The following is a 912,347-nucleotide window of genomic DNA, read 5'->3' as shown; positions in this document are numbered from 1 at the left end:
TGAACGCCCGCCCCAACTCCAGGAGAAAAACCTACTAATCCTGCACCCCAGTCCTCTCTTTGCCCAAGGAATTTCCCATTTATTGACGGTAACTGGGGCAGTAGTCTCCCATACCACCATGGCCGCCACTGCTTTGGATATCTTGAATCAACGTCCCATTGATCTTTTGATGATGGAGATGGAAACGGATCTTGTTTCCGCAGATTTTTTCCGGCAAGTTAAACAATCGAGTCAAAATCCTGACCTGGCGCTTGTGGCGATCGCCCCTCCCCTCAATACTTCCGGATCGACTAATTATCCAGCCATCTCCCAGCAGTTACAATTACATCAGCCCATCAAGCAAGAAGCCCTCTACCATTGCTTGTCTTTGGCCCTTGCCGAAGCCCAACCCACTACGGCCATGGAGCTTTCCTCTCCCTTTGATGAAACCTTGGGGCAAGCCTACCCCCTCAAAATTTTGTTGGCAGAAGATAATCTTGTGAACCAAAAAGTTGCTCTCAATGTTTTGGCTCGCCTCGGCTATGGTGTAGAGGTGGCGACCAATGGCCTCGAAGTCCTGAGCCGTTTACAAAGCGATAATTATGATGTCATTTTGATGGATGTGCAAATGCCTTCTATGGATGGCCTCGAAGCGACCAGACAGATCCGCCAGCGTTATGCCCGGTCGCCGCAGTCCCAGGGGAAGCCTCCCTGGATTATTGCCATGACTGCTAATGCGATGCAAGGCGATCGCCAACTCTGTCTAGAGGCGGGGATGGATGATTACCTGAGTAAACCGATTCAGGTGAAAAAGCTTCTCCAGGCCCTGAAGGTTGCCTACCATTACCGTCAATCTCTCCCCACTACCCAGTCTTCTTCCGAGTAAAGTCTATGGCTCCCTCCTCTGCTGCCGACGAAGTCAATTTAGAAAACTTAGCTAGGATGGTCAGCTATGACTTCGTCATCTTGCAAGACCTCGTTGAAACCTTTCTAGGAAACACTCCTCTGCTGATTACGGCGATGCAGACGGGTTACGAACAACACAATCAGGCGGAGCTTGTACGCAATGCCCATACTCTCAAGTCCACCAGTCGTCTATTTCAAATGGAACAATTTGCCCACCAATGCCAAGCCCTAGAAGAGGCTGCCCATGCCCAAGATTGGGCCCTTGTGGCGACTTTATTACAGCAGCTAGAGCAAGATTATCAGGCGATCGCCGCTGCCCTAGCCCTTAAATTGGCCCAGTTAATGACTTAAGTAGAGTCCTGACATTGATTCGGAAAAGATTCCAGGCCGTCCGCTAGTAACTGATTCAACCCAGCCCCGCAAGATAAGTCAGCAGAATCGCTACAATTTCTGTTAGATCATCATTTTGTGCAATGGAGAACTATGGCTTTTATTCTGACATTCCTTGGTAAAGGTGGGGTCGGTCGTTCCACGGTGGCGATCGCCGCCGCGAAAAAATTTGCCCAAGCGGGTAAGCGCGTTTTACTCATCGGCCAGGATCCAAGTCCCGCCTGGGGGATTGCCCTGGGGATGTCACCGAGCTTTAGTCCCGTTAACCTCGAAAATAACCTCGATGCCGTGCAGATCATGGCCACCGCTGCCCTCGAATCCGGTTGGGAACAGGTGAAAGAATTAGAAGCAAAATATTTGCGATCGCCAACCCTGAAAAACGTCTATGGTCAGGAATTAGGGATTTTGCCGGGGATGGATAGCGCCGTGATCCTCAAGGAAATTTGGGATTACGACAAAAGTGGCCAGTACGACGTAATTATTTTTGATGGCGATGGCGACCTCAACACCCTACGGTTGCTTGGCACCCCCGAAATTTTAAGCTGGTACATCCGCCGCTTCCGGGAAGTGTTCCAAGCCTCTGACCTGGGCCGTGCCATTTCCCCTTTCATTCAGCCCGTAACCAGCGCCATTTTAAATGTGTCCTGGACATTTGATAACTTCGCCGCTGAACCCACCCAAGAAGCAAACCAAGTCCTCGATGAGGGGAAAAAAGCGATGGCTGATCCCAACCGTTTCGCCGCATATCTCGTCACCGATGCCAGTGCTGGGGCGATCGCCAAAGCTAAATATCTCTGGGGCAGTGCCCAACAGGTGAATGTGACCGTTGGTGGCGTCATCGTCAATCGTAGTGATGCGGACATTGGCCCTGAATTTGAACCCTTGACCAAAGCCATGTTACCCACAGTAGAACCTGATCATTGGGAAGGTCTCGTGCCCCATCTACCAGACTTTAGCCAAGCAGCCCAAGCACCCCGCCCTCTAATCATCGATACCGCTGCTCGCCAGGTGAAAGTCTTCCTCCCCACCTTTGACAAAAAACAAGTTAAGCTCACTCAATATGGCCCCGAAATCACCATCGAAGCAGGCGATCAACGGCGTAATATTCTGCTGCCGCCGCCCCTCAAAGGTGCGCCTGTAAAAGGGGCAAAATTCCAAAATCAATATCTGGTTATTTCCCTGTAATTTGATGTTATGGCGCAGCACTATGGCCGACTTCTTCGAAACACTTCCCATTAAGCTAAATCGCCAGAATTTAGACCAAACATGTCGTAAATACAATGTTCGCAAAATGGCTTTATTTGGCTCTGTACTTCGTGAAGACTTTTCCCAAGAAAGTGATGTGGATGTTCTTGTCGAATTTCAAGCAGGAAAAACTCCTGGTTGGGAAATTGTCACCATGGCCGATGAACTTAGTGCTATTTTTTGCCGAACCGTCGATTTGCGTACTCTTGGGGACTTGAGTCGTTACTTCCGCGATGAAGTTGTTCAAGAGGCTGTTACGCTCTATGAGCAAGATTGATGATTTTACCCGCCTAAAGCACATTCAGGATTCAGCCCGCCTTGTGCTGCAATTTACAGCAGGTCGTACCCGTGATGACTTGGCGTCTGATGAAATGCTTTCCCTCGCCCTCGTTCGCCTTGTGGAAATTATCGGTGAGGCAGCCAACCATATCTCCCTTGATGTACGGGACTCTCATCCGGAAGTGCCTTGGCGACAGATGATTGGTATGAGAAATCGCTTAATCCATGGGTATTTTGATGTTGACCTAGATATTCTTTGGGTAGTTGTCTCTCACGATATCGCTGATCTTTTGATCAACATCAATAAAATCGTGACTGAACTCGAAGATTCATAAGGCGATCGCCTAATCTCATTCTAAAGGTCTATTTAGAAAGCACAAAATGACGGAATCCAAGATAAGTCAGGCAAAAAACTTAAGAAAAAGTAAAAAATGTCTAAAATAGGGGACTTTTTCGGGAAAGCAGGGCCAAATCAAGCCCGGAACCTATGAAGTTAGTCTGCGTTTCGTTACCATACATAAAATAAGCTTGAGGTCTTGATTGTAAAATTCTGGAGTGGTAGCCCGCTACAGCCGAATGGTCACTGGGAAGACATCATTGCTGGCCTGAGTGACTGCACCATCGACTGATTGCACATCTTTGTTTTTCGTTGTCCATCGTCCTAGAGGGATCTGAATTGTGGGAAAAACGCTTTGGCGCGATCGCCTAGAGCCGGATCAAAGTCACGGTTCGGCATTGGGGGAGGGAATGGGAACTTCCTGCCAACGGCGTCAACTGTCCCCATCGACCTGGCAAAAATGGTTAACCCAAAGAACGCCCGCACCATCTGGGGAAATTTTCAGCGAAATCACTCAAATTCCGGCGGTGGATAGTCTGGTGGTGCTCCGGGCCATTGAAAAAATTCTGCCCAGTTCCCTCAATCACTTCTATTGGGAAAATCGTCAACAGCAACGGTCAATCCTCAACTTTGGCACCCTAAGCGAATTAGTCCCCCAGGGAGAAGAGCGCTTTCACCAAGCCCAGCAATTTATTACCCATTGGCAACAGAGAATTCAGCGTAATCTCAACATCCCAATTCCCTACTTTTCCTGTGGGTTTACATTTTTCAGTACCCAAACCCCTGAAGCGCCTTTTCCGGCTGGCTTGGTCACCATTCCCCGTCTGCAACTGGTGCAACACCAACAGGCTTGTTTTTTAGTGCTCAATGGCGATCGCCACCAGCGTGCTCTGTTACGTCAACTAGCCCAACAATTTCGACAGTTTCTCGCGACTCTGCCCCAGGAACTCGTCCCCTCCATCGGAATTCGGGGCACTGTCTATACCGCCTCAACCGGATTTACCCAGGCTGTCCGGCGGGCACTCCGACTCATTGACCAAGGCAAACTCAGTAAGATTGTTCTAGCCCACGCCCTTGATGTCACGGCCAATCAAGCCTTTGATGTGGTGCATGCCCTGGATAATCTACGCGATCGCCACCCGGACTGTTGCGTATTTTCGCTGCGAAATCAGCGGGGTGACACATTTATTGGGGCGAGTCCAGAACGCTTACTGGCAGTGCAACAGGGACAACTAGTAACCGATGCCCTCGCCGGTTCAGCACCCCGGGGGGAATCTTTGCTTACAGACCAGCGCCTCGCCAAAAGCCTACTCCACAGTGAAAAGGAACAACGAGAACATCAGGCCGTGGCAGATTTTCTGTTGGGACAACTCCAGAGCCTCGGCCTCGATCCCCAGGCGGCCCCCCGTAAACTCCTTAAACTTTCTAATATTCAGCACCTCTGGACACCGATTCATGCCACTCTACCGCCGCAAATTCATCCCCTAGAGGTGGTTGCTCACTTACACCCAACACCAGCGGTGGCCGGCGTCCCCAGGGCGATCGCCTGTGCCGAGATTCGTCAGGCAGAAACCTTCGACCGCACCCTCTATGCTGCTCCCATCGGTTGGCTCGACAATCAGGGTAATAGTGAATTTATCGTGGCGATTCGGTCAGCTTTAATTCGAGGAAACCATGCCAGACTCTACGGTGGGGCCGGGATTGTCGCGGGTTCCCAGCCCGAACGGGAATATGCTGAAGTCCAGTTAAAATTGACCTCCCTATTGGAAGCGTTGACTTAATATTTCCCCTTAGAAAAAGTTGCTAAGATCGCGGTGTAACAGAAGGTAAAGGCCGCTCCCATGAAGCGCATTGTGATCATCACCGGGTTTGAAGCGTTTAATGCCAGCTTGTATCGGGATGCTGCCCAAAAGGCGATCGCCCGTTGTTCGGAGCTGGAGGTGTTGACCTTTAATGATCGGGATTTGGTTAGCCAACCGGAGGCCGTGGCCCAAGCCTTAGAAGAGGCGGATGTTTTCTTTGCCAGCTTAATTTTTGACTATGACCAGGTGATCTGGCTGCGGGAGCGGGTGGAAAATATTCCGGTGCGCCTTGTGTTTGAGTCAGCCTTAGAACTCATGGCCTTGACGCGGTTGGGTAAGTTCGTCATCGGTGAACAACCCAAGGGAATGCCGAAGCCGATTAAATTTATCCTGAGCAAATTTACCAACAGCAAAGAGGAAGACAAACTTGCGGGCTACCTGAGTTTCCTCAAGACCGGGCCGAAGTTACTGAAATATATCCCTGCGAAAAAAGTGCAGGATCTGCGCAATTGGCTGATTATCTATGGCTATTGGAACGCCGGCGGGACGGACAATGTAGCGGCCATGTGCTGGGCGATCGCCGAAAATTATTTGGGTTTAGAAATTGGAGAATTGCCCGCTGTGGTGGAAACACCAAATTTGGGCTTGCTCCATCCCGACTATAATGGCTATTTCCTCAGTCCCCAGGCTTATCTCGATTGGCATCGCCACACTTTTCCGGAGCACAAATTAAACCCCGTCGTTGCCGTCCTCCTCTACCGCAAGCATGTTGTCACAAAGCAACCCTACATTCCCCAACTGATCCGCAAATTTGAAGCCGATGGGTTGGTGCCCCTGCCGATTTTTATCAACGGTGTCGAGGCCCATGTGATCGTCCGGGATTGGCTGACGACGGACTACGAACAGCACCAAAGGCTCCATGGTCAGGTGGCAACTAAATCCCTTAAAGCCGATGCGGTGAAGGTTGAGGGTATCGTCTCGACGATCGGTTTTCCCCTGGTGGGTGGCCCGGCCGGTTCCATGAAAGCGGGGCGGCAGGTGGAGGTGGCGAAAAGTATCCTCACAGCGAAAAATATTCCCTACCTCGTCGCAGCTCCCTTGTTAATCCAAGACCTCCACTCCTGGACCAGGCAAGGAATCGGCGGTCTGCAAAGTGTGGTGCTCTATGCCCTGCCGGAACTGGATGGGGCGATTGATACGATTCCCCTGGGTGGTCTCGTCGGTGAAGACATTTACTTGATCCCCGAACGGGTGAAACGACTCACGGGACGGTTAAAAAATTGGATTCGTCTTAAAAATACTGCCCCAGGCGATCGCCAATTGGCTATTTTGCTTTATGGGTTTCCGCCGGGCTATGGGGCAACGGGCACAGCGGCCTTGTTAAATGTGCCGAAAAGTTTAGTGAATCTCCTGAAATCACTCCAGGCGGCGGGTTATGACGTGGGGGATTTTCCGGACGATGGCGAGGAAATTATTCGCTTGGTGAAAGCCGCTGACGAAGCCTACCGTTTGGATCCCACTTTAGCGCCCCGGCAGACCCTGGAAAATATCGATCTCAAAACCATGGATCGCTGGCTGGGCTATCTCCTGACGCAGAAAATTGAAAAACAATGGCAAAGTTTAACGAATACGGGCCTGAAAACCTTTGGGGGCAAATGTCAGGTGGGGGGTGTCCAGTTCGGGAAGGTGTGGATCGGCGTGCAACCGCCCCTGGGCATTTCTGGCGACCCGATGCGGTTAATGTTTGAAAGAGACCTCACGCCCCATCCCCAATATGCCGCCTTTTATAAATGGCTCCAAAATGAGTTTCGCGCCGATGCCCTGATTCATTTCGGAATGCATGGCACGGTGGAATGGTTGCCTGGTTCGCCCCTGGGGAATACTAGTTATTCTTGGTCGGATATTTTGTTGGGAAATCTGCCAAATTTGTACATTTACGCGGCCAATAACCCTTCGGAGTCGATTTTGGCGAAGCGGCGCGGCTATGGCACCCTGATTTCCCATAATGTGCCCCCCTATGGTCGGGCGGGTTTGTACAAGGAATTGCTAGTGCTGCGGGATTTGATCGGGGAATATCGCGAGGATCCAGAAAGAAATGATGCTCTCCGCCCCGACATTATCCAGAAAATTGTTGATCTGGGTCTGCCGGAAGATTGTCCGTTTACGGTGGGGCAAGAACAGGGGATCGCGTTTACGGTCGACAATGCTTCCTTATTCAGTAAAACCGCCCTGCAAAATTATTTCGTCCAAATTTATGAATACCTGCAAACCCTAGAGCAACGGCTCTTTTCCTCTGGCCTCCATGTCCTCGGAGAAAAACCAAGCCCGGAAATTATCTTCAGTTATCTCGCGGCCTATTTTGGCGATCGCCTTTCGGAAAATGTCCTCACCAAGGTGGCCCAGGGAGAGCAGGAAATTATTTGCGATCAACCGGAACTCTTAGAAGAAGCGCGGGAAATTGGCGATCGCCTGTTGCAAACGGACGAAGAAATGAGCAACTTGCTCAAGGGTTTGAACGGCGAATATATCCCCCCTGCCCCTGGAGGCGATTTGCTGCGGGATGGCCTGGGGGTTTTACCCACCGGACGGAATATCCATGCCCTCGATCCCTACCGGATGCCTTCCCCGGCGGCCTATGCTCGAGGTCGAGAAATTGGCAAAAAAATCATCCAGCAACACCTTGAAGAAACGGGCAATTATCCAGAGACGGTGGCGGTGATGCTCTGGGGTTTAGATGCGATTAAAACAAAGGGGGAATCTTTAGGCATTCTGCTGGAATTGGTGGGCGCAGAACCGATTAAGGAGGGCACGGGGCGCATTGTCCGCTATGGGTTGTTGCCCCTGGAGGTCGTCGGCCACCCCCGCATCGATATTTTGGCGAACCTGTCGGGGATTTTCCGGGATAGCTTTGTCAACATTATTGAATTGCTCGATGATCTGTTCCAACGGGCCGCCACAGCAGATGAAGATCCCGCCCAAAATTTCATCCGCAAGCACAGTCTCGAACTCCAGGCCGAGGGGGTCGAAAATACTACTGCTCGCTTGTTTTCCAATCCCGCCGGGGATTTTGGCTCCCTAGTTAATGATCAAGTCGTCGAAGGCAATTGGGACAGCAGTGACGAACTGGCGAAAACCTGGGAAGGCCGCAATCAATACAGCTATGGCCGCAACGATAAGGGTCAGGCTCGCCCAGAGGTTCTGAAAAAATTACTCCAAACAGGCGATCGCCTTGTGCAAGAAATTGACTCCGTGGAATATGGCCTAACAGATATCCAGGAATACTATGCCAATACCGGGGGTCTGAAAAAAGCAGCGGAAAACGCCAGCGGCAAAACGGTTACGGCCAGCTTTGTGGAAAGTTTCTCAAGAGATACAACGCCTCGCAAATTAGAATCAGTCCTGCGCATGGAATATCGCTCTAAGCTGCTCAACCCCAAATGGGCCGAGGCGATGGCGGATCAAGGTTCCGGGGGAGCCTACGAAATTTCCCAGCGGATGACAGCTTTAATCGGTTGGGGAGGTACAGTCGATTTCCAGGATGAATGGGTCTATGACCAAGCCGCAGAGACCTATGCCCTCGATGCAGCGATGGCGCAGAAGTTGCGAGAGGCCAACCCCGAAGCTTTTCGCAACATTGTTGGGCGAATGTTGGAGGCCCATGGGCGTGGTTTCTGGGAAGCTGACAATGAAAAACTACAAAAACTGAGTGATCTCTACGACCTTACGGACGATGTTTTGGAAGGAATTTAAACTCAATTAAGGCATGATTTCAAAAATTGAGATACTACTTAATCCCTTAAACTTTAAGGTGTTGATTATGTGCACGAAAATTAGTACGCATCTTTTATGAATTACTCAGCATCCCCAGTCCCTACTTTTGATGCCATGCTTATTCCTACCGTTAAAGCACTGCAAACATTAGGCGGTTCTGGCACCATTGAAGAAATCTATGAACAAGTCATTCAGCTCCTAAATTTATCCGACCAAATCCTTGAAATCATGCATGGAAATACGTCTCAGAGTGAAGTCGAATACAGACTAGCTTGGAGTCGGACTTATCTAAAAAAATACGGACTTTTAGAGAATTCAGCACGGGGAGTTTGGTCTCTAACATCTACGACAATTAATGCTGAAGAACTTGATGCTAAGGAAATTGTCAAATTTGTTCGAGAGGTAGACAAGAAGAATAAAGCTTCGATAGATTTACCGAACCAATCAACTGAAACTACGGAAAATGTAGATGAAGGAACTTGGCATCAACAGCTTCACGAAATTCTTTTGTCACTGGATCCATCCGCCTTCGAGCGATTAACTCAACGTTTGCTCCGTGAGTCTGGTTTTATTCAAGTACAAGTTACGGGTAAATCTGGAGACGGCGGCATTGATGGAGTTGGCATTGCAAGAATTAATGGCTTTCTGAGTTTTCACGTTCTCTTTCAGTGCAAGCGCTATCAAGGTGCAGTAACGGCAAGTCAAATTCGAGATTTCCGAGGCGCAATGCAAGGGAGAACGGATAAAGGGTTGATGATCACAACCGGAACTTTTACAAGAGACGCAATCAAAGAAGCAACTCGTGACGGTGCACCACCCATTGATTTAATAGATGGTGAGCAGTTAATTCAACGACTAAAGGAACTTGGTTTAGGGGTCAAAATAAATTTGATTGAGTCAGTTGATGTTGATGCCGAATGGTTTGCAAAAATTTGATTAGTTTGATGTATGAATTCTGGATTTCTTAAGAATATTTTTGAAGGGCGATCGCCCCATTTTGCCCACCGAACCCAAAGCTAAAACAGAGAGTATTTCGGAGGGAATAATCCTGGGCTTTCGTGACAAAATTCAAGGCAAATTCTGGCTGTTCTAGGCCGACGCAGGGAAAAAGCCGTTGCTCCCGCAGCATTAATACGGAGAAGGCAACTCCCAAAGCCCCCGACGCACCGAGGATGTGCCCCGTTGCCCCTTTGCTGCCACTGACACAAGGACGGTGCGGAAATAGTGTTTCGATAATCGTTGCTTCGGCCTGGTCATTTAAACGGGTGCTGGTGCCGTGGGGATGGATATGATCAATATCTTCCGGTTTTAAGCCAGAACGATCTAAACATTGGGCGATCGCCTTGATCGCAGCCTGATGATTCCCCTGGGGCGCGTTCATGTGGTGGGCATCACAGGTAAAACTCCAACCGAGGATTTCCCCGTAGATTTTGGCGTTCCGTTGCTGGGCCGATTCTAGGGTTTCGAGCAGAAAGATCGCCCCCCCTTCCCCTAAAACCAAGCCTTCCCGCCGTTGGTCAAAGGGAAAACAGCCCGTCGTCGCCAAAGCCCCCATTTTCTGGAACCCCGTAATACTCAAGGGCGTCACGGGAGATTCCACCGCCCCCACCAATACTTGATCACAGTCGCCCCGTTGCAGCAGTTCAAAGCCCTGGGCGATCGCCCATAATCCGGTGGTGCAGGCCCCCATCGGTGCTAAAACTGGCCCTTGGGAGCCAACTTGCTGGGCCGAGGCGATCGCCAATTGGTTGGGTAAATACGCTAACCAATTGCCCAAATCTTTTTGATCTCCCCGTTGATAGCCATAGCGGAGCCTTTCCCACTGCCCCTGAAAGCCCCGACTGGAACCGACCACAATCCCGCAATTTTTTAAAGGGGGCTCTAGGCCAGCATCTGTTAGGGTCGCCTCAACGAGCGATCGCCGCAGTGCTTCTAAATCTACTGGCTCTTTCCCCAACATCGCCACCGGAATGATGGGTAAATCCCCAAACGGTTGCCGCAATTGGATCGCACTTTCCCCTTGTTGTAGTTTTTGCCAAGCCTGGAGGCGATCGCCCAGGGCACAGCGTAAACCCAGGCCCGTTATCACTACCCGCACCATATCGATATCCCATCACTCAGCATCAAAAATTTTGTGTAATCCTGTCGATTTCTGTCAATCGCCGTTACCTTAAGATGTTGCAACCGATTATTCTCGCCAAGGAAACTCACCACCGTGCCCAATCCTCCCCTGATCATTGTGCGCCACATCTTCCTGTTCGGACAAGCGGTTTCTTTGCCGGCCAATGCCTTTACCGGCTTAGTGAATACTCTGATTTTGTTGCTATTGGTAGCGACAGTCGTGGCGTTGGTGACCCGCTGGCTGAGAATTCCCTATGTGATTGGTCTGGTGCTGGCAGGGTTGTTGATTCCCAAACAAATTCTCTCCGATGCCATTGGTCTGAATCCCGAAGTCATTCTCAATTTATTTTTGCCGATTTTGATCTTTGAGGCAGCGATCAATACCGATATTAGTCGTTTGCGCAGCACCATTAAACCGATCGCCCTTTTAGCCGGTCCTGGGGTGCTCTTGGCGGCGACCATCACTGCGTTTTTCCTGAAAGTCAGCTTAGATTTAGCTTGGCTAACGGCCTGTGCGGTGGGCGTGATCCTCACAATTACGGATACGGTGTCAGTCATTGCGGCGTTTCGGACGGTGCCGGTACCGGGGCGACTGGCGACCATTGTGGAAGGGGAAAGTCTATTTAACGATGGGATTGCCCTTGTCCTGCTGAATATCGTGACGACCATCCATCTACAAGGCTCGTTTAGCGTCGGAGAAGGGGTTGAGCAGGTACTCATTGCCTTTGTGGGAGGTGGCCTACTGGGTTTAGGACTGGGTTATTTGTGCATTGGCTTATTCCGGCAATTGGATGATCCCCTTAGTAATATTTTGTTGACGGTGGCGGTTTCTCTGGGGACGTTTCAAATTGGTCAAGCTCTAGGGGTTTCTAGTGCGATCGCCGTGTTGATTGCGGGACTGCTGATCGGCAATGTGGCCCTGCGGGAATGCTCTGGTTCCGTGACGATTACGTTGCTAAATTTCTGGGAATATGCGGGTTTTGGGGTGAATACGTTTATTTTTCTGTTTGTGGGCATTGAAGTAGCCCCTTTATCACTTTTACAGACAATTCCAGCGGCTCTTCTGGCAGTATTGGCATACCAAATTGGGCGGATCTGCTCGATTTATCCTCTCCTATCGGTGTTGAAATTTTTTGACCGTCCCCTGCCCCTCCGCTGGCAACATGTCTTGATTTTTGGCAATGTGAAGGGATCTTTGTCCATGGCCCTCGCCCTCGGTTTACCCCTAACCCTCCAAGGGCGATCGCAGGTGATTACCCTCGTGTTTAGTACCGTCCTGGTTTCCCTCATTGGCCAAGGATTAAGTTTGCCCTGGTTCGTAAAAAAGCTGCAACTTGCCAAGCCTTCCCCGGTCCGCCAACACCTCGAAAATCTTCAGTTGAACTTAATTGCTGCCAAATCTGCCCAGGAAGAACTCAAAGAACTGTTGCAGAGTGGCAGTTTGCCGAAATTTCTCTACGAAGAACTCTTTGCCAGTTACCAAGCCCGCATTGCCAACGCCGAGGAAGAGTTACGGGGACTTTATAATCAACGCCTCACCCAAAAGTTAAGCCAGTTTGAGAACCAAGCTTATTTAGAAGGCTTGCGCCATCGCCTCTTTCTCGCCGAAAAAAGTGCCATTAACGAGGCAATTCTCAAGGGCTTAATTAGTGATGAGACGGCCCGGCCCTACTTACAGGAGTTGAACCAAAAAATTCTCGCCTTGCGGGATCCCTAAACAACACATAACCCCATAAAGTCCACCAATTGGTGGACCAGTTCTGGTTTGGTGACAGCCAGGATCGTCGAACCGCTTTCTAGGAGTGTACTGCCGTTGGGGATTTGTAGTTCTTCGTGGGGGTGGGCTTGGTAGCCGATCACTAATGTTCCAGCAGGAAAGCGATGATCCTGGGCCAGTTCTGCCACACTCCGGCCAACAATGGCGCAATTTTCGGGAATTGAGAGCTTTAAAACTTCGATTTGACCCTGTTCAAAGTGCATCATCGCATCTACTTCGGGATATTCGATGGCATTGATCACGCGATTGAGGGCCAGCTCTGTGGTGCTGATAATGTGGGTTGCCCCAGCGAGTTTGTAGGGTTCAATAAAGTCGCGATCGCGCATCCGGACAATGATTTGCGGGACACCATAGTGTTTGCAGAGGGTAACCAAGGCCAGATTAAGGGCATCGTCCCGGAGCGTGGCAATGACAGCATTGGCTTTGCGGATACCAGCTTCGATGAGGACGGTGGTTTTGACGGCACTCCCCTCAAAGGCCATGACACCAATTTTTTCGCGGGCATCCTGACAGGCGGTGGGATCGGTGTCAATGATCGCCACGGTATGGTTCATCCGTTGGAGGGTTTTTGCGAGATCTCGCCCCATCATCCCGGCACCACCAATTAAAACGTACATTGGGTTTCTCCCTGGTAACTGAAAAAAAGGCGATCGCCTTCCCAATTGATCATGAAGAGTTCTGACAGCGATCGCAATGGCCACAGCGGAAGTCTTGGGCCTGGTCATGGAAGCCAAAACTGTCGATTAAAAATTGCCAACGGCAGTTTTTTTGTCGCCAAAAGGTTTGTAGCTGTCGCACAGCGTGGATTTGTTGCTGCTGTAAAAGACTAAAGGCGGTAGGGTCTAAGGTTGGCTGACGTTCGTAGGTAAACGGATCCCGCCAGCGGAGTTGCCCAGTGCTGTGTAAAATTCCTAGGCTTAATTCTGCCTGGTGATCCAGCTCTAAAATGCTGCCCTGGAGAGGAAGGGTCTGGGCCAATTTTGCGGCGTCGCGGATCTGTTTTTGGAGATTTTGTTGAAAAAAGCGAGCGCGATTTTTATCCTCTGGGTTTAAAAAGCCCGTGGGTTCGCTAATCAAACTCAGGGCTGTGCTTTTTTTGCCATCACGACCGGCGCGACCAATTTCCTGGAGATACTCAGCCAGAAGACTGGGGGGATGGTAGTGAAGAATCCAGCGCACATCGGCCTTATCAATGCCCATCCCAAACGCATTGGTACAAACGACAAATTGTAAGCGCCCCGTTTGCCAGTCTTTTTCCTGTTGGCGGCGATCGCCTGGACTAAGGCCCGCATGGTAGGCCGCCGTTTGATAATTTTGTTGCCCCAGAGTCATGGCTAGAGTTTCCGCCTCCCGCCGCGACCGGACGTAAATCAATCCCGAGGCCTTGGCATTCGTTTGGATAAATCGGTGCAATTGGTCTCGTTTGCCCTTGGGACTCCAAACGGTGCGGCTCACTAACTGTAAATTGGGGCGATAGGGACTCTGAACGAATTTTTTGGGACTCTTGAGCTGCAGAGTTTGGCTGATACTCTTCTGGGCCTGGGGATCAGCGGTGGCCGTAAAGGCGGCGATCGCCATTTTGCTGCCCTTGGGTTTGTGGCGCAGTAAGGCGGGACGCACGGCCCCCAAGCGTCGATAGGCCGGACGAAAGGTATCTCCCCACTGCACCAAACAATGGGCTTCATCGAGGATTAGACCATTCACCTTTAACTGGGGTTGAATCAAAATTTCCCAGACTGGGGGACTTAAAAGGGTTTCTGGCGATAGATACAGCAAGCGCAACTGATTTTTCGCCACCGCTTGCAGGGTGTGCCGCCGCTCCAATTTTGATAACTGACTGTGGAGGAGTCGGGCCGGTAGACGTTTTTCCTGGAGAGTTTGCACCTGATTTTCCATGAGGGCCACCAGGGGAGAAACCACCAGGGTCAGGCCCGTTTGTAGAATTGCTGGCAGTTGAAAACAAATGGATTTGCCGCCACCGGTGGGCATGATAATGAGAGCATCCTGTCCGGCGAGTAAACTGCGGATAATCTGATCCTGGGGTGGCCGAAAGTCGTCATAGCCCCAAATTTGTTGGAAGGTGTACTGTACCTGTGCCCAAGTCTGTGTCATTTTTCCGTGAGATTCTCGCTACACCGTTTATTTTCAGGGCGAAACCCTTACAATAGTGGAGTTTTGCGAACCTTTAAGAATCTACAAAAGCAATGCCCACTGCTACTCTGCTAGTTTCCTGTCCGGATCAACAAGGTCTGGTTGCGAAAATTGCCAACTTTATTTACGCCAACGGCGGCAATATTATCCATGCAGATCAACATACGGATCTCAGCGTTGGTTTGTTTCTAACGCGCATCGAGTGGGAGCTAGACGGATTCAACCTGCCACGGGAGGTGATTGAACCCGCCTTTGGAGCGATCGCCAAACCTTTGGGGGCAACCTACAGCCTACATTTTTCTGACCAAGTCCCCCGGCTGGCCATTTGGGTGACCAAACAGGATCACTGTTTGCTGGATCTCCTCTGGCGACAACAGGCAAAAGAACTCAAGGCAGAGATCCCCCTGATTATCAGCAATCACCAGGAACTAGAGGCGATCGCCCAACAATTTAAGATTGATTTTCACCATATCCCGATCACCAAGGCCACCAAAGCGGAGCAAGAAGCGAAACAACTGGCCCTGTTGCAGGAATACAACATCGATCTAGTGATCCTCGCCAAATATATGCAGGTGCTCAGTCCTGATTTTCTGGGCAAGTTTAACCAGGTGATCAATATCCACCATTCTTTTTTACCGGCCTTTGCGGGGGCGAAACCGTACCACCGCGCCTACGACCGGGGCGTAAAAATTATTGGTGCCACGGCTCACTATGTCACCCAGGATCTCGACGAAGGGCCGATTATCGAGCAGGATGTGGTGCGGGTCAGCCACCGGGATGACGTAAAAGATCTAATCCGTAAAGGCAAAGATTTAGAACGCATTGTTTTATCCCGCGCCGTCCGTCTCCATCTGCAAAATCGCGTTTTGGTCTACGGTAACCGCACCGCCGTCTTCGCCTAACAATCCTCCCTAGAGGGAGGTGCCGAAGGCGGAGGGTGTTCTTCCTTGGGGTGTCAAGGAGTGGATAACCCTCCCCTAGCCCCTCCCGAGGAGGGAGATAAGAAGAGTTAGCTGTATAGAGTTTGCACTTGGGTAATCGGTAAACGGGAGGCCACAGGTAAATCTAACGGAGAGCGATCGCTCCTTTGGAAATGTTCCGCCGCCGCACAGGCGATCATTGCTGCATTATCCGTACAGAACTTGAGGGGCGGGAAATAAACCCGAATTCCGGCTTCCGCCGCTGCTGCCGTCAAAATCTGCCGTAAACCGCTGTTTGCTGCCACGCCACCGCCGACCACAATCGTTTGTAATTGGCGATCGCCTGCACAGCGCACCGCTCGTTTCGTTAAAGCCTGGGCAACAGTGTACTGAAAGCTGGCCGCAATATCTTCTACCGGAACATCTTTTCCCTCCGTTTCAAACTGCTGCACTAAGCGCAAAACTGCCGTTTTTAGACCACTAAAACTACAGTCATAGGGATGATAGCCGCCGCCTGGCAAAGAAATTCTCCCCTCTGGCAACTTAAAAGCTTGGGGATCACCTTCCTTGGCCAGGCGATCGATCACCGGGCCGCCTGGATAACCCACTTTCAACAGCCGCGCCACCTTATCAAAGGCTTCTCCGGCCGCATCATCGCGGGTTTCCCCCAGCAGTTCATACTCCCCGCAACCGCGCACTTCAATAAAACTTGTGTGGCCCCCAGAAACTAAGAGGCAGAGAAAGGGCGGTTCTAGCTCCGGTTGGCTGAGATAGCTGGCGTAAATGTGCCCCTCTAGGTGATGTACGCCGATAAAAGGCTTTTGGTGCACCATGGCCAGGGTTTTTCCGGCGGCGGCCCCCACCAACAAAGCCCCCACCAATCCCGGTGCACAGGTGGTGGCGATCGCCTCAATTTCAGACCAGTCCAACCCCGACTGCTCAAAGGCCGTGTCAATACAAGCATTGATACTTTCTAAATGGTGCCGTGATGCCACCTCCGGCACAACGCCGCCAAATTCCCGATGAATATCGATTTGCGAAGCAACCACATTGCCAAGAACTTTACGATTATTAACAATTGCAACGGCAGTTTCATCACAACTTGTTTCGATTGCTAAAACAATGCTCATATATCGGTATAACTTAGATTTAAGTTAACAACTTTAACCTTTTTTGCCTTTACTCGATACGCTGGTCACAGTAATATTGCTTCCAAAGTACAAATGGATTGGCGTATCTTTTGTACAAAAAACTTAATTATTTTGTAACAAAAGGAAACAAACTTATGCAACGTTTCGTAGCTGTTGTTTGCGCCTTTGCTCTCTCTTTAACTTTGTGGCTGGGTTTTGCTTCCCCCGTGAAAGCAGATTCTTTGTCTCACTTAACCCCCTGTAGTGAGTCCGCCGCTTATAAACAAAGAGCAAAGAACTTCCGCAACACCACCGCAGACCCGAATTCCGGTCAAAACCGTGCCGCGGCTTACTCTGAAGCCCTCTGTGGCCCCGAAGGTTTGCCCCACCTCATCGTGGATGGCCGTCTTGATCATGCCGGTGAATTTTTAATTCCAAGTATTCTCTTTCTCTACATTGCTGGTTGGATCGGCTGGGCTGGTCGCTCTTATCTGATCGCAGTCCGTGATGAAAAGGATGCGGCAATGCAAGAAATCATCATCAATGTCCCCCGGGCGTTTAGTTTGATGTTGGCTGGTTTTGCTTGGCCTTTGGCTGCTCTGAAAGAATTTACTTCCGGTGAGCTAGTCGTGAAGGATGCGGATGTCCCCATCTCTCCTCGCTAGGGTTTCATTTTTAAGTATTTATCATTCTTTTTGGAGTAAATAAATGGATAAGTTCTTATCTTCAGCGCCGGTGCTGTTGACCGCAATGATGGTTTTTACGGCTGGACTATTAATTGAGTTCAACCGTTTCTTCCCTGATCTTTTATTCCACCCGTAGGTCTAAAATATCACTGGGATTTTGGTTTTAATAATCTAATAAAACAACGGCACTGGGACGATTCCCAGTGCTTTTTTAATTTATTTAACCTTAGGCTTTTTAATTTTGTAGTGAGAGAAGTTAGTTAAAAATTGTTCCTGATTGGCCTAAGGACAAGCCATTGTTTTGGCTCTTTTTTAGAAATATGATGCCCGTAAATAAAGACTTAAAAGACTGGGAAATCATCAAGAGTTTTAGCTGTGAAATGAAGAGTTTCCAAGTAAATTAGGCCGGATAAGTTCATCCAAAAGTACAGAAAATCTTCTCCCTATTTTTAAGGAAAAACTTTATCTGTTGAGCGCTAATTTTAAGGTTTAGTTTGTCGCCTTAGCCCCAAGTTTAGGTTCGGTGCCAGCAATGATTCTTTGGATATTGGTGCGGTGGCGGGCAATCACATAAATGCCAGCGATCGCCCCGAAAAGGATGTAGGGGAGGGGCTGTTGTAAAACAATCATCAAAAGCATCACGGCGATCGCCCCACTAATCGAACTCAGGGAAACAATTTGGGTTAAAGTAATTGCCGCCGCAAAGGTGACGATGGTGCCCAGGGCAACCCAAGGGGCCATGATCAAAAGAACACCGATACTGGTGGCGACAGATTTTCCGCCGTTAAAGCCAATGAAAATAGATTTGCTGTGGCCCAAGACAGCGGCGATCGCCACGGCCATGGTGAGCCAATATTGATCATAGTTGGCAGGGAAGGCTATCCATTCGGGGTGGGTATAAAGCAGCTTGAAAAATAAAATCGCCGTAACCCCCTTGAGCGCATCAAAGAGTAACACCGTGATCCCAGCTTTTTTACCGAGGGTTCTGAGGACGTTGGTGGCCCCTGTGGAGCGGGAACCATAATCGCGGATATCAATCCCCTTGAGCCACTTGCCAGCTAGGTAGCCTGTGGGAATAGCCCCCAATAAATAGGCCACTCCGATGCAAAAGGGGGCGATCGCCAACGAAAGATTCATAACCCATTACTCCGATGCAGGAAACACGTGCGAAAACTTAGAAAAAGTAAGAAGAATCGGACTGGGGTTCCGGCGCAAATGCAAGCCACAACGGGTATTGCAGCAACGACAGATTAATATTGTCCTCAGCTTCATCAATAATGATTAGCGGTAGTCTATCATCTTCTACGAGTCGATCCGCCTTTTGGACGAGGGCATCGGGACTTTCAAATAAAATGACCCCAGAATTTGGCCCAAAGTCACTGCGGGAGATGCCTAAACAGTCCTGGAGTCCCCGCCGCCATTCCCCGAGCCGTTCTGGGGTATTGGCTAAAATCAAGGCCCGGAGGCGATCGCCATAGAGACTGTAGAGCACCGACAAACTGGCCGAAGCCACCAAAATATTTTGCAGACGGCTGCCCATGCTCCGGATTGCGCCTCGTCCGCCTTGGTCAAAGAACCATTTCTTTACCCGTTCACTATGGATCGGCTCGAAGGTACGGCGCAGTTGCCAGGGGGGGCCATAGTAGTCTGGCGACATCCGGTATTGATCCAGCATTTCTTGAATTCGGCGCGCCTTGGCCGCAAAACTTTGTTCTGAAAACTGGGGTGGGATTAACTTCTGGGGGGGAGGCTCTGGAGGCGGCACCTGGGAGGGCGCCGCAGACCAATCTTGATCAAAGCTAGGTAAATCTAACTGTTCGGCGGCGATCGCCAAATCCTGTAAGCTCCCGATGAGATAATCCTTAAACCCTTGTACCCGCACCGCAATTTCCTGGGAAGTGCCCGCAAAGGTGGTACGCATTTCCTCACGGATTTTGTCCCGGCGTCGCTCCAACTGGGCAATGGACTTTTGCAGGCTTGCCTGCCTGTCTTCGAGGGTTTGGAGTCCTGTGGCCATCAACCGTTCTAGTTGAGCTTGGAGATCCCCTGTTTCTGCCTGTAAGAGGGTCTCTTTTTCTGCCTTAAGTTCGGCAATTTCTGCCAAAAGAGTCTCTTTTTCTGCCCATAATTTTTCCAATTCAGTGCCGTCTACCGTAGCCTCTGGGATCTGGTCAGGCGCGGGAGTTGAAGCACTGGCATCAGTCTCAGTACCACTCGTTTCAGAGGGCAAATTTAATGGTTCTTTTGGGGTAGGTTGCAGGTCTAATTTGGGTCGGTCTTGTTGGGGGTCTGAACTCATAAAAGTTTGTCCTTAGGGGCAACAGGTGGCAAAGCAGGAAAAAAACGATATTTAGTGAAGGGTGTTAATCTTGGCGAGGGCAGCGCGCTTCAAGCATCTGCTGGAGGGTGCGGGGGTCAAAAATAATCGGTAAAAAATGAATGCTATTGATTTCTTTAAAGTAGAACAGGATAGGAACCCTTGTCCAAAAGATGCGCCAATTTTGCCACTCGCGATAGGGAAAACGCCGAATGCGATCGCCACTGCGATACACATCTAAATCCGTTGCGGTGAATTCTAGCCGTAGGGTCACCGCTTGAAACAGTAAAAATAGGCCAAACAATGAGGCGATCGCCCCCACCCAAATTTGCCAGAGCGCCAGGGGAATCCCGGCAATGATCAGCACCAGGGGAATGTTGTAACTAGGCCGTAATTCCACCGTTGGCGGCAGTTGATCGCTTAACTGAGGTGACGGAGAAGCAGAAGTCATTACTGTGGGGGGACGAAGGTGAACAAGGGTGAATTCCAATTTTAACGTCAAGCCTTGCCCCATTAAAGCTTTTCTGATTCGGGACGCAAAAACAAAGAATTTGACGCAGGATCCAGAAAGTTGCCTGTCTTTCTAGGAAAAAACTCTTACGATAGGGAGATGCTTTCCTCAGATTCTCTTCATGTTTTCTAAGCTCTTTATTAAGAAGCCCATCTTTGCCCTGGTTTGTGGGGTCATTATTTTACTGGTCGGTCTGATTACGATTCCCAGCCTCCCGGTCGCCCAGTTTCCCCAAATTAGTCCCACCCAAATCAGCATCACGGCCAGCTACACCGGGGCTAGTGCTGAAGTAGTCGAACAAACCGTTACCAATATCCTCGAAGCAGAACTCAACGGTATTGAAGGTCTCAGATATCTTTCCTCCACCAGCAGTAACGACGGCCTCAGTACCATTGTGGCCACCTTTGATGCCAGTCGTAATGAAGATCTCGCCGCCGTTGATATCCAAAACCGACTCGCCGCTGTCACCTCACAACTGCCAGCAGAAGTCCAGCGGAACGGGGTTAGGGTCGCAAAAAGCAGCAATAACATTGTCCTTGGGGTCGGTTTGTACTCCGAGGCGGGCGAATATGATGATGTTTTTCTGAGTAATTATGCCGATAATTACCTGCTCGATGCTCTCCGCAAACTAGAGGGGGTCGGTAATGTCCAGATTTTTGGGGAACGTCGCTATGCGATGCGGGTCTGGCTCGATCCCAATCGTCTGGCGGCCCGCCGTCTCATTCCCCAGGACGTGGTTGCAGCGATCCAAGAACAAAATCGCCTGGTGGGAGCTGGACAGTTGGGCCAATCCCCCTCTCCAGCGGGACAACAGTATCAGTTTGACCTAGAAATTCAAGGGGGACGCCTGGGGACAGTGCCAGAGTTTGAAGAGCTGGTACTCAAGGTTGATGATCAGGGTCAGATTATTAAACTGCGGGATGTGGGCCGCGTTGAACTAGGGGCAGAGAACTACAACACCACCGTTCGTTACCGGGGAAACCAGGCGGTTGGGATTGGGATCTTCCAGCGGCCAGGCAGTAATGCCCTGGATGTGGCGAATCGCGTCATTGAAGAAATGAAAGTTCTCTCGGAGCAGTTTCCGCCTGGGTTGGACTATCGCATTGCGTTTAATACGACCGATTATGTGGCGGCATCGATGCGAGAAGTGGTGATCACTTTATTGACGGCGATCGCCTTAGTGATTTTTGTGATTTTCCTTTTTCTCCAAGATTGGCGCACCACCCTTGTACCGACCTTAACGATCCCCATCGCCCTGATTGGGACGTTCATTTTCATCAAGCTTTTCAATTTTTCGATTAACAGTCTGACCCTTTTTGGTCTCACCCTCGCAACGGGTTTAGTAGTGGATGATGCGATTGTGGTCGTCGAAGACATTGCCCGACTGATCCACGAGAAAGGCATGGCCCCGAAACAGGCGGCGATCGCCGCGATGCAAGAGTTGACCGGAGCCGTGATTGCCACCTCCCTAGTCCTGATGGCTGTGTTTATTCCGGTGGCTTTTTTCCCAGGGACGACAGGGGCTTTGTATCAGCAATTTGCCCTTACTATTGCGTTTTCTATTGCGATTTCAACCTTTATCGCCCTCAGCCTAACCCCTTCCCTCGCTGGGGTTTTGTTGCGCGATCGCCCCGAACCCACCAGCGCCTTGGGAAAAGTCTTTAACCAATTCAATCGGTTTCAAACCTGGCTCCGTCGCCGCTACCAGAAGCTATTAATCCAGTTGACGCGGATGAAATATGTGGTCGTGGGTCTTTTCGTTGCCCTGCTTGCCATTACTGTCTGGCTTTATCAAATTGTCCCCGGTGCCTTTGTGCCCGAAGAGGACCAAGGCTACATCATCACCATTGTCCAAGCGCCCCAAGGGGTTTCAATGCAGTTCACCGATGCTGTGATGGCGCAGGTGGAAGCAGAACTCCTCAAGATCCCCGAAATTGACGGCACCTTTGCCATCAGCGGCTTTAGTTTTGGCGGTGGGAGTCAGGCCAATTCGGGCGTCATTTTTTGTCCCCTAAAGCCCTGGTCAGAGCGGACTCGACCTGAACAAACAGCCCAAGGAATCATTGGTCGCCTATTTCCAACTTTTGCCCAAATTACTGAAGCCCGCGTCTTTCCGGTGAACCCACCACCGATCCAAGGTCTCAGTAACTTTGGTGGTTTCCAGTTCCAACTCCAAGACCGCAGTGGACGCGCTGCCATCCAGGATTTGGTGGGGGTCATGGGGCAACTGCTAGGCGCGGCAAACCAAGACCCAGCCCTCCAAGGGGTATTTAGTACCTACGCCGCCAATAATCCGAAATATGACCTTGAACTTAAACGGGATTTTGCGAAGGCGAAAAATATTAACATTGCCCAGGTCTATGGCACATTACAAACGGCCTTCGGGTCTACCTATGTCAATGACTTTGATTTGGGTCAGGACAATTACCGGGTTTATGTCCAGATGGATGGTCTATTTCGAGATAATCCAGCGGATATTGGTCAGGTTTATACCCGCTCCGACACCGGTGAAATGATTTCTCTCGGACAGTTATTCACCCTCACGCCGGGATCTGGTGCCCAAACAATTAACCACTACAATCTGTTGCGTTCCATTGAAATTAATGGTTCTGCGGCCCCGGGGGTCAGTTCTGGTGAAGCACTACAAACCATGGAGCGCATCGCCCAGCAAACGTTACCCCGCAGTTTTGGTTATGAGTGGGCGGGCACAGCCTTAGAGGAAATTGAGTCAGGGGGGCAAGCACCGATTATTTTTGGTTTGGGGTTGGTCTTCGTCTTCTTGGTTTTGGCTGCGCAATACGAAAATTTCTTGGATCCGGCAATTATTCTGCTCTCGGTACCCTTGGCTATTTGTGGCGCTCTGACGGCATTGGTACTTAGGGGTTTCCCTAACGATGTGTACTGCCAGGTGGGTCTGGTGATGTTGATTGGTTTGGCCAGTAAAAATGCCATCTTAATTGTGGAATTTGCGAACCATTTGCGCGGCGAAGGACTATCGATTACCAAGGCGGCCATTGAGGCAGCCCGGGAACGACTCCGACCAATTTTAATGACCGCAATTTCGACTTTATCGGGGATCTTTCCCTTAACATTGGCAACGGGGGCCGGGGCCGCCAGTCGTCAGTCTTTGGGGACGACGGTCTTTGGGGGGATGCTGGTGGCGACTTTATTGAGTTTGTTTGTGGTGCCGATTTTGTATATTTTGGTGACTTACTTGAGTGAATCTTTATTGGGTCACCGACTGTCAAAGGATGAGGTATAGGATTTTGCTCTGTAAGTTTGCAATGGTAAAACAAATGATCTGGACACGACGCGTTTGGCAAGGGTTGGGTACAGTGGCATTGGCGATCGCCTTCACGACCGCTTGTACCGAAATGCCCAATGGCAACAATCCCCCCCCAGTGGTGAATGAACAGCCCCCAGTGGATAACAATAATCCGCCTCCAGATGGTGAAGACCCCACTGACAATAATCCAGATTCAAATCCTGGGGAAACGACGCCTCAACCGACGGTTTACTGGCTCAAAGACGAAGGCGATCGCCTAGCCTTAGCCCCCGTGGAAGTGACCCCCACCGCAGAAACGCCCACAGGCCAACTGGAAAGCCTCTTTACCCAATTGCTCACAGAAACCCCAGGGGATAGCCTCAGTAGCACGATTCCCCCCGGTACAGAACTGTTGAGTCTGATCATCCAGGGGGATGGCATTGTGGTGAATTTATCCGAAGAGTTTCAGTTTGGCGGCGGCAGTGCCTCGATGATTGGTCGCGTTGCCCAGGTGCTCTATACGGCCACCAGCCTTGATCCCACCGCCGCAGTATGGTTCCAGATCGAAGGGGAACCCCTGGAAGTGCTAGGGGGTGAGGGGCTAGAGATTGCCCAGCCCATGACCCGCGACATTTTCACAACGGACTTTGATCTTTAGTTAGCCCAGTTAGCCCATTTCAAAGATGAGACTGACCTTTTCGCCCCGACCAAAATCGAGGCGATCGCCGTTTTGCAGCAGATGTTTTTCCTTGGGTTCCAACAAAACGCCATTGAGGTAAGTGCCGTTGGAACTCCCAACATCCAGGATGTAATATTCAAAACCATTATCACTCCACAAATTCGCGTGGAGCCGGGAAACAACATCACTATTGGGCAACGGCGATAAATCGACTTCCGGCGGATATTGGGGATTCGGCTTCCCGATGTGAACAATGGAAACTTTGGGGATCGCCAGCACCATATCCGTCTGCACATGGCGAAATTGCGGTTGGGGTAACTGTAGAGTCGTCGCCCCGGCATCGGCGGGCGCTGGTTCTGGGGCGGCTGTCCCAGGGAGTAACCCCATCTCTGTTTGTACGTCCTGATAGGCCCGTTTAATCAGGTGGGTCGCCACCGTTTGAATGCCCGTATGGGTAAAGTAATTGGTGGTTTGGTCTAAGAAGGCCGCCACTAGGTCGAGATTATCGTCGGCAAATTCAATAAATCGTCCCAACTGACTAAATACAGCGCCACGGGACACACCAGTTTTCGCAATCCAGCTTTGCATCCAGCCCCGCACGGCCTCGAAATTTTCGCTTAAGAAACCCAGCTTAGAGGCGGTATCTTCCCCTGGTAAACTCGAGCCGAGGACAGTATAGCCAGTATTGCTTTGGACTTCAGTTTGATCCACCTGGCCAATGATGTTGTGGACTTTTTCGAGGAAATCTGGCCCCAGGGGTAACAGGCCATCAACGCAAACGAGGGTTCCCATACGCACTAGGGCGGCACCTCGATAGTTTTCTTGGAGGGCTTGGGCGAGAACTTGGGGATTTGCCTGGGGCAGGCCATTTAGTTTGCAGTAGGCGATCGCCTCAACGGAAATTTTCAGCACGAGATCGATGGTTTGGCTGGTGTCGGCCTTGGGGGTCAATTTACTGAGAAAGCCCAAAAGACCGATTTTTTCACCAATTTTGTCAGCAAGGGCGGCGGTACCGAGGGCAGCATCGGCTCGATCAACGGTTTGGTACAGAAAAACTGCACTTTGGTAACCATTTTTTGGGTCATCGTAGAGGGCGATCGCCTTGTCCCGAATTTGTTGCAATACCTCTGGATTGGTCTCTTGGGTAATTTGACGGATCGCGTCGTCAAATCCCTGAAAATTTATCCATTCCCCTGGAAATAGGGTATCGAGAGCCGTCAAAACTTTTGTGGTGATGTTGTTTTCCGGCAGATTATCAACAAGGGTGACAATGGATTTGGCCATGACGCTCAGCTTCTCCAGGATGGCAGAGGGTTTTGTTGCCCATCGTAGCACCCTATTTGGCGACGGTTTACAGTCGTGAATAAAAGATTATTAAGGTGATCGCCCATCTCTTATTCCAGTAATAATTTTTCGGCGATTTATTTTTTATGCATTGGCTAAATCCGATGAAATTTCATCTTCTGTCAAGTCGATCATCGGTACATTATATTCTTGTAATCGCGTCAAAAACGTGACTCGATCTACACTAATCAGAATTGCCGCCATCTGAAGAAATTCGCTTCTGTTCAAATAGTTTAACTGCCATTGTCTATTTTGCTTCTTCCTCAAATTCACGTTGAGTTTTGCCAACAGCATCAGGGAAATGTTCTGGATAGTGAACGTTAGAGCTAAAGACATAAGAATTAAATTTGGTGATTGACTTTTGATGAAGAAATTTCAATGTCATTCAAGCCACTTTAAAACATCATTGAATTTTGGAGGAATATCAATAACTTTTGATTGTATAGGCTCAATTTTTGTACCAGTCATTTCTTCTAATTCACGAATTTTTCTATCTAAAATTTTTATCAGGCTTCCCGGCTTATCTAATTGAAGAATGTCCTCTTTATCTAAGACAATAATAGGTATTTTAGTTTTACAATAAAAAATGATTTGTTTAAGATATCCATCGCTTGCTTTTCTCAGACGTTGTTCTCTTTCTTCTGGCAATCCAGAAAGTGAATTAATACTAAAAAAAATACCCAGACCTACGGATTTTGAAAAATTATGATCGATTAAACTACATAATCGGGAAAATTGTGAATCATTTATTTTGCCATTAGTTGCTTTTGCCTCTAAAAGTATTCCCTTTGGCAGATCATCTATTCTCAAAATAGAAAAAAGACTTTCCCATTCTGGAGAATTCCCCGAAATCAATAGATCATATTGAGCACTCATTGATTGGTATGCTTTCAGGTTATTGTATCCCTTTAAGCTTCCAAAACTTAAAATGGCGATTTTCTCTAAAAGATATCCTGCATTTTGTTTTTCCTCTGGAGAAGAATACTGACTTTCGAGAAAATTTTTAAATTCTAATAATAGTTCTGTAAGAATTTCATGGGGTTCATAGAAATGCCTATCAAATACTTCTAGTCGGTCTATGCCTTGCTCACTACAAGCTTTTAAGCTTTGATCTAATAATTGATAAGCATCTATTGCATTCTGTATTAGTTGCTGAGAATTTAAATGAATATTCATCTAATTTTTTCTCAATTCTTCAATCAAGCTCTGTTTAAATTTAAACTGTGCAATTACGTCAAACGAGAGCTCGGAGATATCTTCGATTTCTTCATCACAGTTTTCACATACAAAAGGCAATTTAGGTATTCCTAAATGAAATGGAATTGCTTTTATATATTTATCTGGTTCACATAAATGATAAACAAGTAGATATACTTTTGCAAAGTTATATAGCTCACAAGCTAGCAAAAAGGCTAAAGCTTTTTCATAGGTTATAGACAGCTTATTGGTGATTTCATGGGGCATTAAACTATCACGAGATAGAATCATCTTTTCTAGCTCATTTCTTTCATACATGGATAGGAAGTTTAGAGCTTTAACTAATGCTCTGGATTTTTCCATTATTATCCCTTAATTCATTTAGTATAAATTCGAGTACTTTTCTTGCCCCTCCCCACTCTGCATAACATTTAATATGTTGTAGACTATCTTGTCCTTGAGTTGTATTGCCATTCCCAAAGTAAAAATGTGCTCTGATTAATTTTTGATTTTTGTCCAATGATTGAGAATTTGCCATTACTTTTTCTAGAGAAAATTCATAAGATCTTGTTCCCCATTCACGCATTAAAGTTTTTGTAATAGCATCTTCGATTTTAGGTTGAAGTAATAAATCAAGTTGAGGATTTTGAGCTAACAAACAGGATTCCGCTAGTGCTTTGGATAGAGCCGTTAATCCTTTACCTTCTATATCCAGTGCTTTTCCTGTTCGTGCATTTAAAGTTACACCTGAAGATGTTGCTCTTACACCTTCATGAAACCATTTATATTTAGAATCATTTGGCTGATTATATTTTGACCATAAATTTTTTAACACAAAATTATAGAGGTTGATATCTTGCCAATTTCCCATGAATTTTTTTTGTAAAAACTCATAAATATCAGGAATATAATCCCAAAACTCAAACTGGTATCCTCTTTGTTTTTGATCGGCAAGACCTTGAACCGTAAAGCCTCTCCACATTAAAGCAACATAATCAGGAGCAATTTCACATATCACACTCCAACGATAGTTTACATTTTCTGTAGCACTAATTCGATAAGTTCTTAATAGATATTTTTTATCGTCTTTTATTATTGGACCGTACCATCCATCCTGTCCAAATTCATAAAGTAAAATCTTTGGATCTTGTAAGTTTATATCTAATTTTTGACAACTTCCAATCTTAAAACTTATCCAATTACAATCTCTCGTAATATACTCTTTCCAAACCTCGTTTTCACTTATTTCACCTGACTTAATTTTTCTATGAACTAAATTGACCAATTCTTCTTTGCAGGGTAAACGCATCTAAATTCTCAAACCTTTACCAGATAAAGGTTTGAGAATTTAGTGAAAATTACGATCATCTCTGAAAAGCTTGTATAGCCTGCTTTTCGCAAATTAGATGCGTAGCCCCTGTTCTTCTTTGGTCGGAGCTTTAGCTTTGGCAATTTTCGACAAGCTATGACTTGTAAATTCTTGTTTGATAAATTGACGAGTAAATTCTTCACCCTGATAACCATGATCAACAAATGTAAACGACTTACTCATATTTTTTATTTTCCTTAAAATTTCATAGTAGGGTCTAAAGCTTTAGTTTACTAAACATATCCTCGGCATCTTCACAAACAACTAAATCTTCACCCCGATCTGTTGCCGCAAAAGTCGCTAGCGTCTCCTCACTATAATCATCAATCTGGAACGGCAAACCATGATGCTTGGCAATCTGCTCATAAAACAAGGCGATCGCCTCTTCTGGCATCCGCAGTGTAATCGTTGTCATCGGACGATCTTTGTCAAGCCGTTTTTTCAGATCTTCAAACTTCATTTTGATAGGTTACTTCTCAGTAAAGGGGATTTGTACTTTTATTAAATTCGATTACCACAATATTCGTACAGAGTATTGAATAAACTGAAAATCTTGGGTAATAATTGCTATATCTTCAACTAAACTTTGGGCAATAATTAATCTGTCAAAAGGATCTTTATGATAAAAAGACAGTTGACTAAGTTTCTCTAAATGATGTGGATTAATTTGAAAAACTTCCATATCATTACCTTTTACTTCTCGCTCCACCAAATCGATTAAGCTCATGCCTAATTTTAGTTTATTGATACTGACCTTAATCGACAATTCCCAAAGGCTAGCAATACTCAGATAACGTTGATTATTTGGATCCTCAATTAGCTCTCTCGCTGTTGGGCTAAGGCGATCGCTACCATTGATAAACCAGAGGAAAGCATGGGTATCTAAAATCAACTTCACGGTTCATAATCCTCAAAACCTTCAATCGGATCATCAAAATCATCCGACATCCAGATTAAACCCTTTGCGCTGCCGAATTTTGGCTGTGGCTTCTTGAGATTCGTCGGCATTAACTCGAAAGAAGAGCCATCATCACAAAGAATAACGACCTCTTCACCCTGAATAACCTTTTCAATCAATTGCGCAAGGCGATCATTTTTCTCATTTAGTTGAACCGTATACATAGGCTCCTGTTGGATTATTACTTCCTAAACTCGATTATAAGCCAATAAAAAAGGTGGGACGAACCCACCCTCTCTTGATTAAATTTTGGCTGATATCTTAACCGTCAATACCTTCAATACGATCTTCAACTTCTTGATACAACTGTTGTAAACGCTCAAGGTTTTCATCACTGGTTTCCCAATAACCACGACCATTCACTTCGAGTAACGTGCTCACCATCCGACGGAAAGAATTGGGATTCAAATCCATCAGACGCTTACACATTTCCTCATCCTTGATGAAGGTTTCGTTGGTATCTTCGTAAACCCAGTTGTCTACCGCGTCAGCCGTTGCAGACCAGCCCATGGTATTCACCAGACGCTTGGACAGTTCGCGCACACCCTCATAACCGTGGGAGAGCATGCCCTCGTACCACTTGGGATTGAGCAGTTTTGTCCGCGCATCGAGACGTACAGTTTCAGAAAGGGTACGCACCTGAGCGTTGGCGGTAGTGGTATCAGCAATGTAGGCAGCGGGTTTTTTCCCGTCGTCACGGAGGGAGGCGATTACCTTAGTGGGGTCAGAGTCGAAGTAGTGGGATACATCCGTTAAGCTGATTTCCGAGGAATCAAGGTTCTGGAAGGACACATCAGCTTTCTTAAGGGAAGATTCAAACACCTTGCGGTTTTCGTCCATCACGCCGGGGTTATCGGAGTTGAAGGCAAAGGATTTGCGGTTCAGGTACATGTCCTGGAGTTCTTTTTCTTCTTCCCAAGAACTATTTTCCACTGCCAAGTTGACGTTGGAGGAGTAGGAACCGGACGCATTGGAGAAAATGCGAGTCGCGGCTTGACGGATATTGATGCCCATTTCCTCGGCTTGTTCTAGGGCGTGTTTGCGCACATAGTTCATTTCGAGGGGTTCATCGGCTTCGGCGGCCATTTTGACGGCTTGATCCAAAAGGTTCATTTGGTTGATGAACAGATCGCGGAAGACACCGGAACAGTTGACTACGACGTCAATGCGGGGGCGACCGAGTTCTTCGAGGGGAATCAGTTCGAGTTTGTTAACGCGACCGAGGGCATCGGGAACGGGTCTTGCACCGACCATCCACATGATTTGGGCGAGGGATTCGCCGTAGGTCTTAATGTTGTCGGTTCCCCAGAGGACACAGGCGATGGTTTCGGGGTAGTTGCCGCCGTTGTCGAGTTTTTGGCGTTCAATCAGGCGATCGACGACAATTTTTGCGGATTGGACTGCGGCAAGGGTCGGGATTGATTGGGGATCGAGGGCATGGATATTTTTGCCGGTGGGCAATACGTTGGGGTTACGGATGGGATCCCCACCGGGGCCAGGGAGAACGTATTCCCCTTCGAGGGCCTTCAGTAAACCACCGAGTTCTTTGTCGGCACAAACCTGTTCGAGGCAAAATTCTAAATAGTCGAAGAGGGGTTTGAGCAGATCTTGATCGACGTTGGCATAACCTGCCTCGTGCAATGCTTCGACCCATGGGGCTTTTTTGCCCATGTTAAAGAAGTTCAGCTTGGAGACAAGGGATACGCGACCTTCGGCGTTGACCTGTTCCATCACAAGGGCGCGAACGGCGGCACGGCAGGCTTCGGTGATTGCTTGCAGGAGTTCAACATCTTCGAGGATGCCTTTGTCACTGTTGCGATAAACATCCTCCATGTTGCGCCCAATGCTCTTGGCGATGATTGTCGGCAAGCTCCAAATGCCTTCTTCTTCGCGGTCGAGGCTAGCAATATTCACCAAGGTGGCGATCGCCTCTTCAGCGGTGGGGGGTTTACCGATGACATGGAGACCACAGGGCAACAGACGGGATTCAATCTCCATCAACTTGCGGTAGACAATGCCCACCATGTTATCCCGTTCCTCTTGGGACATTTGAGCCGCATCTTTTTCAGGAATCTCAATATCCTTATCGAGGTTGCAGATGCGGGACTGATCCATGATCGTATTCACAATCTGCACACCCCGCGCCCCATCCTTGAGGGTTTGGTAGGAGCCGATCAATTCGCTGAGTTCTTTTAAACCCTTGTACAGACCTGCATTCTCTGCCGGGGGAGTCAGATAGGAAATGGTATTGGCATAACTCCGCCGTTTGGCGATCGTGGCTTCCGAGGGGTTATTGGCGGCGTAGTAATAGATGTTGGGAATATTGCCGATCAGATTATCGGGGTAACAGTCGCCAGACATCCCCATTTGCTTACCAGGCATAAATTCCAGGGAGCCATGGGTACCGAAGTGCAGCACCGCATCTGCGCCCCAAACCCGCTCAAGGTAAGTGTAGTAGGCAGCAAAGCCATGGTGAGGACTAGCGGAACGGGAGAACAACAGGCGCATCGGGTCGCCTTCGTAGCCAAAGGTGGGCTGTACGCCGATGAATAAATTACCAAAATGTTTCCCGTAGATCAGCAGGTTCTGACCGTCACTGTTCAGTTCACCAGGAGGAGTACCCCAATTTTCTTCAAGGCGTTTTGAATAGGGGGTCAGTTCTTCATACTCCGGTACACCCATGCGGTAGGCAATATTCAGCTCAGGGGAAGCGTATTGTGCCTGAGCATCATGGATGATCAGCTCTAACAGCTCTTTGGGGGTTTCGGGAATATCTTGAACGTCGTAGCCGTTGTCCCGTAGACCTTTCATCACCTCATGGATCGAGCCAAAGACATCGAGGTAAGCAGCCGTGCCGATGTTGCCCTTATCGGGGGGGAAACTAAAGATTGTAATGGCAAGCTTTTTCTCTAACTTGGGCTTTTTGCGGAGGTTCGTCCATTTCAACGCACGGGTGGCGATCGCCTCGACGCGATCTTGAAGAGTAATGGCTCGACCCGTTGCCCCGTCACGACCAGACAGAATAATCGGCTCAATCGCCCCATCCAGTTCCGGAATCGCAATTTGGAGCGCCACCTGAATTGGGTGCAGACCGAGATCACTCTCTTCCCACTCTTCTGTGGTTTGGAAGACCAATGGTAGCGCCACCATGTAGGGACGGTTCAACCGCTTCAGGGAATCAATTGCTTTGGGGTGATCCTGCCGCGCCGGGCCACCGACAAGGGCAAAACCAGTTAAGGAAACCACCGTATCTACCAAAGGTAGTTTTTCGACCCCAGCGACCGTGTTATCCCAGAAAAACTCATCCACCGGCTTCGAGAAATCGAGACCCCCAGCGAAAATGGGAATCACCTTCGCGCCGCGATATTCCAACTCCTGGAGCATGGCGACATAGTGGGCATCATCCCCCGTCACAAGGTGCGTCCGCTGCAGCACGAGACCAATACAGGGAGCGAGAGGATCTTTCAGTTCGTCACTAATATCATCGCGGCTGTTGTACCACTGGAGATATTCCTTGGTATCTTCGAACATTTTTGGGGCCAGGGGATGCCAAATGCCCATGTCCGGATAGACCACTGGTTCCGCATAATCGGCCTTATCGAGCTTTTCGCTGCCTTTGAGAATGTACTTGTCTGTCATCATCAACAGGAAGTTTTCCAAGTTATCGGGGGAGCCACCCAGCCAATACTGGAAAGACAGCATGAAGTTGCGGGCATCCTGGGCTTTTTCGACGGGCAGATATTTTAAAACCTTCGGCAAGGTGCGGAGTAGCTTGAGCATGGCATCTTGGAAGGAAGCGCCGGATTTTTCCTTCCGTTTTTTCATAAATTCGCCAATGGCACTCTTGGATTGTCCCAACTGGGCCATGGAGAAGCTACCCATTTTATTGAGGCGCATCACTTCTGGCATGGAGGGGAAAACAATTGCCGCATCTAGGTTATCCCGGTGGGGCGTCACGGCTTCGACGACCTTTTGGGCCAGGTCTTCAATGAAGATCAAAGAGGCAATGAATAAGTTGGCTTGGGCGACTTCCCGCTTGAATTCTTCGTAGTTATCGGGGTCACGCAGCTCTTCAATCAGATAACCACTAATTTCAACCGCAATCTTGGGGTGGTTCGCGTTAATCGCTTTTACCGCAGCAGAGAGGGCACTCTGGTACTGGGACTCCAACACGACATAGACCACCTTCACTAACGTGCGATTATTGATGTCATCTGGTTTGATGTGGCGAATGGCGGACTTGACGTTAGTGAACATAAATGGTGAGTCTCCTTTACTTGGACAAGTAGATGGATATTAAAAATTTATAACTATTCTTCTGCTCATCATCACATTATATGGAGCAGACGCTGCTGTCTGATAGCGAGCTAGCTGAAGGCACTTAAAGAGTTTTAGCAAAAAATACTGGTTGGCCTAGGAAAGGTTGGCTATTCTGACACAATTTGATAAACCAAACTTAATTTTTTGTTATATTCCTTGACATTTGTGATGCCTGTTGGAGAAAAGCCAATTGGTTATATAGTTAATTCGAATAAGTTCTAGAGGATTAAGGGTCATCGCAATAATCTCTAATAAGCTGGTCAAGACTGGTTCCCTCCGGCAAATATTCCCTTCTCTTCTTGAGAGCAGCAAAATCATGTTCTATTTTGTTGAAATCTGGGGAGTACTTTGGCAGAAACTTGACGATGTGACCCTTCTGGTCGGCGAGTTCCCTTATCCTGCTTTTGCGGTGAATTGGAGCATTATCCATGACTAATATTGAGTTCTCCTTCAGCTGCGGCATCAACCAATGGGATAACCATGTCTCAAAACAGATGGCATTCACGCTTCCTGTGACCAACATCGGGGCAATCATCTTGCCCTCTTGTCGAGCGGCCAACAGATTCTCTCGCTTTTCGCGTTTTCCTGTCCTCTCTCCAAATAATTTCTGACCTCTGGGTGCCCATCCATGTCTTCGATGCACGCGGTTATCGAAACCTGATTCATCGATAAAGGCTAATTTCTCTGCTCCTACCCTTTGGAGTAACTCTCGTAGTTCTCTGAGATATTGTTGCCGTTCTCGATGGTTACGCTCTCGATATTTTTGCTGTTTTTTTTCTCGTTATCTTCATCTGTTTGAGGGCATAATGCATTGAACTTGTGGTCACCCCAAAGTGCTTGGCTCTATCGAGCAGTCTTGCTTCTGGATACTGCCTGACATGCTCGGCGACTGCTTGCCAGTCGAGCTTACGACGACGACGATTCACTACTGTTGGTTTCAGGTCGGGACGCTTGAGCCAACTATAGACTGTCGCTTCTGAAACTTCATAGCGTCTTGCAGCCTCTGCTTTGCTGCCGCCAGAGCGGACAAAGTTCACCACTCTTGTTCTGAGGTCTAAGCTATACATCTTTTTCCTCCATTCTTTATTCGAATTTACTATACTTCTGGTGCCTAGGGCCACTTTACTTTCAGGGGTCACCATGGGATATTCAGGGCATTGTGCTGTTGTTCGTTCAAGTTTTTTTGGGGCGGCGGAAAAATGTTGTTTGAGCCTTATTTTTGGTTACATGTTGCGGGCTTGGCCTTACTGCCTCTGATTTGGTCTTTGTTGGCGATCGCCTTGGCGATTGGCATCCCATTTCCCGTGGCCAATGTTGAATTGGGCTTAATTGTGCTCCTGGGCGGAGTGCCGGTGTGGCTGCTGCAAATCCTCCGGCCCTGGCAACCCTTTAGCCTCTTTGTGTTTCAAATTCCGCCAGAACGCCTCGATGAACGGCAACGGCAAATTTTACGACTAGTGCAGGGAACCCGGCAGCCGATTTTAAATGTCCTGGGGGCGATCGCCATGGTGATTTTGTTGTGGCAAGTAGCCCATTATGCGCCCCTCGCGGTGGGACTGACAGCAGGACTCCCCCAGTGGCATATTTTGGGCTTATTCGCCGCGATCCTGCTGTTCTTCTTCGGCAATATTTTGCTACAAATTCCCCTGACCCTCTTGCCAGCACTCTTAATTTCTGAAACAACTGCCCAGGCTATTGATCCCCACCCAACTGTCAGTATCCGGCGAGATTTTGCCTGTTGGGGCCTACCTTTGGGGCAACTGTTCCCCCCAAGACGTTCCTAGGGCGATCGCTCCATTATTTTGAGTTTAATTTTGAGAATCTTTAACGATCCTCTGGGGCAAGGGTTCTCACGGTAATCACCTGGGGAGGTGTTGCATCGGGGGGATAGAAAAAGTCAATTTCTGCGGTACGACTTGCGCCGGGGGGAATTTCCAGGGTGGCAAGGGGTTCTGAGCGTTGGCCTCGATGTTGCACTAGGTGGATGTAGCGGGTGATCTGCCGCCGGTATTCGTTGGGATAGTTGATACGGACGGTGCCTCGATAAAAAACACGGTTGGGGGGCGATGCAAAAAAGGAGAGGCGATCGCTATGGAGATCATCTTTGATGGGCGTTTGAAACGTTAGCGATGTCCATTGATATTCATCGCTCGTATTTTCGAGGGGAAAAGTCAGTTTGTAATGGACTAAATAATTACCATGGCCCTGGAGTGCGGTATCGGGATAACGGGTGAGCATGGGGGCGCTTTGCACTTGGTTAGTGCCAAAAGTGCCGGTGCTGGTGGTGCTAATGGGGAAAGAAATCGCTTCGCCGGCAGCGGGGATTGCTAAACTCTCTGCCCCTGGATCGGTGACGGTTGCCTCCCACTGGCTACCCACAGAAATGCCTGCAACCCGTCCATAAATAATGCGGCCCGGATCTTTACTGGGCACCGGGGGGAGATCCCGGGGTTCGACGAGTTGGCCTTGGGTGAGGAGCGATCGCCATTCATCGAGGCTGGGGGGACGGGAGCGAAAGGCTTTACCCTCAACGATACTGCCATTATTGTCAATGCGGCTGGTGGCTATTTCTTCGCGGACTTCATATTTCGCTAAATTGGCCAAATAAACGCTGCCATCCGTTTCCACTTGTAAATAGGTAGAGCGGGCACCGCTGACCGGAATGGGGAGATTCGCCAAAATCACGGTGCTATAGGGGGGAATACGGACAATCTCTGGAAATTGCGCTTGGCTTTTGCCCCGGAGGGTATCGCTCACGAGTCGGGATCCGGGGCCGGAATAGACAAAACCTTGGGGATCTTCAACAAAGGGTAATAACTCGCGGAAGGGGGCATCTTCACTATTGAGGTAACTAATGCCTTGGAGAATTTTGAGGGTGCGGGGGCTGCCAGTGGGGTTATTCACCAACAGGCCTTGGTATAGGGTGCGTTGCTCCGTGGCGGGACGGGAAATGTGGTGGGTAAAAATATCAAAGCGTCCTTCGAGGGGGGTTTCGAGGTGGGCGATCGCCTGGGTTTTTCCCGCCTTCGGGAAAGTGGATAATAAAATGCCTTCCTGGGCAATGACCTCAGGGCTGTTGCTGTTAAAGACCGGAATTTCATTCAAGCTCCCCGGCAAAGGACGCACCTCTTGGGGTTCCGTGACGATGGCCGCTGGCGATCGCCCCACAGAAGACCCTTGCTCTTCCCCTGGTGTGGGCGCTTGGTGCGGGAGCAACTCTTCCTTCGACCTGTTCTCTTGGGCCACCAATAAAGGGGCAGATTCCTGGGCAATGAGCAAAGAAGCAAACAGGTCAAACATGGACTCTATCAAAAAAAGTAAATTTAGAATAAACCAAAGTGCAATGGCACTGAATCATTATCGGGGCCCGAAGTTCCCGACGCGCAGCGATAAATCAGCGGCAAAGGGGCGCAAGTTCAGCCAAAACCGCAACTTGTTTGGCATGATGGGCTAGGGATTTTAATTGCTAAATCGTTGCTAAAATTTGCTGCTCCAATCAGACTAGACCACAATGTTGAGAATTTTAAGGGTATTTTCACTATTAGATCGCTACATTATGGCGCAACTTGTGGGGCCTTTCCTGTTTGGGTTAGGAATTTTCACGAGTTTGGGCCTCACCATCGGTGTTCTCTTCGAGGTAATGCGCAATGTGGTCGCCAATGAAATCACCTGGGCGATCGCCTTCCAAATCCTCGCCCTCCGTCTCCCAGAATTTCTCGTCCTCGGTCTTCCCATGGCCACTCTGTTAGGAACCCTCACCGCCTACAGTAGTTTGTCTTCTTTTAGTGAAATTATCGCCTTACGCAGCGTCGGTTTGCCCCCCTTGCGGTTAATGATCCCCGGTCTTCTCCTGGGGTTACTCATTACGGGTATCACCTTTGGCTTCAACGACTGGATTGTCCCCCAGACCACCAAACAGGCCAGTACCATTGCCAACATTGCCAAGGGAGAAGAAACCATTGACTACCAAGAAAAAAATATTATCTACCCCGAATATCAACGGGTGCAAACGGCCACTGGTAACCGCGAAATCCTCAAAACCCTCTTTTATGCCGAGACCTTCGATGGCACCCAAATGAACAATCTCACCATCCTCGATCGCGCCGCCGTCGATACCCAAAGAATTATCACCGCCGCCGCCGCCCAGTGGAACGCTAATGAACAGGGTTGGCTGGTGCGGGATGGCAGCATTTATCAAATTGGGGCTAATGGTTCCTTTAGTGATATTGAGCAGTTTGAAAGCAGTTTTTTGAGCCTATCTGATGCTCCTTTGATCCTCGCGACCCGCTGTCAACGCCCCAATGAAATGACCCTCCAAGTGATTGATGTTTGTTTAGAAAGTCTCAAGTTAAGTCGCAACGAAAGGCGGATCCGGACGCTCCAGGTGAGAAAGCAAGAAAAATTTTCTGTCCCCTTCGTTTGCATTGTCTTTGCAATGGTCGGATCGGCCATCGGCCTGCGCCCGCAAAATTCCAGCCGAGCCACCAGTGTAGGCCTATCAGTAGCCATTGTCTTTGCTTACTATCTGATTTCTGTGATTTCCAGTTCCATGGGAGTCTGGGGAACCATTACACCGTTTATGGGGACTTGGTTTCCTAATCTCTTGGGGTTAGTGGCCGCAGGGACGATCCTTTGGCGGACAGGCTAGTTCTCTCAGACCATGCTTATTTCGCGTCAATATTGTCACAAAAAAAGAGGCAGGGAATAAAAACCTACCTCCAAAGCGTTTTACTGAAAATGGTCAGTCTATGACCGGACTAAAGGTTTTAACCCAGTACTGTCTCGGCTGTTTTTACAACGTTATCAACGGTAAAACCAAATTTCTCCATGACGACACCACCAGGGGCGGAAGCACCATAGGTATCAATGCCGATCACAGCGCCTTCGAAACCAACGTACTTGTACCAGCTCATGGTGGCACCAGCCTCTACAGCAACCCGTTTGGTCACAGCTTTCGGCAGCACGGACTCTTGGTAGGCGGCATCTTGCTCTTCGAAGCGTTCCACACAGGGCATGGAAACAACACGGACATTCTTACCGCTGGCTCGGAGTGCTTTCGCTGCTTCGACACAGAGGTGAACTTCACTACCTGTACCAATCAAAATCAGATCAGGGGTGCCTTCGCTATCGGAGAGGACATAGCCACCTTTTGCGGCATTTTCAATGGAGCTGCCTTCGAGGTTAGGTAAACCTTGGCGAGTGAGGGCCAATAGGGTCGGCGTTGTTGCACTTTCAACGGCCACTTTATAGGCACCGGAGGTTTCGTTGGTATCTGCCGGACGGTAAACATAGAGGTTCGGCATCGCCCGCAGAGAAGCAACGTGCTCGATGGGTTGGTGGGTGGGGCCATCTTCACCGAGAGCAATGGAATCGTGGGTCATCACCCAAATTACCCGTGCTTCGGACAGGGCAGATAAACGGATCGAGTTCCGCATGTAGTCGGAGAACACAAGGAAAGTCGCGCCATAGGGCAGTAAGCCAGTGCCGTGGAGGGCAATGCCGTTACAGATTGCGCCCATGGCATGTTCCCGAACGCCGAAGTGGACGTTACGGTTTTCGTAGGCGCCTTTCTGGAAATCGCCGGAAACGTGGATTTCTGTCAAGTTAGAGTGGGTCAAGTCCGCAGAACCCCCAATCAATTCGGGCAATCCTGGGGCGATCGCATTGAGGGTGATTTCGGAGTGCTTACGGGTCGCAAGGCCTTTATCAGCAGGTGTGGCGGTAGGTAGAGCATCAGCCCAGTTTGCGGGGGGCTTACCAGAAAGAATCCGCTCTAATTCTGCGGCTTCTTCAGCATATTTAGTTTTGTAGGTGGCCCACACTTGGTTCCACTCTGCTTCGGCGCTGGCACCCCGTTCAACGGCTTTACGGAAATGGTTGAGGGCATCTTCGGGAACCTCGAAGGGGGCGTAGGGCCAATCAAGGGCTTTGCGGGTTAGTTCAATTTCATCGCCACCTAATGCGGCACCATGTACACCAGCGGTATCGGCTTTGTTGGGGGAACCGTAACCAATCGTCGTTGTAATTTTAATCAGAGAGGGCTTGTCGGTTACTGCCTTGGCCGCTTCAATGGCTTTGGCGATCGCCTCAATATCATTGTTGCCATCCTCTACATGGAGAACATGCCAACCATAGGACTCATAACGCTTACAGACATCTTCGGTGAAGGCAATGTCCGTGGAGCCGTCGATGGAAATGTGGTTGTCGTCATAGAGGGCGATTAATTTGCCGAGACCCCAGTGACCCGCGATGGAAGCCGCTTCCCCAGAGATCCCTTCCATGTTGCAACCATCACCCATGATCACATAGGTATAGTGGTCGAAGAGAGTAGCATCAGATTTGTTAAAGCGAGCAGCTAGGTGTGCTTCCGCCAGGGCGAGGCCGACAGCATTAGCGATCCCTTGGCCGAGGGGGCCAGTAGTGACTTCTACACCAGGGGTCTCGAAGTTCTCAGGGTGACCGGGAGTCTTCGATTTCCACTGACGAAATTGCTTAATGTCTTCGAGGGAAACACTGTCATAGCCCGCTAAGTACATCAAGGCATACTGCAGCATTGAACCGTGACCTGCCGACAGGACAAAGCGATCGCGGTTGACCCATTTCGGATTTTTGGGGTTGAACCGCATGAATTTGTCCCAGAGGGTGTAGGCCATGGGAGCAGCGCCCATCGGTAAACCGGGGTGACCAGATTTTGCCTTCTCGACGCCATCAATTGCCAAAAAGCGAATTGCATTAATACAAAGCTGATCTATGGATTGGGTTGCAACGGTCATAGTGAAAATTTCTGACAGTAAACGACAAATAAAGAAAAACTATAGGGAGTTATTAGACCATCGAGAAGCGCAAATTGCCCTCCTCAAAATCCCCCCCATCATCCCACTGTTAGGATCACTGGGCAAGAATGATTCTGTCAAATCGCTAACATTTACGCCAACTAATTTATTCCGGGCGATACTTTTTAAACGCGAGGGTGACGTTGTGGCCGCCAAAGCCGAAGGAGTTAGAAAGGGCTACTTCAACTGGGTGTTCGCGGCTTTCATTGGGAACGTAATCTAAATCGCAGCCTTCTTGGGGATTTTCGAGGTTGATCGTTGGGGGGACGCGATCATTGGCGATCGCCATCACTGTGGCCACCGCCTCAATCCCCCCAGAACCACCCAAGAGGTGACCGGTCATGGATTTAGTCGAACTTACTAAAATTTTATAAGCCTGGTCGCCGAGGGCTTTTTTAATCGCTTTCGTTTCTGTGATGTCATTGGCGGGGGTACTCGTCCCATGGGCATTCACGTAGTTCACTTGGTTCGGAGCCAAGTCGCCATCCTTGAGCGCTAATTCAATGGCCCGGGTTGCCCCAGCTCCATCGGGAGTCGGTGCCGTCATGTGGTAAGCATCACAGGTCATGCCGTAACCAACGATTTCCCCGTAGATTTTTGCCCCCCGGGCCAAGGCATGCTCTAGCTCTTCGAGGATTAAAATGCCCGCACCTTCGCCCATTACAAAGCCATCACGATCTTGATCAAAAGGACGACAAGCATGCTTGGGATCATCATTGCGGGTCGATAAAGCCCGGGCCGAGGCAAATCCGGCAACACTTAAAGGGGTGATTGCGGCTTCGGTGCCTCCAGAAATCATCGCTTTAGCGTAGCCTTGCTGCACCAAACGGAATGCCTCACCCACTGCGTTAGAGCCAGCCGCGCAAGCAGTCACCGTACAACTATTGGGCCCTTGGGCACCGGTATGAATTGCCGTTAACCCTGCCGCCATATTGGCAATCATCATTGGGATCATGAAGGGGCTACAGCGGCTGGGGCCTTTCTCTAGGTAAATTTCCTGCTGGTCTTCCATCACCTTGATGCCACCGACCCCGGTGCCGATCATCACACCGATATCGGGAGCATTGTCAGCATTGATCTCTAGACCCGCATCGGCAAGGGCTTGCTTACTGGCAGCCACGGCGAATTGGGAAAATCGATCCATGCGCTTCGCTTCTTTTTTAGGGATGAATGCGAGGGGATCAAAGCCTTTTACTTCACCTGCAATGCGACAGGCATGTTGGGAAGCATCAAATGCGGTCACGAGGTCAATGCCATTGCGACCGGTCATGAGTCCTTCCCAATACTCCTCTAGGGTATTACCAATCGGGGTGATCGCACCTAAACCGGTGATTACAACGCGATACGGAGATGAGTGTGCCATGGCTGATTTGAGTGTTTTTGCAGTGGGAAAAAAGGCTTGTGCATCCGAAGGAAGCGACAATCAATCATAAAAACTAGCGAGAAAGCCGCGATAACTTTGGGAAGTTCGCAGCTCTGGAAGTTGGGGTTAAACTGACTGGACTAAATGGTTTAGTTGGCGCCAGTTTTTTCAGCGATGATGTTAACTGCTTCTCCCACCGTAGTGATTTTTTCAGCGACATCATCGGGAATATCGATATCAAATTCTTCTTCAAAGGCCATGACCAGCTCGACTGTGTCGAGGGAGTCTGCATCAAGGTCACTGATGAAGTTTGATTCGGGGCTTACGGAGTCAGCATCGACATCCAGCTGATCAACGATAATATTTTTAATTTTGTCAAAAATTTCCTGGTTCATTGATGATTCCTAAAAATCTACCTGAGCGGTTCTCATACTTTGTTAAAGAATATGAGCGCTCATAAATTTAGCATTTTGTTGTGCTGACTAAAAATAGACTTATCAAATTAACATAAGCTGGAGTTTATTGTATCGGATGCTGGTTCCCTTCCGGGGCGATCGCCGCAAAAATAATTTTTAGAGATGATTGTCAGGGAGGAAGGCAAGTGGATAAACTGATTGGGGTATTTCAGAGAATAGATAAAGCATGTCAGCCATCCGCACGCTACACCAACAACTCATTTCAAAGGAACGTTCTGCTGTCGAAATTTTGACGGAAACGTTTGCCCATATCGAAGCGGTGGAACCTAAGGTTAAAGCGTTTTTAACCCTGACTAAGGAACAGGCCTTGGCCCAGGCGGCGCAAGTGGATGCAAAAATTGCCGCGGGGGAAACCATTGGCCTCCTAGAAGGCATCCCCATTGCAATTAAGGATAATCTCTGTACGAAAGGCATTCAGACCACCTGTGCTTCGCGCATCCTGGAAGGCTTTGTGCCGACCTACGAATCGACAGTCACCCAGAAGTTACGGGAAGCTGGGGCGATTATGGTAGGCAAAACAAACCTTGATGAGTTTGCCATGGGTAGTTCGACGGAAAATTCTGGCTATCAAGTAACGGGCAATCCCTGGGATGTCACACGGGTTCCGGGTGGGTCTTCTGGGGGGTCAGCGGCGGCAGTGGCAGCAGGGGAAGCGCCGATCGCCCTGGGTTCAGATACTGGCGGCTCGATTCGCCAACCGGCTTCCCTCTGTGGTGTGGTGGGCCTTAAACCGACCTATGGCCTGGTGTCTCGTTTTGGCTTGGTGGCCTATGCGTCTTCTCTGGATCAAATTGGCCCCTTTGCCCGGACAGTAGAAGATACGGCAATTCTGTTAGAGGCGATCGCCGGCCATGATCCCAAGGATTCCACCAGTTTAGATGTGGATATTCCCCAATATAGCCAGTTGCTCCAGGCGGCACTCCCCAAAGATAAGCCCCTCAAAATTGGCATCATCCAGGAGACTTTTGGGGAAGGACTGGATCCAGAGGTTGCTGAAGCGGTTCAAAAGGCGATCGCCCAACTCCAGGAACTTGGTGCTGAGGTTGAAACTATCTCCTGTCCTCGCTTCCGTTATGGCTTACCTGCCTACTACATCATTGCCCCGTCCGAAGCCTCAGCAAATTTGGCCCGTTACGATGCCGTCAAATATGGCACACGCAATGCTGCGGCCGATAACCTGGTTGATATGTACACCCAAACCCGTGCCGCTGGTTTTGGCCCTGAGGTAAAGCGCCGGATTATGTTAGGAACTTACACCTTGTCGGCTGGCTATTATGATGCCTATTACCTCAAAGCCCAGAAGGTCAGAACTTTAATTAAAGAAGACTTTGATCAAGCCTTTGCCAAGGTGGACCTACTCATTTGTCCCACTTCCCCCAGTACCGCTTTCAAAGCTGGCGAAAAAACCGATGATCCCCTCAGTATGTATCTCTCTGACTTGATGACCATTCCCGTCAATTTAGCGGGACTACCGGCCCTGAGTCTGCCCTGTGGTTTTGATGCCCAAGGACTCCCCATCGGGATGCAACTCATCGGTAATGTTCTTCGAGAGGATCTCTTACTTCAGGTGGCCCATGTCTATGAACAGGCAACGGCTTGGCACCAGAAAGAACCCCAACTCTAAAAAGCCTTTACACAAAACAAATTTAACAAATTCAACTTATCAGTCCCCCTCAATCACTGCAGGGGGATTTTTTCATGCCATAAATGCCCTAGCAGAGCTTTAATCATCAAGATCTCAAGATCAAAAAAAAGCGAACAGATAACCTGTCCGCTCATCACCTAAATATCAATTGAAGCTATACCTACTTATCAATAGGTAAGTTGATATAAATTACTTGACGCTTGCTTTTGCACCAGCATCTTCAAGCTGCTTCTTGATGGCTTCAGCATCTTCCTTGCCAGTGCCTTCTTTGATGGGCTTAGGCGCAGATTCAACCATTTCTTTGGCTTCCTTAAGACCGAGGCCAGTGATGCCACGAACAACCTTAAGAACGGCGATTTTCTTGTCAGCAGGAACTTCATCGAGAATAACGTCAAATTCGGTCTTCTCTTCAACTTCCTCAGCAGCAGCAGCACCGGGGGCAGCCATTACCATGCCACCAACGGGAGCAGCAGCGCTAACGCCAAAGGTTTCTTCGATTTGCTTAACTAATTCAGCTGCTTCAAGCAGAGTTAGAGATTGCAACTTCTCCAAAATTTCATCGGTAGTAGCAGACATTTAATCTATCTCCTTAGTGAATAAAAATTACGTTTAGAACAACGAGAAAGTTAGGCCGCAACGAAATAAATCAAGCGGCATTGAAAGTTAGGCTGCTTCTTTCTCGGAAACAGCTTTGATGGCTCTGGCCAAAGAACCCGGTACTTCGTTGATGCCGATGGCAATTTTTGCAGTAACTGCATTGATCGCACCTGCAATCTGACCGTAGAGTTGTTCTTTGGTGGGCAGATCACCGAGGGCTTCGATTTGGTCGCTGGTTAAAGCTTGACCTTCCATAACGCCGCCACGAAGTTCGGTTTTCTTCGTTGCTTTGCGGAATTCTTTGTAAGCTTTAACGGCGGAAGCAACATCTTCTCCGGCAATTAAAAATGCGGAGGAATCTTTCAAGAGAGATTGCACGGGTTGCCACGTTTCATCACCATCAACGGCAATATGCATCAGCGTGTTTTTCGCAATTTTGCAATATGCCCCGGCAGGACGAAGACGATTACGTAAATCAGTGATTTCCGCAACGGTTAAACCCTTGTAATCAATCACAAAAGTAAGTTGTGCATCCTTGAGCAAATCTTTGATCTCAGCAACCAATTCTTGCTTATCTGCTAGCGATTTTCCCATTCTGTTCTCACCTCCTTTTTGGGGAAAGGTTATTAAAGTAGGGACAAAAAAAATAGACCCTAACAACAATGCCAGGGTCACGCTCTTCTTCCAAGCAAACTTGGAAAAAACTTGTCTAGTCTTGTAGCGTTTTACCTCGGCAGGATATTAAGCGATCGCCCCTGCTGTCTCTGGCATGAATACAAATCTATTTAATTGTTTTACCTAAGAAGGCCTAGGCTTTTTCTTCAATGGAAAGATCCCGGAGGGCGTTGATATCCACCTGGATCGAAGGCCCCATGGAAGCAGACACATAAATGCTCCGCCAGTAGCGACCTTTGGCCCCAGAGGGACGGTTCCGGTCGATGGTTTCCTGAAGAGCTTTTAAGTTTACCAGAAGATCTTCCGCAGCGAAAGAGGATTTACCAAAAAGGACGTGGACAATCCCTGCCCGGTCAGCCCGGAACTCTTGTTTACCGGCCTTGAAGGCGGCGATCGCCGTGGCGACATCCGTCGTCACAGTGCCACCTTTCGGTGAAGGCATCAAACCACGGGGGCCAAGCTGACGACCCAAACGAGCCACCTTCGGCATCATATCCGGCGTTGCAATCAAGACTTCAAAGTCCATCATGCCCTTTTGAATATCTTCAATGAGCTCTTCGGAACCAACAAGATCCGCTCCAGACTCTTCAGCAACTTTTACCTGTTCACCGCTGGTGATAACAGCAACCCGTACAGACTGCCCCGTGCCTTTCGGGAACGCAACAGTCGTTCTCAACTGCTGATCCGTGTATTTCGGATCAATCCCTAGGCGAATGTGAGCCTCAGCCGTTTCATCAAACTTAGCCGTAGCAGTTTCTTTCAAAAGTGTCAAAGCTTCTAGAGGCTCATAAGCTCTATCTTCAACCTTCTCAAGCGCCTCACGAAGCCGACGAGATAATTTTTTTGCCATACTTACTCCTTGGGTACATAACGAGACACACGCCTCTCCCCAAACATAAAGATTAAAAACTTAACTGTTGTATCCAGTTTCCAGGCAGTTACTAATCCGTAACTGTAATACCCATATTTCGCGCTGTACCAGCAACAATATTCATTGCCGCTTCGATATCATTCGCATTCAAATCAGGCATTTTAGTTTGGGCGATTTCCTGCAATTGCGCCCGAGAGATAGAACCTGCTTTTTGCTTGTTAGGCTGGGCAGAACCCTTCTCGACCCCGGCTGCTTTACGGATTAAGACAGAAGCAGGGGGTGTTTTCAGGATAAAGGTGAAACTCCGGTCTTCATATACCGAAATTTCTACAGGGATAATCATGCCTGCCTGGTCAGAAGTCTTTGCGTTGTACTCCTTACAGAAAGCCATGATGTTCACCCCGTGCTGACCCAGGGCTGGCCCAACAGGAGGTGCAGGGTTGGCCTTACCCGCAGGTAAAGCTAATTTGATTACCGTAACAACTTTTTTTGCCATCGCTAGCTCTGTTTTTCCACTTGAGTAAATTCAAGTTCTACTGGCGTATCTCGACCAAAGATCGACAATAGAGCTTTCAGTTTGCTGCGCTCAGGGCTGACTTCAATGATCTCGCCTTCAAAATCCTTAAAAGGACCAGAAAGTACGAGGATTTTGTCGCCAATGGCCATATCGACCTTAACAGTCGGTTCAACAACCTGAGCTTGTTTAAAGATGCGCTCTACTTCAGACTTACTGAGAGGCACGGGTTTAACATGGCCCCGTCCCCGACCGTAGCTACGCTTCTGTTCAGCCCCAACAAAATTAATCACATGGGGCGTATTTTTGATGACCTGCCAAGCTTCATCATCTAGGGTCATCTGAATCAAGACATAACCAGGAAAAACCTTTTCTTCTCCATGCTGCCGACTGCCGTCCTTACGGATTTTGACAGTTGGGGTTTGGGGAATCTGAACTTGAAAGATCCGATCCGCCACATCGAGAGTATGAATGCGTTGTTCAAGGTTTGCTTTGACTCTTTGTTCGCACCCAGATGCAACTTGGACGGCATACCAACGCGGTTTGGGTCCAGCTTGCGTTCCTGTGTATTCTTCTGAATGTTCCATAGAAAGTTAAAGAGTCTTTTAAAATACAGCACCTGAAACAAAAATGAAGAGATTGTCTACGACGTAGATAACAGTCGCAACAAGGATCACCATCAAAATAACAGCGGCAGACTCACTAATGAGCTGTTGGCGAGAGGGCCAAACAACCTTAGCGAGCTCTTCTTTTGTTTCGTTGGCGTATTTTGTAACGTCGAAACCTTCGGGCTTGTTGGCTTCAGTCTCGACGGTCTTCTTTGTTTTGGCCACAATCAGAAACTCCTCCCAGAGCCACTGCAATACTTCAACTAAAGTTTAATGTAAATTGAAACGCGCCCTGGAGGACTCGAACCCCCGACATCAGGTTTTGGAGACCTGCGTTCTACCAACTGAACTAAGGACGCTTGTACACTTGCTCTTAACAAGCCTTAGCAATCTTAGCACAGGTGGCAGGCTTTGTGCAAAACATTTTGAGCGAATCAAAGGGATTACAAAAGCCTAGATCGGGCGATCAAAACGTTGCTTGATCCGAGTTGCTTTACCAACGCGATCGCGCAAGTAATACAGTTTAGCCCGGCGGACTTTACCACGACGGATAACTTTGATGTTATCGACGAGGGGAGAGTGCAGCAGGAAGACCCGCTCAACACCAATCCCTTGGAAAATTTTACGCACAGTGATGGTTTCGTTAATCCCACCATTGCGCATGGCAATAACGGTACCTTCGTAGGGCTGAACCCGTTCTTTGGTACCTTCTTTGATTTTGACTCCGACTCGAACGGTGTCGCCCACGTGGATGGTCGGAAGATCATCCTTGAGCTGTTCCGCTTCGATGGAGCGAATGATTGCTTCAGCGTTCATGGTTTTTCAAAAAACTCACAATTTATCAGTATATGTACAATACAACTTAAAGTCAAAATAAAACCTGATTTCTAAAACTTGATAGCTTCAAAGAAAAAAGTGAGCCAAAATTGACTCACTTCCAGGACTAATTTTTTTGCTTTTAGAAGCAACATGTGTGAGGAATTAGACTTGGTTCTCCTTTGCCTTAGAAGCTGAAGGTGGTGCGTACAGAACCCACAACAACGGTGTCGTTATCGTCATTTTGGTTGGGGTTGAAAATCACATAAGCACCGGGAGTGATGGTGATGTTCTTGTTGAGCTTGTAACGGTACTGAAGCTCTGCAAGGTAAGTTGTCTCACCCTCATCATCGAAGCTGGATCCCTGGCCACCACCAAAGTCGATGTCAGCATTAGTTAGCTTAGGAGGTTGACCGAAAATCAAACCCAGAACATTACCTTCGCCACCAACATCAAGTAGTGCTGCATTAACTGCCCAATTCCAGACCTCAGCATTACCAGTCACAGTTGGATCCTCAATGTCAGCATTAGTATAGCCAACCCAGCCGCCGAGGTTGAATTTTTCGCCAATCAGCCAACTAGCTTGTAAGCCAAAGTTATCCGAAGATGCAGCATATTCGCCAAACCCGCCATCATCCCACGGGTCTTTAGCAACATCACTGCCTGTGCTACCGGTTAAGTTGACATCTCCGGATTTTTGGTATCGGCGAGCGTAGACTGCGGATAACATAATGTTGTCGGAAGGTTCGAAGTCAAGCTGGGCTGCTGCGGTGTAATTGCCGTTAAAAAGACCATTCTTTTCTTCAGGATTATTCACATCACCGTCATCGGCCAAGTAAGCCGCGGTGAAAGTGAACTTTTCGCCTAGGCCTAGGTTGAAACCAGCACCAGCACCGTCAGGGCCACGGTAGATGGGATTAAAGCGACCAAAGCGGGAGAGGGCACCGGAGCCACTGCTCTCAAAATAGGGACTGGTAGAGTCTGCAATATCATCGAGGCCCATGCCAACAGCACCGACATAGGCACGAATATTGTCACTGAGGGGGAAACGGTAGTATAACTTACCAATCTCAACATCGTTGTCATTGTCGGTGTCAAAGCCGAGGCGAGCAGTGTCTACACCTGTTGCATCATCAAAAGCAGTGATGTTACCGGCTTCAAGGCGAGTACGAAGACGGTCTTTGCCAGTAAAGCTAGTGTCAAGATTCAGACGAACGCGATCGCTGAAAGTAACTTGATCGTCAATATTGTCTTCACCAAAAGCAGCGCCAAGATTGAAGATAACTTCCCCACCGAGCTTAGTAGTGGTAGAAAACTGATGGTCTTCGAGGAATTCAACGCGACCTTCGAGGTCATCAACGCGAGCACCGAGGGTGGCGAGTTCTGCTTCGAATTCGTTCACGAGACGGCGAAGAGCTGCTAGATCTTCGGGGGTTACTTCAGAGCCACCGCTTTGGATCATGCGCTCAATTTGCTGTAAACAAGCGTTCAGACCAGCGGCAAATTCATAACGGCTGAGGGGACGGCTGCCACGGAAAGTGCCATCGGGATAACCAACAATACAGTTGTAGTTTTCGACTAGGTTACGAAGCGCGTCAAAGGCCCAGTCAGAAGGGGAAACATCACTGAGTTGAAAAACGCTATTAACCTGAGCGATATCGTCTTGGCTATAGCTATTGATTTGATCGAGGAGTTCAGTGTTTGCTTGGGCAGTGCCAGAAAAAGCAACAGTTGCGCCTAAGGCAAAGGAAGCACCACTGAGAAAAGTTCTCACTGTTTTAGACATATTCGGTTGAACCTCACACCTGAGATATTTTTTGACTTTGAGCTTGGGCATTTATGTTGTTGATAAGCATATTTTATTACTGCAAATCATTTTCAAAACGCCGCTTAGCAGTATAGCACCAGAAATTCACAACTTTCAACATCTGTAAAGTTGGATACGGGCTAGTTTATGGTTTGATGCACTTCTAGTGAACCAAAGGAGGATTAATATCGCTTTGATGTTGGATTAATGACAGGTTAAAGATTTAAAGAGAGCCAATGGTGACGTTTCAAAAACACGACAAAAAAGTTGACATAAGTCTAAAAGCGGTTAAGAAAATGCGTAAAGAGGCTTTCTAGGGGAATTCTCTCGCTACAGTGAAATTATCGGCAGAGGCGACATGCGATCGCCTTAAGCCATGTAGTTTTAGACGATGGAAAATTCAACTATGCAAGGACTTAACGACTGTCTCCGCCATAAAGTCGCGTATGTGGCGATCGGTGAATTTAAGCCTGGACGATTTGCCCAGGCCCAAGCCCTCTACGAAAAAATTGTGTCTAGCTATTCGGAAGGGTTTCAAGGAGCTTTTTTGTTACAAAAAATGGGGCCGAATAGTGATCAAGGCATCGCGATGATCCTTTGGGACAATATCGAGGATATGGATAAAAATCAGACGGAACTCAGCCAAAAAATCATGGCGGAAATGAATCCTCTCTTCGCGGAACCGCCAGAGACAGATTTTTATCAGGTTTGCAGTGAAGTTCAACCTTAGAAAAGAACTTCTTTCGCCCCATGGCCACCTTCCCCAGGAAAGAACCCCTTCCGGCCTGCGGCCACCTTCCCCAGGGAAGGATTTATTAGCCTTCGGCGGCGAGCTGTTCGAGTTGAGCCTGTTGATCCTGGGAGATACAAGCCTGGAGCATATCCTCAATATCTCCTTCTAAGGCCGGGGCCAAGGAAAAGTTTTGTCCTAGGCGGTGATCCGTAACGCGATTATCTTTGTAATTGTAGGTGCGAATTTTTTCAGAACGAGCGCCTGTACCCACCTGGGATTTGCGCATGGAACTGACTTCTTCTTGTTGCCTCTGGAGTTCCATTTCGTAGAGCTTTGCCCGGAGAATTTGCATGGCCCGCTCTCGGTTCTGTAACTGCGATCGCTCTTCTGTACAAAAGACGCGAATGCCCGTCGGTTTGTGGAATAGGTCAACCGCTGTTTCTACTTTGTTGACGTTCTGGCCCCCCGCGCCACCGGAACGGGCGGTGGTCATTTCAATATCTTTGGGATCAATTTCGACTTCGACATCATCAACTTCTGGCATCACGGCAATGGTCGCTGTAGAGGTGTGAACCCGTCCCCCAGCTTCGGTGACAGGCACCCGCTGAACTCGGTGTACACCAGCTTCATACTTCAATTTGCTGTAAACCTGTTCCCCTTGAATTTCTAGGATGACCGCCTTAAAGCCTCCCATGTCGGCTGCCGATTCGCTTAGGAGTTTTACCCGCCAGTTTTGGCCTTCGGCGTAACGAGAATACATCCGGAGCAGATCGCCGGCCCAAATGCTTGCTTCATCTCCCCCGGTGCCGGCGCGAATTTCTAACATGATGTTCTTTTCGTCGTTGGGATCCTTAGGCAACAGCAGAATCTTCAGACGATTTTCGAGGGTGTCAATGGTATTTTCGAGTTCTTCGACTTCTAAGGCCGCCATTTCCTTCATTTCGGGATCTCCGGCGGATTCTTTGAGGATTTCCTTTGCTCCCCGGAGTTCTTCTTGTGCTTCTTTCCACTGATTGAAGGTATTTACTGTTTCTTCGAGGGAGGAACGAATTTTTGCCACCCGTTGTAGCTCATCGGGGTTCGTCGCGATGTCGGGATCGGCCAGGCGTCGGGTCATTTCCTGGAAGGTTTGTTCGACGGACTTTAGTTTATCGAGTAAGTATGCTTCAGCCATAATGCACAGAACGTTTTTACGTTAGGGGAAGAAAATCCCTAAAAAACAAAGGAACCCAGCAGGGGGCTGCCGGGTTGGGAAAACTCAAGGGAATACCTATTTCTGGTCGTCGGAATTGTTGCTGAGCATACCGTACTTCCGGAGGAAACGGTCTACACGACCTTCGGTATCGATAATCTTTTGAGTTCCGGTGTAGAAGGGGTGGTTACCAGACCAAATTTCAACGTTGATTTCAGGTTGGGTAGAACCAATCGTCATCACAACTTCACCGTTACAGATGACTTTGGCGTCTGGGTACCATTCGGGATGAATATCAGCTTTGGGCATGGGAATTATTCTCTAATTAATTTAGTTTAATAGAATGCATAAAGGCGATCGCCACAGTAGCCATAACGAACGCCATACCAAATAATTAACGCTTGGAGAACTGAGGCGCTTTGCGGGCCTTGTGTAAACCGTACTTTTTCCGTTCCTTACAACGGGGGTCACGGGTTAAATAGCCTTCAATTTTTAAGGGCTGGCGGTTGTCCGGATCCAATTCACAGAGAGCACGAGCCACACCAAGCTTGACGGCATCTGCTTGACCAGTCAAGCCACCACCATGGGCATTCACAAGAATGTCATACTCACTTTCTAAACCCAGGGTTTCCAGGGGAGACTTGAGCACCGCAAGGTAACCAGGAATCCGGTTGAAATAATCTTCCCCAGAGCGGTTGTTGACAACAACCTTGCCAGAACCAGGCACAAGGCGTACACGGGCAATAGATGACTTACGACGACCTGTTCCCCAGTAAATCGGGCGATCTTGAGTAGCGGTTGCGTTCATTATTTATCTCCTCCGGGAATAGTATTGATGGTCAGAACTTCGGGTTGCTGTGCGGCATGGGGATGCTCATTACCAGCATAGACCTTTAGCTTGGTGAACAAGCGACGACCCAAGGCATTTTTCGGCAACATTCCTTTAACTGCTTTTTCGATAATGCGCTCAGGAATCCGGTCTTGCAGCTGATTGAAGGTTTCAACTTTCATTCCACCAGGACGACCAGAGTGGCGACGGTAAAGTTTTTGCTCAGGCTTGCGACCCGTCACAACTACTTTTTCAGCGTTCACGACAATCACAAAATCCCCAGTATCCATGTGGGGGGTATATTCTGCTTTATTTTTGCCCCGGAGTACTTTGGCAACTTCGGTCGCTAAACGACCCAAGCGTTGGTCAGAAGCATCGACCACATACCATTTCTGGTCAAGGGTTTCTTGTTTCGGTAAAGGTGTCTTAATCATAAAATTTTTGCGCTAGATGACGCATAAGGAATTCAACTAATGAGTTAGTAGAAAAGTTGGCTGGGTATCAAACCAAATATGGGGTGGAAACAAAGGCTCAGGATAACCAACCCTAAGTAAACATAAGCCTTTTGCTGGGGCTGAATATTTTACAAGGTGTCGCTTCTCATTTTTCCAAATATCTTGGAATTGCGCTAAAGAAAGTTTACCTTGTCCAATGTCCACTAGCATCCCGACCAGTAGGCGAACCATCCCATACAAAAACCCATTGGCTTGAATTTCTATATGAATAAAGGAGCCTCGACGGGAACATTCTGCTGCCTGCACATTGACCCATGCATGGGATCGCTTGGAACCAGTCCGTTGAAAAGCAGCGAGGTGATGTTCACCCAATAGGGGCGTCAGGGCTGCTTGGATGAGGGTTTCATCGAGGGGGGCCTGGTAATAATGCCAAGCATAGGGCTGAAGGAACAGATTTGGGGTTGGGTGGGTATAGATGGTATACCGATACCGTCGCCATTGGGCAGAAAACTGGGCATGCCAATCCTGGGGAACTTCGCAAGCACCACGGATATTGATATCGGGTGGTAGGCGATCGTTAAGGATTTTGGCCCATTTATAACCAGGGATTAAACTTTCACATTCAAAGTGGGCGAATTGTCCGGCGGCATGGACACCGCTATCGGTACGCCCGGCACCGTGAATTGTGATTTTTTGGCCGACAACCGAGGAGATAGTCTCTTCAATGACGGCTTGCACGGTTCGTTCTGCTGTTTGCCGTTGCCAACCACAAAAGTGAGTGCCGATATATTGGATGACCAATGCAATGCGTTTTCTTGGGTTGGCTTGGGACATGGGCTTAGACAGGTGGCAGATTAGTCTGGGTTAGACTAATTCGATAATTGCCATTTCTGCGTTATCGCCGCGACGACGAACGGTACGGACAACGCGACTATAACCCCCTTGGCGATCGCCATAGCGATCTTTTGCTTGGGCAAATAGGGCATGGACAAGATCTTTGTCATACATATAGCCCAAAGCCCGACGACGGGCAGCTAAAGAACCATCTTTTGCCAAGGTGATCATGCGATCCACTTCAGAACGAACCGCTTTGGCCCGCGCTTTAGTGGTTTTAACTTGGCCATGGCGAATCAGTTGAGTGGTGAGGGCACGTAAGAGGGCCTTCCGTTGATCCGCCGGTCTCCCCAATTCGGGAACACGACAACCGTGACGCATTTTTTCTTCCTCCCTAGGATGTAAACAGTACAGTCAGTGAAAAATCAAATAAATCTAAAGTTACTTCGCCGTTTTTTCTTCCGGTAAAGTAATGCCTAAACGGGTTTTTAGGGCATCGATCACTTCTTCGGCTGATTTTTGGCCAAAGTTTTTGATTTCTAGCAAATCTTCTTGGCTATAGTCTAAAAGATCAGCGACAGAGTTGATTTGTGCCCGCTTGAGACAGTTGTAAGCCCGTACCGATAGCTGTAATTCTTCGATGGGAATTTGGCTGGTGGGGTCTTCGTCCTCTTGGAACTCGTCTTGAATGGCTTCGAGGGTGAGATCCTTGAGGGGATTAAACAGTTCAACGGCGATCGCCGCTGCTTGGGATAATGCTTCCTCTGGCTTAATACTGCCATTTGTCCAGATCTCAAGGGTTAGGCGATCGCGAACCGCATCTCCTTCACTATGGATACTATCGACGCTATAGTTCACCTTAGTGACTGGCATGAACACCGCATCAATCTGTAGAAAATCTAAAGCAGTGGCCTCGTCCCGATTCCGTTGAACGGCGCGATAGCTTTTCCCTTTCTCGATCCGAAACTCCATTTCCAGCTTCGCACCATCAGCGAGGGTTGCAATATACTGGCTTGGATCGACCACTTCCACCTCAGAAGGCAGATCAAACTGAGCCGCCGTCACTTGGCCAGGGCCAGTGGCTGTTAAGCGACCAATCTGAGGCTGATGGGTGTAGCTCTTGAGAACGATTTCCTTCATATTCAGAATAATCTCAAGGGCATCTTCCCGCACACCGGGGATCGTCGCAAACTCATGGTTCACGCCACCAATCCGCAGCGCTGTCACGGCGGTTCCTTCTAAGTTAGACAGTAAAATCCGTCTGAGGGAATTGCCGAGGGTTGTTCCTTGACCCCGTTCTAGGGGTTCAAAGACAAACTTGCTATATTGACTTTGATTTTTGTGTGTTTTGCTTTCTACACACTCGATTTGAAACTGTGTCACGCTTTTTCTGATCTCCCGTTTTTCGCGATCTGAGCCAGGCACCAAGCCTTCAGACAAGATGGATATTGACTTGAACTAATTCTCTTGTTGTCAAGGATTCAGTCAAAGAGGATTTATACCCGTCTACGCTTGGGCGGACGACAACCATTGTGGGGAATGGGGGTGACATCGCGAATTAACGTAATCTCCAAACCAGCGGCTTGCAGAGCACGAATTGCTGTTTCACGACCCGCACCAGGGCCACTCACCATCACTTCGATTTGGCGCATGCCTTGTTCCATTGCGCGGCGGGCTGCATTGTCAGCGGCGGTTTGGGCAGCAAAGGGAGTCCCTTTTTTGGCCCCTTTAAAACCACTTGCCCCGGCAGAAGACCAGGAAACCGCATCGCCTTTGGTATCGGAGATGGTGACGATTGTGTTGTTAAAGGTGGATTGAATGTGAGCAACACCGTTGGGGATATTCTTTTTAACCTTCTTAGGGCTGCCTTTTTTTTGTCGTGCCATAATTTTAATCTGTAGAAGATAGGATAAATGCGTAGCTTTGTGAGGTAAAACTCAAGGGATTAACGCGGTGCTTTCTTCTTACCGGCAACAGTGACGCGACGACCACGGCGGGTGCGGGCATTGGTCCGGGTTCTTTGACCACGTACGGGCAAACCTTGGCGATGACGACGGCCACGGTAGGTGCCGATGTCTACCAGACGTTTGATATTCATGGACTCTAAACGTCTGAGATCCCCTTCAACTTGGTAGTTGTCGGTAACGTAAGACCGGAGCTTGAGGGCATCTTCATCAGATAGATCCCTTACTCTGGTGTCGGGGTTTACCCCGGTGTTTGCGATGATCTCCTGGGCTCTTGATAAACCAATGCCATACACATAGGTCAGGGCAATTTCAATGCGTTTATCACGGGGAAGATCAACACCTGCAATTCGTGCCACGATTTTTTCTCCCTAAATGAACAATTTCAATAATTTATAAGTTACGGAATAAATGTCTCAGCGACTTCTACGATTTATCCTTGACGTTGCTTGTGCTTGGGATTAGCGCAGATCACCATGACACGACCGCGACGGCGTATCACGCGACATTTATCACACATTTTTTTGACGGATGCTCGAACTTTCATAGGTTTTCAGGTTAGATTTAGCAATTTTCTATATATTGATTCTGCTATGAACCGATTGGCGATTAGCACAAAACTCCGCAAGCTTATCATCATAGCAAGTTTTTTTGCTATTGAATATAAGAAACGGATGGGATAGGCTTATTTTTTCCGGAGTCGGTAGGTGATCCGCCCTTTGCTTAAGTCATAGGGGGTCAATTCTACTTTGACGCGATCGCCCGGTAAAATTTTGATGTAATTCCGGCGAATTTTGCCAGAGATGTGGGCCAGAACATTAAAGCCATTGTCCAAGTCAACCCGGAACATAGCATTGGGAAGGGACTCGGTGACGGTACCTTCCATTTCGATTAGATCTTGTTTAGACAAAACAAATAGATCTCCTAATAAATTTCATCAATCGGCATAGAGTTCCAACCAGGAGTTATGAAGCGATCGCCTGCTCTAGGGCGGCGGTAACTTCTTCAAGGGAGCGATCGCCATCAACGGATTTCAAAGAACCCTGTTTTTGGTAAAAGTCGATCACTGGGGCTGTTTGCTCCCGATAAACTTCTAAACGACGCCGAATAGTCTCCTGGTTGTCATCCTTTCTGCCACGACTTAGTAAGCGTTCTACCAATGTGGCGTCGGGGACTTCCAAGTTAAGGGCAACGTCACATTGTTGCTTCAGCTCGCTGAGTAAGGTGTTAAGGAACTCGGCTTGGCTCACATTGCGGGGGAAACCATCCAAAATCCAACCCTGCTGGGCATCTTGCTCCTGAAGTCTTTCACGAATTAAATTCAAAATCAGACTATCGGGAACCAATTCACCACGATCCACAAACCCCTGGGCCTGTTGGCCGAGTTCTGTTTGATTGGCGATCGCCGCCCGGAGAATTTCTCCAGTAGAAATGTGGGGGATTCCACAAGATTCTGCCAAAACCTGAGCCTGAGTGCCCTTTCCGGCCCCTGGGGGACCCAAAAAAATCAACCTTACTCCTTGAGCCATAACGCCTCTATTACCATCCAAATTGCTTACTAAATCAACAAAAAGTTTAGATATTCCAGCTAATACCTAAACCCTGATAAAAACACTATTGTTTAACCATGCCTTCATAGCGCTGGGAAATAACATAGGTTTGGATTTGCTTGGCTGTATCAATCGCAACCCCCACCAGAATGAGTAGGGATGTAGCCCCAAAACCCCGTAGAGTTGTGACGCCCGTTGCCCCTTCCACAAAAGTAGGCACTGTTGCTACTAAACCAAGGAAAATTGCCCCTAGCAAGGTCAAACGATTGATCACTTTTTCTAGATATTCACTTGTGGCCCGACCGGGACGAATACCAGGAATACTAGACCCCATCTTTTTCAAGTTTTGGGCCATATCCACCGGATTCACGATCAAAGACGCATAGAAATAGCTGAAAAAGAGAATCAAAACGAGATAGACCAAGACATAGGGAATTCTTCCCGGTTGTAATAGCGTCGAAATTGTGGCGATCGCTTGACCAAAGAACCCTTCCCCTGAGCCAGCCAAGCCCGCCAAAGAAGAAGGCAGCACCAGAACCGCAGAGGCGAAAATAATCGGCATCACCCCACCCTGATTAAGTCGTAGCGGCAGGTAGCTTGTGCGTTCCCGATAAAGCTTACGGCCCACTTGACGACGGGCAGAAACAATCGGGATCCGGCGTGTTCCTTCCTGCACAAACACAATACCGACAATCATGATCAGAAAAACAACCAGCAGTAAAATGACTTTAGCAATCACTGCTCGGCCACCCGTCTGGGCAAATTCGATGGTATTCCCCAAGGTTCTCGGTAACACAGCCACAATGTTGACAAAAATCAACAAAGAGGCTCCGTTTCCTAAACCTTTTTCGGTAATCAGCTCAGAAATCCACATTACAAAGACAGAACCTGCTGTCAGTGCTAATGTAGTTTCCAAAACAAAAGTAAAACCAGGATCCAAAGCATAGGGGCGCAGAATTTGCAGCGTAATCCCAAAACTTTGTAACGCCGCCCAGCCTACCGTCACATAACGAATGATCTGGGAAATTTTACGGCGCCCTGCCTCGCCATCATTTTTTTGCATGTCCTCAAGGGCAGGAATGGCTGCCGTCATGAGCTGCATGATGATTGAAGCATTGATGTAAGGGAGAATCCCTAGGGCAAAAATGCCGACGGCGGAAAGACCACCACCGGCAAATACATCTAAAAAGCCTAAGAGAGGAGAGTTTTGAATCCCCTCGCTCAGGGCAACCCGGTCAATGCCGGGAATTGGAATAAAAACGCCAAACCGAACCAGAACCAAAAGACCGAGGGTGACAAGCAATCGACCCCGAAGGCCAGCGGCTTGTGCCATCTGCATAAAGGTTTCCTGGGCGGTTGGTGTTTTTTCGCGACTGACAACCATAGTGATGTTCTCTTCGGGAGTTTACGTAATGAACAGTTCTAAGAAGTATTAAGCAACCTTGATAAATTCTAACTTAGTGCTTTGTTCCCGAATTTTTCTAGGCGTCACAACTGCCGCCAGCCGCCTCGATTTTTGCTTTGGCCCCGGTAGAAAATGCCGCTGCGGTCACTTTAAGGGCCACGGACAATTCACCATCGCCAAGAACCTTGAGTGGGCCATCGTTGGTGGTGACAATGCCTGCTGCCATTAAGCTTTCAAGGGTAACTTCTGTGTTGGCTGGCAAGTCAGCTAATTGGCCAACATTCACAATGGTGAAATTTTTAGGATTCACAATGGTGAAGTGCTTTAGCTTCGGTACACGACGGTAAAGGGGCATTTGTCCCCCTTCAAACCCAGCTTTTGTACCGGTACCAGAACGGGATTTTTGACCCCGCATGCCGAAGCCACAGCTTGCGCCTTGGCCAGCAGCAATGCCACGGCCAACACGACGACGGCGCTTCTTTGATCCCGCTTTAGGGGATAGATTGGATAACTTCATGGTTTTTTTGAGTAAACGTTTTACTAATGTCCTCAGCCCGCCAAATTAGGGTTAGGCATAGATCCGTTCGATAGAAACGCCACGCTCTTGGGCAACGGAGGAGAAACTCCGGAGGTTACCCAATGCATCAACGGTCGCCCGAGCATTGTTCAGAGGGCTACTGGAACCCAGCTGTTTGGCAAGAATATTTTTCACACCAGCAAGTTCGAGTACCGTCCGCACGGCACCACCAGCAATTACACCGGTACCGGGGGCAGCGGGACGCATCATTACTTTTGCGCCACCCGCAACGCCATTGATCCGGTGGGTGATGGTGTTTGTTTTTGTCAAAGGAACATCGACAACGTGTTTTTTCGCATCGGAGACACCTTTACGGACGGCACCGATGACATCTCCTGCTTTACCGACGCCAACGCCGACCTTTCCGGTCTCATTGCCAATGACAACAATGGCGCGAAAACTGAGTTTCTTACCACCCTTGACAACTTTGCTGACGCGACGGATTTGAATCACACGCTCTTGCCAGTTTGTTTCTTTTTCTTTGTTCTTTGATGATTTACGACGCTTTGCCATAATTATTTTCCTAATGATTTCATCAACAGCTTAAAAGTCCAGACCGGCTTCTCTGGCAGCATCTGCTAAGGCTTTGACACGACCATGATAAAGGTTACCACCGCGATCAAAGACGACTTTGGTAATGCCTTTTTCGAGGGCGCGCTTGGCAATGAGATTACCGACTGCAGTGGAAGCTGAGATGTTACCACCGGATGCGAGTTCCCCCTTGAGATCTTTGTCGAGGGTAGAAGCCGCTACCAAGGTATGTTGCTTCTCATCGTCAATCACCTGGGCATAAATATGCTTGTGGGAGCGGAATACTGCTAAACGGGGGCGATCGCCAGTCCCTTCGACACGACGGCGAATACGGAAATGACGACGCTGCGTGAGTTGTTTGCGAGTTGCTTTCATCTCTACTTCTTACCTGCCTTACCAGCTTTACGTCTGATGTATTCACCTTGGTAACGGATCCCTTTACCTTTGTAGGGCTCAGGAGGTCTGACAGCACGAACCTTAGCAGCCGTGTTACCCACAACCTCTTTATCAATACCAGAGATGATCACTTGAGTATTTTTTTCACCCATAGCCGCAGTCACGCCTTCAGGCATTTGCATTTCTACGGGCTTACTGTAGCCCACATTAAGGGTGAGCTTATTTCCCTGCACCTGGGCCCGATAACCAACACCGATAATCTCGAGTTGTTTAGAGTAACCCTGGGAAACGCCCTCGATCATGTTGGCCACGAGGGTGCGGCACAAGCCATGACGTTCGCGGGCCGTCCGAGAGTTATCAACGGGGGAGACAACAACGGTGTTGTCTTCTTGGGTGACAGTTACTTTCTCGGGTAATGTCCGCTCAAGGGAACCTTTCGGGCCCTTAACAGCAACATTGGCACCATTGAGGGTAACGGTCACTTTGTCGGGGATGGGAATTGGTTTTTTACCAATACGAGACATTCGTTTTTCTCCTGATATCAACTTCAGCCACGATTACCAGACGTAGCAAAGAATTTCACCACCAATACCTTCTTTACGGGCTTGGCGATCTGTCATCACGCCTTTGGAAGTTGAAATAATCGCAATTCCAATCCCACCGAGCACGCGAGGCAAGTCTTTGTGGTTACTGTATACGCGAAGCCCCGGTTTACTTACCCGTTGAAGTTTTTGGATAATCGGTTGACGATTACGACCTTTGTATTTCAGGGAAATAACAAGGTGTTTTTCAATCCCTTCACCTGCTTCGGTGTAGTTTTCAATGAAACCTTCGTCCTTCAGCACCTCGGCAATGTTACGGGTCATGCGAGTCATCGGGACTTTTGTGTTGTCATGCTGCACCATGCACGCATTACGGATGCGGGTGAGCATATCGGAAATGGTATCGTTAGCCGCCATTATTACCTTTAATCTCTCCTAAGATTTAGCTTTCACGGAAGGGCATACCCATTTCTCTCAGCAGCGCACGACCTTCTTCATCGGTTCTCGCGGTGGTGATGATGGAAATGTCCATTCCTCGGATTTGATCAATGGAATCGTAGTCAATTTCAGGGAAAATCAGTTGCTCACGAATCCCTAAGCTGTAGTTGCCACGTCCATCGAAACTTTTTGGGCTGATGCCACGGAAGTCACGAATGCGGGGCAGGGCTAAGCTGATGAGACGATCCAAAAAGGAATACATTTTTTCGGAGCGTAGAGTCACCATCACACCGACGGGCATCCCTTCGCGAATTTTGAAGCCGGCGATCGCCTTTTTTGCCCGGGTGATGACGGGGCGCTGACCAGTAATGGTTGACAATTCTTTAATGGAAGACTCCATCGCCTTCGCATTAGAAGAAGCTTCCCCGAGACCCCGGTTCACTGAAATTTTGACAAGCTTGGGTACTTCATGGACGTTGCTGTACCCAAACTGCTCCGTTAATTTAGGAACAATATTGTCTTGATAAAGGGTTTTGAGTCTTTGAGACATAGATTTTACGTTTAACCTCCCTGGGCTTGGTCAGGGAAAAACTAAATGTAGATAAAAATTTCTAGAAAGGCCGATTAGTCGATAACTTCACCGGTTTTCTTTAATACACGCACCTTACGGCCATCTTCAGTCAGCTGATAGCCAATGCGACTAGCAACTTTTTCCTTTTCGGAATAGTGCATCACATTGGAGCTATGGATCGGCGCTTCAAAGGTTTGAATCTGACCCGACTCGCCTTCCTGTTGAGGCTTGACATGCTTGGTGCGGATATTGACATCCTTGACCACGACCTTGCTGGATTTGGGCAGAGTTTTGATAACTTCGCCTACTTTGCCTTTGTCGCGACCAGAAATGACTTGAACCGTATCACCCGTTTTCACATGCATTTTGTGACGTGTGGGGGTAGAACTTTTGCGTCCTGCCATGGTTAGATGACCTCCGGTGCAAGGGAAACAATTTTGGTGAAGTTTTTATCCCGTAACTCACGGGCAACGGGACCAAAAACACGGGTGCCTTTCGGATTGCCTTCTGCATTAATAATGACAGCGGCATTGTCATCGAAACGAATACTCATGCCGCTAGCACGGCGGAGTGGTTGACGCGTCCGCACGATAACGGCCCGAACGACATCAGATTTTTTGACACCCATGTTGGGAATTGCTTCTTTAACAACAGCGATAATTTGATCGCCGATGCCACCATAACGACAATTCCCTGTACTCAGAACCCGTAAGCACATCAGTTTACGAGCACCGCTATTATCGGCAACATTAAGATAGGTTTGTTGTTGAATCACGGCTTTACGGTAAGGGTAAAGAAAATAGATTAGGGTCAACAGTTAATAAAAACTATTGGTTGAGGATTTCGGCAATGGTCCAGCGTTTGGTCTTGCTGGTAGGAGGGGTCTCGCGAATACGAACGCGATCGCCAACTTTGCACTTATTTTCCTCGTCGTGGGCTTTAAAACGCTTGGTTTTAACCACGATTTTTTTGTATTTCGGGTGGGGAGAGCGGTTTTCTACAGCTACAATCACGGTTTTATCCATTTTGTCGCTGACGACCATTCCCACTCTTTCTTTCGTAGCCATACGAGATTCTGTCTCCTACTTTTACTGAGCTTGGAGTTGTCTTTGGCGCTCGACCGTCATCAACTGGGCGAGACGGTGGCGAGCATGCTTGATCTCATGGGTTTTCTCCAGGCGACCGGTACCTTGTTGGAGACGGAGGTCAAACAATTGTTTCTTGACGGCAACGATTTCGTCAGCAAGCTCTTGGTCATTGAGTTTGCGAGCATCTTCAATCTTGGGTAAAGGCATGATTTAGATATACTCCTCGTTGCGGGTGATGAACTTGGTTTTAATCGGCAGCTTTTGGGCCGCAAGGCGCATGGCTTCACGGGCGATCGGCTCAGCGACACCATTCATCTCAAACATGATCCGGCCAGGCTTAACCACAGCAACCCAGAATTCAGGGTTACCTTTACCAGAACCCATACGGGTTTCCGCCGGACGCATGGTGATGGGTTTATCGGGGAAAATTCGGATCCAAATCTTACCACCCCGCTTGATATAACGGGTCATCGCACGACGGGCGGCTTCAATTTGACGGGCGGTAATCCAACTGGGTTCAACGGCTTGGAGCGCGTAGTCACCAAATTGAATATTATTGCCGCGATACGCCATTCCCCGCATGCGACCGCGATGCTGCTTCCGGAATTTTGTACGTTTTGGACTTAGCATTGTTTCCTAAAGGGTAAACAGTGAGGGTAGAAAATTAAATTGCCAGTAGTGGAGCAATTTATTGTTCGCTACGGTCTTCAAACTGCTGACGTCGAGATTTGCGACGGGGCAGAGGGGCAGCATTAGCGGCAGAAGTTTCTTCTTGACCCGGAATAATTTCGCCTTTGAAGATCCAAACTTTAATCCCAAGAATTCCGTAAATGGTTTGGGCAGTTTTGTAGGAGTAGTCGATGTCAGCGCGGAGCGTGTGTAGGGGAACGCGTCCTTCACGTACCCACTCTGTCCGGGCAATTTCTGCACCGTTTAAGCGACCACTCACCTGGATTTTGATCCCTTGAACTTCTGCTCTTTGGGCCCGTTGAACGGCTTGGCGGACAACTCGACGGAAAGATACCCGTCGCTCAAGTTGCTGAACAATATATTCAGCGATGAGGGCAGCATCAGCGTCAACGCGGTTGACTTCGACGACGTTAATGCGGATTTGACGCTGATCGCCAAGGACGTCTTGGAGACCAGTTCTGAGGGCTTCGATGCCAGAACCACCACGACCGACGACGACACCGGGACGGGCAGTGTGAATCTCTAGATCAACTTGATCGGCTTTACGCTCGATCAAAACTTTAGAGATACCAGCGTTATTGAGGTTTGCATCAATGTGCTTGCGGATTTTGTAGTCTTCCTGCACGAGGGCAGGGTATTGTTTGGGGTCGGCGTACCAACGGGAGAGGTGCTCTTTTGTAATCCCCAAACGGAAACCAACTGGATGAATTTTCTGTCCCACGGTTTGTTCCTTTTGATGTTTACGATCTACGACAGGTTAGGAGTACTATTCGGCAGCACCAGGCGCCACACCAACGGTGATGTGACAAGTGGGCTTACGAATTTGATAGGCACGTCCTTGAGCCCGGGGGCGGAACCGCTTTAACACAGGGCCAGCATCAGCAAAGGCTGCACTGACAACGAGATCAGCGGGATCTAACCCTTCGTTATGTTCGGCATTGGCAACGGCAGACCGTAAAACCTTCAGTACAGGTTCACAAGCGCGATAGGGCATAAATTCGAGAATGATCAAGGCTTCGCGGTAGCTACGGCCACGGATCTGATCGAGGACCCGTCTGACTTTGATCGGAGACATCCGAATATAGCGGGCGATCGCCTTGACTTCAGTTTGAGTATCGATAGTCATTGTCTTCTTTAACCCTTATCGACGTGCTTTCTTATCACTCTTGGCATGGCCCTTGAAGGTCCGTGTGGGTGCAAATTCACCCAATTTGTGACCTACCATTTGCTCAGACACAAAAACAGGCACATGTTGACGACCGTTGTGAACGGCGATCGTGTGACCCACCATCTGAGGCAAAATTGTCGATGCCCGTGACCAAGTTTTAATCACTTGCTTATCACCGGAAGCATTGAGCTTCTCGATTTTTTTTAGGAGGCTGTCCGCGATAAACGGACCCTTTTTCAGTGAACGACCCATAGTTTCTTATAGAGTGTGATGAACAAAAATAGATAATTAACGGCGGCGGCGCACAATCAAAGAGCTACTTTGCTTCTTCTTCTTGCGAGTCTTCTTCCCGAGGGCAGGTTTACCCCAAGGCGTCACAGGGCCACTGCGACCGATGGGTGCTCTGCCCTCACCACCACCATGGGGGTGATCTACCGGGTTCATAACACTACCGCGGACTTGGGGCCGACGTCCCAGGTGACGGGTTCTCCCCGCTTTCCCGAGCTTCAGGTTCCGGGCTTCTGCATTGCCTACTTTGCCGATGGTGGCATAGCACTCTTTGCGAACCATCCGGACTTCTTTAGAAGGCAGCTTGATGGTGACATAGTCACCTTCTTTCGCAACCAACTGAGCAAAAGCGCCCGCAGAACGGACCATCTGGCCACCACGACCGGCATAAAGCTCGATGTTGTGGATTTCAGTACCGAGGGGGATTTTGTAGAGCGGTAAGGCATTGCCGATTTCGTAGGGCGCTTCTTCCCCAGCGATAATCGTGTCACCGACGCCAAGGCCTGCTGGCTGAAGAATGTAGCGTTTTTCGCCATCTTCATACTGCACCAGGGCAATGCGAGCATTCCGGTTTGGATCGTACTCAATCGCAATCACCTGGGCGGCCATATCCCGCTTATCACGGCGAAAATCGATCAGACGATAAAGACGCTTGTGGCCACCACCCCGGTGACGACAAGTGATCACTCCACGGTTGTTACGGCCTTTTTTGCGGTGTTTGTATTTTGTAAGAGATTTTTCCGGTTTGGATTTGGTAATCTCCGAAAAGTCAGAGACCGTAGCCTGACGAGTTCCCGGAGTATATGGTCTAAATGAACGAATACCCATGATTTATTCAAGTGAATGACGACTATACTTCTGGGAACAATGTGATTGTATCCCCTTCTGCCAAGGTGACGACAGCCCGCTTGTATTGGGGCTTGAAGCCCAAGAAACGACCCACACGTTTTTTCTTACGGGGGGGACGGCTGGTGTTGACCTTAACGACTTTGACTTCAAAAAGGCTCTCGATCGCCGCTCTGATGTCTGTTTTGGTTGCTTTTAGGGCAACATCAAACACATATTTGTTGTCTTCAAGCAGAATTGTCGCCTTTTCACTAACAATGGGCTTGAGAATCAAATCAGCGAGATCGCGGGTCGGAACCCGGCTCGCAGTTGGCATTCTACTAGTCATTGTAAACCTCCTGGATTTTAGCCAGAGCTTCGGCGGTGACGACGATCTTGCCAGCGTTGAGAATATCAAAAATATTCAAACCGTCAGCAGGAACCGTTTTCACAGAAGCAATGTTGCGTGCAGAGAGATATACATTGTCTGTCATCTCAGCAAGGACAAGGAGTACCTTTTCACCAGATGCCACACCCCAGCGGGACATGGCACTTACCAATTCCTTGGTTTTGGGCGCGGCAAATTGTTCAGCAAAGTTTTCAACGACGATGAGATCTTCGTTGCGGCTGTGGAAAGCGGTACGAAGCGCTAAACGACGCTCTTTGCGGTTCATTTTGAGGTTGTATTCCTTGGGTTTGGGGCCAAAGATGACACCACCGCCCTTCCATAATGGGGAACGGATTGAACCAGCTCTTGCCCGGCCAGTTCCTTTTTGACGCCAAGGTTTGCGGCCACCGCCACGGACTTCTGCACGAGTTTTCGTGGAAGAAGTTCCCTGACGCGCGTTATTTAGCTGACGTACAAGGGCGCGGTGGACAATATGTGCGGCATTTTCTTCTTTGGCAACTTTGAAGTCGAGGTTGGCTTGGCCAACTTCTTCTCCTTGCCAATTTTTTACTGCGCAGTTAACCATAGTGATGAAGTATCGGATTATCGGTTATCAGCTAATGAAATAAATAAAGTTGTGGTTTTCTATAAAAAGATTGCAGGTGGCGATCGCCACGCAAGACTCATTATTTTTGGCCCACAATATTGCTCGGAGCAATACTTAATAAATTGCCGGCTTTGCCAGGAATTGCACCTTTGATCAGCAATAAATTCTTTTCTTCGTCAACGCGAACGACTTCGAGTTTACGGACGGTGATCTTAGTTCCACCATAACGACCTGCCATGCGCTTACCGGGATAAACGCGACCGGGAGTCGTCCCTGCACCGGTAGAACCGGGGAGACGGTGGTTTTTAGAACCGTGGGTCATGTTGCCTCGCTTAAAGTTATGGCGTTTTTGATAGCCAGCGAAACCACGACCAATGGTATTTCCAGAAACATCGACAACTTGGCCAGCCTCAAAAATATTCGCAGTGATCGCTTGGCCAAGTTCATAGCCAGAAACGTCATCGAGGCGATATTCCTTGAGGTGGCGGAGGGGGGCAGCATCCGCTTTTTTGAGATGCCCCAGTTGAGGCTTCGTTAAGTTTTTTTCCTTAACGTCTCCGTAGCCGATTTGCACGGAGGTGTAGCCATCTGTTTCGGAGGTTTTGATTTGGGTGACGGTACAGGGCCCTGCTTGGACAACGGTAACGGGAATCGCAGTTCCAGTTTCGTTATCAAAGATTTGGGTCATACCGAGTTTAGTACCGAGGATACCGAGTGACACGGAACAGAGACCTCTATCTACTAATAGACAACATTAAAAGGTGAGTAGAAATAATATGAACCGCTCCCGAAAGAGTTGTGGTTCTTGTCTTCTACTCTTGGATATTCAGAGTGTTTTATGGCTCTGAAAGGTTTTTGCCTACAGGTAGGGGTGCTACGTTTTACCCAAGACTTAAAGCGCTTGCTTCAGTATCTTGCTGTAACTGCAGGATGGGGGCTGCCGCTTGGGGCGATCGCCCAAAAGATGTGACCGAAGAATGCAGCCTCAGAGAAGCCTGTTTCTGTGTTGAACCGATGCGACGAACAAGGGGGCAGGGGTTCTATGCTTCGCCAGGAAACTTCGTATAACTGGTTACATTTAGCCACAAGCGAGCATTATAAGCGGAGAAAGTGAGCCTTGGCAAGGGGCATATCAGAAAAACATGACAGTTCTTAATTCTTAGGACGGGGCTTGGTGGTTTAGGGGTGATCGTTTAGGGGCAAAAAGACCAAAGGCGATCGCCAACGTTGTCTAAGGTCGGAGCCAGCATAAAGTGTTACGATTGCCACAGAACGAAGAAAAGTGATTATACACAAAAGGACAACACGCAATAATGCAAGAACATATTCAGTCGATTTCTTTCGATGGACGAGAAATCCGACTAAAAACAGGTTTGTTTGCGCCTCAGGCCGGCGGGTCAGTTTTAATTGAATCAGGAGATACAGCGGTTTTAGTTAGTGCAACGACAGCTCCTGGCAGACAAGGGATTGACTTTCTACCTTTACTGGTAGATTACGAAGAACGATTATACGCAGCAGGACGGATTCCTGGTGGTTATTTAAGAAGAGAAGGTAGACCTCCAGAACGGGCAACGCTCATTTCGCGCCTCATTGACCGACCGATGCGTCCGCTATTTCCCCAGTGGTTGCGAGACGATATTCAAATCGTTGCCACAACCCTCTCCCTCGATGAAGAAGTACCGCCGGATGTCCTCGCTGTGACAGGGGCTTCCGTGGCCACATTGCTCGCAGGTTTACCTTTCTATGGGCCGATGGCTGCTGTCCGGGTTGGTTTAGTGGGGGATGATTTCATCCTGAATCCTACTTACCGGGAAATGATGAATGGGGATTTAGACCTTGTGGTTGCTGGAACTCCCGACGGTGTGATCATGGTTGAAGCCGGGGCCAATCAGTTGCCAGAAGCAGACATGATCGAGGCGATTGATTTTGCCTACGAAGCGATCCAAGAGTTGATCGAGGCCCAGCGTTCGCTGATGAAGGAACTCGGCCTTGAAATGGTCAGTGCTGAACCGCCCGCTAAGGATGAGGAGCTAGAAAAATTCATTGGCGATCGCGCCACTGACAAGATCAAAAAAGTCCTGAGTCAATTTGACCTAGACAAAAACGGTCGCGATGCCGACCTCGATGAAATCAAAGCAACAGAAATTATTGAGGCCATCGAAGCCCTGCCAGAGGATGCGCCACTGCGGGTGAAGACCACAGAAGAACCCAAGCTCATTGACAACACCTTCAAAGCGCTGACGAAAAAGCTGATGCGGAGCCAAATCGTCGAAGATGGAGTCCGGGTTGATGGTCGTAAACTAGACCAAGTGCGCCCCATTTCTTGCCGCACGGCTGTGTTACCGAGAGCTGTCCATGGTAGTGGTCTATTTAATCGCGGCTTGACCCAGGTTTTATCCATTGCCACCCTTGGGACGCCCGGTGATGCCCAGGAAATGGATGATTTGCATCCCTCCGACGAAAAACGCTACCTGCACCATTACAATTTCCCCCCCTACTCCGTGGGTGAAACTCGCCCAATGCGATCGCCTGGCCGCCGGGAGATTGGCCACGGTGCCTTGGCCGAACGCGCCCTTTTACCCGTATTGCCGCCGAAGGATGAATTTCCCTACGTCATTCGGGTCGTCTCTGAAGTCTTATCTTCCAACGGATCCACCTCCATGGGTTCCGTTTGTGGCTCTACCCTGGCCCTAATGGATGCCGGGGTACCCATTGCCAAGCCCGTGAGTGGTGCCGCGATGGGGCTGATCAAAGAAGGAAAAGAAGTTCGCATCCTCACCGATATCCAGGGGATTGAAGACTTCCTCGGCGACATGGACTTTAAGGTTGCCGGGACAGCTGACGGAATTACCGCCCTCCAGATGGATATGAAGATCACTGGCCTGGCCGTTGAAGTGGTGGCAGAAGCCATTAAGCAAGCCTTACCGGCCCGTCTCCATATCCTCGAAAAGATGACCGATGTCATTGCTGAGCCGAAGGAATTGTCCCCAGCCGCTCCCCGTCTGCTCACCATCAAGATTGATCCCGATTTAATTGGGATGGTCATTGGCCCTGGTGGTAAAACCATTAAAGGGATTACTGAGCAAACCCGTGCCAAGGTGGATATTGCCGATGACGGTACCGTAACGATCGCCTCCTCTGAATCGGAAAATGCCGAAAAAGCCAAACGGCTGATCGTAAACATGACCCGTAAGCTCAATGAAGGGGATGTATATTTCGGTAAAGTCACCCGTATTATCCAGATCGGTGCCTTCGTGGAAATTATGCCGGGTAAAGAAGGGATGATTCACATTTCGCAACTGGCAGAAGGCCGCGTGGGCAAAGTCGAAGATGAAGTTGCCGTTGGTGATGAAGTAGTGGTTAAAGTGCGCGAAATTGACAACAAAGGACGCATTAACCTCACACGCCTTGGAATTCACCCAGATGAAGCTGCCGCGGCCCGAGTTGCTGCTCAATAGAGCCATAAAACATCGCTGTTTTTCAGTGTTTTCATTTAACTCAATTTCCCTCAAGTAACTTGGGGGATTTTTTTGTTTAATGCCATTATTTAGCCTTGTAAAAAAGCGATGAATTATGGCAACAACGGCCAGAAGAATGAACAAACAGACTAAACTTTTCTCTGGCGAATAATCCTCGGCACAAGGATAGGCTTAAACCCCAGGAAAGTTGGATTGTCAGGGAAGCTAAATTAGATACAAGCTGGGCGGCTAGAAACTGTCATATTCTAGGGTGACCATCGGGAGCACTTTAAGTTACTCAGGGTATGGATCGTCCCCACGCTGCACCTCAATTTTCCCAAACCCCTTTTCAGCGGGTGGCAACTGGGTCGATCTTTTTTTTATCACCATTGTGATTGCGATTTGCGGCTATATGCTTTTTGGCTGGACTGCCCTGGAATCCTTTTATATGGTGGTGATCACGGTGTTTGGGGTGGGATATGGGGAAGAAACCCCCCTAAAGGAAACACCAGAGAAGCTCTTTACAATTTTTGTCATCTTAGCGGAAACATCGGCAACCATCATTGACTTAAAAAAAAGATCTAGATATGATTTAAGGCATTATTTTTATGTAAATTAATCAATTAGCTACTGCCATGAATATAAAAAAATTGAGCTTATACCTTTTCTTGATCAATGTGATGACTAATTTTTTTGCCGTGGCTGTAGCAGATGAAGTCAACGAAGCTTCGATGTTTAGAGGCTCTACAAATACTGATATTTTCGATTTAGAAAATAGTGCTGAGATTCTAATTTCAGATATTGTTGAACAAGAAAAATTTGATCGTCAAGAAGAAGTTGTAGTAGAAAATCAAGTCATTGAATATTCAACTAGTACTTTCGAATTCAATTTTTTAGAACCAATGACGATCGAGTCGGCCAATATGCTGCCACAAGGAACCGTAAAAACTGGTTTGGGAGCTACGATATTTCGTCCTAATTCTCAAGGAAATGGTTTGGGATTAGAAGTTTATAATGCCTCTGTTCAATATGGCATAGCTGAAAATTTACAGTTTAATCTTGATCTATCTTTTTTAGATGACATTGATAATGTTACAAATCCCAATGCAGATATAAAGTTTGGTGTTTTCTCTTTAGCACCTAGTCTAAAGTATAGATTCATTGACGAGCCTTCTTACAATATTGCCATAGTTAGTTCCCTAGAGTGGATAAAGGTTAAATCTCAAAATAATACAACCGAAAATACATTAGCGGGTACTGTTCAAATACCTATGACTTACAATTTGACTGACAATAGTCAATGGCATTTAGCAGCTGGATTTACAGTTTTCCCTGATACTGTCAATGATGACGATTTTTACGGCACCTTCTTCAACATTGGTACAGGATTTAATCTCAAAATAGGGGAAAAATTTGGTCTTTTAGCTGATGTCAATTATCCGATAGAAGTTTCTGGCGGCAATAGCGTTTCCAATACAGAAAAGATTAAGGAAAATCTAGTTTGGAACGCTGGTTTTAGTTATTTACATAGCCCTAATGTTAGTTTGGATATGTATGTGACAAATCGTTTAGGTAATACTCCCGCTACTAAATTATTAACCTTTCCATCTGATGGTGATAGCGTCGGTGTAGGAGCAAATCTTAAATATACTCTTGGTTCTAATAATAACTATCGTAGCAGTTTTTCTGAGCGCTTTCTCCCTTCTATGAACGATCGGGAAAAGCAGTTAGTGTTTGATGGTATACTCCTCAGCAGCCCTAATACCTTAAGAAAAGAAATGTTTCTATTTGATGGAGCAATTGGTAGTGGTGGTAATATTCAAATCGGTTATGGTCTAAGTGATAATGCACAAATAGAGCTCACTGCTCAACAATTAGCGGACAATAATCAGCCCATTGGTAATTCAATGAAACTAGGAGCAGCCACTAAGTTTAATTTTTTAAATCAAGCTATAGGTGATCCTTTTTCATTGGCTATTCGAGGTGCATTTCAGGATGCCAGCAACTCTGATGATGATGGTATAGGTTTATTTTTGGCTGAAACAATTTTTTCTTATTCAGCTAACGATGCAATTACTTTTATGTTTAATCCTAAGGCGGGATTTTTTGGGGATGAAACTCTTATTGGTACAGGTTTAGGTGTTAATCTACAATTATCTCCAGGACTACAGTTGATTGGCGAAGTGACTCCTATGGTAAGTAATGATCCCATTGTTTGGGCGGCTGGTGCACGTTATCTATTTCCTAAGTCCAATTTTGGTTTAGGGGTTTATGGTACGAATGCCGCAGGAAAAGGAAATATTGGTAGTTTGATTCATCAATCTGACGATGATGTGAGCGTTGGTTTTAATTTAACGTGGTTATTAGGTGGTGGTAGAAGCTATTAACTAAGTCTTACAAACTCATTTTTATATCCTTAAAAAAATAACTAATGTCATTGCTGAACTACAGAAATTTTCTCCGGTGACTCTCACTTGTCTACCATCAAAATTAATCCTAATCTCCTACATTCCATCCTCTGATCTTCTTTGCGGCATGTAGGATAAGATATCACTACTTCTAGGTGGATTGATTGCGTTCCATTTCTCTCAGGTATGGGATTTTTTTGTTTAACGCTATTATTTAGCCTCGTAAAAAAACTATAAATTATGACGAAAATGACCACAAGAATGGGCATATAGATCGAATTTTTCTAGGGGAAAAAATTTCCAGTAAAAGGTTAGGCTTAGACTCCAGAAAACTGTAATTTTCAGGGAAGCTAAATTAGATACAAGCTTGATTGAGAGAAACTGCCATACTCTAGGGTGATCATCAGAAGCGCTTTAAGTTACTCAGGGTATGGATCGTCCCCACGCGGCACCTCAATTTTCCCAAACCCCTTTTCAGCGGGTGGCAACTGGGTCGATCTTTTTTTTTATCACCATTGTGATTGCGATTTGCGGCTATATGCTTTTTGGCTGGACTGCCCTGGAATCCTTTTATATGGTGGTGATCACAGTGTTTGGGGTAGGATACGGGGAAGTAAAACCCCTCGAGACAACACCAGAGAAGCTCTTTACAATTTTTGTCATCTTAGCGGGGACATCGGCAGCAATCTACGGGGTGGGAGGATTTGTGCAAATGGTGACAGAAGGGGAGATTAATCGGGCGTTTGAGGCAGAAAGACAACGTAAAAGTATTTCTAATTTAGAAAGTCACATTATTATTTGTGGCTTTGGTTATATTGGCCAGATTCTCGCTCAAAAACTTGAGGATTCGGGACAAGGCTTTGTGGTGCTCAGTATTGATCCAGAACAATTGGCGATCGCCGAACAGCGGGGTTATTTGACGAAAGAAGGAGACCCAGCAGACGAACTGATTTTGCAGGGATTAGGCATTCGGCGGGCCAAGGCCCTAGCGACGGTGCTCGATAGCGATGCCAGCAATGTGTTTATTACCTTGACCGCCCGGGAACTGAACCCAGACTTAATGATTTTGGCGCGAGGGGAAGTACCCAGTACCGAAAAAAAGCTCCGGTTAGCGGGGGCAAACCACGTCATTTTGCCCGCCAGTGTCAGTGGGGCGCGCATGGCTAATTTGATTACGACACCGCCCGCGACGGATTTTTTTAGTCAGTCTTCCCAACAGGAGCAACTGAATGATCTCTTGCAACAAATTAATGTGCAGATGATCGAGTTGGCGATCGCCCCCCAATCATCCCTCGTGGGAAAAACAGTCCGGGAGCTAGAAATTCGTGGCAAAGGGGCCTTTATTGTGGTGGCTTTACGACGGTTTCAAGGGGAATTTATTGCCCACCCTAGTCCAACATTAATGTTGACATCTGGGGATATTTTAGTGGTTTTGGGTCACGAAGAAGACATTCCCAAATTTGCCCGATTTTATCAATTGTTTCAACCCAAATAAACTGTTTTTTTCTTAGCAAAATCAATTTAATCCCCATGAATTATCCGCCCCTAAGGAAACCCATTATTTTATGATTGATCAACTGTGGTTGCTGATTTGTGCTGGTTTGGTGCTGTTAATGCAAGCCGGTTTTATGTGCCTCGAATCTGGCCTGACCCGCACAAAAAATAACATTAATGTGGCCGTTAAAAACCTCTCCGATTTTGGTCTGTCGGTGATGTTATTTTGGGGCATTGGCTATGGTCTGATGTTTGGGTTATCCCAGTGGGGAGGCATCGGTGGGAGTAATTTCTTTTTGGGAACGACTGGCAACCCAGAAGAGGCCGCTTTTTTCCTGTTCCAAGCGATGTTTTGCGGTACGGCCACAACGATTATTTCGGGGGCGATCGCCGAACGGTTAAAGTTTGAAGCCTACATCATCATTGTGATCCTGGTGTCGGGGTTTATTTATCCGATTTTTGGGCATTGGGCCTGGAACGAAGCGGGGTGGCTGCGGCAACTGGGGTTCTTGGATTTTGCGGGTAGTACGGTGGTTCACAGCATGGGGGCTTGGGTGAGCCTGGGCACCTTGCTTTTGGTCGGGGCCAGGGAAGGGCGCTTTACCACCACGGGGGCACAGAAAATCCAGGGATCAAACCTGCCCTTTGCGGTTTTGGGGACATTGTTGTTGTGGGTGGGTTGGCTGGGATTCAATGGCGGGAGTACTTTTGCGTTTAATGACCAAGTCCCCCAGATCATTACCAATACAGTGCTGGCGGGAACTGCGGGGATGGTCACAGCGATGCTCCTCAGCCAATGGTATCTCAAGCGCTCAGAGGTCGAGGAAATTATCAATGGTTCCCTGGCGGGGCTGGTGGCGATTACGGCCTGCTGTGATCTAGTATCGAGTCCCTTGGCGGTGGTGGTGGGCATTACGGCGGCCGGGGTGGCTCGGTGGGTATCTAGTCTCTTAAAACGCTACAAAATTGATGATGCAGTGGATGCGATCGCCGTCCATGGGGGTGCGGGCCTGTGGGGAACCCTCTGTGTTGGTTTATTTGGCAATGTCGAAGCCCGCCATAGTCAACTGTTGGTGCAACTCTTGGGGGTGGCGATCGCCCTTGCCTGGGGGACAGGGCTGACTTGGCTCATTTTAAAACTATTGCAGCGATGGTACCCTTTGCGGGTTTCCCCGGAGGCCGAAGCCCTGGGCTTGAATATCTCCGAACATGGTGCCAAAACCGATGCCTATGAACTATTCCAGGTGATGGATCACCAGGCCGCGACCCAAGATTTGACCCTGCGGGTGCCCGTGGAACCCTTTACGGAGATTGGCCACATTGCCACCCGTTACAACCAGGTCATCGACGCCCTGGAACAAAACCACCGGGAAAATGCCGAATCCCTAGAGGAACTCTACACGATCACTGCGATGGCTGTGGCTGCCATTGAACATCAAAATTTTGACCCAGATTTGTTTGCCAGTTTTGGCGATCGCCCCGATGAATTGGGCATTTTAGGCCGCTCCCTGCAACAGTTGCTCCAGACCATTAACCAACAAACAGCGGCCCTCGAACAATTACAGCAGCAACAGCAAACGACCCTGAAGGCAGTGCTCGGAGAAATTTTCCAGCAGCGGTTTGGGGAGCCTAGTCTCACTTATCAAGGGCAGTTACCCGACTTACCTCCGACCCTGACCATGGCTGAGATTACCCAAATGGCGATCGCCACCACCAGTTTTGGGGAATTTTTAGAGCAAATACAGGCTCCCAACGCTCCTTCCGATGAAAATCAGCCAGTTTCCGCAGATTGGAGCGACTGAAAATATAAATTCACCAAGTCCTGAAACACTGACAAAGCCTCTACCTCTGGGCCTGCCTTTTTCCGGGAAAATTAAACCATAGGTCTTTTCGGAGAATTTTCAGCTGTGGTCATCGATGCTCAGGATCGTTACGAAGCGCGTACCCAACAAATTGCCAGGGAGTTAATCGCCGCTACCCGGGAAAAACGGTCATTTTTCTCGAAACTCCAAGACCAGATGCGCCTGGACGATAAATTGCTGGGCTGGGCCATGGAAAATCCCCATCTACGGGTGCAACTGTTTCGCTTTATCGATGTGTTGCCAGCCCTAAAAGATAACGGGGCGATCGCCCAGCATCTCCAACAATACCTAGGGGACGAGTCGGTGGAGTTGCCTGGGGCCTTAAAAAAAATTCTGAACTTTACCGAACCCCAATCCCCTCCAGCTCAGTTAGCCGCTGCCACCATTAGTAAATCGGTGGAAACCCTCGCCTTTAAATATATTTCGGGGGAAAACGTCAAACAGGTCTTGAAAACCGTTGAACGTCTGCGCCGGGACAAAATGGCCTTCACCATTGATCTGTTGGGGGAGGCGGTGATCACCGAAGCAGAAGCACAAAAATATCAGCAAACTTACCTCGATTTAATGGCAGACCTCACGGCGGCAGCAAAACATTGGTCGAAGGTCAATCAAATCGATGAGGCGGACGGTGAGGATCTTGCAAAGGTGCAAGTATCCGTAAAATTAACGGCGTTTTATTCGCAGTTTGACCCCCTCGATCCGGCAGGCAGCAAAGAAAATGTCGCGGAACGGGTGCGCCTACTGTTGCGCCATGCCCAGGAATTGGGAGTTGCGGTGCACTTTGATATGGAGCATTACGAATATAAAACCCTCACCCTCCAGATTTTGAAAGACGTGTTGCTGGAAGAGGAGTTTCGGCACCGTAGTGATATTGGCGTGACTTTACAGGGCTACTTGCGGGATTCTTACGCAGACTTAGAAAGTTTAGTTGCCTGGGCCAAGGAACGGGGCACCCCTGTCACCGTCCGTCTTGTGAAAGGCGCTTACTGGGATCAAGAAACGATCACGGCGCTGCAAAACCATTGGGAACAGCCTGTTTTTAACGAAAAGGGCGCAACGGATATTAATTACGAGCGCATGACTCGTCTGCTGCTGGAAAACCATCAGTATCTCTACGGGGCGATCGCCAGCCATAATGTGCGCTCCCAGGCGGTGGCCTGTGCGATCGCCAAGGAACTCAAGATTCCCCGCCGTAACTTTGAATGTCAGGTGCTGTACGGCATGGGCGACCAAATTGCGAAGGCGTTGGTGAAGGAGGGTTATCGGGTGCGGGTGTACTGTCCCTATGGCAAGATTTTGCCGGGCATGGCCTACCTAATCCGGCGTTTACTAGAAAATACCGCCAATAGTTCTTTCCTGCGCCAGAACCTAGAGGAGCGTCCGGTGGAGGAATTGATCGCGCCGCCGACAGGGGATCTCAACGCAACCATTCATGATCTCGACAGTAGCCATCTGCAATTTGCGGGGGCTGCCAATACCGACTATGCAGAACCAGATCTCCGGGATAAATCCCAGTTTGCGATCGCCGAGGTGAAAAAGCAGCTTGGCAAACGTTATCTGCCTTACATCAACGGCGAATATGTACAAACCGAAAATTTGGTGGACTCGGTCAATCCCTCCCGTTCCACAGAACTCATTGGTAAAGTTGGTCAAATTTCCCTAGAGCAAGCAACGGAGGCGATCGCCGCCGCCAAAGCCGCTTTTCCCGCCTGGAAGAAAACCCCCGTCTCGGAACGGGCCAACATTCTCCGGAAGGCAGCGGAGATTATGGAAGCCCGTCGCCACGAGTTGAATGCGTGGATTTGTTTAGAAACGGGCAAAATCCTCAAGGAAGCGGATCCGGAAGTCTCCGAAGCCATTGATTTCTGTCGCTACTACGCCGATGAAATAGAGCGTTTGCACTATGGCTACCAGGTCAAACCCGATGATCTCTCCCAAGTGCAGGGCTTCAAAAAGTACGATGTTTGTGGTGAAACCAACCGCTACCATTACCAACCGCGGGGCATTGCTGTTGTTATTTCCCCTTGGAATTTCCCCTTTGCGATCGCCACGGGGATGACCGTTGCGGCCTTGGTGACGGGCAACTGTACCCTACTAAAACCCGCTGAAACTTCTAGCGTGATCGGCGCAAAAATTGCCGAAATCCTCATTGAAGCGGGGATCCCCAAGGGAGTATTTCAGTTTGTGCCGGGACGCGGTTCCACGGTGGGAGCGGCGATGGTGACCCATCCCGATGTACATCTCATTGCCTTTACGGGTTCCCGGGAAGTGGGTTGTAATATCTATGCCAATGCGGCGATCGTACAACCGGGTCAGAAGCATTTGAAACGGGTCATTGCCGAAATGGGCGGAAAAAACGCCATTATCGTTGATGACAGTGCCGATCTCGACCAAGCGGTGGCGGGAGTGCTCCATTCGGCCTTTGGTTATAGCGGTCAAAAATGTTCGGCTTGTTCCCGGGCCATTGTGCTGGAATCAATCCACGATACTTTTGTGGAACGTTTAGTCGAGGCGGTGAAATCGATTCAGGTCGGCGAAACCGATAATCCCAGTGTCAAGATGGGGCCGGTTATTGACGGGGCGGCCCAAGCGAAAATTAAGGACTACATCCTGAAGGGCAAGGAACAATCTGCCGTCGCCTTTGAAACAGCAGTTCCCGATAATGGTTTCTATGTGTCCCCGACTATTTTCATTGATGTGCAAGCGGATCATGCGATCGCCCAGGAGGAGATTTTTGGGCCGGTATTAGCGGTGATTAAAGTGAGTTCTTTTGATGAAGCCTTAATAGTTGCCAATAGCACAGACTACGCATTAACCGGGGGGCTTTATTCCCGGACACCGCAGCACATTGAGCGGGCAACGGAGGAATTTGAAGTGGGTAATCTCTATATCAACCGGGGCATTACCGGGGCGATTGTGGCGCGTCAACCCTTTGGCGGCTTCAAGATGTCCGGTGTGGGTTCTAAGGCGGGAGGGCCTGATTATCTACTGCAATTCCTAGAGCCACGCCATGTGACGGAAAATGTGCAACGGCAAGGGTTTGCCCCCATCGAAGGGGGTGATTAATTCATAAAAGTCATATCGTCCTTTTACTAATAAGTGGGAGGGCGATCAGCTAGATAGATGCAACAGAGGACTAATATCAAATAAAATATAGAAAGCAAAAGCCCTAAAACTCTAAAATTCATATGAGTCATGCACTCCACTCTCAAGTACAAGATGCAATATCAAGATGGTTATCTTCTGGGAACAAATGTGGTTTAACCACCGTTGACCGAGGTCATGTTGTTCTCGGAAGTGTTTTAGGAAATCGACAGGAGAATCAAGACAGAACTCTTTTTTTCCAAGTTCGATTTGAAGATAATCGGAAACCTCCAATGTTTGCCCTCGTACTTTGTGACGGAATGGGTGGGATGCAGGAAGGGGGAGATTGTGCCAACTTAGCTATAAGTAGTTTTACTGCAACCCTGATTCATAGTAACGAAAAGTCTTTAAGTCAAAAACTAAGTGCCGCAGTAGATATCGCAAATAAAACTGTATATAAACATTTTCAGGGAAAAGGAGGTTCGACATTATCAAGTATTGCTTGTCAGAATCATGAATGGGCAATCGTTAATGTAGGAGATAGCAGAATATACGCTGTTTATGATGAAAAACCGATTGAACAATTAACCACAGATGATACTCTCGAAGAGCAGTTAGCTGAATTAAGATTAAAAGCTCCCCCTCCTGAGTTTAGACAACTGTTGCAATTTGTCGGCATGGGAGACGGAATAGAGCCTACAACAAGTATTGTTCGGACGGAAAATCTTAAGTTCATTCTTTTAACATCAGATGGAGCACATAGTATTCCTCAGAAGGTATTTCAAGAGATTATTCAAAATGCTAAAAGTATCACTGAAATTGTTGACAGATTAACACGTATTTCTGTTTGGCTTGGTGGGAAAGATAATGCGACAATTTCTGCAATATCTATTAATTCACTTTCAAATCAGCTAAATTCAAAAAAGGAAGATAGTCGCCTTGAGGTGTGGAGCCTTCCCGGGAAAACCGATTTTTTTACTATTAAAGTTTCAGACTCTCTTCCTTCTCATCAAAATGAGGTTCAAAGTACAGATATAAATAAAGAAAAAAATACAAGAAAGCCAAACAAGCAAAGAAAACAAAAATCATCTTTGGAAAACCAGAAGAAACAAGACAAGCCACAGTTAAAAATTGAATTTACAGAGGAGGTAGCAATAAATGACTAATTCTCTTCCCTGTCGTTATAGACAGCTAGATCAAGTTTTAAAAGGTGGAATGGGTGAAGTTATTGTCTGTCAAGATCTTAATCTTGATCGGAAAGTCGCTATTAAGTTTATTCAAGATGATAATGATACATCTAGGCTCACAGACGAAATCCAAGCCATGTGTAAACTCCATCAGGATATACGATCTAAACACATAGTCCAAATTTTTGATGTTATCTTAGACGAAGAAAATAGACGACCCGGAATAGTACAAGAATATATAGAGGGTGAGGATTTAGTATCAAGAGTTTTGACGCAAGAGCTATCAAAAAATGAATACATAAAAATCTTATATCAAATTATATCGGGCATATCTGATATACATGAGAAAGACTTAATTCACAGGGATATTAAGCCTAACAATATCAAGTTTGATGCAGCCAATTTAATTAAGATATTTGATTTCGGACTCACCAGAACTGAGAACCAAAACAACTCAACTATGGGATTTAAGGGGACAACCTTATTTGCTGCACCTGAACTATATTCCTCTGGCTTCGTTCACTTCACCAAAGCGATAGATATTTATGCCTTTGGGGTAACTGCGAGGTATATTGCAGGATTAGAACTTGATGAATCATTTTCAAAAATTCCGCCTAGTACTTCTCCCAAGCCTAGTTTCAAAGAAGTGACCTTCGAGTTATCGAATGACATTACTAATATACTTGACCAAACATTAGCATTTAATCCACAAGATAGACCCTCTGCTCAAACGATAAAAGATGTTCTTAAAAAGCATTTATTATTTGGGAAACATCGTGCTCTTCTCACCTCAAATGGTCGTACCGAAGTTATTTCAAAAGACAAATCTTCTGTGAATCTCAATATTGACAATGTAGGGTCTCTAACTATTCAGTATAATGGTTTGGATTTTGTTGTCGCTCATTATGCTGGGAATATTACTGTAAATCGTAACAGTATTAGGGTGAATCAATTGCTACCTAATAATTGTGTTATTACCTTTGAAGGTGATCATAGTAGAACTTTTATAACCTTTGATATTTCAAATCCTGAGGTGGTCTTATGACATCAGATAATCTACATCAAAAAGGTGACTTCATAGCTAATAGATATGAAATAGTAAGCTATGTAGACCAAGGTGGTATGCAAGAAGTGTATCTTGCTTTTGATCGAGTAATAAAACGTGAAGTTGCACTAAAAGTTCCTTTTAACTCATCTGCGACGAAAAGATTTGCGAGAAGTGCAAGAATGAGTGCAAAGGTTAATCATCCAAATGTAGCTAAAACATTGGATTATTTTGAAACTGACAAGCATCAATACTTAATTGAAGAATTTATTCAAGGAAAGAATTTGAAAGATGGTTTATTACAAAGGACTAATTTTGTTGATCCTTATTTAACAGCCAAGATTTTACACTATTTAGCAAAGGGCATTGCTGTTGCACATGAAGCTGGCGTAGTCCACAGGGACTTAAAGCCAAGTAATGTGATGTCGACCGATGATTTTAACTTGACAGAAATTAAGATTACTGATTTTGGTATTGCAAAAATGGCTGAGGAAGAAATGGCTGAAGCCACAGCAGAAGGAGAAAGTTCACTAAGCACCTCTAAAACAGCTATTGGTGCGCTCCCATATATGTCTCCGGAAATGATTGAAGATTCTCATGCTGCAGGTAAAGAATCTGACATTTGGTCTCTTGGAGCAATGGTTTATGAAATAGTCAGCGGAGAAAAACCGTTCGGTTTCGGCTTAAAGGCAGTAAAAAAGATCTTAGATGCTGAACTTCCAAGCAAGCCTACTTATCTCGAAAATAAAATTCAGTTTAAATTTTTAGGGGATGAGTTATTCAATGTAATTCTTTCTTGTTTACAGAAAAATCCAAAAGATAGACCAACAGCTAATGAATTAGTGAAAGTATGCGAAACTTTTTGTTATCCTGTCATTTCTCGAAAAATTGGTGAATTTATTGAACATCCTAAGCCTACTTATGGATTTATTCGAGATGACAATGGTCAAAAAACTTTTTTTCATTTTGATAGTGTTTATGGGAGGTCTCCTCAATTGGGGGATAAGGTCTCTTTTTCCGCTTTTCCAGGAAGCCCCTACCCCAGAGCACATCCTGTAATTGTCATTAATAAGTAATTTCAATTATTCTTAATATCGTTCATGTTCAAGGCGATCGCCGTTCAATTATGTGGAGAGATAAGGAGGGTGATCGCTTCAAAAATCAACTTGCTAATTGAAAATCAGCAGTAATGAGCAATTTCCAAAAATTCATAGCCATCTTGATTTTTATGAACTAAATCAGGAGCGGCGATCGCCTTTTTTTTAAGATCAAATTGATTCGGGTTTTATTGAATATTTTCAAGTAACGAATACATTATATCCGTAGACCCTTAGGGGGGATTGTGGCCAAAACTTAAGAAAAATAAATCTTACTTTAAAAAAAGCAACCTTCCTGAAACCTTGCCCAGTCTAGCCTATAGTTTTGATAAAGTTAATTCTTTTTATATTCTAAAGTCAATACTTACTATAAAAAAATGACTATACCTTTATTGACCTACGAACCAAGCTCTCAGAATCAACGGGTACAAGATTTTTTTATCGGCAGTGAAGAAAGTCCCAAGCAATTTAGCGTGGCATCGGCTTTTGCAAAAACAGATTTTGATACCTTAATTCAAGCGGCCTATCGTCAAATTTTCAATGAGCAGCAGATGCTTGAACAAAATCGCCTGAAAGTTCAAGAATCTAAGCTGAAATCCGGCTTTATCACCGTTCAGGACTTTATCCGGGCGTTGTTATTGTCCGAGTCTTTCCGGCAACGGAACTATGACGTGAACAATAATTATCGCTTTGTGCAGATGTGTGTTCAGCGGGTACTCGGTCGCGATATTTATGGTCAAAAAGAAGTTCTCTCTTGGTCTATTTTGTTGGCGACCCAAGGTTTAAATGGCTTTGTGGATGCCCTCTTAAACTCTGAGGAATATCTCGACAATTTTGGCTTAGATACCGTGCCTTACCAACGGCGCCGCATCTTACCCCAACGTACAGAAGGGAATTTGCCCTTTGCCCGGATGCCCCGCTATGGTGCTGATTATCGTCAACAGTTAGAAGATTTGGGTTATTTCCAAGAACAAGATGAAACGCCGTGGGTGGCTCCTGCTTGGGTTAGTGTGATTGGGAGAACTGTCACCATTGCTGGGGCTGGGACATTGATTTTAGGGGCGATCGCCGTTGCTTTGGCCGCCTTTGAAATCATCAAGCTGTAGGCTAATTACTCGATTGAGCGAGAGATTTCAATCCCTTGGGGATATCTCCCAAGCAATGCACAAATTTTCACCCCAGGATCTCGCGCGAGTGGGTCTTGGGGTTTAGTTATTCTGCTTCGACCAAATCCGGTTGAACACCGCGATCAATCACCTCAATATCCCATTGCCCAGTGCGATCGCCTTCAAAGGCTATCCAACGGCCATCGCCGCTGACGGTCGGATTACGCACTTGACCAATATAGGTGCGGGTCAGATTTTGGCTCTGGAACGTTTGGCGGTCGTAGAGATAAATATTCGTTTTGCCTTCCTGCTCTGAAGTGTAGACAATGAAGCGGCCATTGCGGCTAATATCTGGCTGGTCATAGAACACATTGGGCTGATTTAAACCGGGCAGGGGCAAGAGTTTGCGTTGGGCGAGATCATACAAAAAAATACGCCGTTGCTGGCGGCGATCGCTACTAAAGACCAGGTAACGGCCTTCATCAGAAAGGCGGGGATTTTTTTCGCTATGGAGACTATTGAGATTATTGCCGAGGGGGTCGGCTGGGGGCGTCACAAAACTGGTACTCTGGCAGCCGATACATGAGATCCCTAACAAGGCGATCGCCCAAGCACGCTTCATGAATCCGAGGACGCAGACTGATTCGGTAGAGCACAACAGTTCACATTATCAAGACACACTTTCCCCCACTGTAACGCCCAGCGCACCAGGGAAACGCGGTTATCCGTCGCCGTTTTTGTCAGAATATTACTGATGTGGTTGTCTACAGTGCGCTTGCTAATGTCGAGGCGCGCCGCAATCTCATGGTTCGTCAGACCCGCTGCCACCAAATCGACAATTTCGATCTCCCGTTCCGATAAAGCCGCTTCACTTGCCGTCTTTTCCGTAGCCATAGACCCTTCTTTTGTCTGTGTATTGTTATTTTCCTATTGTAGGGGAGGTTTTCACGTTGGCTAGATTGTACATAATTCCCTCTCCCAGACAACTACAGATTTAGTCCCGGAAAATCGGCGATCGCCATCGTCGAACGCACAAGTTGCATCCCCGCTGCGGCAAATCGAGCAAAGGCTTGATCCGCCTGGGCCGTAAAGTCGACCACCCCAGGGATAACCACCGGGGAAGTACAGTCCTCTAAAAGATAAACTTTCTTTGCCAAGGCTGGGTCGTGACGCAAAATTTCCGAGAGTAAATCGTCCACCGTCCAGGCGAGACAGTGGCTTTTGGCTTGCCCCGCAATGATCAGCGCATCAAAGGCCAATAATTTTTGCAGGAAACGGGTATTTTCCTGGGCAATGGGTTGTCCCTGGGCATCTTCTAATACTTCTGGCCGCAATGCAGAATAATTTTCCGTGAGGGGATTGTCCCCTTTGATCTCAAAATGGGTTTGGCTATGGCGCACTAAATTATGGAAAAAGATAGCTTCTTCTATCGCTGGCACAAGGGCGTGGCCAATCCCCCCCAACATGGCGTGGTAGGGCCAAATCGTCAGGGGATATTTCCCCGCTTGGCTGAGTTGGGCAGTGTAGTGGCGGGCATATTGTTGTAACTCTTCGTAGTCCCGTTTGGCACTAAAGGCGATCGCCGGATTCACGCGCCAAAGACCCTGGTCAACTTCCGCAAAGCTAATTTGACTCGCGGGTTGGGGATGTTCACCTGCGGCATTGACCCAAAAGACCGGGTGAAAAATTTGCACGGCCCTGTGGGTATCCATGGTGGGGGTGATGGCGGTGATTGTCCCAATATTTCGGTAGATAAATTCACACAGACGTCGGTTATCTTCCACGGCCCCCAGCCCCGATTGGCCGCCGACAAACAACTCGAACTCCGGGATACAAAAGGTATTCTGCACATCGACCACCAGGAGGCACACGCGGCAACAGTCAGTGGTGGCCGGCTTAATCCCATGTTCTGTGGCCCAGGTTTCGGCAGCGGCGGCTCGGTCTAGGTAGGGGACACGCCAGATCTGACCAACGGTCTGGGGATCAAAAAAAGCAGGAATGGGTAATTGGTTCGCCATAATCGATACCTCACGGGCAACAGATATTTTCGCCATACCCCTATTGTGGTGTTTGAAAAACACATTGTCAAATCGAGGTCAGCAAGGAGGAAGGCGATCACTGAAGTTAGGCTGCATTGACCGAAACGATAATTTGCATGATGTATTTTTTGAATTGACTTGATGTACTTTTAGCGCGAAGCGTTGATTTTTGTCACAGTTTCCCAGGTTCAACATACAATTGTTGCCATTTAAAAGCGTATCTTTGATTACATTGCGTTGATTTTTTAACCCGTTTAATAGCAAGCAATCACTCCACCAAAAGTTTTTTTGCTAATACCTACTGGGATGTTTTTCATACAAAAACGATTTCAGTAAATCAAGGTTGAAGTCAATCTTTTTTTGATGTGGTATGGACAAATTTGCCCTGATTAATGGCTCAAATTGTCCACAAATTCTGTGCAGTTGAATTTATTTGATAACGGAGAAAAATTTCTATGGCGATCGCCGTAATTACCGAAAAATTACTTGCTGCCAAAAAAACAACAGGTCTTAGTTTTACTACCCTCGGCGAAAAAGTCGGCCGTGATGAAACTTGGGTGGCGGCTGTGTTTTACCGTCAAGCCAGTGCCGATGAGACGGAAGCAAAAAGCCTCGTCACCGCCGTGGGTTTACCGGAAGATTTCGCCGCAGAACTCACGGAGCCTCCCCTCAAAGGTTCCCTAGAACCCGTCATTCCCACCGATCCGTTGATCTATCGCTTCTACGAAATTATGCAAGTGTATGGGATGCCCATCAAAGCAGTCGTCCACGAAAAATTTGGCGATGGGATCATGAGTGCGATTGATTTTTCCATTGAAGTGGATAAGGTTGAAGACCCTAAAGGTGATCGCGTGAAGGTCACCATGTGCGGTAAATTTTTACCCTACAAAAAATGGTAAGCGATTTAAAAATCACTGGGTTTTTCTTTTTTGAATTTCAAGTTTGATGTACATGACAAAGTCCCTAGATCTTTTTTAGAGGATCCAGGGACTTTTACTAATGACAATTCACAAAATCGAAGGATAATTTTAAGGATTGGACGTCGCCACTTGGCTCTGGGCTTCCCGGAGTTTTTCTTGATCCTTACGGCGTTTTTTCGCATAGAGTTGGATCGCAGCAGCCATAAAGACAATCAGGGCTAGAATTAAACCCCCTGTCCAATTGAGGGGCAAACTATTTTTAAATACTGCCAACATCACGATAGTCACTAACAGGAGGGTCGGCGCTTCGTTGAGGGCGCGGAACTGCTGGCCTGTCCAAGTACAGGTGCCTTCTGCCAGCTTGCGCATGATCCGCCCGCAGAAAAAGTGATAGACCAGCAACAGAACAACCAAGGCCAATTTGGCATGGAGCCACCAGGCTTTTAAGACCCCTGGTTCGGTACTAATCACGGCGATCGCCATGGCCACGGTCACAAACATTCCCGGTTGGGTAATGATGTTGTAGAGGCGCTTTTCCATCAACTCATATTGTTTTTTGAGGATACTCCGGGCGGGTTCGGGTTCCTTTTCGGCTTCAGCATGGTAAACAAAAAGGCGCACGAGGTAAAACAACCCCGCAAACCAGACCACCACACCGATAATATGGAACGCCTTGAACCAAAAATAGGCCTGGGGAGCAATCTCTGACCAAAACTGTGTCATAGGAAGTTTCGATAAAAATCTTTATATCGTTTTTAGTCAGTGTAAAAGGGGCTGGGGGCGATCGCCGCAGTTTTCTTCGAAGTTGACATTAAATGTTAAATTCTCCGTCACAGCCAAACCAAGCAGGGGAAAGGAGATCACCATAGACCACCCCGTGATTTTCTGTGGCAAGGTTTGTATCACCATTGGAACTCACCCGCCAAATGGGCCAGGATTCCTCCCCCATGACCCCAGTTTGGAACAGGACATCCTCGGCATATTGTTCGCTCCAGCCCAACAAAATGGCATGGCTATATTCGGTTTCGATATTGGGTTGGAGGGTAATACTCCGTTGGGTTTTTGCATCCCAGACCACCGCAAAATCCGACATCATACCACTGTTAAAAAAGCCTTCAAACTGCCGTGCCAGGAGCTTTTGACCATTGGCAGACCAAGACACGGGAATTAATAACGAAATTAAACCTGCTGCATCGTTTCCTTCAGCTTCCTGGAGTGGCTGGGGAGCTAAAGGCGATCGCGCCATCACCGTATTTAAAATGCCTGTTTGCAAATTTTCTACAAATAAAACACTGGTGACCTGACTTTCCTGGAGTTGCGGGCGCAGTGCTAACTGAATCCGACTGTAGGCGGCATACTGATGGCGACCGTTTTTCAACGAAGGACTGCGATAGACATCGGCACTCCTCTGGTCTCCGGCGGCCACCGTTGCTTGGGTCTCTAAAATCCACTGCCAAGGGATGGGAAAGGGACTGTGGAGCGGATCCGTAATGAGCTGGGGGTCGGCGGTGGAGATAGACATGATCTCAGGGGGGAAGGAGCGGTAAAAAAAGGATAAAACGGCCAGGCGATGGTTTAAACAAACCTGAGCGGCGGGGTCTCTAGGGCATTAGAATAGCGATAAATTATTGTGCCGATGGCGACGACTACTGTGAGTTCATCTTCACCCCACCCCCCAATACCGTCAACGAAATCCCGCTTTTCTGTAACAAAATGGATCATCGCAACCCTGGGCCGCACTGCACTTTTGCTGGGTTCTGGTCTCGGGGCGATCGCCTTGGGGATCTTGGTGGGTCATTTTATGCCACGGGCCGCGCCAAAACCGCCATTATTTTTACGGTTATGGGCGACAAATTCTGCTGGAATGACCCAACCGACTCTCAACGAAACCATTGCTGATTTATCGGCCGCAGACCGGGCCGCCATTGAACAGGAAATTGCTGGCATTCAAGCCCAACTGGATGTCCTCGAAGCGCGCACCCAACAACTAGAGGCAGAACTCGATCTGGGTCAACAACAGGCAGATTTAGGCGATCGCCTCAATAATTTGACTGAACTCCTCACCGCTGACCCCAGCACCTTTGACCCCCAGGCTGCCCCCGCAATGACTTCGCAAAATCCGGAACCGTTAAAAATCACCCTGCCCAGCAATGCTCTATTTAGCGCCGATGGACAACTTGTCGCCGAGGCTGCGGAAATTCTGGGGGCGATCGCCATCGATCTCCAGCAGCAGGAGCGCCAAACGATCACCATTAGCAGTTATCAAGTTGGGGCCGATGCCACCAAGGCCACAAGCCTCGCCCAACAGCAGGCCCAGGCCGTCCAAACTTACCTTGCTGAGGCTCTCCCCGGTGATTATCGCTGGCTCGTGGTCGGCTATGGCGAACAAGCTGCCGCTGACCCCACAGAAGACGCAATAGAAACCACCAGCCAAGCCCGCCTCGAAATTCGTACCCAATAGTCACAGGTTTTGCCGATGGATCTCCTCGATATCTTGCGCCAGGATTACCAAAACTTTCCCCAGGATCAAACCTTTGCCATTTACAGCGACGATGTTTTTTTCCAAGACCCCCTCAATCGGTTCCGGGGGCGCGAACGCTATCAAAAAATGATCGGTTTTTTAGGACGCTGGTTTCGGGATATTCACTTGGAACTCCACGACCTCCAGCAAACTCAACAAACCATCCGCAGCGATTGGACGCTATCCATGACTTGCCCTCTGCCCTGGCAACCCCGTTTACGCATTTCTGGCCATAGTCTTTTGGAAATCAACGCCGATAACTTAATCATTTCCCACATTGATTACTGGCAAAAACCACCCCTCAAGATATTAATGCAAGTTTTTCGGCCGCCCACTTCTCCCTAGGTCGTTCCCAGAGGTTTACGCTCAGGCAGATTTTGTTGGCCATTGCTGTAAAACTTTAATGAGAAATTCCGCCAAAGTGACCCCATCGACCCCGGCAACGGTTTTGGCCTGGGCTGCAAGAATTCCGGCTTGGGCGTGCCACCAAGCGGCGATCGCCGCAATTTCTAAAGGGGCCTCTGGATGTTGGGCCAAAAGGCCACCGATTAAACCCAGGAGAACATCACCACTGCCGCCCCGGGCTAGGGCTGGGGTACTTTCTGTAACGCAATGGGTCACACCATCGGGCCGGGCAATCACAGTTTTTGCCCCCTTCAAAAGGGCGATCGCCCCGGTCAGTTGAGCTGCCATTTGGGTCATCTGAAATCGGTCGGCGGTGATGGGAATTTGATCCGCAAACAGACGTTTAAATTCACCGAGATGGGGGGTCAAAATCGTTGGGAAATGACGGTTTTGGAGTACTTCTAGATCTTCTTCGGCCAGCCAATTAAGGGCATCGGCATCCAGCACTAAAGGCACTTCCCGCGGCATGAGGTCGGGCATTAAATTGGTCGCCCCCGCCAGGGTCAAACCGCAACCACAGGCCACCGCTTGATACCGGGAAAAATCGAGGCTCGGCAGTTGGGCGATCGCCCCCGTTTCATCCTCTGGGCAACCAAGGACCAAAGCCTCCGGCAGTTGGGCCACCACTAACAATTTCAAGGATTCTGGCACCGCAATGGTGAGCATGCCAATACCCGTTGCCCGCGCTCCTAAAGCCGCCAGCAGCACACTCCCCAGGTACGTTTGGGAGCCACCGATCAGCAATAAATGGCCTTGTTTGTATTTGTGGGTCAAAGGCGATCGCCCCAAGGGTAATAGACGTTGCAATAGACCCTGGGGAATGCCTTGAATCGTATTTTTAGCCGATAAGGCTTCTGCAATTACATGGGAAGGAATCCCAAAATCAAGACGGTTAACTTTGCCCAAAAAAGGTGTGGCAGCATCCTGCCCGTAGGCTCGCTTCCAAAGACCTAAACAGAGACTTTCTGTCGCTTGAATCGCCGTACCAAGCACTTCTCCAGTATCGGTATGGAGTCCCGCAGGCAAATCAATGCTGACAATGGGGCGGCCCGATTCATTCAGTTCATCAATTAATAATCCTAAATTCCTCGTGATCGGTCGCGTTAGACCAAAACCAAACAAACCATCAATAATTAAATGACTTTCTAAAAATAAATCAAGATCTTTTGTGTGGGAAATTCCTAAAAATTGTGCATAATCCCAATGGCTTTGGGTCAAGGATTTCAGTTTTTCTAAAGGGCGAAATAAGCATAGTTCATAACCAGCAAAATATAATTCCCGGGCAACAACCAGAGCATCACCACCATTGTGACCAGGCCCTACTAAAATGCTGATTTTTCGATAATCTTTTAGAGGATAATGATTTTGAATATATTGGGCAATTAGGCCCGCTGCCTTTTCCATGAGGGCTGGCACTGGCATTCCCTGGTTGAAAATTTCTGTTTCGAGGTGCTGCATTTGGGCGGCAGTGACAAAAATCTGGTCAAGCTCAAGCATCGTTTTTGGGGTAAAGGTAAAGAGTCAATCAACTTTTAAAATACTCATTTTTCGGTAATGCCGTGGCTTTTGCCCAAAACCCAATGGCGTCGGAAAAACCGATATAGAGAAGTTTCTTCTAGGGCGAGGTAAATGGGGCGTCCGTGGGGACAGGTGCTTGGGTTTTGACACCGTTGCCAGCGATCAATGATTGTTTGCATGGCTAAAAAATCTAGCGGTGTGCCATTACGGACAGCCGTTCGGCAGGCGATCGCCACTTGGGCAGCCTCCAGATCTCCCCCTAGGCTGAGTTCTAGTAAAGCCGCTTCTAAGTCAGTATTATCTTGCAAAGCTCTCGGAATGGTATTCACCCGCCAAATATTTTCCCCAAAAGCTTCTAGCTCAAGGCTAATATTCTCTGTCAATTGCTCAATTTGTTTAGGAGATAAATCATTTAAAAGTATCGGTTGGGGCAGAGAAATCAATTGCCAATTTTTGTGTAAATCTTCATAGATGGCGCGCTCATCGGCAATGTGCTGTTCTACGAGCCAAATTCCCTCGGGATGCTCCACTAAAATATAGGTATTCCGCGCTTGACCAATGACTGTTAAGGATTTTTGAAGCGGATTTTTGGGGACGATATCGGCTTGATTTTCTGATGATTTGAGTGAATAATTTTCCGATTTCTCTGCTGCTTGAATGAGATTTAAAACCCGCTGATTTTCGACACGTGGCAAACTCGCCTCACTAAAACTTAAACTTTTGGCGATCGCCTGGGGAATAATCTCTTGCCAGAGGGCTTGACTTTGCAGATAAATTTCACTTTTAGCAGGATGACGATTCCAGTCGATCTGTTCCGGTGGCACGTGGAGATGAACAAAACAAACGGGATGGCGATCGCGGGGCAAGGTGCGAACAAAGGCTTTTGTAATCGCCTGTTCTAAAGCGGGAAATCTGACGATTCGTCCGTTGATACCGAGCTTTAACCAGTCAGCTTGGTGGCGGTGGCAACGGTCTGGTAAACCGAGCACTAATTCCAAACGACTCTGGGAAAAACTAGGCTGATATTCTTCTAAGAATTTTGAGGCTTGATAGTACTGATAAATTAAGTCTTGAATGTTAATCGATTTGAGCAGTTGCGGCAGAATATCCTGGGCATTTTTACCCGCACCAATGGCAAACCAAGGTTGATTATTTTGGGTTACTTGCCAGGTAATTTGCGGGTGACATAGGGCTAAATGGTAAATAATTTGCTGGGCGGTCTTTAATTGCTGGGCGATCGCCGGTAGCGCATGACGCCGCACCGGAAAATTCTGAAAAATATCTGTCACCGTCACCATCGTTCCCACAGCCATGGGCTGAAGCACCGGATCGGAAACGGTATCTTGGTGGGCCGCGAGTTGATAACCGTGTTGATTTGGCTGACAACTGGCGATAGTAAGCTTCGCCACCTGGGCAATACTATGGAGTGCTTCCCCCCGAAATCCAAGACTTTTGATGTGGGCTAAATCTTGGCGATCGCCAATTTTGCTCGTCCGGTGGGGCAGGGCACATTGCTGTAAATCTTCCAGATCCATTCCTTGCCCGTTATCTACTACCCGAATTTGCCAACGTTGGGGCTGAATATCGATGTTAATGCGTGTCGCTCCCGCATCAATGGCATTTTCTGCCAACTCTCGCACCACCGCCGCTAGGGAATCAATCACTTCACCGGCCGCGATGAGTTGAATCACATCATTGGGAAGTGGTTTGATGCTGGCCATATAATAAAATTATTTTTCCTAAATTTACCCGGTCTTTTTGGCTAAAAAATTAATGGCTTTAGCTTTGCTTGAACTTCTTCAACAATATTTTGGGGAGCTGTTTCCACAAACCGGACTTGCCGGACTTGCCAATCTAAACATTTGATTTGATCAACTAAAATCACACCTTGGATTTGTAAATTGGGCGACAGTGGCACTTCAAAAGGATAGCCTTTCCGCTGTTTTGTGATCGGGATCAGCAATGCCAGCGAAGTTTTGGCGTTATAGGTTTGGGGCGAGATGACGAAAGCAGGTCGGTGGCCACTTTGCTCATGGCCTTTAGTCGGGTTGAAATCTAGAAAAATAAGATCTCCGCGACGGGGAATATAAACTTGATGATGTTTCACCACACTTCATTTCCTGTGGCGAGGCCGCTGTCAATTTCTCCGTGGAGATTGTCCGGTGTAATCGCTTCTAGAAGTTCCTCTAGGGAATAGCTGGGAGCGGTTTGTGGCGTGATCACAATTTTTCCTTCAATCACCCTTAAATCGACAGTTGATTTTTCAGTGAGAGCAAGCTCCTCGGCTAAATTTTTAGGAATCCGGATGGCAAGGCTATTGCCCCACTTTGCGGTTGTTGTGATCATAGCAAAGCCTGTCGAAATACGTATATACAATGTTTCTACATTGTATATACGTATTTGAATATTGGTTATGTGGCCAGTCGTCAAATAGCACTCTAAAAAACCAGTTACAAAAAAGGCACGCCACCGCTTGATGACGCGCCCCACCATAAATCGAAAATCAATGACTTTAGAACAGATCGATATCGGTTACTGCACCTTTACTGCTGGTGGAAACAATCTTGGCATACTTCCCAAGGACACCACGCTTATAACGGGGTTCACGAGGTTTCCAAGCGGCGCGACGTTTCGCCAGTTCCTCATCAGGAACATTGATTTGCAGTAGTTTTTCGTGGGCATCGATGGTGATGCTGTCCCCTTCTTCCACGAGGGCAATATTGCCACCCACGAATGCTTCCGGGGCAACGTGACCAACCACAAGGCCATAGGTGCCACCAGAGAAACGCCCATCGGTGATCAGACCGACAGAATCGCCCAGACCAGCACCAATAATCGCGGAGGTGGGCGCTAACATTTCCCGCATTCCGGGGCCACCCTTCGGCCCTTCATAACGGACGATCACCACATCACCAGCGACAATCTTGCCAGCGAGGATCGCATCGAGACATTCTTCTTCAGACTCAAAAACGCGGGCGGGGCCAGTGATTCGGGGATTTTTTACGCCACTGATTTTCGCCACAGAACCTTCTTCGGCCAGGTTGCCTTTGAGGATCGCCAGGTGTCCCTTTTCGTACATTGGCTTATCCCAGGGACGAATTACATCCTGATCGGGAGAGGGTTCGCTCGGAATGTCGGCGAGGGTTTCAGCGATGGTTTTGCCGGTAACTGTTAAACAGTCGCCGTGGAGAAGGCCGTGATCCAAGAGCATTTTCATCACCTGGGGAATACCGCCCGCCTTGTGGAGATCGGTGGCAACGTAGCGGCCAGAGGGCTTGAGGTCACAGATGACGGGGACGCGCTGGCGGATGGTTTCAAAATCATCGATGGTCAAATCTACGCCGATGGTATTGGCGATCGCCAACAAATGTAAAACTGAATTCGTGGAACCGCCCACGGCCATAATCACGGAAATCGCGTTTTCAAACGCCTTGCGGGTGAGGATATCCTTCGGCAAAATCTGCTGCTTGATCGCATTGACCAGAACACGGGCTGACTCTTCCGCACTGACTGCCTTTTCTTCATCTTCGGCGGCCATGGTGGAGGAGTAGGGCAAACTAATCCCCATCGCCTCAAAGGCCGAGGACATCGTATTAGCGGTGTACATCCCGCCGCAGGAACCAGCCCCTGGACAAGCGTTTTTCTCAACAGCCAACAATCTTTCTTCGTCGATCTTTCCGGCGCTAAATTCACCGACGGCCTCGAAGGCACTGACTACCGTGAGGTCTTCGCCGTCTAGATGGCCGGGTTTAATCGTGCCACCATAGACAAAGATTGCAGGGATATTCATCCGGGCGATCGCCAATACCGCCCCCGGCATATTTTTATCACAACCACCAATCGCCAGCACCGCATCCATGCTTTGACCATTACAAGCCGTTTCAATGGAGTCAGCGATCACATCCCGCGAAACAAGGGAATACTTCATCCCTTCAGTACCCATGGAGATCCCATCACTAATGGTGATCGTCCCAAACATCTGCGGCATGGCCCCCGCCTCCCGGATCGCCTTATCCGCCCGTTGGGCTAGGTCATTGATTCCCATATTGCATGGCGTAATCGTACTGTACCCATTCGCCAAGCCTACAATTGGTTTACTAAAATCATCATCCCCAAAGCCCACAGCCCGGAGCATGGCACGGTTCGGGCTCCGCTGATGACCTTCGGTGACTACCCGGCTACGTCGATTGTCGCTCATAACAAATAGAAATCAAGATTTACATCAAAATAACCTTTCTATTGTCCTTTTTTTTCGAGCTTTTGGATAGGGATTCTCTAAAGTTAACCACTACTACCCAGGGACTGTAGGGCAATACTGAGGAGCCGTCAGCACCAACGCCAAAATAACCTGAACCGTCTCAAAAAAGCCCATGAGCCACTGGCACTCTTCCTTGGGTTGGTCTTGGTATTGCCCCAGCAAAAGATTGAGGGCTTGTACCAGTTCACCATAGGTTTCGGGCGCAACCAGCACCAATTTCAATAACAAAATACTGAGGGTTAAATATTCCCGCTGAATCATCAAGACAGGTAAAGGATGGGATAAATCTTGCAAATGTTCAGGATCGAGCAGGTAATGGATTAAATTGCGGCAAACATCATTAATCAGTGCTTGGTTGAGGGTGATGCTGTCCCCTTCGGGATAACATTGCCTGAGATGTTGCAAAACCTTATCGGGCAGCCACTTCAAACGACGCGGCGAAGTCATGGCACAGAACAAATAATCAACAAAATAGGGCTGCCAAGTGGCAAAGGTATGATCGTCTGTCTGGGCTAAAAATTGAGTGGCAATATCAGGATAACTGGGCTTCTTTTTAACCACTAAACGATGGATCAGGTTCAACGCAACATCTTCAATGAGGGTGGGATTTTTAATGGACTCTCCCGTCGCGGTCATTTTTCCCTTTGTCGACAGGTACATCACTAATCGGTAGCGATAACGGTTATTAAATAATTGGTAAAGCAGCTTGGAGGCCCGTTGTTGTTCTGGGGAAGATTGTGGATTCGTCACTTGGGCAAACAACATAAAGCCCACATAGCGATCGCCCCAAGTGCGTTGATTTGTCTCACTAGGAGGCGCCAAGACCCGAAAGACCCGACATTCCTCAGTTTGCACAAATCCCCGTAGCCAATCCTGAAATCGTTCTGTGGTCAACGACCCATCACCCGTCTGAGATGTTGACGTCAGCAGCAAATGGGCAAGTTTGGCAATGTGCTGGATACTTTCTTGATTGAGACAAGTCTCGATAAACAGATAACAACACCGTTTGAGAACCGCAATAAATCCCGTGCGCCGATTGGCAATGATCAGCTGATAACTTGCTTGCTGCAGGGATTCTGGACATTGAGATGCATCATAACCAACGAAAAATGCCTGAAATAATCCCAAGCAATCATCAAGGGGAGCTGTTTGGAGGGTTTGGACAAAGCAATCAAAAACAACCTGTTCAGGAGAGATTTCCGGCTTCGGCAACAATGATTCTACAGGAGCTAAGGGGTGTTCGAAATCACGGCCTGAAGTCATGTCCGGAAGCATGCCTGTTGATTGCAGCACTGTCTCTTCCAATGATACATTGGCTCGTCCTGATGGGTCGGTCTTTGCGCTGCGGCGGGCCGATTTCGACGTGATCGGCGGTAGTTGGTTCAGTGGCAACAGTTGTTCCATGACGTTTCGCCCCCCGGCAATCGCCAGTTTTCTTGACTACCTTTATGATAAAGTTCCAGGCTTGTCGAGCATTACTTCCGTGGACAATTCAAAGAAAAGCTTTATACTTCATTGCTTCTTTAGATATATGGCCAAACTTTATCCTAGGTTCACATTGGCGAGGCCCCTCGCAGTTGGTCGAAAATAATGGCCTTCCTAAATTTTCAGGGAGGCCAAAACGATCTTTAAAGATCTTTATGGATTAATGGTGTCCTGCAGAACGACCACTGGGGAGTTATTCGGTTGGTTCTTCAAGAACTTTTTGAGCTTCGGGGCTTTTACCCAGTTGTAGTTTGACAACTTTTTTCGCTACGGGAACAACTTTGGGCATCTTCAAGGTCAGAACGCCATCTTTAAATTCTGCTGTGGCATTTTCGTGGTCAATGGCGACCGGAAGCGCGATGGTGCGATCAAATTTTCCATAGCGGAATTCAGAATGGTAGCAGCCTTCATCTTCTTGCTCTGCTTCGTATTTATATTCGCCGGAGATGCGGACTGATTCACGGGTCAACTGAATGTCGATATCGTCAGCAGCAATGCCAGGAAGTGCAGCTTTCAAGGTTAATTCTGCGTCTCCGTTGAGTAGCTCGACAGAGGGACGCCAGGGAGAGCCACCTTCTCCTTGCCAGCCGACAAGTTCATCGAAAATGCGATTCATTTGGGTCTGAACTGTTTCTAGTTCAGAAAATGGCGAGAAGTGCACTAAAGACATATATGACCTCCTAAGAGAATCGACTTTTTGCTACACCTTCATTATCGATATTCTTCAGGAATTTATGGATGGCAAAAACCGTATCTTTTTGGTGAAATTGCCGCAGAATTGCCGACTTTTCTTCGGGTTACAACCTTCATTTTTTTAGTGAAAATTTAAGGTTTTTCTCATACTGATTAGTACGGTTTGATGATTATTCCCAAAAAGGGCGATCGCCACCGGACAGAGCCTGCCTCCATATAGGGTTTCTCCGTCCGATCCCAGACCCCCGAAAGCATCGGCTTCGATCCCACCAGATTGATGGCGCAAGAAAGGCTCAGGAATGATACGATGTCACTTGCTGCGATAGGTTTTAGAACGATTTCATATGGCGGAAACTTTACTTTTTAATGCGCTGCGTCAAGCTATCGATGAAGAGATGGCGCGTGACGAGACAGTCTTCGTTATGGGCGAAGATGTGGGTCATTACGGCGGTTCCTACAAGGTAACGAAGGATCTTGCGAAAAAATATGGTGACCTGCGCGTTCTGGATACACCCATCGCAGAGAACAGCTTCACCGGGATGGCTGTTGGGGCTGCCATGACTGGGCTGCGGCCGATCATCGAAGGGATGAACATGGGCTTTTTGCTGTTGGCCTTTAACCAAATTTCTAACAACGCTGGGATGTTGCGCTACACTTCCGGCGGTAATTTCACAATTCCCATGGTGATCCGTGGTCCTGGGGGCGTCGGTCGTCAGTTGGGGGCAGAGCACTCCCAACGCCTAGAGGCCTATTTCCAAGCGGTACCGGGCTTGAAGATTGTGGCCTGTTCTACCCCCTACAATGCCAAGGGTTTATTAAAGGCGGCGATCCGTGATGAAAACCCCGTGCTTTTCTTTGAGCACGTGCTGCTCTACAACCTAAAAGAGAATTTGCCCGATGGGGAATATATCGTGCCCCTCGACAAGGCGGAGCTAGTACGGGAAGGGAAAGATGTAACCATCCTGACCTATTCGCGGATGCGCCATCATTGCACCCAGGCGATCAAAACCCTCGAAAAACAAGGTATTGATCCGGAATTAATTGATCTAATCTCCTTGAAGCCCATCGATATGGAGACGATCGCCAAATCCGTGAAGAAAACCCACCGGGTGATCATCGTCGAAGAATGTATGAAAACGGCGGGGATTGCGGCGGAAGTGATGTCTCTGATCAACGAGCAACTGTTCGATGAATTGGATGCGCCGGTGATGCGTCTCTCCTCCCAGGATATTCCCACCCCCTACAACGGCACCCTGGAGCGGCTTACCATCGTCCAACCCGACAACATCGTCGAAGCAGTGCAAAATATGTTGGCTCTGAAGGTCTAAACACCAGCGACCAACTGCGGTTCATCCTCCTAGATCCATTATGCAAAAACAACGCTTAATCATAGTTGCAGTTCTTTTTTTGGTGGCGATCGCCATCACGATTTTGACAACCTTACCCCTCCAACTTGGTCTAGATCTCAAAGGTGGCGCCCAATTGACGATCCAGGTACAACCCAATGCCGAAGGAGTTGTCGTCGAAGCCAGTGATACGGCTGCCGTGAAGCGAGTTATCGAAAATCGCATCAATGGTCTAGGAGTTGCCGAACCCATTACCCAACTCGTGGGAAATGACCGCATCCTTGTGCAATTGCCTGGGGTGACTGACCCTGAACAGGCAGAGCGAGTCCTCGGTGGCACGGCCCAGCTAGAGTTTCGGCCCCAAAACCCTGATACCGAAGCCGAATTCCAAGAAACCTACGCCCTCCGTCGCCAACTCGACGCTCAGTTAAATAGCCTCCGCGCTAGTGAAAACCCTGCCACTAGCGATGCCGAGATTGAAGAATTAGAAACGACCATTGACAGTCTCGATCAAGAAATTCTTGCCCTATTTGAGCCCGTTGGTTTAGTCGGTGAATATGTCACCAATGCCCAACCCGCTCCCACCCAGGCTGGTAACAGTTGGCAAGTCTTTCTTAATTTCAATGCTGAGGGGGCCGAACTCTTCGCCGAAATTACGAAAGGTTTAGCTGGGACAGGTCGGAGCGTGGGCATTTTCTTAGATGATGCACTCCTCAGCGCCCCCACCGTTGGCCCAGAATATGCCGCCCAAGGGATCGCCGGAGGCAATGTGACCATTACCGGCAACTTTGACATTGATACTGCCAGCGATCTTGCGATTCAGATTCGGGGTGGGTCGTTACCCTTCCCGGTGGCCGTAGTTGAGAACCGTACCGTGGGGGCAACCCTTGGCCAAGATTCCATTCGCCAAAGTATCTATGCAGGGATTGCGGGCTTAATTCTGGTATTGGTCTTTGTGGCGGTTTATTACCGTTTGCCGGGGCTGATCGCAGATGTGGCTTTGGTGGTTTATACCCTGCTGACTTTGGCCTGTTACTCCCTGGTGGGGGTCACGCTGACGTTACCGGGGATTGCTGGATTTATCCTGAGCATCGGCATGGCTGTAGATGCAAACGTGCTGATCTTTGAGCGCACCCGGGAGGAGATTTACAAGGGCAATACCCTGTACCGGGCTGTGGAATCGGGATTTTTTAACGCTTTCTCCAGTATTCTCGATAGTAATGTCACCACTTTGATCGCCTGTGCAGCCCTCTTTTTCTTGGGTTCGGGTTTGGTCAAAGGTTTTGCGTTGACCTTGGCGATTGGGGTCGGGGTGAGTATGTTTACTGCGGTGACCTGCAGCCGGACTTTACTACTGTTGACGGTGTTGGGTTTGCCGGCGGTGCGTCAAAATCCCAAGTTGTTTGCCCCCAAAGTCCCCAACTAATTTCCTTTGCCCTCTAGTCTGTTCTTAACCCGATGACTTTTAAATTTAGCGTCATTAAACAGCGTCTCCTTTGGTGGTCTGTTTCAGCGATCGCCATCCTTGCGAGTTTGTTGTTTATGGGCATTTCCTTCAACCAACTTCAAGCGCCTCTCCGACCCAGTTTAGATTTTGTTGGGGGCACAAAAATCCAAGTGGCCCTCGATTGTACGGTGGCCGATAACTGTACTGACCCTTTAGAAACGGCGACGATCCAAACCGTTGTGAATGACCAGGGGGTCGGCAGCAGTACGGTACAAATCTTGGGCCAAGAGCGAACCACTTTTTCAGTGCGCACGCCCCAGCTTGATGTGGATCAACGGAGCCGCTTACTTGACGCCCTAGAATCTGAGGTGGGCGCCCTAGACCCTGGCACGATCCAAATTGACTCGGTGGGGCCAACCATTGGTCGGGAGCTATTCATCCAAGGAATGCTCGCTCTCCTGGTTTCTTTTTTTGGGATTATTGTTTATCTGAGTATCCGCTTTCAGTTTGACTATGCACTGTTTGCGATCGCCGCATTGTTACATGATGTGTTGATCACGGCTGGGGTCTTTGCGCTGCTCGGTCTGGTGTTAGGGGTTGAAGTGGATAGTCTTTTTCTCGTGGCCCTACTGACGATTATTGGTTTTTCTGTGAATGATACGGTGGTCATTTACGATCGCATTCGCGAAAACCTTAATGCTGACGAGGGGGATAGTATCGATCAAATCGTCGATCACTCCGTCCAGCAAACCCTGGGCCGTTCCATCAACACCACCCTCACTACCCTATTGCCGCTTTTGGCCATCTTTTTGTTTGGTGGTTCGACCCTCAAGTTTTTTGCCCTCGCCTTGATTATTGGCTTTCTATGCGGCTCTTACTCTAGTATTTTTGTCGCCAGTACCCTCCTGGCTTGGTGGCGCAATCGTAACGGTGCGCCCCCCACAGTCACCAAAGAGGCGGTGAATGTCACAGAATTTTCCTAGCCATTGCAGGATAATTTTCCGGTAGCAAAGACAATCCCAGGATTTGGCCTGACCCATCTGGTAAATATGTTTAGGGTGAATGAATATGGGCGATCGCCAACTTCAGGAAGCACCAACAGAGCATCATTTCAATCCCTTGGCCCGCAAGCTAGTGCGGTTTACTTTCCTCTGGCGTTGGCTACTGGTCGCTTTGCTATGGCTGATCTTGGGGAGTTACGGCGTTTGGGCATTACGGGAAGAATTTTCCCTCTGGCGAGACCATTTGACCTGGGCAGTGGTGCGCTTAAGCCTCGGTTATCATTACTGGGCCAGCATTGCCTTGACAATCTGTGTCGCCTATACCTGTGCCGTTTTAGTTTGGCATAGCCAGAAATTAACCCAAGGTTGGTCTCAACGGGAGCGGTATCGTTTCAATCAGTGGGCACAGAAACTGACCCATAACCAACGTCACTGGCTTTGGAAGATTTTGAAGCGACTATAGACATTCGGCATTTCATGAAACTAGGCGCGACCTACCGTTGGAAATTGTTATTGAGTGGTATCCTGTTTGGGCTGACGGGCTGTGGTCGAGCACTTTTTTATCAACCCCAAATTGCCACGGGGGGAATCAACAGTAATTTTGCCGAAGAATTTCCCAGCTACAGCGGCGATGGGCGCTATCTTGCCTTTGCCTCAGAACGGGACGGCCGCCGCAATATTTTTCTCTACGACCTCCAAACCAATCAATTAGTCAACCTACCCAACCTCAACCGCCGCGACTCCAGCCAAGACCAACCGGATCTCAGCGAAGATGGACGCTTTATCGCCTATGTTTCTACGGAACGAGGTCGGCAGGATGTGTTTGTCTATGATCGCAACCAGGGGCGATCGCAGTTGTTAACGGTGAATCTACGGGGTTCGGTGCAAAATCCCACCATTAGCGGTGATGGACGCCGCGTGGCCTTCCAGAGTAATGAGCGGGGGCAATGGAATTTGATGCTGGTGGACGTGGCTCCCTAGTGGCAACCTAACTGCGGTATGGCCTATAGGTCAGAATGGTGTTGGCGCGACCGGAGACGTTTATGGATCGCAGACAGTTGCTCACGGGCGTAGTGGGGGCAATGGGGCACTGGAATATTTACATTCGGCCAATCTGTGAGATCTGCACAGGGGCAGCCATTTTTCAGGCCCACAATATCGAAGGGCATGGGCATCGTACAACGGGGACAATTAGCAATATCCCAGCGCTCTGAGAGCAGATCCGCGATGGTTTGGGTTGTACCCTGGAGATAACAGTCACGGTTTGCGTTGAGATCTTGCCAGCAGGCCTCAAAGTCTGGGGAATATTGATTTCCTTCGAGCACTGTCGTCGGTAAGATTTGGCGATCGCCCTTGGGACAGATCACCGGTTTACCCACCTGAAACCAGTAGGCTAAATATTGCTTAACTTGATTTACAGTCGCCATATATCTATCTTCTTCTTGCTTCATATAACCCCTAAAAGTACGTTGCCCCCATCGTCCCTATCCTATCGAGAAAACAGAAGACCCGTGGCGATCGCCTCCGTCTGAGCCTCGAAAAGCAATTTTTTTTAAGATCGTTTTTAGATTTCAGCCCATAACCGCCTTTTTGTATGAATTTTTGTGAACCGCCCCACAGTGGCTACCATTGGGATTACCATACCCCCCGTTTCTTTGAAGGTTGGTATTTTCGCGTCACCTTACCGGAGTTGGGTGATAATTTTGCCTTTATGTATTCCATCGAAGATCCCCTTGGCGATCGCCCCCATAGTGGCGGTGCCGTACAAATCTTGGGTCTTCAAGATGAGTATCTCTGGCGTACTTTACCGAACGTGAAAAATTTTTGGGCCGATCATCAACGCCTCGCCCTGGGCCATTGGCGACATCGTCCCTCAAATTTAAAGCCCCAACTCCTTGCCCCCAGGGTTTTCCAGGACAAAATTCAGGAAGGCTACCAAGCAACGGCGACCCTCAATCAAGGCCGGATTGTCGATCCGGGCACCGGAGAAGTTTGCCAATGGCACTACGAAACAAAGCCGATCTACGGTTGGGGAACGTCCGGTAAACCCACCGCCAATTGGTATTCTTTCTTGCCCATTTACGATCCCGGTTGGCAGGTATTGCTGGCCCACGGGTTAAGTACGGGTTGGATCGAATGGCGAGGCAAACGCTATGAATTTAGAAATGCCCCGGCCTATAGCGAAAAAAATTGGGGCAAATCCTTTCCGGAGGCTTGGTTTTGGCTCAACTGCAACGCTTTTAGAGAAGAAAAAGACCTCGCCCTCACCGCCGCTGGAGGTATCCGGCAAATTTTAGTGAGCGAAGAGGAAGTGGGCTTAATTGGCATTCACCACCGTGGAAAATTCTACGAGTTTGCCCCCTGGAACAGTACCGTTACCTGGAATATTTCTCCTTGGGGCTACTGGGAAATGACCGCCGGCGATCGCCAAGGGTTTACGGTTTATCTTAGTGGGAAAACCGACCTACCGGGACAACCTTTGCGGGCACCGACCCACACCGGGCTCCAGTTTTGCTGTCAGGATACCCTACGGGGCCAAATTTCTCTCAAACTTTTCGCCCCAGACAAAACGCCCCTCATCCAAGCAACGAGCGATCTGGGGGGGTTAGAAGTGGGGGGACAGTGGTAGCAGCCCGCTGCTGGCTAATTTTTGCGGCCAGTTTAATCGCTTCTTTCATGCTGGTGGGATTGGCGATGCCTTGGCCCGCAATGTCAAAAGCAGTGCCGTGGTCAGGGGAAGTCCGGATAAAAGGTAAACCGATGGTGGTATTGATCGCGTAGTCAAAGGCCATCAGTTTCACCGGGATTAACCCTTGGTCGTGGTAAAGGGCCAGATAAGCATCGGCGGCGGGTTTAAATTCTGGTTTGCCATACCAAGCTTTGCCTGCATTGACCCACATCGTATCGGGAGGATACAGCCCTAACAAATTTGCGTTGGGATATTGTTGTCGCGCTCTCTGGAGCCAAGCGTTTAACCAGTCCATTTCCTCGGTTCCCAATTGGCCATTTTCGCCACTGTGGGGATTTAAGCCGGCGATCGCCACCTGGGGATTTGCTAACCCAAAATCTTGCTGGAGCGATTCTAAAAGGAGACTAAGTTTCAAATCTATCAGCCCTGGATTTAAGGTTTCTGGCACCGCTTTTAGGGGAATATGGGTCGTCGCTAACAGCGTCCGCAATGTCCAGCCGGTGTAGGGAGATTTTCCGATAAAGGCCATGCCATAGCGAGTGGTTTCGCTTTTTTGAGCGAGGACTTCCGTTTGGCCGGGGTAATTATGGCCCGCTGCTTGCCAGAGGGATTTGGCAATGGGGGCGGTGACGATGCCCGAAAATTCTCCTTCTAGAGTTTTTGTAATGGCCGTATCAAGGCATTGGAAGGCGCGATCGCCCGTAGTTGCTGAACCTTCTCCCCAGGTGAAATCTTGCAGAGATTCATTGCCGTTTGGTTCGAGAATGTCTAACTCACTAGGAGCAATCAAAGGTGATTCCGTCCGGTTTTTGAGGTGCTGATAGGTTTTTTCGAGCGAGAGGCGATCGCCAATGACCGTCATCGGACAAAGCGCTCTAATTTCTGGATCCGCCAGGGCTTTTAAAAGTACCTCTGGGCCAATACCAGCCGGATCACCAATAGTCAAAGCGAGGCGAGTTTTCATAGGAGAGGAGAGTCAGCGAATAAAAAAATCCTCCTTAGAGGGAGGTGCCGAAGGCGGAGGGTGTCTCTCCCCTATAAGGGGAGCTAGAGGGGTGTGGGTGTTCTCAGTAAGTTAGTGGCCGACACTCCCCTAACCCCTCTCAAGAGGGGAACAGTTGGCGGGTGTGCTGGAGAGTCCCAAAATTTTCCCTAGAGGGAGGTGCCGCCGGAGGTCTTATCCCTTGGAGGGGAGTTAGAAGGGTGTTACTCGGTTTTCGGTTCGAACTTCAGGGCCACGGAATTGATGCAATAGCGTAAGCCTGTGGGGGGCGGCCCATCGTTAAATACGTGACCCAGATGGGCATCGCATTTTGCACAAAGCACTTCCGTGCGCTTCATGAAGAAACTAAAGTCATTTTTTTCGGCGATCGCCTTGTCGTCCACCGGTTGCCAATAGCTCGGCCAGCCAGTACCCGAATTAAACTTCGTATCCGACGTGAACAGGGGCGCACCACAGCAAACACAATTGTAGGTGCCTTCCCCCTTGAAATCGTGGTATTCGCCGGTAAAGGCCCGCTCGGTGCCATGTTTGCGGGTAACTTTGTAGGCTTCTGGGGAAAGTTGCGCTTGCCATTCGGCGTCGGTTTTGACAACTTTATCGGTCATGGTGGTGTTTTGTCTCCAAAAGTGGGGTTGCACTGCTTTGTATCGTAACAAGATCGACTGGGAGGAAGACAGGGGAGAAATCCCCCAATGGATGTTGTGGGGTCGGGGCTTTCGGCTATACTCAACAAGGTTTTTTTATTCCATTTCAAGGAGAGCGCCAAAAGATGCGATGTGCCATTATTAGTCGTGCCGGTCAAACTCTGGCGCGAGGTAAGTTAGTCCTAACCCCGATCGACAATGATCAACAACGGCTCGATCTCGTCACTGACGGGGGTCGCTACCTAGAGGGAGGGCTGGTTGCCCCCGATGGCGATATGACCGAAGCCAGCTTAGAGCTATCACGGAAATTTTTTGCGATGTGGGGGATGAGTAATCTCCAGCTACAGATCATCCTCCGCTAGATCAAATACTTGAGTTAGACAATGCCGAGAAGACTGGCTATTAGTGCTTTTTGGGCGTGCATCCGGTTTTCGGCTTGATCCCAAATCTTGGATTGGGGGCCTTCCATCACGTCGGCGGTAATTTCTTCACCCCGGTGGGCCGGTAAACAGTGGAGGGCGATCGCCTCTTTATCGGCGAGGGCCATCAGTTCGGCGTTGACTTGGTAGGGCTGGAAAATGGGTACGCGACTATTAGCGAGGTCTTCTTGGCCCATACTGGCCCACACATCGGTATAAATGGCGTGGCACCCTTCGGCGGCTTCCTTGGGATCGTGGGTGATCAAAATCTGACTGCGATCGCCGGCGATATTCTTCGCTTGGGCGACAATCTCCGGACTGGGTTCGTAATCTTTGGGGGTGGCGATGTGAATATTCATACCCACCAATGCCCCACCCAGGAGGATGGAATGGGCAACGTTATTGCCATCGCCCACGTAGGTCATGGTCAGGCCTTCTAATTTGCCAAAGGTTTCCTGCATCGTTTGCAGATCCGCCAACATCTGACAGGGGTGCTCTAGGTCGGTGAGGGCGTTGATAATCGGCATTTCACAGTAGTCGGCGAAGGTTTCGAGATCCTGTTGGTCAAAGGTGCGAATCGCCAGAATATCGAGGTAGCGGTCTAAAACCCGCGCAGTATCTTCGATGGGCTCACCCCGGCCCACTTGGGTACGGTTCGGGTTTAGGTCAATGACATTGCCACCCAGTTGGTACATGGCCACGCTAAAGGAGACCCGGGTGCGGGTAGAGGCTTTGTAAAACAACAGGCCGAGGGTTTTTGGGCAGGTGGGGGCGATGTTCCCCTGTTTGAGATCCGCCGCCAGGTTTAGCAGGGTAATAATTTCAGTGCTGCTGAGATCTGCAATGCTCAGAAGATCCCGACCCTTGAGTGCATTCATCCTGTTTCCGGCTCCTTACCGTGGCAAAAAAATCATTATAAGCTCCCCTCCAGATTCCACAAAAGTTTGCCAGGGCGATCGCCCTGGGTCTTCGTCAGGAAATGTTGATGGCGATCCCCAGGGTGTGACACCTGAAAAACTGTCTACTTTTGGGGAGATGGGTGAAATCTAGTTTTAAAGTAGGATTGTAGCCATGATTTTGGCTTGTTTTTTGCGCTTTTGAATGGAATTGCCATGAGCACTGCTGCCTCCTACGACCAGATCCAATCTTTATCAGAAATTTGGGCGATCGCCGCCGAGCGTTATGCCGACATTGTTGCCCTCTATGATCCCCACCAAAAACCAGAATTTAAACTGACCTATCATCAGCTCTGGCAGAGGATTCAGCAGTTTGGGGCTGGCCTCCAGGCGCTTGGTCTGCAACCCCAGGAAAAAGTCGCCCTGATTGCAGACAATAGTCCCCGTTGGTTCATTGCCGATCAAGGCAGTATTGCAGCAGGGGCGGTGAATGCGGTGCGCTCATCCCAAGCAGAAAAGCAGGAGTTGCTATACATCTACGGCGACAGTGAAAGTCAGTTTCTCATTGTTGAAGATTTAAAGACCTTTGAGCGGCTCAACCCAGAAATTACAGACTTACAGCCCCGGGCCGTTATTTTCCTCACCGATGAAGAAGTGCCGGAAACCGATCTCGCCATTTTTAATTTTTCCCAACTGATGACCCTCGGCAACCAGGAACCCCTCGAAATGCCGAGGCGATCGCCCCAGGATCTAATGACCTTAATTTATACTTCTGGCACGACGGGCAAACCCAAAGGGGTCATGCTTTCCCATGGCAATGTCCTCTACCAAGTGCTTAATCTTGACCAAGTGATCCAACCCAACCCCGGCGATGTCACCCTGAGTATTTTGCCCACCTGGCATTCCTACGAACGGGCCGCCGAATATTTCCTCCTATCCCAGGGCTGCACCCAGATTTATACGAATATTCGCAATATTAAAAAAGATCTGCAAACCTACAAGCCCGGCTATATGGTCGCTGTGCCGCGCATTTGGGAATCGATCTATGAAGGAGTGCAGAAAAATCTCCGGGAACAGCCCGCCAAAAAACAAAAGCTGGTGAACTTTTTCCTCACCTGTTCCCAAAATTATGTCCTGGCCCAACGCATTGCCAATAATCTCAGCCTGGAGCATTTCCATGTTTCTCCCCTGACACGATTAATGGCTAAATCAAAGGCGATCGCCCTTTATCCCTTTCACCTCCTCGGCAACAAGCTCGTTTACGAAAAAATCCGTGGGGCCACCGGCGGCAAAATTCGTTATGTGATCAGCGGCGGCGGCTCCCTGGCCCAACACATCGACACCTTCTTTGAAATCGTCGGGATCAATATTCTTGTGGGTTATGGCCTCACCGAAACCTCTCCTGTCACCAATGCCCGCCGCCCGGAACGCAATGTGCGTGGCTCCGCTGGCCCAGCCCTCAAAGGCACCGAAATCCGCATTGCCGACCCTGAAACCAGGCAAACTCTATCCCAGGGCCAAAAGGGACTGGTTTTAATCCGTGGCCCCCAGGTGATGCAGGGCTACTACCGCAAACCCGAAGCCACCGCCAAGGCCATTGATCCCGAAGGCTGGTTTGACAGCGGCGATCTCGGCTGGCTCACACCCCAGGGCGATCTGGTTTTAACCGGGCGGGCAAAAGATACCATCGTTCTCACCAACGGCGAAAACATCGAACCACAACCCATTGAAGACGCCTGTGCTCGCAGCCCTTACATCGATCAAATTATGCTGGTGGGCCAAGATCAAAAATCCCTCGGTGCGTTGATCGTGCCGAACCTCGAAGCCCTCGGTCAGTGGGTGTCCCAGGGTGGCCTCGGCTTACAATTGCCAGACCCTCGCACCCCCTCAGAACAACTGCCCCAAACGGATCTGTACAGTAAGCCCGTCTTGAATTTATTTAAACAAGAACTAAATCGGGAAATTAAAAATCGGCCTGGCTATCGGGTAGATGACCGCATTAGTGATTTTGCGTTAATTCTGGAGCCTTTTTCCATGGAGAATGGCCTGATGACCCAGACCCTCAAAATTAAGCGGCCTGTGGTAGCAGAAAAATATGCGGCCTTAATTGCTTCCCTTTACGACAAAGATTGAGCGACTCGGATGGCGGAATCTTGGGGTATTGATGCTACCCTGAGAATATTTTGCAGATAGGGCGATTTTGGCCCGCTGATTTAACAAAATTTAGTTATATTTCTCTAGGAAAACATTCACATGGACGGAAACCAAGTGCCTACCGTTACCCTCAAACGCCCGATTAATCTTAAAGTCATCGTGACGCCCCGCTGGAAAGAGGAAGTACAGCAGCAACTCCAGGGGCAAATAGCGACTTTTGATGGTCAATTACAACAACTGGATGTCCAGGGAAATCGCACTATCAGTGAACTCCAACAACAGGGCAATACCCCCCAGGTCGCCCAACAAATGGAAAATATCCAACTCCAGGTTAACCAAAAAAAGCGGGAACTCCTTGAGAAGAAAAACCAAGTGCTCCAGCAGCTCCAACAGGTACAGAATTTAGAATTAGATCAAGAGTTTCTCCAGGGTCAAATGGAGAGTTTCTTTGATGTAAAAGTGGGTGACAATCTGGTGCGCAAGCTCAATGTTGAACTTGTAGTTCGGGATGGTGTCATCGAGGAAATTCGCGGCGACCTCTAATTTTTTTGTGATTGCTGTCGTGTGACAGTGTGCGGCTCCCCCGGTAACACTTGCGGTGCGGGGGATTTTTAATGGGGAAAAAATTCATGAAAATTGGCATTGTGGGACTGGGTTTGATTGGTGGATCCTTGGCGATCGCCTTCCGGGAAAATGATTTAGAAGTGTTGGGGGTTTCCCGCCAAAGTGCAACCTGTGAAACTGCCTTGACCAAGGGGATTGTCACCGAAGCCAGCACAGATATGAGCCTACTCCGGGATGCGGATGTGGTCTTTCTCTGTACGCCGATCAAAGCAATTTTACCCACGGCCCAAGCCATTATTTCCCACCTCAAACCCACGGCAATTTTGACGGATGTGGCCTCGGTGAAGGGGGAAATCGTCCAGGCGATCGCCCCTCTGTGGCCTAACTTTATTGGCGGACATCCCATGGCGGGCACCGCTGAACAGGGCATTGACGCCGCGCTTCCCGGATTGTTTATCAATGCGCCCTACGTTTTAACGCCGACCCCTGAAACTTCCCCTGATGCGGTAAAAATCCTCAAGGACTTAATCACGCTGCTCCAGAGCCGTTTCTACTGCTGCGCCCCAGAGATTCACGATCAAGCGGTGGCCTGGATTTCCCATCTGCCCGTTTATGTCAGTGCGAGTCTGATCGCGGCCTGTGGGTCAGAAATCAATTCAGAGGTTTTACAAATGGCGAAAGCCCTGGCAAGTTCTGGCTTTCGGGATACCAGTCGTGTTGGCGGCGGCAATCCAGAATTGGGTTTAATGATGGCCCAGGGAAATCGACAGGCATTGTTAAAATCCCTCACTGATTATCGACAGCAGTTAGATCAAGCCATTGAATTCATCGAAACAGAAAACTGGGAGGCGATCGCCCAATTCCTCGCAGCAACCCAACAACAACGACCAGACTTCCTCTAGCTTCCAGCGGTACAATAGAGGTAGGAGGAAGTCGAAGGATTCAACTGCATTGATCCTCGCCAGCGACCATGGATCTTCCACCCACCAATGATTTCTGTGCCGATCCCACCGTTGCGTTATGTCAGCGGATGGTCAGGCAGCAAATTATCGCCAGGGGCATTGACGATCCTGCCGTCCTAGCCGCGCTCCAGAAAGTACCCCGGCATCGCTTTGTGCCTGCTTCCCTCCAGAATCTTGCCTACGCCGATCAACCCCTCACCATCGGCTATGGCCAAACCATTTCCCAACCCTACATCGTCGCCTACATGACTGAGGCGGCTCACCTCACCCCTAGGAGTAAAGTCCTCGAAATTGGCACGGGGTGCGGCTACCAGGCGGCGATCCTCGCAGAAATTGCCCAGGAAGTTTTTACCGTTGAAATTGTGCCCGAATTAGCCCAGCAAGCCCGCGATCGCCTTGAAGCATTGGGCTATCAAAATATTCACTACAAAATTGGCGACGGTTACAAGGGTTGGCCAGAATTTGCCCCCTACGACGCGATCCTTGTCACGGCGGCCCCAGACCATCGTCCCCAACCGCTACTGCAACAATTGGCGGTGGGTGGCCACCTCGTGATTCCTGTGGGCACCATCGGCCAACGTCTCGAAGTCCTCCATAAAACTAGCACTGACCTGGAAATGGAAAAGGCGATCGCCGTGCGCTTTGTGCCACTCCAGGGTCATAGCTACGGCTTTTAAAACGGCTTTTAAAACCCCCCTTATACGCAACAAAAAAAGGGCGAGGTTGCCCCCACCCTGAAAATTTCTGTTTTGATATCTGATAAAAATTTCCTACTCGCCCATGATCTGGAAGATGGACGTATTGCCACTTACTTCGTTTGTCACCACCAAGAGGTTTTCGCCATTGGGGCTATCGGCGGCGGGAACAAAGAGTAATCCTTCCGGGCCAAGATCCCCAGCGGTGCCAGCTTCGGCATCTCCCTCGAAATCACGACCATTGGTATAGGTCACAAAAAACGGTGCCATCGGATCCGTAACGTCATAGACTATGATGCCGCCCACCCGCTCTAAACCGATAAATCCATAGTGGCGATCGCCAATCTGACCAATGGTAACGCCTTCCGGTTCGGGGCCTTTGTCATCACTGCGGTCATCGAAGGAGCCATTTTCATCGTTGGTGCTATTGAAGTTTTCGGGGGCAACGGCGGCGGTAATTGCCTCAAGCTGGCTGCCACTATCGAAGACCAATTCTCCGGCGCTATTCCAGATCGAAAAAGATCGTGCCCCGAAGGCATAAAGTTCTTCGTACTGACCATCGCCATCAATATCACCCATGTTGTTAATCACCTTCAGGCGACCGAGGACAGCATCATCTTGGAGAGCCGCCGCATTAGGGAAAGCCACCGGATCGAGGTCTAGATCGGCGATCCGACTTTCTTCGTTGAAAATATCTCCTTCCTCTGCACCAGGAATTTCATCATCTCCCGTGGGACGAATCCGGGAATCCCCTTCATTGGCGGTAATTAAAAAGGTTTCGCCATTCACTTCATAGGCGGCGATCGCATCGGGTTGATAAACCCCATACAAATTCGGATAGGTCGCCAGGTTAATTGCCCCATCTCTGTTGCTTGCATCCAGGGCATTAACCGCAAGACTGTGATCCTTAAAGCCTAAACCAACAATATCGACCACTCTGGCCGCATTGAGATCCACCACGGCGAGGGCGTTATTTTCCTGGAGGGTGACCCAAGCGGTTTGGGAATCTGGGGCAACGGCCACATATTCCGGTTCTAAATCCTGGGCAACGGTGGCATTCAAACCAAAAACCCGCACACTAGGGTCTAATTCGGCATTATTAAAAGCGCGAAAATCAGCGGTTTTCACTGTGGCATTGGCAACGCCTCTGGAGAGATCAATGATGCTCACGGAACCTTCGGGATCGTTGCTGTAATCTTCGTTGGGTTCCCCTTCATTGGCCACAACAATTTTTTGACCATCGGGGGTAAAGGTGAGCATATCCGGCAAAGCGCCCACAGTAACAGCCTTGAGTTGTCTGCCCATTGCATCAAAGAAAACCACTTGACCGGGCATTTGGGGTGTATCGCCTTCCACGGCAACCGCTAAAACACCATCATGGAACGTAACGCTATTGGCTCCGTTGGCGAGTTCAATACTGGTAATGAGAGTCGGCTGGGTCGGATTACTTAAGTCAAGAATATCGATGGTTTTCGCTTCGGCATTGGTAACAAATAAGCGCTTTGTCAGGGGATCATAAGCAGCAATTTCCGCAGCACTCCCGTCAAAAATGCCGGTTTCATAACGACCAATGGGATTTAGGGTAATTTGCGCTTGGACCGCTTGGCCCCCGGCCCAGAGGGTTGAGGCGAGGCAAAGGGCGGTTAGGGATTTGAATTTCATAGGGCGTCTGAACGTTAACAATCGTCGTGTAATCCCTATGGAACCTAGCGCGGCAAGATTAAGGGTAGATTTTTGTTTGCTAATCAAATCCTAATCAATTGATTTTGGTCTAATTTTGCGGGGGCGATCGCCTAAAATTGAACTTGGGCGCGGCAGTCCCTATCCCTCTTTAGGGTAGGGAAGGATAGCGCAGCTACTGAAGAGAAACGGAAGTAGCCAAATCAATCAGGCTTAGGCAATCGCCTTATGTACTCTCTGATAATTTGAGCCATGCTGACATCCTTGTTGGACGCGAACGCCTTGAGTCTTGCCAGATCCTCTGATGTTAGCCTTATTTTTAGTACTTCTGACTTGTTCATTGTGGGTACAATAGACTACAATAAGAGTATGGTAACACGCCGAATCACTTACAGGCTCTATCCAAGTCGCCAACAGCAAAAAAAGCTGCACTATTGGCGGCGTTTACATTGCAGTTTGTACAACGCAGCAATCGCTAACCGTAAAACCCAGTACCAAAAGTTCAACCATGCAGTCGATTACTTTGAGCAGCAAAATAGTCTGCCAGGGTTCAAGCAAGTATGGCCAGAATTTAAAGAACTGGGTTCCCATGCCCTACAGGCAACGTTAAAGCGAGTGGACTTTGCCTTCAACCGATTTTTTAAGGGATTGGGGGGATATCCAAAGTTCAAGGCATCTCGGAAGTATTCGGGGTGGACATATCCTTGTGGTGCAGGCTGGAAGGTAGAAACAGGAGGTCACCATGGCTTTCTCAAGTTGAGCAATGTGGGAAGGTTGCAGATGAGGGGCAAGGCCCGTACCTGGGGAAAGCCAACAACCTGCACGATATTCTTCCGCCAGGGTAAGTGGTACGCCTCAATCACCGTCAAATGTGAACCCAAGCGGGAAACCGAGGGTGGGTCTGTGGGGATTGATTTAGGTTGCAAGGAAGCAATTGCCCTTTCGACAGGGGAGCAAATCAGCAAGCCAGATTTTATTAAGGAGGGAGAACAACAGGTTAAGCAAGCATCCAAGCAACTCAGACGAAAGCGTGCACCAAACCGAAATAAGCGAGTTAAAGCATCGCGGCGGTGGCAAAAAGCGAGACGGCAGGTATCAATGCGGCAACGCAAAATTACCCGTCAGCGCGAAGATTGGCTGCATCAAATCACAAGCGACATAGTCAGCGGTAATAGCCTGGTTGCAGGTGAGCAGTTAAACGTCAAAAACATGACCCGCAAAGCCAAAAAAGGCAGCAAACGGAAAGCTCAAAAAACAGGGCTTAACCGCTCCATTCTCTCGGTTGGCTTCGGCATGATTGGTTCAATGCTGGAATACAAGCTGGCAGAGGCAGGAGGATTTTATGTGGAGTCCCCGACAAGGACGCTTAAGCCCTCTCAGCGTTGCGCTAAATGTTGGGAGCTAACGCCAAAGACATTGGCAGACAGGGTACATATTTGCTCAAACCCAAACTGTGGCCACAGGGAGGATAGAGATATCAATGCAGCTCAGGTTAATTTAGCCTGGGCAAGGGGTCAGGAACTGGCCTCTTCAGTCGCGGAGCCGCCAAGCTCTACCGATTGCGGAAGCATGAGGCAACTTGGGGTGATGAAACGACGGAAACTCCATGCCTCTTAGGCTGGAGTAGTTCATCTAGTTTTCTTTGCACCTTTTTCCGCTTTGATCGTGACTTTGCCTCCCCTGACAACGGACACAATTCAGCAAATTATTGACGATAGCCTCGATGATGAGACCCTGCACCAATTGGTCTGGCATTATCTCGGCTACCGTTACGATGAAACTCAGAACCATTGGAATCTGGATCAAGTCGATCCAACCTGGGCCGAAAAATATCCTGAACCGCCTAAGTTCATTGAGGAACGTCCCCCCACGGTGCAATTGACCCGCTCAATCCCCAAGCCCTACAAAGCTCTGCTCAAGGAAAAAATGGGTTTTAAGGGCTACACGGTGGATCAACTGATTCCACGACTCACGCGCCGGGCGACCATGGCCAGTTGGCTCCTCAGCTACATGGCCCAACATAATTTGTTAGAGGTCTAGCGGGTGGCACGGGTTGCGGCTCTATGGATTTATCCGGTGAAGTCCTGCGGCGGGATTTCTTCGGAGACGGTGGATGTTTTGACCCAGGGCTTTAAAGGCGATCGCCAATGGATGATTGTTGATCCCGACGGGAAATTTTTAAGTCAACGACAATATCCCCAATTGGCCAGGGTTAAGCCCCACATTGCAGAAGATAATCTCACCTTAACTTTTGATAATTTCTCGCCCCTCAAACTCCCCTGGGAAACGACAGGCTCCCTAAAACCTGTGACGATTTGGCGGAACCAGACCCAAGCCCTCGATCAAGGCCCAGAAGCCGCCGCTTGGTTTTCGGCGGTGCTACAAACTTCCTGCCGTCTCGTGCGCCAATCCCCCGACCATCCCCGTCCCCTCAACCCGAAATATGCCCTCTGGCAAGATCAAACGGTCAGTTTTGCCGATGGTTATCCGGTGCTCCTCACCAATACCGCTTCCTTGAAGCTGCTGGGGGAAAAGTTAGGGGCGACCGTGCCGATGAATCAGTTTCGTCCTAATCTGGTGGTCGAGACGGAACTCCCCTTCGCCGAAGACCATTGGCGGACCCTCAAAATTAGCGATATTACCTTTGTGACTGCTAAACCCTGCGAGCGTTGCGTTGTGATTACGACAAATCAAGCCACAGGCGATCGCCACCCAACCCAAGAACCCCTCCGCACCCTCGGTACCTTTCGCCGCACTGCCAAGGGGATTCTTTTTGGCATTAACCTCATGCCCACAAGCTCCGGCAAGATTTCAGTGGGGGATGCTGTGATCCTGAATCCAACGATTTCTTAAAGAAAGCTCCCTGTCCTCAGCAGTTATTAAACCTTGAGACAGCGAATCGCTTCTAACATGCCCCGCGCCTTATCGAGGGTTTCTTGGTATTCCCGTTCTGGTTCCGAATCTGCGACAATACCCGCGCCCGCCTGGACAAAGACGTGGTGCTGATTCCCCTGCGATCGCACGATCATGCTGCGGATGGTGATCGCCGTATTCAGTTGTCCTTCAAAGTCGTAGTAACCGTAGACGCCAGAGTAGGGGCCACGCCGTTCTGGTTCCAGTTCGTTGATGATTTCTAAAGCCCGAATTTTCGGGGCACCGCTGACGGTTCCGGCAGGAAAACAAGCCTGTAGTAGATTCCAAGCCGATTGGTCAGGGGCTAAATCGCCCATCACATTACTAACGATGTGCATCACGTGGGAATAGCGTTCGATAATCATCAAATCCCCGACTGTCACCGTGCCTTTTTCGCAGACACGACCGAGGTCATTGCGGCCCAAATCGACAAGCATCACGTGTTCAGCGATTTCCTTGGGATCGGCCAAGAGGTCTTTTTCTAACGCCAAATCTTCCGCCTGAGTTTTCCCTCGACGTCGGGTACCCGCAATCGGTCGGAGCATCGCCTGGAGTTTTCCGTCTGGGGTTTGCTCAGCTTTGACCATAATCTCTGGGCTAGAACCGATTAACTGCCAGTCCCCAAAATTGTAGAAAGACATATAAGGGGAAGGATTAATCAGACGCAGGGAACGGTAGAGATCAAAGGGATGACCTTCGTAGGTTGTCTGGAGCCGCTGGGAAAGCACCACCTGAAAAATATCCCCGGCTTTGATGTATTCTTTCGCCTTGGCAACGTTCTGGCAAAACTTTGCTTGGGAAGTGTTGCTTTCGTACTTGAGGGCTTCCCCGTCTGGGTTGGCGAGCCATTCTAAGGGTTTGGCCGCGACGGGCAAGGGCAACTTGAGCTTAAGGACTAATTTTGTAACGCGATCGCAGGCATTTTGGTAGGCTTCCTCTAGGGACACCGCCGGATCTCGCAGGTCGGCATAGGTGATCACCCAAATCTTGCGTTTAACTTGGTCAAAAATAATCAAGCTATCAATTTGCATCCAGAGGCCATCGGGCAGATCCTCTTCCTGGCGCTCGTACACTGGTACCCGTGGCTCAATCCAACGCATCAATTCGTAGCCCCACATCCCAAACAGGCCCCCAATGCCCGGTGGTAGTTCCGGCAGTTGGATGGGTTTAATACTGGCTAAACAGTCAGCCAACACATCGAAGGGATTCCCTGTGAATTCTTTGGTGTCACCGTTCCGAAATTTCTGCGTGGTGCGATCGCCTTTATTTTCTAAGATCCAAACCGGATCGCAACCGAGGAAACTATAACGACCAATATTTTCACCCCCTTCAACGGACTCCAGCAGAAAATTGTAGGGTTGATCTGCACAAACCTTATACCAAGCCGACACTGGCGTTTCGAGATCCGCCACCCACTCCTGATAGACCGGAATAAAATTACCCTGTTGACTGAGATGCCGAAACTGCTCGAAATCAGGAAAAATCATAGGAAATGCGTCGGTCGCCTGGGGCACATGGAGGGCCGCTGGGACAGTGAATAAAAAGTAAAAATAGAGCTAGACACAAAGAAGCGGAAGCCTTTTGTTCAGCTTTTCATCATAACAGACTTTCTCCATCGGTCTGGGCCAACTGCCGCCACCAAGAAAGCCTTCATAACTCAAACTAAAACTGTCAACTTCCGCCCGAACTGTTGTGGTAAAAATCTAGGCTTCGTAGGGGGCCACACCAGAAAACTTCAGGGTTGCCGGCTCGGGGTTGCTCCCGATATTGCGGTCAACTTTCCCTTGGTATTCGCGACCTTCGTTTACCTTCTCAGAAGGTACACCATCCAGAGGATAGAGGAACTGAGTTTCGCCGGAGGGGAAGACACGGTAAATTTTATAGTCGGTAATCTTGGGCTTAAATTTTGTTTTCAGCTGAGTCCCGAGGGCAAGGCACTGTTCCTTGCGGGCAAAGTACATGAGGTTATCGCCTTCGTTCATGACCGCTGCACCACCGGTGGGCAGTTCAAAAACCTGCTCTTTTGCGCTAGACCAGGTGATGGCGTATTTTTCCTCCCGTTCAGCAGCGGCGAGTAGACCACCCGTGCTGCCACCGAATTTCGGTGTTTTTCCAGTAAGCTCGTTAGACATGCTCAAAAATCTTTATTAAATAAAGGGTGTTTCGCAAATGCTATCACCAGACCCCTACGCCATAGATCAAGTGTCAAGAACTGTAACAGTTATTTTCTGTTTGTAAGGGAAGCAGACAGGTAAATTTAGCGTTCTTTAGGGACTGTTTTGGTTGGGAATAGCCCTAGGGGGAAAAGTTTCTGGCAAAAGCCACAAGAATGCCCAAAAATCCCCTTTTTTCCGCCTCAAAATCTAGGCTTAGTACAGGGTGAGCATCAGTTGTTTTTGGAATTTTTGGGTTAGGGGATGGGTTGAACCGAGCAGGTTAAAGATCGTCACCATCGCTTTGCGGGCGCCGTCGTCTTGGTAGCGGCGATCGCCAGCGACAATTTCGAGAAAAATTAAGAGGGCTTCTTCGTAGTTTTCGGCGAGGGCCAACTGGGCAGCCCGGATATATTTTTGGTCGAGCTCGCTAGCAGGTTCGGTTTGACTGATGTCCTGGAGAAAAATTCGACCCCGCAACTGAGCAGCGATCGCCCCATAGTCTGGATCGTCTGGGGGAATAGTATTGAGCAGACGGGTCGCTTCTGTGGGTTTCTGGCAGTGAAGCAAAAATTCGGCAGCGGCGATCGCCACCTTGGGATGCTTGGGATAGTCGTTAAACAATTGATCAAGGCATTGTTTCGCTTGGGCCAAGTCGCCAGCGTTTTGGTATTGCTGTAACTGGGTGATCGCCTCATCTAGACTAGATTTGACGTCGAGGTTATCGAGGATTTCACGAATCTGGGCTTCGGTGACGACCCCCACAAACCCCGGAATCACTTTCCCCTGGGTGACAACGCGCACATCGGGCACCCCTTCGACGCCGTACTCATTGGCGAGGTCTGGGTTTTGGTCAATATCTACCAGGGCGAGGGTGAAATCATACTCCTGGAGGAGCTTTTGGAGAATTGGTTTGAGGATTTGACAGGGGCCGCACCAGGTGGCGAAAAAATCCACTAAGACGGGTTTCTCTTGGGAAGCCGCAAGCACCACCGTAGCAAAATTTTCTCGATTGACAACCACACTTTCAGCCATTGATCTCATCCTTACTGGAACACTGGGGATTTCTTCATCTTAGGGGATGGAGCCAGAAAATTTATGCCTTGTTGCATTGCGTTAAGGCTGGGGAAAAATTAGCGTCCAATGGCGTTCTGAGGATTGGTAAATTTGGGCGTTGGTTAAACCAGCTTCGGTGGCGATCGCCTCAATTTCGGGCACTGTAAATGCCGCATGGAGCGAATCCCAAAATAATTGCCGTTGGTGATCGTCAAAACCCGGCCCCTCGGCGGCAGCAACAATCCGGTCAATGTCTGCGGTGCTGTCAGGGCGAAACAAATCCCGCACAATGATTTTTCCCTGGGGTTTGAGGAGGCGGCCCATTTCCTTAAAACAGGGCAAGGGGTCAGGTAAATGGTGAATCAGGCTATTGGAGATGATCACATCAAAGCTTTGGTCAGGCCAGGGCAAATTCTTCGCATCGGCATAAACCAACTCGATTTGTTCACTTAAACCCGCTGCCACCACATTTTTTTGTCCCAGGGCCAACATTGATCGGGCTAAATCGGTACCTTTAATGTGCCATTGGGGTTGCTGTTGCCCTAATAAGATCGGAATTTGCGCTGTCCCTGTGCCTAAATCCAAAACCAAAGCGGTTGCTTGGGGGTAAGTCGCGACGACGAGATCCACAAAATCTTGGTTTACCGCCCGAAAGTCCATTGCATCGTAGGCGATCGCCTCGGTGGGATCATCCATCACTTCCGGTTCTAAAATCCGGGTTAATGCCATTGCGTTTCTGCCTCAAAGCCTCAAAAAATGTTTCTAAGATAACGGAATGAGTACCCTAATTTCACGAAAAATTCGCTACACTGCCGATGTTGAATTTCCGTCCGTAATGCCCTTGACCCCGTCTGCTCGTCTGTTTTTGCTTATTAGTTGCACCGGTCTTTGTGGCCTCAGCGCTTGCCAAAGGGTTGACCCAGCCCTCTACGATTGCCAAAAACTGCTCGACCAAATTCAACTTACTGTAACTGAAGCTCAAACCTTGGTTCAAGATGAGCCATCAACAGACATGCCCCAAACCTTTAACTTTGAGCGTTGGCTCCAGGCAGCCGATGCCCTAAAAATAGGTGCCGAGGCGATCGCCCAATTGCGTCTCCGGGATAGCCAGGTTAAAACCTACCAAACGCAAATTAGCGACATTTACCAACGCCAGGCCGAGGCTACTTACGCCATGGTGAAAGCGCGCCAGGACAAAGACTTAGAAGCTGCCAAAACTGCCCAATCCCTGAGCCAAACCGCAGGCACCAAAGAGCAAACGATTGGCCAAGCTTTGGATGATTATTGCCAAGCCAAGTATCAAGACTTCATCGCCACAGAAGACCCATAGGCCAAGCAAAATTTTAAATAGTTAAGGTTTCCGGGAAGGTTTAGGTTTGCGGGCGATCGCCTGACCTGCCCCATCCTGAGGAAAACCCAAAGGCCGAATTACTTGGTCTTTTCTGGCTGCTTCTTTTTCCTTGAGTTCCGTGTAATCTAGCCAATGGATGCAATCTACCGGACAGGTATCAATCGCCTCCTGGACAACCGTTTCGGGGTCACCATCCTGGCGATAAGCCCGGGCGCGGCCATGTTCTTCTTCGATATAAAACGTATTTGGCGCTGTGTGGGCGCAATGTTTACAGCCGATGCAAGTGGTCTCATCCACATACACCCCTTTTTGGCGCAGCAGGCCGCCCAGTTCCGGTTCAAACCCAGACCGTTCCGTGTCGTTTCTTAAAAAGCCCCCCAACTCCGGCTCAAAACCAGACCGCTGGGGGGAATTTTCAAAGGTCATACCTTAGCTCCAGCGTTGGACGACGAGGCGAATTGAGCCATCTTCGTTTTTCTGCTGTTCACTGACTTGAAAGCCTTGTTTGTTGGTTTCGTTGAGGATGGTGTGGTAGGCATAGCCCTGGGTGAGGCGCTGGAGGAACCCATCAACAGTTAGGGGCTGCTGCCAATATTGCAGGTCAGCGACGAGTTCGTATTCATGGCCGTTCCAGCTAAAGCCGATGTCGTAGTCATTGTTCTGTTGAATGACAACTTCGGCGGTGCGGCGATCGCCTTTATAACCCCGCACAGCACTGGGGCCTTCTTTCCATTCAATGTCCATATCCTTAAGGGCAGACTTGAGGGAAGTCAAGTTACGGATTTTGGTTTTGATATTGCTGAAATGAGACATAGGATTTAACGGGGCAGTTTATAGAGGTTTTCAAAAAAAATCACCAATTGCTTTGGACGGAGTTCGTCGTCGTTGCAGTTTGGCTTACCGGTTGGGCAAAATATTCTGAGGTTTGTTCCTGGGAGAGAACAATACCCAGTTGCTTTTCGATCGCAGCGGTCACTTCTTGGCATGAAGACCCGACAATGCCTGTGACCTTTTCTTGGACACGGCCATCAGGATAAATGATGAATTCTAATGTCTCCATGTTCATGGGTGCGCTTCCTCATTGGCATGGTGGGAAAGTTTCCCAATTTGGTGGTGGGGCAATATACGGAATTTTGCCCTTAACTTTCCAGCACATTTGTGTTTACAGCAGTTTAACAAATCTCGACAATGGGGGGGTAGCTTGCCGCCGCAAATCGTAAGATTCCTTTCATTTTTGGGGGACTAAATAGATAATTCCCAATGGTGCTCTGGCGATCGCCCCAATGGATATTTCAGCTTACTTCAGGGGCCACCAAGAAACCTTATCCCGGGTCGCACTGTAAACTTCCTTGAGACCCTCTGGATTCAACACTTGGATCAGATCCCCCTGACCTTCGGCGGATTTTCCGGTGGTAATGAGCTTGACTTTTGTCATCCCCTTGAGAACCTGTTCAACAGTGCGGTGGTTGAGTTGGCAGGCGTGGGCAATGATATCGACGGGTAAATCAAAGCTAAAAATGCCATCACGCTGGGGTTGATTGGTCAGCGATCGCTCTTGATAAATTAAAGCCCGTAACAGAGAAGCGACGGCCTGGGGCGGGTAGGTACTACAGTTCAGCAGATGGTATTGAAATTTTTCCCGTAATTCGAAACTCAGGTTATAGCGATCGCGAAACTCGGGACTATTGTCATAAAGCTGTTGCACCGCTGCCACCGGAATCTTTAGGACATCGGTGGTTTTGTAGGCTTCTACCAAACTGGGAAAACTGCGACTCACCTGCCCAAAGCCAATGGGAAGATTTCGCATGCCAAAACAACTGCCCATATAGGTGATCGCCAAAATGCGGTCGAGGGGCGTACTCCGCACAATCACTGGCCCCCCCGCAAGCAACACGTAGAGAAATTCCAAATTGTGGTTCGGGCGAAAAGCCGTATAGATCGGCCGACTGGAATAGAGTTTTTCGGTGATTAATGCCGCTGGATCAAGCCAATTTTGCAATTCATCTGGATCCATTCCCCGAAAGAAAAAATTGTTTTCGGTCAACTCAGTGATGATTTTTGGCACTTTGGGAGCTTGGACAGATTTTGCCATGGAAATTACAAACGTATTAGATTCAGAAGCTACAGGCGTTTCTTTCTGATTCTAGTCGAAAAGCTCGATGTAACCGAGTCATCAATTGCCCATGGGTGGGGTTTTGCCATGGCCCAAGTTTCCTCAAACCGGGACATTAAGATTGCCTCGGCACGGGTTGGGACTCCGCATTGACCGCAAAGACCTTTGCCTGTTTCGGCCTGAGATAAACGGTTTGGCCAACTTCAATATGTAACTGGGCAAGTTTTTCTCGACTAAGGTGGGCCATGATAATTTCTTGATCTGCCGTCAGTACCTCCACTTGGACATCGGAGCCTCGATAAATGATTCGCTTGACCATGCCGGGCAAAGCAGTCGGGTCACCATCGATTTGTAAATCTAAATCATGGGGACGAACAAATACAGCATGGGTCGCGTGATGGGGGGCTGTATCCGGGTGATTGCGGATCAAGGAGTGACGACTGGGTAAAACGTTCACTTCCCCAATGAAGTTCATCACAAAGGGGGTAGCAGGGTGGTCATAAATTTCCGCAGGGCTTCCGACCTGTTCAATGCGTCCGTGGTTCATCACAACGATTTCGTCGGCAACTTCCATGGCTTCTTCTTGATCATGGGTGACAAAAATACTGGTGACATGAACTTCTTCATGAAGACGACGCAACCAAGCCCGGAGTTCTTTTCTGACTTTTGCATCTAGGGCACCGAAGGGTTCATCAAGCAACAAAACTTGGGGCTGCACTGCCAAAGCACGGGCTAAGGCGACCCGTTGGCGTTGACCGCCGGATAACTGGGAAGGGTAGCGATCGCCTAAACCCTGTAGTTGAACCAGCTCTAATAGCTCTTCGACCCGCTGGCGAATGAGGTGCTTCGGTTTTTTGCGGATCTCAAGCCCAAAGGCAACATTTTGGCGAATGGTTAGGTGTTTAAACAGGGCATAGTGCTGGAATACAAAGCCAATATTCCGCCGCCGAATATCTACATGGGTCGCATCTTGACCGTTGATAATCACTTGTCCATGAGCAGGGGTTTCTAGTCCGGCGATCGCCCGGAGGAGGGTTGATTTTCCAGAACCAGATGGCCCTAATAAGGCAACCAATGTCCCTTCTTTGACTTCTAAATTGATATTTTCTAAAGCCTGAAACGTACCAAAATTTTTATAAACCGAATTCACAAAGATACTCATTTTTTTCTGCGGTAATAAGGGAAATTTTTATCAAATTAAGCGAAATAAATCATGGCTTAAATTGCCATTAAGCGGAGTGGGTATTCCGTTCTAGGATCTCTTTCAGCACCAGCGTCACACAGGCAAGTAAAGCTAAAATAACCGCCGCCGCAAAAGCTGATTCAGTTGCATAATTCATATGTTCTTGCTCTACAAAAATCGGTAGTGTTGCTGTTTTGCCGAGGATGCTCCCAGAAACCACTGAAACAGCCCCAAATTCTCCCATTGCCCGGGCATTTGTCAGCAAAACTCCATAGAGCAATCCCCAACGAATATTGGGTAATGTCACCCGCCAAAAAATTTGCCAATCACTCGCACCAAGCGTTCGGGCGGATTCTTCTTGATCTGATCCCATTTCTTCTAAAACAGGAATAACTTCTCTGGCGACAAATGGCAACGTTACAAAAAGTGTGGCAATCACCATGCCCGGCAAAGCAAAAAGAATCTTGATATTTGCCTGTTCAAAAAGAGCACCTAGCCAACCATTTTGCCCATAAAGTAAAACAATCATCAAGCCAGCAACGACGGGGGAAATTGAAAAAGGAAGATCGATCACACTGAGACATAAAGTTCGCCCCCAAAATTGTTTTCTTGCCAATACCCAAGCGGCACAAAGACCAAATATTGTATTCAATGGCACGCTAATTAAAGCAATGATCACCGTTAATTTAACTGCTTGAATAAAAGCGCGGGCTTGGATTGATTCAAAGAAAACGGAAACTCCTTGGTGAAAGGCTTCATAAAAAATGGCAAGAATGGGAATTAAAAGAATTAAAGCGAGATAAGTAAGCGTAATCCCAATTAGCCATTGGGGAGAAAGCTTAAATTCAAAGGATTTAATTTTAGTTTGCATAGCGCCTTCCCCATTGCTGTAGAAAATTGATAATAAATAGAAGCAGCAAAGAAACAATTAAAAGCACTGAACCAATCACCGTCGCCCCTTCGTAATCAAACGCTTCTAGGCGTTGGAAAATTAGTACTGGGGCAATTAAGTCTTTGAAAGGAATCCCCGATGAAACAAGCACAACGGAGCCATATTCACCGACAGCCCGTGAAAATCCGAGGGCCACTCCCGTTAAGATTGGTGGGATTAGGGGTGGAAAAATAACACGCCAGAAGGTTTGACTTTCAGTAGCTCCCAGAGACCAAGCAGCGTGCTCTGTTTCTTCTTCGAGTTCGCGTAATACTGGCTGGAGAGTGCGCACCACAAAGGGGAGAGAGATAAATAACATCGCGATAAAAACGCCGATTCGAGTGTAAGCAATCTTGATCCCTAAAGGGGCAAAAAGTTGTCCAATCCAACCTTGATCGTTGTAGAGCGTCGCTAAAACAAGGCCGGCAACGGCTGTCGGTACAGCGAAGGGAATATCAATGGCTGCATCAACAATTCGTTTGAGGGGGAATTCATAGCGTACTAAGACCCAAGCGATGATCGTGCCTAATATGCCATTAATTGCCCCAGCGGCGATCGCCGTAATAAAAGTCACACCATAGGCAGACAAAGCTACCGGAGATAAAGCAATTTCTAGGTATTCTGAGATGCTTAAACTCAGGGATTTTTGGATTAAAGCGAAGGTAGGCAAAATCAGAATCAACGCTAGGTAAGTAATGGTTACTGACCAAGGGATCGTGTTTTTTGGAAATTGGATTGACCTTATCGAAAATAATTTACGCGGCAGTGCTAAAGATAAAATTTTCATAGTTTACATGACAGAAATGACTGGTAGATTGTTGAAAAATCAAAGACATTTATTTCACCACCCGTCAGTTTCCGGAGATTCTTTATGGTAAACACCAACGTTATGATCTTCTAGGTAGAGGAGTGCGTCTTTTACTGCTTGATTGGGGCCAGAAATTTGTAGATCAAACCAACCACTAACAGTCGTATCTGTGCCAAGAGTTGCTGCTAAAATATTAACTTGAACATTATGTTTAACAGCTAACTGGGTGATGATTGGATCCTGTTGATACTGCTTCGGAACTTGCACTAAAACGTTTACTTGGGTGTGGCGATCGCCTATATTTTTTTCTGCTGATTCATGGGACATAATTTCTATACCTCTCCTATTCAAGAATTCAGCTTGATTTTCAATTAATTACTGTTGAAAAATTTGATCAAAGATGCCGCCATCACCAAAGAATTTTGGTTGTGCTTCGCGCCAGCCACCAAAGTCTTCAATGGTTGCTAGGTTTTCAATCTCTGGGTATTGATCCGCAACTTGAGCGGCAACTCCGGGATCTGTCGGTCGAAACCCAACTTCTGCGAAAATGGCTTGGGCTTCAGGCGTAAAGAGAAATTCCACAAAAGCCTCTGACACTTCCCGCGTATTGCGTTCATCAACGGTTTTATCCACAACAGCAACGGGATTATCAATGGCAATATTGAAATCTGTCAGGACAGTATAGGGCTGGTTTTCTCCTTGTAAGTTGGCGAGATAAACTTCATTTTCATAGTTCAAAAGAATATCTCCTTGCCCCTGCTGATAGAAAACATCGGTGGATTCCCGTGCATTTTTTGGCAGGATCGGCGCATTTTTATAGATTGTGCTCACAAATTCTCGCGCTTCGGCTTCGGTTCCACCGGTTTGGGTGATTGCGCCCCAAAGACCAAGGAAATTCCAGCGGGCACCACCTGACGTTTTGGGGTTGGCCGTAATAATTTCTAAGTTGTTTTCAGCAAGATCAGTCCACTCCGTGATTTGCAAATTGGGGTCACGGGGCACGATCGCAATCACAGACGAGGTCACCACACTATCACGGGGAGATTCTGTTTCCCAACCAGGATCAATCAGACCCGACTCTTCAATGGCGTTGATATCAGATCCAAGGGCAAGGGCGACAATATCTGCTTCCAAGCCATCAATAACAGCACGGGTTTGGGAACCAGATCCCCCATAGCTTTGCTCGATGGTTACGGTTTGTCCGGTTTCTGCTTTCCACTGCTCAACGAAGAGCGGAATGATTTTTTCGTAGGCGCTGCGGGTGACGGCATAGGTGACAAGGGTGATGGTAACTGGCTCTTGGGATTGAGTCTGGGCCGCTGTAGTTTCAGGCTGGGAGGTGGTGCTTTGGTTTGGGCTACCGCAAGCAGCGATGGTGCTGCCTAAGACGGCGGCGATCGCCAAAGTTTTTAGGGACAAATTAGGCTTTTTCATTTTCGATTCAATTTCTTTTGAATTAATAGCTAATCATAATTCAGTCTTGTTTGAATTGCAATTCATTTCAAATTCAATCTTGAATTATTCTCTGCTGTGTCATGATGAGAGTTGAAAAAAATTGACCCTGCAAAGGGTGAGTGGCAATCCGTTCTAAGCTGTCAACCCTTCTCTATGCCTTTGTTTCAGATTTCTAAATCTTTTTTTCAGTCCTGGCGATCGCCCCGCACTTGGAACGCGATTCTGCCCTTTAATGTCATAAAAACGACTAAATTCTTTTCAACGGCACCCATGCTAGGTGTCCTATGTGCTGGAGGATTTTCGATGGCAATGTTTGCGCAGTTGTCTTCTTTGGGGGAGGTGGCTTTCTTCGGTTTGGGTTGGCAAGGTTGGTTGACCCTCGGTTTGACCCTGGTGGCATTTCTCCTGAATGCCCTGACGCCTCTCCCGGCTGAGGTGATTTTCCTTGGTGCTTTGGGGGCCTTGCTCCTGACAGGGGTGCTGGATACAGGGACGACCCTCGCCGGGTTTAGTAACGAAGGCTTGGCGACCATTGCCGTGCTTTATCTTGTGGTGACTGGCCTGCAACAAACCGGCTCCCTGAGTTGGATTTCCCAGCGGGTTTTAGGGTTGCCAAAAGGAGAATCTGCGGCCCTGATGAGGTTGATGGTGCCGGTGATGGGTCTGAGTGCCTTTTTAAATAACACCCCCGTGGTGGCGATGTTTATCCCTGTGGTTAACGAGTGGTGCCGCAAGCTGCGCATTAGCCCCTCAAAATTGATGTTGCCCCTGAGCTATGCGGCGTCCTTTGGGGGGTGTTGCACCCTCATTGGCACCAGTACAAACTTGGTCGTCAATGGCCTCTTAATTGCTGAGACAGACCACGCGGGCCTTGGTCTCTTTGATATTGCTTGGGTGGGATTTCCCTGTGCGATCGCCGGCGTAACCTTTTTGATGCTGAGTCACCGTTGGCTTTTGCCAGAACGCAAGCCTGCCATTAGTGACCAAGACGATTTGCGGCAATACACCGTAGAAATGGTTGTCCACGAAAACAGTCCCCTCATTGGTAAAAGTATTGAAGATGCCGGGTTACGGAATTTGCCAAACTTGTACCTGATTGAGGTAGTGCGGGATGCTTTGGTGTTGCCAGCGGTCAGCCCTCGCGAAGTTTTGCGGGAAAAAGATCAATTAGTTTTCGTCGGGGCAGTAGATTCGATTCTCGACCTCAACCGGCTCCGGGGGTTACAACCGGCCACGGATCAAGTTTTTAAATTGGATACCCCCCGTTCTGAGCGTTGCTTAATTGAGGCAGTTGTTTCCAATACCTGTCCACTGATCCGCCAAACGATCCGGGAAGGGAAATTCCGCAGCCGTTATAATGCCGTCGTTTTAGCCGTGGCCCGCAACGGGGAGCGCCTCAAGGGAAAAATCGGCGAAATGCGTCTTTTAGCTGGGGATACTTTACTACTGGAAACCCATCCCACCTTTTTGGAACAGCAACGGGGTTCCCGGGATTTTTATTTAGTCAGTGAAATTCCGGATTCCGAGCCGATGCGCCATGACCGTGCTCCCCTTGCCCTGGGCATTCTGCTGGTGATGGTGGTTTGTGTGGTGTTGGGTTGGCTCTCCATGTTAAAGGCGGCCACCCTAGCGGCGATCGCCATGATTGTGATGGGCTGCTGCTCACCGAGCCGTTCTCTTAAAAGTATTGAATGGCCTGTCTTGCTCGTCATTGGGGCGGCCTTTGGTCTGGGGAAAGCTTTAGAAATCACCGGGGCCGCCGGGGCGATCGCCACGAGCTTAATCCAACTGGCGGGAGATCGTCCCTGGCCAACTTTAATTGTGATCTACGGCATCACCGGCCTACTGACAGAACTGATCACCAACAATGCTGCCGCTGCCCTGATGTTTCCCATTGCCCTTTCCCTCGCCGATACCCTGGGGGTGGATCTGATGCCCTTTGCGATCGCCGTGATGTTGGCGGCCTCAGCGAGTTTTTCGACCCCCATCGGTTACCAAACCAATCTGATGGTCTACGGGCCAGGCGGCTACAAATTCACCGATTATTTTCGGGTTGGGATTCCGTTGAATCTCCTTTTTTGGGCCGTGTCCTCCGTCCTGATTCCCCTCGCCTTTCCCTTTTACCCCTAAAAGAATCTTGACTTATTCCTAAATAAGAATTATTCTGGGTTGTTAAGAAAGGTTTCGACCTTTCCCTATCTTTTCTGTTATCACACTATCCAAGAGGTCCACATGGCTAGAGTACCTGACGTTGTCTTCAAAACCCGCGTCCGCGATGAATCCGTAGAAGGCCCCAACCCCTACCGTTGGGAAGACAAAACCACCGCTGATATTTTCGGTGGTAAAAAAGTTGTTCTTTTCTCCCTGCCTGGTGCTTTCACGCCCACCTGTTCCTCCAATCACTTACCCCGTTACGAAGAGCTCTACAGCGAATTCCAAGCCCAGGGTGTAGATGAAATCATCTGTATTTCCGTAAACGATGCCTTCGTAATGTTCAAATGGGGCAAGGAAATCGGTGCTGATAAAGTATTCCTTCTTCCCGATGGTAACGGTGAATTCACCCGCAAAATGGGGATGCTCGTTGAGAAGTCTAACCTCGGTTTTGGGATGCGTTCTTGGCGCTACTCCATGCTTGTAGAAGATGGCGAAATCAAGAAGATGTTTGTGGAGCCTGACTTCTCTGACAATTGCCCCACTGATCCTTTTGAAGTCTCTGATGCAGACACGATGCTGGCTTATATCAAGGGTGAATCTGCTCCTGGTGTTTCTGAACCCCGCAAAGAATTTGTTGGTTAAGTTCTTGTACTGACGCTCACCAAATAATTTTTTAGACTAAGGCAAGGGGGGTGGCGATCGCCTTCTTTGCTTTTTTATTTCTCGTACCACCGCCAAACCATTGGGGGACCCTGCCATGAAGCTTTCTAGTAAAAACCTCGAAACCCGTTTAGATACCGTCTATGATGCCATTATTGTCGGGGGCGGGATGGGAGGATTATCCGCTGCAATCTACCTCGCCCGCTATGGCCTCAAGTGTCTCATCATTGAAAAGGGCAGGGGCCGCTCCTTCTGGATGCAAGACTTACGCAACTATGTGGGTTTAGATCCCGAAACCCCCGGCCGAGACATTATCCTCCAGAGCACTAAGCAGGCCATTGATTGGGGAGCTGATCTCCTGCGGGGTTATGTAGAAACGGTGATCGATCAAGGAGACACCTTTGCCGTTAAGGTCAAAGTCGGCAAAAAAGATAGTACCTACCCTGTGTTTCATAGTAAATATCTCATTGCGGCCTCCGGAATTATTGACAATCTGCCGCAAACCGATGATATGCAAAATGTCTATGATTATGCAGGCTACACCCTCCATGTGTGCATGATCTGCGACGGCTTCGATATGTGGGATCAAAAAGCTGTCTTAATCGCTGGCACCGAAGGACAGATCAATGCCGCTTTTGTTTTAAATTGGTTCACCCCCTACATCTCCGTGCTGACCCATGGCCTAGTGCAGGTGAGTGATGAAATGAAAGAAAAGCTCGCTGAACATGGCTACCCCCTCTATGAACAAAAAATTGTGAAGTTCCACGGCGAAAACCACAAAATGAGTGGCGTTGAATTAGAGGATGGCACCATCGTTGAAGCCACCACCGGCTTGATCAATATGGGATCTATCTACCATAACCACTACCTCAAAGGCATTGACGGTTTGGAATGGGATGGTGAAAATTTGGTGACTAACGAAATGTGTCGAACCAGTCATGATCGGATCTTTGCCCTTGGGGATCTCAAAAAAGGCCTCAACCAAGTTTCCATTGCCGTCGCCGATGGGACCCTAGCGGCAACCCAAATTTGGCGAAACACCCGCCGCGCTGCTCCACCCCGCAAATGGCTTGAAAAAGTCAGCGAACCCCATCCTTTCTTAAATGTCTAATTTTGGCTAGCGCCCTTGTATTCTTGCTCGGCCAGGTAAATTGGCTATTTTATTCCTCAACTTTTGGGGAATTTTTTTGTGCCAAGATCTAGCCATCCAGGCGATCGCCTAGGCACTTTTTCGATTTGATGGAAGGAGACCCTCTAGGTGTGAATTCCCCCATGTTTTCTTTTCATATTCAGCCAGATAGTGAAATCCCTGCGTCCCAACAGCTCCTGGATCAGTTGCAATTTGCGATCGCCTCCCATCAGTTCGCTGGCGATCAACGGCTGCCGAGCCTGCGGCAATTGGAGATGATTACTGGGCTCCACCGCAATACCGTCAGTAAGATTTACCGAGAACTCGAAGCCCTTGGTCTCGTGAAGTTAGTCCCCGGCTCAGGGGTTTATGTCCAGGATCAGCACCAGTCGCCAGCGACGCTACCCCAGGCTACTAAGGAGCCTTCCGCACAACCTCAAGCTATTTTTGATGACGCGATTCACCAACTGCTAGAGGCGGGATATAGTTTGCCCCAAATTCGACAACTGTTTGCGAAGGCGATTGATTGGCGTCTCGCCTGTGCTGCCCAAGTAATTATCACTGTCCCCCAGCGGGAATTGGGGGCGGGTCAATGGATTTTGCAAGAAATGAGTCAGGCGATCGCCATCCCGATCCAACTGGTTCCCCTAGAAGCATTGGCCGAACGTTTAGAACAGATCACAGCGGCAACCTTGATCACCACCCCCTATTTTGTCCAGGCCGTGGCGGCGATCGCCCCTCCAAATGTCCAAATTATCCCTGTTACGCTCCATGACTATGGCCCTGAACTCGCCCAAATCAAAGCGCTGCCCCCGAACCATCATCTTGGTTTGGTGAGTCTTAGCCCTGGGATACTTCATGCCGCCTGCACCATTATCCATAGCCTCCGGGGCACTGAGCTGACTTTAATTACTAGTAGCCCGACGGATCTCCCCCGTCTTCAGGCCTTAATCCGACGTAGTCAAATGATTTTATGCGATCGCCCCAGCCTTGAAACCGTACAAAAACAAATTAGCCAACTCCAACCCAGCCTTAGTCACCGACCCAAAGTATTGCCTTGTAACAATTACATCAGTGAAACATCATTACAGTCACTGCGCCAGACCTTGCAAAAATTATAAAATCCTAGATTTTTTTGGTTTTAATCCAATAAAGCAGTTTATAAATATTGCTGGTATTTTTCATAAATATCTACCGCCGGGATTGGCTCCTTAAATTCCTTAGGCAAACTATAATCTTGAGCCGAATACTCTTTTCGTAAATCAACAATATTTAGATAGAGAAGTTGCCAATCCCGTAACCGTTGCAATAACTCTTGAAATTCGATGTCATTTTTTTGGTAACGGTATTTAAACGCAATAAATTGCAGCATCCTTGCATAGGAACGGGGATTATCATGCTCTGCTGGAATTTGAAGGATTTTGGTCAGATTATTGAAAACCTCTTGATTATCACGAATGTGTAAGCTGATCTGTGTCACATCATAAGTATCGGATTTCGTCAGGGTTTTCGAGAGGCTAGAAATAGCCCGCAGCACCGTATAACTGTAGGTCGCCTGCTTAAAAAGTCTCAGCAATTCTAGTCCATCTGGATATTGGGCAACATTATCAATTGCTTTTAGATATTCCTGGAGTACAACCCGACCTTTATCTGTTTTAATGCGATCTAGCAGAGGCCACACTTTTTTATGAATGATGGCAATCACGGTCTGGTGATCCTGGGTTGTAAGTACCTGGGAAATAAATTTGTAAATACTCTTTTGAAGTGGACTACGAAACTGTAATTCCGTTTCAGAAATCAGTAAATAACTTTCTGCCGCTGTTAAAGCCAATTCTAAAAACTGAATAATTCGCTTTAGACCTTTAAATACCCCAAGTTCCTTCTCAATCAATACCCGCATTTGAGCATAGGTCAAAAAGTCCTCATTATCGAATTTGTTAAGTTCGATCCGCTGTACATGCCAAGCCTTCGCTCTAATTTCACGATTATATTTTCGGTGCGCTAAAATAACTTTTTCTGGTATTGTTTTTTTGTGAATTAACTTTACAATTTTCTCTGAAAAACTGGTCTCACCAATTAAAGGCTTATTCCACCATTGTGTTTCATCCATGGTCATCTAGAGCAAGTAATGGAGTTTGGTTTTGGCGAATAGGATAGTGTTTTTCGTTCCCTGAAATATTTCTTAACTTCCTGACAGAGAACAACGGATTTTCTTTTTTACTACATCATCGCATATTATACGTCTGGGCTGGGGAACTTAATTATTACATCAGTCCTCTTCAAGTTATTGCTTAGAGTGAGCAATAAAGGAATTTCAATGACCCTGACGACAGCTCGACTTTATCCATTGGAATTATTGAGGAAACGGTAGCCAAATGATTGAAGGCTAATCGGAGAAATCAACGGTTTGGTGGAGATGTTGTTTTGCTTGTTGCCACAGGGTTTCTAATTCTGCGAGGGAGTAATCTGTCAGGGACTTATCTGCAAACTTTTCCATCAGAGAAATGCGCTGTACCATGCGGTCGTTAGTGCCATGGAGCGCCGCATTGGGATCGAGGTCATACCACCGGGCTAAATTGACAATGGTGAAGAGTAGATCTCCGAGTTCGGCCTGTTGATGGACTTTGTCTTCGGTTTGGAGTGCTTCGTGAAATTCCTGGAGTTCCTCCTCAAATTTTGCCCAAACTTCTTCGATGTTTTCCCATTCAAAGCCGGCGGCGGCGGCTTTTTCTGACATTTTTAGGCTCGCCAGTAATGGAGGGAGGGTGCTGTTATAGCGGTCTAATTTCCGACTGAGCTGGGGCAAGTTCTGCGGAGATTCACCTTTTTCTTTGGCCTTAATGGTCTCCCAATTTTGACGAACTTCAGCGACGGTGCTGGCATTGGTTTCACCAAACACATGGGGATGACGCCGAATCAATTTTTCACTAATGCCCTCGGCGACTTCCTGGAGGCTGAAGTGGCCGTATTCCTGGGCAATTTGGGCTTGCAGTACTACCTGGAGCAGTAAGTCCCCTAATTCTTCGGCGATCGCCTGTTGGTCATCCTGGCGGAGGGCATGGACAACTTCATAGGCTTCTTCGATCACGTAGGGAATCAAGGTTTGGGGGGTCTGTTCTAGATCCCAGGGACAACCGCCATCGGGCGATCGCAACTGGGCGACAACCTCGATCAAATGCTGTAGGGCCGTTAAGATTGCGTCGGTAGTTTTTTCCGGTGCCATAGCTGTTTAAGGGAATGTTGGGTCAGAGTGAGGGCGCAATAAAGCCCCAAAAGAAAAAAGCAGTGTTGCCACTGCCTTAGGTTAACTGTAATTGCGTCTTAACTACTGGCGGAAGAGCGGCGACGGCGACGGCGACGATCATTGCTCTTTTCTTCAGCCGTTTGTTCTGCGGCTTCCGCTTCTGTCTGGGGCGAAACTTTTGTTTCTGTTTCTACGGCTTGAGCGGTTGGGGGCGCTGTGTCCGATTCTGGAGCGGCTTCAGAGGTCTCAAGCTTGAGCTGTTGCGGCTCTGGATTTTGGTCTGGCGCGGCCTTTTCCGGGGTTGCATCGGTTTCTTTGACGGTTCCCGGTCGCACAATTTCGATAATCGTTGAGCGGGGATCTTTTTTCCCGGCAGCGTCTAAACGCACCAGGGGCGATACCCCAATCAGGGCATAGACATTTTTTTCCTGCTCCGTCATTTCTACCTGAACTGTTTCTTTTGGCTCATCACGACGGTAGCGACTCCGTTCGCGGCGGTCATAGCGGGAAGACGTATTTTTGTTGTCTGGGGACGATGCCGCAGTTTTTGTTTCTTTTTTCTCTTTTGTTGGGGTCTCAGGAGAAGGGCGATCGCCACCAGTATCTTGGGTCTCTTTTTCGTCCCGGAGCACCGGCTTACTCGAAACCTCCGGTGTCCGTCGTCGCCGACGACGATTATTATTGTTATTATTTCCACCTTGTTCCTGATAATCAGGATGATGCACCAGATTTAAGGGTTCTGCCGCAGGTGTATTCCCCGCATTGATCAACTTACTCCGCGCAACCCGCGAGGTGATCCGTCGTCCGTGGCTGGTGGTGCCGCGCTGTCCTCCAGAAAGCACAGGCCGACTTTCCCCAGGTGTCCGTGACCCGCCCTGGAGAGAAAGAGAAGACATAATACTTAACTGAAGAGGCACCGCTTCTTCTTCACCGGGTAAATGCACCAAGTGACCGATGCCATTACAGTGGGCACAGGGCTGACCGAACAATTCATAGATATTTTGGCCTTGTCGTTTACGGGTCAGTTCCACCAAACCGAGTTCAGACAATTGGGCGATCTGGGGCCGGGCCTTGTCCGCCCTGAGAATACTTGTAAAATGCTCCAACAACTTCAACTGATCATGACGGGAATCCATGTCGATGAAGTCCACCACGATCACCCCACCAATATTGCGTAACCGCAGTTGCCGCGCAATTTCGGTGGCCGCCTCATAGTTCGTCCAGAGCACCGTTTCCCGTGCGGTGGCGGATTTGGTAAAGGAACCAGAGTTCACATCAATGACCGTCAAGGCTTCGGTGGGTTCAATGATGATGTAGCCCCCAGACGGTAATTCAACCCTGGGCTTGAGGGCTTCGCGAATGGCCGCATTCACCCGGAAATAGTCCAGAATAGATTGCTTTTCGCGGTGATGATCAATTAATAAACCGTCGGGCGCTTTCCCCCCTTGCCAGTTCATCAGTTGGCTTTTCACCCGTTTCATGCCGCTGGCAGAATCCACCACAATGCGGTTGACTTCATCGCTGTACATATCCCGCAGCACCCGCTGGATAAAGTCGTCATCGCGGTTAATCAGGGTCGGAGGGCGGCCGTAGTTTGCCTGCTGCTGGATCGCTTCCCACTGTTTTTGAAGGAGTTCTAGATCTTCAATGATTGCTTCTTCGTCGGTGCCTTCGGCTTCAGTGCGCACCAAAAGTCCCATGCCGGGAGGTTTCATCAGCACGGCGAGGGCTCGCAGACGGTTACGTTCACTATCGCTACTAATACGGCGGGAAAGGTTGACCCCTTTGCTGTAGGGCATAAGGACAACGTAACGACCGGGGAGAGTAATGTTGCCCGTGAGCCGTGGCCCTTTGTTCCCCGTGGGTTCTTTCATTACCTGAACCAGGGCTTTTTGTTGGGGTTCGAGGAGTTCGGTGATTGAGCTGGAATTTTTTCTGAGTCGAATGGGGCCGAGGTCGCTGACGTGGATGAAACCGTTTTTTTCGGTGTCACCAATGTTGACAAAGGCCGCGTCAATGCCGGGAATGACGTTTTCGACGATACCGAGATAGATGTCACCGACCTGCTGGGCACCGGTGGATACGACAATTTCTTGGATTTGGTCTTCCCAAAAAACGGCAGCAATCTGATGCTGCTCCGCAATAATAATTTGCTTAGGCATTCAAATTCCTCGATTTTTTTCGCTTAATGCTGAAAAAACTGTTCTATGCAAGTTCTGTTGTCTGGATAAATGCTTTGAAACTAGGCTGGATATTTCTTGTTTCGTGCAGACTTCACCGCAGACATGAGTCTATGTATGGCTGGGTGAGATGAAATGGTAGGCGATCGCCGGATCTTGTGTCGTCGAGGAAAAGGTTAGGATTACCGCAACAACAAGCAAAGACCGGAGCAAATTCTTTCTTCACACGCTGTGTAAAGGGAGAAGACGGTTACGGCTAAATAAAGGAAGGTTTAGCGGCATATTTGCAATCGCCTCAGATTCTATTCTAAAGCCAAGTGTTCACTTTGGATCACTTTCATGGGGTCTTGGTGGGCATTTTTCGGAGGCTATGGAGGGTTTGTTGTAGGGTTTGGGCGACGTGATCGATGTCAGTGGTGGTAGTAAAGCGGCCTAAACCAAAGCGGAGGGAGGCACGACAAAGGGCTGGGGAACGACCCAAGGCGGTGAGGACATGGGAGGGTTTGCCGGAACTACAGGCGGAACCAGTGGAGAGGGCCACGGTATTGCGCAGTGCCAAAAGGAGGGCGGTGCCATCGACGTTTTCGATGCTGATGTTGAGGTTGTGGGGGAGCCGCTGATCAAGGTCGCCGTTGAGATAAATGCCTTCTAGGGGTTGTAGCTGCTGCCAAAGGCGATCGCGTAATTGTTGAATCCTGGCATTTTCTTCGTCCATCTGGGCCAAACCGATTTCGACGGCTTTACCAAAGCCAACAATCTGCGGCGTGTAGAGGGTGCCTGATCGCCGACCTCGTTCTTGGCCGCCGCCGTGGAGTTGAGGCGCAAGGTTGACCCGGGGATTTTTTCGGCGCACGTACAATGCACCAATGCCCTTGGGCCCATAGACTTTATGGGCGGTCAGGGACATTAGATCGATATTCTGGGTTTGGACATTGAGGGGAATTTTGGCGATCGCCTGGGCTGCATCACAGTGGAAAAACACCTCATAACGCCGGCACAATGCCCCAATTTCGGCGATCGGTTGCAAGACCCCAATTTCGTTATTTGCCGCCATCACCGAGACGAGGAGTGTATCATCCCGAATTGCCTGTTCCAACAGCGTTAAATCCAATAAACCATTTTTCTGAACTGGCAGATAAGTGACCTCAAACCCCAGGGTTTCTAAATAGGCGCAGGGATCTAAAACAGCCCGATGTTCCGTTTGGACAGTAATCAAGTGACGACAATCAGAAAAATAAGCCTCTGCTAGTCCCTTAATCGCCAGATTGTTGGCTTCCGTCGCCCCACTGGTAAAAACAATTTCCTCTGGTTCTGCCCCGATACTTGCGGCAATGATCTCCCGCGATCGCTCTACCGCCGCCGCCGCTTCCCAACCATAGACATGACCAGCACTCGCAGGATTGCCAAACTGCTCCGTAAAATAGGGCAACATTGTTTCTAACACCTGCGGATCAACGGGAGTTGTCGCATGGTTATCAAGATAAATGGGGCGTTTCATCGCAAAAGACAGCCTAATTTTTTAACCAGGCAAAAATTTTATCCCCGCTTAAGGTCAATGATTGCGCAAAAGCAGGCGTTGGTAGATTTTGGGCTTGTTGATCAAAAACTTGTACAGATTTATCGGCCTGATAAACGAAAATACAGGCTTCTTGGGGGTCAATCAGCCAACTCATTTCTGCACCATAGTCTAAACAATGCAGGATGTTACGAATAACGCGGGTATGGCTTTGATTGGGAGACAAAATTTCAATTGACCAATCCGGATCAAGCTTAAAAACATTGGCAATTTCACCGTTGTCATCCCGGGGGATACGTTCTGTTTTAAACACTGCAATATCCGCCACAATGGAGCATGCCCCAAAAGTACAACGTAGTTCCGGAAAAACCTGGGCTGCTTTATCTGCACGGAAAGCCATGGTGAGAGCAAAGGTTAATTCCCGTTGTAGGAGGCTATGTTTGCCTTGGGGCATTGGCTTTTGACGAATTATCCCATCGATATATTCGTTGGCCGGTTTTGTCTCTGGTCGCGCCAGAAATTCTTCTAGGGTTATTGAGCGGCTCAGTGCTTGTACCATGGGACGTGCCATAGATAGGAAACTATTTTTATTTTAGTGAATGTAACTGACTGAGTTCTGGCTTAGATCGCGGGTGGGTTTTCATTAAGCGCCGCACCTGTTCTGCATGGTAAGAACTGCGGGTCAGCGGGCTAGAAACGACTTGCAAAAAGCCGAGGGATTCGCCATATTCCCGCCAGGCATCGAATTGTTCTGGGGTAATAAAGTCTTGAACCCCTAGATGTTTTTGGGTGGGCTGGAGGTATTGGCCAATGGTGAGAATGTCACAATCTACGGCCCGCAGATCCCGCATCACTTCACGTACTTCGGCATCGGTTTCCCCCAGGCCGACCATAATCCCCGATTTGGTGTAAACCCAGGGGGTTAGCTCGCGGGTGCGCCGGAGTAACTCAAGGGAACGTTGGTAATCCCCTTGGGGACGTGTTTTTTTGTAGAGACGGAGAACCGTTTCTGTGTTGTGGTTCAACACTTCGGGGGCAGCATCAAGGATAGTTTTGAGGGCCTCCCAATTACCGCAGAGGTCAGGAATCAGGACTTCAATGGTCGTTTTGGGGGACAGTTCGCGGGTGCGTTCGATACATTTCACGAATTGGCTCGCACCACCATCGGGGAGATCGTCACGGTTGACGGAGGTGATCACGACATGATTTAGATTTAAACGACGTACGGCTTCGGCGAGGTTGTCGGGTTCTGTGGGATCTAAACCCCGGGGCACTTTGTCAAAGTCAATGTCGCAGTAGGGGCAGGCGCGGGTGCAGGCTGGCCCCATGATCAAAAACGTAGCAGTACCCGCATTGAAACATTCGCCGATGTTGGGACAGGAAGCTTCTTCGCAGACGGTGTTGAGGCTGAGGTCCCGTAAAATTTCTTTGACGCTGCCGACCCGTTGCCATTGGGGGGCCTTTACTCTGAGCCAATCTGGTTTTACCGCCACGGCGATCGCTCCTTATCTTTTGAGAATTTTGGACTTAACGGATAAGTTTTTATCGTAGCAAGGTTTACCTGTGTTAGTATAGGTTCTGTTTTTCGGGATGTAGCGCAGCTTGGTAGCGCACCTCGTTCGGGACGAGGGGGTCGTAGGTTCAAATCCTATCATCCCGATTTTTTAGAAATCGCGAAATAGAGATCTCCTTGGTTGTCTTCCAATTTTAAGGAAGATCAATCTTTGCAATTAAGACTGTAGCGGGTGTCAGTACCGGTAATGGTATTGGTGCCGCTGGCTCGTTTGCAGAGTTCAGACAGTTGGTAGCGGTCGAGGAGCGCGCCGGAAAAATCAGCCCCGTCGATAATCGCTTCGGCAAAATTGGTGCCCGGCGCAACGGCATCAACAAAGAGGGCGTTGGTAAGATTCGCGCCTTCCATATTGACTTGATCCATAAAGGCTTCGGAAAGGTTGGCTTCGGTGAGATTGGCCTCCATAAATTTGCCTTCGGTGAGGATGGCGCGGCTGAGGTCACTGCCGGTAAAGTCACTCCCGCGCACATCGGCCCTGGCAAAACTGGCAGCCTGGAGATTTTGGTGGGAAAAGTCGTGGTTTGGCAGTTCGGAATAGGTGTAGTTCAGCTTACTGGCGGCGATCGCCTCTGGGGTTATAAAAATCATCACGGCGATCGCCAACAAAAAAATCGTTACTGTACGTCGGATAAATTGCGCGGCCACAAAAACCATAATTTCACTAACCTCAAAAAATATTTTTCTTTTTCTAGGATACAAGCCTTCCCCAAGGGGGTTGCATCCAGAACTTCCATGTAGTAATTGCTAGATTTGCATCATTGCCACAATTTCGTAAGAAACACTACAAAATCTTCACCATAAATCATGGCAAAACTAAGCCATTCATTTTTTAACCCCGACTTTAACTTGGATTAACATTGCCAAAATCAAAGCTTCGGGTGTGAGGACAAACACCAAACTATGACTTCTTTGAAAACGGTATCCTTAGCTGCAACAGCTTTTATGACGATGGCCAGCCAGGCGATCGCCGCCGATAACCAAGCATTGCTCGAGCAAATCAATCAATACAGCATGAGCAGCTCTACCGCTCAGGTAAATAGCATTTTCCAGCTCAGTGATGTTGCCCCATCTGACTGGGCTTTTGATGCACTGCGCAATCTAGTTGAAAACTACAACTGTATCGTTGGTTATCCCGATGGTACCTATCGCGGCAACCGTCCCCTCAGTCGTTACGAATTCGCGGCTGGTTTAAACGCTTGCTTACAGCAAATCGAGCGGCTGATCCAAAGCGGTACTTCTGAAGTCACTGCTGAAGATCTCGCCGCGCTCCGTCGCCTCGTCAATGAATTTGAAGCAGAACTAGCGACTCTCGGCGCCCGCGTCGATGACCTCGAAGGCCGTGTTGAATTCCTCGAAGATCATCAGTTCTCAACAACGACCAAGCTAGTGGGGGAAGTCTCTTTTAATATTTCTGATGCTTTTGGCGATGGCGTCGATAATGCCCAAACTGTTTTTCAAGATAAAGTTCGCCTAATGCTGGTCACCAGCTTTACCGGAAAAGATAGACTCTACACCCGTTTAAGTGCGGGGAATTCAGGCCCCTCATTTACAGGACAATACGATACTCTAGGGTCTCCTTCTACTCCCAGAACCCAAGAAGGACGTTTTTCCTATGATGGAGAGCGTGACAACGATGTCACGATTGATCGGCTTCACTATGCCTTTCCAGTTGGAGATAGTACGACTGTCACAGCGATGGCGATTCTCGGTGCTCACCACTTCTATGCAGATACCTTTAACACAGGTCTAGAAGCTGGTGGCGGTTCAAATGGTGCCCTCTCTCGTTTTGGTGAGCGCAACCCAATTTATCGTCTTGGCATTGGTACTTCCAGCACGGGGATTGGGATTAAACATGACTTTAATGACGTCTTCCAACTTTCAGCAGGATATCTTTCAACAAATGGCAGTGATCCGAGCGAAGGAGAAGGGCTGTTTAACGGCACCTACTCAGCAATGGCTCAATTGGCAATTAAGCCCAGCGACAAGTTTAAATTTGGGGTGAACTATGTCCGCGGCTATGCCACTGATAGTAGTGATTTTGCCTATGGTGGTACGGGAACTGGCTGGGCCAATAATCTTAATAACTCCGGCATGGGCATGGCTGTAAATAATGTTGAAACAAATTCATTTGGTGGCCAGGTTCAATGGGATGTAACCGATAAAATCAGTCTCCGGGGCTGGGTCGGTTATACCGATGCTGAGTTCGATGAAGGCAAAGCAGATATCTGGACTTGGGCCGGTATTTTGGCATTACCTGACCTTGGCAAGCCTGGGAACATGGGCGCAATTATTGTTGGTTCTGAGCCCTATGTAACTAATCTAGAGGTTAATAGTGGCACACCTCAAGGCTTTACTGACGATATGCCTTTGCACATTGAAGGGCTCTATAAATACCAACTGAGCAAGAATATCTCGATTACCCCTGGTGTGATTTGGCTGATTAACCCGAACCAAAACGAAGATAACGAAGATATCATCATCGGTACGATTCGCACGACCTTCTCTTTCTAAGTAAAAGCTTGGCCGTCAAAACTTTCTTGCTGAAAACTTTGAAAAATAATGATCTAACCTCGGAAGAAATTCTGGGGTTTTTTCTTATGAATCACCAGGGGAAGTAGTTTGCTTGCCGCTCAAGAGAGATTGCACTCCCAGAATAAATAAACCCACTGCAATCAGCCCAAAGACTCCCGTTGCCATGGTAAACAGCCCCATAATGAGTGTACGCACGGTGATTCCAATTTGGATGGCAAGACCATTCCCTGTAGGCGGTTTACTGGCAAAGCCTGCAATGACTTTATTGGTTAAGAGGTAAGCCGCAAAGGACATGGAACCAGCAACGGCAGTGCCATACCAACACCGCAAAGGGCTGGGCAAGGTCTCGTCTGGTTTAAGGTCGGGGGTTTCTTCACTCATCGTCTTAGTTCTTTAAAATTACAAAGTACAGGCTGGGGCATGGTTGGTATTTTACGCTCTTGGGGTTTGGACAAGAAAATTTTCCGGAAATGCCACGATCAAGATTTAAGCCAATATTGGGTGCTGATGCCACTGAGCCAGATGTTGCCATAGTATAAAAATTACAGGAAATATTTCCGTGGCAGTTTCACGAGGGAGGGTAGATCCATGAAAGTGAAGTTTATGAGTGCGGGCAATTCGGTGAAGTTGATTATTTTTCTGCTGCTGGCATTTGTGGCGGTGGGAGATGTTTTTTTACCGGAACCTCTCAAGGGGGCAAGCAAGGAAATCAAGGCAACTGTAAACAGTATTGTCTTGAGTATTTTGCCAGGGGAGGGATTTAAAGACCCCCATGAGCGGACAGAAAAGGCTGTAGAAGAAATGGAACGGGAAGCGGGGAGTCAACCCTAGGGATTGGGTTTAGTCTTATTGCTCTGGTGCAAAATTAAGCGGTTTTTGGCGGGATCGTAGGCATAACATTCGCGCCCATGGGAGGCTGTACTGATTTCCCCATTCATCGTTCCCCCCAAGGCTCGTACAGTGGCGATCGCCTGTGCGAGATCATCAACTTCTAGGCAAAAACTCAGAGCGCCTGCATTTCCTACAAATTCTGCTTGGTGTTGGGGGCTGGGTTTAAAAATGCCCAATTTCAGACCCTTGATCTGAAACTCCGCATAGCGATTTTGGCTGTAGCTTAAGGGTTCGTCATCTAAGAGTCCACGGTAAAAGTCAACCACCTCTTGCCAAGGGTCAGCGGCGATCGCCACAAAGAGTTCTGAAAAATTTGCCATCACTTACTGCACAGGAACAATTTGCACCGCCAAACCCGTTTCACGCAACCGCATTTGCAGATCTTGGGCTTCAAATTCTGCAGCGAAGGCTCCAGCTTGCATCATCCGGCGATCGCCCACCCAAGTATGAAACGCATCCGGGATAACGGCCTTTAACTGTTCTTTTTGTTCTGGGGTTTGGGCATCAACCACGACACGGTAACGCAAGCCAAAACTCTGAGCTAGGGAAGCACTATTGGGCGGAGGTGGCGGTTGTTGGCCGGGTTCTTCGAGGCGAATTATTCCAGTATTACTGGAGCTATAGGTGGGAATCGAGCGTTGGGGCACCGGGAGAACATTAGGATTGCTCGGTAGGCTTACGATGGGTTCCGGAGCCGCAGGGACGGTAATTGCCGCCACGAGGGTTTCGCTCGGAAGTCTGGTGGTTTCTTGGTAGGGGGGAACGAAAATTTGAATTGTTTCGCTGCCAGAGACAGATTTTTCGGTAATCTTGCTACTGGTGTAGGTGGTGGCACTTGAGACCCATTCCTGTCGGGGGGCCGTAGCAACCAATTGGTCGAGGGGCCTTTCATTGGCTAGGTAAATGTGGCCGAGGGTTTTGCCTTCGTAAGTGCGTTTCGCCATGCGCCAACCCGGATTAAGGTTGATCTTCAGCATTCCTTGGGCTAGGCCGCCGGTATGTCCTATTTCGATGGGCGATCGCCAAGAATTTTCCACATCAAAGGCTTTGAGGACAACCGTGCCCCTTTCTTGAACCAACTGGAGGCGATAGCGCCAAGCCATATCTTCTTCCCCTAGGCGGAGGGAATAGCCGTTGGAGTCGGTGCTACGGCCACAAATCCCCGTAAAGTCAAATTGCAACAATAGCGGATCAATGACCGTGGGGGAGCCTCCCTGTTCCCGCCAGCAGGCCCGGTTTTGGTCAAGTTGTTCCAGGATCACAAGGTTATAGGCTTCACCCCCAGCAAGGGGCACGGCGATCGCCACCACATCTCCAGGAGTCAGATCCTGGGTGCCAAATAAAGTGCTATTGGCTTGAGCCATGGGTGTAAAACTAACTGGCCCTAGGGTAGCCATGGTCACCCCCAACGCCGTGAGACCTGCGCGAATATTCATCTGATCCTCATCACCAAAACGAACAATGGGCCTGGGTTTCCCGTAGGGGAAAGCTCAGAATTGACAGCATTTTAGCACCGGACTTTTGTCTCTCTCATCCCCTCCCCAGCCGTCACTCAACAAAAATTTATAGTTCAGTTTGCCGACAAAAAAGTTTAAAAGGGAGAAATCGTTTGCAGTAATTTTCGCAACCGGAGCAGAAAAATAGTTTGCTGGATGTCCGCATTGACGGTGGGAGGAAGATTTCGTTCCGCCTGTTCCTGTTGAATTTCAGCATATTCTTGGGCGGTGACGGGTTCGCCATCAATGGGCGATCGCCCTTCGGTAATAATTTCCGGGCGCAGGACTTCTTCGGGTAAATCTTCCGGGGGAGGTAAGGCGATCGCTAGGGGGGCCGTCAGGAACAGAACAACGGCGGTGAGAGGAAAAGTAGGTCTTAGCATGGTTACATTTGGGCGATAGTTCGGGGGACTCAATGGCGTTTCTTTTCAATGTAGCGAATCCAAAAACCCGTACCCATGAAAAAGTGGGGTTGTCCTAGGACAGATCCCCACCATTTTTGATGCTGTAAATCAAGTTTGCGGCGATAAACAGCCCAAAATACTTTATTCGAAATCTTTTCTACCGGGGTTCCGGGTTGGGTCGCTAGATAGAAAACCGAAGATAAACAGAGATACAAAGAAAATGACTGTGATGTAAACAGCAATCTTAAGGGTAAGCATATTTATAGGTCTCCTGTGAACACAAAACCAACGGGTGCAATTGGTTTTATGAGGATATTTTAATTAACGTAACATATCATACGTTGATATCCTCTCTTCCGTAAACGAAAGGAATCCTTAAACCATATTCACTAGGATAAAAGCTTGTCATTCTCTGCCATGGAACGCCCCTTTTCTTTCCTTAAAAATCCCCGACGGTTGCGGCTGTTGGTTGGGTTCAGTTTGGGTCTCTGGATTTGGGGGGCCGGAACACTGGGGGCGATCGCCGTAGATTCTGCCATAGACTTTAAAGGCAGTATCGATTTCCATGTCCATTCCGCTCCGGATGTCACCGCCAGGTTATACGATGACTTAGAACTGGTTGAAAAAGCGGCCCAGGCAGGGATGCAAGCCCTCGTACTCAAAAACCACGTCACCCCAACGGCGGATCGGGCAGTGCTGGCCCATAAAGTTGTGCCGGACATCGAAGTGTATGGGGGCGTTGTGCTCAATGAGACGATCGGGGGCTTGAATCTCAGGGCCGTGGAAACGATGGATCGCCTGGGAGAAGGGCGAGGGAAAGTCGTTTGGCTTCCTACCATTGATGCGGCCCACCATCGTCAAACCCTGAACCACCACTTTGGGGGATTGCGGGTTGCCCGCTATGGTCATCTGGTGCCAGAAATGCCGGAAATTTTGCAGTACATTGCCGCCCATGATCTGGTTTTAGGCACAGGGCACATTTCCCCGGCAGAAATTCTCACCGTTGTACCTGCGGCAAAACAATTGGGCGTCGAAAAAATCCTCGTAACCCATGCGATGGCCACCGTACCAGGGTTAAACCTCGCACAAATGCAGGCGATCGCCGACCAAGGGGCATTCTTAGAATTAACCTATGTGAATACGTTGATGGGAGAAAATGCCACCGAAGCCGACCACCAAGTCTGGGAGAATGTGAGCATTGAAGCAATGGCGGCGGCGATCCAAAGCATCGGGGCAAGCCACTTTGTCCTCAGCACCGATCTCGGACGGGCCCTCGATCCATCTCCCATAGACGGCTACCAGCAATTTTTAGAACAGTTGGCAGCGGCGGGTATTTCTGAGGCTGACCTGTACTTGATGAGCCACACCAACCCCGAAAAACTCCTACAATAGGAGCCACTTTTAGTAAGCGATAAACGGGCAAATAATGATTTGGCAAGAGTCTGGTGGCAGTTGGATTTTAATCCCAGTACAACCGGTGGGGGTGATTCATTTTTTGGGGGGCGCTTTTGTGGGCACTGCGCCGCAACTCACCTATAAATGGCTCCTAGAACAGCTTGCCGCCGAAGGGTATGCGATTATCACTACCCCTTTTGTGAATGGGTTTGATCATTTGGCGATCACCCGGCAGGTGCTCAACCGCTTTGAAAATATCCTCGAACGACTGCAAAACTCAAATCAACTGGGCTACCGTTACCTCCCCATCTATGGTGTGGGTCACAGCATGGGCTGCAAAATTCACCTGTTGATTGGCAGCTTATTTAATGTGCAACGGGCGGGCAATGTTTTGATGTCCTACAATAATTTCCCCGTCAAAAAATCTATTCCTTTCTTCGAGCAGTTTGACCCAGATAACACGATTAATTTTGAATTTACCCCTTCTCCTCTTGAGACCAACGAAATTATCCAAAGCAGCTACCAGATCCGGCGCAATCTCCTGATTCAGTTTAATAACGACACCATTGACCAAACCCCGGATCTGACCCCCATTCTCATCGAACGTTTCCCCAATATGGTAGCCACCCTCAACCTGACGGGAAATCACCTCACCCCTTTGGGCCAGGATCTAGACTGGCAATTTACCGAAGGCTTTTCTCCCCTCGATACCTTTGGTCAGTGGTTAAAGCAAGGACTGTCCAAGGATTTAAAGGGATTAAAAACAGAGATCTGTCGTTGGCTAAATCCCGCTGATTTCGCGGTCTCTAGGGCGTAGAGAAAGGAGGCGATCGCCACAAAAAATCCCACACCCTAGGCCGAACTTCCTAAAAAATAAGTGCGTGTCCCCTTCGCATCTAGGGCCTCGCCGAGGCGCATCAAGGCCTGGACATAGGCAGCGGTACGCATCGAAATCTGTCGCGTCTGGGCAATGTGCCATACCTGGTTTGTGGCCGTGACCATGCGTGTCTTTAGCCGCTCCCGAACGTCCGTCGCCGACCAGTAAAAGCCACTGCGATTTTGTACCCACTCAAAATAACTCACGGTGACACCCCCAGCATTTGTGAGGATATCCGGCACCACCATGATCCCTTTCGCCTCTAGGATGACGTCGGCGGCAGAGGTGATGGGGCCATTGGCCACTTCAAAAATTAATTTGGCCTTTACTTGGTGGGCATTGTCCGCTGTAATTTGATTTTCAAGGGCCGCCGGAATCAAAATGTCCACATCCAAGGTCAAGAGTTGTTCATTGGTAATGATTTGATGTTCAACAATATTGCAAACGGATTTTTCACAATAAACAGCAGCCATATTCCGACTTTCTGACTTGTAATGGCGAATACTCGGAATATCTAAGCCTTGTTCTGCATAAATTCCCCCGCGAGAATCACTAACAGCGACAACACGATAACCAGCACAGGCCAGTTGTTGGGCCAGTTCCGCCCCGGCATTGCCAAACCCTTGCACCGCAACGGTGGTTTTTTCGGGGACATAGTCTAGTTTTTTGCAGATAGTTTTGATCACATCAAAGGCACCACTGGCCGTCGCAGTATTACGTCCTTGGCTCCCTCCCATGCCCAAGGGTTTGCCCGTTACGACCCCCGGTAAAATTTTCCGTTGAATGATGCTGTAATGATCCATCATCCAGCCCATTACCATGGCATTGGTATAGGCATCTGGCGCTAGGATGTCTGTGTCCGGGCCAATGGCATCGGCGATCGCCTCGATGTAACCCCGACTCAAACGTTCTAGTTCTGCTTTAGAAAGACTTTTGGCATCAACGGTAATGCCCCCCTTGGCTCCCCCAAAGGGCAGATCTAGCAAGGCACATTTGAAGGTCATCCAAAAGGCTAAGGATTGTACTTCATCCAGAGAAACGTTGGGGTGATACCGCACGCCCCCTTTGCCCGGCCCCCTGGTGTCGTCGTACCGCACCCGATACCCCCGAAAAATCCTTAAAGAACCATCATCGAGGCGCACGGGAATGGAAACGCTCAGGCTCATTTTGGGATACTTTAAGCGTTCGCTGGCATCTTCAGAGATGTTAACGTGGTGGAGCGCTTTTTCGAGGCGGAGGCTGGCATCGCTCAGGAGAGAATTTACCGTCATGGTTTATGGTTTAAGCCGAATAGAGGTATTAAATCACGGTGACTTTGGCTTGTGAGACTGGGAGCAGAGATCGCGGGAAAATCGTTACATCTGCTGGTACGAAATAATGCAAGATTTAAGAAAGCAGTCATCCCTAAAAATGGAACGATACACTGAAGAGTAAGCTCTTCTGTCCACGGGGTTGTGGCACAGAATTTTTTATGTGGACATGATCATCGGATTTTTGGCGGTATTGTCAGCGGCGGCGGCGGCGGGAATGCGCATCGGTTTACCGTTGTTGATTATTTTGCTGCTCCACAGTGATGAATTAGTGGCAAATTTACCTGGAATCGGTTGGTTGCCCCCCCGGGTTTTGATCGCCATTTTCACGATGTGGGCCGTGTTTGAACTATTCGGCTCGAAGCAACTCCTGGGTCAACGCATTCTCCAGGCGATCGCCTTATTTTTTAGCCCGATTGTGGGGGCCATTTTAAGCCTGACTGTGGCCCAGGTAATCCGGTTAGAATTTGAACCCCTCTGGCTCGTGGGAGTAATGGGGGGACTGGTGGCTTTTGTCCTGAAGCTGACTTTGACGGGGTGGTTTTTTCGGTTGCGGGGCCTGCCCCTGTGGTGGTCTTTTACGGAAGATTTTTTATGTGTGGTGCTGGTCTTGTTTGCGTTTCAATCACCGGAACAGGGCGGCATTATTGCGATGATTTTGCTGTGGTTAGCGGTGCGCAGTTCGACGGAATGGAAACGGTACTACCAGGAAAATCGCCAACCCCAAGGTGACGCATCAGGGCCGGACTAACTTTTTTGGCAAACTGACTTACTATGTTTGGGTGTCAAAACGTGTGACGAAGTATGATTTCCGTTGATCAAGCCCAAGCGCTAATCCTCCAGGCGATCGCCCCCCTGGGAGAAACTGAAGCCAGCACCTTAGAAACAGCCCTGGGGCGGATTTTAGCAACGACGGCGACTGGAAAATTGGACATTCCCCACTGGGATAATTCCGCCATGGATGGTTATGCAATCCGGTTTGCAGATCTGACAGAGGAGCCCGTTGAACTGGAAGTTGTTGAAACGATTCCGGCGGGTCAAGCGCCCCAAAAATCCTTAGCATCTGGCCAAGCCGCGCGCATTTTTACCGGGGCAATGTTGCCAATTGGAGCAGATACGGTGGTGATGCAAGAGCACACAGAACAACGGGGTGATCGGGTCAAAATTTTGCAAAATCCCCAATTACGGCAATTTGTGCGCCAGCGGGGTGATTATTACCGAGCCGGGGAACCCCTCCTACAACCAGGGCAACGTTTGGGGGCGGCAGATTTAGCTGTGCTTGCGGCCTGTCAATGTGTCAAATTTCCGGTCTATCGGCAACCACGGGTCGCGATTTTTTCTACAGGGGATGAACTGCGATCGCCCCAGGAAAAGTTAGAAATCGGCCAGATTGTTGATTCGAATCGCTATGGTTTGACGGCCTTTGTCCAGGGGCAAGGGGCGCTTCCGAAAAATTTTGGCATTGTCCCCGATGATCCGGCTCAACTGAAAGCAACCATGCAAAAGGCGATCGCCGCCGGGGATCTGATCCTCTCGACGGGGGGCGTTTCCGTGGGGGAATTTGACTATGTCGAAAAGCTCCTCGAAGAACTGGGAGGCGAAATTTTCATCCGTAGTGTGGCGATCCGTCCTGGTAAACCCCTAACGGTGGCGAAATTTCCTGGGAATAAACTCTATTTTGGTCTGCCTGGCAATCCGGTGTCGGCCTTGGTGGGGTGTTGGCGTTTCGTGCAGCCTGCATTAAAGAAGTTGTCGGGCGAGGTCGGGCCTTGGGAACCGGAATTTGTCTGGGCTACCTGTGATCAGCCCCTCAAGGGCGCCGGAAAACGGGATGCCTATCTGTGGGGAACCTTGGCAACCACGGCAACGGGTTATCTCTTTCGTTTAGCTGGGGGCGGTCACAGTTCTGCTAATTTAGTGAATCTTGCCCAAACCAACGCCCTCGCCATTGTCCCCCAGGGCACTGGTGAAATCCCAGCCGGCGATCGCCTCCGGGTGATGCGTCTCCAAACCTAGGAGAATTTTTGTTGAAAAGGGAAATCCCAGGCTTACTATAGGAAGATAATTCCGCAACTCAATCGGCCATCGTTGCGTCTTTAGGGTAAATAGCCGCACCCAGCGCGCATAGTATTTTTAGCAGGTACAACAATCATGACGGTCAAGGGCTTTGGTAATCGAATGATGTATGGATTTGGGGGTCTCTCCTTGGCGATCGCCGCTACAATCAGTCAGCTTCCCCCCCAGCAGGCCGCCCAAGCCCAGAATGCGAATGCCCTCACAGTGCGCTCTGATATCCAAGAAGCCAATACCGAAACGGGGATTATCACAGCCCGGGGCAATGTGCGGATCAACTATCCCGCCCGCAATCTCCAGGCCACCGCAGCCCAGGCCCAATATTTTTCAGAAGAACGTACACTAGTGCTCAGCGGCAACGTCTATGTCCTCCAGGATGGCAATAGTCTCCGGGCGGAACAAATGACCTATTCCATTGACGAAGGACGTTTTGTCGCCACCCCAGGCCGCAGCGAACAAGTAGAAGCTAGCTATCTCATTCCCGAACAGGCCCCAAACCGGGCGATCGCCCCCGCTCCCATTACCCTCCCCGAAGACGAATAAACCGTGACCATCGTTCTCGAAAATATCCGCAAAACCTATGGCAAGCGCGTCATTGTTAACCGTGTCAACCTGAAAGTGAATCAAGGGGAAATTGTTGGTCTCTTGGGGCCGAATGGTGCCGGGAAAACCACAACTTTTTACATTACGACGGGCCTGATTAAACCCAATGAAGGGCGCGTCTGGCTCCAGCGGCAGAACATCACACCCCTGAGTCTGGATGAACGAGCAAAATTGGGCATTGGTTATCTCACCCAACAACCCAGCATTTTTCGGAATTTAACGGTCAAGGAAAATATTCAACTAGTCCTGGAACAATCTCCCTTGTCTCACCGGCAACAGCAACACCGTCTCAAGGAATTGGTGAGTGAATTTCGGCTGAACCGCATTGTGAATACCCGCGGTCGTCTGGTATCAGGGGGAGAACGACGACGTACCGAATTGGCACGTGCTTTGGCCGTTGGCGGTCAAGGGCCGAAATTTCTCCTGCTTGATGAGCCCTTTGCGGGGGTTGATCCCATTGCCGTTGCTGAAATTCAACAAATTGTGGCCCAACTGCGGGAACGGGACATGGGCATTTTGATCACTGATCACAACGTTCGCGAAACCCTCGCCATTACTGACCGGGCCTACATCATGCGAGACGGAGAAATCCTCGCAGCGGGAACCACAGAAGAGCTTTATAGCAATCCCCTGGTGCGGCAGTATTACCTTGGGGAAAATTTTGAGCGCAATGTGAAATATTTCTAGTGCCAGGGTTGCGGGGCGATCGCCAATGGGCCAGGTTTTTACGGGCTGAGACTTCATAAAACGTTAGGTAAAAGTTCCTAAGAATTCGTTAGGCTCAGAGCAATAACACCCTCTTTTTTTACAAGCCTTTGAATATTGCCGTGTCCGAATTGAGTAGCGTTTTTGAGCAGTTGTGTGAATTTTCCCGGTGCCATTGCATTGCCATCTGTGGTGGCTTGGTTCCCTTTAACCTGATTTTGAGTTTTTTGACCTTAGTTTATGTGGTGCGTCAGGCCTCTCCGAGTTTGATCCAAAGAAATGCGATCGCCGTTTATGGGGGCGTGACCCTGATGGTACTCCATGTCAGCACTTGGTTCTTGGTGGGGGTTGTGATGGTGCCCACTTTCATCTTGCCTGTTTTTGGGGCGGTTTGTGTCGCGATTAATCTCTGGGGAACCCAAGCACCCGAGTCCCTGCGTCGTTTCCTGTTTTGGCTGTGGGAAACTGTACTGAAACGAAGCGAACGTGCCACAATATAGAGCCGTCGTATCAAATTTCACGGAGACCCATGGGCGATCAGGGCGAACACCTCAGCACGAACCAACAAACGAAACCATGGGCCGCCCTCTGGGAAAATATCCGCATCCTAGTCATTGCCTTGGCGATCGCCTTGGTGGTGCGCTGGGTAATCGCTGAACCCCGGTATATTCCCTCTGGTTCGATGCTGCCGACCCTCGATTTAGGCGATCGCATTGTTGTCGAGAAACTCTCCTATCGAGTCCAGCCCGTTCATCGGGGTGATGTGGTGGTTTTCCGGACGCCCCCCCAATTAGAACTCCTCGGTTACGATCCCCAACAAGCTTTTATTAAACGAGTTATTGCCACCCCTGGCGAAACTGTATCCGTTCATGATGGCCTGGTTTATGTCGATCAAGTAGCCTTAACAGAACCTTTTATTGCTGCGCCGCCAGACTATGAATTACCCACTTTAACGGTGCCACCCCACAGCTTTTTCGTCCTCGGTGATAATCGCAATAACAGCAATGATTCTCACATTTGGGGCTTTGTCCCTGCCGATAACATTATTGGCCATGCGATTTTGAAATTTTGGCCCCTGAATCACCTCGGTAAAATTATTTAAAACAATTCTCCCAACCCGCCCCCTACCTCCGATGATTACCTATTCCATTATCATCCCGGTGTATAACGAAGAAGCGAATCTTCCCGAAATGTATCGGCGCGTTGTCCAGGTCATTGAAGGGTTAGATGGCCCTGCAGAATTAGTTTTAATTGACGATGGCAGCCAGGATCGTTCCCTAGCCATTCTGGATGAATTGCACCAAAGGGATCCTCGGGTTCACTACTTGAGCTTGGCGAGAAATTTTGGGCATCAAATCGCGGTCACTGCAGGTTTGCAATATGCCCAAGGAGAAGCTGTGGTTATTATGGATGCCGATCTCCAGGATCCGCCTGAGCTGCTTCCCCAATTGATTGAAAAATGGCGGGCTGGTTATCATGTGGTTTACGCTCAGCGGGTGAGTCGGGCCAAAGAAAGCTGGTTTAAGAAGCTAATGGCCTATGGCTTTTACCGGATTTTAAATCGATTCACCGATGTCACCATTCCCACGGATACGGGGGATTTTTGTTTGATGTCCCGTCAGGTAGTGGATATTCTCAACAGCATGCCCGAAAAACATCGTTATATTCGGGGTCTCCGGGCCTGGGTAGGGTTTCCGCAAACAGCAGTGCAGTTCAAACGGGATCCGCGTTTTGCTGGCGATGTCAAATACACTTTTCGAAAGTCCCTTAACCTTGCTATTGACGGGATTATTTCTCTGTCCCGTAAACCCTTAAAAATTGCGACCTATTTAGGTTTGATTACAGCCCTAGTGGCGATCGCCATGATCATTCTGGTGCTGTTTTGGCGGATCTACAATGCTCCGGCCCAATTAATTGGCTATACCCTGATCACCATTGCCATTTTCTTTTTGGGAGCCGTGCAACTCATTTGTCTTGGCATCCTCGGTGAATACATTGGCCGCATTTACGACGAGGTGAAACAACGCCCTCTCTACACCATTAAAAAAGCGGCGGGCTTTGACGAGATATCCCAATCCTAAGGCAGATGTTTTTAGAGTTTGCAGGCGAGGGTCAGACCATCGGCCACGGGCAATACCGTTAAACAAATACGTGGGTCGTTATACAAAGCTTCATTAAAGGCGCGAATTTTTTCTGTACGTTTGTCTTGATCCGCTGGATCGGCCACCCGCCCCGACCACAACACATTATCCACTGCAATGACGCCACCGACCCGTAATAGTTTGAGAGACCGCTCAAAATAATTCAGGTAGTTCCCTTTATCCGCGTCAATAAAGGCAAAATCAAAGGTACCCGCTTGGTCATCTGCCAGCAGAGAATCTAGGGTTTCGAGGGCCGGGGCAAGGCGGAGTTCAATTTTTTCGGCGACCCCTGCTTTTTCCCAATAGGTTTGGGCGATCGCCGTGGGTCTTGGATCGCGATCGCAAGCAATTACTTTCCCGTCTTCCGGCAGCGCTAGGGCAACAACTAGGGCACTATAGCCTGTGAAAACGCCGATATCTAAAGTCTTTTTTGCCCCCATCAGTTGCACGAGCCAGGCCATCAACTGACCTTGTTCCGGGGCGATCTGCATCCGGGCCGCTGGGTGTTGGGCGGTGATTTCCCGCAATTCTTGGAGAACGGGATGCTCTTTGAGGGAAATGCGGAGGAGATAATCGTATAGAGGGGCGTCGAGGGACAGGCTACTACGGGTCATGGCAAAGGAGTGAACCAAAAAAGTTTACAATTTGTTATAGACTGATGCTGATCCAAACTAGGAGTTTTTCCCGATGTTAAGACTTGAGCACATCCGCAAAATTTATCCCACTGGCGAAGTTCTCAAGGACATTAACTGGGAAGTTAAGACGGGTGAACGGGTTGGCCTTGTGGGGGTCAATGGTGCGGGAAAATCTACCCAGATGAAGATCATTATGGGGGAAGTGGAGCCAACGGATGGTGAAATTATTCGTCCGGCAGATCTCCGCATCGCCCATTTAACCCAAGAATTTGATGTGGTACCGACGCGCACTGTCCGGGAAGAACTATGGACGGTTTTTACAGAAGCCAACGCTGTGCAGGATGAAATTCACCGCATTCAGCATGAGATGGCAGAACCTAATGCAGATTTAGATGATCTGATTCACCAGCTTGACCGAGCCCAACGGAAATTTGAAGCCCTCGATGGTTATCGTTTAGAGTCTCAAATTGAAAAAATCCTCCCGGAAGTGGGCTTTGAGATCGAAGACGGCGATCGCCTGGTGAGTTCCTTTAGTGGTGGCTGGCAGATGCGCATCAGTTTAGGCAAAATCCTCCTCCAGGAACCCGATATTCTCCTCCTAGACGAGCCAACAAACCATTTAGATCTAGAAACCATTGAATGGCTAGAAAATTATCTCCGGGGTTTGAAAACGCCGATGGTAATTATTTCCCATGACCGAGAATTTTTAGATCGCCTTTGTACAAAAATTGTCGAAACAGAGCGGGGGATTTCTACCACTTACCTTGGTAACTATTCCCAGTATTTACAACAAAAAGCAGAAAATAAAGACGCCCAACAATCTGCCTTCGAGCGCCAACAAAAAGACCTAGCTAAACAACAAGAATTTATCGAAAAATTCCGGGCAAGTGCCACCCGCAGTACCCAAGCCAAGAGCCGCGAAAAACTGTTGGACAAAGTAGAACGCATCGAAGCGCCCATTAGTGATGTACGTACCCTCAAGTTTCAATTTCCCCCAGCGCCTCGGGGCGGCCAAGAGGTAGTCACCATCCAAGATCTGACCCACACCTACGACGATAAAATTCTGTTTCTCGGCGCGAATCTGACCATCGAGCGCGGCGATCGCATTGCTTTTTTAGGGCCGAATGGCTGTGGTAAATCCACGACCCTGCGCATGATCATGGGCATGGAAAGCTACGATGAAGGCAATGTTAAAATCGGCACTCACAACATCATCCCTGGGTACTTCGAGCAGAACCAAGCCGAAGCCCTCGACCTCGAAAAAACCGTCATGGATACCATCCACGATGAGGTGCCCGACTGGAAAAACGGTGAAGTCCGGACGCTCCTAGGTCAATTCCTCTTTAGCGGCGACACCGTTTTCAAGAAAGTAGGGGCCCTGAGTGGGGGCGAAAAAGCCCGTTTAGCCCTAGCAAAAATGCTACTGCGGCCAGCGAATTTTTTGATCCTCGATGAGCCGACTAATCACCTTGATATTCCAGCGAAGGAAATGCTAGAAAACGCCCTCAAGGAATATGATGGCACCGTAGCGATTGTTTCCCATGACCGTTTCTTTATTTCCCAAGTCGCCAATAAAATCGTCGAAATTCGCGATGGAGAATTTATTGTTTACAACGGCGATTACCATTACTATCTTGAGAAAATTGAACAAGAAAAAGAAGCAGCGCGGCGACGTCTAAAAGCAGAACAAGAAGCAGCGAAAAAAGCAGCCAAAAAGGCCAAACAACTGGCAAAGAAAGGGACAAAAAAATAATCACAAAATTGAATTTTATGTTTTATCAACCGCCCCTCTGGTTACGGTCTGGCATTGCTATGACTATCTATGCCGCTTTTGGTGCTGCGAAACAATGGCACAATCAACCGAAAATCTCTCCTTTAGAATATCGGGAAGTGATCCTGACAGGGGCGAACCAAACCCCTATTTTTTGCCAATACGCGCAACCCAGTCAGTCGAAAGGGACAATTGTGGCCACCTACGGCATTACCGGCAGTTTGACAGACCAATGGTTTTTAGAAATCCTCGCCCATAAAGCGTTCCAGGCTGGTTATGGAGTTTTGTTGTTCGATTGGCGTGCCCATGGCAAAACAGCAGCCCTTTCTCCGGATTTGACCAGTGATGGGCTACTAGAAGGGGAAGATTTTGTGCGTCTGGCGGCCCAGGGTAAACAGCAATTGGGGTTAAAAGCTCCTTTTCTGTTTACTGGTTATTCCCTAGGGGGACAATTGGCTTTATGGGGCTTGAAAAAAGCCCAGGAATTAGATTTAAAGACTTTAGGGTTACAGGCAGCGGATATTCTCGCGGGCGCTGTCATTTGTCCCAGTTTAGAATCCCACCGTTCCCTCAGCTACCTCGAAAAACATCCGTTTAAATGCTATTTTGAGCAGGCGATCGCCAAAAATTTACAGAAATTGGCTTGGCAGTTACAAAGCTATCATCCCCACGCTTTCCAGACCGAAACCATTGAAAAGGCGATGACAATTCGGGAATTTGATCAGTATCTCGTGATTCCCAAACTGGGTTTCACAACGACCCAAGCCTATTACGAGGCCAGTAGTCCCCTTTATTTTCTCCAGGATTTACACAGGCCGACTTTTATTCTATATGCAGCGGATGATCCCCTCTTTGCGCCAGATCTCGTCGAGGATCTCCACTATGTTGATCAGCGGAACATTTACCTAAATACCCAAATCACGCAGTTTGGGGGCCATGTGGGTTACATTAGCGATCGCCAATGCCAAAACCATTGGGGCGATAGTGATCCTTGGTGGGCCTGGCAAAGAATTCTTCCATGGTTTGACCAACAACTCAGTCAGAACTACCAAACTTCTCCCGTCACTACAGCGCAACAATAATTGAGACGGGCAAACGAAAATGTCGGCAGTTTAAAGCTTGGAAGAACGGGCCTTGAGACGTTCGATGATAATCGGCATTGCAATAACAAGTACCTTAATGACCCAGGGCGCATAACATAAGGCGAGAAACCCGGCGAGAATGGCAACACATCCCGTCGCGACTTTCACAATTTCTTCTTTTGTGGTGACACTCAAGCAGGTTGCACAGGCAGCAACCCCGAGGCTCAAAATCGATGGGTTAATCATATTCAATACGAATTCTGCTTCAAAAGGCGATCGCCCGAATGGCGTTGGTGCGGATTCTCACTTCCCTAGCTGTCATGGTGAGGCGGTTAGGGAGCGCACAGTCGCTAAAGGTTAAGATATATGACATGATACTCCGATCTCCTCATCTGTCAAGGTGAAAAAAGGCGTCTTTTTTTCATATTGTTAACAATTGCCCACAGCAATAACGCTCTCTATTACTGCTTCAAATAAGGCTAATTTTTCTGCGTCTGCAGCTTTAACCCGACGGATTCACAATCACTTCCTGGGGCAAATCAAATTCAATATTCGGGCCACGGTCTAACACTTCGATATCCCACTGACCCCGCCGGGCTGATTCAAACACCACATAGCGGCCATCGGGACTGATTTGGGGATTGCGCACCCAATGACGATAGCCCTGGGTCAAAATATCAGACTGCTTGGTCGCTCGGTCATAGAGAATAATGTCTGGCTTCCCCAGGGGACTCGAAAGATAAACGAGGTAGCGCCCAGTACGGCTCAGGCTTGGGCTTTCATAGATCGCATTTTTTTGATTGAGATTAGGCAACTCCACAAACTGCTTCTGGTTTAAATCATAAAAAAGCAGTTCACTGGTGCCATGGCGATTAGAAATTAGGGCCAACCAGCGGCCATCCCCACTCAATGCAGGCTGTTCATCATGGAAGCGGCTATTGAGGGAAACGGGGGTTAAGGGGGTGTTACCAAAGGAGCAGCCTCCTAGTCCCACCAGTATCGTCAACAACCAGAGAAAGCGAGGGGTTTGCCTAAGCACGTTCGTTAATGGGCAGAAAATTCGGGCAATTAGTAATCGAAATTGACGGGGTTATTGGGGCGATCGCCTTCTGGCATTTCTGGATTGTCGGGGGCCGGATCATCCCAATCTTGATCCTCACCAAAGGAAGCCCCATCAATGGGTTGATAGTCAACAGTGGCCACTTCTTCGTCGGGGGCACCATAGTTGTCGGGGCGAGGCCGACGGGGACGACGGGGGGCTGGAGGCTCATCATCGGGTCGGGGGCGGCGGGGCCGACGGGGCGTTTCATCGACGGGGCGATCGCCTTGATCCCAGGCATCTTCGGACCAGACATCGGTGACATTGCCGCTGGGGCCATAGGCATCATAGCCACCATTGTCATAGCGATCCGGACGGGGACGTCGATTGGGAGGTGTAGGACGACTGGGACGACGACTAGTTGGGCGGCCACTGGAGCGATCGCCATAATCCGTGGGGGGACGATTGGTCGGACGGCTACTGGGGCGGGTACTCGTTCCCCGGGGGGCTTCATCTTCATAGCCCCGGCTTCGATTCGAGCGGGGTTCAGGGTAGCCCCGGAGCCGACGTTCATAGCGCTCTTCCCCTTGGTAAGGCTCAATTTGATCCAATTCCGCCCGATAAACCCGACTGACGGGCCGTTCATCGTCCACAATGGGCGTATTGCGGCGGGCCTGCTCTGTGGCCAAACCCCGGAGACGAATCGATTCAATGGCGAAAAATACCGCCGAGCCAGACAGGAGAAATTGGCCAAATTGCAAAATCGGGTCTAAACGCCAACCTTGAAACAGGAGGATAAAGCCACACAATAATCCAACCGCCGCAAAGAAAATATCGTGGTCGCGGGAAAGTTCTGGGCGTACCGACCGTAAGAAATAGAGGGATGCACCCGCTGCGGCCAACGCAATCCCCAAAATACTGGCGGAATTTAGCCCAAAATTAACCATTGTTGATCTCCCTTGACTCTATCTTCTATACTAGCGGCTTCCGTTTCCAGACTATAAGATATCTCAGATGAAAACAGAGGTGGACAATGTTACAGAATGCCCACCTCGCAATTTCGTGTTTTGGAAGGGAATATCTAGCGCTTAATTTTGTCCTGCTGACTGATGAAAATCAAAAATGCGGTGGCAGGAATGACCACAACTAAGGTGCCAGCCAAGAGGCTATAGAAAAAGTTTGCCAAAGAGGGAGTCATAATGAGGGTTTCCTTAATGTGTTTAATAATTATTTGTTGATAATTTTGCCATACTCTCCGCCGAATCTTGCCATTGATGTTTAGAATCTCCCTGCCGCTGCCTCGAAATGTTCAGCCCAAGGCTTGGGGGTTTAGTCTGTTTGGCCTGGTGATCGCCCTCAGTTTGATCGACGTCACCGTTCGGGGTGGAGCCTTATTTAACGGCCAGGGTTTGGGCACCCTTGGGCGATTTGTGAGGGCCGCTTTCCAGCCAAATCTAACGGCGGATTTTCTCTTGTTGACCAGCCAGGCGACACTGACCACCTTTGCCTATGCGATCTGCGGCACATTTTTGAGTTTGGTGCTGGGCACAGTGGGCGGACTGCTCAGTGCCAAGTTGCTCTGGGAGACGATGTTTCCCCAGGGAAAAAGGCTAGGAAGCAGCATTCGCTTGCTTTTGGCTGTACCCCGTTCGATCCATGAGGTGGTGTGGGGTCTGATTTTGATTAATATTTGGGGTCTAGATCCGGTGGTGGCCTTGGGGGCGATCGCCATTCCCTTTGGGGCCATTGTGGCGAAAATCTTTGCCGAAATTATTGATGAAACCCCCCGTGCCGCTTTTGCAGCCTTGATTTATAGCGGTGTTCCCACGGCCCAGGCCTTTCTCTATGGGATTTTGCCCCAGGCTTTGTTTAATTTGTTGTCCTATAGTTTTTATCGCTTTGAATGTTCCCTGCGTTCGGCGGCTGTATTGGGCATTATTGGCGCTGGGGGCCTGGGCTACGAGATTTATTTAAGTCTGCAATCCCTCCGCTATGAACAGCTTTGGACGTTGTTTTATGCTCTGATTGCGTTAAATGGTGTGGTGGATTGGGGGAGCCATTTTTTGCGGCAACGGCTGGATTGCACTAGTCGGTTTGACCTCAACAGTCACCGTTATAAATTGGGGGGACAGCGACGGGATTGGTTATTGGGAACGATGGTCTTCGGTAGTGGCCTAGTCGCTTGGGGATTTTGGTACATTCAGCCCGATTGGTCGCGCCTCTGGTCTGACCGGGGCCAAAACTTTTTGGCAGAAGTCATGGCCCAACTTCAAACCGTCAGTTTTGGTTTTGCCCAGGGAAAACAATTAGCGATCTTGAGTTTACAGACTTTAGAAATGTCTATTTTGGCGATCGCCTTAGCTGGGGTGGGCGGCTTTCTGCTGGCCTTTTTGACAGCGAAAAATCAGCGGCCCATTTTCTGGGGACAACGGCTCCTGAGTCATCTAGTGCTTTTGGTTTGTCGGAGTATCCCAGCTCCCATCTGGGCGTTGGTAGTGGTTTTTGTGATGTTTCCGGGGATTTTGCCGGGGGCGATTGCCCTAGGGATCCATAACCTGGGAATTTTAGGCAGATTAATGGGCGAAGTGATTGAGAATGTTCCCCCTGCCCCCCTCAATGCTCTCCGAAATTTAGGCAGTAGCGAAGCCAATGTTTGGCTCTATGGCACGGTTCCTTTGACCTTACCTAATTTTATTGCCTACAGTTTTTATCGCTGGGAAGTCTGTCTGCGAGAAACGGTCATTGTCGGCCTCGTGGGGGCGGGCGGCCTCGGACGGCTTTTGATGGAACAATTGAGCAGTTTTAATTATGGCGGCGTTAGTCTTACCTTGATTTGTTTCCTTTTACTCACCTGGGGGGTCGATAGTTTTAGTGGCTTTTTGCGACAACAGCCCCGTTAAATAAACTGGCTTTGGCGATCGCCAGGGTCTTTTGACAAGACTATTTTTTTGAGCTTTACTTACAATGACATTTCAAGTCCATAGGCTGTTCTTGCGGTTATGTCCGATGTTGCCCCGTTAAATCTCCAGGATCTGCAAGCGGATCTCCAAACTCAACTTGAAGCAGAATATTTCCCGACAGATCCGGTTCAGGTGCGTTGTCTCTTTAAGGAAGGCCTGTTGCTCGTCCTGGTGCAACATCAAACTCCGGCCCCAGCAGAACTCCCGCCTATTTTTCGGCTGATCCGCGATCGCCTCCAGGGTGATCCCCGCGCCCAAGGTCATCAAACTCTCATTTATCTACGGATCACCGGGGCCAATGAACCCTATGCCTTCCACGCCCTTACCCAGTCTGAAGTTGAGCCGGTTTCCGATGGGCAGCCCCCAGAAAGTGATACAGATTCCCTTGAACAAGCTGAATTCCCAGAAGATATTGACCTCGAAGCCACGGATGATCCCTTTCCACCTGTGGGCAATGAGTTAGAAGAAGACTCGTTTGATAACGTCGCCCCAGAAGAAGAATTTACAGGCCCTACCGGAGATTTTGAAGGGTTTACCACTGCCGATGGCGGTCTGGAAGAATTTACTGAAGCCTCCCCCCGGAAAGGCGATCGCCCCGGCAAAAAAGGCCCCCTAATCCTCGGTGCGGGTTTGTTGTTCGTCCTTCTGGGGGCCGCAGGCTATGCCTTGAGTCGTCCCTGTGTAGTGGGTTCCTGTGCGCCCCTAGCGAACGCCACGCAACTGGCTGATCCGGCCCGATCACTGTTTGGCGCTGGCGAAAATCCCTCTGGTCAAGCGATTCTCCAGGCCCAGGCCAATTTACAAGAGGCGATCGCCGCCTTAGAAACCGTGCCCCGTTGGTCGCCCCGGTATGGGGAAGTGCAGGCTCAACTCGCCGATTACCAATCCCTCAATGGCAGTCTCGGTAACCTAATCGCAGGCTTATCCCAGGGGGCAACAGCCGCCCAGATGGCTGAAACTCCCCCTGCTTCTGTGGCCCAATGGCAGGAAATTATCGAGCAATGGCAAACGGCGATCGCCACCCTAGAAGCAATTCCACCAGAGGATTTTTACTACGATTTTGCCCAAACGAAACGGGCCAGTTACCAACAAAATTTAGCGGCTGTGGAACGACGGGTGCAACAACTCCAGACCCAGGAAGACCCAACCCCGGATGCTGCTGGCAATTAGCGGTGTTTTCCTAAAAATCCAGGGGGGCGAGGGTATCAATGAGAGGAGCAGCCTTGAGGGTTTTGCCAATTTGATGTTCAAGGTACTGCCGCAATAAATGTTCGACCCGGAGCCAGGCTGTTTCTAGGGAAAATACTGTTTCCTGGGCTTGGGGCCACCGTTGTAACTCCGGCAGGGTGCGGTTGGGAAGCATTTGTAAAATATCTAGTTCCAAAGCCGTTAGCCGTTGATCGGGGCGGATAGTTCCCTGGCCCAGCACCATAATCCCCCCCAGATCGTGACTAAAACCAACGCGCCAACGGGGATCAGCAAAGTTGGGAGCAACAAGAGTTTGGCTACCCTGACAATGTTGGACTTGGGGGGCGAAACCGGCGATCGCCAACAAATGAAATAAAGCCTGGGTCAGATGGGCAATAATCTGAGTCACCCTGGTGCTGGGTTGAAATTCTACGGCTTCGATGCGGCGTAGATGTTCCCGGAGTAGCTCATATAATTCCGGCTGGGGGGTTTGGCTCACTGCGAGGTAATGGGTCACTTCCGCCAGGTATTGGCCTACGGCTAATTTAGCAAAGTCATACCTGAGACCTGGGTGAGAGGTGAGAATATCTGCCTGCTGAATCCGATCCAGCGATCGCCCCCGGGTCAAGACAAACTCATTGACTACCAGTAATTCGGTGCGCCCCCGTAGGGCAGAGCGGTGCTGACGAGCTCCAGGGGCCACGGCCTTTACCAATCCCTGTTCCGGCGACAGGATCGTCACCAGTCGATCCGCTTCGCCCAGGGGACTGCCTTTGAGGATGATACCTGTGACTTTAAAGGACATGCCGTGTTTACCAAGTTGGGTTATCGCTCACTTGTTCCCTTTCCTGCATAATCTTGATACTCCGGGACGTGCCAAGGCGGGTTGCCCCAGCCTGAATTAAGGCGATCGCCTGGTCAACAGTTTTGATCCCTCCCGCTGCTTTGATGCCAATGCGGCCTTTGGTGATCCCATGGAGCAATTTCACATCGGCCACCGTTGCACCGCCAAACCAGCCCGTCGAGGTTTTGAGATAGCTCACCCCTGCATCGAGGCAAATCTCTGCGGCGAGTCGTTTTTCGGTGTCTGTTAAAAGGGCCGTTTCTAAAATGCCTTTGATGGGAACTTTCGTCAGCTCGACGATTTGCGCCACTTCCTGATAGAGCTTCTCCGATTCCCCCATTTTCACAAAGGCTAAGTTCAGCATGACGTCTAATTCTGTTGCCCCATTTTCTACGGCTTCTTGGGCTTCGTAGAGTTTGGTTGCAGTCGTATGGGCCCCGGCGGGAAAACCCACCACAGAACAAATTTGAATGGGCCGCTGGTGCAAGAAATTCCGGGCTGTTTTCATCGCCGTTGGGTAGAGACAGACCGCCGGAAAATCAAATTGGACTGCCGCCTCACAGCATTCTTTGACCTGGGCTTCGGTGGCCGCTGGGTGCAACAGGGAATGTTCGAGATACCGGGCTAAATCAATTTCGTTTGCGGGAATCGCCATGGTTTTTGGGAAGTGTACTTCCTTTGATTGTGGCAGAAATTGTTCGTCTTCTGGTGTTTCCTTCAGAAATTGTCTGGGCACAAAAGCCACAAAAAAATCCCCTGATATAACAGGAGATTAATCAAGCAAGATATTTCGGGAAAGGCTCTAGGGCCGAGCCAGTTCGTTTTAGGGTTACTTGCCCCGTTTGTCTCGGTCTTGACGACGGCGATCGCGCCATTCTACAAAGGTGAGATAGGAGATCCCGCCGCTGACCAGTAGCAGCAAAGCAAGGGCTCCCAAAAAAAGAGAATTTAAAAAAATTGTTTCCACGATCCTAGAAACCGTTACGTGCCCAAACAACCATGGCAATCGACCAAGTGAACAGGGCCAATAGCGCGCCCCAACCTAAAGAAAGAACATCCATTTTTAATAACGCCTTGAAATTACTAAAGAGTGATCATCCCATATCTTATCTTGTCTTGAAACCGACCGAAACGTAACCTCCTGAATCCCTAGGGCGAAATGGAAGTCTCCATGGGCGATCGCCAAAAAAATCCCCCCAGTTGTCCAGGGGGTTTTTGATTAAAAGAATTGTCGCAAGTTACCTTTAACTGGTGCGGCCTGCCAAGGTACGGCGTTTGAAGACCATTTCGTAGGCTTCGATAATGTCCCCTTCTTTCCAGGTGCTAAATTTATCGACGCCAATCCCGCATTCATAGCCAGAATTGACTTCCCGGACATCCTCGCGGACACGCTTGAGGGAATCGAGGGAACCGTCGTAGACGATGACATCACCCCGACGCACGCGGATCATGCGGTTACGGACGACTTTGCCCGACTGGACATAACAGCCCGCAACGGAGCCACGGCCCACGGGGAAGACGGCCCGCACTTCGGCTCGACCCAAGGGTTCTTCGACTTCCTCCGGATCCAGCAAACCTTCCATCGCCCCTTGGATTTCTTCAAGGAAACGGTAGATCACGTTGTATTCGCGGATATCAACCCCTTCCCGTTCGGCAGCCTGTCGCGCACCGGGGGCCAAGGTGGTGTTAAAGCCGATAATGACCGCGCCACTAGCGGCGGCAAGATCAACATCTGTTTCGCTGATTTCACCGGGGGCAGACAACAGGACACGAATTTGTACTTCGTCCTGGGGCAGTTGTTGGAGGGAGCCGAGAATCGCTTCGACGGAACCCTGGACATCGGCCTTAAGCACCAAGTTGAGTTCTTTGAGTTCCCCTTCTTGGGCTTGGGCAGAGAGACTGCTGAGGCTGACCCGTCGGGAAGACATGGCCTGTTGGAGGCGGGATTGACGTTTCCCTTCGGCCCGCTCATCGGCGATCGCCCGGGCTTCTTTTTCACTGGAATAGACTTCAAATTCATCTCCAGCCGCCGGTACTTCACTTAAACCGAGAATTTCCACCGCAAAGGAGGGTGTTGCGTCTGTAACCTTTTCGCCGCGATCGCTGATCATCGCCCGGATCTTACCCATCACAGATCCCGCCACAATAATGTCGCCGACCCGCAAGGTGCCATTTTGTACCAAAAGCGTTGCCACAGGGCCACGGGCTCGATCTAAGTGGGCTTCAATGATCGTTCCTCTCGCCAAACGATCCGGGTTTGCTGAGAGTTCTTCAATCTCAGACACGAGCAAGATCATTTCCAGGAGGGTATCTAGGTTTTCTCCCTTCAGGGCACTAACAGGCACCATAATGGTTTCGCCACCCCACTCCTCTGGCACTAAGCCCTGTTCTGAGAGTTCCTGCTTGACGCGATCGGGTTCTGCGCCGAGTTTATCCATTTTGTTGATCGCCACCACAATGGGCACTTTGGCCGCTTGGGCGTGGCGGATCGCTTCTAGGGTCTGGGGACGGACACCGTCATCGGCGGCCACAACGAGAATCGCAATGTCTGTCACCTTTGCCCCCCGGGCCCGCATCGCCGTAAAGGCTTCGTGGCCAGGCGTATCGAGGAAAACAATTTGACCGGGTTTCCCGTTATGTTCGATGTCCACATGGTAGGCACCGATGTGCTGGGTGATCCCCCCGGCTTCTCCTTGGGCAACCTTGGTCTCACGAATAGAGTCCAGGAGAGTGGTTTTACCGTGGTCTACGTGACCCATGATTGTGACGACCGGAGGACGATGTTGGAGGTGTTCGAGGTCAGCTACATCCAGCATTTCGGTGGATTTTTCAGCCGCCGATTTCACCTCTGGGGCAATGACTTTGACGTCAAATTCCTCGGCGACCATCTGGGCGGTGTCATAGTCTAGGGTCTGGGTAATGTTGATGGCGATCCCCTTGCTGAAGAGACGACGGATGATGTCTGTTTCTGCGATGCAAAGGATATCTGCCATTTCCCGGAGGGTCATGGTTTCTGTGAGGGTGATCTCCGCTGGCGGTGCTTTAACGTCAGGGCGATCGCGCCGTTGTTCCCTCTGGGATTGACCACTCCCGCTACCGGGTTTTTTCGCTGCTGGTTTCTTCGGCCGCGAAGGTGATGGCTTGCTCGGCGAAGGGGAGGAGGAGGCACTCTTCGGTTTGGGGGGACGGGCAATGGACAAGCTGACAGAAGGCACTTCTGCATTGTTGTTTGTGGTGGTGCCAAAGTCATCATCATCGTCATCAATGACAACGGGACGACGCTTTAATTTGCTGGTTTTTGTCTTCTTAGTTTCAGATTCGTCCTCTTCTTCATCTTCCCAAACTTTACGCTTGCTGGGTTTCGGACCAATGGCTTTTTTGGGTTTTGCGGTGGGGCGTTTGGGGGGAGCGAGCAGGACTTCTGGGGTCGCATCGTCATCCCCTTCGACATTGTTGGTGTCCGGTTCTTCATCAAGCTCGGGCTCAATTGCTTGAACGGGAGCGGGCTTTTTGCTGACGGTGCCAACGATTTGGGGTTTGGGCCGCAATTTTGGTGCTTTTGCTGGAGCTTCGGCGGTATTTTTCGAGAGGGATTTGGCCCTCACATCGGCTTGGGTTGCCCCACTGCTTGTTTCTGCCGTTGCGGTGCTGGTGTCTGGGGTCTTGGGGGCCGATGATTTGGGGGTTGGCCGCGGGGGAGGCCCCATGAGTTTGGGTTTGGGCGCAACGGGGGCTGCTGGTTCTGCTTTGGGGGGAGTTGTCTGTGCCACTGGTTCAGCCTTGGCCCCATTGTTGGCCGGAGACTCTTCTGTTTGCGCCGGCGTCTCTGTGCCCCGACTCGGAGGAGACTGTAGTTTAGGACGTTCGAGTTTTTTTGATGTTGAGGTTTGCTGATTGGCGTCAGCGGATTCTGACTTACTAGCCTGGGATTTTGTACCCTGGGGCTGGTGCTGGACGGCGAGAATTTCTTGTTTTTTCTTTCTCTGGGGCCGCTGGGCCTTGGGGGCTTGGGGGCGCTTTTGTGTGGCGATCGCCCGGATTTTATCAGCTTCTTCTGTCGTAATGGTGCTACTGTGGCTCTTCACATCAATGGAGAGCTGGCCACAGAATTCTAAAATGTCTTTGTTTTCGAGATCTAGTTCCTTTGAAAGTTCGTAAATTCTAACTTTTTCGTTATTCATCCAATAATGTCCTTAACTACTAGTCGTACAAATTTAGGGTTGGTTGGGGATAGGTGGGTTTGGCGTGGATTGTGGGATCTAAATCCAACGGGGATTAGCGGCAATGATGAATGGAAAGGCCTCCGGGCTTGCTAGAGTTCAACAATAAAAAGAAGGTTTAATCTGAGTAATTTCAGGAATGATTTTAAATAGCATCGCGCGTCCGTAATGGCTTGTGGAGTGGCGATTGTAAATGGCCCTCAAAGGAGCCTTAGTCTAGAGAATTTAAGCGTTCTTTTAGGGTTTGATAAATATCGGGGGAGACGTTCTTTCTGAGCGATCGCCCAAGCCGATCTTTGCGCTGGGCCATTTCTAGACAATGATGACATTGACAGAGATAGGCGGAACGCCCCATGCCCCGATCTAATTGTACCTGCTGGGATGGATAGACTCGAACCACCCGCCAAAGAGATTGTTTTGGGGCAAGTTTGCGACAGGCAACACAGCGGCGTAGATTTGGCTCCATGGCAATGGTTGAAAAGGCGATCGCCTTTTTACAACAAAATTCTCCCCAGCTTCTAAGCGTCCGTTGGCATGACCTCTTCTTCTAGGGGTTCCGTTTGCTCCGGCATCAAAGGCGTTTCCGAGTCCATTTCACTGGGGGGGGCTGTCTGTTCTTCGGCAAGGGCGGCCTGCTCTGCCTCGTACTTAGCACTATCTTTAATATCAATTTTCCAGCCCGTCAAGCGTGCGGCCAAACGCACATTTTGTCCTTCTTTACCAATGGCAAGGCTTAGTTGATTTTCGGGGACTAATACCGTGGCCTGTCGCTCCTCAGCATCAACCAAGATTACCCCATCGACCCGTGCTGGGCTCAGGGCATTGGCAATGTAGGTCGCCGGATCTGGCGACCAACGGATCACATCAATTTTTTCGCCCCGCAGTTCATTAACAACGGCTTGGATGCGCGATCCCCGTGCCCCGATACAAGCACCTACAGGGTCAACGTCCCGCTCTAGGGTATCCACGGCAATTTTTGTACGGGGGCCAACGTAACGGCTGGGGGGATTCGCCTCCCGGGCCACGGCCACAATCCGCACGATTTCTTCTTCAATTTCTGGGACTTCGTTGGCGAACAAATAAACCACTAAATCTGCGGCGGCGCGGGAAACGACCAACTGGGGGCCTCGGTGGGAGCCTTCTTTGACGTGCTTTAAATAGACTTTATAAGTGGTATTGGCCCGATAGTTGTCGTTGGGAAGCTGCTCCCGTCTGGGTAACTCGGCTTCGGTTTCCGGCTGACCAAAGGCGCTGGTGACGGCCATCACGACAAAGTTCCGTTCAAAACGGAGGACACGGGCTTGGAGGACTTCTCCTTCTAGTTCTTGGAACTCTTCTTGGACGAGCTTCCGCTGCTGATCCCGTAATTTTTGGAGCAGCACTTGTTTGGTTTGGATCGCGGCCATCCGCCCAAAATCATTTTGTTCGGGCGTGACGTCGAGAATCACAGAATCGCCGAGTTGGGCTTCGTTGGCGACTTCTTGGACTTCCTGTAGGGCAATTTGATGGTCGGTATTTTCGACGTCTTCAACAATTACCTTTGTGGCCAATACCCGAAAGCCTTCGTCTTCGAGGTCTAGTTCTACTTCGAAGTTATCAAAGTAATCTTCGGCAAAGGGGGTGGCTTGGTTGAGCGTTAGGGAACGGCGATAGCGCTCATAACCCTTCAGCAGGGCTTCCCGGAGGGCTTCATGGACGGCACTTTGGGGTAAATTGTGGCGATCGCTGATTTCTTCAACGAGGGCGCTTAAACCAGTGAGACTAACAAGGGACATAGAGATTTACGAATAGAAAGAGTCGATAAATGAACAAAGCTAATGAAAAATTGGGGCAACTAGGGTTGGTCATCTAGTTGTACTTTGGCGACCAGTTCCCGGGGAATGGCGATCGCCTTACCTTTGAGATTGAGGTGAATGGCGGTTTCATCCCGTTCTTTGAGGGTGCCAGACCATTCTTTTTGATCCTTGTAGGGAGCATAGGTTTTCACCCGAACAGGAAAGCCCCGGAAGGCAATAAATTCCCGATCCGTGGTGAGGTTACGGTCGGTGCCAGGGCTAGAAACTTCCAACACGTAGGCCCCGGGGATAATATTTTGGGCTTCCAGTTGGGGGTCGAGCAGGCGACTGAAGCGCTCACAATCTTCCAGGCCAGTGTCTTGGGAGAGATTCCGCACATCAATTCTGAGGACTGGTGGTTTTTTATTCGTCTGGAACACCACATCCACCACTTCTAAACCCAACTCTGCAGCAATGGGTTCGGCACAGGTTACGATTCGGGGTACGAGGGGATGAGCCATGGGGAAATCTAGACAACAAAAAAAGCGGGTCAGGCCCACTTCAGGATTTCTTGATCGGGGTGGTATAGATAAAAAAATTTTTATCTATCTTCAAACAGTCTAACATTCGCCCGTCACAATGACATAGCTTGCGGCGATCGCCCCGGATAAACAGCGTTTATTTCTCTGGATTTATTGACTCAATTCAGGAGGAGATTTTCTAGGGGGCATCCAAATCTCCCGCTTCAATGTAAAATAATAGACTGTAAATTTTTGAAACCACTTGTGTAAATTTGGGTTTGGAGGCTTCTTTGGTAGAAAGATTTCTTTTAAAGGTACTTTGGTTAGATAAAGACGTGGCGATCGCCGTGGATCAAGTTGTTGGTAAAGGCACCAGTCCTTTGACCGCCTATTTCTTTTGGCCCCGTAACGACGCTTGGCAACAACTCAAAGATGAGATGGAAGCAAAGCATTGGATTTCTGAGGCAGAGCGCATCGAAGTGCTTAACCAAGCCACAGAAGTTATTAACTACTGGCAAGAACATGGCAAAAAGACCAGCATGGCTGAAGCCCAGGCAAAATTCCCTGAAGTGGCCTTTAGCGGCAGTAACTAAAGTTAATTGCCCATGTGCTTGTCTTAAATGTAATCACTATCTAAGTTTTTACGATTGTTATTTTGTAATTAATTTCTATAAAAAAATGGGCAGCTCTAAGGCTGCCTTTTTATTGCAAAATTTCTGTTTTGGCCCTAGGGCGAGACATCGGTCTAGGCCATACCACCAGCCGCCATGTACCGGGCCCGGGTCCGCTTAAGTTCTTTGCGGGCATCGAGGATTGCTTTGCGATCAGCCGCATTGACTTGATCCAGTTGTGCCTTCGCACTTTCAAAAGCTTTGCGAGCTTCTTCGAGATCGATGTCTTGACCCTTTGCGGCAGTGTTAACCAGCACCTTAACTTCATTGGCTTCTACTTCAGCAAAGCCATCGGTAATTGCGATATTCTCCCAGCCATTAGTCCGGACGCGGATAACGCCGGATTCAAGGGCCGTGAGGAGGGGCGCGTGGCCCGATAAAATACCGATTTGACCAGAGCTACTGGGAAGGATGACTTCTTCGACATTGTCATCCAGCACCGTCCGGTCTGGGGTGATCACTCGTACTTTTAAAGCCATTTGCTTAAATCTAATTCAAAAAATAAAGAAAATTCTGACGCTCAAGGTCAGTACCCCGTTTAACGGCAGCACTGACCTGATGTCTTAGGTGAGGTCGGGTTTAGCCTTGCTCTTTGAGTTTCTTGCCTTTGGCGATCGCCTCTTCGATGTTGCCAACCAGGTAGAACGCCTGTTCAGGCAAATCATCTAATTCACCAGAGAGAATGCGCTTGAAGCCTTCAATAGTCTCTTCGAGGGTCACATACTTACCAGGAGAACCCGTAAAGACTTCTGCTACGAAGAAAGGCTGAGACAAGAAACGCTCAATCTTCCGGGCCCGGTCTACGGTCAGACGATCTTCCTCAGACAATTCATCAAGACCGAGGATCGCGATGATGTCCTGGAGCTCTTTGTAGCGTTGGAGAGTAGACTGTACCGCCCGCGCCGTGTTGTAGTGGTCTTCACCCACGATGCTGGGTTGGAGCATGGTGCTGGTGGAATCGAGGGGATCCACAGCAGGGTAAATACCCTTAGAAGCCAAAGCACGGGAAAGTACCGTGGTACCGTCGAGGTGAGCGAAGGTAGTTGCCGGAGCAGGGTCAGTCAAGTCATCCGCAGGGACGTAAACTGCCTGGATAGAAGTAATAGAACCTTCTTTAGTGGAGGTAATGCGCTCCTGGAGATCACCGACGTCAGTACCGAGGGTGGGCTGATAACCTACCGCAGAGGGCATCCGACCGAGCAGTGCAGATACTTCAGAACCGGCTTGGACAAAGCGGAAGATGTTGTCAACGAAGAGCAAAACGTCCTGCTTGTTTACATCACGGAAGTATTCCGCCATGGTCAAACCAGACAGACCAACCCGCATCCGGGCTCCGGGGGGCTCGTTCATCTGACCGTACACGAGGGCGATCTTCGAATCGTTGAGGTTATCGGGGTTGATTACGCCAGATTCGATCATTTCGTTGTAGAGGTCATTCCCTTCACGGGTCCGTTCCCCTACACCAGCGAATACAGATACACCACCGTGGTTGGTAGCAATATTGTTGATCAGCTCCATCATGATGACGGTTTTACCAACACCGGCACCGCCAAAGAGACCGATTTTCCCACCACGACGGTAGGGGGTGAGGAGGTCAACAACCTTAATACCTGTTTCGAACACAGAAGGAGCCGTGTCGAGTTCGGTCAGTTTGGGGGCGGGACGGTGGATCGGAGAAGTTTCCTCTGCGCCGACTTCGCCTTTTTCGTCTACGGGTTCACCGAGAACGTTGAAAATCCGACCGAGGGTTTTCTTACCCACGGGGACGCTGATGGCAGCACCAGTGTCGAGGATATCCATACCACGCACGAGACCGTCGGTGGAGCTCATGGCAACGGCCCGGACTTGGTTGTCGCCGAGCAACTGTTGAACTTCACAGGTGAGGTTAATTTCTTGACCGTAGGGGTTTGTTCCTTGGATTTTTAAAGCGTTATAAATCCGAGGCATCTTGCCGCTGGGAAACTCGGCATCAATGACAGGGCCAATGATCTGAGTGATTTTACCTAAAGTTTTTTCTTGTGTAGCTACCATGCTTCTCTATTATCGATTGGTTTCGCTCTAGGCCAAATGCTGGCTTTGTTCCTAAAGTTTTAACCAAATGTAAAAATTTGCCATACTCAGGGTACCATCTCTTGGGATCAAGTAAACAAGATTCGGCATGGGGCTAGGGAGCTTGATGTGTAAGGCTTAAACCGGAGCGAGGGGGGATTGTTTCGGCAGGCCGATCGTCCTGGGGAATTGGTCTGGGGTTGGGGCGCTTTTTTCGATGTAGAGACAGGTGCGCTGGCCCTGGGTAATGGGGGTTGTAAATTGCTGTACGGCGAGGAGTTGGCCGCCACATTGGGTGATCGCCTTTTGCAGTTGTTCTGTTTCCGTTTCAGACCATTGACCCCGATAGAGAATTGCGAGGCCACCAATTTTCAAGAGGGGTAAAAGATATTCCACACAAAGGGAAGCTTTGCCCACGGCGCGGATCGTCGCAATGTCGTAGCGTTCACGGTGATTCGGGTCTTGACCTAGAGTTTCAGCTCGGTCAGCGATGCCAAGGGTATTCAGTTGGAGGGTTTGGCTCAGTTCAACGAGAAAATTAATTTTTTTGCGGGTGGAATCGAGCAAGGTAATTTGCCACTGAGGAAAGGCGATCGCCAGGGGAATCCCAGGGAAACCGCCCCCGGTGCCCACATCAATCACGTTTTGGGGTTGGGTTAAACGTTCCCCCAGTAGATCCAGTTTCAAAGCGGCGTAGGAATCCCACAAGTGCTTTTCCCAAAAGTCTTCTGGAGACGTGATCCGAGTGAGGTTTAGTCGTTGGTTGCCGTCACAAATGCCGTGGTAAAGGGCGGCAAGGGCTGGGAAGTAGGAGGGAGTGGGCTGCCAGAGGTGAGGATCGGCATAGCGCTGGAATAGGTTACGAAATTGGGCTTCGATGTCGTTCATGGTTTCAGGAAAAATAGAGCCTGGATTGTGATCAACTGGGAATTTGGAGGCGTTGGTAAGCGGTGACGAGACTGTGGCGATCGCCTACATTGCCAGGAAACAGTACCACGGGTAACTGGGGAAATTGCGGGTGCTCATGCTCCGTTTGCACGAGGCAACAACCAGGAATGATTTGGCCGAGCAATTGGATCACGGGAACCCGTAACCCTTTTTGGAGCAAGGCGTTGGTAGTGTTGCCCCCTTTGCTGATCATAAAGCCGAGATCCGCGGGCAACTGGGCAAGAAGTTCAAGGAATAGAGTCGTGATATTTTGACCAAATTCGAGGTTGTACTGAGCTTGGTCGCTGGCGATCGCCTGACGACTGGTAAAAAGCACTGGGGTTTGTCCGGCTTGGCGAATTTTGGGGATCTGCTCCAGAATCACCGCTTCTAGCTGATCACGGCCCTGGGATGTTTGGCACAGTTCTACGTCAATTTCAATGCCGACAATGCTTTTCAATTGCAGTAATTCTGCGAGTTGGACGGTTGTTTTTTGGGTATGGGAGCCGACAATAATTAGGCCTGGTTTTGGCGATCGCCGCACGGTAAAACTTTCTTCCGGCGGAATCGGTTGGGGGCCAAGATCGGCGAGGGAAGTGAGCAAACTGGCGGCACTGCGAAAGAGAAACTTTTTGCCCTGGTGAATCGCTTGGAATAGCGCCGGAACTAGACGATCAAAATCAGCCTGTTGTTCGCCGTCGAGGACAACGTATTTGCCATCCCGCAGACGACAAAAATAATCTTGGAGATTGTCGTCGGGTAAATTCCCTGGACTGAGGCAATCCACTTGGGCCGCTGTCACTGCGTCCTGGGTTTTCGTCGCAATAAAATCAGGCAAAAAACTGTCCTGAAAACCAAAGAGGCGATCGCCTGCAAATTCTGTCTCAGCCACGGGGATCAAGCGTTCATTTTCCCGGACGTAGTGAATGCCGTTGCGAGTAATGCGCCCCCCCTCAAAAAATGCTGGGGCAAAAAAACAGGCATCAAATGGCCCCAACACTTTGGCGATCGCCTCGGTTTCGGCGGGGAAATGGCCCCTCAAGGTGGAGTCTGAACGGCTGACGATGAGATATTCCTGAATATTTTCCTGCTCAAGGGCGATTTTGAGATTCTGACAAACTTCTGTGGTGGTGGCGATCGCCTCCGGTTCCGTCAACGCACGGGTATTCGCCAAGATGAACAGAATGGGTGCAGCATCTCGCAAACCAAGCCGCAGTGTCTTCACATCCCAACGTAGTAGCAAGGGACAACTATGTACCGTTTGGGAGCCTGTCGGGTCATCATCAATCACAATAATTTTTGGCTTCACTATTGGCATTTTTCCTAAATCATGGCGATCGCATTTGTCTGGGGCACTAGGGCCAAGGCCTGCTCAATGATTTCCCGGCCCACCGTTGTTCCCCGGCCTTCCTCGGTGATAAACCGCTTCCATGCTTTGGTGCCGGGTTGTCCTAAAAATAGCGACAACATATGACGGCTAATGCTGTGGAGTTTTACCCCAGCTTTTGTGGAACGTTCAATATAGGGCAACATGCTCTCAACAATTTCATGGCGGCTCTTAGGCTGAACCGCTTCCCCGTAGATATCGCGATCCACCGTCGCAAACAGATAGGGATTGTCATAGGCCGCCCGCCCCACCATGACTGCGTCCACTTGGGTGAGATGTGCTTTGATTTGCGCTAACTCTGTAATACCGCCATTAATTTCAATCCAGAGGTGAGGGAAATCCTGTTTGAGGCGATAAACATCTTCGTACCGGAGGGGAGGGACCGTGCGATTTTCCTTGGGGCTTAAACCCTGTAACCAAGCTTTGCGGGCATGGACAGAGAAGCGATCACACCCAGTTTGGGAGACAATCTCGATAAAACGGCAGAGGTCTGCGTAACTATCTTGGTCATCGACGCCGATGCGATGTTTGACCGTAACGGGAATGCTGACCGCAGCCTGCATCGCCGCCACACAATCGGCCACCAATTCCGGCTGGGTCATTAAACAAGCACCAAAATTGCCCTGTTGCACTCGGGGACTGGGACAGCCTACATTGAGGTTGATTTCGTCGTAACCCCAGTCTTCGCCCACCTTGGCGCATTCGGCCAATTCCTTCGGGTTATCGCCTCCCAACTGGAGGGAAATGGGATGCTCTGCGGCATCGAAATCTAAAAGTTTGGGGCGATCGCCATGGATAATCGCCTGGGTGGTAATCATCTCCGTGTAGAGCAATGTCCGTCGGCTGATTTGGCGCATTAGATAGCGGAAATGACGGTCGGTGCGATCCATCATCGGGGCTACACTTAACAAATGGGGACAAACCACGGTATTGATCCTCTTCGACATAAACCAAAAGCAAAACAGATGAAGAAATATTCGACGGAAATTTCAGCCAACCCTAGAACAAAATAGAAACCAGCCAACAGGCTACAATGCGATGTATTCTCAACGCTAACTGATTTTTCTAGAGCAATGCCCCATGGCCGTTTTTGACGATATCCAAGCTGCAGGAAAGGGAGAAGTGATGGTTTATGCTCCCTATTACCCAAAAAATAAACAAAAAACACTGCCAAAAGCCCTCGGACTATACCAGATCGGCGCCGTTGAGGGAAAACGTGTGATCGAAAAGGGAGAAAATATCCCCTTTGTGGCCAGTTGGTATGTCTCTAAATTACCGTCTGAAATGACCAGTTGTCGCCTGCAATTTGCGGCCCAGGCGGAGCTCAGTTACAGCGTGACATTACCGAACCACCAGTTTGTGGACTACCTCATTGATCTTTTAATTGGCTTCAGCCGTGACGGGGCCATTGACTTTCCTAAGGATTTTTATCGGGAGCTCCTGGGCCTGAAAAAAGAATAGCGTCATGGTTTGCTCAGTCGCGAAATTCCGTTATTGTGGAGGCTAAAGAATGTGAGCTTCTAAAGGAGTAGTGGGTGTGACCAATTCAACCCAACATATCGTCGTTGCTTCTACCGAACCCTACAGTGGGAAATCCGCTGTGCTACTTGGGTTGGTACAGAGCCTCAAGCAAAAAGGCATTTCTGTGGCCTACAGTAAACCCATCGGTACGGTCTGGCATGACGAGCAGAATGGGCGGTTCACCCGCATCGAAGATGATCTCCGGTTCCTCGGAGAAGCCTTTGGTCTCAAGGAAACGGAAGTGCGATCGCCGGTACTTTTTCTGGATGAAGCAACGGTGGCCCAGCGACTCACGGGTCAAGATCAAACCGATTATCCCCAAAAACTCAAGGATGATCTAGGGGCGATCGCCAGTGACATCACCTTTATCGAAGCCCCCAAAAGTCTCTGGGAGGGTAGCCTATTCAACCTCTCCGCTGGGGAGATTGCCACGACCCTAGGGGCAAAAATTCTGTTAGTAATTCCCTACCATCACAAACTTTTAGTTGATAGTTTGTTGACAATTTATCGTTTCCTGGGCGATCGCCTTATGGGAGTGGTGATTAACAAAATTCCCCCCGAAGCCCTCGAAACCGCCGAAACCCAAATTAAGCCCTTCTTATCCCAGCGTGGGATCGATGTCTATGGGCTTGTCCCCGCTGACCGTATCCTCCGTAGTGTGACGGTTCGGGAATTGGTCAAGCGTCTCAATGCTGAAGTACTCTGTCGGGCCAATCGTCTAGATCTGATGGTCGAGAGTCTCACCATTGGTGCGATGAACGTCAATTCTGCCTTGAAATATTTCCGGCAACGGCAAAATATGGCGGTGGTCACTGGGGGCGATCGCACGGATCTTCAACTGGCTGCCCTAGAAACCTCAACCCAATGTCTGATCCTGACAGGCCATGTGGCTCCCCAAGAAATTATTCTCAACCGCGCTGAAGATCTAGAAATTCCCATTCTATCGGTGGACTATGACACCCTGACCACTGTTGAAATCATCGACCAAGCCTTTAACCATGTGCGCCTCCAGGAGCCGATTAAGGTAGAAGTGGCCCAGACCCTATTCCAAAAGCATTTTGACTTCGAGCGTTTCTTGGCCCAGATGCCCTTTCCCGTTGCCTAGGACCTTTGCCAACGCTTATGCTTAGATCCTACCAGCGACTTTTTGTAATTTCTTATCCTCAAGTCCCATGCAAGCTTTAGAGCGTCCCGTGCCAACGACCGATTCCCTTGTGGATACTACTATCCATCGCCGGAAAACCAGAGCTGTCAAGGTGGGTAATGTCACCATCGGCAGTGATTATCCTGTGGTTGTCCAGTCGATGATCAACGAAGATACCCTTGACGTGGAGGGCTCTGTCGCGGCAATCCGCCGACTCCATGAAATTGGCTGCGAAATTGTCCGGGTCACTGTTCCGAGTATGGCCCACGCCCGCTCCCTGGCTCAAATCAAAGCCAAGCTCGCTGAAACCTACCAGGCAGTGCCAATTGTGGCGGATGTCCACCATAACGGCATGAAAATTGCTCTGGAAGTCGCCAAACATGTTGACAAAGTCCGTATCAACCCTGGTCTTTATGTTTTTGAACAGGCCAGTGGCGATCGCACCGGTTATACCGAAGCAGAATTTGCGGCCATTGGCGAGAAAATTCGCGAAACCCTCGAACCCCTGGTGGTTTCCCTGCGGGATCAAGGGAAAGCAATGCGCATTGGCGTGAACCATGGCTCCCTCGCGGAACGGATGCTTTTCACCTATGGGGATACCCCCGAAGGCATGGTGGAATCAGCCTTAGAATTTATTCGAATTTGTCAGTCCCTCGATTTCCATAACTTGATCATTTCCATGAAGGCGTCCCGTGTCCCGGTGATGTTGGCCGCCTATCGCCTCATGGCGAAACGGATGGATGAACTGGGCATGGACTATCCCCTCCACCTGGGCGTAACCGAAGCCGGAGATGGGGAATATGGTCGGATCAAATCCACCGCTGGCATTGGCACACTCCTGGCTGAAGGCATTGGGGACACCATCCGCGTTTCCCTGACGGAAGCTCCTGAAAAAGAAATTCCCGTCTGTTATAGCATCCTCCAAGCCCTGGGACTGCGTAAAACCATGGTGGAATACGTCGCCTGTCCCTCCTGTGGCCGGACGCTTTTTAACCTCGAAGAAGTACTCCATAAGGTGCGCGAAGCAACAAATCACCTTACGGGCTTAGATATTGCCGTGATGGGTTGTATCGTCAATGGCCCCGGTGAAATGGCTGACGCAGATTATGGCTATGTGGGGAAAACGCCCGGTGTTATTTCCCTATACCGTGGCCGCGAAGAAATTCGTAAAGTCCCGGAAGCCCAGGGGGTTGAAGAACTGATTAACCTCATTAAAGCTGACGGTCGCTGGGTTGATCCCCCCCAATAGTTTTTGACAGAAATTTTTTCTCAATCATTGAGTTACCCAGGCGATATAACTTCATCCCCTGGGTTTTTTGTCGTATCTGATCAATGAACCAATTAATGCAGCAGTGAAACCCTGAATATTCAAACTGTTAATGGCAGGGATTTTCTATGGCGATCGCCGACTAATCTTCAGCGTCCTCAGGGTAACGGGCGTCGTAGGCAGGGCGTTCTGCTTCACTGACGAGGTGTTTTAGGGCATCCAGACGGGAATTAAGCAGGAGTTGGGCAACGGTGGCTGCATCCCCTTCTTTGATTTGCATGGTAGCGAGGGAATCAAAGAGTTTTTGGTAACACTGGTTGAGTTCGTGGTGGAGCTGAAACCGAATTTCGGAAGTATCACGCATGGGCCAAGGATTTATCGAATCTAAAAGGGCACATACTTTTTCATAGCATGCTCCCTTCTCGGAGTTAAAGCACGGCAATATATGTTGATTTTCTCAGAAAAATTTTCGGGACTTCAATCGAGTCGTTCGAGCATAGAACTGGGGCACCAATCGGTAAAGCCATCAACGGTAAACACCACATAATCGACTCCGTAGGCGTCCCAGTAGTCCACTACTTTGCCCTGTTTTTGCTCTGGATCTGCCCGGCGTTGTACGAGGCAACCGAGGGGAAATTCTTGGGCGATCGCCTTATCTTTTAAATCCCTGAGCTTGAGAATGCGGCCTTGCTGATCTGCCGATAATTGTTTCCAGGCGATCGCCTTAAACTCGGGGTAGGCTTGGGTGAGCATTTCAATTTCCGCCCAAGTCTGGGCTTGGGTGAGACATTCCGCCAATTGTTCGGGGGATTCAAGCACAGGGACAGAATGAGGAACGGTAGTCATGACAAGCTTCAAAATTTAACGGGATTGGAACGGATTTTGCACCATGGTTTTTGTGACTTGGGCTGCCGCTTGATCGAGAGCTTCTACTTCAGCGGCGCTTAGGTGCCACCCTAATGCCCCAGCATTTTCCTGGGCTTGGGTCAGATTTTTTGCCCCCGGAATCGGCATTGTCCCTTTACAAATACACCAGTTTAAAGCGACCTGGGCCATGGTTTTTTGGTGCAGCGCCATCAGTTCCTGTAAACAACTCTGTAATGGAGCCATATTTGGCAGGACTTGCCTGAAAACGCGTCGTCGTAGACCTTTGGGCAGCGGTTTATCTAAGCTGTATTTTCCGGTCAACAGACCAAGGGCCAGGGGACTGTAGGCGATTAGCTGAATCCCCAATTCGTCGCAGACTGCTTTGACATCGTATTTCAGCACCGGATCCGTTGAAAGCAGAGAATACTGCACCTGTAATGTCCGAATGGGTACGCCCCAATCCTGAAACCAACGGTGCACCTCCCTTAGTCGCTGACCACCATAATTGGATAATCCGACGCCTTTTACCTGGCCCGCTTCGTAAAGTTCTGCCAAACCGCGCAATAATCGTTTTTCTTGCCAAGGGGCATAATTTGCCGTTGACCAATGCATTTGCACTAAATCAATTGGCCGCTGTAAACGTTTCGCGGAGGCAGCTCCAGCCCGTTTCATCGAGCCAGCGGTGAGCCGCCAAGGGTAGGGAGCCAGTTTAGTCGCTAGAACGATTTCCTGTTGGTGACGACCAGCGTAGGCTTGGGAAAATTGCCCCAGCAGGCTTTCGCTACGACCGCTTAAACGCCCGGTACCATAGGAATCCCCCGTATCAAAAAGGGTAATGCCGCTAGTCACACAGAAATTAAACACCTGTTGTAATTCTTGATCCATGCTGGGTTGGTAGCCCCACAGGAGGCGATTGCCCCAGGCCCAAGTGCCACAGCCCATGGTGGGGAGAATGAGTTGCTCTCGCATAACATCGGTTTGAATGGAGTGAAATGTGGATAAAAGTCAGGAAAAGCTGATTAGCGCCGACTGAAAATTTGCCAACAGACCAGTAGGGTGACGCCAAAATAGCCGGCGATCGCCACCCAATCTAACACCGCAGTATCCATCACCATAATCTTCCTGGGACGATTGATCCTCTCACCAAAGCAGGTTTGCGCCCTATAAAAATACCTTGAATCTCCCCAGGCGCAACCGACAGTTCTCCCATCTTGAGACCTTTTACGGCCCTTGCCCTGGGTCGTGAGGAACTTTTTAAGGATTGTGACAATGGCGTGATATGATTGCACGTGGTTTGTACTGTTTCCCTTGTACAAAGCAATATAGACAGTCAAATAAATCTGATCAAAACCCTTGATCTTCTAAACCTGCTGAGCGTGAATTCATCTGAGTCTCAAAGCCAATCAGACATTCCCAACTCTTCTAACTCAACCTTAGAAAATAATGGGGATTCGGCAAGTAACACCCCAATGGACGAGTACTATCAGCTCAAACAGTCCATTTTTTTTGTGACTCTTGCCATCAGTGGGGCGATCGCCCTATTGGTCTGGTACTTTTATTCTGCCCAAGCAGCGGTGAGTTATCTCATTGGTGCTGGCGTTGGAATAATTTATTTGAGACAGTTGGCAAAAAGCGTAGAAAAAATCAGTAGCAACAATCCCAGAACAGGTTCCGGTCGCTTAGCCCTCTTTATTGGCTTGATCGTCATCGCAACCCAACTGGAGCAACTGGAAATCCTACCCGCTTTTTTAGGGTTCATTACCTATAAACTTGCCATCATTGTTTATGTCCTGCCGAATAGTTTACTTGCCGCAGACAAAACAAATTAGATTCCGCCCTAGCCCTTGATTGTCGAGAGAAAGAACCGGGGAAAGATCATCAAATGGAAATGCTTAATAGTTTAACTACATTTAGTTTATTTCCCCTTGCTGAACTCGAAGTCGGCAAACATTTTTATTGGGAACTCGGTGGCTTAAAAGTTCACGGACAGGTATTAATGACCTCTTGGTTCGTTATTGCTGTGCTCGTGCTTGCTTCGATCCTAGCAACCCGCAATGTTCAGCGTGTCCCTGGTGGTTTCCAAAACTTCATGGAATACGCCCTCGAATTTATTCGGGATCTGGCTAAAAACCAGCTAGGCGAAAAAGAATATCGTCCTTGGGTGCCTTTCATTGGAACATTGTTCCTCTTCATCTTCATTGCCAACTGGTCCGGTGCCCTTGTGCCTTGGAAAATCATTGGTTTACCCGAAGGTGAATTGGCGGCTCCCACCAACGACATTAATACCACCGTAGCCCTAGCTCTGTTGACTTCCTTGGCATATTTTTATGCTGGGTTCAAAAAGCGTGGAATTGGTTACCTGAAAAAATATTTGGAACCGACCCCTATCCTGCTTCCAATTAACATTCTGGAAGATTTCACCAAGCCCCTCTCCCTGAGCTTCCGTCTTTTCGGAAACATCCTCGCGGATGAACTGGTGGTTGGTGTACTGGTTTTTTTGGTTCCCCTGATTATTCCTTTACCCTTGATGGCACTCGGTTTATTCGCCAGTGCGATCCAAGCGTTGATTTTTGCCACCCTCGCAGCAGCCTATATTGCTGAGGCGATGGAAGGCCATCACTAAGGGAAGGTTTTACTTCAGGATTATTGATAAAAGCCCGAAGGCTAGCTAGAAATTTCAAGTCTATTTGTGTTTCTGGTCACTTTTTCTGTTAATTTTTTTGACGGGGATCTGTTTTAGAGACCTGTTTATACCCACTTCAATAACATCGAAAGGAAAAAATTATGGATTCTTTAACTGCTGCTGCTTCTGTTATTGCTGCTGCTCTTGCTGTAGGTCTTGCGGCGATCGGCCCTGGTATTGGTCAAGGTAATGCTGCGGGTAGTGCAGCCGAAGGGATTGCCCGTCAACCCGAAGCGGAAGGCAAAATCCGCGGTACTCTCCTCCTCAGCTTGGCTTTTATGGAAGCTTTAACCATCTACGGTCTTGTTGTTGCCCTCGTTCTTTTGTTTGCAAACCCCTTTGCATAAAAAGAAACCGAACTGGGTTTAGGTCATTCGATGCTGATTTAAAGGCAGCGTCCTGGATGACCTAGGCCCCGTTTTTCCCTGGGACAATGGGGTAACCCCCTAGATGTATAAACTCTATAAGACCCAAACACGGTGGGGTCAATTGATAAATGACACACTGGACAATTGTTTTAGCAACTGAAGCAGTCGAGAAAACCGCTGAGGGTGGTCTTTTTGATTTTGACGCAACGCTCCCCGTGATGGCCATTCAGTTTTTGGTCTTAGCGGCGTTGTTAAATAAGCTTTTTTATAAGCCTATTGGTCAAGCGATTGACGACCGTTCCGATTATATTCGCACCAACTTAGTAGACGCGAAAGAACGTCAGCAAAAGGCGGAGGACTTAGCCGTTCAATATGAGCAAGAACTCCGTGATGTGCGTCGTGAAGCCCAGGATGTGATTGCAAAAGCTCAGGCTGAAGCTCAAAAGGTTGTGGCGGCTGAAGTGAAGTCTGCCCAGGCTGAGGCTTTGGCGGAGCGGGAAAAAGCAGCCCTGGAAATCGAGGCACAACGGGAATCTGCGTTCAAATCCCTTGAACAGCAAGTTGATTCTCTGAGCCAGGCGATCGCCTCTAAATTAGTTGGGGCAAAGCTTTAGGGTAGTGCGGTTTTCGCTGCCTAGATGGGAACTCTTGAAGATTTCAAGCTTTTATATCTTTAAGAAAAAGAGTTATCCATTTTTAGATGTATACACCATAAGCAAATAGCGCTGGGGTAGATCGATATCATGGGAATTATTTCCTACCTTGCCACCGCATCGGAGGGTGGTTTTCATTTAAACTTCGACATTTTAGAAACAAACATTATCAACCTTGCGATCATCATTGGGGTTCTGTACGTCTATGGGAGCAAGTTTATTGGCAACATTTTAGAGACGCGCAAAAGCAAAATTGTTGCGGATCTAGAAGATGCTGAAAACCGCGCGAAAAAAGCCCAAGAAGCGCTGACAAAAGCCCAAAAAGATCTCGAACAGGCCCAGGCCCAGGCCGCCAAGATTCGTGAAGACGCCAAGGTTGCCGCAGAAAAAACCAAGCAAGATATTTTGGCTAAAGGTCGCGATGAAGTTGAAAAACTCAAGGCTTCTGCGGTGAAAGAATTAAGTACAGAACAAGCAAAAGTAATCACCGAGCTGAAGCGACGGGTTGCAGAACTTGCTCTGGCAAAAGTGGAAGCTCAATTGCGGTCTGATTTGGATGAGTCTGCTCAAGCCAAGTTAGTAGATCGCAGCATTGCACAACTGGGAGGTGGCGCATGAAAGGCAACACAATGATTGCTCAAGTCGTTGAGCCCTATGCTGGTGCCCTGATGAACCTTGCGCAGGAGACCAATAAAGTCGAGGCATTTGCAGAAAATTGCCGGGCCTTACTGTCGCTCCTCCAAGAGTCTGCAGAGTTCCGGTCTTTTGTGATGAATCCTTTGGTCAAAGCAGAGGATAAAAAAGGTGTCCTACAAGGGGTTTGTGGCCAGGATGTAGATACCTACTTCCTCAACTTCTTGTTTCTGCTCGTGGATCGTCGGCGCATTGTTTTCCTCGAAGGCATTTGTCAGGAATTCGTTGCTCTCCAGCGGAAATTGAACAATATTGTTCTCGCTGATGTCACGAGTGCGCAGCCATTGACCACTGATCAAGAAGCGGCGATCGCCGATCAAGTTAAACAAATGACTGGGGCCAATGCCGTTGAACTGAACATTGCCACCGATGCCGATTTGATTGGTGGTGTCGTGATCAAGGTCGGTTCCAAAGTCTTCGACGCTAGCTTGCGGGGCCAACTCCGTCGGATCAGCATGGATCTATTAGGCTCAAACTAAGCTGGTGCCAATTTTTTGGACCTGTTTTAACACCGGCCACTTAACTTTAAAAGTGTCTCAATAGACTGTCCCTAGAATTAACCTTATTTAACAGTACAGACATGATTAGTATCAGACCCGACGAAATTAGTAGCATTATTCGTCAACAAATTGAGTCCTACGACCAAAAAGTTCAAGTCGATAACGTCGGCACCGTGCTTCAAGTCGGTGATGGGATTGCTCGGATCTATGGTCTTGAGCAGGCCATGGCCGGTGAATTACTTGAGTTTGAAGATGGCACCGTAGGGATCGCCCTCAACCTTGAAGAAGATAACGTCGGTGCCGTATTGATGGGCGACGGTCGTGACATTCAAGAAGGGAGTAGCGTTAAATCCACTGGCCGGATCGCAGAAATTCCCGTTGGTGAAGCCATCGTTGGCCGTGTCGTTGACGCCCTCGCCCGCCCCCTTGATGGGAAAGGTGATATTGCCTCTACCGATACCCGCCTCATCGAATTCATGGCCCCTGGGATTATTGCCCGTCGTTCTGTCCATGAACCGATGCAGACTGGGATTACGGCAATTGACGCGATGATTCCTGTCGGCCGGGGCCAGCGGGAATTAATTATTGGTGACCGTCAAACTGGGAAAACGGCCGTGGCGGTTGACACCATCATTAACCAGAAAGGTGAAGATGTAATCTGTGTGTACGTGGCGGTCGGTCAAAAGGCTTCCACCGTTGCCCAGGTTGTCTCTACCCTCGAATCCAAAGGGGCAATGGACTACACCGTCGTTGTGGCAGCAAATGCCAACGACCCGGCAACTCTGCAATACCTTGCTCCCTACACTGGTGCAGCGATCGCCGAGCACTTCATGTACCAAGGTAAGGCGACCCTCGTTGTGTACGATGACCTTACCAAGCAAGCCCAAGCCTATCGCCAAATGTCCTTGCTGCTCCGTCGTCCCCCCGGACGTGAAGCCTATCCCGGTGACGTTTTCTACTTGCACTCTCGTTTGTTAGAACGGGCGGCAAAACTCAGCGATGAACTCGGTGGCGGTAGCATGACAGCCCTGCCAATCATTGAAACTCAAGCCGGTGACGTTTCCGCTTACATTCCCACCAACGTTATTTCGATTACCGACGGTCAGATCTTCTTGTCCTCTGACCTATTCAATGCGGGCTTCCGTCCGGCAATTAACGCGGGTATTTCTGTATCCCGGGTTGGTTCTGCGGCGCAAACCAAAGCGATGAAGAAAGTTGCTGGTAAACTCAAGCTGGAATTGGCCCAGTTCGCTGAACTCGAAGCCTTTGCTCAGTTTGCTTCTGACCTGGATGCAGCAACTCAAAACCAGTTAGCCCGGGGTCAGCGTCTCCGTCAGATCCTCAAGCAAGCCCAAAATTCGCCTCTTTCTGTCGCTGAACAGGTGGCGATTGTATATGCTGGCTTGAATGGCTACCTTGATGAAATCCCTGTCGATCGCGTGGTTGAGTTCACCACTGGCCTGCGTCAGTACCTTGCCACCAGCAAAGCCCGGTACGGTGAAATCATTGCCAACGACAAAGCGTTGACCGATGAGGCAGAAACCCTCCTGAAAGAGGCGATCGCCGAGCACAAGCAAAGTTTCGCCGCTGCGGCCTAAGCAGATGATCATGTCGCCTGTAGCCCATGGCCAGCATCACCAGCGGTTGCAGGCGACCCAGAATCGAACTAAGGGATATTACTCATGCCAAACCTAAAGGGGATTCGCGACCGGATTCAATCCGTCAAAAATACCAAGAAAATTACCGAAGCGATGCGTCTGGTGGCCGCGGCAAAAGTACGTCGCGCCCAAGAACAGGTGACTTCCACCCGTCCCTTTGCTAACACGCTCTTACAGGTGCTCTATAGCCTCAAGAGTCGTCTCCGCCTTGAAGAAGCAGATTTGCCCCTCCTCAAGCAACGGGAAGTAAAGTGCGTCGGTCTGTTAGTCATCACTGGCGATCGCGGCCTTTGCGGTGGCTACAACGCCAACATCATCCGTAAAGCCGAACAAAGAGCAAAAGAATTAGCAGCAGCCGGCATCAACTACAAGTTTGTGCTGGTGGGCCGTAAAGCGGTGCAATATTTCCAGAATCGCCAAGCCCCCGTTGCTAAAACCTATGCCGGTTTAGAACAAATTCCTTCGGCAGCAGAAGCGTCGGACATTGCCGATGAACTGCTCTCTTTGTTCCTCTCAGAAGAAGTGGACAAAATTGAACTGATTTACACACGTTTTGTGTCTTTGATCAGTTCTCAACCTGTCGTTCAAACTCTATTGCCTTTGGTGCCTGAAGCACTAACCAACCCTGACGACGAAACTTTCAACCTGATTACCCGGGGTGGTAAGTTCCAAGTTGAACGGGAAAAGGTAGCGACAGAAGTTAAGGAACTGCCCGCAGATATGATCTTCGAGCAGGATCCGAAGGACATTCTTAATGCGTTGTTACCGCTATATCTCAGTAACCAACTACTACGGGCGCTCCAGGAAGGGGCAGCCAGTGAGTTGGCAGCCCGGATGACAGCGATGAACAATGCCAGTGACAACGCTTCTGATCTGATGAAAACCCTGACGTTGTCCTATAACAAGGCCCGTCAGGCTGCCATTACCCAGGAGCTGTCAGAGGTAGTAGCCGGTGCAAATGCACTCTAAAAGACGAACAAGTCATTTCTATTATCGTCACTAACTCCAACAGTTACTTGAAGGCAGTTCTAATAATATAGAAAGGGTGGCATAACCATGTCACTCTTTTTTTGTCGTGGTTTGGGGAAGCGATCGCCAAAGAGTTTCAATGGATTTTTAGAGGGGATCAATTTACTGACCAAGGGAGATTTTTTTTGTGAATTTCAATTGAAATATCTCGCATTAGATAATCCGTCCCAGACCCATTACCTTGGCAAACGCCTCTGGAAACGTCAAAATAGAATATTGAAATGTCAATTGTGGGTTCCATTTGTGAGTCAAGTTCGCACCGTTTCCGATACGAAGCGTGATTTTTATACACACCATACCCGGCCAATTAATTCGATTTTTCGGCGCGTCGTCGAAGAACTTTTGGTCGAAATGCATTTACTGTCGGTGAATGCCGATTTTCGCTACGATCCTTTCTATGCATTGGGTGTTGTCACGTCCTTTGAGCGCTTCATGCAAGGCTATCGCCCAGAGGCAGATAAAGTTTCTATTTTCCAAAGCATGTGCCAAGCAATTGGGGGCGATGCCAACCGTTATAAAGAAGATGCAATGGCCCTGGTTGAACTAGCAAAACGCTGTTCTGGCACACAACTCATTGAGTGTTTCCGGCAAGATGTGCCCCCCGAAGGTGCCCAAGAATTGTGGGAAAAAATTGAGGCGATCGCCAGAAATGATCACTTCAAATATAGTCGTTTATTTGCCATTGGTATTTATACTTTTCTCGGTGAATCGGAGCCGCAACTCCTAGAAGACACCGAGAAGCGCGACGAAATGCTGACCACGGTCACCGCAGGTCTGAATCTCCCTGAGGAGAAAATGAAAAAAGACTTGGATCTGTATCGCAGCAACCTCGAAAAAATGAACCAAGTCCTAGAGGTTTTAGAAGATGCCCTCGCCGTAGAACGGCAACGTCGGGAAAAGGCAGAAGCAGAGGCCAAGGCCAAAGCAGCAGAAGCTACGGCGACGACTGAAACCAGCGACGAACCAAAAGAAACCAGCGAATCCGGCTCCGATGCTTAGGATTGCCCGTGCGAAACCTTGATTCTTAAATGTTATTGATTAACACCTTGATCCTCAGGATTTTTGATGACCCTTGTGGGGCAAAAACTGCAGATCGAGGTGTTCTTTAATGGGCAATTGTGGCGGTGAAATCGTCCCTTCTTCTACGGTGTCGATAATCGCCTGTTCTTGGATAAAAAATTCTCCGAAATCTTGCTGCTGGAGTTGCAACTCGTGGAATTGTAGTTGTCCGGCGATCGCCAATTCTGCCCCAGGCTCTGGCAGCGGAGTTTCCGTAATCACCCAAATGCGCCCGGTGCTGTCCTGCAATTCGTAAGCGCCCTGGTTGAGGAGAGGCACCCGCTGGGTGACAGTGCCTTGGACATACACCTCAACCCCCGGTGACACAGCCCCAAGACTGACAATGGGCTGCCTGGTCGTGCCGAGGTTTTCCTGTTGAGATAAAACTGTCCAGGGAGTACAGCCGATTAAATTTACAGCGATGAAGCCGCTAAGACACCACCGACTAACTTTGAAGGCGATCGCCATAGACAACACAAGCTTATAAACGCATCATTAAGATCAAAAAAGTATTTCCAGTGTACTCGATTCCCTGGAAGCTGCAAAAAGTCCTGGAGCTAGCAGTGATTTTCTCAGAAAAAATTTCTAGATCATCTTGTGATGCACTGCCCCTGAAATATCAACAAGATTGTCTAAGTTTGTGGAATCGTATCGAGGCCCGTCTTGCCCAGAAACTCCCTTGCTAGGATCAAAGGCAGCATTTCTAGCCGACGGTTCCCCTATGGTTTCTCCCCAAAACCCAGTTCAGATCTATGACACCACCCTCCGCGATGGTTGTCAGCGAGAAGGCCTTGCCCTCTCCCTCGAAGATAAAGTCCGCATCGCCCAGCACCTCGACCGCCTCGGCATTCCTTTTATTGAAGGGGGCTGGCCAGGGGCGAATCCAAAGGATGAACAATTTTTTCTACATCTCCGGGAATACCCACTCCAGCAAGCTAAAATTGTCGCCTTTTGTTCAACACGACGTCCCCATTCTGCCGTCGAAACCGATCCTTTACTCCAAGCGTCCCTCCTAGCCCAAACTCACTGGATTACCTTATTTGGCAAATCTTGGGATCTCCATGTCACCCTCGGTTTAGGTACCACCTTGGCGGAAAATTGCGCGATGATTCGGGAGAGTATCGCCTATCTAAAATCTCAAAATCGGCGGGTAATTTATGATGCGGAACATTGGTTTGATGGCTATCAACAAAACCCCGAATATGCCCTCAAAACCCTTGAAGCAGCGATCCAAGGAGGAGCCGAATATTTAGTTTTGTGTGACACTAACGGCGGCACATTGCCCCAAGGGATTACGACTAGTTTCCAGGATATTCAACAAGCATTTCCGGATCTCCAGATTCCCCTCGGCATCCACACCCACAATGATTCGGGGATGGCTGTGGCTAATGCAGTGATGGCAGTACAGGCCGGGGCCACCATGGTACAGGGCACTGTCAATGGCTACGGAGAACGCTGTGGCAATGCCAATTTATGTACGTTGATTCCCACCTTGCAACTGAAGTTAAATCAGCCTTGTTTAGCTCCGGAAAAACTACAACAACTCACCGGTACGAGCCGCTTAATCAGTGAAATTGTTAATTTGGCCCCCGATGACCATGCGCCCTATGTGGGTCGTTCGGCCTTTGCCCATAAGGGAGGAATTCATGTGTCGGCGGTACAAAAAAATGCCCTCACCTATGAACATATTGACCCGCAAACGGTGGGTAATGAGCGGCGGATTGTGGTGTCGGAACAGGCGGGCTTAAGCAATATTTTGGCCAAGGCGAAAAGCTTCGGGATTGCGTTGGAGAAAACGGATCTGGCCAGTCGAACGATCTTGCAAAAATTAAAGGATTTGGAGCATGAGGGATATCAATTTGAAGCGGCGGAGGCGAGCTTTCAGTTGTTAATCCGCTCGGCATTGGGGCATCGGCAGGAATTTTTTAAACTGCGGGGGTTCCATGTGAATTGTGATGTGGGAGAAACCCAAAGTACGGCGATCGCCACGATCAAGTTAGAGGTGAACGGGAAAAATTTGCTTGAAGCAGCGGAGGGCAATGGCCCCGTTTCGGCGTTGGATCAGGCCCTGCGGAAGGTATTGACGAAATTTTACCCAGAGATTGCCGAGTTTCAGCTAACGGATTACAAGGTACGGATTTTGGATGGGGCAGCAGGCACCGGCGCGAAAACGAGGGTTTTGGTGGAATCGAGCGATGGCTTAGAACGGTGGACAACGGTAGGCGTCTCAGCCAATATCCTTGAGGCCTCCTATCGCGCCGTGGTCGAGGGCATTGAGTATGGTTTGTTGCGGCGATCGCCTTATCCGTCTGTACCTTTACCTGTGGTCACCCTATAACCATCAGCCTAGGGAAATAGGGTAGATTTTTGGCTAATCCTTTGATGCGGGAGATTTGACATTTGCGGGCGATCGCCACCCCGCCTTTTTTGATCTGAGCTAGTATGGTTTGCAAGTCAAAATACCTAGAAAATTTTGGGTATCAGTGTTCTTCATTGCCGTCTCTTGTTCTAGTTGCCGGGCTAACTCAACTCAGATTTTTAGTCTATTTTCTGGTTCTGGGGTTTATCTACTATGACCCACAATCAAGAGGCTCCCTCTTGAGACAATTAGTGACTTAAAAGTTCCTAAAGATTCAGTATTTTTGGGGATTGGGTCGTATCCTCTCCACTCAATTTTCATGTTTGATAATCTTCTTCCCCCCCTCAACGAGCATAATCTCCCCTATCCCGATACGATTCACCCGATTGTGGTGCATTTCGTGATTGCGATGGTGTTGTTTGCGTTTTTCTGCGATGTAGTGGGCTATTTCACGCGCAATAGCAAGCTCTATGAAGTGAGCTGGTGGAATATGTTCGTCGCCACGGTCTCGATCTTTATCGCCATTATCTTCGGGCAAATAGAGGCGGGTTTGGCGATCGCCTACGATGCCGTCGAACCTGTGCTCAATCTCCACACGATCATCGGTTGGTCTTTATCGGGTATTGTTGCCGCCTTGACCGGATGGCGCTACGTGATCCGCTCCAAAGATCCCGAAGTGCTGCCGATGTCCTATCTGGGGATGGGGGTAATTTTGACGGGGATCGTTTTTTTCCAGGTGTATCTCGGGGATAAATTGGTCTGGGTTTACGGACTCCACACCACAGAGATTGTCCAAGCAGCAAAGGAAGGGCTTCTGTAATCCATGTATTCTGATCTGATTAATCAACTCAATCTGGGCGCTAATGGTTTGCCCTACAGCATTCCCATCCACCCGAATCTGGTGCATTTGACCCTGGGGCTATTTATCATTGGCATTGCCTTCGATATTGTCGGGGTGTTTTTTACCTTCGAGCGTCCCATTTTTAAGTATTTGGCGATCCCTGCCACCCGCTCTAATTTTTTTGATGTGGGCTGGTACAACATGGTGGCGGCATCGGTGATCACCTTCTTTACGGTGGCGGCGGGCTTCTACGAAATTTTGTTGATGGATGCGCCCACTGATGTGAAAAGTGCCTGGAATTTTAATGCCATCGACACGATGATCTGGCATGGGGTGGGCGGTGTTCTACTCCTGGCGTTAATCGTGGGGATGACGGTTTGGCGAGGGTTTCAGCGCTATGTGTGGCGCAGCGATCGCAGTCGTCAGGTGCAGTGGTGGTATTTGTTGGCGGGGCTGGTGATTATGTTTGTGATGTATATCCACGGAACCCTGGGCGCTCAGTTGGCGGCGGAGTTTGGGGCGCACAATACGGCGGGTCATCTGCTCCGTCTCGGTGAAGATCCCAATGTGTTGTTGCGGTAAGGGGGAAAAAATTAGGCTATGAAATTAAAAACGGTTCTCTCACTTTCGGCGATCGCCCTGCTCCTGGGGGTATTTAGTTACGTGGTCGGGCAATGGTCTTACAGTTGGTTGCCGCCCCAGGCTTCCATGGAATCCCAACTGGTGGATCAGCTCTTTAGCACCATGGTGGCGATCGGCACCTTTATCCTGTTTGGCGTTACCGGAACCATGACCTACTCGATCCTGTTCCACCGGGCAGGACGGTACGACACCAGTGATGGTCCCCCCATCGAAGGCAACATCAAACTCGAAATTATCTGGACAACGATTCCTTTTCTGATCGTGATTTATCTGGCGTATTTCAGTTACCAGACCTACCGCGAGATGAATATCCAAGCCCCCGGTCACGTCCACCAGGCAGCCCCCACGAAAAATGTTGCCAGCGGGATGCCCCCTATGGAGATGCCCATCACCAATGTGGAAGTCCTCGCCAAGCAATGGGCATGGGTTTTTCACTACCCCGAAAAAAATGTCACCAGCACCGAACTCCATCTCCCGGTGAACCAACGCGCCCACTTTATCCTGCGATCGCCCGACGTGATCCACGGCTTTTTTATCCCCGCCTTCCGGGTCAAACAGGACGTGATCCCCTTTGAAGATACCGACTTTGAATTTACCCCCATCAAGGAAGGTAAATATCGGATTCGCGATTCCCAATTTAGCGGAACCTATTTTGCCGCCATGGAAGCTGATGTGGTGGTGGAATCCCAGGAAGACTACCAAGCCTGGCTAAACCACGCCGCCCGCCAAACCCCGACCCCCGCCCCCAACCAAGCCGCCAGTGAATACGCCCGCCGTCAACAGAAAGAAGACCGCGCCGCCTGGAAGACTGTCCCCCCCGCCCCACCGCCCATGGTGAATTACCATCCCTAAATTTTTGTGATTCCGCCCCTAAATTTTTTCGTAATCTTTCCTCTGCAACCATGACCCAAGCTCCCCCAGAAGCCCTAACCAACGAGGGACAATCCCTCACCCATCTGCCCAATTGGCGCACCTTCTTTTCCTTCAGCACCGACCACAAAGTGATCGGGCTGCAATACATCGTCACGTCTTTTTTCTTTTTCCTCGTCGCCGGAATTTTCGCGATGATCATGCGGGGGGAATTGATTACCCCAGAGCCGGATCTCGTAGATCGCACCGTTTACAATGCCCTCTTCACCATGCACGGCAGCATCATGCTGTTTGGCTGGACGTTTCCGGTGTTGGCGGGCTTCGCGAATTATCTCGTTCCCCTGATGATCGGGGCGCGGGATACGGCATTCCCCCGCATCAATGCGATCGCCTTTTGGATGGTTCCGGTGTTTGGGTCGCTGTTAATCCTGAGCTTCCTGGCTCCGGGGGGACCTGCCCAATCGGGGTGGTGGTCTTATCCCCCGGTGAGTATCCAGAATCCGGCGGGAGTGTTGCTCAATGGCGAATTTCTCTGGTTGGTTGCTGTTGCCCTCTCTGGCATTTCCTCGATCCTGGGGGCGGTGAATATTGTCACTACCATTGTGCGGATGCGTTGTCCGGGAATGGGCTGGTTTAAGACCCCGGCATTTGTTTGGACGGTGCTGGCTGCCCAGATTATTCAGCTTTTTGGGTTACCCGCTTTAACGGCGGGGGCTGTGATGTTACTCTTCGATCTCACCGTGGGCACAACCTTTTTCGATGCATCCCAGGGGGGCAGTCCGGTACTGTACCAGCATTTTTTCTGGTTCTATTCCCACCCGGCGGTGTATGTGATGATTTTGCCCGTGTTTGGCTTTTTCTCGGAACTGTTCCCGGTCTATGCCCGCAAACCGTTGTTTGGTTACAAAGTTGTCGTTGTTTCTTCAATGATCATCGTGGCGCTCAGTGGGGTGGTCTGGGTGCACCATATGTTCGCGAGTGGTACGCCCCCCTGGATGCGGATGTTGTTTATGTTCTCGACGATGCTGATCTCTGTGCCGACGGGGATTAAGGTGTTTGCGTGGGTGGCGACCCTCTGGGGGGGTAAGTTGCGCCTGGATACGCCGATGCTCTTCGCGATGGGGGGTTTAATTAACTTCGTTTTTGCGGGGATCACAGGGATTATGTTGGCATCGGTTCCGGTGGATATCCATGTGAACAATACCTATTTTGTGGTGGGGCATTTTCACTATGTGATCTACGGGGCGATCGTCTTTGGGATCTATGGGGCGGTGTACCACTGGTTCCCGAAAATGACGGGCAAGATGTATTACGAGGGGTTAGGGAAGCTCCACTTTTGGTTGACGATGATCGGCACGACGTTAAATTTTCTGCCGATGCACCCGGTGGGGTTGATGGGGATGCCGCGTCGGGTGGCTTCCTATGATCCGGAGTTTGCCTTTTGGAATGTGATCGCGAGTATTGGTGGTTTTATCCTCGGGATGTCCACGATTCCGTTTCTCCTGAATATGATCGCCTCCTGGATCAACGGCGATCGCGCTCCGAGTAATCCTTGGCGGGCGATTGGGTTGGAATGGCTTGTACCTTCTCCCCCGGAACATGAGAATTTCGAGGAGTTGCCCATCGTTATCGCGGAACCCTATGGCTATGGGAAATCGGAACCACTCACGGAAAACCTAGGGGGTTAATGGGCTGTTACGAAAGTCCCCCAAACTCAGGGGATTAGGGTATTTAAAAACTCTCAAATTATCGTTATATCAATTGAGTCTGAGAGTTTGGATCCCCCTAAATCCCCCTTAATAAGGGGGACTTGATCTTCTCAATCGTTTCATCACTACTTGAAATGACGATAAATTGAAATCACCATCACTTTTTTAGACTGCAATTTACTGCCAATTATTGTTATGACTGCTATTAATGAAACCCCAGTATCGGCACCGAGTCACGGACAAGAGGAAGAGGATCATCGTCTGTTCGGCTTTGTTGTCTTTTTGTTCTCGGAAAGTGTGATTTTTATCAGCTTTTTTGTGGGCTATATCGTCTATAAACTCTCGGCAACGAATTGGTTACCCCCTGGGGTAGAGGGTTTAGAGATTCATGATCCGGCGATGAATACGGTGGTGCTGGTTTCTAGTAGCGGGGTGATTTATTTGGCAGAACGTTTTTTGCACAAAGAAAATCTCTGGGGGTTCCGTTTTTTCTGGCTGCTCACGATGGCAATGGGGAGCTATTTTCTCTATGGTCAGGCGGTGGAATGGCAGAGTCTCGAATTTGGGTTTACGTCGGGGGTCTATGGGGGGATTTTCTATCTTCTGACCGGGTTTCACGGACTGCATGTATTCACGGGAGTTTTGCTACAAGGGGTAATGTTGGGGCGCTCTTTTCTGCCGAATAATTATGCGGGCGGACAGTATGGTGTGGAGGCAACGTCCTGGTTTTGGCACTTTGTGGATGTGATTTGGATTGTTTTGTTTGGACTGATTTATCTCTGGCAGTAGTTGATGTAAATAATTCGGAAAATTATGGGGGCGATCGCCGATTTTTCTTTTAATCTTCTCTCCCGACAAAAATTTATAGACAGAGTGGTGTGTAAGTAATGATTATTGATGACCAAATTTATGACGTAATCGTGGTTGGGACGGGGGCTGGCGGTGGCACAATCGCCCGGAAGCTGGCGGATGCAGGCAAAAAAGTCTTGGTGCTAGAACAGGGAGATTTTGCGGAGAAGGAAAGCTCTGAATTGACGGAAGTAGAGGTTTTCAAAAAAGAGCAATACCACGCCCCGGAACAGTGGTACGACCAGCATGGTGAGCCGTTCCATCCCCAAACCAGCTATTGCGTTGGGGGCAACACAAAAATCTATAGCGGGGCGTTGATGCGGCTCCGGGAAAAGGATTTTGAGGCGGTCGAACATAAGGACGGCATTTCTCCGGAGTGGGGGCTAAAGTACGACGATTTTGAACCCTATTACACCGAAGCAGAAAAACTCTACCAGGTGCATGGGCAGGTCGGTGATGATGCGACAGAACCCCGCCGGAGTGGGGATTATGATTTTCCTCCTGTCGAACGCTTGCCCCAACTGGAGGCGATTCACGGGCGGTTTCAGGGCTATGGGTTGCACCCGAATTATCTCCCCATCGGCATTGGTCAGGAGGGACGCACGGACTCGGAAGATACGGGGGTTAGTCCTGCGATCCGGGCGGGCGATCGCCTCACGCTGAAAACGGGGGCGCGGGTCACCTCCATCCACACCGATCCCTCCGGCAAACTCGTGAAGGGGGTACAGGCAGTAATCCAAAATCAGGCATTTTTATTTGGGGCGGATATTGTGGTGCTCGCCTGTGGGGCGGTGAATTCAGCGGTCTTACTCCTCAAATCCGCCAACGCCAAACACGAAAACGGTCTGGGGAACAGTTCCGGGCTGGTCGGTCGCAATCTCATGAAGCAACTGATGACCGTCATTGTCGAGCAGGAACCCACCCTCAACGATGGTCTTTTTCAGCGATCGCTCTATGTGAATGATTTCTATTGGGGGGACAAGGATTTTCCCTATCCCATGGGTCATGTGCAGGATTCCGGCGGCATTTTGCAGGACGTAATTTTCTCGGAATCGCCGCCATTGCTGTCCGTTGCGGCGAAATTTTTACCGAAATTTGGGCTAAAACAATTGGCGACCCGCTCCCTCGGTTGGTGGTTGCAAACGGAGGATTTACCGAATCCGGAAAATCGGGTGTGGCTCAAAAATAATAAAGTTCACCTCAGCTACACCGAGAATAACCTCGAAGCCCACGATCGCCTGCTATACCGTTGGCAACAGGTGCTCAAGGCGGTGGATCAAGAATTTAAAGGAACCCATCCCTACGCCCGGATGCCCATCTCTGTGGTTGCCCACCAGTGCGGAACCTGTCGCTTTGGCACGGATCCCACGGCATCGGTTCTCAACCTCGATTGTCGGCTCCATGACCTCGAAAATCTCTATGTGGTGGACAGTAGTTTTTTCCCCTCCAGTAGCGCCACTAGCCCGATGTTGACCGTTATTGCCAATGCCCTCCGGGTCGGCGATCGCCTGTTAGAAATCCTTAAATAATTAGTCCCATCGATGTTGCCGCGCCTCTTCGACGATCCCCTGGGCTTCTTCGAGGGAAATATCATAGCGATCGCTCAATAATCGAGGCAGGCGACGACAGTCACGGTTGGGGTTCATCTTTGGTTGCTGAGCATAGGTGGGTAGAGCAACATTGCAGAGAAACGGCGAAGGGTCTGTTTCGAGTTGAATCGGTTCAAGGTTGAGCACTTCCCGTGAATTGACAAAAAAGAGTAGAGCCCCGCTGAGGATGGCTTCGCTGAGGTTCGCATCACTCAGGAGGGTACAGTTAAGGTCGGCATCACTGAGATTGGCATATCTGAGGTCAGCGCCGCTGAGGTTGGCATATCTCAGATTCACGCCGCTGAGGTTGGCATACTGGAGCGCCGCCCCGCTGAGGTTGGCTCCGTTGAGATTGGCGCTGCTGAGGTTCGCCCCGTTAAAATTTGCCCCGCTGAGATTGGCACCACTAAAGTTGGCATTGATCAAGCTCGCTCCGGAAAAATCTTTGCCATTGAGGTCAGCACCAGAGAAATTAGCGTCATTCAGATCGGTACCGCAGAAGTCAGTTGTCTCTGTCTTTTTTGTAGCTCGGCGGACGCTGAATAATAGGAGAGCACCACCAATAATTGCGGCGATCGCCCTCAGGTCGCTAACTAAAATTTCGCGATGGGGATCAACTAGAGTGACACTTTCGTTCTGGGATGGGCGAGGATAATCTGCCTGCTGTCTTTGACTAGGGAGCAACCATAACCAGCACATCATCCAGAGCACAACTGGTGTGGCGATCGCCCCAACTGCCCATCCTTTCTTGATTTGTTTTTTTGGCTGCCATAGCTTGAATCGCTTGCGCATTCTTGAGACTCCCTTAATACTGATCCCATTATTGCGTCCTCGATTTGGCAACACTCTAATCTTTATGCAGGCTTCAGGATCCCAGGGAAGACAATCAGTTAATTGACGCCATAATTCCCACAGCCCCCAGGAATTGGGTGTTGCGAATATAATGCACTGCTCAAAATCAGCCTTGTCGTTTTTGGAAACTCGAATTTTTGTAAACGATCAGAGTTTTACCAATGGTCCGACATGGGGTGACCGCAGCGGGCGCAATTAAATCCTCCGGGCGGATCAACAAACGAAGGACAACTACAGCCACTATGGGTGCATTTTCCTTTGCCGCTGACGGGGTGACTTGGGGAAATATCTTTCCGAGGAACCAGCCCCCATGAAAGTCTTACATTTTTTGTCGGTTGAGCGACTGGTGTAAGTGTCTTAGTATTCATCGGTTTGATTGGGTTTACGACTAGACACTTCCAGGCTAGCTTCCCTGGTCGGCGATCGCTAAAAACCGCCAAAAATCTCAAAGTTTTTGTAATTAATCGTTAAGAGGCTACTTATAAAGTAAATGAATCTCTTAAGTTGTTCCCTAAATCTCCTCATCAAAGCTCCAGCAAAATGGGGGATTTTATCCTATTCATTCCCAAAAAATCTCCCCCAGAGTGAGGGTAAGGAAGCTTTATAAATAAGCTCGAAGGCCCATTCTCTATAAATACTTTTTTGTGCATTAACTATAGATGATACGAATACTTTTCTCACAATATTCTCCCTGTTATTTTCCTGTAAAATGTTTTTTGCTTAAACATTATTCCTGTGGCACAAAGTCGAGTTATAGAGTGGTCTAGGCTAAACTAATGTTCATTCCTTTAGGATTGCCGGTTTTCTTTCACTTTCATATCGCTAGAGCCGATGACTAACGCTGACTTGATCCTGACTCAAAAATACCAACCCCAGGCACCGATCCAAGTAGATCTAGAACTATTTCTCACTGCTGCCGAACGTCAAAAGAGCCGCCAACGCTTGGAGTTAGACAATGGCCAAGCGATTCACTTCAACTTGCCCCGGGGCAGCCATATCCATCCCGACGACTACTTCCAAACCGCCACTGGCTCTACCCTCGTGCAGGTTAAGGCAAAACCTGAACCTGTGGTCACCGTAACGGCCTCGACTCCCTTTGAACTGCTCAGGGCCGCTTACCATCTTGGCAACCGCCATGTGCCCTTAGAAGTTCATCCCCAATATCTTCGCCTGTCCCCAGACCATGTACTCGAAGATATGCTCACTGGGCTGGGGTTACAACTTAAACAAGAAATGATGCCTTTTTTCCCGGAAGATGGGGCCTATGGCCATCACCACTAACTTCGTTACTAGGCACACAATCCGGGTAAATCCTGGGCGGTAACTCCCCAACATAAGGCGATCGCAGGATTTATACTTAAAAGTGATTTCTTTATCAACTTTTTGGTTGCCGAGCACGCATGTCAACGGAAACGGATCTACCGACCCTCTCCCCCAAAGATACTCCCCCAACCGAGATGGGTACGGCCCCGTCCGAAAGCGTAGATGGTTTTGGGCCTGTATTGCGCAACCCCAAATTTCTCGTCCTTTGGCTTGGCCAAATCTTTTCACAGCTAGCCGATAAGATTTATCTCGTGCTGATGATTGCTTTGATTGCCAGTCACTTTAAAACGGCGGATCAGAGCATTAGTGCTTGGGTCTCGGCGATCATGATTGCTTTTACGGTGCCTGCTATTTTGTTTGGTTCCGTTGCAGGGGTCTATGTGGATCGCTGGTCTAAAAAAGGAACTCTAATTATTTCGAATTTGTTGCGGGGCATCTTTGTCTTTTGTATCCCGCTCCTACTCTGGCTAGTGCGGGATCAGCCCAATTGGTGGGAGCTTCCCCCTGGATTTGTCTTTTTGTTGGGGATCACCTTTGCTGTTTCTACCTTGACACAATTTTTTGCGCCAGCGGAACAGGCGACTTTACCGCTCATTGTGAAGAACAAACATCTATTGGCGGCCAATTCTCTCTACACCACCACGATGATGGCTTTGTTAATTGTGGGGTTTGCGGTGGGAGAACCGTTATTGGGCCTAGCGGATCAACTGGTTGAGTCCTTCGGCATTACGGGCGCTTGGGGCAAAGAATTCGTGGTTGGGGGAGGTTATGCGATCGCCGGTCTGATCTTGTTGGCCCTGAAGACCAATGAAACGGAAACGGATCGCCAACGAGAACAGCCCCACGTCTGGGAGGATATCAAAGACGGATTGCGCTATCTAAATGAAAACCACCGGGTTCGTAATGCTCTCATTCAATTGGTGATTTTATTTTCTGTGTTTGCAGCCCTGGCGGTGTTGGCGGTGAGTCTGGCAGCCCAAATCCCTGGGTTAAAGGCGGAGCAGTTTGGCTTTTTGTTGGCAGCGGGGGGCGTTGGTTTAGGGATCGGTGCTTTCTTTTTGGGTCACTGGGGTAATCAGTTGCCCTACCGTACCCTCAGCCTTTGGGGTTCCATTGGGACGGCGATCGCCTTAATTGCTCTCTCTTTTTCGATCCACAATTTGGTTTTTGCCCTTGCGAGTACCACCTGTCTGGGCTTTTTTGCGGCCCTAGTAGGAGTGCCGATGCAGACAACGATCCAGCGCGAAACCCCGGCGATCCTCCGGGGGAAGGTTTTCGGTTTACAGAATAATGCTGTTAATATTGCTCTATCTTTACCTCTAGCCCTGGCTGGGGTGGCAGAAACCTTTTTTGGCCTGCAACCGGTACTTCTGGGCCTTTCGGGATTGGCGATCGCCGGTGGGGTATTGAACTGGTATATTTCAATCAAATCCTAACGCACACCACAGGATCCCCCTCAATGCATGTTGCTTGGCTCGGTAAAAAATCTCCTTTTTGTGGCAATGTCACCTATGGCCGTGAAGTGACCAATCACCTCCTTGATCGGGGCTATCAAGTAAGCTTTCTCCACTTTGCCCAGCAAGAAGAATGTGATCAAAAATGGCGGGACTGCCCAGAGGTTTTTTTACCGTTCCTCTACAAGTCGCAAATTTATACGATCCCCAGTCCCAAATCGAGTCATGTGCTGATGCGATCGCTCCAGCAATTCCAGCCAGACCTCGTCCATGCCTCCCTGACCCTCTCGCCCCTAGATTTTCGCCTGCCCGACATTTGCCGCGAATTAGATTTGCCCCTAGTGGCCACCTTTCACCCTCCCTTTGACAGCAAGCTACGGAACCTCAAATCCAGTACCCAATACCTCACCTACCAGCTCTATGCCCCTTGCCTAGCCAACTACGACCGGGTAATTGTCTTTTCAGAAATTCAAAAAGAAATGCTCGTCAAACTGGGGGTGCCACGGGATACGGTGCGCATTATTCCCAATGGCGTCGATGAACAAAAATATGCCCCGGCCCTCAGTGCCTACCGCCATACCTTCAAAGCGAAACGGGTGTTTATTTACCAGGGCCGCATTGCCCCCGAAAAAAATGTAGAAGCTCTCCTCAAAGCCTGGCGACTGGCCAATATGGGGGAAGATTGCGTGCTGTTAATGGTCGGTGATGGCCCCCTCAAGGCTTCCTTAGAGTTGCTCTATACCGAGGATCAAGGGGTGCGGTGGCTTGGATTCATCGGGGATGAAGTGCAGCGGATCGATCTCCTCCGGGCGGCGGATGTATTTGTGTTGCCGTCCTTGGTGGAAGGATTATCTTTATCATTGCTTGAAGCGATGGCCTGCGGTTTAGCCTGCATTGCCACGGATGCCGGCGCCGATGGGGAAGTGCTCAATCAGGGAGCCGGAGTCGTCCTCGATACCCAGGGAGTCACCGGACAACTGAAAACCCTTTTACCCTTGTTCCGTGAGCAGCCAGAATTAGTCACAATCCTGGGTCACAAGGCGAGGCAGCGCGTGTTAGAACGTTACACTTTGCAGAACAATATTAGTCAGCTCGAACAAACGTACCAAGAGCTCTGTCCCACGGCGGCATCTGCCCACCATCCGACGCCAGTACAAAGTTTTCCCTAAAAGGCTTACTTTTGGCCAGGGTTTATCATGGGGAGACCAGTCTATTTTTTGGCGATCGCCTTGATATTTTTTCTATGGATTTAGACCAACAACTGCAAATCCTCATTGACCAAGCCCCCCAGGATGGCACCATGCCCCAGGTGATGGCCCAGGCGATCGCCCCAGTGCTCAAAGCTTTCGCCCAAAAATTACAATCCCTTGAATACTATGTCTGCCAATCCTTAGGGGGAGACTGGCTGATCACGACCCTTGCCCACCAGAGCGATCCCCAGCGGACCAAAACCGTGATTTATGGCTTCTCCACCCTCGCCCTCGCCCAGCAGCATCAGGGTAGCAGCAATGCGGATCCGTCCCTAATTGCTGTGCCACTGCCCGTCACCCACCTGTTATTTCAACTGTTTTCGATGGCCGCCGTCGATAGTTTGATTATCACCGAGGCCCAGGGTAGCGTTGAAATTCGCCGCCAGGATCTACAACAGGCCGTTCAACAACAATTATTAGGCGATCGCCCCCGTCAAACCCCAGGCAGTCAATGGGCTTGAAGCAAGACACCAAAGACAAACCCAGTTGCGCTCTAACTAGATGGGGTATCAGCCTTTGTTTCCTGATCAGAGGTTTCCGGTTTAGCTTCTGAAGCCTCGACTTTTTCGCCGTTCCCTTCCTCTAGGCGGGCCTGCATCGAAACGGTTTTTTCAATTTTTTCAGCTTCTTTCTTGAATTCCTCCTGGAATTCGCTGGAGGCATCCTGGAAACTGCGGATCGTTTTCCCTAGGCTCCGACCAATCTCCGGCAACTTTTTTGGGCCAAAAATTAATAGAGCAATAATAAAAATAAGGGCCATTTCTGGCAGGCCAATCCCGAAAATATTCATAGATTCTTTGGGGTTAAGGGTGGGTTTTTGCTGTTTTATTTTACCGTTGCCGGGGCCGATCGTCGGAGGTTTGACCGCAGTTGACCGCAGGCCGCGTCTGCTTCCAAGCCCTTAGAATAACGCACACTCACCGCAATCTTGTGATCCTGGAGTATTTGCTTAAAGACATTAATTCGTTTTTTCCCTGGTCGCTGGAAAGGAACCTCGGTAATGGGATTGTAGGGAATCAAATTTACATGGCTTTGGAACCCCTTCAGTTTTTTGGCTAATTCGGCGGCATGGTCGGGCAAATCATTCACCCCCGCCAACAAAATGTATTCAAAACTGAGACGGCGACGGGTAATGGCGACATACTCGCGGCATTCGTCTAACAGATCCTCAATGGGATAATGGACAGCGGTGGGGATAATGGATTCTCGGAGAGCTTGGTTTGGGGCGTGGAGGCTTACCGCTAGGGTGATTTGTAAATTCTGCTGGGCCAGGGCGCGGATCTGATCGGGTACCCCCACGGTAGAAACTGTCAGCGATCGCTGGCCAATGCCGATGTCTTGGTTCAGGCTCTGGACCGATTTCAGCACTTGTTCGAGGTTGGCGAGGGGTTCTCCCATGCCCATAAACACCACATGGCTGACCCGTTGCTGGAAGTCTGCTTGGACAGTGAGCACTTGATCAATAATTTCGTGGGCCTGGAGGTGCCGGGTAAAGCCACTTTTGCCGGTGGCACAAAAATCACAGGCCATGGCACAGCCCACCTGAGAAGAAACACAGACAGTGAGGCGTTTTTCGGTGGGGATACCAACGGTCTCAATAATTAAGCCGTCGTGGAGTTGGAGGAGATATTTGCGGGTACCATCGGGGGCGGTGCGTTGGTGGTGGATCTGCGATCGCCCCACGGGATAAGTCCCCATTTGTTCGCGCCAAGCCTTCGGAAAGACAGTGATCTCATCCAGGTCGTGGATTCCTTTTTGGTAGAGCCAATTGTAAAGTTGCTTGCCACGGTAGGCGGGTTGGCCGGTGGTTTCGATCCAGTGGGTCAGTTCCGGGAGACTTTTGCCGAGGAGTACGTCTTGGGGCATGGGTTGCAAGGGAAAGGGGCGATCGCCTGTGATTGGGTTAAGGGATTAAGTAAAAAAAATTCCTCTTCCATTGTGGCATAGGGGCTACTGCTTCCTGGTGGGGTGTCCGGACAATCAAAAAACTGTCCTGAAATTCTTGGCTCCCCCAGGGAATCTGCCTATGATTTAGAGGTGGTGTATGGCAAGGAAAATCATGTTGGGCTGGTTATTGATTGGACTGGTGTTGCTCTATCTGGGGGGCTGTGGTTATCTTTTTTTTGGGCAGCGGCGGATTATTTTTGAACCCCAAGCCCAACCACCGCATCCTGTGCCGCCGGATTTTGCTTTGCCTTACGAAACGGTCACCATCCCCGTCGCCCCAGCGCAACAATTGACGGGTTGGTGGCTGCCCCAGGGCAATGGCGATAAAACGTTACTGTTTCTCCATGGGAATGGTGGGTTAACGGCCTACAATTTCCAGGCGATCGCCCTGTGGTATCAAGCGGGCTATTCGGTTTTGGCCTTTAACTATCGGGGTTTCGGCCATAGCAGTCCCGGCTTCCCCCAAGAATCCCAGGTGTACGCAGATGCGGCAGCAGCCTATACATTTCTCACCCAAACGAAGAAAATTCCAGCCCAGCAGTTGATGATCCACGGCCATTCCCTCGGTGGGGCGATCGCCATTGAATTGGCCCAGCAGTACCCGGTCGGCGGCTTATTTTTAGAAGGCACCTTTACCTCAATGTTGGCAATGTCCACCACCAAACCCCTCTATCGGATTTTTCCTGTTTCGTTTCTCCTGCACCAACGATTTGACTCGGCGGCCAAAATCACCCAACTCCAGCTACCGATTTTCTTTTGCCACGGGGAACTGGATGAAACAGTCCCCTATACGATGGGGGGGCAACTATGGGCGATCGCCAACGAACCCAAGCAATTCCAAGCGGTGCCTGGGGCCGACCACCATAATCTAGCCGCCGTGAGCCCAGCCACCATCCAGCAAGGGATTACCTGGCTCGCAGCTCACCGTTCCCTCTGCCACGGGTGATTAAAACAGATGACAGAACCAATTTTTGTGGGGCGATCGCTCTCGTGTCATTTCCGGGGCGTTGCTGCCCTGACGGAACTCAATTTTGAAATTTATCCCGGCGAAAAGGTGGGGCTAATTGGGGCCAGTGGCGCAGGCAAAAGCACCCTCCTCAGTCTCCTCAATGGGCAACGGCAGCCTACCCAGGGGGAATTGCTCATCTGGGGGGAAGCGATCGCAACCCTCTCCCCAAGGCGACGGCGGCGCATCCAACGGCAGCTCGGCACCATTTATCAACAACTCCACTTAGTCGAAAGTCTAGCCGTCATTCACAATGTCAATGCGGGTCATCTGGGACGTTGGTCGTTTCTAAAAGCGCTGTTTTCCCTGGTCTTTCCCCGTGAGCGTCCCCTAGCCGAAACCGTCTTAAAACAGGTGGGCATCCCCGAAAAACTTTTTGCTAGAACCAGCGACCTATCGGGGGGACAAAAACAACGGGTCGCCTTGGCGCGGGTCTTGGTGCAAAATCCGGCGGTGATCCTCGCAGACGAACCCATTGCCAGCCTTGATCCCCAACTGAGTCGGGAAATGATGGATTTACTGGTGCAGCTTTGTGAAACCCAGGGAAAAACCCTCGTTGTTAGCCTCCACTCCTTGGAGTTTGCCCGGAGCCATTGCGATCGCCTAATTGGTCTCAAAGCCGGCCAAATTCTGTTCGATCAGCCCACCACAACGGTCAGTGACGCCCAAATCGCCCACCTCTACGGTGATCAATCGATATACTAGATGTCTGCATTTCTTGAAAAATCTCCATGGCGATCGCATCCTCTTCTGCTCCGAAAAATGATTGGCAACTGGCCGGGAAGCTCCTTCCCTATGCCAAGAAAAATCTAATTACCCTCGCTGTGTCGATTATTTTGCTGATCCCCTTGGCGATCGCCGGTGCTGTGCAACCCCTCGTTGTCGGTCAGGCCGTTTCCCTGTTGCGGGGCGAAACAGTGTGGGGCATCCTCGCTGATCTCAGCATTTCAGAAGGGATTAACCGTTTAATCTGGATTCTCTTAGCTACCATTGTGATTCGCCTGGCCTTTACCTCGATCCAAGGCTACCTTGTCCAAAAAGTGGGCCAAGAAATTACCGCAGGAGTACGCCAGGATTTATTTGATCACGTCACGTCCCTTTCTTCGCGCTTCTTTGACCGGATGCCCGTCGGCAAGCTCGTCACCCGTTTAACCAATGACGTGGAAGCCCTGGGCGATGTTTTTGCCAGTGGGGCGATCGGCATTGTGAATGATGTCATTTCCCTGGCCGTGATTATTGTGTCGATTTTCCTGTTGCAATGGCAGCTAGCGACGCTCCTCATGTTGATGTTGTTGCCTGTCACCTTTTTGATCGTGTATTTCCAGGGACAATACCGCAAAGCCAACTACCAAGCCCGGGAAGAACTCTCCCAACTGAACGCGATGCTCCAGGAAAATGTCGCGGGGATTAATATCGTGCAATTATTCCGTCGGGAAGCGCTAAATGCAGAGTTATTCCGCACCGTTAATGATCGCTATCGTTTGGCCGTTAATAAAACCATCTTCCATGACTCAGCGGTTTCTGCCACCCTGGAGTGGATTTCCCTGGTGGCGATCGCCGGAGTGCTTTGGTTGGGAGGCTGGCTGATTTTCCAGGATGCCCTGAGCTTTGGGGTGCTGTCCGCCTTTATCCTCTACTCCCAGCGGTTATTTAATCCCCTGCGTCAATTTGCCGACAAGTTCACCATGTTCCAGTCGGGGTTGACGGCCATCGAACGGGTGACAGAGTTAATGTCGGAGCCCATCGAAATCCAAGATAAACAACAACATTTAACGACTTCTTTAAATCTCTCGGATTCTGCCTCCGGTGAAATTATTTTTGATAACGTTTCCTTTGGCTATAAACCTGGGGAATATGTCCTAAAAAACCTAAATTTCAAGATTAAACCCGGTGAAAAAATCGCCCTTGTGGGGCCAACGGGTGCCGGCAAAAGTTCAATCATCCGGTTACTCTGTCGCCTGTACGACCCTAGTGAAGGACGCATTCTCGTCGATGGCATTGATATTCGTGACCTCCCCCAAGAAGATCTGCGGCGGCACATTGGCGTGATCCTCCAAGAAAGTTTTCTTTTTGCTGGGGATGTCCAACGCAATATTACCCTGGGAGAAGAGTATCCCTTTGAGGCGGTAAAGCAAGCCGCAGTGCTAACCAACGTCGATCAACTCATCGAAGAACTGCCCCAAGGGTATCGCACAGCCCTCCGGGAACGGGGGACAAATCTTTCTGGGGGCCAAAAACAACTACTGGCCTTTGCCCGGGTGGCCATCCGCGATCCGAAAATTCTGGTACTTGATGAAGCGACGGCAAGTCTGGATGTGGGCACAGAGGCTTTAATCCAGTCAGCCCTAGAACAACTCCTCGAAGACCGCACAGCGATTATTATTGCCCACCGTCTCTCGACCATCCGGGATGTGGATAAGATCATTGTCCTGAAGCAAGGGGAAATTCTTGAAACGGGGAACCACGATCAACTGCTCGCCCAAAATGGGCTATACGCCAGCCTCTATCGTCTGCATATGTTGGGAGACTAGACGGGGCGTTTCCTTTGCTTGGTATGATAATGAACACAGAATTTTCACTAAGGAACGGGCCGATGACAACCCACTTCATTACCGCAGAAATTGATCTCCAGGAAAATCCGGCAGATTTGCCCAAGGAAATTGAAGCAGAACTCGAAAAGCGGGGTGATGTGCTCCGGTGGGCGATTACTGAAGTTGAAGAAAATACGGCAAAAGTTGAGGCGATCGCCTTAACCCCAGAAGAATAAAATCATGGCTTTGGTGGTTGACCCCGATACCCAAAATATCGATCTAAAAGCGTGGCAATATTGTCACCCCCATTGGCATCGGCAGATGGAAAAGATCAGCCGTCAAAGCCCAGAAGCCCTGCTCGTGCCCCACTCCCACGCTGCCCTCGCGGAAATCTTTCGCACTGCCCACCGGGAACAAATCACGATTATCCCCTGCGGTAATGGCACTAAGCTAACTTGGGGCGGACTCACGCCGAAAGTAGACTGGTTGGTGAGCACCCGACAGTTAAACCGCATCGTGGATCATGCCGTTAATGATCTGACCATTACGGTGGAAGCGGGCATCACCTTTGCCGATCTGCAAAACCATCTCAGGCCCCATAAACAGTATCTCCCCCTCGATCCCAGCTTTCCTGACCAAGCGACCCTAGGGGGAATTGTGGCCACAGCGGATACCGGCAGTTTGCGCCAACGTTACGGTGGTGTACGGGATCTGCTCCTGGGAATCACCATGCTCCGGGCCGATGGCACCTTGGCAAAAGCCGGAGGAAAAGTGGTCAAAAATGTGGCAGGCTATGATTTGATGAAGCTCCTCACAGGTTCCCATGGCAGCTTGGCGACGATTACCGAATTAACGTTTCGCCTGTATCCGATCCAAGAGCAGTCCCAGACGATATTAATGCTTGGGTCGCCCGCACAGATACGCCAAGCCCAGGGCCAAATTTTAAATTCTGTACTCACGCCAGCGGCAGCAGATCTCCTCTCGCCCCGACTATTGCAACGGTTACAAAGGGGAACTGGAGAAGACTGGGGCTTGTTGCTGCGTTTTGAGGCGATCCGCGAGAGCATTACGGCTCAACTACAGGAATTAGACGCTATCGGGCAACGTTTGGGTTTAGTCAGCCGGCCGGAGAACTTTAATCTCTGGGAACAGCTACGGGAAGCTTTATCTGGGGAAATGGTCAGCACCAAAGTTGGCATTTTGTCCGATCAAAGTATGGCTCTGTTGCAACACATTGAGACCCTAACCAATGGCCAGGCGATCGCCCGGGTTCATTGCAAGAGTGGTCTGGGTTTTGTTGCGTTTCCCCATGACCAATTTCTCCGACAATTCCGCAGCATCCGGGAATTTTGTCAGGTTCATCACGGTTTTTTCACGATTTTAGATGCTCCCTATCGCCTCAAACAGCAATTTGAACCCTGGGGCTATCCAGGCGACGCCCTACCGTTGATGCGCCGTATTAAACAGCAATTCGATCCCCAAAATATCTTGAGTCCCCAGCGTTTTGTGGGCGGCATCTAACGGCCGAGAATCGCGGTGACAAACTGCTCCGGCTTTTCTGGGGTGACGACAATGGTCTGGTCAGCCCATTTCAAAACGACCGCTAACCGAACCGCCGTGGCATAGGCATCGTAACGCCCCAACTTTTTATTCCAAAATTTGCCGGTAAAAGCAAATAGACCGCCATTACCAAACAGTCGTAATGAACCATCCATAGCAGTCGAATCGTAGGTGGCACTTTCTAAATTGTCTAAAGCGATTTCTGTTTGCCAGCCGAGGCGCTCAATATAAAGGCGATCGCCGTCCAGATGATAGCCCCGCACCATAAATAATGCCGTGATGCCTAAAATGCTAATGGGCAAAATGATCCACAGCCAAAAATAAGACTCCTGTTGCTGGAACCCCACAATCAAGAACAGCAGCACCATGCCAAACAGCACTAGACAAACAATCGCGGTAATCGTGATCAGGGTCTGACTCCAGGGGGCTCTAAAAAAAGACTATGTTCCATAACCGTTGCGAGAAGCTGATTTCACGGTAGCAAAGTTCTCCAAAAACCACGGCAACGGTAAAGTTTTATCTCTACCAGCCAGTATTATCTGTCGCCCTTCAACGTTTCCGTATATTTATCTGGTAAATCTTGGCCGTGACGGTGCTACCCTGGATTTCTCGCCTGCCCAGTAGTCGAAACTTCATAACTTAAATATTAAGAAAGATGATAATTAGGCTACAATTGGGCAGAAATTGTCAAAAAAATTTACAGGTCTTAGGAACCATCCGTAAAATTTATGTCTCTTCCCATTCGTAACGTCGCGATTATTGCCCACGTTGACCACGGTAAAACAACCCTTGTTGATGCTCTCTTACATCAATCTGGCATTTTCCGAGAAGGCGAAGACATCCCCGATTGCGTGATGGACTCCAACGACCTGGAACGGGAACGGGGTATTACGATTCTTTCCAAGAACACCGCCGTCCGTTATAACGACATTCTCATTAATATTGTTGACACCCCTGGCCACGCCGATTTCGGTGGTGAGGTAGAGCGCGTCCTCGGCATGGTAGACGGTTGTATCTTGATCGTCGATGCCAACGAAGGCCCGATGCCCCAGACCCGTTTTGTTCTGAAAAAGGCCCTCGAAAAAGGTCTACGCCCAATTGTTGTCGTCAATAAAATCGACCGCCCCAACGTTAATCCTGAAACCGCTGTTGATAAGGTTTTTGATCTTTTCGTTGAACTGGGTGCTGATGACGACCAATGTGACTTCACCACCCTCTATGCTTCTGGTTTAGCTGGCTTCGCCCGGGAATCCCTCGACGATACCAATGAGGACATGGAACCTCTCTTCCAAGCGATTCTGCAGCATGTTCCCCCGCCAGCCGGAGATATCAATAAGCCTCTCCAGTTACAGGTTACAACTCTCGATTACTCCGATTACCTTGGGCGGATCGTCATTGGTCGTCTCCACAACGGCACGATTAAAGCGGGACAACAGGCGGCTCTCATTAAAGAAGATGGCTCCATTACCAAGGCAAAAGTAGCGAAGTTAATGGGCTTTGAAGGGTTGAATCGCGTTGAACTCGAAGAAGCAACTGCCGGGATGATCGTGGCCGTCGCTGGGTTTGCCGATGCCAATATCGGGGAAACGGTGACGTCCCCTGAAGACCCCCAAGCTTTGCCGCTGATTAAGGTCGATGAACCCACATTACAGATGACCTTCTCTGTAAATAATTCTCCCTTTGCGGGCCAGGAAGGTACGTTTGTCACTTCTCGCCAAATCCGCGATCGCCTCGAAAGAGAACTCGAAACCAACGTCGCCCTACGGGTAGAAGATGGTGAGTCCGCCGATAGCTTTGCCGTGTCCGGTCGAGGCGAACTGCACTTGGGTATTTTAATCGAAACCATGCGCCGCGAAGGCTACGAATTCCAAGTTGCCCAGCCCAAGGTGATTTACCGCGAAGTCAACGGTAAACCCTGTGAACCTTTTGAATACCTTGTGCTTGATGTCCCGGAAGAAGCAGTGGGTAGCTGTATCGAACGGCTCGGTCAGCGCAAAGGAGAAATGCAGGATATGCAGGCTGGCGCAGGCGGCCGTACCCAACTCGAATTTGTTGTGCCCGCCCGTGGTTTGATTGGTTTCCGGGGTGAATTTATTCGGATCACCCGTGGTGCTGGCATCATGAACCACAGTTTCTTGGAATATCGGCCCCTCTGTGGTGACTTTGATACCCGCTATAACGGCGTCATCACTGCCTTTGAAGAAGGAACAGCAACTTTCTATGCCCTCAAGAACGCTGAGGATCGCGGCCAATTTTTCATCACCCCAGGCACTAAAGTTTACAAGGGCATGATTGTTGGGGAGCACAACCGTCCCCAAGATCTAGAGCTAAATGTTTGTAAGGCGAAACAGCTCACGAACCATCGGGCTGCCAGCGGTGATGAACTGGTTCAGTTGCAAGCACCCATGGAAATGAACCTCGAACGTGCCCTCGAATACATTGGCCCCGGAGAACTCGTAGAAGTCACGCCTGAATCCATCCGTCTTCGCAAAGTGGAAACGAAGAAAATGGCCAAGCGCTAATGTTCTGGCATGACCCAACACCTAACCCAACACCTAAAGGGTGAATGTTAGTGATTTAAGAAAGGCTGATCCTGCCATGATGTGGGATCAGCTTTTTTTATTTCTAGTTATTGTTGTTGCATTTCTCGCCACGATTGCGACAAAACTTTACTGGCTGATTTGGCAAAGACAAAGGTCAGGAGAAAACCCACCAGCAAATCTGGCAGCTTGGAATTCGTGAGAAAGACCAATCCGGCAGCAATTAACACGGATGTATTGGCAATGATGTCATTGCGGGAACACAACCAAACAGAAGACATATTGAGATTATCGTTGCGATGACGCGTCAAAAGCAGTAGGCAGAGTAAATTCGCAAATAACGCGACAATACCAATCGTCCCCATAATGGAAGCTTCCGGGCTAACGCCTGCGAACAATTGGTAGCTTGCCCTTGCAAACACTGCAACCGCAAACAAAAACATAATGACTCCCTTAAGGAACGCGGCTCCAGCCTGGGCCTGCACACTCTTGTTAATGACATACAAGCTGCTGGCATAGACCAAGGCATCTCCCAACATATCCAAAGAATCTCCAGTTAAAGAGAGAGAACCCGCTCGAATCCCAGCACCAAATTCGACCAGAAACATTACTGCGTTGATAAACAACACGGCCCAAAGTACTTTTGCTTGTTGTTGCTTTAGTTTCGACAACGCACAAGCTTTTGCTTGACAGCAATTATCGCCCATGACTTAGTTTTACATTTCGATATTCAAATTAATATTAGAATGTTTTTTGTCGATAAGCGCAGATCAAGTTGAAGTTGATTTGTTTTATTGTGCAAGTTTGTTAAGGGTGTGGCTCAGGATTTCAGCAACCCGTTGATCTCTGAGAGAGTAATAGGCTAGTTTCCCCTCATTCCGATATTTCAGGATTTTGAGATCGCGTAATTTTCGTAAGTGGTGGGAAGTCGTGGCAATTTTGATGTTGAGTAAAGCCGCAATGTCACACACGCAGAGTTCTTCACTTGTACTGAGAGCGGCCAGGATCTTGAGACGGGATTTGTCGGCTAAAGCGTTAAAGAGAATCTGAGCTTCTTCGAGTAAATCACCCTCTGGTAATTGTTCACTGGCTTGGGCCACCAAATCCGTATTAACACAGCGGACTTGGCAGATATCCTGTGATTTTGGCTTGATCACAACTTTTAAGGGCGCAAATTCTACAATTTAATTGTACTCATTGGGTCATCGATCCCAGAAGGTGAAGCATAAATGATCTGCTTTGTCAGATGACGCTTGGGCCTTGAGAGTAAGCTAAGAACAATGCCGCAAATTTTGCGCCCAGTAAAGGGGCGATCGCCTTTATTTCGTGATTTATCTTGCAATATTTTGTAACAATGTGTATCAACTATTCACAAAAAAGGGTTTAAACCCTGGTGTAGAGCTTGTTAGACTGTAACCTAACCAAAACCCCAAGTCTCACGCGGTTATATTTGGCAAAAAAGAGACTGATCCCCATAAAAAACGGAAGCAATAAACATTACAGATATGGTAAGCACTGTTAACAAATCTGCTGGCGTAGAGGAATTGCGCCCCGGCGTGAAGGTTCCGGCGAAGGAAACAATCCTGACTCCCCGCTTTTACACCACCGACTTCGATGAAATGGCGAAGATGGATCTTTCCGTCAACGAAGAAGAGATGGAAGCGATCATCGAAGAATTCCGCGTGGACTACAACCGTCACCATTTTGTCCGGGATGAGTCTTTTGATATCTCCTTCGACCATATCCAAGGAGAAACCCGGCAACTATTCATCGAGTTCCTGGAGCGTTCTTGTACCGCTGAATTTTCCGGCTTCTTGCTCTACAAAGAATTGGGCCGTCGCCTCAAGGACAAAAATCCCCTGTTGGCTGAAGGGTTTAACCTGATGTCTCGGGATGAAGCGCGCCACGCTGGTTTCCTCAACAAGGCGATGACAGACTTTAATCTGTCTCTGGATCTTGGGTTCCTCACCAAGAGCCGCAGCTATACTTTCTTTAAGCCGAAGTTTATTTTCTACGCCACTTACCTTTCCGAAAAAATTGGTTACTGGCGTTATATCAAGATTTATCGCCACCTCGAAAAAAATCCCGAAGATCGCATCTACCCAATTTTTAAATTCTTTGAGAATTGGTGCCAAGACGAAAACCGCCACGGGGATTTCTTCGATGCGCTGATGAAAACCCAGCCCAACATCCTCAACGATTGGAAAGCGCGGTTGTGGTGCCGTTTCTTCCTGCTGTCCGTTTTTGCAACGATGTATCTCAATGATACCCAGCGCCATGGTTTCTACGAATCCATCGGTTTGAATGCGCGGGAATTTGACAAGGAAGTCATTTGGGAAACCAACAACACTGCTGGCCGGGTCTTCCCGATTATCCTCGATGTTGAAAAGCCTGAGTTTTACGAACGTCTCGAAACCTGTGTAAAGAACAGCGAAAAGTTGCGGGAAATCGATGCTAGCGAAGCGCCTGCGCCTGTGAAGTTGTTGAAGAAGCTGCCGGCTTATCTTTCTAATGCAACTCAATTCATCAGCCTCTATTTGATGAAGCCGATCCGCGTTGATCAACTGGCTGGCACAGTCCGCTAACACCTTCTCGCCCCCCCCCAAGGGAAACACCCTCCGCCTTCGGCACCTCCCTCAAGGAGAGGATGATTTGCCTCCTTCTTTTTTAGAGGGAGGATTTTTTTGTGTAGAGATAGCGAGATTGAAGGGTTTTGGGCTATGGTTGTTTAGCCAGAGGAGGTATTGATTGACTCAGTGGCGATCGCCTTTTTTGGACTGGGATAACGTTTCTGGATCTAGCGCACCGATGGTTGATGCATTATTTTGGACGGATATTTTGACCTTTGCGGCGGACACAAGCCACCGGATTGGCGCAGAATTAACGGAAAAATTCGGGAAGCTCACGGCGGTACGCAAGGCCGATGGTAGCCTCGTGACAGAAGCAGATCAGTGGTCTGATCGAGAAATTTGTCAGGCGATCGCCAAAGCCTTTCCTGACCACGGCATTCTCAGCGAAGAAAAAACCCATGTTTTACCTGGGAATGATTGGTGTTGGGTGATTGATCCCATTGACGGCACAACAAACTTTACCCGGGGCATTCCGATCTGGGGCATTTCCCTGGGCCTGCTCTACAAAGGCACTCCTGTATTTGGCTATGTGCATTTTCCTTGGTTGCGCCAATCGTTCCATGGCTACTGGTATGGGGACTCCGGTTTAACGGGGCCGACGGGGGCCTTTTGTAATGGCGAACCGCTCCAGACCAGCGACGATGAACCAAGCTTAAACCATATTTTTAACCTCTGCGCCCGCAGTACAGCGGTGGCCGCCCAACCGAATTTCCCCTGTAAGATCCGCTTAATGGGGGTCGCCAGTTATAACGTGCTGATTGTGGCAGCAGGGGCCGCCCTGGGCGGGGTAGAAGCTACCTCAAAAATTTGGGATATTGCGGCGGTGTGGGCGATTATCCAGGCGGCTGGGGGAGCTATTGAATCCCTCGAACCCAATCCGATGTTTCCGCTCAAAATTGGTCAAGATTATGGCGATCGCCCGTTTCCTTGTTTAACGGCGAGTCGGGCCGAACTGATTCCCGTTTTTAAACCCTGGGTGCAATTTATCGGTGATCAAGTCTGCGAAAAATACGGATTGTAAAGAACTTCGATACAATACACAACTGAGTATTTTGACAAACCATTGCGAGGACTCCCCCGACCATGACTGTTGCGGTTGCCATTGACCACCTCCAGAAAAGCTACGGCACCACCCAAGCGTTAAAGGATGTCTCCTTCACGGTGGAACAGGGAAAAATATTTGGGCTATTAGGGCCGAACGGGGCGGGTAAAACCACGACGATTCGCTGTCTTTGTACCCTCGCCCAACCGGACGGGGGCCAGATCGAAGTCTGCGGCATTTCTGCTTTGACCCAACCGAAAGCAGTGCGGCAACGGCTCGGCTATGTGGCCCAGGAAGTGGCGATCGACAAAATTCTCACCGGGCGAGAACTGCTGAATTTACAAGCAGCCCTCTATCATCTCCCGAAAAGCTTTATTCCCCAGCGGGTTGAACAACTCCTCAATGCTCTGGGTTTAATGGACTATGCCGACCAAAAAACGGGCACCTATTCCGGTGGTCTGCGGAAACGCTTAGATTTGGCCGCAGGTCTCCTCCATCAACCGGATGTACTGGTCTTGGATGAACCGACGGTGGGCTTAGATATTGAAAGTCGCGTTGCAGTTTGGGATTTTCTGCGGCAACTGCGGGAAGCCGGGACGACAGTGATTATCACCAGCCATTACCTCGAAGAAATTGATGCCCTCGCCGATGGAGTCGCCATTATTGATCAAGGCAAGGTCATCGCCAACGGTACCCCCAATGAACTCAAGGATAAAGTGGGAGGCGATCGCATTACGTTACGTATCGAAGAATTTGCCACGGCTCAGGCTGCAGCAAAAGCCCAACAGGTCGTTTCAGCCTTAGATTTTGTCGAGAGCGTGATTATCAATGGCTCCCAAGGAAATTCTTTAAATCTGGTGGTGAGTCGCCAGGGCAATCACCTGAGCACCATTGAGCAAAGCATTCAGGCTGCTGGACTACCTATTTTTAGCTTGAGTCAGTCCCGCCCGAGTTTAGATGACGTTTATCTCGCGGCCACGGGTAAAACCCTGATGGATGCGGAGATTGAAGCGGCCAGTAAACGGGATCTCAAAAAAGAGAAAAAGCAACAGATGAAAGGTTAAATAAGCGAATCGTTTCTGAAGAATTTTTCCGTTAAACAGTTTATTTATTAAAATCCTCGCTGAAGATCATCAAAAAATATTTATGGGATGTGTTGTTCGGAATGGACGCCTACGTTTAAATCAAGGTCAGATTTTTTGGCGAGAAACAGGAGAAGGAAAGGCGATCGCCTTTATTCACCGGGAATATAGCGACAGCAGCCAGTGGTTAGAATTTTTTGAAAATCTAGGGCACGATTACCATTGCTTTGCACCAGATTTGCTGGGGTTTGGGGATTCTGATCCGGTAGTTTTGTCTCAATCAATTCAATGGCAGAGTGAAATCTTAGCGGAGTTTTTTAGTCAGTTAAATCTTAAGAAAATTTATTTCGTGGGAGATTCCCTTGGGGCTTGGGTAGCTGCCCGCTACGCTCTGAATAATCCCGAACAAATTCAAGGTTTAGTTTTGCTTTCCCCCATCGGTTTTGAAGCGCCAAATAATGCTGGTTATTTCCTTGAAAAATGCTTGCTATTACCCATCCCTATTTTGCCTTGGGGTTTAAAACTACTCTATCCCCTAGGTAAACTAATCGGCCTCGGTCAAAAGATTCAAAAACTGCTCAACTATCGACAACAATTACTCCAATCTCAGGCCAGTCAGCGACTCCTATTTCAGCGGCATCCTAGCGAAATCCAAGCAGAATATCTAAATCCCGAACTATCTCAGTTAAGCGCACCTACATTAATTATTTCACCGGATCAAGGTTCCCACCAAGCGCTATTATTTGCCCAGAAAATTTCCCAATCACAAATGGTTAAAGTTCAAGACAAAATAGAGACGATCGCCTTAATTCAGGACTGGCTGAAACAACAATAACTTTAAACCCAATGGGCGATGGGAAAGAGGAGATATTCTAGGAAAAAGAGCTTCCAGATAAACTGGTAAAAGCTGGCAATGGATTTTTTCGACTCAAGATCAATCTGACGACTACGCCACCATAGAAGACTGCCTAAAATAATGTGACACCCAATAAATAGCAGTTGATTCAAACTGGTAGTCATCGTTATTTCACCGAAAATCATACCAGCGTAACAGGCAAAAATAATCCCCGATGAAAGCTGAAAAATTCGTTTTTTGCCCAACAGAATTGTAAACGTTGTGATTTGATATTGGCGATCGCCCTCTAGATCCGGCACATCCTTGAAAATGGCGATCGCCACCGTAAACACAATAATAAAACCCGTCAACAGCCACACCGTCGGCGTAATCACCACTGGGTTCTGTAACATCGCCTGGAAATGGGCAAAGAGGCCGAGGTTAACCACCACACCCCGCACCGTAAAAATACACATCGCCGCGAGTAGGGGAAATCGCTTGAGGCGCACCGGCGGCAGAGAATACATCGTCCCAATCGCCAAGCTTCCCCACACCGTCACCCCAAGCCACAGGCCACTGAAAGCACTCACAATCAGCGCCAAAGCACCACAAAACCAGACAATGCACCAACCCATTTTCCGGGAAAAATGTCCCGCCGCCACCGGTAAATGGGGTTTATTGATTTTGTCGATGTCAATGTCCGTCAGTTGGTTGAGGCCGACAATAAAAACATTGCCTGCCAGACAAGCGAGCCAAGCCCCAAGCACAGACTGACCATAGACCCAGGAAACTGTTTCAGGGGTCACTGCCAACAGCGCCAAGGCCCAAACACTCAGACTCGTACCGATAATCGTATGGGGTCGAGAGAATTGCCACAGAGAGGCAAGAAATGACGGTCGCGGAACAGTGGGAGAAATAGAAGACTTCACAGATAAAAGGTTGCACCTCAAAAAGGCGGCAGCATACACTAATCGCACATCATTTTAACGGACTTGTCCATGGCTTCTCCCCTTTTGGCGATTCTCCAGGAAAAACTCCAAGCTACTCCTCACCAGCGACTCACTTTTGCTGAGTTTATGGAATTGGTGCTTTATCACCCCACGGCAGGTTACTACAGTAGCGGGAAGGTGGCGATCGGTGCCCAGGGGGATTTCTTTACCGCCACATCCCTCGGCCCAGACTTTGGAGAATTATTGGCAGAACAGTTACTCCAAATGAAGCAGATTTTGGGGCGATCGCCGTTTCAGATCGTTGAAATGGGAGCGGGTAATGGGGATTTAGTGCGGGATATTTTGACCTACCTCGAAAAAAATCATCCAGACGAACTTGAAGAGATTGAGTATTACATCATCGAAAAATCCCCGGCCCTCCGCCAGCAACAACAGGAAAAATTAACAGTCTTTTCCTCTGTAAAAATTCAATGGTGTGATTGGTCAGACTTTCCAGAAAATAGTATTCAAGGCTGTTTTATTTCTAATGAATTGCTTGATGCTTTTCCGGTGCATTTAGTCACAGTTCAAGCCGGCGAACTCAAGGAGATTTATATTCAATATGATCCTGCCAAGGATGCATTTCAAGAAGTAACTGATGTCTTATCCACGCCGCAAATTCAAGCTTATTTTGAGCGACTCGATCTTGACTGGTCTAGTTACCCAGAAGGGTATCGCACAGAAGTTAATCTGAGGATGTTGGGTTGGTTAGAGCAGCTACAGACCAAGCTAAAAACCGGCTATATTCTGACCATTGACTATGGTTATCCGGCGGCAAAATATTATCATCCCCAACGGTCTCAGGGCACTTTGCAATGCTATTTTCAGCACCGTCGCCATGATAATCCCTATGCCAATTTAGGCGAGCAGGATCTGACGGCCCATGTGGATTTTACAAGTCTGCAAAATCATGGGGAATCCCTGGGATTGAAAACCTTAGGTTTAACGCAACAGGGACTCTTTTTGATGGCCTTGGGGTTAGGCGATCGCCTCAATGCTTTATCCCAAAATCCCACCGATGTAATGACTCTCTTTCGTCGCCGGGATGCCCTGCATCAGTTGATCGATCCCATGGGTTTGGGGGGCTTTTATGTCTTGGTTCAGGGGAAAAATCTCACGGCTGATCAGCTTCAGATCCCCCTCAAGGGTTTAATCCAACCTCCCATGGTCTAAATTAATTGCAACGATTGCGGAAAGTTCTATGCGTCCTGTTTTGTATTTGGCGATAACAAGTCATGGGTTTGGCCATGTGGTGCGGGTGGCTTCAGTGGCGGCCCAAGTGCAGCAATTGTTGCCCGATGTCCTCTTGATTTTTGTGACGACGGCGCCCCACTGGCTAATTAAAAGTTATGTGAAAGGGGATTTTATTCAACGGCCGAAACGCTTGGATGTGGGAGTGATTCAGGCGGACAGTTTCTCCATGGACTACGGCGCAACCCTAGAGAAATTACGGGAAATCCGCAGGCGATCGCCCCGGATCATTGCGGGAGAAGTGGATTTTTTACGGTTAAATCGCGCCCAATTGGTCTTAGCTGATTTACCCCCCCTGGCGATCTCCATTGCCCATGGTGCCGACATTCCCTGTTGGTGTATGGGGAATTTTGGCTGGGACTTTATCTACCGGAGTTGGGGAGGAGAATTTCTGCCAGAAGCGGACTGGATCACAGCGCTTTATCGCCAAGGCGATCGCCTGTTTCGTTTACCCCTGCACGAACCCATGGGGAATTTTGCAAACGTTACCGATGTGGGACTGACGGGGGGTGATCCGCAATATGATCTAGCAGCCCTGCGACAAAAATTCCAGCTCCTTCATCCCAAGGAAAAAACTATTCTTCTCAGTTTTGGTGGTCTCGGTTTTGCCGGCATGCCCTATGAAGCGCTGGCGCAATTTCCTGATTATCAATTCATTAGCTTTGACCGTAACGCCCCCAATTTAGAAAATCTCCGCAAAATTACAGAGACCCAATACCGCCCCGTTGATTTTATGCCTTTGTGTGATCGGGTCATCTCAAAACCGGGCTTTAGCACCTATGCCGAAGCCCTGCGCCTTGATCTTCCCGTTGTGACGCTGCCCAGGGACGATTTTGCTGAAGGGCCAATTTTAATTAAAAATCTCCAACAATACGGCCACCACCAAATTTTAGATCCGGTGCAATTTGCCCAAGGCCAGTGGGATTTTCTCCGGGAAACGTCCCAACCACCCCAAGGAAATCAACCCGTCGATAAAACGGGCACAAAGGCGATCGCCCAAGCCATTGCTGAATTTCTTAGCCGTTAATTTCCGGTGACGAAAACCTCAGGGACAGACTCCGGTTCAGGCAGCGGTGATTCCTGGAGAACAAAGGGTAAGTGTGCCCCCGTGAGTCCTTTAATAATGTAGTCAGGTGTCGTCGGAAACACCACAAACAGAGGATGAATCTGGGCCGGAAGATTACTGACCATGTGGGCCTCCGACTCTGGCATTAACCACTCGTATTCTTGATCGAGGGAAACCTGGGTATGACGCCAGCGCAACAGTAGCTCCGAAAAGGTTTCCCCAGGCCGATGGATAAACACCATAATTTCCGCATCGAGCTTAATTTGCCACTCCGGATCACAGGTTAAAATCGCCAGATCACAGGGCAAAATAAAGGTTTTTGGGGTGGACTGCTGTTCAGTTTTACTGAGGAGGCGCATCACTGGCAGCGGAATCACAATTAAACTCCCCTCAGGACGCCGGACACTAGGCACGAGGGAAAGGTAAGGGCGATGTTGCTTTAGTAAGGCGATCGCCGTCCGTCGATCACTGTAGGTCGCTAAAAGCATTTCATACTGACTTTGCTGTCCGGTCATTGTTTGTCCTAACCCAAATCTTCAAATACCTTAAACATTGGTAGATACATCGATAGCAAAATCACGCCAACCATTGTTGCAATAATGACCATCATCGCAGGTTCCAAAATACTGGTTAACGCCTTCACGGTCTGCTCTACTTCATCCTCATAGAAATCTGCCACCTTCATCATCATGCTATCTAATTCCCCTGTTTCCTCACCAATGGTCATCATCTGAATCGCCAGAATCGGAAAAACTCGGTCACGATCGAGGGCCACACTTAACATCCCTCCTTCTTGAATTTCAGACTTGGCATCATTAATTGCCTTGGCAATGACCACATTTCCCGCCGTGGCACCGACGATGTCAAAGGAATTTAGAATCGGCACCCCAGACCGGGTTAGCGTCCCAAAAATCCGACAAAAACGGGCCACCGCATTTTTCCGGAGCAAGTCCCCAAATAAAGGCAACTTGAGTAACAGAGAGTCAATTTGCCACCGCCCCATTTCGGTGTTGTAGTAACGGCGGATCGCAAAAAAGAGAATATTGGCACCAATGATCATCAGGAGCACATTCCCAAAAGGCATCGGTAATAACCCTTCGTTAGTCCGCAGAAAGTTACTGATCCCCATCATGATGATCGTTAAAGCCGGAAGTTCCGTGCCAATACTTTCAAAAATATCGGCAAAAACTGGAATCAAAAAGACAGTCATCCCAAAGAATACTGCCACCGCCAAAAACGCCACCGCCATCGGGTAAGTCATGGCCGATTTGATTTGGTTTTCCAGTTTGGCCATGTCTTCGAGCACCTTCGCCAAACGGTTCAGGACTTCATCGAGTACCCCACCAATTTCCCCGGCTTCTACCATGCTGACATATAGGGTATCGAAGCATTCTTCGTGGGGCCGCATCGCATCGGAAAGGTTAACCCCCTGCTGCACCTCGGTTTTGATGGCGGTGAGGGCTTTACGCATCTTGATATTGGAGTGGTTTTCTCCCAAGATGCTCAAACAGCGAACGATCGCCACCCCAGCATTAATCATCACCGCAAATTGTCGCGAAAATACGGCTTTATCTTTAATGGAAACCTTAGCGAGGGCTTCTTCCAAAAACGAGAGATCAATTTCCCCCGGCTTCATGATTTTGCCCACTTCTGGGTAGCGTGTCGCTAGCATGGTGCGGGCTTGTTCGGGTGAATTGGCTTCGATTTTTTCTTTTAGTTTTTGACCGTTGCGATCAACGACTTGTGCGACATACTGTGCCATGGCTTTCGTTCACTGGGAAAAATGGGATAAAAGGTGTCTTTTGCCAGCTTAACCGACAATATTTGTTTAGCGACGTTTTGCGGTTGGACTGCCCCCCAATGCCCCCCCCACGAGTCGTTGGAGTTCATCGGGTTTACCGCTCTTCGACAAGGCTTCTTCGAAGGTAACACTTCCTGTGGCCACTAAACCCGCCAGGGCTTGCTCCATGGTTTGCATGCCGAGTTTCATCCCCGTTTGGATCGCTGAGTAAACTTGGGCGCTTTTTCCTTCACGGATGAGGTTGGCGATCGCCGGGGTGACGACCATAATTTCTTGAGCCATGGCCCGACCAAATTCACCAGGCTTCGGATTTGCTTTTTTCACGAGACATTGACTAAAAACAGCGAGGAGGGAGTTGGAGAGCATCGCCCGAATTTGGGGTTGCTGGATCGGCGGGAATACGTCTAACATCCGGTCGATGGTGCTGGCGGCGGAGTTGGTGTGCAAAGTACCGAAGACAAGGTGGCCGGTTTCCGCGGCGGAGATGGCCAAGGAGATGGTTTCGAGGTCTCGCATTTCCCCCACAAGGATAATGTCTGGATCTTCCCGGAGAGCGGCCCGGAGAGCATTGGCAAAACTTTTGGTATCTTCTCCTTTTTGCCGTTGGTGAAAGAGGCTTTTGTGATTCGGAAAAACGTATTCGATGGGGTCTTCGACGGTGAGGATATGTTCGGCCCGGGTGCGGTTAATCAAGTCCAGCATCGCCGCCATGGTGGTGGTTTTTCCCGAACCCGTTTGACCCGTCACCAGTACCAAGCCCCGGGGACGTTCGGCCATTTCCCGCACAATATCGGGTAAACCCAACTGATCAAAGTTGGGAATTTTAGAGGATAAAGCTCGCAGGCAGGCGGCATAACAGCCCCGTTCCTTGTAGACATTGACCCGGAAGCGGGCGAGTCCTTTGACGCCATAGGAGCAGTCTAATTCCCAGTTTTGCTCAAGATCCTTGCGTTGGGTGTTGTTGAGCATACTGAAAATGAGCTTCTGGGCCTCTTGGGCAGAAAGGGGCTCTTCGTTAATGGGGCCAAGTTTCCCACTGACTCGGAAATAAACGGGGGCACCGGCCTGGATGTGCATATCGGAGCCGCCCATTTCTACGAGTTGCTCCATGAGGTCTTCGATCATGTAATCCATTGGCTTGTTACTCCTTGGGCGATCGCCTGAGATAGGAAAAGAAAAAAGGTGGAGTGAAAGATTGTCGTTGCCATTATTTTGCCCAAAAGGCGATCGCCCGGGAACAAAGATTGATGAGTCTTAATTAAAGGCGGGGCGTCATACAGTAGGGGCAATCTAGCCAATCCGGCTGCAATTCAGCATTACAAGTGGTACAAACAAGGCCCGTTTTTCGTTTCGCTTTGAGTTCTGCCTCAAGACCAGAATCAGTAAAGGTGACGCGATCTACCTCTTCAAAAGTAGTATGGCCTTCTTTGACCAATTCCAAACTGTAGGCCAAGATACTCAACATGCCCTCTTGCACCGCCACTTCTTTAATCATGTCTGTGGTCGCGCCGCTGTTGATCAGTCGTTCAATTTCCTCGCTATTTTGCATGAACTCATAGACCCCGACCCGGCCTTTATAGCCGCCGCCACCACATTTGGGACAGAGACTGCCTGCTTCTTTGGCTACTTGAATCTGATCTGGTGTCAAGGTATTGGCCCGGTACACCGTTAAAGGACGGCGATCATTACTGGAAATGCCGTAGCGTGCCAACTCTTCCACTGTGGGCTGATAGGGGATACGGCATTCGCTACAAACCCGTCGCATTAACCGCTGGGCTAGGATCCCCAACAGTGACCCGGAAATCATAAAGGGTTCAACTCCCATCTCATCTAGGCGGGCGATCGCCCCTGGTGCATCGTTAGTGTGGAGAGTGGTTAAAACCAAGTGCCCCGTTAAAGCCGCTTCAATGGCTGTTTTTGCCGTTTCCTTATCCCGGGTTTCCCCCACAAGAATGACATCCGGATCCTGCCGCAAAAATGCCCGCAAAATTGACGCAAAATCCATCCCCTTTTCCCGGATGACCTGCACCTGCGTAATACCCGGCAACGTATATTCAATGGGGTCTTCTGCCGTACTGATGTTGATGCCCGGCTCATTGCGTTCCGCCAGGATCGAATACAACGTCGTTGATTTTCCTGACCCCGTGGGCCCCGTCACCAAAATCAGACCAAACGGCCGCTGGGCCATTTCCCGTACCTGCCCAAGGATGTCCTGGTTGGTGATCAACAAATCTAGACCTAACTGAGTTGAAGAATTGTCGAGAATCCGTAAAACAATTTTTTCACCATAGCGACTGGGTAAACTATTGACCCGAAAGTCCACCTTACGCCCCTTAAACATCCGCCGAATCCGACCATCCTGAGGTACACGACGTTCTGCAATGTCTAGATCGGCCATAATTTTGAACCGGGCGGTCACCGCGGGGACGATACGTTTTGGCAGCGGATCAAATGCATATTGCAACACCCCATCTTTGCGGAAGCGAATTCGTAAATCATTTTCCTGGGGTTCGATGTGAATATCCGATGCCCCTTCCTGGAGGGCTTTAAGGAGAACTTTATTGACGAGTTTGATGACCGGAGCAGAGCTGGCCTGATTTTCATTCATCAGGTCGGCACTTTCATCCTCCTGCTCATCTAATTCCCCAGTCACCCCCAGGTCGAGATCTTCAATATCAACTGCTTTTTTAAGTTCTGCTGCTTCGGCCGCCTTAGTTGCCTGTTCCTGCTGTTGAATTTGAATCTGGACTTGTTGCTCTAAATAGCCATCTAGAACCTGGCGATAATCGTCTTCTGTGATCACAATGCGTCGTAGCGTCAGATTTTGCAGACGAAAGAGGCGATTTAAATCATCTTGGGCGGCTAGGTTGTCGGGTTCTACCATCGCCACAATGACTTCATCTTGAATCTGACGAATCGGTAGGAGACGATGGCGGCGGCATAATTCTACCGGCACTAGGGAGTTGATCAATTCTCCCATCTGATCGATGTCAATCTTTTGAACTTCTGGATCAATGGAATTGAGACCATAGAGAATCTTCAGTTCAAAAAGATGATGCTTTTTGTATTGTCGAACTAGCTCAGGGGATAGGGCTTTCCCGGTTAATTCTTCGACAATGGCTGTGAGGGGGCGTCCACTACGCCGGGTTTCAACGAGGGCTTTTTCCATCTGTTGATGGTCTACAACTCCCTGTTGAATGAGCTTGTTGCCGAAAGGAGAGAAATCATTGCGGAGGGCAAGGGCTCTTGTCCGTTTTGGAAGGGAAGATTGGGTCATAGGAAAAACCAGACAGCATTGGCAAATGACGGCAGACTAGGCAAAAAAGAAAAGCGGGATAGTGGTTGAAAATGTGATTATTCGTATGTTCAATGCTGAATGTAGCAGAAAGAATCTGCTTTTTGGGATCAAGAGGACTAGAGCAGAGTAATGGCGACTGTTTGTGTAGGTTACGGTACCAATACTATTTCTTTCCAATATAGCGGTTGCTTGAAGTTTTGTTCTTTTTACCGGGGAAAGATGGGAACCATGGGGGACAATGTTACATTTGGTAATGTTAAAAGACCTATATTTGATGTTTTTACTCTAGGTTAGGCGATCGCCCACCAACACTACTAGGATAGAAACGACTAAAAACATCGATATAAACCCATAGCCAATCCTAAAAATAACTAGTTCAAGCAACCATGGTAGAAGACGCGAAAAATCTTGATAGCCCAATTGATCCAGGAAGCACGCCCGAGTCTGTTTCCGACGAGGCCCCCGAGACAACCATCGAGTCTAACCTTGGGGAGGATGCCGCGACGATCGAAGCTCAAGTCGAAACAAACACCGATACAGCAGACCAAGCCCCTGACCAGGAGGCCGATGACACGCCCCTCGATGGTGCCGAACTAGAAGCTGTCATTGCCGCCCTCCAGCAGGAGGTCAGTACCCTGCGTCAACAGCTCAGTACCCAAAGTCAACAAACCGAAAATTTCAAAAGCCAATATATGCGGATCGCCGCCGACTTTGAAAATTTTCGCAAACGCACCAGTAAAGAAAAAGAAGAAATGGAATTGCGCATCAAGTGCAATACCGTCAATGAAATCCTGGGGGCCGTTGACAACTTTGAGCGGGCTAGACTGCAGATCAAGCCTTCCACCGATGGTGAAATGACAATTCACAAAAGCTATCAAGGAGTTTACAAACAACTTGTCGATGGCCTGAAAAAAATTGGCGTCTCTGCGATGCGTCCCGAGGGCGAAGAATTTGATCCCAATTTCCACGAGGCGATCTTCCAAGAACCCACCAGTGAGCACCCAGAAGGCACTGTGATTGAACAGGTCGTGCGTGGCTATCTTTTAGGAGATATGGTGCTACGCCATGCCATGGTTAAGGTTGCCGCTGCTCCTGAAGAAACGCCTAACGACGAAACCAGCACCAGTGAAAGTTAAGGGTTAAACCCACATTTTTGCGATGGGGCCTATAAGCATAAACTGTTGCAGTTCCTGGCCCCAGACAAAATCTTCAGTAGTATTGAAAAAATCCTTATCGTCTTCCGGCTGCGAACCATGGGCAAAGTAATTGGCATCGATCTTGGCACTACCAATAGCTGTGTTTCTGTCCTTGAGGGCGGTAATCCCATTGTGATCACCAATGCAGAAGGGGCACGCACCACGCCAAGCATTGTCGGTTTTGGTAAAAGTGAGATTCGCCTCGTGGGTCAATTGGCAAAACGCCAAAGCGTAACCAATGCCGAGAACACAGTCTATAGTATCAAGCGGTTCATTGGCCGTCGCTGGGATGACACAGAACAAGAGCGGCGTCGGGTTCCTTACAAATGCGTTAAGGGAAAGGACGATACCGTTGATGTGGCGGTGCGGAAACAGGTTTTTACGCCCCAGGAAATTTCAGCAATGGTTCTCCAAAAGCTCAAGGCCGATGCAGAGGCATTTTTAGGCGAGGAGGTTTTTCAAGCGGTCATCACTGTGCCAGCCTACTTTACTGATGCCCAACGGCAAGCCACTAAAGATGCTGGGACGATCGCCGGTCTTGAGGTACTCCGAATCATTAATGAGCCTACGGCGGCAGCCCTTGCCTATGGTTTAGACAAACAGGATCAAGAACAGTTCATCCTGGTATTTGACCTTGGAGGTGGAACCTTCGATGTCTCAATCTTGCAATTGGGGGATGGGGTGTTTGAGGTCAAGGCCACGTCTGGGAACAATCAACTCGGTGGCGATGATTTCGACAATGCCATTGTGGAATGGATGGTCGAAAAGTTTCAGCAACTCGAAGGCATTGATCTAAGCAGCGATAAGATGGCCCTCCAACGGCTCCGGGAAGCGGCAGAAAAAGCCAAGATCGAATTGTCTAGCACCATTACAACGTCAATTAATTTGCCGTTTATTACCGCCGATGACACTGGCCCCAAGCATTTTGAAATTGATTTGAGTCGCTCGAAGTTTGAGGAGCTGGTCAAAGATTATATTGAGGCGACCCTCCACCCTGTAGACCAAGCTCTCAAAGATGCGGAATTAACGGTTGATAATATTGATCGAATTATTTTGGTGGGCGGCTCTACGCGCATTCCCGCAGTCCAGCAGGCTATTCAAGGTTTTTTCCATGGCAAACAAATTGACCGCTCAGTGAATCCTGACGAGGCGATCGCCATTGGTGCGGCGATCCAAGCCGGTGTCCTGAATGGCGAAGTAAAAGATGTGCTTCTCCTTGATGTCACCCCCATTTCCCTCGGCATCGAAACCCTCGGCGAAGTCTTTACCAAAATCATCGACCGTAACACCACCCTTCCCACCAACAACTCCCAAGTTTTTTCCACCGCCACCGATGGCCAAACTTCCGTAGAAATTCATGTCTTACAAGGTGAGCGGGCCCTTGCGAAAGACAATAAAAGTCTAGGGAAGTTTTTGCTTACAGGGATTCCCCCTGCTCCCCGGGGCTTACCCCAAATTGAAGTAAGCTTCGAAATTGACGTCAACGGTATTTTGCAAGTGTCCGCCCAGGATCGCGGCACCGGCAAAGAACAGGGCATTAAAATCACCAATACCGGTGGCCTTGACCCCGCTGAAATTGAAGCCATGCGCGCCGAAGCCGCAAAATACGCAGAACAAGACCGCCAGCGTCTCCAGGTAGTTGACCTTCAAAACCAAGCCGATAGCCTCTTCTATAGCCTAGATGCCACCCTGCGGGAAAATAGTGAATTGCTCACCGAAGAAGTAAAAACCCAACTCATTCAAAAACGTGCTGTTTTAGAACAATCCTTTACCGACCGTTCCTTCTCCAGTGCCGAAATTCGCCGCCTACTCGAAGACTTTAAGACGGCACTCCTGGCCATTGGCTCAAAACTCTATGACCGTGAGGGCGATACACCGACTTATCAGCCCATCTCAGTGGTTTCCATGCCAGATACTGCTGGCAATGATTTGATCGAATTTCCCACCGAGGCCGGCGTGGTCGTCGAAAATGGCGAAGGAAATATCACTGGGGATTACGAAGCAATTGACTGATTGGGTTGTGGCTAAACCTTGACCCAGACAAAACAACTATTCCCCACAACACTTTTCAGGTTTTCCCAGTTCAAGTTAAGATTGGTAAAGGCTAGATTGTGCTCGTTATTAGAAAAGGTTTATGGCAGGCGACTTTTACGAAATTCTCGGTGTCTCCCGTGATTGTGGGAAAGATGAACTCAAGCGGGCTTATCGTCGTCTAGCGCGTCAATATCACCCAGATGTGAATAAAGACCCTGGGGCCGAAGAAAAATTTAAAGAAATTAACCGTGCCTACGAGGTTCTCTCGGAACCGGAAACCCGAGCCCGTTATGATCGCTTTGGTGAAGCTGGGGTCTCTGGGGCCGGGGCTGCTGGCGCTGATTACGGCGACATGGGCGGCTTTGCTGATATTTTTGAGACAATTTTCAGCGGTTTTGGCGGTATGGGGACTGGTGCCACCGGGGGCGGTCGCCGACGCAGTGGGCCAATGCGGGGTGATGACCTCCGCCTAGACCTAAAGCTCGACTTTAAAGAAGCAATTTTTGGGGGAGAAAAGGAAATCCGTATTCCCCACCTAGAGACCTGTAAAATCTGTAGTGGCTCCGGGGCAAAGGCTGGCACTTCGGCAAACACCTGCGGCACCTGTAACGGTACCGGTCAAGTCCGACGGGCGACCCGCACCCCCTTTGGTAGTTTTGCCCAGGTTTCTGTTTGTCCAACCTGTAACGGAGAAGGGCAAGTAATCGCCGACAAATGTGAATCCTGCGGTGGTGCTGGCCGCAAGCAAGAGACGAAAAAGCTCAAAATCACGATTCCAGCTGGGGTTGATAGTGGCACTCGGTTGCGGGTATCGCGGGAAGGTGATGCTGGTGTAAAAGGTGGCCCGCCTGGGGATCTCTACGTTTATTTAGCTGTCAATGCTGATAAAGAGTTCCGCCGCGACGGCACGAATATCCTCTCGGAAATTGAAATTAGTTATCTCCAGGCAATCCTGGGGGACACCGTGAAGGTGAAAACTGTTGACGGCACAGAAGATTTAACTATTCCAGCAGGTTTACAGCCCAACAAAGTCCTCACCTTGGAAGGAAAAGGGGTGCCTAAACTGGGTAATCCAGTGAGCCGTGGCGATCATTTGATTACGGTCAAAGTCGTGATTCCGACAAAGGTAAGTCGGGAAGAAAAAGAACTACTGCACCAACTGGCGAAATTAAAGGGCACTGAACATAGCAAAGGTGGCTTTGAAGGGTTATTGGGGAACCTATTCCATAACAAATGAGCAATCCGCAACCATTAGAGGCAGACGCACGGTTAGATTTGCGGGGGACACCCTGCCCGATTAATTTTGTGCGTACGAAATTACAACTGAAGAAAATGGCCCCCAATGCCCTGCTAGAAGTGTGGCTTGATGCGGGGGAACCCATGGAGCAGGTGCCGGATAGTTTGACGATGGAAGGGTATTTGGTAGAAAAGGCGATCGCCCAACCGGAGGGCCATTACGCATTATGGGTCCGTTGTCCGGCGACATGAGTGGCGGAGCAACTCCAGGGAACCTCCAGGGAACCGTAACGGCGGTTCAGGCAAACTTCTACCATGTGCAACTCCAAGCCGGGGCAGGGCATTTGCTCTGTACACGACGGGCTCGCTTAAAAAAAATTGGTCAACGGGTCATGGTGGGAGACCAGGTCATCGTTGAGGAAGCAGATTTTCAAGACAGACGGGGGGCGATCGCGCAGGTTTTATCCCGCCGCACCGTTTTAGATCGGCCCCCTGTGGCCAATGCTGACCAACTGTTACTGGTGTTTGCCCTGGCGGAGCCATCTCTTGATCCCTGGCAACTGAGTCGCTTCTTGATCAAAGCAGAGTCAACGGGATTGCCATTATTACTCGGTCTTAATAAACAGGATTTGCTCTCGACAACAGAACAGCAGAGCTGGGCCGAACGCTTACAACAATGGGGTTATCGAGCTGTCTTTTTTAGTGTGATCCAGGATGCTGGCATGGCCGACCTAGAAGCAAGACTCAAGGATAAAATCACCGTAGTGGCTGGGCCTTCGGGGGTGGGTAAATCAAGTCTCATCAATCGTTTAATCCCTCAGGTGGCGCTACGGGTAGGCGAAGTCTCGGGCAAATTGCAACGGGGACGACACACCACCCGCCATGTGGAATTATTTTCGCTGCCCCAGGGGGGTCTCTTGGCCGATAGCCCTGGGTTTAATCAGCCGGATTGGTCGGTACTCCCCCAGGATTTGGGGGGCTATTTTCCAGAGATTCGTGCCCAACTCAAGGAAGAAAACTGCCAGTTCAAGGATTGTCTCCACCTGCAGGAACCCAACTGCGCGGTGGGACGGGATTGGGAACGCTATGAAATCTATGAGAAATTTCTTGAAGAGGCGATCGCCTACCGTGAAGCCCAGCAACAGCAACGGGATGAAGAAGACAATCTTAAAGTAAAAATTACAGCTGCAGGGAAACAAATCCAGGAACCGAAATTGGCGACCAAAAAATATCGGCGTACTTCCCGGCGGGAGCGGCACCAGAATTTAAAAGATTTATACGAGAAGCAGTCCCTCGATGAGTTGTATGGTGATGACGACGGCTAAATCTCCCCTACAATGAACAGTTACACAATACTGAGGTTGATGGTTCATGGCGGCAGTGTGGCAGCAAATTCTCTTTTTGCGCTTTCCCTTTGAGCCTTGGTTACGGGCCAGTGTAAGTTATCGGGTGTTCGGACTTTTACAGGCTTGGCGGGGCGGTAGTTGGTTATTGCAATGGGCAGAGCCCCTAGGGGCAATGGTTCTCTGCGTGTTACTGGTGGCAGCGCCCTTTGTTTCGACAACCTTAATCGGGTTTTTGCTGTTGGCCTGTGCGGGCTATTGGGTTTTACTGAGCCTGTCGGATCTCCCCCTAGGACAAGTGACAGGGATTCATCTTTTGGTGGCTCTGTATGGGGGCATTGCGGCGATCGCCACGGTCTTGTCACCGGTTAAGGGAGCGGCCTTATCGGGATTGGTGCAACTGTTGCTATATCTAATTTTCTTTGCATTTTGTGCGCGGATATTGCGATCGCCCAAAATTCTCGCAGGGGTCATTTGGGTGTATTTAATGGTGTCCCTGGTGGTGAGTGGCTATGGGATTCGCCAGGAATTTTTTGGGGTAGAACAGTTGGCCACCTGGAATGACCCCTTGTCGGAATTTGCCAATGACACTAGGGTCTACAGCTATCTGGGGAATCCAAATCTCCTGGCCGGTTATCTGCTGGGGGCGATCGCCTTTAGTGGGGTAGCGATGCTAATTTGGCGCACCAAGATCCAGAAAACCCTAGCAGGGGCCATGTTTGCGACCAATGCAGCCTGCCTATTTTTTACCGATAGTCGGGGTGGTTGGTTAGCCATGGTGGGGGCCGCCGTTGTGGGAGGGTTATTGCTCTACAGTTGGTATGGCGATCGCCTCAGTCCTTTTTGGCGCAAATGGTTGCTGCCCCTGTGTTTTGGTTTTGGGGCGGGGCTAATCCTGATTGCGGTATTGGGTGTTGATGCCATTCGTCTGCGGTTGTTGAGTATTTTTTCCTGGCGGGGCGATAGTAGTAATAATTTTCGGATTAATGTGTGGTGGGCGGTACTGCGGATGATTGGCGATCGCCCCCTGTTGGGGATTGGGCCAGGCCATGACGCCTTTAATGCGGTGTATCCCCAGTATATGGAAAGTCGTTTTTCTGCCCTGAGTGCCTATTCTATTTTTTTGGAAACTGCTGTGGAAACAGGCTTACTAGGTTTGACCACGTTTGTGTGGTTGCTGATTAATATCTTTAGCCAAGCTTTACAAAGCCTTAAAGACTTTCAGTCCCGGCATAAAATAGAAGGACTCTGGTTAGTTGGGGCGATCGCCGCTATGACTGGGCTATTGATCCAAGGTCTATTTGATACCGTTTGGTATCGCCCCCAGGTCAATACCCTCTGGTGGTTGATGGTGGGCATTATTGCCGCCCAAATCCCCCCGTCCCAACCCACCGGAAGAGACAACCCCAGCTCTTAATCTAGATTTTTTCTGCCTGGGCAACCGGGGGACGTTTTGTTCACTGGTGCCAGTGTATGGCCCAAAAGATTGATCGATATCTGCTCTTTGGAGAAGCGCAGTCTGATTTTTTAGTCCAATTATCTCCTGCCCTGAGGTTGGCGATTTTGTCATGATTCTAGTTGGTGAACACCAAGCCCATTTCCTTGAATTTTTCCTGGAGACCCTCCGGGAGATTGCCGCAGTTCAGGTTGCCCCCAGCGCTGCCCATCTGTCGGCATTGGCGATCGCCAACCATCCAGAACTAATCATTGTGAACCTCGATTTTGTGTCCCGTCCGGAGCGTAAACTATTTGCCCAGCTCAAAAGTGATCTGCGGAGCTGTGATATCCCCCTGATTATTGCCACCACTGATATCCACGCCCAAACCCGCGCCGAAGCCTTCTCCTTTGGGGCCGATGATGTGTTGCTTTTGCCCTGTACCAACACCGAATTACAAAAACGGGTTCAACAGCAACTTAACCACAAACACCTCCAAGCCCTGTGGTTAAACCAGACCGAGCAACTGCAACGGACGATTAACCGCCAAAGGATTCTCAGCGTTATCATCAATCGAATTCGCCGGACCCTCAACCTCAACGAAATTTTTCAGAGCACCACCCAAGAAATTCACGATGCCCTGAACTGTGACCGGGTGGTGATCTATCGGTTTAACCCCGACTGGAGTGGTCGCTTTGTGGCTGAGGCGATGTCTCCCCAATGGCGATCGCTGATGAATGATGCCAGTACACAGCAGCGTGAACTGCTGAAATATTCCGCCGTGCGTGATGATCGCTGTATCGTTAAAGTTTTTGAGAGTGATCTACCAGGCTGGGTAGAAGATACCTATCTCCAGGAAACCCAGGGGGGGATTTATCGCCAAGGCAAAACCTATCGGGCAGTTCATGATATTTACAAAGCCGGATTTCCCCCCTGTTACATCGAGCTCCTCGAAAATTTCCAAGCCAAAGCCTATGTCACCCTCCCGATTTTTTTAGGCGATCGCCTCTGGGGGCTCCTCGGCATTTACCAAAACAACGCCCCCCGCACTTGGCTCACTGAAGAGATCGAAATGCTGCGGCAGATCGCCACCCAACTGGGCATTGCCCTCCAACAGGCCCAACTCCTCGAAACTTTACAGGTGGCCAAAGAAGAGGCAGAAACGGCGAACCAAACAAAAAGCCAATTTTTGGCCAATATGAGCCATGAACTCCGCACGCCCCTCAGTGCCATTTTGGGGTTTACGGAGCTCCTCACGGGGGATACCAACCTTACTTGTGATCAGCTCGAATCCCTCGATATCATCACCCAGAGCGCCCAGCACCTGCTGAACCTCATCAACGATATTCTCTCCCTCTCAAAAATGGAAGCCGGGGAAACCAGCGTCGTTCGAGAAGCCTTTAATCTCGTTGAAGCCCTCAATTTTATCTACGATCTTGTTGTCCTGGCAGCGAAACAAGAACAATTAGAGTTGATCTTTGAGTGCGATGCCAATGTACCAGAGGTGATTTATCTCGATGAGAAAAAGCTCAAACAAGTCTTAATTAATCTCCTGAGCAATGCGATTAAATTTACTGAGGTGGGTCGCGTGACCCTCAAAATTACCCATGATGCGAACCAACAGAGTCTACGCTTTGCGGTGATTGATACGGGGCCTGGCATCCCAGAACATGAGCAGGACAAATTATTTCAAGTGTTCCAGCAAACCAACACAGGCATACGTTCGCGCCAAGGTACGGGCCTGGGCCTCGCCATTAGTCAGCAGTTAGTCCAGCTCATGGGGGGCGAGATCCAGGTTACAACAGCAGAAAACCAGGGCAGTTGCTTTTGGTTTGATCTGCCCCTCGCCTCGCCAGCAAAAGATCAAGCGGCGATTTCAATTCAGTCTTTCGTGGAGCACACGGGACGACCCCCGAAAATTTTGCTCCTTAAAGATCAAGTTGAGCAGCGGGAGTTACTCTGTCAGCGACTCGCCAGGGCCGGCATCGCAACCCAGGCGATCGCCATGGACGCAATCTCAAATCACCAATGGCAACAATGGACACCAGACCTAATTTTGGTTGACCTGAAATTGGCCTCCATCGATGGTGCTGAGATCTTGAGCGATATCCAACGACACCTCCAAACAGTCCCTCTCAGCAAAGACCCGAAACTCATTGTGATTACCGCCGATATCTTTCAAAATCAACAAAATGAACATTCGCGGTTAGCTTGTGATGACATTATTTACCACCCAGTCTCTTTGGAGGAACTTCTGGGTAAACTTGCCTATCATTTAGAGCAATATAGAGAAATCTTGCATCCCGTTGACGCCCACCCAAAATCACCAACTCCCCCATCCTAAATTTGGTTCGCTATGCTGAAGTTATCAACGATTAACGTGTTCCCATCCCCTTGGCCTAAGAGCTGATTTAGAAAGCTCCCCGGCCCCCAGCCTGGGGGGATTTTTCGGTCAATCAATGGGATCAAAGTCCCCCATTTCAGGAGATTTAGGGGGCAAATCAAGAAATTCATTTACTTTATACATGGCCTCTAGAGGCTACTAATTTTTAAATTTTTTTCCCGCCGATGGCTTCTACTTCTCCGAAAAACCAACCGCCTCGCCTGATCACCTTTAAACAGCTCATTAAAACCCACCATGGCAGAGCTTATTTTTTGGGTGGTAGTTGCTTGGCGATGTTAACCCTCAGTACTGTGGGCCTCGCGACCCTGGTTAATCCGCGGGTACCGATTCCGGTGGTAGATGGTCTCTTGGGGCAATTGCCAGCCCAGACAGCCGCACGGGTTTTGCAGGAGACTGAATCCTCGGCATCCCAAACGGTGAGTGGTGCGGGCGCCCCCTCGGCAACAACAACGCCACCCCCTGCCGAGACTAATACTAATGCCCAGACGAATGCCCCTAGGGGAGAACCATCCACGTTACCCCTCTGGATTTATGGTGTGATTGTGCTTGGTTCTCTGGTGGGGCCTTCCTTGTTCACCTATGGCCTCTATCGGCTTTATCAACAGTCCCGGCGACGGCCTCAGATACCCCGCCAACCAGCCCAGGAAGTTGGGCGATCGCCGCTGCCGATGTCCCCACCCCAAGACAGTTAAAGGCGAATTTTTCGGGGGACGGCGGCCCCCTCCCCTATAATGTGGAGGGTTGAAAACTTTTAGTGTAGTTCCACAAACATATGGCTCTGTTGGATTCGAAAGGGCGACTCTTTGGCAAAGTAAGCATTCTTGATCTGGGGGCGCTCCTGATTATTCTTGGTTTGATTTTTGGGATCTTTTTCCTCCCCGGAAAATCAGGTTCAGTGGCCCAGATTGGCACCGCCACCGAAAAAGTCGAAGTGGAGCTCCTGGTACGGGGTCTGAGTGTGAAGTCTCCAGAGGCCTTTGTGACAGAATTTCAAGCTTCTGAAACCACATCTATTGTTATCCGCAATCAGCCCTTTGCGAATGTCGGGATCAAGTCCATTGAGCTTTTGCCCCGGACAACCCCTGTGCCCCAGCCGGACGGCTCCGTGTTGCCTTTAAATGATCCCCGCCCTGAGGTGCAGAATATTGGGGATTTTCGGGTTGTGTTAACGAGTGACGCCCAGAAAACAGATAATGGCTATGTTTTTGGCAATAATAAGGTCAAAATCGGCCATACCCTACGCCTTGAGGGGTTTAATTACGATTTCAATGGCAGCGTAATTGATATCCGGGCAGTGGAAAAATAGGCTCGACTTCATGGGCAAGTATTGGCGCATTTTAGGGCTGTTTTGGAGTACGGCGATCGCCGCTGAATTGGAGTACCGTTTAAATTTTTTAATTGCGGCCCTCAGTAGTGTGGGCAATTTGGCGGGCAGTCTGTTTAGCCTCTTTTTGTTTTACCGAACGGGGTATCAATTTTCCGGTTGGACTTGGCAGGAAGCAATGTTGGTGGTAGGTATGTTTACTCTCCTACAGGGAGTGGCTAATACTTTTTTTTCGCCGAATCTCAACCGGATCGTCCAACAGGTACAGGAAGGCACCCTCGATTTTGTGCTGCTCAAGCCCATCAGTAGTCAATTTTGGCTTTCGGCGCGGATGATTTCCCCCTGGGGCTTGCCCGACTTGGTTTTAGGACTCGGAATCTTGATCTACATCGGGCTGCGGTTGGGTTTGTCGCCGCTGAATTATCTGTTGAGCCTGGTGCCCATTGGGTTTGGGATGTTGATCCTTTATAGCCTCTGGTTTATGTTGGGGGCAACGAGCATCTGGTTTGTGAAAATTTATAATGTCACCGAGGTGCTCAGGGGCTTTCTTGAGGCGGGGCGTTACCCGATTGTGGCCTATCCGGGGGTCTTTCGTTTTTTCTTCACCTTCATTGTCCCCATTGTTTTTTTAACGACAATTCCTGCCGAAACCATGTTGGGGCGATCGCCTTTGGGCTGGATTGCCGGTGCCGGTGGTTTAGGTCTGCTGCTGCTGTTATTGTCTAATGTGGTGTGGCGATTTGCTCTACGGTTTTATACCAGTGCTTCCAGCTAAAGCCTTAGCAAGAATTTAAACTTTGTGTCCTAAACTGCCGTTGTATGAAAAAAAAACCCATCCTATCTACCATTGGTTGGCGAGAATGCGTGGCGTTACCAGATTTTGACATCCCTGTGATCCGCGCCAAAATTGATACCGGTGCTGGCTCCTCCTCGATCCATGCCACCCGCATTCACTATTTTCACCAAGGCGATCGCGAGATGGTTCGTTTCCAAATCCACCCCCACCAGCACAATATCCATGACACTGTCACCATAGAAGCCCCATTGGTCGAACACCGCAGCATCAAAAGCTCCAATGGCCAAAAGCAACTGCGGCCTGTTATCGAAACCCATGTTCAACTAGGCGAACACCGTTGGCTCATTGAACTCAACCTCACCAATCGCTCCTTGATGGGTTATCGGATGCTCCTCGGGCGCCAGGCCCTGCGCAAACGATTCCTCGTTGATGTGAGCAAATCTTTTCTCCAAAGCCAACCGGATCATCCCCACTAACCATGAAAATTGCCATTCTCTCCCAAGATCCCAAACTCTATTCCACCCGTCGTCTCCGGGAAGCCGCCGAAAATCGCCACCACGATGTCCAGGTGATTAATTTCATGCGCTGTTACATGAATATCACCTCCCATAAACCCTTTGTTATTTACCAGGGGCAGCGGTTAGAAAATTTTGATGCCATTATTCCCCGCATTGGGGCCTCGGCCACCTTTTACGGTACGGCGGTGGTGCGCCAGTTTGAGGTGATGGGCGGGTTTAGTGCCAATACATCCCAGGCGATTTCGCGGTCCCGCGATAAACTGCGATCGCTGCAAATTTTAGCCCGCAAAGGCATTGGTCTACCAGTCACAGGCTTTGCCCATGCGACCCAGGACATCGATGGACTGATCGAAACCGTAGGCGGTGCCCCTGTGGTGATTAAGCTCCTAGAAGGCACCCAGGGTATCGGTGTGGTGCTCGCGGAAACCCATCAAGCTGCAAAATCTGTGATTGAAGCCTTTCGGGGTTTAGACGCGAATATTTTGGTGCAAGAATACATCGCCGAAGCCAAGGGCACAGATATCCGCTGTTTTGTGGTGGGCGAGAAAGTCGTGGCGGCGATCAAACGGCAAGGAGCTGAAGGGGAATTTCGGTCTAATTTGCACCGGGGTGGGAAAGCGGACAAAGTACGACTGACCCCCGAAGAACGCAGTACCGCTGTCCGGGCCGCGAAAGCCATGGGATTGCGGGTCGCCGGGGTGGATTTGTTGCGTTCAAACCATGGGCCTCTGGTGATGGAAATTAATTCTTCGCCTGGATTAGAGGGCATCGAAAAAACCACCGGGGTCGATGTGGCCGGAAAAATTATTGAATATCTCGAAAAGAATGCTGCTCCTGGGAAAACGACGGATCGCATTCAGTATTAGAGATCAGGTTATGGCCCACAAGTCTAGAAAAAAAGCTGCAAAATTGTCTCCAGGCGATCGCCCCAAGAGAGTTCATCGTGGCGGCCAAGGGGATCTTCAAGGGTAAAAAGATTGACATTTTCTTGGTACTGGAACGCTCTGATTAAAAGTTCTCGCATTTCCTGCCCCCGTAGTCTCGCCCGCACCTCCCTGTGGTTGGCATCGGCCATCAAGCCCCAGTCTAGGTAAATTTTGGGGCGCAGTTCGGGGTTACTCAACGCCGCAGTTGCGGCAAAAACCAGCGCTGAATTTTCGAGGGATAGTTTAAAGGCCCCCTCTAAACCATTGGTTAATATTGGGTTTGCCTCCAGCCCCAGCCAAAAAGAGGGAGACAGGGCGGCCACCTGGGGAAATTGACAGGGATGTTGGGTCGCAGTATAAAAAGCCGCTAAGCCACCGTGGCCAGCACCGACAATGAGGGTTTGATCAGCTTGGGTGCGGTACTGCGCATCGATAAAGGGTTTCAGTCCTTTGGCAAGGTAACGGCTGTAATCCCCTAGGCCACCCCCTTGATCCGGGACATGGGAATATTCATAGTGGCGATCGCCAGGGCAAACGGCCACGACAATCAGCTTTTGCAATTGTTCCCGTAGATACATGCGACTCAAGCGTTCTGCCACCTGCCAACATTGACCCAAATCACCATCGGCAAAAAAGATCTTATCGCCATCGTTGCAGTACACCACGGGCAGGCGATAGCCTGTTACTTCGTAATCTCGTGGTAAAAAGACATGGATTTTGCGGGGTTGATCAAAATACGCCCCAAAACCCTTGAGGTGCAACTGATCGTAGGTATGGAAAAAACCGCCCCAATGGCCCTGGTCATGGAACCAAGCCCGTTGTCCGCCTTTGTAAAATTCTTCTGCCATAGGTATTTTGTTTAACGTCACACATCGGGGCGATCGCCTTTTGCTTCTGAAGATATCCTATTTGCATTGTTGCCAAGTTGTCATTGGAAGTTATTTTTGTGCGTATTCGAGAGAGAAACTGTGACCATTGCCAAGCTATTGCGGCGGTTCGTTACCGGATTCGATATGATGCGAGTGAACAGTGGAGATTAGTTTGTCCGGATTGTCGACGCAAGTTAGCAGAGAATAATCCTTACTATTGCTACGGTGGCACTTGGAAAGCGAAAAAACGGAAATAGACCTTTTCGCGGTCGGGAATTTTCGATCCTCCCAGCACAATGGGATAATGAATGCCGTGCGTTTCTAGGCAGCCCATGAAATCTCGTTCCTTTTTTGTGTATCTCGGTCTTCTGGTGGTGCTCCTGCTCTCGGTGGGGCTAGGCAGTTGGTTCGCTATTTTTAAACAAAGCCCCTTGCCTTGGTTACAGGGTGGCGTGGCGCGGAATCCGGCAGCGGCGTTATTCGTCCCCCGGCAAGCGCCATTGATGCTCTCCCTGGTGGTGAATCCTGAGAAATTAGCGGCCCTAGGTCTGGTGCAAACCCCTTGGGGTAAACGGCGGGCAACACTCACGGAATTGCAACAGGTGAAAACAAGTTTGCTCAGTGCGACAGGACTAGATTACGGTAAGCAGATTGAACCGTGGCTGGGGGACGAGCTGAGTTTGGCGGTGACTACCTTGGATGTAGATCGTGATCCGAGTAATGGGGTGCAGCCGGGCTATTTATTGGTCGTAGAAGCACGGGATGAGGCTTTGGCGAAGGAATTTTTACAGCTTTCCTACACGGATCAGGCGATCGCCCCGGAAGCGGGTTTAACGTTTGATCAATACAAAGGGGTAAATCTAGTCATTCCCCAGGCGGGTAGTCACCGATTTGCCAGTGCGATTGTCGGTAATTATGTGCTGTTTGCCAACGAGGCGAAGGTGTTGCGCAGTGCGATTAATACGGTGCAAGTGCCGGATTTGAATTTGAGCCACGACCCCCAATATACAGCAGCCCTAGAAACCATTGACCGGAAACATATTGGCGTGATGGTGGCGAATTTACCGGCTCTCAGTGCTTGGATTGCCAATGATCCGACCCCAGAAGAACCGACCCTCGAACAACGCTTGGCGATCGCCGTCGGTTTACATCCAGAGGGATTGGTGGCAGAAACGGCTTTGATTGGAGACACGGAACCGACCCTCATGCCAGGGGCCACCACGGCACCGACCCATGTCCTCAACTACATTCCCCAGGAGGCGATGTTTGCCGTCGCCGGACGGGATTTAAACGCTCTCTGGGGGGAAGCGACTACAGGGTTAAATCCGAAAAGCCCCTTGTCCCAGATTTTGCAGCAGGCAGTAGCCGCGATCCAAGATCCCCTCGGCATTGACCTCCCTGAAGATATTTTTGCGTGGATTTCTGGGGAATATGCCCTGGCCCTCGTCCCCGATGCCGAACGCAATGATGTGGAATGGCTCTTTGTGGCGGAGCGAAAACCGGAGGTTAACCTTGATCCCGTCATTGAACATTTTGATAGTTTGGCCCAGGAAAAAGGCTTAAGCGTCGGGCGTTTACCCTTAGGCGATCGCCATGTTACTGCCTGGACAGCCATTGATACCCAAGACCAAGATGAACTGGTACAACTTAATGCCGATGTCCGGGGAGCGCACCTCAGCGTTGAAGATTACGAACTTTTTGCCACTTCCGTAAAAACCCTCAGCCGGGCGATCCAAGCCAATACCGGGCGATCGCTCCTAAAAAACAAAGATTTCCAGACCAGCATTGCCCAACTGCCCCCCGAAAACAGCGGCTATCTGTTTGCCGATTGGCGTCAGGGTTCCCAACTGTTCAAAACCCAAGTACCGATCCTGCGGGTGGTCGATTATGTGGCCAAACCCTTCTTTAACCATCTCCGCGCCTTTACCCTCACCAGTGCCGGCAGTACCCAGGATATTCGGCGATCGACCCTATTCTTTAACCTCTCCCCCAATCGTTTACAAAATTGAGACGGCCCCCGATTTGTGGAAGTCCCGACTACCATGGAACAAGGTGATCTTTTTGAAAATTTTGGCCCCTGCTAACCATTGCCCCTGCGATTTTAATCTGTTGCTTTTATTTCCCCGCTGCCGATGACTGCTTCCCTATTGGCCCCCGGACAAACCCTGCGCGGACGTTATCATATTCTTCGGTCTCTGGCCCAGGGGGGATTCGGGGCGACTTTTTTGGCAGAAGACCATGACCGCCCGAAACGACCCATCTGTGTGGTGAAGCTCCTCAAGCCCCAAACCGCTGACCCAGAAACCTTAGCAACGGCCCGGCGTTTATTTGAGACCGAAGCAAAAATCCTCGATGAATTGGGTCAACACCCGCAAATCCCCCAGCTATTGGCTTATTTTGAGGAAGGCCAAGAGTTTTATCTGGTTGAAGAATATATCGAAGGGCAAAGTCTCTGGGAAGAATTACAGCAGCTTTCTCCCTGTCCCCCAGAAGCGGCGATCGCCCTTGTGCAAGAAATCCTGGAATTGTTGGTTTTTGTCCACGGCCACCAGGTAATTCACCGGGATCTCAACCCCAGTAATCTGATTCGCCGCCAATCGGATCAAAAACTTTGCCTCATTGATTTTGGTGCGGTTAAACAGGTCACCCACCAATTTGCCAGTACCTCCGGTCGGCCCACCATTGCCATCGGCACCCAAGGCTATATGCCCCTGGAGCAAATTCAGGGCTATCCCCGTTACAGTAGCGACCTCTACGCGGTGGGGATGATTGCGATTACGGCCCTGACTGGCACCACCCCCGACAAAATTCCCCTCGATGCCCAAACCGGGGAAGTGCAGTGGCAGGATCAAGTAGAAATCCCAGAAGCAGTTAGGCACTTTCTCGCCAAGATGGTGCACCATAATTGGCGCGATCGCTTTGGGACGGCCACAGAAGCCCAACAGGCCTTAAACCCATTGGCAGCACAGGAAAAACAGCAACCGAAAACGAGTACCCGTGTTTTGCCAGTAGCAAGCAGTATTCAGCAGATCAAACAAACGGCGATCGCCCCCCTCAACTACCTCTCAACGGTCGTTTCCCAGCAATACCAGCGTTTGAGCGTCAATCACCAGGCGATCAAGGCCGCCCTTCTGGGCGTGGGACTCGCGGCCTTGGTGGGGACGGGCCTCGGCGTTCACGCGGGGTGGCGGTGGTGGTCAGAGCGCCAAGCCCTGATGGCCCAATATGAACAGGCCCAACTGGCCCAATCCCAAAATCAACTGGAGCAGGCCCTCGCCCAATACCAAGAAATTTTACAGATCGTCCCAGACCATGAAGGGGCACTCTTGGGAAAGGCCCAAGTCCTCCAAGCCCTTGAACAATTTGATGGGGCTGTAGAAACCTATGATCAGCTACTGGAGGTTAACCCCCAACGTTGGGAAGCCTGGTGGGGCAAAGGCAAAATCGCCAGCGATCGCCAACAGGATGACCAAGCCCTAACCTTTCTCGACCGCGCCATCCAGGAAGATTCCCGGCAAGCGGTGGTTTGGGAGACAAAGGCCCGAATTCATCTCCGTCGCGAAGAAACCGACGCCGCCCTCAATAGTCTTGATGCGTTTCTCAGATTGGATTCCCAGCAGGTTTGGGCCTGGTTTGAGAAGGGCTGGATTCACCACAATCGCGCCGAATATAACGAGGCGATCGCCGCCTACCAACAGGCCCTCAAGCTTGACGACCAGAACGCCGATATTTGGTACCAACAGGGCAACAGCTATAGCAAACTGCAACGGTACCGGGAGGCGAAAAATGCCTATGTCCGGGTGGTAGAACTAGAGCCAGACCGCGCCCCCGCCTGGTATAGCCTTGGCATGGCCCAGGAAAATCTCCGCAATTACCTCGAAGCCCAGGATGCCTTTGCCAACGTCACTCGCTTCGAACCAAACAATGACCGTGCCTGGTACCACCTCGCCTGGAACGCAGAACAAAATGGCGATCGCCCCACCGCCATCGACGCCTACCAACGCACCGTTGCCCTAAACAGCGATGACCGTCCCAGTTGGCGCAGTCTAGGAAATTTACTCTACGATTCTGAAAATTATGATGAGGCGATCGCCGCCTACGAAAATACCCTCCGCCTAGACGATGCCGATGGAGATATTTGGGCACGTTTGGGGAATGCCTACAAAGCCACAGGCCAATACCAAGCTGCCATTAACGCCTATGACGAAGCACTCCAGTATAAACCCAATGACCCAGATATTTTAGGCGATCGCCAAGATGCCCAAGAGCGTCTCCAGTGGGAACAGGCCCAGGACAATGTCAAAGAAAGGGCCGATAGCCTGACAGAATTCCTCCGGGATACCCTGCGGGAAATTGTGCCCTGGTTGTAATTGCTACCCACAAAAAATCCGGGTAGACCCGGACTTAAGCAGAAAAATGGCTTCAGAAATAATGATTGGCAAATCCTTAGAAACCAAGGGCAGTCCAATCCACTTCAAAACCTTCGAGAATCAGAGAAGAGTTGTAAATCTGGAGAATAATAAGCAGGAATACTAAAAACAACGCCATGAAGACGCCCATGAGCGGTGTGGTGCCCCAACCGGGAGCGACTTTACCGTATTCAGAATTCAAAGGCTTGAGAATATCTCCCAACCGAGTACGCTGTGCCATAGGATTCGTGTATCGTAAAGGATTTTTGTAATGTTCCGTAATATTATAGAGGAAGAGTCATCATAAACTGAGATACACCTATGGATTCTGCAACAGTTCTTAGCATCGGCATTGCGGTGGTTGTGATCGCCGTAACAGGGTTTTCGATTTACACAGCCTTTGGGCCTCCTTCGGTAGAACTTGAGGATCCCTTTGAAGATCATGAAGATTAAACCTGGGGCCATTTTTTAATGTCTAGCTCCATGGCTCCTATTTCTGGGTTGTTTGTTTCCCCAGTTTCGATGTCATCATAAAATCCTTTTGAGATGTCTTTTTAGTACAGTCACAACTCAACGGACTGCAATTATCTTTCTTAAAATTACTGAATCAAGCAGCCTCCGGGCTGTTTTTTTTGGGGGATTGCTTAAAAATCTTGAGTTTAAAGAGCGTCAAAATAGTTGCAATAAGACTTCCGGTAATAGCTCTTGTATCCCTGGGAGCACAATATTGGCCCCGACATCCTGCAGGTTAGAGGCGTACATATACTCCTTATCGTCACCAGTTTGGGCATGGGGCGGGATTACCCCAATGGCGCGCCATTGTCGTTGGGGCTGCTGGCTGATGGCATTGGTGATGGTGCGCATATCGGCAGCAGTGTCTCCCACATAGGCGACGGGGGTATGGGCAGATGTTGCTTCGAGTTGGGCGATCGCCGCAAGTAAACCCTTGGGATCTGGTTTTTCAGGGGCATCTTCCATGGCAATAAGAACAGGATTTTCTAAGCCCAAACGCCCTTTGAGCACGTGTTCAGCAGAACCCCGCATTGCGCCACTAAAAAAGCCCCAGGCAATATCAGCGGCAGTGAGGGCCTCAAAATAGGCTTTGGTGACGAGCAGCGGTTCATCGTTGATATAGCCATCAAAATTACGACCCCGGTATTTGCGCTGAAAAAAAGCCACTAACTCTTTAAAATCAACGGGGATTGTCTCATCCCAACGGCGAACCAGTTCCTGGGAGGCTTTCCAATCGTTATTCCAAATGGCTTCGGCCTTGAGGCTATCGATTTCACCATTGGTGGGGCGATATTCCCCCTGGGTGTAATGTTCGACGGTATCGGCGATCGCCCGCCGATAGGACTGACTCACATCCCGAATCACCCCGTCAATATCAAAAATCGCAATCCCCTTCACCATGGTCACCACCTCTGTTTCAGAACCTATCACCATACTTCTCTTGTTTGCTATTTTCCCAAGTCTTGGGCCGAAAACACAGCCAGATGTTTTCCTAACCCCATAACAAAATTACCGTCCCTTAATATCAATCCAAACAACATGAAATTGCTCAAACTAAGATTTAAAGACGGTAATTCAATTTTTTAGAACAAAACAATAACACCCCATGGGGTGCTAAAAGCTGTCCGTCTTAGTTACGGTAAGGCACTGCGGCAAGGCTGATGTCTGCGGTAGAAACCCGAACGTTGACCTTGGGAATTTGGGCAGAACGTGCCATGTTGAGGAAGAGGGCCGGATCGCCAGCTTGGGGCACCCGATCGGGAGTCCGGAAACGGCGCACAGCATTTTGCCAAACCACTTGGGGGAAACCGATTTGGGAGCGGTAGTAAGCATCGTAACGGGGAGACTTGATGTTAAAGGGAGTCTCACCTTGCTCACGGCTAGCGAGGCTACGACGGCGCTGGTAGGGCACCGTGTCATAGCCGAAGTTTTCCATATACTCATCAGTGTTGAGGAGTTGGTCAACAAAGGCCGCTAGACCCTTGGTACAAATCACGATTGACCAGGCAATTTTTTCCTGTTCGCTGAAGGGATCGCGACCGAGTACCCGCTGGATACACTGCTCAACAAAGCGATAATTACTGTTTTTGTTATAGAAGCTATCGATAAAGGTCTCAGATAGCAACAGACCCCGAATGAAGTCACGGACAGTAATTTGACCGTTGCGCAACTGGGATTCGAGTAGCTGCTGGCGATCGCACTTAAAAGCGTGGAAGAAAATTTGACGATAAGCAGCGTTGATGAGAACGTCAAAGTCAGAATCGCTAATGACGTTATCGGTTGTAAAAACAAAAGGCTGCTCGTCGCCACCGACGGTATACCCTTCTACCCGAGTGTTTTGGCTCGAGGGGGCGTATTGTAATAAAGGAATTGTCAAATCAGACCTCCGTTATATCAGAAGACTTTAAAAAATAAAATTTCTTACTGATTAGCATAAGGGAGTCAGGGGCTATCCCTCGGAAAGATTAAAAAATATTACAGAAGTTAACGTTTGTTTCTCTCGCCCTAGGGCCGCAGTAGCTTGCTTTTTCGCCAAAGCTTGGTGAGGTAAGGATCGATTCTGGGGCGATCGCCAGGGCGATTTCCTTAAGATAAACGGCAAAAAGATCCGGCCCCAAAAGGTCCATTTAGAACAATTGACGGCGGCCGAAAAAAATGCAGTATTTTAGAGAAAGTTTAGTCTCCCAACCCCTTAGTTTGACGGTGGGGTGACTGTAGAAGCGATCGCCTTTCCCCGTCCCATTGATTGTTCTCCGTTTAGAGTGCAGGAGTTTTCGGATGAATCAAGCCCCCCCTAACGCTACAAATGCTAGCTTTCAGGCTGCTTTAGATAACTTAGATTTGGATCTAGATCGAGAACTGCAACGTTACCGACAACAACGGCCACCGTCCGAGCGATTCACACCGCCCCCGAGTCCAGAACCGCCCCTCGATGGGGGCTCTGCGGCGCTTGACCAGGGTGAAGAAGGATTAGTGTCTCAACAACACATCCAGGCTTCTGAAACAGACACCACCGAGACCATCACCTCTGTTTCTGGCCCCCTTTCCCCCTGGGAACAACCCACGCCCCCCCCGGAAGATTACCTGCAATCCTCAGAGGAGTTGCTCAAAAGTTTAGATTTAGATGCCAACTCTCAACCTGTTCCCCCACCTACCCCACGTTGGAAACTGGGTCTGGCATTTTTGGGAGCGGCAATTTTAGGGGGAGGACTGGTGGCCTTGGCGATCGCCGTCCCCGATTTATTTGCCCCAGCTCCGGAAACAGCCGCAGAATCTCCCGCTCCCCAAACCACGGCGACAAATCCAGAGACCACTGCACCGGCGACCTCAAGCACCGTTAATCTAGCTTCCCAAGAATTTATTGAATTACGCCTAGACAATCTCAGTATCATTGATCCCAGCGTGCCCACGGACCCAGAAACTACCGACGCGGATGCCACGGCTTCTACCAGTGCCACAACGCCTCCCCCAACTCCAGATCAAGCGACAGCAACCCCCCTGATGCCGGTGCCAGGTTTTCCGGGGACTCCCTTGGCAACCCCCGACGGCTTGAAGTTGGGGTACTACTATGTGATTTTCCGAAATACGAGTCCCACCGCCCTTGAGCGTGCTAAAGCAGTGGTTGATGGTGCTTTTGTGCGGCAGTTCCCTGTGGGTCAAGCCATTCAGATGGCAGAAGTCGATTCGGAAGCCAAGGCTAATGATCTGATGCGTCAGTTTAAGGCCCAGAAAATTGCGGCGGAGGTTTATTACCATCAACTGTCACCGGCCTCCTAGGCTAGCCTGGGTTAGATTAAAGGTTAGAACGCGATAATAAGCGGGACACTGGGCACGATGAATTTTTTCCGGCGCACCTTGGATGGAATTCGACAATGGTGGCAACCCGCCGCCGATCCAGAGCAGATCCTGGAGCAGACCCTCTGGGACATGGAAAAAAAGATGATTCAAATGCGGCGGGCCGTAGCCCAGGCGGTGGCGAGCAGCAAACGGGGAGAACGGCACCGAAAAACCATGGCTGAAACAGCACAGCGATGGCAGCAATGGACGCGCTTGGCCCTAGACTGTGGCGATGAAACCTTAGCAAAAGCGGCGATCGCCCGGCGACAAACCTATGGGGCAATGCTGGCTAAATTAGATGCCCAACGGGAAGAACAACAAGCATTTATTTTGGGGGTGCGCCACGATCTTGAAGCCCTAGAAGACAAAATCAACCACATTAAACTGCAAAAAGATTGGTATGTGACGCGGTTACGGACGGCGATCGCCCAGCAACAGCTACAAACCCTCCAGCAAGAATTAATGGGGGGAAGCTTGGATGCGGCGATCGCCGATTTAGAATTGTCCCTGTGGCAAGTGGAAGCAGAAACCGATCTCCTCGATCCCCTCGAAGCGCAATTCCGTCAGTTAGAAAAAAGTCAGCGGCGTAACCCAAATAATTCTTAGAAAAATAAAGGCGATCGCCCCCCTGATTTTAGGCGTAACGAAGGGTAAAACTTATGTTACGCTGGCCTGTGGTTTTGTATATGTCCAAAGGAGAATTCTGTGGAACGCACATTTGTAATGGTTAAACCGGACGGTGTTCAGCGCGGTTTGGTCGGCGATGTTATCCGTCGTTTTGAAGCAAAAGGCTTTAAGCTTGTCGGTCTAAAATTGGTTTCTGTTTCCCGCGAATTAGCAGAGCAGCACTACGGCGTTCACAGAGAAAGACCGTTCTTCGGTAGCCTCGTGGAATTCATTATTTCTGCCCCCGTCGTTGCCATGGTTTGGGAAGGGAAAGGGGCGATCGCCGCTGCCCGGAAAATCATTGGTGCCACCAACCCCCTCGAAGCAGAACCCGGCACGATCCGGGGTGATTTTGGTGTAGACATTGGCCGTAACTTGATCCACGGTTCCGATGGCTCCGACACCGCTGCCAGTGAAATTGCCCTCTGGTTCTCCGAATCTGAATTGGCTAACTGGGAACCCGCTACCAAAGCTTGGCTCTACGAATAAGCCCAGTCTGTTTAGTTCTCAGTAAATTTTAAAAACCTAATTTCTCCAAAACCTCGTTAAACCTTAACGGGGTTTTTTGTGGTTATTCCTCCTCGTCCCAGAGCCGTTCTAATTGGTGCTGCCAAGCTAATAAAGCCCGTTGTTGTTCCCTGGGTTCTTGGTCAAGGCCACCCATAATCCCTTCTTGGTAAAACCGGGTAATCGTCTGCATCGTCTTCTCGATACTTTGCCCTTGGGACTTGGCGGCGCGGATAATTTCTCGCACTTTATCTTCGGCCAGTTGATTAAAAAAGGGACTGAGATTTTGTTGATGCAAAGTCACCATTTCCGTTAATACCTGCTGAAAAATGGTAGTGTCAAGTTGTTCTAGGGGATATTTAAATACGCCCCAGAGTAAACCCTGGTTGAGAGCATAGCGGACAAGTTTATTTTCATTAAAGTTACTTTCGAGCAACTGGCCATAATAGGGTTCTGCGTCGTCCTGGGAAGCGACAGGCACAAAGATCCGCAGCATTTGACCATCACTAGACAGGCTCACCAGCAGATGAAACCGGGCTTGGGATTTGTGTACTTTCCAAGTTTTGTTGTCCGTGTGATCAATTTTGGCGTCGGGAAAAAATTCGGTGAGGGTAGCGGAGATGGCATCTGGGGTCATTGTTGCAACTTGAATCGGAAAAATTGAATATTTGTTTTGTACTCGATCGGCATCGAAAATTATGGCTGGGCCGTGGAACAGGAGTGCCAATCATGGACGGCGACAACGACATCATCAATGGCTTGACGGGTAATTCGGGCCGATTGGCCGGTTTGGTTCGCCAAAATACTGACCAATAAGGTGCTGTCATCGGGCAAATCGAGGTAGCCAGAGAGGGCAGAAACGTGGGTCATGGTGCCTGTTTTCCCGAAGAATTGGTTTTCCACAGGGGTATCTTGAAAACGGTTTCTCAGGGTGCCTGTGCGGCCGGCGATCGCCAAGGATTCTCGATAGATTTCGCTCTGGGGATGGGTCAACATACCGTCCAAGGTTTGAATCAAGGCCATGGGGGTAACGAGGTTATGGCGAGAAAGACCAGAGCCATCCCGCAATCGGTAGGTTGCCGGGTCTACGCCGATGGATGCCAGGATTGTTTCCGGGTCTTGGTCAGCGGCAGTGAGGGTTTTTAGGAGACTTTCGGCAAAGAGATTATTACTGTCTTGGTTGGTGGTTTTGATGATCTCGGCCAGGGGGTCAGAGGCGATCGCCGTGAGTGGCTCAATTTTGTAGAGGAGGCTTTCTTTGTTGAGGGGATCCGGGAGTAGAGACTGGATGTCGGTGTCGATAACCCGGCCTCCTTTGAAAGTAATGTTTTGACTGCGGAGGATGGTTTGTACCGTTTCGAGGGCATAGCGACCAGGATTTGGAATGGACAAAAACCATTGCCTTGGTGGTGCATCGGGAGCCAATTCTCCCCTAATGGTTAGGATATTCGTCCCGTAGGTTTGGCGAGGTTCTGGGGGAATAGTTGCGCCTTCTGGGGCTGTGAAAAGTTGGTGATCCAGTTGCCATTGGCGGGCGGCGATCGCATTAGACCAAGTGACACGGGCACGACTGCCTACGGCTCCGGGCGTCACAGTGGCAGTAACCACATTTTCGTTGAGAATGAGACGATTCACAGCCGTTGCGTAATACCAAGGCAAATCAGACCATTCCCAGGTGGGATGGGGCGTTTGGGATGGCGGACTATCAATAATCACGACTTCTCCCACATCCGTAATCCCTTGTTTTTTGAGCGCTTCTAGGGCCGTGCGGAGCTTTGCGGTGGTTAGGGTCGGATCGCCTTGGCCTTCAATGACTAGGTAACGAACTTCTCCGTGGATATGCCTGACGAGAGAAATGGGGGTCTGAAATTGATAGTCCGCGCCAAAGTTGGCTAGGGCAGCGGCAGTGGTCAGCAGTTTCAAAGAAGAAGCTGGAACGAAAAATTGCTTGCTGTTGTGTTCGTAAATCGTTTGGTCAGTATTGGGGTCTTGGACTGCGATTCCCCATTGGGCAGCTTGTTGTTCTGGTTGGCTCAGGATATTGGCGATCGCCCCGGATAGATTACAGGTATTTTGGGCAAAGGCTGGGGGCACTATTGTTACCGCCAACAAACTACTGAAGGTCAGGATTCGACTGATCCGTTGAGTGTGCTGTTTCCCCATTTTTCTCCTTGTCCACAGTCAGGGCGCATTTGTCCTACTATACTGCCGTTTTTGGTGGGCTTCGGTACACTGCGAAAAGGATCTCTGTGGTTTTCTTGGGTTAAATCTCCATGAGCGAACAATTTTTTCAACGGAAGCAGACATTTTTCGACCGCTGGGCAAGGAATTACGACATTTTATTGACAACGCCCTTTTATCAGGCTGTCCATAAGCAGCTTCTGACCTATGCGGATTTTCTTGAGGATGGCCATGTGCTCGACCTGGGTTGTGGGACGGGCAAATTATTTAAACGGCTCGGCAAGCTGTATCCAGAATTAACGGGGGTGGGGTTGGATCTCTCTCCAGAAATGTTAGCCCAGGCCCAACGGAAGAATATCCATGGCGATCGCCTTTCTTTTGTCCAGGGGAATGCTGAGGCGCAACCTTTTCCGGAAAATACTTTTGATGCGGCGTTTAATACGATTAGTTTTTTGCATTATCTCCACCCCGAAACGGTTTTAGGGGAAGTGCAACGGGTACTCAAGCCGGGCGGTAAATTTTATCTGGCAGATTACGGCAAGGGAGAATTGTGCCAAGGGGATGGTTTTCCCTTTTCGCCGGGGGGGCTGCGATTTTATTCCCGAGCTGAACGCACAGCGATGGGGGAGCGGGTCGGCCTCGAAACTGTCGCCCACCACTATTTGATGTTCGGCATTTTGTTGACGATTTTCCAAAAAAGCTAGGCAATCCCAAAGGCGATCGCCTATTTTGCGCCCCAGACAACGCCCCGATTATGAGATGATTGTCTGCAACAAACGGGTTCACGCAAACAAGTATCATGACCAACGCTAAAGCCATCTCTATCCTTGGTTCCACCGGATCAATTGGGACGCAAACCCTCGACATTGTGCGATCGCACCCCGATAAATTCCGCGTTGTGGGGATGGCTGCTGGGCGCAACATTCAACTATTGGCCGAACAGGTGCGGGAGTTCCACCCAGAAATTGTCGCCACCAGTAAAGAAAGCCTTTTACCCGAATTAAAATCCCTTCTCAAAGATTTAAATCACCAACCCCAAATCATTGCTGGCAAAGAGGCGATCGCCGAGGTGGCCCGTTACGGTGATGCCGAAAGTGTCGTCACAGGAATTGTGGGTTGTGCCGGACTGTTACCGACCATTGCGGCGATCGAAGCCGGAAAAGATATTGCCCTGGCGAATAAAGAAACCCTGATTGCCGGGGGGCCAGTGGTTCTACCCTTGATCGAAAAATATGGTGTGAAACTGCTGCCCGCTGACTCCGAACATTCTGCAATTTTTCAATGTCTCCAGGGTGTGCCTGAAGGAGGGTTAAAGCGAATTATTCTCACAGCCTCCGGGGGCGCTTTCCGGGATCTGCCCGTGGAAAAATTAGCCACCGTTACCGTTAAAGATGCCTTGAAACATCCCAACTGGTCCATGGGGCAAAAAATTACCATCGATTCTGCCACCCTGATGAATAAGGGTCTAGAAGTGATCGAAGCCCATTATCTCTTTGGTCAAGATTACGACGATATCGACATTGTGGTACATCCCCAGAGCATCATCCACTCCCTAATTGAGCTGCAAGATACGTCTGTTTTGGCTCAATTGGGTTGGCCTGATATGCGCTTGCCCCTGCTCTATGCCCTCTCCTACCCCGAACGCATCTACACCGATTGGGAGCAATTTGATCTTGTGAAGGCAGGCGATCTCACCTTCCGGGAGCCGGATCACCATAAATATCCCTGCATGAATTTGGCCTATGCAGCGGGCCGGGCCGGGGGATCCATGCCAGCGGTTTTGAATGCAGCTAATGAGCAAGCTGTGGCCCTGTTCCTAGAAGAAAAAATTGAATTCCTCGACATTCCTCGTTTGATCGAAAAGGTTTGCGATCGCCACCAAAACGACAACAATACAAGCCCGACCCTAGACGATATTTTGCAGGCGGATCAATGGGCCAGACAAGAAGTCTTAAATCTACAACCTCAATTAGCTTAGGGCCAAATAAAACGCCTTAGTTAACAGTTTGGAGAAAGTCTTGGACAGCGAGAATGGCAGTGTCTCGAAAAGGATGGAGAGCGAGTAAATCTTGATCGCCTGTGATGAGAAAATCGGCCTTACCATTGACAATGAGTTCAAGAAATTTGTCATCTTTGGGATCACGGCAGACTGAAACTTTTTCAATGATCGGAACAATTTCAGCTTCCAAAATAAAGCTAGTCAAAAAATCGTCTCTGATTTCTCGGGTCAGATAACGGTCGAATTTTTTCCGATTAAGGACATTGCTTAATTCCGATAAAACATCTAGAGAGGTCAGGATAAGACCCTGCTGTTGAGTAACAGTTACGACCTCCATACAGTTGGAACTCGAAAATACCAAGGCACTAATAAGCACATTTGTGTCAATAGCAACGCGGTATTTATTCATCTGCTAGAATCGCCTCTAGAATTTCTGGAGTCATGCCTTGGGATATGGCTTGTTGACTAGCGGTTTTCATCACGTCTAGCAGCGGTTTGGGAGCAATAGCTTTGGCCAAAACAATATTAAGTAATGCTTGGATCTGTTGTTGCCGTTGCGGTTCAATTTGTTGGTAGGCCTGGGCAAGGCTTGATTCGACTTGGATTGTGATTGTTTCCATTGCATTTAACCTGAAGAAATGACAGTCAAAAAACAGGATGACTATAGGGTCTCGGATGCGGTCAGTTTTGAGCCGGTTTGGACTTGCCAGAGGCTGTAGTATAAACCCTGCTGATCGAGGAGTTGCTCATGGGTTCCCTGTTCAACAATTTTGCCTTGATCCATCACATAAATGCAGTCGGAGTGGCGGATCGTGGAGAGGCGATGGGCGATCGCAATGGTGGTGCGGTGCTGGGTGATTTTTTCGAGGGATTTGGCGATCGCCGCTTCGGTTTCGTTATCGACAGCAGAGGTGGCCTCATCCAAAATCAAAATGGGCGGATCTTTTAAAATGGCGCGGGCGATCGCCAACCGTTGCCGTTGACCACCGGAGAGTTTTTGCCCCCGTTCCCCGACAATGGTGTCGTACTGTTGGGGCAAAGTTTCGATGAAATCATGGGCTTCCGCAAGTTTTGCCGCCTGGATAATTTCCAGGAGAGTTGCATCGGGGTTCCCGTAGGCAATATTTTCCGCCACGGTGCCATGGAAGAGGAACACATCCTGACTCACGAGGCCAATGGCTCGCCGCAGATCCTTGAGGTAAATGTCGCGGATATCGAGGCCGTCGACGGTAATTTGGCCCTGGTTAATTTCATAGAAGCGCAGCAGCAGCTTAACGATGGTACTTTTCCCGGAACCTGTCGCCCCTACAATGGCAATGGTTTGACCCGCAGGAATGTGGAGCGAAAAATCCTGCAAAACTGGCGCCCGCTCAAAGTAGGCAAAGGAAATATTGTCGAGTTTGATCTCCCCTTTGACCGTGTGGGTGGGCAGAGCCACATCCCCCGAACGAATTTGCACTTCTGTATCGAGGAGATTAAAGACCCGGTTGCTCGAAGCCATCGCCCGTTGATAGAGATCCATTGTTTGGCCCAGGCGGGTCAGGGGCCACAACAACCGCTGGGTCATAAATACCAAAACACTGTAGGTGCCCACCGCTAAAGCGCCCTGTTCGACCTGCAACCCACCAAAAAAGAGAATCGCCGTAAACCCAGCCAGAATCGCGATCCGAATCAGAGGAATAAAGGCTGCACTCAGGGCGATCGCCCGTTCATTACTATTGAGATAAGCCTGGCTATCGAACCGGAGTCGTTCGAGTTCGTACTGCTCCGTCGTGAAACTTTTAATGGTCGTGATGCCGCTTAAATTATTAGACAGTCGTGCCCCTAGCATTCCCACCTTTTCCCGAACATCCGCATAGCGAGGTGCGAGTTTCTTCTGGAAACTGATAGAACCCCAAACGATAATTGGAATCGGGGCCATCGCCATCCAGGCCACCGAGGGCGTAGAGTAAAAAAATAGTCCCCCAATTAAAATCACCGTGGTGATCACCTGGAGAATTTCATTGGCCCCCACATCCAGGAAGCGTTCTAATTGGTTTACATCATCGTTGAGCAGAGCTAAGAGATCCCCTGTACTGCGTTCTTCAAAGTAACCCAACTCCAGTTCTTGTAGATGGCCATAGCCATCGAGGCGGAGATTGTGTTGCATCTTCTGGGCGAGGTTCCGCCAGAGTCGCTCATAGAGGTACTGAAAAATCGATTCAGCACTCCAGATCACAAAAGAGAGCAGCGCAATCACCACCAACTGACCCACAATGCTGGTGACACCAAAGCGGGCGACAAAGGAATTATCCCGCTGAACCACTGTATCCACTGCGATCCCAATTAAGACCGGTGGGGCGAGGTCAAAAAGTTTATTGATAATCGAACAGGCGATCGCCAAATTGATCTGTTTGCGGTAGCGACTACCATAGCGGAATAAACGGGTTAGGGGGTGGGACATATTCAAAGAAAATCAAGCCAATACCCAACAGATCATAACCTGTCCTGCTTAATCTTCACCGGGCTCTAGCACTTGCACATCCACCGTTTTGGCGTCGGTGTTATCCGTTCCTTGGGACCCGTCCACTTCTACGGCGGCCACCTCCACCGTGCCCTCCGGGGTCTGGCGCTGGAATTTCTTCTCTGTAATTTGCACCACTTCACCGCAACTAGGGCAGCGGGCCATGGAATTGTTTAAACCTGTAAATTCATAGCCACAGACCGGACAATCTGCCTCTACCAAATTGCGCTTGAGCCACCACTGGAAGCCCACCACCCCCAAGGCGATCGCCACCGGGATCAAGAGAATGAGAATAATAAACTCATTGACAACCCAGCCGAGGCCCACTGAAGTCAGCAACGCCGCGATCAGAATGAAGGTCAAAAAACAACCTAAGCCCGAAGAAGAGAATTGAATATTACGAGAGAAAGGATCGTTCACAATATTTCTTAATAATTGTTAACTGCTTACGATAGTGCCTCAAGTTTATTTCACAAACCGAGATGATAAGCTTACAAATGCACAAAAATTATTTTAATAAATCATGTCGGAAAGCAATAATACACCTCTTTTATTGAGGGCTGCACGGGGGGAGAAAGTTGAGCGGACACCGGTTTGGATGATGCGTCAAGCCGGACGTTACATGAAAATTTATCGCGACCTGCGGGAGAAGTACCCGAGCTTCCGGGAACGTTCTGAAAACCCCGATCTCGCCATCGAAATTTCGCTCCAACCTTGGCATGCATTCCAGCCTGACGGTGTAATTATGTTTTCGGATATTCTCACTCCCTTACCGGGGATGGGCATTCCCTTCGACATCATCGAAAGCAAAGGGCCGATCATCGAAAATCCGATCCGCACCCAGGCCCAGGTCGATGCCATGACCCCCTTTGATCCGGCAGAATCCTTGCCCTTTATCAAAACAATCCTCGCCACCCTCCGCCAAGAAGTGGGCAATGCTTCGACGGTACTAGGTTTTGTTGGTGCTCCCTGGACTTTGGCTGCCTATGCCATCGAGGGTAAAAGCTCGAAGAACTACGCGATCATCAAAAATATGGCCTTCTCTGAGCCGGCTGTGTTGCACAGTTTCCTTGGGAAAATTGCCGATGCGATCGCCGATTACGTTTGCTACCAGATCGAATGTGGTGCCCAGGTGATCCAGATGTTCGACTCTTGGGCGGGTCAACTCAGTCCCCAAGATTACGATATGTTTGCCCTGCCCTACCAAAAGCGGGTGGTGGATAAAGTCAAAGCCAAATACCCAGACTTCCCCCTGATTCTCTACATCAGTGGCAGTGCCGGTGTCCTGGAGCGCATGGGTAAATCCGGTGTAGATATCGTCAGCGTCGATTGGACGGTGGATATGGCCGATGCCCGCCAGCGCCTTGGTAAAGACATGAAGGTCCAAGGCAATATTGATCCTGGCGTGCTGTTTGGTTCCCAGGATTTCATCAAAGCCCGAATCATTGACACCGTGCGTAAAGCCGGCAATTGGGGACATATTCTTAACCTCGGCCATGGTGTGCTCGTTGGCACCCCTGAAGATAATGTCCGCTTCTTCTTTGAAACCTGTAAGAACGTCCAGAGTTTCCTCTAGGTTTTAGAGCCATTACTTCATTCAGAAAAAGCGTTTTAGGAGAGTCAAATCCTAGGGCGCTTTTTTTGGGGAATTGGGGTGATACCGTAGGCAGGGCCGACATTTCTCGATAGAATTTCCTAGCGTTTGCTTTTAGTTAAAAATTTTGGGGAAACAAGAGGGATGACAGTGCAACCAAAACTCATTATTCACGGTGGAGCCGGCAGTTCCCTCAAGGGCAAAGGGGGCTTAATCGCCGTACGGGAGTCGCTCCATCGGATTGTGCGAGAGGTTTATGACTTTCTAAAGCAGGGCGGTAGTGCGGTAGATGCGGTCATCCTGGGGGCAAAACTCTTGGAAGATGAACCACGGTTTAATGCGGGTACGGGGTCGGTGCTTCAGTCCGATGGCCAAATTCGCATGAGTGCTTCCCTCATGGACGGTACAGCTCAACGGTTTAGCGGCGTGATCAATGTGGGCCGCATTAAAAATCCCATCGAAGTAGCCCAGGCGTTGCAAACGGAAGATGACCGGGTGCTGTCCGATGTCGGTGCGGCGGAGATGGTAAGAGTATTGCAGTTACCGATCCATGACCCCCTCACCGATTTACGCCTCGAAGAATGGCTCGAAGAACGTAAGGGCAATTTCCGTAGCAGTATGGCTGGGGTGGTCGCGGAGGATGAGATGGCGCGGCGCGGCACCATTGGTGTGGTGGCCCTGGATCAAAATGGTCAGGTTGCAGCGGCTACATCTACGGGAGGAAAAGGTTTAGAACGCATTGGTCGGGTGAGTGATTCGGCGATGCCTGCGGGCAATTATGCGACCCAGGTGGCTGGGGTCAGTTGCACTGGCATTGGGGAAGACATTATTGATGAATGCCTCGCTGCAAAGGTGGTCATTCGGGTTACGGACGGTTTGAGTTTGTCGGCTGCCATGGAAAAATCGATCCAGGAAGCAACGCTAAATAAACGAGATCTAGGGGCGATCGCCTTGGATGCTGAGGGCAATATTGTCTGGGGAAAAACCAGCGAAGTGCTCTTGGCGGCCTACCATGACGGTACTGCTGTGGCAGATACCCTGGAATGGCAACTAGAACCAGGGGTCGGTTGTCTCTAGGGAAGGGGAGCCGTTGATGGTGATGCGTGCTCTTTTTAAACGCTTGGCGATCGCCCTGGGGACATTGCTCGCCATTAGTTTTGTGATCTTCACAATTTTGTCCCTAGCACCGGGGGACCCCCTCAGTGAGTTTGCCAATAACCCAGCAATCACCGCTGAGGTGCGGGAAAACATCCGGCGATCGCTCGGTTTGGATCAGCCCTTTTATATTCGTTATGTCAAATGGCTCTGGGCGTTGTGCCAGGGCAATTTGGGCTATTCTTTCACGAGTAAAAGTCCTGTGCTGGGTCTGATTTGGCAACGACTGCCGACAACCCTCTGGGTGGTGGGTCTTGCCTATGGTTTGAGTGTGGCGATCGCCTTACCCCTGGGGATTATCTCGGCCCTGCGCCGCAACTCCCTCTTGGATCAACTGGCCACCACCTTCGCTTTTTTGGGTTACTCTCTGCCCACTTTTTTCACCGGATTGCTGGCGATTATTGTCTTTAGCGTGAAATTGCAGTGGCTCCCCTCCCTGTACAACAGCACCCTTGTGGTGAATGATTTCCAGAGCTTTTGGCAGCAGATCCAGCAATCGATCCTGCCGATCACCGTCCTCGCGTTGTACCAAACGGCAATTTTGACCCGGTTTGTGCGCAATGCAATCCTCGAAGAATTGCCCCAGGATTATGTGCGGACGGCCTATGCCAAGGGCTTGGGGGAATTTGCCGTGCTCCGTAAACATATTTTGCGCAATGCCTTGATTCCCGTTGTGACTCTGATTGCCATTGATGTGCCGAGTATTGTGACGGGGGCCTTGGTGACGGAGCAAATTTTTCGGGTGCCGGGGATTGGTGCGCTGCTCATTGAATCCATTAACCGCAACGATACCCCCGTGATCATGGGCATCACGATTGTCTATGCAGCTTTGGTGGTGATCTTTAATGCGATCGCCGATCTGAGTTACCGTCTCCTCGATCCCCGCATTAAGTAACAAAAAAATCCTCCCTTGAGGGAGGTGGCTGAAAGCCGGAGGGTGTTATCCCTTGAGGGAGGTGGCTGAAAGCCGGAGGGTGTTATCCCTTGAGTTAACGCTCGCTCCCCTGACCCCTCTCAAGAGGGGAATAGTTGGCCGGTGTGTTGGCGAGCCCCACAAAATTCTCCCCTCTAGGGGAGCTAGAGAGGTATTACTAAAGGGGGGTTTATTCTTCTTCAGCCGTCATGTCCGTAGCTTCTAAACTCTCTCCTTCTGCTGGGGGCGGCACTAGGGCGACTGCCACAATTGCATCATCCCCATCGAGGCGTTGTACCCTGACTCCGGTGGCACTACGGGACTGGAGCGAAATGGATTCCACTGCCTGGCGGATCATAATGCCGCGTCCTGTGACGAGCATCAGTTCATCTTCGGGATTGACAATTCTCAGGGAAGCCAAACGATCGGCCTTGGACTTAAATTTAATCGCCCGGAGGCCGACCCCAGCGCGATTTTGCAGGCGGAAACGTCCCACGGGCACCCGCTTGCCGAAGCCTTTTGTGGTTACGGCAATGACCCAAGGCCCCTGGTCAACATTTTCGGTGACTTCTTCGTTATCGTCTTCGTCTTCTGCTGTATCCGCAGCGGCGATCGCCGCCGTAATTTGAGACGACACAATGTCCATGCTCACCAATTTGTCATCGTCAGATTTGAGCTTCATCGCCCGTACCCCCCGGGTAGAACGGCCCAAGGGACGCAACTGATTATGGTCGGCCTGAAAGTGGATCGCCATCCCTTCGCTACTGGCCACAATAATGCTGTCCTCCTGCCGCGCAAGGCGTACCCAACGCAACTCGTCTCCGTCTTCGAGGGAAATGGCAATTAAACCATTCGAGCGAATCTTCGCAAAGGCGGACAGGGCGGTTTTTTTGATGTAGCCGTTTTGGGTGAGCATAACGAGGTATTCATCTTCCGTGAACTCACTCACTGCCAGCATCGCCGTAATTTTTTCGTCCTTCGGGATCGGGAGTAGTTGAATCGCCGGTAACCCCCTAGCGGTGCGGGAACTTTGGGGAATTTGGTAAGCATTGAGGGAATAGACGACGCCACGCTCCGTAAAGAACAGCACATAGTCGTGGTCGCAGCAGGTGAGGAAGTGATCGACGCCATCGTCTTCCTTCATTTTGGTGGCAGCTTTGCCGCGAGTGGCACGGTTTTGGGCGTCAAAGGTGGCCACGGGCATCCGTTTGATATAGCCTTGTTCGGTGAGCAAAATAGCGGCCTGCTCGTTGGCAATCAGGTCAATATCCTGGAGATCGCCATCATCCAGCACCAGTTCTGTACGGCGATCGCTCTGGTGGATGGTCTTAATTTCGCTGAGTTCTGCTTCGATAATCGCGTAGACCCGTTCCCGACGCGCCAGGATATCTTCAAGATCAGTGATTTTGAGTAATAAATCCTGGTGTTCTGCTTCGATTTTGTCCGCTTCGAGGGCCGTGAGACGACGCAATTGCATTTGTAAAATGGCATCGGCTTGGGCTTGGCTGAGGTTGTAGCCGTCCATTAACCCCTGACGGGCGATCGCCGTATCCGCCGCCTGGCGAATCAAGTGGATCACCGCATCAAGATTATCGAGGGCAATCAGTAACCCTTGGAGAATGTGATCCCGTTCCTGGGCCTTGCGTAGTTCGTAGCGGGTGCGCCGGGTAATCACTTCCACCCGGAAATCTAGGAATACCTGGAGGAATTGCTTCAGGTTGAGCAACTGGGGTTCGCCGTTTACCAGGGCCAGCATATTCGCGCCAAAATTGGCCTGGAGGGGCGTGTGTTTATACAGATTATTTAAAACAACACGGGGATAAGCATCGCGCTTGAGTTCGATGACGATCCGCATCCCTTGGCGATCGCTTTCATCGCGGATATCAGAAATGCCATCAATTTTCTTGTCGTTGACCATATCGGCAATGCGTTCAATCAGCGCCGCCTTATTGGTCTGGTAGGGTAGTTGAGTAACGATAATCGCTTCTTTTTCCCGGCCATTTTGGCGGAGCGTTTCAATTTCGGCGACCCCCCGCATGGTGATCGAGCCCCGTCCTGTCATGTAGGCATCTTTAATGCCCGAACGACCGAGAATTTGTGCCCCCGTTGGAAAGTCAGGGGCCGGAATAAATTGCATCAATTCTTTGATGGTGATCTCAGGATTATGAATCAGCGCTGTCACCCCATCAATAATTTCCCCAAGGTTGTGGGGCGGAATATTGGTTGCCATCCCCACCGCAATCCCCGAGGAACCATTCACTAAAAGTTGGGGAATCCGTGACGGCAGAACCACCGGTTCCTGTTGGGAGCCATCGAAGTTATCAGCGAAGTCAACGGTTTCTGATTCGATATCCCGCAGCAGGGCATTGGTCGCCAGGGACTGGAGGCGACATTCGGTGTAACGCATCGCCGCCGCCGGGTCGTTATCAATGGAGCCAAAATTACCATGACCATTGATCAGTGGGTCCCGCATGGAGAAATCCTGGGCCATGCGCACCAGGGCATCATAAACCGCCGTATCACCGTGGGGGTGATATTTACCGAGGACTTCCCCCACGACCCGGGCACATTTCCGGAAAGGGCGATCTGGGGTCAAACCCAATTCATACATCGCATATAAAATACGGCGGTGTACGGGTTTTAAGCCATCCCGTGCATCGGGTAACGCCCGCCCCACAATCACACTCATGGCGTACTCTAGGTACGAGCGTGACATTTCATTGCTTAAATCGGTGGGAATAATGCGCTCCTGGGGGGAGGTCATAGGATTTCGGCTCCGCTAGGTCAAAAAAGGTTAAAAACCAGAGAAAAAGACGTTAAGGAAGATTATTTTGCGTTTTTTAACTGGATTTTTTTGGTCAAATAGACTCCTATTTTACCACAGTCTTCGGGGCATAAACTGGCTCAGGAAAAGGCTTTGGGCCTAGGGGAGATTGGGGGCAAGGCTGCTTAGACCCTGGCGGGGTGTCCATTGAATGGTGCCGTCGGTTTCGCTCCAGTAAACGATGCGGTTGGGGGCTAAAAAATGGCCCTGGGGAGAACCAATGGCGATCGCCTGTTGGGGTTTGAGGGTCTGCCAGATTTTGAAATCTAAATCAGCGGCCTTGGCGATGAGGATGGCTGGATTCCACCGGGTGATAAAGTCGGCGTCAGCGGTTTGTTTACTGAGCAAATAAAAGGCTTGGCCCTGGAGACGAATTTCTAGGATATGCACATCTTCCTGGAGGAGTTGTAGGGTAATTGGGCCGATACGCTTAGGCTCAAGGGGATGTAGCGAAATCACGTCTGTGAGTTGGGATTCGGCCAGACCAAAACGTTGTTTAACGGGTAGTGCACCAGAAAAATCAGTAGCTGTGACTTTAGGATCTGGAGGATCTGGGGGCGTCAGGGAAAGCAAGCCATCAATTTGATTGAGGCCGCTGCGACGCAGGAAGGGTTCGAGGGTATATTCCCAAAATCCAGGAGAACCGACATTAATTACCAGGGTTTTACCACCGGCCTGGGCAACGATCACAGGGGTTTGGCGATCGCCAAAAATCGTCACCTGGGTGGTATTGAAATGGTGGTAAACCAACACCACAATAAAAAAGATCAACAAACCACTAATTAAAGGCTTGGCCTGTTTTTGTGCCCAGGGAGAACGCCAAATCAGCAACATTACCCCATAGAAAACAAGCAGGTGCGCCAAAGGTAACGCGGCCACACTCGCCTGACTCCCAGGTAATGCCACGACCTGTTCCACGAGCCAAATCATTCCTTGCAGGGGAAAACCCACCCCATAGGCGATCGCCCCACCTAATGTTGGACTGAGTAACCCCATTGCACCGCTAACCATCCCGCCCAAACTGACCAAGCCAATGACAGGCGATAGCACGATGCTGGTGGGAATGGAGTAGGTGGCAATCACATTAAATTTGTAGGCCAGCAGAGGTAATGTCCAAATACTTGCCGCAATAGGAATGGCGATCGCCGTTGTCACCGTTGGGGGGAGAAAATCCAGCTTGTTTTGGATCGGTTCTAGGGTCGTAAACAAACCAAAAGTTGCCAGAAAACTGAGCTGAAAGCCCAAATCCCACAGCCATAGTGGTTTAATAAGGAGCAACACCGTTGCGGTTACTAACAAAAGACCAATGGGTTTGACCTTGCGATCAAGCACCAAGGCCACCAAGCCACCGATACCCATCAAGGCCGCCCGGAGAACCGAAGCCTGGAAACCCGTCAGCAGCACGTAACCGAGTAAAATTCCCGCCGCGCCATAGAATTGTCTTTTCTCTTCTTGATTTCGTAGAAGCCGCAATACAACCCCCAGCAACAGCGACACATGGAACCCGGACGCGGCGACGGTGTAGGCCAAGCCTGCTCTGACCCACAGATCATAAATTTCGGGGTCTAAATTGGTGGCCTGACGCCCCAGCACCATGGAACTGAGTAAGCTGGCTGATTGCTCTGGTAAAAATTCTCGATGGCTCCGTTGAATCCGTTGGCGCAGTTGTTCGGTGAGGGGCTGCTCTCGATTTGTTAATGTCGCTTCCCAAGCACTAAAACCCAGGAAAGTATTGTTTTGGCGTAGGTAATCCGGAAAACTAAAAGCAAAGTTATTTTGGGGTGGCTGGGGTTTGTATAAACGTCCTGTCAACTGGAGGCGATCGCCAAGCTTAAACTGAGAAAAATCTCCGCTTAACGTGACATATAAATTTTCTTTTTTAGGAATAATATTTTGCCCTAGTTTTACATTTTGCACCCGAAACCAAAACCGCTGTTTGTCTGGTTCTTTTGTGGTGATGGGGCGATAAATTTGCCCTTGGATTTCTACGGGACTTTGCAATAAACTGGGCTGGTTTTGACTGAGATCATAAAGGCCAGCGGCAGCCGGACGGGGTAAACGTACTTGACCATAGACGGCGGCCAGTAGCATCACTAATCCTAGGATGGGCCAAAAGCGTCGTGGTACTTGCCAGAGATGACGGGGGAGAAAAATTGTGGCGAAAATTGTCCCTAAGGCGATCGCCCCAACCAATAACCCCCACTGCACAAAAGAGGGTTGCGGGTTCAGTGGCCCCCAAAATCCAGTCAAACCCAGGCCAATGAGATATCCAAGACAGAGGGCGACACCACGCGGAAAAGTCATAGGCAAAGAAAATCAATCTGTAAGCAAAGGTACAAAAACTTGCCCACAAGCTTAGGCTAAAATAGCAAAACTGCTTAGAATTGTGGGAAAAATCACGTTAATGATGGGATTTGTTTACGATTTCAGTCAACTGCCAAACTACCTTGAAATTCTTCGGAAAAAGTTAAGAATTGCGGTAATTCATGGGGGTGACAAAGCAGTGCCGGGGGCCGTTATCTACCAAACCCACAATCCCCGCTCCACTAAAACCTACGAAGTGGTGGCCCGTGATATTGCCGCGGCCCTCGAAGATTTAGGTTTTCAGCATGTGTTTGTGTTGCCCGATGATGCCACCTTAGGCGATCGCCTCCGGGAACATCAAATTCATCTCGCTTGGCTCAACACCGGTGGGGTTCAGGGTTACAATCCCGTCTGCCACACTCCCGCAATCCTAGAAATGTTAGGGGTGCCCTATATCGGCCATAACCCTCTAAATAGCTCGATTCTGGACAATAAACATAGTTTTAAACGGGAATTGCAGGGCCTTGGCTTTCCCACTGCACCGTTTATGATTTGGCATCCGGCCCAGGGGAAATTCACCGCCAAAAATAACACCCGTTTTCAACAAACCTTTGGTGATTACCAGGGGGCTTTTCTCGTTAAACCCGTTTCTGGCCGCGCCTCTTTGAACATTCATTTTGTGGATCAGCCCCAGGATCTCGATGGGGCGATCGCCGCCGTGCATCGGCAAACCCACAACACTGCATTAATTGAACCTTTCCTCACTGGGCGGGAGTTTTGTGTTTCCGTGTGTGGCTATGTGCGCCATCGTCAAGGACAGTTTGAAAAGTTAGATTCTCCCTTTACCTTTTCGATTTTAGAACGCCTTTTAGAAGCTGATGAAAAGATTTTTACCTCGATGGATAAAAAAGCAATTACAGGCCAAAGAATTCGTTTTTTAGATGATTGTGATCCGGCCAAAGAAAAGCTCGCAAAACTCGCCCAACAAGTTTACTGGGAATTTAGTTTAAATGCTTTGATTCGTATCGATGCCCGGATGGATGCGACAGGAAATATCCAGATTTTAGAGGCCAATCCCAAGCCCGATCTGAAGCGACCTGCCACCAATGTCACCAGCCTCGTTGCCCAGGGACTATCAGAACAGGGGATGACCTACGAGGACTTAATTTTGTCCCTGATTAGCGATCGCCTCGATTATTTATTCACGAACCACGCCCAGATTATTCCCCACATTACAGCCCTGCTTGCTGCCTAAACGTAGCTCTCTCCCCAGACTAGGGACTTCACAAATCTATTTACATGGGGGGCGATCGCCTGCTATATAATGAAGTTCTGTTCGGTTTTATCGGGGATCAGCCGATAAAAGCAATGGGGAAAGAACGGTGCAAATCCGTCGCTGTCCCGCAGCTGTAAGGAAATTTTCAGCAATTTCTAAGTCAGAATGCCCGCCGAGCCAAGCGTAAACGTTTTAGTAATTTCCCATCTGCGAGGTACGGATGATGTTTTCTTTTAGCACCCAGCCTTTTTCTGCTGCCCATAATTTTTATCTTTTGAGACTGCAATATCGCCGCAATCAGCAAGCCCAGTCTCGTTAGAGAATTTGTTTTGAATATTGCTCTAACCCATTATTTCAGCAGCATTGGCCTCATTCGAGGATATTGAGGAATGCATTAATTTAGGCGAATCAGTAAAAAATTATCGGTATTTTTGTTCGCTCGATCTCCTTGCTTTTCTCAAAGTTATCAGCCAAGACTTTTGATTTGTAAAAGTCTTCTCATTGCTGCATTTTTTTTCTGCACCACATCAAAAATTAGCCAAACATATTCTTAGATGACGTCATTTTTTACCCAAAAAACAATTTGCTTGACGATTGCTTATTGTCTCTGCGGTAGCACCGCTATTTTCGCCCAAGAAGACAACAACCTAGAGGATGAGCAAGAGACCGTTGATTTTGAACTAACGGTGATTGATGAGCTATTAAATCAACCCGTTTATGGCCCTTCTCGCCAAGAAGAAACGGTTCAAGATGCGACCCGTGCGGCCTATGTGATTAACCGGGAGCAAATTGAGGCCCAAGGTTATCGCACAGTGAATGAAGCGTTGAAATATTTTCCTGGGATTTTTATTGATAGCACTGCCGGATCTCGCCTCGGTGCCCAAAGTTCGCAAATTTTTCGGGGGGCTAATAGTTCTTCCCAAACGCTGATCTTGCTCGATGGCAGACCGCTTAATCGTTTCGATTCAGGGAACTTTGATCTGTCTAATTTGACCACTGATAATGTTGAACGCATTGAATTAATCCCTGGGGGCAGTTCGGTGCTGTTTGGTTCCAATGCCATCGGTGGTGTGATTAATATCGTGACGCGCCAGCCTGGCTTTAACCAACCGGTTGCGGTAGAAACTGGGGTCGATCTGGGGAGCTTTGGCTATAATCGCCAAAATGTTGGGGTGAGTTTCGGCTCTGAAACCCAAGCCGTACGCCTAGCCTATGACCGCACTGCTGCAGAAAATGATTTTGACTACGACATTGCGGCACGGGGTTTGTCGGGTATCCGGGATAATGCGGCGACCAATATCCAAAATGTAAATCTCCAAGTAGTAAATCAGTTGGGCGATCGCCATCGGTTACGCTTTAACGGAATTTACGGCAGCAAGGATCTTGAAATTCCGGGTGGTGTTTCTTCCCCAAGTCCAAATGCGACCCAATACGACAATAATTGGTTGTTGTCCCTGGATTTAGAGTCTCGCCTGGGGAATAGCGATGATTCTCTGCTGACAACAAAATTATTTGCAGATTTAAATGATTTTCGCTTCTTTGATGAGAATCAATTTGGGACGACCGATGCCCGTTATGAAAATAATTCCTTTGGTGCGCAAATCCAGCACAATTGGCAACTAAATGAAACCCAAAATCTCACCTATGGTTTTGATTACCGCTATTTGACTGCAAAAGCAGAAGATCCTGGTGTATTTGGCTTTAGTTACGACGAAAATCTCAGTCAAGGGGCAATTTTTGCTCGCTATGGCCTGGATATCACCCCGGAACTGGCTTTAAATCTGGGCGTGCGCCAGGACTTTAATAGTTTGGCTGATGGTTCGGTGACATCGCCTAGTGCGGGGTTCGCTTGGCAAATGGGAGACGCGACGCGAATTCGGGGGAACTATGCCCGTAACTTCCGTGTGCCGACGGCAGTGGATCTTTATTTTCCTGGGTTTAGCAATCCTGATTTAGTGCCGGAGATTGGGAATAGCTTTGATCTTGGCATTGATCATCGTTTTTCAGACCGTGCTTTGGTGCGCCTGACTTACTTTAATAACACCCTTGATGATGCCATCGTTTTTGATCTAGAGACATTCACGCCACAAAATGTCCGGAAAGCGCGCAATCAAGGTTTAGAAGCAGAGTTAACGGTTCAATTGGCACCTTCTCTGTCTGCCTTTGCTAACTACACCTGGAACAACTCTAAAATTCTTGCCGATGCTGATCCGGCGGTGGTTGGTAACGAGGTCGCCTTTGCCGGGACGGATTCCTTTAATGTTGGCCTCGCCTATGAAAATCCCCAGGGAATTTATGCCGGAATTTTCTTGAAACGGGTCGGCGATCGCCTCACAAATAATGCCAATACTGCATCCCTCGAAGGCTACACCAACCTTGATTTGCGGGCGCGTTATCCCATTAGTGATACCGTGAATTTAACGGCGAGTGTCGAAAATTTGTTTGATGCAGATTTTGAAACGTTCCCAGCGTTTCCGGGCGTTGGGCGTCGGCTTCAGATTGGTGTCAATGCCCAATTCCGTTAAATTGCTCCGTTTCATCCCCTATTGCTCCCACGATTTCCCATGGTTCTCATTGCCCAGATTACTGATACCCACCTCCTCGACCATCCCGATGCCGAAATGCGGGGCGTGAAAACGGATGCGTCTTTTCAGGCGGTATTGGCGGCGGCGCAACAGTTTAAACCAGATCGCGTGATTCTAACGGGGGATTTGGCCCACCACGGTGAGGCGATCGCCTATAAACGGTTACGGGATTTAGTCGAAGCGACCCAGATTCCCAGCTATTGGCTGCCGGGGAATCATGATGATCCGAAAGTTATGGCAGAGATTTTACAGGGAGATTACCTTTCGCCCGAAAAGAGCGTTTCCCTGGGGCCATGGCAACTGCTGCTGTTGGATTCGTTTCTTAAAAATCCAGAATATGGCGAGGGGTTTTTAGATGCGAATCAATTGGCTTGGCTCGCGGAAAACCTGGAACAATATCAAAATTCTCCAGTGGCGATCGCCATCCATCACCATGTGGTGCCAGCGGGGGTTGATTGGCTTGATCAAATTGATGTGACCAACCGCGCTGAGTTTTGGGAAATTATCCAAAACCATCCCCAGGTGAAAACGGTTTTCTTTGGCCATGTGCATCTGGAATACAGCGTCACCCAAGGGGAAATTCCCTGCTTTGGTACACCATCAACTTGCACCCAAGTGACGCCGCCGGATCAGGAACCCATCGCAGGCGATCGCCAACTGTGGGAACAACCGGGTTTCCGTCTGTTTGAACTCCAGGACGATGGTCACTTTGCAACAACGGTACAACGCATTCCGTGGTTTACATAGGAGCAAAAAAGATGCGTTTTCCCCTATTGCCACACCGTTCGCTTCCTCTGCTGGGCCTGGGTTTATCCCTCTGGCTAGGGGGTTGTGGCCCCACCCAACCGCTCACGGAGACCCCAGCACCGACGACAGCTTGTGTCGAAAATTATGATCCGGCGGTGGATTATTTTCCCAATAAGGTAACGCCAGAATTTGCCAGTGGCTTCCAGGTGACATACCACGACCATTACAAAGTGGTGACGGTGCGGCAGCCCTGGGAAACAGCCCAGCAAGATTTAACTTATGTTTTTGTGCAGTGTGGTACGCCCATTCCGGAGGATTATCCAGAGGCGACCATCGTTGAAGTGCCCGTCAACCGGGTGATTGCCCTTTCGACAACCTATTTACCCCACTTAGACGTTTTAGGTCATTTAGAAAATTTAATTGGGGTCGGCGATCGCCAACTGATCTATAGTCCTGAAATTCGGGCGGCCATTGAAGCGGGCGATATCCAAGAAGTCGGCAATCTCCAGCTAGACCGGGAAGCGATCCTCAGTCTCCAGCCCGATGTGATTTTGAACTATCGCCTCGATGCCAGTGAGGGGAACAATACCAGCGCCCTAGATTCCTTGGGGTTAACGGTGGTGTTAGACGCAGCGCACCTGGAACCCACTCCCCTGGGCCGGGCGGAATGGCTCAAGTTTACGGCTCTCCTCTTTAACAAAGAAGCTGAAGCCAATGAGATTTTTGGGGCGATCGCCGACCGTTACCAAGCCCTCGTGAACCAAGTCAAAGATTTAGAAACAACGCCAACGGTACTCAGTGGGTCGCCCTACCAAGGGGTCTGGTATGTGCCAGGAGGAAAAAGCTATGTGGCCCAACTGCTGCGGGATGCCAACGTGAATTATCCCTGGGATGCTACAGCGGCTCGCTTGAGTTTACCCCTTGATTTTGAGGCTGTTTTAGGTCGGGCAAAGACAGCGGATCTTTGGCTAAATGTGAATCCCGCTTGGCAAACCACCGCCGATATTTTCCAGGAAGACCAACGCTATGAACTGTTTGAAGCAGTGCAAAACCAGCAAGTCTATGCCGCCAACAACCGGGTAGCGCCAGGGGGAGGCAATGATTTTTGGGAAGGGGGCATTCTCAATCCCGATGTGATCCTCGCCGATGTGATTAAAATTGCCCACCCTGATCAATTACCTGACCACGAGCTTTATTATTACCGCCACCTGCAAAATTCCCCGTGAAAATTCCCTACACCACGACCCCTTTAACTTGTTTGTCTCTACCGGAACTACGGTGGCGATCGCCTTCGTTATTTATTCTGCTGGGGGGCCTGTGGGGGGTCTTATTTTTCCTTAGCTTGAGTCTTGGCTCGACGACCATTCCCTGGGATCAACTCTTGGCGATCGCCTTAGGCCAACCCATTGACAATCCGGTGTGGGCAGAAATCGTTTGGCAACTGCGCTTTCCACGGGCGATCGCTGCCACCTTTGCCGGGGCTGCCCTCGGCATTAGCGGCCTCCAGATGCAAACCCTGTTTAACAATCCCCTCGCTGGCCCTTTTGTGCTGGGCATCAATTCTGGCGCAAGTTTGGGGGTCGCCCTGGTGCTGTTGGGAACGGGTTTTATGGGCGGTCTGTTCGGAAATTTGAGTGTGGCGATGGCGGCGAGTTTGGGGGCGGTGGTGGTGTTGCTGCTCGTCTTGGCGATCGCCCGTCGGATTCCCCACAATGGCACCCTACTAATTTTGGGGTTGATGCTCGGCTACGTCAGTAATTCTTTGGTGACATTGCTGTTGCACTTTAGCCCCACAGAGGCGCTGCGCCTGTATCTAAGTTGGACATTTGGCAGTTTCGCCGAAATCCAGCAGGAGCAGTTGCCCATTTTTATGGTGTTAATTTTTGCGGGGGGGCTGCTGGCTTTTTTCCAGGCAAAACCCTTGAACGCGCTCCTTCTCGGCAAACAATACGCCCAAAGCGTCGGCCTCAACCTAAAAGCAACCCGTCGTCACATCATTGTCAGTACTGCTCTTTTGGCGGGATCAGTAACGGCATTTTGTGGCCCGATTTCTTTTCTGGGGATTGCGGTGCCGCACCTCTGTCGGGGCTTACTGAAAACCGTCGATCATCGGCTTTTGGTTCCAGCGGTGACTTTATTGGGATCTAGTCTGGCGTTGCTCGCGGATATTATTGTGCAATTGCCAGGGAGTGAATTAACGTTACCCTTGAATACGGTTACGGCAATGTTCGGCGCACCGATTATTGTCATTTTAATTTTGCGTCGCCATCGTTGACAAAGCTTATAGATGGGGATTTGCTTCTCTTGACTATTGTGATAGCGTAAATAAACATCAAAGAATTTATGCCAAAATATTTCATACAAAAGTAACAGAAGCAACTTTATATGAAAGGCATTCGTACAATACATAGTTATGTGATTAGTTCCCACAAGCTATGCAGCTAGATAGTTACCTCCAGTCTCTACCAACGAAAAGAAAGCTTAGTGACGTCAAATCGAAAATATTAACTCGTTTATGGGGTGATACATCTGATGCTTTCCCAAAACCATGGGTATCATCGGATGAACTGTTGGAACTCACTGGCCAAAAATACTTCGATAGACGAACAAGAGAGTTAAGAGATGAGCTTGGTTGTGACATAGAAAGTTCGTATATCGAGCAATTCAATGGCCACGGTTGGAGACTTAAATCTAGCAGCCTATCCCCACCACAAGATAGAGGTTATTTAACACAAAGACAAAAAAACAAACTATTTGAGGATCATAATTACACTTGTGTAACTTGTGGAATACAAATATCTGCTGGTATAAAGGGTTTACAAGCAGATCACAAAGTACCGCTATCTAGAGGCGGTTCAAACGAGCTTACAAATTGGCAACCTATGTGCAATAACTGTAATGTGGGAAAAAGGCGTGCCTGCGAGGGTTGCGAATTAGAATGCGAAACCTGTTCCTGGGCATATCCTGAAAAATTCGGCGTTATAACCGTGGTGTCAATAAGTGAGAAAACTCTTCGCCGAATAGACGAGTATTCAATCAGAAATAAAACTACTCGCGATAAAGTTATGGAAGATGCATCAAATTATTATCTTGACGACAAAAACAAAGACTAGGCGACATTTTTTTTCTATCAATAGCTTTAAGTGCTTTAAATATTTCTTTCCCAACTGCCTCCGCAACAGGAGGAGGAAAAGCATTTCCAACCTGTCGATATGCGGGAGTTTTTTTACCATAAAATTCCCACCAGTCTGGAAAACCTTGAATCCTTGCGGCCATCTTTACTGTTAGTAATGGCATATTTCTATATTCTTCTTTGTTTTTATATCCTCTATAGTTTTGTTCCGGTGCATCATTGCCAACAATATTTCCATTAACGTGAAGCTCTTGCCAAGCACGTCTAGCCCTCGAAGGGCCTAGATCAGGCCCACCATGTTTCTTAGAGCCACCGACTAACGTTGGTGCTATCTTGTTGGCTTTCTTCTTCCATTCATCTACTTGATCCCAGCCGTTCGCAGCCATTAAATCATATAATGCTTCTCCTACTGTTGGAGGTTCAATCGTATAGTCTGGCCATGAAAAATACTGCGCATACTTTCCTCTCAATGCAACCAGTACAACTCTCGGTCTTAACTGGGGAACTCCAAAATCGGAAGCATTCAGTAGTTTCCAAAATGTCTTATAACCCAAGGTATTAAGTGAAAAATCAATTTCTTCTCTATATGAATCAAATTTTGAGTCTAGTAAGCCTGAAACGTTTTCTAGCATTACAGCTTTAGGTAAAACCTTGGCTACGATTTTAATTGCTGCAGGAAAAAGGTCTCTTTCGTCATCTTTTCCTAGCTGCTTACCTGCCTTTGAAAAAGGTGGGCATGGTACACCACCGGCAACAAGATCTACCCCTTTGTAATTGTGCGCTTCATTTTTAGCAAAATGCTCCACACATCCTTCAATTATTTCTCCCCATCCAAGTGAGTGAACATTGTTGTTATGTGTGAGTGTTTTGCAAGCAGATTTTTCTATTTCAATTAAAACTTTATGCTTGAACCCAGCCAAATGAAGCCCAAGGGCCTGTCCACCCGCACCAGCACATAGTTCGATAGAGGAATAGTGTTGAGCCATAGAAGTAATCTCTTGTTATATTCAGTTTAAAGCTTTATGGTAAATGAAACATCTGCCATTGTAAATGATTTATTTACTTTTGTCATGGACGTACTATCACCTAAAGAAATAATAGAGCAAGTGAAGATTTTGACAGGAGACAGATTTGATAGCGATCTTGCAAAGAGGCTAGATATAGATAAGCAATCATTTCCTCAGTATAAAAACAAGACAACAGTCGATCTCCAGCAAAAAATTATTTCTCTGTTACTCACCAAAATTAATGCCACGGATAAATCCATCACGTAAATATGGCGCTTGTTCGGATGCAAGCCATGTTTTGCGATGCATAGGTGACATGGTTTAGGCGTTGAGAAGTTATTAGAGAAGATGATCACCTTGCTTTGAGCATTAAAAAACCTTGAGGATTTTAGTCGTTTCTAAGGAGTCAAGTACACTGGAAGTGCTTTTTAAATATCGTTCTAAATTCGGGGCTTCTCATGGCTTCTATTACCATTAATCTCTCAAATGAACAGTTGAGCCGATTGCAAGAGTTGGCTCGGAGTAACCAAGTTTCTCCTGAAGAGTTTCTGGGCGTTAGCATAGAAGACTTGTTGACTAGCCCTAAAAAAGATTTTCCCCAAGCATCAAGCTATGTACTGAAGAAAAATGTTGAACTTTATCGCCGTCTAGCATGACACGCTATCTAACATTAATTATTAGTGGAAGTACGGTATTTTCTAGCTTATGAGAAAAGATGATTAATAAATACCTTATAAAAATTATTTTGCCATGAAGCGTTGGCTTGGCATTGATCCTGGTTTAGCGATTATTGGCTGGGCTGTCCTCGAAGAACAAGGGCAAACGCTGCCGCACATTCTTGATTACGGCATTATCGAAACGGCCAAAGATTTATCGACGCCCCAACGACTGCTGGAGATTGAACAAGATTACACAGAAATTTTGGGGGAATTTCACCCAGAGGCGATCGCCATCGAAATGCCTTTTTTTAGTCGTCAGATCAAAGCTGCAGGAGGCGTATTGCAGGGCCTAGGCATTTTAAATCTCGTCAGCCTGCGAGAATTAAACATCGAACCCATTTATCTGCACCAATCCAGTTGGAAATGCCACATCGGTAACGCGAAGGCCGATAAGCGGGAAGTGGCAACTCTAGTACAGTCGATTTTTGGGATGGAGGCGATGCCTATCGATGACAGCGTCGATGCCATTGCGATCGCCTATGCCGCCGCCTGTGGCTTACGCAACGATATCCGGTAAATGAAAATTCCCCAGTCCAGCAGGGACAACGGATAACATAGAATGGCGACCTGCTAAACTTTTTGGAGCAATTTTAAGGAGCATATTTCAACCATGGATCAGGTGAATGGTGAACAACTCGAACCGATGAAACTTCCCAAAACCAGTGAATCAGACACCCTCAAGCGGATTCGTCACACCACCTCCCACGTCATGGCGATGGCAGTGCAAAAGCTATTTCCCGACGCCCAGGTCACTATTGGTCCTTGGACAGAGAATGGGTTTTACTACGATTTCGACAAGCCAGAACCCTTCACCGAAGCGGATCTCAAGGCGATCAAAAAAGAGATGGTGAAAATCGTCAAGAAAAAATTACCCATCATCCGCGAAGAAATTTCCCGCGCCGAAGCCGAAAAACGGATTAAAGAAATCAACGAACCCTACAAACTCGAAATCCTCGAAGGGATTCACGACCCGATCACCCTCTACTACCTCGGCGATCAGTGGTGGGATCTGTGCGCTGGCCCCCACGTCGAAAATACCGGTGACATCAACCCCAAGGCGATCGCCCTCGAATCCGTTGCCGGAGCCTACTGGCGCGGCGATGAAACCAAACAACAGCTCCAACGCATTTATGGCACCGCTTGGGAAACCCCCGAACAACTCAAAGAATACCAACGCCGCAAAGAAGAAGCCCTCAAACGCGACCACCGCAAACTCGGTAAAGAACTGGGCTTGTTTCTGTTTTCCGATCAAGTCGGGCCTGGCTTACCCCTCTGGACTCCCAAAGGTACATTAATCCGTTCCACCCTCGAAAATTTCCTCAAGGCAGAACAAACCAAACGCGGTTACCAAGGTGTCGTGACTCCTCACATTGCCCGTGTGGATTTATTTAAAGTATCCGGTCACTGGCAAAACTACCGCGAGGATATGTTCCCGATGATGGCGGATGGCGACGCAGAACGGGCAGCAGAACAGGGTTTTGTGATGAAGCCGATGAACTGCCCCTTCCACATTCAGATTTATAAAGATCAACTGCGTTCCTATCGAGAATTGCCGATCCGTTTGGCAGAATTTGGCACGGTTTACCGTTATGAGCAATCCGGTGAATTGGGCGGATTAACGCGGGTGCGGGGCTTTACCGTGGACGATTCTCACCTGTTTGTCACCCCCGACCAACTCGAAGAAGAATTCTTTAACGTGGTGGATTTGATCCTGACCGTGTTCAAGAGTTTGCAACTGAAGAATTTCAAAGCCCGCCTCAGTTTCCGTGACCCCAACTCCGATAAATATATTGGTTCCGATGAGGTCTGGGAAAAGGCGCAAAACGCAATCCGTAAAGCCGTCACCAAGCTCGACATGGACTACTTTGAAGCGGAAGGGGAAGCGGCGTTCTACGGGCCGAAACTGGACTTTATTTTCCAAGATGTCCTCGAACGGGAATGGCAACTGGGCACGGTGCAGGTGGACTACAATCTCCCCGAACGGTTTGAACTGGAATATGTCGCTGAGGATGGTTCCCGCCAACGGCCGATCATGATCCACCGCGCGCCCTTCGGTTCCTTGGAGCGATTGATCGGCATTCTGATCGAAGAATATGCGGGTGATTTCCCCCTCTGGCTCGCTCCTGAACAGGTGCGTATTCTCCCCGTCAGTGATGAGTTTTACGACTACGCCAAAGCCCAAGCCGACAAACTACAAGCTGTGGGAATTCGGGCCGTGGCTGATGCCTCTGGGGAACGTCTCGGTAAATTAATCCGCAACGCCGAAAAACAAAAAATCCCCGTGATGGCGATCGCCGGCGCGAAGGAAGTGGAAGCCAACAGCTTGAGCATCCGTACCCGTGCTTCTGGGGAACTGGGGGCAATTTCGATGGATGAAGTGATTTCCCGTCTCGTCGAAGCCAACACCAACCACACCAATTTTTAAATAGAATCTGTAGGGGTTTACTGTGGTAAGCCCCTTTTAACACCATTACGAGGGCGAGATTATGACCCATGCAAAATCAAAAACCCTCTATGATCAAGACTTTTATCAATGGATTGAACAAACCATCTCTGATTTAAAATTAGGCAACCTACAAGCCCTTGATCGAGAGAATTTAATTGAGGAGATAGAGGCTTTGGGGAAGCGAGAAAAACGCGAGATAGAAAGCCGTTTAACCACTTTATTTGAACATGCCCTCAAACGAAAATATGTCCCTTTAGAAGAATGCTATCGAGGTTGGGAAGTCACCATTCGACGTACCCAAAAAGAAATCCTGAAAATCCTCCGAGATTCCCCTAGTTTAAAAAATCACCTCCAAAATATTTTTCTTAACTGCTATCAGGAAGCCCTTGAAAATATGCAGTTTGAGTATGACGCAAGCTTTCCATCTCAGTATCCTTTTCCAATGGAATTCGAGAAGCTTCTCACGGACTCATTAGCTCAGAATAATTAAATCTTTAAATAATCACTACACTTTTTATGAGTATTATCACCCTGCAATCCATCAAGAAAGATTTTGGCATTAAGGAAATCCTGCGGGACGCCAGTTTTAGTATTGATGATGGGAAAAAGGTTGGTTTAATTGGGGTCAATGGGGGTGGCAAATCAACCCTTTTAAAAATGATTGCAGGGATTGAACCCATTGATGGCGGGCAACGGTTGGTTCGTTCTGGGGCAAGAATTATCTATCTACCGCAACAACCAGAAATCGATCCAGGAAATACTGTTTTAGATCAAATCTTTGCCAATTGTAGCGAACAGATGAAATGGGTTAAAGCCTACGAAGATTTATCCCATAAAATGGCAAAGGCTTCTGGTGATGAATTGACTAGCCTCATGGGCAAATTATCCAGTATTACCGAGAAAATGGATGCCCTCAATGCTTGGGAAGTGGAAACCAATGCCAAGATTATTTTAAGTAAATTAGGCATTGATGATTTTGAAACAAAAGTCGGTGATTTATCCGGTGGCTACCGCAAACGCATTGCCCTTGCTTCTGCCCTTCTCTCGGAACCCGATCTACTTTTAATGGATGAGCCGACGAACCATTTAGATGCCGATTCAGTGGAATGGTTGGAGGGCTATTTAACTCAATTTTCGGGGGCATTACTGTTAATTACCCACGATCGTTATTTCCTCGATAAAGTCACCAACCGAATTATTGAAATTGATCGGGGTGATCTGTATACCTATGCCGGAAATTATTCCTATTACCTAGAGAAAAAAGCACTGGCAGAAGAGGCAGCAGCTAGCAGCCAACAAAAACATAAAGGGGTTTTGCGGCGGGAATTAGAATGGCTCAAGCGGGGGCCAAAGGCGAGAAGTACTAAACAAAAAGCGCGCATTGATCGGATCGCCGATATGCAAAATACAACCTTCAAAGAAGCCCAAGATAAAGTTGAAATTGATACACCGGGGCGGCGCATTGGCAAAAAAGTTGTTGTCGTCGAAAATCTCTGTAAAAGCTTTGGCGATCGCCTAATTATTAAAGACTTTAGTTATGAATTTAATCCTGGCGATCGCCTGGGGATTATCGGTGGCAATGGGGCGGGTAAAACGACCTTTTTAAACCTGATTACTCAACAGTTAGAACCTGATCACGGCACCGTCGAAATTGGCAGCACGATCCACATTGGCTACTTTGATCAACATTCCGATGATCTATTGGGTGAAGACAAACAAAATCAACGGGTTATTGATTACATAAAAGATGTGGCGACCTACGTGCAAACCGCCGACGGCACCCAGATTACTGCTTCCCAAATGCTGGAGCGATTTTTGTTTCCTCCAGACCAACAATATGCCCCGATCCACAAACTTTCAGGGGGCGAAAAACGGCGTTTATTTTTACTAAAAGTGTTGATGGGGGCACCAAATTTGCTCATCCTTGATGAACCAACAAATGATTTAGATGTGCAAACCCTTTCTATCTTGGAAGATTATCTCGAAGATTTTAATGGTTGCGTGATTATTGTTGCCCACGACCGTTATTTCCTCGACCGCACCGTGAATATGATTTTCGCCCTCGAAGGCAATGGACTCCTGAAACAATACCCCGGTAATTATTCCCTTTATTTAGACTACAAACAGGCCGAAGCCGCCCAAAATCCACCAGAGACTCCTCCCCAAAAGGAGGCGATCGCCAAACCACAAACCCCTAGCAAACCTAAAGCTGCCCCATCCCGTCGCCTGTCAAACTACCAACGGCGGGAACTAGAACGCCTCGAAAATGAAATCATTCCTGAGCTAGAAATTCAGCGGGAAACATTGCAAACGGAACTCAGTAACCAAGTCGATTACGAACAATTACAAGCCCTTTCTTTAAAATTAGAAGCCCTCAACCAAGACATCGAAGCGAAAACAGAACGGTGGTTAGAACTGGCAGAAATGGAACACTAACTATTGCCTTCAAAGCCACAAAAAAGCCCTAGACAATACATCTAAGGCTTTCAAAAATAGATTCTAAATTAGTAGAACGGAGAGAGAGGGATTCGAACCCTCGTTAGAGTTACCCCTAAACAGCATTTCCAGTGCTGCGCCTTCAACCGCTCGGCCATCTCTCCAGATGGGGCACGGTTAATGATTATACAATAACTAAAGGAAAAGGCAAATTTTTATTTTTTCTGCTGTAACCATGGCTAAAACTCACAAAATCACGATTAATTACCGTCAAATTAACGAAACCCAGACTTTTACCGTCCCTGAGGACGAATTTATTTTGCGGAGCATCGAAAAACAAGGGTTCCAGATTCCCTTCTCCTGCCGCAATGGCGCCTGCACCACCTGTGCTGTGCGGGTCTTGTCGGGAGATCTCGAACAAAAATATGCCATGGGGCTTTCACCGGATCTGCAACGCCAGGGTTACGCGCTCATGTGTGTGAGTCATGCCAAAAGTGATTTGGTGGTAGAAACCCAGGATGAGGACGAGGTTTATGAACTCCAGTTTGGGCGCAACTTCGGTAAAGGTAAGATTCGTTTTGGTCTGCCCCTCGATGAAGACTAACGGCATTTAGCTCCCCACTACCAATTCTGATCCTGGGGCGATCGCCGCTTTTTTTGTTCAACTCTGTTCATCTCTTTTCTTTAAATATCTCTATGGCTCTTCCCTCCCTATCTGAACGCCAAACCTACCTCGACATTGCCACAGAGGCCGCCCTCACTGCCGGCGCAATCCTCAGGAAATACTACGGCAATCTCCAACAGATTCGGGAAAAAGCAACCCCTGGCGATCTGATCACAGAAGCAGATACCACCTCCGAAGCGGCCATCATCGCACTGCTCCAAAGACACCTACCGGATTTTCCCATCCACGCCGAAGAAACTGGCCAGTTAGCCACAAATCAACCTAGCCCTTATCTCTGGATGATTGATCCCCTCGATGGCACGGTGAACTATGCCCATGGCTATCCGATGTTTTCGGTCTCCATTGCCCTGCTATATGCCGGCGAGCCTTTAGTGGGTGTCGTCTACAATCCCTATCGCGATGAACTCTTTCGCGCCGCCCAAGGATTAGGGGCCACCTTAAATCGCCAACCAATCCAAGTTTCAAAAACAGATCAGCTGCAAAACAGTCTCCTGACCACTGGTTTTGCCTACGATCGCCGCCAAACCAAAGACAATAATTATCGTGAATTTTGTTACCTCACCCACCAAACCCAGGGGGTCAGACGGGGTGGATCGGCGGCCCTTGATCTCGCCGATGTGGCCTGTGGTCGTTTAGATGGTTACTGGGAGCGGGGAATTCAACCCTGGGACATGGCGGCGGGAATCTGTATCTTGCGGGAAGCAGGCGGCATCGTCACCAGCTACGATCAAACCCCCCTCGACATGGGCAGTGGCCGACTCTTGGCGACGAATGGAAAAATTCACACCCCATTAAGTGCCGCGCTCCAGGAGGCCCAAGGATGGTTTCAGAGCTATTACGCTGCGGATTCATATAAACCATAATTAAACGGTTGTACCTTTTGTAGAATTAGTCATAATTAGGTCAATGGGACCCCCACAAACATATGTCGCTTGCCATTAACCAAGGATTATTTGCTCGGAAAATTGTCGATCATTTTGCGGTACTCGGCTTGCCCATTGATGCGAACCCAAAAGTCGTGCGCAAAGCCTATTTACAAATTGCCCAACGGCTTCATCCAGATACCTGCCCCCTAGCCCAGGCCATGGATAAACGCTTGGCCAGTGAATTTTTATCAAAGCTCGTCAATCCGGCCTACGAGAAATTGTCTAAACCAGCTTCCTGGTCGGAATACCAAGTGATCCTTGTGCAGTTGAGCCAACAACTGAGTAATGAAACAGATAATCTGGCTCTCACCACAGCCGAAGCCCAGGAACTCCTCAATACCCCCGGTAATATTGCGGCGCTCTATCGTGAGAAGGTGGCTGCTTTAGCCCAGGGAAATTACCAATCGATGACCGCAGTTCCCCAGGCGATCGCCACCTTAAGTGAACTGAACCTCGTCTATCTCCAATACCTCGGCAAGGTTAAAAAAGTCGAGACCAAAGAGACCATGCCCCAATATCCAGGGGAAACCATGGCCACCCCAGGTGCTACCGCCAGTCCGCCGCCGCCGAAAAATACCAGTACATCTTCCCTAGACGCAGCCCTCTGGCGGGGTGAAGAACACCTAAAAAAGAAAAATTACGCCAAGGCCGTGTTGGAATTTCGGGACGCCCTCCAACTCGATCCCAACTGCATCAAGGCTCACGCCCTCATGGGACTGTCCTATCTCAGCCAAAACCAACTGGCAATGGCCAAGGTTCATATCAAAAAAGCCTATCTCTCAAAACCAACCGATCCCCTGGTGCGCCAAGCCAAGCAAGCCCTAGAAAAAGTAATGGGCAGTGCTCTAGAGACCCAACCAGGGGCCAAGAAAAGGAGCTCCGATAAGCAAGGGGGTTTATTTGGCGGTTTGTTTGGCGGGAAAAAGAAGTAGAATAGGCGACGGCAAAGCTCAACAACGGATTTCATGATTCATCAACCCCCCGCAGGTGCCAGGGATTTATTACCCCTCGAAGTTGCTCAAAAGGCTTGGATTAATGACAATCTCCAACGGGTTTTTCAACAGTGGGGCTATCAGCGAATCGTCACCTCTACTTTGGAATGGTTGGAGACGCTCACGGCTGGCGGGGCGGTGGATCGCACAAAGGTCATTCAACTACAAACGGCAGAAAGTCAAGCTTTGGGTTTGCGCCCAGAGTTAACGGCCTCGATCGCCAGGGCGGCTGTCACCAGAATGGCCGAAAATACTTTTCCCCAACGGCTTTGTTATCGGGCCAATGTGTTTCGCCATCCCCCCCGGGGCAGCCACGGTAAACAAATGGAGTTTTACCAAGCGGGAGTAGAGTTACTCTTTGCGGCGGGGATCGTCGCCGATGCAGAAATTTTATTGCTCCTGGCGGATTCCCTAGATGCTCTGGGCCTAGAAGATTGGCAGTTAATTTTAGGGGAGGCGGCCCTGGGGCGATCGCTTTTAGAGCCGTTCCCAGAGACTGTACGGGAAACAGTCCGTCATTGTGTGGCCAATTTAGACCGGGTGGGTTTACAAACGCTGCCCCTGGACGCGGAACTGAAGGCCTATGCCCTGGATATTTTTGATCTGCGGGGCGAGCCAGAAACCGTATTGGCGCGGGTGAGTCAGTTTGACCTAGGGCCAGAGGCGCAGGAAATCGTTGCTAATCTTAAGGCCCTCTTTGCGTTATTAACTGGGAGTACCCGCAGACAATTGCCAATAATCTTGGATTTGACCTTAATTCAGACCTTTGATTACTACACAGGCATTGTGTTTGAAGTGGTTAATTTTGCCAATCATCAGTCTTATATCTTGGGTCAAGGTGGCCGCTATGATCAGCTGCTGGGTCTGTACCATCCCCAACGGGAAAATCATCCAGGCATTGGCTTTTGCTTAAATATTGAAGAATTACACACCTGCCTGTTGGCGAGCCCCCAATTGCCAAAACAACTCGCTGGCAGTGCCTGGCTAGTGATTGCGACGGAACCCAAGGCCCAACAACAGGTATTTCACTATGCCCAAACCCTGCGCCAAGGGGATGAAATGGTGCGCGTCGAGGTAGAACTGGGAGGGCGATCGCCGGCCGAAATTTATGCCTATGCCCGCAGTAGCCACATCACCCACCTCGCCTGGATTGACCCCAGTGGCGAACCCAAACTCGAAACCCTCTAAATCCCATTTCTTAAAAGATTTTTGAACCACTGCTAACGAAAAAATGCTTACCATTGCCATTCCCAAAGGTGGACTCCTCCCAGAGGCGATCGCCCTCCTCCAACAAATCGGGTTAGACTTTAGCGCCTTCCTCGATAAAAAAAATCGCCAACTGCAAATTACCGATCCCAGTGGCACCGCCCGGGCCATGCTGGTGCGCACCCACGATGTTCCCGTCTATGTCGAATATGGCCAGGCCCAACTGGGCTTTGCGGGTTACGATGTCCTCCGGGAGAAAAAACCTGATGTCGCAAATCTGTTAGACTTAGGATTCGGTGGTTGTCGCCTATCCGTTGCCGTCCCCAAGGCCAGCCCCTACAAAAATCCCCGGCAACTTCCCCCCAACTGCCGTGTGGCCTCTAAATTTGTCAACTGCGCCAAAGACTATTTCCGCGATCTCGATCTCCCCATCGAAGTCATCCCCCTCCATGGCTCCGTCGAACTTGGCCCGATCACTGGAATGTCCGAGGCGATCGTTGACCTCGTCTCCACCGGGAATACCCTCAGGGAAAATAACCTCGAAGAAGTTGAAGTCCTCTTCCATAGCACCGTCCGACTCATTGCCCACCCCACCAGCTACCGTGCCAATCGTCACAACATGCTCGATTGGGTACAAAAACTGGAGCAACTCCTCTAAATTTTTGGGCAAATGGTAACAACGTTTGCTGACAAATCCCCAAAAAATATTTCAGCATCGCGACAAGATCCGTTAAAATGCATTAAGAAATCGTTCCTAGATCTTGACCTGAACTCCGTTCTTTACTAGAAACTGCATGACCACAAAACCGACAATCGCCATTTCCCATCTTGGTTGCGAAAAAAACCGCATCGATTCCGAACATATGATTGGGCTATTGGTAAATGCTGGTTATGAAGTCGATGCAAACGAGGAACTGGCCGATTACGTCATCGTCAACACCTGTAGCTTTATCGAGGATGCCCGTGCCGAATCTGTGCGCACCCTAGTCGAACTCGCTGAAGCTAATAAAAAAATTGTCATTTCCGGTTGTATGGCGCAGCACTTCCAGGAGCAACTCTTAGAAGAACTCCCTGAAGCCGTCGCCCTTGTAGGCACTGGAGATTACCACAAGATTGTTGACGTGATCCAACGCACTGAGCAGGGCGAGATCGTCAAAGAAGTTTCCCAAGAAATCACTTACATCGCCGACGAAACTGTGCCCCGGTACCGCACCACCAACGAAGCGGTCGCTTATCTCCGGGTGGCTGAAGGTTGTGATTACCGCTGTGCCTTTTGCATCATCCCCCACCTTAGAGGGGATCAGCGATCGCGCCCCATTGAATCCATCGTTGCTGAAGCTAAACAACTGGCAGAACAGGGTGTCCAGGAAATTATTCTAATTTCTCAGATCACCACCAACTACGGCAAAGATATCTACGGCAAACCCAAACTGGCTGAACTTCTCAGAGCCTTGGGGGACGTCGATGTACCTTGGATCCGTATCCATTACGCTTATCCGACGGGGTTAACCCCTGAGGTAATCGCGGCGATGCGTGATACCCCCAACGTTATTCCCTATCTGGATCTCCCGCTACAACATTCTCATCCAGATATTCTTCGGGCGATGAATCGTCCTTGGCAAGGTCGCGTCAATGATCGCATCATTGAAGACCTGAAAGAGGCGTTACCCGATGCAATTTTGCGCACCACCTTTATCGTGGGTTTCCCCGGCGAGACGGAAGAACACTTCCAGCACCTCGTGGATTTTGTGAAACGTCACGAGTTTGATCATGTGGGTGTGTTTACTTTCTCCGCTGAGGAAGGAACCCCTGCCATTGATTTACCGAACCAACTACCGCAATCTGTCAAAGATAGCCGTCGGGATGCTCTGATGGAAATTCAACAGCCGATTGCTGCCCGCCGCAATGAACTTTGTGTCGGACAAACGGTGGATGTGCTGATCGAACAGGAAAACCCAGCGACTGGTGAATTAATCGGGCGATCGCCCCGGTTTGCCCCAGACGTTGACGGACTCGTATATGTCACCGGAGAAGCCTCCCTCGGCAGTATTGTCCCTGTTCAAATTACCGCTGCGGATATTTATGACCTCTACGGCACTATCGTGGAAGCATAACTAGACCGTTCAGCCACACCCCCGGCATTGTCCAGACTGCTAAGAAGCATCCAATCGGTTTTATTCCAAAGAACCCAGTTTGGGAAAAGGGTTGGGGGAGGGATTGTACTCAAAAAAAGTCATTCCCAATTTTTGTCAAACCTTAGCAAAAACCCATCCATAAACCTTACAACTTTTTTATGACCACTTCTTTTCAAACCATCGGCTTATCCGACGCTCGCGTTGACCTGTTAGAAAATATCGGCTTCGAAAAGCCCACCGAGATTCAAAGTAAAGCGATCCCCGCAATCCTTGAAGGACGGGACGTAGTCGGGCTTTCCCAAACAGGTACGGGTAAAACCGCCGCCTACTCTCTGCCTTTCCTCGAAAAAATCGACCTAGAACAAAAGACTGTCCAGGGCTTGATCCTCACGCCCACCCGTGAACTGGCAGTGCAGGTGACCCAGTCCCTCAAGGAATTCGCCGTAGACCGTCGTCTCTGGGTGCTCACCGTCTGTGGTGGCCAATCCATGGAACGGCAAATTCGCAGCTTGCAAAGAGGCGTCCACATTGTTGTGGGGACTCCGGGCCGAGTGATCGATCTCCTCGAACGGGGTAAGTTGTCCTTTGAGGAACTCCGTTGGGCAGTGCTCGACGAAGCCGATGAAATGCTCAGCATGGGTTTCATTGATGATGTGAAAAAGATTTTGCGTCAGTCCCCGAAAACTCGCCAAACGGTTTGTTTCTCGGCGACCATGCCCCCCGCAATCCGGGATCTCGTGGAAAATTTCCTCAATGATCCGATCAACATCACGATCAAACAGCCCCAGGTAACCCCCGACCGCATTGCCCAAGAGGTCTATATGATTCCGCGTGGTTGGTCAAAAACCAAGGCGCTACTGCCAATCTTGGAAATGGCAGACCCGGAATCGGCGATCATCTTTGTGCGCACCAAACGCACGGCTTCGGAGTTGACCAACGAGTTGGTTGAAGCAGGCCAAAGTGCCGATGAATACCACGGTGACCTCAACCAAAACCAACGGGAAAAACTGGTACGTCGCTTTAAGGAAGGCAAGATCAAGATGATTGTCGCCACGGATATTGCGGCCCGGGGTCTTGACGTGGAAAACCTCAGCCACGTCATCAACTTTGATTTGCCGGATAATACGGAAAGTTACATCCACCGGATCGGTCGGACAGGCCGGGCTGGGAAAACGGGTACCGCGATCGCCCTTGTTGAACCCAGCGATCGCCGTCTGTTGCGTCAAATTGAACGGCGCGTCAAACAGTCCCTCAAGGTTTCAACGATTCCCAGTCGGACTGAAGTGGAAGCCCAACGGGTAACCCGCCTGGAAACCCAGGTACGGGAAGCTTTAGCTGGCGAACGCATGGCTTCTTTCTTACCGATTGTGAAGCGTTTGGGTGATGAGTATGATCCCCAGGCGATCGCCGCGGCGGTACTGCAGATGATGTACGACACCAATTCCCCTGAATGGCTCAATGAAGATTGGGAAGTGCCAGAAGTCAGCACGACGACTGGTTTACCCAAGCCCACGAAAAAAGGTGGCCGCAGCAGCGGACGTCGCTCTTCTAACTACAAAGGGGGTGGCGGTGGCTACAAAGGCGATCGCTCCCGGGGACGCCGTTCCTACAGTTCCAACCGCTCCTAGAAATCCCAACACCTAGGGCTAGATAACAAACTAAACCTAGGAGAATGTGACAAGTATAAAAATAAAAAAGAGCCTCCATTTCCGATGAGAAGTGGAGGTTTTTCTTTGGGTAGGACTTGATCAAGAATGCAGCTTTAGTTGTGTGTTTAAAGCACGGCAATACATTCAATCTCGACAAGGACATCCTTCGGCAGACGGGCCACTTCGACACAGGCGCGGGCAGGGGCTGTAGCTTCATCAAAATAGGTGGCATACACAGCATTAACCGCTGCAAAATCATTCATATCCTTTAGGAAAACGCCCGTTTTAACCACATTTTCCCAAGTGGCACCAGCTTCTTTTAACACCGCCGCTAAATTTGCCATGACCTGTTTGGTTTGGGCTTGCACATCCCCATCAATAATTTGGCCCGTGGCGGGATCAAGCGCAATTTGGCCAGAACAAAATAACATCTTTCCGGAAGCGGCGATCGCCTGGTTATAGGGGCCAACGGGGGCGGGGGCATTATTAGTTTGAATAACTTTTTTTTCCATCACTAAACTCTCAAAACCGTTTAAAAATTGCAGATCACATTAAGCACCCAAACGGGGACGCATCCCGTGGTGGCGGTAAGACCAATAATCCTGCAAAATGCGCCCATGATCAAAACATAAATTTTGCGGGACGTCCCACGGCTGAAAAATGCCGACTGTTTTGGCATCATCTGCCGCTTTGGGGTCTCCCGTTGCCGTGGCGATAAAGACCACACTAATGGTGTGTTGGCGCGGATCACGGGCGGGATCAGAGTACACACAAAATTGCTCAACCAATTGCACCTCCAGGGAAATTTCCTCTAGGGCTTCCCGTTTTGCGGCCCCCTCCACCGTTTCACCATAATCCACAAAACCCCCTGGAATCGCCCAGCCAAAGGGTTCATATTTGCGTTCAACTAAAATAATTGGCCGATGGGGACGATCGCAGAGTTCAACAATGATATCGACGGTGGGAGCAGGATTACGGTAAGCCATGGCAGAGAAAGGCAATTGCAACCAGGATCATAGCAGTTTCTCTGAAGCTAATTAGCAGACTTATTGTCTTCTTAGGAATTTTTCCGGGCCATGTTTGCTAGCTCAATTTGGCGCGCCCGGAGATGTTGCCAACTGCTGCCAGCTCCTTCGACGATGCCCCTAGCGATTAACCCAAGGGCTCGGCCAATCACATTGGTTAGCACGTAAACTAAAATTTCACCGAGCCAGGCTACGAGGGCACGAATTCGAGGGGCAAGGGCATCCCTCAATTCCAGGAGAATTGTCACCAGCCAGGGAATTCCCTCAAGGTTTGCGAGTTCTGCGGAGCGGGGCTGGTAAACGGCGGTTTGGACAATGCCGCTTGGACTAACGCTCAAAAATTGATGTTGACTTTCAAAAATGGCCTTCGGTTCTAACCAATATTTGCGCAGGCGGTAGGCCCACGATAGATCATTGCGAAAACGAGCAATGTTGCGGGAAGAACGTAGCTTTGGTTGGTAAATTTCTGCTTTGAGTAACTCCGGCTCTGGCAAGGTATTTAAAATAAATTGTAGAATATCGTTACCAATAGCAATCAACAAATTTTCTAAAATGAGTTGGCTGCGCAGTAGGGTTTCCCTGGCCTCAAGGCGATAGGTGACATTATCGATGGTGAGGGGTTGGTCTTGCAGTAAATAGGCAAATAAGTCGTCGCTTTGGGGTAGTCTCTGGTTTAAGTCTGGGGCATTGGCGATCGCCACCCGATTGAGCAACTCTAAAAAGCCTTCAGCCTGATTGTCAGCGGTGAGATGGTAACGGCCAATAAATTCCTGGGCGCTAAATTTCCAGAGGTTGCGAATGCTGCGTTGATGTTGGGCCTGGAAAGCTTCGGGGTCTAAAGTTTTCCACTGGGGATCATTAAAAATAAAATTGAGTTGTTGCAGAATGATGTAGAGCAGTTCCCGCCGTTTTTCTGGGGTAACAATCTCTAGTTCTAAACTACCGCCAGTGGCATTTTTCAGGGAGCCATTGAGCTTCCCAAAGGTCTTTTCGAGGAGGGTTTGCCAGCGGGTATTGGTCGTCGTAATGTCTACGGGCGGAGCGATGGTAAGGGCACCAGCAGGAGAGGTCTGGGGCTGGGCAGGAGGAATTGTATTCAGGAAAATAGCACTTTGGGGCAGGCAATGGCGCAGGAGCCAGGCGACTGTTTTGAGTTCTCGTTGTTGTCCCGCGAAAACCGCGCGGTATATGGGCGAGAGGTTCTCTTGGGCGAGGTAAGTTTCGACGCGATCTAGGGCCGTGTAAATCTGGTCAAGACCCCGGCGACGCATCCCAGCGAACAGATTTTGGTTAATACCCTGGGGACGTTGAGACCAAACTTTACCGCCAGCGGCGATGGTACTCAGCTCTGGGACGAGATCGGTAATCGCCAATCCTTTGGGAAAATAACCCGCCAGTCCATCCCGTTTCGCCTGTAAAATCCGTTCTGGATCCAGTTGTGCCGTGCAGAGAGCTAGGGGCGTTGTCGGATAAAGAAGTTGCAGTTCGCGATATCGACGCCAATAACGATCCCCCTGCCAGGCTGGATCACAGAGAATTAGATCCAAATCCTTGCGGGGGGATGCTGCCAAAATGGTGCTGAAATTTTCTGCGGCGATCGCCCAATCCGTTTCCTGGGCCAAAGCGGTACAAAAGCCTAGACGAAAAATGGGGTCATCATCTACCAACAGCAGTTTCATGGGAAGCTTACGAATGTCTTACACTGAGTTGCCAACGATCCCAGTGTACTGGTTGACGCCTGTAATACATCGCTCCCCACAAACTTCTTGCGGATTTTCTGGTTAAAGGTCGCTCGTTAACCCCTTAGGAACGGCAAACCTAACCAAGAATATGGTTTGAACTATTCGCCAATAATTTCAGGCTGGGTCAGTTCATCGGACATCTCGATAATGGCGCGGATCGGCGGCTTCATTAACGGATCTTCAACGGCATCAAATTCTTCATAACGGCGGCGCTTAGCCCGCTGAGCCACCTGCACGGTAATGCGGTAACGATTGGATGCGGCCTGCATTAGATCTTCAGCCCGGTGCATAATTTCTGCAGAATCGAAGGAGCTACGTTTTTGCATACGAGGTGGTAGTAAATTTGTGGGTTGGGTGTTCAGGCTTTCCATTATAACGGTGCGGGGGGATTCCCCTGGTTATTCCTCCATGAGGCGATCGCGCTCTAGGAGCAGTAAATCTCGCAGTTGATTTGTATCTAGTTCCGTCAGCCAATTTTCACCGGTATCGACAGTTTGTTCCGCCAGTTCTTTTTTGCTGGCGATCATCGCGCTAATTTTTTCTTCGAGGGTGCCGGTGCTAACGAATTTATGCACCTGGACATTTTGCTTCTGGCCGATGCGGAAGGCGCGGTCGGTGGCCTGGTCTTCTACGGCCGGATTCCACCAGCGATCGACGTGGAACACATGGTTAGCGCGGGTTAAATTCAACCCGGTGCCCCCTGCTTTGAGGGACAGAATGAAAATGGGCGGGCCATTGGGATCGTTTTGGAAGCGATCGCACATTTGTTGGCGGGCTTCCCGTCGGGTTGCGCCATAGAGAAAGAGGACATCCCGGCCGAGGCGTTCCTGGAGGTAGGGTTGGAGCAGCTTGCCCCATTCAGAAAATTGGGTGAAGATCAAGGCGCGATCGCCTTCGGAGATCAATTCTTCGAGCATTTCTTCGAGGCGGAGCAGTTTGCCGGAACGGGGGGCAAAGTTTTTGCCAAGTTTGGGCTTGCTCTGGAGCAGTACAGGGTGATTACAAAGCTGTTTGAGCCGTAGCAGCAGGGTAAGGATTAGGCCGCGCCGTTTAATGCCGTCGGTGTTTTCGATTTCCGCGAGGGATTCATCCACCAGTTTTTGATAAAGATTGGCTTGGTCTTTCGAGAGACTGCAAAAGACTTCCATTTCTTGTTTTTCGGGCAGGTCTTGGATAATCGTCTTGTCGGTCTTGAGGCGGCGCAGGATAAAGGGTTGGGTGAGCTTACGGAGACTCTGGAGGGTTTGGCGATCGCCATATTTTTCGATGGGAATCGCAAAGCGCCGTTGGAAAAATTGTTGGGTGCCGAGGAAATTGGGGTTGAGAAAATCAAGGATTGACCAGAGTTCCCTGAGGCGATTTTCCACGGGGGTTCCCGTGAGGGCAATGCGAAAGCCACTATCGAGGGCGCGCACCGCTTGGGCCTGTTTCGCCTGGGGATTCTTGATATTTTGAGCTTCATCAAGGATCATGCCCTGCCAAGATACTGTGGCCAAGTCTTTTTGGTCCCGGAAAACCAAGGAATAGCTGGTGAGAATCACATCATATTGCTGGGCTGTACTGGCAAAGGTTTTTCCTTTGGCGCGGCGATCGCCATGGTGAATCAACGTTTTTAAGCTGGGGGCAAATTTGCTAATTTCGCGTTCCCAATTACTCACCACGGAGGTCGGACAAACCAACAGCACCGGCTGGGTCAGTTTTTTGTTTTCCTGGAGGGTCAATAAAAAGGCGATCGCCTGGATTGTTTTCCCCAGACCCATATCATCGGCGAGGCAAGCCCCTAAGCCCCATTTTTGTAAAAAGCTCAGCCAACTCATCCCCTTGTGCTGGTAGGGCCGGAGCGTCCCCTGGAGCGAGTCCGGTGGCTCAATTAGCTTGAGGGATTCATTATTCGTCAGATGATCGAGGAGTTCCCGCAAGGCTCCGGAAGCCTCAAAGCCAACCACGGGCAACTTCGCAAACACCTGGCCCGGTTCTGCCCCCAAGCGCAGGGCATCTTCGACCCGCAGGGGCTGTTCAGCCATTTTTGTTTGGTAAATTTCCTGGGCGGCGCGCACATCGGTGGGTTGGAGAGCTAGCCATTGCCCCTTCACTTCTACCAGAGGCGATCGCCGTGCCAGCAGATCCTGAAATTCCCGTTCTGTGAGAGTCGTTTCGCCAACGGCCACCTCCAGTTTGTACTGCAACAGACTCTGGAGATTTAAACGACTTTCATCTTTCACCCGGGCAGAAATTTTAATGCCAAGGCGCACCTCATTGCTCCCGGCTTCCAAACCCTCCGGCAGGATTACCCCTAGGCCTTTATCTCGCAATTGCCAGGCCACCGAACGGATAAACTCATAGGCTTGGATCGCATCCAGAGGACAACCACAGGGCTGCGGCCCCCCTAAACTTTCGCCAATGGGGCCGTATAAACGCGAAGCAAGGCCCAGACCCTTTAATAAAATTTCCTGGGGTTGACTGGGATCTTGCCAAACCTGATCCGCCGTGACAATACTTTCCGCATTTCCCAAGGCCTGCAAACCATATTGCAATTGCCAACGGTCTTGGTCTGCGGTGGGGGGCAACAGTTGAAAACAGGCGCGAAATAGGGGCTGATTTAGGGCAAAATCCGGCGGTTCCACCAGATATTCCCGCACGGGAAAGGTCCAATTTTCATAGGCATGGCCCAGTTGGCGGGGCAAATCCTCAAAGGTCGCTTTGGCTTTGGAGAGGCGATCGCACCAGGGGAACACAACGGAGGTTTTCGGAAAATTTTGCAGGGGCTTCCCATGGGGGCGTACCTGGGCATCGACCATCGCCGTGAGAAAACTCAGTAACACTTGGGCGGGTGTTTGGCCGACCGTACAAATCCCTGGCATTTGTTGCAAAAACTGAGCAAACCGCTGCTGTTCTGTGACGCTATCCAATAGGGGCACCCAAGTCGCCAGGGCCTCTCCCGTCGGGAGGGGGGTGACATGGGGGAGAAATTTGCGCCGCACGACTAGATCAAGGCTCCAGCGGCACACCTGCCACCAAAACCGGAGATCCCCCGCAAGGGCATCATCGGTGAGGGGCAAGGACTGAATAATATTCGCTGCCTGGCGGGGGTTTAGGGCGAGGCCCCAAATTTGCCAGTCGGCCCAATCCAGTTGATCCGGAATCTGGGTTTGATTGGAAAGGAGCGGGATCGAGGGTTTTGTCTTGGTGCCTTTGGTGCTGGGCAGAAAAAACGTTGTTTCTAGCCACTGGGCGTTTTCGGGCATCGTCACCCCATAGTCCTGGAGTTGGGTTTCGAGGCTTTGGCGATCGCCCCCAAAGGGATAATCTGGCGGGGTTACTCCGGACTCACTGCGCCAGGCCTCACTCCACAGAAAAAAGTAGGATTGCTGTGCCTGAAAAATCCAAGTGCCGTGTACCAGTGCCATAGACGATATGTATTTGTCGAGAAAAACGGACGCAGCAGGATTCGAACCTGCGACCGACCGCTTAGAAGGCGGTTGCTCTATCCACTGAGCTATGCGTCCAAGGGTTTTGGGCTAATAAAGTATAGCAGATTGAAGTTTGGCTGTAGACCCCGATCCATCCCTGTAATTAGGGGCAAAATTCTACTCGCTGCGGAGGGCAACAATTGGGTCTAAACGGGCCGCCTGTCGTGCCGGAAACACCCCAAAAAATAAGCCAATTCCCCCAGAAACACCTACCGCCATCACAATCGCTGTCACAGAAACCGGGGCCGCCAGGGGAGTCAAGACATTGGCGAGAAATATACCTCCTAGGCCTAGGCTCGTACCAAAGATCCCACCGATTCCCGCCAGGATCACCGATTCAATTAGGAATTGATATAAAACGTCGTTTTCTGTGGCACCAAGGGCTTTACGGAGACCAATTTCTTTCGTGCGCTCGGTGACAGACACCAACATAATATTCATGATGCCGATGCCCCCCACCAGAAGAGAAATACCGGCGATCGCCGCCAACATTGTGGTTAAAGCCCCGGTAATTGTATTCGCCACATCCAATAGATCCTGTTGACTTTGGACACTAAAATCATCCTCATCGACGATCTTGTGGCGCAGCCGCAGCAGGTTTTTGATCTGAAAGGTCATCGCCCTGACCCGGTCTTCGCTTTCACTGGAAACGGAAATAAAGGTTAATTCGGTGCCATAGGGAGACGTACGGCCCACCACCTGGTTGGACATCGTGGTTAGGGGCATATAAACGGCGTTGTCCTGGTTGGTACCAAAGGAAGCTCCTTTTTCTTCTAAAACGCCAATCACATCAAAGGTGAGATTTTTAACCCGGAGTTTTTGACCCACCGGCTCGATGTTCGGGAAAAGCTCCGTGGCAATCTCAGACCCAATCACAGCAACGCGCTTATTGCGCTCCACATCACTATCGGTCACAAACCGGCCTTGGGCCAGGGTAAATTCGCGCACCTCAATGAATTCGGGGGTAATCCCCAAGAGCAAGGAATCTTTATTAATCCCGCGAAATGTGACTAAACCGCGACTATTAATCTGGGGAGCCACCGCCGCTACGTTTGGCACCTGTTCGGCGATCGCCTTGGCATCTTCCCAAACCAACGTCTTCGGTAAATCGATGGTGGTGCGCTGGGCGGCCCGCGATCCGGGAATGATAAACAAAACATTGGAACCCAGGGATTCAAACTGTTCTGTGGCAAGTTTTTGGGCACCTTGACCTAAACCGACCATGGCAATCACGGACGCATTACCGATGATGATGCCGAGCATCGTTAACCCACTGCGCATTTTGTTGGTGCGGAGGGTGGCGATCGCCATTTGTAAATGCTCAAACAGATGTAATCCCATGGGGTCGTCGTCGGTGAAGGTTTTTCTCTTCTACTGTACGCAAAAGACCCAAGCACTGGCAGCATTTTGTCTGGAAAAAGCTCAATGGCTCACGAGGCAATCATATTGATTCTGGTCAATGCGGCCCGCCTGAAAAAGGGTTTCTGTGATTTCAGAAATGGTTAAAATGGCGTGAGCTTGGTACCCCTGGGCCTGGAGCCGGTCCTTAACGCCTGCTTCGTGGTCAATGAGGACAACCATATCTTTAACTGCTAGTCCCGCTGACTCCAGTTTTTTGGCCCCCTCAACGATACTTTTGCCCGTAATCAGCACATCATCGACGACCAGAATCGTTTCCCCTGGCTCGAAATGGCCTTCGATCACCCGCCGGGTGCCATGGGCCTTGACTTCCTTACGGGGAAAAATCATCGGGTAGTTTAATTTCAGAGCCAGCCCCGTTGCCGTGGGGAGTGAACCGTAGGGAATCCCAGCGATGCGGTCAAATTTTAGGGTTTTGGCGATCGCCCCATAGGCATTGAGCACCTGGTTAAAGACCTGGGGGTTAGAAATAATTTTGCGTAGATCGATGTAATAGGAAAACGTCGCCCCGGAGGCCTGAACATATTCCCCAAAGAGCAAACAGCCCAGGTCAAACAACTGCACAATCAACTCCGCCTGGGGGTGGGCTGTGGGGAAATTCGTCGGCGTTTGGAGCAAATCACAACGGGCATTGCTGGGGGTATAACGCCGGCGGATGTCTTCAATTTTTTGCCGTAGCTGGGCGACGGGTTGCCGACAATCTGTTTGACTGAGGTCATCGTTAGGAATGGGAATTAAGAGGCCAGACCCATTGGAATTTAAACCCTGGTGAATGATTTCTTCGAGGTTTTCGCTCCGTTGCCAGATACTACGGGCGAGGATCCAGCGTTCTGGGGCAATGGCACGCACTTGGCGAAAAACCTCCGGGCGATCGCCTCCAATTTCTAAGAAAAGTTGTTCGGGGGTGCCCCACTGTTTGATTTCTTGGATCAGGTGCAGATAAAAAGGCCGTTCCAGATCGGGGTAATTTTGGAGGGGAAAGGCACCGGGGTTAGAGGTGCGACATTGCAAGAAAACACCTTTGTCGGGATATAGCAGAAAGGGCGCAACATGGTCTTGGCCGGGGTAGGCGCTGAGGGTGACTGCATCCACTTGCCACGTCTCAAATATGGCCTGGGCGAAAATGCTGCTGGTGTTGAGATCCGCGTGTTTCGCATCGAGAATTACGGCAATGTGGGAGGGGATATGTTCCAATACCGTTTCTAGGAGTTGCAACCCCGGCACCCCCAAGGCTTGATAAAAACCGAGGGTCGGCTTGTAGGCACAGACGAGATCCTGGGTCTGGTCAATGATCCCCAGGAGCCACGTTTTGAGGTTTTGAATTAAATCGCCGGTGCGTAAAGAATCCGGCAGCATTTCCGGGTTTGGATCGAGACCGGCCACGAGGAGGGTCTTTTGGGCGGCGATCGCCCCGGTGAGTTTTTCGGTGAAGGTTGCGGGTGTTAACTCCAATCCTGTTGCTCCTCGCCATGGCGTAGATGTTTATAGGCTCGCCCAGCCGCATGGATTTCCCTGGTTTTAGCGAATAAAACGTCCTCCGTCAGGCCCCACTGTTGAAACAGCAATTTCAAATCCTGCTGAATTTCCCTCGCCCCCGGAAAGCCCTCATAGCGCAGATGGAGCCGTGCCAATTCCACCAGGGCCTGTTCTGTGGGTTCTCCTTTGAGGAGGCTATCCACAATCAGGCGATCGCGGTTGGCTTGGGGATGGACTTGATCTTGTTGGGGCATCGTCGCTTGTTGGACTAAAACTACAAAAAAAGGGCTAAATCATGGCGTAAGACTGAGGGATTACCTACCCTCGTTAACTATTGCGTTAAACCATGCTTGAGGGCGTAGCGTACCAATTCTGTCCGACTATTGGTTCCCGTTTTGCTAAATAGGCGACTAACGTACTTTTCGACGTTGCGGACGCTGGTTTCGAGCTCCTTGGCAATTTCTTTATTCATTAGTCCCTGGGCTACGAGGTCGAGAACGCTTTGTTCCCTGGGGGTCAGGTCAATTTTCAAGGGCGGTGGGGTAGTGACCAGTTGATTTTGCTGGCCCAGAAATTGTTTAATCTCCCGGAGATCCTGGGCAATGCCTTCGAGGTTACTGCCGCCGCCTTCTTGCTGTTCGGCGATCGCCGCTTCCCGGGTCAGAAGATTTTTCACAATCGCTTCGAGTTCTTCGGGTTCAAAGGGTTTTGGTAAATAGGCATCACAGCCTGCTTGGTAGCCTTGAATGCGATCGCCAGTCATGCCACGGGCCGTCAGGAAAATCACCGGGAGAGTTTTAAAGCGAGGATCGTCGCGCAGTTGGCCCAAAAACTGATAACCATCCACCTGGGGCATCATAATGTCAGAAATCACCAAGTCCGGTGTAAACGTTTGCAGAACGTCCCAGGCTTTGGTGGCATTCTCGGCGGTGGTGACGGTGAGGGCTTCATCATCTTCTAAATAGGCCTGGACAGCCTCCCGGACACCCGGTTCATCATCGACGAGCAAAATATTGTAGCGTTTAGCCATTGCCCATTTTCCCCTTACGAAAGCACATGATTTTGCCCCTGATTATAGCTTTTCACGGTTTCACCCCCTGTTGTTCTTGGTCGGAAATCTCCCCATGCTAAAGGTTTTTGTCTATGGCACTCTTCAGCCGGGAGAAGTTAATTTTCCCCGTTACTGTGCCCCCCATCATCCCCATATTGAAAAAGCCTTAATCCCAGGGAAGCTTTACCAGTTGCCTGTGGGTTATCCGGCCCTCACCCCAGAGCCAGGCTGGGTAGAAGGTTACTTGCTACGGTTCACGGATCCCGGTGTGTTAGTGAACCTAGATGTCCTCGAAGATTATCAACCGGAGCGATCGCCTTCCCTCAATGAATATCAGCGACTCCAAGCTCCTGTTTACACAGAGACAAAAACGATTCTAACGGAGGCTTGGGTGTATGTGATGACCCCAGAAAAGGTTACTCAGCTGGGAGGGACGCCTTTTTCTGGCTCCCACTGGACCGGTCGCCAGCGCTAACCAAAAGTTTTAGGTGGGGCTAGCATTGCCATACCAAATGGTTTCAATTTGCTTGGCGATCGCCATCAGGGTTTCTCGGTCATTGGTTTCACTTAAAACCGTGACATGACCTAGTTTTCGTCCCGGACTGGCACTTGTTTTGTTATACCAATGGATATGACTCTGGGGAAATTGGGTCAACATCTGCCGTTTGTGGGCATAATCCCCCGTGCTGTGCTCAAACCCCAGTAAATTTACCATCACCGCCCCAGCACTAAGCATCTTCGGATTCCCCAGGGGCAAATCGGCGATCGCCTGGAGTTGCATCGCAAACTGCGACGTCTGACAAGCATCCAAACTAAAATGCCCCGAATTATGGGTGCGGGGGGCAATCTCATTCACTAATACTTGTCCCTCGGGGGTAAGAAACAACTCAATCCCCATGATGCCCACCAGATTTAACCCCTCAGCTAAGGTGTGGGCAATCTTTTCAACTTGATCCACCACCGCCTGAGGAACTGCCGCAGGGGCAAGAACCCAACGACACACTTGATCAATTTGCTGGGTTTCCACCGTCGGAAAGGTGCGAATTTCTCCTCGACGGTTGCGGGTCACCATCACCGCCAATTCCTGCTCAAAGGGCACAAACGCTTCTAAAAGTAGAGGCGTATCGGCTAAATCCGTTGGTAAAGCCTGTAAAGCAGCCGCATCTTTAACGATAAATGTACCTTTACCGTCATAACCATGACGACGGGCCTTCACGACCAACGGAAATTCCCAACCAGGGGGCAGCGGTTCACCCAGTTGCCAAGGGACGAAGGTCGGCACCGGAATATCAAACCGTTGACAGCAGCGCCGTTGATCATATTTGTCCAGGAGGGCGGCGAGAAAGGGCAGAGAAGGGAAAAATTTTGCTCCTCGTTTAACGAGGGTATCGAGGGCTTCGAGATCAACAAATTCATTTTCGAAGGTGACCACATGGCAGTTTTCCACCAGCTTGGCCGTAGATGCTAGATCGTCGATCGCCCCGATGATCACTTGATCGGCATTGGAAACCGCTGGATCGCTGGCGTTGGGTGTTTGTACCCACAGTTCCATGCCAAGGCTCCGGGCTTCTGCCCCCATCATCCAGGCGAGTTGTCCGCCGCCAATGACGCCCACTTTGTGTTTCATGCTTTTGTTTTGCCGTTTTTATATGGATTGCCCGTGCCCCATTAAACCCTAGGGATGCCGCCAGATGTCAATTGTCTAGACCTGGAAATCCTAAGCCTGTGCTTTGGTTGCTTCGGCGGCAGGATGGACTTCAAGGGAAGCGTTTTCTCTGGTCGCTTCTGTGGAAACCATCGCCGCCATTAACTGGTCTGGGCTAACAGTGAAGGGCAAACGGTGGATGTCTGACTGGGGCTGACAGGTAATCTCTGCCACCTGGCGTAATTCGGCCAAGGTCATCGTATTCAGACCGAGATCAGCGAGGCTCTTCGGTAAGCCAATGTCTCGGTAAAACTGTAGGAGCTGTTGGCGGGCTGTTTCAGCCAACTGACTTTTTTGGCAAATTTCTTCGAGACGGAGCTGCACCAAAATTCCGTAGGCAACTTTCTCACCGTGCAAGATGCCATGGGCGGCAGGCAGATGGGTTAACCCGTTGTGAACTGCATGGGCAGCCACGGTACGACAATTGGCTCCCCCTAAGCCACCGATCACGCCGGCGAGAAGAACCGTCGCATCAACCACTTCTTGCCAGGCGGAACTGTGGACATCGGCGATCGCCTGGGGGGATTTTTGGAAGAGGAGGTCCCGGAGAATGCGTGCTTCTTGGACAGCGGCAATGGTAAGGGTCTGGGGGGAATGACCGCTGCTGACGGAAGCTTCGTACCATTTGGCGATCGCATCCCCAATCCCCGCAATCAGAGTTCGTTGCGGCGCAGTACGTACCAAGTCATAGTCCAGAATCAAAAGATTCGGGCATTGATCCAAGCCCACATCATATTGAAAGGCCCCCTGGTTAGAATAAATATTCGACAAAGCCGTCCAAGCAGCACAGGTAGCCGCCGAAGTGGGCACAGTCACAATGGGGCAACGTTGCTGATGGGCGAGCAGTTTGGCCGTATCTAGGGCCTTGCCGCCGCCGATGCCGATGACAAAATCCGCCTTGTGGGCTTTGAACTTTTTATTGAGTTCTTTGAGGGACGCTTCGGAACAGTCGGGGCTATAACTACCGGTCGCGAGATCGAGTTTTTCTTGTTCGGCTAGGGTCTGGAGCGGGATTGCCAGTTTTTCGAGGCTCTGCTGCCCCCCCACCACAAAGGGACGTTTCCCCCAACGGGCGATCGCCGCGCCAGCTTGGGCCAGGGCATTATTTCCCTTGAGCACTTGGGCCGGCGCAATCAACACTTGCATTGGAACAGTTTGGGTTTGGGGAGCAGCAGTAGGCTTTTTCATGGGTATTGGGTATCGAAAAAATGGCGACGAAACAGATGCAGTAAACTTCCCTAGATCCTAACTAATCGCCTTGGATTGGGGCAGCTTTTTGAGATTTTCTGGGTAGAGCTGGATGTCCAGGGCACCATTTTCGCGGTCGGCAATGGCGCGTTGGACTTGACCCAAATAGAGGGGCTCGGAAACGCCGGGTTCGGGGTGGCTCATCACCCGGAGACGCACGGTAAATTTATTATCCCCATTGCCAATGCGCCCGTAGGAAAAGAGGTCATTGGAAGCTTGGCGGAGGGTCGCATTCACCGCTTCGGTGGTCACTTCAGGCTTCACGGAGACGACGGCTAAGTTTGCACCATTGTCGTAAACCAGGGCATAGCGCACGGCTCCCGGCACCACACTCCGGCTAAAGAGTCCTAGGCTGAGGCCAAACAAACCAATGGTGAGCACAATCATAAAGCCGGTGGTGCCGACCAAGCGGAAACGGATGCCCCACTTAAAAAGAAACGCGGCGATCGCCAAGACCGCAAAAAACAAGGTGGCATAGGCAGACCACTGGGTATAAAGGGCAAAATCTAAATTTTCCATGGGTCAGTTCGGTAAAAACGTTTTGGCACAAGGCCAGTGCAGTTAATTAAGGGATCATTAAAAGTTGTGGCTTCCATTATCCCAGCAAGGGCCCCAAGAAAAAACCAGCGAGGCGATCGCTGGCATGACTCAAGCTTGTTGTTGTTTTTGCATCGAAAAAATATCAAGATTTCAAACTACGCGTTCCCAGCACGAAGCCCGAAATATTTCTTTACACAACGGTAAGTGTAGCAGAACATACCATTTTTGATCAGGGAATTTTTCAACTTTTCGCGACATTCTTCCCTAGGCCGGGCCACAGGGCACGGATCTATCACTGGAGACAATCCCTTTAGAATAATTGCCAATCCCGTGAAGATAAGGCCTTGAGCCGTTCTAGGCGCTGGGTGAGGTAGTGACGATCCAGTTGGCTATTGTTAAAAATTTGAATGCTGATGAGACTGATGCGCCACGACCAAATATAGGCGAGCTGGGTGAGGGCTTGGAGTGCAGCTTGTTCCTGGGTAACAAAGGTGGTTTGGGACTCATAGCCCGCGATAAACGCTTCCCGTACCCGTCGCTGGAGACCTGTGGTGAGGGCCCCCTGGAAAAATTTACCAATTTCAAAGGCGCGCCACCCATAGCCGCATTGGTCAAAATCAAAGAGGGTGAGCTGGTGATCTTCGGTGAAGTGGACATTGCCGCAGTGGGCATCACCCCAACAGACAGACCAGAGGGGCTTTTCTTTAGGCAGTTGGGCCAGGGTCTCGCGGATTTTGTGGGCGGTATCCTGCATAAATCCCCAGTCCCGGGGGCGATCGCCAAAAAAGGGCAAAATCACGCCCAAGGATTCATCCAACAAATAATCTAGGTCTAGGGGTTTGCGCGGATGGTCGCAGATAAAGTCTTGGCTGACCTGATGGATCTGAGCCACCACTGCTCCCAGGTGACGACTTTGGGTTTCGTTCCACCCTCCTAGGGCAATTTCCCCTGGGGCAAAGGGAAACAGGGTGGCATAGCGATCGCCTTCTGGAGCTTGAATTTTCACTGCCCATTCACCGGTTTCCGTCGGTAGAGGAGCCGCCACTGGTAAACCCTGATTCTTGAGGAAATTCAGAAAATCTAGCTCGAAAAAAATTTCTGTGGGCGATCGCCAATGGTGATGGGAAACCCGCAACACAAACACATCCTGCGCTGCCTGAACAAAGTAAATATCACTCAAGCCCCGATTCCATAACTCGCATTGGCTGACGGTCTTGAGGCCATATTGGGGTAGCACACGCTCCCGGAGGGCGATCGCCGATAGTGTGGAATAAATGACGGGGAAATCCGAGCAGACCATAGACCGCAGCCTCTCAGGTGCAGGACATATCAAATATCAACCTAAAAAGATATGGGCCAAAAATCTGTAGCCCATGGCACCATCTCCCAGAACATCGAGAAAAAGTTTGCAATTTTCTCTAAAACAAAGTAGGTGCTTACGTCAATAGCTTTTGTCAACCTCGAAAAATAAAATGTTGCAAATTGTTACAAAAGTTGTTAATCTTGGATCAAGATAAAAAGCAACCTAATTTACCCCAGATAACAAGATGGCTAGAAAATACCAAGGCAACATCGTCGACGACCAAGGCAAGCTGAACACCTTTGCCGTAGAGCCCACCGTTTACGTCCAAGAAAATCCCCGCGTCGGCTTCACCGAATATGCAGAGAAATTCAATGGTCGGGCCGCGATGATCGGCTTTGCTTCTCTACTTCTCCTCGAAATTTTCACCGGCCACGGCGTCATTGGTATTTTTCAGTAAGACCAACAGCTTTTAACTTTTTCAAACAACACCTCAACAGCATAAGTTTGCACCTGGCGGCCCTTGGTCGTCTTTTTTTTCGGCAAATTTCCTTAAAATGGAAGTCGCTGCCCTGCGATTCTGGTTAACTTTTTTAATTTTTTGTTCAGATTTTGATGCCTATGCCCGTCCTCGTCGTCGCCACCGGAAACCCCGGTAAATTACAAGAAATGCAAGCCTATCTCCAGGATTTGCCCTGGGAATTGCGCCTCAAGCCCCCGGAACTCGATATTGAAGAAACAGGGACAACGTTCCTTGAAAATGCGGCTCTCAAGGCATCCCAGGTAGCCAAAGCCCTCAACCAATGGGCGATCGCCGATGATTCTGGTTTAGCCGTTGAAGCCCTCAATGGTGCCCCTGGCCTATATTCGGCGCGCTACGGCACCACCGACCAAGAACGCATTGAACGTCTGTTAACGGAACTGGGAAATAATTCCAATCGACGCGCGAAGTTTATCTGCGCTGTGGCGATCGCCAAACCAGACGGCACCATTGCCGCCCAGGTACAAGGAGACTGTCCTGGAGAAATCCTCACGGAACTGCGGGGAGACGGGGGCTTTGGCTATGACCCCATTTTTTATGTGCCAGAATATCAACAGACCTTTGCGGAAATGTCAGCGGCGCTCAAACATGACGTGAGTCATCGGGGCCAAGCCTTTGCACTGCTTTTGCCGCGTCTTGCCAATCTCCTCGATTAACTATGCCTGCTCCCCCAGCCCCAGAAGATCGCAATCCTGAAGCTTCCCTGCGGGAACTCCTCACCCTTGGGGGGATGTTTGTCTGTGCGATCGCCCTCTTGATTTGGCTATTAAACTTCAGCGTCAACTGGCTCATTGTCCAGATGCCCGTGAGTTGGGAGCAACGGTTGGGGCAAGCCCTGGTTAAAATTTACGAACCCCAAGCCCAACCCTCGCCCGCCCAAGATGAATTGAATGCCTTGCTTGATCGCCTAGAGGCAGAAATTCCTGAAGGCGCTAAAGAAAAACGTGACTACCAGCTCCTCTACATCCCCCAGGATGTGGTTAACGCCGCTGCTCTGCCGGGGGATACGGTACTGGTCTATCAAGGCTTGTTAGATCAAATGGACTCAGAAAATGCCCTCATGATGGTATTGGGCCATGAAATCGGTCACTTTGCCCACCGGGATCACCTGCGTAATATTGGTCGGGCCCTCGTGATCCGTACAGTGATCTCCTCTATTTTTGGCGATGTCAGTTGGCTGGGAGATGCCGCACAAATTGTCAGCAGCTCACGCTTTTCCCAAGCCCAAGAAAAACAAGCCGATGAATATGGTTTAGATTTGCTCTACGCCACCTATGGTCAGGTCGCTGGCGCCACAGATTTCTTTGAAGCAATGAGCCAACAACAAGGAGCCAATTGGGATTTCCTGGCGACCCACCCGGCCCCGGCAAAACGAGTACAACATCTCAAAACCTTGATTCAGCAAAGGGGCTACCCCATCGGTGAATATACCCCTCTGCCAGAGGTATTAACCCAAGATTAATCTACCGCTGTTTGGGGTGATTTTCCCCTAGACAAGGCGAAAGCCTACTCAGGGGAGCAGGCTTTCAATCCAAATTTAACTAACAAAAAGATTTACCAAACAACAAAACGAGGTTAACAACGAACCCAACAAGCGCCTCTCGAAAAACAGTGCCTAACAGGCGGTGATTATAGCCCGACTACCCGATTCCGTTAGGGGGAATAATCGAGTCTATCTTCAACTTGAAGTGTTGAGAAGGACTTCTGGGCGAGACCGAACAAAGGAGGTACAACCGCTCAATCTCTTCGTCCGAATAAAAGCTTTTTCAGAACTTTTATCTTGTACCTTGTCTATAAGTTATCAGGAAATATAGGCTTAGGTGATAGGTGCTTCATATCTCTTAATGTTTGCTTATTGATTTCTCCCCATTGACTGCACCGAGGCCACTAGGGAGACTGATGGCAGTTACATCCGGTCGAGGACTTCGATGCCGAGGAGAGATAAACCCAACTTGAGGGTGCGGGCTGTGGTGTCGGCGAGGATTAACCGGGAAATGCGGCGATCGCCTTCGGCTTTGAGGATCGGGCAAGCCTCATAAAATTGGTTGAATTTGCGGCTGAGGTCATAGAGATATTCACAGAGGCGATTGGGCATCAGATCTTGCTCAACGCTCACGAGGACTTCACTTAGTTGTAATAAGTGTTTGGCTAGGGTTAGTTCGGCCGCTTCTTCGAGGATGATGGGGGTATCGGTGGGTAGGGTACTGAGGTCAATGCCGCCTTGACGGCTGACTCCCTGGACACGCACATAGGCATAGAGCATATAGGGAGCGGTATTACCCTGGAGCGCCAACATTTTATCGAAGCTAAAGATGTAATTACTGGTTCGATTTTGACTGAGATCGGCGTATTTTACGGCTCCAATGCCCACTACCTGAGAAACTTTTTCGATGAATTCTGGTGTTTCCTGGCGCTCATCTTCGGCAAGACGTTTTTCCAAATCGGCACGGGAGCGGTTAACAGCTTCATCGAGGAGATCCTTGAGCTTAATTGTATCGCCGGCGCGGGTTTTGAGCTTCTTGCCATCTTCCCCCTGCACTAAACCGAAGGGCACATGGACGACTTCCACATCATCGGGGAAAAATCCGGCGCGCTCGGCCACTTGAAATACTTGGGCGAAATGTCCGGCTTGACCAGAATCTGTCACGTAAATGATTCGTTTGGCTTGATCTTCTTTGATGCGATAACGAATTGCCGCTAAATCGGTGGTGGCATAGTTAAACCCACCGTCGGATTTTTGGACGATCAATGGCAGGCGATCGCCATCTTTATTTTTAAAGCCTTCGAGGAAAACACATTGCGCCCCGGCATCTTCTTCGAGCAAGCCCACTTCATCCAATGCCGTTAGGACATCCGCCAGGTAGGGATTGTAAAAAGATTCGCCCCGTTCCGTTAATTTGATATCTAGAATGTCGTAAATTTTTTGGAATTCTCGGCGGGATTGATCACACAATAGTTGCCAAGCTTGCTGACTTTCAGGGTCGCCCGATTGCAATTTTACAACTTGATTGCGAGAAGCTTCTTTAAAGGCTTCATCTTCATCAAAACGCACCTTTGCTTTTTTATAGAACGCCACCAAATCACCAATGTCGAGGGCATCTGCTTTCGTTAAAGCATCGGGATAGGCTTCCTTTAAATAGGTAATTAACATCCCGAATTGGGTACCCCAATCCCCTACATGGTTTAGGCGCAGAACATCCTGGCCCCGAAACTCTAAAATCCGTGCAATCGAATCGCCAATAATCGTTGAGCGGAGGTGGCCCACGTGCATTTCCTTGGCAATATTCGGACTAGAAAAATCAACAATGACTTTCTGGGGATTGTCTGCTGGGTCAATGGCAAGGCGATCGCTTTGTTGGACTTCCTTTAAAAGCGTGGCTAAATAGCTCGGTTTGAGGCTGAAGTTCACAAAACCAGGCCCGGCAATAGTCGGCGGTTCGCAAATATCAGCAACGTCTAAAGCTTCGATAATACTTTGGGCAATTTCCCTAGGATTTTTCTTAAGGGTTTTCGTTAGCGATAGGGCGACATTAGACTGATAATCACCAAATTTCGGATTGCTGGCAGGGACAACAAGGGGATCAGTATCCTTTAGATCTTCGCCAAATGCCTTGATTAGAGCTTTGGAAACAGCCGCTTTTAACTGAAATAGAATAGATTTCATAATAAATAATTAATCGTTAAATTTTTTAGATATAATAAAGAATGTTTATATTTTGTTTGTTGCAAGAAATAGACAGGTTAGTTTACTGAAAGATTATTCTATTTTTAGATCACATTAATAAAAGACTTATTCTGGATATATTTCAATTGAATTAATCTTGAATATATTCTGTGCCAGAGAGAAGGGCGATTTCTGCTTTCATAAATTCCCGTCCGAGATATAGGGCATGATCTAGCTTGGAAATGGGACAGGGATCGGCTTTTTCGGTGATTTCAATGCCTAATTCTTTTGCAGTACGGCCTGTATAAACGGTGGTATGAGTCCGTTCTAAACTACCTTTGCAGGCAAGGACTTCGCCGGTTTCTGGGTCTGTGGCTAAACCTTTATCGTTAATCGTATTGGTGTAATGTTTCGCGCAAATTAAACCCTGTTCACGGTCTAGATAGATAATAAAATAACCGTCGGGATCGAGGTCAATAAACCGATTAGACAATTCGTTGTCGAGTTTAGTCCGTTCTTCGGCGTTAACAGTCATGGTAAAGGCAGTAATCTTGGATGGCGTTTGGCACAGCTTTTTAGTATAGCCTACGGGGTTTAGCCACCAAAAATTCTTTAACTAAAAGGCGATCGCCTGACCACTACCAAATTTTCGCCAGGGATAACGTAAACCCTGACAGTTCAGGATCAGCACTGACTGTTTCCGGATTTTCGAGGATTTGGGGCGATTGTTGGGGTCGATAAATGTGGACAGTGCGATTTTGGCGATCAATTAGCCAAGCCAAAGACACACCATTTTCCAGATATTCCACCATTTTTGCTTGTAGCGTTTTGAGGGCATCACTTTTGGAGCGCAACTCAATCACAAAATCAGGACAAGTCGGCGCAAAGGATTTTTTTTCCTCATCGCTTAGGCTGTCCCACTTTTCCTGACGCATCCAAGACGCATCGGGGGAACGGATCGCGCCATTAGGCAACGTAAAACCTGCACTCGAATCAAAGCCTAATCCTGTACCATCCTGTTCGCTCCATAACCAAAGATAAGCAGCGAGATTAAAATTTCGATTGCCAGTATCCGAGGCGGCAGGGGACATAATGATGACTTCTCCTGTGGCAGTTTGTTCGATGCGTAGTTCCGGGTTAGCGCGGCAAAAGGCAAAAAATTCGTCTTTTCCCATTTTGGCGATCGCCGGAAAGGAGACCTCAAGAGGAGTCAAATCACTTTGAATCAGAAAAGTGGTTGCCATGGTACGTTTTCCCGTGAGCCAGATGGTTTTATTTTAGCCTTGCTCCCAGAGGGAAAAATAAAGGCGATCGCCCTTACAGACAATCGCCCATGAAACTTTTACGGATTCAAAATCGCCTAAATTTCGGCCATTGCACCCTTTGCCATGGCGGCGATCGCCTGATCCGTAGCCTTCGGTAATCGGTAATACTTGCCGCCCGCTTTAGCCGCCAGCTCTTTACCAAAGCCAGAGGAAATAAATTTCTTCTCTGTGTCAATAATCAGCAGCTTCATCCCAGAAGCACGAATTTTACCGGCAATATTTAGAAGCTCCTCTTTGATATCAGGTTTTTCTTCGCCTTCCTCTGGTTTTTCGCCGAGGGAACGCGAGAGGGGAATATTGCCTCGACCATCAGTAATCGCGACGATCACCACTTCCCCCACATCACCGGACATTTGGGCATTTACACCAATATGCACAGCCTGGGTTAACCCATGGGACAACGGCGAACCACCACCACAGGGCAACGTTTCCAGTCTATTTCGCGCCAAAGTAATCGAACGGGTAGGGGGTAACAGCACCTCTGCCATTTCGCCCCGGAACGGAATCAACGCAATTTGGTCGCGGTTTTCATAGGCTTCTGTCAACAAACGCATCACCGCCCCCTTGGCCGCCTGCATCCGATTCAGGGCCATAGAACCAGAGGCATCAACGAGGAAAATCATCAAAGCCCCCGCTTTACGAGCCATCCGTTTAGAGCGCAGGTCACTTTGCTCGACGATCACTTTCCGGTCAGGGTGTCGCAGTCGTCGCGCCTTTTGGTAGGGAGCCGCCGCCCGCAGGGTCGCATCCACCGCAATACGCCGTACTTTCCCCCGGGGTAACATCGGCTTAATGTAACGGCCACGGTCATCGGAGAAAATTAAGCCCCGTTTCCCAGAGTTGCCTTTGTTCTGCATCATTTGGGCAAAGGCGAGAATCCCTGGGTCAAGTACAACTCCCTCTGGGTCAAACACAAATTCTTCGGGAATCGTCGGCTCCTGTTCCGGCTGTTCCTCTTGGTCTTCGTTTTGATCGTCGTCGTCTTGATCCTCTTGATCTTCATCTTGGGATTGATCTTCTTCGTCCTGTTGATCATCCTGGGATTGAGGCGGTGGCGGTGGTGGGGGAGGCTGCATATCCTCATCTTCTGGGGTGGGGATCGTCGTAGCACGGGGTAAAATCACCAGCTCGACCGCTGTCCGGAGATCATCGGCAATCACCACATTACGGCCATCAAGGGCAGCGGCAGCCATGGCAACACGCACAGCAAAAAGTTCGGCTCGGTGACCTTCGACGCTGCCACGCACAGCTTCGCTCACGAGGTAGGCCACTTGGTCTTTGCTAATTTTGACTTCTTTGAGCCATTCCCGCGCCAGGATAATTTGGGTGCGGAGGGCATCGAGATCTTCGTCGTACCGCTGCAAAAACTCTTTGGGGGCGGTGGCATATTGCACCACTTGATCCACCGCTGCCACCCGTTCTTCGAGGCTGAGGGGGCGATCGGCAGACAGGGTAATGGCAATGCGATCGCGGAGGTGTTCTCGGAGATTGCCTTCCTCAGGGTTATAGGTGGCAATCAGCAGGGGCCGACAAGGGTGCGAAAAACTAATGCCTTCCCGTTCGATTTGGTTGCGGCCTTCTGTTAAGACTGTTAGGAGTTGGTTGGCAATTTGGTCATCGAGGAGGTTGATTTCATCGATGTACAGCACACCCCGGTGGGCTTGGGCTAATAGACCCGGTTGGAAGACGGGTTCCCCCTGACGCACAGAGGCTTCGACATCCACAGAACCCAAAAGGCGATCTTCGGTAACGCCCAAGGGAATTTGTACAAAAGGCGCGGCAATTACTTCCGTGGAAATGTTTTCGCTGGCCGTCTCGCCATAGGCCACTTCGGTGAGATCATCCCAGTCACTGCGGTTATGGACATCACAGTTAAAGGGATTATCTTTAATGACTTCGATGGGGGGCAAAAGGGAATGAATTCCCCGGGCCATCACGGATTTTGCGGTGCCCCGTTTCCCGGCGATCGCCACCCCACCCAGGGCAGGATCAACGGCCCCCAGCAGGAGAGCGGTTTTAATTACATCTTGACCAACCACCGCTGTGAGGGGAAAGGTCGTGCGCGATGTCGTGAGAGTAGGCATTTATCTAAAAAGTTGCGCTAAAAAAATGTCGGGTTAAAAGTAAAAGGGAAAAGAAATTTAAAAAAATTTTGTAAAAACGAGGAGAAATATCCCGCAGTCGAGAGCTTTCTCCTCAAGTAAAGTGCGTATTTTTCACGGAGCCTAGGATATTGAGAACGAAATACCTAAGCATCGTTACATATAATTTACCAAGCGGGCAAAACTCTCTGCCTCTAGGCTTGCTCCACCCACCAAGGCCCCATCAATTTCGGGCTGGGCCATAATCTCATCAACGTTATTTGGCTTGACGGAACCACCATATTGAATAGTGGCATTTTTGTTGGTGAGTTTTTCGCGAATTAGACCAATCACCCGGTTTGCTTCGGTGGCATCACAGGTATCACCCGTACCAATCGCCCAGATGGGTTCGTAGGCAACGACCAAGTTATTTTGATCAATATCGACTAAATCTTTTTCGAGCTGGGCAAAAATTACTGCTTCTGTTTCACCAGCGTCCCGTTGAGCTTTGCTTTCACCAACACAAAGAATCGGCGTTAAACCATGGCGTTGGGCCGCTTTGAGGCGCTGATTCACAGTTTCATCGGTTTCGCCAAAATATTGCCGTCTTTCGCTGTGGCCCACAATGACGTAACGGACGCCCATTTCGGTCAGCATTGACCCAGAAATCTCGCCGGTAAAGGCACCTTCGTCAGCCCAGTGGATATTCTGTGCCCCCAGGCGTACCCGCGTCCCGTGGAGACTCTTGGACATTAAGCCTAAATCGGTAAAGGGCGTACAGAGCACCACTTCTCGTTCTTCATGGTCATCGGCGATTTTGGGCAGTAATGCTTTGAGAAAGTCTAAAGACTCGGCTTGAGTCTTATACATTTTCCAATTACCCGCAATAATGATCTTTCGCACGGCTTTCCTACTAATGCTTTCCTTACAATGCACAGGGATCCAGTTTACCCCATTGCCGAAGCGGTGCTAATGGGGGGCAGCTTCTCCGGGAAAGAGAGTAAACCGCGATCGCCATCTAAAATCACCGGAACCCCCACGGGTAAGGCAGCATTCACACCATCATGGCCAAAGGGCAGCTCGGCAACAATGGGAATGTTTAAATCCCGCAGGCGATCGCCTAGCACTTCTAGCACCCTAAAACTATCGGCTGAACCCAACTCGTCACATTGACTGAAACGACCGAGGGCAATGCCTTTGATTTTTTCAAAAGCCCCCAGCAGTCGCCATTGAGTTAACAGGCGATCAATCCGGTAGGGCGCTTCCGTCACATCTTCGAGGGCCAAAATTACGTTATCAAAATCTGGCTGCAATGGTGTTTTCAGAATGTGAGTCGCCACTGTCAAATTTCCAGGTAATAGCACCCCTGCAACTTGGCCATTACCCCAGCCCCTACCCTGAAGCGGCTCGAGGGGTTTTCCCACCAAGAAATCAAATAATCTTTGCTTTGACCAATTGGGTTCTGCCGCAAAAGTCGTTAAAACGGGGCCGTGGATGCTGGCAATGCCTACGGTGCTTAAGCTCCAGAGCAAGCTGGTGATGTCCGAAAAACCAATGAGCCATTTGGGAGTCACTTGGTCAATTTTCCAGTCCCAAGCTTCTAAAAGGCGCATCCCCCCATAGCCGCCCCGCGCACACAAAATCCCTTTGCAGTCCGGATCAAACCATGCTTCGGCCAAGGCTTGCCGTCGTCCCTGATCAGTGCCGGCCAAATAACCCCAGCGCGTATCCCAACCTGTCGTCAGTTCTACCCGATACCCCTGCGATCGCCAAATATCTACCCCAGCCCAAAAGGCGTCCTGTTCTAACAAACGACCACTAGGGGCAATCACTTTCAATAAATCCCCTGGTTGTAACCAAGGGGGCAGCATTAATTTATCCATCTACAATCAACGGGTCAAGTGGCGAGATCAAGCCTATTTTTTCTCTTGACTGGCGAGTTTATTTTTGTTCTCCCAGCGCCAGAGAAAAATCATTAAGCCCACAACCCCAGCCTGCACCGCAAGATTCGGAATCGCCTGTTCTAAATCCCGACCAGCGGCAATTTGCAACAAAAAAATCATTCCTCCAACGCCCCCAGATAACCCAAAGCATAGGTAAATAAATTGGCGGAGCGAACGGTAGGGATTTTTGGCTTCCGCCCGCAGACGCGCCATTTTTTCGGGGGTGAACTTTTGACTCATGGTTTTATCAATTGTGAGGGGTTAATCATGATCAACCCCGACTGAACAAACAAATTAACGAATTAAATTCTGGAAAAAAGCCAGATTCACAGTGTCGCGCACAATGAGGAAGACCCCAAGACCAAGCAACAGGACTAAGCCCGTTTGCATAATGTTTTCCTGGAGGCGCATCGGCAGAGGTTTACCACGAATTCCTTCTACTAGGAGAAAGGCCAGTTGGCCGCCGTCTAAAGCGGGTAAGGGCAAAATATTAATAATCGCCAGGTTAATGCTAATGAGTGAACCGAATTGGAACAAATTGCTCAAATCATCTTTCGCTAAATCTGCTCCCACCGCCACGATCGCCACGGGACCAGCTACCTGTTGGGCTGTTTCTTGGAAATTGAAAATCAGTTGACCAAATCCTTGCACCGTAAGACTTGCAAGCCGTTGAAATTCCCGAGAGCCCGCCTGGAGAGCGGCAATGGGATTACCGGCGCGGTTGCGCACAATTTCACCATTGGGAGCTAACATCACACCAATTTTTCCTTGGCCATCACTACCCGCATCGGGGGTTACATCTAGGGTGAGCGTTTCTTCGCCCCGTTGGAGTTGCAAATTGAGGGTTTCGTTGGGGGCTTCTTGAATCAGCACCCGCAATTCCTCAAGGGCGGCTTGGCCACTGGGGAGGGTTTTGCCATTAACGGCCAGGACAACATCTTCGTTTTGGATGCCTGCTGCTGCTGCCGGGGAAGCGACTTCCGTTAATACTTGGGGGATGCGTACACCTGGTTGATAGTTAATGTCTTGGAAGCCCACGGTGCCTGCCTGTACGACGAGGAGGAAGTAGGCAAAAATTAAATTGGCAATGACCCCGGCACTGATCACAATGGCCCGGTCAAAGACGGGACGGTTACGCAAGAGATTCGGGTCTTCTGGGGGAATATCACTGTCTGGGTCGTCATCGGGAAAGCCCACGTAGCCACCGAGGGGGAAGGCTCGCACCGCATACTCGGTTTCTTTGCCTTGGTATTTGAGTAGGGTCGGCCCAAAGCCAATGGAAAAGCGGTTGACATGGATATTTTGAAGTCGGGCTGCTGAGAAGTGACCCAACTCATGGATCACGATGAGGAGTGCCAAAACTGCGATCGCCGCCAGTACGGACATAACGTTCTCTTGATGTTGTAGTGATTTTTTACGTTTTAGCTATTGTAGGCGATCGCCATCGGAGTTATGGGAGAAAGGCCAGGGTTAGCGGCAGTCTCAAAGTTGAGATGTTAGAATCAGCGGCGACAAAACCTTTAAGAAACATTAAGTTTTTCCAGCTTCTTCTTTCATCATTTTCACTTTTAAATCTTCGTGGTGCTCTCCCATGGTTCAGCAACTCAAAGCCCCCATCGGTCTCTGTCTTTTCCTTTCGTTGGCGTTTCTCTCGACGGGGTGTGCCCTCGAACAAAATAGTAATGCCCAGCCGGCGGGCCGCCCAGAACAGGCAGAACAACCCCCCTTAGTCGAGGTGGCGATCGCCACTGGCACAGAAACCGCGCCCACTGCCAGCTACACCGGCACCACCATGGCCCTAAAAAAAGTAGTAGTCCGCTCCCGGGTCGAAGGGCAATTACTCACCCTCAATGCAGAAGTGGGTGATTTTATTCGCCAAGGTCAACTGCTCGCCGCCGTAGAACAGGATCTCCCCCGTACCGATGTTAGTGAAGCCCAAGCTGAACTGGCCGCCCGACAATTTGAAGTTAAAGAAGCAGAATCAGTTCTCGCCGAAGCCAAAGCCCAGGTAGAACGGAACCGGGCCGAACTCAAACAAGCTGAAGCCGATGCTCGTCGCCTCCAACAGTTAGCCGAAGCGGGAGCGATCACTGCCCAACAAGCCGAGGTTGCCCAAACCCAACAGGCCACCGCCGCCCAGGTGTTAAAAGCCAGCCAAGAGCAAGTCATTACCCGCCAACAGGCGATCGCCGCCACCAAAAAACGCGTCACCGCCCAACAAGCCATCCTCGCCCAGGCCCAGGAACGCCTCACCTATACCCAAATTACAGCGCCCCAAAGTGGCATTGTCCTTAGTCAGCAGGCCGAAGCTGGCGACACGATTCAAGGGGGACAAACCCTCGTCGAAATCGGTGATCTCAGCGCCATTAAAGTTGAAGTCCAGATTTCTGACCGGGATCTGAGCCAATTTGCCCAAGGCCAACTGGTTAATGTGGCCCTCGATGCCTTCCCTGGAGAAACCTTTCCCGGCGAAGTCACCCGCATTTCTCCCGTGGCTGATGCCGCCGCCCGTTTAATTCCCATTGAAATTACCATCCCCAATCCCGAAGGAAAAATTGCCACCGGGTTATTGGCGCGGGTCAGCCTCACAAATCCCAACCTCACAACCGCTGTCATGATTCCGGTGTCCGCCCTCAACACGGGCAGTAATGCCAACCAGACGACGGTATTTGTGCCCGTTACCCAAGGAGAAACAACGACTGTGCAAGCGCGTCCGGTGCAAGTTGGCCCGGAAGATAATGGCATGGTTGCTATCCTGAGTGGCCTTAGTGCTGGGGAACGGTATGTTGTCCAAGGCGATCGCCCCCTGGAAACTGGCCAAACAGTCCGCTTAAGTCTGCTGTCCGAATAACTACCAAATATCAATTATTTTTGATTCAATGCCCCTCACCCAAGACCTAACCCTAATTTTGCAGGGCTTCAAAGCCCTAGGAGATCCCATTCGTCTGGAGATCCTAGAACGGCTACGGGTCCAAGAATTGTGTGTTTGTGAGTTGTGTGATGTCTTGGATTTAAAGCAGTCCAAACTTTCTTTCCACCTAAAAATCCTCAAAGAGAGTGAGTTGGTACTGACCCGCCAAGAAGGGCGCTGGATTTACTATCGGTTGAATTTGGCCCAATTTATCGCCCTAGAAGCCTATTTGGCAGAATATCGCCGCTTTGGAGAAATCTTACCCGCTCGCCCCTGTGCAGACTAAAACTTCAATCTAAAATATAAATCAATTTTTTTTGATATATTGAATCCTGTAAACTTCGGCAGGATCCTTTTAGACATGGTCAAAACCAAGGCGGTGCAGGCAGGGGGGCAGCTCAATATTTTTGAGAAATACCTGACCCTCTGGGTTGCTCTCTGTATTGTGGTGGGAATTTCGCTCGGTCGTCTTTTTCCGGCGATCGCTCAAAGCCTCGATGCCCTCAGTATCTACAATGTGTCGTTGCCGATTGCGGTGTGTCTGTTTTTTATGATGTACCCGATTATGGTGAAAATTGATTTTTCCCAAGCGGTTAAAGCGGCCCAAACGCCAAAACCGGTGACCCTCACGTTGGTGATTAATTGGCTAATTAAACCTTTTACGATGGTATTTTTCGCTCAGTTTTTTCTGGGGTATTTATTTCGGCCTTTGCTCAGCGCCACGGAAATCATCCGGGGGACGGAAATTGCCCTGGCGGATTCGTATATTGCAGGCTGCATTTTGTTGGGGATTGCTCCCTGTACGGCGATGGTGCTGATGTGGGGCTATCTGTCCTACAGCAACCAGGGTCACACCTTGGTGATGGTGGCAGTGAATTCTTTGATGATGCTCTTTGTCTATGCGCCCTTGGGGAAATGGCTCCTGGCGACGAATAATTTAACGGTGCCCTGGCAGACCATTGTGTACTCGGTTTTGATTTATGTGGGTTTCCCTTTAGCGGCGGGCATCTTGAGTCGGCAATGGCTCCTCCGTCGTTATGGTCGCGCTTGGTTTGAAACCCAGTTTTTGCAGTTTCTCACCCCGGTGGCGGTGCTGGCATTACTGACAACTTTGGTGCTGCTCTTTGCCCTCAAGGGAGAATTGATCATTAATCAACCTCTACATATTCTGCTGATCGCCATCCCGCTCCTGATCCAAACCAATGTCATTTTTGCGATCGCCTATGTTGCGGCCCAAAAGTTGGGATTTACCTATGAAGATGCGGCCCCGGCGGCCTTGATTGGGGCGAGTAATCATTTTGAGGTGGCGATCGCCACGGCAGTAGTGCTGTTTGGTTTAAACTCCGGGGCGGCCCTGGCAACGGTGGTGGGCGTTTTGATCGAAGTACCGGTGATGTTGATGTTGGTGAAGGTGTGTCAAAAAACGGCTTTTTGGTTTCCCCGGGAGCCGGAAAAGGCGACCTTACCCGATCCCCGTTGTCTTAATTCCGGCAATTTTTAGGGGAGCAAAACCTGCCATGAAAAAAATTATGTTCGTCTGTCGGCGCAATTCCTGTCGCTCCCAAATGGCGGAGGGTTGGGCAAAACATCTTGGATCAGGAGATGTAATTGTCCATAGTTCTGGTCTCGAAGCTTCGCGGGTACATCCAGGGGCGATCGCCACCATGGTCGAAGTGGGCATTGATTTAACCTCACAAACCTCTAACGCTTTGGCCGAATTTAACCCAGAAGATTACGATGCGGTGATTTCCCTCTGTGGTTGCGGGGTCAATTTACCCACCGCCTGGGTGACACGGCCCATTTTTGAAGATTGGCACATTCAAGATCCCGATGGGCAGCCCCCCGAAATTTTCCGGAATGTCAGAGATGAAGTACAAGGACAAGTCAACCGGTTGCTAAAAAAGTTAACATCTTAGGGTGAATTGCAAAGGGTTAGCGGTTTTTTGGCTAAATTGACAAATTTTGAACCAAAGATTGCCCCCTGATGCCTAAAAAGTAGCTTTTTTTTGTTCAATCCCACGGTGCATCTGCCATGAGCGCAAAATCGAATCTGAGCTTAACGACCCTCGCCATCCGGCGTCATATCGGCACTCTGATGTTGGCGATCGCCGTCGTGGTGATGGGATTTTATGCCATCTTCAGGATGCCCGTGGATTTACTCCCTTCCATTACCTATCCGCGCATTGGCGTAAGAGCTGATGCCCCCGGGGTTGTCCCCGCAGTGGCTGTCAATGAAATTACCAGACCCCTCGAAGAAGCCCTTGCCGCCACGGAAGGGGTCACTCAAATTTTTTCCCAGACGCGGGAGGGCCGGATTAGTATCGATCTTTTTTTCCAGCCCGGGGCTGATGTGGATCAAGCCCTCAACGACACCACAGCAACCCTCAACCGAGCCCGCAATTCTCTCCCCGACAACATCAGTCAGCCCAGGGTATTTAAGTTTGATCCGTCCCAACTGCCCGTCTACGAGATGGCTTTAACTTCCAGCACCCTAGCGCCAGTGGATCTCCGAATTTTTGCCGATAATGATCTGGCGCGAGAATTAATTCGGGTGCCGGGGGTCGCCAATGTGGATATTTCCGGTGGGGTCGAAGAAGAAATCCAAGTCAACCTCGATCTAGAACGACTCCAAGCCCTCGGTTTAGATGTCCCCACGGTACTCAACGCCCTGGGAGAACGGAACCAAGATGCTTCTGGTGGTTTGCTGCGCGGTGGTGATCAAGAATCCCTCACCCGACTGCTAGGGCAATTTAACGACGTAACGGAAATTCGCAACCTCCCGATTCGCCTGGGCACCCCAGAAAATCCCCAGATAATCACCCTCCAGGATGTGGCCGAGATTACCGATGGCACGGTGGAGGAGCGGTTAATCGTGACCCTCAATGGCCAACCGGCGGTGAAGGTGAGCGTCCAGAAACAACCCGATGCCAATACGGTGCAAGTAGTCGATGGGGTAAAAGCGAAGTTAGCAGAACTACAACAATCTGGCCTCATCCCTGCGGATATGGACAGAACGGCAACCTTAGACGAGTCGGTGTTTATTCGCAGTTCGATTCAAAATGTGGCGGTATCGGGTTTAACAGGGGCAACCCTCGCGGCGATCGCCGTTTTATTATTTCTAGGGTCAGTGCGCCAAACCCTCATTATTGTCTTGTCCATTCCCCTGGCGACGTTGACAGCGCTGATCTTGATGTTTACCTTCAATCTTTCCCTCAACGTTTTTAGTTTAGGGGGCTTGGCCCTGGGGGTCGGGGTGGTGGTGGATAACGCCATTGTGATGCTCGAAAATATCACTGCCGGCGCTGAAAAAGTTAAATCTGAGCATGGATCACGGCGGAAACTACAACGCACCGTCGAAGCCAGTAGTCAGGAGTTGGAATCGGCTCTATTTGCCTCGACGACCACCAACCTTGTTTCTGTGTTGCCCTTTCTCTTGGTGGGGGGATTTTTAGCGCTGATTTTTAGTGAACTAATTTTGACCATTAGTTTCTCGGTGGCTGCTTCTTTGGTCATTGCTCTGACGGTGGTCCCCGCCCTTTCGTCACGACTACTCGCAGTGCGTTGGTCAAGCAATCTCCAGCGGGCCTTGCCAATTCAGTGGTTTGGCGCTTTTATCAGCCGTTTAACGACCCTCTATAGTCGCGTTCTGGGGCTGATTCTGCGGCGGAAATTGTTGGTCATTGCCGGGGCGATCGCCATTTTTGGGGGCAGTAGTTTGTGGATGGTGGGCCAACTACCCCAGGAAATTTTGCCCCGGATCAATACAGGCCAAGCGGAATTACGGGCCACTTTCCCCCCAGGGACAACAGTCGAAGAAAACCGCCGAGTGATGCAAGCCGTGGAAGATTTGCTGCTCGCGCAACCGGAAACGGAATATGTCTTTACCACCTCCGGCGGTGCTTTGTTTGGGAGTTCCACCGTAAGTAATGCCCTCCGGGGTTCCAGTAGCATCACCCTCAAGCCCGGCAGTAATGTCCAAGCCTATGCCGACCGGGTGAATCGTTTGATTGCCCAGGAAATCCAAGTGATTGGCACCTCGATTCGGATGCGACCGGGCAGTGTGCGGGGCCTTATCTTAAGCAATTCTCCGTCCCGGGCTGACGTGGATGTGATGCTCCAAGGCGCAAATACGGACATCCTCGAACAAGCAGGAGCCCAGGTTTTAGCGGCCCTTGAGTCCCAGGCAACCCTCGCTAGCTATGAACCCGATGCAGCGCCCCCCCAACCGGAAGTGCAGATTCGCCCCGATTGGCAACGGGCTGCTGCCCTAGGACTGTCTGCCGAGGCCATTGGCAACACCATTCAAACGGCCCTCGATGGCTCTGTACCTACCCAACTGCAACGGGGCGATCGCCTAGTTGATATCCGCGTCCAACTCGAACCCCAGACCATCCAACGGGCGGCCCAATTACGGAGTATTCCGCTATTTACGAGCACCCGACAACCAGTGCAACTGGGGGATCTTGCCACCATTACTTCCGGGGACGCCCCAGGGGAAATCCAGCGCATTAACCAACGGCAGGTGTTGATCCTTGAAGGGAACCTGGTGGAAGGAGCCAGCCTGAGTGAAGCCCTCACCGAAGTGAATCAAATCATCGCCGGTCTTGAGTTGCCCGCAGGGGTGAGCCTCTTGCCCAGTTCGGCGGCGGAAACCAACCGTCAAATTCAACTGGCTCTCCAACTTCTGGGGGGGATGGCCGCTTTCTTGGTGTTTGTGGTGATGGCGGTGCAATACAACTCCCTCATTGATCCGTTGGTGATCATGCTCACGGTGCCCTTGGCTTTGGCAGGTGGAATTTTAGGTTTATTCATCACCCAGACAGCGATTGGGGCAACGGTGATTGTTGGGGCGGTGCTCTTGGTAGGGATTGTCGTCAACAACGCGATCATCATGGTGGAACTGGCGAACCAAATTCGAGAACGCGATCGCCTCAGTTACCGGGCGGCGATTTTAGAGGCTGCTCCCCAGCGTCTCCGGCCGATCCTGATGACAACGATTACGACGGTCTTGGGCTTATTTCCCCTGGCCCTGGGTATTGGCGAAGGCTCAGAATTTCTTCAGCCCTTGGGAATTGTGGTCTTCTCCGGCCTTTCTTTGGCAACGGTACTGACTCTTTTTATCATTCCCTGTTTTTATACCCTGCTCCATGAACTGGGTACGCCCCGCACCAAGCGCCCCCGCCCGGTGATTTTGGATGAAGAACTCCCAAGCAAAATCTTACGTTAGCGCTAAAAAATTGCTGAGAAAAATCCCTCTACAATGGGGAAATGATCTTCGTTATGAGAAAAAATTGCCATGGGCGATCGCCTCCTGTTTCACCTTGCAATTCCGATTACTGACCCAGTTGTCGCCAAAAAATTCTATGCCGATGCCCTCGGTTGTACGGTGGGCCGAGAAAATAGCGGGGCGGTGATTTTCAACTTCTTTGGCCATCAACTGGTGGGCCATGTCACCCAGGAACCCCTCAGCCCCCAAAAGGGGGTTTATCCGCGCCATTTTGGTCTAAATTTTCTCGCTGAACAGGATTGGCAACAGGTCTTAGATCGGGCAGAACAATCTCAACTTCCCTTCCGCGATCGTCCCCGCCTGCGGTTCCCTGGAAAATTAACGGAACATCGTACTTTTTTTCTCGAAGATCCGTTTTTTAATCTATTGGAATTTAAATGGTATCGCCATCCAGAGGCAATTTTCGGCGGGCGAGAAATCACCGAAATTGGCGATCGCCCTGAAACTCACTAGGTTTTGCGTTGAGATTGTGCAGCTTCAGTAAGTTGCATTACTGTCATTGATGCTGCTGGTCGTCAAAAAAATAAAGGGGTAAAAATCGCCCAATTATTAAGTGCTTTATCTAGATGACGGCACGGGATCTTGCAGAGTTACGCAGATAATGGCGAACCATGGCCAATGACATTCAATGACAGAGAAATTGCAGGCATTCCGGTGATCTACCCAGTTCTTTTGGTGAGATCAATCGGTTTTTGCCGCAGGATTTAATGGCCAGTAGTAGTTTAAAGTTTTTTGACTTAAACTAAGTCATTAGCTCCTAAGCCGCGCAATTTTTCCCGTTGCCAAGCTCGCTAGTGGGCAATTTTAAAACTATTTTCAGCTGGACCCTTAGAAGCTAATGTTCGCTTTTCGAGATTTTCTGACTTTCAGTACTAGTGGCCTTGTGGTTCTCTCTGGTGGTGGGGTGGCGATCGCCCAAACAACCCCGCCGCAAATCGCTACGCCAGAACCTTTCGTCGGCCAGACCCCCCAGGAGCCATTGCCACCATTGGCCGCTCCTAGCGTTGAATCCCTCGATACAGCAGCCTTTTTACCCAGTCTCGGGGGTCTCAGCCAACCCACAACCCTGGCTGCTTTACCTCTACCTTCCCCAGATCTCAATTTATCCCCGACTGCCCACCTCGGCACAATTCAAGCTCCCTCGCCGCTCCTTGCCCAGGTAGACACAACGGCAACCCCCTCGACAACGGGAGTCGATGTAACACTGCCCACCCCAGAGGCAGATCGCACCATTCCCCTCGTACAACCCTTACCCCCAGATCAGGTCATTAATGGGGATTTAAATCAGCTCCTAGAACCCATCGATAACCCAGCGGTAACGGTTCCCCGGGATGCGACGGCAGTAACGACTGACAATGTGGTGGATCTCACCCTCGAAGAAACGATTCGTCTGGCCTTAGAGCGCAATGAAACCCTCCAGGAAGCCCGTCTGAACTATGACCGATCAGAGGAACTGGTGCGAGAGGCGATCGCCGCCGAATCCCCAAACCTCAGCAACCAGGTCGATATTACCCGCACCGACAGCGCCAATGGGGAACTCCAGGCCCGGAGACTAGGGGGAGACAACGACGCCACCACGGCGATCAATGGTCGCCTGGAAGTGAGCTATGACATCTATACCGGCGGGCGTCGCTCGGCCCAAATTGAAGCCGCCCAGACCCAACTCAAGATTGCTGAACTAGACATTGAGCGCTTAACCGAAGAAACCCGCTTGGCCGCCGCAGTAAACTATTACAACCTCCAAAGTGCCGATGCCCAGGTGGTGATTGAGCAAAGTTCGGTTTTTGATGCCACCCAGAGCTTACGGGATGCCACTTTGTTAGAGCAGGCAGGCCTGGGGACAAAATTTGACGTTTTGCGGGCCGAGGTCGAACGTGCCAGTGCCCAACAGCGTCTTACTAGGGCTGAAGCCACCCAAAGAACCGCCCGGCGTCAACTGGCTCAACTCCTAAGTCTGGAACCGACCATTGATCCTCGTACTGCCGATGAGATTAACCTCGCCGGCAAATGGGAAATCTCTTTGGAAGACACCATTGTTCTGGCACTGCAAAACCGCCAAGAATTACGCCAACAGCTCCTCCAACGGGAAATAGATGGCTACCAAGAACGGATTGCCCTCGCTGCTGTCCGACCGTTAGTCAGTGTTTTTGCGAACTATGATGTCTTGGAAGTTTTTGATGACAGCCTTGGCCCTGCTGACGGGTTAACAGTTGGTGCTCGGATGCGTTGGAATTTCTTTGATGGGGGCGCAGCGGCTGCCCGGGCAAATCAAGAAAAAGTTGACCAGGCGATCGCCGAAAATCGTTTTGCCAGCCAGAGAAACCAAATTCGCCTTGCGGTGGAAACGGCCTACTATAACTTTGAAGCCAGCGAACAAAACATCACGACGGCGGCAGCGGCAGTCACCTTAGCAGAAGAAAGTTTACGCCTCGCTCGTCTGCGTTTCAATGCGGGGGTCGGCACCCAAACCGATGTTATTTCTGCCCAAACGGGTCTGAATACCGCCCGGGGGAACTATCTCCAAGCAGTCACCGATTACAATCGCGCCTTCGCCCAACTGAAGCGGGAGGTGGGTTTAGGGGATGCGGTCATCGCACCGGAGACGCCCTAGGGATTACTGGGGAGTGATTTCTGTCTTGGTTTGCAGCCAGTTTGCAATTCCATTGGCGATCGCCACGGCGAGTGCTTCCTGGGCCTGGGGATTAGTAATCCATTCAAACTCCGTGGGATTAATCATAAAGCCCAACTCCATTAAGACTGCTGGGGCTTCCTGGGGCCGGGTCAAGGCCAGATTATTCCAAAAGACACCGTAACTGGGGCGGCCTAACTGCATCGTTAAGTCATCGTGGAGAAACTGCGCCAAGTCATGGGCCTGGGGATGGTACCAAAACATCCCGATTCCCGCCGTATTTTCCGCGTCCCCCGCATCGGGCAGGGCATTGTAATGGACAGACAGAGCCAAAGTGGGCTTGAGGTCACGGATCGCGGCCTGGCGATCGCCCAAGGATAGATCTTGATCCGTGGTGCGACTGAGGATCACTTCAGCCCCCTTAGCTTCCAGTTGCTTTTGGATTTTTTGAGAAATTAGCAAATTGATCGCCTTTTCGGGGTAACCTGTCGGCCCTAGAGCCCCGGATTCAGACCCCCCATGGCCAGGATCGAGCCAAATGGTGGCTCCCCGGAGCGAATTTCTCTGGAGTTGTGGCGGGTGGCGGAGGGACAGAATTAAATTGCTGCCTTCATAGCGGAGCGAATGACCCCACTGTTGGTCTGTTTTGAGGCGAAAATCATAGCGGATTGTCTCTGGATCAATCTGCGCCCAGTCGAGGCGGCGGATAATTGGACTTTCGTCTAGGTAAATGGTGTCGGTTTGGGCGATCGCCTGGTGGAGGGTCAGGCTAAAGGTGTCGTCATTTTGACTAACGGTGACTGGCACAGGTCTTTGGAGCGGAAAAATGACGTTTGTTTCCGTGGCTGTGGTTTGCGATCGCAGGCTGCGAATTAACGTTGTTGGCGGCACTGAACCTTGGAGTGGTGTAGTCTCCGAAGCGCGAATCCAAGCGCCATAATCTAAACGCAACCAATCTCCTTCCTTACCGGTGACCAGGGCCTGGGTTCCCTGGGGCAAGGGCGTGAGGCGCGAAAAACTGGTGCTGGGGCCTGTGCGGGCTACTCCTGCGAGACTGGTGACGGCGATCGCCTCGGTTTTTTGGGGATCTAAAATTTCTACACGGCCTGGGCTGGTGACGGTGCTGGTTCGCCCCTGGGCATTCATCTGGTAACGGGCCTGACCGAGGTTACCAACTTGGGTGAAGCGATGGCAGCCCCCGTAGGTTCCCGTAAAGACTTCGGTGGGGGCTTCATTTTCGAGGGTTAGGACAGCGGCATTGCTGGGGAGCGTCACCGTGGTCTGGGGTTGTAGGGAAAAAGATTCACCACCCAGGGCGACACTCACTTGAGCTTGGGCTGGCCCCTGGACTTGGAAGCAAATTGTCTCGTTGGCTTGCCGGGCAATATCCACCGCCGGTAAAGGGGCTTCGAGTTGGTTGGGCGGTATCGTGTTGCTAGCCAAACGTTCAACGGTGAAGGTTTTCGTTTCCGTCTGTCCCGAAGGTTGGCGATAGGTCAGGGTGATTGTGTTTTGACCCACCGCCAAGGGTAAACTGGGGGCAAAGTGGCCCAAGTCGCTCCGGGTAATGGGTTGACCATTGATCGTCACGGTGCCGGTTGCGGGTGCCGAACCAATCAAGAAAATTTGGGCGGCGCTGGTCTGGTGATTGTTTGGCGGGTAGACCAGTTGGAGGCGATCGCTTTGGCGGGGAAATTGGGCCATTACCGGAAAAGCCAGGGCCACGGCAACACCAGAACTGAGGGCGATCGCTTTAAACATAAATTTTGTCCTTGTTTTTGAACTAACAAAGGCCATCTCCAGTGAGACAGCTTTCTTTGAGGGGTGAAACCCTAGAGGGTACTATCCCCCTGAACCACCTGTTTAATGGTCGTAAAACTTTCGAGGCCAATTAAACCCCGGCGATTTCCTTTCTGGTTCGAGACCCCCAGAAATACCGAATCGCTCCCCTGGGGATGACGCGCAAAACAAGGGGAAGCATTGATGTAGATCAAAGCACTATCGAGTCCTGTGGAAAATTGCCGACTTTCTTGGTAGGACTCCGTCACAATACAATCGGCGTGGCCACCGGAGTTGCAATTAATCTCAGTGATGGCCGCCGCCAGATCCGGCACCCGTTTAAACGCCACAATTTTTTCTAAATAAGCCTGTTGCCATTCTTCTTCGGTGCCGATGGGGGTGAGGTGTTCTGGAAATTCTTCAACGAGGGACGCATCCCCCCGCAGCTCAAAGTCTTGTTCTTGGAGGGATTTAAACAGACTAATTAAATGGGAAGTTTTTTGCTCAGGGCTAACTAGGACTTTTTCAATGGCGTTGACAGCATCGGGTTCGTAGTTATGGCTGTCTCGGATTACCCAACTGGCTAATTCTAGATCACCGCTGGGGGCGAGGTAGAGGTAACAATTGCCCACGGTGGTTCTCAGGACGGGGGTGGTGGCATGTTGCACCACCTGTTGAATCATGTTGGGACGGCCATAGGGAATGATCAGGTTTAAGTAACGATCCTGGGCAACCAGTTGTTGTACGGTACAACCTTCCTCGGAAGACAGGGATTCTAAACAGCCTTCGGGCAAGCCTTGGTCAATAAGGGCTGTTTGCATAATCTCGGCGATTAGATGATTGGTATGGCTGGCCTCACCACAGCCCCGAACCACGAGGCTATTCGCCGTTTTTAAACACAGTCCTGCGGCGATCGCCCCCAATTCGGGTAAAGCTTCATGGATCAGGCAGATTACCCCCAGGGGCATCCGCTGGGAATAGGTCTGGTAACCACTAATTTGATAGGTGGCATTTTTGACCCGTTGCAGGGGATCGGGCAGTTTCGGTAGTTGGCGCAGCAGGCGCACTGTTTTTTGGAGCCGTTCTGGGGTTAATTTCAACCAATCCAGAATCAGCTTCGGCACAGCCATTTCGCGGCTGGCCTCTAAATCTTTTGTATTGGCTTCGAGGATGACGGAAATATTGGCCTCTAGGGCGGTGGCGATCGCCTCAATGCCCAGATGACGTTCACTACCTTTTAATAACTCTAATTCGAGGGAAGCCTGATGGGCCCGCTGCAAGGCAGTCGTAATCGGATCACTGCTCTCTAACGGGGGAGTAGAAGCCATTTGATTACCCATGAAGTCCCAATGTACTCGCGAAAGTTTGCGTAAAGCCTCACCAGATCATACTGATTGCCCTAGGGGATCGCAAGAACCTCTCCGCTCACCGGGCTGCTCTTCTCCAACTTTTAAAAAAAAAGACCAGTCATCTGTATTAAAATATGTTTTTCTGTATCAAATTTTACAGAAAATAAAATATAATGGGGTAAGCAGCAAGAGATAAAACGTAAATCCCCCGTGTTTCGCGGTCGGTCAGGAGCAAAGCCATGAAAACTCAGCAACAAGCCCGTGCATTAATGATGCGCCATCACCACGCCATTAAAAATCGCCAGATGTCCCTCCTGAACCGTTCTGCCGCGGAAATTGGCATGGCACCAGAAGGGGACTACCAAGGCACGATCCAGGGTAAACTTCCCCGTCAAGTGCGTGCGGACTGCGGCCCCAGTCATGCCACCATGAGCTAACAAGATTGTCTTGGGAAAATTTCGTTTTCTCGTAAATTACCGATGGTCACCACTGTTTCAAGCGGGTGACTTTTTTGTGGGAAGTATTACAGGCGTTGACTCCATTGGTCTTGGGACAAAAAGGGGCGATCGCCACTAATGGTCGCCACGGGTTCGGTGAGAGTAAAATCTCCCGCTTCAATCCACTGCTTGAGGGTTGCTGCCACTTGATCCGCGAGATATAGACTTGTGACCGGAGCGACCTTCACAGTTTTTCCCTCAATGGTTAATTTCCCAGTTTTAAGCTGGCCATAGCTCACCAACCCAAAGGTGGGCCGCACCCGGCGCGGAATTGAAAAATCCATCACAGGGGCAACAATTTCTTTATCTTGGACGGCACAGTGGGCGATGACTTCCTCATGGAGAACGGGCAACGGTACCCCCACGCCCAACATCAAAGAAGGGCCGTACTTGGTGAAATAACAACCCCGTACCCACTTGGGATCCATTTGTTTCGCGTCGCCGATCAAAGCCAAAGTGGAGGCTGGCCCCAGGGGGGTGCGATTGGCCAGGCGTTTTTGGAGGGGAAAATGTTGGGTGCCTTCCCAGGCCACGTAACCGATACCGCCCCCCAAGAAAATTTTGCTACCGACTCCAATTAACTCCAGATCGGGATCATTTAACAGGGGAGAAATCGCCCCAGCACAGGCATAGACAGCGTTTCCTAGATGGGGTTGCAGGGGGCCGAGGTAAGTATAGAGGGGGCGATCGCCACCGTTAACGCCCACAATAAAATTTTGGTAAAGATTGCGGGGATTAAACAGATAAAACTGATTAATTTGATCTTTGGTGAGGGTATTGTCCCAGGTGGCGCGCGGATAACAATCTGTCACGTGGCCCAGGGCATGGAGATGGACGGTTTTACCCGCGATCAGATCTTCAATCACATGGCCACCGCCTTTTTGGGAGAGGGGGCGATCGCCGATTTCAGCGGTTTCATTTTCCAGGGGATCTTCCATCATGGTTGCCCCTAGGTAGATATCCACCGCTCCCAGGCCAGGATAAGCGGGCACCCCATTAAGCCAACACTTGCGAATTTTAATGGGGGGATCCGTGTGGCCGAGGTTGAGTATTGCCCCCGAAGATTCCATCGGCTCAAAGGTACCTGTCGTCACCACATCGACAGTTTCGGCAATTTTTTTGATGCCCCATTCCGCTACCCGTGCTTTCACTTCAGACACCGTCCAAACGACGGCCTGGTGGGTGAGGATCTTTTCGTTAATGCTGGCGATCGTTCTCATGGTTGAACAGAGGGGAAGCGTACCCTTTCATCAGAAAAATGGGTTTGAAACCCCGTCCTTCAGGACGGCTTTATAAGTTTACAAGGTAGAATGAAGGTGGTCACTGACCCACCCGAGACGATGGATTCAGACAGCCTAACGAGCGAAGTCCAGGGAAACTGGCGGCGCAGACAAATCGGTAGACCGGGAAAAGAGGATCGGGCAATGGACAGTCCACCCCTTGAATCAACCAACAGTAGTCTTTCTGTTGAAAATCGATACTTAAGAACCGCAGGGCTTGCGGGGATAGTCTGTGGAGCGAACGTAAGGCCATAAAACTCCTAGTGGGTGGAGGCAGTTGCGATGAAGCAGAAACCTAAATCGTGAGGTTTAGGAATCCCTTTCGTTTACGTAAGGGAGGATGTCAACCTAGGAGAAAATTACCCCTGGTTACGCCGCCGCCGGCACCGCTCCGAACAATATTTCACGTCATCCCAGCATTTTTCCCATTTTTTGCGCCAGGTAAACGGGAGTCCGCAAACGGTGCAAATTTTTGTGGGGAGATCGGCTTTTTTACGCTGTCGTGCCATGGTTAATCATCGCCACTGGAGGTCGCATTTTTTCAAACTGCTTTTTTGCTTGAGCTTGCGGCCTAGTACATCCGGCCCAGGACATAGTCAACCAGATCCGTGAGGGCATCCTTAGAGGGAGAGGGATCTAGGCACTCTAAACTTTGGCGAGCCAATTGACCATGGTGAGCAGCGAGTTCCTTGGCGCGGCTGATTCCATTGCTGTTGCGGACAATTTCGAGGGCTTTTTCAGGGTCGCCATTTTCGGCAAATTCCCGCTCAATCAATTGAGTCAAATTGGGATGCTCTTCCATGGCAAACAGGGCGGGGGCCGTGATATGGCCACCGATTAAATCGGATCCGGCGGGTTTTCCCAGAACATCGGTGGAGCCAGTGAAATCGAGGATGTCATCGACAATCTGAAAGGCTAAACCTAAGTTGCGGCCATAGTCGTAGAGGCGATCGCCAATTTCTGAGTCAACCTCACTGAGAACAGCCGCCGCTTTTGCACTGTTCCCAATCAACGAAGCTGTTTTGTAATAGGATTTTTCGATATAAATTTCGAGATTCATCCCGGTGTCAAAGCGATTCAGTCCCTGTTGAATTTCCCCTTCGGCGAAGTCTTTGATTACCTCAGATAGCAATTTCACCACGGTGAGATTATCTAAATTGGCGAGGTACCAAGAGGATTGAGCAAAGAGAAAATCCCCGGCCAGAACAGCGATGCGATTATCAAAGAGACTGTTAACGGTGGGTACACTGCGGCGGAGGGCAGCTTCATCGACTACATCATCGTGGACAAGGCTTGCCGTGTGAATCATTTCAGTAATTTCTGCCAGGCGACGGTGCCGCTGGGTTAAGGGGCGATCGCCCAGGGTCGCCCGGGAGGCCAAAAGAACAATGGCGGGTCGAACTCGTTTCCCCCCCGCAGAAAACAGATGCTCTGCCGCGGCCCCCAAAATCGGATGTCGGGCGCTAATTAGCCGCGTCAGATTTTCACTGAGCTCCTTAAGGTCGGCTTCGACGGGAGAAAAAAGGGTAGTCGCTGAAATCATTATTAAGCCGAGGGAAACGAAATTTACGAAAATTTACATATCTTATATTGTATGGCAATGGATTCGTTTCAGCAGAAAACGGCTCTTTTTTGCGGGTCTACCCTGGGCTGATCGGCTGTGGTGATCCCTGTTTCAGGCAGGCGATCGCCCTTTAGCCATTGGTGATCGAAAGGGGCGATGAATTCACCGTTAAGGTTTTCAAATCCACTTGTTCCACTAGGGGCTGATACCCAAGCCAGCCCTTCGCAGATTGGGCAAACTGATCTGGGCAGCCGCTCACTGCAAAGCGGGTCGGGAGAGGTGGTTGGGGATTTTTCCAACCCATTAACTCCAATTCCTGTTCCGTGGCATTAACCACATATTCCGCCGGGTCAACACAAGTAACATGGCTTGGCAAAATTGATTGAATCACCCCGGACAAGTGGCGATAGTGGGTACAGCCATAAACCAGGGTATCAATGCCCTGTTCTAGGAGCGGTTGCAGACGTTTTTGGACAATGCGTTTCGTGTGGGGATCATTAATTCGATTGGCCTCAATGAGAGGGACAAATTCTGGGCAGGGCATTTGCCACACTGCCGCCTCTGGGCTCGCCTCAAGGATTGCATTTTGGTAAGCGCCGCTGTTCACCGTAGCTTGGGTTGCAATGACCCCGATCCGCTTCCCCTGACTGACCGCGCCCCTCGCTCCAGGGAGAATCAGCCCTAAAACGGGGGTTTTGAATTCTGAGCGGATCACATCCAAGGCGATCGCCGAACTGGTATTACAGGCCATCACCACCATCTTCACCCCTTGGGCTTCCATCCAAGTCAAAATCTCGCGCACATATTGGATTAACTCTTCGGGCGAACGATCACCATAAGGTAAACGGGCCGTATCTGCGAAATAGATAATTGACTCTTGGGGGAGTTGTCGGTAAAGGGCTCGAAGGACGGTAATGCCCCCTAAGCCACTGTCAAAAATGCCAATGGGGTGTTGCTGTTGGTTGCCCATAGATTCTCGTTCACACCAAATAAATTAAACAAAGATTAGCGCAGTTTTAAGGTATTTGCGCCTATTTCTATGGCGAATTACTGATTTTTCGGCAACCCCCTAGGCTAGCGTACGTTGTTTTGGATATATTCCAGGATGCCAGCGGCGATCGCCTGGGCCATTTGACTCCGAAAAGCAGGGTCATTCAAGCGGGGTGCATCTTCTCGGCCTGTGACAAATCCCGTTTCGACAAGCGCTGAAGGCATTGACGTATTCCGTAATACATAAAAACGCGCCGTTCTCACCCCCCGGTCTCGCATCTGAAGCCGTCCCATTACATTCCGGTGGATACTTTCCGCTAAGGCTCGACCGCTTTGGTGATAGTACACTTCAAAACCGTTCACATCGGGGCGACTCATGCTGATGGCATTGGCATGGATACTTACGAATAAATCAGCATTGGCATTATTCGCCAGTTGGGTACGTCCTTCTAGGCTGACAAAATAGTCCGTATCCCGGGTCATTCGGGCGGTAATGCCACTTTGCTGTAAAATTCGGGCCACTTCCTGGGAGATGGGGAGAATCACATTTTTTTCCTGTAAACCGCCAATCCCCACAGCACCCGGATCGCGACCGCCATGGCCGGGGTCAATCATGACCATAATATTGCTCCGAGGCGGACGAAAATTCGGCAACACGGCTTGGGTTTGGGGGGGAGGGGCTGCCGGTGCTTGTGGCACAAACAGGGGACTCGCCGTCTGGGGGCGATTGAGGTCTAGGGCAAGAAACTGGGCGCTGGGTTGACTGAGGCTGCCAATTTGTACCCCCTCGGCGGGTTCAATCTGGACGAGCACGGTATTGGCCGTTTCCTGGCGGATAGCAATGCGGGAGATGGGGCTATCCCCCCCCCACTGGGGGCCGCGAACAGGTTGGGCGAGTTGGGCGTTGTTGATTCGGATTTGGTAGAGGCCTTCGTTCCGATTCCAGCCGCCATTGGCCTGGAGGCGATCGCTCCCACGAATCACTAACTGGGTACTATTGCGGGCGAGTTCTAGGGCTTCAACGATGGTTTGTTGGGGTTGGGCTGTGGCGACTGACTGTTGAGTGGGTACGGCGATCGCCCCAGTTTCTCGTCCCCCTAAGCCACTGGTGCCTCCGTCCGGAAGCAGCACCAAACCACCATCGCCGTAGGTGGTATACAATGCGCGCCACCGGGGGCTACCGGGTTCTAAATTTAAGGTAATACGTGCCTCGGTACGGCTGGGCTGCTCAAATTTGATTTGGCGGACTTTGTAGCGATTAATATCTAAAGTCTGATTTTCTAGGCTCCGGGGCAATTGCAGATCCCGCAGGGTAAAAACGAGGCGATCGCCATCTTGGTCGGTGGTAATACGACTACCGGGTCGGGGATCCAAGTCAACGAGGAATCCCTGTTGGGTCACCCGCACCAAGTTATTAAAAAAGGCTTCTTCTGGGGCCGGATTACTAGAACTCCTAGGCGTAGCGGAATTGTTGAAAATTTCTGGGGTGCTCGGGGCCACTGGGGCCACGGGAATGAGTTCGGGTTCGGGTAAATTCACAACCCAATCCGTCGGCGATCGCCCCTCAAAACGAATTGCCTCAGGATCTAAGGTATAACCAGGGGCGAGCTCCACTACTAACCGTGTGACATCCGGCGCAAACTGACCCAACCGCACACTCGTAATCTTGCCACCATAGCTGCGATTGACCGTAGAGCTTCCCAGGACAGTACCTGGTAAATCAATCACCAGACGGCTCGGATCTGGGATGAGTTGAGCTTCAGGTTGCACCCGTTCATTGGTGCGAAATTGCAGTTGACGTCGTTGGGTATTAAATTCCCAAAAAACCAATTGACCCGCCCAAGCCGGCAGTTGCCAAGTGGATAGCGCCAGTAGCGTCAGAAAAAACCAGAAAAATCTCACAGTTAAAAATCCTCGACTCACAAGGGAAAATGCCACGCCCTCAAGGTATAGAACAACTCCGGTGGAGAGAAAAACGTCTTCCTACCATTCTCCCAAGGGACGTGGGTCGCTTAGGATATGTTTCAATTTGTTGCCCAAGGCTGAATTATTGTAGCTTCTCCGGCGTCTCTCCAGTGGCGATCGCCGCCTGGGGTTCTTTAAAGACCAGACGCAGAAATGGCGGCGCAATAAACGTCGTCAAGATGACCATCATAATGATTGCCGCTTCCGTCGATTCTGAGAGGGCACCACTGGCCGAACCGACCCCCGCAAACACAAGGCCCACTTCGCCCCGGGGAATCATGCCTACCCCAATTGCCAACTTATTTAACTGATCTTGGCCAAAGACTGTAAAGCCCGTAATAACTTTCCCGATAATTGCCACCACGATCAAAAAGGCCGCAATAATTAATCCTTCACGGTTGGCCGGAACCGCCGGGTTGAGGACACTGAGGTCTGTTTTTGCCCCGACGCACACAAAAAAGATCGGCACAAACAAATCCGCCACCGGCAGTACCTGTTCTTCTAGTTCGCCCCGTTTATCCGTTTCCGCCAAGATCAGTCCAGCCGCAAAGGCCCCAAGAATCGCCTCCAGTTGGATCACCGTCGCAATGTAGGACAGCACAAAGGCAAAAACGACGGATACGGTTAACAATTGGCCTCTGGTTTTCATGCCATCCACCAAACTGACAAACAAAGGACTCAGGAGGCGACCGACAATAATCGCACCAATGAGAAACGCCCCAGCGCTAACAATGAGCCAGATAGTACTAACAACCTGAACTTCCCCGGTTTTTGCCAAACTTGCAACCACAGCGAGGACAATAATGCCGAGGACATCATCGAGCACAGCCGCCCCAATAATAATTTGTCCTTCCTTGGTGGTCAGTTGTCCCAATTCAGCCAGTACCTTAGCGGTAATCCCGATGCTGGTTGCCGTGAGGGCTGCCCCCGCAAAAATCGCCGGCACCGTACTTAGGTGAAATAAAAAGACTAAACCCGCTGTTCCGGCAGCAAAAGGTGCCACTACCCCCACCACGGCGACGATGGCCGCTTGGGGGCCAACTTTAATCAGTTCTTGCAGATCCGATTCGAGACCAATTTCAAACAGCAGAATAATGACCCCTAGTTCCGCTAGAACAGAAATTACTTCGCTTTGACTAGCAAACACCGCCGGAGCCGCCTCTGGACTTAAACCAGCTGTATTTTGGAGAAATTGCATCAGTAGCGATTGGGATGCTTCGATGCCCCCTTCCGGAAAGACCAGTAGGCTCAGGGCAGATACGCCCACCAATACTCCACCGACTAATTCGCCCAGCACCGGGGGGAGATTGATGCGGGAACAAAGCTCTCCGCCCACCTTACTCGCAAAATAAATGACCACAAGGCTCAGTAGTACCGCAGCCAGAATCATAGATGGTTCCGCTGCTTCACTGGCGGGGGGCGCATTGAGAAGGAACGATTGAAAATACGGCATGAATTTTTGATGACAAGGTAACGACAAGCGTAGGGACCAAAGTTATCCGGGGAGGTTTGGCTTCGGTCAAAAAAACGAAGCAGGATAGCCAGAGGCTTCCCAGTCGCGTTTTACCAGATTAATGTAACAAACCCCTGGGTCATTAAAGGGTTTATTCTTGACGGATTTATCGGCAACCTTTCGTTTTGGGACAATAATAGGAGGTGTTTGCCCTGGAAATTGCCATGTCAGAACCGTTATTTTTAGTTGCAAATTTATTATGTCGGACACCGACTGCGATTAATTCGATCGCGGCGATCGCCCCCCAAACTTGTGTCCAAAGGGCAAGCAATCCAACGGGCACCAACCTTTGGGCAACGGCAACACCGCAATATTTATCTAGCCCCCGCTTTCGTTCTGGGGCGCAACTCTACACTTTTCGCATTAATGCTTTATTACGGGGACAAATCCAAACCGCCCTCAAGGAAGGAGCAAGTACCCGGCTATGGACGAACGGCGCCCTTCAACCCACCTATCAGCAATGGCAACAACTCTTAAGCCAAGAAGTAAACTTAGCGGCGAAATATCAAGGGCGACAGTCTCTCAGCGTTTTGTTAGGAGATTCCCTGAGCCTCTGGTTTCCCAATGACCTCTTACCCGCCTCTAAAATTTGGCTGAACCAAGGGATTTCGGGGGAAAATACGAGTCAAATTCTGGCGCGTCTCGGCACGCTTAATGGTCTTCAACCAGACACAATTTATCTAATGGCCGGGGTCAATGACCTCAAGCAGGGGGTTTCTGAAATGACATTACTGAATAATCTGCGGGCAATCATTCATCAATTACGCTGCCAGCATCCTGAAACGGTGATCATCGTGCAGTCTCTTTTACCGACCAATCACCACTATTTGCGTAAAGACCGAGCTATCCGCATTAATCAACAGCTTCAGGCGATCGCCACCCAAGAAGGTGTCAATTATCTCAATCTTTATCCTTTATTTACCGATGCTAACGGCGGCCTCCGGTTAGAGTTAACCACCGATGGCCTTCACTTGAGCGATGCTGGCTATGTCCAATGGCAGGGAGCCTTACAGCGCCTAGAAGATTGTCTAACCCAATGATCGGAATAGGCTAAACCCCGTGGGATTTTCCTTGGCAAGAAGTATTATTTTTTAATCTCTTAGGCAAGCTGGCGGGAAGCCAATTTTTCCAGATGGAGTTGGGATTCATGGAGCAACTGATGCCGACCATCTTGGGGTTGCTCTAAGGAGGGCACGAGATTCTTGGCTTGGAGTGCCATATGGAGCTGCAGTTGGGCCACGTATTCACCCATATCTTCTGCCCAGGGATTGACTTGATTCTTTGTAGAGTAAATAGCAGTCATTGCTTTCACAGTTGTTCGAAAACATTTCAAGTTCGCTGGCTATGAGGTTACCATGCCCTGGAAAAACAACGGGCTCCCCCCGGAGAACTGCAATATTTCTCAATGGGGAACCCGCAAAGTCTGTTATAAATCTTGATGATTCGACTACTTTTCACCCTAGGAGGCCGCCGCAATCTCCGTTTCGAGCAGTTCCCGGAAGCGAATTTCATCTTTGTGGGGATCGGCCTGGCTTACTTTTACTTCCAGGCGATCGCCTAGGGCAACGGCCCGTTCAAAGCGATGGGGAAGCTCTAGGCCCAGCTCTTCCAGGAGAATAATGCCTAACTTTTCATCTTCCCGGAGCCAGCGCAGAACTAAACCCTGCCACACTTGATCCGCATTACGACGTAAATATTCGAGGCTCCAATAGCGGTTGGTTTGGCGCTCCACATGGACAGCTTCCTGACTAGAAGTGACAACGCTGTAGAGAATTTCCTTGAGTTCATCTACTGAGAAAGGCAGTTCATCCCCCCGCAGATGGGCCTTAATTTGGAAATGGGCTAATAGATCCGTATAACGACGAATGGGCGATGTGACTTGGATATAGGAATCTAATCCCAAACTGGCATGGCGCACAGGATTTGTCCCCATTTCACTGCGGGGCATACAACGCCGTACGGCACAGGCGCGCACAGGCCCGGCGGGTAATAACAAAAGTTCTTCTTGGGGGGGGAGTTCCGGCTGGGGTTGTCCCCGGAAAGGCAAAGGTAAACAATGGGTGCGGCCATAATGACCTGCCACTTCGCCGGCAAGGATCATCATTTCCGCAACCAGTTCCCGGGACATCGAGGCATGGAGGACTTCGATGAAAACGTTTTCATCCTGCACCTTAATGGAGGCTTCGGGCATCTTGATGCTAATGGAGCCTTGGGCATCCCGCCACTTTCGGCGTTTGTGGGCAAAATCCGCGAGGAGGGCAATTTCTGATTCGGCCTGGATCCGCAGATGGAGCATTTCGTCCACGTCGTCATAGGTCAGGCGGTAGGTGGGCTTCACCCAACTGGGGGTAATTTCATAATCGGCGATCGCCCCATTATCTGTGAGCAAAACCCCAAAACTGAGAGCAGCACAGACCTGTCCTTGGCGCAAGCTCATGGGCCCCGTCGCCAACTCTTCCGGGAACATGGAGATCATCCCCGTGGGTAAATAGAGGCTGGTACTGCGACGGCGGGCTTCTAGATCAAGTTCATCCCCAGGGCTTAGTAAGCGTGTGGGATCAGCGATGTGGATCCAAACTTTATGCAGGCCATTTTCTAAAGTTTCAATACTGAGGCCATCGTCAATTTCCGAGGTGCTCTCATCGTCAATGGTGTAGGTTTTGAGATGGGTTAAATCGATACGGTTCCCCTCATCGGTATCACCGGGTGAGGCTGACAGGCGGACATGGGACACATCGAGTACCTTCTGAGAAAATTTTCTGGGGTAACCGCTCCGGAGGAGAGCAAGATTTTCGTGGGAACTCCACCACCCAAGGGAAACTAAGAGGCGGAATGCCTGTTCGGTTGTGGGCGATCGCCCCAGCATCTCGAGGAGGTCGTGGGCGGCTTTGGCCGATTGTTCTGGGTAGAGGACAAATCTTTCTAGGCTTTCGAAACGTTGCCGATCGCTGTCTTCCCAGGTTACTGTTTCCCCGGCGATCGCCTGGTTAACCCGCTGTAAAAATTCTGTTTTTTCGCGCTCTTTTTGGGCTTCAACTTCTAGCTGATGTTGAATCTCTCGAACTTGCGCCTCTGAACGGGGCTCGTAGTAGTCCCCTTTGCGTTTAAAGAAAATCTTGTCTTCCGCCAGCATTAGGTGACAGGCATAACATTGCTGGGGCGTTTTCGTCGAAAACAAAAGTTGCGCGAGGGATTCTGGGGTTGCCTGTTCCGAGGCTTCGACGAGAAATTCCCAGGCGACGGCGAGGTTATCGGGATCAACTAATGCCTGACTTTCTGTGGAAAAGCTGGGGATCTCGGTTGGATCGTAGGGGGAACCCGCCACGGTATATTCAACCCTTTGGGGACGCAGCTTATGGGATTGCCCCCGTCCATCGATTACGATCCAATCTTTTTTTCCTTCAGGACGCTCAGCGACAGCAAGTACTCGTTCTCCCTGTAGCCGAAACTCGATCAGTTGTCCTTTTTCCACCAGCTTTGTTGCCTAACGCGACTATACAAGAGCAATCCTAAACTGAACACCTAGAATTGCTTGGCATCACTTTAGCCTTCTTTGTTGATGAAGGGCAACAGGGCCAGCATCCGTGCCCGCTTAATGGCGGTATTGACATCCCGTTGTTGACGAGCCGTTAAGCCGGTGATCCGACGGGGTAAGATTTTGCCGCGTTCGGTGACAAACTTACGGAGCAGTTCGACATCTTTGTAATCGATCGGCTGGCTAGGAGGAATCGGAGAAAGACGTTTACGGTAGTAGGCCATGGTTAATAAATAGCGTTAAAAAATAAAAAATTTGTCGATAAAATTTCAGCGGTAAAGGACTTACCTACTTAATTTCTTTGTGGACAGTATGCGCGTTGCAGTGGGGGCAGAACTTCTTGATTTCGAGCCGCCCGGTGGTGTTCCGACGGTTTTTGCTAGTGGTATAACGGGACACGCCGTTAGAACGCTTGTTGGTATTGGTGCGACATTCGGTGCATTCCACGGTGATGGTAATGCGGACGCCTTTTTTGCTTGCCATAATTTTTTACTAGGTTAGCGGTTGTGGATCGCTAAGGTTTATACACAAATTTCTATTTTTGCATATTTTGTCTTAGCTCGGCAAGGATCTGTTTTAGGCGCAAATCGAGGGAAAAACCGCGCTGGGTTTGGATCATATAGGTTTCGGCGATGCGATCGTGGAAGGCTTGGTTGAATTCTTCGTCGGCGATCGCCACGCCACAGGTGGTAAGGAGGGGCGACACCAACAGGATGAGAGAGATCCCATTGCCCATCAAGAAAAAACTCTGGATGCCGTACATGGCGAGCATGGCAGCAAAGCCTAAAATGCCTTCTCGTTTACTGAGGTTGATAATTTCCGGCACCCGGTAACGGATATCGATAACTTTGATATCAAAGGCCCAACTGCCCAGGCTTTGACCTTGGTTACGGCTAACGAGAAAGACCCGCAGGCCAAACCAAACGACAAGAAAGACTAACCACTGCAGGGTGAATCCTCCTAAGCCACTAATAATCCAAGCCACGATGAAATCCACAAAAAAAGCCCAAAAGCGTCTGTCTAGGGGAACTTTTGGGAAGCGGCGGACAGGACGGTAATCTTCTTCGTCATACATAGGCGGGGACATCGGGCAAAGGCGGATTGCTTTTATTGTAGAGGGTCAGGGAAACGAAGATGGGGCTTATCAAGGGAGTTGTTGCGATCGCCAACCCTGGGGATTTTTTTCGAGCGATCGCCAAGTTTTTCCTTCCGGTTGCCGCTGGAGATAAACCTCAAAGGGATTGCGGCGACGGTTTTCTGTGCGCTGGGAGGGAAAATTCAACACCACATCATAGGTGCCCTGGAGATGGTAAACCGGGAGGGCTTGGAGAAAAAAAGAATCGAGCTTTTTCACCTGGATATTTTTTAGTTCCAAGTTGGGCGGTGGTGCGTTAATAGTCTGGCTCAGTTGCTGGTAATGGCTTTGGAGTTTGGTGGCGATCGCCCGTTGGATCACTTCACCATCCGGGGCAAATTCCCGGGGAGCCTTCGCCACAGTACAACCCCAGAGATTGAGCAGTATCACACTAAAAATAACGAGCTGCCCCAGACTTTTCCGCCGGATCCTTACTTTGTGAAATATCGAGAACAATGGTGCATTATCTGGCACCGCACCAAGAAAAACTTTCTCTGTACACTGGGGAAATGTCACAATAGTAATTGTTGCAGAATAATTCTCATTTTATCTGTTAAGTCCTATGCTGCTTAAATCCACGACCCGTCACGTACGCATCTACACAGCCGAAATTCAGAAAAATGAATTAATCCCCAGTGAAACCGTACTTACCTTGGATGTCGATCCAGACAATGAATTCGTTTGGCCCGAAGAAAGTCTCCAGAAAGTCTATCGCCAGTTCGATGCCCTCGTGGAAAGTAACAGCGGCGAAGATTTAACGGAATATAATCTTCGACGGATCGGCTCCGATCTAGAAGTCTTTATTCGTGACTTACTCCAAAAAGGCGAACTCCGCTATAACCTCGACTCCCGGGTCATGAACTTCAGTATGGGCTTACCCCAAATGGATCACCCCGATAGCCAGGGCGCTTATCTCCAGTAAATTAATCACCACAGGAAGGCTTACGGCTTCCCCAATTGCCTCAATTTAGGCCGGGGAAGCCTTCGTTATATTTCGTTAGCCAAAAGTAGAGCCATTCCAGCCCCACATACTCCCCTTGGCATCGGCAAACTCAATGTAAATGCGATTTTTGGCAACACCGAGATTTTGGTGAATTTCATTGCAGAAGTCTTCACTCATGGTGCGGGTGCGATCGCCCATGGTGCCCACACTTTTGATCTCCACATAACAAGCCGGATCAATCGATCCGCCAAAAGTCATGGGGATACCGGCTTCAAAAGCAGTCATCACATAGGATTCTGGCTTACCAAGGTGCGCCGCGAGCTTGCGGGATAAATTGAGCAAAAGGGCTTCTACATCCCCTTGGGAAGAAGGCGGTAAAGAGGTTTGAACTTTAATCAAAGGCATCGTTTTAAATCAGGAAAATTTTGTTAAAAGGTATCGGTCGGTTTGCGACAAAATGGAGCTTGTTTTAGCCGCCGTAACTCCAGCCTGTGCTGGCTAGGTCGAGGATTTTGCCTTCCCGGTGTACCCCAGCGCCGATCACTTCGCCCACAAAGACGGTGTGATCGCCCTGTTCAACGGCCCCCACCACTTTGCATTCCACATAGCCAAGGGAATCCTTGATCACTGGACAGCCAGTTTCGGCCCCTTCGTAAAATTCCACATCTTCAAACTTGTTACCGACTCGGCGTTTGGGTTTGAAGAAATTAGCGGCCATATCCTTCTGGGAGTCGTCGAGGAAACTCAGGGAAAAGACGCCGGTTTTTTTGAGCATGGCGTGGGAACCGGAATCGGAGCGGACACAGTTGACCACGAGGGGGGGCTTAAAGGAACCTTGCATCACCCAACTGGCGGTAAAGCCATTCATCTCGTCCCCATCCCGCACACCGCAGATATATAATGCGTGGGGAATGTGGAGGAGCATTGTTTTTTTGGCCTGTTCGTCTAGCATTTTTTTACTTCTCCTGTAAGGGTTTGTTGTCACCACCATTGTTAATCATCTTTGCTGATCATGCTGCAACCTCATCCTGATTCTGCTGCGCGTGTTGTCCGTTGTGGGGTGATCACTGTCAGTGATACGCGATCGCCAGAAACGGACAAAAGTGGCCAGTTAATTCAAGCACTGCTCACAGCGGCAGGCCATGAAATCGGGGATTATGAGGTGATTAAAGATGATCCAGAGGCGATCGCCCATCGTTTAGAGCACCTCGCCCATACAAATTTAGAGGCCTTAATTTTCAATGGCGGCACGGGCATCGCCCACCGGGATAACACCTACGATATGCTAGCCAAACATTTAGAAAAAACCTTGCCGGGGTTCGGGGAAATTTTCCGGGCCTTGAGTTATGAGGAAATTGGCTCTAGGGCGATCGCCTCCCGGGCGGTGGCAGGCACCTATCGGGGGATGATTTTATTTTCCCTACCCGGATCGACGGGGGCGGTGCGGTTAGCCATGGAAAAACTCATTTTGCCGGAACTGCGCCATTTAGTCAGCCAACTGCAACCCGCCACCCCACAGGTTTAACTAACACAAGCGGGAATTCCACTTCCTCGCACGCAGGCTACTTCGACAGGCTCAGTAACAGAAAGCGAGTCTGACTTCTGCTACGATATGAAAATCTTGACCACGTTTCCCTAAGCGAAAACCAAGCTAAACGGGCAGTGTTGCAAGAAAAGCTTTTCGGCCTTCGGAACGAGGGTTTTCCGCCTATCGCCAGAATGTAAGACTCGTTATCCTTCGGGATAGAAAGCAGTTCTTTGGGTAGGAAGCTTCTTCCTCGCTTTAGCAGGGAGGAGTAGCTCACGATGTAGACAATTTATTGCTTGGGATTTTTTAGACGCGCTATGGTACGCCGACGTTCTCAACCCTGGATCCATCAGTGGTCCCGTCCCATCATCGGGGCGATCGCCATCATTGGCTTTTTGCTCACCAGCTACCTCACGATCTCGAAACTTTTCGGGGCAGAGGTGGCCTGTGGTACAGAAGCAGCAGCGAGCTGTAGTGATGTACTTTCTAGTCCCTATGCCTTTGTTTTTGGTTTGCCCTTGTCGCTGTTTGGGGCGATCGCCTATCTCGCCATGGCTGGTTTTTCCCTAGCGCCCCTGGCGATTAATCCCGAAGACAACAAAAAACTGCGGAACAAATACGAAGATTGGACATGGCTCTTTCTGCTCATTGGTGCCACCGCCATGAGCCTGTTTAGTGCCTACCTGATGTATATTCTCTTTGCGAAAATTGGTGGCGTTTGTCTCTATTGCATCACCTCAGCCACCTTTGCCGCGAGTTTTTTACTCTTAACCCTCTTTGGTCGCTTTTGGGACGATTGGGGCGAAGTGTTCCTCACCATTTTTGTGGTGGCGATCATTACCGCCCTCGGTACCCTTGGTTTATACAACAGCATCGAACGCAACATCCAAGGCAGCGCCCCTGTGCTCAATGACCAGGGCCAAGAAATTATTACCCAAGTCCCCAACCGTGCCCCCGAACCGCCGACCGGTTGGGAAATTACCACCACCTCCGGCCCCGCAGAAATGGCATTGGCCGAACACCTCACAGAAATTGGGGCAAAAGAATATGGTGCTTACTGGTGTCCCCACTGCTACGAACAAAAACAGTTATTTGGGAAGGAAGCCTTTGCCAAAGTGCCCTATATCGAATGTGCCCCCGAAGGCAAAAATGGCCAACCTGATGTTTGTGCTGCCGCTGGCCTAGAAGGATTCCCCACCTGGGAGATCAATGGGGAACGTTATGCCGGCACCCAAGCGCTACAACGATTGGCTGAACTCTCTAATTACGAGGGTTCCACTGATTTTAAATATGCCTTGCCCCGTTAAAAACTGGGCGCATTGCTAATTAGCTTTTACATCACTGAAATGCATCACCTGATCTGCCAAGGTCAGGGTTTTTTTTGCCGATGATTTGGGCTGAAATTTGTCAAAAATTTTCCTGAAAGGCCCATGGTAAAGATCGTGCTAATCTGCTAAAGGAAAGCTGAAACTAGCGTTTCTGAATCTTTTGAAGCATCTTACGGGCGATCGCCATGGCTTCTGTGCGAAATTGGTGGATTTTTCGAGCCTTAGGCCAGCACAGCTTAAACAATAACTATTTATTAATCGAAGCCTGTCTCATTGGCGTCATCTCCGGCTTGGCGGCCCTTTTCCTCAAACAAGGTATTGGTTTTGTGGGGGGATATCGGGTCATCCTAAGTCGTCAATACGGCGCCTGGTTCATCCTGCCTCTATTTGGGGTGGTTTGCGGCTGGTTGGCGGGCTATCTCCTAGAAACCTTTGCCCCAGAAGCCAAGGGGGGCGGCGTCCCCCAGGTCAAGGTTGTCCTGGCCCAATTTCCCTTGCCACTGAACTGGAAGGTGGCTTTGGCTAAATCCATTGGCACGATCTTGGTTCTGGGTGGCGGCCTGACCCTCGGACGGCGCGGCCCCAGTGTGCATATTGGTGCAGCCCTCGCGGCCCAACTCAGTCAATGGCTGCCGACAACCCCAAACCACCGACGCCAAATGATTGCGGCAGGGGCAGCGGCGGGTTTAGCGGCGGGATTTAATACCCCCATTGCCGGGGTGCTGTTCGTGGTCGAAGAACTGATGCGGGATATGTCAGGGTTGACTCTAGAAACGGCGATCGTTGCTTCTTTTACCGGATCGGTGGTCTCTCGCTGGTTTGGTACCTCGGATCTGAATCTGCCCGCAGAACTGCTCAATGCGGCGAATCAAAGTAATTTTTATCTGGCAGAAATTCCCTGGTATTTGCTGTTGGGGGGCTTGGCCGGGGTTTTAGGGGCTTTATTTAATCGCGGGATCTTAACGGTTTTGGGGTTTAATCGTCGTCTCCGCTTGAGCTTGGGGGTACGGATGGCGATCGCCGGGGCGATTTCTGGGACTGTGGTCGCGTTTTTGCCACCTTTTTTCCGGGACAATGCCGGGCTACGGGATTTTTTGCTCACGGGGGATGCGGGCTGGCAGATAATTGCGATCGCCTTTGTCGCCCATTTTTTCCTAAGTTTGATTGCCTATGGCTCCGGAGCACCGGGGGGGCTGTTTGCGCCGACCCTCGTTTTAGGCACGGCCCTCGGTTATCTGGTGGGCACCTGTGCCGAGATCTTTGTGCCAGAGGCAACCCAATATACCTATGCTTTAGCCGGGATGGGGGCCTTCTTTACAGGGGTAGCGCGGGTGCCGGTAACCGCGATTGTGATTGTCTTTGAGCTGACCACGGATTTTAATTTAGTCCTCCCCTTGATGCTGGCTTCGGTGACGGCGCTTATCGTAGCTGAAAGTATTTTTAAAGGTTCAATCTATGAATATCTCCTGGAAGCCAGTGGCATTCACCTAGAGGAGGAAAAAAATCCCCAGGTGTTAACGGATCTCACCGCCGCCCAGGTGATGCAACCGGAGGTGGAAACCCTCGAAAGCCACCTCAACTTAAAAGATTTAGTCCCCATCCTGTCCGAATCACCGCACCGGGGTTTTCCAGTTTTAAAGCAGGGTAAACTCGTTGGCATTGTCACCCAGGGGGATCTGGCCCAAATGGCAGCCCAGGGAAAGAATTTAACGGTGGCCCAGGTGATGCAACGTAAGGTGATTACGGTATCCCCCCAGGCCTCCCTCAGTGATGTGTTGTACCTGCTCAATCGCTACCAAATTTCCCGCCTGCCCGTGGTCGATAACGATCAGCTCCAGGGCATTATTACCCGTTCGGATATTATTCGGGCCGAGGCCCAGGAGCTCCTTGGGAAAAGTCACCACGCCGTACAGCGTACGCCTTCCTATTGTGTTTATCAAACCCACACCAGCGACAATTACAAGCGCAAACTCTGGGTGGCGATCGCCAACCCTAATACTGCCGAGGCCCTCATCACCTTCGCGGCGGCCATTGCCAAGGAAAAAAATGCCATGGTTTATTGCCTCAATGTGGTGCAGGTGGCGACAACCTATCCCCTCACCGATGCCCACATGAACACCTATCCAGAACGGCATTTGATGGAAAAACTGGAGCGCCTCGGGGAAACATTGGGAATTTCGATCCACACCCAAGTAATCCTCGCCTACGATGTGGCCGGGGCAATCCTCCAGGAAATTTCGAGCAAAGATCAGGGATTAATCCTGGGTTGGCAAGGCGATCGCCACCCAGGGGGGCAACTGTTCGGTAGTGTGATGGAATATCTCGTGAAAAAAGTGCCCTGCGATGTGATTCTGGTGAAAACGAGCCATGCCCATCCCCTCCAGTTTAGGCCCCAACCAGGAAAAATTCGTGCCCTAGTGCCCATTGCCGGCGGCCCCAACGCAGAGCGCGCCCAGGAATTTATCCCAGCACTCTTACACCTATCCCCAGAGGTGGTGCGCTATGCTCTGCCGTCCCAAATTTGCCTCTGTCAGGTCTATCAACCCCAACAACGCCCCCAACATTTTCCGCTGCTCATCAAAGCCAAGCGAGCCTTAAATCCCCTGGTAGAAATTCCCATTATTCCTCTACCCATTCGCTCGTCCCACATTGCTGACAGTTTGATTCGCTTGATCAAAGAAGAAACCTATGACCTGGTGATTCTGGGCGCAAGCCGAGAAAGTTTGTTCCAAAAGGCACTCCATGGGAATATTCCTGAGGCGATCGCCAAGGGGACAAACCGCACAGTCGTCATCATTCGGGGAGCCTTAGACGTCACTGACCCCCAATGACCTAATTTTCCTAATCTACCAATCGTTAGGCGATCGCCTCCTTGAGGGACTCACAAAATTCTTTTACTGCCGCTAAACCTTCGGCGGGAGTTCCCGTTGCAAGGCGTTTTACCACCGCACTACCGACGATCACTCCATCCGCGCCCCAGTCCTTTAGCTGTTTCGCCTGGGCCGGATCCGAAACCCCAAAACCAACCCCAATGGGCTTGTCTGTCACTTGCCGTAACTTAGGCAACAATTCCCCCACACGGCTGGCCACAGAAGTTCTCGCCCCCGTCACCCCCGTCACACTCACGAGGTAAATGAAACCCTGGGACGCTTTGGCGATCGCCTCGATTCGTTCCGTTGGACTGGTCGGCGCTACCAATAAAATCAAATCAAGACCATGGTTCGTTGCGGCATCCAGCACCATCTGGGATTCTTCTAGGGGGAGATCCGGGATCACCAATCCCTTGACCCCTGCCGCCGCCACCTGGGCCATAAAAGCATCAATACCCCGATAAAAAATCGGATTGTAGTAAGTAAATAAAATAATCGGCGCCGTTAACTGCCCATGGACTCGTTCCACGATCGCTAAAACTTGCTCAAGGGTGACGCCCCGACTCAAGGCTCTGGTTGCTGCCGCTTGAATGGTCGGCCCATCGGCGAGGGGATCAGAATAGGGGACGCCGAGTTCAATAAAATCGGCCCCAGCTGCATCTAAAACTCTGAGGGCCTGTTCCGTCGTTTCCAAATCTGGGTCGCCTGCTGTAATGAAGGGGATCAGCGCACATTGGCCCGCCTGTTTGAGGGATCGGAAACGTTCAGCAACAGAGGTCATGATTTTGTTCGATAAAAACACACAAGGGGTTATTGTACGTCCCCAACTCCCCCTTCGGTAAAGATTGCCGTTACTTTTTTGGTGAAGTTTGATCCTCCGTGGCCTCAAGTTCTGCCTGGAGTTGGGCTAATTCTTCTGGGCTCATCTCATCTAAACGCCGTTGTAGGGCTGCTTCTTCATAATCCCGCCGCTGTTGATGAAAGGTCATATTGCGAGTCCCTACCCGAAACAGATAGGTTCCCACCCAGACAAACACCACAATCACCAGCAACGCTTGAGACCAGATCCCCGCATCTAAACTTTCGAGGCCTGCAACTTTGAGGCCGCCATAGAGCAGTCCACCCACGATGAAAATACCGAAACTGATGGCCAGGATATCAATGCGTCGCATGGTTTTAGGGGGAGAAGTTGGCAAGGATGGGAAAATTCACTCAGCAAAGCCTTAGACTTCGCGACGGCGGGGGCGGAAATTGAGGAAAGGGCTTAGGAGTAGCATCCCAGGGAACAGGAAGAAAACGAAGAAATACATGACGAGTCGCTCGATGGAACTAGCGACATACCAACGGTTATTGAGGTAAAAGTAAAGGCCAGCGGGTAAAACGAGCAGGTAGGTTACGCTGAGGCTGAGATAGAGGGTGGCAATAAGGAGAGTTTCGAAGGGGATATCAAAGGGCATGGGTTTGTTGTGGTGATGATTTGCTTGGGGATTATTTTATCGTAGTGCCCCAATGGTCAAGCAAGGTATGGTGATTTGAGAAATTATTTTTGTCTATGGCAAGGATAAAGAGAAGCTTTACCTTGAGAGATTTTTTCCGATACATTGCAGCTAGGGGAAATCCATCAGGAGAATTTCAACATTGCAGGATCAGGTCGCAAAATCACCCAGAGCGCCTTGGAAGACTGGGTTAGTTTTATTGGGGTTGTGGTTGGGGATTAACCTCGGCGATCGCCTGTGGTTGAATCTGGATCATACGGTGCCGGCCTGGGATCAATCGAATCACCTCACAGGCAGTTTGAATTTTGTCGAAAATATCCGTCACTTTCCCGGTTGGCAAGAGTTTTGGCAAGTCTCAACAAAATATCCACCGTTACCCTATATCCTTGCGGCCCCTTTTCAAATGCTTTTTGGCCAGGGTAATGATCAGGCTTTGTTAATGAATCTCTTGTTAACTGGGGTGCTGATTTGGGCCGTTTTTAGCCTTGGGAAACGCTTGTTTAACCCAACTGTGGGCTGTTATGCCGCTGCAATCACCCTGCTGATGCCCCGGATTTTTCTGTTCCGGCTCCATTACATTACCGATTACACCTTAGTTGTGACGACGGTGGCGAGTTTTACTTGTCTAACCCATTGGTATTTTGCTGAAAAAAGAAGTGTTCAATGGGGTTGGGCGATCGCCTTTGGTTTTTGCTTGGGGTTGGCCATGCTGACCAAACAGAGTTGCCTATTTTTTCTTTTTATTCCCCTCTGTTGGGCGATCGCCAGCAACTTCAGAAGAAAAAAGTGGGAAGACTTGCTGCAACTTGTGGTTAGCGGCATAACTTCTTTACCCATTTGGCTGGGTTGGTATAGCACAAACTTTATCTATATTTTTAGCCTCTTTGAAGTTGTTAACGACATTGCCCCAGCCGCTGAAGGCGATCCCAAATTAAATACCCTTGCAGCCTGGATCTATTACTGGAAAGATCTTCCCAGTGCGGTCTCTTGGATGCTTCTTTTGCCACCCATTGTGGGATTGATTTTACATCTAGCTAAAAAACTTCCCTCCCGCAAGACCGTTTATGGTTTACCGGAAAAGGAAAGTTTGATGTGGCTCGGCATTTATTTTGGGGCCTCCTATCTCATTTTTTCTGGCTTCTATAACAAAGACACTCGCTATATCATGCCCTATCTGCCAATTGTGGCGGTTTTCTTGGGGTACGGTCTCACCCAATGGCGTGGTAAGTGGCAACCGGTGCGTTGGGGGACGATCAGTTTAGCTACAATTTTTTGGCTAATGCAATTATTTCCTGTTCCGGTGATTGCAGGACTGGTGCCCAACCCTAATTATCCTGACCGGCAGACCTATCCCCACCCAGAAATCATCCAGGAAATTATTCAGGAAACTCCAAATTTAAGAAGCAACTTGGGTGTCATCCCTGGGGTGGCGATCGCCAATAATCACACGCTGAATTACTATGGCGCCCTGCGAGATTTTCAGGTCTACGGCAGAAATTTGGGCAATACCCCAGAACAGTTGGCCCAAGATAAAGAATCCTTTGACTGGTTTTTAATAAAAACTGGGGAAGATCCCCACCGTAACGCGGATCAGTTGGCCCTTGCTGCGAGTTTAGGTAATGATCCCGATTTTCTGCTCCAGGGGAGTTGGCCACTGCCGGATCAAGACCAACTCAAGCTTTATCATCGTCGCCAACCCCTGGTTTCGGTCAACACAACCCAGGGGATAGGCCCAATAACATTACAAAAAATAGAGATGGCCTCGGAGGCGATCGCCGGCCAACCTCTCCCCATCACCTACACTTGGTCGGGGAATCGTGAGGATTTCGCCCAGGGAATCGCCTTACTGACTTGGTCAAATGGAGAACGGTTTTGGATTCAGGATCATCGCTTCGCCTTCGGGATGCTGCGGAAAGATTCGGCCAATAAAGGCGATCGCTTAGAAATTATTGAACGCACCGCCACCTTACCCCCAGCGGATTTACCACCGGGCCGTTACACCTTAGAAGCCCAGTATCTCGATCCGGCCACCGGGGACACTCGCCCCTTAAAGCAACCGACGGTCACTGTAGAAATTTCGCCGGCCACTGGTGAAGCCTTAACGCCAACGCAATTGGTGGCCTTAGATTGGCTGACCCAACTGCGGGAAATTGCCCCCCAACTTGGTGAAGGCATTGCGGGGTTAGAGCCATTATTTGCCCACGTGGAGCGATTAAATCAATATGATCCAGTCCAGGATTATTTACAGCAAGTGGAAGATAGTCTCGCCTATCGCCTCACCCAAACGCCTGCCAATGCGACTAATTTGCCCCAACTGCGGGATTGGTATTGGGCGAAAACCCTAGCCCATGCCCTCCAGGAGGAATCCCAGGCCACCATCGAGACCCTGACTCAACTGCAACAACTGACCCCGGACGATCCCTGGGTGAATGCTTACATTGCCTTCGTGCATCTTTACCGTTGGGAACCCAGACAGGCGGAATTGGCCATTACACCGGTTTTAGATGAATTAGGAGATATTCCGGAAATTCAGGCGATCGCCGGCGTCTCAGCACTCCTCCAGGGGAAACTCCCAAAAGCCTGGTCTGTGGTGCAAACCCTCAAGGCCCAGGGCGTTTTGTGACTCAGTTTTGTTTGTCCCAGAGGCGTAAAGCGGTGTGATACCTTGGGGAAAGATTCTGCATTGGAACACGACAACCATGGCCGCACAAGTGGGACAATTGGCACCGGACTTTACCGCCACCGCCGTCATTGACCAAGAGTTCAAAACCATTAAGCTGTCCGACTATCAGGGGCAATATGTGGTGCTGTTTTTCTATCCCCTCGATTTCACCTTTGTTTGTCCGACGGAGGTGGGGGCCTTTAGCGATCGCCACGGGGAATTTCAAAAACTTAATACGGAAGTATTGGGTGTTTCCGTAGATAGTGAATTTGCACATTTAGCCTGGATCCAAACAGACCGCAAACTGGGCGGGGTGGGAGATTTGACCTTTCCCCTAGTTTCTGATTTAAACAAAACCATTAGTACGGCCTACGGTGTCCTGGAACCGGAAGCGGGGATCGCCCTGCGGGGACTTTTTATCATTGATCCAGAAGGGATGATTCAACACATCACCGTGAATAATTTTTCCTTTGGTCGCAGCATTGACGAAACCCTCCGGGTGCTCCAAGCGATTCAGCACGTCCAAACCAATCACAATGAAGTTTGTCCCGTTGATTGGCAAGTGGGCGATCGCACCATGGTCCCAAATCCAAGCGAAGCCCAGGCTTATTTCTCGACCCTCTAGGGAAAAACTGCATGATCGACCGCAAGAAAGGCTAAAGTGTGAAGGCACTTTGAACGCGAATTTATCACCATGCACCAAGGCGATCTCATTGAACTCTCCATCCATGACCTTAATAGCCAGGGGGCTGGGGTCGGTCGCCACGGGGAGCAAGTCGTGTTTGTGCCGGATACAGTGCCAGGCGATCGCCTCCAGGTGCGGATCGTGCGTCTCAAGCGCCAATACGCCATCGGTCAATTGCAAAAAGTTTTAGAACCAGCCCCAGAACGGCGGCGTCCCCCCTGTATCGTTGCCGACAAATGCGGTGGCTGTCAGTGGCTTCAGGTCGAAGATTCGCTACAGCAACAGGTCAAAACCAACGAAATTCAACAGGCCCTCCAGCGTATCGGTGGTTTTCAGGATCTCGACATTCAACCGATCCTGAGCGGTGATGGGCCATTGGGTTATCGCAATAAGGCCACCTATCCCCTTGGTCGTTCCAGCAGCATGGGCAATGTGCAAGCCGGTTATTACCGCAAAGGCAGCCACCAACTGATTAACCTCAACCAGTGCCCGGTACAGGATTCGCGCCTGAATCCCCTCCTGGGTAACATCAAAATTGATATCCAAAACCAAGGCTGGTCGATCTACAACGAAGCCAAACACCAGGGCAAATTACGCCACCTCGCCCTCCGCATCGGCCAGCGCACTGGGGAAATGCTGCTCACTTTAATCTCAACCAGTGCTGATTTGGTAAACCTAGAAACCCAAGCTGAAGCCTGGCTCGAAGAATATCCCGGTCTCGTGGGGGTCTGCCTTAACGAAAACCCGAAAAAAGGCAACCTCATCTGGGGCGACACCACAAAGGCGATCGCCGGTCGTCCCTACCTCGAAGAAATTTTTGCGGGGCTAACCCTCAAGCTGCGGCCCGAAACCTTTTTTCAAGTCAATACCAGTGCCGCCGAAGTCCTCCTAGAGGCAATCACCCAACAACTCACCTTCACCGGTGAAGAAATCCTGATCGATACCTACTGTGGTGTGGGAACTTTTACCTTGCCCCTGGCACAGAAAGTCAAACAGGCGATCGGCATTGAAGTTCAAGGGAGTTCTATCCAGCAGGCCTGGGAAAATGCCCACCACAACGATATCCATAATGCAGAATTCCATGCTGGCACCGTGGAATCAGTTCTGCCCGATCTGGATGTTAATGCCGATATCGTGCTCCTTGATCCCCCGCGTAAAGGATGCGATCGCCAAGTGCTCGACACCCTCCTCCACAGCAAACCCAAGCAAATTATTTATATCAGTTGCAACCCTGCGACCCTCGCCCGCGACCTCAAACACCTTTGTGCCAGCCAACAGTACCAAATCCAGTGGGTACAGCCCGCCGACTTCTTTCCCCAAACCCCCCATGTCGAATGCGCCGTTCTCTTGAATTTCGTGGAAACCTAAAATTTTTTGTATAATACAAGGCAGAAACCACGACAAGATCGTTCGGGATTTCCTACAGGCAAACAAACTATGTTGTGACCGCTACTTTTTGGGTTGATGCCATAAACCAACCCGCTGAGCCCAGTTTTCCCCGTTCATCCCTGCGCACATCCCCAAAGGAGCATTAACTGTGATCGCGATTTCATTGCCGCCGCTAAAATCCCATTGGACGACCCTCAGTTTTGCCTCTACCCTCTACCTAGTCCCGATTCTCGATCTTCTCCTAGACCGTATTCCCAGTGACTGGCGTTATGAAGTCCAGCTCGGCCTTCAGGAAGCGCTAATTAATGCGGCCAAACATGGTAATCGACTAGATCCCAGCAAAAAAGTCATTGTTCATTTCTACATGGGGGCAGAACAATGCTCTTGGATCATCACCGACGAGGGCAAGGGATTTGACCGCCAGGCTCAATGTTGTCAATTAGATGAGGATCTCCTTCCCCCCGAAGAAGATGAATGCGGCCGCGGTCTCTGTTTGCTCTATCAGATTTTCGATCAAGTCCATTGGAACGCCACCGGTAATCAATTGCGCTTAAGTAAACGCTTCAGTAGCGCCCCTGTGATCTCCCTAGATTCTGTACCGTCATTCTATTAAGTCTCCCCAGAAGCCCCTAGAATTTTTTCTTTTACTGACTAAATAAAAGCCTACAACCACGATGACCCCTATTTTGTGGGGCGATTTAGCAAAAGGCTCTTATTATCTTTGCCTAGGTTACCTGGGCCACCGTCTTTGTAATTAATCCAAGTAATTCCCTAGCTTGCCGTTGCCGGATTCGTAGAAGAAGATGTGCGACGGCTTGAGAAAGTTTTAGAAGATTCAGCTTCGCCCATGGGCACGAATTCGATGTGATTGAGCAACGTTGTCACAAAGGCAAACAGGAGAAAGGGTAAAGATAAGACAACGACAAGGGCGACGGTGGCCAGGGCATAAACTTGTCGGGTTGCACTCCAGAGAGCGAGGGTCGTTGCAAGGCTAAGGAAAATGACAATTAGCCAAACAATAATTTGCCCGTAAATATCGCCAAAGGTCAGAGTGCAAACCATCCGGTATTTTTTAATTTCGTTATCCATCATTAATCGTTTTTTTATCTTTATTTTTGTTTTTAGCTAAACGATGACTGATTGTAGTCAGCATCATGTTCTGGTTTTAAACGATTTATGAGAATGAATGGTTAAAATTGCAACATCAATTAACAAAGAAAGCAACTAAAAATTGAGTAAAAACACTTATCTGCAATGGTATTTTGGCCAGAAAGTTCCAATGGAAAAGATAAAGTCCCAGCTGTAGCCAGAAATGTTTCGATAACCATGACATCAATCAGTAAAATATTAAGATTTGCTTTTAATTTTTTCGCTTTACTTGTGCCCAAATGTCTTTAGATAATCAGACCCAAAAAGAAAGGCTATGTGCTGTGGTGCGGCAACTCCATCACCAGGGAAAATCCCCGGCCACTTCAACGAATTATTCGTTTTTAGGCGAAGATCAAGTGATTTTTGTCTCCCGCAGTGGCATTGATAAATCTCAATTTCAACCGGAAGATTTTATGGCGGTAGATTCAGCGGGTCTGCCTCTGCCCCCCTACGAAGGGATTAAGCCTTCGGCGGAAACGTTAATTCACTGCTTTATTTACCAAAATTTTCCGGGGATCACCTCTGTGTTACATACTCATTCAGTGGCGGCAACCCTCTTGTCCGGGATGTTTGCCTCGAAACAGGCTGTGACCTTTAGGGGCTATGAGGTGATTAAAGGAATTGCGGGTCAGACAACCCACGAAACGGCGATCGCCTTACCAATTTTTGCCAATGACCAGAACATGGAAGCCTTCTGTCAACAACTCGCCCAACGACAAGAAGAGTTAAGCAATTATGGCTTTTTGATTGCGAAACATGGCCTCTATGCCTGGGGGGAAACAATGGCGATCGCCAAACGTCATCTGGAGGTTTGGGAGTTCATGTTAGAATGCGAGCTTGAGCAATTGAAAATCACGCCCCCCTTGGCTGCCCGATGACGACGTTATATCAGACCGAATCGAAACAAACATTGACCGATACCGCTACGATCAAAGACTTTTTAAAGGGCCATGGTATTTGGTTTGACCAATGGGAAACGCCAGCACAACTCGCCCAAGATGCCTCCCAAGAAGAAATTCTCGCTGCCTATGCCGAAGTGCTTGATCCTTTTATGGTGGCTAATGGTTACCAAAGCGCCGATGTGGTGAATATTCATAGTGGCATTGAAAATTACCCGGCGATCCGCGAAAAATTTCTCGCAGAACATACCCACTCGGAAGATGAAGTGCGTTTTTTTGTCGCTGGTCAGGGTCTGTTTTGGTTTAATCTCGATGGTACAGCCGTATTTAATGTTTGTTGCGAGGCTGGTGATTTAATCTCTGTCCCCCAGGGCACCAAGCACTGGTTTGATGCGGGGCCAGTGCCCAATGTCAAAGCAATTCGTATTTTCTCGGACACCGCCGGTTGGACGCCCCACTACACTGGCTCCCAAGTTGAACAGCAATATCGTGACATCACCCTATGATTCAGTTTGTCTTGATGGACATTGAGGGCACAACGACTTCTGTGAGTTTTGTCTTTGATGTGTTGTTTCCTTACTTCCGGGACAATATCCAAAGCATCGTCAGCCGTGCTGAGGAACCAGAAATTGCCGCAATCCTCAAGCAGGTGCAAGATTTAGCCTTCGCGGAAACCGGAGAATCCCTGGATCAAGCCGGGGCGATCGCCGCCTTACATCAATGGTCAATGGCAGACCGTAAAGTCGCGCCCCTCAAAGCAATGCAGGGTTTTTTGTGGGAAGAGGGCTACAAGAAAGGGGATTTTCGGGGTCATGTTTACCCAGATGTATTGCCCAAACTAAAAGAGTGGCAAAAAGAGGGCATCCAGTTGGGCATTTATTCTTCTGGTTCGGTTAAGGCCCAAAAACTGCTGTTCGGTTACTCTGACTATGGCGATCTCACAGGCTACTTCAATTACTTCTTTGATCTCAAGGTCGGCCAAAAACGAGATGTGCAATCCTACCAGGCGATCGCCCAGGCCGTGCAACTTCCCCCTGAGACAATCCTATTTCTATCGGATGTCCCTGCTGAACTAGATGCGGCAGCCCAAGCCGGATGCCAAACTCGACAACTCGTCCGCCCCGGCACAACCGCTTCCCCGACCCACCAACAAGTTGCCGACTTTAATGCAATTACGTGCCTCCGTTAAAAAGGAGCAAATGCTCTGGATTTTTTGAAAAAGAAAGATTTAAAAACCTTTTGTGCGAGAACGAGTCAATAAAACGCAATTATTAACAAAAAAGAAACAATTTTAGGCTCATTTTAACCAGACTTTATTTGTTGTGAAATGTCCAAAAACTATTGTTACTGAGCCCGTTTTTTCGGGAGAAATTCGCTAGGCTAAAGCAAGGGGAATCCCAAAACCCCACCTGTGACGGAGAAGGCCCATGGTAGATCTTTCAGAAATTTCCTTAGTCGAAAATCGCGACTACACCCTCATCATCGATAAAAGCGGCAGTATGTACACTTGCGATCTGCCCACCTCTGACAAAACCCGTTGGGATGCAGCCCAAGACTCTACCCTCGCCCTTGCCCAGACCTGCGAAAAAATTGACCCCGATGGCATTACGGTTTACCTATTTTCGGGACGGTTCCGGCGTTATGACAATGTCACTGCCGAGAAGGTGACCCAAGTTTACGCTGAAAATGAGCCCATGGGACGGACGGACTTGGCAGCCGTTTTACAAGATGCCCTCGATAACTACTTCCAACGGAAAGAACGAGGAGAAGCCAAACCCAACGGCGAAACATTTTTAGTGATTACCGATGGGGAACCGGACGATAGTAAAGCCGTGATGCGGGTGATTATCGATGCCGCCAATAAAATTGAACGGGATGAAGAAATTGGCATCTCCCTCATTCAAGTGGGTCAAGACCGCAAGGCCAAAGCCTATCTCAAAGCCCTCGATGATCAATTGGGTCAGGCCGGGGCAAAGTTTGATATTGTCGATACCATCACCATTGATGAAATGACGACCATGTCACTCCCAGAAGTGCTATTAAAGGCCTTAATTGATTAAGTTGCTTTAAATTGATTTCTGTAGAGGCGATCGCCGAGGGCCACTTTGATATGATGGCGATCGCAGTACCCACAATGCGAGCAATTCAAACAGTTAGGACAAGAAGACAATGGGAGAAGCAAAGCGCCGCAAGAAATCCATGGGGGAAAACTATGGTAAAGAACAGCGCATTTACCCCTGGTTACCCCTCACCAAAACCCAAGCAGAACAAGCTTACAATCTGACCACAAAAGGTGCCTGGATTGGCATTGGGCTCATGGTCGTACTGTGGGTCACCGTTCGGATCATTGGCCCTGGCTTCGGTTGGTGGGCCGTTGATTAAAAGCTAAGAACGTTTTACGACATCCGTTCCCCAGAACATTTCGACATCTTTCGCTAAAGAAATTTATAAGTCCTGATAATGTCATGTTCTATTAACGATTCTTTTGCATGATTATAAGGACAGACTGCAAAATAGCAGTACAACGGTGGGCCGTAGCAGTACAGAAATTTTCACCATTGACTATTCACTAAAATCATTGACTGAATCATGCGCGTTGTCAGACTACGGGAGCGTCCCTACCACTGCAATGCTACAAACCCGCGACCCTCGTTTATTTTGTTAGGAGTGATAACTTACTGTGCAAACACAACCTTCTACCTCGGCGACTAATTCCCATGGTCTCTCTTCCCTTGGGGGGAGTGGCGATCGCACTGGGATGGACAAAGCAAGTCTCCGCCGTGCTTTTTTCGATCATCTTTTCTATTCCGCCGGCAGCGATAAAGATGCCGCCCAACAACGTGATTACTATGTTGCCCTCGCCAATGTTGTCCGCGATCGCCTGTTAGAACGATGGAAACAAACCGAGCAAACCTACATCGATACCGGTGCCAAAACCGTTTGCTACCTTTCCGCAGAATTTTTGATGGGACGGTACCTGGGTAACAATCTCATTAGCCTCGGAATCTACGAAACCGTCGCCGAAATGCTCGCCGAAAGCAACATCAAACTTGAAGACATTCTCGAAGAAGAAGTAGATCCTGGCTTAGGCAATGGCGGCCTCGGTCGTCTTGCTGCTTGCTTTTTAGATTCCCTTGCCTGCCTCGAAATTCCAGCCATTGGCTACGGGATTCGCTACGAATTTGGTATTTTCCACCAATACATCCGCAACGGTTGGCAAGTGGAAGTGCCCGATAAATGGCTCCGAAACGGCAACCCCTGGGAAATTTGCCGTCAAGCTGAAGCCCTAGAAATTCCCTTTGGGGGCCACACCGAAATTTATCATTGTGATAAAGGCTATCCTTGTGCGGTCTGGGTGCCGGCCCGTCGGGTCAAAGCAGTACCCTACGATACCCCAGTACCAGGCTATAGCAACAATACCGTCAATGTGCTCCGCCTCTGGAGTGCCATGGCAGCAGAAGATGAAGGATTCAACTTCGAAGCCTTTAATGCCGGGGATTATGACGGAGCAGTCGCCAACCAGATTTCCTCAGAAAATATTTCTAAGGTGCTCTATCCCAATGACAACACCCCCCAGGGACGTCAACTGCGCCTAGAACAGCAATTTTTCTTTGTGTCCGCTTCTTTGCAAGACATGATCCGGGCGCACCTGAAGAAGCAGCCCAATCTGGATAATTTCTTTGATTTCTACACCGTTCAACTCAACGATACCCACCCGGCGATCGCCGTTGCTGAGTTGATGCGTCTCTTTATCGATGAACATAGTCTCCCCTGGGATCGCGCTTGGTATATCACCCAAAAAACCCTCGCCTATACCAACCACACCCTGATGCCCGAAGCCCTCGAACGTTGGCCCGTGGAGATGTTCGAGCAGCTCCTGCCCCGCCACCTAGAGATCATTTACGAAATTAATTTCCGCTTCATCGAAAATCTTAAAACCTGGTACGCCGATCACGATGATCTTGATAATCTCATTCAAGAGCTGTCAATCATCGAAGAATATCCCCAAAAATCGATCCGGATGGCGAACTTGGCCTGTGTTGGTAGTCATGCGATCAATGGGGTTGCTGCTCTCCATACAGAGCTACTGAAATCCGACACCCTCAAGGGATTTGCCCGCATTTGGCCAGAGAAATTCTACAACAAAACTAATGGGGTCACGCCCCGCCGTTGGATCCGCCAGTGCAATCCCAAACTCGCGAATCTAATTTCTAGCAAGATCGGCACCGGTTGGATCAAAAACCTAGAACAGGTACAACGCATCGAAGAATTTGTGGATGATCCAGAGTTCCGTCGTCAGTGGCGCGAAATCAAGCATCAAAATAAAGTTAAGCTGGCCAGTTACATTGAGCACCACAACGGTATTGAGATCAATCCTGACTCAATTTTCGATATCCAAGTGAAGCGCATCCACGAATATAAGCGTCAACTGCTGGATGTACTATTCATCATCACCCTCTACAACCGCATCAAGCACAATCCGGCGATCAATATGGTGCCCCGGACGATGATCTTCGGTGGTAAGGCCGCACCGGGCTATTTCATGGCGAAATTGATCATTAAATTGGTCAATGCCGTGGCAGAGGTGGTCAACAATGACCCCGATACCCACAATCGCCTCAAGGTGGTCTTTATGGAAAACTTTAATGTTTCCCTTGGCCAGAAGATCTATCCGGCCGCAGACCTCTCGGAACAGATTTCCACCGCCGGGAAAGAAGCCTCTGGGACGGGCAACATGAAGTTTGCGATGAACGGTGCTCTAACCATTGGCACGCTGGATGGAGCCAATATCGAAATCCGGGAGGAAGTGGGGGCTGATAATTTCTTCCTCTTTGGCCTCACGGCGGAGGAAGTCTCTCATCTCAAGGCCAGTGGCTATGACCCGATGCATTATTACAACAACAATGCGGAACTCAAAGGTGTCATTGACCGGATTGCCCGGGGTGATTTCTCCCATGGGGACACGGAAATGTTTAAACCGATCGTGGATTCTCTACTGTACAACGATCAATATGTGTTGTTGGCGGATTATGAATCCTACGTCGAACGTCAACAAGACGTGGCGAATGCCTACACGGAGACGGAACGGTGGACGCGGATGTCGATCCTGAATGCAGCTCGGGTGGGCAAATTTTCGTCTGACCGCACCATTGATGAGTATGTGAAGGAAATCTGGTGTGCTAAACCTGTCTCGGTCAAGCTATAGATCTTGAGCGGCGATCGCCTGTTGGATGGCAGCAACTGAAATAGTTTAGTAAGAAGTGGGTCACGCTAGCGGCCCACTTTTTTTAGGGATCAAGTAAGGCAGAGTGTCGTTAACTTTGGGCAATACCTAAATCCTGAAGGGCAAGGCGAATTTGTTCAAGGCGACGACGGTTAACACCGAGATCAGATTCCCCAAGGCGAGATGCTGAACGCATTTGGATGACGGGTTCTGTTTCTGGAAAGTAGAATTCCACATCATCCACAAAGCCAAATAAACGACTGCTGGATTCGGCCCGGAGATAGTTTTCGGTTTGGGTGATGATTTCTGTGCGGGGGACAACTCCTAAAACCTGAACAACAGCTTGGTAGGCTTGTTGGCGATCGCCTGCGTAGATAATCGGTGCAATTTGATGCTCCCCATCACCGCTCTGGCTCACCACACAATTGGGGGTACTGGGACAAGGCGCGAGATGTCCGGCTTCGACCCCTAAATTCGTTGGTCGTTGGCCCGCAAAAGGGGAAGCAGCAAAACTCGGTAGTGGCGATATGGCCCAGAGACAAAGAGCAAAGCAAAGGATCAAAAAACGACTCAGCATATTCGAAAAATCTTGGAGACAACATCCCCTATGCTAGACAAAATCCGTTCATGCCGTTTGGTTCATGGCCATTAACTTTCAAAGGGTTGTAGTTGTTGGGCGATTTCCACTAAAGGAAAACCACTGGGATAGACCCGCTCACTGCGAATTCGTTGGAGTTCCTGGGCGGGCAGGTTAATGTTGTATTCCTTGGCGATCGCCTGGACGATTTGCGCGCGGTCGATGATCCCCGCCACAGCCCCCGCCGGAGAAAGCACAGTGATAAAGGGTTCTTCCAGGGTTTCGAGGGCACAGATAACCGTGGCGAGGTTGTCCTGTTCCGTCACCGAGGGAATTTTGTCTAGGGGCACGGCGATCGCCATTAGTTCTAGCTGATCCCATTGGCTACGCTCAAGGCGATGGAGACTCTTGGGTTGGATCAAGCCCCGGTAGCGGCCTTCGGAACTGGCATAGGTGGGGCAAGTGGGATGGGGTGATAAAACAAGGTACTGTTCAGCAAACTCCCGTAGAGACAAATGGGCATTAACCACCCGAAATTCTCGGCTCATGGCGGTCCCGGCGGTCAAGGTCAAAAGGAGATTTTGAAGATCGCTCAAGCGTTCGTAAGCATCGGCGTTGCGCAACACAAACCAGCCAATGAGCGCCAACCATAACCCTCCTAATTCACCGACCAACAACACCGCCAATAATCCAAAGGCGATCGCCACCGTCCCTAATAACTTTCCACTGGCAGCGGCATAGCGAATTCCTTTGAGGCGATCGCCCGTCCATTTCCAGACGATTGCCTTGAACATTTGCCCCCCATCCAGGGGCAGCCCCGGAATTAAGTTAAACAGCGCCAAGACCAAATTTAACCGAGCTAGATCCCGCACCAAAAAAGTACCTGCACCGCCGAGGGGAGCATATTGCCACAGCACCCAAAACAAACCAAATAACGTAACACTCACCAATGGCCCGGCGATCGCCACTGCAAAAGCTGCTAAAGGAGTTTGGGACTCACGGTCGATGGAGGCTACTCCGCCAAAAAGAAAGAGGGTGATCGATTTGACGCTAATCCCCTGGGACTTGGCCACGAGGCTATGGCCCAATTCGTGGAGTAAGACGGAGCCAAACAACAGTAACGCCATGGCAAAACCCAGACCAACGGCCATGAGGGGGGATTGCACCAATCCTTGCCCGAGGACATCATTGGCATCCACCGCCGTAATGAGAACTAAAATTACAAACCAAGAGCGATCTAGATATAACGGAATCCCAAACAGTGATCCCACTTGCCAGTTTTTTTGCATAGCACGCACAAGACCAGTCGGCGATGATGGTGAGGGTCACTGTGATCATAGCAACTTTAGGCGATCGCCTTTTTTTCAAAAAAGCCCTTGCCATTTCCTAAAACGCCCTCTATAATGTAACACTGTTGACAAAACGGGGCGTAGCGCAGCTTGGTAGCGCACCACTTTGGGGTAGTGGGGGTCGTGGGTTCAAATCCCGCCGCTCCGATACCAAAAAAATTTCATCATCACCCCCGAAAAACTTCTGGATAACCCGGAAGTTTTTTTGTTTCTAGGGGAAGAAATCACGGGCGATCGCCTAACGACCGATTAAGACCACTCGCCCCGCCAAGACTCGTTCACTCGGATTATCTTTACTAGGGCGAAACTCCCCCACACCGAGACAGTTATGGCCCTGATCATAAATCGCCAACGGTTCCCCTAGGGGATCGGCCAACGCCACTTCCCAACTAATTTTTTGTCCATAGCTCCACTGGGTTACCTGGACTTCGTTTAAAATGACGGCTGGTAAATGGGCCAACGCCTGATCTGGGTCGAGACAAGCAAACGTTCCCGCTTCCCGCTGGGCAGCAACCTCTTCTAAACTTAAACTATCCTCTAGGTCAAACCCTCCACTGCGAGTCCGCGTTAAACCCGCTAAGGTGGCCCCGACGCCTAACCGTTCACCGAGATCCCTGGCGATCGCCCGGATGTAAGTCCCTTCTCCACAGCAAATTTCTAGGGTCAGTTCTGGAAAATCCCCCGGCTGCCACGCCTTAATTTGCAAGTCATAAATTTCTACCTGGCGACTAGGCACATCTACAGCTATCCCCTGGCGAGCCAACTCGTACAACCGTTTCCCATCCCGCTGGATCGCACTGAAAGCTGGGGGGATTTGGGTAATCATGCCGAGAAAGTCTGGTAAAACCCGCTGAATTTCCGCCAAAGTTAAAGCTCCACAGGCTTCCTGGCTGATTACTTCCCCTTCTAAGTCATCTGTAGTTGTCTTGACCCCAAAACGGACAACCCCTTGATACATTTTTTGTTTCGGCAAATATTGCAAAAGACGCGTTGCCTTCCCCACCGCAACGGGCAAAACCCCCGTGGCCATTGGATCGAGGGTACCGCCATGACCGATCTTTCTCAGACCCAGGAGTCGCCGCAGTTTCCCGACACAATCATGGGAAGTCCAGCCAGGCGGTTTTTGCAAATTAATAAAGCCCCACCCGCTAAATGCTGATCCTGTCCGTTGTTGATTCAAATGGCCCCCTTTTTTTCGTCACCAATGGCAATGAGCCTTTGTATTTTGCCCTATCTTGGCTTGGCACGACAAAAAGGATCTTGCTATACTTCTTGTAACGAAATGTAAAGAATCATTTCTAAGAAATCCCACCGTTGCAACAAGGAGTCCCGTCCATCGTGGTAGACAACAAGGCAACCATCCTCGTAGTCGATGACGAAATCGCCGTACGTCGTATCTTACAAACTCGTTTATCCATGATTGGCTACGACATTATCACTGCTGCCGATGGTGATGAAGCCCTCGATATTTTCTGGCGTGAAGATCCCGATTTAGTCATCCTGGATGTGATGATGCCCAAGCGCGATGGGTATTATGTCTGCCAAGAAATTCGCCGCGAGTCCAGCACACCGATCATTATGCTGACGGCCCTTGGGGATGTGGCCGATCGGATCACAGGGTTGCGCTTTGGGGCAGATGATTATTTGATCAAACCATTTTCACCCAAGGAATTGGAGGTGCGCATCCAGTGCATTCTGCGACGCACCCAAAAAACGCTGCCCCCAACGGAGGAAGCAGGCATTTTACGGACGGCCAATTTGGTGATTGATACGAATCGCCGCAAGGTCACCCAAAATAATAAGCCCCTGCGGTTAACCCACATTGAGTTTAATTTGCTGGAATTGCTCGTTAACCAAGCAGGGCAACCCCTAAGTCGCACAGATATTTTGACAGCGATCTGGGGCTATGTGCCGCGTCGCCACAGTGATTTGCGGGTGGTGGATGTCCATGTATCACGTCTACGCTCCAAGATTGAGCAGGATCCACGCCAACCAGAATTTATCATCACGGAACGGGGTACAGGCTATCTATTTCGAAAACTGCCAGTGGCGATCGCCTCGAATGTGTCTTCTTCTGTAGCGGCGTCGTAATTTATTAGTTGATTTTAAAAAAAGTCCAGGAGAGTTAGACATAAGCCGGGTTCTGTTCTCTTGCAGCGCAAAAGGGCAGTTATCTATCTAGGATGACTGTTACCAGTCACCTCCAGCGGCACTCCAAATTATGGGATCGGAAAAAGACCAACCATCATCCCACCGTCCTTGCTCCCAACCGGGGTTTACCGAGCCAGCACCTCACGATACTGCTGGTGCGCTCTTACCGCACCTTTGCACCCTTACCAGATAGATTAGGCGAACCTAATGCTAATCTTCGGCGGTATGTTTCTGTGGCACTATCCTCACGCTCACGCGCACTGGGCGTTACCCAGCAAGTCTGGTCTTTGGGGAGCCCGGACTTTCCTCAGAGCTGAACTCAAGGTCAACCCTGCAACTGCCGCGCTAACTCTCCTACTGGTTAGTGTAGCGGTATTTTATTTCCGGCGTCTATCTTGGAGCTTTTTATAGACGTCTCGCAGTTCTACGCCATGGTAGGCGATCGCCACGAGGGAGTGATAAAACAGATCGGCCACTTCCCCGGCGATGTCGTCTTTGTCATCGTCTTTACAGGCCATCACCACTTCGGCAGCTTCTTCACCAATTTTTTTGAGGATTTTATTATCCCCTGCTTCAAAGAGGCTGTTGGTATAGGAACCGAGTTGGGGATTGTCCCGGCGATCGCGAATCACATTAAACACTTCTGAGAGGGTGTCAGCAGAGGGCGCGGACTTCGTGCTGTCTACCTGGTGGAAACAGCTCCGTTCCCCTGTGTGGCAGGCAATATCACCAATCTGCTCAATGGACATCAAGATCGCATCACTGTCACAGTCATAGCGGAGGGATTGCACCTTTTGAATGTGTCCAGAGGTGGCCCCTTTGTGCCAAAGTTCTTGGCGGGAACGACTCCAATACCAAGCCTCTCCCGTTTCCATGGTTTTTGTGAGGGATTCTTGGTTCATCCAGGCCAACATGAGCACAGTGCCATCAAGATAATCCTGGGCGATCGCCGGCACCAATCCCTGCTCATTAAAACGCACCTGATCCAGTGGGATAGCACCACGTAAACTCATTTTGACGATCTCCAATCTCTAAAAATAAATAACTTGTTTGGGCAGAACGATGCCAATAAAAAAGAAAGCCCAGATTTTGAGCTTTCCTAGTATAAACTGTGGGGTTTTGTTCCCCAATTCTTCAGAAACGTTTGCTAAAAAACTTAAGCAGAAGCATCTGCGGGGTAAACACTGACCTTACGGCGGCCACGCTTGTAGTGTTCGAACTTGACGATGCCATCAACAAGGGCAAACAGGGTATCATCGCTACCACGACCAACATTGTTGCCGGGGTGGACTTTGGTGCCCCGTTGGCGAATGAGGATGCTGCCAGAGGTTACGGTTTCACCACCATAGCGTTTTACGCCGAGTCTTTGGGCGCGAGAGTCGCGGCCGTTTCTCGTACTACCAGTACCTTTCTTATGTGCCATGGGAATTCTCCAGTTGCTAGAAATCTAGGGATTTATTGTAACAGTGAACTATTGCCGACTGTTGAGGGAATTAGGCGTCTGCTTTAGCCGCAACAACGGTGCCACCAACTTTGATGCTATCGATCATGAAGCGGGTGAAGTATTGACGGTGACCCCGCTTTTTACGGGTTTTCTTCTTGGGCAGCATTTTGTAAACCAGCACTTTCTTGGCCCGGCGCTGATCCACAACCGTCCCTTCAACGGTTGCACCGTCGATGTAGGGTTGACCGACAGTGACGCCATTGTCATCGCTGATCAATAGCACTTTATCAATGGTGTGGTTGCCATCGACTTCGATATCCAGTCTTTCGATATCGTAGAAACGACCGGGCTCGACACGCACCTGCTTGCCGCCGGTTTCAATAATTGCGTAGCTCATAAAAAATAATATTTTTCTATAGGGTTGCCGTACAGGTAGCAATCGCATTTAAGTCTGTCTTTTCACAAAGTCAAGGCTGGCGATCGCATTTTTACTGTGTCACCTGATCCGAGCAGGATATAAAGACACAATCATCTAATATAGATTTAACTTGTGGGTTTCGTCAAATCCTAGCACCGGACAAAATCATTGCCCGAAAAAAACAAAATTACGTGTGGTGCTGAAATTAGGGATTAGGATAGATTTTGTGTCATTTCCTTTGCGGGTGAGTACTGTTATGTCTGCGATCGCCGTCCTTTGTACATTGAATTGTGCTGTGATGCCTGTGGTGGCAGAGCCGTTGATGCAGACGGGCCAAGGCTCACCAATGGCGCAATTACCAGGGGGCGTAGCGGCCCAGGAAATTGTGCTGGAAGGGGAAATGAACTATGGCGAAATTCAAATTCAAGACCGTACCGGCCAGCAGCAACAATTTTCCTTAGAAGCGGCTCCGACCGAGGGGGCTACGGATGTCGAGGCAGTCCCTACTCCCCCAGCGGTGCTCGAAGTGATCAGCGATCGCCAAGAATATAATGAGCAAACCCAAGTGGTGACAGCCATGGGGAATGTGATTGTCCGGTTCCAGGAAGCCGTTCTCAGTGCCGACCAACTCCAGATTAATCTCAATAGCAAATTGGCGATCGCCAAAGGAGATGTCGCCCTACGTCGCGGGCAACAGATTTTACGGGGCGAACAATTTACCTATTTCTTTGTGCAAAATCGTGGCCAAATCCAACAGGCAGAAGGGGAAATTTCCCAAACGACCTTAAATCAAGATTTAGGCGTGCGGCCGACGCGCTTTGGCGTCAGTAGCAATCCGGCGGTGCTTTTAAATGAACGGCTGTTACTCAATCAACCGGCAACGGGGGTCATGGGTGAAGATGGGATTAGCTTTGTCCTGGGGAGTGGGCGAGACATTGGCACCCGTAACATTGATACCCAAAACAATACGATTAATCGGGTGCGCTTTCAGGCCGAGTCGGTGGAATTTGTGGGCGATCGCTGGGAAGCAAAAAATATCAGCATCACCAATGATCCCTTTTCACCACCGGAACTACAGCTAGTAGCAGACACGGCAACCTATCAGAAAGTAGACGAATTTAACGACGAGCTCGTCACCACCAAAACCCGCCTCGTCATTGATAACAATGTTTCTTTGCCCGTCTTTCCGCGCACCTTCCGCTTTGGCGAATCCGAAGGGATCTTTAGCCAGGTTTCCTTTGGCTACGACGATGAAGAACGGGGGGGCTTATTTCTCCAGCGACGTTTTTCCCTCTATCGCAGCGCCCAGGGCCGCTGGACGGTAACGCCTCAATATCTCCTCCAGAAGGCTTGGTTCCCGGATACGATCCTCGCAGAAACAGAAGATGATGATGCCGGGGAAATTTTGGCTCCTGGGCTATTTGCAGTCAGCAGTAAGTTTGACTATCGGTTTAATCCACGGGTGTCATTTGCGGCCCGGGGCTCCTTAGAAAATCTCAAGCTGGATAATTTCAAAGATAAACTTGAGTTAAATTTTCGCCTCGAACAGCAGCTCGGCAATTTAGATAATCCCTTTCGCCTTAGTCAGGAATTCAACTACCGCGATCGCCTTTTTAATGGTTCCCTTGGCTTTCAGCGGGTACAACGCAGCCTAGGGATTGTCCTGCGATCGCCCCGCTATATCCTTGGAGATTCTGGCTTTGCAGTAGATTTTCAAACCAGTGTGCAAAATATCGAAGCCGATACCGACCGCCCAGAATTATTAGAACCTGGCGTGGGACAAGATCAAGTTAACCTGACTCGTTACCAAGGCTCCTTTAACCTCGACCATCGTTTCCCCCTCTGGAACGGTGAACCACTGCCGCCGACTCGCTTTGAAGGGTTACGCTACAGTCCGAGGCCCATTGTTCCCTACGTTTCTCTGGTGACGGGGTTACAGGGGGTAGCTGGGGTTTATAGCAATGGCGATCGCCAAAATTCTCTCCGGGGGAAAATCGGCATCGAAGGCCAATTTGGTCGCTTTGCCGGGAACAGTTTTGACTACACAGGCTTTAACCTCAGCTACACCAATAGCGTCCTCAGTGATGAATTGTCTCCATTTCTTTTTGACCGGGCCGTTGACCAGCGCACCCTCGAATTTGGCCTGACCCAACAACTCTATGGCCCCTTCCGGGTGGGTTTCCAGACGGCGATCAACCTTGATCGTGAAGAAGCCATTAGTACCGATTATTTCCTTGAATATAGCCGTCGCACCCACGGCGTACTCTTACGCTACAATCCCGTCCTGGAAATTGGTTCAGTGAATATCACGATCAATAGCTTCAATTGGAACGGCTCCACAGATCCCTTTACCAACGAGGAAATTCGGCCTGTCAACGATGGGGTAACGCCGTGACAAATTCATAGAGCTTTTTAGTAAAAGAGCCTAAATTTGCCAATCTTCCTGGGCAAGGGTTTGAATGCGGTGGAGATCATTCATGATGTACTGCAAAGGCGTGATGGTAATGTAGCCAGCGGCGATCGCCTGGACATCCGTCGGAAAATCCAAGGGAATATTCGGCTCATCCGGTTGGGGTAATTCTTCGATCACTTCCCCAGACAGCCAATAGTAGGTTTTGCCGCGCGGATCTTGACGTTTCTGGAATTGCTCAATGTAACGGCGCAACCCCTGGCGCGTAATTTTCACCCCAGCAATCTCTTCCTTCGTCAGGTTGGGCACATTGATATTCAACAAAACTGGCGCATCCTGGTTGGCATTGGCCCAGTGGGGACGTTTTTCCATCAGTTGACAGAGGAGCTTTACTGCGAAATCAGCGGCAGGTTGAAAATTATGGCTGGTGTAATCGGCGAGACTAAAGGCGATGCTGTGGATACCTTCTAATAATCCTTCCATCGCCGCCGAAACCGTCCCGGAATACAGGACATCAGTCCCCAGATTAGAGCCGTGGTTAATGCCAGAAAGGACAAAATCAGGGCGCTCCTTGAGGACAGCACTGAGGGCAAATTTGACACAATCTGATGGCGTGCCAGAACAACTCCAAGCGGTGACACGGGGATCAAAAATTCCTTCGACAATTTCCGTGCGGATCGGGCGGTGGAGCGTTAAACCATGCCCTGTGGCAGACCGTTCCCGGTCAGGGCAAACAACGGTGACTTGGTGACCTGCTTCGGCAAGGGTATTGGCAAGGGTGCGGATCCCCAGGGCGGAGATGCCATCATCGTTACTGATTAATAAATTCAGCGGCGTAGCAGGTGTCATGGGTTTGTGGTGGGAAATTAACGTTTTTTTATTATCAAGGACGGTTTACACTGTTAGGGTCTTCACCATCGAAACAAGTTTAGTCGCACTCTTTTTGGCATGACCACTTCTACTTTGACCCAAATCGAATCTGATTTGCAAACGTTACAACGGGAGGCGATTCAGGCGATCGCCACGGCGACAGATCTCGACGCCCTCGAAAAATTGCGGGTCAACTACCTCGGCAAGAAGGGTCAACTGTCCCAAATCCTCCGGGGCATGGGGAAACTCTCCGCTGAAGAACGGCCAAAAATCGGGGCGATCGCAAACCAAGTCAAAGAAGCCCTCCAGGGGGATCTCGATGCTAAGCTTGATGCTCTTCAAAAAGCAAAAATCGAAGCCCAACTCAAGGCCGAAACCCTCGATGTGACCATGCCCGGTGTTGGTCGTCCCCTGGGAAAAATGCACCCGCTCCAGAGCACCATTGACCGGGTCTTAGATATTTTTGTCGGTATGGGCTATACCGTCGCCGAAGGCCCCCAAATCGAGACAGACTATTACAACTTCGAAGCGTTAAATACTCCCGCTGATCACCCCGCCCGGGACATGCAGGATACCTTTTATCTGCCTGGCGATCGCCTGTTACGCACCCACACTTCCTCGGTGCAGATCCGCCACATGGAACAAAACGAACCCCCTTTAAGGATCGTTGCCCCTGGGCGCGTTTACCGTCGCGATACCGTCGATGCCACCCACTCCGCCGTGTTCCACCAGATTGAACTCCTGGCGATTGATAAGAATCTGAAATTCACGGATCTCAAGGGCACCCTCAAGGAATTCTTGCGGCAAATGTTTGGCGAAGATCTAGAGGTGACTTTCCGGGCCAGCTACTTCCCCTTCACTGAACCCTCCGCCGAAGTGGATGTGAAATGGCAGGGTAAATGGCTGGAGGTGATGGGTTGCGGCATGGTTGATCCCAATGTTCTCAAGGCCGTCGGTTATGACCCGGAAGTTTATACCGGTTTTGCGGCCGGGCTAGGGGTAGAGCGCTTTGCTATGGTCTTGCATAAGCTTGATGATATTCGCCGTTTATATAACAGTGATCTACGCTTTTTGCGTCAGTTCTAGGCCGTTTTAGGCTGGGGTTTCTACAATAGGGGGAAAGGCGATCGTCTGGTTGATTGCCAATGTCCGCTTAGTATGACCAAGAACCCTGCATGAGACAGAAAAGTACAGCCGCAGTGTTAGCCTTTTTTCTTGGAGGGGTAGGAGGCCACAAGTTCTACCTAGGAGAAACTGGTTGGGGCATTGTCTATGCTATTTCTGGGCTTTCTTTTGGGATTGTGATTACCACTATTGTCAGCTTCATCGAAGCCATTGGTCTCTTGAAAATGTCCCAGGATGACTTTGACAAAAAGTACAATAGCAAAACCTTAATGGGTCATGAATCACGGCAACTCACCAACCACGCGACTCCACCCCAGGTGATTGTGAATATCGGGGATCAGGCGATCGCCGCCAATCAACAGAATGTGACCTCCAGTTTGTCCCCAGAGGCTGCTCGCGATCAGAACATTGCCAAAGAAGCCCTTGATCGCCGCATTCTTAAATTTTGCCAAACCAAAGGTGAAGTTACCCTCCTAGACTGCTTCCTTGAAATCGAAGAAGTCCCAAGAAACATCCTCGAATCTCACCTAGAAAACTTGGTGCGGGCAGAATTTTTACAAATGACGAATCGTGCTACCGATGGCAAAATTGTTTATCGTTTAGACAACTGATGGATGTCTTTCAGCTTTCAAAGCGTAACATTCATAACAACGATTTAACCTTCATTTAAAAAACACGACTTTATTAAATCCAGGAGGATTCAGGTTATGACTTTTGATCCCGATAAAAGAAAACTGCTTTCGAGTCTCTGCCACGGAGCCATTTTTATTAACTATACATTTGTCTCCATTGGGATTCCGGTTGCTTTGTTACTTGTGAGTGAAGATCCCGTTGTTAAGGCCAATGCAAAAGAATCCCTCAATCTCCACCTCAACCTCTGGGTTGGTTGGGCGATCGCCGGTTTTTGCGCGGCTACCGTAATCCTGATTCCCATTGCAATCATCCTGGCCATTCCCCTACTACTCCTGAGCTTTGTGATGCCAATTTTGGCGATTTTAAAAATTCTCGGCAACCCAGCCGCAGAATATCGCTATCCTTTCATCATCCATATTCTGTAACTAAAATGACGACGTTTGACTTCGTTCTTTCGCCTTTTTTTATCAAGTTAAGCTTAAATAATCATTAAGATACATGATCCATTTAGGTGAATTTTTAAGATTGTGATTTGCGACAATTGATCGAGTCCAAAGAAACAGTTAAGACGTAACCACGGTTACAATTTGTTGACATTAACTTTGTTAACGTAGGAGCAACAATCGCAAGGAAGTCAAACCATCGTGACTTTAATCTCTGTTGCCATCATCGAAGGAAATCCCCATTTGAGGTCACTGCTTGGGTGGCATCTTCAACAAGCCAACTATGCCATTTACCAAGCAGCAAATCTCAATCAGTCGCGGCGCGTCTTTGAACAGCACATGCCTGCCTTGGTTCTCCTAGACTCGGAATTGCCGGACGGGGATGGCCTCGAACTCTGCCGTTGGTTACGCCAAAATACCCAGGCAATTGTGCTTATTTTGTCGGCGAAAAACACAGAAAAAGATGTCGTCGCAGGGTTAAAGGCCGGGGCCGATGACTATTTAACCAAGCCCTTTGGGATGCAAGAACTTTTAGCACGGGTAGAAGCCTTGACGCGGCGGATTCGGGCCGTGAGTGCGCCCCTCCAACTCGATTATGGTGAGTTGCGCATTGATCTTGTGCAGCGACGGGTACAATTCCGAGGTCTGTTCATTGATTTAACGCCCCAAGAATTTAGTTTGTTGTATGTGCTCGCCCAGGCTAATGGGGAACCCCTCAGCCGCTCGGAATTGCTGCGGCGGGCTTGGCCGGATGCCATTGATAATCCCCGCACCATCGACACCCATGTGTTGTCCCTGCGGAAAAAAATTGAACAGGATCCGCGTCAGCCCAATTTGATTCAAACGGTGCGCAATGTGGGTTATCGTTTCAACTTGGACGGAATTGGGTCTAATCTCGGCAATGGCAATGCAACTTTAGAACCTGCCGCAACGCCAACTCGCTCAAGCCACCCAAAAATTAAAACCCGGACACCCATTCGTGAACTCGTGAACCAGGGGTGAACTACCCCGCCGCAAGCGGACGGAGCTTCCTGTTTCAATGGGATGCGCTTTTTACCCCTAAAGATAGCAAGTCTTATCATCCCTCACCAGGCAGGAGTCCTAGTTCCTAAGACCCATACTTTTTCTTGCAACACGTCCCTTTAGCTTGGTTTTCACTTTGGGAGTTGGTGGTCAAGATGATTCTATTGTACGCCGTAAGCGGCGGGGAATTTACCCTGAGAGATTAAAGGGTCGTCACCAAGCTTCGGTATTAGAGGATTGACGACTTTGGAGGCTTTGCTGGATTACTGACCAAGGAATTGGGGGATTATCACTGTGGTGCTTGATTTGGCCTTGGTCGAGATAAAGCAATTTTGTTGCGAGTTGTTGGGCAAAGTTTAGGTTGTGGGTAGAAATGACTAAGGGAGTATTGTGCTGGGCTTGATACTTTAACAACAGAGCAATCAGGGTTTGGATACGACCTAAATCTAGGGCGGCGGTGGGTTCGTCTAGGAGGAGAATTTGGGGTTCACAGAGGAGTGCCCTGGCGATCGCCACCCATTGTTTTTGGCCGCCGGATAGGAGTGCTTCGTGGCGGTCTAACCATTCTGGGGGAATATCCAGTTGATCTTGCCACTGTTGCCAATGTTTACGAATGGTTGGGGCCGATTGTTTCCGCAACTGGAGTGGATACCATAGGGCGTCCTTGACGGTCATGCCGAGAAGGCGCGACTCCTGGGGCACGAGGGCAATGTGTTGCCGCAGGACAACGGGATTGTAGGCACTGTATGGTCGGCCTTGGAAAGTGAGGCGGCCTGTGGTGGGACTCTGGAGTTGGTTGAGGCAGTGGAGGAGAGTGGTTTTACCGGAACCCGATGGCCCCACCAGCACCAGGCGATCGCCTGGCTCTAGGGCAAAGGAAATGTCCCGGAGAATATCCCGAGGCCCAAGGGTCAGGGTAAGTTGCTCAACCGTTAAAATCGCCATGGATGGTGCCAGAGTACAGGATGTTGCTGTTATTATTTCACGCGGTAATGGAGAAATAATTCCGAGGCGATCGCCTCATATTCCAGAAGTTCGAGGCCCAAACCCGCCGTTTGTAAAAAACCATTCCCTTCCATGGGCGTAGGGGCTGATGTTCCGCCGAGTAAAACGGGACAGACCGTTAGCCACAGTTCATCTAAATAGCTCTGTTCGGCGAAGCTCGCGATCAGACTTCCTCCGCCCAAAAGACCTAATTTTTTGATGCCTTGTTGTCTAAATTCAGTGAGGGTTGGTTGCCAAGTTCCGACTGGATCTAAAGCAAGCACTTGCTCAAAGCCCGGAAATTTGGCCCACCGGGGGAGCTGTTCTGGAGTAGTCAAAAGCCCCCGGCGGAGGGGCTGCCGAAAAAAAGGTAAATCCTGGGGGAGATTCCCGGAACCAGAACAAACAAAGTGAATTGGTTGGGGCGGTTGGTGACGTTCTTGGCGTTGTTGCAATAGCTGGCGATCGCCAATCGGCAGGCTTGTGCCATAGGCACGGAGGGTATTGGCCCCAAACATGACCGCGTCCATCTGGGCGATTAACCGCTCCAAGTGGTCTTTATCCTGGGCCGAAGGAAACCGCGCTGGGGCACCACTATAGTCCGCAATTTTACCGTCGGCACTCATGGCGGCGATCGCTATCACTTGGGGCCGCTGCCTATGCATACCAACTGTCGGCTTCATCCCGTTCGATGGGCCAATCTTCGTTTTCACCCCCCACCACAATCCGGCGCAGATCCACAAAATCTTTGCTTAATTGCTTCAGGGCATTGACCAAGACATCTAAGGAGATGAGATCACTCGTCCCCAAATCAAACCAACAGCGTCCCCAAATGCCTTCGTATTCAAAGTCCCCTTTATTGTGCATTGGGGCCATTAGCGCATTATCTGCCTGGTCTTCGTCGTAGGTGAGATAGCTGATATCTACCCCAGTTTCTTGGATCTGGAGATTCTCTGCATTAAATCCCCCCAGTTTCCCGATATAAAACCAAGAGTCAAATAGCTCTTCGACATATTGTTTTTCTGTTTCCGAAGGCACATGGTCAAACTCCAACCAAATCCAGAGGTCGAAGGGGGAAAATTCGCGAAATTGGACTTCCATATTGTTTGTGGATAATAGGGCTTGAGAAGTGTCAGTATAAACGTTTTGCCAAAACCCAGAAACATCCTCCCTTGAGGGAGGTGCCCAAAGGGCGGAGGGTGAATTCCCTTGAGGGAGGTGCCCAAAGGGCGGAGGGTGAATTCCCTTGAGGGAGGTGCCCAAAGGGCGGAGGGTGTACTTTGGGGGAGAAGGAGTCAGGGAGGGTTAAAGGGCATTCCAGGCCGCCGCCGCATCAGCCACCGCCTGGGGCACTGTTTTTTGGCCGAGCATCGCTGCTTGAAGATTTTCGTAGATCAGCTTTTGTAGTTCTGTGAGATTTTCCTGGGCCGGGATCAAAATTTCGGCATCGGCCAGTTGTTCCGCACTAATTTTTCGGGCCAAGCTGAGGCTATCGGTAGCGGCGCTGGTGGCAAGTTTCTCAATGTATTGTTCCACCGCTGCCTGGGTAGAAGGTAAAACATTGGCAGCTTCGGCAAAGGCGAGCTGATTTTCGGTATTGGTGACAAATAGGGCGAAATCAAGGGCGGCTTCTGGATCGTCGCTATCCTTGGGGATCACAAGGTTCATCACGGCGACATTTTTCTTGCCGGTTTCCCCGGTGATTTGGGGCGCGGGGACGGATACCTGGGCAATTTGGGGAGCGTTTTGTTGGATGGTGTTGATAAATTCGGGGGAGGTGTTGGCGATCGCCGTTTCCCCGGCTTGGTAAAGTTCAATGCCGTGGCTATGGCCCTGGGTGAGCACTTCCGGGGGCAATAATTCCGCCTGGTAAAGATCAACCCAGTATTGGAAAGCGGCAATGCCTTCGGGGGTATTAAAGCCCGCAGAGCCATCGGCATTGACCAGGGTGACCCCCATCTGCACCAAGGACTCTAGGACTTCGTTGGAGTCCCCGGGAACGAAGGTGACGAAAAAGGCATATTTCCCAGTTTGTTCCTTCATGGTTTGGGCGGCGATCGCCAACTCGGTGTAGGTACTGGGAGGGGAGTCGATGCCCGCCTCGGCAAAGAGATCTTCGTTATAGAAGCTGATGCGGGTCGTGAGATACCAGGGAATGCCGAAGGTTTGGCCGTTGATTTGGTTGGCCTGCCAAATTTTCGGTAAATAGCGATCGCGCAATTCAGGCGTCAGGCGATCATCTAAGACTAACCAAGCATCACGACTGGCCAACTGGGAGGCAAAATTAGGATTGAGATTCACCACATCGGGGGCAGTGCGGGCCGATACCGCCGTCAGGATTTTACTTTCCATCGCTGACCAAGGGACATCCACCCAGCGCACTGTCTCTTCTGCATTTTCGGTTTCAAAGGCCGTAATTAATTCATTGAAATAGTCTGTAAACTTTGGTTGCAATTGCATTGTCCAAAATTCGACTGTTTCTGTGGTGTTGTTATTTCCCCCAGGTACCTGCTGGCAAGCGGCGATCGCCACCAAACTCACCCCCACAAACAGCCCACGCCGTAGCCCTTTGAGACCATTAAACATAAAAACTTTTCTCCCAATTTCAGCCGCAGTGATCACTCACATTGAATTGACCTTCAGATCATGCCATCATCCAGACAGCTTCTGGGGCAAAACTGCTCCCTTTTTTGCGATTGTTATTTACTTTCGGCAAACTGAGCTAAATTTAATAGCAACCGGGGTATGGGTGGTTAGCACCGATGGCTCCATAGGTCATCCTTTCGGAACATTTTCCTATGCTAGATTTTTTCAAAAATATCATGAACTACTCCAGCCTAAGAGGCATGGAGTTTCCGTCGTTTCATCACCCCAAGTTGCCTCATGCTTCCGCAATCGGTAGAGCTTGGCGGCTCCGCGACTGAAGAGGCCAGTTCCTGACCCCTTGCCCAGGCTAAATTAACCTGAGCTGCATTGATATCTCTATCCTCCCTGTGGCCACAGTTTGGGTTTGAGCAAATATGTACCCTGTCTGCCAATGTCTTTGGCGTTAGCTCCCAACATTTAGCGCAACGCTGAGAGGGCTTAAGCGTCCTTGTCGGGGACTCCACATAAAATCCTCCTGCCTCTGCCAGCTTGTATTCCAGCATTGAACCAATCATGCCGAAGCCAACCGAGAGAATGGAGCGGTTAAGCCCTGTTTTTTGAGCTTTCCGTTTGCTGCCTTTTTTGGCTTTGCGGGTCATGTTTTTGACGTTTAACTGCTCACCTGCAACCAGGCTATTACCGCTGACTATGTCGCTTGTGATTTGATGCAGCCAATCTTCGCGCTGACGGGTAATTTTGCGTTGCCGCATTGATACCTGCCGTCTCGCTTTTTGCCACCGCCGCGATGCTTTAACTCGCTTATTTCGGTTTGGTGCACGCTTTCGTCTGAGTTGCTTGGATGCTTGCTTTACGGCAACTTCACCGACTTTGATAAAGCTAGGCTTTGATAGTTGCTCCCCTGTAGAAAGGGTAATCGCTTCCTTGCAACCTAAATCAATCCCCACAGATCCCCCGTCAGCTTCCCGCTGCGGCTTACATTTGACGGTGATTGAGGCATACCACTTGCCCTGGCGGAAGAAAATTGTGCAAGTTGTTGGTTTTCCCCAGGGTGCGAGCTTTCCCTCTCATTTGCATTCTGCCTAAGTGGCTCAACTTGAGAAAGCCATGCTGACCATCTGTTTCTACCTGCCAACCTGCCCCGCAGGGATATGTCCACCCCGAATATCTCCGAGATGCCTTGAACTTTGGATATCCCCCCAATCCCTTAAAAAATCGGTTGAAGGCAAAGTCCACTCGCTTTAACGTTGCCTGTAGGGCATGGGAACCCAGTTCTTTAAATTCTGGCCATACTTGCTTGAACTCCGGCAAACTATTTTGCTGCTCAAAGTAATCAACGGAATGATTGAACTTTTGGTACTGGGTTTTGCGATTAGCTATTGCCGCGTTATACAAACTGCAATGTAAGCGCCGCCAATAGTGCAGCTTTTTTTGCTGTTGGCGACTTGGATAGAGCCTGTAAGTGATTCGGCGTGTTACCATGCTCCTATTGTAGTCTATTGTGCCCACAATGAACAAGTCAGAAGTACTAAAAATAAGGCTAACATCAGAGGATCTGGCAAGACTCAAGGCGTTCGCGTCCAACAAGGATGTCAGCATGGCTCAAATTATCAGAGAGTACATAAGGCGATTGCCTAAGCCTGATTGATTTGGCTACTTCCGTTTCTCTTCAGTAGCCGCGCTATCCTTCCCTACCCTAAAGAGGGATAGGGACTGCCGCGCCCAAGTTCAAACCAAAGCCTAAAGGGATTGGCATCGAAATCTCAACGGAACGCTTAAACATTGTCCAACTCAAAAAACAGGGGCAGGTCTATAAGCTGGCGACCTATATCACCGAACCCGTGCCCGAAGGCATTTTTGAAGAAGGGAAAATTGTCGATGTTCCGGCCCTTGCCGAGCTCATCCAAACGACCCTCAGCGCCAACAACATCAGCGCCAAACAGGTCACCGCCGCCGTGCCCATGCGGGAAGCGATTATTCGCTTGATCCCGATCCCCGCCGAGCTCGATGATGCCGAACTGCGGGATATGGTGCTCAACCACGAAGCGAGCCTCTACCTGCCCTACCCCCGCGAAGAAGTAGATCTTGACTACCAAAAACTTGGATTTTTCCAAGATGAAGATGGCATTGATAAGGTGCAAGTCCTCTTGGTGGCCACCCGGCGGGAAGTGACCGACGCCTATGTAGAAACCATCGTGCAGGCGGGACTAGAGATCAATATCCTCGAAATTAATAGTTTTGCCCTCCTCCGGACGATTCGTGAGCAACTGCGGCAGTTTAGCTCCCAGGAAGCGGTGGTCTTGGTCGATATTGAATTTGACTGTACAGAAATTGCCATTGTGGTCGATGGGGTGCCGCAATTTTCCCGGACAGTGCCCATTGGCGCTTCGCAACTGCAAAATGCCCTATCCCGCGCCATGAATTTACCGGCTCCCCGTGACATCGAACTCCTCCAGGGGATGACCATTCCCAACACACCCATGGAAGGAGCCCGCACTGGCGCAACGGGTATTAATCCTGGGATGGCGGCCCTCCTACGCGTTTTAGGGGAACTGACGGACGAATTGCGTCGTTCCATTGATTTTTATCTCAACCAAAGCGGTGAATTGGAGGTGGCCCAATTGATGTTGGCTGGCCCCGGCGGTGGGATTAGTCAACTGGATGAATTTTTTACGCAGCGTCTCAGCATTCCGGCGATTCAAATTGATCCGTTTGAGGCGCTATCCATTGATATTGATGAAGAGATTTCCAAGGTGCAACGACCGTCCTTGGGTACGGTACTGGGTTTAGGACTACGGGAGGTATAGGATCATGTACGGTTTGGATATTAATTTCCTCAAAGACCGCAGTTTAACGAAGGATTCTTCGATGGCGATCGCCGATCGTCTGGCAAGCAAACCGGGGGTTATTCCGGGCCAAGAACCAAAGCCACTGATTATCGGTGGTGCGGTCACGGCGGCGGCGTTGGCGGTTGTGGGTCTGTTGTGGTTCCAGGGCAATAGCGCCAAGGGTAACGTCCAAGAAGAGATCGCCGTTGTCGATCAACAGCTCCAGGGGGCCAATGCCCAACAGGCGAGGTTACAGCAAATTCAACAAGAAATTGACACCTACAGATCCCAAAGCCAAGCCTTTGTTGATGTGTTGCAAACAAGGATCAAACCCTGGTCGGCGATTTTGCGGGAAGTGGGCGATTTAACGCCGCCAGGGCTAAGGATCACCTCCTTCGAGCAGTCGGACAACCAAGTCTTAGTACGGGGCAATGCGCGCACCTTTAATGAAGTGAATGATTTTGTCCTGAACCTGCCGGAATCGCCTCTCCTGCAAGGAGAAGAAATCTATATCGTCAGCGCGAACCTCGTCGATAACCCGATTACCACTGCCCAGGTAGACTTCCCCCGGCCTGTTGCTTCTTTTAGCATGCCCCAGGTGGTGGACTATACGGTGTCGATCTCCCTCAATGACCTCACCGATGCAGAGGTTATTCAGACCCTAGACGGCCAGGGGGCGCGGGGGATGGCCGAACGCTTACGGAGTAGCTTCTAGAATTTCACCCATTTCGATATTCATCAACAACTGTGAGGAGGAGTAACAACCGATGACATACGCAGAAGAGTTCCGGCAAACGATGACGGAAATGACCATGGTTGGTCAGGAACAGGGCTTTTTTGAGGCCTTTGGGATTCAGTTCACTTCAAAAATCCTCGGCACAATGTTGGCGATCGCCGGTATTGGTGCCAGTGCCGGACTTTGGTGGTTTCTCGTTCGGCCCATCCAAGGCGAAATCAGCACCCTCGAACAGGAGCTCCAGACAAAACAGGCAGAATTACAGGACAAAGGCGCCGGGAATATCCAAGAGCAAATTGCCCAGCAAGAAGCGGAATTAGCCAATGAGCAGCGGATCGCCACAGAAATTCTCAATGCTTACGGTCAGGACAAGCAAATGCAGACTTTTCTGTTGGATTTCAACCGGATCCTGACGGCGAGCAATGTGCAACTGACGAGCTACGAGCCGACACCACCTAAACCCGAATTTATTACCGATGCTGCCACCTACGGTGAAGCTGCCCAAAATAAGCTGAAGTACCAAACCTTCAATGTCAGCTTCGACAATATGACCTACACAGAAGCGGAGTCCATGCTCACGAGCATCGATGTGTTACAGCCGTTGTTGGTATTGCGTAATTTTTCGACGACGGTGGCAGAACCAGCAACCTTCCGCTACGAAAATGGCCGTTTGGTAACACAAACCCAAGCTCAGTTGGGGGTTTCTTTTGTGGTGGATGCCCTCATTGCACCGACCCCGGAGGAGCTGGCCGCCCGACAAGCAGAACTGGCCGCTGAAGCCGCCCCAGCCGAAGGAGAAGAGGGTCAACCGGCAGAGAATGGTGGCTAGGTTTTGAGGTCAAAACAATTTTCTGAGGAGATAGGGAGGTAAACTAGCGGCATAGGAACGATTAATTTTGTTGGTGTCAAAACAAATTTTTCAAATACATCATTAGCAAAACTTATTTAAGATTGCTAATTATTTTAGATTTTTAGGGTTGTTTTTAAAAATTATTGTTAATTTCGAGCGGGATTCATTTCGGTTTTTCGATTACATTTAATTAGTGTGTGTGGAGATTTTCTGTCGTGAATATCAAGTCTTATTCCGGAGTCGTCGCTGGTGTCGTTGCTTCTACAACGGTTTTAGTTGCCCCAGCCCAAGCAGCAAGTGTGCAAGTACGGGAACTGGAGGTGCGTCCAGGTGATGGCAAGTTAGAACTCGCCTTAAGTCTTGCCCCAGAGAGTGCCAATCTGTCTGGTGAGAAGCCCCAGGTTTCGACGACCCAAAAAGACCGGGTGCTGATCGCCGAAATTGCGAACGCGCGGTTAGATCTCGGTAATGGACAGGACATTTTCACCCAGGATAATCCTTTACCGGGTATTGAACGCATTGAGGTGATGGAGTCGGCTCCGGGCAATGTGAAAATTGTCGCCCTGGGGGAAGTAACGGCACCGGAAGGGGAAATCCTCAGCCAGGATAACAACAGCATTTTGCTCAATGTGACCTCTGCAGCACCGACAGAAGTAGCCCAGGCAACACCAGGAGCAGAGACAGTATTCACGCCGCCGATGTTGGCCCAGAGTGCACCCAGCAATAACAATCAAAATAATTTTCTCCAACCCACAGCTCCAATTCCACCGTTTTTACCGAGGGCCAGTGCGCCACCAGTGGGCGATATTTCTGTTTCGACCACTGACACCTCTCTTCCCAGATATGTCAATTTGCAAACCAATGCGATTGTTCCTCGTCTTGTGCTGAAGCAAGCACCTGCCGAAGATGTAATGGCCTTACTAGCGCGGACAGCAGGGATCAATTTAGTTGTTTCTGGTGATATTAGTGATCGGTCTGTTTCTTTGGATATTGAAAATGAACCGGTTCAAAAGGTTTTTGATTATGTCTTAATGCTGTCTGACCTTAAAGCTGTCATGAAGGATCGGACTGTTTTTATTGGCAAAGATTTACCTAGCGCAGTTATTCCAAGAATCACTCGAACACTGCGTCTTAATCAAGCCAATGTTTTCCAAGCTCAATGTTATCTTGAAACGGGTAGCGATTCAGTTGAGGAAGAAGGAGATGGCTTATTTACATGTGCTAACGAAATTGAAGAAGAAACTGAAGCTACAGATACAACAAACATTGGTTTTCGGCGACTACGAGACTTATTCGTTAATGAATTAGAAACGACACTCGATACCCGATTGAATGCGATTACATTAACCGGTGAACCAAAGGTTGTTGAAATGGCAACTAACCTCTTAACTCAACTTGATGCCCGGAAACGGCAAGTTGCTGTTAATGTCAAGATTTTAGATGTTACTTTAAGCGGAAATCGTTCTATCTCGTCTGATATTAAGCTCTTGTTAGAAGATCGAGTCGGAATTAGCGCTGGTGACGGAATTATCCTTTCTCCTAATGATCTATCAAGAGCTAGTGATATTTTTTCCGAGTTTAATCCCAATGGGATCGTCATTGAACAGGGAAATCAACAAGTTTCATTTGGAGAAGAGTTCGAAGTATTTGATAGTCTAGATCCTGCCAACACAGTATTTGTTGGTTCAATTACTGAAGCTTATCAAATTGCTTTCCCTGGTTCTCCCCTCCCGGCAGGACTAAACGAAGACCAAGTGGCAGCAGTTATCCGAACTCTAGATGACGCAGGAAATGTCACGCTTTCTATTCAAGGTCTAGGAGCAAATGTTAGTGATAGAGCAGTTGGGAGGGGCACTAATTTTATTGGTAGTCTTGTTGCCGGTTTGTTACGGAATACAACCTCTAAAATCATCGCTGATCCGACTTTAATTGTCCAAGAAAACCAAATTGCTAATATTGATTTGACAGAAGATATTGTAGTTGGAACTGTTGAGCGCAGACAACAAAATGATCAAGGCAATATTACAGATCGAATTGTTGAACCTGTAATTGATCAAGTTGGCCTTAAAGTTGCGGTAGGAATAGAAAGAATTGACGATAATGGCTTCATCACTCTGAATGTTCAACCAGAGGTCTCTTCTGTCGCTGGTCAGGAGATCGTCAATGATGAGCCTGTCACATTAAAACGACAAACGCTTCTTCAGTCAGGTTCTGTTCGCTTGAGAGATGATCAAACTTTACTGCTTGCAGGTGTGATTGATGAACGAGATCTGGTCACTACAGCAAAAGTCCCTATCTTAGGTGATATTCCCCTCATTGGTTCCCTATTTAGAAGCACATCTAGAGATAATAGTCGCCGTGAACTGCTTTTCATTATCACTCCTCAGATTATTGATGATTCTCAAAATGCAATGTGGGGCTATGGCTATCAACCTAGCGAGACCGCCCGTGAAATGCTAGACAATACCCGTTTCCCCACCCGTTAACCATCCGTAGGGGCTTGGTTTCCATGCCCTATGATTTTGGATGTGGAGACCAAATCCCTACGTTGTTATGGCAAATCAATACAATCCGCACATTCATCGTCGGCGTTCCATTCGTTTGAAATCCTATGATTACAATCGGGCGGGCACCTATTTTGTAACAATTTGCGTGCAGGGTCGTGAATGTTTATTGGGAACGAGCACAAATCAAATATTGCAGTTAAACGAGTACGGGAAAATCGTTGAACAAGTTTGGCGTTATTTGCCTAGACATTTTGAAAATTTAGAAATTGATGCTGCCGTGGTTATGCCAAATCATTTCCATGGCATTTTAGTTTGCATAGAACCCGAAACACCGCATTTCCCTGTTCCACCCCCGAAAGATGCATTTAACACAACCCAGAACAAAGGCGATCGCCCTTTTTACGAACAAAAAACGAAGCTCGGCAAAATCATCGCCTATTTCAAATATCAAACAACGAAAAAAATCAACCAAAAACGCGGTCTGATTGGCACAAAAATCTGGCAAAAAAACTATTACGAGCACATTATTCGCAATGAAAAATCTCTCAATATCCTGAGGGAATACATAGAAAATAACCCATACCATTGGCACAGCGACCAATTACACCCCAACGTCCCATCAAAATGGTAGGGATTTGGTAACCAGGGGATTTTGTAATAATGGGATTTGGTCTCCAAATCCCTACGGGAAAAACGGGACTGGCCGGATTCGAACCGGCGACCTAGCGCTTCAGATTGGTGTGGGTTTCCCCGACTCTCTGGACTATCTCTTCACCCTAGAAATAGGATTTGATAACCAAATCAATTTCCGTAGGTGGTGGCCGTTATGCTGGGTTGGCGATGACCTTTCGCTACAAACGTTAGCATTCAAGATCCTCAAAAAAGCTTGCCCCAAAACCAACCCGCTAGTCTCTGCACCTTCCTCCGGCGAGGCACCGAAAGGCTTGGCTCAGGGTTACCCTATGACAAAAAAATTCTTCTGATTTTCCCATCACTTAGGCTTCCTTGAATTTGACCACATTCAGCCATGGCGTTTCCGACCCATGCTGCCCGAACAATTCAGGAGGCGCTTGCTCTATCCTGCTGAGCCACAGCCCCAATAAAGCGCCAAAATTATAACATAGCTTTTTTCCGATGCTAACCAGCGACCTGCTCCCGGATCAGTTGCACCGCTTCCCATAAATTTTCCACAATGAAATCTGGTTTGTGGGCGGCCAACAATTGGCGATCGCGAATCCCCGAAAGCACCGCAATCACAGGAATATTATGACTCTGGGCGGAGCGAATATCGGCTTCTGTATCACCGACCATCCAAGTGGTTGCTTTGGGGCGCAGTCGGGCGAGGCTTTCTCCCATGAGTAACGGCTTTTGATAAAAATCTTGGTTGCGATCCGTTGTATCGGGTAAACAAAAACGGCGATCGCCCGGAAAAATATCCTGTAAAACCGGATGAAGTTGCAAAATTTTGTCTAATTCACTGTAGCGGCGCATAGTAACGGTCATCACTTCCCAGCCCAAGCTTTGGGCCGTCGTCAATGCTTCTAATGAACCCTCAATCAGGCGATCGTGCACCATATTTTCCAGTCGATGCACATGGTCATCCCGGAGCTGCTTAAATTCCGGTAACTGATCTTCCCGGAGACCCGACCGCAAACCAATATCGGTCTGGGAAGTCTTCTGTCGCTTCAAAGCCCAAAATTCTTCCTTTGTTAGGGGGGATAATGCTTGCTCCGGTTCTGCGACTTGGGTTAACCGCCAGCGATAAACGCGATAGTAACGTTCCGACAGATCGACGACCACCCCATCAAAATCTGAAATCAACCTAACCATTGCACCACTGTCGATAAAATTTATGGCGACTAGCATAGGTCAGCAATGGGGGATAATCAACCTACTACGTTTTTATCGGATTTAATGTCTTCAGCCCGCCAACTCGCCTTCCTCGCCCTCCGGCAAATCATGTACCACAACGCCTATACCGATGTGGCCCTTGATCGAGTCCTCCACAAAAGTAACCTCACGGGGAGCGATCGCGCTTTGGTGGCCGAATTGGTCTATGGTACTGTCCGTCGCCAAAAAACCCTCGATGCGATCATTGATCAACTAGGGAAAAAACCCATCGACCAACAACCCCCTGATCTACGGGTACTGCTCCAATTGGGTTTGTACCAACTGCGTTACTTGGATCAAATTCCCCCCTCGGCGGCGGTCAATACCAGCGTTGAAATTGCGAAAACCAACAAGCTGGGCCAATTGGCGGGGGTGGTGAATGGTTGTCTGCGGGGTTATCTGCGACAACGGGACAAAGGCCATGATCCGCTCCAGTTACCAGAGACAGCGGCAGAACGGCTAGCTTTGCAATACAGTTTTCCGGAATGGCTGATTGAGCAGTGGTTAGGGCAATTTGGGGCCGAGGAAACAGAACAGCTTTGTCAATGGTTTAACCGACCGGCCCAACTGGATCTGCGGGTGAATCCCCTCCGGGCCAACGTCACGGCTGTCCAGGATAAACTCACCCAGGTAGGGGTCAAAGCCGAGGTGATCGCCAACTTGCCCCATGCCCTGCGCTTGGTGGAAAAACGGGGTTTAATTCAGGATTTACCAGGCTACAAAGAAGGCTGGTGGACGATCCAGGATGCCAGCGCCCAATTGGTGACCCATCTGCTCGATCCCCAACCGGGGGAAGTAATTATTGATGCCTGTGCAGCCCCCGGCGGTAAAACCACCCACATCGCCGAAAAAATGCAGGATCGCGGCACCATCTGGGCCAGCGATAAATACCAAGCCCGCATTAATAAAATTGAGCAAAATGCCCGCCGCCTCAAGCTTTCAATGATCCGCACCCTCATCGGTGACAGTCGTACCTATTCGCAGTTTCGGAATATGGCCGACCGGGTGCTGCTGGATGTGCCCTGTTCGGGATTGGGGACGCTCCACAAACGCCCGGATATCCGCTGGCAACAGAACCCCCAGAAAATCGCGCAACTGACTCAACTCCAAGGAGAACTCCTCACCACGGGGGCGACTTGGGTTAAACCGGGAGGCTATTTAGTCTATGCCACCTGCACCCTCAATCCAGCAGAAAATGAGGCGATCGCCACCCAATTTCTCGCGGAACATCCAGACTGGCAAATTGTGCCCCCTAGCCCCGATTCACCCGCTTTCCCCTACGCCCAGGCACAGGGTTGGATTCAAGTGCTCCCCCAGCGCCATGACATGGATGGTTTCTTTATGGTGAAGTTGCAGCGGCCCGCCTAAAGGGATTTGGCGATCGCCTCGGTGAGGGTTTGCAGGGATGCAGAAATGTTGACGGGATAAACTTCGGGCTGGGTCAAGCGTTTCACCCCGTCGGGAAGTTGGCGCACATTATGCGTTGTCCGTTGGCGAATAGTTGCCAAATCCTCTGGGAGCGTAAGGCGTTTCCCCTGGGCCATCACCTTTTCGAGCAAGGCCATTTCCCCTGATTGCGCGGCTTCAGTGGCGAGACCAAGGCGATCCCGGCCTGCTTTTAAGTTGCGGAAAATCTGTTTACAACCCGGATAGGTGGCTTTTCCAGTGGACTTTTTCATGGTGGGGCGATCGCCAATTTTCACCAGTTTGTAAACCCCATTGACCGGGTCGCCTGTCACCAATTTCGTTCCTAAACCGTAGCCATCGATAGTTGCCCCAGCGGCCTGGAGTCGTGCCATTTCCCCTTCATCGAGATCACCACTGGCAAAGATTTTCACTGTCGTTGGTAACAGTTGCCGCACCTGTTGGGAGAGGGTCAATAAATCCCCCGAATCGAGGCGCACGCCGGCCAGATGGGTTTTGCCAGTTTGGATCGCTTGAGCTAAACGTTCCGCCGCCGCCACAGTGTCATAGGTATCGATTAACAACGGTGCCGCCGGAAAATAGCGGTGAAACGCTCGAAACGCATCATCCTCGGAGCCTTCAAGAGTCCCCACTGCCATCACCAACGCATGGGCCATGGTGCCCACGGGCTTAACTCCCAACTGTTGCGCCGCTAAAATATTGGACGTGGCATCTAACCCACCAGCCAAAGCCGCCCGCGCGGCCCAGGTCGCCCCTTGAGGACTAAAAGCCCTTCTAGTTCCGAATTCTAATAATTGGCGATCGCCAGCAATGTCGCGCATCCGCGCCGCCCGGGTGGCAATCAGGGTTTGGTAATTAATGGTATTGAGCACAAACGTTTCAATAATCTGGGCTTGCCACAGGGGCGCTTCTATCCGCAAAAAAGGCTCCTGGGGAAAAATAACAGTTCCCTCCGGCACGGCCCACAGATCCCCTGTAAAACTCCCTGTGGCGAGTAAGTCCCAAAAGGCGGCTGGGGCCTGCTCAAAAATCCCGGTGCTGCGGAGATAGTCAATTTGCATCTCCGTAAACTGCAGACCTTCTAAGTAACTCAAGACCTGCTCTAGGCCCATCGCCACCAAGTAGCCAAATTCATCGGGCAAGCGACGGGTAAACAGCTCAAAACAGGCAGGGGTCTCTGCCAATCCTTCCCCCACATAACAGGCTGCCATGGTGAGCTGGTAAAGATCCGTTAATAGAGCGTAGTCCTGGGCGGTGATGTCTAAATTTTTCCCAGCCATGGTGCGTCTTTCGCCTCCAACGAATTAATTTAGTGTTTATACTACAATAAAAAATCTAGATCGGCTGCTTTTGAGAGCGAATGTTAAGATCCCCTCAGAAAGTTCAGGGGAAAAAGATCCATGGCTACCCAACACCAGCGGCGATCGCAAAACGTGCCCGGTGACTTTTATGTGGACAGTAGTTGCATCGACTGTGATACTTGCCGTTGGCTTAGTCCAGGGATTTTTAACCGCCAGGATGGGCAATCTGCCGTCTATCACCAACCCCAAACCCCTGACCAAAGACGAGCTGCCTTGCAAGCTTTATTAGCCTGTCCAACTGCTTCGATCGCCACCGAAACCGCTCCCAAAGATCTCCCAGCAATCCAAGCAGAATTCCCCTTGCCCATCGTTGAAAATATCTATTACTGCGGTTATCATTCGCGCAAATCCTTTGGGGCCGCCAGTTACTTCATCCAGCATCCAGAAGGGAATATTCTCGTGGATTCCCCTCGATTCCAACCCTCCCTAGTGAAGCAATTAGAAGCCCTCGGCGGCGTGAAATATTTGTTCTTGACCCACCGAGATGACGTGGCCGATCACCAAAAATTCCATGATCATTTCGGTTGCGATCGCCTCTTGCACCGGGCTGATCTGCGGGAGGGAACAAAAGCTGTAGAGACGGTTCTAGAAGGCACTGAACCGATCTCTTTTCTCAAGGATTGCCTGATTATTCCGGTGCCAGGCCACACCGAGGGCCATGCGGTCTTGCTCTACCGCGATCAATATCTCTTTACCGGGGATCACCTGGCCTTTTCCGCGCGACTAGGTCATTTGACGGGCTTTCGGAATCACTGCTGGTATTCCTGGACGGAACAAATTGAATCGATGAAAAAACTTTTGCCCTACCCAATCACCTGGATTTTGCCGGGCCATGGCCGACGCTACCAAGCCGACGCCGCAACCCTACACCAAGATTTAAAAGCTTGTATTCAGTGGATGGAGTCCGTGGCATGAGTGTGACGTTTTTCTGGCTGGTGGCGATCGCCAGTAATCTTTGCCTGATTGGGGTGAATTATATTCTCTGGCGCAAAATCCGCCGTTGGCACCAGGATCTGCGCCTCAGTCGTCACCGCTTCGCCCTAAACGAACGCAAAATCAAAATTGTCGTGGAAGATTTAATTCAACAAGCGGACGTGATCCCCGCCACCACCCAACAGATCCAGATAAAAAAACAGCAAGGGCAGCAAGTCATCGCCCAGATTAAGCTGCTCCAACAACTCCTCCGGGCGTTAATCTTTGTGCGACGTCGCCTGTGAACTGCCCCGCCGCAAGCAGCGGAGCTTCCTACCCAAAGAACAGCTTTCTATTCCGAGGAATAGCGAGTCTTAATATTCTGGCGATAGGCTGACTCCCCAGTTCCTGAGGGCAAAACTCATGGTCACAAAAAATACTTTGTATGTGTCTAGCTTGGTTTTCGCTATCTGTTGCCATGTCAACACCACGATTATAGAGGATTACGCCCCAAGGGGCGGGGATTTCAACCCATTGCCGTTAAAAAATTACCTGTTTACAAAGTTTGGAGATAATCCGTTAACCGCGTTAAAGTGCGCTGATTTTCGGCGGGTGTCCCCACACTGATCCGCAGGCCGCCGCCCGTATGCCGAATTAACGTCCCCTGGTTTTTCAGGCTTTCGACGAGGGTTGCCAGGGCTTGCTCTTGGGGTTCTAGGGCTGACTGAAGACGACCATAGAGAAAGTTGGCATCGCTGGGCCATACCCGGAAATTTGGGAATTTATCTAGGGCTTTGTACAGTTTTTGCCGCTCCTGTTGGGCTTCGGGAATCGTCTCCAAAAGGCGATCGCCATGGTCGAGGGCTAGTCGGGCCGCTGCCTGGGAAAAACTAGGCAAATTGTAGGGAAGACGTACTTTTTCAAGGGCCTGGATAATCTCGAAACTGCCCACAGCATAGCCCACCCGCAGGGCTGCTAACCGGAATGCCTTTGAGAAGGTGCGCAGGATCACCCAGTTGGGCCGCTGCAAAACTTCCGCCACCAAGGTTTTTTGACTAAATTCAAAATAGGCTTCGTCCACCACCACGAGGATATCTGGCGGCAAAGACTGGAGCCAGGCAATTTCTGCTGCCGTGAGACATTGGCCCGTTGGGGAATTGGGATGCACCATAAACACTACCCGTACCGGTGCGCCTTGGGGCTGATCGATGGCGTTTTGGGCGGCAGCAAGATCCAAGCTAAAATCTTCCGGTTGCCGGGCGATCGCCACTGTGGAAATCCCCAAGGTTTGCGCCAAAATCCGGTACATCGAGAAGGTGGGTTCTGCGACAAGGATCGACCCTTCCCCACCCAGGCAAGTGGCAATTAACAACGAGCGAATCAACTCATCGGAGCCATTCCCCACGGAGATGTGGGCCGCTTGAATGTCTCCACTCAACTTTCCAGAACGATTTACATAATCGGCAATGCGTTCCTTGAGTGCCCCATGGCCCCCGTCGGGATAGCGGTTGGTGGCAATTTGAGTTTGATAATGGTCGGCCAGAGTTTGTTTGAGATCCGCCGGGAGATCATAGGGGCTTTCATTGGTGTCGAGGATATCTACCGGCGTATTTACCGGGCCACTGGGGTGGGACACATAGGCTTTGAGTTGGGCCAAGTCAGAACGCAAAAAGGACATAGGTGCTGTGCAAAAAAGAAAATGAAAATCAATTCCCCAAGGGCATTGAAACGGACGCAACTGAAATGTAATCAATCTGTGAAATCGATCATAAGTTTAAGGTTGCGTTATGTAAAAATAACGTTGGTGCGGTGGGGAGTCGCCTTAGCCTAAAAATTGGGAATTTTCCTGCACCGTTATTTCACGTTTTCCACTTCCTATCTAAACGCAAATCACCATGAAATTGGCAGCCAGAGTCGGTCAAATCAAGCCTTCGATTACCCTCACAATCTCCGCAAAAGCAAAGGCCATGAAGGCGGATGGGATTGACGTTTGCAGCTTTAGTGCGGGAGAACCGGATTTCGACACCCCCGATCATATTAAAACCGCCGTCAAAGCTGCCCTCGATGCAGGGAAAACCAAATATGGCCCTGCCCCTGGAGAACCAGCCCTCCGCCAGGCGATCGCCAAAAAATTACAAACAGAAAATAATCTCCCTTACAACCCCGAAAACGTGATCGTCACCAATGGCGGCAAGCACGCCCTCTATGGTTTGATGATGGCCCTCATTGAACCGGGGGATGAGGTGATTATCCCGACTCCTTACTGGTTGAGCTACCCAGAAATGGTGATTTTAGCGGGCGGCACCCCGATTTTTGTGGAAACCACAGCAGCAACGGGCTACAAGATCACCCCGGATCAACTGCGCGACGCGATCACCGACAAAACGAAATTATTTGTTTTCAATTCCCCTTCTAATCCCACTGGGGCCGTCTACAGTCCGGCAGAGGTGGCGGCGATCGCCCAGGTTTTAGTCGAAAAACAAGTGTTGGTGGTAGCTGACGAAATTTACGAAAAAATCCTCTATGGCAACGCTGTCCACCGCAGTATCGGTTCCGTGAGTGACGAAATTTTTCCCCTGACGATCACCTGTAACGGCTTCGCTAAAGCGTTTTCGATGACGGGTTGGCGCTTGGGCTACATTGCCGCGCCGGTGGAACTAATCAAGGGCATGACCACGATCCAGAGTCACAGCACCTCCAACGTTTGTACCTTTGCCCAGTACGGGGCGATCGCCGCCCTAGAGGGGGGGCTGGGTTGTGTCCAGGAAATGTTAACTGCCTTTAGTAAGCGCCGAGAAGTAATGCTGGGAGCAATTCAAGAGCTGCCGGGTTTGAGTTGTCCATCCCCCGACGGCGCCTTTTATCTCTTTGTGGATATCAGCGCCTACGGTCTCGACTCCCTTAGCTTTTGTAAACAACTCCTCGCCGAGCAGCAAGTGGCAGCGATCCCTGGAGTAGCCTTTGGCAATGACCGCTGCATTCGTCTGTCCTACGCCACGGATCTCAGCACCATTGAAAAAGGAATGTTCCGTCTCGGTAAATTTCTCCAGTCCCTCTCCAAATAAGCGGAATTTTGCCGAAGCTCAGTCCTGACTGTTATAAATCAGGGGTAAATTTCTAAGGGACTTTATGGCCGAGCTTGACGATCACACCCTCCCCAATCCTGACCCAGCATCGACGGAGGCTCCTTCTGCTGCCGTTGCAAGCACGACCGAGGAGATTGTTACGGCACCTGATGATCTCAACCCAAAAGAGTCAGAAGCGATGGCCGCAGCCCCGGAGTTACAATTTGGCCTCGAAGCTGATCACCTCACCCTGGTCTTACCCACTACTCAGACCCATGAAATTGAGGCTTGGGAGGTAATTTGGGCCAAGTTTCAGGAGCAGTTGAAAGCCGCCTCTAATTTTCCGGTCGCCCACGTTCACTTAATCGCGCAAAATCAACTGGTGGGAGGCCGTCAACTCCAGGAACTAGCTGACCTCCTCAAACCCCACGACCTGAAGCTCAAACGCATTTATACCAATCGACGCCAAACGGCGATCGCCGCCGCCACAGCAGGCTATAGCGTCGATCAAGATCCTCCGAATCAACTGTTGGCGGATGTGCCCCTCAAGTTAAAGCCCCTCCTGGCTCCCGACAAGGAACCAGATGTGTTGTACATCGACCAAACCATCCGCTCTGGGGTCGAAATCGTCCATCCTGGCTCGGTGATTGTCACAGGGGATGTCAATCCCGGCGGGAGTATCGTCGCCGATAAAGACATTGTGGTGTGGGGCTGTCTTCGGGGGGTGGCCCATGCTGGCGCGAAAGGCGATCGCACGGGTCGGATTATGGCGCTCCAAATGGATCCCACTCAACTCCGCATTGCCGATGTGGTGGCCCGTGCTGCCCCCCAGGCCATTGAGCAACGGAAGCCAGAGGTAGCCTATCTGACCCAAGCAGGAATTCGTCTGGCCCCGGCCCTAAAATTTTCTAAAAACTACCAGTACCAAGCCGATCAACAACATTGGCAGGAAACATCCGATCCCCTCTTACCTGTAATATCGTAGCTAAGCCGCCGCAACCAGTGGCTATGTCGTAAGCTTATTGAATTATTTACCCACCCAGAAGTCTATGAGTCGCGTTATCGTTGTGACCTCCGGAAAAGGAGGCGTCGGCAAAAGTACCTGTACCGCCAACCTCGGTTCGGCCTTGGTCAAGCTCGGCAAAAAAGTGGCCCTGGTCGATGCGGACTTTGGTCTGCGAAACCTGGATTTACTTTTGGGTTTAGAAAATCGCGTTGTCTATACGGCCATTGAGGCGATCGCCGGGGAATGTCGCCTCGAACAAGCCCTGGTGAAAGACAAACGGCAAAATGGCCTTGTCCTCCTGCCAGCAGCTCAAAACCGGAACAAAGAATCTGTCACCCCCACCCAGATGAAACAGCTCATTATGCGGCTGAACAAGGCTTTTGATTATATTCTGGTGGACAGTCCAGCGGGCATTGAGATGGGTTTCCGTAATGCGATCGCCGCCGCGAGGGAAGCCTTGATCGTCACAACCCCCGAAGTGGCTGCGGTGCGTGATGCAGACCGGGTTGTGGGTCTTTTAGAAGCCTATGGTATTAAACGGACGCGCCTCATTGTGAATCGTCTCAAACCAGAAATGGTCAAACAAAATGAAATGATGAGCGTCGAGGATGTCCTCGAAATTCTCGCGATTCCACTCCTGGGGATTATTCCCGACGATAAACAAGTGATTGTTTCTAGTAATCGGGGCGAACCTTTGGTGCTAGGAGACAAACAAAACGATCTCCCTGCCACCGCGTTTATGAACATTGCCCGCCGCCTGGAAGGGGAAAAAGTACCCCTGTTAAACCTAATGGCCCACCAAGAGGGATTTCTCGCCAGAATTCGTCGGATCTTTGCCAGTTAACTGCTGTCTCTGATGCGGAATATCGCCCTCATTCCCCTCTATGCTGAAATTTATTGATGTTTCCCTTTGTAATGAGTCATGATCCAGGAATTACTTGAAAAGCTGCTCCATTGGCAGTCCCCCAAGAGCGGTGACGAAGCAAAACGACGCCTCAAGCTGGTCATTGCCCACGACCGGGTAGGCCTCAGCCCGGAAAAAGTCGAGGAAATGCGCCAGGAAATTTTGGCCGTCGTGGCGAAATACGTCGAGGTGGATCCAGAGGAAATGGAATTCGACCTTTCGAGTAGTGAACGGATGACGGCTTTGGTGGCGAATCTACCCATTCGTCGGGTGCGGGATATTCGTTCCCTAGAATAGTTTTTTACGCGAAGATCCGATGATTCTGGCACAATAGGGCAAGCAGTTAGCATCAGTAGGAGTTGTTGGTCATGTTGGCACAAATTTTGGCGATCGCCGTTGCCCTGGGGAGCGGGTTGCTATTTCTGACTGCCTTTATTTTCCCGAAACTCCACCGCCAAGATGACTTTTTTTGGAGCACTGTTGGTCTTTTCTATGCCCTCGTCCTTTGGGTTTGTGCCGGACAAATGGCCGGAGCTATCCTATTGGGTCAATTGGCCAGTGTAATTCTCCTCAGTTGGTTTGCCTGGGAAACCCTCCGACTACGCCAGGCGATCGCCGATCCCAGCAAAATCCCCAACCTCGACAAAGTTTCTCTGGTCGGCTACGTCAAAGACCGTTTTAAAAAGCCTAAAGCTGCATCTGTTCCCGCCACTAAAAAGACCCAAAAAGCTTCTCCTGATTCCTCTAAAACCACTGCCCCTGAAACGGAAACTCCAGAAACTCCTGTCCCTTCTGAGTCTACCGAAACAGCCCCAGTTGCATCTCCAGCAGCCGAAGAGCCCACCCCAGAACCAACAACGCCCTCTGCACCAAAAGATTCAGACGAAACTGACTCTACAGATCCAGTTCCCGCGCCAAAAACTACCGAGGTTCCTGCCGAGACATCTGTAGAAGCATCGGCTACTGCAGCCACAGAAACAGCAAGCGACGCCATCACCGCCCCACCAATCACGGCACAACCCTCTAAAAAAGGATTTTCCTTTGGTCGGCTATTTGGGCGGAAACCTGCAGCCACCCCAGCCCCAAGGGGATCGACCACGCCAGAAGGGGACGCAGATATTGAGCAAATCTTTGCCGAAGCAGACGCACCAACGGCGGATACTGCTCCCCCAGAGGAGCCCCAAGCGGAATCAACTGAAGCGGCAACCCAGGCGGAAACAGAAGTTTCTCCTGAGTTAGAGGAAACGTCCAAAACCGAAGAGACTCCTAAAGATTAGGGATCGCCCCAAGAATTCGCTATGATCTTTGACTGAAGCGTATCAGTTGATCTCCCGTGCCCTATGGATACCAAAGCCTTTAAACGTTCCCTAAATCACTCTGAAAATTACTATCGCCAAGGATTTGGCCATAAAGATGAAGTGGCTGGCATGATGACCAGCGAATATCAAAGTAGCCTGATCCAAGAGATCCGTGACAACAACTATGAGTTAACCCGTGGTGATGTCACCATTTACCTGGCGGAGGCGTTTGGCTTTTGTTGGGGGGTAGAACGGGCCGTGGCCATGGCCTACGAAACCCGGAAACATTTCCCCACGGAAAAAATCTGGGTGACGAACGAAATTATCCACAACCCCTCGGTGAATAATCGTCTCAAGGAAATGAATGTCCATTTTATTGAGGTAGTTGATGGCGCTAAGGACTTTAGTGGTGTGGCGAACGGCGATGTGGTGATCCTGCCGGCCTTTGGGGCGACGGTGCAAGAAATGCAACTGCTCAATGATCGCGGTTGTACGATTGTGGACACTACCTGCCCTTGGGTTTCTAAGGTGTGGAATTCCGTTGAGAAGCACAAAAAGAAAAATTACACCTCAATTATTCACGGTAAGTATAAACACGAAGAAACGGTGGCCACCAGTTCTTTTGCGGGGACTTATTTAATTCTCTTGAACTTAGAAGAAGCGGAATATGTGCGAAATTACATTCTCCATGGGGGCGATCGCCAAGCATTCCTCGACAAATTTAAAAATGCCTATTCTGAAGGGTTCGACCCCGACAAAGACCTAGACCGCGTCGGTGTAGCCAATCAAACGACCATGCTCAAGAGCGAAACGGAACAGATGGGCAAACTGTTTGAACAAACGATGCTCGAAAAGTTTGGCCCGACAGAAATTAATGATCACTTCATGAGCTTCAATACCATCTGTGATGCCACCCAGGAGCGCCAAGATGCGATGTTTGACCTCGTGGAAAAAGATTTGGATCTGATGGTTGTCATTGGTGGCTTTAACTCTTCCAACACCACCCACCTTCAGGAAATCGCCGTCGAGCGCAATATCCCTTCCTACCACATCGACAGCGGCGATCGCCTATTGGGGAATAACACCATTGCCCACAAACCCCTCGATGGTGAAATCACGACCCAAACCCATTGGCTCCCGGCTGGAAAACTCAAAATTGGTGTCACCTCCGGTGCCTCTACCCCCGATAAGGTGGTTGAAGAGGTGATTGCCAAAATCTTTGCCGAAAAAGCCCAACCGGCGGCCTTAGTTTAATTTTTTTAAGCACCGCTAAACATCAACCAAAATAAGAAACATTAACCCCGTCTTGATGGTGGCGATCGCCTGGGGATGGGGCATTTTTTATTGGGGAAATTCTTGGCTCGGTTGCCCTAGATATTTGCGCAAATAGGGCGAAAATACCTCATAAATTAAGGTTAAGGGTTTGCCATCGTGCCAAAACAGGTAATGTCGGCCCCAGAAAGGCCCTTTTTCCTGAAATGCCGCCTCTAAGATTGGCGATCGCCCCAGATAAATCCCTTGAATATCTCGGTAGAGTTCCGTGTGGAGCCGCGACAAACTCTCCCAAATGGGCAAACTGCGATTTTGCAAATAGTCATCCACATGGTTCGCATCCCACCAGGAAGTTGCATAGGCCAAACGTTGTCCTCCAGCCGTTCGCAACCACACCTGGCGGCGTAAATGGGGCGTGGGGATCGCAGAAATCAAACTCGGTGCCCCATCATTATCCGTACCAATGGGGGACATATCGATCACATCGACCTCAATTTTCTCCCGTGTCAGTAGACCCAGGTGGCGCGTCGGTGAACCATCCCCCAGGAGCAAAATTTGCCAGGGGGGGGCAAGTTGGTTATGGGGTAGTCCCCTTTGTACCTCGGCTATCCCCCCTTGCCAGATGGGTTCCAAACAGTTCCACTGACGCTCTTTAGACGTTGCCAAAAACGGAGAATTGAGTGCTAGAGTCAAGATTCTTCACAAAACTTCAACTAAACTGATCATAAACAATTCTTGCCAACCCTGCTGCTGGACTGCTAGACGTCGCCAGGGGAAATTGACATCCTTTAGTGCTTATGTTTTGATTGTATATTGGCTCTGTTATAGTTATTTCTATAGAAATTTTTCACAGTTAAAACAAATGGTAAAGCTCCGTCTAAAGCGTTTTGGTAAAAAAAGAGAAGTTAGCTATCGTCTTGTGGCTGCCCAAAGCACCAGCCGCCGTGATGGTCGTCCCCTAGAAGAACTCGGATTTTATAATCCCCGCACTGATGAAACTCGCCTGAATGTGCCGGCGATCGTCAAGCGTCTCAAAGAAGGTGCTCAACCGACCGGAACAGTGCGTGACCTCCTCGAAAAAGCTAAAGTATTCGACCAAGTTTAATGTCTAATTTAGACGATCTGTCTAGTGCATCCAATTCGGCAACGGCAAACTACGAAAAATTAACCAAATTTCTCCTAGAGCCATTGCTTGATGATCCCCAATCCTTGGCGATGGATTGCGAACAGCTATCTGGTAGCAACCGGGTTTTAATTCGTGTTGCTTTTGAGCAAGAGGATAAGGGAAAGGTTTTTGGCCGTGGCGGGCGAAATCTACGGGCCATTGCAACCGTACTTAATGGGTCTGCCGCCGATCCTCAGCGGAAAGTTTCTTTGGATGTGTACGGTAGCCATGATGGCGACAGCAGCCAGAGGGAGCGTTCCTCTGGTGCTTCCCGGGGGAGAAGGGGTGACAGTCGGCGTGGTCGCACGTCATCTGGACGGCCTCGCACGCCAAAACCTAGCCCCCAGTTGCGTAACTCTGATGAGGGTTAGGCTACGTCTGCGCAGCGATAAAATTGAAATTGCGTCCCTAGTGGATGCCCCCTGAGACTCCAGTCACCTTTTGGTTTGGAGTCTTTGTTATTGATGGCGTTCTTCCCAAGGTGCAGACTTAGTTGTCTTCGAGGCGATACCCAAGTTCGGCGAGGCGGGTGCGGGATTGGCGCCATTTGGGCTGAACTTTAACGAAAAGTTCCAGATAGACTTTCCCAGCAATAAGTTTTTGGATCTGTTGGCGGGCAGCAGTACCAATGGTTTTGAGCATGGCCCCTTTTTTGCCGATAATGATTCCTTTTTGGGAATTGCGTTCAACGTTGATAGCGGCCCGCACTTCGGTCAAGGCTTCGGTTTCATTGACCTGTTCGATGGCGATCGCCACGGAATGAGGTATTTCTTGGCGGGTGTGGAGCAGAATTTGTTCGCGGATTAGTTCTGCCATGATGAAGCGTTCGGGCTGGTCGGTGACGAGGTCGGGAGGATAGTAGTAAGGGCCGGGATCAAGGGTATTAATGAGTTTGTCTTGGAGTTCGGGGAGGCGATCGCCAGCGAGGGCCGAAAATTCTTGGAGTTGCCAATGGTTTTGGGTGGCGAGGGCTTGGTAGGAGGCGAGAATCTCCGGGCGGTTGTCTGGACGTTGGTCGATTTTGTTGACCCCAAGGATTACTTTGGCTTCGGTCTTCACCAAAAAATCCGCGATAAATTGATCGCCTTTACCCAGGGGGACGGCACCATCAACGATAAACACCACTAAATCCACAGCGCCGACGGTACTGCGGGCGTTTTTGACCAAAATTTTTCCTAGCTCATGGTGGGGTTTGTGGATCCCAGGGGTATCAACAAAAATAATCTGCGCTTGGTCGGTAGAAAGGATGCCCCGGAGGCGATTGCGGGTGGTTTGGGCCACGGGGGAAGTGATCGCCACTTTTTGACCGATCAGTTGATTCATTAGGGTGGATTTGCCCACATTGGGGCGACCGATCAGGGCGACAAAACCAGAACGAAAATTAGCGGGGGCGACGGGAATAGTCGGGTTGAGATCAAAGTCTTGAGTCATGAATTTGTGCGATGTGGCGTGCTTTTATCTTACTGGGTGGAGGCGTTGCCAGAGACGGGGGATACCTTCTGTAACGATGAGGGCGATCGCCAAATATCGACCATAATTAACCAGGCCACTTGGGGGCAGCCGCAGGCTTGCCCCTTTTAGCAGTAGGTAACTGAGGATTAGGATCACCAATCCGCCAAATCCGAGCATAAATTTTTCGCGGTAGCCCTGGGGAGGTGTAAAGGTGATGCTGGGGAGCACAAAAAAGCCGCAGAAAATCCCCAGCAAATCCGCCAAGCCCGGTAAGGCGATCGCCACCAATCCCCCTAGACCCCAAAAGCCAATTTTTTGCCACCAATGGTAATCCGGTAAGGTAATCATCCCATTGAGCCACAGGCCAATGCTGATCCAAAAAATTCCCAAAAGCATCCCAGCAGCCACATCTACCGGGAAATGCACCCCTAAATACAGCCGCGAGAGACAAACCAAAACAATGATCCCAATCGCCACACCCCATAGCCAGACTTTTTGATGCAGCCAGGCGATCGCCCCCCAAAATGTTGTAATTCCTTGGGCATGGCCGCTGGGAAAACTAAAACTACCCTCCGTATGAAACGCCTCTGGGGTGATCACCGCCGGATTCACCACATAGGGGCGGGGCAAAGCAAAAGCATTTTTCAGAACAATATTGCTGATCACACTCAGGGTCAAAATGAGGGTTAGTAGCCGACCCCGACGGGGATCCAAGAGCCAGTAATACAAACTCAACAACAGAATGTAAATTGCCTCTCCTCCCAGATGCGTTACCACCAGAAAAAAGCCTAAAAACCTGTCCCCAAAAACCTTCTGTAAAAACTCGATGAACAACATTGCGTTAAAGTAAAAACACGGAAAAACTTTGAATTGCCAACGCTTCGCCCCATGACCTCCATCCTAGTGCCCAGCCCACGCCTCAACCAACCAACGATTAAGACCCTTGCCAATGGGTTGACAATCATTGCCGAGCAGGTGCCGGTTGACGCCGTGAGTCTTAATGTGTGGCTCAATGTGGGGTCTGCCGTGGAAGCCAACAGTATTAATGGCATGGCCCATTTCCTGGAGCACATGGTCTTTAAGGGGACTCCCCAAATTGGGAATGGCGAATTTGAACAGCGCATCGAAGCCAAGGGAGCCGTCACCAACGCCGCCACGAGCCAAGAATATACTCACTATTACATTACCTGTGCCCCCCAGGATTTTGCGGAACTTGCGCCCCTCCAACTAGATGTGGTGCTAAATCCCAGCATTCCCGATGCCGCTTTTGAACGGGAACGCCATGTGGTGCTCGAAGAAATTCGTCGTTCTGAAGATAATCCCCGGCGCCGCACCTATTTTCGCGCCATTGAAACGGGATTTGAACGATTGCCCTACCGTCGTCCAGTCCTCGGCCCTAGTGAGGTAATCGAAAATCTCCAAGCTCAACAAATGCGAGATTTTCACGGGTTTTGGTACCAGCCCCAGCGCATGACTGCCGCTGTTGCCGGGAATTTAGAGGGCGATCGCCTCATTGATCTCGTTGCCGAAGCCTTTGATCGACTCCACCAACCGCAAACAACCCCGTCGGTGCCGATTTTTGATAACCATGCCCCTGAAGCGCCCTTTGAGACAATTGTGCGTCGCCACTACGAAGATGATGGCCTCCAGCAGGCGCGCTTGGTGATGATGTGGCGTGTGCCGGGCTTAACCGATCTAGAGGAAACCTATGCCCTCGACATTTTGGCGACGGTGTTAGGACAAGGCAAAGTTTCGCGCCTCGTACAGGATCTCCGGGAACAAAGAGGTCTTGTTACCCAAATTAGTGTTAGCAATTTCACCCAAAAACAACAGGGGATTTTTTACATTTCCGCCCAATTGCCAGCGGAAAATATTCCTGCCGTAGAAGCAGCGATTATCGAGCAAATCCAAACCATTCGGGACGCATCAATTTTGCCCAACGAATTAGAGCGGGTTAAAACCCAAGTGGCCAATCGCTTTATTTTTGGCAATGAACGTCCTAGCGATCGCACAAATTTATATGGTTACTATTATTCCCTTTTACGGGATCTGGAACCCGCTTTAACGTATCCTGAACTGCTGCAAAATATTACCTTGGAAACCATTCAAAAATCTGTCCAAAACTATCTCAATCCAGAAGCTTATGGCATTGTTACTCTGACTCCGGCAACATCGGATTGATTTAGGATCTTCTTGGTTTAAAAGGATTACGAGCAAACCGATCAACGGCGATCGCCTAGTTGGATGTAGCAGTAGGCACAAAACAGGGCATGGATGATGAGCGATCTCAACTGTTTCGGATATAGCGACTGGTTTAAGAGTCGAGTAGATGAGGTGATGATTGCCGCACACGATATTGCTCGGGTCGTTGCTGTGCACAAAGATAGCTACACCATAACCAAGGGAGGAGCAGAAATATTCGCCGAATTGTCAGGAAATCTGCTGTATCGTGTCGAATCATCTCAGGATCTACCCACTACGGGCGACTGGGTATATGCTGATTTTTTTGATAATGATACCCATGCCATCATCTATGGTATTTTCCCCAGAAAAACGCTGCTACAAAGAAAAACAGCGGGAAAAACGGTTGATTTTCAATTAATTGCTGCCAATATTGATGTTGCCTTCATTATTCAATCTTTGAATGAAAATTTTAATCTGCGCAGGCTAGAACGCTATCTCGTAATGATTAATGAAAGCGGCATTGAACCAATTATTCTCCTGAGTAAATGTGACCTTATCCCCAAGGATAAAATATTAGAAATTAAGCAAAAAGTTCTGGCGATCGCCCCCCATAATCTAGTCCTAGAGTTTAGCAACTTAAACCAAGAAAATATTGACCAAGTAATCAGTTTACTCAAGAGTGAATGGTCTTACTGTCTACTCGGTTCTTCTGGTGTTGGTAAAACAACTTTATTAAACCGCATCATCGGTTCTGAAAAATATGAAACGCAATCCGTCAGTAAAATCCAGAGTAAAGGTCGTCACACAACCACCAGTCGTCAACTCGTTCGCCTCAAAAATGGGGCAATGATCATAGACACTCCGGGTATGAGAGAGCTTGGGAGTATATCTATAGATGAAGGATTAGATGAAACCTTTTCGGAAATTATAGAACTTTCAAAAAACTGTAAATTTTCCAATTGTTCCCATACAAATGAAAAAGGTTGTGCCGTTCTCGCTGCCATAGAAGTTGATGATCTCTCCGAAAAACGTTATCAAAATTATCTGAAAATGAAAAAGGAATCGACATTTAATGAAATGTCCTACCTTGAAAAAAGAAAAAAAGATAGGCAGTTTGGAAAGATGGTTAAGTCGATCATGAAAAACAAACAAAGATAAGTTCATTTTAATGTGATTCAAAAAATAATATTTTGAACTGTGGAAGATGGCAGATAATGGCGATCGCCTGAGGTGAGTATTGACCTCTAGTTCATCTGGGTTATAGTGAAGAAAGATAGGTATTTATCAGGATGAATCAGTGGACGATTATCAACTATTAATAGACCTCCATAAAAATGCTGAACGTCAAGGGCCTGGAGGAGAGCTAGAAACTCAACTGGCTCTTAATCTGTCGAGGATAGACAAAACTGCCCCCTTAAAAATTGCTGACATTGGTTGTGGAACAGGGGCTTCGACGTTGGTACTTGCAGAACAATTAAACGCGCAGATTACCGCAGTCGATTTCCTCCAAGATTTTCTGGATGTTCTGGCAGATCGAGCCAAAAAACAGGGACTAGCAGAAAATATTTCTCCTCTGTGTTGTTCCATGGAGAATTTACCTTTTAACGATGCGGAATTTGACATCATTTGGTCTGAAGGGGCGATCTATAATATTGGCTTTGAAAAAGGGATCAAAGACTGGTACCGTTACCTAAAACCAGGTGGACTATTAGTCGTTTCAGAAATCACTTGGTTAACCAATTCTCGTCCGGCAGAAATCCAAGAACATTGGGAAGTTGAATATCCGGAAATTGACGTGGCCTCTGCGAAAATTGCCCTACTCGAACAGAACGGCTATTCCCCCATTGGTTATTTTATTTTGCCAGAACATTGTTGGTTGGAAAATTATTATCAACCGATGCAAGCTCGTTTTCAAGACTTTTTAAACCGAAATAATAATTGTGAGGAAGCCCAAGGTATCGTCGAGATGGAAACGCATGAAATTAGACTATATGAGCAATACAAAGCCAATTACAGTTATGGAGTATATATTGCAAAAAAGTTGAATTCATAAATAGCGAAGCCATCTTTTACTTCAAGCGAATGAGCGATGATTGTTAGAGCTTTTCTGGTTGGAATTCTAATTGCCTTCGGAGAAATCATGAATGGCAATTTACGTGTGAGATATCTCCAGAAAAAATTTGGTCGCCGCAAAGGGAAAAATATTAGCCTCGGCTCAGGAATTATTCTTTTTACTTTAATTGCCTGGTTTTGCTTGCCTTGGATAAAGCCTCAAAATCTGCTTGAATGTGCCGGGATTGGCTTGATTTGGGTCATGGTGATGCTGTCTTTAGATTTGTATTTTGGCAGGTATATATTTCGCTTACCATGGCAGAAAATTATGGATGATTTCAATCCACTCAAAGGTAATTTTTTAGGCATTGGTATGCTTGTTTTATTTTTTTGCCCCAGCGTAATATTTTTACTCACGTAATTTTCTTCAGAGGGCGATCGCCTTTTAGTGAGGGAGACCCCATTTAAAAATAGCCGATCCCCAAGATAAACCAGCACCAAACCCAGAAGTGGCGACCGTTTGACCCGGTTTGATTTTGCCAGTCCGCACCGCTTCATCGAGGGCAATGGGAATCGAAGCAGCGGAGGTGTTTCCATATTCCTGGAGATTGGCAATTACCTTTTCTGAGGGCAGCTTTAACCGTTTTGCCACGGCATCGATGATCCGTTGATTTGCCTGATGAAGAATGAGCCAATCAATGTCGTCTGTGGTCAGATCTGCCCGGAATAAGGTTTTTTCGATCACTTCCGGCACCTTTGCCACCGCAAAGCGATAAACTTCACGCCCATTCATGGTGATTGCTTGATAACCACCCTTTTGAATCGACACATCATGGATTAAATACTTCGGATGACCTTCGTAGGCAAGATTCAGACATTCATTTTGGCTACCATCGCTGTACATCTCAAAGCCGAGCAACTGATCTTGGGGACTGCTTTGACAGACTACGGCCCCTGCACCATCGCCAAACAACACGCAGGTAGTGCGATCGCCCCAGTCCACCCACCGGGACAACACATCTGCACCAATCACAACAACCTTTTGAAATGTGCCCGTCCGAATATACTGTGCGGCCGTCACTAAACCGAACACAAACCCAGAACAGGCAGCCGTTAGATCAAAGGCGGTGGAATTCTTCGCGCCGATCAACTGCTGTACTTTCCCGGCACTACCAAACAAATCATCCGGTGTGGAGGTCGCCAAGATAATCAAATCAATTTCTTCTGGATGCAAATGGGCAGCGGCGATCGCCTTTTTTGCTGCTGCTGCCGCCAGTTCACTCAAACTACTATCTTCCGGGAGTAAATGACGATTTGCGATGCCCGTTCTCGTGCGAATCCATTCATCGGAAGTCTCTACTAACTGGCTGAGATCCTCGTTATGGATAACCGCTTTTGGTGTGGCAGAGCCACTTCCTGTAATGGCAATGCCTGCCCCATCAAATTTCAATGCTCGACTCCCTTTCTTCCTCGGAGATGATTCATCTGATAGTAATTCATTCACTCACTTTTTTCTATCATGGCACTAGACGCCACTTCAGAGAGCGGCGTGGCTGTGGAGTTTGTTTGCTCAAGCAAGGCTTGATGTTCCTCCGTATAATTTTGAATCCGTTGGATTACCTGATTGTCAATTGCCTCTTTTGCCAAACGAATCGCATTAAAAATAGAAGGAGCCTTTGAACTACCGTGACTAATGATACACACCCCAGCCACCCCAAATAGCAGCGCCCCACCATGTTCTGCATGATCGATGCGTTGCTTAATCCGTTTGAGGTTTGGGGTTAATACCGCTGCCCCAAGCTTGCCCCGCAGACCACGGGGTAACTCTTCTTTTAGGATTTGTAGGAGTACCGAGCCGACTGATTCCGCAAATTTTAAGAGGATATTCCCCGTAAAACCATCACAGACCACCACATCAAATTCACCGGAGAGCACATCTCGTCCTTCGGCGTTCCCTTTGAAAGGAATTGCGGGGTTACCACTCAATAATTCGTGGGTTTTGAGGGCCAGTTCATTGCCCTTGGACGCCTCTTCGCCAATATTCAATAAACCAACCTGTGGCTCTTTATTCCCCAATACATATTTGCTGTAAATGGTGCCCATCAGGGCAAACTGCTCCAGATATTTTGGGCGACTATCAACGTTTGCCCCCACGTCTAGCACAATCACCGACCGTTCGGGATCAAGGGTCGGAAATACGGCGCCAATTGCAGGCCGATCAATGCCTTTAATGCGACCTAGTTTCAAGAGAGCAGCCGCCATTGCCGCCCCAGAATGCCCCGCTGAAACGACGGCATCGGCTTGCTTTTTGCGGACAAGCTGCATCGATACATTGATTGAGGCTTTGGGCTTGCGTCGAATGGCCACGAGGGGTTCTTCGCACATTTCCACTACCCCTTCGGCCTCTACCACATGGAGAAACTGGGTGGCTGGGGACGAATGTTCGTCCAAATATTTTTGAATGCGGACAGGGTCACCGACTAGAAAAACTTCTACGTTGAGTTCTTCTACGGCTCGGATCGCCCCAGCAACGATTTCGTCTGGAGCATAATCTCCCCCCATAGCGTCTACGGCTATTTTTGCGCGTGTCGATGACATTTTTATCAGGAATAGAAGCCTTCAACATATTACCAGAAGCCTGTTGGGTCACTGAAGTCACGGCTGAGAAGATTTTGATGTTGATATCATTGACCCAAATTTTGATTGTGATTTTGCATTGACTGGGATCAATGGGGGTTTACGGTATGTTGAATGGGTTAACTTTGGGAGTTTTAGGTTTTTTGAGCTTCTTTCAGCAAGGGGAAGGAACAGATTTGGCGATCGCCCCCTACTCAAACTTGCAATGGCAAGAAGCGGGCCTCTTTGAGATTCGCTACCAACGGGATACCAATACCCAAACCATCCTGGATCGATACTTAGCTCAATTAGAGTCTGGGGGCAAAGATCCGGCGTTACAGGGCATTTGGCTAGAATCAGCTTGGTCAACCCTGGGGAGTCACCAGGGAAATCAACCGTTGTCGGCGGCCTCGCTAACGAAAATTGCGACGACCCTAGCGGCCTTGGAGCAGTGGCCGTTAACCCATCGCTTTACCACTCATGTCTATACAACAGGGACGGTGGTCGATGGTCTAGTCCAGGGAGATTTGGTTATTGAGGCGGGTGGCGATCCTTTATTTGTTTGGGAAGAGGCGATCGCCCTGGGAAATGCCCTAAATCAAGCTGGGATTCGTCAAATTGAGGGGGATTTAATCGTTGTCGGTGATTTTATGATGAACTATCTTGCCGATCCTGAAGTTTCAGGAGACAGTTTACGCCTCGCCCTCGATCAACGTGCCTGGAACGACACCATTGAAACCCAATATCAACAAATATCGGAGCGTCCGTCTCGTCCCCAGGTGGCGATCGCCGGGAAAATCCTTACTCGCCAAGCCTTACCCGATGGTGCAACCCTCGTCCTCAGCCATCAATCCTTGACCCTGGCCGACATCCTCAAACAAATGAACCTCTACAGCAACAATGCCGTAGCCGAGGCGATCGCCCAGAACCTTAATGGTGGCCCAGCCATGGGAACAGACATTGCCCAAAGCCTGAATATTCCCAGCTCAGAAATCCAGCTCATTAACGGGTCTGGCCTCGGTGTCGAAAATAAAATCTCCCCCCGCGCTGCCGTAGCAATGCTCCAAGCCATCGATAGCAAACTCCAAGGACAACCCTTCACCATATTCGATCTCCTACCCATTGCAGGCCAAGATCGCGGCGGCACCGTCAATAACCGCACCATTCCCCCAGGCATCGCCTTTAAAACGGGCACCCTCAATCAAGTCAGTGCCCTCGCTGGCGTGATGCCAACCCAAACCCAAGGAAATATCTGGTTTGCCATTATCAATAACGGTACCTGGGACGTTAGCGGCTATCGACAACAGCAGGATCAACTCCTACAAACCCTAAGTGAGCAGTGGCCAGTGATTCCCCCCGTTGACTCAACTCAAAAATCTTCCCCAGACTATTTCGGCAATCCCGAACGCATTCAAGCGAAGTGACATCTTCCCTACCGCAAGCGGACGGGGCATCCCAACCTCACGATTGAGTATTCCTACCCCACGCCACTTATCTAGGTTGTCGACCCCCGACAGACCGACGCTCGACTCGAATGATGCCGAACCAAGTTCGGCATCCGCTCGCTCGACTTGATAGGCTGTTTCCCTTCCCCAGAGTCCCTGAGTACAGATTGAGCAAAACAGAACTTCTGTACAATCTCCAGACTTTGGAGGCCCCGGCAATGCCTGACTTTCACTCTCAACTGGTGGGTTGCGAATCAGGTTCATTATTATCACGCCCCAGGGGGCGAAGAACTAACCCTTAGAGCTTGAAATCCCCACAAAACCCCAATATTCTAAGCCAAACAATTCCAGGCTGTGGTAAAAACCCTTTTAACGGCAAAGGGTTGAAATCCCCGCCCCTTGGGGCGTAATGCTCTATAATCATATCGTTGACACGGCAACGGATAGCGAAAACCAAGCTAGACACATACAAAGTATTTTTGGTGACCGTGATTTTTGTCCTCGGGAACCGGGGAGTCCGCCTATCGCCAGAATATAAGACTCGCTATTCCTCGGAATAGAAAGCTGTTCTTTGGGTAGGAAGCCCCGCTGCTTGCGGCGGGGTAGTTCACAATAAGGCCAAAACATTGGCCTCCCAAGTTATTTGGGAGGTTTGCGATAGAACAAATGTCAAGTTAATTTTTCCCGAAGAACTATCCTAGGGGCTTTTCGGGTATGTCAGAATTGTGGAGAACTACCTACACCTACAGATCCCAGCAACGCCTAGGCAGCACAAAATATGATGGAATGGCATCTGACCGACGCCCAAAGTTTAGCCCTCATTGATCGCGAAATTGGCAAACACTCCTTTTCCCCTGCTGAATATGAAATTGTGCGTCAAGTCATTTATCGTACTGCTGACTTTGACTATGCCCAGCTGATTCACTTTTCAGAACATGCTCTCCAGGCTGGTGCGGCGGCCCTGGCAGCTCGCGGTACAATCATCGTCGATGAGCCAATGGTGCGCGTGGGCATTACAGAATATCTTCAAAACTCCTTTGCGAATCCCGTTTACTGTAGCGCCGATACCCTCACCCGACCTCAACGGGAAAAGACCAAAACAGCTTGGGGCATGGAAACTCTGGCGCGTCGTTATCCAGAGGCGACTTTTGTCATTGGCCAATCCCAAACTGCTTTATCCAGTTTGGTCACTTTAGTCAAAAAAGGTATTATTCGCCCGGCGCTTGTCATTTTTACGCCCGCTAACTTTCTGACGGGCACAGCGCCCCAAAAATATTTAGAAGAAGCGACAATTCCGCATATTTGTATTCAAAGCCGCAAAGGTGGAGCCACTGTTGCCGTGGCGATTCTCAATGGCTTGATTAGTTTGTCATGGAAAGCCTACGGACAGGATATAGGCGAAAGCCCTTGAGAGACAGGGGGTCTAGTCCCATTTGTTTTTTAACTCTTTACCAACTCTCTACGAAATTCTCCTTCAGGCAAGTAACAAAACGTTGCAAGATGTTTGTACTTTTGTTAAATTAGGTATCAACTGGTTGACTAGAAAACAACTATATACGTCAAGATTCTTCTGAGGAAACAAATTATGGAAAATCAAGAAAGCAAATTTGGTTTTAGCGCCTTCGCTGAAAACTGGAACGGCCGCCTAGCAATGCTCGGTTTCGTGATTGGTCTTTTGACTGAGCTCCTAACCGGAAAAGGTATTCTGGCACAACTCGGCCTAATGTAATTCTGAGAACTGACGACATTTCAGGATCAGTTATCGCCAATTGATTGTTTAAAAAAGCAATTAGGAGTTTGAGAGAGGATTAAGTGCCTCTCTTTTTTTTGATTATCCACCATGGTTGTTGTCTGCGATTAATAAAAAAAGCCCCCATCTAATTGGTATCAGGAGGCTTGCTGAACAATTTTTCAGTAAAACTTTGTGTTATGCGATCGCAGGGGTTTTCCCACGTGTTTCTTCGACTGTGCAGAGGATTGCTGCTGCTGCTTGGCGACCGGAAATTGTTGCGCCTTCCATGCTGTCGATGTAGTCTTGCTGGGTATAGCTTCCAGCTAAGAATAAGTTGTTAATGGGAGTCGCTTGGGCTGGTCGATAAACATCCATACCTGGGGCTTCCCGGTAGAGAGATTGGGCGAGCTTGACAACATTCGACCAAGTCATATTCAGCTCTCGAGAAGAGGGGAATAGTTTATGAACCTGGGCCAAAACGTGCTGGGCAATTTCTTCATTACTCTTTTTGATAAACGGATCACCTGGCGTTAAAACCAGTTGCATTAGGGAACCTTCGCCTTCTTTGTAGTAGTCGGCGGGACTGGCGAGGGCTAAATCGGCAAAACAGGAGAAATCGGCTTGGTGGGTGTAGAGCAGGTTATCAATGCCGACTGCTTTTTGGAGTTGCTTACGTTTTTCGGGGTCGTTGAGCTCTGTGACCCATCCGTCAAAGCGCAATTGTACGGTGGCAACGGGCACAGCATCGAGCTTGTAAATGTTGTCAAATTCCGACCATTGACGCCAAGCTTCAGGAATAATGCGCTGGATACCAGGGATATCAAGGGCAAAAACGTAGGTATCGGCGGTGATGGTTTCGGTAGTTTCACCGTTGTTGATGACGATGCCATCAATTTTAGGTTGTCCTTCTAGGGTGTAGTGGATATCGGTGAGCCGGTGACGGGTATGAATTTTGGTGCTCCGGGCTTCGAGGTAGTTGACGATCGGTTTGTGGAGATATTCGTGGGGAGAGCCTTCGAGCATCCGCAGCACTGAGGCTTCGGTTTTCGCAGCAAAGAACATGAAAATGGTCAACATGCAGCGGGCAGAAATATTTTCGGTGTCGATAAACCCTAGGGCATAGGCGATCGGATTCCACATTTTCTTGAGACTGCCGTCATTACCGCCATGGCTCCGGAACCAATCGGCAAAGCTGATTTTGTCGAGGTCACGGATCGTTTTCATCGCCCCGTCAAAATCAACAAGGCCCCGCACAATGGGACTTGTACCTAGGGCCAGGGAATTGGCAGCTTTGTCGATCGCCGAAAGTTGAGAAGAGGTAAAAAAGGCTTTGAGACCATGGAAAGGAGCACCGAAGGGAAAACGGAAGTCGAGTTCGCCAATTTTGCCCCCTTCGTTAATAAATTGGTGGGTGTGTGCCTTGAGGCGGAGGTTATCACCGGCACCGACTTTTTCCATCAGGGCAAACAAATTGTAATAGCAACCGAAGAAGACATGGAGGCCCATTTCGATGTGATTGCCATCTTTGTCAACCCAACTGCCGACTTTTCCACCGACAAAGGGGCGAGCTTCAAAGATTTCGACTTCATGGCCTGCATCGACCAGTTCAATGGCGGTGCTGAGTCCGGCGAGGCCTGCTCCAACGATTGCTACACGCATTACTTTTGTCCTACGGTTTGATTCTCAAAAAAGTATTAATTATTGTAAACGATTGGTGGGGGTCTCTTCGGGGCGATCGCCTTTCTCTCTGGTTGAAGCGGTGCTGATTCAGGAAAAACTGGCGCAAGAATGTTTAAGATATTCAACAGAAAATTCGGGGTAACAAGGCAGGGAGTTTAGGGTAGAGACAATCAGGAAGGTTTTGGCCCATTACTTTCCCAATTGATTCGGGAGGCTCCCCATGCAGACGGCAGATAAAAACAAGCAACTTTTTAAAATTCTTTTTAGTGCCGCTTGGATCGACGGTGAAATCCAGGTAGAAGAACGTCAATATCTCCACCAAATTGCTGAGCAAAAAAAACTCTCCCAAGACCCGGATATTCGGGCTTTATTGTGTGAGGCGGTCCCCATCAAACCAGAGGATTGTTACCGTCTTGTTGAAGAGTATATTAATGACCATACCAACGAGGCGGAATACCAAGAACTGCTAGATGCGGTGAGCCACATGGTCTATAGCGACAGTCAAATTGAAACGGAAGAAGCAAAATTGCTCAATCGCTTGCAATCTCTGGCGCCGGAGTCCCAGCACGCGAACTCTCCTTTTCAGCGGGTGATCAAGTCTATTCAAAAACTCTACAAAGGGGCGATCGCCGAGATAAACTAACCGAACCCTGCCACACCGGGGAGTATGTCAAAATAAGGTCTCTCCCTGTGCTGTGAACCTTATCGTCCATGTCTGATTTGTTAGCCCAACTTAACCCCTCCCAACGTCGCGCTGTTGAACATTTTTGTGGGCCACTCTTGGTGGTGGCCGGGGCTGGTTCAGGCAAAACCAGGGCCTTGACCTTCCGCATTGCCCATCTGATCCGCAACCACCGCGTTGACCCAGAAAATATTCTGGCCGTCACCTTCACGAACAAGGCCGCCCGGGAAATGAAAGAACGGGTGGAACTGCTTTATGCCCAACAGTTAGCAGAACTGCAACATGGTAAACCCTTGGGAGGGCTGCCGGAATTTGAGCAAAAAAAATTGCGATCGCAGGTCTACAAACAAGTTACAAAACCCCTCTGGATTGGCACGTTCCATAGCCTTTGTGCACGGATTCTCCGGTACGACATCAATAAATACCAAGACGAACGGGGCCGCACCTGGCAGCGCAATTTCACGATCATGGACGATAGCGACGTTCAAACGTTGATCAAACGCATTGTCACCCAGCAGCTGAACCTCGACGACAAAAAATTCAATCCCCGCACCATCCGCTATCAGATTAGTAATGCCAAAAACCTCGGCCTTACCCCCAATGACTATGCCCGGCAGCAGGGGGGTTACAAAGGCAAGGTAGTGGCAGAGGTTTATGAAGCCTATCAAACGGCCTTAGCCGCCAATAATTCCCTTGATTTTGATGATTTAATCCTGATTCCGGTGCGGTTGTTCCAGCAAAATGAATCGATCCTCGGCTATTGGCACAGTCAATTTCACCATATCCTGGTGGATGAGTATCAGGATACAAACCGGATTCAGTATGAGTTGATTCGGCTACTCAGTACCAACGGTGAAACAAACCAGGCTGCTTTGGGCTGGAATAATCGCTCTTTGTTTGTTGTTGGCGATGCGGATCAGTCCATTTATTCATTTCGGATGGCGGATTTTACGATTCTGCTGGAATTCCAAGAAAATTTTGGCGATCGCCTCCCCGATGACGAGACCCAAACCATGGTCAAACTGGAGGAGAATTACCGTTCCCGGGAAAATATCCTCAAAGCCGCCAATGCCTTGATCGAGCAAAATAGCCAGCGCATCGATAAAGTGCTCAAGGCCACCAGGGGCGCCGGAGAAGAAATTTATTGCCACAAGGCGGACAACGAAAACGAAGAAGCGCGGTTTGTTTTAAATCAGATCCTCGGTCTGCGGCGCAAAAACCCGGAACTCGATTGGGGCGACTTTGCAATTCTCTACCGCACCAATGCCCAATCCCGTCCCTTTGAGGATTTGCTGATTCGCAACAATATTCCCTATCAGGTTGTGGGCGGCTTTAAGTTCTACGACCGCAAAGAAATTAAAGATGCCCTCGCTTACCTCAAGGCGATCGCCAATCCCGCAGATACCATTAGCCTAATGCGGGTGATCAATACGCCCAAACGGGGCATCGGCAAAACCACCGTCGATAAACTTAACCATGCCGCCCAGGAATTAGGCTGTCCCCTCTGGGAAATCCTCAGCGATGAAACCTCTGTGGCCACGATCGCCGGACGGGCCGCTCGGAAAATTAACGAGTTTACGGGGCTGATCCAGGAAATGCAGGGCAAAATGGCGACCATGCGCGGTGCCGATATTCTTGATTATGTGATGGAAAATTCCGGCTACATTGATGACCTCAAAAGCCAAGGCACCGAGGAAGCCGACAGCCGCGTCGAAAATATTTCCGAACTGTACAATGCGATGCTGCAATTCCAAGACGAAAACGAAGACAGCAGCTTAAATGGCTTTTTGGAAAATGCATCCCTCGCTTCGGATCTCGATAACCTTGATGATGAGTCCCAGCAGGTTTCTTTGATGACCCTCCATTCGGCCAAGGGCTTGGAATTTCCGGTGGTCTTTTTGGTGGGGCTAGAGCAAGGGCTATTTCCCCATACCCGCTCCTTAAATGATCCCGTTGCTTTAGAAGAAGAACGACGCTTATGTTATGTGGGCCTGACCCGCGCCCAGGAGCAACTATTCCTCAGCTATACCCGGGAGCGATATATGTGGGGTTACCGTGAGCCTGCTGTCGCCTCACAATTTCTCGCAGAACTGCCGGAAGAATTGGTAACTTCTAATGGGCGATCGCCAGCCCCAAGGCCCCCGAAACAGGAGCCCAAAATGATGTCCATTAGCCAGAAGCAACGCTCCCAGAAAAGACGGGAACGGCAGGCGGCCCGTACCGAAGTGGCCCAACAAAAATGGGACATTGGCGATCGCGTCCATCACAATGTTTTTGGGGAAGGGGAAGTGATCAAAATCTTTGGGGATGACAAAAAGACCAACCTAGCGATCCAGTTTCCGAATCTCGGCAAAAAAATCATTGATCCCCGGGTGGCTCCCATGAAAAAGCTCTAGGTAAACCCTCAGCGCAGCAGATTATGATTGCTCTCAGTGACCATACACACTTAACCCCAGAGGAATATCTCGCCTTTGAAGTCACCAGTGATATCCGCCATGAATATTTCGATGGTGAGCTTTACGCCATGGCTGGTACGAGTAAAAACCATAACCTTGTCAGCGGAAATCTTTACCTGCTCTTACGTCGCTATCTGCAAAACTCTGGCTGTACGACTTTCATGGCTGATATTAAAGTCAAATTACAGACAGGTCGGCGGTTTTTCTATCCTGATCTCGTCGTGACTTGCGATCCAGAAGATAATACGAGTGAGCTATTTGTGGAAAAGCCTAAGCTTATTATTGAAGTGCTTTCTCCCTCGACGAAAAATTTTGATCAAACTGCTAAATTTCTGTACTACCGCACCATTCCGAGCCTAGAAGAATATTTACTCGTTGGCACAGAAAGCCCATTTATTCAATGTTTTCGGCGACAGACCCAGGATATTTGGACGCTACAAATCTACGAAGGTCTCGAGGCGATCGCCCATTTAGACTCCTTTGATCTCGATGCTCCCCTCACGGACATTTACGAAGGAGTAACCTTCACTGCGCCAACCTCATAGCGATGGTTGTACAGTCCCTTGAGCAGCGTTCCCCAAGGGGACAAGCCTATCGATTATCATGAATGTCGAGCGGCAAACGCAATTATCCCCTGCCCCCGAACAGCACTTTTTGGAAGAGGAGAATCTCCGCATGGCAAATCAACCCTGGCAAACCGATGAAAATCACGATCCCCTTGGGGCTTTTTTAGATGAACTGACTGATCCAGAGGTGGCCGAAGCGGAATTTCGGAGTGATTTTTTCCAGGGATTAGGGGGACGTCGCAAAAAATCAGCCTTTATGCTCAGTTTTATCTGGGCGATCGCCTTTGTTCTCCACAGTATAAGTTGGGGTTCAACGGCGGTTTTGGGGGCCACAGGTCTGCTGCTGATTCAGGCCATCCGTTTGGTCAGCGCCCAGCCCGATCCCCAACCTCAACCCCTAACCGACACAGATTTGGCCACGGCTCCCATCGTTTCCCTCATCGTCTCGGCAAAGAACGAAGAGGCAGTCATTGGGCGTTTGGTAAAAAATCTCTGCCAACTGGATTATCCGACAGATAAATGCGAGGTCTGGTTAATTGATGATGCCAGCACCGACAGAACGCCTCAAATCCTTGATCAATTGGCCCTGGAATATCCCCAGTTGCAGGTGGTACATCGCCCTCCCAATGCGGGTGGCGGAAAATCAGGAGCGCTAAACCAGGTGCTCTCCCAAACCCAAGGAGAAATTATTGCGGTGTTTGATGCCGATGCTACGGTGCCGCCGGAATTTTTGCGTCATGTGGTGCCCCTCTTTGCCGATGAAAATGTGGGGGCGATCCAAGTCCGGAAGGCGATTGCCAACGAACCGCTAAATTTCTGGACGAAGGGCCAAGCCACAGAAATGATCCTCGATAGCTATTTCCAGCAACAACGGATTGCCCTGGGGGGGATCGGTGAACTGCGGGGTAATGGTCAGTTTGTGCGTCGTTCCGCCTTAGATCAATGTGGTGGTTGGAACGAAGAAACGATCACCGATGATCTAGATCTAACGATCCGTCTCCATTTGGACAACTGGCAAATTGGCTTTTTACTCAATCCCGCCGTCAACGAAGAAGGGGTCACCAAGGCGATCGCCCTCTGGCACCAGCGCAGCCGTTGGGCCGAAGGGGGTTACCAGCGCTACCTCGACTATTGGCGGTATTTCTCGAATAAGCGCCTCGGCTTTGGCAAAAAAGTCGATCTTTTTTCCTTCATTTTGATGCAGTATTTGCTCCCCACTGCGGCTATCCCTGACTTTATTTTTGCGGTGCTCAAGGGCCATTTACCTGTCCTGATGCCGATGACGACCCTCGCCCTAGGTCTTTCTCTCTGGGCAATGGTGCAGGGAAATCTGCGGGTCTATCGAGATCTGCCTTGGACTTGGGCAAAGGTCACAAAAATTTTTACGGCCTGCGGTCTGACCATGGTTTATATGCTCCATTGGATGGTGGTGATGCCTTTAACTACAGCCCGGATGTCGGTGCGCCCCAAACGGCTCAAGTGGGTCAAAACCACCCACCAGGGAGAAGAAGAAAACTTTGTTTCCCAAACCTAATATCTCTAGGGTCAAGCGGAATATAGTCATTTCGATTAAGTTCGAGAGATTCGATCCCCCTGAATCCCCCTTTGAAAGGGGGACTTGAGATTTTTGACTGTCTCATTACGATTTGGAATGACTATATTTGATTGATTAACGGAGTTAACCCTCCGTTTTTTTGTGGGTGATGAGGGTTTCGAGGTAGCGCAAGGTTAACAGACAGGGCACAATACTCACGGCTCCCGCCAGCCAAAACCCATGGGCGATCGCCGGCACCTGATCCAAGGCCCAACCACCAATCGGTGGCCCAATTAAATAACCAATCGCCCAACATTGGGAATTGAGCGCCAAGTAAACACCCCGTTGGGAGGCTGGGGCCAAATCAACCACCAAAGCAGAAGCGGCTGGGGTATAGGCATCGGTGGCCAGGGCTAAAATCCCCAGACTGGCGATCGCCCCCACCAATGCCGGAATTGCACCAATACCCGCTCCCCACATCACCGTAAAGCCCATGCCCCACAACAGGAGGGAAACCATCAGGGCATGGGGTCGGCTTAAGCTATTTAAACGGCGGGCGATGGGCAACTGACAGAGGGAGGCAAACACAATATGCCACGCAAACAAGCCACTAATCACCTGGGGAGAAAATTCAATAAAGTTCGTGAGGTATAAAGGCGCGGTGCTTTGGATCTGGGCGATGTAGAGCGTAAACATCACATTGACTGCCATGTAAATCACCAGCCGTCGATCCTGGAGGGCCGTCAACCAGCTATTACCATCGGCTTGGACATCTTCGTGGTTTTGATAGGTTTCGGCGATCGCCACCCAGATTACCCCAAAAAACACCACAAAACTGATGCCATCAAGCACAAAAAGCAAGCGATAATTTTGAATTGTCGCAATGATTAACCCCCCCAGCATTACCCCTGTACCAAGACCAATGTTGTCCGCCAGGCGTACCAGAGCAAAGGCTTCATTGCGCTGACTACCGCTGGTTAGATCTGCCACCACTGTTTCCGTAGCAGGCCAATACAGACCGATCCCTAGCCCCATTAACAAATTCCCCAACACCAAGAGCCAAAAAGTATCTGCCGTTGCCAAGGCCACATCGGCGATCGCCGAAACCCCAGCAGCCGCCAGAAGCGTTTTTTTACGACCCCAGGCCGGATTATCAGCCCCTGTCCCTCCGAGAAAACGACCCAATACCCCAGAAACTGAAGCACTCCCTAGGGCAAGGCCCACCTGGGTTGCCGACAGGCCCACCTGATTCACAAAAAAGATCGGCGCATAGAAGGCAGTGAACCCGGTGCCAATCTGGGAAAGGAGTCGTCCTGCGGCGAGGATCCAGATCTGGCGATCAAGACCCAGCAGCCAAGTTTTTGATGCATTACCCATGAAGTTTGTAAATTGCGCTCTTAAGTGTTGACCGTGAAATTTGTGAAATTTATTGCCCGCTGAGTTGGAAACCGTTTTCAGTGGGGTGAGGGAGTCCCAACGCCTCGGTACGAACATCATTAATCAGCTGATCTAAAACAGGAAACGTGCGGGGATAACCACTTCCCAGTCCCAACAGTGACAGGAGGCGAAACGTCTGGAGATCGTCGGGACGCAACACCGTATCCACCGCTTCAAAATCTTCACTACGGTAAAGCAGTCGGGAGGCTAGGCGCTCACTACCGACAGGTTTAGCAAGTTCGGCAATCTGCTTCAACCACTCCTGGAGCGTCACCCCTTCCGCACGACGGGAGGTCAGGAGATAGGTTTGGGCCTCTTCACTATTGGCTTGTTTGAGGTTCAAATTCAGATTAAAGTCCGGCTGGAACCAAGCCTTGAGAATGAGCCAACGGGTATTATTGTCTGGGTTTTGGGCAATTTGTTGGTCAATGATTTCCAGGGCTTGTTCGGGTTGGCGATCGCCTAAAATCAACGCTTGCACCATCGGTGAAAATTGGCTGAGATGATCCCGGTGGGGAATCGGCAGACCATGCCACCAGGCGAGCCAAGCCATTCGCTCCTGGAGGGTGATGACGTAGGGATCCTGGGGATCAAGGCGTTCAATCAGATCTTGGTACAAAGCGAGGGACGCTTCGACGGCCTCCATCCGCACCGCCGTAAAGGGTTCTTGCTCCCATTGGCCAAGGGTCATGATATGGGGATCGACTAAGCCCTGGAGGGCAAAGGCGGCGATCGCCTTTTCCCGTTGATCAGTCTGGAGGTAGGTTTGACCGAGGAGAAAATAGGTGGGTTCTGCTTCCCTTGAGAGCAACTGGATTGCCCGTTCAAAGTAAGGTTGCGCCAAGCTTGGGTCTAATTCCCGCAGCACGACCCCTGTATTAACGTTGGCGTAGTAGTCATTGGGGATCAGGGATTGGGCATCGAGGAAATATTCCGCCGCCAGTTCTATGGTTTGTTGGTTGCTTTCTGGGTTATCCGTTGCCTGGCGCGTGCCCCACAGCCATAGTCCCAACCGGAGGGGATAGTTCACATTCCAGCCATTGAGGGCATAGGCTCGGTTCACTGCGGTAAAGGCTGCTTCCGGTTGTCCGTTGCTCCAGAGGGTCTGTCCCCGCGAAAAAAGATACATCCCAGCACTGTAAGGTACAGCGACTAGCAAAGCCCCCAGAAAACCGGCAAGGCTTCCTAAGCTCCACAAACGACGCTGGGGAATGGGTAAGGGTTGGGGACTGACGTCGTTTAAAACCTGATCCGCAACGCTTAGGAGCAGAACAACGGTCAAAGTCAGGGTAAGGCTGATGGGGATATTTTCTAGTTGATAATCAGTGAGGGTCGCCATGGCGTAGGCAAACCAACCGCCCCCCAAGCCGTAGAGTAAGCGTTTAATTTGTGGGTTATCCGTATTTTTATGAATACGACGACCGAGCCGAACCAGTTGCACCAAGAAAAAGGCGATCGCCGCGCCACCAATTAAACCTAATTCCCCCAGAAGTTGCATCGGGTTGCTATGGAGTTGTTGGATGTGGGCGGCCCCGGAGCCGACATTGATCGGGCGGTAGAGGTTATATTCCCGGGACATATTTCCAGGGCCGACCCCCGTTAAAGGGCGATCTTGCAAAATATTTAAGCCTGCCTGCCACATAAACAAGCGGTCTTCTGTTTCCCCATCCACCTGGAACTGCACCGTTGGTAGGCCATTGTTGAAATTGACTTGAATTAGCCGCTGTACCCGGGGGTGTTGCAACCCGGCTGTCACCATAATTCCTAATAGAAATAAGGCAATGGTGCCGGAAATCAAGCGTTTTTTCCCCTTTGTGCGGCCAATAATGAAAGCAATGGTGGCGATCGCCCACAAAAATAACCCCACAAAGCCACCCCGGGAAGAGCAAGTGTAGAGGAGATAAAGAATGGGGGTACTCAGCACCAAGAGTAAACCCCGCATTTTTCCTCGTTGGGCGAGGGCAAAGCTCAAAATAATTGGCAAGATAAGGCAGAAATAGGCCGCCATAAAGTTGTGATGACCAAGGGGAATGGAATTGCGTTCTAGCTCGCCATTGGTCATTAACCAACCAATGAGACTCACAAAACTGATCCCAAAGCCTAGACCCACGAGGCTCCGCCATTGATTTTGCCAAGTCCAAACACCCAGGCCGCTAAAGTTTCGGAGACCATAAAGGACAACGCCATATCCTGAGACAGTGACAAGATTAAATAAGGCGACCCCTTTAAACGGCGCGAATATGGTGGATAATCCACAGGCGATCGCCACCGCGAGAATGCCCCAATCCAAACCATAGCCTAGGGGACGAAAAGGCAGGTCGAATTTTCGGAGCATCACCAACAGCGCAATCCCCAAAAGCAGAAAACCTCCCTGCCAGAGTAAGATCCAAGGGAAGGCGGCCATCAGGTAATAATTCGGCGGCAAAAACATAAAAACAATCAAGAGCACCAAACCCCCGCAGGCGAGCCAGCGTCCTGTTGTCATCTCAGCAAAAGTCTTCATCTATCCCCGTTGATTCGTCGATATTACGCAAAATATTCGTTCAAACTGATTGTGTTTTCCTTGGTACAACCCCCATCGCATTTTCTCATTGGTGCCCCTGGTTCTGGCAAATCCACCTTTGCCCGGTGGCTACTCCAAACTATTCCCCAGGCTTGCTTAATTTCTACCGATGGGATTCGGGCGCAATTGTACGGTGATCCAGGGATTCAGGGGGATTGGCCCACCATTGAGGCGATTGTTTTACAACGCTTGCACCAGGCAATCGCCCAGGGAAAACCTGTCATTTATGATGCCACCAACTGCCATCAACCCTGGCGATTAGATTTTTTAAAAAAATGTCCACCGATGGATTGGTTGGCTTGGTATTTGGTTTGTTCTCTAGAGATTTGCTTGGCTCGCAACCAAAGGCGATCGCGTCAAGTGCCGCCAGAAGTTATCCAAAAAATGCTCCGTGACCTTGAAGTAGATCCCCCCCAGGCGCAGGAAGGCTTTCTAGAAGTGATTACCCTTCCGGATTTGCAACCAAAAACCCTTAGGGGCCTGAAAAAACGGCAGCTTCAATATCTCGACGGCTGAGGGAATATTTAAACGAACGCTCGATGTCAGAGCCATCGGCCCCAGCTTTGAGGTAGGACACCGCAAGCTCTTCGATTTCGAGGCGGATTTCTGCTTGCCAACCAGGACGGCCGACTGTCCAGCAGTGGAGATTTTGGGGATCTTGCTCACAGCCCATCTCCCGGAGCCACTGTTCAATTTTGGGGAGGGGATGGTTATAGAGGGGGCTATCAAGGGAAGGCATCGTGGACATGGTTTTTGGGGAAGGTGATTGGCTCGGCCCAGAGGGCCACCGTTCAGTCTACCAATTTCTTTTGGCTGGCAACGTCAGAATAAGCCTTCTAAGTTCAGGTTTTGGCGGCTAACTCCCAGGGCGATCGCCAACAAGACACAACCGACAAAAGTTAAGCCCATAATGAAAAGCGCGAAAATTTCTCCCGCCGAGAGGGGCCGATCCGTCGGGTCTAGATAAGCAGAATTCGAATAACCGCGTTCTCCCTGTTCATTTTGTGAAGGTTGGATCACACTGTAACGAGAAAAGCCAATCTGCAAATCGTAAAGCGATCGCCGCTCCGGACTACTTAAAATGCCATAGGCTTCATTGAGACGTTGAAATTTTGCGGTGGCTTCCGCTTCCGGTAACACCGTTGTATCGGGGTGAAACTGCTTGCTGAGTTCCCGGTAACGTTGGCGGATTTCTAATGGTGATGCCGTCGGTGATAAACCCAACAGGCCATAATGACTCTGGGCAATGCGCGTTTTGACATCAAGGACTTTTTCGGTGGTGCGAGACTGTTGGGAAGAACGAGCCATCGTGAACAGACCCTAAAGACTTGCCCCATATTTTATCGTTCTCTCTCCCCAGAGGTAATGTGGTAGTCACAGACAAAAGGCGATCGCCCTTTAGCTATTTTTCCTGACCCTGTATTCTCCGACGACCCATGGGATTCCAATCCATTGATCACCTCCTCAATCATCTCCTCGACCAACCCGCCTGGGCGCACCAAAAACGTTTCACCGCCGTTAATGAGCGTTGGCAAAAGATCCTGCCGAAAAAAAGTTTGGCGAACAGTCATCCCATTCGAATCATCGATGACGTTTTGTGGGTCGCAACGCCTAATCACACCTGGTCACAGCACCTCAATCTCCAGCGCCGCCGCCTGCTGGCTCAACTTAATGCCCAACTGAACCCTCCCCTGAAGGATCTGCGGTTTTCGACTGTCCATTGGCACCGTCGCCCCGCCTATTCGCCCCTGGCCGCCGACCCGAACCTCCCCCATCCGAGCCAGCTTCCCCTCCCTAATCGCCAAGATCCTCCCCAACGCACTGATGCCCATCAAACCACTTCAGATCCCGTCGAAGCCGTGCGCCACTGGGCCGAAACCCAACAACAACTCTTCGCCGGGTTACCTGCCTGTCCCCGTTGTCAAAGGGCAACCCCCCCTGGAGAACTGCAGCGGTGGCAGGTGTGCAGCTTTTGTATTGTGCAAATTTGGCAGGAACAACAACCTTTGGGTCTGGGAGTGCCCCCCGAACCGCCAACCCCAGAAACCCCCCTTGATCGAGACGATGATCCCGAATAAATGCCAAACCTCCTGATCCGCTGGCTTCCAATGGACAAACGACGACGCAAAATTTTCAGGGCGTTTTGGTTCGGTTCTAGATACTTCATTACACGATTCAGTAGAAATACGGTCAAAACTAAAGGTTTTTGGCCCATTACGCTTCGTTCATTTATTTTTTTGGGGGCATACAGAGAAAAAATATTTTGGTTGTTAAATGATCCCCATGGCTAATACGTCACTTTTTAGCCATTTCTTAAGGGTTTACAAGCACATATACTTATTTGAAATTACTGTTAAGAAGTTGAAACATCAAATATAAAAAAAAACAAACTTTAATTGTGCCTTGATCTAGGTTGATCGAGGACAGGGATTAAGCTTCAGGGGATCTGGTGATTTGGGCAATAGTCACATAATGAAAACATAAATAAAATTTTTATGACATGGGGCCCCTCGGGGAGCATTTATGAAACCGCAAAGTTGCTCAGTCTCCACTTGTAAGCATTGTCGTTGTTTTCAGGCTGAAGGGCGTCGTGGCGGCATCTGTAAGCGCTTCGAAACATTTGCCGCAGGGGACTGGACGAGCTGCCCCCTCGCACTCCCCATTTTTGACGAGAATTGGGAACCTGCAACGGATTTGGTATTGCTTGAAAAGTCTTTTTCGTTGGAGTGTGTGGCGAAAAAAGTACCAACGGCGATCGCCTCCCAGTCAACGACCTATTCTGAGATTCACCCCCAATAGTCGGGATCAACCCTCTGGCCGACAAAGAAATAGGTTTAAAAACAAAAAATTGATGGCAAAAAACTTAGCATGGGCAACCATGCTTTTTTATTGGTGTTGTTCGGTAAAAAAATAATGGCGATCGCCTTTGAGGATAAAAGTTAATTTTGGGAAATATTTTTATTTTTTTATTGGCAAAACTTAATATTATTTTAAGAAAAATTATCGGCAATTAGGGTATTTTGAGGGAGCTTTCTTTGTGGCGCAAAAGCCAGTGATCTCCTTTAAAAAGGAAAAAAATCAGCGTCAATTCACAAAAATCGCTAAAATAGGGCCAAGAGGAACAGGTGTCAGGTGGCACGATAACCGTTTTCCTTTAATACCCAGACTCATCTACTGTTTTTTAAAACCTTCCGTGACTATGCTCCAAGACAGTCTTACCATCCGCTACTATCAACGCTTAACGGACGCCATGGTAGAACTGTGGCGCAGAGGCAACCGTTATGAAGATATCCGTCAATACATGGACGGTTACATTGCCTGTCTTCACCACACGGGAGCCCTTGAAGTGTATAAGATTCACCGCTTAGAAGAAGAAGTTTTTCGCTTCTTGCGGGATCCGTCCAATTTTGAAATAGCCTATCCCCAAACCCAGACCCAAACAGAAACGGATTTCTACTACTAGGTGCTGGAGTTAAAGCTGTATCTAGAATTTTGAAGGAAGACACTTGCTTTTCCAGAACTGGACAAGCGACAACTGTTATTTAAGAAACCTCGATTAATTGCTTTTTTGGATACTTCCAAGGGCTGAAACAGCGAGGATAAGTTAGCAAAACAAGGAAAATTCGTATTTTTCGAGGTGCCCTTTAGAGAATGTCTTTAATAGGGAGCATCAACAATGGAAGCTAATTTTAGGGTTACAGTTTGGCCAGCTAGGCGTGTGATTGTTTCTTCAAGCTTATTCTCACCAACCACTTCAGTTTGATAATCTCGAAGATTCTCTAAGCAAGGATACTCATCGAGGAATTCCTCCCGTAGTTCGTAGCAACTGACCCGGAAACGCCAAGGCATCGCATCAAAATTGGGATCACGGGAAGGAATACTTTTGACGCCAAGAACAATAATGAATCGACAATGGCCGACCCGCAGCGAGGGAAGCTTTGCGGCAAGCTTATGTCCCTGTCGCAGAAGATTGTAAAGTTCGGGGCTAATCACCACTAATCACACCTGCTGCAAATTGAAAAAATTGAGAACAGCATAGTTCAGATTGAACCAGAGGCTGTATCCTTCATACTTTATTTATAGGGTGTTGAGATCTTAAACGGTCATCCTGGAGAGATGTATCCCTTCCAAATGAAAGTAGGAGTTTACCATAGTAAACCCCTACTTAGATTGGTCTCGTTTTGATTGAGAATAACTATATTTTTAGGAAGCCAAGGCCACCTCAAGCATTTCGTGGAGTTCCTTCGAGTTGTAAAGCTCGATCATAATGTCGGAACCACCTACAAATTCCCCATTTACATAGACCTGGGGAATCGTCGGCCAGTTGGAATATTCCTTAATGCCTTGGCGCACATCGTAGTCTTCTAGGACATCAAAGGTCTGGTACTCAACGCCGAGGCTGTTAAAAATTTGCACAACGTTGTTGGAAAAGCCACATTGGGGCATTAGCTTACTGCCCTTCATGAACACAAAAATTTTACTGCTGTTGACCAATTGGTCGATTTTTTCGCGGGTTTCAGGGGTTAAAGACATCTATTTTTCCTCATAGTATGGGTTAACAAGGGTTCAGGAAAACGTCGTTTCCGAGACCGTTTAAGTGGGTTGACCCACTTCTGCCCATTTCTCCGGGGTGAAAGTCCGCAGGGCTAAAGCATGGATCGCTTCTGAGGCTAAATCCTCTTTGAGGGCAGCATAGACCATTTGGTGTTGGCGTACCCGGGATTGACCTGCAAAGTCGGGGGAAACGACGATGGCCTCTAGGTGATCGCCGCCACCGGTGAGATCCTTCACGAACACTTGGGCTCCGGAAAGATGGGTTTCAATGGAGCTTTTGACTGCCGATAAGCTAACCATAGGTAATTAGTGTGAAATAAATCCTAAATGTAAGCAGGAATACTTAAGCCATTGTATCTTTAGTCTTCCGTCTCTGGATTTGCTGGGTCAGATTTACTGGTGTGAACGTTTTAGGCGATCGCCAACTCTGCTTGAATTTTTTGCCAAGCTCCCTGGGGACTTTCTGCCTGGGTGATCGGTCGGCCAATGACGAGGTGGTTCGCCCCCTGTTGGATTGCCGCCTGGGGAGTCATCACCCGCTGTTGATCTCCTGATTGAGCCCAGGTGGGACGCACCCCCGGACAAACTAACGTGAAATCTTGACCACAGCATTGCCGCAGCATTGCCACCTCTTGGGGAGAACACACAGCCCCATCTAACCCAGCGCCTTGGGCCAGGTTTGCCATGTGTTGAGCAAAGGCATCAAGGGGCAGATCCACTTTCAACTCGTCCCGTAATTGGTCTGGACTGATGCTGGTGAGGATGGTAATTGCAATCAGTTTTGTGGGGGAATCTCCGAGGGCTTCTTTGGCAGCCGTTAGGGCGATCGCCCCGGCAGCACCGTGGATGGTCAACAGATCTACCCCATAGGCCTGCGCCGAACGGCAAGCACCAGCAACGGTATTGGGAATGTCGTGTAATTTGAGATCAAGAAAAATGCGTTTGCCCTGGTCTTTGAGATAGCGCAACATATCTGGCCCGGTGGCGACAAATAATTCTAGGCCCACTTTCCAAAAGGTGACCTCCGGTAAGCTCTCGACTAAGGCGATCGCCGCCGGGAGATCCGGCACATCCAGGGGCACAATCACAGTATCTTGCATCAGTTATTGCTTGCTTAAATTTCGCGAGAAAAGATCATGTTCAGCATAGCGGTGTTTTGGACTTTTTGAAGAAAGGCTGACCCATTGGCAAAATCCCACTAGAAGACTAGGTTAAAATAAACCCCTTGCGGCGTAATATGCCCAATGACGAGTGGTTTTTCCGTTACGCTTTTTTTCTGTAAAAAATATTCCAATCCAGACGCCATGACAGAAACGCCTAATCCAGATACGACACCAGCCACGGCCCCAGAAGAACAGGGTTCTAAAGCCCGCCAACTCCTCGGCATGAAAGGAGCCGCTGAGGGAGAAACATCCATCTGGAAAATTCGCCTGCAATTGATGAAGCCCATCACCTGGATTCCGCTGATCTGGGGCGTTGTGTGTGGGGCAGCATCCTCCGGTGGCTATGTGTGGGGAGTCGAAGATTTCCTGAAGGCCATGGCCTGTATGTTGTTGTCGGGGCCTTTACTCACGGGCTATACCCAAACCCTCAATGATTTTTACGACCGGGAAATTGATGCGATCAATGAACCCTACCGCCCCATTCCTTCGGGGGCCATTTCCGTACCCCAGGTGGTGACACAAATTCTTGTGCTTTTGGGCTCTGGCGTTGGCTTGAGCTATCTCCTCGACCGTTGGGCGGGCCATGATTTCCCTGTGATGCTGGTCTTAACGGTGGTGGGCTGCTTCATTGCTTACATTTATTCTGCGCCGCCACTGAAGCTGAAACAAAATGGTTGGCTTGGGAACTATGCCTTGGGGGCGAGTTATATTGCGCTGCCTTGGTGGGCTGGCCATGCGTTGTTTGGGACGCTGACGCCGACGGTGATGGTGGTGACCTTGATCTATAGTTTTGCGGGTCTGGGAATTGCTGTTGTGAATGATTTCAAAAGTGTCGAAGGCGATCGCCAACTGGGTTTGAAATCTCTCCCTGTAATGTTTGGGGTCGGAACCGCCGCTTGGATTTGTGTGCTGATGATTGATATTTTTCAGGTGGGCATTGCCGGTTATCTGGTCAGTATCCATGAACAGTTATATGCGACGATTCTGTTGCTGCTCGTGATTCCTCAAATTACGTTTCAGGATATGTATTTCCTGCGGGATCCCCTGAAAAATGATGTGAAATACCAGGCCAGTGCCCAGCCTTTTTTGGTGTTGGGAATGTTGGTCGCAGGCCTTGCCATGGGCCACGCAGGAATTTCCTAAGATATTAACCTGACTATTTTTTGCTTAAATTTTTTGGCAATGCTGATCCGGTTCTTGCTCTCCGTGTCCCCTACGACCCGGAGAGATTTTTTTATGGTGCTGCCCAAGGGCAAAAATCTTTGCTATCTTGTTTGTAACAATTTGCAATATCTAATCTTTTTTTCAGGTTTTCTTTACCCTTTTATTACCATTCCGCTCGCCCTTTAAATTTGCGATCGCCAAAGATCGCCTTCGCCATGACTTCTACTTTGTCTGTTCCAAGTGCGGCTCAAGATTTGCAAGCGCTCGAAAAGGCTTGGCGCAGTCTAACGGCAACCAGTTGCCCCAATCAGTACAACTTCCACATGCATTCGGTCTGCTCTGATGGTCAACTCACCCCAACAGAAATTGTTGACCAGGCGATCGCCATTGGCCTAAAAGGCTTCGCGATCACTGATCACCATACTATCCACGGCTATCAACAGGCCCAAAGCTACCTCAGTCAACAGCAAAACGACAGGATGCGATCCTTGCCCCACCTCTGGACGGGCATCGAAATTAACGCCATTCTCCTTGACACCACAGTACATATCCTCGCCTATGGGTTTGACCCTGATCACGGTGCCATTGCCCCTTACTTTAACCGGGAAATTCCGGAAGGCGATCGCGCCGCCACAACGGTGATTATTGACGCCATCCATGCCGCTGGAGGACTAGCTGTGTTGGCCCATCCCGCCCGTTATCGCCGTCCGGCCGCAGAATTAATCCCAGCAGCAGCATCCCTTAACATTGATGGTGTAGAAGCCTATTACGCCTACGACAACCCCAAACCCTGGGTACCGAGCCAAAAACACACCCCAGCAGTGGCAGCCCTTGGGCAGCAGCACAATCTATGGCTCACCTGCGGCACAGATACCCATGGTCGCAGCCTCCAGCAACGACTTTAGGGGCAGCGGCCAAACTTTGATCCCCGCATAGCAAAATTCTGACCTAAAATAAACTTACCCAAGGAATATTTTCATCCTTTGACCCCATTAACCATGCCGCGACCCTTAAAACTAGATTAAGTGGGGTTAAAGCCTTGATAGATTTTGTCCATCAAGGCATTCATTGACGTGGTATTGTAGCCATCGTAACCGCTGAATTTCCTTCTCTTTTTCACCCAATAACTAGGAGTGCAACCTGTAGGATGACTGTCCCTCAAACTGTCTATGCCAACGATCTCCCCGACAAACCCAAGGAATACTGTGGTGTTTTCGGCATCTATGCCCCAACGGAAGAAGTGGCAAAACTGGCATATTTTGGACTTTTTGCGCTCCAACATCGGGGGCAAGAATCCGCAGGGATCGCGACCTTTGATGGCACGCAAATGCATGTACACAAAGGTATGGGCCTCGTTTCCCAGGTATTTAGCGAAGAAAAACTCCAGGAATTACCTGGGGTTTGGGCCGTGGGCCACAATCGCTACTCCACAACTGGCTCTAGCCATAAGTGCAATGCCCAACCAGCCCTCGAAGAAACTCGCCTGGGGACTTTGGCCCTGGCCCACAATGGCAACTTGGTGAACACCATCGAACTTAAGGACAAGTTGTTGTCCCTTGCTACGGGTCTCGATTTTCAAACCACCACCGACTCGGAAATGATCGCCAAGGCGATCGCCATTTATGTCGATCAGGGGAAAGATTGGACCGAAGCGGCGATCGCTGCCTTTAATCTCTGTTCCGGCGCCTATAGCCTTGTTATCGGCACCCCGGACGGCATTATTGGCGCACGGGATCCCCAGGGAGTCCGTCCCCTTGTTATTGGGACTCTCACCGAGGAAGACGGCAGCACCCGCTATGTCCTGGCTTCTGAAACCTGTGCCCTCGATATCATTGGTGCAGACTATCTGCGAGATGTAGAACCAGGCGAAATGGTCTGGATCACAGAATCTGGCTTAACTGCTCAACAATGGTCTGAAAAGCCAGACCGGAAACTCTGCGTCTTCGAGATGATTTACTTTGCCCGTCCCGATAGCGTTGTCCACGACGAAACCCTCTTTAGTTATCGTCTCCGCTTAGGAGCGCAACTGGCCAAAGAATCCAACATCGAAGCCGACCTCGTTATGGGGGTTCCCGACTCTGGGATTCCCGCCGCCATTGGCTTTTCCCGAGCCTCCGGGATCCCCTTTGGGGAAGGACTAATTAAAAATCGCTATGTCGGCCGCACCTTTATTCAACCGACCCAGCACATGCGGGAAGTGGGGATCCGCATGAAACTCAATCCCCTTAAAGATGTTCTCCAAGGGAAACGGATCATCATTGTGGATGATTCCATTGTGCGGGGCACAACCAGCCGTAAAATTGTCCGGGCGCTCCGACAAGCTGGGGCCGCAGAAGTACACATGTGTATTTCCTCACCCCCTGTAACCCATCCCTGTTTCTATGGCATCGACACCGATAGCCAAGATCAGCTGATTGCCGCGACAAAATCCCTGGGCGAAATCGAAAAACAAATTGAAGTCGATTCTCTGACTTACCTCAGCAAAGAGGGCATGCTGGATGTCACCAATGAGCGGACTTCTAGTTTCTGTACCGCCTGTTTTGATGGGAACTATCCCATTGAAATTCCGGACGCGATCAAATCATCTAAGCTAATGTTAGAAAAAGCCACTGTCTAGCAAAGCCGTTCCCATGGATTGAGAGCGGTAAAGGAAGAATTAATGCCGACCTATCCCGGAATTTCTAGCGAAGCCTTTCGTCACCCCCTCGATCGCCAAGCAGAAGAAGCCCTCCGTAATCTGCCTGGTTTTAAGCTGTTGGCCAGTCGTTTTGTGGAATATATCTACGAACGACCCCAGCAGGTTTTTCTAATGGGCAACAATATTAAAGCAGGCCCCCGTCAGTATTCGACCCTGTACGGCATTTTTCGGGAATGTGTCCATGATTTGGATATTTCCCCAGAGCCGACGCTTTATGTCAACCAAAATCCAATGGTCAATAGTTACGCCCTCGGCCATGATCACCCGTACATTGTGGTGAATACGGGGCTGCTGGATTTACTTGATGAAACGGAGCTACGGACGGTGATGGCCCATGAGTTGGGTCACATCAAATGCGACCACACGATCTTGATCCAGATGGCGATGTGGGCCATGGGAGCAGCCTCTTTCCTTGGGGAAATTACCCTTGGCCTCGGTAATGTCATTACCACGGGGCTACTTTATGCTTTTTATGAATGGCGGCGGAAGGCTGAACTTTCAGCGGATCGAGCAGCACTTTTGGTGATGGATGATCTCAATCCAATTTTGCACACCATGATGAAGCTCGCGGGCGGCAGTGCGAAATATGGCCACGAAATGAGTTTGACCGAGTTTACCCAGCAGTCCCAGGATTATGACGCCCTTGATCAAGATCAACTCAATCAGATTTATAAGTTTTTGATTTATAACGGCGGTAATGGGACATTTTTGAGTCATCCTTTCCCGGTAGAGCGGTTGAGCTTTATCAAAACCTGGGAAGCCTCTGAGGAATATCAACGGATTAAACAGGGTCATTATGCCCAAGCTGGCACTGGTTCAGTAGACGTAAATGCTGAAGATGAAAGTGATCTAGAGAGTTTGCGGCGTCAAATTGAGGAACTCAAAGCAGAAATTAAAAAGGCAAAAGGGGCCGAATAAATCCCATAAGGGATAAAGGATCGAAGGGCTATGGCCAAGGCTGAGTTTAGAATTGCGATGTTGATCGATGCTGACAATGCACCCGCCGCAAAAATTGACGTGATCTTGGCAGAAATTGCCAAATACGGTGTCGCCAATATTCGCCGGGCCTATGGCAACTGGAAAAACCCCGCCCTCCAGTCCTGGGAAAATTGTTTGCATGAATACGCGATCCAGCCGATTCAGCAGTTTGACTATACAAAGGGCAAAAATGCAACGGATGCGGCGTTAATTATTGATGCGATGGATTTACTCTATACCCAAAGTCTAGATGCGTTTGCGATTGTGTCGAGTGATTGTGATTTTACGCCCTTGGTGATGCGCCTGCTGACAAACGGGTTGAAAGTATATGGGTTTGGAGAGAAAAAAACGCCATCACCTTTCGTTTCAGCCTGTTCGACGTTTTTGTACCTGGAAAATTTAACGCCACCCACCGAAGACCAAAATGATGTACAAACCAAGCCCAAGTCTGGCCAGCAACTGAAGCAGGATACGAAATTGATGAACCTGTTGCGGGGGGCGATCGCCAATACCCAGGATGAAGATGGTTGGTCAAAATTGGGACTAATTGGCGGCCACATCAAGAACCAGGCGTCCTTCGACTCACGCAATTATGGCTATAAGAAATTAAGCAGTTTGTTTGAGGCGATTGATCTGTTTGAACTGCGCAAGGAGCAAAATGTAATCTCGGTGCGGGAACGAAAAAAGAAATAGTTGCCAAGACTTACGGTGCGCTTAACTGGGTGGCGATCGCCTTGATTTTGGCCATCGGCGCATCGGTTTTAATCGCTTGAGGGTTAATGTGGGTACGACTGGCTTGGAAACCTTGCGCCTGAAGGCTGTTCAGCAGCAAATCTAATTTCGGTAGGTCGATTTTGGCCCGGGCACCAATCTCCTTTAACGGGAAAAAATAGGGGGGTAAATCATTTTCTAGACTCATCATTTCTAAAATCTTAACCACATCCTGCCAATTCCACCGTTGGGCGATCGCCGACATTTGCTGTAAATACTCCGGGTGATGTAACTTGCCCAGCCACATCGGGCCACTGAGGGTCAAAGGCAAATCGTCATGGGCACAGGTCGCCTGGGACAGTTTGCGCCAAGTGGGTAAACCATAGGTGCCGCAATGGTGACAATAGCCGAGAAAGCCGTAATTTAGTTCTGTCAGGGTGGGTTTACGGGTTAAACGGGCCATAATCCGGCAAGTATCCCCCCAAAAAAACGAGAAAATTGGTTCAATGCCAAAATTTCGCTGGGCCGCCTGTTGCGCGAGATTCCCCAACAAGAGCCGTAGACCCTGTTCCTGGACAGAGGGGTGCGATCGCCCATAGGCTCCATATTGTCGCAAGGCCCGCTGGGGTTCTCTGCCGCTGTAGGTTCTCCCGTCGGTGCTGGTCAGATACATCAATCCCCCCAGGGCCGTCACGGTGAGGGCATCCTGGACAAAGGCTGACCCAGAGCCAAAGGCATCAAAATCAACAAGATCATAGCGATCGCCCATTAAAGACCGTTCCAAACAAAGTTGGCGCAGGGAAAGCACACTAATGCACCGTTGGGCCGCTGGAATCCGTCGCAAATTCGTGGTTAAAGTCTCCAGGAGGTCTGGGTTGCCCTCATTGGCCCAGACCCAATCTGCTTGGGCTTCCTGGTAGTACCGGAGCGATCGCACTCCTGTCGCCGATAGGCCATCCAGAACCCGCAATTGTCCTTGGTTTTGCCGGTAGACTGCCGCCGCCAAGACCCCCAAATCCCGCACAATACGGCTTTTGGCACGGTAGAAGCCCCCATCTAGCTGAAATTGTACCGACCGCTCTTCAACCACCTGCACCACAATGCCACCTACTCTGGGATCGTAATATCGACGGGCTTGACCTCCGTAAACAAACTCGTCAGCGACGGATCCATGGCCGCCGCATTCCCCACCACCAGCACTGTTAATTGATCCGGCTTAAGGTAGGTTTGGGCCACCCGCTGCACGTCTTCAATGGTCGTTGCTTCCACTTCCCGTTGGTACTGGAAAATAAAATCTTCCGGGTAGCCATAATATTCATAGCGCATGAGGCGGGATAGGGTTTGACCGGGATCTTCAAAATTAAAGACAAAGGAATTCAGAATCGAATCCTTGGCATAGGCGAGTTCTGCGGGGGTGATCAGTTCCGTTTGCAGTCGCTTAATTTCCCCTTTCATGGCCGTGATAAAAGGTATCGTCGCCTCGGAGCGGGTCGAGCCTCCGGCGATAAACTTGCCATCGTAGTCGTAGCGGGGACTCCACACGCCATATACAGAATAGGCGAGACCCTGGCGAGAGCGAATTTCGTTAAAGAGTCGGCCCCCAAAACCGTTAATCACACCGTTCATTACCGAGAGTTCTGCATAGTCGGGATTGTCGAGTCGTCCCCCCTGGTGACCGATCAGGATGCTGCTCTGGGTCAGTTGACTCTGGTCAACGAGGAAAGCACCGCTCTGGGCGGGTTGGTTGACGGCGGGCGGCGCCAGGTCAGGGCGGGGACTGGGATTACGCCAAGGGCCAAATTTAGCAGCAATTTTTGCTTTGGTGGCTTCTACGTCGATATCGCCGACAATGCCGAGGATCATTTGGTCAGGGCGGATATAACTGCGGTAGAAGTTGAATAAATCGACCCGGTCAATGTTGTCGAGGGTGGCATATTCTACGGTGCGGGCATAGGGACTATCAGCGCCATAGATCAGTTTGTCAAATTCCCGGGAGGCGATCGCATCGGGTTCATCGTTGCGGCGGGCAATGCCCCCGGCGGTTTGTCGTTTAGCTAAATCCAGTTTGTCCTGGGGAAAAGCCGGTTGCTGGAGGACTTCGGCGAACAGATCAAACACAAGTGCAAAATCTTCCTTGAGGGCACTAAAAGAAGCACTGCCAGATGCTTCCCCAATGCTGGTTTCGATGCTGGCGGCCCGCTGTTCAAGGATATTGTTTAAGGTGTCAGCGGGATGCTTGAGGGTGCCCCCACTGCGCATCACGGTGCCCGTAATACTGCCTAGGCCCACTTTATCGGCGGGTTCCAGGCGGGAGCCAGTGCGAATCACCATGGAGCCTCCCACCAAGGGCAGGGTGTGATCTTCCATGAGATAGACTACTATCCCGTTTTCGAGTTCGTAGCGTTCGTAATCGGGGAGGGTGATTTCTGGGAGGGGAGGAAATTCTAACTCACTGTAATCTTTGGGGGTGAGGGCGATCGCCGGACTCGGCAGGAGTTGCACCGTCACTAAACCGACAAAAAACAAAGTCCAACCGCGTCGGTATAATTTCGAGACCAGGAGACGCATCTTTTTGAGTTGGGGATTTTTCATCGATTTTGTGAGATTGAAGGGCTTCTATGGATTTTAGCAGGGCTGTCCTGGGGATGGGCAGCTAACTCAGCTCAGCAACTTTTTGATTTTCTAGGAGGGTGACATTGCGCAGTAGATCCTCGACGGTGACCCGCAAGGTGCGATCGCCATCGACCAAGAATTGCAACTTGATACGGTCGGTGCCGGGATAGCCCACGGGGTCGAGTTTGGCAATGGTGCGGGCTCCCTCTCGGTCGTTGAGGGGTTTAACGTTGGTTTGGTTGGCTCCTAGTTGTTGGGTCACCAGGCGATCGCCATCGAAATAAACCTCCGTGCCGCTGCTTTGCTCGCCGAGTTCGCCAATGATCAGTTCGATACTGGGCTGTTGATCCATCGACGCTCCCAGGGTAATTTCCAAGGGTTCTGTCATCGGGTAGGGCTGCCCTTGGTTGATAATCGGTTGCCAATCGTGGCGGTTCTGGCGGCGGTTCCAATAGCGAATCCCGTAGCTGTGATAGAGAAAATCTTTGAGTTCAAACCCCTGGGCTAACTGCAACGCCCCACAGGCGATCGCCCCAAAAGGATTATCCCGTTTAATTTTTTCCGTGGGGAAATAACCCTCTAGCCAGCTCTGCACTAGGGGAATTTGGCTCGTGCCTCCCACCAACAGTACCGCTTCAATGTCCTCTTTGCTGACGCCGTTACGGCGGGCCTGTTGCAAGACTTGGGCCAGCAAATCATCGAGTTGAGCAATGAATCCTTGAGTTTCTAAAATCTCCTCAAAGGCCGACCGACTGAGGCTTAACTCGTAGCTTTCAAAGGTTTGATCGTTGTAATAAATCTCCGTTGCCTTAGTTTTTTGGGAGAGGGCAATTTTCAACCGTTCAACTAGCCGCAAACTCAGGGCATCCTGGGGGAGGTTTTGTTGGGTCTGGAAATATTCAAAGAGCCAATTATCTAAGTCCGAACCACCGAGATTTTTACCTGCTTTTGCCAGCACTTTTGCGGTTTTGACCTTTTGGGTTTTACTGTCGGCAAAGGATTTGCGGCCCCATTTCAAAATAAAGCCCGTCGGTTTGCTTTGGCCCTGGGCGAGGTTCAGATCCACGAGGGAAAAGTCCACGGTGCCCCCACCAAAATCCACCACGAGAATTCGTTTTAAATCTTCAGCCAAGGCCCCATAGCCCAAGGCAGCGGCGGTGGGTTCATCTAAAAGCTGAATTTTCTCGAGTTCTGGCAACTGTTCGCAAAGCCGACTCAGCCAGCTCCGATAGGCTTCAAAGCTATCGACGGGAACGGTCAAAACCAAGCTATCGAGGGATTCTCCCTGGGCTTTGAGTTGGGTAAAGATGCCGTTGAGGAAATATTCTCCCATTTTCTCGAAGGTGATCTTTTCACCATCTAGTTCCGGTAAAAAGCCTTGGATTGCGGTGCCAATGCCCCGTTTAAAGTTACAAAAATAGCGGGGATCGGGGCCGCGATCTAAACCGCGATCGCCAATGGCCTGACCGATAACGACTTTTTGGTCAGCGGCATTTTCGATATACAAAAGGCTAGGGATCAGCGGTGGATTCGGCGCAATTCGTTGGGAAAGACCCTGGAGCGGGAGAATTTCTGGGGCTCCTTTGGCGGCATTCCACCGGGTCACTAGGGTATTGCTCGTCCCAAAATCCACTGCGATCGCCATAATTATTTCGTGATTTTCTTGAAAGCTAAACTGGACAATTTTTGTATTGTATCGAGTTCGACGCTTTCCCGTAGCCATGGCATTCCCGAAAGCACCGGCGACCCAGTAGACTAAAACAGCAACGGTGGCATTGGGGAACAAGCACTTTGGCCAAACAGCGATTAGACCTCCTGCTGGTGGAGCGTCAACTATGTGAATCTCGACAACAGGCCCAGCGGGTGATCCGGGCCGGAGAAGTGAAGGTAAAACAGCAGATTGTGGATAAACCAGGCACCTTGGTTCCTGCCGACGTGGATATTGAAGTGCAAGCGAAACCCCCCTTTGTTTCCCGGGGGGGCGAAAAACTCGCGAAGGCGATCGCCCACTTTCAAATCGCCGTCCAAGATCGCATTTGTTTGGATGGGGGCATTTCCACCGGTGGCTTTACCGACTGTCTCTTGCAAGCTGGTGCCCAACAGGTCTATGGCATTGATGTCGGTTATGGCCAAGTCGCCTGGAAGATCCGCCAAGATCCACGGCTCATCCTCCGGGAGCGCACCAATTTTCGCCATCTGACCTCGGCTGATCTCTACCCAGAAGACACAAAAAGGCCAACCCTGGGGGTAATGGACTTATCTTTTATTTCCCTAACGAAGGTTTTGCCCACCCTCTGGAGTCTCCTCGACGGCCCGAAGGAAGTGATCCTGTTGGTTAAACCTCAGTTTGAAGTGGGGCGCACCCAGGTGGGAAAAAATGGCGTTGTCCGCGATCCCCAGGCCCAGGCCCAAGCGATCTTTTCGGTATTAGAAGCCGCTCAACAACTCGGTTGGCATCCCCAAGGGCTGACCTATTCGCCGATTACTGGCCCCGCAGGGAACGTGGAATATCTGCTGTGGTTAAGTATAGATGTCCCTCAAGTTAGCTTCGATTTAGATGCTCTAAAACAATTTACGAAAACGGCGATCGCCACCCTCAGTAAACCAGCCAATCCAGACGATCAGACAACTGAAAATACTAAAGAATAAACTTCAAATCACGCGTTAAAATTGCGCGAAAGTTTCCCGGGACGGATCTGGGTTAGACGATTTTCTCAAGCGTTGCTCCTTGCTTTCTGCCTCCCCTTCACTAAGTTGCTTTCCTTGGATGCGCACCAGAATTTTTGGCCCAGAGGTTGCCAAGCGGAATACAAGACCATCCTTAGCCACACATTGTTCAACCCGTTGATCCTCGATGTAGGTGCCGTTGGTGCCGAGATTAACAATGGACCATTCTTCTCCCTCTAGTCGCAGTTCAACATGGTGGCGAGAAACCACTGCACTATAGAGAACCACGTCATTATCCGTAGAACGGCCAATACTGATCGTAGTTTCGGTCTCAAAAGACCAATTTTGCATCGGAGTTGCTTGGATGGGATGAAGTAGGGTCAGAATAATCACGGATTAACAAGGGTTCGCGGATGGGGCACGGCACTAGAACAAACAGAAATTTGAGAGATACGGCTCGTGAAATAAAGACTTTTGACCCTATTTTACCCTTAAGAGTAGTCGAACTTACCGATTAGATTATCTTTCCTCGCCCAAGATGATCTCAGAAAATTTGATGTCCTTAACAGTGATGAGATCAAAGAAATCAGGGAAGAGATACCATCTTGATCTTTGATATTAAAAAACCCTCTACAACTGTGGGGAGCACTGCTGCGATCCGTCACTGTAGAGGGGCTGACTTTGGTGGTGATGTTTGATCAGGGAGCGATTAGCTGTGACTGAGGGTGTTTTCTGCGATATTCAGCACTCAATATTCAGCACTTGGGAATTTAACCTAAAATTTGTGTGCGTACAGTACTTCCGCATCACAGATGTAAGTAATACCCGAATAGTCATCAAAAAATTGCGCGGCAACCTCATCCGAAATCTTGATAGCGATCTCTCGGCTAGCGGTCAGTACCTCGATTTTTACATTTGAGGAAGTATCAGAGACACTGGGTTGTCCCGATGAGCGCACGTTGCGGCTCCCTTTACCGCCGGCAGGCACCACCGTATAACCGGTTGCTCCAGCACCGTCGATAATCTTAGCGATCTTTTTTAGTAATAATTTTTCCGTAACGATGACGAGCTTAATGGCTTGCTGAGTCATAGTGAGTTCCTCTTGACGCGTGATGTATGGCGAGTTGAAAAAATGTCGCTGTTCAATATTCTAAAAATATTGGTTGCGACGATCAAAGGCAAGACTCTATGGTTTCACCTTAAACCATGCCCTTAAGTCTATGGCAAAGGCCACCCCTATTGGAAAGGATTGATTCAGATTAATCGAAGCATTTTATAAAAAACGCTTATCCTTTTAGCGCGGCGATCGCCTTTTAATCTCTGGTTTTACCGCTGTTTGCAATAGGAGCTAGTCAAGTATTAATTCATCGTCTAACCAAGGGCTCACCCTTAAAACTCACCCTGATCACAACAGATATTTTTGTGACTGGTGTTGGCGTCGTAATTTGAGCAAATTCATCAAGACAGATCCTAGGAAAGTTAGGCATGACATGGCCAACTAGATGCAATCTATAAGTTTAGATTATTAAATCATTCAGTAAGTTTAAGGCGATTTTTGACAAAAAAGGCAAATTGTTGACTCGGCATTGTATAGACTAAAAAACATGGCATTTACTCAATTCATAGGCTTATTTCTATGAATTGAGCTTATTCAGCTATTCAAAAATACAACTTGAAGTCGCCATGGATACTGCATCGGTGGTTTTTGAGCGACGTTATCTGTTTTAAACAGATCTGTGATTGTTCGGGAATGCAGACAAACAGCATGGAGTAAAAAGGAATGAAAAAATTTGATGCAAGACCGTCACGACCCCAATTAGATGCGGATGAGGGGTGGGTGGTGCAGGTGTATGGCAGTAATCGCCGCTTGCTTTGGGTTTTGGAACCCTCCCACGGTTGGATGTTTTTAATCGGTTGCGGCGTTGGTTTACTGCTTTCGATTATTTGGGTAAATGTTGCTCACTATAGTCCTCCCTTGGAGTCAGCTCCGTCTGGAGAGTCCACTGCCCCTGCATTGCAAGTGGATTGATAAACTCATCCCGTGGGCGCATTATGGCTTTCCATATCAGAAGCCACCCTAGTCGATAGACGCTTTTTGAATATACAAACGGAGAGTTATCGTCATAGAAAAGAAAAACTTATGAATAGAATTTGACATTATTTACCGCAGCCACATTGGAAATTTGGACTTTTCAAGATAGACTTAAGCACATAGAAATTCGGACATCAATAGAACAAAGTCTATGAAGTTCCGATAACAGATTTTTGCATCATATCTGTGCTGTAGGTGTGAAGCCCTTCAGCCTTAATGTTCAAAGCTCACAATAACCGCTCTTCATGGGAGGAAGCGGAAGGAGGTATTAGTGGATTTTTTGTCCGATTTTTTGACGAAATTTGGGTCGCAGTTGCAGTCCCCGACGCTCGGCTTTTTAATTGGCGGTATCGTCATTGCTGCTTTCGGTAGCCGACTGACAATTCCCGATGCGGTATATAAGTTCATCGTCTTCATGCTGCTGATCAAAGTTGGTTTGAGTGGCGGTATTGCAATTCGTAATGCCAACATCACGGAGATGCTCTTGCCCGCATTATTCGCCGTGCTCACGGGAATCCTGATTGTTTTCATTGGGCGTTTTACCTTAGCGAAGCTACCGGGCATTAGAACTGTAGATGCGGTGGCGACGGCCGGCTTGTTTGGGGCGGTAAGTGGTTCAACCCTTGCGGCTGGGATCACAGTTATGGAAGGGCAAGGTGTTTTCTACGAACCTTGGGCAGCGGCACTTTATCCTTTTATGGATATTCCCGCCCTGGTGACAGCGATTGTTGTGGCCAGTCTTTACAAGAGCAAGCAGCGCGAGGTTGAAGCGGCTGATTTAAGCAAACAACCTGTTGCCGCTGGTGAATATGCTGGTGAGTCCGTTTATCCCACCACGAGGCAGGAATATCTGGGGCAAAAGCGTGGTAAGGCCACGAATCGGGTTGAAATTTGGCCCATTGTTCAAGAAAGTCTCCAGGGTTCTGCTCTATCCGCATTGTTGCTCGGTCTTGCGCTCGGTTTATTAACTCGGCCGGAGAGTGTGTTTGAAAGCTTCTATGAGCCTCTCTTCCGTGGTTTCCTTTCGATTTTGATGTTGGTGATGGGGATGGAAGCTTGGTCTAGGCTTGGGGAGCTCCGCAAAGTTGCTCAATGGTACGCTGTCTATGCGTTTTTTGCGCCGCTACTGCATGGGTTTATTGCCTTCGGTCTCGGCATGATCGCCCACTATGCTACTGGATTCAGTCCTGGTGGTGTTGCCCTTTTAGCAATTATTGCGGCTTCTAGTTCCGACATCTCTGGGCCGCCGACTCTACGCGCGGGGATTCCGTCTGCGAATCCTTCTGCTTATATCGGTTCGTCTACGGCCATCGGTACCCCTGTGGCGATCGCCATCGGCATACCACTTTTTATCGGCCTTGCCCAAGCAACCATGGGTGGCTGATCGAAAATCGGTCGTAGTCAAACAACCCAGAATCTCAATCAAGGTCTGCGTTGTCTCTGGTCAATCGTCGGGCGATCGCAAAAAATAAACACTAGAAAGTCGAGGTTTGGCCTCGGCTTTTTTTGGTTTGAGGGGTCAAATTTTTGGCTCCGGAGCAGACCCCATGGGATTTTGAGGTAGCGAAAATAGTGTCTTTGGGGAAGCTTGATTTTTGTGAAGTCTTTGGTAGCTGTATGACTTGTTACAGCTTCGGTCGCTCAATGCTTGATACATCTAGCTAGCTGGGACGATTTAGGCACAGAAGGCAGTGGTCTGTTCGGCGATCGCCTTTTCTGTGGCTTGATCTTTGGCCCAACTTCACAGCAGGTTCGAGTGTAATGGCATGGTAAATAGTCTAGAAGGTTACAACCCCGGAGATTTTTTTGATGAGCTTTTTGCGGAGCAGGGGATACCACGACCAGCCGCAGCGGCATTGATTCAGCATATTGGCAAGTTTCCGCTCAGTACCCTGGAGCAACAACAGAAATCGGCGCAAAATATGCTGTTTAAGTTGGGTGTGACCTTTAATGTTTACAGCGATAACCAGGGGACAGAGCGGATTTTTCCGTTTGATGTGATTCCCCGCATCATTTCGCAAACGGAGTGGGATTGGCTCGAAAAAGGCTTACAACAGCGCATTGAAGCCTTAAATCATTTCCTAGATGATATTTACAATGAGCAGCGCATTATCAAGGATCAAGTCATTCCGCGCCATGTGGTGGAATCGGCGTCGGGCTTCTTAAAACCCTGCATGGGACTGAAGCCACCCAAGGGAAAATGGTGTCACATTACAGGCACTGATTTGGTGCGCGATCGCCAAGGGCAATGGTACGTCCTCGAAGATAATCTCCGTTGTCCGTCGGGGGTCTCCTACGTTCTTGAAAATCGTCGGGTGATGAAAAGTCTTTTTCCGAGCTTTTTTAATACCCTGAAAATCCAACCCGTCGATGACTATCCGGGGCAGTTGCTAAATCTGTTGATGAATTTGGCCCCTGATCACATTGCCGATCCCTGCGTCGTGGTGCTGACACCGGGCATTTACAACTCTGCCTATTTTGAACATTCTTACCTCGCCCAGCAAATGGGGTGTGAGTTGGTCGAAGGGCGAGATTTGGTCGTGGTGGATGGATATTTACAAATGCGTACCACCAAGGGCTTACAACGGATTGATGTGATTTATCGACGCATTGACGATGACTTTTTAGATCCGTTTGTTTTCCGGTCAGATTCGGTGCTTGGGGTGCCGGGTCTGATGGACGTCTACCGCCAAGGACGGGTGGCGATCGCCAACGCGCCAGGGACAGGGATCGCCGACGACAAAATGGTTTACGGCTATGTCCCCCAGATGATCCGCTACTACCTCGGTGAAGACCAAATTTTGCCTAATGTCGAAACCTACTTTTGTGAAGATTCCCAGCAACAATCCCATGTGTTGAACCATTTAGACGAGCTTGTTGTGAAGGCCACAGACGCCTCCGGGGGCTATGGAATGTTGGTTGGCCCCCACGCCAGCCCCAGCGAACGGGAGCAATTTAAAGCCTATATCCAAGCCAACCCCAGAAAATATATCGCCCAACCCACATTATGTTTATCGCGGGTACCGACCCTGATCGATGGTGACTTCGTCGGCTGCCATGTGGATCTGCGGCCTTTCATCCTCAACGGTGGCGATCGCACCTATGTTAATCCCGGTGGCCTGACCCGTGTCGCCCTCAAAAAAGGTTCTCTCGTCGTTAACTCATCCCAAGGGGGCGGCAGCAAAGATACCTGGGTAATTAATACCAAAGCCACCTAAGCAGACTGCGAAAAAGAAGCCCCCTTGCTAAAACCACTTTTGAAACAAATTTGAGGAGCAAAGATCCACCATGTTGAGTCGTGTTGCTGATTCTATTTATTGGCTCAATCGCTACGTTGAACGGGCCGAAAATGTCGCCCGCTTTGTGGAGGTCAATTTAACCCTCCTGCTGGATACGACAACTACCACCAACTATTGGCAAGCCCTGATCACCACCACCGGCGATTCTGCGTTATTCCGTGAATCCTACGGTGAAGCTACTAGCGAAAATGTCCTGCAATTTTTAACCTTCGATCAAAACTACCCCAGTTCAATTGTATCTTGCCTCAAACGGGCCCGGGAAAATGCCCATGCCGTCCGGGCCAATATTTCTTCTGAGATGTGGGAACAGCTCAACGAGCTTTATCACACGGTACAACAGGCAGCAAGTCGGCCCATGACCTTGGAGGAACGTTATCAATTTTATCCGGCCATTCGCATGGGGAGTCATCTGTTCGCAGGCATTATGGAAGCGACGATGTCCCACAACGAGGGTTGGCACTTTGGTCAGTTGGGACGTCTCCTGGAGCGGGCAGATAAAACAGCGCGGATTCTTGATGTGAAGTACTTTATCCTTTTGCCTTCTTTACAAGATGTGGGGAGTCCTTTGGATAATTTGCAGTGGATTGCTCTACTCAAATCAGCCAGTGCCTACGAAATGTACCGCAAACGCCAACATCGAATTACCCCAGAGAATGTGGCTGCCTTTTTGATCTTGGACGCGCAGTTTCCCCGGTCTATTTGTTTTTCGTTGCTCGAAGCCCAAAAATCTCTCCACTGCATTTCTGGGACTCCCATTGGCAGCTGGAGTTGCCCCAGTGAGCGTTCCCTTGGTCGCCTTTGTTCTGCGTTGGACTACATTACGATGGATGAAATTTTTGACCAGGGCCTCCATGAATTTCTCGACGATCTCCAAAGTAAGTTGAATCGCGTTGGTCAAGATATTTATGAGGATTTCATCGCCGTGCCCCTAGCGGTTTAGTTTGAATGAGTTTTGAATTATTTGAATTAACTGTTTACTTTTTTAGGCCTGTGTTGTGCGCTATCAGATTACCCATTCGACCCTTTACACCTATAGTCATCCCGTAGAACTGGGCAGTCATTGCGTCAAATTGTGTCCACGCACCGATGGTTACCAACGGCTCCGGCAGTTTCACATCGACGTTGACCCTTTGCCTCGGCAGCATACCCGCCTTCTTGACCCAGACGGCAATGTGGCTGATCGCTTTTGGTTTGACCCCAAACCTGTGCAGTCCCTAAAGTTGGTCACAACGGCAGAGGTGGAAGTCGTCTGTCAGAATCCTTTTGATTATCTGATGGCTCCCTGGGCGATCGCCTGTCCCTGGGACTACCCCAGTTCCCTCGCCCTCAGACTTTACCCCTACCGACAGCTCACAACCCCCCATCCCCGTGTTGTGGAATTGGCCCAGGATCTCTTGCACCAAGTAGAAGGAAATGCCGGCCTCTTTGTCAGCCAACTGACCCAGCGTATCTATGAAGATTGTCGCTATATCCATCGCCTTGAGGGAGCGCCTCAACTTCCTGGGATCACCCTTAGCCAGCGGACAGGGACTTGTCGCGACTTTGCCTTACTGTGGGTTGAGGCCTGTCGAGTCGTCGGCCTAGCGGCGCGGTTTGTGAGTGGTTACCAACGGGGCGATAAAACCACAACCCAACACGAACTCCATGCCTGGGGAGAAGTGTATATGCCGGGAGGTGGTTGGCGTGGTTTTGATCCAACTCTCGGTTTGGCGGTTACAGATGGTCACATCGTCGTCGCAGCAACGGGAGATCCTCCCTGGGCGGCTCCGGTTTCGGGGGATATTCAAAGTTCTTTGGGGAGACCCCAGACGCGCTTAGTCTGTGATATTCGTCTGGTTTATGATGAGCTTTCTTCTCAAACACAATCTCAATCTCAATCGCAATAATTCCCTGGGGCCTGTCATCAATCAAGCCAGAGGATGGAGTTAGCTAATGATTTCCGGATGGCAAACCCCGTTAACTTGATAGTTTTACAGCAAATTTTCACCATAAAAGCAGTTCAGTTAACTTGAGTAGAATATCTTTTATTGCCTCTGATTACCGATGACATTGCTGCCAATTTCAAAATTCTTATTCCATCATTCTTCTGGCTATGCTGATTTTATGCCGAACTAAAGCTTCGCATTTTATAAATCTAATTATAGAAGCATTTATTAATAGCCTAAAAGATATTTTAAGCATTAGTATTCAACATATTACTGATTTATTGACTGGAATTATCACTCTATTTTTGACGAAATATTTTTTGGGAATTTTCTAGAAGACAACAAAAGAAATAACGAATAAAACGATCAGAAATCATTCACTATAAATTTTGGCTAAAAAAGGCGTTTATGTGGGGACAGGGGTTTTAGGTATTCTATTTGCCTGCGTAATCGCTTTTCCTGGTTTGAGTTTAGGAGGTATTGTGGCAACCTTAGGGGAGGTTGAATTGCAATTGGCTTTGCACTTCAGGATATCGTCAATTTTTTTCGATATCATCCTACTGATTGGAGAGCCTTTTTGCATCGGTGCTGAAATTGCAGTCAGTGATCAGCAAGGTATCATTAAAGATGTCAGCATCTGGATTACGGGCATTAGTATCTCCATGATAAATACAATAATTATTTATCCAATCAGTTGCCTGCAGGAGATGATGCCTAGAAAATTCATTTAAAAATTCAACTCAACGTTTAATGGGTTGACTTACACAAAAAACTGCTTTAGATACCTATGATTACCTATGACAAACTTGATAAACCCAATTGGCTGAATACTATTTTTCAGGTGAGGGGGGCTGTTTTGCCTATGATTTTGCCGCGCATCCTTTTTTTCTGTATTTTGACTGCGGCATTGACGTTTATTTACGTCCAGGGCTTTCCTATCTATCTTGAGAAACTAGGAGACTTGACCACAAATGTTATTTACAATCTGATTCTGGGTTTGCTCATTGTCTTTCGCACGAATACATCCTACGAACGTTTTTGGGAAGGGCGAAAAGCTTGGGGGGGGATTGTTGTGAATATCCGTAATCTTGCCCAGGAAATTTTGATTGGGATCACAACCCAAACCGAGCAAGAAACCCAGGAAAAAAAACAGGCCTTAAATCTACTGCTTGCCTTTGCGATCGCCACTAAGTTACATCTACGAGGAGATCAAGTAAACGATAGACTAGAAGCATTGGTTGAGCCTGAGCAGGTCACAGAACTAAAAGACTCGAAAAATCGTCCCCTTGATATTCAATTTTGGTTGCGCACCTATCTACATCAACAACTCAAGCTAAAAAATTTTGGGGACGCACAGCTGAATATGACCAGCGGCATACTGAATAGTTTGATGGAGAGTGTGAGTGGTTGCGAGAGAATTTTAACCACACCAATTCCGATCACCTATCGCGTGTATTTGAAACGTTTGATTTTAATTTATTGTTTTGGCTTACCGTTCCGCCTGGTGCCTGAGATTACCTGGTGGGCGATTCCGATTGTGGCAGTGGTCAGCTTCCTCCTATTGGGCGTTGAAGAAGTTGCCCGGGAGCTAGAAAATCCCTTTGGCTTTGATGTTAATGATCTGCCCCTAGACGATCTTTGTGACGTGATCGAGGGCAATATTAACCGTGTCTCTCGTTTGCATACCCAGGCGAAAGAATTAACTTCTGTCTCGTGATTGGGCATGACAAACAATACTAAGACTAGAGAAAATCTGTGCCGTTGCCTTCAGGTTCTTGCCCATTCTGATTTAAGTCCCGGTTCCATTCCACCGCTGGCATTGCTTCAGAAGCCTGCTTGAGGGCACTTTCCCAATAGCGACGAATTTTGAGTAAGTAGGGATCACGGGCTTCTAACCGCAGACGGTGCTGAATTTTGAGGCTATTGACCGTATAGGAAATCATGTCGATGGGCGGGCCCACGGAAAGGTTAGATCGCATAGTGGAGTCGATGGAGAGGAGGGCTGATTTGGCGATCGCATCTAAAGAAGACTCATAGGAGAGGGTGCGATCCAAGATCGGTTTGCCATACTTCGTTTCGCCAATCTGTAGATAAGGCGTCTCTGGGGTTGCTCGGATGCAATTGCCTTGGCTGTAGATAAGAAAAAGCTCCGGCGGTGCCCCGGCAATTTGTCCGGCGAGGAGAAAATTACACTGAAAATCAATGCCATCTTTTTCCAACCAAGGTCGATCTTCCTGTTGGAGTTGGCGAGTCTTTTTACCAATGTAGCGGGCAGCATCATAAAGACTAGGGATCGTATGGAGATTGTGGGGCGTACCACTGCGAATCTCCTGTTCTAGTTGATAGGTGATGGCCTGGGTAATCGATAAATTTCCCGAAGTGCAGAGAATGAGTACCCGTTCCCCTGGGCAGGAAAAATCAAATAACTTTTGATAGGATGAGACGTAATCAACCCCCGCATTGGTGCGTGAATCGGCGGCAAGAATAAAACCCTGGCGAACTAAGATTCCTAAACAATACGTCAATTTTGATGACCTCGTTTGATCTGATGGGATTCACAGAAAAAATTTTGGGTTAGCCTATCCTAAGCTGTCAGGACATAGACAGTAAGAGCCAGCTGCTGTCAGGTTAATCATCGCATATCTGCCAAGCTGCGCGAGCATTATTTTTGCAAATTATTGTTGGAGTTTCCCCATGAATTACGTTTGTTATCTCGGTTCTGGGCAACGGCTTGATTTGGCGAACCAAGGTTCCTATACGGTCATTACCCTCAGCCAAACTAGCCCCGGACAACAGCAACAAAGCACCAACCGTTACCTAACGGGGACCTGGGCGGCGCAGCCCACGGTGATGCAAGCTGGCGGGATCACGATTATCACAGTCTTTACTGCCACGAAAACAACGCAAATTAGGGTACAAGGCCAAATGGCCACCCTCTGTGAACAACCCCTAAATTTGCAGGGTGCCCAAGCGCTGCCTTTAGAGCAAACGGCGGCAAAATCTCCAGAACCAATGCCACCTTTAGAACCTCTGCCACCACTTAAAATGGGCAACATGGAAATGAAGATGAATCCGATGGAAATGCGCCTGGGCAATATGGAAATGCGGATTAATGATTTGTCTCAATCTCCCCAGCCGCAACCGACGCCGACAGCGAATCATCAGCCAAAACGGTTTTGCGCCCAATGTGGTCAAGCAATCACGGCAGGCGATCGCTTTTGTACCCAGTGCGGTCAGCCTTTGTCGTCTTAGAAAACATGACTTAATCCAAGGGTTCCATCGTTGGAATTACTGAAAACCTTTTTTCCGGGACTTGGCTTGGGGCACTTGCTCCAACCAAAGCTCAATTTGCGCTGGATCTAGTTGCAGTTGTTGCAAAAGTGCTTGGACGTTGGCGCGGGTGAATTTTTCTGGGGGGTCTGGGGCGATCGCCTCTCCCTGAGACGCTAGTTGCAAAACAGCGGTAAATAAAGAGGCGGCCCGAAGAATGGGTGTTGTCTCTAGCCAAACGGGAAGAATCCGCACTTCAATCGTGTTTTTGTGGGGCAGGGCGTTGATGCAGTTCACCAAATTAAAATCACAATATTTTGTCAGCTTGAGGCGATGGAGTTGCTGCTGCACAGCGGGCCAGGGGAGTTGCCGAAATTCGGGCTGGTTTACCGTGGTGAGGAGAGTTTCGGGCCAGGGGCCGAGGCGACGGCAGTGGGGGTTGGTGCCCATGAGTGTTTTGAGAATGGCCCCATAACGCCATAACAGATTCACTAAATTGGCGATCGCCGGCGCTGACTGGAGGGGTTTCGCCTCAAAATGGAGGTGGGTCGCGCCTTCAACGGGGGCCGTAAAGTTCTGGTGCCGCGCCAAGGACAATAAAGCGTCTAGTTGGGCATGATGGTCTGCTTCTAGGGGGGCGGTAATCAGTTCACAGGGGCGCTCTCGCTCTCCGGGGAGTGGGGCGGCGATCGCCACCGATGCACCACTTTGATCATTCACGCGCCGCATCCCTCCCGGCCCCGGTTCTGGAACCGTACCAAACAAATCGCCGATGGGATCCATCACTGTCTCTAAAGGGGTTTTGGCATTGGTTTGACGGGCAATCAAACGCAGCAGACGTTCATCATCACTGACAATACGATACCAACCCGCTTGGGGTTTTGCCTGGCGCTTCAGGTCTTTTTGTAACGTTAGATCATCGACACATTGGGCGATCATCCGTTGCTGGGGATCAAGAATCTCAAAGCCGAGGGTTAAATTGTGAAAGACTGGTTTACCCGGTACTTTGCTGGGTTCCGATTGGGGGTGAAAAAAGCGATGGACTTGGCCTCCCTGGGCGGCGGCGATCGCCGCTGCGAGATCCTGACGACTGCTCCCTACTGGTGCCAATAACTCAATTTCGAACCCAATTTTCCAATCTAAAGTGATCACGATTTTTGCTCCCTGGCCCTCGTATGTTGGCGTCAGTAATTGATCTAAATTGATCTAAAAAAATATGGGAGATGATGGCTCACCTCCCAAGACGATTGTTGATTAGAAACCCATGGCGTAGAGGGGCTTGGGCGCACCTTGATCAGAAGAATAGCGGTATTGAATTTGATTGAAATGATAGTCCAAATGAATTTCCATATTGCGTGAGGCGTCGAATAGAGTCACCACCAACGGATCCCGCTCAATTTCATTGAAGTAAAAAATCTCTTCCCCGGCAGCGGTGAGTTCTACCCACAGACCATCGGCCCGTTGGACAAAATAGCCCAAAGTGTGGCCATCACGATTCAAATTCTCAAAGGCAATGGTTTCAACAATCGCCGCCGGATCATAGTGGGATTGCTCGGTGTAGGCCATCTCAACGATATCGTGGGCAACACCTGGTAGGCCCCATTCCAATTTATTGGCGATCGCTGTTTTTGCTTCAGTGACAGAGATATCCCAATACTCGGCGACGACCACCATATCGTCATAGCTAAAGCCTTCGTCGGTAAAGTTGCAAAGACCTTGACCACCGTAATAGTCCCGGGCCGCCGTTAACTTAGTTTCAACGGTTTGATAGTCACCGTCTTGGAGGAGTTTGCCAGCACTGACCTTGGCATTACCGGGGCCTTCTCCCCAAAATTCCCCCAGCATTTTTGCATCGCACCAGGTGTAGTCTGCAAAGAATAAATCAGTCGCATCCTGGGCGGGACTGACGGTCAAGGGGGAAGCAGTAGAAGGAAGGGCATTGGCGGAGAATCCGGACACAAATACTGCACCAGTGGCAATCATTTGTAAGAGAGTTCGGGGGGCGGTAAAAAGTGCGGTTGTCATGGCTATTGCTCTTAAATATTGTGGGGGTTTTTGTGTGTTGCCCAGTCTTAGTTGTGCCGCCTGTTTACTGATGCACTTTTTGAGGCGATCGCCACTGCAACTAGGCTTGATCGACGCGCCGTTCAGCAAGTTTGAGACGAATTTCTTCGTGGTATTGCTGGGTGATGGGATAAAAGTAAGCGAGTCCTAAGCCAATGATAAGCGCGATGGTCGGTAGGGGGGCGATCGCCAAGCGGATCGCCAAGAGAGCCGAATCAGGTTGCACCGGGGGCGCTTGACCCGGGACAGATTCAACAAAACCAGCCCAGGCCAGGGCTTGACCCACCAGAAATAAACTAACGGCTAGGCCAATTTTCTGGAGGAGCACCATAAACCCATAAAAGACGCCCTCCCGTCGTTGCCCAGTGGTGAGTTCATCCAGTTCAATCACATCAGGCACCATCGACCAGGGGATCAGATAGCTCACCGAAACCCCACACCCGGCCAGGATTGCACAGGCAAACATTAAACCAATCTGTCCCGGTTGCAGGAAAAACAACCCCACTTGGGCAATAATCCAGAGGAAAACGCCCCCGAAATACACCGTTTTTTTCCCCAAGCGTTGACTAAGGGCACTGGCCACAAACAGGAGCACCAGAGCCGTCCCCTGTACCGCCAGGGCCACATTGGGAAACATTGCATCCGGCAAGCCCATCCAGTTAATGACGAAATAGGGCAAGATCGAAGCCGTTAATTGAATCGCCAGCCAAGAGGCGAGATAAATCCCAATTACAAATAAAAAGGGTTTGTTACTAAAGGCAATCTTGAGTTGCTCTCGAAAGGGAATCGAAGCCGTCAGATCCGTTTGCTCAGCCAAAGGCACCACCAAATGGGATTCCGGCACAGAGTTCACAAATGTCCAGCCCGCTACCACCAGCAATAACCCCGCAGAAATGAACAGAAATGGCCATAAAATTGGCCCCTGGAGCAACCCCAACCCAGCCAGGCCACTCACCCCAGCCATTCCCCATAACCCTTGACCCAATCGTCGTCGTTGCTGGGGGGTTAAAATTGGCGATCGCCCCTTTTCTTGGAGTCGCAACGTACACCACAACAGTGCCAAGCCCGCAAACACCGAACATACCAAACCCAGGAGACTGTACTGCTTTAGGGGATCATCTGGATAAGCCTGGAAAATCAATCGCGCCACAATCAGCGAAAAAATACTAGAGCCAATGGAGAAACTAAACCGAAAACTATTGAGACTGGTGCGTTCGTGGTAGTCCTGGGTCAACTCTGGGGTGAGGGCCGCGTAGGGCAAATTAACCGCTGTGTAGGCCAGGTTAAATAAAATGCCCATCACGATGTAGTACCCAAACAAAAACCAATCATTCACTTGATCAATTTCGCTCAATTGGGGAACCAACCACTGCCCAAAAAAGACAAAGACAAAGGGAATAATTCCCCCCAGCATCCAGGGCAATCGTCGGCCCCAAGGATGACGGGTGCGATCGCTCCATACCCCCACAATGGGATCATTGATGGCATCGGAAATTTTGCCGATCATCAAAATGCTCCCCGCCAAGCCCGGTGGTAAACCCGCCACCTGGGTAAAAAAGTACAACAGAAAAAAAACCAAGACATTTGCGGTGAGGGCCGGGCCAATATCGCCAGCCCCAAAGGCAATTTTTGTCGAGAGGTTGAGTTTTTCTGGTGGGGGATGGATCGGCTGGGTCATGGCAAGGACGCCCGCTTGGGGGCGCAAAGAAACTGCTTGCAATTGTAGTGGCTGCTACGGTAATCGGCGATCGCCAACTCAGAAACGGGGAATGTAAAATAAAATTCACGCCTTTTCGCAACCAAATCCCTATGCAATCTTCCTTGATCAATGGCCGTTACCAAATCGTGAAGACCCTCGGACAGGGTGGATTTGGGGATACCTTTTTGGTGAAAGACCTACAACTGCCCTCCCAACGGCAATGTGTACTGAAATCCCTCAAGGTACAGGCCACCAGTCCCCAAACTGTCCAGGAGATGCAGCGGCGCTTTCAGCGGGAAGCCGCCATCCTCGAAGGCCTAGGGGAAAAACATAACCAAATCCCCAAGCTCTACGCCTACTTTGAGGAGCAGGGACGATTTTATTTGGTGCAAGAATGGATCGATGGGCTGACCCTCCAGGACATCGTTAAGCAGCAGGGCAGCCTAAGCCCGCTCCAGGTACAACAAATTTTGCTGGACTTGTTACCCGTCCTCCAATTAGTCCATGACCAATACATCATTCACCGGGACATTAAGCCAGAAAATATTATTCTGCGCAGCAGCGATCGCAAACCCGTTTTAATTGACTTTGGGGCCGTTAAAGAAGCCCTTACCACCGCCATTCACCTGGACTTGAGCCAGCCCGTCTCCGTGGCGATCGGCACCCCCGGCTACATGGCCCCCGAACAGGGCACCGGGCGTCCCGTCTATTCCAGCGATTTGTATGGCCTAGGATTTACGGCGATTTTTCTCCTCACCGGCCAATCTCCCCAACAGTTTCCCAATGATCCCCAAACGGGAGAACTGATTTGGCAGCAGGATTTTCCCTATTTGCAAACGCCCCTGGGTCAAGTGATTGCTAAGGCCGTAAAATTTCATCCCCGCGATCGCTTTCCCACGGCCCAAGCAATGTTAAACGCTCTCCGCAATGCAGGGGGAACTGCGGCGGCGCCGGCCCCAGTTGTCAATGGCAATCAAACCACTGCCACCCGGGTTGTGGGGTCGCCAGCTGTGGCAAGACGCAGCACCACTTTACCGACAAGCACCACCGCCCCCCAACCCCAGGAAACGGAAAATGGTGGCTGTTGGCGTTTGGCGATTCTCACGGTTTTGTTTAGCGGCATCGGCATCAGTGCCGGGATTTGGTTGACCTTTGCCCTCGTTGGGCGATCGCCTGAACCCCAAACCTTCCCCGAAGATCCAGCCCTAAATACAGAGAGTAATCCGCCTGTTATTGATACTCCCCTACCGGAACCGACCCCGGAGCCAGAACCGGAGCCGGCACCTGAACCCACTCCAGAGCCAGAACCCGAACCCATTCCAGAGCCGGAGCCGGAGCCAGAACCCTCCCCAGAACCGACTCCCAGCCCCGGAGAAATACCTTTAATTCCCGTGGGCACTCCCGGTGCCGCCATTCCCCAAATTATTTCCGTGCCCCCCACCGATCAACGGCCTGGATTTTGGGGCGATAGTACAGCAATTTTGTATCGCAACTATGGCCCGGCGAATGTCAGCCTCGGCTACATTGTTGACAACACGACGGGCACCCTGGCCCAAACAGAAATTACGTTTCCGGTGGGAACTGACCTCAGCGTGATCCAACAAACCCTCAGTGGTCTTTTACCCGAAGGTGTGCCCCCGGAGGTGAGCCAAGCTGTGGCTAGCGTCTATAACCGCAATAGTAGTTCTCAATCTTTCACCACCAGCAATCATCGAGGTCAAATTAAACGCAACGACAGCGATCGCCTTTATGTTGGTGTTTGGTCGCCTGATTTTCACGATTAGATCCTGAGTAGCCCCCGTTGGGCGAGGAGAGCAGTGCCATAGGCGGCGTCCGGTTGGGGCGAAATGAGCACAGGACAACTGAGGTAACGGGCACGGATTTTTGTCCATACTGGATTTTGGGCACCGCCCCCTGCTGTAAATACCCTTTCTACTCGAGGGGAACCTAAATCTTCTAATCGACGATAACCCTGGGCCTCAATGCGAGCTATCCCTTCTAAGAGTCCCTGGAGGAATTGTCTCGGCTTTGTCGGACGGGGAGTGAGGCGCGGCGGTAAGTTGGGATCATTGAACGGAAAGCGATCGCCCGGTTTAAGTAGAGGATAATAATCTAAACCACTGTCTGCGGTAGGGTCGATGGAAACACTGAGGTCTTGCAATTGGGTTGCGTCGAAATAATGTTTCAGGACAGCCCCTCCTGTATTAGATGCACCACCGCTCAACCAAAGATGCCCGAAGCGATGACTATAAACCCCAGCCGCAAGATCCTGAACGGGGCGATCGCCGAGCAATTTCAATACCAAGGTTGAACCGAGGGACGTCACCGCCTCCCCAACCTCAGAGGCTCCACTGGCGATAAAGGCGGCAATGCTATCGGTGGTTCCGGCACAAATTTGACAATGGGGATTAATGCCAAACCGCTGGGCAATGGTCGCTAAAATGTTCTGTTTGCCACCACCGGGCGTTTGCACCTGGGGCAATAAATCAAACAGAGGGTACCGTTGTAACCAAGGGGGATAACGTAAATTTTCGACGTCATAGCCGAGTTTCAACGCATTGTGATAATCGCTTTGGCCAAAGTTGCCGTGGAGCAGGCCACTTAGCCAATCCGCCTGGTGGAGAAAATAGCTAGCTGGGGTAGTCAAATCCTGGGATTCAAACCAGAGTAATTTGGCGAGGCTAGACGTGGCCGATTGCACGAGATGTTGGGGCGGGGCCAGGGTTTGCAGCATTGGCAAAACGGTTTTGCCCCGGTCATCGTTATAAAGCAGGGCTTCTGTACAGGGCTTGCCGTCGTCATCACAGAGTAAGACCGTCCCGGAGGTGCCATTAATGGCGATCGCCTGGAGATTTTGACGAATCTCCCGATTGAATGCCGCGAGTAAATGCCAGAGCGCCTCACGCCAGCCCTGGGGCGTTTGTTCTAGGGAATGAACCGTAACGGTCTGGACAATTTCACGATGTTCCGTAATGGCGATCGCCCGTGCCCCGGAAGTGCCGAAATCAATGCCCAGGGAGAACAATGCGGTCATTAGTCTTCGGTGTAGATGCAACCTGCGGTACAGGTCTCTTTAATTTCTACCGCCGCTAACCCTGGCAAATTGGCTTTTTTAAGCTCGCCGTAAATCCATTGGGCGATCGCCTCGCTGGTGGGACTTTCCATCCCCAGGGAATCGTTTAAATGGTAGTGATCGAGGTATTGATCCAAGAGGGGTTGGACATATTTTTTAATTTCACCGAAATCGAAAAGCATTCCTTGTTTCGGCCCGGTTTCCTGGAGGCGATCGCCCCGCAGATAAACTCGCATGACCCAACTATGGCCATGGAGACGAGCACATTTGCCATCGTGGTGGGGCAGTTGGTGGGCTGCCTCAAAGCGAAATTCTTTATAGAGTTCCCATTGGGCCATAACGGTTTAAGCCCATGCAAGGTAAGGCAATTTTGTCGCCGTTGTGGCAATCTCCGCTTGGTTGGCCACCAATTGACCGCAACTATCCCAAGTGCCAGCGAGTAATGCTTGTCTAGCGCCTTCCCCGAGCGTGATCTGGCCTGACCAATCACCGCAGGATACCGTCAAATTTTCTAGATCTACGCTGGTGGCCGCCTGGGGGTTGGCCTCTAACTGACTTTGTAACGCTTCTACAGTGGCCCGATCCGCCGTCACACAGGGGACGCCGTTGGCGAGGCAGTTCCCAAAGAAAATTTCCGCAAAACTTTCGCCGACAATGGCCTCAATTCCCCATTTCAAAAGGGCCTGGGGAGCATGTTCCCGCGAAGAACCGCAGCCAAAGTTACCATTAATCACGAGGATATTCGCGCCTTGATACTGGGCTAAATCAAAGGGATGCTGGCCGTCTAGTTGTTGGCGATCATCTGCAAAAGCTTGTTCCCCAAGGCCATCGAAGGTCACACACTTGAGGAACCGTGCGGGAATGATGCGGTCTGTGTCGATGTCGTTGCCCCGGAGCGGGATCCCTGTGCCAGAAACTTGCTTGATTTCGCTGCTCATATCTCGTTTGAATCGGTGACCAGTGGGAGATTGCTAATTTAGCATACTTTCCTGGAGCAATTTCAGCGGTGGCAAGGGAACCCCAGGGGCGATCGCCAAAAGACGAAACCTCGTTTAATAGATATAATCTGTTACGAAAGCCATTAAGAAATGTTGCGTCCCATGAACAACCCCGTCCTCCAAGCCCTGGCCTATGGCCGCGCCTTTGCAGAAGTCCTCAAAGAGAGGGTAGAAGATAGTTTGACGGATCTACTCAGCGATCTCGGTAAATTCGATGCCGAACGCAATCAATGGTTTCAAGAGTTTGCCCAAGAAGTCCAGGCCCGCGCCGAACGGGAAGCGGCTAATCAAGGTAATTCTAGCCGCCCCATTACTATCGACATTGATGGCGACGATCGCCCCGCTGACCTCCAGGAAATGATCGACAATCTCCGGGCAGAAATTGCGAGCCTCAAAGCGGAACTCAAGCAATATCGCGATACCCAAAATTAAGTTTTTTCTCCCAAGGCGATCGCCCTAGTCGTACCACGTTTTTTTCTTCCGTAAACCCATTTCCATAGGCAAATTTTTTGTGTCTGCTCTGTCTTCCCAAGCCAATTCCAGGGTCTCTAATCCCAACGCTATCCCAGCACCGCGCCTAGAGCGGGCTAAATCTACCTATCGCTGGAACCGTGGGAACTACTCCAAAAATCGGCGACGGTTCGACATTTGGGTGTTCGTGCTCACCCTGATCTTTAAACTGATCCGTAACGGCAAGAAATGGACCTATGCCGGTGGTTTTACCGAAGAAAAACTCGCCGCCCGGCAAAAAATCCAAGCCCAGTGGATCAAAGATAGCCTCCTCGAATTGGGGCCTACTTTCATTAAAGTTGGTCAACTCTTTTCCACCCGCGCCGATCTGTTTCCTGAAGCATACGTCCACGAACTGTCTAAGCTCCAGGATCGCGTACCAGCCTTTTCCTACGAACAAACCAAGCAAATTATCGAAGCAGACCTCGGCAAACCGATTAATGTCCTGTTTCGCAGCTTCGACCCAGTGCCCCTCGCGGCGGCGAGCCTCGGCCAAGTCCACAAAGCCCAACTCCACAGCGGTGAAGAAGTGGTGGTCAAAGTCCAGCGGCCGGGCCTGAAACAGCTTTTTACCATTGATTTAGCAATCCTCAAAAAAATTGCCTGGTATTTCCAAAACCACCCCCGTTGGGGCAAAAACCGCGACTGGCTTGGGATTTATGCCGAATGTTGTCGTATCCTTTGGCAGGAGGTGGATTATCTCCAGGAAGGGCGCAGTGCCGATACTTTCCGGCGTAATTTCCGGGGAATAGACTGGGTGAAAGTGCCGAAGGTCTACTGGCGTTATGCCTCGCCACGGGTGTTGACCTTAGAATATGTGCCGGGCATTAAAATTAGCCATTACGAAGCCCTGGAAGCGGCGGGCCTAGAGCGCAAAAAATTGGCCAAACTCAGCGCCCGGGCCTATCTGCAACAATTGTTGAATGATGGTTTCTTCCATGCCGATCCCCACCCCGGTAATCTGGCGGTGAGTCCCGATGGGTCGCTCATTTTCTATGATTTTGGGATGATGGGGGAAATCAAGGCCAATGTCAAAGCTGGCCTCATGGAAACGATGCTGGGGATTACGGAAAAGAATGCCGATCGGGTAATGAACTCCCTGGTTACCCTAGGGGCCTTGGAAGCAACTGGAGACCTGGCACCGGTACGCCGTTCGATCCAATTCATGTTGGATAATTTTATGGACAAGCCCTTTGAGGCCCAATCGATTACGGCGATTAGTGATGACCTTTACGAAATTGCCTACGACCAGCCCTTCCGGTTTCCGGCAACCTTTACCTTTGTGATGCGTGCTTTTTCTACCTTAGAAGGGGTTGGCAAAGGTCTTGATCCAGAGTTTAACTTTATGGCGGTGGCCCAACCCTTCGCCCTCCAGGTTATGAGTGAAAATTTACCCAGTGGCAGCAACATTATTGACCAGTTAGGACGCCAGGCGGCGCAACTGAGCACCTCCACCTTTGGTCTACCACGGCGCATTGAAGACACCATCGACAAACTAGACCGGGGAGATATTCGCATCCGGGTGCGGGCCCAGGAGTCTGACCGACTGCTCCGCAAATTGGGGGGAATGCAACTGGCGACGAATTATACGTTGATTTTTTGTGCGCTGATTTTGTCTGCTACGCTGTTATTTGTGAATGGCTCATTCATTCCGACGGCTGTAGTGGGGGCGATCGCCTTGGTGCCTGGTTGGGCATTATGGCGTCTCCTTAAAAAACTAGATCGCTACGACCGCAAATTTTAGCTAAATTTAGATAAGTTCTAATCTAGTACGCTACTTTTCCAGCTCTTTTCCCGAAACCATGCTTATGAAATGTCGCTTTACGGGGCAAACTGATCCCGGGTTGGTGCGCTCCGCTAACCAAGACTCCTACTATTGTGATCCCGACGGGCGATTTTTCATCGTTGCCGATGGCATGGGAGGACACGCCGGGGGAGAAGAGGCTAGCCGAATTGCCGTAGAAACCATCCAGAAATATTTAGACGTCAACTGGGAAAGTCCAGAAAGCTCGGAGGCGCTCCTAGAAACGGCCCTCACCAAAGCCAATGAAGCGATCCTCGCGGACCAACTCGACAATCCAGCCCGTCAAGACATGGGCACCACGGCGGTGATAGTGCTATTTCGGGGTGATCATGCTTGGCGCGCCCATGTGGGAGATTCTCGCCTCTATAGTTTCCGGGGAGATACTCTCATTCAAGTGACCGGAGACCATACCTGGGTCTCCCAGGCGGTGCAGTCGGGGGATATTACGGCAGAACAGGCGAAGGTGCATCCCTGGCGTCATGTCCTTTCCCAATGTTTGGGTCGTAAGGACTTGAGTTTAATTGACCTAGCCCCTTTAGACATTAACGGTGGCGATCGCCTGTTGTTGTGTAGCGATGGACTGACCGAAGAAGTAGACGATTCAGAGATTCAATTTATTCTGAGCGCGAATGATGACCTCGACCAGGCAGCAGCGGCTTTAATTGAAACGGCTAAAGATAATGGTGGTTCCGATAATGTAACCGTGGTGTTGGTGCAGGTTGAAGCCGACTAGCCCAAATTTTCCTCGGCCCATAATCTATAACTCACAACAATCGGTAAGTAACACCGAGGGTATAGCGTTCGCCGGGAGCGAGGGTGATACTCTCGGCGGCAGCATTGGCCGTTTCAACACAGAGAAATTGTTGATAGGCGTCCGGAGAAAGATCACCCATGGTTGCAGTTTTCTCCATGCCAGGATTCCAGACGATGGTCGTGGTACTGTTTCGGCTACAAACCTCAATTTTGCGCTCAAGACTAGGATCGTCAATGAACAGCTTCGGGGCGGTATTTTGATAAATGCGGTCTACTTCCCCCTGAATAGTGACTTCGCCAATTTGTGATTTTTGTTGGGCGCTGTCTACTTTATCAATGTAATCAAGGCCCGCCAGACCCAGCACTTTCACTTGCTGAATATCGCCTACGGTGAAATAGGTATGGAGAGCTTGGGTAATGGTCATCGGTCGCTGGTCGCGGTTATGGCTTGTCAGTTCGAGGTCGAGGGTTTCGCCCACGGTGATGGCGATCGCCACTTCGAATGCATAATTCCAAATTTTGCGGGTCGCTTCGTCGTCCTGCAAACTTAAAGCAACGCGGGTTGCGCCGTTCTCCAGGGTTTCAGTGTTTCGAACAGTCCAGAGGCGATCGCGCCCAAAACCATGGTTGGCTCGTCCTAATCTGGCGGGATCTGCCCCAAACCAAGGCCAACAGATGGGAATCCCCCCCCGAATCGCTTTGCCCAATTGATAGGTACTGCGATCGCTTAAAAATAAGAGATCGGCCTGGGCTTTTTTGGGTTGAAAAGACAACACTTGCCCTCCATAGAGGGAAATTTCTGCCGTGGCGAACGCATTGTTAATCTTGATCACGGGAAAACCCGGTTGGCGATCGCCAAAAGATAACTGAGGCGGAATACTATTGTCTCGATTTAACTGATTAGAATCCATAATTTATGCTAGCTTGGTGTGAAAAATTTTGCTTCATTGTATCCGAGACAATTTTTATCTGGTTTCGTATTACGATTGAAATTTGAGATTTATAGAAATATGCCTTTAGTTCGATATATTAATAAAATTTTGTAGTTTTAAATTTTAAAATCTATGCTGGGGTTAAGATTTCTCCCCCAAAAAATTTCCCCATGGCACAATTCCCTCCGAGCAATGAATTTTCTACTTCCCATTTTGTTGTCGGAATTGGTGCCTCTGCTGGTGGCCTACAGGCCCTAGAAGCTTTCTTCGCAAATCTACCACCCAATCCTGGGGCGGCCTTTGTGGTGCTGCAGCATTTATCTCCAAATTTTCGGAGCATGATGGTTGAATTGCTCCAGCGTCGGACTGCTTTGCAAGTTTCTGCCATTGAAGCTCAGACTGTCCTCAGCCTTAACCAAGTTTATGTGCTCCCCGTTGGCTTTATGGTGAGCTTACAGGGCCAGCATCTCATCCTCGAACCCAACCTCAACCATCACTCTAACTACCCCATTGATCATTTTTTCCTCAGTCTGGCCCAGGAAAGAGGCGATCGCACCATCGGTATTTTGCTATCTGGTACAGGCCGCGATGGCACCGAGGGCTTAAAAGCGATTAGTCGCGCCGGGGGGGTGGCTCTGGTGCAATCCGAAGAAACGGCTCAGTTTGGTGCGATGCCCACGAGTCCCCTGAGTTCAGGGCTAATTGATGAAATTTTGTCTCCGGCGGATCTGGCCCTGGCGGTGTGCGACATTATTCGGTACACCTCTTCCCAAGCCCTCCAGAGCAACGATAATCTGAACAACAATTCGATTCTTTCACCGCAACAACTGACACAAATTTTAGATATTCTGCGGACCTATGAAGATATTGATTTTTGCCGCTATAAACCCGGTACTTTGCAACGGCGCATCGTCCATCGTCTTCTGCTCTCCCATGCCAACAGCGTCGAACAATACATTCGCTATTTGCAGACAACGCCAGGAGAAGTCAAGAATCTCCGCCAGGATCTGCTGATTGGTTCGACACGTTTTTTCCGGGATCCAGAGGTGTGGGAGTTACTCAAAACAGAGGTTTTACCGACCCTGATCAATGGCTTGGAACCAGATCAACCGCTGCGTATCTGGGTAGCTGCTTGTTCTACGGGGGAGGAAGCCTATTCCATGGCGATCGCCGTTCATGAAGTGATGAAGACGATGCAGCACTTCTGTCCCGTAAAATTATTTGCCACCGACATCGACCAAGAAGCTCTGATTATTGCGTCCCATGGCCACTACAGCCAAAACATCTGTAACGAAGTGAGTGCCGAATACTTAGAGGAATACTTCATCCAGGATGGTGACGGTTATACAATTAAAAAATTTATTCGATCCCAGGTCATTTTTGCGTCCCATGACCTGACCCGCAATCCAGGTTTTTCTCAAATGCACCTGGTCAGCTGTCGGAATATGCTGATTTATCTGCAACCGTCCCTCCAGGAACAAGTGCTTAAACTGTTGCATTTTTCCTTGACTCCCCAGGGGATTTTATTGCTTGGCCCGTCCGAAAATTTAGGGAGCCTCGACTATACCTTTCAAGTTATCAATTCCATCTGGAAAATCTACCAAAAACGTCAGGATATCAACCTCCCCATCAGCCCTTTGATTCAGCCCTCGGTGGTGCAATCTATTGCCATTCCCCGCTCTAGCAAAAGTAATCAATCCCAATATGACCGCTGTTTGAGTTCTGTTTTTAAGCTCCGTTTTGGGACCCTCTCGACGACCTGTGTCCTAATCGATCAAAACTACCAAGCCCTCCATATTTTTCTCAATACGGCCCATCTTTTGGAATTTCCCCTGGGGGAAATCAATGTCAATATTTTAGATATCGTTCTCCCTTCTTTAAGACTGCCCCTCAGCACTGCCCTCTACCGAGCCAAACGTAGCCAAGAACCTGTTTTGTACAACAATATCCAGGTGCAAGAACTAGAAGGTTACATCGTTGACCTGTGGGTAGGTTTTACGGAAGATTCCAGCATCAACAAAATGCTGATCGTGCTGTTGGAGTTGGTGAGTACCACGGAGCAAATCTCCCAAAAGGCGATCGCCGGCGCAGAATACAATCCCAGCATTGACCTGTCCCAACGGGTGCGAGAATTAGAATTCGAACTACAGCAGACGCGCGAAAATCTCCAAGCCACCATCGAAAAACTCGAAACCGCCAACGAAGAACAACAGGCCACCAACGAAGAAGCCCTCGCCGCCAACGAAGAACTCCAAAGCACCAATGAAGAGCTTCAATCCGTTAACGAAGAACTCTACACCGTCAATACAGAAAACCAAGAACGCATCAAGCAACTCACAGAATTAAGTGCAGATATTGATAACCTTTTGCGGAGTACGAATATCGGCGTTATTTTCCTAGATAAAGACCTTAATATCCGTAAATTCACCCCCGCTGCCATAGAGGTTTTCAACTTTCGGAATACTGATGTGGGTCGTCCCCTATCGGAGCTGGTCAACCACTTAAATATTGATAACTTGATGGCCCTCATTGAACAGGTGGCGACCCAAGACACGACTAAAGATATAGAGGTCGTCAATCAAAAAAATGATGACCAACTTTTGCTAAGAATTTTGCCCTATCGCCGAGAAGACAATAGTGTCGACGGCGTTGTATTGACATTGATTGTGATCAACCAACTCAAGCAAACAGAACAGGCCCTCCTCTTAGCCAAGGAAAAGGCAGAACAGGCTGTCCGGGCCAAGAGTGCTTTTTTAGCGACCATGAGTCACGAGATTCGCACCCCCATTAATGGGGTACTGGGGATGTTGCAAGTTCTAGAGTCTAGCGTGCTCACAGAAGAACAACGGGCGGAACTACGCATTGCCCAATCCAGCGCTAACATGCTGTTGAACGTGATCAACGATATTTTAGACTATTCAAAAATTGAGGCAGGCAAACTCATCATCGATAGCCGAGAGTTTAACCTCTATGAAATGTTTGAGGCCTTAGTAAAACCCCTAGCCCTAGAGGCCGAGCAAAAGAACCTGCAACTGATTTTGGATCTCACGGGTCTGCAAACGCCCTGGATCAAGGGAGACGCCATTAGACTCCAGCAAATTTTCATCAATTTACTCAATAATGCCATCAAGTTCACCCAGCAGGGCGAGATTACCATTTCAGCGACGCTACAGCCCCAGGGGGAAGCATTGTTGCTGACGGGATCAGTCAGTGATCAAGGCATTGGCATTGCGCCGGAACAAATTAGGACATTGTTTACGGAGTTTACCCAGGCCGATGGTGGTACGACGCGGGAATACGGCGGTACGGGTTTAGGTCTGACCATTAGCAAAAAATTATGTGGCTTGATGGGAGGAACAATTCAGGTAGAAAGTGAGCTAAATCGGGGGAGTCACTTTACCTTTACAGCGTTGGTGCAACCCAGTGAACGGGCACCTCAGTCTCGGCAGTTACCGGGGCAGACTAATATTCTTTTGATCAGTGGTCATGCGAGTCATCAACAAGTACTCCGGGAGCAATTGACCCAGTGGGGGGCGGCGGTGGTTGTGGCACCGGATGGGGCGATCGCCTTAGAACGATGGGCCACGTCTCTCGAGTTAGAACCGCAATCTACTGCACCTCCTTTTGATTTCATCGTTATGGATGAGTTTCTGCCGGATATGGCAGGACAGACTTTGATTCAGAGGCTACAACAGGATCCGCGCCACGAAGGAATAGTATATTTGGTTGCGACGGCCATTGATCGCATTGAGGCCCAGGCCCATTTACGACAACTCCCAGCAACCCGGTGCCTCACGAAACCGATTAGCCCTTTGGAATTATGGGCGGCATTGACGGGAGTAGAGACGCCAGAGACAGGAACTGGCAGCACCAGCACAATCAGCACAGCACCGGGGGCAGTTGATGATTTTAGGACTACGGCAACCACGTTAGGCGATCGCCATTTACTCCTGGTCGAAGACAACCGTATGAATCAAATCGTTGTCCACGAGATTGCCGCTCTCTATGATCTGGAGTTTCAGATAGTTTCTAGTGGGATAGAGTGTTTAGACTATTTGAGAAATACCGCTCCCGCCAATCCCGTTGAGCTAATCCTGATGGATTGCATGATGCCCGGCATGGATGGGTATGAGGCAACCCAAAGAATTCGCGCTGGGGAAGCGGGCCGCCAATACCAGGCCGTTCCCATTGTTGCCATTACAGCCAATGCCATGGAAAGTGATCGCCAAGCCTGCCTTGATGCAGGGATGAACGACTGTTTAATCAAGCCCCTAGATATCCAGAAATTTATTGAAATGCTCCGCAAGTGGCTAGGCTAAGATAAACAGCGAATGACTTTTCTTTCCTCAAACCATTTATGCTATGTTGCCTCCGCATTGAAAATTTTGCGTTGATTGATCACCTAGAACTCGATTTACAGGCGGGGCTGATGGTTTTGACCGGCGAAACGGGAGCCGGAAAATCGATTATCCTCGATGCCCTGGATCTTGCCCTGGGGGGAAAAGCAACGGCGCGGTTAATTCGGGCAAAAAATGATCAAGGGGATGCCACCGGAGAACGGGCTTTTATTGAGGCGACATTTAACCTCACTCCCAGCGCCAAGCAATGGTTACGGAGTCAAGACATTGATCTGCTAGAGGATGAAACGGTGGTCTGCAGTCGGGAGTTGAGCCTAACCCGCACTGGTTTGCGATCGCGCAGTCGTGTTAACGGGATTATTCTCAACCAGGGTTTGATGGCAGAACTGAGGGCGCAACTGGTGGAAATTACCGCCCAGGGCCAAACGGTCGAACTCTTGATTCCTGAACGGCAACGGATTCTATTAGATAGCTACGGTGGCTCCCAGGTGCAACAGCAGCGGCAGCTTGTGACTTCTGCCTATCAAATTTATCTCAAAGCAAAGCAATTGCTCGAAAGTCGGCGCACTTCAGAGCAAGAACGACTACAACGGCTAGATTTATTGCAATATCAACTCCAGGAGCTTTGTGACGCCCATTTAGAGGATCATGAGGAGCTAGAAGCATTGCAACAGGAAGGCGATCGCCTCTCCCATGTAGTGGAATTACAACAGCTCAGTTACCAGGCGCACCAGATTTTGTACCAAAATGACGACCCCGAAACCCCAGCGGTGGCCGATCTTTTGGGGGATGCCGAGAACGTGCTCAAAGAAATGGCGGACTATGACGCGCAGTTGACGGGCATTCTGGAGATGGTGCGCAATGCCCTCACAGAAGTCGTCGAAGCAGGCCACCAAATCAGTACCTATGGCAACAACCTCGAAGCCGATCCAGAACAATTAGCTGACATTGCCGAACGGATTCGCGTGCTGAAGCAAATTTGCCGCAAGTATGGCCCGACCCTCACCGAGGCGATCGCCTACCGGGACAAACTCCAGGGGGAGCTAGATGTCCTCACCGCGACGGATCAATCCATTGAAGCCCTAGAACAAGACTGTGGATTGAAATACCAAGCCCTAGAAGATCAGTGCTACACATTGACCCAATTGCGCCAAAAAGCGGCCCAAAAATTAGAAAAACGACTTGTTAAAGAACTTAAGCCCCTGGCCATGGAAAAGGTGAGTTTTGAATGTCGCCTCACTCCCATTTCGCCTACCGCCACCGGGGCCGATCAAGTCACATTTTATTTCAGCCCAAATCCTGGGGAAGTGGCCCAACCCCTGGCCGAAATTGCCTCCGGTGGGGAAATGAGCCGCTTTCTGCTCGCCCTAAAAGCCTGTTTCACCCAGCAGCAGACGACGCCGAAAACGTTGGTGTTTGATGAAATTGATGCGGGGGTTTCGGGAAAAGTGGCCCAGGCGATCGCCACCAAGCTCCATCACCTCAGCCAGTATCATCAGGTGCTTTGCGTCACCCACCAACCCTTAATCGCCGCCATGGCCGATGGACATTTCCGCGTCACAAAGCAGGTGCAAGCCCAGACAAAAAATCGCACAGGCGATCGCACCCTTGTCACCGTAGAATCCCTACAGCACCACCACAACCGCCGGGACGAATTAGCCCAGTTAACCGGTGGTCACGCCGCAGACGATGCCATTTCCTTTGCCGAATCCCTCTTAGCCCAGGCCCAAACCCTCAAGGAAGGCTTGATAAAAACCACTAAAGCCTAGCCCAAATGGATTTGCACCACATTGACCAAGTGTTGCGTCCAATATTCCGCAAGATACTGTTCCTCGGCCTCAACCATCACCCGAATGACAGGCTCTGTCCCCGAAGCCCGCACTAGCACCCGTCCTTTATCGCCCATGGCGGTTTCGGCTTTATCAATTTCCGCTTGGAGCACATCACAGTTCTGCCAATTTAAACGGCGATCGCGATCTTCGACCCGCACATTTTTGAGCAGTTGAGGATAGGTCTGGAAACTCTGGTCAATCAATTCACTGAGGGGAACGCCCGCTTCCTGCACAAGGGCCGCTAAGTGGAGCGCTGTTTGGATGCCATCCCCAGAAACGCTGTGGTGGTGGCACAGGATATGGCCCGACTGTTCACCACCGAGCATTGCGCCTGTCTGCCACATTGCCGCTTGGACGTGTTGATCTCCCACAGGAGTACGGAGGAGTTGACCACCTAATTTTTCCCAGGCCCGCTCAAAGCCGAGGTTCGCCATGACCGTACCGACGATCAAATTTTCCGGCAGTTCACCCGCGGCCTGGAGTTGCTTACCCCAGAGATAGAGAGTGTAGTCCCCATCAACAATGCGGCCTGTGTTATCTACAGCAATTACGCGATCTGCGTCCCCATCAAAGGCAAAGCCGAGATCCGCGTTGTGGAATTGCACAGCGGCTTGGAGGTGATCGATGTGAGTAGAACCGCAGTTAACATTAATCTTGTTTCCATCCGGTTGGTGGTGTAGGGCGATTACGTCTGCACCGAGGGCTTGGAAGAGTTCAGGGGCCAAATGCACAGAAGCACCCCAGGCCAAATCGAGTACCACCTTGAGACCATCGAGGGATAAACCTTGGGGCAGCGTCGCGAAAACGGCATCCCGGTATTGCTGGGTCAGTTCTTTTTGGTGTTGGTAAGAGCCACAGTTATTGGTTTGCAACAAAATATTCTCTGGGCGATCGCCCCGCAGACCCGCTTCAATCTTGGCACTGAGATCCTTGAGGAGTTTTGTCCCAGCGTCACTAAAAAACTTAATGCCATTATCTTCGGGGGGATTGTGGCTGGCGGAAATCATAATTCCCCCAATGGCGTCTGTGCTGCGGGCGAGGTGAGAAACACAGGGGGTCGGACAAAGGCCCACATGCCAGACTTCTAACCCAGAAGCAGTTAAACCAGCGGCGATCGCCATCGCTAACATATCACTGGAGTTGCGAGAATCTTGCCCAATGATCACGGGGGCACGCCGGGCGGCAGTTTCCTGGAGCACTTGTCCAGCCCAGTAGCCAACTTGGAGCGCAAAGGGAGCCGTAAGCAGATCGCCTGCTTTACCCCGAATCCCGTCAGTCCCAAATAATGAACCTGCGGGCAAATCACACCGTAGGGCTTGGGGCGGATAGTTCGCCAACATACGACTCAGGGGATGTCCTTCCTCTGGCATGATCATCATGGGTTTTTATCCTCACAACATACAGACACAACGATATCAGTGATTATTCGTCCTGACCACTTTGGGGCGCTTTCTATCAGGGATTAGTATCAATGGTGTCTGATTCAAAAACTTGTGATGAGGCTTTCATTTATGCATCGGGCAAATCTGGCTCTGGAGTAAACTCTGGATCAGTTTCAGGCAAATTTACTGTGGCGTAAATCTCCGCTAGGGGAATTTCCAAGTCCAAAGATTGCAGCTTGAGGATTGCGTCTCGGCCCTGATAACTTTCTAAAATCCAGAGCTTCCCTTCGCTACGCCGAAAGCAGTCTACCGAGTAATGAGTTGTACTGACTAAAATGTATTCTTGCAAGCTGGAGATCGTGCGGTAAAACTTAAACTTATCGCCCCGGTCAAAGCCTTCTGTCGATTCGGAGAGAATCTCAATGATTAACCGTGGGTGATCCATCGCATAGGCTGTCAAGTCGTCGATTTCTGGATTGCAGCTCACGAGCAAATCAGGGTAAAAAAAGCGCCGTCCCCCCTGAACTCGCACTTTCATATCACTGCTATAGGGTTGGCAACTAGAACCCCGGAGTTTAAGGCTGAGAGCAACCAAAAGGTTAGTGTTGATTTTGTTGTGGACATTGCTCGCACCGGCCATCGCATAGATTTCTCCATCGATGTACTCATGTTTGATCTCGCTATGTTTTTCAAACTCTAAATATTTTTCGGGACTGAGGTACTGATCTGAGGTGAGGGCGACCATGATTGAATTTGAAAGATGTAACTTACTCTTCCATTGTGCCAAGAATCTATTGCTCTGCCCCTCGAAGCCCAGCGAGAAAACATCTGTAAAAGGCGATCGCCCCAGTACATTTCGTTGGCTGCAATACTTTAGCAAAGGGGAAAAGTAGGGTTAAATGAGATGGGAATTTTTCCTCTTCTCGTTTTTTCAACAAGTAAAACTTAACGCAAATTCTATGGTTGCCCTCACCCCGAACCCCAGTTACAGTGTCACGATCCAGCTACGCATTCCCAACCGGGCGGGCACTTTGGCCAATGTGACCCAGGCGATCGCCAATGTGGGGGGCAGCCTCGGCAATATTGAATTGGTAGAACGGGATCTGAAGTTTTTAATCCGCAACATCACCGTGGATGCCTCCAGTGAAAAGCACGCTGGGGACATCGTTGAAGCGGTGAAAGCGGTGCCAGAGATTGAAATCCTGAAGGTTTTAGACCGCACCTTTGCGATCCACCAGGGGGGCAAGATCACCGTTGAAAGCCGTATTCCCCTGACGGTGCAGTCGGATCTGGCCATGGCCTATACGCCGGGGGTGGGTCGTGTGTGTAAGGCGATCGCCGAAAAACCGGAACAGGTCTATGACTTGACCGTGAAAAGCAATATGGTGGCGATCGTCACCGATGGCAGCGCTGTTTTGGGGTTGGGAAATTTGGGGCCAGAGGCAGCAATGCCCGTAATGGAAGGGAAAGCAATGCTCTTTAAGGAGTTTGCTGGGGTGAATGCGTTTCCCATCTGCCTCGCGACCCAGGATGTTGATGAAATTGTCCGCACGGTGAAATATCTCGCCCCGGTATTTGGCGGCGTGAATTTAGAAGATATTGCCGCGCCCCGCTGTTTTGAAATTGAACAACGGCTGAAGGCAGAAACCGATATTCCCATCTTCCACGATGATCAGCACGGCACAGCGATCGTTTCCCTGGCGGCGCTGTTTAATGCTCTGAAGTTAGTTAAAAAAGATCTCCAAGCCGTGAAGATTGTGATCAATGGGGCGGGGGCTGCGGGGGTGGCGATCGCCAAATTGCTCCGCCAAGCGGGGGCAACGGATATTTGGATGTGTGACTCTAAGGGGATTATTTCCAGCCAGCGGGAAAATCTCACCCCCGAAAAACAGGAATTTGCCGTTGCCGCTGCTGGCACCCTCGCCGATGCGATGAAAAACGCGGATATTTTCCTTGGGGTGAGTGCGCCCGGTGTGGTGACCCCTGACATGGTGGTTTCTATGGCGAAAGACCCAATCGTCTTTGCGATGGCCAACCCGATCCCAGAAATTCAACCAGAACTGATCATGGATAAAGTCGCGGTGGTGGCCACTGGCCGGAGCGATTACCCGAACCAGATCAATAATGTCCTCGCCTTTCCGGGGGTATTCCGGGGCGCCCTCGATTGTCGTGCCTCCAGCATCACCACCAATATGTGCCTCCAAGCAGCCCAGGCGATCGCCTCTTTGGTCAGTCCTGCCCAACTAGATCGAGAACATATTATTCCCTCAGTTTTCGATCAACGGGTCGCTGCCGCCGTTTCCGCCGCTGTGGGTCAAGCTGCCCGCCAAGATGGTGTCGCCCGCCGCTAACAGAATTCTCCCTTCAGGGGAGAATTCTGGGGCAGAGGAGGTTAGCTTCTGAGGGTTACCGCAAACTGTTTGACCAGGGCATCCCGCACCTTTTGGTGCACTGGATCAATCTCTTCGTCCGTTAGGGTTTTATCCGTGGCCCGATATTGCAGGCTAAAAGCCAAACTGCGCTGACCTTCAGGGGCGTGCTCACCGCGATATTCATCAAAGAGTTCCACCCCAGCTAACAGTTTTTTCGCTGTTTTTTGCATGGCCTGCTCTAGGTCGGCCACGGACGTTTCGAGGGGCGCAAAGAAAGCCAAGTCACGGGTGACTGCGGGGTAAGTGGAAAAGGCTTTGAAAATAGGCACCTGTTGGGACGGACGACTCAGTACCGTTTGTAGCAGCTCGAGTTTAAGTTCAAATACATACACCGCATCGATCAAATCTTTTTCCTGGCGTAGTTGGGGGTGCAGTTGTCCGAAAATCCCCAGTTGACGCCCCTGAAGCCAGAGAGAAGCTGTCCGTCCAGGATGCAATTTTTCGTTGCTCGTATCCGCCCGATAGCTGACCTCTAAGCCCAGTTGTCGAAAGGCTGCATCGAGGAATCCCTTGGCTTCATACCAAGACATCGGCTGACCTTTACCACCGACGGCCCAGCTACCATCGGGATTGAGATTGCCCCCCAGAATTCCCGCTAGATAATCGACTTCAGCATAGTTTTCGTTGTCGTCTAGCCAAAAAACGCGGCCCAGTTCAAAGGCGTTGAGGGCGCCATTGCCTTGAGATTGGTTGTAAGCAAAGGCTTCAATTAACCCTGTGAGCAGTTCTTTTCGGAGGGCAGAATATTCCACAAACAGAGGATTGCTAAGTTTAATGTCAGCAAGTTCTGGCTTAACCAGGGAGTAATGAACCACTTCGGTCAGGCCAATCGCCCGGAAGCTGCTCCGCAATTGACGATTGACTTTTTCGGCGGGGGACAAGAAACCAGCGGCGGATTGACTCGGCAAAGTATCACAAAAATTGTCATAGCCATAGAGGCGGGCTACTTCTTCGATGAGATCAATTTCGCGCTCTAAATCGCGATAACGGTAGGGGGGCACAGCCACTTCCCAGACCCCTTCCCCTGTGGATTCGAGGGTACAACCGAGGTCAGCTAAAATGCGTTCCACATCGGCGAGGGGCACGTCAAAAATTTGGCCGTTCTTGTGGACATGACCGAGGACTTCGTGGAGTCGTTGTAAACGCAGCGGGATTTTGGGTCGGGCGTTGGAATCGGGCCGGGTGTCAGTGAGGCCACGCTGCACCACAGTCCCCCCGGTGAGTTCTTGGAGGAGGGCGATCGCCCGTTGGGCCGCCCGGTCTAATTCCACTTGGTTGACACCCCGTTCATAGCGAGTCGAAGATTCACTCCGCAGACCCACGGCCCGGGAAGACCGCCGAATAGTAACTGGTTCAAAGAGAGCTGCTTCTAAAACAATGTTCTGGGTGCCACTATGCACTTCGGTACTTTCACCCCCCATTACCCCAGCTAAAGCGACAGGGACATCATTGGCGGTGATCACCAAATTTTTCTCAACTAACTTGCGCTCTTGACCATCAAGGGTCGTCAAAACTTCTCCTGTTTTTGCAAACCGCACCCCAAGGGCAACGGTTTCAGATCCCGCCACCTGGATGAGGCGTTCCCGGTCAAAGGCATGGAGGGGCTGCCCCCATTCAAGGAGCACATAGTTGGTGATATCAACAACATTATTAATCGGGCGAGTGCCAGCCGCTTGGAGCCGGAATTTTAGCCAATCGGGGGAGGGGGCCGTCTTCACACCTTCGATTACCGTACCGAGATAAGCCGGACAGGCGACAGGATCAGCCACGGTGATGGTCAATGTCTCTGGGGCGGCACCCATGGCCGGAATTTCTGGGAGTTTGACATCTACCCCAGTGAGGGCCGCTACTTCCCGCGCCACCCCGACCATGCTCAGGGCATCGGCACGGTTTGCGGTGGCGGTTAAATCTAAAACCACATCATCTAAACCCAGGAGGGGGCGCACATCCATCCCCGGTTTTAGGTCTGATTGTTTAAAAATGTGAATGCCTTCAGAGTCTTTTTCTAAGCCCAATTCGGAGAGGGAGCAGATCATCCCGGAGGATTTGACGCCCCGGAGTTTGGTGGGTTTTAGTTTGAGGTCAATGGTGGGTAAATAGGTGCCTAGGGTGGCGACGGGCACAAAGATATCGGCCCGGACATTTTTTGCCCCACAGACAATGGTTGAAAGTTCGTCTGCACCAATATCGACTTGACAGACACTGAGTTTGTCGGCGTCGGGATGGGGTTCACGGCTTACAACTTTACCGACAACGACACCATCGGCTAGGCGGCGGCGATCTTCGATTTCTTCTACTTCAAACCCAGCAATGGTTAGGGTTTTGGCCAATTCTTCTGGCGACAGGGTGATCTCAACAAACTCTTTTAACCAATTCAGGGAAATCCGCATTGACTTTTTGGGGCATTACACTAGTTTCAAGGAGTTTATTTTAAACGTTTCCCTCCCTTTACCGGGGAAAATATTAGGGGCGATCGCCATGGACGATCCATTAACATGTGATCCTTGCGATCCAGACAAAAAGACCCAAGACCTGAGCCCAAACGCGCCCTTTTGGGGAATGCTAAGGGCACCCCCAGCAAGCCCCAAGACGATATCCTAGTACGTTAAGGTGGTGGGATATGATGGAGCTTGAGGTGAACACACCATTACAGGTCATCCCCGTTGGTGCGTCAGATCACAACGCCATGCTTGCTCACGGTAACAAAATAGGCGACCGCAACTTTCCTTGGCGATCGCCTCTCCCATTAAGGTGACTCTGGATGAGCTACTGTATCAATCCCAAATGTTCCAACCCCAAAAATCCCCTCAAGGCCCGAGTCTGCGGAACCTGTGGCAGTAGCCTAATCCTGCGTCAACGCTATAAGTCCCTCAAGAGTCTAGGCCATGGTGGTTTTGGCGCCACCTTCCTCGCGGTAGATCTGAACCTCCCCGGCAAACCATCCTGCGTGATCAAGCAACTACGTCTTGCGAGCAATGTGCCCCACCTGTTCCAGATGGCCCGCGAACTTTTTGAACGAGAGGCCGAGACCCTCGGTCGCATCGGTAATCATCCTCAAGTGCCCCGCCTCCTGGATTACTTTGAAGACAACAATCATTTTTACCTTGTCCAGGAATATGTCAAAGGCAATAACCTGCAACAGGAAGTGAAAAAAAATGGGCCCTTTAGCGAAGCCGGCGCGCGGCAGTTCCTCAGTGAAGTTTTGCCGGTTATCCAATATATTCACTCCCAACAAGTCATCCACCGGGATATCAAGCCCGCAAACCTTATTCGCCGCGACCAAGATAAAAAATTAGTCTTGATCGATTTTGGTGCGGTGAAAAATCAAATTAACGTCGAGGCGATCGCCTCAACATCAGAACAAACGGCCCTCACCTCCTTCGCCGTTGGCACCCCAGGCTACGCTCCCCCAGAGCAAATGGCTATGCGCCCCGTCTATGCCAGTGACATTTATGCGGTGGGGATCACCTGTCTTTATCTGCTCACCGGGAAACCCCCCAAGGAACTCGACTACGACTCAAAAACGGGGGAACTGCTGTGGGAGTCCTACGTCAATATCAGCAATAGCCTCGCTAGCGTTCTCCACAAAATGCTAGAGAGTTCCGTTAAACATCGCTATCAATCTGCCCAGGATGTGCTCGATGCCCTCGACATGGAACCCTACATGGAAAGCTTGGCCCAGGGCATGGCGGATTTGAGTGGTGCAGACTCCTTTACGGGCACCACAGGGGGACAAGTCTCCCCCACCGCCTTAACAGATGACGAGGATGAACTAACGGGGGGGCCTTCAACCCTGGCCAATTCTCGGTTAGCCATGGCCATCCGCGCCAGACGTGATCGCCAAAAAAAACCCTATGGCACTCCTTCCCAGACAAACACCTATCACTCCTCTGCCTCTGCCCAACGGATTAATCGATTGGCCGCAGGACGTAACAAACCCCGTTCGACCATGGGCAAAACCATGCGGGTCGAGCCGAACAAAGCCAATATGGCCAATCCGATGGAGACTAAGTTAACGGCCCAGGATATGTTGAGTGCCTATGGCCAAGGTCGCCGGAATTTTGCGCAATTACGACTGCCGGGTCTCAGCCTACCGCGTATGAATTTATCCGGGTGTATTTTCCACCAAGCCCAAATGATTCAAGCTAATTTTCAGGGGGCAAATCTCAGCCGGGCTGATTTTGGTAAAGCTAACTTACGCCAAGCGAATCTCCGGTCTGCCAATCTCGAACAGGCTTACCTGAGCTATACCAACCTTAGTCAAGCCGATCTGCGGGGGGCCAACCTAGAACAGGCCTATTTAAACTATGCTCTGCTAGACGGAGCTAACCTCTGTGGTGCGAATCTGCGCAATGCCAAAATCACAGAACAACAGCTCAAAAAAGCCAAAACGAACTGGGCTACCATCATGCCGAATGGGAAGCGGGGCCTATTTTAGGGAAAATTATTGACTCGTTTGGTAATTCCCTAGACTTCCTTGCGCCAGGCGGCAATATTCCACGTGTTCATATCCCAGGGCGTAAGGGTGACCCCAGTGAGGCGATCGCCAATCCCGGCGGTTTCTGCCCGGTGAATGAGGGGAATGACCGCAATCTCTTGAATCAGTAAATCATTCAGGCGAATCAAAGAAGCTTGCCGCTGTGCTGGATCGAGGGCTTGGGTGGTCGCGGCCCAAAGTTCGTCATAATCGGGGTTGCAATAACGGGCATAGTTATCCCCCGTCCAGTTGTTCGCCTGGGTCGGAATTTCAGCGCAGGTGTAGCGTTTGAAATAGGGTAAAGGATCGGGATTGGTATTACCCGTCGTAAACATCTGCAAATCTGCCGTAAAGCGTTCCGTGGTATCCACATTGGCCGGATCGCCGGAAAAGTAAATACTGGCGTCAATGCTTTTTAGTTCAACGGCCATCCCAATTTCGGCCAAATTTTGTTTAATAATTGCTTGGGTTTTCTGACGGAGCGGATTCACAGACGTCTGGAAGAGCAACCGCATTTCTACGCCATCTTTATCACGGGTACCATCTGCATTGGTATCGACCCAGCCCGCTTCGTCTAGGAGTGCCTTGGCCTGTTCTGGGTTGAAGCTATAGCTGGTATTAGGTGAGACCAACTCAGGGGGATTCACCACAAAATTACTGGTGGGTTTCCCGGTGACACCATACAGCTCTTGGGCAATGGTCTCGCGGTCAATGGCCGTGGCGATCGCCTCCCGCACCCGTCGATCCGTTAAGAAAGGATGGGGAAAGGCCAAACTCGACCGTTCGCCGCTGGGTGTTTCCTGATTTGGGTCGGTGAAGTTTAAGACCAGCCGTTCACTTAAAGACCCAAAGTTGGCTAAAACTTGCCCCTGTCCCCCCGCACTCAGTTCCGTCAAAACCTTAGTTTCCACCTGGAGATTGTAGGCGAAATCTGCTTCCCCCGTTTGGAGGACAGCCCGCGCCGCAGCGGTGGCATCCCCACCCCCTTTCAGCTCCAGTCGCTCAAAGCCTAATTGCTCGACATCTCGATAATGGGGGTTCTTTTCGTAAACCACCACATCCCCCGGTTTGAATTCCACCACCCGGTATGGCCCCGTGCCTACAGGCAACAGATTGGCCGGAGCAGTTCGTGCCTGTTCCCCCTGGTAATCCACAAATTTATGACGGGGTAAAATCATTCCTTCAGCCCCAACAAAAACCCCAAACCAAGCAGGGGTCACATCCTTAAAAGTAACCTTAACCGTCGTCTCGTCAATGGCTTCTACGGTTTCTACCCCCTGAAAGACCCCCGCATTGGTTGCCCCCGCCGCTGGGTTCGTAATGAACTCGTAGGTGAAAACTACATCCGCCGCCGTAAACGGCTCACCATCAGACCAGCGCAAATCCGGTTTAAGTTTCCAGGTCACGGATCGCCCATCGGCACTGAGACCCCCATTTTCGAGGCTGGGAATTTCTGCCGCCAACACAGGTACTAACTCGCTATCGGGATCAAACGTTGCGAGGGGTTCGAGGGTAATTCGGCTGGCTTCCCAGTCCTTAAAACCCGTAGAAAGATGGGGATTTAAAATGGTCGGCCCTTGCCAGTACAGCAGTCGGAGCAACGTCGGTTCGCTGGAATTCGGCGGCGCCATGTTATTCGCCGTACCACAACCCACAAGGAGAAGACAGGCGACGGAACAGGTACGGGTCAAAAAATGTTTCGCGATGGGCATGGTAACGGGTGGTAAGCGACAAGCAATGGAGAATGGAAACAAGTCTTAGGGGGCGATGATGGGATTTTCGAGCTCGCCAATCCCTTCGATGGTGATCAAAAGGCGATCACCAATGCGAACCGGGTGAACTCCGGCGGGAGTCCCCGTCAAAATCACGTCGCCGGGCAAAAGGGTCATAATTTCGGAGATGTAGCTCACCAATTTGGCAACGGAAAAAACCATATCCTGGACAGAGGCGGCCTGGGCGGGGTCTGGTTGTTCAGGGAGTTCTTCCCCCAGGGGAGTCACATAGGTACGCAATTTGGCATCAGGACTAATCTCGCGCACAATCCAAGGGCCGAGGGGACAGAACGTATCAAATCCCTTTGCCCGCGTCCACTGGGTGTCCTGTCGTTGGAGATCCCGCGCTGTCACATCATTGGCAATGGTATAGCCCCAGATTTTCTGATGGGCCTCTTCTTCAGAACAATGGTGGGTGCGATCGCCAATCACGAGGGCCAATTCCCCCTCGAACTCCAACTGTTGACATTGGGCCGGATACACAATGCCCTGTTGGTGGGCCACAATCGCACTGGGAGGCTTCAAAAATAACAACGGTTCTGAGGGGATCGGTTGCTGGAGTTCTGCCGCATGGGCAGCATAATTATGGCCCACCGCAACAATTTTTGACGGGGCACAGGGGGCTAATAATTGGTACTTATCCGGCGCCAGACATTCCCCCGTCGGGTGTCCCCCCAGCCAAGCTGGCGCATCGATCACCTGCACTTCACGGTTGAGCTTTAGTAATCCGTATAAGACTTGCCCCTGGGGAGTTTGAACCCGAACATATCGTTGCGCCATAAATGAATTTTGATCAACTAAACACAGAACAAAGCTCCACCTCAAGGTTGCGATCGCCAATCGATGACAGACTCTAAGACCCAAGTCATGATCCGTTTTTTCATCAGTTTGAGATCCAGACAACACTCCCTAAAACGGGGCAAGGTGTAGTAGAATTTTATATCCTTGCTTCTCGAATCGTAAAAGAAATCCAGAATTTCCACACATCGAGCGGCCTTATTGTCCAGAAGGATTTATATCAAACAGTAATGAGCAACAACTACGAAATGATGTACATCCTGCGCCCCGACCTCAGCGAAGAGCAGGTGCAGGAAGTCTCTAGCAAATACAAAACCATGCTTCAAGAATCTGGGGCAAGCGATCTTCAGGTTCAAGTACGGGGCAAGCGCCACCTCGCTTACCCGATCCAGAACTTCAATGATGGGATCTATATCCAGGTGAACTACAAAGCCGATGGCAGCCAAATCAAAGCCATTGAGCGGGATATGCGCTTAGGGGAAATGGTCATTCGCTATCTCACCATGAAGCTGGATGCAGAACCCGTTGCTCTCGAAGCCGATGCACCTCCCTCCGAGCCAGCGGCTCCCGGTGCCTAAAACTGCAGCACGTGACGAAAATCAAACCAATAACCAATACCAGTAATGAGTAGAGATGGGAGCTTCAAGCGTGACCCATCTTTTTTTGTGGCGTGAATAAAGGTGAAATTGGTTCCGTATTCGATCGGGAAAATATTTGCGAAAAGTACATGATTTTTTATGAAATCCGCATATTTTAACGGCAAAGGGTTGAAATCCCCGCCCCTTGGGGCGTAATGCTCTATAATCGTATCGTTGACACGGCAACGGATAGCGAAAACCAAGCTAGACACATACAAAGTATTTTTTGTGACCGTGATTTTTGTCCTCGGGAACCGGGGAGTCCGCCTATCGCCAGAATATAAGACTCGCTATTCCTCGGAATAGAAAGCAGTTCTTTGGGTAGGAAGCCCCGCTGCTTGCGGCGGGGTAGTTCACTGAACTGCGTCGAAGCCTAAAGGGGCATAGCGAAGCTGTTGCCAAGGGGTAAAAAAATGGCAAAAACCTCTTCCCCGGACGCCCGACGTCGAATCGCCAATTTGCCGCCCAACTGTTGAAAAAGATTTTTTGTCACATCTAAATTCAGGCTCAAGCTACCCGTTTCTGGTTGGAAGATGAGCAACTGACCAATCGCTTTTTCAAGGCATTTTTGACCCAGACCGTGGGACTGGACTTCTAACTTGAGTTGGTTGCCGGCGGTGCTGACTTGGATTTGTACCTCTGCCCCTGTGGGTAAGCGCCGCGTTAGGGTCTCAATTAACCCTGACAACATTTGGTCAAGCATTGCTGGATCGCTCACCACTTGGGGAAGGTATTGTGGCAAGGTGACTTCTAGATTGACATTGCGCCGTTGGGCTTGTTTTTGCCAACGGGGTGTTCCCTCCTGGAAAATCTGCTCCAGGGAAATGGGTACTAATTGTAGGGTTTGCTTGGGGTGATGTGAGGAGGTTTCTAATTCGGCGGCCCGAAAAATAAGTTCCATGCGCCGGATCTGCTCATTGCACTCCTGCTCAATGGTTTCGATGCGTTTGACGATATCCTGGGTCAGTTGTGTTTTCTTTTTTAACAACAACTTTGTCATGGTGCGGATCGTTGTCAGAGGCGTGCGAATTTCATGGGTGAGGGCTTGTAATAATTCCAATTCTGGTTGGACTTGGGTGGGTGGCTCGGGAGCATGGTGGGGTTCCGGAGACAGTGGGGGATCTGCCTGGGGCAAATTCACCGTTAGCGATCGCATCATTAACTGGCTAAACCGGGAGACAAGGCGATAGTCCGGGACAACCTCGGCGAAGCGGGGCCAAAGTTGGGCGAGGGCTTGGAATTGGAACGGTTGCGTGAGGGCCATGCGCCACTGCAAAATTTGCCAAATGGCGGCGATCGCCTCTGTTTCAAACGAAAAAAGTAATCCCTGGGGAGACAGGGTCATCGCAAAATTGAACTGTTCCGTCAAAATTAAGCAAAATTGTTCCTGGGCCAGGGGATCATTGGGCAGAATTGGAAACTCAACGATTTGATTATTGTGGTGTCGGAGACCTTGGTGGGAACCAGCCCCTGGTAACTGTAGATGACCTAGGGCGATGTCTTGGAGATTTTTTGGCGTCAAAACATAGTGATGGTGGTGGCGAGTAATTTGGGGTGCATCAAACACCGGGCTAGGGCTCGATAAAATGACACCACGGGTTTCGCCCCCGGAGCGTGATAGTAAATCCGTCAAAGCGGCGATCGCCGCGCGCCACTGCCCAGTTTGTCCAGAAGAAAAAGTAGACGGAAAAATAGGATTAAAGTCCTGGAGAATTCCGGCCACCGTTTGCTGAATATTGAGTTCTTCTAGTTTCTTGAAATCCACCACAGTATTGCTCTCTTCTGACCCTAGGTTATATTGATACTAAAAGGATTTTTTCCGAAATAGAAGCCGTACAACCGAACATCATTGAGTGGGGTTTTACCTGCTATTTCTTCTCCCTAGGCCATCAACTCCAGATTCCTTCTCCGGCTAATATGGATTTTTCAACCAATGAATTTCTATAACCTTTATCGCTGGATTCTCCTCGGCATCACCCTCTACAACCTTGGGAATGTCCTGCTAACAGCTCTAGAGTATCGCCAGTATTACGAAAAACTGCCCCTAAAGTTGCGCCATTATTTACAGCAAAAAACTGTCCGCATTCTTGGGGAAAAGATGAATACCTATAAAAAAGAATTGTGGGTAAATTTTGGCCTATTACTCCTGCTAATTAGTTTAAATGGTATTTCCTTTATTATTTGAGCTGCAACCGATTAATAATCACTATCGGCGACACAGATGCCCTTACATTTAATGCCATTGGTTGCGGTGCGTTTGCAATGGGGACACAGCACCTTTTCTGATGTCGTTTTGGTTTCCTGGGTCGGTGCTGGTTGGGTCTTTTGGTTCTCAGTCATAGATGCTTAGGACAACTCAGTTTGGCAGGACAATGGGTAAATCCAGTGCGCCCTTATTAATCCTAAAGAAAAACAAAAGATTGTTGCAATGGCAGATACCCGAAATGGAACCAGCCAAAACACTTGCTATGATTACCTGTAATTAATTTGCTTAGAAAGCCCATAACGAGATTTGAACTCGTGACCTCTCCCTTACCAAGGGAGTGCTCTACCCCTGAGCCATATGGGCAATGTGGTGGGCCGAGCTGGATTCGAACCAGCGTAGACATAGTCAGCGGATTTACAGTCCGCCCCCATTAACCACTCGGGCACCGACCCACGTTTTTTGTTTTCACAGTTATCAATCCTAGCATAAAAATAAAATATTGCAAGGCGATCGCCAAATTTTTCTGTTAGCCTCCCAACCCAGCGCTTACCGATCAGAAAAACGGCTTGGTAAACCCGGTTCGCGGGGGGCATAATCGCTCTCATCATAAATTTCACCCACCAGCTCTTCGAGTAAATCTTCTAGGGTGACAAGGCCCACTGTGCCCCCATACTCATCAACGACAATGGCAATGTGGAGACGTTGTTGGAGCATTTCTTTGAGGAGATCAGCCACTCGCTTCGTTTCAGGGATATAAACGGGCGTATCCATCACAGAACGGACAATGGCTGGGGTCTGGGGAGATTCTGGACAATGGAGACCCTTGAGGGCTTGCTTCAGGTTAACGATGCCGATGATGTTGTCCTTGGATTGTTCTTGGACGGGAATGCGGGTGTAGCCGGTTTCGAGGCAAAGGTTAACCAACTCCTGGAGGGTGGCATCGTGGGCGATGGTTTGCATATCGATGCGCGGCTTGACGACATCTTTAACCATCATGTCATCGAGGAGGAGGGCGTTACCCATGATGCGGCGACGTTGCAGATCCAGCTTGCCTTTCCCCCCCAGGATTTCGATCATCAGTTGCAGTTCACTGAGCGTTTCGCTGGTGGGAGAATTTTTATTCTGACGGCCTTCAAAGATCTTGATCGTTTTTTCGGTAATGGTTTCAAAGATATAAATGATCCCCAAAGAAGACAGAATGCGCGACAACCAATAAATGGGGGGGACGACAAAGGTAAAGGCCGAACGCACATTGAGGATGGCTAAAGACTTGGGGGTAATCTCTGCAAAAATGAGAACGACAATGGTGACGACCGCCGTCGCAATGCCGATCCCGGCGTTCCCTAACCAGATTGCAAAGAGGTTACTGGTAAGAATTGCGGAGAAGTTATTGACAAGGTTGTTTCCCAGTAGCAGGGTTGTGATAAAGCGCGTCCGGTTTTTGAGGACAATCCGAAAAATCCCCTGGGGATCTCCTTGGCGTTTAATCAGTCCTTCGAGCTTGAGGTTGTCAAAGGCGGTAATGGCGGTCTCGGAACCAGAGAAAAAGGCAGATAGGCCAATCATGACCACCAAAACAGCGAGATCCAGCCAGACTTCCCCCAGCAGGGGACTTGGTTTGCTAGATTCAGCGGCGGCGATCGCAAACAGAAAATTCAAAGTGTGTCGTAGGAGCTAGAGGTGACTGGATTAGTTTAGAACGAATAGGCGGTTGTGAGACCCCAGATCACCAGGGCGGCGATCGCCCCTAAAACTAAAACAGCAGAAACAGCGACGACAATGGGTTTATCTGCGCCGTCAAATTTCATAATGCCACGGTTGAGATCAGACATAGTCAGTACAGCGGCTCCTTATCCGCTAGAGTCAGTCAAAGGATGATGGTTTACCTATTAAGGGTAGCGAAAACTGTGCCCCTTCACGCATCGAAAATGCAAAATATCAAGAAACGGGGAAAGGAGCGACGATGGTTTTCGGTTTATTGAGGTGTTGGTAATGGCGATCGGCCTCTTTCCAGACTTTGCCATCCAGGGCGCTCTGTTCAATCAAGCTCGCAAGGCGGAGGGCCTTTAACGCCTGTTCTCCACCAACAGAGGGTTGTTCGCCCCCCCGGACACATTGGACAAAATGCTCCAGTTCAGCATGGAGCGGTTCGATATTACTGGTGTAAACCTGCTCGATCAAGCCATCCTGACGATAAAGCACTTGGCCGTAGTCGGTGGTGTAATTGGCGGTAGTTTGGCGGTGAATTTCGATCTCGTTGTTGAGAAAATCGGCTTCGGTGAGGGAATTTTGGCAGTGGGCGGCGATGGTGCGAATTTTGCGGTGGGTCACTTTACTCGCCGTGAGAGTCGCCACGATACCGTTAGCGAAATTTAAGGTAGCTGTCACATAATCTAAGTGACTAGAATCGTCTTTTTTTGAACCAGTGGCCGTTAGTTGCACCACCGGAGAAGCGGCCATTTCTAAGAGCAGATCAATGTCATGGATCATTAAATCCAAGACGACAGAAACATCGTTCGCCCGTTGGGAGTAGGGACTCATGCGATGGGCTTCAATTGCCAAGAGTTTTTCGGTTTTGAGTACTTTGCTCAGTTCTTGGAAGGCGGGATTAAACCGTTCGATATGGCCAACCTGGAGGATCACGTTATGTTCGGCCGCCGCATTCACAAGGGCTTCGGCTTCACTGATACTGGCGGCGATGGGTTTCTCGATCATCACGTGTTTGCCCGCTGCCATGCACTCTAGGCCCACTTGGTAGTGGAGCTTGGTGGGGACCGCAATGCAAACTGCATCCACGAGGGGAAGCAGGGCATGGTAGTCCTCAAAGTAACGGATGCGATATTTGCTAGCGAGGTCTAAACCCCGTTCCACGTTGAGATCCGCGACGCCAATGAGTTCAACATCTTTGAGGAGGCTAAGGACACGGGTGTGGTGTTGCCCCATGTTGCCTACGCCAATCACGCCGATTCTGAGATTCGCATTGGGGGATAGACTGGACTGTAGTTGGGCCATAAGATTTAGGAAACTCCTTGAACTCCTCCACCGCAGATGTTGAGGGATGATGTTGCCTCGCCACCTTTTTGACTACCGATGGTAGCACGGATGTCCGGAGTCTAAAGAATTGATAAGTAGATTTTGTGGAATGGCAAAGGGCGATCGCCAATGGATCCGGCCTTGGGATAATTATCGGGGCGATCGCCAAGTTGTTGATAAATTGCCGAGCGATTCACCTTACTTTTTTTGACGCAAAATAGCCCCGGAAAGTTCATCCGAAAAGCTCTAGTTAATGGTCACCCTGGGCTTCGAGTTTGGCGAGGCGACTTTGTAGTTGTTTGTTGTCTTCTCGCAGTTTATCGAGGTCTTCGCGCAATCCTTGAATCGCCTTGTCGGTGCTGAGTTTTTTCTGGAGGCTGGTGACGGTTTCCTCGGCCCGCTGGCGAACCCGCTTATCTGGGGCTTGGCTGGCCAAGGTTTGTAAGAGAGTAACCGCCTTGGGATTTTCGATCTGGCCAAGGGCGCTCACAATGGCCACTTGGGTCAGGAAAAAGGTCTCCCTGGCGATCGCCTCTAAACGGTTGAGAATCACTTCAAGTTTGTCATTGGCTTGACCGCTGGCAACGGTGCCCAAGGCGCGGATGGCGGCAAGGCGTAGCGGTTGCGGCACGCCCAGTTCGGTATAGGGCAGGATCAGATCAACGGCTTCAGGAGCAGTTTTCATCGCCGCTAAACCGCCAATGGCTCCAGCACGGACAACTTCATTCCAGCCCGCACGGGTTTCGAGGATTTCATTGAGAAGATCGCGGGTTTCACCAGCTTTGTCTGTTAACCCCACAGAAACCATCGCCCCTAGGGTACGGGCGGCAGTGGCTTCGGTGTAGTAGCTGGCATCTCCTGCTAATAGACAGGTTTTCACTGCTGCGTAGCTGCTTTCGGTTTTGAACTTGCCGAGGCTGTTTAAGGTAGCGCGGCGCACGCGGGGATGGGGATCTTGTAAGCCAATCATCAAGGCCGTTTCCGCTTGGTTGAGTTGAATGGTGCCAAGGACTTTGGCAATTTCGACTCGCACACCCCAAAATGCTTCTGTTGTTAAAGCTGTTTGCAACGTATTGACCGCTTCGAGGTTGCCTTCTTTGGCGATCGCCACTGCGGCGTGAATCCGGGAGATGGGATCGGGGTCATGGGTCAGTTGATTTTTTAGTTCCGCCATTGGGTAGGACAATTTCACCGTTTTTGTCCAATGGTTGCCCACATCAAAGCTGACAAAATCTGGTTTCCGGTCGAGGGGAAGATAAAAGGTGTGTTCTGCGTCGTTGAGTCTAAAAGTAAAGGTCTTTTGGCTAACCGTTTCCCCATCGAGATAGTTAAAAGCAACGGGAATTTTTAGATCAAAAAGGGCTTTTTCGTCTTTTTTTCCTTGGGTCTGTGTCACCGTGAGTTTAGCGAGACCATTCTCCCCGTCCCAACTGTAAGCCACTTCAAAATCAGGATGGCCACCCCGGAAAACATATTGATCGAAGAGTGGAGCCAGGTTAAACCCGGTGGATTCCTCAATGGCCCGCAGCAAATCAATGGTTTCAACGGTTTGGTGGGCGTGTTTTTGGACAAAGTTTTGGATTGCTTTAAAGAACAATTCATCCCCAAGCACCGTGCGGATCATGTGATAGACACAAGCGCCTTTTTCGTACAAATGTCGGTCATAGAGTTCAATGGGAGCGCGATAAACATGGGTGACGATGGGGCGACGGTAACGGCTGCTGTCTTCGCTGAGATAGTTCCGCATCTGCTCTAGCAGGTAATAGGCAGCTTCCTCTTTGCCATATTCATAGCCATATTCATATTCTGTCCAGAGCACCTCGGCATAGGTGGCCATGCCTTCTTTGATCCAGGCGTGACTCCAGTGTTTGATCACCACCAGATCCCCAAACCATTGGTGGGCTAATTCGTGTAACACGAGGGTTTCGGTACGTTGATCGTCGAGGCTCGCCCGCTCGTCGAGTAAACAGCGATCCGTCAAAAGGGTGGTGGAGGTGTTTTCCATGCCGCCGAAGATAAAGTCATCGACGCACACTTGGGCGTATTTCGGGAAGGGATATTGGTAGCCGTAAATTTCACTGAGAAAATCCATCATCTGGGGGGTTTTCCCCATGCTGCGATCGCCATCGGCTTCGCGCCCTTTTTCCACATAGTAAAGGACGGGAATTCCCTGCCACTCGGTTTTTGTTTCGGCAAAATCGCCCACCGCCAAGGTAATTAGGTAGGAAGGATGAATTTCTTTTTGATACCAATGGTATTGGATTTGATCGCCTTGTTCTTTGGTGTCTACCAGTTCACCATTAGAGATGGCGCGGTAGGGATTAGCTACGCGAATTTTTAGTTCAGAAGTCGCAAGTTGGCCGGGGTAGTCAAAGCAAGGAAACCAAAACCGAGAATCTTCATCTTCCCCTTGCGTCCACACCTGCACCGGCTTATCGGGGTAATGCTCATCCGGTTGAATAAAATAAATCCCCCGTTGGGGTTCCGTTAAACGGTAGGCGATCGCCACCTCAATTTTTTCGGTGGTCGTGGGTTTCAGTAAGCGAATATTCAGGGTTTCGCCATCATAGTCAAAGGGTTGACTGACGCTGCCGATGCACACCGATGCAATGGCCATGTCCACCGCATCGAGGGTCAGGGAAGTCACCCCAGACCGCACCGGCGCGAGGGTAATCGTGCAAGTCCCAAAGAGCGATCGCCCCGTCATGTCGAGATCCAAATCTAAAGAAATATGCTCCACCTGTCCCGGACGGTCGGGGTTGTAGTGGGGTTTTGCGCCGGGCAACTCAAAAGAACGGGTCGTTTCTGTATCCACAAACGCTTCAAAATTAATTCCAGACATTTTGCTCGACATATCCTCAGGCTCAAAAGGCGATCGCCGCCCATAAAATTCATTCGCTTCAAATCATAACAATCCCGTCGGCTGGCCAGCTAACCGTGCCCAGATATCCCCACTGCCTTCCCCAAAAACTTGCTGTCATAATGGGAAATAGCGTAAACATCAGAAAAATCAACTACATATGACCCAGAATCCCCTCCTCATCGGCCATGGTCTGCCCCCCTTCGCTGAGATCAAGGCAGAGCACGTTGAACCCGCTGTGACGACCCTCCTGACGGAATTAGAGCAACAGGTTAGCGATCTTGAGACGAACCTCAAACCCACCTGGACAGACTTTGTCGAACCCCTCACCCAGCTCGAAGAAAAACTGATGTGGACTTGGGGGGTGATCGGTCATCTGATGAGCGTCAAAAACAGTACAGAACTGCGCGCCGCCTACGAAAAAATGCAACCCGCCGTGGTGCAGTTTATCAACCGCTGGAGCCAAAGTCGCCCCATCTATGAAGGTTATAAAGCGATCCGCGAAAGCGACCAATGGGACAAACTAGAACCCGCCCAGCAACGCATTATCGAAACCGCCCTCAAGGAAGCCGAACTCGCCGGAGTGAGCCTGGAAGGAGAAACCAAAGAGGAATTTAACGCGATCCAATTGGAATTAGCGGATCTCTCGACAAAATTTTCGAACAATGTCCTTGATGCGACCAAGGCATTTAAGCTCACACTGACCGATAAAGAAGACGTAGCGGGTTTACCTGACAGTGCCCTGAGCCTTGCCGCCCAAACTGCCCGCAGCGAAGGAGCCGAAAACGCCACCCCAGAAAATGGCCCCTGGGTGATTACCCTCGATTACCCCAGCTATCTCCCCTTTTTGAAATATGCCGAAAACCGGGAACTGCGGGAAAAAGTTTATAAAGCGGCGGTCTCAAAGGCTTCCTCTGGGGAATTTGATAATCACCCCCACATTGATCGCATCCTTGAGTTGCGTAAACAGAAGGCCCAAATTTTAGGGTTTGAAAATTACGCTGAACTGAGTCTGGCCCGGAAGATGGCACCGAATGTGGCCGCCGTTGAACAACTCATGGAAGAGTTGCGCCAAGTGAGCTTTACTGCAGCGAAAAAGGAATTAGCTGAACTCACGACTTTTTCAGGACAACCGGAGTTGAAACATTGGGATATCGCCTATTGGTCTGAGAAACAAAAGGAAGCAAAATTTGGGTTTAATGCCGAGGAATTGCGCCCTTACTTTTCCCTTGGGCGAGTATTAGCTGGGTTGTTTGACCTCGCGCAACGTTTGTTTTCCGTCGAAATTACCGCTGCCGATGGCGAGGCCCCCGTATGGCATGAAGATGTGCGTTATTTCAAAATTAACGACGAGTCTGGTGAACAAATTGCCAGTTTTTACCTCGATCCCTACAGTCGTCCAGCAGAAAAACGGGGTGGGGCTTGGATGAATGATTGTGTGGGTCGCGCCAAAATGATGGTCAATGGTCACACCGTTACCCGTCTACCTGTGGCCTATCTCATTTGTAACCAGACGCCCCCCGTGGATGGTAAGCCCAGCCTCATGACCTTTGGGGAAGTGGAAACCCTCTTCCATGAGTTTGGCCACGGTTTACAGCATATGTTGACCCATGTGGACTACCCCGGTGCAGCGGGCATTAATAATGTCGAGTGGGATGCGGTGGAGTTGCCCAGCCAGTTTATGGAAAATTGGTGCTACCACCGGGAAACCCTATTTGGGATGGCCAAGCATTACGAAACGGGAGAAACGCTCCCAGAGCATTATTACCAGAAACTTCTGGCTGCTCGCACCTATATGAGTGGTTCGGCAATGTTACGGCAGTTGCACTTTAGTTTGCTCGACATTGAACTGCACGCAAAATATGATCCGGCCAGTGGTGAAACCCCCGAACAGGTACGGAACCGTCTCGCAGAAACCACCACAGTGATGAAGCCATTACCAGAAGATTCTTTCCTCTGTGCCTTTGGTCATATCTTTGCTGGGGGCTATGCGGCGGGCTATTACAGCTACAAGTGGGCGGAAGTGCTCAGTGCGGATGCGTTTGCGGCGTTTGAAGAGGCTGGTCTCGAAGATACGGTGGCGATCGCCGATGTGGGCAAAAAATTCCGCGAAACGATCCTCGGTTTAGGTGGTAGTCTCCATCCCTTGGAAGTCTTTAAGAAATTCCGGGGTCGGGAACCGCAAACAGAACCTTTGCTTCGTCACAGTGGTTTATTGCAAACGGCTTAATCTTATATAAGTTCACTCTCATATAATTTAATGATTTTGAAAAAGGCTTTTGGAATATTCCAAAGGCTTTTTGATATTGGATATTTTTTGCAATCTTACCCAGTACAAACTGAGTCGTTAACATAAGGTTCTGTCTTCGAAGCTTTGTTTGGCATAAACTTGGATACATGAACTCATAGACGAATTGCAGGTGGCTCAAAGCTGATTTTGATCAACACGACGAAAGTTTTGTCCGTCAATTAATCGTGTAGTTTTTGATAGGTCTGGTCTATCACTTAGAATCTTTGTATGAGTAATCGTGATTACATGCATAATCAGACTCACGAGGAAAAAGCTCGCGATCACATTGATGAGATGCTGCGAGATGCAGGTTGGGATGTACAGTCCAGTCAAGAGATTGATTTGTATGGCAGCCTAGGGCAAGCTGTGCGGGAATATCAAACCGATTCGGGTCCCGCGGACTATGTGCTATTCGTCGATGGCAATCCAATTGGGGTAATCGAGGCGAAGCGACCCAAGGAAGGGCAAAAAATTACGGTTCATGAGCTACAGACTCAAAAATATGCGATCGCCAAATTGAGGTGGTTCCAGAATAACGAACCATTACCTTTTCTCTATGAGAGTACTGGGGAGATTACGCGTTTTACAGACCAGCGAGATCCGAAACCGAGATCTAGGGAAGTTTTTTCTTTTCATCGACCGGAAACGCTTCGGCAATTTATTCGCCAAGGACAGTCGTTACGCCAGCGATTACAGGCTTTACCGGAGTTGAATACTCGTAATTTGCGGGATTGTCAGGTTGAGGCGATCGCCAATTTAGATCAATCACTGAAGCAAGGTAAACCACGGGCATTGATCCAGATGGCTACGGGTTCAGGCAAGACTTTTACGGCAATTACGACGATGTATCGGTTGCTGAAATATGCCAACGCCCAACGGATTTTATTTTTGGTGGATACGAAGAATCTGGGGGAGCAGGCAGAACAGGAGATGATGACCTACACGCCCAATGATGATAACCGCAAGTTTACGGAACTCTATCGGGTGCAGCGGCTTACGTCTCCCTACATTGCCAAAGATAGCCATGTCTGTATCAGTACGATTCAGCGGATGTATTCGATCCTGAAGGGTGAGGAGCTGGATGAAACGGCGGAAGAAATGAATCCGGCAGAGCTGAAAACGAAACCGAAAGAGCCGATGCCTGTGGTCTATAACCCCAAAGTGCCCCTAGAGTTTTTTGATTTTATTTTTATTGATGAGTGTCACCGCTCGATCTATAACGTCTGGCAGCAGGTCTTAGATTATTTTGATGGGTTCCTGATTGGGCTAACGGCAACGCCGGATAATCGCACCTATGGCTTTTTTGAAAAAAATGTGGTGAGTGAGTATGACCACGAAAAGGCGATCGCCGATGGGGTGAATGTGGGCAATGAGGTTTTTCTGATTGAGACAAAAATCACCAAGGATGGCGCAAGGATCAAATCTACGGAACCTCTGTTAAAGCGGGAAAAGCTAACCCGAAAGAAACGTTGGGAGCAGTCCGATGAGGAGGTGAACTACACGGGGAAACAATTAGATCGGGATGTGGTGAATCCGGATCAAATTCGCACGGTGATTCGGACGTTTAAGGATCGCTTACCGGATCTGTTTCCGGGTCGGGAGGAAGTGCCGAAAACGCTCTTTTTTGCGAAGGATGATAGCCATGCTGATGACATCATTCAGACGGTCAGAAAGGAGTTCAATGAGGGGAATGAGTTTTGTAAGAAGGTTACCTATCGCAGTGAGGAAGACCCGAAATCTATCTTGGCGCAGTTCCGGAATGGTTATCACCCCCGCATCGCCGTAACGGTGGACATGATTGCCACGGGGACAGATGTGAAACCGTTGGAATGTTTGGTGTTTATGCGGGATGTGAAAAGCCTGAATTATTTCGAGCAGATGAAGGGTCGCGGCACTCGCACACTGGATAAGGATGCTTTGGTGAAGGTTACGCCCTCGGCAAAATCGGGGAAAACTCACTATGTCATCGTGGATGCGGTGGGGGTCACGAAATCTCGGAAAACATCGAGTCAACCTTTAATTACTAAGCCCTCGGTGGTGTTTAAGGATTTGGCAATGGGAGTCATGATGGGGGCAGCGGATGCAGATACAGTGAGTTCCCTAGTGGGTCGTTTATCTCGGCTTAATAGTCAGCTAGAGGAAGGCGATCGCCAAAAAATTGCTAAGGCAACGGGTGGGGTTGAATTAACGACAATCATGCGGGGGTTTGTTGATGCAATTAATCCTGACAATGTGGAGCGTTATGCTCAGGAGCATTTAGGGGTTGCGGCAGATCAGGAATTGGATCAAAAAACTTATGCTCAGGCTCAGGGGGCATTGGTGAAGGAAGCGGTCAAGGCGAATCGCTGGAATGGGAAGTTAATTGATTTGCTCACAAATATCCGGCGGGAGAAGGAGCAAATCATCGATGATCAGAATTTGGATCAGGTGACCAAGGCGGAGTGGGATGCGGATGCGCAAACGAATGCCCAAGTGTTACGGGAGGAGTTTGAGGTGTATCTCAGGGAAAATCAGGATGAGATTGAGGCGTTATCGATCTTTTTCGGGGAACCCTATCGGCGGCGGGAGGTGACGTTTAGCATGGTTTCGGAATTATTAGATCGGCTCCGGTCTGATCGTCCTAAGCTGGCACCGATTCGGGTTTGGCGGGCTTATCAACTGTTGGATGAGGTGGAGGGCAAGTCTCCCACTGAGGAGTTGACGGCTCTGGTATCTTTGGTGAGGCGTGTTTGTGGGGCGGATCAGAAAATTACGAATTATGGTGATGTGGTACGGCGCAATTTCCAGAATTGGGTGTTACGTCGCCATGCGGGGGCGGGGGAAAAGTTTAATGAAGAGCAGATGGCATGGTTACGGATGATGCGGGATCATGTGGTGAGTTCGTTCCATTTTGAAATCGATGATTTGGAGATGTCGCCTTTTGATGGGGAAGGAGGTTTAGGGAAAATGTATCAGCTTTTTGGGGCGGAGATGAATGATCTTATTGAGGAGTTAAATACAGTTTTGTCAGCATAAATTATTGTTTGATTTAACCAAGATTAATAGTTTCAATGGTTTTTAAAGAAATCACAAAAGTCTAGGATTATGAATGATTTAGAAGAAATACGAAGTATCTTACGCCAACATCTAAGTGTTATTCGGCAACGGTTTAGGATTACCCATGTGCAAATTTTTGGCTCCTATGCCCGTGGACAACAATCTTCTAAGAGTGATCTTGATCTTTTAATTGGTTATGATAAGCCTCCTACTTTATGGATGGTGTTGGAACTGAAGATATATTTAGAGGATATTTTGGGGATGCAAGTTGATGTTGTAACGGAAAGGGGCTTAAAAAAAAGGATTCGTGATCGCGTTTTAGCCGAGGTGATCGATGTATGACAGAACGTCGTTTAGAGGATTCGTTGGTAGATATTTTAGAGGCAATAACAGAAATCGAAATGTTTATGGAGGGAGTCGATTTAGATCGTTTTTTGCAGAATCGAGAGAAAGTCTTAGCTGTTGTTAAATTATTGGAAATTATTGGTGAAGCGACCAAGAAAATTCCGTCATCGATACGAGAAAAATATCCAGAAATACCTTGGCGTTCTGTAGCGGGAATGCGAGATGTTTTAGTTCATGAGTATTGGCAAGTTGATGAATTGGTTGTTTGGGAAACAGTGACTGAGGCTTTACCTCTATTGAAATTGACAATCAGTAAAATAGTAACATCGAAGAATCAGTAAAAATATTTTGATTATTTGACGCTTTTATACTTTTATGGAATATCACTAGAATGACTGCTCAAATACCCCAGGGATGGATTTATTGTCGTTTATCAAATGCTGTTCATCCTCGCAATGAAAAGGTTGCTCCGCAAGACTTCCCAGAGATGCCTTTTATAGGAATGGATCATATTAAACCTCAAACAATGAAAATCATTGGTCAAGTTCCGTCTTCTCAAATGAAGAGTAAAGCATCTAGATTTTATGCTGGTGATGTTTTGTATGGTCGTCTTCGTCCATATTTGAATAAAGTAGCTCAAGTTAACTTTGATGGTCTTGCATCCGCAGAATTCATTGTATTTCCGAGTAACGACATCATATGCAATAGTTTTTTGAAATATCGATTAAATTCAAGAGAATTCGTTAGTTTTGCTAATCATCTCAATGAAGGAGATAGACCTAGGGTTAATTTCAAACAAATTGGTGATTTTCAAATTCTCTTACCTCCACTGAATGAACAAAAGCGAATCGTGGAGAAGATTGAGGAGTTATTTTCTGAGTTGGATGCGGGAGTAGAATCCCTAAAAGCCGCCCAAGCCAAACTGAAACTCTATCGCCAAGCCCTCCTAAAACAAGCCTTTGAGGGTAAACTCACCGAACAATGGCGCAAGGAAAACGCCGATAAACTCGAACCCGCAGAGCAACTCCTAGAACGCATCAAACAAGAACGAGAAGCCCGCTACCAAAAGCAACTAGATGACTGGAAAACCGCAGTTAAAGAATGGGAATCCCAAGGCAAACCCGGCAAAAAGCCCACCAAACCACAAAAAACAAAATTTAGTAATTTAGAAAAGCTCGAAAGTCCAATTACGCTTTCTTATGACAAAAATTGGCAGTGGGTTCAATTGAAAAATATTTGCTATGAAATTACGGACGGAGATCATCAAGCTCCGCCTAAATCAGATTTTGGTATCCCTTTCATTACAATTTCAAACATTGACAAAAACAATAATACAATTGACTTTTCTGAAACTTTTTTTGTTCCTGAAACATATTTTCTGTCATTGCCAAAAAAGAAAAAACCTATTGTAAATGATATCTTATATACTGTAACTGGATCATTTGGAATTCCTGTCTTGATCACTCATGAGAAAGATTTTTGTTTTCAGCGTCACATAGGATTAATTCGACCGTCAAAACATATTTTTTCAAAATGGCTATATTATCTTTTATCTTCAGATCTAATTTATTCACAGGCTAAAGAGAAATCGACTGGTACTGCTCAAAAAACAGTGTCCTTATCAAGTTTAAGAGAATTTGAAATTCCATTATGCTCGTATCATGAGCAACTAGAAATATCAGATCTTTTGGATTATCAATTCTCTGAAATTGAAAAAATGGAAGCTGAAATTAAAATATCATTACAAAAATCAGAAATTGTACGTCAATCTATTCTCAAAAAAGCCTTTTCTGGTCAACTCATCCCCCAAGATCCCAATGATGAGCCTGCTAGTGTTTTGCTAGAGCGCATCAGAGAAGAAAAAGCAGCCACCAAAAACAAAAAATAGAAACCGCCATGACTTCCCTCCTCGAAACCCTCACCCCCACAATAAAAAAACAATTTTCAGAAATATTTCAAGATAACCTAATTTCCTTAATTGTCTTTGGTTCCCAAGCCAGAGGAGACGCAACACCAGAATCAGACATTGACATTTTAGTTGTCCTCAAAGACAAAAAACAAAAGCAAACTAAACGGGAACAAATCATCGATTTTATTACCGAAATATCCCTTGAATTTGGCGTGCTTATCAGTTGCATTTATGCCAATAACCAAGACTTTGAAACAGAAAAAAGTCCTCTAATGTTGAATGTTCGCCGTGAGGGAATACCGCTCTAATCAAAACTACAGATAATTTCTCCTAACCAATCAACCATGACTATCATCAAAATCCCCAAAACCTATCTTCTCCAAGAAGACCAAGAAAACCTTACCTTTAACTTGCCAGAAGAATTTATCAATCAAGTGTTGACCCCTGCCAAATACGAAGTCCTGAAACGAACAAAAGGAATCCTAAAAGAACAACGGCAAGAATTACTCAAATACAGTCAAACAGTGCGTCAAGAATGGGATTAGACGCTCAAGATGAAATACTTATATGACACCAATGTATTTATTGACTACTTTAGCGGAGAGCCTCAGGTAGACCCTCTTTTTGACTTCGACTTTCTCCAAGAAAATACAATTATTCTTTCCACAATTGTCAAGATCGAGCTGTTAGGTTATCCCAATTTATCTCAGCAGCAATTTCAAGAGATAAAAGATAGCCTTGCAATCTTTGATTTAGTCTTTATCAATCCATCAGTTGAAACTCAAACAATTCAACTTCGGCAACAACATAAGATTAAATTACCCGATGCCATTATTGCGAGTACATGCCTAACAGAAAATGCGATTCTGGTCACCCGCAATGTTAATGACTTTAAAAATATTTCTAGCTTAGAAGTCATTAATCCTTTTGCCAATCAATAAAACGCCTAGATTAAATTCAAAAATGACTACCGAATCCGTAAGCGCCAAAGTTTGGAATTTCTGCACCACCCTCCGTGATGATGGCGTGGGCTATGGCGACTATCTCGAACAACTCACCTATTTAATTTTTCTCAAAATGGCGGACGAATACACCAAACCGCCCTATAACCGACAAATTGATCTCCCCGAAACCTACAATTGGCAAAGCCTCAAGGAGAAAAAAGGTGCAGCCCTCGAAACCCACTACATCGAACTCCTGCGGGAACTCGGAACCAGACCCGGCATGTTGGGACAGATTTTCACCAAAGCTCAAAACAAAATCCAAGACCCCGCCAAACTCTCCAGCCTAATCAGTATGGTCGATGAAGTGAACTGGATCATGCTCGACAAAGACACCAAAGGCGAAATTTACGAAGACCTCCTCGAACGCAACGCCGCCGACACCAAATCCGGAGCCGGACAATATTTCACCCCCAGACCCCTGATCCGTGCCATGGTGGAATGCCTCCGCCCCAAACCCTTACATACGATCGCCGATCCTGCCTGCGGCACAGGGGGATTTTTCCTTGCCGCCTATAACTTTCTCAGCGACCCCAAAAACTACCGCCTCAACAAAGACGAAAAACAATTCCTCAAAAAATCCACCTTTTACGGTAATGAGATCGTCGCCAATACCCGCCGCCTCTGCCTGATGAATTTACTCTTGCACCAGATCGGCGAAATCGACAGCGAAGAAATTACCATTTCCCGTAACGACGCCCTGATTGCCCCCAGCGATGATACCTATGATTATGTGCTGGCAAATCCCCCCTTCGGGAAAAAGAGCAGCATGACCTTTACCAATGACAACGAAGACGAAAACGGCAAAAAGAAAAAAGATGCCCTCACCTATAACCGCCAAGACTTCTGGGCAACCACTTCTAACAAACAACTAAACTTTGTGCAGCATATCCGCACCATGCTCACCAGCACCGGACAAGCCGCTGTGGTCGTGCCCGATAACGTCCTCTTTGAAGGGGGCGCAGGGGAAACCATCCGTAAACAACTCCTCAAAAATACCGATCTCCACACCATTTTGAGATTACCCACCGGGATTTTCTATGCCCATGGCGTAAAAGCAAACGTAATTTTCTTCGATAACCATCCCGCCAGTAAAGAACCTTGGACAAAGGAAATCTGGTACTACGACTACCGCACCAATATCCATCACACCCTAAAGAAAAAGCCCCTCCGCTACGAAGATCTCACCGATTTTATCCAGTGTTACAATCCTGGCGATCGCCACAACAGAACCGTAACCTATCACCCAGAGATGAATCCCGATGGACGTTGGCGGAAGTTCACCTATGACGAGATCATGAATCGCGACAAAACCAGCCTCGATCTTTTCTGGATCAAAGACCAAAGCCTTGCCGACCTCGATAACCTCCCCGACCCCGAAGACCTCGCCGCCGAAATCATTGAAAATCTTGAAGCCGGATTAAATAGCTTTAAAGAAGTTTTGAGCGCTCTTGAAGATTAACTCAGTAATTCTATAGCCATTGGAGTTGTGCACTATTCGATACTCATTGCAAGGCAAGCAAGCACGGACTTTCTGTTTCAACTTAAACCTAAATCTCATTCTTAAAAAGGTCTTTCCCCTTTAAGGAGGCGCACAATCCAACTGTCTGGCATAAAATTTGAGATCTCGAGGAGCGCCATATTTAAATTGACCTCTAGGTCTCTATTTTGAATATCAATGATCATGTTCTCAAACAGTTCCAACGGCACACGATATTCCATCCCAAATTCTACAAAGGTTGTGTGATTGCAGTAATTATATTTTTCTAGTTCCGCTTGACCAACCTTTCCACTGACCCCTGGTGATTCTGGATCCCGCAATAGAGAGAAATGAGTGCCGGGATTGCCTACCACGAGCTGGTTCATGTTCTTCATCCGACTCGCAAAACTTGTCCCTGTTTCATAAAGAAAGGCAACACAATAGCGTTTATCTGCCTGAATAACAACCAAATTATCGGGGGTCTTCTTCTTCGGGATTTTTAGACAGTCAATGTCAAAGCCATAAAGCTTGTGGCACGTCGTCAGAACAGTCTGGAGACAACTGCGGTCTTCTCCTGTCGTAATAATCCTCTTATCATGATTCCGATAACCTGCTTCTAAAGCCTGTTTCTGGGCCTTGAGGTAGTCATACAAGATATGTACCTCAGTGTTGACTACTGGAGTCTGGGAACCATTGACAGAACCTGGTTGAGGACTTGGCAGAGGCGAGGGGGTAACGGTCTCCGTCTTTTGAACTAACAAAGTATTCAGTTTTTTTGAAAGTTCTTCGACCGTCTTACTCACCTGCGCAAGATCCTGGGAAATCTCAAAGATAATCTGAGTATTGGTCTGCTGTTGCTGGGTCGGCACTAAAGATGGTACCGGAATACCATCCCGCTTAAACCGGTAATAATCAGCGGCCCGGTTAATCACTTTTCGGATGACTCGCTGATTTAATATTTCTTCTTTCTCTTCAGTGGTGAAAATGTCGTTGGCAGAGAATGGTAGCCCCTCTAGTTGCACTTCCAAAAGCCGCTCAAGAGTCACCCGGTCTGGGGAATTCACAGTCAGTTGGATTTGACCCTGGCGATCTATTACGGAACCATCAAGTCTTTCCTGAAATATTCTCCAACTTTCAGGAAACATGATCGAGATGAAAAGACTATTGTTCACATGGGTAAAGAGTTCCCTAAAACCTTCACCAAAGGCCGTAAGTAAGTTGGCGTTTTCTTCATAAGCTAAACTTTCAAGCTGATCGAAGACAATAATTAAAGGCTCATCCAAAAGAGACAGCTTCCCAAAAACGACTAAAGCCTCTTGACCTAAAGTTTCTCTAGTTGTCTGGGTATCCCATTTCTCGTCTACCAAGCCCACTAATTCGAGTTCCTGGGGTTCAAGTTCATAACCTGCTAACCACCGTTTAATCCAAAGCTTGCGATTTGGATCAGTGTAACGACAATACCGGAGAATTCCCCTAAGAACTTGAGCCGATAATCCTGAAGCATTGTAAGTAAATTGCCACCATTGTTCTACCTTTTTCTCGATGTAATCCCAGAAGTCTCGTTTACGGTTTGTATCTTCACCTCCGAGTTTCTCAAAGACTTCTAAGGGGTTTCCTTCCAGGGCTTCAATGATTTCGGCTTCCTTTTGAGTAGGAAGTGGAATATTCTGACGGTTGATAATTTTTGATAGGAAATGGGCCAAAAGATGGTCAAGTTGAGTGTATTCCGTATCTCCTACTCTTTCAATCAAAGACTCTAAAACCCGACTGTAAATATGGAAGAGAACTCCCTCTGGATTATTGGGATGGTTGATAAAGAACAAACGGTTCCGTTCTAATCGTTCTTGGGCCAGGCGCATCATCAAGTGACTCTTCCCTGTGCCTGCTTCCCCGGTGATCACAACACCTCGACTTTGGCGGTTGGGATCGTTCTTGATTTCTTCTAAGACCGACTTTAGAGCTTCGTATTGCTGTTGGGAGACGCTCTTAAGGTCTGGGTGGGTCTGAAATGGATTATCGACTCGACTGCTCCCAAATGGATTCTGGTAGGGCTGAAGTAACTGTTTGAGGTTGTCGGTTTGAGTCGTCATATGCTTGTAGAGCTGGTAGGTAAAAAGAGCATCGTAGCGGGCTGCATGGGCCTGGGTCTCTGAGAAATATTGCCCATACAGCTTGAGGTGTAAACGAAGACTTAAGTCCCCTAGTGAGTAAAATCCTAGGTCAGGATAAGTTTGTTTCGCAAGATCATAGGTGCAAATCCAGTTACAGCTTGGTTCTTGTAGCCCCGAAAAGCCATAACTTTTTTGAATGACACTACGGTCATGGGCCGCTTTATGGCAGACGATCACCTTTCCTTCTGCAAGCTCTCTAAATTCTTCCAGAATGAGATTGAGAGTTTTTAGATTGAGATATTGATCTTCGTTGCCGACAGCTCCCTCAACTATTGCCTCGTAAATAAGCTTTCCTTCATGGTTGACAACGGCAATTTCCCGGAGAATGTCTTTTCCTTCGGTATCAACAACAATAAAATCGTGAGGGAGCATAGAAAACAGTATCGTCAAACAGCCTCATTAGATCGAATCCAGCCAGTTTTCCTCTGAGTCAGAATCAGCACCAACATAGGCTGGCGGGTTCGTTTCTCTGGTCGGGTATTCTACGCTATTGGTTGTTTGCTCTGGCTCATCGGCACCAAACCATTGATCATCGGGCTGTTCGGCATCAAAGGGAACCGTCGTAGTCGTCTCATCTTCGCCCCAGTCATCATCAGATTCATCGGGTTCAGTCTCTGCGACCACAATTTCATCCGGTGCAACAACCGGGAGAATTTCTGCTTCCGTTGTTATAGATGCTTCTTCCGGTTCTGGGGATTGTTCTTCTAGTTCTGCGGCGATCGCCTCCTCCGGAATAGCCTCTGGGACTTCCCGTTCGGGTCGCTGCCGATCAAAAACCAAAGCACCCTCAACGCAATCGACCAAAATGCGATCGCCTTCCATAAAATCAGTTTCTAAAATGCGGTTGGCGATCGGGTTTTCTAGTTCCCGTTGGATCGCCCGTTTTAAGGGTCGAGCGCCAAAGGTCGGATCATAGCCCGCTTCCACCACATGATCGAGGGCAGCATCCGTGAGCGATAAGGTAATTTTTTGATCCGCTAATAACTTTTCAATCCGGTGAATTTGCAATTTCACGATTTCACGCAATTCATCCCGCTTCAGAGTATGGAAAATAATCAGCTCATCAATCCGGTTGAGAAATTCCGGGCGGAAATTTTTCCGTAACGATCCTGTCACCTTATCCCGCATCTTGTCGTAGTTGGCATCATCCCCCGACAAACTCAGGATAAATTCACTACCAATATTGCTCGTCATCACAATGATCGTATTACGAAAATCCACCACCCGTCCTTGGGAATCCGTGATCCGTCCATCATCCAGCACCTGCAACAGGATATTGAACACATCCTTATGGGCTTTCTCGACCTCATCCAGTAGCACCACCGAATAGGGTCGCCGCCGCACCGCCTCCGACAGTTGACCCCCCTCCTCATAGCCCACATAACCGGGAGGCGCACCAATCAAACGGGAGACCGCATGTTTTTCCATGTATTCGGACATATCAATGCGCACCATCGCCTCTTCACTATCAAAAAGGAAGGCAGCTAAGGCCCGCGCCAATTCCGTTTTCCCGACCCCCGTCGGCCCCATAAACATAAACGAACCGATCGGACGACTGGGATCCTTCATCCCGGCCCGCGCCCGACGAATCGCCGCCGAGACAGCTTCAACCGCTTCCTGCTGCCCGATCACCCGTTCATGTAAATGCCCTTCGAGTTGTAGGAGTTTTTGCCGTTCCGATTCCATCAGACGATTTACGGGAATCCCTGTCCAACGGGCAACAATTTCGGCGATATCCGCTTCCGTGACCTGCTCCCGTAACATGGCATCCCCTGCGGCTTGGATTTCGAGCAGTTTCGCTTCTTTTTGGCTGAGTTCTGCCTGTAACCCTTCTAGGCGACCATATTTCAATTGAGCCGCTTTGTTGAGATCGTAGGCGCGTTCTGCCTGTTCGACTTGGAGGCGCAGTTGTTCTTCTTCTTCCTTGAGGGCGTTAATTTCTTCGATTAAATTTTTCTCGGCGAGCCATTGGGAAGACAGATCCTTTTGTTGAACTTCTAGGCTTTTGATTTCTTCATCAATTCGATCTAAACGTTCCTTGGAGGCGAGATAGGCGGGGGAAGTGGTGCCGAGTTGTTCTTCGCCTTTGAGGGAGAGTTGCTCCATCTGGAGTTGCATCAGACGGCGATCAATGGCTTCGAGTTCGACGGGTTTGGAGGTGATCTCCATTTTTAATTTGGCGGCGGCTTCGTCGACGAGATCGATCGCCTTATCGGGAAGAAAACGGTCGGTGATGTAGCGGTTAGAAAGGGTCGCAGCAGCAACGAGGGCAGAGTCGGTAATGTTTACGCCGTGGTGGAGTTCGTAGCGTTCTTTTAAGCCCCGCAGAATGGAAACGGTATCTTCGACGGTGGGCTGTTGGACGAGTACCTGCTGGAAACGTCGCTCAAGGGCGGGATCTTTTTCGATATGTTTGCGAAATTCGTCGAGGGTGGTTGCTCCGATACAGCGTAATTCGCCCCGTGCCAACATGGGTTTGAGTAAATTGCCGGCATCCATCGTGCCGCTACCTGCCCCTGCACCGACGACGGTATGGACTTCATCGATAAAGAGAATAATTTGTCCGTCGGATTGGGTGACTTCTTTGAGCACGGAACGAAGACGGGCTTCAAATTCGCCCCGATATTTGGCTCCAGCAATTAGGGATCCCATATCAAGGGACATCAACTGACGATTTTTGAGGGATTCGGGCACATCCCCGTTAACAATTCTTTGGGCTAAACCTTCGGCGATCGCCGTTTTGCCGACCCCTGGTTCCCCAATTAAAACCGGATTATTTTTCGAGCGCCGAGAAAGCACCTGGATCACTCGCCGAATTTCATCATCCCGCCCAATTACTGGATCGAGTTTGCCATCTTTCGCTTGTTCCGTGAGATCGCGCCCATACTTACTCAGGGGACTGCCCCCGTAAGAACTACCACCCTCTTCTTGGTTCTGGGCGGTGACCTTTTGGGTGCCCTTGAGGGCTTTGATCTTGAGTTCGAGATCCTGGGGGTCGAGGTTGAAACTTTTCAGCGATCGCCGCCCGATGCGCTCATCCTCCGCAAAGCCCACTAGCAAATGCTCGACAGAAATAAAATCATCCTGCCAACTGTTGCGACAGGCTTCAGCCCGGTCTAACATTACGTCTAAACCTTGACCGAGATAGAGCTGGTCACCCCGCATTAATTTGGGCTGCTGCTGGGCAAACCGTTCTAACTGCTGCTGGAGCCTGACTCCATCGACCCCCGTCTGGGTCAAAATCGTCTGGGCCAATCCCTGTTCCTGCTCCTGCTCTAGCAATGACAAGAGTAGATGTTCCACCTCAAGATTTTGGTGTCTGTAGCGACGGGCGATCTCCTGTGACTTGACGATCGCATCCCAAGCTTGTTCGGTGAATTTGCTGGAATCGGTGGGCTGCATCAGTAGTTTGTTTTGGCGTGAACGGTTTTTATCAGCACAGTATAACAAGTTGCTGATTGTCCCTTGGGGGCGGTGCGAAAATTTCTCTGATCCAAATTTAGGTAAAAATACGGATTTATTTTCTTCAGAAAATCATTGAAACTGGGATCTTCTTTGTGATATGTACGCAAAGTTTATCCCCTTTACTCGGAGTGTAAGGATAAAAAGAATGAAAAAATTGGGTACTCACCTTGTGGTGGATGGTTGGGGTTCCCCTGCGAACCTCCTCAATGATCCCGAAGGTATCCGTCGGGCCATGATCGAAGCGATCGCCGCCGGAGAAGCGACTCTAATTGATCTTTGTGTCCATCAATTCAGTCCCCACGGTGTAACAGCCACCGCAACCCTTGCTGAGTCCCACATTGCCATTCATACCTGGCCCGAATATGGGTACTTTGCGGCTGATCTTTTCTTTTGTGGTCGCGGCAAGCCCGTTGAAGCCATGAAATTCCTCCAGCAGGCGCTACAGGCAACGGAATGTAAAATGACCGAATTTGATCGCGGTTTCCCCAAAGAAATTTTGGTGCCCTCCATGGCTGCGGCGATCGCCTAAACAATCTAACGACTGTTCCAGGGGGAAGTTAAACCTCTCCGGCAGTCCAGTTATTACTTAATAACTCAATAAGTTTAGATGCCCCTCTATGTCCCCCAGACGAGAGGGGTTACTTGTTTTTGTGCAACAAAATGGCAGCCCCATCAAGAAACCGTCACAATCTTGGCGCTCTAAATGAACCCGTCATCATGGTCTCGACCAAAGGCGATCGCCCCCACAGACCATGCTTTGAGTCTTTAGCATCCCGTTAGCAAGCTTTGGCATGGCACAAAGAATAACAACTTCAATTGGGGAAATTCCCCAGACCCCTTGATGCAGAGACGTAAACGCCTTTTGATAGAATGTAACTCACCCCAATGGCCGCCATTTCTATGGAAAATCTCCCCACTAACCCCCAACAACAGCCCGAAAAAACCCAGATTTCGATTCACATTGATCCAGAAGTCCTCGACCAAATTAAGCACCTCACTAACGACCCCAGCAAAGTGATCGAAACCGCCGTTAAGCAGTGGCTCCGGGGCGAGCGCGTCCGCGACGATGAATTAACCCGACGTTTTCGGCGTAACCCCCCAGTTCCACCTAAGGGGGAATGGAACGATTAAAAAGGTGAGTATATTATTGTTAAGCTGGCCTTTAACTCCCAAATTGTTGATCAAAATGGGTATTTGTCGGCCATTAGGGTAAAGTCCGATACAATCCCCAATAGGTGTGATTTCCCCAAAGGCGCACCGCGCAGCGGCTCCCTTTGAGATCACCTGGGTGATCCCTCAAATCTCTGGACTTAATCTCGACAATATTTACTCAGTGCCTCCATGGGTTGTTTTCCGCCTCAACTACCAGCAGATCAACGGCAGCACTTTGCCTACTGGCAAGCCCTCAACGCAGAAATTATCTGCCTACAGGACACAATGGGGGTTTGTAAAGCTTTTTTTTGGCAGCGGGCTGAAACTTTTGGTTGTCGGCCCCAAGTAATGGTGGGCACAAACATTTTTCAGCAATGGCTTAATGTAGACCCCACTGCCTACAGCACGGTCTGTCAACGGGTCTGCCAGGGGGGCACACCCGAAACTTTAAATGGTGTTTTTCAATGGGCCGATCAGTCCCTTCCCGTCAGGCTTTTGGTAAATTCCATCGGGGTTAATCAACTGTTGGTGGTGGGTTTTCCCCAGGCCGTTTCCCCCAGTCCCCTATCTCCTCTGTCTTACCAAAAGGTCCTGAGTCACATTGCCCGCAAAATTCGCAATACCTTTGACCTGACAGTGATTCGTCAAGAGGCAATGAATGGCCTTGGCACAACTTTGCAGGTCAGTCGTTGTCTACTGGTCACCGCCGATGAAACCCAAAGTCGATTTCAGATCGAGGCAGAATACCGCCAAGGATCAGTTCCTTCTTGCTTGGGAACGAGTTGGCGATCGCCCGAAAGCCCAGTCCTCGAAGAAATTTACCAAACCAAAGCCCCCCAATCCCTAACAACGCTTTGCCCCGACCTTGCTGATAGTCAAGGGGTGCTTGTCCTACCCACCCTCTACCAGGGCAGCGTCAACGGTTTTATCTGTCTGCAACAGTGCGATCGCCCCAGGATTTGGCAGGAAGTCGAACAGGAATTTGCCCAGGAGCTCGCCGAACAATTGGGAACAGCGATCGCCCATGCCACCCTCTACCAAGAACTCGAACAACTCCACCAAACCGCCACCGAAGCCGCCCGCCTGAAAAATGACTTCCTCACCAATACCACCCACGAACTGCGCACCCCCCTCAACGGCATTATTGGTTTTCTGACCCTCGTTCTTGATGAAATGGCTGACAACCGCGCCGAAGAATTAGATTTCATTGCCGCCGCCCACGAAAGTGCCCTCCATCTCCTCAATCTGATCAACGATATCCTCGACATTGCCAAAATCGAATCGGGCAAACTCGACCTCGATCTCCAGCCCATTAGCCTGGGGAAACTGCTCGATAACCTCAATAACTTTGCCCGGCCCCAGTTACAGCGCAAAAATCTCACTTGGGAAATGTCGGTGCCCGAAAGCCATGACGACATCATCCTCTATGCCGACTACCAGCGCATTTTTCAGGTGCTCCTAAACCTCGTGGGCAACGCGATTAAATTCACCAATACCGGCGGCATCACCATTAATGTTGAATTGGTTTTTAAACCCGTTAGCCACAACGATCAACAATTTCCAGGCATGGTCAAAATTAGTGTGATCGATACGGGGATTGGCGTGGCCCTGGATATGCAATCTAAGCTCTTCCAAAACTTTTCCCAAGTCCGGGGTGGCCATACCCGCAAATATGGTGGTACGGGGTTGGGGCTCGCCATTTCCAAGAAACTGGTCGAGGCCTGTGGCGGTAAAATTTCTTTCTACAGTATGGGAGAAGGCCTCGGATCGACGGTCACTTTCTCGGTACTCCTCCAGCAAAAACCCGTGCTCAAACAGCCCACGCACCAGGATCCTCAGGTGATTATCTAGGCCGCACCGCCCCCGGCAAAACGTTACAATGGAGACTAAATATTACTAAATATTAAAGAAACATTACATCTAGCAGACCGGAAAATACGTGGATACAGCTTGGCAGTTTGATTCGATTGAAGCGGCATTGGGTGACATCAAAGCCGGACGGGCCATCGTTGTCGTAGACGATGAAAATCGTGAAAATGAGGGGGACATCATTTGTGCGGCTCAGCATGCAACCCCTGACATGATTAACTTCATGGCCGTGGAAGCACGGGGACTAATTTGTTTGGCCATGACAGGCGATCGCCTCGATGCCTTAGATCTGCCCTTGATGGTTCATAAAAATACCGACAGCAACCAAACCGCCTTTACGATCAGCATCGACGCCCATCCCCGCCTGGGGGTTACTACGGGGATTTCTGCCGAAGACCGTTCCCGCACGATTCAAGTGGCCATTGATCCCACCGCGCGCCCAGAAGACCTCAATCGCCCCGGTCATATTTTTCCCCTCCGGGCCCGGAGCGGTGGCGTCCTCAAGCGTGCAGGCCACACCGAAGCTGCAGTGGATCTGTCCCGTTTAGCGGGTTTATATCCAGCAGGGGTCATTTGCGAAATCCAAAATAACGATGGTTCCATGGCGCGGCTACCGGAGCTCATCGAATATGCCCGGAAATTTAACCTCAAAATTATTAGCATTGCCGACTTGATTTCCTATCGCCTCGAAAATGACCGCTTTGTTTACCGTGAGACTGTCACGAAACTCCCCACGGAGTTTGGTCAATTTGAAATTTATGCCTACCGTAACACCATGGATGGCACAGAACATGTAGCCATTGTGAAGGGTGATCCCAAGGATTTTGCCGATCAGCCTGTGATGGTGCGCGTCCATTCAGAATGTTTGACGGGGGATGCCCTCGGTTCCCTGCGCTGCGATTGTCGAATGCAACTCATTGCCGCCCTGAAGATGATCGAAAATGCTGGCCAAGGTGTAGTGGTCTATCTGCGTCAGGAAGGACGCGGCATTGGCTTAATTAATAAACTCAAGGCCTATTCCTTGCAGGATATGGGTTTGGATACGGTGGAGGCCAATGAACGGCTCGGTTTCCCGGCGGATCTGCGGGACTACGGCATGGGGGCACAAATGCTCAATGACCTTGGCGTCCATGCAATTCGTCTGATTACGAACAATCCCCGTAAAATTGCAGGCTTGAAGGGCTATGGCTTAGAGGTAGTTGATCGAGTGCCGCTTCTGATTGAGAGCAATGATTTTAATACCCGTTATCTCAATACCAAGGCCCAGAAGTTGGGGCATATGCTCCTGCAGACCCACCTCGCCACCATCGCTCTCCGGTGGCAAGGGAAAGACAATGTCACCCAGCGCTATGAGCATTTAGAACGGCTCCGCCACCTGACCCAAGCACAACATTTATTGGTGCGGGAGGAAGCCCGTCCGGTTGCTAGTGCAGTCTTTTCCAATGCGCCGCTCATCGTTCACCTAGGCTTCGACCAGGCTAAATTGGCCCGTACAGATTGGTACACCGATACGCAACACCCCTACCTCCAGGCGATCGCCACCCTCCTCAGCGACATTGCCCAATGGGAGGATCTCACGGAATTAGAGTTTATGATTGCCACAGGAGACGACCCGATGACTGGGTTACAAATTCAACTCGACCGTGAATTTTTGGCCTGGCCCCAGCTCCCCACCTTTATCCAAGCGGCCCCCGTCAAAACCCAGACGATCTACCACTTTCAGCAACCAAAATAATCATTCTCGTGGGGGTTGTTTGCCGCTGAAATATCGCCTGGATCTGCCTTTCGTCGGCTTGTAAAAATCCTTTGGCAGCTTTCCGGAGAAATTACGATACCATAAGTACGATTGAACTCAGAAAACCAATCACCTTTTACCCATTACGCCACGTTGATCGAGGTAACCATGTCAGCCATCACCAATAATCCCGACAAAGAAAAGGCCCTAAACCTAGTGCTCAACCAAATCGAGCGCAACTTTGGTAAAGGGGCGATTATGCGGTTGGGGGATGCCGCCCAGATGAAGGTCGAAACCATCCCCAGTGGAGCATTGACCCTAGATCAGGCAATGGGGGGTGGCTTCCCACGCGGGAGAATCGTTGAAATCTATGGCCCGGAAAGTTCTGGGAAAACCACGGTCGCTCTCCATGCGATCGCCGAAGTCCAAAAAGCAGGGGGTGTGGCTGCCTTTATTGATGCAGAACATGCCCTTGATCCCACCTATTCGGCGGCCCTGGGGGTCGACATCGAAAATTTGCTGGTGGCCCAACCCGATAACGGTGAATCTGCCCTAGAAATTGCCGATCAATTAGTCCGTTCGGCAGCTGTGGATCTGATTGTGATTGACTCGGTGGCGGCTCTGGTGCCCAGGGCAGAGATTGAAGGGGAAATGGGCGATGTGCAGGTGGGTCTCCAGGCTCGTCTCATGAGTAAAGCCCTCCGCAAAATTGCTGGGAATATGGGGCGTTCGGGTTGTACGGTGATTTTTCTCAATCAATTGCGCCAAAAAATTGGTATTAGTTATGGCAATCCAGAGGTGACCACCGGGGGAACCGCCCTCAAATTCTATGCTTCCGTGCGCCTCGATATCCGACGCATTCAAACCCTCAAGAAAGGAGGAGAAGGGGAATTTGGGATTCGCTCGAAGGTCAAGGTTGCCAAAAATAAGGTTGCGCCACCGTTCCGTATTGCCGAATTTGACATTATCTTTGGCAAAGGGATCTCTAGTGTGGGCTGTATGTTAGACCTCGCAGAACAAACAGGCGTCATTACCCGAAAAGGCGCTTGGTACAGCTACGAAGGAGATAATATTGCCCAGGGTCGGGACAATGCGGTGAAGTATTTAGAAGAAAATCCCGATGTTGCCGCCATTGTCACCCAAAAAGTCCGGGAAAATCTCGATATGAGTTCGATGGGTTTTGGGGATGAGCACCACACCACCGAAGAGGAATAGTCATTTCTGTTGCGGCAAATATTGATGATCCAAACAATCGCTTGAGACAAGGGGCAAATAAAAGCCTCTTTTTTCTTGGGAATCCGGGAAACAAGCAGCAAACAACAGCATAATTTAGCGGCGTGCTAGAATCGGATGCGTCATTTTGAAAAAAAACGTTACGTTCACTATGGGTATTCGTTTCTCTCGTTGGTTAGTGGGTTGCGGTGTGGCGATCGCCCTCGGCGTCTTGTCCCCTTCAGTCACTTGGGCTAACCCCCAACTCAATGCCTTCCTCGAACAGGGAAATGAACAGCTCAAAAACAGGAATTTTGCCCAAGCAGTCCAGCAGTACCGCCAGGCCCTCACCCTAGAAGCGAACAACGCCCGGATCCATGGTGCCCTCGGCTATGCCCTCTCCCAACTGGGCAATTATGCAGAGGCGGTGACGGCCTATCGCCAGGCAGCGGAATTAGAAGACGATAATGCGGAGTTTTTTAATGGCCTCGGTTTCAATCTAGCCCAAAGCGGCGATGACCGCAGTGCGATCAATGCCTACCAGCGGGCCACCCAATTGCAACCGGATAACCTCGCCTATAGCCTAGGTTTAGCGACTGTCCAATTTCGGGTCGGAGACTATGAACAGGCCCTGGTAGCCTACCGTAAGGTTTTGGCCAAGGACAGTAACAACACCATGGCGCTGCAAAATAGTTTAACCAGCCTGTTACAGTTAGGACGCAACCAAGAGGCAGCGGTTCTGTTTCCTGATTTGCTGCGCCAACGGCCCAATGATGCGGAACTGAGAATTAAGGCAGCGGTAACTTGGTTTGGTCTCAATGATCCTGACCAGGCGATCGCCTTCCTCGAAGAAGCCCGCCGCCTCAGTACCCGGGACAGTGGGATGCAAATTCGGGTCGGCAAGATCTACGAAACCCAAAATTTAATCCCCCAGGCGATCGCCGCCTATGAACAGGCCAGTTTTGTCGATCCCCAATCCCGCGAAGCTTTTGCGCTGTACGGGTCGGCGGCAATGAAGACCAAAGATTATATCAATGCGATTATTGCCTACCGCGCCCTGACAGAATTATCCCCCACGGATCCGGCGGCCTTTTACAATTTTGCGGTAGCTCTCCAGGGGCGACGTCGTTCCCGTGAAGCCCTCGAAGCCCTCGAAATGGCGCGGGATCTCTACCAACAACGGGGCGATCGCCGGGGCGTCAATATTACTGAATCCTTGATGGCGGCGATCCAAGAGGACTAGGCACCGCGCCAGTCACGATCACCATGCGTTACCGACGGTTTGGGAAAACAGAACTAGACATCTCGATTTTTTCCCTGGGAACAATGCGGGCCTTAGACAGCAGCGAAACCATGACGGCAACGCTACAGCGGGCTTGGCAGTTGGGGATTAATCATTTTGAAACGGCACCGAGCTACGGGACGAGTGAGCGTCTGTTAGGACAAGCCTTTCGGGAGTTGGGTCTACCCCGGTCGAAATTTTTCTTCACCAGCAAACTATTACCCAAGGGGGCAGCAGCGGAAATTGAGCGAACCATCACGGCTTCCTTGGAAAATTTAGGCACCGATTATTTAGACTGCTTGGCGATCCACGGCATCAATACACCGGAACATCTCCAGTGGTTTTTAGAGACAGGTCTAGGGCCGCTCCAACAATTGCAACGGCAAGGCAAATTTCGCCACCTTGGTTTTTCCACCCACGGCCCCCTGGCGTTGATCCTCAAGGCCATTGAAACGGGTTATTTTGAATTTGTTAACCTCCATTACTACTATTTTTTTCAGCGTAATGCCGAGGCGATCGCCCTTGCTGCGGCAAAGGATTTAGGGATTTTTATCATTTCCCCTGGCGATAAAGGAGGCCAACTGTTCACCCCGCCCCAAACCCTCCAGACCCTCTGCCAACCGGACACACCTTTAGAACTCACCTACCGTTTTTTGTTAGGCGATCGCCGCATTACAACCCTCAGCTTTGGGGCGGCCAATCCTAGCGAATTGGCTGTTCTGGTGCCCCTCGTTGACCAAGATCAGCCCCTCACTTCCCAGGAGCAACAGCGCCTCACAAGCCTGAGCCAGTATCAACACCAACGTCTCCAGGGGACAGAATGCCACCAATGTTACGCTTGCTTACCTTGCCCTGAAGCAATTGCGATCCCCGAAATTCTCCGCCTCAGGAATTTGGCGATCGCCTACGATATGCAAAGCTACGGCGAATACCGCTATCAAATGCTCGAAAATGCGGGCCATTGGTTCCCTGGGAAAAAAGGTAATGCCTGTACCGAATGTGGTGATTGTCTACCCCGTTGTCCCAGCCAACTGCCTATCCCTCAACTGCTCCAGGAGGCACACCAGCGCTTGAACGGAAAACCGCGCCGCCGTCTTTGGGAAACTTGAGTTTCATCTTTTTGCGCATATTGGCGGATGTATTTAGTGCATCAATAAACATTAGATTTTTAGCAGGGATCGTCAACCGTAATCGATGGAATCAAGTTCAGCGAGATGCCGGATTTTTCCGTTTTCGAGGGATTAACCCCAGTTAATGACCTGAAAGCCGAGTAGAATTTAGCCCCTAAAGGGTTCATCGAAACTTGACTATTACGATTGCATTCCGCCAGTTGATTCGTTTGGGGAAATCTGAAAATTGACCAATTCCGCTGGGGCTTTTTCGTCGATGGCACAACCGGAGCGAGAACTGCTCCAAGCCCTGAACCCGAGTGCCTTTGATCAGGTGTTATTATCCTTGGCTTTTTTTGCGCTCCGTCAAAGCAGTTATCGTCACGGTGCTTTTTTAGGTGCGGCGGCCACGGCGGCCAAATGTGCGGTCTATACCACCTATGTGGAACAGGGGGGGAATCTGCGCATGACTGGTCACCTGCACCATATCGAACCCAAACGGGTGAAAGCCATTGTCCAAGAAATTGAACAGGGTCTCCAGACGGGCCAAGGGTTGCAGCATGCTGCTTTCCAGGAACCGACCTATCTGACCGAGTTACCCCAGGTTTGGTTAGGGCAATATCCTTGGCATCGCTCCCAACCTCGGTTAACGGGCGATCGCCTCAGCGAAGAGCAACAGACCTACCTAGAGGCGAAACTGCCCCCAGATCTGCCGACAGCCCAGGGGATTTCCTCCGCCGAATTTGCCGACCTCATTGCTTTTTTGCACCAACAGGCCCAAGAAAACTCCCCAGGCGATCGCCCATTGCCCCTCAGTGAAGCCCTCGCCGAACATATCAAACGCCGCTTGCTCCACGCCGAGACCGTGATGCGCCTCGATAACCCCTGGGGGATGCCCTATTACATCCTCTTGAGTCCCACCTATGGCGGCCCCGACAGCCCAACAAAAGCCCCCCATTCCCTCCTCGAAGATGCCGCCCACTTTTTGCGCCTTAGCCACGCCTGGACAAAGCAACAGCACAACGTCATGCGGATCTTTGAATCCCTCAACATTGCCCCCGCTGACTTGTCCCAGGCCCAGACAGAACTACATGAATTCATGCGACACTGGGCGGGGAAATACCACCAACGGGGTAAACCCACCATGGCGATTCACATGATGTTCGGCCCCCAAGACCATTCCCTGTCCTGAATCTGAGAACGTCCTCGCTTTCCCAAACGATTTGAAACATAAAAAAAGAGGGGCGATCGCAAAAATTGCGCCATCATCCCCCCAATTCTTTTTTTTAACAACAATGATTTTCGGTTGTCTTTAAAGGTTAATCGTCTAGTCCTTTTCCGGTGCTGTAGAAGCAACAAAGAGTTCCTTCAGTTGCTTTTGATCAACCTCTGCTGGTGCATCGGTCAATAGACAGCTTGCCTGTTGTGTTTTCGGGAAGGCAATCACATCGCGAATGGAATCCTCCTGGGCCATGAGCATCACCAAACGGTCTAAACCGTAAGCAATCCCGCCATGGGGAGGAGTGCCATATTCAAAGGCTTCGAGCAGAAAACCAAACTTTTCTTGGGCCTCGGTTTCTGACAAACCAATGGTCTGGAAGACTTTTTCTTGGACTTCCCGCTGGTAAATTCGTAGACTGCCGCCACCGATTTCAATGCCATTTAACACCAGGTCATAGGCGAGGGCGCGGGCCGTTGCTAGATCCTTTAGGTCGTCTGGATTCGGTGCAGTGAAGGGGTGATGTAAAGCTTCGAGGCGTTTTTCGTCGCTATTATATTCAAACATCGGAAAATCCGTCACCCAAACAAAATTGAGTTGATTTTCGTTAATCAGACCCATCTCAGCGCCGACCAACTGTCGCACCCGGTCGAGAGACTTATTCACAATATCCGTTGCCCCTGCCCCAAACAGTAAAAGCGTGCCGGCTTCGGCTCCGGTGCGGCGGAGGAGTTCTTGTTTTTGGGCGTCACTGAGATTGTCTTTAATCGCACCGATGGTATCGATCGCCCCGTCTTCCCGCACCCGAATAAAGGCAAGCCCTTTGGCCCCCATTTCGACGGCGGCATTAAACAGATCACCACCGGGCTTGATGCGCACATTGGAAATGGCATCGTTTCCGTTAGGAATTGGTAAGACTTTCACTTGGCCACCGCTCTTGACGGCTCCAGAAAAGACTTTAAAGCCCATGTCCGCAACGATATCGGAGACATTGACAAGCTCTAGACCAAAGCGCGTATCGGGGCGATCGCAGCCATATTTCTCCATGGATTCGGCGTAGGTGATGCGTGGGAAGGGACGCTCAAGTTCAATGCCCTGGGCATCCTGGAAAATACGACAGATTAAGCGTTCGTTGAGGTCAATGATTTCGTCGAAGGACATGAAGCTCATTTCCATATCCAACTGGGTAAATTCCGGTTGGCGGTCGGCCCGGAGGTCTTCGTCCCGGAAGCAGCGGGCAATTTGGTAGTAGCGATCGCAGCCAGCCACCATTAGCAATTGTTTAAAAAGCTGGGGCGACTGGGGCAGAGCATACCAATCCCCTGGGTTCACACGGGACGGCACCAGATAATCCCGTGCCCCTTCGGGGGTAGACCGGGTCAGGATTGGTGTTTCCACCTCCATGAAGTTTTCATCGTCTTCCAGGAAGCGACGCATCGATTTGACGACGGTGTGGCGCAGTTGGAGGTTTTTCGCCATGGTTTCCCGCCGCAGGTCAAGGTAGCGATATTTTAGCCGGAGGTCTTCTTTGACCTGATCGCCGTCGGCACTGCTGGAAATGAGGATCGGGAGCTGCTTGTGGACGCTATTTAGGATCTCGATGGTGTCAGCGTAGATCTCCACTTCGCCAGTGGGTAATTTAGGATTTTTCGCCCCTTCTTGGCGGGCGCTGACTTTCCCGACAATTTTTACGACATACTCACTGCGGCTAGCATCGGCATCATTGTAGGAATCTGGGGTTCGCTGGGGGTCACTGACAATCTGGACAATGCCCGTGCGATCGCGCAGATCAATAAAAATTACGCCACCGTGATCCCGACGGCGATCGACCCAGCCATACAGGGTTACGGTCTGGTCAATGTGCTCGGAGCGCAAATCCCCGCAGTAATGAGTACGCATAGTTAGTATATATAGTTAAAGCATAGAGTTTTAAAGCGATACTAAGCCTACCAAAGATCCTGGGTCTTGCCTATATTCTCTAGCGTCGTCCCAAACTTAAGGGTAAAACTTGCTGTCAACTGACAAAAATCCAATACCCGCGATTTGTAATCGCCCATGGCCTGAATAAGTGAATAAGTAATGAAAACCAGCGTGGCGATCGCCTGATGATTGTGTAAACCCGTAAAATGCAGCAAGGTTATTGAGACAACCTTTCCTAGGGGATCGATGCGAAATTACTATCTCGTTATTGAAGCGGGCAAAACGGAAAAACAGTATTGGCAGGACATTTGGCAATATCGAGAACTGTTTTATTTTTTGGCATGGCGGGATATCCTGGTGCGTTATAAACAAACGGCGATCGGCGTGCTCTGGGCTTTACTGCGGCCTTTTTTGACGATGATTGTGTTTACGATTGTTTTCGGTAACCTGGCGAAACTCCCCTCCGAGGGGGCACCTTACCCAATTTTGGTATTTGCCGCGATGCTACCGTGGCAGTTTTTCGCCAGTTCTCTGGCCGAATGTAGCAACAGCTTGATCACCAACTCCAATCTTTTGGCAAAGGTCTATTTTCCCCGGTTGATTGTGCCGACCAGTGCCGTGATCGTTAGTTTTGTGGATTTTCTCATTTCTGGGTTTATCCTGCTGGGGCTGATGGCTTGGTATAACTTTGTCCCTAGTTGGCGAATTCTAACGTTACCGGTTTTTGTGGCGATCGCCTTTATGGCAGCGATGGGGGCAGGACTATGGTTAGCTTCTCTCAATGTGCAGTACCGAGATTTTCGCTACATTGTGCCGTTTTTCGTGCAATTTGGTTTGTATATTTCTCCTGTGGGTTTTAGCAGTAGCATTGTGCCAGAACAGTGGCGATTACTGTATTCTCTCAACCCGATGGTCTCGGTCATTGATGGTTTTCGCTGGGCAATTTTGGGGGGGGAGTCACAGATTTATCTCCCAGGATTTTTGTTGTCTTTTGGTTTAGTGGTCGCGATTTTTGCGGGTGGTGTTTGGTATTTTCGGCGGATGGAGCGTATTTTTGCTGATATTATCTAATCCAACAAAAAATAACGGAGGTTAAAATAAATAAAGCAGAAAAGTTGAATAAACGTGGCTCAATTTTCTGGCGTTATTGCCATCGACCGTCTTGACGATGTTACTGATTGCGATCGCCTTTTTGAGGTTCTATGACCAAACCGACTTTGAATTCCTCGGACTCATTGCCAACCCCCGACAGTGGAGCAACGGACTCACTGTGGCAGCCCTCCTGGCTACATTGGCTAATTTCGGCGTTGAGTGGAACCGTCGAAGTCGAGAAACAAACCGCCTGGCTGAAGAAGCACAACGAAGAGCTGAGGAGAGAGAACGCCAGATTGCGCGAACTCGAATCGAAACTCGATGCCGTATTGCCGAAATCGAATTTCAGCTTGACCCCTCCGAAGCCAACCGACGAGCTTTAAGGGCAGTCCTGGCGATGTTGGCGGAATATGGGGATTTGTTTTAGGCGATTTGAAAAATTTTGCGATCGCCGAAACGGATTTACCAGATGAGCAATTTCCAGAGGTTTGTCCGTTTACCCTTGCTGACGTATTATCCCCTGAGTTTTGGCCCGATCTTGATTGAGGGTTTCGACGGTCTCGCTCCATTTCAGCGATCTTAGGTCTGATTGTTTTCCGAAGGCAATGATGCTCCGGGGGACGTTTTCGGGTAAGTTATTGTGTGGCGGCTTATCTTTGGTCTTATGTCGGACACGATCATCCGGGTCGAAAATTTAGGAAAAAAGTACATCATCGGCCACCAAGCGCAATCGGGAGGCTGGAAACCGAATCGGGGTAATTATGTGGCCCTGCGGGATGTGGTGGCAAATGGGGCCAAGTCTTTTGGGAAGCGGCTAATCGGCAAGGAACGGCGGCGCAGTTATACGACAGAAGAGTTTTGGGCGCTGAAGGATATCAATTTCGAGATTAAGCGTGGTGAGGTGGTTGGGATTATTGGCCGCAATGGGGCCGGGAAATCCACACTCCTGAAGATCCTCAGTCGGATTACGGAACCGACCACGGGCCGCATTGAGTTACGGGGGCGGGTAGCGAGCCTGTTAGAAGTGGGGACGGGGTTCCATCCGGAGTTGACGGGCCGGGAAAATATTTATCTGAATGGGTCGATCCTGGGGATGAGTCGGCTGGAGATCCGCAAGAAGTTTGATGAGATTGTGGCGTTTGCGGAGGTGGAGCGGTTTTTGGATACGCCGGTGAAGCGGTATTCCAGCGGGATGTATGTGCGGTTGGCGTTTGCGGTGGCGGCGCACCTGGAGCCGGAGATCTTGGTGGTGGATGAGGTGTTGGCGGTGGGGGATGCTCAGTTTCAGAAGAAGTGTTTGGGGAAAATGGGAGATGTAGCTAAACAAGAAGGTAGAACAGTTCTATTTGTAAGTCATAATATGACGGCAGTTAAAAGTTTATGTATTAAAGGTATATGGCTAGATCAAGGAAGTTTGGTTGGATCTGATGAAATCAGTCGATTAGTTTCAGAGTATTTAGCAGTTGGCAATACATGTAACTTAGAAAAGAAATGGGAAAATCAAGATATTGCACCAGGCACTCACGAAGTAAAGCTTCATTACATAAAATTGATGGCTCAAGATGAGTCTTCAGAAATCACTATAGAATCTCCTCTAATTCTAGTAGTAGAGTTTTGGAATTTTTGTGAAAATTCATTTCTCAACCTAAGCCTAAACCTATTTGACATTAATGAAGTCCATGTTTTTAATTCTTGTTCACAAGCCCGAAATTTCCCCCAAGGCTTGATCCAATTTACTTGTCATATTCCCCCCAATCTGCTAAACGATGAAACTTATAAAATAGAAGTCATGATCGTCAAAAATATGCAGATTATTTTTGCGTATAGAGATGCGTTGGTTTTTGAAGTTATCGAACAAAGTCGAGAAGGAGATTGGCTAGGAAAATGGTCAGGCATTGTTAGACCAAAACTGAAATGGAAAGCCTCATTGGTAGAGAAAGTATAAGGAAAAATTCTGGATGAGTCTTCCCGGATGAAATTACATAATTTTTGCTAGATTAATCTAAAAATCTTGCTTCTTGAGTTGAAATAATCTAGACAAAGATATTGTTGGCCCTTTTTTAAGCATCCTTTGAATCGAACAAATAAAAATTTCGCATACCCTTTATGAAAACCATGCAAAACCAGTCACAGCACAAGAAAATTCTATGCATAGCGATCATTTTTTTTGATTTTGAAGTCATCAAAAAATCCATCGACTTTATGGTTAGTCACGACGACATGTTAGACATAGTCATCCTGGAAAATCCTAGCGAATTTACTCAAGATCTGATTAAACCATACATTCAAACCTTATTGGAAGCTGAAAAAATAAAGCAGTATATTTTATTTGACAATAATATTACCAATAATGCTGTTGAGATATTTGTTGATCATAGTAATACGATTAATTGGGAGGACTATGATTATATATTACTAACTGATGGTGATTTGATTGTTGAAGGTAATGGATGGTTGTGTGAAGAAATAGAAATACTAAATAAATACTCGGACATTTTTGCTTGTGCTGTCGGCTTAGACATAGCTAATCTTCCGGTCAAAACATTTCCTGAAGCGGTTAAATGGGTTCCGCCACCAATAGCACAATATGATGGCTATACGGAAACTCTTACGGGCATACATTTGGTGTTGTTGAAAACTGAAAAACTTCTAAAATTTTTGAACTGGAGAAAAAAAAATGGATTTAACTTTATAGACTCTTCACTACATTTTTTCTGCTATGAAGTATTAAAGGAGAAATGGGTAATTATCAAGAACTCTCAAGCAAAACATTTAACTTGGGACAGCTATCAAGATCTAAGTCATCCGTATACGAAGTTTAAAATAAAAAAAACATTTACTGAAACATGGAATCATCAATTGTATTCTGGGTATACAATATTCACTAAAGGTAATTTATCGACAGGACAATACTGCTCAACAAAAAAAACTTTCAATTCCTCAAATCCGAAAGTTACACTGAGGCTTAAATGGTTTATTTTGGGCTTCATGAAAAGAATAAAAAATAAAGTAAACCAAATCAAGGAAATCAAAATACTTGACTAAAACAGAATAAAAAACACATCCAGAAAAACAAAAATGTATAATCATACAGTAGGAAGAAAATTCCTGAGTCTCATCCAAAAGATAAAGTTTAGAATTTCCGAATTCAATAAACCATATAATTTTCATTGCCCAGTATGTGAGTCTTCTGTTAAAAAGTTCGCTCGATTACCTGATGCTTACTATGAGAAGTTAGATGCTCATGGATTTATATTTTCAATTTTTCAGTTTGAAACACTAAATCAACTAGGTTATCTTTGTCCTCATTGTAGTTCTAGCGACAGGGATAGGCTTTATGCGGCCTATTTAAGCAGGGAATTTTCTGACAAGATTGAAAATCAGAACTTTCTAGATATCGCTCCATCTAATAGTCTTAGAAATTTTATCATCAAAAAATATCCCGAATTAAAGTATCGCTCGACCGATCTGAATAGGACAGATGTTGACGACATCCTAGATGTTACAAGCATGGATGCGTATCAGGATGGTTTATTTGATTTCTTTATTTGTTCTCATGTTTTAGAGCATATTAAAGATGACAAGAAAGCCCTTCAAGAACTATATAGAGTCTTGAATGAGCAAGGTCGAGGAATCTTGATGGTTCCTATTATGTTGACCTTGAATGAGGATTACGAAAATTCTGAGATTACTGATTCAGGTGAGCGATGGAAGCATTTTGGACAGGGTGATCATGTCCGAATGTACTCTAAAACAGGGTTCCTAAAAAAAATAAGGGAGACTGGATTTCAAGTTTCAGAGCTAGATATCAACTTTTTTGATAAAGATACTTTTTTTAGATATGGCATACATCCTCGATCCGTGCTTTATATAGTAAGTAAGCAACCATCGCCTGATGTATCTAGCATTGTGGCTCTAGGAGCTTAAATGATGAAAAACTCAGTTCATGAACTTGCTATTTTTGGCGGTGAGTCAATGTTTAAGGAGAAGCTTCATATTGGGCGGCCGAACATTGGTAACCGAGAACGCTTGCTAGAACGAATTAACGATATGTTAGATCGCCGCTGGCTATCTAATAATGGAACGTTTGTTCAAGAATTTGAACAACAGCTCGCAGACTATTTAGGTGTTAAGCACTGCATTGCGGTTTGTAATGGAACAATCGCCTTAGAGTTAGTGATTCGGGCTTTGGAGTTCAAAGGGGAGGTGATTGTGCCCTCTTTTACCTTTATCGCCACGGCCCATGCGTTGCAATGGCAGGAGATTACCCCAGTTTTTTGCGATATTGGCCCCAAAACCCATACTCTCGATCCCGCGAAAGTCGAACAGATGATTACACCGCGCACCTCGGGCATTATTGGGGTGCATGTTTGGGGCCAGCCTTGTAATGTGGATGCTTTGACCGCTATTGCCGATCGTCATCAGTTAAAATTAGCATTTGATGCCTCCCATGCATTGGGCTGTTCCTATCAGGGGCAGATGATTGGTAATTTCGGAAAGGCAGAGGTTTTTAGTTTCCATGCAACAAAGTTCATCAATAGCTTTGAAGGTGGGGCGATCGCTACTAATGATGATGAGTTGAATGAAAAACTCCGGTTGATGAAGAATTTTGGCTTTGCTGGCTTTGATAATGTGATTTATCTGGGGACCAATGGCAAAATGTCAGAAGTTTCGGCGGCTATGGGTCTAACCTCGTTAGAGAGTATTGATGAGTTTATGGCGGTGAATCGTCGAAACTATGAGGTTTATCAGCAAGAATTGGCAGGTCTACCGGGGGTAAAGTTGTTTCCTTATAATGAATCAGAAAAGCAAAATTATCAGTATGTAGTTGTCGAAGTTGATGAGACCAATGCGGGTATTAGTCGAGACTTATTAGTTGAAGTTCTCCATGCAGAGAATGTGATTGCACGGCGTTATTTTTATCCTGGGTGTCATCAAATGGAGCCATATCGATCTTACTTTCCTCATGCTGGCTTACTACTGCCAGAAACGGAAAAATTAACTTCAAAAGTTTTGATCTTACCCACAGGAACAGCTATCTCTGAAGAGATCATTATTCAAATTTGTAAAATTATTAGACTAGCAATTGCAGACTTCCCCCTCAAAATAAAAAATCAAGGAAAAACAACTCACTAAGACTTTCACGATTATGGCTTGGCTAACTAAAACTGAAATAGAAGCTCTGGGTTTTGCAAAGGTAGGGACAAATGTCTTACTTTCTAACAAAACTTCTTACTATAATTGTTCCCGGATAGAAATAGGAGACAATGTTAGGATTGACGATTTTTGCGTTTTATCTGCCGGAGTCGGAGGTATTATTATTGGAAGTAATGTTCACATTGCAGTTTATTCATCTTTAATTGGCGCAGGTAAAATAAAACTATCTGATTTCTCTGGTCTTTCATCGCGAGTATCTATTTATAGCAGTAATGATGATTATAGTGGTAGTGCAATGACTAATCCTACTATTCCTGAAAACTTTACTAATGTCACCCATGCTGACGTTCTTCTTGAACGCCATGTAATTGTTGGTGCTGGGTCAATCATTCTGCCTGGAGTAATTCTTGAAGAAGGTGTTGCCATTGGAGCCCTCAGTCTTGTTAATAAAAATTGTCAAGCTTTTACCATATATGCTGGTTCTCCACTAAAACGAATTACTTCTCGAAAGCGAGATCTTCTTGAGATAGAAAAAGCTTTCCTCAACTCCCAGGATACTTGCGAATACTAAGTTTATGAATACAAATCAGCCTCAGGTGAGTATTGTATGTGTCACTTACAATCATGAAGAGTTTATTGAAGAAGCTATCAATGGTTTCTTAATGCAAAAAACTAATTTTCCTGTAGAAGTCATTATTCATGATGATGCTTCTACTGATAACACTACTAAAGTTATTCAAGAATATCACACGAAATATCCTGAAATTATCAAACCAATAATACAAACCCAAAATCAATTTTCAATTAGACAATTTGACTTTTTCAGAGATATTTTAAAAAAAGCAGAAGGTAAATATATTGCACTTTGTGAAGGTGATGACTACTGGACAGATTCCCTAAAACTACAAAAACAAGTTGATTTTATGGAATTAAATCCTGAATTTTCTATTTGTTTTCATAAAGTAAAAATCCTAAAAAACAATCAACTAATAGAAGATAATATAACAAATGTACCTTCAAAAATCACATCAATCACTGACTTAGTAAAAGGCAACTATATTCATACTCCTTCCTGTGTGTTCAGAAATCGTCAAGACTCAATTATTGGAGCCAACTTTATTCATTCTCCATTGGGCGATTACTATATTCATATGATGAATGCTTTACATGGAAAAATATTCCACATTGATGAGGATATGGCTGTTTACAGAATCCATCCCCATTCAATGTGGTCGAGTCAGTCATCACTGTATCACGAAACAAAAACCTTGATTTCTTATTGTTGTATACTTTTAGACTTGGATAAAAACTTTGATTTTATAAGAAAAGATATCGAAAGTCATATTGCATGCAGATCTCAAATTATCTTTAATCGGCATCAAGACTTCATTGATGACTTGGCAAAAGAGCCAATATTAATCTTCAAAAATATTATAAGAATTAATATGATGGAGTTGCAAAAAATAAAAAGAAATCCGTTTTATCGAATATATCAATCTTGGTATAAGTTCAATAGAAAAATCAAAAAACTTTTCAGGATTCAAGGTTCTTTAAATTCAGTTCTTGCACTCTTAATATGACTATTACTTATTTATGATAAAGCTTACTTGAATGCTCGAGAATTTAAACTTTTGCATAGACAATATGAATTGAATAAACGAGAAATCATGCATACAGAAATAAAAAATACTTATAAAGTGGTAGCTTATATTACTGCTTACTGTGACCAACTTGCAATTAATACATGTCTCAAGTCGCTTTTTTCACAAACCTATCCAATTGATAAAATCATTATTATTGATAATTCTCCGGTCATTTTAGATCTAGAAGTAGATCCACAATTTCAAACTAAAATCATTGTTGAATCGCATCCAGAAAATATTGGTATTGCACAAGGATTATGTATTGGTATCGAGTGGGCAATTAATAACAATTATGATTTTCTTTGGACATTTGATCAAGATAGTGAGCCGAAAAAAGACTGCCTAGAAAAACTTTTAGTTAATTATGATAAGTTGCATAGTGAGGATTTACCGATAGGAGTGATTGCACCATTATCAATTGACATCCGGTCTGAAGAAGAATTAGAAGGAGCAATATTTGATAGATATCGTTTTTTTTCAGTATCCAAACACAAAAATCATAAGACTATCAGAAGTAAAAAACAAGACTTTTATGAGTGTGATATGGTCATCACATCCGGATCATTAGTAAGTTTGCAAGTTGCCCAAAAAGTAGATTTGCCTAACCAAGACTTATTTATTGATGCTGTTGATTGGGATTACTGTATAAAATTCAGGAGCCAAGGTTTTCGCATTATTGTGACGACCCAATCATTGATGCAGCACAACTTTGGCAGCTTTGTAAAACATAGGATCAGGAGAAATAAGGAATTAATCCCTGTTTACTCATATTCTGTCATGAGATATTACTATATGTTCAGAAATCACACCTTTATACAAACTAGATTATCTAGGCAATATAATAGTCTCCATTTATCTGTTGCACATAGAATTCAGTCTTTAATAAAGATAATAGCCAGAATTATGTTGTATGAACCAAATGAAAAATTTGCTAAATTGTGGGCCTGCTATAGAGGAACATTTGATGGATTTCTTGGCAAGTTAGGTAAAACATGGAGTCCATGAAAATCAAATGCTCTATGTGAAAGATTCATGCTTAGAATTATTAGGGTGCTTAAAATCGGGCTGGCTTCTTCGGAGTAAGGCTTCACTTACTTGTTCCTGCACTTATCCTGGCTGAGCTTTTCAGTGTATAAAGCCAAAGACACCCAATATGATTTATTTTATTACGGTCAACTATTATTCTACTGAACTAATTAAGAATCTAAGCGTCTCAATTCAAGCGGGAGTGACAAGCCCCTACGAGTTATTAATTATCAACAACTCACCGGAGGAGGTCGCTATCCATCAACTTGCCGGAGATAATGTGCATGTTATTGAGGCAGAGGATAATCTTGGTTTTGGCCAGGGTTGCAACCTCGGTATTCGCGATGTGTGGCAACGAGATCGCCAAGGCTTAGTATGGTTGATCAATCCCGATGCGACCCTAGAACCCGGGGCTGATCGGCACATTCATCAGTGCTTGCTAGAGAATCCCAACATCGCGATTCTGGGAACCAAAATTCTATCCCCCGATGGCAATATTTGGTTTGCTGAGGGATCTTTTAACCCATGGTTAGGTAACCTAAAGCATAGCAATAAAGCGACTCAATCAGCGGCCAAATTGGGTGATCACTCGGCTCTAACCAGACCCGTTCAGTGGGTAACAGGTTGCAGCTTTATTATCAACCTCCGCCAGTTTAAAAAGCAGCCCGAATTCGACAAAGACTATTTTCTCTACGCCGAAGACGCTGACTTTTGCCTAAGATATGCTAAGCAAGGCCATTCTATAGCCGTTACCAACGAAGTGCTCGTGAGCCATAAAGTTTCTTCTATTATTGGTCGCAATCAACTATCTATGTATAAAAACTATACATTTGGACGACTATTGCTCATCAAAAAACATGGCACAATATTAGGGTTTCTGACCTACTTTATTTATTGTCTTACTATCGCTATTCTCTACTTGCCCGTCAAAAACGATCAGTCTAGGGGCCGTTTACAAGGAATTAAGCAGTTTTTGCAGTTAAAAAGCAAGCCGTACCAGAGCTTTTGAAAATGAATGCGAGTATGAATAAACCTATGGTTAAAACACTACTAGTAACGGGAGGATCAGGGTTTATTGGCTCTGCACTAGTACGCTATCTTATCCAGCAAACCCCCCATACCGTGATTAACCTTGATAAGTTGACCTATGCCGGAAACCTCGAATCTGTGGAGATAGTAGCTAACCACCCCCGCTACCACTTCGAGCAGGTTGATATTTGCGATGGGGCCGCCCTCACACGCATTTTCAAAACCTACCAACCCACGGCCATTCTACACCTCGCCGCCGAAACCCATGTAGATCGTTCCATCGATGGCCCGGCCGCCTTTATTCAGACCAACATTGTCGGCACATACACCCTACTAGAGGCCGCCCGCACCCACTGGCAAACCCTAGATTCAGAGTCTCGAACCCAGTTTCGATTTCACCACATTTCCACCGACGAAGTCTTTGGCGATCTCGGCCATGGAGACAGCTACTTCACCGAAGCCACCCCCTACGCCCCCAGTTCGCCCTATTCCGCCAGCAAGGCCAGTGCCGACCATCTAGTTCGGGCGTGGCACCGCACCTATGGTTTGCCCATTCTAATTACTAACTGCTCAAATAACTATGGTCCCTACCACTTCCCAGAAAAGCTGATCCCCCTCATGATTCTCAACGCTTTGGAAGGCAAAGCTCTACCTGTTTATGGCCAAGGAAAACAAATCCGCGACTGGCTTTATGTGGAAGATCATGCCCGTGCGCTTTATACTGTGCTCACCCAAGGCCAACCCGGGGAAACCTATGTGATTGGTGGCAACCAGGAAATCTGCAATCTCGACGTAGTATCTACTATTTGCGACCTACTGGAGGAACTTGCTCCCCATAAGCCCCCTGGTGTCACCCGCTATGCCGATCTGATTACCTTTGTTCCAGACCGTCCCGGCCACGACCAGCGCTACGCCATCGATGCCAGCAAAATTCAGCGGGAACTGGGCTGGCAACCCCAGGAAACCTTTGCCACTGGGCTACGCAAAACTGTGGAATGGTACCTGACCCATCGCGGCTGGTGTGATCGGGCCTTAGCCAATACCTATAGTCGTCAACGATTGGGGCTAAATCTATGAAGGGCATCATCCTAGCAGGGGGCTCCGGTAGCCGCCTCTACCCAATTACCCTCGGTACCTCGAAGCAACTACTGCCGATCTACGATAAACCGTTGATTTACTACCCGCTGTCGGTGTTGATGTTGGCTGATATTCGCGAGATTCTGGTGATTACCACCCCCCAAGATGAAGCAGCTTTCCGTCGGCTCTTGGGCACAGGACAGCAGTGGGGGCTAGACCTCAGCTATGCCGTGCAGCCCAGCCCCGATGGTTTGGCCCAGGCCTTTTTGATTGGAAAATCATTCATTGGCGATGATTCGGTCTGTTTGGTGCTAGGAGATAATATTTTCTACGGTCAAAGTTTTACCGCCCAACTTCAGCGAGCAGTAGCCACAGTGGAGACTCAAGGCGGAGCTACAGTATTTGGCTACCAGGTTAAGGATCCAGAACGGTTTGGGGTGGTGGAATTTTCCCCCGATGGCAAAGTTCTCTCTATTGAAGAAAAGCCATCAAAGCCAAAGTCCGATTACGCTGTCACAGGACTTTACTTTTATGACAATCAAGTAATTGATATTGCAAAACAGCTTCGCCCTTCTAATCGGGGAGAATTAGAAATTACTGATATTCATTTGGCTTACTTAAGCCAGGAAAAACTCAGAGTTGAACGCTTTGGGCGAGGATTTGCGTGGTTAGATACAGGAACCCACGATAGCTTACTAGATGCTGGACAATTTGTTCAAACCCTAGAGAAGCGTCAGGGACTTAAAATTGCCTGTCTAGAGGAAATTGCCTATGGCAAAAATTGGATCACTATCGAACATCTAGAAGCGTCCATAAATAAACTACCCAACAATGGCTATCGTCATTATCTACGGGACTTAATCAAGACAGAGCCGTTTATCTCTTCCCAATGAACAGATGCGGGAACAAGACAATCTCAAAAATGTTGATTCAGTTGAGTGAACTACAACGTATGAAAGTTTTATCCACACAATTACCCGACGTCAAACTCATTGAGCCGACGGTTCATGTCGATAGCCGAGGGTTCTTCCTAGAGACCTATCAGCAGGATCGCTATACCCATCACCATGTAGGCCCGTATTTTGTGCAAGATAACCTTTCTTTGTCCGAATGTGGCACATTGCGAGGTTTACATTTGCAGTGGCCCTATCCCCAAGGCAAACTCATCTATGTATTGCAAGGAGAAGTATTTGATGTAGCCATCGATCTGCGAGTTGGATCGCCCACCTTTGGCCAGTGGGTAGGGGAAATATTATCAGCAGAAAATAAACACCAGCTTTGGATACCTCAGGGGTTTGCCCATGGGTTTTGTGTCCTCAGTGAAACGGCTTTAGTCATCTACAAATGTACAGATTTTTACCACCAAGAAACTGAACTAAGCCTGCGTTGGGATGACCCCGAGGTGAACATTGATTGGCCTTTACCCCTAGCAGAACCCAAACTATCGTCCAAGGATGCCCAAGCTCCTTACCTAACAGACATCAGCAAGAGTCACTTACCTCAATATAATGAGGTCATCCTATGATTTCCCCAGCATTATCAACTACAGACAGGATGAAAGTTTTGATTACGGGAGCCAATGGACAACTAGGTCAGGCGCTGATCGCATTGGCTCCTACAAATTATGAAGTGATCGCTCTCAGCCGTCGTCAGCTCGACATTACAGACCGTACTACTGTGTTGGACCGCATCGGCGAATTGAAGCCAGACTGGGTGATCAATGCCGCCGCTTATACAGCAGTGGATCGAGCAGAACAAGAGGTAGAACAAGCCTTTGCGGTCAATGGTCAAGCTCCTGGTTATCTTGCTGAGGCTTTAGCGAATACAGGGGGACGCCTGCTGCATATTTCCACAGACTTTGTTTTCGATGGCCAACGTTCCACCCCTTATCCCCCGACTGCTCCCCCTAACCCATTGAATGTTTATGGCGAAAGTAAACTTATGGGTGAGCAGATGGTTCAGACTTGTTTGGGAGACGCTTCTTTAATTGTTCGCACTGCCTGGGTTTATGACGGAACTCACCGCAACTTTGTCACGACAATGTTGCGCCTCATGGAAGAACAGCAGGAGGTTCGGGTGGTAGCGGATCAGGTTGGCACTCCAACGGCGACAAGCACTTTGGCTAACACCCTGTGGCTGGGGATCCGTCAGAGATGGTACGGCATTTACCATGCTACCGATGCGGGGATCGCTACTTGGTACGACTTTGCGGTCGCTATTCAGCACTATGGTCGACAATTAAATCTGCTAGAGCACTCCGTGCCTATTGTGCCTATTACCACCGCCGAATTTCCTACAACTGCTTGCCGCCCCGCCTACTCAGTGCTGGATAAGTCCTCCACATGGGAGCAGCTTCAGGAATTGCCCCTACACTGGCAACCAGTGCTTTATGAGCAGCTTTTAGGCCTAATGATGGATGGTAGCGCTAGGACTCTGGGTGCGTATCAATGCTCATAAAGTCATCTTTTAGCCATGAATCTTCTCTATACCCTCACCACTTATCCCCCTACCATTGGTGGTGCCCAACTACACCAACATCTCCTTGCTCAGCAGCTACACTCTCGGCACTCGCTTCAAGTGCTAACCCAATGGCGGAAAAACCGAACTGACTGGCTATTAGGAACCACACTCAGAGCACCTGAAAAAGGCCAGGATGAATTTTTAGATAGCATTTCAATTCACCCTCTCACCATAAGCAAAAAAGAAAAACTATTACTCTTTCCCTATGTCCTGCTTTATTATCCTTGGATGAGTTTTGCTCTCCCTAAAATTGCCCAGTGCTTACAAACGAAAATTCAACCCTATGCCAACAATGCAAATTTAATTCATAACGTCAGAATTGGACGCGAAGGCCTGAGCTTTGCCTCATACTACGCCGCCAAAAAAGCAGATATTCCCTTTGTCTTTACTCCTGTACATCATCCTCGCTGGGTCGGCTGGCGCTATCAGCAGTATCTAAATCTTTACCAAAAGGCTGATCGTCTTCTCGCCTTAACCGAAGTGGAAAAACAAACTTTAGTGGATTTAGGGGTGAAACCGGAAAAGATTACGGTAACTGGCATTGGCTCGATCCTCGCGCCTCATCCCAAGCCCCAAAGCTTTCGGGAGCAATACAAGATTACTGGCCCGATGGTTCTATTTTTGGGACAACACTACGCCTACAAAGGCTATCGTCAACTCCTAGCAGCCGCTCCCACAGTATGGGGAAAATACCCAGAAACCCAATTTATCTTCATCGGCCCCCCAGTCAAAAACTCGGAAAGTTATTTTCAAAATGGCGATCGCCGCATTCTCCGCTTAGGTGCTGTAGATTTACAAACCAAAACTGATGCCTTGGCGGCCTGTGATTGTCTCTGTGTCCCCTCCAGTCAAGAAAGCTTTGGTGGTGTTTATACCGAGGCCTGGAGTTTTAAAAAACCAGTAATTGGTTGTGATATTCCCGCTGTGGCTGAAGTCATTGACCATGGCGAAAATGGTCTGTTGGTAGCCCAAGACCCAAAGGCGATCGCGGCTAGTATTCTCGAAATTTTAGGTGATTCCCATTTTGCTCAAACCATGGGAGAAGCTGGTTACCAAAAAGTGCAACAGCGCTTTACCTGGGAAAAATTAGCTGCCATAACAGAGACAGCCTACTTGCAGGCAATAGCTAGCGCTTAGGGTATTTCTCCATATTCCTTCAAAACGGCGAGAATATCGGCTAAATCTTGTCGGTTGGCTTCGGTGGGATTGAGCTGGTAGCGGATTTCCGCAAGACGGCATCGAGTTTCAATTCGAGTTCGTGTAGCTTGGCGTTCTCTTGTCTCAGCTCTTCGAGACTCATCTGCTCTTTCCTGAGCCATTCGACGTTGCTCTTCTCGAATTCTTCGTTTTTCCGCCTCATCTCTTCGTTGCTCTTCCGTAGCTCTTCGTTGTGCTTCTTCAGCCAAGCGGTTTGTTTCTCGATTTCGACGGTTCCACTCAACGCCGAAATTAGCCAATGTAGCCACGAGGGCTGCCACAGTGCATCCGTTGCTCCAGACTCTGGGTTGGGTGATGAGTCCGAGGAATTCAAAGTCGGTTTCGTCATAGAACCTCAAAAAGGCGATCGCAATCAATAAAACAGTTAAGACCGTCGAGGGCAGTAACGCTAGAAAATTTAGCCACATTCATTTTCTATTTTTAAAACATTTCCCCATATTCCTCCAAAACGGCGAGAACATTTACGAAGTCTTGTCGGTGGGTTTCGCTTGGGTCGAGCTGGTAGCGGATTTCCGCAAGACGGCATCGAGTTTCGATTCGAGTTCGTGCAGCTTGGCGTTCTCTTGCCTCATCTCTTCGTTTTTCCGCCTCATCTCTTCGTTGCTCTTCCGTAGCTCTTCGTTGTGCTTCTTCAGCCAAGCGGTTTGTTTCTCGATTTCGACGGTTCCACTCAACGCCGAAATTAGCCAATGTAGCCAGGAGGGCTGCCACAGTGCATCCGTTGCTCCAGACTCTGGGTTGGGTGATGAGTCCGAGGAATTCAAAGTCGGTTTCGTCATAGAACCTCAAAAAGGCGATCGCAATCAATAAAACAGTTAAGACCGTCGAGGGCAGTAACGCCAGAAAGTTGATCCAGATCTGGGAATTTCCCATACACCAATCCATTATAGTTTGGGGATATTGTCCCAAATTTTTGATATTCACCATGAGCCAAGCGGCGATCGCCAATCTCCTTGCGACCTTTGAACGGTTTGGCATTAACCTCGGTCTAACGCGCATTACCCAATTGCTGGCGAACCTCGGCCACCCAGAAGGCCAAGTGCCAATTATTCATGTGGCAGGCACCAACGGGAAAGGTTCGGTCTGTGCCTATTTGTCTTCGATTCTCACGGCGGCGGGCTATCGAGTCGGACGCTTTACCTCACCCCATTTAGTGCATTGGACAGAACGAATTTGTCTCAATGATCAGCCCATCGCCCCGGAACGTTTACTGGCAGTTTTAGAGAAAATTCAGGCAGCCATTGATCCCAACCAAGAAACGCCCACCCAGTTCGAGGTGATTACAGCGGCAGGATTTTTGTACTTTGCCCAGGAAGAGGTGGATATCGCAGTGATTGAGGTGGGCTTGGGGGGCCGGTTAGATTCGACTAATGTTTGCGATCGCCCCCTCGTTTCTGTCATCACCTCCATCGGGATGGATCACTGGCAACGGTTAGGCAACAGTTTAGACAAAATTGCCGGGGAGAAAGCAGGCATCTTAAAACAAGATTGTCCAGCGGTGATTGGGGAAGTGCCGGAGATCGCGGCCCAGGTGATTCGTGAAAAAATTCAAGCCTTAAATTGTCCAGCCACCTGGATTCAGTCTGCCCAGATAATGCATTCCCCTTCAGAAGAGGGACAGAGGGGGATGTTAGCGAAATATGGTGAATTTGAATATTCCTTGCCCCTTTTAGGCGAGATCCAACTGCACAATTCGGCGATCGCCATCGAAACTACTTATGCTTTGCGGCAACAAGGTTGGCAAATTTCCGATCAACAACTGCGTGACGGTATTGCTAAAACCCGCTGGGCCGGACGCATTGAATGGCACCAATGGCAGGGTCAAAAAATCCTCATTGATGGCGCTCATAATGGCGTGGCGGCAGCGGAATTACGCAAATATGTAGACACTCTCCCCCAACCGGTCACTTGGGTCATGGGGATGCTCTCGACGAAGGATCACCAAAATGTCCTCCAGGCCCTCTTGCGAGACGGGGATCACTTACATCTCGTGCCAGTGGGGGGCCATAGCAGTGCTGATCCCCAAGCTTTAGCGATGCTGGCCCAGGTGATTTGTCCGGCCCTCGCCTCCTGTCAAACCCACGCCACTTTAACCGCTGCCCTTGATCAGGCGATCGCCACCCCCCACACTAGGGTGTTATGTGGTTCGTTATATCTTTTGGGAGAATTTCTCAGTGATGCAGCCAAAATTTAAAACCCGCAAAGCCTGGCATCAAGCCGAAATGCTGCTCCAACCGGCCTTTATTCGGGTCGTCGATAATTTCCGCGCCCAACTAGAAGATTCCCCCTGGAGCGGGGAGTACGAAGACATCCAAGACCCCTACCCTGGCTACGTTTTGCGCCTCAAGAAAGACAATATTGAGACAACGGTCAATATCTGGGATCTCTGCTACCAAATCTGTTTTGTCGCCTATCCCACCGAAACCCTCGTGGAAAATGGCTGCACCGTGGACATCGATGAAACCCTATTCGAGGTGTCTGGGGCGGTGGATTGGCAAAAACTAGAAGCGAAAACCCAACAGTTGATCCACAATGTGTTTGAGCAATTTGATCACTTAGGGGGGTAATCGCCGATGGTCACAAAGGCACAAATTCAAGGGGGATTATTGGGGCTTTGCGTGGGCGATGCCCTGGGCGTACCCGTGGAATTTTCCGAGCGCCGTACCCGCCAAGAAGATCCTGTGACAACGATGCGGGGCTACGGCACCTACAACCAACCCCCCGGCACTTGGTCCGATGATAGTTCCCTGACCTTTTGTCTGGCCGAGGCGATCGCCGAAGTGGGCCTGGGCGAAGAACTCCCGGAACATCTGGGGCGCAAGATGGGCCTCTGGCTCAAGGAAGCCTACTGGACACCCCACGGCGAAACCTTTGATGTGGGCAATACCACCGCCGCGGCGATCAACCAAATTTTGACTGGGATCAACCCCCTGGAAGCGGGCGGAATCGGGGAGCGGAGTAATGGCAACGGCTCCTTGATGCGTATTTTGCCCCTCGCCTTTTGTGGTGAGCGACTGCCCTATGCCGATCTTTTGGATCTCGTCCACAACATTTCCTATCTGACCCACCGTCACCCCCGTTCCCTCATTGCCTGCGGTATTTATATTTCCATTGCCCTGGAACTGTTGCAGGGGAAAAGTTTTGGCACTGCCTACCAACAGGGCGTACAGCGGGCCGAAGAGTTTTATCGCGATTCCATCTACAAACCAGAACTGAGCCACTACCAGCGGCTTTTGACAGTAGATTTCGCCACACTGCCCAGGGAAACCATCGCATCGAGCGGTTACGTCGTCCATGCCCTCGAAGCGGCCCTCTGGTGCTGTTTAAACCACGATAATTACCCGGATACGGTGTTGGCAGCGGTGAATTTAGGGGATGACACCGACACCACAGCAGCGATCGCCGGCGGGTTAGCAGGGCTTTACTACGGCCTAGACGATATTCCCCCTGCTTGGTTGACACAAATTACCCGACGGGATGACATTCTCCAGTTAGGCGATCGCCTTTTCACGGCCATCCGCTGACCCAGCATCATAAAGCCCTCCAGTTCCCAGTTTGGGGGAGATTTTAAAATGATGAATAGGATCAAACTCCCCCAATTTGCCGGAGATTTAGTGAGGAGATTTAGGGGGCAAATCAAGACATTGACTAACTTTATAAACAGCCTTTTAGCCCGATTTTCTTTAATGTAAAGTTAAATTAATTCTCTTCCTTTCACAAACCCTTGAACCAAGCGCATCAGCACTTTGTATCAAGTGTCACATTTTTTTAGGGGCGGGACTTTTACACTGCAAAGCTTAAACACGACTTAAACTTTCAAACTTTTTCCTCCCACACACTATCCCAAAGCCCCTTGAAAAAATCGCATTAATCATGAGTAATCTCGGAAGACGTAAATTTATTCTCTACAGTTCCGCCGCCCTCGGTTCCAGTATCCTCCTCAAAGCCTGCGGCCAACCCACAGAAACCCCTGATACCCCCGATAGTGGCAGCACAACCTCTACCCCCAGTGGTGACACGATCAAAGTCGGTATTCTCCACTCCCTTAGTGGCACCATGGCCATTAGTGAAACCACTGTTGTCGAAGCCGAACAACTCGCCATCAAAGAAATTAATGCCGCCGGTGGTATTAACGGCAAAATGATTGAAGCCATCGTTGAAGATGGTGCTTCCGATTGGGATGTCTTCAAAGAAAAGGCAGAAAAACTCATTGACCAAGATGGTGTCGCCGTCGTCTTTGGCTGCTGGACATCTGCCAGCCGCAAAGCCGTTAAGGATGTTTTTGAATCAAAAGACCACATGCTGTTCTATCCCGTCCAGTATGAGGGTCAAGAATGCTCGAAGAATATCTTCTACACTGGTGCTGCCCCGAACCAACAAATCGAGCCTGCGGTAGACTGGCTCCTCGAAAACAAAGGAACAGAATTTTTCCTCGTGGGTTCTGACTATGTCTTCCCCAGAACGGCGAATACCATTATCAAAGCTCAATTAGAATCAAAGCTCAATTAGAAGCCAAAGGTGGTACCACGGTCGGCGAAGACTATCTCCCCCTCGGTAACACCGAAGTAACGCCAATTATCACCAAAATCAAAGCAGCGCTCCCCAACGGTGGCGTGATTTTCAATAGCTTGAACGGTGACAGTAACGTTGCGTTCTTTAAGCAAATTCGTGATGCGGGTCTCACCCCCGAGGAATATCCGGTGATGTCGGTGTCGATCGCCGAAGAAGAAGTCCGCCAGATTGGCCCCGAATATCTCACGGGTCATTATGCGTCTTGGAACTATTTCCAAACCGTGGAAACCCCTGAAAACGAAAAGTGGGTCGCGGACTTTAAAGCGGAATACGGTGAAGACCGGGTAACCAATGATCCCATGGAAGCAGCCTACATCATGGTCTACATCTGGAAGCAAGCTGTCGAGCAGGCGATCGCCAGTGGTGCGGCCGATGCCTATGACCTCGAAGCTGTGCGTAATGCCGCCATTGGTCAAGAATTCGCCGCCCCCGAAGGCCCCGTGACAATGAATGCCAACCACCACCTCTCGAAGACCGTGCGCATTGGTCAGGTACGGGAAGACGGGATGTTCGATATCGTCTGGGAAACCGACGGCCCCATCGCGCCCCAAGCTTGGAACCAGTATGTTGAATCCACTAAAGGATTTGCCTGTGACTGGAGTGATCCCACAAAGGGTGAAAAATACGAAATCTAGGGGTTAATCCCAGATGTTTGTTCGGGAAAGCTGGCATTCCTCCCTACAGAATCCGGCTTTCTCGCAGTTTTATTGCGCGTATCTCGGTGGGTTTGGTCTGTGACAGAACTTTTAATCGGTATTTTTAATGGGGTCAGCATTGGCTCTGTACTCCTGGTTTCCGCCTTGGGTTTGGCGATCGCCTTTGGTTTGATGGGGGTGATTAACCTGGCCCACGGCGAATTAATGATGCTGGGCGCCTACACAACCTTTGTGGTTCAGAATGTGTTCCGGGGATTCGGGGAACCGTTTTTTAATCTCTACATTATCTTTGCCATTCCCCTGGCTTTTTTTGTGGCCGCAGCGGTGGGCTTTGGCCTAGAACGGGGCGTCATCCGCTACCTCTATGGCCGTCCCCTAGAAACTCTCTTGGCCACCTGGGGGGTCAGCCTGATTTTGCAGCAGTTTGTCCGGAGTGTGAACTGGGCGATCGCCTTCGGGGTGATTGCCTTTCTCCTCAAAGATGTGATTCGCTGGGCCGTAGTCCAAGCCTTAAACCTGGCCAAGATCCAAGCCGCTGCCCTAAAAATTTGGCTGGATAAATTGAATGTGATTGCCGCTTTTGCCCTTGGTTTTGGCGTGATTTTCGCGGTAAATCTGACGAAAAATGATGCCCTCACAAAACCCTGGTTTAGTGCCCGCAATGTGGATGTCACTGCGCCGCAATGGCTCCAGGGCGGACTTTCCCTGGGTTCAGCCCAACTGCCCTATAGCCGGATTTTTATCATCGTCCTGACCTTGCTTTGTCTGGGGGCGATGTACTGGTTTTTGAATAAATCCAACTGGGGTCTCCGGATCCGTGCCGTCACCCAAAATCGGGAAATGAGTTCCTGTTTAGGGATTCCCACCGCCCGCGTGGATGCCTTGACCTTCGCCCTGGGGTCTGGTTTAGCTGGCATTGCCGGGGTGGCGATCGCCCTGTTGGGTTCCGTGGGGCCAAATACTGGCCAAAACTACATCGTCGATGCCTTTATGGTGGTCGTGGTGGGGGGCGTCGGTAATTTGCTCGGCACCATTTTGGCGGCCCTCGGTTTGGGGATTATCAGCTATCTCATTGGTTCTGGCACATTTGTTACCGTTTTTACCTCCCTCCAGGCACCACAATTTCTCTTGGATTTGGCCACTTTTTTCGCCACCACCAGTATGGCGAAGGTGATGACCTTTGTGATTATTATCGGCTTCCTCCAATTCCGGCCTGCGGGTCTCTTCCCGCCGAAAGGCAGAACCGCAGAACTCTAAAGCCTTTTTCCCGATAGCCCAGCCCATAAACAGCACCATGAATGTAGGTTTAACCCGACGTGACCAGCGCAAACAACAGCGCACCAAACTTCTCATTGAGGGAGCAATTATCCTTGCTCTGGTGATCATTACGATGGTCATCCTGCCCTTGATTTTGCCGGAATTTCGCCTCAAACTCGTGGGGCGTTTTCTCTCCATGGCGATCGTCGCCCTGGGGATCGACCTCATTTGGGGCTATACCGGCTTGCTCAGTCTTGGCCAAGGGATTTTCTTTGCCCTCGGTGGCTATGCCCTAGCGATGCACCTCAATTTACAATTGCCCGACGGTGCCATTCCTGAATTTTTTATGCTCTACGGCGTCGAAAAATTACCCCTCTTTTGGCAGCCCTTTTACTCTCTACCCCTAACGTTGATTGCCATGGTGCTTGTGCCGGGGATCGTTGCCGGGATTTTGGGCTATCTCGTCTTTCGAAATCGCATTAAGGGGGTCTATTTTTCGATCATTACCCAGGCGGCCCTGTTGGTCTTTTTTAACTTCTTTAACGGCCAGCAAAAATTAATCAACGGCACCAATGGTCTCAAAACGGATACTGCCATTTTTCTGGGGCAGCGGGTCGGCGATCCGGCAATTCAGTTGGTGTTTTATGAAATAACGATTGTTGCCTTGCTGTTGGTTTATCTGCTCTGTCGCTGGCTGACGAGTGGTCGCTTTGGCCGAATGTTGATCGCCATTCGGGATGATGAAACGCGGGTGCGGTTTACGGGCTACGATCCCACCTGGTTTAAGGTGGTGGTCTTTGCGATCGCCGGGGCGATCGCCGGGATCTCCGGGGCGCTGTATACCGTGCAGAGTGGGATTATTACGCCGAACTACATGGAAGTAGCCTTTTCCATTGAGATGGTGATTTCCGTGGCGGTGGGGGGGCGGGCGACCCTGATCGGCGCAATTCTGGGCACGATTTTGGTCAACTTTGCCCGCATTTATTTGAGTGAAAGCTTCCCAGAAATTTGGCTCTTTTTCCAAGGGGCGTTGTTTTTAATCGTGGTGACAGTGCTCCCCGATGGCATTGTGGGCTGGGTGCGAGATGTCCTCTGGGTCAAGGTGGCCCGTCTGTTGGGCATCGGCCAGCCAGTGAGTTATCCGGCAATCGCTGATGATCCCGATGTGCAAAATATCCAAGAAGACCAATTAGTGACAAAGGAGTAGGGCGAGGCCATGGAAAATATCTTGGAAATTGAAAATTTGACCGTCAACTTCGATGGCTTTAAGGCTCTCAATAACCTCACCTTTCGCATGGGAAAAGGGGAACTACGGGTGATCATTGGCCCCAATGGTGCCGGTAAAACCACGTTTTTAGATGTGATCACCGGCAAGGTCAAACCCACCACAGGGAAAGTCAAATTCAAAGGTAAAACTATCAGCGGCCTCCCGGAACATAAGGTGGCCCGCCTCGGCATTGGTCGCAAATTTCAAACGCCCCGGGTCTACCAAAATTTAACGGTGCGCGAAAACCTCGACCTCGCCTGTAATCGCCACAAAAATGTTTTACCGACTCTTTTTGGGGGCACCAAGGCCACGGAAAGAACCCAAACCCTAAGCCTTTTAGAAACCATCGGCCTCACCGAAAAAGCAGATATTCAAGCCGCTTGGTTAGCCCATGGCGAAAAACAGCGCTTAGAAATTGGCATGCTGGTGGCCCAATCCCCGGATCTGTTGTTGGTGGATGAACCCGTGGCGGGTTTGACCGATGAAGAAACAGAAAACGTCGGTAATTTGCTCCTCGCCCTCGCTGAAAGCCATTCTCTGATCGTGATCGAACATGATATGGAGTTTGTGCGTCAAATTGCCCGACAGGTAACGGTGCTGCACCAGGGTTCTGTGCTCTGCGAAGGAAACATGAATCAAGTACAGAACGACCCCAAAGTGATTGAAGTTTATCTGGGGGAAGCGCCCACCGTTACACCGGAGCAGATGAACCTGATTCGCATCGCCGCCAGTATGGCCTGGGCCGATGGCAACTTTGCCCCAGAGCAAAAGCAAGTGATCCTGAGTCGCCTGAGTGAGCAATTTACCAACGACAGCCAGCACCAGGGGCAACTACAAGAAGAACTCGAAAATTACCTGGCGAGCAATCTTCCCCTAGAACAGTTGACGGATACTTTGATCACGGACACTGAGAAAATTACCGCCCTAAAGCTCAGTTATGAGGTGATTCGGGCCAATGGGGTCAATGAACTGGAAAGCATTGTCTACCAGCAACTTCTGGGACTGTTGGGGCTTCCCCTAGAGGTGGTGCGGGAAATCGAGGCCGAGATTGATCAAGCCTACGGTGCTTAGGGAAATGACGATCGCCTTGGGGCCAAAAGCACCAGAGCAATCTGTTAAGATCCCAGGCTAAACCTTCAGTGAACGCGGCGACCCATGGCTTGGCAAGAAAAACTCACGGCACTGCAACATTTTTTCCGGGAAACGGAACGGGCCTTAATTGCCTATTCTGGCGGCATTGACAGCACTTTGGTGGCAAAGGTGGCCCACGATGTTTTAGGCGATCGCGCCGTGGCGATTACTGCTGTCTCACCATCCCTGTTACCGGAAGAACTCGAAGCGGCGATCGCCCAGGCGAAAACCATTGGCATTGTCCACGAACAGGTGGAAACCCATGAAATGGAAAATCCCAATTACGTCAGCAATCCCGCCAACCGCTGCTACTTTTGCAAAAGTGAACTCCACGACACCCTTAAACCCCTGGCCCTAGAGCGGGGCTATCCCTACGTAATTGACGGGGTAAATGCCGACGATCTCCAAGATTATCGTCCGGGCATCCAAGCGGCCAAAGAACGGGGAGCGCGATCGCCTTTAGCAGAAGTGGGGATCACCAAATTAGAAGTGCGGGAAATTTCCAAACAGTTGGGGCTGCCCTGGTGGGATAAACCCGCGCAACCCTGCCTTAGTTCCCGGTTTCCCTACGGCGAGCTGATCACCACCGAAAAACTCCAGCGGGTCGGTCGTTGTGAAGTGTATCTGCGGCGTTTGGGTTGGCGATCGCTACGGGTGCGTTCCCAGGGTGATACCGCCCGCATTGAGTTGCCCCCCGAACAAATCCGAGATTTTGTCGTCCAGGTAGATCTCGATACCCTAGTTAAAACTTTCCAAGACTATGGGTTTCTGTACGTCACCCTAGACCTCGAGGGCTACCGCAGTGGCAAACTAAACCAAGTCCTCGATCCCCAAACCCGGTCTGCCCAACAATATTCGGGGTCAAATCCCGCTATGATCAAGTCCACCTAGTCCTGTTGTCCAAAAGCACTATGATCCATTCCCGGCAATTTTATTCCGCAGCGGCGATCGCCCTTTGTTTTGGTTCCCTCCTGGTAAGCTGTAATCCTAATCCCAATGGCACAACCCCCAGCAGTGAAACGACGACCATTAGCACCGATGTGAATAATCGTCTGGCCCTGGGCACCACCGCAAAACCCCGCACCATCGATCCCGCCGATAGCTACGAAATTGCCGGTTTAAATATCATCTACAACGTCACCGAAAGCCTCTACACCTACGAAATCGGTACCACGGAGATCAAACCCCTCCTGGCCACAGAGCTTCCCACCATCAGCGACGATGGCCTTACCTACACCATTCCCCTACGAGAAGGGGTCACTTTCCACGATGGTGAACCCTTTAACGCAGCGGCAATGAAATTCTCTTTAGATCGCTTTATGGAAAATAAGGGCAAACCTTCTTTTCTGTTGGGAGACATTATCGAAAATATCGAAGCGACAGGGGAATATGAGCTAACCATTACCCTCAAGCAACCCTTTGCTGCTTTCCCGGCATTATTGGCCTTTGCCGGTGCCAGCGCTGTTTCCCCTGCGGCCTATGAAATTGGGGAAGGTGCCTTTAACCCCAGTCAACTGGTGGGTACTGGCCCTTATCGGTTGACGAACTTCGGTAGTGACACGATTACCCTCGACCGCAATGACGACTACTGGGGCGAAGCGCCGAAAAATGCTGGGGTGGATATTCAGATTTTCAATAGTAATGCCGCCAATTTATTTAATGCGCTCCAGACGGGGGCCGTGGATATTGCGTACCAATCCCTAGAGCCAGAACAGGTGAGTAATTTGCTCCGGGAGGCAGAAAGCGGCCAGATCCAAGCCCTAGAAGCAGAGGGGACAGCGGTGAATTTTATGGTGCTGAACCGCAACCAAGCCCCCCTTGATCAGCTAGAAGTTCGTCAGGCGATCGCCGCTCTCCTAGACCGCAACCTGATCAACGAACGGGTGCTCAATGGCCAAGCGGATCCCCTCTATAGCTTGATTCCCACTTCTTTTCCGGCGTCCCAACCGCTGTTCCAAAGCACCTATGGTGATGCCAACATCGAACAAGCCAAAACCCTCCTCACCGAAGCCGGGTTTACCCCCGAAAATCCAGCGGTGATTCCCCTCTGGTATCCCTCTGGTTCCACCACCCGCGGCATTATCGCCACGACCCTCAGGGAATATGCGAACCGCGAACTGGGGGGATTATTACAATTTGAGCCCAGCAGCGTCGAAGGAGCGACCTTTTTCCAAAATATTGCCCAGGGGATTTATCCGGCAGCCCTGGGGAACTGGTACCCAGACTTTTTAGATGCGGATAATTACATTCATCCCCTTCTAAATTGTGAGGTGGGTTCCCCAGAAACGGGCTGTGAATCGGGAGGCGCACAGAACCAAGGGTCTTTTTATTGGAATGAAGCGATGAACCAATTAATTGATGCCCAACGGACGGAAACTGACCCGACAAAACGCCTCGAAATTTTCACGCAAATCCAAGAACAGATGGTGGCGGATGTGCCTTATATTCCCATTTGGCAAGGGAAAGAATATGTTTTTGCCCAGGCCAATATTCAAGGTTTAGCTGTAAATCCAAGCCAAAGTTTACCCCTCTGGCTTGTGGAAAAGTAGCGCAAAGATCGCCCGTATAATTTTTCAAAAAAGATTAGGCTTTGTTCTCCTCATCGGGGAGTTCAAGGCTTTTACGGGTACTTTTGAGAGTTTTCCAAAGGTTTTTTATCTCTTGATAGGCTTGCTGTGATGAAATTTTGCCGTTTGTTTCTAGGTTGCAGATAAAATTGACCCGCTGGGCAAACTCCTGGAGGTTGGCATTAAAGAGGACTTTCTCCATTTTGAAGTCGCCTCGATAGCTTTCAATGGGAAATAAAAATTTTTCTTTTTCGGATTCAGACATGGCGATCGCCTAGGGTAACTCCAATGGGGTTTTAATCAATACAAGACACCAAAAGACGACTCTAGTGTAACGAAAGAATTTCTGCAGGGGAGGTGTTGCCAGATGCTTTTTTGAAAACTGACACCTTTTCCCTGTAGCCACAAAAAAAGGTAAAGCGAGGCTCTACCTTAGGAAAGATATTACAAAAATAATGGCTAAATTGCCTTAACCACTGGTGCAGAGGCCAGTGACTACCAGCTGGATTTAACCACACCGGGGAGTAAACCTTGGTGAGCCCAATCCCGGAGGACGTTACGGCACAGACCGAAGTCACGGTAGTAGCTGCGGGGTCTGCCGGTAATTTGGCAACGGTTACGCATCCGAGTCGGCGAGCTGTTGCGGGGGAGATTTTGAATTTTGCGGTGGATTTCGAGCTTTTCGAGGGGATCAGCCGCGTTGTTGAAAGCTTCCTTAAGGGCAGCTCTTTTTGCGGCGTATTTTGCCACCATGCGAGCACGTTTTCTGTCGCGCTCAATCATTGATTTCTTGGCCATGAAATTTAGTCTAAAAATTCTATATAAAGACAGCATTTTCTATCATAGCTCAAATGGCCCAAATTCCTAATCCTCAGGGGGAAATCTGCTGGGCTGCCGTTGGGGAATGGGCAGGCGATCGCCTAGAATGAAAAGTCTTGTTATTTGTGGCAATCTACAGGCAGTTATGGCGATCGCACCGGAGCCCTCCTTGGGTTTAGCACTCCACACCACGACCCCCCAGTTAGGGCTGAGTTTGCGGCATCTGACCACGGGGGAACAACGTACCGCCCTGTGGGATCTGGGTCGGGATTTATCGGCGCAACTCCACTGCTATCTCCAGGAATTTATCCAGCCCCATGCTTGGCAAGACATCGCATTTTTAGGAGTGGCGAAGGGGCCTGGGGGCTTTACAGGTACCCGCTTGGGGGTTGTCACAGCCCGCACCCTCGCCCAACAGTTAAACATTCCCCTCTATGGCATTTCGACTTTAGCGGCGATCGCCTTTCAGGGCCGGGAAAATCGTCTGGATCAAACGGTCGCCGTTGCTTTGCCCGCGCGACGGGGGGCGGTATTTGGGGCCATTTATCAAATCACGGCGACAGGGGCGATCGCCCTGGTGCCGGATCAGTTATTTACCCCCACGGCCTGGGCGGATTGTCAGAGCAATTTTCCTGATTTACAGGTGCTTGATCCCCCAGAAGCAATTGGCGAGACTGTCACCGAAGTTTTGAGCCTCGCCCAATCCCAATGGCAAGGGGAACCCCAGGGGCCTTGGGGCGCGGTGGTGCCGTTCTATGGGCAGCACCCCGTTTATCAGTGATGGGTAACCAGGCCGCTCATTTGATTATTTTCACCCGCTATCCGGTGCCGGGCCAGACCAAGACCCGGTTAATCCCTGCTTTGGGGGCGGCGGGGGCCGCAACGTTACAACGCCACCTCACGGAACATACCCTAAAAACCGTAGAAGTCTTGGAAAATGCCGCTATTTCTATTTATTTTTCCGGTGGCACAACGACCCAGATGAACGCCTGGCTGGGGGAGCAGTGGCATTACCAAGCGCAACAGGGCCAAGATTTAGGCGATCGCCTGATTCACGCTTTTCAAACCAGTGAACAACAGGGTTACGCCAAAACCGTGGTGATTGGCATCGATTGCCCAGGGATTACGGGTGAAATTCTCGCAGCGGCCTTTGACAAACTAAATTCTGCTGAAGTCGTCCTTGGCCCAGCGGTGGACGGTGGTTATTATCTGATTGGTCTGCGCCAGAATGTCTCTGGGCTGTTTACCGACATGCCCTGGGGGACGGCTCAAGTTTTCTCTGAAACCCAGACCCGCTGTCAGCAGTTAAATTTGCGCCTCGCGTTACTGCCGATACTCCAGGACATTGACGAGCCAGCGGATCTCAGGGTTTGGGACAACTTCAAAAATAACCTTAAAAAAGCTGCTGAATAATTCGCTTAGCCTGGTTGCCGTAGCCCCCACCAAATAAATTAAAGTGATTGAGCACATGGTAGAGGTTGTACAAATCGCGGCGATCGCCATAGCCAGAATCCAGGGGCCAAGCCTCGTTATAGCCCTGGTAAAAGCGTCCCGGAAAACCACCAAATAGCTCTGTCATCGCAATATCCACTTCGCGATCGCCATAGTAGGCCGCCGGATCAAAAATAATCGGTTCCCCCTGGGCGGTCACTGCGGCATTCCCTGACCAAAGATCCCCGTGGACGAGGGAAGGCTGGGGTCGATGATCCCGCAAAATTCTGTGCACCCCGTCGATGATCCGCTGTGGCTCCGGAAAATCTCCCCCCTTTCGTCTAGCCAAACGCAGTTGATAACCAAGGCGCTGTTCCGCCCAAAACTCCGCCCAATCGCTTTGCCAGTCGTTCATTTGGGGGGTAGAGCCAATGGTGTTGGGGCGATCCCAGCCAAATTTTTCTGCCGTGCCCTGACGATGGAGTGCTGCGAGGTGACGGCCCATTGCTTGCCAAGCATCACCACTGCCACCACCGAGGTCGATCCATTCCAGGACGATATAACTATTACTCTCGGTTTCCCCCCAACAGATCGGCCGGGGAACACGGATGGTTTGGGTGGCGTCCATTTGCTGGAGAGCCAAGGCTTCTGCGGCGAACATGGCCGTTTGATTCGGGCGATTTAGCTTTACAAAGTACCGCTGGCCAGAGCCGGCTAGACAGTAGCCCTGGTTAATGCAGCCGCCCCCCACAGAACGCTGCTGTTCGAGGGTAAACGGTTGGCCAGTGGTTGCCGCAATGTGCTCGGCAATGGCCCCTAGGGAAGTACGCATCGCAATACCTCAATTCGTCGGCGGAGTCTGTCTTTAGCTTAGGCGATCGCCTTTTGTAACGGAAAGCCCAATTCTTCCCGTTGGGCAAGGTAGAGGTGGGCGACCTGACGGGCCATGTGACGAATTCGCCCAATGTAGCGGGTGCGTTCGGCCACGGCAATGACCCCGCGCGCATCGAGCAAATTAAACGTGTGGGAACATTTCAGCACATAATCGAGGCTCGGCATCACCAGCCCTTTTTCGATCAGTTGTTGGGCTTCTGCTTCGTAGAGCGAAAATAGCTGGAACAACATTTCCGGATTAGACGCTTCGAAATTGTAGGTACATTGTTCAATTTCACTTTGCAGGAAAATATCCCCATAGCTGGTGGTCTCATTCCAGCGAATCTTGGTGATCGCATCCACTTCCTGGAGGTACATCGCCAAGCGTTCTAGGCCATAGGTAATTTCAATACAAACCGGACGACAATCGAGGCCACCACATTGCTGGAAGTAAGTGAATTGGGTGATTTCCATGCCATCAAGCCACACTTCCCAGCCCACACCCCAGGCACCGAGGGTTGGTGATTCCCAGTTATCTTCCACAAAGCGGATATCGTGGTCTTCTGGTTGAATCCCCAAGGCTTTGAGGGAGTCTAAATAGATCTCTTGGATATTGTCCGGTGACGGTTTAATGATCACCTGGTACTGGAAGTAGTGCTGCACCCGGTTGGGATTTTCACCGTAGCGGCCATCGGTGGGACGACGGCAAGGTTCGACATAGGCAACGGACCAAGGCTCAGGGCCAATCGCCCGCAAAAAAGTATGGTGGTTCATGGTGCCGGCCCCTTTTTCGGTGTCGTAGGGCTGGGCAATTAGACAACCACGATCCCGCCAAAATTGATTGAGGGTGGCGATGATTTCTTGAAAATTTAACGACACGCTATTTTGCCTCGAACACTTGCTAGGAAATGGACAGAATATAGATTTTGTTCCCTAATGAAGATATCACAAGACTTCTACCCCTGTGATGTCCTGGTTTCAGGGAAGCGGCTCAGGAACGACATCAAAAAATCCCCATTGTGAATGACGCTAGGGCACAAACAAAAAAATGGGGATCACCAGGGGGAAGGGTTAAGCCGCTAATGGCTAAAGCTAAAGATGGGCATCAGAGTTTTTTTTGACTCGGAGTCATCGAAAATGGTGAGCTCTTTGGGGGTACGACACCGTTGTAGGTTCACTTCGATGTTTTGGGCTCCTTCATTGGTGAGGTCTTCGAGGAAGCCTGCTTGGGCGGCGATCGCCTCTTTGCGACTGAGGTAAGGACCAAAGTAGTAGGTACACTCCGGTTGCTCAGTGGTAATTTCAAGCCAATAGGCGCGGCCAATGGTCTCGAAGAGCTTGAGCAAAAGTTCTTTCATATCTGTCCCTGTGGTGGTGAAGTTTGAGGTATGGGTCTACTGGAAAAATACTTGTTGTTGAAGATAGCTTGCCTGGGTACAACCCAACAACTCTTGTTTTATCCCTAAAACGCTCATTTTGCATACTGCCTTAGGGGGTATCCGGGAGGGTAATTTGCACCTGGCGTACAAGCTTTTGTCGGTACACTTCATATAAGGCGATCGCCGCAGCGACGGAAGCGTTTAGGCTAGGGGTTTTCCCCGTCATCGGAATTGCAACCAGTTCATCACAATGCTTTTGCGTCAACAAACTAAGACCTTGTCCTTCCGAACCGATAACTAATCCTATCGCACCTTCAAATTTAATATTGTGTAAGGCTTTACTGGTTCCTGCGGCGGTGCCATAAATCCAGAAACCGGCTTCCTTGAGTTCTTCCATGGCCCGACTAAGATTGACCACCTGTGCGACGGGGAAATGTTCTAGGGCACCGGCGGCTACTTTCATCACCGTCGAGGTCACCCCCACCGCCCGCCGTTGGGGAATAATCATTCCTTGGGCGCCAATGGCTTCAGCTGTACGAATAATTGCCCCTAAATTATGGGGATCGGTGATGCCGTCGGCGATCACAACTACGGGGGATTCTGTTTTGGCCTTGGCCTGTTCAATGAGGTCCGGCAAATCCATATATTCATAGGGAGCAGTCTGCACAGCGATCCCTTGGTGGACACCCCGATTGGTCAAGTAGTCTAGGCGAGACATACTCACTTCGTCGATGACTGTGCCTTGGTTTTTGGCGGCCTGGAGGAGGGTATGGAAACGATTGGCGTGGCGCAGGCGAGAGGTCACCCAAATTCGGTTGAGGGGACGTTCGCTCTCAAGCACCGATAACACCGCATGCTTGCCGTAGATGAGGTCATTATCTTCTTCTGTGGTGACCTCTTCTGGGACTTCCCCTGGGGCGGTTTGGGGAGTGAGTTCAAGAGCCTCTTGGGAAGGGAACTCTGACGATTGACTCCGCTGGGGTTTGGGGCGGTCTTCGATGGGACGTCTTTTGGTGGGGCCAGCACCTTGGCTACCACGTTTATCAAAACGTTTAAAGGAGCGCTCTCCCCCTTCTTCGCGCCGGGAAAATTGACCCTTACGCCGGGGAGATGGGCGATCGCCTCGTTCAAACTTACCGCCATCTTCGCGGCGATCAGAACGTCGATCCCGATCAAAGGAAGTGGCTTTTCCGTACTTTTTACTTGGTTTGCGGTCTCTTCCCCCGGCGGCTCTACCGTATTTTTTACCCGAATCGGATCGATGTGGCTTGTTCATAAAAAATTCAGTCTTTAGTCGTTCAGATGTATTAACTTGTCAAGGAAAATCAGTTACAGAGGCTGGGGCGATCGCCTAAATATGACTTAGGTTATTTAGAATCAGCAAAGTTACCTTTTCCAGCCGTGGCCCATTAAAAAATCAAAAAATCAACACAAACATATCTTGGTCTTACCTCAGGCGGGGGCGCTCCTTAAAGAAAAAGCCCCAATGAAACACAAAAGAGAGTTGATCATATCAGACCCCAGACCGTTCTTGGGGTAAATAGGTAAATAATTCTGCCAAACGCTGCGGGTTCGTGAGATAGAGATACCCGACCAGGGCTTCAAAACCAGTGGCCTGCCGATAAACGGCTAAGCTGAGACGCCTCGGTTTTCCCGTTGCTGAATTGCGTCCCCGGCGGACAATGTCCTGTTCTGGCTCACTTAAATAGGGTTCAAGGAGGGTGAGATATTGGGCTTGGGTTTCTGCCCGCACCTCCGCCACCACCTTACCGTGGTAATCCGCAATGCGACAGGGGGGCAACAAAAAATTACAGCGGTTATAGAGTTCATAAACAGCATCCCCCACATAGGCTAAGGACGCGGGGGACAATTGTCGGAGCTGATCAGCGGCAATGTCAGGGACAAACAATGGTTTTCTCGTCCCTATTTTTTCTCTTCTAGGTGGGCGATCGCCTCATCAATGGAGTTCCGCAGAGACAAAAACTTCTCTAGGCGAACTAACTTTACCGTTTGGGTTACCCGTGGATTGGTTACCACTTGCATCGTTCCCCCAGCATTTTGGGTGTGTTTGACCAACTGCACCAGGGCACCGATACCAGAGCTATCCACAAAATCAATTTGGGCTAGGGAGAGGATAATATCGTGGGGGCCTTCATTAATCCGGCTTTTGATGGCGGTACTAAACACAGGTTCGGAAAAGGCATCCAATAACCCAGTTAAGCGGAAAATTTGATATTTGTTGTCAATGACTTCGTAAGTTCCTCTCAAACTTACAGTCAGATTTAGCGGTTCAGGAATAGTCCTCTCCTCCTCAAACTGAACGGAATATGCAACGCTAATTTTAGCTCATTGCGACTGCGGGCAGAATAAGGGACGAAAAACAGTACAACAAACTACAGATTTTTTGCTGCATCATCGCCCCAAAGCCGGCTTAAAACTCATCCCAACCCGTAATCCCCGATGACATCACGTAGCTGGTAACCCCGGCCTCAAAGAAGTTAGCTTTGGTATTGCCTTCTTTTTTCGTATCCGAGAACCGTTCGAGGTGACGGTAGGGACTTTTCTTGTATTGATCCCCTTTGTATAACGGTTCAAGGCCAATGGCTTGTAGACGAATATTCGCTAAATATTTGGTGTAAATCTCGGTGCTTTGTTCTGTAATGCCGAGGATATCGTTGCCGACAATGTGGTTTGTCCACTGACATTCGTACTGTACAGCCCGTTCCACCATTTCATAAATATGGTCAACGGAATGATCAAAGGTGGCCATGGCTTCTGGGATCAGCTTTTGGAATAAGCGCACGTGGCTGAGTTCATCCCGGTTAATCATTTTAAAGATATCCGCAGAACCAGGCATCAACATCCGTGAGGCGAGGTTATAGAAGAACACAAAGCCATTGTAAAAATACAGTCCCTCTAGGAGGTAATCAGCGACGAGGGTCGTGAAATAATTTTCTGGGGTGGGATTGTCGATGTAGCGTTGGTAGTTGCTGGCAATGTACTCACAGCGATCGCGTAAAACTTTATCCGTGCGCCAAAAATCATAGACGGCAGTGCGGCGGTCGCTAGGGATAATCGTCTCAATCATGTATTGATAGGACTGGTTATGCATCCCCTCCTGGGAGATCTGCTCGGCAATACAGAGGCTGATCTCTGGGGCCGTAATTGAGCTTTTGATGTGGGGAAGATTGCAGGTTTGGACAGAATCGAGGAAGGTCAGGTAGCTAAGGATCCCGTCAAAGGCACGGCGTTCCGAGTCCGTCAGGTTGTGGTAATCGGTGACATCCTGGGTAATGTCGAGCTTTTGGGGAATCCAAAAATTTTCCCGCATTTGTTGGTACAGTCCCACTGCCCAAGGGTAGCGGACATCGTTTAGCTGCATCAGGTTGGTGGTTTCCCCGAACCAAATGGAACGGTGAGCGATATCGTCATTCCCATCTGGATTAAAGATGGGATTTATAGGCATCTGGTTAAGTAGTGTTTGTGGCATGGGGATGTGAACTCTGCGTTTTTTATTTAAAATTTGTTGTTTCGTCAAAAAAAGAAGTTTAATTAAAACCCTTTATCTTCCCACAGAATATTTCTTTCCACAACCAATTTTGAGTAAGAAAGCTTTTTCAAAAAAAACCCGATTCAAGAGAAATATCGAAACAGGAAAATGGTTGAGGAAAAAAAGGGTTATTCCATATCTGACTCTAATCTCGTTGATTCACAAGAATTTTGAGCTTATTCTCTCAATTATGAAAATAATGCTGTGGCTTAAGATTCGGATTCAGAAGGATTTGGTTGATTAAACATCGGCGCAATGAACGCCACGATCGCCCCCATCATGAAGCCGAGAATATTGCGCAATAGGGGTAACCAGTCGGAGGTGCGGGTGACAACGGGGCCAACACCAAAGGCGAGGAACAGGATGCCCCAGAGGGGAGACATGATTAAGGCCCACTGCCAAGCAAAGGCTTGACCTTCTTTGCGGGGAATGGCGGCAAAACCACAGATAACACCCCCAACCACGGAACTAATGAGGGTGAGTAGCCACTGTTCACGGGGTAAGCCAGGCACAACGATACAACCACCTTCTTTGGTAACACAGGTTTTGACAGTTTCTAGGGCATCGGCGATCGCCTGATTTTCGCCATGCTCACGGACGTAATACATATTGCCGAAGCGGGTCTGGAGTTCGATCCAGAAGGTGCGGGGCATCAGTTCATACACATCGTCACCAATGCTAAAGGCCAATAGGTTGCCCCCCCGACCATCGGCAACGAGCAAGATACTTTTATCATCAAGGCCCCAATACTCTTTCACGGCCCGTCCGGGACTGCGGTCAAATTGGGTCAAGACGCGCATTTTCCAGCCCGTTTCTGCTTCAAAATTGTTCAGATCCGTCACGAGATTTTCTTCCTGGAGCTGGGGGAGGAAGTTCGCCAAATCCACGACCGGCGTTTCGTAATCGGGGAGCAGTTCAGGGTTGTTAACGGCGAAGGCAGCGGGGGCGATCGCCCAGGTCATCACCGCCAAACAGACCGCGAAAAGACTACGGAGCAGGGGACGAGGCAAGAAATGATTCATAGAAATTTCTAAAAATAATGAAGCCAGCAGGGGCCGCTAATTATGAAAATTAATCGCGTTTTTATTACGGCTTGTTACTTTATTTTAAGTATTTTAAGATTTTTCTCAATGTTTTTCGAGGATTTACCTGGATTACATGGCCAATTGACCGCTCAAATGCTGCAGGTGACGCAGGGCTGAATGGTCTATCTGGAGGGGGTTGAGGGCGAAGGGAACCCCCTGAATCGCTTGGAATGGAATCAGTCCCACGACACTGTTGCTATAGGCGATCGCCTCAAAGGTTTGGATCAGATCAACGTCCCAGGGAACTTCTCGAGCAGGGATTTGCTGATTTTGCAGTTGCTCCAGGAGGTGCGATCGCATTACACCAGGCAAAATTCCCCCCAGGGGCGGCGTGTACCAAATGCCCTGTCTGAAACCCCACAAATTTCCGGTGGCGGTTTCGAGCCAGTGGCCGCTGGGATCTGGCAAAATTGCTTCTCCGGCACCCAAGGCGATCGCCCGTTGACGGGCCTGCCAGGCGCTGAGGTAATTCCCCGTTTTAAAATCAGCCTGGGGTCTCTGGAAATAAGGGTCTTGGGCCAGCCAACCCTGGATCCCCTGCTGCTGTTGTTGGGCTAAATGTTCTGGCAGTGAGCGACCGAGGATCAGTTCACGGCCATCATGGAGGATTGTCACCCGCACCACAGGGGCAACGGCGGCTACTTTTTGGGCGCCCTGGTTAACCCTTTCCCAATCGGGTTCTGGCCATTGCAACGTTTTGATGCTGTGGCGGAGGCGATCGCCATGGCGAGACCACAAACTGCGGGGATCAGTTAGGGAGTTCTGGTAAACCCGGAGAGTCGTAAAGAGGGTCGCCCCAAATAGAAAACTCGGATCACTAACCGGCAGAGTTAGTTCTGTCCCCTCGTACCAAGCCCCCGCGTACCAATAGCCCATGACCATAAGATCCTAGAAGGTTTTTCATCACACCATATTTCTTTTACCTGATGGAAAGCCCTAAACAGGATTTTCCGGGGCCGTTTGGGATTGCACCCGGCGCAGTAACCAATCGAAGCGGGTGGTGGCCACGCTGAAATTTTCCTGAATCACACTGGGGACAGCTTCGTTCGCCCGACTTTGGTTAAACACGAAATCTTTATCTTCGCCGAGGTGACGCACCGTATTTCGGAGGCGGCTGGCTAAAAAGGTGGCGATCGCCCGATTAAACCGCGCCGAAAAGCCAACATCCTGACTCAGGCGGTTAGAAATTTCTTCTTGGGACACGGCCAGTAACAAGCATTCCCCGCAGGTTTTAACACTGGCACTGGGTAACTGATGATCAATGAAAGATAGTTCCCCAAAAACTTCCCCACTCTGGAGCACCGCAATCTCCTTTGTTACTCCCATCAGGTCAATGGAAACCGATACCGAGCCATCGAGGAGAATATAAAAATTTTCCAGGGGTTGGTTTTCCTGGATTAAAACTGTTTGCGGCGGAATTTTGGCAATTTTACCGGCAGTGATGAGCCAGTCAATATCATCATCATTTAATTCTCCGAACAGAAATAATACTTTCTGCATTGCCGATATCCTTTAGCACGAATGGTGCGGTCTGTGGTTATTTTACCCCGGATTTCCAAGGGACCTAGACCGCTAGGGCGATGTGTAACAAGACTTCTTGATTGCGTTACAGTGACATTATTCCGGCCCCCGATCCATTCCGAAAAAGACTTAGAAAAGCCTCATAGCCGCGATCGTAGAGTGAACTGATAATCGCCACCCGGTTCGAGGCGATAATCACTCTGCTCCAAAAATCGGCCTAGAGGTTCGTAGATTAAGGCGCGGCCGAGGGTCGGATGTACCCGCAATTTTCCCTGGCGGAAATGCCACTGAAATTCCCATTGATAGGAACCCGCTTGCACTTCGCCAATGATTTTGCCCTGCTGCCAGGACTGTTGCAAAATTCGCACATGGGCCGGAGTCTCAGGCACAACAACAACCTTAATCTGGTGCTAAAGAACGTTCCCTATTGTGGAAGCTTTTGCCGCAAAACGCACCATCATTTCAGCATTTCATGGCAAAATCACTCCACTTTCTATCCCTACCAGGGCAAAGATTCACCATCCCAGTTAAAAAATTTGCCCGTATCCTGGGGGTGCAAATTAGCCATGACTTGGCGCAGTTGACTCACTGTCCGCGTGGGTGAAAATAGCTTTTCGGGGGGGACATTTTTCTGGAAAGGCTCGGAGAGGTCGGTATCTGTCGTCCCTGGATGCAGAGCCGCCACAATAATATTGGGGGCAACGCGGCTCCATTCAATGGCGATATTTTTCAAAAACATGTTCAAAGCGGCCTTCGAGGCACGGTAGCCGTACCATCCCCCCAGGTGATTGTCTTCGATGCTGCCGACTTTAGCGGAAATGGCTGCAAAAATTGCGGGTTCTGGATGGCGAAGAAAGGGTAAGAGGTGTTTTGCCCAGAGAACAGCGCCAACAGCATTGACTTGGAAGTAAGTTAGTAAATTTTCCGATTGAATATGGCGGAGACTTTTTTCGGGTTGGAGGGTTTGGTGATGAAGAAGGCCGACGCAATAAATAACTTCATCAAGGCGAGATGTTTGGGCTTTGAGGGTGGCGATCGCCGCTGTAATTTGTGCTTCTTGGGTCACATCCACATGGATTAATTGGAGTCGCCCAGGGTAGCGAGTCTGTAGCGTTAGGAGATCGGCGGAGGGCTGGCGATAGGTGCCATAGACCCGCTGATAAATATCTGAGGCAAGGTATTGTCGAACAAATTCTAGGCCAATACCGCGACTGGCACCAATGACGAGGGCTTCCATTATGAACGGCTTACCTCCGCAGTACTTGGGGTCTGACTGGAGGTTACGGGATTTTCATGCTCTAGGGTAGGGGGACGCAGGGCAAGGTATAAGGCCGCGCCAAGGGGAGGTGTAAAGGAGATCGCCCACAATAACCAGTTTTGATCCCCCAGGCCACGGCGGGCCAAATCATCCTGAATTAGGGTCGGGAACAGGATTGCCAGCAGACAAAAATCCAAACTCATCACATGGATAAAGCGATCGCCCCGGAACCTTGTGCCAAAATCGCCCCAATCTCCCGCGCTGAGGCCGTAGGCCAATAGTCCCACCAGCGCAACCAAACAAAATAAGCCCAACAGCCGCGAATCCTGCCACCGGAGCCACCCGTTTTTTTGCCCCGTAAAGGTGGGATTATCACGCCGTAACGCCAGATAGGGCAGCAACGCAAACGCACCAAGGAAAAAACTCCCCATCGCAAAGACCCAAGCGGGCAACCTTTGGCCACGGCCATCGAGAAATAAAAGCGCGCCATACATCACTGGGAAAATGCCCATGATGTTAAACAGGGCAATGACCAGCGGATTGATCCCGTCCCACTGTCCACTGGATAAAGCAGTAATCAGTTCTAGGGTTTCTGGCTGGTTGGGAGGTGCTCCTAGAAAGGCATACAACACAAAGACAAGCCACAGGGAACCAAGGAAAATTGAGCGGGCCATAGCAATTAAACTTTTAGGAACAGTGGAGAGCAGTGAATCGGGTAATTGAAACAACTACAGGGTGCGGAGGTAGCTCAATAGATCCGCCATTTCCTGGGGAGCTGGCTGGAATTTCGGCATGGGAGGCGTTTTCCCACTGATGACTTGTTGAATTAAACGCCCGTCGGATTTTCGCTGGGCGACAGCCCGTAAACTTGGCCCGACATTGCCATCCGCCTGGGGGCCATGGCAGCCAGCACAATTAATTTGAAAAATGGCATTTCCCCGCAGTTCATCCCCCTGGAGCGCCAAAACCTGTTGAACGTAGGGATCACTGGCGTGGGTACTATACACACCGAAGATTCCTAGGGCAGCAATGGCCAGCACTAGTACGATTACGAAGAGGAGCTTCGAAAAATTTGGGACGGAAAGCTCGGAGGAATTAGCCACGGGGTTTGCTGTAGAGGGAATACAACTTTGTTGACATTACGCAATTTTTCTTAATGGTTATCCTACTGCGATCGCCAGAGAATGTCGAATCAAATCCCTTTGCGCGGACTTCCTCCATCCCATAGAATGATTAAAAATCTTTAACAGTTAGCTTTAAATCTACCGCCATAAGGAGAAACCCCTGTGATTGAACCCCTCTTACTCGGCATTGTGTTGGGCCTGATCCCCGTAACCCTCGCGGGTTTGTTTGTCGCTGCTTACCTCCAGTACAAGCGTGGTAACGACCTCGGCATGGAGTAATTAGCCACCGACGGCTTCTATCCTGGTAGCGATCGCCAATCCTTGCTTTTTTGGAGCAGGGATTATTTTTTACAACACAATGCACCACTGGTTTAAAAGGGAATTTCCCTTGTTAGAATCTTGGGCAGAAACGTTGGTGGGAGGCACGGTTGCTTTGGGCCATTACTCCTCGCCCATGGTTTGGACTGTTTCAACATCCCTTCTCAAGTCTTTAGAGGTTAGCGCCATTGTCATCTAGTACCGTTCGGCACAAAACGAAAAAAGCCCTTGCCCATCAGTCCAAGGAAAGGCGATCGCCCCAGGGTTTTTTACAGGGGGTTGCCCAAAAGGCCATGGGAACAATCATTGGCTGCACCATGCTCGGCAGTGCGATCGCCGCTGGGGGCTTGGTGGGCCTCGCCATTAGTTTCCGGAACCTCCCCGATGTGCGCACCCTAAGAACCTATGTGCCCACCGAAACCAGCTATATCTACGACATCAACGGTAAAGTCCTCCTGAGCCTCCACGGTGAAGCCAACCGAACCAATATCAAACTCAGCGATGTTTCCCCCGAACTAAAGATGGCCGTCCTCGCCATTGAAGACAGTCATTTTTACCAGCACAACGGCATTAACCCCACCAGTATCGGTCGAGCCATCATCTCCAACTTAGAAGCGGGCGGCATCACCGAAGGAGCCTCAACGCTCACCATGCAATTGGTGAAAAACCTGTTTCTGGCCCAGGAGCGCACCTACAACCGTAAACTCGCAGAAACCGTCCTCGCCCTCCGCATCGAACAGATTTTTTCCAAGGACGAAATCCTGGAAATGTACCTCAACAATATCTATTGGGGTCACAACAACTATGGTGTCGAAACAGCCGCCGAATCCTATTTCAATAAGTCCGCCGCCGATCTGACCCTCCCCGAAGCCGCAGTGATGGCAGGTATGATCCAAGCCCCCGAAGACTACAGCCCCTTTCGGGATTACCAGGCCACCAAGCAACGGCAAAAAATTGTCCTCAACCGTCTAGAGGATCTCGGTTGGATTAGTCCCGAAGAAGCGGCCGCCGCTGCCCAAGAACCTCTTCTAGTCGGTCAACCGACTGCCTGGAAAGCCAGTGCATCCCCCTATATCACCCAAGCTGTGGTGGAAGAACTCACCCAACGCTTCGGCGAAGAGTTAGTCCGCAAGGGCGGGATGCGTGTCCAGACCACCGTGGATCTCAATATGCAACGCCGTGCCGAAGAAACGGTACAAAAGGCCTTTCAACAGGCCCGCAACCGGGGGTTACGGGCTGACCAAATTGCCGTGGCTGCCGTCGATCCACGAACCCATTTTGTCAAAGTATTGGTGGGGGGCAGAGATTATGAAGAAAGCCAATTTAACCGCGCAATCCAATCTCAACGTCAACCTGGGTCGGCCTTTAAACCCTTTGTCTATTACACGGCCTTTGCAAGTGGCAAATATACGCCTTTTTCGACCATTGATGATAGCCCTGTGAGTTACCCCGATGGCAGTGGTACCTATTCGCCCCAAAACTATGGCGGATCTTTTTCTGGAACCGTGAGTTTGTATAACGCCCTGGTCACTTCTAAAAATGTCCCCGCCGTCAAGCTCGGGAAGGCAGTGGGCCTCGAAAAGGTGATTGAGTTATGTCGTCTTTTAGGGATTGAAAGTCCGCTGCAACCAGTCATTTCTTTGCCGCTCGGCGCAGTGGGGGTCAGTCCTCTAGAAATGGCTAGTGCCTATGCAACCTTTGCGAGTAATGGGTGGCAAAGTGAAACAACTTTGATCCTGCGGGTCACTGATAGCCAGGGCAACGTTCTTTTAGACAATACACCCCAGCCGCGTTTGGTGCTGGATCCTTGGGCCACGGCCTCCCTGACAACAGTTCTCCAAGGGGTTGTAAATGGGGGGACAGGTAAATCTGCTAATCTAGGCGATCGCCCCGCCGCTGGGAAAACCGGCACCACCTCCTCGGAACGGGATGTGTGGTTTGTGGGCTATGTGCCCCAACTGGCGGCAGCGGTTTGGATTGGTAACGACGACTATCGACCCATGGGGGCTGGCACCACTGGCGGCGGTGATGCGGCTCCTATCTGGCGAGCGTTTATGCAAGAAGCGCTTAAGGGAGAAAAACCCCAATACTTCCCGGCGGCGTCTAAATATCCCCGTCCCAAACCGTAGGGGTATCCGGCATAATAGGACAGTCTTTTTCCATTTCCTTGGGTTAGAACTTTGGTCTACATTAGTGTCGTTATTCCCACCTACAATCGCAAGCCCATTTTGACGAAATGCCTCCAGGCCCTAGAACAGCAACAGGTTCCGGCAGAGCTAGACAATGGGGGCTACGAGGTGGTGGTGGTAGACGATGGCTCCACCGATGGCACGGTTGCTTGGCTCCAGACCGAAGCCGACCAATATCCCCATGTGCGACTCTTTGAGCAGGCCCACAAGGGGGCTGCCGCTGCTCGGAACCTTGGGGTAGAGCAGGCCCAGGGGGAGATTATTATTTTTATTGATAGCGATCTGGTCGTTACAGAAACTTTCTTGGTGGCCCATCTGGAGGGACTCCGCCGGGGTAAGCGCAAACTCAAAAGCGATCGCCTGTTTACCTACGGACGCGTGATCAACACGGCCAATTTTGAAGACCCCACCAGCGAGCCCTTTAAGGTGACAGATTTTTCGGCGGCATATTTTGCAACGGGAAATGTGGCGATCGCCCGCAAATGGCTCCTCGAAGCCGGCTTATTCGACACGGGTTTTCAGCTTTATGGTTGGGAAGATTTAGAACTGGGTGTCCGCCTTAAAAAACTGGGTCTCACCCTGATTAAATGTCCCGATGCCGTCGGTTACCATTGGCATCCCCCCTTTAGTTTGGCGCAAATCCCCAAGCTCATTGACCAAGAAATTCAGCGGGGCAAAATGGGGGTCATCTTCTACAAAAAACATCCCACCTGGGAAGTCCGCATGATGATCCAAATGACCTGGCTCCACCGTCTGCTCTGGGGCATCCTCTCCTTGGGGGGCTGGCTCAATGAAAAGCGCCTAAAACCCCTTTTAGGTTGGCTGATCCAGCGGGGTAAATCACAACTGGCCCTCGAAATTGCCCGGATTTTTCTCAATTGGTACAACGTGCAGGGGGTCTATGCCGCCTACCGGGAAGATCAACTGGCGCGGCGCTCTTGAATTGCGCAAAAAATATCTTGACAAGATCATAGGGATTGAGCTATGAATTAGCAACCGTAAAAAATCAACCTTCCCCAGTTCTTGAAAATTGAGCATTTTTTCCTCAAAAAAGCTGACTTTTTGTTGGTTATAGGATCTGCCCCAGGGTTGATTTTTTTAACAATCTCACTTGCACTAGGTCTATTTCTCTACACATCCCACGAAAACAACAATTGTGACTCCTTCTGCCTCTAATTTTGCCACTCCCAAGTATTTTGACCCTGCCGCCCGGGAGTCAGAGTTACAGGTCGTTTCCGGTAAGCCAGACCCCCGCTTAGAAACGGCCATTGGCGAAGATGTCGAATTTTTGCGGGCGCAAATTGCGAAGCTCAATCGGGAACAAACGAAGGTTCAAGATCTGTTGAGTTCCTTGGGGTTTGCCCTTAGAAGTTTTAATAATCTCAACCAATTTCTTGAGTTAACGCCTTTAATGTCCGCGCGGGTGGTAGATGCCGACGGTGGCGCTTTGGTGTTGTTTGATGCCCAGGGCCAGGTGCAGTTAGAGAAATTTTATTGTGGTGAAGGGGGAGATTGCCAATTTATTCAACAGGCGTTTACGCAGCTTCAGACGGGAAATCATAAAACAAACCAGGAAGCAGCAACCTGTACGGCCCAGGAAGCGTTGCAGTTTGACGAAAAACTCCAGGCCCAGCTTGGGGAAAAAATCCGTGTTTGTAGTACGCCTATCCTTGTCAAAAATGTGACCCGTGGCAAGCTCTACGTATTCAGTCGTGATCCCCAATATGGCTGGGACATTACCCGGCGCAAATTGGTGCAACTGGTGGCGGATCAAACGGCGGTGGCGATCGCCAACAATGACCTCACCAGCAAACTCCGCAGCAAAGAAAAACAAGACCGGGAACTGGAAATCGCCTCGGAAATTCAAAACCATCTTTTGCCCAGCGAATGTCCCCAAATTAAAGGTTTGGCGATCGCCGCTGATTATCGCAACGCCTACCGAGTCGGGGGCGACTACTACGACTTTATCCCCAGCAACTACGACCGTATCCGTCGCCAAGATGATCCCAAGCTTGTGCAATGTGTCCCCTGGAGTATCGTCATCGGCGATGTCATGGGGAAAGGCGTCCCAGCAGGTTTAATTATGACCATGACCCGGGGGATGCTCCGGGCCGAAGTGCTTAACCGCCACAGCCCCGCAAAAATCCTTGAGCATCTCAATCGGGTTATGTACGCGGATCTAGACAATTCCCACCGCTTTGTGACCCTATTTTATTCAGAATACGACCCGAAAACCCGCACCTTGTCCTATAGCAATGCGGCCCATCACCCCCCCCTGTTGTGGCGCGCCCAAACCCAAAACATTGAACCCCTCGACACCCAGGGAATGTTGATTGGTCTTGATCTAGATTCGTCCTACGAAGACGCCCAAGTGGTGCTTGAAGTGGGAGATATTATCCTCTACTACACCGATGGGTTTACCGATGCCGTCAACTCCCATGGCGATCGCTTTGACGAAGAAAACCTCGTGCGCGTCTTTCAGAATGCCTGCCAACATTGCCAAACACCGGAAGCTATTGTGCAGGAGCTCTTTACCCAAGTGGAAAAATTCACCTATCCCAAAGTGCGTGGCGGTGATGATATGACCTTGGTTGTTGTGCAGGTACAATCAGAAGCAATCGAGTCTCATCTGTGTCAACACCATGATTGCTAAGTCCCTTCTGCCTCCATCATCCGTAGCATCTGAGCAAATTGTGATCGCCCAGGTAGGTTACGTCGAAGATCCTGATATTTTGGGTCAAATCCGTGATGGCTTTCAAAATTTCGTCGATAGTGGGCAAATGTGGGCCTTAATCTTGGGTTTTGTCTTGGGTTACTGGTTTAGTGGCATCCGTCGCGGCTAGGGGATTTCTCTCCTCTGGTAAGTACGGTATGCTTAAAAAGAATTTTTCCTGATTTAGGAAGCCCTCTGTCGATATTACTCATCCCTAGACTGTTTTTGTGTCTAAGTCCTTTCGCTTACGATCCTCTCCTACTCTAATTGCGAAGGCGCGTCGTTTCAGTCAGCGCCAACGTCGGTGGTTCGCCCTCAGTCGGTCTGTGGACTGGCTTGGGGTGGCCAAAATCGGGGGATTGGGCGTCGGCATTACCAGTCTTTGGCTCTGGCAATGGCAACTGCTAGTGGCGATCGCCTTGGGATCTGGAGCAATGGCCGCGATCTATCTTTTTGAAACCTGGCCCTGGCAGAAGTACCTAGAAGAAGGCTATCGGCTCTGGCATAGTCGCCACCGACGGTTACTCCTGGCGGGTATGGGTGGCAGTCTTACGGTTTTGCTGAGTTATGGGGCGATCGCCTTTTGGCAATCCATGTCTAACCATTGGCTAACCAGTGTGATGCTTATCCAAGGGTTAATGATGAGTGCGATGTTTGCCCTCTTGTTCAGTCGCCACTGGCAGTATCAATCTCCCCAGAATCAATTTGAACAAGCCCTTGAAAATTTAGGCGATCGCAGCAGTGTCCGTCGGCTATACGCGATTCGTCAATTGCGGCAGTTGTTACAACAACAACGACTGACGGGAGAACAGCGGCAGACCCTCCATACCTTTTTGCAATTAAGCTGGCAGCAGGAAAAAGAAAAGCCCCTGCGGGAAGCTCTCTTAGGAACACTGCGCCTCTACACTAGGCCCCAAGTCCCCTCTCCGAAACCCTTGCAACTACAAAAATCTCGGCGGCCCCTCAACCGAACCAGGCAGCAGCAAGCCCGTAAATCTTTGGTTAAAGAGCAGGTCTAGGGGTTTTTGAGCAACCATGGCCCAGCCCTTTGATCTGATTATCCTCACCAATGGCCCTGGCGAAGTGACCACTTGGCTCCGTCCTGTCGTGCAAGCCGTGCGCGCCCATTGGGGAAGTCTGCCGCGCATTTCTGTAATCCTGGCACCCTGTTCCCACAGCACGGGTCAAGAAGCGGCGATCGCCCGGAGCTACCCCGAAGTAGACCGTGTCCAGGCCGCAAAGCATTTTTTTCCGTTTCTGCTCTGGGGAAAAACCGCCGAACCTTGGTCTTGGTTTTCCCAGGGGGTGGTGCTTTTCCTCGGTGGGGATCAATTTTTTCCCTTAGTCATTGGTAAGCGCCTCGGCTTTAAAACCCTGATTTACGCCGAGTGGGAAGCCCGCTGGTGGCGCTGGATCGATGGCTTTGGGGTGATGAATGCCCAGGTTTTAGCGAAAATCCCTCCCAAGTACCAGGCTAAATTTCAAGTGGTCGGGGATCTGATGGTGGATATCACCCAGGAGGAACAGCAAACCAGCACCACACCAATTATCGGTCTACTACCGGGTTCTAAGGGGATGAAACTCGCCCAGGGAGTCCCTTTACTCGTGGCCACCGCCAGTGTGATCCGCCGCCAACGCCCAGAGGTGCAATTTCTGCTCCCTGTGGCCCCGACCATCACGGTGCAAACGCTACTGCACTATGGCGATCGCCAACAAAATCCCTTGGTAAAACGTTTCGCCGCTCCTGCCCTTGAGCTTTACCACGCTGGGGATCAACCTTATTTACAGGCTGCCGATGGTACGCAGATTCAACTAATCACCGATTTTCCCGCCCACCACGCCCTACGGCAATGTCAGCTTTGTCTTACCACCGTGGGGGCCAATACAGCCGAATTGGGGGCTTTGGGCCTGCCGATGCTGGTACTTTTGCCGACCCAACAATTGGATGCAATGCGCGCTTGGGATGGTATTCCTGGTCTCATTGCGAAAATTCCTTGGTTAGGAACTTTGTTTGTGCGCTGGCTTAATCGACGCATTATTACCCATGCTCGCAAACACCAGGTACGTTATGCTTGGCCGAATATTTGGGCAAAAAAAGACATTGTGCCGGAGCTGCTGGGGGAACTAGACCCAGAAACCTTAGGGGCATTGGTATTAGATTATTTAGACCATCCTGAAAAGCTCACGGCCATGCAAGCATCCCTCCAGGCTTGTCGCGGTGAGGCGGGAGCAGCTCATAAATTAACGCTGATGATCGGTGATTTGTTGCACTTAACAACGGTGGATTCGGGCTATGAGCTACCACCAGTGCGTCACCAGGACGCCCATTGAAATTCTGGGGAATCGTTAAGGATAAATACTTAGCCTTTGATCCCCAAAGGCGATCGCCCTTTGCCAGACGGGAATTTTTTCGAGATAATAGACCTAAGCAGAGCGTAGCCCTTTATTTTGCACCGAATTGCTGCTATTGAAGCGAGGCACAGATTAATAATGTTTCATTTCTTGTTTATTTTGGCATTTGGAATTATCGCCACCATCGCAGCGGTGAACTTGGTGCGCAGCTTTATGATGCTGAGTAATGAAACAAGGGTTTATCCAAATTTTCAGAGCAATGCCCAAGGAACACAATCCCAACGGCCCCGGCCGACCCCCCACCCAGAAATGGTTGATGACTTGGGTCAACCGATTAATGAGCCTTTGTTGGTGGTGCGATCGCTGGATGTGGAAGACGCGAGGCAACGGCTAGACAATTTATACAACTCATCGCCGAGTGGTGAAAATAACCAGGAAGAGGATGCCTAGAACCGATGGCAACCTTACCCCCTTGGATCATTATTGATCCCCTTCTCCAACAATGGTTACAGGAAGATCTCGGACGCGGCGATCGCACGACTCAATCTCTTTTTGCACATACCCAAGCCCCCATCGGTCAGGCGCAATTGATTTTGAAAGCGGATGGTCGGGTTGCGGGTTTACCCTTAGTAACGCGGGTGTTCCAGTTGCTTGATCCCCAGCATTTTCAGTTTGAAACGGTTTTATCTGAAGGTGTCTCGGGACAGCCTAAGGATTTAATTGCCACGATGACCGCTCCCCTCGATATTTTGCTCATGGGAGAACGGGTCGCGTTAAATATTTTGATGCGCTTGAGTGGGATCGCGACGATGACGGCGCAGTATGTAGATAAAATTGCTGATTTGCCGACACAGTTGGTGGATACGCGCAAAACAACCCCCGGTTTACGTCTGCTGGAAAAATATGCGGTGCAGGTGGGCGGCGGACAAAACCATCGTTTCGGGCTGGATGATGCGGTGATGATCAAGGACAACCACATTCAGGCGGCAGGGGGAATTTCGCAGGCGATCGCCCTTGTGCGGCAAAATATGCCCTATCCCTTGGCGATTGAAGTGGAAGCGGAAACTCCTGAGCAAGCGTTTGAGGCAGTGACGGCGGGGGCAGATATTTTGATGTTGGATAATATGTCCGTGGACATGATGGCAGATTTAATCCCCCAGTTACGGGAAAAAAACCCGCGTCTGAAATTGGAAGCGTCCGGCAATATCACCCTTGAGACCTTGCGGGAAGTGGCATTGACGGGGATCGATTATATTTCCACCAGTGCGACGATCACCCGTGCACCGTGGCTCGATATCAGCATGAAAATTACGGCTTAATGTTGGGCTTTAAGTTGTATCGTCATTCTGAATAATTTTGGTAGGGGTTTACCACGGTAAACCCCTACTAATCAATGTATAGCGGGTCAACATTAATCGAAAGACTCACTGTACGGGGACAAAATTCTCGCAAAAAAGTTAGATCGGGAACCTCGGTTTTGCTCTGGGGAAATTTCAAAACCACCTGCCAACGGTAACGTCGTGCCACCCGCAGAATATTCGCTGGAACTGGCCCCAATAGCTCGTCTTCCGGTTCGAGCAGCGGGAAGCATTTTTCGGCGATCGCCTCGGCGGTGTAGCGCACTTGATCATGGTTTTCCCCACTAAAACGTAGTAAAACTAATTTGCCGAAGGGGGGATAATCTAATTCCTGACGCTGACTCATTTCCCGCTGGGCAAAGGTCAGGTAGTCATGGGTTTTCACCGCTTGGATCACCGGATGCTCTGGGGAATAGGTTTGAATAATCACTTGTCCTGGTTCATCGCCTCGACCAGCCCGACCCGCCACCTGCGTTAAGGTCTGAAACGTTCTTTCCGCCGCCCGATAATCGCTTTGGTGCAACAAACCATCGGCGGCAATCACCCCCACAAGGGTCACCTGCGCCACATCTAAACCCTTCGTGAGCATTTGGGTTCCCAGTAAAATATCCGCCTCACCCCGCGCAAATTGTCCCAGTAAATCGCGGTGTGCCCCTTTGCGACGGGTGGTGTCACTATCAAACCGCAGACAGCGCAATTGGGGAAATTCTTTGGCGATCGCCTGAAAGACTTTTTGCGTGCCGTTACCAAAAAACTTAAAAAAGGGGGAATTGCATTCGGGGCAATGTTTCGGTTGCACTTGGCTGTAATCGCAATAGTGACAGCGCAATAGCGGTAAACTGCCTTCCTGAACGTAATGGTAGGAAAGAGACACATCACAGTGGGGACATTCCATCACGTAGCCGCAACTGCGACAGGACACAAAGGTGCTGTGACCGCGACGGGCAACAAATAAAATACCCTGTTCGTGGGTTTGGGCAATGCGTTCGAGGGCTTGCCGGAGGGGCTGGCTAAAGAGGGAATAATTACCCGCGCGTAGTTCGTGGCGCATATCGACAATTTCCACGGGGGGCAGGGGACGAGCCTGTACCCTCTCAGGCAGGGAAATGTAATGGTAATTTGGGTTTTGGGCGGTTTGAAATTTGACCCAAGTATCCAGGGCGGGGGTCGCGGAACCGAGAATGAGTGGACAATTTTCCTGCTGCGATCGCCACCGAGCGACGGTGCGGGCGTGGTAGGTGGGGGCAGGCTGATCCTGTTTGTAACTGCTGTCGTGTTCTTCGTCGAGGATGATCATCCCCAGATTGGGCAGGGGCGCAAAAATGGCGGAACGGGTGCCAATGATAATTTGACTGTCGGGGCGTAACATCTGTCGCCATGTGTCGTAGCGTTCCCCCGCCGATAAACCGCTGTGGTAAGTCAAAACGCGATCGCCAAACCGCGCCCGAAAGCGATCCACCAATTGCGGCGTTAAACCAATTTCCGGCACAAGCACAAGGGCGGATTTTTGTTGCGATAACAGGGGGGCGATCGCCTGGAGATAAACCTCGGTTTTTCCAGATCCCGTCACCCCATGCAATAAAACTTCCCCGTACCCTTGAATGTTTTGAATTGTTCTCAGGGCTTGCTGTTGGGCGGCGGTTAAAGATTTAGCTTGATCTGCATCTTGATCGGGAGCGCGGTGTAAGCGTAATTTCTCCCGTTCGGCGATCGCCACGCAACCGATTTTTGCCATCTTCGCTACCGTGGCCGCCGTTGTTTTCGCCACTCCCACCAATTCCGAGAGCCACATTTCGCCCCCTTCATGGCGCAACACCAGCAAAATTTCCTGTTGCCGTTTCGTGATCCCCTCCCTTTCGCCCACATAACTTACCGACTTGCGCCGCTGCCCTTGAATCATCTGGGGTTCCGCCAAATACCGCTCTGCGAGGCCCGCTTTTTCCAACTCCTGTATCCCACGATAGACCGATTTAATCTGTCGTTGGAGGTACTTTACACTATAGTCCTGGGTTGATCCCCGCTGGAGCAAACGTAAAAGTTGCTGTGCCGTCGGCGGTAAATAGTCGATGTCGATGGAGGCGAGATCGGTTTTCAAGAGCCGAACACGGGGTTGCGATCGCCGTAATAAACCCGGCGGCAGAGCCATCCGTACCACCGTCATCATATCCGTTTGGTATTCCTGGGCGACCTGTAACAAAAGCTGCCAATAATGAGGCGAAAAAAATCCCCGCGCAACGATCCCCTGCACCGGGCGGATTTGCTTGGGATCCAGTCCCTGGGGGAGATCTGAGTTGAAACGAATGGCGATCGCCCCCACCTGTTGCGCTCCAAACCCCACCAACACAATGTCCCCTGGCACCACCGTTAATTCTGGCGGAACGCCATAGGTAAAAAGTCCCTGTGTATAACCACAATCAACTAAGACCTCAAGCCAACCCAAATCCCTAATCTCCTAGCATTCCCAAAACTCACTGCAAAAGCACTATACCCCATGATTTTTTATCAATTCAAATAAGCACAATTATTTTTCTCTATATACAACCCTAGACAGAGTGAAGTGAGAAGTAAATTGTGAGAATTTAATTTTCTAATCAAAACTAAATTTTCTTAAATTCCCCTGGATTACATCACATTAAATAATCCTTAAAAGAAGTGTTGCTGATAATACAGGATCCGACCGTCTCCTCTGTCAAGCTATTTTGATGGACAGCTGATCTTTCTAGGCTTGGCAAGCAATTTAAAAAAAGTTTACACAACTTCCCTGGACAAAAGATCGACTCAACAAAACCTTAATTTTGTATTTAACAAAACCATATTCTACTCAGCCGTCTGCTACATTGATTTTGGGAAAAGTCTCGGATTTTTCCCAGAAACCTTTACTAATTGCTGCAATTGTTGATTTTTATTAAAAGCTTATTTACACTCTCAGAGCTCAAACAGGTATAACAGTTCTAAGGAATGAACTGTCTGCTCCTTGAAATTGTTTTAGCTGCATCCTGATAAACGATTATTTGGTATTGAATCTAATTATTTTTGTTTTTCTTTAGCTAATCCTCGCTCCCCACCACACACCCCCTGACTCTTTATTTCGTAGGATTATGTTCGACACAACCACAACCAACAGTCTTGACCCTGTGTATGCTCAAGATAGCCATCAAGCCACTGAATTAGAATCGAGCAATTCAATGGTTGAAGCGGAATTTTCAGAGACAGAACTCACAAATTTGCGGGGAGTCCGTAGTCGCAATGAGGATACCGTCGGTGCTTTTTTTAAAGAGATGGCCCGTTACCCCCTCCTCAAGCCAGACGAAGAAATTCAACTGGCCCACAGTGTTAAGTTCCTCAATGATGCCGAAGAGCGTCGCCTCGAACTTCAGGAACAACTCGGGCGATCGCCCACCAACGAAGAATGGGCTGCTGTCCTCGGTCTGGAAACAGTTAAACAGCTCAATTCTGCCCTTTACAAAGGCCGGGTGGCGAAGCGGAAGATGATTCGCTCCAACCTGCGTCTCGTGGTCTCCATTGCGAAGCGTTATCTCAACCGGGGTGTACCGTTCCTTGATCTGATCCAGGAAGGAGCGATCGGCCTGAACCGTGCCGCCGAAAAATTTTATCCCAACAAAGGCTATAAATTCTCGACCTATGCCTATTGGTGGATTCGCCAGGCGATTACCCGCACTATTGCCAACGACGCCCGGACGATCCGCTTGCCGATCCACATCGTCGAGAAGCTCAACAAACTCAAAAAAGCCCAACGGACTCTCAAACAAAGCCTGCAACGGAACCCAACCGAAGCGGAACTCGCCCAAGAGCTTGATATTACCGCTGATCAGCTCCACCAACTCCTTCAACTCCGGCGTCAATCCCTCTCCCTGAATCACCGTGTGGGTAAAGGTGAAGACACGGAATTAGTTGATCTCCTCGAGGACGATGGCCTCCAACTCCCTGAAGAGCGGATGAGTGAAGCGATGATGCGCCAGGAACTTTGGGATGTCCTCGGTGATGTGCTCACTGACCGTGAAAAAGAAGTCATTGCCCTCCGCTATGGCCTCTCCTCTGAGCAGCCCCATACCCTCGAAGAAGTGGGTGGAATGTTTAATCTGTCTCGGGAGCGGGTACGACAAATCCAAAGTAAGGCCATGCGTAAGCTACGGCGTCCCCAGGTGGCCCGTCGCCTCAAAAGCTGGCTCTATTAATCTTCCGGATTGATCTTTACTGGATTTGGCGATCGCCAACCTAATAAATAATTCATTCCTCTTTTCGCTTTTGCCCCCTGTAGCCCCTCTCCTATACCTAAGAGAGGTTTTTTCTTGGGGAGGATTTTTTTATTTTTTACCCACAAAAAAACCCGCTACGGACGGGCTTTGCTAATCAAAATTATCGAATTATTTTCAGGTGCTCGCGGCAGCAGACAATCTGATACCGAAGCGTTTTTTAGTACAGAGGTACGTTCGAATCAACTTCTTCGCTCCAGGCTTTGATGCCACCTTTGACGTTGATGCCTGTAATTCCTGCTTCCTGGAGAATGCCGAGGGCTTTCGCTGAACGGCCGCCCATCTTACAGTGGGCAATTAACTTTTTCCCTTCTGTTAGTAATTCCTTGACCTGATCAACCCCATCGCCTTGTTCAATATCGGGTAGAGGGATCAGCGTCGCCCCCGGAATTTGGGCAATGTCATATTCATGGGGATTGCGGACATCGATCAACACATAATCATCGGCACCGCTGTCCAACAACGCCTTAAGCTCCGTAACTGTCATTTCTTCCATAGCTGCCTGCTGTTCTGCCTCCGCTGCCTTTGCTTGGGGAATGCCGCAAAACTGTTCGTAATCAATTAATTTTTCGATTACAGGACGTTCTGGGTTGGGACGTAATTTCAATTCCCGGAATTTCATATCCAGGGCGTTGAAAAGTAGAAGTCTGCCACTGAGGGTATTCTTCGCCCCAAGGATGATCTTGATGGTTTCTGTGGCTTGGATCGTGCCAATAATTCCTGGCAATACACCGAGGACGCCACCCTCTGCACAGGAGGGAACCATGCCTGGTGGCGGGGGTTCGGGGTACAGATCGCGGTAGTTGGGGCCGCCTTCGTAGTTAAAAACGGTGGCTTGGCCTTCAAACCGGAAAATCGAGCCGTAGACATTGGGCTTATTTAAAAGAACACAGGCATCATTCGTGAGGTAACGGGTGGGGAAATTATCCGTCCCATCAACAACGATGTCGTAATCTTTGATAATGTCGAGGGCATTACTAGAATTAATCTGGGTCTCGTAGAGATCGACTTGGCAGAAGGGGTTAATTTCCAGGATCCGGTTTTTGGCCGATTGGATTTTGGGCTTGCCAACCCAAGAAGTGCCGTGGATGATTTGGCGTTGCAGGTTAGAAAAATCTACAACATCAAAATCGACCAGACCAATCCGACCGATTCCCGCAGCGGCAAGGTAGAGCAGTAATGGCGAGCCGAGACCACCACTACCGATACAAAGGACACTGGCGGCTTTAAGCTTCTTTTGTCCATCTACGCCCACTTCCGGCAAGATTAGGTGCCGTGAATAGCGTTCGTAGTCATCCTTTGTTAGTTCTATAGTGTCTAAATTAGGATTTAACATTTTTGGGTGTTCTGAGGAAATGTTTTAGAGTCTGCGGTCTGGGGTCACGACCAAGAACACGATTGCAGTCTCTTAGTCTACTGCGTTGTGGGGTTAGATTCTAGGTTAACTTAAGGGATTGTGCCTTGGGCAGAAAATATTTTGCTCAGAAATAGGGGACGATTAATAGATTTATTGGTATTTTTTGAGGAAAGCATTGTGCAACACTGCGTCAAATCATATTGACAAGGTATAGTCGCTTTTAGCACTCACTAAGCGGGATAGTTTGATTGATCCCTAGGAGAAAAGGTCTTATGGTTCATGGTCAAGAAGTTACGAATGGGGATCAACCCCGCAAAGGCTCCACGAAGCTTCTTCGATCACCGCGCCGTAATCTTTCTCGCCGCCATAAGCCGAAGTCTAAAGTTCTTTCGCCTTTTGTGCAGGGACTGTCGTGGGGGGTTGGTTTTATGGGCACGATTCTCCTTTCGGCCTCCCTAGGAACGGCGATCGCCGTTTATACTCCCATTGCCCAACTGGTATTGCCTTTTCTACCAGCTCCCCTCGGAAGCTTTGCCACCGACGGTTTACGACAACTCGGAACCTACAGTTTGGGTCGCCCCGTGAATGTCCTTGTGATGGGAATTGATCGAGTCGAAGGCACCGAGAATCCAAAAGCTGAATTTAATGGACGCAGCGATACCATGTTGTTGGTTCGCTTTGAGCCAGAACAGGGACAAGTCAATATGCTTTCGATCCCTAGGGATAGCCAAGTCAGAATTCCCGATGTGGGTATTACAAAAATTAATGAAGCCAATGCCTATGGTGGCGGCCGGCTAGCGGCCCAGGTTGTAAGTGAAGCCTTAAATGGTGTGGCAGTGGATCGCTATGTGCGTGTGACCACCGACACCTTTAAAGAGTTAGTTGATGCCGTGGGGGGCGTCAATGTATTTGTCCCAGCAGGTATGCAATACACAGACCAGACCCAGGGTCTCGAGATCAACCTCGAAAAAGGCTGGCAAGTTTTAGATGGGGAACAGGCAGAGCAGTTTGTCCGCTTCCGACAGGATCAATATGGCGATATTGGCCGGGTACAGCGCCAACAGATACTCCTCAAAGCGCTCCGGGAAAAAATCCAATCCCCGGCAATTATTCCCCGTCTTCCTGCTTTGATTGGTTTGGTGCGCGAACATATTGACACTAATCTAACCTGGGAGGAAATGTTGGCATTAATGAATTTTTCTCGACAGCTTAAGCAAGAAAATTTCCAAATGGTGATGCTACCAGGACGTTTTAGTGAGGTTGGTGAATATAACCGTAGCTACTGGATTATTTCTGACCAGGGCAAAAATCAGGTGATGACGGAATTTTTTGCGGTGGAATCGCCAGTCTGGTCAGCCCCCGGTGAAAATGACGTCGCTTTAACGAACAATGTACGCATTGCGATTCAAAATGCTTCTGGTTCCCCAGGGATGGCGCGACAGGTGTCGGAATTTTTGCAGGCCCAAGGCTTTACGAATATTTATTTGTCGAGTGATTATCCAGATCGTCTAGAACAAACTCAAGTGATCGCCCAACAGGGCAATGTGACTGGGGCAAATCAACTGCTAGCAAACCTAGGTACAGGGAGAGTTGAAGCGTCTTCCATTGGCGAGATTGAATCGGACTTTACGATCCGCGTGGGCCAAGATTGGCTGGAACGATCCCAGGAATCGTTTGTGTCCAATTAATTGAATCAATCAGAAATTAAGCAAATTAATGGAAAACTTACGGACGCAGGTCTTGGTGGTCGGGGGCGGTACTGGAGGAACAGCAGCGGCCCTCCAATGTGCGCGACAAGGGGTTGAGACAATTTTAATCAGTGAGTTTCCTTGGTTGGGGGGGATGCTCACCGGGGCAGGGGTTGCCGCGCCGGATGGGAATGAATTGCGGGCCTGGCAGACGGGTCTCTGGGGTGCTTTTCTGCGGGAGCTACAACGGCGGCACCAGGAGACAGGCTTGGATCACAGTTGGGTCAGTATGTTCACTTTTGATCCGCGAGTTGGGGCTGAGATCTTTGCAGATTGGGTTAAAGCAGAGCAGAAGTTAACTTGGATTGCAGGACAGATTCCCCTGGAGGTCAAAAGACAAGGCGATCGCCTTTGTGCGGTGCGGTTCCCAGATTATTGGATTGAGGCGGACATTATTCTCGACGGGACAGAATTAGGGGATCTACTCGCCTTAGGGGATGTGCCCCACCGTTGGGGTTGGGATTGGTCGGAAAATTTTCAGGAACCCAGCGCCCCCGCTGCTCCCAACGAAATGACGCAAACCTACCCAGTACAGTCACCCACCTGGGTTTTTTATCTCAAAGAGAATGGCCGACGACCTCCTGCCAGTAATGGGGATTTTTCGTTATTCCAAGGGGCTTGGGAAAAATATGGCCTGGAGCACTTTCTGAATTATGGAGGGCTGCCCCATGGCCACTACATGATGAATTGGCCCCTCGCGGGCAATGATTTCGGTTTGGGGGGCGATCGCCTTTTAGATCCCCAACAACGCCTTGATTTTTACCGAGAAGCCCAGGAACACAGTTTGGCGTTTGCGGATCACATTTACCAGGAATCTAGCGGCAAGTATGGCCTGGCGACGGGCGTTTTTCCCCATGATTTGTACGGTGGCAGTTTTGCGCTGATGCCCTATTTCCGAGAAAGTCGGCGGTTAATCGGGACGACAACTCTCACGGAACAGCAGATTTTACCCCAGGGTACTGTTGCGCCTTTGCCTTTAAATACAGCCGGGGAAGTCCAGGCGATCGCCATTGGCAATTACGCCAACGACCATCATTATCCAGGCTTTGAATTTCCCCTAACTCCGAAATCAATCCCCTGGGGCGGCCGCTGGACAGGCACTCCCTTTACGATCCCCTACACGGCTCTGTGTTCAGCAACGGTGGAAAATTTAATCGCCTGCGAGAAAAATATTGCCGTTTCCCACATTGCTAATGGGGCAACACGCTTGCAACCCCTAGTGCTAAATATTGGTCAGGCAGCAGGACAGGCAGCGGCTCTGGCGATTCAGAATCAGTGTGCCCCTAAAGATCTCGACGTACGACAACTCCAAGAAAAATTACTGACAGATAACTTTGCGCCCGCAGCGGTGATCCCCTTATATAATTTGCCCTTTGATCATCCTGAATGGCTAAAGTGGCAACGGTTTTACCTCGATCATCCTGACAAATATCCTGAAACTGGTTTGTGTGCTTGCGGGTCGTTTGCTTCAGGATTTACGCCCCAAGCCAAACCCTACAGCGGTGAGATTTTTCCGCAAGGCGATCATCAATATGCTATCTCTCTACCCGATCAGTTAAAACCGGTTCAGGTGGTGACCCTTGATCCCCAGATGCATCAGTGGCTAGAAAATCTGGAGACTCCCCAAAAAATCCAGGCGATCGGCAGAATTAACCACGCAGCACCCTGGTTTGTCCTTGAGGGACTTTCCTAAAACCCACTATTGCATTCGGTCGATGGTGCGGTACTGAATCGCCTCGGCAATATGGGTCGTTTGGATGGTGGGAGCAGCAGCTAAATCGGCAATTGTACGGGATACTTTCAGAATCCGATCCATGGCCCGGGCCGATAACCCCAACTTGCGGATCGCCCCCTCGAGCAAATTACGACTACCTTGGTCAAGGCCACAATGTTGCCGCAAATCCTTGGTGGTCATCTCCGCGTTACAGTGCACTTGGGGGTGATCCTGAAACCGTACTTGGGCAATCTGTCGCGCCTGGTTAACCCGTTCTGCGACCGTGCGAGAATCTTCCCCGACGCCCTGTTGCATCATTTCTTCAGGTTTCAAGCGATTCACCGCCACCTGGAGATCAATGCGATCCATCAACGGCCCCGATAGTTTCGCCCAATATTGCTCACGAGCGCGTGGACTGCAAGTGCAAGCTTGGATTGGGTCACCAAAATAACCACAGGGACAGGGATTGGTGCTGGCAACGAGGGTAAATTGGGCCGGAAATTCCACCGACTGACGGGTGCGGGAAATGGTCACAAAGCCATCTTCAAGGGGTTGTCGCAAAAATTCGAGAACATTACGTTTAAATTCCGTTAATTCATCGAGAAATAACACGCCCCGGTGGGCCAAAGAAATTTCCCCAGGTCGCGGAAAACTACCACCGCCAACCAGGGAAGGGCCAGAGGCGGAATGGTGGGGACTACGGAAAGGACGGGCTGTGACCAACGTGCCACGGTCTTTGAGCAAACCGGCCACGGAATGGATTTGCGACACTTCTAAAGCTTCATCGAAGGATAGTTTCGGCAAAATACCCGGTAATCTTCGGGCGAGCATCGTTTTGCCGCTCCCGGGTGGCCCCACAAAAACGAGATTATGACCGCCAGCAGCGGCAATTTCCAGGGCGCGACGGGCTAGGGTTTGGCCTTTGACATCTTTGAGATCTGGTACCAGGTGGGCGGCTTTGGCGATCGCCTCTCGGATATCAATTTCTACAGCTTGATGCTCATGGGGCGCTCCCAACAGATCCGCCACTTCCTTTAAATTTCCACAGCCGTAAACCGTTAGGCCATTCACAACTGCTGCTTCCTGGGCATTGGCAGTGGGGACAACCATCCCCTTAAAGCCTAACTTTTGGGCAGCGGCGGCGATTGGTAAAACCCCCGCCACGGGTCGAAGCGTGCCATCAAGGGATACTTCCCCCAGGAATAAAAAATCCTCTAGGAGCGTTGTTTCAATTTGTTCTGTCGCCGCCAAAATGCCCACACTAATGGGAAGATCAAAACTAGGGCCTTCTTTGCGGAGATCGGCCGGCGTGAGATTGACTAAAATTTTGCGCACGGGGAACCCAAACCCAGAATTTTTGAGGGCGGCCTTGACCCGTTCCCGCGATTCTTGTACTGCCGTATCCGGAAGTCCGACCACCATCATTTTCGGTAAGCCGCCGGAAATATCGACTTCCACCCCGACCCTGAGGGCATCGACCCCGACGATGGTGGCACTCCAAATTTTTGCTAGCATTGCTCTGTTTTTAGTGTGCTGTTAGGACAACATTATAGAAAAATTGGCGATCGCCCGACCTTTGATTTTCCTTTGACCTATGCGCTATGTTTCTTTCCTACGCAGTTTTTTCCTCGGTAGCCTCGGTTTGCTGCTCCAGAGCTGTGTTGGTTATCCGCGCATTGTCAATTTTCCCGTTGATCCCGGTGGCCGCAGTTTAAACAGCCGTGCCCTCGAATTTGATCCGGCGATCGCCGAACCCTACCTGGTTTTTGCCTCAGACCGCAACGGCTCCCAGGATATCTATCTATTTGATACCAGTACCCGCCAAACGATTCTGTTACCGGGCCTCAATGCCCTAAATGAAATTGCCTCCCATCCGGCCGTTTCTGAAGACGGTCGTTATATCGTGTTTGCGGTTAATCGTCGTGGCGAATCTGATATTTATCTTTATGATCGCGAGTTTGAACAAAAACGGAATTTAACCGATAACTTAAACCAGGAAGTGCGTAATCCAACCATTAGTGCTGACGGGTCTAAAATTGCCTTTGAGGCCGCTGAAAATGGCCAATGGGATATCCTTGTTTATGACCGCAATGGTCGTCAGTTAGATGTCGAATAATATCTCCTGACCTTTTTAGCTAATGCAGCACCAACTGATCACTAGAGGGTAGCGTAGTAGCACTTGGTTTCGGTTTCGGTGTGACTCAAAATGACGCCGAGGTCTTCGAGGATTTCTAGGCAGTTTTGAATCGTTTCTAATTTTTTTGCGCTTGTGCCTTTGAACTGGGCGGCAATTTGGGTAATTGTCCATTCGCCGCCTTGGGTACGCAATAAATCTCGGATCGCAGCAAGTTGATCTTTGAGTTTTGTCGGGAATTTTTGTTGTTCGGGTGGGGCAATGACAACCTCTTCTTTTTTCTCTTCTACGCCAACGCCTTCGATGACTTTCTGGGTGACGACTTCATCGGGGGCTTGGTATTCGGGTCGGAGCCAACGGACAAAGCCGTTTCGTTCTTCTTCGGCGCGTTCTGCGTTGAGATCGACTAATCTTTGCAGGATGGTTTGTTCGAGTTCTTCTTTGGGATTTGATCCCCCTAAATCCCCGATCCCTCCGCCTTCGGCACCTCCCTTAAAAAGGGAGGCAAGGGGGACTTTTTGAGAGCTTTCTTCTCCCCCCTTACTCAAGGGGGGCTGGGGGGGATCTCGATAAACTTTTTGCCACAGGGGGATCAGGTCGTCCCAGCCGTAGGCGCGGAAAACGGCTTGATCGAGGTCGTCGTGGATTTGTTTGAGGGTGGTGATGAGGGCTTTGTTGTTAAATTCTCTGTCTTTGTCGGTGAAGGGTTCGCCACTCCGCATTTTTTCGAGGCAGTTATACATAGCGGTGATGGTGACTATGGGATGGGTGGCATGGACTTGTTGCGAGAGAGAGTAAATCTCTCCAAAGATATGTACAGAAAGTTAACTAGCCGAAAGCAGAATAGATTACTTAAGAGGAAAGAGCCTTAAATGATACTTATAGTCCGTAGACCAATAGTCGTCATCTTAGCATAGTTATACCTATGGAAAAAAATAACTTGCTAATTCAACTGGGTTCCAGAATTAGAGAAATAAGAAAAGCAAAAGGTTTATCACAAGAAGTCTTGGCTAGTAAATGTAATTTAGATCGGACTTATATCGGGGGCATTGAGCGAGGCGAGAGAAATGTCTCATTCCAAAACCTTTATGCAATCTCATCTAGTCTTGGTATCTCACTATCTGAACTACTAAATGATATATGAAAATCATAGAAATTATTGACATCATTGAATCAAGAAATATATCTGAATCAGAATTCTGGGAAGCACGTTGGAATGATATTGAGGATTCCATAACTGCCATTGACTGGCCTCATGGTTCAGGCAGTTTTTCTCTAAATCCAACCGAAAAACATAAGAATGGAGTAAAACCTATTAAAATCCCTGCTATCAATTTGTTAAAGAGTCGTGGGTGGAGGGTAGAAAAGCTCCCTAAACAATTAGCTGGAGCAAAAATGGGAAACCTAGATGCTTTATATGAAAATCCTAAGCTTGGGAATATTGGCTTTGAGTGGGAAACAGGGAATATTTCGTCGAGTCATAGAGCAATTAATAAAATGCTTTTAGCACTTCTCAAAAAAGGATTGATTGCTGGGGTGTTAGTCGTTCCATCAGAATCCATGCGTCCTTACATTACTGATCGTATCGGTAACATAAACGAACTTCGCGAATATTTTTTCCTTTGGAACAAATTACAAATAGGCTCTGCTCTACTCCGAATAGTATCCGTTGAATACGATGCACTCGACCCTGAAGTTGACTTTATTCCCAAGGGTTTTGATGGAATGGCGAAAAGATAATATTACTCTTCTTCTATATAGTCATCATTCTGGTGATGATAAACTTCACCCGCTGTTAGACGTTCGATGATAACATCACAACTTTCAATTTCTGATCCTAACCAGTGACGATGTTTCGCTTCACACACAGAAAACGTAGTTCCAGATCCACCAAAAGGATCAAAAACGATGTCACCAGGATTAGTTGCCATCTCAATAACCCTTGAGAGTAATTTTGTTGATAACTGATTAGTTTTTCTCTTTTTGCTTTTATATTTCCAATGTCGAACAGGAGTGATATCACACCATACATCGCTTAATGTAACACCGTTTGGGTTCATAGATTTTCTATGTCCGCCATAGTCCTTGATTTCTCCTCCACAATGTCTGCAAAGTTGAATCGGCGTGCGAATTCTTTTAAATATTGTAGGAGAATCACCCTTACAATAGTAAAGGAGGCTGTAGTGAGATGGATACAAACGTCCCTTAATTGGCATGCTCATCTTAATATCGACAGTAATCCAATGTCGAAAGTTCAGACCTAAATCATTAAGATAATTACCAGCAAAAATATTCCATTTTGGCAAGTTGTATATAAAGATAGATCCTCCGTCATTTAATATTCTTGTGCATTCAGTAATCCAAGATTTCATCCATAAAAGATATTCATTCTCTGAACGCTGATCATTGACTTTTGCACCGTATTTTTTTCCGAGATTGAAAGGTGGATCTGCAAAAATCAGATTCACACTACTTGAATTCATCGAATGCAAGATATTCAAACAGTCTTCTTCAAATAAAGCACCCTTGTCTGTTTGAAAGATTGGTTGGACTGGCTGATTGAAAAGATGTTGAAAATCCCAAGTATATTTCGTGAGATCTTGAGTATTAGTTTCTATCATATCCCGAACTCTTTTTGATGACTATAAGTATCCAAGACTAGTGTGGAAGTTGTCAAGTATTCTCACAGAAGCAGAAGAATACTCGATAGCTAATCTGTTAACAATCCCCCATTAAACCGGAGCAACTGCCCGTGGAACCCAAAACTTGTCCCATCATTCATTGCCTGCCATAACGCTTCCACTTGGGGCTTAAAATCCTGCGGTTTGGGGATCCACCGTTCCCGCAGCGCCTCCGTAAACAGATGTTCCTTCAGTAACCCCACATCCTCCGCAAACATCGTAAAAATACAGCACATCAAAAAATGCGCCACCATTTGAGGACTCGCCGTTTCCTCTAGGGTCTTTGACAATTCCGCCAAATCCGCCGCCACTTCCCGCGTCACCTGCGCTGCGATCTTTTCGGGGTTTAACGACTGCGGATCCGTGAAAACCTTATAGAAAAAATCCTGAACTTCTGGCTTTTTCAGATCCGTAAACGGAATCTTCGGCACACTGTCATAGGTTCCGTAATTTCCATTCGCACTGAGCCAAGACTCACTAAAATCCTGCCAAACCCGAAAATGATCGCCGATATCGCAAGTAATCAAAAAAGGAGGCTTTGGCTCCACAAACCGCGCATACTTGAGCGCCTGCCCAAACGCCTTTTTCATCTCCTTCCGGTAGGCAGCCGTCCCCCGTTTCCCGTGCCCCTTATTGCTGGAGTTGCTGCCCTGCTTCGTCTCCAGAACAAAGCAGCCTTCCTTATAAAAATCAATAAAATTCGTTGTTGCTGCCCCACTCGGCGCAATGATTTTTACATCCCGATCAAAACAATAGCTGTTATTCCCTTCACCCTTCGGCGGCGACTTCTCCACCCCCAGAAACTCACAAAAATCATTTAAAAAGCTCTGGTAATTTGCCCGTTCATTCCCTTCCGAGCCTTTCCACTTCTCAATAAAATCCGTCATCTGCTTAGTCGTATCCTGTGGCGATCGCCCTTTGATCATACTTTAAACACCAAGAACTTCAGATCCCCGACTTCTCGTAGAAGTCGGGGATCTAAGGGAGACAGATAGGGCGGCGATTGCGCTTTTGGCTAGTGAAGCTAGGAAATTTTCAATTGAACTTCCTGCCGTTTAAAAGGAATATCAGCATTAATTGCTTCGATTTCCTGTTGCTCCATCGCATTAATTTCATCAATATAAGCGTCTAAAACTTGGCCCATGCGGGGTTGATAAAAACGGTGGAGGCTGTAGTTTGGGGTTGCCGGAAAACCACGCCGTCGTTTATGTTTACCCCCAGCGCCCGGATCGTACATCGTGATGCCTTGCTCAATGGCCCATTGGATCGGTTTGTAATAACAGGCTTCGAAATGGAGGCAGTCATACTCATCAAAGGCGCCCCAATAGCGGCCATAAAGATAATCATCTTTGCGGATACAAAAAGATAAACCGACGGGATGTTTATCGTCTTCTGGCGTGTAGGCAGCGGCCAGGACAACTCGGTGGCGGTAGGTTGATTCTAAGGTTTCAAAAAAGGGTTTACGGAGATATTTACTGCCCCAAAAAAACTTGTCACAGGTGCTGCTATAAAAACGATAAATCAAGGGAAAGTAATGGGCGGGAATTTCGTCGCCCGTCATCATTTTGAGGGATAAACCTGCTTTATCAACGGCTTTGCGTTCGCGTTTAATGTTTTTGCGTTGGTTAGAGGTAAAAGCACCGAGATAGTCGTCGAAGTTGTCAAAATTCTGGTTGCTCCAGATATAGCCATGGTGGAGCCAAGCCCGGAAACCGAGTTGTTCCATGGTTTTTTGCCAGGTGGGATCGACAAACAGAAAATTACAACCAGAGAGTTGCTGGCGATCGCAAAATTGATCAATGGCGGCAACCATGACCTGGGAAAGGGCCAGTTCATCTTCACCGGGGGCAATCAAAAAGCGGTATCCCACAGCCGGCGTAAAGGGTGTCATCCCCACGAGTTTTGGGTAGTATTCGTGGCCCAAGCGGTAGGACAAATCGGCCCATTGGTGGTCAAAAACAAATTCGCCGTAGCTATGGCCTTTGATGTAGAGGGGGGCCATGGCAATAAATTCTCCCTCCCGCTGCACCGATAGATGGCAGGGTTGCCAGCCGGTTCGGGGGCCGACACTACCGGAGCATTCAATATTATGGAGCCAATCCCATTCTAGAAAAGGGGTTTTCAATGGCGCGGCGATCGCATCCCAGGCAGCTTTGGGGATTGCAGCGATTTCACTGTGCCAAGTAACGGTAATTTGCGACGGGGCAACCATTGATTTGGGCAAAATTTAAGAATTTTTTATACCTTAATGGATCTCGCTTGATTTTGCATCGCTCTCCCTGGGCGCGGCTCACCCTTTTTCGTAATGTTCAAAGGGCTGCTGAATCCAAGGATTATCGGGCAAATGCTGGACATAATAATCCGGCTGCACTTGGGAATGGCCTTTGTACCAGAGGACAGCGGTGCGAATTTCTGTAATTTGAGGGGCTTGGGTTTTGAGCCAGGTCTGGATTTGCTGGAGACTCAGGCCCGAATCGACTAAATCATCTACCAGCAAAAGGCGATCGCCCAGAGGCCCAAAGTTCGTAAAATGTTCCGCAAACAAGAGTTTTCCCCGTTCTCGGTTGCCGATGCCACCGTAGCTAGCCACATTGAGAATTGCCAAGGGTTGATCGAAAATGCGCGCCAAAATGTCACCAATCCTTAAGCCACCTTTCGCCAAACAGAGAATTTGGTTGAATTCCCACTGGGATTTTTGAATTGTAGTGGCCAATTGTTCAATTAAAGCGTGGTATTCGGCCCAACTGATCTTGAGGTCTGCCATGGTCATCTTCGGGAGGAACGGGGGGATTTACGACGTTTTTTGCGTTTTTTCCGAGGAAAGGAAGAAAATAAGCCTTGTTTCTGAGATCGTTTAACCGCCGAGCCCAGCCAATCACTTACAGAATGGCTCATTGCTCCAATTTCCAGCCCTATAAAGAGCGCTAAACTTTCTGCCCAGTAGTGTTGTTGCCACTGTCGCTGGATATTGAGAAAGGCCGTGCGCCAATTCCAAGAAAAATCAAGCATCAGTTGGGCGATCGCCACGCCGATAATTGCGACAAACAGCAGAATTGCCCCCAGATAGAGCAGGCGAACAATTGTCCCGATCAAAAATCCGTGGGAGAGGGCCGAACGATGGCGGAGATTTTTTTGGTAGGGGAGCCAAATCCAGCGAAAAATTCCCCAACGTTTAAACTGCACCGAATGAATATCCAAGTCCGGGCCAAACATCAAGCCGCTAAACAGATAGGCCAAACTCAAAATAAGGGCCAATTCCCACCGCCGTAGCAAAAGAAAACCGAGGCCCACCACCACGGGCAGCCCCCAGAACGTGATCTGATCGTGGGTGCGTCCGGAAGGCATTACAAGGTTTGGGAAGATTGGATCAACCAGCGATCGCCTTGGCGCACCAAACCATAGCGCACTCGCAAGCTGGAGTCATAGGACTGGCTGGCATCACGTTCCCCATTGGCCCGGTAATAGTCTGCCTTTTCCTGCACCTGGGCCTCCACGGTCGCCACATTGGGTTGGTCTGGGTTAAAGTTGACTGTCTCAACGGTCAAATTATGGTCATAGGTGCGGTAGGTGCCAGCGCTACGGACGGCTTGGGCACTACTACGCCAGCGGGACAAGGAGGGTTCTACCAGAATATTTTCTAGGGCAGCTAAATCATGGTTTTGGCCAAAAGCTTTAGCTTTACTTTCAAACCAAGTTTGAATTACTTCGGCGGCGATCGCCTCATTGATCACAGGTGTTGTTTCCGTCGTTGTCCCGTTATCAGGATTATTGCTCGGTTCGGCAGTGTCTAGGCTGGGGATCGTCAGAGGCGGTTCCCCATTGAGAGTGACCTGTAGAGGTTCCTGGGTGGTTAGGCCAGACAAAATTCGCACGAGACCCACAACCACCAAAATACTCCCGACGATGGCGGCGATCGCTCCTAAAGGCCCCATGGACTTTTTCGGATGAGCTGGGGACGCTTCTGGGCCTGGGTCTAACGCTGCAGTAACAGGTGCTAAATCGGGAGAGGGCGGCGCTGGGGCGACGGTGGAGGGAGTTTGCGTGACAAGATCCTCAAAGGAATTGACTTTGGCTGGGCGACTTGGGTGGGGCGCAACAACGTTGTTCTCTGATTTGAGTTCTTCTGGTGGTTTTTCTGCTGGGGCTGCTGTACTTTCTGTTTCTGGGGAAGGCATGGGCGTGGGGACAGCCTCCGTGAGGAGATCGTCGAGATACTGCTGTACCTCAGGGTCAGCGAAATAAGCCGTCAAAGAAACAGAGCCATCCTCGCGCCGTTGCCGGAGATCGCGAAAATGGGAAAAGACCTCCGTCTTCAGCCACTGTTCCCCATAGAGACACAGGCCTGGCAGTAGATCCGGTGCCCCCTCAGATTGCTCGCGAATGTAGGCGATCGCCTCCTGTTCCTGGCTTTGTTCTAGCAGTTGATTGGCTTCCGTTGGCTGCCCCAAAAGTAACGCACAGATCGATTGCTCTAAATAGACATCCTGACGTTTGCCAAGCCGTTTTAATAAAGTTTGGGCTTGGACGACTAAATCCGGTTGCCGTCGCGAAAACCCTGCCGCTAAAAGGGCATATACCGCGAGATAGGCTGCTGCCGCTGAAGGTCGCTTTGATTCTGCAACAAACAAATCCAACTGTTCTTGAACCGTCAGATAACTGCGCAACTGCTGGATGAACCGTAAAAAATCATCAATGCTGAGACCCGACTGATCATCTCCTTGGCCATCAATCCCTGCGCGGGCGCTCAACATTTCCTGGAGCAGTTGTAAACCCCGTTGTCGCTCTTGGGTTTCCGATTCTGGTCGGGCTAGAAGTTCTAAGACTTGATAAGGTCTGAGTCGATGGAGATCTGCTTGGATTTCCTGCTGGAGGTCTTCAAATTGCGCCGCATCTACCAATAATTCTTGACTCTTCTGACCTGATATGGCGGCCTGTTCGTAATGTTGTTGGAGCCACTGTTCCCGGCTTAATTCCCAATGGGCTAGGGCCAGACAAAGCCGTAGTTCTTGCTCAACGATTTCTACGGCCCCAAATTTTCCTTCTTTGACCAGCTTGCCTTTGCCCTTGAGGTAGGGGATAGCCCACTTCAGCACCAATTCATACTCCCCCAGGTCGAGGAGCAACAGCAGTCCCCCCAGTAAATCTTTTTCCGCAATGTCAATGGTCGGTTGATGAGCTGTGAGTTCCTCTAACTCCGTGTCACTGGCGCTACGACCGGGGAAAGGCAGTTTCGGCCGACTGGGAACAAGGGGGCGAAACATATTCCCCGACAGCTCATGGTCGTAGACGGCGCGGGTTTCTGTTTGGGATAACACCTCAAAGGCTTGCTCGATAATCCGGTTGCGGGCTTCAATGGCCAAGGCATTATGTTCGCGACGGGGGAACTGGGATAGGCGATCGCGATAGGCTTGGGTAATTTGGGCAGTGGTTGCCTTGGCGGGGACGCATAGGATGCGGTAATAGTCGAGCGGGATGCGCACAGTTTACTTTCCTATCAGCAAAAGTCGGGTCAATTAACGTTATCAAAAATTCGCGGTAAGACCCCACTGTACTAGGGGGTGATCCAAAGCGAGTGACTGATGTCGGGAAGAAGCAAATTCAAGATCTGCTAAGCTGCTACACTGAATTTTAGCGGATAGGGTAATCAACCGCTCTAAAAACCCAGTCGCCTCACGGCACGACGCTGAACCTTGACAATCAGAGATATCGGGTTCTATCCAATCGTTCTAGTTTCCCCCTGTGGATAGGTAAAATCTTTGCAGGAACTAGACGACCAGCATTTGAAACAACCGTTTCAAGTCAAACAAACATTGGACAAATCCAACTACCCAGGGGCACTGGGAAAGTAACGCTTGGGGAGAGACCCACCTCTGTCTAGGGCTTCGCAAGGAATCCTGGGCAAGTGGACTCACTGAATCAAGAATCTCTGTGTTGACCAACGGAGAGTGTCAAATTAACCAAAGAGTTTTACTCCCCATAACGAATGCGCTGTCGGCCCCTCTGTTGCGGTGGCGGTCAGCATATTGACTATACCCACTTAACCCACTTAGATAATGGCATTGCGAAGTTGCTTAACCAATAAAGCTTTGCTTCTTCTTTCTATGGAAGTCCATTTGATTCTAAACTGTTATTTCAAGTTTCACACAGCCCTTGCGCCGCGTGATCGACTCATAAGACTAACCGAAAAATCCTGAATGTTAATGATGCATAAAGAACGGACAGCCCCAGAATTTGATAGTTCTTCGGTAGAGATCACCAAAGAAGAAGCCCTCATGCTCTACGAAGATATGACCTTAGGACGCTTGTTCGAGGATAAGTGTGCTGAGATGTACTACCGAGGCAAGATGTTTGGCTTTGTTCACCTCTACAACGGTCAGGAAGCGGTTTCCACTGGGGTGATTCGCTCCATGCGGCAGGGGGAAGATTTTGTTTGTAGTACCTACCGTGACCACGTCCATGCCCTCAGTGCTGGGGTGCCCGCGCGGGAAGTGATGGCGGAACTGTTTGGTAAAGAAACGGGCTGCAGCAAGGGTCGAGGTGGCTCGATGCACATGTTTTCAAAAGAGCATGGTCTCCTGGGGGGCTACGCGTTTATCGGGGAAGGGATTCCGGTGGCGGCAGGGGCGGCCCTCCAAAGTAAATACCGCCAGGAAGTGATGGGCAATAAAAATGCTGATAATGTGACGGCTTGTTTCTTTGGGGACGGGACAACGAACAATGGCCAGTTTTTTGAAACCCTAAATATGGCGGCCCTCTGGAAATTGCCGATTTTATTTGTGGTGGAAAATAATAAGTGGGCGATCGGTATGGCTCACGAACGGGCAACGTCCCAGCCGGAAATTTATAAGAAAGCGAGTGTGTTTGGGATGCCCGGTTATGAAGTGGACGGGATGGATGTGCTAGCAATGCGGGATGTGGCCCAAAAGGCGATCGCCAGAGCAAGAGCTGGGGAAGGGCCAACTTTGATCGAAGCACTCACCTACCGCTTCCGGGGTCACTCCCTCGCCGATCCCGATGAATTGCGCTCTGCCGAAGAAAAAGAGTTCTGGGCCCAGCGGGATCCGCTGAAACGCTTTGAAAAATTTGTCACTAATCGGGGCTTGGCTACCGCCGAGGAACTGAAGGCGATTGAGAAGAAAATTCAAGAAGTGGTGAATGAGTCTGTGACCTTCGCTGAAAGTAGTCCCGAACCGAATCCGGCAGAGTTGCGCAAATACATTTTTGCCGAAAGCTAAAACGGATCTTTATAAGATCCCTCAAAATTAAGGTTGGCGATCGCCTTTTGGGTGAAGTCGCCAGCTTTTTTTATGGGTCAATATTTAGGGGGCAAATTTGGAGGCAAAAAAGTTTGCTACCATTTTATTCACTCAAAACAAGCGCAGATCGATAGAAATCAATGGGCATTACACCGCAGGAATACCAACAGCGTCGCCAAGCATTCATGGCTAAAATTGGCCAGGGAACCGCCATCCTACGCAGTGCGCCCCACGCGGTGATGCATAACGATGTGGAATATAATTTCCGCCAAGATAGCGATTTTTATTACCTGACGGGTTTCAATGAACCCAATGCGGTGGCTGTGTTTGCCCCCCACCACCCGGAACATCAATTTATTCTGTTCGTGCAACCCAAGGATCTTGCCCAGGAAATTTGGGTCGGCTACCGGGCTGGGGTAGAAGGAGCTAAGGAAAAATTCGGTGCTGATATCACCTACTCAATCCAGGAATTAGACGAAAAACTGCCCGAATATCTCAAGGGTGGCGATCGCCTTTTTTATCACCTAGGCCGGGACGAAAAATTTAACCAAACGATTCTGCAACATTACCAACGTCTCCTGGCAACCCGCTCGAAGCGTGGTACAGGCCCCACTGCCCTTGAAGATCCGGGGTCGATTTTACACGCGATGCGCATGGTCAAAAGCTCGGCGGAACTAGACCTCATGCGTCGGGCCACGGCCATTTCGGCTAAAGCCCACCTCTGGGCGCTGGAATATGCCAGACCCGGACTCTACGAATACCAAGTCCAAGCCGAGATCGAACACCTTTTCCGCCTCGAGGGAGCTGCTGGCTTTGCTTACCCTTCCATTGTTGCCGGGGGCGCCAATGCCTGTATCCTGCACTACGTTGAAAATAGTGCCCAACTCCAGGACAACGAATTACTCCTGATCGATGCGGGGGCTTGCTATGACTACTACAACGGCGATATTACCCGTACCTTCCCCATTGGTGGCCGATTTACCCCGGAACAAAAAACCCTCTACGAAATTGTCCTCGAAGCGCAGAAACAAGCCATTGCAGCTGTCCAGCCGGGGCATTCCTACCAAGGTTCCCACGCGGCGGCCGTGCGAGTGATCACCCAGGGACTGCTGGATTTGGGGTTACTCCGGGGCGATCTCGAAGAACTGATCGAAGGGGAAAAATATAAGCCTTTCTTTATGCATGGCACGGGCCACTGGTTAGGGCTAGATGTCCATGACGCAGGGATCTACAAGATCGGCCCGGAAAAGGATGCTTGGACGAATTTTGCGGCGGGTAATATTGTCACCGTGGAACCGGGTATTTACATTTCCCCCTACATTGAACCAGCCGAAGGTCAGCCGGAAATTCCCGACCACTGGAAGGGCATTGGCATTCGCATTGAAGATGATGTGTTGGTCACAGAAACGGGCCATGAGGTTTTGACGGCGGCTGTCCCGAAGGAAATTAAAGATCTAGAGCAGTAGGGAGGCATTTTCGAGATGCAGCGTGATTGGCTCGGTTTTGGGCTATTTTTTCTGGGCTTAACCCTCTATCTTTTTTGGTCGGCAAAAACGGAAATGGGCACCAAAATTGGTCAGAAAACAAAAGGCGATCGCCGCTAATGAACCCTGACAAGTTTCGGTCATTGTTGCCCCGGGCCAGGAATCGTAACAAATTTCTGTTGAAGCCTTGATCTTGCCAAAATTCCAGAATAAAGTAGCCCAAGGGTTGTACAGACTCGACACATCCATGGTGCCTCCTTGTCTGTGCCCTGCGACCTTCCAGCCTAGAGAAATTGACTATGGAACTCGAATATCCAGATGACCTCCGCTATTTAGATAGCCACGAATACATTCGCCTCGATGGGGAAATTGCCACCATTGGCTTGAGTGCCCATGCCATCGATGAGTTGGGGGATATTGTTTTCCTAGAGCTACCGGAGGAAGGGGATGCAATTGTCGTGGGCGAAACCTTTGGCAGCATCGAATCCGTCAAAGCTGTAGAGGATCTTTACGCACCGATTTCCGGCACCGTCATTGACCGCAATGAGACGCTAATTCAATCGCCAGAAATGGTTTCCGAAGACCCCTACGAAGAGGGGTGGTTTATCAAGGTGCGGGTCGATAATCTCGACGATGAAATGCTCGCAGAAACGATGACCGCCGAAGAATACCGGCTTCAGGTGGCAGGCGAAGAATAAGATTTTGTTGAAGCTTGGGTTTGGGGCTTTTGGGTCTGGGCTGATTTTGCCAGGTAGATCCCCCCAAGCACCCCGCAGAAGGCGATCGCATTGGTCGGCGTTAAAGTTTCACCCAAGAGACCCCAGGCAAACACCGCCGTAATAATTGGCTCTAAGAGAAGAAAAATCGCCACAAAGCCAGACGAAAACGTTTTGAGACTATAGACCACTAATCCCTGGCCAAAGCATTGACATAAAATGGCCAAACCAATGGCGGCTCCCCAAACTGGTAAGGACTGGGGAAATAAGTGGTCTTCGGTGAGCCACACAAAAGGCAACAGCAATAGGCAACCAAAACCACAGCGCCAGAGCAGAATTTGGCTTGCCCCCAGGCGATCGCGCAGATTTTCCACCAAGAGTAAATTCACCCCATAACAAAGGGCAGACAGCAGGGCCAGCAGATCCCCAGTTAAATGCTGCCAAGCCAACTGGAAATCCGTTACCCCAATGGCGATCGCCCCGCCGATGGCCACCACCAGACCCCAGAGAAAACGTCGGTCAAAGCTTTGGCGGAACCACAACCAAGCCCCCAGGGTCGTGAACAGCGGCGTTAGATTTCGCAGCACCGTCGAATTCGCCACACTCGTCTCCGCCAGGGAGAGCGCCCACAACACCACTGAACTCGAGGAAACAGCCCCCACCAACAGCAATAGAGCATAATCTTTGCCGGTGATCCGGGGGGCGATCGCCATAACGTTATCATCATTTTTTCTGGGTTTCAGCAGTTCCCACAAGCCCAAAACCACCGTCGCCAGCCACAACCGATTAAAAACCGTTGCCCCAGCCCCTAGCTCCGTACTGCACCAACGGATAAAAATCGCCGCAAACGATACCGCCAGCAAGGCCAAAATGAGTAAAAATAAAGTCCACTGCAAGGGCGACTGGGTTGACAGATCAAGAGAAACCGATCTATGGGAAGTCGCCGCATCAGAGGGAACAGCTTGTTTCGGGCTAGGGGAAGGAGAGATCACAGCACCATCACTTTGAAAATCTAAAAAATTTAATTAAACATTTAACCTTAACTGAATCTAGCGCAGGCGGTGATCGATCTTCCCTTTGCTTGGAAAACGCAGACCACCCACCCAACGAAAAGCATCAATCCACACCCAGAAAATCCCAGAAAGTTGCTATCAAAATGAGAATTAAGTTAAATTTAGTTAAGACATCGTCATAAAAATGCCAATTTATAGGCAAAGCCCCTAAGCAACGCTTTCTTTTTATACTGCTAGTAAGCGCGAAAACCTTTGCTTCGTGGTGCGCCCTTCGGGATTGCAAAGATCGGTGGCCCTTCGCTGCTTCTCTTCGCATCCACTTATTGAATCAAACATAACAAAGATTAACCCATGAAACCATCTTGGAAAACCGCTGTCCTCTGGGCACTTCCCCTACTCGTGATCGGCTTTTTTGTTTGGCAGGGAGCCTTTTCGGCAAATCCTTCCAACCTCGTTGGTAATAGCGCCAACATCCGCATGAGTTATGGCCGCTTCCTTGAATATTTAGATGCTGGCCGGGTAACAAGCGTTGATCTATACGAAGGGGGCCGCACAGCGATCATTGAAGCGGTTGACCCAGAACTAGACAACCGTGTGCAACAAATCCGCGTTGATTTGCCTGGTAATTCTCCTGAACTGATTAGCAAACTCCGGGACGCCAAGGTAGACTTCGATTCCCACCCCGTAAGCAACAATGGTGCTGTGTGGGGCATTCTCGGAAATCTAATCTTCCCAATTCTCTTGATTTCGGCATTATTTTTCCTCTTCCGTCGCTCTAGCAATATGCCCGGTGGCCCTGGCCAGGCGATGAACTTCGGCAAGTCTAAGGCGAAGTTCATGATGGAAGCGCAAACGGGAATCATGTTCGATGATGTTGCTGGCATCGAAGAAGCAAAAGAAGAACTCCAAGAAGTTGTTACCTTCCTGAAGCAGCCAGAAAAATTCACAGCAGTGGGTGCCCGAATCCCCAAAGGGGTTCTCCTCGTTGGCCCTCCCGGAACTGGTAAAACCCTCCTCGCGAAGGCGATCGCCGGTGAAGCTGGGGTACCTTTCTTCAGTATTTCTGGTTCTGAGTTTGTGGAAATGTTCGTTGGGGTTGGTGCGTCCCGGGTACGTGACCTCTTCAAAAAAGCCAAAGAAAATGCACCTTGTCTAATCTTTATCGACGAAATTGACGCTGTAGGTCGTCAACGGGGTGCTGGTATCGGTGGTGGTAACGATGAGCGGGAACAAACCCTCAACCAGTTGCTCACCGAAATGGATGGTTTCGAAGGCAACACCGGCATCATCATTATCGCCGCCACCAACCGTCCCGATGTGCTGGACTCTGCCTTAATGCGTCCGGGCCGCTTTGACCGTCAGGTGACTGTAGATACCCCCGACATCAAAGGCCGCTTGAGCATTCTCGAAGTTCATGCCCGCAACAAAAAACTTGCCGACGAAATTTCCCTCGACGTTATTGCCCGCCGCACTCCCGGTTTTAGTGGTGCCGACCTCGCTAACCTTTTGAACGAAGCAGCAATTCTTACGGCGCGTCGTCGCAAAGAAGCAATCACCATGGCGGAAATTGATGACGCAGTGGATCGGGTAATCGCCGGGATGGAAGGTACTCCCCTGGTAGACAGTAAGAGTAAGCGTCTGATCGCCTATCACGAAGTGGGCCACGCTATCGTCGGCACCCTGCTCAAGGATCACGATCCGGTACAGAAGGTTACCCTCATTCCCCGTGGTCAAGCTCAAGGTTTAACCTGGTTCACCCCCAACGAAGAACAAGGTTTAACCACGAAGTCCCAATTAATGGCCCGCATTGCCGGTGCCCTCGGTGGCCGGGCTGCAGAAGAAGAAATCTTTGGTCACGACGAAGTAACCACTGGTGCTGGGGGCGATCTCCAACAGGTCAGCGGTATGGCTCGCCAAATGGTGACTCGCTTCGGGATGAGTGATTTGGGGCCGTTGTCCCTAGAAAGCCAACAGGGTGAAGTCTTCCTTGGTGGTGGCTTTATGAATCGCTCAGAATATTCTGAAGTGGTTGCGTCCCGCATTGATGAACAAATTCGGATCATTGCCGAAGAAGCTCACCGTCTCGCCCGCCAATTGGTGCGCGATAACCGGGAAGTAATCGATCGTCTCGTAGATCTACTGATCGAAAGAGAAACCATCGATGGGGAAGAGTTCCGACAGATTGTGGCTGAATACACAACGGTTCCGGAAAAGGAGCAGTTTGTACCACAACTCTAAACCCATAATTTGAGATCAATCTAAGGATGAGAGGGAGCAGTCAATGACTTGTTCCCTCTTTTTTTATGGCAATTTTGACGGCGATCGCCCACTCTTTTTTATGGGTATCATCTAAATTTCAAACCCAAGCCTAAATAAAATGCCACTACAATTTAAGCAAGTTCCTTTAACCCCAATCAATCCATGGCACAATTTTCTTCCGAGTCGAATTTGCCTGAGTCTGGCGGCGGTTTGCCAATCATTGAATACTGGGCAAAGCAAAGTCTTTCTCCGAAAGGATTAAAACTTTGGCAAACTTTAAACCATAAAAGTGCCTGTTTATCCTGTGCTTGGGGAACTGGCGGCCAGAAAGGGGGCTTTGTTAATGAAGCGGGGGAATATTTACAACGGTGTGCTAAAAGTGTTGAGGCGATCGCCGCAGAATTACAAGCAGGCATTGAAGAAAGTATTTTTCAGCAAAAAACTATTACTGAGCTACAGCAATTAAGCTCTAAAGAATGTGATCAATTGGGTCGGTTGCAATATCCACTGATCCTTCGAGAAGACTCCCAACATTATGAAAGAATTTCTTGGGAAGAGGTCTTTCAAATCGCGGAAACTGCCTTTAAAAAAACACCTGAACGCGTTGCCAGCTATAGTTCTGGTCGCTCTTCTAATGAAGCAGCTTACCTATTGCAATTGTTACTGCGATCGCTAGGGAGTAACAATTTAGCTGACTGTTCAGATCTCTGCCATGTGCCATCGAGTGTGGCGTTAAAACAAGTTTTTGGGACGGGCACATCGATGGTGAGTTTAGAGTCCTTAAAACAGAGTGATTGTGTGGTTTTAGTGGGTTCCAATGCCCCTGCAAATCATCCCCGGTTAATGAATGAACTGATTGAAATTCGGGCGCGGGGTGGACGGGTCATTATTATCAATCCCCAGATTGAAATTGGTTTAGTTAAATTTGCCTCTCCTGCTTTTCCAATTAAATCTTTGCTGAAAAAAGGTTCAGAAATTTCTAATCTCTATCTACAACCGATTCCGGGGAGTGATGCGGCATTATTTATTGCCATTCAAAAATCTTTAATTGAGCAGAATTTAGTCAAGTTAGACTATTTGGAAAAATATACAGAGGGTTGGCAGGAAGTACTTGATTTTGCCCGCAATGCGCCTTGGGAAACCCTTACGAATTTGTGTGGTTTAGCCCGTGAAGAAATTGAAGAAGTGGCCTATACTATTGGCACATCTAATAATGTTGTTTTTGCTTGGGCGATGGGCATTACCCAACAGAAAAATGGGACGGATAATGTAAAGGCGATCGCCAATACCGCTTTAATGACAGGCAATGCTGGACGAGAAGGGGCGGGGTTGATGCCTGTGCGGGGTCATTCTAATGTGCAGGGTTTTGGGTCTATGGGGGTAACTATTCGCCTCAGTCAAGAGTTAAAAACGGCCCTCGAAAAATTACTCGATCATCCTTTGAATTTAAATGAAGGCTATGATGCGCGGGGCTTAATGGAAGCTGCCGATCGAGGGGAAATAGAGACCTTATTTTGCCTCGGAGGAAATTTTTATGGTGCGAATCCAGACCATTTTCAAGCAAAAAGAGCTTTGGGACAAATAGAAACTATATTCTACGTTTCAACCAAGGCAAATCTTGGACACTTTCATGGTTTAGGCAGAAAACAAACGTTAATTTTGCCCGTGTTTAATCGCCTTGAAAATCCCCATAAAACGACAACGGAATCGGGAAATAATTTTGTCCGAATTAATGATGTTGGGAAAACCCACCTCAAGGGGGATTTGATTGCAGAGGTGGATTTAATTACAGAAATTGCCCAGCGAATCCACGGGGAAGGGCGCATTGCTTGGCGGCGGTTAAAGGATACAGAATATGTGCGGGAATTAATTGCCCAAACGATCTCGGATTATCAACCCCTCAAAAAAGCGAATCAAGCGAGCACGGAATTTCTCATCGAAAATCGTATTTTCAAAGAGCCAAAATTTGCGACAAAATCTGGTCGAGCGCAGATGGCAGTGATTGCGTTACCTGAGTTAAAAGAACCCAGTTTAGCCGAATTTAATTTACCTCAAAAAAGCCAGGCGATCGCCCTAATTTTAGGGTCGGGCAGAAGCTACGGTCAGCATAATACTGTCGTGTACCAAGAGGGAGATAAATATCGGGAAATGCCCCACCGCTATTGCATTTTAATGAATATGCATGATATTAAAAAGGCGGGTTTTGTCCCCCACCAAAGAGTAGCCGTCAGAGGTGATCGCCAAACCTTAGAAAATATCGAAATTATCCCTGGGGCAATTCGAAAAGGGGCCGCCTTTATGTTTTACCCCGAATCTAATTGTTTGTTTAGTGCCAACATTGATCCGAAAAGCGGTATTCCTGCCTTTAAGCGGATTCCTGTCGCTGTTTATGGGTAGTCACTTCCAAAACTAACCCTGTTACCGGAGACTACTGACGGCGATCGCCCCGGATTCTCATTTTCTGAAATGATACAAAAAAGAGGCCTGAAATTTAGCCTCCTGAAGTTTTTACTTGGTTTAGGAAATGCTGAGTTGCACTCTAATCACAGCGACGCAGTAATTTATTGCTTTCACGGCGCGACAGTGGCATTATTTGTGACCTTGGTGATGCCCGTGATCGAATTCAATAAGGGTGAAATTCGCTGCAATTGCTCTTGGCTCACCACCGTACCAGTCACCTTCACTTCACCACTATCCACCGTGACATTGAGCTGATTATTGGGCAGACTCTCTTGGAACTTCTTCGTAATGGCCGTTTTCAGAGAGCTATCTGTAATTGTCGGTGTTTGTGGAGTTGTAACTGCAGGGTTCGGTTGGGAGTTTTTCACCGTCACATTGACGTCTGTAGGCTGTTGAGGAGCCACAGGATTGGCAGCAGGTTGCGGTGTGGGCTGAACCGCGGGTTGGGTGATCGGCACAATGGTAACGGAAGGTTTTTCAACCACTCTTTCCACTGGGGCCGGCTCTGTTTCAGGGGTTTCCACATTCACCACCGGGGGCAAAGGTTCTATTTTTTCAGGCCGGGTCACGACATAAAAGGTACCCAGGGCGACAATCCCAATGCAGGAGACGAGGAGACCCACGAGGAGGCCATTGGCACCGGCTCGAGATTCTCGTCCGGCAGCGGCAAAATGGCCATTGCCGTAGCTACTGTCATAGGTGTGAACCTTGCCTTGGGCATCGATATATTCGGTGTAAATATTTCCTTTGGCATCTTTGTATTCAGTGTGGGTTTGACCCAAGACATCTTGATATTCAGCATGGGCGATGCGTCCAACCCTCGGAGTATTGTTAGCGTTCATAATTTCTAATCTTCTTTACATATTCGGAATCTGTCATTGGTCTAGACCGGGCTATGGCCTCAAGATTTTGGGGCGATCACCAATTTTTGTACATTGGATGATGCATTGAATTATCAAAGATTCACGCTTGCCAAAGAAATTCAAGCACACTGAATTACGAAGCAATTAAATTTAGTGCTGGAAGACATCATCAACTGTATTTTTAACATCTTCTACAGCATTACGTATGTTGCTTTCTAGTTGCTTAGCTTTCCCAGAAAACTGATCTTGGCGATTGCCAGTTACGTTGCCAATTTCTTCTTGTGCTTTTCCTTCAATGTTTTTTTGCACTGCTTTCATGCGGCCGCTGGGAGCTAGATCATCTTTCACATTCTCCATAGTGTTGCGGACTTGACTTTCCACTTGTTTGGCTTTTCCCATGAATTGATCTTTCGTGTCCCCAGTGATATTGCCAATCGTCTCTTGGGTTTTACCCTCGAGATCTTTTCCCATAATCTCAGCGCGATTCATTGAAATTGATTGGGCCGAAGAAAAATCACTTGTTCCTCCAGGATTAGCCAAAGCTGAATTGTGAGTATAGCCAAAGCCAAACATTGAAAGCGTCATCACAAAAGCTATTATGGTGGTTAGAAAAAAATTACGGAGTTGCTTAAGAATATTCATAAATAAAGCCTCAGAATGAAGTGACCAATGATTTTTTATGTCTTTTAGCGGTTTCCAATAAATAGGTTATAAACAATGCCAATCAATGCTAGGACTAAAAGCAAGTGAATTAAGCTTCCACCAACATTGATCGAAAATCCTAATAACCAAAGAATAATGAGGACACCGACAACACCCCACATGAGATTAAACATATTATTGCCCTTCCATTAAATTCAAAGAAAAACTGGTGATGCAGAGACCAGGGTAAACGCATCTAAATTCTCAAACCTTTACCAGATAAAGGTTTGAGAATTTAGTGAAAATTACGACCATCTCTGAAAAGCTTGTATAGCCTGCTTTTCGCAAATTAGATGCGTAGCCCCTGATGCAGAGACCACTCACTTTCGGGAAAAGATGGCAATCGCGGCTAAAAATTTCAGTTAATCAATTGCCTTTTTCGTTGCGTCTTTCAGATCTTCTACGGCATGACCCACTTTTGCCTGCACCTGTTTGGCCTGTCCTTCTGTTTTAGATTTAGAGTCACCTGTGAGATCGCCGAGCCCTTCTTGCAGCTTGCCTTCAATATTTTTTGCAGTTGCTTTTGCTCTATCTTTTAAGCTCATAATACTCTCTCATTTTTTAGGAATAAAATTAGAACTGCTCGTCAAAATAAATGACAAATCAAGCTCTTTACATCACTACGATAGCCTTTTATATTAAAATTTAGCTGATATTTTTGGGGATCAATAGAAAGATTTAATGATTGAAGAAAAATATATCCTCCAAAAGAATTAACTTACATTCTGCAGGTAGGCTCAGGGGGAGGAAATAAGTAATAGTGGCAGGTGGGAGGGCCCAGAAGTTGGATAATGCATCGACGTTCATCACTGAGATTAGTAATTTGCTGTACTTTATTGAATCAAATTAGATAAATGCCCTGAAACTTTTGTAAAGTCCAATGGAATGTCGGTCTCTTGCGTTGGTCTAGCACTGTCTCCTGGGCGATGACTAAATTTTCTTGCTTACACAAAATTCTTGACACTCCCGATATATCTAGCATCCATTCGCATCCTTCCGAGGCGCTTGGCGTAATCCTTAGAATATTTTCTCAGACATCCTCTTACCTCTTTGGGGCTACCGTTTCCATTCTTTTTTCAGACCCTGCTCACATTTCTGGAGTTCTTTTTCCCACAGGTCTGAGTTCCCCTGACGCTGGTCACTCTCAATCAATAATCACTGCTGTTCTTCTCTTCTATAATTTTGTTTAGTCTTCCACATTTGATAGACTGGTAGATGATACTCTACTGTCGTCCAAATCTCCGTTGACTCCTGAATTAGCTTCTTTGCCATACCAATAGTCTGGGGCACCCGTGATAACCATTTCAATGAAGAGACTTTCTGTACATTGGACTGACTGTAGAAGACTACATCCATGACGAACAGAGTCTCCAGATTCCACTGCCCTTGAAATGAAAGTGTTTAAAGAAGTCGGTTCATCGCTGGCGAGCACCTTTTTCTCATCCCCTTGACTTGTGTCTATTACCTCAAACAAAGAACCTGTATTTTCTCAACTATCCTTTGGCTACCTCTGCCGTCGATCAACTGCTGCGCTTTTGGGGACATAGCCTGTCGTGCTTGGGGATGATTCGGCAAATGGGAAATAGCTTTGGCGATCACCAAGTCTTAGAAAATATTGCAATTATTCTGGGGGCAATTCGAGAAGGGGCCGCCTTTATGTTTTACCCCGAATCTAATTGTTTGTTTAGTGCCAACATTGATCCGAAAAGCGGTATTCCTGCCTTTAAACGGATTCCCGTGGCTGTTTATGGGTAGTCATTGGCAAAACTAACCCTGTTCCGGGGACTACTGACGGCGATCGCCCTTTCCTTTATAATGAGTGGCAATGTTTTTACTGGGACTACATCAGATGGCTGCCATTATTCCTTTTGCTGGTTATATCATTGTTTTCACTGGCCTTGCCCTAGTTGGCTTTTTCGGTTTACGGGGCGCAAACATTATCTAGGGAATTTATTTTTAGCGTGATGTCTCGTTAGAAATTCATTCTAAAAAACTGCTTCAGGGAGATCATTTACATGAAAAATCCTAGGCAGTTTTTTGTTGTCTATTTCGTTCAAAACGAATGCTGCGCTTAAGTAGAAAAAACTTAGAACACAACCTAGTTAAGGTGATGTTTTGCTTCATCGGCCACTGCTGCTTGCTCATCCTGGGCCAGGGTTTCTAAGAAAGGTTTGACTTCCTCACCCCCAAGTCGCCCCAGGGATTGGGCTAAACGATAGCGCACTTGCCAATCTTCATCGGCGATAAATGGCGTCAACAGCGCGATGGCACGGCGATCGCCTAGATCACCGAGGGCACTAATGGCACTGGTGCGCACCAATTCTGTTTCTGATTTAAGGGCTTCTTTGAGTAAATCAAAGGCGTTGGGATTGCCCAATTCGCCGAGGGCCGCCACAATGCTGAATTGCAATAACCACTCCGAAGTGGAATGGTACACCTGGGCGAGATCGTCGTAGGCTTCAGCAATTTTTAAGCCGGCGATCGCATCGGCTGCTGCCGCCTTGACGTCCAATTCCGAATCATTAAATAGGGCATGACGAAGCAATGCTAAAGCCTCTGTTTCAAAGCCTTGGCCCACCGCATCCATTTGACTCACCGCCGCATAACGCACCCGCGCCTCGGGATCGCTCAGAAGGGGCTGGATCAGAGGAAATGCTTCCTGGGGCGAAAAGGCCCGGAGCTGATTTAAGCCGGAAATGCGATCGCCAAAGCTATCGGAAGAAAGCAATTGTTGGACGGATTCAAGGGAAGCCATGAAGATGTTTTACCAAATGAAACAATGGAACTTAAGAGGCCTGGGCCATTGCTCGAATAATATCACCTTGGGTAATGATCCCAATGACTTTTTCGCTGTCCTGGGCAATGACTGGTAAACGACCCACGTGTTTTTCGTGCATCAAATGGGCTGCTTCCCGGACAATTTTTTCGGGGTGAATTGTGTAAACTTTTTTGCTCATCACTTCTCCCACCGTTTGGCCGAGGGCCTTGTGAATTTCGGCGTCGTGTTTGGCGGGATTTTGGAGATAAATCACACTATCCAACAACATGATGTAGGGGGGTGTATCAACTCCCGTTTCTTGCCAGGTGAGGTCACTGTCAGAGATGATCCCCACCAATTTACCCTGACCATCCACAACGGGGAGGGCGCTAATTTTTTTCTCAACCAGGAGGGCGATCGCCGTTTGAAGTGAATCATCTGCCTTGACCACGGCGGGATCGGGGGTCATGACTTCAGCCACGGTTTTGGTAATCATGATGCCAGCTTAGGGGATTTTTAGGATTTTCTGTCTTTATTTTAGGAAAATCTCGCTTTATTGTGGGGTTCTCGTAGTAGATCGTTACTTCGAGGCCGATTCAAGCTGAATAGATTCCGCCATGGCCGCTTCTAGATCAGCAATCAACTGATCCAAGTCAGGGCCATGGGTTTGCCAACAGGTTTCGGGGCTGGGATCAGCTTGGTAATACACCAGTTTCACCTGCCCGTCACCAATGCAGAGGATAAGCACTTCCTGCTCAAAGTCTGCCCCGGCAATGATCCCCAGAATTTCCTGGAGACGACCCCCTACCCGTCGATTGAGGGTCTGGAGGGTTTCTGGGGAACAGGGGACAAAATGAGGCTGGGGTTTGAGATCAATGCCAAGGATGGTGCCGTCATGGTCCCATTCCTGCTGGAGACCCCAGGCAAGGGCCGTCAGTTGGGATCGGTAATCCTGGACAAACCAATCCACATGCGATCGCCATTTTTCCCTGGGTTGCGGGCCTTGATTATCAAAGGAGGAAAACATGAACTCAAACCCAATATCAGTAATTGTTAGTCATTGGCAAGGGTGACCGTTGCTATTGTAGCCCGAGGACTTCCCCTTGACCTTCGACCACCGTACCCACTTGCCAAGCCGCGATCCCCTGGGCCTGAAACCAAGCCACATTTTCCGCCGCTTTGGGGGCTGGCACAATCACCACATAACCCACTCCCATATTGAAGGTGTCCCACATGGCAGCTTGGGGCACGTCGCCCATGGTTTGGAGCCACTGGAAGAGGGTGGGGATTTCCCAGGTGTTCGGATCAATGGCCATGGACTGATTGGCTTGGAGACACCGGGGGAGATTTTCGGGGAGACCGCCCCCGGTGATATGGGCCATGCCGTGGATTTCCATCTTGGCCTTGAGGGCACCTTGGATCGCCTGGACATAGATTTGGGTAGGGGTGAGGAAGACTTCACCGAGGGTTTTGCCTTGAAATGCTGCGGGTTTGTCGCCCCAGGACAACTGATTCATTTCGATAATTTTCCGCACCAGCGAAAAACCATTGCTATGGACACCGCTACTGGGTAAGGCGATCGCCACATCACCGACCTGCACTTGGGAGCCATCTAAAATCTCGCTCTTTTCGACGATTCCTACACAGAAGCCCGCAAGATCATATTCTCCTGCTTGATAAAATCCCGGCATTTCCGCCGTTTCGCCCCCCAGGAGCGCACAGCCACTTTGCTTGCACCCTGTCACAATGCCCGCGACCACTTGCGCCAGTTGTTCTGGTTCGAGCTTACCCGTCGCTAAATAATCGAGGAAAAACAGCGGTTCGGCCCCAGAGGTGAGGATATCGTTGACACACATTGCCACCAAATCAATGCCGACGGTGTGGTGTTGATCGGTCTGGTGGGCGATTTTGAGCTTTGTGCCCACCCCATCCGTACCGGAAATTAGCACCGGTTGACGATAGCCAGCGGGAATTTCAAAGCAGCCACCAAACCCACCGAGGCCACCCAGTACCCCCGGTCGGTATGTGCTTTCGACGTTATCCTTGATGGTTTTGACGAAGGAACGCCCTGCTTCGATATCTACTCCTGCTTGTTGGTAGTCCATGCGATAAAAATTCTTTATGAATTGGTCAAGGGAAATTGTCGAGTCTGACAAAACTCGAAAAGCAGATTTTACCTTGCTTTAACTTTATTCGTTGCCATTTATTTTGACGTGAAACCCCATTTTTAACTCTGTGTATACGGATGTGAAGCTGAAAAAGCCTGTGTTACTGTATGTCGGCTTAAGAAATGTAACGTGATCACAACGTTCTGACTTAGGTATGGGTGGGCGCATTTTTGGATGCAACGGCCCCTTTGACCAAAGGAAACCCTCTACTTTCAATTGTTTTTGGTGAGGCATGGTTTTCGGCGGTAGTTGAATTCAATTTTTTTTCATGACCTTAAAACGTAAACATTTGCTCGCTTTGTCTGCTGTTTTTACGACCTTTGCTCCCTTGAGCCTGACCGCAGCACCAACCCTAGCAAATACGGATACGTCTACTCGCATTCTGGCCCGTACTCAAGTGACCACTGCGGCAGAACGCTTAAAACCAATCGCTACGTTGTTTTCTTATCCCCACGAAGAACGGACAGCTACCACCCTCTACGTCAATCAACTTCCCGTTCTCACGTTTCTCGATTCCGGTGATGCCGCCAATGATGAGGCCCAGGCGATCGCCCAAAAAGTTTCCCAAGAATTAAATACCCTCGTTGCCCAAGCGGACTTTGATGCCACGAAGTTTTCTGTAAGTTGGCAGGCCGCCGGCAAATATGACTTGCTCTATGGCAATGCTCCCTTGATCACCCTGGATGATTCGGTTTTTCTCGCGGATCGCACTGGCAATGATGAACAGGATGCTCTAATTGCGGTCAATCGCTTCCGACGCATCCTCGGTGGTGCAGAACCCGTAGCGGCGATCGCCAATGCCCCCAAGGCAAAAAATGTGGCTGGGGCTGGCCTGAAGGTACAAAGCACGATGCAAGGCCGGGCCTCTTGGTATGGGCCTGGGTTCCATGGCCGCCGCACGGCGAACGGCGAACGGTTCAATCAATATGCGATGACCGCCGCCCACAAGACCCTCCCCTTTGGGACAAAAGTTCGGGTGACAAATGTGCGTAATGGTCGCTCTGTGGTGGTGCGCATCAATGATCGTGGCCCCTTCACCCCTGGTCGCATTATCGATTTGTCTAAGGGTTCGGCCCAGCAGATTGGTTTAGTCAGTTCCGGCGTGGCTACGGTAAAGTTAGAGGTTCTGAACTAACGTCTCGATCCCTTAGCTGATGAAAGTTGTACGCACCCTTGCTGGATTACAAGCGGCGATCGCCCAGGTTGCCCCCAGGCAAAAAATTGGTTTTGTCCCCACCATGGGGGCACTCCACCAAGGCCATGGCAGCTTAATCCAACGGGCAAGGGTGGAAACAGACTTTGTGGTGGTGAGTATCTTCGTCAACCCGCTGCAATTTGGGGCCAATGAAGATCTTGATCACTATCCCCGCCAATTAGAAGGCGATCGCCTTTTTTGCGAAAAATTAGGGGTAAACCTGATCTTTGCCCCCACGCTGGCTGAAATGTATCCGGGGCCAGAACCGGTGCAGATTTTGCCGCCCCCATCGATGACCACCGGGCTTTGTGGCCGCTTTCGACCGGGTCATTTTACGGGGATGGCGACGGTGGTGGTGAAATTGTTGCAATTGGTGCGGCCGGCGATCGCCTATTTCGGCGAAAAGGATGCCCAACAACTGGCAATTATTAAACGGCTGGTGCAAGATTTACATCTACCCGTCACCGTCCGGGGTTGTCCCATCGTCCGGGAGTCATCGGGGTTAGCCCTGAGTTCCCGCAATCAATATTTATCTACGGCAGAAACAACCGAGGCGATCGCCCTTTCCCAAGCCCTTCAAACCGCCCAAAAGCGATTTCAAGCGGGGGAACGGCATGCGGATTTATTAATTGCGGCGGCCAAGGAAACCCTAGCCAAATTTCCGGGGGTACAACTGCAATATATAGAATTAGTCGATCCAGAAACTCTGACGCCCCTGCCACAGGTGCAAAAATCTGGTTTACTGGCGATCGCCGCCTATGTCGGTCAAACCCGTTTGATTGATAACACCATGCTAAAAACCCGTCAGCCGATTATTGCCATTGATGGCCCCGCCGGAGCCGGCAAATCCACCGTTACCCGCCAGGTGGCCGAGCAGCTTAATCTCCTCTTTTTAGATACCGGGGCGATGTACCGGGCGATCGCCTACCTCGTTTTAGAAAACAATATTAATCCCCAGGATGAAGTGGCCGTCGCCGAACTCGTCAGTAGCGCAACCATCACCTTGGTGCCCCCCAAGGCTCCCACAGAACCCATTACGGTATTGGCGAACAATCTTGATGTGACCCAGGCGATCCGCACGCCTGCCGTAACCAAACAAGTATCCGTTATCGCCGCCCAAGCCGCTGTCCGCCAAGCTCTGGTTAAGCAGCAGCAACGCCTCGGCGAAAATGGGGGTCTGGTGGCAGAAGGGCGCGACATCGGCACCCATGTGTTTCCCGATGCCGAACTCAAGATTTTTTTGACAGCTACCCCCGCCGAACGGGCCAGACGCCGCGCCAAGGATCTCAAAGCCCAGGGAGAAACCAATATTGACCTAAAACAACTAGAGGCAGAAATTACCGAACGCGATCGCCTCGATAGTACCCGTGCCATTGCCCCTTTGACCAAGGCTCCTGATGCGGTGGAGTTAATTACCGATGACCTCAGCATTGAAGCGGTGGTCGCTAAAATTATTCATTTATATAAAGGTATAAACCAGATTTAAATATTATGGTTCCGGTGCAGCCGCATTGGCGATCGCCCATTCCACCTGCCGTAAAATTCCGCGTAACATTGCCACTTCTCGACTACTGGGACTGGCTCGGTGGTACAAATTACGAAAGGTTTCCATCCGTGAGGCGCTGGTGTGGGGATAGAGAAATCCTACCTGCAACAACACCCGCTCTAGGTGCTGATAATAGCCCTCTAATTCATTGAGCTCCGCCAAATCAGGCATTGGTGGAGCTTTTTCCTTAGGAGGGAAACCCTGTTGCTCGGTGGCTAAACTGCGCAATTCGTAACTACAAACGGCGACCGCCTGGGCCAAATTCATGGACGTATATTCATCGCCCGTGGGAATGCAAACCAGTTTTTGGGCTTGGTTTAATTCGCTATTACTCAGGCCGTGGTCTTCTCGTCCGAAAATCAACGCGCTGGGCTGATCATCTTCTAAAAACCAGGGCAGAGCTTCTTTCGGCGTTTCCACAGGCATCGACAAACTGCGCTGGAGTCCAGTGGTGGCGATCGCCTTTTTGCAACCCGTCAATGCCGTTGCCAAATCAGGCACAACCACCGCCTGTTCGAGAAATTCCCGCCCATGGACTGCCATCAGGTAGGCATCCTGGCCCAAATGGTTACAATGGGGATTGACTAAAAACAATTGCCTCAGGCCCATATTTTTCATCACCCGGGCAATGGAGCCAAGATTTAGTGCCCCTGCAGGTTCTACAACCACAATCCGAATATGCGTCAAACTCGCCAAGCTATTTTCTCCGTCGCCGTGCAACTCTCCATTGTGCCGTGGACGTGACCTGAAAAAAATCCCGGGCGATCGCCAAGTCTGATCTAATCTCATCAGCTCAATATTTGGATCATGGTTATTACCTCATCCATCGGCGATCGCCCCCCAAGATCCTTTTAAGTTGACCGCAAGATAATTTACAATCTGTAATGTTGCCATCGTGCCCCGCAAGGATTTTAATATTCTTTGCTGTAGCAAAATATTCAGTTTTCCCAAGACTGGAGCGGCAGCTTATACGAACTAAGCATGTGACACTTACAATACAAATTAGTCCCTTAACGACTCACCATAAACCACATCGGTTTTAGATTGGCTCAAACAAGACCGAGACGTTTTCAGTTGTACGTCTAATTGCACCGAGTGATCACCCTAGTAAAAATAGTAGTACTTAAATTTTATCGAGCGAACATAAACCTATGAAAGACCTGACCAAATATCGTAATATCGGTATCTTCGCTCACGTCGATGCGGGTAAAACCACCACCACCGAACGTATCCTGAAGTTAACCGGAAAAATTCACAAATTAGGTGAAGTGCACGACGGTGCAGCCACCACCGACTTCATGGAGCAGGAGCAGGAGCGCGGGATTACCATTCAGTCCGCCGCCACAAGCTGTTTCTGGAAAGATCACCAGCTCAATATTATCGATACTCCCGGTCACGTCGATTTCACCATTGAAGTTTATCGTTCCCTCAAGGTACTCGACGGTGGTGTCGGTGTATTTTGTGGTTCCGGTGGTGTAGAACCCCAGTCCGAAACCAACTGGCGCTATGCCAACGACTCTAAGGTTGCGCGGTTGATCTACGTCAACAAATTAGACCGGATCGGCGCTAACTTTTATAACGTGGTGAAGCAGGTTGAAAATATCTTGGCGGCAACCCCCCTGGTGATGACCTTGCCGATCGGCACAGAGAGCGAATTTAAGGGTGTTGTGGATCTCCTCACCGAAAAAGCTTGGATTTGGGATGAATCTGGCGATCCGATGAACTACGAGATCACCGATGTCCCCGAAGACATGAAGGAGCAAGTGGCAGAATACCGCGAAGCCCTCGTAGAACTCGCCGTTGAACAAGACGACGAGATCATGGAAAAATACCTCGAAGGCGAAGAGGTCAGCATTGATGAAATCAAAGCCTGTATTCGCAAAGGCACCCGCGAACTAGCTTTCTTCCCCACCTACTGTGGTTCTTCCTTTAAGAACAAAGGGGTACAACTGGTACTCGATGCAGTTGTGGACTATCTCCCCAACCCGATGGAAGTAAATCCCCAGCCGGAAACGGACATTGAAGGGAACGAAACAGGCAGTTTTGCCATTGTTGACCCCGAAAAGCCCCTCCGTGCTTTGGCGTTCAAGATTATGGATGACCGCTTTGGGGCCTTGACCTTTACCCGGATTTATTCTGGCACCCTGAAGAAAGGAGATACCGTACTCAATACTGCTACTGGCAAGACTGAGCGGATCGGGCGGATGGTAGAGATGCACGCCAACTCCCGTGAGGAAATCGATGAAGCCCAAGCGGGTGACATCATTGCCATTGTCGGGATGAAGAATGTCCAAACTGGCCATACCCTCTGTGACAAAGACAATCCGGCGACCCTCGAACCGATGGTTTTCCCTGATCCAGTAATCTCCATTGCGATCGCCCCCAAGACCAAAGGTGGCAATGAGAAAATGGGTGTTGCCCTCAGCAAAATGGTGCAAGAGGATCCCTCCTTCCAAGTGGAAACCGACCAGGAAAGCGGTGAAACCATTATTAAAGGGATGGGTGAACTTCACCTCGATATTAAAGTCGACATCCTCAAGCGTACCTATGGCGTGGAAGTAGAAGTGGGCAAACCCCAGGTTGCCTACCGTGAGTCCATCACCAAGGTCATCAACGATAGCTACACCCACAAGAAGCAGTCCGGTGGTTCCGGTCAGTTCGGGAAGATCGACTACACCATCGAACCGGGTGAAGCGGGTAGCGGCTTCCAGTTCGAGTCCAAGGTTACTGGCGGTAACGTACCCCGTGAATTTTGGCCCGCAGTCCAGAAAGGTTTCGAGCAATCCATCGAAAAAGGTGTACTGGCAGGTTTCCCCTGTGTTGACCTGAAGGTGACTTTGACAGATGGTAGTTTCCACCCGGTTGACTCTTCGGCGATCGCCTTTGAAATCGCTGCTAAGAGTGGCTACCGTCAAACCCTACCCAAGGCTGGCCCCCAAATCCTCGAACCGATCATGAAGGTGGATGTATTTACCCCCGATGATTACGTTGGGGATGTGATCGGTGACCTCAACCGTCGTCGTGGCATGATTGAAGGTCAAGAATCCGGTGCCACCGGGATCCGCATCAAAGCCAAAGTGCCCCTCAGCGAGATGTTTGGTTACATCGGTGACCTCCGTACCATGACCTCCGGCCGTGGTCAGTTCTCCATGGAGTTCTCTCACTATGATCCTTGTCCGAAGAATGTTGCGGATGAAGTGATTAAAGAAGCTAAAGAACGGGCTGAAGCGAAATAACTAACCGTTAAGTGACGATTTCCCACCCGGTGAGATCACAACAAAAGAACCGATTGGTGAAGACGCCAGTCGGTTTTTTCTTTGGCCATCATCAGTCCATGAAAAAAACTCCCCACTAAAACCTGGAGAGTTCTTTGAGCTAATATCAAACCTGGCAGTATTGCCGCTTAGATGCTCTGGGCAAAGACTGTCAAACCAGCCACCACCATCATTACCCCAGCAATGCGGAAAAATTGGATCTGTTGGCGACGTAAGGCCAGCAAAGCCGTTCCCATGCCGATAAGGTGTAAGCTCGCAGTTCCTGCTAGGAAACCGAGGGCATATTGAAGACCCTGGGCATTGGTGGGCATCTCTGCGCCGTGGGCATAGCCATGGAAAACAGCCAGCGCACCAATAATGAGACTACTCCACAGCAAGGGGAGACGGGTGCCAAAGAAAACAAAGCAACCTAACAGGAGATCGGAAAAAATAATCCCGACCTCGATCCCTGGTACGTTCATGCCGACCATGCCGAGTAAACCACCCACCAACATCAAACCCAGAAAGCTCAGGGGGAGTAAAAAACGCCCTTGCTTTTCTTCGACCTGAACCGCCCAAATCCCCACCGCTAACATGGCCACGAGGTGATCGAGTCCCCCAAGGGGATGTTGAAATCCATGCAAAAATCCAGCGGTTTCGTGGCCGCCGACGTGGGCGATCGCCGCCGATGGTAGAGAAACGCAAAGCATTGCTCCGAGAAATAACAAACTGTGCCGAATGTGACGCTGACCCATGGTGTCGCTCCTTTGAAACATTCCAATTCTAGTGAACAATCCCAGGGATGATATCGCTTTGGTGACGAGTCTTAAAGATTCGCTTTATTCGGTAAACCTGCAAAATATTAAGCCTTTGGGCGATCGCCCCAGAAAAGGGCTACAACTACGAAAAGAGATGAGGCCCAAGCTACTTGTGTTGCTGCGTGACTGGCTCCTAAAAATTTGGCAACGATCGTCCCTTCCCCTAAAAATTATCAGTGTCCTGGGGGCGATCGCCTTGGCTGTGCGTTTAACGCCTCTACTGATGCCTGTGCAAGCCGCAGATATTGTCCAGACCGACCAGGCCTTCCGCTTTTATGACCGCCATGGTTTGTTTTTGGGGACAGTGCTCAGTGCCGACCAAGAAAATACCTCCGTTGTTAGCCTCGATGAAGTTTCACCCTATTTTCAGCAGGCGATTATTGCGGCGGAGGATGGTGATTTTTACGCCCATGGCCCCCTAGATCTCCAGGCGATCGCCAGGGCCACCTACCAAGCAATCAAGCACCAAAAAATTGTCAGCGGGGCTTCGACGATTACGATGCAGCTCGCCCGGATGTTAGGCGATCGCCCCCGGACTTTGAACGCGAAACTCCAGGAGATTTGGGTCGCCTGGCGGTTAGCGGCGGGCATGAATCGCCAAGAAATTTTAACGGCTTACATTAACCGTTTACCCATGGGGGGAAATATCTACGGTGTTGAAGCGGCAGCCCAGATTTATTTTGGTGTAGCAGCGGCGGATCTCAATGTGGCCCAGGCGACCCTCCTTGCGGCCATTCCCAACAGTCCCACTTATCTCAACCCCTACGATTATTGGGACAACCTCAAACAACGGCAACAGTACGTGCTGGCGCGCCTCGTCGCTGAGGGTGAACTTTCTCCAGAACAGGCGGATCGGGTTTTCCAAGAAGCCATCACCCTGCAACCACGTCATCAGGGAATTCTCAGCGCCCCCCATTTTGTTTTTTGGCTAACAGAGCAGTTGGATACCAGCCAAAACCCCGTGATTCGTACCACCCTAGATAAAAATCTCCAGGATTTTGTCGCGGCACAGGTGCGCCAGACCGTTTTAAATTTAGACCAAAATAATGTCCACCAAGGGGCGGCGATCGCCATTGATAATCAAACCGGCGAAATCTTAGCCTATGTGGGGTCTACGGATTACTTTACGCCCCAAGGGGAAAATGATGGCGTACAAGCCCTCCGGCAACCAGGTTCCACCCTCAAGCCCTTTCTGTACCAATTGGCCCTAGAGACCCGAACCATTCGTCCCAATACGATTTTGGCGGATATTCCCACCTACTATGCCATTCCCGACGCCAAACTCTATGAACCTACGGACTACGATGAAAAATTTTTAGGCCCGGTGCGAGTACGCCTAGCTTTAGGCAATTCCCTCAATATTCCGGCGGTGCGAGTTTTAGAACAAGTGGGTGTTGAGACATTTTTAACGCGCTTGCACCAATTAGGTTTTCAGCATTTAACCGAAGACCCAGACTACTATGGCTTGGGTCTCACCCTGGGTAGCGGTGAAGTGACCCTGATGGAGTTGGCCAATGCCTACCGTACCCTGGCCAATGGCGGCGAAAAAAGTGATTTAGTCAGCCATTTCACTCGCCCTGAAGCTGCCACAACGCCCCTCAGTGATCCCCAAACTTGGCAACTCATTACCCAGATGTTGAGTGATAAACAGGCCAGGGCGATCGCCTTTGGGGTCGATTCCGCATTGAATTTACCGTTTCCAGCGGCAGTTAAAACAGGGACATCTTCAAATTATCGTGATACCTGGGCGGTGGGGTTTAGCGAAAACTATACCGTCGCCACCTGGATTGGTAACTTCGATGGCACGCCCATGCAACAAGTTTCAGGGGTGACGGGAGCCGCACCACTCTGGCGAGATATCATGTTGTACCTGCACCAGCAGCGGGAACCCTCAGTATTCCCGGAACCAGCAGCCATGGTTAAACGGCCTATTTGTGCCCTGTCTGGCAAAAAATCAACGGGCCTTTGTCCTGTTATCGTTCAGGAATATTTTTTTCCGGGGGATTTAAGCAAGTATGAAACAGATTTAGATAATTTTTACCAGGAAATTAATGGCGAAATTCGTCTAGTGTTGCCCCCGGAATATGACCGCTGGTTGGCGACCCAAACGACCCTCGCTACGCCCCAAAGCGGCTTAAAAATTCTGTTTCCCCAAGATGGCGATCGCCTCCTGAGCGACCCCAACAATCCCGGGCAACTGACGATCCAATTTCAAACCACGAACCAAGAGCCTGTGCAATGGCAGCTCAATGGCAAACCGTGGCAGCCCGCCGATCCCCAAAACCCGAAGTTACGCCTAACCCCTGGCCCCCAGACCTTAGAAATTCGCCAAGGCGATCGCCAAGATCAAGTTAACTTTTCCGTAGAAGTTGCCCCACCCCAAACCACGAAACGGGGATTTTCAGTTAATTAAACGCTGATCTTTTACCAGGAAAGAGATCCTGAATTTGCAAGTTAGGTAATTTTCAAAGAATTAGCTCAAGGCTTTACTGACTGTTTTGTTTTTTAAATTGCCTTTAAAGAAAATCACACAATAACGCAAACACTTATTTTTTGATCCACAGCATTTCGCATCCTAAAAGATCATCGTCTATCACTCTAAAAATACGGCAGATCACTATGCCAAGGATGGTATTTGATCATGTTTGAATATAAAAAAGGCTCCAGAAAATAAATCTGTAAGCCTTAAGATTACTCAAGTTTTGGTGATCTCAATAACCAGCTTGAGCATTTAATCATGTGTGGGAAGAAACATTAAATTCATTGTAAACAAGTCAGGAGAAGAAAAAGCCGTCGTTACAGAATATGCAACTGCGGTCGTGAGTGTGTTGGCGAAAGAAGAATTGAATTTTAAACAGGGATTTGTTTTACGAAGTGCTGAATTTCTATCTAAAAATCGGCCCATTGATAAAATGTTGCTAGTGACTACAATGGCACTGTCGTTATTTGAATAATCTCAGGAATGGTTAATGTAAAAAAAGTCAGTGATTGTCCTTCGATCAAAAAACTTAGGCAGAAGGGCCTGCAAATTCTCGGCTTAATTGGCTTATCCATCTTGGCCGAAGCACAAATCCAAGTTGGGTTGGCCCAAAGTCTCAATAACTTGCCAGACGATGAGGCCGCAGAGGTTCTCCAGGTTGGCATCGGTGGTACTCCTCCTTTTTTAGTGGAGTCGGTCAATGGTGACTTTCAAGGGATTGTGCCGGATATCTGGGAAACCATTGCCTTCGTAAATGGCTGGGAATATGAGTTGATTTTGCAAACGGAGACGCAGGCTGCCCTGGATGCCGTGGCCACTGGGGAATTAGATCTCCTGGTGGGGCCGTTTAGTATTACCGCCGAGCGTTTAGAAACGGTGGATTTTACCCAGCCTTTCTTCGTCTCAGGACTAGGGGTTTTGCTGCCCGAAGAGTCGCCTCCCATTTGGGAACGGGTGCGTCCTTTTTTCACCCGCACAGCTCTCTCTTCGGTGGGGGTTTTGCTGGTTTGTTTATTTTTAGTGGGCAATGGCATGTGGCTCGTGGAGAGACGCCATAACCCAGAGGAGTTTCCTAACCATTATCTGCATGGTGTGGGCAATGGGATGTGGTTTGCCCTGGTGACTTTGACCACGGTTGGCTATGGCGATCGCTCACCCAAAACCCCTTGGGGCCGATTTATCGCCGGAGTTTGGATGTTGATCTCTTTGGTTGCGGTTTCTTCTTTGATTGGGGGATTAGCCTCGGCCTTTACCCTCGCCCTCGCTAAATTGCCAGAGGATGCAATCCGTGATCCTGGGGATTTACGCGGAACCCGCATGGCCGTTGTCCAAGGCACGACAGGGGAAGCTTGGGCGGCTGAATATCGCGCCAAAGTTGTGCAGCGTCCCAGCTTAGAGGAGGCGATCGCCTTAATGGAGGCCAACAAAGTAGACGGGGTAATTTTTGATCGGCCAACCCTGGAATATTACCTGAGCCAAAACCCTGACTTACCCTTGCGAGTTGCCGACTTTAACCTGAATACTGAAAATCTGGGCTTTGTGTTGCCCTACGACAGTCCCCTGGCTGTTCCCCTTGATGTAAGTATCGTCGCCCTCGAAGAAGATGGCACCCTCGTCCGCACCGCCCAAGACTGGCTCCAAGGGGAACTCAATTTAGAATAGACACTAGAGATAGTTCGTTACCAAAGGAGAAAAACACCCCCTATGAAAATGCTTCACACCATGATTCGGGTCGGCAATTTAGAAGAATCCCTCAAATTTTATTGTGATGTGCTGGGGATGAAGCTCCTGCGCCAAAAAGATTACCCCGGCGGCAAATTCACCTTGGCCTTTGTTGGTTATGGCGACGAAAAAGACAATACCGTGATCGAGCTAACCCACAACTGGGACACCGATAGCTATGACCTCGGCAATGGCTTTGGTCATATTGCCCTGGGTGTGGATGATATCTATGGCACCTGCGAAAAAATCCGCGAGCTGGGCGGTAAAATTTCCCGGGAACCCGGCCCCATGAAGCATGGCACCACGGTAATTGCCTTTGTCGAAGATCCCAACGGCTACAAGATTGAACTGATCGAAATGAAAAAGGCAGCCGCTTAGAGCTGATTTATAAGGCCCCCCGGCTCCCAGTTTGAGGGAAATTTAGGGGGCCAATCAAGAGATTTCTTAGCCTAAATCTCCGTTTATTGAATCTTGCCAATCTGGCGGCCCACGGCTTCGATTTCAGCGTAGTTTTCGTTGCTGGTCTGAATAAACTGGGTCGCCCCAAATAAATCAAGAATTTCTTTGTGCTCAGGGTTGTTGGGATCGAGTTGGAGCAAAGCCTGTTGGACTTTATCCCGGAAGCCTTCCCCATAGCGCTCATCCACGTCGGGGGAAATAACCCAGTGGTAATCGTAGTAAGCAGGCGATCGCCAAATCACTTTTACTTTATTGGTGTCCACTTCCCCGGCTTCGACGCGACTATTCCACACCTGTTCGTTGAGCATTCCCAGGTCGTAGGTGCCAGCTTCGACCAATTGAATGGTGGCATCGTGGGAGGCAGAAAAACCCACTTCCCCTTGAAAGTCTTCGAGGGAAACTCCGGCTTGTTCTAGGTAGTATTGGGGCATCAGGCGGCCAGAAGTGGAGGATTCACTACCAAAAGTGAGAGTTTTGCCTTTTACTTGGGTTAAATCGGCATCACTGGCTAATTCCCCTAGACCGCTATTGACATTGGCAATGAGTACCGAGTGAAATTCGGCATCAATATCCCGTTGGGCGATCGCCTCGGCACCAGGGACTTGCAACCTCGCTTGGACACCCGTTAACCCACCAAACCAAACTAAATCTAAATCACCCACCTTAAAGGCTGTGACTGCCGCAAGATAATCGGTGACGGGTTTATATTCCACGGGGACTCCCAGTTCAGCACTGAGATAATCCGCCAATAGGCCATAGAGTCGCTGCAATTTTTCAGGATCTTGGTCGGGAATCGCCCCCGTGACCAAGGGTTGCACTGCCGTTGTCGGCGTCTCATTTTCGGTGGGGCTAGTGACATCCGTAGTCGATGGCGCAGTACAGCCAAAGACACTGAGGGAAAGCAGACAGAGGGCAGACAGGAGCCGTTTTTTCATGGGTAATTTCTCAAGGGAAAGAAAAAGATTTATTCCCAACTTAAGATAGCAATTAATGTTTTCTCCCCCCTAATGGCTTCTGTGATGGCATCTGCTTTGTGGCCCCTGATTTGGTTTTACGCTGTTTCTTTTTCCTGTGGGGTCTTGATGCTCCGTACTTGGCGATCGCCGCGACCCCGTCCTCTGGGGTGGCTATGGGTGGCGGGGTTTGTTCTGGCCCTCACCTGGGGGATGAATCTTATTTCGATGGCCTGGGCCGCTTGGTGGGGTGGTATCGCTTGGTTGCTGTTGATCCTCGTGCCATCCTTGGGGCTGCGGCAGATCCAGAGTCTCTTGTCCCGCCAAGATTTTCCGCGTGCCTACCAATGGGCTTTGTATTTGCGATATCTCCATCCCTTTGATGGTTGGTGGGAACAGCCACACATCATTCGCGCTTTGATCATGAGCCAACGGGGCCAACTCACCCCAGGTTTAAATCTTTTAGAAAAATACCAAGATCACCCCAGTTTTTTGGCCCGTCAGGTGATCGCCATGGATTATGCGATGCGGTTTGATTGGGCTGGGCTGCTGACTTGGCTCCGGGGAATGTCGCAAACGCCCCAAGAACCCTTGCTTTTGGTTTACTATTGCCGTGCTCTAGGGGAAACGGGTCAACTGTCTGAACTCTTGCGGCTTGTGCTCAAACCGGAGACCAAAGTGCAACTGTTGCGAGGAAACGATCGCCGTCAGTGGCATCTGGTGTTGTTATTTACGGCGGCCTTTTGTGGCGAAATCAAAACGGTGCAACGGCTATTAACAGGTCCCCTCAGGGATTATGCCAAAGAGATTAAGGGGTTTTGGTTGGCGATCGCCCACTATGGAGCCGGAAGTACCTCCCAAGGAAATGCTATTTTACAGACCCTCCAGGAGGACTCCCATAAGCGTTTCCGTAATGCCGTCCAAATGCGCCGCCAACATCCCCCCCGACCGGCCCAATCGCTCCTTTCCACAGACGCTTATCCTGACTTGGCCCGCCTCAGCCGCCTGGTACAGCAGGAAACCCAGGAGCAACTTTATCAATCCCTCGTGGGCCAACAGCCTGCGGGACACAAGCAACTTTCGGTGAATTCTGTTTTAGTTGCCGTCAATTGTCTGGTATTCCTGGGGGCGATCGCCGTTAGCAGTCCTGAAAATCCGGAAGCAATTCTCCAGGGCGGCGGTTTCATTCCCAACCAAGTTTTGCGGGGGGAATGGTGGCGTTTGTTTACGGCGAATTTTATCCACGTGGGGCTAGCCCATCTCTTGATGAATATGGCGACCTTGGCCCTATTAGGTCCCTTTGCCGAAAAACACTTAGGGCGATCGCGTTACCTCCTCGTTTATCTGGGCAGTGGTTTCGGGGCGACGGTCACCTTGTTTGGATTGGTGCTGTTGGCCCAGGGCTTTGACTATGAGACGTTTCCGGCTTGGTTGGCCTATCTCACCAATGAAATCCGCTATAGCTATCAAGTATGGGTCGGGGCTTCTGGATCGATTATGGGCATGATCGGGGCGATCGCCGTAGTGTTGTGGCAGGGGTGGCGACGGTTTCACCTCGAAGCCGCAGGCAGGCAATTTCGCTTGATTTGCTTAATTATTGTGATCCAATTTGCGGTGGATCTCAGTTCCCCTAATGTCAGTTTTTATAGCCATTTGCTGGGCCTCTCCTGGGGAATTGTCCTAACGCTTTTGTTAAGGCGACTTTAAAGGGAATTGTTTCTGGCAATCGAAACAGTATGCTTTACCGTCAAAGCGAATTTTATTATTGAAACAAAACATTGCAACTTTTTTGGAAATAGGCTGCTTACAGCAATAGCAATAGTACTTTGTTTTCTTTGGCTGTTCTATTACAACGGGGTGGCGATTATCTTCTTCTTTGGAAATCGAAAATTTTTTGTAGTAATCAAGTTGAGCAGGCTGATGATAATTGACTAGGTTTTCAGCTATTTGTTGCAATGATTCAGATGAAATCATTTTTGTCAGTGAACCGAGGGTTGTCAATATACTTTCATTATTTAGATTGTCTCGTGTTTGCTTGTAAAATTCGTCTGATTTAATAACAGCATCTGTTTTGAAATCTTTTGCCTTGGGGCGGATCACGCGAGACTTTGGTGAAACTAAAACATAGGCAAGAAAATGAGGCTGTAACGGTATGCCTAATCTTTTAGGTAGTATTTCTTCGCTCTGAAGAAGATTCTTCAAAACTTTGATATGTCTTTTATTTTGCTCAATGGGAGACTCTATTGCTCTATAGCTTTTCTGATATGACACCAAAAACTCGCCATGCTCTGTGATTTTGATACCATGGGCATAATGCTTGGTTTCCAAGATATAAAAATCAAGAAATCTGTTAATTAAAATGTGATCAATCTGAGCTACCAAACCACCATGTTCAATTCTAAGATCGTGAATAATTGCCCAGTTCGGCGAATTTTTATAATAGAAATCAATAAAATAAGCAGAATCTTTTTCCCCTTGATTACCAGAGGTGAGTTTTTTAAGCTCTGTTTTTGCCTGCAAAACTTTTGCTTCGGATAAGTCAGGTAAATTAATAATCGTTTTCAATTGCTCTATGTTTGCATTAATAGAATCTTTTTCTTTGATGATCATGTTGATTACTTTATAAAATATCCGAATTAAAAAAATATTGTGATAGCTAGATTTGTGATAAAAGTTTGTCATATTCTGCGTGGGAGCCAATCCAAAACCAAATGATTGTGTCGCCATCTCGTTGGCCAACTGCTCTATAGTTTTTACTGATGCGAGCCGAGTAAATTGGCAAATTGGGATGAACCTGTTTAAATCTTAAGCTGGGATGGGCAGAATCTTTTTGAAATTGACGATACGCGCTACGTGCCTGTTTTTGAATAGCATCAGGCAAGCTTGCAAGTGCCTTACGAAATTTAGTTGTTGTTCTCGACTTCACAGTTCTTCAGGTTTTAGCACTTGTGTTTGGCCTGCCTTATATTCAGTCATTGCCTCAGCCGCTAAATCTGCTAAAAGTTCCTGGGATTGAGCGAAAGCTGTATCCCACTTGGCTTCGTCCTCAAGCTCTTCCATGATTAAAGCCGCGATCGCATCTTGTCTTTCCGTATCCAAAGATTGTAAATGTTTAATTGCTTGTTCTAGGAGTTCAGTCATAACAAAGCCGTTATTTTTAAATCAGATTATAACGAGACCACAGGATTTTTAAACAATTAGTTAGGTGTTATTTCACTAGAAAAATTGTGTTGTGTTCTAAATATTTTCGGACTTGACTAGTGTTATTTGAAGCTCACAACCTACGGCCTGAGCATAACGACGTAGGGTTGCCAAAGAAGGTGAATGCTTGCCACTACTAAGAGATGATTCTAGCCGTGTGACAGCAGGGGCTTTAGTTCCCATGCGAGCAGCAACCTCCGCTTGAGAAAGACCAGCTTCTTGTCTCGCTTTGAGCATTTGTCTCAACAAGGAAAACTCAGCTTCCATGTTGTCGTACATAATGCATGTTTCAGGATTAGTCAATACCTTTTTTTTCAATTCAGCATGATTCATTTACTCTTGACCTCCGACATACGGTATTTAGCGATTTTGAGTTCCTTCGATGGAGTCTTTTGGGATTTTTTCACAAAGCCATGGAGCATGACGATCCGTTGTCCTACTAGCGTGCAGTAGAATACTCGTGCAATCCCCTCTCTACCTTTAACGCGAAGTTCAAATAAGCCGCCTGACATAGATCGGGTATGGGGCATACCGAGATGAGCACCAAACTCTAGCATTAGATCTGTAAGGCGAAAATACTTGGCTGCTAAACTCGGTGGGAGTTCAAGGACAAACTCTTCGACATCAGAGTAAGGGTATTCAATGCTCCAAGACATAGGTTCAACATAACATAAATGTTATATTTTTCGAGTTTTTAATGGCTTTCGGGGCGATCGCCACTTTCGATAATTTCCTGACTCTTGATCTTCCGGAGCATCACAGCGGCAATTCATGACTTTTATGAAAAATATGACTTAATTGCACCAACTGCTGCACAGCTTCCGGTTGCCAATTGCCCTCAATATTTCGCTGGGTTAGAACTAACAAACGCAGACTATAGCTAGCCGGAAACCCCTCAATCTCCAGCCAAACCAAATCACTTTCTGCTTCGATAGCGATCCGTTCCTCTGGCATCAATTCCGAAGCAATACTTTCGACGGTATCGGCTAACTGCACCAACAAACGACAAAAATCTTTAAATTCTGCGGTAGTTAATTCCACGGCCCAATCGTCGGCTCCAACTAAGCCTTGAAAAGTCCGGGTGGGGTCAGGATTCCAGCCTAACCGCCAACCCGTTCCTTTTTTGAGCGATCGCCCCATTTATTCGCCTCGATACTCCGGTTCACGCCCGTAAAGATAGACGAGGTAGCGCAATTTGCCAATGAGGTCATCACTCAGCATTTCCGGCTGGTAGCGCCAAGTCCAGTTCCCGGCGGCCACCCCAGGGGTATTCATCTTTGCTTCAGACCCTAAACCCAAAAGATCCTGGAGGGGGAAAACTGCCAGATTTGCCACGGAACCCAACGCCAGACGAATCAGACCCCAATGGATTCCCTCATCGCAGAGGCAACCAAGGTAATCCGTAACCCGTGCCTTTTCTTCATCACTACGTTTGTCAAACCAGCCCACGGTGGTGTCATTATCATGGGTGCCCGTGTAGACAATGCAATTGCGATTGGTGTAATTAAACGGTAAAAACGGATTGGCGCGATCGCTATCAAAGGCAAAGTGCAAAATCTTCATGCCTGGTAAGCGATATTTGTCCCGCAGGGCCTCCACATCCGGCGTGATTACCCCCAGATCCTCAGCGACGATGGGCAGTTCACCGAGCTTATCTTTGAGTAACGCAAAAAATTCGTCACCCTTGGCTTTGATCCAGCGGCCATTCATCGCTGTTTTCTCCCCTTGGGGAACCGCCCAAAAGGCCTCAAAACCCCGGAAGTGATCGATGCGGACAATATCGACATACTCCAGCATGGTTTTAATGCGCTCGATCCACCAGGAATAATGACGGCGCGAAAGGTTACGCCAGTTGTAGACCGGGTTGCCCCAGAGTTGGCCTGTTTCACTGAAATAATCCGGTGGGACCCCCGCCATCCACTTTGCGGCCCCGGTTTCGTAATCGAGGCGGAAAATTTTCGGGTGCCCCCACACATCGGCACTGTCATGGGCCACATAAATCGGCAAATCCCCAAAGATTTGGATGCCCTTTTCATTGGCATAGCTCTTTAGGGTTGACCACTGGCGGAAAAATTCCGATTGGGCGTACTTATGGAAAAAAATCTGATCGGCGAGGACTTCTGTCTGTTGGGCGATCGCCTTTGGATCACGCCAAGCGAGGGCCGCATCCCAGTCATACCAACTTTTGCCGTCGTGGGCTTCCTTGAGGGCCATAAAGAGAGCATAGTCATTGAGCCAATAGGCCTGCTCTTCGCAAAAGGTTTGAAATTCTCGTTTTCTTTCTGGGGTCGCCACTGCTTGGAAGCGTTTACAAGCTTTTCTGAGGAGCGGCATCTTAAAGGCGATCGCCTGATCATAGTCCACCTGATCCCCAGGGCAACTCGGACAGGCCGCTAAATCTTCCTCTTCCAACAGATCCTCCGAAGCCAGCCATTCCAAATTCAGCAACATCGGATTGCCCGCAAAGGCCGAATAACACAGATAAGGAGAATTCCCAAACCCCGTTGGCCCCAGGGGCAGAACTTGCCAAACCTGCTGTCCACTATCGGCAAGAAAATCAATAAATCGATAGGCTTCTGGCCCCAGATCGCCGATTCCAAATCGACCCGGCAAAGACGTAGGATGCAACAGAACACCACTAGCACGACGTTGAAACATACGCAGATTACAAGCTCACAATTTTTCTCTACTGGCCATCCTAGCAACCGTTTCCCGTACAGCCGGAGATTGTGACGATTTTTGACAGCTAAAGGTCAAGGTTTGCCTATATCCCGCCTATTCTGCCCAAATGCTTGCCTTTTTTCCTGGCTTTTCCATTAAGTAATCCTTTAGCAAGAGCGCATCCTCCAGACACAGTCGTTACCATTGGAGCAGACAGACCCATGCAGGAAAAAGCCTATGCCAGATCACAGCCACGACATTACCCAAAGTCCGAGTCTCGACCGCGATTGCACCACTCTCTCCCGTCACGTTCTACAACAGCTCCAGAGCTTCGATACTGCGGCCCAAGACATCAGTGCCATCATGAACCGCATTGCCCTGGCCGGCAAACTCGTTGCCCGTCGCCTCAGTCGCGCTGGCCTGATGGAAGGGGTACTCGGCTTCACGGGCGAAGAAAATGTCCAAGGAGAATCCGTCAAACGGATGGATCTCTATGCCAACGATGTTTTTATTTCTGTTTTTAAACAAAGTGGCCTCGTTTGTCGCCTCGCCTCCGAGGAAATGGAAAAACCCTACTACATTCCTGAAAACTGCCCCATTGGTCGTTATACGCTGCTCTACGATCCGATTGATGGCTCCTCCAATGTCGATATTAATCTCAACGTTGGTTCCATTTTTTCCATCCGCCAACAAGAAGGCATGGATCTCGATGGAGATGCCGCAGACCTGCTCCAAAATGGTCACAAGCAAATTGCGGCCGGTTATATTCTTTACGGCCCTTCAACCATGTTGGTTTACTCCATTGGCACGGGGGTACACTCATTTATCCTTGATCCGAGTTTAGGGGAATTTATCCTCGCTGAAGAAAACATCACGATGCCGAACCATGGCTCGATCTACAGCGTCAATGAAGGTAATTTTTGGCAGTGGGAAGATTCGATCCGGGATTACATTCGCTACATGCACCGCCATGAAGGTTACACAGCTCGCTACAGTGGTGCCCTTGTAGGGGATTTACACCGCATCCTGATGCAGGGGGGCGTCTTCCTTTATCCAGGCACGAAGAAAAAGCCAGAGGGGAAATTGCGTCTTCTTTATGAAACCGCACCGTTAGCTTGGCTCATTGAACAGGCAGGGGGGAAAGCCAGTACAGGCACCATGCCGCTCTTAGATTTTGTGCCGACCTATCTCCACCAACGCACCCCGACGATCCTCGGTAGTGTAGAAAATGTGGAATTGGTTGAATCGTTCATCCACGAGGCAGAACAGGAAACCATCGGCGTTTAAAAAATTTTATTTTAAAGATTTATAAGGATATTGCAGAAACCTGATCGACAACTATGAGGTGAGCCGAATGCAAGAACTAACGGGGCGCATTGTCCATCAATCCCTAGGTGCTGGGGTATGGGTCCTCGAAACGACAGCGGGGGTTAACTATGAACTGCGAGATTTGCCCCAGGGCTATCAACAGCAAGGTCTACAGGTCGCTGTAACGGGGGAAGTCCTCACCGATGCGGTTTCTATTGCCATGGTGGGGCCCATTTTCGCCGTGGGTACCGTTACAAAACTTTAGCGCTACACTGAAGGCACTCGTGCGCTTACCTGACGTCAGTTTTGATGATGGTTGGCGATCGCCTTCTAAAAATCAGCCTTTTTAAAACCCTTTCATCATAAAACCCTTAAATACCATGCGTGTCCTCCTCATCTATCCGGTTTTTCCTCCCACTTTTTGGTCCTACGAAAAAATCCTTGAACTGGTCAACCGCAAGGTGCTGTTGCCTCCTTTGGGCTTAATTACCGTGGCGGCGATTTTGCCCCAGGCGTGGGAGTTTAAACTGGTTGACCGCAATATTCGCGCTGTGACGGAGGCGGAATGGGAATGGGCCGATCTGGTCTTGATGTCGGCGATGATCGTCCAAAAAGATGACCTCCTTGACCAAATTAAGGAAGCGAAAAAACGGGATAAATTGGTGGCGGTTGGCGGCCCCTACCCGACGTCAGTACCCGAAGAAGTCCAGGATGTAGGGGCGGACTTTTTGATCCTCGATGAAGGAGAACTTACCCTGCCGATGTTTGTGGAAGCCGTTAACAACGGGGCCACTTCTGGAACTTTTCGCGCCACCGAAAAACCCGATGTCACCACTACGCCAGTACCCCGTTATGATCTGTTGGAATTGGATCAATATGATTCGATGTCGGTACAGTTCTCCCGGGGCTGTCCCTTCCAATGTGAATTTTGTGACATTATCGTGCTCTACGGGCGTAAACCCCGCACCAAAACCCCAGAGCAGCTTTTAAAGGAATTGGATTGCCTCTACGAATTGGGTTGGCGGCGCAGCATTTTCATGGTGGATGATAATTTCATCGGCAACAAGCGGAACGTTAAACTCCTCCTCAAGGCCCTCAAGGAATGGCAACGGGAGCATCAATACCCCTTCCGCTTCAATACCGAAGCTTCGGTGGATCTTGCCGATGATCTAGAGCTCATGGATCTGATGGTGGAATGTTTCTTTGATGCGGTTTTCCTCGGCATTGAAACCCCCGATGAAGAGAGTCTACAACTCACCAAAAAATTTCAAAATACCCGCAGCTCCCTCGCTGAATCCATTGACAAAATTATTCAAGCAGGTTTGCGGCCCATGGCAGGCTTTATCATCGGCTTCGATGGGGAGAAAAAAGGGGCAGGCGATCGCATTATCAAATTTGCGGAACTGACGGCGATCCCCACCACCACCTTTGCGATGCTCCAGGCCTTGCCGAATACGGCACTCTGGCACCGCCTCGAAGCGGAAGGGCGACTCCGGGCGAAAAAGGACGGCAACATCAACCAAACAACCCTGATGAACTTCATCCCCACCCGTCCCCTCGAAGACATTGCCAATGAGTATGTCCACGCCTTTTGGCAACTCTACGATCCGCACCTTTATTTAGACCGCATTTACCGTTGTTTCCTAAAACTGGGCGCGCCGAAATGTCATCCCCCGGCCAAGTTGCCCAGTTTGGTCGATCTCAAGGCATTGGCGATCGTTATTTGGCGGCAAGGCATCAAGCGGGATACCCGTTGGCGCTTTTGGCACCATTTATTCGGTATTTTGCGCCACAATCCGGCGGTGTTTGAGCATTACCTCACCCTCTGTGCCCACAACGAGCATTTCCTGGAGTACCGCCAGATCGTGAAGGACAGCATTGAAACCCAGTTAGCGGAATTTTTGGAACAGGAAGAAACGCCGACTCCGACCCCCGTTACGGTGTAGTCACAGTTAGGTAAGCGCCATAAAAACAAAACTCCCCGATTTTTAACAATGGGGGAGCTTTTTATTGCTTTGTGCAGGATGAGGAAATTTAGAGGGCCATGGCCGCGAGGGTTTGATCGAGAAGGGCGATCGCCTCATCAATTTCTGCGGCGGAGACAATCAGGGGCGGCACAAACCGGAGCACCTTCGGGCCAGCGGGGGCCAATAGTAAACCATTTTCCATGGCCGCTTTGACCACTTCAATGGAGGTGAGTTCGAGGTCTGCTTTAATTTCCATGCCATTGATCAAACCCCAACCCCTGACATCACTGAAGTAGGGATATTTTTCGGCCAGGGTCTTTAAACCCGCCCGGAGCTGTTCCCCACGGGCGTTGACATTTTCTAGTAAGTTTTCCTGTTCGAGGGTTTCAACCACCGCTAGGGCCGCTGCACAAGAGAAGGGGTTCCCACCAAAGGTGCTGGCATGTTCCCCAGGGTTAAAGACAGCGCAGGAATCCTTGCACATCATGGCACCAATGGGGATCCCTCCCGCTAAACCTTTCGCACTGGTGAAAATATCTGGTTCAATGCCGAGGTTTTCGTAGCCCCAGTATTTGCCGGTTCTCCCAACGCCAACTTGCACTTCATCGAGGACGAGGAGAATCCCATTTTCGTCACAAATGCGCCGCACTGCTTTGAAATATTCCACCTCACCAGGCCGGACACCTCCTTCCCCCTGGAGAGCTTCGAGCATAATGGCGGCGACGCGGCGATTCCCTTCATCGATATCGGTGATCGCTTCTTCGAGGGCGCGAACGTCGTTGTAGGGTACATAGGCAAATCCATCAGGGAGCGGGTCAAAATGTTTTTGATATTTGGGTTGTCCGGTGGCGGTGATGGTGGCGAGGGTACGCCCATGGAAGCTCGATTTCGCCGAGAGGATCACGGGTTGCTCGAGGAAGTCTGAGACGGTGTGGGCATATTTGCGGACTAATTTAATGGCTGCTTCGTTGGCTTCGGCCCCGGAGTTGCAGAAAAAGACTTTATCGGCGCAGGAGTGTTCGACGATCCACTGGGCTAAAGCGCCTTGCTCTGGGATGTAGTAGAGATTAGAAACATGGTGCAGTTTTTGAATTTGCGCGCTGACGGCTTGGATCAGGGCGGGGTGAGCATGGCCGAGGGTGCAGGTGGCAATGCCCGCGACAAAATCTAGGTAACTTTTCCCTTCCGTATCCCACAAACGGCAACCTTCCCCCTTGGCGATCGCCACCGGAAAGCGCCCATAGGTATGCATCACATACTGATCGAACTGGTCTGAGTTAAAGCTTTGGGCTGGAGAATGGTTTAGTAGCGTTTGGGGACTCACGGGTTACTCCTCTGCGATGGCGAGACTCAAAGTTAAATTTCAGTTTAGCCAATGGGTAATCTTTTTTGCTAAATACAAGGGGGGAATGAGCTAAAGAAATTCTGTGTTTTTTTAGCTTCCTACAGGTCGATTTGAATTGTCTGCAACTTTCCCTACAAACATCAGACTTATTTTGAGGATCATCGGTGTATAGCATTGAGCAAAAATATAGGCGCCTCAGGGGGCAGCTGCAACTAGGCTTGCTGATGCTGGTGGCGCTGTTTCTGCTGGGGACGAGTTGGTTTATTGTCGTGGAGCAGTGGTCATGGGTGGATGCAGCCTATATGACGATGATCACCCTCTCGACCGTTGGCTTTGGGGAAACCTATCCCCTCGGCGATCGCTCCCGTGTGTTTACGATCATTCTGATTTTTTTGGGTTTAATCGCAGTCGGTTATATCGTGAACCGCTTTATCGAAGCAATGATTAGCGGCTATTTCCAGGAGGTAAAAAAATTGAAGCAGTACCAGCAGCAAATCAGTCGTCTTAATAACCACTACATTGTCTGTGGCCTCGGTCGTACCGGACAGCAGGTCGCCCGGGAATTTGTCGCCGAGGGGATTCCTTTTGTAGTTGTCGATCTCGAACCGGAAATTATTGAAGCCGCCCGCGACCAAGGTTATATCTGCATTCAAGGGGATGCCACCCTCGATCAATATCTCCATGAAGCGAAAATTGACCGGGCAACTTGTTTGGTGGCAGCCCTCAGTTCCGACGCAGAAAATCTCTACACAGTGCTTTCGGCGAAAACATTAAACCCAAAAATTCGGGCGATCGCCAGGGCCAGTACCGAAGAAGCCGTCGAAAAATTACGCCGTGCCGGGGCCGATGCCGTTGTGTCCCCCTACATTACCGGGGGGCGTCGCCTGGCCGCTGCGGCCCTCAGACCCCAAGTCATGGACTTTGTTGATGGCATTCTCACCGGAACAGAACGCTCTTACTACCTCGAAGAAATCCGTGTCGATAGCAATTGTGGCGATTATATTGGCAAAAGCCTCAGCGAAGCCCGACTTAGGGTGCAGTCCGGTGCCCTCGTCCTCGCTATTCGTCGTCAAGATGGCAGTCTCATTCCTGGGCCAACGGGAGAGACGCTACTCCTATCTGGGGACTTTTTATTTGTATGGGCACCGCAGAGCAGCTGCGCAAACTAAACAGTATCTTGATCCCTGTACAAACCGATGGGCCTCTGCGTCCCCCCCAACGCTAGGTCAGTGTTTCCTGAACTTGGGCGCGGCAGTCCCTATCCCTCTTTAGGGTAGGGAAGGATAGCGCGGCTACTGAAGAGAAACGGAAGTAGCCAAATCAATCAGGCTTAGGCAATCGCCTTATGTACTCTCTGATAATTTGAGCCATGCTGACATCCTTGTTGGACGCGAACGCCTTGAGTCTTGCCAGATCCTCTGATGTTAGCCTTATTTTTAGTATTTCTGACTTGTTCATTGTGGGCACAATAGACTACCATAGGAGCATGGTAACACGCCGAATCACTTACAGGCTCTATCCAAGTCGCCAACAGCAAAAAAAGCTGCACTATTGGCGGCGTTTACATTGCAGTTTGTATAACGCAGCGATTGCTAACCGTAAAACCCAGTACCAAAAGTTCAACCATGCAGTCGATTACTTTGAGCAGCAAAATAGTCTGCCAGGGTTCAAGCAAGTATGGCCAGAATTTAAGGAACTGGGTTCCCATGCCCTACAGGCAACGTTAAAGCGAGTGGACTTTGCCTTCAACCGATTTTTTAAGGGATTGGGGGGATATCCAAAGTTCAAGGCATCTCGACGCTATGGAGGGTGGACATATCCCTGCGGGGCAGGTTGGCAGGTAGAAACAGACGGTCAGCATGGCTTTCTCAAGTTGAGCCACTTAGGCAGAATGCAAATGAGAGGGAAAGCTCGCACCTGGGGAAAACCAACAACTTGCACAATTTTCTTCCGCCAGGGCAAGTGGTATGCCTCAATCACCGTCAAATGTGAACCCAAGCGGGAAACCGAGGGTGGGTCTGTGGGGATTGATTTAGGTTGCAAGGAAGCGATTACCCTTTCTACAGGGGAGCAACTATCAAAGCCTGGCTTTATCAAAGTCGGTGAGGTTGCTGTAAGGCAAGCATCCAAGCAACTCAGACGAAAGCGTGCACCAAACCGAAATAAGCGAGTTAAAGCATCGCGGCGGTGGCAAAAAGCGAGACGGCAGGTATCAATGCGGCAACGCAAAATTACCCGTCAGCGCGAAGATTGGCTGCATCAAATCACAAGCAACATAGTCAGCGGTAATAGCCTAGTTGCAGGTGAGCAGTTAAACGTCAAAAACATGACCCGCAAAGCCAAAAAAGGCAGCAAACGGAAAGCTCAAAAAACAGGGCTTAACCGCTCCATTCTCTCGGTTGGCTTCGGCATGATTGGTTCAATGCTGGAATACAAGCTGGCAGAGGCAGGAGGATTTTATGTGGAGTCCCCGACAAGGACGCTTAAGCCCTCTCAGCGTTGCGCTAAATGTTGGGAGCTAACGCCAAAGACATTGGCAGACAGGGTACATATTTGCTCAAACCCAAACTGTGGCCACAGGGAGGATAGAGATATCAATGCAGCTCAGGTTAATTTAGCCTGGGCAAGGGGTCAAGAACTGGCCTCTTCAGTCGCGGAGCCGCCAAGCTCTACCGATTGCGGAAGCATGAGGCAACTTGGGGCGATGAAACGACGGAAACTCCATGCCTCTTAGGCTGGAGTAGTTCATACAATGGCCCCACCAAGGTCAGGCCACAAAAAATATTGATACAAACTTTTGTTAATATTGATACCAACTTAGAATTCTTGAGATAAATAAGAGGAATCCACCCACCATGACCGACAAGAAAATTGTAGTTTCCCCGTCCATTCTTTCCGCGGACTTTAGCCGCCTTGGTGAAGAAATTAAAGCAGTCGATGAAGCTGGCGCTGATTGGATTCACGTCGATGTCATGGATGGTCGTTTTGTCCCGAATATCACCATTGGGCCGTTAATTGTTGAGGCTATTCGTCCCTACACCAAAAAGCCTTTGGATGTGCATTTGATGATTGTTGAGCCAGAAAAATACGTGGCAAATTTTGCCAAAGCTGGTGCTGACATTATTTCTGTCCATGCAGAACACAATGCGTCTCCCCACCTCCACCGCACCCTCTGCCAAATTCGCGAGCTGGGTAAAAAATCTGGGGTTGTACTGAATCCTTCTACACCCCTCAACATCATTGAGCACGTCCTTGATGTCTGTGACCTGATTTTGATCATGAGTGTGAACCCTGGGTTCGGTGGCCAAAGCTTCATTCCTTCAATGGTTAGCAAGATCGAAAAATTGCGGGCAATGTGTGATGAGCGCGGCCTCGATCCTTGGATTGAAGTCGATGGTGGCATCAAGCCTGCGAATGCGTGGCAAGTCATTGATGCGGGAGCCAATGCGATTGTTGCGGGTTCTGCGGTTTTCAAGGCACCTAGTTATGCTGAGGCGATCGAAGGGATTCGTAACAGCAAGAAGCCAAAAGCAGTTGCGGCCTAGGACATCCCCCTAAATCCCCCTTCAAAGGGGGACTTCAGACTGAAGTTTCAAATCATTGCATCATCAACAAATAGGGAAAGACGAGACTGCCTTTCCCTATTTTTGTGGTGAGGGGAGTCTGGTGGCATAATCGAAGTGATCTCCTGAGATAAGTGATGCTGTGAAAGAGTCGGATTTGCGTCAGTTGGCGGAACAGGGAAATCCCCAGGCGATCGCCCAAGTGTTAAGGCAAGCATTTCAACCCCACCAGATCCGGGTGATGCTCAAGCGGGTGGCTGATAAACACCTTAAAATTCAACTCGAAGGCTTTACAACCCCTGACCAGGCGATCGCCAAACAAATCCTCGCCCCTTGGCAAAAAATTTGGGAACGCACGATCACGGAAACCTTTACCGTTGAAGGCCTTCGTTTTGGGGAAGTCACCCCCGACTGGGAATGGACAATCGTTGCGGGCTTACTCTCCCCAGCCGAACGGGAACCCTCTCCGGAAGCACTCAGCGCCCAAGAACCGCCCCAAAAGACTGCCCTCAAAAACGATGCGCTCACCTTGAAACTCCGGCAACTGCTAGCGGCTTACCTGTGGAGTATCAAAGTTACGCCCTCCGCTGGGGCCTTGGTGATCAAGTTAACGGTGATTGACCAACGCGATCGCCAAGACTATTGCCAGATTATCCAGGAGGCTTTACAGCATTTTTCCCTGGATGACGTCGAAAAAGTTTACCTCAATGTCTACCATCGCCAGCAACAGAAATATCTCCTCAAAACCTGTTTTCCCCTCCATGGTGCCTTGCCGTCTCAAATCTCTTATCAGCGCCCTCGGTCACGGCCACTGCCTCCGGATACGCCCCAGGCACTCCTCATTGGTGGCGGCTTGGGCCTAATTCTCTTTTTGCTGCCCCCCAGTCGCTTTATTCTGAATACCTTTCTCACCCTCGTCCACGAAATTGGCCATGCGATCGCCTATTGGCTGTTTGGCTATCCCGCTGTGCCGAGTTTTGATTTTATCTTTGGGGGCGGCATTACCCTCGCCCTCGGCCGCGCCAGCATTATTTTGTGGCTGCTCTACGGGGCGATCGCCTATCTCGCTTGGCAATACCGTCGCAATCGCGGCACCCTGATTACCTTGGCCGGTCTGACTCTCCTGCAAATCCTTCTGATCTTGACAGGTTGGGATCAAATCGCCATTATCGCCATGGGCCACCTCTTAGAAATTGCCGCCGTTTTTATTTGCCTGTACTTTGCCCTTGGTAAATACTTTTGCCATGTCTCTGGCGAACAAACCCTCTATGCCCTGTTGGCCAGTTTTAGCTTTCTAGAAAATAGTGCCTTTTTCGGGCAGCTCATGACTAGCGAAACCTTCCGCATTGCCTACCGGGTCGGGAAAGGAGGCCTTTTAGATCATGATTTGGTGCGCTTGACCCAAGATTTTTTCTCCATGTCCCTGTCAACCCTGGCGGGCTGTTTTTTGCTCCTGACTCTCCTGGCTCCCGTACTGGCCTTTGGAGCCTTTCATTGGGAATCCCTGTGGGTGCCTCGGTTTTATCGACTGTGCCAACCGAGTCCTAAATCTTAAAAATCGCCACAAAAAAACCTATCCCTGGGGAATAGGTCACTTGTATCTTAAAGTTTAGGTTTGACTCACAAAAATTTTCCTCAGCAAGGAAAGATTTCGTTTGTATCCTTAATAGTCACCGGTGTTTAGACGTTGGTCACCATCAATAAACACATCAGCAGGGGGGGTGACGGTGAAACGCTCTAAATTTTCCTCTAATCGTGCCAGTTGCTTCTCGCTGAGGTCGGGGATATTTAATACATCTTCAACGCTGTCATAGGGGGCATTTTCGATGATGCGTTTGGCTAATATGGGATAAAATCCACGGAGCTCGCGGAAAAGACGGACGCTGGCGTTGTTTAGGTCAATTTTCTTGCCATATTCTGACTCAAGCACCTTGTCAGCGGGATTAACACGCTCACCGAGCACGGCTGCAGAAACAAAGCCATTGCTTAAATCGAGGGCTTGGGCTTGGGGTTGAACGCTAAAGAACGCGCAACCGAACATGAGGACGAGCCCCATTAATGCACTCACAACTCTACTCATTATGATTGATTCCTCCTAGGCTTTTCCCAGCTTTTTTTTGATGAATTCTTAGATTTATGTAAAATACCAAGCTTCAGGCGGCCTGAAACTACTAACGTAAAAAATTCTGGCTTATTATTTCATTTTTCCGGCTTGGTTGTCACCTTTGGCTTTTTTGATTCTGAAGAATGGCAACAAAAGTTAATAAATATTGCGCTCTGTGACGGCAGCTTATCATTTTCCAGTGGCGATCGCCCCCCTTGGCATCTTCCCAGGTAGATGGGCCATAATGATCCTTTGGTAGTTTATTTAACATCAGGAGTTTAGTTTATGTCCCTCCGGTTAGGCGATGTGGCCCCCAACTTCACCCAAGATTCCACCATTGGGGAAATTGATTTTTATGATTGGGCTGGCGACAGTTGGGTGGTTTTGTTTTCCCATCCCGCTGATTTTACCCCCGTGTGCACCACCGAATTAGGCGAAGTAGCCCGGTTAAAGGGAGAGTTTGAAAAGCGCAATGCGAAGGTGATTGCCCTCAGCGTTGATGACACGGCCTCCCACAACAACTGGGTCGGTGATATCGATGAAACCCAGGGATGTGCTGTCAATTACCCGATTTTGTCCGACGCGGATCAAAAAGTTGCCACCCTCTACAACATGATCCACCCCAACGCCAACCCGAAAGTGACGGTGCGGACTGTTTTTGTGATTGATCCTGAGCGGAAGGTGCGTTTAACCCTCACCTATCCCCCCAGCACTGGCCGGAACTTCCAAGAAATTTTGCGGGTTTTGGATTCGCTACAACTCACGGACAACTACAGCGTGGCGACTCCCGTCAATTGGCAAGACGGCGAGGATGTTGTTGTTTCTCCAGCAATTTCCACTGAGGATGCGAAAGTCAAGTTTCCCAAAGGCGTCAAGGAAATCAAGCCCTATCTGCGCATGACTCCTCAACCGAATAAGTAGAGCTTCGGCTCCTAGGGGTTGGCAATCTCTGAAAAAAGCGATCGCCAGCCCCAAAAACTAGCAATATAGGTCACATTGTTTGCATCATCCTTTACCAAGTAGCAGCTTGATTAGAATTTTAGAAAAGAGTTGCCTGTAAAGTTTTGGCGAGTTGGGTATGGAGTTTATGGCTCGCTTTGTAGGCCAGGTAATGGCCCGTGGGAATCGTGCCAAGCAAACTTAAATCACCGATTAAGTCAAGTAATTTATGGCGAGCAGGCTCATTCTCAAATCGGAGTGGCGGATTGAGCCATTTTTCTTGGTCGCAAACGAGGGCATTATCTAAACTCCCTCCCTGAATTAATCCAGCTTTTTTCAGTTGCTCAATTTGGTCAGCAAAGCCAAAAGTCCGAGCCGGGGCGATCGCCTGGGCAAAGGGTTCTGCTGCGGGGCTCCAACTGTGCCACTGGTTACCAATGGGCTTGTAGGTGAAATCGATGCCATAGGTAAACCGCAATTCCGCAGCGGGCAAGGCCGCCACAAAGGCCTCATCTTCCTGGAGCCAAATGGGTTCTATGACCACAGGGGTGGCGATCGCCTCATCTGTGAGGGTCTGGGTACCGGCCTTGGCGATCGCCTCTACCCACTGCACCGCCGAGCCATCCAACAGGGGTAACTCTGGCCCATCAATTTCGATACGCACCACATCAATCCCCAGACCTACTAATGCCGCTAGCAAATGCTCTGTGGTTCTAACCTTGGCTTCGCCTACTGCCAATTCCGTAGACAAGAGTGTTTGATTGACAGCCTCAATGCGGGCCGGGATCTGGGGTTCCCCTGGTAAATCTGTGCGCACAAAATAACGACCCTGGTGGCGATCGCCAGGCATCAGCTTTAGGGTGACTCGTTGCCCCGAATGGAGACCGACCCCGGAACATTCAACGGTTGTTTTTAACGTTTTAACCATCACAAAAAAGGGGGTTGCCCCCCCACGAAATCAGACCGATAACGCCCTAGAAGCGCTCACCAATACCAAAGTGAATGCGGCTGTCCCCTTGGTCATTGAGCCCATAATCCACCCGGATTGGCCCCAGGGGAGAATTCACCCGAACACCGATACCATAACCAAAACCATTGCCAGGCTTGCCACGGGTTCCAGCCGGATCGCCCGGTACATCATCCCCGGAACCGAGGTCGGTGGCATAGTCAGCAAATAGCGCTCCACCCACTGCCGAGAAAATCGGGAAGCGATATTCTGCCGTCGCTTGGACGTAGTTACGGCCACTGCCGAGATCCCCTTCTTCAAAGCCCCGCACAGAGTTGCTGCCCCCAAGGGAGAAAGCTTCATAGGGCGGTAAGTCACCGAGAATAGCGCCCCCTTGGATGTTGAAGGCCAAAGTATGGGGTTTCTCTTCACTGCCAAAGCTAGGAAGTTTAATCGGTGAATCCATGTAGATACTGTGGCTGGCCCGGAGTCGGTTAAAGAGAATGCTGCCGCTGCCAATGGGAATAGTCTGATCGGTACCGAAACGGGTAATGGAACCCCGGGTCGCCCCATCAAAGCTCGTGCGTTTATCCCGTACAACGTTCAGGCTCAGGGAAAAGATATCGTCAACGCCACTGTCCGAGAAACTGAGTTGATTCCCAGCTTGGTCGATAAACTCTGTATCGCCATCGGCATTGGTAATCCGGACGCGGTTGTAATCAAAGCCCAGGGAGGCACGCCATTCAGAGGGGCCAAAAACATTTTTCGATAGGGGACGGCTAAAGGTCACCCCACCACCAATGCGGTTAATCCGGGGGCGATCGCCACTGGGGTCGAGATCGACATCTGTCTCACCTCCATCAAAGATCAGTGAGATAGAACGACGGCGGAAGGCATTGACCGAATAGGATGTCCGGTAGGGATCGCCAGCAATCCAAGGATCCGTAAAGGAGAGGTCAAACAGGGCATCCCGTTGCCCCAGTTGGAATTCTGCCGCTAGACGTTGGTTATTACCACCCAGGTTTTGTTGCTGGTAGCTCACACTCCCAAAGAAGCCACTGGCCGAGCTGATCCCCCCACCAGCGGCGATGGAACCTGTATTCCCTTCAATGACATTCAAATTTAGAACAGCCTGGGTTGGATCTTCGGTACCGGTGGTGAAATCTAACTGAACATCTTCAAATAGTCCCAGACCAAACACCCGCTGGAGATCCCGTTGGGCGACATCCCGCCGGAAAACGTCCCCTGGTTTGAGTTCCATTTCCCGCGTAATGATAAAGTCCCGGGTTTTGCCATCGACGGGTTCATTGTCAGCATTGATGAAATTGACTTGGATGTCTTCGATCACCCCTTCAACGACAACGAGGGTCACAACCCCATCGGCACTGGGTTCATCAATACCGATTACCTTGGCCAGATCGTAACCGTTGTCTTGGTACCACTGCTGGAGTTGTTGGAGTTTATTACTGCCCTCTTGGAAATCATTGAGGTTGATAATTTCGCCATAGCGATCGCGGAAAATATTATCGACAACTTCAGGGGGCGTAATATTTTGACTGCCTTCTAGGGGCAACGCCTGCACGACGATATCGCTTAAAACGGGGTTGGGTACCACATCGAACGTTACCCGCACCCCTAGGGGCGTATCTTCTGGGGTCGCCACGACATTGGCAAACAAACCCGTCGCGTAGACGCGGTTCACATCATTCCGAATTTGTGAAACGGTTGTGGGTCGTCCAGCCCGGGTTTCAATGGCCTGGATAATTTCTTGTTCTAGTTCGACATTGTCGCCCACACCATTAATCTGAATTTCTGCAACCAATACCCTGGGTTCGTTGGGGTTGGCCTGGGTATTGGGGTTTCCCTGCTGCTGGGCGTAGAGCTGCGGCAGATTACTGTCTTGGGAAGTTGGTTGAGCCTGGGTAGCGGGAGGGGTGACAGCTTGGGTCGGCGCCTGGGCCAGGGTTTGGGTTTGGGGCGCTGGCGTCGGGGAAGCCTGTTCTGTGGGCGCTGTGTCTGTGACTTCTACTGGCAGAGCCGGCACGACAACTTGGGTCACCGTTGGCATCAGGGGATCGAGATTACTCCCTTCTGATCGGGGTTCGGCATGGGCCGGAGACATGATACCCAAAGAGGCGATCGCCGCCCAAAGTGCTAGGGCCTGGGGGGAAAAATAGTCTAAATTTTGTTGTTTCTGCACGTCCAAACACCAGATCAAACGAAAGTTATCAGCACTCTATTTATAAGTGCTTTTTCTGTAAATTGGCCAACATGAGTAATTTACTCTGCTGGATTGTACCAGAGTCGAAGACGGGGAAGCGTTGCTTATGTTTCCACATCTGGGCCTCGTAATTTAGCCTTGGGCAAGGGAAATTTAGGTGAGGGATTGCAATTGCTGCACCTGGGCCAAGACCCTGGCCTGGACAGTTTGATAAGCGTTTTCGATGTTACCGAGGTCTTGACGGAAGCGGTCTTTATCCATTACCCGCAGGTTGGGGTCTGTTTCGGTTTGATCCCACAGACGGCAGGTGTCGGGGCTAATTTCGTCGGCCAAAAGAATTGTGCCTGTTTTGTCGGTGCCAAACTCGATTTTAAAATCCACCAGGGTAATCTGACAGCGCTCAAAAAAGCCTTGCATTAGACCATTGATCCGGAGGGCATAGTCCTGGAGTTGGGCCAATTGCTCGGTGGTTACGATCTTGAGCAGCATGAGGCGATCGCGGGTCAGGAGGGGATCCCCAAGGGCATCATCCTTGAGATAAAACTCCACAAGGGGCTGGGGAAGCACCGTGCCCTGGGCTAAACCTGTTTGTTTACAAAGACTACCCGCTGCGATATTTCGCACCACCACTTCTACGGGCAGAATCTTGACTGCTTTTACGAGCATTTCATCGGCTTTGGTTTGTTCGATAAAGTGAGTTGGGATTCCCTGGGTTCCCAGCCATTGGAGGAGGGCGGCAGCAATGGTGCAATTCATTTCTCCTTTGCCCTGGATAGTGCCTTTTTTCTGGGCATTGAAGGCGGTGGCGTCATCTTTGAAATAGGTGAGGAGAACATCAGGATCGGCGGTACTGTAGAGAATTTTCGCCTTACCTTCGTATTTTTTTTCCGGGTGGTGCTCGCTCATAAGCTGGTTAAAATCATTGCTAAAATCATTTTCCATTGTAGGGGCTGATGTCCCTGGGTTTGCCTAGGGGCTTGGGGAAACAATATGTCACAATAAAGCCGATCTCTTCTGTGTGGTGCTGTATTTTGTGATTGCTATTTATCCTGGAAGCTTTGATCCGATTACCCTGGGTCATCTCGATATTATTGAACGGGGCGATCGCCTTTTTGAAAAAGTAATCGTGGCGGTGCTGTGCAATCCCAGTAAATCGCCGATTTTTAGCCTCGAAAAGCGCGTGGCCCAAATTAGCCGCTGTACCCAACATTTACCCAATGTGGAAGTGGCGAGTTTCACCGGTTTAACCACTGACTACGCCCGACAACGTAATGCTGGTGTATTACTCCGGGGACTACGGGTGCTGTCCGACTTCGAGAAGGAGCTACAGATGGCGCATACAAATAAGACGCTTTGGGATAATATCGAGACAGTATTCCTGGCGACCTCCAACGAATATAGTTTTCTCAGCAGCAGCGTCGTCAAAGAAATTGCTAAATTTGGTGGTTCCGTTGATCACCTCGTTCCTGACAATGTCGCTGAAGATCTTTATCAATGGTACAAAGTTCATCCTCCCCAGATAAGCCCGCCGACAACAATGTCAACTCCCCAACCCTTTATCGAGGGGTAGATTTAAATGTGCAGGAACAGCTCACCCATTTAGAAGAAGTCATTTTCGAAGGATTTCAAATTCCCCTCACAGGACTAACCCTCGTTAAAGACAACGATGTTTTAGACCAGCTCGATGTGGTGCGCGCGAGTATCCCTGAGATTATTGAGCGGGCCGTCGAAGTGCTCCAGTATCAGCAACACCTCGTCGAACAGGCCGAAGCCGACGCAGATCGCATTGTCACCAGCGCCAAACAGCAGGCCGCCCAATACCTAGATGAGATGGCCCTAACCCGGCAGGCAGAGCAACAGGCCGCCCAATTGCGCTACACCACAGAGCAAGAATGCCAAGCTCTCCGCCAAAATACCCTCGCCGATTTAGAAGCTTTTCGGCAGCAGGTGTCCCAGGAGGTGCAGCAAATGAAAAACCAGGCGATCGCCGAAGCCCAGACCATCCAACAAGATGCGGATCAATATGCCCACAATCTCCTTGGTGGCCTTGAGGTGAACCTCCGGGAGCAACTGGAGATTGTCCAAAACGGGCGGCGGCAACTCCAGCCGCCACCATCGCCGCACAATGGTTTAACGCCCCAGGCAGCCGCCCAAAATCCCCAGGGACGACGCAACACATCCCAACCGCGTCAGCCTAGATCGAGATAGGTATCAAGATCCGGCACTGTTAGCCAACGGCCTTGGTTATGGGCCTGGTGGGTTAAATCCATAAGCAATTGAGAGTAAACCCCTTCCCGGAGTGTTGGGGCGATCGCCGCTGGATCTTCTGCAAGACTTTGATTTTGTTGGCAGCGTTCAATGGCTTTGACCCAATGATCGACGACCCGGATAAAGGGCGCGAGGCGGCCATCAGCAAAGGTTTGGGGAAATTCGAGGCGCTCTGGAATCGTCACAGATTGCAGGTCTTCGCCCGCTTGGCCCGCCTGGAGGGTAAAACCATGGACATAATCCTTGAGGTTACTGCTCCCCAAAACCAGGGAACCGCGATCGCCATAGACTTCGAGCCAGTGACCCCGACCGTGGTGACTGACGGAGGTAATATTCATTTGGCACGGCGTCCCATCGGCCAGTTCTAACATGATCAAGCAGGTGTCATCGGCATCTACGGGTTTAAGGCGATCGCCATCGCGGGGGTCGGGTCGCTCTTTGATGGCGCAACTGAGGTGACCGGATAGACGCTTCACCGGGCCAAACAACCAATAGACATAATCAAAAGCATGGGAACCCACGGCCCCCAAAGCGCCACCCCCTTGATCCTTACGGGCATACCAATTCCAAGGTCGATCTGGGTTAGCCCGACTGGTCACTAGCCAGTTGATCGTAATTAGGCGTTTTTCACCGACAAAACCCCGTTCCAGATATTCCGCGAGACATTGCCAAGCGGGAACGAAACGAAATTCAAAGTCCGGGGTCACAACTAGATTCTTTTGGGCTGCTAGATGGTAAAGCTGCCGCACCTCAGCCGCGTTGAGGGTCATGGGTTTTTCTAGGAGGACGTGTTTCCCCGCCAGGAGAGCTTGTTTGGCCATTTCATAATGCAAAAAAGGTGGCGTCGAAATGGCCACGGCGGCAACGGCAGGATTATCCAGGAGAGCAGTAAAATCGCTGGCACTCTCTGGAATTTGATGGGCGGCAGCGATCGCCTGGGCCTTGTCAGGATCGCGATGGTAAACCGAGACCACTTCGGTACGGTGGTGGTGTTGGAGGCCGGGAATATGAATTTTTTGGCCAAAACCGGTGCCGGCGATCGCCACCCCAATGGTGTCGTGGGTCATGGGAACTCCTAAATCGATGATCTTCCTCCGCATTATCCAGAACAGCGGTGGGCAAAATCAAAATTTTTCCGGCCTAGCCCTGGCGTACCCTCTGCCAAACCTTTTGATATTCAGCCGTCGTGTCCGGGTCTAACACCTCAATGATTTCACTGGCATCGAAAGTGTTTTGATCGAGATAAATTAACGGATTATCAGTGATGGCAGGCTCTAAATTGGTCGCAGTATAAATCAGTGGGGAGGCACCGTGACTACTACGGGAAATCTGTTGAATCGCCGCCGGTTCCCAACAAAACTCTAACCAAGTTTTTAGGGTCTCAAAAGAGGTTTGACTGCGCTGGGGCTGTACCCACAGATCACACCAGAGGGCCGTGCCACTGGCGGGAATCACCGCCCCTAAATTGCGGTATCGTTGCAGGAGGGGCAAAATATCCTGGGACCACCCCTGGGCAACCCAAGTATCCCCCATCTCAAGGGGCTGGAGGTAGTGGGTAGAACTATAGAATTTAACCTGGCGGTGGAGGGCTTGGAAATCGCTCTCCAAATCGGCGATCGCCGCTGGATTTGTTTCGTTGTAGGATTTGCCCTGTTTTTTGAGTAAAAGCCCCAACACTTCCCGCGATTGGTTTAGCAGAGAAATTTTTCCCTGTAATTCGGGCCGCCACAGATCCGCCCAATCCGTTGGTGTCCACCCCAATTTTTTCAACTTATCTTTGCGGTAGACCAACATCGTTGTGCCCCAGCGGTAGGGCTGTCCCCACAGTTGTCCTTGGGGGTCGATCTCTCCTTGGATATTGCGGCGCAAAAATCGTTGCCAAGGTTCCCCCAACTCTTCCCAACGCGTTAGTTCTTCTAGAGATAACGGTTGAATAAATCCCAAGGCGATCGCCTGTCGATACCAGCCATGGCCTAGGGTCAACAGATCCGGTACTGTTGCCGAGCGATTGAAAAAATTTTCAGAAGTCTCCGGCATCTTCATCGCCGCATCCTGCAACACCTCAAATAATTCCTGGAGCTGCTCTAGGGGTTTGAGATCTAAGGTGACCGTTTGCCCTTGGTTTTGCCGAAACAATGTCAACAGTTGTGGCGAAATTGACCCCCGTAATGTGTTGATTTGTAAAGTTGTCTCCGAGGTTCGTTGACACCCTCCCAAACACCCAGCAAGGGCATAGAGTGCGGAAATAGTCAAAAAATGGCGGCGATTGGGCATAAATCTAAATGTCGTTTCCCCTGGGAAATATCTTTTCAAAAAATAGCAAATTTAGCCTTTAATCAACTTCAACCTTGTCCAGGACAATTGCAACTTGATCCTTAGAGACGCAAGGTTTTCTTAAGGTTTTCTAAGAGAATCTTAAATATATCAGGATAAATATTCACAGCCTTGGGGTTGGTACTAGCATGGGACAAAGACCCGACTTTAGGCTGACAAAATATGAGTGTTCAAGGCTATATCAACGAGTTGAAACATCAGCTTGATCTGTTGTATCAAACCGTCGAACAAATGCAGCAGGGGCTAGGCCCAACGGGACAATCCTTGTCAGAAACAGATTTGATGGCGATGGTTCCCAAAATTGATCCAGCGGCCTTTGGCTTAGATTTTCGGGTCGGCGGAGAATCCTTTCACCATAAAGATGTTTTATTTGATGAAACCCTTGGCTTAGAGGGGCATCCCATGGACGAAAAGCAAATGAGCCCGGAATTGCAGATCAAGCGACTGACAGCCCAGTTGACAGTGGCCTACAAGCGCATTGCCCAATTAGAGGAGCAGTTGCTCTCGCGGCAAAATGAGCACAATGGCAGCGAATATATTTATTCTTGACATTTTTTGGAAATTCATAATGGCCCTCAGCTAGCCCTCCAGCCAGATTATTTAGAGTGAGGGGGGGATTCTGCTTGGGCGAGGCGGTAAGAAAACCATAAATTAAGCAATAAACAGGCGATGCCAATGTTGATACAGACATCGGCAATGTTAAATACAGGAAAATTAATCAGGCGAAAGTCGAGAAAATCGACCACATAGCCAAATAAAAAGCGGTCTACGCCATTGCCCATCGCCCCCGCAAGGATAAATCCATAGCCGCCTTGTTCCCAGAGGGTTTGGCGATCGCCAAACCAAGCCAAGGCCATCAAACCGACACTGACCCCCAAGGACAACCACCGGAGCCAATGTACCCCATCGGTAAAGATACTGAAGGCGGCCCCAGTGTTTTGCACATAGGTGAAATGGAAGACATTCGGCCAGAGGGCAAAGGTATCACCAACCTCCGGCAAGGTCTGGAGCACAATGGTTTTTGTGAGTTGATCAAGGACTAATCCGAGGAAGGCAACAAGCCAAAACCAGCGATTTTTAAGTAAATCTTGGCGCAGATCCATGGAGATTTTCCGTTTCGCTAAAGAGAAAAAATATCAAGCCCAATGCTTTGGCCTTTGGCCTAATAGAACAAAATCCGTCGTACCCCATAGGCCAACACAGCCACACCACAGACTAGCATTAACTGACTTGGAAAGGGAGTCACAGTATAGAGGGCGATCGCCTGGAGCAAACTCAGTTCCGTCGCCTGTAATTTTTCTAAGAGGGTCAACCCCACTAGATAAAGAATGCCGCAACTATGGAGAGCGATGAGGCCGCAAAAAGCACTGAGGGCGAGGGCTTCTAAACTCAGCACATACCGAAAGGCAAGCCAACCACAAATGCCCGCCGCTGGGATGAAGCCGAGGATATAACCAAAGGTGGGTTCTGTCAGATATCCTAATTTCCCCCCTTGGGAGAACACCGGCAACCAAAACAACCCGATCAGAATATAGGCGATCTGGGCGATAATGCCCGCATTTTTACCCCCCAAACAGCCCGTGAGGAGAACCGCCGCCACTTGACAGTAAATCCCCAAAGATTGGGTTTGCAGTCCCGCCACTGACCAGTCCCACGGGAGATTGAGCCGATGGGCCTCGATGAAGGTGCCCCCAATGGTCAGGGATACACCGATCAATGCCCACAGGAGTTGGTTAAACCAGTTCGGGCCAGTAGTGGCGGTTTGCTTTGGGGACAAGGATCTGGGGATGGCTTTCGCTTTCAAGGGTTATTGGGCGGCGGAATATTGGCCAGGGATCGGTGCTTCACCCCCTTGTAAACCGAGGGATTCGAGCATCGCTTGGTCTTGTTCGGGGGGTTGACCCATGGTAGTGAGGTAGTGGCCGATGAGCATCGCATTGATGCCTGCTTTCAGACCGAGGTGTTGGAGTTCACCCATCACCGCTTCTCGACCGCCAGCATAGCGAATAATTTGTTCAGGCAAGATAAACCGGAAGATCGCCATACATTTGAGGGCTTCGTAGACATCAAGGCGGCCATTATCTCCCAGGGGCGTTCCTTGACGGGGATTGAGAAGATTCAAAGGAACAGATTCGACTTCGAGATCCCGCAGGGCGATCGCCAAATCAACCCGGTCTGCCCAACTTTCGCCGAGGCCCATGATGCCGCCACTGCAAGCTTGAATGCCTGCTGCTTTGAGGTTTTTAATGGTTTCGACCCGGTCTTGCCAACTGTGGGTGGTGACGATATCGGGGAAGAAATTTTCCGAAGCTTCCAGGTTGTGGTTGTAGCGAGTAACGCCGGCCTCCCGGAGCTGTTGGGCTTGTTCTGGGGTGACTTCACCGAGGGCACAGCAGGGTTTAATCGCTGTCTCTGCTTGGATGCGGCGTACCGTTTCTAAAATTTGCTCAAATTCATTATCTTTGGGGCTGTTGTATTTAATGCCCCGACCTTGACTGACGAGACAAAAACGTTTTGCCCCAGCGGCTTCGGCGGCTTTGGCCTGTTCAATAATTTCTTCGGCGGTTTTGAGGCCATAAACGGGGGAATCCGTACCGGGATGGTGAGCGGACTGGGAACAGAAACTACAGTTTTCGGAGCAACTCCCGGATTTCACGTTCACAATGCTGCAGAGGTCAACGGTATTGCCACAGCATTCGTGCCGGATCAGATCTGCAGCGGCACAGAGTTTGAGGATATTTTCTGGGCCAGTGATTTCGGTGAGGCGGAGGGCTTCGGTACGGGTAAGGCGATCGCCATTAATAATCCGCTGCGCCCAGTCATTTAACCAAGCTTCGAGGGCTGGGCCATTGGGAATTGCAGTGGTGGGGGCGGGGGTTTGCGGGGTGGGCTTGATCGGTACTTGAACCACGTTGACCTTCTCTCTCTTTCACTAAAAAAGTATTCCAAATTTTATCATTCCCGTTTCCCTGCCTTAAAGGTTCTCTGTACATCTGTTACATCTCCGGGCGCTGGGGGGGAATTTATTGATTGGCATGCGTCATGAGGGTGATGGTTGCTTTCTCCGGAAAGAATAGGTTAACTTCTATGGGTTTTAATTGCCGAACGGGAACCATGAGTCAACAAACCGCTTTAATCACAGGGGGGGCAAAACGCATCGGTGCGGCGATCGCCCGGACCCTCGCCCAGGAAGGAATCAATCTCATCCTCCATTACCGCTCTTCCCAGGCCGAGGTAGAACAACTGGCCGAAGAACTTTCTGCCTTTCCCATAACCGTCGATGCCGTAGCGGCGGATCTGCTCCAACGGGACAGTGTGGAAGCGATGATCGAGACAGTGAAAACGAAAACACCTCAACTAGACATCTTGATCAATAATGCTTCGATGTTTAATAAAGAAAGTCTGTTTGCCCTAAGTCCAGAAAATCTCTGGGACAACATTCAGGTTCATGCCCTCCACCCTTTTCTGTTGACGAAAGCGTTCTTTTCTAAAGAATCCAGCCACGGCAATGTGATTAATTTCCTCGATACCCGCATCTACGGCTACGACCATGAGCATGTGCCCTATCACCTCAGCAAAAAGATGCTCCATAGTTTCACGAAGATGCTAGCATTTGAGCTTGCCCCCAATGTTCGTGTCAATGCGATCGCCCCAGGCCCCATTTTGCCACCAGTCAATGCTGAGGGCGATGAGCGGGTGCAAGCCGTAATTGCGAAAACCCCCCTGGGACGGTTTGGTGATCCACGCAATATTACCCAAACGGTACTGTTTTATTTAAAAAATGACTTCATCACTGGCCAAGTCATTTGTGTTGATGGTGGGTTTCACCTAGGAGAAAATTTCTATGTCTAAAAGCCTCGATAAAATTTATATTCGTGACCTGCTATTGCGCTGCATTATCGGCATTTTTCCGGAAGAACGCACCAAAAAACAGGATGTGGTGATCAATGTGGTGATGTACGCGGATCTCACCAAAGCGGGCCAAACCGATAGTATCGATGACACCGTTGATTACAAACGAATCACTAAGGCGATTTTGGCGGCCATTGAACCTTCTAGCTACAATTTGATCGAAAAAATGGCCCAGGTCGTCGCCGATATTTGCTTTACCGATCCCCTTGTGGAAAAGGTAGAAGTCACCATTGATAAACCCGGTGCCCTGCGTTTCGCAAAAGCTTCGGCAGTGACGATCTACCGGGAGCGTTAGAAACCATGGCCCAGAATCGTGTCTACCTCAGCGTCGCCTCTAATATTCAACCGGAAGCCAATATCTTGAGAGCCATGACGGAATTAAAGCCGTTCTGTCAGCTCAAAGCGGTATCGCGATGTTTTGTGACGGACGCGATTCCGGCTCCAGGCCAACCGCCGACCAAGGATCTGCCCTATTACATTAACTGTGTCGTCTTAGTTGAAACGGAGTATGAGGCGACATCATTTAAGTTCGATGTGCTGCGATCGCTCGAAACAAAGCTTGGTCGAGTCCGCACCGCCGATAAGTATGCCCCCCGCACCTTGGATCTCGATATTTTGCTCTTTAATGATGCGGTGATCCAGGCGGAAAATGTAGTCATTCCGGATCCTGATATTAAAAAGCGTTGGTTCCTCGCCCAGGGGATTCTCGATATCACCCCAGACCTTTCCCTACCCGATGATGTGCAGCCGCTCCAGGTTTATCTGCAGCCTCTCCTGGATAATTTAGCGGCCACCAACCAGACCTTTACCGAAGACCAAACGCTCCGGGAAAAAATTTTGGCGATCGCCTAACTGTTGCCTAACCATCACCACACCCAGCCATTTGTGATCCATTGGCCATATTTCTTTGGGCCTAAAGTCGTGGGCGGTTTAACGAATCCTCTAAGATAGAGGACGCAAACTTTTTAAGAAAATTTTTAGAAATAACATGGGTGAGTTCATTCGTCCCTATCTAGAACCAATTGCCGCTTGGTTCAACACTTTACCGATCCCAGAAATCGTTACCCACTGGGGGCACCCCTTGATGATGGGCATTGTCATTGTCGCCGTTGGCGGTTCCGCCGCCGTTAAAGGTTGGCAGATTCGCCGCAGTGAGGATGTCAGCACAAAAAACGAAAGTGCCTACTGGCACAAGAAAGCAGCGCTCTGGCTCACAACCTTTATCAGCCTGGGTTGGACAGGGGGCGTTCTTTCTTTGGTCATGCAAGGAGAGCCAATTTTTGAAAGTCCTCACTTCTGGACGGGCACGATCGCCATTGGGCTGTTGATGGCCAACGGTGCGCTATCGATCACAAAATTCCTTGGCAAAGATTCCCTCCGCACGGTACATGCCTATGTAGGGTCAGCGGCGATCGCCTTACTCGTTGTCCATGCCGCCCTTGGCGTTAATCTCGGTTTATCCTTTTAATTAAAAATTCGAGATTTCTTGCTCAAAAAAAGTTTTCTCTTGGGGGTCGTCATCCAGGCGGCCTCTTTTTTTGTCCCATCGTTCTGAATCACCGATGAGAACTTGTTAATATTATTCTGCTGTAGAATCAGCGACAAAAGCTTTTAGCTGAAGTATCTTTTAAACGAAAATAAACACCGCAAAAATATAGTTCGGTTAAGGTTCGGGAAACCGAATAAATATCACAAAAGTAATGCTCTTAAATTTGAAACCCTTGAAAAACAAAGCTTTCAGAGGCGATCTATGCCTATCGATAGATGTGTTTAATTGGAATATTTCGTAATATTAAAACTGTAGCCAAGCAAAAACAAATTTGATTTCAAAGTAATATTTTGAATATTGAATCTGACCAGTGCTTGATTTTTGAAAAATACGCAGACAAGGAGGTTTAAGCCTTACTTTATGGCTAACCAACTAGATAAGAACTTAGAACAAAACGCAGAAAATCAAAAACTCTATAAAGAGAAAGTCAAGGCACAGATTGATAAAATCGACGCCCGCATTGATGAGTTTCGCGCCAAAGTCGACCAAGCGGAGGCAGACGGTAAGCTCAAATACAACAATATGCTAGAAGAGCTGACCGCCAAGCGGGATGCTGCCCAAGAGAAATTCGACGAACTCCAGAATGCCAGCGAATCGGCTTGGGATGAGTTGCAGAAAGGCTTTGAAAGCGCCTGGCAAGAATTAGATCAATCCTTCCAAAAAGCCGTCAACAACTTCTAATCCTCTGTCTCACGACGAAACGCAAACGAGACAATAAGAGGATAATCCATGACTACGGCAACGCTTGATCAGAATCAAAACAATCAACAAACGACTGATCTCCAGACAAAAGTACCCTGTACTGTTTCTGCGATCTTTGAGGATCGCCAGCAGGCGAACAAGGTACTGCGGCAGTTGCTCGATATGGGAGTCAAGCGAGAAGACATCTCCATCATCGGTAAGAATTTGCAGTCAGAAACCCAAATCACCGGTTTCTTCGGTCGGGCAGATTTCATTAAAGAAGGTCTGCAGTCCGGCGCAATCTATGGCGCCCTCTTCGGAACCCTATTCAGTGCCCTGAGTGGCTTCGGTGTCCTATTTGTGCCCTTCATTGGTACAGTGGTCGCTGGTGGCCCCATCGGTGCGGCACTGCTCGGCGCAACTAGCGGGGCGATCGCCGGTGGCGCAGGTGTCGGACTTATTTCTGCCCTGGTCAGCCTCGGAATGCCCAAAGAAAAGGCAGCCATTTACGAAACAAAGATTAAAGCCGGTGGTCTGATGCTGACCGCTGAAACGAGTCAAGGTACTGCGACGAAATTAGAAAGTCTCTTCCAGGCAGAAGGGGGAACAGACATCCTCTCCTGTAAAGACTTCTTGATCTCCCGCTTTGATACGGGACGAGTCAACTCGACTGAAGATCTACCGGAGTCTGTGCGCTCACGCCTCTCTGACGCGGCCCAAGAAACCTTTGTCGAAGTCTACAACCAGGTCTACAAAGAAAAGCAAAATCAACACGTTGCTGCTTACCGTGCCTGGATGCGGGTCGAGGACGAATACAAGCAGAACAGCCAAGGCATTTGGGCAAAACCCAAAACCCTACAACAGGCCTAGGTCGAACCTCGACTTCCATTGGAAACACCGAATCATCTTAAAACCGTGAATTCCAAACCTTAAAACGGAGTTTGTCCGCAGGACTTGAGTTCTATTTTCTCAGGCTGTCCTAAAGCGCAACTCTGTTTGGCCCAGGGGTCGAAGCAAATGACTTCACCCTACTTACACAGGGCTTTTTAAACACATTTACCAAACCCATTTAATAACATTTAGGAGGAAAATACTTTATGGCTACGACTTTACAAGCACCGATCAATGGTACAACGACCCAAAACCAAGAGGCATCCTTAACGATCGCCCAATCTTTGTCTCACATTCTGGCAGATACCTATCTGCTGTACCTCAAGACCCAGAATTTCCACTGGAACGTCCAAGGGAATCTGTTCTACGGTATCCACAACCTACTTGAAGAGCAGTATCAAGCATTGGCGATCGCCGTAGATGACATTGCCGAGCGCATCCGGGTCTTAGGACTATCCGCTCCTGGTTCTTTCCATCAGTTCCTAGAATTGAGCTCCCTCAAGGAAGCCAGTGGCCTAGCCAGCGCCGAAGAAATGATCGCTGAGCTCTCCAATGACCACATCACCCTCACCGAGAAGCTGAAGGGTGTCCTGCAACAGGCAGAACAAAACCATGATGTTTCTACGGTAGAACTCCTCAGTGGCCGGATCCGTGATCATGAAAAACAAGCCTGGATGCTTAGTAGCATTGTGCGATAAATCAATTATTTCCTGAAAATTTGTTGATTTCGGTCAATTTTGCCCATGATGTTCATCTACTGCGGCTATAGTTTCAAGTTATTTTCCCAATGGCTGACTTCTCGTTAATCTCAGCCAGGAAAATTTTCCAACACCCCGAAAAAAAAGTAAGTCCCTCCATTCTGGGGGGATTTTTTTTGTTCATTCAGTTGCAGAAATGTTTTTCTTTTGCACCATAGTTGTGAAATCAACCATTCGCCATTGCTGGCTAGTGACAACTCACAGTTCGCTGCAGTTTAAAGCTATAGTGATTAGAATTTATTGCCCACCCTCTGCCCCAAAGGAATGACCAGTGTGACCAATTTGCCGACTCAGTTTGATGTTGTTGTCATTGGGAGTGGCGCAGCGGGCTTGTATGCGGCGTTGTCCTTACCGAGTCATTTACAGGTGGGTCTCATCACCAAAGCAAAGCTACGCACCGGATCGAGTAAGTGGGCCCAGGGAGGGATTGCGGCGGCGATCGCCCCCTTGGATTCCCCAGAATTGCATTTCCAAGACACCCTGAAAGCTGGGGCGGGCCTGTGTGATCCTGAAGCCGTTGAATTTTTAGTTAACCACGCCAAAGAAGCCATTGATCATCTGGTGGCCATGGGCGTCGCCTTTGACCGCCGGGATGGGGAGCTGGCGATGACCCTGGAGGCGGCCCATTCTCGCCCCCGGGTGTTGCATTCTGCCGACACCACTGGCAAGGCGATTATTACCACTTTGATCGAGCAGGTGGTTGAACGTTCGAATATTCATATTGTCGCCCAGGCCTTTGCTCTCCAACTCTGGCGCAATGAAACGGGGCAATGCCAAGGGGTCAGCGTTTTATTTGATCATCACATTCGGTGGATTGCAGCGGGGGCCGTGATTTTAGCCACGGGGGGCGGCGGGCAAATTTTCGCCCAAACCACAAATCCCACCGTTAGTACCGGGGATGGGGTGGCCCTGGCTTGGCGGGCGGGGGCTCAGTTACGGGATCTCGAATTTTTTCAGTTTCATCCCACAGCCTTAACGAAACCAAATGCCCCCCATTTTTTGATTAGTGAAGCAGTGCGGGGCGAAGGGGCACATCTGTTGGGATTCAATGGCGATCGCTTTGCCTTTGACTACCATCCCGACGGTGAACTGGCTCCCCGTGATGTGGTCAGTCGCGCTATTTTTAGCTACCTAGCCGAAAATGCCGGCGATCCGGCCAATGCCCATGTTTACCTCGACCTGAGTGTGATCCCCGCTGAAAAAATCCGCCGTCGTTTTCCCAATATTATTCGGATGTGTGCTGAGTGGGGAGTGGATGTCTTTACGGAGCCAATTCCTGTGGCCCCCGCCGCCCACTATTGGATGGGAGGCATCACCACCAATACAGACTGTGAAACCTCGATTCCAGGGCTGTATGCCATTGGTGAAACTGCGAGTACGGGCGTCCATGGCGCAAACCGCCTTGCGAGCAACTCCTTACTCGAATGTCTGGTGTTTGCGGCGCAACTGCGGGATCTCAAACCAAAACCATCAACCTTGGTAGTGCAAAATCCTGAGCTTCAGACCATTGCCGCCAGCTGGAACAAATTATCTGTCAAAGTCCAAACAATCCGGGCCGATCTGCCCCTATTGCTCTGGCAAAGCGCCGGTATTTGTCGAGAACAGAAAATTTTACAGGAGGCGATCGCCCAAGTAAGCACCTGGCAAAAGCAACTCCAGCAAATGCCCCTGGCGCAATTTTTACAGGGCCATCCCCCACAGCAGATCCACCTAAGCCATCCCGATGCCGAGCCGCAAATTCGCCTCTACGCAGAAACCTGTAACCTCACCGATGTTGCCCTCTTGATCCTCAAAAGTGCCCTCTGGCGTACTGAAAGCCGTGGCGGTCACTATCGCACTGACTATCCCAACCCCGAGGTCGCTTGGCAAGTGCATACGTTAATTGAAGGAGAAACGTTACAACGTTCCATATCGTCGCGCCTGGAGCAGTTGCCCTGATAAACCCCTGGCGAATTAATTAATAACTTCTGCGAGTTCGATCACCCGTTCATCCCAGTCTTTGACCAGGAAGTTTAAGGGTTTCTCCTGGCGAATTTTATATTTGAGGCGGCGGGCCTGGATACGGAGCAGGATCGCCTCTAAACAATCTTTATCGAAACAAACGTGGCGGTGGCGATTTTTTTTCCCGAGGCTCGCCCCGGACACCACATGGAGTTGGGTATTTTTTTTCAGTTGGTACCACAACCCATCTGCGCCTCCCAAGGTTTCAGTGCGGCCCATCGCCATGGGACTGGCTCCCATATACATCGGGTCAAGGCTCGCAGCCCCTAGGGTTTGTTCATAGTTGTAGTAGTAATGGAGGGGGACATCGGCGACGGGGAGTTGCAAAATCCCTTCATAAAATCCCCGGGCGACTTCTAGATCCGAAACCATAATCGTGTGGACTTTGGGGGCGGTGGTCAGAAACATCCACATGGCGACCCCATAGGCACAGAGCAACATCACCATGATGCCTTGGGTAGAAAACAGGCTATCGAAGGCGGGGAAAAATGCCGCCATTGAGGGAGGGAAAAATGCAGAAAGAGCAACGATCATGGAACAAACGTTTGGAGGTGAATCGCTTATGATTAAAATCAAGTGACGCCGCACAGGCACTTTTTAGGCATTATTGCAGGACATGATTCAGATTCCGAGTTTTTCTGAAACCAATCATCCACTGATTTTGGCCCTCAACCATTATAGCGATTCGGATCTGCTGACTTTTTGTCAACGCTATTTGGATCAAGGGAAGTATTTTACGGGGATTTTTTGTCGATATGCGCCGTTGGTCTACACCCTCGTTGGCCATGGGGGGCGATCGCCTGTGCAAACGGATTATCTTTTTGCCCTGACCTGGCGGCAAATTTTCCACGAACTGCGCACCCTCGATTTAGAAGCCCAGGGGTTTCAATCCCTACAGCAGTGGCTCCTGGAAGTGGTGACGGCCTACCAAAATCAGTTTGAGATTCCGCCGGTGGCCAGCATCAACTACGACATTAAACGGACAACGCCGCCCCTGTGGTGTTACCTGGAACAAGCCTTGGATTTAGTCCCGCCACTGCCCCGGTTGATTGTGGTGCTCGCGGATTATTTTCACTGGAGCTCGACCCGCATTTCTGCCCACCTCCAGGCCGAGGGGGAGTATTTAACCGTTGAGGATGTAGAAGATTGGCTCAACCAAGGACGTCAATTGGTTTTAGAGGAATTGCCAGCGGATATTCGCACGATTTATCTACCAGAGTCCCTACCCCAGCCAAACAATGAAGGCGATCGCCTGACAGATTCAGCGAGCAACACCAATTGAACGCGCTATGATAGGTAAAATTTCTTAGTCATTTCAGTAAAAGGTTTGGAAGCGATGATTCTCCCTGGTAGCATGGTGCGCGTAATCAACCCCGATGACACCTTTTATCGGTTCAAGGGCCTCGTCCAACGGGTCAGCGATGGTCGGGCGGCAGTTCTGTTTGAAGGGGGTAACTGGGATAAACTGATTACCTTTAACCTCGCGGAGCTTGAAGTCACAAAATAAGCCCCTTTGGCTCATCCTATGCGTCTGCCCTTGCCCCAATTTTCCCCTGGCGATCGCCACCCCGATCACATTGCCGAGGTCATTGAAACCACCACCACTGAGTTCACCGCCCAATGTTTGGAGCCAGAAGACCTCAGTTTTCCGGTAATGCCTCCCTTTGGCAGTTGGGTAAAATCCTATGACGAAGAATCGGGCAATATCGTCTACGGGGTGGTTACCTACGTCACCACCGCCCCCATTGATTCAGTCCATCGAGCCAGGGCCTTGGGGATGAGCCTCGAAGAGTTACGGGAACAGCAGCCGCAAATTTTTGCAATGCTCAAAACGGAATTCCGGGCGGCCATCGTCGGCTTCGAAATGCCCAGTAATCGCCGGAATGGTCGGCGGGGGGAAGTGTTTCAATATTTACCGCCCCGCCCCCCCCAAATTCACCAATCGGTCTACCATTGCGAGCCGAACGAAATTATTCACTTCACAGATAGATTAGAATTTCTCCGGATTCTCTTGCAGGTGAATTGGGTTCCCCCTGAATCCCTGATGGCCGCGGCAGTGCGGGAAGTTTATCGACTCCGAAAAGGCGATCGCCAATGGTTAATCGATGTAGGTCGCATGATCAGCACCCTCCTCAAAGATGACTACGACCGACTCCGCTACATCCTGAGTCAGATCCACTGGTAGCCACAAAAAAAAGAGGGATTACCTTAAACCCCCCTCGTTATTTACAGCAATTTAAACTTTGATCTCGAATTTCTCTAGTCCCAGCCATGGCGATCGAGATATTTGGCCACCGTTTGCACATCCTTATCGCCCCGGCCAGAACTGTTGATCACAATGCGCGGACTACCCGGCAACTGAGGACAAAGGGTTTCTAGATACGCGAAGGCATGGGACGTTTCCAGGGCCGGAATAATCCCTTCTAACTCAGACACCCGACGGAAGGCGGCCACCGCATCTTGGTCAGTAACACTGTAATATTCAGCCCGACAAGTATCTTTGAGATAGCTGTGTTCGGGGCCGACGCCAGGGTAATCTAGGCCGGCACTGATGGAATGGGCCTCGACGACTTGACCTTCAGTGTCTTGCAATAGGTAGCTCATGGCCCCATGTAGGACCCCTGGTTTCCCTTGGGTGAGGGTGGCGGCGTGGTGGCCACTGGTGATCCCAGACCCTTCGGCTTCAACACCAATCAGGCGCACGGTGGAGTCTTTCACAAATTCATGGAAAAGGCCCATGGCATTGGAGCCTCCCCCCACACAGGCAATAAGAATATCCGGGAGGCCGCCCCATTTTTCTTTGCACTGTAACCGAGTTTCTGACCCAATCACCGCATGGAAATCCCGCACCATCATCGGGTAGGGGTGGGGGCCAGCCACGGAACCGAGGATATAGTGGGTTGTCTCTACATTTGTGACCCAGTCACGAATGGCTTCGGAGGTGGCATCTTTGAGGGTGCCGGTGCCCGCTTCTACAGGTTGGACAGTCGCCCCTAATAATTTCATGCGGAAGACGTTGAGGGCTTGGCGTTCCATGTCCTGCACCCCCATATAGATAATGCATTCCATTCCAAACCGGGCACAGACGGTCGCCGTGGCAACACCATGCTGACCCGCACCAGTTTCGGCGATGATTCGTTGTTTGCCCATGCGTTTGGCGAGGAGGGCCTGGGCGATCGCATTATTGATCTTGTGGGCACCTGTGTGGTTGAGATCTTCCCGTTTTAGGTAAATTTGGGGGCCAGAACTATCGGGGCGGGCGTAGCGAGTCGTCAGCCGTTCCGCGAAATAGAGGGGGCTGGGGCGACCAACATAATCTTTTAATAGCCCAGCCAATTCTGCTTGAAAAGTCGGATCATTACGATATTGGGCATAGGCCGCTTCTAATTCAGCCAGGGCGGGCATCAAGGTTTCAGGCACATACTTACCACCATATTTCCCAAAACGCCCAAAGGCATCGGGTTGATTGGGGTTAAAGGTGGTGTCTTGGGGAGAAATGGGAGAAATAGTCACGGTGTCTGTATCAGGTGAAATCAACTAGGTCTGGGCAAACTTTATTGTAACTTGATCAAACTCCTGTGCAGAGACCCTGGGGTTGCTTCCTAGGCTTGATCCTTGGGGGAAGACTGCCTCGGAAAAGAGAAGAAAAAAGTAGAACCTTCGCCGAAGGTAGATGTTACCCAAATCTCGCCACCATAGCGGCGCACAATTTTTTTACAGACGGCGAGGCCAATGCCAGTGCCTGAGTATTGACTCTGGGAATGGAGACGTTTAAAGGCGTAGAAAATTTGTTCAAAGTAGTCGGGTTCGATGCCAATGCCATTGTCGTGGCAGCTAAAAACCCAGTGGTTATCGTTCTGGACGGCGCTAATTGTAATCTGGGGAGGAACATCTTCGCGGCAATACTTGAGGGCATTTTCGATTAAATTTTGGAAAATTTGACTGATTTGTAGAGGATTTCCTTGGATAGTAGGTAAGGGATCAATAGTGAGTTTGGCGCTTTGTTGGGCGATCGCCGAACTGAGTCGATTACAAACCTGATGGACAATCAAGTTACAATCCACGTCCACCGCCGTATTTTCTACCTGATCGACCCGCGAATAGGTTAAAAGGTCCTCGATAAGCTGGGTCATCTGGCGCACGGAATCTTGGATTGCGCGGATGTAGCTGCTCCCTTTTTCATCAAAGCAATTCCCATAGCGCACCTGGAGCAGTTGAGACCAAGAGTAAATACTCGCTAAGGGTTGCTTTAAATCGTGGGAGGCAATGTAAGCAAATTGTTCAAGCTCCTGGTTGGATTGTTTGAGCTTGAGTTGCGTCGCTTCGCGGGCCTTCATTTCCTGGCGGAGTCGCTCATTGGCTAACTTAAGGGCCTGTTGATTGCGCTTACGTTCGATGGCGTAGAGAATTGAGCGGAGTAATGTCTCTTGGTCAAAGGCGATATTTTTTTTGATTAGATAATCCTGGGCCCCTTGGTGCACCGCTTCGAGGGCCAATTCCGCATCATTGGTATTGGTCAGCACCACAATGGGAACGTCTGGGGCAATCCCCATCAGAATCGGTAGGGAGCTCAGGCCTTGGCTGTCGGGCAAGCTCAAATCCAGCAAAATCACGTCAAAGGACTGGTCTTCGAGACAGGCGATCGCCTTTTCGAGGTGGGCAAAATGCACAATGTTGCACTGCACCATCTCAATGTCTGCCAGTAGATCCCCTAACAATTCAGCTTCCGCCAAATTATCTTCAATTAGCAGAATGTGCAGATCATCTAAGTGCATAGTTTTAGTCGCGACGGTTAGGGAAGTTAGGCCAAGTTCACTGGCAATCTCGCTTTTTCTCACCCCAGGCTTATCCCTTGCAACATGGCTGACATTTGCCCGTTTGCATCAAGATTAGGAATCTATATTCCTGCGATTTACAACGGGTACTGCGTTTTTACTAGGATGATTTTTCCAGGAAAGTCACTATTTTACAATAACCTGTTCGAGCTTCACGCCGTTTCTGGATATCGTTAATATTTTGTTTTTATTTTGCTAATCTCAAAATAATACGAAAACCAGCCAAGATCGCGGTGTAGTCTTAAAAATTAAACTTACATCGGCTGCCAACTACACGAAGACGCAACTTCTATGGGAAAGAATAGCTCGGCTTTGGGGATTCACCCCAGACGAAGTTCTCAGTCAATGACCCAAGTGGTAGAAGCGATTACCATAGGAAACCAAAGGAGTGATTAAAATGTAAAGGAGTATGCTTACCCCTTTGCCAGAGTAAGTCACAGTTTAAATTGCACTCAATCACGTATAGAGATAAAGCATCATGGGATTTTTAGATCGTCTTGGTCGTGTTGTCAAAGCCAACCTCAATGATATGGTCAGTAAGGCCGAAGACCCCGAAAAAATATTGGAACAGGCCGTTGCCGATATGGGGGAAAGTTTGGTGCAATTACGCCAGTCGGTGGCCCGGGCGATCGCCGCCCAGAAAAAAACTGAGCAACAACTGATCAAAAACCAAACCGAAGCGACCACTTGGCAAAAGAAAGCAGAATTAGCCATCAAAAATGGTAGAGAAGATCTCGCCCGGGAAGCTCTGGTACGGAAAAAAACCTTTGCTGATACCGCAGCGGTGCTCCAACAGCAACTGACCCAACAAAACGCCCAGGTGAAAACCCTCAAGGAAAACCTCCTTGCCCTAGAAAGCAAAATCCAAGAGGCCAAGACCAAAAAAGACATGCTCAAGGCCCGGGCCAATGCTGCGAAGGCGAATGCCCAACTCCAGAGCACCATGAACAACATCGACACCAGCAGTGCGATGAGTGCCTTCGAGCGGATGGAGGACAAAATCATGGAACTCGAAGCTCAATCCGAAGCAACCAACGTCTTGGGCAGTGCCAGTTTGGATCAAGAATTTGCCCAACTCGAGGCTTCCAATTCCATTGATGATGAGTTGGCCATGTTAAAAGCGGCTTCCCAAGAAACACCGGCCCTAGAAGCAGCCAAAATGGTGGATGAGATGGAGGAAATTGCCGATACCCCCGTCGAAACGCACGAACCAACGGATGCGGATTTTGCAGCAGTGGATGCCGAGTTGGAGGCTTTACGCACCCAAATGAAAAATCTCTAGGCGCTGGCCCTCAGGAACTATTGCGTCCTGATCTTTGATTGCCTATAACCGACAGACAAAACTTACAAGCAGATTACTCGACCGGGTAGCCGTTCTTCGGGCTTCTACCCGGTTTGTGTTGTGGAGTTTTGTGGCTGTTCGTAAATCCATTGATCCAGCGATCGCCGAAAACTGTTAACGTAAAGAACTGTCTTCATTTTGTAAGTAATCAAGGAGTTCACCCCCTGTGAGTGGCAGCGTTTTGGAAATCACCGATTCCCAGTTTGAGCAGGAAGTCCTCAACGTCAATCAAGATATCTTGGTCTATTTTTGGGCTAGTTGGTGTGGGCCTTGTCGGTTAGTTTCGCCCTCAGTCAGTTGGGCCGCTCAGGAATATGGCGATCGCCTAAAAGTCGTCAAGCTCGAAGTTGACCCTAACCCAGAAGCCGTTGCCCAATGCCAAGTAGAGGGGGTGCCTGCCCTGCGCTTTTTTAAGGCCCAGAAGGTTGTGGCAAGCCATGAAGGGGCAATCACAAAGCAGGGTCTCAAAGATTTTGTTGAAGCTCAACTGTAATATTCCTCAGCGATTTAATTTGCCCCTATGCATTTTTCCCAGCGGTTATCACGGCTTTCGGCAAATGTGTTTGCAGATATGGACCGGGCCAAAGCCAAGGCGGTGGCGGCGGGTCAGGACTTAATTGATCTGTCCCTCGGCTCTTCTGATCTGCCCGCTTCGGCGATCGCCATGGAAACCATTGCTCAGGCATTAACGGATCCCAAAACCCATGGGTATGTCCTCCACCGCAATACCCAGGCTTTTCGGGAGGCGATCGCCACTTGGTACACCGAGCGTTATGGGGTTGCCGTTGATCCCGACACCGAAGTCTTGGCGTTGATCGGTTCCCAGGAGGGGACGGCCCACCTGCCCCTGGCCTTGCTCGACCCTGGAGACTACGCCCTACTTCCGGATCCGGGCTATCCTTCCTATGCCGGTGGGGTGGCACTAGCGGGTGGCCAAAGCTACTTTATGCCCCTCACCGCCGAGCATCATTTTCTGCCAAAATTTACAGCGATCCCCCAGGATATCTTGGCGCAAAGTCGCTTGATGATTCTGAGCTATCCCCATAATCCCACCACAGCCACGGCAACCCTTGATTTTTTCCGGGAAGCGGTGGCGTTTTGTCAGGCCCATGATCTGGCGTTGATTCATGATTTTCCCTACAACGACATCTATTTTGCTGGGGAAACGGCGCCATCATCGGTATTACAGGCGGATCGAGAAAAAACCTGTAGCATTGAATTTTTTACCTTTTCGAAGTCCTTTAACATGGGGGGCTTTCGCATTGCCTTTGCGGTGGGAAATGCCCAACTGATCGCGGCCCTACGCCAAATTAAGGCGGTGGTTGATTTTAACCAATACCAAGGCATTCTCAGCGGGGCGATCGCCGCTCTGCAACGGGATCAAGCCACCGTAACGGAGAATGTGCGCGTTTACCAAGCCCGTCGCGATGCCCTTGTCGAAGCCCTTAATGACCACGGTTGGTCTGTGCCCAAGCCTGCAGCTACCCTCTATGTGTGGGCCAAGTTGCCAGAGTCTTGGTCGGGGACTTCTTTGGAATTTTGTACCCAATTGGTCGCCCAAACCGGAATTGCCCTGTCGCCAGGATCAGGGTTTGGTAAAACAGGGGAGGGGTATGTTCGTTTTGCCCTCGTTCAGGAACCAACGGTACTGCGGGAAGCCGTGCGCCGGATCCAAACTTTCCTTTCTCCACAACCATGACATTGACGCAGGTCTGGGGTTGTCTACTCATTTTTACTTTAATCCCAATCCTCGGTGCATTTTGTATTTTGCCCTGGGGCGATCGCCATCCCTTTAGACAACTGTCGGGGGATTGTCTCCTGGGGATGATTGTGGTGCTCTTTACTCGGTATTTTTTCCCATACCAGTCCCCCTGGGAACTCATTAGTCTGTTGGCCTTGATGATGGGCCGCTATTGGCGCACCCAAGACCTAGCTTTTGCGGCGGTGTGGGGCGGTTTGTTACTCCACGATTGGCAGATTACGCCCATTGTTAGTTTTATTGGGCTGGTAGGCCTGACGGTATTTCGACAAATTCGCCTGGGCATCTGGGCCGTTTTGACCTTGATTTTTGTGGCCCTGACGATCCGCCACGGTGCGGTGCCGGGCTATTGGGTGACGGCGATCGCCCTGGGGGGACTCCTGGGCTGGTTAAGTCAACGGGCACCGAGTAGTCGACAAGTTTGGCAAATCTTTCGGCCTGAATATGGCTTTCTCTCCCTCGACCAACGCCTCAGTAGCCCCCAAGTGGGTCAGGATGCGGCGACCCTCAGTCAATTAAAATATTTGGGTTATCCCGTTTTGCCGGGGTGGGTGCTCAAACCAGGGGATGATTTTAAACGACTGGTTGATTTACTCAAGCCCAGTGGCGATCGCCCCTATATGGTGCGTCTCTCCAGCGAAAAAATTCCCCCATCCTTCCAAATTCCCACGGAGCAACTCACCACCCCAGAAGCCTTAGAAGTTGCCCTGGTGAATGGCTTTAGTCAAACGGCAGTGGGAAAACAAGCCCTGCTAGTACAAGCCCAACCGTCTGTGCAATGGTCTGGCATTACCTACAGTCGCCCGCCGCTGCCCTACACGCGCCAGGATCCGCTCACGGAAGTTGCCCAGGATTTTATTACGCCGCTCGTGATTGGTGAAGGCCAATTTTTGCTGTACTACGGTCTGGATTCCCCCCAGCCCCTGGGCGGTAAACCCTATACCCACCATCCTCCCCTGGATATTTTGCAGGAAGTGGCCCACCTTAGTCGCCAATTGGAACATCAACAGGGTAGTCCCCAGGCTTTGGAATGGTGTTTTACGGGCCAGGATATTTGGATTTTGCGGGTGCGGCCCATCTATCACCTCCATCCGGTCTGGACGAGGGAAGAGATTGCAAGCCATTTCCCAAAACCCTTGTCGCCTTTGAGCGCCTCCTTATTAGAGGTCACGGCCCCAGGGGCGATCGCCAGTATCTACGATGCCCTGTGGGAAGGGCGTGAAAATCTCCAGAACATCGCGTTAATTTCCCACCATCGGGGGTATAGCTATCTCAATCGCAGCTTTTGGGAGCGGGTCTGTCGCCGGGAAAATTTTGAATTTAGCGACCTCCAATCCCGGCTGGGCTGTCTGCTGTTTGGCCTGCGCCATCCTTTGTTCTGTTACCGCTATTTACGTTGGGATTGGCAATGGTATTCAGAGTTTCAGCAGGAAGCGGATCGCCTTTGTTACCCCCTGCTAAAAACGATCAAAATGATCAGCCGCAATGATCTTTCGACCCTCAGCCTGGCGGACTTGGTGCAGAATGTCGAGCAAATTACAGAGATTCTAGAACTCTTGCTCGGCTATTGGCTCCGGGGTGAAGTGATCCTTTGGCGGCGCCGTTTGACCACGGGACTGGCCTATTTCCTGCCGCCGCTCCCGCCCAAATTTCAAACCCTCAATCAACTGGCCGTGGATATTCGGGGTACCCTCCGCACCACAGGGGAATCGCGCCAGGGAGACGTCGAACCCTTTACACGGGCGGTTTTGTTTGCTCAGTTGGCCGAACTGCCCGATGGGGAACATCTATTTGCTCGCTTAGATCAGTGGCTTAAGGAGTATGGGGACGGGGCAGATTTCCCTTGGGAGTTGGCCCAGCGCCGTTGGCGAGAAGATTCAGGAACGATCCGCCAGCAGTTGACGGGTTTAGTAAATCAGCCGCGCACTGCTATTTCGCCCCCTAGCCTTAACTCAGCCCAACGTCAACTGCAGCAGATCTACGGGCAACAGGAAGCGGTCACGGGTCTCTGTGAAACCTTTTTAGCCCAATTGCGGTGGAATTTTTTGGCGATCGCCCAGATTTGGCAAAACCAAGGCTATTTAGAACAGCCCCAGGATATTTTTTGGCTCAATCTCCCGGAGGTAAAAGCCCTGATCAATGCGCCCCAATCCCAGGAATTCTCCCGTCTCCAGCTCAAAATTCAATATCGGCGATCGCAAATGAATTTGAACCAAGAGCAGGGGCCTCCCCCAGAGATTATCTACGGTCAGCTGACCACGAAAGAAGATGTCTCTAGCAGTTGTTTTTTGCAAAAACTCCAGGGGCAAGCGGTGAGTAGTGGCTCGGTGATTGGCCGTGTCCATCGCTGCCTGCCAGGGGAAAGGGTTTCGTCCTGGAGTCCCAATGATATTTTGGTGACCACCTATATTGATGAACATTTTCTGGAGCGCCTCCGGGAGGTGAGTGGCATTATCACAACCCAGGGGGGAATGCTATCCCAGGGGGCGAGTCTGGCCCGCCAACACCAAATTCCGATGGTTGCCAATGTCGCCATGGCCCTTGAGTTGCTCCAACCGGGTCAATGGGTCCGCCTCGACGGTCGCCTGGGTCAGGTGGAACTTTTAGATCCAGAAGCCCTGTCTACGGATGCGAATTAGTTGCCCACTCGGCAGGTTACAATCGCTGAAGTTTTTTACTTAACATCTTCCAATTCGCCCATGTCGCCCCTTGATTCTGTTCGTCGTTGTTACCAAAGCTATGAGAAATTCCCGAAAACTACAGGGATCATCTCGGCGATCGCCTTGGGTCTCCTGGGGGGACTCGCCTTTTTTTGGCATCTCGGTGCAGTGGGCCTTGTGGATGAAACAGAGCCAATGTTTGCGGATGCTGCTCGCCGGATGCTAGCTACCGGAGATTGGATTACGCCCTATTACAACGATGCCACCCGCTTCGATAAGCCGCCCCTGGTGTATTGGCTGATGGCGATCGCCTACAAAATTGTTGGGGTGAATGCCTGGGGGGCCAGGTTGCCCTCGGCCTTTGCGGCCCTCGGTTTAATGGCCTTAGTCTTTGTGCTGCTGCGTAAATTTGGTTTTGGCACAGCGACGGCAGCCCAAAGTCCTGAAGCCCCGAATACCCAACGCAAACTCTGGCTGGCGGCTTGGATCGGCAGCAGTTTAATTGCTCTAAACTTCCAAACCATTGTCTGGGCGCGGCAGGGGGTCTCCGATATGCTCCTCAATGGCTGCTTTAGTGGGGGCCTGATTTGTTTTTTCTATGGCTATGGCAGCGGCGGGCAGCCCATCAATCGCTGGTTTCCCAATGGCTGGTACATTGCTGCTTACGCTTTGTTTGCCTGTGCGGTGCTGACCAAGGGGCCGGTGGGGATCGTGGTGCCGGGACTGGTGATCATGCTCTTTTTGCTTTATGTCGGCAAGTTTCGCGAGGTACTGCTGGGAGAAGCTAAACCTTTGACTGGGGCATTGATCTTTACGGCGATCGCCTTGCCTTGGTTTGTCCTTGTGACCCTCCGCAATGGCCAAGCGTACATTGATAGTTTTTTTGGTTACCACAATTTTGAGCGATTCACGGGGGTTGTAAATGGCCATGATGCCCCGTGGTATTTTTATTTTCCGGTGGTGTTGGTGGGGTTTTTGCCCTGGTCTGTGTATCTGCCAGCGGCGATCGCCCGACTCAAGTTACACCGTCCGGGCCGCTGGCGTCAGGAAGCGCGATCTGCCCACCTTGCCGTCTTTGCGAGTATTTGGTTTGGGGTGATTTTTGGCTTCTTTACCATCGCCGTCACCAAATTGCCGAGTTACACCATTCCCCTCTTGCCCGCTGCCGCGATCTTAGTGGCGTTGTTTCTCAGCCATGTCATCGAAACGCCCCGGCAACTCTCGGCCGGATTTCGTTGGAGTGCGATCGCCAATGTGGGACTGTTGTTAATTCTCAGTGGCTTTATGATCTATAGCCCCCAAGTGATTGGCTACGATCCTGCAGCCCCTGATCTAGCCACAACCTACGCCCAATCCAATCTCGAATGGTGGGGCTTCGGGATTTGGCTCCTAGGGGCCATCGTGCTGTCGATCTGTGTGTGGCGATCGCGCCTAGGGATTTGGCTTGCCAATGGAGCAATTATGGTCGCTTTTATTGTCCTTATCCTATTCCCTGCCAGTACCCTGTTAGATCAAGCTCGCCAAGCCGGCCTCCGGGAGATTGCCGAGGCCATTACAGCCCAGCAGCGGCCTGGTGAAACAGTGATGATGGTGGGTTTTGAAAAGCCAAGTCTCGTCTTCTACACAGGCCAGGATATTCTTTTTATTGACAATGAAAAAGAAGAAAAACTCGCCGCCATCAATCACACCTTAACCCAGGTCAATCCTTCCTACCTACTGGTGGTGCGGGCATCTACTCGCCCAGAACTTCCGCTGGAGGACAAAACCCTTGATCTCCTCCTGGAAAGATCCCCTTACCAATTGTTGCGGGTACAGGAATAATGCTTGCGCCAAATCTTCGGTAAAATCCCAGCGCATTCTGGCAAGAGATGTTATCGTAGCCCCAAGCAGGCAAAAAATTAAGCTTATCTTTATAATTGTCCCATTATTAAAAGAAAGCTATCCTTTAACTTAAGCTTATTTCGATGTTGGTCGGTCTACTTTGGTTTCTAAACTCTCCCTTTGTCTAGTTACGCCTTCTGGTTTTCAACCTGGAAAAATTGAAGCTCAATTGACAGGCGATCGCTACCAGATCAAGCTCCTTGAGTATGACCAAGAATTCCTGCCATTTCTTGAAGCAAACAAAGAACAAACTGATTGTCTTGTGGCTGTTCAAGCACAGGAAAATCAAGACTATTTTGAGCACTTAACTCAGGGGGGGATTTTACTTCCCTGTGTTTTTCTTGGGCCAACCACCGCCTGTGAAATCTCCCAACAGGTCATCCCCGCGCAACTCTATCATAGTGCTGAAAAATACCTAGATTTTGCTAATCTCGAGAACTTATCTCTGACCATTGACCAGGCGATCGCCCAATTTCTGCACCTCGCTCCTAGCTGCGCCCTGAGCGACAAACCCCAAGATCCCCAGCACAGCGATCCCGACAAAACTCACCAAGCTTTTTTACTGCTACAACAGCGTCGTCTCGCCGAAAAATTACGGGAGCGATTGGGTTACCTTGGCGTTTATTACAAACGTAATCCCAAATATTTTTATCGCAGTCTTTCCCCCGAAGAACAACAAGAATTTCGCGAACAATTTGTCGCCGATTATCGCAATATTGTCCTAAGCTACTTCAGTGGCGATCTCCCCACAAATCAAGCCATTGATCAATTCGTCAATCAAGCCTTTTTTGCTGATGTTTCTGTCTCCTATATTCTCGAAACTCACATGAAGTTAATGGACGAATTCGCTCAACAGCTCAAACTCGAAGGGAGAAGTGAAGAAATTCTCCTTGACTACCGCCTCACCCTCATTGATATCGTCGCCCACTTATGCGAAATGTACCGTCGTTCGATCCCCCGTGAAGATCTACCTTTTGAACTTCTATTTCGGATAGACTAGGATGAAATCATTCCCCTCCGCGACGCCTAGAACCCAACCCTATTTCTCCCCACATCAGCCTTGTCTATGAACCTCCTAAAGAAAACATATGTTTTAAAGCTTTATGTGGCTGGCAATACTCCCAACTCTGTCCGTGCCCTCAAAACCTTAAAAAATATTTTAGAAACTGACTTTAAAGGGGTGTATGCCCTAAAAGTAATTGATGTCCTCCAAAACCCCCAGCTAGCCGAAGAAGATAAGATTTTGGCGACACCAACCCTCTCTAAAGTGCTTCCGCCTCCCGTCCGCAAGATCATCGGTGATCTCTCCGACCGAGAAAAAGTATTGATTGGTCTCGATCTCCTTTATGAAGAGTTTTTAGAACGGGAAGAAGAGCTTTAAGAACAGGAGCACTTTCTATTGACGCTCTCCCCCCAACCCTAGCGGGTATGGTCGGAGATTCCTGTTTCAAAGACTCCTAACTAGATTGAGTTGCCCCAACCCCCGCCAGACCGTCTCCGCAGGCATTTTAATTTAACATCCACGATGCGCCCCACCGCAGACGATGAACAAGTACAAAAACTGTATGTTCAACCTCTTACGCACAAAGTTTCACCCAGAACACGCTTCAGTTCTGGAACCCGATACTTTGTTGTCAAGGTTCAAAAGGGGCACAACTCCCTTGGTGCGTTTCTGCCCTCGGAGTCCGGTTATGGATATCCCGCATGGGTCGCCAACCCTGTGCTTTGTCGAGCGTACCAGGTTGCTCCCTCTGGTCGCCCGTCACTTCACCACTCCCCAAGCCTTTGGCTATGGGCGGAGCACTGCGACGGATTCTGGTAGGATAAAGCCATTTGATTTAGTATATTTCTTCGTCTCATTGGGGTACCAGGCCATGCTGTCCAAAAAGATGGCACTTTAAGCACCTGCTAGCCCTCCATTAGGACAACCTTAGTTGATCTCTTCACTTTTACATTTCCAGTCCCTAAGTCGTAATGAACCAGCCCACCTCCTCTAATAACGGTGCCATCAAAGGCGTCCAAAAAATCCGCACCCTCATCGAAGGTCTTGATGAGATTAGTCATGGTGGTTTACCCTCCGGCAGAACAACCCTAGTGAGTGGGACTTCGGGAACTGGGAAAACATTACTGGCGATTCAGTTTCTCTACCACGGCATCAAGCACTTCGACTATCCAGGGCTTTTTGTCACCTTTGAAGAATCCCCCCGGGATATTATCCAAAACGCCCATAGTTTCGGCTGGGATCTCCAAAGCCTAGTGGATGAAGGCAAGTTGTTTATTCTTGATGCTTCCCCCGATCCCGATGGTCAAGAAGTAGTGGGAAACTTTGATCTCTCTGCTTTGATTGAACGGATTCAATACGCAATTCGTAAATACAATGCCAAGCTCGTTTCTATTGACTCGGTAACGGCAGTATTTCAACAATATGATGCAGCCCCCGTTGTCCGTCGGGAAATTTTCCGTCTGGTCGCGCGGTTAAAGTATCTTGCTGTCACTTCGATCATGACCACGGAGAGATTAGATGAATATGGCCCCGTGGCTCGCTTTGGGGTAGAAGAATTTGTGTCGGATAACGTGATAATCCTGCGGAATGTCCTAGAAGGGGAACGGCGGCGACGCACCATCGAAATCCTCAAGCTACGGGGGACAACCCACATGAAGGGAGAATATCCTTTCACGATCACCAACGATGGGATCAATATTTTCCCACTGGGAGCAATGCGTCTCACCCAGCGGTCTTCCAATGCACGGATTTCGTCTGGGGTGGAAACCCTCGATAAGATGTGTGGCGGCGGCTTCTTTAAGGATTCGATCATCCTGGCCACAGGCGCTACCGGCACAGGCAAGACGTTATTGGTGAGTAAGTTCCTTGAAGAAGGTTGTCGGCGTGGTGAACGGGCGATTCTGTTTGCCTATGAAGAATCCCGGGCGCAGTTATCGCGGAATGCCTCTTCCTGGGGGATCGATTTTGAAGAGATGGAACGGCAAGGATTATTGAAATTGCTCTGTTCCTACCCAGAGTCGGCGGGCCTTGAGGATCACCTACAGATGATTAAGTCAGAAATTTCTGAGTTTAAGCCTTCGCGGATTGCGATCGATTCTTTGTCAGCTTTAGCGCGGGGGGTGACCAATAATGCCTTCCGGCAATTTGTGATTGGGGTGACAGGTTACGCGAAACAGGAAGAGATTACGGGCTTTTTCACCAATACGACCGACCAATTTATGGGCGCCCACTCGATTACGGAATCCCATATCTCAACGATCACAGACACGATTTTGATGTTGCAGTACGTAGAAATTCGCGGCGAGATGTCTCGGGCGATCAACGTCTTTAAGATGCGGGGTTCCTGGCACGATAAGGGGATTCGAGAATACACCATCAGCGAAGGTGGTGCAATGATTAAGGACTCTTTCCGGAACTATGAACGGATCATCAGTGGTTCGCCGACGCGGATTGCGGTGGATGAAAAGTCGGAACTGTCGCGGATTATGCGGGGTGTACAGGATAAAACTTTGCCGGAGTAACCCCCTCTGCCTGACGGCATCTCCCCCAGGGGAGAATGTTTTGGGGAGAAAAAGGGGCGATCGCCTTTTAGGTACAGCCACAATCTCCATACTTGATAACATCGGACTTGGAGAGATTTTAGGCGCTGATCCCAGAGCAGGCATTCATGTGATAAATTCGCTGCAGACTGGATTTGGTTAGGGCGGGGACGAGGCGATCGCAAGCCAGGCGCGCCCCAGAAATATTACGGGCCGTGGGGCCAAGTTGGAGGGCGGCCAATCCTCCCATGAGGAACAGATCACAGCCTTGCCAGCGTAAATATTCATCTAAAATCGGCAGACCGTTCATGATCGGTTGGGGATAGTGCTCCATCACCGGTGTGAGCAGGGGTTCGGCGGTGACATCAAAACGACTTCCCGTTGCCAACCAGAGGCGATCGCCCTGAAGAATTTCGCCATTGTCACAGTGCAGTTGCCAATGATTGCCTTGCCAATGGGCCGCTTGAATTTGACAGTTTGGCTTGAGGATAATGGTGCCTTGGCGTTCGGCGCGGCGGAGCTGGGTCATTACTGCAGGTGTGAGGGAACCACCATTGCGGGCTGCCAGAATCATTTGGTGGCGTTTTTGCCAATCGGTCTCGGCGTGAAATCCCTTGAGATATTTTGGCCCTAACCAACCCGCATCGGCATCAAACAGTTTTTCCTGGAAAGGACGACGGGCAATGATCGTCACTTGGGCCTGGCGGGCGATCGCCCCCAATGCGAGATGACCTGTGGAGAGACCACCGCCGACAATGACAATTTTTTCATCTTTAAGCTGTAATCCCCGTAAATCAACATGATCACTATGACAAAGACGATCAGATGGGTAGGTCTCTTCGAGCTGTTCCAGCCAATTGGGTAACTGCCGTTGGGTTTGATTTGTTGCTAAAACAACCCGCTTCGCTTGCCATTGTTGACCATTATCGAGGCTTAAACAAAATTTGTGTTGGCCCTGTTGGGGCGGCATCAAATCGGTGACTGTGGCGGCAATTAGTCTTTGGTCTAATTGAAATTCGGCGATCGCCTTTTGGCAAAAATCTGCAAACAGCTGGGTACCCGGCAAATCGTAGGGCGGAAAAAGCTCGTTGGGGCGTCCCTCGGCAAATCTGCGTAATGCAAAAGGATTTGGGTGGGGATGGTGCACCGCAGGCGATCGCAAATGGGGAATCTCCTGAGCGGCAAACTGGTGAGACCAGCGGGCCAGCCAACGACCATGGGGATCAAAAACAACGATGCGCTTGCGCCACTGGGGACGCTTTTTCAAAAGGTGCAGCACTAGGGTCAGGGCCTGGATACCTGCACCAACAATTGCGATATCACATTGCTGTACGGTCTTGACGGAAATTACTGGGGGGATAGACATTTTCACGATCTTAAACAAGAATGATAATTATTATCAAAATAGTGATGATAGCAAATCACCGAAACAAGCGCTGGCCTGTCCGCTAGCAGGAAGAAAACACAATGATCGATTGGACAAAAACAGCTATCGTGGCGATCGCCGGTCTGGCGGGCTCCGGAAAAACCCAGTGGCTCCGGCAGCAATTCCAGGGAAAAACAGTGCCTGTCACCTATTTCTCACCCCGGACAGTGGACTGTGCCATTGATCGCCATTGTCTTGCCCTTGAGTTTCCCCATTGGCAGTTTTTAGAAGAAGGACAGGAAATTGAACTGATCCGCGCCGTAGAGCAGGGGGCGATCGCCATTTTAGAGCTTGGTTTCTATGTGGCCTTAGCGTCCGGGGAAGAGTTGTTAAAAGCGTTAGAAGCAGCTGGTTTTCCCTGTCAGCGCTTGGCTTTTGTGTCTGAGCAGATCGCCAGTTCCCCTTGGCATGATTGGGCGGATCAAGTGATTGAAGTGCCCCTACCGCTACCGACCCATGAAATTCAGGTGTGGCGATCGCCTCTGAGGGGTCAAGTCTTTGATCCGGCGAGTCTGAATATTTTTTGGGATGAACTCACCACCGGCGCCTATGGCCAGATCCAGCGGGCGAAGGGCATTGTTGAAATTGTGGATGGCCGGGCTTTTTATCTCGACTATGTGGCAGGGATGGCGGACAGTCTCTACCGTGAGCTGCCCTGTGAACCTTGGCTGGAGGGTAGACCCGAACGATTCAGCGGCCTAGAAGTGATCGGCACTCAACTGAATGAGAAACAAATAGCAGATACTATCTTGGACTGTTGTCTCAACGATGAATTATTGGCTTATTACCAAGGGCAAATACGGCAACAACGGCAGCAATCTGACCTAGAACAGCAATATGCCTATACCTAAAATCAAGCTCTCACCTAATTTAGTTGCCTAGAAAATTAGCATAAATCTCTAAAAACTATGAAAATAGCCGTTATTTCCTGTATTCACGGGAATTATGAAGCCCTGACTACGGTGCTCAAGGACATTGACAGCCAAAATGTAGACCAGATCTATTGTTTAGGAGATTTGGTCGGCTATGGCCCCTACCCCAATGAGGTGGTGACCCTCGTGCGATCGCTAGATATTCCCACCGTCCAAGGCTGCTGGGATGAAGATATTGTTGATGGTTTAAATGCCTGTGAGTGTAGTTATCCATCATTGCTCGCAGAAAAGCGGGGTAAGGTTGCCCACCAATGGACAGATCAAGAAATTCACCCGGAAACCCGTGCTTATCTAGCCCAATTACCCAAAGTGCTCAAGCAAGATCAACTGGCCTTTACCCACGGCAGTCCCCAAAGTCAGCATGAATATTTACTGCCAGAACTGGATGGTTTCCTAGCCCTAGAGCGGGTTTTGAGCACGGGGGCCGATATTCTATTTTGTGGCCATACCCATGTTCCCTATGTGCGCACCCTTAAGCAGCATTCGCTAACATTTTCTGTGCGCACTAATTCTGGAAAGGCGATCGCCCCGGAGCAGGAATTTACTGCCCCCGTCAAGCGCATTGTCAATGCCGGATCTGTTGGTGAGCCACGCCATGGCCGTCCCAATGCCACCTATGTCATCTACGATGGCGATCGCGAGCAGGTGACGTTACAGGAAGTAGAATACGACTACCACAAAACCTGCACTGCCATTGTCGAGAAAGGATTACCACCGATTTTTGCCTGGCGCCTAGCCCAGGGCATGGAATTTGCCGAACGGGCCGACGATCCAAGTCACCTTTGTGAACGGGGGGTATAAGACCATGGTGCAATGGGCCATTTTAAGCGGTATCGAAGGGAATTTAACGGCCTATGAAGCGGTGCTGCAAGATATTCGGCGGCAAACCCCCAAAGTTACGGAGCTATATATTTTAGGCGACCTGATTGATGGAACCCCTGAAGGCAATGCGGTTGTAGACCGCATTCGCAACCCCAAAAAAGGAGAACTGATTCCCCAGGTCTGTAAAGGCGCCTGGGAAGAACAATGTTTAATTGTGCGGGGGCTCGCGGCGGAACCCGAAGCAAATCCTTTTCTCACAGAAAAAGGCGGTGCCATTCTCAAGCAACTTTGGGATCATATCCCCCTAGAAACGGTGGAATGGTTTCGGCAGCTCCATTTCGGCTTTGCAGAACTAGATTGTCTTTTACTCCATGGCAGTAGTCTGACGGTGTTTGAAGCCCTCACACCGGATATCTCCCCTTTGGTTTTGTTGGATCGCCTGTCCCGCACCGGGAGCAATCGTCTTTTTTGTGGGCGATCGGGTCAAACCTTTCAGTATCAAGTGAGCCAAGGAAAATTAGCGGCCACAGTTACCACCATTGACCAGGCTGCTGTCAATCAGGATTACACCATTGGTGACCCTGCTGGCACTGCCGCCCGTTTGATTGTTGGCGTTGGCAATGTGGGTCGAATCCCAAAGCAAGCCACCTACACCCTCTACAATCCCAATACAGACCAAGTCACCTTTCGGACAGTGCGTTATGGTAGAGCGGGATTTGGTTGATTTTTTGCCCTCTAATAGCAAAATTTCCCCCTTAATTTCCTTATTTTGACGATTTAGGGGGATTTTTTTAGATTCTCAGGGGAATCAATATTTTCTAATGGAACGAAGGACGATGGCGAATTAATTCCATGAATTCTTGGCGAGTGGCGTCATTGTCGGCAAATATGCCCTGCATTGAACTGGTTACTGTCCAAGAGCCTGGTTTCTCGACCCCACGCATCACCATGCACATGTGGGTTGCCTCAACCACAACGGCGACTCCCTGGGGTTGTAATAATCCGTGTAGGGCATCGGCAATTTGTTGGGTTAAGCGTTCTTGTACCTGTAAACGGCGGGCATACATTTCACAAATACGGGCAATTTTGGATAGACCAATCACCTTGCCATTCGGAATATAAGCCACGTGGGCGCGGCCTAGAATTGGCAAAATATGGTGTTCGCAAGAGCTAAATAGATCAATATCTCGCACTAAGACCATTTCATTGGTATTTTCATGAAACACGGCCCCATTGAGGAGTTCATCAAGGGATTGATGGTAGCCAGATGTCAAAAATTTAAGGGCTTTGACCAATCGTTTCGGCGTATCGCGTAATCCTTCACGATCTGGATCTTCGCCTAATCCCAGCAACAAAGTGCGTACGGCTGCTTGCATCTCAGCCTCTGAAACCGGCGGTTTAATTTCGGTACTAATGGCTTGTTGGCGAATATCGGTTAATGCAGTGGGTAAATTCATGGAATCAAGTTCTATTGCTTAATTGTTGACAGGTTTAGGAAAGGCGATCGCCCTGCAAGTTTTATGCTGCAATGTGCTGAATGATTAACGGTTCTAGGAAGGGGAAAGATCAGCAATTACATTTGCCGTAGAGCAATGGCTGCTTCCTTAGCGAAATAGGTCAAAATCAAGTCAGCCCCGGCCCGTTTCATGCTGGTCAAGGTTTCTAGCATGACGGTTTGTTCATCCAGCCAACCCCGTTGGGCTGCCGCTTTGACCATGGCATATTCCCCACTGACGTTGTAGGCGGCGACGGGTAAATTTGTCCGTTGTTTGATGCGACAAATAATATCCAGATAGGCCAAAGCTGGCTTGACCATCACAATGTCAGCCCCTTCGAGAATGTCTAATTCCACTTCCTTGAGAGCTTCTTGAGCGTTAGCCGGATCCATTTGGTAGGTTTTTTTGTCCCCAAATTTAGGGGCTGAATCTAGGGCATCCCGAAATGGCCCATAGTAGGCGGATGCATATTTAGCGGCATAGGCGAGAATACCTACATGAATCCAGCCTGCGGCATCGAGGGCGCGACGAATCTCGCCGACTCGACCATCCATCATGTCTGATGGTGCCACAAAATCAGCCCCTGCCTCTGCATGCACTAGGGCTTGCTTGACCAGTACGGCCACCGTTTCATCGTTGAGGATTTCTCCGTCTTTGACAATACCGTCATGGCCTTCACTGCTATAGGGATCAAGGGCGACATCTGTGATGACGACCATGTCGGGCAAGGCTTCTTTGATCGCCCGGACAGTTCGAGGAATTAACCCGGCTGGATTATAGCTTTCGGTTCCTGCGTTGTCTTTTTGGGGATCAGGAATGAGTGGGAAAAGGGCGATCGCCCCAATGCCAAGGCCATGAACCGTCATTACTTCGGCTAATAGCAAATCCAAGGAATAACGAAAACAACCAGGCATCGAAGGGATTTCCTCTTTTTTCCCTTCACCCTCCATGACAAACAGCGGATAAATAAAATCATTCACCGTCAAGGTTGTTTCACACACCATGCGGCGTAAGGCCGGTGTCCGACGCAATCGACGCAGCCGATATGTTGCCGGCTCAACAGGGGGTGTGGATTCAGCAGGCATGTCTAAAGTGGAAGCCCATGGAGGCTCTGGGCGAGATGATGACATTGATTTAGTAAGAACGATAATCATTCTCGAATATTTTACACTACTCGTTTAAAACTTGAGCTGTGACTTTTTGCGGAACAGAAGAATCAACAATGGATCCATTGAGTTTTGGTACTTCCTGAATGAGCCTGTTTTGGTCGGCCAGGACTGGGAACGTCCTAGGGCATTAAGACGGGCGATCGCCGCCCACGAAACCCAGATCGCTAAACATGAGAGTCAAATCCATGCCCATGGGCTCACGAGCGACGCCCATAAAAACAAAGCAGTCCATGCCGAACATGTAGCGCACCATCAAGCTCACGGCGACGTTGCCCAGCAGCATAAACAACTCCGGGAACGACATGAAACCATTTACCGTAAGCTCTCTGGGCTACTTGATATGCCGAACAAACAGTGAATCTATCGCCTATCGGTGAGCCTTTTCCCGTTCTTGCCGCAATGGTGCTGAACTCCCTGTCGCCTTTGCGGTGGGGTTATCCATGGGAGAGCCGATCTGTTACATATTGAATGTGCTAGCCTCTACAAATAGTTTCCGTAAAATCCCCAACTAACCATCGATTTCTCCCACAAATACGGGTTACGAACAACAATGTCATATCCCTCTCAACTTTCTGCTGAACCCTATGTCACGACTTTCGATGAGTTTGCACGCTTGGTGGATTACTCCTTGATGGACACCTTAAATGCTGATCCCGATGCTACGGTCGATGGCGAAGATCGCCGTCCCCGGCAAGTTTTTTCGGGTCATTTCGTCCCTGTAAAACCAACACCCCTGGCAGAGCCAGACTATGTCGCCCATAGCAGCACTTTTTTTAAGGAACTTGGGTTGAGTGATGGGTTAGTTTTTGACGAAAAATTTCGCCAGCTATTTTCCGGTGATATCTCCGCTGCCCAGGAGCCCATGCAACCCTTTGGTTGGGCAACGGGTTATGCCCTGTCCATTTATGGCACTGAATATACTCAACAATGCCCCTTTGGTACGGGGAATGGTTATGGTGATGGTCGAGCGATCTCCGTATTTGAAGGGATCATCAATGGCGATCGCTGGGAAATGCAATTAAAAGGCGGTGGGCCAACACCTTATTGCCGTGGTGCCGATGGTCGCGCCGTTTTACGCTCAAGTGTGCGAGAATTTCTCGCCCAAGAATATATGTACGCTTTAGGGGTTCCCACATCACGCTCTTTGACCCTGTACGTTTCCAAATCCGAAACTGTCACTCGTCCTTGGTATGCCCCAGGCTCCGACTCCTTTAACCCTGATATTTTGGTGGACAATCCTGTTGCTATTTCCACTCGCGTGGCACCATCCTTCTTGCGCGTTGGCCAGCTGGAGTTATTTGCTCGCCGCACCCGTAGTTGTGCCCATCCAAAAGCACGAGAAGAGTTGGCAATGATTGTTTCCCATTTAATTGAGCGAGAATACAAAAACGAAATTAATCAAAACCTGGCATTTGCGGATCAATTGGTTGAACTGATCAAGCTATTTCGCCAGCGTCTCACGACCCTAGTAGCCAATTGGCTACGGGTTGGTTATTGTCAAGGGAATTTCAACAGTGATAACTGCGCTGCCGGTGGCTTTACCCTCGATTATGGCCCTTTCGGATTTTGTGAAGTTTTTGACCCTGAGTTTCAACCTTGGACTGGCGGCGGTCAACACTTTTCATTTTTCAATCAACCCGTCGCCGCAGAAGCCAATTTTCATATGTTCTGGGCAGCTGTCAGACTATTACTGGAACAGGATGCTGAAGCCTTAGAACAGTTCGACCAAGTACGCCGTGGCTTTGCCGAAGCCATGCAAAAACAAATCCAAAAAATGTGGGCTGCCAAACTTGGTTTACCGGACTACAACCCAGAGCTAGTCCAACAGTTAATGCAGTTGATGACCGACTCAGTCGTAGATTACACCATTTTCTTCCGTGAGTTGTCCCACATACCAGACGATATTTCAGCCTTGAAAAAGGGCTTCTACGTTCCAACTTCACCACAACTCGATGGGCAATGGCAATTGTGGCTCACAAGCTGGCGTAACCTCGTCCTTCAGGATGGGGATTTGGCTGAGATATCAACAAAAATGAAACAGACTAACCCAAAATACACATGGCGAGAGTGGTTAGTTGTTCCCGCCTATCAACAAGCCATGCAGGGTGACTATGCATTAGTTAGAGAATTGCAAGAAGTGTTTAGCCATCCCTATGACGAGCAATCAAAGGAAGTAGAAGATAAATACTATCGCCTAAAACCCAACGCATTTTTTAATACTGGTGGCGTGTCGCACTATAGCTGTTCATCTTGATATTTAAAGACAATTTAATCCTGGAGTCAGGTTTCTTGACCTGTCTAAAGAGAAATCGTGTGGGCAAATTTTAGTTTTTTAACGTGAGTTTGGGTTAAAACTAAGCCCTCATCTCTTTTTTGGTAGGCCTCTTTTTTGTGCATGGTCGACAAAGCTTCAATCCCGACTATTTTTATCGGGTATGATTGACGACGGTTTTGGAACTGTTTAAGATGACTTTCAATTAAGCATTCAGCATTCATGGAAACGGAGAAAACCCTAATGACTCAAGTAACCCTTGATACCGCCGTCGCCTCCCTCGACACCGCCAACTTCACCGCCCTTGCCTGTAAGGAATGTGGCGCTGAGTACGAACCCAAAGCCCTCCACGTATGTGAATTTTGCTTTGGCCCCCTCGAAGTGAAGTATGACTACGACAAAATTGCCAGCAAAGTAAGCCGCGAAAGCATCGAAGCTGGCCCCAAGTCGATTTGGCGGTACAAAGAATTTTTGCCCGTTGCTGGGGATCCCATTGATGTGGGCACTGGCTTTACCCCTCTTCTCAAGGCGAACCGTTTGGCTCGTCGTCTCGGCATCAAGGAGCTTTACATTAAAAACGATGCGGTGAATATGCCCACCTTGAGCTTCAAGGACCGGGTGGTATCCGTGGCCCTAACCCGCGCCCGCGAATTGGGGTTCTCTACCGTTTCCTGTGCCAGTACCGGAAATCTGGCAAACTCCACAGCGGCGATCGCCGCCCATGCTGGATTAGACTGTTGTGTCTTTATCCCTTCTGATCTTGAAGCCGGCAAAGTCCTCGGCACGCTGATCTACAACCCCATCCTGATGGCTGTTCACGGTAACTACGACCAGGTGAATCGCCTTTGTTCTGAAGTGGCCAACTCCCACGGTTGGGGCTTTGTAAATATCAACCTCCGCCCCTACTACTCCGAAGGCTCCAAAACCCTCGGCTACGAAGTCATCGAACAACTTGGTTGGGAACTCCCCGACCACGTGGTTGCCCCCCTGGCTTCCGGTTCCCTGTTTACGAAGATCTACAAAGGCTTTAATGAATTCGTCAAAGTCGGTTTGGTAGAAGATAAAGCCGTCCGCTTCAGTGGTGCCCAAGCCGAAGGTTGCTCCCCCATTTCCCAAGCCTACAAAGAAGGCCGTGATTTTATTACCCCCGTTAAGCCCAATACGATTGCTAAATCCATTGCGATTGGGAATCCCGCCGACGGTGTCTACGCTGTGGAAATTGCGAATAAGACCAACGGCAACATCGAAGATGTCAATGACACAGAGATCGTTGAAGGCATCAAGCTCCTCGCCGAAACAGAAGGGATCTTCACCGAAACCGCTGGCGGCACCACCATTGCTGTCCTGAAGAAACTGGTAGAAGCAGGCAAAATTAACCCCGATGAAAAGACCGTTGTCTACATCACTGGGAACGGACTCAAAACCCAAGAAGCCGTACAAAATGCGGCTGGTGAACCCCTCACCATTGAGGCAAACCTTGAAGCCTTCGAGCAAGCGCTAGAAAGAGCCCGCACCCTTGAGCGTCTAGAGTGGCAGCAAACTTTGGTATAGTTGCTGTTCTAAATTGGGTCTGTTCTCATTGTCACTGCACAGTAGATCCGACCCAATATCTGTCCATTATCGTTTAGTTATTAGAAAAATTTGTCTGACTCAAAATGGCAATTAAAGTTTTAGTTCCAACTCCCCTCCAAAAGTTTACGAAGGATCAACCCACCGTTGAATGTGCTGGTTCTTCTATTAAAGAATTGCTCGACTCTCTAGAAGCAAACTGCCCCGGCATTAAGGCGCGCCTCTGTGATGAACAGGGCAATCCTCGACGCTTTTTAAACCTCTACGTCAATGAAGAAGATATCCGTTTTCTGAACGGTGTCGATACTGCTCTAAATGACGGTGATGAGGTCAGCATTGTGCCTGCTGTAGCAGGGGGCTAGAGTTTCGAGTAATAACCATGAATGCTTTTGTACGGGGGAAGAATACTTCCCTCGTTTTTTTGTTTTTTTGCTTAAAACAGCCTATGGAGATGACTCAATAGCAGTGATTTTTAGCCAGAATTTTTTGTCTTTTCATAAGTAAATATTGCCCTTGGAATTACAAATAGATCTCACAGGAAAGCCACCGATGCGAAAACATCATGATAAATTTAATTTATTACATTAAGCGAATGAAATCCATCAATTCTATCGATATCAATTGAAATTTCTATGTCATCATCTCCTCGGCGGGCATCTATTCGATTAAAAAAACGTTCTAATACAGCAATTTTGAGGCGGTGGCGACGCAAATTTTATACGCTGCAACAGAGTCGCAGACATCAGCCCAGCTTTTCTCGACAACAGATTGGTCTTTCTTTTTTAGGCAGTTTTATTGGTATTTCGACCCTTGCTTATATCTCGCTTTATAGTTCTTATCCTTTGATTGCGGCTCCTTTTGGGGCAACGGCAGTGCTGGTATTTGGGGTACCGGATAGTCCTTTGGCCCAGCCCCGCAATGTGATCGTGGGTAACATGATTGGGGCCTGCAGTTGTGTGGTGTTATTTCATTTGTTTGGGGATGCTCCCTGGGTTATGGGTTTGGCGGTTGCGGTAACGATTAAGTTGATGCAATTAACCCGAACAGTGCATCCGCCTTCGGGGGCCGTGGCCTTAATTGGTATTTTGAGCCATGCCTCCTGGCAATTTATTTTGACGCCTGCTTTATGCGGTTCTGTACTGATTGTGTGGTTGACGGTGATTTTTAGCCGTATAGTTCCGGGACGCTCCTATCCAAAGCATTGGCTTTAACTTTTTAAATGCTGCTTAGAAATGCTTTTTTTTGTTAGAGAAATTAGGGCTAGAGTTCGTTGAAAATAACGACGGATGTTTGGATTTGGCTCGAAATTTTTGTGGTGACGTCACCAACGGCTAGGCCCCCAGCGGTACGGTAGCGGGTGGAATGTAAGATTACAAGATCAAAATCTTTAGCATCGTGCAGGACGGCTCTGGCAACGTCATGGTACCGGATAATGCGAATCTGCATTTTAGTGGTGATACCGGCATTTTGCAGGGCATTTTCTAGGTCAGCCTTGAGTAGATTGCGTTGGTCTTTGGTCATCCAGGTTTCGCACACATGAAATACGGTGACTTCGGCCTGGTTGGCGATCGCCAAAAGTTCGGCAAATTGTACTATCTGTAAATTTTGAGCCGAGATCCCTTTAAAGGGCACCATAATCCGCCGCAAATTTTTCGGATCATCCAAGAGACGCACCACCGCCACCGGACAATGGGCCGACCAACAGACGTTGTAAACTAAAGTCCCCAGGAGCCTGGCTTTGAGCCCCTCGGTTTTCCCCCAGCCCATCAAAATTAAGTTGGCATTTTCTTCCCGGGCAACTCGGCTGATCCCAGCAGCCACATCGTCATCGATGCGAATTTTCGGTTGCATTGTAATTTGCAGGTGCTCCCCCTGGGCGATCGCCTCTTGGAGCAACTTTTGACTGCGGTCGATCCCCTTCATCACCGCCGGATCGTCCATGTGAGCATGGCCCGTCACAATCGACACAGGCATCACAATCCCTTGACGAATACGGGTTAAAAGTCCTGCCGCTTCGAGCAAATAATCCTTGGTACTGGGATTGGCAATGGGCACAACAATCTTAAAGCTGTCCGTCGATGGCGACACATTAACCGCTGCCAGGGCGACATCTTTGCCACTACTGGGTAACAAGCGACCAAAACGACGGGTCAATACCGGCCCCAGCATCGAAGTCACCAGCATCAAGACGATCACCGCATTGAATACCGATTCGCTGATTAGTCCCACCCGGAAGCCGACCAAGGCCGCTGCCAGGGTTGCCGCCACTTGGGGAATCGACAACGACCACATGGTTAGGGTTTCGGCCCAGCTATAGCGATAAATTTGTTTGGCGATCGCCGCCGCGATAAATTTAGACAATAACAACCCACCCACAATCGAAAACGTGAGGGGAAACTCATAGAGCAAATTATTAATAAACGCCGGAATATCGAGCAGTAACCCCATCCCCACAAAGAAGAACGGAATAAATAGCGTACTGCCGACAAATTCGATTTTTTCCTCTACCGGGCTTTTGCCGACCACATCATTGACCGCCAAACCCGCCAAAAAAGCCCCCACAATCTTATCCACATTGATCACCTGGGCGCCCATTGAAGCGAGAAATACAGCCAGCAAAATAAATAAAAATTGATTACCTTCTTCATCCCCGTTGCGCTGGAAAAATTCTCGACCAAGCCAGGACAAACCAAAGAGCACCAAGGCCCCATAGCCCACCAATAACGCCAATTGCAATACCAAAGAAGCCGTTGAAAAATCGCCCTGGTGAATCGACACACAGATCGCCAGCACCAAGAGAGCGGCAATGTCCGTAAAAATTGTCGCCCCAATCGTGACCGTTACACTCTCATTATTTAAAATCCCCAACCGATTAAGAATTGGGTAACCCAACAACGTATGGGAAGCCAATAAAGAACCAATGAGAATCGCCGCATTCCAACCAAAATCAAAGCTGAGGCCGACTACCGTCCCCATTGTCAACGGCACAATAAATGTCAAAAAACCAAAACCAATGGAGCGATCTTGGGTTTTCCGAAACTCTGCCAAATTAATTTCTAATCCGGCCACAAACATCAGGTAAATTTTGCCCACTTCCGAGAACAAAACCATGGTTTCACTCTCTGAGTTGAGGAGGCCTAGGGCATTTTCACCGAGGATAATTCCTGCAAAGAGTAAACCCACCAAGCCAGGTAAATTAAGCCGCTCAAAAATAGGGGGAATGGTCAGGGACACTAACAGCAGCAGAATAAACGTAAAAATCGGATTTTCTGTGATGTATTGGATCGATTCGGCAACCATAGTAGTCCTAGAAAAAGGCTAGCCTCCCAGTGTAGCGGAAGAAGTTTATAACGAAAATAAACTGTCGATTTTATGGCAAAAACAGAGGATTTCGGCGCTTCAGCTTGCTCGAACGTCTCCATAGAGAGAAAAAGTCACTGCCGCTCTTGGGCGCAGGAAACGTTAAACTTGAAATAAATCGTTACATTTCAGGAAAATCCAAATTATGGTTGCAACCGTTGAAATTTACACTTGGAGCACTTGTCCTTTTTGCGTCCGCGCCAAGCATCTCCTCGATCGTAAGCAGGTGGAATATACAGAGTATTGCATTGATGGCGATCGCCAAGCGCGGGAGGCAATGACAGACCGGGCCAATGGCCGCAGTAGCCTCCCCCAGGTTTTTATTAATGACCAGCATGTGGGCGGTTGCGATGACCTCCATGAACTAGAGTACCAAGGCAAACTCGATGATCTCCTGATGCAGGCGGCTTAGATTTGACCAATACTGATTTCCCAAACCCTCAGCTGTGGCCTGGGGGTTTTTGTTTGGCTATTTTTAGACATTTTGGCTTGTGAGCTCTGGATAACCGGCCTTGATCAGGGCTTCATCTCGGATGCGGCAGGAGTCACATAAGCCGCAGGGACGTTCTCCCCCTTGGTAGCAAGACCAGGTTGCCGCGATGGGAACGCCTAATTTCACGGCCTTTTGGATGATTTCCACCTTGGTGTCGAGCACGAGGGGGGCAACCAGTTGGGGCGCATGGCCTTCGATGCCAACTTTGGAAGAGAGATCCGCTAACTTTTGGTAGGCGGCCAGGTATTCAGGGCGACAGTCGGGATAACCGGAATAGTCCACGGCATTAATCCCCAGATAAATCGCTTCGGCCTGTTTCGCTTCGGCTAGGGAAAGGGCGATCGCCAAAAACACGGTATTGCGACCGGGGACATAGGTCGAGGGAATATCCCCCGTCTGGACACCGCTTTGGGGAATCGCTTGGTTAACGTCAGTCAGGGAAGAGCCGCCCCACTGGGACAAACTTACATCCATCACAAAATGTTCTGTGATCCCCAGGTGTTCGGCAATTTTTTGGGCAGCACTCAGTTCTCGACTATGTTTCTGGCCATAGCGGAAGGACAGAGCAATCACTTCATAGCCATCGGCGATCGCCTGGGCGGCACTGGTGGCCGAATCCAATCCACCGGAGAGCAAAACCACAGCCCGTTTCATCTAGCGCACCCCCAGGAACTTATGGGTTTGCAGGCCGAGACGCCATTCCGGGTGAGCCAGAATATAGTCAAAAATAAGGCTCTGGCTGGCGGGATTTTCCCATTGGGGCTGGAGATATTGGGGCATATTTGCGGCAATTTTTTGGGCCTGGGATTCAGCCCACTGGAAATCTGGGGCCTGATCGATCACAACCTTTAATTCACTAGCATGGGCGTAAATTTCCGGTAATGGCGCTTTAAAGGGTTTCGGAGAAAGGGTAATCCAGTCAAAATCACCACTGAGGGGATGGGCGCCGGAGGTTTCTAGGTGGAGCGGTAAACCCGTTTCTTGCAAACCAGCCGTCAAAGGGTTGAGATCATGCATTAAGGGTTCACCCCCCGTAATCACAATGATCTTCGGTTGGGCTGCGGTCACCTGTTGTTGGAGTTGGGCGACGGAAACTTGGGGATGACGTTTCGGATTCCAGGAAATTTTTGTATCACACCAGGGACAACCTACATCACAACCAGCGAGGCGAATAAAAAAAGCCGCTGTGCCAAACCAATATCCTTCCCCCTGGATGGAATGGAATGTTTCTACAATGGGGTAGGTTACGGCCACAATGTCTAAAGAATGGGCTGGATGGATCAAAGATCGGGATGTGGTGCGAATGACCATGGCCTCGGAAACAAAAAAGAATACAGATTGATTACTGTATTCTAAAAGGCGATCGCCTGTCTCCGGGGCAAAATCCAGAGATCCCCTAGGAGATACGATAGAGTAAGCATTGGCCTATCGATTCTGTTTTGTGCGCCGTCACCATGGTTAAACCTGCATCCACCGATACCACCGCTGTTTTTCGCATCCTCGATGCCAACCTCGATCGAGCCAGGGAGGGACTGCGCATTGTTGAAGAATGGTTCCGATTTGGCTTGAACCACGCCGATCTCGCGGCCCGGTGCAAAGAAATGCGCCAAACCCTGGCCCAATGGCACCACGACGAACTACGCGCCGCCCGGGATACGCCCAATGATGTAGGGACGAATCTCAGCCATCCCCAGGAAGAAACTCGCACGGATCTTAATCATTTACTCCGGGCCAATCTCTGCCGGGTCGAAGAAGCGCTCCGGGTGCTAGAAGAATACGCCAAACTCTACAAAACGGACATGGCGATCGCCTGCAAACAGATGCGCTATCAGGTCTATACCCTCGAAAGTCAACTCTTTAGCCCCCAACTAAAACAGCGTTTGGAAACGGCACGACTCTATCTGGTCACTTCTCCCCATGAAAAACTCCTAGAAGTAACCGAAGCGGCCCTCCAGGGAGGCGTAGAAATCGTGCAATACCGCGACAAAGAAACCCCCGACGAACAGCGTTTTGCCAATGCGATCGTCTTGAAAAAATTGTGCGATCGCTACCATGCCCTATTTTTGGTGAACGACCGTGTGGATCTGGCCCTAGCCGTAGATGCTGACGGCGTTCACCTGGGCCAAACGGATTTACCCATCGCCACTGCCCGCCAACTCCTCGGTCCCGATAAAATTATTGGCCGCTCCACCACCAATCCCACGGAATTAGAAAAAGCGTTGAGTGAAGGGGCGGATTATGTGGGTGTTGGCCCTGTGTACGAAACCCCCACCAAACCGGGGAAAGCCGCAGCAGGCCACCGTTATGTCAGCTATGCCCAAGAGAACTGTCCCGTGCCTTGGTTCGCCATCGGGAGCATTGACACCGAAAATCTCGGCGAGGTTCTCGCGGCTGGAGCCGAACGGGTTGCGGTGGTGCGGGCACTGATGCAGAGTGAAGACCCGACCCTAACGGCCCAGTTTTTTGCGGCCCAATTACACCGTCAACAAACCCTACAAAACCTTGAGGAGGCCAGTGCATAGATGATTGACGTTTGGGTGAATGGTGAACTAAAAACCATTGCGAGTGAACTCTCTTTACCCCGCTGCCTTGAACAATTAGGCATGAACCCGCGCCTCGTGGCAGTGGAGTATAACGGCGAAATTATCCACCGTCAGCGGTGGGAGCATACCTTAATCCAGCCAGGCGATCGCCTCGAAATTGTCACCATTGTCGGTGGTGGCTGAGACTGAAACCGTTAAACTACACCAAAATACCCTGAGAAAAGATCCTTCAAAAAACAATGAGTCAAACCGTAAACTGTGCCGTTGAGTGCATCAATGGTTGCATCCTGGGGGAGGACTGCCCCCATAAAGAATATGCCCAAAAAGCCAGTGAATTTGTGCAAACAGTCTCCATCGACAAAATGCACGAAATTGCTGAGGCAGCCCGCCTGAAAAAAATGATGGCCCCCCCCCAATGGGTAATCCCCGACGAAATTTAAACGACTTTCACCTTGGTTTTTTGGTTCAACCATGACCCGAAGCATCGACCATGATTTGTTGTTTAAGGAGTTGCTGACAACCTTTTTCTGGGATTTTCTCGCCCTTTTTGCCCCGGAAATCCTCGAAACAGCCGAACAGGACTCCTTAATTTTTCTGACCCAAGAAGTTTTTAATGACCTGCCTGGCCAAACGCGTCGCAATGTGGACATTGTGGCCAAACTCCGTTTCCGAGGCCAAGAGACTTGTTTTCTAGTACACATCGAAAATCAGGCGACTTCCCAAGCCGAGTTTGCGGAACGTATGTTTCTCTATTTTGCGCGGTTGTACGAAAAATATCGCTTACCCATTTACCCTATTGCCTTATTTTCTTACCGTTCTCCCCAAAGGCTGGAACCGGAAACTTTTTCGGTGGCGTTTCCTGCGAAGCAAATTCTTAGTTTCTCCTTCCAAAGCATTCAATTGAACCGCTTGCCGTGGCGTGATTTTCTCCGTCAACCGAACCCCGTTGCGGCTGCTCTCATGGCAAAGATGAACTTCAAATCAGAGGAACGCCCAAAGGTCAAGTTAGAATGTTTACGGATGATTGTGACGCTTCGTTTAGATTCGGCCAGAATTCATTTGTTATCGGGTTTTGTGGATACCTATCTGAGGTTAAATATGGCAGAACAGCAGGTCTTTGAGCAGGAACTACACCGAATCCAGCCCCAGGAAGAAGCCCAGGTGCTGCAAATTGTCACCTCTTGGATGGAAGAAGGTCTACAGCAAGGACGCCAAGAAGAAGCCTGTAAAATAATCCTACGCTTTATCCAGCAACGTTTTCCTGATCAGGTTTCAGGATTTAAACCACAAATTCAAGCCCTTAATCTAGCTCAACTGGATGCCCTGAGCGATCGCCTATTTGGATTCGAGTCAGCCGCAGAGTTAGAAACTTGGCTGCGGGAAAATCCAACCGAGGCGAATCCGACCTAACTACCGAGGATAAACAGACTCAATAGAGTACCGCTGTTCCACAAACTATGGAGGAGCATCGGTGCCAACAGGTTGCGGGATTTAACATAGACAAACCCTAAAATGATCCCCAGAGTCATCAAAGGTAAGACTTCCGACAAACTCATGTGGGCGATCGCAAACAGAAAAGCACTGAGAATAATGCTGCCCCAAACGGGAATATAGCGGGTTAAGGAAGGCAATAGGAAACCCCGGAACATAATTTCCTCAAAGAGGGGAGCCATCACCGAAGCTGTTAAAAAGAAAATGGTTAAGGCCACCTGATCTTGGGCTTTGAGGGCGAGAAATAGGATTGGGTTACTGCCCCCCTGGCCCTGCCAAATTTGCTGGTTGAGTAGGGAAACGAGTAACACCAGCGGCAATGCCACCATATAGCCCCCAAATCCCCATACTGTCCAGTTATCTAGCCATTTCACCTGAAACCAATCCTGAGGGAGGGGCCGAAATTCCCACACAGAGGCTGCCAGCACCATTAAGCCGGCGATCGCCATCAGTGAATAGGTGATGAGGGTATAAACTGCCTTTTCGCGCACTGTCCAAGCGGTGGCATCGATGCTGAACGCCTGGAGCGCAATCGGTAAAACAAGGGGCAAAATAATTTGACCCACGAGAAAAAAGCCGACGATAAAAACTTGCCAGATAATTTCTCCATTCCAGGGAGTATTCCAAGTGGCCTGGGCGTCAATGTGTAAAAGAGCGTCATCCTGCTTCCGGAAAGCTTGAATCCCCAGAAAGATAAGAAAACCCAAGCCAAAAAGACCCACACTAAAGGGCAAGATGGTAATCACCGTTAATTTTAAAAACGCCCGTTGCGCATTCTGTTGAATTTGTTGCTGGAGTTGCTGCTGTGCTGGACGATTGTCTTGAATTTGGTATAGCTTTTGGAGATTTTGTTGCTGGAACCAGGTTTCAAGTTCTGTTTGAGTTAAAGCGTTTGGGTCGGTGGGAGCTTGGGAGTTGAGCCAGAGGGGCGCTAAAGTTTGGGCTAGGACATCGGATTCTTCTCCGGAAATGGCTTCCCACCGCTGTTTTGCTTGATCGAGCTTGCCGCGACTGGCATACAAGATTCCGAGTCTGAGCTGGAGTTCATCGATAAAAGTAGCGGTTTCGGCGATCGCCTTTTTGGTTGCCTGGGATTTAGCAGCGGTTGTTTCTGTAGGGTCTGTGAGGAGTTTTTGGCGAGCTTCACTGCTACTGAGCACCTTTTCGTACTGGGTGATCGCACTGCTATAGGGATCTTGACCCGTCAGTTGGGTAACAAGGGTGGCGATCGCCTCCGGGGAAGTATTGGCCGTGGAATTGGGATCATACTCTGCGGCCTGAAGCACCAAGTTGGTTTGATAGAGTTCGAGGCGGCCCTGGATCTGCGGTTCCTGGAAACTGGCCCACAACGAAGACAGGAGCGGCACCAGGGTAATAATCGTCAACAGAATTAAAATGACACGCTTCACGTTAGCTACCCGCACAAAAACAGTGGATCTAGCCTAGCCTGTTGCTTCTCACGGAATCAATATTTAACGGTGGATAATTTCCCTGGCTGGCTATCGTGAATGAAATTTGATTAAATTTGCTGCCAAATTTTGATCGTGCCATCGGAACCGCCCGCCGCGAGGGTACGCCCGTCAGCAGTGAGGGCTAGGGACAGCAAACGCACATGATCTTCTTGGTCGGGAGTGTTGAAATTCAACGTCGTCAAAGGCTCAGGGATCCCCAACTGCCAAATCTTGATCGTGCCATCGACGCTACTGCTCAGGAGAAAATGACCTTGGCGGCTAAAGAGAAGTTGGGTAACAGGCTTTTCGTGGGCTTCTAGGGTGAAACAAGGCACGGTTTCCGGTAAAACCTCTAAATGATTGAGATCCACTTGCCACAGATGGATCAGGCCATGTTCCCCGGCAGAAGCAAACAGTTTACCGTCGGTGCGAATGGCGATCGCCGCAATGGCTGCGGGGGGATCATTTTTCAAGCTGCCAAGTAACCGATGATCCGTCGTGCGCCAAAACTTGAGGACTCCCTCTGTGCCGCCGCTGATGAAGAGGTTTCCTTGGGGGGCAAGGGCGATCGCCTGGATCTGATCATTGAGATCGAGGGTTTTTTGATAGACACTGCCATCCCTAAGTTGCCACTGGCGCAGGGTCTGATCGTGACTCCCGGTAATGAGGGTTTGTTGGCCTGTCAAAGCCATGGCATACACGGCCCCTTGATGTCCCTCCAGGGAGTTTTGGAGCGCGAGTTGGGGCACTGCTTGGCTTTGATCGAGGTGCCAAAGCTTGACCTCCGGCGAAAAACTACTGCTGGCGATCGCCACTATTTCTATTGGATCTGTCTCCGTCTTGGTTCCGGGCACAGGGGGGATGAATGCTAGATTTAAAAGACCCTGTTCGTGGGCGGTCACCTGGGAAATTTGCTTTTGATCCTCTACGCGCCAGAGTTTCAATTGATGATCCCAACTGCCGCTTGCGAGGAATTTTTGATCGGCACTAAAGGCTAAAGCACTCACACAATCTCGGTGAGCCGTGAGAGTTGCGACTAACTGCCATTGCTGCTTGGGTTGCGGTGCTGCGGGTGGTTCTGAAGCGGGGAGTGTTTCCGTAGTCCAAGGATCGGCGATCGCCTCTGGTTCTAGATCGTCGGTAGCTATTTGGGCTGTGGAAGGGACTTTTCCTATTGGGTTAGGTTGCTGCCGTAAAAATTCCTGTTCTAAATTCGTGAGCCGTTCATCTAGGACTGCTTCATTGAGATATTGCACCACATTGGTCAAAGCTTTTTCTAAGCTGCGCAGATAGGTTTGCATTTCTCCATCCGTCTCGATTTGGGCCAGACTGGCGTTAATTTGACTCGCTTGACGGATCTGTTCGGTGAGGGGTTGAAGTTGCCCTTGAAACTGACCTTGTAAACGCTGCTCAAGGCTCCGCACCGTGCCCAGGATTTGTCGCCGTTGTTGGCGTTGATGGGCGATGCGGTTAAAAAAATTTAGCCCTAGGGTGACCCAGAGCAGGAATGTGACCAATGAAATTGTCAAGTTACCGTCGCCTTGAATCACATTCCAGAGCCAGGCCAAGAAAACCAGCAGCAGCAAACCCAATTCTGCAATTTCCAACCATTGCTGCTTTTTTCCCATCAGAATCTGACCCTCCTCACAAATGCGTTCGCCTTATCATAACCTCAACATCACGCGGGCGATATTAAAGTAAATCAAAACCCCGATCACGTCCACCGCCGTCGTAATAAAGGGTGCCGACATCAGGGCTGGGTCTAACCCTAAGTACCGGAACAAAAATGGTAGTGAGGAGCCAGCCACCGACGCCAGTACGGCGATCGCCACCAAACTGATGCCAACCGAAATGGCCACCGCCAGATTTCCCTGGAGAAAGTAGGCCCAGACAATCACCACAATTCCCAGAATTGCCCCTAATAGCGCCCCGGCGATCGCCTCCCGTCCGACCACTTTCGCTGGCCCTAGATCGTTCAAATCATCCGTATTCAGACCCCGAATCACCACCGTTGAAGATTGAGCCCCCACATTCCCCCCAGTCCCCGTCAGGAGCGGAATAAACGCCGCCAAAATCACTACCTGCTCCAAGAGTGACTGCTGGGAGCTAATAATCCAGCCCGTAAAAGTATTGGTAATCAGCAGCACAAATAACCACACAACCCGCTGCCTGGCCACTGTCCACAAATTCATCTGGAAATAATTATCCCCATCCGTTTGCAAACCCCCCAACGCATAGATATCTTCCGTGGCTTCCCGTTCAATAATGTCGATCACATCGTCCACCGTGACGACCCCCACTAGGCGATCCTCGCGATCCACCACAGGCAACGCAAGCAAGTCATACCGTTGAATCGTCCGTGCCACTTCCTCTTGATCCGTATCCGTATGAATCGAGACCACATCCCGGGTCATAATCTCTGACAACGGTAAATCCGGCTCAGAGACAACCAAATCCCGTAGGGAAACAATGCCTACCAGTTGCCGGGAAGCATTGGTGACGTAAAGGTAATAGATGATTTCTGATTTACTGGCCTGCTGCCGAATCCGCTCAATGGTTTCTGAAACTGTGAATGTTTCTTTGAGAGAAATATACTCCGGGGTCATCACCCGGCCAGCGGTGTCTTCCTCGTAACCGAGCAAAAGATTTGTCGCCTGTCTTTCTTCGGGGCTGAGCTGCTCCAGGAGCTGCCGGACCACCTTCGCGGGCAATTCATCGAAAAGACGCACCCGGTCATCGGGGGACATTTGATCAACAACTTCCCGCACTTCTTGGCGCTTGAATTTTTGAATGAGGGCCTGCTGCACCGACGAATCTAAATATTCATAGACTTCAATGGCCTCTGCTTTTGAGAGCAGGCGAAAAGCAATAACCTGCATCGACTCTGGTAAATCTTCAATCGCCTCGGCAATGTCAACCGGTTGCACTGGCACAAGTAACGATTTAGCCCCTTGCAAATTATTCGATTCCAGCAAAAGCAATAATTGGCTTCGGACCAACTGGCGTAGCTCAGTATGTTTAGCGGATGTAGTCATCTTGATGGATCGTTTTGCCTCGGAATGTGCGGCCAACAACAGCCTGGGTACCCAGAACAAAGCTTAAAGGAAGGGTGACTCTGCGATTATCTAAGTAAAAGTGCTCAGGCTATCAAAAAAAGGGGAAAGTGCTTCATAAAACTTTATTTATTCTACAAAACAACTGCCCCTCAAAACTTGTGTTTATTTTTTTGACTGTGCTAGCCTAGTATTGTTGGGAATCAAAAGAATTCGAAAGTACTCGGTTACGGTTTTGTCTCGTTTGGTATTGTGTTTGGTTACGACAGTATTGACAGAAAATCTCCCCGCCCGATACGACTACGAACTCTCCTTCCCCGATGCACAGATTAAGTCATCTTTAAGGAGACAATTTTTATGTCAATTTATGTTGGAAACCTGGACTACGCCGTAGAAGAAGACGATCTTCGTGAAGTCTTTAATGACTACGGTAAAGTAAAGCGTGTTTATCTTCCGGTAGATCGTGAAACCCAAAGAAAGCGTGGCTTTGGCTTTGTGGAAATGTCTAACGATGATGAAGAAGATAAGGCGATTGAAGCCCTCGATGGCGCTAGCTGGATGGGCCGCGATATGAAGGTCAATAAAGCAAGACCCCGTACTAACAGTCGCTAAATATCATCGATACGTTGGCATGGGAGCTAACTTCTAAGAGACGACCCATGCTTCCAAACAACATGAATTAATTTCGCTGAGGCCACTAGTTTTATATCTAGCTAGTGGTTTTTTTGGGCGATCGCCACGACTCAGAAGCTTGCAACAAAAAAACTCCCTGGGAAATTAATTCCGGGGAGTTTTCTGGCGATCGCCTGGACTGTTCTAGAAATTACACAGTCATCGCAGCCTTCTGGTTGAGTCGATCAAGTTGTCGCATCAAAAGACTGAGGAACAGTCCTACATCGGTGACGACGCCGACGGATTCTACCGAGCCGCGATCGCTTAGTTTTGTGACCACCGCAGGATTAATATCAACACAGACCATCTTCACGCCAGCGGGGGTCATATTCCCGACGCCAATGGAGTGGAGCATTGTCGAGAGCATCAAAACCATATTGGTGCCTTCTAACAGACGCGCATATTCTTCTTGGGCGCGAATCAAATCCATTTCTGTGTCCGGCAGAGGGCCATCATCACGAATGGACCCGGCTAAACAGAAAGGCACGTTATTTTGAACGCATTCATACATCACCCCCTTGGTAATTAGCCCCTGGGCCACGGCATTGGCGATACTGCCACAGCGGCGAATGGTATTGATCACCTTGAGGTGGTGGCGGTGACCCCCACGCACGGGAACGCCTTTGTTCATGTCAACGCCGAGGGAAGTGCCCATCATTGATTGTTCAATGTCGTGGACGGCGATCGCATTGCCACCGAGCAAGGTATGGACATAGCCCTGGCGAATTAAACTGGCGAGATGTTGTGCCCCCCCGGTATGGATCACCACTGGCCCCGCCGTGACAGCAACTTTTCCGCCTTGGGCGCGGATTTTATGCAGTTCCCAGGCAATTTGCTCAACGACTAATTCCACACGGCGCTCACTGGAAACCCCGGCTCCCATGAAACTAAATTCTTGTTTTTCGGCGCTGGGGCGAGCGGTGGTTTTGTGGTTGGTGCGAATGCCGTCAATGCCCACAACGACCTTTTCTCCTACCTGAAGATCCCGCAACAAACGACAGCGGGCATGAATGGTGCCGTTGATTTCACTGATGGCGATCGCCCCGTCCATGCGTTGGTGCATCACCTGAATCCATTGGCCTTTGATTCTGACTTCCGTAGGATAGATATTCGTCACATAAAAATCATCAGGCGCGACTCCCATTTGCTTAACGGTTTCTAGGTGAGCATCCTGGACATCCTCTGCCGAAGCACTGATCGCGCCCATTTCAATGAGGGCGGACATAATGTCCTCCATGGTGGTGGGAGAGGGTGCGGATACCCGTACATTGGCCGATGAGGTGTTTTTTCGCTCGATACCGAGGTTGAAATTTAATACTTTGGCGCTGCCGCCCTGTTCATTAATTAAATCCAAGGCTTGGTTCAAAATTCCCGCATCGAGGAGGTGTCCTTCGAGGTGAATGATCCGACTATCCACTGGAGCATTGGCCTGGGCCGTTTCTTGAATCGGTTCTGTCGTTTTCAGGGTTAAGCACTTCGCGGCCCCCCCTGCCTTAAGAAATTCTGTGAGGGAGGTTTGCCGCACCTGAAAGCCCTTGGTGGCGATCGCCGTTTCCAGCTCTGGGCTAATTTTATTCATGATGATCACATCATCGACATTGACTGCATTGCAGGCAAAATTCACCGCATCCGGCTCCGGTACAATAATGCGTTTTTCCGCCGGAATTCGTCGTTCAATCAGGGCATTAGAATACGTATCAAAGGCAGGGGGATAGTAGAGGAGATAGCCGCCGCTGAGGGGACAGAAGCAAGTATCGAGGTGATAAAAGCGAGGATCGATCAGGCGTAGGGATAAAACCTCCACATCGAGCCACTGGGCAATGTAGGCGTGGGAGTCGAGTTCAGAGCGAAAACCATAACCCGCCCATAGTGCCCCAGAATCCCGGTCGAAGAGGGCATCCCCTGCCCCTTCAAAGGGTAAATCCTGGGGAAGCTCATAGACCTGGAAACCATTCTCCGCAAACCATTGCTTGAAGTAAGGCTCTTCCCCTTGGCGCTCTGGATGATAAAAACGACTGAGGATCGCTTTTTGGCCTAAGACCAGACCGGCATTGGCGGTAAAAACCATATCTGGCCATCCCTGGGCGGGGGGCACGAGATCAACAGTGGCATATTCTTTGATGATTTGATGGAGGGCCTGCCACTGTTCAATGGCCGTCGCTTGGGAAGATTTGTGGACGTTTCCTTCCATCCAAGGGTTAATGACATAGTCCACCTCGTAATAGTCAGGGGCACACATCAAAATGCGGGTTGGGTTGGTCATGGTCAATTTAAAAGCTGAATGGTTTAGGACTAATCATGCAACGGGAAAAGCGGGCGAATTGTATTGATCGGTACGGTACAAAACCCTGTTTTCTGTGGCGCGGTCTTAATTCTATGGGGTCGCTAGAACCACCGCAAATTCAGTTTTTCGAGTTTTTAGGCTTTGGGGGCGATCGCCTTGTTTTTATATTGGTAAATGCTGACAAAAACGCCTTGAATACTGCCCATATTTGACGATTTTGTGTGCTTTAAAAGGGTTATTTTGTCATGAAAGTTTGACAAGAAACTGTAGCGGCGATCGCCTTTGGACTAGGGCCGAGATGTTAATTTATATATCAAAACCTTGAAAAGGACTTTTATTCAGGGAAATTTAAGGGTAAGCACCCCCCTAATATTTTCAGGAGAGTCGCCATTATGACCACCGCCAAGCAGTCCAAGAGCCAAGGTTCCTTTGACTCCCTAACCGAGACCGCCAGCAATGATGAGTTTGCTGTGTTTGATCCGGATGAAACAACTCTCCGGAATGGTCAGACTACAGATTTAGTGAGGCTGTATCTGCAGGACATTGGGCGCGTACCGTTACTCGAAAGAGATGAGGAGCTAACGGAAGCCCGCAAGGTTCAAAATTATATCCAGCTTTTGGAAAAACGACAAGAGGGGGCAGAAGCAGGCGACGAAATTTTGGCAGAATTCTTGAGTTGTATCAATGTCCATGACCGCCTAGCCATCGAATTGGGGTGCCGCCCTTCCCTGAATCGCTGGGCCCAGGAAATGAACCTAGAGCGGGCCGTCCTACGGGACATCATTCGCCAGGGGAAACAACGTTGGGCCGAACAAGTGGGCTTGAGCGTTAAAGAACTCGACTCTATCCTCAAGGCTGGGGCCAAGGCTAAGGAGCACATGATCCAGGCCAACCTCCGGCTGGTGGTTTCTGTGGCCAAAAAATATCAAAATCGCGGCCTCGAACTTTTAGATCTCATCCAGGAGGGAACCCTCGGTTTAGAGCGGGCCGTAGATAAGTTCGACCCGACAAAGGGTTATCGCTTCTCGACCTATGCCTATTGGTGGATTCGTCAGGGCATTACCCGGGCGATCGCCACCCAAAGCCGCACCATCCGCCTCCCGGTTCATGTCACCGAAAAGCTCAATAAAATCAAAAAAGCCCAGCGGCAAATTTCCCAAACCCAAGGTTGCACTCCCAGCTTAGATGACGTGGCTCAGGCCCTGGAAATGACTCCTGAGCAAGTGCGGGAAGTCTTACAAAAAGTTCCCCGTTCCGTCTCCCTAGAGATTCGCGTCGGCAAAGATCGAGACACAGAGCTAGGTGATCTCCTCGAAACCCAAGATGCTTCCCCCGAAGAAAACCTTGTCCGGGAGTCCCTGCAGCGTGATTTGCACAATTTACTCACGGAGCTCACCGACCGAGAACGGGAAGTGATTCAGTTGCGCTATGGTCTTGGCGATGGTAAAACCTACTCCCTGGCAGAGATTGGCCGAATGCTAGAGCTTTCCCGGGAACGGGTGCGCCAAATTGAGGCCAAGGCTCTCCAAAAACTCCGCCAGCCCAAACGTCGTAACATCATGCGGGATTACTTAGATACGTTGTCCTAAAAGTATGCCATTCCAAGAGGGTGGGGCGGTGGTCTAGGGTTTACTGAACTCTAGATCTTCTTTTTGTTTAACTTTTTACGACCAGCCCAAACTCTAGATTTTTCTTCTTAAAAGCCTCTTCCCCAAAAGATTAAAAGAGAAGTAGACGAACTCAGTGAGCGACAAAAAAAGAACAATAAAAAAGGGGCATGGCCGCCCCTCGATTGAACAGTATTTGAGAAGTTGAAATTAAGCAGCCGTCTTTAGACGTGCATAGAAAATACCGCGAATTCTGACTTCTTCGGGATCTTCTGCACCCATGTCGGTGGATGAAGTTTGCTCACTTTCGAAGGTGCCGGCAATTTCACCAGTTTTCTCATCGATTTTGGCAATTTGTAAGGAAATTTCACCAGTGCGAGATTCGTACTGCTTGATGTTGGCACGGGTTAGCTCTTCTTCATCGGCTTGGGAAGGTAGAGCAACGGCATTGTCATAACCGCTCGCAGTACCACGGGCCTTAGGATCAAGGAATACAGCACCACGATAGGGGGGAACCCGGAATTCACCGACAAAGTCAGTGGAAGTATTGATGGAGTCAGACGGGGTAGAGGTCTGGGCCACTAGGTTTTTAATCGTGAAGAGGAAAGGTACTTGGTCACCACCGGGTAACTGAACTGTAATCGGTTGGAAATCGATACCGTCTTCTTCTACCAGGGTGAGGCGCCCTTCGCTATCCGCTTTGATCTTCCCGGTCATTTGTTCGAGGGAAGAGGTGTAGCGGGTAAGGGGCTTACCTTCGATGAATTCGGCTTCACGACGCTTATTGAGGGGCTCTTCTTTGACGAAGTAGCTTTGGGGCTCTAAGCAGAGATCAGAGAATTCGATGGTTTCGTTGGGGCCAATGGGAATCGTTCCCCGGGTAAAGTTCGCGATTTGGGGGCAGGAGTTCGCGAGTCCTGTATTGAGAATTTCGTCGTATGTTAGTTGCTTCACATCGACGGTCGCAGCATCGGGTGCTTCACTACAAGCAGTTAGCACGCCGATACACAGAGCCAGAATGGCTGCTAATAACGAACGTAACTTCATGATTAACCTCTTTTTGTCAATCTCAGGGCGGAACTAATCTTGTCCGTTCCACTTAATTTTTTAAAAGTCTGGGATCTAATAGGGACAAGCTATCCGGTTTTATATCGGTATCTACTCTACCAAATTGGGATCCTTTAGTGGTAATGAATCCTCATCTTCCCTGGGCGATCGCCTGGGGTTTTTTAGGGCAACCAGGGGTATTGGCGGAAATTTGGCGATCGCTTTTCCAAAAAAGCCTGCTTCCCTTCTCTACCCTCCTCTGTCATGTAGTAGAGCATGGTGGCATTCCCCGCTAGCTCCTGGAGGCCTGCTTGCCCATCACAGTCAGCATTCAGCGCCGCCTTAAGACAGCGAATCGCAATGGGGCTTTTACTCAACACTTCCCTGGCCCACTGCACCCCCTCGGCCTCTAGTTGGGCGACGGGAACCACTTGATTCACCAGACCCATTTGTAGAGCTTGTTGGGCGTCATACTGGCGACAAAGAAACCAAATTTCTCGGGCTTTTTTTTGTCCCACGATACGCGCCATGTAACTAGCACCAAACCCACCATCAAAACTACCCACTTTTGGCCCCGTTTGCCCAAAAATCGCATTATCTGCGGCAATGGTTAGGTCACAAAGCAGATGTAGTACATGGCCACCCCCGATCGCATAGCCCGCCACCAAAGCGATTACAACCTTGGGCATCGAGCGAATCAGCTTCTGCAAATCCAGCACATTCAGGCGCGGCACCCCGGCTTGATCGACATAGCCCCCTTCACCCCGTACTGATTGATCGCCACCGGAACAGAACGCATATTTCCCGTCCGTGTGGGGGCCAGCACCCGTGAGGAGAATGACACCGATGTCTTGATCTTCCCGGGCGTCACAGAAAGCCTCATACATTTCAAAGATTGTCTGGGGTCGAAAGGCATTGCGTTTGTGGGGACGATTAATCGTGATTTTTGCAATCCCATCTAACTTTTGATACAAAATATCTTCGTAAGCTTTGACGGCTTGCCAAGCAAGAGATTCCATAATTTTTCATAGACAATGACTGCCCGTCATCTTATCCCATTCCCCCACCGCTAAGGTTCACCAGCCTTGTCAAAGGTGTGTCCTGAGGGCCATGAACAATCCTTTAAAGCGCCGACAAGCTTAATATTTTTTTGTTAACCCTTACTTAAAAGTACGGAAAACTCGAAACTGCTTTTTGACTATTTTTCGATAAAAACTTAAATTAGTCTTAAGTATGTTCAGGATCAAAGAAAAAGGGAAGAGAATATTCCTGGGATCAACTCAATTGCATTTAAAAACTTTTTAATGAAACTTCAAACGACCCTCAAAATCACAGATCTTAATTTCTTTAGAATTCAGGATAAAGCCATGGATTGCTCATATTCGCTTCCCTGTCCTAACTGTGGAGCACCAGCCCTGCGTCGTTATTTACACAACTCCAGTTTGCGGGAAACCACCTGTGAAACCTGCGATTATTTGATGGTGAGCTGTGAAGAAACTGGTAATGTTGTCGAATCCTATGCCCCTGGTATTTATCGTTTCTAGGCCGCTTAATTGTCGACAGTCCCCAGGCGATCGCCAATTACCCATCAATCCTTTTTAAAGACAAAACCTTTCCTCAGGAAAAACTTTAAAACCCTTTAGCGACCTCTCAAGCCTTAACACATTGGGAGCCTCTGAACCAGAATATTCTCTACCCCTTCTTTGGATCCGATAACCGAAATCCTCGTCATTTTTTCCCCTAATTATCGCTCTTGCCTGTCAATTCTTCCGAAACAAAGTGATCTTTAACTTAGGAGAGATGATTGTTTGCTTTCATTCAAATGAGGCGAGCCCAGCGAGTTGATTTTAGGTGAACCTACACACGAACTAAGCAACCAGCACCCAACCCAAAATTCAGCCTCCAGAAAGATTGACGTCTGGTGGTCGCTTTTTTGTAAGAAAATGCAAGCAATCAGTTATCCTAGACTGACACATTTAAGTTTTGGCAATCATTAAGGAGTAAGAGTGGACATTCAAATTGGTCGTGGCAAAACAGCTCGTCGTGCTTACGGATTCGATGAGATTGCCCTCGTTCCGGGCGGTCGTACCCTAGACCCTGAACTGGCAGATACCAGTCTCGAACTTGGTGGAATTAAGCTAAATATCCCGATTTTAGCCAGTGCCATGGATGGCGTTGTCGATGTAAAAATGGCAGCGTTGCTTTCTGATTTGGGCGCAATGGGCGTATTGAACCTTGAGGGACTCCAAACCCGTTATGAAGACCCGAACCCAGTCCTTGATCGGATTGCTGCAGTCGATAAAACTGAGTTCGTCGGCTTAATGCAAGAGCTCTATTCCAAGCCGATCCAACCGGAGCTAATCCAGAAACGTATCCAAGAGATCAAGGCTCAAAACGGCTTGGCGGCAGTGAGTCTTACCCCTGTCGGTGCCACCAAATACGGCAAAATTGCCGCTGATGCTGGGGCCGATATTCTTTTTATTCAAGCAACGGTGGTTTCTACTTCTCACCTATCTCCTGAAGGGATTGTCCCCCTAAACTTGCACAAACTTTGTTCTGAACTGCCCATCCCGGTTGTCCTGGGTAACTGTGTGACCTATGATGCTGCGTTGGAACTGATGCGTGCAGGGGCGGCGGCTGTGCTCGTCGGGATTGGCCCCGGTGCCGCTTGTACCTCCCGTGGTGTACTTGGAGTTGGTGTGCCCCAGGCTACAGCAGTGGCTGATTGTTCTGCAGCCCGCGATGACTACGAAAAGGAATCTGGCCGCTATGTGCCGATCATTGCGGACGGTGGGATCGTTACCGGTGGTGATATTTGTAAATGTATTGCTTCTGGAGCTGATGCGGTGATGATTGGTTCTCCCATTGCTCGCGCCGCTGAAGCACCGGGTCGCGGTTTCCACTGGGGTATGGCTACGCCCAGCCCTGTGCTACCCCGAGGAACTCGAATTAATGTGGGAACAACTGGCACGATTACTCAGATTATGACGGGGCCTGCCAAACTCGATGATGGTACCCATAATCTCTTGGGGGCGCTCAAAACAAGTATGGGAACTCTCGGTGCTAAAAATATCAAGGAAATGCAACAGGTAGAAGTGGTAATTGCTCCTTCTTTGTTGACGGAAGGGAAGGTTTACCAAAAAGCCCAAAAACTGGGCATGGGTAAATAGAGCCGACCACGATTGATTATTGTTGTGCTGAAGGTTTAGCTATCTAAAAAGTGAACCTTCGTTGTCATTAAAAAATTAACCGAAAGAAAAGGGAATGTTTTTCAACACTCCCTTTTTTCTTGTTTTTTGGTAAGAGTTATTCGGCTGAGTAAATATTGTTTAACCAATCCCAAGATACTGAGCCTCCGCTTCTAGCTGCTGAACGAGGTGGTCATTGCCAGAATTTCGGGCGGCTTCGAGACGATGTTGTAAATTTTTCTTGAGGTTTTCGCGGTGGGTACGTTTAATTTGCTTAACGATTTGCTGTTGAACGTTTCTAAACATGATTTTCTCACTGGGGATAATTGGCTATTTTTAGGGTAACAGGCTTCGGATTAAACTGTATCAAATACTACAAAATACTTAAACATCATGGCGATCGCCTTAGTGACAGATTTCGGTTTGCAGGACGGCTATGTGGGGACAATGAAGGGGGTAATTGCGGCGATCGCCCCCCAAGCCCTGGTGATTGATCTCAACCACAATATTCCGCCCCAGGATCTATGGGCTGGTCGTTTTTGTTTGCTGAGTGCAGCCCCCTATTTCCCATCTGAAACAATTTTCGTCGGCGTTGTGGATCCGGGTGTGGGCACTAAACGTCAGGCGATCGCCGTTAAATTGAAACAAGGTTATTTTGTGGGGCCAAATAATGGTCTAGGGAGTGGCTTGTTTGCAGATGATTCCATTGTTGCAGCGGTAGAGCTCGATAATCCCCAATATTGGCGATCGCCTCTTAGGGAAAACCTGAGTCACACTTTCCATGGCCGGGACATTTTTGCCCCGGTGGCAGCCCATCTTTCCCTGGGCGTTCCTTTGTCAAAGCTAGGCCATGCCCTCACACCAACAGAAATCATTCGTTTAGACATTCCTCCATATCAGAACAATGGCGAAACCTATACTGGGATAATCCAGCACATTGATCACTTTGGTAACTTAATTACCACCATTCCCAACACCATTTGCACAAATTATCAGGGCAAAGTAACATTAGCAAGCCAAAAAATTCCTCTGGTTTCTACCTATGGAGACGTGCCCAAAAATCATCCCTGTGCCTTGATGGGAAGCCACGGTTGGTTAGAAATTAGTGTAAATTACGGCAATGCCCAGCATTTTTTTCAGGTGCAACGGGGGGCAATAGTTCAATACCAAATTTCTTAAATAACCAATAGAGAAAAAGCAAGAAAAAAGGAAAGCTTCTTATTAGAAAACTTTCCTTTACATTAGGGATTAGATTTAACAACGGTTCAGATAATAACTATCGTCTAAAAGTCATTTAATGAACCTTGAAAAAATCAACTATTCTTTGCCAAGGCGCGGTTGGATCACACCATAACCACCGTGGTTGCGGATATAGATCACATTGATGGCATTTGTGTCTTTGTTCAAGAACATGTAAAAGTCGTGGTCTACCAACTGGAGCTGTTCTAAAGCCTCATCAATGGTCATGGGGGGCATCGCGAAATACTTCATCCGTACCACTTCAGAGGGAAGTTCTGGGGCGCGATCGCCAATGAGATTATCTGGCACCGATTCGTCAGGCAACACTTCACTGGTTTTTTCCTGAACGTGGGTTTTTTTGCCGAAGTTTTTCTCTTTATATTTGCGGAGTTGACGGGCAATCTTATCAGAAACAAGGTCAATGCTGGCGTAGAGATTTTCGCTGCCTTCCTGGGCGCGAATCACTGTGCCATTGGCGTAAACAGTAACTTCAGCTTTATGCTTGTCGGTAATGCGAGCATTATTAGCAACAGACAAGTGTACATCTACTTTTGTAGCGAAGGTTTGAAAGTGCTTGGTTGCTTTTTCAAGCTTGCTTTCAACATAGTCATGGATCGATTCAGTTACTGCAATATTGTTGCCTTGGATCAATAGCTTCATAGTCTCTGGTTACTCCATCTGAATGGATAAAACAAGTCTGCTTTGTACACGATTTACGAATAAGAGGTGGATTTACAGCCTAGGAAAATTCGTAATGAAATGACTGGTGTAAAAAGAACTTGTTGGTGAAGTGTTTGGTTATTCTAGCAGGATTTTTTTAAGGCGAAAACTATTGTGGTGGCGTCATATATAGATCCGTCCGTTTAATATTACGCAATACTTCTAGAAGTACTAGCATCTGGTTGAATGTCAGGACAACTTTTTTTGGTGAGATAAACAAATTGAAAATCAAGTGATATTTAGTCCTTTTAGAGAAAATTAGTTACTGACAACTTATTGACTGGGATTTTGGGGGATTTATCTCTTTCTCTCTACACTTTTAATTGTAGGTTTTGCCTTTGGGCCTTGTCAATTTATCTTTTTTGAAACATTAAGAAAGCCTGGAAGCTTTTACAGTTCTTAACTCTTTGCTATGGTGAAGACAATATCTAACATTATTTTGCCAAAAGGCGATCGCCCCTTGATGACTTTTAATGTTTCGTCGGATCCCTTGACATTGCGTCATATCAATTCACATCCTTTGCCCTTTTGTCTATTTTATCAAGGGGGAATCTGGCCTTACACCGAGGCTTGGGAGCAGCAACGGCAACTGGTGGAGGCGCGTTTACAGGACGAGCAGTTGAGTGATGTTTTACTGCTCCTGGAACACTTTCCGGTCTATACCCTGGGGACAGGGTCGAAGTTGGATTTTGTGAAATTTTCCCCGGAAGCCGCAGACGTTGAGTTGCATCGGACGGAGCGGGGTGGAGAGGTAACTTACCATTGTCCGGGGCAGTTAGTGGGCTATCCGATTTTGAATTTACGTCGTCACCAACAGGATCTGCATTGGTATCTGCGGCAATTAGAAGAGGTCTTAATTCGTCTTTTGGCGGGCTATGGCTTGAAAGGGGAACGCATTCCTGGACTGACTGGGGTCTGGGTCGAGGGTCACAAGGTGGCAGCCATTGGCATCAAGGTGAAGCGCTGGATTACGATGCACGGGTTTGCCCTGAATGTTTGCCCAGATTTAACAGGATTTAAACGGATTGTGCCCTGCGGCATTGGCGATCGCCCCGTGGGGAGTTTGCAGCAGTTTTTACCGGATATCTCTTTGGCCCAGGTGCGTGAAGAGTTACCGAAAATTTTTGGCGAAGTTTTTCAGTTGGAGATGATCGCGCAACAAAATCTCCTAGGCGAAGCAAGCGGCAATCCAAAATAAACCATCGACGAGGAGCGTACTGACCACAGCCCCCGCGAAACTCCAATAGGGGATTTGGGGCTGACGGAAGGCCCACCAACTAATGCCGATCAATAAATTCACCAAAACAACTGCCCAACTAATGCCCCAAAGGGTCTGCATTTGAGCCAGGGCCGCTTGAAAAATGGGCATGACGAAATCTGGCTCGGCGTACATCAGTTTTCGCCAGTAGGGGATCAAATCCGTGAGGTAAAAGTAAATGTCGGTGATCGCCGTCCCAAGGAGAGAACCCAGGTAAAACAAATGCCCGACTAAGCCGCGTTTTTGCCACAGGCCCCATAGGGCAAAGGGTAGACCAATAGCTTCCACCGGGAGATGTAAGAAGGGTTCGTAGCGCAACCAGCCCCAATAGATTGCTCCGGCCAACCAACTCCAGCTAAAGCCCCAGAGGAGATCTCCCCAAATTTCGGTATTTTCTCGTTGTCGGAGGCCAAAGGCGATCGCCACCCAGAGGAGAGTCAAGGCTAAACTCAGCCAGGGGGCTGTCCTAACCAGGGGCGCTTGAAAAAAAACGGGCACAGAAACTAGGAAGCCCGACGCGAGGCAAATTAGGAGGGGAACATTGCGGCGGAGATCCTGTTGTCGCTTGAGAACATACACTGCACCGACGGAGAAAAGAGGATGGTTCAGCAAAACAAAGGGGTTTGTAACAATAACTTGTAAATATTTATTAATGAATTTTAACTTATGACTTCCGGTTTTCTCATAAAGAGAACTAGAAATTTGCCTGATTTTGCCATTTCCTCGGGGCGATCGCCGAGTATTTCCCTCCTAGATCAGAAATCGTTGGACAGGATTTTTCTAAAAACTAGTCAAGGTCAACCAGATTGACTAGAGTAGTTGAGGCAGATTTACCCGACGCCCAAGGGAAGCAACATTAATGCTCAAAAAAAAGCAACAACGGCACTGGTTTGAGTTCAGCAGTATGGTGGCCTTAGGCTTGGCCCTGTTTCTGTTGATTAGCTTCTGGCACCTGCGGCTCAATGCGGCAACGCCCAAAAATATGTCGGCGATCGCCCCGGAACAGTTCAATTGGTTCCAAGGGATTATTTTGGGACTAGTGCAAGGCTTGACCGAGTTTATCCCCATCAGCAGCACCGCCCACCTCAAGGTAATTCCCGTGGCCCTCGGCTGGCCCGATCCAGGGGTGGCTCTCACTGCCGTGATCCAACTGGGAAGCATCGTCGCTGTGGTGGGCTATTTCTGGCAGGATTTACGGCAGGTCATTGGTGGAGCCTGGCAAGCTTGGCAACACAAGGATTGGCAAAAACAAGAATGGCGGATATTTTGGGGGATTTTCTGGGGCACTTTCCCCATCCTCGGTGTGGGCTTGTTAATTAAAGCTTTTGTCCCTGACTATGACGAATCTCCCCTACGCAGTTTACCGGCTATTGCGATCGCCTCCATTGTGATGGCGATTTTGTTGGCCCTCGCCGAACGTTATCCGCAGCACCAACGGACCTTTGACCAACTCAGCCTCAAGGATGGCATTCTCATGGGTTGCGCCCAAGCCCTCGCCGTAATTCCTGGGGTGTCGCGGTCTGGCTCAACGATCACAGCAGGTCTATTTATGAATTTAGACCGGGCTACGGCGGCCCGTTTCTCGTTTCTGCTGGGGATTCCGGCCATTACTATCGCGGGACTCGTGGAATTCCAAGGGCTAATGAGCAATGGTTTAACGACGGTGCCGCCCCTCACCCTGATTGTCAGTCTTATTTCTTCGACGGTATTTTCTTACTTGGCGATCGCCTGGCTGATTCAATTTCTCCAAAAACACCAAACCTGGGTTTTCGTCTGGTATCGATTGGGCTTTGGTATGATCATCTTGGCATTAACCCTGCTGCGTTAACCCATGAGCGTCTCCACTATCAAGCCCGCCCAAATTTGCCATGTTGTCCCCGATTCCATTGCCGCTGAAGTTGGCTTTGAAGCTGGTGATGCCATCGTTTCCATTAATGGGATGAAGCCGAGGGATCTCATCGATTATCAATTTCTCTGCGCCGACGAATACCTCGAATTAGAAGTCCTCGATGCCAAGGGAAAATCCCATCACCTCGAAATCGAAAAAGACTACGACGAAGATCTGGGTTTGGAATTTGACAATGCCCTCTTTGACGGTCTGATCCAGTGCAATAACCGCTGTCCTTTTTGTTTCATCGACCAGCAGCCCCCCGGCAAGCGCCAAAGCCTTTACTTAAAAGATGATGACTATCGCCTCAGCTTCCTCTACGGCAGTTATCTCACCCTGACCAACCTGACCGAGCGGGAATGGCAACGTATTAACCAAATGCGCCTCTCGCCTCTGTTTGTGTCCGTCCATGCCACCGAGCCGGAGATTCGTCGGCAACTCCTCAAAAATGACCGCGCCGGAGAAATCCTCAAGCAACTCCAATGGTTTGCGGATCATCGCTTACAAATCCATGCCCAAGTCGTCGTTTGTCCGGGGATTAATGACGGGCCGCATTTAGAAAGAACATTGCGGGATCTGGCTGAATTTCACGGAGGAGACTTGCCCGCTGTGATTTCGGCGGCGGTGGTGCCCGTGGGTTTAACGCGTTTTCGGCCTAATTTGGCGGAACTTAGCCCTGTTGATCAAGCCAAAGCCCAGGAGGTGATCGCCCAGGTGACGGCGCTCCAGGCAGAGTTTCGGGAACGGTTTCAGACAAATTTTGCTTGGTTGGCCGATGAGTGGTTTCTGATTGGACGGGAAGAACTGCCACCGGAATCCCATTACGAAGACTATCCCCAACTAGGGAATGGGGTGGGTTCGATTCGTCAGTTTATCCGGGATTTTCTCAACACCGCCGATGAAACTTTACCGGCGGCGATCGCCAAGCCGAAACATTTCACTTGGGTGGTAGGCAACGCCGTCGAACAAGCCTTTGAACCTCTTGTCGCACGCCTCAACCAGGTGGAAAATTTAACGATTACCCTGGCAGCCTTAAACAGTGACTACTGGGGCCAAGCCATTACCGTTACCGGATTGCTGACGGGGGAAGACTTGGTTAAAAAACTGGCTGGGCGGGATTTTGGGGATGGTATTTTGCTCCCGACGGTGATGCTCAAGCATGATGAAGCCAAGTTCCTCGACGATAAAACGGTGGCGGAAGTGGCGATCGCCTTAGATACGCCCATCTATGCAGTAGAAAATGTCCTGGCCTTGATGAATCGCTGTTGCCAAGATTAACAATTCACAAAGAAGATTATCGAAACATTAAGAATCAAATGCTGCTTCAGTAAATAGAGTATGTTTGCTTCTCTAATAAAGGAAGAAGCCGACGCCAGCAGGTAGCATTTTTTGATGATGCTGCTCGCTTTTTGTGCTCGGTTACATAAAGCTGGCCTTATGAATATTGAAGCGCTTCTCAATGACTATGCCTTGGGACAGAGGTTATTTCCCAGAGAACGGTTTGCTGCCGCGAATTTAACTGGGTTAGACCTAGCCTATTGCGATTTTACAGGGGGGAATTTTGTTTCTGCCTCCCTCGCACGGACGAATTTGCAACATTGTCACCTGCGTAAGGCGAATCTAGAGCAAGCTTTTTTGTATGGCGCCAATCTTAGCTATGCCAAATTAGACCAGGCCAATTTGACGGGGGCGGATCTCACGAAAGTTAATCTCCAGGGGGCGACCTTAACCCAAGCAACCCTAAACCACGCCCAGCTAAGTGGGGCGATTATGCGTTGGGTCACTTTTTTTATGGCCGATCTACAAAACGTGAACCTCTGTGGGGCCAATTTAACGGGGGTAAATTTTCGGGGGGCCAATTTAACGGGGGCGAATCTCAGTTGGAGTAATTTGACTGAAGCGAAGCTCAGTGGTGCGATTTTGCATGAAACGAATTTACAAGGGGTACAGTTACAGGATGCCTATCTCAATGGCGTTGATTTTCGGCGACAGGATTTTAGTGGCCTCAATTGTATTGGGATTTTTTTCTGCGGCGGCAAAGGCCATGAGATGAACTTAGTCGGCACTAATTTGACTGGGGCTAGGCTACGCTTTACGAGTTTTGTGCGGGCCAATTTCTCGCGGGCATCCTTGCACCAGGCGGATTTCCAACAGGGAAATTTAAGCTTCGCTAACTGTCAATCTGTAGAGGCGATCGCCAGTAATTTTCAGAAAGCAGAATTAGTTGCGACGGACTTCCGGAATGCCCAACTCCAAAGAGCCGATTTTCGGGGTGCAAACCTCCGGGGAGCCAATTTTGCCCGCGCTGACCTCCGGGGAGCAAAGTTTCAGGGCGCTAAACTAAATCAGACGAATTTCCAAGGGGCCGTTTTTGAATTCGATCCCCGGAAACAGACACTTCTTGCTTCGTAAGGGAAAGTACAAGATCGAAAATGATCTCAAAGCGGACTATAATCCTGGGGAACCTGTTACGTTACAAAAGTTAATGGACGCCCAAACGATTGTATTTTGCGACTTTGACGGCACAATCACGACCGTCGATACCTTTGGGGATGCCCTCGGCAAATACGCGCCGGAGGTGGCCGCCGACATTCTACCGGGATTGTATGACCGCAAGATTACACTCCGGGAAGGAGTACGCAAAATCCTCGAAGCGATTCCTTCTGAGCAGTTTGATGCCTTTGTCGGTGAGGTGGACGATAAACCTGTGCGCCAGGGCTTCAGTGATTTTCTCCAGTTTTTAGGCGATCGCCAAGTGCCGATTGTGGTGGTATCCGGTGGCCTTGTGCCAATGGTGGAAAGAGTTTTAGCGCGTCCTGGCACCGATGGAAAACCTCTGCGCGATCACATTGAAACCGTGGCGGCAATGAATATTGATACCCTTGATCCTTACTTTAAAATCATTGCGCCCTTCGAAGGAGGGACGGAGATGGTGGAAAAAGTGCAAGTGATGGGAAAGTATAAATACCAAAAGGCGATCGCCATTGGGGATTCTCTAACGGATATCAACATGGCCCTGAAAGCAGATTTGGTTTTTGCCCGCGATCGCCTCCAGCAATATCTCGACGCCGAAGGAAAATCCTATGTCCCCTGGGAAACCTTTGATGATATCCGTGCCTATCTCGAAACTAACGGTTTGCCGGCCTAGTAGGCTCCTTTGCCAAAAAAGACAATTCGCACCGTTTCCAACAAAATGTCGAGATCGAGGTTCAAAGACCAATTGTCGATGTAGTACAAATCTAGTCGCGCCGCATCATTAAAATCACTCAGATCAGAACGACCCGAAATTTGCCACAGACCCGTAATCCCCGGTAAAACTTGGTGGCGGATATGGTGCCATTCGTCAAACCGTGCCACATCCCGCAGCGGCAATGGGCGCGGCCCCACCAAACTCATCTGACCCAGCACCACATTGAGCAATTGGGGCAACTCATCGATACTGGTGCGGCGAAGAAATTTACCCAATTTTGTAATGCGCGGATCATCTTTAATCTTGAACAATACCCCATCCTTCATTTGATTTTGCGCTTCTAGTTGGGCCTGTAACTGGGGCGCATTAATGACCATCGTCCGAAATTTCCACATCTTGAACGGTTTGCCATTTAAACCCGCCCTCGGTTGCCGGAAGAAAATTGGCCCCGGTGAATCTAGGCGAATGGCGATCGCCACGCCGACCAACAGCGGCGAAATTAGCAAAAGACCCAGCCCAGCCCCCAGAAAATCAAACCACCGTTTTAAGCGGTAATCCCAGCACAGCAGCAGTGGCGTTTCAACTCGGAGGGTGGGAATTCCGGCGAACATTTCCGGCAAGCCTCGACGATAAAGCATCTCCCGACTCGACGGCATAAGACGAATGGCAATCCCCGCGCTGCGCAAATGCCAAAATAAATGGGAGGCCAAGTCTGTTTCAGGGAGATCTTTGACCAGTACTTCGTGGGCCCCTGACTGTTTAATTTGCGCCACCGTGATTTGGGTACTGACCATGGAGGCAAGGGTGGCACCGACAATCCGATAATGGGGGCGTTTTTTTAAAATCTGGGCAAGACTTTCTAATTGCTCGGCCGGGGCGACGAGAAACACATTAATCGGTGGTGCTTGGCGATCAAACTGGCGCAGGATTAAGGTCAACAAAAACCGCAAGCCTAAGACTAGGACAACACTCAAAAACCAAGCCGCAATAAACAGGGAACGGGGTGGATCGAGCATGGGGTTATGGAAATAACTACCAACCAAAAACAGGCCATAGACCAGAGTAATGATCCAGGCGGCACGGGTGTAGTTTTGAGGAGCTGGGGGCGAACGATAGAGGTGATTGCCAAAGAAGAAGACCAGGGTGACAAAGGCAAAAATCCAGAACAAGCTCGGAATATCAAGCCAGACCCACCAGACCAGATCCGCCGGAATAGGCGAATAAAAGTTGTTGATGTAGTCGGCCAGTTGCCAGGCGATCGCCAACCCCAAGAGATCACTGCCCACTAGCAATAAACCTCTTTTCCAGCGGCCTCGGGCAGTTTTTAGCCAGTGGAGAGGACTAATCGCACGAATATCCTGGGTAGGAAGGGGAAAAGGAGATTTGGGCATGGATCAAGGCAATCAACTTGCAACACAAAGAAAAATCAATAAAATCGTCCAGAGGTGGGCAAAATTCCTCAAAAACTAGGGCGATCGCCGCCGGAGCAGTTGCCAACCAAACAGAAAAATAAATGCCCCATTGTGGACGAGATAACGTTTCCAAAGGCGACGGGGTTCTTGGATCAGCCGGTACAGCCACTCCAACCCCAGGGTCATCAACCAGCGGGGGGCTTGGGAGACGGTACCAGCATGGAAATCAAAGGCCGCCCCCACCCCCAACAAAACAGCCGCCAGGTGGGGACTATTTTCGGCCATCCATTTTTCTTGCTTCGGGCAACCCAAACCGACAAAAACCAGTTTTGCGCCCGATTGTTCAATGCGCTGTCTTGTGGCGATCGCCTCAGCAGGGGTTGGGGATCGGAAAGGGGGCGCTTCTACTCCGGCAATTTGCAAATTGGGAAATTTTTCTAAAAGAGTTTGCTGCAATTTTTCGAGGGTTTCTGGGCGACTACCATAGAGATAGACCGGAATTTTTTCTTGGGCGGCCATGGCGCAACAATGGAGCATCAGATCCGGCCCATAAACCCGGGTCGCCTGGGGATAACCCAACCACCGCAATCCCCAAACTAGGGGCATTCCGTCCGGGGTCGTCACCAGGGCTTGATTAATGATGTGCTGAAACTCTGGCTGCCAATAACCCGTCATCACCATATGTACATTGGCGATCGCCCCATACCCGAATGTTCCATCGCGAATGGCCGCCGCAATTTCAGCCCAAGCCCGTTGATAATCTAAACAATGCACCCTTGTTTTTAGAATGTGCCGCTGGGGAATATCCGTCGTCAAAGCCATGGCGATCGCCCGCAAATATCAACGCTTATTCTAAGATGAGAATTATCAGGCAAAAACCTGACCCTTGGTCAAAAAACGTAAACTTTTATCGTTCATCGTCCCATTATGACCCTGCTCAAAGCCGTTTTATTTGAAATAAATGGAGTCTTTCTTAACGATGCGGCCCTCCAATTTGAGCTGATCGATGATATTTTGCTGGCCGAAAATCTCCGACCGACGGATCGCCTCTATCGGGATAGCAGTCTGGGGAAAAGCGATCGCCGTTGCCTCAAGGAAAATCTTGCACTCCGGGGGCGGGTGTTCTCAGAGGCACAACTTGACAGCCTCATTCAACAGAAATCCGCACTTTATCAAAGCAAATTACGAGAAATTGAGCCGTTCCCCCTTTATGAAGACGTAATCCCCCTAATTTCTGCGATTAAACTCAAAAATATCCCCGTGGGAATTGTGACGGGCTATTGCCGTGCCGATGCTGAGTTTATCCTCCAGCAAGCGCACCTTGACCAAGCTTTTGATGTGATTGTCACCGCCGATGAGGTGAAAACATTTAAACCCAACGGAGATGGTTATCGCCTGGCGATCGCCCAACTAAACCAGAAATTTCCTGAGGCCCAAATTCAACCGGAAAATTGCCTCGCCATTGAAGATAATTTCCACGGTATCCAGGCCGCCAAATCCGTCGGGATTCCCGTTGTCGGCGTGGCCCATACCTATCCATTTCATATGTTGCAACGCTGCAGTAACTGGTGTGTGGACTACCTCAATGATTTAGAACTCGAACGTATCGATCCCAGCCTTGCGCCCCCCGCAGAGGTGCTAAAATAATTTTTCGTTCTGGGGAATTAGCTCAGTTGGTAGAGTGCTGCGATCGCACCGCAGAGGTCAGGGGTTCGAATCCCCTATTCTCCATCCCCAAAAAACTTGCCTACAATGGGATCATTCCGCCGCGAGAGGTCGTGAAAATGGCTACCGTAACCCTTGATCTCCAGCCCGTTTTGACCCTGACCCAAGGCCAATTTGCCCAGCTCTGTCAGGCGAATCCCGATGCCAAATTAGAACGCACAGCCCAAGGAGAACTTGTGATCATGGCCCCCACAGGTGGTGAAACTGGCAGAGTCAATTTTGAACTCAATGGCCAACTCTGGTACTGGAATAAATGTCATGGTTTTGGGAAGTGCTTCGATTCCTCGACAGGTTTTATTTTGCCCGATGGCGCGACGCGATCGCCGGATATGTGTTGGGTCGAAAAATCCCGCTGGGACAGCCTCACCCCAGAACAACAGCAGAAATTTGTCCCCCTCTGCCCTGATTTTGTCGCCGAACTCCTTTCGCCCAGCGATGTGGTACAACAAACCCGCCAGAAAATGCAGGAATATTTAGATAATGGTTGTCGGTTGGGCTGGCTGATCAACCAAGGCGATCGCCAAGTAGAAATTTATCGCCCTGGTCAAACCGTTGAAATTTTAACGACCCCCAAACAGCTTGCCGGAGAAGATATTCTTCAGAATTTTGTTTTAGATCTCAGTGACTTGTGGTAATGACTTCCCCTGCAAAAAATTGGTTTTGCCGCATCCTTAACCGACCTTTTTTAAAAAGTATGGCACCATGGAAGCAATCATCATTGAGATAATCGGAAAAATACCAACCATGCCAACTATCACCTTCGGAAGTCAAACTATTACCTGTAATCAAGGCGATAATTTACGCAAAGTTCTCCTGGCCAACAAAATTAATCTCTACAATGGCAATGCAACAACCATTAATTGTCATGGTCTTGGTACCTGTGGCACCTGTGCCGTCGAAATTACTGGCCCCGTTTCAGCCCAGAGCTGGAAAGAAAAAACACGTCTCTCCCTACCGCCTCACAACCCAGACAAGCAAAGGCGTCTAGCCTGTCAAGTGAGTGTAGAAGGGGATATTGCCGTCAAAAAATACGATGGTTTCTGGGGCCAGGGGGATACCGTCGTCAGTGCTTAATGGCGGCTCTAATCAATATTGACAAAAACCAATGTGCTTGTGCTGTGAGACTGGGAAAAACCTAGTCTTTTTCTTTTTTTTAAGTTTCCTGCCATATCCTAAAAATGTTAAAAATATCTTAAATAAAGATAAGGAAAATATGATCTGTTTAGGCAACATCAAGCTTGTTTTTCTTGACGTTTTTTCATTAAACAGAAGTGAAAGGTAAGGATATATTTCATTTCTGTAAAGACCCTATTTCAAGTCTTTTAGGATCAAGGTGTACGGAGAGGGATGACTAAGGAGTTTTTATAGTTATGGTCAGCACTTTTAACACGGCTACAGCCTCTGATGCGAGAACCGAAGCACTCGTTTTGTGGTTTGAGGAGGTTGGTTCCCAGGATGTGGGTCTGGTTGGGGGCAAAAATTCTTCCCTTGGGGAAATGATTCAGCAGTTACAGCCTAAGGGAGTCAACGTTCCAGGCGGGTTTGCCACGACGGCCTATGCTTATCGTTATTTTGTTAAATCTGCAGGCTTAGAAGAAAAGTTACGGACGCTTTTCGCAGACTTGGATACGGATGATGTGGCGAATCTCCAGGCGCGGGGTCGGCAGGCGCGGGCTTTGATTTTGAATACGCCTTTCCCGAATGATCTCCAGGTGGCGATCGCCTCTGCTTACAAAAAAATGTGTGAGCGATATGGAGCCAAATCCGATGTCTGCGATCGCTTTGAAGGGGAAGCAAAGGAAGCCTGTGAAGACAGTGCCCACAACGTCGATGTAGCGGTGCGCTCTAGTGCCACGGCGGAGGATTTACCGGAGGCGAGTTTTGCGGGGCAACAGGAAACTTATCTGAATGTCCACGGCGTGAAGGGGGTTCTGGAATCCTGCCACAAATGTTTTGCGTCTCTGTTTACGGATCGGGCGATCGCCTACCGTCAGCACAACGGCTTCGATCACTTTGAAGTCGCCCTGTCCGTCGGTGTGCAAAAAATGGTGCGCTCTGATCTCGCCACCTCCGGCGTGATGTTCTCCATCGACACCGAAAGCGGTTTTAAAGATGCCGCGTTTATTACCGGAGCCTATGGCTTGGGGGAAAACGTTGTCCAAGGCGCAGTCAATCCCGATGAATTTGTGGTCTTTAAACCGACCCTCAAGGATGGCTACAAACCGATTCTCGAACGGCGACTCGGCAGCAAAAAGATCAAAATGGTCTACGCCGGCGGCGCAAAACTCACCGAAAATGTTGCCGTCCCCGAAGAATTACAAAACAAATTCTGTGTCAGTGACGAAGACGTTTTAACCCTCGCCCGTTGGGCAACCACCATCGAGGAGCATTACTCCAACGTCCGTGGTCAATACACGCCGATGGATATTGAATGGGCAAAAGATGGCTTAACAGATGAATTATTTATCGTCCAAGCCCGTCCCGAAACCGTCCAGTCCCAGAAAGCCGCCAACGTCATCCGCAGCTACAAGCTCAAAGAAACGGGGAATGTCATTGCCCACGGTCGCAGCGTTGGGGAAATGGTCGGTCAAGGGGAAGCGAATGTGATCCTCGACGTTGACCAAATTAAACTCTTCAAACCCGGTCAAGTGCTAGTCACCCGCCGCACCGATCCCGATTGGGAACCGATCATGAAAAAAGCCTCGGCGATCGTCACCGACCAAGGCGGGAGAACCTGTCACGCGGCGATTATTGCCAGAGAAATGGGCATTCCGGCGGTGGTTGGTTGCGGTGATGCCACAACCCTCGTGAAATCCGGTCAAGACGTAACGGTTTCCTGTTGCGAAGGGGAAGATGGCAAGATCTACGAAGGTTTACTGAAGTTTGAAGTGGAAGAAACCTCCCTTGAAAATCTGCCCACTACCAAGACCAAAATTTTGATGAATGTGGGTAATCCAGAGCAAGCTTTCTCGCTGTCTCCTTTACCCGCCGATGGGGTTGGTTTAGCTCGCCTTGAGTTCATTATTGCCAACCACATTAAAGCCCACCCCAAAGCCCTGATTCACTTTGATGAATTGGAAGACTTGATGGTGAAAAAAGAGATTGCGGAATTGACCCATCTCTATGAAAACAAGGCTGATTTCTTCGTGGATAAACTCGCCAGTGGCATTGCCATGATCGCCGCCGCATTCTATCCGAATCCCGTGGTTGTTCGGATGTCTGATTTCAAATCCAATGAGTATGCAAATTTACTCGGTGGTCGTCAATTTGAACCGACAGAAGAAAACCCAATGATTGGCTGGCGTGGGGCATCCCGCTACTACGATCCCAATTATTCTGAAGCGTTTGGTTTGGAATGCGAAGCCTTTAAGATTGCCCGCAATGAAATGGGTCTGACGAATATTATTCCGATGATTCCGTTTTGCCGCACCCCAGAAGAAGGTCGCAAAGTGTTAGCTGAAATGGCAAAACATGACCTCCGCCGTGGGGAAAATGGGCTGCAAGTTTACGTCATGTGCGAATTGCCCTCCAACGTCATCCTCGTTGACGAATACAGCGAAGTGTTTGATGGTTTCTCCATTGGCTCGAACGATCTCACCCAATTAACGTTAGGTTTGGATCGCGATTCTGCGCTGGTTGCCCACATTTTCGATGAGCGGAATGAAGGGGTAAAACGCATGGTGCGGATGGCAATTGAAGGGGCGAAGAAATATCAACGCAAGATTGGTATTTGTGGTCAAGCTCCCTCGGATTATCCAGAATTTGCTGAATTCCTCGTTGAGTTAGGCATTGATTCCATCAGTTTGAACCCTGATTCTTTACTCAAAACTAAATTGGCGATCGCCGCTTTAGAACAAAAACTCGGTCGATAGAGTTATCGGTTGAATCTTTTTATCCCGTATTCATTTCCCTTCTCCAACCACCGTCTTGGGGAGGGGATTTTCCTACGGCCCAATGCGATGGCTCAATCTACATTGCCAGTCCTGTCGGTCGTTATCATTGAAATTGTCCACCCTTGAAACGAGGATTTTTTAAAACCCCAATGACAGATGCAAAAAACGTTTTAGGAACCGCCCTCCAGCCTTGCAGTACCGACCCCTTAACTGGCTTTTATCGGGATGGCTGTTGCACCACTGGCGCGAATGATTTTGGCCGCCATGTGGTCTGTGCGCAAATGACGCCAGCTTTCTTGGAATTTACCAAAAACCAAGGCAATGATTTGAGTACCCCCGTGCCCCAATACCATTTCCCTGGTCTCAAACCCGGCGATCGCTGGTGTCTCTGTGCTGCCCGCTGGCAAGAAGCCTTTGAGGTCGGGGTTGCGCCCCCTGTCCACCTCGAAGCCACCCATGCCAAAGCCCTTGAAATTGTGCGCCTCGAAGATCTACAGCACCATGCTTTGGTTTTCTGATGGGGCTTGGGTTGTTGGCCTCGATTAATGCCGCCCTCTCCCCACAACAGGGGTCGATTATCCCCAATTTTCTCAAACAGTTGAAGGAACATATTTTCAGGGGAGTCGGCATCTATAATGAACATCGGTTCACCATTCTGTTTCACCCCTAGCCGGCACCATCTCACCTACCATGAAAATTGCCAAGAACATTACCGAATTAGTAGGAAAAACGCCCCTTGTGCAGTTAAATCGTATTCCTGAGCAGGAAAATTGCGTTGCCCAGGTGGTGATTAAATTAGAAGGGATGAATCCGGCTGCCTCGGTTAAGGACCGCATTGGCGTCAACATGATCGAAGCCGCCGAAGCCGCCGGAGAAATTACCCCCGGAAAAACGATTTTGGTAGAACCCACCTCTGGGAACACAGGCATTGCCCTAGCCATGGCCGCTGCCGCTAAGGGTTATCAGTTAATTTTGACCATGCCAGAGACCATGAGCATGGAGCGACGGGCGATGCTCCTCGCCTATGGGGCACAACTCGAACTGACCTCTGGGGATGCGGGCATGAGCGCCTGTATCACCAAGGCCCAGGAAATCGTCGATACGCTGCCTAATGCTTACATGTTGCAGCAGTTTAATAATTTGGCGAACCCCGATGCCCACCGCCAAACTACGGCCCTCGAAATCTGGGAAGATACGGAGGGGAAAGTCGATCTGATCGTGGCGGGAGTCGGTACCGGCGGCACAATTACCGGGATCGCCGAGGTGCTGAAAAAATATAAGCCTGAATGCCAGGCGATCGCCGTTGAACCAGCCAATAGTCCCGTGCTTTCTGGTGGCAAGCCCGGCCCTCACAAAATCCAAGGCATTGGGGCAGGTTTTGTCCCCAGTGTGCTCAATCAGAGCATCATTGATGAAGTTGTGACGGTGACCGACGAAGCTGCAATTAATTTTGGGCGTCGCCTGGCTAGGGAAGAAGGCATTTTATCGGGCATTTCGACAGGGGCAGCCCTCTGTGCCGCGATCAAAGTGGCCCAACGTGCAGAAAACAGCGGCAAGCTCATTGTTGTCATTCAACCAAGCTATGGGGAACGATACCTGAGTACCCCCCTCTATCAGGATCTCCCTGCCAACGTGATCCATTCGGTTTGAACCCATTTTTCCATGCCATAAAAAACCCTCTACATTGCCAGAGAACATAGAGGGATTTTGAATTTTATTGAATGATTGACTCAATCGAGGCGAATCATCTACTTGATAAACAGCATTTCCTGGTAGGTGGGTAGGGGCCAGAAGCTGTCTGGTAGTTCATTTTCTAGCAGATCTGCGTAGCTACGAACCTCATCCATCAAAGGACGAATGGTGCTCGCGCAATAGTGCATGTGCTCCTCTGTGGAAGCAAAATCTTCTTTCTCAAAGGCAGCACTGAGCTTTTCGGTGGCAGCCATCAAGCCATTGGTGAGGCTAGAAACCGTTTCTGCACTTTTCTTCTCGAGGGAAATGCCGAGATTCACGAGGGCAGTGATCGTGCCTGACAACTTGGCCAGGTATTCCACAGCGGCTGGATAAACCATGGTTTTTGCCATGTTCATCACCAGTTTGGCTTCCACTTCAATGGATTTGATGTACTGCTCGGCGTAAACTTCAAAGCGGCTTTCGAGTTCTATGGGAGTCAGAACCTTAAGCTGGTCAAATAAGGCGACTACTTCATCTTCCTTGAGCACAGGTAGGGCGTCAGCAGTGGTGGGTAGGTTACGCAAACCGCGTTCTTCAACGGCCATTCGGTGCCATTCTTCGGAGTAGCCATTACCACCAAAGATCACAGAACCATGGTCGTTCATGATTTCTTTGAGAACCGTGAGAATGGCTTCGCTGATTTCTAAGCCCTTCGCCAATTCACTTTCGAGGCGATCGCCAATCCAACCGAGAGAATCCGCGAGGATCGTATTCAACGCCACCAAAGGCCCAGACACAGACTGGCTAGAACCCACAGCCCGGAACTCAAAACGATTCCCGGTAAAGGCAAAGGGAGAAGTCCGGTTGCGATCGCCCGCATCTTTGGTCAGTTCAGGCAGTACCGCCACACCGAGATCCATAACGCCTTTCTTCTTCGACTCAGAAACAGTACCATTTTTGATTTGCTCAAAAACTTCCTCCAACTGAGAACCGAGATACACCGACATAATGGCCGGAGGAGCCTCATTAGCACCGAGACGGTGGTCATTGCTGGCATTAGCGATTACCGCCCGCATCAAAGGCCCAAACTTATGGACACCCCGAATCACCGCCCCACAGAAGACGAGGAACTGGGCATTTTCATGGGGAGAATCACCCGGATCCAACAGATTACCCTGGGTGGCATTGCCCACAGACCAGTTCACGTGCTTACCAGAACCATTGATCCCGGCAAAGGGTTTTTCGTGGAGTAAGCACATAAAGCCGTGCTTTTTCGCCGTGGTCTTGAGGGTGGTCATGATCAATTGCTGGTGATCGCTGGCCACGTTAGCCGCTTCAAAGACAGGGGCAATTTCAAACTGACCCGGTGCCACTTCATTGTGACGGGTTTTTGCGGGGATACCGAGCTTATACAGTTGCGCTTCCACATCCTGCATAAAGATTTGTACCCGCTCAGGGATCGCCCCGAAGTAGTGATCATCAAATTCTTGGCCCTTCGCCGGAGACTTTCCAAAGAGGGTACGACCTGCTAGTAAGAGATCCGGGCGCTGGTGGGCGAAGTTAGAGTCAACGAGGAAATATTCCTGTTCTGCCCCACAACTGGAATTGACCCGAGCAACTTCTGTGTGACCCAACAGTTTCAAGACTTTCTGGGCCGCCTTATTCATCGCATCAATGGAACGCAACAGGGGCACTTTTTTATCGAGTGCTTCCCCAGTCCAAGACACAAAAACCGTGGGAATACAGAGGGTAGAACCATTTTCGGTTTCCATGATATAGGCCGGACTGGTCACATCCCAAGCCGTATAACCCCGTGCTTCAAAGGTATCCCGGATACCACCGTTGGGGAAAGAAGAACCGTCGGGTTCCCCTTGTACTAGCACCTTACCGGAAAATTCGGAGATGACTTTGCCATCGCCTTGGACAGATACGAAACCATCATGTTTCTCTGCCGTTAGGTTAGTCATCGGATAGAAGACGTGGGCATAGTAGAGTGCCCCCTTAGACATGGCCCAATCACGCATCGCTGTTGCCACAGCATCGGCCACTGAAGGGTCTAGTTTTTCACCGGAAGTGATGGTGTTTTTGATAGATTTAAAGACGGCCTTTGGGAGACTGGCCTGCATCTTACTCAGATCAAAAACATTAGTAGCCCAAGCTTCTTCGAGCTTGATGGGCGGTTCACACTTGATGGGGGTACGATTGGTAATTTGCTGAATCGCTTGAACACGGGCGGCGTTTCCAGTCATAGGTTTTTCCGTAGATCTAACCGCACCATACTACCCAAGACTAATCCTAAAAACAGATAAGATCTATACAGAAATCGAATTCACTTTTGTTTTTTTCATCTGCTTTTTGGGGGATTTTTCCAAACCCAATACCATTGAATCACAAGTTTTTCTAATTCCACCCAAACGAAGAGTAAGGTACTAACCCCTAAACAGAGAAGAAGTTGCTGTCCAGAAAGGCGTTGGGTGTCGAAAAACAGCCGTAGGGGTTCGACATAAATCAGCATCAGTTGGAGGATTGTTGTGGCGGCAACGGCAATGATTAGGTAGGGATTTCGCAGCGGGTTACTGGTTAGGGTCAGTTGGGTACGGGAACGGACGGCGATCGCATGGCCCATTTGAGACAGACAAAGGGTGGTAAAGACCATGGTTTTCCAACTGTCGGGGTAGGCATTGTAGCTATAGGCCATGAGGGCAATGCTAATTACAGAGAAAATCAAGCCAATGCGAATAATATAAGAGCCTAAACCCCGCGCAAAAATACTTTCTTGGGGATTAAAGGGACGGCGTTGCATCACGTCGGCTTCAGCGGGCTCGAGGGCAAGGGCCAAGGCTGGTAATCCATCGGTGACGAGGTTCATCCAGAGGATTTGCAGGGGAATTAGGGGGACTTCTGAAAGCCCGATCAGGGGAGCCGCAGCAATGGTAATCACTTCGCCAATGTTGCTACCAAGAATGTATTGGATAAAGTGGCGAATATTAGTGTAGACGACCCGGCCTTCTTCGGTGGCGGCGACAATGGTGGCAAAGTTATCGTCGAGGAGCACCATATCACTGGCTTCTTTACTGACATCAGTACCGGTAATGCCCATGGCAATGCCGATATCCGCTTGCTTGAGGGCGGGAGCATCGTTGACGCCATCTCCGGTCATCGCAACGAATTTACCGCGACTTTGGAGGGCTTGGACAATGCGTAGTTTATGTTCTGGGGCTACCCGTGCATAGATACTCACGGTTTCGACCATGGCTTCAAGATCGGCCTGGGAAAGTTTACTGAGTTCTACTCCTGTGAGGGCCTTGGCGTCTGGGGCCGCAATTCCCAATTGTTGGGCGATCGCCTTAGCGGTGAGTTGGTGATCGCCGGTGATCATCACTGGACGAATCCCTGCAGCACGACATCTGGCCACTGCCTCTTTGACTTCCGGGCGGGGCGCATCCATCATCCCCACCAGACCCAGCCAAGTCATCTTCTGTTCTGCATTCGCCTCTGCTTGAGCCCCAGGAAGCTCCGTCAGCCAGCGTTGGGCAAACCCCAAAACCCGCAAACCCGCCTGGGCCATTTCGTTGTTGCGCTGGAGAATCGCAGCCCGATCTTCTGCTCGAAGAGGAAAAATATCTGTAGCAGTTTGGTACGTCTGACAGCGCTCCAGCACCAACTCCGGTGAACCCTTACAGCAGAGCAAATAGCTGGCGCCTAATTTAGCTTGGACAGAGCGTGGCATGGCGCAAATAACGCTCATGCGTTTGCGCTCCGAAGAAAAAGGAAACTCTTCCAACCGGGGCCATTCTGCCTGGAGAGCTTCGGTAAATAAACCTCCTTTTCCAGCGAGGCTCAGTAAAGCTCCTTCTGTGGGGTCGCCAATAATCAGCCAATCTTGCCCATCTTGCTTTAAAACAGCATCATTACAGAGGACACAAGCCCGCAATAATTGTTGCAATTCAGAATCCTGAGTAAGGTCAAAGCTTTTATCTTGATGCAAAAATTCGCCAATCGGCGTGTACCCTTCCCCGGTAATTCGTAAGGATTGGCTCTGGGTTTCTAGGCGCTGTACCACCATTTTATTTTGGGTGAGGGTGCCGGTTTTGTCGGAGCAAATGGTATCGACGGAACCGAGGGTTTCGACGGCGGGTAGTTTCCGAATGAGGGCTTGGCGTTTCACCATGCGCTGGGTGCCAATGGCAAGGGTTACAGTAATCACAGCAGGTAATCCTTCTGGGACAACGGCCACGGCCATACTCAGGGAAACTTCGATTAATTCTTTGATGCGGCTGAAATTCCCTACCTGGAAGCTGCCGAAAATCACCACTAAGATTACGAGAATAATCGAGCCGGTGACCAGAATTTTGCCGAGGTGGGTCATCCGTTTTTGAAGGGGCGTTTGGCTAGTCTCAACGCTTTGGAGCATTTGGGCAATCTTGCCGAGCTCGGTGGTCATTCCAGTAGCTGTAATTAAAATCTTGCCCCGGCCTTGGAGGACTTCCGTGCCTGAAAAAACCATGTTTTGGCGATCGCCTAGGGGGGTATCCGTGGCTAATCCATCGGGACAAATCCTTTTGGTGACGGGGTTCGCTTCTCCGGTTAAGGCTGACTCGCGCACTTGGAGCTGGGCCGCTTCGAGGACGAGACCATCGGCACTGAGTTGGGAACCAGCTTCGATGAACATCAGATCCCCAGGGACTAACTGGGCTGCTTTGACTTCAAAAATTTGACCACCACGACGCACTCGCACCTGGGGAGAAGACATTTTTTTTAGGGCAGCCAGGGCTTTTTCCGCACGGCTTTCCTGCATAAAGCCCAAAAAGCCGTTCAGCACCACAATGGCAAGGATGGCAATCGTATCTTTGAAGGGCACTGTGCCTTGGGAAAATTGGCTGGTTTGTAATTCTGTAAAGTCAATCAGCCCAGAAATTAAAGCCACCACAATCAGCATGATTAGCATCACATTTTTAAACTGATCGAGGAAAATATCCCAGGTATTACGCCCCCGACTCGCTTCAATTTCATTGGGGCCATAAAGCTGTTGACGTCGTTCAACCTCTGCCATCTCTAAGCCTTGGTGTTCATCTGCTTGAAATGCTTTAAGGACATGGGCGATCGCCTGATGGTGCCAAGGGGACGCTGGGTCTGGTAAAGAAGTCTTTTCGTGGAGATCACTCACAATCACAATCCAAAAAAAATATCGCTCCAATATTATCCGTAATCATAAAGGTTATCGCTCGAATGTTGCTTTAAATTGGCGAAAATTATGAATTTTTGTTATACTGTTATTAGCAGTCATTTTTCGATAGTAATAAAACAAAATGTAACGGCTTTTGGCGAGGGTCAAGCAGTCTGTAGAAGTTGTGAAATAATAAAAGCAAAGGGACTTCGTACTCTACATCAAAAATTAAGTTTTCGCTGATTTTTTTGGGGCAATAATCGACTGAGACGTCAACTCCCATGATGTGAACAAGTACCCACCGAAAGCCGATGACCTAGAAAAGAAAGACCGTCGAAAACTGGCTCGGTTTTGTTCAGAATTGGCAGGAGGAAGTAAATATGAAACGCCTATTATTAGCCCTCGCAACCCTCACCATGCTCTTGGCGATCGCCAAGCCAGCTAGAGGCGAAAACCCAGACCACGTCAAACGTCTGTTGGAAACAGGTGCCTGCCAAGGCTGTAACCTCATCGGTGCAGATCTTCGGGATACTCACCTAATCGGGGCCGACCTGCGAGATGCCAACCTCAGTTATGCCAACCTCGAAGGGGCCAACCTCGAAGGAGCTGATTTAACGGGTGCGAACCTTTCCGGGGCCGACTTTACCGACGTTTTTCTGACTAACGCGGTCTTAAACTATGCCCGAATGAACCGGGTAAATTTCACCGCTGCCCGGATGTATGATACCCATGTCTTCGGCGCTGTGATGGAAGATTTAACCTTAACCGATGCGGAATTATTTAATACCGATATCAGCGTTGGTGGTAGCTACGAAGACGTTGAATTGCTCGAACAATACTAACTCGAACAATACGAAAGAGTAATCTGCTATTGTCCTTTCAAGACTGATCAGTAAAAGGCACAATGGCAAGCTCCCGAATATTTTCTAAAAAAGATTTTTATCTACTCAGCATTTGGGTGGGGTTAGGAACGTTATTGCGCTTCTGGAACCTCACCCTTAAGTCTGTGTGGGGAGACGAATGGGCCACTTTAGTATTTAGCTTGGGCCATGGCTTTCGGGAAATTCCTTTAGATCAGTTGATTTCTCCCGATATTCTCCTAGCCCCACTGCGCTATGAAGCTGGCACGAATCTTGCAACGGTCAGCGACGTGCTCCTCAGTGAGAGTAACCATCCGCCTTTGTACTACTGGCTGACCCACCTCTGGTTTGATTTGTGGAGTACAGATGGGGAACTCATTAGTATCTTTGTGGGGCGATCGCCTGCTGCTTTTTTTGGGGTTTTGCTGATTCTAGTAGTGTTTGGCGTGAGCGCCTGGATTTTCAAAAATAAATGGGCAGCCCATGGTGGGGCGATCGCCATGGCATTGTCTCCCTACGCCGTTTATCTTTCCCAGGAGGCCCGTCACTATACCCTGGCCATGATTTGGATGACTCTTTCTTATGGATGCGTTACAAAAATCATTCAAGCCCAACAACAGTCGCAAAAAATTTCATTTCAGGTGTTATCGGGTTGGCTAATTGTGAATACTTTAGGGGTGGCAAGCCATTATTTTATGGTGTTGTCTCTGTTTGTAGAAGGACTCGTTTTACTCTTTTGTTATGGTCAGGATTTCAGAAAAAATTGGCCCAAAAAATCTTCCTCAAAAATCTTTTTCCCAGGCTATTGGCGACGGATTTTTTGCGGGGCGATCGCCTCGGCAATTGTGGTTTTTTTGTTGCTCAACCACTGGCAGAGCCAAAACAATGACGAACTGACTTCCTGGCTCAATCAAGATTACGGTTGGGGGTTAGAAAATCTGTTGCCGCCGCTCCGTTCTTTGGGCTGGGCCTTGGGGATGATTTTTATGTTACCCATCGAAGCAGATCAAACTTGGCTAGTGGTGACTTCGGCGATCGCCCTTTTGTTGATTCTTTTGTGGCTTATTCCTAATCTGACGGCGGCCTTCAAACAGGGCTGGGCGCAATTAGAAGTCAAAATTTTCACAGGCCTCGTTCTCGCAAATCTGATCACGATTCTTGGCATTACCTATGTACTGAAATTGGATATTACCCTGGCTCCTCGTTACCATTTCATTTATTTTCCAGCGTTAATTATTCTATTAGGATTTTTCCTGGCGCAAATGGGAAAAAATATTTCATGCTCTCAACGATTTTGGCCTAAAAATTGCCGCCTCAGTGCCTTAATGATTGTGGGTTTAATGGGCTTGAGTAGTTTGTGCGTCAATGTAGACCTGGCCTACCGGAAGCCCGAAAATAATCAGGCGATCGCCCAAGCCCTCCAACAAAATTTAGACTGGAATATTCCTCCGATTTTCGCCACCCACTACTATGAATTGGGCGTTGTTCGCACCCAGATGGGTTTAGCTTGGGCTTTGCATCATCTCGATCCCAGCCTGCAACCCCGGTTTTTAATTCTCGATAATTTTTTCAAACAAGATACAGCGGCCGAAGTTCTTGCTGAAACTGCGACCCAGCTCACGGAACCAACTCAAATCTTGATGTTTAATACCCATTTTGCGCCCCCAGAATCAATCTGTCCGTTGCAACCGGAATCAGGGCAAAAAGTAACAGGATATCGCTATCGTTTGTATTTTTGCGATCCTTCTTCTGAACGAGCTTCTCGATCTCCATAAAAAAAGAGACTTACTCTGAGTAAGTCCCTTGTCGGTTCAGTTAGATGTTGTGAAAAACCAAATGAATTTTTGGATTCAAACGGGCATTAGGCCGCTGCGAGGTTAGCCGCCACGAAGTCCCAGTTCACAAGACTGGTGAGGAAGGTACTGATGTAGTCGGGGCGACGGTTTTGGTAGTCGAGGTAGTAGGCATGTTCCCAAACGTCCATGGTGAGGAGGGGCGTTTGGCCTTCGGTCATGGGGTTGCCAGCATTGCCAGTTTTGGTGACCTTGAGGGTGCCATTATCGAGGACGAGCCAAGCCCAACCACTACCGAACTGGGTGGCACCAGCGGTCTTAAAAGCCTCAACAAACTTATCGAAACTACCGAAGTCGGCGTTGATTTTGTCGGCAAGGGCACCAGTGGGTTGACCACCGCCACCGGGCTTCATGCAGTTCCAGTAGAAGCTGTGGTTCCACGCTTGGGCAGCATTATTAAACAAACCTGCTTTGGCGGGATCTGCGGCTACAGCTTTGATTACGTCTTCGATACTTTTGCTATCCATGTCGGTGCCAGCTACGGCATCGTTGTACTTAGAGACATAGCCCGCATGGTGCTTGTCATGGTGAAATTCTAAGGTGCTCTTCGAGATGTGGGGTTCGAGGGCAGTGTAATCGTAGGGTAATGCAGGTAGTTCGTATCCCATGGTGGTGTTTTCCTCGTTGGAGTTTGCAGGATGCTCCAGAAATTTCCTATCTCAGGAAGATTCTGAAGTGAGAGTTGTTCGTAGAACGTACTGGTTGAGATCTTAGCATGAACATTTCCCCCCCCTGGGTAGAGACATCCGCACCCTGATTCCCCAGCAAGGCGATCGCCAAAACCCGATTTTTGGCCATGACAGTTTGGCACAATGAACCACGACAAAAGACCCCTGGGTCGTTCGACACCGGAGGTCTTTGATTTTTTAAAACTGATTTTTTTATGGAGATAACCGGACTCGAACCGGTGACCCCTTGCATGCCATGCAAGTGCTCTACCAACTGAGCTATACCCCCTTAGGCACGGATAATATATTGCCCTAACTATTTTAGGCTTGTCAAGCTTTGGGGGAAAAAGTTTTGGCTTGCCCTAGATAATTTGGGCCTCGGGGACGGTTTGGGGGTGATTTTGGGTGATTTCGACGTAGATATGTTCGAGCTGAATGCTTTGGCGGGCAATGGAATCGATGGGAACACCCTGGAAAATGTCGAGGATTTCGGAAAGCTCTAGGGCCTCCGGTAGCCAAAAAGCGAGATCACCACCATAGTTGCGTTGGGTAAAGCCGGCGGCTGTGCCCTTGGTGATCGCCCCTTCTCTATCCGTCGTTTGTAACAGGACAACTTCCTTGGCGGGAATCCGTTGGCGTAGTTCCGGGAGTGTTCCCTCGGCGATAATTTGTCCCCCTTTCAGAATGCCAATGCGCTGACAGAGCCGCTGAGCTTCATCTAAAAGATGGGTTGTCAGCAAAATCGTCATGCCTTCATCCCGGAGCCGCTGGATCAGTTGCCAAATTTCATAGCGGGTTTCGATATCTAGGCCCGTGGTCGGCTCGTCTAAAATCAGCAATTGGGGTCGGTGCATCAGGGCAATGGCAATGTTCATCCGCCGTTGCATTCCCCCGCTGAGGGTTTCGACGGGGGCACCGTGGCGATCGCCCAGTCCCACTGCCTCTAAACAAGCGCCGATTTGAGTTTGACAATCCTGTTTCGACAGCCCGTAGATGCGACCATAAAACCGGAGATTTTCGGCGCAGGTGAGGGTTTTGTAGAGCAAATTTTCCTGGGGGGCGACCCCAATGATTTTTTTCGTTGCTTCAGAAAGGGGAGAGGCGGCAATTTCAATGGCACCACCATCGGCCTGGAGTAAATTGCACAGGATATTGATGGTTGTGGTTTTTCCGGCACCATTTGGCCCCAGGAGACCATAAATTTCCCCAGCGTCGATGTGCAAATTCAGGCCCTGGAGTACCGAACGCTGGCCATAGGCTTTTGTGAGGTTGCGAATTTTTAACATGGGCGATCGCCTTTTTTCCCAATCCTAATGCTGTAGTTCAGTTTAGCCCTGCTCTGGTACACCGAGGGTCGTGACATAGAGCACCGCCTCATCATCAGGAATGCCGAGAACCTCGTTGACTTGATCATCGAAGAAGCCCCCAATGCCGCTGACTCCCAAGTCTAGCTGGATTGCGGCGAGGTTTAAGCGTTGCCCCAATTGGCCTGCATCCATATGTAGGTAACGATAGGCGCGATCGCCATAGCGGCTGACTGCGGCCCCCAAATCTGCTGTGTGGAAAACCAAAGCCGCCGCATCTCGCCCTAAATCTTGACCCAAACAAAGGTAATGCAACTCTTCGCGGAAATTTTTAAAGCGTATTTGCCGTAATGCCTGGGCCTTAGGCGCATAGTAGTAGCATCCGGCCTCTAAGCCCTCTACCCCAGAAACCGCCACAAAGGTCTCGATCAAACTCAAGTCAAAATAGTCCGGATCGCTCAGTAATCCCTGTTCCCCATAGTCTTCGGGATGATAGGTAAAGTGCAGCATTAATTGCAACTCTTCGAGGGTGAGGTCTTCTCCGGTGTAGGCACGGGTCGAGCGCCGCTTTAAGATTGTTTCTTCTAAATCCTCTTGGTCTTCACCCCAGTCAATGCGCTGACTATATCGATTTTCAGCATCTGTATTCGCGAGGGAAACCTTGAGGCAGAACGGAAAATTGTATTTGTCTTCCAACAGATTCGGTTGACGGGGGGGGACGGAAGCTTTTGCCTGAATCATCGAAGCTTCATGGAGGGCCTTGAGGAGCGCTTCATCCGTTAAATCAGGGTAATCGAGGGCCACAGGGGAAGGTAAGGCGGTTTTACCGTAACTGGTTGCTTGGGGTTGCGGATTGAGGGCAATAATACTGGTCACTGCCTCTGTTTCCCCGTCGAGATAGAGGAGTTGATTCATCAGGCGATCGCTAAACCCACCGATGAGATGGGGACGAAACCCATGGGCTGTGGCTGCCAAGTTCACATTACCCAGCAAATGGCCTGTATCGAGGAAAATGCGACGGTAGGCCCGAGCTTCGTAACGCCAAGCCGAGCGATAAAAAATTGCCGTAGTCACGAGGGCCAGTTGGGTCTTTTCGAGGGCGGGATGGCGAAAGCAAGCTTCTTGGAGATCGACCCAACAGTGGTTATCCCAAAAGCGCAGTAGGGTATGGGTTTGGGGCTGATAGTGATAAAGGCCCGCCGGGAGCAGTTCGGTACCCCGGGAGATGAGATATAGTTCCGCTGGATACAGGCCCCCCGCCGAAGGAGCAGTTCTGAGGTACACGAAATCTCCCCCAAAGGTCGGAATTTTGGCGGTTAGCCCGTAGCTTAACAATAGCAAATAGGACAGGTTTTCCCACGGGGGTTCATTGCGGTCAAGTTCTAAATAGGGCTTGAGATCGTAGCTGGTGCCAATTTTGTAGCCTTTGAAGGGACTCGGCTGTTGGGACCAATCTAGGGATTTGCCCCGCTTGGAAAGGGTTTGGGGATCGTATTTGGTGCGTTGGTGATAATGGGCTGAGAGGGGTAAAGATCGGCTCATTTTTTCCCGAAAACAAGAAAACGCTTCCATTATCCCCCTTGCTTCCCCCTTGACGGAAACTTTTTTCCCGGCGATCGCTTCTTTAGGTAGCATGAAAGGCAAGGCGATCGCCCTTTGGAGTTTTCGGTTATTGACTATGAAAATCACTGCTTTACGATCGATGCTGCTACTTGGTTTGTTCAGTAGTGGTGGCATCCTGCTTATTCCCGCCCCCAACCAAGCCCAAACCCTCCTGGCCCAAGGAAACCTCACCCTTGCCTTTGGCCTCAACCAAGCAAAAAACCTTGCTCGCCAAGCCGCAGAGGATGCCAACGGTGGCCTGAGTCAATATCGGGCCGAACCCTCCATGCATGGCGATCCCCTGGCGTCCCCCTATGTGGACAATGGCGATGGCAGCTATACCTTTACCTTCCGGGGGCGGCAGCCAGCATCAACGGATTATATTTACGAAACCGTCGTGACTGTCACTGACGATGGCACCGCAACCATTGACTACAATGGGCCAATTCGCTCCGATAATTTTAACAGTACCAATATTGCGGCGGCGAGCCTCGACCTCAACCAAGCCAAAAACCTCGCCCGTCAAGCTGCAGAACGGGAGAATGGTGGTTTGAGTCAATATCGGGCTGAACCCTCCATGCACGGTCTGGCAGAGCAGTCTCCTTACGTGAGCAACAGTGATGGGAGTTATACCTTTACCTTCCAGGGCCGCCGTCCCGAATCCCTTGACTACACCTACGAAACAGAGGTCAAGGTGTTGACCGATGGAAGTACCCAGATTCTTTACAATGGCGACCTGCGTACCAGCGACGGTACCGTGGACTCGGGCGCGACTATTGTTGACCTAAATCAGGCAAAGAACCTCGCCCGCCAAGCCGCAGAACAGGAAAATGGCGGTTTGAATAACTACCGCGCTGAACCAGCAATGCACGGCAATCCCAACGAGTCGCCCTATGTGCTGAATGCTGATGGAAGCTACACGTTCACCTTTGAAGGCCGTAGACCCGGCTCCGTTGACTACACCATCGAAAGCGTTGTGACTGTTACTCCCGATGGTACCGTAACCATTAATTCCAACACGGGTCTGTAAACGGCTCATTTCACTTGGAGACAATGAACGGCGAGACCTTCCCTGGGAGGCCTCGTTTTTTTGTGTCGGGGCTGCCTTTAGAGAAAATTGCTTACAATTTTTAAACTCCCTTCAACAACGTCTTGTCTTGGCCATGGCTACTTTAAACTCAATGCCTCTGTTGCAAGATCCTGGGCAATTGCAACAACGTCTCCGGGAAATTCCGGCAGAACCGGGGGTTTATTTTATGCACAGTCGCCAGGGAGATATTCTCTACATTGGCAAGTCCAAAACCCTGCGGAATCGGGTGCGGTCTTATTTCCGCGATGCCCGGTTGCATTCGCCTCGCATCGAAATGATGGTGCAGCAGGTGGCAGACATTGAATTTATCGTCACGGATACAGAAGCGGAAGCCCTGGCCCTAGAAGCAAACCTCATCAAACAGCATCAACCCTATTACAATGTGCTGCTCAAGGATGATAAAAAATATCCCTATGTGTGCATTACTTGGTCGGAGGATTATCCGCGTTTTTTCATTACCCGCAAACGCCACGTCGGCAATAAAGGCGATCGCTACTATGGCCCCTATGTAGACACAAGATTACTGCGGCACACCTTGGGACTGATGAAACGGATTTTTCCGCTCCGGCAACGGCGACAACCGCTTTTTAAACATCGGCCCTGTTTGAACTACGATATTGGCCGCTGTCCGGGGGTTTGTCAGCAGTTGATTTCCCCCCAGGAATATCGACAGACGGTGCAAAAGGTGGCGATGGTCTTCCAGGGGCGCAGTGGGGAATTAATTGAAAGCTTGATGGATCAAATGAATCAGGCTGCGGAGAATCTCCAGTTTGAAAAAGCAGCCCAAATCCGCGACCAAATCAAAGCGATTGGTGCCCTCAATGCGGATCAAAAGGTGAGTTTACCCGATGATCGAATTTCCCGGGATGCGATCGCCTTGGCTGCCGATGAACGTCATTGTGCGATTCAACTCTTTCAAGTGCGGGCGGGACGACTGGTGGGAAGGTTAGGTTTTTTCACCTCCCTGCCAGAAAATTTGGGGCCAGATTTAACGGTGGAGTACGGCAAAATTCTTCAACACGTTTTAGAAACCCACTATGCCAACGTGGATGGGGTGGAAATTCCAGCGGAAATCTTGGTGCAATATCCCCTCCGGGATCAGGAATGGTTAGGGCAATTTTTAGGCGATCGCCGGGGCAGTAAAGTACAAATTCTCCAACCGCAACGGCAACTCAAAGCAGAACTGATTGCGATGGTAGAACGTAACGCTCAATATGAACTGGGCCGCACCCAACGCACCGCCACCAAGAATTTAGCCGCCCTCGAAGATTTAGCCAGTCTCTTGGATTTACCCGAACTCCCCAAGCGCATCGAAGGTTACGACATTTCCCACATCCAAGGCTCCAATGCGGTGGCCTCCCAGGTGGTTTTTATCGATGGGATTCCTGCAAAACAAGATTATCGCCACTACAAAATTAAAAATCCCGACATTCACATTGGCCGCTCCGATGACTTTGCCAGCATGGCCGAAATTATGCGGCGGCGCTTTAAGAAAGGTTTAGCAACAGATTGTCCCGATCTGATCATGATTGACGGGGGTAAAGGTCAGTTGTCGGCAGTGATGGGGGTTTTAGAGGAACTCAACCTGGCCGATAAGTTAAACGTGATTAGCCTGGCTAAAAAACAGGAGCAGGTCTATCTCCCCTATGAGTCTGATCCCATTCACAGTGAAAAAGAACAGCCGGGGATCCAGCTCCTGCGCCGGGTAAGGGACGAAGCTCACCGCTTTGCTGTTGGCTTCCACCGACAACAACGTCTTAAATCCAGCAGGCGATCGCAACTGGACGACATCCCTGGTTTAGGGCACCACCGCAAAAAACAACTCCTCGCCCATTTCCATTCCCTCGACTATCTCCGGGAGGCCAAACCCGCACAAATTGCTGAAGTGAAAGGAATCGGGCCGCGCCTTGCCGAGGAAATTTACGATTATTTTCACCCTTCGTGAGACTCTGGGGACCAATTAAAAGTCTTACAGGCTTCTAGTAAATTTTCTGCTGCTTGACGAAACTCTGCTTTTTGATACAGCTCATCCATTTTTTGAATAATACTTTCCTTATTATCCCAGTCTTCGAACTTTAAATACTTAGAAAAAATTCTTGTAAATTTTGCGTCAGGATTCAAGGATTTATCAGAAATTTTATTGAACCCATGATTTCTTAAATGTTCCAGGAAAGCTTTTCTGAAAGATGAAATATTGAAGGGTCTAACTTCAATGATAATTCCAATTCTATCCTTCTTTGCAGGAAACCAAAAAGCGAAAGGTAAATTATTACACCATTGTTCTCCGCCCGCTTCTTTTAACGGTTCTCTCAAAGAATCATTGAGTTTTTTGGGGATAAACCAGGCACTTTTTCCGTTGATAAAGATTTCTTCCTCATCAATTTTTTGGATAAATTCACGTGCGGAATCTTCAAATTCGGTGTCTTCTTTGTATTCATAAATCAAATCCAAAGCTTCTTTGTGATCCTTGTAGATCTGCTTACACAAAGCCTTTACTTCCGGATTTTCCATAGTCAGCAATTCCAAAGTATTGAGGTAGTAATTGATAAAATCATAAACCTTATCACTGATATTTTCTTTCTGCAGTGAAACGACAAACTTGAGGGTTGTCAGTATTTGGTGATGGGATAAGACTCCATATTTTTCATGGAGAGCTTCTTCCCCATCTATTGTTAGAAGGATAGGAATAATTCGATAATTAGTATATTCTTTTTCTACAATCTCAAGATATTTTTTTAGTTGTCTTTGTGAATGTCCACTATGAACTTTATTTTCTATTAGCACACAAACCTTGTTTACTTTGCTAATAATTAAAATGTCAATATTTTTCCACTCACGTCGGATTTCAAAATCTGTGTAAAATAATTTTTCGATATCAAAAACAGATAATGAAGTATCGATATTTTCATTGTTGATAATGATTTCAGCTAAGATTTTCTTTAAGAAAGCATGACCTAATTTATGGTTTTCATTTGGCGTCAAAAGCCATGCAAGAATGTTCGAGTGCCGAATTTCATATTGATCGACTTTAAGAACTTTAAGGGGATTGAATTCATTGAGTTTGGCTTCTAATTTTTCTAAATCGTAGTTATTGGCAACAAATTTCTGAAGGTTTATGATCTGATCTTGCATTGTTTTAATTCGTATAAACTTTTTTGACTACCTCGGCTAACCGTTGCATCGCGGTTTCAATTTCGCTGTCGGTAGCCGTCAAACTAATACGGAGACATTGTTGCTTGTGGGGCCAATCTTCCCGCAGACCTGGGAAAAAGGGACTGCCCGGCACCACAATCACGCCCACTGCTTTTAATTCTTGGTACAGTTCCCAATCGGTCATGGGTAGTTCATCGAACCAGAGCCAACCAAAAATCGCCCCCTCGCCTCGATGGAGATACCAAGGTACATCCTTAGGCATCACCCGATCTAAAGCGGCTTCGAGGGTTTGAATTTTGTTTTGGTAGTAGGGCCGGATCACCGTTTCCGCAATATTAGCCAAGGCCCCTGATTGAATCGCCCGGGCGGCGATCGCCTGACCATAGCGCGACGAATGAATGCAAGCATTGGTTAAAAATGCCTGTAATACGCCAATAAAGCGCGGTTCTCCAATGGCAATGCCCACCCGTTCTCCCGGCAGCCCAGCTTTAGAGAGGCTCATACAGTGGATCACATTGCCGCCAAAGAGGGGCTTCATCTCTGTGAAATTCAGGGCCGGAAAAGGGGGGGCATAGGCCGAATCAATGAATACTGGCACATCATGGACAGCGGCAAGATCAGCGATTTTTTCCGCTTCTTCATCGCTGAGGACATTCCCCGTCGGATTGCAGGGGCGTGAGAAGATGACACAGCCCGTATTTTCATCGATATTAAGCTGGCTAAAATCAGGGCGATATTTAAAACGGTGGTTCGCCCGGTCAATATCAAGGCTCGGCTTAAAGGCACGGATTGCCTCTGGGTATAAACTGACCCCTCCATAGCCGGTGTAATCGGGGCTGAGGGGCAGCACAATGGATTTTAGTTGGCCGGCATTGTCGTAACCTCCAAAAGCATTGGCGGCGAGGAAATAAAGCGATTGGGAACCAGGGGTAATGAGAATATTTTCGCTGGTGAGATTCAGACCATAACGCTGGTTAAAATCTGTGGCGATCGCCTCAATGAGAGGTTCATAGCCCTGGGACGAGCCGTAGCGACAAACCACTTCCCCGTATTCCGGACTATTAAGAAGATCGTTGGTGCAATCGCGCCAGAGCTGTTCCACTTCCGGAATAATTACCGGATTGCCCGCACTGAGGTTAATAAAATCTTGGCCTGCCCCTGCTTTTAGGGTATCGATGATGTCTTTCATGATCGCCCGCACGCCGGTTAAACGCGACATCTGCGTCCCAAATTTCGATAACAGAGGTGCCTGAGACATTGTTATTTAAGTGGCCTGAAAATTGAACTTTTTCATCTTACCGTTTCTCTGAAATTCTTCAGGGTTTTTGATACAAGACATCAAAATTGTCCGGCTTTATTGCGAGAAAAGTTTCCGATTCCAAGTTTGTCATCAAGGGCTTAAGGCTTTCCGTGAGAACGCCCTGGGGATAGGTGCGGTTGGGGGTTGAGTTTGGCGATCGCCCCATATTCAAAAAAGCAGCCTGTTGAGTTGGCGTCGCTGCTTCGGCAGAATTGGGAGCCTGGGGTAAGCGACTCAGGAATCGTTCTAACTCTGGAGAAATCGTTTCCGTGAGGCGTAGCTTAATCGCCCCCTGGGAGAGGGATTGCACATAGGCCCCCGTGAGAAATTGCTGGTAATTTTGTCCTCCGGTTTGGTGGCGCGCCAGAAAGCTTAAGCTTACCCCTCGTACCATTTGTCGGACTGGTTCTGCCGCGTTGCCCATCACTTCTGGGACAAGGGTACTTTGGGCCAAGGCGCTATCGCGATTGCTAACATCAGTGACGCTCATGTGGGTTGCACCGTCGGCGACGACGAGATATTTTTCGCCGCCCAACTGCTGGAATGGTTTCAACTGGTGAGCCAAGCTTGGGGTGACGGTATCTTTTGTGCTGGCAACGATCAGGGTCGGAATTTTAATTTTTTCTAAACCCTGCTCCCCAAAAATTTGATCGCTGAGGGGATTGAGGGCGATCGACTGCTTCACCCGTTCATCCCGTAAATTTAACTGGTCATAGGGGAGCTTTGCCGCTGCACATTGGAGCCAGTCCCCCGGTGCTCTGGTTAAAGGGGTTGCCCGTTGGCAGTGGGCGCGGATAGCAATGGGATCGACAATTCCGCCGGCGATCGCCAAGGCCGTATAGCCCCCAAAGGAGTGACCAATCACTGTCACATTGTCCGTGGCAAAGCGGGTCGTGAGGGTTTGGTCTTGGTTGAGGCGTTCCAGTTGATCCAGGACAAATTGAATATCCTTGGGGCGATCGACAAATTCTGTCGCCGGGAGCAGGGTGTCGAGATTTAAGCCCGGATTAAACAGAGACTGAATATTACTGCCGGGGTGGTCGAGGGTAACGACGGTGTAACCATGGGAGGCCAGATGCACCGCCAGATAATCGAGAAAATGACGGTTGGCCGCAAACCCATGGGACAAAACCACTAGCTGAGACTGGGATTGGGGACTATCAAAAATATCAATGGGAATGGTGCGATCGCGCTTTGCATCTTGCAAAATTAAACTCTGGCGACGCACAGTTTGGGGGCCGGGGGCTGTGGGGTTGAGGTTCGAGCGTTGAAAAATCTGCGGTTCTGTACTTTCGAGGGCTTCAGTTACCCTGGGGGCAAGCAATTGATTCTGAATATTCGGTAAATTCAGTTGCAACAAGAGGCCGGCCACCGCCGTGAGATCAATAGTCAGTTCCCGCTTGGGGTAGGCTTGCAACAAATTCAGGGCGCTGATTTCTACCCCCTGACCTAACACTAGATTCACCGTCGCCTGGAGATCCTGGACAGAAGTCCCCGGTAAGGCCGTTTGGATTTGCGCCAAAATCTGTTTCCCCGTGGGAGATCGCCACAACTGATTAAAAAACTGATCCGCCATCTCTGGCTCGATCTGCAGGCGTCGTTGGAGAAATTTCTGCAAATTACCATCCAAAAATACCCCATAGGGTCGGAGGTTGCGGGGTACTTGACCCGTTTCGGCAAAGGTTTCTAAATCTTCTAATTGTAAAGTTTGTTGAAGTGGCCCTAATTTTAATCGGAGGGTTTCAGCGGCGATCGCCCTTTGACTCCAGGCCCCACCTAAACTCAACAGACCCACCATCACCCATACTTTCAAATCCCGCAACTGTCTTTTCATAGTCATACTGCACCGTTGACGATTATCCCCAAACTTTTTTGGACTCCCCATTGCCCCAGAAGTTCCTAAAACAAAACCACCCCTCAATTAGAGCAGGTGGTGTCTCAACAATTAATTAGAGCGAATTGTGCATCTAAACCGCAGAGCCTACCCCTGCATATGCACCGTAGAAAAAGATACCGACAACCGCAATGACGCCCATACCAGCGACAACTGCAACGATCCAAAGTGGGATTTTTCCGCCTTCAGACATGAGAACAACCTCCGAAAAAAATAAATTAAAGGGCTGAAATTAAAGGGCTGCCAGCTTAGTTAAAGAAGTAGCTGGAAAATAGAATACCGAGCACAGCGATCAGGAGTAAACCCAGATATAGAGAAGTCCGGTTTAGTTCCACAGGCTGTCTGTTGGGATTTTGATTTCTGTCCATCGGAAGCTCCTAACGTTGAATAAACTGCATAGCGGCGATCGCCCCTAGGAAGAAAACCGAGGGTACAGCCAGGGTGTGAACCGCCAACCAACGGACGGTAAAAATCGGATAAGAAACAGGTTGGTTAGGACCGCTTGTCATAATACAAAACCTTTTAGTGAATACAGCTAAAGAAAAACAGGCGTTACTTAATTGTTAAACTCATTGATCTGATCAATCGCTTTGTAACGATCAGTCACAATGGGAATCTCTTGACGAGTTTCAGTAAAGTATTGGTCAGGACGGGGGGTCCCGAAAGTATCGTAAGCCAAGCCAGTACTTACAAAGAGCCAGCCAGCAATAAATAACATCGGAATGGTGATGCTGTGGATAACCCAGTAGCGAATACTGGTCACAATGTCAGAAAACGGGCGTTCTCCGGTAGAACCTGCCATGCGACTATTCTCCTCTCAATTGTTAATGAAAAAAAACTTATTAAACAAATTAGCCTATATCATACGGAATTGACAGACACTCCCACAATAGAATGGGTTGTCCTTAGGCCGCTTCCGTGGATGTATCGTACCGTAAAATCACCCCCTGTTGTCCAAGGATGAAGCCTTTGTCCTCATTTAAGAAAACGACTCGATAGAAGTTTGTCGGGATCTCCTCTAGGGCAGCATCCCGGAACCAAGTGTCGCCACCATCCTTACTCACAACGACGCTACCACTGCCGCCGGCGGCCCATAGTTCTGCGGGGGTACGATAGCCAATGTGCAACAAACCAACACTGTTGCGGTACTGCGGTGTCACCGGTTCGCTCCAGGCTTCAGCATTATCCGGGTTTGTATCGTCGCTAAATTGCACAACACCCCCACGGGCTAACAACCAGAGTTTATCTTCGCCGTTAAAGCCCATGCTCTGGAGGCGACGGGAAGAATTACGGTTATGGGGTGTCCATTCAGTGTCCCCAGGCGACCAGGTGGAATAAAAATTACCCCGGGCAGAAACGGCGACATATTTACCATCGGCAGAACGTTCAATGGTACGGGCAACGCCAACGGCACCTTCGACGAGGGCCTTCCAGTTTTTACCACCGTCGGTGGTTTTGTAGATTGCGCCAAGGTCAGTGACCATTTCGGCGGTGTTTGGCCCTAGGGCAGTGATATTGTAAGGGGCACCGGGCAGTTGGCTGCTGAGGGCGATGCGACTCCAGTGCTCACCACCATCGTCAGTGTGGAGCAGGATCGAAGGCCGTCCGGTAATCCAGCCTTCTTGGCCCGAGAAACTAACACCGGTAAAACTTTCTTTTTCGTCTCCGAGATCAATGACTCGCTCGGCCCAGGTTTCGCCACCATCGGTGGTTTCAAAGAGGGTTTCTTTGGTGCCGACAAGCCAACCATGCTGGAGGTCATCGGTAAAGGCAATATTGGCAAAGGTAGAATCGGTGTTTAAGTCGATTTCTTGCCAGGGGTTTTCGCTAATGGTTGGTGCTTGGACACAGCCGATACACAATACCAAAACGGCGATCGCCGCAATGGCTTTTTTTAAGGGTTTTAATAGACCTAAAACTGAAGTCATAGCGCAGTATAAAAGCAATAAAAGTAAAAATTTGAGGGTTAAGCCAAGGCTTTTTTGCCGGTGTTTTTAGTCCAGACCGTAGAGGCTCAGGAAGAAAAGTATTGCCAAGCCCATGGCCCCAAAAATGAGTAGGTTTTTTTGGTTGGAACTGAGGTTATTTACGCCGAAACCATATTTCAGATTTTCTTCAAAACCTGAGGGGGCATCTGCAGCACCGATATTGCGAAATTGGCCACGATCCACGCTACAAACAGGACAGTTCCAAATGAGGGGTAAATCTTCAAAGGCTGTGCCCGGTGGCGTGTTGGTGCGGCTTTCGCCTTTGGCAGGGGTGTAAATGTAGCCGCAGCTGGGGCATTCGTAACTGGCGGGGGCCTGTTCGGCGAGGGTTTTTTCTATGGGGCGATCGCTCATCGTTCAGAGGGTATTTGACTAGCAAACCAAGGAAGTAATTATGAAAAATTATGACATAATCCGTAAACTTTCTTTAATTTATGAGTCTGGATAAGTCCGGCCAGCGGCACAAAATACAAAGTTGGCTTTTCCGTTTGCGGCGATAAATTCTGAGCAATCACCACGGGGAAAGGCGATCGCCCTAGGGACAAATTAGGGGAGAAGCTATACTTTGATTAATTTTATGGCATTGCTGCAGATCCCTCCGGGGCAAGCTAGAACGTCCGCATGACAGATTCCTTTGAGCTTACGTTGCAAATTATCATCACCGTCTTTGCGGGCATCAGCGCCCAGGTATGTGGTGAGTTTTTAAAAATTCCGAGCATTGTGCTTCTCCTGATTTTTGGCATTGCCCTGGGGGGAGATGGCTTTGGGATCTTGCATCCAAGTGAATTTGGCATCGGCCTAGAGGTCTTGGTTGCCCTAGCGGTGGCCGTCATTCTCTTTGAAGGGGGTCTCAATCTCAAACTCAAAGAATTGAATGAAGTTTCTGGGAGTCTCCGTAACCTGGTCACCATCGGCACTTTAATCACTTTAGTAGGCGGTGGCATTGCCGCCCATTACCTCGCTGAATTTCCCTGGGCGATCGCCTTTTTATATGCCTCGCTAGTGGTGGTGACAGGGCCGACGGTGGTGGGGCCGCTCCTCAAGCAAGTGGCCGTTGATCGTAAGGTGGCAACCCTCCTGGAGGGGGAAGGTGTCCTGATCGATCCCGTGGGGGCGATTCTGGCGGTGGTGGTACTCGATACGATTTTGAACGTTGATGCAGGCCTAGGGGAAGTGGCCAGTGGTTTAGCCCTCCGCCTAGGGATCGGGGCGATCATTGGGGCAGCAGGTGGTTGGCTAATGGGTCAATTTTTGCGCGTGGCAACCTTTCTTTCTGAAGATTTAAAAAATTTGTTGGTGCTGGCAGGAATCTGGGGTCTTTTTGGCTTTGCCCAGTCGGTGCGGGGCGAATCAGGCTTAATGACGGCGGTGGTAGCAGGGATCGTGCTCCGGGCCTTTTCCATTCCAGAAGAGCGGTTGCTGCGGCGGTTTAAAAGTCAACTTACAGTTCTTTGTGTTTCTGTTCTGTTCATTCTGTTGGCGGCAGATCTATCCATTGCCAGTATCTTCGCCCTGGGTTGGGGCAGTTTCTTTACGGTGGCGGTGCTGATGTTTGTGGTGCGCCCCATTAGCGTTGCCCTTTGTACGGCCAATAGCGATCTCGACTGGAAACAAAAATTTTTTGTTGCTTGGGTTGCACCACGGGGGATTGTCTCGGCCTCGGTAGCCTCCCTATTTGCGATTATTCTGACGGAAAAAGGCTTTAACGGTGGCGCTTCCATCAAGGCCTTGGTTTTTTTAACAATTTTGATGACGGTGTTTATCCAAGGCTTGTCGGCCAAGTGGATTGCGCGACAATTAAAAATCACCTCCATTGAAGCGCGGGGGGCGGTAATTGTTGGCTCTAGTCCCCTCAGTCGTCTATTGGCTCAACTGTTTCAGCAGCAGGGGGAGTCAGTGGTGATCATCGATACAGACGCCAAAGCCTGCGAAGCGGCCCGCGCTGAGCAACTGGAAGTGTACCAAAGCAGCGCCCTAGATGTGGATGTGCTAGAGGAAATTGGCATTAGTTCCATGGGAGCGTTTGTATCTCTAACGAACAACGGGGAAGTCAACTTGGTTTTAGCCCAGCGGATTATGGAGGAGTTTCATCCACCAAGGGTGGCGGCGTTTTTTGAACAGGGGGAGCCAGATAATACAATCGCCAACAAAGGCAAAATTAGTCAGGTCTTTGGGGGAGGCTTTTCCGTCAAAGTTTGGAATCAATATATCCTCGACCAACAGGTCAAATTAGGAAAAACAACCATCGGCCCTAGGGAAAAGAATCAGACCTTGCCCTTCCAAACCCTCATTGATGCCGGTGAATTTTTGCCCCTGCTCATTCGTCGCCAAGAAACCCTGATGATTGTGCGATCGCTAGAGGATCTCAAGGCCGAAGACGAACTGATTTATTTACTCCATGACCCCCGTCCCCAACTGTTAAAACGGCTTTCGGGGGGAATGCAAGCGCCGCGTCTCCTCCTAGAAACATTGCCGGAAGTGGAAAATTTACCCCGCTCCCCCCAGGCGATCGCCCCAACCGCCCTGCCTGAGATCCCAAAGAACAGTTAAAATGGGGTCATGTTCAGCCCATAGATTGTGTGGAAATCATCGAGCAGCCATGACACAAACAACTACTGCCCCCGGCATCCAACTCACCGAAACTGCCCTCAAGCATGTCCTGATGCTCCGCGAACAACAGGGCCAAGACCTCTGGTTACGGGTGGGTGTGCGCCAGGGAGGATGTTCGGGAATGTCTTATATGATGGACTTTGATCGCCCCGACAATGTCAGTGAACATGATGAGGTATTTGAGTACGAAGGCGGTTTTAAGATCATTTGCGATCGCAAAAGTATGCTCTACCTCTATGGCCTCGTCCTGGATTACAGCAACGCAATGATTGGTGGTGGGTTCCAGTTCACCAACCCCAATGCCAACCAAACCTGTGGTTGTGGGAAATCTTTTGGGGTTTAATAGGAAATCGCGTCTTCGCCCGCCCCCATTTGGTCGGCAAGGTGCCTGTTTTTTATGAGCCCGAATGACAACTATGACCGAATTAACCATTGAACAGCGGTTTGAAGCTGGTTTTAAGCGTTACGATGCCGGCGAGTCCCCGGATGCCCTGCTGCCAGAATTTATCGAAATCTGTCGGTTAGATCCGAAAAATGCCGCCGCCTGGAGTTGTGTGGCTTGGTTACATTTGCTCCGGGGCAAAGCAGATCTCGCCTTACCGGCCGCCCAGCGCAGTGTCAAAATTGACCATCGTAACCCCCAAGCCCATGTAAACCTTGCCTTAGCACTCCTCGGTACCGGGGGAAAAGGGGTGCGCAAACATATCGAATTGGTGCAAAAGGTGATGGATTTCAGTGAAGAGGTGCGCCAAGATATTTTTGAAAATATTGAGGATGGCCTCCAGCGAAAACCGGATTGGAAAGAGCTGGCCAAGGTGAAAAACTGGCTGTCTGAGTAAACAACAGTAGAGGTGATTACTGGCGTGAAGCATTATTTTACCGGCCTAACGGCGGATCAGTTTCGCCATCCCCTAGATAAAGAAGCCACTGCCGCCCTCCGCCGCCTCCCTGGTTTGGATCTGTTGGTGCGTTCTTTTTTGGGGTCAACGGCAGAGCAGATTTTTCAGTTCAATAATCTAGCGTCGAGCATTTTGGTGGGCGATCGCCAACTGCCCCACCTCCATCACCTCCTCCAGGAAGCCGCCCAGGTACTGGATTTGACAGCACCGGATCTCTACATCCAGCAGAATCCTGTACCCAATGCCTACACCTTTGCCATGCGGGGCCAAAAACCCTTTATGGTGATCCACACAGCCCTAGTCGAAATCCTCACAGAAGCAGAACTCCAGGCCGTCATGGCCCACGAGCTGGGGCACCTCAAGTGTGAGCATGGCGTGTATCTAACCCTGGCAAATCTCCTAATGCTGGCCACCAATGCCCTCCCGGTGTGGGGGAGCTTGTTTTCCCAGTCTTTGCAAAATCAGATGTTGGCTTGGTTGCGTTGTGCGGAACTGAGTTGCGATCGCGCTGCTTTTTTGGTGAGTCAGGATCCGAAAATTATGATGTCGGTGCTGATGAAATTAGCAGGAGGTTCACCGAGTTTGGCCCCGTTGTTGAACCTGGACGCTTTCATGGAACAGGCCAAAACCTACGAACATTTGAGTCAAAATCAGTTGGGTCAACTGTTGCAGGAAAATCAGACCGCCCAACTCACCCATCCCCTGCCGGTGGTACGCGCCCAGGAAATCTGGCGATGGGCCAGCTCCCAGGAATATTCCCTCTTGCTTCAAAGTAAAGATTCAGTTTATAATCACAAAGGTTCATCCAAGGGCGGATGGCGAAATTGGTAGACGCACCACACTCAAAATGTGGCGACTTCGGTCATGGGGGTTCAAGTCCCCCTCTGCCCATCTAAAAAATGCTTGAAAGCATCTAAATACTGTCTGTAATGCTGCTGAAGTGAAAATTTTTCACCTTGAGGGCGGGAACGACCGTACTGCCATGGCGTTCTGGGGTGGCGATCGCCTCCACATCCCGGAGTAAATCGGGTAAAGATTGATTGAAACGCAGATTGTAGATCGGATAAGCGAGTTTTCCGTTTTCAATCCAGAAAGTGCCGTCGCGGGTCATGCCTGTAAATTCGAGGGTTTGGGGATTTACCGCCTGCACATACCAAGCGCGATTGATAAAAATGCCCCGTTCCGTTTGGGCGATTAAATCAGCGAGGGTCTGGTCACTGCCCGCCATCACCAAGGGAAAAAGACTCCCGGTGGGTTCGTGCCCAGTTTGTCGTGCCCAGTAGCGATCATAGCTCAAGGTTCTGGGAATCCCCTCAGTGGTGATCGCCAATTGATTACAAGGCAAACCCTGATTATCAAAGGCCCCGGTCTGTAATAGGGGATGAGCAGGATCGCGGTACAAATTCACCAACGGATTAAACAGTTGTTCGCCGAGGGGATGCTTGGCAAAATAACTGCGTCCTTCTGCGGCGGCTCGGGCCGACATGTACCATACCAGGCGGGGAATTAGGTTGGCCACTGCTCCGGCTCCCAGGATCACTGGGTAAGTATCTGGTTCAACCCTGCGGGGATTTTGCGATAGTTTTGCCCGCTCCATGGCCGTCAGTACCATTTGCTTGATGGGCAACTCGTCAATCCCCCAGGCTGTCCGACTCTGCCAACTGGAGCCATTACCAATTTTGGCCGTGTAGCTAAATTCTGCTTGGGTTTGGCGATCGCCTGCCCGCAATCCCGCCGAATTCCCCAGGGCATAAACCTTGGCACTGGTACTTAAAATGCCCGATCCATTCACCCCTGCCGCCTCGCTCCACTGGCACACCTGCTGAATTAATTCCCCCCGCTGCAAAGGCGATCGCTGCAACGTTGCTGCATCAAATTTTGCCGCCCGCTCTTCATACACTTGTTTGGCCAAAAGCGGTACCCATTCAGGGTCTTCTGGGGCAAGCCTCGCTAAATCTTCACTCCGCCGTAACGCGACCTGAATCTGTTCCCAGTCTTGTTCGACGGTGGTTACACTGGCGCTACGGGAGCCAAAGGAACTTGTGATCGTTATTTCAAACTGATTTTTTTGTAAATTTTGCCGAATTTGGTTCTCTCCAAATCGCCCTAAAGTAGATTCCCGTTCGGCGATCGCCACCACGACCCCATCCGATTCCGCTGCTCCAATAATTTTTTCAATCCAGTCAAAGGCCTGGGCTTGGGAAATTAATTGCGATGCCGTCGCTACCATATCGAGTGCTGTCCATTGAAACTCTTTCCATTAAAACAACAAAAACCCTTCCACCGCAGAAGATAGAAGGGAACGGGCTTGACAGAAACTGTCTACATCATCTCAATGAATAGCCGCTCATTGAATCTATTGGCCCAATACAGGACTTACTCTGCCCAGGCCGTGTGGAAAAACTCACCCCGAGATTTATCGGTTCGTTCGTAGGTGTGAGCACCAAAGTAATCCCGCTGGGCTTGGGTCAGATTTTGGGGTAACCGCGCCCGACGATAGCTATCAAAATAATCCAACGACGCACTAAAGGCCGGCACCGCAATCCCCAGCTCATTCGCGGCAAGGATCACTGTCCGCCACGCCGTTTGGCGATCAATAATCGACTGTTTAAACTCCGGTGCTAGCAACAAATTAGGTAGATTGGGGTTTTCTCCATAGGCCGCCTTAATCTTGTCAAGGAAGCCTGCTCGGATAATGCAGCCCCCCTTCCAGATCCGCGCTGTTTCACCGAGGTCTAGGTTATAGCCATACTCCGCCGAAGCCTTGCCCAGTAGGGCCATCCCTTGAGCATAGGAACACATCTTGGAGCAATACAACGCATCCCGCACTTGGTTAATAAAGGTTTTAATATCACCCCGATAAACCCGCTCCGGTGACGGTAACTCCAGGGAGGCGGCTTGCCGTTCATCCTTATAGGCCGACATCACCCGGGCATTCACAGCGGCATAGATCGTTGGAATTGGCACACCCAACTCCAGGGAACTCACCACTGTCCAGCGTCCGGTGCCCTTTTGTCCTGCGCTGTCGAGGATCAGTTCTACCAGGGGCTGATTGGTTTCCGGGTCAATTTTCTTGAAAATATCAGCGGTAATTTCAATGAGAAACGAGTTGAGCTCATCGGTTTGATTCCATTCCGTAAAGACCTTATGGAGTTCCGTATGATTTAGCTTTGCGGCATTTGCCAGGAGATCATAGGCTTCGGCGATCAACTGCATATCACCGTACTCAATGCCGTTGTGCACCATTTTGACGTAGTGACCCGCACCGCCTGGCCCAATGAAGGTAACGCAGGGGCCATCGTCCACCTGGGCGGCAACTTTTGTCAGGATTGGTTCAAGTTCCCTGTAAGCGGCTTCTGTCCCACCGGGCATCAGACTAGGGCCATTGAGGGCACCTTCTTCGCCACCACTGACTCCCATGCCGACAAAACCTAAGCCTGTGGCTTCGAGATCCTTGGTGCGGCGTTCGGTGTCTTCGTAGAGGGAGTTTCCACCATCGATAATCATATCCCCCGGTTCAAGAAGGGGTTTCAGGTCATTAATTACATAATCAACGGGGGCACCGGCTTTGACCATTACCAAGATTTTGCGGGGGCGTTCGAGGAGTTGGACAAATTCTTCAAGGCTATAGGCGGCTTTGATATCTTTGCCGACGGCGCGGGTCGCCATGAATTCTTCGGTTTTGCTGGCGGTGCGGTTATACACGGCAATCGGGAAGCCATTGCGCTCAACGTTAAGGGCTAGGTTTTCGCCCATCACTGCGAGGCCGATGACGCCAAAGGTTCGTTTAGTCATATTGAGTGTTGAGTTGTTTTTCTAAAAGTGCGAGGTTTTCTTTTCTTTTACGTTAGCGTGTGGGTCTGATCTTGCTCAGAATTCGGTCATCATTTGTCGTGTTTCTTAAACATCGATCAATGATCTGTGAAAAGTTCTTCAAATTATTGTGAGTTCGTGACGGTTTAAGGTTGATTTAAGACTTAACTATGATGGCTTTTTCTTTTTCAAAACGACGAAAACTTCTATTTTTCAATGCTTCAGGTTATGTTTGCCCGATTTTTATTTTATCGTCGCGGCCAAGATCAATGACAGAAAATACGGAAATAAATGTCACCAAAAGGCTGATAAAGTTGACAGATTCTATACATTATTGTTTTCAGTTGAAACAATTTTTATTGGAAAAGTTTATTGAAAAATATTTTTCATTCTGGTTGGGGGTAACAATCCCAGAGGTCTGTTTTTTGGCGTAGGCTGCCGAAGTTATCGCGGCCAAGGATTAAATGATCAAGGAGGGGAATGCCGAGAATTTGAGCTGATTGAAGTAAGCGTTCGGTGAGTTGTAAATCTTCGGGGCTGGGATCAACGTTGCCAGAGGGGTGGTTGTGGGCAATGATCAAGCGGGTGGCCCCATGTTTAATGACTTCGCGGAAAATTTCCCTGGGGTGGGCGAGGGTTTCGGTGGCAAGGCCAATGGTGACAACCCTCGTGGCAATCAGCGTATTTTTAACATCGAGGCAGAGGACGGCAAAGCGTTCTTGGTCTTGCCACATGAGATCGTTACTGAGGGCGATCGCCGCTGCTTCGGGACTGTCAACGATGATTTTTTCGCTGGGTTTCGCTTGGAAAATCCGCTTACCAAGTTCGATCCCGGCGAGGATCTGGGCGGCTTTGGCAAGGCCTACTCCGGGGATGCTGGTCAGTTCTTGGGGGGTCGTGTGGCGCAACACATCGAAAGGATCCCGCTTGCCTTGGCTGCAGGTGTGCAAAATAAATTGGGCAAGGCCGACGGCGGAGAGGTTGCGGTGGCGATCGCCAGTGCTGATCAAGATGGCAATTAATTCTGCATTGGATAAATATTTGGCCCCCACTGCCACCAGGCGCTCGCGTGGCCGTTCACTAGCAGGGATATCTTGGATCCGGGGGCTGTAGTTCATCCAATTCTCAACAGATCAATGCACACAACTTCACGATGGGGATTTAATTATTCGTAGTTTTGGTGACCTCGATGCGATCGCCGGCTTGCAGATTAATTTCCTTCGCTAAACCGCCCCGAATTTCAATCACTTGGTCAATATTGACGGTTGCTGGTGGCCCATAGGTGGGACAAGGATCACTTTCACAAGGGGGGACATCATGGGCGATCGCCTGCACCACGCCTTCTCGCAGGAAAATCATATCCAAATTAATCAAGCAATTTTTCATCCAGAAACTAACGGGGCGGGCGGGTTCAAATTCAAATAACATCCCTCGATTGTCCGGTAAAAACTCCCGGTACATCAACCCTAAGCGCTGCTGTTCTGCGGTTTCTGCCACCTCTAACCCAAACCGTTGCTCCGATCCCACAATCTGGGCCGTTGCCGTAATCGGGAGCATTTGCCCCTGGGGTCTGGGGGTGGACTGACTCATCGGGGTCTCACTGGGGGGTGCATTGAGGCCAGCATCGTCAACCGGGAACGGAACACAGCCAACCAAGACAGTGCCACAGAGAGCCAGACAGAGACGGGAAGGAAAAGACATGGTGATTTATGTTAGATGGTGGAGATCGAAGAGGAGCCGCTGCCAGGTATTTTAAAACCTAGGGATCTTTTTTGAGGACATAGCCGACTCCCCGCACAGTTTGGATCAGGCGTTTCTGGCCTTTTGCTTCAATTTTAAGGCGCAAATAACGAATATAGACTTCAATCACGTTAGATTCCCCTTGAAATTCATTCCCCCAGACATTTTCCAGGATTTGCTCCCGCGTTAAAACCTGTTGGGGATGGGACATCAAATATTTCAACAGTTCAAATTCTTTGACCGTTAGTTCGATGGGACGGGGAGAGTCGCTACTTTGACCTGGCGATCGCCACACCTGCCGGGTATTGAGATCTAAGATTAAATCCCCAAAAAAAAGTTGCTCCCGCTGGCCCGTTTGGGGCTGGAGATAAATTTCAAGCAGCCGTAAAAACCGCTCCTGCTGGTAGGGTTGCAGCACATAATCATCGGCTCCGGCCTCGAGGCAGATCACCCGCTCTTCTACACGATCTTGGGTCACCAGAAATAAAATGGGCCGCACAAATTGGGCTTTGCGGAGGCTACGGCAAAAGTCGATCCCCCGTTGTCCTAAGAGAGGATAATCCACAATCACCATGCCTGCTGGTAACTGTCGGAGTCGTTGTTGGGCTTGTTCTACCGTTTCAACGGTAATGGTTTGGTAACCGAGATCAGCGAGATCTAGGGTGGCCCGTTGTGTAAACTCTTGATCCGTCCCAACGAGGAGAACATAGGCTAAACCATCGGCGGCATATTGGCTTTGGGGCATATCAAGCTATCGAAATCGTCCGAACAAAGAAAAATGGATGTGGATAAATGAAAGTGAAGAGGTTGGTCTTTTTGATTCTAGAAAGGCTCAATTTGGGTAAAGACAAATTTTCACGAATCTTTGCTTCCCAGCGCCTCCCCTACAAAACTTTGCGGGATGTGGGTTTCGCCACATGGGGGAGTCCCCAGCCCAGCTTCTCCCGGAGAATGCGGAAAAATTCGGGTCGGTGGAGGCGCACAAAGCGGGCATTATAAGGCGATCTCTCTAAATGGACTTGATCATCTGGCAAGACATAGGCCCCACCGTTACCATCAACAACCATCACCAAACGATGGGACGTGGCCGGAAAAATATTCACCGGTTCTGTGTCGGAAAAGACGAGGGCCCGGGACGCAAGGGAATGGGGACAGATGGGGGCAAGCTGAAAAACGGGCACATCAGGGGTGACGACGGGGCCGCCCGCGCTGAGGGAGTAAGCCGTGGAGCCGGTGGGGGTTGAAATCATAATGCCGTCGGCGGCAATGTCAACGGGGGCATGGCGACCAATCTGGATTTCAAAGTGACACATCCCGGCTAGGGGTTCCCGGTGGAGCACCATTTCATTAAGACTCAGGGCTTCCCAAAGGAGTTCCTCATCGCGGAAAAGCTGCACTGTAATCATCGAACGGTCTTCGATTTCGTATTCTCCGGCCAGCAACTGGGCGATCGCCTCATCGAGGTGCTGGAGATACATTTCCGTCAAAAACCCGAGATGTCCTGTGTTGACCGTTAGCAGGGGGATTCCCTTTGGGGCAACCTGGCGCGCCGCCGACAATACCGTACCATCTCCCCCCAGAACCACGGCAAATTGCATATTTTCATCAAAGTTGGGGGGCACCAATTGCTCAATTTTGGTGTGGCACACGGGCCGTTGATGGCCGGTTTCTTGGGTTGGCGGACATTCTGCATAACCAAGTAGACCGCCAAATCCAGTGGCCGTAAACACTTCCCACCCTTTATTCCTCAAGGTTTTGGCTAATTCCTGAGCGACTTGGCAGGCAATGGGTTTGATGTCGTTATAGATAATGCCGGCTTTGGGCACAAGTAGAAGTGTCCTAAAAACTTAAGGATATAAACAATAGGGTATCACTCAAACCGTTTCCCTTAATACCGATACGGTTGGCGATCGCCACCAAGAAAACGTCAAGCTTCTTACTCTCTCAGCTGCATCCCCCAGGCACCACTCTAGGGGAATACAACCGCAGAGGAACGTCCTTAAAATGGTGTCCGAATATTCGGCTTTTTCTTACCGTTTTTCTTTTTGCCCTTATTTTTCTCGTAGTCAATTTCCTTCAGCTTCTGCATGATGCGACTGAAGTATTCCTGCAAATAACTTTCTAGGGTCGTTGTTTCGGCGGGATCAAGCTCAAATGTTTTGTAGACGTCTTCCATGGGCGCATCCAAAGGCTTACCCGTGGCCATCACCTCTGCAAAGGCCAAGCGATCCGATGCATTTTGTCCCCATTGGAAAAAACGGCTGAACCGGCGCATTAACCGCAGAAAACTCAAGGACAACCGGGCGATACTGGCGGTTTGGCCAGAATAACGCTCACAAATGGCGATAATTTCTTCCCCTTTCCAAGCCCGGGTGCCTACTACTGGAAAGGTTTGCTTTTCCGTGGCCGGAATTTTCACCGCCTGTACCGCAAACTTCGCAATATCCTGGGTGTTCATGTAGGCGATTGGCGAACTCTCGCCAGTGATCCAGACCGCTTGATTTTCAAGGATAGGAATCGCGTATTGGGCGATCAACCCCTGCATAAACCCGCTCAGGCGCAGGATTGTATAGTTCAGGCCCGCTTCTTTGAGATATTCCTCGACGCAATATTTTGCATCCATCAAGGGCACATCACGGTGCTGCTCTGCATTAAGAATTGAAAAGAAAATAAATCGCTCGACCCCAGCTTCCTTTGCCGCTTGGATCAAGTTTATTTGCCCTTCCCAGTCAACTTCCTTAACACCGATGGAATCCGTTGCCCGGGCCGTGGCAGCATCAATGACGGCATCAACCCCTTCTAGGGCTGGGATCAAAGACTCGGGCTGGCATAAATTTCCGCCGATTAATTCTGCGCCCCACTCCTTCAAAAAGGAAGCTTTACGGGGATTACGGACGAGACAACGGACTTGATGCCCTTCATCTAATGCCCGTCGCGCGACTTGCCTGCCTAATGTGCCAGTAGCACCGACCACCAGTAAATTCATTTAAATTCCGGTTAAGTAACGTTTTTTTAAGATTCTATAGAATTTTATCAGAAAGCGATCGCCCCCTCCCCCCGTTCCCAGAAAAAGGCCGCCCCATCCGCCAGAGCTTTTTGTCTACAATCAAGGCAGTCACCATGGTTGAAAATTAAGTCCTATGTTTTTTGGTTTGCTCGGTAAAAAGACCCAAATGCCTACCCCCCAGGAGGCTTTACCCGGTCGTTCCCAAACGATGCCCATCCCCGACCATCATTTCGTTAATGGCAATCCCATTGCCCCCCCCTTCCCTGCGGGTATTGAATTGGCAATTTTTGGCCTGGGCTGTTTTTGGGGAGCAGAACGCAAATTTTGGCAAACCCCCGGTGTTTTTAGTACAGCAGTGGGGTATGCGGCAGGTTACACCCCAAACCCCACCTACCAGGAAGTTTGCTCCGGGATGACAGGTCACAATGAGGTGGTGCTGGTTACCTACGATCCGACTCAAGTGTCCTATGAAACCCTCCTCAAGGTTTTTTGGGAAAGCCATGATCCCACCCAAGGCATGCGCCAAGGGAATGATGTGGGCACCCAGTACCGTTCTGGCATTTACACTTACTCCGAGGCCCAGAAACAGCTTGCACAGGCATCGCGAAAAGCTTACCAAGATGCGTTGAAAGCGAAGGGTTACGGCGCGATCACGACGGAAATTTTGGATGCACCGGAATTTTATTACGCGGAAGAATATCACCAGCAGTATCTGGCGAAAAACCCAGGGGGCTACTGTGGCCTCGGTGGTACAGGAGTCGGCTGTCCCGTTGGCCTCGAAGTGAAATCCTAATCGCTGTCAAAAGTAATATTTTCGGAAAAAGGAGGGCTTCAGAGAAAGTGGCCCCTTTTTTTATTTATTTATTGGCTTTCATCATTGACATACCTCCCCGTCCTAAAGGATCGAGGATTCCTTGACACTTCGCTGGGATGCGCCACAAGTGGTCTTATCTTCCCTCCATGTCCGTTTAAAGTCTCCCAATGCCCTATGGCGACTATCCTTAAATTTTACTATAAAGCCGTCTTAGAAAGACGGGGCTTGTATCCCATCTTTTCGGTCAGGCTTAGGAAGCTTCCGGGGTCGGTAGCTCAAAAGTTAGTTGAACATAGTTCGATTCGGTTTGGTGCCGGGTTGCCTGGAGTTTGGCGAGGTACTTTTGGCAGTCTTCTTGCCAAAAAGCGGAGGTGCCTGGGCAATTTTGATCGCTTTGTAGCCAATGTTGAAAGACCGTTTGGCGTTGATCCTGGGGCTGACTGATTTGGTAGATGCGGGTGCGTTTTTTCTGAATGGTGGTGATTTTGAGGTATTTCAGTTCGAGGCCGAGTAGTTCGAGGAAGCGACGCAGAATCATGATCGGCGTGGAATTTTTCGCGAGGCCAATGCCAACGGTGGTCTTGATGGCATCTCGATTTTCGAGGGCGATCGCCGCGAGTCGTTGCATCTCTGGATCGAGGTTATGGAGGGGGCGATTTGTTTGGGCGAGGAGGGTCGTGATCCCTAAAATTTCCATGGTGCCGATGATTGCCCCCATTTGGGAGTGGTTAAAATCAGGCTGGAAAATTTGCCCGCCGCCCTGCTGCATCAGGTGACTTGCGATGAGGGCATCTCGATCCGCCAGGTAAGGGCGACCCAGGGTCAGGAAATAGTGGCGTCGCAGCTTTTGGTACCAGTGGTCGTCATCTTTAGCCACTAGAGAAGCGGTGACGGGCAGATTGTAGCGTTTCTGGAGTTCGTACTTACGGAGCTGTTGTCGTTCAGCAGGGCTTTTCAGGAGGCTCTTTTTCAGGCGTTGGTAGTCTCTGGTACTCAAGGGGGTTGCCTGGGCGATCGCCAAACATTCTGCTTGATAGTTGGTATCGCGAATGGCATTGATCGCCGTGGCCAATTGATTATCGGGCTGGGTTTGGGTTGTCGTTGTTTTACGGCGTTTTGGCACCGCCGCCAGTTGATGGCCTTCCCGCTGGAGATGGGCGAGCACGGCCTCGCGGTAGTTCACCATACCCGCATTAATCCGTACCGCAAATTTGGCCCAACACAACAAGGATTCAGCCTGAAAAGCAGTATCTAAATCATCAAGGGCAATAAAGTCAGACTGTTGCAGCAGACGAATATTCGTTTGGGTGAGCCGCTGACTGGAGGTGAGCAGTGCCGGGATGGAAGTGGCCCCATTGCCGACGGTATTGAAGCCGTATTTTGCCACCCAGAGATGACGCGGAATATTTTCACGCACCCGACTCAGGGCCTGGCAGATGGAATTGACTGTTTGTACCCCCTGGGCGATCGCCCACACCGAGGTGAAATGTCCCTGCAAATCAAGACTAATCCCCGTTTCCACGGCGGGGCTGGCTAAAACCACATCATATTGGGCGAGGGTTTGGTTAATTTGGCCCATGGCACCGTAGGCGGGATGCTTCGGATCGGCGAGGGATTCTGCATCAAGGCGGAGAATTTTGCGGTCAGGGAATTGATTTTTGAGATAGATTTCGAGGGTTGAAGTGCTCCACTGGCTCTTCAGTTTTTGGGCCGACAGACAGATAAAAGGTCGCCCGCCCCCTTGGATATGTTGCACCAAGTCCTTGACTAAACGCTTCGGTGTGCCATCGGGATAATGATTGAGGGTGTAATGGGTGCTGGTATCCGCTTGCCAAGTATTTTCAATGAGATAGGGCTGGAGCTTTTGGCCCCCCAGGGTGAGGAGGTAGTCAATGGAAACATCGCTCAAGTCGGCGTCACTGATATAAATTTGACCTTCGCCGACAAAAACATTTTGCAACAGGTGCTTGAGACTCTGGAGAATATTGACCCGGTTATCGCGACAGGTGCTGGAATTTAACCCGTGCCATAGCACTTGTTCTACTTCGTCAAAAATAATCAGGGCATCACCCCAGTGATGTGGATTAAATCGGGCCTGGGATTTGCCATGCAAGGAATCAATACAGAGGCCATAGCCATTAATTTTTAAGTTAGGCTCCTTAGAACGGTCTTTCCCCTTGGGTAAATCACGGATGTAATCGAGGCCAAACCGCTGACAAAGCTCTTCAACCAGACGAATGCGGTGGCCAATCACAAGGACAGGCTGTTGACGGGCGATCGCCCCAGCGACAACTGATTCTAGCCAACGGGTTTTGCCCGTTCCTTTCGGGGATTTGAGCGCAATTAATTTGGCTGCCGGGGGAATGGTCAACTGCTCTGGGAGATACCGTTGGTCTAGGGTTTGGTGACGGGGATAGGTGAGTTGTTCGAGATCTTGGGCTTTCCAGAGATCGAGGCTGGGGGCATTTTGAAAAGCGGCTTCAAAGGCGGCCTGGCCTTGATTGGCAATGAGATCATCCACCCCTTTACCCGCGCGACGGTCCCAGGTGATCACTTTTACCGGGCAACCGGCTTGCTTGAGTAAATAACCCGTTTTTCGGATGGCACTGCGCACGGCCCGGACTGTTGTTGGTTTTTCGTCCTGGTCAAAGGCAATGTAAATGGGGCGTTGCCCGTGAATGAGTTTTTTCAGTTGGGGAATAAGTCTGGATTGGCCGATGCGATGACCAAATTCATCCTTGGGCGTCCGGATTGCGCCATAAATTCCCGGTAAGGCGATCGCCCCATAGCCGGCACTCAATAGGGAGCCTGCTTTTTTTGCCCCTTCAGTAATAATCAGGGGAATTTGGGGATGTTCCTTTAACCATTGCCAAAACCCCCCATCGGGCTGGGTGTCGTCCCAATCGTCTTGGCTAAATTCTAATTGATGGCGACGGGCGACCCGCTCCCACACATGGGGCGGTAATCGTAACGCAAATAGACCCGTACTCGTTTTTGGGGGGTGTTCGTACTTGATGGGTTTGCCTTTTTCCGGATTCACGCGGGGTTGCTCCGGTTTGAAACAGCCCCAAAGATCAGCCTTTCCCGTCAAAATATCGACGCCAGAACACCACCACCCTCCGGCCTCGGTGTGTTGATAGCGCTGGAGATAACTGTCTCCTAAACGACCATCATTTCGTCGGGGCAACGCCTCTGAATAGAGCAAGTAATCCAAAGGGCGATCGCCCTCTAGGGAAATAACATTCAGTTGGATGAGTTCAGGATCAACACAGCTTTGCTGCCATTCTTGAACATAATCCATGGGTTGCACCTCAGACGCTAGATGTAGGGTAACTAAGCATACTCCACTCTATATCTAGTGCGCAACTTTATTTTTAGAAAAATCTTAAGCAAGTCTTAAGGCCGTAAACCCAGGGAAGTTGGGCCTGGGATTCGGGGGGCGATCGCCACCGCAACAAGATTTGTAACGGCCTTTTAAGGGGCGATCGCCTACACCGAGGACTGGGAAAATTTAGCTATCCTGGCCCGAACGATTCGGGCGCTCAGAACTGGCTTGTTTTTCGGGGATCACAATCGTCCCAGTACGGAGCTGTTCGTCGAGCAGTTGGATCGCTTTGGCATATTGTGGGTCAGCTATTGTACCAATTTTTGTGCGATCTTCTTGCAACGCTTCTTGGTCTGTTTCATCGAGTTCTACGACAAAGTCCGGCGCAATGCCTTCTTTATTGATATCCCGACCAGAGGGCGTCAAATATTTCGCGACTGTTACAGCAACCCCAGAATCATCTCCCAGGCGACGGACAGACTGCACCAACCCTTTCCCAAAGGTTTGCGTCCCCACAAGCACTGCCCGGTGATTGTCTTGGAGCGCCCCGGAAAGAATTTCGCTGGCACTGGCGGAGCCCCCGTCCACTAAAACGATCAGGGGTTTATCGGTTAGGGCGCGGTTACTGGCTTCCTGGCGATCTACTTCACCGACACGGTTTACCGTCGAAACAATACCACCGCCATCGAGCCACATTTGGGCAATGTCGATGCTGGCATAGAGCAGGCCCCCAGGATTCGAACGTAAATCCAAGACATAGCCATCGACATTCTGGGATTCTAAATCGGCGATCGCCTCTCGCATCTCTGAGGTGGCCTGGGCACTAAATTGTGTCAGACGAATATAGCCCACATCACCGATGGGACTTTCATTAATCCGTGCCTTTACCGGATGAATCTGAATTATTTCTCGAACAATGGGAAACTCTAGTACCCGTTCACCCCGACGAATGGTGAGGATAACCTCTGTGCCTCGTCGACCGCGAATTAGATTCACCACATCATTGAGTTCCATCCCTTCGGTGGGTTGATCATCCACGGCAACGATCACATCTTGGGCCATAATGCCCGCTTCAAAGGCTGGCGTCTCTTCAATGGGCGCAATAACGACCACTTCTTCAGTATCTTTGTCCTTCGTGATCTGAATTCCGACTCCGGTTAGCTCACCGGACGTATCAACCTGTAAATTTTCAAAATCTTGGGGGGGCATAAACCGGGTATAGGGATCCCCTAAAAGATCCAACATTTCCCGAATTGCATCGTAGGCTTCGTCCGTATTGGCATAATCTTTGCTGAGGAACTCTTGCCGTACCTGACGCCAGTCATTTTGGTTAAAGGTCGCATCAACGTATTCTTTGTTGATGACATACCAAACCTCGTCCACAATTTCCTTCGGGCTGTCTTTGAGGTAGGCTTCGCTTTTGGAGTAGTGCAGTCCTGCCCCTGTAACCGCCACAGTGGTTAACACTAGAGCTGTTGCACCGAGTACAAAGGGTTTAGAGTTTGACATGGAAGGCTTCAGATAGTTGGTAAATTGGGACTGCCCCCATCAATAGTTTGCACGACAGCCACTATACCTATGCTAATGCAGCAAACTTAAAATCGGGAAGGGCAACTCAGATTTCTCGGTAAGGCGATCGCCACCCTTGCGACCAAAAATAAAGACGAACCAAGGTTCGCCCAAAGAAATTAGCAGTTTGATGTTTTGTGGTGTGATGATCTAGGCCAGTCCAGGTACAGCCGGATGGAAGAAAAAGGCCAACCCAAGCACTGTATAGGTCGCTAGTAATAGGCTTCCTTCGAGCCAATTGGAATTACCATCAGAACTAATGGAATTGGCAATCAGGACAGCTACGGCCACGGCTACCAGTTCAAAGGGATTGAAATCAAGATCCATCGGTTGACCAATAACCCACCCAGCGATGACTAAGACCGGGGCGACAAACAGGGCAATTTGCAAACTAGAGCCAACGGCAACGGATACGGATAGATCCATTTTATTTTTTAGGGCGACGGTAACAGCGGTGGCATGTTCTGCGGCATTACCAATGATGGGCAGGAGAATTACCCCTGTAAAGAGAGGACTGAGGCCGAGACTTTCGGTGGCTGCTTCGAGGGAACCGACTAAGAGTTCCGATTCAATGGCAACGGCAAGGGTAACGACAAGTAGAACCCCAACCCAGAGCCAAAGGTTAACTTTTGCCTTGGCTTCTTCTTCTGTTTCTCCTTCTTCTTCGACTTCTGCGACCCCCACATCGTACAGGTAGGAGTGGGTTTTCATCGAAAACAATAAAGTTAAGCCATAGACCAGAATGAGGACAATTGCGACGGCAACGGAGAGATTTTGGAGGGTTGCTTCGCCAATGCCAGTGGAGGTGTATTCTACGGCGGTGGGAATTAGGATCGCAATCACCGCCAAGTTCATGGATGAGGCATTAAGGCGGGCGGCGGTGGGTTGAAAGTCCTGTTCTTTGAATTTGAGGCCACCCAGGAGCATCGCAAAACCCATCACCAGTAGCAGGTTACTAATGATCGATCCGGTGATCGTGGCTTTGACGACATCGACTAAGCCGGACTTGAGGGCAATAAAAGCCAAAATTAATTCAGTGGCATTGCCAAAGGTGGCATTTAACAGACCACCAAGGTTGGGGCCGACAACAACGGCAATTTCTTCGGTGGCTTCTCCCATGAAAGCGGCTAGGGGCACAATGGCGATCGCCGCTGTACAGAACACAGTAACGGGACTCCATTCGAGGAAGTGGCCGGCCAGGGAAATTGGGATAAAAGCGAGTAGGGCTAGGAAAAAGGTGTTTTTGTTCAGCATAAAGACGTAAGGGTTGCGCTAGTGTCCAATATAGACGGGAAACCAGGAATCCGTGCCCCTTTCGGCAGAGATTTCCCAAGGCGATCGCCTTAGCTCTTGATGCTGACTCTAATATGCGACTTTAAACCCTAGAAATATAGGCAATGCAGAAATTTTGTGAGTTGACACTCCCCTGCCTAAAGGCGAGGGGATTCTTGGTTCAGCGAGTCCACTTACCTAGGATTCCTTGCGAAGCCCTAACCAGAGGTGGTTCTCTCCCCAAGCGTTACTTCCCCAGTGCCCCTGGGTAGTTGAATTTCTCCAATGTTTGTTTGACTTGAAACCCTTTGTTTCAAATGCTGCTCGTCTAGTTCCTGCAAAGATTTTACCTATCCACAGGGGGAACCTAGAACAATTGGATAGAACCCGATATCTTTGATTGTCAAGGTTCAGCGTAGTGCCGTGAGGCTACTGGGTTTTTAGAGCGGTTGATTACCCTATCCGCTAGAATTCAGTGTAACAAAATGCCACTCGATATTGGCATGCTTCTTCCCTTTGGTCAGTCGCTCGGCTTATATCCCCGCTCTAAAAGAGGCAGGGTTTTACGCCGACTTTCCGATAATAAAAAAATCTCCCTTGATGGGAGACAATAAGAATAAAATTGCTCTCTAAAGGAATCAGGTTCTCAATAGAAATTAAGCCGGCATGCCGACTAACTTGGCGCTGAGATCCCAAAGGACATCTGCTTTGTTATCATCAAGGGCCTCATCAGAAACTTCCTGCATAAAAGCTTCCCGTCCTTGCTGTTGGCGGTTCCCCCAACTCCAGTAAACGCCAGAGACATCGAAGCCAGGATCGGCGACAACTTTGGCCAGACGTTCTCCTGCGACTTCTTCGGTGACATAGCCCCCGGTAATATTTTTTTGGAACCAAGGGAAGATCTTCCGGAACAGACCATAGTGATTTCTAAAGAGGCCCGTTTCGGCAACACAGCCCGGATAAAAGGAGTTGAAGATAATCCCCGTGTCTTTGTGATAGCGGTTGTGGAGTTCCCGCATGGTGAGGATATTACAGAGTTTGCTGTCTTTGTAAGCTTTACCGGGTTTAAAGATTTTGCCGTCGATCATCGCGACAGGGGGCTTAAAGCCAGCGGCCATCCCCTGGAGATCCCCAAGGTCGGGGGGCGCCGGAATGGGAATTTTTCCACCCACTTCTTTCGGGTTGGCGGTGACGGTACCGAGAATCACAAGGCGTTTGTCCGCGGCGGGAGAATTTTTGAGGTCTTCCAGCATTAAATTGCAGAGCAGGAAATGACCCAAGTGGTTGGTGGCAACGCAGAGTTCATAACCATCTTTGTTGCGTTGGGGTTCCTTGGCGAGGGGCAGATACACCGCCGCATTACAAACAAGGGAGTTTAGGGTTTTACCTGTGGCCCGAAAATCGGCGACGAATTTACGGACGCTATCGAAATCAGCGAGATCAAGGTGCATGATCGTCCGACTGGCTTCGGGGATACCGACTTCTTTGGCGACTCGTTCGGTTTTTTCGAGGTTGCGGCAGGCCATGACCACATGCCAGCCTTTCTCGGCGAGGGCTTTGGCCCCATAGAGTCCGACCCCGGACGAGGCACCAGTAATGATCGCGGTTTTTTGTTGATCTGTCATGATTCTATGCTTTGGCGGAAGTTCATCACGTTAACTGCTTGTTGAAAATCTTACTATCCTTCTTTTCTCTTAATTTCGGGGGAATTCGTCGAAGGGAATTTGTCTTGGTAATTGGGCGAGAAGTACTCAAGAGCAAAATTGAGCAAATGCTTATGCCATGGGGCGATCGCCTTTTGATCGGGGGGACTGAAGCGGCGATCGCCCAACTTTTAATATTTGTATCTCAATATTGCCCACTGCTTTACAAAGCCATATTTCTCGTAAAAACCTGGGGGAAAACTTTACTGAAATTTGGGGCCAATTCAGGAGGGTTGGGCCTCGCGCTCTAGGATGAGGGTTACGGGGCCATCGTTGATGATTTCCACCTGCATCATGGCGCCAAACTGTCCGGTTTCAATCTTCAGTCCGCTTTGGCGGAGGCAGGCCACAAATTTTTCGTAGAGTGGTTCGGCTTGATCTGGTTTCGCAGAACCACTAAAGGATGGCCGCCGCCCCTTGCGACAGTCGCCATAGAGGGTAAATTGACTGACTACGAGGATTTCTCCTTGGATGTCCTGGATCGAGGCTTGCCAGGGATTGCCCTCAGGATCCGGAAAGAGGCGTAGATCAAGGCACTTGCGGGTAAGCCACTGTAATTCGGCGTCGGTGTCGGTGGGGGAAATGCCAACGAGGAGCGTTAAGCCGCGGTTAATTTGGCCGACAATTTGCTGATTGACGCTGACCTGGGAACGTTGTACCCGTTGGAGAACAATTTTCATCGGTTTTAGTAGAAGCCGGGTTGAATACTACAATGGAGGCGATTTGTGTAATGGGAGAACTTCAGTATGGCTGAGCGAAATGGTGGGGCCTTTGTGGGCGGTATGCTCATTGGGGGCGCTGTGGGGGCGATCGCCGGTTTATTACTCGCACCGCGCTCCGGTAAAGATACCCGAAAAATTCTCAAAAAATCCCTCGAAGCACTGCCAGAACTGGCGGAGGATCTCTCGGATAGTCTACAACTCCACGCCGATCAGCTCTCGGAAACGGCCCGCCGCAATTGGGACGAGACGCTGCAGCGGTTACAGGAGGCGATCGCCGCTGGGATTGAAGCGAGCCAAACCGAAGCCCAACGCCTCGATACCGAAGAAGATGAACTCCTTCCTGCCCAAGAGATTGACCCGTCCCAAAATTAAACCGTTTCATTTACAGTGCAAGATCCCCTTTTTTGGTTACTCCTGTCTTTTTTGCTCGTTGCCCTCAGTCTCACTGCTGTCCTTGCCGCTGCTTTCCCGGCTTTTTTGGAACTGGGACGGGCGGCCCGTAGCGCTGAGAAATTACTCGATACCCTCAACCGAGAGCTGCCGCGCACCCTCGATGCTCTCCGGCGTACCGGGGGAGATATTACCGAATTAACCGATGAACTCGAAGCCAGTTTTAAGAGTGCCCGGGGGATTCTCCAACAGACAGAAAAAGGACTGAAGCAAACCCAGCGCCAAATTCAACAAGTGCAACGGGGGGGACGCAGCACTTGGACGGGATTCCAGACGGCTTGGCAAACGTTTTGGCGATCGCCCCGCAAAAAATCCAGGCGACGTCGTTAATTGCTTTTGTTTACGACCTCGTTTCTAGGGGAAATTGATCCACCGTAGCGATAATAAGCAGCGCAGGCCCCTTCAGAGGAAACCATCGGCGCACCAAGGGGATGTTCCGGGGTGCAGCTTGTGCCAAAGGCGGGACATTGCTTGGGTTTTTTTTGACCCTGGAGAATTTCGCCGCTGATACAGGGGGAGGTTTGCGGTGGCGTGACAGCGGCGTAATCTAGCTTAAATTTGCGAGAGGCATCAAAGGCGGCGTATTTTTCGCGCAATCCGAAACCACTCTGGGGAATTTCTCCGATGCCACGCCAAATTCGCGGTACAGTTTCAAAAATTTCTGTCACTAATTGCTGGGCGGTTGGATTGCCTGCGGCTTGCACGACGCGATGGTATTGATTTTCGATGTGCGATCGCCCTTCTTCCAACTGTTTCACGCACAGGTAAATGCCTTGCACAATGTCCAATGGTTCAAAGCCCGTCACGATCAGGGGGATTTGGTAATTTTCGGCGATCGCCTCGTATTCCTGATAACCCATCACAGTACAAACATGACCCGCCAGTAAAAAGCCCTGAATTTGGCAATTGGGAGCAGACAAAATCGCTGCCATCGCTGGCGGAACCAACACGTGGGCGACCAAGAGGGAGAAATTTTTTAAGCCCAATTTTTCAGCTTGGTAGACTGCCATCGCCGTGGTTGGTGCTGTCGTTTCAAAGCCCACCGCAAAAAAAATCACCTGTTTATCGGGATTTTCCTGCGCCATTTTCAGGGCATCGAGGGGAGAATAAACCATTTTTACGGCTGCCCCCCGCGCCTTCACCGCAAGCAAATCGAGACTCGTCCCCGGCACGCGCAACATATCACCGAAGGAACAAAGCACCACATCGGGCAACTGGGCCAGGGCGATCGCCTGATCAATCAATTCAGCAGGGGTGACGCAGACCGGACAACCGGGGCCATGGATCAACGTAATCTCTGGGGGCAGCAGTTGATCGATGCCATATTTCACGATGCTGTGGGTTTGTCCGCCACAAATTTCCATGATCTGCCAAGGACGGGTAACAATATTGGCGATCGCCTTGATATACCCTTGCACCGCCGCCGGATCGCGAAATTCATCGACAAATTTCATTAAGGCTCCACTCCTGCAAAGGCTTCCATTTCTGCCAAATTAGCGAGGGTTTCCGTTGCCGCCGCCTCATCTAGCAAACTCAGGGCAAACCCCGCATGGACAACAGCATAATCCCCCACTTGGGCTTCCGGCACGTAGGCGAGGCTCACTTCCCGCACCACACCCCCAAAACTGACGCGACCCATTTTAAAGAGGGGATCGTCTCCAGTAATCTCTAAAATTTTTCCCGGCACCGCAAGGCACATATTTCTGAGCTTTTTATCTAAATTTTTCCGCTTTGATCCTAGCGAATGGCTGTAATCTCTGTAGGTATATTCAAGTTTTGTATTATTTATTGCTCGTCCCTATCGCGAAAATAATCCGATAAGCTGGAACAAAGTTCTCAAATGGCCATGAGTACAATCCTGACTAATTCTCTCCAAAGCCTAACCCTTCAGGAGTTTTTGAATTTACCAGAAGGGGATATTACCTATGAGCTACAAGACGGCCAAGCTATTCCGAAAATGTCACCAAAACGAATTCATTCCTGTTTACAACGTACTTTTCTCATAATGTTGTCGGCTTGGGGTAATAATGATGATTCACTCCTAGTGGGAGATGCCTATCCTGAATGGGCGATCGCCTTACAGCGCCGTGGCGTAGATTGGTGTCCGGTGCCTGATGTGACTTATATTTCCGATGCTAAACTATCTGACCTCGATCTTAGTAATGGCCCTTGTCCAGTGCCTCCAGAGTTAGTGGTCGAAATTTTGTCCCCCGGTCAGTCCTTTGAAGAGATGACCCAAAAAGCCCTTGATTACCTAGCGGCAGAGATCAAGCGGGTCTGGCTCGTGAGTGACCAAGAACGAAGCTTAACTGTTTTCGCCCCCAATACTCCTCCCATGACCTATCGCGGGAACCAAGTCATTGAGGATGATCTGTTTCCCCAGCTTAGGTTCACAATGGATGAGATTTTTAACAAGGCAAAAATTTAAAAAAATTGTTGTGCTACTGCCACGACTTGACCTAAGGCGATCGCCCCATCATTGGGCGGAAACTTTTGGGGATAAAACACCTGGAAATCCTCCATCGTTAAGCGTTGAATTGCCCTTTCCAACAGATATTTATTTTGAAAACAGCCCCCCGCCAAAATAACCTGTTTTAGTTTCGATTTTTTAGCCACTGTTACAATCAGTTCAACAAGCGAGTTGTGAAATTTTGCTGCAATTAAATCACCACCCATATTTAATGCTAAATCCTCAAGGATAGCTTTCACCATTGGCTGTACATTAATCGTTGAAATATCATCTTTTTCTTCCCAGTCAACACCATAGAATTCATTTGTTTTTAGATCACCAATTAAAAATTCTAGTGCCATTGCCCCCTGCCCTTCAAACGTTACCCTTTGGTATAACCCTAAAATAGAGGCGATCGCATCAAATAGCCGTCCTACACTAGACGTTAAAGGCGTATTAATTTTCCGTTTTAACATTATTTTAATTAACTGTAATTCCTGCTCCGAAAAAGCCTTTAACCCTAGGACATTTAAATAGCTTAATTCCTCTAATGTCCACCATTGGGATAATAAGCCTAAGGCACTGCGACGCGGCTCTTTATTCGCTTGATCGCCACCAATGAGAGGGAAGGGTTTAAGGTAAGCAATCCGCTGATTTTTTCCCTTATCAACAAAGAAAAATTCACCGCCCCAAATTGTGCCATCTGCACCATAACCCGTACCATCCCAAGCCACCCCTAACACTGGAAATTCAAGCTGATGTTCAGCCATGCAGGCATAGATGTGAGCATGGTGATGTTGCACTGGCACTAGAGGAATATTGAGTGTTTGGGCAAGATTTTTAGCGTATTGGCTAGAGAGATAGTCAGGATGTAAATCACAGGTAAGAATATCAGGTTCAAAGTCATAAATTTGGCTTAATTTTTGCAAGGTTTGTTCCATCGCTTGCAGCGTTAATTGATTAGACAAATCGCCAATATGTTGACTTAAAAAAATACGATCTCTTTGGGCGATCGCCACCGTATTTTTTAGATGTCCCCCCATTGCCAAAATATTTTTTGAGAGGGGTTGTTTTAAGGTAATGGGTTCCGGTGCATAGCCCCTTGCCCGCCGCAAGATCACAGGTGTATTATGCATCACTCGCACTACTGAATCATCCACAGGACGAAGAATGCGGCGATTATGAATTAAGAATCCATCCGCAATATTTTTAAGCCTTGCTAATGCTTCCGTTTCATCAATGCAAATGGGTTCATCACTGAGGTTGCCACTGGTTGCCACCACCGGAAAATTAAGCGCATTTAATAGCAAATGATGTAATGGCGTATAGGGCAACATTACCCCTAAATGAGGATTATTTGGCGCAACATTTTTAGCTAATTTAAAGGTTTCTCTTTTCTGTAATAAAACAATGGGACTGGCTTGTGAATTCAGGCATTTTTCTTCTAATTTTGAAAGCAAGCAATCGTTTTTGACGGAAATCAAATCGGGATACATTACTGCTAACGGTTTGTCGGGTCGTTGTTTGCGATCGCGCAGTTGTTGCACCGCCTGAAAATTTCTAGCATCCGTTAATAATTGAAATCCCCCTAAACCTTTTAATGCCAGAATTTTGCCATCACAGAGATATTGAATCGCCAATGTTAACGGATTTTGGTGCTCAAAATTAGTTTTAAAAGCCGTCAAAAAGTTTAATTGAGGCCCACAGTTTGGGCAGGCATTCGGTTGGGCATGGAAACGGCGATCGCCGGGGTCTTCATATTCCCGTTGACAGTCTGTGCACATCGAAAAATCCGCCATTGAGGTTAAGGGGCGATCGTAGGGCAGGGTTTCAATAATGCTGTAGCGGGGGCCGCAATGGGTGCAGTTCGTAAAAGGGTATTGATAACGGCGATTTTGAGGATTGAAAATTTCTGCAATGCATTCAGAACAGGTAGCTAAATCAGGTAAAACAACGGCAATTTTTTCTCCAGTTTGACTGGCACGAATTTGAAAATTTTTAAAATTAACTGGCTCTAAATATTGATATTTTAAAGCATCAATTTTTGCATTGGATGGCAACTCTGTTTGTAGTTTTTCGAGAAATAAATGAAGTGGCGATCGCCCTCCTTCCACCTCAATTGTCACCCCCGCAGCGGAGTTATTCACCCAACCGCATAAATTGAGTGCTGTGGCTAATTGATAAACAAAGGGACGAAAACCAACCCCCTGCACCGTACCTTGAATCTCTAGATGTAACCGTTGTTTCACAAGAAATCTAAGGAATTAATACAGGTTGCCCAACAATCATTTGATACTGACTTTGAAGATAGTTTAACCAGTTATCCATTCCTTCCCCTGTGCGCGCCGATAGTTCAAAAATTTCTGCTTGGGGACACATTTTTTGGATATTTTCTAATGCCAAATTACGGTCAAAACCCACCACTTCAGCAATATCAATTTTATTAACAATGACAACATCAGCAGACTTAAACATTGTCGGGTATTTTAATGGTTTATCCTCCCCTTCTGTCGTGGAAAGTAACACAATTCTTTTGTGTTCACCCAGATCATAGGCAGCGGGACAAACTAAATTACCCACATTTTCAATGATTAATAGATTAGCATCATCAAGGGAGATTTTTCTTGCCGCATTTAAGACCATTTCGGCATCGAGATGACAGAGGGTTCCTGTGGTAATTTGGGCAACGGGAACATCATTTTTGCGGAGTCGTTGGGCATCATTATCGGTTTCTAAATCACCGACAATAACGGCGGAATTTAGTTTATTTTTTAATTGATCAATCGTTCGTTCTAGTAATGCCGTTTTTCCCGAACCCGGACTAGAAACGACATTGATGACAAATAAATCTTTCGCCAGAAAATAGCCGCGATTACGCTCTGCGAGACGATCATTTTTTGCAAAAATGGATTGATTAATATCGATAGAATGGCTATGGTGATGACTGCCATTGTGCCCGTGGTGGTGGTCGTGATCATGGGGATGATGATGGTCATGATCCCCGTGGGAGTGATCATGGGCATGGGTATGAATTTCTACAGGTTTTTCAACAGCGTTACAACCGCAATTTCCACACATAATTTAAATCACCTCTAAGGATTTTAATTCGACTTCTTTGCCACTCAGAATTTGTTGACTTAAATTGCCACATAAAGGGCATTCATCAAACAAATCAAGTGGCGTAAAAGGGCGATCACATTGGGCACAATAACAGGTCACAGGAACCATTTCAATGATTAGTTTAGCCTGTTCGGCAAGGGTTCCGCCCGCCACCGCTTCAAAGGCAAAACTCAGGGCTTCCGGCACCACCCCACTCATTGCCCCAATTCGCATTGTTAAACCCACAATTTTTGTGGCGTTTTGTTGTTTGGCTGAGGCACAGGCGATCGCCACGGTTTCTGTCATGATTGCGACTTCATGCATGGCAACTATGACCTCTGCTGTTGTACCCATCGACGGAATTTTCGCAGAATAGTGGTGCGTCCTTCAACTTTACTATCTGCCAAAAATTGAGGTATGACTTGAATGAGATTCCAACCCGCAAAAATTTGACTATCACTAATGCTTTGATACTGACCATTAATTAAAACATTAATTTGTAAAGTATTTCGCTCAAATCGCCATAATTCAGGGACACCTAATGCGGCATAAATATCAGGATAGGTGCGAGATGTGATGTCAATTTCAAGGGCAAGATCAGGTGGAGGATCAATGCTTAAATCAATGCGACTTTTACCTCGTATTTTTGCTTCATTCTTAATGTAAAAACATTGATCAGGTTCTAGCCCTTGGGATGTTTCTTTTCTAAATGTGGTAGAACCTAAGCAACGAAATTCCATGTCGAGTTCTTCCAGCAATACTTTGATTAAATCACTAATAATTTCTTTATTATCTTCATGTTCAGCTAATGGAGTCATAATCTCTAAACATTGATCTTTATATGCAATCCGAGCCGCACGATGTTCGCCTAAGTCTGTTAAAATTTGCTCGAATTCCTGCCAGCTAATATCCCGTAAAATAATATGCTGACCGGGGGGGACTTGAATACGTTTGAGTTCTAATAACATGACTTTTAGTTTAGGCTTTTTATCTATTATAAAATCAAAAATAGAAAGGCGATCGCCACGGTTTCTGTCATAATTGCGACTTCATGCATGGTGTGACTTGTTCCTGTAAAAGCTGAATTGCTGTTTGGATGGCATTTTGGGTAATTTCAGAATAGCTTTCTCCCAATTCAAAATTTTGAGCCGGAATTAAAACGAAGTAGGCATCAGGGGCATAATGATAGATTTTTTTTGCTAAATTTAAGAGACTTTGGGGGTCAATAAAATGTCCAAAATTGTGCTCATCATCTCTGAGTTGAATCAACTGAATGGTGACGGTATCAATGGGAGCAGCATCGACAAAATAAACGCGCTCCACTTGGATTAAATCTTCCACTAATTCTGGGGTGAGTTGATGGGTGGCGATCGCCATTATATTTTCTTGATCAAAAAAAGCTTTAGCAACGGTTTGTCCCGCCCCATCATCAGAACGTAAGGTATTTCCATAGCCAATAATTAAAGTCTGTTTCATTAACTATCACGACGAATTTCTTTAACAATTGAACCATCGGGGGAAATTAGCTGCAAAATCATCGGCATTTGTCCGGCAGCATGGGTTGAACAACTCAAGCAAGGATCGTAATTTCTTACCCCAGCTTCCACCCGATTTAAAATACCTTCGGCGACATTTTCACCATGAATATAATGCTTGGCAATTTGGGTTACAGTGCGGTTAATCGCAAAATTGTTTTGTCCCGTAGCAATCACTAAATTGATTTTTTGAAGTAGTCCATTTTCATCCACTTGATAATGGTGAAATAGGGTTCCTCGTGGTGCTTCACTCACGCCAACGGCTTCGGTTTGATTGACTCCCGCCTCTGCTTGTAAACGGCTAGAAAACAAATCTGGATCATCAATCATCCGCTCAATTCTTTCGAGGGAACCAAGGATTTCAATTAATCTAGCATGATGATAAACGAAGGAAGCCTGCACGATTCTGCCGTGCCGTTGCCGATATTCAATGAGTTCTTGATCGGCTAATGGTGTGCCAAAATGTTCGCAAATATTTAACCGTGCCAAAGGTCCAACGCGGTAAACCCCCGTCTCCCCAAAAAGCTTATAGTAAGGGGATTTTAAATAAGAATCTGCCTGTAATTTTTCCCCAAGGAATTCACGGTAATTGTTCGGATCAAGGCGATCGCCAACAATATTGCCGCGGCTATCGATCATTCGCAAAATGCCATTGTAATGTTCCCATGCACCGGACTCCCCCACTAAGCCCAGATAAAGACTCGGAAAATTGCCAAAGACTTCCACTTCTTCCTGATGGGAATCAAGGATTTTTTTAAACAAACTCAGGGCATTTCTAACGGTATTTTTTGCCTCCGGCAAGCCCCTTTTAATGTAGATTTTTCCTTCTTTAGTCAAAGGCGATCGCACACCACCGGGGATTGACCAGGCGGGGTGAACTTTTTGGCTGCCAAGGATTTTAATAATGTCCTGTCCAAACTTTCTCAGGCGGATTCCCCCCCGTGCTAAATCTGGATCGGCAGCAATTAAACCAAACACATTTCTTGTTTTTGGATCGCCGTCCCAACCGAAAATTAAATCGGGACTACTGAGGTGGAAAAAACTGAGGGCATGGGATTGGGTAATCTGAGCAAGATTGATCATCCGTCGCAATTTTTCTGCCGCTGCGGGAATTTTTACAGCTAATAATTGATCCCCTGTTTTGGACGAAGCAATCAGGTGACTGACAGGACAAATGCCACAGATTCGGGACGTTAAGGCGGGCATTTCCCAAAAGGGACGACCCTCACAAAATTTCTCAAAACCGCGAAATTCCCCCACATGGAAACGGGCTTCATTCACTTCCCCTTGATCATCTAGGTAAATGGAAATTTTGGCATGTCCTTCGATGCGAGTTACGGGATCAATGATAATTGTTTTAGACATTTTTAACTCCTAGATGATTTTTTTAACGAATACTTGAAATGTTTTTATTAATTATTTTTTAGAATGAATTGATGCCTGATTTTGACGAATTATTTTCAACCACTACACCAATTATCAACCATCAAATGATTGATGGCTTCTGGATTTTTTTCTAAATATTCTTCAAGGGCGGTTTTATCTAATTTTTGGGATTGTTGATAGGCGGTTTCAGCTTGCAATTCTTCCACCATCGCCCACGCCTGAATACAGTCACTAGAATCATGTCCTTTTTCTTGACAGATTAATTTTGCTTGTTGAATAGCGGCTTGCATTTCTGCGGCAAATAATAGCTCTTTGGGACGCTCTAAAAAGTCACTTTTACTAATTAAATCTTCGACGGTAATTATCCCTAAAAGTTTGTCAGTCATGACGGGGGCACTGTGCAAATTCCACTGACTAAACAGACGGGCAACATATTCCACCGCCAGATCAGGACTCACAGAAATACAGGGTTTGGTCATAATTTCATAGGCGCGGATTGCCCTTGGATCACGACCATAGGCAATCACTTTACTGACGATATCGGTGGCGGTCAAAATGCCGTAGGCATCGTGGTCATGGCGACGATCCACAATCAGGACGCGGGTTTTATTCACGCGCATACATTGGGTAGCACTGGCAATGGTCGCTAAACCTTTGATGGTCACCACGTTGGGGTTCATAATATCGGCGGCAGTCAGCATGGCAAATGTTTGGGACATAAAATCTAGCCGAATTTAATCATGTCGCGCCCGACCATCTCCGGTAATTTCCCTTCTAATAATGGGGCGATCGCCGCTTTAATTCTATCGGCATCGGGAGGGCATCCAGGGAGGAATAAATCGATATTGACAACTTCATGAATTGGCAAAACTCTGGGTAAAAGGGGCGGCAAAATTCCCCCGGTAATTTGTTGGGGTAATTGGTGTTCTTCGGTGAGTTCTTGATAACCCCGTTCTAAAATTGTTTGGGCATCTCCCTTTTGATTGCGAATGCCTGTAACATTCGTCGTTACGGCACAATCCCCAAAGGCAATTAATAGCTTTGTATTTTGACGAACTTTTTCTAACAATTCCAAATTTTCTTGATTGGCGACTGCGCCTTCAATGAGACAGACATCGACATTTTCTGGGTAATCTTTGACATCAGAGCCGACGGGGCTAAACACCACATCTATATGTTTGGTTAACTCAATCAGAAACTCATCAAGGTCTAAAAAAGACATATGGCAACCGGAACAACCCGCCAACCAAATTGTTGCAAACCGAAGCTTTTGATCTGCCATTATCTTGTCCACTCCCCTTTTGTGCGTGCGGTAATTAAAAATTCGAGTTTTTGGCGATCGCCGAGTTTACTGCCCACCGTTGCCCCCTTGCGGAAAATGGATCCCGTCGGACAAGCATCCACACATTTGCCGCAACTCGTACAGGCATCCACCTCGCCCCAGGGCTGATTTAAACCGGAGATAATTTTTGATTCTCCCCCCCGATTCGCCACATCCCAGACGTGCGCCCCCTCGATTTCATCACAGACCCGCACACAGCGGGTACAGAGGATACAGCGGTTATGGTCAATGCCAAATTGTTTGTGGGAAATATCCACCTCCCGCTGCGGATATTGGTACGGAAAGCGCGAATGATCCATCCCCACCTCCACCGCCATATCCTGCAACTCACAGTGACCGTTCGCCACACAAACCGCGCAGACATGGTTCCCTTCCGCGAAGAGCAATTCCACCGTCATCCGGCGATATTCAGCCAATTTTTCTGTGTGGGTCTGGACGACCATCCCCTCCATCACCTCCGTCACACAGGCGGGTTGGAGTTTATTGCTCCCCTCAATTTCCACGAGGCAGAGGCGACACGCCCCCACATCGGCGACCCCCTCCAGATGGCACAGGGTCGGAATGTGAATCCCCGCATCACGGGCGGCTTCGAGGATCGTTTCCCCCGCGCGGGCACTGATTAGCTGATCATTTATCGTTAAAGTGTTGACTGCCATAGTTTTGCGTTGCTGCTTAGGGTGCTTGTTTTAAGGACTGCATAGAATTTTTTGAATTTTTAGAGGAAATTTAATCGGCGTTACTCCCCACGAGGGCATCATATTCCGCGCGGAAATAGCGCAGGGTACTCAAAATAGGATTGGGCGCACTCTGTCCCAACCCACACAAGCTGGCTTCCTTGACCATGTAACAAAGCTGTTCGAGCAGTTCAATGTCCTTGGGTTCAGCCTGTCCCTTGAGCATTTTGCTGAGTAGCCCCGACATTTGCACCGTTCCGGCACGGCAGGGGATACATTTGCCGCAGGATTCGCACTGGCAAAATTCCATATAAAATTTCGCCACATCGACCATGCTGGTGGCTTCGTCCATGACGATCATGCCGCCGGAACCCATCATCGTACCGAGTTTAATGAGCGAATCGTATTCGATGGGGGTATCAAGATATTCAGCGGGAATGCAGCCACCGGAGGGGCCTCCGGTTTGGACGGATTTGACTGTGCCGCCGTCGGGGATGCCACCGCCCATTTGCTCGACAATTTGCCGGACGGGGGTTCCCATCGGTACTTCAATCAAGCCATTTTTGGCAACTTTTCCGGTGAGGGCAAAAACCTTTGTGCCTTTGCTTTTTTCGGTGCCGATGCTGCTAAACCAGTCTGCGCCTTCGCGGATGATTGGGACGATGTTGGCGTAGGTTTCGACGTTGTTGATTAGGGTGGGATGCCCCCATAGTCCAGACTGGGCGGGGTAGGGGGGTCTGGGTCTGGGGGTTCCCCGTCCGCCTTCGATGGAGGCAATCAGGGCGGTTTCTTCGCCACAAACGAATGCGCCCGCACCAATACGGATATCGATGGTGAAATTGAAGGGGGAATTAAAGATCTGGCTGCCGAGTAAGCCTTTGCTCTTGGCTTGTTTGATCGCTTTTTCGAGCCGTTGGATCGCGAGGGGATATTCGGCGCGGATGTAGATATACCCGTGGTTTGCGCCTACGGCATAGCCGGCGATCGCCATCCCTTCGAGGACTCGGTGGGGATCACTTTCTAAGACCGCGCGATCCATAAATGCCCCCGGATCCCCTTCGTCGGCATTACAGACAATATATTTTTGATCCCCCGGCATTTTGGCGACGGTCGCCCATTTCAAGCCCGTGGGATAGCCACCGCCGCCGCGCCCCCGTAGCCCACTTTTGGTAATTTCCTCGACCACCTCCATCGGGGTCATATCTTCGAGCACTTGGTGCAATGACCGATAGCCGCCCCGCGCAATGTAGGCTTCAATCCGTTCGGGGTCAATTTTGCCGCTATTTTCCAGCACCACGGGTTTTTGTAACGTGAAAAATGGGGCTTGGCGATCGCAGATTTCTAGCTTATCCGAGGGGGTTTCCCCGATGGCTGCCGCCACAATATCCCCGGCCACCTCCGGCAAAACCTGCTGAAAACAAGTCTCATCGCTCACATCCACCAAGGGCGCAAAGCCACAGAGTTTCATACAACCGACGGGAACCACCTCCAGGCGATCGCCCAAATTTTTTTCCTGAATCCGTTTTTCCAGCTCCTCTTTTACCGCCAAACTGCCAGAGGACATACAACCCGCCGCCGTACAACAGCGAATCTGAATTTTTGTGTGGCTGTCCTGTTCCGCTTCCGCAATTTCAAATAATTCCGCTAAATCCGTCATCTTTCCCGCAAATCCTGACTACAAATAAAACTTTGATGTCTGACACCTGATCACTGGTATCTGTCAACTTCCCTCAGATAACTGCTTCAGCCTTGCCATCACCTGATCGGCGTTCTGTTTCCCGCACACCTCATCGTCATAAACCACCGCTGGCGCAATGCCACAGGCCCCAATACACCGTGCCGTTACCAGCGAAATTTGATCATCCGGCGTTGTTTCCCCCGGCTTAATGTGGAGGGTTTCATCGATTTTGTCGAGGAGTTGTTGGGAGCCTTTCACGTAGCACGCCGTCCCCAAACAGACGACACAAGTATGTTTCCCCTTCGGTTTCAGCGAAAACAAATGGTAAAACGTCGCCACCCCGTACACCCGACTGAGGGGCAGTTTCAATCCCCGCGCCACGTACTCCAGCACCTCATCTTCGAGATAGCCAAACACCTCCTGCGCCTTATGCAACACCTCGATCAGCGTATCTTGGCGATACTGATTCCGCTTCATGGTGACTTCTAGCACCCGAAAACGTTTATCGACAGGGACAGCATGGGTTGTGGGCATGGTAACTTCCTGAAACTACGGCAGAAACAATGGGGGCGATCGCCCGTTGAAATAGTTGAAATAACAGCCTAGGGAGAGGCAAACAAGCCTCAAAATTAATCTAATCTAACCTTTTATGAAACGACAAAGAGGTCTTTTTTTATAGAAAATCTTAAGATTTTGCCCTTGACCCCAACAGATTTTTACAAAAAATTCATTGGCTTACAGTTACATCCTAAGTGGTGAAATTTTCTCTCCCAAAAATCATGTAACAATTCTTGAATGTTGAGCTTCCATGTCCTAGAAAAACAATTTTTTTGTTGCTTAATTTAAGATTAAGAATATGACGCATTTTATTAATGATTTTCTAACAAATACGGGGCAACTGTTCACCGCTTAAACGGTCTAAAATCCGCGCGATGCCAAAGGCGTTTTTTAAGGTGACGGGGGCAATATCGTCAGGCGAGAGGGGGGTGGTGACTTGACCGATGATCTGGGCGTTGGCTTGGTGCGATCGCAAAATTTCTAAACTTTTGTCCGCTTGATCGGGCGGCACAAACGCCACAAATCGCCCCTCATTCGCCACGTACAACGGATCAAATCCCAAAATTTCACAGGCCCCCCGCACATCCTCCCGCACCGGAATGTCCCGCTCGATCACTTCCATGTTGAAACCAGAGGCGATCGCCAACTCATTCAACACCGCCGCCAGTCCGCCCCGCGTCACATCCCGCAGACAATGCACCCCAATCCCCGCAGATAATAAATCCTGCACCGGATTCACCAAGGGCGCACAATCACTTTCAATGGTCGTTTCAAAGGCTAAACCCTCCCGCTGGGCCATGATCGCAATCCCATGGCGGCCCAAGTCCCCACTGACTAAAATCGCATCCCCAGGGGCGATCGCCTTTGGTTGAATCTTAAGCCCCGATCCAATCACCCCAACACCCGACGTATTAATAAAAATGCCGTCCCCTTTTCCCCGTTCCACCACCTTCGTATCCCCCGTGACGATCTGTATCCCAACTGCCTGGGCCGCCTGTTGCATCGAAATCACAATCCGCCAGAGGGTTTCTAAGGGTAAACCTTCTTCCAAAATAAAACCCACACTCAGATACAAGGGTCGCGCCCCCGCCATCGTCAAATCGTTTACCGTGCCATAAACTGCCAATTTGCCAATGTCTCCCCCCGGAAAAAAGAGGGGCTGCACCACATAGGAATCCGTCGTCAAGGCCAATTCTCCGGTTGGCATGGTTAACTGGGCCGCATCATGGCTCGTGCAGGATTTCCCAAAGGCCATGGCAAACATTTTGTCGATGAGATCCTGCATTAGTTTGCCGCCACCGCCATGGGCCAACAGCACGTGGGACGTATTTTGTAAGGGAATCGGACAGGTTAAATCCATGGAGGGTGCATTGCTTGTTTTTTCGTTTAAGGTAGCGTCTCTCCAAGGGAAAAAGAACCCCGCCATCACTCCGGCAATGAAAGTTAAAATCCTGAGTCGCCTGGATGAAATATCGCCGATCTAACAAGTTGTCTCAGCTACGGTTCAGGGCTTGGGAGATGGGGTAATCTGGACTGAGAATTGAGCCTCAACGCAAGAAGGAGTCCCCATGAGTTACCGGATGTCACGCCGCGCCTATGCAGAAACCTATGGCCCCACGGTGGGCGATCGCCTGCGTTTGGCAGATACGGAACTATGGCTGGAAGTAGAACAGGATTTCACGACTTATGGGGATGAGGTGAAATTTGGGGGCGGCAAAGTGATCCGCGATGGCATGGGGCAATCTGCTGTTACCCGTGCTGACGGGGCTGTGGATACGGTGATTACCAATGCACTGATCGTGGACTGGTGGGGCATCGTCAAGGCTGATGTCGGCATCAAAGACGGCAAAATTTACAAAATCGGCAAAGCTGGCAACCCTGATATTCAAGACAATATCGACATCATTATTGGCCCCGGCACTGAGGCGATCGCTGGCGAAGGACACATCCTCACCGCTGGGGCCATCGATAGCCATGTGCACTTTATCTGTCCCCAACAAATTGAAACGGCTTTAGCTTCTGGCATTACCACTATGATCGGTGGTGGTACCGGCCCAGCCACAGGCACCAATGCCACCACTTGCACCCCAGGCGAATGGCATATTTCCCGAATGCTCGAAGCGGCGGAAGGGTTTCCGATCAATCTCGGCTTTACGGGGAAAGGTAATAGCGCCAAACCGGAAGGACTAATCGAACAGGTTCGTGCTGGGGTGATCGGCCTGAAACTCCACGAAGACTGGGGCACAACTCCCGCCGCCATCGACAACTGCCTAAGCGTCGCCGATCAGTTTGATGTCCAGGTCGCGATCCACACCGACACCCTCAACGAAGCGGGCTTTGTGGAAGATACGATCGCCGCCTTTAAAAATCGCGTCATCCACACCTATCACACCGAGGGGGCTGGGGGCGGCCACGCGCCGGACATCATTAAAGTCTGTGGTGAAGCGAACGTGTTGCCCTCTTCAACCAATCCCACCCGTCCCTATACCCTCAACACCCTGGAAGAACACCTGGATATGTTGATGGTTTGTCACCACCTAGACCGCAGCATCCCCGAAGATGTCGCCTTTGCGGAATCACGCATCCGCCGGGAAACCATCGCCGCTGAAGATATTTTGCATGACCTGGGAGCCTTTAGCATGATTTCTTCCGATTCCCAGGCCATGGGGCGCGTCGGGGAAACGATCATTCGCACCTGGCAAACAGCCCACAAAATGAAAGTCCAACGGGGCGCTCTAGCCGAGGACGTTGGGGATAACGATAATTTCCGCATTAAACGCTACGTCGCCAAATACACGATCAACCCAGCAATTACCCACGGCATTTCTAATTACGTCGGTTCCATTGAGGAAGGAAAATATGCGGATCTTTGTCTCTGGAAGCCGGCCTTCTTTGGGGTAAAGCCGGAACTGGTGATCAAAGGTGGGGCGATCGCCTACGCCCAGATGGGAGATGCCAATGCCAGCATCCCAACGCCTCAACCCGTCCACATGCGGCCAATGTTTGCCAATTTCGGCAAAGCAATGCAGTCCACGGCTTTGACCTTTGTTTCCCAAGCGGCCATGGAAGCGGATGTGGCGACACGATTGGGCCTCCAGAGAACCGTTTTACCCGTTGCCAACTGCCGCAACTTAACGAAACGCGATCTGAAGTTAAATGATTATCTGCCTAGAATGGAAGTAGATCCAGAAACCTACCATGTGCGAGCAGATGGAGAAATGCTCGTCTGCGAACCTGCCACTGTTTTACCCATGGCCCAACGGTACTTTTTGTTTTAAAAATCATCTCATTCAACAGAATAAAGACTCTTGATATTGGCTTCAAAGCAACGTTAATTGTCTATCGGCTCAATGAAATCGGAGATCAATAATGATTTCTACAGTCCCTCAACTTTTTACGGTAGAAGATTATCTCGAACAGGAAGCGAGATCAGCCTTAAGACATGAATTTATTCAAGGAAAAATTATTCCCATGGCAGGGGCTTCAGCAAATCACAATCGTTTGACTTTAAATCTAAGTCGCTTATTGCCGTTTGAGATCAGCGATCGCCAATATGAAATCTTCGTCAGTGATATGCGTCTTTGGTTACCAGATGTGGCTAGTTATCTTTATCCTGATGTGATGATGATTGAAGGTGCACCAGTTTTTCTAGACGAGAGCCAAATGGCGGTGACAAATCCCTCTATGATCGCTGAGGTACTTTCTAACTCCACCGAAGGATTTGATAAAAATCAAAAATTTGCCCTTTATCGCACAATTCCTCAGTTACAGGAGTATTTGTTAATCGATCAGACTTGCCCACGGGTAGAACTTTATCAAAAGGTAGGCGATCGCCAATGGCTATTAACCGAATTAATGGGAGAAAATGCTGTCATCAAATTCAAGTTTGCTGCGCTAGAAATTAAACTTTCAGAATTGTATCAACGGGTTAACTTTGTCGAAAATTAACTACATAAATACTTTATTAACCCATAAGCTCAGTTCTCCCTAAAAGAATTTTTATTGCAAAGTTAACACTGACGGGATCAAACAGAGGACGATAGAACTATGAGCTATTGATTCCCTGGCAGGTCTCTATGAAAAAAGTCTTTGTCCTGGATACGAATGTCTTGCTCCATGATCCCAAAGCGATGCTGTCCTTTGTGGATAACGAAGTGGTCTTGCCGATTACGATCATTGAAGAATTAGACCGCTTCAAAAAACAAGTTGATTCCATTGGTCGTAATGCGCGGCAAGTTTCCCGTACCCTTGATGCCCTCAGCCAAGGAGGGTCTTTGGTGCAGGGCATCGCCCTCGATCAGGGAGGGTTGCTCCGGGTGGCCCTCTGTAAACCAGAAATTCTCAAAACCTTACCAACGGAATTGGCAGGGAATTCTGGTGATAATGAAATTTTGGCGGTGGCCCTGACAGAACAAAATAGTTGTCAATGTCCGGTTGTTCTTGTCAGCAAAGACACCAATCTGCGCATTAAAGCCGGGGTCTTGGGTCTGACCACAGAGGATTATGAAACGGGCAAGGTCAACCTCGATGAGTTTTATGGGGGGACGACGGAAGTTCTCGTTGATTCCGAGGCGATCGCCGAATTTTATCAAAATGGCACCATCACCCTGCCAGAAACTTTTTTCCTCAATCAAGCGGTCACCCTCGTGGATCGCCTGAAGCCGACCCATACCGGCCTGGGCATTTGTCGTGACGACGAGCATCAGGTGGTGCCTCTCAATAAAGCAACAAAAGCCCCGGTTTCTAATATTCAAGCGCGCAACCGTGAACAGAAATTTGCTCTGGAATTGCTGCTGCGGGATGAGATTCAACTGGTAACTTTAGTCGGGAAAGCGGGTACGGGGAAAACTCTCCTGGCCCTCGCTGCTGGGGTAGCGAAGGTGGCCGGGGAACGGCTTTATAATCAACTGCTAATTTCGCGGCCCATTGTGCCCATGGGGAAAGATTTGGGCTACCTACCGGGGGAAATCAAAGAGAAACTGACTCCCTGGATGCAACCGCTCTATGACAATTTAGATCTGATTTTCAATACCCAAGATCTCAAAGACAAACCGCGTCACTGGCGGCACGGCTATGAGGAACTGATGGAATTGGGGTTATTGCAAATTGAACCCTTGACCTATATCCGGGGCCGCACGATTCCCCGACAAATCTTGATCGTTGATGAGGCCCAAAATTTAACGCCCCACGAAGTAAAAACCATTTTGACCCGGGCCGGAGAAGGCACCAAGATTATCCTCACCGGGGATGTGGAGCAGATTGATAATCCCTATGTGGATGCGTCCAGTAATGGCTTGACCTATGTGGTGGAAAAATTCAAACAGGAGGCGATCGCCGGTCACATTACCCTACTCAAGGGCGAGCGATCGCCATTAGCAGAACGGGCCTCAATCCTGCTGTAAGAACTCATCCTAGGGCAGCCAACGGGGATAAACTCCCGCAAAGGGCAGGGCCTCCAATTGAGTTTGGTCAGGGGTTTCACCGGGAACGATGAGCCAGAGTTGCCCTCCGGCGATCGCCTCCCCGGAAGCTGTGCGGAAAAAAGGCTCTTCCACGTCGGTAATATCCGTCACCACTTGGCTAAACAGCAACCCCAGACCATCGGGGGCCATGCTGAGGGCAATATCTTGGTATTGGGTCAACTGGGCGAGGCGATAGACCGTCTGGGTTTCGAGATCAATTTGAGCAAAATAGGGTTGCTCCCGGTATTCGTCCCCAGGGATTAATTCCGTTAGCAAACAATAAAGCTGGGTTTCAGTGGGGTTAAAGTCGCAATCTAACACCGATCCATCCGTATCGAGCAATTTCTGTTCCTGGTCGCGGCTATTAACCAAGTACAGCGATCGCCGGTAGCGCAATTCTGGATTATCACTGTTGAAATCTACCAGCACCGCTGTTGTTCCATCGGGCGAAAACGTCACCACCTGACCAAAGCGGGGCAAAAAGTCGAGGGGTTCTTCCTGGATATCTTCTAGGGAAAAAATACCAATCCCTTTCCCCTGGGGTAGGGCAATGGTTTTCCCGTCCGGGGCGATCGCAAAATCTCCCCCTGACAATCCCAAAGGTTGCGGCTCTTCCCCAGGAACCACTAACCACAGCCCAAAGTCCGCCGGATCATCCCGCTTGACCCGTTGCACGGCGATCGCCTCCCCATCTGCTGCAAGCTGAAATTGTAAATTTTGGTAGGTGCGATTATCTAAAACCAGTTCCAAGTCCGAGGACACATCATCTTCTCCCAAGCCTGTACTCACTCGATAAAGCTGACTATCCTGAATTCCTTCTGCTGGGCGCGTCCGGTCTACTGCACTAAACAAAATGGCTTTCCCCTCTGGATACACCTGGAAGTCCAGCACCACCAAGTTCGGCGGCGTTAAAATGCGCTTCTCATCCTTCGTCCAGTTATATAAAATTAATCGCCCTTTTTCTTCTTGGGTCTCATCGGTGCCCACATAGGCCAGGGCGCGATCGCGAGTGCGAAAACTACTGGAAAATGGCTGCATTGTTTTTCCTAATTTCCCAGAAGCCGCAAATTTTTCCCGCGCCCCCCGCAATGTCAGTTGATAATCCTGGCCATAGGGAGCCGGAGCCAGTAGCGTATAGGCCAAACGCTTCCCCGCCCAACTGGTCTTGCCGGGGAGCGGTGGGTCAATCACTAAATTTTCCTCAACACCCACCGCATCCATCGGTCGGTCGAAGGTCAAAATAAACGCCGTATCATCACCGCCAATGCGTTGCTCCTGCCAGGAAAATTCCCGCACCCTTGGCCCGGTATTAATCGGACAATCCACACCACACAGTTGCTCACCGCCGACGCCGATGCCGATCATCAAGCTAAAAATCACGATCAACAGGAAGGCAAGACGATCAATGCGGGTCATGGTTTTCAAAACGGTCATAGGATTTGCGGGGACTGATGGCCCCGTTCAGGAAAAGTGCATTAAGAAGAATTTTAGGGAATCCACTGGGGTTGATAGCCCGGCAGCAGGGATTCCGGTGGGACAGGCTGAATTTCTGTATCCGTCCCCAACTCCGGAAGTGCCAACAACCAGAGGCGGCCCCCTTCCACCGCCAAGCCCGTGGCAGTAAACAGATCACTCGTGGGTGTTGGTGGAGTCGTGACCACCTGATCAAAGAGGAGGGCAACCCCATCGGCGGCAATGCTCAAGCCCACATCCTGATAATTCGGTAAAGCGAGGAGGGCGGTTTCTTCCCCTGTGTTGAGATTCAAGGCACTGAGAAAAGGTTCCTCAACCACTTGGCCTGAGGCTTCAGTTTGATCCAGCTTGAGGCAATACAACAGTTCCGCTGCGCGGGGTTCAAAGCGACAATCAATAATCGGCGTAAGGGTCCGTAAAATTTCTGTGGCTTTTCCCTCGGCGTCGATGCGGTGAAGGGAGTAAACGCCATTGGCCTGTTGGAGGGCGATTTGCTGGGTTTGATCGGGGGAAAAAGCGAGGAGTTTAGTAAATTCTTCCCTGGCTTGGATGGCACCACCATTGCGATTTAGGGGCACCAGGGAGAGTTTATTTTGTTGGGAAATGGCGACGACTTCGGCGTTGGGGGCGAGGAGGAAGTCATTGGCGGGAATCCCCAGGGCACGGGGCTCGGCTTGACCTTCGATAACCCACAAACTGCGATCGCGGGGGTTTTCTCGATTGGTGCGCTGGATAATGATCCGTTCTCCATTGTCCGCGAGTTGAAAGGCTCCATTACGGTAATCCTGGGCGGCTAAAACAGGTTGAATGCGCCCGGCGGGTGGGGGGCTAGCGGTGGAGCCTTGGAAATTTAAACCTGTGCTCACTGTATAGAGTTGTTGGTCACCAATCTCAGCCTGGGCCGAGCCCCGGGGAATGGCAGAAAATAAGAGGCGATCGCCTTCAGGATACACATCAAAGTTCAGAACAATGAGATCCGCTGGGGTGAGGACGCTTTTTTCTTGGCGGGTCAGGTTATACAAAATTAATCGCCCCCGGTCAGTGCCGTCAGTGCCAATGTAAGCAAAGGCGCGGTCTCGACTTTTCACCCGACTCAAAAAAGGCACACTACTGGGCTTCTCTTCCGCTTCTGGGGTGGGGATAGCCAGTTTGAATTGATAATCCTGGCCATAGATGGGGCGTTCATCGAGGCTATAAAAGAAACGTTTGCCGACCCAACTCCAGCGGCCCGCCAAGGGTGGTTCGATGGTGAAATTCTCTGTGACAAGGGCTGGGTCGAGGGCTTGGTTAAAGGACAGTTGAAACTGTTGATCCTTGACCCCAATTTGCTGCCCCTCCCAACTAAAGGCTTGCACTTGGGTGAGGGTGCGATCGCCAAATCCCCACAGCAGTGCCACCGATAATGTGAGGCTAAAAAGGGCAGCGAGGACGACTTGATCGAAGCGTTTGAGGCGAAAAATATTCAAAACTGAAGAAGCCACGAAATTTTGCCACCTTGCATTTTAGCTCACTGCCCTCATTCCCCGGTGCTACTCTCCGACCCAAGTGTCCTGGCGTAGGGAGGCTTCAATAAAAGCATCGAGGTCGCCATCCATGACCCCATCCACATCGGTGGTTTCGTGGTTGGTGCGCAGATCCTTGACCATTTGGTAAGGGTGAAAAACATAGTTCCGGATCTGATTCCCCCAGGCGGCCTCCACCATGTCCCCGCGAATCTCAGCAATTTCCTGGGCCCGTTGCTCCTGGGCAATGATTAATAACTTTGCCTTGAGGATTGCTAGGGCTTTTTCTTTGTTTTGTAACTGCGATCGCTCTTGGGTACAGCGCACGGCCACCCCCGTGGGCAGATGGACGATCCGTACCGCCGTTTCAACTTTATTGACGTTTTGTCCGCCCTTGCCGCCCGCCCGGGACGTGGTAATTTCCAAATCTTTTTCGGGAATCTCGACCTTCACAGCGTCGTCCCCGAGGATGGGCATCACTTCCACCCCGGCAAAGCTGGTCTGGCGCTTGCCATTGGCGTTGAACGGCGAGATCCGTACCAGGCGGTGGGTGCCTTTTTCATGTTTGAGATAACCGAAGGCATAACGCCCGCTCACTTCGAGGGTGGCTGATTTTAAGCCTGCTTCATCCCCTTCAGAAATTTCCGCCAACCGCACTTTATAGCCTTGTTTTTCGCTCCAGCGGGTGTACATCCGCAACAGCATTTCCGCCCAGTCCTGGGCATCGGTGCCCCCAGCTCCGGCATTAATCGTCAACACCGCACCGAGGTTGTCATATTCCCCCGAGAGCATTTGTTGCAGTTCCCAGCGGTTTAGTTCTTTCTGGAGATCATCCAGGTTTTCCATTGCTTCCGTGAGGAGGGCGGGGTCTTCTGCCTCGGTCAATAATTCGGCGATCGCCGCTGCATCTTCAAGCTGACCTTGCCACTGTTGATACTGGGCGACGGTGCCCTTCAGTTCGGTTAGCTCCTGGAGAATGTCCTGGGCTCCTTGCTGATTCTCCCAAAATTCTGGCTGGGCTGCCTGTTGTTCGAGGTCAAAAATCTTTGCGTCTAAGGTTTTTAGGTCAAAGATAGTCCTGGGTTTTCCCCAGGTGCGCTTGGACAGTTTCAAGGGAACGCTTTAAATCGGTTAATTCCACCATAGATCCTTAGGGGTTGTTGCAAATACTCAAAAAATAGTAGGGACAGCCGGCAATATCGGCAGTCAATTATAACGAAATCCCTTGCTCGGAAAAAATGATCAGCTCAAATTTCCGGCGTGATTCGCTAAAATAAAACCACCCACGCAATGGAAAAGTTGTCAAGAATACCCCGAAATGATAGAGTCTGCTGAATAATTGCCCCTAGGCTACGGTGCACAGTCGAGATCAACCCTCTCAACATTTTGCTATTGTACGGAACTTTCCGGTGCTGTTTCCCCTGAACCTTCACATGTCCCCGTTACCTTTAAGCTGATTTTTCCTGTTTCCACTAACGCATCGCCATTAATTTAGACAATATGAGCATTGATTCTATCCGCCTACGCAACGAATTCATTAACACCCAGGTGATCACTCGCAATCGAGGCACTCGCTTAGGGGTCGTTAAGGATGTATTAGTGGACATTGACCGTCGCGAAGTTGTTTCCTTGGGGCTACGGGATAGTATTTTCTCGGTCTCTGGAATGCCTAAGTATATGTATCTAGAGGCGATCACCAAAACTGGAGATGTGATTCTCGTCGAGGATGAGGATGTACTGGCTGATGTGGATGTCGAAGCCTACAGTCCCCTGATCAACAGTGAAGTGATTACGGAAGCGGGTGAACCCCTAGGTCGGGTGCGTGATTTTCAGTTTGACCTAGAGAGTGGCACCGTCTCTTCGATCATTATTGCTTCCATTGGCTTGCCCCAAATTCCGGAACAGGTGATCAGCACCTATGAATTACCCATTGAAGAAGTGGTTAGCAGCGGCCCCAACCGTCTCATTGTCTTTGAAGGGGCCGAAGAGCGCCTCAGTCAGATTAGCGTGGGCTTCCTTGAACGCTTAGGTATTGGTCGTCCCCCTTGGGAACGGGAGCAGGAAGATATCTACTATGCGCCTACTGCCCGCCCAGAGAATCAATTGGGTACCGGGGTGCCCCTCCAGCAACCAATTTCCCGCCCTGTCGAAACGCGCCAACCCATTAACACCTGGGAAGACGAATGGGAAGAAGAGGCGATCGCCCCACCACCACCCCAACGGCAACAGGCCCGCGCCATGAGCTATGACGACTACGATGAAAGTAGCAACTGGGGCGACGACACCGCCTACGAATATGAAGAGCCAGCCCCTAGCTACCCCGAAGATGTAGCCGGCGATGTTTGGGACGACGACACCCGCGACGAAACTCCTTACCAACCACCGGCGGTCAACATTCCGGAGAAAAAGAAAGAATACGAATACGAAGAGGAATCTGGCTACTAACGCCAAACATGATTGTCCCTTTATGTAGAAGGCCGTAGCTTCAACCCTACGGCTACTTTTTTGTCTGCCGATCCTGACTGTCCGACGCCAAACAGCCATAAAACATAATTTTTACTTATGAGATTCAGAACTTAAATCAAACAATCATGGCCCCAGAGTTGTGGCGGATCAACGTAACAGTTTGTTAAGCTGATACCAGCAAGCAATTTTATTTTCTTCACATAGGTACCCATCATGGACGACAAGAAATTTGGTTTCACCGCTTCTGCTGAAAATCTCAATGGCCGCATGGCAATGATCGGTTTCGTCGCAGCGATCATTCTCGAAGTAGCAACAGGTCAAGGGGTACTCCACTTCTTCGGTCTCCTCTAAGTCTTTGCACTAACCTCTTCAATTTTCATTGTCAATCTCCGAGGGCTGGATACTACAATTGGTATTCGGCTTTTTTTTGTTTAAGGCATCATGGGGCGTGTTATTTGTTTCGTCATTTTAATCGGGCTTTGTTGCTGGGCCGCGCCTGCTTACGGTGAAGTGTGCCGAGTCTATGGGGAACAACAAATTTGTTTGGTTTCTCTGAAGCGCAGTGCAAAATATTACTGGGAATATCGCGCGGTACTACGCCTTAATGGCAAAAAAATGCCGGTACAAAAGTTTGACTGTCTCCACGACCTCGATCTGGCAAATGATCGACGAAAGTTTGTTTGTAGCTTGATTCCACGGCGATAACGGCAGGATTAAAATTAGCGGGAATCAGCCATTTGAGTTATTTAAATAAAATTCAACAATCACTAAAAAAAGCGAAGAAAAGCTCCCTTTAAAGAAAAAAGTAGAATAATAAATATTATTGATTGGCCTTAATCTCTTACGTTCGATAGATGATGGCTTGCGATTGAATTGTTAGAATTAATATGTGGATTAAAATTGAAACAGACGCTAAAACTTTAGGAAATCGTCAATTTTAATCTTTGTTGCAAGAAAGCGAGGTATTTCATTTATGGATAAGGATACCCAAAATATTTCTGTTCCTGAAAACCTAAAACCCGAAGATATTAGTAGTGGTGAAGAGCTTGTGCCGGCAGAAGTCGCAGCAAGGAAAGCGCGGGAAGGTGAGTTCACCCCAGACCCCAAACAAGGAAAAGATAAAAGCGTTGATACAACGGCTGGTTACACAGTCAGTGAACAGGGTTTGGTCAATAACTATGCCGTAACACCTGAGGTTTACGAAGAACAAAAGTCCTCGGTGCAAAAGCGACGGGATTACACAATGCTAGGGGTAGTTGCCTTAGCTGTGGGAATTCTATTAATCGGCGCGGCCATTACGGTGAATCTTTTAGCTTAAGGATTTTGCCTGAAAAATTTGGGAGATGTAGAGCTGAGTTGTGGATTGACTAACTAGCTTCTACTGAATAATTTTAAGATTCACCAAGGGGAGGTAACTCCCTTATTTTTTTGCCTGGAAATGGGGAGAGAGGGTGAAGCACTTTCCGGTACAATTTGCCTGAATGTTGTATTGAGTTTGGGACGTAAACCAGTGGCCGCCATGAAAGATCGCTTGAGTTTGTGCATGATCGTAAAGAATGAAGCGGACGCCCTGGGAGATTGTCTTAAGAGTGTGCGGGATTTCGTGGGGGAAATCGCGATCCTTGATACGGGTTCAACGGATGAAACGGTGGCGATCGCCAAAGAATTTGGCGCGACGGTGGGCCACTTTGACTGGAATCAAGATTTTGCAGCGGCCCGGAACGAAGCCCTCAAGCTGGTAACGAAAGAATGGGTCTTGGTTTTAGATGCCGATGAGACCCTAAATCCGAAAGTTATTCCGGCCATCGAAGCGGCGATCGCCAAGCCAGATACTTTGGTGGTCAACTTACTTCGCTATGAAATTGGTGCGAGTCAATCCCCCTATTCCCTGGTGTCCCGGTTATTTCGTCGCCACCCCTCCCTCGGATTTTCGCGGCCCTACCACGCGATGATCGATGACAGCGTGCAAACTTTGTTGGCCACAGAACCCCAATGGCAGATCACAGAGTTGCCCCAGGTGGCCATTTTCCATACGGGCTATCAACGGGCGGCGATCGCCAAATTAGAAAAGAGTACCCGGGCAAAATTGGCGATGGAGACCTATTACAAAGACCATCCCAATGACCCCTATGTGTGCAGTAAATTAGGGGGCATTTACCTGGGAGAAGGTTTACCAAAACAGGCCCTCAAGATTCTCAAGCAGGGTTTAAAATATAGCGCCAACGAAAGTGCCAACCTCCGCTATGAGTTGCATTACCACCTGGGCAATGCCTTTCGCCAGAACCACGAACCCGAAAAAGCAATCAAGCATTATCAACTGGCCGGAGAGCAGCCCCTCCAAGACAAGTTAAAAATCGGAGCCTACCATAACCTAGGCGCTCTTTTGCAGACCCTCGGCAAACCCGACGCGGCGATCGCCCAACATCAGCTCACCTTAAAAATCGATCCGACCTTTGCTCCTGGTTACTACAACCTCGGTCTAGCCTACAAAACCCTGGGTCAGGTGGGTAAAGCCATTGAGGCCTACGAAAAATCTTTAAAATTAAATCCCCTCAATCCTTGGGCGCACCAAAATCTCGCCGCGCTTCTGTTCCGCATTGGCCAAACCGCCGAGAGCCAAAAATTCTTTAAACAGGCGATCGCCCTCCACGAAACCCAAAATCCCGCCGAAGCCAGACGCCTTAAGCAAAAACTAGCTCAACTCATGCACCAATCACCGTAAAATTTTCCCCAAGCGCAGCAGAAAAATGTAGTACAATAAATTCTCGCAAAAGCGCCAACATAGCTCAGTCGGTAGAGCAACGCATTCGTAATGCGTAGGTCGTGGGTTCAAGTCCCATTGTTGGCTTCTAGCTCAATTTCACAAGAAAGGGCAGCATTCTTTATCCCGTTAAGCCGGCTGATTGCCGCTGGCTAGGGCAACCGCTGCCAAGGCATTCACACGACCGTAACCAAACCATTGGGAATGGCCCTGGGCGTCGTAGGTGCCCAAGGTTAACTGCAATTGGCGATCGCCGCTTAAATCGACAATTTTTTCTGCTGTGGTTTGTAAAATATCCCGCACGGCCCACCCCGTTAGCTTCGGATTCACTGACCAGACCAACGCCGCGACTCCCGCCACCAAAGCAGCGGCTTCCAAGGTACAGCCCTGCTGATTTAACGCCTCAACCAAATCCACTTCTGCCCCAAAATCATCAGTAATCTCTGGGGGGACGGCGACCATGCCTTGTTCTGGCAGCCAGAGGGTTGGTGTGCCTGGATTTGTTGGCCCACAAAGGCTAACTGCTTCTCCCCAACTGCTATAGCTCGCCTTTTTATTTGTCCCAGTACAAGCACTAGCTGTCAGTACCGCTGGATGATTGCCCTGCCCATCGAGCCAAGCGGTCGGCCCCTGGAACAGTTGGTTCGGCCAGTGACGTTCATAAATGATTCCGGCTAAGGGTCGATTGGCATCCCCGGCCCCAGTGACCAAGAGACAACCTTGACCCCGGTTTCCCTGGGTAGCGGCCCGCTGTAGGGCTAAACTTTGCCGCAGGGAGAGGGGCGTATTAATCGCCGCCAGTTGCCAAGCCAAGAGAATCACGGCTGCCCCCTGGGCGATCGCCGCGTCTAGGACTTTTTCGAGGAGTTCGTCATCTAAATACTGGGGCAGTTGCAGGAGCAGCAGGGTGCATTCTGGGGCGACATCAATGGCCAACTGGGCGATGGTATTTCCCCAGGTCGTGGGTCGAATTTCTGGAATAGCACCATAGGGAGTTTCGCTTGTTGCAGCGGTTGGCTCGGCAGAATTTTCTAAATCAAGGTCAGGGGCCAACACGGCAATGGTTGTTTGGCGATCGCCTTTGGTCATTTGCCAAGCTTGGGGGGCTTGAATGGCGTCTAGGTACCAGTGGCGGCCTTGGGGATTCGGCGCAAAGGGCATTTCCCGCACCGCGAGGGGAAGCAAGACATTTGGTTCAGCCAGGGTGATGGCTAGATCCTGTTGTAGATCCTGGGTGAGTTGGAGGGGATTGTGGTCGGTGTGCGCCGTTAGTTCATAAACAAAGGTTTGATCGGCGCCCAAAAGCGGACGAAGTTGTTTGAGGTGGTGGCGATCGCCAATGGCTTTTTGGGCTGCTGGGGAAATATCCGGAGCAAATTGGAGGGTGATTTGCTGGGTGAGATAAACAAACCCTTCTACCGAATCTGCCAACTGATAAACCGGGTAAGCAAAGAGAATGTCGGGATGTTGGCGCGCGGCTCTGAGGGAGGCGGAAAAATCTTCCGGCGGTACCAGAATTTCTTCGAATAACGTATTGGGCTGGCCCGATGGTAAGGGACGATACATTAATCCTGGAACAATATCGAGAAGATCCACATCAGAACTGCGAAATGCCACCAGGAGACGATCCTCTAACTGATGAAGTAAAAGTTCCGTATGTCCCCGTTGTAAAATAAGACCTTGTTGCTGTGGTGTCCCCCCTGGGCTTGCCATAGGCCTAAACTCTCCTTGTCTGTTCCCATTGTGGGATCAAGATATACAACATAATCAATACTGTTACTGTGTCAAAACAAGACTTGACGAACATTATGAATTTTATCGACCGTTTGATTCCACTCGCTAGTTTGGCAATGGGGTGTTCCTTGGCCATTATGCCCTCTGTTTCGGCGCAGCCTGAGGCCGTCCAAGGGAGTAGCAGCGAACTCCGTCCCCTCCAGAGCAGCATCCTCAGTATGTCCGGGGCTTCCCAGGTGATGGATGAGGCGATCGCCGCCATTTCTGCCAAAGATTACGAAGTGGCCGTCGCCAAGCTCCAGGAAGCACGCCAAGTTTATAATCAGCTTTCTAATTTTCACCTAGACCTGGCTAACAGTTTCCAAGGTTTAGACAATGCTGTGTATGATGCAGAACGCCGTTCGGCGATCACCGCCGGGGAAATGCGCGACACCGCAACCTACCGTTTGGCCCTCGTTCACCGTGTGCAAGAAAAACCAGAATTGGCAGTGCCCCTCCTCATCCAAGTGATCCGCTCCCAAAGTCCTGCCAGTGACCTCGGCGAAAAAGCTTACCAACAACTTTTAGAAATTGGCTTTGTGAACCGGGAATTCACCCGACCTACTTTCTAAAAAATTCAGAGGGAACGATAGATCGCTGCCTAGATGGGGCCTTATCTTTGCCTTTTAGATTTAGGGGCGATCGCCTGATGTTCAAATATGCGACTGAAGTTTAAGTGCCGAGTACTGCAATATAACCACTTTCGATTCCTTGAAGGAGTTTGTCTAGAGCCTGGTACAGGGCGTCGTTCATGGGGGTTTGCCAGAGCCATTGATTGATCACCATGGCATCCTGCATGGTTAGGGTGCCCGAAGAAAAGACACGTTCAATGGTTTCTAATAGGGGATTCATGTGTTAGTTCTCCATGCTTCTTGATTGAATTTGCTACCCTATTCCCTACAAAATCGGTAACTTAGCAGCAATTTCCTGATGATGCAATTTGATGCAATCTGGATTTAGGCTATCAATCCGCTTTAAATGCTGAAATAATTATCAAGGACAGACAGAGAAAATAATGGGATAACCTTGGAAATTCTCTACATTTCTCATTGGATCTTTATCCTTCTTAAATATTCTTAATTCTTAAACATTTTTGTTGCAAACAGCATGGTGAAGCAGATCATTTTTTACAGTAAGCCCGGTTGCCACCTCTGCGAAGGTCTTGAAGAAAAGTTAGCCCAGGTAACTAAAGTCCAGTTCCAGCTCGAAATGCGCGACATTACGACAAATCCCCAATGGTTTGCGCGCTACCAATATGAAATTCCGGTTTTGTGTGTGCTGGAAAATAACAAAGAAAGGGAACTACCCCGTTTCTCTCCCCGCATGGCGATCGCCAAACTCGAAGAAAAATTAGCCGAATATCTTGCCTAAAATCCATGGCCCAGGCTGTTTTACCGTGATCTTTGAGAAGGCTCGCCGAGGAAAAAGGCGATCGCCGCTAAGATAGAATACTTGTCCGTGACTGAAGCCAAGTTTCATGCCTGCTGCCAACCGTAACCCCAGCGCCGAAGAAATTCCCAACGCAGATTATCGCCAGCTCAATCGGGAACTTCTCACACCGATGATGCAGCACTATGCAGATCTTAAGGATAAGTATCCCAACAATATTTTGCTCTACCGGGTGGGGGACTTTTTCGAGTGCTTTTTTATGGATGCGATCACCGTTTCCCGTGAATTAGAGTTGGTCTGCACCAGTAAAGAATCCGGTAAAGGCATTGGCCGCGTGCCGATGACAGGGGTGCCCCACCATGCCCTGGAACGTTACAGCACCCAGCTTTTAGAAAAAGGCTATGGGGTCGTCATTTGTGACCAAGTAGAAGACGCCGCCACCGCCCACGCGGAAAAACGAATGGTGCGACGGGAAGTGCAAAAGGTTCTCACCCCCGGCACCCTCACCGATGACGGGATGTTGCGGGCGCGGCAAAATAATTACCTCGCAGCGGTGGTGATCGCTGGTAACCATTGGGGTTTGGCCTATGCGGACATCTCCACCGGGGAATTTTGTACGACCCAAGCCCAGGATTTAGCGGCCTTGAACCTGGAACTCCTGCGTTTGCAACCTTCGGAAGTGCTCTATCCCACTGACGCACCGGATTTAAACCGTTTGATGCGCCCCGGCGATCGCCAAAAATTATTACAAACCCACCTGCCCGAATGTCTGCCATCGGAGTTTTGCTATGCGTTGCGATCGCCCAGGGAATTTGACCTCAACGAGGCGAAACCCAAGCTCTTGATGACCTTCCAATGGCGTTCCCTGGAGGGGGTCGGCTGTGAACATTTACCCTTAGCGGTGCGGGCGGCGGGGGGACTCTTGGCCTATGTGGAGGAAACCCAGCAGGCCTACAAAGTCCCCTTTGAAAGCCTAAAAACCTACAGCATCGACGCCTTTTTACAACTGGATCACCAGACGAGACGAAACCTGGAAATTACCCAAACGGTGCGGGATGGGAGCTTTTACGGTTCTCTACTCTGGGCGCTGGATGTGACCTGTACGAATATGGGAGGCCGCGCCCTGCGCCGTTGGTTGCTGCAACCTTTGCTCGATCCTAAGGCGATCGCCAAACGGTTAGATTCCGTGGCGGAACTGGTAGAAAATACAAACCTCCGCCAAGATATCCGACAACTCCTGAAGCAAATCTACGATTTAGAGCGCATCGCCGGGAGAATTGGCTCCGGTAGTGCCAATGCCCGCGATTTATACGCTTTAGCGGAATCCTTAACGAAATTAACTTACCTTGCAGAATTGGCCGCCGAGGGGCGATCGCCTTACCTCCAGGCCGTGAAGAAATTCCCGCCAGAATTGGAAGCCCTAGGCAAACACGTTTTGCAATATCTGGTGGATTCGCCGCCGATTCATATAAAGGAAGGAGGTTTAATCCGGGATGGGATGGACGAAAACCTCGATTTTCTGCGGCGCTCCCAGGTAGAAGACCGGGAATGGCTAGCGAATTTGGAAGTTACTGAACGGGAACGCACCGGGGTGAGTAAGCTCAAGGTGGGTTATAACAAGACCTTCGGCTACTACATTAGTTTGCCTCGCTCCCAGGCGGACAAAGCCCCCGACGAATACCTGCGCAAACAAACCCTCGCCAACGAAGAACGCTACATCACGCCGGAGCTAAAGGAACGAGAAAGCCGTATCCTCACCGCCAAGGACGACATTTGCAGCCTGGAATACGAAATCTTTACCACCCTCCGCGCCAAGGTGGCCGAACATACCGACCAAATTCGCACTACTGCCAAGGCGATCGCCGCCCTGGATGTCCTGACGAGCTTCGCGGAAACCGCTGTCTACCAAGGCTATTGCCGTCCCGAAATTACCACCGAGAAAACCCTAGAAATCGAAGCGGGTCGCCACCCTGTTGTGGAAAAATCCCTGGGGATGGGTCTGTTTGTGCCCAACTCCACCTACCTCGGTCGCACCCAAAATTCCTATCCCGATTTAATTATTCTTACCGGCCCCAACGCCAGCGGCAAAAGTTGTTACCTGCGGCAAACGGGCCTCATTCAACTGATGGCCCAGGTCGGCAGCTTTGTCCCCGCCCAAACTGCCGTGATTCCTATTTGTGATCGCATTTTTACCCGGGTCGGCGCTGTCGATGATCTGGCTACGGGCCAATCGACTTTTATGGTGGAAATGAATGAAACCGCCAATATCTTGAACCATGCCACTGAAAAATCCCTCGTTTTAATCGATGAAATTGGCCGGGGAACCGCCACATTTGACGGGCTTTCCATCGCCTGGTCGGTATCAGAATATCTCGCTACAGAAATCAAAGCAAAAACAATTTTTGCCACCCACTATCACGAATTAAATGAATTAGCTTCATTGTTAGAAAATGTCGCTAATTATCAAGTGACGGTTCAAGAAATGCCCGAAGAAATCATCTTTTTACATCAAGTCAGACCCGGTGGTGCGGACCGTTCCTACGGGATTGAAGCTGGTCGTTTAGCTGGTTTACCCAAGAGTGTGATCCAGCGCGCCAAGCAAGTCATGACCCAAATCGAAAAGCACAGTAAAATTGCCGTCGGTCTACGCAAAGGCATCCCCAAGAAAATAACCACTACCACGCCAGAAGATCCCCAAAGGGTGTCGGAACAATTAAATATTTTTAAAGTTTAAGTTCCTTAAAAATTAGGCTCCCCTCGCTGGATGGCCCCGACAATATGGGAAAATTGAACCTGATAAAAATCTGATTAAATACAGTCCTTAGAGCTTAATTATCCATGAGCGATCGCCCCACCATCCAAGAGACCTACCGTAAACCCGCAAAACAACTCGATCTACCGCCCCGACTGCTCCTTGGCCCTGGCCCCTCCAATGCCCACCCCAGGGTTTTAGCCGCCCTGGCGATGCCCCCCATCGGTCACCTCGATCCCAAATACCTCGAAATTATGGAGGATGTGAAGGATCTCCTCCGCTATACCTGGCAGACGGCAAACCCCTTTACAATTTCCGTTAGTGGTACTGGCAGTGCCGCCATGGAAGCCACCCTCGCCAACATGGTCGAACCCGGCGACAAAGTCCTGATCGGCATCAATGGTTACTTCGGCCATCGCCTCGTGGATATGGCTAGCCGCTACGACGCCGAGGTGCATACTTTTTCCACCGCTTGGGGTAACGCTTTCACCCTAGAGGAAATCTCTGCCGCCGTCGCCCAACACGAACCCAAAATTCTGGCCCTCGTCCACGCCGAAACCTCCACAGGCGCGAGACAACCCCTCGAAGGCGTAAAGGAAGTCTGTGAAAAGCACGGCACCATGCTCTTGATCGATACCGTCACCAGCTTAAGCGGTGTGCCCTTATTCCTCGATGAATGGGGCGTTGATCTGGCCTACAGCGGCACTCAAAAAGCCCTTGCTTGCCCCCCTGGCCTTGGCCCCCTGACCCTCAGCCCCAGAGCTTTGGATATTCTCACCAATCGCAAAACGCCGGTGAAAAACTGGTATTTGGATATGTCCATGGTCAGCAAATATTGGGGTACCGGCAAACGGGTTTATCACCATACGGCCCCGGTGAATATGAACTATGCGCTCCGGGAGGCCTTAATGCTCGTCGCCGAGGAAGGCTTAGAAGCCCGTTGGCAACGGCACCAGGACGCAGCAGATCTCCTCTGGGCTGGCCTCGAAGATATGGGGCTCCAGTGCCACGTGGATCGTGAAATTCGTCTGCCGACCCTCACCACGGTACGCATTCCCGATGGAGTTGATGGTGTCGCCGTCGCTGCCCAGTTGATGAAGGAGTACAACATCGAAATCGCTGGTGGTCTCGGTGATCTGGCGGGTAAGGTTTGGCGCGTTGGCTTGATGGGTTATAACGCCCGCAAGGAAAATGTCACACTCCTGTTGGCTGCCCTAAAACAGGTTCTCTTTTAGCTAGACTAGAAGCGCAATTTTCATTGAAGATCTAATGATTCTTTCGTTATCTGTGCGGCAAGGTTTTTCCCGAAAAATGCTTGCCCTTTTTTCTGCCCTTTGCCTTGGTTTAAGTCTTTGGGGTTGCAATGGTGATCAAGAGACAGCCCAGGCGGATGTCAATGTCGATCCGGAACTAGAAGCGCAAATCCTCCAAGTGATTCGGGATAACCCGCAAGTATTGATTGATGCGGTACAAAACTACCAACTCTCCCAGCAACAGGCCCAACAGGAAGAACAACAAAAGGCGGCTGAGGATTTTAAACAGCAGGTCTTGACGGAGCCACAGACGGTAATCGGTGATGCGCCGACCTTGGGTGCTGAGGATTTAAAAGTGGTGCTGATCGAGTTTTCTGACTTTGAATGTCCGTTCTGTGCCCGCGCCCACGACACCTTAAAAACATTCATGGCCCAAAATAGCGATACGGTCACCCTCGCTTATAAGCATCTACCCCTCGCCCAAATTCATCCCCAAGCGATCGCCGCAGCAGAGGCATCCTGGGCGGCCCAACAACAGGGGAAATTCTGGGAATACCATGATCAGCTTTTTGAGAATCAAGACCGCCTTGGGGAGGAACTTTACCAAGAAATTGCGGAAAATCTGGGCTTAGATATGGCAAAGTTTGAAGGCGATCGCCAAAATGCCCAACCTGCCATCCAAAAAGATTTAGAACTGGCTCAACAGCTTGGTCTCAATGGCACTCCCTTCTTTGTTTTAGCTTCGACCGAAACTGGGAAATTTGAAACCTTCTCTGGGGCGTTAGACCTGCAACAATACGAAGAGAAATTGGCTGCAATTACCACGCCATAGATTGTTCAATTCAAGCAAAAAATTTGTAGGGGTTTCCCATGGGAAACCTCTACTGTTGGGAATAATGAGACAAAAATCAGCCCATCAAAATGACATTATCAATCACATGAATAATGCCGTTGTCAGCTTCGATATCCGCCGCTAAAACCGTCGCATTTTTGACCTCAAAATTATCCTCGCCATTAATTGGAATGGGAGAACCTTCGATGGATTTTACTTCCCCAAGTTTGATTAAATCGTCCTTGGTCAATCGTCCCGCAGCGACATGGTAAGTGAGAATGCGCGCTAACTGGGGCGGATTTTGCACCAGGGTTTGCACCGTGCCGGGCGGTAGCTTCGCAAACGCATCATCATTGGGCGCAAACACCGTAAAGTCCCCTTCTCCGGCTAAGGTTTCCACTAAACCTGCGGCTTGTACAGCAGCAACGAGGGTCGAAAAACCCTCATTATTAACCGCAATATCCACAATACTTGCCATTACTTAAGCTCCGATTGAATGAATAAAAGAAATTTCAAATAGATTAACGATATTCTGCGTTTTGAATGTCCCGTAAGCGGGCTTCTGGCCGGAGAAACCGATCCATTTGGGCTTCAAAAAATTCGCGGTTTTTCTGTAAATGTTTCGGATTGGGATCATCAAGGGGATACAACAATGCCGTCCGTAAGGCTTGAATCACCGCAGAGGTGACGTTATACATCGACCGTTGGAACGTAATCCCCAATTGAATCAGTTCATCATCCTCGCCCCGGCAGTGTTCTTTGTAGTAATCCTTCAGATATTGGGGCAGGAAGTGATACATATCATCCATGAGCAATGTCGGCGGAATTCCGGCCGTCCCTACGGGAAACACATCCGCGTACAGAATGCCGTAATGGAAATCCTTTTGTGCGTCGGGCACTTCATGGGCCTGGGCATTGTAGGATTTGGTGCCCCGGAAAGGGGCGGTGCGATAAAACACGGCTTCGACGTAGGGTAAAGCGGCTTCATAGAGCCAGGTAAACCCTTTGGATTTGGGAATAATTTCAAAACATTCGCCGTCGATATAGACGTGGTGGTAAATGGGTCGGCCGGCGATCGCAAAAATCCCATTCACCAAGAAATTCATCGCATCGGGTACGCCTTTAAATCCGCCTTCATCGTAGATATCAGACATTTCAAAGAAGACGGGCGCCATCACCTCCCAAAAAAGGCCGAGGTTAGCGTAGTAGGAGAGTTCGCGCACCTGCTCCAGGAACATATCGGGGAAGAGTTTATAGAGACCCAACATGACCGGATTTTTCTTGAAGTAGGCTTTGATCGCGCGGTCGGCGTTGGCTTTGTATTCGTCGGAATCGAGGTAAGCGTCGAACTGCCCCATACCCATGTCCCGCCCGTGCCACAACATCGCCTGCATACAGGCTTCGGCGAATTCCATGTTAATCCGGTCATGGAAAAGATGGTGGAATAGTTTGGGGGCTTTGAAGGTTTCCCCTTTTTTCATAAATTCCAAAAGTTCCGGGTGGGCCGAACCGGTGCCGCGCCAAATGCGGAGATCAGCTTGGTCGCCCGCGTAATGGTTTTGCCGCTCTAAATATTCATCGGAAATGAAGTATTTAAAGAAGCGGAAGGGTTCAAGAAAGACCTGTTCGGCAATGTAGAGAAGATCCCGCCAGTAGAAATCCATCGGCACGGCATAGGCTTTATAGATGCCGATAATTTGCATCAGATTTTCGGGAGTGTCGGGCAACATCGACCCCCCGGCTTCGAGGCGATGGATCACATCGGCATGGGGATGGGTTGAGGGGGGAATTTTCGTGGTGATCATAGTGCTTTGTTCCTTAAGAAAATGCTGGACGAATGGGTCAAAAAACGCCGATTTACTAGGGTGCTTTCGACAATTCAGCCGGGTTTAAGGCAATGGTCTGAACCGTGGGAATAGCAGCAATGAATTGACTGGTTGTCGGTTCAATCCAACGGGTGAGCCAGGCGGGTTGTAAGCCGAGGAAAAGGATAATAACCGTTAGGGCGATCGCCGGAATTTTTTCACTGGCAAAAACTTTGGGGTAGTAGGCGGTGTGACTGTCGAGGCGACCAAAACAGGTGCGGTTGAGCAAAATCACGAAGTAAACCGCCGTTAAACCAGACGCAATAATGCAGAACAGCGTCGGAATCGGGAAACGGCTAAAGCTGCCTTGGAACACGAGAAATTCTGCCACGAAACCGACTAAGCCAGGAATTCCCGCACTGGCCATCCCCGCCAAAATCAGGAGGCTACTGGTGAGGGGCAACCCACGCACCGGATTCATCAAGCCATTCAACACATCCAGATCCCGGGTGCCAACTTTGCGCTCGATAATGCCAACGAGGTGGAACAACAGCGCCAAAATCAAACTATGGCTAATCATTTGCGCCACCGCACCGAGCAAGCTTAACTCTGTCCCGGCTGCGGTCGAAACCAAGATATAGCCCATGTGACCGATGGAACTGTAGGCCACCATCCGCTTGAGATCCCGTTGGGCGATCGCCGCGAGAGAACCATACATCACACTCACCGTACCAATAACCGCGAGGGCAGGGGAAACCGTAGACCAGACATCCGGGAACAGTTGCAAACCGAAGCGCACCAAACCGTAGGTGCCTAACTTGGCGAAAACACCGCCTAATAGAACTGTTACTGCTGGATTTGCTTCCACATAGGCGTCTGGCAGCCAGGTATGTAGGGGAACGAGGGGAATTTTGATCCCAAAGCCAATTAATAAAATCGTGAGTAGGATTACCTTGGTATTAAATTCAAGATTTTCTAGGGTTAAATTCTCAAAGTCAAAATTAGAAGATTGACTGAGCCACACAATCCCTAAAAATGCCGCCAGCACACAGAGTCCAGAAATGGCAGTGTAGATCAAAAATTTAGTCGAAGCATAGCCCTTTTTCTCGCCGCCCCAAATGGCAATTAGTAAATAGAAAGGAATCAACTCAATTTCATAAAAGAGGAAAAAGAGCAACAGATTATTGGCAATCAAGGCCCCAGTAATCCCACTATTAATTAACAAAATGAGAGAGTAATAAAGCTTCGGGCGGTGGTTGTTTTCACCAATGCTGTAGATCGCCACTAGCGTCAGCAAACTATTTAAGACAATCAGCGGTAACGATAAACCGTCCACACCGAGGTTGTAGTTAAGGCCCAGAATGCTTAACCAATTATGGAATTCGGTATATTGCATACCGGCATCTTGGAGGTTGAGGTTAATCAATAACCCACTACTGATCGCCAGGGTGACAACCGTAAACACCGTCGCCACAATCCGGGTCAGCGGTCTGGGAAAAAGGGCGATCGCCCCAATTCCAACGAGCGGTAAGAACAATAAGAAACTCAGCATAATCTTTCGAAGAAGGTCATAAATATTTCAGCGAAAATCGTTAACGTATTACCGTTTAGAATTGCCAATGCTTCAGCAAAGGATACGATAAAGCGGCAATAAAGAGGAGAATACCGGCCACAATCGAGAGGGCATAGGATTGACTTTGACCAGAGTTGTTATATTTCAAGGTTTGCCCCCCAAAGAGAGTTGCTAAACCGAGAAAATTAATTACACCATCGACAAAATAGCGGTCTAGCCAGTCAATGATTTTTGAAACAAAAGCCACCGCGAGAATAACGGTATTTTTATACAATTCCGCAGTGTATAAATCCTTAGCAAGCAGTTCTCGAATCGGCTCCGGCACCAAGTGAATGGGCTTACTAACTTGATCACTCAAATAGAGATACATTGAGAGACCAGCCCCGGTGACCGTGGATAACACCAATGCCGCCGTTAGGGGGAGATTTAACTGTTGCCAATCGGGAAGAAAGTCTAGCTTGGCCAGAATCAGAGGACTATGGAGGGCAAAACCTGCCAAAATGACCATCGGTAAGACCAAAGCCCACAATCCTTCTGGCGATCGCACAGTCATCTGCTTCGGCTTACCGCCAAAAATCAGGCCGAACTCCCGCATGATGCTAAAGGAAGTTAAAGCATTTACCGTAATCAGAATCACCGCTAGAATCGGACTCGTTTTCCAAAAATTCGTTGTCAGTTGGGCTAGGCTCCAAAATCCACCAAACGGCGGTAAGGCAACAAGGGAAGCCGCGCCGACGAGGTAACAAATCCCCGTAATCGGCCGCCGCGACCAGAGACCACCATATTGGGTTAAATCTTGGCTGATATTAATCAACACAACACCGCCAATGGCCATCACCAAAATTGCCATCGCCACGCCATAGGTGAGTAGCAATACCAATGTCGTTTGATCCTGTTGAGAACCTACCGCCATGAAGACCATGCCCATGTAGGCACTGACGGAATAGGACAAAGAACGTTTGATATCAATCTGGGCGATCGCCACCATGGCCGCCCCCAATGCCGTCGTTGCCCCAATCGCGATCATGAATGTCGAGGCAAAATCCGAGAGGGCAAAAATCGGCTGCAACTTAATTAGCACCCAGGCCCCCGTGCCGACCACGAGACTATTCCGCACCACTGTTGCGGGGACAGGGCTTTCCATCGCTTCGTCGAGCCAGAGGTGCAGCGGAAATTGGGCACATTTCCCTAAAGGCCCAGCAATTAACGTTAGACAAAGCAGCGTCGCCAAAGTTGGATCAAGGTCTGCCGTCGCCGCCCATTCAGCCAGACCATCAAAATTCCAAGTTCCGGCGAGGGGCAACAGGGCCACCACACCCATCAGTAGGAAAAGATCCCCGACCCGTTTTGTCAAAAACGCATCCCGGGCTCCCGTTACCACGAGGGACTGGTTAAACCAATAGCCAATCAACAGATAGGTACCGAGGGTCAGAATTTCGAGCACCACATAGCTGAAGAAGAGGGAGTTGCAGAGCACCAAGGCACACATCCCTGCTTCGAACAAGCTCATGGTCGCGAAAAATCTCGCCCAGCCCCAATCCATTTCTAAATAGGCCACGGCATAGAGTTGGGCGAGTAAATTAATCCCAGCAATCAGAATCAGCGCCCCGATAGTAATGCTGGAAATATCGAGGTCGATGCTGAGGGTCAAGTCCGCCGCCTGGAGCCAAGTCAGTGATGGTTTGAGGGCGGGTTGTTGCCACCTTTCAATAAAGGCAAGGCAACTATGGACTAAGGCCATAAAAGTAAGCAACATATTGACGTAGCCTGCGGGCCGCGGCCCCGTTTTTCGGCTGATGCTAGGCATCCATAGTGCCGATAGACCGATTCCCAGCAAAGGATAGCAGGGAACAAGCCAGACACTCTGACTGAAAAAAGTATTCATATGACGATGACGCTGAAATAATTGGCTTAGTGTAAAGAGGGATGGTGACCCATCTTTGTTACTGGTTGAGCAATTTCCAACTTCGACCTACCAAAGGCACGGGAAATGGCCCAACAATCTTGAGCTTTTAGGGTTGCAGAGCGAGCGATCGCCGCCCTGAATTTTCGAGAGTTTTCTGGCTAGACCGGACCATAAACTCCAAAAAGGCTTGGGCAATCACCGACAGTTGTTTCCCGGCGAGGTAGGCGACATACCACTGGCGCTGGATCGGAAAATGCTCCACATCCAAGACCGTTAATTCGCCGTGGGGAGGCTCCGTGATCAAAGTATGGCGGGACAAGACAGAAATCCCTAGGCCACCGGCGATCGCCTGTTTAATCGCCTCATTTGACCCCAGTTCCAGGCGCACCTGTACCGATACATCATGTTCTGCCAGGAGCTTTTCGACCGCGAGCCGTGTCCCCGACCCCATTTCCCGCGTGACAAAATCTGCCCCGTCCAACACAGACAGAGGGAGATTTTTCTGGCGTGCCAGGGGATGATCGGCGCGGGCTACTACCACCAACGGATTGTCCAAAAACGCCTTCGCATGGACATCGAGATCATCGGGCAAATTACTCAGGATATAGAGATCATCCAAATTATCCGCCATCCGATCATGGAGTTGTTGGTGATTGATCACCTGCAAAGACACATCGATATCTGGGTAATCTTGGCAAAATTCCCCCAGGATACGCGGCACAAAATATTTAGTTGTCGTGATCACACCAAGGCGGAGTTGACCCCGTTTCGCTCCCTGCAGCGCTGCCAACTTCATCTCAAAGTTATCCAACCGTTCAAAGATTTCTTGGCAGGTTGCTAGGAGTTCCTCACCTGCTTCTGTGAGATATAGCTTGCGGCCAATATGTTCAAACAGTGGCATACCGATGGTCTGGGTCAGTTGTTTCACTTGTCCAGAAACCGTCGGTTGGGTGATTGATAACTCCTCTGCTGCCTTGGTAAAACTACCGTGGCGAGCCGTGGTTTCAAACACCTTGAGTTGGTGGAGAGTCGCAGGGATCAAGGGTTTACTCCTGAACTTGTGCTGTTATGCCTGAGTTTAGCAACACCATAGACTAGAGTCAATACAAGGAAATATCGTCATAGTTTCGGTTCTATATAAGGAAATTTTATAAAAATTTTCGGTGGCATCCCGTCAAACTCTGATCATTTCTGGCCTAGGCGAGGTTTGGGCAAGTTTAGTTCCCCGATTAAAAGTGCAACAATAAAGGAACAAGGTATTTAACCCTATCGAGTCAAACCTATGGCGATCGCCACTGAATTCAAGTCTATTCCGCGTTTATCTACGGGCAAATTCCAGCAAAAATTACAATCGTTGTTGAATCCTGTGGGGTATTTGACCCGCTTGGCGGCCCTGGCGCCGGATCTCGCCTATATGCCAGCGGCGGGCTATAGCGAACCCCTGGTTTTGGCCTATCACCCTGAGGCGATGCGGCAATTATTAAGTAATAGTAGTCAAGCTTTCGCGGCCCCTGGGGAGTTGAATGGCATTATTGAACCCTTGGTGGGCCAACAGTCTTTGGTGAGTTTGAGTGGCGATCGCCATCGGCAAGAAAGAAAGCTGATCATGCCTGCGTTTCACGGGGCGCGGATGCACAACTATGGGGCGCTCATTACCCAGATTATTAAGGAGGAGTTGTCCCAGTTAAAGCCAGGTCAAGCCTTCCAGATGCAGGATATCACCCAAAAAATTACCCTGCGCACCATTATTGAAGTGGTCTTTGGGGTGCAGGGGGGCGATCGCTACGCACCGATTATGGCGATGACCCGCAAGATTTTGAATCGGTTTACCTCGCCCATCGCCAATAGTTTTCTCTTTTTTACATCGCTGCAAAAGGACTTTGGGGCCTGGAGTCCCTGGGGCAGTTTCATCCGCGATCGCCAAGCCCTAGATGAGTTGATCTACGCCGAATTGCAGGAACGCCGCGCCCATCCCGACCCGGAGCGGACTGACATTTTGTCCCTGCTAATGGCCGCCACCGACGAAGCAGGCAACACCATGGACGATCAACAATTGCGGGATGAGCTGATGTTGCTCTTGTTTGCGGGCCACGAAACCACGGCGATCGCCATGGCCTGGGGGACCTATTGGCTCCAGACCCACCCGGAGGTAATGGCGAAAGTCCGCGCCGAAATTACAGCCTTGGGTGAAAATCCTGACCCGATGGATATTTACCGTTTACCTTATCTGGCGGCGGTTTGTAATGAAACCCTACGCATTAACCCCGTGGCAATGTTTACCTTTGCTCGCCAAGCCGTTAGCACCACCCAGTTGCTCGATTATTCCATCGAGGCTGGCACGGTGTTGATGGGGTCAATTTACCTGCTCCACCAACGCCCGGATCTCTATCCCAACCCTAGAGAATTTCGCCCTGAACGGTTCCTGGAACGGCAGTTTACGCCCTATGAATTTATGCCCTTTGGGGACGGTGTGCGCCGTTGTGCCGGGGAAGCTTTAGCGATGGTGGAGTTGCGCCTAGGTCTGGCGGCGATCGCCACCCAAGCTGATTTAACCCTGTTGGATCAGATGCCCGTCGCGGCCAAACGCAAGGGGTTAGTCCTGTCCCCCGCCACGGGAGTAAAAATGCGCTTTAACGGAATGAAAATCTAGCCTGTGCCTTTATTCAACCTGACAAACGTTGGTGAGGGTTTCCACAAACGTCGGATAGGAAATGGAGGCAGCCTCGGCCCGGTGGATGCGGGTTTCGTCCTTGGCATTTAAAGCGGCGATCGCCAAACTCATGGCAATGCGATGGTCAGTGTAGCTATCCATTTCTGCGCCGTTTAAGGTGGCCCCCCCAATAATCTCTAGGCCATCGGGATGCTCGATGATATTTGCGCCCATTTTCGTTAGTTCTGCGGCCATCACGGCAAGGCGATCGCTTTCTTTAACGCGCAATTCCTCAGCATCTTTAATGATTGTTGTGCCTTCTGCGAAACAGGCCGCCACCGCCAGGATCGGAATTTCATCAATGAGCCGAGGGATAATCTCGCCGCCGATGGTGCAGCCTTTGAGAGGAGAATATTGCACCCGCAGATCCGCCACCGGTTCCCCAGCCACTTCCCGCGCATTGTCGAGGGTCATGTCCGCCCCCATCATCTGCATTGCTTCAATAATCCCGGTGCGGGTCGGGTTAATACCGACATTTTCAATGGTCAAATCAGAATCCGGCACAATCGCCGCCGCCACCATCCAAAAAGCTGCCGAACTAATATCTCCCGGTACCACAACTTTTTGGCCCCGTAACGTCGGGTAAGGGTCAATGGTGACGCTGTGGGTTTCTGGATCGATGGTGAGATTTGCCCCAAAGGCCCGGAGCATTCGTTCACTATGATCCCGTGAGAGGGCGGGTTCGGTAACGGTGGTTTGACCCTCCGCCAAGAGTCCTGCCAACAATACACAGGATTTCACCTGGGCTGACGCAATGGGGGAGTGGTAATGAATGCCTTTTAGGTGTTGTCCTCGAATCGCTAGCGGTGCAAGGGTATTCCCTTTTTTGCCCCAAATTTGCGCCCCCATTTCCTTGAGAGGGTTAACGACACGGGACATGGGCCGCGATCGCAAAGAACCATCCCCCGTCACGGCAAAAAAGCGATCCGCCGAAGAGGCCAACAGACCTAACATGAGGCGCATCGTAGTGCCGGAGTTGCCTGCATCGAGGACATTATCCGGTTCCTGCAAATTACCGAGACCCACCCCCTGCACCCGGACTTCCGTTTCATTTAATTCTGAAATATTGGCCCCCATCGCCGTAAAACAAGCTGCCGTACTGCGGGGATCTTCCCCCAATAGCAAGCCTTCGATGATCGTTTCCCCTTCGGCGATCGCCCCCAACATCAGCGCCCGGTGGGAAATAGACTTGTCCCCCGGAATCCGCACCTTTCCCTGCAAGCTGAGGCCCGATGCAGGCGGCGTAATCACAAGTTGCTGGTGGGGAGAAACCGTTTCGAGACGAATCATAATGTCGGGATGTTACAAATGGGCGATGTCATCTTAGCGGATTTCCAAATCCCTTGCCTATGGCCCGGGGCAGAATCAATCAAATTCGTCTTTTTGAGCAAGTATAAATACTTATCCCGAACACAAAAGTCATTATTTCTTGACATAAAAAACGCCCGAAAGTCATTGAATTCGTTAAATGTCAAGGTTTTATAACTTCTGGGATCACGAAGTTCTGGATTCTCTGCTAAAACATGAAACAACAGGCGATCGCCAAAAAACCGATGCAAGCGCCTACCCTGTATCAGTCCAAAATTCGCGCAACGGAGGAGCCCATCCCATGACCACTACAGTAGGCAATGGATTCGAAGACAATCTGGAAGATATGACCCTGAGGCAACTACGGAAACTAGCCAGCAAACTCGGCATCAGTCGCTATAGTCGGATGCGCAAAGATCAACTCCTCGCTGAGGTCAAAAAACGCTCAAACTACGACAATCCCAAAGCCTCAGTCACCCCCGACAAAACTGAATCCATCACCCCAGTCAACAGCCAAGAGGAGGAAACTCAAGTGGAAGCAGCAAAATTTGAAGTTGGTCAAGATGATCCCATCGAGCTCGATCTCGCCAGCGTCGATGAAGACCTCGGTGACCTCCCCGGCGGCTACGGTCAAAGTCGCATCGTCCTCTTACCCCGCGATCCCCAATGGGCCTACGCCTACTGGGATATTCCCAACGACCACAAGCAATATCTGCGCAACCAAGGGGGACAGCAAATTGCCCTCCGTCTCTATGACGTAACAGATATCAACCTCGACTATCAAACTCCCCACAACGTCCAAGAATATTTATGTGACGAAATGGCGCGGGAATGGTATTTCCCCGTACCCGTTAGCGATCGCGATTATGTTGTGGAAATTGGCTACCGTTGCGCCGATGGCCGTTGGTTAAGCTTGGCCCGTTCTACCGCGATTCGTGTTCCTCCCGTTTATCCTAGCGACTGGGTAGAAGACATTTTTGTGACCGTCCAGTGGGATGAAGAGCTAAAAGGCAAAACCGTCTACACTCTGGTTCCCCCAGCCAAAAAACAAGCAGAAGCTGCTGCCGCTGCCGCCGCTGCCGAAAGTACCTCCAGCCCCATTTACGACGAAATCTTTGGCGATCTTCAATCCCTCGAAGCCCAACGCATCGCCGGGTCTCTGTTCGGTTCGATGCAGCATGTGGCTGGCTCAGTACCGCCCCAAGAATCGATCAGTTCCTACGTCTTCCCCTCTGGAGCTGGGCTATGGGCCGCTCCCAACGTTTCTGGTCTCAACATGTCCGGTTTGAATATGTCCGGTGCTGGCTTTGCCTCGATGCCACCAGCCCGTCCCCGGAAATTCTGGCTCGTGGCAGACGCGGAGTTAATCGTTTACGGTGCGACGGAACCTGATGCGACCGTCACCATTGGCGGCCAGCAGATCAAACTGAATCCTGATGGCACTTTCCGCTTCCAGATGTCTTTCCAGGACGGCAATATCGATTATCCGATTGTGGCCGTAGCCGCTGATGGGGAACAAACCCGTTCAATTCACATGACCTTTGATCGGGCGACTCCCTCCCGGAATACCAACACCAAAGAACAAGCGATGGACGAGTGGTTTGTCTAAGCGACTGTTGCGGTAAATCTCAAAAACGAATATTTTGATTTGCTCACTTTATTTCTTGACCTCTCCATTTGGGGAGGTTTTTTGTTCTGAAGTTTATCTACCAAGAGACTTGATCACCATAAAAAAACCAGTTATTTCTATGCAAATAACTGGTTATCGGGAAATGGGTTGCAACTGATTTTGATGCAATCAGCCGTTTACCATTTGTTGTTTTCTGCTTGATCAGCAACGTAAGCAGCAACATTAGCAATATCGTCATCGCTCAAGCGACCGATAAAAGCAGGCATTGCCCCTTGACCATTTTTTGCTTGGTAGATGATCGCCTCTTCAAGGGACTTGCTGCCGTCATTGTAGCCAGCAAGGTAGGTCTTGAGGGCATCAGCCTTCAGGGTTTTATTTGGCATTACAGCGTTGTTCCCGCCAGCATGACAGGCGGCGCAGTTCGCGGAGAATACCTGAGCACCGGCAGCAGCATCAGCGGCAAATGCAGGGGTACCAAAGGCAAACACAGTCGCAAGGACGGTTAAAGCAATAGCAAGTAATTTTTTCAAAGGAGTTTTCCTCTCAATGCTCTCAACAGAAAAAGAATTTGGTTAAAAGTTTAATATAATCAACCAGACTATATTTTATCGATCTTGTCGTTTGGTTCAAACGCCTGGCCTAAAATTCCTTAAATTGTTTCAATTTGTCACAAAATCGCCCTATGCAGTCCGCATCTCCTTCCTCCGATGGTATGCCAGTGGTCAAGACCTGGGACCTTTGCAAGACTTACCGTACCGGCTTTTGGCTCAACAAAACCAGTGAATCCCTCAAGAGTTGTTCTTTAGAAGTCTTGGGTGGGGAAACCTTTGGGCTACTGGGGCCGAATGGGGCAGGAAAAACGACCCTTTTGAAGATTCTGTTGGGGATTATTCGACCAACTGGGGGAAATGCGACGCTGTTGGGAAAACCGTTTGGCGATCGCCCCACCCGCCAGCGTATTGGCTATCTTCCGGAAAATGCTTATTTTTATGACTTTTTAACGGCCTGGGAATTTCTGGATTTTACGGCGGGTTTATTTCAGATTCCGCGCGGCAAACGACAAAAGCGAATTAAACGATTGCTGGATACGGTGGGTCTGGCCCAGGAAGTGGCGAAAAAGCGGCAACTCCGCAAATATTCCAAGGGGATGCTCCAGCGGGTTGGCATGGCCCAGGCATTAATCAATGATCCGGATTTGGTGTTCCTCGATGAGCCGATGTCGGGTCTCGATCCCCTCGGTCGCTACCAGGTGCGAGAAATTATTTTGTCCCTCAAGGCCCAGGGGAAAACGATTTTCTTTAATTCGCATATTCTGGCGGATGTGGAACTGATTTGCGATCGCCTGGCGATTTTGTCGAAGGGGGAAATTATCTGCCAAGGTACTTTAGATGAGCTTTTGGGGGCGGCGGATCGCTATCAAGTGGTCATCGAAGGGGGCACCGAGGCAGCGTTACGGTCTTGGGTGCCGGATTTGAGCCGCAAGGATCACCATTGGATTGGCCATTTGGAGGGAGATCCCCAAAAGTTTATTGCGTCCCTGAGCTTGATGAAGGCGCGATTACTGGATTTAAAATTGGCGCGGGTTTCCTTAGAAGATTTCTTTATTCGCCAAATCCGAAACCATGACCCCCAGGCGCACATCGAGGAAAATCTCAAGGCGATCGCCTAATTTTTATCTCTTAAAAAAGCACTAAAAAAGGGACGCTACCGATTAGTAACGTCCCCTCCTGCAAAATTTCAAAGATGTTTATTTCGCGGGATCCAGTTTGGCGATCGCCGCTTCCATTTCCGAGGCAATTTTCGCTTCAAGGGCCGCAGAATCTGTTTCCATGTAAACCCGCATCAGCGGTTCCGTGCCAGAAGGACGCAGGAGCACCCAACTGCCATTTTCGAGGTACAGTTTCACGCCATCCTTTAAGCCCACTTCCTTGACTGCTAAACCAGCCACCGTTTCCGGGGGGGTCGCCTTATAGAAGTCCAAAACAGCCTTTTTGTGGGGTTCTTCGAGGTGGAGATCCAAGCGTTTGTTAAAGAGCGGCCCATCGGCATCTTCCAGGGCTTCTTTGACTAACTGGGACAGGGGCTTGCCTTCGTAGGCGATCGCCTCGGCCACGAGCATATCGGCCAAAATGCCATCCTTTTCCGGGATATGACCGAGCACACTCAAACCACCGGATTCTTCGCCACCAATAAGGACAGCGGTTTCCCGCATTTTTTCGCCGATGTATTTAAAACCAACGGCCGTTTCAAAAATTTCTAAGCCATATTTCGCAGCCAAATTATCCAGTAAGTGGGTCGTGGCTACCGTGCGGACGATCGCCCCTTTTTGACCTTTGTTTTTCAGCAGGTGTCGCGCGAGCAACAGCAGAATTGTGTTGGGCGTTAAAACATTCCCCAATTCATCCACAACCCCAAAGCGATCGCTGTCACCATCGGTAGCCAAGCCCAGATCCGCTTGATCGGCTTTTACCGCATCCACGAGGCCCACCAACTGAGAGCCTTTCGGTTCTGGCATCCCACCGCCAAACAACACATCACGGCTGGTATTAAACGACTCCGTTTCGCAACCGCAGTGGGCCAACACTTCGTCTAAATAACCGCGTGAGGTGGAATACAGCGCATCATACTTGACCTTCAGGCCCGCTGAGCGAATCTTATCCACATCCAGAAGAGTGTAGATGAATTTTAGATAGTCAGGTTTCGGGTCGAACCGAGAAATCTTGTCGCCATTTTTGCCTGTGGGCATCTCCGCCGAAGCACTGGCAATATTCGCCACAATCGTATCGGTAATCTCTGGGGTTGCTGGCCCTGCATAATCGGGAATATATTTAATCCCACAGTAGGGGGCGGGGTTGTGGCTGGCCGTAAACATCAACGCCCCAGCAGAATTGAGAAACTTCGCATTGTAGGCAATCACCGGGGTCGGGCAATCCCGTTCTACCACCTTCACCGTCCAACCGAGATCCGCGAGCACTTCCGCCGCAGTCTGGGCAAATTCGTCTGCAAAAAAACGGGTGTCGTAGGCCACCAGCACCGGACGATCCTTCCCATAGGCCGTCTCTAGGTAGCTGGCGATCGCCCGGGTCACTTTACAAACATTAGCGAAGGTAAAATCATCGGCGATAATGCCACGCCAACCGTCAGTGCCAAACTTAATCGGGGGATTGCTTGCAATACTCATGGAAGAAAAACAGGGCTTATTAAAAATCCCCTTTATCTTATCCGCAAGGGGGAAACCACGAATGGCGATTTTTTTACAAAATTTCCCCGCAGACAGGCATTTTTCCAAAGCATTAGATATTATTAGGTCTATACTGGCCAATTCCAGTAAAAAGTCATAGGCGAAAGACTGTCTTTTCTATCCTTCGGGCGGTGCAAATTTTGTCTAGATTGATGTACATATCGGACGATTTAACCCCAAACCCTTGATCAATGGAGTGATACATAACCGTGGCAACAACCGAATCCCGCCAACCCCAACCCATCGATGTCGCCCAACTCCAGCAGGAACTCCAACTGCGGGATCAACTGGTGCAGCAATTGTCCCAGGAGCTATTTCGTCTCGTAAAGGGCAATGATGACCCGGCTCCGGCCCTAGAGGCACAGCACCAAGAAGAACTCCAACGTCTCCGGGAGCAGTTCCAAGAGGTTGAACAACAGGTTATTTTTTACCAAGAGCGCCTGACCCAGAAAGATCAAGAAATTTCCCAATTGCGCCAATCCGTTAAAGAATTAGGCGATCGCAGTCGGCGCTTAGAACAGGTGGTTCAGGAACTACCGCAAATGTATCGGCAAAAATTCGCTGAGAGAATGGCAACAGTTCGCGATAAAGTAGAGAAGCTGCAAAGGGAAAATCGTCAACTCCACGCCGACTTACAAAGTGTGAGTTACCGTCTTGCAGTAAAAAATCGTCGTCATAGCCTGTCTGAGATTGAATTACCCACATTTAACCCCAAAGGTGGCAGCCCCATCCCGACGTTCAGTACCCTCTAAGGTCATCATCTTAGTCAATGCTGAATTAAAGCATTCTGGCAAATTTATCTCTGCTTCCCCCGTTACGGAGCGGATGATTAAGGCATTTAAAACGGCAATTGTGCAGCAGGCCGAAGGCACAGAAGTAGAAGTGCTCACGCCAGCGATGGTTCGACATGGTGGGCAATCCCAGAGTCGCGACGTCCTCGTTTGTCCTTTGACGATTGATTTACCAGAACCCTTTTCCTTCGCACACCAAAAAGTATTTCAGGCCTGTCGCAGAATTGAAGAACGGCGTCAGTGGGTACAGAAACATACAACCCACCGGGTCTGTAGTCATAATTATCTGGGCGATCATTGGTTACCGATTATCTATACCGCGAAGGGGCCTTTGTACGGCGAAGTGATCGGCGAAGGAGTAATGCCCAACTCCTACCATCAGCCCATCGATCTCCGGGATGATCAACGCCAAAGCTTATATTATCTGGGCTATCAACTCCTCGATTCCATTGGGGCGACCCCTGGGGTTTACCTGCTACAGTTTTCTTTTTCACCAGAAAAACGACTGATTTTTGATCGACTCTGGCCGTTCCCGGCAGCGCCGGCGATCGCCTCTTTGCGGTGCCAACAACCAGACCTATTTACCTGTCATTGGCAATGTCTGACGGGCCAAAGTATTCCCGATGTGATTATTCCCCATTACCTCGCATCGTGACATACTCCCGACGCTGACCTAACGGTACAGCGCGGGCTTCTTAAGTCGCCTTAAGAAATTCCTGCTTCAAAGCCTCCCCACTGGGCGTAGCTCCACAGGATTGAACGGTCTGTCCAACCGCTATTAGTCCACGATTACGAATCACTTGTCCGCTGGCTACATCGCGATGAGTGGTGTAGCCACATTCCGGGCATTCATGCCGACGCACAGACAAATCTTTCCTCACCGCTACTCCACAGGCTGGGCATTCTTGGCTTGTGCCAGCGGCTTTAACCTTTTGGAAATGCACACCCCGCTTGAAGCAGACCCATTTAAGCGTATCGAGGAATTGACCCCACCCAGCATCCAGACAATGCTTCCCCAGCATTCCTTTAGCCAGTCCTTTTAGGTTTAATTCCTCCGCAAATATCATCCCTGCTTGATCACAGAGATGATGGGCGAGCTTGCGGTGAAAATCCTTGCGTCGGTTCGCAATTCGTTCATAGAATCTTGCGACTCGTTGACGAGCTTTTTGCTGGTTCTTTGACCCTTTCTGCTTTCTGGCAACGGCACGGTTCAGCACTTTCAGCCTGTGTTGTGCCTCCACAAAGAATCTGGGCCTTGCAATTAACTCGTTGTCTGATGTCGCAACAAAATGATTTAACCCCACATCAATCCCAATGGCGTGACCACCGATAACAGGATCTGGGATTTTAACGTCGCTTTGGATAACTAGCTGGATATACCAACCAGAAGCGCGTTTAACGACCCGTGCTTGCTTCGCCTCAAACCCATCAGGGATCGGACGGTGCATCACGGTCTTAACCCAGCCAAATACCGGCAGCTTGATTCGATTGCTGTCAATGGGATTTTTCCCCAACTGCGGAAAGTTAAAGCTGCGAAAACGCTTCTTAAACCGTGGGAATCCAAACCCACTATTCCACAGGGCATTAAACGCCTTTTCCAGCCGACCCATTACGTCCTGAAGCACTTGAGAATGAACATTTTGCAGAAAAGGATTCTCTTTCCGCGCTGCGGTCAAATTTCGCTTCTGACTGTAATAGGTCGGTTTTTCTGAATCCATTGGGTAAATAAATTCCCGCTGAATACTACAAGCATTAACTGGGCACTTACGGGACTGAATCCAGTCACGACGTTCTGCCAAGGCGTAGTTATAGACGCGCTTGCAAGTTTCCAGCCATTCCTCCATTTTGGAAGATTGATTGACCGTCGGATAGAGCCTGTATTCGTAAGTCAGGTTAAGCATTTTTCGATCATATCAGAATCTTAGGAGGAAATCAGGATCTCCCTAGAGTTGTTCGTCTCTGCTTCGCTCCGACTCACCGCTCCTCATCCCGACGCTGAATTAAAATTACAGCGCGGGGCTTCTCCGCGATCAACTAAAGCTTCCCCCGAAAGTTCCCGGTAGGATGTGAGCGATTGCTGACTTATCGCGCATATCAGTAAATAACTGTCAAAAAATTAAACGAATCATCTCAGAGGCTGTGGTGATCGCCGTTTCCTGATTAACAATAGGCCCAATGGCTTCAATCCATAAACGCTTTAGGACAACGGTAAATAGCATCAGTTATGGGAAACGTAAAAAAAATCGGTGTACTCACCAGTGGCGGCGACTGCTCTGGCCTGAATGCCGCTATTCGAGCTGTAACCCGCTGTGCCCGGCATCGATACGGCTGGGAAGTCATTGGTATTTGTCGGGCGACCCTCGGCCTGCTCCAGGATCCGCCAGAAACCATTGTCCTCACCGAAGATCGGGTGGATACTTGGTTGACCATGGGAGGCACCATGTTGGGGACAACCAATAAAGGGAATCCCTTTGCTTTTCCCATGGAAGATGGTTCCCTCAAAGATCGTTCCCAGGAAATCGGCGAAGCCTACCACCGTCTAGGGCTAGATGCCCTGGTCGGGATTGGTGGCGACGGGAGCTTGGCCATTCTCCAGAAATTGGCGCACCTGGGGGGCATGAACCTCGTGGGCATCCCCAAGACCATTGATAATGATGTGGGCATCACAGAGCGTTCCATTGGCTTTGAAACGGCGGTGAATATTGCCACGGAAGCTTTAGACCGGCTACATTTTACGGCGGCGAGCCACAACCGGGTGATGATTGTGGAAGTAATGGGCCGTGATGCCGGCCACATTGCCTTGAATGCCGGGATTGCAGGCGGTGCCCATGTGATCTTGATTCCAGAGATCGCCTACGATTTACAGACGGTGTGTGAGTTTATTTGCGATCGCCAAAATTCCGGTAAAGATCATACCCTCGTCGTTGTTTCCGAGGCTGTCTGTACGACCTCTGGAGAAACCCTTAAACACGAATTGCAATTTGGGGAATGTCGCCTGGGGGGCATCGGCCAATACATGGGCGATGAAGTCGCCAAAAAGACGGGCGCAGAAACGCGGGTAACGGTATTGGGCCACATCCAGCGGGGGGGCATCGCCTCACCCCTAGACCGTTTGTTAGCCTCAGCCTTTGGGGTCGCGGCGGTGGACTTGATCGCCCAGGGCAAGTTTGATCGCATGGTGACGTGGCAAAATGGCCAGGTGTCTAGTGTGCCGATTCGTGAGGCCATCGAGATCAATCGGGTCGTTAATCCGGAGGGAACTTTGGTCAAAACCGCGCGGGGATTAGGGATTTGTCTCGGCGATCGCCCTGGTAAAATTTAGGCTGCCCAGGCTCTAGGGAGACGCGGGCCCCAGAAGATAGGGTTGCAGATCGAGGGGCACTTGGTTTGCGGTCTCTAATTGCATCCTCTCCCCCCATTGGCGCAGGGGCAGGGTCAAATCTGCAAAAAACTGCGTTGGGTCTGTATCGGGCTTCAAAATCAAGAGCGTTGTACAAGGGGCACTTTTAACCTGGGTTAGGGCACAGATCACTTCCCGTTCTGGGGTGGCCGGATTGGGCTGATAGGTAAGGGCGCGGAGCTCTTGTGATGCCAGTGAATCGAGCCGCTGGGCCACCTGTTCACAACGACTTTTGAGGGACACATCCCCTTCCATGCCCGGCACCATTTGTAGCCAAGGTTGTGGTTGTCCCTGGCCTTGATGGAAGACTGTCCACATCAACTCTCCTGTTTGGGGTTCTATGACGGGCTGACAGCTAAACTGCCGTGGTTTGAGAATATTACGCCCCAGGGCATTACTCACCCCCACCGTGAGGCCCACCGTCAAAAAGGCGATCGCCACTACGCCGCCCAACAATAATTGATAAGGCTCTAACATCATCAATTTCGCCATTGTGTTTCCCTAATACTTCACCATGATTATTTGTCTGGGGTAACCGCAAAAAAGTTTCTCGATTAGACCCTAAATTGCTAAAATTTTGCCCATTTCTCCCAAATTAGTAGGGTAATTGGGAATAGGCGGCCTGGGAGATGGTCGGCAACTCCGCATATTTGCCGAGAATTGATTGCACCATGGCATAACCACAGGCGACTAGAGTGCCGAGGAAAGCTACATTAGAAAGGGTTTCGATGAGAATGCCCCCACTCCCAAAGCCGAATAATTGAATCACAATGCTCAATAAAATCAAGGCAATATCGATGAGAATCGCTTGTAGGGTGTTGAAGCGGATGAAGTGACTAATCCGGCTGTTCCGTACCACCGCGCTGTAGAGGACGAAGAAAATAATCAGCCCCGCAAAGGGAAAAGAATAAAGGCGGATTAATGGCTGTAGGGGTACATAGATAATCGAGAGAATCGGGAATTGCCTCAAAAATGGAATCCCCAGGGGCAAGGCATAAACGAGGGGTAGAAGGTAGGGTAAGGCGCCAAATAAACGATCCGTGGGTTCAGTGGTAGTGGACATAAAATTTTTGTGCAATGGACTAGTTTCTATTCTACAAAGAACTCATGAACTACTCCAGCCTAAGAGGCATGGAGTTTCCGTCGTTTCATCGCCCCAAGTTGCCTCATGCTTCCGCAATCGGTAGAGCTTGGCGGCTCCGCGACTGAAGAGGCCAGTTCCTGACCCCTTGCCCAGGCTAAATTAACCTGAGCTGCATTGATATCTCTATCCTCCCTGTGGCCACAGTTTGGGTTTGAGCAAATATGTACCCTGTCTGCCAATGTCTTTGGCGTTAGCTCCCAACATTTAGCGCAACGCTGAGAGGGCTTAAGCGTCCTTGTCGGGGACTCCACATAAAATCCTCCTGCCTCTGCCAGCTTGTATTCCAGCATTGAACCAATCATGCCGAAGCCAACCGAGAGAATGGAGCGGTTAAGCCCTGTTTTTTGAGCTTTCCGTTTGCTGCCTTTTTTGGCTTTGCGGGTCATGTTTTTGACGTTTAACTGCTCACCTGCAACTAGGCTATTACCGCTGACTATGTTGCTTGTGATTTGATGCAGCCAATCTTCGCGCTGACGGGTAATTTTGCGTTGCCGCATTGATACCTGCCGTCTCGCTTTTTGCCACCGCCGCGATGCTTTAACTCGCTTATTTCGGTTTGGTGCACGCTTTCGTCTGAGTTGCTTGGATGCTTGCCTTACAGCAACCTCACCGACTTTGATAAAGCCAGGCTTTGATAGTTGCTCCCCTGTAGAAAGGGTAATCGCTTCCTTGCAACCTAAATCAATCCCCACAGACCCACCCTCGGTTTCCCGCTTGGGTTCACATTTGACGGTGATTGAGGCATACCACTTGCCCTGGCGGAAGAAAATTGTGCAAGTTGTTGGTTTTCCCCAGGTGCGAGCTTTCCCTCTCATTTGCATTCTGCCTAAGTGGCTCAACTTGAGAAAGCCATGCTGACCGTCTGTTTCTACCTGCCAACCTGCCCCGCAGGGATATGTCCACCCTCCATAGCGTCGAGATGCCTTGAACTTTGGATATCCCCCCAATCCCTTAAAAAATCGGTTGAAGGCAAAGTCCACTCGCTTTAACGTTGCCTGTAGGGCATGGGAACCCAGTTCCTTAAATTCTGGCCATACTTGCTTGAACCCTGGCAGACTATTTTGCTGCTCAAAGTAATCGACTGCATGGTTGAACTTTTGGTACTGGGTTTTACGGTTAGCAATCGCTGCGTTATACAAACTGCAATGTAAACGCCGCCAATAGTGCAGCTTTTTTTGCTGTTGGCGACTTGGATAGAGCCTGTAAGTGATTCGGCGTGTTACCATGCTCCTATGGTAGTCTATTGTGCCCACAATGAACAAGTCAGAAATACTAAAAATAAGGCTAACATCAGAGGATCTGGCAAGACTCAAGGCGTTCGCGTCCAACAAGGATGTCAGCATGGCTCAAATTATCAGAGAGTACATAAGGCGATTGCCTAAGCCTGATTGATTTGGCTACTTCCGTTTCTCTTCAGTAGCCGCGCTATCCTTCCCTACCCTAAAGAGAGATAGGGACTGCCGCGCCCAAGTTCAAGAAGTTTTGGGGCGATCGCCAGGGCCAGACAATGGGAAAAATTAAACGAAATTAAGGAATTTTGCGGTGATTTCCCCTGCATCCCGACAAAAGGCAGTAAAATCGTAAACATTTGTTAACCTCTTTTTGAAACTGAATGCAAAGCACAGTCCGCTCCCCAGGGAGTCGCGAGTCTCTACGGCAGGATCTGCCCTTCACCCTGAAGGATGTGAAAGCAGCCATCCCAGACTACTGTTTTCAGCCTTCTGTCTTCCGTTCCCTCGCTTATTTCTTTCTTGATATTGGGATCATTGCCGGTCTCTATGCGATCGCCGCTTATTTAGATTCTTGGTTTTTCTATCCCATCTTTTGGTTTGCCCAGGGCACGATGTTTTGGGCTTTATTTGTGGTCGGCCATGATTGCGGCCACGGCTCTTTTTCTAAATCCAAATGGCTCAATAACTTAATCGGCCATTTGAGCCACACGCCGATTTTGGTGCCCTTCCATGGTTGGCGCATTTCCCACCGCACCCACCACTCCAATACGGGCAACATTGATACCGATGAGAGTTGGTACCCGATCCCAGAGTCGAAATATGACCAAATGGGTTTCGCTGAAAAGCTTGTCCGTTTCTATGCGCCCCTGATTGCCTATCCAATTTATTTGTTTAAGCGATCGCCGGGTCGGGGGCCTGGTTCCCATTTTTCGCCAAAAAGCCCTTTGTTTAAGCCTGCCGAGCGCAACGATATCATCGTCAGCACCGCCGCGATTATCGCCATGGTCGGTTTTCTCGCGTGGTTTACAGTGCAGTTCGGGCTTCTTGCCTTTGTGAAATTCTATTTCGTGCCCTACGTCATCTTTGTAGTTTGGCTCGATTTAGTGACTTATCTGCACCATACCGAAGCGGATATTCCCTGGTATCGGGGTGATGACTGGTACTACCTCAAGGGCGCCCTCTCCACCATTGACCGGGATTATGGCATTTTCAACGAAATTCACCATAATATTGGCACCCACGTCGCCCACCACATTTTCCATACCATTCCCCACTACTATCTCAAGGATGCGACGGAAGCGATCAAGCCTCTCCTGGGCGATTATTACCGGGTGAGCCATGCTCCCATTTGGCGCAGTTTCTTTAGATCCCAAAAGGCCTGCCATTACATCGCCGATCAAGGGTCTAACCTCTACTATCAGCCGAAAAAGTAGCGGTATTATTACTGTCACAATCTCTCTTTTTTGCCCTAATTTCCCCTGGAAGTTAGGTTTTTTTTGCGGCGATCGCCTGGGTAAAGCACCGGATTTTTGAGAGATCGCCTATGATCAAGACCGTTGAATTAATGACGGCACCACCATGAAGCGGGTTCGGGTCAAGTACAGTTCGCCAACCTTTTGGATTGGCCTTGGTTTAACGGGGGTTTTGGGTCTGGGGGCAATCGCCGCCCGGCAGCAGATCCCGTTGTTATCCCAGAATGCCAGCCAAGTGGAATCCTCTGAAGCAAGCGATTCTGAGGTGTTGACCCTGGTAGAACAAACACCAGAGGAACGTCGGGAACAGCTTGAGGCGATCGCCAACGGGAAGAAAAAGAGTCTTGACCGCAGTCGCGCCCGTTACTTGTTAGGGATGGATTATCTCGTCGAACAGGATGGTGCCGCTGCCCTAGCCGCCTTCGAGAACCTAGAGCAGGACTATCCCGTACTCACGCCCCATATTTTGATCAAACGGGGGCGTGCCTATGAATTAGTCAACAATCCTGAACAGGCCCAGGTAATTTGGTTTGATGTGGTGCAAAATTACCCGGAGGATGGTGCCGCCGCCGAAGCCCTTTTTCGCCTCAGTGCCTACGATGGGAAGTATGCCGACCAGGCGATCGCCGAATATCCCGCCCACCCGCGCACCCAAAGCTTAATTCAACAGCGTCTTGCCGATAACCCCAAGCAACGGGATCTGTTGGAACTACGCCTCAAATATGACGCCGATGCCCCGGATATTGCCGCAGTCCGTCAAGCTTTAATCGATAATTTTGCCGAGCAGTTATCCCCAGAAACCTGGCAGGCGATCGCCGATAGCTTTTGGGATCAATGGCAGTATGCCGACGCCGCCACCGCCTACCAAAAAGCACCCCGAACGCCCCAGAATTTGTACCGCCTCGCCCGCAGCTTCCAGGTCAGTGACCAACCGGAGCAAGCCCGACCTGCCTACGAAGCTTTGATCAAAACTTTCCCCGATGCCCCAGAAACGGGCCTTGGTTTACGTCGTCTCGCAACTTTAGTCAATGACACTACGGCGCTAACTTATTTAGATCAAGCCACCCAAAAATTTCCAGAGGAAGCCCCCGACGCTCTTTTTGCCAAGGCCAACCTTTTAGAAAAGTTGGGGAGTAACAGTTCCGCCAGCCAAACCCGCGAAAAAGCCCTCAGTTCCTATAAAGACGGAGCCGCCACCACAGAATATCGCTGGCAACAGGCCGAACGTTATGCCGCAGAAGAAAATTACACCAAGGCCATTGAATGGGCCAAGGCGATCGCCTCCCTGACCCCCGACCATTCCCTCACCCCTGAATCTATTTTTTGGACGGGAAAATGGCAACAACAACTCGGTGAAACCCAAGCGGCGAAACAAGCCTATCAACAAGTCCTCCGCGACTACCCCGAATCCTACTATGCTTGGCGATCGGCAGTGCAACTTGGTTGGGATGTGGGAGATTTTAACTCTGTGCGCAGCCTCCAACCAGTATTAGATATTCCCGAAACTCGCCCTGTCCCCCCGGCAGGTTCCGAAACGTTTCAGGAGCTTTATCGCCTCGGCCAGGATTTTGACGCTTGGAATACCCTCCAACTCGAACTCGCGAGTAAAACAGATCTTACTGTCCCCGAAACCTTTACCCAGGGTTTGTTGAAACTTGCCCAAGGTCGCTATCTCCAGGGGATCAATACCATTTGGAATCTCAGCCAACGGGATAACCCCGGCGATCGCCAAGCTTGGTTAGCACTCCGGGAAAACGAAACCTATTGGCACTCCCTTTTCCCGTTCCCCTATGCAGAGCCGATCCAGCGTTGGGCCGCCGAAAATGACCTCAATCCCCTATTGGTCGTTTCTTTAATGCGCCAAGAATCTCGCTTTGAGAAAAATATTGAATCCCCGGTGGGAGCAAAGGGGTTAATGCAGGTGATGCCCAGTACCGCCGAATGGATTGCCCAGCAGACCGATAGTGGCACCTATGATCTCAGTGACCCAGAAAGCAATATTCAGCTCGGTACCTGGTATCTGCGCTATACCCACCGGGAATATGATGACAATTCTATGTTGGCGATCGCCAGTTACAATGCTGGCCCCGGCAACGTGGCCCAATGGCTACAACGTTACGGCCTCGATGACCCCGACACCTTTATCGAACAGATTCCGTTCAATGAAACGAAAAACTACGTCGAATCTGTCTTTGCGAATTATTGGAACTACGAACGCCTTTACAATCCTGAGCTAAACCGAAAACTCCAAACTCTCTAAGTCCCCTTTTTATCCGGCTTTCACTTTGCCAACACCACAGTAAATGTAAAAAATATCTGAGAATACTTTACAAAACTTTATTTCTCTGTTAGTATGGACACATACATAAAAAAACCAGTTCTAAATTGCTTTAGAACGCACCTTGATAATCTCATAGCAATCATAAACACATGACTACTACACTACAACAGCGCGGCAGCGCTTCCTTGTGGGAGAAGTTCTGTCAGTGGATCACCAGCACCGAGAACCGCATCTATGTCGGTTGGTTCGGCGTCCTGATGATTCCTACCCTTCTCACTGCAACCACCTGCTTCATCATTGCGTTCATCGCTGCTCCTCCCGTTGACATCGACGGTATCCGTGAGCCCGTAGCAGGTTCTCTCCTTTACGGTAACAACATCGTCTCTGGCGCAGTTGTACCTTCTTCTAACGCAATTGGTCTCCACTTCTATCCCATCTGGGAAGCAGCTTCCCTCGATGAGTGGTTGTACAACGGTGGCCCTTACCAGTTGGTAATTTTCCACTTCCTCATTGGCGTATTCTGCTACATGGGTCGTGAGTGGGAACTTTCTTACCGCCTCGGTATGCGTCCCTGGATCTGTGTTGCATTCTCTGCTCCCGTAGCAGCAGCAACTGCAGTATTCCTCATCTACCCCATCGGTCAAGGTTCCTTCTCTGATGGTATGCCTTTGGGTATCTCTGGTACGTTCAACTTCATGATCGTATTCCAGGCAGAGCACAACATCCTGATGCACCCCTTCCACATGCTTGGTGTGGCTGGTGTATTCGGTGGTTCTTTGTTCTCCGCAATGCACGGTTCTCTCGTAACCTCTTCTTTGGTACGTGAGACTACTGAAACCGAATCTCAAAACTACGGTTACAAGTTCGGTCAAGAGGAAGAAACCTACAACATCGTTGCAGCTCACGGCTACTTCGGTCGTTTGATCTTCCAATATGCATCTTTCAACAACTCTCGTTCCTTGCACTTCTTCTTGGGTGCATGGCCTGTAGTAGGTATCTGGTTCACTGCCCTTGGTGTATCTACCATGGCATTCAACCTGAACGGTTTCAACTTCAACCAGTCCATCCTTGATTCTCAAGGTCGTGTAATCAACACCTGGGCTGACATTCTGAACCGTGCCAACCTCGGTTTTGAAGTAATGCACGAGCGTAATGCTCACAACTTCCCCTTAGACTTAGCAGCTGGCGAGCAAGCTCCTGTAGCACTGCAAGCACCTGCAATCAACGGTTAATACCGGATTGAGTCTTAGGGCTTAGTTGAAAAAAAGATGATTGCTTTGACAGTAAAACTGAATAAGTAATGATTGGCGAAGGCCCCTACCAGAGATGGTGGGGGTTTTTGCTTGCTTTTTTTTGGGCGATTTCCGGGAATTCTTTTCTGTCGGTAGCGTGAAGACAAAAAATAAAAAAAATCTGCTTGGTTAAAGCATTAACAGCTAGTTTGATTTTTGAGCCATTCGTAATCTTGATCTTGGCTTTTTTGATTTTTTTTGGGTGAAATTAAGACTTGATAACCCGGTGTTTTTTTGCACTTTTGATAATAAAGGCGCATCAAATTGATATGGGGCACCCGGCATTCTGTCCATTTGTTGTCGGTGGCGCGGACTTTTTTGGCGGCGTAGGCTTGGCCTTCGAGGATATCTTTCAGAGCTTTGATGAGGGCGGCGAGGTTTTCAGGCTGGTCTACTAATACATTCAGAGAATCCCGCAAGAGGGTGATTTCTGGCAGTAGAGTACTCACGAGGATTTGTATTTGCTCGGCGTTGAGGCGATCGCCTTGGGTCGGTTGTCGAGAGGATGACTGCTGTTGGAGATTAAATAAATCAACCCTTTGCTGTTCTAAGTTAACGGCGTACTCTTGCAATTGGGCTTTCAGTTGGCTGATTTCTGCTTCTTTGTGATGCAAGACATCCTGTTGTGATTTTTCTAAGGATTCAAGAATTTCGTCAATGTCGCGGTTATTTTCACGGAGTTTTTTTTGGCTAGCGAGGCTTAATTCTTTTTCCCGTTGTAGTTTTTGTTCGAGGCGTTCCTTGGCTTGGGTTTGGCTGGCAATACGTTGTTCGAGATCGGCGATCGCCTGGTGAAAATCTTGGGCCTGATTCGCTATTTCTAAACTGTAATTTTCCGCCTGGAGCTGGAGTTGGGATTCGTAGGCTTCCTGTTGGGTGGCAAAGTTTTTTTTGAGTTTTAAGATCTCTTGCTTTTGGAAGGTGCGCATCGTAAAAAACAGGCCGATGCCCCCTAACCCTAAGCCCCAAAAAAAAGAAAAGTCCATAGCCACGGATGTTGCCTACTGTAGTTACCTTTCTTCCAATTTAGCGTAAGGCACTTGGGATTTAGGTGCCCGTAGAGCCGAACCCGCCCGTACCTCGACTCGTACTACTGACTTTGTCGACCACTGTAATATCCAAATGCATCACTGGCACCATCACCATTTGGGCAATGCGCATCCCGGCTTTAACCTCAAAGACCGTATCGCTGTGGTTGATTAAAATCACGCCGATTTCACCGCGATAGTTGGCGTCGATGGTGCCAGGGCTGTTGAGGACAGTGACGCTTTGTTTGAGGGCTAGGCCACTGCGGGGGCGGATCTGGAGTTCTGTGCCAATGGGAATCTCCGCCGCGAGACCTGTTTTGATCAGGGCCGTTTTGTGGGGGGCGATCGCCACGGGTTCGATGGCATGGAGATCAACGCCAGAATCCCCATCGTGTTGATATTTGGGAATAATTGCGTTGGGATGGAGCTTGAGGAGGCGGAGGTGCATAGAAAGCTAGACGGTGGTGGTTTGTAAACGATGTTTGAGGATTTGGGGATCACCTTGGTCAACGACTCGGCCATTTTCCAAAAGGAAAGCCCCATCACAAAAGTCTAATTCATCGAGGCGATGGGTCACCCAAAGGGCCGTCATCCCCCGGCTTTTTACTAAATGTTGTACCTGTTTGACGAGATCAAGCTGGGTATCGCCATCCAAAAGGGCCGTGGGTTCATCGAGGAGGAGGACTTCACAATGTCTGGCGATCGCCCCGGCAATGGCGACCCGTTGTTTTTGGCCACCACTGAGGGCATAGATCGGCCGACGCGCTAAATTACTGAGACCCACTGCGCCCAAGGCTTCGGCCACCCGTTGTTGAATGATGGGGGTCGGTAAGCGTTCGGAAACCAAGCCAAAGGCCACATCCGCCCCCACGGTGGGCATGACCAATTGGTGGTCGGGGTTTTGGAAGACAAAGCCGACGGGCTGGATCAATTCAACGGTACCCGAATCGGCCGTCAAGAGTCCCGCCAAAATGCGTAGTAGGGTCGATTTTCCACTGCCATTGGTGCCCAAGAGCATCCAAAATTCCCCCTGGGGGACGGCTAAATTGCAGTGACTGAGGATTTTTTTGTCCGGTTGCCAACTAAAATTCAGGTTTTCGACGGCTATGGCAGGACTAGACATGGCTTTGGGAGGGGTCACTTGGGGCCACAATCACAACGACACAGTAAGTAAACATAACAAAAAAGAGGGGAGCGATCGCCCCCCGTGGGTTTGAGGCCAGAGACCTTGGTTATTCGGCAGCTTGGGTGGCAAAAAAGCCTGGTACCCGTCCGCCGGCAGCCGCACCACTTTTCTTGTTGAGGACAACGGCACTGATTTGATCACTGAGGAGGGCAATTTTTTTATCCTCATCCTTTTCGCAGGTGAGTTCGAGGAGGGTGGCGTGGTCTCCTTTCATGGCCTCGAGGACAGATTGATACAGCGCTTGGGCAGCATCTGCCTCTTTCCGTTGGATAGAAACGGGGATCGGGCTATATTTGAGGGTCAAATCCAGACTATACATGCAGGTTTACGGGTTATTTTTCCTGTTATTTATCTTAAACGGTTTGGGAGATCACGGTTGGGCGGCTTCGGCGATCGCCTTGATCCGGCGCAGTTGGGCTTGCATGTCTTTCTGCGTCCAGCGGGCGGCAAAGGTTTTAAACCCCCAACGTACCAAAGGATTGGGAATGTCAAACTGAAAGCGGTTCACTAACTGGGTTCCTGTGGCATTGGGGATACATTCCCAACGGTCTCGTCCCCGGAAAAATCCGGTAAATTGCCAGACAATTAAACCCGGTTCCCGTTCCACGACACGATTATTCAACACCAGGTTAACCAAGGGAATTTTTAACCAAAAGCGACTTTGACTTTCGAGGGCTGTACTCCAGCGATCGCCCAGGGGTTCACACTGTAGGAGGGGATTTAGCCAGCGGTGCATGGTTTCTAGATCCGTAAAACACTGCTCGACACAGGTGGCGCTGGCTCGCACTTGAATTGATTGTTCAAAAATTTCCATCAAAATTCCGTCTAAAGGTGGATTTTCCCAAAGTTATGAAAAGAAATATAGCGAATTTGTCTATTTGACGGGTGAAAAATTTAGGGGATCTCTGTAGGGTATTAAGAGGCAAATGCTTGCCACAAATTAGCGCAAAAACGCCCATTATGGCCGTGATTAGCGATGTTGTTATTTAATTTACTTCTGAAAAATGTCACCTTTAATCCATACCCTGGGGCCTCCCATGGTAGATTCCTATCCTGTTTTAGCACTCCAACTGCCGGAGTCTCTACAAACCCTCGTTGGGGAAGATGTCGCCAATATTATTAAAGCGATCGCCATCTTAATCATCGGTTGGATCGTGGCCCTAGTGGTCAAAGCGATCGTCAAAGGGCTCCTGAATAAAACCGAAGTTGATAATAAAATTGCCGCTTGGATCACCGGTCAAGACGGTAAAAGTGATCTGCCCATTGAAATTTGGGCCGCAAATATCGTCTACTGGTTTGTCATCCTCTTTACGGTGGTGGCTGTTTTAGAAACCCTCCAGCTTGATGGGGTTTACACGCCACTGAATGAACTACTCAGTCAAGTGACAAACTTCTTGCCCCAACTGTTTGCGGCAGGTCTGTGGTTAGGGGTCGCTTGGTTGGTGGCCACCATTGCCAAATTAATTGTCGTCAAAGGCCTCAATACCTTTCGACTTGATGAGCGCCTCAATCCCGCTAGCCTCGAAGCTGAGACCGAGGAGACAGAAGCTGCTCCGCAATCCCAGACCACCAATATCAGTGAAACCATCGGCAATGCGCTGTATTGGTTCATTTTCTTCTTTTTCCTCACACCGATCCTCGAAACCCTGGGTCTAGAAAATACCCTTGCGCCCCTCCGGGATTTGGTAGACGAGGTGCTACTCATCCTGCCGGATCTCTTTGCAGCGGCCCTAATTGGGGTTGTGGGTTGGTTCATTGCCCAGGTGGTACGCCGTTTGGTGACCAATCTCCTGAAGGCAACGGGCGTGGATCAGATTGGCGAAAAATTTGGTCTATCTAGTAGTGCTGGGCGACAGTCTTTGTCTTGGGTACTCGGTACTGTTGCTTATATTTTGATCTTGATCCCTGTGGCGATTTCTGCCCTAGAGGTGGCCCAAATTGAGGCGATTTCTCTCCCGGCGATCGCCATGTTGGATCAAGTATTGATGCTCTTGCCCAAGCTTCTCGCGGCGGCGATTATTCTCACCTTTGCCTATGTAGTGGGTGAATATGTGTCTGAGTTTGTGAGTAATGTGCTGACGGGTTTTGGCTTTGATAATGTCTTAACTTGGCTCGGCCTCGATGGGATGGTCAGTGCTGCCCCTAGGGAAGGCGAAGGCGAAACCACGAAACCAGGTAAAACCCCTTCCCAGGTAATGGGGACAATTTCCCTGGTGGTCATTATGTTGGTGGCGGCTCTTACTGCCGTTGATGTACTGCAAATTGAGGCTCTTACCAGCGTTGTAGGCGTCATTTTAGCGATCGCCGGACAGGTATTAGTCGCACTCCTAATCTTTGCGTTGGGTTTGTATTTCTCCAACATTTCCTACAAAGCTCTGGCTGCATCTGGTTCTAGGCAATCGAAGATCCTCGGTCAAGCGGCGCGGATCATTATCCTCGTCCTCGTTGGGGCGATGGCCCTGGAACAAATGGGCATTGCGACCAATATTGTCAATCTTGCCTTTGGGTTGCTCGTCGGTGGAATCGCCGTGGCGATCGCCATTGCCTTTGGTCTCGGTGGTAAAGATATCGCCGCAGAACAGGTCAGAAATTGGCTTGATTCGATGAAAGACGACTAAATGCCCTTAAAAACTTAATCAATTTGGACATGGTTGCGGCCATGTCTTTTTTTTCGGTCACTTTGGCAGAACTTTACAGCCCACTAACGGAACCTTAACGCGTCGATTAAGCAACTGTGCCACGCTTCCCTTAGAACTAAATTTCGTCATTTTGGCGATCGCCTCTCCCTGTGCCGTCATATTTTTTGGGAAGTCCTGTGAACAGTCAGCCAAACCTTCCAGTCCCAAAGCCTGCTGCCCGATCCGAACCTGCGTTTGTCCCGAATCCGTTGCGTTTGGTGGCGGCTCCCTATCTTGCCAAAAATCAACGGCGATCGCGCTTTTTATGGATCGGCGATGCGACCCAACCCGTCACCGAAATTGAGATTACGCCGAATCTTTCCAGTCGCTACCAAATTCCCCGTGCCGCCGACCTGCCCGTGGTGACCCCCTTTCGGTTAAAAATTTTGCATTTTAATGATCTGCATGGACGGATCGCCCACCTTGCCCCAGAGGGAAATATTCCCGTTTTTTCGCGCCTTGTGTTCCGTTATCACCAGCAACAACGCAAGTATGCCGATAATCCCCAGGCGGGGGTGTTACTGCTTTCGGCGGGGGATGACATGGTGGGAACGCCTTTTGATGCACTGGTTTCCGAAGGCAACCACCCCTACGATCTCTACCAAGCCTTGGGGGTCGATGCCGCCGCTCTAGGGAACCATGATCTCGATTTGGGAACCCATGCCCTCGCCAAAATGATTCAGCGGTCGGGGGCGTTTCCGGTGTTGTCAGCTAATCTGATGCCACCAGCCCAGTTAAAAAAGTGTGTTTATCCGGCGGCATTACTAGATGTAAAAGGGGTGCGGGTCGGCATAATCGGGCTAACCACCTCGGCACAAATGAAGGGTTCCGATGCGCGGAATTTAACCTTTGTCGATCCGGTGCGGGTTGTTAAAAATTTGCTGCCTGTGCTGCGTCCCTATTGCCATGTGCTGATTGTCCTCAGTCATCTGGGCTATGATTTGCACTCGACCAGTGCCACCGTCGAAGGTTATGGCGATCGCCAACTGGCGGCACAGTTACCCCGTGGCGCAGTGGATCTGATTATCGGCGGCCATACCCACCACATTTTGAATGAAACCTGTCTGGATCAAGGCAATATTGTTAACGGCATTCCCATTGTGCAGGCGGGAACCTTGGGGCGGTTTTTGGGGGAAGTGACCATTACCCTCAGGGATCAGCAGCAACCAGCCACCGTCACCAATGCCAAACTGTCTGTAACGGCGGATCTCCCTGTGGATCAAGCCTTTGAACAAATCCAAATTACGCCCATTGTTGCGTCGCTGCATCAGAAATTAAATCAGCCCTTGGGCATTGTTGCGAATCATCCCGATTTGGAAACCGATGCCGTTTTAAATGATTTCGCCAGCCATGAATCTGCCTTTGCCAATTTCATTACCGCAGGGATGGTGGCTCAGGCAAGAAAAAAAGGTTATGCCGTGGATTTTGCCCTGACCGATGCGGCGGTGGTACGGACGGGACTGCCAACGGACAATTTAGTCTATGGTGATTGGTTTGCGGTGATGCCCCATGCCGATACGTTGCGGTTGTTTCAACTCACCGGGGAACAGCTCTGGGCTTTGTTGCAGGACAATGCACGGCGGGCAAATCGCTGCGGGGAACCCCACCTAGAACGGGGTTTTGTGCAGTTTAGCGGACAAATTCGTTACCAGATTCGGCTCGGTGAAAATCGGGCGGCGGCACGGGCAACGGAGATTTTTGTGCAGGGCATCCCGTTAAAAGAGCAACTGGCGCAAACTTTTACTTTTGTCACTCATAGTTTTATTCGCCAAGCGGCTTGCCACTGGGAACGGCAATTTCAACAACAATATCCGGCGATCGCCCTGTTTGATCTCGACCAACAACCGAGCAAAGATACGGAGATTCTGTTGCGAGAGGCGTTGATTAGTCACATCAAAATCGATGGCGGTGTAACGAAAGCAGGCGGAGTGGTGCGGGATGGACGATTACAGATTGATGATATTTAATAACTCTTGGCATACATCAAGATTGGCTCAATAACAGGCAATATTTTCTCTTTCTCTTATCTCTTTTTGTGAACTTTTATAACCCGCTTTAAAATCACAGATAACATGATAAAAGAACATAATTAGGTCGAGAAAATGCGCACCCTGAAGTTGCTATTGTTTGCCTGTCAAATCATTGTTTTCGGAACATTTCTGCAGAGTGTAGCACATGCTGGGGACTCAACCTTTAACAGAAGTGTGCTCGACCTCTTGTCGAATTCAAGCCCTAATAGGAGGTGGTCAGATCGTTCTACAACTTATACTACGGAAATTCAGGGCTTCTACGACCGGTTCAACGATCAGCGGGGATGGAGTGATCATGTTCAAGGCATCACTATGACCGGCGATCGCCGGATTGTGATCAGCCATTCACTAGAGAATAGAGGTGAAAACGGTCAAGCTTGTGGAACGATCTCCTATTCGACGCCATGGTCTGAAGGCATGGATGCTAAAAATCTTACCTGGAAGACCGAATGTATCTTTAATAATTACCACCCCAGTGTTTTGCAAGCCCATGGGAATTATATCGTTGCTACAGATAACGACGATAAAAAAGGGATAGGCAATATTAGCGTATACAATTTAGCCAATAATCAATTAAGAGAGTTACCAGGTCTCCGCATCGAAAAAAAGACTAATTCGGTAGGGATTACAGAGTTTGGTGATCATGGTATTTTTCTCGTTCGCTCAGATGTCGCTGAATATGCACCTTCGCAATTGGAAATTTACCGCGCTGAGCGTGAAATATATTCATCTCCTGGTCAAGAGAATCTTGATCCATGGGTGCCACGGTCTTTCAAATCAGTAAAGTGTGATGACTTAGATCAACCAGGTTGTAAATGGCGACTAATTAAGACTTTTGATGATGTTTGGTCATCGTCGTCTGGTATGAGCTTGATCCAGCAAACTGATCGATTGGTTTTAGCGAGTATGTTTAACCGAGGAGAAATCGATTATATTGTTCTGCATGAAATTATTTTAGATAATAACGTTACAAGTATCCCGACCATTCGTCTAGTAACTGACACTGTAACTACACGCGATCCGAGAAACCAAGATAGAGATCCGCGAGGCCGACCAGGCGTAATTAGTAGAAGCACTTATCAACGCCCTGAAATTGTGGAAGTGGACATCTTTGATTTTAGAGCTTCAGATGTTTTTCCGAGGGATGCGAGAACAGGCATAAATCTAGGACGAACCCAATTTGAATCTTTTTTAATGCGACCAAGTTGTCGATTCGGTTGTAGCCTACAAGTCATTGATGGAGATCTTTACTACATAGCAGCAGCACGAAATATATCTGTGGTACTTGGCAGCCGCGACTGGTTCGAGTTTTCCGTACATAAGGTTCCGTAAAGCGATGATCTCCCAATCGGAAAACGAGAATACCTTAGATAATTTTAGCGCTGCTAAATCGACACCAAACGGATTTACTTAGTATGGGTTTGTATCTTCTAGGTCACGTGAGGATCAAGATACAGAGCTCAGCAATGCAGTGAAGCTATTTCCTAGTGAAACCTTAAACTAAACTTCACCTGGTTCCCGTTAAATGAGTAGTGTTTTTTTGCCGTCGCGTTTGGGTTGCCACCGATGAAAATTGTCATGTTCTCCATTAATCCTCTGTTCCGTGACCATGTGACCGGAGGCGCACCGAAACAAATTAAAAATATCTCGGTGTATCTGGGGGAAATGGGGCATGAGGTGGTGATTCTCTCGACCCGTTGCGCTGATAGTTGCGTTGAATTTCGCTGGCATGAAAAGGTGCTGGTCAAACCGATTTTGCGGTTCCATCAACCCTTTCCGCAGCCCTACGCCATCCCTGCCTATGACATTGCGAACATGATGCAGGATGTAGCAGCACACCTCGACGGGGCAGATCGCTTCTATATGCACGATGGGGAATTTCTGTTTCCCTATGCCTACCAGCACATTCCGACGGTGGTAGCCCTGCGGGATAACGTCTATCCAGAAACGATTTTAGGGGGATTTCTCTTTCAGGGCGATCGCCTGATTGCGGTGTCGGAATATTCGCGGCGATTTTATGCGGAGACAATGGGGCGATTTTTACCGGAATTAAATGAGCGGTTATTGGTGGTTTCAACGGGTATTGATTGGGATATTTTTAAACCTACCATGCCCCAAGAAATTTTAGAAATTGTGTCAGTTGATCCAGCAAAAGATGCGATTGTCATTCATCCCCACCGCCCCGAACCCACGAAGGGTTTACCTCAGGCGATCGCCGTCGCGGATTTACTGGTTCATAAATACGGTATTAGCAATTTAAAAGTATTAGTGCCCCGTTGGTTAGAGGTGGGTATTTCGCCGGAAGTAGCCGCTTTTTATCAAGAGATGGAAACGGAGATTAAAACCCGCAATTTAACGCAACATTTCATTTTTCATGAATGGATTCCCCAGTCTTTAATGCCACAATATTACAGCTTAGGTGCGGTCACGTTAGGCTTAGGCAATTTCGTTGAATCCTTTGGTAATTCCCCCTATGAATCCTTAGGTTGTGGTACGCCCGCGATTGTGTCCCGTGTGTCTACCCATCGGGAATTATTGCCGGATCATTTAATTGATAAAGTTCATTTTGGCGATGCCGAAACCGCTGCGGCGATCGCCCATCAAATTATTACGGAAAAACGCAAACCTTCCCCCGAAACCCTCGCCTATCTCCACGAAAATTATGGCGTACAAAGTCAACTCGAAGGCTATGCCCAAGCAATTTTAAATGCGAAATGTCGTGAACCCCTCACCTATCGTTATACGCCGATCACGGAGGAAAGCTGCTACCGTTTACCGTCGTGGTGTTACCTCTGGGAAGGGGGGATTTACCATGATTTTCTCGCCAAACACCAAACGATTCCTGCCCTACAATCATTGCTCAATCAATATCCTGAGGGCTTTACCCAACAAGCGGCGATCGCCGAAAATATTACCCTTGAACAGCTTGAAAACTGGTATCGGGACGGTTATCTGATTGTCCAATAGTCCAGGCTTGAGGCGCTCCTAATACTGAAAATTTCAATAAAACTAAAAAGATAATTTATGCATTTCAAGATGGAGAAATTTCATCGCAATTTGATGTCAGTTAAATCTGCCTAGTAATGCTTTTAGGCTGAGACTGAATTGACAGTTACTATCAATTACCACAAGATTTAAAGGCGTTATTTCTACATCATGAAACTGTCGTTTTAATTTAGATGAAAAAAATATTTCTTTTCCCTTCATAAACCAAACAGCAAGAAACATCGCTTGATAAGATAAAAATTATATCCCGAAGACTTGATACATCAAAGTTGGTTTGTGTCGCTCCCTGCCGCTGCCATCTTTCAGCTTGTGTGCCATGTCAACAGCACTTCCACCACGGTTTCCAGTGCCCGAAATTATCGCCAGTTTGCTCTATCCGCCAGTCATTGTTGGGCCTGATCTCTCCCTCCCAGCCTTGAGCGATCGCTTCTGTGCCGATCCTCAGCTTGTCGGTGTACTGGTTATGGCCGACGAACAGCTCCTTGGTACCGTCTGCCCAGGGGATATTTTAAGGGCGATCGCCCAAGGAAAAAATCCCCAAACGGCCACCGCCGCAGAGATTATGCAACGGCCCGCACCGACCTATCCCGTGGCCGCCCTCAACCAAATCGAACCGCTGTGCCAATACTTCGCTCAACAACAACTTGCTTGGTTAACCCTTGTTGATCACCAGGGGAAACCCGTGGGGATCTTATCTGGCGATCGCCTTGCCGAATTACGCCAACACCTCAACCCAGAACCAGCCGCCGCCCCAGAATACAGTCACCATGAACTGAAATTTTTTGAAGAAATTCTTGAAAATGCCTTTGCGGGCTATTGGGACTGGGATCTTGTCAGCAATAGAGAGTATCTCAGCCCCAGTTTTAAGCGGATGTTTGGCTATGCAGATCACGAATTGCCCAACCGCCCAGAATCCTGGCAAAAACTGATTTTTCCCGAAGATCTCCAGAAAGTTAACCAAAACTTGCAACAGCACATTGGGAGCCATGGCGAAATTCCCTTCTGTAACGAAGTCCGTTATCGCCACCGGGATGGCTCCACTGTCTGGGTGCTTTGCTCTGGCAAGGTTATTGAATGGGATGACCAAGGTCAACCGCTGCGCATGATTGGCTCCCACATCGATCTCACGCCTTACAAACGCTTTGAAGAACGCCTCAAACGCAGTGAAGCCTCCCTCCAGGAAGCCCAACGCCTGGCCCATATCGGTAGCTGGGAAGTCGATCTCACCACCGGTAATCTCTCCTGGTCGCCGGAACTATTGCGGATGTTTGGCCTAAACACGACCCAAGGGCCGCCCTCCTACGATGAACATTGGGCATTAATTCACCCCGATGACCAAGAACGTCTCAAGCGCTGCGTTGAAACGGCGATGCGCACGGGCGAAAGCTATGTGGTTCAATACCGTGCCCAACTCGCCAATGGACAAATTTTCTACCATGAAGCGAGGGGCAGTAGTCGAAAAGATGCCTCTGGTAAAACCATTCGTTTTTTTGGAACAGCCCTCGATATTACTGAGCGAGTCCTCGCAGAACAAGCCCTCCGGGAAAGTGAACTCCGCTGGCAATTTGCCCTAGAAGGTTCTGGGGACGGGGTCTGGGATTGGAATGCCCAAACGAACCATGTCTTTTTCTCGCGGCAGTGGAAAGCGATGTTGGGCTACAGCGACGCGGAAATTGGTGACACCCTGATGGAATGGGAAAGTCGTATCCACCCAGATGATTTGGCAATGACTTATCGAGCAATCCAGGCTCACCTTGATGGTCAGACAGAAGCCTATCGCAGTGAACATCGGGTGCGGTGTAAAGATGGATCCTATAAGTGGATTTTAGACCGGGGTAAGGTGATCGAGTGGACGCCGGAAGGAGAGCCCTTGCGGATTATTGGCACCCACAGTGATATTGGCGATCGCAAACAGGCAGAGCGGGCGTTGATTGATGCCAAAGAAGCCGCAGAAGCAGCCGCCCATGCCAAAAGTATGTTTTTAGCCACCATGAGCCACGAAATTCGGACGCCCATGAATGGCATTATTGGCATGCTGAATTTATTACTCTACAGCGAAGATCTCAACGCAGAACAACAAGAACACGCCCACATTGCCCTTTCTAGTGCCGAATCTTTACTGATCCTGCTGAACGATATTTTAGACTTCTCGAAGATGGAAGCCGGGAAGTTGCAACTAGAAGTGGTGGATTTTGATCTCCATCAGTTCTTTGAAAATTTCGCGAAGTTGATGGCCTTTGCGGCCCAAGAGAAAGGTCTACAGCTAATTTTTGATTTGCGGGGTTTGCAACATAGTGCTATCCAAGGGGATCCTGGGCGTTTACGACAAATCCTGACGAATCTGGTGAGTAATGCCATTAAATTTACCGATCAAGGGGAGGTGATTGTTCGCTGTCAAACGGAGCGGGTTGGCGATCGCCTCGATTTTACCTGCTCAGTGATGGATACTGGCATTGGCATCGCCGCCGAAAAACTCAATGATCTTTTTGAGCCTTTTACCCAGTTGGATGCGGGAACCACCCGCCGTTATGGTGGCACAGGGCTCGGTTTGGCCATTACCCAGCGTCTTTGCCAAGTGATGGGGGGCACTGTTGAAGTGGTTAGTACCCCAGGGGAGGGGAGCTGTTTTACCTTTACCCTGGGGTGTGGGGCGGGACGTTCCCAAATGTCGCGGATGACAGCCAATAGCTTGCAGGGGCTAGAAATCCTCGTCGTAGAGGAGCAGCAAAACCAACGGGAAATTTTGTCCGACGAACTCAAAGCCTGGGGTGCCACTGTCCAGGTAGCAGCGAATGCCCAGGAGGCGATCGCCCTCTGGCAAACCCAGCCCCCCACCACCGAAACGCCCCTCCTGATCCTGGATCATTCCCTGAGGGATATGGACGCCCTCACCCTCGCCCAAAATCTCCAACGGCTTTATCCCCATAAAAACTGCCAATTATTACTGCTCACCACGTTTCCTTACAGTCCCACCGATCCCCAAAGCTTCCCCCAACTCACGGCCACCCACCACCTCATCAAGCCGATTTTATCCCGTCCCCTATGGCAGGCCTGTCGGCGTTTCTGTGAAAACTTCGCCCCGCCAAAACCGAAAGTCCTAGACTCCATCTCTCAACCCACCGCAATTCATCCAAAGCAAAAAATCCCAGCCCGTCTCCTCCTCGTGGAAGATAACCCCGTCAATCAAATTATTATTCGGGGCCTCTGTCAGCAGTTTGGTTTTTCTATCGATGTTGCCATGGGCGGCACAGAAGCCCTACGGATGCTCCAGGCGGCTCCAGAAAATCAGCCTTACCGTTTAATTTTGATGGATTGCCTCATGCCCAAGATGAATGGCTTTCAAACGAGCCAATATATTCGCCAGGGTGAAGGCGGCGATCGCCACCGACAAATACCGATCATTGCCCTCACTTCCACCCTAGGAGAAGCCAGCCAAGAGCAGTATTTGGCAGCGGGCATGAATGACTATCTCAGTAAACCCCTCAATCCCCAAACCCTCCGGGAAACCCTTAATCACTGGTTACAGGAACAGTCCCTGATAACCGACTAATTTCTGGCCCAAAAAACAAAAAAGCACCCCGGAGGGTGCCCAATTCAGATGATGAATCTTTAAAGGGGTTTAGAGAAAATTACATCATTCCCATGCCAGGCATTCCCATGCCGCCCATGCCACCCATACCGGGCATACCACCACCCATGTCAGGGGCAGGAGCTTCAGGTTCGGGCTTTTCAACGACGAGGGCTTCAGTCGTAATCACCATCCCGGCAATGGATGCGGCATTTTGCAAAACAGAGCGGACGACCTTCGCCGGATCAATAATCCCAGCAGCAATCATATCGACATACTCGCCAGTAGCGGCATTGTAACCAACGTTGAAGTCACTGGTACGCACCCGTTCCACAACTACAGAACCTTCGGCACCAGCGTTATCAGCCAATTGGCGCAGAGGCGCTTCTAGGGCGCGGGCAACAATATCGACACCAAGCTTCTCTTCGTCGCTACTGAGGCTTGCTTTCACTTCAGCAACTTTTTCAGCAAGGTGAATTAGGGTTGTGCCACCACCGGGAACAATCCCTTCATCGACAGCGGCTTTGGTGGCGTTGAGGGCGTCTTCAATGCGAAGTTTGCGGTCTTTGAGTTCGGTTTCCGTCGCTGCACCAACTTTAATCACGGCCACACCACCAGCGAGCTTAGCGATCCGCTCCTGGAGTTTTTCCATGTCATATTCGGAGTCGGTTTCAGCCAGTTGCTTACGGATTTGACTAACGCGGGCGTCAATGTCAGCCTTGCTGCCGCCACCGGAAACAATGGTGGTGCTTTCTTTGTCGATGGTGATTTTTTCGGCATTACCGAGCATATCAAGGTCAATGGCTTCGAGGCTGAGGCCCACTTCTTCGGAGATGACGCGCCCCCCAGTGAGGACAGCAATGTCCTGGAGCATTTGCTTACGGCGATCGCCAAAGCTGGGAGCCTTGATTGCAGCGGCATTGAGCACACCACGGGCTTTGTTCACAACAAGAGTAGCGAGGGCTTCCCCTTCGAGGTCTTCAGCAACAATTAGCAAAGGGCGACCGGAACGAGCCACCTGTTCGAGGGCGGGCACAAGGTCGGCGATCGCCGAAATTTTCTTATCGGTGATCAGGATGTAGGGATTTTCAAATTCAACGATTTGCCGTTCCTGATCGGTGACGAAATAGGGGGAGATGTAACCGCGATCCAGTTGCATCCCTTCGACCACATCCAGTTCGGTGGCGAGGGACTTGGACTCTTCGACGGTAATGACACCATCCTTGGTGACCTTAGCCATGGCTTCGGAGATCATCCGGCCCACTTCTTCGTCGTTCCCAGCGGACACAGCGGCAACCTGGGCGATCGCATCTCCTTCAACGGGCTTGGCGATCGCGGCCACTTCCTTCACGAGGAACTTCACCGCCGCATCGATACCCCGGCGTAGGGCCACAGGGTTTGCCCCAGCAGTCACATTTTTTAAACCTTCGCGGATCAAAGCTTGGGCCATGACGGTGGCAGTGGTCGTGCCATCCCCAGCACTGTCATTGGTTTTCGCTGCCACTTCCCGGATTAACCGTGCCCCCGTATTTTGGAGCGGATCACTGAGTTCGATATCCTTCGCAACGGTGATCCCATCATTCACAATTTGGGGCGCACCATACTGCTTTTCGAGGAGTACATTCCGACCCTTGGGGCCGAGGGTGATTTTTACCGCATCGGCAAGGGCATTAATCCCTGCTTCGAGGGCGCGTCTAGAGTCATCCTTGAAAGAGACAATCTTAGCCATAGGAGTTTGCGTTATAAAGTTTTACGTCACTAGCAAATTTAGCACTCCTAGGGGGCGACTGCTAATGTTTTCTGGTTTCGGCGACGCAAACGGACCAAAAGCTTTTAAAAAAGGCTTTTCAAGCAATTTGTCTTCTGTGCATACATATTTTTCTAAAAAAATCAAGTGAGGGATCTCATACCTTTCCCCCCAATGAACCGAAACCCTACCCCTACTTTTTCTCGGGCTGATCTGTTGATTGGGTAAATTTGGCGATCGCCGCCTTGGCCCGTTGGGGTTGACCCCAGAGAATCGTTTCCTGTTTATAGATGCACATCCCTGGTTTAGCCCCCTTGGGCTTATAGACGTGCTTGGGTTTTGTATAAATAATGGGCACCTGATCACTTTGACTGGCGCGACTGTAATAGGCTGCAAAATCCGCCGCCCACTGCAATTCCGCCTCATCGGGAACTGCGCCAGGTTGGAGCCGCAGCAGCACATGGCTACCGGGGATTTCTTGGCTATGGAACCAAAGATCATAATCGTTGGCAATCCGAAATGTTAGATGGTCATTTTGTTGGTTGTTGCGACCGATCCACAGTTCGGCTCCCCCTGGGGTGCTGTAAATGTGGGGTTTAGAAACTTCTTGTTTAGCAGTGGGTTCCCGATTAGTTTTGAGGTAACCTTCGTGGATAAGTTCTGTCTGAATTTCTTGCAAGGCTTCCAAATCAGTGGCATTTTCGTAATGGGCGATTTGTCCCAAGCTGGCTTCAATGTGTTCGAGGTAATGGATCTCTGTTTCTACTTCCTCTAAAAGCGGTTGCACAATGTGATTTGCTCGCTTTAGTTTTTGATGTTGTTTATAAAAAGCCTGGGCATTTTGGACGGCATTTTTATCGGGCTGAAGGGGGATTTTAACGCGATCGCCTGAGGCAAAATCCGTTAAGACAATTTCAGTCAAGCCCGGTTGCCATTCATGTAGATAGGCCATGAGTAAATCGCCGTATTGACGGTATTGATCCGCTTCGGTGGATTCTGTGAGACGCGTTCGAAAAAGTTGGGCTTTTTGCTGCAATTTTGCCAACAGGAGACTAATTTTCTGGTTTAGTTGGTGGTGCAGTTGCTGGAATTGTTGTTGATTAAGACGACTTTGGTAATAGTGATTGAGAGTTGGCTGTAAGGGCAAACAAGGGTCATTCGGCTGCCAAGGTACTACTTGATATTGGTTGTCCTGGAGCGTTAAACAAAACTGTCGCTGTTCTAGGCAAGTGAGCCACCGTTGCCACTGCTGAAAAAGATTTTCCCAATCGTGAGCGGTGAGGCTATCCGTCGTTTGCTCAGGAGTTAATTGGGCCGCGCGAACTATTCCTTCTAGGAGAATAGGGCTCACACCCCGGTAATTTTCAAGCAGTTGTTTTTTTAGGGATTTGGGTAATAAGGCGATTCTTTCTTGCCAGCGTTCCAAGGATTCTGTGGTGCTGGGCGCTGTTTTTGTCAAAGCCGGGGGAAATTCGTAGGGTTGGCCGGTTTGGACGGGGCGGACGGTGGAGCGATCGCCACTGATTTGTTGGGCGGTGGTGACAATTTGCTGGTCGGCATTGGCGAGGATTACGTTGCTGTGTTTCCCCATAATTTCAACGTACAAATGCCATTGGGGTGGATCACCGGGGCGACGACCAAACTGAAAATCTACGACCCGTTCCCAGGGCTGGATCAATTCAATCCCCAGCAAGGCTGAACCTTTAATCAAATGGCGCAGTTGGTCGCTAAAGGTGAAGGTATCAGGATCCCTGGGGGGGCGATCGCCTAAATGGATTCTTGCGGCCTGGGGGTGCCACGACAGCCAGAGCCATTCCCGTTTTTCGATGGTACGCAGGGCTAAACAGAGGGTTTGGCGGTCGTACTGATAAACCTGTTCGAGGCGCGCCGGCACCCAGTCCCGTTGCAATTCCGTGACCAGGGCCACCAAGGTTGTGTAGTCGACTGCCTGAATTTTCATTATTGCTCCAATCTCTCCAATGCCGATGTCACCGATGCGCAGTCTTGGATCTTAGGGGCTTTCGCTAAAACTATCTAGGTAAGCGCCGATATATTTTTTCATCCGCTCGATGAAATAGGCCGAAAACAGTTCTCCATAGTCCGCTTCCACGAGGGCGATCGCTTCATTTAAACGTTGATGACCACAGGCGATAAACTGCGCCGTAGAAATGGCATGGAACTGCGACTCTGCCCCTGGCACATTATTTTTAAACGCATCAATATAAAGTCCCCGCACGCGCCGCACATAGTCGGTTTCCCAATCGCTAAATTCAACTGTGCCGATGCTGGGAAAGGTCAGTTCTACATTTTTCATAAAGCCCATCACCATGTTCATACATTGCCGGGTCTGCTCGATGGAAAGAGCTTGGTCTGCGCCGCGCCGATAGGCCCATTGGGTGATGCCATTGGTCACTTCGAGGGCGCGCAGTTTTGCCAATTTCTCCAGGGTTGCCGTCGGGAAGCGATCAAGATCTTGCAACTGCTGTTCAATTTCGGCCTGGAAACCAGCAAAATCCGTCTCGAAAAATTCTTTGAGTTCGTAAATCTCCGCTAATTTTTGCCAGTCAATCTGTCGCTGTGGTGTCATGACCATGCCTAAAATTCCTGCTCAAAATCTACCAATCATCCCGCCGTCGCCGTTGGGGTGCCGTCCATTCCAACTCCGCCAATTCTGGGTCTTCTTCCAGTTCAATTTGCCATACTTCCTTAAAGGGATTGACAACTTTGAGGATCGCATCGCCGACGAAATCTTTGACAAACTCATCCTTTTTACTGAGCTTAAATTGCTCTTGCACCACTTCTGTAATCCCTCCATCGCCCCAATCCTGGTCATGGCGGAAATATTCAATGAAACTCTTGCCCGCAATGCGTGTGAGGTAGGCCGCCGTTACCCCTTGAATCGCTTTTCCCACAAGGTAAGTGGCGATGTTGGTTTGGAGAATCTTCGCGAGGATTTCTACCGCGCCTTTGACGACCCCCAAGCTGACGAGGGTTTTCCCAAGAGAAACGGCCAATTCTTTACCGCGATCGCCATCAATTTCGCAGCCATAAACCCGACCAATTTCCATCACCATCTGGGCATTCACTGCCGCCGTTGCCAGCATATCCACCACGGGCAAAGGAGTTACGGCGATCACCCCAGCGCCGATCCACTGGTAGCGTTCGATCACCTGTTCAGCTTGTTTTTTCCGTTGGTGTTCGATGATTTTGCGGGCTTCTTCCCCTAGGCGTTGGGATTGCAATAAGAGATTATCGGCGAGGAGATCATCTCCTTCGGCTCGCAGCACCACCGCTAAACGTTTCACCAAAGGCATCACGTCCGGCTCTGGGGTAAATATTTCACCATCTTCTAGTTCAACAGGTTGGGGATTGGCACAGACTAAAACCACATCCTGGGGATTGATCAGGTGTTGCACTTTTTCCTTGAGGCGATCGCCAATCAGTTGTTGATCGGCGTCTGGATACACATCGATTTTGTTAAATACCAACAGCGATCGCTTACCAATTTCAGCCAGCTCACAGAGGGGATCATATTCCGATTGCCGCAGATCGTTATCCACCACGAAAATCAGCAGATCCGCATTGGTCGCCAACTGCCGCGCTAGGCGATCGCGTTGAATGCCCGCTTCCCCTGCTTCTAAAATCCCCGGTGTATCTGTGATCAAAATTTGCCGATTCACCCCCTTTAGCTTCAGGCGATAGGTCTGCCCCGTTTGGGTGGTACCCATGGTCGCTTCGACATTGCCCACCATTTGCCCAATTAGCGCATTCACCAAAGATGTTTTCCCCGCTGATCCCGTACCAAATACAGCTACCTGTAGCTCTTGGCGCTCAAAATTCGCCTGAATTTCTTGGGAACGATTCAGGAGCACTTTCTGGGCGACTTTATCTTGGATTTGGTTGACTTGCTGTTGAATGGTACGCAGATTTGCCGCCGCCACCTCTGTTTTTTCCGTGGGCAGTTGGGGCTGATAATTGACAACTTTCCGGGGCGATCGCCCCTTTTGTTTGCGGCCAAAAAGATTGAAATAACGCCAAAATGTCCAGAGAATGAGGCCAATTAGGGCAATAAGCACTAAAATCAGCAGATTTGCCAGAAACGGCGCCGTAAAGGACACCTGGAGATAGAGACGATAGAGGGAATTCACCAACCACAACATTAGCCCCAGAATAATACTCAGGCCAATGAAAAATAAGGTGAGGCGAATCGGGTGCATTAAGGCGCAAACTCTTTAAAAAAACCTGATGACCATCATAGCCTGTCCCCTTTCGCCGAGGCTGCTGTAACCCTTAGTTCACCTGACTCCCATTGTTCGTTTCCGGTTGTTTGGTCACTATTGATCTCGGTTATAGGCATCAAATTCTAGACAAGGGAGTGCTGGTTGGCGTTAGGGGCGATCGCCTTTTCCCTTTTGGCAACCCAGCAGTTGGTATAAGAGAATGGAGCAAAAGAAAATTCTGACCCTGCAGACATAACCCCATCACCACAAACTCCTATGAAACGCGATTCCTACGGTGCTTTAGCGGGCGCATCGATCCCCGCCGCCATCCTCCGAGCCTCGGCTACTCTCAAACTCGCCGGTAATATTGGCTTCTGGGTGCAGATTATCCTCGGTGTTGTTGCGGCGCTCATCCTCCTCTTTGCCAGTGCAAGCCTAGTCGGTAGTGATGCCACCAACGCGACCCAAGATATTCGCTTTAGCCAGGGCAGCAGCTTTGGTCTATTCTGTGCTGCCGGCGGGATTATTGCCCTCATCGTGAGTATCTTTTTCTTTTTCCGCTACAAAACCATTGCCCGATTGATGCTCGCGGGTGATAGCTCCCTCCGGCCCAAAAAATCCTACACCATTCAAACGATTAAATTTGGTCTCTTGGCCAACCTCCTGGGCATGATGTTTGCGATCATTGGTGCCGAAGCCTTTGTGGGGCTTGTCCTGGGTAAATCCTTGACCATTCCCCAGGGGGCGGTTTTTTCCAATACATCCCAGCTGATTCAACCGAAAGATTTATTTATCATCTTGGCGAATACCCACACCATCGCCTCCCACTTCACCGGGATTGTCATTGCCCTCTGGCTTCTCGATCGCTTGAACAAGTAATAATGTCCTCACCGCTCCCAACGTGACCCATGCAACGTACCCGACTCAATCTCCTCCTGGGGGAAACCCTGGGTCAATTTACCAGTTTCTTCCAAAATCCATGGCGCAAAATGGCCTTACTTGTCATTTTTCTACTGTTTGGAAACTTTGTTGCTGTGGTTTTTCCGCCGGCCATCGGCCAAACGACCACTTGGGATCCCATGGTCGCCGCTGGGATTATTTTTCTGGCTGAAGTAGTCAATTTTCTCTACTACAAAAAGGGCGATCGCCAAATCGTTTCCCAAAAAGCTGCCACAAACACCGCTGCATCCCAAAACCGACTCTTTTTTCAACTGGTGCATGTTTTTAAAATTGGGCTTCTGTATGGCCTCACTGTCTCCGCCATTAACGTCGGTTCGTAGCGAATGTTACCAGGGCTTGCCAAGGGGGAGAAACCGTATCAGAATCAATTGTTCTAGGCATCAACCAAAAATTTCCCCTGTGCTAGAATCAACTCTACATAGGGACTAGCAGCAGGTAAAAAACAGGTCATGTTTGAACGCTTCACAGAAAAAGCTATTAAGGTGATTATGCTTGCCCAAGAGGAAGCGCGTCGCCTTGGTCACAACTTCGTTGGTACGGAGCAAATCCTCCTCGGTCTCATTGGTGAGGGGACTGGCGTTGCCGCTAAGGTACTCCGGTCTATGGGAGTTAATCTCAAGGATGCCCGCATTGAGGTAGAGAAAATCATCGGGCGGGGTTCCGGCTTTGTGGCCGTTGAAATTCCGTTCACTCCCAGGGCAAAACGGGTTTTAGAACTCTCCCTCGAAGAGGCTCGCCAATTGGGTCATAACTATATTGGCACGGAGCATTTGTTACTAGGCTTAATCCGTGAAGGGGAAGGAGTTGCTGCCAGAGTCCTCGAAAATTTAGGGGTTGACCTCTCCAAGGTACGCACCCAGGTGATCCGGATGCTCGGTGAGACCGCAGAAGTCGCAGCGGGTGGCGGTTCCTCTCGGAGTAATAAGACCCCGACTCTTGATGAGTTTGGCTCGAATCTGACCCAACTAGCCAAGGATGGCAAGCTTGATCCCGTAGTTGGTCGCCAAAATGAAATTGAACGAGTGATTCAAATTCTCGGTCGCCGCACGAAAAACAATCCGGTGCTAATTGGTGAACCAGGGGTCGGTAAAACGGCGATCGCCGAAGGTCTTGCCCAAAGAATTTCCAATGGGGATGTGCCCGATATCCTCGAAGAAAAGCGCGTTGTTACTCTCGATATTGGGTTACTCGTCGCTGGCACGAAATACCGGGGTGAATTTGAAGAACGCCTCAAAAAAATCATGGATGAGATTCGTCAAGCTGGGAATGTGATCCTGGTGATTGATGAAGTCCATACCCTGATTGGTGCAGGTGCTGCGGAAGGGGCGATCGATGCAGCAAACATCCTCAAACCAGCCCTTGCCCGTGGCGAGTTGCAATGTATCGGTGCGACCACCCTCGACGAATATCGTAAACACATTGAACGGGATGCAGCCCTAGAACGGCGTTTCCAGCCTGTGATGGTCGGGGAACCTTCCGTCGAAGAAACCATCGAGATTCTCTTTGGGCTGCGGGAACGCTATGAACAGCACCACAAGCTCAAAATCCTTGATGAAGCCCTTGATGCAGCCGCAAAATTGGCAGACCGTTATATTAGCGATCGCTTCTTGCCCGACAAAGCCATTGACTTGATCGACGAAGCGGGTTCCCGTGTCCGGTTAATCAATTCTCAACTGCCCCCCGAAGCGAAGGAACTAGACAAAGAATTGCGCGATGTCCTGAAGCAAAAGGATGAAGCGGTTCGTTCCCAAGACTTTGACAAGGCGGGTGAACTGCGTGATCGCGAAATGGAAATCAAGACCGAAATTCGGGCGATCGCCGCCAGCCAAAAAGAGAAAAACAGCGATATCGATGCCGTTGTTGATGCCGAAGAAATCGCCCACATCGTTGCGTCTTGGACTGGAGTACCGCTCAACAAACTCACCGAGAGCGAATCCACCAAACTGCTCAACATGGAAGATACCCTGCACCAGCGGCTCATTGGTCAAGAGGATGCCGTTAAAGCAGTATCCCGCGCCATTCGTCGGGCCCGCGTTGGCTTGAAAAACCCCAACCGTCCCATCGCCAGCTTTGTCTTCTCTGGCCCCACTGGAGTTGGTAAAACCGAGTTAACCAAAGCCCTCGCCGCCTACTTCTTCGGTTCTGAAGATGCCATGATCCGTTTGGATATGTCTGAATTCATGGAGCGGCATACCGTTTCTAAATTGATCGGTTCCCCTCCCGGCTATGTCGGCTACAACGAAGGCGGTCAGTTAACAGAAGCAGTCCGCCGTCGTCCGTATACCGTGATTCTCTTTGACGAAATCGAAAAGGCGCACCCTGACATCTTCAACATGCTGCTGCAAATCCTTGAGGATGGTCGTTTAACTGACGCGAAAGGGCGCACAGTAGACTTTAAGAATACCTTGATTATTTTGACCTCCAACATTGGCTCTAAGGTGATTGAAAAAGGTGGCGGTGGCCTCGGCTTTGAATTCGGCGAAGATGCAGCAGAATCCCAGTACAACCGGATTCGCTCTCTGGTCAACGAAGAACTGAAGCAATACTTCCGCCCAGAGTTCCTCAACCGTCTTGATGAAATTATTGTCTTCCGTCAGCTCAACAAAGAAGAGGTTAAAGAAATCTCCGAAATTCTCCTTAAGGATGTCTTTAAGCGCCTTACTGAACAGGAAATTGAGTTGCAAGTCACCGACAAGTTTAAAGAGCGGCTCGTGGAAGAAGGCTACAACCCATCCTATGGTGCCCGTCCGTTACGTCGAGCAATTATGCGCCTGTTAGAAGATGTCCTCGCTGAGGAAATTCTTTCTGGCCGCGTTGGTTCTGGCGATACGGCGATCGTTGACATCAATGAAGAAGGTAAAGTGGCCGTCAGTAAAGCTGCGAAACCTTTGGAATTGGCAAAACAGCCTGGTTGATACTGACCGATCCATTGCCTGTCAGCAACCCTAACTTTGATTAAACATAAAATGCCAAGAGGAGCTTGCAAGCTCCTTTTTTATTGTTTACACATCCAGGAAGAATCCTTAAGTTTTCCTGATTTTTTCGAGAAAATTCAGGATGCAATGTAACAATGGTTACAGCAAATGTTTTAAAACACAGTGAGGAAATTTCTATGAAATTAACATATCGTGGTGTTTCCTATGATTCTCTTCCCGCAACCTTAGAAGTGACGGAAGGAGATATTTTAGGTCGTTATCGTGGACAAGTGGTGCGGCGACACTGTGTAACACAAACAGTTGATCGTCCAGATGTCGAGTCCGTACTTCTCCATTATCGGGGCGGCACCTACGCGATTCAGCAACCTGTGGTTAAAGCAACAGCCCAACAGCAACAGGAAGCGGCAGCCGCAGCTTGTCCGGTACGGGTGCCACAGCTCTCTAAGTTAATGGGTCAAGACGCCCGGCGCGTGCACCTGGAAAATATGCGTCGCAGTTTGGAACGGCGGATCCGCACGGCCCAAGCCCAGGGAGATGAGCAACTGATTACCCTTTTACAACAGGAATCTCATGCTTTATCTTCGGTTTAAACGGTGATTTTGATTTGAACTTTAGCGCGGCAGTCCCTATCTCTCTTTAGGGTATTAGGGTAGGGAAGGATAGCGCGGTGATGTAGCAAAGCGGAATCACCAACCAGTGTGGAAATAATATGCTATGACAGTAGCCACATTGATCACTTAAAGAGAATCAATGCAGCTTAGGTTAATTTAGCCTGGGCAAGGGGTCAGGAACTGGCCTCTTTAGACGCAGAGCTGCCTAGCTCTACCGATTGCGGAAGCATGAGGCAACTAGGAGCGATGAAGCGTCGGAAACTCCATGCCTCTTAGGCTGGAGTAGTTCATCTCTTTCTGACTCTGGTGATGAAACAAGGTAAATCTCCCCAGTAATCGTAACAGTAACAGTAAGAATAATGAGCATTGATTGGGAGTGGGTTTAAGCTGCTCCCTTTTTTATTGAGAAAATGGTCGGCGATCGCCTTGGGTTAGGTTTCCTTCTTCAGGAATAATGGAAATCAAGGTGTTTTGGACATGACCATGCGCATTTTGTTGGTGGACGATGAACGGGAATTACGGGAAGCCCTCAGCCAAGTGCTACAGCGGGAAGGACATACCGTTGAATTGGCAGAAACTGGCCAACAGGGGCTAGAACTGGCCTGTGATCAGGAGTATGATCTGCTGATTTTGGATTGGATGTTGCCGCAATATTCAGGGGTTGAAATTTGCCAACGGGTGCGATCGCTGGGGCGCACAACACCTATTTTATTTCTAACAGCCAAGGATACGGTGGATGACCGGGTCTCTGGTCTAGATGCCGGAGCTGATGATTATTTAGTCAAGCCCTTTGAGTTACGGGAGCTACTGGCCCGGGTGCGGGCTTTATTAAGGCGATCGCCGGGGGGAGAGCCACCTAATCGTTTAAAAATTGCCGATCTCGAACTCGATGTGGCTAATCAAATGGCCTACCGTGCGGGCCGGGCCATCCGCCTCTCGGATCGGGAGTTACAACTCCTGAGCTATTTTATGGAGCACCCAGCCCAACTCCTGACCCACGATCAAATTTACCAACATCTCTGGCTAGATGGCGATGAATCTCCCAGTAGTAATGTGCTGGCGGCCCTGGTGCGCTTGCTACGGCGTAAGGTGGAAGCGAAAGGTGATCGCCCCTTAATCCACACCATTTACGGGAAAGGATATTACTTTGGTGAGCACAATACCTAGGGAGTCGCTTCCTTCTTCTGAATAACAGGGGGAGCCGGCACCTCGACATTCGTAGGTGCTGGTCTTGGGGCCGCAGGCGGGCTCGGTGGTGTTGCGGTTGGTGCCGCCGGTCGATTATTACTGGGCAATGGTGCTAAAGGAGGCACAGTATCTCCTGGATTACTAAAGTCAAAGGCTGGTGCTGTGGGTTGAATTTTGTCGTTATTAGCAACGGCTTTCTTGGTGATTGTCTCAGTTGTTGCCGTATTGGTCGTAGTTGTACCTGTAGCAGTTGTCGTGCTTGTTGGTTGTTTCCGATTTTCAGTGCTTGGGGAGGAAGCTTGGCTTGTTGTGTTTCCAGATGCAGCCGTAGGTTTTTTGCTGCTTTCGGTGGCGATCGCCTTTGTTTTTTTCGCGCCCCCTTGAATGGGTTCTGCGGCAATAGAACCCACGCGATTATTTAAATTAGGTAATGGGGGAAAATCCTCTACTGCCATGGAAGCAGCAATCTGGCGCATTGCATCACCCCATAGGCGTGCTGCCGTACTACTCGCCCCCCAGGTGGGTTTATTATCATCATTGCCGAGCCAAACCCCTGTCACCATTTGGGGGATATAACCAATGAACCACAGATCCCTTGATCTGTCAGTGGTTCCCGTCTTGCCCGCAACAGGACGACCAATATTGGCTTGGCTGCCTGTGCCACTACTGACGACATTTCTTAGCATATAGGTCATGATGGCAGCACTATCAGGATCAATGGCTTGGATCGGTTTTTGCTTTGCTTGGTAAATAACTTTGCCATTGCGATCAAGGATTCGACTAATCCCATACACCGGCTGATGAACTCCCCGATTAGCTAGGGTGCCATAGGCGGAAGTCAGTTCCAATAGATTAACTTCCCAAGCACCTAGAGCAAGGGAATAGGTTGGCTGCATCTCCGACTCAATACCCATGCGGTGGGCGAGGCTAATCACGGGATCCCAACCCACATCAAGCATGAGATTTAGGGCAACGGTATTCACTGATTGGGTTAAGGCTGTTGTCAGAGGAATAGCCTGGTTACTGAATGTTCCTGATGCATTTTTCGGACGATAACCGTCAATGCTAAATTCTTGATCGACGTAGGCTGTACTTGGAGACATTCCAGAGGCGATCGCCGCCGCGTAGACAAACATTTTAAACGTCGAACCCGGTTGCCGTTGGGCTTGGGTGACGCGGTTATATTGATTATTTTCAAAATCTAAACCCCCGACCATCGTTTTAATCTGGCCACTGCGGGGGTCGATGCTCACCATTGCAGCCTGTTCAAAGCGTTGGTAGCGCCCGTAATTCGTAATCCCCTTGGCCACAGCGGCCTCTGACCACTCCTGCCACTGGGGATTCAAGGTCGTTTCAATGACAAAACTGCCCATTTCCAGTTGTTCCGGCGAAAGATATTGCTTTAGTTCTGCCTTCACATAATCAGCAAAATAGGGGTATTTGCGCAGCAGGCGTTGGGGCGTTTGCCGATTCGTTTCAATGGGGGTGGCGATCGCCGCTTCATACTCCGTTTGGGAAATATAACCCTCTTCCCACATCCGCTCTAGCACCTGATCCCGCCGCACTGTCGCCGCCTGGAGATTCACAAACGGCGAATATAAACTAGGGGCTGGGGCTAAACCCGCAAGCATCGCCGTTTCTCCTAGGGTCAACTCGTCTAAACTTTTACCAAAATAAACCCAAGCCGCATCCGAGACACCATAGGCCCCAGAGCCCAAATAAACCAAATTTAGATAACTTTCTAGGATCTGCTCCTTGGAGAACTGCTCTTCTAATTTCGTTGCCAAGCGCATTTCCTTGACCTTACGCGCCAAAGTCATGTCCTGATTCAAAAAGACAATCCGCGCCACTTGCTGCGTAATACTGCTGCCCCCTTCTACGACTCTCCCCACCCGAAAGTTCATGTAGGCAGCCCGGGCTACCCCTTGCAAATCCACCCCAAAATGCTCATAGAAGCGTCGATCTTCACTGGCAATAAATGCCTCTGTTAAAGTCGTCGGAACAGCCCAAATTTTGACTCTGTCATGGGAAACCGGCCCAACCTCTTCAATGACGCTGCCGTCTGCTGCTTGAATCGTTAAGGTGCCAGGACGAGTATAAATTAAGATTTCATCAACATTTTCCGGTACCAGTGCCTCTAGTTCTTGCCAGCCTCGGTACATGAGAACGCCGCCACTGCCAACCCCAAGTACGAGTCCTGCCAACAGCCAAAGCCGCCAACGTCGTCTTTTCGAGCTTCGTTTCGGCTTTTGTGGCGATGAGTCTTTATCTACAGCAGTTTGTGTTAATTCTCCCTCGTCCATAGCTTTCATTTCAACACTTTGTAAATCATGTTCAGAGCTAGTCCCAGGTTGTGACCCACTCTGTAATTGGTTGGTGTTGTCTTCTAGGGGTTGGGACACTGACTTTCTGACAAAATTAAACACGCCGAAATCCTCTAAGCATGGCTTAAACTAAGCACTATGGTCCATCGTAATCCTTGATTCTGGGCCAGTTCAATAAATGCGCTTGAATATTCCAGACAGTCTATAGCAAATCGTGGCGATTTCAACAGACCAACGATGAGGTTATTTTATTGTTTGATTAGTTTTTCAATTAAGCGGGTAACGCGATTCGAACGCGCGACATTCACCTTGGCAAGGTGACGCTCTACCACTGAGCTATACCCGCTTGCGTGCTGAGCATGTATACAACTATGCCAAGAAAAAACAAAGATGTCAAGGGTCTCGGTGATTTTTTTTGACCCACTGTTGACGGTGGCACAAAGGCTTAAATTTTCCCCATGAGACTCGCCATTTCTAGGGCACTGAGAGCGTAGCCCCAGCCGAGGTTATTCTTAATCCCGGCCCGTTCGAGGGCTTGCTGCATGGTGTCTGTGGTGAGGACGCCAAAAATAACAGGCACTCCCGTTTGGAACGCCGCCGCCGCAACGCCCTTAGATACTTCAGCCGCAACGTAATCAAAGTGGGGGGTATCGCCACGAATTACCGCCCCGAGGCAAATGATGGCATTGTATTTACCGGAATCGGCCAGTTTTTTGGCAACTAGGGAAATTTCAAAGCAGCCGGGCACCCAAATGTAATCAATCTGTGTCCCTTCTGGATCGGTATCGACCCCATGGCGACGAAGACAATCTTGGCAGCCTGCGAGGAGCTTGCTCGTTACAAGGTCATTAAAACGACCAATGACGATCGCCAATTTGAGTGCTTGGGTGTTGTCGTTATAGGTTCCTTCAAAGGTAGCCATAGTGGATTTGTAGAGAAAAGGTGTAAAGGGTGCAATCAATAAAAAAATTAAGGTGCAATCACGTTGAAGTTGCCAACGCAGGGGATTGCACCTTGGGGAAGATCAGGATCGTCCTGATCGCCAGACATAAAAATGTGCTTGGTTAAATCACGAAAAAATTCAGGACGCCGACGGCAATGACCAGCACAGTCCAAGCAATGGAGCCGACAAAAATCAAGGATTTGGACTGTTCCCAGTTGGTAGGGGAGGCATAGGCAACGGGGACGCCAATTACCATCAAGAACGAGAGGGCCACGAGGGCAGCAAGGGCAAGTTGGAATAAAATAGTCATTTTTTAAAATTCTCCCAAGACAGCAAGCAAATGGGGTTTATGGGCTTAGGATGCCAAATAGGGTTTTGAAAATCCTAAAGTTTTTATTGTTTATAGTAAGCTACCAGAAAATTGGCCTTCTCTGGTAGATGGGGCCGCAAGTGATTCTCAAAGAAGGCATTCTCGGTGAGAATGGGAAAGCTTTTTGCTTTTTATTGTGTTTTTTTAATTCCTAAAGATTGTGACTGATTCTCCTCGAAAGTCTCGTTCGCTGGCTGGTATTGCGGGGGTTGTGGCGATCGCCACCCTGATTAGTAAGGTATTCGGTCTAGTGCGAGAGCAGGCGATCGCCCGGGCGTTTGGGGTGGGGCCAGTGGTCGACGCCTATGCCTATGCCTACATTATCCCGGGCTTTTTGCTCATTTTGTTGGGGGGAATCAACGGGCCGTTCCACAGTGCCCTGGTGAGTATCTTGGCCAAGCGGGATCAAAAAGATGCGGCGCCCCTCGTTGAAACGGTTTCTACCCTGGTGACGGGAGGACTCCTGTTGATCACCATTCTGCTGGTGGTCTTTGCGGGATTTTTCATTGACTTGGTGGCCCCAGGTTTAGAGGGAACCGTGCGGGAGCTAGCGATTTTGCAGTTGCAAATTATGGCCCCGTTGGCGGTTTTTGCGGGTCTCATTGGTATTGGTTTTGGGGTATTAAATGCTTCAGATCAATATTGGCTACCAGGGATTAGCCCGTTATTTTCAAGCCTCAGTGTGGTGATTGGGGTCGGCAGCTTAATCTGGATTTTAGGAGAACAGGCCAGCGCCCCCGAATATATGCAGTTGGGTTGTATTGTCCTAGCGGGAACGACCCTCGTTGGTGCGGTTTGGCAGTGGCTCGCCCAGGTGTTTGCCCAGTGGAAATCGGGCTTAGGTACCCTGCGGCCCCGGTTGGATCTGAATATTCCAGGGGTAAAAGATGTGATGCGGGTAATGTTGCCTGCCACCTTGTCTTCGGGGATGCTGCATATCAATGTTTATACCGATATGTATTTTGCCTCCTACATTGAGAGTGCGGCGGCGGCGATGCGCTACGCCAATTTCATCGTCCTCACGCCCCTGGGGATTATTTCCAACATGATTTTGGTACCGTTGTTGCCTGTGTTTTCGCGGTTGGCGGCCCCAGAAAATTGGGATGAGTTAAAGATCCGTATCCGCCAGGGTTTGTTGCTCACGGCCCTTTCGATGTTGCCCCTGAGTGCAATTTTTGTGTCCCAGGCGCGGACGATTATCCGGATTATTTATGAATACAATGCCTTTGCGGCGGAAGCGACGGCCATTGTCGCCCCGGTTTTGATGGCCTATGGGATGGGGATGTTTTTCTACCTGGGGCGGGATGTGTTGGTGCGGGTTTTCTATGGCTTGGGAGATGGAGTCACGCCGTCACGGATTAGTGTTTTTAATATCTTTTTGAATGCGTTTTTAGATTTTATTTTGGTGAATCAGTTCCAGACGCCGGGTTTGGTCTTTGCGACGATTGGGGTCAATGTCTTTTCGATCATTATGATGCTTGGAATCTTAAATCGCCGCCTGGGCGGATTGCCCTTGGGGGAATGGGGCTTGAATTTACTGGGCCTAACGGGGGCAGCGATCGCCGCTGGATTTGTGAGCTGGGGAATTTCTCTGGGGGTAGAATCCTTGAGTTTCGGCCAAAACCTCTATGTGCAGGGCTTGGAATTATTCGTGGCGATCGCCTTTTCCTTAGCCATTTTCTTTGGCCTCGCGAGTTTGTTGAAACTACCAGAACTAGAAATTTTTTGGCAGCGCATCAAAGGTAAGCTCAAACGGGGTTAGGAGCAAAAGTTTGAAGGGATTTGGTTTAAAACCCCTGGTTTGTTTGGCGAGACAGATAAAGGTTAAAAATGGAGAGAACAAAAATTACCAGGAACAACACCAGCCCAATGGTGCAAGCATAGCTAATCTCCAGATTTTGAAACGCCTGCTCATAGAGATAATAGACCACCGTTTTTGAAGCGTTTAACGGTCCCCCCTGGGTCATTACATAAATTTCTTCGAAAACCTTCGTTGCCGAAATTGCCGAAATCACCGATACCAGCAAAATATAGGGACGCATCAAGGGCACCGTAATATCTAGATGTTTGCGCCAGCCGTCCGAACCGTCCAAGGAAGCTGCTTCATACAGTTCCGGGGAAATCGCCTGCAATCCGGCCAGATAGATCACCATGTAATAGCCCAGTCCTTTCCAAATGGTCACCAACATCACACTCCAGAGGGCGAGTTTCGGATCCGTGAGCCAAGGAATTCCGTCCCCTAAACCGACTTGTTTCAGGAGTTGATTAAAAAAACCATTGGACGCATACAAGGCGCGCCAGGCAATTCCCGCCACCACCAGAGAAACGATCACTGGCGTATAAAAGGCTGCCCGAAACCAAGTAATCCCCCGGAGACTCTGGTTCACCAAAATGGCCAAGGCTAAGGAAAAACTTACCAAGATCGGCACGACTCCAATTAAGTACAACACCGTATTACCCAAGGTTTTCCAAAACAAATCATCCTGGAACAGCAGAGCAAAATTTTTAAACCCGATCCAGCGGGGGGTTTGGGTCAGATCATATTGATACTCGGTAAAACTGAGGTAAAACGCTTGGAGGGCCGGGAGGGCTACCGCTAAGCCCAAAATGGCAAGGGCCGGTAACAAAAACAGATATGGCGTCAGGAACTTAGTTGAAAGTTTCATGGGGAATACTGGGGCGCAGAATCAAAATGTATCTTAAGGCAAAAATCCAAGCTTGCCTGGCCTAGACTGCAATTTAGGATCGTCCCTCGAACCAAGGAGAAGCGCCAATTTGTTAAGCTAAAGGTGATCGTTATTCATTATTTTTCAGCCCCTGTGGAAAATTTCCCTGGAAAATTCTATGGCCCGTTTCAATCGACGAACTGTTAAGCGTTTATATCGTAAGGAGCCAGTGTCTAGCTTCTTGATTGTGATGGGTTTAATTGAGGTGGTGATTGGGGGCGTCGATGAGCATTGGGGTCTATTTACCATCGGTTTGGGATTTGTATTAGGGGCGATCGCCATTCGTTGGTCTCGCATTCGCCGCGATCAACGGGATCTCAACCGGGTTTTACCACGTCGTTATTTACCCCCCACAGAAGTGAATGTCCCGCTTCCCCAGTTGATGAACGAAAGACAACGCTAATGGCAACGGCAGATTATGGCCTCAAAATTGGGACCGTGGCCCAGCAGAGCGGTTTACCGGTAAAGACGATTCGCTACTATGCAGATCTGGGTTTGTTGACCACGGTGATGGGGCGATCGCCAAAGGGTTATCGACTCTTTTCGGCGGCAGTGTTTGCTCGGTTAGCCTTTATTAAACGGGCCCAGTCCCTCGGTTTAAGCCTCGAAGACATTGGCAAAATCCTATCGGTGCGCGACCAAGGAACTTTGCCCTGTGGGGTGATTAAAGAATTATTAGAAGCGCAACTCCAAGAAATTAATCAGCAAATGGCTGCCCTGACGATCCTAAAGGGGGAATTACAAGGTATTCTGTCTGGTTGGCAAGATTTTTCTGATCAGCCCCAGCCCCCATCGACCATTTGTCCAAATTTGCAATGACCCCCCTCCAACAACGCTGGTTTGCACAACTCCAAGAACACCGGGCGATCGCCGTCATTCGGGCTACGGATTGGCAACAGGGCATAACTATGGCTGAAACCGCCATTGCTGGGGGATTGCAACTCATCGAAATTACCTGGAATAGTGACCAAGCCGGCCGCATCATTACTACCCTACGGGAAAAGTTTCCCCAGACAATTATTGGCACGGGCACAATCCTCACCTCTACGGAATTAAAAGAGGCGATCGCCAGTGGCGCAACCTTTGCCTTTAGCCCCCACAGTGACCAGGCTCTGATTAAAATTGCCCACCACCAAGATATTCCCATGGTTCTTGGAGCGATGACTCCCAGCGAAATCTATCAAGCTTGGCGTTGGGGTAGTGATGGCGTCAAGGTCTTTCCCATTAAAGCCGTCGGTGGCGCTAGTTTTATCCGTTGTCTCCAAGCGCCTTTCCCTCAAATTCCTCTGATTCCCACCGGGGGCGTCACCCTGACTAATGGCCCCGAATTGATCCAAGCCGGGGCGATCGCCGTTGGCCTGTCGAGTGATCTTTTTCCGCCGGTAATGCTAGGGCAACGGGAATGGCAACACCTGAGCCAACGCTTCCAGCAACATCACCCTAGTCAATGGTAATCACTATACAAAATAAAAAACGACCCCCATAATGGCGATCGCAATACCGATTTGTACGGATTAATTCTTAGGAAAATTTAAGCCTCATCATCAGCACCTAGTTGTTTGAGATGAATGTGCTTGCGACCTAAAGAAATTTCAAATTCATCACCAGGCTGAAGACCCATCTTTTTTGTGTAGGCAGACCCAATCAAAAGATTCCCATTGGACTGGACACTAATACGATAGGTGGCAGCACGACCACCCCGGCCCTGGGCGTTTGTATTGCTATCTAACTGCACCCCTTCTGCTTCGATGAGGGCGTTATAGAACTTCATCATATTGACACGTTCAACCCCATTCTTGGTGATCGTGTAATAGCCGCAAGCTCTAGCTTTTTCTTCTTTACTGTGGGTTTCAAGCTCCTTCACTTTCGCGAGCAGTGCATCACCGGTCAATGTTTCAATCTTTTTCTTTGTAGCCATTTACTTATTACGAATGAATGACGATAAATGAGAGTTATGGGATGAAGCCTGCGAATTAATTTTCACTTCGCTGCGCACCTTAAACTTTTAAATTAGCTGTTTCTCACGTTTATCTTACATTATTCTCCCTTAAAATAGAGGTTAAGACGATTTTTTTTGGCAAAAATAATCGCATTCTTTCCTAACATGCCAAAATTTTTTCAAAAAAGGTAGCCATGAAGCTAACCACCAGAGGTCATTACAGCGTTAAAGCTTTACTTGATATTAGTTTACAACCCGGTTATGGCCCCACCTCCGTAAAGGCGATCGCCAAACGCCAAAACCTCCCAGCCCCATACCTTGAGAAGCTGTTGATTGAGATGCGTCGAGCCGGAATTCTTCGCTCAGTCCGGGGTGCCCAAGGGGGATATCAATTACTATCGAAACCCGAAGATATTTCCCTAGGTCAAATTCTCCAGGCCATCGGTGAAACCATTGAACCGCTACCCCACCATGAACCCCATCCCGACCAAGCCGAAGATTGGGTGACCTTTAGTCTCTGGCAACGACTCCACCAAAAACTCCAAGAAGCCCTTTATAACATTACCCTTGCTGATTTATATTACGACGCCCGCAGTTGGAAAGCGGCCCAGGGGGAAGCCACAAGTTTTGTTATTTAAAGGTTTCACAATGTCTGATTTTTCTGAACCGAAACGCTATGGGGGTGGCTGTCATTGTGGCGGTGTTCGCTTCCAAGTCATTCTGAGAAACGTTAAAGCCCTTGACTGCAACTGTTCCATTTGTCGCAAAAAAGGATTTCTCCATATCCTTGTTTCCCAGGTAGATTTCCATTTACACCAAGGAAAAGATCTACTAACGGCTCACCACTTTAATACCCACCAAGCAACTCACCTTTTTTGTCGGCGTTGTGGCGTCCATTCTTTTTATATCCCCCGCTCCCATCCCGATAGTATCGATGTGAATCTGCGCTGTTTAGATGAAAATCTATTAGATGTCTTTGAGATTATATTTTTTGACGGGGAAAATTGGGAAGACAATCTCTCCTAAATCACCTAAAATCTGGATCCTGTGCTGTTAGCTAAAAAATAAGATTGTGCTATCGAGAAGATATCAACGCATTTGCGAAACCCTAAACCGTCGTCAACCCGACCTCACTGTCCTCATGGAGGATGTCCACAAACCCCACAATATTTCTGCGATTATTCGCACCTGTGATGCAGTAGGGGTGATGGCTGTCCATGGTATGAATCGGGTCGCAGATGGTGATGTCCTCGATACTTATTCCCAGGTGGCCCAAGGTAGTGAAAAATGGGTTGATTTAAACCGTCACCCTGATATCACCACGGCCATCGATCAGCTCCACCAGCAAAACTTCAAGATCTATGCGGCCCATTTAAGCGATCGCGCCGTTGATTATCGCACCATTGACTATACGCAACCCACGGCAATTTTGATGGGTGCCGAACGGTGGGGGGTCAGTGACACAGCAGCCGAGCGGGTGGATGGTCACATTATTATTCCGATGCTAGGGATGGTGCAGTCCCTCAATGTTTCCGTGGCTGCAGCGGTGATTCTCTTTGAAGCGCAACGTCAACGCCTCCAGGCCGGGTTTTATGACCAACCCCGCCTCGATCCAGAGTTCTACCGTCAGAAAGTCTTTGAGTGGGGCTACCCCGAACTTGTTGCCCATTACCGCGATCGCCAATTACCCTATCCCCCTTTAGATTCAGAAGGTCAAATCATTCAAACCTAAGCCCAGCTAGCCTTAATCCCCCCCATTTCAATACACCCATGGCTGCAATCATGCCTGCTTGGGTGTTTTTCATGTAAAAACGTAATTCAATTCATGCATAGAGCTCAAGTGCCATCAAAAATCGTAGCTTCGGTTACAAATTTTCAGGATTTCCTTGTTTAACTTATGAACTGTTGAATGTAAAAAATCTCTTTAAAAGAAGATTTTTTGTAAATCAATTTATCTTTTATCAAGGATTATTACTGTCTTTGCAAAAGCCACTGCAAATCACACCTTGATCATCTCCTTCTAAGCAATATAAATGCGCCATATTTTGTTGCTACCTGCAAAAAAGTAGAGCTTTAATTGTGACTGGAAGATGATTTCTTTTAAGAGAATTGCCTTTTGGGCAAATTGCTCAAAAATGCTATGATATTCTGCCTTGACGTAGTTCAAGAGTTTTTTTTAGATCAATATCAAAGCAGAATAAAAATCTAGAGCTAAACTTTTGCAATTAAATTCACAAAAAGTAAAATTAAGTTCTTGATGAACAATTTACCTGTGGTTTAAAAGTCAATCTCAAAGCGCATTAACGCGATAAAAACCAATCACCCTTTTGTTTCCCAATCGGTTTTAAATTAGGAGAAAATAATGGACTACGTAATCCCCAAAGAACTAGTAGATGCCAGTATCAAAGCAGGCGAAACAAAAGCACGGCTTTCCGTCAAAGATCTGCTCATCCGTGGCTTCTACTCTGGTTTGGCTCTTGGTGTTGCCACAACTCTCGCTGTTACCGTCGCTGTGCAAAGTGGTTTACCCTTCCTCGGAGCGCTCCTCTTCCCTTGGGGATTTGCCTCCATCGTGCTTTTTGGGATGGAATTGGTGACCGGAAACTTCGCTTTGATGACATCGGCAATGTTGGCTGGGCGAGTGAGGTTTGGCAAAGCTCTAAATAACTGGCTTTGGGTTTATATCGGCAACTTTTTAGGCTGTTTGTTTGTTGCACTACTGATGGGTTTCTCCCTCACCAATGGTGGCACGGCTGACCCGAGTCCTGTGGGCGAAAAAATCATGGAAATTGCCCTCTCCAAAACTGTGGCCGTCAAGGAAATGGGCACCAATGGTTTCTTCCTTTTTATCGTCCGTGGCATTTTTTGTAACTTCCTGGTTTGCCTGGCCGTGATGATGGGTATGGTGAGCAAGTCTGTCCCTGGTAAGTTTATGGGCTGTTGGTTCCCGATCTTCGCGTTTGTCACCCTTGGTCTGGAGCACATCGTCGTTAATATGTTCTTTATCTTGACTGGTATGGTTCTCGGCGCACCGATCTCTGGTATGGATATGGTCTTCTGGGATTTCTTGCCTGTGACGATCGGTAACATCATTGGCGGTGGTATTTTCATCGGCGCTCTGTTGTACTCAACCCACTACACGAAATCCCAAGGGCTTCCCCAAATGGCAATGGAAGAATCCATGAAAAATCCCGTACTGCGCTAAAAAATTGGGCTTAATCCACTGATTGCCAAAATAAAAATAATTAGGGAAATAAAGGGAGTGACTCAGGTCGCTCCTTTTTCATATTTTGGATATTAAGGAAGGGCGATCGCCTGGGGAATTAACTCAAAGAATGCTGAAGGTTAAACCACTGTAGGTAGTGAGACGTTCGATGAGAGGTTCGCCCATCCCTGTGGCTGGCGTCCAGAAGCCACCTGGTCGGGATAAATGATCTTTGGCTAAACAGAGTCCTGCTTGGGCAATAATTTTTGCGGTGGAGCCATAGCCGGGATCGCGATCGCCAGTGACTTTGGCCATGAGGGTTTCGCCGGAGGCAGTGGTTCCCCAAAAGCGTAGATCGTAAAACCCTGCTTGCTGTTGGCCGGGGGAAGGCCCTTCACCGGGAGCTGGGACAATTTTTTCGAGGATGCCAGGGGCGATCGCCGCTGCTCCTCCCAGAATCTTGAGTAACAGGCTTAGACCCTGGGCTTTGAGCCAACCGCCAACACTGACCCCCGTAAGCAATCCTTCGTCGTACTGGAATTGTTCACCATAGGCCCAATTTTCTAAGGCATTGGAGCGCAGCACGATGGGGGTATTCACTGCCGCCATGATAAAGGGTGTCACCCATTCACCAAAGGCGTGATCGATTTGTACGGGAATTAGGGGAGCTGGATGCTGTGGATTGGGGGCTTCGGAACAGAGGGCATAGGGATTTCCCAACAGTGCTTTGATCTCTGGGTCGGCGATCGCCTCTTTGATCAGATTCACACCACTGGCCGCTGTTCCCCCGGAAATTCCCCCCTGGGCGGCCTTCACGCGCATTTTTATCTGATGACAGGGTTCCCCAAATTGTTTTCGGGCTTGCTGCTGCAAAAAATACACCCCAAGGTCAGACGGTACCGAATCAAAGCCGCAACAATGGATAATCCGCGCTCCCGCTTGTTGGGCGATCGCCTCATATTTGCTCACCATTTTTTTGATCCACTGGACTTCCCCAGTCAGATCGCAATAATCAGTCCCCGTCGTGGCGCAGGCCCGTACCAGGGTTTCGCCGTAGAGGCTGTAGGGGCCGACCGTGGTGACGATCACCTTCGTTTGCGCACAGAGAGCCATCACTGCCCCTTGATCAAAAACATCAACGACATGACTTGCTAAGGTCTTCCCAGGGACACCTAAGGAACGCTTCAGTTGGGCTAATTTTTCGGCTGAACGACCGGCGATCGCCCAAGTAAATGATTCACGTTCCGCATGGTCACAAAGATAGCGGCAAATAATTTGGCCCACAAAGCCAGTGGCCCCCACCACAATCAGATCATAGGTGGGTGACGAAGACATTTTTTCAGAAGACATAAAGCCTGGTGCCCAAGACAAATATGCCCTTCAGTGTATCGCCTGCTTTAAACCTTTGTGGCTCGGTTGGGAGTGCCCCGCTCTGCATCCCGGACTCGCTTACCCCGCCAAACCAATTTAATCGGTGTGCCATGGAAACCAAGATCCTGGCGAAATTGCTTCTCGATATAGCGGCGATAGCTGTCATTAAAACGTTTGGGGTCATTGACAAATAGAGAAATCGTTGGTGGCTGACTACGCACCTGGGTGCCATAGTAAATCCGGCCCTGTTTCCCTTGGCGACTGGTGGGGGGAGAATGCCAGGAAACCGCTTCTTGGATCACCTCATTAATGACGGAGGTAGAAACGCGGCGACGGTGAGATTCAGCAGCTTGATCGACTAAATCGAGGATTTTATTTACCCGCTGACCAGTTTGGGCACTGATAAAGAGCATATCGGCCCATTCCATGAAAAATAGACGCGCCTGCAACTCTTTGCGGTATTGGTTGATGGTGTAGGTATCTTTTTCGACGGCATCCCACTTATTAGCGATGATAATTACGGCTCGACCTTCGTCAATGATCCGACCCGCCAGTTTGAGATCCTGTTCAGTCACCCCATCCAAAACATCAATTACAAAAAGCACCACATCGGCGCGGCGGATTGCTTTAAAGGCACGGTTAATGCTAAAAAATTCGGCCCCATAATCCACATTTTTTTTCCGGCGGATGCCAGCGGTATCAATGAGGCGATATTGTTGGCCGTTGCGCGCGATGATTGTGTCAATGGCATCGCGGGTTGTACCAGAAATTGGGCTGACGATCGCCCGTTGTTCCCCGGTAAGAGCATTTAGCAGACTCGATTTACCGACATTGGGGCGACCAATAATCGCGACATTAATAGTGGTATCTTCTTCCACGTCGGTGATCGTCGGGAGATATTCAATGACTTTGTCTAAAAGATCACCGGTACCACTGCCATGGATCGCTGAGATGGGGAAAGGTTCTCCCATGCCCAGTTCCCAGAATTCGGCTGCTTGGGTATAACCTTGTTCGAGGGATTCGCACTTGTTGACAGCAAGGACAACGGGGACATTTTGTTGGCGCAACCAGTCGGCAATTTCTTGGTCGGCGGCGTTTAATCCGGCCTGGCCATCCACCACAAAAAGGGCAACGGCGGCTTCGGCAAGGGCGATCGCCGCTTGTTCGCGGATTAGGGGGATAAATTCTTCGCGGTCATCGAAAACGATCCCACCCGTATCGACAATCTGAAAGTTGCGGTCTTGCCAAAAACCAGGGCGATAGGTGCGATCGCGGGTAATGCCGGGCTGATCATGGACGATCGCCTGTTGATCGCCAGCAATGCGGTTGACGAGGGTGGATTTGCCCACGTTGGGACGACCGATCACGGCAATAATGGGGAGTTTCATAGGGACTCTGCTTGAATCAGGGGGAAAAGACTGGATAATGACGGGGGGACTCGCTAAACTTTAGTACAAGCGGTCTGGTTTGCTTCAAAAAATTATGATATAAACGCCAACATCAAAACTCAGAATATTTAATCATACCAATTTTTAAGGCGATCGCCCCGATTCTGGTTCTCCTTTTCTTAGTCTTTTACCCTGTAATTTTTCCCATGGCTTCCCACAATGAACTGCCTGAGGTGATCAAACCTCTCTTGATGTATAGTGGCTCGAAATTTGCCTACGAAGTGAATCGCCTGCGGTTACCCAATGGGGCCGTTGGTGACTATGGGGCGATCCGCCATCCGGGGGGGGCGTTGGTGGTGCCCGTGACCAATGAAGGGCAGTTAGTGGTGGTGCGTCAGTATCGCTTTGCCCTCCAGGGAAGGATTATTGAATTTCCGGCAGGAACCATCGAAACCGATGAAGATCCCCTCAGCACGGTGCAACGGGAACTGCCAGAGGAAGCGGGTTACGTGGCGAAAAATTGGCGATCGCTAGGGAAATTCCCCCTTTGTCCGGGCTACTCTGACGAGTGGATTTATAGTTTTTTGGCGACGGATTTAGAAAAATTAGCCGTCCCTCCAGCCCAGGATGCCGACGAAGATATTGAGGTGCTCTTGCTGAGTCCAGAAGAGTTGGAAGCCAAAATCCACAATGGCGATCGCCTCGATGCAAAAACCATTGCCAGCTACTATCTCGCTAAACCTTTTTTGACCCTCTAATACTGCGGTAATCCCACCGAAAAATTGAGCTAAACTGCTACTGAGATGACAAAATTTCCCTGAGCACAGACTAAAATCGGGAAAATCCCAGGATTTGGAGGCAAATGATGCAGCTAGGCGCACTTTTAAAACAGGTATCGGCCATTGAATCCCTGCCGGATCACCCGATGCTACAGCAAGTCGTTAAAGGATTGGCGAGCAACTCCCAAGCCGTGATGCCTGGGGATCTGTTTGTTGGCTTGCCCGGCACCCGCGTCGATGGAGGTGAGTTTTGGCAAGGGGCCATCGAAGCCGGGGCGATCGCCGCTGTGGTCAGTCCAGAGGCCCTCGAAAAATTCCCCGCAACCAAGGGCGAATGTGTCATTCCCGTTGCCGACCCCATAATTGCCTGTGCTGAAATTGCCAACCTCTTTTACAACAAACCCACTGCAAGTTTAAAACTGGTCGGGGTGACGGGGACGAACGGCAAAACGACCACCAGCCACCTAATTGAATATTTCCTCCAAGCCGCCCAACAGCCCACGGCCCTGATTGGCACCCTCTACACCCGCTGGCCTGGCTACGAAAAAATTGCCACCCACACCACTCCTTTCGCCATTGATCTCCAGAAAAACTTTGCGGCGGCCCTCGAAGCAGGCAATACCCACGCCGTTATGGAAGTGAGTTCCCACGCGCTACACCAAAATCGTGTTAAGGGCTGTCAGTTTGATGTGGCGGTATTCACAAATTTGACTCAGGATCACCTGGATTATCATCCCACCATGGAGGATTATTTCCAGGCAAAGGCCTTGCTCTTTAATGAGGAATATTGCCACGGCCGAGCGGTGGTGAATTTGGATAATCCCTATGGCGATCGCCTCGCCCACAAACTTGGAGAAAAAGCCTGGGGTTACAGTCTCCAAGATGCCGCTGCGGATCTTTACATGGATCGCCTGATCTACACTGCTACGGGTGTTCAAGGCCGCTTAAAAACACCCATGGGCACAGTGGAATTCACGTCGCCCTTAGTTGGTCAGTTCAACCTCGAAAATGTGATGGCCGCCATCGGTGCGGGTCTGGCTTTGGGCTTGGATTTAGACCAGATGATTACCTGTCTGCCGCAGTTCCAAGGGGTGCCCGGTCGCATGGAACGGGTGATTGTGGCGGAGGATCAAGACATTAGTGTGATCGTTGATTATGCCCACACCCCCGACAGTTTAGAAAATCTCCTGAAAGCATCCCGGCCTTTTATCGCCAAAAAAATGATCTGTGTGTTTGGTTGCGGTGGCGATCGCGATCGCACCAAAAGACCCTTGATGGGGAAAATCGCTGCGACACAATCCGATTGGGCTGTGGTGACCTCCGATAATCCGCGCACGGAAGATCCCAAGCAAATTTTGGCCGATGTGGTGGAAGGCATTCCCGAAAATATTCAATTTCTCGTAGAAGCAGACCGAGCCACAGCGATCCAGCGGGCAATTGTCGAGGCGCAACCGGGGGATGGGGTGCTCATCGCTGGCAAAGGTCACGAAGATTATCAAATTCTGGGCACTGAAAAAATTCACTTCGATGACCGGGAAGAAGCCCGCAAAGCCCTCGGCGATCGCCGCCAAAAAAACGCCTAACGCTACAATCAACATAAATTTCTCTGCCTGAGTCTAGTAAAAAAACTGCCCCCATGAGTGATCTGGTTCTCGATGTCCGTCAACTGCAGGTGGCCTTCACCAGCGAAAATCAAACCAATCTCGCGGTTGATCAAATTAGCTTTCAGATCGAACGGGGCCAGACCCTCGGCATTGTGGGGGAATCCGGCTCCGGCAAATCGGTCACTTCCCTCGCGCTGATGGGGCTGATCCAAAAGCCAGGCCGCGTCACCGGGGGCAAAATTTTCTTTAAGGCGACCCCAGACACAGAACCCCTTGATCTGCAAAGTTTGCCGGAATGGGAACGGCGCACCTATCGCGGTGGCGAGATTGCGATGATTTTCCAGGAACCGATGAGTTCCCTCAATCCTGTTTATAACGTGGAATTTCAGCTCACCGAAGCGATTTTATTGCACCAGAATGTCACCCCAGCCCAGGCCCGACAACAGGCGATCGCCCGGCTCCAGGAAGTGCAACTGCCCGCCGAAGTAATGAAACGCTATCCCCACGAACTGTCCGGGGGCCAACTGCAACGGGTGATGATTGCGATGGCGATCGCCTCCAATCCGACGCTATTAATTGCGGATGAACCCACCACCGCCTTGGATGTCACCGTGCAAGCAACGATTTTGCAACTGTTGCGGGATTTGTGTCAGGCCCGGCAAATGTCTTTGATTTTCATTACCCACGATTTGGGGGTGATTGCGGAACTCGTTGACGAGGTGGCGGTGATGTACCGGGGGAAAATCGTTGAGCAAGGCCCCATCGAACGAATTTTTAAAGCGCCCCTACACCCCTACACCAAAGGGTTACTGGCCTGTCGGCCCCGCCTTGATCAAAAGTTGGTGCTGCTGCCGACCGTTGCCGACTACATGAGCGTTGAAACTGATCCCGACACCCAAAGTATTGTGATTCAAGAGCGACAACCGGATCTGAATTTACTGGCGGAAGTATCCCTAGAGGCTGATAAAAAACGTCTCGAAGCTCTCATTAAACAAAAACCCCTCCTATCTGTGCAAAAGCTCCAGGTGGGTTACCCCAGTCGTAATTTTCTTTTGACGGGACAACGGTATTTCATGGCCGTTAATAACGTTTCTTTTGATCTCTATCCGGGGGAAACCCTGGGTCTAGTGGGCGAATCTGGGTGCGGCAAATCCACCCTGGCCCGGGCCATTTTGCGACTTATCCAACCCCTCAGCGGCGACATTTGGTTTCGGGGTGAAAATATTGCCCAACTCCCCGCCCGCAGCAAACGCCTCCGACAACTGCGCCGGGAGATGCAAATTGTTTTCCAAAATCCTTACAATTCCCTCAACCCCCGCATGACCATTGGCCAGGCGATCGCCGAACCGTTAATCATTCACAATATCAAGCGGGACAAGAAAAAACGCCTCGAACGGGTGCAATACCTGTTAGAACGGGTGGGCCTCAATCCCGGTTGGGTGAACCGCTATCCCCACGAACTGTCGGGCGGCCAACGGCAACGGGTTTGTATTGCACGGGCCTTGGCCATTGAACCTCAGTTTATTATCTGTGACGAATCAGTGTCGGCCTTGGATGTGTCTGTCCAGGCCCAAGTGTTAAATCTGCTGAAGGAACTGCAAGCGGAATTTCAACTGACCTACATTTTTATTTCCCACGATCTCAGCGTTGTGAAATTTATGGGCGATCGCATCATTGTGATGAATAAAGGCAAAATCGAGGAAGTGGGTACGGCTGACCAGATTTACCGCAATCCCCAACAGGACTACACCAAACAACTCATCGCCGCGATCCCCCAAGGCCTCTAAAAAATCTCCCCTTAAGGGGAGTTGGAGGGGTGCCTCCCTTGAGGGGAGTGCCTAAAAAAGTTAGGGGGTGTTTACCCGTAGTTGTTATAACTATCCACTGCATTGGGGTCTACATCCCGCTTGGAACCCAATAAATCCAATCGATTAACCCGAATTACCGGCTTAGACGATTCATGGCCATTACGGTTCGTGAAAGTCTCAATCTTTAAGGTGCCTTGGATGCCGAGCAGACTACCTTTTTTCACATAATTAGCGGCCACCTCTGCTGTTTTGCCCCAAATTTCTAAATTAAACCAATCCGGCTGGTCTGTCCGGCTGGTGGGACGATTTACCGCTAAAGTCAAGTTACACAGCACACTACCCGACTCGAAATAGCGCACTTCCGGATCCCCGCCGGCCCGGCCCACAAGATTTACGAGGTTAATGGTCATCGTTGACTGTCCATACAACTGTTCTGCTTTATTGTGCCACAAGTTCCGATGGCAATTTGTTGTGAAGTTTTGTAAGGTGTGAGTGATTTCCCTACTCAATCATCAAGGCGAACCCCTATGTTGGCGTTATACCAATTTGAACTATCCCAGTTTTCGGAAAAAGTCCGCTTAATCCTCGATTACAAGGGTTTAGAGTACAAAAAAATCGAAGTGACCCCCGGTATCGGTCAACTGGACGTATATAAAATGTCGGGTCAGCGTCAAGTGCCTGTCCTCAAAGATGGCGATACGGTAATCAGCGACTCCACAGAAATTGCTTTTTACCTTGACCGCAAATATCCCGAAAAACCGATTATTCCCACGGCCCCAGTGCAACGGGCCCAGTGTTTGATTATGGAAGAATGGGCCGATGAATCCATTGGTTTAAAAGGCCGCAAAGCTTTTATTGGTGCCCTCAATCAAAACCCCAACTTCCGTACCTCCATTGTGCCGAAGCAGGTGCCTGATCTCTTTAAAAATCTTTTGGGGGCAGTGCCGGGGGATGTTTTAGATTTCTTTGGGGCGGGCGTTGGTCTTGGTGGTGACGCGGTGAAAGAAGCCCAGCGGGGTCTGAAGCAAGATCTCGAAGCCTTAACCTTGCTCGTACAGCAGCAGCCCTATTTAATCGGCGACCAGCCCACCTTAGCGGATTTCTCCGTGGCCGCCCTGAGTATTTTGCTGAAATTCCCTGAGGGGAACTATTTTGAGATGCCCGACTACCTCAAAGGCAAGGGTATTCCAGGCTTGGGAGACAATGCGGAATATGCGCCGTTTTTTGAGTGGCGCGATCGCCTTTATCGAGATTTCCGCCAAGAAACAGGGGGCAATCGTGAGACCAAGACTGAAGATGGCGCCCCCACAACCATCGAAATCGATTAATGAATTGTCCTTGAAATAAAAAAAGCCCCCAAGTCTAATGCAAGCCTGGGGGTTGATCGGCTTCAGAAAACAGAATATTTTCTAGAAAAGATCGTCTTTAAAGTAATTCTTGGATGTCTTTGGCGATCGCCTCTGGTGTTGCCGTGGGTGCATAACGTTTTACCACTTGACCCTGGCGATTAATGAGAAACTTCGTAAAATTCCATTTCACATTTTTTGTCCCCAAAATACCGGGTGCTTCTTTGGTTAAATATTGATATAACGGATGGGCATTGCTGCCATTAACATCGATTTTTTGAAACATCGGAAAAGAAACCCCAAACGTTGTTTTACAAAATGATTGAATTTGCGTTTCGTTGCCGGGTTCTTGTTGGCCAAATTGGTTACAGGGAAAACCAAGAACGACTAAGCCTTTGCCGCCATATTGTTCATGGAGTGCCTGCAAACCTTTGTATTGAGGAGTAAATCCGCATTGACTGGCTGTATTAACAATCAATAAAACCTGGTCTTTGTAGGTACTGAGATCAACCGATGTGCCATCAATAGCTGTGGCCGAAAAATCATAAATAGAAGTAGGCGTTTGGGTAGTCATAAACTCGAAAAAATATTTGTAGAAGCTGTTTAAAACAATATCGCAAGCACTATATGGATTATTTCAGCAGAGTGTCAATAAGTACCAGATACAAGATCTCTGCACAATTTTTACTGCGACTCTCCCCATGATGCTGAAACAGCAGCAACAGTATAACAAAGACCAACAATACTGTGGGCTTTGTCTGTGGATTTGAGATCAAGGATCAGTGGTTGCCTGAGAATCGATGGGTTGCCGCTCGAGTCAGTTGGGTTTAGATGGGTGCATTTTGTTTTCCCAGAGGTTGAGGAGCCTTGACTGCTTAAGGGCCAGATTTTTTCTTCGTTATAATATCTTTCTTGAATGTCTCCCGATAGAAGTTATCAACCCGCTTGAGATCTATGCAATATCGTCGTTTTGGTCGCACCGAACTGCAAATGCCTGTTTTTTCCTGTGGAGGGATGCGCTATCAGTTCAAGTGGCAGGATCAAGATCCAGCGAAAATTCCTGCGGATAACCAAAAAAATCTAACAGAAACAATTCGGCGATCGCTTGACCTTGGCATTAACCACATCGAAACGGCGCGGGGTTACGGCACGTCAGAAATGCAGTTGGGCTGGGTGTTATCGCAATTTAAACGAGAAGATCTGATTATCCAAACGAAGGTTTCCCCAAAGGCAGATCCCCAGGAATTTCGACGCGAGATCGAAAAATCCCTCAATTATTTGCAATTGGATTATGTTGATTTATTCGGCATCCATGGCATTAATAATGAGGAAATATTTCGGTTCACCTTTGAGCAGGGTTGTTTAGAAGTTGCCCAGGAACTCCAGCAAGCAGGACGCATTCGTCACATCGGTTTTTCGACCCATGGCGCGACGGATCTCATTGTAAAAACCATTGAAACGGGGGCGATGGATTATGTGAATTTGCACTGGTATTGGATTAATCAGGACAATTGGCGGGCCATCGAAGCAGCAACGAAGCAGGATATGGGGGTATTTATTATCAGTCCATCGGATAAGGGAGGACATCTTTATAATCCGCCTCAAAAATTAGTCGATCTCTGCAAGCCATTGCATCCAATGGTGTTTAACGATTTATTTTGCTTATCCCATCCCCAGATCCATACTTTGAGCGTGGGGGCGGCGCGTCCCTCGGATTTTGATCAGCATCTAGAGACCCTCCCTCTACTAGGGCGAGCTGATGAAATTTTGCCAGATATTCTCGCGCGACTGGAAAATCAGGCGATCGCCTCCCTAGGGGAAGATTGGGCAAAGACCTGGCAAGTGGGCCTGCCAACCTATGATCAAACCCCGAACAACATTAATATTCCCGTCATTCTCTGGCTCAGAAATTTGGCGATCGCCTACGACATGATTGAATACGGCAAGGCCCGCTACAATCTGATGGGCAACGGCGGCCACTGGTTCCCCGGCCAAAAAGCTGACCACTTAACGGAAGTCGATCTGCGCAATGTATTACGTCTCAGTCCCCACCGTAAGCAAATTCTCCAGTACCTCCAGGAAACCCATGATTTACTCGGAGGAGCAGCGGTGCAACGATTATCGACGAGCTAGACATTATCCTCAGGAGACTGCTTAAGGCACTTGGAGGGTGACAAAGCGATTTTCCGGCACAAAGCTATGGTACTCACCATCATCGGCCAAAATCGCCACTAAATTGAGCGTATAGTCCGGTTTAATCTGCAACACATCCCACGGCACAGACAGTTCTAAACATTCTCGGTAAGCCATTGTTGCATGGGCGCCCCGGGGCCGCCATTGGCCATAATCACTAGCTTCTTCAAACCAGATGGATTGGGTGAGGAGGTTAATGCCGATGTGGTGCCGGAAGAGATAATTTAGGGGAGCTTGGTCGGGCATACTGGCAATGGGAGCCGGGCTAATGGCGCAATTTACCCCTGGATAAAACCAGAGCAGGTGGAGTTCTGCCGGGAGTTCCTCACCCCATTTGATGCCCCGTTTGAGGTCAAAGCGTAGGTAAAAATTGAGGTGATCCCAACCGTAAAAGAGCCGTTGCAGGGCGCTACTTTGGTGCATAGTTCCCCGGGCACCGCCAATTTCGATGCAACCGGCCTTATCCCAATCCTGTTCGTCGCCGACACCATCAATTACTGGGTGAATAAAGCTTTCGGGGAGGTGCTCCCGGTGGCGGGTGTGGTCTTCAATGGGTTGCAGCACTTCCGGGGGAACCGGTTCGTTTAAGGCTTTATAAATCCCGGCGACATGCTCCCGAAAGAGTTGGTCAAACATGGCGTCTTGGTTGGAGGAGTGACCTTCCCCAAACCACCAGAACCAGTCTGAGCCTTCGGCGGCATAGAGGGACTCCCAGGCTTCGGGGTTGGTGATTTCCGTCGCTTCAGGGTGGGCCGCAAGCAGATGGCGGGCTTTGGTGAGCATATCCCAGGCGCGATTTTTAGCGGGATCCCCAATCCAGGTGGTAAAGCTGCCGTCAACCCAGGAACCACTATGGAGTTTGTGGCTGGGGATCGTTTCGGTGGGGGGAAATTGCTCAATAAATTCAGAGACAGTGACGAGTTCTAGTTGGCGATTGGCACTCAGTTTTTCATAGAGGGATGTTAGGAAGGGAATGCCGTCTTTTTCGTAGAATTCCCAGCAGTTTTCGCCGTCGAGGGCAATGGTGACGAGGTGCGGTTCTTGGAGAGTGGTTTGGCCTTCTTTTTGGTGGTGGCGCAAACTACGGGCGATCGCCTCTAGGTGACCGACTAAATCGCTAGCAGCTTGTTCTGAGTCCATACCGCTGTAGGTAAAGCCGACGAGATCCGACAGACGGTGATCCCGGAAGACAATGGCGAGATCTCCATGGTCTGTTTCGAGGCGATAGGGGCGGTACATTTTTTCGGGTTCGTAGACATTGCCCACTTCATCTCGGTGGAAGAAATGCTTTAGGCTCCAACCCAGCACCGCTTCATCGGAACAGATCCACTTAAAGCCAGCAGCGGCGATGGGATTTAGTACTTCCGGGCTGACAGATTGCTCCGATGGCCATAGGCCTCGCACTTCCCGGCCAAAGCGCTCGCGGTACATTTCCTTAGCGCGGTTGAGGTGGCGGGGAATATCCTCTGACCACTGGAAGCGCTCCTTGGGTAATTCCATCCCGGGGACGGCGACCCGACCGGAATCTGTATCTGCGAGCAGGGGCAAAATCGGGTGGGTGTAGGGAGTGGTAGTCACCTCCAGTTGCCCGTTGTCCTGCATCTGTTTGTGTTTTGGGATAATCCGCTTGATGATCTCCCGTTGTTTGGAATAGATGCGTTGGCGATCGCCTAAAGTAAAACCGCGATCCTTTTCGAGCCAGGCGGCGATCTCCGGATCATCCCAAAAGAGGGGATCAATCCAGGCTAAATTGTGCCAAGCCAGCAGATCACTAAATTTTTGTTCGTCCCAATTTTCTAGGCACCAGGCTTTGCCTTTGTCCTGACGTTCGGTATAAAGCTCCCGGTAGCGGGGGTGGGGATCCACTAGGGTGCGGTGATTGCCATCAAAGAAATGTTCTAGAATGTACCATTTTTGGTCGCTGTTGAGGTCTATGACGGGGGTGAGGGCAAGCTTTAGATAGGGGTCAAGGGCCTTGCCTTCGGCATAATCTTCCAACTGCATCATCAAGGAAGGTACCAAATTTACAGTTTGGTGGAGGCGCGGATATTTTTCGAGCAGCAGAATCAAATCTAAATAATCTTTGGTGCCGTGGAGCCGCACCCAGGGGAGATGATATTGACCGTCCGGTGCTTTGTAGAGGGGTTGATGCTGATGCCAAATAAACGCGATGTAGAGGGGATAAGACATATAAATGGAAATATTTGCCGCTGTGGAGTCTCAAAAAGCCTTGGGTAAGTTTGGCTTTCTCTTTAAATCATAGCGATCGCCTTTCCGTTATCCTGGGCGGCCTTAATGAATTGCAAGGATGCGATGGGGCTGTGACATTTAGCCGATGTTGCTATGGTTGACCTTGATTCGTCTGGTTTTCGGTGACTTGACGGGCGAGATAGGCCACGGCAAAATCGCCATTGTTGTGGGCCGCGAGTTTTTCGCCCAGGTCAAAAACAGCGGTGGCCAGGGTCGGCCCCAGTTTTTGGATGAGCGCCTGCCGTTCGCTGATGTTGTGCTGTTGTTCCCGGACTTTGTGCTGCCATTCGGCGGTAAAAATATATTCGAGGCTGGTATGGAGTTGGAGTTTTTCTAAAATTTCCCATTCTTGGCGATCGCACCAAAAACCATTACATTCGGGGCAACGTTCCAAGTAAAAGGGTTGATCAACGGGGATTTTTACCCGCGATAAATAGCGGCGACATTCGGGACAGAGGGCGGCTTTATTGTCCGTTTCACCGGGGATCACAGTCTCTGAGAGGGACAGTTGGGTATTGAGGCGCTGTGGTTTCTGTTGGCTATTTTGCCAGGTTTGGTAGCGATCGCCAGGGAGCCAATCTCCTTCACATTTTTCACAATGGCAACTGGTTAGCGCCCCGGAGAGAAGCTGATTCCCAAGCTCAACATCGCGACATTTAGGACATTGCACAGTTTAATGACTCCCACAGTTTTTTCTCGTTTTATCCTACGCCGAAGCCAATCCCGCCACAACTATGGCCCAGAAATTTGGCGATAACTTTTCTATAATCACGAAACAGAAACAGTAGATGGGACAAAAAATTCATGCAGCGGTTATCGGTGGTGGTCGTCCATGGCAGTTTTAGTGACAGTTATCAACGGGAATTTCAAACCCTGATCGCCCAGGTGAAAGCCCAGGTGGATCATTCGGTACTTGGGGCCTATTTAGAATGTAGCGAGGTGACTCTAACCACGGCGATCGCCCAGTTCCTCCAAGATCACGCCCCAGAACCCGCTGAAGTGCAAATTCTCCCTTTGTTCCTCTTGCCCGGTGTTCATGTCCGAGAAGATCTGCCAGAGGCGATCGCCCAACTGCAAACCCAATTTCCCCAGGTGTGCTTTAAACTGCTCGATTACCTCGGTAAAGATGCCCGCCTTGCCCCTTTCCTAGAGCGGCAATTTGCCCAAAATCCTGCCGCCCAACGCCTGTTGATCGCCCATGGTAGCCGTCGCACCGGGGCCAATCCCGAAATCGAAAAGCTGGCCCAAACCCTCAACGCCAGTACCGCCTACTGGGCCACAGAACCGTCTCTTGACCAAAGGCTTACCCAACTCCAGGAGGCAACAGCAAAAACGATTCACTTGGTTCCCTATTTCCTTTTTTCCGGCAAAATCCCAGGGGCGATCGCCGAACAGATCAGCACCTTTTCCCAAACTCACCCCGACATCACCGTTTACCTTGGTCAACCCTTTGGCAGCGATCCCCAATGTGCAACGGCGATCGCCCACATTCTCCAGGGTGAACCCTAGAAAACAGCACAACATCGCGCGAAATATTGCTGTTCTTTACGGATTTATAAGAAAAATTCACCCCAATGGCATGATATGTATGGTTAGTTGCCCTGGCTGACTGGTGCCGTTGGCAACGCAAATTTAAACAAACAAAGATAAGCACATTTACTTACAGCCTTGATAAATTCTTGCCTGTAGGTCTGCCTTCACAGTTAAATAGGTGGAGATAGATTTATTTACGTTATTGCTGTATTGAGGAAAAACATGAATAAAATTCTGGGGATCGACCCACTCAAAAAATTTATTTTCGGGATTAGCGCATTCGTTTTACTATTTTGGCAACTCAATGTCGGCGCTGCCAATGCTACGGCTCTCCGGGAAGTAGACCGCACCGTCAACCTCAATGAAACCGAAACGGTCGTCCTCAGTGACCAGCAGGTTGCCAAGGGAGAGCGGATCTTTATCAACACTTGCTCCACCTGCCACAACAGCGGCCGGACAAAGAGTAACCCCAACGTAACCCTTTCTTCGGTGGATCTAGAAGGGGCAGAACCCCGCCGCGATAATATCCTGGCCATGGTGGACTATCTGAAAAATCCCACCTCCTACGATGGTGAATTAGACCTGTCTCAGTTGCACCCCAACACCGTCCGCGCCGACATCTGGAGTAGCATGCGCAATCTCAATGAAGAAGATCTGCAAAATGTTTCCGGTTATGTCCTCGTTCAAGCCCAGGTGCGTGGTGTTGCTTGGGGCGGTGGTAAAACCGTTAACTAAAACACGATTGATCGACTTTATTTAAATCGTCTTTTTTATCTAAAATTCGCAAAATGAAGTACAGAAGACAACCCTAATGATGGTTGTCTTTTTTATTGTCCTTAAAAACGGCCACAATCATAGCTACAAAAAACTCCCCAGGGCGGGGAGTCACAGATCATGGTTTATTGCATATTTGAGGAAAATCCCAAGGATCAACGAGATTAACCTAAAGGGTCAAGCTGTGGGTATTGTTTTCGATCAAGTCAGCTAGATCCTTGAGGAATGCCGCTGCATCAGCACCGTAAATAATGCGGTGGTCGCAGGTAATATTGACGGTCATTTGCTTTTTCACACCAAACAAGCCATCGGGCGTCGCAACCACTTTGGGCTGGGCACCACCAATCGCGAGGATTGAACCTTGGCCGGGGGGTAAAATCGCATCAAAACTATTGACCCCAAACATCCCTAAGTTAGAGAGGGTAAAGGTACCAGTGCTGTACTCATCGGGCTGCAATTGCTTGAGGCGCGCCCGGTCTACCAAATCTTTCCACTTGCGGGAAAGGGAATAGATATCCATTTGATCGGCATTTTGGAGCACAGGGGTAATCAGACCACCATCCGGCATGGCGACGGCCACCGCCACATTAATGCCACTGCTGTATTGGATTGCGTTATCCCCGAAGCTGGCATTGACCACTGGGTGTTTCTGGAGAGTCACAGCCACCGCCTTGGCTAGAAGACCTGTCATGGTGACGCCCTTACTCTTAATTTGCTTGTAGAGAGCATCTAGGGCATCGGTTGTGATGTCATAGGATACATGGAAGGTAGGCACATTCAGGCTGGCATTCATGTTACGCACAACCGCCTGTTGCAACGTATTCATCGGGACGACTTCACCAGGCGCAACGGCGACAGGGGCCGGTGTGGGGGCTGCAGGTTTAGTGGTTGTCGGGGCGGGAGTTGAGACGGCGGCTGGGACGATAGTGGGCGCTTTACCGGCTGCTTTTTCGATATCTTCGGCGACGATGCGACCGTGGGGGCCAGAGCCAGGAACTGTTTTGAGATCAACGCCAAATTCTTTGGCGAGTTTTTTCGCCCTCGGAGAAGCAATAATTCTGCCATCATTGACCACGGGGGCAGGGGTCGGTGCCGCAGGTGTGGGGGTCGGTGCCGCAGGTGTGGGGGTCGGCTCTGGACTAGGTGCGGCAGGCGCAGGTGCTGGTGCAGCGGCAGGAGCACTACTACCCCCTCCTTTTAGGTCAGCGGCTTTTTGTTTAGCCTCTGGGATTTCTGCTTCGGTTTCGGCAATGAGGGCGATCGCCGAACCCACTGGTGCTTCTTCTCCCGCATCAACAATAATCGCTGCAAGAAACCCTTCGTTAAAAGACTCAACGTCCATATCGGCTTTGTCAGATTCCACCACGACAACGGTTTCACCTTTAGCGACTTTATCCCCCGGGGACTTAGTCCAAGAGACGATTTTACCTTCGGTCATCGTAGAGCTGAGGGCGGGCATGAAAATATCGTGAATCATGGAGGAATCTTCTTTTAAAACAACGGTGTGGACAAACTTTACAATCGTTGTCGATTTTAACCCATCGGGGGAAGCTGGGCTGAGGAATTTGCCATCAGAGAATCAAGGTCTGTAAGGACTTCTTGGCTATGGATCGCGGGATTTACTCCCAGATAAATTTTGCGCAAAATACCTTCTGGATCAATGAGGTAGGTATGGCGCAGGGAATAGCCCGTCAGGTAGGAGCCATATTGTTTACTCACGTCCCCGGTGCTATCGGCCAGGAGAGGAAACTTTAAGCCTTCGGCATCACAGAACGCTTCGTGGGAATCGACATCGTCAACGCTGACCCCCAGGACTTGTACATTACGTTCAAGGTATTTGGGGAGATCCTGTTGGAAACGGCGGGCTTCGAGGGTACAGCCAGGGGTGAAATCCTGGGGATAAAAGTAGAGTACGACCCATTGACCCCGGTAGTCTTGGAGGGAGAATTCTTGAATTTCTCCTTCGCCGTCATTGCCCAGGAGGGTGAATTCTGGGGCGAGTTGGTTGAGTTCGGGTTGGGGGCCACCCAGGGCGATCGCCGCTTCACTGGGAAACCACATAAAGGCGATCGCCGCCACCGTAATTAAAATCGTCCGAAAAAATTGCAACATGGGATTTAAAGCAGGTTTTGATACAAGATAATGTTGTAGCAAATCAAGGCAAATCTAACAGCGAGTCACCATGGCAGACATCAAAATTGGCATCATCGGCGGTAGCGGTCTCTACAAAATGGACGCCCTCCAAAACATCGAAGAAATTACCATTGAAACTCCCTTCGGTGCCCCAAGCGATCGCCTCATCAGCGGCACCCTCGACGGCACCCCCGTTGTCTTTCTCCCCCGCCATGGCCGTCATCACCATCTCCTCCCCACAGAGCTTCCGTTTCAAGCGAATATCTACGCCCTCAAATCCCTCGGCGTCGAATACATTATTTCTGCCTCGGCTGTGGGTTCGCTCCAGGCCCCCATCAAACCTGTGGACATGGTCATTCCCGATCAATTCATTGACCGCACCCGCCACCGCACCGACACATTTTTTGGAGACGGGATTGTTGCCCACATTGCCTTCGGCGATCCTATCTGTCCTCAATTGGCGGCCATTTTAGGCGATGCAGTGGACTCCTTAAACCTAGAAGGCGTTGATCTCCACCGGGGCGGCACCTATATCTGCATGGAAGGCCCGGCCTTTTCCACCAAAGCCGAGTCTAATCTCTACCGCAGTTGGGATGCCAGCATCATTGGTATGACCAATCTCCAGGAAGCCAAACTGGCCCGGGAAGCAGAAATCGCCTATGCGACCCTCGCCCTCGTGACCGATTACGACTGTTGGCACCCCGACCATGACAGCGTCACCGTTGAAATGGTCATCGGCAATCTCCATAAAAATGCCACCAATGCCCAAAAAGTGATCCAGGCTGTCGTTGAAAAACTAGCAACCAATCCTCCCCAGTCCGCCGCCCATGATGCTCTTAAATACGCGATTCTCACTCCCCTCGACCAAGTCCCAGCCAGCACGAAGGAAAAACTCGCCCTATTGCTCAACAAATACTTGTAAATCAGTCCAAAATTAGCACTCTCGCTTAGAAACTGCTAAATATTGCAAAAAGTTTGCAGATAACCCTTTGAAGAGGAATTTTCCTTAAACTAGAAAAATAACAGTCCCTATATCTCAACCGTAGGGACGAGCGCTCTCCCTCCCACTGTCCTATCCTGTGGCGATCGCCTTTGATCAATGGGACAGTCCCAGCCCAAGGATGCCGTGGACTGATTTTTCCCCTTGTCATGCGTTTGGAGTGTGCAAAAAATGACCTATTCTTTCGATCTTCTTGGGGTGACGCCCCTCCTCACTTTCTTTAACTATCAACAGCAATACGAACTAGATCCCCAGCGTCCAAAAGCCTATTTAGCGGCCTATCGCTGTACCTTAGATAGCTTTATCCACGCCCTAGACACCATTCCGAAAAAGCCCCATTGGAACTGGGATGAAGTCGTCGAAACCATGGTTCACTTTTGGCTTAAACAAGAAGCAGTGGTGCGCCGCTGTGAACAGGAATTCCCCGACGACCCCCAAGAACCCTATCTGGTGGTAGCTCGCATTGCCAATCTTCAGGCCCTACGCCATGAATTCGAGAGCCTGTTTGAAGTTTAGCCAGCAAAAAAAAGAGGTGGTACAAAGCCACCTTTTTTCAACTACTAACTTTCCCTGTCTGATTAGATGTCTAACCTGTGCTCAACACTAATGCCAGACATGGTACATCTAGTTTTGAGAAATTACCCTTGCCAGTTTTGGGCAACGATTTCTGCAAGGTCAACAACCCGTTGAGAATAACCCCACTCGTTGTCGTACCAAGCCACAACCTTAATCAGGTCACCATCCATGGCGAGGGTGAGGCTACCGTCAATCGTAGAAGAGACATCAGTCCCCCGGAAATCACAGGAGACGAGGGGTTCTTCGGTGTAAGCTAAAATCCCTTTCATGTAGGTTTCAGAAGCTTCTTTGAGTACCTGGTTAACTTCCTCAGCAATGGTGGGCTTGGCTACTTGCGCAACCAGGTCAACCACAGAGACGTTGGGGGTCGGTACCCGCATTGCAATCCCGTTGAGCTTACCCTTCATTTCAGGAATAACCAAGGCAACAGCTTTTGCGGCACCGGTAGAAGTCGGCACAATATTTTCTGCAGCGGCCCGCGCCCGACGGAGATCCCGGTGGCTATTGTCGAGGATACGTTGGTCGCCAGTGTAACTGTGGACGGTGGTCATCGTCCCTTTGACGATTCCAAAACGATCATTGAGTACTTTAACAATGGGGGCGAGGCAGTTGGTGGTACAGCTGGCATTACTAATTACATTTTGTTTGTCATGGCCATACTGATCGGAATTTACACCAACCACATAGGTGCCGATATGACCGCCTTTACCAGGGGCTGTAATCAGTACTTTCTGTGCACCAGCTGTAATGTGCTTAGAAGATCCTTCTTCGGTGTTGAATACACCGGTAGATTCGATCACCAAATCGACGCCCCACTCTTTCCAAGGAAGGTTGAGGGGGTTTCTGTCAGAACAGCATTTGATCACGTTACCGTTGACAGTCAGAGAGTTGGTGTCATAATCGATTTCGCCATCAAATTTACCCAGCATCGTGTCGTAACGAAGCATGTGGGCATTACTTTTGGTATCGGTGGTCGCATTGATCCCAACGACTTGGAGTTGGCTGTTTTCACGACCAGCCCAACATCTCAAGAAGTTGCGTCCAATACGTCCAAATCCATTAATCGCTACTCTAATCACCGCGTCTTGCCCTCTATTAAAGATTAAATTGCAATAAAAGTTTTCATTTGATGACCCCAATCATATCAAAGACTGCACAATTCGATCCCCGAATTTCGGGAAACTGCTGAATTGATTTGGGAATTAAGACTTCGGTGCTATGCCTCTAGATCGATTGGCTAGACCCAAAAAGGCGATCGCCAAAAGAAACCTTTCCGCAGAATTATTTACTTGTAAATGTCCGGTAATATTGCATACTTAAATGTGTTCTGTTATCTATCGTTACCCATACTAGCGATAGAACGTGTGAGGGGAGGGATCTTTGAAAACAGTAGATCTAAACGGAAAACCATTCCATTTCATTGGCATTGGCGGGATTGGGATGTCTGCTCTCGCTTATGTCCTGGCCCAAAAAAAATTACCCGTCTCCGGTTCTGACCAACGCGCTAGTCACATTACAGAACGCTTAGCGGCAGTGGGTGCCCATATTTTCAGTCAACAAATCAAAGAAAATTTACAGGCTTTTCGTGGGGAACCCGATGCCATTGAATCTAACGGTTTGCCCCAGGTTATTTGCTCAACGGCCATTGGCCAAGAAAATCCAGAATTTCAAGCGGCCCAATCCTTAGGCTGTCACATTTTCCATCGGTCTGATGTTTTGTCTGCCCTAGTCGCGGAATATGACAGTGTGGCGGTGGGGGGAACCCACGGAAAGACAACGACCAGTAGTTTGATTGGCTATATTTTTCTGGTTGCAGGGGTTGATCCGACAATCATTGTTGGGGGCGAAGTGGATGCTTGGGATGGCAATGCTCGCCTCGGCCAAAGCAATTATTTGGTGGCGGAGGCTGACGAATCGGACGGTACCTTGGTAAAGCTCCGTCCCCAGCTGGGGGTTGTCACGAACATTGAATTAGATCACCCGGATCATTATCAATCGCTGGATCAGGTGGTAGCAATTTTTCAAACCTTTGCTCAGCAGTGCGATCGCCTGATTGCCTGCGTGGACTGTCCCACCATCGCTACGGGGGCCGTGCCCTATCAGGTGGGCTATGGGTTACAGAATATTGAACAAGCTGATTATTGGGCGACGGATATTCACTACGGATCAACATCGACCCGGGCAACGATTTGGGAACGGGGCGATCGCCTGGGGGAAATTGATTTAGCCCTGCTGGGTGCCCATAACCTCAGTAATGCCCTAGGGGCGATCGCCGTAGCCCGTTCCTATGGCATTCCCTTTGAGCCGATTGCTGAAGCTTTAGCTTCTTTTCAAGGGGCAAAACGACGGTTTGAAATTCGCGGTCAATACCAGGGTATTACCCTCATTGATGACTATGCCCACCACCCGAGTGAAATCGAAGTTACCCTCCAGGCAGCTCGGCTCCGGGCCGGTCAAGGGCGACGGGTTGTGGCCATTTTTCAACCCCATCGGTACAGTCGTACCCAAGCTTTCTTCGATGAATTTGCAAAAGCTTTTAAAAACGCAGATGTGACCATAATTACTGATATTTATGGTGCAGGGGAGAAAAATGTAGATAGCCTTACAGGTGAAGCCCTACAGCAGGCGATCGCCCATCAACAGGATGGTGACGTTGCCTATTACCCAGATCTCCAAAGCCTACCCACATGGTTAGCACCACAACTACAAACAGGGGATCTGGTTCTGTTCCTGGGAGCTGGGAATCTTAACCAAAGTATCCCGATTCTCTTGGCTCAACTGTCTGCCAATGGCGATCCTGAGTTGCACCAAGTGCCGTTGACCCAATGTTCTGTCCCAGACTAAGCGCTTTTAACCTTTGCCCCCTAGACCCGGAAATACGCCATGGTTTGCTCCCCTTCCCGTTCCCAGATTGCTACTAATGTGACAACCCCAGGCGACGGCAAGAGCCTGATTCAAGCTCAAGTCCCCTTGGCCCACTACACCTCCTTTCGGGTTGGAGGAAAGGCGGAATTTTATGCAGAACCCAGCACTTTGCTGGAAACAGAAGCCTGTTTTGAATGGTATCTCAAGCATTTATCGGGGTTTCCCCTAACGATTCTGGGGGCAGGCTCTAACCTTTTGATCAGTGATAAAGGTATTCCTGGCCTCACCATCAACACGAAAAAATTACGCTATTACCATGCCCAAGAGGACGATGGCATTCTCGTAGCCAGTGCAGGGGAACCCATTGCCCGCCTTGCTTGGAATGCGGCGAAACGGGGTTGGAAAGGTCTGGAGTGGGCCGTGGGCATTCCGGGAAGTGTCGGCGGGAGTGTAGTGATGAATGCGGGCGCCCACCAGGGCTGTGTTGCCAATCAACTGCTGTGGCTCAAAGTTCTTAACCCCGACGGTACCATTCACCAGCTCCAACCGGCAGATCTCGATTACCGCTACCGCACCTCTAATCTCCAGGGGGGCGATCGCCTGGTTTTAGAAGCAGCCTTTCAACTGGAACCCGGTTTTGATAAAGCAGCGGTACGGACGGAAACCAATCGGAATCTCCGGATGCGCAAATCTACCCAGCCCTACCATTTACCCAGTTGTGGCAGTGTTTTCCGCAATCCCTATCCCCAGGCAGCGGGTCATTTAATCGAACAAACGGGGCTGAAAGGATATCAAATTGGCGGTGCCCAGGTGGCCGAACGCCATGCCAATTTTATTGTCAATTGTGGTGGCGCTAAGGCCATGGACATTTTCCAGCTAATTCAACATGTTCAAGAACAGGTGGAGCAGAGCTGGCAGGTTTTACTCAAACCCGAAGTCAAAATTCTGGGAGATTTTTCCTAACCCCCGGCAGAAAATCCCTCGGTGGCGTCAAATAGTGCCAAGAGGTATTAAGATAGGTTACGGATTAGATGCCCTGGGGGTCTGATCTAGACGAGACAATCACTAACATCATTATTTTGTAAGGACTATGGCACAAGGATTTGGACTCGGGAAAATGAAAGAGCTGGCCGCCGCATTCCAGCAAGCCCAAAAGGTACAGGAAGGGGCGAAAAAACTCCAAGAAGAACTGGAAGCGATGAACATTGAAGGCACCAACGCCGACGGTTCTGTAAAGGTCGTCCTCAGCGGTAACCAGGAACCACGGGGTGTCAAAATTTCCCCAGAGGCGATCGCCAAGGGTGCAGAGGAACTCTCGGCTGCTGTTTCCGAAGCTCTGACTGATGCCTATACCAAATCCACCGAAACCATGCGCACCCGGATGGAAGAGCTGACCAGTGGCCTCAACCTTCCTGGTCTCTAGGATTTAAAAAATCATGAATCTGGCGAGTTTGGGCTGCTGAAAACAACCATACCAAGCCCTAATCCTTTAGCTTAAAAAACTAGTAGTTTTTGACCCCAGGGTTTCGTCTCGGGGGTTTTTTCTTGTTTGATTTTATAGTAAATTCGAATAAAGAATGGAGGAAAAAGATGTATAGCTTAGACCTCAGAACAAGAGTGGTGAACTTTGTCCGCTCTGGCGGCAGCAAAGCAGAGGCTGCAAGACGCTATGAAGTTTCAGAAGCGACAGTCTATAGTTGGCTCAAGCGTCCCGACCTGAAACCAACAGTAGTGAATCGTCGTCGTCGTAAGCTCGACTGGCAAGCAGTCGCCGAGCATGTCAGGCAGTATCCAGAAGCAAGACTGCTCGATAGAGCCAAGCACTTTGGGGTGACCACAAGTTCAATGCATTATGCCCTCAAACAGATGAAGATAACGAGAAAAAAAACAGCAAAAATATCGAGAGCGTAACCATCGAGAACGGCAACAATATCTCAGAGAACTACGAGAGTTACTCCAAAGGGTAGGAGCAGAGAAATTAGCCTTTATCGATGAATCAGGTTTCGATAACCGCGTGCATCGAAGACATGGATGGGCACCCAGAGGTCAGAAATTATTTGGAGAGAGGACAGGAAAACGCGAAAAGCGAGAGAATCTGTTGGCCGCTCGACAAGAGGGCAAGATGATTGCCCCGATGTTGGTCACAGGAAGCGTGAATGCCATCTGTTTTGAGACATGGTTATCCCATTGGTTGATGCCGCAGCTGAAGGAGAACTCAATATTAGTCATGGATAATGCTCCAATTCACCGCAAAAGCAGGATAAGGGAACTCGCCGACCAGAAGGGTCACATCGTCAAGTTTCTGCCAAAGTACTCCCCAGATTTCAACAAAATAGAACATGATTTTGCTGCTCTCAAGAAGAGAAGGGAATATTTGCCGGAGGGAACCAGTCTTGACCAGCTTATTAGAGATTATTGCGATGACCCTTAATCCTCTAGAACTTATTCGAATTAACTATATTTTTTAAAATTGTGCCAAGCCCCAAGATTATGATGATGCATCCGCTTCTACAACGGTATAGGTAAAGCGCAAACCCGCCCACTGGGTTGTCGAGAAAACGTAATTTTCTTTATTGGGTTCTGTGCCTTCCGGAGGAATTGCTTGCAAATCGCTGAGGAGAGCTTGAATCAGGGGTAGAGGTTTTTCGAGTCTCTGGGGAATGGTTTCTAAATCTCCAAAAAGTTGGGTGGCCTGGTCTTGGAAATTTTCAAAGGGGCGATCGCCAATGATCCAATAGGTTGTCCAGAGCCCGGGGGGACGTAAAGCTGTAAATTCGAGGGGGCTGACCGCTGTTGCCGAAGGGAGTTTTAGGCTTTCCTTTGAGGTCAGCAACAACAATTCCTGTTTCGGACTTTGGGCAAAACCCAGACAAAAGAGGGGTTGCGTCCCGGTATTTTCCAACTGATATTGCCCCTTTTCTCCCACCGTAAACATCGGCTGAGGATTGGGATTGCTCTTCGATTGCCCCAGGCTGAAGGGCGTCGTTTTTGCTGTCAGCAGGGTTGAAAAACGATCTAGACGTTGGACACTCAGTTTTAAGGGTAGTTGAGTACTGGTCTCGTTCACCAATAGCCGGAGCCATTTCAGGGCTAATAATTGCTCTAGGCGGGGCAGGAGTCGACTCACTGAAGATTTGATCGCTTCATTATCACTGGCTGGCACCACACCGGGGACAATTTTGCCGGAGTTTGTGGTCAACTGATAGGCGCCATCAAAAACATAATCTACCCAATCTTGGGGGTTGCTCACACTGGCGACATTGGTCAGACTTGCAAAAGCACTGGTAGCATCTACCCGTTCGATGCGACTGAGATCCTCAGCAAGGGCAATTTTTAAAGCGAGGTTGCGGGGCAGGTGACGTTTGGTTTCTTGGAGCGCTGTGCCAACGGTGACATTCGGAGTAGAGGCTTTCCCTTGGCCGAAGACCCCTGCTTTCCCGCTGAGTTGGAAAATCGGTGCGGTTTCGGTGCGGATTGTTAATTCACTACCAGGGGCGATCGCCTGCAAAATCTCCGGTTCAAAGCCCCCCAAATAGACTTCTAATCCTGTGGGATTTTGGCTGAAAATCTTCCCTGTTGCGGGCAACGTATCAGTGGGAAGCGTGCCATAGAGGGGGGCGGTTTTGGCGCCCAAAAATGTCATTGTCGCCGGCTGAGTCTCATCCTTAGGTAGACGAACAGTGAGGTTCGCCTGGGCCGTGGCTACTGTCACCATTGGGTCATAGGCGGAGAGGTATTGCCCAAGGGCTGCTGTAAAAAGCCCCGTCATCACGCCGTTAATTTGTACTTCTGCGGTAATGCCCTCGGTGGCAGCCCAGAGTTGGATTACAGGCGATCGCCCCAACGCAAAACTAGAACTTGGTTTAACGGTGCTGGTTTCGGGGACAACGGCGGGGGCGATCGCTGTTCCCTCAGGATAAGTGCGGGGTCGCCAATAGGCAGCCGGAGGCCGGGAGCCGGGGTCAAAACTAGTATCTAAGACGAGAATCCCCTGGGCTGGATTGAGATCTTCGATTAATGCCTGGAAAGTGCTCAGGGCGATCGCCTCCGGGCCAGATTTTCCGGGGAGCACAAGGGCCGGCATCGGTTCCGGAGCCGCTGGGTCTGTGACTAGCCGAGTACCATAGCCGCTGAAATGTACAAAAACCAGATCCTCCGGTTTCACCCTGGTCTTGAGGTCTGTTTGAAACGTTGTAAAAATACCATTGCCACTGGCTTGCTCATTACGGAGGGTGATAATATCCGTTGCCGCAAAACCAAAACGAGACTCTAGCAAATGTTTCTGGATTTTTAGATCCTGCTGACAACCCCCCAGATTATGGTCTTGACCATAGTGGTCAATGCCGATGAGTAGCGCGATCTTGCGGCCGCGAAATTGACTGAGAGCCTGGGCAGATTGGTTAAGAGTAGATGGCTGTAAATACGAAGAAAACCCTAGGGCACCACAGGTCAACCCCAAAGCTTGTAAAAAATCACGCCGACGCCATGCCATCCTAGTTCACTGCCTTTGAAATTCTGATATCAGCCTACCAGTACATCACTATTCCTGGCTAGAGCTGTTTATCGCATTGCATCGCAATATCCATACCAATGGCCATAAGCCGATTGAATCGTTCTTTGTTGTACGGGACTGACGGGACTCGAACCCGCGACCTCCTGCGTGACAGGCAGGCATTCTAACCAGCTGAACTACAGTCCCAAGTGGTTTAGGTCACTTTCAATAATATAAAGTCAAAAATTATAGATGTCAACTCCTTTTTCCATTTTTTTTTCAAGCAACCCCCAAGGAGGACTTTAGGCGATTTTCCTGCATTTTCCGGGGGGCTTAAACGGTGGCTTTGCCAAAGCGGCGTTCCCGTTTCTGAAAGGCTAGGAGAGCGCGATGGAGTTCGGTTTTGTCAAAATCAGGCCAGAGGGTGGGAGTGACATAAATTTCGCTATAGGCCATCTGCCACAGCAGGAAATTGCTCAGGCGCATTTCACCACTGGTGCGAATCAAAAGATCGGGATCCGGGATGCCGTGGGTATAAAGGTGATCGTTAATCAAGGTTTCATTGATATCGCTGGGTCGGAGTTCCCCGGCGGCAACTTTAGTGGCGATCGCCCGACAGGCTTGGACTAATTCTTGGCGTCCGCCGTAGTTGGTGGCGACGGTAAATTGAATACCGTCATTATGCTCGGTTTGAATGACAGAGCGTTGAATTTCGGCCTGGAGAGAATAAGGTAGGGAGGTCAGATCGCCCACAAAGCGAATTTGAATTCCTTTTGCCGCCCAAATTTTAATTTCCCGCCGCAGCACCTTTTCAAACAGGGTCATCAAAAATTCCACCTCAGTGGGGGGACGCCGCCAATTTTCGGTGGAGAACGCATAGACCGTGAGGGCATGGATCCCCCAGTCTTGGCAGTAGGTGAGCATATTGCGGATCGTGTCTACCCCTTTTTGGTGCCCCATAATTCTGGGTAAACCACGCTGTTGGCCCCAGCGACCATTCCCATCCATAATGACAGCGATGTGTTTGGGAAGTTTTTGGGGATCGAGGTCAGCGGGCAAAGGATGAACCATAGTTACAGTCAAAGGTTAATCTTTGTTGGTGAAAGGGAGATTCAGTTGCCGGAGAAACTTGAGTAAATCTTCCCCTTGAGATTTTAGCTGACGACCCAGGTCACCTAGGGACGGCGTTACAGATTCGCGATCGCCTGAACCAAAATACTCTAGAAGTAAGTCTTTGAGTTCACTACTCGTCAGAGGGCGATTCAGCTCACCTCCTTGGGCTAGGGAAATGGAGCCTGTTTCTTCAGAGACTACGACACAGACACAGTATTCAATACGTTCGGTAATGCTTCTCGCGGCTAAGTGCCGACTTCCCAACTGGCGAGAAGTAAATTTATCGGAGAGTTTAAAGAAAACTTTAGCCGCAATAATCCGGGAATCACGAATCAGGATAGAGCCATCATGGAGAGGATTTTTGTCATAAAAAATCGCCTGGATCAGTTCCCGTGAAACTTCAGCATAAACCGGAATTCCTGGCTGAGCAAAGTCCTTCTTATCCGTGGTATCAATGGGAGTTGGAGAAGTCTCAATGAGGATTAAAGCACCGGTACGGGAACGAGAAAGTTCTTTAACCGCATCCACAATTCGATCTAAGACTTCATTTTCTGGATCCATACTGTGGGATTTGACAGTCTTGAGAAGGCCTTTAATATTTCCCTGACCAAGCTTTTCTAGGAGTTGACGCAATTGGGACTGATAAGCAACGGCGATCGCTACCGCTGCGATGCGTACCAGTTGATCTAAAACAGCCGCTAGATACTTTAACTGATAATAGCTTGCTAATTTGTCAGCAATAATCAGCACCAAAAAACCCCGAATAACCCGGAGTGTCGGTTGATCCCGAGTAAAAATTGCCGCATAAATTAACAGCACTGTCAGCGCAATATCCGCAATGTTTAACAGCCAATCTGGCATCCTCTATTACCGCTACTCCAGCACAACCAATAACTTCCATCAGACTCTATCATGTCATGGCGAGGATAACCTTGGGCAAAGAAAAACGGGGTGGGCGATCGCCTCAATTGGGCTTCCCCACCTACCCCGTTTCCCCAAAATTGTTCAACCAATGAAAACCGATTAGCCTTGACGTAGCCGCTCCGGTAAACAATCCTGACGCACCAAATCCTCCAGGGTTTCTCGACGGATGATCAATTGAGCCTCCCCGTCATTCACCAGCACTGCTGCCGGGCGACCGATGCGATTGTAATTCGAGGCCATACTGTAGTTATAGGCCCCCGTCGCCAGCACTACGAGGATATCCCCCGGTTGAGGCATGGGCAGTTGGGCATCCTTGATTACCACATCCCCCGACTCACAATGTTTACCCGCCACCGTGATAGTTTCTTCACAGGGGGCAGACAGGCGATTAGCAATAACGGCTCGGTACAGAGATTGGTAGGTAATGGGGCGGGGATTATCAGACATGCCGCCATCTACAGAAACATAGGTACGAATTTCTGGCACAACCTTACGACTCCCGACGGTGTAGGCGGTAACACAGGCACTACCGACGAGGGAGCGCCCCGGCTCTACGATCAATTTCGGTAGCGGAATCCCATGGCTCCGGCAGGCTGCTTCGAGGGATTGGGCGACATTTTGTGACCAAGCTTCAATGCTGGGGGGATCATCGGACTCAGTATAACGGATTCCTAAACCGCCCCCAAGATTGAGAATTTCAGGGTTTAAACCATAGTCAGCAGCTTTTTTGTACCAACCCGCAAGGACATCTCCGAGATCTTTGTGGGGTTGTTGTTCAAAGATTTGCGACCCAATGTGGGCATGGAGACCAATGCAGTTTAAAAATTCAGCCTGGCTCACTAATTCAAAGGCCGCTTCGATTTGGTTCGGGTCAAAGCCAAATTTGCTATCTAAATGCCCGGTGCGGATATATTCGTGGGTGTGGCATTCGATGCCGGGGGTGAGGCGCAAAATAATCTTGGCTGTTGTTTGGCGATCGCCCGTTAAGCCCTTGAGCAATTCCAACTCAAAGAAATTATCAACAATAATCGTCACCCCTTCATCGAGGGCAAAATTTAACTCCTCGCGGGATTTGTTGTTGCCATGGAAGTAAATCTTTTGCGGGCTTACTCCAGCTTTGAGAGTTGTGTAGAGTTCTCCTCCAGAGACCACATCAAAGCCTAACCCTTCACTGTCGACAATAGCGCAGATGGCCATGCAACTCCAGGCCTTGGATGCGTAAATCACGAGGGATTCGCCACCATAGTATTTCTGGAAGCTATCACGGTATTGGCGGCAGGTAGTTCTTAGGGTCTGCTCATCGAGGATATACAGCGGAGAACCATATTGTTTCACCAACTCAATTACATCGCAGCCTCCCACCACCAAGTGATCCTGGCCATTTACGGTGCTGCTCAAGGGCATTAATGCTTGGTTGGGAGACAAAACATCTGGACTTTGGGGCAGATATTGCCGACCTGTATTGTCAGTGGAGGCTGCGGTTAACATAAGCAATTACTTTGTGGTTATCTTTAACTAGATTCAATAGAATCACAGGTAAATAAGGATACCGAAAAAATAATCACCCTTGCTATGGTAATGTCGGCTATTTGCCTAAATTTTCATTGGCGTTGGTCGTTGTCGTTTGATCACCATCCCGACTCGTCGTCGTGTTTGTATTTTCGCCGCTGCTCGAAGTATTATCCACGTTATTACCACCGTCTTTACTGAGACGAACACGAATGGTGCTGCCGTTATCGGCTTTGATGATAATTTCTGTACCATTTCTGCCCTCAGACACGGTCATAGAGCCACCGTTAAATTCCTGGGCCATGGCATTGTGACTAAACCCAAAAAGGGAACCGCCGCACAGAGCGACAACGGCCATACTTTTTAAAGCAATTGCTTCGAGAGTTTTGTTTTGTTTTTGCATCGTTTGTGCGTGAAATCTACTGCCATTGTACGGATGAATCAAAAAACTGTTTAAAAATTTTTATCGGAAAGTCGGCGTAAAACCCTGCCTCTTTTAGAGCGGGGATATAAGCCGAGCGACTGACCAAAGGGAAGAAGCATGCCAATATCGAGTGGCATTTTGTTACACTGCATTCTAGCGGGGAGGGTAATCAACCGCTTTAAAAACCCAGTAGCCTCACGGCACTACGCTGAACCTTGACAATCAAAGATATCGGGTTCTATCCAATTGTTCTAGGTTCCCCCTGTGGATAGGTAAAATCCTTGCAGGAACTAGACGACCAGCATTTGAAACAAAGGGTTTCAAGTCAAACAAACATTGGAGAAATTCAACTACCCAGGGGCACTGGGGAAGTAACGCTTGGGGAGAGAACCACCTCTGGTTAGGGCTTCGCAAGGAATCCTAGGTAAGTGGACTCGCTGAACCAAGAATCCCCTCACCTTTAGGCAGGGGAGTGTCAAAAATTAATTGTCCTTGTTGCTGGCAGATGATTTTTCGCGCCACCCTAAAATTTTGATAATTGAACCGAGTGTCCTCCAATTCTTTTGTTGTTCAGGTTTGATACACTTTTCAAGTGTTTTGTTAATGGTGGTGAGATTTGTGAGTGCAGTTGCTTTATCGGTGCAGCTTTTGACGGAACAAACGCTACCCCAAGCCTTGGTTTTAGATCAACTCTGTTTTGGTGGCCTTTGGTCTAAGGATGGCTACCTGCGGGAACTGGAAAGTCCGAATAGCACCTTGCTGATTGTGCCGGCGCCCCATGATCCAAATAAATTATTGGGGTTGGGTTGTCTCTGGGCAATTGTCGAGGAAGCCCATATCACCCTCATGGCGGTTCATCCAGAAGTGCAACGGCAGGGTTTAGGGCAGCTCATTTTATTGGGCTTACTCCGGGATGCTTGGCTGCGGGGTTTAGAGCGGGCCACCCTCGAAGTCAAAGAATCAAATCAGCGGGCGATCGCCCTCTACGAAAAATTTGGTTTCACACTAGCCGGACGACGTAAAGGATACTACCAAGACACCGGAGAAGATGCCCTGATTATGTGGCGTAAGGGTTTAGAGCAGCCCGAATTTGCCATCCAATTAGAAGCCTGGGGAACTACCGTTTCCCAACGACTCCAACAACACCACTGGTCTTGGGCCCTCGATAGTTAAAGGCGAAAAAGGCGATCGCCTCTGGCAACAAAAAAACCCCGCCTCACCGAGAGACAGGGCACATTGCCTAGACAAAAAAATGTGATTTAAAAAGAATTTTTAAAACAAAAGTCGCAACCAATCCTAAATGACCGTGCCATCAGGAATAATGGCATTTTTCAGGACTACCGTAATGCCGCTGCGAATGTAGTAGCCAAGTTCCTCGCGGTTTGACTCCTCCACATTTTCCTTATTGACGATCATCACGTTTTTACCAATGCGCGCGTTTTTATCCACGATCGCCCGGCGAATTGTCGAACCTTCCCCAATCCCAATGGGAGGCTTGCCACGACGAAGACAATCCTGACGCTTTTCATAGGGCTGGTAATAATCAGCACCCATAATCATCGTATCTTCGATGGTGCAGTCCGCTTCGACGCGGGTGCGAATGCCGAGAACTGAGTGATGAATGCGGCAGTTTTTAATAATGCAACCTTCGCTGATCATCGATTCTGTCACGTCAGCGTTGAGAACCTTCGTCGGTGGTAGATAGCGGGCGCGGGTATAGATCGGTGCCTTTTCGTCATAGAAACTAAAGGGCGGGATCGGCTGCTTCGTCAAGCCAAGGTTTGCTTCATAGAAAGCTTCGATGGTACCAATGTCTGCCCAATAATCATCAAAAAGATAGGCTTGGACGTTGTAGTCTTTCGCCGCATCAGGAATAATTTCTTTCCCGAAGTCGGTTTTATCTTGACCTTCTCTGAGGAGATCGAGGAGCACCTGTTTCTTAAAGACGTAGATCCCCATCGACGCGATGTAGGGTTTTTCTTTCGCTTGTTCTGGATCAAGACCCAAGGACTGGGTATCGACCTGCATTGCCCTGAGGGCTTCACCGGTGGGTTTTTCGCTAAAGTCCACCACACGACCATTGGCGTCAATTTTCATCAACCCAAAAGCAGGGGCTACTTTTTCGCCCACGGGAACTACAGACAGGGTAATGTCTGCCCCTGTGTCACGGTGGCGCTGGATAAATTCGCGGTAATCCATGCGGTAGAGATGATCACCGGAAAGGATGATGTATTCATCGACATCCCAGTCTTCTAGAAGCCAACTGTACTGTCGGACAGCATCAGCGGTGCCTTGGAACCAATCGGGATTTTCTTTGGTTTGTTGGGCTGCGAGTACTTCGGTAAAGCCTTCGGTGAACCCGGTAAAGTTGTAGGTTCGACTAATGTGACGATTTAAAGATGCTGAATTAAATTGGGTTAAAACGTAGATTTTATGAATTTCAGAATTAATGCAATTGCTAACAGGAATATCAATTAGACGATATTTGCCTGCTAGAGGTACTGCGGGCTTAGCTCTGAGTTTTGTTAGCGGATATAGGCGAGTACCTGCGCCGCCGCCAAGTATGATTCCTAGGACTCGTTTCACAAAAAAGACCTCACGACTGCCTTTGACCTCTGTGTCAAGTGTATGACTGGAGGGGGGATCTCGAAAAGTAACAATTCAAACTTTTTCGGGATTTTTTCCCCAGAATCCATCATAGGTCTGATTTTCACCGACGTCATTTTAAGATTTGGGAATCGTTTATTTAAGGGCGATCGCCGCCTCTAGAAATTCAGCGGGGGATCGCAGTAACCTGCTGCAAATTCCGCGCAATGTCCCTTCCATCTCCTTTGGCAACCCTGATAAAATAGGGCTTTGGTTTTCTTAACTTATCCTCTAAGCTTATTTTCCCTAATGGTTTCCCCAAATCCTCGCCTGACCCTCGGTGTGAATATTGACCATGTTGCGACGATTCGTCAAGCGCGACGCACAGTAGAACCAGACCCGGTGGCGGCGGCAACCTTAGCAGAACTGGGGGGGGCCGACGGCATTACGGTACACCTGCGGGAAGACCGGCGCCACATCCAAGACCGGGATGTCAAAATCCTGCGGCAAACGGTGCAGTCCCACCTGAATTTAGAGATGGCCCCAACGGCGGAAATGGTGGCGATCGCCCTAGACATTCAGCCTGACTATGTGACCCTCGTCCCTGAAAAACGCGAGGAAATCACCACCGAAGGAGGCATTGACATCGTCGGTAATTTTGCCCGATTTGAAGAAGTAGTCGCACAACTCCAGGGGGCCGGGATTCCCGTCAGTTGGTTTATTGATGCCGAGCTCGACCAAATCGAAGCAGCCCAGAAAACTGGAGCGCAATTTATTGAGTTGCACACGGGGAAATATGCTGAAGCCCAGGATTCAGAGCAGCAACAGGCAGAACTGGCCAACCTCAAAACCGGTGCAAAACAGGCGATCGCCCTGGGGTTGCGGGTCAACGCTGGCCATGGCTTAACCTATCGTAATGTTTACCCAGTGGCTTGTATTGAGGGCATGGAAGAGTTAAACATTGGGCATACCATCATCAGCCGCGCCGTTTTGGTGGGCTTAGAACGGGCCGTTCGGGAGATGAAGCTTGCCATGTGGGGACAGTTGTAGGGTATCTTTACTGGAACAAAAACATTTATAAATCTTTCTATATTGAACAAGTGATGACGACCTATCATTTCGCCCTTGCCAGCCAAAAATTTCTCTTTGAAGAAGAACCCTTCGAAGAAGTAATCAAAGAACGCATCCGCCACTACGAAGAACAGGGCAAAGAACGGGATTTTTGGGTCGTGAAAGAGCCCGCCTTTATTAATGCTCCCAGCCTCAAAGAAGCCAGTGAAAAAACCCCCAAACCCTGTGTGGCGATCATCTCAACGAAGAAGCAATTTATTACTTGGTTAAAATTACGGTTGGAGTACATCTATGTCGGCGAATTTGAGGCTCCCTCTGAGGAAATTCCAGAGCCCCTCAAGTCCCTAGCCGCCTAGACTCCCCTATTCTTTCTGGCGAGTGAACTTATGATGGGCAATTTCTGGAAACCGTTGATTGGGCTTGGTCGTGCTGCTTGCATCGGCAGTATCGCGGCGATCGCCTTTGGCCCCCCCAGTATTGCCCAGCGGAGCTTATCCCAATGCCAGCCGCCCCAGGGCGCAGAGTTTTTGGTCTTGGTCTTTACCCCGTCCCAACCCCTCCAGGCAGAAGTACGCAGTCAAGTGAGCCAGACCCTGCCGGAAAATCAACAGGCGGTGGTTTGTGAATATGATGGCAACGTTCTCAGTCGGGTCGGAGGCTTTACAGGCCTCGAAAAGGCAACTCAATGGGCTGAATATTTTGGGGAAGCGGTGGGTTTACCCTTGATGGTGATCACCCCAGTAGATAGTGATTTGGCCCTCGAAACCAGCCAAGCGCCGACCATTCCTCCCATGGCAACGGCGATCGCCCCGGATATGGTAGTCGAAACCACCCAGACGTCAACCCGTAATGTTTCTCTACCCCCAGCCCAGCCCCAGGCGGCAGCAAAATCTACACCTCCCATCGTGACCCAAGGGCCAGCCAGCTTCCAACCCCAAGGACTCCGGGGCGGATTCGGGGTGCTGGTAGAATACGGCGGTAATTTGGCGATCGCCAATCAGTTGCAGCGTTTAATGGGTCAAAATATTGGCTTGGTCGCCTATGGGGGACGCGGTTATCTGCTGGCGGCCCACACCGCAGACTCGGCCCGAATCACCGAATTGTTAAATCGTCTCAATCAAAATGGCCTCGGGGCGATCGCCGTTCCTGCCGATCAAGTCATTCTCCTGAAGGCCGACATTCGCCTTTGATTTGTTTTTTTGAAAAAGTTTATGACCACCATCCACGTCCAAGTCCCTGCTACCACTGCGAATATCGGCGCTGGGTTTGACTGTTTAGGCGCTGCCCTGAGTCTCCATAACCAGTTCCAATTTCGTCTCACTGGGGAAAGTGAGCCATTTTTCAGCCTTGAACTCGTCGGCGCAGATGTGGAAACCCAGAAGCTCGAAGCCACAGCCGACAATCTGCTCTACCGGGCCTTTGCCAAGGTGTTTGAAACCCTTGGTCAGCCTGTCCCCCATGTGAATATTGCCATTGATCTCAAGGTGCCTTTGTCCCGTGGGCTGGGCAGTTCAGCGACGGCAATTGTGGGTGGCTTAGTGGGCGCCAATGCCCTGGCCAGATCTCCCTTGGGCCAGCGGGAAATTATGAACCTTGCCATCGAGATGGAAGGCCACCCCGATAATGTGGTGCCTGCCCTGTTGGGGGGTTGTCAACTGTCGGTGAACCATCGGCAGGATTGGGTCATTTGTCCGTGGGCCTGGCACGAAAATGTTGTGCCGGTGGTGGCAATTCCTGATTTTGAGCTATCTACAGAAGAAGCGCGCGCTGTCTTGCCCCAACAGTACGCCCGCGCCCAAGCAATTTTTAATGCGTCGCGGTTGGGTTTGTTGCCCCACGGTTTAGCGCAAAATAATCCTGAATATTTAACGGCGGCATTGGATGATCAAATTCATCAGCCCTACCGAAAAAATCTGATTAAAGGCTATGAGCAGGTTCAGCAAGCAGCGATCGCCGCTGGGGCCTATGGCATGGTGATTAGTGGCGCTGGCCCGACGTTATTAGCCCTTGCTACACCAGAAAATGCATCCCAAGTCGCAACGGCGATGCAAACCGCTTGGGAAGGGATTGGCGTCAAGGCGATCGCCCACGTTTTAGAAATTGACCAACGGGGCACGGTCATCCTCTAGGGAATGGATCGCGATGCTCGGCTATTGACGGAGAATTTTTAGCTTAATGCTGCTGGGTCATGGCGATCACGGTTTCTACCGTCAGTTTTTTGATGTCCCCTAAAGTCGGTAAAACGTTATCGCCAGCGTAAATAATGGGTAGCTCATCCTGCTCCCAAACCCAAACCCGTTCCCGCTGAATATCGATCAACCAAGCTAATGCTGTGCCTTGTCCCAAGCAATGCAGGATTTTATTTTGGAGATCGAGGGTGCTCTGATCGAGGGAGCGAATTTCAATCAGCCAGTCCGGTGCTCCCTGTAGTGGGCCATCTTCTATTAATCTTTCTGCTCTAACAACCACAATATCCGGCACCGGCGATAGGGGCGGCACAAGGCAACGCAATTCCTGAATCGCTTCATATTCGGTGGTTTGCTGGTTAATGGCGTTGACCAAATTGCGCTGGAGACGGGAGTGGAACAGAGATGGCATCGGTTTTTGTTTCGCAGCACCAAACAGAAATTCCCAAGCAGGCGAAGCTTCAATATTTTTCTGGCGTAAAAAATCGTCTAATTCAGTCGCTATGGGTTTAGGAATCTGGGTCATGGGCTTGGGTCGGCAATGATGACTGGATCAAGTTTGCGAATCTAAGAAATGCCCTTGAGGAATTCCTGGGTTTTTTGCCAAAGGGTTTGGACAGATTCTTTGAGCTGCATTTTGCGGTCCCATTTTTGAAACTCGGTTTCGTAATCGGTGCCGCTGGTTTGCCAGAGTCGCCAACTCCGCAAAGTAAAAAAGAGACCCCACAACAGCAGCACATACAGAGACCAGGAGGGATGTCCGGTATCGAGGGTATCCAGGCCAACGAGGAAGCTGTTGATGATGCTGAAGCGGATCGCCCGATTCTTGAGGCGTTGACGGCGATATAAATTGAATTCTTGCTTTTTGCTAGTTTCAACCTTGAGGTCGAGCCAAGTCTGTTCGGCGGCGACGAGGTCGGTTTGGGGGATCCCGAGATCAGCGGCAATTTCTTCGAGTTGGCTGCGGGTCAGTTCGCCATCGGTATCCCGGCGGGCGATCGCCAATTGGAGAATGGCTTGGATATCTTCAACTTGATAGGTGTCGGGCCCTTGGGGTGCGCTCATCAATGCATCGCAACGGAATGGTTTTCTTCCATTATGCCGAATGATTTTCCTCTGCGACGGGGGCGATCGCCCCAAATTCGGCTAACAACGTTTGGGCTTGGCTCGGATTGCAATAGATCAATTCCAATAATTCATCGGGGCTCATCTTAAGCAACTTGGCATAGAAACCCACCTCTCCCATCACGCGCGCTTCCCCCTGGCGTAGGTACATGGATAGGCAATGGTGGGCTTGGGTTTCCACGGCGCGGCCCGTCCGAAAAAAAGCAAGGGCATGGAGCAAACGATCTTCGTAGGGGGCAAGGGGAGGCAGGGAAAAAGGTTCGGGATGTTTCATCTTAAAAGTGACTAAACTATGGCTGATTTAAAAATTTTTGGGCATAGCGATCGCCGGTGCGCCCAAGGGCAAATTTGAGGGAGGTACTAATTTTGGCATTGCCCTGGGTAAGGAAAATAAACAAAGAAAACAGAGCTAACCCAGCGGCGATCGCAAAAATCCCTTGATAACCGACGGTCTGGGTGACGGTGCCAAGCAACAAACCCGCCAGGGCAATCCCCACATCAAAGCCGCCAATACAAATAGAATAAACCTTTCCCCGCTCCGCACTGGAGGAACGATCCGACATCAGGGCAATCATCATCGGTACCAGCGTACCCGCCCCCAAACCTTCCACTGCCCCCGCCACAACAAACCAGGGAGTACTGATAGCGTGGTTGAGGATCAGCATTGTCGCCGCGTAACAAAGCAGACTCCCGCTAATAAACAGACCACGCCCCAGGGTATCGGACGCTTTTCCCACTAGGATACGACTGCTAAAACTAGAAATTGCCGCTGCTCCATAGAACAGACCGACATTAAAATTTAAGCCCAGTTCCCGGATGTAGAGGGGAAGAAACGTCACTAAAACGCCAAACACCAAGCCAATGCAGAGCATAATTAGCGACGGAATATAGAGTCCCTTATGGCGAAACAGTTCCGGGTAATCACGGTTAGTTTCCCCTTGGTTGGGCACCAGAGAATTTTTATTAATGGCGATCGCCTGGGGATTAGATTCTTTAGTCTGACTGGCAAGGAGCAAAGCCCCCACCCCGCACAGACCCGACGCCGCAAAGATCCACGGGTAATCGACGACACCCAAGAGATAGCCCCCCAAAACTGGCCCAATGGACATTCCCACCGGAATCGCCAAACTCATGTAACTAATTACTTCACCCCGGTTTCGTTCTGGGGCCAAATCTACGACTAGGGCACTGTAACCCGTCGTAAAAGCCGCAATACTAATGCCATGGAACGCCCGCCACACCATCATCTGGGGAATCGAATTTAAGAAAATATATCCCCAAGGGGCGATCGCCACCACCACAGCCCCAATGAGAATCACCCGTTTGCGGCCTTGCTCATCGACCATTTTGCCGAGGCGGGTGCGGGCCAACAGCAGACCGATGGCAAAGCAACCCATCACAAAGCCCACCTGCTGATCCGTTGCCCCCAGATCTTGGATATAAGCCGGGAGCACCGGCAATAAACTGGTCATACTCAACCAAAATCCCAGGGCCGCTAAAAATAACAAGCCCAAATTCCAGCGCATTTCCGGCTGGAGCTGCAAAAAAACCTTCACCTAAATTTCCCCAACAATTGCTTGTATAGATGGCACATCTTTACAGATTGTAAAGGGATGTTAACAAAGTTGGGGACAGAGGCCCTCGGCAAAATACGTTAGATTTTTAAAGCACACAATCCTATTCGTCTCCTGTAAAACCCGTCATGGTGCTGTTTAAAGTCCCCCCCAGCTATACTCTTTCCGAAAACCTCGTCACCACCGAAAGCGTCTATTGGAATCGCCGCAAATTTATCAAAACCCTTCTGGGAGCCGGGGTGGGCATTGGCTTGGCAAGTTGTCAGTCCCAAGATCAGCAGTACAGCGCCCTCCGTGAAACTTTAGATTTGCCCAAACTAGACGCGATTAAAAATCCTAACTTCCAAAAAATTGGCGATCGCCCGATCACCAAAGAACTCTTTGCGGGTCAGTACAATAATTTCTACGAATTTGGCGGCACCAAAGGCATCTGGCAAAACGCCCAAAATCTCCCGACCAAACCTTGGCAAGTGGAAGTGGGCGGCCTCGTGAACAATCCCCAAACCTACGATATCGACGACCTCAAAACGAAATTCCCCCTCGAAGAGCGCATTTATCGCTTCCGTTGTGTAGAGGCCTGGTCAATGGTGCTGCCCTGGATTGGTTTCCCCATGCGTGAACTGATCAAAGCCGTCGAACCTACAGCCCAAGCAAGATTTGTCCGCTTCACCAGCTATTACGACGAGAATGTCACCTACGGCCCCAGTTTCCACCTGGGGAATTTACCCTGGCCCTACACCGAGGGACTGCGCATCGAAGAAATGAATAACGAACTCGCCTTCTTTGCCCTAGGAATCTATGGCCACGATCTGCCGAAGCAACACGGTGCCCCCTTGCGGACGGTGATTCCCTGGAAATACGGCTTCAAGGGGGCAAAATCCATCGTCAAGATTGAATTCCTCGCGGAGCAACCAGCTACCTATTGGAACACCATCGACGGCCATGAATATAAATTTGAAGCCAACGTCGAGCCCAATGTCCCCCATCCCCGCTGGTCTCAAGCCACCGAAAAATTTATCGGTAATACCCCAGAATTTAGCTGGGAGATGAAGGAAACGCTCCCCTACAACGGCTACGGCGAATATGTTGCCAGCCTCTACAGTTAGGACTAATTAAATATTTACCAGGGCAAAATTTCTCCATTGGCGTGCCAAAAGGTGCCTGTATTATCGAGATTCAGTTCCTCAACACGGGCTAGTAACCCTTTCACTGCCACGGCGGGACTAATGCCATCTTCCCGAAAATTAATCATGCGGGTTTTCACAAGGCCGGGGTGCAAAATGCCCACTGCGATGCCCTGGGGTTTGAGATCGATCGCCAAGGATTTCCCGGCCATGGAAAGGGCCACCTTTGACATCCGATAGCCATAGGAACCGCCAGAGGTGTTGTCCTCAATGGAACCCATACGGCTGGTCATCAGAATCACTTTTGAACCAGATTTGAAATTTGGCAAAAGGGCTTGGGTGAAACGCAGCGGGCCAAGGGCATTGACTTCAAATTGACGCCGAATACTCTCAAAATCTAAATTATCTAAATTGACTCGTTCTATAATGCCGGCATTGTTAATTAAAACGTCGATGGTTTCTGCCTGGAGATCTTGGGCAAGCTGTTTGACTACATCGGGATTCGTCAGATCCACGTCTGCTTTTACTGTTACGCCCAGTTGCAACAGTTCCTCGGAGGGTGTGCGACAAGCCGCAATAACGCGATCGCCTTGGGCTTTAAGTTGGCGGCAGTATTCCAGAACAATGCCCCGATTTGCTCCGGTAATCAGATAGGTTTTCATCTTGCTCTTTATGCTTATTTCAAGGCCATGATTCGCAGTGTGGCAAGCTTCAATAAGAAAGTCAAATTTAGAGCATTATTCATAGCCAAGGGAAATCTGGCCAGGGGGAATTTTAACAATGCTACTGGCCCCTGGAGCAGTGAGTTTAACCAGGAGTTCACCTTTTTTATTCACGCCAGTAATTATTCCTTGATGACCTTCATAGGTAATGGTTTCACCTAAATTTTTGAGGTGCTTGAAATAATCCGGCAATATATTTTCAATGGAACTGTGAGCTAATTTTTGCGTCCCCTGCAAAATTCCGGCAATGACTAAAGCAGCAAGGCGATCGCCTTCGATTTTTAGCGTCCCTTGCCAGAACTGTTCGAGGTTAATCCCTGTTGGCGGAACGGGATTTTGGTAGTTAAGACCAACGCCAACCACTGCGGCGCTAATTTTGCCCTGGGAGACTTTTGTTTCGGTTTTAATCCCCCCCAGTTTCTTGCCTTGCAAAAGAAGATCATTGGGCCATTTAATTTGTACGGGAATCCCTTGCTCTTGTAACCTCTCGACAATGCCCCAAACGCTAGCCAGGGTTAGGCTATAGGCAAATTGAGGGTCTAATTCTACGGGCACCAAGACCGACAGATATAATCCCCCCGGCGCTGAAATCCAGGTGCGTCCCCATTGGCCCCGTCCTGCGGTCTGGGCTAAGGCGATCGCCACCCTCGGCATCGTGCATTGCCCTTGATACCGTTGCCACAGGAGTGCATTGGTAGAGTCAAGCTCCGGGAAAATTTCGATGGGTATCGTCGTTTCACAAGCAAGAAGAGCAGTTAAAGCCCCTTGAATCGCATCAGGATCGAACACAGTCGGTAAATATTTCTATCGCTTTTCTCAAATAGCGTACCTTGCACCGCCCCTCACCCCAGGAATTTGCTAAAGTGAAACGCCAGTGTTCTTTTTCGGAAAGTCTCCTCTGCCCATGGTTGCTAGCCCTGTGTCTCCCCAAACGACCCACCGCACCGTCCTCAAAAATGGGATTACCCTGATTGTGACGGAAAATCCTGTGGCGGATTTGGTGGCAGCGCGTTTATTTTTCCCCCAGGCGGGCGGACGGTGGGAATCCCTCGACCAAGCGGGTTTATTTCATCTTCTAGCAGCGGTGATCACAAAAGGCACCGACCGTTATAGTGCCGTCGAAATCGCGGAACAAATAGAATCCATCGGGGCGAGCCTCGGCGCGAGTGCGTCCAACGATTATGTGGCCCTCAGTCTCAAAACCGTCACAAAGGATTTCTACACTATTTTTAAGCTGGCAGCAGAAATTCTCCGAGAACCGACTTTTCCCCCCGAAGAGGTGGAGCTAGAGCGGAAAATTACCCTACAAAATATCCGTTCCCAAATGGAGCAGCCCTTTAATGTGGCCTATGACCTCCTCCGGAGCCAGATGTACCCCCAGCATCCCTACGGCCAATCCATTTTAGGGACAGCGGCAACGGTGGCGCGGTTTACGGCTGCAGATTTACGCCAGGCCCACCAAACCCATTTCCGTCCCGATAATTTAGTAATTAGTCTCTCCGGTCGGCTGACCCTAGAACAGGCAGAGGCAATTGTGGAACAGACCCTAGGGGATTGGCAAAACCCGACAACGCCGCTACCCACCCTAGAGATCGCGCCATTGCAACCCCAGGGAGGCGTTTGGACGAAGGAAAAAGATAGTCAACAGGCGATTATTATCTTGGGCTATCTGACGGGAACAGTGGCCGATGATGATTTTTTTGTCTTGAAACTCCTCAGCACTTATTTGGGTAATGGGCTATCTAGTCGGCTGTTTGTGGAATTGCGAGAAAAGCAAGGGCTCGCCTATGATGTGTCGGCGTTTTTTCCCACGCGCTTGAGTCAATCTCAATTTATTACCTACATCGGTACGGCCCCTCAAAATACGGCGATCGCCCTCAACGGATTGCACCAAGAAATTCAACGGCTAGTGGCAGCCCCCCTCACGGAAGCGGATTTGCAAATTGCCAAAAACAAGCTCCTTGGTCAGTATGCCCTGGGAAAACAGACCAACGCCGAATTGGCACAAATTTTTGGTTGGTATGAGAGCATTGGCCTTGGCATCGACTTTGATCAAGCCTTTCAGCACCACATCGAAAAGATCACAACGGCGGAAACCCACCAGGCAGCCCAACGTCATTTTCAACATCCCTATGTGTCGGTGGTGGGCTCCCAAGCGGCCCTTTCCCTGATCGAAGATCTTCAGCTATCGTAAAAGGCGATCGCCCCCTAAACATCATGAAGAAAATCGTCATGTCTGCGCGTCAAACCATTTTTAATTTAGGTCTATCGACGGCCCTGATTTTAGCCAGTAGCCTCGGCCTCAATCCACTGGCAAGCGCCCAAGCTCCCCGACCAGAATTGCGCATCGGCAGCACAGGAACTGTAGTTCAAGAGTTGCAAACCACCCTCCGACTGCTGGGCTACTACAGCGGCGAAACCACCGGTACCTACGACGAAGCGACCGTGATCGCAGTTTACCAATTTCAAAAGGCTGCCCAAATTCCCCAGACTGGCGTTATGGATAGCACCACTTGGGAAACCTTATTTCCGATTTCTGCGGCAAACTTTCCCGTTGCTGAGGGCCAAACCCCGACCCCCGCGACCAGTAGCCCAACAACAGCAGCCCAGAACGAAACAGCTACAACCCCAGCCCAGGAAACGACAGATTCCAACGAAACTCCCAGTACCAGCGCAAATCAAACCGCCGCCAGCACAGATCCAGATACACTGCCTCTTTTAAAGGAAGGCATGGAAGGGGATTCGGTAAAACTCTTGCAAACTCGCCTGCAGGCATTGGGCTATTACACAGGCAATATTGATGGTATTTTTGGCCCCAATACTCGCACTGCCGTCATTGCTGCCCAAACTGCCTTGAAGTTAGATGGAGATGGGATTGTTGGTGCTCAAACATGGCGTAAATTACTAAACTAAATTTATTACTAATCTCAAACTAAAAGTCTTACAATCGGCTAAATCCCCACTGCCAACCATTATTTTTTAGTATTTATGGAATTTACAATTACTGTGCCGACTATTGCCTGTGAAGTCTGCGGTCAAACCATTACAAAAGCCATCCAAAATCAAGATCAAAATGCCCAAGTTGCTGTCGATATTCCTAGTAAAGTAGTTTCAATTCAGACGACACTTTCTGAAACTGCCTTAAAAAATATCATCACTGAAGCAGGCCATACTCCCGCCTAGGACAGCACCGCCGATGGAAAGCCAATTACCTTGGCGATTAAGATTAGGCCGTTACCTCGATGATTTTGACAGTGGCACAGGTCGCCTGCTCAATTTGGTTTTGTGTGGGTTAATTTTTATTTCGTCGGGGATTTTTGTGGCGCAGACCTATCCTTTACCAACGGTTTGGGCCCAATGGTTGGATTATTTAGATACGGGCATTTTGATTTTATTTGCGGTGGAATACTGCTGTCGCTGTGTGGGGGCTGCAGAACCGCGAAAATTTATTTTTAGCTTCTTTTCCTATCTCGATCTGTTGGCGATCGCCCCGTTATTTTTCGGCTTCCTCGACATTCGTTTTGTGCGGCTGTTCCGCTGGTTTCGGTTGCTGCGCTTGATCAGATTTTTTCGATTAGAAATTTCTATTTTTAAAATCAAGGCCGAAGACAGCATTATTCTCAGCCGAATCCTCCTGACCTTATTTACCATAATCTTTGTTTATTCTGGGCTAATTTATCAAGTTGAACATGACATCAACCCCGGCGTTTTTGGCAACTTTTTAGATGCTTTATATTTTGCCGTGGTGACCATGACCACAGTAGGTTTCGGTGATAAAACCCCTATTTCAGATGTTGGTAAAGTCGTGACTTTAAGCATGATCCTCACAGGAATTGCCGTGATTCCTTGGCAATTGGGGGATTTAGTGCGGCAGTTTCTCAAAAGTGCAAACCAACAGGAAATCGACTGCACAAAATGTGGTTTAGCCTTCCACGATCAAGATGCTCAATTTTGTAAACGATGTGGCACAGCCCTGCGGCAAAATTAATTAAATTAGCATTCGGCGACATTGCTCAATAAAAGATCACAAAAAATTGGCGATCGCCCCAGGAATTCCTATGATAAAAACATCGTTATTTTTTCGAGTTTAAACTAACAGAATGTCAATGCCCCTCACCCTCAATTTATTACAAGGTTCTGTGACCTTTCGGTTTACCAGCACTGCCGCCCAAACCCTCAAGGCAGAAATCGCTCAACTTATGGACAGTATGAAGGCGATCGCCGGCAATACTAACCTAAAAGGCCGCCCCCAACCCCAAGAATCAATGAACTATCAATACACCGGGGACATTTTCTTAGAGATTTTTTGCAATCCGAATATTTACCCTAGCCCCTTCGCCGCAAAGGTATTGATCACCCTCCGGGACGACCGGATTCGGCTCACCAGCGAAGCAGAATTACCCCGCTTAATCGAAGATTTAGAGAATTATCTAGCCCAAGCCGATTAGTGTGAAAGATAACAGCGATTTTTGTGGCGGTGCGCTAGGCTAAACGTAAATGATGCAATTTTCTAGTCCCATCTCAATCCCTCAAGCGAGAAAACTGTTGCCATGAGTACATCCACAAACTTCTTTGAACTGTTTCAAAAGGGCTTCCATGTCACCGTTGGGGCCGCTGCCACTTTCGTCGAAACGATCCAAGATCCAAACAAGCGCGAAGTGACAATTTCTGAATTTCGTACAGAGCTCCAAAATCGCGCGGAACAATGGTCAGAAAAAGGTGAAATGACCGAACAAGAAGCCCGCAAATTCCTCGAAAAAATCTTCCAGCAAGACAAAGCCGCCAGGGAACCCGGTACCCAAGAAATCGTGACCACGGCGACGGAAGTGAAAGATAGTGATCTGCAAAACGAACTCAAGAACTTAACGGATCAAATTGTCACCCTCAAAAGCGAACTTGCGGCTCTCCGTCAGGATAAACAAGAAAACGAACCAAACTAGGCATCAAGTTCGGATCTGTCAGTAAATTTGATATGAGTTCAACCATTTGGGGCAGTTAAAAAAACTTCTGCCCTATTTTTTTGTGCCTATTGCTTGGAGTAATAACGAAAGAGATCAACTAATCGTTATCCCATCGCTCTGCCCCCAGCAAATCACCGATGCAGTCCCGGAGGAGAAAGCCGCAGCGTTCTAGCTCGACTTCGATGCAGTGCCACTCGCGGGGGGGAATATATTCACAAAGGCTATAGATCGGCTGTTGACGACTGACACGATTTTGTTCGACTAATTGTTTTACTTCATCGCGAATTTGTCCCAATGAAAAAAAGAAAGGCGATCGCAATGCAAAGACTGATTGAGTCATGGAAAGTCATCCAGGAGAATGGTCGGCGTTGGGCAGTGCACCCAGGTACCGACAACAGTGAATTGATTTAGTCATCAGACCAGCATTGGGCTGGATTTAGATCGGCAATTTGATCCCGGAGGAGAAAGCCATTGCGTTCGAGTTCGCATTCTACACAAACCCATTCCCGGGCCGGAATGAACTGACAGAGGACATAAATAGGTTGACTGCAGTCTACTGTTCCTGATTCGACCAACTGACGGGCTTCGTCCTTAAGCATTTCAATAGAAAAATGTTTTGGGGTAGGAGACGCCGGAGGCATTGTCGTGGTGGTCATAGGATTTACCTCTTGGGTGGCTGATGTTTGTTCCATGCCTATTCTATTGGATTATGCAAGGCATTGCTATACAGAAAACGCTGTATATTTCAATACTTATCAATAACGTTTTTAGCGAAACTTTAAGTAATGTAATCAAAGATCATTAAGGTTGGATTATCCGTTGTCCAACGTCGGGGGGGAATTTTTAGATAAACTCGGCAGCGGTGTGATCCGGTTGGGGTACTGATTCCCAGAGGGATGTACAGATTTGTGCTTGGGCGATCGCCATTTGACCATAGCTAAACCACCAGGGAATTTCTGGCAAAGCCGCTTGTAAAGCTTCGAGGAAGTAGGGACTGCCGTAAAAGATAACGCCCTGTAACGGTATTTGCGCGGCAATTTCTTTAAGAGAGTCAATTGGATCCGCGAGTTTTGCGGTAAAGGGATTCCCCCGAAGAAAACACTGTACAAGGGTAGGGATCGCTTCTAACTGCAGGCGAGGGAGGGTTTTTAATTCGATAATTTCTGCCGTATAACCGTGACGTTGGGGAATGGCGATCACCGGACAATTGGGACGCAAAAAAGGGCTTTTTAAAACTGAATCCACCACAATTAAATTGCGCGCAAAATTGTCAGGAAAACTTGATATTTTTATGGAGGCTTTTTTATTTTTAGCGGCCTTTTGCAGCATCATCGCAACGGTTTTTTGCGTTTCTGGGTGATCCCCGTTGATCCCCTGGGGAAAGATTAATGGTTTCGCCGTGAGAATTTTCTGCTTCGCTTGCCAAATGCGGGCCACAGATGCGTAGATGCGACTTTCTGGGAGTTGGCCTGTTTTAACTGCCGTTTCGATGGCCGTAATCGCTCCGTCCACATCGGGGGGCATCAAGAGAATATCGGCCCCAGCGGCGATCGCCTGGACAGCAACAGTATTGGGGTCTGCAAACTGGGTCATTCCCCCCATGACCAACGCATCGGTGACAATTAACCCCCCAAACCCCAGATTTTGCCGCAGTTGAGTTGTCAGAATTGCCGGAGAAAGGGTCGCTGGATAGTGCTGATCCCAGGCGGGGATCATCAGGTGAGCACTCATCACGGCATCGACTCCCGTTTGAATGGCAGCTTCAAAAGGAGGGAGTTCGACGGTATTTAAGCGCGTTTCGTTGTGGGAAATGGTGGGGAGAGCGAGGTGAGAATCGGTCGCCGTGTCCCCATGGCCAGGGAAATGTTTCGCTGTGGTTAAAACAGCGTATTGTTGCGCCCCACGGATAAAAGCGGTACCCAAGGCACTAACTTGATCCGGCGTTTCTCCGAAGGCGCGGATGTTGATCACCGGGTTATGGGGATTGTTATTTACATCCAGCACGGGAGCCAAGACCCAATTGATCCCGATACTGAGGGCTTCCTGGGCCGTAATCGCGCCCATGGTTTCTGCCAGGGCGATCGCCTGGTGGGGATCTGTACGCCAAATCTCACCAAGGGCCATGGGGGGCGGAAATTCTGTGGCACCGCTAAACCGTTGACCGACCCCTTCTTCGATATCTGCGGCAATCAGAAGGGGCATTTTAGCCCAATGTTGCAATTGCTTGGTTTTTTGGGCCACTTCGGCAGCACTGCCCCCCAGGAGAATTACGCCGCCGATACCGGCTTCGATCCACCGCTTCAGGGTTGCCTCGTCGGCTTCCCATTGGGGGTAGGGTCGTTCGTGGTCGAATAAATAGCCGGCCCCCCGCACGACGATCATCTGGGCGATCGCCTGGCGCAGAGACAAAGATTCAATCGGGGGGAGAGGAGCCATCACCAAGGGCGTTACACCATTTCCTCGGATTCTTGGGCTTCTAATTCCTCTGGATCCTTAATTTCTAATTGGTTAATGAGATGGATCATCCGGTCTCCTTCTTCGAGGGAGCGGTCTTCAATGAATGAAACCTCTGGCGATCGCCGCAGGCGAATCCGTTGACCTAGGGTACGACGCACAAACCCTTGGCTAGCCTTCAGCCCTTCCATCGTTTCGGCTCTGGCTTCTGCTGAACCATAGATGCTCACAAAAATCTTCGCGTGCTGCAGATCCCCAGACACTTCCACTTCAGTAATGCTCACCATGCCCGCCCCAACCCGGTCATCTTTAATATCTTGCATGAGCATCAAACTCACTTCCCGCTTAATGAGCGAAGAAACCTTCGATACCCGTCGACTATTTGCCATGACTCTATTCGCCTCCTAAAATCCTGTACCGCGTTCTAGGCACCCGTAACCCCAACCACTTCTTCTCATTTCCTTGAGTCTTTTATTAATTCATAAAGCTGCAAAAAAATGTGGCGATCGCGGCGGCGGCTTGCTGTGACTCGAAGTCGGTTTGGCGGTGTGACAACGCCCTCAGTGTATCTTGAAAAAACCCAACCCTTCAACTCCCCGGTCATCCTCCCGTTGGCGATCGCCGCAAACCTAAAGAAAATATCAAGATATATCCCTGAACCTTGACAACGGGCCATTGTCCCCAAAATCCCCGCTAAAAAAAGCAACAAATCCTCCAGAACAGGGTATGTTTATACCTGAATATCAATGGTCAGTGAGTAATCCCAAATGCTGGACAAATCCGAAGCAATCATCGAAGCAATAGATGCTAGAGAAATTTTAGATTCCAGAGGTCGCCCCACCGTCGAGGCAGAAGTTCTTTTAGAGAGCGGTGCAGTGGGTCTCGCCCAAGTGCCCAGTGGAGCCTCTACCGGTAGTTTCGAAGCCCATGAACTGCGGGACGAAGACAAAGCCCGTTATGGCGGCAAAGGGGTACTCAAGGCCGTCCGTAATGCCAAAGAAAAAATCGCCCCAACCCTGATTGGCCAAGATGCCCTCGACCAAACGACGGTCGACTACGCCATGATTGCCCGGGATGGCTCCGAGAACAAGAAAAACCTTGGTGCAAATGCGATTCTGGCAGTTTCCTTAGCCACCGCAAAAGCCGCCGCCGCTGAATTAGCCCTGCCCCTCTACCGTTACCTCGGTGGCCCCTTAGCGAATGTACTCCCTGTGCCTTTGATGAACGTGATCAATGGGGGAGCCCACGCCGCTAATAACGTTGATTTCCAAGAATTTATGATCGTGCCGGTGGGGGCAAGTTCCTTTAAAGAAGCCCTGCGTTGGGGGGCGGAAGTCTTCACTGCCCTGAGCAAAGTCCTCGACAGTAAGGGTTTGTTAACCGGTGTCGGTGATGAAGGGGGATTTGCCCCCAACCTCGGCTCCAACGAAGAAGCCCTCGAAATTCTCGTGGATTCTATTAAAGCGGCGGGTTATGAACCGGGTAAGCAGGTCGCCCTCGCCCTCGACATTGCCGCCAGTGAATTTTACGCTGATGGTCAGTACACCTACGATGGTGCGGCCCACAGTCCGGCAGAATTTATCGATTACCTGACGGCGATGGTCGAGAAGTACCCAATTGTTTCCATTGAGGATGGTCTTCACGAAGACGATTGGGATAACTGGGCTGCTTTAACCACAAAAATTGGCCATAAGGTACAACTCGTTGGTGACGACTTGTTTGTGACGAATAAAGTGCGTCTCCAACAGGGTATCGAGAAGCAGGCCGGGAATGCAGTGTTGATTAAGCTCAACCAAATTGGCACCCTCACCGAAACCCTCGAGACGATCGATTTGGCGACCCGCAATGGCTATCAGTCTGTGATCAGTCACCGCTCTGGGGAAACAGAAGATACCACCATCGCCGATCTGGCTGTGGCAACCCGTGCTGGCCAAATCAAAACCGGTTCCCTCTGCCGCAGTGAACGGGTAGCGAAATACAATCGTTTACTCCGCATTGAGGATGAACTTGGCGATCGCGCGGTCTATGCCCCCAAAGTTGGTCTCGGCCCCCAATTTTAAGAGTTCTCGTCTAACAGACATTCAACTTTAACTTTTTCATACTCCCATCCAGATCACAGTGTTCTATCGCTGTGGTCTTTTTTGTGGTGAGTCGTCAAAAGGCGATCGCCAAAAGCGCTGCTAATTTGCCCCTAAGCAATTTTCGACCGAACCCAAGGCAGTATGATAAAAAACACCGTTTTGACTTCCTTCCCATGCCCCAACCGATCCAATGGTATCCCGGCCACATTGCCAAGGCCGAACGCCAACTCAAAGAACAACTCAACCGCGTTGATGTGGTGTTAGAAGTCCTTGATGCTCGCATCCCCTTCGCGTCCCATCACCCCCAGGTCGATGAATGGATCGGCGAAAAGCCCAGGGTCGTGGTGGTTAATCGGCGGGATATGATTCCGAGCGAGATTCTCAGTCAATGGCGTGATTGGTATCAAGCCCAGAAGATTCAGCCTGTCTTTACCGATGCAAAAAAAGGAACCGGGGTTAAAGGCGTGATTAAAGCCGCCCAATTAGCCGGAAAAGCGATGAATGACCGTCGTATTTCCCGGGGGATGCGGCCCCGTCCCGTGCGGGCAGTGGTCATGGGTTTGCCTAACGTTGGGAAATCAGCCCTGATCAACCGTTTAGTCGGCAAAAAAGTCGTCGAAAGTGCCCGCAAAGCGGGAGTGACAAAACAATTGCGCTGGGTGAGAATCTCTGACCAAATTGAAATGCTCGATGCTCCGGGGGTGATTCCCTGGAAGCTCGATGATCAACACAATGCAGTAAAACTAGCCATTTGCGAGGATATTGGTGCGGCCTCCTATGACAACCAACTGGTCGCCGCAGCAATGGTGGATTTACTCGTAGAACTGAATTTAGAGCAGCATCTCATCGAGCGCTATGACCTCGACCCCCTCGATATGTCCGGCGAAGATTATGTCATTGCCCTAGGAGAACACCGCTTCCAAGGCGATAAAGAACGCAGTGCAGTGACTCTACTACACGAATTTCGCAAGGGTATTTTGGGACAAATCCCCCTCGAATTACCGACTTAAAGATTTGCGCTACAGTACAGCGTGAAACTGATTTTTAGATAGAACGTTAAACAACGATGAATTTTGAGGCGCTAGATGAGGCCACCATTGACCGGGTGATCGAAATGGCCTGGGAAGACCGCACCACCTTTGAGGCCATTGAGTTGCAATTTGGGCTCCAGGAAAAGGAAGTGATTCAAATTATGCGGCGCTATATGAAACGCTCTAGCTTTAAGATGTGGCGCAAGCGAGTGACAGGGCGGAGCACAAAACATCTCCAAAAGCGTGATTTTGTATCAGGGCGGTTCCGTTCTGCGAACCAAAAGGGTTCCTAATCGAGCTACGAACAGACTTGATTTTAACCAAAATGGGGCACGGGTATAGATCCCCCATGGAGAAGCGCTGCAGAGTTAACATTTTGTAGTAATCTAAACTAGCCGCACAGACTGTTATTGATTGATCACCGTCTATGACCACAGAACATCCTGGAACTTTGGCCCAGCCGATCCCCGTCGAAGAAATTCAAAAATTACTGCCCCACCGCTATCCTTTTTCGCTGGTAGACCGCATCCTCGAATACATACCTGGTGAAAAGGCTGTGGGCCTAAAAAATATCACCTTTAATGAACCCCATTTCCAAGGTCATATCCCGAATCACCCAATTATGCCGGGGGTGCTGATGGTAGAAGCGATGGCCCAGGTCGGTGGGTTTATTTTGACCCAAATGCCGGGCATGGAAGATAGCTTTTTTGCGTTTGCTGGGATTGATAAAGTCCGGTTCCGGCGACCGGTAGTCCCTGGAGACCAACTGATTATGACGGTGGAAGTGATCACGGTAAAGGCGAAGCGTATCGCGAAAATGAAGGGCTGTGGCACCGTGGATGGTCAAGTGGCGGTGGAAGGGGAGATGCTCTTTTCCCGTCTAAATTTTGAATAATTGGCCCTAAGGCCCGCTAAAACTACTATGGAGCAAACTGGAGAATTCTTTTGAGTACTCTGATTCATCCGACGGCGGTGGTTCACCCCAACGCTCAAATTCATCCAACGGTTCAGATTGGCCCCTATGCAGTGATTGGTGAGTATGTCACGGTCGGGGAAGGTACGGTTATTGGTGCCCATGCAATTTTGGATGGTTATACACGCATTGGTCAGGGGAATCGGATTTACCCAGGGGCGGCTATCGGCTTAGAACCGCAGGATCTTAAGTATCAAGGGGCGGCCAGTTTAGTTGAAATTGGCGATCGCAATACGATCCGCGAATATGTGACGGTGAATCGGGCGACGGCGGCAGGAGAAAAAACGATCATTGGGAACGACAATCTTTTGATGGCCTATGTCCATGTGGCCCACAATTGCGTTCTGGAAAATAACATCATCATTGCGAATAATGTGGCGATCGCCGGCCATGTGGAAATCGAATCCCGGGCGGTGATTGGTGGGATGTTGGGGATTCACCAGTTTGTCCATATTGGGAAGATGGCGATGCTAGGCGGCATGAGTCGCATTGACCGGGATGTGCCGCCGTTTATGCTGGTCGAAGGCAACCCATCGAAGGTGCGCTCTTTAAATTTAGTCGGTCTGAAGCGCAGTGGTTTAACCCCGGCTGAAATGGGGTTACTCAAACAGGCATTTCGCTTACTTTACCGTTCTGATTTAAAAACATCTGAGGCGATCGCCCAACTCTCACACATTGGCGACCACGAACATTTACGTCATCTACAACAATTTCTCGAAAAAGCCCTTGACCCCAGCCGTCGCGGTTTAATTCCGGGGAAACGGAGTTAGGCGATAATGCATATTTTCATCAGTACGGGGGAAGTGTCCGGCGATCTCCAGGGGAGCCTCCTGGTAGAAGCGCTTTTTCGTCAGGCCGAAGCCCTCAACATTGACCTGAAAATTACAGCCTTGGGAGGCGATCGCATGGCCGCAGCGGGAGCCACTCTCCTGGGGAACACCACAAAAATTGGCTCCATTGGTCTGATCGAATCCCTGCCCTACATCATTCCCACCCTCCGTATTCAACGACAGGCAAAACGCTACCTCAAGGAAAAGCCGCCGGATCTGGTGGTACTGATCGATTACATTGGCCCGAATATTGGCATCGGTAATTTTGTCCGTCGTCAGTTGCCCCAGGTGCCGATCATTTACTACATTGCCCCCCAGGCTTGGGTTTGGTCATTTAATGACAACAATACCAAGGCGATCGCCCGCATTACCGACCGCATCCTCGCGATTTTCCCCGAAGAAGCCCGTTACTTTGCCGAATATGGCATTGATGTGAAATTTGTGGGCCATCCCCTCGTGGCGAAAATGGCCACCTACCCCCGGCGTGCTGCTGCCCGGGAACAATTAGGCTTACACCCAGAGCATTCCCTGATCACACTATTGCCAGCGTCTCGTCGTCAGGAATTAAAGTACCTTTTGCCTGTGATGATAGAAGCCGCCCAAATTCTCCAGCGTCAGGTGCCGGAGGTAAAGTTTTTAATTCCCGTCGCCCTGCCCCACTACCGCAACATCCTAGAAACGGCGGTCAATGAGGCGGGTTTAAATGCGATTCTCATCGATGATTCGGCCCAAACCCCCTTGGCGATCGCCGCTGCGGATCTGGCGATCACAAAATCAGGCACCGTAAACCTCGAAATTGCCCTGTTGGACGTACCCCAGGTGGTGCTTTATAGAGTGCATCCCATTACCGCTTGGATTGCGAAACATCTGCTGAAATTTTCGATCCCTTTCATGTGTCCGGTGAATTTGACCCTGATGCGCCGGATCGTCCCTGAATTGTTGCAAACAGAAGCGACCGCCCCCCGCATTGTCCAGGAATCTTTAGCTTTACTCCAGGATGGCGATCGCCAAGCCCAACTCCAGCAAGATTATCAAGAAATGCGGCAAGTTATGGGCGACGGCAAAGCCTGTGATGTGGCGGCTGTTGATATTCTTACCTTTCCCAGTCACCGACGATAAAGTTAAGCTTCCCCTGATTTTTTCGGGTCGTTAAATTTAGCTTTGGCCTGGATATAAATGTCCTTATCGATGATTGTTGCCCCCATTTCTTCGGCGAGTTTTTCAATTTTCCCCTTGGCAAAGGGACGCACAAAAAAGGGAATTTGCTTAAAAAGGGTTTTGGCTTCGTCTGTCCATTCCATCGGGCTTCATCCTTAAAAAATCAAAAATATGACCATGTCACTGGTTCGACGTTGTACTTTAGCACTATTGGCGTTGCTGAATTGCGGCGAGCAGATCATAAAAAGGTTGCCAGTTGTTTTCTGTGGTGATCGGTTCCCAAATAGATTCGATCACCGGACGTAAGAGCGCCGTTTTCGGGTTGGTCTGCTGGAGGCGATCGCCAATCTGATCCAACTCAGGTTCAGGAATTTCCTGTAAGGCTTGCTGGTAAAGTCCTTGCCACTTTTCAAACAGCGGCCCCGATAAATCGCTATTTTCGAGGATGGTTTCAGCGTGCGATCGCCAAGCATGGTTAAACTGAATTCCCAACTGATAGAAAAATTCGTGGTAGCCCGTTTGGGTTTCTTCTAGGAGTGCCAAAGTTGCAGCGAGGAGATCTGCCCCTAGATCTTCGGGGAAATCTCGCAGCCCCAATTTTTCGAGCATTAACTGGCGATAGCTTTGCTCATATTCAATGTCGTAGTTCACAAGGCCCGTCGCCAAATCTCGCTTATCCATCACCATCCCTAAAGGCATTTGCAACATTTCTAAATTCAGACGGCAGATCATCGGCTGGTTGCCATAGCTATACCGACCACTGTAGTCGAAGTAAGCCGCCGTAAACTTGCGGTCGTAGCTGGGAATAAACGCATAGGGGCCATAATCAAAGCTTTCCCCTGTAATCGCCATATTATCCGTATTTAAAACCCCATGACAAAAACCCGCCGCCATCCACTGGGCCGCCAATCGCGCCACCCGTTTCACCAGATCAGCATAAAACAGGGCGTAGGAATTTTCGTCCCCGGCATAGTCGCTGTAGTAATGGGTCACCACATGGTCGAGGAGTTGCTGTAAGAGATCCCGCCGTTGCAGGTAATAAAGCCGTTCAAAGGTGCCAAACCGAATATGCGATCGCTGGAACCGCACCATCACCGAAGACCGCGTTGGAGAAGGTTCATCACCCCGCCAGAGGGATTCCCCCGTTTCGATCAAGCTCAAACAACGGGATGTATTCACTCCCAGTTGATGCAACGCTTCCGCCGCTAAAACTTCCCGAACGCCACCCTTGAGCGTTAGACGCCCATCCCCATTGCGGGAATAGGGGGTTTGGCCAGAGCCTTTGGTGCCGAGGTCATAGAGTAAGCCATCCTGGGCGCGCACCTGTCCATAAAGAAAACCGCGCCCGTCGCCCAGTTGGGGATTGTATTGGCCAAATTGATAGCCGTGGTAACACATAGCCCGCAGGGGATGGGGCGCTTGGAACTGACCAAAGGCTTCGATGAAATCTTGATCGTCTACTTGTTTGGGTTCGAGGCCGAATTTTTCTAAAACAGCGTCATTACGGAACCGTAGCTCGTATTGAGAAAAGTCCGCCGCCGTCACTGCATCAGAAAAGCGATCGCCTAGGCTTGCAAACACCTGTTCATAGGGCAGACAAACGAAGGGATTTTGGGTGAACTCACTGATGGGGGGCATGGGCGTACAAGTGAACTAACCCGCCGCAAGCGGCGGGGCTTCCTACCCAAAGAACAGCTTTCTATTCCGAGGAATAGCGAGTCTTATATTCTGGCGATAGGCGGACTCCCCGGTTCCCGAGGACAAAAATCACGGTCACAAAAAATACTTTGTATGTGTCTAGCTTGGTTTTCGCTATCCGTTGCCGTGTCAACGATATGATTATAGAGCATTACGCCCCAAGGGGCGGGGATTTCAACCCTTTGCCGTTAAACCAAAAAGCATTAAGACGTATTATGGCAGATCCGATTATGTACCAAGTGGATGGTTATGTGGTGTTGCGCCACGACCACCCAGAACAATTGATGGAGCCCGACGAGATCCGCACCTTTTTTGAAACGCTTCTCAGTACCCAGCCGGATCTACTGCCCCCAGAGTTAACGAACCTTCCTTCCCAGGAGGCGCAAATAGATCAACTCCTCGCAGATTATTGTGAACTGGAAATTGAGGACGGTTTTTTGCAGTGGTATGCGGTGCGCTTTAAAAAATAGGGCATCCCCCACATCCCTCTAAATCTCCCTTCGTAAGGGAGACTTGAAGAACTGGGTTAGGGGAGGGTTCTAATCGGCCCATTCCTGTTGGAGTTGTTGAATAAAGGCAAAACGCACATCTTCTCCCGTTTCGATCAAAGTCACGTCGGGATGGTCAGGCGTGAAGAAATCGAGGCCCGTTTCTCGCCCAGAGATGAGAAATTCCGTTGCCGCGACCCGATAAATCCGTTGGGAATCTAAAGGGCGATCGCCAATTTGCCAGGTTTGACTTTCTGGGACAAAGGTCACCCCTGCCGTTTGCAAATATCCCCCTGTGCCGCGATTGGCTAAACCTTGATTGAGAATTCGTTCTAGGGTAGCTCCTTTAATCTCTACGGTGGCCAAATTTCCCCCAAAGGGCAAAATCCGAATCACATCATATTGGGACAACGGGCCGGGGGGCAGCACGTCATCGACACGGATCGAGCCGCCATTGAAAAAGGCTAATTCGGCACTGGGCGTCACCGTCAACATCGACTGGGCAATGATCTCCGTTAAGGCCGTGGCTTGATTACGCACGGAACTTTCTAAACCATCTAGGGCAATTGGGCTTTCGGTAATAATCTGCTCTGGTTCAAAGCCATTGGCCCGAAACCCATCAAAGGCCAGTTCCTGCCAGTAATTCACGACCTGTTCCGTTTCCGGATCCGAGGCGATCGCCGCTGTGATCGGTTGCAAGTGCGATTGAACCGTAAGCTGATCTGTTTCCGTGTCATAGCTGAGATTGTGGAGATAAACCGTGCGGGCATTGGCATCAGCCTTAAAAATCGGCGTAAAATCCGCACCGCGCCACTGCTGAATATTCTCATGGTCATGGCCCCCCAGGATTAGGTCAATTTCCGGGATATTTTCGGCGAGGTAATGGTCATCCTGCATCGCCAGGTGGGTGACCGCCACAATAATATCTGTCTGCGCATCTAGTTCGGCGACGAGGGTTTCCATCTGTTCTAGCGGGTCGAGATAGGTGACATAATCAACGGGATTGCTGGGAATCACCACCCCCACAAAACCAACTCGCACCGGGGTGCCTGCCTCACCATAAATGGTTTCAATCACATAGGGAGGCACATTCTCCCAGGGTTCCCCTGCCGTAGTGAGGACATTACCCGAAAACCATTGGAACTCTGATTCTGCTAATCGTTGTCTGAACTGGGATTCACTGATGTCAAATTCATGGTTGCCGAAGGTGGCGAGATCGAGGCCCACCTGGTTCATCACCGCCACGATTTGTTTGCCTGCCAGGCGATCGCCATCAACCACTGCAGTGCCCAGGGCCGACGGACTAAAGAGATCCCCAGCTAAAACGGTGAAGGTGTGGGGATTTTCTGTGAGCAGTTCCTTGCGTAGGGTCGCCAGCCGCGCCAGGCCTCCCGTTGCTCCACCACCCAGGGGCGTAATTTCATAGACATCATTGAGGTGCAGCAGTTGCAATTCTACAGTTTCGGCCCAGAGGGATAGGGGGGCGATCGCCAAGCCAACCACTGCCCCAGACACAACAAGCGCCGTAGACCGAACAACCTTCCCAAAGCAATCAAAAAACATGGGTCATTACCAAAATCCATCAATCATCCCTTCATGATGGTTTAGGTCAGCGCCAGAGAAAGGCGATCGCTCACAAATTTTGATAAACACGCTGTTTCCCTGGTGAATTTAAGTGGGGGACACAATTTCTCCCGTTTCCAGATCCCGGAAAATCGTATCCGGTTCAGGCGACTCTAGCTCTGGGCGAAAAATCGTATTCAGAGCTGTTTCTAGGGTGCGGGACATCACGATTTGGTTGTTATAGACCACGATCACCCGGGCCAAGGTTGGGACACTATTTTCATCGGCCTCTAGATAGAGGGGTTCCACATACAACAGTGATTGCTCAATGGGAATCACCAATAAATTCCCCTGCACTGCCCGGGAGCCTTCGCGATCCCAAAGGGAAATTTGCTGGGAAATAACTGGATCCTGTTGAATCAGCGCTTCAATTTGATCTGGACCATAGATCAACTTCTGTTTTGGGAACTGATACAGCAACAGCTTGCCGTAATGTTCCCCGTCAGCACGTCCCGCTAACCAGGCAATGAGGTTGGGCCGACTGGTGGGGGTGTAGGGATGGAGCAGAATAAATTCCTCTGAGGTAGCCGTGGGCAGCCGCATAATCAGATAGTAGGGGGCGATCGCCTGGGGTTCATTTCCATAAACTTCCTGGGGAATGTCCCACTGGTCTTCGCGATTATAGAAAACCTGGGGATCCTGCATGTGGTAGCTCAGGAGGCGTTCGGACTGCACATTAAAAAAATCAGTGGGATAGCGCAGGTGGTCTTTTAAGTTGTCGGGCAGTGCAGCAAAGGAGCGGAACAGTTCTGGAAAGGCCCTTTCCCAGGTTTGGATCATCGGGTCTGCCGCATCGGCGATGTAAAAACGCACTGTGCCATTGTAGGCATTAATCACCACCTTGACGGAGTTGCGGATGTAGTTGAAAGGATGTTCCCCCGGATCGGCGTAGGGATAATGGTCACTGGTGGTGTAGGCATCCAAAATCCAGTAGAGGTAATTTTTTTCACCAAGGCGGTTGGTCTCGCCAATGTCTGCTGATACGAGGTAAGGATCGCGATCAAAGCGCAAGAATGGGGCGATCGCCCGCACCCGTTGATTAATATTGCGTCGCATCAACAAGCGGGTATCACCGGTGAGATCATTGGATAGCAAAATTCGCCAATCCCGGAGATACTGCGCAAAAAACAAACGTTTCAAAGGATTCCCGAAGGCAATGCCTCCCGTGCCGTCATAGGTGTTGTAGCGGTTATCTTCCCCACTGGGATAGTCCAGCTCCTGCTCCTTCGTATCCGTCATCACGTAGTTATTGGTCAGCTCACCATAATAAATACGCGGTTGACCGATGGGAATCGCTTCCCGCACTCCGGGAGTTAAGGTCGTTAAATTGCCATCTGCCGCCGTTTCCCCCACACCGATATCTTGCACATAATACTGGGGCAAGCCTGTTTCTTCGGCTCGATTCACGGGGCTAACGGTGAAGCCATAGCCATGGGTATAGATGAGGTGCTTGTTAACCCAAGTTTTTGCCTGATCAGGTACTGCTTCGTAATCGAGTTCCCGGGGGGCAATAATCACCTGTTGTTGAGTAGAATCCTGGTCTGGTTCGAGGCGGAGGGTATAGCGGTCAATGTCCGCGTCGGGAAAACGGTAATACAGACGAATTTGCTGGAGTTGGCGGTTCGTTTGCAAGATCGGACGACTATCCCAAAGGCGGATATTGTTGATCGTGAGGGGATTATTGCTAATGTCAGCGGCGGTCAGTTCCCCCTCTGGATTAAACACCCGTGATTCGATGGCATCTAGCCCAAAGGCCCTGCGGGTTGAGGCGATGCTGTATTCCAAATAGGGACGCTCCCGGGCCAATTCGTTCGGTTGCACGATGAGGCGCTGGGTTCCAATGGAGAGAATGGCACCGATCGCCATCACGCCAATATACAAAATAATGCCCTTTAAGACCTGGGGCTGTTGGCGACGGATGGAAACGGTACGGCGGTAGGGATAATGCCAGAATTGCCCCAAACACCAGACGGCGATCGCCAAGGCCAAAACGGTGAGGAGAATTTCTACACGTTGATCGATGTTGATATTGGTGTAGCTCACCCCGTAAACCACCCCCAGCTTGGAGTAGAGCAGTTCATAGCGTACTAACCAATGGCGTCCGGCCACGGCGAGAAAAAGGAGGCCTGTCAAGAGATTGAGATGTCGCAACTGGGCCGGACTAAACCCCGGAAACTGCCCCTGGGAAAAACTATCGCCAGACAGCAGATAGTACAGGGTGACACTCACCAAACCATAGAGAAATAAACCCTCAAACCAAAAATCGAGGATTTGCCACAGGGGCAGGGTAAAAACATAGAAGCCGGCATCGTGGTTATAGATCGGATCGATTTGGCCAAAGGGCACCCCAAACCAGCCCTGGAACACCCGCACCCAATTATTCGCGAGGATCGTCCCGAAGCAGAGACTTAAAACCACGGCGATCGCCCGCAAAGAAAACCACCGTCGCCAGAGAATCCCCCCCAGCACCACCGCAGCTAACCCCAAACGCCAAATTTGCTGTTGGGTAAATTGCCAAAGACTATGTAATGACTTAAACGCCAGGGGATCGGGTAAGGCGGGAGTAATGAGAGGTAGGCTCATGTCTCGCTGTCCCATTTCCCACACCACCGAGCCGTAATGGAACAAAATCAGGACAATCAGCAAGCTGAACCCAGCCATTAACAGCAACAGCCCCCGAAAGTTGATCGCCGGCGATTCGGGAATTTTCGTGTGATAGGGAATTGGCTCTAGAAAAAATTTCTGCCACCACCGCAGTGGGGCACGGGGCACATTGGTTTGGCGATCGCCCCCCGATTGATCCGGGATTAGCTGCCATTCCTGGCGATCAACCACCCGGTAATTAACCCAAAGGAACACAAAGGAGCCACAAAAACCGAGACTCCACAGGCCGATGCGTAGGGCAACCTGCTTAAAAAAAACAGAACGGTATCCCAGCTCGGCAAACCAAAATTGTTCTACGAGGAAGCGGGAGACTAATTCAAATAGACCCCAGCCGGCGGCGATCGCACAGCATAGATAGATGATTAGTGACCATTTTTTATCCATGGTGCCGATTGTATCGACTTGCTGGCCCAAAAATCACGCGCGATTAATAATTCCGGAAAATTGGTCGGCCGCACTTTTGTAAGATGCCTGGAGGAATTGGTTTACCGCTGGCAAGGCGTTGCTGTTGGCCGGGGGGGAGGCAGCGGCGATCCACGTCGTAAAAGTAATGGCCTTGGGAATTTTGGGAACGGGAACCATTGAGCAGCAGATCGACGAGGATTTCTTGGATTGTGAGGCGATCGCCCGTTTGCCCCCAAAACAGCGAAAAAAGCTGATTTCGGAAAGCATCATCCCCCCGTAACTGGATAAAGCGGTTGTCCGGAATGCTTTGATATTGATTGCGAATATCAGCCAGGATAGCTTGCCAGGTTTGGCGGCCAGGCATCCCCTGATTAGACCCCAAAGATTGCTGCACGCTTGTCGGTTTGGGTTGGCGATCTGGTTTGGCGATCGCCCCATGGGAGGGAAACAAGCCCCCCGCCACCAAGGCTGATCCCAGGGTGAACTGAATGATCCGTTGCCCAAAAAAGCCCATAATTCTCCGCTAATGTTGCCTCAAATTGTTATGGTGTAGAGGATAGACGAAAATTACCAAACAAAGTTCCCTGTTTTTGCCATTGAGTATCTCCATGGTTCCTCCCCAACGTCAAAAAAGCCTCCGTCGCCTCATGGATCGCCTCGGCCTCCCCGATGACCATGGTATACGTTGGGATTTACTGGATCTGGCCCTCACCCACCCCAGCATTTCCCCCGACAAGAATTATGAACAGTTAGAATTTATCGGCGATGCGGTGGTGCGTCTGGCCGCTTCTGAAGTGCTCTACGCCGAATATCCCGACGAACCCGTGGGGGAATTTGCCGCCATCCGGTCAATCCTGGTGAGCGATCGCACCCTGGCAGAATTTGCCCACCGCTACAACCTCAAAAAATATTTGGCTTATCACGGCCATTATCACGGTGCTGGGGAAATTTCCCTGTTGGCCGATGCCTTTGAGGCGATGTTGGGGGCATTATTTCTCACCACTAACGATTTAAGCCTGGTGCACCCTTGGCTCGACGAACATCTCCGCCACAAAGCCGCTGAGATCAAACAAGATCCCGCCCGGGAAAATTATAAAGATGCCCTGCAAACCTGGAGCCAAGGGGAATACCAAAAACTCCCCACCTACCAAGTGACCGAAAATCCAGAATTTCGCCACGAAGAAGAGCGATTTTTGGCCGAAGTGAAGCTAGGAGACACCTTGCTCGGGAAAGGGGTAGGCCGTTCTAAAAAAGCCGCCGAACAAGCCGCTGCCCGCATGGCCTTTGAGGCGATCGCCCCCCTCGAAAATTTCAGCCCCCAACCATAGAAAAGCGCCCGGAGATCTTGCCTGAGTTGCGATCCCCCGACGCCCTTCTATTTTCCTCACACCCAAACTAGCGTCCTAGACGCTTGATTCAGATTCGAGGTTCCACCATGATTTAGCTACTTTGGATTGCCTCGATGATCGATTGATTGGCCTCCGGGAACTGGTATTGCCCTAGTTCATTGGGGTTGACCCACAGAATCTCCGCACATTCAATAGGTTTAGGGTCGCCGGCCAGGACGCTGCACCAATGCACATGGAGCGAAACTTTGAATTTCGGGTAATCATGTTCGATCAAAATAAGGCGATCGCCCACTTCGACTTGGAGATTAATTTCTTCTTGGATTTCCCGCGCAATACAGGCTTCTACGGTTTCCCCTGGTTCAATCTTCCCCCCAGGAAATTCCCACAGGCCCGCCATTTCCCCTTTGTCTAAACGGCGATCAATTAAAATTTTTCCCTGGCGATCGCGAATAACGGCGACACCGATCTGCTTATGGGGCAAAGACGACATTTTTTAGCTCCACACACGATAAACCCGATCATTATAGAAGATGGTTCCGGCTGAATCTGACCAACGCCATCGTAGATCTTTGCCCAAATAAACCCCTTAAAATTATCCTTGTGCTAAAAGCCCCTCAACCCTTTGTCTTTTTCTAAACTGTGACTTGGATTACAATTAAAACCACAAAAGCCCGTTGGGAAGCTGAAATGATGGGACAGATCCTAGAAGCCCACAGCATCCCCAATCGTGTTTTAGATATTGGACTGGGCATTTATTTTGGGCAGGGTAGTCAAGCTGCTCTCCAGGTGCGATCGCCTGATCAATGGACCGCCTTACTGCTGCTCAGTCCCCCCGAAAATGACCCCTAAACCCTTGTGTTTCGCCCTAACCGCCTATGTCTCTTTTTGATTGGTTTGCCGCAAATCGCCAAAATTCTGAAACCCAGCTCCAGCCCCAACAGGAGCGAGAGATTGCCGATGGCCTCTGGACGAAATGCAAATCCTGCGATGCCCTAACCTACACCAAAGACCTCCGCAACAATCAAATGGTCTGTAAAGAGTGTGGCTTCCATAACCGAGTCGGCAGTCGGGAACGGGTACGCCAACTCATTGACGAAGGCACCTGGACAGAAATTGGTCAGAATGTCGCGCCGACCGACCCCCTGAAATTCCGTGACAAAAAAGCCTATAGCGATCGCCTCAAAGATTACCAAGAAAAAACCAGCCTCACTGATGCTGTAATCACTGGCACAGGACTTATTGACGGTCTGCCCCTGGCCCTCGCCGTGATGGACTTTGGCTTTATGGGGGGCAGTATGGGATCTGTTGTCGGTGAAAAAATTTGCCGCCTCGTAGAACATGGCACCGCCGAAGGTTTACCCGTGGTAGTCGTCTGCGCTTCTGGTGGGGCGAGAATGCAAGAGGGAATGCTTAGTCTGATGCAGATGGCGAAAATCTCTGGTGCCCTCGAACGTCACCGCACCAAAAAATTACTCTACATCCCCGTCCTCACCAATCCCACCACCGGGGGCGTCACTGCTAGCTTTGCGATGTTGGGAGATTTAATCATCGCCGAACCTAAAGCAACCATCGGTTTTGCGGGACGCCGCGTCATTGAACAGACATTACGAGAAAAACTCCCTGACGATTTTCAAACCTCTGAATATCTACTCCAACACGGATTTGTAGATGCGATTGTGCCCCGCACCGAATTGAAAAAGACCCTCGCCCAGATGATCAGTCTGCATCAGCCCTTTCACCCCATTTTGCCGGAGCTACAATTAGACCCCCACGTGGAAAAAGAAAAAGTTTACGAGCCCATTGCATCAACTTCGACCAACGACTTTTATAAGTAAGGAAATTGATGGGAAAAAGTACATTGGAGTGATTAGCCTAGACAATGGTACCCTTTAGGGATTTTGTTGCTAAATGTACTGTTATTACTGGCATTTATGTTAACTTTGGTTAAACATCTCTTTGCCTCAGCCCGAACAATGTAGTGATCAGGCGTCGCGAAGAGACATTTTTCTTTAGGCAATCAATTTAGGTTGAGCGGGAGTCGGGATATGGAAAATGTCATGAATCAGACTTGGCAAAAGACAGCACTCAGCTGGGAATATCACAAGGCAGCCAATCCACGTTTAGCAGATGTGCCTATTCGCGCATTTCCGGCCAGTCTCCATGAATCCGGTGAAACACGGATCATCCCCCTCGACCTGGCGGTGGAACTAGGAACAAAATACCCTGCCACGACCCCAAATTTATTGGCAAATTATATTCGAATTAATGCTGGGGAACAGATTCAGGCGATCGCCGCTTCCAGTTCCGAAGTTTTTTATGTGATGCGCGGCGCTGGGCGCACTGAAACCGAATATGGCACCCTGGAATGGAAAAAAGGGGATTCTTTTACCCTGCCGATGAATGCGGGCGTTACCCACTATGCCGACGCAGACAGTGCTTTATATTGGGTTCACGACGCCCCAATGTTGGCTTATCTCGGCGTTCGACCCACTGCCCCCCGCTTTGAACCGGCTTTCTACGCCAGCGAATATCTCAACAATGAAATTGAGCGCATTCGGGAAGAAGGCATCCGTCGCAACCTCAACCGCAATGGCGTGATTCTCGGCAATCCTGAGAGCGAAGCCACCCGCACCGCCACCCACACCATGTGGTCTTTGTATAATCTGGTGCCGCCCCACTCCTCCCAAAAGCCCCACCGCCACAATTCCATTGCTTTAGATTTAGCGGTTTCTGCGAAGGAAAATACCTATACCCTCATCGGTAAATCCCTCGATAATGACGGCAACATTATCAACCCTGTCAAGGTGATGTGGCAGCCCAATAGCGTGTTTGTGACGCCGCCAGGCCTTTGGCATTCCCACCATAATGAGTCGGATGAAGATGCATTTGTGTTTCCGGTGCAGGATGCAGGGATGCAAATTTATATGCGTACCCTCGATATCCAATTCGCCAAGTAATGAAAAACACTCGTTAGTGCAGATCACTCCTTCTATCTGAGGGAGTTTTTTTATGACACATTACAATCGAAGTTAGAGGATGTCTGAGAAAATATTGTAAAGATTACGCCAAGCGCCTCAGAAGGATGCGAATGGATGCTAGATATATCCACGCTTCCGCACTCCTCGTATTACATTCATAGTCTCGACTCAAACGGCGGCACCAGTAAAACCAGCCAAAGGTTCTCTCCACTACCCATCGCCTTGGTAATGCTGTGAATCCTTTGCACTCCTCCGGACGTAATACTTTCTCCAATATCCAGCCAAACTTGTCCATTACCCAGCGCACAAGACTTTCTCCGTGATACCCCCCATCCACATACAACAGGTAAAAACACTCTAGATTCAGTCCCATCCTTTGGATTCGTGCCAACAATAGCTTTAATCCTTGACCTTCCGCGGTGTTGGCGGCAGTTACCACTACGGCCATCAAAATGCCCAAGCTATCCACCATGATGTGTCGTTTGCGACCTTTAACTTTCTTATTTCCATCAACTCCAACATCCTGATGAATCATTGTTGCTGTATCCACCGATTGAGAATCCACCACCCCATAGCTCGGTGAGGAGGGTGGTCATGACCTGTGGTGCGTTCCCACTGATGGAGAGTTTGGTTAATACGTTCGAGGGTGCCATCGTCACGCCATTGGCGGAAGTAGTGATAGACGGTTTGCCATTTGGGGAAATCATGGGGCAGTAAGCGCCAGGCGATACCACCCATGAGGATATAGAGGAGAGCATTAACGACTTGACGCAGGTCAGTGGAGCGGGGACGACCACCCGATTTAGCTGAGGGAAGTAGGGGTTTAAGGAGAGACCATTGGTCATCGGTGAGGTCTGTCGGATAGGATGTAGACATGATTTTTGAGATTAGAGATTTATGTACTTCTACAGGCTAAATCTCTATTTTTTTATCCGCCATACCCTTCTCAGACATCCTCTTAGACAATTACGCCTAAAAAAATATGGCCAGCATCTCAATTCACGATTTAGATCGGCATCTCAGCGAGCGTTTACAAGCACGCGCCCAGAAACATGGACGCACCCTCGAAGCAGAAATTATTGATATATTGCAAAAAGCTTTAGTTGCAGAGGAATCACCACAAAATTTAGCGGAGGCGATCGCCCAACATTTTCAAGAATTCGATGAATTTGAAATCCCCTTACCCCCTCGGGAAAAAATTCGTGATGTTTTTCTAGCTTGAAGCACGGTGATTATTTTAGATACAAATGTTCTCTCTGAACTAATGAAGCCCCAAGGCTCCCATCTGGTGAAAACATGGATTGCCAAAAAAAACCGTGCAGAACTTTTTATTACGGCGATCACTCAAGCAGAAATTCTTTATGGTATTGCTACTTTGCCAGGGGGACAGCGACGGGAGCAGCTCACTCAAGCGGCTCGGAAGATGTTTCAAATGGAGTTTCGCCATAAGATCCTCTCTTTTGATGATGAGGCCGCCATTGCTTTTGCAGATATTTCATCGGCGCGGCGAAGACAAGGAAGACCAATATCTCAATTTGATGCTCAGATTGCAGCGATTTGTTTGATCAACCAAGGTATTATCGCGACTCGCAATATTGACGATTTTCATCATTGTGGAATTGATGTTGTTAATCCTTGGCAATCATGAAACTTTTTCAAGATTTCCTCTCCCTATTTCTTCAGGATAAATGTCCCCTCTGCGATCGCCCTGGAGAAAATATCGTCTGTCGGGACTGCGATCGCCAATTGCAAAAAACAAAACTCATCAATCCCAAACGCCACTGGCAAGGCGATCTGCCGCTATTTGTCTGGGGCCAGTACGACGGCATCCTCAAACGGGCGATCGCCACCATGAAGTACAACAAATCCCCCCAACTGGGGCGGTGGCTCGGTGCTCAATTGGGTTTGCAATGGCGAAAATCCTTTCCCGGCCCGCAAACATTAACTGTCATCCCCATTCCAATGCATCCCGATAAGCAAAAACAACGGGGTTTTAACCAAGCCGAGATTATCGCCCGCCAATTTGCCCAAGTCACCGGCTTACGCCACGAAGCCCAGCTGCTGCAACGCACAAAAGCGACCCAAGCCCTCTTTGAACTGACGGTACCCCAACGGCAACGGGAACTCCAGCAAGCTTTTTCCCTCAATCCCAAGGCATTTTCCCAAGGGTTTCGACAGCCCATTTTACTGATCGACGACATCTACACAACGGGAACAACAGCCACCGAAGCCCAACAAACCCTGAGGAAGGCGGGGCTAAAAGTCTATGGCATGGCGGCGATCGCCACTCCGAAAACTGGAAAAAATCCGCCCCCCGAAGGCAGTCGAGGAATTTAGCTGGAAATTTCCCTATCAACGGTAGAATATGGTTTGATTATGCAAGCCCGTAATGTTGCTAAAGCTCCATGATTTCAAGTAATGACTTTCGTACTGGTACATCCATCGAATTAGACGGTTCAGTGTGGCGCGTCGTCGAATTTCTCCACGTTAAACCCGGTAAAGGTTCCGCCTTCGTCCGGACAAAACTAAAAAATGCCCAAACGGGAAGTGTCGTTGAAAAAACGTTCCGCGCTGGTGAAACTGTTCCCCAAGCGATCCTCGACAAACGCACGATGCAACATACCTATAAAGAGGGCGAGCAGTTTGTCTTTATGGATATGGAGACCTACGAGGAAGTCCGCCTCACCGAAGCACAAATTGGCGATCGCGTTAAATACCTCATGGAAGAAATGGAAGTCAATGTCCTCTTCTGGAACAGCCAAGTCATTGACGTTGAACTCCCCAATACCGTTGTCCTCGAAGTCACCGAAACAGATCCTGGGGTCAAGGGAGATACGGCCACAGGGGGCACCAAGCCCGCCATCGTTTCCACAGGGGCCCAGGTCAATGTGCCTCTCTTTATTTCGATTGGTGAGCGCATCAAGATCGACACCCGCACCGATACCTATCTCGGTCGCGAATAGAGCACCAAAGCTTTTTGGGAGATCTGCACTAATCTTGATCTGGATCTCCCCCTACCCATGCAGTTGTGAGGAATAACCTGTTCTGTGGCTATTAATTTACAAGAAATCCAAGAACTTCTATCCACCATCGGCCAAACCAATGTCACTGAGTTTGAACTCAAAACCGATGATTTTGAACTCCGTGTGAGCAAAGGTACCGTTGTGGCGGCTCCCCAGATGATGGTGATGCCTGAGGCGATCGCCCAACCAGCGACGTCCACTCCCGTTGTTTCTCAACCGACTGCAACCCCAGAAACACCTCCCGCTGAGACCCCAGCTCCCAGTGCAAGCATTGATGATAAGTGGGTGCCGATTACCTCCCCCATGGTGGGAACGTTCTACCGTGCGCCGGCCCCTGGTGAAGATCCCTTTGTGGCCGTCGGCGATCGCGTTGGCAATGGCCAAACCGTTTGCATCATTGAAGCGATGAAATTAATGAATGAGATTGATGCAGAAGTCAGCGGTGAAGTTGTTAAAATTGCCGTTGAAGACGGTGAGCCCATTGAATTTGGTCAAACGCTCATGTGGGTCAACCCAACCTAAGCGCTCCAATAATCAATTGATACAATAGTCTTAAACTATCTATTCTTTTTTCTGAGAAAACCAATGCCTGACGACCATCAGATGCCCCCAGAAGTGCTCCAACAGGTAGCTTCGTACT

General features: G+C 49.5%; 885 protein-coding genes, 13 tRNA genes, 1 other RNA gene, 5 pseudogenes, 1 riboswitch and 1 other annotated feature (2 of these 906 cut by a window edge). Of the genes and pseudogenes, 464 read left to right on the top strand and 440 right to left on the bottom strand.

The window, feature by feature from the left end; genetic code table 11:
- From AWQ21_RS04665 to AWQ21_RS04630, 8 genes are all read left to right on the top strand, one after another.
- Positions 1-865, top strand: partial view of a PAS domain-containing hybrid sensor histidine kinase/response regulator gene (locus AWQ21_RS04665; protein ID WP_065713526.1) — the 3' end only. 2,816 nt of this gene lie to the left of the window's left edge; the window shows 865 of its 3,681 coding nt (coding positions 2,817-3,681); its start codon lies beyond the left edge, outside the window; it ends in the stop codon at positions 863-865.
- A 5-nt stretch (positions 866-870) separates the two neighbouring features.
- Positions 871-1,236: an Hpt domain-containing protein gene (locus AWQ21_RS04660; RefSeq protein ID WP_065713525.1), complete on the top strand. Its 366-nt coding sequence runs from the start codon at positions 871-873 to the stop codon at positions 1,234-1,236.
- A 132-nt stretch (positions 1,237-1,368) separates the two neighbouring features.
- Complete coding sequence (locus AWQ21_RS04655; protein WP_065713524.1) at positions 1,369-2,460, top strand: ArsA family ATPase; 1,092 nt, start codon at positions 1,369-1,371, stop codon at positions 2,458-2,460.
- 22 nt (positions 2,461-2,482) lie between these two features.
- Positions 2,483-2,797: a nucleotidyltransferase family protein gene (locus AWQ21_RS04650; protein WP_065713523.1), complete on the top strand. Its 315-nt coding sequence runs from the start codon at positions 2,483-2,485 to the stop codon at positions 2,795-2,797.
- On the top strand, positions 2,784-3,134 hold the full coding sequence (locus tag AWQ21_RS04645) for a DUF86 domain-containing protein (RefSeq protein ID WP_065713522.1): 351 nt from the start codon (positions 2,784-2,786) through the stop codon (positions 3,132-3,134). Before AWQ21_RS04650 ends, AWQ21_RS04645 begins: the two co-directional genes overlap by 14 nt.
- 343 nt (positions 3,135-3,477) lie before the next feature.
- Positions 3,478-4,917 (top strand): isochorismate synthase MenF, encoded by a 1,440-nt coding sequence (locus AWQ21_RS04640; protein ID WP_232315067.1) that lies wholly within the window; start codon positions 3,478-3,480, stop codon positions 4,915-4,917.
- A 60-nt stretch (positions 4,918-4,977) separates the two neighbouring features.
- Positions 4,978-8,688 carry a magnesium chelatase subunit H gene (gene bchH, locus AWQ21_RS04635; RefSeq protein ID WP_065713520.1) on the top strand — a complete coding sequence of 1,237 codons (3,711 nt, stop codon included), beginning with the start codon at positions 4,978-4,980 and terminating at the stop codon, positions 8,686-8,688.
- 96 nt (positions 8,689-8,784) lie between these two features.
- Positions 8,785-9,645, top strand: a complete 861-nt coding sequence (locus AWQ21_RS04630; RefSeq protein WP_065713519.1) for a restriction endonuclease — start codon at positions 8,785-8,787, stop codon at positions 9,643-9,645.
- 28 nt (positions 9,646-9,673) lie between these two features.
- Here AWQ21_RS04630 and AWQ21_RS04625 read toward each other — a convergent pair whose 3' ends face one another.
- The gene (locus AWQ21_RS04625; RefSeq protein ID WP_065715219.1) at positions 9,674-10,807 is read right to left on the bottom strand and encodes a beta-ketoacyl-ACP synthase; all 1,134 of its coding nucleotides are present in this window, start codon (positions 10,805-10,807) and stop codon (positions 9,674-9,676) included.
- A 117-nt stretch (positions 10,808-10,924) separates the two neighbouring features.
- Here AWQ21_RS04625 and AWQ21_RS04620 point away from each other — a divergent pair, with 117 nt between their 5' ends.
- On the top strand, positions 10,925-12,547 hold the full coding sequence (locus tag AWQ21_RS04620; protein ID WP_157094696.1) for a sodium:proton antiporter: 1,623 nt from the start codon (positions 10,925-10,927) through the stop codon (positions 12,545-12,547).
- On the opposite strand, the gene AWQ21_RS04615 is transcribed toward AWQ21_RS04620, so the two are convergent.
- A complete protein-coding gene (locus AWQ21_RS04615) occupies positions 12,544-13,332 on the bottom strand; it encodes a potassium channel family protein (RefSeq protein ID WP_397428174.1) in 789 nt (262 codons plus the stop codon). The genes AWQ21_RS04620 and AWQ21_RS04615 overlap by 4 nt on opposite strands.
- Positions 13,274-14,719, bottom strand: coding sequence for an ATP-dependent DNA helicase RecQ (locus AWQ21_RS04610; protein ID WP_065713517.1), 1,446 nt, complete (start codon positions 14,717-14,719; stop codon positions 13,274-13,276). Before AWQ21_RS04610 ends, AWQ21_RS04615 begins: the two co-directional genes overlap by 59 nt.
- A gap of 92 nt (positions 14,720-14,811) precedes the next feature.
- On the opposite strand from AWQ21_RS04610, the gene purU reads away from it, so the two are divergent.
- Positions 14,812-15,660, top strand: a complete 849-nt coding sequence (gene purU / locus AWQ21_RS04605; protein WP_065713516.1) for a formyltetrahydrofolate deformylase — start codon at positions 14,812-14,814, stop codon at positions 15,658-15,660.
- 107 nt (positions 15,661-15,767) lie between these two features.
- Here the strand turns inward: purU and tsaD are convergent, their stop codons facing one another.
- Positions 15,768-16,808, bottom strand: coding sequence for a tRNA (adenosine(37)-N6)-threonylcarbamoyltransferase complex transferase subunit TsaD (gene tsaD, locus AWQ21_RS04600; RefSeq protein ID WP_065713515.1), 1,041 nt, complete (start codon positions 16,806-16,808; stop codon positions 15,768-15,770).
- 155 nt (positions 16,809-16,963) lie between these two features.
- On the opposite strand from tsaD, the gene AWQ21_RS04595 reads away from it, so the two are divergent.
- Together AWQ21_RS04595 and psaJ are read left to right on the top strand one after the other, a co-directional pair.
- Positions 16,964-17,473, top strand: coding sequence for a Photosystem I reaction center subunit III (locus AWQ21_RS04595; protein WP_065713514.1), 510 nt, complete (start codon positions 16,964-16,966; stop codon positions 17,471-17,473).
- Positions 17,474-17,516: 43 nt separating this feature from the next.
- On the top strand, positions 17,517-17,630 hold the full coding sequence (gene psaJ / locus AWQ21_RS15850) for a photosystem I reaction center subunit IX (RefSeq protein ID WP_012306636.1): 114 nt from the start codon (positions 17,517-17,519) through the stop codon (positions 17,628-17,630).
- 353 nt (positions 17,631-17,983) lie between these two features.
- Here the strand turns inward: psaJ and plsY are convergent, their stop codons facing one another.
- The 3 genes from plsY to AWQ21_RS04580 all read right to left on the bottom strand — a co-directional run bounded on the left by plsY (position 17,984) and on the right by AWQ21_RS04580 (position 20,262).
- Positions 17,984-18,631: a glycerol-3-phosphate 1-O-acyltransferase PlsY gene (plsY, locus tag AWQ21_RS04590; protein WP_065713513.1), complete on the bottom strand. Its 648-nt coding sequence runs from the start codon at positions 18,629-18,631 to the stop codon at positions 17,984-17,986.
- A 37-nt stretch (positions 18,632-18,668) separates the two neighbouring features.
- A complete protein-coding gene (locus tag AWQ21_RS04585) occupies positions 18,669-19,793 on the bottom strand; it encodes a DUF3086 domain-containing protein (protein ID WP_065713512.1) in 1,125 nt (374 codons plus the stop codon).
- Between the two features lie 64 nt (positions 19,794-19,857).
- Entirely contained in the window at positions 19,858-20,262 is a 405-nt protein-coding gene (locus tag AWQ21_RS04580) for a DUF3119 family protein (protein WP_083998051.1), read from the bottom strand.
- Positions 20,263-20,443: 181 nt separating this feature from the next.
- Here AWQ21_RS04580 and AWQ21_RS04575 point away from each other — a divergent pair, with 181 nt between their 5' ends.
- On the top strand, positions 20,444-23,584 hold the full coding sequence (locus AWQ21_RS04575; protein WP_065713510.1) for an efflux RND transporter permease subunit: 3,141 nt from the start codon (positions 20,444-20,446) through the stop codon (positions 23,582-23,584).
- 22 nt (positions 23,585-23,606) lie between these two features.
- On the top strand, positions 23,607-24,245 hold the full coding sequence (locus AWQ21_RS04570; protein ID WP_232315066.1) for a GerMN domain-containing protein: 639 nt from the start codon (positions 23,607-23,609) through the stop codon (positions 24,243-24,245).
- Between the two features lie 9 nt (positions 24,246-24,254).
- Here AWQ21_RS04570 and AWQ21_RS04565 read toward each other — a convergent pair whose 3' ends face one another.
- The 11 genes and pseudogenes from AWQ21_RS04565 to AWQ21_RS16020 form a co-directional block, all read right to left on the bottom strand.
- Complete coding sequence (locus tag AWQ21_RS04565) at positions 24,255-25,550, bottom strand: FHA domain-containing protein (protein ID WP_065713508.1); 1,296 nt, start codon at positions 25,548-25,550, stop codon at positions 24,255-24,257.
- A 144-nt stretch (positions 25,551-25,694) separates the two neighbouring features.
- On the bottom strand, positions 25,695-25,814 hold the full coding sequence (locus AWQ21_RS16470) for a UPF0175 family protein (RefSeq protein ID WP_232315116.1): 120 nt from the start codon (positions 25,812-25,814) through the stop codon (positions 25,695-25,697).
- Positions 25,815-25,991: 177 nt separating this feature from the next.
- Entirely contained in the window at positions 25,992-26,786 is a 795-nt protein-coding gene (locus AWQ21_RS04555) for a hypothetical protein (RefSeq protein ID WP_065713507.1), read from the bottom strand.
- On the bottom strand, positions 26,787-27,170 hold the full coding sequence (locus AWQ21_RS04550; protein WP_083997964.1) for a hypothetical protein: 384 nt from the start codon (positions 27,168-27,170) through the stop codon (positions 26,787-26,789).
- A complete protein-coding gene (locus tag AWQ21_RS16025) occupies positions 27,145-28,116 on the bottom strand; it encodes a hypothetical protein (protein WP_083997963.1) in 972 nt (323 codons plus the stop codon). The genes AWQ21_RS04550 and AWQ21_RS16025 overlap by 26 nt, the downstream gene beginning before the upstream one ends.
- Positions 28,117-28,209: 93 nt before the next feature.
- Positions 28,210-28,359 carry a hypothetical protein gene (locus tag AWQ21_RS16160; RefSeq protein WP_157094695.1) on the bottom strand — a complete coding sequence of 50 codons (150 nt, stop codon included), beginning with the start codon at positions 28,357-28,359 and terminating at the stop codon, positions 28,210-28,212.
- Between the two features lie 34 nt (positions 28,360-28,393).
- Entirely contained in the window at positions 28,394-28,636 is a 243-nt protein-coding gene (locus tag AWQ21_RS04540) for a type II toxin-antitoxin system RelB/DinJ family antitoxin (protein ID WP_065713506.1), read from the bottom strand.
- 51 nt (positions 28,637-28,687) lie between these two features.
- Entirely contained in the window at positions 28,688-29,074 is a 387-nt protein-coding gene (locus AWQ21_RS04535) for a type II toxin-antitoxin system VapC family toxin (protein WP_065713505.1), read from the bottom strand.
- Positions 29,071-29,298, bottom strand: coding sequence for a type II toxin-antitoxin system Phd/YefM family antitoxin (locus tag AWQ21_RS04530; protein ID WP_065713504.1), 228 nt, complete (start codon positions 29,296-29,298; stop codon positions 29,071-29,073). Before AWQ21_RS04530 ends, AWQ21_RS04535 begins: the two co-directional genes overlap by 4 nt.
- Positions 29,299-29,395: 97 nt before the next feature.
- Positions 29,396-33,391, bottom strand: coding sequence for a magnesium chelatase subunit H (locus AWQ21_RS04525; protein ID WP_065713503.1), 3,996 nt, complete (start codon positions 33,389-33,391; stop codon positions 29,396-29,398).
- Positions 33,392-33,680: 289 nt separating this feature from the next.
- Positions 33,681-34,521 (bottom strand): annotated as a pseudogene (locus AWQ21_RS16020) (IS630 family transposase).
- A gap of 132 nt (positions 34,522-34,653) precedes the next feature.
- Here AWQ21_RS16020 and AWQ21_RS04510 point away from each other — a divergent pair.
- Complete coding sequence (locus AWQ21_RS04510; RefSeq protein WP_065713502.1) at positions 34,654-35,238, top strand: low-complexity tail membrane protein; 585 nt, start codon at positions 34,654-34,656, stop codon at positions 35,236-35,238.
- A gap of 40 nt (positions 35,239-35,278) precedes the next feature.
- Here the strand turns inward: AWQ21_RS04510 and AWQ21_RS04505 are convergent, their stop codons facing one another.
- Positions 35,279-36,754, bottom strand: coding sequence for a DUF3370 domain-containing protein (locus tag AWQ21_RS04505; RefSeq protein WP_083997962.1), 1,476 nt, complete (start codon positions 36,752-36,754; stop codon positions 35,279-35,281).
- 256 nt (positions 36,755-37,010) lie between these two features.
- Here AWQ21_RS04505 and AWQ21_RS04500 point away from each other — a divergent pair, with 256 nt between their 5' ends.
- Complete coding sequence (locus tag AWQ21_RS04500) at positions 37,011-38,102, top strand: LptF/LptG family permease (RefSeq protein ID WP_232315064.1); 1,092 nt, start codon at positions 37,011-37,013, stop codon at positions 38,100-38,102.
- Between the two features lie 118 nt (positions 38,103-38,220).
- Here AWQ21_RS04500 and tkt read toward each other — a convergent pair whose 3' ends face one another.
- The 3 genes from tkt to acpP all read right to left on the bottom strand — a co-directional run bounded on the left by tkt (position 38,221) and on the right by acpP (position 42,045).
- Positions 38,221-40,227 carry a transketolase gene (gene tkt / locus AWQ21_RS04495; protein ID WP_065713500.1) on the bottom strand — a complete coding sequence of 669 codons (2,007 nt, stop codon included), beginning with the start codon at positions 40,225-40,227 and terminating at the stop codon, positions 38,221-38,223.
- Between the two features lie 166 nt (positions 40,228-40,393).
- Complete coding sequence (fabF, locus tag AWQ21_RS04490) at positions 40,394-41,650, bottom strand: beta-ketoacyl-ACP synthase II (RefSeq protein WP_065713499.1); 1,257 nt, start codon at positions 41,648-41,650, stop codon at positions 40,394-40,396.
- 149 nt (positions 41,651-41,799) lie between these two features.
- On the bottom strand, positions 41,800-42,045 hold the full coding sequence (acpP, locus tag AWQ21_RS04485; protein WP_012306651.1) for an acyl carrier protein: 246 nt from the start codon (positions 42,043-42,045) through the stop codon (positions 41,800-41,802).
- A gap of 247 nt (positions 42,046-42,292) precedes the next feature.
- Here acpP and gatA point away from each other — a divergent pair, with 247 nt between their 5' ends.
- Positions 42,293-43,750, top strand: a complete 1,458-nt coding sequence (gene gatA, locus AWQ21_RS04480) for an Asp-tRNA(Asn)/Glu-tRNA(Gln) amidotransferase subunit GatA (protein ID WP_065713498.1) — start codon at positions 42,293-42,295, stop codon at positions 43,748-43,750.
- A 210-nt stretch (positions 43,751-43,960) separates the two neighbouring features.
- Here gatA and rplL read toward each other — a convergent pair whose 3' ends face one another.
- The 9 genes from rplL to AWQ21_RS04435 form a co-directional block, all read right to left on the bottom strand.
- Positions 43,961-44,347, bottom strand: coding sequence for a 50S ribosomal protein L7/L12 (gene rplL, locus AWQ21_RS04475; protein WP_030007220.1), 387 nt, complete (start codon positions 44,345-44,347; stop codon positions 43,961-43,963).
- A gap of 87 nt (positions 44,348-44,434) precedes the next feature.
- Positions 44,435-44,962, bottom strand: coding sequence for a 50S ribosomal protein L10 (gene rplJ / locus AWQ21_RS04470; protein ID WP_065713497.1), 528 nt, complete (start codon positions 44,960-44,962; stop codon positions 44,435-44,437).
- 40 nt (positions 44,963-45,002) lie between these two features.
- Positions 45,003-45,154 (bottom strand) — a sequence feature (ribosomal protein L10 leader region).
- A 22-nt stretch (positions 45,155-45,176) separates the two neighbouring features.
- Positions 45,177-45,893 carry a 50S ribosomal protein L1 gene (gene rplA, locus AWQ21_RS04465; protein ID WP_030007219.1) on the bottom strand — a complete coding sequence of 239 codons (717 nt, stop codon included), beginning with the start codon at positions 45,891-45,893 and terminating at the stop codon, positions 45,177-45,179.
- 91 nt (positions 45,894-45,984) lie between these two features.
- Entirely contained in the window at positions 45,985-46,410 is a 426-nt protein-coding gene (gene rplK, locus AWQ21_RS04460; protein ID WP_012306656.1) for a 50S ribosomal protein L11, read from the bottom strand.
- Positions 46,411-46,412: 2 nt separating this feature from the next.
- Complete coding sequence (gene nusG / locus AWQ21_RS04455) at positions 46,413-47,015, bottom strand: transcription termination/antitermination protein NusG (protein ID WP_012306657.1); 603 nt, start codon at positions 47,013-47,015, stop codon at positions 46,413-46,415.
- Positions 47,016-47,033: 18 nt separating this feature from the next.
- Positions 47,034-47,261, bottom strand: a complete 228-nt coding sequence (gene secE / locus AWQ21_RS04450) for a preprotein translocase subunit SecE (RefSeq protein ID WP_012306658.1) — start codon at positions 47,259-47,261, stop codon at positions 47,034-47,036.
- A 61-nt stretch (positions 47,262-47,322) separates the two neighbouring features.
- A tRNA-Trp gene (locus AWQ21_RS04445) sits at positions 47,323-47,395 on the bottom strand.
- Positions 47,396-47,489: 94 nt separating this feature from the next.
- A complete protein-coding gene (gene rplS / locus AWQ21_RS04440; RefSeq protein WP_012306659.1) occupies positions 47,490-47,852 on the bottom strand; it encodes a 50S ribosomal protein L19 in 363 nt (120 codons plus the stop codon).
- 187 nt (positions 47,853-48,039) lie between these two features.
- Positions 48,040-49,638 carry an iron uptake porin gene (locus tag AWQ21_RS04435; RefSeq protein WP_065713496.1) on the bottom strand — a complete coding sequence of 533 codons (1,599 nt, stop codon included), beginning with the start codon at positions 49,636-49,638 and terminating at the stop codon, positions 48,040-48,042.
- A 427-nt stretch (positions 49,639-50,065) separates the two neighbouring features.
- Here AWQ21_RS04435 and AWQ21_RS04430 point away from each other — a divergent pair, with 427 nt between their 5' ends.
- Positions 50,066-50,389, top strand: coding sequence for an antibiotic biosynthesis monooxygenase (locus AWQ21_RS04430; protein ID WP_065713495.1), 324 nt, complete (start codon positions 50,066-50,068; stop codon positions 50,387-50,389).
- An 85-nt stretch (positions 50,390-50,474) separates the two neighbouring features.
- On the opposite strand, the gene prfA is transcribed toward AWQ21_RS04430, so the two are convergent.
- The 31 genes from prfA to rplC all read right to left on the bottom strand — a co-directional run bounded on the left by prfA (position 50,475) and on the right by rplC (position 67,451).
- The gene (gene prfA, locus AWQ21_RS04425; RefSeq protein WP_065713494.1) at positions 50,475-51,566 is read right to left on the bottom strand and encodes a peptide chain release factor 1; all 1,092 of its coding nucleotides are present in this window, start codon (positions 51,564-51,566) and stop codon (positions 50,475-50,477) included.
- Between the two features lie 96 nt (positions 51,567-51,662).
- Complete coding sequence (gene rpmE, locus AWQ21_RS04420) at positions 51,663-51,893, bottom strand: 50S ribosomal protein L31 (protein ID WP_012306663.1); 231 nt, start codon at positions 51,891-51,893, stop codon at positions 51,663-51,665.
- An 85-nt stretch (positions 51,894-51,978) separates the two neighbouring features.
- Positions 51,979-52,392 carry a 30S ribosomal protein S9 gene (gene rpsI, locus AWQ21_RS04415; RefSeq protein ID WP_065713493.1) on the bottom strand — a complete coding sequence of 138 codons (414 nt, stop codon included), beginning with the start codon at positions 52,390-52,392 and terminating at the stop codon, positions 51,979-51,981.
- Positions 52,392-52,847 carry a 50S ribosomal protein L13 gene (gene rplM, locus AWQ21_RS04410; protein WP_065713492.1) on the bottom strand — a complete coding sequence of 152 codons (456 nt, stop codon included), beginning with the start codon at positions 52,845-52,847 and terminating at the stop codon, positions 52,392-52,394. The genes rpsI and rplM overlap by 1 nt, the downstream gene beginning before the upstream one ends.
- A gap of 36 nt (positions 52,848-52,883) precedes the next feature.
- On the bottom strand, positions 52,884-53,702 hold the full coding sequence (gene truA, locus AWQ21_RS04405; RefSeq protein ID WP_065713491.1) for a tRNA pseudouridine(38-40) synthase TruA: 819 nt from the start codon (positions 53,700-53,702) through the stop codon (positions 52,884-52,886).
- A gap of 30 nt (positions 53,703-53,732) precedes the next feature.
- The gene (rplQ, locus tag AWQ21_RS04400) at positions 53,733-54,083 is read right to left on the bottom strand and encodes a 50S ribosomal protein L17 (RefSeq protein WP_012306667.1); all 351 of its coding nucleotides are present in this window, start codon (positions 54,081-54,083) and stop codon (positions 53,733-53,735) included.
- Positions 54,084-54,143: 60 nt separating this feature from the next.
- The gene (locus AWQ21_RS04395; RefSeq protein ID WP_065715214.1) at positions 54,144-55,085 is read right to left on the bottom strand and encodes a DNA-directed RNA polymerase subunit alpha; all 942 of its coding nucleotides are present in this window, start codon (positions 55,083-55,085) and stop codon (positions 54,144-54,146) included.
- Positions 55,086-55,198: 113 nt separating this feature from the next.
- Positions 55,199-55,588, bottom strand: a complete 390-nt coding sequence (gene rpsK, locus AWQ21_RS04390; RefSeq protein WP_012306669.1) for a 30S ribosomal protein S11 — start codon at positions 55,586-55,588, stop codon at positions 55,199-55,201.
- 59 nt (positions 55,589-55,647) lie between these two features.
- Complete coding sequence (rpsM, locus tag AWQ21_RS04385; protein WP_012306670.1) at positions 55,648-56,025, bottom strand: 30S ribosomal protein S13; 378 nt, start codon at positions 56,023-56,025, stop codon at positions 55,648-55,650.
- A gap of 74 nt (positions 56,026-56,099) precedes the next feature.
- A complete protein-coding gene (rpmJ, locus tag AWQ21_RS15845) occupies positions 56,100-56,213 on the bottom strand; it encodes a 50S ribosomal protein L36 (protein ID WP_071819462.1) in 114 nt (37 codons plus the stop codon).
- A gap of 138 nt (positions 56,214-56,351) precedes the next feature.
- The gene (gene infA, locus AWQ21_RS04380) at positions 56,352-56,576 is read right to left on the bottom strand and encodes a translation initiation factor IF-1 (protein ID WP_006196724.1); all 225 of its coding nucleotides are present in this window, start codon (positions 56,574-56,576) and stop codon (positions 56,352-56,354) included.
- Between the two features lie 55 nt (positions 56,577-56,631).
- Complete coding sequence (locus AWQ21_RS04375; RefSeq protein WP_065713490.1) at positions 56,632-57,195, bottom strand: adenylate kinase; 564 nt, start codon at positions 57,193-57,195, stop codon at positions 56,632-56,634.
- An 85-nt stretch (positions 57,196-57,280) separates the two neighbouring features.
- The gene (gene secY / locus AWQ21_RS04370) at positions 57,281-58,600 is read right to left on the bottom strand and encodes a preprotein translocase subunit SecY (RefSeq protein WP_065713489.1); all 1,320 of its coding nucleotides are present in this window, start codon (positions 58,598-58,600) and stop codon (positions 57,281-57,283) included.
- Between the two features lie 97 nt (positions 58,601-58,697).
- Positions 58,698-59,138, bottom strand: coding sequence for a 50S ribosomal protein L15 (gene rplO, locus AWQ21_RS04365; protein WP_065713488.1), 441 nt, complete (start codon positions 59,136-59,138; stop codon positions 58,698-58,700).
- 51 nt (positions 59,139-59,189) lie between these two features.
- A complete protein-coding gene (gene rpsE / locus AWQ21_RS04360) occupies positions 59,190-59,711 on the bottom strand; it encodes a 30S ribosomal protein S5 (protein WP_012306674.1) in 522 nt (173 codons plus the stop codon).
- A gap of 30 nt (positions 59,712-59,741) precedes the next feature.
- Positions 59,742-60,104, bottom strand: coding sequence for a 50S ribosomal protein L18 (gene rplR, locus AWQ21_RS04355; protein WP_012306675.1), 363 nt, complete (start codon positions 60,102-60,104; stop codon positions 59,742-59,744).
- A gap of 2 nt (positions 60,105-60,106) precedes the next feature.
- Positions 60,107-60,649 (bottom strand): 50S ribosomal protein L6, encoded by a 543-nt coding sequence (gene rplF, locus AWQ21_RS04350; RefSeq protein ID WP_030006185.1) that lies wholly within the window; start codon positions 60,647-60,649, stop codon positions 60,107-60,109.
- Between the two features lie 33 nt (positions 60,650-60,682).
- Positions 60,683-61,084 (bottom strand): 30S ribosomal protein S8, encoded by a 402-nt coding sequence (gene rpsH / locus AWQ21_RS04345; protein ID WP_012306677.1) that lies wholly within the window; start codon positions 61,082-61,084, stop codon positions 60,683-60,685.
- Positions 61,085-61,109: 25 nt separating this feature from the next.
- Positions 61,110-61,655, bottom strand: a complete 546-nt coding sequence (gene rplE / locus AWQ21_RS04340; protein ID WP_030006187.1) for a 50S ribosomal protein L5 — start codon at positions 61,653-61,655, stop codon at positions 61,110-61,112.
- Positions 61,656-61,729: 74 nt separating this feature from the next.
- Positions 61,730-62,080, bottom strand: a complete 351-nt coding sequence (gene rplX / locus AWQ21_RS04335; protein WP_012306679.1) for a 50S ribosomal protein L24 — start codon at positions 62,078-62,080, stop codon at positions 61,730-61,732.
- A gap of 2 nt (positions 62,081-62,082) precedes the next feature.
- Positions 62,083-62,451: a 50S ribosomal protein L14 gene (rplN, locus tag AWQ21_RS04330; RefSeq protein WP_012306680.1), complete on the bottom strand. Its 369-nt coding sequence runs from the start codon at positions 62,449-62,451 to the stop codon at positions 62,083-62,085.
- A 52-nt stretch (positions 62,452-62,503) separates the two neighbouring features.
- A complete protein-coding gene (rpsQ, locus tag AWQ21_RS04325; protein ID WP_012306681.1) occupies positions 62,504-62,743 on the bottom strand; it encodes a 30S ribosomal protein S17 in 240 nt (79 codons plus the stop codon).
- A 21-nt stretch (positions 62,744-62,764) separates the two neighbouring features.
- The gene (gene rpmC, locus AWQ21_RS04320; RefSeq protein ID WP_030006188.1) at positions 62,765-62,971 is read right to left on the bottom strand and encodes a 50S ribosomal protein L29; all 207 of its coding nucleotides are present in this window, start codon (positions 62,969-62,971) and stop codon (positions 62,765-62,767) included.
- A 3-nt stretch (positions 62,972-62,974) separates the two neighbouring features.
- Positions 62,975-63,394: a 50S ribosomal protein L16 gene (gene rplP / locus AWQ21_RS04315; protein WP_012306683.1), complete on the bottom strand. Its 420-nt coding sequence runs from the start codon at positions 63,392-63,394 to the stop codon at positions 62,975-62,977.
- A 58-nt stretch (positions 63,395-63,452) separates the two neighbouring features.
- Positions 63,453-64,175, bottom strand: coding sequence for a 30S ribosomal protein S3 (gene rpsC / locus AWQ21_RS04310; RefSeq protein ID WP_065713487.1), 723 nt, complete (start codon positions 64,173-64,175; stop codon positions 63,453-63,455).
- A 45-nt stretch (positions 64,176-64,220) separates the two neighbouring features.
- Entirely contained in the window at positions 64,221-64,580 is a 360-nt protein-coding gene (gene rplV / locus AWQ21_RS04305) for a 50S ribosomal protein L22 (protein ID WP_065713486.1), read from the bottom strand.
- 15 nt (positions 64,581-64,595) lie between these two features.
- Complete coding sequence (gene rpsS, locus AWQ21_RS04300; RefSeq protein WP_012306686.1) at positions 64,596-64,874, bottom strand: 30S ribosomal protein S19; 279 nt, start codon at positions 64,872-64,874, stop codon at positions 64,596-64,598.
- 36 nt (positions 64,875-64,910) lie between these two features.
- Positions 64,911-65,738 (bottom strand): 50S ribosomal protein L2, encoded by an 828-nt coding sequence (gene rplB, locus AWQ21_RS04295; RefSeq protein ID WP_065713485.1) that lies wholly within the window; start codon positions 65,736-65,738, stop codon positions 64,911-64,913.
- Positions 65,739-65,760: 22 nt separating this feature from the next.
- Entirely contained in the window at positions 65,761-66,072 is a 312-nt protein-coding gene (locus AWQ21_RS04290) for a 50S ribosomal protein L23 (RefSeq protein WP_065713484.1), read from the bottom strand.
- 4 nt (positions 66,073-66,076) lie between these two features.
- Positions 66,077-66,709 carry a 50S ribosomal protein L4 gene (rplD, locus tag AWQ21_RS04285; RefSeq protein WP_065713483.1) on the bottom strand — a complete coding sequence of 211 codons (633 nt, stop codon included), beginning with the start codon at positions 66,707-66,709 and terminating at the stop codon, positions 66,077-66,079.
- A 100-nt stretch (positions 66,710-66,809) separates the two neighbouring features.
- The gene (gene rplC, locus AWQ21_RS04280; protein ID WP_012306690.1) at positions 66,810-67,451 is read right to left on the bottom strand and encodes a 50S ribosomal protein L3; all 642 of its coding nucleotides are present in this window, start codon (positions 67,449-67,451) and stop codon (positions 66,810-66,812) included.
- Positions 67,452-68,043: 592 nt separating this feature from the next.
- Here rplC and AWQ21_RS04275 point away from each other — a divergent pair.
- From AWQ21_RS04275 to AWQ21_RS04230, 10 genes are all read left to right on the top strand, one after another.
- The gene (locus AWQ21_RS04275; RefSeq protein ID WP_065713482.1) at positions 68,044-70,188 is read left to right on the top strand and encodes a polyribonucleotide nucleotidyltransferase; all 2,145 of its coding nucleotides are present in this window, start codon (positions 68,044-68,046) and stop codon (positions 70,186-70,188) included.
- Positions 70,189-70,579: 391 nt separating this feature from the next.
- Positions 70,580-70,807, top strand: a complete 228-nt coding sequence (locus AWQ21_RS04270; RefSeq protein WP_232315061.1) for a potassium channel family protein — start codon at positions 70,580-70,582, stop codon at positions 70,805-70,807.
- 61 nt (positions 70,808-70,868) lie between these two features.
- Positions 70,869-72,575: a porin family protein gene (locus AWQ21_RS04265; RefSeq protein WP_232315059.1), complete on the top strand. Its 1,707-nt coding sequence runs from the start codon at positions 70,869-70,871 to the stop codon at positions 72,573-72,575.
- Positions 72,576-73,026: 451 nt separating this feature from the next.
- Positions 73,027-74,091, top strand: coding sequence for a TrkA family potassium uptake protein (locus AWQ21_RS04260; RefSeq protein ID WP_065713479.1), 1,065 nt, complete (start codon positions 73,027-73,029; stop codon positions 74,089-74,091).
- A 70-nt stretch (positions 74,092-74,161) separates the two neighbouring features.
- On the top strand, positions 74,162-75,892 hold the full coding sequence (locus AWQ21_RS04255) for an ammonium transporter (RefSeq protein ID WP_065713478.1): 1,731 nt from the start codon (positions 74,162-74,164) through the stop codon (positions 75,890-75,892).
- A gap of 105 nt (positions 75,893-75,997) precedes the next feature.
- Positions 75,998-79,018, top strand: coding sequence for an L-glutamate gamma-semialdehyde dehydrogenase (pruA, locus tag AWQ21_RS04250; protein ID WP_065713477.1), 3,021 nt, complete (start codon positions 75,998-76,000; stop codon positions 79,016-79,018).
- A gap of 122 nt (positions 79,019-79,140) precedes the next feature.
- Positions 79,141-80,202: a PP2C family serine/threonine-protein phosphatase gene (locus AWQ21_RS04245; RefSeq protein WP_065713476.1), complete on the top strand. Its 1,062-nt coding sequence runs from the start codon at positions 79,141-79,143 to the stop codon at positions 80,200-80,202.
- Entirely contained in the window at positions 80,195-81,268 is a 1,074-nt protein-coding gene (locus AWQ21_RS04240) for a serine/threonine-protein kinase (RefSeq protein WP_065713475.1), read from the top strand. Before AWQ21_RS04245 ends, AWQ21_RS04240 begins: the two co-directional genes overlap by 8 nt.
- Positions 81,265-82,344, top strand: coding sequence for a serine/threonine-protein kinase (locus tag AWQ21_RS04235; RefSeq protein ID WP_065713474.1), 1,080 nt, complete (start codon positions 81,265-81,267; stop codon positions 82,342-82,344). The genes AWQ21_RS04240 and AWQ21_RS04235 overlap by 4 nt, the downstream gene beginning before the upstream one ends.
- 398 nt (positions 82,345-82,742) lie before the next feature.
- Positions 82,743-83,471, top strand: a complete 729-nt coding sequence (locus AWQ21_RS04230) for a phycobilisome rod-core linker polypeptide (RefSeq protein ID WP_065713473.1) — start codon at positions 82,743-82,745, stop codon at positions 83,469-83,471.
- A gap of 106 nt (positions 83,472-83,577) precedes the next feature.
- Here the strand turns inward: AWQ21_RS04230 and AWQ21_RS04225 are convergent, their stop codons facing one another.
- The 3 genes from AWQ21_RS04225 to AWQ21_RS04215 all read right to left on the bottom strand — a co-directional run bounded on the left by AWQ21_RS04225 (position 83,578) and on the right by AWQ21_RS04215 (position 85,489).
- The gene (locus AWQ21_RS04225) at positions 83,578-84,093 is read right to left on the bottom strand and encodes a PD40 domain-containing protein (RefSeq protein WP_065713472.1); all 516 of its coding nucleotides are present in this window, start codon (positions 84,091-84,093) and stop codon (positions 83,578-83,580) included.
- Complete coding sequence (locus tag AWQ21_RS04220) at positions 84,090-84,365, bottom strand: LuxR C-terminal-related transcriptional regulator (protein WP_065713471.1); 276 nt, start codon at positions 84,363-84,365, stop codon at positions 84,090-84,092. Before AWQ21_RS04220 ends, AWQ21_RS04225 begins: the two co-directional genes overlap by 4 nt.
- 92 nt (positions 84,366-84,457) lie before the next feature.
- A complete protein-coding gene (locus AWQ21_RS04215; protein WP_065713470.1) occupies positions 84,458-85,489 on the bottom strand; it encodes an isochorismatase in 1,032 nt (343 codons plus the stop codon).
- A gap of 476 nt (positions 85,490-85,965) precedes the next feature.
- On the opposite strand from AWQ21_RS04215, the gene cynS reads away from it, so the two are divergent.
- On the top strand, positions 85,966-86,409 hold the full coding sequence (gene cynS, locus AWQ21_RS04210) for a cyanase (RefSeq protein WP_065713469.1): 444 nt from the start codon (positions 85,966-85,968) through the stop codon (positions 86,407-86,409).
- A gap of 129 nt (positions 86,410-86,538) precedes the next feature.
- Here the strand turns inward: cynS and hemJ are convergent, their stop codons facing one another.
- Positions 86,539-87,153 (bottom strand): protoporphyrinogen oxidase HemJ, encoded by a 615-nt coding sequence (hemJ, locus tag AWQ21_RS04205; protein WP_012306273.1) that lies wholly within the window; start codon positions 87,151-87,153, stop codon positions 86,539-86,541.
- Between the two features lie 88 nt (positions 87,154-87,241).
- Positions 87,242-87,952, bottom strand: a complete 711-nt coding sequence (locus AWQ21_RS04200) for a hypothetical protein (protein ID WP_065713468.1) — start codon at positions 87,950-87,952, stop codon at positions 87,242-87,244.
- A gap of 114 nt (positions 87,953-88,066) precedes the next feature.
- Here AWQ21_RS04200 and AWQ21_RS04195 point away from each other — a divergent pair, with 114 nt between their 5' ends.
- Together AWQ21_RS04195 and AWQ21_RS04190 are read left to right on the top strand one after the other, a co-directional pair.
- The gene (locus AWQ21_RS04195; RefSeq protein ID WP_157094694.1) at positions 88,067-88,891 is read left to right on the top strand and encodes a hypothetical protein; all 825 of its coding nucleotides are present in this window, start codon (positions 88,067-88,069) and stop codon (positions 88,889-88,891) included.
- A gap of 15 nt (positions 88,892-88,906) precedes the next feature.
- Complete coding sequence (locus AWQ21_RS04190; protein ID WP_065713466.1) at positions 88,907-89,296, top strand: DUF2358 domain-containing protein; 390 nt, start codon at positions 88,907-88,909, stop codon at positions 89,294-89,296.
- Between the two features lie 21 nt (positions 89,297-89,317).
- Here AWQ21_RS04190 and AWQ21_RS04185 read toward each other — a convergent pair whose 3' ends face one another.
- From AWQ21_RS04185 to AWQ21_RS04155, 7 genes are all read right to left on the bottom strand, one after another.
- Entirely contained in the window at positions 89,318-90,853 is a 1,536-nt protein-coding gene (locus tag AWQ21_RS04185; protein WP_065713465.1) for a bifunctional ADP-dependent NAD(P)H-hydrate dehydratase/NAD(P)H-hydrate epimerase, read from the bottom strand.
- Positions 90,854-90,897: 44 nt separating this feature from the next.
- Positions 90,898-92,595: a DNA mismatch repair endonuclease MutL gene (mutL, locus tag AWQ21_RS04180; protein WP_065713464.1), complete on the bottom strand. Its 1,698-nt coding sequence runs from the start codon at positions 92,593-92,595 to the stop codon at positions 90,898-90,900.
- A 41-nt stretch (positions 92,596-92,636) separates the two neighbouring features.
- The gene (gene mazF, locus AWQ21_RS04175; RefSeq protein ID WP_065713463.1) at positions 92,637-92,984 is read right to left on the bottom strand and encodes an endoribonuclease MazF; all 348 of its coding nucleotides are present in this window, start codon (positions 92,982-92,984) and stop codon (positions 92,637-92,639) included.
- Positions 92,978-93,220 (bottom strand): AbrB/MazE/SpoVT family DNA-binding domain-containing protein, encoded by a 243-nt coding sequence (locus AWQ21_RS04170; protein ID WP_065713462.1) that lies wholly within the window; start codon positions 93,218-93,220, stop codon positions 92,978-92,980. The genes mazF and AWQ21_RS04170 overlap by 7 nt, the downstream gene beginning before the upstream one ends.
- A 166-nt stretch (positions 93,221-93,386) precedes the next feature.
- The gene (ilvD, locus tag AWQ21_RS04165; protein ID WP_065713461.1) at positions 93,387-95,072 is read right to left on the bottom strand and encodes a dihydroxy-acid dehydratase; all 1,686 of its coding nucleotides are present in this window, start codon (positions 95,070-95,072) and stop codon (positions 93,387-93,389) included.
- Positions 95,073-95,165: 93 nt separating this feature from the next.
- On the bottom strand, positions 95,166-96,536 hold the full coding sequence (locus AWQ21_RS04160; RefSeq protein ID WP_157094693.1) for a hypothetical protein: 1,371 nt from the start codon (positions 96,534-96,536) through the stop codon (positions 95,166-95,168).
- Positions 96,537-96,810: 274 nt separating this feature from the next.
- Positions 96,811-97,287: an Hsp20/alpha crystallin family protein gene (locus AWQ21_RS04155; protein ID WP_065713459.1), complete on the bottom strand. Its 477-nt coding sequence runs from the start codon at positions 97,285-97,287 to the stop codon at positions 96,811-96,813.
- A gap of 367 nt (positions 97,288-97,654) precedes the next feature.
- Here AWQ21_RS04155 and AWQ21_RS04150 point away from each other — a divergent pair, with 367 nt between their 5' ends.
- The 5 genes from AWQ21_RS04150 to AWQ21_RS04130 all read left to right on the top strand — a co-directional run bounded on the left by AWQ21_RS04150 (position 97,655) and on the right by AWQ21_RS04130 (position 102,085).
- Positions 97,655-98,638: an alpha-ketoacid dehydrogenase subunit beta gene (locus tag AWQ21_RS04150; RefSeq protein ID WP_065713458.1), complete on the top strand. Its 984-nt coding sequence runs from the start codon at positions 97,655-97,657 to the stop codon at positions 98,636-98,638.
- Positions 98,639-98,678: 40 nt separating this feature from the next.
- On the top strand, positions 98,679-100,082 hold the full coding sequence (gene secD / locus AWQ21_RS04145; RefSeq protein WP_065713457.1) for a protein translocase subunit SecD: 1,404 nt from the start codon (positions 98,679-98,681) through the stop codon (positions 100,080-100,082).
- Between the two features lie 32 nt (positions 100,083-100,114).
- Positions 100,115-101,086, top strand: a complete 972-nt coding sequence (gene secF, locus AWQ21_RS04140; protein WP_065713456.1) for a protein translocase subunit SecF — start codon at positions 100,115-100,117, stop codon at positions 101,084-101,086.
- A gap of 85 nt (positions 101,087-101,171) precedes the next feature.
- Positions 101,172-101,567 carry a hypothetical protein gene (locus AWQ21_RS04135; protein WP_065713455.1) on the top strand — a complete coding sequence of 132 codons (396 nt, stop codon included), beginning with the start codon at positions 101,172-101,174 and terminating at the stop codon, positions 101,565-101,567.
- Positions 101,568-101,581: 14 nt separating this feature from the next.
- Entirely contained in the window at positions 101,582-102,085 is a 504-nt protein-coding gene (locus AWQ21_RS04130; RefSeq protein ID WP_065713454.1) for a TolB family protein, read from the top strand.
- Between the two features lie 23 nt (positions 102,086-102,108).
- Here AWQ21_RS04130 and AWQ21_RS04125 read toward each other — a convergent pair whose 3' ends face one another.
- Positions 102,109-102,531 carry a hypothetical protein gene (locus AWQ21_RS04125; protein WP_065715213.1) on the bottom strand — a complete coding sequence of 141 codons (423 nt, stop codon included), beginning with the start codon at positions 102,529-102,531 and terminating at the stop codon, positions 102,109-102,111.
- Between the two features lie 167 nt (positions 102,532-102,698).
- On the opposite strand from AWQ21_RS04125, the gene AWQ21_RS04120 reads away from it, so the two are divergent.
- Positions 102,699-103,733, top strand: a complete 1,035-nt coding sequence (locus AWQ21_RS04120) for a tocopherol cyclase family protein (RefSeq protein ID WP_065713453.1) — start codon at positions 102,699-102,701, stop codon at positions 103,731-103,733.
- On the opposite strand, the gene pdxA is transcribed toward AWQ21_RS04120, so the two are convergent.
- The gene (gene pdxA / locus AWQ21_RS04115) at positions 103,681-104,757 is read right to left on the bottom strand and encodes a 4-hydroxythreonine-4-phosphate dehydrogenase PdxA (RefSeq protein WP_065713452.1); all 1,077 of its coding nucleotides are present in this window, start codon (positions 104,755-104,757) and stop codon (positions 103,681-103,683) included. The two genes, AWQ21_RS04120 and pdxA, sit on opposite strands and share 53 nt — an antisense overlap.
- A 242-nt stretch (positions 104,758-104,999) precedes the next feature.
- On the bottom strand, positions 105,000-105,401 hold the full coding sequence (gene msrB / locus AWQ21_RS04110) for a peptide-methionine (R)-S-oxide reductase MsrB (RefSeq protein WP_065713451.1): 402 nt from the start codon (positions 105,399-105,401) through the stop codon (positions 105,000-105,002).
- A gap of 164 nt (positions 105,402-105,565) precedes the next feature.
- On the opposite strand from msrB, the gene AWQ21_RS04105 reads away from it, so the two are divergent.
- The gene (locus AWQ21_RS04105) at positions 105,566-105,802 is read left to right on the top strand and encodes a hypothetical protein (protein WP_065713450.1); all 237 of its coding nucleotides are present in this window, start codon (positions 105,566-105,568) and stop codon (positions 105,800-105,802) included.
- 14 nt (positions 105,803-105,816) lie between these two features.
- On the opposite strand, the gene argF is transcribed toward AWQ21_RS04105, so the two are convergent.
- Positions 105,817-106,737, bottom strand: coding sequence for an ornithine carbamoyltransferase (gene argF / locus AWQ21_RS04100; protein ID WP_065713449.1), 921 nt, complete (start codon positions 106,735-106,737; stop codon positions 105,817-105,819).
- Between the two features lie 234 nt (positions 106,738-106,971).
- On the opposite strand from argF, the gene AWQ21_RS04095 reads away from it, so the two are divergent.
- From AWQ21_RS04095 to AWQ21_RS04080, 4 genes are all read left to right on the top strand, one after another.
- Positions 106,972-108,888, top strand: a complete 1,917-nt coding sequence (locus AWQ21_RS04095; protein WP_065713448.1) for a long-chain fatty acid--CoA ligase — start codon at positions 106,972-106,974, stop codon at positions 108,886-108,888.
- A 120-nt stretch (positions 108,889-109,008) separates the two neighbouring features.
- Positions 109,009-109,452, top strand: a complete 444-nt coding sequence (locus AWQ21_RS04090; protein WP_065713447.1) for a YlqD family protein — start codon at positions 109,009-109,011, stop codon at positions 109,450-109,452.
- A gap of 86 nt (positions 109,453-109,538) precedes the next feature.
- Complete coding sequence (locus AWQ21_RS04085) at positions 109,539-110,375, top strand: prephenate/arogenate dehydrogenase (RefSeq protein ID WP_065713446.1); 837 nt, start codon at positions 109,539-109,541, stop codon at positions 110,373-110,375.
- A 68-nt stretch (positions 110,376-110,443) separates the two neighbouring features.
- The gene (locus tag AWQ21_RS04080; protein WP_065713445.1) at positions 110,444-111,112 is read left to right on the top strand and encodes a protein-L-isoaspartate(D-aspartate) O-methyltransferase; all 669 of its coding nucleotides are present in this window, start codon (positions 110,444-110,446) and stop codon (positions 111,110-111,112) included.
- 93 nt (positions 111,113-111,205) lie between these two features.
- Here the strand turns inward: AWQ21_RS04080 and AWQ21_RS04075 are convergent, their stop codons facing one another.
- A complete protein-coding gene (locus AWQ21_RS04075; protein WP_065713444.1) occupies positions 111,206-112,792 on the bottom strand; it encodes a choice-of-anchor I family protein in 1,587 nt (528 codons plus the stop codon).
- A gap of 387 nt (positions 112,793-113,179) precedes the next feature.
- On the opposite strand from AWQ21_RS04075, the gene AWQ21_RS04070 reads away from it, so the two are divergent.
- The 3 genes from AWQ21_RS04070 to AWQ21_RS04060 are packed head-to-tail and all read left to right on the top strand — an operon-like array spanning position 113,180 to position 115,663.
- Positions 113,180-114,427, top strand: coding sequence for an RNA-guided endonuclease TnpB family protein (locus AWQ21_RS04070; protein ID WP_065715212.1), 1,248 nt, complete (start codon positions 113,180-113,182; stop codon positions 114,425-114,427).
- A gap of 45 nt (positions 114,428-114,472) precedes the next feature.
- Positions 114,473-114,850 (top strand): DUF1823 family protein, encoded by a 378-nt coding sequence (locus tag AWQ21_RS04065; RefSeq protein WP_065715211.1) that lies wholly within the window; start codon positions 114,473-114,475, stop codon positions 114,848-114,850.
- 3 nt (positions 114,851-114,853) lie between these two features.
- Positions 114,854-115,663 (top strand): MOSC domain-containing protein, encoded by an 810-nt coding sequence (locus AWQ21_RS04060; RefSeq protein WP_065713443.1) that lies wholly within the window; start codon positions 114,854-114,856, stop codon positions 115,661-115,663.
- A gap of 26 nt (positions 115,664-115,689) precedes the next feature.
- On the opposite strand, the gene trpE is transcribed toward AWQ21_RS04060, so the two are convergent.
- The 4 genes from trpE to AWQ21_RS04040 all read right to left on the bottom strand — a co-directional run bounded on the left by trpE (position 115,690) and on the right by AWQ21_RS04040 (position 119,661).
- Positions 115,690-117,210, bottom strand: a complete 1,521-nt coding sequence (gene trpE, locus AWQ21_RS04055; protein ID WP_065713442.1) for an anthranilate synthase component I — start codon at positions 117,208-117,210, stop codon at positions 115,690-115,692.
- 216 nt (positions 117,211-117,426) lie between these two features.
- Positions 117,427-117,855: a photosystem I reaction center subunit II PsaD gene (locus tag AWQ21_RS04050; RefSeq protein ID WP_065713441.1), complete on the bottom strand. Its 429-nt coding sequence runs from the start codon at positions 117,853-117,855 to the stop codon at positions 117,427-117,429.
- Positions 117,856-118,092: 237 nt separating this feature from the next.
- Positions 118,093-118,911: a tetratricopeptide repeat protein gene (locus AWQ21_RS04045; RefSeq protein ID WP_065713440.1), complete on the bottom strand. Its 819-nt coding sequence runs from the start codon at positions 118,909-118,911 to the stop codon at positions 118,093-118,095.
- Between the two features lie 81 nt (positions 118,912-118,992).
- Positions 118,993-119,661 carry a class I SAM-dependent methyltransferase gene (locus tag AWQ21_RS04040; protein WP_065713439.1) on the bottom strand — a complete coding sequence of 223 codons (669 nt, stop codon included), beginning with the start codon at positions 119,659-119,661 and terminating at the stop codon, positions 118,993-118,995.
- Between the two features lie 46 nt (positions 119,662-119,707).
- Here AWQ21_RS04040 and AWQ21_RS04035 point away from each other — a divergent pair, with 46 nt between their 5' ends.
- Entirely contained in the window at positions 119,708-120,262 is a 555-nt protein-coding gene (locus tag AWQ21_RS04035) for a hypothetical protein (RefSeq protein WP_065713438.1), read from the top strand.
- Between the two features lie 21 nt (positions 120,263-120,283).
- Here AWQ21_RS04035 and AWQ21_RS04030 read toward each other — a convergent pair whose 3' ends face one another.
- The 9 genes from AWQ21_RS04030 to AWQ21_RS03990 all read right to left on the bottom strand — a co-directional run bounded on the left by AWQ21_RS04030 (position 120,284) and on the right by AWQ21_RS03990 (position 126,752).
- Positions 120,284-120,709 carry a ferredoxin gene (locus AWQ21_RS04030; protein ID WP_065713437.1) on the bottom strand — a complete coding sequence of 142 codons (426 nt, stop codon included), beginning with the start codon at positions 120,707-120,709 and terminating at the stop codon, positions 120,284-120,286.
- Positions 120,710-120,712: 3 nt separating this feature from the next.
- Positions 120,713-121,096: a DUF1257 domain-containing protein gene (locus AWQ21_RS04025; protein ID WP_012306430.1), complete on the bottom strand. Its 384-nt coding sequence runs from the start codon at positions 121,094-121,096 to the stop codon at positions 120,713-120,715.
- Between the two features lie 40 nt (positions 121,097-121,136).
- The gene (locus tag AWQ21_RS04020) at positions 121,137-121,349 is read right to left on the bottom strand and encodes a DUF2997 domain-containing protein (protein WP_065713436.1); all 213 of its coding nucleotides are present in this window, start codon (positions 121,347-121,349) and stop codon (positions 121,137-121,139) included.
- Positions 121,350-121,580: 231 nt separating this feature from the next.
- Complete coding sequence (locus AWQ21_RS04015) at positions 121,581-122,375, bottom strand: Crp/Fnr family transcriptional regulator (RefSeq protein ID WP_065713435.1); 795 nt, start codon at positions 122,373-122,375, stop codon at positions 121,581-121,583.
- Between the two features lie 136 nt (positions 122,376-122,511).
- On the bottom strand, positions 122,512-123,558 hold the full coding sequence (locus AWQ21_RS04010; protein WP_065713434.1) for a sulfate/molybdate ABC transporter ATP-binding protein: 1,047 nt from the start codon (positions 123,556-123,558) through the stop codon (positions 122,512-122,514).
- 67 nt (positions 123,559-123,625) lie between these two features.
- Entirely contained in the window at positions 123,626-124,450 is an 825-nt protein-coding gene (gene cysW / locus AWQ21_RS04005) for a sulfate ABC transporter permease subunit CysW (protein ID WP_065713433.1), read from the bottom strand.
- A complete protein-coding gene (gene cysT / locus AWQ21_RS04000) occupies positions 124,440-125,297 on the bottom strand; it encodes a sulfate ABC transporter permease subunit CysT (RefSeq protein WP_065713432.1) in 858 nt (285 codons plus the stop codon). The genes cysW and cysT overlap by 11 nt, the downstream gene beginning before the upstream one ends.
- A gap of 54 nt (positions 125,298-125,351) precedes the next feature.
- Positions 125,352-125,645, bottom strand: coding sequence for an NIL domain-containing protein (locus tag AWQ21_RS03995; protein ID WP_065713431.1), 294 nt, complete (start codon positions 125,643-125,645; stop codon positions 125,352-125,354).
- A gap of 48 nt (positions 125,646-125,693) precedes the next feature.
- Entirely contained in the window at positions 125,694-126,752 is a 1,059-nt protein-coding gene (locus tag AWQ21_RS03990) for a sulfate ABC transporter substrate-binding protein (RefSeq protein ID WP_065713430.1), read from the bottom strand.
- A gap of 324 nt (positions 126,753-127,076) precedes the next feature.
- Between AWQ21_RS03990 and AWQ21_RS03985 the strand changes: the two genes are divergently transcribed.
- The 4 genes from AWQ21_RS03985 to AWQ21_RS03970 all read left to right on the top strand — a co-directional run bounded on the left by AWQ21_RS03985 (position 127,077) and on the right by AWQ21_RS03970 (position 131,837).
- Positions 127,077-128,903, top strand: a complete 1,827-nt coding sequence (locus AWQ21_RS03985) for an SLC13 family permease (protein WP_065713429.1) — start codon at positions 127,077-127,079, stop codon at positions 128,901-128,903.
- A 102-nt stretch (positions 128,904-129,005) separates the two neighbouring features.
- The gene (locus tag AWQ21_RS03980; RefSeq protein ID WP_065713428.1) at positions 129,006-129,569 is read left to right on the top strand and encodes a peroxiredoxin; all 564 of its coding nucleotides are present in this window, start codon (positions 129,006-129,008) and stop codon (positions 129,567-129,569) included.
- Positions 129,570-129,684: 115 nt separating this feature from the next.
- Positions 129,685-130,698, top strand: a complete 1,014-nt coding sequence (locus tag AWQ21_RS03975) for an NAD(P)/FAD-dependent oxidoreductase (protein ID WP_065713427.1) — start codon at positions 129,685-129,687, stop codon at positions 130,696-130,698.
- 161 nt (positions 130,699-130,859) lie between these two features.
- A complete protein-coding gene (locus AWQ21_RS03970; RefSeq protein ID WP_065715210.1) occupies positions 130,860-131,837 on the top strand; it encodes a GntR family transcriptional regulator in 978 nt (325 codons plus the stop codon).
- A gap of 38 nt (positions 131,838-131,875) precedes the next feature.
- Here the strand turns inward: AWQ21_RS03970 and AWQ21_RS03965 are convergent, their stop codons facing one another.
- The 6 genes from AWQ21_RS03965 to lipA form a co-directional block, all read right to left on the bottom strand.
- Positions 131,876-132,832 (bottom strand): hypothetical protein, encoded by a 957-nt coding sequence (locus tag AWQ21_RS03965; protein ID WP_065713426.1) that lies wholly within the window; start codon positions 132,830-132,832, stop codon positions 131,876-131,878.
- A 270-nt stretch (positions 132,833-133,102) separates the two neighbouring features.
- A complete protein-coding gene (gene mazG / locus AWQ21_RS03960; RefSeq protein ID WP_065713425.1) occupies positions 133,103-133,939 on the bottom strand; it encodes a nucleoside triphosphate pyrophosphohydrolase in 837 nt (278 codons plus the stop codon).
- A 98-nt stretch (positions 133,940-134,037) separates the two neighbouring features.
- On the bottom strand, positions 134,038-136,122 hold the full coding sequence (locus tag AWQ21_RS03955) for an Rne/Rng family ribonuclease (protein WP_065713424.1): 2,085 nt from the start codon (positions 136,120-136,122) through the stop codon (positions 134,038-134,040).
- A gap of 355 nt (positions 136,123-136,477) precedes the next feature.
- The gene (locus AWQ21_RS03950) at positions 136,478-137,638 is read right to left on the bottom strand and encodes a cysteine desulfurase family protein (RefSeq protein ID WP_065713423.1); all 1,161 of its coding nucleotides are present in this window, start codon (positions 137,636-137,638) and stop codon (positions 136,478-136,480) included.
- A 13-nt stretch (positions 137,639-137,651) separates the two neighbouring features.
- A complete protein-coding gene (locus tag AWQ21_RS03945) occupies positions 137,652-138,215 on the bottom strand; it encodes a Uma2 family endonuclease (RefSeq protein WP_065713422.1) in 564 nt (187 codons plus the stop codon).
- Positions 138,216-138,243: 28 nt separating this feature from the next.
- Complete coding sequence (lipA, locus tag AWQ21_RS03940; RefSeq protein ID WP_065713421.1) at positions 138,244-139,149, bottom strand: lipoyl synthase; 906 nt, start codon at positions 139,147-139,149, stop codon at positions 138,244-138,246.
- A gap of 93 nt (positions 139,150-139,242) precedes the next feature.
- On the opposite strand from lipA, the gene AWQ21_RS03935 reads away from it, so the two are divergent.
- Positions 139,243-139,316 (top strand) — tRNA-Pro (locus AWQ21_RS03935).
- A gap of 57 nt (positions 139,317-139,373) precedes the next feature.
- Here the strand turns inward: AWQ21_RS03935 and AWQ21_RS03930 are convergent.
- Positions 139,374-139,883: a pentapeptide repeat-containing protein gene (locus AWQ21_RS03930; RefSeq protein WP_065713420.1), complete on the bottom strand. Its 510-nt coding sequence runs from the start codon at positions 139,881-139,883 to the stop codon at positions 139,374-139,376.
- A gap of 246 nt (positions 139,884-140,129) precedes the next feature.
- On the opposite strand from AWQ21_RS03930, the gene AWQ21_RS03925 reads away from it, so the two are divergent.
- Positions 140,130-141,740: an iron uptake porin gene (locus AWQ21_RS03925; protein ID WP_065713419.1), complete on the top strand. Its 1,611-nt coding sequence runs from the start codon at positions 140,130-140,132 to the stop codon at positions 141,738-141,740.
- A gap of 84 nt (positions 141,741-141,824) precedes the next feature.
- On the opposite strand, the gene AWQ21_RS03920 is transcribed toward AWQ21_RS03925, so the two are convergent.
- Positions 141,825-142,142, bottom strand: coding sequence for a DUF3082 domain-containing protein (locus AWQ21_RS03920; protein WP_065713418.1), 318 nt, complete (start codon positions 142,140-142,142; stop codon positions 141,825-141,827).
- Between the two features lie 207 nt (positions 142,143-142,349).
- On the opposite strand from AWQ21_RS03920, the gene AWQ21_RS03915 reads away from it, so the two are divergent.
- Positions 142,350-142,592: a hypothetical protein gene (locus AWQ21_RS03915; protein WP_083997959.1), complete on the top strand. Its 243-nt coding sequence runs from the start codon at positions 142,350-142,352 to the stop codon at positions 142,590-142,592.
- On the opposite strand, the gene AWQ21_RS03910 is transcribed toward AWQ21_RS03915, so the two are convergent.
- From AWQ21_RS03910 to AWQ21_RS15835, 4 genes are all read right to left on the bottom strand, one after another.
- Entirely contained in the window at positions 142,589-142,972 is a 384-nt protein-coding gene (locus tag AWQ21_RS03910) for a VOC family protein (protein WP_083997958.1), read from the bottom strand. The two genes, AWQ21_RS03915 and AWQ21_RS03910, sit on opposite strands and share 4 nt — an antisense overlap.
- 3 nt (positions 142,973-142,975) lie before the next feature.
- Entirely contained in the window at positions 142,976-144,088 is a 1,113-nt protein-coding gene (locus AWQ21_RS03905; RefSeq protein WP_065713415.1) for a DUF3747 domain-containing protein, read from the bottom strand.
- A gap of 155 nt (positions 144,089-144,243) precedes the next feature.
- A complete protein-coding gene (locus tag AWQ21_RS03900; protein ID WP_065715209.1) occupies positions 144,244-144,531 on the bottom strand; it encodes a hypothetical protein in 288 nt (95 codons plus the stop codon).
- 162 nt (positions 144,532-144,693) lie between these two features.
- On the bottom strand, positions 144,694-144,810 hold the full coding sequence (locus AWQ21_RS15835) for a photosystem II reaction center protein I (RefSeq protein WP_015132356.1): 117 nt from the start codon (positions 144,808-144,810) through the stop codon (positions 144,694-144,696).
- A 159-nt stretch (positions 144,811-144,969) separates the two neighbouring features.
- Here AWQ21_RS15835 and AWQ21_RS03890 point away from each other — a divergent pair, with 159 nt between their 5' ends.
- Entirely contained in the window at positions 144,970-145,944 is a 975-nt protein-coding gene (locus AWQ21_RS03890; protein WP_157094692.1) for a DUF6282 family protein, read from the top strand.
- Positions 145,945-145,978: 34 nt separating this feature from the next.
- The gene (locus AWQ21_RS03885) at positions 145,979-146,764 is read left to right on the top strand and encodes a DUF1350 family protein (protein WP_065713413.1); all 786 of its coding nucleotides are present in this window, start codon (positions 145,979-145,981) and stop codon (positions 146,762-146,764) included.
- Between the two features lie 35 nt (positions 146,765-146,799).
- Here the strand turns inward: AWQ21_RS03885 and AWQ21_RS03880 are convergent, their stop codons facing one another.
- Positions 146,800-148,095 carry a Glu/Leu/Phe/Val dehydrogenase gene (locus AWQ21_RS03880; RefSeq protein ID WP_065713412.1) on the bottom strand — a complete coding sequence of 432 codons (1,296 nt, stop codon included), beginning with the start codon at positions 148,093-148,095 and terminating at the stop codon, positions 146,800-146,802.
- Positions 148,096-148,303: 208 nt separating this feature from the next.
- Here AWQ21_RS03880 and AWQ21_RS03875 point away from each other — a divergent pair, with 208 nt between their 5' ends.
- From AWQ21_RS03875 to AWQ21_RS03845, 7 genes are all read left to right on the top strand, one after another.
- Complete coding sequence (locus tag AWQ21_RS03875) at positions 148,304-148,885, top strand: DUF4126 domain-containing protein (protein ID WP_065713411.1); 582 nt, start codon at positions 148,304-148,306, stop codon at positions 148,883-148,885.
- A 53-nt stretch (positions 148,886-148,938) separates the two neighbouring features.
- Positions 148,939-150,150, top strand: coding sequence for a gephyrin-like molybdotransferase Glp (glp, locus tag AWQ21_RS03870; RefSeq protein ID WP_065713410.1), 1,212 nt, complete (start codon positions 148,939-148,941; stop codon positions 150,148-150,150).
- 135 nt (positions 150,151-150,285) lie between these two features.
- The gene (locus tag AWQ21_RS03865; protein ID WP_065713409.1) at positions 150,286-150,750 is read left to right on the top strand and encodes an LptA/OstA family protein; all 465 of its coding nucleotides are present in this window, start codon (positions 150,286-150,288) and stop codon (positions 150,748-150,750) included.
- 3 nt (positions 150,751-150,753) lie between these two features.
- Positions 150,754-151,497 (top strand): LPS export ABC transporter ATP-binding protein, encoded by a 744-nt coding sequence (lptB, locus tag AWQ21_RS03860; RefSeq protein ID WP_065713408.1) that lies wholly within the window; start codon positions 150,754-150,756, stop codon positions 151,495-151,497.
- A 140-nt stretch (positions 151,498-151,637) separates the two neighbouring features.
- Positions 151,638-152,015: a hypothetical protein gene (locus AWQ21_RS03855; RefSeq protein WP_232315058.1), complete on the top strand. Its 378-nt coding sequence runs from the start codon at positions 151,638-151,640 to the stop codon at positions 152,013-152,015.
- Between the two features lie 29 nt (positions 152,016-152,044).
- Positions 152,045-152,617, top strand: coding sequence for a signal peptidase I (gene lepB / locus AWQ21_RS03850; protein WP_065713406.1), 573 nt, complete (start codon positions 152,045-152,047; stop codon positions 152,615-152,617).
- A 31-nt stretch (positions 152,618-152,648) separates the two neighbouring features.
- Positions 152,649-153,596 carry a glycosyltransferase family 2 protein gene (locus tag AWQ21_RS03845; protein WP_065713405.1) on the top strand — a complete coding sequence of 316 codons (948 nt, stop codon included), beginning with the start codon at positions 152,649-152,651 and terminating at the stop codon, positions 153,594-153,596.
- Positions 153,597-153,607: 11 nt separating this feature from the next.
- On the opposite strand, the gene AWQ21_RS03840 is transcribed toward AWQ21_RS03845, so the two are convergent.
- Positions 153,608-154,270 carry a class I SAM-dependent methyltransferase gene (locus AWQ21_RS03840; protein WP_065713404.1) on the bottom strand — a complete coding sequence of 221 codons (663 nt, stop codon included), beginning with the start codon at positions 154,268-154,270 and terminating at the stop codon, positions 153,608-153,610.
- 73 nt (positions 154,271-154,343) lie between these two features.
- Between AWQ21_RS03840 and AWQ21_RS03835 the strand changes: the two genes are divergently transcribed.
- Together AWQ21_RS03835 and AWQ21_RS03830 are read left to right on the top strand one after the other, a co-directional pair.
- Positions 154,344-156,044 (top strand): ABC-F family ATP-binding cassette domain-containing protein, encoded by a 1,701-nt coding sequence (locus AWQ21_RS03835; protein ID WP_065713403.1) that lies wholly within the window; start codon positions 154,344-154,346, stop codon positions 156,042-156,044.
- Positions 156,045-156,061: 17 nt separating this feature from the next.
- On the top strand, positions 156,062-157,144 hold the full coding sequence (locus AWQ21_RS03830) for a YheT family hydrolase (protein ID WP_083997957.1): 1,083 nt from the start codon (positions 156,062-156,064) through the stop codon (positions 157,142-157,144).
- Positions 157,145-157,174: 30 nt separating this feature from the next.
- On the opposite strand, the gene AWQ21_RS03825 is transcribed toward AWQ21_RS03830, so the two are convergent.
- From AWQ21_RS03825 to psbX, 4 genes are all read right to left on the bottom strand, one after another.
- On the bottom strand, positions 157,175-157,390 hold the full coding sequence (locus AWQ21_RS03825) for a riboflavin synthase subunit alpha (RefSeq protein ID WP_065713401.1): 216 nt from the start codon (positions 157,388-157,390) through the stop codon (positions 157,175-157,177).
- Positions 157,391-157,646: 256 nt separating this feature from the next.
- On the bottom strand, positions 157,647-158,183 hold the full coding sequence (locus AWQ21_RS03820) for a TolB family protein (RefSeq protein WP_065713400.1): 537 nt from the start codon (positions 158,181-158,183) through the stop codon (positions 157,647-157,649).
- 29 nt (positions 158,184-158,212) lie between these two features.
- Positions 158,213-159,130, bottom strand: coding sequence for a Ycf66 family protein (locus tag AWQ21_RS03815; RefSeq protein ID WP_065713399.1), 918 nt, complete (start codon positions 159,128-159,130; stop codon positions 158,213-158,215).
- Positions 159,131-159,264: 134 nt separating this feature from the next.
- The gene (gene psbX / locus AWQ21_RS03810; RefSeq protein ID WP_030005983.1) at positions 159,265-159,381 is read right to left on the bottom strand and encodes a photosystem II reaction center X protein; all 117 of its coding nucleotides are present in this window, start codon (positions 159,379-159,381) and stop codon (positions 159,265-159,267) included.
- A gap of 76 nt (positions 159,382-159,457) precedes the next feature.
- Between psbX and AWQ21_RS03805 the strand changes: the two genes are divergently transcribed.
- Positions 159,458-161,083: an ABC transporter permease gene (locus AWQ21_RS03805; RefSeq protein ID WP_065713398.1), complete on the top strand. Its 1,626-nt coding sequence runs from the start codon at positions 159,458-159,460 to the stop codon at positions 161,081-161,083.
- A 99-nt stretch (positions 161,084-161,182) separates the two neighbouring features.
- The gene (locus AWQ21_RS03800; RefSeq protein ID WP_065713397.1) at positions 161,183-162,313 is read left to right on the top strand and encodes a hypothetical protein; all 1,131 of its coding nucleotides are present in this window, start codon (positions 161,183-161,185) and stop codon (positions 162,311-162,313) included.
- 10 nt (positions 162,314-162,323) lie between these two features.
- Here AWQ21_RS03800 and recO read toward each other — a convergent pair whose 3' ends face one another.
- From recO to rimP, 8 genes are all read right to left on the bottom strand, one after another.
- Positions 162,324-163,136 (bottom strand): DNA repair protein RecO, encoded by an 813-nt coding sequence (gene recO, locus AWQ21_RS03795; RefSeq protein WP_065713396.1) that lies wholly within the window; start codon positions 163,134-163,136, stop codon positions 162,324-162,326.
- A gap of 7 nt (positions 163,137-163,143) precedes the next feature.
- On the bottom strand, positions 163,144-163,830 hold the full coding sequence (gene deoC, locus AWQ21_RS03790) for a deoxyribose-phosphate aldolase (RefSeq protein ID WP_065715207.1): 687 nt from the start codon (positions 163,828-163,830) through the stop codon (positions 163,144-163,146).
- A 174-nt stretch (positions 163,831-164,004) separates the two neighbouring features.
- The gene (locus tag AWQ21_RS16370) at positions 164,005-164,142 is read right to left on the bottom strand and encodes a hypothetical protein (RefSeq protein WP_168191133.1); all 138 of its coding nucleotides are present in this window, start codon (positions 164,140-164,142) and stop codon (positions 164,005-164,007) included.
- A gap of 4 nt (positions 164,143-164,146) precedes the next feature.
- Positions 164,147-164,236 carry a cytochrome b6-f complex subunit PetN gene (petN, locus tag AWQ21_RS15830; protein WP_071819460.1) on the bottom strand — a complete coding sequence of 30 codons (90 nt, stop codon included), beginning with the start codon at positions 164,234-164,236 and terminating at the stop codon, positions 164,147-164,149.
- 183 nt (positions 164,237-164,419) lie between these two features.
- Positions 164,420-167,356 (bottom strand): translation initiation factor IF-2, encoded by a 2,937-nt coding sequence (infB, locus tag AWQ21_RS03785; protein ID WP_065713395.1) that lies wholly within the window; start codon positions 167,354-167,356, stop codon positions 164,420-164,422.
- 250 nt (positions 167,357-167,606) lie between these two features.
- Positions 167,607-167,861 (bottom strand): YlxR family protein, encoded by a 255-nt coding sequence (locus AWQ21_RS03780; RefSeq protein WP_065713394.1) that lies wholly within the window; start codon positions 167,859-167,861, stop codon positions 167,607-167,609.
- A gap of 52 nt (positions 167,862-167,913) precedes the next feature.
- Positions 167,914-169,170: a transcription termination factor NusA gene (gene nusA / locus AWQ21_RS03775; RefSeq protein ID WP_065713393.1), complete on the bottom strand. Its 1,257-nt coding sequence runs from the start codon at positions 169,168-169,170 to the stop codon at positions 167,914-167,916.
- A 59-nt stretch (positions 169,171-169,229) separates the two neighbouring features.
- Positions 169,230-169,691 carry a ribosome maturation factor RimP gene (gene rimP, locus AWQ21_RS03770; RefSeq protein ID WP_065715206.1) on the bottom strand — a complete coding sequence of 154 codons (462 nt, stop codon included), beginning with the start codon at positions 169,689-169,691 and terminating at the stop codon, positions 169,230-169,232.
- Positions 169,692-169,981: 290 nt separating this feature from the next.
- On the opposite strand from rimP, the gene AWQ21_RS03765 reads away from it, so the two are divergent.
- On the top strand, positions 169,982-170,284 hold the full coding sequence (locus AWQ21_RS03765; RefSeq protein ID WP_065715205.1) for a 30S ribosomal protein PSRP-3: 303 nt from the start codon (positions 169,982-169,984) through the stop codon (positions 170,282-170,284).
- Positions 170,285-170,436: 152 nt separating this feature from the next.
- Here AWQ21_RS03765 and atpC read toward each other — a convergent pair whose 3' ends face one another.
- The 5 genes from atpC to dusA all read right to left on the bottom strand — a co-directional run bounded on the left by atpC (position 170,437) and on the right by dusA (position 175,672).
- The gene (atpC, locus tag AWQ21_RS03760; protein ID WP_065713392.1) at positions 170,437-170,841 is read right to left on the bottom strand and encodes an ATP synthase F1 subunit epsilon; all 405 of its coding nucleotides are present in this window, start codon (positions 170,839-170,841) and stop codon (positions 170,437-170,439) included.
- Positions 170,842-170,941: 100 nt separating this feature from the next.
- Positions 170,942-172,393, bottom strand: coding sequence for a F0F1 ATP synthase subunit beta (gene atpD, locus AWQ21_RS03755; protein ID WP_065713391.1), 1,452 nt, complete (start codon positions 172,391-172,393; stop codon positions 170,942-170,944).
- Positions 172,394-172,549: 156 nt separating this feature from the next.
- Entirely contained in the window at positions 172,550-173,299 is a 750-nt protein-coding gene (gene rsmG, locus AWQ21_RS03750) for a 16S rRNA (guanine(527)-N(7))-methyltransferase RsmG (RefSeq protein WP_065713390.1), read from the bottom strand.
- Positions 173,300-173,330: 31 nt separating this feature from the next.
- Positions 173,331-174,656 (bottom strand): four-carbon acid sugar kinase family protein, encoded by a 1,326-nt coding sequence (locus AWQ21_RS03745; protein ID WP_065713389.1) that lies wholly within the window; start codon positions 174,654-174,656, stop codon positions 173,331-173,333.
- A gap of 5 nt (positions 174,657-174,661) precedes the next feature.
- Positions 174,662-175,672, bottom strand: a complete 1,011-nt coding sequence (dusA, locus tag AWQ21_RS03740) for a tRNA dihydrouridine(20/20a) synthase DusA (protein WP_065713388.1) — start codon at positions 175,670-175,672, stop codon at positions 174,662-174,664.
- A 133-nt stretch (positions 175,673-175,805) separates the two neighbouring features.
- Between dusA and ebsA the strand changes: the two genes are divergently transcribed.
- The 3 genes from ebsA to ispG all read left to right on the top strand — a co-directional run bounded on the left by ebsA (position 175,806) and on the right by ispG (position 178,639).
- A complete protein-coding gene (gene ebsA, locus AWQ21_RS03735) occupies positions 175,806-176,186 on the top strand; it encodes a type IV pilus biogenesis protein EbsA (RefSeq protein ID WP_065713387.1) in 381 nt (126 codons plus the stop codon).
- A gap of 76 nt (positions 176,187-176,262) precedes the next feature.
- Positions 176,263-177,351, top strand: a complete 1,089-nt coding sequence (locus tag AWQ21_RS03730) for a phosphotransacetylase family protein (protein ID WP_065715204.1) — start codon at positions 176,263-176,265, stop codon at positions 177,349-177,351.
- Between the two features lie 67 nt (positions 177,352-177,418).
- Positions 177,419-178,639 carry a (E)-4-hydroxy-3-methylbut-2-enyl-diphosphate synthase gene (gene ispG / locus AWQ21_RS03725; protein WP_065713386.1) on the top strand — a complete coding sequence of 407 codons (1,221 nt, stop codon included), beginning with the start codon at positions 177,419-177,421 and terminating at the stop codon, positions 178,637-178,639.
- A 160-nt stretch (positions 178,640-178,799) separates the two neighbouring features.
- Here the strand turns inward: ispG and AWQ21_RS03720 are convergent, their stop codons facing one another.
- The 3 genes from AWQ21_RS03720 to AWQ21_RS03710 all read right to left on the bottom strand — a co-directional run bounded on the left by AWQ21_RS03720 (position 178,800) and on the right by AWQ21_RS03710 (position 180,493).
- A complete protein-coding gene (locus AWQ21_RS03720) occupies positions 178,800-179,021 on the bottom strand; it encodes a hypothetical protein (RefSeq protein WP_030005973.1) in 222 nt (73 codons plus the stop codon).
- Positions 179,022-179,134: 113 nt separating this feature from the next.
- The gene (locus AWQ21_RS03715; protein ID WP_065713385.1) at positions 179,135-179,503 is read right to left on the bottom strand and encodes a hypothetical protein; all 369 of its coding nucleotides are present in this window, start codon (positions 179,501-179,503) and stop codon (positions 179,135-179,137) included.
- 15 nt (positions 179,504-179,518) lie between these two features.
- Positions 179,519-180,493, bottom strand: a complete 975-nt coding sequence (locus tag AWQ21_RS03710) for an aldo/keto reductase (RefSeq protein WP_065713384.1) — start codon at positions 180,491-180,493, stop codon at positions 179,519-179,521.
- Between the two features lie 500 nt (positions 180,494-180,993).
- Between AWQ21_RS03710 and AWQ21_RS03705 the strand changes: the two genes are divergently transcribed.
- From AWQ21_RS03705 to psb29, 9 genes are all read left to right on the top strand, one after another.
- Complete coding sequence (locus AWQ21_RS03705) at positions 180,994-181,353, top strand: ATP synthase subunit I (protein ID WP_065713383.1); 360 nt, start codon at positions 180,994-180,996, stop codon at positions 181,351-181,353.
- A gap of 59 nt (positions 181,354-181,412) precedes the next feature.
- Complete coding sequence (atpB, locus tag AWQ21_RS03700; RefSeq protein WP_012306368.1) at positions 181,413-182,147, top strand: F0F1 ATP synthase subunit A; 735 nt, start codon at positions 181,413-181,415, stop codon at positions 182,145-182,147.
- A 161-nt stretch (positions 182,148-182,308) separates the two neighbouring features.
- Positions 182,309-182,554 carry an ATP synthase F0 subunit C gene (atpE, locus tag AWQ21_RS03695; RefSeq protein WP_012306367.1) on the top strand — a complete coding sequence of 82 codons (246 nt, stop codon included), beginning with the start codon at positions 182,309-182,311 and terminating at the stop codon, positions 182,552-182,554.
- 149 nt (positions 182,555-182,703) lie between these two features.
- Complete coding sequence (locus AWQ21_RS03690; protein WP_065713382.1) at positions 182,704-183,189, top strand: F0F1 ATP synthase subunit B'; 486 nt, start codon at positions 182,704-182,706, stop codon at positions 183,187-183,189.
- A gap of 129 nt (positions 183,190-183,318) precedes the next feature.
- The gene (locus AWQ21_RS03685; RefSeq protein ID WP_012306365.1) at positions 183,319-183,846 is read left to right on the top strand and encodes a F0F1 ATP synthase subunit B; all 528 of its coding nucleotides are present in this window, start codon (positions 183,319-183,321) and stop codon (positions 183,844-183,846) included.
- Positions 183,843-184,400 (top strand): ATP synthase F1 subunit delta, encoded by a 558-nt coding sequence (atpH, locus tag AWQ21_RS03680; protein ID WP_065713381.1) that lies wholly within the window; start codon positions 183,843-183,845, stop codon positions 184,398-184,400. The genes AWQ21_RS03685 and atpH overlap by 4 nt, the downstream gene beginning before the upstream one ends.
- Before the next feature lie 101 nt (positions 184,401-184,501).
- On the top strand, positions 184,502-186,019 hold the full coding sequence (atpA, locus tag AWQ21_RS03675) for a F0F1 ATP synthase subunit alpha (RefSeq protein WP_065713380.1): 1,518 nt from the start codon (positions 184,502-184,504) through the stop codon (positions 186,017-186,019).
- A gap of 84 nt (positions 186,020-186,103) precedes the next feature.
- Positions 186,104-187,048 carry a F0F1 ATP synthase subunit gamma gene (locus AWQ21_RS03670; RefSeq protein WP_065713379.1) on the top strand — a complete coding sequence of 315 codons (945 nt, stop codon included), beginning with the start codon at positions 186,104-186,106 and terminating at the stop codon, positions 187,046-187,048.
- Between the two features lie 303 nt (positions 187,049-187,351).
- Positions 187,352-188,107: a photosystem II biogenesis protein Psp29 gene (gene psb29 / locus AWQ21_RS03665; RefSeq protein ID WP_065715203.1), complete on the top strand. Its 756-nt coding sequence runs from the start codon at positions 187,352-187,354 to the stop codon at positions 188,105-188,107.
- 54 nt (positions 188,108-188,161) lie between these two features.
- On the opposite strand, the gene AWQ21_RS03660 is transcribed toward psb29, so the two are convergent.
- On the bottom strand, positions 188,162-188,635 hold the full coding sequence (locus tag AWQ21_RS03660) for a hypothetical protein (RefSeq protein WP_065713378.1): 474 nt from the start codon (positions 188,633-188,635) through the stop codon (positions 188,162-188,164).
- 253 nt (positions 188,636-188,888) lie between these two features.
- On the opposite strand from AWQ21_RS03660, the gene cimA reads away from it, so the two are divergent.
- The 7 genes from cimA (at position 188,889) to AWQ21_RS03625 (ending at position 196,966) form a co-directional block, all read left to right on the top strand.
- Entirely contained in the window at positions 188,889-190,505 is a 1,617-nt protein-coding gene (gene cimA, locus AWQ21_RS03655; RefSeq protein ID WP_065713377.1) for a citramalate synthase, read from the top strand.
- Between the two features lie 340 nt (positions 190,506-190,845).
- Positions 190,846-191,346 (top strand): DUF2231 domain-containing protein, encoded by a 501-nt coding sequence (locus tag AWQ21_RS03650; protein WP_065713376.1) that lies wholly within the window; start codon positions 190,846-190,848, stop codon positions 191,344-191,346.
- Between the two features lie 3 nt (positions 191,347-191,349).
- On the top strand, positions 191,350-191,949 hold the full coding sequence (locus AWQ21_RS03645) for a DUF2231 domain-containing protein (protein ID WP_065713375.1): 600 nt from the start codon (positions 191,350-191,352) through the stop codon (positions 191,947-191,949).
- 18 nt (positions 191,950-191,967) lie between these two features.
- Positions 191,968-192,861: a cytochrome c oxidase subunit II gene (locus tag AWQ21_RS03640; RefSeq protein ID WP_065713374.1), complete on the top strand. Its 894-nt coding sequence runs from the start codon at positions 191,968-191,970 to the stop codon at positions 192,859-192,861.
- A 50-nt stretch (positions 192,862-192,911) separates the two neighbouring features.
- On the top strand, positions 192,912-194,567 hold the full coding sequence (locus AWQ21_RS03635) for a cbb3-type cytochrome c oxidase subunit I (RefSeq protein ID WP_065713373.1): 1,656 nt from the start codon (positions 192,912-192,914) through the stop codon (positions 194,565-194,567).
- Between the two features lie 216 nt (positions 194,568-194,783).
- Positions 194,784-195,377, top strand: coding sequence for a heme-copper oxidase subunit III (locus tag AWQ21_RS03630; protein WP_065713372.1), 594 nt, complete (start codon positions 194,784-194,786; stop codon positions 195,375-195,377).
- 98 nt (positions 195,378-195,475) lie between these two features.
- Positions 195,476-196,966 (top strand): GMC oxidoreductase, encoded by a 1,491-nt coding sequence (locus AWQ21_RS03625; RefSeq protein ID WP_065713371.1) that lies wholly within the window; start codon positions 195,476-195,478, stop codon positions 196,964-196,966.
- Here the strand turns inward: AWQ21_RS03625 and AWQ21_RS03620 are convergent, their stop codons facing one another.
- Positions 196,967-197,818, bottom strand: a complete 852-nt coding sequence (locus tag AWQ21_RS03620) for a pentapeptide repeat-containing protein (protein WP_065713370.1) — start codon at positions 197,816-197,818, stop codon at positions 196,967-196,969. It lies immediately after the preceding gene.
- Positions 197,819-198,709: 891 nt separating this feature from the next.
- Here AWQ21_RS03620 and ureE point away from each other — a divergent pair.
- From ureE to AWQ21_RS03600, 4 genes are all read left to right on the top strand, one after another.
- Complete coding sequence (ureE, locus tag AWQ21_RS03615) at positions 198,710-199,159, top strand: urease accessory protein UreE (protein WP_065713369.1); 450 nt, start codon at positions 198,710-198,712, stop codon at positions 199,157-199,159.
- A gap of 119 nt (positions 199,160-199,278) precedes the next feature.
- Complete coding sequence (locus tag AWQ21_RS03610; protein ID WP_065713368.1) at positions 199,279-200,637, top strand: MFS transporter; 1,359 nt, start codon at positions 199,279-199,281, stop codon at positions 200,635-200,637.
- A 23-nt stretch (positions 200,638-200,660) separates the two neighbouring features.
- Complete coding sequence (locus tag AWQ21_RS03605) at positions 200,661-201,824, top strand: glycosyltransferase family 4 protein (RefSeq protein WP_065713367.1); 1,164 nt, start codon at positions 200,661-200,663, stop codon at positions 201,822-201,824.
- 11 nt (positions 201,825-201,835) lie between these two features.
- Positions 201,836-202,366: a hypothetical protein gene (locus AWQ21_RS03600; RefSeq protein ID WP_232315056.1), complete on the top strand. Its 531-nt coding sequence runs from the start codon at positions 201,836-201,838 to the stop codon at positions 202,364-202,366.
- A 32-nt stretch (positions 202,367-202,398) separates the two neighbouring features.
- On the opposite strand, the gene AWQ21_RS03595 is transcribed toward AWQ21_RS03600, so the two are convergent.
- Together AWQ21_RS03595 and rlmN are read right to left on the bottom strand one after the other, a co-directional pair.
- Positions 202,399-202,695 carry a TatA/E family twin arginine-targeting protein translocase gene (locus AWQ21_RS03595; protein WP_065713366.1) on the bottom strand — a complete coding sequence of 99 codons (297 nt, stop codon included), beginning with the start codon at positions 202,693-202,695 and terminating at the stop codon, positions 202,399-202,401.
- A gap of 35 nt (positions 202,696-202,730) precedes the next feature.
- Positions 202,731-203,771: a 23S rRNA (adenine(2503)-C(2))-methyltransferase RlmN gene (gene rlmN, locus AWQ21_RS03590; RefSeq protein ID WP_065713365.1), complete on the bottom strand. Its 1,041-nt coding sequence runs from the start codon at positions 203,769-203,771 to the stop codon at positions 202,731-202,733.
- A 178-nt stretch (positions 203,772-203,949) separates the two neighbouring features.
- Between rlmN and AWQ21_RS03585 the strand changes: the two genes are divergently transcribed.
- The 5 genes from AWQ21_RS03585 to AWQ21_RS03570 all read left to right on the top strand — a co-directional run bounded on the left by AWQ21_RS03585 (position 203,950) and on the right by AWQ21_RS03570 (position 208,910).
- Complete coding sequence (locus AWQ21_RS03585; RefSeq protein ID WP_065713364.1) at positions 203,950-204,798, top strand: alpha/beta hydrolase; 849 nt, start codon at positions 203,950-203,952, stop codon at positions 204,796-204,798.
- Positions 204,799-204,807: 9 nt separating this feature from the next.
- Positions 204,808-205,563: a phosphonate ABC transporter ATP-binding protein gene (locus AWQ21_RS03580; RefSeq protein ID WP_065713363.1), complete on the top strand. Its 756-nt coding sequence runs from the start codon at positions 204,808-204,810 to the stop codon at positions 205,561-205,563.
- Between the two features lie 26 nt (positions 205,564-205,589).
- Positions 205,590-207,389: an ABC transporter ATP-binding protein gene (locus AWQ21_RS03575; protein WP_065713362.1), complete on the top strand. Its 1,800-nt coding sequence runs from the start codon at positions 205,590-205,592 to the stop codon at positions 207,387-207,389.
- 62 nt (positions 207,390-207,451) lie between these two features.
- Complete coding sequence (locus tag AWQ21_RS16365) at positions 207,452-207,625, top strand: hypothetical protein (RefSeq protein WP_198159686.1); 174 nt, start codon at positions 207,452-207,454, stop codon at positions 207,623-207,625.
- A gap of 4 nt (positions 207,626-207,629) precedes the next feature.
- Positions 207,630-208,910 (top strand): FAD-binding oxidoreductase, encoded by a 1,281-nt coding sequence (locus tag AWQ21_RS03570; RefSeq protein WP_065713361.1) that lies wholly within the window; start codon positions 207,630-207,632, stop codon positions 208,908-208,910.
- Here AWQ21_RS03570 and AWQ21_RS03565 read toward each other — a convergent pair.
- Positions 208,907-209,317 (bottom strand): PH domain-containing protein, encoded by a 411-nt coding sequence (locus AWQ21_RS03565; protein WP_232315055.1) that lies wholly within the window; start codon positions 209,315-209,317, stop codon positions 208,907-208,909. The two genes, AWQ21_RS03570 and AWQ21_RS03565, sit on opposite strands and share 4 nt — an antisense overlap.
- A 360-nt stretch (positions 209,318-209,677) precedes the next feature.
- Here AWQ21_RS03565 and typA point away from each other — a divergent pair, with 360 nt between their 5' ends.
- Positions 209,678-211,471, top strand: coding sequence for a translational GTPase TypA (typA, locus tag AWQ21_RS03560; RefSeq protein WP_065713359.1), 1,794 nt, complete (start codon positions 209,678-209,680; stop codon positions 211,469-211,471).
- Positions 211,472-211,578: 107 nt separating this feature from the next.
- On the opposite strand, the gene AWQ21_RS03555 is transcribed toward typA, so the two are convergent.
- Both AWQ21_RS03555 and AWQ21_RS03550 read right to left on the bottom strand, forming a co-directional pair.
- Positions 211,579-212,196 carry a cation transporter gene (locus AWQ21_RS03555; RefSeq protein WP_065713358.1) on the bottom strand — a complete coding sequence of 206 codons (618 nt, stop codon included), beginning with the start codon at positions 212,194-212,196 and terminating at the stop codon, positions 211,579-211,581.
- Positions 212,197-212,280: 84 nt separating this feature from the next.
- Complete coding sequence (locus tag AWQ21_RS03550) at positions 212,281-212,646, bottom strand: metalloregulator ArsR/SmtB family transcription factor (protein WP_065713357.1); 366 nt, start codon at positions 212,644-212,646, stop codon at positions 212,281-212,283.
- Between the two features lie 348 nt (positions 212,647-212,994).
- Between AWQ21_RS03550 and acsF the strand changes: the two genes are divergently transcribed.
- From acsF to AWQ21_RS03530, 4 genes are all read left to right on the top strand, one after another.
- The gene (gene acsF, locus AWQ21_RS03545) at positions 212,995-214,074 is read left to right on the top strand and encodes a magnesium-protoporphyrin IX monomethyl ester (oxidative) cyclase (protein WP_065713356.1); all 1,080 of its coding nucleotides are present in this window, start codon (positions 212,995-212,997) and stop codon (positions 214,072-214,074) included.
- A gap of 223 nt (positions 214,075-214,297) precedes the next feature.
- Positions 214,298-215,140, top strand: a complete 843-nt coding sequence (locus tag AWQ21_RS03540; RefSeq protein WP_065713355.1) for an inositol monophosphatase family protein — start codon at positions 214,298-214,300, stop codon at positions 215,138-215,140.
- A 62-nt stretch (positions 215,141-215,202) separates the two neighbouring features.
- A complete protein-coding gene (locus tag AWQ21_RS03535; protein WP_065713354.1) occupies positions 215,203-216,225 on the top strand; it encodes an ATP-binding cassette domain-containing protein in 1,023 nt (340 codons plus the stop codon).
- Positions 216,226-216,307: 82 nt separating this feature from the next.
- Positions 216,308-217,078, top strand: coding sequence for an alpha/beta hydrolase (locus tag AWQ21_RS03530; protein ID WP_065713353.1), 771 nt, complete (start codon positions 216,308-216,310; stop codon positions 217,076-217,078).
- 2 nt (positions 217,079-217,080) lie between these two features.
- On the opposite strand, the gene AWQ21_RS03525 is transcribed toward AWQ21_RS03530, so the two are convergent.
- Positions 217,081-218,007, bottom strand: a complete 927-nt coding sequence (locus AWQ21_RS03525; RefSeq protein ID WP_083998047.1) for a homogentisate phytyltransferase — start codon at positions 218,005-218,007, stop codon at positions 217,081-217,083.
- Positions 218,008-218,076: 69 nt separating this feature from the next.
- Between AWQ21_RS03525 and AWQ21_RS03520 the strand changes: the two genes are divergently transcribed.
- Together AWQ21_RS03520 and AWQ21_RS03515 are read left to right on the top strand one after the other, a co-directional pair.
- Entirely contained in the window at positions 218,077-219,240 is a 1,164-nt protein-coding gene (locus AWQ21_RS03520) for a class I SAM-dependent methyltransferase (protein ID WP_065713352.1), read from the top strand.
- A gap of 28 nt (positions 219,241-219,268) precedes the next feature.
- Positions 219,269-220,345 (top strand): glycosyl transferase, encoded by a 1,077-nt coding sequence (locus AWQ21_RS03515; protein WP_065713351.1) that lies wholly within the window; start codon positions 219,269-219,271, stop codon positions 220,343-220,345.
- Here AWQ21_RS03515 and AWQ21_RS03510 read toward each other — a convergent pair.
- The 4 genes from AWQ21_RS03510 to AWQ21_RS03495 form a co-directional block, all read right to left on the bottom strand.
- Complete coding sequence (locus AWQ21_RS03510; protein WP_065713350.1) at positions 220,342-220,899, bottom strand: hypothetical protein; 558 nt, start codon at positions 220,897-220,899, stop codon at positions 220,342-220,344. The genes AWQ21_RS03515 and AWQ21_RS03510 overlap by 4 nt on opposite strands.
- An 8-nt stretch (positions 220,900-220,907) precedes the next feature.
- Positions 220,908-222,146, bottom strand: a complete 1,239-nt coding sequence (locus AWQ21_RS03505) for a type II secretion system F family protein (protein ID WP_065713349.1) — start codon at positions 222,144-222,146, stop codon at positions 220,908-220,910.
- Positions 222,147-222,212: 66 nt separating this feature from the next.
- Positions 222,213-223,319 (bottom strand): type IV pilus twitching motility protein PilT, encoded by a 1,107-nt coding sequence (locus AWQ21_RS03500; protein WP_065713348.1) that lies wholly within the window; start codon positions 223,317-223,319, stop codon positions 222,213-222,215.
- Between the two features lie 124 nt (positions 223,320-223,443).
- Positions 223,444-225,462 (bottom strand): GspE/PulE family protein, encoded by a 2,019-nt coding sequence (locus AWQ21_RS03495; RefSeq protein WP_065713347.1) that lies wholly within the window; start codon positions 225,460-225,462, stop codon positions 223,444-223,446.
- 407 nt (positions 225,463-225,869) lie between these two features.
- Here AWQ21_RS03495 and grpE point away from each other — a divergent pair, with 407 nt between their 5' ends.
- The 12 genes from grpE (at position 225,870) to rimK (ending at position 238,635) form a co-directional block, all read left to right on the top strand.
- Positions 225,870-226,619 carry a nucleotide exchange factor GrpE gene (gene grpE / locus AWQ21_RS03490; RefSeq protein WP_065713346.1) on the top strand — a complete coding sequence of 250 codons (750 nt, stop codon included), beginning with the start codon at positions 225,870-225,872 and terminating at the stop codon, positions 226,617-226,619.
- A gap of 117 nt (positions 226,620-226,736) precedes the next feature.
- The gene (dnaK, locus tag AWQ21_RS03485; protein ID WP_065715200.1) at positions 226,737-228,692 is read left to right on the top strand and encodes a molecular chaperone DnaK; all 1,956 of its coding nucleotides are present in this window, start codon (positions 226,737-226,739) and stop codon (positions 228,690-228,692) included.
- A 121-nt stretch (positions 228,693-228,813) separates the two neighbouring features.
- On the top strand, positions 228,814-229,950 hold the full coding sequence (dnaJ, locus tag AWQ21_RS03480; protein WP_065713345.1) for a molecular chaperone DnaJ: 1,137 nt from the start codon (positions 228,814-228,816) through the stop codon (positions 229,948-229,950).
- Complete coding sequence (locus tag AWQ21_RS03475; protein ID WP_065713344.1) at positions 229,947-230,201, top strand: sulfurtransferase TusA family protein; 255 nt, start codon at positions 229,947-229,949, stop codon at positions 230,199-230,201. Before dnaJ ends, AWQ21_RS03475 begins: the two co-directional genes overlap by 4 nt.
- Positions 230,177-231,274 (top strand): small ribosomal subunit biogenesis GTPase RsgA, encoded by a 1,098-nt coding sequence (gene rsgA / locus AWQ21_RS03470; RefSeq protein ID WP_065713343.1) that lies wholly within the window; start codon positions 230,177-230,179, stop codon positions 231,272-231,274. The genes AWQ21_RS03475 and rsgA (AWQ21_RS03470) overlap by 25 nt, the downstream gene beginning before the upstream one ends.
- Positions 231,275-231,320: 46 nt before the next feature.
- The gene (locus tag AWQ21_RS03465) at positions 231,321-232,709 is read left to right on the top strand and encodes an IctB family putative bicarbonate transporter (RefSeq protein ID WP_065713342.1); all 1,389 of its coding nucleotides are present in this window, start codon (positions 231,321-231,323) and stop codon (positions 232,707-232,709) included.
- Between the two features lie 151 nt (positions 232,710-232,860).
- Positions 232,861-235,071 carry an ATP-binding protein gene (locus AWQ21_RS03460; protein ID WP_065713341.1) on the top strand — a complete coding sequence of 737 codons (2,211 nt, stop codon included), beginning with the start codon at positions 232,861-232,863 and terminating at the stop codon, positions 235,069-235,071.
- Positions 235,072-235,295: 224 nt separating this feature from the next.
- Positions 235,296-235,823, top strand: a complete 528-nt coding sequence (locus tag AWQ21_RS03455; protein WP_065713340.1) for a hypothetical protein — start codon at positions 235,296-235,298, stop codon at positions 235,821-235,823.
- Between the two features lie 80 nt (positions 235,824-235,903).
- Positions 235,904-236,437: a DUF4330 domain-containing protein gene (locus AWQ21_RS03450; protein WP_065713339.1), complete on the top strand. Its 534-nt coding sequence runs from the start codon at positions 235,904-235,906 to the stop codon at positions 236,435-236,437.
- 10 nt (positions 236,438-236,447) lie between these two features.
- A complete protein-coding gene (locus AWQ21_RS03445; protein ID WP_065713338.1) occupies positions 236,448-237,230 on the top strand; it encodes an ABC transporter permease in 783 nt (260 codons plus the stop codon).
- 44 nt (positions 237,231-237,274) lie between these two features.
- A complete protein-coding gene (locus tag AWQ21_RS03440; RefSeq protein ID WP_065713337.1) occupies positions 237,275-237,727 on the top strand; it encodes a RimK/LysX family protein in 453 nt (150 codons plus the stop codon).
- Positions 237,728-237,729: 2 nt separating this feature from the next.
- Positions 237,730-238,635 (top strand): 30S ribosomal protein S6--L-glutamate ligase, encoded by a 906-nt coding sequence (gene rimK, locus AWQ21_RS03435; protein WP_065713336.1) that lies wholly within the window; start codon positions 237,730-237,732, stop codon positions 238,633-238,635.
- A 23-nt stretch (positions 238,636-238,658) separates the two neighbouring features.
- On the opposite strand, the gene AWQ21_RS03430 is transcribed toward rimK, so the two are convergent.
- Positions 238,659-239,543, bottom strand: a complete 885-nt coding sequence (locus tag AWQ21_RS03430; protein WP_065713335.1) for an alpha/beta hydrolase — start codon at positions 239,541-239,543, stop codon at positions 238,659-238,661.
- A 353-nt stretch (positions 239,544-239,896) separates the two neighbouring features.
- On the opposite strand from AWQ21_RS03430, the gene AWQ21_RS03425 reads away from it, so the two are divergent.
- Positions 239,897-241,573 (top strand): DUF3352 domain-containing protein, encoded by a 1,677-nt coding sequence (locus tag AWQ21_RS03425; RefSeq protein ID WP_065713334.1) that lies wholly within the window; start codon positions 239,897-239,899, stop codon positions 241,571-241,573.
- Positions 241,574-241,696: 123 nt separating this feature from the next.
- Positions 241,697-243,934, top strand: a complete 2,238-nt coding sequence (locus tag AWQ21_RS03420; RefSeq protein WP_232315053.1) for a serine/threonine-protein kinase — start codon at positions 241,697-241,699, stop codon at positions 243,932-243,934.
- Between the two features lie 76 nt (positions 243,935-244,010).
- Here the strand turns inward: AWQ21_RS03420 and psbH are convergent, their stop codons facing one another.
- A complete protein-coding gene (gene psbH / locus AWQ21_RS03415) occupies positions 244,011-244,214 on the bottom strand; it encodes a photosystem II reaction center phosphoprotein PsbH (protein WP_012306436.1) in 204 nt (67 codons plus the stop codon).
- A gap of 80 nt (positions 244,215-244,294) precedes the next feature.
- On the opposite strand from psbH, the gene psbN reads away from it, so the two are divergent.
- Complete coding sequence (psbN, locus tag AWQ21_RS03410) at positions 244,295-244,426, top strand: photosystem II reaction center protein PsbN (RefSeq protein ID WP_012306437.1); 132 nt, start codon at positions 244,295-244,297, stop codon at positions 244,424-244,426.
- A gap of 216 nt (positions 244,427-244,642) precedes the next feature.
- Here the strand turns inward: psbN and AWQ21_RS03405 are convergent, their stop codons facing one another.
- From AWQ21_RS03405 to AWQ21_RS16155, 3 genes are all read right to left on the bottom strand, one after another.
- The gene (locus AWQ21_RS03405) at positions 244,643-245,419 is read right to left on the bottom strand and encodes a TIGR01548 family HAD-type hydrolase (RefSeq protein WP_232315051.1); all 777 of its coding nucleotides are present in this window, start codon (positions 245,417-245,419) and stop codon (positions 244,643-244,645) included.
- A 196-nt stretch (positions 245,420-245,615) separates the two neighbouring features.
- Complete coding sequence (locus AWQ21_RS03400) at positions 245,616-246,362, bottom strand: phycobilisome rod-core linker polypeptide (protein WP_065713333.1); 747 nt, start codon at positions 246,360-246,362, stop codon at positions 245,616-245,618.
- An 88-nt stretch (positions 246,363-246,450) separates the two neighbouring features.
- Positions 246,451-246,612: a hypothetical protein gene (locus tag AWQ21_RS16155; RefSeq protein WP_157094691.1), complete on the bottom strand. Its 162-nt coding sequence runs from the start codon at positions 246,610-246,612 to the stop codon at positions 246,451-246,453.
- Positions 246,613-246,763: 151 nt separating this feature from the next.
- Between AWQ21_RS16155 and AWQ21_RS03395 the strand changes: the two genes are divergently transcribed.
- From AWQ21_RS03395 to ndk, 3 genes are all read left to right on the top strand, one after another.
- On the top strand, positions 246,764-247,762 hold the full coding sequence (locus AWQ21_RS03395; protein WP_065713332.1) for a hypothetical protein: 999 nt from the start codon (positions 246,764-246,766) through the stop codon (positions 247,760-247,762).
- Positions 247,763-247,819: 57 nt separating this feature from the next.
- Positions 247,820-248,428, top strand: a complete 609-nt coding sequence (locus AWQ21_RS03390) for a PspA/IM30 family protein (RefSeq protein WP_065713331.1) — start codon at positions 247,820-247,822, stop codon at positions 248,426-248,428.
- 99 nt (positions 248,429-248,527) lie between these two features.
- On the top strand, positions 248,528-248,977 hold the full coding sequence (ndk, locus tag AWQ21_RS03385) for a nucleoside-diphosphate kinase (RefSeq protein WP_065713330.1): 450 nt from the start codon (positions 248,528-248,530) through the stop codon (positions 248,975-248,977).
- A gap of 82 nt (positions 248,978-249,059) precedes the next feature.
- Here the strand turns inward: ndk and AWQ21_RS03380 are convergent, their stop codons facing one another.
- Positions 249,060-249,632 (bottom strand): hypothetical protein, encoded by a 573-nt coding sequence (locus tag AWQ21_RS03380; protein ID WP_065713329.1) that lies wholly within the window; start codon positions 249,630-249,632, stop codon positions 249,060-249,062.
- A gap of 59 nt (positions 249,633-249,691) precedes the next feature.
- Positions 249,692-251,158, bottom strand: coding sequence for a D-alanyl-D-alanine carboxypeptidase/D-alanyl-D-alanine-endopeptidase (gene dacB, locus AWQ21_RS03375; RefSeq protein ID WP_065713328.1), 1,467 nt, complete (start codon positions 251,156-251,158; stop codon positions 249,692-249,694).
- Positions 251,159-251,268: 110 nt separating this feature from the next.
- Between dacB and AWQ21_RS03370 the strand changes: the two genes are divergently transcribed.
- On the top strand, positions 251,269-251,880 hold the full coding sequence (locus AWQ21_RS03370; RefSeq protein WP_065713327.1) for a class I SAM-dependent methyltransferase: 612 nt from the start codon (positions 251,269-251,271) through the stop codon (positions 251,878-251,880).
- A gap of 95 nt (positions 251,881-251,975) precedes the next feature.
- Entirely contained in the window at positions 251,976-253,154 is a 1,179-nt protein-coding gene (gene dxr, locus AWQ21_RS03365; protein ID WP_065713326.1) for a 1-deoxy-D-xylulose-5-phosphate reductoisomerase, read from the top strand.
- Positions 253,155-253,170: 16 nt separating this feature from the next.
- On the opposite strand, the gene AWQ21_RS03360 is transcribed toward dxr, so the two are convergent.
- Genes AWQ21_RS03360 through AWQ21_RS03345 form a run of 4 tightly spaced genes read right to left on the bottom strand, consistent with a single transcriptional unit; the run spans position 253,171 to position 256,098 of the window.
- Positions 253,171-253,584, bottom strand: a complete 414-nt coding sequence (locus tag AWQ21_RS03360; protein WP_065713325.1) for a putative toxin-antitoxin system toxin component, PIN family — start codon at positions 253,582-253,584, stop codon at positions 253,171-253,173.
- Positions 253,577-253,795 (bottom strand): hypothetical protein, encoded by a 219-nt coding sequence (locus tag AWQ21_RS03355; RefSeq protein ID WP_065713324.1) that lies wholly within the window; start codon positions 253,793-253,795, stop codon positions 253,577-253,579. Before AWQ21_RS03355 ends, AWQ21_RS03360 begins: the two co-directional genes overlap by 8 nt.
- A gap of 41 nt (positions 253,796-253,836) precedes the next feature.
- On the bottom strand, positions 253,837-255,618 hold the full coding sequence (locus tag AWQ21_RS03350) for an ABC transporter ATP-binding protein (RefSeq protein ID WP_065713323.1): 1,782 nt from the start codon (positions 255,616-255,618) through the stop codon (positions 253,837-253,839).
- A gap of 48 nt (positions 255,619-255,666) precedes the next feature.
- Positions 255,667-256,098, bottom strand: coding sequence for an FYDLN acid domain-containing protein (locus AWQ21_RS03345; protein ID WP_065713322.1), 432 nt, complete (start codon positions 256,096-256,098; stop codon positions 255,667-255,669).
- A gap of 103 nt (positions 256,099-256,201) precedes the next feature.
- On the opposite strand from AWQ21_RS03345, the gene hemE reads away from it, so the two are divergent.
- The 3 genes from hemE (at position 256,202) to AWQ21_RS03330 (ending at position 259,322) form a co-directional block, all read left to right on the top strand.
- Positions 256,202-257,254 carry a uroporphyrinogen decarboxylase gene (gene hemE, locus AWQ21_RS03340; RefSeq protein WP_065713321.1) on the top strand — a complete coding sequence of 351 codons (1,053 nt, stop codon included), beginning with the start codon at positions 256,202-256,204 and terminating at the stop codon, positions 257,252-257,254.
- Between the two features lie 162 nt (positions 257,255-257,416).
- A complete protein-coding gene (locus AWQ21_RS03335; RefSeq protein ID WP_065713320.1) occupies positions 257,417-258,349 on the top strand; it encodes an isoaspartyl peptidase/L-asparaginase in 933 nt (310 codons plus the stop codon).
- Positions 258,350-258,368: 19 nt separating this feature from the next.
- Positions 258,369-259,322, top strand: coding sequence for an ABC transporter permease (locus AWQ21_RS03330; RefSeq protein ID WP_065715197.1), 954 nt, complete (start codon positions 258,369-258,371; stop codon positions 259,320-259,322).
- A 208-nt stretch (positions 259,323-259,530) separates the two neighbouring features.
- On the opposite strand, the gene gyrA is transcribed toward AWQ21_RS03330, so the two are convergent.
- Positions 259,531-262,104 (bottom strand): DNA gyrase subunit A, encoded by a 2,574-nt coding sequence (gyrA, locus tag AWQ21_RS03325; protein ID WP_065713319.1) that lies wholly within the window; start codon positions 262,102-262,104, stop codon positions 259,531-259,533.
- Between the two features lie 159 nt (positions 262,105-262,263).
- Positions 262,264-264,468, bottom strand: coding sequence for a ComEC/Rec2 family competence protein (locus AWQ21_RS03320; RefSeq protein ID WP_065713318.1), 2,205 nt, complete (start codon positions 264,466-264,468; stop codon positions 262,264-262,266).
- Between the two features lie 100 nt (positions 264,469-264,568).
- Between AWQ21_RS03320 and AWQ21_RS03315 the strand changes: the two genes are divergently transcribed.
- The 6 genes from AWQ21_RS03315 to AWQ21_RS15820 all read left to right on the top strand — a co-directional run bounded on the left by AWQ21_RS03315 (position 264,569) and on the right by AWQ21_RS15820 (position 272,189).
- Positions 264,569-265,723, top strand: a complete 1,155-nt coding sequence (locus tag AWQ21_RS03315; protein ID WP_065713317.1) for a D-alanyl-alanine synthetase — start codon at positions 264,569-264,571, stop codon at positions 265,721-265,723.
- A gap of 65 nt (positions 265,724-265,788) precedes the next feature.
- Positions 265,789-265,936, top strand: a riboswitch (cobalamin riboswitch).
- Positions 265,937-266,331: 395 nt separating this feature from the next.
- Positions 266,332-268,269 (top strand): TonB-dependent receptor, encoded by a 1,938-nt coding sequence (locus AWQ21_RS03310; RefSeq protein WP_232315047.1) that lies wholly within the window; start codon positions 266,332-266,334, stop codon positions 268,267-268,269.
- Positions 268,270-268,308: 39 nt separating this feature from the next.
- Complete coding sequence (locus AWQ21_RS03305) at positions 268,309-269,076, top strand: phosphodiesterase (RefSeq protein ID WP_065713315.1); 768 nt, start codon at positions 268,309-268,311, stop codon at positions 269,074-269,076.
- A gap of 11 nt (positions 269,077-269,087) precedes the next feature.
- Positions 269,088-270,302 (top strand): ABC transporter substrate-binding protein, encoded by a 1,215-nt coding sequence (locus AWQ21_RS03300; protein ID WP_065713314.1) that lies wholly within the window; start codon positions 269,088-269,090, stop codon positions 270,300-270,302.
- The gene (locus AWQ21_RS03295; RefSeq protein ID WP_065713313.1) at positions 270,299-271,351 is read left to right on the top strand and encodes an iron ABC transporter permease; all 1,053 of its coding nucleotides are present in this window, start codon (positions 270,299-270,301) and stop codon (positions 271,349-271,351) included. Before AWQ21_RS03300 ends, AWQ21_RS03295 begins: the two co-directional genes overlap by 4 nt.
- 160 nt (positions 271,352-271,511) lie before the next feature.
- Positions 271,512-272,189: an HNH endonuclease gene (locus AWQ21_RS15820; protein ID WP_071932265.1), complete on the top strand. Its 678-nt coding sequence runs from the start codon at positions 271,512-271,514 to the stop codon at positions 272,187-272,189.
- Here the strand turns inward: AWQ21_RS15820 and AWQ21_RS03290 are convergent.
- Positions 272,140-273,195, bottom strand: a complete 1,056-nt coding sequence (locus AWQ21_RS03290; RefSeq protein ID WP_065713312.1) for a DNA cytosine methyltransferase — start codon at positions 273,193-273,195, stop codon at positions 272,140-272,142. The genes AWQ21_RS15820 and AWQ21_RS03290 overlap by 50 nt on opposite strands.
- 36 nt (positions 273,196-273,231) lie before the next feature.
- Here AWQ21_RS03290 and AWQ21_RS03285 point away from each other — a divergent pair, with 36 nt between their 5' ends.
- The 6 genes from AWQ21_RS03285 (at position 273,232) to AWQ21_RS03265 (ending at position 278,817) form a co-directional block, all read left to right on the top strand.
- Positions 273,232-273,483, top strand: a complete 252-nt coding sequence (locus AWQ21_RS03285; protein ID WP_065713311.1) for a hypothetical protein — start codon at positions 273,232-273,234, stop codon at positions 273,481-273,483.
- A gap of 191 nt (positions 273,484-273,674) precedes the next feature.
- The gene (locus AWQ21_RS15815) at positions 273,675-273,872 is read left to right on the top strand and encodes a DNA-binding protein (protein ID WP_071932264.1); all 198 of its coding nucleotides are present in this window, start codon (positions 273,675-273,677) and stop codon (positions 273,870-273,872) included.
- Between the two features lie 94 nt (positions 273,873-273,966).
- On the top strand, positions 273,967-274,452 hold the full coding sequence (locus tag AWQ21_RS03280; protein ID WP_065713310.1) for a crossover junction endodeoxyribonuclease RuvC: 486 nt from the start codon (positions 273,967-273,969) through the stop codon (positions 274,450-274,452).
- Between the two features lie 93 nt (positions 274,453-274,545).
- Positions 274,546-276,360 carry a threonine--tRNA ligase gene (gene thrS, locus AWQ21_RS03275; RefSeq protein ID WP_065713309.1) on the top strand — a complete coding sequence of 605 codons (1,815 nt, stop codon included), beginning with the start codon at positions 274,546-274,548 and terminating at the stop codon, positions 276,358-276,360.
- Positions 276,361-276,421: 61 nt separating this feature from the next.
- Positions 276,422-276,871 (top strand): DUF29 domain-containing protein, encoded by a 450-nt coding sequence (locus AWQ21_RS03270; protein WP_198159685.1) that lies wholly within the window; start codon positions 276,422-276,424, stop codon positions 276,869-276,871.
- A 26-nt stretch (positions 276,872-276,897) separates the two neighbouring features.
- Positions 276,898-278,817 carry an ABC-F family ATP-binding cassette domain-containing protein gene (locus tag AWQ21_RS03265; protein WP_065713307.1) on the top strand — a complete coding sequence of 640 codons (1,920 nt, stop codon included), beginning with the start codon at positions 276,898-276,900 and terminating at the stop codon, positions 278,815-278,817.
- Between the two features lie 77 nt (positions 278,818-278,894).
- On the opposite strand, the gene AWQ21_RS03260 is transcribed toward AWQ21_RS03265, so the two are convergent.
- Positions 278,895-278,981 (bottom strand) — tRNA-Ser (locus AWQ21_RS03260).
- Positions 278,982-279,052: 71 nt separating this feature from the next.
- Here AWQ21_RS03260 and AWQ21_RS03255 point away from each other — a divergent pair.
- The 7 genes from AWQ21_RS03255 to AWQ21_RS03225 all read left to right on the top strand — a co-directional run bounded on the left by AWQ21_RS03255 (position 279,053) and on the right by AWQ21_RS03225 (position 286,389).
- Complete coding sequence (locus AWQ21_RS03255) at positions 279,053-279,421, top strand: 2Fe-2S iron-sulfur cluster binding domain-containing protein (RefSeq protein WP_012306254.1); 369 nt, start codon at positions 279,053-279,055, stop codon at positions 279,419-279,421.
- 92 nt (positions 279,422-279,513) lie between these two features.
- Positions 279,514-280,365 (top strand): inositol monophosphatase family protein, encoded by an 852-nt coding sequence (locus tag AWQ21_RS03250; RefSeq protein WP_065713306.1) that lies wholly within the window; start codon positions 279,514-279,516, stop codon positions 280,363-280,365.
- 62 nt (positions 280,366-280,427) lie between these two features.
- Positions 280,428-281,360 (top strand): J domain-containing protein, encoded by a 933-nt coding sequence (locus AWQ21_RS03245; protein WP_065713305.1) that lies wholly within the window; start codon positions 280,428-280,430, stop codon positions 281,358-281,360.
- A gap of 33 nt (positions 281,361-281,393) precedes the next feature.
- A complete protein-coding gene (locus AWQ21_RS03240) occupies positions 281,394-282,608 on the top strand; it encodes an ATP phosphoribosyltransferase regulatory subunit (protein ID WP_065713304.1) in 1,215 nt (404 codons plus the stop codon).
- A 43-nt stretch (positions 282,609-282,651) separates the two neighbouring features.
- Positions 282,652-283,284, top strand: a complete 633-nt coding sequence (gene hisG, locus AWQ21_RS03235) for an ATP phosphoribosyltransferase (protein ID WP_065713303.1) — start codon at positions 282,652-282,654, stop codon at positions 283,282-283,284.
- Positions 283,285-283,420: 136 nt separating this feature from the next.
- A complete protein-coding gene (rimO, locus tag AWQ21_RS03230; protein WP_065713302.1) occupies positions 283,421-284,740 on the top strand; it encodes a 30S ribosomal protein S12 methylthiotransferase RimO in 1,320 nt (439 codons plus the stop codon).
- Between the two features lie 179 nt (positions 284,741-284,919).
- The gene (locus tag AWQ21_RS03225; protein ID WP_065713301.1) at positions 284,920-286,389 is read left to right on the top strand and encodes a DEAD/DEAH box helicase; all 1,470 of its coding nucleotides are present in this window, start codon (positions 284,920-284,922) and stop codon (positions 286,387-286,389) included.
- Positions 286,390-286,535: 146 nt separating this feature from the next.
- Here the strand turns inward: AWQ21_RS03225 and AWQ21_RS03220 are convergent, their stop codons facing one another.
- The 10 genes from AWQ21_RS03220 to AWQ21_RS03175 all read right to left on the bottom strand — a co-directional run bounded on the left by AWQ21_RS03220 (position 286,536) and on the right by AWQ21_RS03175 (position 296,572).
- A complete protein-coding gene (locus tag AWQ21_RS03220; protein ID WP_065713300.1) occupies positions 286,536-286,922 on the bottom strand; it encodes a RidA family protein in 387 nt (128 codons plus the stop codon).
- Positions 286,923-286,961: 39 nt separating this feature from the next.
- A complete protein-coding gene (locus AWQ21_RS03215) occupies positions 286,962-287,396 on the bottom strand; it encodes an NUDIX hydrolase (RefSeq protein WP_065713299.1) in 435 nt (144 codons plus the stop codon).
- A gap of 71 nt (positions 287,397-287,467) precedes the next feature.
- A complete protein-coding gene (locus AWQ21_RS03210; RefSeq protein ID WP_065713298.1) occupies positions 287,468-289,114 on the bottom strand; it encodes a DUF3685 domain-containing protein in 1,647 nt (548 codons plus the stop codon).
- A 161-nt stretch (positions 289,115-289,275) separates the two neighbouring features.
- A complete protein-coding gene (locus tag AWQ21_RS03205; RefSeq protein WP_012306244.1) occupies positions 289,276-289,503 on the bottom strand; it encodes a DNA-directed RNA polymerase subunit omega in 228 nt (75 codons plus the stop codon).
- 72 nt (positions 289,504-289,575) lie between these two features.
- Positions 289,576-292,584: a DEAD/DEAH box helicase gene (locus AWQ21_RS03200; RefSeq protein WP_065713297.1), complete on the bottom strand. Its 3,009-nt coding sequence runs from the start codon at positions 292,582-292,584 to the stop codon at positions 289,576-289,578.
- Positions 292,585-292,610: 26 nt separating this feature from the next.
- Positions 292,611-292,683, bottom strand: a tRNA-Arg gene (locus tag AWQ21_RS03195).
- A gap of 81 nt (positions 292,684-292,764) precedes the next feature.
- A complete protein-coding gene (locus AWQ21_RS03190; RefSeq protein WP_065713296.1) occupies positions 292,765-293,988 on the bottom strand; it encodes an ABC transporter permease in 1,224 nt (407 codons plus the stop codon).
- A gap of 81 nt (positions 293,989-294,069) precedes the next feature.
- Positions 294,070-295,518: a bifunctional orotidine-5'-phosphate decarboxylase/orotate phosphoribosyltransferase gene (locus AWQ21_RS03185; RefSeq protein ID WP_065713295.1), complete on the bottom strand. Its 1,449-nt coding sequence runs from the start codon at positions 295,516-295,518 to the stop codon at positions 294,070-294,072.
- Positions 295,509-295,796, bottom strand: a complete 288-nt coding sequence (locus AWQ21_RS03180; RefSeq protein ID WP_065713294.1) for a DUF3288 family protein — start codon at positions 295,794-295,796, stop codon at positions 295,509-295,511. The genes AWQ21_RS03185 and AWQ21_RS03180 overlap by 10 nt, the downstream gene beginning before the upstream one ends.
- Before the next feature lie 77 nt (positions 295,797-295,873).
- On the bottom strand, positions 295,874-296,572 hold the full coding sequence (locus AWQ21_RS03175; protein WP_065713293.1) for a response regulator transcription factor: 699 nt from the start codon (positions 296,570-296,572) through the stop codon (positions 295,874-295,876).
- 94 nt (positions 296,573-296,666) lie between these two features.
- Between AWQ21_RS03175 and AWQ21_RS03170 the strand changes: the two genes are divergently transcribed.
- On the top strand, positions 296,667-297,068 hold the full coding sequence (locus AWQ21_RS03170) for a gamma-glutamylcyclotransferase (protein ID WP_065713292.1): 402 nt from the start codon (positions 296,667-296,669) through the stop codon (positions 297,066-297,068).
- Positions 297,069-297,077: 9 nt separating this feature from the next.
- Here the strand turns inward: AWQ21_RS03170 and AWQ21_RS03165 are convergent, their stop codons facing one another.
- From AWQ21_RS03165 to AWQ21_RS03150, 4 genes are all read right to left on the bottom strand, one after another.
- On the bottom strand, positions 297,078-298,220 hold the full coding sequence (locus AWQ21_RS03165; RefSeq protein ID WP_065713291.1) for a 5-(carboxyamino)imidazole ribonucleotide synthase: 1,143 nt from the start codon (positions 298,218-298,220) through the stop codon (positions 297,078-297,080).
- A 90-nt stretch (positions 298,221-298,310) separates the two neighbouring features.
- Positions 298,311-299,486 carry an iron-containing alcohol dehydrogenase family protein gene (locus AWQ21_RS03160; RefSeq protein WP_065713290.1) on the bottom strand — a complete coding sequence of 392 codons (1,176 nt, stop codon included), beginning with the start codon at positions 299,484-299,486 and terminating at the stop codon, positions 298,311-298,313.
- Between the two features lie 57 nt (positions 299,487-299,543).
- Positions 299,544-300,065, bottom strand: a complete 522-nt coding sequence (locus tag AWQ21_RS03155) for a Ycf51 family protein (RefSeq protein WP_065713289.1) — start codon at positions 300,063-300,065, stop codon at positions 299,544-299,546.
- 331 nt (positions 300,066-300,396) lie between these two features.
- Positions 300,397-301,386 carry a phosphotransferase enzyme family protein gene (locus tag AWQ21_RS03150; RefSeq protein WP_065713288.1) on the bottom strand — a complete coding sequence of 330 codons (990 nt, stop codon included), beginning with the start codon at positions 301,384-301,386 and terminating at the stop codon, positions 300,397-300,399.
- 247 nt (positions 301,387-301,633) lie between these two features.
- Between AWQ21_RS03150 and AWQ21_RS03145 the strand changes: the two genes are divergently transcribed.
- The 3 genes from AWQ21_RS03145 (at position 301,634) to AWQ21_RS03135 (ending at position 303,389) form a co-directional block, all read left to right on the top strand.
- Positions 301,634-301,846 (top strand): high light inducible protein, encoded by a 213-nt coding sequence (locus tag AWQ21_RS03145; RefSeq protein ID WP_065713287.1) that lies wholly within the window; start codon positions 301,634-301,636, stop codon positions 301,844-301,846.
- A gap of 161 nt (positions 301,847-302,007) precedes the next feature.
- Entirely contained in the window at positions 302,008-302,583 is a 576-nt protein-coding gene (gene rdgB / locus AWQ21_RS03140; RefSeq protein ID WP_065713286.1) for an RdgB/HAM1 family non-canonical purine NTP pyrophosphatase, read from the top strand.
- Positions 302,584-302,585: 2 nt separating this feature from the next.
- Positions 302,586-303,389, top strand: a complete 804-nt coding sequence (locus tag AWQ21_RS03135; protein ID WP_065713285.1) for a M48 family metallopeptidase — start codon at positions 302,586-302,588, stop codon at positions 303,387-303,389.
- 444 nt (positions 303,390-303,833) lie between these two features.
- Here AWQ21_RS03135 and argS read toward each other — a convergent pair whose 3' ends face one another.
- The 8 genes from argS to rseP form a co-directional block, all read right to left on the bottom strand.
- On the bottom strand, positions 303,834-305,591 hold the full coding sequence (argS, locus tag AWQ21_RS03130) for an arginine--tRNA ligase (protein ID WP_065713284.1): 1,758 nt from the start codon (positions 305,589-305,591) through the stop codon (positions 303,834-303,836).
- A 151-nt stretch (positions 305,592-305,742) separates the two neighbouring features.
- Entirely contained in the window at positions 305,743-306,126 is a 384-nt protein-coding gene (locus tag AWQ21_RS03125) for a DUF4346 domain-containing protein (RefSeq protein WP_065713283.1), read from the bottom strand.
- 103 nt (positions 306,127-306,229) lie between these two features.
- A complete protein-coding gene (locus AWQ21_RS03120) occupies positions 306,230-306,835 on the bottom strand; it encodes a Uma2 family endonuclease (RefSeq protein WP_065713282.1) in 606 nt (201 codons plus the stop codon).
- A 116-nt stretch (positions 306,836-306,951) separates the two neighbouring features.
- The gene (gene bchD, locus AWQ21_RS03115; RefSeq protein ID WP_065713281.1) at positions 306,952-309,000 is read right to left on the bottom strand and encodes a magnesium chelatase ATPase subunit D; all 2,049 of its coding nucleotides are present in this window, start codon (positions 308,998-309,000) and stop codon (positions 306,952-306,954) included.
- Positions 309,001-309,174: 174 nt separating this feature from the next.
- Complete coding sequence (gene tpiA / locus AWQ21_RS03110) at positions 309,175-309,900, bottom strand: triose-phosphate isomerase (RefSeq protein ID WP_065713280.1); 726 nt, start codon at positions 309,898-309,900, stop codon at positions 309,175-309,177.
- A gap of 44 nt (positions 309,901-309,944) precedes the next feature.
- The gene (locus tag AWQ21_RS03105) at positions 309,945-310,880 is read right to left on the bottom strand and encodes an LD-carboxypeptidase (RefSeq protein WP_065713279.1); all 936 of its coding nucleotides are present in this window, start codon (positions 310,878-310,880) and stop codon (positions 309,945-309,947) included.
- Between the two features lie 33 nt (positions 310,881-310,913).
- The gene (locus tag AWQ21_RS03100; RefSeq protein ID WP_065713278.1) at positions 310,914-311,180 is read right to left on the bottom strand and encodes a DUF3493 domain-containing protein; all 267 of its coding nucleotides are present in this window, start codon (positions 311,178-311,180) and stop codon (positions 310,914-310,916) included.
- Positions 311,181-311,234: 54 nt separating this feature from the next.
- On the bottom strand, positions 311,235-312,326 hold the full coding sequence (gene rseP / locus AWQ21_RS03095) for an RIP metalloprotease RseP (protein WP_065713277.1): 1,092 nt from the start codon (positions 312,324-312,326) through the stop codon (positions 311,235-311,237).
- Between the two features lie 205 nt (positions 312,327-312,531).
- Between rseP and AWQ21_RS03090 the strand changes: the two genes are divergently transcribed.
- The 7 genes from AWQ21_RS03090 to AWQ21_RS03060 all read left to right on the top strand — a co-directional run bounded on the left by AWQ21_RS03090 (position 312,532) and on the right by AWQ21_RS03060 (position 321,749).
- On the top strand, positions 312,532-313,791 hold the full coding sequence (locus AWQ21_RS03090) for an efflux RND transporter periplasmic adaptor subunit (protein WP_065713276.1): 1,260 nt from the start codon (positions 312,532-312,534) through the stop codon (positions 313,789-313,791).
- A 28-nt stretch (positions 313,792-313,819) separates the two neighbouring features.
- Entirely contained in the window at positions 313,820-314,137 is a 318-nt protein-coding gene (locus AWQ21_RS03085; protein ID WP_065713275.1) for a helix-turn-helix transcriptional regulator, read from the top strand.
- 75 nt (positions 314,138-314,212) lie between these two features.
- Positions 314,213-315,352 carry an ACR3 family arsenite efflux transporter gene (arsB, locus tag AWQ21_RS03080; RefSeq protein WP_065713274.1) on the top strand — a complete coding sequence of 380 codons (1,140 nt, stop codon included), beginning with the start codon at positions 314,213-314,215 and terminating at the stop codon, positions 315,350-315,352.
- A 16-nt stretch (positions 315,353-315,368) separates the two neighbouring features.
- Positions 315,369-315,767 carry an arsenate reductase, glutathione/glutaredoxin type gene (arsC, locus tag AWQ21_RS03075; protein WP_065713273.1) on the top strand — a complete coding sequence of 133 codons (399 nt, stop codon included), beginning with the start codon at positions 315,369-315,371 and terminating at the stop codon, positions 315,765-315,767.
- A 116-nt stretch (positions 315,768-315,883) separates the two neighbouring features.
- Positions 315,884-319,078, top strand: coding sequence for an efflux RND transporter permease subunit (locus tag AWQ21_RS03070; protein ID WP_065713272.1), 3,195 nt, complete (start codon positions 315,884-315,886; stop codon positions 319,076-319,078).
- 69 nt (positions 319,079-319,147) lie between these two features.
- Complete coding sequence (locus AWQ21_RS03065; RefSeq protein WP_065713271.1) at positions 319,148-319,591, top strand: VOC family protein; 444 nt, start codon at positions 319,148-319,150, stop codon at positions 319,589-319,591.
- A 385-nt stretch (positions 319,592-319,976) separates the two neighbouring features.
- A complete protein-coding gene (locus tag AWQ21_RS03060) occupies positions 319,977-321,749 on the top strand; it encodes a TolC family protein (protein ID WP_065713270.1) in 1,773 nt (590 codons plus the stop codon).
- 3 nt (positions 321,750-321,752) lie between these two features.
- On the opposite strand, the gene AWQ21_RS03055 is transcribed toward AWQ21_RS03060, so the two are convergent.
- Both AWQ21_RS03055 and AWQ21_RS03050 read right to left on the bottom strand, forming a co-directional pair.
- The gene (locus tag AWQ21_RS03055; RefSeq protein ID WP_065713269.1) at positions 321,753-323,528 is read right to left on the bottom strand and encodes an N-acetylmuramoyl-L-alanine amidase; all 1,776 of its coding nucleotides are present in this window, start codon (positions 323,526-323,528) and stop codon (positions 321,753-321,755) included.
- Between the two features lie 71 nt (positions 323,529-323,599).
- Entirely contained in the window at positions 323,600-324,874 is a 1,275-nt protein-coding gene (locus AWQ21_RS03050) for a glutamate-5-semialdehyde dehydrogenase (RefSeq protein ID WP_065715196.1), read from the bottom strand.
- 260 nt (positions 324,875-325,134) lie between these two features.
- On the opposite strand from AWQ21_RS03050, the gene AWQ21_RS03045 reads away from it, so the two are divergent.
- Positions 325,135-325,332: a hypothetical protein gene (locus AWQ21_RS03045; RefSeq protein WP_065713268.1), complete on the top strand. Its 198-nt coding sequence runs from the start codon at positions 325,135-325,137 to the stop codon at positions 325,330-325,332.
- Positions 325,333-325,418: 86 nt separating this feature from the next.
- Here AWQ21_RS03045 and AWQ21_RS03040 read toward each other — a convergent pair whose 3' ends face one another.
- From AWQ21_RS03040 to AWQ21_RS03020, 6 genes are all read right to left on the bottom strand, one after another.
- Entirely contained in the window at positions 325,419-326,612 is a 1,194-nt protein-coding gene (locus AWQ21_RS03040; RefSeq protein WP_065713267.1) for a homocysteine biosynthesis protein, read from the bottom strand.
- A 419-nt stretch (positions 326,613-327,031) separates the two neighbouring features.
- On the bottom strand, positions 327,032-327,181 hold the full coding sequence (locus AWQ21_RS15810) for a DUF2256 domain-containing protein (protein ID WP_071932263.1): 150 nt from the start codon (positions 327,179-327,181) through the stop codon (positions 327,032-327,034).
- Between the two features lie 62 nt (positions 327,182-327,243).
- Positions 327,244-328,215 (bottom strand): solanesyl diphosphate synthase, encoded by a 972-nt coding sequence (gene sds / locus AWQ21_RS03035; protein ID WP_065713266.1) that lies wholly within the window; start codon positions 328,213-328,215, stop codon positions 327,244-327,246.
- 151 nt (positions 328,216-328,366) lie between these two features.
- Positions 328,367-329,206 carry a glutamate racemase gene (murI, locus tag AWQ21_RS03030; RefSeq protein WP_065713265.1) on the bottom strand — a complete coding sequence of 280 codons (840 nt, stop codon included), beginning with the start codon at positions 329,204-329,206 and terminating at the stop codon, positions 328,367-328,369.
- Positions 329,207-329,310: 104 nt separating this feature from the next.
- Entirely contained in the window at positions 329,311-331,128 is a 1,818-nt protein-coding gene (locus tag AWQ21_RS03025; RefSeq protein ID WP_065713264.1) for an N-acetylmuramoyl-L-alanine amidase, read from the bottom strand.
- 145 nt (positions 331,129-331,273) lie between these two features.
- Positions 331,274-332,644: a cation:proton antiporter gene (locus AWQ21_RS03020; protein WP_065713263.1), complete on the bottom strand. Its 1,371-nt coding sequence runs from the start codon at positions 332,642-332,644 to the stop codon at positions 331,274-331,276.
- A gap of 224 nt (positions 332,645-332,868) precedes the next feature.
- On the opposite strand from AWQ21_RS03020, the gene AWQ21_RS03015 reads away from it, so the two are divergent.
- The gene (locus tag AWQ21_RS03015) at positions 332,869-333,744 is read left to right on the top strand and encodes a GDSL-type esterase/lipase family protein (protein WP_157094690.1); all 876 of its coding nucleotides are present in this window, start codon (positions 332,869-332,871) and stop codon (positions 333,742-333,744) included.
- A gap of 59 nt (positions 333,745-333,803) precedes the next feature.
- Here the strand turns inward: AWQ21_RS03015 and AWQ21_RS03010 are convergent, their stop codons facing one another.
- The 6 genes from AWQ21_RS03010 to AWQ21_RS02985 all read right to left on the bottom strand — a co-directional run bounded on the left by AWQ21_RS03010 (position 333,804) and on the right by AWQ21_RS02985 (position 337,734).
- Complete coding sequence (locus AWQ21_RS03010) at positions 333,804-334,007, bottom strand: hypothetical protein (protein ID WP_065713261.1); 204 nt, start codon at positions 334,005-334,007, stop codon at positions 333,804-333,806.
- A 156-nt stretch (positions 334,008-334,163) separates the two neighbouring features.
- A complete protein-coding gene (locus tag AWQ21_RS03005) occupies positions 334,164-336,176 on the bottom strand; it encodes a ribonuclease catalytic domain-containing protein (protein ID WP_065713260.1) in 2,013 nt (670 codons plus the stop codon).
- A gap of 71 nt (positions 336,177-336,247) precedes the next feature.
- A complete protein-coding gene (rpsR, locus tag AWQ21_RS03000) occupies positions 336,248-336,463 on the bottom strand; it encodes a 30S ribosomal protein S18 (protein ID WP_065713259.1) in 216 nt (71 codons plus the stop codon).
- A gap of 64 nt (positions 336,464-336,527) precedes the next feature.
- Positions 336,528-336,722 (bottom strand): 50S ribosomal protein L33, encoded by a 195-nt coding sequence (gene rpmG, locus AWQ21_RS15805; protein ID WP_012306203.1) that lies wholly within the window; start codon positions 336,720-336,722, stop codon positions 336,528-336,530.
- 52 nt (positions 336,723-336,774) lie between these two features.
- The gene (locus AWQ21_RS02990) at positions 336,775-337,314 is read right to left on the bottom strand and encodes an RDD family protein (protein WP_065713257.1); all 540 of its coding nucleotides are present in this window, start codon (positions 337,312-337,314) and stop codon (positions 336,775-336,777) included.
- Positions 337,315-337,383: 69 nt separating this feature from the next.
- Positions 337,384-337,734 (bottom strand): hypothetical protein, encoded by a 351-nt coding sequence (locus AWQ21_RS02985; RefSeq protein ID WP_232315045.1) that lies wholly within the window; start codon positions 337,732-337,734, stop codon positions 337,384-337,386.
- 202 nt (positions 337,735-337,936) lie between these two features.
- On the opposite strand from AWQ21_RS02985, the gene AWQ21_RS02980 reads away from it, so the two are divergent.
- Positions 337,937-338,296 carry an NAD(P)H-quinone oxidoreductase subunit M gene (locus AWQ21_RS02980; RefSeq protein WP_065713256.1) on the top strand — a complete coding sequence of 120 codons (360 nt, stop codon included), beginning with the start codon at positions 337,937-337,939 and terminating at the stop codon, positions 338,294-338,296.
- A 75-nt stretch (positions 338,297-338,371) separates the two neighbouring features.
- On the opposite strand, the gene AWQ21_RS02975 is transcribed toward AWQ21_RS02980, so the two are convergent.
- A complete protein-coding gene (locus AWQ21_RS02975) occupies positions 338,372-338,722 on the bottom strand; it encodes a phenylpyruvate tautomerase MIF-related protein (protein WP_065713255.1) in 351 nt (116 codons plus the stop codon).
- A 64-nt stretch (positions 338,723-338,786) separates the two neighbouring features.
- Positions 338,787-339,269 carry a flavin reductase family protein gene (locus AWQ21_RS02970; protein ID WP_012306197.1) on the bottom strand — a complete coding sequence of 161 codons (483 nt, stop codon included), beginning with the start codon at positions 339,267-339,269 and terminating at the stop codon, positions 338,787-338,789.
- A gap of 60 nt (positions 339,270-339,329) precedes the next feature.
- Between AWQ21_RS02970 and AWQ21_RS02965 the strand changes: the two genes are divergently transcribed.
- The 3 genes from AWQ21_RS02965 (at position 339,330) to AWQ21_RS02955 (ending at position 344,004) form a co-directional block, all read left to right on the top strand.
- Entirely contained in the window at positions 339,330-339,842 is a 513-nt protein-coding gene (locus AWQ21_RS02965) for a molybdenum cofactor biosynthesis protein B (protein ID WP_065713254.1), read from the top strand.
- Between the two features lie 320 nt (positions 339,843-340,162).
- Complete coding sequence (locus AWQ21_RS02960; RefSeq protein ID WP_065713253.1) at positions 340,163-341,152, top strand: vitamin K epoxide reductase family protein; 990 nt, start codon at positions 340,163-340,165, stop codon at positions 341,150-341,152.
- Between the two features lie 206 nt (positions 341,153-341,358).
- Positions 341,359-344,004 carry a chloride channel protein gene (locus tag AWQ21_RS02955; RefSeq protein WP_065713252.1) on the top strand — a complete coding sequence of 882 codons (2,646 nt, stop codon included), beginning with the start codon at positions 341,359-341,361 and terminating at the stop codon, positions 344,002-344,004.
- A gap of 25 nt (positions 344,005-344,029) precedes the next feature.
- Here AWQ21_RS02955 and trpA read toward each other — a convergent pair whose 3' ends face one another.
- From trpA to ndhL, 3 genes are all read right to left on the bottom strand, one after another.
- The gene (gene trpA / locus AWQ21_RS02950; protein WP_065713251.1) at positions 344,030-344,824 is read right to left on the bottom strand and encodes a tryptophan synthase subunit alpha; all 795 of its coding nucleotides are present in this window, start codon (positions 344,822-344,824) and stop codon (positions 344,030-344,032) included.
- 70 nt (positions 344,825-344,894) lie between these two features.
- Positions 344,895-345,215: a DUF3007 family protein gene (locus tag AWQ21_RS02945; protein WP_030005830.1), complete on the bottom strand. Its 321-nt coding sequence runs from the start codon at positions 345,213-345,215 to the stop codon at positions 344,895-344,897.
- 51 nt (positions 345,216-345,266) lie between these two features.
- Positions 345,267-345,500 carry an NAD(P)H-quinone oxidoreductase subunit L gene (gene ndhL, locus AWQ21_RS02940; protein WP_065713250.1) on the bottom strand — a complete coding sequence of 78 codons (234 nt, stop codon included), beginning with the start codon at positions 345,498-345,500 and terminating at the stop codon, positions 345,267-345,269.
- 181 nt (positions 345,501-345,681) lie between these two features.
- Between ndhL and AWQ21_RS02935 the strand changes: the two genes are divergently transcribed.
- From AWQ21_RS02935 to AWQ21_RS02920, 4 genes are all read left to right on the top strand, one after another.
- Positions 345,682-348,162 carry a glycosyltransferase family 39 protein gene (locus tag AWQ21_RS02935; protein ID WP_065713249.1) on the top strand — a complete coding sequence of 827 codons (2,481 nt, stop codon included), beginning with the start codon at positions 345,682-345,684 and terminating at the stop codon, positions 348,160-348,162.
- Positions 348,163-348,238: 76 nt separating this feature from the next.
- Complete coding sequence (locus AWQ21_RS02930) at positions 348,239-348,826, top strand: peroxiredoxin (protein ID WP_065713248.1); 588 nt, start codon at positions 348,239-348,241, stop codon at positions 348,824-348,826.
- Between the two features lie 69 nt (positions 348,827-348,895).
- Complete coding sequence (rlmD, locus tag AWQ21_RS02925; protein WP_065713247.1) at positions 348,896-350,254, top strand: 23S rRNA (uracil(1939)-C(5))-methyltransferase RlmD; 1,359 nt, start codon at positions 348,896-348,898, stop codon at positions 350,252-350,254.
- Between the two features lie 169 nt (positions 350,255-350,423).
- Positions 350,424-350,888 carry an anti-sigma regulatory factor gene (locus tag AWQ21_RS02920; protein ID WP_065713246.1) on the top strand — a complete coding sequence of 155 codons (465 nt, stop codon included), beginning with the start codon at positions 350,424-350,426 and terminating at the stop codon, positions 350,886-350,888.
- Between the two features lie 158 nt (positions 350,889-351,046).
- On the opposite strand, the gene AWQ21_RS02915 is transcribed toward AWQ21_RS02920, so the two are convergent.
- A complete protein-coding gene (locus AWQ21_RS02915) occupies positions 351,047-351,364 on the bottom strand; it encodes a hypothetical protein (RefSeq protein WP_065715194.1) in 318 nt (105 codons plus the stop codon).
- Positions 351,365-351,663: 299 nt separating this feature from the next.
- On the opposite strand from AWQ21_RS02915, the gene mtnB reads away from it, so the two are divergent.
- The 6 genes from mtnB (at position 351,664) to AWQ21_RS02880 (ending at position 357,529) form a co-directional block, all read left to right on the top strand.
- Complete coding sequence (gene mtnB / locus AWQ21_RS02905) at positions 351,664-352,302, top strand: methylthioribulose 1-phosphate dehydratase (RefSeq protein ID WP_065713244.1); 639 nt, start codon at positions 351,664-351,666, stop codon at positions 352,300-352,302.
- Entirely contained in the window at positions 352,299-352,829 is a 531-nt protein-coding gene (locus tag AWQ21_RS02900; RefSeq protein WP_065713243.1) for an acireductone dioxygenase, read from the top strand. The genes mtnB and AWQ21_RS02900 overlap by 4 nt, the downstream gene beginning before the upstream one ends.
- Positions 352,826-353,512 (top strand): acireductone synthase, encoded by a 687-nt coding sequence (gene mtnC / locus AWQ21_RS02895; RefSeq protein WP_065713242.1) that lies wholly within the window; start codon positions 352,826-352,828, stop codon positions 353,510-353,512. Before AWQ21_RS02900 ends, mtnC begins: the two co-directional genes overlap by 4 nt.
- Positions 353,513-353,750: 238 nt before the next feature.
- Positions 353,751-354,383: a VWA domain-containing protein gene (locus AWQ21_RS02890; protein ID WP_065713241.1), complete on the top strand. Its 633-nt coding sequence runs from the start codon at positions 353,751-353,753 to the stop codon at positions 354,381-354,383.
- 109 nt (positions 354,384-354,492) lie between these two features.
- Positions 354,493-354,705 (top strand): DUF2839 domain-containing protein, encoded by a 213-nt coding sequence (locus AWQ21_RS02885; protein ID WP_065713240.1) that lies wholly within the window; start codon positions 354,493-354,495, stop codon positions 354,703-354,705.
- A 298-nt stretch (positions 354,706-355,003) separates the two neighbouring features.
- Complete coding sequence (locus AWQ21_RS02880; protein WP_065713239.1) at positions 355,004-357,529, top strand: glycogen/starch/alpha-glucan phosphorylase; 2,526 nt, start codon at positions 355,004-355,006, stop codon at positions 357,527-357,529.
- Between the two features lie 109 nt (positions 357,530-357,638).
- Here the strand turns inward: AWQ21_RS02880 and AWQ21_RS02875 are convergent, their stop codons facing one another.
- Complete coding sequence (locus tag AWQ21_RS02875) at positions 357,639-358,124, bottom strand: DUF1499 domain-containing protein (RefSeq protein WP_065713238.1); 486 nt, start codon at positions 358,122-358,124, stop codon at positions 357,639-357,641.
- A gap of 71 nt (positions 358,125-358,195) precedes the next feature.
- Positions 358,196-359,413 carry a site-2 protease family protein gene (locus tag AWQ21_RS02870; RefSeq protein ID WP_065713237.1) on the bottom strand — a complete coding sequence of 406 codons (1,218 nt, stop codon included), beginning with the start codon at positions 359,411-359,413 and terminating at the stop codon, positions 358,196-358,198.
- Between the two features lie 134 nt (positions 359,414-359,547).
- On the opposite strand from AWQ21_RS02870, the gene AWQ21_RS02865 reads away from it, so the two are divergent.
- Positions 359,548-359,621: transfer RNA gene (locus AWQ21_RS02865), tRNA-Pro, on the top strand.
- 90 nt (positions 359,622-359,711) lie between these two features.
- Here AWQ21_RS02865 and truB read toward each other — a convergent pair.
- A complete protein-coding gene (gene truB / locus AWQ21_RS02860; RefSeq protein ID WP_397428183.1) occupies positions 359,712-360,608 on the bottom strand; it encodes a tRNA pseudouridine(55) synthase TruB in 897 nt (298 codons plus the stop codon).
- A 203-nt stretch (positions 360,609-360,811) separates the two neighbouring features.
- On the opposite strand from truB, the gene rpaB reads away from it, so the two are divergent.
- Positions 360,812-361,564, top strand: coding sequence for a response regulator transcription factor RpaB (gene rpaB / locus AWQ21_RS02855; protein WP_065713235.1), 753 nt, complete (start codon positions 360,812-360,814; stop codon positions 361,562-361,564).
- 25 nt (positions 361,565-361,589) lie between these two features.
- On the opposite strand, the gene rnpB is transcribed toward rpaB, so the two are convergent.
- From rnpB to rplU, 4 genes are all read right to left on the bottom strand, one after another.
- Positions 361,590-361,978, bottom strand: an RNA gene (gene rnpB / locus AWQ21_RS02850) — RNase P RNA component class A.
- A 23-nt stretch (positions 361,979-362,001) separates the two neighbouring features.
- Entirely contained in the window at positions 362,002-362,637 is a 636-nt protein-coding gene (hisIE, locus tag AWQ21_RS02845; protein ID WP_065713234.1) for a bifunctional phosphoribosyl-AMP cyclohydrolase/phosphoribosyl-ATP diphosphatase HisIE, read from the bottom strand.
- Positions 362,638-362,780: 143 nt separating this feature from the next.
- Positions 362,781-363,047 (bottom strand): 50S ribosomal protein L27, encoded by a 267-nt coding sequence (rpmA, locus tag AWQ21_RS02840; RefSeq protein WP_065713233.1) that lies wholly within the window; start codon positions 363,045-363,047, stop codon positions 362,781-362,783.
- A gap of 70 nt (positions 363,048-363,117) precedes the next feature.
- Positions 363,118-363,465, bottom strand: a complete 348-nt coding sequence (gene rplU / locus AWQ21_RS02835; protein WP_065713232.1) for a 50S ribosomal protein L21 — start codon at positions 363,463-363,465, stop codon at positions 363,118-363,120.
- Positions 363,466-363,712: 247 nt separating this feature from the next.
- On the opposite strand from rplU, the gene AWQ21_RS02830 reads away from it, so the two are divergent.
- On the top strand, positions 363,713-365,881 hold the full coding sequence (locus AWQ21_RS02830; RefSeq protein WP_232315043.1) for a DUF3769 domain-containing protein: 2,169 nt from the start codon (positions 363,713-363,715) through the stop codon (positions 365,879-365,881).
- A gap of 30 nt (positions 365,882-365,911) precedes the next feature.
- Here the strand turns inward: AWQ21_RS02830 and surE are convergent, their stop codons facing one another.
- Positions 365,912-366,745, bottom strand: a complete 834-nt coding sequence (surE, locus tag AWQ21_RS02825; RefSeq protein WP_065713231.1) for a 5'/3'-nucleotidase SurE — start codon at positions 366,743-366,745, stop codon at positions 365,912-365,914.
- Positions 366,746-366,844: 99 nt separating this feature from the next.
- Between surE and pheS the strand changes: the two genes are divergently transcribed.
- From pheS to AWQ21_RS02805, 4 genes are all read left to right on the top strand, one after another.
- Complete coding sequence (gene pheS / locus AWQ21_RS02820) at positions 366,845-367,852, top strand: phenylalanine--tRNA ligase subunit alpha (RefSeq protein ID WP_065713230.1); 1,008 nt, start codon at positions 366,845-366,847, stop codon at positions 367,850-367,852.
- An 89-nt stretch (positions 367,853-367,941) separates the two neighbouring features.
- Complete coding sequence (locus AWQ21_RS02815; RefSeq protein ID WP_065713229.1) at positions 367,942-368,502, top strand: TM2 domain-containing protein; 561 nt, start codon at positions 367,942-367,944, stop codon at positions 368,500-368,502.
- Between the two features lie 96 nt (positions 368,503-368,598).
- Positions 368,599-368,949 carry a DUF4870 domain-containing protein gene (locus AWQ21_RS02810; RefSeq protein ID WP_065713228.1) on the top strand — a complete coding sequence of 117 codons (351 nt, stop codon included), beginning with the start codon at positions 368,599-368,601 and terminating at the stop codon, positions 368,947-368,949.
- Between the two features lie 219 nt (positions 368,950-369,168).
- Positions 369,169-369,969, top strand: coding sequence for a response regulator transcription factor (locus tag AWQ21_RS02805; protein ID WP_065713227.1), 801 nt, complete (start codon positions 369,169-369,171; stop codon positions 369,967-369,969).
- A 234-nt stretch (positions 369,970-370,203) separates the two neighbouring features.
- Here the strand turns inward: AWQ21_RS02805 and AWQ21_RS02800 are convergent, their stop codons facing one another.
- The 6 genes from AWQ21_RS02800 to AWQ21_RS16460 all read right to left on the bottom strand — a co-directional run bounded on the left by AWQ21_RS02800 (position 370,204) and on the right by AWQ21_RS16460 (position 375,060).
- Positions 370,204-370,935, bottom strand: coding sequence for an ATP-binding cassette domain-containing protein (locus tag AWQ21_RS02800; protein WP_065713226.1), 732 nt, complete (start codon positions 370,933-370,935; stop codon positions 370,204-370,206).
- A 32-nt stretch (positions 370,936-370,967) separates the two neighbouring features.
- The gene (locus AWQ21_RS02795; protein ID WP_065713225.1) at positions 370,968-371,639 is read right to left on the bottom strand and encodes a RibD family protein; all 672 of its coding nucleotides are present in this window, start codon (positions 371,637-371,639) and stop codon (positions 370,968-370,970) included.
- Positions 371,632-372,075 (bottom strand): DUF3531 family protein, encoded by a 444-nt coding sequence (locus AWQ21_RS02790; protein WP_012306130.1) that lies wholly within the window; start codon positions 372,073-372,075, stop codon positions 371,632-371,634. The genes AWQ21_RS02795 and AWQ21_RS02790 overlap by 8 nt, the downstream gene beginning before the upstream one ends.
- A gap of 204 nt (positions 372,076-372,279) precedes the next feature.
- The gene (locus AWQ21_RS02785; protein ID WP_065713224.1) at positions 372,280-373,560 is read right to left on the bottom strand and encodes an ABC transporter substrate-binding protein; all 1,281 of its coding nucleotides are present in this window, start codon (positions 373,558-373,560) and stop codon (positions 372,280-372,282) included.
- A 251-nt stretch (positions 373,561-373,811) separates the two neighbouring features.
- On the bottom strand, positions 373,812-374,570 hold the full coding sequence (locus AWQ21_RS16465; RefSeq protein WP_232315113.1) for a transposase: 759 nt from the start codon (positions 374,568-374,570) through the stop codon (positions 373,812-373,814).
- The gene (locus AWQ21_RS16460) at positions 374,554-375,060 is read right to left on the bottom strand and encodes a helix-turn-helix domain-containing protein (protein WP_232315042.1); all 507 of its coding nucleotides are present in this window, start codon (positions 375,058-375,060) and stop codon (positions 374,554-374,556) included. The genes AWQ21_RS16465 and AWQ21_RS16460 overlap by 17 nt, the downstream gene beginning before the upstream one ends.
- A gap of 224 nt (positions 375,061-375,284) precedes the next feature.
- Here AWQ21_RS16460 and pilM point away from each other — a divergent pair, with 224 nt between their 5' ends.
- From pilM to AWQ21_RS02755, 5 genes are all read left to right on the top strand, one after another.
- Positions 375,285-376,385 carry a type IV pilus assembly protein PilM gene (gene pilM / locus AWQ21_RS02775; RefSeq protein WP_065713223.1) on the top strand — a complete coding sequence of 367 codons (1,101 nt, stop codon included), beginning with the start codon at positions 375,285-375,287 and terminating at the stop codon, positions 376,383-376,385.
- 4 nt (positions 376,386-376,389) lie between these two features.
- Complete coding sequence (locus AWQ21_RS02770; protein ID WP_065713222.1) at positions 376,390-377,121, top strand: PilN domain-containing protein; 732 nt, start codon at positions 376,390-376,392, stop codon at positions 377,119-377,121.
- 52 nt (positions 377,122-377,173) lie between these two features.
- Entirely contained in the window at positions 377,174-377,971 is a 798-nt protein-coding gene (locus tag AWQ21_RS02765) for a hypothetical protein (protein WP_065713221.1), read from the top strand.
- Positions 377,972-378,207: 236 nt separating this feature from the next.
- Positions 378,208-380,478 carry an AMIN domain-containing protein gene (locus AWQ21_RS02760; RefSeq protein ID WP_065713220.1) on the top strand — a complete coding sequence of 757 codons (2,271 nt, stop codon included), beginning with the start codon at positions 378,208-378,210 and terminating at the stop codon, positions 380,476-380,478.
- A 67-nt stretch (positions 380,479-380,545) separates the two neighbouring features.
- Positions 380,546-381,130, top strand: a complete 585-nt coding sequence (locus AWQ21_RS02755; protein WP_065713219.1) for a transposase — start codon at positions 380,546-380,548, stop codon at positions 381,128-381,130.
- A 506-nt stretch (positions 381,131-381,636) separates the two neighbouring features.
- Here the strand turns inward: AWQ21_RS02755 and AWQ21_RS02745 are convergent.
- The gene (locus AWQ21_RS02745; protein ID WP_232315041.1) at positions 381,637-382,365 is read right to left on the bottom strand and encodes an HAD family hydrolase; all 729 of its coding nucleotides are present in this window, start codon (positions 382,363-382,365) and stop codon (positions 381,637-381,639) included.
- A gap of 48 nt (positions 382,366-382,413) precedes the next feature.
- Between AWQ21_RS02745 and AWQ21_RS02740 the strand changes: the two genes are divergently transcribed.
- Entirely contained in the window at positions 382,414-383,757 is a 1,344-nt protein-coding gene (locus tag AWQ21_RS02740; RefSeq protein WP_065715191.1) for a 16S rRNA (cytosine(967)-C(5))-methyltransferase, read from the top strand.
- Here the strand turns inward: AWQ21_RS02740 and AWQ21_RS02735 are convergent.
- Positions 383,754-385,094 carry a nicotinate phosphoribosyltransferase gene (locus AWQ21_RS02735; protein WP_065713217.1) on the bottom strand — a complete coding sequence of 447 codons (1,341 nt, stop codon included), beginning with the start codon at positions 385,092-385,094 and terminating at the stop codon, positions 383,754-383,756. The two genes, AWQ21_RS02740 and AWQ21_RS02735, sit on opposite strands and share 4 nt — an antisense overlap.
- A 120-nt stretch (positions 385,095-385,214) precedes the next feature.
- Here AWQ21_RS02735 and AWQ21_RS02730 point away from each other — a divergent pair, with 120 nt between their 5' ends.
- Positions 385,215-386,090 (top strand): MBL fold metallo-hydrolase, encoded by an 876-nt coding sequence (locus tag AWQ21_RS02730; RefSeq protein ID WP_065713216.1) that lies wholly within the window; start codon positions 385,215-385,217, stop codon positions 386,088-386,090.
- Entirely contained in the window at positions 386,087-386,392 is a 306-nt protein-coding gene (locus AWQ21_RS02725; RefSeq protein ID WP_065713215.1) for a hypothetical protein, read from the top strand. The genes AWQ21_RS02730 and AWQ21_RS02725 overlap by 4 nt, the downstream gene beginning before the upstream one ends.
- A 251-nt stretch (positions 386,393-386,643) precedes the next feature.
- On the opposite strand, the gene AWQ21_RS02720 is transcribed toward AWQ21_RS02725, so the two are convergent.
- Complete coding sequence (locus tag AWQ21_RS02720) at positions 386,644-387,765, bottom strand: histidinol-phosphate transaminase (RefSeq protein ID WP_065713214.1); 1,122 nt, start codon at positions 387,763-387,765, stop codon at positions 386,644-386,646.
- A 217-nt stretch (positions 387,766-387,982) separates the two neighbouring features.
- On the opposite strand from AWQ21_RS02720, the gene AWQ21_RS02715 reads away from it, so the two are divergent.
- From AWQ21_RS02715 to AWQ21_RS02690, 6 genes are all read left to right on the top strand, one after another.
- Positions 387,983-389,152, top strand: coding sequence for a pyridoxal phosphate-dependent aminotransferase (locus AWQ21_RS02715; protein WP_065713213.1), 1,170 nt, complete (start codon positions 387,983-387,985; stop codon positions 389,150-389,152).
- A gap of 64 nt (positions 389,153-389,216) precedes the next feature.
- On the top strand, positions 389,217-390,137 hold the full coding sequence (minC, locus tag AWQ21_RS02710) for a septum site-determining protein MinC (RefSeq protein WP_083997954.1): 921 nt from the start codon (positions 389,217-389,219) through the stop codon (positions 390,135-390,137).
- Positions 390,138-390,201: 64 nt separating this feature from the next.
- Complete coding sequence (gene minD / locus AWQ21_RS02705) at positions 390,202-391,002, top strand: septum site-determining protein MinD (protein WP_065713212.1); 801 nt, start codon at positions 390,202-390,204, stop codon at positions 391,000-391,002.
- A 78-nt stretch (positions 391,003-391,080) separates the two neighbouring features.
- Positions 391,081-391,359 carry a cell division topological specificity factor MinE gene (gene minE, locus AWQ21_RS02700; RefSeq protein ID WP_065713211.1) on the top strand — a complete coding sequence of 93 codons (279 nt, stop codon included), beginning with the start codon at positions 391,081-391,083 and terminating at the stop codon, positions 391,357-391,359.
- 71 nt (positions 391,360-391,430) lie between these two features.
- Positions 391,431-392,339: a Ycf66 family protein gene (locus AWQ21_RS02695; protein ID WP_065713210.1), complete on the top strand. Its 909-nt coding sequence runs from the start codon at positions 391,431-391,433 to the stop codon at positions 392,337-392,339.
- A gap of 63 nt (positions 392,340-392,402) precedes the next feature.
- Positions 392,403-393,614, top strand: coding sequence for a 4-hydroxy-3-methylbut-2-enyl diphosphate reductase (locus AWQ21_RS02690; protein WP_065713209.1), 1,212 nt, complete (start codon positions 392,403-392,405; stop codon positions 393,612-393,614).
- A gap of 87 nt (positions 393,615-393,701) precedes the next feature.
- Here the strand turns inward: AWQ21_RS02690 and AWQ21_RS02685 are convergent, their stop codons facing one another.
- Entirely contained in the window at positions 393,702-394,298 is a 597-nt protein-coding gene (locus tag AWQ21_RS02685; RefSeq protein WP_157094783.1) for a chorismate lyase, read from the bottom strand.
- Between the two features lie 196 nt (positions 394,299-394,494).
- Between AWQ21_RS02685 and rpsP the strand changes: the two genes are divergently transcribed.
- Both rpsP and AWQ21_RS15795 read left to right on the top strand, forming a co-directional pair.
- Positions 394,495-394,737 carry a 30S ribosomal protein S16 gene (gene rpsP / locus AWQ21_RS02680; protein ID WP_065713207.1) on the top strand — a complete coding sequence of 81 codons (243 nt, stop codon included), beginning with the start codon at positions 394,495-394,497 and terminating at the stop codon, positions 394,735-394,737.
- Complete coding sequence (locus AWQ21_RS15795; protein WP_071932262.1) at positions 394,737-395,168, top strand: KH domain-containing protein; 432 nt, start codon at positions 394,737-394,739, stop codon at positions 395,166-395,168. The genes rpsP and AWQ21_RS15795 overlap by 1 nt, the downstream gene beginning before the upstream one ends.
- A 118-nt stretch (positions 395,169-395,286) precedes the next feature.
- Here AWQ21_RS15795 and era read toward each other — a convergent pair whose 3' ends face one another.
- Together era and AWQ21_RS02665 are read right to left on the bottom strand one after the other, a co-directional pair.
- Positions 395,287-396,228, bottom strand: coding sequence for a GTPase Era (gene era, locus AWQ21_RS02670; RefSeq protein WP_065713205.1), 942 nt, complete (start codon positions 396,226-396,228; stop codon positions 395,287-395,289).
- Positions 396,229-396,252: 24 nt separating this feature from the next.
- Complete coding sequence (locus AWQ21_RS02665; protein WP_232315040.1) at positions 396,253-397,026, bottom strand: phosphatase PAP2 family protein; 774 nt, start codon at positions 397,024-397,026, stop codon at positions 396,253-396,255.
- 111 nt (positions 397,027-397,137) lie between these two features.
- On the opposite strand from AWQ21_RS02665, the gene AWQ21_RS02660 reads away from it, so the two are divergent.
- The 4 genes from AWQ21_RS02660 to AWQ21_RS02645 all read left to right on the top strand — a co-directional run bounded on the left by AWQ21_RS02660 (position 397,138) and on the right by AWQ21_RS02645 (position 400,906).
- Positions 397,138-398,430, top strand: coding sequence for a pitrilysin family protein (locus AWQ21_RS02660; RefSeq protein WP_065713203.1), 1,293 nt, complete (start codon positions 397,138-397,140; stop codon positions 398,428-398,430).
- 93 nt (positions 398,431-398,523) lie between these two features.
- Entirely contained in the window at positions 398,524-399,591 is a 1,068-nt protein-coding gene (gene rsgA / locus AWQ21_RS02655; protein WP_065713202.1) for a ribosome small subunit-dependent GTPase A, read from the top strand.
- Between the two features lie 139 nt (positions 399,592-399,730).
- Positions 399,731-400,486: a class I SAM-dependent methyltransferase gene (locus AWQ21_RS02650; protein WP_065713201.1), complete on the top strand. Its 756-nt coding sequence runs from the start codon at positions 399,731-399,733 to the stop codon at positions 400,484-400,486.
- Between the two features lie 36 nt (positions 400,487-400,522).
- Positions 400,523-400,906 carry a hypothetical protein gene (locus AWQ21_RS02645; RefSeq protein WP_065713200.1) on the top strand — a complete coding sequence of 128 codons (384 nt, stop codon included), beginning with the start codon at positions 400,523-400,525 and terminating at the stop codon, positions 400,904-400,906.
- Between the two features lie 24 nt (positions 400,907-400,930).
- On the opposite strand, the gene AWQ21_RS02640 is transcribed toward AWQ21_RS02645, so the two are convergent.
- Together AWQ21_RS02640 and plsX are read right to left on the bottom strand one after the other, a co-directional pair.
- Positions 400,931-401,935 (bottom strand): beta-ketoacyl-ACP synthase 3, encoded by a 1,005-nt coding sequence (locus AWQ21_RS02640; protein ID WP_065713199.1) that lies wholly within the window; start codon positions 401,933-401,935, stop codon positions 400,931-400,933.
- A 50-nt stretch (positions 401,936-401,985) separates the two neighbouring features.
- The gene (plsX, locus tag AWQ21_RS02635) at positions 401,986-403,083 is read right to left on the bottom strand and encodes a phosphate acyltransferase PlsX (RefSeq protein ID WP_065713198.1); all 1,098 of its coding nucleotides are present in this window, start codon (positions 403,081-403,083) and stop codon (positions 401,986-401,988) included.
- Positions 403,084-403,229: 146 nt separating this feature from the next.
- On the opposite strand from plsX, the gene AWQ21_RS02630 reads away from it, so the two are divergent.
- The 3 genes from AWQ21_RS02630 (at position 403,230) to AWQ21_RS02620 (ending at position 406,275) form a co-directional block, all read left to right on the top strand.
- Positions 403,230-404,525 carry a D-alanyl-D-alanine carboxypeptidase gene (locus tag AWQ21_RS02630; RefSeq protein ID WP_065715189.1) on the top strand — a complete coding sequence of 432 codons (1,296 nt, stop codon included), beginning with the start codon at positions 403,230-403,232 and terminating at the stop codon, positions 404,523-404,525.
- 802 nt (positions 404,526-405,327) lie between these two features.
- Positions 405,328-405,957: a precorrin-8X methylmutase gene (locus tag AWQ21_RS02625; RefSeq protein WP_065713197.1), complete on the top strand. Its 630-nt coding sequence runs from the start codon at positions 405,328-405,330 to the stop codon at positions 405,955-405,957.
- A 174-nt stretch (positions 405,958-406,131) separates the two neighbouring features.
- Positions 406,132-406,275, top strand: a complete 144-nt coding sequence (locus AWQ21_RS02620) for a high light inducible protein (RefSeq protein WP_030005805.1) — start codon at positions 406,132-406,134, stop codon at positions 406,273-406,275.
- 198 nt (positions 406,276-406,473) lie between these two features.
- Here AWQ21_RS02620 and zds read toward each other — a convergent pair whose 3' ends face one another.
- Positions 406,474-407,937 (bottom strand): 9,9'-di-cis-zeta-carotene desaturase, encoded by a 1,464-nt coding sequence (gene zds, locus AWQ21_RS02615; RefSeq protein WP_065713196.1) that lies wholly within the window; start codon positions 407,935-407,937, stop codon positions 406,474-406,476.
- Between the two features lie 241 nt (positions 407,938-408,178).
- Between zds and AWQ21_RS02610 the strand changes: the two genes are divergently transcribed.
- From AWQ21_RS02610 to AWQ21_RS02595, 4 genes are all read left to right on the top strand, one after another.
- The gene (locus AWQ21_RS02610; RefSeq protein ID WP_065713195.1) at positions 408,179-408,601 is read left to right on the top strand and encodes a TerB family tellurite resistance protein; all 423 of its coding nucleotides are present in this window, start codon (positions 408,179-408,181) and stop codon (positions 408,599-408,601) included.
- Positions 408,602-408,669: 68 nt separating this feature from the next.
- Complete coding sequence (gene pcrA, locus AWQ21_RS02605; protein ID WP_065713194.1) at positions 408,670-411,036, top strand: DNA helicase PcrA; 2,367 nt, start codon at positions 408,670-408,672, stop codon at positions 411,034-411,036.
- A gap of 23 nt (positions 411,037-411,059) precedes the next feature.
- Positions 411,060-411,641, top strand: a complete 582-nt coding sequence (locus AWQ21_RS02600) for a Uma2 family endonuclease (RefSeq protein ID WP_065713193.1) — start codon at positions 411,060-411,062, stop codon at positions 411,639-411,641.
- Between the two features lie 130 nt (positions 411,642-411,771).
- The gene (locus AWQ21_RS02595; RefSeq protein WP_065715188.1) at positions 411,772-413,196 is read left to right on the top strand and encodes a glycosyltransferase family 2 protein; all 1,425 of its coding nucleotides are present in this window, start codon (positions 411,772-411,774) and stop codon (positions 413,194-413,196) included.
- 144 nt (positions 413,197-413,340) lie between these two features.
- Here AWQ21_RS02595 and AWQ21_RS02590 read toward each other — a convergent pair whose 3' ends face one another.
- A complete protein-coding gene (locus tag AWQ21_RS02590) occupies positions 413,341-414,573 on the bottom strand; it encodes an MFS transporter (RefSeq protein ID WP_065713192.1) in 1,233 nt (410 codons plus the stop codon).
- Positions 414,574-414,622: 49 nt separating this feature from the next.
- On the bottom strand, positions 414,623-417,136 hold the full coding sequence (locus AWQ21_RS02585) for an O-antigen ligase family protein (protein ID WP_083997952.1): 2,514 nt from the start codon (positions 417,134-417,136) through the stop codon (positions 414,623-414,625).
- Between the two features lie 51 nt (positions 417,137-417,187).
- On the opposite strand from AWQ21_RS02585, the gene AWQ21_RS02580 reads away from it, so the two are divergent.
- Positions 417,188-417,712: an AAA family ATPase gene (locus AWQ21_RS02580; protein WP_065713190.1), complete on the top strand. Its 525-nt coding sequence runs from the start codon at positions 417,188-417,190 to the stop codon at positions 417,710-417,712.
- Here the strand turns inward: AWQ21_RS02580 and AWQ21_RS02575 are convergent.
- Positions 417,669-417,944: a DUF3143 domain-containing protein gene (locus AWQ21_RS02575; protein WP_030005814.1), complete on the bottom strand. Its 276-nt coding sequence runs from the start codon at positions 417,942-417,944 to the stop codon at positions 417,669-417,671. The two genes, AWQ21_RS02580 and AWQ21_RS02575, sit on opposite strands and share 44 nt — an antisense overlap.
- 74 nt (positions 417,945-418,018) lie before the next feature.
- The gene (locus tag AWQ21_RS02570) at positions 418,019-418,504 is read right to left on the bottom strand and encodes a J domain-containing protein (RefSeq protein WP_065713189.1); all 486 of its coding nucleotides are present in this window, start codon (positions 418,502-418,504) and stop codon (positions 418,019-418,021) included.
- A 128-nt stretch (positions 418,505-418,632) separates the two neighbouring features.
- Between AWQ21_RS02570 and AWQ21_RS02565 the strand changes: the two genes are divergently transcribed.
- The 3 genes from AWQ21_RS02565 to AWQ21_RS02555 all read left to right on the top strand — a co-directional run bounded on the left by AWQ21_RS02565 (position 418,633) and on the right by AWQ21_RS02555 (position 420,659).
- Positions 418,633-419,274 (top strand): DciA family protein, encoded by a 642-nt coding sequence (locus tag AWQ21_RS02565; RefSeq protein ID WP_065713188.1) that lies wholly within the window; start codon positions 418,633-418,635, stop codon positions 419,272-419,274.
- 445 nt (positions 419,275-419,719) lie between these two features.
- The gene (locus AWQ21_RS02560; protein ID WP_065713187.1) at positions 419,720-419,995 is read left to right on the top strand and encodes a hypothetical protein; all 276 of its coding nucleotides are present in this window, start codon (positions 419,720-419,722) and stop codon (positions 419,993-419,995) included.
- 400 nt (positions 419,996-420,395) lie between these two features.
- Positions 420,396-420,659, top strand: coding sequence for a DUF6761 family protein (locus AWQ21_RS02555; RefSeq protein WP_065713186.1), 264 nt, complete (start codon positions 420,396-420,398; stop codon positions 420,657-420,659).
- A gap of 194 nt (positions 420,660-420,853) precedes the next feature.
- Here AWQ21_RS02555 and AWQ21_RS02550 read toward each other — a convergent pair whose 3' ends face one another.
- The 4 genes from AWQ21_RS02550 to pyrF all read right to left on the bottom strand — a co-directional run bounded on the left by AWQ21_RS02550 (position 420,854) and on the right by pyrF (position 422,850).
- Entirely contained in the window at positions 420,854-421,192 is a 339-nt protein-coding gene (locus tag AWQ21_RS02550; protein WP_065713185.1) for a hypothetical protein, read from the bottom strand.
- 207 nt (positions 421,193-421,399) lie between these two features.
- Positions 421,400-421,729 (bottom strand): Grx4 family monothiol glutaredoxin, encoded by a 330-nt coding sequence (gene grxD, locus AWQ21_RS02545; protein ID WP_012306176.1) that lies wholly within the window; start codon positions 421,727-421,729, stop codon positions 421,400-421,402.
- A 60-nt stretch (positions 421,730-421,789) separates the two neighbouring features.
- Positions 421,790-422,050: a BolA family protein gene (locus tag AWQ21_RS02540; protein WP_065713184.1), complete on the bottom strand. Its 261-nt coding sequence runs from the start codon at positions 422,048-422,050 to the stop codon at positions 421,790-421,792.
- Positions 422,051-422,160: 110 nt separating this feature from the next.
- On the bottom strand, positions 422,161-422,850 hold the full coding sequence (gene pyrF, locus AWQ21_RS02535; RefSeq protein WP_065713183.1) for an orotidine-5'-phosphate decarboxylase: 690 nt from the start codon (positions 422,848-422,850) through the stop codon (positions 422,161-422,163).
- A gap of 204 nt (positions 422,851-423,054) precedes the next feature.
- Between pyrF and chlG the strand changes: the two genes are divergently transcribed.
- The 5 genes from chlG to AWQ21_RS02510 all read left to right on the top strand — a co-directional run bounded on the left by chlG (position 423,055) and on the right by AWQ21_RS02510 (position 428,446).
- Positions 423,055-424,056, top strand: coding sequence for a chlorophyll synthase ChlG (gene chlG / locus AWQ21_RS02530; RefSeq protein WP_065715187.1), 1,002 nt, complete (start codon positions 423,055-423,057; stop codon positions 424,054-424,056).
- Positions 424,057-424,292: 236 nt separating this feature from the next.
- A complete protein-coding gene (locus AWQ21_RS02525; protein WP_065713182.1) occupies positions 424,293-424,982 on the top strand; it encodes a PHP domain-containing protein in 690 nt (229 codons plus the stop codon).
- Between the two features lie 242 nt (positions 424,983-425,224).
- Entirely contained in the window at positions 425,225-426,694 is a 1,470-nt protein-coding gene (gene purF, locus AWQ21_RS02520) for an amidophosphoribosyltransferase (protein ID WP_065713181.1), read from the top strand.
- Positions 426,695-426,736: 42 nt separating this feature from the next.
- Positions 426,737-427,693 carry a M48 family metallopeptidase gene (locus tag AWQ21_RS02515; protein WP_065713180.1) on the top strand — a complete coding sequence of 319 codons (957 nt, stop codon included), beginning with the start codon at positions 426,737-426,739 and terminating at the stop codon, positions 427,691-427,693.
- Positions 427,694-427,750: 57 nt separating this feature from the next.
- A complete protein-coding gene (locus tag AWQ21_RS02510; protein ID WP_232315038.1) occupies positions 427,751-428,446 on the top strand; it encodes an NYN domain-containing protein in 696 nt (231 codons plus the stop codon).
- 10 nt (positions 428,447-428,456) lie between these two features.
- Here AWQ21_RS02510 and AWQ21_RS02505 read toward each other — a convergent pair whose 3' ends face one another.
- From AWQ21_RS02505 to AWQ21_RS02495, 3 genes are all read right to left on the bottom strand, one after another.
- Positions 428,457-429,563, bottom strand: coding sequence for a N2,N2-dimethylguanosine tRNA methyltransferase (locus AWQ21_RS02505; protein ID WP_065713178.1), 1,107 nt, complete (start codon positions 429,561-429,563; stop codon positions 428,457-428,459).
- An 8-nt stretch (positions 429,564-429,571) separates the two neighbouring features.
- Entirely contained in the window at positions 429,572-431,032 is a 1,461-nt protein-coding gene (locus AWQ21_RS02500; protein ID WP_065715186.1) for a pitrilysin family protein, read from the bottom strand.
- 85 nt (positions 431,033-431,117) lie between these two features.
- On the bottom strand, positions 431,118-432,722 hold the full coding sequence (locus tag AWQ21_RS02495) for an Hsp70 family protein (RefSeq protein WP_065715185.1): 1,605 nt from the start codon (positions 432,720-432,722) through the stop codon (positions 431,118-431,120).
- A gap of 146 nt (positions 432,723-432,868) precedes the next feature.
- On the opposite strand from AWQ21_RS02495, the gene AWQ21_RS02490 reads away from it, so the two are divergent.
- Positions 432,869-433,726 carry a TlyA family RNA methyltransferase gene (locus tag AWQ21_RS02490; RefSeq protein ID WP_065713177.1) on the top strand — a complete coding sequence of 286 codons (858 nt, stop codon included), beginning with the start codon at positions 432,869-432,871 and terminating at the stop codon, positions 433,724-433,726.
- 15 nt (positions 433,727-433,741) lie between these two features.
- On the opposite strand, the gene AWQ21_RS02485 is transcribed toward AWQ21_RS02490, so the two are convergent.
- A complete protein-coding gene (locus AWQ21_RS02485) occupies positions 433,742-434,095 on the bottom strand; it encodes an FHA domain-containing protein (RefSeq protein WP_198159684.1) in 354 nt (117 codons plus the stop codon).
- A gap of 424 nt (positions 434,096-434,519) precedes the next feature.
- Positions 434,520-434,834 carry a P-II family nitrogen regulator gene (locus AWQ21_RS02480; protein ID WP_065713175.1) on the bottom strand — a complete coding sequence of 105 codons (315 nt, stop codon included), beginning with the start codon at positions 434,832-434,834 and terminating at the stop codon, positions 434,520-434,522.
- 690 nt (positions 434,835-435,524) lie between these two features.
- Between AWQ21_RS02480 and AWQ21_RS02475 the strand changes: the two genes are divergently transcribed.
- From AWQ21_RS02475 to AWQ21_RS02445, 7 genes are all read left to right on the top strand, one after another.
- Positions 435,525-435,773, top strand: coding sequence for a hypothetical protein (locus AWQ21_RS02475; protein ID WP_065713174.1), 249 nt, complete (start codon positions 435,525-435,527; stop codon positions 435,771-435,773).
- Positions 435,774-436,107: 334 nt separating this feature from the next.
- Entirely contained in the window at positions 436,108-437,220 is a 1,113-nt protein-coding gene (locus AWQ21_RS02470) for a sodium-dependent bicarbonate transport family permease (RefSeq protein ID WP_065713173.1), read from the top strand.
- Between the two features lie 382 nt (positions 437,221-437,602).
- Positions 437,603-439,054, top strand: a complete 1,452-nt coding sequence (locus tag AWQ21_RS02465; RefSeq protein WP_065713172.1) for a circularly permuted type 2 ATP-grasp protein — start codon at positions 437,603-437,605, stop codon at positions 439,052-439,054.
- 70 nt (positions 439,055-439,124) lie between these two features.
- Complete coding sequence (locus AWQ21_RS02460; protein WP_065713171.1) at positions 439,125-440,075, top strand: alpha-E domain-containing protein; 951 nt, start codon at positions 439,125-439,127, stop codon at positions 440,073-440,075.
- Positions 440,076-440,130: 55 nt separating this feature from the next.
- Complete coding sequence (locus AWQ21_RS02455) at positions 440,131-441,021, top strand: transglutaminase family protein (RefSeq protein WP_065713170.1); 891 nt, start codon at positions 440,131-440,133, stop codon at positions 441,019-441,021.
- 428 nt (positions 441,022-441,449) lie between these two features.
- The gene (locus AWQ21_RS02450) at positions 441,450-441,791 is read left to right on the top strand and encodes a hypothetical protein (protein WP_065713169.1); all 342 of its coding nucleotides are present in this window, start codon (positions 441,450-441,452) and stop codon (positions 441,789-441,791) included.
- Positions 441,792-441,847: 56 nt separating this feature from the next.
- A complete protein-coding gene (locus AWQ21_RS02445; protein WP_065713168.1) occupies positions 441,848-442,777 on the top strand; it encodes a bestrophin family protein in 930 nt (309 codons plus the stop codon).
- A gap of 25 nt (positions 442,778-442,802) precedes the next feature.
- On the opposite strand, the gene AWQ21_RS02440 is transcribed toward AWQ21_RS02445, so the two are convergent.
- Complete coding sequence (locus AWQ21_RS02440; protein ID WP_065713167.1) at positions 442,803-443,585, bottom strand: proteasome-type protease; 783 nt, start codon at positions 443,583-443,585, stop codon at positions 442,803-442,805.
- A gap of 169 nt (positions 443,586-443,754) precedes the next feature.
- On the opposite strand from AWQ21_RS02440, the gene AWQ21_RS02435 reads away from it, so the two are divergent.
- On the top strand, positions 443,755-444,312 hold the full coding sequence (locus tag AWQ21_RS02435; protein ID WP_065713166.1) for a zinc-ribbon domain-containing protein: 558 nt from the start codon (positions 443,755-443,757) through the stop codon (positions 444,310-444,312).
- 36 nt (positions 444,313-444,348) lie between these two features.
- Here the strand turns inward: AWQ21_RS02435 and AWQ21_RS02430 are convergent, their stop codons facing one another.
- The 3 genes from AWQ21_RS02430 to AWQ21_RS02420 all read right to left on the bottom strand — a co-directional run bounded on the left by AWQ21_RS02430 (position 444,349) and on the right by AWQ21_RS02420 (position 448,072).
- Positions 444,349-445,482, bottom strand: a complete 1,134-nt coding sequence (locus tag AWQ21_RS02430; RefSeq protein ID WP_065713165.1) for an amidoligase family protein — start codon at positions 445,480-445,482, stop codon at positions 444,349-444,351.
- 102 nt (positions 445,483-445,584) lie between these two features.
- Positions 445,585-446,355: a hypothetical protein gene (locus AWQ21_RS02425; protein ID WP_065713164.1), complete on the bottom strand. Its 771-nt coding sequence runs from the start codon at positions 446,353-446,355 to the stop codon at positions 445,585-445,587.
- Between the two features lie 100 nt (positions 446,356-446,455).
- Positions 446,456-448,072 carry an MFS transporter gene (locus AWQ21_RS02420; protein ID WP_065715184.1) on the bottom strand — a complete coding sequence of 539 codons (1,617 nt, stop codon included), beginning with the start codon at positions 448,070-448,072 and terminating at the stop codon, positions 446,456-446,458.
- 131 nt (positions 448,073-448,203) lie between these two features.
- Between AWQ21_RS02420 and AWQ21_RS02415 the strand changes: the two genes are divergently transcribed.
- Positions 448,204-449,877: a serine/threonine-protein kinase gene (locus AWQ21_RS02415; protein ID WP_065713163.1), complete on the top strand. Its 1,674-nt coding sequence runs from the start codon at positions 448,204-448,206 to the stop codon at positions 449,875-449,877.
- Here AWQ21_RS02415 and AWQ21_RS02410 read toward each other — a convergent pair.
- The 3 genes from AWQ21_RS02410 to leuD are packed head-to-tail and all read right to left on the bottom strand — an operon-like array spanning position 449,874 to position 452,104.
- On the bottom strand, positions 449,874-451,127 hold the full coding sequence (locus AWQ21_RS02410; RefSeq protein ID WP_065713162.1) for an FGGY-family carbohydrate kinase: 1,254 nt from the start codon (positions 451,125-451,127) through the stop codon (positions 449,874-449,876). The genes AWQ21_RS02415 and AWQ21_RS02410 overlap by 4 nt on opposite strands.
- The gene (gene queD, locus AWQ21_RS02405; RefSeq protein ID WP_065713161.1) at positions 451,127-451,504 is read right to left on the bottom strand and encodes a 6-carboxytetrahydropterin synthase QueD; all 378 of its coding nucleotides are present in this window, start codon (positions 451,502-451,504) and stop codon (positions 451,127-451,129) included. Before queD ends, AWQ21_RS02410 begins: the two co-directional genes overlap by 1 nt.
- Before the next feature lie 6 nt (positions 451,505-451,510).
- Positions 451,511-452,104, bottom strand: a complete 594-nt coding sequence (gene leuD, locus AWQ21_RS02400) for a 3-isopropylmalate dehydratase small subunit (protein ID WP_065713160.1) — start codon at positions 452,102-452,104, stop codon at positions 451,511-451,513.
- 162 nt (positions 452,105-452,266) lie between these two features.
- Here leuD and AWQ21_RS02395 point away from each other — a divergent pair, with 162 nt between their 5' ends.
- From AWQ21_RS02395 to AWQ21_RS02385, 3 genes are all read left to right on the top strand, one after another.
- Positions 452,267-452,596 carry a DUF6825 family protein gene (locus tag AWQ21_RS02395; protein ID WP_030007074.1) on the top strand — a complete coding sequence of 110 codons (330 nt, stop codon included), beginning with the start codon at positions 452,267-452,269 and terminating at the stop codon, positions 452,594-452,596.
- Between the two features lie 79 nt (positions 452,597-452,675).
- Positions 452,676-454,418 carry an AarF/ABC1/UbiB kinase family protein gene (locus AWQ21_RS02390; protein ID WP_065713159.1) on the top strand — a complete coding sequence of 581 codons (1,743 nt, stop codon included), beginning with the start codon at positions 452,676-452,678 and terminating at the stop codon, positions 454,416-454,418.
- A 64-nt stretch (positions 454,419-454,482) separates the two neighbouring features.
- Positions 454,483-455,211, top strand: a complete 729-nt coding sequence (locus AWQ21_RS02385) for a Stp1/IreP family PP2C-type Ser/Thr phosphatase (RefSeq protein WP_065713158.1) — start codon at positions 454,483-454,485, stop codon at positions 455,209-455,211.
- Positions 455,212-455,242: 31 nt separating this feature from the next.
- Here AWQ21_RS02385 and AWQ21_RS02380 read toward each other — a convergent pair whose 3' ends face one another.
- Positions 455,243-456,142, bottom strand: coding sequence for a D-hexose-6-phosphate mutarotase (locus AWQ21_RS02380; protein ID WP_065713157.1), 900 nt, complete (start codon positions 456,140-456,142; stop codon positions 455,243-455,245).
- Positions 456,143-456,333: 191 nt separating this feature from the next.
- Here AWQ21_RS02380 and AWQ21_RS02375 point away from each other — a divergent pair, with 191 nt between their 5' ends.
- Both AWQ21_RS02375 and recN read left to right on the top strand, forming a co-directional pair.
- Positions 456,334-460,482 carry a CheR family methyltransferase gene (locus AWQ21_RS02375; RefSeq protein WP_065713156.1) on the top strand — a complete coding sequence of 1,383 codons (4,149 nt, stop codon included), beginning with the start codon at positions 456,334-456,336 and terminating at the stop codon, positions 460,480-460,482.
- A 38-nt stretch (positions 460,483-460,520) separates the two neighbouring features.
- Positions 460,521-462,290 (top strand): DNA repair protein RecN, encoded by a 1,770-nt coding sequence (recN, locus tag AWQ21_RS02370; protein ID WP_065713155.1) that lies wholly within the window; start codon positions 460,521-460,523, stop codon positions 462,288-462,290.
- On the opposite strand, the gene glmM is transcribed toward recN, so the two are convergent.
- Positions 462,287-463,693, bottom strand: coding sequence for a phosphoglucosamine mutase (gene glmM, locus AWQ21_RS02365; RefSeq protein ID WP_232315111.1), 1,407 nt, complete (start codon positions 463,691-463,693; stop codon positions 462,287-462,289). The genes recN and glmM overlap by 4 nt on opposite strands.
- 169 nt (positions 463,694-463,862) lie before the next feature.
- Positions 463,863-464,480, bottom strand: a complete 618-nt coding sequence (locus AWQ21_RS02360; RefSeq protein WP_065713153.1) for a Uma2 family endonuclease — start codon at positions 464,478-464,480, stop codon at positions 463,863-463,865.
- Positions 464,481-464,694: 214 nt separating this feature from the next.
- Between AWQ21_RS02360 and AWQ21_RS02355 the strand changes: the two genes are divergently transcribed.
- Complete coding sequence (locus AWQ21_RS02355) at positions 464,695-466,086, top strand: NAD-dependent malic enzyme (RefSeq protein WP_065713152.1); 1,392 nt, start codon at positions 464,695-464,697, stop codon at positions 466,084-466,086.
- A 41-nt stretch (positions 466,087-466,127) separates the two neighbouring features.
- Here AWQ21_RS02355 and pheT read toward each other — a convergent pair whose 3' ends face one another.
- A complete protein-coding gene (gene pheT, locus AWQ21_RS02350; RefSeq protein WP_065713151.1) occupies positions 466,128-468,557 on the bottom strand; it encodes a phenylalanine--tRNA ligase subunit beta in 2,430 nt (809 codons plus the stop codon).
- A gap of 371 nt (positions 468,558-468,928) precedes the next feature.
- Here pheT and AWQ21_RS02345 point away from each other — a divergent pair, with 371 nt between their 5' ends.
- Entirely contained in the window at positions 468,929-470,605 is a 1,677-nt protein-coding gene (locus tag AWQ21_RS02345; protein ID WP_065713150.1) for a serine/threonine-protein kinase, read from the top strand.
- A 29-nt stretch (positions 470,606-470,634) separates the two neighbouring features.
- Here AWQ21_RS02345 and AWQ21_RS02340 read toward each other — a convergent pair whose 3' ends face one another.
- Together AWQ21_RS02340 and AWQ21_RS02335 are read right to left on the bottom strand one after the other, a co-directional pair.
- A complete protein-coding gene (locus tag AWQ21_RS02340) occupies positions 470,635-472,356 on the bottom strand; it encodes a peptide ABC transporter substrate-binding protein (protein WP_065713149.1) in 1,722 nt (573 codons plus the stop codon).
- 45 nt (positions 472,357-472,401) lie between these two features.
- The gene (locus AWQ21_RS02335) at positions 472,402-473,196 is read right to left on the bottom strand and encodes a fumarylacetoacetate hydrolase family protein (protein ID WP_065713148.1); all 795 of its coding nucleotides are present in this window, start codon (positions 473,194-473,196) and stop codon (positions 472,402-472,404) included.
- Positions 473,197-473,444: 248 nt separating this feature from the next.
- Here AWQ21_RS02335 and rpsF point away from each other — a divergent pair, with 248 nt between their 5' ends.
- Positions 473,445-473,792: a 30S ribosomal protein S6 gene (gene rpsF, locus AWQ21_RS02330; RefSeq protein WP_065713147.1), complete on the top strand. Its 348-nt coding sequence runs from the start codon at positions 473,445-473,447 to the stop codon at positions 473,790-473,792.
- 433 nt (positions 473,793-474,225) lie between these two features.
- On the opposite strand, the gene AWQ21_RS02320 is transcribed toward rpsF, so the two are convergent.
- Positions 474,226-475,620 (bottom strand): sensor histidine kinase KdpD, encoded by a 1,395-nt coding sequence (locus tag AWQ21_RS02320; RefSeq protein ID WP_065713145.1) that lies wholly within the window; start codon positions 475,618-475,620, stop codon positions 474,226-474,228.
- A gap of 165 nt (positions 475,621-475,785) precedes the next feature.
- On the opposite strand from AWQ21_RS02320, the gene AWQ21_RS02315 reads away from it, so the two are divergent.
- On the top strand, positions 475,786-476,037 hold the full coding sequence (locus AWQ21_RS02315) for a hypothetical protein (protein ID WP_065713144.1): 252 nt from the start codon (positions 475,786-475,788) through the stop codon (positions 476,035-476,037).
- Positions 476,038-476,048: 11 nt separating this feature from the next.
- Here AWQ21_RS02315 and AWQ21_RS16360 read toward each other — a convergent pair whose 3' ends face one another.
- The 7 genes from AWQ21_RS16360 to AWQ21_RS02290 form a co-directional block, all read right to left on the bottom strand.
- Complete coding sequence (locus AWQ21_RS16360; RefSeq protein WP_198159683.1) at positions 476,049-476,192, bottom strand: hypothetical protein; 144 nt, start codon at positions 476,190-476,192, stop codon at positions 476,049-476,051.
- Between the two features lie 157 nt (positions 476,193-476,349).
- Positions 476,350-476,421 (bottom strand) — tRNA-Thr (locus AWQ21_RS02310).
- A gap of 4 nt (positions 476,422-476,425) precedes the next feature.
- Positions 476,426-476,510 (bottom strand) — tRNA-Tyr (locus AWQ21_RS02305).
- 94 nt (positions 476,511-476,604) lie between these two features.
- The gene (locus AWQ21_RS02300; protein ID WP_065713143.1) at positions 476,605-477,717 is read right to left on the bottom strand and encodes a hemolysin family protein; all 1,113 of its coding nucleotides are present in this window, start codon (positions 477,715-477,717) and stop codon (positions 476,605-476,607) included.
- 35 nt (positions 477,718-477,752) lie between these two features.
- Positions 477,753-477,890: a hypothetical protein gene (locus AWQ21_RS16355; RefSeq protein WP_012306071.1), complete on the bottom strand. Its 138-nt coding sequence runs from the start codon at positions 477,888-477,890 to the stop codon at positions 477,753-477,755.
- 106 nt (positions 477,891-477,996) lie between these two features.
- A complete protein-coding gene (locus AWQ21_RS02295) occupies positions 477,997-479,070 on the bottom strand; it encodes a Gfo/Idh/MocA family protein (protein WP_065713142.1) in 1,074 nt (357 codons plus the stop codon).
- 271 nt (positions 479,071-479,341) lie between these two features.
- Entirely contained in the window at positions 479,342-481,933 is a 2,592-nt protein-coding gene (locus tag AWQ21_RS02290; RefSeq protein WP_065713141.1) for a M1 family metallopeptidase, read from the bottom strand.
- A 178-nt stretch (positions 481,934-482,111) separates the two neighbouring features.
- On the opposite strand from AWQ21_RS02290, the gene AWQ21_RS02285 reads away from it, so the two are divergent.
- From AWQ21_RS02285 to AWQ21_RS02245, 9 genes are all read left to right on the top strand, one after another.
- Positions 482,112-484,181, top strand: coding sequence for a M3 family metallopeptidase (locus tag AWQ21_RS02285; RefSeq protein WP_065713140.1), 2,070 nt, complete (start codon positions 482,112-482,114; stop codon positions 484,179-484,181).
- A 288-nt stretch (positions 484,182-484,469) separates the two neighbouring features.
- Positions 484,470-487,256, top strand: coding sequence for a DEAD/DEAH box helicase family protein (locus AWQ21_RS02280; RefSeq protein ID WP_065713139.1), 2,787 nt, complete (start codon positions 484,470-484,472; stop codon positions 487,254-487,256).
- A 69-nt stretch (positions 487,257-487,325) separates the two neighbouring features.
- Positions 487,326-487,619 carry a nucleotidyltransferase family protein gene (locus tag AWQ21_RS02275; protein WP_065713138.1) on the top strand — a complete coding sequence of 98 codons (294 nt, stop codon included), beginning with the start codon at positions 487,326-487,328 and terminating at the stop codon, positions 487,617-487,619.
- Positions 487,616-487,963, top strand: a complete 348-nt coding sequence (locus AWQ21_RS02270; protein ID WP_065713137.1) for a DUF86 domain-containing protein — start codon at positions 487,616-487,618, stop codon at positions 487,961-487,963. The genes AWQ21_RS02275 and AWQ21_RS02270 overlap by 4 nt, the downstream gene beginning before the upstream one ends.
- A 50-nt stretch (positions 487,964-488,013) precedes the next feature.
- Positions 488,014-489,510: a restriction endonuclease subunit S gene (locus tag AWQ21_RS02265; protein ID WP_083997950.1), complete on the top strand. Its 1,497-nt coding sequence runs from the start codon at positions 488,014-488,016 to the stop codon at positions 489,508-489,510.
- 8 nt (positions 489,511-489,518) lie between these two features.
- Positions 489,519-489,839, top strand: coding sequence for a nucleotidyltransferase domain-containing protein (locus tag AWQ21_RS02260; RefSeq protein ID WP_065713135.1), 321 nt, complete (start codon positions 489,519-489,521; stop codon positions 489,837-489,839).
- Between the two features lie 36 nt (positions 489,840-489,875).
- On the top strand, positions 489,876-490,076 hold the full coding sequence (locus AWQ21_RS02255; RefSeq protein ID WP_065713134.1) for a hypothetical protein: 201 nt from the start codon (positions 489,876-489,878) through the stop codon (positions 490,074-490,076).
- A gap of 9 nt (positions 490,077-490,085) precedes the next feature.
- Positions 490,086-490,472 (top strand): type II toxin-antitoxin system VapC family toxin, encoded by a 387-nt coding sequence (locus AWQ21_RS02250; protein ID WP_065713133.1) that lies wholly within the window; start codon positions 490,086-490,088, stop codon positions 490,470-490,472.
- A 22-nt stretch (positions 490,473-490,494) separates the two neighbouring features.
- Positions 490,495-491,994, top strand: a complete 1,500-nt coding sequence (locus tag AWQ21_RS02245; protein WP_065713132.1) for a class I SAM-dependent DNA methyltransferase — start codon at positions 490,495-490,497, stop codon at positions 491,992-491,994.
- 101 nt (positions 491,995-492,095) lie between these two features.
- On the opposite strand, the gene AWQ21_RS02240 is transcribed toward AWQ21_RS02245, so the two are convergent.
- Both AWQ21_RS02240 and clpB read right to left on the bottom strand, forming a co-directional pair.
- Positions 492,096-494,555, bottom strand: coding sequence for a hypothetical protein (locus AWQ21_RS02240; RefSeq protein ID WP_065713131.1), 2,460 nt, complete (start codon positions 494,553-494,555; stop codon positions 492,096-492,098).
- 27 nt (positions 494,556-494,582) lie between these two features.
- The gene (gene clpB / locus AWQ21_RS02235) at positions 494,583-497,585 is read right to left on the bottom strand and encodes an ATP-dependent chaperone ClpB (protein WP_065713130.1); all 3,003 of its coding nucleotides are present in this window, start codon (positions 497,583-497,585) and stop codon (positions 494,583-494,585) included.
- Positions 497,586-497,793: 208 nt separating this feature from the next.
- On the opposite strand from clpB, the gene speD reads away from it, so the two are divergent.
- The 8 genes from speD to hetR all read left to right on the top strand — a co-directional run bounded on the left by speD (position 497,794) and on the right by hetR (position 507,199).
- Positions 497,794-498,177 carry an adenosylmethionine decarboxylase gene (speD, locus tag AWQ21_RS02230; RefSeq protein ID WP_041443332.1) on the top strand — a complete coding sequence of 128 codons (384 nt, stop codon included), beginning with the start codon at positions 497,794-497,796 and terminating at the stop codon, positions 498,175-498,177.
- 371 nt (positions 498,178-498,548) lie between these two features.
- Complete coding sequence (locus AWQ21_RS02225; RefSeq protein ID WP_065715183.1) at positions 498,549-498,779, top strand: hypothetical protein; 231 nt, start codon at positions 498,549-498,551, stop codon at positions 498,777-498,779.
- Positions 498,780-498,989: 210 nt separating this feature from the next.
- Positions 498,990-500,651, top strand: coding sequence for an ATP-binding protein (locus tag AWQ21_RS02220; RefSeq protein ID WP_065713129.1), 1,662 nt, complete (start codon positions 498,990-498,992; stop codon positions 500,649-500,651).
- A gap of 88 nt (positions 500,652-500,739) precedes the next feature.
- Positions 500,740-502,404, top strand: coding sequence for a bifunctional 3,4-dihydroxy-2-butanone-4-phosphate synthase/GTP cyclohydrolase II (ribBA, locus tag AWQ21_RS02215; RefSeq protein WP_065713128.1), 1,665 nt, complete (start codon positions 500,740-500,742; stop codon positions 502,402-502,404).
- 168 nt (positions 502,405-502,572) lie between these two features.
- Positions 502,573-503,619 (top strand): recombinase RecA, encoded by a 1,047-nt coding sequence (recA, locus tag AWQ21_RS02210; RefSeq protein WP_065715182.1) that lies wholly within the window; start codon positions 502,573-502,575, stop codon positions 503,617-503,619.
- 169 nt (positions 503,620-503,788) lie between these two features.
- Complete coding sequence (locus tag AWQ21_RS02205; RefSeq protein WP_232315035.1) at positions 503,789-504,859, top strand: tetratricopeptide repeat protein; 1,071 nt, start codon at positions 503,789-503,791, stop codon at positions 504,857-504,859.
- Between the two features lie 23 nt (positions 504,860-504,882).
- Positions 504,883-506,007 carry an aldo/keto reductase gene (locus AWQ21_RS02200; RefSeq protein WP_065713127.1) on the top strand — a complete coding sequence of 375 codons (1,125 nt, stop codon included), beginning with the start codon at positions 504,883-504,885 and terminating at the stop codon, positions 506,005-506,007.
- 247 nt (positions 506,008-506,254) lie between these two features.
- Positions 506,255-507,199 carry a heterocyst differentiation master regulator HetR gene (gene hetR, locus AWQ21_RS02195; protein WP_232315034.1) on the top strand — a complete coding sequence of 315 codons (945 nt, stop codon included), beginning with the start codon at positions 506,255-506,257 and terminating at the stop codon, positions 507,197-507,199.
- 135 nt (positions 507,200-507,334) lie between these two features.
- Here hetR and aspS read toward each other — a convergent pair whose 3' ends face one another.
- Positions 507,335-509,125 (bottom strand): aspartate--tRNA ligase, encoded by a 1,791-nt coding sequence (gene aspS / locus AWQ21_RS02190; protein ID WP_065713125.1) that lies wholly within the window; start codon positions 509,123-509,125, stop codon positions 507,335-507,337.
- A gap of 267 nt (positions 509,126-509,392) precedes the next feature.
- Here aspS and AWQ21_RS02185 point away from each other — a divergent pair, with 267 nt between their 5' ends.
- The 16 genes from AWQ21_RS02185 (at position 509,393) to AWQ21_RS02115 (ending at position 523,827) form a co-directional block, all read left to right on the top strand.
- Positions 509,393-510,217, top strand: a complete 825-nt coding sequence (locus AWQ21_RS02185; RefSeq protein WP_065713124.1) for an ABC transporter permease — start codon at positions 509,393-509,395, stop codon at positions 510,215-510,217.
- A gap of 97 nt (positions 510,218-510,314) precedes the next feature.
- A complete protein-coding gene (locus AWQ21_RS02180; RefSeq protein ID WP_065713123.1) occupies positions 510,315-510,665 on the top strand; it encodes a hypothetical protein in 351 nt (116 codons plus the stop codon).
- A 5-nt stretch (positions 510,666-510,670) separates the two neighbouring features.
- Positions 510,671-510,784, top strand: coding sequence for a DUF29 family protein (locus AWQ21_RS16150; RefSeq protein WP_157094688.1), 114 nt, complete (start codon positions 510,671-510,673; stop codon positions 510,782-510,784).
- Positions 510,785-510,902: 118 nt separating this feature from the next.
- Positions 510,903-512,183, top strand: a complete 1,281-nt coding sequence (locus AWQ21_RS02175; protein WP_065715181.1) for an ABC transporter ATP-binding protein — start codon at positions 510,903-510,905, stop codon at positions 512,181-512,183.
- A 161-nt stretch (positions 512,184-512,344) separates the two neighbouring features.
- The gene (locus AWQ21_RS02170; RefSeq protein WP_065713122.1) at positions 512,345-513,283 is read left to right on the top strand and encodes a hypothetical protein; all 939 of its coding nucleotides are present in this window, start codon (positions 512,345-512,347) and stop codon (positions 513,281-513,283) included.
- A 33-nt stretch (positions 513,284-513,316) separates the two neighbouring features.
- Entirely contained in the window at positions 513,317-514,165 is an 849-nt protein-coding gene (locus tag AWQ21_RS02165) for a methyltransferase domain-containing protein (RefSeq protein ID WP_083997949.1), read from the top strand.
- Positions 514,166-515,374 carry a DegT/DnrJ/EryC1/StrS aminotransferase family protein gene (locus AWQ21_RS02160; protein WP_198159681.1) on the top strand — a complete coding sequence of 403 codons (1,209 nt, stop codon included), beginning with the start codon at positions 514,166-514,168 and terminating at the stop codon, positions 515,372-515,374.
- 13 nt (positions 515,375-515,387) lie between these two features.
- Positions 515,388-515,966 carry an acyltransferase gene (locus tag AWQ21_RS02155; protein WP_065713121.1) on the top strand — a complete coding sequence of 193 codons (579 nt, stop codon included), beginning with the start codon at positions 515,388-515,390 and terminating at the stop codon, positions 515,964-515,966.
- A 4-nt stretch (positions 515,967-515,970) separates the two neighbouring features.
- Positions 515,971-516,975, top strand: a complete 1,005-nt coding sequence (locus AWQ21_RS02150; protein WP_065713120.1) for a glycosyltransferase — start codon at positions 515,971-515,973, stop codon at positions 516,973-516,975.
- A gap of 27 nt (positions 516,976-517,002) precedes the next feature.
- Entirely contained in the window at positions 517,003-518,043 is a 1,041-nt protein-coding gene (locus AWQ21_RS02145) for a glycosyltransferase family 2 protein (RefSeq protein ID WP_198159680.1), read from the top strand.
- A gap of 148 nt (positions 518,044-518,191) precedes the next feature.
- On the top strand, positions 518,192-519,073 hold the full coding sequence (locus AWQ21_RS02140; protein ID WP_065713118.1) for a glycosyltransferase family 2 protein: 882 nt from the start codon (positions 518,192-518,194) through the stop codon (positions 519,071-519,073).
- Positions 519,074-519,099: 26 nt separating this feature from the next.
- Positions 519,100-520,170, top strand: a complete 1,071-nt coding sequence (rfbB, locus tag AWQ21_RS02135; RefSeq protein ID WP_065713117.1) for a dTDP-glucose 4,6-dehydratase — start codon at positions 519,100-519,102, stop codon at positions 520,168-520,170.
- Positions 520,167-521,063 (top strand): glucose-1-phosphate thymidylyltransferase RfbA, encoded by an 897-nt coding sequence (rfbA, locus tag AWQ21_RS02130; protein WP_065713116.1) that lies wholly within the window; start codon positions 520,167-520,169, stop codon positions 521,061-521,063. The genes rfbB and rfbA overlap by 4 nt, the downstream gene beginning before the upstream one ends.
- Before the next feature lie 59 nt (positions 521,064-521,122).
- Complete coding sequence (gene rfbC / locus AWQ21_RS02125; protein ID WP_065715178.1) at positions 521,123-521,695, top strand: dTDP-4-dehydrorhamnose 3,5-epimerase; 573 nt, start codon at positions 521,123-521,125, stop codon at positions 521,693-521,695.
- Complete coding sequence (gene rfbD / locus AWQ21_RS02120; protein WP_315862213.1) at positions 521,692-522,627, top strand: dTDP-4-dehydrorhamnose reductase; 936 nt, start codon at positions 521,692-521,694, stop codon at positions 522,625-522,627. Before rfbC ends, rfbD begins: the two co-directional genes overlap by 4 nt.
- 15 nt (positions 522,628-522,642) lie before the next feature.
- Positions 522,643-523,827 (top strand): glycosyltransferase family 4 protein, encoded by a 1,185-nt coding sequence (locus AWQ21_RS02115; protein ID WP_065713115.1) that lies wholly within the window; start codon positions 522,643-522,645, stop codon positions 523,825-523,827.
- Here AWQ21_RS02115 and AWQ21_RS02110 read toward each other — a convergent pair.
- On the bottom strand, positions 523,824-524,315 hold the full coding sequence (locus AWQ21_RS02110; protein ID WP_071932259.1) for a hypothetical protein: 492 nt from the start codon (positions 524,313-524,315) through the stop codon (positions 523,824-523,826). The genes AWQ21_RS02115 and AWQ21_RS02110 overlap by 4 nt on opposite strands.
- 13 nt (positions 524,316-524,328) lie before the next feature.
- Positions 524,329-524,886: a hypothetical protein gene (locus tag AWQ21_RS02105; RefSeq protein WP_315862212.1), complete on the bottom strand. Its 558-nt coding sequence runs from the start codon at positions 524,884-524,886 to the stop codon at positions 524,329-524,331.
- On the opposite strand from AWQ21_RS02105, the gene AWQ21_RS02100 reads away from it, so the two are divergent.
- The 9 genes and pseudogenes from AWQ21_RS02100 to AWQ21_RS02060 all read left to right on the top strand — a co-directional run bounded on the left by AWQ21_RS02100 (position 524,834) and on the right by AWQ21_RS02060 (position 535,340).
- On the top strand, positions 524,834-526,102 hold the full coding sequence (locus AWQ21_RS02100) for a folylpolyglutamate synthase/dihydrofolate synthase family protein (protein WP_065713113.1): 1,269 nt from the start codon (positions 524,834-524,836) through the stop codon (positions 526,100-526,102). The genes AWQ21_RS02105 and AWQ21_RS02100 overlap by 53 nt on opposite strands.
- Positions 526,086-526,475, top strand: a complete 390-nt coding sequence (locus AWQ21_RS02095; RefSeq protein ID WP_065713112.1) for a hypothetical protein — start codon at positions 526,086-526,088, stop codon at positions 526,473-526,475. The genes AWQ21_RS02100 and AWQ21_RS02095 overlap by 17 nt, the downstream gene beginning before the upstream one ends.
- Positions 526,476-526,481: 6 nt before the next feature.
- Complete coding sequence (locus AWQ21_RS02090) at positions 526,482-527,432, top strand: ADP-ribosylglycohydrolase family protein (RefSeq protein ID WP_065713111.1); 951 nt, start codon at positions 526,482-526,484, stop codon at positions 527,430-527,432.
- A 349-nt stretch (positions 527,433-527,781) separates the two neighbouring features.
- Positions 527,782-529,115: pseudogene (gene urtA, locus AWQ21_RS02085) on the top strand (urea ABC transporter substrate-binding protein).
- 99 nt (positions 529,116-529,214) lie between these two features.
- Positions 529,215-530,393 (top strand): ABC transporter permease subunit, encoded by a 1,179-nt coding sequence (locus tag AWQ21_RS02080; RefSeq protein WP_065713110.1) that lies wholly within the window; start codon positions 529,215-529,217, stop codon positions 530,391-530,393.
- 37 nt (positions 530,394-530,430) lie between these two features.
- Positions 530,431-531,600: an urea ABC transporter permease subunit UrtC gene (gene urtC, locus AWQ21_RS02075; protein ID WP_065713109.1), complete on the top strand. Its 1,170-nt coding sequence runs from the start codon at positions 530,431-530,433 to the stop codon at positions 531,598-531,600.
- A gap of 9 nt (positions 531,601-531,609) precedes the next feature.
- Positions 531,610-532,344: pseudogene (urtD, locus tag AWQ21_RS16690) on the top strand (urea ABC transporter ATP-binding protein UrtD); the annotation flags it as partial.
- Between the two features lie 471 nt (positions 532,345-532,815).
- Complete coding sequence (larE, locus tag AWQ21_RS02065; protein ID WP_065713107.1) at positions 532,816-533,682, top strand: ATP-dependent sacrificial sulfur transferase LarE; 867 nt, start codon at positions 532,816-532,818, stop codon at positions 533,680-533,682.
- A gap of 20 nt (positions 533,683-533,702) precedes the next feature.
- Entirely contained in the window at positions 533,703-535,340 is a 1,638-nt protein-coding gene (locus AWQ21_RS02060) for an ABC transporter substrate-binding protein (RefSeq protein ID WP_065713106.1), read from the top strand.
- A gap of 34 nt (positions 535,341-535,374) precedes the next feature.
- Here the strand turns inward: AWQ21_RS02060 and AWQ21_RS02055 are convergent, their stop codons facing one another.
- Together AWQ21_RS02055 and rpsN are read right to left on the bottom strand one after the other, a co-directional pair.
- Positions 535,375-535,623, bottom strand: a complete 249-nt coding sequence (locus AWQ21_RS02055) for a hypothetical protein (protein WP_012306026.1) — start codon at positions 535,621-535,623, stop codon at positions 535,375-535,377.
- A gap of 230 nt (positions 535,624-535,853) precedes the next feature.
- Complete coding sequence (gene rpsN, locus AWQ21_RS02050; RefSeq protein ID WP_065713105.1) at positions 535,854-536,156, bottom strand: 30S ribosomal protein S14; 303 nt, start codon at positions 536,154-536,156, stop codon at positions 535,854-535,856.
- A gap of 127 nt (positions 536,157-536,283) precedes the next feature.
- Between rpsN and tsaB the strand changes: the two genes are divergently transcribed.
- Complete coding sequence (gene tsaB, locus AWQ21_RS02045; RefSeq protein WP_232315032.1) at positions 536,284-536,958, top strand: tRNA (adenosine(37)-N6)-threonylcarbamoyltransferase complex dimerization subunit type 1 TsaB; 675 nt, start codon at positions 536,284-536,286, stop codon at positions 536,956-536,958.
- Complete coding sequence (locus tag AWQ21_RS02040; RefSeq protein WP_232315031.1) at positions 536,886-537,590, top strand: TIGR04282 family arsenosugar biosynthesis glycosyltransferase; 705 nt, start codon at positions 536,886-536,888, stop codon at positions 537,588-537,590. Before tsaB ends, AWQ21_RS02040 begins: the two co-directional genes overlap by 73 nt.
- Here AWQ21_RS02040 and AWQ21_RS02035 read toward each other — a convergent pair.
- The 14 genes from AWQ21_RS02035 to AWQ21_RS01970 all read right to left on the bottom strand — a co-directional run bounded on the left by AWQ21_RS02035 (position 537,571) and on the right by AWQ21_RS01970 (position 548,377).
- Positions 537,571-538,440 carry a fructosamine kinase family protein gene (locus tag AWQ21_RS02035; RefSeq protein WP_065713103.1) on the bottom strand — a complete coding sequence of 290 codons (870 nt, stop codon included), beginning with the start codon at positions 538,438-538,440 and terminating at the stop codon, positions 537,571-537,573. The genes AWQ21_RS02040 and AWQ21_RS02035 overlap by 20 nt on opposite strands.
- A gap of 38 nt (positions 538,441-538,478) precedes the next feature.
- A complete protein-coding gene (glyQ, locus tag AWQ21_RS02030) occupies positions 538,479-539,360 on the bottom strand; it encodes a glycine--tRNA ligase subunit alpha (protein ID WP_012306021.1) in 882 nt (293 codons plus the stop codon).
- 200 nt (positions 539,361-539,560) lie between these two features.
- A complete protein-coding gene (locus AWQ21_RS02025; protein WP_065713102.1) occupies positions 539,561-539,839 on the bottom strand; it encodes a DUF1816 domain-containing protein in 279 nt (92 codons plus the stop codon).
- Between the two features lie 130 nt (positions 539,840-539,969).
- The gene (gene rlmB, locus AWQ21_RS02020; RefSeq protein WP_065715174.1) at positions 539,970-540,860 is read right to left on the bottom strand and encodes a 23S rRNA (guanosine(2251)-2'-O)-methyltransferase RlmB; all 891 of its coding nucleotides are present in this window, start codon (positions 540,858-540,860) and stop codon (positions 539,970-539,972) included.
- A 513-nt stretch (positions 540,861-541,373) separates the two neighbouring features.
- Positions 541,374-541,769: a Mini-ribonuclease 3 gene (locus tag AWQ21_RS02015; RefSeq protein ID WP_065713101.1), complete on the bottom strand. Its 396-nt coding sequence runs from the start codon at positions 541,767-541,769 to the stop codon at positions 541,374-541,376.
- A gap of 14 nt (positions 541,770-541,783) precedes the next feature.
- Positions 541,784-542,140 carry an STAS domain-containing protein gene (locus tag AWQ21_RS02010; protein WP_065713100.1) on the bottom strand — a complete coding sequence of 119 codons (357 nt, stop codon included), beginning with the start codon at positions 542,138-542,140 and terminating at the stop codon, positions 541,784-541,786.
- A gap of 151 nt (positions 542,141-542,291) precedes the next feature.
- A complete protein-coding gene (locus AWQ21_RS02005; protein ID WP_198159677.1) occupies positions 542,292-543,350 on the bottom strand; it encodes a ribonucleotide-diphosphate reductase subunit beta in 1,059 nt (352 codons plus the stop codon).
- A 269-nt stretch (positions 543,351-543,619) separates the two neighbouring features.
- On the bottom strand, positions 543,620-544,432 hold the full coding sequence (locus tag AWQ21_RS02000) for a TPM domain-containing protein (RefSeq protein WP_065713098.1): 813 nt from the start codon (positions 544,430-544,432) through the stop codon (positions 543,620-543,622).
- 132 nt (positions 544,433-544,564) lie between these two features.
- The gene (locus AWQ21_RS01995; protein WP_232315030.1) at positions 544,565-545,371 is read right to left on the bottom strand and encodes an aminotransferase class IV; all 807 of its coding nucleotides are present in this window, start codon (positions 545,369-545,371) and stop codon (positions 544,565-544,567) included.
- A 60-nt stretch (positions 545,372-545,431) separates the two neighbouring features.
- On the bottom strand, positions 545,432-545,995 hold the full coding sequence (locus tag AWQ21_RS01990) for a cyclic nucleotide-binding domain-containing protein (RefSeq protein ID WP_065713096.1): 564 nt from the start codon (positions 545,993-545,995) through the stop codon (positions 545,432-545,434).
- A gap of 161 nt (positions 545,996-546,156) precedes the next feature.
- Positions 546,157-546,405, bottom strand: coding sequence for a DUF3146 family protein (locus tag AWQ21_RS01985; RefSeq protein WP_012306012.1), 249 nt, complete (start codon positions 546,403-546,405; stop codon positions 546,157-546,159).
- Between the two features lie 110 nt (positions 546,406-546,515).
- The gene (locus AWQ21_RS01980; RefSeq protein ID WP_065713095.1) at positions 546,516-547,253 is read right to left on the bottom strand and encodes an SDR family NAD(P)-dependent oxidoreductase; all 738 of its coding nucleotides are present in this window, start codon (positions 547,251-547,253) and stop codon (positions 546,516-546,518) included.
- Positions 547,253-547,948, bottom strand: a complete 696-nt coding sequence (locus tag AWQ21_RS01975; protein ID WP_065715173.1) for a DUF2834 domain-containing protein — start codon at positions 547,946-547,948, stop codon at positions 547,253-547,255. Before AWQ21_RS01975 ends, AWQ21_RS01980 begins: the two co-directional genes overlap by 1 nt.
- A gap of 54 nt (positions 547,949-548,002) precedes the next feature.
- Positions 548,003-548,377, bottom strand: coding sequence for a cytochrome c (locus tag AWQ21_RS01970; protein ID WP_065713094.1), 375 nt, complete (start codon positions 548,375-548,377; stop codon positions 548,003-548,005).
- A 183-nt stretch (positions 548,378-548,560) separates the two neighbouring features.
- Here AWQ21_RS01970 and petG point away from each other — a divergent pair, with 183 nt between their 5' ends.
- From petG to nadC, 9 genes are all read left to right on the top strand, one after another.
- Positions 548,561-548,677 carry a cytochrome b6-f complex subunit V gene (petG, locus tag AWQ21_RS01965; protein WP_012306008.1) on the top strand — a complete coding sequence of 39 codons (117 nt, stop codon included), beginning with the start codon at positions 548,561-548,563 and terminating at the stop codon, positions 548,675-548,677.
- Between the two features lie 227 nt (positions 548,678-548,904).
- Complete coding sequence (locus AWQ21_RS01960) at positions 548,905-550,845, top strand: transglycosylase domain-containing protein (RefSeq protein ID WP_065713093.1); 1,941 nt, start codon at positions 548,905-548,907, stop codon at positions 550,843-550,845.
- A 51-nt stretch (positions 550,846-550,896) separates the two neighbouring features.
- Complete coding sequence (locus AWQ21_RS01955; protein ID WP_065713092.1) at positions 550,897-551,847, top strand: glycosyltransferase family 2 protein; 951 nt, start codon at positions 550,897-550,899, stop codon at positions 551,845-551,847.
- Positions 551,848-552,172: 325 nt separating this feature from the next.
- Positions 552,173-553,558 carry a GAF domain-containing SpoIIE family protein phosphatase gene (locus AWQ21_RS01950; protein ID WP_065715172.1) on the top strand — a complete coding sequence of 462 codons (1,386 nt, stop codon included), beginning with the start codon at positions 552,173-552,175 and terminating at the stop codon, positions 553,556-553,558.
- Positions 553,548-553,748 (top strand): hypothetical protein, encoded by a 201-nt coding sequence (locus AWQ21_RS01945; protein ID WP_065713091.1) that lies wholly within the window; start codon positions 553,548-553,550, stop codon positions 553,746-553,748. Before AWQ21_RS01950 ends, AWQ21_RS01945 begins: the two co-directional genes overlap by 11 nt.
- 97 nt (positions 553,749-553,845) lie before the next feature.
- Positions 553,846-554,637: a hypothetical protein gene (locus AWQ21_RS01940; RefSeq protein ID WP_157094687.1), complete on the top strand. Its 792-nt coding sequence runs from the start codon at positions 553,846-553,848 to the stop codon at positions 554,635-554,637.
- Positions 554,638-554,653: 16 nt separating this feature from the next.
- Positions 554,654-555,949, top strand: a complete 1,296-nt coding sequence (locus AWQ21_RS01935; RefSeq protein ID WP_065713089.1) for a lipid-A-disaccharide synthase — start codon at positions 554,654-554,656, stop codon at positions 555,947-555,949.
- Between the two features lie 159 nt (positions 555,950-556,108).
- Entirely contained in the window at positions 556,109-556,420 is a 312-nt protein-coding gene (locus AWQ21_RS01930) for a DUF2973 domain-containing protein (RefSeq protein WP_065713088.1), read from the top strand.
- 5 nt (positions 556,421-556,425) lie between these two features.
- Positions 556,426-557,289: a carboxylating nicotinate-nucleotide diphosphorylase gene (gene nadC, locus AWQ21_RS01925; RefSeq protein ID WP_065713087.1), complete on the top strand. Its 864-nt coding sequence runs from the start codon at positions 556,426-556,428 to the stop codon at positions 557,287-557,289.
- Positions 557,290-557,356: 67 nt separating this feature from the next.
- On the opposite strand, the gene priA is transcribed toward nadC, so the two are convergent.
- Positions 557,357-559,768: a primosomal protein N' gene (gene priA / locus AWQ21_RS01920; RefSeq protein ID WP_065713086.1), complete on the bottom strand. Its 2,412-nt coding sequence runs from the start codon at positions 559,766-559,768 to the stop codon at positions 557,357-557,359.
- A 658-nt stretch (positions 559,769-560,426) separates the two neighbouring features.
- Here priA and AWQ21_RS01915 point away from each other — a divergent pair.
- On the top strand, positions 560,427-561,524 hold the full coding sequence (locus AWQ21_RS01915) for an RNA polymerase sigma factor, RpoD/SigA family (RefSeq protein ID WP_065713085.1): 1,098 nt from the start codon (positions 560,427-560,429) through the stop codon (positions 561,522-561,524).
- 238 nt (positions 561,525-561,762) lie between these two features.
- Here AWQ21_RS01915 and moeB read toward each other — a convergent pair whose 3' ends face one another.
- Entirely contained in the window at positions 561,763-562,938 is a 1,176-nt protein-coding gene (moeB, locus tag AWQ21_RS01910; RefSeq protein WP_065713084.1) for a molybdopterin-synthase adenylyltransferase MoeB, read from the bottom strand.
- 293 nt (positions 562,939-563,231) lie between these two features.
- Here moeB and AWQ21_RS01905 point away from each other — a divergent pair, with 293 nt between their 5' ends.
- Positions 563,232-564,647, top strand: a complete 1,416-nt coding sequence (locus AWQ21_RS01905) for an LCP family protein (protein ID WP_065713083.1) — start codon at positions 563,232-563,234, stop codon at positions 564,645-564,647.
- 28 nt (positions 564,648-564,675) lie between these two features.
- Positions 564,676-566,400: an FAD-dependent oxidoreductase gene (locus tag AWQ21_RS01900; RefSeq protein WP_065713082.1), complete on the top strand. Its 1,725-nt coding sequence runs from the start codon at positions 564,676-564,678 to the stop codon at positions 566,398-566,400.
- Positions 566,401-566,406: 6 nt separating this feature from the next.
- Here AWQ21_RS01900 and AWQ21_RS01895 read toward each other — a convergent pair whose 3' ends face one another.
- Entirely contained in the window at positions 566,407-567,936 is a 1,530-nt protein-coding gene (locus tag AWQ21_RS01895; protein WP_065713081.1) for a YifB family Mg chelatase-like AAA ATPase, read from the bottom strand.
- Positions 567,937-568,015: 79 nt separating this feature from the next.
- Between AWQ21_RS01895 and AWQ21_RS01890 the strand changes: the two genes are divergently transcribed.
- Positions 568,016-568,537 carry a TolB family protein gene (locus AWQ21_RS01890; protein WP_065713080.1) on the top strand — a complete coding sequence of 174 codons (522 nt, stop codon included), beginning with the start codon at positions 568,016-568,018 and terminating at the stop codon, positions 568,535-568,537.
- Between the two features lie 41 nt (positions 568,538-568,578).
- On the opposite strand, the gene AWQ21_RS01885 is transcribed toward AWQ21_RS01890, so the two are convergent.
- Complete coding sequence (locus tag AWQ21_RS01885) at positions 568,579-569,298, bottom strand: hypothetical protein (protein WP_198159676.1); 720 nt, start codon at positions 569,296-569,298, stop codon at positions 568,579-568,581.
- A gap of 182 nt (positions 569,299-569,480) precedes the next feature.
- Here AWQ21_RS01885 and AWQ21_RS15790 point away from each other — a divergent pair, with 182 nt between their 5' ends.
- Positions 569,481-569,699, top strand: a complete 219-nt coding sequence (locus tag AWQ21_RS15790; RefSeq protein ID WP_071932257.1) for a helix-turn-helix domain-containing protein — start codon at positions 569,481-569,483, stop codon at positions 569,697-569,699.
- Entirely contained in the window at positions 569,696-570,295 is a 600-nt protein-coding gene (locus tag AWQ21_RS01880) for a hypothetical protein (protein ID WP_065713078.1), read from the top strand. The genes AWQ21_RS15790 and AWQ21_RS01880 overlap by 4 nt, the downstream gene beginning before the upstream one ends.
- 2 nt (positions 570,296-570,297) lie before the next feature.
- Here the strand turns inward: AWQ21_RS01880 and AWQ21_RS01875 are convergent, their stop codons facing one another.
- The 6 genes from AWQ21_RS01875 to AWQ21_RS01850 form a co-directional block, all read right to left on the bottom strand.
- Complete coding sequence (locus AWQ21_RS01875) at positions 570,298-571,176, bottom strand: site-specific DNA-methyltransferase (protein WP_065713077.1); 879 nt, start codon at positions 571,174-571,176, stop codon at positions 570,298-570,300.
- An 89-nt stretch (positions 571,177-571,265) separates the two neighbouring features.
- Positions 571,266-572,162, bottom strand: coding sequence for a type IIL restriction-modification enzyme MmeI (locus AWQ21_RS01870; RefSeq protein ID WP_198159675.1), 897 nt, complete (start codon positions 572,160-572,162; stop codon positions 571,266-571,268).
- Positions 572,163-572,260: 98 nt separating this feature from the next.
- On the bottom strand, positions 572,261-573,448 hold the full coding sequence (locus AWQ21_RS01865) for a GNAT family N-acetyltransferase (RefSeq protein ID WP_065713075.1): 1,188 nt from the start codon (positions 573,446-573,448) through the stop codon (positions 572,261-572,263).
- Between the two features lie 78 nt (positions 573,449-573,526).
- A complete protein-coding gene (locus tag AWQ21_RS01860; RefSeq protein WP_065715171.1) occupies positions 573,527-574,000 on the bottom strand; it encodes a phosphoribosyltransferase in 474 nt (157 codons plus the stop codon).
- Positions 574,001-574,002: 2 nt separating this feature from the next.
- Entirely contained in the window at positions 574,003-574,581 is a 579-nt protein-coding gene (locus tag AWQ21_RS01855; protein ID WP_065713074.1) for a metal-binding protein, read from the bottom strand.
- Positions 574,581-576,716: an IMS domain-containing protein gene (locus tag AWQ21_RS01850; protein WP_065713073.1), complete on the bottom strand. Its 2,136-nt coding sequence runs from the start codon at positions 576,714-576,716 to the stop codon at positions 574,581-574,583. Before AWQ21_RS01850 ends, AWQ21_RS01855 begins: the two co-directional genes overlap by 1 nt.
- Positions 576,717-577,439: 723 nt before the next feature.
- Here AWQ21_RS01850 and pdhA point away from each other — a divergent pair.
- From pdhA to gcvH, 4 genes are all read left to right on the top strand, one after another.
- Positions 577,440-578,471 (top strand): pyruvate dehydrogenase (acetyl-transferring) E1 component subunit alpha, encoded by a 1,032-nt coding sequence (gene pdhA / locus AWQ21_RS01845; RefSeq protein ID WP_065715170.1) that lies wholly within the window; start codon positions 577,440-577,442, stop codon positions 578,469-578,471.
- Positions 578,472-578,632: 161 nt separating this feature from the next.
- Positions 578,633-579,958, top strand: a complete 1,326-nt coding sequence (locus AWQ21_RS01840) for an aminopeptidase P N-terminal domain-containing protein (RefSeq protein WP_065713072.1) — start codon at positions 578,633-578,635, stop codon at positions 579,956-579,958.
- A 15-nt stretch (positions 579,959-579,973) separates the two neighbouring features.
- Complete coding sequence (locus tag AWQ21_RS16605; RefSeq protein WP_257784284.1) at positions 579,974-580,096, top strand: hypothetical protein; 123 nt, start codon at positions 579,974-579,976, stop codon at positions 580,094-580,096.
- Between the two features lie 179 nt (positions 580,097-580,275).
- Positions 580,276-580,674, top strand: coding sequence for a glycine cleavage system protein GcvH (gcvH, locus tag AWQ21_RS01835; RefSeq protein WP_030006127.1), 399 nt, complete (start codon positions 580,276-580,278; stop codon positions 580,672-580,674).
- Here gcvH and AWQ21_RS01830 read toward each other — a convergent pair.
- A complete protein-coding gene (locus AWQ21_RS01830) occupies positions 580,653-581,588 on the bottom strand; it encodes a DMT family transporter (RefSeq protein WP_232315028.1) in 936 nt (311 codons plus the stop codon). The genes gcvH and AWQ21_RS01830 overlap by 22 nt on opposite strands.
- Positions 581,589-582,056: 468 nt before the next feature.
- Here AWQ21_RS01830 and ftsH2 point away from each other — a divergent pair, with 468 nt between their 5' ends.
- Both ftsH2 and AWQ21_RS01820 read left to right on the top strand, forming a co-directional pair.
- Positions 582,057-583,943, top strand: a complete 1,887-nt coding sequence (gene ftsH2 / locus AWQ21_RS01825) for an ATP-dependent zinc metalloprotease FtsH2 (RefSeq protein ID WP_065713070.1) — start codon at positions 582,057-582,059, stop codon at positions 583,941-583,943.
- Between the two features lie 183 nt (positions 583,944-584,126).
- Entirely contained in the window at positions 584,127-586,361 is a 2,235-nt protein-coding gene (locus AWQ21_RS01820; protein ID WP_065713069.1) for an FdhF/YdeP family oxidoreductase, read from the top strand.
- 173 nt (positions 586,362-586,534) lie between these two features.
- Here AWQ21_RS01820 and AWQ21_RS01815 read toward each other — a convergent pair whose 3' ends face one another.
- The 4 genes from AWQ21_RS01815 to AWQ21_RS01805 all read right to left on the bottom strand — a co-directional run bounded on the left by AWQ21_RS01815 (position 586,535) and on the right by AWQ21_RS01805 (position 588,534).
- A complete protein-coding gene (locus tag AWQ21_RS01815) occupies positions 586,535-587,266 on the bottom strand; it encodes a BON domain-containing protein (protein ID WP_065713068.1) in 732 nt (243 codons plus the stop codon).
- Positions 587,267-587,437: 171 nt separating this feature from the next.
- Entirely contained in the window at positions 587,438-587,929 is a 492-nt protein-coding gene (locus AWQ21_RS16685; protein ID WP_065713067.1) for a CsbD family protein, read from the bottom strand.
- Positions 587,930-587,973: 44 nt separating this feature from the next.
- Positions 587,974-588,111 (bottom strand): lmo0937 family membrane protein, encoded by a 138-nt coding sequence (locus AWQ21_RS16145; protein WP_232315108.1) that lies wholly within the window; start codon positions 588,109-588,111, stop codon positions 587,974-587,976.
- A 240-nt stretch (positions 588,112-588,351) separates the two neighbouring features.
- Positions 588,352-588,534 carry a CsbD family protein gene (locus tag AWQ21_RS01805; protein WP_065713066.1) on the bottom strand — a complete coding sequence of 61 codons (183 nt, stop codon included), beginning with the start codon at positions 588,532-588,534 and terminating at the stop codon, positions 588,352-588,354.
- A 955-nt stretch (positions 588,535-589,489) separates the two neighbouring features.
- Between AWQ21_RS01805 and AWQ21_RS01795 the strand changes: the two genes are divergently transcribed.
- Positions 589,490-589,744: a hypothetical protein gene (locus AWQ21_RS01795; protein ID WP_157094685.1), complete on the top strand. Its 255-nt coding sequence runs from the start codon at positions 589,490-589,492 to the stop codon at positions 589,742-589,744.
- 343 nt (positions 589,745-590,087) lie between these two features.
- Here the strand turns inward: AWQ21_RS01795 and nblB are convergent, their stop codons facing one another.
- The 4 genes from nblB to purM all read right to left on the bottom strand — a co-directional run bounded on the left by nblB (position 590,088) and on the right by purM (position 592,852).
- On the bottom strand, positions 590,088-590,744 hold the full coding sequence (gene nblB, locus AWQ21_RS01790; protein ID WP_065713063.1) for a phycobilisome degradation protein NblB: 657 nt from the start codon (positions 590,742-590,744) through the stop codon (positions 590,088-590,090).
- Between the two features lie 31 nt (positions 590,745-590,775).
- A complete protein-coding gene (locus AWQ21_RS01785; RefSeq protein ID WP_065715169.1) occupies positions 590,776-591,240 on the bottom strand; it encodes a CBS domain-containing protein in 465 nt (154 codons plus the stop codon).
- Between the two features lie 87 nt (positions 591,241-591,327).
- Entirely contained in the window at positions 591,328-591,774 is a 447-nt protein-coding gene (locus AWQ21_RS01780; protein WP_065713062.1) for a hypothetical protein, read from the bottom strand.
- Between the two features lie 52 nt (positions 591,775-591,826).
- On the bottom strand, positions 591,827-592,852 hold the full coding sequence (gene purM, locus AWQ21_RS01775; RefSeq protein WP_065713061.1) for a phosphoribosylformylglycinamidine cyclo-ligase: 1,026 nt from the start codon (positions 592,850-592,852) through the stop codon (positions 591,827-591,829).
- A gap of 331 nt (positions 592,853-593,183) precedes the next feature.
- Here purM and AWQ21_RS16675 point away from each other — a divergent pair, with 331 nt between their 5' ends.
- Together AWQ21_RS16675 and AWQ21_RS01765 are read left to right on the top strand one after the other, a co-directional pair.
- The gene (locus AWQ21_RS16675; RefSeq protein WP_065713060.1) at positions 593,184-594,050 is read left to right on the top strand and encodes a septal ring lytic transglycosylase RlpA family protein; all 867 of its coding nucleotides are present in this window, start codon (positions 593,184-593,186) and stop codon (positions 594,048-594,050) included.
- A gap of 19 nt (positions 594,051-594,069) precedes the next feature.
- On the top strand, positions 594,070-595,596 hold the full coding sequence (locus AWQ21_RS01765; protein WP_065713059.1) for a bifunctional pantoate--beta-alanine ligase/(d)CMP kinase: 1,527 nt from the start codon (positions 594,070-594,072) through the stop codon (positions 595,594-595,596).
- A 3-nt stretch (positions 595,597-595,599) separates the two neighbouring features.
- Here the strand turns inward: AWQ21_RS01765 and AWQ21_RS01760 are convergent, their stop codons facing one another.
- Complete coding sequence (locus AWQ21_RS01760) at positions 595,600-596,352, bottom strand: RNA methyltransferase (protein WP_083997946.1); 753 nt, start codon at positions 596,350-596,352, stop codon at positions 595,600-595,602.
- Positions 596,353-596,807: 455 nt separating this feature from the next.
- Here AWQ21_RS01760 and fusA point away from each other — a divergent pair, with 455 nt between their 5' ends.
- Positions 596,808-598,892, top strand: coding sequence for an elongation factor G (gene fusA, locus AWQ21_RS01755; protein ID WP_065713057.1), 2,085 nt, complete (start codon positions 596,808-596,810; stop codon positions 598,890-598,892).
- A gap of 167 nt (positions 598,893-599,059) precedes the next feature.
- Here fusA and AWQ21_RS01750 read toward each other — a convergent pair whose 3' ends face one another.
- Positions 599,060-599,665 (bottom strand): HupE/UreJ family protein, encoded by a 606-nt coding sequence (locus AWQ21_RS01750; protein ID WP_065713056.1) that lies wholly within the window; start codon positions 599,663-599,665, stop codon positions 599,060-599,062.
- A 61-nt stretch (positions 599,666-599,726) separates the two neighbouring features.
- Between AWQ21_RS01750 and pbpC the strand changes: the two genes are divergently transcribed.
- The 4 genes from pbpC to gloA all read left to right on the top strand — a co-directional run bounded on the left by pbpC (position 599,727) and on the right by gloA (position 604,307).
- Positions 599,727-602,141: a penicillin-binding protein 1C gene (gene pbpC / locus AWQ21_RS01745; RefSeq protein WP_232315107.1), complete on the top strand. Its 2,415-nt coding sequence runs from the start codon at positions 599,727-599,729 to the stop codon at positions 602,139-602,141.
- 328 nt (positions 602,142-602,469) lie between these two features.
- Positions 602,470-602,682: a hypothetical protein gene (locus AWQ21_RS16340; protein ID WP_065713054.1), complete on the top strand. Its 213-nt coding sequence runs from the start codon at positions 602,470-602,472 to the stop codon at positions 602,680-602,682.
- An 8-nt stretch (positions 602,683-602,690) separates the two neighbouring features.
- Positions 602,691-603,869: a transporter substrate-binding domain-containing protein gene (locus AWQ21_RS01735; protein ID WP_065713053.1), complete on the top strand. Its 1,179-nt coding sequence runs from the start codon at positions 602,691-602,693 to the stop codon at positions 603,867-603,869.
- A 42-nt stretch (positions 603,870-603,911) separates the two neighbouring features.
- Positions 603,912-604,307 carry a lactoylglutathione lyase gene (gene gloA, locus AWQ21_RS01730; protein WP_065713052.1) on the top strand — a complete coding sequence of 132 codons (396 nt, stop codon included), beginning with the start codon at positions 603,912-603,914 and terminating at the stop codon, positions 604,305-604,307.
- Positions 604,308-604,390: 83 nt separating this feature from the next.
- Here gloA and AWQ21_RS01725 read toward each other — a convergent pair whose 3' ends face one another.
- Positions 604,391-605,323 carry a putative selenate ABC transporter substrate-binding protein gene (locus tag AWQ21_RS01725; RefSeq protein ID WP_065713051.1) on the bottom strand — a complete coding sequence of 311 codons (933 nt, stop codon included), beginning with the start codon at positions 605,321-605,323 and terminating at the stop codon, positions 604,391-604,393.
- A gap of 84 nt (positions 605,324-605,407) precedes the next feature.
- Here AWQ21_RS01725 and AWQ21_RS01720 point away from each other — a divergent pair, with 84 nt between their 5' ends.
- A complete protein-coding gene (locus AWQ21_RS01720; RefSeq protein WP_198159674.1) occupies positions 605,408-607,048 on the top strand; it encodes a rhomboid family intramembrane serine protease in 1,641 nt (546 codons plus the stop codon).
- On the opposite strand, the gene AWQ21_RS01715 is transcribed toward AWQ21_RS01720, so the two are convergent.
- The 7 genes from AWQ21_RS01715 to malQ form a co-directional block, all read right to left on the bottom strand.
- The gene (locus AWQ21_RS01715; protein WP_232315026.1) at positions 607,034-608,068 is read right to left on the bottom strand and encodes a nuclease-related domain-containing protein; all 1,035 of its coding nucleotides are present in this window, start codon (positions 608,066-608,068) and stop codon (positions 607,034-607,036) included. The two genes, AWQ21_RS01720 and AWQ21_RS01715, sit on opposite strands and share 15 nt — an antisense overlap.
- Entirely contained in the window at positions 607,998-608,267 is a 270-nt protein-coding gene (locus AWQ21_RS16680; protein ID WP_071932256.1) for a hypothetical protein, read from the bottom strand. The genes AWQ21_RS01715 and AWQ21_RS16680 overlap by 71 nt, the downstream gene beginning before the upstream one ends.
- On the bottom strand, positions 608,264-608,482 hold the full coding sequence (locus AWQ21_RS01710; RefSeq protein ID WP_065713049.1) for a hypothetical protein: 219 nt from the start codon (positions 608,480-608,482) through the stop codon (positions 608,264-608,266). Before AWQ21_RS01710 ends, AWQ21_RS16680 begins: the two co-directional genes overlap by 4 nt.
- A 96-nt stretch (positions 608,483-608,578) precedes the next feature.
- Complete coding sequence (locus AWQ21_RS01705; RefSeq protein ID WP_065713048.1) at positions 608,579-608,875, bottom strand: helix-turn-helix domain-containing protein; 297 nt, start codon at positions 608,873-608,875, stop codon at positions 608,579-608,581.
- Positions 608,872-609,198: a type II toxin-antitoxin system RelE/ParE family toxin gene (locus AWQ21_RS01700; RefSeq protein ID WP_065713047.1), complete on the bottom strand. Its 327-nt coding sequence runs from the start codon at positions 609,196-609,198 to the stop codon at positions 608,872-608,874. Before AWQ21_RS01700 ends, AWQ21_RS01705 begins: the two co-directional genes overlap by 4 nt.
- A 100-nt stretch (positions 609,199-609,298) precedes the next feature.
- Positions 609,299-609,682 carry a DUF1818 family protein gene (locus tag AWQ21_RS01695; protein ID WP_065713046.1) on the bottom strand — a complete coding sequence of 128 codons (384 nt, stop codon included), beginning with the start codon at positions 609,680-609,682 and terminating at the stop codon, positions 609,299-609,301.
- Positions 609,683-611,200, bottom strand: a complete 1,518-nt coding sequence (gene malQ, locus AWQ21_RS01690) for a 4-alpha-glucanotransferase (RefSeq protein WP_065713045.1) — start codon at positions 611,198-611,200, stop codon at positions 609,683-609,685.
- A gap of 240 nt (positions 611,201-611,440) precedes the next feature.
- Here malQ and fbp point away from each other — a divergent pair, with 240 nt between their 5' ends.
- From fbp to AWQ21_RS01675, 3 genes are all read left to right on the top strand, one after another.
- Entirely contained in the window at positions 611,441-612,490 is a 1,050-nt protein-coding gene (gene fbp / locus AWQ21_RS01685) for a class 1 fructose-bisphosphatase (RefSeq protein ID WP_065713044.1), read from the top strand.
- A 67-nt stretch (positions 612,491-612,557) separates the two neighbouring features.
- On the top strand, positions 612,558-612,776 hold the full coding sequence (locus AWQ21_RS01680; RefSeq protein ID WP_065713043.1) for a hypothetical protein: 219 nt from the start codon (positions 612,558-612,560) through the stop codon (positions 612,774-612,776).
- A gap of 115 nt (positions 612,777-612,891) precedes the next feature.
- The gene (locus AWQ21_RS01675) at positions 612,892-614,457 is read left to right on the top strand and encodes a B12-binding domain-containing radical SAM protein (protein WP_065713042.1); all 1,566 of its coding nucleotides are present in this window, start codon (positions 612,892-612,894) and stop codon (positions 614,455-614,457) included.
- A gap of 88 nt (positions 614,458-614,545) precedes the next feature.
- Here the strand turns inward: AWQ21_RS01675 and AWQ21_RS01670 are convergent, their stop codons facing one another.
- Complete coding sequence (locus AWQ21_RS01670) at positions 614,546-615,802, bottom strand: acetylornithine transaminase (RefSeq protein WP_065713041.1); 1,257 nt, start codon at positions 615,800-615,802, stop codon at positions 614,546-614,548.
- Between the two features lie 245 nt (positions 615,803-616,047).
- Here AWQ21_RS01670 and AWQ21_RS01665 point away from each other — a divergent pair.
- The 4 genes and pseudogenes from AWQ21_RS01665 to AWQ21_RS01650 all read left to right on the top strand — a co-directional run bounded on the left by AWQ21_RS01665 (position 616,048) and on the right by AWQ21_RS01650 (position 620,941).
- Positions 616,048-617,048, top strand: a pseudogene (locus tag AWQ21_RS01665) (potassium channel family protein).
- A 261-nt stretch (positions 617,049-617,309) separates the two neighbouring features.
- Entirely contained in the window at positions 617,310-618,557 is a 1,248-nt protein-coding gene (locus AWQ21_RS01660; protein WP_065715146.1) for an RNA-guided endonuclease TnpB family protein, read from the top strand.
- Positions 618,558-618,678: 121 nt separating this feature from the next.
- Positions 618,679-619,368 carry a ribulose-phosphate 3-epimerase gene (gene rpe, locus AWQ21_RS01655; RefSeq protein ID WP_065713040.1) on the top strand — a complete coding sequence of 230 codons (690 nt, stop codon included), beginning with the start codon at positions 618,679-618,681 and terminating at the stop codon, positions 619,366-619,368.
- A 160-nt stretch (positions 619,369-619,528) separates the two neighbouring features.
- Entirely contained in the window at positions 619,529-620,941 is a 1,413-nt protein-coding gene (locus tag AWQ21_RS01650; RefSeq protein WP_065713039.1) for a hypothetical protein, read from the top strand.
- Between the two features lie 108 nt (positions 620,942-621,049).
- Here AWQ21_RS01650 and psbU read toward each other — a convergent pair whose 3' ends face one another.
- Entirely contained in the window at positions 621,050-621,466 is a 417-nt protein-coding gene (gene psbU / locus AWQ21_RS01645) for a photosystem II complex extrinsic protein PsbU (protein ID WP_065713038.1), read from the bottom strand.
- Between the two features lie 309 nt (positions 621,467-621,775).
- On the opposite strand from psbU, the gene AWQ21_RS01640 reads away from it, so the two are divergent.
- Positions 621,776-622,411, top strand: coding sequence for a peroxiredoxin (locus AWQ21_RS01640; protein WP_065713037.1), 636 nt, complete (start codon positions 621,776-621,778; stop codon positions 622,409-622,411).
- Positions 622,412-622,529: 118 nt separating this feature from the next.
- Here the strand turns inward: AWQ21_RS01640 and lpxC are convergent, their stop codons facing one another.
- From lpxC to purC, 3 genes are all read right to left on the bottom strand, one after another.
- Positions 622,530-623,357 (bottom strand): UDP-3-O-acyl-N-acetylglucosamine deacetylase, encoded by an 828-nt coding sequence (gene lpxC / locus AWQ21_RS01635; RefSeq protein ID WP_065713036.1) that lies wholly within the window; start codon positions 623,355-623,357, stop codon positions 622,530-622,532.
- Between the two features lie 46 nt (positions 623,358-623,403).
- Positions 623,404-625,575 carry a BamA/TamA family outer membrane protein gene (locus tag AWQ21_RS01630; RefSeq protein WP_065715167.1) on the bottom strand — a complete coding sequence of 724 codons (2,172 nt, stop codon included), beginning with the start codon at positions 625,573-625,575 and terminating at the stop codon, positions 623,404-623,406.
- Between the two features lie 174 nt (positions 625,576-625,749).
- Positions 625,750-626,502, bottom strand: a complete 753-nt coding sequence (gene purC / locus AWQ21_RS01625) for a phosphoribosylaminoimidazolesuccinocarboxamide synthase (RefSeq protein ID WP_065715166.1) — start codon at positions 626,500-626,502, stop codon at positions 625,750-625,752.
- 127 nt (positions 626,503-626,629) lie between these two features.
- Between purC and coaD the strand changes: the two genes are divergently transcribed.
- Both coaD and AWQ21_RS01615 read left to right on the top strand, forming a co-directional pair.
- Positions 626,630-627,166 (top strand): pantetheine-phosphate adenylyltransferase, encoded by a 537-nt coding sequence (coaD, locus tag AWQ21_RS01620; RefSeq protein ID WP_065715165.1) that lies wholly within the window; start codon positions 626,630-626,632, stop codon positions 627,164-627,166.
- On the top strand, positions 627,091-627,804 hold the full coding sequence (locus AWQ21_RS01615) for a hypothetical protein (RefSeq protein WP_065713035.1): 714 nt from the start codon (positions 627,091-627,093) through the stop codon (positions 627,802-627,804). Before coaD ends, AWQ21_RS01615 begins: the two co-directional genes overlap by 76 nt.
- Here AWQ21_RS01615 and AWQ21_RS01610 read toward each other — a convergent pair.
- Together AWQ21_RS01610 and AWQ21_RS01605 are read right to left on the bottom strand one after the other, a co-directional pair.
- The gene (locus AWQ21_RS01610; RefSeq protein ID WP_065713034.1) at positions 627,786-628,931 is read right to left on the bottom strand and encodes a Gfo/Idh/MocA family protein; all 1,146 of its coding nucleotides are present in this window, start codon (positions 628,929-628,931) and stop codon (positions 627,786-627,788) included. The two genes, AWQ21_RS01615 and AWQ21_RS01610, sit on opposite strands and share 19 nt — an antisense overlap.
- 73 nt (positions 628,932-629,004) lie before the next feature.
- On the bottom strand, positions 629,005-630,138 hold the full coding sequence (locus AWQ21_RS01605) for an extracellular solute-binding protein (RefSeq protein ID WP_065713033.1): 1,134 nt from the start codon (positions 630,136-630,138) through the stop codon (positions 629,005-629,007).
- A gap of 222 nt (positions 630,139-630,360) precedes the next feature.
- On the opposite strand from AWQ21_RS01605, the gene AWQ21_RS01600 reads away from it, so the two are divergent.
- Complete coding sequence (locus AWQ21_RS01600) at positions 630,361-630,747, top strand: hypothetical protein (RefSeq protein ID WP_065713032.1); 387 nt, start codon at positions 630,361-630,363, stop codon at positions 630,745-630,747.
- A gap of 47 nt (positions 630,748-630,794) precedes the next feature.
- Here the strand turns inward: AWQ21_RS01600 and lspA are convergent, their stop codons facing one another.
- The 3 genes from lspA to bioB are packed head-to-tail and all read right to left on the bottom strand — an operon-like array spanning position 630,795 to position 633,109.
- On the bottom strand, positions 630,795-631,301 hold the full coding sequence (gene lspA, locus AWQ21_RS01595) for a signal peptidase II (RefSeq protein WP_065713031.1): 507 nt from the start codon (positions 631,299-631,301) through the stop codon (positions 630,795-630,797).
- 59 nt (positions 631,302-631,360) lie between these two features.
- Positions 631,361-631,975 carry a biotin transporter BioY gene (locus AWQ21_RS01590; protein ID WP_232315024.1) on the bottom strand — a complete coding sequence of 205 codons (615 nt, stop codon included), beginning with the start codon at positions 631,973-631,975 and terminating at the stop codon, positions 631,361-631,363.
- 30 nt (positions 631,976-632,005) lie between these two features.
- Positions 632,006-633,109 (bottom strand): biotin synthase BioB, encoded by a 1,104-nt coding sequence (bioB, locus tag AWQ21_RS01585; protein ID WP_198159673.1) that lies wholly within the window; start codon positions 633,107-633,109, stop codon positions 632,006-632,008.
- Positions 633,110-633,312: 203 nt separating this feature from the next.
- Here bioB and AWQ21_RS01580 point away from each other — a divergent pair, with 203 nt between their 5' ends.
- From AWQ21_RS01580 to nadB, 8 genes are all read left to right on the top strand, one after another.
- On the top strand, positions 633,313-634,050 hold the full coding sequence (locus tag AWQ21_RS01580) for an SDR family oxidoreductase (protein WP_065713029.1): 738 nt from the start codon (positions 633,313-633,315) through the stop codon (positions 634,048-634,050).
- Entirely contained in the window at positions 634,043-634,405 is a 363-nt protein-coding gene (gene folB / locus AWQ21_RS01575) for a dihydroneopterin aldolase (RefSeq protein WP_065713028.1), read from the top strand. Before AWQ21_RS01580 ends, folB begins: the two co-directional genes overlap by 8 nt.
- A gap of 5 nt (positions 634,406-634,410) precedes the next feature.
- A complete protein-coding gene (gene folK, locus AWQ21_RS01570; RefSeq protein WP_065713027.1) occupies positions 634,411-634,962 on the top strand; it encodes a 2-amino-4-hydroxy-6-hydroxymethyldihydropteridine diphosphokinase in 552 nt (183 codons plus the stop codon).
- Between the two features lie 136 nt (positions 634,963-635,098).
- Positions 635,099-635,578, top strand: coding sequence for a DUF4079 domain-containing protein (locus tag AWQ21_RS01565; protein WP_065713026.1), 480 nt, complete (start codon positions 635,099-635,101; stop codon positions 635,576-635,578).
- A gap of 441 nt (positions 635,579-636,019) precedes the next feature.
- Positions 636,020-636,340: a hypothetical protein gene (locus tag AWQ21_RS01560; RefSeq protein WP_065713025.1), complete on the top strand. Its 321-nt coding sequence runs from the start codon at positions 636,020-636,022 to the stop codon at positions 636,338-636,340.
- Between the two features lie 48 nt (positions 636,341-636,388).
- Entirely contained in the window at positions 636,389-637,210 is an 822-nt protein-coding gene (locus tag AWQ21_RS01555) for a ChaB family protein (protein WP_083997943.1), read from the top strand.
- A gap of 227 nt (positions 637,211-637,437) precedes the next feature.
- Positions 637,438-637,929 (top strand): Dps family protein, encoded by a 492-nt coding sequence (locus AWQ21_RS01550; RefSeq protein WP_065713024.1) that lies wholly within the window; start codon positions 637,438-637,440, stop codon positions 637,927-637,929.
- Between the two features lie 324 nt (positions 637,930-638,253).
- Positions 638,254-639,927, top strand: a complete 1,674-nt coding sequence (nadB, locus tag AWQ21_RS01545) for an L-aspartate oxidase (protein WP_065713023.1) — start codon at positions 638,254-638,256, stop codon at positions 639,925-639,927.
- A 15-nt stretch (positions 639,928-639,942) separates the two neighbouring features.
- On the opposite strand, the gene AWQ21_RS01540 is transcribed toward nadB, so the two are convergent.
- Positions 639,943-640,524, bottom strand: a complete 582-nt coding sequence (locus tag AWQ21_RS01540; RefSeq protein WP_065713022.1) for a glyoxalase-like domain protein — start codon at positions 640,522-640,524, stop codon at positions 639,943-639,945.
- A gap of 82 nt (positions 640,525-640,606) precedes the next feature.
- Here AWQ21_RS01540 and AWQ21_RS01535 point away from each other — a divergent pair, with 82 nt between their 5' ends.
- From AWQ21_RS01535 to AWQ21_RS01525, 3 genes are read left to right on the top strand one after another with little or no spacing between them, the layout of a single operon-like run.
- A complete protein-coding gene (locus tag AWQ21_RS01535; RefSeq protein ID WP_065713021.1) occupies positions 640,607-641,272 on the top strand; it encodes an RNA polymerase subunit sigma-70 in 666 nt (221 codons plus the stop codon).
- A gap of 54 nt (positions 641,273-641,326) precedes the next feature.
- Entirely contained in the window at positions 641,327-641,497 is a 171-nt protein-coding gene (locus AWQ21_RS01530) for an NAD(P)H dehydrogenase subunit NdhS (RefSeq protein WP_065715162.1), read from the top strand.
- Positions 641,498-641,515: 18 nt separating this feature from the next.
- The gene (locus tag AWQ21_RS01525) at positions 641,516-642,175 is read left to right on the top strand and encodes an HAS-barrel domain-containing protein (protein ID WP_065713020.1); all 660 of its coding nucleotides are present in this window, start codon (positions 641,516-641,518) and stop codon (positions 642,173-642,175) included.
- Positions 642,176-642,249: 74 nt separating this feature from the next.
- Here the strand turns inward: AWQ21_RS01525 and trpB are convergent, their stop codons facing one another.
- Both trpB and AWQ21_RS01515 read right to left on the bottom strand, forming a co-directional pair.
- Entirely contained in the window at positions 642,250-643,503 is a 1,254-nt protein-coding gene (gene trpB / locus AWQ21_RS01520; RefSeq protein ID WP_065713019.1) for a tryptophan synthase subunit beta, read from the bottom strand.
- An 89-nt stretch (positions 643,504-643,592) separates the two neighbouring features.
- The gene (locus tag AWQ21_RS01515) at positions 643,593-644,828 is read right to left on the bottom strand and encodes an ATP-binding protein (protein ID WP_232315022.1); all 1,236 of its coding nucleotides are present in this window, start codon (positions 644,826-644,828) and stop codon (positions 643,593-643,595) included.
- A gap of 475 nt (positions 644,829-645,303) precedes the next feature.
- On the opposite strand from AWQ21_RS01515, the gene AWQ21_RS01510 reads away from it, so the two are divergent.
- The 9 genes from AWQ21_RS01510 to kaiC all read left to right on the top strand — a co-directional run bounded on the left by AWQ21_RS01510 (position 645,304) and on the right by kaiC (position 655,992).
- On the top strand, positions 645,304-646,107 hold the full coding sequence (locus AWQ21_RS01510; RefSeq protein WP_065713018.1) for a PspA/IM30 family protein: 804 nt from the start codon (positions 645,304-645,306) through the stop codon (positions 646,105-646,107).
- A 34-nt stretch (positions 646,108-646,141) separates the two neighbouring features.
- Complete coding sequence (locus AWQ21_RS16135) at positions 646,142-646,285, top strand: hypothetical protein (RefSeq protein ID WP_157094684.1); 144 nt, start codon at positions 646,142-646,144, stop codon at positions 646,283-646,285.
- Positions 646,286-646,333: 48 nt separating this feature from the next.
- The gene (locus AWQ21_RS01505) at positions 646,334-646,660 is read left to right on the top strand and encodes a co-chaperone YbbN (RefSeq protein WP_012305927.1); all 327 of its coding nucleotides are present in this window, start codon (positions 646,334-646,336) and stop codon (positions 646,658-646,660) included.
- Positions 646,661-646,687: 27 nt separating this feature from the next.
- Positions 646,688-647,866: an LL-diaminopimelate aminotransferase gene (locus AWQ21_RS01500; protein WP_065713017.1), complete on the top strand. Its 1,179-nt coding sequence runs from the start codon at positions 646,688-646,690 to the stop codon at positions 647,864-647,866.
- A complete protein-coding gene (locus AWQ21_RS01495; RefSeq protein ID WP_065713016.1) occupies positions 647,863-650,565 on the top strand; it encodes a PEP-utilizing enzyme in 2,703 nt (900 codons plus the stop codon). Before AWQ21_RS01500 ends, AWQ21_RS01495 begins: the two co-directional genes overlap by 4 nt.
- Before the next feature lie 60 nt (positions 650,566-650,625).
- On the top strand, positions 650,626-652,407 hold the full coding sequence (locus AWQ21_RS01490; protein WP_065715160.1) for a glycosyltransferase family 39 protein: 1,782 nt from the start codon (positions 650,626-650,628) through the stop codon (positions 652,405-652,407).
- A gap of 160 nt (positions 652,408-652,567) precedes the next feature.
- On the top strand, positions 652,568-653,467 hold the full coding sequence (locus AWQ21_RS01485) for a circadian clock protein KaiA (protein WP_065713015.1): 900 nt from the start codon (positions 652,568-652,570) through the stop codon (positions 653,465-653,467).
- A gap of 66 nt (positions 653,468-653,533) precedes the next feature.
- The gene (gene kaiB, locus AWQ21_RS01480) at positions 653,534-653,848 is read left to right on the top strand and encodes a circadian clock protein KaiB (RefSeq protein WP_030006078.1); all 315 of its coding nucleotides are present in this window, start codon (positions 653,534-653,536) and stop codon (positions 653,846-653,848) included.
- Between the two features lie 593 nt (positions 653,849-654,441).
- Complete coding sequence (gene kaiC, locus AWQ21_RS01475) at positions 654,442-655,992, top strand: circadian clock protein KaiC (RefSeq protein ID WP_065713014.1); 1,551 nt, start codon at positions 654,442-654,444, stop codon at positions 655,990-655,992.
- A gap of 118 nt (positions 655,993-656,110) precedes the next feature.
- Here kaiC and AWQ21_RS01470 read toward each other — a convergent pair whose 3' ends face one another.
- Complete coding sequence (locus AWQ21_RS01470; protein ID WP_065713013.1) at positions 656,111-657,376, bottom strand: FAD/NAD(P)-binding protein; 1,266 nt, start codon at positions 657,374-657,376, stop codon at positions 656,111-656,113.
- Positions 657,377-657,477: 101 nt separating this feature from the next.
- Between AWQ21_RS01470 and AWQ21_RS01465 the strand changes: the two genes are divergently transcribed.
- From AWQ21_RS01465 to AWQ21_RS01455, 3 genes are read left to right on the top strand one after another with little or no spacing between them, the layout of a single operon-like run.
- On the top strand, positions 657,478-658,287 hold the full coding sequence (locus AWQ21_RS01465; RefSeq protein ID WP_065713012.1) for a GTP-binding protein: 810 nt from the start codon (positions 657,478-657,480) through the stop codon (positions 658,285-658,287).
- A gap of 57 nt (positions 658,288-658,344) precedes the next feature.
- On the top strand, positions 658,345-659,169 hold the full coding sequence (locus tag AWQ21_RS01460; RefSeq protein ID WP_065713011.1) for a metallophosphoesterase: 825 nt from the start codon (positions 658,345-658,347) through the stop codon (positions 659,167-659,169).
- A 4-nt stretch (positions 659,170-659,173) separates the two neighbouring features.
- A complete protein-coding gene (locus AWQ21_RS01455) occupies positions 659,174-659,914 on the top strand; it encodes a metallophosphoesterase family protein (protein WP_065713010.1) in 741 nt (246 codons plus the stop codon).
- A 94-nt stretch (positions 659,915-660,008) separates the two neighbouring features.
- On the opposite strand, the gene folE is transcribed toward AWQ21_RS01455, so the two are convergent.
- Positions 660,009-660,647 carry a GTP cyclohydrolase I FolE gene (gene folE / locus AWQ21_RS01450; RefSeq protein WP_065713009.1) on the bottom strand — a complete coding sequence of 213 codons (639 nt, stop codon included), beginning with the start codon at positions 660,645-660,647 and terminating at the stop codon, positions 660,009-660,011.
- Between the two features lie 116 nt (positions 660,648-660,763).
- Entirely contained in the window at positions 660,764-661,771 is a 1,008-nt protein-coding gene (hemB, locus tag AWQ21_RS01445; protein WP_198159672.1) for a porphobilinogen synthase, read from the bottom strand.
- A gap of 178 nt (positions 661,772-661,949) precedes the next feature.
- On the opposite strand from hemB, the gene AWQ21_RS16130 reads away from it, so the two are divergent.
- Together AWQ21_RS16130 and AWQ21_RS01440 are read left to right on the top strand one after the other, a co-directional pair.
- Positions 661,950-662,213, top strand: a complete 264-nt coding sequence (locus AWQ21_RS16130; protein ID WP_157094683.1) for a hypothetical protein — start codon at positions 661,950-661,952, stop codon at positions 662,211-662,213.
- A 192-nt stretch (positions 662,214-662,405) separates the two neighbouring features.
- Positions 662,406-664,109 carry a YdiU family protein gene (locus AWQ21_RS01440; RefSeq protein WP_065713008.1) on the top strand — a complete coding sequence of 568 codons (1,704 nt, stop codon included), beginning with the start codon at positions 662,406-662,408 and terminating at the stop codon, positions 664,107-664,109.
- A gap of 44 nt (positions 664,110-664,153) precedes the next feature.
- On the opposite strand, the gene AWQ21_RS16125 is transcribed toward AWQ21_RS01440, so the two are convergent.
- Positions 664,154-664,351 carry a hypothetical protein gene (locus AWQ21_RS16125; RefSeq protein ID WP_157094682.1) on the bottom strand — a complete coding sequence of 66 codons (198 nt, stop codon included), beginning with the start codon at positions 664,349-664,351 and terminating at the stop codon, positions 664,154-664,156.
- A 19-nt stretch (positions 664,352-664,370) separates the two neighbouring features.
- Between AWQ21_RS16125 and thrC the strand changes: the two genes are divergently transcribed.
- The 3 genes from thrC (at position 664,371) to AWQ21_RS01425 (ending at position 666,907) form a co-directional block, all read left to right on the top strand.
- Positions 664,371-665,678, top strand: a complete 1,308-nt coding sequence (thrC, locus tag AWQ21_RS01435; RefSeq protein ID WP_065713007.1) for a threonine synthase — start codon at positions 664,371-664,373, stop codon at positions 665,676-665,678.
- A gap of 104 nt (positions 665,679-665,782) precedes the next feature.
- Positions 665,783-666,058, top strand: a complete 276-nt coding sequence (locus tag AWQ21_RS01430) for a MoaD/ThiS family protein (protein WP_012305919.1) — start codon at positions 665,783-665,785, stop codon at positions 666,056-666,058.
- Positions 666,059-666,328: 270 nt separating this feature from the next.
- Positions 666,329-666,907 carry an HPP family protein gene (locus tag AWQ21_RS01425; RefSeq protein ID WP_065713006.1) on the top strand — a complete coding sequence of 193 codons (579 nt, stop codon included), beginning with the start codon at positions 666,329-666,331 and terminating at the stop codon, positions 666,905-666,907.
- Between the two features lie 49 nt (positions 666,908-666,956).
- Here the strand turns inward: AWQ21_RS01425 and AWQ21_RS01420 are convergent, their stop codons facing one another.
- Positions 666,957-668,996 carry a cation:proton antiporter gene (locus AWQ21_RS01420; RefSeq protein WP_065713005.1) on the bottom strand — a complete coding sequence of 680 codons (2,040 nt, stop codon included), beginning with the start codon at positions 668,994-668,996 and terminating at the stop codon, positions 666,957-666,959.
- Between the two features lie 205 nt (positions 668,997-669,201).
- Here AWQ21_RS01420 and grxC point away from each other — a divergent pair, with 205 nt between their 5' ends.
- The gene (grxC, locus tag AWQ21_RS01415; RefSeq protein WP_065713004.1) at positions 669,202-669,468 is read left to right on the top strand and encodes a glutaredoxin 3; all 267 of its coding nucleotides are present in this window, start codon (positions 669,202-669,204) and stop codon (positions 669,466-669,468) included.
- Positions 669,469-669,531: 63 nt separating this feature from the next.
- Here grxC and queC read toward each other — a convergent pair whose 3' ends face one another.
- Positions 669,532-670,203 (bottom strand): 7-cyano-7-deazaguanine synthase QueC, encoded by a 672-nt coding sequence (queC, locus tag AWQ21_RS01410; protein WP_065713003.1) that lies wholly within the window; start codon positions 670,201-670,203, stop codon positions 669,532-669,534.
- Positions 670,204-670,860, bottom strand: coding sequence for a 7-carboxy-7-deazaguanine synthase QueE (locus AWQ21_RS01405; RefSeq protein WP_065713002.1), 657 nt, complete (start codon positions 670,858-670,860; stop codon positions 670,204-670,206).
- A gap of 143 nt (positions 670,861-671,003) precedes the next feature.
- On the opposite strand from AWQ21_RS01405, the gene AWQ21_RS01400 reads away from it, so the two are divergent.
- Genes AWQ21_RS01400 through AWQ21_RS01385 form a run of 4 tightly spaced genes read left to right on the top strand, consistent with a single transcriptional unit; the run spans position 671,004 to position 673,502 of the window.
- Complete coding sequence (locus tag AWQ21_RS01400) at positions 671,004-672,071, top strand: thiamine phosphate synthase (RefSeq protein WP_065713001.1); 1,068 nt, start codon at positions 671,004-671,006, stop codon at positions 672,069-672,071.
- Positions 672,072-672,275, top strand: a complete 204-nt coding sequence (gene thiS / locus AWQ21_RS01395) for a sulfur carrier protein ThiS (protein ID WP_065713000.1) — start codon at positions 672,072-672,074, stop codon at positions 672,273-672,275.
- A gap of 56 nt (positions 672,276-672,331) precedes the next feature.
- Positions 672,332-672,532 (top strand): hypothetical protein, encoded by a 201-nt coding sequence (locus AWQ21_RS01390; RefSeq protein ID WP_065712999.1) that lies wholly within the window; start codon positions 672,332-672,334, stop codon positions 672,530-672,532.
- A 31-nt stretch (positions 672,533-672,563) separates the two neighbouring features.
- The gene (locus tag AWQ21_RS01385; RefSeq protein ID WP_065712998.1) at positions 672,564-673,502 is read left to right on the top strand and encodes a DUF4351 domain-containing protein; all 939 of its coding nucleotides are present in this window, start codon (positions 672,564-672,566) and stop codon (positions 673,500-673,502) included.
- On the opposite strand, the gene AWQ21_RS01380 is transcribed toward AWQ21_RS01385, so the two are convergent.
- From AWQ21_RS01380 to mgtE, 3 genes are all read right to left on the bottom strand, one after another.
- Complete coding sequence (locus tag AWQ21_RS01380) at positions 673,499-674,992, bottom strand: CPBP family intramembrane glutamic endopeptidase (RefSeq protein ID WP_232315020.1); 1,494 nt, start codon at positions 674,990-674,992, stop codon at positions 673,499-673,501. The two genes, AWQ21_RS01385 and AWQ21_RS01380, sit on opposite strands and share 4 nt — an antisense overlap.
- Before the next feature lie 110 nt (positions 674,993-675,102).
- Entirely contained in the window at positions 675,103-676,662 is a 1,560-nt protein-coding gene (locus AWQ21_RS01375) for a WD40 repeat domain-containing protein (protein WP_065712996.1), read from the bottom strand.
- A 36-nt stretch (positions 676,663-676,698) separates the two neighbouring features.
- The gene (mgtE, locus tag AWQ21_RS01370; RefSeq protein ID WP_065712995.1) at positions 676,699-678,069 is read right to left on the bottom strand and encodes a magnesium transporter; all 1,371 of its coding nucleotides are present in this window, start codon (positions 678,067-678,069) and stop codon (positions 676,699-676,701) included.
- A 375-nt stretch (positions 678,070-678,444) separates the two neighbouring features.
- Here mgtE and AWQ21_RS01365 point away from each other — a divergent pair, with 375 nt between their 5' ends.
- Complete coding sequence (locus AWQ21_RS01365; RefSeq protein ID WP_065712994.1) at positions 678,445-678,699, top strand: RNA-binding protein; 255 nt, start codon at positions 678,445-678,447, stop codon at positions 678,697-678,699.
- Between the two features lie 211 nt (positions 678,700-678,910).
- Here the strand turns inward: AWQ21_RS01365 and AWQ21_RS01360 are convergent, their stop codons facing one another.
- Positions 678,911-681,022 (bottom strand): TIGR00300 family protein, encoded by a 2,112-nt coding sequence (locus AWQ21_RS01360; RefSeq protein WP_065712993.1) that lies wholly within the window; start codon positions 681,020-681,022, stop codon positions 678,911-678,913.
- A gap of 413 nt (positions 681,023-681,435) precedes the next feature.
- On the opposite strand from AWQ21_RS01360, the gene sigC reads away from it, so the two are divergent.
- Positions 681,436-682,632 (top strand): RNA polymerase sigma factor SigC, encoded by a 1,197-nt coding sequence (gene sigC, locus AWQ21_RS01350; protein WP_065712991.1) that lies wholly within the window; start codon positions 681,436-681,438, stop codon positions 682,630-682,632.
- 228 nt (positions 682,633-682,860) lie between these two features.
- On the opposite strand, the gene AWQ21_RS01345 is transcribed toward sigC, so the two are convergent.
- Both AWQ21_RS01345 and menB read right to left on the bottom strand, forming a co-directional pair.
- A complete protein-coding gene (locus tag AWQ21_RS01345; RefSeq protein WP_065712990.1) occupies positions 682,861-683,697 on the bottom strand; it encodes a photosystem II manganese-stabilizing polypeptide in 837 nt (278 codons plus the stop codon).
- 182 nt (positions 683,698-683,879) lie between these two features.
- Complete coding sequence (gene menB / locus AWQ21_RS01340) at positions 683,880-684,716, bottom strand: 1,4-dihydroxy-2-naphthoyl-CoA synthase (RefSeq protein ID WP_030006063.1); 837 nt, start codon at positions 684,714-684,716, stop codon at positions 683,880-683,882.
- Between the two features lie 348 nt (positions 684,717-685,064).
- On the opposite strand from menB, the gene AWQ21_RS01335 reads away from it, so the two are divergent.
- Positions 685,065-685,241, top strand: coding sequence for a replication restart DNA helicase PriA (locus AWQ21_RS01335; RefSeq protein WP_065715158.1), 177 nt, complete (start codon positions 685,065-685,067; stop codon positions 685,239-685,241).
- A 462-nt stretch (positions 685,242-685,703) separates the two neighbouring features.
- Positions 685,704-686,867 carry a GuaB3 family IMP dehydrogenase-related protein gene (locus AWQ21_RS01330; protein WP_065712989.1) on the top strand — a complete coding sequence of 388 codons (1,164 nt, stop codon included), beginning with the start codon at positions 685,704-685,706 and terminating at the stop codon, positions 686,865-686,867.
- Positions 686,868-687,026: 159 nt separating this feature from the next.
- Here AWQ21_RS01330 and AWQ21_RS16335 read toward each other — a convergent pair whose 3' ends face one another.
- A complete protein-coding gene (locus tag AWQ21_RS16335) occupies positions 687,027-687,191 on the bottom strand; it encodes a hypothetical protein (RefSeq protein ID WP_012305899.1) in 165 nt (54 codons plus the stop codon).
- A gap of 87 nt (positions 687,192-687,278) precedes the next feature.
- Between AWQ21_RS16335 and AWQ21_RS01325 the strand changes: the two genes are divergently transcribed.
- The gene (locus AWQ21_RS01325; RefSeq protein ID WP_065712988.1) at positions 687,279-688,064 is read left to right on the top strand and encodes an S-adenosyl-l-methionine hydroxide adenosyltransferase family protein; all 786 of its coding nucleotides are present in this window, start codon (positions 687,279-687,281) and stop codon (positions 688,062-688,064) included.
- A 138-nt stretch (positions 688,065-688,202) separates the two neighbouring features.
- Here AWQ21_RS01325 and hpf read toward each other — a convergent pair whose 3' ends face one another.
- Positions 688,203-688,784 carry a ribosome hibernation-promoting factor, HPF/YfiA family gene (hpf, locus tag AWQ21_RS01320; protein ID WP_065712987.1) on the bottom strand — a complete coding sequence of 194 codons (582 nt, stop codon included), beginning with the start codon at positions 688,782-688,784 and terminating at the stop codon, positions 688,203-688,205.
- 565 nt (positions 688,785-689,349) lie between these two features.
- Here hpf and lipB point away from each other — a divergent pair.
- Positions 689,350-690,042: a lipoyl(octanoyl) transferase LipB gene (gene lipB / locus AWQ21_RS01315; RefSeq protein WP_397428182.1), complete on the top strand. Its 693-nt coding sequence runs from the start codon at positions 689,350-689,352 to the stop codon at positions 690,040-690,042.
- On the opposite strand, the gene AWQ21_RS01310 is transcribed toward lipB, so the two are convergent.
- The gene (locus AWQ21_RS01310) at positions 690,013-690,714 is read right to left on the bottom strand and encodes a DUF3120 domain-containing protein (RefSeq protein WP_065712986.1); all 702 of its coding nucleotides are present in this window, start codon (positions 690,712-690,714) and stop codon (positions 690,013-690,015) included. The genes lipB and AWQ21_RS01310 overlap by 30 nt on opposite strands.
- A 247-nt stretch (positions 690,715-690,961) precedes the next feature.
- Between AWQ21_RS01310 and AWQ21_RS01305 the strand changes: the two genes are divergently transcribed.
- From AWQ21_RS01305 to AWQ21_RS01290, 4 genes are all read left to right on the top strand, one after another.
- Positions 690,962-691,930 carry an undecaprenyl-diphosphate phosphatase gene (locus AWQ21_RS01305; RefSeq protein ID WP_065712985.1) on the top strand — a complete coding sequence of 323 codons (969 nt, stop codon included), beginning with the start codon at positions 690,962-690,964 and terminating at the stop codon, positions 691,928-691,930.
- A gap of 3 nt (positions 691,931-691,933) precedes the next feature.
- Positions 691,934-693,268, top strand: a complete 1,335-nt coding sequence (locus AWQ21_RS01300) for a TIGR03279 family radical SAM protein (RefSeq protein ID WP_065712984.1) — start codon at positions 691,934-691,936, stop codon at positions 693,266-693,268.
- Between the two features lie 114 nt (positions 693,269-693,382).
- Positions 693,383-694,402, top strand: a complete 1,020-nt coding sequence (locus tag AWQ21_RS01295; protein ID WP_083997940.1) for a pentapeptide repeat-containing protein — start codon at positions 693,383-693,385, stop codon at positions 694,400-694,402.
- A 73-nt stretch (positions 694,403-694,475) separates the two neighbouring features.
- Entirely contained in the window at positions 694,476-695,138 is a 663-nt protein-coding gene (locus tag AWQ21_RS01290) for an HAD-IB family phosphatase (RefSeq protein ID WP_065715155.1), read from the top strand.
- Here the strand turns inward: AWQ21_RS01290 and AWQ21_RS01285 are convergent.
- Entirely contained in the window at positions 695,135-696,571 is a 1,437-nt protein-coding gene (locus AWQ21_RS01285) for a sugar transferase (protein WP_065712983.1), read from the bottom strand. The two genes, AWQ21_RS01290 and AWQ21_RS01285, sit on opposite strands and share 4 nt — an antisense overlap.
- 75 nt (positions 696,572-696,646) lie before the next feature.
- Positions 696,647-697,414 (bottom strand): WecB/TagA/CpsF family glycosyltransferase, encoded by a 768-nt coding sequence (locus tag AWQ21_RS01280; protein WP_065712982.1) that lies wholly within the window; start codon positions 697,412-697,414, stop codon positions 696,647-696,649.
- Positions 697,415-697,519: 105 nt separating this feature from the next.
- On the opposite strand from AWQ21_RS01280, the gene AWQ21_RS01275 reads away from it, so the two are divergent.
- The 7 genes from AWQ21_RS01275 to cysK all read left to right on the top strand — a co-directional run bounded on the left by AWQ21_RS01275 (position 697,520) and on the right by cysK (position 703,860).
- Positions 697,520-698,239, top strand: coding sequence for an HAD family phosphatase (locus AWQ21_RS01275; RefSeq protein WP_065712981.1), 720 nt, complete (start codon positions 697,520-697,522; stop codon positions 698,237-698,239).
- 11 nt (positions 698,240-698,250) lie between these two features.
- Positions 698,251-698,323 (top strand) — tRNA-Ala (locus AWQ21_RS01270).
- Between the two features lie 53 nt (positions 698,324-698,376).
- Positions 698,377-698,952, top strand: coding sequence for a Uma2 family endonuclease (locus AWQ21_RS01265; RefSeq protein WP_065712980.1), 576 nt, complete (start codon positions 698,377-698,379; stop codon positions 698,950-698,952).
- A 109-nt stretch (positions 698,953-699,061) separates the two neighbouring features.
- Positions 699,062-699,391, top strand: coding sequence for a 2Fe-2S iron-sulfur cluster-binding protein (locus AWQ21_RS01260; protein ID WP_065712979.1), 330 nt, complete (start codon positions 699,062-699,064; stop codon positions 699,389-699,391).
- A gap of 296 nt (positions 699,392-699,687) precedes the next feature.
- Entirely contained in the window at positions 699,688-702,189 is a 2,502-nt protein-coding gene (gene ppsA / locus AWQ21_RS01255; RefSeq protein WP_065712978.1) for a phosphoenolpyruvate synthase, read from the top strand.
- A gap of 170 nt (positions 702,190-702,359) precedes the next feature.
- A complete protein-coding gene (locus tag AWQ21_RS01250; RefSeq protein WP_065712977.1) occupies positions 702,360-702,728 on the top strand; it encodes a DUF2237 family protein in 369 nt (122 codons plus the stop codon).
- A 172-nt stretch (positions 702,729-702,900) separates the two neighbouring features.
- Positions 702,901-703,860 (top strand): cysteine synthase A, encoded by a 960-nt coding sequence (gene cysK / locus AWQ21_RS01245; protein ID WP_065712976.1) that lies wholly within the window; start codon positions 702,901-702,903, stop codon positions 703,858-703,860.
- Positions 703,861-703,958: 98 nt separating this feature from the next.
- On the opposite strand, the gene AWQ21_RS01240 is transcribed toward cysK, so the two are convergent.
- Both AWQ21_RS01240 and AWQ21_RS01235 read right to left on the bottom strand, forming a co-directional pair.
- Positions 703,959-706,133, bottom strand: a complete 2,175-nt coding sequence (locus AWQ21_RS01240; protein WP_065712975.1) for a glutamine synthetase III — start codon at positions 706,131-706,133, stop codon at positions 703,959-703,961.
- Between the two features lie 95 nt (positions 706,134-706,228).
- The gene (locus AWQ21_RS01235) at positions 706,229-709,051 is read right to left on the bottom strand and encodes a cation-translocating P-type ATPase (protein WP_315862208.1); all 2,823 of its coding nucleotides are present in this window, start codon (positions 709,049-709,051) and stop codon (positions 706,229-706,231) included.
- A 380-nt stretch (positions 709,052-709,431) separates the two neighbouring features.
- Between AWQ21_RS01235 and AWQ21_RS01230 the strand changes: the two genes are divergently transcribed.
- Together AWQ21_RS01230 and AWQ21_RS01225 are read left to right on the top strand one after the other, a co-directional pair.
- Complete coding sequence (locus AWQ21_RS01230; RefSeq protein ID WP_065712974.1) at positions 709,432-709,893, top strand: pentapeptide repeat-containing protein; 462 nt, start codon at positions 709,432-709,434, stop codon at positions 709,891-709,893.
- A 62-nt stretch (positions 709,894-709,955) separates the two neighbouring features.
- Positions 709,956-711,686, top strand: coding sequence for a glycosyltransferase family 39 protein (locus AWQ21_RS01225; RefSeq protein WP_065712973.1), 1,731 nt, complete (start codon positions 709,956-709,958; stop codon positions 711,684-711,686).
- 86 nt (positions 711,687-711,772) lie between these two features.
- On the opposite strand, the gene AWQ21_RS01220 is transcribed toward AWQ21_RS01225, so the two are convergent.
- The 4 genes from AWQ21_RS01220 to AWQ21_RS01205 form a co-directional block, all read right to left on the bottom strand.
- Entirely contained in the window at positions 711,773-712,372 is a 600-nt protein-coding gene (locus AWQ21_RS01220; RefSeq protein ID WP_065712972.1) for a superoxide dismutase, read from the bottom strand.
- 276 nt (positions 712,373-712,648) lie between these two features.
- Positions 712,649-712,721: transfer RNA gene (locus AWQ21_RS01215), tRNA-Ala, on the bottom strand.
- A 73-nt stretch (positions 712,722-712,794) separates the two neighbouring features.
- Positions 712,795-713,718, bottom strand: coding sequence for an ABC transporter ATP-binding protein (locus AWQ21_RS01210; RefSeq protein WP_065712971.1), 924 nt, complete (start codon positions 713,716-713,718; stop codon positions 712,795-712,797).
- A gap of 42 nt (positions 713,719-713,760) precedes the next feature.
- Positions 713,761-715,278 carry a SagB/ThcOx family dehydrogenase gene (locus AWQ21_RS01205; RefSeq protein ID WP_065715153.1) on the bottom strand — a complete coding sequence of 506 codons (1,518 nt, stop codon included), beginning with the start codon at positions 715,276-715,278 and terminating at the stop codon, positions 713,761-713,763.
- A 49-nt stretch (positions 715,279-715,327) separates the two neighbouring features.
- Between AWQ21_RS01205 and AWQ21_RS16450 the strand changes: the two genes are divergently transcribed.
- Both AWQ21_RS16450 and uvrC read left to right on the top strand, forming a co-directional pair.
- Complete coding sequence (locus AWQ21_RS16450; protein WP_065712970.1) at positions 715,328-716,368, top strand: hypothetical protein; 1,041 nt, start codon at positions 715,328-715,330, stop codon at positions 716,366-716,368.
- A 133-nt stretch (positions 716,369-716,501) separates the two neighbouring features.
- A complete protein-coding gene (uvrC, locus tag AWQ21_RS01195; protein WP_065712969.1) occupies positions 716,502-718,373 on the top strand; it encodes an excinuclease ABC subunit UvrC in 1,872 nt (623 codons plus the stop codon).
- Here the strand turns inward: uvrC and AWQ21_RS01190 are convergent.
- The 9 genes from AWQ21_RS01190 to AWQ21_RS01165 form a co-directional block, all read right to left on the bottom strand.
- Complete coding sequence (locus tag AWQ21_RS01190) at positions 718,361-719,560, bottom strand: PD-(D/E)XK nuclease family protein (protein ID WP_065712968.1); 1,200 nt, start codon at positions 719,558-719,560, stop codon at positions 718,361-718,363. The genes uvrC and AWQ21_RS01190 overlap by 13 nt on opposite strands.
- Before the next feature lie 4 nt (positions 719,561-719,564).
- Positions 719,565-720,839, bottom strand: coding sequence for a valine--pyruvate transaminase (locus AWQ21_RS01185; RefSeq protein WP_065712967.1), 1,275 nt, complete (start codon positions 720,837-720,839; stop codon positions 719,565-719,567).
- Positions 720,840-720,897: 58 nt separating this feature from the next.
- Positions 720,898-722,721, bottom strand: a complete 1,824-nt coding sequence (locus AWQ21_RS01180; protein ID WP_065712966.1) for an alpha/beta hydrolase — start codon at positions 722,719-722,721, stop codon at positions 720,898-720,900.
- Positions 722,722-722,848: 127 nt separating this feature from the next.
- On the bottom strand, positions 722,849-722,968 hold the full coding sequence (locus tag AWQ21_RS15775) for a photosystem II reaction center protein J (RefSeq protein ID WP_012305869.1): 120 nt from the start codon (positions 722,966-722,968) through the stop codon (positions 722,849-722,851).
- A gap of 55 nt (positions 722,969-723,023) precedes the next feature.
- Positions 723,024-723,143, bottom strand: a complete 120-nt coding sequence (locus tag AWQ21_RS15770) for a photosystem II reaction center protein L (protein WP_009544126.1) — start codon at positions 723,141-723,143, stop codon at positions 723,024-723,026.
- 9 nt (positions 723,144-723,152) lie between these two features.
- Positions 723,153-723,284: a cytochrome b559 subunit beta gene (gene psbF / locus AWQ21_RS15765; RefSeq protein ID WP_012305867.1), complete on the bottom strand. Its 132-nt coding sequence runs from the start codon at positions 723,282-723,284 to the stop codon at positions 723,153-723,155.
- Positions 723,285-723,331: 47 nt separating this feature from the next.
- Positions 723,332-723,577 (bottom strand): cytochrome b559 subunit alpha, encoded by a 246-nt coding sequence (psbE, locus tag AWQ21_RS01175; RefSeq protein ID WP_012305866.1) that lies wholly within the window; start codon positions 723,575-723,577, stop codon positions 723,332-723,334.
- A gap of 103 nt (positions 723,578-723,680) precedes the next feature.
- Positions 723,681-724,703 (bottom strand): photosynthesis system II assembly factor Ycf48, encoded by a 1,023-nt coding sequence (locus AWQ21_RS01170; RefSeq protein ID WP_065712965.1) that lies wholly within the window; start codon positions 724,701-724,703, stop codon positions 723,681-723,683.
- A gap of 66 nt (positions 724,704-724,769) precedes the next feature.
- Entirely contained in the window at positions 724,770-725,117 is a 348-nt protein-coding gene (locus AWQ21_RS01165; protein WP_065712964.1) for a rubredoxin, read from the bottom strand.
- Between the two features lie 267 nt (positions 725,118-725,384).
- Between AWQ21_RS01165 and AWQ21_RS01160 the strand changes: the two genes are divergently transcribed.
- The 5 genes from AWQ21_RS01160 to AWQ21_RS01145 all read left to right on the top strand — a co-directional run bounded on the left by AWQ21_RS01160 (position 725,385) and on the right by AWQ21_RS01145 (position 729,163).
- On the top strand, positions 725,385-727,313 hold the full coding sequence (locus AWQ21_RS01160; protein ID WP_065712963.1) for a sodium:proton antiporter: 1,929 nt from the start codon (positions 725,385-725,387) through the stop codon (positions 727,311-727,313).
- 49 nt (positions 727,314-727,362) lie between these two features.
- Positions 727,363-727,716, top strand: coding sequence for an iron-sulfur cluster assembly accessory protein (locus AWQ21_RS01155; RefSeq protein ID WP_012305862.1), 354 nt, complete (start codon positions 727,363-727,365; stop codon positions 727,714-727,716).
- A gap of 73 nt (positions 727,717-727,789) precedes the next feature.
- Positions 727,790-728,212 carry a M48 family metallopeptidase gene (locus tag AWQ21_RS01150; protein ID WP_065712962.1) on the top strand — a complete coding sequence of 141 codons (423 nt, stop codon included), beginning with the start codon at positions 727,790-727,792 and terminating at the stop codon, positions 728,210-728,212.
- 24 nt (positions 728,213-728,236) lie between these two features.
- Positions 728,237-729,103, top strand: a complete 867-nt coding sequence (locus AWQ21_RS15760; RefSeq protein ID WP_198159698.1) for a M48 family metallopeptidase — start codon at positions 728,237-728,239, stop codon at positions 729,101-729,103.
- Positions 729,082-729,163: transfer RNA gene (locus AWQ21_RS01145), tRNA-Leu, on the top strand. Before AWQ21_RS15760 ends, AWQ21_RS01145 begins: the two co-directional genes overlap by 22 nt.
- A 22-nt stretch (positions 729,164-729,185) precedes the next feature.
- On the opposite strand, the gene AWQ21_RS01140 is transcribed toward AWQ21_RS01145, so the two are convergent.
- The 7 genes from AWQ21_RS01140 to AWQ21_RS01110 all read right to left on the bottom strand — a co-directional run bounded on the left by AWQ21_RS01140 (position 729,186) and on the right by AWQ21_RS01110 (position 736,811).
- A complete protein-coding gene (locus tag AWQ21_RS01140) occupies positions 729,186-730,502 on the bottom strand; it encodes a TldD/PmbA family protein (RefSeq protein ID WP_065712961.1) in 1,317 nt (438 codons plus the stop codon).
- A 146-nt stretch (positions 730,503-730,648) separates the two neighbouring features.
- Positions 730,649-732,067, bottom strand: a complete 1,419-nt coding sequence (gene gnd, locus AWQ21_RS01135) for a decarboxylating NADP(+)-dependent phosphogluconate dehydrogenase (RefSeq protein ID WP_065712960.1) — start codon at positions 732,065-732,067, stop codon at positions 730,649-730,651.
- 404 nt (positions 732,068-732,471) lie between these two features.
- Positions 732,472-733,203, bottom strand: a complete 732-nt coding sequence (gene radC / locus AWQ21_RS01130; RefSeq protein WP_065712959.1) for a DNA repair protein RadC — start codon at positions 733,201-733,203, stop codon at positions 732,472-732,474.
- A gap of 43 nt (positions 733,204-733,246) precedes the next feature.
- A complete protein-coding gene (locus AWQ21_RS01125; protein WP_065712958.1) occupies positions 733,247-733,786 on the bottom strand; it encodes a DUF192 domain-containing protein in 540 nt (179 codons plus the stop codon).
- 58 nt (positions 733,787-733,844) lie between these two features.
- The gene (gene nblR / locus AWQ21_RS01120; protein WP_065712957.1) at positions 733,845-734,570 is read right to left on the bottom strand and encodes a response regulator transcription factor NblR; all 726 of its coding nucleotides are present in this window, start codon (positions 734,568-734,570) and stop codon (positions 733,845-733,847) included.
- A 139-nt stretch (positions 734,571-734,709) separates the two neighbouring features.
- Positions 734,710-735,651, bottom strand: a complete 942-nt coding sequence (locus tag AWQ21_RS01115) for an NAD(+) kinase (RefSeq protein ID WP_065712956.1) — start codon at positions 735,649-735,651, stop codon at positions 734,710-734,712.
- A 173-nt stretch (positions 735,652-735,824) separates the two neighbouring features.
- Entirely contained in the window at positions 735,825-736,811 is a 987-nt protein-coding gene (locus AWQ21_RS01110; RefSeq protein WP_065712955.1) for an SDR family oxidoreductase, read from the bottom strand.
- A gap of 154 nt (positions 736,812-736,965) precedes the next feature.
- Here AWQ21_RS01110 and msrA point away from each other — a divergent pair, with 154 nt between their 5' ends.
- Positions 736,966-737,625 (top strand): peptide-methionine (S)-S-oxide reductase MsrA, encoded by a 660-nt coding sequence (gene msrA / locus AWQ21_RS01105; RefSeq protein WP_065712954.1) that lies wholly within the window; start codon positions 736,966-736,968, stop codon positions 737,623-737,625.
- Positions 737,626-737,896: 271 nt separating this feature from the next.
- On the opposite strand, the gene AWQ21_RS01100 is transcribed toward msrA, so the two are convergent.
- The 5 genes from AWQ21_RS01100 to dtd all read right to left on the bottom strand — a co-directional run bounded on the left by AWQ21_RS01100 (position 737,897) and on the right by dtd (position 746,195).
- A complete protein-coding gene (locus tag AWQ21_RS01100; RefSeq protein ID WP_065712953.1) occupies positions 737,897-740,947 on the bottom strand; it encodes a plasmid replication protein, CyRepA1 family in 3,051 nt (1,016 codons plus the stop codon).
- 210 nt (positions 740,948-741,157) lie between these two features.
- Entirely contained in the window at positions 741,158-742,480 is a 1,323-nt protein-coding gene (gene ctpC, locus AWQ21_RS01095; RefSeq protein WP_065712952.1) for a carboxyl-terminal processing protease CtpC, read from the bottom strand.
- Between the two features lie 210 nt (positions 742,481-742,690).
- The gene (cax, locus tag AWQ21_RS01090; protein ID WP_065712951.1) at positions 742,691-743,794 is read right to left on the bottom strand and encodes a calcium/proton exchanger; all 1,104 of its coding nucleotides are present in this window, start codon (positions 743,792-743,794) and stop codon (positions 742,691-742,693) included.
- Positions 743,795-744,468: 674 nt separating this feature from the next.
- On the bottom strand, positions 744,469-745,437 hold the full coding sequence (locus tag AWQ21_RS01085) for a protochlorophyllide reductase (RefSeq protein WP_065712950.1): 969 nt from the start codon (positions 745,435-745,437) through the stop codon (positions 744,469-744,471).
- Positions 745,438-745,739: 302 nt separating this feature from the next.
- Positions 745,740-746,195 carry a D-aminoacyl-tRNA deacylase gene (gene dtd / locus AWQ21_RS01075; RefSeq protein ID WP_065712948.1) on the bottom strand — a complete coding sequence of 152 codons (456 nt, stop codon included), beginning with the start codon at positions 746,193-746,195 and terminating at the stop codon, positions 745,740-745,742.
- A 66-nt stretch (positions 746,196-746,261) separates the two neighbouring features.
- Between dtd and AWQ21_RS01070 the strand changes: the two genes are divergently transcribed.
- Positions 746,262-746,609, top strand: a complete 348-nt coding sequence (locus AWQ21_RS01070; protein WP_065712947.1) for a YtxH domain-containing protein — start codon at positions 746,262-746,264, stop codon at positions 746,607-746,609.
- Positions 746,610-746,624: 15 nt separating this feature from the next.
- On the top strand, positions 746,625-747,017 hold the full coding sequence (locus AWQ21_RS01065; RefSeq protein WP_065712946.1) for a hypothetical protein: 393 nt from the start codon (positions 746,625-746,627) through the stop codon (positions 747,015-747,017).
- Here the strand turns inward: AWQ21_RS01065 and hypD are convergent.
- The gene (gene hypD / locus AWQ21_RS01060) at positions 747,014-748,141 is read right to left on the bottom strand and encodes a hydrogenase formation protein HypD (RefSeq protein WP_065712945.1); all 1,128 of its coding nucleotides are present in this window, start codon (positions 748,139-748,141) and stop codon (positions 747,014-747,016) included. The genes AWQ21_RS01065 and hypD overlap by 4 nt on opposite strands.
- Positions 748,141-748,386, bottom strand: coding sequence for a HypC/HybG/HupF family hydrogenase formation chaperone (locus AWQ21_RS01055; RefSeq protein ID WP_065712944.1), 246 nt, complete (start codon positions 748,384-748,386; stop codon positions 748,141-748,143). The genes hypD and AWQ21_RS01055 overlap by 1 nt, the downstream gene beginning before the upstream one ends.
- A gap of 147 nt (positions 748,387-748,533) precedes the next feature.
- Here AWQ21_RS01055 and AWQ21_RS01050 point away from each other — a divergent pair, with 147 nt between their 5' ends.
- Positions 748,534-749,115, top strand: coding sequence for a Uma2 family endonuclease (locus tag AWQ21_RS01050; protein ID WP_065715152.1), 582 nt, complete (start codon positions 748,534-748,536; stop codon positions 749,113-749,115).
- Here AWQ21_RS01050 and hypF read toward each other — a convergent pair.
- The 12 genes from hypF to hypE all read right to left on the bottom strand — a co-directional run bounded on the left by hypF (position 749,112) and on the right by hypE (position 760,768).
- Entirely contained in the window at positions 749,112-751,385 is a 2,274-nt protein-coding gene (gene hypF, locus AWQ21_RS01045) for a carbamoyltransferase HypF (protein WP_065712943.1), read from the bottom strand. The two genes, AWQ21_RS01050 and hypF, sit on opposite strands and share 4 nt — an antisense overlap.
- A gap of 7 nt (positions 751,386-751,392) precedes the next feature.
- Positions 751,393-752,214 carry a hydrogenase nickel incorporation protein HypB gene (hypB, locus tag AWQ21_RS01040; RefSeq protein WP_065712942.1) on the bottom strand — a complete coding sequence of 274 codons (822 nt, stop codon included), beginning with the start codon at positions 752,212-752,214 and terminating at the stop codon, positions 751,393-751,395.
- A gap of 3 nt (positions 752,215-752,217) precedes the next feature.
- Positions 752,218-752,559, bottom strand: a complete 342-nt coding sequence (gene hypA / locus AWQ21_RS01035) for a hydrogenase maturation nickel metallochaperone HypA (protein WP_065712941.1) — start codon at positions 752,557-752,559, stop codon at positions 752,218-752,220.
- A gap of 5 nt (positions 752,560-752,564) precedes the next feature.
- Complete coding sequence (locus AWQ21_RS01030; protein WP_065712940.1) at positions 752,565-753,203, bottom strand: Uma2 family endonuclease; 639 nt, start codon at positions 753,201-753,203, stop codon at positions 752,565-752,567.
- 67 nt (positions 753,204-753,270) lie between these two features.
- Positions 753,271-753,711 carry a hydrogenase maturation protease gene (locus AWQ21_RS01025; RefSeq protein ID WP_065712939.1) on the bottom strand — a complete coding sequence of 147 codons (441 nt, stop codon included), beginning with the start codon at positions 753,709-753,711 and terminating at the stop codon, positions 753,271-753,273.
- Positions 753,711-755,135 (bottom strand): Ni/Fe hydrogenase subunit alpha, encoded by a 1,425-nt coding sequence (locus AWQ21_RS01020; protein ID WP_065712938.1) that lies wholly within the window; start codon positions 755,133-755,135, stop codon positions 753,711-753,713. The genes AWQ21_RS01025 and AWQ21_RS01020 overlap by 1 nt, the downstream gene beginning before the upstream one ends.
- 95 nt (positions 755,136-755,230) lie before the next feature.
- On the bottom strand, positions 755,231-755,875 hold the full coding sequence (locus tag AWQ21_RS01015) for a CBS domain-containing protein (protein WP_232315016.1): 645 nt from the start codon (positions 755,873-755,875) through the stop codon (positions 755,231-755,233).
- Positions 755,876-755,880: 5 nt separating this feature from the next.
- The gene (locus tag AWQ21_RS01010) at positions 755,881-756,438 is read right to left on the bottom strand and encodes an oxidoreductase (RefSeq protein WP_065712937.1); all 558 of its coding nucleotides are present in this window, start codon (positions 756,436-756,438) and stop codon (positions 755,881-755,883) included.
- Positions 756,438-757,154 (bottom strand): bidirectional hydrogenase complex protein HoxU, encoded by a 717-nt coding sequence (gene hoxU / locus AWQ21_RS01005; protein ID WP_065712936.1) that lies wholly within the window; start codon positions 757,152-757,154, stop codon positions 756,438-756,440. Before hoxU ends, AWQ21_RS01010 begins: the two co-directional genes overlap by 1 nt.
- Before the next feature lie 70 nt (positions 757,155-757,224).
- A complete protein-coding gene (nuoF, locus tag AWQ21_RS01000; RefSeq protein WP_065712935.1) occupies positions 757,225-758,829 on the bottom strand; it encodes an NADH-quinone oxidoreductase subunit NuoF in 1,605 nt (534 codons plus the stop codon).
- A gap of 63 nt (positions 758,830-758,892) precedes the next feature.
- Entirely contained in the window at positions 758,893-759,384 is a 492-nt protein-coding gene (gene hoxE, locus AWQ21_RS00995; protein WP_065712934.1) for a bidirectional hydrogenase complex protein HoxE, read from the bottom strand.
- 346 nt (positions 759,385-759,730) lie between these two features.
- Positions 759,731-760,768 carry a hydrogenase expression/formation protein HypE gene (gene hypE / locus AWQ21_RS00990; protein WP_065712933.1) on the bottom strand — a complete coding sequence of 346 codons (1,038 nt, stop codon included), beginning with the start codon at positions 760,766-760,768 and terminating at the stop codon, positions 759,731-759,733.
- A gap of 208 nt (positions 760,769-760,976) precedes the next feature.
- On the opposite strand from hypE, the gene ureC reads away from it, so the two are divergent.
- From ureC to AWQ21_RS00975, 3 genes are all read left to right on the top strand, one after another.
- Positions 760,977-762,686, top strand: a complete 1,710-nt coding sequence (gene ureC / locus AWQ21_RS00985) for an urease subunit alpha (protein ID WP_065712932.1) — start codon at positions 760,977-760,979, stop codon at positions 762,684-762,686.
- A 91-nt stretch (positions 762,687-762,777) separates the two neighbouring features.
- Positions 762,778-763,356 (top strand): Uma2 family endonuclease, encoded by a 579-nt coding sequence (locus AWQ21_RS00980; protein WP_157094681.1) that lies wholly within the window; start codon positions 762,778-762,780, stop codon positions 763,354-763,356.
- Positions 763,357-763,484: 128 nt separating this feature from the next.
- The gene (locus AWQ21_RS00975) at positions 763,485-764,810 is read left to right on the top strand and encodes a PhoH family protein (protein ID WP_065712930.1); all 1,326 of its coding nucleotides are present in this window, start codon (positions 763,485-763,487) and stop codon (positions 764,808-764,810) included.
- A gap of 9 nt (positions 764,811-764,819) precedes the next feature.
- Here the strand turns inward: AWQ21_RS00975 and AWQ21_RS00970 are convergent, their stop codons facing one another.
- From AWQ21_RS00970 to prfB, 3 genes are all read right to left on the bottom strand, one after another.
- Positions 764,820-766,304: an Ig-like domain-containing protein gene (locus AWQ21_RS00970; protein WP_065712929.1), complete on the bottom strand. Its 1,485-nt coding sequence runs from the start codon at positions 766,302-766,304 to the stop codon at positions 764,820-764,822.
- A 53-nt stretch (positions 766,305-766,357) separates the two neighbouring features.
- Positions 766,358-767,824, bottom strand: coding sequence for a hypothetical protein (locus AWQ21_RS00965; RefSeq protein WP_083997939.1), 1,467 nt, complete (start codon positions 767,822-767,824; stop codon positions 766,358-766,360).
- A gap of 48 nt (positions 767,825-767,872) precedes the next feature.
- Positions 767,873-768,986 (bottom strand): peptide chain release factor 2 gene (prfB, locus tag AWQ21_RS00960; protein ID WP_157094780.1). Its coding sequence is split into 2 segments (ribosomal slippage): positions 767,873-768,913 and positions 768,915-768,986, totalling 1,113 coding nucleotides; the frame shifts between segments, so codons are not numbered across the junction.
- Between the two features lie 359 nt (positions 768,987-769,345).
- On the opposite strand from prfB, the gene AWQ21_RS00955 reads away from it, so the two are divergent.
- The 6 genes from AWQ21_RS00955 (at position 769,346) to AWQ21_RS00930 (ending at position 773,159) form a co-directional block, all read left to right on the top strand.
- Positions 769,346-770,290 carry a PRC-barrel domain-containing protein gene (locus AWQ21_RS00955; protein WP_065712928.1) on the top strand — a complete coding sequence of 315 codons (945 nt, stop codon included), beginning with the start codon at positions 769,346-769,348 and terminating at the stop codon, positions 770,288-770,290.
- 234 nt (positions 770,291-770,524) lie between these two features.
- The gene (locus AWQ21_RS00950) at positions 770,525-770,662 is read left to right on the top strand and encodes a chlorophyll a/b-binding protein (RefSeq protein ID WP_038027707.1); all 138 of its coding nucleotides are present in this window, start codon (positions 770,525-770,527) and stop codon (positions 770,660-770,662) included.
- Between the two features lie 90 nt (positions 770,663-770,752).
- Positions 770,753-771,016, top strand: coding sequence for a hypothetical protein (locus AWQ21_RS00945; RefSeq protein ID WP_065712927.1), 264 nt, complete (start codon positions 770,753-770,755; stop codon positions 771,014-771,016).
- A gap of 268 nt (positions 771,017-771,284) precedes the next feature.
- Positions 771,285-771,629 carry a hypothetical protein gene (locus AWQ21_RS00940; RefSeq protein ID WP_065712926.1) on the top strand — a complete coding sequence of 115 codons (345 nt, stop codon included), beginning with the start codon at positions 771,285-771,287 and terminating at the stop codon, positions 771,627-771,629.
- A 201-nt stretch (positions 771,630-771,830) separates the two neighbouring features.
- Positions 771,831-773,033: a glycosyltransferase gene (locus tag AWQ21_RS00935; protein WP_065712925.1), complete on the top strand. Its 1,203-nt coding sequence runs from the start codon at positions 771,831-771,833 to the stop codon at positions 773,031-773,033.
- Positions 773,034-773,086: 53 nt separating this feature from the next.
- Positions 773,087-773,159, top strand: a tRNA-Thr gene (locus tag AWQ21_RS00930).
- A 42-nt stretch (positions 773,160-773,201) separates the two neighbouring features.
- On the opposite strand, the gene AWQ21_RS00925 is transcribed toward AWQ21_RS00930, so the two are convergent.
- Complete coding sequence (locus AWQ21_RS00925; RefSeq protein WP_065712924.1) at positions 773,202-774,785, bottom strand: S8 family serine peptidase; 1,584 nt, start codon at positions 774,783-774,785, stop codon at positions 773,202-773,204.
- A gap of 95 nt (positions 774,786-774,880) precedes the next feature.
- On the opposite strand from AWQ21_RS00925, the gene AWQ21_RS00920 reads away from it, so the two are divergent.
- Positions 774,881-775,417 carry a hypothetical protein gene (locus tag AWQ21_RS00920; RefSeq protein ID WP_065712923.1) on the top strand — a complete coding sequence of 179 codons (537 nt, stop codon included), beginning with the start codon at positions 774,881-774,883 and terminating at the stop codon, positions 775,415-775,417.
- Between the two features lie 100 nt (positions 775,418-775,517).
- Here the strand turns inward: AWQ21_RS00920 and AWQ21_RS00915 are convergent, their stop codons facing one another.
- On the bottom strand, positions 775,518-775,697 hold the full coding sequence (locus AWQ21_RS00915) for a hypothetical protein (RefSeq protein WP_065712922.1): 180 nt from the start codon (positions 775,695-775,697) through the stop codon (positions 775,518-775,520).
- A 255-nt stretch (positions 775,698-775,952) separates the two neighbouring features.
- Here AWQ21_RS00915 and AWQ21_RS00910 point away from each other — a divergent pair, with 255 nt between their 5' ends.
- The 4 genes from AWQ21_RS00910 (at position 775,953) to AWQ21_RS00895 (ending at position 781,071) form a co-directional block, all read left to right on the top strand.
- Positions 775,953-776,216: a glutaredoxin family protein gene (locus AWQ21_RS00910; RefSeq protein WP_065712921.1), complete on the top strand. Its 264-nt coding sequence runs from the start codon at positions 775,953-775,955 to the stop codon at positions 776,214-776,216.
- Positions 776,217-776,322: 106 nt separating this feature from the next.
- Positions 776,323-778,968 carry a DNA mismatch repair protein MutS gene (gene mutS / locus AWQ21_RS00905; RefSeq protein WP_065712920.1) on the top strand — a complete coding sequence of 882 codons (2,646 nt, stop codon included), beginning with the start codon at positions 776,323-776,325 and terminating at the stop codon, positions 778,966-778,968.
- 104 nt (positions 778,969-779,072) lie between these two features.
- The gene (locus AWQ21_RS00900) at positions 779,073-780,221 is read left to right on the top strand and encodes an alanine--glyoxylate aminotransferase family protein (protein ID WP_065712919.1); all 1,149 of its coding nucleotides are present in this window, start codon (positions 779,073-779,075) and stop codon (positions 780,219-780,221) included.
- 34 nt (positions 780,222-780,255) lie between these two features.
- Positions 780,256-781,071 carry a thioredoxin domain-containing protein gene (locus AWQ21_RS00895; RefSeq protein ID WP_065712918.1) on the top strand — a complete coding sequence of 272 codons (816 nt, stop codon included), beginning with the start codon at positions 780,256-780,258 and terminating at the stop codon, positions 781,069-781,071.
- Between the two features lie 76 nt (positions 781,072-781,147).
- On the opposite strand, the gene AWQ21_RS00890 is transcribed toward AWQ21_RS00895, so the two are convergent.
- The 5 genes from AWQ21_RS00890 to AWQ21_RS00870 form a co-directional block, all read right to left on the bottom strand.
- Entirely contained in the window at positions 781,148-781,549 is a 402-nt protein-coding gene (locus AWQ21_RS00890) for a fasciclin domain-containing protein (RefSeq protein ID WP_065712917.1), read from the bottom strand.
- Positions 781,550-781,592: 43 nt separating this feature from the next.
- Positions 781,593-782,876, bottom strand: a complete 1,284-nt coding sequence (locus AWQ21_RS00885; protein ID WP_065712916.1) for a CO2 hydration protein — start codon at positions 782,874-782,876, stop codon at positions 781,593-781,595.
- Positions 782,877-782,931: 55 nt separating this feature from the next.
- Positions 782,932-784,428, bottom strand: coding sequence for an NADH-quinone oxidoreductase subunit M (locus tag AWQ21_RS00880; RefSeq protein ID WP_065712915.1), 1,497 nt, complete (start codon positions 784,426-784,428; stop codon positions 782,932-782,934).
- Positions 784,429-784,483: 55 nt separating this feature from the next.
- Positions 784,484-786,334 (bottom strand): NAD(P)H-quinone oxidoreductase subunit F, encoded by a 1,851-nt coding sequence (locus tag AWQ21_RS00875; protein WP_065712914.1) that lies wholly within the window; start codon positions 786,332-786,334, stop codon positions 784,484-784,486.
- A gap of 127 nt (positions 786,335-786,461) precedes the next feature.
- Positions 786,462-787,397: a LysR family transcriptional regulator gene (locus AWQ21_RS00870; RefSeq protein ID WP_065712913.1), complete on the bottom strand. Its 936-nt coding sequence runs from the start codon at positions 787,395-787,397 to the stop codon at positions 786,462-786,464.
- A gap of 240 nt (positions 787,398-787,637) precedes the next feature.
- Here AWQ21_RS00870 and AWQ21_RS00865 point away from each other — a divergent pair, with 240 nt between their 5' ends.
- On the top strand, positions 787,638-789,005 hold the full coding sequence (locus AWQ21_RS00865; RefSeq protein ID WP_065712912.1) for a cytochrome P450: 1,368 nt from the start codon (positions 787,638-787,640) through the stop codon (positions 789,003-789,005).
- 9 nt (positions 789,006-789,014) lie between these two features.
- Here the strand turns inward: AWQ21_RS00865 and aroA are convergent, their stop codons facing one another.
- Positions 789,015-790,355 carry a 3-phosphoshikimate 1-carboxyvinyltransferase gene (aroA, locus tag AWQ21_RS00860; protein ID WP_065712911.1) on the bottom strand — a complete coding sequence of 447 codons (1,341 nt, stop codon included), beginning with the start codon at positions 790,353-790,355 and terminating at the stop codon, positions 789,015-789,017.
- 319 nt (positions 790,356-790,674) lie between these two features.
- On the opposite strand from aroA, the gene AWQ21_RS00855 reads away from it, so the two are divergent.
- Entirely contained in the window at positions 790,675-791,982 is a 1,308-nt protein-coding gene (locus AWQ21_RS00855; RefSeq protein ID WP_065715148.1) for a DUF4912 domain-containing protein, read from the top strand.
- Between the two features lie 197 nt (positions 791,983-792,179).
- On the opposite strand, the gene AWQ21_RS00850 is transcribed toward AWQ21_RS00855, so the two are convergent.
- The gene (locus AWQ21_RS00850) at positions 792,180-792,533 is read right to left on the bottom strand and encodes a c-type cytochrome (RefSeq protein WP_065712910.1); all 354 of its coding nucleotides are present in this window, start codon (positions 792,531-792,533) and stop codon (positions 792,180-792,182) included.
- Positions 792,534-792,685: 152 nt separating this feature from the next.
- Here AWQ21_RS00850 and AWQ21_RS00845 point away from each other — a divergent pair, with 152 nt between their 5' ends.
- The gene (locus AWQ21_RS00845) at positions 792,686-793,672 is read left to right on the top strand and encodes an ABC transporter ATP-binding protein (RefSeq protein ID WP_065712909.1); all 987 of its coding nucleotides are present in this window, start codon (positions 792,686-792,688) and stop codon (positions 793,670-793,672) included.
- A 78-nt stretch (positions 793,673-793,750) separates the two neighbouring features.
- Here AWQ21_RS00845 and AWQ21_RS00840 read toward each other — a convergent pair whose 3' ends face one another.
- On the bottom strand, positions 793,751-795,184 hold the full coding sequence (locus AWQ21_RS00840; protein WP_065715147.1) for a phosphoglucomutase/phosphomannomutase family protein: 1,434 nt from the start codon (positions 795,182-795,184) through the stop codon (positions 793,751-793,753).
- Positions 795,185-795,453: 269 nt separating this feature from the next.
- Here AWQ21_RS00840 and AWQ21_RS00835 point away from each other — a divergent pair, with 269 nt between their 5' ends.
- On the top strand, positions 795,454-795,996 hold the full coding sequence (locus AWQ21_RS00835) for an Npun_F5560 family protein (protein WP_065712908.1): 543 nt from the start codon (positions 795,454-795,456) through the stop codon (positions 795,994-795,996).
- The gene (locus tag AWQ21_RS00830) at positions 795,962-796,690 is read left to right on the top strand and encodes a hypothetical protein (protein WP_065712907.1); all 729 of its coding nucleotides are present in this window, start codon (positions 795,962-795,964) and stop codon (positions 796,688-796,690) included. Before AWQ21_RS00835 ends, AWQ21_RS00830 begins: the two co-directional genes overlap by 35 nt.
- A 40-nt stretch (positions 796,691-796,730) precedes the next feature.
- On the opposite strand, the gene AWQ21_RS00825 is transcribed toward AWQ21_RS00830, so the two are convergent.
- Complete coding sequence (locus tag AWQ21_RS00825; RefSeq protein ID WP_065712906.1) at positions 796,731-797,936, bottom strand: RNA-guided endonuclease TnpB family protein; 1,206 nt, start codon at positions 797,934-797,936, stop codon at positions 796,731-796,733.
- A 323-nt stretch (positions 797,937-798,259) separates the two neighbouring features.
- Here AWQ21_RS00825 and AWQ21_RS00820 point away from each other — a divergent pair, with 323 nt between their 5' ends.
- A complete protein-coding gene (locus AWQ21_RS00820; protein ID WP_065712905.1) occupies positions 798,260-799,357 on the top strand; it encodes an ATP-dependent 6-phosphofructokinase in 1,098 nt (365 codons plus the stop codon).
- A 12-nt stretch (positions 799,358-799,369) separates the two neighbouring features.
- Here the strand turns inward: AWQ21_RS00820 and AWQ21_RS00815 are convergent, their stop codons facing one another.
- The 4 genes from AWQ21_RS00815 to AWQ21_RS16115 all read right to left on the bottom strand — a co-directional run bounded on the left by AWQ21_RS00815 (position 799,370) and on the right by AWQ21_RS16115 (position 802,167).
- Positions 799,370-799,927, bottom strand: coding sequence for a COP23 domain-containing protein (locus tag AWQ21_RS00815; protein ID WP_065712904.1), 558 nt, complete (start codon positions 799,925-799,927; stop codon positions 799,370-799,372).
- A 103-nt stretch (positions 799,928-800,030) separates the two neighbouring features.
- On the bottom strand, positions 800,031-800,498 hold the full coding sequence (locus AWQ21_RS00810; protein ID WP_065712903.1) for a Tic20 family protein: 468 nt from the start codon (positions 800,496-800,498) through the stop codon (positions 800,031-800,033).
- A gap of 59 nt (positions 800,499-800,557) precedes the next feature.
- Complete coding sequence (locus AWQ21_RS00805) at positions 800,558-801,805, bottom strand: RNA-guided endonuclease TnpB family protein (RefSeq protein ID WP_065715146.1); 1,248 nt, start codon at positions 801,803-801,805, stop codon at positions 800,558-800,560.
- 209 nt (positions 801,806-802,014) lie between these two features.
- Entirely contained in the window at positions 802,015-802,167 is a 153-nt protein-coding gene (locus AWQ21_RS16115) for a hypothetical protein (RefSeq protein ID WP_157094680.1), read from the bottom strand.
- A 24-nt stretch (positions 802,168-802,191) separates the two neighbouring features.
- On the opposite strand from AWQ21_RS16115, the gene AWQ21_RS00800 reads away from it, so the two are divergent.
- The 3 genes from AWQ21_RS00800 to psbA all read left to right on the top strand — a co-directional run bounded on the left by AWQ21_RS00800 (position 802,192) and on the right by psbA (position 806,796).
- Positions 802,192-803,244, top strand: coding sequence for a fatty acid desaturase (locus AWQ21_RS00800; RefSeq protein ID WP_065712902.1), 1,053 nt, complete (start codon positions 802,192-802,194; stop codon positions 803,242-803,244).
- Positions 803,245-803,389: 145 nt separating this feature from the next.
- Positions 803,390-805,543: a transglycosylase SLT domain-containing protein gene (locus AWQ21_RS00795; protein ID WP_065712901.1), complete on the top strand. Its 2,154-nt coding sequence runs from the start codon at positions 803,390-803,392 to the stop codon at positions 805,541-805,543.
- A gap of 170 nt (positions 805,544-805,713) precedes the next feature.
- The gene (gene psbA, locus AWQ21_RS00790; RefSeq protein WP_012307032.1) at positions 805,714-806,796 is read left to right on the top strand and encodes a photosystem II q(b) protein; all 1,083 of its coding nucleotides are present in this window, start codon (positions 805,714-805,716) and stop codon (positions 806,794-806,796) included.
- A 197-nt stretch (positions 806,797-806,993) separates the two neighbouring features.
- On the opposite strand, the gene AWQ21_RS00785 is transcribed toward psbA, so the two are convergent.
- From AWQ21_RS00785 to AWQ21_RS00765, 5 genes are all read right to left on the bottom strand, one after another.
- Positions 806,994-807,842 carry a hypothetical protein gene (locus tag AWQ21_RS00785; protein ID WP_065712900.1) on the bottom strand — a complete coding sequence of 283 codons (849 nt, stop codon included), beginning with the start codon at positions 807,840-807,842 and terminating at the stop codon, positions 806,994-806,996.
- Positions 807,843-807,903: 61 nt separating this feature from the next.
- The gene (gene dut, locus AWQ21_RS00780) at positions 807,904-808,332 is read right to left on the bottom strand and encodes a dUTP diphosphatase (RefSeq protein WP_065712899.1); all 429 of its coding nucleotides are present in this window, start codon (positions 808,330-808,332) and stop codon (positions 807,904-807,906) included.
- 6 nt (positions 808,333-808,338) lie between these two features.
- Positions 808,339-809,007, bottom strand: coding sequence for an energy-coupling factor ABC transporter ATP-binding protein (locus AWQ21_RS00775; protein ID WP_065712898.1), 669 nt, complete (start codon positions 809,005-809,007; stop codon positions 808,339-808,341).
- 109 nt (positions 809,008-809,116) lie between these two features.
- The gene (locus tag AWQ21_RS00770) at positions 809,117-809,389 is read right to left on the bottom strand and encodes a hypothetical protein (RefSeq protein WP_065712897.1); all 273 of its coding nucleotides are present in this window, start codon (positions 809,387-809,389) and stop codon (positions 809,117-809,119) included.
- 51 nt (positions 809,390-809,440) lie between these two features.
- On the bottom strand, positions 809,441-809,884 hold the full coding sequence (locus AWQ21_RS00765) for an SRPBCC family protein (RefSeq protein ID WP_065712896.1): 444 nt from the start codon (positions 809,882-809,884) through the stop codon (positions 809,441-809,443).
- A gap of 223 nt (positions 809,885-810,107) precedes the next feature.
- Between AWQ21_RS00765 and AWQ21_RS00760 the strand changes: the two genes are divergently transcribed.
- The 5 genes from AWQ21_RS00760 to AWQ21_RS00740 all read left to right on the top strand — a co-directional run bounded on the left by AWQ21_RS00760 (position 810,108) and on the right by AWQ21_RS00740 (position 820,334).
- Positions 810,108-811,688, top strand: coding sequence for a mechanosensitive ion channel (locus AWQ21_RS00760; RefSeq protein ID WP_065712895.1), 1,581 nt, complete (start codon positions 810,108-810,110; stop codon positions 811,686-811,688).
- 278 nt (positions 811,689-811,966) lie between these two features.
- Complete coding sequence (locus AWQ21_RS00755) at positions 811,967-813,715, top strand: bifunctional UDP-sugar hydrolase/5'-nucleotidase (RefSeq protein WP_232315014.1); 1,749 nt, start codon at positions 811,967-811,969, stop codon at positions 813,713-813,715.
- Positions 813,716-814,090: 375 nt separating this feature from the next.
- Positions 814,091-815,110, top strand: coding sequence for a hypothetical protein (locus AWQ21_RS00750; protein WP_198159670.1), 1,020 nt, complete (start codon positions 814,091-814,093; stop codon positions 815,108-815,110).
- A 234-nt stretch (positions 815,111-815,344) separates the two neighbouring features.
- Positions 815,345-816,745 carry a glycosyltransferase family 4 protein gene (locus AWQ21_RS00745; RefSeq protein WP_083997937.1) on the top strand — a complete coding sequence of 467 codons (1,401 nt, stop codon included), beginning with the start codon at positions 815,345-815,347 and terminating at the stop codon, positions 816,743-816,745.
- 355 nt (positions 816,746-817,100) lie between these two features.
- Entirely contained in the window at positions 817,101-820,334 is a 3,234-nt protein-coding gene (locus AWQ21_RS00740; RefSeq protein WP_083997936.1) for a PAS domain-containing protein, read from the top strand.
- A gap of 79 nt (positions 820,335-820,413) precedes the next feature.
- Here AWQ21_RS00740 and groL read toward each other — a convergent pair whose 3' ends face one another.
- From groL to AWQ21_RS00720, 4 genes are all read right to left on the bottom strand, one after another.
- Positions 820,414-822,081 carry a chaperonin GroEL gene (gene groL / locus AWQ21_RS00735; RefSeq protein WP_065712890.1) on the bottom strand — a complete coding sequence of 556 codons (1,668 nt, stop codon included), beginning with the start codon at positions 822,079-822,081 and terminating at the stop codon, positions 820,414-820,416.
- A 211-nt stretch (positions 822,082-822,292) separates the two neighbouring features.
- On the bottom strand, positions 822,293-824,053 hold the full coding sequence (locus AWQ21_RS00730) for an NFACT family protein (RefSeq protein ID WP_065715145.1): 1,761 nt from the start codon (positions 824,051-824,053) through the stop codon (positions 822,293-822,295).
- A 57-nt stretch (positions 824,054-824,110) separates the two neighbouring features.
- A complete protein-coding gene (locus AWQ21_RS00725; RefSeq protein ID WP_198159668.1) occupies positions 824,111-824,692 on the bottom strand; it encodes a hypothetical protein in 582 nt (193 codons plus the stop codon).
- A 22-nt stretch (positions 824,693-824,714) separates the two neighbouring features.
- Positions 824,715-826,316: a YcjF family protein gene (locus tag AWQ21_RS00720; RefSeq protein WP_065712889.1), complete on the bottom strand. Its 1,602-nt coding sequence runs from the start codon at positions 826,314-826,316 to the stop codon at positions 824,715-824,717.
- 279 nt (positions 826,317-826,595) lie between these two features.
- Here AWQ21_RS00720 and AWQ21_RS00715 point away from each other — a divergent pair, with 279 nt between their 5' ends.
- The 5 genes from AWQ21_RS00715 to rppA all read left to right on the top strand — a co-directional run bounded on the left by AWQ21_RS00715 (position 826,596) and on the right by rppA (position 831,993).
- Positions 826,596-827,198 (top strand): DUF3611 family protein, encoded by a 603-nt coding sequence (locus AWQ21_RS00715; protein WP_065712888.1) that lies wholly within the window; start codon positions 826,596-826,598, stop codon positions 827,196-827,198.
- A 29-nt stretch (positions 827,199-827,227) separates the two neighbouring features.
- Complete coding sequence (locus AWQ21_RS00710) at positions 827,228-827,599, top strand: DUF565 domain-containing protein (protein WP_065712887.1); 372 nt, start codon at positions 827,228-827,230, stop codon at positions 827,597-827,599.
- Positions 827,600-827,728: 129 nt separating this feature from the next.
- Entirely contained in the window at positions 827,729-830,194 is a 2,466-nt protein-coding gene (locus AWQ21_RS00705; protein ID WP_012305779.1) for an ATP-dependent Clp protease ATP-binding subunit, read from the top strand.
- A 197-nt stretch (positions 830,195-830,391) separates the two neighbouring features.
- Positions 830,392-830,805 carry a DUF4278 domain-containing protein gene (locus AWQ21_RS00700; protein ID WP_065715143.1) on the top strand — a complete coding sequence of 138 codons (414 nt, stop codon included), beginning with the start codon at positions 830,392-830,394 and terminating at the stop codon, positions 830,803-830,805.
- Between the two features lie 504 nt (positions 830,806-831,309).
- The gene (gene rppA / locus AWQ21_RS00695; RefSeq protein WP_065715142.1) at positions 831,310-831,993 is read left to right on the top strand and encodes a two-component system response regulator RppA; all 684 of its coding nucleotides are present in this window, start codon (positions 831,310-831,312) and stop codon (positions 831,991-831,993) included.
- On the opposite strand, the gene AWQ21_RS00690 is transcribed toward rppA, so the two are convergent.
- From AWQ21_RS00690 to psbZ, 4 genes are all read right to left on the bottom strand, one after another.
- Positions 831,990-834,416 (bottom strand): transglycosylase domain-containing protein, encoded by a 2,427-nt coding sequence (locus tag AWQ21_RS00690; RefSeq protein ID WP_232315013.1) that lies wholly within the window; start codon positions 834,414-834,416, stop codon positions 831,990-831,992. The genes rppA and AWQ21_RS00690 overlap by 4 nt on opposite strands.
- 196 nt (positions 834,417-834,612) lie before the next feature.
- Positions 834,613-834,684: transfer RNA gene (locus tag AWQ21_RS00685), tRNA-Gly, on the bottom strand.
- Positions 834,685-834,783: 99 nt separating this feature from the next.
- Entirely contained in the window at positions 834,784-835,260 is a 477-nt protein-coding gene (gene ribH / locus AWQ21_RS00680; protein WP_065712885.1) for a 6,7-dimethyl-8-ribityllumazine synthase, read from the bottom strand.
- A 142-nt stretch (positions 835,261-835,402) separates the two neighbouring features.
- On the bottom strand, positions 835,403-835,591 hold the full coding sequence (psbZ, locus tag AWQ21_RS00675) for a photosystem II reaction center protein PsbZ (protein ID WP_012305774.1): 189 nt from the start codon (positions 835,589-835,591) through the stop codon (positions 835,403-835,405).
- Positions 835,592-835,811: 220 nt separating this feature from the next.
- Here psbZ and murJ point away from each other — a divergent pair, with 220 nt between their 5' ends.
- Positions 835,812-837,413 (top strand): murein biosynthesis integral membrane protein MurJ, encoded by a 1,602-nt coding sequence (gene murJ / locus AWQ21_RS00670; protein ID WP_065712884.1) that lies wholly within the window; start codon positions 835,812-835,814, stop codon positions 837,411-837,413.
- Positions 837,414-837,438: 25 nt separating this feature from the next.
- On the opposite strand, the gene AWQ21_RS00665 is transcribed toward murJ, so the two are convergent.
- Positions 837,439-838,317: a carbohydrate ABC transporter permease gene (locus AWQ21_RS00665; RefSeq protein WP_065712883.1), complete on the bottom strand. Its 879-nt coding sequence runs from the start codon at positions 838,315-838,317 to the stop codon at positions 837,439-837,441.
- Positions 838,318-838,495: 178 nt separating this feature from the next.
- Between AWQ21_RS00665 and AWQ21_RS00660 the strand changes: the two genes are divergently transcribed.
- Genes AWQ21_RS00660 through AWQ21_RS00650 form a run of 3 tightly spaced genes read left to right on the top strand, consistent with a single transcriptional unit; the run spans position 838,496 to position 839,831 of the window.
- Positions 838,496-838,780, top strand: coding sequence for a hypothetical protein (locus AWQ21_RS00660; RefSeq protein ID WP_012305771.1), 285 nt, complete (start codon positions 838,496-838,498; stop codon positions 838,778-838,780).
- The gene (locus AWQ21_RS00655; protein WP_065712882.1) at positions 838,780-839,196 is read left to right on the top strand and encodes a heavy metal-responsive transcriptional regulator; all 417 of its coding nucleotides are present in this window, start codon (positions 838,780-838,782) and stop codon (positions 839,194-839,196) included. Before AWQ21_RS00660 ends, AWQ21_RS00655 begins: the two co-directional genes overlap by 1 nt.
- Positions 839,193-839,831, top strand: coding sequence for a bifunctional 4-hydroxy-2-oxoglutarate aldolase/2-dehydro-3-deoxy-phosphogluconate aldolase (locus AWQ21_RS00650; RefSeq protein WP_065712881.1), 639 nt, complete (start codon positions 839,193-839,195; stop codon positions 839,829-839,831). Before AWQ21_RS00655 ends, AWQ21_RS00650 begins: the two co-directional genes overlap by 4 nt.
- Positions 839,832-839,908: 77 nt before the next feature.
- Here AWQ21_RS00650 and AWQ21_RS00645 read toward each other — a convergent pair whose 3' ends face one another.
- On the bottom strand, positions 839,909-840,295 hold the full coding sequence (locus AWQ21_RS00645; RefSeq protein ID WP_065712880.1) for an AbrB family transcriptional regulator: 387 nt from the start codon (positions 840,293-840,295) through the stop codon (positions 839,909-839,911).
- A 215-nt stretch (positions 840,296-840,510) separates the two neighbouring features.
- Between AWQ21_RS00645 and AWQ21_RS00640 the strand changes: the two genes are divergently transcribed.
- From AWQ21_RS00640 to AWQ21_RS00625, 4 genes are all read left to right on the top strand, one after another.
- Positions 840,511-840,954 (top strand): Rrf2 family transcriptional regulator, encoded by a 444-nt coding sequence (locus AWQ21_RS00640; RefSeq protein ID WP_012305767.1) that lies wholly within the window; start codon positions 840,511-840,513, stop codon positions 840,952-840,954.
- A 10-nt stretch (positions 840,955-840,964) separates the two neighbouring features.
- On the top strand, positions 840,965-841,342 hold the full coding sequence (locus AWQ21_RS00635) for a GFA family protein (protein ID WP_065712879.1): 378 nt from the start codon (positions 840,965-840,967) through the stop codon (positions 841,340-841,342).
- Positions 841,343-841,388: 46 nt separating this feature from the next.
- Complete coding sequence (gene trmH / locus AWQ21_RS00630; protein WP_065712878.1) at positions 841,389-842,048, top strand: tRNA (guanosine(18)-2'-O)-methyltransferase TrmH; 660 nt, start codon at positions 841,389-841,391, stop codon at positions 842,046-842,048.
- Positions 842,049-842,678: 630 nt separating this feature from the next.
- Positions 842,679-843,521, top strand: a complete 843-nt coding sequence (locus tag AWQ21_RS00625; protein ID WP_065712877.1) for a formate/nitrite transporter family protein — start codon at positions 842,679-842,681, stop codon at positions 843,519-843,521.
- A gap of 123 nt (positions 843,522-843,644) precedes the next feature.
- On the opposite strand, the gene AWQ21_RS00620 is transcribed toward AWQ21_RS00625, so the two are convergent.
- A complete protein-coding gene (locus AWQ21_RS00620; RefSeq protein WP_157094679.1) occupies positions 843,645-844,871 on the bottom strand; it encodes a trans-acting enoyl reductase family protein in 1,227 nt (408 codons plus the stop codon).
- A 47-nt stretch (positions 844,872-844,918) separates the two neighbouring features.
- The gene (der, locus tag AWQ21_RS00615; protein ID WP_065712875.1) at positions 844,919-846,280 is read right to left on the bottom strand and encodes a ribosome biogenesis GTPase Der; all 1,362 of its coding nucleotides are present in this window, start codon (positions 846,278-846,280) and stop codon (positions 844,919-844,921) included.
- Positions 846,281-846,486: 206 nt separating this feature from the next.
- Between der and AWQ21_RS00610 the strand changes: the two genes are divergently transcribed.
- From AWQ21_RS00610 to AWQ21_RS00600, 3 genes are all read left to right on the top strand, one after another.
- A complete protein-coding gene (locus tag AWQ21_RS00610) occupies positions 846,487-847,038 on the top strand; it encodes an NUDIX hydrolase (RefSeq protein ID WP_065712874.1) in 552 nt (183 codons plus the stop codon).
- Between the two features lie 104 nt (positions 847,039-847,142).
- Positions 847,143-848,642, top strand: coding sequence for a UDP-N-acetylmuramoyl-L-alanyl-D-glutamate--2,6-diaminopimelate ligase (locus tag AWQ21_RS00605; protein ID WP_071932253.1), 1,500 nt, complete (start codon positions 847,143-847,145; stop codon positions 848,640-848,642).
- A gap of 53 nt (positions 848,643-848,695) precedes the next feature.
- Positions 848,696-850,450 carry an ABC transporter ATP-binding protein gene (locus AWQ21_RS00600; RefSeq protein ID WP_065712872.1) on the top strand — a complete coding sequence of 585 codons (1,755 nt, stop codon included), beginning with the start codon at positions 848,696-848,698 and terminating at the stop codon, positions 850,448-850,450.
- Positions 850,451-850,521: 71 nt separating this feature from the next.
- Here the strand turns inward: AWQ21_RS00600 and AWQ21_RS00595 are convergent, their stop codons facing one another.
- Positions 850,522-850,881, bottom strand: coding sequence for a single-stranded DNA-binding protein (locus AWQ21_RS00595; RefSeq protein WP_065712871.1), 360 nt, complete (start codon positions 850,879-850,881; stop codon positions 850,522-850,524).
- 117 nt (positions 850,882-850,998) lie between these two features.
- Here AWQ21_RS00595 and AWQ21_RS00590 point away from each other — a divergent pair, with 117 nt between their 5' ends.
- Positions 850,999-851,799 (top strand): glutathione S-transferase family protein, encoded by an 801-nt coding sequence (locus AWQ21_RS00590; protein WP_065712870.1) that lies wholly within the window; start codon positions 850,999-851,001, stop codon positions 851,797-851,799.
- Between the two features lie 97 nt (positions 851,800-851,896).
- Here AWQ21_RS00590 and AWQ21_RS00585 read toward each other — a convergent pair whose 3' ends face one another.
- Positions 851,897-852,391 carry a glutathione peroxidase gene (locus tag AWQ21_RS00585; protein WP_065712869.1) on the bottom strand — a complete coding sequence of 165 codons (495 nt, stop codon included), beginning with the start codon at positions 852,389-852,391 and terminating at the stop codon, positions 851,897-851,899.
- Between the two features lie 380 nt (positions 852,392-852,771).
- Here AWQ21_RS00585 and AWQ21_RS00580 point away from each other — a divergent pair, with 380 nt between their 5' ends.
- Complete coding sequence (locus AWQ21_RS00580; protein WP_065712868.1) at positions 852,772-853,950, top strand: aldo/keto reductase; 1,179 nt, start codon at positions 852,772-852,774, stop codon at positions 853,948-853,950.
- 21 nt (positions 853,951-853,971) lie between these two features.
- On the opposite strand, the gene AWQ21_RS00575 is transcribed toward AWQ21_RS00580, so the two are convergent.
- On the bottom strand, positions 853,972-856,200 hold the full coding sequence (locus AWQ21_RS00575; RefSeq protein ID WP_065712867.1) for a glycoside hydrolase: 2,229 nt from the start codon (positions 856,198-856,200) through the stop codon (positions 853,972-853,974).
- A 151-nt stretch (positions 856,201-856,351) separates the two neighbouring features.
- Positions 856,352-856,930 (bottom strand): zf-TFIIB domain-containing protein, encoded by a 579-nt coding sequence (locus AWQ21_RS00570; protein WP_065712866.1) that lies wholly within the window; start codon positions 856,928-856,930, stop codon positions 856,352-856,354.
- Between the two features lie 134 nt (positions 856,931-857,064).
- On the opposite strand from AWQ21_RS00570, the gene AWQ21_RS00565 reads away from it, so the two are divergent.
- Complete coding sequence (locus AWQ21_RS00565) at positions 857,065-857,769, top strand: sirohydrochlorin chelatase (protein WP_065712865.1); 705 nt, start codon at positions 857,065-857,067, stop codon at positions 857,767-857,769.
- Between the two features lie 246 nt (positions 857,770-858,015).
- Positions 858,016-858,528 (top strand): photosystem II cytochrome c-550, encoded by a 513-nt coding sequence (gene psbV / locus AWQ21_RS00560; RefSeq protein ID WP_065712864.1) that lies wholly within the window; start codon positions 858,016-858,018, stop codon positions 858,526-858,528.
- 208 nt (positions 858,529-858,736) lie between these two features.
- Here the strand turns inward: psbV and AWQ21_RS00555 are convergent, their stop codons facing one another.
- Both AWQ21_RS00555 and AWQ21_RS00550 read right to left on the bottom strand, forming a co-directional pair.
- Positions 858,737-860,044 (bottom strand): dihydrolipoamide acetyltransferase family protein, encoded by a 1,308-nt coding sequence (locus AWQ21_RS00555; protein ID WP_065712863.1) that lies wholly within the window; start codon positions 860,042-860,044, stop codon positions 858,737-858,739.
- Positions 860,045-860,100: 56 nt separating this feature from the next.
- Positions 860,101-860,679: a peroxiredoxin gene (locus AWQ21_RS00550; RefSeq protein ID WP_065712862.1), complete on the bottom strand. Its 579-nt coding sequence runs from the start codon at positions 860,677-860,679 to the stop codon at positions 860,101-860,103.
- A 70-nt stretch (positions 860,680-860,749) separates the two neighbouring features.
- Between AWQ21_RS00550 and AWQ21_RS00545 the strand changes: the two genes are divergently transcribed.
- Entirely contained in the window at positions 860,750-861,622 is an 873-nt protein-coding gene (locus AWQ21_RS00545; RefSeq protein ID WP_065712861.1) for an S-methyl-5'-thioadenosine phosphorylase, read from the top strand.
- 249 nt (positions 861,623-861,871) lie between these two features.
- Positions 861,872-862,216 carry a hypothetical protein gene (locus AWQ21_RS00540; RefSeq protein WP_065712860.1) on the top strand — a complete coding sequence of 115 codons (345 nt, stop codon included), beginning with the start codon at positions 861,872-861,874 and terminating at the stop codon, positions 862,214-862,216.
- 122 nt (positions 862,217-862,338) lie between these two features.
- Here the strand turns inward: AWQ21_RS00540 and AWQ21_RS00535 are convergent, their stop codons facing one another.
- Positions 862,339-863,355 (bottom strand): type I glyceraldehyde-3-phosphate dehydrogenase, encoded by a 1,017-nt coding sequence (locus AWQ21_RS00535; protein WP_065712859.1) that lies wholly within the window; start codon positions 863,353-863,355, stop codon positions 862,339-862,341.
- Between the two features lie 301 nt (positions 863,356-863,656).
- Here AWQ21_RS00535 and murC point away from each other — a divergent pair, with 301 nt between their 5' ends.
- The 4 genes and pseudogenes from murC to AWQ21_RS16010 all read left to right on the top strand — a co-directional run bounded on the left by murC (position 863,657) and on the right by AWQ21_RS16010 (position 867,572).
- Positions 863,657-865,120, top strand: a complete 1,464-nt coding sequence (gene murC / locus AWQ21_RS00530) for a UDP-N-acetylmuramate--L-alanine ligase (RefSeq protein WP_065712858.1) — start codon at positions 863,657-863,659, stop codon at positions 865,118-865,120.
- A 39-nt stretch (positions 865,121-865,159) separates the two neighbouring features.
- Positions 865,160-866,104: a UDP-N-acetylmuramate dehydrogenase gene (gene murB, locus AWQ21_RS00525; protein ID WP_065712857.1), complete on the top strand. Its 945-nt coding sequence runs from the start codon at positions 865,160-865,162 to the stop codon at positions 866,102-866,104.
- A 127-nt stretch (positions 866,105-866,231) separates the two neighbouring features.
- Positions 866,232-866,564: a YbaB/EbfC family nucleoid-associated protein gene (locus AWQ21_RS00520; RefSeq protein ID WP_065712856.1), complete on the top strand. Its 333-nt coding sequence runs from the start codon at positions 866,232-866,234 to the stop codon at positions 866,562-866,564.
- 167 nt (positions 866,565-866,731) lie between these two features.
- A pseudogene (locus AWQ21_RS16010) lies at positions 866,732-867,572 on the top strand (IS630 family transposase).
- Between the two features lie 57 nt (positions 867,573-867,629).
- Here AWQ21_RS16010 and AWQ21_RS00505 read toward each other — a convergent pair.
- The 6 genes from AWQ21_RS00505 to AWQ21_RS00480 all read right to left on the bottom strand — a co-directional run bounded on the left by AWQ21_RS00505 (position 867,630) and on the right by AWQ21_RS00480 (position 873,582).
- Entirely contained in the window at positions 867,630-869,633 is a 2,004-nt protein-coding gene (locus AWQ21_RS00505; RefSeq protein ID WP_065712853.1) for a caspase family protein, read from the bottom strand.
- 133 nt (positions 869,634-869,766) lie between these two features.
- Positions 869,767-869,840: transfer RNA gene (locus AWQ21_RS00500), tRNA-Asp, on the bottom strand.
- A gap of 126 nt (positions 869,841-869,966) precedes the next feature.
- Positions 869,967-870,704, bottom strand: a complete 738-nt coding sequence (locus tag AWQ21_RS00495; RefSeq protein ID WP_157094678.1) for an isoprenyl transferase — start codon at positions 870,702-870,704, stop codon at positions 869,967-869,969.
- Between the two features lie 15 nt (positions 870,705-870,719).
- Positions 870,720-871,607 (bottom strand): diadenylate cyclase CdaA, encoded by an 888-nt coding sequence (cdaA, locus tag AWQ21_RS00490; RefSeq protein ID WP_065712851.1) that lies wholly within the window; start codon positions 871,605-871,607, stop codon positions 870,720-870,722.
- Positions 871,608-871,769: 162 nt separating this feature from the next.
- Positions 871,770-873,158 (bottom strand): diaminopimelate decarboxylase, encoded by a 1,389-nt coding sequence (gene lysA / locus AWQ21_RS00485; protein ID WP_065712850.1) that lies wholly within the window; start codon positions 873,156-873,158, stop codon positions 871,770-871,772.
- A 97-nt stretch (positions 873,159-873,255) separates the two neighbouring features.
- Positions 873,256-873,582 carry a hypothetical protein gene (locus AWQ21_RS00480; RefSeq protein ID WP_065712849.1) on the bottom strand — a complete coding sequence of 109 codons (327 nt, stop codon included), beginning with the start codon at positions 873,580-873,582 and terminating at the stop codon, positions 873,256-873,258.
- Between the two features lie 639 nt (positions 873,583-874,221).
- Between AWQ21_RS00480 and rimI the strand changes: the two genes are divergently transcribed.
- Entirely contained in the window at positions 874,222-874,776 is a 555-nt protein-coding gene (gene rimI, locus AWQ21_RS00475) for a ribosomal protein S18-alanine N-acetyltransferase (RefSeq protein ID WP_198159667.1), read from the top strand.
- Positions 874,777-874,899: 123 nt separating this feature from the next.
- Here rimI and AWQ21_RS00470 read toward each other — a convergent pair whose 3' ends face one another.
- Positions 874,900-876,189: a glucose-1-phosphate adenylyltransferase gene (locus tag AWQ21_RS00470; protein WP_065712848.1), complete on the bottom strand. Its 1,290-nt coding sequence runs from the start codon at positions 876,187-876,189 to the stop codon at positions 874,900-874,902.
- A gap of 309 nt (positions 876,190-876,498) precedes the next feature.
- Here AWQ21_RS00470 and AWQ21_RS00465 point away from each other — a divergent pair, with 309 nt between their 5' ends.
- From AWQ21_RS00465 to thrB, 4 genes are read left to right on the top strand one after another with little or no spacing between them, the layout of a single operon-like run.
- Positions 876,499-877,239, top strand: a complete 741-nt coding sequence (locus AWQ21_RS00465) for a pyridoxine 5'-phosphate synthase (RefSeq protein ID WP_065715140.1) — start codon at positions 876,499-876,501, stop codon at positions 877,237-877,239.
- A gap of 53 nt (positions 877,240-877,292) precedes the next feature.
- Complete coding sequence (locus tag AWQ21_RS00460; protein WP_065715139.1) at positions 877,293-877,616, top strand: MgPME-cyclase complex family protein; 324 nt, start codon at positions 877,293-877,295, stop codon at positions 877,614-877,616.
- A gap of 30 nt (positions 877,617-877,646) precedes the next feature.
- Entirely contained in the window at positions 877,647-878,450 is an 804-nt protein-coding gene (locus AWQ21_RS00455; protein ID WP_157094677.1) for a hypothetical protein, read from the top strand.
- Positions 878,451-878,471: 21 nt separating this feature from the next.
- A complete protein-coding gene (thrB, locus tag AWQ21_RS00450) occupies positions 878,472-879,389 on the top strand; it encodes a homoserine kinase (RefSeq protein WP_065712846.1) in 918 nt (305 codons plus the stop codon).
- Positions 879,390-879,432: 43 nt separating this feature from the next.
- On the opposite strand, the gene AWQ21_RS00445 is transcribed toward thrB, so the two are convergent.
- Genes AWQ21_RS00445 through AWQ21_RS00430 form a run of 4 tightly spaced genes read right to left on the bottom strand, consistent with a single transcriptional unit; the run spans position 879,433 to position 882,127 of the window.
- Positions 879,433-879,972, bottom strand: coding sequence for a Uma2 family endonuclease (locus AWQ21_RS00445; protein ID WP_157094676.1), 540 nt, complete (start codon positions 879,970-879,972; stop codon positions 879,433-879,435).
- A gap of 41 nt (positions 879,973-880,013) precedes the next feature.
- Positions 880,014-880,511, bottom strand: coding sequence for a 2TM domain-containing protein (locus AWQ21_RS00440; protein ID WP_065712845.1), 498 nt, complete (start codon positions 880,509-880,511; stop codon positions 880,014-880,016).
- 31 nt (positions 880,512-880,542) lie between these two features.
- The gene (locus AWQ21_RS00435) at positions 880,543-880,845 is read right to left on the bottom strand and encodes a hypothetical protein (RefSeq protein ID WP_065712844.1); all 303 of its coding nucleotides are present in this window, start codon (positions 880,843-880,845) and stop codon (positions 880,543-880,545) included.
- 16 nt (positions 880,846-880,861) lie between these two features.
- The gene (locus AWQ21_RS00430; RefSeq protein ID WP_065712843.1) at positions 880,862-882,127 is read right to left on the bottom strand and encodes an MFS transporter; all 1,266 of its coding nucleotides are present in this window, start codon (positions 882,125-882,127) and stop codon (positions 880,862-880,864) included.
- Between the two features lie 146 nt (positions 882,128-882,273).
- Between AWQ21_RS00430 and msrP the strand changes: the two genes are divergently transcribed.
- Positions 882,274-883,251 carry a protein-methionine-sulfoxide reductase catalytic subunit MsrP gene (msrP, locus tag AWQ21_RS00425; protein ID WP_065712842.1) on the top strand — a complete coding sequence of 326 codons (978 nt, stop codon included), beginning with the start codon at positions 882,274-882,276 and terminating at the stop codon, positions 883,249-883,251.
- 14 nt (positions 883,252-883,265) lie between these two features.
- Here the strand turns inward: msrP and AWQ21_RS00420 are convergent, their stop codons facing one another.
- On the bottom strand, positions 883,266-883,931 hold the full coding sequence (locus AWQ21_RS00420; RefSeq protein WP_065712841.1) for an SDR family oxidoreductase: 666 nt from the start codon (positions 883,929-883,931) through the stop codon (positions 883,266-883,268).
- A 75-nt stretch (positions 883,932-884,006) separates the two neighbouring features.
- Positions 884,007-884,780 (bottom strand): biotin--[acetyl-CoA-carboxylase] ligase, encoded by a 774-nt coding sequence (locus AWQ21_RS00415; RefSeq protein WP_083997935.1) that lies wholly within the window; start codon positions 884,778-884,780, stop codon positions 884,007-884,009.
- A 115-nt stretch (positions 884,781-884,895) separates the two neighbouring features.
- Here AWQ21_RS00415 and AWQ21_RS00410 point away from each other — a divergent pair, with 115 nt between their 5' ends.
- The 6 genes from AWQ21_RS00410 to AWQ21_RS00385 all read left to right on the top strand — a co-directional run bounded on the left by AWQ21_RS00410 (position 884,896) and on the right by AWQ21_RS00385 (position 888,931).
- The gene (locus AWQ21_RS00410; RefSeq protein WP_065712840.1) at positions 884,896-886,185 is read left to right on the top strand and encodes a pitrilysin family protein; all 1,290 of its coding nucleotides are present in this window, start codon (positions 884,896-884,898) and stop codon (positions 886,183-886,185) included.
- A gap of 38 nt (positions 886,186-886,223) precedes the next feature.
- On the top strand, positions 886,224-886,904 hold the full coding sequence (locus AWQ21_RS00405; RefSeq protein ID WP_232315011.1) for a peptidoglycan-binding protein: 681 nt from the start codon (positions 886,224-886,226) through the stop codon (positions 886,902-886,904).
- A 75-nt stretch (positions 886,905-886,979) separates the two neighbouring features.
- A complete protein-coding gene (locus AWQ21_RS00400; protein WP_065712838.1) occupies positions 886,980-887,174 on the top strand; it encodes a heavy-metal-associated domain-containing protein in 195 nt (64 codons plus the stop codon).
- Positions 887,175-887,187: 13 nt separating this feature from the next.
- Entirely contained in the window at positions 887,188-887,979 is a 792-nt protein-coding gene (locus tag AWQ21_RS00395) for an ion transporter (protein WP_065712837.1), read from the top strand.
- Positions 887,980-888,091: 112 nt separating this feature from the next.
- Positions 888,092-888,439, top strand: a complete 348-nt coding sequence (locus tag AWQ21_RS00390; protein WP_065712836.1) for a hypothetical protein — start codon at positions 888,092-888,094, stop codon at positions 888,437-888,439.
- A gap of 102 nt (positions 888,440-888,541) precedes the next feature.
- Positions 888,542-888,931, top strand: a complete 390-nt coding sequence (locus AWQ21_RS00385; RefSeq protein WP_065712835.1) for a hypothetical protein — start codon at positions 888,542-888,544, stop codon at positions 888,929-888,931.
- Positions 888,932-889,049: 118 nt separating this feature from the next.
- On the opposite strand, the gene AWQ21_RS00380 is transcribed toward AWQ21_RS00385, so the two are convergent.
- The 4 genes from AWQ21_RS00380 to rbfA all read right to left on the bottom strand — a co-directional run bounded on the left by AWQ21_RS00380 (position 889,050) and on the right by rbfA (position 891,795).
- Positions 889,050-889,292, bottom strand: coding sequence for a DUF4327 family protein (locus AWQ21_RS00380; protein WP_065712834.1), 243 nt, complete (start codon positions 889,290-889,292; stop codon positions 889,050-889,052).
- 67 nt (positions 889,293-889,359) lie between these two features.
- Complete coding sequence (locus AWQ21_RS00375) at positions 889,360-889,608, bottom strand: DUF4327 family protein (protein WP_030006768.1); 249 nt, start codon at positions 889,606-889,608, stop codon at positions 889,360-889,362.
- A 187-nt stretch (positions 889,609-889,795) separates the two neighbouring features.
- On the bottom strand, positions 889,796-891,388 hold the full coding sequence (locus AWQ21_RS00370; protein ID WP_065712833.1) for a glycoside hydrolase family 3 N-terminal domain-containing protein: 1,593 nt from the start codon (positions 891,386-891,388) through the stop codon (positions 889,796-889,798).
- 11 nt (positions 891,389-891,399) lie between these two features.
- Positions 891,400-891,795: a 30S ribosome-binding factor RbfA gene (gene rbfA / locus AWQ21_RS00365; protein WP_065712832.1), complete on the bottom strand. Its 396-nt coding sequence runs from the start codon at positions 891,793-891,795 to the stop codon at positions 891,400-891,402.
- A gap of 378 nt (positions 891,796-892,173) precedes the next feature.
- On the opposite strand from rbfA, the gene eno reads away from it, so the two are divergent.
- The 6 genes from eno to lpxB all read left to right on the top strand — a co-directional run bounded on the left by eno (position 892,174) and on the right by lpxB (position 897,440).
- A complete protein-coding gene (gene eno, locus AWQ21_RS00360) occupies positions 892,174-893,466 on the top strand; it encodes a phosphopyruvate hydratase (RefSeq protein ID WP_065712831.1) in 1,293 nt (430 codons plus the stop codon).
- A 194-nt stretch (positions 893,467-893,660) separates the two neighbouring features.
- Positions 893,661-894,497: a ribosome biogenesis GTPase YlqF gene (gene ylqF / locus AWQ21_RS00355; RefSeq protein ID WP_065712830.1), complete on the top strand. Its 837-nt coding sequence runs from the start codon at positions 893,661-893,663 to the stop codon at positions 894,495-894,497.
- A gap of 56 nt (positions 894,498-894,553) precedes the next feature.
- The gene (locus AWQ21_RS00350; protein WP_065712829.1) at positions 894,554-894,811 is read left to right on the top strand and encodes a TIGR03643 family protein; all 258 of its coding nucleotides are present in this window, start codon (positions 894,554-894,556) and stop codon (positions 894,809-894,811) included.
- Between the two features lie 134 nt (positions 894,812-894,945).
- Positions 894,946-895,413, top strand: a complete 468-nt coding sequence (fabZ, locus tag AWQ21_RS00345) for a 3-hydroxyacyl-ACP dehydratase FabZ (RefSeq protein WP_012305711.1) — start codon at positions 894,946-894,948, stop codon at positions 895,411-895,413.
- A gap of 44 nt (positions 895,414-895,457) precedes the next feature.
- Entirely contained in the window at positions 895,458-896,261 is an 804-nt protein-coding gene (gene lpxA / locus AWQ21_RS00340; RefSeq protein ID WP_315862247.1) for an acyl-ACP--UDP-N-acetylglucosamine O-acyltransferase, read from the top strand.
- A gap of 6 nt (positions 896,262-896,267) precedes the next feature.
- Positions 896,268-897,440: a lipid-A-disaccharide synthase gene (gene lpxB / locus AWQ21_RS00335; RefSeq protein WP_065712827.1), complete on the top strand. Its 1,173-nt coding sequence runs from the start codon at positions 896,268-896,270 to the stop codon at positions 897,438-897,440.
- A 2-nt stretch (positions 897,441-897,442) separates the two neighbouring features.
- Here lpxB and AWQ21_RS00330 read toward each other — a convergent pair whose 3' ends face one another.
- On the bottom strand, positions 897,443-897,622 hold the full coding sequence (locus AWQ21_RS00330) for a PCP reductase family protein (protein WP_065712826.1): 180 nt from the start codon (positions 897,620-897,622) through the stop codon (positions 897,443-897,445).
- 64 nt (positions 897,623-897,686) lie between these two features.
- Positions 897,687-899,117: a YdiU family protein gene (locus AWQ21_RS00325; protein ID WP_083997934.1), complete on the bottom strand. Its 1,431-nt coding sequence runs from the start codon at positions 899,115-899,117 to the stop codon at positions 897,687-897,689.
- A gap of 275 nt (positions 899,118-899,392) precedes the next feature.
- Between AWQ21_RS00325 and AWQ21_RS00320 the strand changes: the two genes are divergently transcribed.
- Positions 899,393-899,647, top strand: coding sequence for a chlororespiratory reduction protein 7 (locus AWQ21_RS00320; RefSeq protein WP_065712825.1), 255 nt, complete (start codon positions 899,393-899,395; stop codon positions 899,645-899,647).
- A 69-nt stretch (positions 899,648-899,716) separates the two neighbouring features.
- On the opposite strand, the gene AWQ21_RS00315 is transcribed toward AWQ21_RS00320, so the two are convergent.
- From AWQ21_RS00315 to AWQ21_RS00305, 3 genes are all read right to left on the bottom strand, one after another.
- Positions 899,717-901,228, bottom strand: a complete 1,512-nt coding sequence (locus tag AWQ21_RS00315) for a bifunctional UDP-sugar hydrolase/5'-nucleotidase (RefSeq protein ID WP_065712824.1) — start codon at positions 901,226-901,228, stop codon at positions 899,717-899,719.
- 108 nt (positions 901,229-901,336) lie between these two features.
- Entirely contained in the window at positions 901,337-904,336 is a 3,000-nt protein-coding gene (locus tag AWQ21_RS00310; RefSeq protein WP_065715135.1) for a UPF0182 family protein, read from the bottom strand.
- Between the two features lie 43 nt (positions 904,337-904,379).
- The gene (locus tag AWQ21_RS00305; RefSeq protein ID WP_065712823.1) at positions 904,380-904,871 is read right to left on the bottom strand and encodes a hypothetical protein; all 492 of its coding nucleotides are present in this window, start codon (positions 904,869-904,871) and stop codon (positions 904,380-904,382) included.
- A gap of 88 nt (positions 904,872-904,959) precedes the next feature.
- Here AWQ21_RS00305 and rnc point away from each other — a divergent pair, with 88 nt between their 5' ends.
- Positions 904,960-905,685, top strand: coding sequence for a ribonuclease III (rnc, locus tag AWQ21_RS00300; RefSeq protein ID WP_065715134.1), 726 nt, complete (start codon positions 904,960-904,962; stop codon positions 905,683-905,685).
- A gap of 112 nt (positions 905,686-905,797) precedes the next feature.
- Here the strand turns inward: rnc and mutT are convergent, their stop codons facing one another.
- A complete protein-coding gene (mutT, locus tag AWQ21_RS00295; RefSeq protein ID WP_065712822.1) occupies positions 905,798-906,196 on the bottom strand; it encodes an 8-oxo-dGTP diphosphatase MutT in 399 nt (132 codons plus the stop codon).
- A gap of 149 nt (positions 906,197-906,345) precedes the next feature.
- Here mutT and AWQ21_RS00290 point away from each other — a divergent pair, with 149 nt between their 5' ends.
- The 3 genes from AWQ21_RS00290 to AWQ21_RS00280 all read left to right on the top strand — a co-directional run bounded on the left by AWQ21_RS00290 (position 906,346) and on the right by AWQ21_RS00280 (position 908,663).
- Positions 906,346-906,555, top strand: a complete 210-nt coding sequence (locus tag AWQ21_RS00290; protein ID WP_065712821.1) for a hypothetical protein — start codon at positions 906,346-906,348, stop codon at positions 906,553-906,555.
- A 26-nt stretch (positions 906,556-906,581) separates the two neighbouring features.
- Positions 906,582-907,541 carry an acetyl-CoA carboxylase, carboxyltransferase subunit beta gene (gene accD / locus AWQ21_RS00285; protein ID WP_065712820.1) on the top strand — a complete coding sequence of 320 codons (960 nt, stop codon included), beginning with the start codon at positions 906,582-906,584 and terminating at the stop codon, positions 907,539-907,541.
- Between the two features lie 222 nt (positions 907,542-907,763).
- The gene (locus AWQ21_RS00280; RefSeq protein ID WP_232315006.1) at positions 907,764-908,663 is read left to right on the top strand and encodes a hypothetical protein; all 900 of its coding nucleotides are present in this window, start codon (positions 907,764-907,766) and stop codon (positions 908,661-908,663) included.
- A 103-nt stretch (positions 908,664-908,766) separates the two neighbouring features.
- On the opposite strand, the gene AWQ21_RS00275 is transcribed toward AWQ21_RS00280, so the two are convergent.
- Positions 908,767-909,560 (bottom strand): IS5 family transposase gene (locus tag AWQ21_RS00275; RefSeq protein ID WP_315862169.1). Its coding sequence is split into 2 segments (ribosomal slippage): positions 908,767-909,267 and positions 909,270-909,560, totalling 792 coding nucleotides; the frame shifts between segments, so codons are not numbered across the junction.
- A 106-nt stretch (positions 909,561-909,666) separates the two neighbouring features.
- Here AWQ21_RS00275 and AWQ21_RS00270 point away from each other — a divergent pair.
- The 6 genes from AWQ21_RS00270 to AWQ21_RS00245 form a co-directional block, all read left to right on the top strand.
- Positions 909,667-909,906 carry a FitA-like ribbon-helix-helix domain-containing protein gene (locus tag AWQ21_RS00270; RefSeq protein ID WP_065712818.1) on the top strand — a complete coding sequence of 80 codons (240 nt, stop codon included), beginning with the start codon at positions 909,667-909,669 and terminating at the stop codon, positions 909,904-909,906.
- Positions 909,907-909,912: 6 nt separating this feature from the next.
- Positions 909,913-910,332, top strand: coding sequence for a type II toxin-antitoxin system VapC family toxin (locus AWQ21_RS00265; RefSeq protein ID WP_065712817.1), 420 nt, complete (start codon positions 909,913-909,915; stop codon positions 910,330-910,332).
- Positions 910,329-911,021, top strand: coding sequence for a ComF family protein (locus AWQ21_RS00260; RefSeq protein WP_065712816.1), 693 nt, complete (start codon positions 910,329-910,331; stop codon positions 911,019-911,021). The genes AWQ21_RS00265 and AWQ21_RS00260 overlap by 4 nt, the downstream gene beginning before the upstream one ends.
- A gap of 68 nt (positions 911,022-911,089) precedes the next feature.
- Complete coding sequence (gene efp, locus AWQ21_RS00255; RefSeq protein WP_012305694.1) at positions 911,090-911,647, top strand: elongation factor P; 558 nt, start codon at positions 911,090-911,092, stop codon at positions 911,645-911,647.
- Between the two features lie 84 nt (positions 911,648-911,731).
- Positions 911,732-912,229 (top strand): acetyl-CoA carboxylase biotin carboxyl carrier protein, encoded by a 498-nt coding sequence (gene accB / locus AWQ21_RS00250; protein ID WP_065712815.1) that lies wholly within the window; start codon positions 911,732-911,734, stop codon positions 912,227-912,229.
- A gap of 63 nt (positions 912,230-912,292) precedes the next feature.
- Positions 912,293-912,347, top strand: the 5' end (the start) of a protein-coding gene (locus tag AWQ21_RS00245; protein WP_065712814.1) for a helix-turn-helix transcriptional regulator. 293 nt of this gene lie beyond the right edge of the window; only the first 55 of its 348 coding nucleotides appear in the window; the start codon lies at positions 912,293-912,295; the stop codon falls past the right edge of the window.

Source organism: Picosynechococcus sp. PCC 7003 (assembly GCF_001693255.1).
GTDB lineage: Bacteria > Cyanobacteriota > Cyanobacteriia > Cyanobacteriales > MRBY01 > MRBY01.
Note: the sequence above shows the minus strand (reverse complement) of the source record. Positions and strands in the feature narration are given on the sequence as shown.

What these genes read in the sequence shown, in the direction of transcription:
- AWQ21_RS04660 (WP_065713525.1), top strand. Translation starts at nt 871, where the DNA reads ATGGCTCCCTCCTCTGCTGCCGACGAAGTCAATTTAGAAAACTTAGCT.
- AWQ21_RS04655 (WP_065713524.1), top strand. Translation starts at nt 1,369, where the DNA reads ATGGCTTTTATTCTGACATTCCTTGGTAAAGGTGGGGTCGGTCGTTCC.
- AWQ21_RS04650 (WP_065713523.1), top strand. Translation starts at nt 2,483, where the DNA reads ATGGCCGACTTCTTCGAAACACTTCCCATTAAGCTAAATCGCCAGAAT.
- AWQ21_RS04645 (WP_065713522.1), top strand. Translation starts at nt 2,784, where the DNA reads ATGAGCAAGATTGATGATTTTACCCGCCTAAAGCACATTCAGGATTCA.
- bchH (WP_065713520.1), top strand. Translation starts at nt 4,978, where the DNA reads ATGAAGCGCATTGTGATCATCACCGGGTTTGAAGCGTTTAATGCCAGC.
- AWQ21_RS04630 (WP_065713519.1), top strand. Translation starts at nt 8,785, where the DNA reads ATGAATTACTCAGCATCCCCAGTCCCTACTTTTGATGCCATGCTTATT.
- AWQ21_RS04615 (WP_397428174.1), bottom strand. Translation starts at nt 13,332, where the DNA reads ATGACCAGGCCCAAGACTTCCGCTGTGGCCATTGCGATCGCTGTCAGA.
- AWQ21_RS04610 (WP_065713517.1), bottom strand. Translation starts at nt 14,719, where the DNA reads ATGACACAGACTTGGGCACAGGTACAGTACACCTTCCAACAAATTTGG.
- purU (WP_065713516.1), top strand. Translation starts at nt 14,812, where the DNA reads ATGCCCACTGCTACTCTGCTAGTTTCCTGTCCGGATCAACAAGGTCTG.
- tsaD (WP_065713515.1), bottom strand. Translation starts at nt 16,808, where the DNA reads ATGAGCATTGTTTTAGCAATCGAAACAAGTTGTGATGAAACTGCCGTT.
- AWQ21_RS04595 (WP_065713514.1), top strand. Translation starts at nt 16,964, where the DNA reads ATGCAACGTTTCGTAGCTGTTGTTTGCGCCTTTGCTCTCTCTTTAACT.
- psaJ (WP_012306636.1), top strand. Translation starts at nt 17,517, where the DNA reads ATGGATAAGTTCTTATCTTCAGCGCCGGTGCTGTTGACCGCAATGATG.
- plsY (WP_065713513.1), bottom strand. Translation starts at nt 18,631, where the DNA reads ATGAATCTTTCGTTGGCGATCGCCCCCTTTTGCATCGGAGTGGCCTAT.
- AWQ21_RS04585 (WP_065713512.1), bottom strand. Translation starts at nt 19,793, where the DNA reads ATGAGTTCAGACCCCCAACAAGACCGACCCAAATTAGACCTGCAACCT.
- AWQ21_RS04580 (WP_083998051.1), bottom strand. Translation starts at nt 20,262, where the DNA reads ATGACTTCTGCTTCTCCGTCACCTCAGTTAAGCGATCAACTGCCGCCA.
- AWQ21_RS04575 (WP_065713510.1), top strand. Translation starts at nt 20,444, where the DNA reads ATGTTTTCTAAGCTCTTTATTAAGAAGCCCATCTTTGCCCTGGTTTGT.
- AWQ21_RS04570 (WP_232315066.1), top strand. Translation starts at nt 23,607, where the DNA reads ATGGTAAAACAAATGATCTGGACACGACGCGTTTGGCAAGGGTTGGGT.
- AWQ21_RS04565 (WP_065713508.1), bottom strand. Translation starts at nt 25,550, where the DNA reads ATGGCCAAATCCATTGTCACCCTTGTTGATAATCTGCCGGAAAACAAC.
- AWQ21_RS16470 (WP_232315116.1), bottom strand. Translation starts at nt 25,814, where the DNA reads ATGGCGGCAATTCTGATTAGTGTAGATCGAGTCACGTTTTTGACGCGA.
- AWQ21_RS04555 (WP_065713507.1), bottom strand. Translation starts at nt 26,786, where the DNA reads ATGAATATTCATTTAAATTCTCAGCAACTAATACAGAATGCAATAGAT.
- AWQ21_RS04550 (WP_083997964.1), bottom strand. Translation starts at nt 27,170, where the DNA reads ATGGAAAAATCCAGAGCATTAGTTAAAGCTCTAAACTTCCTATCCATG.
- AWQ21_RS16025 (WP_083997963.1), bottom strand. Translation starts at nt 28,116, where the DNA reads ATGCGTTTACCCTGCAAAGAAGAATTGGTCAATTTAGTTCATAGAAAA.
- AWQ21_RS16160 (WP_157094695.1), bottom strand. Translation starts at nt 28,359, where the DNA reads ATGAGTAAGTCGTTTACATTTGTTGATCATGGTTATCAGGGTGAAGAA.
- AWQ21_RS04540 (WP_065713506.1), bottom strand. Translation starts at nt 28,636, where the DNA reads ATGAAGTTTGAAGATCTGAAAAAACGGCTTGACAAAGATCGTCCGATG.
- AWQ21_RS04530 (WP_065713504.1), bottom strand. Translation starts at nt 29,298, where the DNA reads ATGTATACGGTTCAACTAAATGAGAAAAATGATCGCCTTGCGCAATTG.
- AWQ21_RS04525 (WP_065713503.1), bottom strand. Translation starts at nt 33,391, where the DNA reads ATGTTCACTAACGTCAAGTCCGCCATTCGCCACATCAAACCAGATGAC.
- AWQ21_RS04510 (WP_065713502.1), top strand. Translation starts at nt 34,654, where the DNA reads ATGTTGTTTGAGCCTTATTTTTGGTTACATGTTGCGGGCTTGGCCTTA.
- AWQ21_RS04505 (WP_083997962.1), bottom strand. Translation starts at nt 36,754, where the DNA reads ATGTTTGACCTGTTTGCTTCTTTGCTCATTGCCCAGGAATCTGCCCCT.
- AWQ21_RS04500 (WP_232315064.1), top strand. Translation starts at nt 37,011, where the DNA reads ATGGCGCAACTTGTGGGGCCTTTCCTGTTTGGGTTAGGAATTTTCACG.
- tkt (WP_065713500.1), bottom strand. Translation starts at nt 40,227, where the DNA reads ATGACCGTTGCAACCCAATCCATAGATCAGCTTTGTATTAATGCAATT.
- fabF (WP_065713499.1), bottom strand. Translation starts at nt 41,650, where the DNA reads ATGGCACACTCATCTCCGTATCGCGTTGTAATCACCGGTTTAGGTGCG.
- acpP (WP_012306651.1), bottom strand. Translation starts at nt 42,045, where the DNA reads ATGAACCAGGAAATTTTTGACAAAATTAAAAATATTATCGTTGATCAG.
- gatA (WP_065713498.1), top strand. Translation starts at nt 42,293, where the DNA reads ATGTCAGCCATCCGCACGCTACACCAACAACTCATTTCAAAGGAACGT.
- rplL (WP_030007220.1), bottom strand. Translation starts at nt 44,347, where the DNA reads ATGTCTGCTACTACCGATGAAATTTTGGAGAAGTTGCAATCTCTAACT.
- rplJ (WP_065713497.1), bottom strand. Translation starts at nt 44,962, where the DNA reads ATGGGAAAATCGCTAGCAGATAAGCAAGAATTGGTTGCTGAGATCAAA.
- rplA (WP_030007219.1), bottom strand. Translation starts at nt 45,893, where the DNA reads ATGGCAAAAAAATTATCTCGTCGGCTTCGTGAGGCGCTTGAGAAGGTT.
- rplK (WP_012306656.1), bottom strand. Translation starts at nt 46,410, where the DNA reads ATGGCAAAAAAAGTTGTTACGGTAATCAAATTAGCTTTACCTGCGGGT.
- nusG (WP_012306657.1), bottom strand. Translation starts at nt 47,015, where the DNA reads ATGGAACATTCAGAAGAATACACAGGAACGCAAGCTGGACCCAAACCG.
- rplS (WP_012306659.1), bottom strand. Translation starts at nt 47,852, where the DNA reads ATGAACGCTGAAGCAATCATTCGCTCCATCGAAGCGGAACAGCTCAAG.
- AWQ21_RS04435 (WP_065713496.1), bottom strand. Translation starts at nt 49,638, where the DNA reads ATGTCTAAAACAGTGAGAACTTTTCTCAGTGGTGCTTCCTTTGCCTTA.
- AWQ21_RS04430 (WP_065713495.1), top strand. Translation starts at nt 50,066, where the DNA reads ATGCAAGGACTTAACGACTGTCTCCGCCATAAAGTCGCGTATGTGGCG.
- prfA (WP_065713494.1), bottom strand. Translation starts at nt 51,566, where the DNA reads ATGGCTGAAGCATACTTACTCGATAAACTAAAGTCCGTCGAACAAACC.
- rpmE (WP_012306663.1), bottom strand. Translation starts at nt 51,893, where the DNA reads ATGCCCAAAGCTGATATTCATCCCGAATGGTACCCAGACGCCAAAGTC.
- rpsI (WP_065713493.1), bottom strand. Translation starts at nt 52,392, where the DNA reads ATGAACGCAACCGCTACTCAAGATCGCCCGATTTACTGGGGAACAGGT.
- rplM (WP_065713492.1), bottom strand. Translation starts at nt 52,847, where the DNA reads ATGATTAAGACACCTTTACCGAAACAAGAAACCCTTGACCAGAAATGG.
- truA (WP_065713491.1), bottom strand. Translation starts at nt 53,702, where the DNA reads ATGTCCCAAGCCAACCCAAGAAAACGCATTGCATTGGTCATCCAATAT.
- rplQ (WP_012306667.1), bottom strand. Translation starts at nt 54,083, where the DNA reads ATGCGTCACGGTTGTCGTGTTCCCGAATTGGGGAGACCGGCGGATCAA.
- rpsK (WP_012306669.1), bottom strand. Translation starts at nt 55,588, where the DNA reads ATGGCACGACAAAAAAAAGGCAGCCCTAAGAAGGTTAAAAAGAATATC.
- rpmJ (WP_071819462.1), bottom strand. Translation starts at nt 56,213, where the DNA reads ATGAAAGTTCGAGCATCCGTCAAAAAAATGTGTGATAAATGTCGCGTG.
- AWQ21_RS04375 (WP_065713490.1), bottom strand. Translation starts at nt 57,195, where the DNA reads ATGGCTCAAGGAGTAAGGTTGATTTTTTTGGGTCCCCCAGGGGCCGGA.
- secY (WP_065713489.1), bottom strand. Translation starts at nt 58,600, where the DNA reads ATGGTTGTCAGTCGCGAAAAAACACCAACCGCCCAGGAAACCTTTATG.
- rplO (WP_065713488.1), bottom strand. Translation starts at nt 59,138, where the DNA reads ATGAAGTTATCCAATCTATCCCCTAAAGCGGGATCAAAGAAGCGCCGT.
- rpsE (WP_012306674.1), bottom strand. Translation starts at nt 59,711, where the DNA reads ATGGCAAAGCGTCGTAAATCATCAAAGAACAAAGAAAAAGAAACAAAC.
- rplR (WP_012306675.1), bottom strand. Translation starts at nt 60,104, where the DNA reads ATGAAAGCAACTCGCAAACAACTCACGCAGCGTCGTCATTTCCGTATT.
- rplF (WP_030006185.1), bottom strand. Translation starts at nt 60,649, where the DNA reads ATGTCTCGTATTGGTAAAAAACCAATTCCCATCCCCGACAAAGTGACC.
- rpsH (WP_012306677.1), bottom strand. Translation starts at nt 61,084, where the DNA reads ATGGCGGCTAACGATACCATTTCCGATATGCTCACCCGCATCCGTAAT.
- rplE (WP_030006187.1), bottom strand. Translation starts at nt 61,655, where the DNA reads ATGTCTCAAAGACTCAAAACCCTTTATCAAGACAATATTGTTCCTAAA.
- rplX (WP_012306679.1), bottom strand. Translation starts at nt 62,080, where the DNA reads ATGGCAGGACGCAAAAGTTCTACCCCCACACGTCACAAAATGCATGTG.
- rpsQ (WP_012306681.1), bottom strand. Translation starts at nt 62,743, where the DNA reads ATGGCTACGAAAGAAAGAGTGGGAATGGTCGTCAGCGACAAAATGGAT.
- rpmC (WP_030006188.1), bottom strand. Translation starts at nt 62,971, where the DNA reads ATGCCTTTACCCAAGATTGAAGATGCTCGCAAACTCAATGACCAAGAG.
- rplP (WP_012306683.1), bottom strand. Translation starts at nt 63,394, where the DNA reads ATGCTAAGTCCAAAACGTACAAAATTCCGGAAGCAGCATCGCGGTCGC.
- rplV (WP_065713486.1), bottom strand. Translation starts at nt 64,580, where the DNA reads ATGACTATCGATACTCAAACTGAAGTCAAGGCGATCGCCCGCTATATT.
- rpsS (WP_012306686.1), bottom strand. Translation starts at nt 64,874, where the DNA reads ATGGGTCGTTCACTGAAAAAGGGTCCGTTTATCGCGGACAGCCTCCTA.
- rplB (WP_065713485.1), bottom strand. Translation starts at nt 65,738, where the DNA reads ATGGGTATTCGTTCATTTAGACCATATACTCCGGGAACTCGTCAGGCT.
- AWQ21_RS04290 (WP_065713484.1), bottom strand. Translation starts at nt 66,072, where the DNA reads ATGCCAACTGCGAGCCGGGTTCCGACCCGCGATCTCGCTGATTTGATT.
- rplD (WP_065713483.1), bottom strand. Translation starts at nt 66,709, where the DNA reads ATGGTTAACTGCGCAGTAAAAAATTGGCAAGGAGAAGAAGTTGGCCAA.
- AWQ21_RS04275 (WP_065713482.1), top strand. Translation starts at nt 68,044, where the DNA reads ATGCAAGAACATATTCAGTCGATTTCTTTCGATGGACGAGAAATCCGA.
- AWQ21_RS04265 (WP_232315059.1), top strand. Translation starts at nt 70,869, where the DNA reads ATGACTAATTTTTTTGCCGTGGCTGTAGCAGATGAAGTCAACGAAGCT.
- AWQ21_RS04260 (WP_065713479.1), top strand. Translation starts at nt 73,027, where the DNA reads ATGGATCGTCCCCACGCGGCACCTCAATTTTCCCAAACCCCTTTTCAG.
- AWQ21_RS04255 (WP_065713478.1), top strand. Translation starts at nt 74,162, where the DNA reads ATGATTGATCAACTGTGGTTGCTGATTTGTGCTGGTTTGGTGCTGTTA.
- AWQ21_RS04245 (WP_065713476.1), top strand. Translation starts at nt 79,141, where the DNA reads ATGAGTCATGCACTCCACTCTCAAGTACAAGATGCAATATCAAGATGG.
- AWQ21_RS04240 (WP_065713475.1), top strand. Translation starts at nt 80,195, where the DNA reads ATGACTAATTCTCTTCCCTGTCGTTATAGACAGCTAGATCAAGTTTTA.
- AWQ21_RS04235 (WP_065713474.1), top strand. Translation starts at nt 81,265, where the DNA reads ATGACATCAGATAATCTACATCAAAAAGGTGACTTCATAGCTAATAGA.
- AWQ21_RS04230 (WP_065713473.1), top strand. Translation starts at nt 82,743, where the DNA reads ATGACTATACCTTTATTGACCTACGAACCAAGCTCTCAGAATCAACGG.
- AWQ21_RS04225 (WP_065713472.1), bottom strand. Translation starts at nt 84,093, where the DNA reads ATGAAGCGTGCTTGGGCGATCGCCTTGTTAGGGATCTCATGTATCGGC.
- AWQ21_RS04220 (WP_065713471.1), bottom strand. Translation starts at nt 84,365, where the DNA reads ATGGCTACGGAAAAGACGGCAAGTGAAGCGGCTTTATCGGAACGGGAG.
- AWQ21_RS04215 (WP_065713470.1), bottom strand. Translation starts at nt 85,489, where the DNA reads ATGGCGAACCAATTACCCATTCCTGCTTTTTTTGATCCCCAGACCGTT.
- cynS (WP_065713469.1), top strand. Translation starts at nt 85,966, where the DNA reads ATGGCGATCGCCGTAATTACCGAAAAATTACTTGCTGCCAAAAAAACA.
- hemJ (WP_012306273.1), bottom strand. Translation starts at nt 87,153, where the DNA reads ATGACACAGTTTTGGTCAGAGATTGCTCCCCAGGCCTATTTTTGGTTC.
- AWQ21_RS04200 (WP_065713468.1), bottom strand. Translation starts at nt 87,952, where the DNA reads ATGTCTATCTCCACCGCCGACCCCCAGCTCATTACGGATCCGCTCCAC.
- AWQ21_RS04195 (WP_157094694.1), top strand. Translation starts at nt 88,067, where the DNA reads ATGGCGACGACTACTGTGAGTTCATCTTCACCCCACCCCCCAATACCG.
- AWQ21_RS04190 (WP_065713466.1), top strand. Translation starts at nt 88,907, where the DNA reads ATGGATCTCCTCGATATCTTGCGCCAGGATTACCAAAACTTTCCCCAG.
- AWQ21_RS04185 (WP_065713465.1), bottom strand. Translation starts at nt 90,853, where the DNA reads ATGCTTGAGCTTGACCAGATTTTTGTCACTGCCGCCCAAATGCAGCAC.
- mutL (WP_065713464.1), bottom strand. Translation starts at nt 92,595, where the DNA reads ATGGCCAGCATCAAACCACTTCCCAATGATGTGATTCAACTCATCGCG.
- AWQ21_RS04170 (WP_065713462.1), bottom strand. Translation starts at nt 93,220, where the DNA reads ATGATCACAACAACCGCAAAGTGGGGCAATAGCCTTGCCATCCGGATT.
- ilvD (WP_065713461.1), bottom strand. Translation starts at nt 95,072, where the DNA reads ATGAGCGACAATCGACGTAGCCGGGTAGTCACCGAAGGTCATCAGCGG.
- AWQ21_RS04160 (WP_157094693.1), bottom strand. Translation starts at nt 96,536, where the DNA reads ATGGAACAACTGTTGCCACTGAACCAACTACCGCCGATCACGTCGAAA.
- AWQ21_RS04155 (WP_065713459.1), bottom strand. Translation starts at nt 97,287, where the DNA reads ATGTCTTTAGTGCACTTCTCGCCATTTTCTGAACTAGAAACAGTTCAG.
- AWQ21_RS04150 (WP_065713458.1), top strand. Translation starts at nt 97,655, where the DNA reads ATGGCGGAAACTTTACTTTTTAATGCGCTGCGTCAAGCTATCGATGAA.
- secD (WP_065713457.1), top strand. Translation starts at nt 98,679, where the DNA reads ATGCAAAAACAACGCTTAATCATAGTTGCAGTTCTTTTTTTGGTGGCG.
- secF (WP_065713456.1), top strand. Translation starts at nt 100,115, where the DNA reads ATGACTTTTAAATTTAGCGTCATTAAACAGCGTCTCCTTTGGTGGTCT.
- AWQ21_RS04135 (WP_065713455.1), top strand. Translation starts at nt 101,172, where the DNA reads ATGGGCGATCGCCAACTTCAGGAAGCACCAACAGAGCATCATTTCAAT.
- AWQ21_RS04130 (WP_065713454.1), top strand. Translation starts at nt 101,582, where the DNA reads ATGAAACTAGGCGCGACCTACCGTTGGAAATTGTTATTGAGTGGTATC.
- AWQ21_RS04125 (WP_065715213.1), bottom strand. Translation starts at nt 102,531, where the DNA reads ATGGCGACTGTAAATCAAGTTAAGCAATATTTAGCCTACTGGTTTCAG.
- AWQ21_RS04120 (WP_065713453.1), top strand. Translation starts at nt 102,699, where the DNA reads ATGAATTTTTGTGAACCGCCCCACAGTGGCTACCATTGGGATTACCAT.
- pdxA (WP_065713452.1), bottom strand. Translation starts at nt 104,757, where the DNA reads ATGAAAACTCGCCTCGCTTTGACTATTGGTGATCCGGCTGGTATTGGC.
- msrB (WP_065713451.1), bottom strand. Translation starts at nt 105,401, where the DNA reads ATGACCGATAAAGTTGTCAAAACCGACGCCGAATGGCAAGCGCAACTT.
- AWQ21_RS04105 (WP_065713450.1), top strand. Translation starts at nt 105,566, where the DNA reads ATGCGATGTGCCATTATTAGTCGTGCCGGTCAAACTCTGGCGCGAGGT.
- argF (WP_065713449.1), bottom strand. Translation starts at nt 106,737, where the DNA reads ATGAATGCACTCAAGGGTCGGGATCTTCTGAGCATTGCAGATCTCAGC.
- AWQ21_RS04095 (WP_065713448.1), top strand. Translation starts at nt 106,972, where the DNA reads ATGAGCACTGCTGCCTCCTACGACCAGATCCAATCTTTATCAGAAATT.
- AWQ21_RS04090 (WP_065713447.1), top strand. Translation starts at nt 109,009, where the DNA reads ATGGACGGAAACCAAGTGCCTACCGTTACCCTCAAACGCCCGATTAAT.
- AWQ21_RS04085 (WP_065713446.1), top strand. Translation starts at nt 109,539, where the DNA reads ATGAAAATTGGCATTGTGGGACTGGGTTTGATTGGTGGATCCTTGGCG.
- AWQ21_RS04080 (WP_065713445.1), top strand. Translation starts at nt 110,444, where the DNA reads ATGGATCTTCCACCCACCAATGATTTCTGTGCCGATCCCACCGTTGCG.
- AWQ21_RS04075 (WP_065713444.1), bottom strand. Translation starts at nt 112,792, where the DNA reads ATGAAATTCAAATCCCTAACCGCCCTTTGCCTCGCCTCAACCCTCTGG.
- AWQ21_RS04070 (WP_065715212.1), top strand. Translation starts at nt 113,180, where the DNA reads ATGGTAACACGCCGAATCACTTACAGGCTCTATCCAAGTCGCCAACAG.
- trpE (WP_065713442.1), bottom strand. Translation starts at nt 117,210, where the DNA reads ATGATTTTTCCTGATTTCGAGCAGTTTCGGCATCTCAGTCAACAGGGT.
- AWQ21_RS04050 (WP_065713441.1), bottom strand. Translation starts at nt 117,855, where the DNA reads ATGTCTAACGAGCTTACTGGAAAAACACCGAAATTCGGTGGCAGCACG.
- AWQ21_RS04045 (WP_065713440.1), bottom strand. Translation starts at nt 118,911, where the DNA reads ATGGCTGAAAGTGTGGTTGTCAATCGAGAAAATTTTGCTACGGTGGTG.
- AWQ21_RS04040 (WP_065713439.1), bottom strand. Translation starts at nt 119,661, where the DNA reads ATGGCATTAACCCGGATTTTAGAACCGGAAGTGATGGATGATCCCACC.
- AWQ21_RS04035 (WP_065713438.1), top strand. Translation starts at nt 119,708, where the DNA reads ATGAGTACCCTAATTTCACGAAAAATTCGCTACACTGCCGATGTTGAA.
- AWQ21_RS04030 (WP_065713437.1), bottom strand. Translation starts at nt 120,709, where the DNA reads ATGACCTTTGAAAATTCCCCCCAGCGGTCTGGTTTTGAGCCGGAGTTG.
- AWQ21_RS04025 (WP_012306430.1), bottom strand. Translation starts at nt 121,096, where the DNA reads ATGTCTCATTTCAGCAATATCAAAACCAAAATCCGTAACTTGACTTCC.
- AWQ21_RS04020 (WP_065713436.1), bottom strand. Translation starts at nt 121,349, where the DNA reads ATGAACATGGAGACATTAGAATTCATCATTTATCCTGATGGCCGTGTC.
- AWQ21_RS04015 (WP_065713435.1), bottom strand. Translation starts at nt 122,375, where the DNA reads ATGGCAAAATCTGTCCAAGCTCCCAAAGTGCCAAAAATCATCACTGAG.
- AWQ21_RS04010 (WP_065713434.1), bottom strand. Translation starts at nt 123,558, where the DNA reads ATGAGTATCTTTGTGAATTCGGTTTATAAAAATTTTGGTACGTTTCAG.
- cysW (WP_065713433.1), bottom strand. Translation starts at nt 124,450, where the DNA reads ATGCAAACTAAAATTAAATCCTTTGAATTTAAGCTTTCTCCCCAATGG.
- cysT (WP_065713432.1), bottom strand. Translation starts at nt 125,297, where the DNA reads ATGAAAATTTTATCTTTAGCACTGCCGCGTAAATTATTTTCGATAAGG.
- AWQ21_RS03995 (WP_065713431.1), bottom strand. Translation starts at nt 125,645, where the DNA reads ATGTCCCATGAATCAGCAGAAAAAAATATAGGCGATCGCCACACCCAA.
- AWQ21_RS03990 (WP_065713430.1), bottom strand. Translation starts at nt 126,752, where the DNA reads ATGAAAAAGCCTAATTTGTCCCTAAAAACTTTGGCGATCGCCGCCGTC.
- AWQ21_RS03985 (WP_065713429.1), top strand. Translation starts at nt 127,077, where the DNA reads ATGGCAATGTTTGCGCAGTTGTCTTCTTTGGGGGAGGTGGCTTTCTTC.
- AWQ21_RS03980 (WP_065713428.1), top strand. Translation starts at nt 129,006, where the DNA reads ATGGCTAGAGTACCTGACGTTGTCTTCAAAACCCGCGTCCGCGATGAA.
- AWQ21_RS03975 (WP_065713427.1), top strand. Translation starts at nt 129,685, where the DNA reads ATGAAGCTTTCTAGTAAAAACCTCGAAACCCGTTTAGATACCGTCTAT.
- AWQ21_RS03970 (WP_065715210.1), top strand. Translation starts at nt 130,860, where the DNA reads ATGTTTTCTTTTCATATTCAGCCAGATAGTGAAATCCCTGCGTCCCAA.
- AWQ21_RS03965 (WP_065713426.1), bottom strand. Translation starts at nt 132,832, where the DNA reads ATGACCATGGATGAAACACAATGGTGGAATAAGCCTTTAATTGGTGAG.
- mazG (WP_065713425.1), bottom strand. Translation starts at nt 133,939, where the DNA reads ATGGCACCGGAAAAAACTACCGACGCAATCTTAACGGCCCTACAGCAT.
- AWQ21_RS03955 (WP_065713424.1), bottom strand. Translation starts at nt 136,122, where the DNA reads ATGCCTAAGCAAATTATTATTGCGGAGCAGCATCAGATTGCTGCCGTT.
- AWQ21_RS03950 (WP_065713423.1), bottom strand. Translation starts at nt 137,638, where the DNA reads ATGAAACGCCCCATTTATCTTGATAACCATGCGACAACTCCCGTTGAT.
- AWQ21_RS03945 (WP_065713422.1), bottom strand. Translation starts at nt 138,215, where the DNA reads ATGGTACAAGCACTGAGCCGCTCAATAACCCTAGAAGAATTTCTGGCG.
- AWQ21_RS03930 (WP_065713420.1), bottom strand. Translation starts at nt 139,883, where the DNA reads ATGGTTTTTGTGGCCGCGCAATTTATCCGACGTACAGTAACGATTTTT.
- AWQ21_RS03925 (WP_065713419.1), top strand. Translation starts at nt 140,130, where the DNA reads ATGACTTCTTTGAAAACGGTATCCTTAGCTGCAACAGCTTTTATGACG.
- AWQ21_RS03920 (WP_065713418.1), bottom strand. Translation starts at nt 142,142, where the DNA reads ATGAGTGAAGAAACCCCCGACCTTAAACCAGACGAGACCTTGCCCAGC.
- AWQ21_RS03915 (WP_083997959.1), top strand. Translation starts at nt 142,350, where the DNA reads ATGAAAGTGAAGTTTATGAGTGCGGGCAATTCGGTGAAGTTGATTATT.
- AWQ21_RS03910 (WP_083997958.1), bottom strand. Translation starts at nt 142,972, where the DNA reads ATGGCAAATTTTTCAGAACTCTTTGTGGCGATCGCCGCTGACCCTTGG.
- AWQ21_RS03905 (WP_065713415.1), bottom strand. Translation starts at nt 144,088, where the DNA reads ATGAATATTCGCGCAGGTCTCACGGCGTTGGGGGTGACCATGGCTACC.
- AWQ21_RS03900 (WP_065715209.1), bottom strand. Translation starts at nt 144,531, where the DNA reads ATGCTAAGACCTACTTTTCCTCTCACCGCCGTTGTTCTGTTCCTGACG.
- AWQ21_RS15835 (WP_015132356.1), bottom strand. Translation starts at nt 144,810, where the DNA reads ATGCTTACCCTTAAGATTGCTGTTTACATCACAGTCATTTTCTTTGTA.
- AWQ21_RS03890 (WP_157094692.1), top strand. Translation starts at nt 144,970, where the DNA reads ATGGAACGCCCCTTTTCTTTCCTTAAAAATCCCCGACGGTTGCGGCTG.
- AWQ21_RS03885 (WP_065713413.1), top strand. Translation starts at nt 145,979, where the DNA reads ATGATTTGGCAAGAGTCTGGTGGCAGTTGGATTTTAATCCCAGTACAA.
- AWQ21_RS03880 (WP_065713412.1), bottom strand. Translation starts at nt 148,095, where the DNA reads ATGACGGTAAATTCTCTCCTGAGCGATGCCAGCCTCCGCCTCGAAAAA.
- AWQ21_RS03875 (WP_065713411.1), top strand. Translation starts at nt 148,304, where the DNA reads ATGATCATCGGATTTTTGGCGGTATTGTCAGCGGCGGCGGCGGCGGGA.
- glp (WP_065713410.1), top strand. Translation starts at nt 148,939, where the DNA reads ATGATTTCCGTTGATCAAGCCCAAGCGCTAATCCTCCAGGCGATCGCC.
- AWQ21_RS03865 (WP_065713409.1), top strand. Translation starts at nt 150,286, where the DNA reads ATGACGGTCAAGGGCTTTGGTAATCGAATGATGTATGGATTTGGGGGT.
- lepB (WP_065713406.1), top strand. Translation starts at nt 152,045, where the DNA reads ATGGGCGATCAGGGCGAACACCTCAGCACGAACCAACAAACGAAACCA.
- AWQ21_RS03845 (WP_065713405.1), top strand. Translation starts at nt 152,649, where the DNA reads ATGATTACCTATTCCATTATCATCCCGGTGTATAACGAAGAAGCGAAT.
- AWQ21_RS03840 (WP_065713404.1), bottom strand. Translation starts at nt 154,270, where the DNA reads ATGACCCGTAGTAGCCTGTCCCTCGACGCCCCTCTATACGATTATCTC.
- AWQ21_RS03835 (WP_065713403.1), top strand. Translation starts at nt 154,344, where the DNA reads ATGTTAAGACTTGAGCACATCCGCAAAATTTATCCCACTGGCGAAGTT.
- AWQ21_RS03830 (WP_083997957.1), top strand. Translation starts at nt 156,062, where the DNA reads ATGTTTTATCAACCGCCCCTCTGGTTACGGTCTGGCATTGCTATGACT.
- AWQ21_RS03825 (WP_065713401.1), bottom strand. Translation starts at nt 157,390, where the DNA reads ATGATTAACCCATCGATTTTGAGCCTCGGGGTTGCTGCCTGTGCAACC.
- AWQ21_RS03815 (WP_065713399.1), bottom strand. Translation starts at nt 159,130, where the DNA reads ATGGTTAATTTTGGGCTAAATTCCGCCAGTATTTTGGGGATTGCGTTG.
- psbX (WP_030005983.1), bottom strand. Translation starts at nt 159,381, where the DNA reads ATGACTCCCTCTTTGGCAAACTTTTTCTATAGCCTCTTGGCTGGCACC.
- AWQ21_RS03805 (WP_065713398.1), top strand. Translation starts at nt 159,458, where the DNA reads ATGTTTAGAATCTCCCTGCCGCTGCCTCGAAATGTTCAGCCCAAGGCT.
- AWQ21_RS03800 (WP_065713397.1), top strand. Translation starts at nt 161,183, where the DNA reads ATGTCCGATGTTGCCCCGTTAAATCTCCAGGATCTGCAAGCGGATCTC.
- recO (WP_065713396.1), bottom strand. Translation starts at nt 163,136, where the DNA reads ATGTCCTTTAAAGTCACAGGTATCATCCTCAAAGGCAGTCCCCTGGGC.
- deoC (WP_065715207.1), bottom strand. Translation starts at nt 163,830, where the DNA reads ATGGCGATTCCCGCAAACGAAATTGATTTAGCCCGGTATCTCGAACAT.
- petN (WP_071819460.1), bottom strand. Translation starts at nt 164,236, where the DNA reads ATGGATGTTCTTTCTTTAGGTTGGGGCGCGCTATTGGCCCTGTTCACT.
- infB (WP_065713395.1), bottom strand. Translation starts at nt 167,356, where the DNA reads ATGAATAACGAAAAAGTTAGAATTTACGAACTTTCAAAGGAACTAGAT.
- AWQ21_RS03780 (WP_065713394.1), bottom strand. Translation starts at nt 167,861, where the DNA reads ATGGAGCCAAATCTACGCCGCTGTGTTGCCTGTCGCAAACTTGCCCCA.
- nusA (WP_065713393.1), bottom strand. Translation starts at nt 169,170, where the DNA reads ATGTCCCTTGTTAGTCTCACTGGTTTAAGCGCCCTCGTTGAAGAAATC.
- rimP (WP_065715206.1), bottom strand. Translation starts at nt 169,691, where the DNA reads ATGGCTCATCCCCTCGTACCCCGAATCGTAACCTGTGCCGAACCCATT.
- atpC (WP_065713392.1), bottom strand. Translation starts at nt 170,841, where the DNA reads ATGGCTTTAAAAGTACGAGTGATCACCCCAGACCGGACGGTGCTGGAT.
- atpD (WP_065713391.1), bottom strand. Translation starts at nt 172,393, where the DNA reads ATGGTAGCTACACAAGAAAAAACTTTAGGTAAAATCACTCAGATCATT.
- rsmG (WP_065713390.1), bottom strand. Translation starts at nt 173,299, where the DNA reads ATGAACGACATCGAAGCCCAATTTCGTAACCTATTCCAGCGCTATGCC.
- AWQ21_RS03745 (WP_065713389.1), bottom strand. Translation starts at nt 174,656, where the DNA reads ATGCCAATAGTGAAGCCAAAAATTATTGTGATTGATGATGACCCGACA.
- dusA (WP_065713388.1), bottom strand. Translation starts at nt 175,672, where the DNA reads ATGTCGAAGAGGATCAATACCGTGGTTTGTCCCCATTTGTTAAGTGTA.
- ebsA (WP_065713387.1), top strand. Translation starts at nt 175,806, where the DNA reads ATGGCCGTTTTTGACGATATCCAAGCTGCAGGAAAGGGAGAAGTGATG.
- ispG (WP_065713386.1), top strand. Translation starts at nt 177,419, where the DNA reads ATGCAAGCTTTAGAGCGTCCCGTGCCAACGACCGATTCCCTTGTGGAT.
- AWQ21_RS03720 (WP_030005973.1), bottom strand. Translation starts at nt 179,021, where the DNA reads ATGCGTGATACTTCCGAAATTCGGTTTCAGCTCCACCACGAACTCAAC.
- AWQ21_RS03715 (WP_065713385.1), bottom strand. Translation starts at nt 179,503, where the DNA reads ATGACTACCGTTCCTCATTCTGTCCCTGTGCTTGAATCCCCCGAACAA.
- AWQ21_RS03710 (WP_065713384.1), bottom strand. Translation starts at nt 180,493, where the DNA reads ATGCGAGAGCAACTCATTCTCCCCACCATGGGCTGTGGCACTTGGGCC.
- AWQ21_RS03705 (WP_065713383.1), top strand. Translation starts at nt 180,994, where the DNA reads ATGGACGAGTACTATCAGCTCAAACAGTCCATTTTTTTTGTGACTCTT.
- atpB (WP_012306368.1), top strand. Translation starts at nt 181,413, where the DNA reads ATGCTTAATAGTTTAACTACATTTAGTTTATTTCCCCTTGCTGAACTC.
- atpE (WP_012306367.1), top strand. Translation starts at nt 182,309, where the DNA reads ATGGATTCTTTAACTGCTGCTGCTTCTGTTATTGCTGCTGCTCTTGCT.
- AWQ21_RS03690 (WP_065713382.1), top strand. Translation starts at nt 182,704, where the DNA reads ATGACACACTGGACAATTGTTTTAGCAACTGAAGCAGTCGAGAAAACC.
- AWQ21_RS03685 (WP_012306365.1), top strand. Translation starts at nt 183,319, where the DNA reads ATGGGAATTATTTCCTACCTTGCCACCGCATCGGAGGGTGGTTTTCAT.
- atpH (WP_065713381.1), top strand. Translation starts at nt 183,843, where the DNA reads ATGAAAGGCAACACAATGATTGCTCAAGTCGTTGAGCCCTATGCTGGT.
- atpA (WP_065713380.1), top strand. Translation starts at nt 184,502, where the DNA reads ATGATTAGTATCAGACCCGACGAAATTAGTAGCATTATTCGTCAACAA.
- AWQ21_RS03670 (WP_065713379.1), top strand. Translation starts at nt 186,104, where the DNA reads ATGCCAAACCTAAAGGGGATTCGCGACCGGATTCAATCCGTCAAAAAT.
- AWQ21_RS03660 (WP_065713378.1), bottom strand. Translation starts at nt 188,635, where the DNA reads ATGGCGATCGCCTTCAAAGTTAGTCGGTGGTGTCTTAGCGGCTTCATC.
- cimA (WP_065713377.1), top strand. Translation starts at nt 188,889, where the DNA reads ATGGTTTCTCCCCAAAACCCAGTTCAGATCTATGACACCACCCTCCGC.
- AWQ21_RS03650 (WP_065713376.1), top strand. Translation starts at nt 190,846, where the DNA reads ATGTTTGATAATCTTCTTCCCCCCCTCAACGAGCATAATCTCCCCTAT.
- AWQ21_RS03645 (WP_065713375.1), top strand. Translation starts at nt 191,350, where the DNA reads ATGTATTCTGATCTGATTAATCAACTCAATCTGGGCGCTAATGGTTTG.
- AWQ21_RS03640 (WP_065713374.1), top strand. Translation starts at nt 191,968, where the DNA reads ATGAAATTAAAAACGGTTCTCTCACTTTCGGCGATCGCCCTGCTCCTG.
- AWQ21_RS03635 (WP_065713373.1), top strand. Translation starts at nt 192,912, where the DNA reads ATGACCCAAGCTCCCCCAGAAGCCCTAACCAACGAGGGACAATCCCTC.
- AWQ21_RS03630 (WP_065713372.1), top strand. Translation starts at nt 194,784, where the DNA reads ATGACTGCTATTAATGAAACCCCAGTATCGGCACCGAGTCACGGACAA.
- AWQ21_RS03625 (WP_065713371.1), top strand. Translation starts at nt 195,476, where the DNA reads ATGATTATTGATGACCAAATTTATGACGTAATCGTGGTTGGGACGGGG.
- AWQ21_RS03620 (WP_065713370.1), bottom strand. Translation starts at nt 197,818, where the DNA reads ATGCGCAAGCGATTCAAGCTATGGCAGCCAAAAAAACAAATCAAGAAA.
- ureE (WP_065713369.1), top strand. Translation starts at nt 198,710, where the DNA reads ATGACTAACGCTGACTTGATCCTGACTCAAAAATACCAACCCCAGGCA.
- AWQ21_RS03610 (WP_065713368.1), top strand. Translation starts at nt 199,279, where the DNA reads ATGTCAACGGAAACGGATCTACCGACCCTCTCCCCCAAAGATACTCCC.
- AWQ21_RS03605 (WP_065713367.1), top strand. Translation starts at nt 200,661, where the DNA reads ATGCATGTTGCTTGGCTCGGTAAAAAATCTCCTTTTTGTGGCAATGTC.
- AWQ21_RS03595 (WP_065713366.1), bottom strand. Translation starts at nt 202,695, where the DNA reads ATGAATATTTTCGGGATTGGCCTGCCAGAAATGGCCCTTATTTTTATT.
- rlmN (WP_065713365.1), bottom strand. Translation starts at nt 203,771, where the DNA reads ATGCCCCAAGACGTACTCCTCGGCAAAAGTCTCCCGGAACTGACCCAC.
- AWQ21_RS03585 (WP_065713364.1), top strand. Translation starts at nt 203,950, where the DNA reads ATGGCAAGGAAAATCATGTTGGGCTGGTTATTGATTGGACTGGTGTTG.
- AWQ21_RS03580 (WP_065713363.1), top strand. Translation starts at nt 204,808, where the DNA reads ATGACAGAACCAATTTTTGTGGGGCGATCGCTCTCGTGTCATTTCCGG.
- AWQ21_RS03575 (WP_065713362.1), top strand. Translation starts at nt 205,590, where the DNA reads ATGGCGATCGCATCCTCTTCTGCTCCGAAAAATGATTGGCAACTGGCC.
- AWQ21_RS16365 (WP_198159686.1), top strand. Translation starts at nt 207,452, where the DNA reads ATGACAACCCACTTCATTACCGCAGAAATTGATCTCCAGGAAAATCCG.
- AWQ21_RS03570 (WP_065713361.1), top strand. Translation starts at nt 207,630, where the DNA reads ATGGCTTTGGTGGTTGACCCCGATACCCAAAATATCGATCTAAAAGCG.
- AWQ21_RS03565 (WP_232315055.1), bottom strand. Translation starts at nt 209,317, where the DNA reads ATGGTGCTGCTGTTCTTGATTGTGGGGTTCCAGCAACAGGAGTCTTAT.
- typA (WP_065713359.1), top strand. Translation starts at nt 209,678, where the DNA reads ATGTCTCTTCCCATTCGTAACGTCGCGATTATTGCCCACGTTGACCAC.
- AWQ21_RS03555 (WP_065713358.1), bottom strand. Translation starts at nt 212,196, where the DNA reads ATGGGCGATAATTGCTGTCAAGCAAAAGCTTGTGCGTTGTCGAAACTA.
- acsF (WP_065713356.1), top strand. Translation starts at nt 212,995, where the DNA reads ATGGTAAGCACTGTTAACAAATCTGCTGGCGTAGAGGAATTGCGCCCC.
- AWQ21_RS03540 (WP_065713355.1), top strand. Translation starts at nt 214,298, where the DNA reads ATGGTTGATGCATTATTTTGGACGGATATTTTGACCTTTGCGGCGGAC.
- AWQ21_RS03535 (WP_065713354.1), top strand. Translation starts at nt 215,203, where the DNA reads ATGACTGTTGCGGTTGCCATTGACCACCTCCAGAAAAGCTACGGCACC.
- AWQ21_RS03530 (WP_065713353.1), top strand. Translation starts at nt 216,308, where the DNA reads ATGGGATGTGTTGTTCGGAATGGACGCCTACGTTTAAATCAAGGTCAG.
- AWQ21_RS03520 (WP_065713352.1), top strand. Translation starts at nt 218,077, where the DNA reads ATGGCTTCTCCCCTTTTGGCGATTCTCCAGGAAAAACTCCAAGCTACT.
- AWQ21_RS03515 (WP_065713351.1), top strand. Translation starts at nt 219,269, where the DNA reads ATGCGTCCTGTTTTGTATTTGGCGATAACAAGTCATGGGTTTGGCCAT.
- AWQ21_RS03510 (WP_065713350.1), bottom strand. Translation starts at nt 220,899, where the DNA reads ATGACCGGACAGCAAAGTCAGTATGAAATGCTTTTAGCGACCTACAGT.
- AWQ21_RS03505 (WP_065713349.1), bottom strand. Translation starts at nt 222,146, where the DNA reads ATGGCACAGTATGTCGCACAAGTCGTTGATCGCAACGGTCAAAAACTA.
- AWQ21_RS03500 (WP_065713348.1), bottom strand. Translation starts at nt 223,319, where the DNA reads ATGGATTACATGATCGAAGACCTCATGGAGCAACTCGTAGAAATGGGC.
- AWQ21_RS03495 (WP_065713347.1), bottom strand. Translation starts at nt 225,462, where the DNA reads ATGACCCAATCTTCCCTTCCAAAACGGACAAGAGCCCTTGCCCTCCGC.
- grpE (WP_065713346.1), top strand. Translation starts at nt 225,870, where the DNA reads ATGGTAGAAGACGCGAAAAATCTTGATAGCCCAATTGATCCAGGAAGC.
- dnaK (WP_065715200.1), top strand. Translation starts at nt 226,737, where the DNA reads ATGGGCAAAGTAATTGGCATCGATCTTGGCACTACCAATAGCTGTGTT.
- dnaJ (WP_065713345.1), top strand. Translation starts at nt 228,814, where the DNA reads ATGGCAGGCGACTTTTACGAAATTCTCGGTGTCTCCCGTGATTGTGGG.
- AWQ21_RS03475 (WP_065713344.1), top strand. Translation starts at nt 229,947, where the DNA reads ATGAGCAATCCGCAACCATTAGAGGCAGACGCACGGTTAGATTTGCGG.
- rsgA (WP_065713343.1), top strand. Translation starts at nt 230,177, where the DNA reads ATGGGTCCGTTGTCCGGCGACATGAGTGGCGGAGCAACTCCAGGGAAC.
- AWQ21_RS03465 (WP_065713342.1), top strand. Translation starts at nt 231,321, where the DNA reads ATGGCGGCAGTGTGGCAGCAAATTCTCTTTTTGCGCTTTCCCTTTGAG.
- AWQ21_RS03460 (WP_065713341.1), top strand. Translation starts at nt 232,861, where the DNA reads ATGATTCTAGTTGGTGAACACCAAGCCCATTTCCTTGAATTTTTCCTG.
- AWQ21_RS03455 (WP_065713340.1), top strand. Translation starts at nt 235,296, where the DNA reads ATGGCTTCTACTTCTCCGAAAAACCAACCGCCTCGCCTGATCACCTTT.
- AWQ21_RS03450 (WP_065713339.1), top strand. Translation starts at nt 235,904, where the DNA reads ATGGCTCTGTTGGATTCGAAAGGGCGACTCTTTGGCAAAGTAAGCATT.
- AWQ21_RS03445 (WP_065713338.1), top strand. Translation starts at nt 236,448, where the DNA reads ATGGGCAAGTATTGGCGCATTTTAGGGCTGTTTTGGAGTACGGCGATC.
- AWQ21_RS03440 (WP_065713337.1), top strand. Translation starts at nt 237,275, where the DNA reads ATGAAAAAAAAACCCATCCTATCTACCATTGGTTGGCGAGAATGCGTG.
- rimK (WP_065713336.1), top strand. Translation starts at nt 237,730, where the DNA reads ATGAAAATTGCCATTCTCTCCCAAGATCCCAAACTCTATTCCACCCGT.
- AWQ21_RS03430 (WP_065713335.1), bottom strand. Translation starts at nt 239,543, where the DNA reads ATGGCAGAAGAATTTTACAAAGGCGGACAACGGGCTTGGTTCCATGAC.
- AWQ21_RS03425 (WP_065713334.1), top strand. Translation starts at nt 239,897, where the DNA reads ATGAAATCTCGTTCCTTTTTTGTGTATCTCGGTCTTCTGGTGGTGCTC.
- AWQ21_RS03420 (WP_232315053.1), top strand. Translation starts at nt 241,697, where the DNA reads ATGACTGCTTCCCTATTGGCCCCCGGACAAACCCTGCGCGGACGTTAT.
- psbH (WP_012306436.1), bottom strand. Translation starts at nt 244,214, where the DNA reads ATGGCACAGCGTACTCGGTTGGGAGATATTCTCAAGCCTTTGAATTCT.
- psbN (WP_012306437.1), top strand. Translation starts at nt 244,295, where the DNA reads ATGGATTCTGCAACAGTTCTTAGCATCGGCATTGCGGTGGTTGTGATC.
- AWQ21_RS03405 (WP_232315051.1), bottom strand. Translation starts at nt 245,419, where the DNA reads ATGGTGATAGGTTCTGAAACAGAGGTGGTGACCATGGTGAAGGGGATT.
- AWQ21_RS16155 (WP_157094691.1), bottom strand. Translation starts at nt 246,612, where the DNA reads ATGGACCTTTTGGGGCCGGATCTTTTTGCCGTTTATCTTAAGGAAATC.
- AWQ21_RS03395 (WP_065713332.1), top strand. Translation starts at nt 246,764, where the DNA reads ATGAATCAAGCCCCCCCTAACGCTACAAATGCTAGCTTTCAGGCTGCT.
- AWQ21_RS03390 (WP_065713331.1), top strand. Translation starts at nt 247,820, where the DNA reads ATGAATTTTTTCCGGCGCACCTTGGATGGAATTCGACAATGGTGGCAA.
- AWQ21_RS03380 (WP_065713329.1), bottom strand. Translation starts at nt 249,632, where the DNA reads ATGACCCCAGATGCCATCTCCGCTACCCTCACCGAATTTTTTCCCGAC.
- dacB (WP_065713328.1), bottom strand. Translation starts at nt 251,158, where the DNA reads ATGGGGAAACAGCACACTCAACGGATCAGTCGAATCCTGACCTTCAGT.
- AWQ21_RS03370 (WP_065713327.1), top strand. Translation starts at nt 251,269, where the DNA reads ATGAGCGAACAATTTTTTCAACGGAAGCAGACATTTTTCGACCGCTGG.
- dxr (WP_065713326.1), top strand. Translation starts at nt 251,976, where the DNA reads ATGACCAACGCTAAAGCCATCTCTATCCTTGGTTCCACCGGATCAATT.
- AWQ21_RS03360 (WP_065713325.1), bottom strand. Translation starts at nt 253,584, where the DNA reads ATGAATAAATACCGCGTTGCTATTGACACAAATGTGCTTATTAGTGCC.
- AWQ21_RS03355 (WP_065713324.1), bottom strand. Translation starts at nt 253,795, where the DNA reads ATGGAAACAATCACAATCCAAGTCGAATCAAGCCTTGCCCAGGCCTAC.
- AWQ21_RS03350 (WP_065713323.1), bottom strand. Translation starts at nt 255,618, where the DNA reads ATGTCCCACCCCCTAACCCGTTTATTCCGCTATGGTAGTCGCTACCGC.
- hemE (WP_065713321.1), top strand. Translation starts at nt 256,202, where the DNA reads ATGTCGGAAAGCAATAATACACCTCTTTTATTGAGGGCTGCACGGGGG.
- AWQ21_RS03335 (WP_065713320.1), top strand. Translation starts at nt 257,417, where the DNA reads ATGACAGTGCAACCAAAACTCATTATTCACGGTGGAGCCGGCAGTTCC.
- gyrA (WP_065713319.1), bottom strand. Translation starts at nt 262,104, where the DNA reads ATGACCTCCCCCCAGGAGCGCATTATTCCCACCGATTTAAGCAATGAA.
- AWQ21_RS03320 (WP_065713318.1), bottom strand. Translation starts at nt 264,468, where the DNA reads ATGACTTTTCCGCGTGGTGTCGCCCTCTGTCTTGGATATCTCATTGGC.
- AWQ21_RS03315 (WP_065713317.1), top strand. Translation starts at nt 264,569, where the DNA reads ATGATGGGATTTGTTTACGATTTCAGTCAACTGCCAAACTACCTTGAA.
- AWQ21_RS03305 (WP_065713315.1), top strand. Translation starts at nt 268,309, where the DNA reads ATGGTTCTCATTGCCCAGATTACTGATACCCACCTCCTCGACCATCCC.
- AWQ21_RS03300 (WP_065713314.1), top strand. Translation starts at nt 269,088, where the DNA reads ATGCGTTTTCCCCTATTGCCACACCGTTCGCTTCCTCTGCTGGGCCTG.
- AWQ21_RS15820 (WP_071932265.1), top strand. Translation starts at nt 271,512, where the DNA reads ATGCAGCTAGATAGTTACCTCCAGTCTCTACCAACGAAAAGAAAGCTT.
- AWQ21_RS03290 (WP_065713312.1), bottom strand. Translation starts at nt 273,195, where the DNA reads ATGGCTCAACACTATTCCTCTATCGAACTATGTGCTGGTGCGGGTGGA.
- AWQ21_RS03285 (WP_065713311.1), top strand. Translation starts at nt 273,232, where the DNA reads ATGGTAAATGAAACATCTGCCATTGTAAATGATTTATTTACTTTTGTC.
- AWQ21_RS15815 (WP_071932264.1), top strand. Translation starts at nt 273,675, where the DNA reads ATGGCTTCTATTACCATTAATCTCTCAAATGAACAGTTGAGCCGATTG.
- AWQ21_RS03280 (WP_065713310.1), top strand. Translation starts at nt 273,967, where the DNA reads ATGAAGCGTTGGCTTGGCATTGATCCTGGTTTAGCGATTATTGGCTGG.
- thrS (WP_065713309.1), top strand. Translation starts at nt 274,546, where the DNA reads ATGGATCAGGTGAATGGTGAACAACTCGAACCGATGAAACTTCCCAAA.
- AWQ21_RS03270 (WP_198159685.1), top strand. Translation starts at nt 276,422, where the DNA reads ATGACCCATGCAAAATCAAAAACCCTCTATGATCAAGACTTTTATCAA.
- AWQ21_RS03265 (WP_065713307.1), top strand. Translation starts at nt 276,898, where the DNA reads ATGAGTATTATCACCCTGCAATCCATCAAGAAAGATTTTGGCATTAAG.
- AWQ21_RS03255 (WP_012306254.1), top strand. Translation starts at nt 279,053, where the DNA reads ATGGCTAAAACTCACAAAATCACGATTAATTACCGTCAAATTAACGAA.
- AWQ21_RS03250 (WP_065713306.1), top strand. Translation starts at nt 279,514, where the DNA reads ATGGCTCTTCCCTCCCTATCTGAACGCCAAACCTACCTCGACATTGCC.
- AWQ21_RS03245 (WP_065713305.1), top strand. Translation starts at nt 280,428, where the DNA reads ATGTCGCTTGCCATTAACCAAGGATTATTTGCTCGGAAAATTGTCGAT.
- AWQ21_RS03240 (WP_065713304.1), top strand. Translation starts at nt 281,394, where the DNA reads ATGATTCATCAACCCCCCGCAGGTGCCAGGGATTTATTACCCCTCGAA.
- hisG (WP_065713303.1), top strand. Translation starts at nt 282,652, where the DNA reads ATGCTTACCATTGCCATTCCCAAAGGTGGACTCCTCCCAGAGGCGATC.
- rimO (WP_065713302.1), top strand. Translation starts at nt 283,421, where the DNA reads ATGACCACAAAACCGACAATCGCCATTTCCCATCTTGGTTGCGAAAAA.
- AWQ21_RS03225 (WP_065713301.1), top strand. Translation starts at nt 284,920, where the DNA reads ATGACCACTTCTTTTCAAACCATCGGCTTATCCGACGCTCGCGTTGAC.
- AWQ21_RS03220 (WP_065713300.1), bottom strand. Translation starts at nt 286,922, where the DNA reads ATGGAAAAAAAAGTTATTCAAACTAATAATGCCCCCGCCCCCGTTGGC.
- AWQ21_RS03215 (WP_065713299.1), bottom strand. Translation starts at nt 287,396, where the DNA reads ATGGCTTACCGTAATCCTGCTCCCACCGTCGATATCATTGTTGAACTC.
- AWQ21_RS03210 (WP_065713298.1), bottom strand. Translation starts at nt 289,114, where the DNA reads ATGAAACTGCTGTTGGTAGATGATGACCCCATTTTTCGTCTAGGCTTT.
- AWQ21_RS03205 (WP_012306244.1), bottom strand. Translation starts at nt 289,503, where the DNA reads ATGCAAAAACGTAGCTCCTTCGATTCTGCAGAAATTATGCACCGGGCT.
- AWQ21_RS03200 (WP_065713297.1), bottom strand. Translation starts at nt 292,584, where the DNA reads ATGGCACTGGTACACGGCACTTGGATTTTTCAGGCACAGCAATCCTAC.
- AWQ21_RS03190 (WP_065713296.1), bottom strand. Translation starts at nt 293,988, where the DNA reads ATGGGATTACATCTGTTTGAGCATTTACAAATGGCGATCGCCACCCTC.
- AWQ21_RS03180 (WP_065713294.1), bottom strand. Translation starts at nt 295,796, where the DNA reads ATGCCCCAACAAGATCAAGTCCATCCCCAAGCCAACCGCGATCGCCTG.
- AWQ21_RS03175 (WP_065713293.1), bottom strand. Translation starts at nt 296,572, where the DNA reads ATGGCTAAACGCTACAATATTTTGCTCGTCGATGATGAACCGGGTGTC.
- AWQ21_RS03170 (WP_065713292.1), top strand. Translation starts at nt 296,667, where the DNA reads ATGCTAAAGGTTTTTGTCTATGGCACTCTTCAGCCGGGAGAAGTTAAT.
- AWQ21_RS03165 (WP_065713291.1), bottom strand. Translation starts at nt 298,220, where the DNA reads ATGAAACACAAAGTGGGCGTCATTGGCGGCGGACAACTCGCCTGGATG.
- AWQ21_RS03160 (WP_065713290.1), bottom strand. Translation starts at nt 299,486, where the DNA reads ATGAAAAAGCCTACTGCTGCTCCCCAAACCCAAACTGTTCCAATGCAA.
- AWQ21_RS03155 (WP_065713289.1), bottom strand. Translation starts at nt 300,065, where the DNA reads ATGGAAAATTTAGATTTTGCCCTTTATACCCAGTGGTCTGCCTATGCC.
- AWQ21_RS03150 (WP_065713288.1), bottom strand. Translation starts at nt 301,386, where the DNA reads ATGGTCTGCTCGGATTTCCCCGTCATTTATTCCACACTATCGGCGATC.
- AWQ21_RS03145 (WP_065713287.1), top strand. Translation starts at nt 301,634, where the DNA reads ATGGCTAGAAAATACCAAGGCAACATCGTCGACGACCAAGGCAAGCTG.
- rdgB (WP_065713286.1), top strand. Translation starts at nt 302,008, where the DNA reads ATGCCCGTCCTCGTCGTCGCCACCGGAAACCCCGGTAAATTACAAGAA.
- AWQ21_RS03135 (WP_065713285.1), top strand. Translation starts at nt 302,586, where the DNA reads ATGCCTGCTCCCCCAGCCCCAGAAGATCGCAATCCTGAAGCTTCCCTG.
- argS (WP_065713284.1), bottom strand. Translation starts at nt 305,591, where the DNA reads ATGAAATCTATTCTATTTCAGTTAAAAGCGGCTGTTTCCAAAGCTCTA.
- AWQ21_RS03125 (WP_065713283.1), bottom strand. Translation starts at nt 306,126, where the DNA reads ATGACTGTTAACGCCGAAGAACGGACTAAACTCGACAACGAATTGTCT.
- AWQ21_RS03120 (WP_065713282.1), bottom strand. Translation starts at nt 306,835, where the DNA reads ATGGCAACCACTTTTCTGATTCAAAGTGATTTGACTCCTCTTGAGGTC.
- bchD (WP_065713281.1), bottom strand. Translation starts at nt 309,000, where the DNA reads ATGCCTACTCTCACGACATCGCGCACGACCTTTCCCCTCACAGCGGTG.
- AWQ21_RS03105 (WP_065713279.1), bottom strand. Translation starts at nt 310,880, where the DNA reads ATGGATAAATTAATGCTGCCCCCTTGGTTACAACCAGGGGATTTATTG.
- AWQ21_RS03100 (WP_065713278.1), bottom strand. Translation starts at nt 311,180, where the DNA reads ATGAGTCAAAAGTTCACCCCCGAAAAAATGGCGCGTCTGCGGGCGGAA.
- rseP (WP_065713277.1), bottom strand. Translation starts at nt 312,326, where the DNA reads ATGTCCGTACTGGCGGCGATCGCAGTTTTGGCACTCCTCATCGTGATC.
- AWQ21_RS03090 (WP_065713276.1), top strand. Translation starts at nt 312,532, where the DNA reads ATGGTTCAGCAACTCAAAGCCCCCATCGGTCTCTGTCTTTTCCTTTCG.
- AWQ21_RS03085 (WP_065713275.1), top strand. Translation starts at nt 313,820, where the DNA reads ATGCCCCTCACCCAAGACCTAACCCTAATTTTGCAGGGCTTCAAAGCC.
- arsB (WP_065713274.1), top strand. Translation starts at nt 314,213, where the DNA reads ATGGTCAAAACCAAGGCGGTGCAGGCAGGGGGGCAGCTCAATATTTTT.
- arsC (WP_065713273.1), top strand. Translation starts at nt 315,369, where the DNA reads ATGAAAAAAATTATGTTCGTCTGTCGGCGCAATTCCTGTCGCTCCCAA.
- AWQ21_RS03070 (WP_065713272.1), top strand. Translation starts at nt 315,884, where the DNA reads ATGAGCGCAAAATCGAATCTGAGCTTAACGACCCTCGCCATCCGGCGT.
- AWQ21_RS03065 (WP_065713271.1), top strand. Translation starts at nt 319,148, where the DNA reads ATGGGCGATCGCCTCCTGTTTCACCTTGCAATTCCGATTACTGACCCA.
- AWQ21_RS03060 (WP_065713270.1), top strand. Translation starts at nt 319,977, where the DNA reads ATGTTCGCTTTTCGAGATTTTCTGACTTTCAGTACTAGTGGCCTTGTG.
- AWQ21_RS03055 (WP_065713269.1), bottom strand. Translation starts at nt 323,528, where the DNA reads ATGTTTAAAGCGATCGCCCTCAGTTCTGGTGTTGCCGTGGCCCTGGCT.
- AWQ21_RS03050 (WP_065715196.1), bottom strand. Translation starts at nt 324,874, where the DNA reads ATGGCTTCTACTCCCCCGTTAGAGAGCAGTGATCCGATTACGACTGCC.
- AWQ21_RS03045 (WP_065713268.1), top strand. Translation starts at nt 325,135, where the DNA reads ATGAAAACTCAGCAACAAGCCCGTGCATTAATGATGCGCCATCACCAC.
- AWQ21_RS03040 (WP_065713267.1), bottom strand. Translation starts at nt 326,612, where the DNA reads ATGAGAACGATCGCCAGCATTAACGAAAAGATCCTCACCCACCAGGCC.
- AWQ21_RS15810 (WP_071932263.1), bottom strand. Translation starts at nt 327,181, where the DNA reads ATGGCACGACAGCGTAAAAAAGCCGATCTCCCCACAAAAATTTGCACC.
- sds (WP_065713266.1), bottom strand. Translation starts at nt 328,215, where the DNA reads ATGATTTCAGCGACTACCCTTTTTTCTCCCGTCGAAGCCGACCTTAAG.
- murI (WP_065713265.1), bottom strand. Translation starts at nt 329,206, where the DNA reads ATGGGCAACCAACAGCAACACCCCATTGGCATTTTTGACAGTGGCTTA.
- AWQ21_RS03020 (WP_065713263.1), bottom strand. Translation starts at nt 332,644, where the DNA reads ATGCCGTATTTTCAATCGTTCCTTCTCAATGCGCCCCCCGCCAGTGAA.
- AWQ21_RS03015 (WP_157094690.1), top strand. Translation starts at nt 332,869, where the DNA reads ATGTCAGAACCGTTATTTTTAGTTGCAAATTTATTATGTCGGACACCG.
- AWQ21_RS03010 (WP_065713261.1), bottom strand. Translation starts at nt 334,007, where the DNA reads ATGACTGCTATTTACTCTACAAAGAATCAAGTCAATCCCTGGGCAGAA.
- rpsR (WP_065713259.1), bottom strand. Translation starts at nt 336,463, where the DNA reads ATGGCCTACTACCGTAAACGTCTTTCTCCGATTCCTCCTAGCCAGCCG.
- rpmG (WP_012306203.1), bottom strand. Translation starts at nt 336,722, where the DNA reads ATGGCAAGCAAAAAAGGCGTCCGCATTACCATCACCGTGGAATGCACC.
- AWQ21_RS02990 (WP_065713257.1), bottom strand. Translation starts at nt 337,314, where the DNA reads ATGTATGACGAAGAAGATTACCGTCCTGTCCGCCGCTTCCCAAAAGTT.
- AWQ21_RS02980 (WP_065713256.1), top strand. Translation starts at nt 337,937, where the DNA reads ATGCTGCTTAAATCCACGACCCGTCACGTACGCATCTACACAGCCGAA.
- AWQ21_RS02975 (WP_065713255.1), bottom strand. Translation starts at nt 338,722, where the DNA reads ATGCCTTTGATTAAAGTTCAAACCTCTTTACCGCCTTCTTCCCAAGGG.
- AWQ21_RS02970 (WP_012306197.1), bottom strand. Translation starts at nt 339,269, where the DNA reads ATGCTAGACGAACAGGCCAAAAAAACAATGCTCCTCCACATTCCCCAC.
- AWQ21_RS02965 (WP_065713254.1), top strand. Translation starts at nt 339,330, where the DNA reads ATGCTGCAACCTCATCCTGATTCTGCTGCGCGTGTTGTCCGTTGTGGG.
- AWQ21_RS02960 (WP_065713253.1), top strand. Translation starts at nt 340,163, where the DNA reads ATGGTACGCCGACGTTCTCAACCCTGGATCCATCAGTGGTCCCGTCCC.
- AWQ21_RS02955 (WP_065713252.1), top strand. Translation starts at nt 341,359, where the DNA reads ATGGCTTCTGTGCGAAATTGGTGGATTTTTCGAGCCTTAGGCCAGCAC.
- trpA (WP_065713251.1), bottom strand. Translation starts at nt 344,824, where the DNA reads ATGACCTCTGTTGCTGAACGTTTCCGATCCCTCAAACAGGCGGGCCAA.
- AWQ21_RS02945 (WP_030005830.1), bottom strand. Translation starts at nt 345,215, where the DNA reads ATGCGACGCATTGATATCCTGGCCATCAGTTTCGGTATTTTCATCGTG.
- ndhL (WP_065713250.1), bottom strand. Translation starts at nt 345,500, where the DNA reads ATGCCCTTTGATATCCCCTTCGAAACTCTCCTTATTGCCACCCTCTAT.
- AWQ21_RS02930 (WP_065713248.1), top strand. Translation starts at nt 348,239, where the DNA reads ATGGCCGCACAAGTGGGACAATTGGCACCGGACTTTACCGCCACCGCC.
- rlmD (WP_065713247.1), top strand. Translation starts at nt 348,896, where the DNA reads ATGCACCAAGGCGATCTCATTGAACTCTCCATCCATGACCTTAATAGC.
- AWQ21_RS02915 (WP_065715194.1), bottom strand. Translation starts at nt 351,364, where the DNA reads ATGGATAACGAAATTAAAAAATACCGGATGGTTTGCACTCTGACCTTT.
- mtnB (WP_065713244.1), top strand. Translation starts at nt 351,664, where the DNA reads ATGTCTTTAGATAATCAGACCCAAAAAGAAAGGCTATGTGCTGTGGTG.
- AWQ21_RS02900 (WP_065713243.1), top strand. Translation starts at nt 352,299, where the DNA reads ATGACGACGTTATATCAGACCGAATCGAAACAAACATTGACCGATACC.
- mtnC (WP_065713242.1), top strand. Translation starts at nt 352,826, where the DNA reads ATGATTCAGTTTGTCTTGATGGACATTGAGGGCACAACGACTTCTGTG.
- AWQ21_RS02890 (WP_065713241.1), top strand. Translation starts at nt 353,751, where the DNA reads ATGGTAGATCTTTCAGAAATTTCCTTAGTCGAAAATCGCGACTACACC.
- AWQ21_RS02885 (WP_065713240.1), top strand. Translation starts at nt 354,493, where the DNA reads ATGGGAGAAGCAAAGCGCCGCAAGAAATCCATGGGGGAAAACTATGGT.
- AWQ21_RS02875 (WP_065713238.1), bottom strand. Translation starts at nt 358,124, where the DNA reads ATGCTGAGTCGTTTTTTGATCCTTTGCTTTGCTCTTTGTCTCTGGGCC.
- AWQ21_RS02870 (WP_065713237.1), bottom strand. Translation starts at nt 359,413, where the DNA reads ATGCAAAAAAACTGGCAAGTGGGATCACTGTTTGGGATTCCGTTATAT.
- hisIE (WP_065713234.1), bottom strand. Translation starts at nt 362,637, where the DNA reads ATGAGTTTACGTGGTGCTATCCCACTGGATCAGGTGCGTTTTAATGAG.
- rpmA (WP_065713233.1), bottom strand. Translation starts at nt 363,047, where the DNA reads ATGGCACATAAGAAAGGTACTGGTAGTACGAGAAACGGCCGCGACTCT.
- rplU (WP_065713232.1), bottom strand. Translation starts at nt 363,465, where the DNA reads ATGAGCTACGCAATTATTGAAACCGGCGGCAAGCAGGTGCGTGTCGAG.
- surE (WP_065713231.1), bottom strand. Translation starts at nt 366,745, where the DNA reads ATGACACCTGCTACGCCGCTGAATTTATTAATCAGTAACGATGATGGC.
- pheS (WP_065713230.1), top strand. Translation starts at nt 366,845, where the DNA reads ATGACCACTTCTACTTTGACCCAAATCGAATCTGATTTGCAAACGTTA.
- AWQ21_RS02815 (WP_065713229.1), top strand. Translation starts at nt 367,942, where the DNA reads ATGAGACAGAAAAGTACAGCCGCAGTGTTAGCCTTTTTTCTTGGAGGG.
- AWQ21_RS02810 (WP_065713228.1), top strand. Translation starts at nt 368,599, where the DNA reads ATGACTTTTGATCCCGATAAAAGAAAACTGCTTTCGAGTCTCTGCCAC.
- AWQ21_RS02800 (WP_065713226.1), bottom strand. Translation starts at nt 370,935, where the DNA reads ATGGCGATTTTAACGGTTGAGCAACTTACCCTGACCCTTGGGCCTCGG.
- AWQ21_RS02795 (WP_065713225.1), bottom strand. Translation starts at nt 371,639, where the DNA reads ATGCATAGGCAGCGGCCCCAAGTGATAGCGATCGCCGCCATGAGTGCC.
- AWQ21_RS02790 (WP_012306130.1), bottom strand. Translation starts at nt 372,075, where the DNA reads ATGGAAGTCCAATTTCGCGAATTTTCCCCCTTCGACCTCTGGATTTGG.
- AWQ21_RS02785 (WP_065713224.1), bottom strand. Translation starts at nt 373,560, where the DNA reads ATGTTTAATGGTCTCAAAGGGCTACGGCGTGGGCTGTTTGTGGGGGTG.
- AWQ21_RS16460 (WP_232315042.1), bottom strand. Translation starts at nt 375,060, where the DNA reads ATGGTAACACGCCGAATCACTTACAGGCTCTATCCAAGTCGCCAACAG.
- AWQ21_RS02770 (WP_065713222.1), top strand. Translation starts at nt 376,390, where the DNA reads ATGTACGGTTTGGATATTAATTTCCTCAAAGACCGCAGTTTAACGAAG.
- AWQ21_RS02765 (WP_065713221.1), top strand. Translation starts at nt 377,174, where the DNA reads ATGACATACGCAGAAGAGTTCCGGCAAACGATGACGGAAATGACCATG.
- AWQ21_RS02755 (WP_065713219.1), top strand. Translation starts at nt 380,546, where the DNA reads ATGGCAAATCAATACAATCCGCACATTCATCGTCGGCGTTCCATTCGT.
- AWQ21_RS02745 (WP_232315041.1), bottom strand. Translation starts at nt 382,365, where the DNA reads ATGCTAGTCGCCATAAATTTTATCGACAGTGGTGCAATGGTTAGGTTG.
- AWQ21_RS02740 (WP_065715191.1), top strand. Translation starts at nt 382,414, where the DNA reads ATGTCTTCAGCCCGCCAACTCGCCTTCCTCGCCCTCCGGCAAATCATG.
- AWQ21_RS02735 (WP_065713217.1), bottom strand. Translation starts at nt 385,094, where the DNA reads ATGGCTGGGAAAAATTTAGACATCACCGCCCAGGACTACGCTCTATTA.
- AWQ21_RS02730 (WP_065713216.1), top strand. Translation starts at nt 385,215, where the DNA reads ATGGCTACCCAACACCAGCGGCGATCGCAAAACGTGCCCGGTGACTTT.
- AWQ21_RS02725 (WP_065713215.1), top strand. Translation starts at nt 386,087, where the DNA reads ATGAGTGTGACGTTTTTCTGGCTGGTGGCGATCGCCAGTAATCTTTGC.
- AWQ21_RS02720 (WP_065713214.1), bottom strand. Translation starts at nt 387,765, where the DNA reads ATGTCCTTTTTGCGTTCTGACTTGGCCCAACTCAAAGCCTATGTGTCC.
- AWQ21_RS02715 (WP_065713213.1), top strand. Translation starts at nt 387,983, where the DNA reads ATGAAATTGGCAGCCAGAGTCGGTCAAATCAAGCCTTCGATTACCCTC.
- minC (WP_083997954.1), top strand. Translation starts at nt 389,217, where the DNA reads ATGGCCGAGCTTGACGATCACACCCTCCCCAATCCTGACCCAGCATCG.
- minD (WP_065713212.1), top strand. Translation starts at nt 390,202, where the DNA reads ATGAGTCGCGTTATCGTTGTGACCTCCGGAAAAGGAGGCGTCGGCAAA.
- minE (WP_065713211.1), top strand. Translation starts at nt 391,081, where the DNA reads ATGATCCAGGAATTACTTGAAAAGCTGCTCCATTGGCAGTCCCCCAAG.
- AWQ21_RS02695 (WP_065713210.1), top strand. Translation starts at nt 391,431, where the DNA reads ATGTTGGCACAAATTTTGGCGATCGCCGTTGCCCTGGGGAGCGGGTTG.
- AWQ21_RS02690 (WP_065713209.1), top strand. Translation starts at nt 392,403, where the DNA reads ATGGATACCAAAGCCTTTAAACGTTCCCTAAATCACTCTGAAAATTAC.
- rpsP (WP_065713207.1), top strand. Translation starts at nt 394,495, where the DNA reads ATGGTAAAGCTCCGTCTAAAGCGTTTTGGTAAAAAAAGAGAAGTTAGC.
- AWQ21_RS15795 (WP_071932262.1), top strand. Translation starts at nt 394,737, where the DNA reads ATGTCTAATTTAGACGATCTGTCTAGTGCATCCAATTCGGCAACGGCA.
- era (WP_065713205.1), bottom strand. Translation starts at nt 396,228, where the DNA reads ATGACTCAAGACTTTGATCTCAACCCGACTATTCCCGTCGCCCCCGCT.
- AWQ21_RS02660 (WP_065713203.1), top strand. Translation starts at nt 397,138, where the DNA reads ATGACCTCCATCCTAGTGCCCAGCCCACGCCTCAACCAACCAACGATT.
- rsgA (WP_065713202.1), top strand. Translation starts at nt 398,524, where the DNA reads ATGATGAGCGATCTCAACTGTTTCGGATATAGCGACTGGTTTAAGAGT.
- AWQ21_RS02645 (WP_065713200.1), top strand. Translation starts at nt 400,523, where the DNA reads ATGATTGTTAGAGCTTTTCTGGTTGGAATTCTAATTGCCTTCGGAGAA.
- plsX (WP_065713198.1), bottom strand. Translation starts at nt 403,083, where the DNA reads ATGTCATCGACACGCGCAAAAATAGCCGTAGACGCTATGGGGGGAGAT.
- AWQ21_RS02630 (WP_065715189.1), top strand. Translation starts at nt 403,230, where the DNA reads ATGTTGAATGGGTTAACTTTGGGAGTTTTAGGTTTTTTGAGCTTCTTT.
- AWQ21_RS02625 (WP_065713197.1), top strand. Translation starts at nt 405,328, where the DNA reads ATGGAATGGCATCTGACCGACGCCCAAAGTTTAGCCCTCATTGATCGC.
- AWQ21_RS02620 (WP_030005805.1), top strand. Translation starts at nt 406,132, where the DNA reads ATGGAAAATCAAGAAAGCAAATTTGGTTTTAGCGCCTTCGCTGAAAAC.
- zds (WP_065713196.1), bottom strand. Translation starts at nt 407,937, where the DNA reads ATGCGTGTAGCAATCGTTGGAGCAGGCCTCGCCGGACTCAGCACCGCC.
- AWQ21_RS02610 (WP_065713195.1), top strand. Translation starts at nt 408,179, where the DNA reads ATGCAGACGGCAGATAAAAACAAGCAACTTTTTAAAATTCTTTTTAGT.
- pcrA (WP_065713194.1), top strand. Translation starts at nt 408,670, where the DNA reads ATGTCTGATTTGTTAGCCCAACTTAACCCCTCCCAACGTCGCGCTGTT.
- AWQ21_RS02600 (WP_065713193.1), top strand. Translation starts at nt 411,060, where the DNA reads ATGATTGCTCTCAGTGACCATACACACTTAACCCCAGAGGAATATCTC.
- AWQ21_RS02595 (WP_065715188.1), top strand. Translation starts at nt 411,772, where the DNA reads ATGGCAAATCAACCCTGGCAAACCGATGAAAATCACGATCCCCTTGGG.
- AWQ21_RS02590 (WP_065713192.1), bottom strand. Translation starts at nt 414,573, where the DNA reads ATGGGTAATGCATCAAAAACTTGGCTGCTGGGTCTTGATCGCCAGATC.
- AWQ21_RS02585 (WP_083997952.1), bottom strand. Translation starts at nt 417,136, where the DNA reads ATGAAGACTTTTGCTGAGATGACAACAGGACGCTGGCTCGCCTGCGGG.
- AWQ21_RS02575 (WP_030005814.1), bottom strand. Translation starts at nt 417,944, where the DNA reads ATGTCCACGATGCCTTCCCTTGATAGCCCCCTCTATAACCATCCCCTC.
- AWQ21_RS02570 (WP_065713189.1), bottom strand. Translation starts at nt 418,504, where the DNA reads ATGGCTCGTTCTTCCCAACAGTCTCGCACCACCGAAAAAGTCCTTGAT.
- AWQ21_RS02565 (WP_065713188.1), top strand. Translation starts at nt 418,633, where the DNA reads ATGGGATTCCAATCCATTGATCACCTCCTCAATCATCTCCTCGACCAA.
- AWQ21_RS02560 (WP_065713187.1), top strand. Translation starts at nt 419,720, where the DNA reads ATGAAACCGCAAAGTTGCTCAGTCTCCACTTGTAAGCATTGTCGTTGT.
- AWQ21_RS02555 (WP_065713186.1), top strand. Translation starts at nt 420,396, where the DNA reads ATGCTCCAAGACAGTCTTACCATCCGCTACTATCAACGCTTAACGGAC.
- grxD (WP_012306176.1), bottom strand. Translation starts at nt 421,729, where the DNA reads ATGTCTTTAACCCCTGAAACCCGCGAAAAAATCGACCAATTGGTCAAC.
- AWQ21_RS02540 (WP_065713184.1), bottom strand. Translation starts at nt 422,050, where the DNA reads ATGGTTAGCTTATCGGCAGTCAAAAGCTCCATTGAAACCCATCTTTCC.
- pyrF (WP_065713183.1), bottom strand. Translation starts at nt 422,850, where the DNA reads ATGCAAGATACTGTGATTGTGCCCCTGGATGTGCCGGATCTCCCGGCG.
- chlG (WP_065715187.1), top strand. Translation starts at nt 423,055, where the DNA reads ATGACAGAAACGCCTAATCCAGATACGACACCAGCCACGGCCCCAGAA.
- AWQ21_RS02525 (WP_065713182.1), top strand. Translation starts at nt 424,293, where the DNA reads ATGACTTCTACTTTGTCTGTTCCAAGTGCGGCTCAAGATTTGCAAGCG.
- purF (WP_065713181.1), top strand. Translation starts at nt 425,225, where the DNA reads ATGACTGTCCCTCAAACTGTCTATGCCAACGATCTCCCCGACAAACCC.
- AWQ21_RS02515 (WP_065713180.1), top strand. Translation starts at nt 426,737, where the DNA reads ATGCCGACCTATCCCGGAATTTCTAGCGAAGCCTTTCGTCACCCCCTC.
- AWQ21_RS02510 (WP_232315038.1), top strand. Translation starts at nt 427,751, where the DNA reads ATGTTGATCGATGCTGACAATGCACCCGCCGCAAAAATTGACGTGATC.
- AWQ21_RS02500 (WP_065715186.1), bottom strand. Translation starts at nt 431,032, where the DNA reads ATGCGTCTCCTGGTCTCGAAATTATACCGACGCGGTTGGACTTTGTTT.
- AWQ21_RS02495 (WP_065715185.1), bottom strand. Translation starts at nt 432,722, where the DNA reads ATGGCGATCGCAGTGGATTTTGGGACGAGCAATACCCTAGTGACCCGG.
- AWQ21_RS02485 (WP_198159684.1), bottom strand. Translation starts at nt 434,095, where the DNA reads ATGCAAAATTGGTCTTTTGAGACCGAAACTACGATCAGTATTGGCCGT.
- AWQ21_RS02480 (WP_065713175.1), bottom strand. Translation starts at nt 434,834, where the DNA reads ATGACTCAGCAAGCCATTAAGCTCGTCATCGTTACGGAAAAATTATTA.
- AWQ21_RS02475 (WP_065713174.1), top strand. Translation starts at nt 435,525, where the DNA reads ATGAAAAAATTTGATGCAAGACCGTCACGACCCCAATTAGATGCGGAT.
- AWQ21_RS02465 (WP_065713172.1), top strand. Translation starts at nt 437,603, where the DNA reads ATGGTAAATAGTCTAGAAGGTTACAACCCCGGAGATTTTTTTGATGAG.
- AWQ21_RS02460 (WP_065713171.1), top strand. Translation starts at nt 439,125, where the DNA reads ATGTTGAGTCGTGTTGCTGATTCTATTTATTGGCTCAATCGCTACGTT.
- AWQ21_RS02445 (WP_065713168.1), top strand. Translation starts at nt 441,848, where the DNA reads ATGATTACCTATGACAAACTTGATAAACCCAATTGGCTGAATACTATT.
- AWQ21_RS02435 (WP_065713166.1), top strand. Translation starts at nt 443,755, where the DNA reads ATGAATTACGTTTGTTATCTCGGTTCTGGGCAACGGCTTGATTTGGCG.
- AWQ21_RS02425 (WP_065713164.1), bottom strand. Translation starts at nt 446,355, where the DNA reads ATGACAACCGCACTTTTTACCGCCCCCCGAACTCTCTTACAAATGATT.
- AWQ21_RS02420 (WP_065715184.1), bottom strand. Translation starts at nt 448,072, where the DNA reads ATGACCCAGCCGATCCATCCCCCACCAGAAAAACTCAACCTCTCGACA.
- AWQ21_RS02415 (WP_065713163.1), top strand. Translation starts at nt 448,204, where the DNA reads ATGCAATCTTCCTTGATCAATGGCCGTTACCAAATCGTGAAGACCCTC.
- AWQ21_RS02410 (WP_065713162.1), bottom strand. Translation starts at nt 451,127, where the DNA reads ATGACCGCATTGTTCTCCCTGGGCATTGATTTCGGCACTTCCGGGGCA.
- queD (WP_065713161.1), bottom strand. Translation starts at nt 451,504, where the DNA reads ATGGCCCAATGGGAACTCTATAAAGAATTTCGCTTTGAGGCAGCCCAC.
- leuD (WP_065713160.1), bottom strand. Translation starts at nt 452,104, where the DNA reads ATGAGCAGCGAAATCAAGCAAGTTTCTGGCACAGGGATCCCGCTCCGG.
- AWQ21_RS02395 (WP_030007074.1), top strand. Translation starts at nt 452,267, where the DNA reads ATGAACAACCCCGTCCTCCAAGCCCTGGCCTATGGCCGCGCCTTTGCA.
- AWQ21_RS02385 (WP_065713158.1), top strand. Translation starts at nt 454,483, where the DNA reads ATGAAATGTCGCTTTACGGGGCAAACTGATCCCGGGTTGGTGCGCTCC.
- AWQ21_RS02380 (WP_065713157.1), bottom strand. Translation starts at nt 456,142, where the DNA reads ATGGATTCTAATCAGTTAAATCGAGACAATAGTATTCCGCCTCAGTTA.
- AWQ21_RS02375 (WP_065713156.1), top strand. Translation starts at nt 456,334, where the DNA reads ATGGCACAATTCCCTCCGAGCAATGAATTTTCTACTTCCCATTTTGTT.
- recN (WP_065713155.1), top strand. Translation starts at nt 460,521, where the DNA reads ATGCTATGTTGCCTCCGCATTGAAAATTTTGCGTTGATTGATCACCTA.
- glmM (WP_232315111.1), bottom strand. Translation starts at nt 463,693, where the DNA reads ATGTTGGCGAACTATCCGCCCCAAGCCCTACGGTGTGATTTGCCCGCA.
- AWQ21_RS02360 (WP_065713153.1), bottom strand. Translation starts at nt 464,480, where the DNA reads ATGGTCGCCCTCACCTCAGATCAGTACCTCAGTCCCGAAAAATATTTA.
- AWQ21_RS02355 (WP_065713152.1), top strand. Translation starts at nt 464,695, where the DNA reads ATGGTTGCCCTCACCCCGAACCCCAGTTACAGTGTCACGATCCAGCTA.
- pheT (WP_065713151.1), bottom strand. Translation starts at nt 468,557, where the DNA reads ATGCGGATTTCCCTGAATTGGTTAAAAGAGTTTGTTGAGATCACCCTG.
- AWQ21_RS02345 (WP_065713150.1), top strand. Translation starts at nt 468,929, where the DNA reads ATGAGCTACTGTATCAATCCCAAATGTTCCAACCCCAAAAATCCCCTC.
- AWQ21_RS02340 (WP_065713149.1), bottom strand. Translation starts at nt 472,356, where the DNA reads ATGCCCATCGCGAAACATTTTTTGACCCGTACCTGTTCCGTCGCCTGT.
- AWQ21_RS02335 (WP_065713148.1), bottom strand. Translation starts at nt 473,196, where the DNA reads ATGGCGCAACGATATGTTCGGGTTCAAACTCCCCAGGGGCAAGTCTTA.
- rpsF (WP_065713147.1), top strand. Translation starts at nt 473,445, where the DNA reads ATGAGCAACAACTACGAAATGATGTACATCCTGCGCCCCGACCTCAGC.
- AWQ21_RS02315 (WP_065713144.1), top strand. Translation starts at nt 475,786, where the DNA reads ATGAATTTCTATAACCTTTATCGCTGGATTCTCCTCGGCATCACCCTC.
- AWQ21_RS16360 (WP_198159683.1), bottom strand. Translation starts at nt 476,192, where the DNA reads ATGACTGAGAACCAAAAGACCCAACCAGCACCGACCCAGGAAACCAAA.
- AWQ21_RS16355 (WP_012306071.1), bottom strand. Translation starts at nt 477,890, where the DNA reads ATGTCTGATCTCAACCGTGGCATTATGAAATTTGACGGCGCAGATAAA.
- AWQ21_RS02295 (WP_065713142.1), bottom strand. Translation starts at nt 479,070, where the DNA reads ATGGCCCAACTACAGTCCAGTCTATCCCCCAATGCGAATCTCAGAATC.
- AWQ21_RS02290 (WP_065713141.1), bottom strand. Translation starts at nt 481,933, where the DNA reads ATGTCTGGAATTAATTTTGAAGCGTTTGTGGATACAGAAACGACCCGT.
- AWQ21_RS02285 (WP_065713140.1), top strand. Translation starts at nt 482,112, where the DNA reads ATGACCCAGAATCCCCTCCTCATCGGCCATGGTCTGCCCCCCTTCGCT.
- AWQ21_RS02280 (WP_065713139.1), top strand. Translation starts at nt 484,470, where the DNA reads ATGAGTAATCGTGATTACATGCATAATCAGACTCACGAGGAAAAAGCT.
- AWQ21_RS02275 (WP_065713138.1), top strand. Translation starts at nt 487,326, where the DNA reads ATGAATGATTTAGAAGAAATACGAAGTATCTTACGCCAACATCTAAGT.
- AWQ21_RS02270 (WP_065713137.1), top strand. Translation starts at nt 487,616, where the DNA reads ATGACAGAACGTCGTTTAGAGGATTCGTTGGTAGATATTTTAGAGGCA.
- AWQ21_RS02265 (WP_083997950.1), top strand. Translation starts at nt 488,014, where the DNA reads ATGACTGCTCAAATACCCCAGGGATGGATTTATTGTCGTTTATCAAAT.
- AWQ21_RS02260 (WP_065713135.1), top strand. Translation starts at nt 489,519, where the DNA reads ATGACTTCCCTCCTCGAAACCCTCACCCCCACAATAAAAAAACAATTT.
- AWQ21_RS02255 (WP_065713134.1), top strand. Translation starts at nt 489,876, where the DNA reads ATGACTATCATCAAAATCCCCAAAACCTATCTTCTCCAAGAAGACCAA.
- AWQ21_RS02250 (WP_065713133.1), top strand. Translation starts at nt 490,086, where the DNA reads ATGAAATACTTATATGACACCAATGTATTTATTGACTACTTTAGCGGA.
- AWQ21_RS02245 (WP_065713132.1), top strand. Translation starts at nt 490,495, where the DNA reads ATGACTACCGAATCCGTAAGCGCCAAAGTTTGGAATTTCTGCACCACC.
- AWQ21_RS02240 (WP_065713131.1), bottom strand. Translation starts at nt 494,555, where the DNA reads ATGCTCCCTCACGATTTTATTGTTGTTGATACCGAAGGAAAAGACATT.
- clpB (WP_065713130.1), bottom strand. Translation starts at nt 497,585, where the DNA reads ATGCAGCCCACCGATTCCAGCAAATTCACCGAACAAGCTTGGGATGCG.
- speD (WP_041443332.1), top strand. Translation starts at nt 497,794, where the DNA reads ATGAAAAAATTGGGTACTCACCTTGTGGTGGATGGTTGGGGTTCCCCT.
- AWQ21_RS02225 (WP_065715183.1), top strand. Translation starts at nt 498,549, where the DNA reads ATGGAAAATCTCCCCACTAACCCCCAACAACAGCCCGAAAAAACCCAG.
- AWQ21_RS02220 (WP_065713129.1), top strand. Translation starts at nt 498,990, where the DNA reads ATGGGTTGTTTTCCGCCTCAACTACCAGCAGATCAACGGCAGCACTTT.
- recA (WP_065715182.1), top strand. Translation starts at nt 502,573, where the DNA reads ATGTCAGCCATCACCAATAATCCCGACAAAGAAAAGGCCCTAAACCTA.
- AWQ21_RS02205 (WP_232315035.1), top strand. Translation starts at nt 503,789, where the DNA reads ATGGGTATTCGTTTCTCTCGTTGGTTAGTGGGTTGCGGTGTGGCGATC.
- AWQ21_RS02200 (WP_065713127.1), top strand. Translation starts at nt 504,883, where the DNA reads ATGCGTTACCGACGGTTTGGGAAAACAGAACTAGACATCTCGATTTTT.
- aspS (WP_065713125.1), bottom strand. Translation starts at nt 509,125, where the DNA reads ATGCGTACTCATTACTGCGGGGATTTGCGCTCCGAGCACATTGACCAG.
- AWQ21_RS02185 (WP_065713124.1), top strand. Translation starts at nt 509,393, where the DNA reads ATGCGAAATTACTATCTCGTTATTGAAGCGGGCAAAACGGAAAAACAG.
- AWQ21_RS02180 (WP_065713123.1), top strand. Translation starts at nt 510,315, where the DNA reads ATGTTACTGATTGCGATCGCCTTTTTGAGGTTCTATGACCAAACCGAC.
- AWQ21_RS02175 (WP_065715181.1), top strand. Translation starts at nt 510,903, where the DNA reads ATGTCGGACACGATCATCCGGGTCGAAAATTTAGGAAAAAAGTACATC.
- AWQ21_RS02170 (WP_065713122.1), top strand. Translation starts at nt 512,345, where the DNA reads ATGAAAACCATGCAAAACCAGTCACAGCACAAGAAAATTCTATGCATA.
- AWQ21_RS02165 (WP_083997949.1), top strand. Translation starts at nt 513,317, where the DNA reads ATGTATAATCATACAGTAGGAAGAAAATTCCTGAGTCTCATCCAAAAG.
- AWQ21_RS02160 (WP_198159681.1), top strand. Translation starts at nt 514,166, where the DNA reads ATGATGAAAAACTCAGTTCATGAACTTGCTATTTTTGGCGGTGAGTCA.
- AWQ21_RS02155 (WP_065713121.1), top strand. Translation starts at nt 515,388, where the DNA reads ATGGCTTGGCTAACTAAAACTGAAATAGAAGCTCTGGGTTTTGCAAAG.
- AWQ21_RS02150 (WP_065713120.1), top strand. Translation starts at nt 515,971, where the DNA reads ATGAATACAAATCAGCCTCAGGTGAGTATTGTATGTGTCACTTACAAT.
- AWQ21_RS02140 (WP_065713118.1), top strand. Translation starts at nt 518,192, where the DNA reads ATGATTTATTTTATTACGGTCAACTATTATTCTACTGAACTAATTAAG.
- rfbB (WP_065713117.1), top strand. Translation starts at nt 519,100, where the DNA reads ATGGTTAAAACACTACTAGTAACGGGAGGATCAGGGTTTATTGGCTCT.
- rfbA (WP_065713116.1), top strand. Translation starts at nt 520,167, where the DNA reads ATGAAGGGCATCATCCTAGCAGGGGGCTCCGGTAGCCGCCTCTACCCA.
- rfbC (WP_065715178.1), top strand. Translation starts at nt 521,123, where the DNA reads ATGAAAGTTTTATCCACACAATTACCCGACGTCAAACTCATTGAGCCG.
- rfbD (WP_315862213.1), top strand. Translation starts at nt 521,692, where the DNA reads ATGATTTCCCCAGCATTATCAACTACAGACAGGATGAAAGTTTTGATT.
- AWQ21_RS02115 (WP_065713115.1), top strand. Translation starts at nt 522,643, where the DNA reads ATGAATCTTCTCTATACCCTCACCACTTATCCCCCTACCATTGGTGGT.
- AWQ21_RS02110 (WP_071932259.1), bottom strand. Translation starts at nt 524,315, where the DNA reads ATGTGGCTAAATTTTCTAGCGTTACTGCCCTCGACGGTCTTAACTGTT.
- AWQ21_RS02100 (WP_065713113.1), top strand. Translation starts at nt 524,834, where the DNA reads ATGAGCCAAGCGGCGATCGCCAATCTCCTTGCGACCTTTGAACGGTTT.
- AWQ21_RS02105 (WP_315862212.1), bottom strand. Translation starts at nt 524,886, where the DNA reads ATGCCAAACCGTTCAAAGGTCGCAAGGAGATTGGCGATCGCCGCTTGG.
- AWQ21_RS02095 (WP_065713112.1), top strand. Translation starts at nt 526,086, where the DNA reads ATGCAGCCAAAATTTAAAACCCGCAAAGCCTGGCATCAAGCCGAAATG.
- AWQ21_RS02090 (WP_065713111.1), top strand. Translation starts at nt 526,482, where the DNA reads ATGGTCACAAAGGCACAAATTCAAGGGGGATTATTGGGGCTTTGCGTG.
- urtC (WP_065713109.1), top strand. Translation starts at nt 530,431, where the DNA reads ATGAATGTAGGTTTAACCCGACGTGACCAGCGCAAACAACAGCGCACC.
- larE (WP_065713107.1), top strand. Translation starts at nt 532,816, where the DNA reads ATGGCTTGGCAAGAAAAACTCACGGCACTGCAACATTTTTTCCGGGAA.
- AWQ21_RS02060 (WP_065713106.1), top strand. Translation starts at nt 533,703, where the DNA reads ATGATCCATTCCCGGCAATTTTATTCCGCAGCGGCGATCGCCCTTTGT.
- AWQ21_RS02055 (WP_012306026.1), bottom strand. Translation starts at nt 535,623, where the DNA reads ATGTCTGAATCCGAAAAAGAAAAATTTTTATTTCCCATTGAAAGCTAT.
- rpsN (WP_065713105.1), bottom strand. Translation starts at nt 536,156, where the DNA reads ATGGCCAAGAAATCAATGATTGAGCGCGACAGAAAACGTGCTCGCATG.
- tsaB (WP_232315032.1), top strand. Translation starts at nt 536,284, where the DNA reads ATGAAAAGTCTTGTTATTTGTGGCAATCTACAGGCAGTTATGGCGATC.
- AWQ21_RS02040 (WP_232315031.1), top strand. Translation starts at nt 536,886, where the DNA reads ATGGCAAGGGGAACCCCAGGGGCCTTGGGGCGCGGTGGTGCCGTTCTA.
- AWQ21_RS02035 (WP_065713103.1), bottom strand. Translation starts at nt 538,440, where the DNA reads ATGCGTACTTCCCTAGGGGCCATTGCCGAGCACATTGCGGCAACCACT.
- AWQ21_RS02025 (WP_065713102.1), bottom strand. Translation starts at nt 539,839, where the DNA reads ATGAAAGAACTTTTGCTCAAGCTCTTCGAGACCATTGGCCGCGCCTAT.
- AWQ21_RS02005 (WP_198159677.1), bottom strand. Translation starts at nt 543,350, where the DNA reads ATGCCACAAACACTACTTAACCAGATGCCTATAAATCCCATCTTTAAT.
- AWQ21_RS02000 (WP_065713098.1), bottom strand. Translation starts at nt 544,432, where the DNA reads ATGAATCATTTCTTGCCTCGTCCCCTGCTCCGTAGTCTTTTCGCGGTC.
- AWQ21_RS01995 (WP_232315030.1), bottom strand. Translation starts at nt 545,371, where the DNA reads ATGGGCTATTGGTACGCGGGGGCTTGGTACGAGGGGACAGAACTAACT.
- AWQ21_RS01990 (WP_065713096.1), bottom strand. Translation starts at nt 545,995, where the DNA reads ATGCAGAAAGTATTATTTCTGTTCGGAGAATTAAATGATGATGATATT.
- AWQ21_RS01980 (WP_065713095.1), bottom strand. Translation starts at nt 547,253, where the DNA reads ATGGAAGCCCTCGTCATTGGTGCCAGTCGCGGTATTGGCCTAGAATTT.
- AWQ21_RS01975 (WP_065715173.1), bottom strand. Translation starts at nt 547,948, where the DNA reads ATGGCCCGCTCAATTTTCCTTGGTTCCCTGTGGCTTGTCTTTGTGTTG.
- AWQ21_RS01945 (WP_065713091.1), top strand. Translation starts at nt 553,548, where the DNA reads ATGATTGCTAAGTCCCTTCTGCCTCCATCATCCGTAGCATCTGAGCAA.
- AWQ21_RS01935 (WP_065713089.1), top strand. Translation starts at nt 554,654, where the DNA reads ATGGCCCAGCCCTTTGATCTGATTATCCTCACCAATGGCCCTGGCGAA.
- AWQ21_RS01930 (WP_065713088.1), top strand. Translation starts at nt 556,109, where the DNA reads ATGTTTCATTTCTTGTTTATTTTGGCATTTGGAATTATCGCCACCATC.
- nadC (WP_065713087.1), top strand. Translation starts at nt 556,426, where the DNA reads ATGGCAACCTTACCCCCTTGGATCATTATTGATCCCCTTCTCCAACAA.
- AWQ21_RS01915 (WP_065713085.1), top strand. Translation starts at nt 560,427, where the DNA reads ATGTTCGACACAACCACAACCAACAGTCTTGACCCTGTGTATGCTCAA.
- moeB (WP_065713084.1), bottom strand. Translation starts at nt 562,938, where the DNA reads ATGTTAAATCCTAATTTAGACACTATAGAACTAACAAAGGATGACTAC.
- AWQ21_RS01905 (WP_065713083.1), top strand. Translation starts at nt 563,232, where the DNA reads ATGGTTCATGGTCAAGAAGTTACGAATGGGGATCAACCCCGCAAAGGC.
- AWQ21_RS01900 (WP_065713082.1), top strand. Translation starts at nt 564,676, where the DNA reads ATGGAAAACTTACGGACGCAGGTCTTGGTGGTCGGGGGCGGTACTGGA.
- AWQ21_RS01895 (WP_065713081.1), bottom strand. Translation starts at nt 567,936, where the DNA reads ATGCTAGCAAAAATTTGGAGTGCCACCATCGTCGGGGTCGATGCCCTC.
- AWQ21_RS01890 (WP_065713080.1), top strand. Translation starts at nt 568,016, where the DNA reads ATGCGCTATGTTTCTTTCCTACGCAGTTTTTTCCTCGGTAGCCTCGGT.
- AWQ21_RS01885 (WP_198159676.1), bottom strand. Translation starts at nt 569,298, where the DNA reads ATGTATAACTGCCTCGAAAAAATGCGGAGTGGCGAACCCTTCACCGAC.
- AWQ21_RS15790 (WP_071932257.1), top strand. Translation starts at nt 569,481, where the DNA reads ATGGAAAAAAATAACTTGCTAATTCAACTGGGTTCCAGAATTAGAGAA.
- AWQ21_RS01880 (WP_065713078.1), top strand. Translation starts at nt 569,696, where the DNA reads ATGAAAATCATAGAAATTATTGACATCATTGAATCAAGAAATATATCT.
- AWQ21_RS01875 (WP_065713077.1), bottom strand. Translation starts at nt 571,176, where the DNA reads ATGATAGAAACTAATACTCAAGATCTCACGAAATATACTTGGGATTTT.
- AWQ21_RS01870 (WP_198159675.1), bottom strand. Translation starts at nt 572,162, where the DNA reads ATGATCAAAGGGCGATCGCCACAGGATACGACTAAGCAGATGACGGAT.
- AWQ21_RS01865 (WP_065713075.1), bottom strand. Translation starts at nt 573,448, where the DNA reads ATGGTTGCCCCGTCGCAAATTACCGTTACTTGGCACAGTGAAATCGCT.
- AWQ21_RS01860 (WP_065715171.1), bottom strand. Translation starts at nt 574,000, where the DNA reads ATGGCAGACCTCAAGATCAGTTGGGCCGAATACCACGCTTTAATTGAA.
- AWQ21_RS01855 (WP_065713074.1), bottom strand. Translation starts at nt 574,581, where the DNA reads ATGCCTTCCGGACGCACCCACGATCAGATCACGTTCTGGGGGCTGCCC.
- pdhA (WP_065715170.1), top strand. Translation starts at nt 577,440, where the DNA reads ATGCATAAAGAACGGACAGCCCCAGAATTTGATAGTTCTTCGGTAGAG.
- AWQ21_RS01840 (WP_065713072.1), top strand. Translation starts at nt 578,633, where the DNA reads ATGGGCATTACACCGCAGGAATACCAACAGCGTCGCCAAGCATTCATG.
- AWQ21_RS16605 (WP_257784284.1), top strand. Translation starts at nt 579,974, where the DNA reads ATGCAGCGTGATTGGCTCGGTTTTGGGCTATTTTTTCTGGGCTTAACC.
- gcvH (WP_030006127.1), top strand. Translation starts at nt 580,276, where the DNA reads ATGGAACTCGAATATCCAGATGACCTCCGCTATTTAGATAGCCACGAA.
- ftsH2 (WP_065713070.1), top strand. Translation starts at nt 582,057, where the DNA reads ATGAAACCATCTTGGAAAACCGCTGTCCTCTGGGCACTTCCCCTACTC.
- AWQ21_RS01820 (WP_065713069.1), top strand. Translation starts at nt 584,127, where the DNA reads ATGGCACAATTTTCTTCCGAGTCGAATTTGCCTGAGTCTGGCGGCGGT.
- AWQ21_RS01815 (WP_065713068.1), bottom strand. Translation starts at nt 587,266, where the DNA reads ATGAACGCTAACAATACTCCGAGGGTTGGACGCATCGCCCATGCTGAA.
- AWQ21_RS16685 (WP_065713067.1), bottom strand. Translation starts at nt 587,929, where the DNA reads ATGAATATTCTTAAGCAACTCCGTAATTTTTTTCTAACCACCATAATA.
- AWQ21_RS16145 (WP_232315108.1), bottom strand. Translation starts at nt 588,111, where the DNA reads ATGTGGGGTGTTGTCGGTGTCCTCATTATTCTTTGGTTATTAGGATTT.
- AWQ21_RS01805 (WP_065713066.1), bottom strand. Translation starts at nt 588,534, where the DNA reads ATGAGCTTAAAAGATAGAGCAAAAGCAACTGCAAAAAATATTGAAGGC.
- nblB (WP_065713063.1), bottom strand. Translation starts at nt 590,744, where the DNA reads ATGGCTTCCCTTGAATCCGTCCAACAATTGCTTTCTTCCGATAGCTTT.
- AWQ21_RS01780 (WP_065713062.1), bottom strand. Translation starts at nt 591,774, where the DNA reads ATGTTTTCCTCCTTTGATAATCAAGGCCCGCAACCCAGGGAAAAATGG.
- purM (WP_065713061.1), bottom strand. Translation starts at nt 592,852, where the DNA reads ATGGACTACCAACAAGCAGGAGTAGATATCGAAGCAGGGCGTTCCTTC.
- AWQ21_RS16675 (WP_065713060.1), top strand. Translation starts at nt 593,184, where the DNA reads ATGACCTTAAAACGTAAACATTTGCTCGCTTTGTCTGCTGTTTTTACG.
- AWQ21_RS01765 (WP_065713059.1), top strand. Translation starts at nt 594,070, where the DNA reads ATGAAAGTTGTACGCACCCTTGCTGGATTACAAGCGGCGATCGCCCAG.
- fusA (WP_065713057.1), top strand. Translation starts at nt 596,808, where the DNA reads ATGAAAGACCTGACCAAATATCGTAATATCGGTATCTTCGCTCACGTC.
- AWQ21_RS01750 (WP_065713056.1), bottom strand. Translation starts at nt 599,665, where the DNA reads ATGGGTCAGCGTCACATTCGGCACAGTTTGTTATTTCTCGGAGCAATG.
- AWQ21_RS01735 (WP_065713053.1), top strand. Translation starts at nt 602,691, where the DNA reads ATGGTTAATGTAAAAAAAGTCAGTGATTGTCCTTCGATCAAAAAACTT.
- gloA (WP_065713052.1), top strand. Translation starts at nt 603,912, where the DNA reads ATGAAAATGCTTCACACCATGATTCGGGTCGGCAATTTAGAAGAATCC.
- AWQ21_RS01725 (WP_065713051.1), bottom strand. Translation starts at nt 605,323, where the DNA reads ATGAAAAAACGGCTCCTGTCTGCCCTCTGTCTGCTTTCCCTCAGTGTC.
- AWQ21_RS01720 (WP_198159674.1), top strand. Translation starts at nt 605,408, where the DNA reads ATGGCATCTGCTTTGTGGCCCCTGATTTGGTTTTACGCTGTTTCTTTT.
- AWQ21_RS01715 (WP_232315026.1), bottom strand. Translation starts at nt 608,068, where the DNA reads ATGGCGACACAATCATTTGGTTTTGGATTGGCTCCCACGCAGAATATG.
- AWQ21_RS01710 (WP_065713049.1), bottom strand. Translation starts at nt 608,482, where the DNA reads ATGACTGAACTCCTAGAACAAGCAATTAAACATTTACAATCTTTGGAT.
- AWQ21_RS01705 (WP_065713048.1), bottom strand. Translation starts at nt 608,875, where the DNA reads ATGAATCATGCTGAATTGAAAAAAAAGGTATTGACTAATCCTGAAACA.
- AWQ21_RS01700 (WP_065713047.1), bottom strand. Translation starts at nt 609,198, where the DNA reads ATGTCTTGGAGCATTGAATACCCTTACTCTGATGTCGAAGAGTTTGTC.
- AWQ21_RS01695 (WP_065713046.1), bottom strand. Translation starts at nt 609,682, where the DNA reads ATGGGGCGATCGCTCAAAAAAGGAACGGGTTGGCGGTTAGGCTGGAAT.
- malQ (WP_065713045.1), bottom strand. Translation starts at nt 611,200, where the DNA reads ATGTTTCAACGTCGTGCTAGTGGTGTTCTGTTGCATCCTACGTCTTTG.
- fbp (WP_065713044.1), top strand. Translation starts at nt 611,441, where the DNA reads ATGCCAGATCACAGCCACGACATTACCCAAAGTCCGAGTCTCGACCGC.
- AWQ21_RS01680 (WP_065713043.1), top strand. Translation starts at nt 612,558, where the DNA reads ATGCAAGAACTAACGGGGCGCATTGTCCATCAATCCCTAGGTGCTGGG.
- AWQ21_RS01675 (WP_065713042.1), top strand. Translation starts at nt 612,892, where the DNA reads ATGCGTGTCCTCCTCATCTATCCGGTTTTTCCTCCCACTTTTTGGTCC.
- AWQ21_RS01660 (WP_065715146.1), top strand. Translation starts at nt 617,310, where the DNA reads ATGGTAACACGCCGAATCACTTACAGGCTCTATCCAAGTCGCCAACAG.
- rpe (WP_065713040.1), top strand. Translation starts at nt 618,679, where the DNA reads ATGACCGACAAGAAAATTGTAGTTTCCCCGTCCATTCTTTCCGCGGAC.
- psbU (WP_065713038.1), bottom strand. Translation starts at nt 621,466, where the DNA reads ATGAGTAGAGTTGTGAGTGCATTAATGGGGCTCGTCCTCATGTTCGGT.
- AWQ21_RS01640 (WP_065713037.1), top strand. Translation starts at nt 621,776, where the DNA reads ATGTCCCTCCGGTTAGGCGATGTGGCCCCCAACTTCACCCAAGATTCC.
- lpxC (WP_065713036.1), bottom strand. Translation starts at nt 623,357, where the DNA reads ATGGTTAAAACGTTAAAAACAACCGTTGAATGTTCCGGGGTCGGTCTC.
- purC (WP_065715166.1), bottom strand. Translation starts at nt 626,502, where the DNA reads ATGAGCGAGCACCACCCGGAAAAAAAATACGAAGGTAAGGCGAAAATT.
- AWQ21_RS01615 (WP_065713035.1), top strand. Translation starts at nt 627,091, where the DNA reads ATGGTACAAAGTTCATCCTCCCCAGATAAGCCCGCCGACAACAATGTC.
- AWQ21_RS01610 (WP_065713034.1), bottom strand. Translation starts at nt 628,931, where the DNA reads ATGACCCACGACACCATTGGGGTGGCGATCGCCGGCACCGGTTTTGGC.
- AWQ21_RS01605 (WP_065713033.1), bottom strand. Translation starts at nt 630,138, where the DNA reads ATGCCCAATCGCCGCCATTTTTTGACTATTTCCGCACTCTATGCCCTT.
- AWQ21_RS01600 (WP_065713032.1), top strand. Translation starts at nt 630,361, where the DNA reads ATGAGTGTTCAAGGCTATATCAACGAGTTGAAACATCAGCTTGATCTG.
- lspA (WP_065713031.1), bottom strand. Translation starts at nt 631,301, where the DNA reads ATGGATCTGCGCCAAGATTTACTTAAAAATCGCTGGTTTTGGCTTGTT.
- AWQ21_RS01580 (WP_065713029.1), top strand. Translation starts at nt 633,313, where the DNA reads ATGAGTCAACAAACCGCTTTAATCACAGGGGGGGCAAAACGCATCGGT.
- folB (WP_065713028.1), top strand. Translation starts at nt 634,043, where the DNA reads ATGTCTAAAAGCCTCGATAAAATTTATATTCGTGACCTGCTATTGCGC.
- folK (WP_065713027.1), top strand. Translation starts at nt 634,411, where the DNA reads ATGGCCCAGAATCGTGTCTACCTCAGCGTCGCCTCTAATATTCAACCG.
- AWQ21_RS01565 (WP_065713026.1), top strand. Translation starts at nt 635,099, where the DNA reads ATGGGTGAGTTCATTCGTCCCTATCTAGAACCAATTGCCGCTTGGTTC.
- AWQ21_RS01560 (WP_065713025.1), top strand. Translation starts at nt 636,020, where the DNA reads ATGGCTAACCAACTAGATAAGAACTTAGAACAAAACGCAGAAAATCAA.
- AWQ21_RS01555 (WP_083997943.1), top strand. Translation starts at nt 636,389, where the DNA reads ATGACTACGGCAACGCTTGATCAGAATCAAAACAATCAACAAACGACT.
- AWQ21_RS01550 (WP_065713024.1), top strand. Translation starts at nt 637,438, where the DNA reads ATGGCTACGACTTTACAAGCACCGATCAATGGTACAACGACCCAAAAC.
- nadB (WP_065713023.1), top strand. Translation starts at nt 638,254, where the DNA reads ATGACCAGTGTGACCAATTTGCCGACTCAGTTTGATGTTGTTGTCATT.
- AWQ21_RS01540 (WP_065713022.1), bottom strand. Translation starts at nt 640,524, where the DNA reads ATGATCGTTGCTCTTTCTGCATTTTTCCCTCCCTCAATGGCGGCATTT.
- AWQ21_RS01535 (WP_065713021.1), top strand. Translation starts at nt 640,607, where the DNA reads ATGATTCAGATTCCGAGTTTTTCTGAAACCAATCATCCACTGATTTTG.
- AWQ21_RS01530 (WP_065715162.1), top strand. Translation starts at nt 641,327, where the DNA reads ATGATTCTCCCTGGTAGCATGGTGCGCGTAATCAACCCCGATGACACC.
- AWQ21_RS01525 (WP_065713020.1), top strand. Translation starts at nt 641,516, where the DNA reads ATGCGTCTGCCCTTGCCCCAATTTTCCCCTGGCGATCGCCACCCCGAT.
- AWQ21_RS01510 (WP_065713018.1), top strand. Translation starts at nt 645,304, where the DNA reads ATGGGATTTTTAGATCGTCTTGGTCGTGTTGTCAAAGCCAACCTCAAT.
- AWQ21_RS01500 (WP_065713017.1), top strand. Translation starts at nt 646,688, where the DNA reads ATGCATTTTTCCCAGCGGTTATCACGGCTTTCGGCAAATGTGTTTGCA.
- AWQ21_RS01495 (WP_065713016.1), top strand. Translation starts at nt 647,863, where the DNA reads ATGACATTGACGCAGGTCTGGGGTTGTCTACTCATTTTTACTTTAATC.
- AWQ21_RS01490 (WP_065715160.1), top strand. Translation starts at nt 650,626, where the DNA reads ATGTCGCCCCTTGATTCTGTTCGTCGTTGTTACCAAAGCTATGAGAAA.
- kaiB (WP_030006078.1), top strand. Translation starts at nt 653,534, where the DNA reads ATGAACCTCCTAAAGAAAACATATGTTTTAAAGCTTTATGTGGCTGGC.
- kaiC (WP_065713014.1), top strand. Translation starts at nt 654,442, where the DNA reads ATGAACCAGCCCACCTCCTCTAATAACGGTGCCATCAAAGGCGTCCAA.
- AWQ21_RS01470 (WP_065713013.1), bottom strand. Translation starts at nt 657,376, where the DNA reads ATGTCTATCCCCCCAGTAATTTCCGTCAAGACCGTACAGCAATGTGAT.
- AWQ21_RS01465 (WP_065713012.1), top strand. Translation starts at nt 657,478, where the DNA reads ATGATCGATTGGACAAAAACAGCTATCGTGGCGATCGCCGGTCTGGCG.
- AWQ21_RS01460 (WP_065713011.1), top strand. Translation starts at nt 658,345, where the DNA reads ATGAAAATAGCCGTTATTTCCTGTATTCACGGGAATTATGAAGCCCTG.
- AWQ21_RS01455 (WP_065713010.1), top strand. Translation starts at nt 659,174, where the DNA reads ATGGTGCAATGGGCCATTTTAAGCGGTATCGAAGGGAATTTAACGGCC.
- folE (WP_065713009.1), bottom strand. Translation starts at nt 660,647, where the DNA reads ATGAATTTACCCACTGCATTAACCGATATTCGCCAACAAGCCATTAGT.
- hemB (WP_198159672.1), bottom strand. Translation starts at nt 661,771, where the DNA reads ATGCCTGCTGAATCCACACCCCCTGTTGAGCCGGCAACATATCGGCTG.
- AWQ21_RS01440 (WP_065713008.1), top strand. Translation starts at nt 662,406, where the DNA reads ATGTCATATCCCTCTCAACTTTCTGCTGAACCCTATGTCACGACTTTC.
- AWQ21_RS16125 (WP_157094682.1), bottom strand. Translation starts at nt 664,351, where the DNA reads ATGAATGCTGAATGCTTAATTGAAAGTCATCTTAAACAGTTCCAAAAC.
- thrC (WP_065713007.1), top strand. Translation starts at nt 664,371, where the DNA reads ATGACTCAAGTAACCCTTGATACCGCCGTCGCCTCCCTCGACACCGCC.
- AWQ21_RS01430 (WP_012305919.1), top strand. Translation starts at nt 665,783, where the DNA reads ATGGCAATTAAAGTTTTAGTTCCAACTCCCCTCCAAAAGTTTACGAAG.
- AWQ21_RS01425 (WP_065713006.1), top strand. Translation starts at nt 666,329, where the DNA reads ATGTCATCATCTCCTCGGCGGGCATCTATTCGATTAAAAAAACGTTCT.
- AWQ21_RS01420 (WP_065713005.1), bottom strand. Translation starts at nt 668,996, where the DNA reads ATGGTTGCCGAATCGATCCAATACATCACAGAAAATCCGATTTTTACG.
- grxC (WP_065713004.1), top strand. Translation starts at nt 669,202, where the DNA reads ATGGTTGCAACCGTTGAAATTTACACTTGGAGCACTTGTCCTTTTTGC.
- queC (WP_065713003.1), bottom strand. Translation starts at nt 670,203, where the DNA reads ATGAAACGGGCTGTGGTTTTGCTCTCCGGTGGATTGGATTCGGCCACC.
- AWQ21_RS01405 (WP_065713002.1), bottom strand. Translation starts at nt 670,860, where the DNA reads ATGGTCATTCGCACCACATCCCGATCTTTGATCCATCCAGCCCATTCT.
- AWQ21_RS01400 (WP_065713001.1), top strand. Translation starts at nt 671,004, where the DNA reads ATGGTTAAACCTGCATCCACCGATACCACCGCTGTTTTTCGCATCCTC.
- thiS (WP_065713000.1), top strand. Translation starts at nt 672,072, where the DNA reads ATGATTGACGTTTGGGTGAATGGTGAACTAAAAACCATTGCGAGTGAA.
- AWQ21_RS01390 (WP_065712999.1), top strand. Translation starts at nt 672,332, where the DNA reads ATGAGTCAAACCGTAAACTGTGCCGTTGAGTGCATCAATGGTTGCATC.
- AWQ21_RS01385 (WP_065712998.1), top strand. Translation starts at nt 672,564, where the DNA reads ATGACCCGAAGCATCGACCATGATTTGTTGTTTAAGGAGTTGCTGACA.
- AWQ21_RS01375 (WP_065712996.1), bottom strand. Translation starts at nt 676,662, where the DNA reads ATGGGAAAAAAGCAGCAATGGTTGGAAATTGCAGAATTGGGTTTGCTG.
- mgtE (WP_065712995.1), bottom strand. Translation starts at nt 678,069, where the DNA reads ATGACTACATCCGCTAAACATACTGAGCTACGCCAGTTGGTCCGAAGC.
- AWQ21_RS01365 (WP_065712994.1), top strand. Translation starts at nt 678,445, where the DNA reads ATGTCAATTTATGTTGGAAACCTGGACTACGCCGTAGAAGAAGACGAT.
- AWQ21_RS01360 (WP_065712993.1), bottom strand. Translation starts at nt 681,022, where the DNA reads ATGACCAACCCAACCCGCATTTTGATGTGTGCCCCTGACTATTACGAG.
- sigC (WP_065712991.1), top strand. Translation starts at nt 681,436, where the DNA reads ATGACCACCGCCAAGCAGTCCAAGAGCCAAGGTTCCTTTGACTCCCTA.
- AWQ21_RS01345 (WP_065712990.1), bottom strand. Translation starts at nt 683,697, where the DNA reads ATGAAGTTACGTTCGTTATTAGCAGCCATTCTGGCTCTGTGTATCGGC.
- menB (WP_030006063.1), bottom strand. Translation starts at nt 684,716, where the DNA reads ATGGAATCTCTTGCTTGGCAAGCCGTCAAAGCTTACGAAGATATTTTG.
- AWQ21_RS01335 (WP_065715158.1), top strand. Translation starts at nt 685,065, where the DNA reads ATGGATTGCTCATATTCGCTTCCCTGTCCTAACTGTGGAGCACCAGCC.
- AWQ21_RS16335 (WP_012305899.1), bottom strand. Translation starts at nt 687,191, where the DNA reads ATGTTTAGAAACGTTCAACAGCAAATCGTTAAGCAAATTAAACGTACC.
- AWQ21_RS01325 (WP_065712988.1), top strand. Translation starts at nt 687,279, where the DNA reads ATGGCGATCGCCTTAGTGACAGATTTCGGTTTGCAGGACGGCTATGTG.
- hpf (WP_065712987.1), bottom strand. Translation starts at nt 688,784, where the DNA reads ATGAAGCTATTGATCCAAGGCAACAATATTGCAGTAACTGAATCGATC.
- AWQ21_RS01305 (WP_065712985.1), top strand. Translation starts at nt 690,962, where the DNA reads ATGCTCAAAAAAAAGCAACAACGGCACTGGTTTGAGTTCAGCAGTATG.
- AWQ21_RS01300 (WP_065712984.1), top strand. Translation starts at nt 691,934, where the DNA reads ATGAGCGTCTCCACTATCAAGCCCGCCCAAATTTGCCATGTTGTCCCC.
- AWQ21_RS01295 (WP_083997940.1), top strand. Translation starts at nt 693,383, where the DNA reads ATGATGCTGCTCGCTTTTTGTGCTCGGTTACATAAAGCTGGCCTTATG.
- AWQ21_RS01290 (WP_065715155.1), top strand. Translation starts at nt 694,476, where the DNA reads ATGGACGCCCAAACGATTGTATTTTGCGACTTTGACGGCACAATCACG.
- AWQ21_RS01285 (WP_065712983.1), bottom strand. Translation starts at nt 696,571, where the DNA reads ATGCCCAAATCTCCTTTTCCCCTTCCTACCCAGGATATTCGTGCGATT.
- AWQ21_RS01280 (WP_065712982.1), bottom strand. Translation starts at nt 697,414, where the DNA reads ATGGCTTTGACGACGGATATTCCCCAGCGGCACATTCTAAAAACAAGG.
- AWQ21_RS01275 (WP_065712981.1), top strand. Translation starts at nt 697,520, where the DNA reads ATGACCCTGCTCAAAGCCGTTTTATTTGAAATAAATGGAGTCTTTCTT.
- AWQ21_RS01265 (WP_065712980.1), top strand. Translation starts at nt 698,377, where the DNA reads ATGGCTACCGTAACCCTTGATCTCCAGCCCGTTTTGACCCTGACCCAA.
- AWQ21_RS01260 (WP_065712979.1), top strand. Translation starts at nt 699,062, where the DNA reads ATGCCAACTATCACCTTCGGAAGTCAAACTATTACCTGTAATCAAGGC.
- ppsA (WP_065712978.1), top strand. Translation starts at nt 699,688, where the DNA reads ATGGTCAGCACTTTTAACACGGCTACAGCCTCTGATGCGAGAACCGAA.
- AWQ21_RS01250 (WP_065712977.1), top strand. Translation starts at nt 702,360, where the DNA reads ATGACAGATGCAAAAAACGTTTTAGGAACCGCCCTCCAGCCTTGCAGT.
- cysK (WP_065712976.1), top strand. Translation starts at nt 702,901, where the DNA reads ATGAAAATTGCCAAGAACATTACCGAATTAGTAGGAAAAACGCCCCTT.
- AWQ21_RS01240 (WP_065712975.1), bottom strand. Translation starts at nt 706,133, where the DNA reads ATGACTGGAAACGCCGCCCGTGTTCAAGCGATTCAGCAAATTACCAAT.
- AWQ21_RS01230 (WP_065712974.1), top strand. Translation starts at nt 709,432, where the DNA reads ATGAAACGCCTATTATTAGCCCTCGCAACCCTCACCATGCTCTTGGCG.
- AWQ21_RS01225 (WP_065712973.1), top strand. Translation starts at nt 709,956, where the DNA reads ATGGCAAGCTCCCGAATATTTTCTAAAAAAGATTTTTATCTACTCAGC.
- AWQ21_RS01220 (WP_065712972.1), bottom strand. Translation starts at nt 712,372, where the DNA reads ATGGGATACGAACTACCTGCATTACCCTACGATTACACTGCCCTCGAA.
- AWQ21_RS01210 (WP_065712971.1), bottom strand. Translation starts at nt 713,718, where the DNA reads ATGTTAAAAATTCGCAACCTCACAAAAGCCTATGGCCAGCGTTCGGTA.
- AWQ21_RS01205 (WP_065715153.1), bottom strand. Translation starts at nt 715,278, where the DNA reads ATGAGCCGATCTTTACCCCTCTCAGCCCATTATCACCAACGCACCAAA.
- uvrC (WP_065712969.1), top strand. Translation starts at nt 716,502, where the DNA reads ATGGCTACTTTAAACTCAATGCCTCTGTTGCAAGATCCTGGGCAATTG.
- AWQ21_RS01190 (WP_065712968.1), bottom strand. Translation starts at nt 719,560, where the DNA reads ATGCAAGATCAGATCATAAACCTTCAGAAATTTGTTGCCAATAACTAC.
- AWQ21_RS01185 (WP_065712967.1), bottom strand. Translation starts at nt 720,839, where the DNA reads ATGTCTCAGGCACCTCTGTTATCGAAATTTGGGACGCAGATGTCGCGT.
- AWQ21_RS01180 (WP_065712966.1), bottom strand. Translation starts at nt 722,721, where the DNA reads ATGACTATGAAAAGACAGTTGCGGGATTTGAAAGTATGGGTGATGGTG.
- AWQ21_RS15775 (WP_012305869.1), bottom strand. Translation starts at nt 722,968, where the DNA reads ATGTCTGAAGGCGGAAAAATCCCACTTTGGATCGTTGCAGTTGTCGCT.
- AWQ21_RS15770 (WP_009544126.1), bottom strand. Translation starts at nt 723,143, where the DNA reads ATGGACAGAAATCAAAATCCCAACAGACAGCCTGTGGAACTAAACCGG.
- psbF (WP_012305867.1), bottom strand. Translation starts at nt 723,284, where the DNA reads ATGACAAGCGGTCCTAACCAACCTGTTTCTTATCCGATTTTTACCGTC.
- psbE (WP_012305866.1), bottom strand. Translation starts at nt 723,577, where the DNA reads ATGGCAGGTTCTACCGGAGAACGCCCGTTTTCTGACATTGTGACCAGT.
- AWQ21_RS01170 (WP_065712965.1), bottom strand. Translation starts at nt 724,703, where the DNA reads ATGACTTCAGTTTTAGGTCTATTAAAACCCTTAAAAAAAGCCATTGCG.
- AWQ21_RS01165 (WP_065712964.1), bottom strand. Translation starts at nt 725,117, where the DNA reads ATGAGCGATCGCCCCATAGAAAAAACCCTCGCCGAACAGGCCCCCGCC.
- AWQ21_RS01160 (WP_065712963.1), top strand. Translation starts at nt 725,385, where the DNA reads ATGACAGATTCCTTTGAGCTTACGTTGCAAATTATCATCACCGTCTTT.
- AWQ21_RS01155 (WP_012305862.1), top strand. Translation starts at nt 727,363, where the DNA reads ATGACACAAACAACTACTGCCCCCGGCATCCAACTCACCGAAACTGCC.
- AWQ21_RS01150 (WP_065712962.1), top strand. Translation starts at nt 727,790, where the DNA reads ATGACCGAATTAACCATTGAACAGCGGTTTGAAGCTGGTTTTAAGCGT.
- AWQ21_RS01140 (WP_065712961.1), bottom strand. Translation starts at nt 730,502, where the DNA reads ATGGTAGCGACGGCATCGCAATTAATTTCCCAAGCCCAGGCCTTTGAC.
- gnd (WP_065712960.1), bottom strand. Translation starts at nt 732,067, where the DNA reads ATGACTAAACGAACCTTTGGCGTCATCGGCCTCGCAGTGATGGGCGAA.
- radC (WP_065712959.1), bottom strand. Translation starts at nt 733,203, where the DNA reads ATGAACTACAGCCCCCGGATCCAAGATATCCCTGCTAGTGAACGGCCA.
- AWQ21_RS01125 (WP_065712958.1), bottom strand. Translation starts at nt 733,786, where the DNA reads ATGTCTTTTCCTTCCCGTCTCTGTCTGGCTCTCTGTGGCACTGTCTTG.
- nblR (WP_065712957.1), bottom strand. Translation starts at nt 734,570, where the DNA reads ATGCCCCAAAGCCAATATGCCGCCGATGGTTTAGCCTATGTTCTCCTC.
- AWQ21_RS01110 (WP_065712955.1), bottom strand. Translation starts at nt 736,811, where the DNA reads ATGAATTTACTGGTGGTCGGTGCTACTGGCACATTAGGCAGGCAAGTC.
- msrA (WP_065712954.1), top strand. Translation starts at nt 736,966, where the DNA reads ATGTTTTTTGGTTTGCTCGGTAAAAAGACCCAAATGCCTACCCCCCAG.
- AWQ21_RS01100 (WP_065712953.1), bottom strand. Translation starts at nt 740,947, where the DNA reads ATGGATTATGTTCAAGAATGGCAGCAAAGCTGTGTTGATCCTGAACTC.
- ctpC (WP_065712952.1), bottom strand. Translation starts at nt 742,480, where the DNA reads ATGTCAAACTCTAAACCCTTTGTACTCGGTGCAACAGCTCTAGTGTTA.
- cax (WP_065712951.1), bottom strand. Translation starts at nt 743,794, where the DNA reads ATGCTGAACAAAAACACCTTTTTCCTAGCCCTACTCGCTTTTATCCCA.
- AWQ21_RS01085 (WP_065712950.1), bottom strand. Translation starts at nt 745,437, where the DNA reads ATGACAGATCAACAAAAAACCGCGATCATTACTGGTGCCTCGTCCGGG.
- dtd (WP_065712948.1), bottom strand. Translation starts at nt 746,195, where the DNA reads ATGAAAATTGTTCTCCAACGGGTACAACGTTCCCAGGTCAGCGTCAAT.
- AWQ21_RS01070 (WP_065712947.1), top strand. Translation starts at nt 746,262, where the DNA reads ATGGCTGAGCGAAATGGTGGGGCCTTTGTGGGCGGTATGCTCATTGGG.
- hypD (WP_065712945.1), bottom strand. Translation starts at nt 748,141, where the DNA reads ATGAAATTTGTCGATGAATTTCGCGATCCGGCGGCGGTGCAAGGGTAT.
- AWQ21_RS01055 (WP_065712944.1), bottom strand. Translation starts at nt 748,386, where the DNA reads ATGTGCCTTGCGGTGCCGGGAAAAATTTTAGAGATTACTGGAGACGAT.
- AWQ21_RS01050 (WP_065715152.1), top strand. Translation starts at nt 748,534, where the DNA reads ATGAGTACAATCCTGACTAATTCTCTCCAAAGCCTAACCCTTCAGGAG.
- hypB (WP_065712942.1), bottom strand. Translation starts at nt 752,214, where the DNA reads ATGTGTGGAAATTGCGGTTGTAACGCTGTTGAAAAACCTGTAGAAATT.
- hypA (WP_065712941.1), bottom strand. Translation starts at nt 752,559, where the DNA reads ATGCATGAAGTCGCAATCATGACAGAAACCGTGGCGATCGCCTGTGCC.
- AWQ21_RS01030 (WP_065712940.1), bottom strand. Translation starts at nt 753,203, where the DNA reads ATGTTATTAGAACTCAAACGTATTCAAGTCCCCCCCGGTCAGCATATT.
- AWQ21_RS01025 (WP_065712939.1), bottom strand. Translation starts at nt 753,711, where the DNA reads ATGAAACAGACTTTAATTATTGGCTATGGAAATACCTTACGTTCTGAT.
- AWQ21_RS01020 (WP_065712938.1), bottom strand. Translation starts at nt 755,135, where the DNA reads ATGTCTAAAACAATTATCATTGATCCCGTAACTCGCATCGAAGGACAT.
- AWQ21_RS01015 (WP_232315016.1), bottom strand. Translation starts at nt 755,875, where the DNA reads ATGTCCCAAACATTTGCCATGCTGACTGCCGCCGATATTATGAACCCC.
- AWQ21_RS01010 (WP_065712937.1), bottom strand. Translation starts at nt 756,438, where the DNA reads ATGGCAGATCAAAAGCTTCGGTTTGCAACAATTTGGTTGGCGGGTTGT.
- hoxU (WP_065712936.1), bottom strand. Translation starts at nt 757,154, where the DNA reads ATGGCAGTCAACACTTTAACGATAAATGATCAGCTAATCAGTGCCCGC.
- nuoF (WP_065712935.1), bottom strand. Translation starts at nt 758,829, where the DNA reads ATGACGGATTTAGCGGAATTATTTGAAATTGCGGAAGCGGAACAGGAC.
- hoxE (WP_065712934.1), bottom strand. Translation starts at nt 759,384, where the DNA reads ATGCCCACAACCCATGCTGTCCCTGTCGATAAACGTTTTCGGGTGCTA.
- hypE (WP_065712933.1), bottom strand. Translation starts at nt 760,768, where the DNA reads ATGGATTTAACCTGTCCGATTCCCTTACAAAATACGTCCCACGTGCTG.
- ureC (WP_065712932.1), top strand. Translation starts at nt 760,977, where the DNA reads ATGAGTTACCGGATGTCACGCCGCGCCTATGCAGAAACCTATGGCCCC.
- AWQ21_RS00980 (WP_157094681.1), top strand. Translation starts at nt 762,778, where the DNA reads ATGATTTCTACAGTCCCTCAACTTTTTACGGTAGAAGATTATCTCGAA.
- AWQ21_RS00975 (WP_065712930.1), top strand. Translation starts at nt 763,485, where the DNA reads ATGAAAAAAGTCTTTGTCCTGGATACGAATGTCTTGCTCCATGATCCC.
- AWQ21_RS00970 (WP_065712929.1), bottom strand. Translation starts at nt 766,304, where the DNA reads ATGACCGTTTTGAAAACCATGACCCGCATTGATCGTCTTGCCTTCCTG.
- AWQ21_RS00955 (WP_065712928.1), top strand. Translation starts at nt 769,346, where the DNA reads ATGAGCATTGATTCTATCCGCCTACGCAACGAATTCATTAACACCCAG.
- AWQ21_RS00950 (WP_038027707.1), top strand. Translation starts at nt 770,525, where the DNA reads ATGGACGACAAGAAATTTGGTTTCACCGCTTCTGCTGAAAATCTCAAT.
- AWQ21_RS00945 (WP_065712927.1), top strand. Translation starts at nt 770,753, where the DNA reads ATGGGGCGTGTTATTTGTTTCGTCATTTTAATCGGGCTTTGTTGCTGG.
- AWQ21_RS00940 (WP_065712926.1), top strand. Translation starts at nt 771,285, where the DNA reads ATGGATAAGGATACCCAAAATATTTCTGTTCCTGAAAACCTAAAACCC.
- AWQ21_RS00935 (WP_065712925.1), top strand. Translation starts at nt 771,831, where the DNA reads ATGAAAGATCGCTTGAGTTTGTGCATGATCGTAAAGAATGAAGCGGAC.
- AWQ21_RS00925 (WP_065712924.1), bottom strand. Translation starts at nt 774,785, where the DNA reads ATGGCAAGCCCAGGGGGGACACCACAGCAACAAGGTCTTATTTTACAA.
- AWQ21_RS00920 (WP_065712923.1), top strand. Translation starts at nt 774,881, where the DNA reads ATGAATTTTATCGACCGTTTGATTCCACTCGCTAGTTTGGCAATGGGG.
- AWQ21_RS00915 (WP_065712922.1), bottom strand. Translation starts at nt 775,697, where the DNA reads ATGAATCCCCTATTAGAAACCATTGAACGTGTCTTTTCTTCGGGCACC.
- AWQ21_RS00910 (WP_065712921.1), top strand. Translation starts at nt 775,953, where the DNA reads ATGGTGAAGCAGATCATTTTTTACAGTAAGCCCGGTTGCCACCTCTGC.
- mutS (WP_065712920.1), top strand. Translation starts at nt 776,323, where the DNA reads ATGCCTGCTGCCAACCGTAACCCCAGCGCCGAAGAAATTCCCAACGCA.
- AWQ21_RS00900 (WP_065712919.1), top strand. Translation starts at nt 779,073, where the DNA reads ATGAGCGATCGCCCCACCATCCAAGAGACCTACCGTAAACCCGCAAAA.
- AWQ21_RS00895 (WP_065712918.1), top strand. Translation starts at nt 780,256, where the DNA reads ATGATTCTTTCGTTATCTGTGCGGCAAGGTTTTTCCCGAAAAATGCTT.
- AWQ21_RS00890 (WP_065712917.1), bottom strand. Translation starts at nt 781,549, where the DNA reads ATGGCAAGTATTGTGGATATTGCGGTTAATAATGAGGGTTTTTCGACC.
- AWQ21_RS00885 (WP_065712916.1), bottom strand. Translation starts at nt 782,876, where the DNA reads ATGATCACCACGAAAATTCCCCCCTCAACCCATCCCCATGCCGATGTG.
- AWQ21_RS00880 (WP_065712915.1), bottom strand. Translation starts at nt 784,428, where the DNA reads ATGCTGAGTTTCTTATTGTTCTTACCGCTCGTTGGAATTGGGGCGATC.
- AWQ21_RS00875 (WP_065712914.1), bottom strand. Translation starts at nt 786,334, where the DNA reads ATGAATACTTTTTTCAGTCAGAGTGTCTGGCTTGTTCCCTGCTATCCT.
- AWQ21_RS00865 (WP_065712912.1), top strand. Translation starts at nt 787,638, where the DNA reads ATGGCGATCGCCACTGAATTCAAGTCTATTCCGCGTTTATCTACGGGC.
- aroA (WP_065712911.1), bottom strand. Translation starts at nt 790,355, where the DNA reads ATGATTCGTCTCGAAACGGTTTCTCCCCACCAGCAACTTGTGATTACG.
- AWQ21_RS00855 (WP_065715148.1), top strand. Translation starts at nt 790,675, where the DNA reads ATGACCACTACAGTAGGCAATGGATTCGAAGACAATCTGGAAGATATG.
- AWQ21_RS00845 (WP_065712909.1), top strand. Translation starts at nt 792,686, where the DNA reads ATGCAGTCCGCATCTCCTTCCTCCGATGGTATGCCAGTGGTCAAGACC.
- AWQ21_RS00840 (WP_065715147.1), bottom strand. Translation starts at nt 795,184, where the DNA reads ATGAGTATTGCAAGCAATCCCCCGATTAAGTTTGGCACTGACGGTTGG.
- AWQ21_RS00825 (WP_065712906.1), bottom strand. Translation starts at nt 797,936, where the DNA reads ATGCTTAACCTGACTTACGAATACAGGCTCTATCCGACGGTCAATCAA.
- AWQ21_RS00820 (WP_065712905.1), top strand. Translation starts at nt 798,260, where the DNA reads ATGGGAAACGTAAAAAAAATCGGTGTACTCACCAGTGGCGGCGACTGC.
- AWQ21_RS00815 (WP_065712904.1), bottom strand. Translation starts at nt 799,927, where the DNA reads ATGGCGAAATTGATGATGTTAGAGCCTTATCAATTATTGTTGGGCGGC.
- AWQ21_RS00810 (WP_065712903.1), bottom strand. Translation starts at nt 800,498, where the DNA reads ATGTCCACTACCACTGAACCCACGGATCGTTTATTTGGCGCCTTACCC.
- AWQ21_RS00805 (WP_065715146.1), bottom strand. Translation starts at nt 801,805, where the DNA reads ATGGTAACACGCCGAATCACTTACAGGCTCTATCCAAGTCGCCAACAG.
- AWQ21_RS16115 (WP_157094680.1), bottom strand. Translation starts at nt 802,167, where the DNA reads ATGTTTACGATTTTACTGCCTTTTGTCGGGATGCAGGGGAAATCACCG.
- AWQ21_RS00800 (WP_065712902.1), top strand. Translation starts at nt 802,192, where the DNA reads ATGCAAAGCACAGTCCGCTCCCCAGGGAGTCGCGAGTCTCTACGGCAG.
- AWQ21_RS00795 (WP_065712901.1), top strand. Translation starts at nt 803,390, where the DNA reads ATGAAGCGGGTTCGGGTCAAGTACAGTTCGCCAACCTTTTGGATTGGC.
- psbA (WP_012307032.1), top strand. Translation starts at nt 805,714, where the DNA reads ATGACTACTACACTACAACAGCGCGGCAGCGCTTCCTTGTGGGAGAAG.
- AWQ21_RS00785 (WP_065712900.1), bottom strand. Translation starts at nt 807,842, where the DNA reads ATGGACTTTTCTTTTTTTTGGGGCTTAGGGTTAGGGGGCATCGGCCTG.
- dut (WP_065712899.1), bottom strand. Translation starts at nt 808,332, where the DNA reads ATGCACCTCCGCCTCCTCAAGCTCCATCCCAACGCAATTATTCCCAAA.
- AWQ21_RS00775 (WP_065712898.1), bottom strand. Translation starts at nt 809,007, where the DNA reads ATGTCTAGTCCTGCCATAGCCGTCGAAAACCTGAATTTTAGTTGGCAA.
- AWQ21_RS00770 (WP_065712897.1), bottom strand. Translation starts at nt 809,389, where the DNA reads ATGTATAGTCTGGATTTGACCCTCAAATATAGCCCGATCCCCGTTTCT.
- AWQ21_RS00765 (WP_065712896.1), bottom strand. Translation starts at nt 809,884, where the DNA reads ATGGAAATTTTTGAACAATCAATTCAAGTGCGAGCCAGCGCCACCTGT.
- AWQ21_RS00760 (WP_065712895.1), top strand. Translation starts at nt 810,108, where the DNA reads ATGGTAGATTCCTATCCTGTTTTAGCACTCCAACTGCCGGAGTCTCTA.
- AWQ21_RS00750 (WP_198159670.1), top strand. Translation starts at nt 814,091, where the DNA reads ATGACCGGCGATCGCCGGATTGTGATCAGCCATTCACTAGAGAATAGA.
- AWQ21_RS00745 (WP_083997937.1), top strand. Translation starts at nt 815,345, where the DNA reads ATGAAAATTGTCATGTTCTCCATTAATCCTCTGTTCCGTGACCATGTG.
- AWQ21_RS00740 (WP_083997936.1), top strand. Translation starts at nt 817,101, where the DNA reads ATGTCAACAGCACTTCCACCACGGTTTCCAGTGCCCGAAATTATCGCC.
- groL (WP_065712890.1), bottom strand. Translation starts at nt 822,081, where the DNA reads ATGGCTAAGATTGTCTCTTTCAAGGATGACTCTAGACGCGCCCTCGAA.
- AWQ21_RS00725 (WP_198159668.1), bottom strand. Translation starts at nt 824,692, where the DNA reads ATGGTCATGACACCACAGCGACAGATTGACTGGCAAAAATTAGCGGAG.
- AWQ21_RS00720 (WP_065712889.1), bottom strand. Translation starts at nt 826,316, where the DNA reads ATGCACCCGATTCGCCTCACCTTATTTTTCATTGGCCTGAGTATTATT.
- AWQ21_RS00715 (WP_065712888.1), top strand. Translation starts at nt 826,596, where the DNA reads ATGAAACGCGATTCCTACGGTGCTTTAGCGGGCGCATCGATCCCCGCC.
- AWQ21_RS00710 (WP_065712887.1), top strand. Translation starts at nt 827,228, where the DNA reads ATGCAACGTACCCGACTCAATCTCCTCCTGGGGGAAACCCTGGGTCAA.
- AWQ21_RS00705 (WP_012305779.1), top strand. Translation starts at nt 827,729, where the DNA reads ATGTTTGAACGCTTCACAGAAAAAGCTATTAAGGTGATTATGCTTGCC.
- AWQ21_RS00700 (WP_065715143.1), top strand. Translation starts at nt 830,392, where the DNA reads ATGAAATTAACATATCGTGGTGTTTCCTATGATTCTCTTCCCGCAACC.
- rppA (WP_065715142.1), top strand. Translation starts at nt 831,310, where the DNA reads ATGCGCATTTTGTTGGTGGACGATGAACGGGAATTACGGGAAGCCCTC.
- ribH (WP_065712885.1), bottom strand. Translation starts at nt 835,260, where the DNA reads ATGGCTACCTTTGAAGGAACCTATAACGACAACACCCAAGCACTCAAA.
- psbZ (WP_012305774.1), bottom strand. Translation starts at nt 835,591, where the DNA reads ATGACTATTTTATTCCAACTTGCCCTTGCTGCCCTCGTGGCCCTCTCG.
- AWQ21_RS00665 (WP_065712883.1), bottom strand. Translation starts at nt 838,317, where the DNA reads ATGAAACTTTCAACTAAGTTCCTGACGCCATATCTGTTTTTGTTACCG.
- AWQ21_RS00660 (WP_012305771.1), top strand. Translation starts at nt 838,496, where the DNA reads ATGGCCCGTTTCAATCGACGAACTGTTAAGCGTTTATATCGTAAGGAG.
- AWQ21_RS00655 (WP_065712882.1), top strand. Translation starts at nt 838,780, where the DNA reads ATGGCAACGGCAGATTATGGCCTCAAAATTGGGACCGTGGCCCAGCAG.
- AWQ21_RS00650 (WP_065712881.1), top strand. Translation starts at nt 839,193, where the DNA reads ATGACCCCCCTCCAACAACGCTGGTTTGCACAACTCCAAGAACACCGG.
- AWQ21_RS00645 (WP_065712880.1), bottom strand. Translation starts at nt 840,295, where the DNA reads ATGGCTACAAAGAAAAAGATTGAAACATTGACCGGTGATGCACTGCTC.
- AWQ21_RS00640 (WP_012305767.1), top strand. Translation starts at nt 840,511, where the DNA reads ATGAAGCTAACCACCAGAGGTCATTACAGCGTTAAAGCTTTACTTGAT.
- AWQ21_RS00635 (WP_065712879.1), top strand. Translation starts at nt 840,965, where the DNA reads ATGTCTGATTTTTCTGAACCGAAACGCTATGGGGGTGGCTGTCATTGT.
- AWQ21_RS00625 (WP_065712877.1), top strand. Translation starts at nt 842,679, where the DNA reads ATGGACTACGTAATCCCCAAAGAACTAGTAGATGCCAGTATCAAAGCA.
- AWQ21_RS00620 (WP_157094679.1), bottom strand. Translation starts at nt 844,871, where the DNA reads ATGTCTTCTGAAAAAATGTCTTCGTCACCCACCTATGATCTGATTGTG.
- der (WP_065712875.1), bottom strand. Translation starts at nt 846,280, where the DNA reads ATGAAACTCCCCATTATTGCCGTGATCGGTCGTCCCAACGTGGGCAAA.
- AWQ21_RS00610 (WP_065712874.1), top strand. Translation starts at nt 846,487, where the DNA reads ATGGCTTCCCACAATGAACTGCCTGAGGTGATCAAACCTCTCTTGATG.
- AWQ21_RS00605 (WP_071932253.1), top strand. Translation starts at nt 847,143, where the DNA reads ATGATGCAGCTAGGCGCACTTTTAAAACAGGTATCGGCCATTGAATCC.
- AWQ21_RS00600 (WP_065712872.1), top strand. Translation starts at nt 848,696, where the DNA reads ATGAGTGATCTGGTTCTCGATGTCCGTCAACTGCAGGTGGCCTTCACC.
- AWQ21_RS00595 (WP_065712871.1), bottom strand. Translation starts at nt 850,881, where the DNA reads ATGACCATTAACCTCGTAAATCTTGTGGGCCGGGCCGGCGGGGATCCG.
- AWQ21_RS00590 (WP_065712870.1), top strand. Translation starts at nt 850,999, where the DNA reads ATGTTGGCGTTATACCAATTTGAACTATCCCAGTTTTCGGAAAAAGTC.
- AWQ21_RS00585 (WP_065712869.1), bottom strand. Translation starts at nt 852,391, where the DNA reads ATGACTACCCAAACGCCTACTTCTATTTATGATTTTTCGGCCACAGCT.
- AWQ21_RS00580 (WP_065712868.1), top strand. Translation starts at nt 852,772, where the DNA reads ATGCAATATCGTCGTTTTGGTCGCACCGAACTGCAAATGCCTGTTTTT.
- AWQ21_RS00575 (WP_065712867.1), bottom strand. Translation starts at nt 856,200, where the DNA reads ATGTCTTATCCCCTCTACATCGCGTTTATTTGGCATCAGCATCAACCC.
- AWQ21_RS00565 (WP_065712865.1), top strand. Translation starts at nt 857,065, where the DNA reads ATGCAGCGGTTATCGGTGGTGGTCGTCCATGGCAGTTTTAGTGACAGT.
- psbV (WP_065712864.1), top strand. Translation starts at nt 858,016, where the DNA reads ATGAATAAAATTCTGGGGATCGACCCACTCAAAAAATTTATTTTCGGG.
- AWQ21_RS00555 (WP_065712863.1), bottom strand. Translation starts at nt 860,044, where the DNA reads ATGATTCACGATATTTTCATGCCCGCCCTCAGCTCTACGATGACCGAA.
- AWQ21_RS00550 (WP_065712862.1), bottom strand. Translation starts at nt 860,679, where the DNA reads ATGTTGCAATTTTTTCGGACGATTTTAATTACGGTGGCGGCGATCGCC.
- AWQ21_RS00545 (WP_065712861.1), top strand. Translation starts at nt 860,750, where the DNA reads ATGGCAGACATCAAAATTGGCATCATCGGCGGTAGCGGTCTCTACAAA.
- AWQ21_RS00540 (WP_065712860.1), top strand. Translation starts at nt 861,872, where the DNA reads ATGACCTATTCTTTCGATCTTCTTGGGGTGACGCCCCTCCTCACTTTC.
- murB (WP_065712857.1), top strand. Translation starts at nt 865,160, where the DNA reads ATGGTTTGCTCCCCTTCCCGTTCCCAGATTGCTACTAATGTGACAACC.
- AWQ21_RS00520 (WP_065712856.1), top strand. Translation starts at nt 866,232, where the DNA reads ATGGCACAAGGATTTGGACTCGGGAAAATGAAAGAGCTGGCCGCCGCA.
- AWQ21_RS00505 (WP_065712853.1), bottom strand. Translation starts at nt 869,633, where the DNA reads ATGGCATGGCGTCGGCGTGATTTTTTACAAGCTTTGGGGTTGACCTGT.
- AWQ21_RS00495 (WP_157094678.1), bottom strand. Translation starts at nt 870,704, where the DNA reads ATGGTTCATCCTTTGCCCGCTGACCTCGATCCCCAAAAACTTCCCAAA.
- cdaA (WP_065712851.1), bottom strand. Translation starts at nt 871,607, where the DNA reads ATGCCAGATTGGCTGTTAAACATTGCGGATATTGCGCTGACAGTGCTG.
- lysA (WP_065712850.1), bottom strand. Translation starts at nt 873,158, where the DNA reads ATGTTAACCGCAGCCTCCACTGACAATACAGGTCGGCAATATCTGCCC.
- AWQ21_RS00480 (WP_065712849.1), bottom strand. Translation starts at nt 873,582, where the DNA reads ATGCAAAAACAAAACAAAACTCTCGAAGCAATTGCTTTAAAAAGTATG.
- AWQ21_RS00465 (WP_065715140.1), top strand. Translation starts at nt 876,499, where the DNA reads ATGGTTTCCCCAAATCCTCGCCTGACCCTCGGTGTGAATATTGACCAT.
- AWQ21_RS00460 (WP_065715139.1), top strand. Translation starts at nt 877,293, where the DNA reads ATGACGACCTATCATTTCGCCCTTGCCAGCCAAAAATTTCTCTTTGAA.
- AWQ21_RS00455 (WP_157094677.1), top strand. Translation starts at nt 877,647, where the DNA reads ATGATGGGCAATTTCTGGAAACCGTTGATTGGGCTTGGTCGTGCTGCT.
- thrB (WP_065712846.1), top strand. Translation starts at nt 878,472, where the DNA reads ATGACCACCATCCACGTCCAAGTCCCTGCTACCACTGCGAATATCGGC.
- AWQ21_RS00445 (WP_157094676.1), bottom strand. Translation starts at nt 879,972, where the DNA reads ATGACCCAGATTCCTAAACCCATAGCGACTGAATTAGACGATTTTTTA.
- AWQ21_RS00440 (WP_065712845.1), bottom strand. Translation starts at nt 880,511, where the DNA reads ATGAGCGCACCCCAAGGGCCCGACACCTATCAAGTTGAAGATATCCAA.
- AWQ21_RS00435 (WP_065712844.1), bottom strand. Translation starts at nt 880,845, where the DNA reads ATGAAACATCCCGAACCTTTTTCCCTGCCTCCCCTTGCCCCCTACGAA.
- msrP (WP_065712842.1), top strand. Translation starts at nt 882,274, where the DNA reads ATGGTGCTGTTTAAAGTCCCCCCCAGCTATACTCTTTCCGAAAACCTC.
- AWQ21_RS00420 (WP_065712841.1), bottom strand. Translation starts at nt 883,931, where the DNA reads ATGAAAACCTATCTGATTACCGGAGCAAATCGGGGCATTGTTCTGGAA.
- AWQ21_RS00410 (WP_065712840.1), top strand. Translation starts at nt 884,896, where the DNA reads ATGGTTGCTAGCCCTGTGTCTCCCCAAACGACCCACCGCACCGTCCTC.
- AWQ21_RS00405 (WP_232315011.1), top strand. Translation starts at nt 886,224, where the DNA reads ATGTCTGCGCGTCAAACCATTTTTAATTTAGGTCTATCGACGGCCCTG.
- AWQ21_RS00400 (WP_065712838.1), top strand. Translation starts at nt 886,980, where the DNA reads ATGGAATTTACAATTACTGTGCCGACTATTGCCTGTGAAGTCTGCGGT.
- AWQ21_RS00395 (WP_065712837.1), top strand. Translation starts at nt 887,188, where the DNA reads ATGGAAAGCCAATTACCTTGGCGATTAAGATTAGGCCGTTACCTCGAT.
- AWQ21_RS00390 (WP_065712836.1), top strand. Translation starts at nt 888,092, where the DNA reads ATGTCAATGCCCCTCACCCTCAATTTATTACAAGGTTCTGTGACCTTT.
- AWQ21_RS00385 (WP_065712835.1), top strand. Translation starts at nt 888,542, where the DNA reads ATGAGTACATCCACAAACTTCTTTGAACTGTTTCAAAAGGGCTTCCAT.
- AWQ21_RS00380 (WP_065712834.1), bottom strand. Translation starts at nt 889,292, where the DNA reads ATGACTCAATCAGTCTTTGCATTGCGATCGCCTTTCTTTTTTTCATTG.
- AWQ21_RS00375 (WP_030006768.1), bottom strand. Translation starts at nt 889,608, where the DNA reads ATGACCACCACGACAATGCCTCCGGCGTCTCCTACCCCAAAACATTTT.
- AWQ21_RS00370 (WP_065712833.1), bottom strand. Translation starts at nt 891,388, where the DNA reads ATGGCTCCTCTCCCCCCGATTGAATCTTTGTCTCTGCGCCAGGCGATC.
- rbfA (WP_065712832.1), bottom strand. Translation starts at nt 891,795, where the DNA reads ATGGCAAATAGTCGACGGGTATCGAAGGTTTCTTCGCTCATTAAGCGG.
- eno (WP_065712831.1), top strand. Translation starts at nt 892,174, where the DNA reads ATGCTGGACAAATCCGAAGCAATCATCGAAGCAATAGATGCTAGAGAA.
- ylqF (WP_065712830.1), top strand. Translation starts at nt 893,661, where the DNA reads ATGCCCCAACCGATCCAATGGTATCCCGGCCACATTGCCAAGGCCGAA.
- AWQ21_RS00350 (WP_065712829.1), top strand. Translation starts at nt 894,554, where the DNA reads ATGAATTTTGAGGCGCTAGATGAGGCCACCATTGACCGGGTGATCGAA.
- fabZ (WP_012305711.1), top strand. Translation starts at nt 894,946, where the DNA reads ATGACCACAGAACATCCTGGAACTTTGGCCCAGCCGATCCCCGTCGAA.
- lpxB (WP_065712827.1), top strand. Translation starts at nt 896,268, where the DNA reads ATGCATATTTTCATCAGTACGGGGGAAGTGTCCGGCGATCTCCAGGGG.
- AWQ21_RS00330 (WP_065712826.1), bottom strand. Translation starts at nt 897,622, where the DNA reads ATGGAATGGACAGACGAAGCCAAAACCCTTTTTAAGCAAATTCCCTTT.
- AWQ21_RS00325 (WP_083997934.1), bottom strand. Translation starts at nt 899,117, where the DNA reads ATGCCCCCCATCAGTGAGTTCACCCAAAATCCCTTCGTTTGTCTGCCC.
- AWQ21_RS00320 (WP_065712825.1), top strand. Translation starts at nt 899,393, where the DNA reads ATGGCAGATCCGATTATGTACCAAGTGGATGGTTATGTGGTGTTGCGC.
- AWQ21_RS00315 (WP_065712824.1), bottom strand. Translation starts at nt 901,228, where the DNA reads ATGTTTTTTGATTGCTTTGGGAAGGTTGTTCGGTCTACGGCGCTTGTT.
- AWQ21_RS00310 (WP_065715135.1), bottom strand. Translation starts at nt 904,336, where the DNA reads ATGGATAAAAAATGGTCACTAATCATCTATCTATGCTGTGCGATCGCC.
- AWQ21_RS00305 (WP_065712823.1), bottom strand. Translation starts at nt 904,871, where the DNA reads ATGGGCTTTTTTGGGCAACGGATCATTCAGTTCACCCTGGGATCAGCC.
- mutT (WP_065712822.1), bottom strand. Translation starts at nt 906,196, where the DNA reads ATGTCGTCTTTGCCCCATAAGCAGATCGGTGTCGCCGTTATTCGCGAT.
- accD (WP_065712820.1), top strand. Translation starts at nt 906,582, where the DNA reads ATGTCTCTTTTTGATTGGTTTGCCGCAAATCGCCAAAATTCTGAAACC.
- AWQ21_RS00280 (WP_232315006.1), top strand. Translation starts at nt 907,764, where the DNA reads ATGAATCAGACTTGGCAAAAGACAGCACTCAGCTGGGAATATCACAAG.
- AWQ21_RS00270 (WP_065712818.1), top strand. Translation starts at nt 909,667, where the DNA reads ATGGCCAGCATCTCAATTCACGATTTAGATCGGCATCTCAGCGAGCGT.
- AWQ21_RS00260 (WP_065712816.1), top strand. Translation starts at nt 910,329, where the DNA reads ATGAAACTTTTTCAAGATTTCCTCTCCCTATTTCTTCAGGATAAATGT.
- efp (WP_012305694.1), top strand. Translation starts at nt 911,090, where the DNA reads ATGATTTCAAGTAATGACTTTCGTACTGGTACATCCATCGAATTAGAC.